The organism is Nocardia sp. N2S4-5, from assembly GCF_044628355.1.
Classification (GTDB): domain Bacteria; phylum Actinomycetota; class Actinomycetes; order Mycobacteriales; family Mycobacteriaceae; genus Nocardia; species Nocardia wallacei_B.
This window is the reverse complement of the sequence record NZ_JBIUPM010000001.1, coordinates 3745019-4664546: the sequence shown is the minus strand read 5'-3', so window position 1 is coordinate 4664546 and position 919528 is coordinate 3745019. Positions and strand designations below refer to the sequence as shown.

At 68.4% G+C, this 919528-nt stretch carries 816 protein-coding genes, 9 tRNA genes, 14 pseudogenes, 4 riboswitches and 1 other annotated feature (2 of these 844 cut by a window edge); of the genes and pseudogenes, 484 read left to right on the top strand and 355 right to left on the bottom strand.

All coding sequences use genetic code 11. The features are described from left to right. The 3 genes in view from ACFMRZ_RS21340 to ACFMRZ_RS21330 are tightly spaced (each overlapping or abutting the next) and all read right to left on the bottom strand, a layout consistent with a single transcriptional unit that may run on beyond the window. Positions 1 to 585, bottom strand: the 5' portion of a protein-coding gene (locus ACFMRZ_RS21340) for a helix-turn-helix domain-containing protein (RefSeq protein WP_400180484.1). The gene continues 252 nt to the left of window position 1, outside the view; only the first 585 of its 837 coding nucleotides appear in the window; it begins with the start codon at positions 583 to 585; its stop codon lies beyond the left edge, outside the window. Further along, positions 582 to 1112: a DUF6879 family protein gene (locus ACFMRZ_RS21335; protein WP_400180483.1), complete on the bottom strand. Its 531-nt coding sequence runs from the start codon at positions 1110 to 1112 to the stop codon at positions 582 to 584. Before ACFMRZ_RS21335 ends, ACFMRZ_RS21340 begins: the two co-directional genes overlap by 4 nt. Further along, positions 1093 to 1428 (bottom strand): hypothetical protein, encoded by a 336-nt coding sequence (locus ACFMRZ_RS21330; RefSeq protein ID WP_400180482.1) that lies wholly within the window; start codon positions 1426 to 1428, stop codon positions 1093 to 1095. Before ACFMRZ_RS21330 ends, ACFMRZ_RS21335 begins: the two co-directional genes overlap by 20 nt. A 379-nt stretch (positions 1429 to 1807) precedes the next feature. Here ACFMRZ_RS21330 and ACFMRZ_RS21325 point away from each other — a divergent pair, with 379 nt between their 5' ends. Next, on the top strand, positions 1808 to 1954 hold the full coding sequence (locus ACFMRZ_RS21325) for a hypothetical protein (RefSeq protein ID WP_400180481.1): 147 nt from the start codon (positions 1808 to 1810) through the stop codon (positions 1952 to 1954). Between the two features lie 481 nt (positions 1955 to 2435). Here ACFMRZ_RS21325 and ACFMRZ_RS21320 read toward each other — a convergent pair whose 3' ends face one another. Genes ACFMRZ_RS21320 through ACFMRZ_RS21305 form a run of 4 tightly spaced genes read right to left on the bottom strand, consistent with a single transcriptional unit; the run spans position 2436 to position 6155 of the window. Next, positions 2436 to 3590, bottom strand: coding sequence for an LLM class flavin-dependent oxidoreductase (locus ACFMRZ_RS21320; protein WP_400180480.1), 1155 nt, complete (start codon positions 3588 to 3590; stop codon positions 2436 to 2438). 14 nt (positions 3591 to 3604) lie between these two features. Beyond that, positions 3605 to 4606 (bottom strand): ABC transporter substrate-binding protein, encoded by a 1002-nt coding sequence (locus ACFMRZ_RS21315; protein WP_400180479.1) that lies wholly within the window; start codon positions 4604 to 4606, stop codon positions 3605 to 3607. Beyond that, positions 4603 to 5376, bottom strand: a complete 774-nt coding sequence (locus ACFMRZ_RS21310) for an ABC transporter ATP-binding protein (RefSeq protein ID WP_400180478.1) — start codon at positions 5374 to 5376, stop codon at positions 4603 to 4605. The genes ACFMRZ_RS21315 and ACFMRZ_RS21310 overlap by 4 nt, the downstream gene beginning before the upstream one ends. Next, complete coding sequence (locus tag ACFMRZ_RS21305; protein ID WP_400180477.1) at positions 5349 to 6155, bottom strand: ABC transporter permease; 807 nt, start codon at positions 6153 to 6155, stop codon at positions 5349 to 5351. Before ACFMRZ_RS21305 ends, ACFMRZ_RS21310 begins: the two co-directional genes overlap by 28 nt. Before the next feature lie 268 nt (positions 6156 to 6423). Here ACFMRZ_RS21305 and ACFMRZ_RS21300 point away from each other — a divergent pair, with 268 nt between their 5' ends. The 3 genes from ACFMRZ_RS21300 (at position 6424) to ACFMRZ_RS21290 (ending at position 8147) form a co-directional block, all read left to right on the top strand. Next, on the top strand, positions 6424 to 7128 hold the full coding sequence (locus ACFMRZ_RS21300) for a hypothetical protein (protein WP_400182931.1): 705 nt from the start codon (positions 6424 to 6426) through the stop codon (positions 7126 to 7128). A gap of 340 nt (positions 7129 to 7468) precedes the next feature. Continuing rightward, positions 7469 to 7990: a flavin reductase family protein gene (locus ACFMRZ_RS21295; RefSeq protein WP_280364637.1), complete on the top strand. Its 522-nt coding sequence runs from the start codon at positions 7469 to 7471 to the stop codon at positions 7988 to 7990. Next, positions 7974 to 8147: a hypothetical protein gene (locus tag ACFMRZ_RS21290; protein WP_400180476.1), complete on the top strand. Its 174-nt coding sequence runs from the start codon at positions 7974 to 7976 to the stop codon at positions 8145 to 8147. The genes ACFMRZ_RS21295 and ACFMRZ_RS21290 overlap by 17 nt, the downstream gene beginning before the upstream one ends. A gap of 93 nt (positions 8148 to 8240) precedes the next feature. Here ACFMRZ_RS21290 and ACFMRZ_RS21285 read toward each other — a convergent pair whose 3' ends face one another. After that, on the bottom strand, positions 8241 to 8882 hold the full coding sequence (locus ACFMRZ_RS21285) for a hypothetical protein (RefSeq protein WP_280274434.1): 642 nt from the start codon (positions 8880 to 8882) through the stop codon (positions 8241 to 8243). Between the two features lie 114 nt (positions 8883 to 8996). Then, positions 8997 to 9860, bottom strand: a complete 864-nt coding sequence (locus ACFMRZ_RS21280) for an SDR family oxidoreductase (protein WP_280364633.1) — start codon at positions 9858 to 9860, stop codon at positions 8997 to 8999. A 188-nt stretch (positions 9861 to 10048) separates the two neighbouring features. After that, positions 10049 to 10142: riboswitch (SAM riboswitch) on the top strand. An 11-nt stretch (positions 10143 to 10153) separates the two neighbouring features. Here ACFMRZ_RS21280 and ACFMRZ_RS21275 point away from each other — a divergent pair. The 9 genes from ACFMRZ_RS21275 (at position 10154) to ACFMRZ_RS21235 (ending at position 20254) form a co-directional block, all read left to right on the top strand. Next, complete coding sequence (locus tag ACFMRZ_RS21275) at positions 10154 to 11098, top strand: amino acid ABC transporter permease (RefSeq protein WP_280274436.1); 945 nt, start codon at positions 10154 to 10156, stop codon at positions 11096 to 11098. Next, positions 11095 to 11892 (top strand): amino acid ABC transporter ATP-binding protein, encoded by a 798-nt coding sequence (locus ACFMRZ_RS21270; protein ID WP_400180475.1) that lies wholly within the window; start codon positions 11095 to 11097, stop codon positions 11890 to 11892. Before ACFMRZ_RS21275 ends, ACFMRZ_RS21270 begins: the two co-directional genes overlap by 4 nt. Before the next feature lie 108 nt (positions 11893 to 12000). Beyond that, positions 12001 to 13071 (top strand): LLM class flavin-dependent oxidoreductase, encoded by a 1071-nt coding sequence (locus ACFMRZ_RS21265; protein ID WP_400180474.1) that lies wholly within the window; start codon positions 12001 to 12003, stop codon positions 13069 to 13071. After that, the gene (locus tag ACFMRZ_RS21260; RefSeq protein ID WP_400180473.1) at positions 13068 to 14027 is read left to right on the top strand and encodes an ABC transporter permease; all 960 of its coding nucleotides are present in this window, start codon (positions 13068 to 13070) and stop codon (positions 14025 to 14027) included. Before ACFMRZ_RS21265 ends, ACFMRZ_RS21260 begins: the two co-directional genes overlap by 4 nt. 171 nt (positions 14028 to 14198) lie before the next feature. Next, positions 14199 to 15026, top strand: coding sequence for an ABC transporter permease (locus tag ACFMRZ_RS21255; RefSeq protein WP_400182930.1), 828 nt, complete (start codon positions 14199 to 14201; stop codon positions 15024 to 15026). A gap of 8 nt (positions 15027 to 15034) precedes the next feature. After that, the gene (locus ACFMRZ_RS21250) at positions 15035 to 16672 is read left to right on the top strand and encodes a dipeptide ABC transporter ATP-binding protein (protein WP_400182929.1); all 1638 of its coding nucleotides are present in this window, start codon (positions 15035 to 15037) and stop codon (positions 16670 to 16672) included. Then, positions 16673 to 17752 (top strand): LLM class flavin-dependent oxidoreductase, encoded by a 1080-nt coding sequence (locus tag ACFMRZ_RS21245; RefSeq protein WP_400180472.1) that lies wholly within the window; start codon positions 16673 to 16675, stop codon positions 17750 to 17752. A gap of 7 nt (positions 17753 to 17759) precedes the next feature. Continuing rightward, positions 17760 to 19124, top strand: a complete 1365-nt coding sequence (locus ACFMRZ_RS21240; protein ID WP_400180471.1) for an NtaA/DmoA family FMN-dependent monooxygenase — start codon at positions 17760 to 17762, stop codon at positions 19122 to 19124. Continuing rightward, on the top strand, positions 19121 to 20254 hold the full coding sequence (locus ACFMRZ_RS21235) for an LLM class flavin-dependent oxidoreductase (RefSeq protein WP_400180470.1): 1134 nt from the start codon (positions 19121 to 19123) through the stop codon (positions 20252 to 20254). The genes ACFMRZ_RS21240 and ACFMRZ_RS21235 overlap by 4 nt, the downstream gene beginning before the upstream one ends. Positions 20255 to 20261: 7 nt before the next feature. Here ACFMRZ_RS21235 and ACFMRZ_RS21230 read toward each other — a convergent pair whose 3' ends face one another. Then, a complete protein-coding gene (locus tag ACFMRZ_RS21230) occupies positions 20262 to 20636 on the bottom strand; it encodes a glyoxalase (RefSeq protein ID WP_400180469.1) in 375 nt (124 codons plus the stop codon). A gap of 526 nt (positions 20637 to 21162) precedes the next feature. Between ACFMRZ_RS21230 and ACFMRZ_RS21225 the strand changes: the two genes are divergently transcribed. Further along, the gene (locus tag ACFMRZ_RS21225; protein ID WP_400180468.1) at positions 21163 to 21657 is read left to right on the top strand and encodes a rhomboid family intramembrane serine protease; all 495 of its coding nucleotides are present in this window, start codon (positions 21163 to 21165) and stop codon (positions 21655 to 21657) included. A gap of 90 nt (positions 21658 to 21747) precedes the next feature. Here the strand turns inward: ACFMRZ_RS21225 and ACFMRZ_RS21220 are convergent, their stop codons facing one another. From ACFMRZ_RS21220 to ACFMRZ_RS21210, 3 genes are all read right to left on the bottom strand, one after another. Next, positions 21748 to 22332 (bottom strand): hypothetical protein, encoded by a 585-nt coding sequence (locus ACFMRZ_RS21220; RefSeq protein WP_280270339.1) that lies wholly within the window; start codon positions 22330 to 22332, stop codon positions 21748 to 21750. Between the two features lie 127 nt (positions 22333 to 22459). After that, on the bottom strand, positions 22460 to 22660 hold the full coding sequence (locus ACFMRZ_RS21215; protein ID WP_400180467.1) for a DUF397 domain-containing protein: 201 nt from the start codon (positions 22658 to 22660) through the stop codon (positions 22460 to 22462). Then, on the bottom strand, positions 22657 to 23550 hold the full coding sequence (locus tag ACFMRZ_RS21210; RefSeq protein ID WP_400180466.1) for a helix-turn-helix domain-containing protein: 894 nt from the start codon (positions 23548 to 23550) through the stop codon (positions 22657 to 22659). Before ACFMRZ_RS21210 ends, ACFMRZ_RS21215 begins: the two co-directional genes overlap by 4 nt. A gap of 578 nt (positions 23551 to 24128) precedes the next feature. Between ACFMRZ_RS21210 and ACFMRZ_RS21205 the strand changes: the two genes are divergently transcribed. Then, positions 24129 to 24656, top strand: a complete 528-nt coding sequence (locus ACFMRZ_RS21205; protein WP_400180465.1) for a TROVE domain-containing protein — start codon at positions 24129 to 24131, stop codon at positions 24654 to 24656. Between the two features lie 26 nt (positions 24657 to 24682). Further along, complete coding sequence (locus tag ACFMRZ_RS21200; RefSeq protein WP_400180464.1) at positions 24683 to 25780, top strand: TROVE domain-containing protein; 1098 nt, start codon at positions 24683 to 24685, stop codon at positions 25778 to 25780. 27 nt (positions 25781 to 25807) lie between these two features. Here the strand turns inward: ACFMRZ_RS21200 and ACFMRZ_RS21195 are convergent, their stop codons facing one another. From ACFMRZ_RS21195 to ACFMRZ_RS21170, 6 genes are read right to left on the bottom strand one after another with little or no spacing between them, the layout of a single operon-like run. After that, positions 25808 to 28603: a fumarate reductase/succinate dehydrogenase flavoprotein subunit gene (locus ACFMRZ_RS21195; RefSeq protein ID WP_400180463.1), complete on the bottom strand. Its 2796-nt coding sequence runs from the start codon at positions 28601 to 28603 to the stop codon at positions 25808 to 25810. A 25-nt stretch (positions 28604 to 28628) separates the two neighbouring features. Then, positions 28629 to 29390: an ABC transporter ATP-binding protein gene (locus ACFMRZ_RS21190; protein ID WP_400180462.1), complete on the bottom strand. Its 762-nt coding sequence runs from the start codon at positions 29388 to 29390 to the stop codon at positions 28629 to 28631. Continuing rightward, the gene (locus ACFMRZ_RS21185; RefSeq protein WP_400180461.1) at positions 29387 to 30250 is read right to left on the bottom strand and encodes an ABC transporter permease; all 864 of its coding nucleotides are present in this window, start codon (positions 30248 to 30250) and stop codon (positions 29387 to 29389) included. Before ACFMRZ_RS21185 ends, ACFMRZ_RS21190 begins: the two co-directional genes overlap by 4 nt. Then, complete coding sequence (locus ACFMRZ_RS21180) at positions 30247 to 31674, bottom strand: ABC transporter substrate-binding protein (RefSeq protein WP_400180460.1); 1428 nt, start codon at positions 31672 to 31674, stop codon at positions 30247 to 30249. Before ACFMRZ_RS21180 ends, ACFMRZ_RS21185 begins: the two co-directional genes overlap by 4 nt. Positions 31675 to 31710: 36 nt before the next feature. After that, positions 31711 to 31938 (bottom strand): ferredoxin family protein, encoded by a 228-nt coding sequence (locus ACFMRZ_RS21175; protein ID WP_400180459.1) that lies wholly within the window; start codon positions 31936 to 31938, stop codon positions 31711 to 31713. Further along, complete coding sequence (locus ACFMRZ_RS21170; RefSeq protein ID WP_400182928.1) at positions 31939 to 32718, bottom strand: GntR family transcriptional regulator; 780 nt, start codon at positions 32716 to 32718, stop codon at positions 31939 to 31941. It abuts the gene before it with no gap. A gap of 441 nt (positions 32719 to 33159) precedes the next feature. Between ACFMRZ_RS21170 and ACFMRZ_RS21165 the strand changes: the two genes are divergently transcribed. Then, positions 33160 to 34422 carry an ROK family protein gene (locus tag ACFMRZ_RS21165; protein WP_400180458.1) on the top strand — a complete coding sequence of 421 codons (1263 nt, stop codon included), beginning with the start codon at positions 33160 to 33162 and terminating at the stop codon, positions 34420 to 34422. A 175-nt stretch (positions 34423 to 34597) separates the two neighbouring features. On the opposite strand, the gene ACFMRZ_RS21160 is transcribed toward ACFMRZ_RS21165, so the two are convergent. Beyond that, the gene (locus ACFMRZ_RS21160; protein WP_400180457.1) at positions 34598 to 35713 is read right to left on the bottom strand and encodes an FAD-dependent oxidoreductase; all 1116 of its coding nucleotides are present in this window, start codon (positions 35711 to 35713) and stop codon (positions 34598 to 34600) included. Between the two features lie 107 nt (positions 35714 to 35820). On the opposite strand from ACFMRZ_RS21160, the gene ACFMRZ_RS21155 reads away from it, so the two are divergent. Both ACFMRZ_RS21155 and bla read left to right on the top strand, forming a co-directional pair. Beyond that, entirely contained in the window at positions 35821 to 36384 is a 564-nt protein-coding gene (locus ACFMRZ_RS21155) for a TetR/AcrR family transcriptional regulator (protein ID WP_400180456.1), read from the top strand. Between the two features lie 9 nt (positions 36385 to 36393). After that, on the top strand, positions 36394 to 37344 hold the full coding sequence (gene bla / locus ACFMRZ_RS21150; protein ID WP_400180455.1) for a class A beta-lactamase: 951 nt from the start codon (positions 36394 to 36396) through the stop codon (positions 37342 to 37344). A gap of 4 nt (positions 37345 to 37348) precedes the next feature. On the opposite strand, the gene ACFMRZ_RS21145 is transcribed toward bla, so the two are convergent. Further along, positions 37349 to 38965 carry a DUF2207 family protein gene (locus ACFMRZ_RS21145; protein WP_400180454.1) on the bottom strand — a complete coding sequence of 539 codons (1617 nt, stop codon included), beginning with the start codon at positions 38963 to 38965 and terminating at the stop codon, positions 37349 to 37351. A gap of 345 nt (positions 38966 to 39310) precedes the next feature. On the opposite strand from ACFMRZ_RS21145, the gene ACFMRZ_RS21140 reads away from it, so the two are divergent. After that, positions 39311 to 40171, top strand: coding sequence for a neutral zinc metallopeptidase (locus ACFMRZ_RS21140; protein WP_400180453.1), 861 nt, complete (start codon positions 39311 to 39313; stop codon positions 40169 to 40171). 7 nt (positions 40172 to 40178) lie between these two features. Further along, positions 40179 to 41420 carry a neutral zinc metallopeptidase gene (locus tag ACFMRZ_RS21135; protein WP_400180452.1) on the top strand — a complete coding sequence of 414 codons (1242 nt, stop codon included), beginning with the start codon at positions 40179 to 40181 and terminating at the stop codon, positions 41418 to 41420. Between the two features lie 194 nt (positions 41421 to 41614). On the opposite strand, the gene ACFMRZ_RS21130 is transcribed toward ACFMRZ_RS21135, so the two are convergent. From ACFMRZ_RS21130 to ACFMRZ_RS21115, 4 genes are all read right to left on the bottom strand, one after another. Next, a complete protein-coding gene (locus ACFMRZ_RS21130) occupies positions 41615 to 42301 on the bottom strand; it encodes a TetR/AcrR family transcriptional regulator (protein ID WP_280270352.1) in 687 nt (228 codons plus the stop codon). Further along, entirely contained in the window at positions 42298 to 44556 is a 2259-nt protein-coding gene (locus ACFMRZ_RS21125) for an MMPL family transporter (RefSeq protein WP_400180451.1), read from the bottom strand. The genes ACFMRZ_RS21130 and ACFMRZ_RS21125 overlap by 4 nt, the downstream gene beginning before the upstream one ends. Before the next feature lie 63 nt (positions 44557 to 44619). Beyond that, positions 44620 to 45915, bottom strand: coding sequence for an ammonium transporter (locus ACFMRZ_RS21120; RefSeq protein ID WP_280363556.1), 1296 nt, complete (start codon positions 45913 to 45915; stop codon positions 44620 to 44622). Between the two features lie 54 nt (positions 45916 to 45969). Then, positions 45970 to 46824 (bottom strand): hypothetical protein, encoded by an 855-nt coding sequence (locus ACFMRZ_RS21115; protein WP_400180450.1) that lies wholly within the window; start codon positions 46822 to 46824, stop codon positions 45970 to 45972. Between the two features lie 472 nt (positions 46825 to 47296). On the opposite strand from ACFMRZ_RS21115, the gene ACFMRZ_RS21110 reads away from it, so the two are divergent. From ACFMRZ_RS21110 to ACFMRZ_RS21095, 4 genes are all read left to right on the top strand, one after another. Then, positions 47297 to 50278 carry a DNA polymerase III subunit gamma and tau gene (locus ACFMRZ_RS21110; RefSeq protein WP_400180449.1) on the top strand — a complete coding sequence of 994 codons (2982 nt, stop codon included), beginning with the start codon at positions 47297 to 47299 and terminating at the stop codon, positions 50276 to 50278. A 292-nt stretch (positions 50279 to 50570) separates the two neighbouring features. Continuing rightward, the gene (locus tag ACFMRZ_RS21105; protein WP_280270357.1) at positions 50571 to 51782 is read left to right on the top strand and encodes an acetyl-CoA C-acetyltransferase; all 1212 of its coding nucleotides are present in this window, start codon (positions 50571 to 50573) and stop codon (positions 51780 to 51782) included. Positions 51783 to 51811: 29 nt separating this feature from the next. After that, a complete protein-coding gene (locus ACFMRZ_RS21100) occupies positions 51812 to 53959 on the top strand; it encodes a 3-hydroxyacyl-CoA dehydrogenase NAD-binding domain-containing protein (RefSeq protein ID WP_400180448.1) in 2148 nt (715 codons plus the stop codon). 182 nt (positions 53960 to 54141) lie between these two features. Continuing rightward, positions 54142 to 57777: a protein kinase gene (locus ACFMRZ_RS21095; protein ID WP_400180447.1), complete on the top strand. Its 3636-nt coding sequence runs from the start codon at positions 54142 to 54144 to the stop codon at positions 57775 to 57777. A 141-nt stretch (positions 57778 to 57918) separates the two neighbouring features. Here the strand turns inward: ACFMRZ_RS21095 and ACFMRZ_RS21090 are convergent, their stop codons facing one another. The 3 genes from ACFMRZ_RS21090 to ACFMRZ_RS21080 form a co-directional block, all read right to left on the bottom strand. After that, the gene (locus ACFMRZ_RS21090; protein ID WP_400180446.1) at positions 57919 to 59235 is read right to left on the bottom strand and encodes a class I SAM-dependent methyltransferase; all 1317 of its coding nucleotides are present in this window, start codon (positions 59233 to 59235) and stop codon (positions 57919 to 57921) included. Beyond that, positions 59232 to 60653, bottom strand: coding sequence for an FAD-binding oxidoreductase (locus tag ACFMRZ_RS21085; protein WP_280273885.1), 1422 nt, complete (start codon positions 60651 to 60653; stop codon positions 59232 to 59234). Before ACFMRZ_RS21085 ends, ACFMRZ_RS21090 begins: the two co-directional genes overlap by 4 nt. 234 nt (positions 60654 to 60887) lie before the next feature. Continuing rightward, positions 60888 to 61661 carry a hypothetical protein gene (locus ACFMRZ_RS21080; protein ID WP_400180445.1) on the bottom strand — a complete coding sequence of 258 codons (774 nt, stop codon included), beginning with the start codon at positions 61659 to 61661 and terminating at the stop codon, positions 60888 to 60890. Between the two features lie 114 nt (positions 61662 to 61775). On the opposite strand from ACFMRZ_RS21080, the gene ACFMRZ_RS21075 reads away from it, so the two are divergent. Next, positions 61776 to 62210: an SRPBCC family protein gene (locus tag ACFMRZ_RS21075; protein WP_280273877.1), complete on the top strand. Its 435-nt coding sequence runs from the start codon at positions 61776 to 61778 to the stop codon at positions 62208 to 62210. A gap of 31 nt (positions 62211 to 62241) precedes the next feature. Here the strand turns inward: ACFMRZ_RS21075 and ACFMRZ_RS21070 are convergent, their stop codons facing one another. Genes ACFMRZ_RS21070 through ACFMRZ_RS21060 form a run of 3 tightly spaced genes read right to left on the bottom strand, consistent with a single transcriptional unit; the run spans position 62242 to position 64001 of the window. Then, complete coding sequence (locus ACFMRZ_RS21070; protein ID WP_400180444.1) at positions 62242 to 62589, bottom strand: VOC family protein; 348 nt, start codon at positions 62587 to 62589, stop codon at positions 62242 to 62244. A gap of 14 nt (positions 62590 to 62603) precedes the next feature. Then, entirely contained in the window at positions 62604 to 63425 is an 822-nt protein-coding gene (locus ACFMRZ_RS21065; RefSeq protein WP_400180443.1) for a MerR family transcriptional regulator, read from the bottom strand. A gap of 33 nt (positions 63426 to 63458) precedes the next feature. Then, positions 63459 to 64001 carry a hypothetical protein gene (locus tag ACFMRZ_RS21060; protein ID WP_280273880.1) on the bottom strand — a complete coding sequence of 181 codons (543 nt, stop codon included), beginning with the start codon at positions 63999 to 64001 and terminating at the stop codon, positions 63459 to 63461. Positions 64002 to 64166: 165 nt separating this feature from the next. Between ACFMRZ_RS21060 and ACFMRZ_RS21055 the strand changes: the two genes are divergently transcribed. Together ACFMRZ_RS21055 and recR are read left to right on the top strand one after the other, a co-directional pair. Further along, positions 64167 to 64505 (top strand): YbaB/EbfC family nucleoid-associated protein, encoded by a 339-nt coding sequence (locus ACFMRZ_RS21055; RefSeq protein ID WP_280273881.1) that lies wholly within the window; start codon positions 64167 to 64169, stop codon positions 64503 to 64505. A gap of 16 nt (positions 64506 to 64521) precedes the next feature. Beyond that, the gene (recR, locus tag ACFMRZ_RS21050) at positions 64522 to 65130 is read left to right on the top strand and encodes a recombination mediator RecR (RefSeq protein ID WP_187686217.1); all 609 of its coding nucleotides are present in this window, start codon (positions 64522 to 64524) and stop codon (positions 65128 to 65130) included. 26 nt (positions 65131 to 65156) lie between these two features. On the opposite strand, the gene ACFMRZ_RS21045 is transcribed toward recR, so the two are convergent. Next, positions 65157 to 65801 carry a hypothetical protein gene (locus ACFMRZ_RS21045; protein ID WP_400180442.1) on the bottom strand — a complete coding sequence of 215 codons (645 nt, stop codon included), beginning with the start codon at positions 65799 to 65801 and terminating at the stop codon, positions 65157 to 65159. Beyond that, complete coding sequence (locus ACFMRZ_RS21040; RefSeq protein ID WP_280273883.1) at positions 65798 to 66016, bottom strand: hypothetical protein; 219 nt, start codon at positions 66014 to 66016, stop codon at positions 65798 to 65800. The genes ACFMRZ_RS21045 and ACFMRZ_RS21040 overlap by 4 nt, the downstream gene beginning before the upstream one ends. A 207-nt stretch (positions 66017 to 66223) precedes the next feature. Here ACFMRZ_RS21040 and ACFMRZ_RS21035 point away from each other — a divergent pair, with 207 nt between their 5' ends. Further along, positions 66224 to 67309, top strand: a complete 1086-nt coding sequence (locus ACFMRZ_RS21035; RefSeq protein WP_400182927.1) for a PLP-dependent cysteine synthase family protein — start codon at positions 66224 to 66226, stop codon at positions 67307 to 67309. An 8-nt stretch (positions 67310 to 67317) separates the two neighbouring features. Here ACFMRZ_RS21035 and ACFMRZ_RS21030 read toward each other — a convergent pair whose 3' ends face one another. Continuing rightward, a complete protein-coding gene (locus ACFMRZ_RS21030; protein WP_400180441.1) occupies positions 67318 to 68082 on the bottom strand; it encodes a sulfite exporter TauE/SafE family protein in 765 nt (254 codons plus the stop codon). 625 nt (positions 68083 to 68707) lie between these two features. On the opposite strand from ACFMRZ_RS21030, the gene leuA reads away from it, so the two are divergent. Then, on the top strand, positions 68708 to 70510 hold the full coding sequence (leuA, locus tag ACFMRZ_RS21025; protein WP_400180440.1) for a 2-isopropylmalate synthase: 1803 nt from the start codon (positions 68708 to 68710) through the stop codon (positions 70508 to 70510). A 317-nt stretch (positions 70511 to 70827) separates the two neighbouring features. Here leuA and ACFMRZ_RS21020 read toward each other — a convergent pair whose 3' ends face one another. Then, positions 70828 to 71505 (bottom strand): hypothetical protein, encoded by a 678-nt coding sequence (locus ACFMRZ_RS21020; protein WP_400180439.1) that lies wholly within the window; start codon positions 71503 to 71505, stop codon positions 70828 to 70830. Between the two features lie 284 nt (positions 71506 to 71789). Between ACFMRZ_RS21020 and ACFMRZ_RS21015 the strand changes: the two genes are divergently transcribed. The 9 genes and pseudogenes from ACFMRZ_RS21015 to ACFMRZ_RS20975 all read left to right on the top strand — a co-directional run bounded on the left by ACFMRZ_RS21015 (position 71790) and on the right by ACFMRZ_RS20975 (position 81667). Then, on the top strand, positions 71790 to 73148 hold the full coding sequence (locus ACFMRZ_RS21015) for an AAA family ATPase (RefSeq protein WP_400180438.1): 1359 nt from the start codon (positions 71790 to 71792) through the stop codon (positions 73146 to 73148). A gap of 354 nt (positions 73149 to 73502) precedes the next feature. Continuing rightward, positions 73503 to 74255, top strand: coding sequence for a hypothetical protein (locus tag ACFMRZ_RS21010; RefSeq protein WP_400180437.1), 753 nt, complete (start codon positions 73503 to 73505; stop codon positions 74253 to 74255). 12 nt (positions 74256 to 74267) lie between these two features. Then, positions 74268 to 74429: pseudogene (locus ACFMRZ_RS21005) on the top strand (EamA family transporter); the annotation flags it as partial. 240 nt (positions 74430 to 74669) lie between these two features. Continuing rightward, positions 74670 to 76379, top strand: a complete 1710-nt coding sequence (locus ACFMRZ_RS21000) for an FAD-dependent oxidoreductase (protein WP_400180436.1) — start codon at positions 74670 to 74672, stop codon at positions 76377 to 76379. 50 nt (positions 76380 to 76429) lie between these two features. Beyond that, a complete protein-coding gene (locus ACFMRZ_RS20995) occupies positions 76430 to 77059 on the top strand; it encodes a pyridoxamine 5'-phosphate oxidase family protein (protein ID WP_400180435.1) in 630 nt (209 codons plus the stop codon). Between the two features lie 54 nt (positions 77060 to 77113). Continuing rightward, positions 77114 to 78349: a Mur ligase family protein gene (locus ACFMRZ_RS20990; RefSeq protein WP_280361877.1), complete on the top strand. Its 1236-nt coding sequence runs from the start codon at positions 77114 to 77116 to the stop codon at positions 78347 to 78349. After that, entirely contained in the window at positions 78346 to 79056 is a 711-nt protein-coding gene (locus ACFMRZ_RS20985; protein WP_400180434.1) for a type 1 glutamine amidotransferase, read from the top strand. Before ACFMRZ_RS20990 ends, ACFMRZ_RS20985 begins: the two co-directional genes overlap by 4 nt. 117 nt (positions 79057 to 79173) lie before the next feature. Further along, the gene (locus tag ACFMRZ_RS20980) at positions 79174 to 80796 is read left to right on the top strand and encodes a GMC oxidoreductase (protein WP_400180433.1); all 1623 of its coding nucleotides are present in this window, start codon (positions 79174 to 79176) and stop codon (positions 80794 to 80796) included. Positions 80797 to 80893: 97 nt separating this feature from the next. Further along, entirely contained in the window at positions 80894 to 81667 is a 774-nt protein-coding gene (locus ACFMRZ_RS20975) for an ion transporter (RefSeq protein ID WP_280274813.1), read from the top strand. Here the strand turns inward: ACFMRZ_RS20975 and ACFMRZ_RS20970 are convergent. The 3 genes from ACFMRZ_RS20970 to ACFMRZ_RS20960 all read right to left on the bottom strand — a co-directional run bounded on the left by ACFMRZ_RS20970 (position 81664) and on the right by ACFMRZ_RS20960 (position 84137). Further along, positions 81664 to 82872: a low temperature requirement protein A gene (locus ACFMRZ_RS20970; protein WP_280274814.1), complete on the bottom strand. Its 1209-nt coding sequence runs from the start codon at positions 82870 to 82872 to the stop codon at positions 81664 to 81666. The two genes, ACFMRZ_RS20975 and ACFMRZ_RS20970, sit on opposite strands and share 4 nt — an antisense overlap. 41 nt (positions 82873 to 82913) lie before the next feature. Then, positions 82914 to 83081 (bottom strand): hypothetical protein, encoded by a 168-nt coding sequence (locus tag ACFMRZ_RS20965; protein WP_400180432.1) that lies wholly within the window; start codon positions 83079 to 83081, stop codon positions 82914 to 82916. Between the two features lie 483 nt (positions 83082 to 83564). Then, the gene (locus ACFMRZ_RS20960) at positions 83565 to 84137 is read right to left on the bottom strand and encodes a TetR/AcrR family transcriptional regulator (protein WP_400180431.1); all 573 of its coding nucleotides are present in this window, start codon (positions 84135 to 84137) and stop codon (positions 83565 to 83567) included. Between the two features lie 75 nt (positions 84138 to 84212). On the opposite strand from ACFMRZ_RS20960, the gene ACFMRZ_RS20955 reads away from it, so the two are divergent. Then, positions 84213 to 84788 (top strand): dihydrofolate reductase family protein, encoded by a 576-nt coding sequence (locus ACFMRZ_RS20955; RefSeq protein WP_400180430.1) that lies wholly within the window; start codon positions 84213 to 84215, stop codon positions 84786 to 84788. Between the two features lie 117 nt (positions 84789 to 84905). Here the strand turns inward: ACFMRZ_RS20955 and ACFMRZ_RS20950 are convergent, their stop codons facing one another. After that, positions 84906 to 85325, bottom strand: a complete 420-nt coding sequence (locus tag ACFMRZ_RS20950) for a secondary thiamine-phosphate synthase enzyme YjbQ (RefSeq protein WP_280361866.1) — start codon at positions 85323 to 85325, stop codon at positions 84906 to 84908. A gap of 15 nt (positions 85326 to 85340) precedes the next feature. Next, positions 85341 to 85808 carry a MarR family winged helix-turn-helix transcriptional regulator gene (locus ACFMRZ_RS20945; RefSeq protein ID WP_400180429.1) on the bottom strand — a complete coding sequence of 156 codons (468 nt, stop codon included), beginning with the start codon at positions 85806 to 85808 and terminating at the stop codon, positions 85341 to 85343. Positions 85809 to 85932: 124 nt separating this feature from the next. On the opposite strand from ACFMRZ_RS20945, the gene ACFMRZ_RS20940 reads away from it, so the two are divergent. The 4 genes from ACFMRZ_RS20940 (at position 85933) to ACFMRZ_RS20925 (ending at position 89488) form a co-directional block, all read left to right on the top strand. Beyond that, on the top strand, positions 85933 to 86406 hold the full coding sequence (locus tag ACFMRZ_RS20940) for an SgcJ/EcaC family oxidoreductase (protein ID WP_400180428.1): 474 nt from the start codon (positions 85933 to 85935) through the stop codon (positions 86404 to 86406). Positions 86407 to 86473: 67 nt separating this feature from the next. Then, on the top strand, positions 86474 to 87739 hold the full coding sequence (locus ACFMRZ_RS20935) for an aspartate kinase (protein ID WP_280274821.1): 1266 nt from the start codon (positions 86474 to 86476) through the stop codon (positions 87737 to 87739). Between the two features lie 4 nt (positions 87740 to 87743). Beyond that, the gene (locus tag ACFMRZ_RS20930; protein WP_280274822.1) at positions 87744 to 88778 is read left to right on the top strand and encodes an aspartate-semialdehyde dehydrogenase; all 1035 of its coding nucleotides are present in this window, start codon (positions 87744 to 87746) and stop codon (positions 88776 to 88778) included. 146 nt (positions 88779 to 88924) lie between these two features. Next, a complete protein-coding gene (locus ACFMRZ_RS20925; protein WP_400180427.1) occupies positions 88925 to 89488 on the top strand; it encodes an SMI1/KNR4 family protein in 564 nt (187 codons plus the stop codon). A 17-nt stretch (positions 89489 to 89505) separates the two neighbouring features. Here the strand turns inward: ACFMRZ_RS20925 and ACFMRZ_RS20920 are convergent, their stop codons facing one another. Beyond that, positions 89506 to 90096 carry a helix-turn-helix domain-containing protein gene (locus tag ACFMRZ_RS20920; RefSeq protein ID WP_280361862.1) on the bottom strand — a complete coding sequence of 197 codons (591 nt, stop codon included), beginning with the start codon at positions 90094 to 90096 and terminating at the stop codon, positions 89506 to 89508. A gap of 93 nt (positions 90097 to 90189) precedes the next feature. Between ACFMRZ_RS20920 and ACFMRZ_RS20915 the strand changes: the two genes are divergently transcribed. After that, positions 90190 to 90606: a nuclear transport factor 2 family protein gene (locus ACFMRZ_RS20915; protein WP_400180426.1), complete on the top strand. Its 417-nt coding sequence runs from the start codon at positions 90190 to 90192 to the stop codon at positions 90604 to 90606. A 27-nt stretch (positions 90607 to 90633) separates the two neighbouring features. Here ACFMRZ_RS20915 and ACFMRZ_RS20910 read toward each other — a convergent pair whose 3' ends face one another. Further along, the gene (locus ACFMRZ_RS20910; protein WP_400180425.1) at positions 90634 to 91983 is read right to left on the bottom strand and encodes a serine hydrolase domain-containing protein; all 1350 of its coding nucleotides are present in this window, start codon (positions 91981 to 91983) and stop codon (positions 90634 to 90636) included. 110 nt (positions 91984 to 92093) lie between these two features. On the opposite strand from ACFMRZ_RS20910, the gene ACFMRZ_RS20905 reads away from it, so the two are divergent. Both ACFMRZ_RS20905 and ACFMRZ_RS20900 read left to right on the top strand, forming a co-directional pair. After that, positions 92094 to 92534 carry a Fur family transcriptional regulator gene (locus ACFMRZ_RS20905; protein ID WP_280274827.1) on the top strand — a complete coding sequence of 147 codons (441 nt, stop codon included), beginning with the start codon at positions 92094 to 92096 and terminating at the stop codon, positions 92532 to 92534. Positions 92535 to 92600: 66 nt separating this feature from the next. Further along, a complete protein-coding gene (locus ACFMRZ_RS20900) occupies positions 92601 to 94067 on the top strand; it encodes a catalase (protein ID WP_400180424.1) in 1467 nt (488 codons plus the stop codon). A 6-nt stretch (positions 94068 to 94073) separates the two neighbouring features. On the opposite strand, the gene ACFMRZ_RS20895 is transcribed toward ACFMRZ_RS20900, so the two are convergent. Next, positions 94074 to 94715, bottom strand: a complete 642-nt coding sequence (locus ACFMRZ_RS20895; protein WP_400180423.1) for a TetR/AcrR family transcriptional regulator — start codon at positions 94713 to 94715, stop codon at positions 94074 to 94076. A gap of 158 nt (positions 94716 to 94873) precedes the next feature. Between ACFMRZ_RS20895 and ACFMRZ_RS20890 the strand changes: the two genes are divergently transcribed. Continuing rightward, entirely contained in the window at positions 94874 to 95572 is a 699-nt protein-coding gene (locus ACFMRZ_RS20890) for an SDR family oxidoreductase (RefSeq protein WP_400180422.1), read from the top strand. Here ACFMRZ_RS20890 and ACFMRZ_RS20885 read toward each other — a convergent pair whose 3' ends face one another. Further along, positions 95573 to 96328: a TetR/AcrR family transcriptional regulator C-terminal domain-containing protein gene (locus ACFMRZ_RS20885; protein WP_400180421.1), complete on the bottom strand. Its 756-nt coding sequence runs from the start codon at positions 96326 to 96328 to the stop codon at positions 95573 to 95575. Positions 96329 to 96478: 150 nt separating this feature from the next. On the opposite strand from ACFMRZ_RS20885, the gene ACFMRZ_RS20880 reads away from it, so the two are divergent. Beyond that, positions 96479 to 98011 carry an MFS transporter gene (locus tag ACFMRZ_RS20880; RefSeq protein ID WP_400180420.1) on the top strand — a complete coding sequence of 511 codons (1533 nt, stop codon included), beginning with the start codon at positions 96479 to 96481 and terminating at the stop codon, positions 98009 to 98011. 221 nt (positions 98012 to 98232) lie between these two features. On the opposite strand, the gene ACFMRZ_RS20875 is transcribed toward ACFMRZ_RS20880, so the two are convergent. The 5 genes and pseudogenes from ACFMRZ_RS20875 to ACFMRZ_RS20855 all read right to left on the bottom strand — a co-directional run bounded on the left by ACFMRZ_RS20875 (position 98233) and on the right by ACFMRZ_RS20855 (position 103830). After that, positions 98233 to 98559, bottom strand: coding sequence for a hypothetical protein (locus ACFMRZ_RS20875; protein ID WP_400180419.1), 327 nt, complete (start codon positions 98557 to 98559; stop codon positions 98233 to 98235). Positions 98560 to 98835: 276 nt separating this feature from the next. Continuing rightward, a complete protein-coding gene (locus ACFMRZ_RS20870; RefSeq protein WP_400180418.1) occupies positions 98836 to 99468 on the bottom strand; it encodes a lactate utilization protein C in 633 nt (210 codons plus the stop codon). A 125-nt stretch (positions 99469 to 99593) separates the two neighbouring features. Next, positions 99594 to 100763, bottom strand: a pseudogene (locus tag ACFMRZ_RS20865) (transcription termination factor Rho, short form); the annotation flags it as partial. Positions 100764 to 100986: 223 nt separating this feature from the next. Continuing rightward, the gene (locus ACFMRZ_RS20860) at positions 100987 to 101988 is read right to left on the bottom strand and encodes a tellurite resistance/C4-dicarboxylate transporter family protein (RefSeq protein ID WP_400182926.1); all 1002 of its coding nucleotides are present in this window, start codon (positions 101986 to 101988) and stop codon (positions 100987 to 100989) included. A gap of 204 nt (positions 101989 to 102192) precedes the next feature. Further along, complete coding sequence (locus ACFMRZ_RS20855; RefSeq protein ID WP_280361851.1) at positions 102193 to 103830, bottom strand: GMC family oxidoreductase; 1638 nt, start codon at positions 103828 to 103830, stop codon at positions 102193 to 102195. 282 nt (positions 103831 to 104112) lie between these two features. On the opposite strand from ACFMRZ_RS20855, the gene ACFMRZ_RS20850 reads away from it, so the two are divergent. Continuing rightward, entirely contained in the window at positions 104113 to 104598 is a 486-nt protein-coding gene (locus ACFMRZ_RS20850) for a glutathione peroxidase (protein WP_400180417.1), read from the top strand. A 19-nt stretch (positions 104599 to 104617) separates the two neighbouring features. Here the strand turns inward: ACFMRZ_RS20850 and ACFMRZ_RS20845 are convergent, their stop codons facing one another. After that, positions 104618 to 105184 carry a helix-turn-helix domain-containing protein gene (locus ACFMRZ_RS20845; protein WP_280274855.1) on the bottom strand — a complete coding sequence of 189 codons (567 nt, stop codon included), beginning with the start codon at positions 105182 to 105184 and terminating at the stop codon, positions 104618 to 104620. Positions 105185 to 105257: 73 nt separating this feature from the next. Here ACFMRZ_RS20845 and ACFMRZ_RS20840 point away from each other — a divergent pair, with 73 nt between their 5' ends. Then, a complete protein-coding gene (locus tag ACFMRZ_RS20840) occupies positions 105258 to 105926 on the top strand; it encodes a class I SAM-dependent methyltransferase (protein WP_400180416.1) in 669 nt (222 codons plus the stop codon). A 6-nt stretch (positions 105927 to 105932) separates the two neighbouring features. Here ACFMRZ_RS20840 and ACFMRZ_RS20835 read toward each other — a convergent pair whose 3' ends face one another. The 6 genes from ACFMRZ_RS20835 to ACFMRZ_RS20810 are packed head-to-tail and all read right to left on the bottom strand — an operon-like array spanning position 105933 to position 111777. After that, complete coding sequence (locus ACFMRZ_RS20835) at positions 105933 to 107000, bottom strand: prenyltransferase (protein WP_400180415.1); 1068 nt, start codon at positions 106998 to 107000, stop codon at positions 105933 to 105935. After that, complete coding sequence (locus ACFMRZ_RS20830) at positions 106993 to 107718, bottom strand: class I SAM-dependent methyltransferase (protein ID WP_280361846.1); 726 nt, start codon at positions 107716 to 107718, stop codon at positions 106993 to 106995. Before ACFMRZ_RS20830 ends, ACFMRZ_RS20835 begins: the two co-directional genes overlap by 8 nt. Continuing rightward, entirely contained in the window at positions 107712 to 108953 is a 1242-nt protein-coding gene (locus ACFMRZ_RS20825) for a glycosyltransferase family 4 protein (protein ID WP_400180414.1), read from the bottom strand. Before ACFMRZ_RS20825 ends, ACFMRZ_RS20830 begins: the two co-directional genes overlap by 7 nt. 48 nt (positions 108954 to 109001) lie before the next feature. After that, positions 109002 to 109862, bottom strand: a complete 861-nt coding sequence (locus ACFMRZ_RS20820) for an LLM class F420-dependent oxidoreductase (protein WP_280274840.1) — start codon at positions 109860 to 109862, stop codon at positions 109002 to 109004. Positions 109863 to 109876: 14 nt separating this feature from the next. Further along, positions 109877 to 111376: an FAD-dependent oxidoreductase gene (locus ACFMRZ_RS20815; RefSeq protein ID WP_400180413.1), complete on the bottom strand. Its 1500-nt coding sequence runs from the start codon at positions 111374 to 111376 to the stop codon at positions 109877 to 109879. Further along, a complete protein-coding gene (locus tag ACFMRZ_RS20810; RefSeq protein WP_400180412.1) occupies positions 111373 to 111777 on the bottom strand; it encodes a carboxymuconolactone decarboxylase family protein in 405 nt (134 codons plus the stop codon). Before ACFMRZ_RS20810 ends, ACFMRZ_RS20815 begins: the two co-directional genes overlap by 4 nt. A gap of 355 nt (positions 111778 to 112132) precedes the next feature. On the opposite strand from ACFMRZ_RS20810, the gene ACFMRZ_RS20805 reads away from it, so the two are divergent. The 3 genes from ACFMRZ_RS20805 to ACFMRZ_RS20795 are packed head-to-tail and all read left to right on the top strand — an operon-like array spanning position 112133 to position 114866. Beyond that, entirely contained in the window at positions 112133 to 113338 is a 1206-nt protein-coding gene (locus tag ACFMRZ_RS20805) for a cytochrome P450 (protein ID WP_400180411.1), read from the top strand. 48 nt (positions 113339 to 113386) lie between these two features. Beyond that, entirely contained in the window at positions 113387 to 114079 is a 693-nt protein-coding gene (locus ACFMRZ_RS20800; protein WP_400180410.1) for an acetoacetate decarboxylase family protein, read from the top strand. Positions 114080 to 114098: 19 nt separating this feature from the next. After that, positions 114099 to 114866 carry an SDR family NAD(P)-dependent oxidoreductase gene (locus ACFMRZ_RS20795; protein WP_400180409.1) on the top strand — a complete coding sequence of 256 codons (768 nt, stop codon included), beginning with the start codon at positions 114099 to 114101 and terminating at the stop codon, positions 114864 to 114866. A gap of 199 nt (positions 114867 to 115065) precedes the next feature. Here the strand turns inward: ACFMRZ_RS20795 and ACFMRZ_RS20790 are convergent, their stop codons facing one another. Further along, complete coding sequence (locus ACFMRZ_RS20790) at positions 115066 to 115887, bottom strand: crotonase/enoyl-CoA hydratase family protein (RefSeq protein WP_400180408.1); 822 nt, start codon at positions 115885 to 115887, stop codon at positions 115066 to 115068. A 137-nt stretch (positions 115888 to 116024) separates the two neighbouring features. Between ACFMRZ_RS20790 and ACFMRZ_RS20785 the strand changes: the two genes are divergently transcribed. Then, positions 116025 to 117623, top strand: a complete 1599-nt coding sequence (locus ACFMRZ_RS20785) for a succinic semialdehyde dehydrogenase (protein ID WP_400180407.1) — start codon at positions 116025 to 116027, stop codon at positions 117621 to 117623. 22 nt (positions 117624 to 117645) lie between these two features. On the opposite strand, the gene ACFMRZ_RS20780 is transcribed toward ACFMRZ_RS20785, so the two are convergent. After that, positions 117646 to 119034, bottom strand: coding sequence for a lipase family protein (locus ACFMRZ_RS20780; protein WP_400180406.1), 1389 nt, complete (start codon positions 119032 to 119034; stop codon positions 117646 to 117648). A 148-nt stretch (positions 119035 to 119182) separates the two neighbouring features. Here ACFMRZ_RS20780 and ACFMRZ_RS20775 point away from each other — a divergent pair, with 148 nt between their 5' ends. After that, on the top strand, positions 119183 to 119818 hold the full coding sequence (locus tag ACFMRZ_RS20775; RefSeq protein WP_400180405.1) for a TetR/AcrR family transcriptional regulator: 636 nt from the start codon (positions 119183 to 119185) through the stop codon (positions 119816 to 119818). Between the two features lie 1275 nt (positions 119819 to 121093). Here the strand turns inward: ACFMRZ_RS20775 and ACFMRZ_RS20770 are convergent. The 3 genes from ACFMRZ_RS20770 to ACFMRZ_RS20760 all read right to left on the bottom strand — a co-directional run bounded on the left by ACFMRZ_RS20770 (position 121094) and on the right by ACFMRZ_RS20760 (position 123498). After that, positions 121094 to 121167, bottom strand: a tRNA-Pro gene (locus ACFMRZ_RS20770). 55 nt (positions 121168 to 121222) lie between these two features. Next, the gene (locus ACFMRZ_RS20765) at positions 121223 to 122497 is read right to left on the bottom strand and encodes a hypothetical protein (RefSeq protein ID WP_400180404.1); all 1275 of its coding nucleotides are present in this window, start codon (positions 122495 to 122497) and stop codon (positions 121223 to 121225) included. A gap of 38 nt (positions 122498 to 122535) precedes the next feature. Further along, positions 122536 to 123498, bottom strand: a complete 963-nt coding sequence (locus tag ACFMRZ_RS20760; RefSeq protein ID WP_280274851.1) for a metallophosphoesterase — start codon at positions 123496 to 123498, stop codon at positions 122536 to 122538. A gap of 116 nt (positions 123499 to 123614) precedes the next feature. Between ACFMRZ_RS20760 and ACFMRZ_RS20755 the strand changes: the two genes are divergently transcribed. Beyond that, positions 123615 to 124079 carry a GatB/YqeY domain-containing protein gene (locus ACFMRZ_RS20755; protein WP_280274852.1) on the top strand — a complete coding sequence of 155 codons (465 nt, stop codon included), beginning with the start codon at positions 123615 to 123617 and terminating at the stop codon, positions 124077 to 124079. A 66-nt stretch (positions 124080 to 124145) separates the two neighbouring features. Here the strand turns inward: ACFMRZ_RS20755 and ACFMRZ_RS20750 are convergent, their stop codons facing one another. Next, positions 124146 to 126512: a penicillin-binding protein gene (locus ACFMRZ_RS20750; RefSeq protein ID WP_400180403.1), complete on the bottom strand. Its 2367-nt coding sequence runs from the start codon at positions 126510 to 126512 to the stop codon at positions 124146 to 124148. A 515-nt stretch (positions 126513 to 127027) separates the two neighbouring features. Here ACFMRZ_RS20750 and ACFMRZ_RS20745 point away from each other — a divergent pair. Next, positions 127028 to 127351 (top strand): WhiB family transcriptional regulator, encoded by a 324-nt coding sequence (locus tag ACFMRZ_RS20745; protein ID WP_024800988.1) that lies wholly within the window; start codon positions 127028 to 127030, stop codon positions 127349 to 127351. Positions 127352 to 127436: 85 nt separating this feature from the next. Here ACFMRZ_RS20745 and ACFMRZ_RS20740 read toward each other — a convergent pair whose 3' ends face one another. After that, positions 127437 to 128600 (bottom strand): ArsA family ATPase, encoded by a 1164-nt coding sequence (locus ACFMRZ_RS20740; RefSeq protein ID WP_400180402.1) that lies wholly within the window; start codon positions 128598 to 128600, stop codon positions 127437 to 127439. Continuing rightward, complete coding sequence (locus ACFMRZ_RS20735) at positions 128600 to 129631, bottom strand: ArsA-related P-loop ATPase (RefSeq protein WP_280276423.1); 1032 nt, start codon at positions 129629 to 129631, stop codon at positions 128600 to 128602. The genes ACFMRZ_RS20740 and ACFMRZ_RS20735 overlap by 1 nt, the downstream gene beginning before the upstream one ends. A gap of 105 nt (positions 129632 to 129736) precedes the next feature. On the opposite strand from ACFMRZ_RS20735, the gene ACFMRZ_RS20730 reads away from it, so the two are divergent. The 3 genes from ACFMRZ_RS20730 (at position 129737) to ACFMRZ_RS20720 (ending at position 131213) form a co-directional block, all read left to right on the top strand. Beyond that, positions 129737 to 129901 (top strand): DUF4177 domain-containing protein, encoded by a 165-nt coding sequence (locus ACFMRZ_RS20730; RefSeq protein WP_280276418.1) that lies wholly within the window; start codon positions 129737 to 129739, stop codon positions 129899 to 129901. Beyond that, positions 129901 to 130356 carry a RidA family protein gene (locus ACFMRZ_RS20725; RefSeq protein WP_400180401.1) on the top strand — a complete coding sequence of 152 codons (456 nt, stop codon included), beginning with the start codon at positions 129901 to 129903 and terminating at the stop codon, positions 130354 to 130356. The genes ACFMRZ_RS20730 and ACFMRZ_RS20725 overlap by 1 nt, the downstream gene beginning before the upstream one ends. Positions 130357 to 130421: 65 nt before the next feature. After that, positions 130422 to 131213 (top strand): MBL fold metallo-hydrolase, encoded by a 792-nt coding sequence (locus tag ACFMRZ_RS20720; RefSeq protein WP_400180400.1) that lies wholly within the window; start codon positions 130422 to 130424, stop codon positions 131211 to 131213. On the opposite strand, the gene ACFMRZ_RS20715 is transcribed toward ACFMRZ_RS20720, so the two are convergent. Both ACFMRZ_RS20715 and ACFMRZ_RS20710 read right to left on the bottom strand, forming a co-directional pair. After that, a complete protein-coding gene (locus ACFMRZ_RS20715) occupies positions 131210 to 131884 on the bottom strand; it encodes a Crp/Fnr family transcriptional regulator (RefSeq protein ID WP_011206875.1) in 675 nt (224 codons plus the stop codon). The two genes, ACFMRZ_RS20720 and ACFMRZ_RS20715, sit on opposite strands and share 4 nt — an antisense overlap. A 187-nt stretch (positions 131885 to 132071) precedes the next feature. Beyond that, positions 132072 to 132314: a hypothetical protein gene (locus ACFMRZ_RS20710; RefSeq protein ID WP_280276415.1), complete on the bottom strand. Its 243-nt coding sequence runs from the start codon at positions 132312 to 132314 to the stop codon at positions 132072 to 132074. Positions 132315 to 132561: 247 nt separating this feature from the next. On the opposite strand from ACFMRZ_RS20710, the gene nth reads away from it, so the two are divergent. The 5 genes from nth (at position 132562) to ACFMRZ_RS20685 (ending at position 136155) form a co-directional block, all read left to right on the top strand. Beyond that, positions 132562 to 133242: an endonuclease III gene (nth, locus tag ACFMRZ_RS20705; RefSeq protein ID WP_280276422.1), complete on the top strand. Its 681-nt coding sequence runs from the start codon at positions 132562 to 132564 to the stop codon at positions 133240 to 133242. Positions 133243 to 133247: 5 nt separating this feature from the next. After that, positions 133248 to 133874 carry a TlpA family protein disulfide reductase gene (locus ACFMRZ_RS20700; RefSeq protein WP_400182925.1) on the top strand — a complete coding sequence of 209 codons (627 nt, stop codon included), beginning with the start codon at positions 133248 to 133250 and terminating at the stop codon, positions 133872 to 133874. A 78-nt stretch (positions 133875 to 133952) separates the two neighbouring features. After that, complete coding sequence (locus tag ACFMRZ_RS20695) at positions 133953 to 134186, top strand: hypothetical protein (protein ID WP_400180399.1); 234 nt, start codon at positions 133953 to 133955, stop codon at positions 134184 to 134186. Between the two features lie 44 nt (positions 134187 to 134230). Then, on the top strand, positions 134231 to 134965 hold the full coding sequence (locus ACFMRZ_RS20690; protein WP_280276420.1) for a CoA pyrophosphatase: 735 nt from the start codon (positions 134231 to 134233) through the stop codon (positions 134963 to 134965). Beyond that, the gene (locus tag ACFMRZ_RS20685; RefSeq protein WP_280276414.1) at positions 134962 to 136155 is read left to right on the top strand and encodes a MarP family serine protease; all 1194 of its coding nucleotides are present in this window, start codon (positions 134962 to 134964) and stop codon (positions 136153 to 136155) included. Before ACFMRZ_RS20690 ends, ACFMRZ_RS20685 begins: the two co-directional genes overlap by 4 nt. On the opposite strand, the gene ACFMRZ_RS20680 is transcribed toward ACFMRZ_RS20685, so the two are convergent. The 5 genes and pseudogenes from ACFMRZ_RS20680 to acs form a co-directional block, all read right to left on the bottom strand. Then, positions 136152 to 136583 carry a carboxymuconolactone decarboxylase family protein gene (locus ACFMRZ_RS20680; protein ID WP_400180398.1) on the bottom strand — a complete coding sequence of 144 codons (432 nt, stop codon included), beginning with the start codon at positions 136581 to 136583 and terminating at the stop codon, positions 136152 to 136154. The genes ACFMRZ_RS20685 and ACFMRZ_RS20680 overlap by 4 nt on opposite strands. A 106-nt stretch (positions 136584 to 136689) precedes the next feature. Beyond that, positions 136690 to 137637: an alpha/beta fold hydrolase gene (locus ACFMRZ_RS20675; RefSeq protein ID WP_400180397.1), complete on the bottom strand. Its 948-nt coding sequence runs from the start codon at positions 137635 to 137637 to the stop codon at positions 136690 to 136692. A gap of 24 nt (positions 137638 to 137661) precedes the next feature. Next, entirely contained in the window at positions 137662 to 138180 is a 519-nt protein-coding gene (locus tag ACFMRZ_RS20670; protein WP_400180396.1) for a phage holin family protein, read from the bottom strand. Positions 138181 to 138218: 38 nt separating this feature from the next. Continuing rightward, on the bottom strand, positions 138219 to 139433 hold the full coding sequence (nhaA, locus tag ACFMRZ_RS20665; protein WP_400180395.1) for a Na+/H+ antiporter NhaA: 1215 nt from the start codon (positions 139431 to 139433) through the stop codon (positions 138219 to 138221). Positions 139434 to 139555: 122 nt separating this feature from the next. Then, a pseudogene (gene acs / locus ACFMRZ_RS20660) lies at positions 139556 to 141510 on the bottom strand (acetate--CoA ligase). A gap of 230 nt (positions 141511 to 141740) precedes the next feature. Between acs and ACFMRZ_RS20655 the strand changes: the two are divergent. From ACFMRZ_RS20655 to ACFMRZ_RS20635, 5 genes are all read left to right on the top strand, one after another. After that, entirely contained in the window at positions 141741 to 143339 is a 1599-nt protein-coding gene (locus ACFMRZ_RS20655; RefSeq protein WP_400182924.1) for an ABC transporter substrate-binding protein, read from the top strand. 24 nt (positions 143340 to 143363) lie between these two features. Beyond that, on the top strand, positions 143364 to 144290 hold the full coding sequence (locus ACFMRZ_RS20650) for an ABC transporter permease (protein ID WP_280272701.1): 927 nt from the start codon (positions 143364 to 143366) through the stop codon (positions 144288 to 144290). After that, positions 144283 to 145242: an ABC transporter permease gene (locus ACFMRZ_RS20645; protein WP_400180394.1), complete on the top strand. Its 960-nt coding sequence runs from the start codon at positions 144283 to 144285 to the stop codon at positions 145240 to 145242. Before ACFMRZ_RS20650 ends, ACFMRZ_RS20645 begins: the two co-directional genes overlap by 8 nt. Before the next feature lie 5 nt (positions 145243 to 145247). Further along, positions 145248 to 146936, top strand: coding sequence for a dipeptide ABC transporter ATP-binding protein (locus tag ACFMRZ_RS20640; protein ID WP_400180393.1), 1689 nt, complete (start codon positions 145248 to 145250; stop codon positions 146934 to 146936). A gap of 99 nt (positions 146937 to 147035) precedes the next feature. After that, entirely contained in the window at positions 147036 to 147782 is a 747-nt protein-coding gene (locus ACFMRZ_RS20635) for an oxidoreductase (protein ID WP_400180392.1), read from the top strand. A 457-nt stretch (positions 147783 to 148239) separates the two neighbouring features. On the opposite strand, the gene ACFMRZ_RS20630 is transcribed toward ACFMRZ_RS20635, so the two are convergent. Continuing rightward, a complete protein-coding gene (locus ACFMRZ_RS20630) occupies positions 148240 to 149073 on the bottom strand; it encodes an HAD-IB family hydrolase (RefSeq protein WP_280272705.1) in 834 nt (277 codons plus the stop codon). Positions 149074 to 149451: 378 nt separating this feature from the next. Here ACFMRZ_RS20630 and ssd point away from each other — a divergent pair, with 378 nt between their 5' ends. The 8 genes from ssd to ACFMRZ_RS20590 all read left to right on the top strand — a co-directional run bounded on the left by ssd (position 149452) and on the right by ACFMRZ_RS20590 (position 155568). Further along, the gene (ssd, locus tag ACFMRZ_RS20625; protein ID WP_400180391.1) at positions 149452 to 150558 is read left to right on the top strand and encodes a septum site-determining protein Ssd; all 1107 of its coding nucleotides are present in this window, start codon (positions 149452 to 149454) and stop codon (positions 150556 to 150558) included. A 664-nt stretch (positions 150559 to 151222) separates the two neighbouring features. Continuing rightward, positions 151223 to 152410, top strand: coding sequence for a TadA family conjugal transfer-associated ATPase (locus ACFMRZ_RS20620; protein WP_400180390.1), 1188 nt, complete (start codon positions 151223 to 151225; stop codon positions 152408 to 152410). A gap of 179 nt (positions 152411 to 152589) precedes the next feature. After that, positions 152590 to 152823: a hypothetical protein gene (locus ACFMRZ_RS20615; RefSeq protein WP_400180389.1), complete on the top strand. Its 234-nt coding sequence runs from the start codon at positions 152590 to 152592 to the stop codon at positions 152821 to 152823. Between the two features lie 193 nt (positions 152824 to 153016). Next, on the top strand, positions 153017 to 153658 hold the full coding sequence (locus ACFMRZ_RS20610; RefSeq protein ID WP_400180388.1) for a type II secretion system F family protein: 642 nt from the start codon (positions 153017 to 153019) through the stop codon (positions 153656 to 153658). Between the two features lie 214 nt (positions 153659 to 153872). Further along, positions 153873 to 154475, top strand: coding sequence for a type II secretion system F family protein (locus ACFMRZ_RS20605; RefSeq protein WP_400180387.1), 603 nt, complete (start codon positions 153873 to 153875; stop codon positions 154473 to 154475). A gap of 57 nt (positions 154476 to 154532) precedes the next feature. Next, on the top strand, positions 154533 to 154745 hold the full coding sequence (locus ACFMRZ_RS20600) for a DUF4244 domain-containing protein (RefSeq protein WP_400180386.1): 213 nt from the start codon (positions 154533 to 154535) through the stop codon (positions 154743 to 154745). Continuing rightward, positions 154742 to 155128, top strand: coding sequence for a TadE family type IV pilus minor pilin (locus ACFMRZ_RS20595; RefSeq protein ID WP_400180385.1), 387 nt, complete (start codon positions 154742 to 154744; stop codon positions 155126 to 155128). Before ACFMRZ_RS20600 ends, ACFMRZ_RS20595 begins: the two co-directional genes overlap by 4 nt. Continuing rightward, positions 155125 to 155568 carry an Rv3654c family TadE-like protein gene (locus ACFMRZ_RS20590; RefSeq protein WP_400180384.1) on the top strand — a complete coding sequence of 148 codons (444 nt, stop codon included), beginning with the start codon at positions 155125 to 155127 and terminating at the stop codon, positions 155566 to 155568. Before ACFMRZ_RS20595 ends, ACFMRZ_RS20590 begins: the two co-directional genes overlap by 4 nt. A 317-nt stretch (positions 155569 to 155885) precedes the next feature. Here ACFMRZ_RS20590 and ACFMRZ_RS20585 read toward each other — a convergent pair whose 3' ends face one another. Beyond that, the gene (locus tag ACFMRZ_RS20585; RefSeq protein ID WP_400180383.1) at positions 155886 to 158282 is read right to left on the bottom strand and encodes a DEAD/DEAH box helicase; all 2397 of its coding nucleotides are present in this window, start codon (positions 158280 to 158282) and stop codon (positions 155886 to 155888) included. Positions 158283 to 158717: 435 nt separating this feature from the next. On the opposite strand from ACFMRZ_RS20585, the gene ACFMRZ_RS20580 reads away from it, so the two are divergent. The 5 genes from ACFMRZ_RS20580 (at position 158718) to ACFMRZ_RS20560 (ending at position 164533) form a co-directional block, all read left to right on the top strand. Next, positions 158718 to 158924 carry a cold-shock protein gene (locus tag ACFMRZ_RS20580; RefSeq protein WP_019044597.1) on the top strand — a complete coding sequence of 69 codons (207 nt, stop codon included), beginning with the start codon at positions 158718 to 158720 and terminating at the stop codon, positions 158922 to 158924. A 180-nt stretch (positions 158925 to 159104) separates the two neighbouring features. After that, positions 159105 to 162074 (top strand): type I DNA topoisomerase, encoded by a 2970-nt coding sequence (gene topA, locus ACFMRZ_RS20575; protein WP_400180382.1) that lies wholly within the window; start codon positions 159105 to 159107, stop codon positions 162072 to 162074. Between the two features lie 101 nt (positions 162075 to 162175). Next, complete coding sequence (locus ACFMRZ_RS20570; RefSeq protein ID WP_280272713.1) at positions 162176 to 162700, top strand: DUF664 domain-containing protein; 525 nt, start codon at positions 162176 to 162178, stop codon at positions 162698 to 162700. Positions 162701 to 162779: 79 nt separating this feature from the next. After that, a complete protein-coding gene (locus ACFMRZ_RS20565) occupies positions 162780 to 163988 on the top strand; it encodes a DNA polymerase III subunit delta' (protein WP_400182923.1) in 1209 nt (402 codons plus the stop codon). A 302-nt stretch (positions 163989 to 164290) separates the two neighbouring features. Continuing rightward, positions 164291 to 164533: a hypothetical protein gene (locus tag ACFMRZ_RS20560; protein WP_280272714.1), complete on the top strand. Its 243-nt coding sequence runs from the start codon at positions 164291 to 164293 to the stop codon at positions 164531 to 164533. 421 nt (positions 164534 to 164954) lie between these two features. Here the strand turns inward: ACFMRZ_RS20560 and ACFMRZ_RS20555 are convergent, their stop codons facing one another. Next, entirely contained in the window at positions 164955 to 166349 is a 1395-nt protein-coding gene (locus tag ACFMRZ_RS20555) for a transposase family protein (RefSeq protein WP_400180381.1), read from the bottom strand. 681 nt (positions 166350 to 167030) lie between these two features. On the opposite strand from ACFMRZ_RS20555, the gene ACFMRZ_RS20550 reads away from it, so the two are divergent. Continuing rightward, on the top strand, positions 167031 to 168365 hold the full coding sequence (locus ACFMRZ_RS20550; RefSeq protein ID WP_400180380.1) for a LacI family DNA-binding transcriptional regulator: 1335 nt from the start codon (positions 167031 to 167033) through the stop codon (positions 168363 to 168365). Between the two features lie 34 nt (positions 168366 to 168399). Here the strand turns inward: ACFMRZ_RS20550 and ACFMRZ_RS20545 are convergent, their stop codons facing one another. After that, positions 168400 to 169359, bottom strand: a complete 960-nt coding sequence (locus ACFMRZ_RS20545) for a hypothetical protein (protein WP_400180379.1) — start codon at positions 169357 to 169359, stop codon at positions 168400 to 168402. Between the two features lie 191 nt (positions 169360 to 169550). On the opposite strand from ACFMRZ_RS20545, the gene ACFMRZ_RS20540 reads away from it, so the two are divergent. Then, a protein-coding gene (locus tag ACFMRZ_RS20540) for an IS3 family transposase (protein WP_400180378.1) occupies positions 169551 to 170716 on the top strand; the annotation gives its coding sequence in 2 pieces (ribosomal slippage) (positions 169551 to 169835 and positions 169838 to 170716; 1164 coding nt in all). 486 nt (positions 170717 to 171202) lie between these two features. Here ACFMRZ_RS20540 and ACFMRZ_RS20535 read toward each other — a convergent pair. Then, positions 171203 to 172624, bottom strand: coding sequence for a hypothetical protein (locus ACFMRZ_RS20535; protein ID WP_400180377.1), 1422 nt, complete (start codon positions 172622 to 172624; stop codon positions 171203 to 171205). Then, on the bottom strand, positions 172625 to 174874 hold the full coding sequence (locus tag ACFMRZ_RS20530) for an ATP-binding protein (protein WP_400182922.1): 2250 nt from the start codon (positions 174872 to 174874) through the stop codon (positions 172625 to 172627). Positions 174875 to 175475: 601 nt separating this feature from the next. Between ACFMRZ_RS20530 and ACFMRZ_RS20525 the strand changes: the two genes are divergently transcribed. Continuing rightward, a complete protein-coding gene (locus tag ACFMRZ_RS20525; protein ID WP_400180376.1) occupies positions 175476 to 176411 on the top strand; it encodes a DNA adenine methylase in 936 nt (311 codons plus the stop codon). Between the two features lie 46 nt (positions 176412 to 176457). Here ACFMRZ_RS20525 and ACFMRZ_RS20520 read toward each other — a convergent pair whose 3' ends face one another. From ACFMRZ_RS20520 to ACFMRZ_RS20510, 3 genes are all read right to left on the bottom strand, one after another. Continuing rightward, on the bottom strand, positions 176458 to 178434 hold the full coding sequence (locus ACFMRZ_RS20520; protein ID WP_400180375.1) for a hypothetical protein: 1977 nt from the start codon (positions 178432 to 178434) through the stop codon (positions 176458 to 176460). Positions 178435 to 178564: 130 nt separating this feature from the next. Further along, positions 178565 to 180565 (bottom strand): hypothetical protein, encoded by a 2001-nt coding sequence (locus ACFMRZ_RS20515; protein ID WP_400180374.1) that lies wholly within the window; start codon positions 180563 to 180565, stop codon positions 178565 to 178567. Further along, entirely contained in the window at positions 180562 to 181272 is a 711-nt protein-coding gene (locus tag ACFMRZ_RS20510; protein ID WP_400180373.1) for a hypothetical protein, read from the bottom strand. Before ACFMRZ_RS20510 ends, ACFMRZ_RS20515 begins: the two co-directional genes overlap by 4 nt. A gap of 1229 nt (positions 181273 to 182501) precedes the next feature. On the opposite strand from ACFMRZ_RS20510, the gene ACFMRZ_RS20505 reads away from it, so the two are divergent. Further along, positions 182502 to 182792 (top strand): helix-turn-helix domain-containing protein, encoded by a 291-nt coding sequence (locus ACFMRZ_RS20505; protein WP_400180372.1) that lies wholly within the window; start codon positions 182502 to 182504, stop codon positions 182790 to 182792. Positions 182793 to 183321: 529 nt separating this feature from the next. Beyond that, positions 183322 to 183397 (top strand) — tRNA-Thr (locus ACFMRZ_RS20500). A 90-nt stretch (positions 183398 to 183487) separates the two neighbouring features. Here ACFMRZ_RS20500 and ACFMRZ_RS20495 read toward each other — a convergent pair. Then, a complete protein-coding gene (locus tag ACFMRZ_RS20495) occupies positions 183488 to 183910 on the bottom strand; it encodes a hypothetical protein (RefSeq protein WP_400180371.1) in 423 nt (140 codons plus the stop codon). 80 nt (positions 183911 to 183990) lie between these two features. Next, on the bottom strand, positions 183991 to 184113 hold the full coding sequence (locus ACFMRZ_RS20490) for a hypothetical protein (RefSeq protein ID WP_280272716.1): 123 nt from the start codon (positions 184111 to 184113) through the stop codon (positions 183991 to 183993). A 558-nt stretch (positions 184114 to 184671) separates the two neighbouring features. Here ACFMRZ_RS20490 and ACFMRZ_RS20485 point away from each other — a divergent pair. The 6 genes from ACFMRZ_RS20485 (at position 184672) to ACFMRZ_RS20460 (ending at position 188569) form a co-directional block, all read left to right on the top strand. Beyond that, the gene (locus ACFMRZ_RS20485) at positions 184672 to 185001 is read left to right on the top strand and encodes a hypothetical protein (RefSeq protein ID WP_400180370.1); all 330 of its coding nucleotides are present in this window, start codon (positions 184672 to 184674) and stop codon (positions 184999 to 185001) included. Next, complete coding sequence (locus ACFMRZ_RS20480; RefSeq protein ID WP_400180369.1) at positions 184979 to 185494, top strand: DUF6879 family protein; 516 nt, start codon at positions 184979 to 184981, stop codon at positions 185492 to 185494. Before ACFMRZ_RS20485 ends, ACFMRZ_RS20480 begins: the two co-directional genes overlap by 23 nt. Further along, the gene (locus tag ACFMRZ_RS20475; protein ID WP_400180368.1) at positions 185455 to 185871 is read left to right on the top strand and encodes a helix-turn-helix domain-containing protein; all 417 of its coding nucleotides are present in this window, start codon (positions 185455 to 185457) and stop codon (positions 185869 to 185871) included. The genes ACFMRZ_RS20480 and ACFMRZ_RS20475 overlap by 40 nt, the downstream gene beginning before the upstream one ends. Positions 185872 to 185922: 51 nt before the next feature. After that, a protein-coding gene (locus ACFMRZ_RS20470) for an IS3 family transposase (protein ID WP_400177736.1) occupies positions 185923 to 187169 on the top strand; the annotation gives its coding sequence in 2 pieces (ribosomal slippage) (positions 185923 to 186217 and positions 186217 to 187169; 1248 coding nt in all). Continuing rightward, positions 186204 to 186335 (top strand) — a sequence feature (AL1L pseudoknot). Its footprint overlaps the gene before it by 132 nt. Then, positions 187058 to 187663: a DUF5753 domain-containing protein gene (locus ACFMRZ_RS20465; protein ID WP_400180367.1), complete on the top strand. Its 606-nt coding sequence runs from the start codon at positions 187058 to 187060 to the stop codon at positions 187661 to 187663. The genes ACFMRZ_RS20470 and ACFMRZ_RS20465 overlap by 112 nt, the downstream gene beginning before the upstream one ends. A 363-nt stretch (positions 187664 to 188026) precedes the next feature. After that, positions 188027 to 188569 carry a hypothetical protein gene (locus tag ACFMRZ_RS20460; protein WP_400180366.1) on the top strand — a complete coding sequence of 181 codons (543 nt, stop codon included), beginning with the start codon at positions 188027 to 188029 and terminating at the stop codon, positions 188567 to 188569. 133 nt (positions 188570 to 188702) lie between these two features. Here the strand turns inward: ACFMRZ_RS20460 and ACFMRZ_RS20455 are convergent, their stop codons facing one another. From ACFMRZ_RS20455 to ACFMRZ_RS20445, 3 genes are all read right to left on the bottom strand, one after another. Beyond that, a complete protein-coding gene (locus ACFMRZ_RS20455) occupies positions 188703 to 188918 on the bottom strand; it encodes a hypothetical protein (RefSeq protein WP_400180365.1) in 216 nt (71 codons plus the stop codon). A 316-nt stretch (positions 188919 to 189234) separates the two neighbouring features. Next, a complete protein-coding gene (locus ACFMRZ_RS20450) occupies positions 189235 to 190299 on the bottom strand; it encodes a diacylglycerol kinase (RefSeq protein ID WP_400180364.1) in 1065 nt (354 codons plus the stop codon). Between the two features lie 10 nt (positions 190300 to 190309). Next, positions 190310 to 191098: an SDR family oxidoreductase gene (locus ACFMRZ_RS20445; RefSeq protein ID WP_280272723.1), complete on the bottom strand. Its 789-nt coding sequence runs from the start codon at positions 191096 to 191098 to the stop codon at positions 190310 to 190312. Between the two features lie 172 nt (positions 191099 to 191270). Here ACFMRZ_RS20445 and ACFMRZ_RS20440 point away from each other — a divergent pair, with 172 nt between their 5' ends. The 4 genes from ACFMRZ_RS20440 to ACFMRZ_RS20425 are packed head-to-tail and all read left to right on the top strand — an operon-like array spanning position 191271 to position 193023. Next, positions 191271 to 191894: a TetR family transcriptional regulator gene (locus tag ACFMRZ_RS20440; protein ID WP_400180363.1), complete on the top strand. Its 624-nt coding sequence runs from the start codon at positions 191271 to 191273 to the stop codon at positions 191892 to 191894. 30 nt (positions 191895 to 191924) lie between these two features. Next, the gene (locus ACFMRZ_RS20435; RefSeq protein ID WP_400180362.1) at positions 191925 to 192299 is read left to right on the top strand and encodes a glyoxalase superfamily protein; all 375 of its coding nucleotides are present in this window, start codon (positions 191925 to 191927) and stop codon (positions 192297 to 192299) included. A gap of 40 nt (positions 192300 to 192339) precedes the next feature. Beyond that, entirely contained in the window at positions 192340 to 192780 is a 441-nt protein-coding gene (locus ACFMRZ_RS20430) for a DUF2752 domain-containing protein (protein ID WP_400180361.1), read from the top strand. A gap of 54 nt (positions 192781 to 192834) precedes the next feature. Further along, positions 192835 to 193023 (top strand): hypothetical protein, encoded by a 189-nt coding sequence (locus ACFMRZ_RS20425; protein ID WP_280272727.1) that lies wholly within the window; start codon positions 192835 to 192837, stop codon positions 193021 to 193023. Positions 193024 to 193036: 13 nt separating this feature from the next. On the opposite strand, the gene ACFMRZ_RS20420 is transcribed toward ACFMRZ_RS20425, so the two are convergent. The 3 genes from ACFMRZ_RS20420 to ACFMRZ_RS20410 form a co-directional block, all read right to left on the bottom strand. Beyond that, the gene (locus ACFMRZ_RS20420; RefSeq protein ID WP_400180360.1) at positions 193037 to 194350 is read right to left on the bottom strand and encodes an aminotransferase class V-fold PLP-dependent enzyme; all 1314 of its coding nucleotides are present in this window, start codon (positions 194348 to 194350) and stop codon (positions 193037 to 193039) included. Between the two features lie 48 nt (positions 194351 to 194398). After that, positions 194399 to 194512: riboswitch (SAM riboswitch) on the bottom strand. 106 nt (positions 194513 to 194618) lie between these two features. Further along, on the bottom strand, positions 194619 to 195158 hold the full coding sequence (locus ACFMRZ_RS20415) for a flavin reductase family protein (RefSeq protein WP_280364051.1): 540 nt from the start codon (positions 195156 to 195158) through the stop codon (positions 194619 to 194621). Positions 195159 to 195255: 97 nt separating this feature from the next. Continuing rightward, entirely contained in the window at positions 195256 to 195576 is a 321-nt protein-coding gene (locus ACFMRZ_RS20410; protein WP_400180359.1) for a 2-oxo-4-hydroxy-4-carboxy-5-ureidoimidazoline decarboxylase, read from the bottom strand. Positions 195577 to 195720: 144 nt separating this feature from the next. On the opposite strand from ACFMRZ_RS20410, the gene ACFMRZ_RS20405 reads away from it, so the two are divergent. Continuing rightward, positions 195721 to 196542 carry a crotonase/enoyl-CoA hydratase family protein gene (locus tag ACFMRZ_RS20405; protein WP_280272731.1) on the top strand — a complete coding sequence of 274 codons (822 nt, stop codon included), beginning with the start codon at positions 195721 to 195723 and terminating at the stop codon, positions 196540 to 196542. A 78-nt stretch (positions 196543 to 196620) separates the two neighbouring features. Next, entirely contained in the window at positions 196621 to 199560 is a 2940-nt protein-coding gene (locus tag ACFMRZ_RS20400; protein ID WP_400180358.1) for a BTAD domain-containing putative transcriptional regulator, read from the top strand. 288 nt (positions 199561 to 199848) lie between these two features. Here ACFMRZ_RS20400 and ppa read toward each other — a convergent pair whose 3' ends face one another. Beyond that, positions 199849 to 200340: an inorganic diphosphatase gene (ppa, locus tag ACFMRZ_RS20395; RefSeq protein WP_280273041.1), complete on the bottom strand. Its 492-nt coding sequence runs from the start codon at positions 200338 to 200340 to the stop codon at positions 199849 to 199851. A 208-nt stretch (positions 200341 to 200548) separates the two neighbouring features. Between ppa and ACFMRZ_RS20390 the strand changes: the two genes are divergently transcribed. The 5 genes from ACFMRZ_RS20390 to ACFMRZ_RS20370 all read left to right on the top strand — a co-directional run bounded on the left by ACFMRZ_RS20390 (position 200549) and on the right by ACFMRZ_RS20370 (position 206267). After that, positions 200549 to 202003, top strand: coding sequence for a D-alanyl-D-alanine carboxypeptidase/D-alanyl-D-alanine-endopeptidase (locus tag ACFMRZ_RS20390; protein ID WP_400182921.1), 1455 nt, complete (start codon positions 200549 to 200551; stop codon positions 202001 to 202003). Between the two features lie 13 nt (positions 202004 to 202016). Continuing rightward, positions 202017 to 203192 (top strand): zinc-dependent metalloprotease, encoded by a 1176-nt coding sequence (locus ACFMRZ_RS20385; protein ID WP_400180357.1) that lies wholly within the window; start codon positions 202017 to 202019, stop codon positions 203190 to 203192. Positions 203193 to 203299: 107 nt separating this feature from the next. Continuing rightward, positions 203300 to 204232, top strand: a complete 933-nt coding sequence (gene tilS / locus ACFMRZ_RS20380; protein ID WP_400182920.1) for a tRNA lysidine(34) synthetase TilS — start codon at positions 203300 to 203302, stop codon at positions 204230 to 204232. Between the two features lie 55 nt (positions 204233 to 204287). After that, positions 204288 to 204842 (top strand): hypoxanthine phosphoribosyltransferase, encoded by a 555-nt coding sequence (gene hpt / locus ACFMRZ_RS20375; protein WP_280275224.1) that lies wholly within the window; start codon positions 204288 to 204290, stop codon positions 204840 to 204842. A gap of 540 nt (positions 204843 to 205382) precedes the next feature. After that, positions 205383 to 206267: a LysR family transcriptional regulator gene (locus ACFMRZ_RS20370; RefSeq protein WP_280275740.1), complete on the top strand. Its 885-nt coding sequence runs from the start codon at positions 205383 to 205385 to the stop codon at positions 206265 to 206267. Here ACFMRZ_RS20370 and ACFMRZ_RS20365 read toward each other — a convergent pair. Then, positions 206258 to 207655, bottom strand: coding sequence for an amidase (locus ACFMRZ_RS20365; protein ID WP_400180356.1), 1398 nt, complete (start codon positions 207653 to 207655; stop codon positions 206258 to 206260). The genes ACFMRZ_RS20370 and ACFMRZ_RS20365 overlap by 10 nt on opposite strands. Before the next feature lie 290 nt (positions 207656 to 207945). On the opposite strand from ACFMRZ_RS20365, the gene ACFMRZ_RS20360 reads away from it, so the two are divergent. From ACFMRZ_RS20360 to ACFMRZ_RS20345, 4 genes are read left to right on the top strand one after another with little or no spacing between them, the layout of a single operon-like run. Next, on the top strand, positions 207946 to 210363 hold the full coding sequence (locus ACFMRZ_RS20360) for a protein kinase (RefSeq protein ID WP_400180355.1): 2418 nt from the start codon (positions 207946 to 207948) through the stop codon (positions 210361 to 210363). Positions 210364 to 210406: 43 nt separating this feature from the next. Further along, complete coding sequence (locus ACFMRZ_RS20355; protein WP_400180354.1) at positions 210407 to 212590, top strand: serine/threonine-protein kinase; 2184 nt, start codon at positions 210407 to 210409, stop codon at positions 212588 to 212590. Beyond that, complete coding sequence (locus ACFMRZ_RS20350) at positions 212587 to 213297, top strand: cyclase family protein (RefSeq protein WP_400180353.1); 711 nt, start codon at positions 212587 to 212589, stop codon at positions 213295 to 213297. The genes ACFMRZ_RS20355 and ACFMRZ_RS20350 overlap by 4 nt, the downstream gene beginning before the upstream one ends. A gap of 51 nt (positions 213298 to 213348) precedes the next feature. After that, on the top strand, positions 213349 to 214029 hold the full coding sequence (locus ACFMRZ_RS20345) for a nucleoside/nucleotide kinase family protein (RefSeq protein WP_280275745.1): 681 nt from the start codon (positions 213349 to 213351) through the stop codon (positions 214027 to 214029). Here the strand turns inward: ACFMRZ_RS20345 and ACFMRZ_RS20340 are convergent. The 3 genes from ACFMRZ_RS20340 to ACFMRZ_RS20330 are packed head-to-tail and all read right to left on the bottom strand — an operon-like array spanning position 214014 to position 217309. Further along, a complete protein-coding gene (locus tag ACFMRZ_RS20340) occupies positions 214014 to 214907 on the bottom strand; it encodes a PfkB family carbohydrate kinase (RefSeq protein WP_400180352.1) in 894 nt (297 codons plus the stop codon). The genes ACFMRZ_RS20345 and ACFMRZ_RS20340 overlap by 16 nt on opposite strands. 24 nt (positions 214908 to 214931) lie before the next feature. Further along, positions 214932 to 215786: an SDR family oxidoreductase gene (locus tag ACFMRZ_RS20335; RefSeq protein ID WP_400180351.1), complete on the bottom strand. Its 855-nt coding sequence runs from the start codon at positions 215784 to 215786 to the stop codon at positions 214932 to 214934. Further along, positions 215783 to 217309 carry an aldehyde dehydrogenase family protein gene (locus ACFMRZ_RS20330; protein ID WP_280370692.1) on the bottom strand — a complete coding sequence of 509 codons (1527 nt, stop codon included), beginning with the start codon at positions 217307 to 217309 and terminating at the stop codon, positions 215783 to 215785. The genes ACFMRZ_RS20335 and ACFMRZ_RS20330 overlap by 4 nt, the downstream gene beginning before the upstream one ends. Before the next feature lie 745 nt (positions 217310 to 218054). Between ACFMRZ_RS20330 and ACFMRZ_RS20325 the strand changes: the two genes are divergently transcribed. Further along, a complete protein-coding gene (locus ACFMRZ_RS20325; RefSeq protein ID WP_400180350.1) occupies positions 218055 to 219347 on the top strand; it encodes a PucR family transcriptional regulator in 1293 nt (430 codons plus the stop codon). 196 nt (positions 219348 to 219543) lie between these two features. Here the strand turns inward: ACFMRZ_RS20325 and ACFMRZ_RS20320 are convergent, their stop codons facing one another. After that, positions 219544 to 219777, bottom strand: a complete 234-nt coding sequence (locus tag ACFMRZ_RS20320) for a DUF2277 domain-containing protein (protein WP_280274975.1) — start codon at positions 219775 to 219777, stop codon at positions 219544 to 219546. Between the two features lie 158 nt (positions 219778 to 219935). Here ACFMRZ_RS20320 and ACFMRZ_RS20315 point away from each other — a divergent pair, with 158 nt between their 5' ends. Continuing rightward, positions 219936 to 220763 (top strand): DUF1266 domain-containing protein, encoded by an 828-nt coding sequence (locus ACFMRZ_RS20315; RefSeq protein WP_280274974.1) that lies wholly within the window; start codon positions 219936 to 219938, stop codon positions 220761 to 220763. 49 nt (positions 220764 to 220812) lie between these two features. On the opposite strand, the gene ACFMRZ_RS20310 is transcribed toward ACFMRZ_RS20315, so the two are convergent. Continuing rightward, positions 220813 to 221733 (bottom strand): hypothetical protein, encoded by a 921-nt coding sequence (locus ACFMRZ_RS20310; protein ID WP_280274973.1) that lies wholly within the window; start codon positions 221731 to 221733, stop codon positions 220813 to 220815. Between the two features lie 313 nt (positions 221734 to 222046). Here ACFMRZ_RS20310 and ftsH point away from each other — a divergent pair, with 313 nt between their 5' ends. The 18 genes from ftsH (at position 222047) to ACFMRZ_RS20220 (ending at position 239927) form a co-directional block, all read left to right on the top strand. Then, on the top strand, positions 222047 to 224434 hold the full coding sequence (gene ftsH / locus ACFMRZ_RS20305) for an ATP-dependent zinc metalloprotease FtsH (protein ID WP_280274972.1): 2388 nt from the start codon (positions 222047 to 222049) through the stop codon (positions 224432 to 224434). 168 nt (positions 224435 to 224602) lie between these two features. Further along, positions 224603 to 225229: a GTP cyclohydrolase I FolE gene (gene folE / locus ACFMRZ_RS20300; protein WP_280274977.1), complete on the top strand. Its 627-nt coding sequence runs from the start codon at positions 224603 to 224605 to the stop codon at positions 225227 to 225229. Positions 225230 to 225249: 20 nt separating this feature from the next. Then, positions 225250 to 226158, top strand: coding sequence for a dihydropteroate synthase (folP, locus tag ACFMRZ_RS20295; RefSeq protein WP_400182919.1), 909 nt, complete (start codon positions 225250 to 225252; stop codon positions 226156 to 226158). A 25-nt stretch (positions 226159 to 226183) separates the two neighbouring features. Beyond that, positions 226184 to 226537, top strand: a complete 354-nt coding sequence (gene folB, locus ACFMRZ_RS20290; RefSeq protein ID WP_400180349.1) for a dihydroneopterin aldolase — start codon at positions 226184 to 226186, stop codon at positions 226535 to 226537. Next, positions 226534 to 227070 (top strand): 2-amino-4-hydroxy-6-hydroxymethyldihydropteridine diphosphokinase, encoded by a 537-nt coding sequence (folK, locus tag ACFMRZ_RS20285; RefSeq protein WP_400180348.1) that lies wholly within the window; start codon positions 226534 to 226536, stop codon positions 227068 to 227070. Before folB ends, folK begins: the two co-directional genes overlap by 4 nt. Positions 227071 to 227075: 5 nt before the next feature. Next, a complete protein-coding gene (locus tag ACFMRZ_RS20280; protein WP_400180347.1) occupies positions 227076 to 227546 on the top strand; it encodes a DUF3180 domain-containing protein in 471 nt (156 codons plus the stop codon). A gap of 70 nt (positions 227547 to 227616) precedes the next feature. Beyond that, a complete protein-coding gene (locus ACFMRZ_RS20275) occupies positions 227617 to 228678 on the top strand; it encodes a DUF6779 domain-containing protein (protein ID WP_400180346.1) in 1062 nt (353 codons plus the stop codon). 121 nt (positions 228679 to 228799) lie between these two features. Next, a complete protein-coding gene (locus ACFMRZ_RS20270; RefSeq protein WP_280271481.1) occupies positions 228800 to 229756 on the top strand; it encodes a Rossmann-like and DUF2520 domain-containing protein in 957 nt (318 codons plus the stop codon). Next, complete coding sequence (gene panC, locus ACFMRZ_RS20265; RefSeq protein ID WP_400180345.1) at positions 229753 to 230715, top strand: pantoate--beta-alanine ligase; 963 nt, start codon at positions 229753 to 229755, stop codon at positions 230713 to 230715. The genes ACFMRZ_RS20270 and panC overlap by 4 nt, the downstream gene beginning before the upstream one ends. A 14-nt stretch (positions 230716 to 230729) precedes the next feature. Next, positions 230730 to 231149, top strand: coding sequence for an aspartate 1-decarboxylase (panD, locus tag ACFMRZ_RS20260; protein ID WP_280271483.1), 420 nt, complete (start codon positions 230730 to 230732; stop codon positions 231147 to 231149). Positions 231150 to 231161: 12 nt separating this feature from the next. Continuing rightward, on the top strand, positions 231162 to 231953 hold the full coding sequence (locus ACFMRZ_RS20255) for a type III pantothenate kinase (RefSeq protein ID WP_280271484.1): 792 nt from the start codon (positions 231162 to 231164) through the stop codon (positions 231951 to 231953). Between the two features lie 203 nt (positions 231954 to 232156). Continuing rightward, positions 232157 to 232795 carry a cysteine dioxygenase family protein gene (locus ACFMRZ_RS20250; protein WP_280271485.1) on the top strand — a complete coding sequence of 213 codons (639 nt, stop codon included), beginning with the start codon at positions 232157 to 232159 and terminating at the stop codon, positions 232793 to 232795. Then, complete coding sequence (locus ACFMRZ_RS20245; RefSeq protein ID WP_280271486.1) at positions 232792 to 233247, top strand: rhodanese-like domain-containing protein; 456 nt, start codon at positions 232792 to 232794, stop codon at positions 233245 to 233247. The genes ACFMRZ_RS20250 and ACFMRZ_RS20245 overlap by 4 nt, the downstream gene beginning before the upstream one ends. Positions 233248 to 233394: 147 nt before the next feature. Beyond that, positions 233395 to 234861 carry a lysine--tRNA ligase gene (lysS, locus tag ACFMRZ_RS20240; protein WP_280271487.1) on the top strand — a complete coding sequence of 489 codons (1467 nt, stop codon included), beginning with the start codon at positions 233395 to 233397 and terminating at the stop codon, positions 234859 to 234861. Between the two features lie 115 nt (positions 234862 to 234976). Further along, positions 234977 to 235342 (top strand): Lsr2 family protein, encoded by a 366-nt coding sequence (locus tag ACFMRZ_RS20235; protein ID WP_187686333.1) that lies wholly within the window; start codon positions 234977 to 234979, stop codon positions 235340 to 235342. A gap of 223 nt (positions 235343 to 235565) precedes the next feature. Next, positions 235566 to 236189, top strand: a complete 624-nt coding sequence (locus ACFMRZ_RS20230; RefSeq protein ID WP_280271488.1) for an FHA domain-containing protein — start codon at positions 235566 to 235568, stop codon at positions 236187 to 236189. Positions 236190 to 236443: 254 nt separating this feature from the next. Then, positions 236444 to 238987, top strand: coding sequence for an ATP-dependent Clp protease ATP-binding subunit (locus tag ACFMRZ_RS20225; RefSeq protein WP_280271489.1), 2544 nt, complete (start codon positions 236444 to 236446; stop codon positions 238985 to 238987). 157 nt (positions 238988 to 239144) lie between these two features. Continuing rightward, on the top strand, positions 239145 to 239927 hold the full coding sequence (locus ACFMRZ_RS20220) for a phytanoyl-CoA dioxygenase family protein (protein WP_400180344.1): 783 nt from the start codon (positions 239145 to 239147) through the stop codon (positions 239925 to 239927). 7 nt (positions 239928 to 239934) lie between these two features. Here the strand turns inward: ACFMRZ_RS20220 and ACFMRZ_RS20215 are convergent, their stop codons facing one another. The 5 genes from ACFMRZ_RS20215 to ACFMRZ_RS20195 form a co-directional block, all read right to left on the bottom strand. Next, positions 239935 to 240729: an LLM class flavin-dependent oxidoreductase gene (locus ACFMRZ_RS20215; RefSeq protein WP_400180343.1), complete on the bottom strand. Its 795-nt coding sequence runs from the start codon at positions 240727 to 240729 to the stop codon at positions 239935 to 239937. Positions 240730 to 240823: 94 nt separating this feature from the next. Further along, entirely contained in the window at positions 240824 to 241087 is a 264-nt protein-coding gene (locus ACFMRZ_RS20210) for a hypothetical protein (RefSeq protein ID WP_400180342.1), read from the bottom strand. Positions 241088 to 241177: 90 nt separating this feature from the next. After that, positions 241178 to 241639 (bottom strand): YfbM family protein, encoded by a 462-nt coding sequence (locus ACFMRZ_RS20205; protein ID WP_400180341.1) that lies wholly within the window; start codon positions 241637 to 241639, stop codon positions 241178 to 241180. A 94-nt stretch (positions 241640 to 241733) separates the two neighbouring features. Further along, the gene (locus ACFMRZ_RS20200) at positions 241734 to 242396 is read right to left on the bottom strand and encodes a response regulator transcription factor (RefSeq protein ID WP_280370678.1); all 663 of its coding nucleotides are present in this window, start codon (positions 242394 to 242396) and stop codon (positions 241734 to 241736) included. Positions 242397 to 242439: 43 nt separating this feature from the next. Continuing rightward, positions 242440 to 243678: a sensor histidine kinase gene (locus ACFMRZ_RS20195; protein ID WP_400180340.1), complete on the bottom strand. Its 1239-nt coding sequence runs from the start codon at positions 243676 to 243678 to the stop codon at positions 242440 to 242442. A 127-nt stretch (positions 243679 to 243805) separates the two neighbouring features. Between ACFMRZ_RS20195 and ACFMRZ_RS20190 the strand changes: the two genes are divergently transcribed. Both ACFMRZ_RS20190 and ACFMRZ_RS20185 read left to right on the top strand, forming a co-directional pair. After that, positions 243806 to 244795 (top strand): ABC transporter ATP-binding protein, encoded by a 990-nt coding sequence (locus ACFMRZ_RS20190; RefSeq protein WP_400180339.1) that lies wholly within the window; start codon positions 243806 to 243808, stop codon positions 244793 to 244795. Then, the gene (locus ACFMRZ_RS20185; protein WP_400180338.1) at positions 244792 to 245640 is read left to right on the top strand and encodes an ABC transporter permease subunit; all 849 of its coding nucleotides are present in this window, start codon (positions 244792 to 244794) and stop codon (positions 245638 to 245640) included. The genes ACFMRZ_RS20190 and ACFMRZ_RS20185 overlap by 4 nt, the downstream gene beginning before the upstream one ends. 64 nt (positions 245641 to 245704) lie before the next feature. Here ACFMRZ_RS20185 and ACFMRZ_RS20180 read toward each other — a convergent pair whose 3' ends face one another. Next, positions 245705 to 246319, bottom strand: a complete 615-nt coding sequence (locus ACFMRZ_RS20180) for a TetR/AcrR family transcriptional regulator (RefSeq protein WP_400180337.1) — start codon at positions 246317 to 246319, stop codon at positions 245705 to 245707. Positions 246320 to 246441: 122 nt separating this feature from the next. On the opposite strand from ACFMRZ_RS20180, the gene ACFMRZ_RS20175 reads away from it, so the two are divergent. Next, positions 246442 to 246762, top strand: coding sequence for a DMT family transporter (locus tag ACFMRZ_RS20175; protein WP_400180336.1), 321 nt, complete (start codon positions 246442 to 246444; stop codon positions 246760 to 246762). Between the two features lie 89 nt (positions 246763 to 246851). Continuing rightward, entirely contained in the window at positions 246852 to 247295 is a 444-nt protein-coding gene (locus tag ACFMRZ_RS20170) for an OsmC family peroxiredoxin (protein ID WP_400180335.1), read from the top strand. 35 nt (positions 247296 to 247330) lie between these two features. Here the strand turns inward: ACFMRZ_RS20170 and ACFMRZ_RS20165 are convergent, their stop codons facing one another. Next, a complete protein-coding gene (locus ACFMRZ_RS20165; RefSeq protein ID WP_400180334.1) occupies positions 247331 to 248068 on the bottom strand; it encodes a CbtA family protein in 738 nt (245 codons plus the stop codon). After that, positions 248059 to 248253 (bottom strand): CbtB domain-containing protein, encoded by a 195-nt coding sequence (locus ACFMRZ_RS20160; RefSeq protein ID WP_280370689.1) that lies wholly within the window; start codon positions 248251 to 248253, stop codon positions 248059 to 248061. Before ACFMRZ_RS20160 ends, ACFMRZ_RS20165 begins: the two co-directional genes overlap by 10 nt. A gap of 36 nt (positions 248254 to 248289) precedes the next feature. After that, positions 248290 to 248432, bottom strand: a riboswitch (cobalamin riboswitch). On the opposite strand from ACFMRZ_RS20160, the gene ACFMRZ_RS20155 reads away from it, so the two are divergent. Further along, a complete protein-coding gene (locus ACFMRZ_RS20155; protein WP_400180333.1) occupies positions 248426 to 251137 on the top strand; it encodes a discoidin domain-containing protein in 2712 nt (903 codons plus the stop codon). Its footprint overlaps the riboswitch before it by 7 nt. Positions 251138 to 251144: 7 nt before the next feature. Here ACFMRZ_RS20155 and ACFMRZ_RS20150 read toward each other — a convergent pair whose 3' ends face one another. Further along, a complete protein-coding gene (locus ACFMRZ_RS20150; protein ID WP_280270934.1) occupies positions 251145 to 251456 on the bottom strand; it encodes an antibiotic biosynthesis monooxygenase in 312 nt (103 codons plus the stop codon). Positions 251457 to 251514: 58 nt separating this feature from the next. Between ACFMRZ_RS20150 and ACFMRZ_RS20145 the strand changes: the two genes are divergently transcribed. The 3 genes from ACFMRZ_RS20145 (at position 251515) to ACFMRZ_RS20135 (ending at position 254488) form a co-directional block, all read left to right on the top strand. Further along, positions 251515 to 252282, top strand: coding sequence for an alpha/beta fold hydrolase (locus tag ACFMRZ_RS20145; RefSeq protein ID WP_400180332.1), 768 nt, complete (start codon positions 251515 to 251517; stop codon positions 252280 to 252282). Positions 252283 to 252356: 74 nt separating this feature from the next. Next, complete coding sequence (locus ACFMRZ_RS20140; protein WP_280366322.1) at positions 252357 to 253526, top strand: acyl-CoA dehydrogenase family protein; 1170 nt, start codon at positions 252357 to 252359, stop codon at positions 253524 to 253526. 152 nt (positions 253527 to 253678) lie between these two features. Further along, entirely contained in the window at positions 253679 to 254488 is an 810-nt protein-coding gene (locus ACFMRZ_RS20135) for an enoyl-CoA hydratase/isomerase family protein (protein ID WP_400180331.1), read from the top strand. Between the two features lie 36 nt (positions 254489 to 254524). Here ACFMRZ_RS20135 and ACFMRZ_RS20130 read toward each other — a convergent pair whose 3' ends face one another. From ACFMRZ_RS20130 to carD, 6 genes are all read right to left on the bottom strand, one after another. Then, on the bottom strand, positions 254525 to 254821 hold the full coding sequence (locus tag ACFMRZ_RS20130) for a DUF4190 domain-containing protein (protein WP_280270953.1): 297 nt from the start codon (positions 254819 to 254821) through the stop codon (positions 254525 to 254527). 84 nt (positions 254822 to 254905) lie between these two features. Further along, a complete protein-coding gene (rlmB, locus tag ACFMRZ_RS20125) occupies positions 254906 to 255874 on the bottom strand; it encodes a 23S rRNA (guanosine(2251)-2'-O)-methyltransferase RlmB (RefSeq protein ID WP_280270938.1) in 969 nt (322 codons plus the stop codon). A 16-nt stretch (positions 255875 to 255890) separates the two neighbouring features. Beyond that, positions 255891 to 257288, bottom strand: a complete 1398-nt coding sequence (gene cysS / locus ACFMRZ_RS20120) for a cysteine--tRNA ligase (RefSeq protein WP_280270939.1) — start codon at positions 257286 to 257288, stop codon at positions 255891 to 255893. Between the two features lie 102 nt (positions 257289 to 257390). Continuing rightward, positions 257391 to 257879 carry a 2-C-methyl-D-erythritol 2,4-cyclodiphosphate synthase gene (gene ispF / locus ACFMRZ_RS20115; RefSeq protein ID WP_280366374.1) on the bottom strand — a complete coding sequence of 163 codons (489 nt, stop codon included), beginning with the start codon at positions 257877 to 257879 and terminating at the stop codon, positions 257391 to 257393. Between the two features lie 157 nt (positions 257880 to 258036). Further along, the gene (gene ispD, locus ACFMRZ_RS20110; protein ID WP_400180330.1) at positions 258037 to 258798 is read right to left on the bottom strand and encodes a 2-C-methyl-D-erythritol 4-phosphate cytidylyltransferase; all 762 of its coding nucleotides are present in this window, start codon (positions 258796 to 258798) and stop codon (positions 258037 to 258039) included. A gap of 2 nt (positions 258799 to 258800) precedes the next feature. Further along, complete coding sequence (carD, locus tag ACFMRZ_RS20105) at positions 258801 to 259289, bottom strand: RNA polymerase-binding transcription factor CarD (RefSeq protein ID WP_019931623.1); 489 nt, start codon at positions 259287 to 259289, stop codon at positions 258801 to 258803. 302 nt (positions 259290 to 259591) lie between these two features. Between carD and ACFMRZ_RS20100 the strand changes: the two genes are divergently transcribed. The 3 genes from ACFMRZ_RS20100 (at position 259592) to disA (ending at position 262982) form a co-directional block, all read left to right on the top strand. Then, positions 259592 to 260338: a hypothetical protein gene (locus ACFMRZ_RS20100; RefSeq protein ID WP_400180329.1), complete on the top strand. Its 747-nt coding sequence runs from the start codon at positions 259592 to 259594 to the stop codon at positions 260336 to 260338. A 68-nt stretch (positions 260339 to 260406) separates the two neighbouring features. Further along, a complete protein-coding gene (radA, locus tag ACFMRZ_RS20095) occupies positions 260407 to 261801 on the top strand; it encodes a DNA repair protein RadA (RefSeq protein ID WP_400180328.1) in 1395 nt (464 codons plus the stop codon). A gap of 95 nt (positions 261802 to 261896) precedes the next feature. Continuing rightward, entirely contained in the window at positions 261897 to 262982 is a 1086-nt protein-coding gene (disA, locus tag ACFMRZ_RS20090; protein ID WP_400182918.1) for a DNA integrity scanning diadenylate cyclase DisA, read from the top strand. A 3-nt stretch (positions 262983 to 262985) separates the two neighbouring features. On the opposite strand, the gene ACFMRZ_RS20085 is transcribed toward disA, so the two are convergent. Both ACFMRZ_RS20085 and ACFMRZ_RS20080 read right to left on the bottom strand, forming a co-directional pair. Further along, positions 262986 to 263642, bottom strand: a complete 657-nt coding sequence (locus tag ACFMRZ_RS20085; protein ID WP_280270943.1) for a DUF4232 domain-containing protein — start codon at positions 263640 to 263642, stop codon at positions 262986 to 262988. Between the two features lie 58 nt (positions 263643 to 263700). Beyond that, complete coding sequence (locus ACFMRZ_RS20080; RefSeq protein WP_400180327.1) at positions 263701 to 264324, bottom strand: carbonic anhydrase; 624 nt, start codon at positions 264322 to 264324, stop codon at positions 263701 to 263703. Between the two features lie 146 nt (positions 264325 to 264470). On the opposite strand from ACFMRZ_RS20080, the gene ACFMRZ_RS20075 reads away from it, so the two are divergent. Next, complete coding sequence (locus ACFMRZ_RS20075) at positions 264471 to 265346, top strand: A/G-specific adenine glycosylase (RefSeq protein ID WP_400180326.1); 876 nt, start codon at positions 264471 to 264473, stop codon at positions 265344 to 265346. 56 nt (positions 265347 to 265402) lie between these two features. On the opposite strand, the gene ACFMRZ_RS20070 is transcribed toward ACFMRZ_RS20075, so the two are convergent. The 5 genes from ACFMRZ_RS20070 to kstR all read right to left on the bottom strand — a co-directional run bounded on the left by ACFMRZ_RS20070 (position 265403) and on the right by kstR (position 271810). After that, positions 265403 to 266287: a metal ABC transporter permease gene (locus ACFMRZ_RS20070; protein WP_400180325.1), complete on the bottom strand. Its 885-nt coding sequence runs from the start codon at positions 266285 to 266287 to the stop codon at positions 265403 to 265405. After that, positions 266284 to 267315: a metal ABC transporter ATP-binding protein gene (locus ACFMRZ_RS20065; protein ID WP_400180324.1), complete on the bottom strand. Its 1032-nt coding sequence runs from the start codon at positions 267313 to 267315 to the stop codon at positions 266284 to 266286. Before ACFMRZ_RS20065 ends, ACFMRZ_RS20070 begins: the two co-directional genes overlap by 4 nt. Positions 267316 to 267329: 14 nt before the next feature. Next, complete coding sequence (locus ACFMRZ_RS20060; protein WP_280366379.1) at positions 267330 to 268187, bottom strand: metal ABC transporter solute-binding protein, Zn/Mn family; 858 nt, start codon at positions 268185 to 268187, stop codon at positions 267330 to 267332. Positions 268188 to 268390: 203 nt separating this feature from the next. Beyond that, positions 268391 to 270964: a trehalose-phosphatase gene (gene otsB, locus ACFMRZ_RS20055; protein ID WP_280270948.1), complete on the bottom strand. Its 2574-nt coding sequence runs from the start codon at positions 270962 to 270964 to the stop codon at positions 268391 to 268393. A gap of 180 nt (positions 270965 to 271144) precedes the next feature. Next, complete coding sequence (gene kstR, locus ACFMRZ_RS20050; protein ID WP_280270949.1) at positions 271145 to 271810, bottom strand: cholesterol catabolism transcriptional regulator KstR; 666 nt, start codon at positions 271808 to 271810, stop codon at positions 271145 to 271147. A gap of 144 nt (positions 271811 to 271954) precedes the next feature. Between kstR and ACFMRZ_RS20045 the strand changes: the two genes are divergently transcribed. From ACFMRZ_RS20045 to ACFMRZ_RS20015, 7 genes are all read left to right on the top strand, one after another. Then, the gene (locus ACFMRZ_RS20045; RefSeq protein ID WP_400180323.1) at positions 271955 to 274156 is read left to right on the top strand and encodes an acyl-CoA dehydrogenase; all 2202 of its coding nucleotides are present in this window, start codon (positions 271955 to 271957) and stop codon (positions 274154 to 274156) included. Between the two features lie 27 nt (positions 274157 to 274183). Beyond that, the gene (locus tag ACFMRZ_RS20040) at positions 274184 to 275248 is read left to right on the top strand and encodes an acyl-CoA dehydrogenase family protein (RefSeq protein ID WP_280366344.1); all 1065 of its coding nucleotides are present in this window, start codon (positions 274184 to 274186) and stop codon (positions 275246 to 275248) included. After that, a complete protein-coding gene (locus ACFMRZ_RS20035; RefSeq protein ID WP_400180322.1) occupies positions 275233 to 276402 on the top strand; it encodes an acyl-CoA dehydrogenase family protein in 1170 nt (389 codons plus the stop codon). The genes ACFMRZ_RS20040 and ACFMRZ_RS20035 overlap by 16 nt, the downstream gene beginning before the upstream one ends. A 21-nt stretch (positions 276403 to 276423) precedes the next feature. Next, on the top strand, positions 276424 to 277356 hold the full coding sequence (locus ACFMRZ_RS20030) for a bifunctional MaoC family dehydratase N-terminal/OB-fold nucleic acid binding domain-containing protein (RefSeq protein WP_400182917.1): 933 nt from the start codon (positions 276424 to 276426) through the stop codon (positions 277354 to 277356). Then, a complete protein-coding gene (locus tag ACFMRZ_RS20025) occupies positions 277353 to 277793 on the top strand; it encodes a MaoC family dehydratase (RefSeq protein WP_400180321.1) in 441 nt (146 codons plus the stop codon). Before ACFMRZ_RS20030 ends, ACFMRZ_RS20025 begins: the two co-directional genes overlap by 4 nt. Further along, positions 277790 to 278965, top strand: coding sequence for a lipid-transfer protein (locus tag ACFMRZ_RS20020; RefSeq protein WP_400180320.1), 1176 nt, complete (start codon positions 277790 to 277792; stop codon positions 278963 to 278965). The genes ACFMRZ_RS20025 and ACFMRZ_RS20020 overlap by 4 nt, the downstream gene beginning before the upstream one ends. 90 nt (positions 278966 to 279055) lie before the next feature. After that, complete coding sequence (locus ACFMRZ_RS20015) at positions 279056 to 279445, top strand: hypothetical protein (protein ID WP_400180319.1); 390 nt, start codon at positions 279056 to 279058, stop codon at positions 279443 to 279445. On the opposite strand, the gene ACFMRZ_RS20010 is transcribed toward ACFMRZ_RS20015, so the two are convergent. Further along, positions 279436 to 280074 (bottom strand): nitroreductase family protein, encoded by a 639-nt coding sequence (locus ACFMRZ_RS20010; RefSeq protein WP_400180318.1) that lies wholly within the window; start codon positions 280072 to 280074, stop codon positions 279436 to 279438. The genes ACFMRZ_RS20015 and ACFMRZ_RS20010 overlap by 10 nt on opposite strands. Positions 280075 to 280143: 69 nt before the next feature. Here ACFMRZ_RS20010 and ACFMRZ_RS20005 point away from each other — a divergent pair, with 69 nt between their 5' ends. Continuing rightward, complete coding sequence (locus ACFMRZ_RS20005; RefSeq protein ID WP_280366354.1) at positions 280144 to 280524, top strand: helix-turn-helix domain-containing protein; 381 nt, start codon at positions 280144 to 280146, stop codon at positions 280522 to 280524. Between the two features lie 34 nt (positions 280525 to 280558). On the opposite strand, the gene ACFMRZ_RS20000 is transcribed toward ACFMRZ_RS20005, so the two are convergent. From ACFMRZ_RS20000 to ACFMRZ_RS19990, 3 genes are all read right to left on the bottom strand, one after another. After that, positions 280559 to 280741: a hypothetical protein gene (locus ACFMRZ_RS20000; RefSeq protein ID WP_400180317.1), complete on the bottom strand. Its 183-nt coding sequence runs from the start codon at positions 280739 to 280741 to the stop codon at positions 280559 to 280561. A 344-nt stretch (positions 280742 to 281085) separates the two neighbouring features. Further along, positions 281086 to 281421, bottom strand: a complete 336-nt coding sequence (locus ACFMRZ_RS19995; RefSeq protein WP_400180316.1) for a hypothetical protein — start codon at positions 281419 to 281421, stop codon at positions 281086 to 281088. Beyond that, on the bottom strand, positions 281421 to 281861 hold the full coding sequence (locus ACFMRZ_RS19990) for a hypothetical protein (RefSeq protein WP_400180315.1): 441 nt from the start codon (positions 281859 to 281861) through the stop codon (positions 281421 to 281423). Before ACFMRZ_RS19990 ends, ACFMRZ_RS19995 begins: the two co-directional genes overlap by 1 nt. 248 nt (positions 281862 to 282109) lie before the next feature. On the opposite strand from ACFMRZ_RS19990, the gene ACFMRZ_RS19985 reads away from it, so the two are divergent. Beyond that, complete coding sequence (locus tag ACFMRZ_RS19985) at positions 282110 to 282991, top strand: helix-turn-helix domain-containing protein (protein ID WP_400180314.1); 882 nt, start codon at positions 282110 to 282112, stop codon at positions 282989 to 282991. Beyond that, positions 282988 to 283197 carry a DUF397 domain-containing protein gene (locus tag ACFMRZ_RS19980; RefSeq protein ID WP_400180313.1) on the top strand — a complete coding sequence of 70 codons (210 nt, stop codon included), beginning with the start codon at positions 282988 to 282990 and terminating at the stop codon, positions 283195 to 283197. Before ACFMRZ_RS19985 ends, ACFMRZ_RS19980 begins: the two co-directional genes overlap by 4 nt. A gap of 35 nt (positions 283198 to 283232) precedes the next feature. Here the strand turns inward: ACFMRZ_RS19980 and ACFMRZ_RS19975 are convergent, their stop codons facing one another. After that, entirely contained in the window at positions 283233 to 283763 is a 531-nt protein-coding gene (locus ACFMRZ_RS19975; protein ID WP_400180312.1) for a dihydrofolate reductase family protein, read from the bottom strand. Between the two features lie 115 nt (positions 283764 to 283878). On the opposite strand from ACFMRZ_RS19975, the gene zapE reads away from it, so the two are divergent. The 6 genes from zapE (at position 283879) to ACFMRZ_RS19945 (ending at position 289271) form a co-directional block, all read left to right on the top strand. Continuing rightward, positions 283879 to 284868 carry a cell division protein ZapE gene (gene zapE, locus ACFMRZ_RS19970; protein WP_400180311.1) on the top strand — a complete coding sequence of 330 codons (990 nt, stop codon included), beginning with the start codon at positions 283879 to 283881 and terminating at the stop codon, positions 284866 to 284868. Positions 284869 to 285067: 199 nt separating this feature from the next. Further along, the gene (locus ACFMRZ_RS19965) at positions 285068 to 286015 is read left to right on the top strand and encodes a DUF4129 domain-containing protein (protein WP_400180310.1); all 948 of its coding nucleotides are present in this window, start codon (positions 285068 to 285070) and stop codon (positions 286013 to 286015) included. Further along, positions 286012 to 286539 carry a hypothetical protein gene (locus ACFMRZ_RS19960; RefSeq protein WP_400180309.1) on the top strand — a complete coding sequence of 176 codons (528 nt, stop codon included), beginning with the start codon at positions 286012 to 286014 and terminating at the stop codon, positions 286537 to 286539. Before ACFMRZ_RS19965 ends, ACFMRZ_RS19960 begins: the two co-directional genes overlap by 4 nt. Positions 286540 to 286576: 37 nt before the next feature. Continuing rightward, entirely contained in the window at positions 286577 to 287539 is a 963-nt protein-coding gene (locus ACFMRZ_RS19955) for a MoxR family ATPase (protein ID WP_280275906.1), read from the top strand. Continuing rightward, a complete protein-coding gene (locus ACFMRZ_RS19950; protein WP_280275907.1) occupies positions 287536 to 288810 on the top strand; it encodes a DUF58 domain-containing protein in 1275 nt (424 codons plus the stop codon). Before ACFMRZ_RS19955 ends, ACFMRZ_RS19950 begins: the two co-directional genes overlap by 4 nt. Further along, entirely contained in the window at positions 288807 to 289271 is a 465-nt protein-coding gene (locus tag ACFMRZ_RS19945) for a hypothetical protein (protein WP_280275908.1), read from the top strand. The genes ACFMRZ_RS19950 and ACFMRZ_RS19945 overlap by 4 nt, the downstream gene beginning before the upstream one ends. Positions 289272 to 289552: 281 nt before the next feature. Here ACFMRZ_RS19945 and ACFMRZ_RS19940 read toward each other — a convergent pair whose 3' ends face one another. Both ACFMRZ_RS19940 and kstD read right to left on the bottom strand, forming a co-directional pair. Beyond that, complete coding sequence (locus ACFMRZ_RS19940) at positions 289553 to 290416, bottom strand: MaoC/PaaZ C-terminal domain-containing protein (RefSeq protein ID WP_280275909.1); 864 nt, start codon at positions 290414 to 290416, stop codon at positions 289553 to 289555. Between the two features lie 54 nt (positions 290417 to 290470). Continuing rightward, positions 290471 to 292183, bottom strand: coding sequence for a 3-oxosteroid 1-dehydrogenase (gene kstD / locus ACFMRZ_RS19935; protein ID WP_280361698.1), 1713 nt, complete (start codon positions 292181 to 292183; stop codon positions 290471 to 290473). A gap of 131 nt (positions 292184 to 292314) precedes the next feature. Between kstD and ACFMRZ_RS19930 the strand changes: the two genes are divergently transcribed. The 3 genes from ACFMRZ_RS19930 to dmpG are packed head-to-tail and all read left to right on the top strand — an operon-like array spanning position 292315 to position 295088. Beyond that, positions 292315 to 293100, top strand: coding sequence for a 2-keto-4-pentenoate hydratase (locus ACFMRZ_RS19930; protein ID WP_400180308.1), 786 nt, complete (start codon positions 292315 to 292317; stop codon positions 293098 to 293100). Between the two features lie 9 nt (positions 293101 to 293109). Beyond that, on the top strand, positions 293110 to 294021 hold the full coding sequence (locus ACFMRZ_RS19925) for an acetaldehyde dehydrogenase (acetylating) (protein ID WP_400180307.1): 912 nt from the start codon (positions 293110 to 293112) through the stop codon (positions 294019 to 294021). A gap of 14 nt (positions 294022 to 294035) precedes the next feature. Beyond that, positions 294036 to 295088, top strand: coding sequence for a 4-hydroxy-2-oxovalerate aldolase (gene dmpG, locus ACFMRZ_RS19920; RefSeq protein ID WP_280275843.1), 1053 nt, complete (start codon positions 294036 to 294038; stop codon positions 295086 to 295088). A gap of 136 nt (positions 295089 to 295224) precedes the next feature. On the opposite strand, the gene ACFMRZ_RS19915 is transcribed toward dmpG, so the two are convergent. The 5 genes from ACFMRZ_RS19915 to hsaA form a co-directional block, all read right to left on the bottom strand. Continuing rightward, the gene (locus ACFMRZ_RS19915) at positions 295225 to 295458 is read right to left on the bottom strand and encodes a DUF433 domain-containing protein (protein ID WP_280361703.1); all 234 of its coding nucleotides are present in this window, start codon (positions 295456 to 295458) and stop codon (positions 295225 to 295227) included. A 93-nt stretch (positions 295459 to 295551) separates the two neighbouring features. Further along, positions 295552 to 296136 (bottom strand): 3-hydroxy-9,10-secoandrosta-1,3,5(10)-triene-9,17-dione monooxygenase reductase subunit, encoded by a 585-nt coding sequence (gene hsaB, locus ACFMRZ_RS19910; RefSeq protein WP_400180306.1) that lies wholly within the window; start codon positions 296134 to 296136, stop codon positions 295552 to 295554. 19 nt (positions 296137 to 296155) lie between these two features. Further along, positions 296156 to 297055 (bottom strand): iron-dependent extradiol dioxygenase HsaC, encoded by a 900-nt coding sequence (gene hsaC / locus ACFMRZ_RS19905; RefSeq protein WP_280275839.1) that lies wholly within the window; start codon positions 297053 to 297055, stop codon positions 296156 to 296158. Between the two features lie 2 nt (positions 297056 to 297057). Then, complete coding sequence (gene hsaD, locus ACFMRZ_RS19900) at positions 297058 to 297933, bottom strand: 4,5:9,10-diseco-3-hydroxy-5,9,17-trioxoandrosta-1(10),2-diene-4-oate hydrolase (RefSeq protein WP_280361704.1); 876 nt, start codon at positions 297931 to 297933, stop codon at positions 297058 to 297060. Beyond that, positions 297934 to 299097 carry a 3-hydroxy-9,10-secoandrosta-1,3,5(10)-triene-9,17-dione monooxygenase oxygenase subunit gene (gene hsaA / locus ACFMRZ_RS19895; RefSeq protein WP_280275837.1) on the bottom strand — a complete coding sequence of 388 codons (1164 nt, stop codon included), beginning with the start codon at positions 299095 to 299097 and terminating at the stop codon, positions 297934 to 297936. It lies immediately after the preceding gene. A 224-nt stretch (positions 299098 to 299321) separates the two neighbouring features. Between hsaA and ACFMRZ_RS19890 the strand changes: the two genes are divergently transcribed. After that, positions 299322 to 300524, top strand: a complete 1203-nt coding sequence (locus ACFMRZ_RS19890; protein WP_280275836.1) for a Rieske 2Fe-2S domain-containing protein — start codon at positions 299322 to 299324, stop codon at positions 300522 to 300524. Then, positions 300524 to 300844, top strand: coding sequence for a hypothetical protein (locus tag ACFMRZ_RS19885; RefSeq protein ID WP_400180305.1), 321 nt, complete (start codon positions 300524 to 300526; stop codon positions 300842 to 300844). The genes ACFMRZ_RS19890 and ACFMRZ_RS19885 overlap by 1 nt, the downstream gene beginning before the upstream one ends. Positions 300845 to 301094: 250 nt before the next feature. On the opposite strand, the gene ACFMRZ_RS19880 is transcribed toward ACFMRZ_RS19885, so the two are convergent. After that, a complete protein-coding gene (locus ACFMRZ_RS19880) occupies positions 301095 to 301502 on the bottom strand; it encodes a cupin domain-containing protein (RefSeq protein ID WP_400180304.1) in 408 nt (135 codons plus the stop codon). A 16-nt stretch (positions 301503 to 301518) separates the two neighbouring features. Further along, entirely contained in the window at positions 301519 to 302121 is a 603-nt protein-coding gene (locus tag ACFMRZ_RS19875) for a TetR/AcrR family transcriptional regulator (protein ID WP_280271871.1), read from the bottom strand. 125 nt (positions 302122 to 302246) lie between these two features. Here ACFMRZ_RS19875 and ACFMRZ_RS19870 point away from each other — a divergent pair, with 125 nt between their 5' ends. After that, a complete protein-coding gene (locus tag ACFMRZ_RS19870) occupies positions 302247 to 302999 on the top strand; it encodes an SIR2 family NAD-dependent protein deacylase (protein WP_400180303.1) in 753 nt (250 codons plus the stop codon). Here ACFMRZ_RS19870 and ACFMRZ_RS19865 read toward each other — a convergent pair. After that, positions 302992 to 303744: a DUF427 domain-containing protein gene (locus tag ACFMRZ_RS19865; RefSeq protein ID WP_400180302.1), complete on the bottom strand. Its 753-nt coding sequence runs from the start codon at positions 303742 to 303744 to the stop codon at positions 302992 to 302994. The genes ACFMRZ_RS19870 and ACFMRZ_RS19865 overlap by 8 nt on opposite strands. Positions 303745 to 303904: 160 nt before the next feature. Between ACFMRZ_RS19865 and ACFMRZ_RS19860 the strand changes: the two genes are divergently transcribed. After that, positions 303905 to 305302: an amino acid permease gene (locus ACFMRZ_RS19860; RefSeq protein ID WP_400180301.1), complete on the top strand. Its 1398-nt coding sequence runs from the start codon at positions 303905 to 303907 to the stop codon at positions 305300 to 305302. An 18-nt stretch (positions 305303 to 305320) separates the two neighbouring features. Here ACFMRZ_RS19860 and ACFMRZ_RS19855 read toward each other — a convergent pair whose 3' ends face one another. Next, a complete protein-coding gene (locus ACFMRZ_RS19855) occupies positions 305321 to 306574 on the bottom strand; it encodes an MFS transporter (RefSeq protein ID WP_400180300.1) in 1254 nt (417 codons plus the stop codon). A gap of 328 nt (positions 306575 to 306902) precedes the next feature. Between ACFMRZ_RS19855 and ACFMRZ_RS19850 the strand changes: the two genes are divergently transcribed. Beyond that, complete coding sequence (locus tag ACFMRZ_RS19850; RefSeq protein WP_400180299.1) at positions 306903 to 310475, top strand: metallophosphoesterase; 3573 nt, start codon at positions 306903 to 306905, stop codon at positions 310473 to 310475. Positions 310476 to 310493: 18 nt separating this feature from the next. Here ACFMRZ_RS19850 and ACFMRZ_RS19845 read toward each other — a convergent pair whose 3' ends face one another. From ACFMRZ_RS19845 to ACFMRZ_RS19825, 5 genes are all read right to left on the bottom strand, one after another. Further along, entirely contained in the window at positions 310494 to 311576 is a 1083-nt protein-coding gene (locus tag ACFMRZ_RS19845; protein ID WP_400180298.1) for an acyl-CoA dehydrogenase family protein, read from the bottom strand. Next, complete coding sequence (locus tag ACFMRZ_RS19840) at positions 311573 to 312577, bottom strand: acyl-CoA dehydrogenase family protein (protein WP_400180297.1); 1005 nt, start codon at positions 312575 to 312577, stop codon at positions 311573 to 311575. Before ACFMRZ_RS19840 ends, ACFMRZ_RS19845 begins: the two co-directional genes overlap by 4 nt. Before the next feature lie 63 nt (positions 312578 to 312640). Beyond that, positions 312641 to 313771, bottom strand: coding sequence for an acyl-CoA dehydrogenase family protein (locus tag ACFMRZ_RS19835; RefSeq protein WP_400180296.1), 1131 nt, complete (start codon positions 313769 to 313771; stop codon positions 312641 to 312643). Further along, positions 313772 to 314680, bottom strand: coding sequence for an enoyl-CoA hydratase (locus tag ACFMRZ_RS19830; protein ID WP_400180295.1), 909 nt, complete (start codon positions 314678 to 314680; stop codon positions 313772 to 313774). Continuing rightward, positions 314677 to 316260 (bottom strand): FadD3 family acyl-CoA ligase, encoded by a 1584-nt coding sequence (locus ACFMRZ_RS19825; RefSeq protein ID WP_400180294.1) that lies wholly within the window; start codon positions 316258 to 316260, stop codon positions 314677 to 314679. The genes ACFMRZ_RS19830 and ACFMRZ_RS19825 overlap by 4 nt, the downstream gene beginning before the upstream one ends. Positions 316261 to 316348: 88 nt before the next feature. Here ACFMRZ_RS19825 and ACFMRZ_RS19820 point away from each other — a divergent pair, with 88 nt between their 5' ends. From ACFMRZ_RS19820 to ACFMRZ_RS19795, 6 genes are all read left to right on the top strand, one after another. Continuing rightward, positions 316349 to 317551, top strand: a complete 1203-nt coding sequence (locus tag ACFMRZ_RS19820; protein WP_400182916.1) for an acyl-CoA dehydrogenase family protein — start codon at positions 316349 to 316351, stop codon at positions 317549 to 317551. A 13-nt stretch (positions 317552 to 317564) separates the two neighbouring features. Then, positions 317565 to 318359: an SDR family oxidoreductase gene (locus tag ACFMRZ_RS19815; RefSeq protein ID WP_400180293.1), complete on the top strand. Its 795-nt coding sequence runs from the start codon at positions 317565 to 317567 to the stop codon at positions 318357 to 318359. Positions 318360 to 318461: 102 nt separating this feature from the next. Next, complete coding sequence (locus tag ACFMRZ_RS19810; RefSeq protein WP_280274961.1) at positions 318462 to 319196, top strand: hypothetical protein; 735 nt, start codon at positions 318462 to 318464, stop codon at positions 319194 to 319196. An 86-nt stretch (positions 319197 to 319282) separates the two neighbouring features. Next, positions 319283 to 319894 carry a TetR/AcrR family transcriptional regulator gene (locus ACFMRZ_RS19805; RefSeq protein WP_280274960.1) on the top strand — a complete coding sequence of 204 codons (612 nt, stop codon included), beginning with the start codon at positions 319283 to 319285 and terminating at the stop codon, positions 319892 to 319894. A 48-nt stretch (positions 319895 to 319942) separates the two neighbouring features. Next, positions 319943 to 321094, top strand: coding sequence for an acetyl-CoA C-acetyltransferase (locus tag ACFMRZ_RS19800; RefSeq protein WP_400182915.1), 1152 nt, complete (start codon positions 319943 to 319945; stop codon positions 321092 to 321094). Positions 321095 to 321123: 29 nt separating this feature from the next. Then, the gene (locus tag ACFMRZ_RS19795; RefSeq protein WP_400180292.1) at positions 321124 to 323205 is read left to right on the top strand and encodes a molybdopterin-dependent oxidoreductase; all 2082 of its coding nucleotides are present in this window, start codon (positions 321124 to 321126) and stop codon (positions 323203 to 323205) included. Here the strand turns inward: ACFMRZ_RS19795 and ACFMRZ_RS19790 are convergent. Further along, on the bottom strand, positions 323127 to 323966 hold the full coding sequence (locus tag ACFMRZ_RS19790; protein ID WP_400180291.1) for a helix-turn-helix transcriptional regulator: 840 nt from the start codon (positions 323964 to 323966) through the stop codon (positions 323127 to 323129). The two genes, ACFMRZ_RS19795 and ACFMRZ_RS19790, sit on opposite strands and share 79 nt — an antisense overlap. Before the next feature lie 86 nt (positions 323967 to 324052). On the opposite strand from ACFMRZ_RS19790, the gene ACFMRZ_RS19785 reads away from it, so the two are divergent. After that, the gene (locus tag ACFMRZ_RS19785) at positions 324053 to 324808 is read left to right on the top strand and encodes an SDR family oxidoreductase (protein ID WP_400180290.1); all 756 of its coding nucleotides are present in this window, start codon (positions 324053 to 324055) and stop codon (positions 324806 to 324808) included. Positions 324809 to 324836: 28 nt separating this feature from the next. Here the strand turns inward: ACFMRZ_RS19785 and ACFMRZ_RS19780 are convergent, their stop codons facing one another. From ACFMRZ_RS19780 to ACFMRZ_RS19765, 4 genes are read right to left on the bottom strand one after another with little or no spacing between them, the layout of a single operon-like run. Continuing rightward, on the bottom strand, positions 324837 to 325925 hold the full coding sequence (locus ACFMRZ_RS19780; RefSeq protein WP_400180289.1) for an NAD(P)H-dependent flavin oxidoreductase: 1089 nt from the start codon (positions 325923 to 325925) through the stop codon (positions 324837 to 324839). Further along, entirely contained in the window at positions 325922 to 326677 is a 756-nt protein-coding gene (locus ACFMRZ_RS19775; protein WP_280274956.1) for a CoA-transferase, read from the bottom strand. Before ACFMRZ_RS19775 ends, ACFMRZ_RS19780 begins: the two co-directional genes overlap by 4 nt. Next, a complete protein-coding gene (locus tag ACFMRZ_RS19770; protein WP_280274955.1) occupies positions 326674 to 327552 on the bottom strand; it encodes a CoA transferase subunit A in 879 nt (292 codons plus the stop codon). The genes ACFMRZ_RS19775 and ACFMRZ_RS19770 overlap by 4 nt, the downstream gene beginning before the upstream one ends. Next, the gene (locus ACFMRZ_RS19765; protein ID WP_280274954.1) at positions 327552 to 328316 is read right to left on the bottom strand and encodes an enoyl-CoA hydratase family protein; all 765 of its coding nucleotides are present in this window, start codon (positions 328314 to 328316) and stop codon (positions 327552 to 327554) included. The genes ACFMRZ_RS19770 and ACFMRZ_RS19765 overlap by 1 nt, the downstream gene beginning before the upstream one ends. Before the next feature lie 50 nt (positions 328317 to 328366). On the opposite strand from ACFMRZ_RS19765, the gene ACFMRZ_RS19760 reads away from it, so the two are divergent. The 5 genes from ACFMRZ_RS19760 (at position 328367) to ACFMRZ_RS19740 (ending at position 333472) form a co-directional block, all read left to right on the top strand. Beyond that, on the top strand, positions 328367 to 329173 hold the full coding sequence (locus tag ACFMRZ_RS19760) for an SDR family oxidoreductase (protein WP_400180288.1): 807 nt from the start codon (positions 328367 to 328369) through the stop codon (positions 329171 to 329173). 11 nt (positions 329174 to 329184) lie between these two features. Next, positions 329185 to 330102, top strand: coding sequence for an SDR family oxidoreductase (locus tag ACFMRZ_RS19755; protein ID WP_400180287.1), 918 nt, complete (start codon positions 329185 to 329187; stop codon positions 330100 to 330102). A gap of 360 nt (positions 330103 to 330462) precedes the next feature. Beyond that, entirely contained in the window at positions 330463 to 331890 is a 1428-nt protein-coding gene (locus ACFMRZ_RS19750; RefSeq protein ID WP_400180286.1) for a hypothetical protein, read from the top strand. Positions 331891 to 331902: 12 nt separating this feature from the next. Continuing rightward, the gene (locus tag ACFMRZ_RS19745; protein WP_187686407.1) at positions 331903 to 332415 is read left to right on the top strand and encodes an ImmA/IrrE family metallo-endopeptidase; all 513 of its coding nucleotides are present in this window, start codon (positions 331903 to 331905) and stop codon (positions 332413 to 332415) included. A 31-nt stretch (positions 332416 to 332446) separates the two neighbouring features. Then, positions 332447 to 333472, top strand: a complete 1026-nt coding sequence (locus ACFMRZ_RS19740; protein WP_280276999.1) for a hypothetical protein — start codon at positions 332447 to 332449, stop codon at positions 333470 to 333472. A gap of 171 nt (positions 333473 to 333643) precedes the next feature. On the opposite strand, the gene ACFMRZ_RS19735 is transcribed toward ACFMRZ_RS19740, so the two are convergent. Both ACFMRZ_RS19735 and ACFMRZ_RS19730 read right to left on the bottom strand, forming a co-directional pair. Next, positions 333644 to 334060 (bottom strand): helix-turn-helix domain-containing protein, encoded by a 417-nt coding sequence (locus ACFMRZ_RS19735; RefSeq protein WP_011207048.1) that lies wholly within the window; start codon positions 334058 to 334060, stop codon positions 333644 to 333646. A 359-nt stretch (positions 334061 to 334419) separates the two neighbouring features. Beyond that, positions 334420 to 335583, bottom strand: coding sequence for a steroid 3-ketoacyl-CoA thiolase (locus ACFMRZ_RS19730; RefSeq protein ID WP_400180285.1), 1164 nt, complete (start codon positions 335581 to 335583; stop codon positions 334420 to 334422). Positions 335584 to 335775: 192 nt separating this feature from the next. Between ACFMRZ_RS19730 and ACFMRZ_RS19725 the strand changes: the two genes are divergently transcribed. Next, positions 335776 to 336978, top strand: a complete 1203-nt coding sequence (locus tag ACFMRZ_RS19725) for a cytochrome P450 (protein WP_280277001.1) — start codon at positions 335776 to 335778, stop codon at positions 336976 to 336978. Between the two features lie 76 nt (positions 336979 to 337054). Here ACFMRZ_RS19725 and ACFMRZ_RS19720 read toward each other — a convergent pair whose 3' ends face one another. The 5 genes from ACFMRZ_RS19720 to ACFMRZ_RS19700 all read right to left on the bottom strand — a co-directional run bounded on the left by ACFMRZ_RS19720 (position 337055) and on the right by ACFMRZ_RS19700 (position 341674). Beyond that, on the bottom strand, positions 337055 to 337471 hold the full coding sequence (locus tag ACFMRZ_RS19720; RefSeq protein ID WP_400180284.1) for a nuclear transport factor 2 family protein: 417 nt from the start codon (positions 337469 to 337471) through the stop codon (positions 337055 to 337057). Continuing rightward, positions 337468 to 338352, bottom strand: a complete 885-nt coding sequence (locus tag ACFMRZ_RS19715) for a TIGR03619 family F420-dependent LLM class oxidoreductase (RefSeq protein WP_400180283.1) — start codon at positions 338350 to 338352, stop codon at positions 337468 to 337470. The genes ACFMRZ_RS19720 and ACFMRZ_RS19715 overlap by 4 nt, the downstream gene beginning before the upstream one ends. 25 nt (positions 338353 to 338377) lie before the next feature. Further along, positions 338378 to 339544, bottom strand: coding sequence for a thiolase domain-containing protein (locus tag ACFMRZ_RS19710; RefSeq protein ID WP_280365378.1), 1167 nt, complete (start codon positions 339542 to 339544; stop codon positions 338378 to 338380). A 67-nt stretch (positions 339545 to 339611) separates the two neighbouring features. After that, positions 339612 to 340643: a thiolase domain-containing protein gene (locus ACFMRZ_RS19705; RefSeq protein ID WP_280270198.1), complete on the bottom strand. Its 1032-nt coding sequence runs from the start codon at positions 340641 to 340643 to the stop codon at positions 339612 to 339614. Positions 340644 to 340675: 32 nt separating this feature from the next. Further along, positions 340676 to 341674: a Zn-ribbon domain-containing OB-fold protein gene (locus ACFMRZ_RS19700; RefSeq protein ID WP_400180282.1), complete on the bottom strand. Its 999-nt coding sequence runs from the start codon at positions 341672 to 341674 to the stop codon at positions 340676 to 340678. 80 nt (positions 341675 to 341754) lie between these two features. On the opposite strand from ACFMRZ_RS19700, the gene ACFMRZ_RS19695 reads away from it, so the two are divergent. The 4 genes from ACFMRZ_RS19695 (at position 341755) to ACFMRZ_RS19680 (ending at position 347308) form a co-directional block, all read left to right on the top strand. Then, a complete protein-coding gene (locus tag ACFMRZ_RS19695; protein ID WP_400180281.1) occupies positions 341755 to 342792 on the top strand; it encodes an LLM class F420-dependent oxidoreductase in 1038 nt (345 codons plus the stop codon). A 30-nt stretch (positions 342793 to 342822) separates the two neighbouring features. After that, the gene (locus tag ACFMRZ_RS19690) at positions 342823 to 344364 is read left to right on the top strand and encodes an acyl-CoA synthetase (protein WP_400182914.1); all 1542 of its coding nucleotides are present in this window, start codon (positions 342823 to 342825) and stop codon (positions 344362 to 344364) included. Positions 344365 to 344545: 181 nt separating this feature from the next. Then, positions 344546 to 346192 (top strand): acyl-CoA synthetase, encoded by a 1647-nt coding sequence (locus ACFMRZ_RS19685; protein ID WP_400180280.1) that lies wholly within the window; start codon positions 344546 to 344548, stop codon positions 346190 to 346192. A gap of 117 nt (positions 346193 to 346309) precedes the next feature. Next, positions 346310 to 347308, top strand: coding sequence for a sigma-70 family RNA polymerase sigma factor (locus ACFMRZ_RS19680; protein WP_400180279.1), 999 nt, complete (start codon positions 346310 to 346312; stop codon positions 347306 to 347308). Between the two features lie 6 nt (positions 347309 to 347314). Here the strand turns inward: ACFMRZ_RS19680 and ACFMRZ_RS19675 are convergent, their stop codons facing one another. Next, the gene (locus ACFMRZ_RS19675) at positions 347315 to 347731 is read right to left on the bottom strand and encodes a VOC family protein (RefSeq protein WP_400180278.1); all 417 of its coding nucleotides are present in this window, start codon (positions 347729 to 347731) and stop codon (positions 347315 to 347317) included. Positions 347732 to 347899: 168 nt separating this feature from the next. On the opposite strand from ACFMRZ_RS19675, the gene ACFMRZ_RS19670 reads away from it, so the two are divergent. Further along, positions 347900 to 348463, top strand: a complete 564-nt coding sequence (locus ACFMRZ_RS19670; RefSeq protein ID WP_400180277.1) for an AAA family ATPase — start codon at positions 347900 to 347902, stop codon at positions 348461 to 348463. A gap of 451 nt (positions 348464 to 348914) precedes the next feature. Here the strand turns inward: ACFMRZ_RS19670 and ACFMRZ_RS19665 are convergent, their stop codons facing one another. Together ACFMRZ_RS19665 and ACFMRZ_RS19660 are read right to left on the bottom strand one after the other, a co-directional pair. Next, positions 348915 to 350015, bottom strand: a complete 1101-nt coding sequence (locus ACFMRZ_RS19665) for an acyl-CoA dehydrogenase family protein (RefSeq protein WP_400180276.1) — start codon at positions 350013 to 350015, stop codon at positions 348915 to 348917. A 20-nt stretch (positions 350016 to 350035) separates the two neighbouring features. Further along, positions 350036 to 351229, bottom strand: a complete 1194-nt coding sequence (locus tag ACFMRZ_RS19660; RefSeq protein ID WP_280271615.1) for an acyl-CoA dehydrogenase family protein — start codon at positions 351227 to 351229, stop codon at positions 350036 to 350038. A 175-nt stretch (positions 351230 to 351404) separates the two neighbouring features. On the opposite strand from ACFMRZ_RS19660, the gene ACFMRZ_RS19655 reads away from it, so the two are divergent. The 12 genes from ACFMRZ_RS19655 (at position 351405) to ACFMRZ_RS19600 (ending at position 363041) form a co-directional block, all read left to right on the top strand. Further along, positions 351405 to 351593: a ferredoxin gene (locus ACFMRZ_RS19655; protein ID WP_280259052.1), complete on the top strand. Its 189-nt coding sequence runs from the start codon at positions 351405 to 351407 to the stop codon at positions 351591 to 351593. A 43-nt stretch (positions 351594 to 351636) separates the two neighbouring features. Beyond that, entirely contained in the window at positions 351637 to 352542 is a 906-nt protein-coding gene (locus ACFMRZ_RS19650; protein WP_400180275.1) for a 3-oxoacyl-ACP reductase, read from the top strand. Positions 352543 to 352827: 285 nt separating this feature from the next. Continuing rightward, a complete protein-coding gene (locus ACFMRZ_RS19645) occupies positions 352828 to 353592 on the top strand; it encodes an MlaE family ABC transporter permease (protein ID WP_400180274.1) in 765 nt (254 codons plus the stop codon). Positions 353593 to 353596: 4 nt separating this feature from the next. After that, complete coding sequence (locus ACFMRZ_RS19640; protein WP_400180273.1) at positions 353597 to 354448, top strand: MlaE family ABC transporter permease; 852 nt, start codon at positions 353597 to 353599, stop codon at positions 354446 to 354448. Positions 354449 to 354453: 5 nt separating this feature from the next. After that, positions 354454 to 355671, top strand: a complete 1218-nt coding sequence (locus ACFMRZ_RS19635; RefSeq protein WP_280362740.1) for an MCE family protein — start codon at positions 354454 to 354456, stop codon at positions 355669 to 355671. 2 nt (positions 355672 to 355673) lie between these two features. After that, positions 355674 to 356699 carry an MCE family protein gene (locus ACFMRZ_RS19630; RefSeq protein WP_400182913.1) on the top strand — a complete coding sequence of 342 codons (1026 nt, stop codon included), beginning with the start codon at positions 355674 to 355676 and terminating at the stop codon, positions 356697 to 356699. Continuing rightward, on the top strand, positions 356696 to 357757 hold the full coding sequence (locus ACFMRZ_RS19625) for an MCE family protein (protein WP_400180272.1): 1062 nt from the start codon (positions 356696 to 356698) through the stop codon (positions 357755 to 357757). The genes ACFMRZ_RS19630 and ACFMRZ_RS19625 overlap by 4 nt, the downstream gene beginning before the upstream one ends. Then, entirely contained in the window at positions 357754 to 359007 is a 1254-nt protein-coding gene (locus tag ACFMRZ_RS19620) for an MCE family protein (protein WP_400180271.1), read from the top strand. Before ACFMRZ_RS19625 ends, ACFMRZ_RS19620 begins: the two co-directional genes overlap by 4 nt. After that, positions 359007 to 360245 carry an MCE family protein gene (locus ACFMRZ_RS19615; RefSeq protein WP_400182912.1) on the top strand — a complete coding sequence of 413 codons (1239 nt, stop codon included), beginning with the start codon at positions 359007 to 359009 and terminating at the stop codon, positions 360243 to 360245. Before ACFMRZ_RS19620 ends, ACFMRZ_RS19615 begins: the two co-directional genes overlap by 1 nt. Continuing rightward, positions 360242 to 361669, top strand: a complete 1428-nt coding sequence (locus tag ACFMRZ_RS19610; RefSeq protein ID WP_400180270.1) for an MCE family protein — start codon at positions 360242 to 360244, stop codon at positions 361667 to 361669. Before ACFMRZ_RS19615 ends, ACFMRZ_RS19610 begins: the two co-directional genes overlap by 4 nt. Continuing rightward, positions 361666 to 362556 carry a hypothetical protein gene (locus ACFMRZ_RS19605; RefSeq protein WP_400180269.1) on the top strand — a complete coding sequence of 297 codons (891 nt, stop codon included), beginning with the start codon at positions 361666 to 361668 and terminating at the stop codon, positions 362554 to 362556. Before ACFMRZ_RS19610 ends, ACFMRZ_RS19605 begins: the two co-directional genes overlap by 4 nt. Further along, the gene (locus ACFMRZ_RS19600; protein ID WP_280271622.1) at positions 362553 to 363041 is read left to right on the top strand and encodes a h domain protein; all 489 of its coding nucleotides are present in this window, start codon (positions 362553 to 362555) and stop codon (positions 363039 to 363041) included. The genes ACFMRZ_RS19605 and ACFMRZ_RS19600 overlap by 4 nt, the downstream gene beginning before the upstream one ends. A gap of 24 nt (positions 363042 to 363065) precedes the next feature. Here ACFMRZ_RS19600 and ACFMRZ_RS19595 read toward each other — a convergent pair whose 3' ends face one another. Continuing rightward, a complete protein-coding gene (locus ACFMRZ_RS19595) occupies positions 363066 to 364592 on the bottom strand; it encodes a trehalose-6-phosphate synthase (protein WP_400182911.1) in 1527 nt (508 codons plus the stop codon). An 84-nt stretch (positions 364593 to 364676) separates the two neighbouring features. Then, the gene (locus ACFMRZ_RS19590) at positions 364677 to 364910 is read right to left on the bottom strand and encodes a hypothetical protein (protein ID WP_280271630.1); all 234 of its coding nucleotides are present in this window, start codon (positions 364908 to 364910) and stop codon (positions 364677 to 364679) included. Between the two features lie 100 nt (positions 364911 to 365010). On the opposite strand from ACFMRZ_RS19590, the gene ACFMRZ_RS19585 reads away from it, so the two are divergent. The 5 genes from ACFMRZ_RS19585 (at position 365011) to ACFMRZ_RS19565 (ending at position 368680) form a co-directional block, all read left to right on the top strand. After that, entirely contained in the window at positions 365011 to 365850 is an 840-nt protein-coding gene (locus tag ACFMRZ_RS19585) for an alpha/beta fold hydrolase (RefSeq protein ID WP_400180268.1), read from the top strand. A 107-nt stretch (positions 365851 to 365957) separates the two neighbouring features. Beyond that, positions 365958 to 366200, top strand: a complete 243-nt coding sequence (locus ACFMRZ_RS19580) for an MbtH family protein (RefSeq protein ID WP_019931522.1) — start codon at positions 365958 to 365960, stop codon at positions 366198 to 366200. Between the two features lie 117 nt (positions 366201 to 366317). After that, a tRNA-Thr gene (locus ACFMRZ_RS19575) sits at positions 366318 to 366389 on the top strand. Between the two features lie 88 nt (positions 366390 to 366477). Beyond that, on the top strand, positions 366478 to 367215 hold the full coding sequence (locus tag ACFMRZ_RS19570) for a response regulator transcription factor (protein WP_400180267.1): 738 nt from the start codon (positions 366478 to 366480) through the stop codon (positions 367213 to 367215). 40 nt (positions 367216 to 367255) lie between these two features. After that, entirely contained in the window at positions 367256 to 368680 is a 1425-nt protein-coding gene (locus ACFMRZ_RS19565) for a sensor histidine kinase (RefSeq protein WP_400180266.1), read from the top strand. A 1-nt stretch (position 368681) separates the two neighbouring features. Here ACFMRZ_RS19565 and ACFMRZ_RS19560 read toward each other — a convergent pair whose 3' ends face one another. Beyond that, on the bottom strand, positions 368682 to 369107 hold the full coding sequence (locus ACFMRZ_RS19560) for an HIT family protein (RefSeq protein ID WP_400180265.1): 426 nt from the start codon (positions 369105 to 369107) through the stop codon (positions 368682 to 368684). Between the two features lie 79 nt (positions 369108 to 369186). On the opposite strand from ACFMRZ_RS19560, the gene purD reads away from it, so the two are divergent. Beyond that, positions 369187 to 370467, top strand: coding sequence for a phosphoribosylamine--glycine ligase (gene purD / locus ACFMRZ_RS19555; protein ID WP_400180264.1), 1281 nt, complete (start codon positions 369187 to 369189; stop codon positions 370465 to 370467). 65 nt (positions 370468 to 370532) lie between these two features. Here purD and ACFMRZ_RS19550 read toward each other — a convergent pair whose 3' ends face one another. Then, positions 370533 to 371378, bottom strand: a complete 846-nt coding sequence (locus ACFMRZ_RS19550) for a M23 family metallopeptidase (RefSeq protein WP_400180263.1) — start codon at positions 371376 to 371378, stop codon at positions 370533 to 370535. A gap of 260 nt (positions 371379 to 371638) precedes the next feature. On the opposite strand from ACFMRZ_RS19550, the gene ACFMRZ_RS19545 reads away from it, so the two are divergent. The 5 genes from ACFMRZ_RS19545 (at position 371639) to ACFMRZ_RS19525 (ending at position 376721) form a co-directional block, all read left to right on the top strand. Continuing rightward, a complete protein-coding gene (locus tag ACFMRZ_RS19545; RefSeq protein ID WP_400180262.1) occupies positions 371639 to 372799 on the top strand; it encodes a pyridoxal phosphate-dependent aminotransferase in 1161 nt (386 codons plus the stop codon). A gap of 193 nt (positions 372800 to 372992) precedes the next feature. Beyond that, positions 372993 to 373685, top strand: a complete 693-nt coding sequence (locus ACFMRZ_RS19540) for a TetR/AcrR family transcriptional regulator (RefSeq protein WP_400180261.1) — start codon at positions 372993 to 372995, stop codon at positions 373683 to 373685. Positions 373686 to 373732: 47 nt separating this feature from the next. Continuing rightward, positions 373733 to 375154 carry an adenylosuccinate lyase gene (gene purB / locus ACFMRZ_RS19535; protein ID WP_400180260.1) on the top strand — a complete coding sequence of 474 codons (1422 nt, stop codon included), beginning with the start codon at positions 373733 to 373735 and terminating at the stop codon, positions 375152 to 375154. A 40-nt stretch (positions 375155 to 375194) separates the two neighbouring features. Beyond that, positions 375195 to 375629, top strand: a complete 435-nt coding sequence (locus ACFMRZ_RS19530; RefSeq protein ID WP_280273649.1) for an HIT family protein — start codon at positions 375195 to 375197, stop codon at positions 375627 to 375629. A 132-nt stretch (positions 375630 to 375761) separates the two neighbouring features. Continuing rightward, a complete protein-coding gene (locus ACFMRZ_RS19525) occupies positions 375762 to 376721 on the top strand; it encodes an alpha/beta hydrolase (RefSeq protein ID WP_400180259.1) in 960 nt (319 codons plus the stop codon). A 12-nt stretch (positions 376722 to 376733) separates the two neighbouring features. Here ACFMRZ_RS19525 and ACFMRZ_RS19520 read toward each other — a convergent pair whose 3' ends face one another. Next, on the bottom strand, positions 376734 to 376958 hold the full coding sequence (locus ACFMRZ_RS19520; protein ID WP_280273651.1) for a DUF397 domain-containing protein: 225 nt from the start codon (positions 376956 to 376958) through the stop codon (positions 376734 to 376736). 285 nt (positions 376959 to 377243) lie between these two features. Between ACFMRZ_RS19520 and ACFMRZ_RS19515 the strand changes: the two genes are divergently transcribed. From ACFMRZ_RS19515 to ACFMRZ_RS19505, 3 genes are all read left to right on the top strand, one after another. Further along, complete coding sequence (locus tag ACFMRZ_RS19515) at positions 377244 to 377456, top strand: hypothetical protein (protein ID WP_280362752.1); 213 nt, start codon at positions 377244 to 377246, stop codon at positions 377454 to 377456. Positions 377457 to 377512: 56 nt separating this feature from the next. Beyond that, positions 377513 to 379711: a S9 family peptidase gene (locus tag ACFMRZ_RS19510; protein ID WP_400180258.1), complete on the top strand. Its 2199-nt coding sequence runs from the start codon at positions 377513 to 377515 to the stop codon at positions 379709 to 379711. A gap of 107 nt (positions 379712 to 379818) precedes the next feature. After that, on the top strand, positions 379819 to 380520 hold the full coding sequence (locus ACFMRZ_RS19505; protein ID WP_280273653.1) for a DUF2334 domain-containing protein: 702 nt from the start codon (positions 379819 to 379821) through the stop codon (positions 380518 to 380520). 30 nt (positions 380521 to 380550) lie between these two features. Here the strand turns inward: ACFMRZ_RS19505 and ACFMRZ_RS19500 are convergent, their stop codons facing one another. Further along, complete coding sequence (locus ACFMRZ_RS19500; protein WP_400180257.1) at positions 380551 to 381300, bottom strand: LysE/ArgO family amino acid transporter; 750 nt, start codon at positions 381298 to 381300, stop codon at positions 380551 to 380553. Between the two features lie 74 nt (positions 381301 to 381374). Here ACFMRZ_RS19500 and ACFMRZ_RS19495 point away from each other — a divergent pair, with 74 nt between their 5' ends. Further along, positions 381375 to 382271, top strand: a complete 897-nt coding sequence (locus tag ACFMRZ_RS19495; RefSeq protein WP_400180256.1) for a LysR family transcriptional regulator ArgP — start codon at positions 381375 to 381377, stop codon at positions 382269 to 382271. A 5-nt stretch (positions 382272 to 382276) separates the two neighbouring features. Here ACFMRZ_RS19495 and ACFMRZ_RS19490 read toward each other — a convergent pair whose 3' ends face one another. Together ACFMRZ_RS19490 and ACFMRZ_RS19485 are read right to left on the bottom strand one after the other, a co-directional pair. Further along, complete coding sequence (locus tag ACFMRZ_RS19490; RefSeq protein ID WP_400180255.1) at positions 382277 to 383686, bottom strand: glutamate decarboxylase; 1410 nt, start codon at positions 383684 to 383686, stop codon at positions 382277 to 382279. Between the two features lie 71 nt (positions 383687 to 383757). Continuing rightward, positions 383758 to 384408, bottom strand: a complete 651-nt coding sequence (locus ACFMRZ_RS19485; RefSeq protein ID WP_400180254.1) for an MBL fold metallo-hydrolase — start codon at positions 384406 to 384408, stop codon at positions 383758 to 383760. 95 nt (positions 384409 to 384503) lie between these two features. Between ACFMRZ_RS19485 and purS the strand changes: the two genes are divergently transcribed. After that, a complete protein-coding gene (gene purS, locus ACFMRZ_RS19480) occupies positions 384504 to 384740 on the top strand; it encodes a phosphoribosylformylglycinamidine synthase subunit PurS (protein WP_280273656.1) in 237 nt (78 codons plus the stop codon). Continuing rightward, positions 384737 to 385414 carry a phosphoribosylformylglycinamidine synthase subunit PurQ gene (gene purQ, locus ACFMRZ_RS19475; protein ID WP_400180253.1) on the top strand — a complete coding sequence of 226 codons (678 nt, stop codon included), beginning with the start codon at positions 384737 to 384739 and terminating at the stop codon, positions 385412 to 385414. The genes purS and purQ overlap by 4 nt, the downstream gene beginning before the upstream one ends. Positions 385415 to 385418: 4 nt before the next feature. Here purQ and ACFMRZ_RS19470 read toward each other — a convergent pair whose 3' ends face one another. Then, on the bottom strand, positions 385419 to 386489 hold the full coding sequence (locus ACFMRZ_RS19470) for an ABC transporter substrate-binding protein (protein WP_400180252.1): 1071 nt from the start codon (positions 386487 to 386489) through the stop codon (positions 385419 to 385421). A gap of 26 nt (positions 386490 to 386515) precedes the next feature. Further along, positions 386516 to 387574, bottom strand: a complete 1059-nt coding sequence (locus ACFMRZ_RS19465; RefSeq protein WP_400180251.1) for a substrate-binding domain-containing protein — start codon at positions 387572 to 387574, stop codon at positions 386516 to 386518. A gap of 46 nt (positions 387575 to 387620) precedes the next feature. Here ACFMRZ_RS19465 and ACFMRZ_RS19460 point away from each other — a divergent pair, with 46 nt between their 5' ends. Both ACFMRZ_RS19460 and ACFMRZ_RS19455 read left to right on the top strand, forming a co-directional pair. Beyond that, positions 387621 to 388058, top strand: coding sequence for a MarR family winged helix-turn-helix transcriptional regulator (locus ACFMRZ_RS19460; protein ID WP_187686458.1), 438 nt, complete (start codon positions 387621 to 387623; stop codon positions 388056 to 388058). A gap of 189 nt (positions 388059 to 388247) precedes the next feature. Beyond that, positions 388248 to 389540 carry a M18 family aminopeptidase gene (locus ACFMRZ_RS19455; RefSeq protein WP_280273660.1) on the top strand — a complete coding sequence of 431 codons (1293 nt, stop codon included), beginning with the start codon at positions 388248 to 388250 and terminating at the stop codon, positions 389538 to 389540. On the opposite strand, the gene ACFMRZ_RS19450 is transcribed toward ACFMRZ_RS19455, so the two are convergent. Beyond that, entirely contained in the window at positions 389495 to 390670 is a 1176-nt protein-coding gene (locus tag ACFMRZ_RS19450) for a glycosyltransferase 87 family protein (protein WP_280362760.1), read from the bottom strand. The two genes, ACFMRZ_RS19455 and ACFMRZ_RS19450, sit on opposite strands and share 46 nt — an antisense overlap. 286 nt (positions 390671 to 390956) lie before the next feature. Here ACFMRZ_RS19450 and purL point away from each other — a divergent pair, with 286 nt between their 5' ends. After that, positions 390957 to 393251: a phosphoribosylformylglycinamidine synthase subunit PurL gene (purL, locus tag ACFMRZ_RS19445; protein ID WP_400180250.1), complete on the top strand. Its 2295-nt coding sequence runs from the start codon at positions 390957 to 390959 to the stop codon at positions 393249 to 393251. Between the two features lie 41 nt (positions 393252 to 393292). On the opposite strand, the gene ACFMRZ_RS19440 is transcribed toward purL, so the two are convergent. After that, complete coding sequence (locus ACFMRZ_RS19440) at positions 393293 to 393577, bottom strand: YiaA/YiaB family inner membrane protein (RefSeq protein WP_280362762.1); 285 nt, start codon at positions 393575 to 393577, stop codon at positions 393293 to 393295. Positions 393578 to 393716: 139 nt separating this feature from the next. Between ACFMRZ_RS19440 and ACFMRZ_RS19435 the strand changes: the two genes are divergently transcribed. From ACFMRZ_RS19435 to ACFMRZ_RS19415, 5 genes are all read left to right on the top strand, one after another. Then, positions 393717 to 395474 carry an alpha/beta hydrolase gene (locus ACFMRZ_RS19435; protein WP_400180249.1) on the top strand — a complete coding sequence of 586 codons (1758 nt, stop codon included), beginning with the start codon at positions 393717 to 393719 and terminating at the stop codon, positions 395472 to 395474. A gap of 3 nt (positions 395475 to 395477) precedes the next feature. After that, a complete protein-coding gene (locus tag ACFMRZ_RS19430) occupies positions 395478 to 396086 on the top strand; it encodes a CPBP family intramembrane glutamic endopeptidase (RefSeq protein ID WP_400180248.1) in 609 nt (202 codons plus the stop codon). Positions 396087 to 396174: 88 nt separating this feature from the next. Then, the gene (locus ACFMRZ_RS19425) at positions 396175 to 397059 is read left to right on the top strand and encodes a hypothetical protein (RefSeq protein ID WP_400180247.1); all 885 of its coding nucleotides are present in this window, start codon (positions 396175 to 396177) and stop codon (positions 397057 to 397059) included. 6 nt (positions 397060 to 397065) lie between these two features. Next, positions 397066 to 397431 carry a hypothetical protein gene (locus ACFMRZ_RS19420; protein WP_400180246.1) on the top strand — a complete coding sequence of 122 codons (366 nt, stop codon included), beginning with the start codon at positions 397066 to 397068 and terminating at the stop codon, positions 397429 to 397431. An 83-nt stretch (positions 397432 to 397514) separates the two neighbouring features. Then, complete coding sequence (locus tag ACFMRZ_RS19415) at positions 397515 to 397901, top strand: sterol carrier family protein (RefSeq protein ID WP_400180245.1); 387 nt, start codon at positions 397515 to 397517, stop codon at positions 397899 to 397901. Between the two features lie 25 nt (positions 397902 to 397926). On the opposite strand, the gene ACFMRZ_RS19410 is transcribed toward ACFMRZ_RS19415, so the two are convergent. Next, on the bottom strand, positions 397927 to 399255 hold the full coding sequence (locus ACFMRZ_RS19410; protein WP_400180244.1) for a YhgE/Pip domain-containing protein: 1329 nt from the start codon (positions 399253 to 399255) through the stop codon (positions 397927 to 397929). A 112-nt stretch (positions 399256 to 399367) separates the two neighbouring features. Here ACFMRZ_RS19410 and purF point away from each other — a divergent pair, with 112 nt between their 5' ends. From purF to ACFMRZ_RS19380, 6 genes are all read left to right on the top strand, one after another. After that, positions 399368 to 400957, top strand: a complete 1590-nt coding sequence (gene purF / locus ACFMRZ_RS19405) for an amidophosphoribosyltransferase (RefSeq protein WP_280272948.1) — start codon at positions 399368 to 399370, stop codon at positions 400955 to 400957. 252 nt (positions 400958 to 401209) lie between these two features. Then, a complete protein-coding gene (locus ACFMRZ_RS19400) occupies positions 401210 to 402781 on the top strand; it encodes an ABC transporter substrate-binding protein (RefSeq protein ID WP_400182910.1) in 1572 nt (523 codons plus the stop codon). Between the two features lie 98 nt (positions 402782 to 402879). Further along, positions 402880 to 403878 (top strand): ABC transporter permease, encoded by a 999-nt coding sequence (locus ACFMRZ_RS19395; protein ID WP_400182909.1) that lies wholly within the window; start codon positions 402880 to 402882, stop codon positions 403876 to 403878. Then, positions 403879 to 404862, top strand: a complete 984-nt coding sequence (locus ACFMRZ_RS19390; RefSeq protein ID WP_400180243.1) for an ABC transporter permease — start codon at positions 403879 to 403881, stop codon at positions 404860 to 404862. It abuts the gene before it with no gap. After that, the gene (locus ACFMRZ_RS19385) at positions 404855 to 406597 is read left to right on the top strand and encodes an ABC transporter ATP-binding protein (protein ID WP_400180242.1); all 1743 of its coding nucleotides are present in this window, start codon (positions 404855 to 404857) and stop codon (positions 406595 to 406597) included. The genes ACFMRZ_RS19390 and ACFMRZ_RS19385 overlap by 8 nt, the downstream gene beginning before the upstream one ends. A 278-nt stretch (positions 406598 to 406875) precedes the next feature. Continuing rightward, a complete protein-coding gene (locus ACFMRZ_RS19380; protein ID WP_400180241.1) occupies positions 406876 to 407457 on the top strand; it encodes a cupin domain-containing protein in 582 nt (193 codons plus the stop codon). Here the strand turns inward: ACFMRZ_RS19380 and ACFMRZ_RS19375 are convergent. Both ACFMRZ_RS19375 and ACFMRZ_RS19370 read right to left on the bottom strand, forming a co-directional pair. Continuing rightward, complete coding sequence (locus ACFMRZ_RS19375) at positions 407419 to 408030, bottom strand: TetR/AcrR family transcriptional regulator (protein ID WP_280370396.1); 612 nt, start codon at positions 408028 to 408030, stop codon at positions 407419 to 407421. The two genes, ACFMRZ_RS19380 and ACFMRZ_RS19375, sit on opposite strands and share 39 nt — an antisense overlap. Next, positions 408017 to 408886, bottom strand: coding sequence for an alpha/beta fold hydrolase (locus ACFMRZ_RS19370; RefSeq protein WP_400180240.1), 870 nt, complete (start codon positions 408884 to 408886; stop codon positions 408017 to 408019). Before ACFMRZ_RS19370 ends, ACFMRZ_RS19375 begins: the two co-directional genes overlap by 14 nt. Before the next feature lie 193 nt (positions 408887 to 409079). On the opposite strand from ACFMRZ_RS19370, the gene purM reads away from it, so the two are divergent. Further along, positions 409080 to 410180 carry a phosphoribosylformylglycinamidine cyclo-ligase gene (gene purM, locus ACFMRZ_RS19365; protein WP_400180239.1) on the top strand — a complete coding sequence of 367 codons (1101 nt, stop codon included), beginning with the start codon at positions 409080 to 409082 and terminating at the stop codon, positions 410178 to 410180. A gap of 335 nt (positions 410181 to 410515) precedes the next feature. On the opposite strand, the gene ACFMRZ_RS19360 is transcribed toward purM, so the two are convergent. The 4 genes from ACFMRZ_RS19360 to ACFMRZ_RS19345 form a co-directional block, all read right to left on the bottom strand. After that, a complete protein-coding gene (locus ACFMRZ_RS19360; RefSeq protein WP_280275502.1) occupies positions 410516 to 410734 on the bottom strand; it encodes a DUF3073 domain-containing protein in 219 nt (72 codons plus the stop codon). A 174-nt stretch (positions 410735 to 410908) separates the two neighbouring features. Beyond that, positions 410909 to 411871, bottom strand: coding sequence for an asparaginase (locus tag ACFMRZ_RS19355; RefSeq protein ID WP_400180238.1), 963 nt, complete (start codon positions 411869 to 411871; stop codon positions 410909 to 410911). Continuing rightward, on the bottom strand, positions 411868 to 412611 hold the full coding sequence (locus tag ACFMRZ_RS19350; protein WP_400180237.1) for an MOSC domain-containing protein: 744 nt from the start codon (positions 412609 to 412611) through the stop codon (positions 411868 to 411870). Before ACFMRZ_RS19350 ends, ACFMRZ_RS19355 begins: the two co-directional genes overlap by 4 nt. Further along, positions 412608 to 413723, bottom strand: coding sequence for a YgfZ/GcvT domain-containing protein (locus ACFMRZ_RS19345; protein WP_400180236.1), 1116 nt, complete (start codon positions 413721 to 413723; stop codon positions 412608 to 412610). The genes ACFMRZ_RS19350 and ACFMRZ_RS19345 overlap by 4 nt, the downstream gene beginning before the upstream one ends. Positions 413724 to 413892: 169 nt before the next feature. Here ACFMRZ_RS19345 and ACFMRZ_RS19340 point away from each other — a divergent pair, with 169 nt between their 5' ends. The 5 genes from ACFMRZ_RS19340 to cydC all read left to right on the top strand — a co-directional run bounded on the left by ACFMRZ_RS19340 (position 413893) and on the right by cydC (position 421257). Further along, positions 413893 to 414810 carry an aminodeoxychorismate lyase gene (locus tag ACFMRZ_RS19340; protein ID WP_280360781.1) on the top strand — a complete coding sequence of 306 codons (918 nt, stop codon included), beginning with the start codon at positions 413893 to 413895 and terminating at the stop codon, positions 414808 to 414810. 200 nt (positions 414811 to 415010) lie between these two features. Beyond that, entirely contained in the window at positions 415011 to 416474 is a 1464-nt protein-coding gene (locus ACFMRZ_RS19335) for a cytochrome ubiquinol oxidase subunit I (RefSeq protein WP_400180235.1), read from the top strand. 9 nt (positions 416475 to 416483) lie between these two features. Beyond that, positions 416484 to 417539, top strand: coding sequence for a cytochrome d ubiquinol oxidase subunit II (gene cydB / locus ACFMRZ_RS19330; protein ID WP_400180234.1), 1056 nt, complete (start codon positions 416484 to 416486; stop codon positions 417537 to 417539). Positions 417540 to 417541: 2 nt separating this feature from the next. Continuing rightward, positions 417542 to 419512: an ABC transporter ATP-binding protein/permease gene (locus tag ACFMRZ_RS19325; protein ID WP_400180233.1), complete on the top strand. Its 1971-nt coding sequence runs from the start codon at positions 417542 to 417544 to the stop codon at positions 419510 to 419512. Beyond that, positions 419509 to 421257, top strand: a complete 1749-nt coding sequence (gene cydC, locus ACFMRZ_RS19320) for a thiol reductant ABC exporter subunit CydC (protein ID WP_400180232.1) — start codon at positions 419509 to 419511, stop codon at positions 421255 to 421257. Before ACFMRZ_RS19325 ends, cydC begins: the two co-directional genes overlap by 4 nt. Before the next feature lie 339 nt (positions 421258 to 421596). Here the strand turns inward: cydC and ACFMRZ_RS19315 are convergent, their stop codons facing one another. The 7 genes from ACFMRZ_RS19315 to ACFMRZ_RS19285 form a co-directional block, all read right to left on the bottom strand. Then, on the bottom strand, positions 421597 to 422298 hold the full coding sequence (locus ACFMRZ_RS19315; RefSeq protein WP_280275511.1) for an FABP family protein: 702 nt from the start codon (positions 422296 to 422298) through the stop codon (positions 421597 to 421599). 183 nt (positions 422299 to 422481) lie between these two features. Then, the gene (locus tag ACFMRZ_RS19310) at positions 422482 to 422787 is read right to left on the bottom strand and encodes a DUF1416 domain-containing protein (RefSeq protein ID WP_195098651.1); all 306 of its coding nucleotides are present in this window, start codon (positions 422785 to 422787) and stop codon (positions 422482 to 422484) included. Between the two features lie 2 nt (positions 422788 to 422789). Then, positions 422790 to 423623, bottom strand: coding sequence for a sulfurtransferase (locus ACFMRZ_RS19305; RefSeq protein ID WP_400180231.1), 834 nt, complete (start codon positions 423621 to 423623; stop codon positions 422790 to 422792). Between the two features lie 28 nt (positions 423624 to 423651). Next, positions 423652 to 424143: a DUF4395 domain-containing protein gene (locus ACFMRZ_RS19300; RefSeq protein WP_400180230.1), complete on the bottom strand. Its 492-nt coding sequence runs from the start codon at positions 424141 to 424143 to the stop codon at positions 423652 to 423654. Positions 424144 to 424414: 271 nt separating this feature from the next. Next, a complete protein-coding gene (locus ACFMRZ_RS19295) occupies positions 424415 to 424873 on the bottom strand; it encodes a thioredoxin family protein (protein ID WP_400180229.1) in 459 nt (152 codons plus the stop codon). Further along, on the bottom strand, positions 424870 to 425745 hold the full coding sequence (locus tag ACFMRZ_RS19290; RefSeq protein WP_280360771.1) for an LmeA family phospholipid-binding protein: 876 nt from the start codon (positions 425743 to 425745) through the stop codon (positions 424870 to 424872). The genes ACFMRZ_RS19295 and ACFMRZ_RS19290 overlap by 4 nt, the downstream gene beginning before the upstream one ends. 117 nt (positions 425746 to 425862) lie before the next feature. After that, positions 425863 to 426399, bottom strand: coding sequence for a nitroreductase/quinone reductase family protein (locus ACFMRZ_RS19285; protein ID WP_400180228.1), 537 nt, complete (start codon positions 426397 to 426399; stop codon positions 425863 to 425865). Positions 426400 to 426604: 205 nt separating this feature from the next. On the opposite strand from ACFMRZ_RS19285, the gene ACFMRZ_RS19280 reads away from it, so the two are divergent. From ACFMRZ_RS19280 to ACFMRZ_RS19250, 7 genes are all read left to right on the top strand, one after another. Next, a complete protein-coding gene (locus ACFMRZ_RS19280; RefSeq protein WP_400180227.1) occupies positions 426605 to 427363 on the top strand; it encodes a winged-helix domain-containing protein in 759 nt (252 codons plus the stop codon). Between the two features lie 68 nt (positions 427364 to 427431). Next, positions 427432 to 428367 carry a mycothiol synthase gene (mshD, locus tag ACFMRZ_RS19275; RefSeq protein ID WP_400180226.1) on the top strand — a complete coding sequence of 312 codons (936 nt, stop codon included), beginning with the start codon at positions 427432 to 427434 and terminating at the stop codon, positions 428365 to 428367. 242 nt (positions 428368 to 428609) lie between these two features. Next, complete coding sequence (pstS, locus tag ACFMRZ_RS19270) at positions 428610 to 429728, top strand: phosphate ABC transporter substrate-binding protein PstS (RefSeq protein WP_400180225.1); 1119 nt, start codon at positions 428610 to 428612, stop codon at positions 429726 to 429728. Positions 429729 to 429886: 158 nt separating this feature from the next. Beyond that, a complete protein-coding gene (gene pstC / locus ACFMRZ_RS19265; protein WP_280275526.1) occupies positions 429887 to 430792 on the top strand; it encodes a phosphate ABC transporter permease subunit PstC in 906 nt (301 codons plus the stop codon). Beyond that, entirely contained in the window at positions 430792 to 431694 is a 903-nt protein-coding gene (gene pstA, locus ACFMRZ_RS19260) for a phosphate ABC transporter permease PstA (RefSeq protein WP_280275523.1), read from the top strand. The genes pstC and pstA overlap by 1 nt, the downstream gene beginning before the upstream one ends. A gap of 20 nt (positions 431695 to 431714) precedes the next feature. Continuing rightward, complete coding sequence (pstB, locus tag ACFMRZ_RS19255) at positions 431715 to 432491, top strand: phosphate ABC transporter ATP-binding protein PstB (RefSeq protein WP_280275524.1); 777 nt, start codon at positions 431715 to 431717, stop codon at positions 432489 to 432491. Positions 432492 to 432849: 358 nt separating this feature from the next. Then, positions 432850 to 434451, top strand: a complete 1602-nt coding sequence (locus ACFMRZ_RS19250) for a DHA2 family efflux MFS transporter permease subunit (protein ID WP_400182908.1) — start codon at positions 432850 to 432852, stop codon at positions 434449 to 434451. On the opposite strand, the gene phoU is transcribed toward ACFMRZ_RS19250, so the two are convergent. From phoU to ACFMRZ_RS19225, 5 genes are all read right to left on the bottom strand, one after another. After that, entirely contained in the window at positions 434448 to 435119 is a 672-nt protein-coding gene (gene phoU / locus ACFMRZ_RS19245) for a phosphate signaling complex protein PhoU (RefSeq protein ID WP_280272221.1), read from the bottom strand. The genes ACFMRZ_RS19250 and phoU overlap by 4 nt on opposite strands. A 99-nt stretch (positions 435120 to 435218) precedes the next feature. After that, positions 435219 to 437018 carry an LCP family protein gene (locus ACFMRZ_RS19240; RefSeq protein ID WP_400180224.1) on the bottom strand — a complete coding sequence of 600 codons (1800 nt, stop codon included), beginning with the start codon at positions 437016 to 437018 and terminating at the stop codon, positions 435219 to 435221. A 923-nt stretch (positions 437019 to 437941) separates the two neighbouring features. After that, entirely contained in the window at positions 437942 to 439090 is a 1149-nt protein-coding gene (dusB, locus tag ACFMRZ_RS19235) for a tRNA dihydrouridine synthase DusB (protein ID WP_280272219.1), read from the bottom strand. A 129-nt stretch (positions 439091 to 439219) separates the two neighbouring features. Then, a complete protein-coding gene (locus tag ACFMRZ_RS19230; protein WP_280272218.1) occupies positions 439220 to 440191 on the bottom strand; it encodes an acyl-ACP desaturase in 972 nt (323 codons plus the stop codon). 349 nt (positions 440192 to 440540) lie between these two features. Next, positions 440541 to 440613 (bottom strand) — tRNA-Lys (locus ACFMRZ_RS19225). A 1046-nt stretch (positions 440614 to 441659) separates the two neighbouring features. On the opposite strand from ACFMRZ_RS19225, the gene ACFMRZ_RS19220 reads away from it, so the two are divergent. From ACFMRZ_RS19220 to ACFMRZ_RS19195, 6 genes are all read left to right on the top strand, one after another. Beyond that, a complete protein-coding gene (locus tag ACFMRZ_RS19220; RefSeq protein ID WP_280272217.1) occupies positions 441660 to 442325 on the top strand; it encodes a TetR/AcrR family transcriptional regulator in 666 nt (221 codons plus the stop codon). 91 nt (positions 442326 to 442416) lie between these two features. Beyond that, positions 442417 to 442489: transfer RNA gene (locus ACFMRZ_RS19215), tRNA-Glu, on the top strand. 28 nt (positions 442490 to 442517) lie between these two features. Further along, positions 442518 to 442591 (top strand) — tRNA-Asp (locus ACFMRZ_RS19210). 34 nt (positions 442592 to 442625) lie between these two features. Beyond that, a tRNA-Phe gene (locus ACFMRZ_RS19205) sits at positions 442626 to 442699 on the top strand. A 636-nt stretch (positions 442700 to 443335) separates the two neighbouring features. Continuing rightward, on the top strand, positions 443336 to 443509 hold the full coding sequence (locus tag ACFMRZ_RS19200) for a hypothetical protein (protein ID WP_280271437.1): 174 nt from the start codon (positions 443336 to 443338) through the stop codon (positions 443507 to 443509). A 147-nt stretch (positions 443510 to 443656) separates the two neighbouring features. Continuing rightward, on the top strand, positions 443657 to 444370 hold the full coding sequence (locus ACFMRZ_RS19195) for a polyprenol monophosphomannose synthase (protein ID WP_280271443.1): 714 nt from the start codon (positions 443657 to 443659) through the stop codon (positions 444368 to 444370). Here the strand turns inward: ACFMRZ_RS19195 and ACFMRZ_RS19190 are convergent. Both ACFMRZ_RS19190 and ACFMRZ_RS19185 read right to left on the bottom strand, forming a co-directional pair. Next, positions 444361 to 445827, bottom strand: a complete 1467-nt coding sequence (locus ACFMRZ_RS19190; RefSeq protein ID WP_400180223.1) for an HAD-IB family hydrolase — start codon at positions 445825 to 445827, stop codon at positions 444361 to 444363. The two genes, ACFMRZ_RS19195 and ACFMRZ_RS19190, sit on opposite strands and share 10 nt — an antisense overlap. Before the next feature lie 73 nt (positions 445828 to 445900). Further along, the gene (locus ACFMRZ_RS19185) at positions 445901 to 448294 is read right to left on the bottom strand and encodes a glycerol-3-phosphate 1-O-acyltransferase (protein ID WP_400180222.1); all 2394 of its coding nucleotides are present in this window, start codon (positions 448292 to 448294) and stop codon (positions 445901 to 445903) included. A 183-nt stretch (positions 448295 to 448477) separates the two neighbouring features. Between ACFMRZ_RS19185 and ACFMRZ_RS19180 the strand changes: the two genes are divergently transcribed. Next, positions 448478 to 449812, top strand: coding sequence for a salicylate synthase (locus tag ACFMRZ_RS19180; protein ID WP_400182907.1), 1335 nt, complete (start codon positions 448478 to 448480; stop codon positions 449810 to 449812). Positions 449813 to 449873: 61 nt separating this feature from the next. Here ACFMRZ_RS19180 and ACFMRZ_RS19175 read toward each other — a convergent pair whose 3' ends face one another. Further along, positions 449874 to 451490 carry a (2,3-dihydroxybenzoyl)adenylate synthase gene (locus ACFMRZ_RS19175; protein ID WP_400180221.1) on the bottom strand — a complete coding sequence of 539 codons (1617 nt, stop codon included), beginning with the start codon at positions 451488 to 451490 and terminating at the stop codon, positions 449874 to 449876. 121 nt (positions 451491 to 451611) lie between these two features. Here ACFMRZ_RS19175 and ACFMRZ_RS19170 point away from each other — a divergent pair, with 121 nt between their 5' ends. The 4 genes from ACFMRZ_RS19170 to ACFMRZ_RS19155 all read left to right on the top strand — a co-directional run bounded on the left by ACFMRZ_RS19170 (position 451612) and on the right by ACFMRZ_RS19155 (position 455430). Then, positions 451612 to 452493, top strand: a complete 882-nt coding sequence (locus tag ACFMRZ_RS19170; protein WP_280271441.1) for an oxidoreductase — start codon at positions 451612 to 451614, stop codon at positions 452491 to 452493. 108 nt (positions 452494 to 452601) lie between these two features. Then, a complete protein-coding gene (locus ACFMRZ_RS19165) occupies positions 452602 to 453078 on the top strand; it encodes a carboxymuconolactone decarboxylase family protein (protein WP_400180220.1) in 477 nt (158 codons plus the stop codon). A 429-nt stretch (positions 453079 to 453507) separates the two neighbouring features. Continuing rightward, positions 453508 to 454611 (top strand): 3-deoxy-7-phosphoheptulonate synthase, encoded by a 1104-nt coding sequence (locus ACFMRZ_RS19160; protein WP_400180219.1) that lies wholly within the window; start codon positions 453508 to 453510, stop codon positions 454609 to 454611. 174 nt (positions 454612 to 454785) lie between these two features. Beyond that, positions 454786 to 455430, top strand: coding sequence for a LysE family translocator (locus ACFMRZ_RS19155; RefSeq protein WP_400180218.1), 645 nt, complete (start codon positions 454786 to 454788; stop codon positions 455428 to 455430). Between the two features lie 87 nt (positions 455431 to 455517). Here the strand turns inward: ACFMRZ_RS19155 and ACFMRZ_RS19150 are convergent, their stop codons facing one another. After that, positions 455518 to 456711, bottom strand: a complete 1194-nt coding sequence (locus ACFMRZ_RS19150; RefSeq protein WP_400180217.1) for a pyridoxal phosphate-dependent aminotransferase — start codon at positions 456709 to 456711, stop codon at positions 455518 to 455520. Between the two features lie 290 nt (positions 456712 to 457001). After that, positions 457002 to 457925, bottom strand: a complete 924-nt coding sequence (gene sigJ / locus ACFMRZ_RS19145; RefSeq protein ID WP_400180216.1) for an RNA polymerase sigma factor SigJ — start codon at positions 457923 to 457925, stop codon at positions 457002 to 457004. 142 nt (positions 457926 to 458067) lie between these two features. Here sigJ and ACFMRZ_RS19140 point away from each other — a divergent pair, with 142 nt between their 5' ends. The 4 genes from ACFMRZ_RS19140 to ACFMRZ_RS19125 are packed head-to-tail and all read left to right on the top strand — an operon-like array spanning position 458068 to position 462602. After that, on the top strand, positions 458068 to 459726 hold the full coding sequence (locus ACFMRZ_RS19140) for a DNA repair helicase XPB (protein ID WP_280362427.1): 1659 nt from the start codon (positions 458068 to 458070) through the stop codon (positions 459724 to 459726). A gap of 52 nt (positions 459727 to 459778) precedes the next feature. After that, entirely contained in the window at positions 459779 to 460444 is a 666-nt protein-coding gene (locus tag ACFMRZ_RS19135; RefSeq protein WP_400180215.1) for a DUF3239 domain-containing protein, read from the top strand. Between the two features lie 42 nt (positions 460445 to 460486). Then, positions 460487 to 461128: a LysE family translocator gene (locus ACFMRZ_RS19130; RefSeq protein WP_400180214.1), complete on the top strand. Its 642-nt coding sequence runs from the start codon at positions 460487 to 460489 to the stop codon at positions 461126 to 461128. Between the two features lie 58 nt (positions 461129 to 461186). After that, a complete protein-coding gene (locus ACFMRZ_RS19125) occupies positions 461187 to 462602 on the top strand; it encodes a M1 family metallopeptidase (RefSeq protein WP_280362425.1) in 1416 nt (471 codons plus the stop codon). A 5-nt stretch (positions 462603 to 462607) separates the two neighbouring features. Here ACFMRZ_RS19125 and ACFMRZ_RS19120 read toward each other — a convergent pair whose 3' ends face one another. Continuing rightward, positions 462608 to 463453 carry a hypothetical protein gene (locus ACFMRZ_RS19120; protein ID WP_280362424.1) on the bottom strand — a complete coding sequence of 282 codons (846 nt, stop codon included), beginning with the start codon at positions 463451 to 463453 and terminating at the stop codon, positions 462608 to 462610. Positions 463454 to 463813: 360 nt separating this feature from the next. Between ACFMRZ_RS19120 and ACFMRZ_RS19115 the strand changes: the two genes are divergently transcribed. After that, positions 463814 to 464245: a hypothetical protein gene (locus tag ACFMRZ_RS19115; RefSeq protein ID WP_400180213.1), complete on the top strand. Its 432-nt coding sequence runs from the start codon at positions 463814 to 463816 to the stop codon at positions 464243 to 464245. Between the two features lie 6 nt (positions 464246 to 464251). Here ACFMRZ_RS19115 and ACFMRZ_RS19110 read toward each other — a convergent pair whose 3' ends face one another. Beyond that, positions 464252 to 466600 (bottom strand): helicase-associated domain-containing protein, encoded by a 2349-nt coding sequence (locus ACFMRZ_RS19110; RefSeq protein ID WP_400180212.1) that lies wholly within the window; start codon positions 466598 to 466600, stop codon positions 464252 to 464254. A 101-nt stretch (positions 466601 to 466701) separates the two neighbouring features. Here ACFMRZ_RS19110 and ACFMRZ_RS19105 point away from each other — a divergent pair, with 101 nt between their 5' ends. Then, complete coding sequence (locus ACFMRZ_RS19105) at positions 466702 to 466890, top strand: hypothetical protein (RefSeq protein WP_280271142.1); 189 nt, start codon at positions 466702 to 466704, stop codon at positions 466888 to 466890. 85 nt (positions 466891 to 466975) lie between these two features. On the opposite strand, the gene ACFMRZ_RS19100 is transcribed toward ACFMRZ_RS19105, so the two are convergent. Both ACFMRZ_RS19100 and ACFMRZ_RS19095 read right to left on the bottom strand, forming a co-directional pair. Then, a complete protein-coding gene (locus ACFMRZ_RS19100; RefSeq protein WP_280271141.1) occupies positions 466976 to 467626 on the bottom strand; it encodes a transglycosylase family protein in 651 nt (216 codons plus the stop codon). A gap of 9 nt (positions 467627 to 467635) precedes the next feature. Further along, a riboswitch (cyclic di-AMP (ydaO/yuaA leader) is annotated at positions 467636 to 467822 on the bottom strand. A 272-nt stretch (positions 467823 to 468094) separates the two neighbouring features. Continuing rightward, on the bottom strand, positions 468095 to 468328 hold the full coding sequence (locus ACFMRZ_RS19095) for a hypothetical protein (RefSeq protein ID WP_280271140.1): 234 nt from the start codon (positions 468326 to 468328) through the stop codon (positions 468095 to 468097). Between the two features lie 180 nt (positions 468329 to 468508). Between ACFMRZ_RS19095 and ACFMRZ_RS19090 the strand changes: the two genes are divergently transcribed. Then, positions 468509 to 468922: a cold-shock protein gene (locus ACFMRZ_RS19090; protein WP_280271156.1), complete on the top strand. Its 414-nt coding sequence runs from the start codon at positions 468509 to 468511 to the stop codon at positions 468920 to 468922. Positions 468923 to 469158: 236 nt separating this feature from the next. Here ACFMRZ_RS19090 and ACFMRZ_RS19085 read toward each other — a convergent pair whose 3' ends face one another. From ACFMRZ_RS19085 to ACFMRZ_RS19075, 3 genes are read right to left on the bottom strand one after another with little or no spacing between them, the layout of a single operon-like run. Next, positions 469159 to 469692: a DUF2771 domain-containing protein gene (locus tag ACFMRZ_RS19085; RefSeq protein ID WP_280362421.1), complete on the bottom strand. Its 534-nt coding sequence runs from the start codon at positions 469690 to 469692 to the stop codon at positions 469159 to 469161. 27 nt (positions 469693 to 469719) lie between these two features. Next, complete coding sequence (locus ACFMRZ_RS19080; protein ID WP_400180211.1) at positions 469720 to 471447, bottom strand: MFS transporter; 1728 nt, start codon at positions 471445 to 471447, stop codon at positions 469720 to 469722. 33 nt (positions 471448 to 471480) lie between these two features. Continuing rightward, positions 471481 to 472263: a glutaminyl-peptide cyclotransferase gene (locus ACFMRZ_RS19075; RefSeq protein ID WP_400180210.1), complete on the bottom strand. Its 783-nt coding sequence runs from the start codon at positions 472261 to 472263 to the stop codon at positions 471481 to 471483. A 17-nt stretch (positions 472264 to 472280) separates the two neighbouring features. Between ACFMRZ_RS19075 and ACFMRZ_RS19070 the strand changes: the two are divergent. Next, positions 472281 to 473019, top strand: a pseudogene (locus tag ACFMRZ_RS19070) (DUF3027 domain-containing protein); the annotation flags it as partial. A gap of 1984 nt (positions 473020 to 475003) precedes the next feature. Continuing rightward, positions 475004 to 477748 carry a sacsin N-terminal ATP-binding-like domain-containing protein gene (locus ACFMRZ_RS19065; protein WP_400182906.1) on the top strand — a complete coding sequence of 915 codons (2745 nt, stop codon included), beginning with the start codon at positions 475004 to 475006 and terminating at the stop codon, positions 477746 to 477748. A 160-nt stretch (positions 477749 to 477908) separates the two neighbouring features. Here the strand turns inward: ACFMRZ_RS19065 and ACFMRZ_RS19060 are convergent, their stop codons facing one another. Together ACFMRZ_RS19060 and ACFMRZ_RS19055 are read right to left on the bottom strand one after the other, a co-directional pair. Further along, positions 477909 to 478523, bottom strand: coding sequence for a TetR/AcrR family transcriptional regulator (locus ACFMRZ_RS19060; RefSeq protein ID WP_280362418.1), 615 nt, complete (start codon positions 478521 to 478523; stop codon positions 477909 to 477911). Between the two features lie 104 nt (positions 478524 to 478627). Continuing rightward, entirely contained in the window at positions 478628 to 478876 is a 249-nt protein-coding gene (locus ACFMRZ_RS19055; protein WP_400180208.1) for a DUF2530 domain-containing protein, read from the bottom strand. A 51-nt stretch (positions 478877 to 478927) separates the two neighbouring features. On the opposite strand from ACFMRZ_RS19055, the gene ACFMRZ_RS19050 reads away from it, so the two are divergent. After that, positions 478928 to 479365 carry a MarR family transcriptional regulator gene (locus ACFMRZ_RS19050; RefSeq protein ID WP_280271135.1) on the top strand — a complete coding sequence of 146 codons (438 nt, stop codon included), beginning with the start codon at positions 478928 to 478930 and terminating at the stop codon, positions 479363 to 479365. 3 nt (positions 479366 to 479368) lie between these two features. Here ACFMRZ_RS19050 and ACFMRZ_RS19045 read toward each other — a convergent pair whose 3' ends face one another. The 8 genes from ACFMRZ_RS19045 to pdxH all read right to left on the bottom strand — a co-directional run bounded on the left by ACFMRZ_RS19045 (position 479369) and on the right by pdxH (position 488416). Continuing rightward, positions 479369 to 479758: a YccF domain-containing protein gene (locus tag ACFMRZ_RS19045; protein WP_400182905.1), complete on the bottom strand. Its 390-nt coding sequence runs from the start codon at positions 479756 to 479758 to the stop codon at positions 479369 to 479371. 76 nt (positions 479759 to 479834) lie between these two features. Continuing rightward, positions 479835 to 481043 (bottom strand): GNAT family N-acetyltransferase, encoded by a 1209-nt coding sequence (locus ACFMRZ_RS19040; RefSeq protein WP_400180207.1) that lies wholly within the window; start codon positions 481041 to 481043, stop codon positions 479835 to 479837. Between the two features lie 354 nt (positions 481044 to 481397). Continuing rightward, a complete protein-coding gene (locus tag ACFMRZ_RS19035) occupies positions 481398 to 482546 on the bottom strand; it encodes an AI-2E family transporter (protein ID WP_400180206.1) in 1149 nt (382 codons plus the stop codon). Between the two features lie 49 nt (positions 482547 to 482595). Next, a complete protein-coding gene (locus tag ACFMRZ_RS19030) occupies positions 482596 to 482856 on the bottom strand; it encodes a hypothetical protein (RefSeq protein ID WP_400180205.1) in 261 nt (86 codons plus the stop codon). A gap of 2 nt (positions 482857 to 482858) precedes the next feature. Continuing rightward, on the bottom strand, positions 482859 to 484607 hold the full coding sequence (locus ACFMRZ_RS19025) for an ATP-binding protein (RefSeq protein ID WP_400180204.1): 1749 nt from the start codon (positions 484605 to 484607) through the stop codon (positions 482859 to 482861). A gap of 247 nt (positions 484608 to 484854) precedes the next feature. Then, entirely contained in the window at positions 484855 to 486168 is a 1314-nt protein-coding gene (locus tag ACFMRZ_RS19020; RefSeq protein ID WP_400180203.1) for a citrate synthase, read from the bottom strand. A gap of 235 nt (positions 486169 to 486403) precedes the next feature. After that, complete coding sequence (locus ACFMRZ_RS19015; RefSeq protein WP_280271128.1) at positions 486404 to 487687, bottom strand: MFS transporter; 1284 nt, start codon at positions 487685 to 487687, stop codon at positions 486404 to 486406. Between the two features lie 78 nt (positions 487688 to 487765). Then, positions 487766 to 488416, bottom strand: coding sequence for a pyridoxamine 5'-phosphate oxidase (gene pdxH, locus ACFMRZ_RS19010; RefSeq protein WP_280362433.1), 651 nt, complete (start codon positions 488414 to 488416; stop codon positions 487766 to 487768). A gap of 322 nt (positions 488417 to 488738) precedes the next feature. Here pdxH and ACFMRZ_RS19005 point away from each other — a divergent pair, with 322 nt between their 5' ends. Next, positions 488739 to 489884, top strand: coding sequence for a citrate synthase 2 (locus ACFMRZ_RS19005; RefSeq protein ID WP_280271127.1), 1146 nt, complete (start codon positions 488739 to 488741; stop codon positions 489882 to 489884). Between the two features lie 12 nt (positions 489885 to 489896). On the opposite strand, the gene ACFMRZ_RS19000 is transcribed toward ACFMRZ_RS19005, so the two are convergent. Beyond that, positions 489897 to 490505 carry a hypothetical protein gene (locus ACFMRZ_RS19000; protein WP_400180202.1) on the bottom strand — a complete coding sequence of 203 codons (609 nt, stop codon included), beginning with the start codon at positions 490503 to 490505 and terminating at the stop codon, positions 489897 to 489899. Between the two features lie 645 nt (positions 490506 to 491150). On the opposite strand from ACFMRZ_RS19000, the gene serC reads away from it, so the two are divergent. From serC to ACFMRZ_RS18985, 3 genes are all read left to right on the top strand, one after another. Continuing rightward, positions 491151 to 492278 (top strand): phosphoserine transaminase, encoded by a 1128-nt coding sequence (gene serC / locus ACFMRZ_RS18995; protein ID WP_280368488.1) that lies wholly within the window; start codon positions 491151 to 491153, stop codon positions 492276 to 492278. A 171-nt stretch (positions 492279 to 492449) separates the two neighbouring features. Continuing rightward, positions 492450 to 493604 carry a septation protein SepH gene (gene sepH / locus ACFMRZ_RS18990; RefSeq protein WP_400180201.1) on the top strand — a complete coding sequence of 385 codons (1155 nt, stop codon included), beginning with the start codon at positions 492450 to 492452 and terminating at the stop codon, positions 493602 to 493604. Positions 493605 to 494139: 535 nt separating this feature from the next. Then, positions 494140 to 494874: a DUF6928 family protein gene (locus ACFMRZ_RS18985; protein WP_400180200.1), complete on the top strand. Its 735-nt coding sequence runs from the start codon at positions 494140 to 494142 to the stop codon at positions 494872 to 494874. 8 nt (positions 494875 to 494882) lie between these two features. Here ACFMRZ_RS18985 and ACFMRZ_RS18980 read toward each other — a convergent pair whose 3' ends face one another. Next, positions 494883 to 495179: a DUF2537 domain-containing protein gene (locus tag ACFMRZ_RS18980; protein ID WP_280270509.1), complete on the bottom strand. Its 297-nt coding sequence runs from the start codon at positions 495177 to 495179 to the stop codon at positions 494883 to 494885. Continuing rightward, positions 495176 to 495979, bottom strand: a complete 804-nt coding sequence (locus tag ACFMRZ_RS18975) for a TrmH family RNA methyltransferase (RefSeq protein WP_400180199.1) — start codon at positions 495977 to 495979, stop codon at positions 495176 to 495178. The genes ACFMRZ_RS18980 and ACFMRZ_RS18975 overlap by 4 nt, the downstream gene beginning before the upstream one ends. A 145-nt stretch (positions 495980 to 496124) precedes the next feature. Here ACFMRZ_RS18975 and ACFMRZ_RS18970 point away from each other — a divergent pair. Further along, positions 496125 to 496485, top strand: a pseudogene (locus ACFMRZ_RS18970) (FKBP-type peptidyl-prolyl cis-trans isomerase). Between the two features lie 9 nt (positions 496486 to 496494). Here ACFMRZ_RS18970 and ACFMRZ_RS18965 read toward each other — a convergent pair. The 5 genes from ACFMRZ_RS18965 to ACFMRZ_RS18945 form a co-directional block, all read right to left on the bottom strand. Further along, positions 496495 to 497664, bottom strand: a complete 1170-nt coding sequence (locus ACFMRZ_RS18965; protein ID WP_400180198.1) for a hypothetical protein — start codon at positions 497662 to 497664, stop codon at positions 496495 to 496497. 79 nt (positions 497665 to 497743) lie between these two features. After that, entirely contained in the window at positions 497744 to 499096 is a 1353-nt protein-coding gene (locus ACFMRZ_RS18960) for a sensor histidine kinase (protein WP_400180197.1), read from the bottom strand. Then, on the bottom strand, positions 499093 to 499812 hold the full coding sequence (locus ACFMRZ_RS18955; RefSeq protein WP_280368506.1) for a response regulator transcription factor: 720 nt from the start codon (positions 499810 to 499812) through the stop codon (positions 499093 to 499095). The genes ACFMRZ_RS18960 and ACFMRZ_RS18955 overlap by 4 nt, the downstream gene beginning before the upstream one ends. A 315-nt stretch (positions 499813 to 500127) precedes the next feature. Next, on the bottom strand, positions 500128 to 500514 hold the full coding sequence (locus ACFMRZ_RS18950; protein ID WP_400180196.1) for a hemophore-related protein: 387 nt from the start codon (positions 500512 to 500514) through the stop codon (positions 500128 to 500130). A gap of 162 nt (positions 500515 to 500676) precedes the next feature. Then, the gene (locus ACFMRZ_RS18945) at positions 500677 to 502785 is read right to left on the bottom strand and encodes an AMP-binding protein (RefSeq protein ID WP_400180195.1); all 2109 of its coding nucleotides are present in this window, start codon (positions 502783 to 502785) and stop codon (positions 500677 to 500679) included. A gap of 318 nt (positions 502786 to 503103) precedes the next feature. Between ACFMRZ_RS18945 and ACFMRZ_RS18940 the strand changes: the two genes are divergently transcribed. From ACFMRZ_RS18940 to ACFMRZ_RS18915, 6 genes are all read left to right on the top strand, one after another. After that, entirely contained in the window at positions 503104 to 507408 is a 4305-nt protein-coding gene (locus ACFMRZ_RS18940; RefSeq protein WP_400180194.1) for an ATP-binding protein, read from the top strand. Further along, positions 507405 to 507818 (top strand): roadblock/LC7 domain-containing protein, encoded by a 414-nt coding sequence (locus ACFMRZ_RS18935; RefSeq protein ID WP_011207200.1) that lies wholly within the window; start codon positions 507405 to 507407, stop codon positions 507816 to 507818. The genes ACFMRZ_RS18940 and ACFMRZ_RS18935 overlap by 4 nt, the downstream gene beginning before the upstream one ends. A 7-nt stretch (positions 507819 to 507825) precedes the next feature. Continuing rightward, complete coding sequence (locus ACFMRZ_RS18930) at positions 507826 to 508200, top strand: DUF742 domain-containing protein (protein WP_024800684.1); 375 nt, start codon at positions 507826 to 507828, stop codon at positions 508198 to 508200. Continuing rightward, a complete protein-coding gene (locus tag ACFMRZ_RS18925) occupies positions 508181 to 508783 on the top strand; it encodes an ATP/GTP-binding protein (protein WP_174411295.1) in 603 nt (200 codons plus the stop codon). Before ACFMRZ_RS18930 ends, ACFMRZ_RS18925 begins: the two co-directional genes overlap by 20 nt. A 260-nt stretch (positions 508784 to 509043) precedes the next feature. After that, positions 509044 to 509394: a DoxX family protein gene (locus tag ACFMRZ_RS18920; RefSeq protein WP_400180193.1), complete on the top strand. Its 351-nt coding sequence runs from the start codon at positions 509044 to 509046 to the stop codon at positions 509392 to 509394. A 93-nt stretch (positions 509395 to 509487) separates the two neighbouring features. Further along, positions 509488 to 510132 (top strand): isochorismatase family cysteine hydrolase, encoded by a 645-nt coding sequence (locus ACFMRZ_RS18915; RefSeq protein ID WP_280275171.1) that lies wholly within the window; start codon positions 509488 to 509490, stop codon positions 510130 to 510132. Between the two features lie 6 nt (positions 510133 to 510138). Here ACFMRZ_RS18915 and ACFMRZ_RS18910 read toward each other — a convergent pair whose 3' ends face one another. The 4 genes from ACFMRZ_RS18910 to ACFMRZ_RS18895 all read right to left on the bottom strand — a co-directional run bounded on the left by ACFMRZ_RS18910 (position 510139) and on the right by ACFMRZ_RS18895 (position 514695). Continuing rightward, positions 510139 to 512397: an ATP-dependent DNA ligase gene (locus tag ACFMRZ_RS18910; protein ID WP_400180192.1), complete on the bottom strand. Its 2259-nt coding sequence runs from the start codon at positions 512395 to 512397 to the stop codon at positions 510139 to 510141. Between the two features lie 104 nt (positions 512398 to 512501). Beyond that, positions 512502 to 512771 carry an antitoxin gene (locus tag ACFMRZ_RS18905; protein ID WP_400180191.1) on the bottom strand — a complete coding sequence of 90 codons (270 nt, stop codon included), beginning with the start codon at positions 512769 to 512771 and terminating at the stop codon, positions 512502 to 512504. A gap of 35 nt (positions 512772 to 512806) precedes the next feature. Continuing rightward, entirely contained in the window at positions 512807 to 513970 is a 1164-nt protein-coding gene (locus ACFMRZ_RS18900; RefSeq protein ID WP_400180190.1) for an MBL fold metallo-hydrolase, read from the bottom strand. Further along, complete coding sequence (locus ACFMRZ_RS18895) at positions 513970 to 514695, bottom strand: enoyl-CoA hydratase (RefSeq protein WP_280273355.1); 726 nt, start codon at positions 514693 to 514695, stop codon at positions 513970 to 513972. The genes ACFMRZ_RS18900 and ACFMRZ_RS18895 overlap by 1 nt, the downstream gene beginning before the upstream one ends. An 87-nt stretch (positions 514696 to 514782) precedes the next feature. Between ACFMRZ_RS18895 and ACFMRZ_RS18890 the strand changes: the two genes are divergently transcribed. Continuing rightward, positions 514783 to 515967: an NAD(P)-binding domain-containing protein gene (locus tag ACFMRZ_RS18890; RefSeq protein ID WP_400180189.1), complete on the top strand. Its 1185-nt coding sequence runs from the start codon at positions 514783 to 514785 to the stop codon at positions 515965 to 515967. Between the two features lie 55 nt (positions 515968 to 516022). Here ACFMRZ_RS18890 and ACFMRZ_RS18885 read toward each other — a convergent pair whose 3' ends face one another. The 4 genes from ACFMRZ_RS18885 to ACFMRZ_RS18870 form a co-directional block, all read right to left on the bottom strand. After that, positions 516023 to 516880 carry an aldo/keto reductase gene (locus ACFMRZ_RS18885; RefSeq protein WP_400180188.1) on the bottom strand — a complete coding sequence of 286 codons (858 nt, stop codon included), beginning with the start codon at positions 516878 to 516880 and terminating at the stop codon, positions 516023 to 516025. Positions 516881 to 516956: 76 nt separating this feature from the next. Next, positions 516957 to 518543 (bottom strand): carboxyl transferase domain-containing protein, encoded by a 1587-nt coding sequence (locus ACFMRZ_RS18880; protein ID WP_400180187.1) that lies wholly within the window; start codon positions 518541 to 518543, stop codon positions 516957 to 516959. Positions 518544 to 518609: 66 nt separating this feature from the next. Then, positions 518610 to 521336, bottom strand: coding sequence for a GTP cyclohydrolase II RibA (gene ribA / locus ACFMRZ_RS18875; RefSeq protein ID WP_400180186.1), 2727 nt, complete (start codon positions 521334 to 521336; stop codon positions 518610 to 518612). Between the two features lie 51 nt (positions 521337 to 521387). Further along, positions 521388 to 521834 carry a YbaB/EbfC family nucleoid-associated protein gene (locus ACFMRZ_RS18870; protein WP_400180185.1) on the bottom strand — a complete coding sequence of 149 codons (447 nt, stop codon included), beginning with the start codon at positions 521832 to 521834 and terminating at the stop codon, positions 521388 to 521390. 1397 nt (positions 521835 to 523231) lie between these two features. Between ACFMRZ_RS18870 and ACFMRZ_RS18865 the strand changes: the two genes are divergently transcribed. Then, a complete protein-coding gene (locus ACFMRZ_RS18865) occupies positions 523232 to 524416 on the top strand; it encodes a lipase family protein (RefSeq protein ID WP_400180184.1) in 1185 nt (394 codons plus the stop codon). A gap of 67 nt (positions 524417 to 524483) precedes the next feature. On the opposite strand, the gene ACFMRZ_RS18860 is transcribed toward ACFMRZ_RS18865, so the two are convergent. From ACFMRZ_RS18860 to ACFMRZ_RS18845, 4 genes are all read right to left on the bottom strand, one after another. Further along, positions 524484 to 525131: an ammonium transporter gene (locus ACFMRZ_RS18860; protein WP_400180183.1), complete on the bottom strand. Its 648-nt coding sequence runs from the start codon at positions 525129 to 525131 to the stop codon at positions 524484 to 524486. Between the two features lie 214 nt (positions 525132 to 525345). Further along, positions 525346 to 526083, bottom strand: a complete 738-nt coding sequence (locus tag ACFMRZ_RS18855) for an energy-coupling factor transporter transmembrane protein EcfT (protein WP_280273324.1) — start codon at positions 526081 to 526083, stop codon at positions 525346 to 525348. Continuing rightward, complete coding sequence (locus ACFMRZ_RS18850) at positions 526080 to 528218, bottom strand: ATP-binding cassette domain-containing protein (RefSeq protein WP_400180182.1); 2139 nt, start codon at positions 528216 to 528218, stop codon at positions 526080 to 526082. Before ACFMRZ_RS18850 ends, ACFMRZ_RS18855 begins: the two co-directional genes overlap by 4 nt. Positions 528219 to 528273: 55 nt before the next feature. Beyond that, positions 528274 to 529737, bottom strand: coding sequence for a flavin-containing monooxygenase (locus tag ACFMRZ_RS18845; RefSeq protein WP_400180181.1), 1464 nt, complete (start codon positions 529735 to 529737; stop codon positions 528274 to 528276). A gap of 85 nt (positions 529738 to 529822) precedes the next feature. On the opposite strand from ACFMRZ_RS18845, the gene ACFMRZ_RS18840 reads away from it, so the two are divergent. Further along, complete coding sequence (locus tag ACFMRZ_RS18840; protein WP_400180180.1) at positions 529823 to 530920, top strand: AraC family transcriptional regulator; 1098 nt, start codon at positions 529823 to 529825, stop codon at positions 530918 to 530920. A gap of 16 nt (positions 530921 to 530936) precedes the next feature. On the opposite strand, the gene ACFMRZ_RS18835 is transcribed toward ACFMRZ_RS18840, so the two are convergent. Next, complete coding sequence (locus ACFMRZ_RS18835; protein WP_400180179.1) at positions 530937 to 531716, bottom strand: metallophosphoesterase; 780 nt, start codon at positions 531714 to 531716, stop codon at positions 530937 to 530939. Between the two features lie 77 nt (positions 531717 to 531793). Then, positions 531794 to 532543 carry an RluA family pseudouridine synthase gene (locus ACFMRZ_RS18830; RefSeq protein WP_400180178.1) on the bottom strand — a complete coding sequence of 250 codons (750 nt, stop codon included), beginning with the start codon at positions 532541 to 532543 and terminating at the stop codon, positions 531794 to 531796. Between the two features lie 125 nt (positions 532544 to 532668). Here ACFMRZ_RS18830 and ACFMRZ_RS18825 point away from each other — a divergent pair, with 125 nt between their 5' ends. Next, complete coding sequence (locus ACFMRZ_RS18825) at positions 532669 to 534222, top strand: amino acid permease (RefSeq protein WP_400182904.1); 1554 nt, start codon at positions 532669 to 532671, stop codon at positions 534220 to 534222. Here the strand turns inward: ACFMRZ_RS18825 and ACFMRZ_RS18820 are convergent. The 5 genes from ACFMRZ_RS18820 to ACFMRZ_RS18800 all read right to left on the bottom strand — a co-directional run bounded on the left by ACFMRZ_RS18820 (position 534219) and on the right by ACFMRZ_RS18800 (position 540107). Beyond that, positions 534219 to 535571, bottom strand: a complete 1353-nt coding sequence (locus tag ACFMRZ_RS18820) for a wax ester/triacylglycerol synthase family O-acyltransferase (protein WP_400180177.1) — start codon at positions 535569 to 535571, stop codon at positions 534219 to 534221. The two genes, ACFMRZ_RS18825 and ACFMRZ_RS18820, sit on opposite strands and share 4 nt — an antisense overlap. 136 nt (positions 535572 to 535707) lie before the next feature. Beyond that, complete coding sequence (locus tag ACFMRZ_RS18815) at positions 535708 to 537507, bottom strand: acyl-CoA dehydrogenase (protein WP_400180176.1); 1800 nt, start codon at positions 537505 to 537507, stop codon at positions 535708 to 535710. A 79-nt stretch (positions 537508 to 537586) separates the two neighbouring features. Then, a complete protein-coding gene (locus ACFMRZ_RS18810) occupies positions 537587 to 538168 on the bottom strand; it encodes a TetR/AcrR family transcriptional regulator (protein ID WP_400180175.1) in 582 nt (193 codons plus the stop codon). Next, a complete protein-coding gene (locus tag ACFMRZ_RS18805) occupies positions 538165 to 539385 on the bottom strand; it encodes a cytochrome P450 (RefSeq protein WP_400180174.1) in 1221 nt (406 codons plus the stop codon). Before ACFMRZ_RS18805 ends, ACFMRZ_RS18810 begins: the two co-directional genes overlap by 4 nt. 44 nt (positions 539386 to 539429) lie before the next feature. Further along, entirely contained in the window at positions 539430 to 540107 is a 678-nt protein-coding gene (locus ACFMRZ_RS18800) for a phosphoribosyltransferase (protein ID WP_280361425.1), read from the bottom strand. Positions 540108 to 540330: 223 nt separating this feature from the next. Between ACFMRZ_RS18800 and ACFMRZ_RS18795 the strand changes: the two genes are divergently transcribed. From ACFMRZ_RS18795 to ACFMRZ_RS18780, 4 genes are all read left to right on the top strand, one after another. Next, on the top strand, positions 540331 to 541602 hold the full coding sequence (locus ACFMRZ_RS18795) for a hypothetical protein (RefSeq protein ID WP_400180173.1): 1272 nt from the start codon (positions 540331 to 540333) through the stop codon (positions 541600 to 541602). After that, on the top strand, positions 541599 to 542567 hold the full coding sequence (locus ACFMRZ_RS18790; RefSeq protein WP_400180172.1) for a glutamate ABC transporter substrate-binding protein: 969 nt from the start codon (positions 541599 to 541601) through the stop codon (positions 542565 to 542567). Before ACFMRZ_RS18795 ends, ACFMRZ_RS18790 begins: the two co-directional genes overlap by 4 nt. 11 nt (positions 542568 to 542578) lie before the next feature. Further along, positions 542579 to 543415 (top strand): PP2C family protein-serine/threonine phosphatase, encoded by an 837-nt coding sequence (locus ACFMRZ_RS18785; protein WP_400180171.1) that lies wholly within the window; start codon positions 542579 to 542581, stop codon positions 543413 to 543415. 69 nt (positions 543416 to 543484) lie between these two features. Continuing rightward, the gene (locus tag ACFMRZ_RS18780; RefSeq protein ID WP_400180170.1) at positions 543485 to 544921 is read left to right on the top strand and encodes an amino acid permease; all 1437 of its coding nucleotides are present in this window, start codon (positions 543485 to 543487) and stop codon (positions 544919 to 544921) included. A 20-nt stretch (positions 544922 to 544941) separates the two neighbouring features. Here the strand turns inward: ACFMRZ_RS18780 and ACFMRZ_RS18775 are convergent, their stop codons facing one another. Next, a complete protein-coding gene (locus ACFMRZ_RS18775) occupies positions 544942 to 545307 on the bottom strand; it encodes an EamA family transporter (RefSeq protein WP_400180169.1) in 366 nt (121 codons plus the stop codon). Further along, positions 545304 to 545837: an EamA family transporter gene (locus ACFMRZ_RS18770; RefSeq protein WP_400180168.1), complete on the bottom strand. Its 534-nt coding sequence runs from the start codon at positions 545835 to 545837 to the stop codon at positions 545304 to 545306. Before ACFMRZ_RS18770 ends, ACFMRZ_RS18775 begins: the two co-directional genes overlap by 4 nt. Positions 545838 to 546096: 259 nt before the next feature. On the opposite strand from ACFMRZ_RS18770, the gene ACFMRZ_RS18765 reads away from it, so the two are divergent. The 3 genes from ACFMRZ_RS18765 to ACFMRZ_RS18755 all read left to right on the top strand — a co-directional run bounded on the left by ACFMRZ_RS18765 (position 546097) and on the right by ACFMRZ_RS18755 (position 548643). Beyond that, entirely contained in the window at positions 546097 to 546822 is a 726-nt protein-coding gene (locus tag ACFMRZ_RS18765) for a ParA family protein (protein ID WP_280256225.1), read from the top strand. Further along, a complete protein-coding gene (locus tag ACFMRZ_RS18760; RefSeq protein ID WP_280273341.1) occupies positions 546822 to 547658 on the top strand; it encodes a hypothetical protein in 837 nt (278 codons plus the stop codon). The genes ACFMRZ_RS18765 and ACFMRZ_RS18760 overlap by 1 nt, the downstream gene beginning before the upstream one ends. A gap of 268 nt (positions 547659 to 547926) precedes the next feature. Continuing rightward, positions 547927 to 548643 (top strand): C40 family peptidase, encoded by a 717-nt coding sequence (locus ACFMRZ_RS18755; protein ID WP_400180167.1) that lies wholly within the window; start codon positions 547927 to 547929, stop codon positions 548641 to 548643. 32 nt (positions 548644 to 548675) lie between these two features. Here the strand turns inward: ACFMRZ_RS18755 and ACFMRZ_RS18750 are convergent, their stop codons facing one another. Continuing rightward, positions 548676 to 549881, bottom strand: coding sequence for an epoxide hydrolase family protein (locus tag ACFMRZ_RS18750; RefSeq protein WP_400180166.1), 1206 nt, complete (start codon positions 549879 to 549881; stop codon positions 548676 to 548678). A 12-nt stretch (positions 549882 to 549893) separates the two neighbouring features. Next, positions 549894 to 550127, bottom strand: coding sequence for a hypothetical protein (locus ACFMRZ_RS18745; RefSeq protein ID WP_280273344.1), 234 nt, complete (start codon positions 550125 to 550127; stop codon positions 549894 to 549896). A gap of 336 nt (positions 550128 to 550463) precedes the next feature. Between ACFMRZ_RS18745 and tuf the strand changes: the two genes are divergently transcribed. Further along, on the top strand, positions 550464 to 551639 hold the full coding sequence (gene tuf / locus ACFMRZ_RS18740; RefSeq protein WP_400180165.1) for an elongation factor Tu: 1176 nt from the start codon (positions 550464 to 550466) through the stop codon (positions 551637 to 551639). Between the two features lie 102 nt (positions 551640 to 551741). Here tuf and ACFMRZ_RS18735 read toward each other — a convergent pair whose 3' ends face one another. Together ACFMRZ_RS18735 and ACFMRZ_RS18730 are read right to left on the bottom strand one after the other, a co-directional pair. Then, positions 551742 to 552695 (bottom strand): MHYT domain-containing protein, encoded by a 954-nt coding sequence (locus tag ACFMRZ_RS18735; protein WP_400180164.1) that lies wholly within the window; start codon positions 552693 to 552695, stop codon positions 551742 to 551744. Positions 552696 to 552807: 112 nt separating this feature from the next. Continuing rightward, positions 552808 to 554502 carry a hydrogenase maturation protein gene (locus tag ACFMRZ_RS18730; protein ID WP_400180163.1) on the bottom strand — a complete coding sequence of 565 codons (1695 nt, stop codon included), beginning with the start codon at positions 554500 to 554502 and terminating at the stop codon, positions 552808 to 552810. 212 nt (positions 554503 to 554714) lie between these two features. Between ACFMRZ_RS18730 and ACFMRZ_RS18725 the strand changes: the two genes are divergently transcribed. Together ACFMRZ_RS18725 and ACFMRZ_RS18720 are read left to right on the top strand one after the other, a co-directional pair. Continuing rightward, positions 554715 to 555131, top strand: a complete 417-nt coding sequence (locus ACFMRZ_RS18725) for a low affinity iron permease family protein (protein WP_280273348.1) — start codon at positions 554715 to 554717, stop codon at positions 555129 to 555131. 54 nt (positions 555132 to 555185) lie between these two features. Further along, positions 555186 to 556154, top strand: a complete 969-nt coding sequence (locus ACFMRZ_RS18720) for a TIGR03564 family F420-dependent LLM class oxidoreductase (protein WP_400180162.1) — start codon at positions 555186 to 555188, stop codon at positions 556152 to 556154. Here the strand turns inward: ACFMRZ_RS18720 and ACFMRZ_RS18715 are convergent. Then, complete coding sequence (locus ACFMRZ_RS18715) at positions 556133 to 556660, bottom strand: hypothetical protein (RefSeq protein WP_400180161.1); 528 nt, start codon at positions 556658 to 556660, stop codon at positions 556133 to 556135. The two genes, ACFMRZ_RS18720 and ACFMRZ_RS18715, sit on opposite strands and share 22 nt — an antisense overlap. Positions 556661 to 556831: 171 nt before the next feature. Beyond that, complete coding sequence (locus ACFMRZ_RS18710) at positions 556832 to 557920, bottom strand: winged helix DNA-binding domain-containing protein (protein ID WP_400180160.1); 1089 nt, start codon at positions 557918 to 557920, stop codon at positions 556832 to 556834. Between the two features lie 95 nt (positions 557921 to 558015). Here ACFMRZ_RS18710 and add point away from each other — a divergent pair, with 95 nt between their 5' ends. The 3 genes from add (at position 558016) to ACFMRZ_RS18695 (ending at position 563967) form a co-directional block, all read left to right on the top strand. Continuing rightward, positions 558016 to 559050 carry an adenosine deaminase gene (gene add / locus ACFMRZ_RS18705; protein WP_400180159.1) on the top strand — a complete coding sequence of 345 codons (1035 nt, stop codon included), beginning with the start codon at positions 558016 to 558018 and terminating at the stop codon, positions 559048 to 559050. Between the two features lie 281 nt (positions 559051 to 559331). Continuing rightward, positions 559332 to 562793: a DNA-directed RNA polymerase subunit beta gene (locus tag ACFMRZ_RS18700; protein ID WP_400180158.1), complete on the top strand. Its 3462-nt coding sequence runs from the start codon at positions 559332 to 559334 to the stop codon at positions 562791 to 562793. 751 nt (positions 562794 to 563544) lie between these two features. Next, complete coding sequence (locus ACFMRZ_RS18695) at positions 563545 to 563967, top strand: hypothetical protein (RefSeq protein WP_400180157.1); 423 nt, start codon at positions 563545 to 563547, stop codon at positions 563965 to 563967. 61 nt (positions 563968 to 564028) lie between these two features. Here ACFMRZ_RS18695 and ACFMRZ_RS18690 read toward each other — a convergent pair whose 3' ends face one another. Together ACFMRZ_RS18690 and ACFMRZ_RS18685 are read right to left on the bottom strand one after the other, a co-directional pair. Next, positions 564029 to 564241, bottom strand: coding sequence for a DUF397 domain-containing protein (locus ACFMRZ_RS18690; RefSeq protein ID WP_400180156.1), 213 nt, complete (start codon positions 564239 to 564241; stop codon positions 564029 to 564031). Further along, positions 564228 to 565142 (bottom strand): helix-turn-helix domain-containing protein, encoded by a 915-nt coding sequence (locus tag ACFMRZ_RS18685; protein WP_400180155.1) that lies wholly within the window; start codon positions 565140 to 565142, stop codon positions 564228 to 564230. Before ACFMRZ_RS18685 ends, ACFMRZ_RS18690 begins: the two co-directional genes overlap by 14 nt. Before the next feature lie 285 nt (positions 565143 to 565427). On the opposite strand from ACFMRZ_RS18685, the gene ACFMRZ_RS18680 reads away from it, so the two are divergent. Genes ACFMRZ_RS18680 through ACFMRZ_RS18665 form a run of 4 tightly spaced genes read left to right on the top strand, consistent with a single transcriptional unit; the run spans position 565428 to position 567486 of the window. Further along, a complete protein-coding gene (locus ACFMRZ_RS18680; protein ID WP_400180154.1) occupies positions 565428 to 565826 on the top strand; it encodes a hypothetical protein in 399 nt (132 codons plus the stop codon). Continuing rightward, positions 565823 to 566173 (top strand): hypothetical protein, encoded by a 351-nt coding sequence (locus tag ACFMRZ_RS18675; protein ID WP_400180153.1) that lies wholly within the window; start codon positions 565823 to 565825, stop codon positions 566171 to 566173. Before ACFMRZ_RS18680 ends, ACFMRZ_RS18675 begins: the two co-directional genes overlap by 4 nt. Next, the gene (locus ACFMRZ_RS18670; RefSeq protein ID WP_400180152.1) at positions 566170 to 566376 is read left to right on the top strand and encodes a hypothetical protein; all 207 of its coding nucleotides are present in this window, start codon (positions 566170 to 566172) and stop codon (positions 566374 to 566376) included. The genes ACFMRZ_RS18675 and ACFMRZ_RS18670 overlap by 4 nt, the downstream gene beginning before the upstream one ends. Positions 566377 to 566433: 57 nt before the next feature. Further along, a complete protein-coding gene (locus ACFMRZ_RS18665; protein ID WP_400180151.1) occupies positions 566434 to 567486 on the top strand; it encodes a TfoX/Sxy family DNA transformation protein in 1053 nt (350 codons plus the stop codon). Positions 567487 to 567504: 18 nt separating this feature from the next. Here the strand turns inward: ACFMRZ_RS18665 and ACFMRZ_RS18660 are convergent, their stop codons facing one another. After that, entirely contained in the window at positions 567505 to 567822 is a 318-nt protein-coding gene (locus tag ACFMRZ_RS18660; RefSeq protein WP_400180150.1) for a hypothetical protein, read from the bottom strand. Between the two features lie 257 nt (positions 567823 to 568079). Between ACFMRZ_RS18660 and ACFMRZ_RS18655 the strand changes: the two genes are divergently transcribed. Then, a complete protein-coding gene (locus tag ACFMRZ_RS18655) occupies positions 568080 to 568817 on the top strand; it encodes an alpha/beta hydrolase (protein WP_400180149.1) in 738 nt (245 codons plus the stop codon). A gap of 105 nt (positions 568818 to 568922) precedes the next feature. Here the strand turns inward: ACFMRZ_RS18655 and ACFMRZ_RS18650 are convergent, their stop codons facing one another. After that, entirely contained in the window at positions 568923 to 569795 is an 873-nt protein-coding gene (locus tag ACFMRZ_RS18650; protein WP_280271042.1) for a LysR family transcriptional regulator, read from the bottom strand. 74 nt (positions 569796 to 569869) lie between these two features. Between ACFMRZ_RS18650 and ACFMRZ_RS18645 the strand changes: the two genes are divergently transcribed. After that, positions 569870 to 571120 carry an MFS transporter gene (locus ACFMRZ_RS18645; RefSeq protein WP_400180148.1) on the top strand — a complete coding sequence of 417 codons (1251 nt, stop codon included), beginning with the start codon at positions 569870 to 569872 and terminating at the stop codon, positions 571118 to 571120. A 75-nt stretch (positions 571121 to 571195) separates the two neighbouring features. Here the strand turns inward: ACFMRZ_RS18645 and ACFMRZ_RS18640 are convergent, their stop codons facing one another. The 4 genes from ACFMRZ_RS18640 to ACFMRZ_RS18625 form a co-directional block, all read right to left on the bottom strand. Beyond that, on the bottom strand, positions 571196 to 571441 hold the full coding sequence (locus tag ACFMRZ_RS18640) for a hypothetical protein (RefSeq protein ID WP_400180147.1): 246 nt from the start codon (positions 571439 to 571441) through the stop codon (positions 571196 to 571198). Next, on the bottom strand, positions 571438 to 572547 hold the full coding sequence (locus ACFMRZ_RS18635) for a dihydrodipicolinate reductase (RefSeq protein ID WP_400180146.1): 1110 nt from the start codon (positions 572545 to 572547) through the stop codon (positions 571438 to 571440). Before ACFMRZ_RS18635 ends, ACFMRZ_RS18640 begins: the two co-directional genes overlap by 4 nt. Positions 572548 to 572686: 139 nt before the next feature. Next, a complete protein-coding gene (locus tag ACFMRZ_RS18630) occupies positions 572687 to 573514 on the bottom strand; it encodes an SDR family oxidoreductase (protein ID WP_400180145.1) in 828 nt (275 codons plus the stop codon). A gap of 57 nt (positions 573515 to 573571) precedes the next feature. Next, positions 573572 to 574186: a TetR/AcrR family transcriptional regulator gene (locus ACFMRZ_RS18625; protein WP_400180144.1), complete on the bottom strand. Its 615-nt coding sequence runs from the start codon at positions 574184 to 574186 to the stop codon at positions 573572 to 573574. Positions 574187 to 574400: 214 nt separating this feature from the next. Between ACFMRZ_RS18625 and ACFMRZ_RS18620 the strand changes: the two genes are divergently transcribed. From ACFMRZ_RS18620 to ACFMRZ_RS18595, 6 genes are all read left to right on the top strand, one after another. Then, on the top strand, positions 574401 to 575144 hold the full coding sequence (locus ACFMRZ_RS18620) for a hypothetical protein (protein WP_400180143.1): 744 nt from the start codon (positions 574401 to 574403) through the stop codon (positions 575142 to 575144). Next, positions 575141 to 575842, top strand: coding sequence for a hypothetical protein (locus ACFMRZ_RS18615; protein WP_400180142.1), 702 nt, complete (start codon positions 575141 to 575143; stop codon positions 575840 to 575842). Before ACFMRZ_RS18620 ends, ACFMRZ_RS18615 begins: the two co-directional genes overlap by 4 nt. An 18-nt stretch (positions 575843 to 575860) precedes the next feature. Then, the gene (locus tag ACFMRZ_RS18610; RefSeq protein ID WP_400180141.1) at positions 575861 to 576454 is read left to right on the top strand and encodes a cytochrome c oxidase subunit 3 family protein; all 594 of its coding nucleotides are present in this window, start codon (positions 575861 to 575863) and stop codon (positions 576452 to 576454) included. Between the two features lie 2 nt (positions 576455 to 576456). Beyond that, positions 576457 to 576747, top strand: a complete 291-nt coding sequence (locus ACFMRZ_RS18605) for a cytochrome C oxidase subunit IV family protein (protein ID WP_400180140.1) — start codon at positions 576457 to 576459, stop codon at positions 576745 to 576747. A gap of 43 nt (positions 576748 to 576790) precedes the next feature. After that, positions 576791 to 577711, top strand: a complete 921-nt coding sequence (locus ACFMRZ_RS18600) for an undecaprenyl-diphosphate phosphatase (protein ID WP_400180139.1) — start codon at positions 576791 to 576793, stop codon at positions 577709 to 577711. Between the two features lie 127 nt (positions 577712 to 577838). Beyond that, positions 577839 to 578108, top strand: a complete 270-nt coding sequence (locus tag ACFMRZ_RS18595) for a hypothetical protein (protein ID WP_280367392.1) — start codon at positions 577839 to 577841, stop codon at positions 578106 to 578108. A gap of 6 nt (positions 578109 to 578114) precedes the next feature. Here ACFMRZ_RS18595 and ACFMRZ_RS18590 read toward each other — a convergent pair whose 3' ends face one another. Further along, positions 578115 to 578291, bottom strand: a complete 177-nt coding sequence (locus ACFMRZ_RS18590) for a hypothetical protein (protein ID WP_280367411.1) — start codon at positions 578289 to 578291, stop codon at positions 578115 to 578117. Positions 578292 to 578309: 18 nt separating this feature from the next. On the opposite strand from ACFMRZ_RS18590, the gene ACFMRZ_RS18585 reads away from it, so the two are divergent. Together ACFMRZ_RS18585 and ACFMRZ_RS18580 are read left to right on the top strand one after the other, a co-directional pair. Then, the gene (locus tag ACFMRZ_RS18585) at positions 578310 to 578960 is read left to right on the top strand and encodes a hypothetical protein (RefSeq protein WP_280271030.1); all 651 of its coding nucleotides are present in this window, start codon (positions 578310 to 578312) and stop codon (positions 578958 to 578960) included. A 66-nt stretch (positions 578961 to 579026) separates the two neighbouring features. Further along, positions 579027 to 579713, top strand: coding sequence for a DUF6882 domain-containing protein (locus ACFMRZ_RS18580; RefSeq protein ID WP_400180138.1), 687 nt, complete (start codon positions 579027 to 579029; stop codon positions 579711 to 579713). 18 nt (positions 579714 to 579731) lie between these two features. On the opposite strand, the gene ACFMRZ_RS18575 is transcribed toward ACFMRZ_RS18580, so the two are convergent. From ACFMRZ_RS18575 to ACFMRZ_RS18565, 3 genes are all read right to left on the bottom strand, one after another. Further along, a complete protein-coding gene (locus ACFMRZ_RS18575) occupies positions 579732 to 580418 on the bottom strand; it encodes a hypothetical protein (RefSeq protein ID WP_400180137.1) in 687 nt (228 codons plus the stop codon). A gap of 88 nt (positions 580419 to 580506) precedes the next feature. Next, complete coding sequence (locus ACFMRZ_RS18570) at positions 580507 to 580887, bottom strand: PPOX class F420-dependent oxidoreductase (RefSeq protein ID WP_400180136.1); 381 nt, start codon at positions 580885 to 580887, stop codon at positions 580507 to 580509. Further along, positions 580884 to 581477: a dihydrofolate reductase family protein gene (locus ACFMRZ_RS18565; RefSeq protein WP_400180135.1), complete on the bottom strand. Its 594-nt coding sequence runs from the start codon at positions 581475 to 581477 to the stop codon at positions 580884 to 580886. The genes ACFMRZ_RS18570 and ACFMRZ_RS18565 overlap by 4 nt, the downstream gene beginning before the upstream one ends. Before the next feature lie 91 nt (positions 581478 to 581568). Between ACFMRZ_RS18565 and ACFMRZ_RS18560 the strand changes: the two genes are divergently transcribed. The 5 genes from ACFMRZ_RS18560 (at position 581569) to ACFMRZ_RS18540 (ending at position 584917) form a co-directional block, all read left to right on the top strand. Next, positions 581569 to 582021, top strand: a complete 453-nt coding sequence (locus ACFMRZ_RS18560; protein ID WP_400180134.1) for a winged helix-turn-helix transcriptional regulator — start codon at positions 581569 to 581571, stop codon at positions 582019 to 582021. Positions 582022 to 582133: 112 nt separating this feature from the next. Next, positions 582134 to 582565 carry a VOC family protein gene (locus ACFMRZ_RS18555; RefSeq protein WP_280271024.1) on the top strand — a complete coding sequence of 144 codons (432 nt, stop codon included), beginning with the start codon at positions 582134 to 582136 and terminating at the stop codon, positions 582563 to 582565. 39 nt (positions 582566 to 582604) lie between these two features. Then, positions 582605 to 583111, top strand: coding sequence for a hypothetical protein (locus tag ACFMRZ_RS18550; RefSeq protein ID WP_400180133.1), 507 nt, complete (start codon positions 582605 to 582607; stop codon positions 583109 to 583111). An 82-nt stretch (positions 583112 to 583193) separates the two neighbouring features. Continuing rightward, positions 583194 to 584180, top strand: coding sequence for a small ribosomal subunit Rsm22 family protein (locus tag ACFMRZ_RS18545; protein ID WP_400180132.1), 987 nt, complete (start codon positions 583194 to 583196; stop codon positions 584178 to 584180). Between the two features lie 107 nt (positions 584181 to 584287). Beyond that, a complete protein-coding gene (locus ACFMRZ_RS18540) occupies positions 584288 to 584917 on the top strand; it encodes a TetR/AcrR family transcriptional regulator (protein ID WP_400180131.1) in 630 nt (209 codons plus the stop codon). A 22-nt stretch (positions 584918 to 584939) separates the two neighbouring features. Here the strand turns inward: ACFMRZ_RS18540 and ACFMRZ_RS18535 are convergent, their stop codons facing one another. Continuing rightward, positions 584940 to 586229: a M20 family metallopeptidase gene (locus tag ACFMRZ_RS18535; protein WP_400180130.1), complete on the bottom strand. Its 1290-nt coding sequence runs from the start codon at positions 586227 to 586229 to the stop codon at positions 584940 to 584942. A 68-nt stretch (positions 586230 to 586297) separates the two neighbouring features. On the opposite strand from ACFMRZ_RS18535, the gene ACFMRZ_RS18530 reads away from it, so the two are divergent. The 3 genes from ACFMRZ_RS18530 (at position 586298) to ACFMRZ_RS18520 (ending at position 589391) form a co-directional block, all read left to right on the top strand. Next, complete coding sequence (locus ACFMRZ_RS18530) at positions 586298 to 586966, top strand: trimeric intracellular cation channel family protein (RefSeq protein WP_400182903.1); 669 nt, start codon at positions 586298 to 586300, stop codon at positions 586964 to 586966. Positions 586967 to 587105: 139 nt separating this feature from the next. Continuing rightward, positions 587106 to 587459, top strand: a complete 354-nt coding sequence (locus tag ACFMRZ_RS18525; protein WP_400180129.1) for a hypothetical protein — start codon at positions 587106 to 587108, stop codon at positions 587457 to 587459. A 255-nt stretch (positions 587460 to 587714) separates the two neighbouring features. After that, positions 587715 to 589391: a flavin-containing monooxygenase gene (locus ACFMRZ_RS18520; RefSeq protein WP_400180128.1), complete on the top strand. Its 1677-nt coding sequence runs from the start codon at positions 587715 to 587717 to the stop codon at positions 589389 to 589391. Here ACFMRZ_RS18520 and ACFMRZ_RS18515 read toward each other — a convergent pair. From ACFMRZ_RS18515 to ACFMRZ_RS18505, 3 genes are all read right to left on the bottom strand, one after another. After that, positions 589355 to 590452 (bottom strand): cytochrome P450, encoded by a 1098-nt coding sequence (locus ACFMRZ_RS18515; protein WP_280367409.1) that lies wholly within the window; start codon positions 590450 to 590452, stop codon positions 589355 to 589357. The two genes, ACFMRZ_RS18520 and ACFMRZ_RS18515, sit on opposite strands and share 37 nt — an antisense overlap. A gap of 324 nt (positions 590453 to 590776) precedes the next feature. Continuing rightward, positions 590777 to 591067, bottom strand: coding sequence for a restriction endonuclease (locus tag ACFMRZ_RS18510; RefSeq protein ID WP_400182902.1), 291 nt, complete (start codon positions 591065 to 591067; stop codon positions 590777 to 590779). A 242-nt stretch (positions 591068 to 591309) separates the two neighbouring features. Beyond that, positions 591310 to 591615, bottom strand: coding sequence for a type II CAAX prenyl endopeptidase Rce1 family protein (locus ACFMRZ_RS18505; RefSeq protein WP_400180127.1), 306 nt, complete (start codon positions 591613 to 591615; stop codon positions 591310 to 591312). A gap of 163 nt (positions 591616 to 591778) precedes the next feature. Between ACFMRZ_RS18505 and ACFMRZ_RS18500 the strand changes: the two genes are divergently transcribed. Together ACFMRZ_RS18500 and ACFMRZ_RS18495 are read left to right on the top strand one after the other, a co-directional pair. After that, entirely contained in the window at positions 591779 to 592102 is a 324-nt protein-coding gene (locus tag ACFMRZ_RS18500; RefSeq protein ID WP_280330709.1) for a transposase, read from the top strand. Beyond that, positions 592102 to 593019 (top strand): IS3 family transposase, encoded by a 918-nt coding sequence (locus ACFMRZ_RS18495; protein ID WP_400177742.1) that lies wholly within the window; start codon positions 592102 to 592104, stop codon positions 593017 to 593019. Before ACFMRZ_RS18500 ends, ACFMRZ_RS18495 begins: the two co-directional genes overlap by 1 nt. Positions 593020 to 593056: 37 nt before the next feature. On the opposite strand, the gene ACFMRZ_RS18490 is transcribed toward ACFMRZ_RS18495, so the two are convergent. Continuing rightward, positions 593057 to 593452, bottom strand: a complete 396-nt coding sequence (locus ACFMRZ_RS18490; protein ID WP_400180126.1) for a hypothetical protein — start codon at positions 593450 to 593452, stop codon at positions 593057 to 593059. A gap of 90 nt (positions 593453 to 593542) precedes the next feature. Next, complete coding sequence (locus tag ACFMRZ_RS18485) at positions 593543 to 594349, bottom strand: alpha/beta fold hydrolase (protein WP_400180125.1); 807 nt, start codon at positions 594347 to 594349, stop codon at positions 593543 to 593545. A 638-nt stretch (positions 594350 to 594987) separates the two neighbouring features. Between ACFMRZ_RS18485 and ACFMRZ_RS18480 the strand changes: the two genes are divergently transcribed. Further along, a complete protein-coding gene (locus ACFMRZ_RS18480) occupies positions 594988 to 596253 on the top strand; it encodes an IS256 family transposase (protein ID WP_400177628.1) in 1266 nt (421 codons plus the stop codon). 319 nt (positions 596254 to 596572) lie between these two features. Continuing rightward, positions 596573 to 598270 (top strand): zinc ribbon domain-containing protein, encoded by a 1698-nt coding sequence (locus tag ACFMRZ_RS18475; RefSeq protein WP_400180124.1) that lies wholly within the window; start codon positions 596573 to 596575, stop codon positions 598268 to 598270. A 1900-nt stretch (positions 598271 to 600170) separates the two neighbouring features. Here the strand turns inward: ACFMRZ_RS18475 and ACFMRZ_RS18470 are convergent. Together ACFMRZ_RS18470 and ACFMRZ_RS18465 are read right to left on the bottom strand one after the other, a co-directional pair. Beyond that, positions 600171 to 600246 (bottom strand) — tRNA-Arg (locus ACFMRZ_RS18470). Between the two features lie 145 nt (positions 600247 to 600391). Then, positions 600392 to 601861: a flavin-containing monooxygenase gene (locus ACFMRZ_RS18465; protein ID WP_400180123.1), complete on the bottom strand. Its 1470-nt coding sequence runs from the start codon at positions 601859 to 601861 to the stop codon at positions 600392 to 600394. Between the two features lie 483 nt (positions 601862 to 602344). Here ACFMRZ_RS18465 and ACFMRZ_RS18460 point away from each other — a divergent pair, with 483 nt between their 5' ends. The 4 genes from ACFMRZ_RS18460 to ACFMRZ_RS18445 all read left to right on the top strand — a co-directional run bounded on the left by ACFMRZ_RS18460 (position 602345) and on the right by ACFMRZ_RS18445 (position 606789). Continuing rightward, the gene (locus tag ACFMRZ_RS18460; protein ID WP_400180122.1) at positions 602345 to 603979 is read left to right on the top strand and encodes a long-chain fatty acid--CoA ligase; all 1635 of its coding nucleotides are present in this window, start codon (positions 602345 to 602347) and stop codon (positions 603977 to 603979) included. 86 nt (positions 603980 to 604065) lie between these two features. After that, positions 604066 to 604536, top strand: a complete 471-nt coding sequence (locus tag ACFMRZ_RS18455) for a PaaI family thioesterase (RefSeq protein ID WP_280271455.1) — start codon at positions 604066 to 604068, stop codon at positions 604534 to 604536. Positions 604537 to 604682: 146 nt separating this feature from the next. Then, positions 604683 to 606299 carry an acyl-CoA synthetase gene (locus ACFMRZ_RS18450; protein WP_400180121.1) on the top strand — a complete coding sequence of 539 codons (1617 nt, stop codon included), beginning with the start codon at positions 604683 to 604685 and terminating at the stop codon, positions 606297 to 606299. A 112-nt stretch (positions 606300 to 606411) separates the two neighbouring features. Further along, the gene (locus ACFMRZ_RS18445) at positions 606412 to 606789 is read left to right on the top strand and encodes a DUF2255 family protein (RefSeq protein ID WP_280271457.1); all 378 of its coding nucleotides are present in this window, start codon (positions 606412 to 606414) and stop codon (positions 606787 to 606789) included. A 65-nt stretch (positions 606790 to 606854) separates the two neighbouring features. Here the strand turns inward: ACFMRZ_RS18445 and ACFMRZ_RS18440 are convergent, their stop codons facing one another. Both ACFMRZ_RS18440 and ACFMRZ_RS18435 read right to left on the bottom strand, forming a co-directional pair. Continuing rightward, complete coding sequence (locus ACFMRZ_RS18440) at positions 606855 to 607247, bottom strand: SCO5389 family protein (protein WP_280369612.1); 393 nt, start codon at positions 607245 to 607247, stop codon at positions 606855 to 606857. 58 nt (positions 607248 to 607305) lie between these two features. Then, positions 607306 to 608361, bottom strand: coding sequence for a nitronate monooxygenase (locus tag ACFMRZ_RS18435; RefSeq protein ID WP_400180120.1), 1056 nt, complete (start codon positions 608359 to 608361; stop codon positions 607306 to 607308). 303 nt (positions 608362 to 608664) lie between these two features. On the opposite strand from ACFMRZ_RS18435, the gene ACFMRZ_RS18430 reads away from it, so the two are divergent. The 7 genes and pseudogenes from ACFMRZ_RS18430 to ACFMRZ_RS18400 all read left to right on the top strand — a co-directional run bounded on the left by ACFMRZ_RS18430 (position 608665) and on the right by ACFMRZ_RS18400 (position 647557). Continuing rightward, a complete protein-coding gene (locus ACFMRZ_RS18430) occupies positions 608665 to 609417 on the top strand; it encodes a M23 family metallopeptidase (RefSeq protein ID WP_400180119.1) in 753 nt (250 codons plus the stop codon). Between the two features lie 122 nt (positions 609418 to 609539). Then, entirely contained in the window at positions 609540 to 610454 is a 915-nt protein-coding gene (locus ACFMRZ_RS18425) for a LuxR C-terminal-related transcriptional regulator (protein WP_280274613.1), read from the top strand. Between the two features lie 209 nt (positions 610455 to 610663). Further along, positions 610664 to 618031 (top strand): amino acid adenylation domain-containing protein, encoded by a 7368-nt coding sequence (locus tag ACFMRZ_RS18420; RefSeq protein WP_400180118.1) that lies wholly within the window; start codon positions 610664 to 610666, stop codon positions 618029 to 618031. 171 nt (positions 618032 to 618202) lie between these two features. Then, positions 618203 to 630595, top strand: a pseudogene (locus tag ACFMRZ_RS18415) (amino acid adenylation domain-containing protein); the annotation flags it as partial. Between the two features lie 256 nt (positions 630596 to 630851). Further along, positions 630852 to 644981, top strand: a complete 14130-nt coding sequence (locus ACFMRZ_RS18410) for an amino acid adenylation domain-containing protein (RefSeq protein ID WP_400182901.1) — start codon at positions 630852 to 630854, stop codon at positions 644979 to 644981. 226 nt (positions 644982 to 645207) lie between these two features. Beyond that, on the top strand, positions 645208 to 646206 hold the full coding sequence (locus tag ACFMRZ_RS18405; RefSeq protein ID WP_280275528.1) for an alpha/beta hydrolase family protein: 999 nt from the start codon (positions 645208 to 645210) through the stop codon (positions 646204 to 646206). 106 nt (positions 646207 to 646312) lie between these two features. Next, complete coding sequence (locus tag ACFMRZ_RS18400; RefSeq protein WP_280275529.1) at positions 646313 to 647557, top strand: Nramp family divalent metal transporter; 1245 nt, start codon at positions 646313 to 646315, stop codon at positions 647555 to 647557. Here ACFMRZ_RS18400 and ACFMRZ_RS18395 read toward each other — a convergent pair. Beyond that, positions 647554 to 648417 (bottom strand): polysaccharide deacetylase family protein, encoded by an 864-nt coding sequence (locus ACFMRZ_RS18395; protein ID WP_400180117.1) that lies wholly within the window; start codon positions 648415 to 648417, stop codon positions 647554 to 647556. The two genes, ACFMRZ_RS18400 and ACFMRZ_RS18395, sit on opposite strands and share 4 nt — an antisense overlap. A gap of 65 nt (positions 648418 to 648482) precedes the next feature. Here ACFMRZ_RS18395 and ACFMRZ_RS18390 point away from each other — a divergent pair, with 65 nt between their 5' ends. After that, on the top strand, positions 648483 to 648848 hold the full coding sequence (locus tag ACFMRZ_RS18390) for a MerR family transcriptional regulator (RefSeq protein ID WP_400180116.1): 366 nt from the start codon (positions 648483 to 648485) through the stop codon (positions 648846 to 648848). Between the two features lie 8 nt (positions 648849 to 648856). On the opposite strand, the gene ACFMRZ_RS18385 is transcribed toward ACFMRZ_RS18390, so the two are convergent. Continuing rightward, the gene (locus ACFMRZ_RS18385) at positions 648857 to 650374 is read right to left on the bottom strand and encodes an aldehyde dehydrogenase family protein (RefSeq protein WP_280275531.1); all 1518 of its coding nucleotides are present in this window, start codon (positions 650372 to 650374) and stop codon (positions 648857 to 648859) included. A gap of 749 nt (positions 650375 to 651123) precedes the next feature. Between ACFMRZ_RS18385 and ACFMRZ_RS18380 the strand changes: the two genes are divergently transcribed. The 3 genes from ACFMRZ_RS18380 to ACFMRZ_RS18370 are packed head-to-tail and all read left to right on the top strand — an operon-like array spanning position 651124 to position 653899. Beyond that, the gene (locus ACFMRZ_RS18380; RefSeq protein ID WP_280275532.1) at positions 651124 to 652188 is read left to right on the top strand and encodes an ATP-binding cassette domain-containing protein; all 1065 of its coding nucleotides are present in this window, start codon (positions 651124 to 651126) and stop codon (positions 652186 to 652188) included. A gap of 41 nt (positions 652189 to 652229) precedes the next feature. Continuing rightward, positions 652230 to 652997: an ABC transporter permease gene (locus ACFMRZ_RS18375; RefSeq protein WP_280275535.1), complete on the top strand. Its 768-nt coding sequence runs from the start codon at positions 652230 to 652232 to the stop codon at positions 652995 to 652997. A 59-nt stretch (positions 652998 to 653056) separates the two neighbouring features. Continuing rightward, positions 653057 to 653899, top strand: coding sequence for an ABC transporter permease (locus tag ACFMRZ_RS18370; RefSeq protein ID WP_400182900.1), 843 nt, complete (start codon positions 653057 to 653059; stop codon positions 653897 to 653899). A gap of 12 nt (positions 653900 to 653911) precedes the next feature. Here ACFMRZ_RS18370 and ACFMRZ_RS18365 read toward each other — a convergent pair whose 3' ends face one another. Beyond that, the gene (locus ACFMRZ_RS18365; protein WP_400180115.1) at positions 653912 to 655174 is read right to left on the bottom strand and encodes a TetR/AcrR family transcriptional regulator; all 1263 of its coding nucleotides are present in this window, start codon (positions 655172 to 655174) and stop codon (positions 653912 to 653914) included. 131 nt (positions 655175 to 655305) lie between these two features. On the opposite strand from ACFMRZ_RS18365, the pseudogene ACFMRZ_RS18360 reads away from it, so the two are divergent. The 3 genes and pseudogenes from ACFMRZ_RS18360 to ACFMRZ_RS18350 all read left to right on the top strand — a co-directional run bounded on the left by ACFMRZ_RS18360 (position 655306) and on the right by ACFMRZ_RS18350 (position 658362). Further along, a pseudogene (locus tag ACFMRZ_RS18360) lies at positions 655306 to 656087 on the top strand (enoyl-CoA hydratase). Between the two features lie 423 nt (positions 656088 to 656510). Beyond that, positions 656511 to 657263: an SDR family oxidoreductase gene (locus ACFMRZ_RS18355; protein ID WP_400180114.1), complete on the top strand. Its 753-nt coding sequence runs from the start codon at positions 656511 to 656513 to the stop codon at positions 657261 to 657263. Positions 657264 to 657336: 73 nt separating this feature from the next. Continuing rightward, positions 657337 to 658362, top strand: coding sequence for an SDR family oxidoreductase (locus ACFMRZ_RS18350; protein WP_400180113.1), 1026 nt, complete (start codon positions 657337 to 657339; stop codon positions 658360 to 658362). On the opposite strand, the gene ACFMRZ_RS18345 is transcribed toward ACFMRZ_RS18350, so the two are convergent. Continuing rightward, positions 658328 to 659533, bottom strand: a complete 1206-nt coding sequence (locus ACFMRZ_RS18345; protein WP_400180112.1) for a lycopene cyclase family protein — start codon at positions 659531 to 659533, stop codon at positions 658328 to 658330. The genes ACFMRZ_RS18350 and ACFMRZ_RS18345 overlap by 35 nt on opposite strands. A gap of 55 nt (positions 659534 to 659588) precedes the next feature. Further along, a complete protein-coding gene (locus tag ACFMRZ_RS18340; RefSeq protein ID WP_400180111.1) occupies positions 659589 to 660065 on the bottom strand; it encodes a hotdog fold domain-containing protein in 477 nt (158 codons plus the stop codon). 519 nt (positions 660066 to 660584) lie between these two features. Between ACFMRZ_RS18340 and rpsJ the strand changes: the two genes are divergently transcribed. The 14 genes from rpsJ to ACFMRZ_RS18270 all read left to right on the top strand — a co-directional run bounded on the left by rpsJ (position 660585) and on the right by ACFMRZ_RS18270 (position 668022). Continuing rightward, positions 660585 to 660890 carry a 30S ribosomal protein S10 gene (gene rpsJ, locus ACFMRZ_RS18335; RefSeq protein WP_003938093.1) on the top strand — a complete coding sequence of 102 codons (306 nt, stop codon included), beginning with the start codon at positions 660585 to 660587 and terminating at the stop codon, positions 660888 to 660890. A gap of 14 nt (positions 660891 to 660904) precedes the next feature. After that, complete coding sequence (rplC, locus tag ACFMRZ_RS18330) at positions 660905 to 661570, top strand: 50S ribosomal protein L3 (protein ID WP_280367799.1); 666 nt, start codon at positions 660905 to 660907, stop codon at positions 661568 to 661570. Further along, positions 661567 to 662238, top strand: coding sequence for a 50S ribosomal protein L4 (gene rplD / locus ACFMRZ_RS18325; RefSeq protein ID WP_280367796.1), 672 nt, complete (start codon positions 661567 to 661569; stop codon positions 662236 to 662238). Before rplC ends, rplD begins: the two co-directional genes overlap by 4 nt. Continuing rightward, positions 662235 to 662540, top strand: coding sequence for a 50S ribosomal protein L23 (gene rplW, locus ACFMRZ_RS18320; RefSeq protein WP_187686665.1), 306 nt, complete (start codon positions 662235 to 662237; stop codon positions 662538 to 662540). The genes rplD and rplW overlap by 4 nt, the downstream gene beginning before the upstream one ends. 33 nt (positions 662541 to 662573) lie before the next feature. Next, entirely contained in the window at positions 662574 to 663404 is an 831-nt protein-coding gene (gene rplB, locus ACFMRZ_RS18315; RefSeq protein ID WP_187686666.1) for a 50S ribosomal protein L2, read from the top strand. A gap of 14 nt (positions 663405 to 663418) precedes the next feature. After that, a complete protein-coding gene (gene rpsS / locus ACFMRZ_RS18310) occupies positions 663419 to 663700 on the top strand; it encodes a 30S ribosomal protein S19 (protein WP_024800475.1) in 282 nt (93 codons plus the stop codon). After that, positions 663697 to 664107 (top strand): 50S ribosomal protein L22, encoded by a 411-nt coding sequence (rplV, locus tag ACFMRZ_RS18305; protein WP_280270438.1) that lies wholly within the window; start codon positions 663697 to 663699, stop codon positions 664105 to 664107. The genes rpsS and rplV overlap by 4 nt, the downstream gene beginning before the upstream one ends. Continuing rightward, positions 664108 to 664917 (top strand): 30S ribosomal protein S3, encoded by an 810-nt coding sequence (gene rpsC / locus ACFMRZ_RS18300; RefSeq protein ID WP_280270439.1) that lies wholly within the window; start codon positions 664108 to 664110, stop codon positions 664915 to 664917. It begins immediately after the preceding gene. 3 nt (positions 664918 to 664920) lie between these two features. Next, the gene (rplP, locus tag ACFMRZ_RS18295; RefSeq protein WP_187686669.1) at positions 664921 to 665337 is read left to right on the top strand and encodes a 50S ribosomal protein L16; all 417 of its coding nucleotides are present in this window, start codon (positions 664921 to 664923) and stop codon (positions 665335 to 665337) included. After that, positions 665337 to 665576, top strand: a complete 240-nt coding sequence (gene rpmC, locus ACFMRZ_RS18290; RefSeq protein WP_280270440.1) for a 50S ribosomal protein L29 — start codon at positions 665337 to 665339, stop codon at positions 665574 to 665576. The genes rplP and rpmC overlap by 1 nt, the downstream gene beginning before the upstream one ends. Then, complete coding sequence (gene rpsQ / locus ACFMRZ_RS18285) at positions 665573 to 665869, top strand: 30S ribosomal protein S17 (RefSeq protein ID WP_280367793.1); 297 nt, start codon at positions 665573 to 665575, stop codon at positions 665867 to 665869. The genes rpmC and rpsQ overlap by 4 nt, the downstream gene beginning before the upstream one ends. A gap of 186 nt (positions 665870 to 666055) precedes the next feature. Beyond that, entirely contained in the window at positions 666056 to 666382 is a 327-nt protein-coding gene (locus tag ACFMRZ_RS18280) for a type II toxin-antitoxin system RelE/ParE family toxin (RefSeq protein WP_400180110.1), read from the top strand. Beyond that, complete coding sequence (locus ACFMRZ_RS18275) at positions 666379 to 666705, top strand: helix-turn-helix domain-containing protein (protein ID WP_400180109.1); 327 nt, start codon at positions 666379 to 666381, stop codon at positions 666703 to 666705. The genes ACFMRZ_RS18280 and ACFMRZ_RS18275 overlap by 4 nt, the downstream gene beginning before the upstream one ends. A 306-nt stretch (positions 666706 to 667011) precedes the next feature. Then, on the top strand, positions 667012 to 668022 hold the full coding sequence (locus ACFMRZ_RS18270; RefSeq protein WP_400180108.1) for a DUF6585 family protein: 1011 nt from the start codon (positions 667012 to 667014) through the stop codon (positions 668020 to 668022). A 3-nt stretch (positions 668023 to 668025) separates the two neighbouring features. On the opposite strand, the gene ACFMRZ_RS18265 is transcribed toward ACFMRZ_RS18270, so the two are convergent. The 3 genes from ACFMRZ_RS18265 to ACFMRZ_RS18255 all read right to left on the bottom strand — a co-directional run bounded on the left by ACFMRZ_RS18265 (position 668026) and on the right by ACFMRZ_RS18255 (position 672256). Further along, positions 668026 to 668631: a maleylpyruvate isomerase N-terminal domain-containing protein gene (locus ACFMRZ_RS18265; protein WP_400180107.1), complete on the bottom strand. Its 606-nt coding sequence runs from the start codon at positions 668629 to 668631 to the stop codon at positions 668026 to 668028. 35 nt (positions 668632 to 668666) lie between these two features. Then, positions 668667 to 671291 (bottom strand): hypothetical protein, encoded by a 2625-nt coding sequence (locus tag ACFMRZ_RS18260; protein ID WP_400180106.1) that lies wholly within the window; start codon positions 671289 to 671291, stop codon positions 668667 to 668669. 209 nt (positions 671292 to 671500) lie between these two features. Next, on the bottom strand, positions 671501 to 672256 hold the full coding sequence (locus ACFMRZ_RS18255) for a CPBP family intramembrane metalloprotease (protein WP_280270447.1): 756 nt from the start codon (positions 672254 to 672256) through the stop codon (positions 671501 to 671503). A gap of 191 nt (positions 672257 to 672447) precedes the next feature. On the opposite strand from ACFMRZ_RS18255, the gene ACFMRZ_RS18250 reads away from it, so the two are divergent. Further along, positions 672448 to 672876 carry an EXLDI protein gene (locus ACFMRZ_RS18250; protein ID WP_400180105.1) on the top strand — a complete coding sequence of 143 codons (429 nt, stop codon included), beginning with the start codon at positions 672448 to 672450 and terminating at the stop codon, positions 672874 to 672876. Between the two features lie 27 nt (positions 672877 to 672903). Then, a complete protein-coding gene (locus ACFMRZ_RS18245) occupies positions 672904 to 675045 on the top strand; it encodes an MMPL family transporter (protein ID WP_400180104.1) in 2142 nt (713 codons plus the stop codon). Here ACFMRZ_RS18245 and ACFMRZ_RS18240 read toward each other — a convergent pair whose 3' ends face one another. The 3 genes from ACFMRZ_RS18240 to ACFMRZ_RS18230 form a co-directional block, all read right to left on the bottom strand. After that, positions 675046 to 675666, bottom strand: a complete 621-nt coding sequence (locus tag ACFMRZ_RS18240; protein ID WP_400180103.1) for a hypothetical protein — start codon at positions 675664 to 675666, stop codon at positions 675046 to 675048. A 71-nt stretch (positions 675667 to 675737) separates the two neighbouring features. Beyond that, entirely contained in the window at positions 675738 to 676667 is a 930-nt protein-coding gene (locus tag ACFMRZ_RS18235; RefSeq protein ID WP_400180102.1) for an RluA family pseudouridine synthase, read from the bottom strand. Positions 676668 to 676762: 95 nt separating this feature from the next. Then, positions 676763 to 677233 (bottom strand): hypothetical protein, encoded by a 471-nt coding sequence (locus tag ACFMRZ_RS18230; RefSeq protein ID WP_400180101.1) that lies wholly within the window; start codon positions 677231 to 677233, stop codon positions 676763 to 676765. A gap of 141 nt (positions 677234 to 677374) precedes the next feature. Here ACFMRZ_RS18230 and ACFMRZ_RS18225 point away from each other — a divergent pair, with 141 nt between their 5' ends. The 9 genes from ACFMRZ_RS18225 to ACFMRZ_RS18185 are packed head-to-tail and all read left to right on the top strand — an operon-like array spanning position 677375 to position 694898. Continuing rightward, the gene (locus ACFMRZ_RS18225; protein ID WP_280369788.1) at positions 677375 to 678664 is read left to right on the top strand and encodes a SidA/IucD/PvdA family monooxygenase; all 1290 of its coding nucleotides are present in this window, start codon (positions 677375 to 677377) and stop codon (positions 678662 to 678664) included. Between the two features lie 60 nt (positions 678665 to 678724). Then, positions 678725 to 679666: a methionyl-tRNA formyltransferase gene (locus ACFMRZ_RS18220; RefSeq protein ID WP_400180100.1), complete on the top strand. Its 942-nt coding sequence runs from the start codon at positions 678725 to 678727 to the stop codon at positions 679664 to 679666. Further along, positions 679663 to 682929, top strand: coding sequence for an amino acid adenylation domain-containing protein (locus tag ACFMRZ_RS18215; RefSeq protein ID WP_400180099.1), 3267 nt, complete (start codon positions 679663 to 679665; stop codon positions 682927 to 682929). Before ACFMRZ_RS18220 ends, ACFMRZ_RS18215 begins: the two co-directional genes overlap by 4 nt. Then, a complete protein-coding gene (locus ACFMRZ_RS18210) occupies positions 682929 to 684041 on the top strand; it encodes an AMP-binding protein (RefSeq protein WP_400180098.1) in 1113 nt (370 codons plus the stop codon). The genes ACFMRZ_RS18215 and ACFMRZ_RS18210 overlap by 1 nt, the downstream gene beginning before the upstream one ends. Before the next feature lie 60 nt (positions 684042 to 684101). Further along, positions 684102 to 685109 (top strand): ABC transporter substrate-binding protein, encoded by a 1008-nt coding sequence (locus tag ACFMRZ_RS18205; protein WP_400180097.1) that lies wholly within the window; start codon positions 684102 to 684104, stop codon positions 685107 to 685109. 11 nt (positions 685110 to 685120) lie between these two features. Continuing rightward, on the top strand, positions 685121 to 686770 hold the full coding sequence (locus ACFMRZ_RS18200) for a condensation domain-containing protein (protein WP_400180096.1): 1650 nt from the start codon (positions 685121 to 685123) through the stop codon (positions 686768 to 686770). Next, positions 686767 to 691296: an AMP-binding protein gene (locus tag ACFMRZ_RS18195; protein ID WP_400180095.1), complete on the top strand. Its 4530-nt coding sequence runs from the start codon at positions 686767 to 686769 to the stop codon at positions 691294 to 691296. Before ACFMRZ_RS18200 ends, ACFMRZ_RS18195 begins: the two co-directional genes overlap by 4 nt. Before the next feature lie 21 nt (positions 691297 to 691317). Continuing rightward, positions 691318 to 693171, top strand: coding sequence for an ABC transporter ATP-binding protein (locus ACFMRZ_RS18190; protein ID WP_400180094.1), 1854 nt, complete (start codon positions 691318 to 691320; stop codon positions 693169 to 693171). Continuing rightward, positions 693168 to 694898: an ABC transporter ATP-binding protein gene (locus tag ACFMRZ_RS18185; RefSeq protein WP_400180093.1), complete on the top strand. Its 1731-nt coding sequence runs from the start codon at positions 693168 to 693170 to the stop codon at positions 694896 to 694898. Before ACFMRZ_RS18190 ends, ACFMRZ_RS18185 begins: the two co-directional genes overlap by 4 nt. 19 nt (positions 694899 to 694917) lie before the next feature. On the opposite strand, the gene ACFMRZ_RS18180 is transcribed toward ACFMRZ_RS18185, so the two are convergent. Beyond that, the gene (locus ACFMRZ_RS18180) at positions 694918 to 695487 is read right to left on the bottom strand and encodes a TetR/AcrR family transcriptional regulator (RefSeq protein WP_400180092.1); all 570 of its coding nucleotides are present in this window, start codon (positions 695485 to 695487) and stop codon (positions 694918 to 694920) included. Between the two features lie 91 nt (positions 695488 to 695578). On the opposite strand from ACFMRZ_RS18180, the gene ACFMRZ_RS18175 reads away from it, so the two are divergent. Further along, positions 695579 to 696499, top strand: a complete 921-nt coding sequence (locus ACFMRZ_RS18175; RefSeq protein WP_400180091.1) for an aldo/keto reductase — start codon at positions 695579 to 695581, stop codon at positions 696497 to 696499. Positions 696500 to 696502: 3 nt separating this feature from the next. On the opposite strand, the gene ACFMRZ_RS18170 is transcribed toward ACFMRZ_RS18175, so the two are convergent. Together ACFMRZ_RS18170 and ACFMRZ_RS18165 are read right to left on the bottom strand one after the other, a co-directional pair. Continuing rightward, the gene (locus ACFMRZ_RS18170; RefSeq protein WP_400180090.1) at positions 696503 to 696820 is read right to left on the bottom strand and encodes a hypothetical protein; all 318 of its coding nucleotides are present in this window, start codon (positions 696818 to 696820) and stop codon (positions 696503 to 696505) included. 247 nt (positions 696821 to 697067) lie between these two features. Further along, positions 697068 to 697217 (bottom strand): hypothetical protein, encoded by a 150-nt coding sequence (locus ACFMRZ_RS18165; RefSeq protein ID WP_400180089.1) that lies wholly within the window; start codon positions 697215 to 697217, stop codon positions 697068 to 697070. A 473-nt stretch (positions 697218 to 697690) separates the two neighbouring features. On the opposite strand from ACFMRZ_RS18165, the gene ACFMRZ_RS18160 reads away from it, so the two are divergent. Genes ACFMRZ_RS18160 through ACFMRZ_RS18150 form a run of 3 tightly spaced genes read left to right on the top strand, consistent with a single transcriptional unit; the run spans position 697691 to position 699283 of the window. Next, a complete protein-coding gene (locus tag ACFMRZ_RS18160) occupies positions 697691 to 697939 on the top strand; it encodes a hypothetical protein (protein WP_400180088.1) in 249 nt (82 codons plus the stop codon). Beyond that, entirely contained in the window at positions 697920 to 698441 is a 522-nt protein-coding gene (locus ACFMRZ_RS18155; RefSeq protein ID WP_400180087.1) for a DUF6879 family protein, read from the top strand. Before ACFMRZ_RS18160 ends, ACFMRZ_RS18155 begins: the two co-directional genes overlap by 20 nt. Further along, on the top strand, positions 698438 to 699283 hold the full coding sequence (locus tag ACFMRZ_RS18150; RefSeq protein ID WP_400180086.1) for a helix-turn-helix domain-containing protein: 846 nt from the start codon (positions 698438 to 698440) through the stop codon (positions 699281 to 699283). The genes ACFMRZ_RS18155 and ACFMRZ_RS18150 overlap by 4 nt, the downstream gene beginning before the upstream one ends. A gap of 1 nt (position 699284) precedes the next feature. On the opposite strand, the gene ACFMRZ_RS18145 is transcribed toward ACFMRZ_RS18150, so the two are convergent. Beyond that, positions 699285 to 699623, bottom strand: a complete 339-nt coding sequence (locus ACFMRZ_RS18145; protein WP_400180085.1) for a GNAT family N-acetyltransferase — start codon at positions 699621 to 699623, stop codon at positions 699285 to 699287. Positions 699624 to 699707: 84 nt separating this feature from the next. Here ACFMRZ_RS18145 and ACFMRZ_RS18140 point away from each other — a divergent pair, with 84 nt between their 5' ends. Further along, complete coding sequence (locus tag ACFMRZ_RS18140) at positions 699708 to 700271, top strand: GNAT family N-acetyltransferase (RefSeq protein WP_400180084.1); 564 nt, start codon at positions 699708 to 699710, stop codon at positions 700269 to 700271. Between the two features lie 3 nt (positions 700272 to 700274). On the opposite strand, the gene ACFMRZ_RS18135 is transcribed toward ACFMRZ_RS18140, so the two are convergent. Beyond that, complete coding sequence (locus ACFMRZ_RS18135) at positions 700275 to 700973, bottom strand: siderophore-interacting protein (RefSeq protein ID WP_400180083.1); 699 nt, start codon at positions 700971 to 700973, stop codon at positions 700275 to 700277. Positions 700974 to 701101: 128 nt separating this feature from the next. Here ACFMRZ_RS18135 and ACFMRZ_RS18130 point away from each other — a divergent pair, with 128 nt between their 5' ends. The 15 genes and pseudogenes from ACFMRZ_RS18130 to ACFMRZ_RS18060 all read left to right on the top strand — a co-directional run bounded on the left by ACFMRZ_RS18130 (position 701102) and on the right by ACFMRZ_RS18060 (position 732662). Further along, positions 701102 to 704533: an amino acid adenylation domain-containing protein gene (locus ACFMRZ_RS18130; RefSeq protein ID WP_400180082.1), complete on the top strand. Its 3432-nt coding sequence runs from the start codon at positions 701102 to 701104 to the stop codon at positions 704531 to 704533. Positions 704534 to 704578: 45 nt separating this feature from the next. Next, positions 704579 to 710659 (top strand): amino acid adenylation domain-containing protein, encoded by a 6081-nt coding sequence (locus ACFMRZ_RS18125; RefSeq protein WP_400180081.1) that lies wholly within the window; start codon positions 704579 to 704581, stop codon positions 710657 to 710659. A gap of 42 nt (positions 710660 to 710701) precedes the next feature. Further along, positions 710702 to 715237: an amino acid adenylation domain-containing protein gene (locus tag ACFMRZ_RS18120; protein WP_400180080.1), complete on the top strand. Its 4536-nt coding sequence runs from the start codon at positions 710702 to 710704 to the stop codon at positions 715235 to 715237. Between the two features lie 44 nt (positions 715238 to 715281). Further along, entirely contained in the window at positions 715282 to 716025 is a 744-nt protein-coding gene (locus ACFMRZ_RS18115) for a thioesterase II family protein (protein ID WP_400180079.1), read from the top strand. Between the two features lie 13 nt (positions 716026 to 716038). Further along, the gene (locus tag ACFMRZ_RS18110; RefSeq protein ID WP_400180078.1) at positions 716039 to 717355 is read left to right on the top strand and encodes a polyketide synthase; all 1317 of its coding nucleotides are present in this window, start codon (positions 716039 to 716041) and stop codon (positions 717353 to 717355) included. 55 nt (positions 717356 to 717410) lie between these two features. Next, a pseudogene (nbtC, locus tag ACFMRZ_RS18105) lies at positions 717411 to 720440 on the top strand (nocobactin polyketide synthase NbtC); the annotation flags it as partial. A gap of 18 nt (positions 720441 to 720458) precedes the next feature. Then, entirely contained in the window at positions 720459 to 721598 is a 1140-nt protein-coding gene (locus ACFMRZ_RS18100) for a class I SAM-dependent methyltransferase (protein ID WP_400182899.1), read from the top strand. 333 nt (positions 721599 to 721931) lie between these two features. Further along, on the top strand, positions 721932 to 722687 hold the full coding sequence (locus ACFMRZ_RS18095; RefSeq protein WP_280367094.1) for a thioesterase II family protein: 756 nt from the start codon (positions 721932 to 721934) through the stop codon (positions 722685 to 722687). Beyond that, a complete protein-coding gene (locus ACFMRZ_RS18090; RefSeq protein WP_400180077.1) occupies positions 722684 to 723988 on the top strand; it encodes a polyketide synthase in 1305 nt (434 codons plus the stop codon). Before ACFMRZ_RS18095 ends, ACFMRZ_RS18090 begins: the two co-directional genes overlap by 4 nt. Then, positions 723981 to 727073: a nocobactin polyketide synthase NbtC gene (gene nbtC / locus ACFMRZ_RS18085; RefSeq protein ID WP_400180076.1), complete on the top strand. Its 3093-nt coding sequence runs from the start codon at positions 723981 to 723983 to the stop codon at positions 727071 to 727073. Before ACFMRZ_RS18090 ends, nbtC (ACFMRZ_RS18085) begins: the two co-directional genes overlap by 8 nt. A gap of 82 nt (positions 727074 to 727155) precedes the next feature. Beyond that, positions 727156 to 728163, top strand: coding sequence for an ATP-binding cassette domain-containing protein (locus ACFMRZ_RS18080; RefSeq protein ID WP_400180075.1), 1008 nt, complete (start codon positions 727156 to 727158; stop codon positions 728161 to 728163). Further along, the gene (locus ACFMRZ_RS18075; RefSeq protein ID WP_280274353.1) at positions 728160 to 728963 is read left to right on the top strand and encodes an ABC transporter permease; all 804 of its coding nucleotides are present in this window, start codon (positions 728160 to 728162) and stop codon (positions 728961 to 728963) included. Before ACFMRZ_RS18080 ends, ACFMRZ_RS18075 begins: the two co-directional genes overlap by 4 nt. Next, positions 728960 to 729790: an ABC transporter permease gene (locus ACFMRZ_RS18070; RefSeq protein ID WP_400180074.1), complete on the top strand. Its 831-nt coding sequence runs from the start codon at positions 728960 to 728962 to the stop codon at positions 729788 to 729790. The genes ACFMRZ_RS18075 and ACFMRZ_RS18070 overlap by 4 nt, the downstream gene beginning before the upstream one ends. Before the next feature lie 130 nt (positions 729791 to 729920). Further along, complete coding sequence (locus tag ACFMRZ_RS18065; RefSeq protein ID WP_400180073.1) at positions 729921 to 732032, top strand: glycogen debranching N-terminal domain-containing protein; 2112 nt, start codon at positions 729921 to 729923, stop codon at positions 732030 to 732032. A gap of 48 nt (positions 732033 to 732080) precedes the next feature. Then, positions 732081 to 732662: a Uma2 family endonuclease gene (locus ACFMRZ_RS18060; RefSeq protein WP_400180072.1), complete on the top strand. Its 582-nt coding sequence runs from the start codon at positions 732081 to 732083 to the stop codon at positions 732660 to 732662. 3 nt (positions 732663 to 732665) lie between these two features. On the opposite strand, the gene ACFMRZ_RS18055 is transcribed toward ACFMRZ_RS18060, so the two are convergent. The 3 genes from ACFMRZ_RS18055 to ACFMRZ_RS18045 form a co-directional block, all read right to left on the bottom strand. Continuing rightward, a complete protein-coding gene (locus ACFMRZ_RS18055; protein WP_280274357.1) occupies positions 732666 to 733334 on the bottom strand; it encodes an AIM24 family protein in 669 nt (222 codons plus the stop codon). Positions 733335 to 733410: 76 nt separating this feature from the next. Further along, positions 733411 to 735444 carry a M13 family metallopeptidase gene (locus tag ACFMRZ_RS18050; RefSeq protein WP_400180071.1) on the bottom strand — a complete coding sequence of 678 codons (2034 nt, stop codon included), beginning with the start codon at positions 735442 to 735444 and terminating at the stop codon, positions 733411 to 733413. A gap of 100 nt (positions 735445 to 735544) precedes the next feature. Next, positions 735545 to 737590, bottom strand: a complete 2046-nt coding sequence (locus tag ACFMRZ_RS18045; RefSeq protein ID WP_400180070.1) for a M13 family metallopeptidase — start codon at positions 737588 to 737590, stop codon at positions 735545 to 735547. Between the two features lie 345 nt (positions 737591 to 737935). Between ACFMRZ_RS18045 and rplN the strand changes: the two genes are divergently transcribed. From rplN to ACFMRZ_RS18005, 8 genes are all read left to right on the top strand, one after another. After that, positions 737936 to 738304, top strand: coding sequence for a 50S ribosomal protein L14 (gene rplN, locus ACFMRZ_RS18040; RefSeq protein ID WP_216897454.1), 369 nt, complete (start codon positions 737936 to 737938; stop codon positions 738302 to 738304). Between the two features lies 1 nt (position 738305). Beyond that, on the top strand, positions 738306 to 738620 hold the full coding sequence (gene rplX / locus ACFMRZ_RS18035) for a 50S ribosomal protein L24 (RefSeq protein WP_280367116.1): 315 nt from the start codon (positions 738306 to 738308) through the stop codon (positions 738618 to 738620). Then, positions 738620 to 739183, top strand: coding sequence for a 50S ribosomal protein L5 (gene rplE, locus ACFMRZ_RS18030; protein ID WP_187686705.1), 564 nt, complete (start codon positions 738620 to 738622; stop codon positions 739181 to 739183). Before rplX ends, rplE begins: the two co-directional genes overlap by 1 nt. Positions 739184 to 739187: 4 nt before the next feature. Further along, entirely contained in the window at positions 739188 to 739373 is a 186-nt protein-coding gene (locus ACFMRZ_RS18025; protein ID WP_029923637.1) for a type Z 30S ribosomal protein S14, read from the top strand. A gap of 173 nt (positions 739374 to 739546) precedes the next feature. Next, on the top strand, positions 739547 to 740917 hold the full coding sequence (locus tag ACFMRZ_RS18020; protein ID WP_400180069.1) for a hypothetical protein: 1371 nt from the start codon (positions 739547 to 739549) through the stop codon (positions 740915 to 740917). 9 nt (positions 740918 to 740926) lie between these two features. Further along, positions 740927 to 741223, top strand: coding sequence for a hypothetical protein (locus ACFMRZ_RS18015; protein WP_400180068.1), 297 nt, complete (start codon positions 740927 to 740929; stop codon positions 741221 to 741223). 452 nt (positions 741224 to 741675) lie between these two features. Further along, a complete protein-coding gene (locus tag ACFMRZ_RS18010) occupies positions 741676 to 741882 on the top strand; it encodes a hypothetical protein (protein WP_400180067.1) in 207 nt (68 codons plus the stop codon). A 105-nt stretch (positions 741883 to 741987) separates the two neighbouring features. Then, on the top strand, positions 741988 to 742560 hold the full coding sequence (locus tag ACFMRZ_RS18005) for a TIGR03086 family metal-binding protein (protein ID WP_400180066.1): 573 nt from the start codon (positions 741988 to 741990) through the stop codon (positions 742558 to 742560). Positions 742561 to 742640: 80 nt separating this feature from the next. Here the strand turns inward: ACFMRZ_RS18005 and ACFMRZ_RS18000 are convergent, their stop codons facing one another. Continuing rightward, positions 742641 to 743069 (bottom strand): hypothetical protein, encoded by a 429-nt coding sequence (locus tag ACFMRZ_RS18000; RefSeq protein ID WP_280276091.1) that lies wholly within the window; start codon positions 743067 to 743069, stop codon positions 742641 to 742643. Between the two features lie 144 nt (positions 743070 to 743213). On the opposite strand from ACFMRZ_RS18000, the gene ACFMRZ_RS17995 reads away from it, so the two are divergent. The 12 genes from ACFMRZ_RS17995 to ACFMRZ_RS17940 all read left to right on the top strand — a co-directional run bounded on the left by ACFMRZ_RS17995 (position 743214) and on the right by ACFMRZ_RS17940 (position 749900). Then, on the top strand, positions 743214 to 743651 hold the full coding sequence (locus ACFMRZ_RS17995; protein ID WP_400180065.1) for a HEAT repeat domain-containing protein: 438 nt from the start codon (positions 743214 to 743216) through the stop codon (positions 743649 to 743651). 22 nt (positions 743652 to 743673) lie between these two features. Beyond that, positions 743674 to 743934 carry a colicin immunity domain-containing protein gene (locus tag ACFMRZ_RS17990; RefSeq protein ID WP_400180064.1) on the top strand — a complete coding sequence of 87 codons (261 nt, stop codon included), beginning with the start codon at positions 743674 to 743676 and terminating at the stop codon, positions 743932 to 743934. A 262-nt stretch (positions 743935 to 744196) separates the two neighbouring features. Next, positions 744197 to 744595, top strand: coding sequence for a 30S ribosomal protein S8 (rpsH, locus tag ACFMRZ_RS17985; protein ID WP_280276094.1), 399 nt, complete (start codon positions 744197 to 744199; stop codon positions 744593 to 744595). A gap of 14 nt (positions 744596 to 744609) precedes the next feature. Next, on the top strand, positions 744610 to 745149 hold the full coding sequence (gene rplF, locus ACFMRZ_RS17980) for a 50S ribosomal protein L6 (protein ID WP_280366300.1): 540 nt from the start codon (positions 744610 to 744612) through the stop codon (positions 745147 to 745149). A gap of 3 nt (positions 745150 to 745152) precedes the next feature. Then, the gene (gene rplR / locus ACFMRZ_RS17975; RefSeq protein WP_280366298.1) at positions 745153 to 745560 is read left to right on the top strand and encodes a 50S ribosomal protein L18; all 408 of its coding nucleotides are present in this window, start codon (positions 745153 to 745155) and stop codon (positions 745558 to 745560) included. A 49-nt stretch (positions 745561 to 745609) separates the two neighbouring features. Then, entirely contained in the window at positions 745610 to 746248 is a 639-nt protein-coding gene (gene rpsE / locus ACFMRZ_RS17970) for a 30S ribosomal protein S5 (protein WP_280276097.1), read from the top strand. Between the two features lies 1 nt (position 746249). After that, positions 746250 to 746435: a 50S ribosomal protein L30 gene (rpmD, locus tag ACFMRZ_RS17965; protein ID WP_195098295.1), complete on the top strand. Its 186-nt coding sequence runs from the start codon at positions 746250 to 746252 to the stop codon at positions 746433 to 746435. Next, the gene (gene rplO / locus ACFMRZ_RS17960) at positions 746432 to 746875 is read left to right on the top strand and encodes a 50S ribosomal protein L15 (RefSeq protein ID WP_280276098.1); all 444 of its coding nucleotides are present in this window, start codon (positions 746432 to 746434) and stop codon (positions 746873 to 746875) included. Before rpmD ends, rplO begins: the two co-directional genes overlap by 4 nt. Positions 746876 to 746984: 109 nt before the next feature. Then, a complete protein-coding gene (secY, locus tag ACFMRZ_RS17955) occupies positions 746985 to 748304 on the top strand; it encodes a preprotein translocase subunit SecY (RefSeq protein ID WP_400180063.1) in 1320 nt (439 codons plus the stop codon). Further along, a complete protein-coding gene (locus ACFMRZ_RS17950; RefSeq protein WP_187686719.1) occupies positions 748301 to 748846 on the top strand; it encodes an adenylate kinase in 546 nt (181 codons plus the stop codon). The genes secY and ACFMRZ_RS17950 overlap by 4 nt, the downstream gene beginning before the upstream one ends. A gap of 5 nt (positions 748847 to 748851) precedes the next feature. Beyond that, the gene (gene map / locus ACFMRZ_RS17945) at positions 748852 to 749652 is read left to right on the top strand and encodes a type I methionyl aminopeptidase (RefSeq protein ID WP_400180062.1); all 801 of its coding nucleotides are present in this window, start codon (positions 748852 to 748854) and stop codon (positions 749650 to 749652) included. A 47-nt stretch (positions 749653 to 749699) separates the two neighbouring features. Next, the gene (locus tag ACFMRZ_RS17940) at positions 749700 to 749900 is read left to right on the top strand and encodes a hypothetical protein (protein ID WP_400180061.1); all 201 of its coding nucleotides are present in this window, start codon (positions 749700 to 749702) and stop codon (positions 749898 to 749900) included. 88 nt (positions 749901 to 749988) lie between these two features. On the opposite strand, the gene ACFMRZ_RS17935 is transcribed toward ACFMRZ_RS17940, so the two are convergent. Next, positions 749989 to 750207: a hypothetical protein gene (locus tag ACFMRZ_RS17935; RefSeq protein ID WP_280273825.1), complete on the bottom strand. Its 219-nt coding sequence runs from the start codon at positions 750205 to 750207 to the stop codon at positions 749989 to 749991. Positions 750208 to 750519: 312 nt separating this feature from the next. On the opposite strand from ACFMRZ_RS17935, the gene ACFMRZ_RS17930 reads away from it, so the two are divergent. Both ACFMRZ_RS17930 and ACFMRZ_RS17925 read left to right on the top strand, forming a co-directional pair. After that, positions 750520 to 752970, top strand: a complete 2451-nt coding sequence (locus tag ACFMRZ_RS17930) for a hypothetical protein (RefSeq protein ID WP_400180060.1) — start codon at positions 750520 to 750522, stop codon at positions 752968 to 752970. Positions 752971 to 752998: 28 nt separating this feature from the next. Then, positions 752999 to 753343, top strand: coding sequence for a hypothetical protein (locus ACFMRZ_RS17925; RefSeq protein ID WP_400180059.1), 345 nt, complete (start codon positions 752999 to 753001; stop codon positions 753341 to 753343). A gap of 7 nt (positions 753344 to 753350) precedes the next feature. On the opposite strand, the gene dtd is transcribed toward ACFMRZ_RS17925, so the two are convergent. After that, the gene (gene dtd, locus ACFMRZ_RS17920) at positions 753351 to 753794 is read right to left on the bottom strand and encodes a D-aminoacyl-tRNA deacylase (protein WP_400180058.1); all 444 of its coding nucleotides are present in this window, start codon (positions 753792 to 753794) and stop codon (positions 753351 to 753353) included. Between the two features lie 88 nt (positions 753795 to 753882). Between dtd and ACFMRZ_RS17915 the strand changes: the two genes are divergently transcribed. From ACFMRZ_RS17915 to ACFMRZ_RS17895, 5 genes are all read left to right on the top strand, one after another. Beyond that, positions 753883 to 754350, top strand: coding sequence for a YbaB/EbfC family nucleoid-associated protein (locus tag ACFMRZ_RS17915; protein ID WP_400180057.1), 468 nt, complete (start codon positions 753883 to 753885; stop codon positions 754348 to 754350). An 80-nt stretch (positions 754351 to 754430) separates the two neighbouring features. Next, entirely contained in the window at positions 754431 to 754787 is a 357-nt protein-coding gene (locus ACFMRZ_RS17910) for a hypothetical protein (RefSeq protein WP_400180056.1), read from the top strand. Further along, positions 754784 to 756661, top strand: a complete 1878-nt coding sequence (locus ACFMRZ_RS17905; protein ID WP_400180055.1) for a hypothetical protein — start codon at positions 754784 to 754786, stop codon at positions 756659 to 756661. The genes ACFMRZ_RS17910 and ACFMRZ_RS17905 overlap by 4 nt, the downstream gene beginning before the upstream one ends. After that, positions 756658 to 757323 carry an ESX secretion-associated protein EspG gene (locus ACFMRZ_RS17900; RefSeq protein ID WP_400180054.1) on the top strand — a complete coding sequence of 222 codons (666 nt, stop codon included), beginning with the start codon at positions 756658 to 756660 and terminating at the stop codon, positions 757321 to 757323. Before ACFMRZ_RS17905 ends, ACFMRZ_RS17900 begins: the two co-directional genes overlap by 4 nt. Next, complete coding sequence (locus ACFMRZ_RS17895) at positions 757324 to 757452, top strand: hypothetical protein (protein ID WP_400180053.1); 129 nt, start codon at positions 757324 to 757326, stop codon at positions 757450 to 757452. Between the two features lie 4 nt (positions 757453 to 757456). On the opposite strand, the gene ACFMRZ_RS17890 is transcribed toward ACFMRZ_RS17895, so the two are convergent. Then, positions 757457 to 758230, bottom strand: coding sequence for a MerR family transcriptional regulator (locus tag ACFMRZ_RS17890; RefSeq protein WP_280273821.1), 774 nt, complete (start codon positions 758228 to 758230; stop codon positions 757457 to 757459). A 316-nt stretch (positions 758231 to 758546) separates the two neighbouring features. Between ACFMRZ_RS17890 and ACFMRZ_RS17885 the strand changes: the two genes are divergently transcribed. Together ACFMRZ_RS17885 and ACFMRZ_RS17880 are read left to right on the top strand one after the other, a co-directional pair. After that, complete coding sequence (locus tag ACFMRZ_RS17885; protein ID WP_280273820.1) at positions 758547 to 760112, top strand: amino acid permease; 1566 nt, start codon at positions 758547 to 758549, stop codon at positions 760110 to 760112. A 291-nt stretch (positions 760113 to 760403) separates the two neighbouring features. Further along, the gene (locus tag ACFMRZ_RS17880; protein ID WP_400180052.1) at positions 760404 to 762554 is read left to right on the top strand and encodes a tetratricopeptide repeat protein; all 2151 of its coding nucleotides are present in this window, start codon (positions 760404 to 760406) and stop codon (positions 762552 to 762554) included. A 524-nt stretch (positions 762555 to 763078) separates the two neighbouring features. Here ACFMRZ_RS17880 and ACFMRZ_RS17875 read toward each other — a convergent pair. Further along, positions 763079 to 763738, bottom strand: a complete 660-nt coding sequence (locus ACFMRZ_RS17875; protein WP_400180051.1) for a response regulator transcription factor — start codon at positions 763736 to 763738, stop codon at positions 763079 to 763081. Positions 763739 to 763918: 180 nt separating this feature from the next. Here ACFMRZ_RS17875 and ACFMRZ_RS17870 point away from each other — a divergent pair, with 180 nt between their 5' ends. Continuing rightward, positions 763919 to 764188, top strand: a complete 270-nt coding sequence (locus ACFMRZ_RS17870) for a hypothetical protein (protein WP_400180050.1) — start codon at positions 763919 to 763921, stop codon at positions 764186 to 764188. 168 nt (positions 764189 to 764356) lie between these two features. Then, positions 764357 to 764554 (top strand): hypothetical protein, encoded by a 198-nt coding sequence (locus ACFMRZ_RS17865; RefSeq protein WP_400180049.1) that lies wholly within the window; start codon positions 764357 to 764359, stop codon positions 764552 to 764554. A 6-nt stretch (positions 764555 to 764560) separates the two neighbouring features. Here the strand turns inward: ACFMRZ_RS17865 and ACFMRZ_RS17860 are convergent, their stop codons facing one another. Together ACFMRZ_RS17860 and ACFMRZ_RS17855 are read right to left on the bottom strand one after the other, a co-directional pair. Beyond that, a complete protein-coding gene (locus ACFMRZ_RS17860) occupies positions 764561 to 765133 on the bottom strand; it encodes a GNAT family N-acetyltransferase (RefSeq protein ID WP_400180048.1) in 573 nt (190 codons plus the stop codon). Next, positions 765130 to 765969, bottom strand: coding sequence for a GntR family transcriptional regulator (locus tag ACFMRZ_RS17855; protein WP_400180047.1), 840 nt, complete (start codon positions 765967 to 765969; stop codon positions 765130 to 765132). Before ACFMRZ_RS17855 ends, ACFMRZ_RS17860 begins: the two co-directional genes overlap by 4 nt. 177 nt (positions 765970 to 766146) lie before the next feature. Between ACFMRZ_RS17855 and ACFMRZ_RS17850 the strand changes: the two genes are divergently transcribed. Further along, a complete protein-coding gene (locus tag ACFMRZ_RS17850; RefSeq protein WP_400180046.1) occupies positions 766147 to 766647 on the top strand; it encodes a DUF4254 domain-containing protein in 501 nt (166 codons plus the stop codon). Between the two features lie 3 nt (positions 766648 to 766650). On the opposite strand, the gene ACFMRZ_RS17845 is transcribed toward ACFMRZ_RS17850, so the two are convergent. Continuing rightward, positions 766651 to 767184, bottom strand: coding sequence for a hypothetical protein (locus ACFMRZ_RS17845; RefSeq protein WP_400180045.1), 534 nt, complete (start codon positions 767182 to 767184; stop codon positions 766651 to 766653). A gap of 134 nt (positions 767185 to 767318) precedes the next feature. On the opposite strand from ACFMRZ_RS17845, the gene ACFMRZ_RS17840 reads away from it, so the two are divergent. Next, a complete protein-coding gene (locus ACFMRZ_RS17840; RefSeq protein WP_400180044.1) occupies positions 767319 to 768314 on the top strand; it encodes a GlxA family transcriptional regulator in 996 nt (331 codons plus the stop codon). On the opposite strand, the gene ACFMRZ_RS17835 is transcribed toward ACFMRZ_RS17840, so the two are convergent. Continuing rightward, positions 768308 to 769240 carry a MinD/ParA family protein gene (locus ACFMRZ_RS17835; protein WP_400180043.1) on the bottom strand — a complete coding sequence of 311 codons (933 nt, stop codon included), beginning with the start codon at positions 769238 to 769240 and terminating at the stop codon, positions 768308 to 768310. The two genes, ACFMRZ_RS17840 and ACFMRZ_RS17835, sit on opposite strands and share 7 nt — an antisense overlap. A gap of 9 nt (positions 769241 to 769249) precedes the next feature. Here ACFMRZ_RS17835 and ACFMRZ_RS17830 point away from each other — a divergent pair, with 9 nt between their 5' ends. The 10 genes from ACFMRZ_RS17830 (at position 769250) to ACFMRZ_RS17785 (ending at position 777914) form a co-directional block, all read left to right on the top strand. After that, positions 769250 to 769585 carry a hypothetical protein gene (locus ACFMRZ_RS17830; protein ID WP_400180042.1) on the top strand — a complete coding sequence of 112 codons (336 nt, stop codon included), beginning with the start codon at positions 769250 to 769252 and terminating at the stop codon, positions 769583 to 769585. A 2599-nt stretch (positions 769586 to 772184) separates the two neighbouring features. Continuing rightward, entirely contained in the window at positions 772185 to 772406 is a 222-nt protein-coding gene (gene infA / locus ACFMRZ_RS17825) for a translation initiation factor IF-1 (RefSeq protein WP_003886926.1), read from the top strand. Positions 772407 to 772499: 93 nt separating this feature from the next. Continuing rightward, entirely contained in the window at positions 772500 to 772613 is a 114-nt protein-coding gene (rpmJ, locus tag ACFMRZ_RS17820; protein WP_025347279.1) for a 50S ribosomal protein L36, read from the top strand. A gap of 208 nt (positions 772614 to 772821) precedes the next feature. Further along, entirely contained in the window at positions 772822 to 773193 is a 372-nt protein-coding gene (gene rpsM, locus ACFMRZ_RS17815) for a 30S ribosomal protein S13 (RefSeq protein WP_280276646.1), read from the top strand. A gap of 9 nt (positions 773194 to 773202) precedes the next feature. Next, positions 773203 to 773616, top strand: a complete 414-nt coding sequence (rpsK, locus tag ACFMRZ_RS17810; protein ID WP_280276647.1) for a 30S ribosomal protein S11 — start codon at positions 773203 to 773205, stop codon at positions 773614 to 773616. Positions 773617 to 773637: 21 nt separating this feature from the next. Beyond that, the gene (gene rpsD, locus ACFMRZ_RS17805; RefSeq protein WP_400180041.1) at positions 773638 to 774243 is read left to right on the top strand and encodes a 30S ribosomal protein S4; all 606 of its coding nucleotides are present in this window, start codon (positions 773638 to 773640) and stop codon (positions 774241 to 774243) included. A 155-nt stretch (positions 774244 to 774398) separates the two neighbouring features. Further along, entirely contained in the window at positions 774399 to 775457 is a 1059-nt protein-coding gene (locus ACFMRZ_RS17800; protein WP_068020676.1) for a DNA-directed RNA polymerase subunit alpha, read from the top strand. 44 nt (positions 775458 to 775501) lie between these two features. After that, positions 775502 to 776014 (top strand): 50S ribosomal protein L17, encoded by a 513-nt coding sequence (gene rplQ / locus ACFMRZ_RS17795; protein WP_280271052.1) that lies wholly within the window; start codon positions 775502 to 775504, stop codon positions 776012 to 776014. A 97-nt stretch (positions 776015 to 776111) separates the two neighbouring features. Then, positions 776112 to 776993, top strand: coding sequence for a tRNA pseudouridine(38-40) synthase TruA (gene truA / locus ACFMRZ_RS17790; RefSeq protein ID WP_400180040.1), 882 nt, complete (start codon positions 776112 to 776114; stop codon positions 776991 to 776993). A gap of 75 nt (positions 776994 to 777068) precedes the next feature. Beyond that, the gene (locus ACFMRZ_RS17785) at positions 777069 to 777914 is read left to right on the top strand and encodes a hypothetical protein (protein ID WP_400180039.1); all 846 of its coding nucleotides are present in this window, start codon (positions 777069 to 777071) and stop codon (positions 777912 to 777914) included. Positions 777915 to 777927: 13 nt separating this feature from the next. Here the strand turns inward: ACFMRZ_RS17785 and ACFMRZ_RS17780 are convergent, their stop codons facing one another. Beyond that, positions 777928 to 778380: an Hsp20/alpha crystallin family protein gene (locus ACFMRZ_RS17780; RefSeq protein ID WP_400180038.1), complete on the bottom strand. Its 453-nt coding sequence runs from the start codon at positions 778378 to 778380 to the stop codon at positions 777928 to 777930. A gap of 153 nt (positions 778381 to 778533) precedes the next feature. Here ACFMRZ_RS17780 and ACFMRZ_RS17775 point away from each other — a divergent pair, with 153 nt between their 5' ends. Further along, positions 778534 to 779367, top strand: a complete 834-nt coding sequence (locus ACFMRZ_RS17775; RefSeq protein WP_400180037.1) for an LLM class F420-dependent oxidoreductase — start codon at positions 778534 to 778536, stop codon at positions 779365 to 779367. Positions 779368 to 779406: 39 nt separating this feature from the next. On the opposite strand, the gene ACFMRZ_RS17770 is transcribed toward ACFMRZ_RS17775, so the two are convergent. Further along, the gene (locus tag ACFMRZ_RS17770; protein ID WP_280363387.1) at positions 779407 to 779718 is read right to left on the bottom strand and encodes a metal-sensitive transcriptional regulator; all 312 of its coding nucleotides are present in this window, start codon (positions 779716 to 779718) and stop codon (positions 779407 to 779409) included. A 143-nt stretch (positions 779719 to 779861) separates the two neighbouring features. Between ACFMRZ_RS17770 and ACFMRZ_RS17765 the strand changes: the two genes are divergently transcribed. Both ACFMRZ_RS17765 and ACFMRZ_RS17760 read left to right on the top strand, forming a co-directional pair. Continuing rightward, the gene (locus ACFMRZ_RS17765; protein WP_280271058.1) at positions 779862 to 780671 is read left to right on the top strand and encodes an S-methyl-5'-thioadenosine phosphorylase; all 810 of its coding nucleotides are present in this window, start codon (positions 779862 to 779864) and stop codon (positions 780669 to 780671) included. Positions 780672 to 780839: 168 nt separating this feature from the next. Beyond that, positions 780840 to 782294, top strand: coding sequence for an NAD-dependent epimerase/dehydratase family protein (locus ACFMRZ_RS17760; RefSeq protein ID WP_400180036.1), 1455 nt, complete (start codon positions 780840 to 780842; stop codon positions 782292 to 782294). A 98-nt stretch (positions 782295 to 782392) separates the two neighbouring features. Here the strand turns inward: ACFMRZ_RS17760 and ACFMRZ_RS17755 are convergent, their stop codons facing one another. Further along, positions 782393 to 783388, bottom strand: a complete 996-nt coding sequence (locus ACFMRZ_RS17755) for a GAF domain-containing protein (protein WP_400180035.1) — start codon at positions 783386 to 783388, stop codon at positions 782393 to 782395. Positions 783389 to 783565: 177 nt separating this feature from the next. Between ACFMRZ_RS17755 and ACFMRZ_RS17750 the strand changes: the two genes are divergently transcribed. After that, a complete protein-coding gene (locus tag ACFMRZ_RS17750) occupies positions 783566 to 784126 on the top strand; it encodes an NADPH-dependent FMN reductase (RefSeq protein ID WP_400180034.1) in 561 nt (186 codons plus the stop codon). A gap of 51 nt (positions 784127 to 784177) precedes the next feature. On the opposite strand, the gene eccE is transcribed toward ACFMRZ_RS17750, so the two are convergent. The 4 genes from eccE to ACFMRZ_RS17730 form a co-directional block, all read right to left on the bottom strand. Next, positions 784178 to 785821, bottom strand: a complete 1644-nt coding sequence (gene eccE, locus ACFMRZ_RS17745; protein ID WP_280271061.1) for a type VII secretion protein EccE — start codon at positions 785819 to 785821, stop codon at positions 784178 to 784180. Positions 785822 to 785940: 119 nt separating this feature from the next. Next, positions 785941 to 786774, bottom strand: coding sequence for a potassium channel family protein (locus ACFMRZ_RS17740; protein WP_400180033.1), 834 nt, complete (start codon positions 786772 to 786774; stop codon positions 785941 to 785943). Between the two features lie 124 nt (positions 786775 to 786898). Then, a complete protein-coding gene (locus ACFMRZ_RS17735) occupies positions 786899 to 788659 on the bottom strand; it encodes a hypothetical protein (RefSeq protein WP_400180032.1) in 1761 nt (586 codons plus the stop codon). Further along, complete coding sequence (locus ACFMRZ_RS17730) at positions 788656 to 788970, bottom strand: hypothetical protein (RefSeq protein ID WP_400180031.1); 315 nt, start codon at positions 788968 to 788970, stop codon at positions 788656 to 788658. The genes ACFMRZ_RS17735 and ACFMRZ_RS17730 overlap by 4 nt, the downstream gene beginning before the upstream one ends. Positions 788971 to 789244: 274 nt before the next feature. Between ACFMRZ_RS17730 and ACFMRZ_RS17725 the strand changes: the two genes are divergently transcribed. Beyond that, positions 789245 to 789523 carry a hypothetical protein gene (locus ACFMRZ_RS17725; RefSeq protein WP_400180030.1) on the top strand — a complete coding sequence of 93 codons (279 nt, stop codon included), beginning with the start codon at positions 789245 to 789247 and terminating at the stop codon, positions 789521 to 789523. Between the two features lie 43 nt (positions 789524 to 789566). On the opposite strand, the gene mycP is transcribed toward ACFMRZ_RS17725, so the two are convergent. Both mycP and eccD read right to left on the bottom strand, forming a co-directional pair. Next, positions 789567 to 791027 (bottom strand): type VII secretion-associated serine protease mycosin, encoded by a 1461-nt coding sequence (gene mycP, locus ACFMRZ_RS17720; protein ID WP_400180029.1) that lies wholly within the window; start codon positions 791025 to 791027, stop codon positions 789567 to 789569. An 18-nt stretch (positions 791028 to 791045) separates the two neighbouring features. After that, the gene (gene eccD, locus ACFMRZ_RS17715; RefSeq protein WP_400180028.1) at positions 791046 to 792512 is read right to left on the bottom strand and encodes a type VII secretion integral membrane protein EccD; all 1467 of its coding nucleotides are present in this window, start codon (positions 792510 to 792512) and stop codon (positions 791046 to 791048) included. A gap of 157 nt (positions 792513 to 792669) precedes the next feature. Between eccD and eccCa the strand changes: the two genes are divergently transcribed. The 3 genes from eccCa (at position 792670) to ACFMRZ_RS17700 (ending at position 797764) form a co-directional block, all read left to right on the top strand. After that, complete coding sequence (gene eccCa / locus ACFMRZ_RS17710; protein WP_400180027.1) at positions 792670 to 796707, top strand: type VII secretion protein EccCa; 4038 nt, start codon at positions 792670 to 792672, stop codon at positions 796705 to 796707. 331 nt (positions 796708 to 797038) lie between these two features. Then, entirely contained in the window at positions 797039 to 797401 is a 363-nt protein-coding gene (locus ACFMRZ_RS17705) for a WXG100 family type VII secretion target (RefSeq protein ID WP_400180026.1), read from the top strand. Between the two features lie 57 nt (positions 797402 to 797458). Continuing rightward, positions 797459 to 797764 (top strand): WXG100 family type VII secretion target, encoded by a 306-nt coding sequence (locus ACFMRZ_RS17700; protein WP_400180025.1) that lies wholly within the window; start codon positions 797459 to 797461, stop codon positions 797762 to 797764. A 58-nt stretch (positions 797765 to 797822) separates the two neighbouring features. Here ACFMRZ_RS17700 and ACFMRZ_RS17695 read toward each other — a convergent pair whose 3' ends face one another. The 5 genes from ACFMRZ_RS17695 to ACFMRZ_RS17675 form a co-directional block, all read right to left on the bottom strand. Further along, positions 797823 to 799022, bottom strand: coding sequence for a hypothetical protein (locus ACFMRZ_RS17695; protein ID WP_400180024.1), 1200 nt, complete (start codon positions 799020 to 799022; stop codon positions 797823 to 797825). A gap of 29 nt (positions 799023 to 799051) precedes the next feature. Beyond that, entirely contained in the window at positions 799052 to 800332 is a 1281-nt protein-coding gene (locus ACFMRZ_RS17690) for a hypothetical protein (protein WP_400180023.1), read from the bottom strand. Between the two features lie 71 nt (positions 800333 to 800403). After that, a complete protein-coding gene (locus ACFMRZ_RS17685) occupies positions 800404 to 801957 on the bottom strand; it encodes a serine/threonine-protein kinase (RefSeq protein WP_280366402.1) in 1554 nt (517 codons plus the stop codon). Between the two features lie 79 nt (positions 801958 to 802036). Beyond that, a complete protein-coding gene (locus tag ACFMRZ_RS17680; protein ID WP_400180022.1) occupies positions 802037 to 803326 on the bottom strand; it encodes a hypothetical protein in 1290 nt (429 codons plus the stop codon). Next, positions 803323 to 804540, bottom strand: coding sequence for a hypothetical protein (locus ACFMRZ_RS17675; RefSeq protein WP_400180021.1), 1218 nt, complete (start codon positions 804538 to 804540; stop codon positions 803323 to 803325). The genes ACFMRZ_RS17680 and ACFMRZ_RS17675 overlap by 4 nt, the downstream gene beginning before the upstream one ends. Before the next feature lie 162 nt (positions 804541 to 804702). Here ACFMRZ_RS17675 and ACFMRZ_RS17670 point away from each other — a divergent pair, with 162 nt between their 5' ends. Then, positions 804703 to 805839, top strand: coding sequence for a metallophosphoesterase (locus ACFMRZ_RS17670; protein WP_400180020.1), 1137 nt, complete (start codon positions 804703 to 804705; stop codon positions 805837 to 805839). On the opposite strand, the gene ACFMRZ_RS17665 is transcribed toward ACFMRZ_RS17670, so the two are convergent. Both ACFMRZ_RS17665 and ACFMRZ_RS17660 read right to left on the bottom strand, forming a co-directional pair. Continuing rightward, positions 805826 to 807265, bottom strand: a complete 1440-nt coding sequence (locus ACFMRZ_RS17665) for a type VII secretion-associated protein (protein ID WP_400180019.1) — start codon at positions 807263 to 807265, stop codon at positions 805826 to 805828. The two genes, ACFMRZ_RS17670 and ACFMRZ_RS17665, sit on opposite strands and share 14 nt — an antisense overlap. 113 nt (positions 807266 to 807378) lie before the next feature. Then, positions 807379 to 808569, bottom strand: a complete 1191-nt coding sequence (locus tag ACFMRZ_RS17660; RefSeq protein WP_400180018.1) for a hypothetical protein — start codon at positions 808567 to 808569, stop codon at positions 807379 to 807381. A 140-nt stretch (positions 808570 to 808709) separates the two neighbouring features. Between ACFMRZ_RS17660 and ACFMRZ_RS17655 the strand changes: the two genes are divergently transcribed. Continuing rightward, positions 808710 to 810041 carry an FHA domain-containing protein gene (locus ACFMRZ_RS17655; protein WP_400180016.1) on the top strand — a complete coding sequence of 444 codons (1332 nt, stop codon included), beginning with the start codon at positions 808710 to 808712 and terminating at the stop codon, positions 810039 to 810041. Positions 810042 to 810068: 27 nt separating this feature from the next. On the opposite strand, the gene ACFMRZ_RS17650 is transcribed toward ACFMRZ_RS17655, so the two are convergent. The 7 genes and pseudogenes from ACFMRZ_RS17650 to ACFMRZ_RS17620 form a co-directional block, all read right to left on the bottom strand. Then, positions 810069 to 810893: a crotonase/enoyl-CoA hydratase family protein gene (locus ACFMRZ_RS17650; protein ID WP_400180015.1), complete on the bottom strand. Its 825-nt coding sequence runs from the start codon at positions 810891 to 810893 to the stop codon at positions 810069 to 810071. Next, positions 810890 to 813046, bottom strand: coding sequence for an acetate--CoA ligase family protein (locus ACFMRZ_RS17645; RefSeq protein WP_400180014.1), 2157 nt, complete (start codon positions 813044 to 813046; stop codon positions 810890 to 810892). The genes ACFMRZ_RS17650 and ACFMRZ_RS17645 overlap by 4 nt, the downstream gene beginning before the upstream one ends. Positions 813047 to 813053: 7 nt before the next feature. Further along, entirely contained in the window at positions 813054 to 813845 is a 792-nt protein-coding gene (locus ACFMRZ_RS17640) for an enoyl-CoA hydratase/isomerase family protein (RefSeq protein ID WP_400180012.1), read from the bottom strand. A gap of 25 nt (positions 813846 to 813870) precedes the next feature. Next, positions 813871 to 814749 carry an amino acid ABC transporter permease gene (locus ACFMRZ_RS17635; RefSeq protein ID WP_400182898.1) on the bottom strand — a complete coding sequence of 293 codons (879 nt, stop codon included), beginning with the start codon at positions 814747 to 814749 and terminating at the stop codon, positions 813871 to 813873. Beyond that, a complete protein-coding gene (locus ACFMRZ_RS17630) occupies positions 814746 to 815396 on the bottom strand; it encodes an amino acid ABC transporter permease (protein ID WP_400182897.1) in 651 nt (216 codons plus the stop codon). The genes ACFMRZ_RS17635 and ACFMRZ_RS17630 overlap by 4 nt, the downstream gene beginning before the upstream one ends. 139 nt (positions 815397 to 815535) lie before the next feature. After that, positions 815536 to 816150, bottom strand: a pseudogene (locus tag ACFMRZ_RS17625) (glutamate ABC transporter substrate-binding protein); the annotation flags it as partial. 174 nt (positions 816151 to 816324) lie between these two features. Next, positions 816325 to 817044 (bottom strand): amino acid ABC transporter ATP-binding protein, encoded by a 720-nt coding sequence (locus ACFMRZ_RS17620; RefSeq protein WP_400180011.1) that lies wholly within the window; start codon positions 817042 to 817044, stop codon positions 816325 to 816327. 228 nt (positions 817045 to 817272) lie between these two features. Between ACFMRZ_RS17620 and ACFMRZ_RS17615 the strand changes: the two genes are divergently transcribed. Beyond that, the gene (locus tag ACFMRZ_RS17615) at positions 817273 to 818172 is read left to right on the top strand and encodes a MurR/RpiR family transcriptional regulator (protein ID WP_400180009.1); all 900 of its coding nucleotides are present in this window, start codon (positions 817273 to 817275) and stop codon (positions 818170 to 818172) included. A gap of 6 nt (positions 818173 to 818178) precedes the next feature. Here the strand turns inward: ACFMRZ_RS17615 and ACFMRZ_RS17610 are convergent. Further along, a pseudogene (locus ACFMRZ_RS17610) lies at positions 818179 to 820519 on the bottom strand (glycoside hydrolase family 65 protein). Next, positions 820516 to 821283: a beta-phosphoglucomutase family hydrolase gene (locus ACFMRZ_RS17605; RefSeq protein WP_400182896.1), complete on the bottom strand. Its 768-nt coding sequence runs from the start codon at positions 821281 to 821283 to the stop codon at positions 820516 to 820518. The pseudogene ACFMRZ_RS17610 and the gene ACFMRZ_RS17605 overlap by 4 nt, the downstream one beginning before the upstream one ends. Positions 821284 to 821537: 254 nt before the next feature. On the opposite strand from ACFMRZ_RS17605, the gene ACFMRZ_RS17600 reads away from it, so the two are divergent. Further along, a complete protein-coding gene (locus tag ACFMRZ_RS17600; protein ID WP_400180008.1) occupies positions 821538 to 822479 on the top strand; it encodes a PfkB family carbohydrate kinase in 942 nt (313 codons plus the stop codon). A 71-nt stretch (positions 822480 to 822550) separates the two neighbouring features. Here ACFMRZ_RS17600 and ACFMRZ_RS17595 read toward each other — a convergent pair whose 3' ends face one another. Continuing rightward, complete coding sequence (locus tag ACFMRZ_RS17595; RefSeq protein WP_400180006.1) at positions 822551 to 823870, bottom strand: DUF5933 domain-containing protein; 1320 nt, start codon at positions 823868 to 823870, stop codon at positions 822551 to 822553. Between the two features lie 75 nt (positions 823871 to 823945). Here ACFMRZ_RS17595 and ACFMRZ_RS17590 point away from each other — a divergent pair. The 3 genes and pseudogenes from ACFMRZ_RS17590 to ACFMRZ_RS17580 form a co-directional block, all read left to right on the top strand. Further along, a pseudogene (locus ACFMRZ_RS17590) lies at positions 823946 to 824113 on the top strand (NAD(P)-dependent alcohol dehydrogenase); the annotation flags it as partial. Beyond that, complete coding sequence (locus ACFMRZ_RS17585) at positions 824104 to 825567, top strand: mannitol dehydrogenase family protein (protein ID WP_400180005.1); 1464 nt, start codon at positions 824104 to 824106, stop codon at positions 825565 to 825567. The pseudogene ACFMRZ_RS17590 and the gene ACFMRZ_RS17585, both read left to right, overlap by 10 nt. Further along, positions 825564 to 826529, top strand: coding sequence for a carbohydrate kinase (locus ACFMRZ_RS17580; RefSeq protein ID WP_400180003.1), 966 nt, complete (start codon positions 825564 to 825566; stop codon positions 826527 to 826529). Before ACFMRZ_RS17585 ends, ACFMRZ_RS17580 begins: the two co-directional genes overlap by 4 nt. Here the strand turns inward: ACFMRZ_RS17580 and ACFMRZ_RS17575 are convergent. The 3 genes from ACFMRZ_RS17575 to ACFMRZ_RS17565 all read right to left on the bottom strand — a co-directional run bounded on the left by ACFMRZ_RS17575 (position 826523) and on the right by ACFMRZ_RS17565 (position 829343). Further along, entirely contained in the window at positions 826523 to 827602 is a 1080-nt protein-coding gene (locus ACFMRZ_RS17575) for an ABC transporter permease (RefSeq protein WP_400180002.1), read from the bottom strand. The two genes, ACFMRZ_RS17580 and ACFMRZ_RS17575, sit on opposite strands and share 7 nt — an antisense overlap. Positions 827603 to 827721: 119 nt before the next feature. Further along, positions 827722 to 828777, bottom strand: coding sequence for a thiamine-phosphate kinase (gene thiL / locus ACFMRZ_RS17570; protein ID WP_400180001.1), 1056 nt, complete (start codon positions 828775 to 828777; stop codon positions 827722 to 827724). Then, complete coding sequence (locus ACFMRZ_RS17565) at positions 828774 to 829343, bottom strand: hypothetical protein (RefSeq protein ID WP_400180000.1); 570 nt, start codon at positions 829341 to 829343, stop codon at positions 828774 to 828776. Before ACFMRZ_RS17565 ends, thiL begins: the two co-directional genes overlap by 4 nt. Before the next feature lie 334 nt (positions 829344 to 829677). Between ACFMRZ_RS17565 and ACFMRZ_RS17560 the strand changes: the two genes are divergently transcribed. Next, positions 829678 to 830421, top strand: coding sequence for a hypothetical protein (locus tag ACFMRZ_RS17560; protein ID WP_400179999.1), 744 nt, complete (start codon positions 829678 to 829680; stop codon positions 830419 to 830421). A 16-nt stretch (positions 830422 to 830437) separates the two neighbouring features. Continuing rightward, positions 830438 to 831028, top strand: coding sequence for a class I SAM-dependent methyltransferase (locus ACFMRZ_RS17555; RefSeq protein WP_400179998.1), 591 nt, complete (start codon positions 830438 to 830440; stop codon positions 831026 to 831028). Here ACFMRZ_RS17555 and ACFMRZ_RS17550 read toward each other — a convergent pair. Next, positions 831025 to 831543: an HIT family protein gene (locus ACFMRZ_RS17550; protein WP_400179996.1), complete on the bottom strand. Its 519-nt coding sequence runs from the start codon at positions 831541 to 831543 to the stop codon at positions 831025 to 831027. The genes ACFMRZ_RS17555 and ACFMRZ_RS17550 overlap by 4 nt on opposite strands. A gap of 53 nt (positions 831544 to 831596) precedes the next feature. Here ACFMRZ_RS17550 and ACFMRZ_RS17545 point away from each other — a divergent pair, with 53 nt between their 5' ends. From ACFMRZ_RS17545 to ACFMRZ_RS17525, 5 genes are all read left to right on the top strand, one after another. After that, complete coding sequence (locus ACFMRZ_RS17545; RefSeq protein WP_400179994.1) at positions 831597 to 832334, top strand: (d)CMP kinase; 738 nt, start codon at positions 831597 to 831599, stop codon at positions 832332 to 832334. A gap of 139 nt (positions 832335 to 832473) precedes the next feature. Beyond that, positions 832474 to 832986 carry a DUF4365 domain-containing protein gene (locus ACFMRZ_RS17540; protein WP_400179993.1) on the top strand — a complete coding sequence of 171 codons (513 nt, stop codon included), beginning with the start codon at positions 832474 to 832476 and terminating at the stop codon, positions 832984 to 832986. Positions 832987 to 832995: 9 nt separating this feature from the next. Then, complete coding sequence (locus ACFMRZ_RS17535) at positions 832996 to 834069, top strand: hypothetical protein (protein ID WP_400179992.1); 1074 nt, start codon at positions 832996 to 832998, stop codon at positions 834067 to 834069. A 15-nt stretch (positions 834070 to 834084) separates the two neighbouring features. After that, positions 834085 to 834693 carry a hypothetical protein gene (locus ACFMRZ_RS17530; RefSeq protein WP_400179990.1) on the top strand — a complete coding sequence of 203 codons (609 nt, stop codon included), beginning with the start codon at positions 834085 to 834087 and terminating at the stop codon, positions 834691 to 834693. Then, on the top strand, positions 834690 to 837737 hold the full coding sequence (locus ACFMRZ_RS17525) for an ATP-binding protein (protein WP_400179988.1): 3048 nt from the start codon (positions 834690 to 834692) through the stop codon (positions 837735 to 837737). The genes ACFMRZ_RS17530 and ACFMRZ_RS17525 overlap by 4 nt, the downstream gene beginning before the upstream one ends. Here ACFMRZ_RS17525 and ACFMRZ_RS17520 read toward each other — a convergent pair. The 6 genes and pseudogenes from ACFMRZ_RS17520 to ACFMRZ_RS17495 all read right to left on the bottom strand — a co-directional run bounded on the left by ACFMRZ_RS17520 (position 837704) and on the right by ACFMRZ_RS17495 (position 841444). Further along, positions 837704 to 838537, bottom strand: a complete 834-nt coding sequence (locus ACFMRZ_RS17520; protein ID WP_400179986.1) for an IS3 family transposase — start codon at positions 838535 to 838537, stop codon at positions 837704 to 837706. The two genes, ACFMRZ_RS17525 and ACFMRZ_RS17520, sit on opposite strands and share 34 nt — an antisense overlap. 83 nt (positions 838538 to 838620) lie before the next feature. Next, positions 838621 to 838944: a transposase gene (locus ACFMRZ_RS17515; RefSeq protein ID WP_280330709.1), complete on the bottom strand. Its 324-nt coding sequence runs from the start codon at positions 838942 to 838944 to the stop codon at positions 838621 to 838623. Between the two features lie 301 nt (positions 838945 to 839245). Continuing rightward, entirely contained in the window at positions 839246 to 839653 is a 408-nt protein-coding gene (locus ACFMRZ_RS17510) for a YciI family protein (RefSeq protein WP_400179984.1), read from the bottom strand. 45 nt (positions 839654 to 839698) lie between these two features. Beyond that, a complete protein-coding gene (locus tag ACFMRZ_RS17505) occupies positions 839699 to 840127 on the bottom strand; it encodes a nitroreductase family deazaflavin-dependent oxidoreductase (RefSeq protein WP_400182895.1) in 429 nt (142 codons plus the stop codon). 18 nt (positions 840128 to 840145) lie between these two features. Beyond that, a pseudogene (locus tag ACFMRZ_RS17500) lies at positions 840146 to 840988 on the bottom strand (hypothetical protein); the annotation flags it as partial. Positions 840989 to 841006: 18 nt separating this feature from the next. Then, the gene (locus tag ACFMRZ_RS17495) at positions 841007 to 841444 is read right to left on the bottom strand and encodes a cupin domain-containing protein (protein ID WP_400179983.1); all 438 of its coding nucleotides are present in this window, start codon (positions 841442 to 841444) and stop codon (positions 841007 to 841009) included. A gap of 149 nt (positions 841445 to 841593) precedes the next feature. On the opposite strand from ACFMRZ_RS17495, the pseudogene ACFMRZ_RS17490 reads away from it, so the two are divergent. Next, positions 841594 to 842751 (top strand): annotated as a pseudogene (locus ACFMRZ_RS17490) (low temperature requirement protein A); the annotation flags it as partial. An 18-nt stretch (positions 842752 to 842769) separates the two neighbouring features. Here ACFMRZ_RS17490 and ACFMRZ_RS17485 read toward each other — a convergent pair. The 4 genes from ACFMRZ_RS17485 to ACFMRZ_RS17470 all read right to left on the bottom strand — a co-directional run bounded on the left by ACFMRZ_RS17485 (position 842770) and on the right by ACFMRZ_RS17470 (position 847392). Beyond that, positions 842770 to 843696 carry a sigma-70 family RNA polymerase sigma factor gene (locus ACFMRZ_RS17485; protein ID WP_400179982.1) on the bottom strand — a complete coding sequence of 309 codons (927 nt, stop codon included), beginning with the start codon at positions 843694 to 843696 and terminating at the stop codon, positions 842770 to 842772. A gap of 22 nt (positions 843697 to 843718) precedes the next feature. Then, a complete protein-coding gene (locus ACFMRZ_RS17480) occupies positions 843719 to 845455 on the bottom strand; it encodes an L-aspartate oxidase (RefSeq protein WP_280275241.1) in 1737 nt (578 codons plus the stop codon). Positions 845456 to 845484: 29 nt separating this feature from the next. Next, the gene (locus tag ACFMRZ_RS17475; RefSeq protein WP_400179981.1) at positions 845485 to 846228 is read right to left on the bottom strand and encodes an SDR family oxidoreductase; all 744 of its coding nucleotides are present in this window, start codon (positions 846226 to 846228) and stop codon (positions 845485 to 845487) included. Between the two features lie 120 nt (positions 846229 to 846348). After that, positions 846349 to 847392, bottom strand: coding sequence for a ferritin-like protein (locus ACFMRZ_RS17470; protein ID WP_400179979.1), 1044 nt, complete (start codon positions 847390 to 847392; stop codon positions 846349 to 846351). 238 nt (positions 847393 to 847630) lie between these two features. On the opposite strand from ACFMRZ_RS17470, the gene ACFMRZ_RS17465 reads away from it, so the two are divergent. Both ACFMRZ_RS17465 and ACFMRZ_RS17460 read left to right on the top strand, forming a co-directional pair. Beyond that, positions 847631 to 850336, top strand: coding sequence for an AAA family ATPase (locus tag ACFMRZ_RS17465; protein ID WP_400179978.1), 2706 nt, complete (start codon positions 847631 to 847633; stop codon positions 850334 to 850336). Positions 850337 to 850464: 128 nt separating this feature from the next. Further along, positions 850465 to 851208: an SDR family oxidoreductase gene (locus ACFMRZ_RS17460; RefSeq protein ID WP_400179977.1), complete on the top strand. Its 744-nt coding sequence runs from the start codon at positions 850465 to 850467 to the stop codon at positions 851206 to 851208. 13 nt (positions 851209 to 851221) lie between these two features. Here ACFMRZ_RS17460 and ACFMRZ_RS17455 read toward each other — a convergent pair whose 3' ends face one another. Then, positions 851222 to 853975: an AAA family ATPase gene (locus ACFMRZ_RS17455; RefSeq protein WP_400179976.1), complete on the bottom strand. Its 2754-nt coding sequence runs from the start codon at positions 853973 to 853975 to the stop codon at positions 851222 to 851224. 221 nt (positions 853976 to 854196) lie between these two features. Between ACFMRZ_RS17455 and ACFMRZ_RS17450 the strand changes: the two genes are divergently transcribed. Together ACFMRZ_RS17450 and ACFMRZ_RS17445 are read left to right on the top strand one after the other, a co-directional pair. Further along, positions 854197 to 854892 carry a sigma-70 family RNA polymerase sigma factor gene (locus ACFMRZ_RS17450; protein WP_400179975.1) on the top strand — a complete coding sequence of 232 codons (696 nt, stop codon included), beginning with the start codon at positions 854197 to 854199 and terminating at the stop codon, positions 854890 to 854892. A 122-nt stretch (positions 854893 to 855014) separates the two neighbouring features. Further along, positions 855015 to 856328: a cytochrome P450 gene (locus ACFMRZ_RS17445; RefSeq protein ID WP_400179973.1), complete on the top strand. Its 1314-nt coding sequence runs from the start codon at positions 855015 to 855017 to the stop codon at positions 856326 to 856328. Between the two features lie 19 nt (positions 856329 to 856347). Here the strand turns inward: ACFMRZ_RS17445 and ACFMRZ_RS17440 are convergent, their stop codons facing one another. The 8 genes from ACFMRZ_RS17440 to ACFMRZ_RS17405 all read right to left on the bottom strand — a co-directional run bounded on the left by ACFMRZ_RS17440 (position 856348) and on the right by ACFMRZ_RS17405 (position 863864). Next, complete coding sequence (locus tag ACFMRZ_RS17440; RefSeq protein ID WP_400179972.1) at positions 856348 to 857190, bottom strand: ABC transporter permease; 843 nt, start codon at positions 857188 to 857190, stop codon at positions 856348 to 856350. Further along, positions 857187 to 857924: an ABC transporter ATP-binding protein gene (locus ACFMRZ_RS17435; protein WP_280270889.1), complete on the bottom strand. Its 738-nt coding sequence runs from the start codon at positions 857922 to 857924 to the stop codon at positions 857187 to 857189. The genes ACFMRZ_RS17440 and ACFMRZ_RS17435 overlap by 4 nt, the downstream gene beginning before the upstream one ends. Positions 857925 to 857940: 16 nt before the next feature. Then, positions 857941 to 858423: a hypothetical protein gene (locus tag ACFMRZ_RS17430; RefSeq protein ID WP_400179971.1), complete on the bottom strand. Its 483-nt coding sequence runs from the start codon at positions 858421 to 858423 to the stop codon at positions 857941 to 857943. A gap of 105 nt (positions 858424 to 858528) precedes the next feature. Beyond that, positions 858529 to 859341 carry an SAM-dependent methyltransferase gene (locus tag ACFMRZ_RS17425; RefSeq protein WP_400179970.1) on the bottom strand — a complete coding sequence of 271 codons (813 nt, stop codon included), beginning with the start codon at positions 859339 to 859341 and terminating at the stop codon, positions 858529 to 858531. Between the two features lie 249 nt (positions 859342 to 859590). Continuing rightward, positions 859591 to 860658, bottom strand: a complete 1068-nt coding sequence (locus ACFMRZ_RS17420; RefSeq protein WP_400179969.1) for a hypothetical protein — start codon at positions 860656 to 860658, stop codon at positions 859591 to 859593. Positions 860659 to 860789: 131 nt separating this feature from the next. Next, positions 860790 to 861617 carry a hypothetical protein gene (locus tag ACFMRZ_RS17415; protein WP_400179968.1) on the bottom strand — a complete coding sequence of 276 codons (828 nt, stop codon included), beginning with the start codon at positions 861615 to 861617 and terminating at the stop codon, positions 860790 to 860792. Between the two features lie 413 nt (positions 861618 to 862030). Continuing rightward, positions 862031 to 863524 carry a serine hydrolase domain-containing protein gene (locus tag ACFMRZ_RS17410; RefSeq protein ID WP_400179967.1) on the bottom strand — a complete coding sequence of 498 codons (1494 nt, stop codon included), beginning with the start codon at positions 863522 to 863524 and terminating at the stop codon, positions 862031 to 862033. Continuing rightward, positions 863505 to 863864, bottom strand: coding sequence for a hypothetical protein (locus ACFMRZ_RS17405; RefSeq protein ID WP_400179966.1), 360 nt, complete (start codon positions 863862 to 863864; stop codon positions 863505 to 863507). The genes ACFMRZ_RS17410 and ACFMRZ_RS17405 overlap by 20 nt, the downstream gene beginning before the upstream one ends. Positions 863865 to 864011: 147 nt before the next feature. Here ACFMRZ_RS17405 and ACFMRZ_RS17400 point away from each other — a divergent pair, with 147 nt between their 5' ends. The 11 genes from ACFMRZ_RS17400 to xerC all read left to right on the top strand — a co-directional run bounded on the left by ACFMRZ_RS17400 (position 864012) and on the right by xerC (position 876756). Continuing rightward, complete coding sequence (locus ACFMRZ_RS17400) at positions 864012 to 864524, top strand: hypothetical protein (protein ID WP_400179965.1); 513 nt, start codon at positions 864012 to 864014, stop codon at positions 864522 to 864524. Between the two features lie 189 nt (positions 864525 to 864713). Next, positions 864714 to 864908 (top strand): hypothetical protein, encoded by a 195-nt coding sequence (locus ACFMRZ_RS17395; protein ID WP_400182894.1) that lies wholly within the window; start codon positions 864714 to 864716, stop codon positions 864906 to 864908. A gap of 294 nt (positions 864909 to 865202) precedes the next feature. Continuing rightward, entirely contained in the window at positions 865203 to 865877 is a 675-nt protein-coding gene (locus tag ACFMRZ_RS17390) for a PAS and ANTAR domain-containing protein (protein WP_400179963.1), read from the top strand. 1059 nt (positions 865878 to 866936) lie between these two features. After that, the gene (locus ACFMRZ_RS17385; RefSeq protein ID WP_400179962.1) at positions 866937 to 868121 is read left to right on the top strand and encodes a helix-turn-helix domain-containing protein; all 1185 of its coding nucleotides are present in this window, start codon (positions 866937 to 866939) and stop codon (positions 868119 to 868121) included. Between the two features lie 538 nt (positions 868122 to 868659). Then, a complete protein-coding gene (locus ACFMRZ_RS17380; RefSeq protein WP_400179961.1) occupies positions 868660 to 868845 on the top strand; it encodes a hypothetical protein in 186 nt (61 codons plus the stop codon). A 127-nt stretch (positions 868846 to 868972) separates the two neighbouring features. Then, positions 868973 to 869827, top strand: coding sequence for an SAM-dependent methyltransferase (locus tag ACFMRZ_RS17375; protein ID WP_400179960.1), 855 nt, complete (start codon positions 868973 to 868975; stop codon positions 869825 to 869827). A gap of 1165 nt (positions 869828 to 870992) precedes the next feature. Next, positions 870993 to 871490, top strand: coding sequence for a hypothetical protein (locus ACFMRZ_RS17370; RefSeq protein WP_400179959.1), 498 nt, complete (start codon positions 870993 to 870995; stop codon positions 871488 to 871490). A 174-nt stretch (positions 871491 to 871664) separates the two neighbouring features. Next, entirely contained in the window at positions 871665 to 873101 is a 1437-nt protein-coding gene (locus ACFMRZ_RS17365; RefSeq protein ID WP_400179958.1) for a cell division protein FtsK, read from the top strand. Positions 873102 to 873436: 335 nt separating this feature from the next. Further along, positions 873437 to 875200, top strand: a complete 1764-nt coding sequence (locus tag ACFMRZ_RS17360) for a replication initiator (protein ID WP_400179957.1) — start codon at positions 873437 to 873439, stop codon at positions 875198 to 875200. Then, positions 875190 to 875405 (top strand): hypothetical protein, encoded by a 216-nt coding sequence (locus tag ACFMRZ_RS17355; protein WP_400179955.1) that lies wholly within the window; start codon positions 875190 to 875192, stop codon positions 875403 to 875405. Before ACFMRZ_RS17360 ends, ACFMRZ_RS17355 begins: the two co-directional genes overlap by 11 nt. Positions 875406 to 875475: 70 nt before the next feature. Then, positions 875476 to 876756 (top strand): tyrosine recombinase XerC, encoded by a 1281-nt coding sequence (xerC, locus tag ACFMRZ_RS17350; RefSeq protein WP_400182893.1) that lies wholly within the window; start codon positions 875476 to 875478, stop codon positions 876754 to 876756. A 77-nt stretch (positions 876757 to 876833) separates the two neighbouring features. Here xerC and ACFMRZ_RS17345 read toward each other — a convergent pair. Next, positions 876834 to 876906, bottom strand: a tRNA-Ala gene (locus ACFMRZ_RS17345). Between the two features lie 212 nt (positions 876907 to 877118). Between ACFMRZ_RS17345 and ACFMRZ_RS17340 the strand changes: the two are divergent. Together ACFMRZ_RS17340 and ACFMRZ_RS17335 are read left to right on the top strand one after the other, a co-directional pair. Next, positions 877119 to 878531, top strand: a pseudogene (locus tag ACFMRZ_RS17340) (MFS transporter); the annotation flags it as partial. 327 nt (positions 878532 to 878858) lie between these two features. Then, the gene (locus ACFMRZ_RS17335; protein WP_400182892.1) at positions 878859 to 879659 is read left to right on the top strand and encodes a collagen binding domain-containing protein; all 801 of its coding nucleotides are present in this window, start codon (positions 878859 to 878861) and stop codon (positions 879657 to 879659) included. Positions 879660 to 879690: 31 nt separating this feature from the next. Here the strand turns inward: ACFMRZ_RS17335 and ACFMRZ_RS17330 are convergent, their stop codons facing one another. Then, a complete protein-coding gene (locus ACFMRZ_RS17330; protein ID WP_280273814.1) occupies positions 879691 to 880392 on the bottom strand; it encodes a uracil-DNA glycosylase in 702 nt (233 codons plus the stop codon). Positions 880393 to 880600: 208 nt separating this feature from the next. Here ACFMRZ_RS17330 and ACFMRZ_RS17325 point away from each other — a divergent pair, with 208 nt between their 5' ends. From ACFMRZ_RS17325 to ACFMRZ_RS17295, 7 genes are all read left to right on the top strand, one after another. Then, a complete protein-coding gene (locus ACFMRZ_RS17325; RefSeq protein ID WP_187686796.1) occupies positions 880601 to 881047 on the top strand; it encodes a GyrI-like domain-containing protein in 447 nt (148 codons plus the stop codon). Continuing rightward, complete coding sequence (locus tag ACFMRZ_RS17320; protein ID WP_400179953.1) at positions 881044 to 881478, top strand: effector binding domain-containing protein; 435 nt, start codon at positions 881044 to 881046, stop codon at positions 881476 to 881478. Before ACFMRZ_RS17325 ends, ACFMRZ_RS17320 begins: the two co-directional genes overlap by 4 nt. A 696-nt stretch (positions 881479 to 882174) precedes the next feature. Further along, positions 882175 to 883992 (top strand): bifunctional diguanylate cyclase/phosphodiesterase, encoded by a 1818-nt coding sequence (locus ACFMRZ_RS17315; RefSeq protein ID WP_280273818.1) that lies wholly within the window; start codon positions 882175 to 882177, stop codon positions 883990 to 883992. Positions 883993 to 884057: 65 nt separating this feature from the next. Further along, complete coding sequence (locus ACFMRZ_RS17310) at positions 884058 to 884831, top strand: GAF domain-containing protein (RefSeq protein ID WP_400179952.1); 774 nt, start codon at positions 884058 to 884060, stop codon at positions 884829 to 884831. Beyond that, a complete protein-coding gene (locus ACFMRZ_RS17305; RefSeq protein ID WP_400179951.1) occupies positions 884792 to 885046 on the top strand; it encodes a hypothetical protein in 255 nt (84 codons plus the stop codon). The genes ACFMRZ_RS17310 and ACFMRZ_RS17305 overlap by 40 nt, the downstream gene beginning before the upstream one ends. A 223-nt stretch (positions 885047 to 885269) precedes the next feature. Next, positions 885270 to 886394, top strand: a complete 1125-nt coding sequence (locus tag ACFMRZ_RS17300; RefSeq protein ID WP_400179950.1) for a glycosyltransferase — start codon at positions 885270 to 885272, stop codon at positions 886392 to 886394. A gap of 154 nt (positions 886395 to 886548) precedes the next feature. After that, a complete protein-coding gene (locus tag ACFMRZ_RS17295; RefSeq protein WP_280270176.1) occupies positions 886549 to 887403 on the top strand; it encodes an SDR family oxidoreductase in 855 nt (284 codons plus the stop codon). Here the strand turns inward: ACFMRZ_RS17295 and soxR are convergent. Next, positions 887400 to 887933: a redox-sensitive transcriptional activator SoxR gene (gene soxR, locus ACFMRZ_RS17290; RefSeq protein WP_280270175.1), complete on the bottom strand. Its 534-nt coding sequence runs from the start codon at positions 887931 to 887933 to the stop codon at positions 887400 to 887402. The genes ACFMRZ_RS17295 and soxR overlap by 4 nt on opposite strands. Before the next feature lie 170 nt (positions 887934 to 888103). Here soxR and ACFMRZ_RS17285 point away from each other — a divergent pair, with 170 nt between their 5' ends. Continuing rightward, on the top strand, positions 888104 to 889333 hold the full coding sequence (locus ACFMRZ_RS17285; protein ID WP_400179949.1) for an arginine deiminase: 1230 nt from the start codon (positions 888104 to 888106) through the stop codon (positions 889331 to 889333). 6 nt (positions 889334 to 889339) lie between these two features. Beyond that, a complete protein-coding gene (locus ACFMRZ_RS17280; protein ID WP_280270173.1) occupies positions 889340 to 889699 on the top strand; it encodes a GntR family transcriptional regulator in 360 nt (119 codons plus the stop codon). On the opposite strand, the gene ACFMRZ_RS17275 is transcribed toward ACFMRZ_RS17280, so the two are convergent. After that, positions 889700 to 891280: a dolichyl-phosphate-mannose--protein mannosyltransferase gene (locus tag ACFMRZ_RS17275; protein ID WP_400179948.1), complete on the bottom strand. Its 1581-nt coding sequence runs from the start codon at positions 891278 to 891280 to the stop codon at positions 889700 to 889702. A gap of 252 nt (positions 891281 to 891532) precedes the next feature. Here ACFMRZ_RS17275 and rsmI point away from each other — a divergent pair, with 252 nt between their 5' ends. Further along, the gene (rsmI, locus tag ACFMRZ_RS17270; protein ID WP_400182891.1) at positions 891533 to 892378 is read left to right on the top strand and encodes a 16S rRNA (cytidine(1402)-2'-O)-methyltransferase; all 846 of its coding nucleotides are present in this window, start codon (positions 891533 to 891535) and stop codon (positions 892376 to 892378) included. An 81-nt stretch (positions 892379 to 892459) separates the two neighbouring features. Here the strand turns inward: rsmI and metG are convergent, their stop codons facing one another. Next, a complete protein-coding gene (gene metG, locus ACFMRZ_RS17265) occupies positions 892460 to 894004 on the bottom strand; it encodes a methionine--tRNA ligase (protein WP_400179946.1) in 1545 nt (514 codons plus the stop codon). 58 nt (positions 894005 to 894062) lie between these two features. Between metG and ACFMRZ_RS17260 the strand changes: the two genes are divergently transcribed. Further along, positions 894063 to 894896, top strand: a complete 834-nt coding sequence (locus ACFMRZ_RS17260; protein WP_400179945.1) for a TatD family hydrolase — start codon at positions 894063 to 894065, stop codon at positions 894894 to 894896. A gap of 186 nt (positions 894897 to 895082) precedes the next feature. After that, complete coding sequence (locus ACFMRZ_RS17255; RefSeq protein ID WP_280368856.1) at positions 895083 to 896210, top strand: resuscitation-promoting factor; 1128 nt, start codon at positions 895083 to 895085, stop codon at positions 896208 to 896210. A 271-nt stretch (positions 896211 to 896481) separates the two neighbouring features. Here ACFMRZ_RS17255 and ACFMRZ_RS17250 read toward each other — a convergent pair whose 3' ends face one another. Beyond that, the gene (locus ACFMRZ_RS17250) at positions 896482 to 897246 is read right to left on the bottom strand and encodes an SDR family NAD(P)-dependent oxidoreductase (protein ID WP_400179944.1); all 765 of its coding nucleotides are present in this window, start codon (positions 897244 to 897246) and stop codon (positions 896482 to 896484) included. Positions 897247 to 897407: 161 nt separating this feature from the next. Here ACFMRZ_RS17250 and rsmA point away from each other — a divergent pair, with 161 nt between their 5' ends. Next, entirely contained in the window at positions 897408 to 898289 is an 882-nt protein-coding gene (rsmA, locus tag ACFMRZ_RS17245) for a 16S rRNA (adenine(1518)-N(6)/adenine(1519)-N(6))-dimethyltransferase RsmA (protein ID WP_400179942.1), read from the top strand. Positions 898290 to 898302: 13 nt separating this feature from the next. Here rsmA and ACFMRZ_RS17240 read toward each other — a convergent pair whose 3' ends face one another. The 4 genes from ACFMRZ_RS17240 to ACFMRZ_RS17225 form a co-directional block, all read right to left on the bottom strand. Beyond that, positions 898303 to 898836, bottom strand: a complete 534-nt coding sequence (locus ACFMRZ_RS17240) for an LpqN/LpqT family lipoprotein (protein WP_400179941.1) — start codon at positions 898834 to 898836, stop codon at positions 898303 to 898305. A gap of 121 nt (positions 898837 to 898957) precedes the next feature. After that, positions 898958 to 901195 carry a heavy metal translocating P-type ATPase gene (locus ACFMRZ_RS17235; protein ID WP_400179940.1) on the bottom strand — a complete coding sequence of 746 codons (2238 nt, stop codon included), beginning with the start codon at positions 901193 to 901195 and terminating at the stop codon, positions 898958 to 898960. Further along, entirely contained in the window at positions 901192 to 902088 is an 897-nt protein-coding gene (locus ACFMRZ_RS17230) for a hypothetical protein (RefSeq protein ID WP_400179939.1), read from the bottom strand. The genes ACFMRZ_RS17235 and ACFMRZ_RS17230 overlap by 4 nt, the downstream gene beginning before the upstream one ends. After that, positions 902088 to 902294, bottom strand: coding sequence for a copper ion binding protein (locus ACFMRZ_RS17225; protein ID WP_280273670.1), 207 nt, complete (start codon positions 902292 to 902294; stop codon positions 902088 to 902090). The genes ACFMRZ_RS17230 and ACFMRZ_RS17225 overlap by 1 nt, the downstream gene beginning before the upstream one ends. 161 nt (positions 902295 to 902455) lie before the next feature. Here ACFMRZ_RS17225 and ACFMRZ_RS17220 point away from each other — a divergent pair, with 161 nt between their 5' ends. After that, positions 902456 to 903385: a 4-(cytidine 5'-diphospho)-2-C-methyl-D-erythritol kinase gene (locus tag ACFMRZ_RS17220; protein ID WP_400179938.1), complete on the top strand. Its 930-nt coding sequence runs from the start codon at positions 902456 to 902458 to the stop codon at positions 903383 to 903385. A 105-nt stretch (positions 903386 to 903490) separates the two neighbouring features. Continuing rightward, on the top strand, positions 903491 to 905290 hold the full coding sequence (locus ACFMRZ_RS17215; protein ID WP_400179937.1) for an ABC-F family ATP-binding cassette domain-containing protein: 1800 nt from the start codon (positions 903491 to 903493) through the stop codon (positions 905288 to 905290). 13 nt (positions 905291 to 905303) lie between these two features. Here ACFMRZ_RS17215 and ACFMRZ_RS17210 read toward each other — a convergent pair whose 3' ends face one another. Both ACFMRZ_RS17210 and ACFMRZ_RS17205 read right to left on the bottom strand, forming a co-directional pair. Then, positions 905304 to 906146, bottom strand: coding sequence for an Abi-alpha family protein (locus ACFMRZ_RS17210; RefSeq protein ID WP_400179936.1), 843 nt, complete (start codon positions 906144 to 906146; stop codon positions 905304 to 905306). Next, positions 906137 to 907459 carry a hypothetical protein gene (locus ACFMRZ_RS17205; RefSeq protein ID WP_400179935.1) on the bottom strand — a complete coding sequence of 441 codons (1323 nt, stop codon included), beginning with the start codon at positions 907457 to 907459 and terminating at the stop codon, positions 906137 to 906139. The genes ACFMRZ_RS17210 and ACFMRZ_RS17205 overlap by 10 nt, the downstream gene beginning before the upstream one ends. A gap of 271 nt (positions 907460 to 907730) precedes the next feature. Here ACFMRZ_RS17205 and ACFMRZ_RS17200 point away from each other — a divergent pair, with 271 nt between their 5' ends. Together ACFMRZ_RS17200 and ACFMRZ_RS17195 are read left to right on the top strand one after the other, a co-directional pair. Beyond that, a complete protein-coding gene (locus ACFMRZ_RS17200) occupies positions 907731 to 908606 on the top strand; it encodes an Abi-alpha family protein (protein WP_280273675.1) in 876 nt (291 codons plus the stop codon). Between the two features lie 73 nt (positions 908607 to 908679). After that, positions 908680 to 909204, top strand: a complete 525-nt coding sequence (locus tag ACFMRZ_RS17195) for a nuclear transport factor 2 family protein (RefSeq protein ID WP_400179933.1) — start codon at positions 908680 to 908682, stop codon at positions 909202 to 909204. Between the two features lie 4 nt (positions 909205 to 909208). Here ACFMRZ_RS17195 and ACFMRZ_RS17190 read toward each other — a convergent pair whose 3' ends face one another. Then, a complete protein-coding gene (locus ACFMRZ_RS17190) occupies positions 909209 to 910825 on the bottom strand; it encodes a peptide chain release factor 3 (RefSeq protein ID WP_400179932.1) in 1617 nt (538 codons plus the stop codon). Positions 910826 to 911146: 321 nt separating this feature from the next. Between ACFMRZ_RS17190 and ACFMRZ_RS17185 the strand changes: the two genes are divergently transcribed. Continuing rightward, complete coding sequence (locus tag ACFMRZ_RS17185) at positions 911147 to 911755, top strand: 50S ribosomal protein L25/general stress protein Ctc (protein WP_280366239.1); 609 nt, start codon at positions 911147 to 911149, stop codon at positions 911753 to 911755. 22 nt (positions 911756 to 911777) lie between these two features. Continuing rightward, positions 911778 to 912368: an aminoacyl-tRNA hydrolase gene (pth, locus tag ACFMRZ_RS17180; RefSeq protein ID WP_280273679.1), complete on the top strand. Its 591-nt coding sequence runs from the start codon at positions 911778 to 911780 to the stop codon at positions 912366 to 912368. 16 nt (positions 912369 to 912384) lie between these two features. On the opposite strand, the gene ACFMRZ_RS17175 is transcribed toward pth, so the two are convergent. Further along, on the bottom strand, positions 912385 to 914040 hold the full coding sequence (locus ACFMRZ_RS17175) for a fatty acyl-AMP ligase (protein WP_400179930.1): 1656 nt from the start codon (positions 914038 to 914040) through the stop codon (positions 912385 to 912387). Between the two features lie 161 nt (positions 914041 to 914201). Beyond that, on the bottom strand, positions 914202 to 915398 hold the full coding sequence (locus ACFMRZ_RS17170; protein ID WP_400179929.1) for an aminotransferase class V-fold PLP-dependent enzyme: 1197 nt from the start codon (positions 915396 to 915398) through the stop codon (positions 914202 to 914204). Between the two features lie 258 nt (positions 915399 to 915656). Here ACFMRZ_RS17170 and egtA point away from each other — a divergent pair, with 258 nt between their 5' ends. The 4 genes in view from egtA to egtD are tightly spaced (at most 53 nt apart) and all read left to right on the top strand, a layout consistent with a single transcriptional unit that may run on beyond the window. Beyond that, on the top strand, positions 915657 to 916901 hold the full coding sequence (gene egtA, locus ACFMRZ_RS17165) for an ergothioneine biosynthesis glutamate--cysteine ligase EgtA (RefSeq protein ID WP_400179928.1): 1245 nt from the start codon (positions 915657 to 915659) through the stop codon (positions 916899 to 916901). Between the two features lie 53 nt (positions 916902 to 916954). Continuing rightward, positions 916955 to 918295 carry an ergothioneine biosynthesis protein EgtB gene (egtB, locus tag ACFMRZ_RS17160; protein WP_400179927.1) on the top strand — a complete coding sequence of 447 codons (1341 nt, stop codon included), beginning with the start codon at positions 916955 to 916957 and terminating at the stop codon, positions 918293 to 918295. Continuing rightward, on the top strand, positions 918295 to 919299 hold the full coding sequence (locus tag ACFMRZ_RS17155; RefSeq protein WP_400179926.1) for an ergothioneine biosynthesis protein EgtC: 1005 nt from the start codon (positions 918295 to 918297) through the stop codon (positions 919297 to 919299). Before egtB ends, ACFMRZ_RS17155 begins: the two co-directional genes overlap by 1 nt. Beyond that, a protein-coding gene (gene egtD / locus ACFMRZ_RS17150) for an L-histidine N(alpha)-methyltransferase (protein WP_280366223.1) crosses the window boundary here: on the top strand, positions 919296 to 919528 show its start. Its footprint extends 739 nt past the window's final position; the window shows 233 of its 972 coding nt (coding positions 1-233); its start codon is at positions 919296 to 919298; its stop codon lies beyond the right edge, outside the window. Before ACFMRZ_RS17155 ends, egtD begins: the two co-directional genes overlap by 4 nt.

Below are 919528 nucleotides of genomic sequence, written 5' to 3'. Positions count from 1 at the left end.
GGAGTGCAGTCTATCGAGCTGCCCTCTCATTACCTCATCACTGCCGATGGTGGTGTACAGAGATTGTTCGCCGATAAGAAAGTGAAACTTATGATTACGGCGGTAAAGAATTTGCTGACGTTCCATCCTCTTGGATACAGCTTGATCCAAATCATCGGTTATGTCGTAGAAGTCGATGGCGTATTTCAGGATCGCTTCTGCATAATCTGCCGTTTGTAGAAGCCCTGTAATCACCTGGGGTTGCCAATTGCGGATGTGGCCTGCTTCTGATTCTAGCTTGAGGGTTTGTTGCTGTATTCGTTTGATCCCAGCACCCAGGGCTTGCCGCCATTCGATGTATGCAGCGTCGATGTTGTGAACGGTGGCCAACAGATCTGCTAGTTGATCCTCGGCATTTGAGTGGGCACAGTAGGCGCGGATATCGTCATCAGACGGCTTTATCTTCCCGTACTCGATTTTAGATACTTTGGACTCGTGCCATCCTTCGCGCCGCGAAAGCTCCCGGCCGGTGACTCCTGCCCTTCGGCGTACTTCTCGGAGCCGTTTACCGAGAGCTTCCCGCGCTTCCTGCACCGAGTTCGTCACTGTCCGGCGTTCACCACGTATTCGGAATATGGTGTTGCCAGCTTCCAGAGACGCTCCTTTGCGCTGTGACAGTATGCGGCAATGTGCGGGTCGCCAGTTACTGCTGCTCCTGCCGGTTTCCCTTCCTTGTCTATAAGATTGAATGCTACTCGTTCATCATCGAAAAGCCAGAAATCATCTGTAGGTATTTCTCCGGCCAGATGGCGGGGCAAGTAGCGTATATCTTCGCCTACGTCGATATTGTCTACGGTTTCGCTGAGCAGCCACCTTTGATAGTCGCTGTGAGGTACAGTGACAACCCGGACACGGCTTACCGTCACTCCGCGCTGTCCCAGTTGCCGCATTAGTTCCGCCCATTCCCGCCACGCTTCGTCCGGCTCGGTAATTCGAGGCTCGCCTTTAAGGAATCGACGAAAGGGCTCGGATTCGCTGGGTACGGCGTATGAGTCTCTGACTTCCAAATGAAATGCCGACCGTCGGCAGTCTCGGAAGAGGTCTGGCCACGGATTATGCTGCCTCAATTCCACCGTAGTATGTCCTTCGACTCATGGGGACCTCGATAGCAGTCTCGTAGGATTCCATCTTCAACTGTTCAATTGTATCGTGATCAGATATCGGCTCTCCGGCGAGGGTGAAGGTCCCTCGGCCGGTATCGGTCATTGTTGCGTCAAGGAAGGTGTCCTTTTCCGCGAATCCAAGCAGCAGATGTGGTATTTCTATTGTTCCTGCCATATCGATCTTCCAGCCGACAATTACATAGCTTTCGTGGTCGGTGGCGTACAGAGTCGGACAGTCGTTGACCTTTGAGCCACCCTTGCCAAGGAATCTCAGCCCATCAAGCATGATCTTGCCTCCTGTCGAGTGGTGTGCTTGTGCTTGCACTGCCGTTTCTGATGTTCCCTCATAGTGGCTAGCTTCGCGTAACAATGCCCGATTCTGAGCAAGCTCATGCAAGTTCGTAGACCAGCGTTATTGCTGCTTCCTAGCGTCGTTTGCTGGCACCCGGGATCGGCGGAGCTGTCCCGGCCCGGGTCGCCCACCAACGACTACGAGGGGTCGACATGGAGCGGCGCACTAGGATTTTCGAGTTCCCCGGAGGCTTCCTGGAAGTCGAGGACTATGGGGATGCCGACCCGGAATACGGTCCCGGGGTCTGCATGGAGTCCTACCTGCCAGACAAAACCGAACCGGCAGAGGACGACAGGACGACACCGGAGGCGTCATGAGCTGGCACCTCGGCCTGTTCGTCGTGATCGCGCTACCGGCGACCGTGTTCATGGTCGCTGTGTTCTGGCCTGATCGTGCACCGAAGGACCGGACTGTCCAGGCGATTCGGAAACGAATCGAGCAGGAGAATGCGGACGGCTGAAGGGTGCGCCGACGCCGCTGTTGGTTCGCGCGTTCCTAGCGTCGTATCAGGATCCGGTGTAGCCGTCCCGGATGCTGACCAACGACAGGAGGGGTCGAGATGAACTGGCGGGCAAGGGTCTTCGAGTTCCCCGGTGGGATGTTGGAGCTTCGTGGGTATGAGGGCGACTCGGGGGATGGGGACGGGGGCGCCGGTGCTCGTCTGGAGGTCGACGGGCGTAGTGGAGAGGACGAGGGCAGTGGCGAGGCGGAGGCCTCGTGAGTGGGATCGGTTGGCACGCTGGGTTGCTCGTTGGGATCGGTATCCCGCTTGCCGTGTTGGCCGGTGCGGTGTTCTGGCCGCAGCGGTTACCGCGAGAGAGGTCGGTCGAGGCGATTCGGGAGCGGGTCGAGCGCGAAGATGCCGGTGGGTAGGGCCAGCACTTTGTGAAAACGGCTGCCTCCCAGGGTGTTCCGGGAGACAGCCGTTTCGGTCGATACCCCTAGCTGCTGCTGGCGGCCGCCGATGAGGCGAAAGGGGTTCCGGTTACGCGGGTTTCGCGTTGGGCCGGGGGCTTCCAGAGGCCGCGGCGCTGGAGGATGGGGAGGACGCCCTCGCCGAACCAGTAGGCCTCTTCGACGTGGGGGTAGCCGGAGAGGATGAAGTGGTTGATGCCGAGGCGGGAGTATTCGATGAGGCGTTCGGCGACTTCCTCGTGCGAGCCGACCAGGGCGGTGCCGGCGCCGCCGCGGACCAGGCCCACGCCCGCCCACAGGTTCGGGGCGATCTCGAGGCGCTCGGTGGAGCCGCCGTGCAGGTCCAGCATGCGGCGCTGGCCCTCGGATTCGCTGCGGGCCAGGCTCGCCTGCACCCGCTCGATCTCGGCGGGGTCGACCGCCTCGAGCAGCCGGTCGGCTTCGGCCCACGCCTGTTCGGAGGTGTCGCGGGAGATGACGTGGATGCGCAGGCCGTAGTCGAGCTTGCGGCCGCGGTCCACCGCGAGGCGGCGGATCCACTCCAGCTTCTTGCTCACCGCGAAAAGCGGTTCGCCCCAAGTGAGATACGTGTCGGCGTACTGGGCGGCCACCGGTCCGGCGGCCTCGGAGGAGCCGCCGAAGAAGATCGGCGGAACCGGATCGGGGTGATTGTTCAGCAGCGCGTTCTCGACCCGGATGTGTTCACCCTCGAAGCTGACCGGATCGTGCGAGCGCCACAGCTCGCGCACCACGTGCAGGAATTCGCCGGTGCGCTGGTAGCGCTGCTCCTTGTCCAGGAAATCGCCGAACGCGCGCTGCTCGTGCGGCTCGCCGCCGGTCACCACGTTCAGCAGCAGTCGCCCGCGCGAATGCCGCTGGTAGGTGCCCGCCATTTGCGCGGCCAGCGTCGGGCTCACGATGCCGGGCCGGAAGGCCACCAGGAACTTGAGCGTCTCCGTGGTCTCCACCAGCATGGCCGTCGTCAGCCACGCGTCCTCGCACCACAGCCCGGTCGGGGTGAGTACGGCCTCGAAGCCGTTCTCCTCCGCGGCGCCGGCGATCTGGTTCAGATAGCGCAGCGAGGCCGGCCGGTCGCCGGACATCGCGGTGCCGTGCCCGCCCGCGATCAGGTTGCGCGAATCGCCGTAGGTCGGCAGAAACCAGTGGAACGATAAGGACATTCGTGCTGCTCCCTTCAGGAGGCCGGGGGAAAGAGGTCGTTGAAGCGGGTGTCGACGAAGTCGGCGACCCGCACCTTGTTCGGGATCAATTTCGCCTCGGTGAAGGCGTCGGCGACCTGCTGTTCGGCATCGATGGTCGCGGCGTCGAGCGGATGATCCTCGTAGGGATCACGTTTCGCGGCCACCAGCGTCACCTCGGTGGGCAGTCCGGTGAGCTGCCCCCAGGTCTGCGCCCACTGTTCGGGGTGCTGATCGGCCCAGGCGTGGGCGCGCTGGATGCGCCCGACGAGGTCGCGAATGGCCGCCGTGCGCGACTTACTCTGTAGCGCTTTGGATCCCGCGATGAAGAAGGCGTCGCCGTTCACATAACCATTGCCGTCCACCAGGATTCGCGCGCCGGTCTGCGCCTGCCCCTGCGCGGTGTAGGGATCCCAGATCGACCAGGCGTCGACGCGACCGGTGCTCAACGCGGCCAGCGCGTCGGCGGGCTGCAGATACTGCGGCTGGATGTCGTCGAACGACAGTCCGTTCTTGGCGAGCACCGTGAGCAGGTGATGATGCGACGAACTGCCCTTGGCGACCGCGATCTTCTTGCCCTTCAGATCCGCGGGCGCCCGCAGCGGCGAATCCTTCGGCACCAATATCGCCTGCCCCGCCGTGCCGGCCCGGTACGCCGAAACGATCTTGATGGCGGACTTGGCGGCGGCCGCGAAGATCGGCGGCGAGTTCCCCACGCCGCCGAAATCGACAGCGCCGGAGTTGATCGCCTCCAGCATCGGCGGCCCGGAGGTGTATTGCGACCATTCGATCTTGTACGGCACGGTTTTCAACTCACCGGCCGATTCCAGCAGCGCCTGCAGTCCGGTGCCCTTCTGATCGCCGAGCCGCAGCGTCACCTGCGAGAAGTCCACGCTGCCGTCGGCCCGGACGGCGGTGTCCTCGGCATCGTCGGTGCCGCAGGCCGTCGCGACGAGAGCGGTGAGCGCGAGTGCGGCGAAGAGTCGGCGGCTGATCATGCGGTTCCTTCGGTTTCCTCTACGGTGACGCCGAGATCGCCGAGCAGCCCCCGGCGCAGCGTCACGAATCGGGACTCCTCGCGGCGGCGCGGCCGCGGGAGATCGACGCGAATGTCGTTGGCGATGCGGCCATCCGCGAGCACCAGCACGCGGTCCGCCAGCAACAGCGCCTCGTCGACATCGTGGGTGACCAGCAGCACGCCCGGCCGGTGCCGGTTCCACAGCTGGAGCACCAGCGCGTGAATAGTGATGCGGGTCAACGCGTCCAGCGCGCTGAACGGCTCGTCGAGCAGCAGCAGATCCGGATCGCGGACCAGCGCCCGCGCCAGCGACGCGCGCTGTGCCTCGCCGCCGGACAGGGTCAGGGGCCAGGCGTCGGTGCGCTCGGTGAGCCCGACCTCGGCCAGCGCCGCCCGCGCGGCGGCCTTCGGGTCGTGGTGCCGCAGCCCCAGAGTCAGATTGGCGTGCACGCGTTTCCACGGCACCAGCCGGGGTTCCTGGAACGCGACGGCCACGTCACCGGTGACGGTGAGTTCGCCGTCGTGTTCCCGGTCCAGTCCGGCGAGGGCGCGCAGCAGTGTCGACTTGCCGGTCCCGCTGCGACCCAGCAACGCGACGAACTCGCCCCGCGCGATGTCGAGATCCAGGCCGTCGAGCACGACTCGCTCGCCGAAAGCCTTGCTCAGCTTGCGGATTCGCGCCACCACGGGCGCTTCGGCGGCGGGCGCGTCCGCCTCGGCCGTCAATTCCCCAAGAATCCGCGTCGCCATACCAGCGCCTTTCTCTCGATCAGCCGGACCACGGCATCGGTGAGCAGGCCCAGCACGCTGTAGACCAGCAACCCGACCACGATGACGTCCGTGCGCAGGAACTCCCGGGCGTCGTTGATCAGAAAGCCCAGGCCCGCATCGGCATTCACCTGCTCGGCGACGATCAGCGCGAGCCACGCCACCCCGAGCGACTGCCGCAGCCCGACCAGCGTCTGCGGCAATGCTCCGGGCAGCACGATGTGGCCGATCGTCGCGAGCCGCGACAGTTGTTGCACGCGAGCGACTTCGGCGAGCTTGCCGTCCACGCCGCGAATTCCGGCGAAGGTGTTGAGGTAGAGCGGAATCGCGACGCCGAAGGCGACCAGCACGATCTTGGGCAGCTCACCGATGCCGAACCACAGGATCAGCAGCGGGATCAGGCCGTAGAACGGCAGCGTGCGCAGCATCTGCATGGGCGGGTCGACGATGTGCTCACCGAGCAGGCTGAGCCCGGCGATCACCGCCAGGCCGATACCGATCACCGCGCCGATGGCGAAGCCGATGGCCGCCCGCTGCAGCGAGACCGAGATGGCCTCGGTCAGAGTGCCGTCGCGGAGGAGTTCGATGGCGGTGTCCACCACGGTGGTCGGCGCGGCGAGCAGGCGCTCCGGCAGTACGCCGGTGGAGCTGGCAAGTTGCCAGAGCACCACGATCAATACGGGCGAGACCAGACGCACCCACCGCGAGGTCGGTAATCGCGGGAGCCGGACCGGCGTCGACCGCAGGGCAAGTGATGACAACGCGAAAACCTCGTGCACTGGTAGCGGACTGTGTCGGCGGTGCCGAACGGTCGGCGGCCCAGATTCAGATAGTGCCCGCGGCGGGACGCGAAGTCACCGGTTGAAATCTGCCTGGTTCTTAGCCCTGACAAATCGCTGAGAACTCGCTGAGACTTGGCGGCAGCCGCAGCAGGTTACCCGGGCCGCCGCGGCACTTCCGGCGAATCCGCCACCCATGAATCCCGAACTGCAGCTGACCCGCCGCAGCCTGATGATGAGGAACAAGCTGGTGAAGATGAGGAAATTCACCGCTGTCGCCACTCTGGTGACAGCGGCAACAAGCATAGCCACAGGCACGGCGTACGCGGCTCCGGCCCCCGACGGCGTCGTGAACTACCAGGCCAGAACCACCGAAAGTGCCACCATCATCTCGACCGATGTCGGTTCGCTCGATGTGGACAACGGGGTGTTCACGATCAAGGCCGCGGACGGCAGCACGGTCGCCGGGACGGAGCTGTCGTTCCGGGTGGACGATTTCGTCTTCCCGATCGCCGCCGAGATCCAGGACCGCACCGCGACGCTCACCCCGCAATTCGACCTCGCGCACGCCACCTACCGGCCGGTGGCGCTGCCGTTCGAGGAACTGGCCCCCTTCAAGACGCCCTACGACCGTGAAGTGGCCGCTTGGACCCGGCTGACCAGCACCATCAGCGCGGGCGCGACCATCGGGACACTGGTCGGCGGTATCGCCGGCGGTGCCGTCGGCTGCCTGCTGGGCGGCATCGCGGGCGCCACCGTGGCCGCCGCCGCCATCGTCGGCCTGTTCGGGGCGTTCCTGCCCGCGGCCGTGATCGGCTGCCTCGGCGGCATCATCGCCGTCGGCGCGCTGGGCACGCTGGCCGGTCAGCTGCTGGTCACCGCGCCCGTGGCCGTGCTGGCGGCCGCACAGTACTTCACCACCATCAACCAGCCGTTCGCACCGGCTCCGAAGTAGGTGGGGAAGACCCGGCGCAGTGTCGCCGGGGGGACGCCGGTCCCGTCCGGAAGCCGTGCCGGGCGGGGCCGGTCCGCATTCGAATACCCTTGTGGCACAAGCGTTCTCTGACCCCAGCGAGCGCGCCGGAGCGAGCGGCCTGCCGGGGCCGCGTGCTCCGGACCACCGATGCGATCCCGGCGATCGAAACTCTCGCGTTCCCTACGCTGGGGGTGATGTAGTGGAGTTCGCGCCGGGTGCTCGGGAATCGTGCTCGGCGCCCCTTCGAGGCGCACACTGGGAGCGACGATGAGCAGACCGCGAACGGTGGCCGACGTAGTCGAGATCGAGCTGGTGAATCATGGCTGAACTGCACGAAATTCCCGCCGACGGCGCCGGTTTACGCCGCGCCTTCGCCGCGTTCCCCAGTGGAGTCGTCGCGGTGTGCGCCGAAATCGGCGGCACCCCATACGGATTGGCGGTCAGCACCTTCGTCCCGGTGTCGCTGGACCCGCCCCTGGTGTCGTTCTGTGTGCAGAACAGCTCCACCACCTGGCCCCGGTTGTCCGCGGCCAGTTATCTGGGCCTGAGCCTGCTGGGTACCGAGCAGCACGACGCCGCCCGGTCGCTCAGCTCCAAGAACGGTGACCGCTTCCGGGACCTGGAACTGCATCGCGGCGCCGGGCACTCGGTTTTCGTCGACGGCGCCTCGGCGTGGCTCGAAGGCGTGATCGAGACCCAGGTCCCCGCGGGCGATCATCATGTGGTCATCCTGCGGGTCCGGCGCTTGGCGACCCGGGCCGAGGTCGACCCGCTGGTCTTCCACGGCAGCCGGTTCCGCCGCCTGCATCCCGAAGAGGTGCGCAATGGTGTCGCCCACTGACCCGGGCGATTTCACCTTCACGCTGCCGCGGTGGCCGCGGTTGTTACGGGAGCTGATCGAGGATTCCGCCGTACCGGTGGCCGATCCGGCTCAGCGAGCCTGGAATTGGGTGAACCCCGATTGGATCGGTGTGGTCGTCGGCGTCGCGCCGCTGTAGTGATCCGGCACACGCCCGGTCCTGCCGGACGGGCGTCGTGTCCGCGGATGTCTGGAACATGATGAGGGGCAAGACATCCCGGACGCATAGGGATCACAGTGGATGGGACGGGCGGAAACACAGGCGGCGGCGCGGGCCCGGTAGCGGATCGGTATGTGCCACCAGCGTCGCCGCCAGTCCCCGGGCTTGCAGGTCGTGCATGTGCATGTCCTGGCTGAAGGCGTCGAGATGAATCAGCGTGTGCCGCACCAGGGTCGGGCCGATGTCCGGCGGATCGGTGCACGCGCGGTAATAGGATTCGACGGCCCGCGGGTCCTCGGTCAGCGCCGCGAGCGCGCCGAGCCGCACCCGCTGGGTCAGCCCGTTCCACACGTGGGCCTCCTCGTCGGTGCGGATCTTGCGCCAGCCACCGCGATAGTCCAGGTCGCGAATGATGTCGCCGGCCGATTTGCCCAGTCTGGTCTCGCACACCACCGCCCACAGCGCGCACAGCCAGCTCAGGGCCGACAGCGTGGAGGTCGGGTGCAGGTCGCCGAGCTCGGCCTCGGCCTGGGCGTGCGTGCCCAGGCTCGCCCACCGGAACACCAGTTCTTCGGTCTCGGCGAGCAGTTCACCGGGTAGCTCGTCGGCCGCGGGGCGCACGAGCTGCACGGCCCGGCCGGAGGCCAGATCCTGTAGCTCCACCATGTCCGCTTCGCCGGTCGGCTCCCAGCGATGCGAATTCCGAGTCATCATCGGTGGTCCCCGCTCGCTCCGACTGCCACATCCACTCGGATTGAGCCATGAATACCGCACCGGCGCAAGCAAAAGCGGGGCATTCGGTTCGTCGGCGCGGCCCACACGTCCGGCTCACTCCAGCGCGGACGCCCGGTTCCGCTCCTCGAGCAGCCTGCTGAACTGCCGGTTCGCGATGCGCATCACGATCTCGTAGGGCAGCGCGAATTTCCGGGCGAACCAGTACGCCACGCGGATGTCGAACGACGTGTGCACCAGGTAGCGATTGCGCTCGATGCCCGCGATGATCCGATCGGCCACCTGCTCCGGGCTCGCCGCGTGTCCCTCGAACAGTCCGGTCAGCTTTCGCACCCGCGGATCGTCGCGGTCCACCCCGACGATCTGCACGGTGCCCACCAGCGGCGTCCGCACCGCGCCCGGCACCACCAGGCTCACCCCGATGCCGTGTCGCTCCAGATCGAATCGCAGCACGTCCGAGATGCCCCGCAGCCCGAACTTGCTGGCGCTGTAGGCGGCGTGCCAGGGCAGGGCGAGCAGCCCGGCCGCAGAGGACACGTTCACCAGATGGCCGCCGCGCCCGGCTCGCACCATCGGCGGCACGAAATTCTCGATGATGTGGATAGGTCCCATCAGATTCACGTCGATGACGGCACGCCAGTGCCGGTGCTCGAGGTTCTCCACAGTGCCCCAGGTGGCGATGCCGGCGATGTTCATGACCACGTCGAGGCTGCCGTGCTCGGCGTGCACCCGCTCGGCCCACGCGGTCACGGCGTCGTAGTCCGATACGTCCAGCGCCTGCAGCGCCGCCACCCGGCCCCCGGCCTCCTCGACCAGCCGCGCCGTCTCCCGTAGTCCGGCCTCGGCGATGTCGGTCAGGAACAGCTGCGCCCCCTGGCGCGCCGCGGCCAGGGCGGTGGCCCGGCCGATGCCGCTGGCCGCGCCGGTGATCAGGCATTTCCGGCCGGTCAGGTCTTTCATGAGCGGATCTCCTAGCGGATTCAGAACAACTGTGATTTCACACTAGAGTATTGCGAACAGCACTGTACACAGAGGGCGTCCTCTCCTGTGCAATTCCCGGGTCCGCTGGGGAAAACCCTTTGCCAACAGTTGGATTCACGGTGATCGGGAGGGCAGACATCCGGTCGAGGCTCCTTTACCGTCGATTTCACCCATCCAGAGCGGTTGAGAGACCTGGCTCGACGAGACCGCAGCAACCCCCCGCTCGCCGGGTGCGGGTGCTACCGCCAGGACCGATGGAGGATCGCGATTCCATGAGCACACTGGCCGCCGCAGAGTCGTCCGGCGTGGTATCGGCCGCCGAGGAGGACGCGCTACCCGTCGCGCGTACCTGGCATCCGTGGCGCTGGCTGGTCGGGGCGGCCGCGCTGGTGGTGGTCGCGCAGTTCGTGCACGGCCTCGCCACCAACCCCGGTTGGGACTGGCCGACCTTCACCCGGTACTTCACGGCCCGATCGGTCCTCGAGGCCGTGCGGGTGACCGTGGAACTGACCTTCTGGGGCACGCTGTTCGGGTTCCTGCTCGGGATCTGGCTGGCGGTCGCGAGGCTGTCGAAAATCCCTGTGCTGCAAGTGATCGCGTGGGTCTACGTGTGGGCTTTTCGGTCCATCCCGCTGATCGTGCAGCTGCTGTTCTGGTTCAACATCGCCTACCTGTACCAGCGGATGTCGATCGGCATTCCGTTCGGCCCGGCCTTCCTGACCTTCGACGTCAACGGCGTGATCAGCGGGTTCACCGCAGCCGTGATCGGGCTGGCGCTGCACCAGGCGGCGTATTCGGCGGAGATCATTCGCGCCGGGATCATCTCGGTCGATCCGGGGCAGCTGGAGGCCGCCAAGTCGCTCGGCCTGCCGTGGCGGCGTCAGTTCTTCACCATCGTCGCGCCCCAAGCCATGCGCGGCATCCTGCCCAATGCCGCCAACGAGGTGATCAGCCTGTTCAAGGGCACCTCGATCGTGTCGGTGATGGCCATCGCCGAGCTGTTCTACCAGGTCCAGGTCATCTTCGGCCGTAACGGGCGAGTGGTGCCGCTGCTGATGGTGGCCACCGTCTGGTACATCGTGCTCACCACGGTGCTGACCGTCGTGCAGTACTACATCGAGCGGCATTTCGCCAAGGGCGGCCGGCGCGAGCTGCCGCCGACACCCTGGCAGCGGGTGCGCGGCAAGATCGCCGAGATCACGGAGGAACGCCGATGAGCGAGCCCGACACCGACGACGGCCTGCGTTCCGCCGCGTACGCGGTCGAATTACGCGGGGTGCGAAAGCGTTTCGGGGCCGAGGAGGTGCTGCGCGGGGTCGATCTGGCGGTTCGGCCCGGTGAGGTGACCGTCATTCTCGGGCCGTCCGGATCGGGCAAGTCGACACTGCTGCGCACCATCAATCACCTGGAGAAGGTCGACGCCGGTAGCGTCCGGGTGAGCGGCGAATTGGTGGGCTATCGCCGTAAGGGCGCGAAACTGCACGAGCTGAGTGAACGCGAGATTCTGCGGCAGCGCTCGCGGATCGGCTTCGTTTTCCAGGACTTCAACCTGTTCCCCCATCTGACGGTGCTCGAAAACGTCGTGCTGGCACCGGTTTCCGCGCAGGGGCGGCGGCGGTCCGAGGCGGAAGCGGAGGCCGGGCAGCTGCTCGAGCGGGTGGGACTGGCGGACAAGGCGGCGGAGTACCCGCGGCGGTTGTCCGGCGGACAGCAGCAGCGGGTGGCGATCGCGCGGGCGCTGGCCCTGCGCCCGGCGGTGGTGCTGTTCGACGAGCCCACCTCGGCGCTGGATCCGGAACTGGTCGGCGAGGTCCTGGCGGTGATCCGCGGGCTCGCCCGCGACGGCGCCACGCTGGTCATCGTCACCCATGAGATCGGTTTCGCGCGAGAGATCGCCGACACCGTGGTGCTGATGGATTCGGGGGAGATCGTCGAACAGGGGCCGCCCGAACAGGTTTTGGACGCCCCGGCCCATTCGCGCACCAAAGCCTTCCTGGCCCATGTGCTCTGAGACCGGTGCGGAATCGCCCGCCTCCCCGTGGCGCTCGGCGCACGAAAAGCAGATGAGCTCAGGCCGTTCCGTGCGGTGGCCGAGAAGGACCGAGGAGGTGTGCGTGGCATGAAATTCCTGCTGCTGACACTGATCACACACCAGCCCGACCCGGTCACCGGCGTGACCGAATCCCCGGCGCAGCGCTTGCGGCGGGTGGTCGACAGTGCCCGGCTCGCAGAGGAACTCGGCTACGACGGGTTCGCCGTCGGTGAGCGGCACGAGGATCCGTTCATCTCCTCCGCGCCGCCGGTGGTGCTCTCCCATATCGCCGCGGTGACCTCGCGGATCGCGCTGTTCACCGGTGTCACCACGCTGAGTCTGCTGGATCCGGTGCGGGCCTTCGAGGACTATTCGACGCTGGACAATCTCTCCGGCGGCCGGCTCGAACTGATCATCGGCAAGGGTAATGGCGCCGCGCAGGCGCAGCTGTTCCATGTCACTCCCGACGATCAGTGGGATCGCAATCGCGAAGGCTACGAACTGTTCCGGCAGCTGTGGGAACACGACAGCGTCACTTGGAGCGGCCGGTTCCGGCCCTCGCTGACCGAGGCCAAGGCGCTGCCGCGGCCGCTACAGCCGCGCCTGCGCATCTGGCACGGCAGCGCCACCAGCCGGGAATCGGTGGATCTGGCCGCGCGCTACGGTGATCCGCTCTTTTCCGCGAACGTTACCTACCCCATCGAGCCGTATGCCGAACTGGTGCAGCACTATCGAGAACGCTGGGCCGCCTACGGCCACGACCCCGCGGCCGCGCTGATCGGCGCGGGCACCGCCGGTTTCCACGTGACCCGCGACTCTCGGGACGCACTCGAACGGTACCGCCCGATCTTCGAGGCACGACAGTCCGTGGCACGAAAGCACGGCCTCCCCAGCGTATTCCAGACCGTAGAGGACTTCGTCGACCGCAGTTCGGCCCTGATCGGCAGCCCGGCACAGGTGCTGGAAAAGGTGCTGCGCTACCACGAACAATTCGGCCACGAGGTAATCCACTTATCCGCCGACGGCGACGGCTTCACCGACAAACAACATCGCGAAAGCCTGGAGCTGTTCCAATCCGAGGTTGCTCCCGCGCTGCGCCGGCGCATTCCGTCCCGCGAACTGGGAGCGCGGCGCGGGGGATTGGGGGTGTGGGGATGAAGCGGTATGTGAGTGTGCGGGTTTTGCAGGCGGTTGCGGTGTTGTGGGCGGCGTTCACGGTGTCGTTCGCGGTGTTGTATTTGTTGCCTGGGGATCCGGTGGAGCTGGCTGCGGGGGCTACGCCGGGGGCGCCGGTCGATCCGGCGGCGATCGCGGAGATGCGGGCTCGGTACGGGCTGGATCAGCCGGTGTGGCAGCAGTATTGGACGGCGCTCACCCATGCTGTGCAGGGTGACCTGGGGCGGTCGTTGAGCACCGGGCAGACGGTGACCGGCGCGCTCGCGGACGCATTGCCGACCACTCTCGCGCTGGCCTCGTTCGCGCTGGCGCTGGCGGTGGTGTTCGGCACCGCGCTCGCGCTCGCCGCCACCTACACGGAACGCCGCTGGCTGCGCGGACTGTTGACCGCGTTGCCGCCGATCGGCGCGTCGGCCCCGACGTTCTGGGTGGGACTGCTTCTGCTGCAACTGTTCTCGTTCCGGCTGCGGTGGGTGCCCGCCTTCGGCGGCACCGGATTGCAGGGCACGTTGCTGCCCGCGGTGACGTTGGCGATACCCGTCGGCGCGGTCATCGCGCAGGTGCTTCACAGCAGCCTGGCGCAGACCTGGCGGCAGCCGTTCGTGGAAGTGGCACTGGCCAAGGGCGCCTCGCGCTGGTGGGTCCAGTTGCGCCATGTCCTGCGGCCCGCGGTCGCTCCCGCGCTCACGGTCGCGGGCGTGTGGGTCGGCACGGTGCTCGCCGGTTCGGTCATCGTCGAGACCGTCTTCTCCCGCGCGGGCCTCGGCCGCCTGACCCAAACCGCCGTCCTGAACCAGGACATCCCGGTGGTCCAAGGCATCGTCATGCTCACCGCCGCCGCCTTCGTCCTGGTCAACCTCGCCGTAGACCTCGTGTATCCCGCCCTGGACCCTCGTGTCGCCCAAGCCTTCCGAGCAAAGGAGCCCTCCCATGCGTAGGCCCGTGCAGGCGCCCACGTCCCGAGTAGCGCCGATCTCACCGCCCGCCATCCTGCTGTCGGCAGTCCCTCCGCCGGTCCGGCGTGCCGGGATGTTGGTGGGGTGGGAGAGAGGGGGCCGGGAGTGAGTGAATCGGTTGTTGTGGAGCGGGGTGGGGGGCTGCGGGTTGCGGTGCCTGGTGGGGTCGGGGTGTTGAAGGCTTTGCGGGGCAATGTTTTTGCTGGGGTGGCCGGGGTGGTCTTGTTGGTGGTGCTGGGGTGGGCGGTGGCGCCGGGGGTGTTCAGTGGGCGTGATCCGTTGGTGGGGGTGCCTGCGGAGAAGCTGCGGGGGCCGGGTGCGGAGCACTGGTTCGGGACGGACAATTTGGGGCGGGATGTTTATACGCGGGTGGTGCATGCGGCCGAGTTATCTTTGACGGCAACTGTTTTCGCGGTGCTGATCGGGCTGGTGTTCGGCACGTTGATCGGTCTCGTGGCGGGGGCCGCCGGTGGCGGCGTGGATGCGGTGATCATGCGGATTGTCGATGTGCTGCTGTCGATTCCGGAGCTGCTGACCTCGCTGGCGCTGGTCACCGTGCTCGGTTTCGGGACTCGCAATGTCGCGATCGCGGTCGGAGTGGCGTTGGTCGCGCGCTTCGCCCGGGTGATGCGGACCGAGGTGCTGCGGGTGCGGCGGGCGCAGTATGTGGAGGCGGCGCTGGCGAGCGGCGTGCGGTGGCCGGTGGTGCTGGTGCGGCATGTGCTGCGCAATGCCTACGCGCCCGTGGCGGCGCTGGCGGCGGTCGAGTTCGGCGTCGCCGTGCTGGCGGTCTCGTCGCTGAGCTTTCTCGGTTACGGCGCGACTCCGCCGACCCCGGAATGGGGTTCGCTCATCTCCGAAGGTCGCAACTACTTGGCGACATCGTGGTGGATGACGACTCTGCCGGGCCTGGTCATCGTGGCGGTCGTGCTGTCCGCACAGCACTTGGGCCGCACCATCGCCCGGGACGGTGACCGGTGAGCGCGGCGGTGGAACGGCTGCCGGAGCCGCTGCTGCGCATCGATGAACTGCGGGTGCGGTACGGCGAGGGAGCGAACTCCACGACGGCCGTCGCCGGGGCGACGCTCACGGTCTCGCCGGGGGAGACCGTGGCGTTGGTCGGCGAATCCGGTTCCGGCAAGTCGACTCTCGCGCACGCGGTGATCGGCCTGTTGCACGGCGGCACGATCATCGGTGGCGCCATCGGCTTCGCCGGCGAACGCATCGACAATGCTCCGCAACGTCACCTGCGCCGATTGCGCGGCGCGCGTATCGGTTTGGTGCCGCAAGACCCGGGCACTTCGCTGAATCCCGTGCTGCGCATCGGCGATCAGGTCGCCGAGACCCTGCGCATCCACGGTCGCGCGACCCGCAAGACCGGCTGGGCACAGGCCGTGCGCATCCTCGAGGAGGCCGGACTCGACCGTCCCGAACTGCGGGCGCGGCAGTACCCACAGGATTTGTCCGGCGGTCAGCGCCAGCGGGTACTCATCGGCATGGCGCTGGCCTGCGGTCCCGACCTGGTGATCGCCGACGAACCGACCAGCGCGCTGGATGTCACCGTGCAGCGCCGCATCCTCGATCACCTGGCGAAGCGCACCGCCGAATCCGGCACCGCGGTCCTGCTGATCACCCACGATCTGGGCGTCGCGGCCGACCGGGCGGACCGGATCGCGGTGATGCGCGGCGGCGAAATAGTCGAAATCGGTGACACCGCCGGGGTTCTGGCGAGCCCCCGGCACGACTACACGCGCCGGTTACTGTCCGCCGTCCCCGCTCTGGACGCCGCGACCCGCCCGGCGCGACCGGCCGCCGACAAACCATTGCTGGCCGCCACCGGATTACGCCGAACCTTCCGGCTCGGCCCCGGCACCACGCTGACCGCGGTAGACGACGTCTCCCTGCGGGTGGACCGCGGCGAAACCCTCGCCCTGGTCGGCGAATCCGGCTCCGGCAAGACCACCACCGCGCGCATCGTCGCCCGCCTCGAACAACCCGACGCCGGAACCATAACCTTCGACGGACAGGACATCGGCGGGCTGCGCGGCGGTCCACTGCGCGAGCTGCGTCGTCGTATCCAGGTCGTCTACCAGAACCCTTACGCTTCACTGAATCCCAAACTCACGGTGGCGCAGGCCATCGCGGAACCGTTGCGCGCCTTCGGTATAGGTGACCGGCGCGCCCGGCGCGACCGCGTCGCCGAGCTGCTCGAACAGGTCGCACTGCCGGCCGACTACCTGAACCGCCGCCCCGACGCGCTCTCCGGCGGCCAGCGGCAACGCGTCGCGATCGCCCGCGCCCTGGCCCTGCACCCGGACCTGGTGGTACTCGACGAACCCGTATCGGCACTGGACGTCTCGGTACAGGCGCAGATCCTCGAACTGCTGGAAAAACTTCAGCGCGACCTGGACCTGAGCTACCTCTTCATCACCCACGACCTGGCCGTGGTGCGCCGCATCGCCGATCGGGTCGCGGTCATGCGCGCCGGCGAGATCGTCGAGACGGGAACCACCGCCGACATCTTCGCGACGCCACGACACGAGTACACCCGCGACCTGCTGACCGCGATCCCGGGCGCCGTACGCGAGCCGACCGCACGGCCCGCTCCGATCGAAAGGACGGCCTGAATGCCCCTGTCCAATCCACTGCTGCTCGGTGTCGAATTGTCCGGCACCGGAACCCATCCCGCGTCCTGGCGACGGCCCGACTCGCGTGCCGAGGGCCTGTTCACCGCCGATTACTGGGTCGACGCGATAGCCGACGCCGACGCCGCGGGCCTCGACTTCGCCTTCCTGCCCGACTCGTTCGCACTGCAATCGGCCGGTGCCGCAGGCCGTTTGGAGGCGGTCGGGATCGCCGCGCGTGCCGCGGCCGCTACTCGGCGCATCGGGCTGGTGCCGCAGGCTCCCGTGACGCACACCGAGCCGTTCCATGTCTCGAAAGCCATTGCGAGCCTGGACTTCGCGACCTACGGCCGGGCGGGCTGGGAGGTCACGGTGTCACGCGAACAGTCGAAGCTGTTCGGGCGCAAGGACGAACAGGACAACGTGTCGCTGTGGCACGAGGCGGACGAGGCGATCGAGGTCGTCACCCGGCTGTGGGACAGCTGGGAGGACGACGCCGAGATCCGCGATCGGTCCACCGGCCGCTTCATCGACCGCGACAAGCTGCACTACATCGACTTCGCCGGGGATAACTTCGCGGTGAAGGGCCCGTCGATCACGCCGCGCTCGCCACAGGGTCAGCCGCTGGTCGCGGTGCGCGCCGCCGATCCGCACAGCGCACGCGTGGCGATCCACCGGGCCGACCTGATCCGGATCGCGGCAGCCGACCTCGCCGCGGCCGCGCAGACCCGCGGTGAGCTGCGTGCGGCCGTCGCCGCGGCGGGCCGCGACCCGAACCTGGTGCGGGTGCTGGTCGACATCGACGTGCACATCGCCGAGACCGACGACCAGGCCGCCCTCGACGTCGCACAGCTCGAGGCGTGGACGCCGACCGATCCGCCGAACACGCTGCGCCACATCGGGACTCCGCATTCCTTGCGCGCGGTGTTCGAGCAAGTCCGCGCCGAATGCGCGGGCGACGGCGTGGTGCTGCGTCCCCTCGCGCTGTCCGCGTTCGCCGCACAACTGCCCCGGATCGCGCCGACGCTGCGCGAGCGCCTCGGCCTGCCCCGACCGGTCAACCGCTACGCGACCATTTCCTGAGGACGAGATGTCGAAGAACAAGGTACGCAAGCAGATTCACTTGGCCGCCCACTTTCCGGGCGTCAACAACACCACGGTCTGGAGCGATCCGGATTCGCACAGCCAGGTCGAGTTCGACTCGTTCGTGCACCTGGCTCGCACCGCCGAGCGCGGGCTGTTCGATTTCTTCTTCCTGGCCGAGGGGCTGCGGCTGCGCGAGCACCGCGGTCGCATCTTCGATCTGGACGTCGTGGGCCGACCGGATACCTTCACCGTGCTCAACGCGCTGGCCGGGGTCACCACCCGGCTCGGGCTGGCCGGGACCATCAACACCACGTTCAACGAGCCGTTCGAGCTGGCGAAGCAGTTCGCGACGCTCGATCACCTGTCCGGGGGCCGCGCCGCCTGGAACGCCGTCACCTCCTCGGACGCGTTCACCGGTGAGAACTTTCGCCGCGGCGGTTACCTCCCGCACGCCGAACGGTATGTCCGCGCCGCCGAGGTGATCGACGCGACCCGCGCGCTGTGGGACAGCTGGCCGCCGGATGCACTGGTGGTGGACCGGGAGCGCGGCGTGTTCGCGCGGCCCGCGCCCAGTGTCCGCGTCGACAGCAGCCAGTTCGACATCGAGGGCCGCTTCGTACTGCCGCGCAGCCCGCAGGGCTACCCGGTGCAGTTGCAGGCCGGTGATTCCGAGGACGGCCGCGAATTCGGGGCCGCGAAGGCCGACGCCATCTTCAGCCGCCACGGTGAACTCGAGGACGGGCAGCGGTTCTACACCGACATGAAGGCGCGGCTCGCGAAATACGGGCGCTCCCGCGACGATCTGAAGATCCTGCCCGCCGCGACCTTCGTGCTCGGGGACAGCCGCGCGGACGCCGAGGAGCGGGCCCGCCACATCCGGTTGCAACAGGTCGGGCCGCAGACGGCCCTCGCCTTCCTCGAACAGGTCTGGGGCCGTGACCTTTCCGGCTACGACCCCGACGGCCCGCTGCCCGCGGTGGACCCGGCGGACAACGTGGACATCACCCGCGGACGCGTCCGCCACGCCAAGGACCCGCGCGCGGTCGCGGAGGATTGGCGGGCGCGGGCGGAGGCGGGCAATCTCAGCATCCGCCAACTCATCATCGAGGTGACCGCGCGGCAGCAGTTCGTCGGCTCGCCGGGCGAGGTGGCCGCCGAGATAGACCACTACGTGCAGAGCGATGCCGCCGACGGCTTCATCCTCGTACCGCACCTGACTCCCGGCGGGCTCGACGAATTCGTCGACAAGGTGATCCCGGAATTGCAGGAGCGCGGCAGTTTCCGGACCGAGTACACCGGCACGACCCTGCGGGAGCACCTGGGTCTGCGCCATCCTCACCAGCACAGCGAAGGAGTACGGGCGTCATGAGCGTTCCGCTGTCAGTCCTGGATTTATCCCCGGTCAGCGCCGGGTCCACGCCGCAGCAGGCGCTGCGCAACAGCGTCGATCTGGCTCGGCACGCGGAATCCTGGGGATACCGGCGCTATTGGCTGGCCGAGCATCATTTCGTGCAGGTCGCCAGCTCGTCCACGGCGACGCTGATCGGGCTGATCGCCGCTGCTACCAACACGATTCGCGTCGGCTCGGCGGCGGTGCAGCTCGGGCACCACACCTCGGCCTCGGTGGTCGAGGCGTTCGGGACGATCGACGCGCTGTATCCCGGGCGACTCGATCTCGGTCTGGGTCGTTCGGCGCATCGCGTGGCCCAATTGCGTTCGGCGGGTGTGAAACCGGTGCCCGCGCCGGTTCGGCCGACCCAGGTGCGGGACGGTGTGGTGATCCCGCCGCCGTTCATTCCGGGGCAGCAGCTCGATACCGCTCGGCTCGCGGCTTCCTTCCAGGCGCTGTTGCTGCCCGGGGCCGAGGCGATCGGCTACACCGAGCAGGTCGAGGAGATCCGCGCACTGCTCGAGGGAAGCTATCGGACCGCGGACGGCATTGCGCTGCAAGCCGTCCCGGGCGAAGGGGCGGATGTGGACCTCTGGTTGTTCGGCTCCAGCGGCGGCGAGAGCGCGCAGCTGGCGGGACGATTGGGGCTGCCGTTCGCCGCCAACTATCACGTGTCTCCCGGAACCATCCTGGAAACCGTTGCCGCCTACCGTGATTCGTTCCGGCCATCCGTGCGCTACCCCGAGCCGTACCTGGTGGTGTCGGCGGACGTGGTGGTTGCCGAGGACGAAGCGACCGCCAAGCACCTGGCCTCTACCTTCGGCCACTGGGTCTACAGCATCCGCAGCGGTTCCGGCGCGGCCCGGTACCAGGACCCCGACACCGCCGAGCCCCTCACCGAGCAGCAACAACGCCTCGTGCACGACCGCCTGACCACCCAGTTCGTCGGCACCCCAGCCGTTGTCGCCCAACGCCTCACGGCCCTCCAGCAACTCACCGGCGCGGACGAACTCGTGATCACCTCGGTAACCCACCGCCACGAAGACCGACTGAACTCCCACCGGCTGCTGGCCCGCGAATGGGGGTTGTCGCACGTACGTGCCGCGTGAAATGTGGTTATTCCGCTTCCGGCGCAAGGAATTCCAGGCGGTTGCCGACGCCGTCGTGGGTGTGGAAGCGGCGGCGGCCCGGGATTTCGGCCGGGTCTGCCCAGTGCACGGGGTAACCGGCCGCGGTCAGCGCCGCGGCGGTCGCGTCGATGTCCACGACGAATGCCGGGTGAGCCTTCTGGGCGGGGCGGAAATCATTTTCGATGCCGATGTGTATCTCCCCGTCGGGGCCGCCGATGCCGGGTACCCGGAACCAGCAGCCGCCGCGCGCCGCCAGCACGGGCGGCTTCGGTAGCACCGGCCAGCCGAGCACGCCGGTGTAGAAGGCCGGCTGCCGCGGCTCGCTGCCGGCGGGGCTGCTGACCTGCACGTGGTGGATCATCACATGAGGGTATTCCGGGACGGCGCAGGGTGTCGGCGGCAGTCGGTGCGTCCGGGCAGGACGCAGCAGCAGTCCCTTCGTCATCCCGCCGTGAACCCTTCGCCATGCTGGCGCGAATTCGTTCGTCATTCCGGCATGCTTTTGGCCGGAATCCCGCTGTACCGGTGTGGATCCCGGCCAAAAGCATGCCGGGATGACGACAACGGTTCGAGGGTGTGCGGGGATGGCGACGACGGTTCGAGGGTGTGCCGGGGTGACGACAGCGGTTCGTGGGTGTGCCGGGATGACGACAACGGTTCGAGGGTGTGTGGGGATGGCGGTAGCGGTTCGTGGGTGTGTGGGGGTGGCGACAGCGATTCGGGGGTGTGTGGGAGGCGGCGGGGTTGGCCGGGGATTCGGGTGGGGGTGGTAGGGATAGCCTGCGGTGGTGAGTGATGGGTTGGCGGGGCTGTCGGAGCGTGGTGCTGAGGTGGTTGGATGGGTTGGTCGGCCGCCTCGGCCTTGGGTGACGGCGGGGGTTTTTGCGGTGACTGCGGTGGTGGGGGTGGCGCAGTTGGTGGGTTCGGGGGTGTATGACCGAATGTGCCGGGCGCCGGGGGCTATTCGGGAGGGGGAGTGGTGGCGGCTGGGGTCTGCGATGTTCTTTCAGGACGGCGGGGCTGTGGGGCTGGCGTTCAATCTGGTGGGGCTGGTGGTGTTCGGGGTTATCGCCGAGCGGGTGTTGGGGCGGTGGCGGTGGCTGGTGGTGTATTTCGGGTGTGGGCTGTTCGGGCAGGCTGTGAGTTTTTGGTGGCTGGAGTCGACCGGGGCGGGGAACTCGATGTGTGTGGCGGGGCTGATCGGTGCGCTTACCGCCGTGGCATTCGTCGCGCCGCAGCGCTTCGGCCCGCGGCGCCCGGCGCGGCCGCTGCTGTATGTGGCGCCGGTGCTCGCCGTGGTCGACACGCTGCTGCGCGACAACCACGGGCTGCCCCTGCTGCTCGGCTTGGCGCTGGGCTTCCTCTTCCGGCTTCGGGATTGATCAATCGGCGTCCGGCCTGAGCGGTCACAATCGTGCGGGAGGTGGCGAAATTCGCCGCCCCGGTGCGGATTGTGTCCGCGTAGGCCGGGACTACTCCTCGTCGGCCGCGATGATCTCCAGGACGCGAAGGCGATTGGACGGGTCGAGTAGGAGGGCGGCCGACCACAGGTAGCCGGAGAGGCCCAGGGGTGGTTTGGTGAAAGCTGTTGCGGGAGTGAAGAGGTCGGAGACGCCGCGTTCGGGGAGATAGCGGTAGGTCAGGGCGACCCATTCGTTGCCGCGGGCGTCGTAGATGACGGCGTTGGCCATTTCCTCGGCGGTGGGACGATCGGGTAGACGGCCCTCGAGCATGATGCGGCGCGTTTCGCCGGAGGCGGTTTCCTCGGGCGTGAATTCCTCGCAGTACCCTTCGAAGACGAGTCCGAAGCCCCACAGCGGCATTCCGGTGTGCTTGAGATGGGCGGCCCGTAGATGCACGGGATGCATCGCCGATTCGGTGGTCTCCTCGTTCTCCAGCGGCCCCGCGGTGACGGTCATCTCGCCGCCCGCGTCGGCGGCGAATCCGAAGAACATCGGTGCCGAATCCCATTCTCGATGCTGGTCCAGCATCCAGTGCGTGAGGTCGCGGATCGCTTCGTCGTTCGGGTAGTGGATGGTGACCGGGCCGGTCGTCACGTCGGCGGGTGTCCTTCCTCGGCTCGTACGAGAACGGCCCTGCTCCACACGCGGTGGGGCAGGGCCGCCCAAAGGTCGCAACGAATTTACTTCGGCGGCTCCAACTTGCCGCCAGTGGTGGGCCGCGTCAGCCGAAAAGGCCTGCCGCCGTGCCCGCGACGAAGGCGTCCCACTCGGCGGGCGCGAAAATCAGGGCTGGTCCGCTCGGGTTCTTGGAGTCGCGGAGCCCGATATGGTCGCCGTCGAGGAATGCTACTTCTACGCAGTCCTGATTGGCTCCGCTGCGGCTGCTCTTGAACCAGCGCGCATCAGATAGATCGACGTTCACGCCGCATACTCCCTTGCTGTTTTCCTGAGCAGATGCCTGCTTGCTTCTGGCGACAACGCTACACGCCCGAGCGCTTCGTACGCGGTGCGATAAGCCAGTACATCCTCCTGTTCTTCGAAGTACATCGCACCCCGGTAGCCCTCGACATAGACCACCGAAGGCTCGATCCGACGCCCGTCCGGGCCGGTCGGGAAGTCGAGCACCGTGAAGGGGCCGGTCAGCTCGCCCAGCGGGATGCCCGCAGAGAAGGGCAAGATGCGGACCGTGACATTGGACCGCGTGCTCATATTGGCGAGATGCCGCAACTGGGCGGCCATGATCTTCCGATCACCGACCGTCCGATGCAGTGCCGATTCGGCGAGCAGGACGTCAATGACGGCCGGATGAGACTTGCGGGTGATCAAGATCTGTCGCCGCATCCGCATCTCGACGCGGCGAGCAATCTCGGTGTCGGATTCGTCCGGATGGCCGATTCGGTTCAATGTCTGTGCGTAACTGGGGGTCTGAAGCAGTCCGGGCACCAGCTCCTGATAAGAGCTCAACGAAGCCGCCGCCGACTCCAAACCCATGTAGACGTCGAAACTGGCTGGAATCAAATCCCCGTACTGGTGATACCAACTCTTCGAACTACCCTGCTGTGCCAGTCCTTTCAATGCTTCCGTGGTCGTCTCGTCCGCCCCGACGACTCGGCAGATCTCCTCGACGTCACACAGTCGGATGCGCTCGTTCGTCCCGGCCTCCAGACGCTGCACCGAGGACGCGCCCCGCTGGACGAGCCGGGCTACCTCGGCGATGGTCATACCGGCTTGCTGGCGTAGATCGCGCAAGTAGCGCCCGAGTTGGCGCCGGGGGACTGTGGAGCCGGATGTGGTGGAGCTGTTCTCGGTCATCGACCCTCCTGCTCTGGATGAGTGGAGCTCAGGTTTCGGGTGTCACCGCGGGGAATCTCGGATATTTTTTCCGTCGTTCTCGGACCCCACCCTGGCGAAATAGCTCGCTTCGAGTGAATTCCCCGCAAAACCAAATGGTGCGGCCGCCTCTGAGCTGTGCTGGCGAGCGTGCTCGAGGGGATCCGCGCAGAGGATTCGATTCCCGAACCCCCCTACTCCTTGGGGCCGGGCGCCCAGACCGACGACGAACCGAGGAACCCGATGAATCAGCCGACTCGACCAGTTGCTGAGACACCCGGCGGAACGCCGAACAGGAGGACCAGACCACCGTACGCCGAAAATCGCTGGTGCACAGGAAAACCGGTCTCTACAGTCGAACGAGTACAGCGAATACGAGGTGGCGGGCCGGAGCGGATCGGTTATCGGAACGGGTTACCCACGAGGTAGTTGCGGGTTCGAGTCCCGCCGGGAGGCAATGCCTTTCGTGGTCGAATTGGTAGAGACGCACGTCTAAACCCGGTTCGGACAACATGCCCGCCCCTCGCTGTGCACGCCCCGAGGTAGGAAACGAGGTCGACATGGATGCGCTGCGGGGGATCCACCTGCGTGCTACCGCGCAGTCGGTTCCGGCCGATCCACGTCAGGTCCGCAACGAGGCCGGTGGCTTCGCCTTCGAGGTGACGCCGGAGGTCAGGCTGCGTCGATTCCTACTGCTCGGGACCGAGGGCGGCACCTATTACGTTGGCGCGCAGGAGCTTACGAAGGACAACGCGGAGGTGGTGCTGGAGTTCGCGCGCCACCGCACCGCGGACCTGGTGGCCGAGGTGGTCGCGATATCGACCGCCGGTCGCGCGCCGCGGCAGCATCCGGCGTTGTTCGCGCTGGCGGCCGCGGCCTCCCTCGGTGACGAGCAGGGCCGTCGCACCGCGCTCGACGCGCTGCCGCTCGTCGCCCGGACCGGGACGCACCTGTTCCTGTTCGTCCGATACAGCGAGCAGTTCCGTGGCTGGGGGCGGGGACTGCGTCGCGCGGTGGGGGATTGGTACCTGGACAAGCCCGTCGAGGCGTTGGCCTACCAGGTCGTGAAGTACCGGAGCAGAAGCTAGCTCACCATACGAAGATCGGAGGATCCATGGGTACGGCAAACGCGTGGACCCACCGCGATCTGCTGCGTCTGTCGCATCCGAGGACGTCGGACCCGCAGCGGAAGGCGCTGTTCGAGTGGATAGTCCGCGGAACACCGCCGCCCGATGACTGCTCCGGCCTGCGTCTGGTGGAGGGTTTCCAGCGCGCGCGGTCCGCGCCGGTACGGGAGATCCCGGGGCTGGTGCGCGAGTACGGCTTGTCGTGGGAGATGCTGCCCGATGCCGCGCTCGATGCGGTGGCGGTGTGGGAAGCGCTGCTGGACAACGGTATTCCGCAGACCGCGCTGCTGCGCCAGCTGCCGCGCCTGACTCGGCTCGGCCTGCTCGCGCCGCTGGGTTCCTACACCGGGAAGGTGGCTGGGCAGCTGGCCGATCCGGAGCGGCTGCGGCAGGGACGGATTCACCCGATCAATGTGCTCGTCGCGCTCCGCACCTACGCGTCCGGGCGGTCGGCGCGCGGGGCATCCGCGTGGGAGCCGTCGCGGCCGATCGTGGATGCCCTGGACGCGGCGTTCTACGCGGCGTTCGGCGCCGTGGCGGCCACGGGGAAGCGGCATCTGCTGGCCCTGGATGTGTCGGGGTCGATGACCGCGGCGATTTCGGGTCTGCCGTTGACCGCCCGGGAGGCGTCGGCGGCATTGGCGCTGGTGACGGCGAACGTCGAATCCTCCTGCGAGATCGTGAGATTCACGTCGAGCCGAAGCGGGCGGGGTTTCGACACCGCGCTGCGGCCGCTGTCGATCAGCCCGCGCCAGCGCCTGGACGACGCGATCCGAGCGGTGAGCAACCTGCCGTTCGGTGGCACGGACTGCTCGCTCCCGATGCTGTACGCGCTGGAGCGCAAGCTGCACGTCGACGTCTTCGCCGTATACACGGACTCGGAGACGTGGGCGGGCCGCATCCACCCACACCAGGCCCTGCAGCGCTACCGCCGGGAAATCAACCCCGCCGCGAAGCTGGTGGTGCTGGGGATGACCGCGACCCGCCTCACCATCGCCGACCCCTCCGACGCCGGAATGCTCGACATCGCGGGCTTCGACTCCGCGGTCCCGACCCTCCTGTCGGACTTCGCGATGGGGATGTGACGCGCTCGCAAGGGGCCGCTTTCCTCGTCAGTCGAGGGTTCGGCGGGCGTAGGCGCGGACGTCGGCGTCGGTGTCGGAGAGGGCGGGGGCGAGGGCTTCGCGGGCCTGGGGGTGGGTGGGCCAGGTGCTCAGGGTGAGGACGGCGGCTTTGCGGACGTCGGGGTGGGGGTCGGTGAGGGCGGGGGCGAGGGCTTCGGCGGCGGCCTCGGGGGTGCGGCCTGCCCAGCCGCGGGCCGCGCCCTCGCGGACCTGCCAGGCCGAATCGCTCAGTGCGGCAGTGAGAGTGGCGGTGTCGTCGGCGCTGCCCAGTGCCGCGAGGGCGGACAGTGCCGCGGCGCGGACCAGGGGGTCGCGGTCGGCGGTGAGGGCGCGCACGGTGTCCGAACCGCCCAGGCCGACCGTGGCGAGGCCCTTGGCGGCCGCGATGCGCACCTCGCGGTTCTCGTCGTGCGCCGCGGTGGTCAGGGCGGGCCAGTCGTCCAGCGACACCAGTGCGTGCACGCCCTCGATCCGCACCCGGTAGTCGGGGTCGACCACCGCCTTGCCGAACAGGTCCGGATCGCCGGACCGCAGCGCGCGCAGCAGATCGATCACGGCCGCCCGCACCAGGGGATCGACCGAGTCCGCGAACGCCGCCAGCCCATTTCCGGCCGGCTGGGGGTCCTCGCTTGTCCGCACCGCAGCCGGTCGAGGGCTGTCTGTCGAATCTGTGGTGGGGCGGTCGGCCTGATCTCGAGCGGGTTGCCGGCCGCTGGTAGGGAGGATCTCGACCAGTTCGCGCAGGCCGGAGATCGCTGCCGCGCGTACGGTCGCCTCGGGGTCGCCGAGGGCCGCGATCAAGTGGTCGGCGAAGCCGTCGGGTGTCTCCTCGGTGAGTACCGAGAGGGCGGTGGCACGCACCTGCGGTTCTGGATCGGTCAGGTAGGGAGCCAGGTCCTCGACCGCCGGGGCGTCCAGCGCGAGCAGACCGGCAATGCGCGGCGCCGCAGCATCTTTCGTGTCGGCTGCCGACCAGTCTTCGGCGCGTTGGGCCGCCCGCACCGTAGCCGTGTGAACCTGCGGCGGCCCGGTCACGATCGCCGGTTGAGCCACCGACTCGACGGCATCCGTGGACGGCACCGTCTCGAATTCCGGCACCGGCACGAAATACGGTGCGACGGGCCGCTTCAGGAATTCCATCCCGTCGGCGCCCTTGCGCAGATTGAGGTGGTAGCGCCACTCCGTGTCGTCGCGCTGGGGCAGGTCGGCACGCTCGTGGTACAGGCCCCAGCGTGATTCGGTGCGGGTCAGGGAGGACCGGGCCGCCATTTCCGCGCAGTCGCGGATGAAGGACACCTCGGTGCAGCGCATCAGCTCGTGCGGTGTGGTGGCGCCCATTTCGGCAAGGTCGCGGTGCATGCGCTCGAAGGTCTCCACGGCGAGTGACAGCTTGGTCGCCGTCTTCGGCGGCGCGACATAGTCGTTGACGAAGCGCCGCAGTTTGTACTCCACCTGAGGTTGCGGCGGGCCGTCCGGGCTGCGTAGCGGCCGGTAGACGAGTTCGTGCGCGTCCGCGAGCTGGTCGGCCGGAAGTTCCTGCGGAGCAGGCAGATCGGCGAGGGTGGAGGCGGCGTGCTCCCCGGCCAGATCGCCGTAGACGAACGCCCCGATCATGTAGTTGTGCGGCACGCAGGCGAGGTCGCCCGCCGCGTACAGGCCGGGCACCGTCGTGCGAGCGTGCTCGTCGACCCACACGCCGGACGCCGAATGCCCACTGCACAAGCCGATTTCGGAGATGTGCATCTCGATGTCGTGGGTGCGGTAATCGTGTCCGCGGTTGGCGTGGAAGGTACCTCGGGTCGGCCGCTCGGTGGTGTGCAGAATCCCCTCGAGCGCGGTCAGCGTCTCGTCCGGCAGATGGGTCACCTTCAGATAGATAGGCCCCCTGGCTGATTCGATCTCGCGCTTGACCTCGGCCATCATCTGCCCGGACCAGTAATCCGAATCGACGAACCGCTCGCCCTGCGCGTTGACCTGATAGCCGCCGAACGGGTTGGCCACGTAGGCGCACGCCGGACCGTTGTAATCCTTGATCAGCGGATTGATCTGGAAGCATTCGATGCCCGACAGCTCCGCGCCGGCGTGATAGGCCATGGCGTAACCGTCGCCCGCGTTCGTCGGATTCTCGTAGGTGCCGTAGAGATATCCGGACGCGGGCAGGCCGAGCCGTCCGCAGGCCCCGGTCGCCAGGATGACCGCCTTCGCGCCGACGGCCACGAACTCGCCGGTGCGCGTGTGCAATGCGGCCGCGCCGACCGCCCGGCCACCGTCGGTGAGCACCCGCACCGGCATGAGCCGGTTCTCGATGCGGATGCGCTCACGCATCTTCCGTTGCCGTAGCACGCGATACAGCGCCTTCTTCACATCCTTGCCCTCGGGCATCGGCAGCACGTACGACCCGGACCGATGCACCCGGCGCACCGCGTACTCGCCGTAGGCGTCCTTCTCGAACTTCACCCCGTACCGCTCCAGCCGCTGCACCATCGCGAAGCCACGGGTCGCGGTCTGATACACGGTGCGCTGGTTGACGATTCCGTCGTTGGCGCGGGTGATCTCCGCGACGTAGTCCTCGGGCTCGGCCTTGCCCGGGATGACGGCGTTGTTGACCCCGTCCATGCCCATCGCCAGCGCACCGGAGTGCCGCACGTGCGCCTTCTCCAGCAGCAGGACGTTCGCGCCGTGCTCGGCGGCGGTCAGCGCGGCCATGGTGCCGGCCGTGCCGCCGCCGATCACCAGCACATCGCAGTCGACGCGGGTGGTCTCGGACAGGTCGGGGATATTCATCAGCACATGCTCCGGAGAGAAGGGATCAACGCACGGACGCGGTGAAGTCGCCCGAGTAGTCCAGGGCGGCAAGGACTTCGGCGCGCACGCCGGATCGGTCGACGGTGGTTTCGCGGGGGCGGGGCACCTCGAACAAGGCTCGCAGCGGCTGCGCGGCCCGGCCGAGGACGGCGATCCGGTCGCCGAGCAGCAGCGCCTCGTCCACGTCGTGGGTGACGAATACGACGGTCGCCGGGTGGGCCTGCCAGGTGTCGACCAGCAGCCGCTGCATGGTGGCCCGCGTCGGCGCGTCGAGCGCGCCGAACGGCTCGTCCATCAACACCGCCCGTGGCGCCCCGGCCAGCCCGCGCGCCAGCTGCACCCGCTGCCGCATACCGCCGGACAGGCTCTTGGGCAGGTAGTCGCCGAATCCGGCGAGGCCGACCTCGTCGATCCAGCGTTCGGCGCGCGCCCGCCGGCCGGCCCGCGGCTCGCCGCGCAGCTTCAGTGCCAGTTCGATATTGGAGCGCACGGTGCGCCACGGCAGTAACGCGTTGTCCTGGAACACCATCGCGCGGTCGCGGGACGGTCCGGTGATCTCGATATCGTCGGACAGCACCCGCCCGGAGCGCGGCGGCAGCAGCCCGGCCAGCGCGCGCAGCACCGTCGACTTGCCGCAACCGGAAGGGCCGGTGAGTACCAGGATCTCACCGGGGCGGATCTCGAGCGTCAGGTCCCGCACGACCGGCGCACCGGCATAACCCAATTCGATCCGGTCCAGCCGCAGGCTCGTCGCGTCGCCGCTCATTTCGTTCCCTCCGAGACGCGGGGCAGCCAGCGGGTGAACCGGCGGCCGAGCAGTTCCACCGTGGCGGAGGTGCCGAACCCGAGCACGCCGATGGTGATGATGCCGACGAACACGCTCGGGTAGTCGACGATGGTGTACGCCTGCCAGGTCCGGTAGCCGACACCCAGTCGGCCCGAGATCATTTCGGCCGAGACCACGCAGATCCACGCCACCCCGATGCCGACCGACAACCCGCTGAACACGCCGGGCAGGCTGCCCGGCAACACGACTCGCCAGAGCACGTCCCAGCGGGTGCCGCCCTGGGTCAGCAGGGACTCCTCCCAGATCGTGGGCAGCGCCCGCACCGCGTGCCGGGTGCTGACCATGATCGGGAAGAAGGCCGCGAGGAAGGTGATGAAGACGATCCCTGCCTCGTCGGTGGGGAACAGCAGGATCGCCACCGGCACGATCGCGATGGCCGGAATCGGGCGGGCCAGCTCGGTCAGCGGGCCGACGATGTTCGCGAATACTTGCGAACGCCCCAGTGCCACACCGGTTCCCACGCCCAGTACGGCGGCGAGCGCGAACCCGCTGAGAATGCGGACGAGTGACTGACCCAGGTCCAGCCAGTACGTCTCGGTACCCAGCTGGCGTTGCAGCGCTTCGAGGATCTGGGTCACGGTCGGCAGCGTGTCGAACCGCACCCACAGGCGGATATCGTTGGCTGTCAACAGTTGCCACACCCCGATGGCGGCGACCACCGACAGCACCCGGACCAGTCGTGAGCGCCAGCGCGCCGCACCGGCGGGGGCCGTCCCGGTCTCCGGGACCGTTCGTTCCGGAACGGTCGCGGCGTCGAGCCGCACGGTCGTCGCGCTCATGATCGCACCTCGCCGACGGCCTGCTCATAGGACAGCTGCGTGCCGCCGGGGTGCGCGGTGAGGTAGCGCTGGGCCGCGGCCGGTGTCGTGAAGGGCAGGTAGGTGTCGCCGGCGCGGACCCACAGGGCCTTGTCGGCGAACCAGCGGGTGCCCAGTTCGGCGTCCGGGACGTAGGCCGCCCGCACCTTCTTGCCCTGTGCCCGAGCCTGTTTCACCGCGCGTAGCAGGGCGGTCGGGTCGGCGGCCGGTTGTGCGGTGTCTTGGCCGTCCAGCCAGACTTCGCTCGCCAGCGCCGCATCGGTGGCCGGACGATTCGCCACCGGATCGGTCCCCGAGATCGGTGCGGGATTGGCGAAATTGCCCACGGCCGCGTTGTAGTCGAGACCGCGATCGGCGAACGCCTTCCGCAGCGGCGCATCGTTGACGAAGCCGTCGATGTCCAGATCGGCGAAGTCGCCGATCGACTTCAGGTACGGCACATCGCCTTTGAACGCCTGGATGAGCTGCGGCTTCAGCGGTGTGTCGAACGAGGTGCCGCCGGGACCGTTGTAGAGGTAGACGACCTCCTGCGGCAGTCCCGAGCCGTCGGCGACCAGCTTCGCCGCCTCCAGCGGGCGCTGGTGCAGGAAGTCGGTGGCGTCCAGCTGGGCCTGGAGGAAGGCGTCGAGGACCTCGGGGTGCTGGTTCGAGTAGTCGCGACGGGCGACCACACCGTGGAAGGTCGGCACGTTCAGTTCCGCGCCGTCGAACAGCAGCTTGGCCTTGTCCTGGAAGACCAGCAGGCCCGGCCACGCCACGAACTGCGAAAGTGCCTGCACCTGACCGGATTCCAAGGCGGAAGCGCCGATCTGCGGTTGTTGATTGAGTACCTCGACACCCGATTTCGGGTCGATTCCGCCGCGGCTCAACGCCTGTCGCAGCAGGCCGTCGCTGGCCGAGCCGACGCTCGAGGACACCTTCTTCCCGGCCAGGTCGTGCAGCGATTGCACCGGCGAATCCCGGTTCACCACAATCATGTTCAGCGACCCGCGCGGCTGGTAGCCGGTCACCGAGACGAATTCGGTGCGGGACCGCTCGTTGGCCTGCGTGCGGGAGCCGTTGATCAACAGGGGGTAGTCGCCCATCGAGCCGATGTCGATCTTCTCCGCCACCATCTGCGCGGTGATCGGGGCGCCGGTGTCGTAGTCCTGCCACTCCACCTGGTACTTCTTCCCGCCGTCGGCGGTCAGCTTCGAGAGGCGCTGCTCCAGGAAACCCTTGGCGTGCAACAGGGTTCCGGCGGTAACGGTGTTGATGGTCTTGGATTGGTAGCCGACGACCACCTTGACGGTGTCGCCGGAGGCGGCTTGCTCGAGCGAGCAGCCGGCGGCGACGAGCGCCAGCACGGCGGCCACCGCGGTGAATCGGGCACGACGGTACTTCATGAGTGTTCCTCGAACGGTGGGGCCGCGGTGGATGTTTCAGCGCAGCAGGTACGGCATGCTCACGGTGACGGCGCCGGTGGGGCAGCGGGCCGCGCACGGCCCGCAGTACCAGCACTCGTCGACGTGCATGTACGCCTTTCCGTTGTCGGGATTGATCGCCAGCGAGTCCAGCGGGCAGATCTCCACACAGAGCGTGCATCCCTGGATGCACAGCGATTCATCGATCGTCACGGGGACATCGGCGCGCTGACCGACCAGAGCCATTCAGATCAACCTCCAATCGGGGCTGTCGATGGGGCGAACAAGGCTGCCGCGCATGGTGATTCGATCACCGCGCAGCCGGATGTACTCGAGATCGACCGGGCGGCCGTCCTCGAGCTTCGTGAGCCGTTCGAGCAGCAGCAGCGCGCCGCCCTCGGGAACTTGCAGGGTGGCCGCCGAATGGGCGTCGGCGGTGATGGCCTCCAGCACCAGATCCGCCGAGCCGAGCGGGCGGCCGTCGAGCTGCTCGATCAGCGCGAAGATGTCGTTGGTCTCCAGATCACGGGCGAGCACCTGATCGCCGATGTCGGGTACCAGGTAGGTCAGGTCCAGGCTCAGCGGCAGGTCGCCGAGGTAGCGCAGGCGCTCCAGGTACACCGCCGGTTCGCCGGGCTCCAGCCGCAGCCGGCGCGCCACCGCGGGCGGCGGGGCGATCCGGCGGGCGGCGCGCACCTCGTTGCGGACCTCGCCGTGCTCGCGCAGCGTTTCCTTCAGGCCGCGCAGCGCGTCCAGGCCGTGGTCGTACTTGCGCTGGGCGACATGGGTGCCCACCTTGGGAGCCCGCTCGATCAGGCCCTCGTCCTTCAGCAGGGCCAGCGCGTCGCGGACCGTATTGCGCGAGACGTCGAATTCGGTTGCCAGCTCCGATTCGCCGGGCAGCGCGCGGTCGAAGGCGCCGGTATGGATTTGCTGGCGCAGTACGTCGGCGACCTGGCGGGCGCGGTCCGCGCGGCGCGATGGCTGCGGCGTCACCTCGTCTCCTTTCGCCGTTTGACCTGCGATAAGTGACTGTAACGGGGGTCCGCGGCCGGGCCGGGCGATCGCTTCCGGGCGGTAGTGGTGACGTCGGTTATCCGCCGCCTGAGGAGTGCGGCGTACTGCTCGAATCACCGTGATTCCAGCCATTACGCCACCTGGGTCGGCTGCGGCCGGAGTTCGAATCAGGGTGAGTCAAATGGATGCAGACCACCTGGTCTGGCATCCTCGATACATGGGATGTTAGCTTTGATGGCATGTCCTCCAGCCGACCGAATGCCGCCCAGGTCACCTATGTGACCGTCGCGCTCGGTGTGCGGCTGCCGCGGCAGCGGGAGCTGTGTTGCTCCCTGCCGCGCAGCTGAGAACCGCCGCTCTCGTTTCCGAGCCGGGCCCTTCTCGCTGCCTTGTTGCTGTTCTCGTTCCACCTGTCCCGGGCATACCCGGGACCACAGCAAGGATCCGCACATGACGAGCCCCACCCTCGAGCGACAGTCCACACAGTCTCTCTCCACCCGGGTCGCCGCCCCCCGCCCGGCCGTCCCGCCCGAACTCCGCATCGCCGACAACCCGGCGGCCGCGGTGCTCCGGGCCGCTACCCGCGGCCCCATCTTCCGCGATACCGCCGCGCAGACAACGGGTTTGAGCATAGCGACGGTGAACCGACAGGTCTCCGCGCTGCTTTCGGCCGGGCTGTTGCGGGAACGGGCCGACCTCACCGCATCCGGCGCCGTCGGGCGTCCGCGGGTGCCCTTCGAGGTCGACACCGACACCTACGCCACCCTCGGTGTGCACATCGGCGCCACGGTGACTCGTATCATCGCCGCCGATCTGTCGGGGCGCATTCTCGGCGGGCTGGAAATCGCCACGCCGCAGGCCGGGCAGGAGGCCGCGCTCACCATCATCGCCCGCAGTGCCAAGGCGTTCCTCGACCGGCTGCCGCGGCGGCGGCCGCTGTGGACCGGTGTGGCGCTGGCCGGGCGGGTCGATCCGGCCGCCGGGGTCGTCGATCATCCGCGGTTGGAGTGGCGCGCCGCGCCGGTGGCCGCGGTGTTCAGCACCGTGCTGGATCTGCCGGTCTCGGTGTCCGCGCACGTGGAGGCGATGGCCGCCGCGGAACTGCTGCTCGGCCCCGGGGAGGAGCAGCGGCCCGCCTCGAGCCTGTACGTGTACGCCCGTGAGACCGCGGGCGTCGCCGTGACTCTGCACGATCGGGTGCATACGCCGACCAACGGTCCCGGTTCCATCGCGCACCTGCCCACCGGCTCGGATGTGGAATGCCAGTGCGGCCGGCGCGGCTGCTTGGAGGCCACGGTCGGGGAGGCGGCGCTGCTGAGTCGTGCGGAGCGGGCGGGCATCGTGCCCAAGCGCGAGGCGCCGCGGCGTCCGGTGATCGGCGACCTGTACCGGGCCGCCGAGTCCGGGTCGGCGCCGGCGCGTGAGCTGCTGCTCGAGCGGGCCGAAATCCTCGGCCACACAGCGGCTCTCGTGCGGGACATGTTCAATCCGGACCGGGTAGTGCTGGGCGGGCAGGCATTCACGGGCTACCGTCCCGGAATCGACCACGTCGTGCGCGCTTTCACCCAGGGCACCACGCTTCCCCCGGCCGACCTCCGCATCAGCCGTTTCGGTGGTCGCGTCCAGGAACACGCCGCCGCCGTCACCGCCCTGAGCGTCTTCTACGCCGACCCCCTCTCCGCCATGCGCCGCAGCATCCGCACCACGCGCTGAGGGGTTCTTCCCTTCATCCCGGCCAAAAGCGTGCCGGGATGAAGGGAATGGTGAAGTCGCCGTGCGCGCTGAGGTGGGAATGTGTGCAGTCGCGTGCGCGCCGGGATGAAGAGGATGTGTGCAGTCTCGTGCGCGGGAGTGTGGCTCGTCGCTATGTCCGTGGGGTGGGGTGTGTTCAGCGGGTTAGGGTGCGGGCGGCGGTGTTGCGGGCTGTGATGCCTGCTCGGGTGGTGGGGACCAGGAGTTTGGAGGCGAGTAGGAAGGCTCGTTGTTTGGGGCGCACCAGGGTTCGGTGTCGGTGTTCGTAGCGGTGTAGGGCGGCGGGGAGGTTGTCGGGGGTGGCGGACAGTTCGGTGGCGAGGGTGTGGGCGCCGGCGATGGCGAGGGTGGAGCCGTCGCCGAACAGGGAGAGGCTCGAGCCCGCGTCGCCGAGGAGGGTGATGCGGCCGGTGGTCCAGTGCGGCAGCCGGACTCGGCTCACGGAGTCGAAGAACAGGTCGTCGGCGGTGCGGACCTCGTCGAGGTAGTTCGCGAAGGGGCCGAGGGTGCCGGCGAACGCCTCGTCCACCAGGCGCTTGTGCAGGTCCGTGGCGCGGTGGTCGAATCCGGCCGCGGCGGACCGGCGGAACATGAACGCTGCCAGCGGTTTGCCGCGGTTCGGATGCACACTGAACGCGCGGCCCGGCGCGTTCAGCATCACGACCTCGCGCTCGTCGCCGATCGCCCGGTGCACGGGAAGCGTGGCGACGTACATCCCCATGTGCCGGACGAACTCCGACTCGGGGCCGAAGGCCAGCCGCCGCACCGTGGAGTGCAAGCCGTCGGCGCCGACCACCAGGTCGAAGTGCTCGTCGGCCGCGTGCTCGAAACGCACGTCCACGCCGTCGGGCGTCGGGGTGAGTGCCGTGATCGTGTCGCCCCAGCGGATCTCGGCCGCGTCCCGGGCCGCCGACAGCAGCGTCGCCGCCAGCTCGGCGCGCGGCACCTCCACCTCCCGGTCGCCGCCCGAACTCTGGAACGTCCGCAGGCTCAACCCGGCCCGCCGCCGCCCGGCCGCATCGACGAAGGTCAGCCGATCGACCGCCGAGGCGACCTCGCGCAGTCGCGGCATGATGCCCATGCGCTCCACCACGTCCACTGCCGGTCCGCGCACGTCGACGGGATTGCCGCTGGACCGCTCCCCGGCCGCCCGCTCCACCACCGTGACGCGGAAACCATTGCGGGACAGCCAGTATGCCGCCGTGGACCCGGCCACACCGGCACCGGAAATCAGCACGCTCTTGCTCATCATGTCGTCCTCCGGACGGGTCCTCGGGTTAAGCGGACGAATTTCGTCCACATCGCCACGCTACACTAAGTGGAAGAAATTCGTCCAGTTCTCTCCGGGAGGTGACGGCCATGGCCGATCAATTGCGGGCCGACGCGCGCAGCAACCGCGACCAGATCCTGGCGGCGGCCCAGATCGTGTTCCGGGAACAGGGCGTCGATGTTCCGATGAAGGAGATCGCCGATCAGGCCGGCGTCGGCGTGGGCACGCTGTACCGCCGCTTCCCGGATCGTGGCGCGTTGATCAGCGCGGCGGCGCAGGCGTATATGCAGGCGCTGGCGGACCTCGCCGCCACGGCCGCGCGGGAGGAGGACGGCGCCTGGCAGGCGCTGCGGCGATTTCTGCGCGAATGCGCCGAGTTGCGGCTGGGCGCCACGGCCGCGGCGATCGAACCGGCCCTGCACGCCGATATCCGGGCCGATCCGAACCTCACCGACATTCGCGCGAGCGTTGCCGAGCAGGTCGCCCGGCTCACCGCGCAGGCGCAGGTCGACGGGGAACTGCGCACCGATGTGGATGCCCAGGACATGGCGCGCCTGATGACGGTGCAAATCTACGCGCGCCCGGACGAGTCGTACGAGCGGGCCGTGCGCCGGACGATGGACATCGTGCTGGACGGCCTGCGCGCCCGGTAGTGTGCTGCGGTGACCGAAGGACCGAGAACGCGCAGGCGCGATCGAACCGGAATCGGCCGCCGCCTGCTGCTGCGGGGCGCGCTGGCGCTACCGCTCGCGGCGTGCGCCGAGACCGACGCGAACACCACCACTCCCACGCGCACCGACCCGGTCTCCGGCACCCGCGTCGACCCGGCGGCGGCCGAGGAGTTCTTCGCCGGTCTGGAGCGGAAATACGATGCGCGCCTGGGTGTTTACGCGCTGGCGACCGGTACCGCGGTGGCGCTGGCGTATCACGCTGACGACCGGTTCGCGTTCTGCTCGACGTTCAAGATGCCCGCGGTGGCGGCGGTGCTGGAGCAGCGCGCGCTGTCCTATCTCGACACCGTCGTCCGATACACGCGGGCGGACGTGAACTCGATTTCGCCGATCACGCAGGACCACATCGAGACCGGCATGACCGTGCGCGAACTCTGCGACGCCGCAATCAGATACAGCGACGGCACGGCCGGAAATCTGCTGATGCGCGATATCGGCGGCCCCGCGCAGCTCACCGGCTATCTGCGCAGTCTCGGTGACACCGTCGGCCGCATGGACCAGTACGAACCCGAACTCAACAGCGACCCACCCGGCGATCCCCGCGACACCACCACACCGCGCGCGATCGCGGGCGTCTACCAGCAGATCGTGCTGCGTAACGCCTTGCCGCCGGAAAAGCAGGCGCTGGTGCGGGAATGGCTGCAGCGCAGCACGACCGGTGCGAACACCATCCGCGCCGGCGTGCCGGGCGACTGGACCGTGGCGAACAAGACCGGGCACGGCGACTACGGACGGGCCAACGATATCGCCGTGGTGTGGCCGCCCGCTTCCGCGCCGCTGGTCCTCGCGGTCATGACCGACCGCGCCGGATTCGACGCCGCGCCGCCGTACGCCATGATCGCCGAGGTCGCGAAATACGTTGCGGCCCAGCTGCATCGGTGAGGGGTCAGCGGCCGCCCGCGAACAAACCTTCCAGCGCGGTGATGAAATAGGGGAAGTGCCCGGCGAATCGGTGCAGATTCTGATCGCGGTCGAAACCGCCGAACCAGTACAGCCCGGGCTGCCGGTCGGCGGCGGGGTTCAGGTCGCGGAAGGTGCGAATCCAGTTGTCGGCGCGGCCGCCGACGACGGTGAACGGCAGCGCGCGGGAGAACACCAGCTCGCGATCGGCGGGCGGCACCCGGTCGGCGGTCAGGGCGTCCAGCCCGCGCTGCAGCGCGCGCACCCGGCCCGCCAGCTCGCGGCCCGCGGCGGTGCGCACCGGCAGATAGCGCGGCAGCAGCAGCGCCGCGACCCCGCCGAGGGCGATCGCGACACCCACCAGCGCGTGCCCGCCGCTGATCGCCAGCGCGATCGTCGTCGCGACACCGGCCACCACCAGCACCACGCCCAGCCAGAACGCGGGACCGCGGCGGGTCCGATCGATGAGTGTGCCGCGCGCCAGAGCATCGTCCCGCAGCGCCGCGCGCACCGGCTCGCCGCTGATCCGTCCCGCGCCGCGCAACTCCGACACCAGCACCGACTCGGCGCCGTCGGGGAGCAGGGCGCGGTAGACCGCCTTCTCGTAGTCGCGCAGTTGATCGTCCGCCGGATTGACACGGTTGATCCGCCAGTCCGAGTCGCCGACCGGCGTGACCCACAGGTAGCGCCGCACCGCCAGATCCACCACGGTGGCGGCCAGGTCGCCCGGATCGGCGGACCCGTCCAGCAGCAGCCCCGCCTCGCCCGGTAGCACGCCCTCCGGCGAGGCGAACTGCACCTGATTGCCGTTGTGCTGCACCGGTTCCAGCGTGTCCTGCCCGGCCAGCGCCGCGGCGTCTTGGCGGCGCGACCACGCCACGAAACCACCGGCCGCGGCGAGCGCCGCCAGCAGCACCCCGAACGCGACGAGCACCGGCGCGGTGATAGCGAACGCGCTGGGTTCGTCGCCGGTGATGTCGGCGTTGGCGGGCACGGTGCCCGGCGGCATCTGCAGGGTGAGGTCGATCAGGTCGCCCTTGTTCAGGCCCTCCTTGTAAAGAGTCAGCACGCCGTCCGGCTCCACCCGCACGTCGGCACACGGCTGGGCGCTGCCCGCCGGGCCGATCTTGCAGTCGACGATGCCCATCTCGTAGCTCGGGCTGATCACCGACGCGGTGATCGAGGCGACGTCGGTGTTGAGCACCCCGCTCCAGCGGAACAGCTGGGTGCCGGCCGCGTCGTTGACCGTGTTGTGTACGACGTACCGATACGACGATTCGCCGGGCTGCGCGTCGATACTGAACCGGTCGCCCTCGACCTTGGCGGTGCCCGAGCCGGTGGCGGACACGTCGGTGACGCTGAAGCGCCGTTCCCCCTTGTCCTTCAGCGCGACCCGCAGCGGCACGGCCATGTGGAACTGGCCCCCCGGCGGCACCTTGACCGTCTCGGCCACCTCGAGCAAGCCCTGCTCGCTGAGTTTGATGTCGGCATTGATCGTCACCCCGTCGACCGGCTCCTGCGCCTGGGCCGCGGGTACGGCGGCGAAAGCTCCCGCCAGAACCAGCAACAGAGCGCCCAGGGCGCCCCCCCGAAAGATCAGCATGGGGCCTTAGCTTAGACAGCTTGCTATCCTGCGTCAGCGGCTGTCGAGACGGGAAGAACCAGGGGGCACGGGGGAGTGAGTCAACCACCCTACGGATACGGGCCGGTGCCGCCCGCCGGTCGGCCGGGGCCGCCACCCTATGGGCCGCCGCCCGGTTATCCGCAGCCTCGCTATGCACCGCCGCCCGGTTACGGCCCGCCGCCGGGTTATCCACCGCACGGGTATCCGCCACCGGGATACGCTGCGCCACCGCCGGTTTCGGGTTATCGGCCGCCATTGCCGCCTCCACCGCCGTACGGTCCGCCGGGGCGTCCGCCGCAGCGCAAACGTGGCGGCGGACCGGGTGTGTTCCTGATCGTTCTGATCCTCATCGTCACCAGTGGGCTGGTGCGCACGGCCATCCGCACGGGCGTGCACGTCGCCCACTCCGGCGACCAGCCGAGCTACACCTATGCTCCCACCACTGGGAAAAATGCGCCCGGCGCGACCGGGATCGCGGCGACCGACGCCAATCCGCTGTTGTCCGACCCGGGTTCGCCGCTGAGCCCCGCGCGGTGCGGGTACGCGCCGTGGAGCACGCAGGTCGACGCTGCGCGCAAGTTCTTCGAGAGCGCGGCGGGATGCCTGGAGCAGGCGTGGCGGCCGGTGCTGTCGGCGGCGAACCTGTCGTTCACGCCGCCGAAGCTCAGCGTCACCGCCACCACGGCCGGCATCAGCACCCCCTGCACCGGCAGCAGCAGCAATTTCGCGGCCTTCTACTGCGGCGCGAACCAGACCATCTACATGCCGATCAGCCAGTTGCAGACGGCGATGTTCAAGGACCACTGGGAGATCTACCTGTCGGTGTTCGCGCACGAGTACGGGCATCACGTGCAGGCCCAGTCGGGAATTCTGCTGGAGGCCAACAAACAGCGGCGCGAGGCGGGCACCAGCAGCGCCCGCGGCTTGGAGCTCTCGCGCCGGGTCGAGTTGCAGGCCAACTGTTTCGACGGCATGTTCCTCGCCGCCACCGCGGGCGGCGGCTCGCTGACCTCGACGCAGGCCGGCAATACCCGCGAGGACGCGTACGGCCGCGGCGACGCCGCCGGTGATATGCGCGACCACGGTTCGGCGCAGCACATGGGCGACTGGTGGAGCACGGGCTTCGAGAAGAACCAGACCTCTCAGTGCAATACGTTCAAAGCCCCTGCGAGCCAGGTGAGTTGATGCGGTTATGACCCAGCCTCCCGGATACCCGCCGCCCGGCTCGCAGCCGCCGGGCCGCCCGCCCTACGGACCGCCGCCGGGGTACGGACCGCCGCCCGGATACGGACCGCCGCCGGGGTATGGTCCGCCGCCCGGGTACGGTCCGCCGCCGGGATACGGCGCGCGTCCGCCGTACGGTCCGCCGCCCGGGCCGCGCCCGCCCTATGGACCGCCGCTGCCGCCGCCGGGCTACTACGGGCGGCCTTACCCGCCGCCGAGGTCGGGCGGCGGGGGAGCGGTCGGCGCGGTGCTGGCGGTGCTGCTGGTGTTCGGTGTGGTCGGCGCTCTGGTCGTGTTCGCCACCGTCAACTCCGGTAGCAGTCATTCGTCGAAGTATTCCTACGACACACCCAGCTACACCTACGCGCCGCCGAGCTACACCACCTCGGCCAGTGCGCCGACCACGACGGCGTCGACCAGCGCGGCGACCACCTCGCGGTCGGCCTCCAGTACCCGCACCGCCACGACGTCGTCGAAACCCGCTGGGCCGCAACCGGTCAACGCGACCGGCGACAACCCGCTGTTCCGCGACGCCGACTCCGGACTGGTCAACATCGAGTGCGGCTATCCGCGCTGGGGCGCCACGGTGGCCGCGGCGCAGGCCTTCTTCGAAGCGGCCCGGACCTGCCTGGACAACATGTGGAAGCCGGTGTTGCAGGGCGCGGGGCTGCCGTTCTCCAGCCCCACCATCTCCGTCCCGGCGCGCTCGTCGAATGCCAGTTCGCCGTGCACCAGTTCGGGCGGCAACTTCGCCGCCTTCTACTGCTCGACCAACCACACCATCTATATGCCGCTCGATACCATTCAGGTCGAGGACTACGGCGACGATTCGGTGATCTACCTGACCGTCTTCGCCCACGAGTACGGCCACCACGTGGAGGCGATCAGCGGCGTGCTGGGCAAGGCGCACCGCGACCGCTACGACGCGGGCCCGACTTCCGCACGGGGACTGGAGCTTTCGCGTCGGGCGGAGCTGGGCGCACAGTGCTTCGGCGGGATGTTCATCGGCTCGTCCAACCACGTCGGGACGATCAGCCTGGACCAGGCGCAGCGCACCATCCGCGACAACTATTCCCGCGGTGACGGCAATGGCGACACCAGAGACCATGGCAGCAAACAGCATTACGGCTCCTGGTACGAGCACGGCTACATCAACAACCGCACCCAGAAGTGCAACACCTGGACGGCCCCGTCGTCCGACGTGTCCTGAAACCCCGACTCTCGTCATCCCGGCCAAAAGCACGCCGGGATGACGAGAGTCGGGGAGTATGCCGGGATGACGAGAGTCGGGAGCATGCGGGGATGGCGAGGATCAGGGGCGTACGTCGGGATGACGAGGATCGGGGACGTACGCCGGGATGACGGGGCGGGGAAGCGCGCGGATGACGAGGGGTGGGGCGGGTTTCAGTTCTGTTCGCGTAGGCGGGACAGCCAGCGGGCTGTCTCGTCGGGGTCGGGGAGTTCGCCGCCCATGATGTCGAGTACCGCGTGGCCGACGCAGGCGGCGCCGAGTACGCGGTCGGCGATGGCCTCGGCGTCGCCCCAGGGTAGGTAGGGCTTGGCGATCAGTAGCGAGACGATGCCGTGGGCGGCCGCCCACAGCTCCAGTACCACCGGTAGCGGGTCGCCGGGTGCGATCGTCCCGGCGTCCATGGCCTCCCGCACGGTGTCGGCGAATCGCCGGAACACGCCACTACCCATCACCAGGTCGACCGCGCGCGGGCTGTCGGCCGAGGAGCCCGCGGTGGCGACCCGGTACTGGCCCGGATGTTTCAGGGCGAAGCGCACATACGCCATGCCCTGATCGCGCATCCGGGTGATCGGCGACTGTGCGGGATCGGTGGCCGCGGCGACGGCGGCGTCCAGATTCTCGAAGACCTGCGCCACGGCTGCGTCGATGAGCGCGTCCTTGTCGGCGAAGTGCCGGTAGATCGAGGGCGCGCTCACCCCGACCAGCTTGCTCACCTCGCGGATGGACACCGTGTCGGCACTTCCGGTGCGCGCCAGCAGTTCCCGAGTGGCCTCGAGAATCTCCTCGCGCAGCCGGGCGCCGGTGCCGCGGGCCGACCGCGGGCGTCGCGGGCACATCATGTCCGGCCCGCGGGTTCGGGTTCGGGGGCGGCGGTGCGCGGCTCGGGCGCCTCCTCGGACAGGCCGAACCGGCTGTGCAGCCGGGCCAGCGGCGCGGGCGCCCACCAATTGGCCCGGCCCATCAGTTTCATCAGCGCCGGTACGAGCAGGCCGCGGATGATGGTGGCGTCGGCGAGCACGGTCAGGGTGAGCCCCAGACCGAACATCTGCATGAATGACACTTTCGCGGTAGCCATGGCGCCCAACACGATAGCCATCAGGAGCGCGGCGGCGGTGACGATCCGGCCGGTGCGTGCCACGCCCAGCGCCACCGAGCGCACGTTGTCGGCGGTGGTGCGACCGGAGGCCAGCCACGCCTCCCGGATCCGGGACAGCAGGAAGACCTCGTAGTCCATCGACATTCCGAAGGCCAGGCAGAACATCAGGATGGGCATCGTCGCCACCAGGTAGCCGGTCGGGGTGAAGCCCAGCAGCCCCGACAGATGCCCCTCCTGGAAGATCCAGACCATCATCCCGAACATCGCACTCAGCGAAAGAGTGTTGAGCACCAGGGCTTTCAACGGGAGCACCACGCTGCCCGTGAACAGGAACAGCACGATGAAAGTGGACAGCGCGATCAACGCCACCGCCAGCGGCAGTCGGGCGCCCAGCGCGTGCAGGGTGTCGGCGTTGATCGCCGCGCCGCCGCCGAACAGCGCCGGGGCGGGCGCGGGCACGTCCCGCAACTGCTGGAACTGGTTCTCTCCGTCGGTGGAGTAGGGATTGAATCGCGAAGTGACAGTGAGGTATTGGCCGGTGTCGTTGGCCATGCCGGGCGGCGTCGGGGCGACCCGGGCGCCGGACACGTACACACCCGAGCTGGACAGCACCGCCGACACCCCGTTCACCCGCGACAGCTCCGTGGCGTAGCCGCCGATCGAGGCCGCGTCCCCGTGGTAGCCGTCCAGCACGATCGTCGTGCCGGTGCCCGCGTTGACGGCCGGGAAGTCGCTGCGCAGGACGTCGCCGACGGCCCGGGTCTGCGCGCCGGGCGGCAGCACGCGGTCGTCGGGGTAGCCGAATTTCACGCCCAGGAACGGTGATCCGATGGCCAGCAGCAGCGCGACGATCGCGACGGTCACCGGAACGGCGTGCCGCATCACCCACGTGACCGTGCGATACCAGGCGGAACGCTCCAGCGGTCGCGGCGTCGGCTCCGGACGCCGGAACAGGCGGCGCAGCAGCACCCGCAGATCCCACGCGTTCACCCGGTCGCCCAGCAGGACCAGCACGGCGGGCAGGATCACGATCGACGCCGCGGCCGCCGCCGCCACCACGGCCACGCCCGCGAACGCCACCGACCGCAGGAAGTAGAGGTCGAACACGGCCAGCGCGGCCAGCGCCAGCACCACCGTGAGCGTGGAGTACAGCACCGTGCGCCCGGCGGTCTGCACGGCGCGGACCGCGGCGTCGGCGTGGGTGCGGCCGCCGGCGAGTTCCTCCCGGTAGCGGCTCACGATGAACAGGCTGTAGTCGATGGCGAGCGCCAGGCCCAGCGCCGTGGTCATGTTCAGCGCGTAGATCGATACATCGGAGAACAGCGTGAGCGCCCGCAGGATCGCGAGCGTGCCGACGATCGCGAACAGGCCGATCATCAGCGGCAACGCGGCCGCGACCACACTGCCGAACACCAGCATCAACACGATCGCGGTCAGCGGTATCGCCACGCCCTCGGCGAGGGTGAGGTCCTTGGTGACCTGGGTGTTCACCTCGTGATAGAGCGCCGCCAGGCCGCCCGCCCGCACGGTGACGCCGTCCGGAGTCGCGCCGAACCCCTCGATGACGTCGGCGGCCGTTTTCTGTGCCGCGTCGTCGCCGCCGGTGAGGTAGGCGAGCACCAGCGCGCTCTTGCCGTCCGTGCTGCGCAGTGCGGAGCTGATCTGCGGCGGGCTGTTCCAGTAGGACCGGACGCCGAGGGCGTCGGGGCGGCCCTGCAGATCCGCGGTGATGTCGGTGGCCACCGTGCGGGCGGCGGTGGCGTCGACGCCCTGATCGGAGTGGATCAGCAGCGCCAGATTGGGTTCCGCGCCGCCGAAGTTGTCCGCCAGCAGCCTGGTGACCTGTGACGATTCGGCGTCGTCGGAGGTGAATCCCCCCGCCTTCAGCCGATCGGTGACCGAGGCCCCGAATCCGCCGCACGCCAGCGCCAGCACCAGCGCGGCCAGAAGTATCCGTTTCGGGTGCCGGGTGGCGAGCCGAGCGATTCGGGTCAGCATGGGCGCTCCTCGGTCAGGCTTAAGGTAACGACGTTAGCGTAACGGCGTTAGCCCAATTAGTCATCACCCCTGTTCGTGTCCGGGTTTCGGGTGCTGGTGACCGAAGACGCCGCGGGGAGCGTGGCCGTGCACGCCCTCGGCGTAGGCGGTTTCGGCGTGCAGGGCGAAGTCGATGCCCGCGATCTCGTCCTCCTTGCTGACGCGGAAGCCCATCGTGCGGTCGATCAGCTTGCCGAGGGCGAACGAGACCAGGAACGCCCACAGCGCGACCACGACCACGCCCACCGCCTGCTTGCCCAGCTGGGCGAGACCGCCGCCGTAGAACAGGCCGCGCGCGCCGCCGGTCATCACCTCGTCGGCGAGCAGGCCGATCAGCAGGCTGCCGACGATGCCGCCCATGAAGTGCACGCCCACCACGTCCAGCGAATCGTCGTAGTTCGCCTTGAACTTCCAGCTCACCGCATACGAACAGACCACGCCCGCAACGAGACCCACGACCACCGCGCCCAAGGTGCTGACCGAACCGCACGACGGCGTGATCGCCACTAGGCCCGCGACCACGCCCGAGGCCGCGCCGAACGTGGTCGGGCGGCCGTCGCGCAGCTGTTCCACCAGCAGCCAGCCCAGCATGCCGAGGCATCCGGCGACGAGGGTGTTCAGGAAGACGGCCGCGGCGATGCCGTCCGCGGCGAGCGCCGACCCGGCGTTGAACCCGAACCAGCCGAACCACAGGATGCCCGCGCCCAGCAGCACGAACGGCAGATTGTGCGGCCGCATCGCGTCCACCTTGAATCCGATGCGCGGACCCAGCACCAGTGCCAACGCCAATGCCGAGCCGCCCGAGGCGATCTCGACCACCAGCCCGCCCGCGAAATCCAGCGCGCCGAAGGAGGCCAGCCAGCCGTCGGGACCCCACACCCAGTGCGCGATGGGCGCGTACACCAGCAGCGTCCACAGCGGCACGAACACGATCCAGGCCGAGAATTTGGCGCGGTCCGCGATGGCGCCGCTGACCAGGGCGGCGGTCAGGATCGCGAAGGTCAGCTGGAAGGTCGCGTAGAGCAGTTCCGGCACCGAGCCGCGGATCGACGACGGGCCGATGCCGGTCATCCCCGCATGGGTCAGATCGCCGATCAGCCCGCCGCCGGCGTCGTCGCCGAACGACAGCGTGTACCCGAGCAGCAGCCACACCACGGTCACCAGCGGGATGGCGATGAAGCTCATCATCAGCATGTTCAGTACGCCGGTGGAGCGCACCATCCCGCCGTAGAAGATGGCCAGGCCGGGCGTCATGAGCAGGACCAGCGCGGTGCTGGCCAGCAGCCAGGCCGTGGCTGCGGGGTCGATCGTCGGGGGCACGGTAACTCCTTCCGGCGCGTTGCGCGTCGCAAGGAAATTACCGAACCCCCCTCGCTAGGCGGGCCGGGCCGCTGGCGCGTCCTGCTGTTTACGGGTCTTGCGGGCCAGCGCGCGGCGGCCGCGCGGACCGGGAACGGGCAGGTCGTCGCGCAGTGCCAGCCATTCGGCCGTGACCAGCCACTGCTGCTGGGCGCGGGCGTCGGCGGTGTCGTTGAACACCCGCCGGCCGCGGTCGTCGCGCACGTCGTGGGCCAGCACGGACCAGCGCGGCGCGCGGCCGTGCTCGCGCTCGTACTCGTCCAGGAAACCGGCCACCAGGGTGCCGATCGTGTTCACCGGGCGCATCGAGACCCGATTGCCGAATTTGGCGGAATGGAAACGCCGTGCGGCACAGAGCGATCGCGGCGTGGCATTGAACGCGATCCAGCCCGCCCTCTGCACCCGCTCGATCAGCCACAGATGTTTGATCGCATTCGGCGCGATGTCGCCCACGCGCTCGCGAATCAGCGTCAGGACAGGATCGGTGAGCAGAATGTCGCGCCGCGTCGGTCCGCAGCCGTGTTCTTTCCAGTATTCGTGGGTGGTCGTCGCCAGAATGCGGCCGAATTCGTCGATGCTGCGCTGGGCGCGCTTGCCGAGCCGTTCGATGCGTTCGGCCTCCGCGCGCATCTCGTTCTGGGTGATGAGGGTGCGGATGGCCGGCATCGTCGGTACCTGACCGCGCTCCAGTAACTCCAGGATGGCTGCGGCGGTCTTCGGGTCGGCGGCGGCCGTGACCGGTAAGGAGTCCCGGTCGAGCGCGAACTCTCGCGGGCCGATGGCCCGGCTGAGCAGGCCCGTGGCGGCGCGGTCGCCGGCGAATTCGGTATGCGAAAGCAATGCGGTGGCGATGTCGTTACACGACGGCACGGTCGACATTTCCTCCCGGACGGTGCGGGAGGCTCGGTAAAGCCGTAGGGGAGAACTCCCGCGGGGCTCTGTGAGTCGGTGATTTGGTTGTGCCCCGGTCGGGATGAGGGACCGACCGGGGCCACCAACCTGATGAAGGTTTGGCTACCGAAGTTGCCGAAACCCACGTTAGCCATTTCCTCGCCCGGAATGCCAATCGGGTTACTGGATCGTTATGTCCACAATTCTCGAGGCAAACGGGGAGCCGGTCCGGAATGCGTGCGGCCGAGCCGTCGCGGTTCCGTGAACGGGTGTTATTGGTCGCATTTCCAAATTGTTTCCGTGGCGGGCGGACTTATCGGTATGTTGTGGTGCGCCGCAGCGGGTTTCGGGAATGCTTGCCGGACGGGCTCTTTCGAGGTGCGTCCGAGGCGCCGGGACCGGGCGGCCGGTTGCCATGAACGATGTCGGTGGTCGCCGGTACCCTCGGGCCGTGGCTCTGTACCGGAAGTACCGACCGGCAACATTCGCAGAGGTGGTGGGGCAGGAGCACGTCACCGAACCGCTGAGCACCGCACTCGACACCGGGCGGATCAGTCATGCCTACCTGTTCTCCGGCCCACGCGGTTGCGGCAAGACGTCCTCGGCGCGCATCCTGGCCCGCTCGCTGAACTGTGTCGAGGGTCCGACGTCCCGGCCGTGCGGGGTGTGTTCCTCGTGCGTGGCGCTGGCGCCCGGCGGGCCGGGCAATCTGGACGTCATCGAGCTGGACGCCGCGAGCCACGGCGGCGTCGACGACACTCGCGAGCTGCGCGACCGCGCCTTCTACGCGCCGGCCGAGTCGCGCTACCGGGTGTTCATCGTCGACGAGGCGCACATGGTCACCACCGCGGGTTTCAACGCGCTGCTCAAGATCGTGGAGGAGCCGCCCGCACATCTGATCTTCGTCTTCGCCACCACCGAGCCCGACAAGGTGCTGCCGACCATCCGTTCGCGCACCCATCACTACCCGTTCCGGCTGCTGCCGCCCGCGACCATGCGCGGCCTGCTCGGCAAGATCTGCGAGCAGGAGGGCGTCCAGGTCGAGGAGGCGGTGTACCCCTTGGTGATCCGCGCCGGGGGCGGTTCCCCGCGCGACAGTCTGAGCGTGCTGGACCAGCTGCTGGCCGGTGCCGGGACCGAGGGCGTCACCTATCAGCGGGCGCTCGCGCTGCTGGGCGTCACCGATATCGCGCTGATCGACGAGGCGGTCGAGGCGTTGGTGGCCGGTGACGGCGCGGCGCTGTTCGGCACCGTCGACCGGGTGGTCGAGGCCGGTCACGATCCGCGCCGCTTCGCCACCGACCTGCTGGAGCGCATGCGCGACCTGATCCTGCTGCGCGCGGTACCCGACGCGACCGACCGCAACCTGGTCACCGGCCCCGGCGATGTCCTCGACCGGATGCGCGACCAGGCCGAGCGCATCGGCCCCGCCACGCTGACCCGTTACGCCGAACTGCTGCACGAGGGCCTGGGCGAGATGCGCGGCGCCACCGCCCCCCGCCTCCTGCTCGAGGTCGTCTGCGCCCGCATGCTCCTCCCCGCCGTCTCCGACGCCGAATCCGCGACGCTCCAACGCCTGGAACGGCTGGAGCGCGGCATGGCGGGCGGCGCTCCCGCCGCCGCGAGGCCCGCGACGAATCAGGCCCCGAGCGCCCCCGCCCAGCCTGGCGGGGAGTCGACGCCGAGCCCCGCGCCCGCCGGGGGCGGCTCCCGCCGCCGAGGCGCCGAGGCCCTCGCCGCCATCCGCGCCGAAAAGACCCCTCCCACAGCATCTTCCACCACGGACACCGATGTCCACGGGTCGCCGCCCGCTCGCGAGCCGGTTTCGCAAGAGGTCGGCTCCTCGGTATCGGCCATGCCCTCGGATCCGGATCCGGAGTCGTCGTCGCAGGCAGGTGGTGACGTTGCGCGCGTGGCCCAGGAGCAGCGCCCGCACCCGGCCCAGCGGGCTCAGGCTCCGCACGGCCCGGATTCCCCAGCCGCCCAGCCGCTTTCGGATCCCGCGCCGCCGATGATGGATGCCGTGGCCGACACCGCTGAAGTGGCGTCGGCCGATCGATCCGGTGTGCGGGCGGAAACCCCTGCCCCGCAAGCTGGTTCGATCGACGCCCTTGATTCGTCCGCACACGGCGACGAGCCCGAGGTGAGTGCCGGTCCCGTAGCGGACGATGCGGTGCGTCCGGATCCGTCCGACGGGTCCGATGCGACGGCCGAACTGTTCGAGCCGTCCGGCCAGGCGGCGCAGGACATTTCGGAGGTTGCGCCTGCGGGCGGCACCTCCGCAGACGCGCTGCCGATCGATCCGGAATCCTCGCCCGAGCCGACCACATCCGCAGCAGCCTCGCCCGGTGCAGATGCCGATGTGCCCGGTCAACTGGATGCGCACGGCAGTGCCGACCCGTCCGGTCCGGCGGATGCATACGGCAGTGCCGACGCGCCCAGTACGGCGGATGCACACGGCGGTGCCGATGTGTCCAGTCCGGCGGATGCGCGTGGCAGTGCTGACGCGTCCAGTCCGGCGGGTGCGCGTAGCGGTGCCGACGCGTCCAGTCCGACCGGTGCGCGTGGCGGTGCCGATGTGTCCGGTCGGGTCGAGGCGCTCGGTGATGCCGATGTGTCCGGTCCGGCGGTAGGCGCTGCCGGGGCTGCTGAGATGGCCGGGGCGGTGGGCGGTGCTGCGGCAGCGGGTGCACAGGGGGATGTGGTCGGGGAGGTCGAGGCCAAGTGGGGGGAGATCAGGGGGAAGGTGCGGGAGTTCGGGGCCGCGGTGCATGCGTTGTTGTCCGGGGCTTCGGTGGCTCGGGTCGAGGGGGACACGATCGTGTTCGCGCATCAGCACGCGCCGTTGGCGCAGCGGCTGTCGAATCCGAAGTATGTGGAGGCCGTGCAGGGGGCGGTGCGGGCCGTGCTGGGGCGGGATTACGGGGTGCGATGGGAGGTCGGGTCCGGAGCGCCTCCCGCGAGCGGCGGCCGTGCCCAGTCCGGTGCGCCGAGTCGTGGCGGGGCGGCTCAGGGGCGTGGCGGCGCGGCCCCGGCACAGGGTGGGTCGGGGCAGTCACGTCCGGCGCAGGGCGAGACCCCGCGGTTCACCCGGCCGAGTCAGTCGCGGACGACGAGCCCGGAGGCGTCCGGCTCGACCTCGGCGCGCGGTCGCGAATCCAGCCCGGCGGGCAATGATTCGAGCACCCCGCCACCACCGCCGGACGACGACATTCCGCTGCCCGACGGCCCGGACCTTCCCGACGACCCGGGACCCTCCGGCTACTCGTCGGTAGGTTATGACGGTGTCCCACCTGCGCCGACGCCGGAGGAGGAGCAGGAGATGCTCGACGAGTCGGCCCGCCCGGCCCCGCCCGGAGACCGCCGCGACCCCGATGAGGTGGCCTTGGAGTTGCTCGCGAGTGAGCTGGGCGCCACACGCCTGGAGGCTTGACAGACACCCGCCGGACGGCCTTAAGTTAACCGGAGTTCGCATCCGGCTGTACTATGAACGGGTGGTCGTCAGCGGCGGTGCTACGAGGCTCTATGGTTGGCCCCGGAAGAGGGGCGAACCGAGCCCGCGTGCGCCTCTGCATGCCGACGTTTGTACAGCGTCCAGTCCTGGTGCGAGCCATGTGCCCGGACCGCCATCCACACGGTCGGCCCGACGGCCGGTCGGCGAGGTTACCTGCGGCGATATCGGGCACTGCGGTGTCGGCGCAGCCTAAGGAAGGAAACACTCCGATATGACCACAGAGGCCTACATTTTCGAGGCCATCCGCACTCCGCGGGGCCGCAACAAGAAGGGCTCGCTGCACTCGGTCAAGCCGATCGATCTGACGACCGGTCTGGTCAAGGAGCTGCGCAACCGCTTCCCGGATCTGGACGAGGACCGTATCTCCGACGTCGTCCTCGGCGTGGTCTCGCCCGTGGGCGACCAGGGCGCCGACATCGCCCGCACCACCGTGCTGGCCTCGGGCCTGCCCGACACCGTCGGCGGCACCCAGATCAACCGGTTCTGCGCATCGGGCCTGGAGGCCGTCAACCTCGCCGCCCAGAAGGTCCGCTCCGGCTTCGAGGACCTGGTCATCGCCGGTGGCGTCGAGTCGATGTCGCGCGTGCCGATGGGTTCCGACGGCGGCGCCATGTTCATGGACCCGTGGACCAGCTACGAGAACTACATCGTCCCGCAGGGCGTCTCGGCCGACCTGATCGCCACCATCGAGGGCTTCAGCCGCGAGGATGTCGACGCCTACGCCGTGCGGTCGCAGGAGCGCGCCGCGGCGGCCTGGAACGGCGGCTACTTCGCCAAGTCGGTCGTGCCGGTGCGCGACGTCAACGGCCTGCCCGTGCTGGATCGCGACGAGCACATGCGCCCCGGCACCACCCTGGAAGACCTGGCCAAGCTCAACCCGTCGTTCGCGGTGGTCGGTGAGATGGGCGGCTTCGACGCGGTGGCGACCCAGAAGTACCACTTCGTGGAGAAGATCAACCACGTCCACCACGGCGGCAACAGCTCCGGCATCGTCGACGGCGCGGCCCTCCTGCTGATCGGCAGCGAGGAGGCCGGCAAGGCCTCGGGCCTCACCCCGCGTGCCCGCATCGTCGCCACCGGCATCAGCGGCGCCGACGCCACCATCATGCTGACCGGTCCCACCCCGGCCGCCCAGAAGGCCCTCGCGAAGGCCGGCCTGAGCGTCGAGGACATCGACCTGTTCGAGCTGAACGAGGCGTTCGCCTCGGTGGTCCTGAAGTTCCAGAAGGACCTGAACATCCCGGACGAGAAGCTGAACGTCAACGGCGGCGCCATCGCCATGGGCCACCCGCTCGGCGCCACCGGCGCGATGATCACCGGCACCATGGTCGACGAGCTGGAGCGCCGCAACGCCCGCTACGCCCTGGTGACCCTGTGCATCGGCGGCGGCATGGGCGTGGCCACCATCATCGAACGCGTCTGACGCCCTACCTCACAGGAGAGACCAAAGACATGACCGACAACATGATTGCCTGGGAGAAGGACGCCGACGGCATCGTTGTGTTGACCATGGACGACCCCAACCAGGGCGCCAACACGATGAACGAGCTGTACAAGAGCTCGATGCAGGCCACCGTCGACCGCCTCGAGGCCGAGAAGGACGACATCTCCGGTGTCGTCATCACCTCGGCGAAGAAGACCTTCTTCGCCGGTGGCGACCTCAAGAACATGATGCAGACCGGGCCGGAGGACGCCGCGGCCATCATGGAGGAGCTGACCGTCATCAAGGGCGCGCTGCGCCGCCTGGAGCAGCTCGGCAAGCCGGTCGTCGCCGCCATCAACGGCGCCGCGCTGGGCGGCGGCCTGGAGATCGCGCTGGCCACCCACCACCGCATCGCCGCCGACGTGAAGGGCCTGAAGATCGGCCTGCCCGAGGTGAAGCTGGGCCTGCTGCCCGCCGGCGGCGGTGTCACCCGCACCGTGCGGATGTTCGGCCTGCAGACCGCGCTGCTGCAGATCCTGTTGCAGGGCAACGAGTTCGACGCCAACAAGGCCAAGGGCATCGGCCTGGTCGACGAGGTCGTCGGCTCGGTCGAGGAGCTGGTCCCCGCCGCCAAGGCGTGGATCAAGGCCAACCCCGACAAGGGCGTGCAACCCTGGGATGTCAAGGGCTACAAGATCCCCGGCGGCACCCCGGCCAGCCCGGCGCTGGCGGCCAACCTCCCGGCGTTCCCGGCGAACCTGCGCAAGCAGCTCAAGGGCGCCAACATGCCGGCCCCGAAGAACATCATGTCCGCCGCCATCGAGGGTGCGCAGGTCGACTTCGACAACGCCTCGCTGATCGAGTCGCGGTACTTCGTCAACCTGCTCACCGGGCCGGTTGCGAAGAACATGATCCAGGCGTTCTTCTTCGACCTGCAGACCATCAACAACGGTGGTTCGCGGCCGAAGGACGTGCCCAAGCGCGAGATCAAGAAGGTCGGCGTGCTGGGCGCGGGCATGATGGGCGCGGGTATCGCCTACGTGTCGGCCAAGGCCGGGTACGAGGTAGTGCTGAAGGACGTCTCGCAGGAGGCGGCCGACCGCGGCAAGAACTACTCGGAGAAGATCGAGGCGAAGGCGCTCTCGCGCGGCAAGACCACCGAGGAGAAGTCCAAGGCGCTGCTGGACCGCATCCACCCGACCGCCGACGCCAAGGATTTCGCGGGCGTCGACTTCGTCATCGAGGCCGTCTTCGAGAACACCGAGCTGAAGCAGAAGGTGTTCCAGGAGATCGAGGACATCGTCACCCCCGACGCGCTGCTCGGCTCCAACACCTCCACCCTGCCCATCACCGGCCTCGCCGCCGGCGTGAAGCGGGAGCAGGACTTCATCGGCATCCACTTCTTCTCGCCGGTCGACAAGATGCCCCTGGTGGAGATCATCCGTGGGGAGAAGACCTCCGACGAGGCGCTGGCCCGGGTGTTCGACTACACCTTGGCGATCCGGAAGACCCCGATCGTGGTGAACGACAGCCGCGGCTTCTTCACCTCGCGCGTGATCGGCACGTTCGTCAACGAGGCGATCGCGATGCTGAAGGAAGGCATCGACCCGCAGACCATCGAGCAGTCGGGTCTGCAGGCCGGTTACCCGGCGGCGCCGCTGCAGCTGTCGGACGAGCTGAACATGAAGCTCATGCAGAAGATCGCCGCCGAGACGCTCGAGGCCGCGAAGGCGGGCGACACGCGTCTGGGCACCGAGCGGCATCCGGCGCAGGACGTCATCGACTACATGGTGGGTGAGGGTCGTCCGGGTCGTCTGGAGAAGGCCGGGTTCTACGAGTACGACGAGAACGGCAAGCGGCTGGGCCTGTGGTCGGGGCTGCGTGAGCATTTCAAGACCAGCACCGAGGATCAGGTTCCGTTCCAGGACCTGATCGATCGGCAGCTGTTCATCGAGGCCATCGAGACGCAGAAGTGTTTCGACGAGGGTGTGCTGACGGCGACGGCCGATGCGAACATCGGCTCGATCTTCGGTATCGGCTACCCGGCCTGGACCGGCGGTGTGCACCAGTTCATCGTCGGGTACCCGGGTGGACAGGAGGGCTTCGTGGCCCGCGCCGACGAGCTTGCCGCCAAGTACGGCAAGCGGTTCGAGGTGCCCGCCTCGCTGCGCAAGTAGCAGCATCCGGCGGCACGTAATCGCTGGTACGGCCCGGTCCACGGCAGACGTGGACCGGGCCGTACTGCGTCCGAAGGGCTTTCGCGGGTACGGGCGGGTGTCGTATACACGCGGACGGAATTGCCACCGCATCGCGGAAGTCCGCGCTACGTTGGAATGAGCGGAACGTTCGAGGTGGTCCCATGAACCCACATACGGGCAAGGTCCGCAGCACCGATACTCCCGCCGAATCGAACACCCAGCGTTACCCGCAGATCGGGATCGCCGACCAGCTCGCGGCGATGGGGTTGTTCGACGCCGAGGAGATCGGCCGCGGCGGCTTCGGGGTCGTCTATCGCTGTGCCCAGCGCGCCCTGGACCGGATCGTCGCGGTGAAGGTGCTCTCCTCGGAGATCGACGCGGAGAGCCGCGAGCGGTTCCTGCGCGAGGAGCACGCGATGGGCCGGCTGTCCGGCCACCCGAACATCGTCGACGTGCTGCAGGTGGACGTGACGCCCGGCGGACTGCCGTTCATCGTGATGCCCTACGCCACGCACGGCTCGCTCGAGGAACTGATCCGCGACCACGGACCGCTGGACTGGTCGGATTCGCTGCGGGTCGGGGTCAAGCTGGCCGGGGCGATCGAGAGCGCGCATCGGGTGGACGTGCTGCACCGCGACGTGAAACCGGGCAACGTGCTGCTCAGCCGCTACGGCGAACCGCAGCTGACCGATTTCGGCATCGCCCGCATCCCGGGCGGGTTCCGCACCTCGACCAGCATGATCACCGGTTCGCCCGCGTTCACCGCGCCCGAGGTGCTCAAGGGCGAGGAACCGACCGTGCGCTCGGACGTGTACGGCCTGGGTTCGACCCTGTTCGCGCTGCTCACCGGGCACGCCGCGTTCGAGCGGCAATCCGGGGAGAAGGTCGTCGCGCAATTCCTGCGCATCACCACCCAGCCCGTGCCGGACCTGCGCGAGCAGGACATCCCCGCGGGTGTGGCGGACGTGATCGAACGGGCGATGGCGGCAGATCCGGCCGACCGGCCGCAGTCGGCGCTCGAGCTGGGTGAGCTGTTGCGCTCGGTGCAACGCGAGGAGGGCCAGCTGCCCGACGAGATGGCGTTGCTGCAACCCGGGCCGAACGCCGACGAGAAGGGGCCCGCCGGGGCCTCGGCGCATCCGTCGCTGCGCTCGCGGTCGGTGCTGACGGGACTGCGGGCCTCGCCCACATTGCGGCCGCCGCCCGGCGACCCCTCGCGGCGTACCGCCGCGGCACACCCACTCGCCCCGCCCGCGGCGCTACCGCCCACGGCCGCAACGAAATTCCGGCCGCCGACCCCGACGCGGCAGCCGATCGAACGCCCCCGGCTGCTGGACATCCTGCGCGCCGGGGAACGCCGGCGGCTGGCGGTGATCCACGGCCCGGCCGGATTCGGCAAGAGCACCGTCGCGGCGCAATGGCGGGCCGAACTGACCGCCGGTGGCACGGCGGTGGCCTGGCTCGGCATCGGTCACGACGACGACAACGAGGTGTGGTTTCTGGCGCACCTGGTGCAGGCCATCCGGCGGGCGGCGCCGGAGCTGGGCGCCGGCCTCGAACAGCTGCTGGAGGAGCGGTCCGGGGAGGCGGTGCCCTACGCGATCTCCACGCTGATCGATGAGATCCATGCCGCCGGGCGGCCGGTCGCGGTGGTGATCGAGGACTGGCACCGGGTCACCGACGCCGGGGCGCATCGGGCGATGGATGCCTTGCTGGACAACGCCTGTCATCACCTGCGCTTCGTCGTGACCACCCGGGAGCAGGCCGGGCTGCCGCTGAGCCGGCTGCGGGTGCGCGACGAGGTGGTCGAGATCGGCTGCGACGAACTGCGCCTGACACCGGCGGAGACCCGGCAGATCCTGGTGGAGCGCAACGGTTTTCAGCTGACCGACGAGCAGATCGAGCAGATCCACAGCGCCGCGGACGGCTGGCCGGCGGCGATCCAGCTGGTCAGTCTGTCGCTGCGGGGCGGGCGGCCGGTGTCCTCGGACGAGCAAGCGGGGGCGGTCGACGCGGAACAGCTCATCGCGCATCTGTCCGGCGGCAACCAGGCGATCCGGGAGTACCTGTCGGAGAACGTGCTCGACACCCTCGATGCCGACATGCTCGAATTCCTGATGTCGATCTCGGTGACCGAGCGGGTGAGCGGCCCACTGGCCGCCGCGCTCAGCGGTGCGCCGGACGCCGAGCAACTGCTGGAGCAGGCGCAGCAGCGGGAGCTGTTCGTGAGCCGCGTCGAACACGATCCGGAGTGGTTCCGGATTCAGCCGCTGTTCGCCGAACACCTGCGTAACCGGCTGGAGCGCGTGCATCCCGGGCGTTCGAAGGCGCTGCACCGCAAGGCTTCCCGGTGGTACGCCGAACATCGGCAACTGCGCCGGTCGGTCGATCACGCACTCGCGGCCACCGATCTCGAGCTGGCGCTGGACCTGGTGGAATCCGGCGGCATGGATCTGATCGACACCTCGCGGCTGGCCACGCTACTGGGGACGGTGTCGAAATTGCCGGTGCAGCAGGTGGCTTCGCGGTCGAAGCTGCTGCTGGCGTTGGCGCGCGCCAACATCAACCTGCAACAGTCCGGGGCCGCCCGCACCGCGCTGGGGCGACTGTCGAGCATGCTGGCGCGCAGTTCGCCCACCGACGCCGAGACGGTGCGGCAGCGCTGCGAGGCCGCCGTGCTGGGCGCCGCCGACCTCGTGGCGCGCGACCGCACCGACGGTGTGCTGGACAAGATTTCGGACTGTCTGGAACTGGCCGACGACCTGCCGCCCTGGACGGTGTCGACGGCCGGCAATCTGGTGTCGTTCGTGCGGTTGTGCGCCTTCGATTTCGACGGCGCGCGCGGGATACAGGACTGGGCGGCGCAGTACCACGCTCGCTCCAAGGACCCGCTCGGCCTCGTGCTGGGTTTGCTGGGCAAGGGTGCGGCGGCCTACGAACAGCTCGATATCGACACGGCCACACAGTGTTTCGAGCAGGCCTGGCAGACCGCGCGGGAGCGTTCGGGGCCGCGGTCGCACGCGGTCCGGGTGGCGGCCGCGCTGCTCGGCGAGGTCACCTACCGGCGCGGTGATCTGGAGGCGGCCGAGATACTGCTGGATCAGAGCCATCAACTGGTGGCCCGGGTGGGGCCGGTCGACTTCCTGATCACCACGTTCGTGGTGGGCGCCCGGGTCAAGGCGGTGCGCGGCGATATCGACACCGCCGCCGCGCGGTTGGACGAGGGCGCGCGCATCGCCACCGACCGCAAACTGCCCCGGTTGGCCGCGCACATCCGCGCCGAACGACTCCGGCTGGACCTGCCGGTGGAGCAGTCCGCCGCGGCGGCGCCGGAACCGGCGATGCGGCCGGTGCGCCACAGCACGGGCACGGCGGCGCTGACGTCGGAGGCGGAGGAGATCGCCACCATCCGCGCCCTGCTGGCCCGCCACTACCGCGGCGGCGTCGATGCCCTCGGCAACGACGAACTGGCCCCGCTCGGCACCGACGACTCCGCGGTGAAACGGGCCCGGGCACTCCACGCGCGCATGTCCGAACAACACCGCCCCCGTGCGGAATTGGACGCCGCCCTGCTCCTGGCCGAATGCCTGTCCGCGGCGGGCTGGACCGGCGAGGCGATCGCCACCCTCGCCCCGGCCGTCGCCCGCTGCGCCGAATTGGGTTGGAGCCGACCACTATTGGACGCAGGCCCAGGAGTCCTCGCCCTACTCGCCACCTTCCGCAACGACTTGCTGTTCGGCACCGACCACGCCGAAACCCCGGTCATACCAAGGAAATTCCTCGACTCCCTGCTGTGAGCAAAGGCGAATACGTCGCCCCGGCACGTAACCCGTCACCCCGGCACGCTTTTGGCCGGGGTCCACACCCATCGGAGTGGATCCCGGCCAAAAGCGTGCCGGGATGACGAAGGCGCTTTTCCTGGCGGATGGTGCCCTTTGTCAGGCGCTCCACCAGGGGCGGAGGGGGACCGTCCACTCGTTGTCCGTGCCCAGCTTCATGCCGAGGACCTGGTGGAGTTGGACTACGTTGCGCTCGAAGCCGAGGACGCAGCCGGCCATGTAGAGGCCCCAGACCTTGGCGGTGCCCTCGTCGGCCGCGGCGACGCAGGAGTCCCAGTTCTCGACCAGGTTCTTGCACCATTCGCGCAGCGTGAGCGCGTAGTGCGGGCGCAGGTTCTCCTCGTGGAGGACCTCGAGGCCGACGTTCTGGATGTCGGAGATGATGCGGCCGGAGCCGATCAGCTCGCCGTCCGGGAACACGTAGCGGTCGATGAAGTCACCGGCCTTGGTGGTGCGGGTGTTGTCGGGCCGGGTGATGCAGTGGTTGAGGAACAGGCCGCCGTCGCGCAGCTTGCTCTTGATGTAGCCGAAGTACGACGGGTAGTTGTGCACGCCGATGTGCTCGGTGAGACCGATGGACGACAGCGCGTCGAACTCGGATTCGGGCACGTCGCGGTAGTCGGAGTGGCGCACCTCGGCCAGGTCCTGCAGACCCTCCTCGGCGATCTTCTTCTGCGCCCACTCGGCCTGTTCCTTGGACAGCGTCGCGCCGATCACCTTGACGCCGCGCTTGGCCGCGTAGCGCACCATGCCGCCCCAGCCGCAGCCGATATCCAGCAGCCGGTCGCCCGCCTTCAGGTTCAGCTTCTCGAACACCAGGCGGTACTTGTTCTCCTGCGCCTGCTCGAGGGTCCAGTTCTCCTCGCCGTACACCGCGCAGGTGTAGGTCATCGACGGGCCGAGCACGTACTCGTAGAACTCGTTGGAGACGTCGTAGTGGTGGTGGATCGCCTCGGCGTCACGGCCTTTGGAGTGCCGGAAGCCCTCCAGCGCGATGCGCCGCCAGCGCGGCAGCGTCTCCTGCGGCGGCGGCGCGATCGGCTTGAGCGCGTCCCAGCCCAGCGAGCGCGCGATGGTGACCAGCGCCAGCGCCGACGGGCGCCGGAACTTCAAGTCGCTCATCGCCTTCAGGATGTCGTACGGGTCACCCGGGTGGATGCCCTCGGCGGACATGTCGCCGGAGATGTAGGCGCGGGCCATGCCGAGATCGCCCGGCGCGGTGGCGATGTAGTTGATGCCGCGCGGGGTACGGATGTCCAGCCGGTATTTCGAGTCCTCCGGACCGCAACTCGACCCGTCGTAGGCGGTGAACCGGATCGGCACCGGTCCCTCGACGAGGGTCTCGAAGATCTCGGCGATGCTGAGTTTGGTTCCCAGTTCCGCGAAGACGTCCGAACGATCTTTGAACGTGGTCACTTGCGTTGCACCGCCTTCGAATACAAATCCAGTAAACGATGATCCGGGTCGTAGTGTTTCTTCAAATCGGGATAGACGTCGCCGCCGTACAATGCGGCGAACTCATCTTTGTCGTAGTACGCGTCCGAGTACAGGGATTTGTGCCCGTCCAATTCGGACACTTTGTGCTCGATGGCGCGATTGGCGGCGCCCTCCTGCTCGCCGGGCGTCGTCGGCACGGCCGACCAGAAGCCGACGTTGACGTAGGTGCGGTCGGGTTCCAGCGGGTACAGCGGCCACGGCCGTCCGGCGGTCGTGGATCCCTTGTCGCGCAGGCGAAGTGGGCACAGCCAGACCGGTTCGATCGGGATGTCGGCGAGGAACCACTCCATGAATTCGGCGGTGCGCTCGATCGGCACCTCGATGTCCTGCACGACGCGTTCGCGCGGCGGGTTGCCCTTGCGGGCCTCCAGCCGATCGGCGATGCCGTACTTGTGATCGAGCGCGATCAGCTTCCAGTAGAAGCTCGAACGCCGGTACTGCCTGGGCCAGAAGCGGCGGATCTTCGGGTTCTGGGTGCCGAACGCGCGCGAGCACCAGAACCAGTCGGTGTCCCAGCGCCACAGGTAGTCGTGGATGGTCAGGCGGTCGCGGGTGGGCTGTTTCGCATCGTGCTGGATGGAGCGGTAGAAGATGTCCATCCCGGTGTAGTCGCTGACCGGGCCGGGCTCGTCGGTCTGCCGGCCGAGGATCAGGTAGCTCTCGTCGGCGGTGAAGACCACGCCGTCGAGGTAGTCGACCGGCTCACCGTCGTAGGAGCGGTCGAGGACGATCTGCGCCATGACCGCTTCCAGCTCGCGCAGGTCGTGGAAGCGCACGTGCCGCAGTTCCACGTAGGGACGCACCTGCTCCAGCTCGATCTTCAGCCGGGTCGAATAGCCGAGCGTGCCATAGGAGTTCGGGAAGCCCCGGAACAGTTCGGCGTGCTCGCCGTCGGGCGTCGCGGTGATGATCTCGCCCGCGCCCGTCAGCACGTCGATCTCCAGCACCGACTCGTGCGGCAGGCCGTTGCGGAACGAGGTGGACTCGATGCCCAGCCCGGTGACCGCGCCGCCGAGGGTGATCGTCTTGAGCTGCGGCACCACCAGCGGGGCCAGCCCGTACGGTAGCGTCGCGGCGACGAGGTCCTCGTAGGTGGTCATCCCGGCCACGTCGGCGGTCCGGGCCTGTGGATCGACCGCGATCACCCGGGTGAGGCCCGAGACGTCCAGCCCCGGAGCGGGGTTCTTGGCTCGGGCCCGGAACAGGTTCGAGGTCTTCTTGGCCAGCCGGACGTTCGCATCCCGGGGGATGGCGCGGTAACTGGCCAGCAGGCGGTCCACCCCCGCCCGATGCGCGGCAAAACCTGATTCGTGTGCGGCCGGTGCGCGGCCGGCCATCCCCAACAGACTCACTGCCACACCTTGACGCTATATCTCCGGGAAGTGGGAGGCCACCGCGAGGGTACCTATTGCCAGGAATTTTCACGCATCCGTTGCAATGCGTTGGGGTCCGGGCGCGATGCTCTGGCATCGGGCGAACGGGCAGGTCGCGGCGGTAATTAGCCAGCCTAACGGAGTGTGCTGGAGCTTTCGGGGCGCCGGGCGGAGATCATCGCCCGGCGTCGGCCGCGCTCAGTTGCGGGGGTACCCGTTGGGCGGTCCGGATTGCGGGTGGCCTGGCGGCGGGCCGTAAGGGTGCGGCGGCTGCCCGGGGTACGGCTGCGGTTGGTAGCCCGGCGGGGCGTACCCGGGTCCCGGCCCGCCGGGCGGCGGCGCGTACCCGGAACCTGGTGGCCCGGGCGGCGGCGCGTGTCCGGAAACCGGCGGCCCGGGCGGCGGCGTGTACCCGGGACCGGGCGGCGGGGCGTACCCCGGATCGTGCGGGCCGGGCGGCGGGTAGCCACCGGTCGCGGCGTGGGGATGCACCGGGGTGTGCTGTGGCGCGGCGGAATTCGCGTGGCCCGCCGATGCGCCCTGGCCCTGCGGAAATCCGTCCGGCGACGCCTGGACGCCCGCGACGCCGGGCGGTTGCGCCATCGGATAGGGCGAATTGTTCTGCGGCGGAGGCGAGCCCGCACCGGCGGTGGGTCCGGTGGGCTTGCGCAGTTCGCCGCGCAGGAGCCAGACACAGCCCGCGCTCAGCAGCGGGCCGACGACTATCAGGGTCCAGCCGATGCGCTTGTTCCTGCTGTTCTGCTCGTCGACGGTGCGCGTGGTCGAGCTGCCGTGCCGGCTGGTCGTCGTGCAGGTGTCGCCGGCCTTCATCTCGTGGCCGCCGCAGTCCACCTTGCCGTCGCCGTTCAGCGTCACGATGCCGCCGATCAGCAGGCCGATGCCGAACACGATGCCGAGCACGTAGGTGACGACGTCCTTGATCCGACGTGCGCGCAGCACGGTATTCGACACGAACCCCCCTAGGTGATTCCCGTTACGATGACGACCCGGCTCCCCTGAGTCGCGGCGTAGCATAGCCCGGCGGCAGGCAAGGTGCACATCGCCGACTCAAACAAGGAGTTCACAGTGGGACAGGTCAGCGCCTCCAGTTCGATCGTCGTTCCGGCCGACTCGCAGCGCACGCTCGAGGCGATCTCGGACTACGAGACGGTGCGACCCCGCATCCTCTCGTCGCACTATCGGGACTACAAGGTGCTCGAGGGCGGCAAGGGCGCCGGCACGGTCGCCGAATGGACGCTGCAGGCCACCGAGAAGCGGTCGCGCAATGTGCACGCGGTGGTATCGGTCTCGGATTCGATCGTGACGGAACGGGATTCGAACTCGACGCTGGTGACGACCTGGACGGTGACGCCGTCCGGCGCCGGTTCCCTGGTCACCGTCCGGACCAGCTGGAAGGGCGCCGGCGGCGTTCCCGGCTTCTTCGAGGGCATCTTCGCGCCCCTGGGCCTGAAGAAGATTCAGGCCGAGGTACTGGAGAACCTGAAAGGCGAACTGTCGTAAGGGCTTCCGGCCACGCGCGGGCCGGATCGGTTCAGCCCTCGGCGATGTCGAAGAGGTTGCCCTCGGGATCGGCGAGGGTGGACCAGCTGATTCCGTACTCGTCGTAATCGGCGATGTGCTTTGCGCCCAGCGTGATCGCCCGCTCGATCTGGTCGCGACGATCGGTCGCGACCAGATCGAGGTGGACGACGTTCTTGCCCGGATTCTTGTCCGGCACGCGCAGGAACATCAGGGTCGGCGACATCGTGTCGCGGCCGACCGTCGCGAAATTCCGGTTCGCCTCCGGATCGACCGGCTGCTCCAGCAGTTCGGCGTAGAAGCGCGCCAGTGCGGCGGCGTCCGCGCAGTCGACGGCGATATTGGCGAGCCTGGGTGGCATCGGTATTCCTTTCTTCACGGCCGGCCGACCGGCCAGCAGACCTCGGTGCGGAAATCGGCGGGATCCTCGACATCGGTGGGCCCGATGAGGTACAGCTCCCGCACGGGTTCGGCGAGTGCGGTGTCGTGCTCGGCGACGTGGCTGCCCAGGGCGCCGTAGGTGCGGTCGAAGTCGGTGAACGGGCCGGTGTGCACGGCGATCGCGAAACGCCGGGCCGGAAGTTCGAGCACCGCGGTGCCGTCGGCGGCCGCGAGCCGGTCGCGCTCGGCGGGTGCGATCGGCACGAACGCGACCACCTCGCCGGCTTCGTTCTCGAAGAAGTCGGTGGAGTAGGTGGCCCCCGCCGGACCGGCCGGTGCGACGCCCGCGGTGGCCAGTGTCCCGTAGAGCCGGCCGAAGGCGGCGTCGCACCATTCCGAGATGCCCTCTTGCGCAACGGTATTCGAGAACGTGAGCGCGGGAAAGGCGGGGACGGAACGGTATTCGACCTCGATCGGCGGGCTCGGCGACAACAGGGCCCGCAGCGAGGCCACCACGTCCCGGGTGCGCGCCAGCTCGGCCTCCATGCGTTCCAGATGGGCCCGCAGGGCGGTATCGCGCGCGGATCGGTCGGGCGCGGCCAGCACCGTGCGGATGTCGGGCAGCGGCATGTTCAGATCACGCAGGCGCCGGATGAGATGCGCCTGCGCGACCTGTTCGGTCGAGTAGCGCCGATAGCCCGAGGCCGGGTCTCTCGTCGCGGGTTGGAGCAGCTCGATCTCGTCGTAGTACCGCAGCGTCTTGACGCTGAGGTACGTCAGCCGGGCGAATTCCCCGATGGGGACTGTCGCTGTCATGCCGATCAGCGAACACCCTCCAGCGGGGGAGAGTCAATAGGTCAGCACGAAGGTCAGCAGGGGCGTGGTTTGAATGGCGCCGCGCCACCACGAGTAGCCGAACCAGACACCCGGGGTGACCTCGCGGATCTCGTCCCAGATCTGCGGGGTGATGGACGGGGCGTAGTCCAGCGCCCACACCGGCTGGCCGTCGAGGATCGACGGGGCGCTGTAGACGTTGGCGGGGAAGCCCTCGGTCCCGCCGCCGAGAATGCGATTCTGCAGGATCCCGCCGTCCGGGTTGGTGTAGAAGTTCTTGCCGCTCCACAGCGGCGGGGCTACCGCCTCCACGATCGGCGGGCGCGCGACCCAGCCGTTCGTCACGCCGATGGGGACCGTGCCCCGGGGCGCGTCCAGGAAGATCTGGTCCTGCTGCTGCGGGTCGCAGATGTCGCGCAACGCCACGATGGTGGCCTGGGGGTTGTCGGGATACAGCGCGCAGCCGCCCCCGTAATCGGTGTCGGCGTGCGCGGCGGGCGCGGCGACGACGACCGGCGCCACGGCGAGCAATGCCGCCAGGCAGGCCGGTGCGAACACTCGCCTGAGAGATATTCGAATTGGTTCACGGCCTGCCCGCATAACCGCCTCCATGTGACCTGACCCCACCCACCGATCGTAGTTCGCTATCGCCGGGCCGATAGGGGGGTAGACCCAATCGTGACTACGCTGGGGAGCAACCACTTCCCGCAGAGAGGACAGCCCGTGGAGCCCGGTGGACAGGTCGACATGCAGGCCCTGCTTGCGCAGGCACAACAGATGCAGCAGGCGGTGATGGCCGCCCAGGCCGAACTCGCCGAGGCCGAGGTCGAGGGGGAGGCCGGCGGCGGGCTGGTGAAGGTCACCGTGAAGGCGACCGGCGAGATCCAGACGTTGCAGATCGATCCGAAGGTCGTCGACCCGGACGACATCGAGACCTTGCAGGACCTGGTGGTGGGCGCGATCAACGCCGCAACCGCGAACGCCCAGCAGCTGGCCGCGGAGAAGCTGGGCCCGCTGGCCGGTGGCATGGGCGGGGGTTCCATGCCCGGCCTGCCGTTCTGAGCCCGGGGCCACCGCGTTGTACGAGGGTCCGGTTCAGGATCTGATCGACGAGCTGGGCAAGCTGCCCGGCGTCGGTCCCAAGAGCGCGCAGCGGATCGCGTTCCACCTGCTGTCGGTCGAGCCGCCGGAGATCGACCGGTTGCAGGCCGCGCTGCAGAAGGTGCGCGACGGGGTGCGGTTCTGTTCGGTGTGCGGCACCGTGTCCGACGGTGAGCTGTGCCGCATCTGCGCCGACCCGCGCCGCGACCGCACCCTGATCTGCGTGGTCGAGGAGCCCAAGGATGTGCAGGCCATCGAGCGCACCCGGGAGTTCCGCGGCCGGTACCACGTACTCGGCGGCGCGCTGGACCCGCTGTCCGGCATCGGCCCGGATCAGCTACGCATTCGAGAACTGCTGGGCCGCATCGGAAATCAGGACGACGGCGTCGATGTCACCGAGGTGATCATCGCGACCGATCCGAACACCGAGGGCGAGGCGACGGCCACCTATCTGGTCCGCATGCTGCGCGACTTCCCCGGCCTGTCGGTCACCCGGCTGGCTTCGGGCCTGCCGATGGGCGGCGATCTGGAATTCGCCGACGAGCTGACCCTGGGCCGCGCGCTGTCGGGCCGCCGCGCACTGTAGCGACGGGGCGCACTGTAGCGACGGGCTCAGAGCAGGATCGGTTCCCAGTCGAGCGCCGCCAGGCGGGTGCGGTCGCCGGTGGTCCAGTCCCAGATCAGCTCGGCGACTCGATGAGCGTCGTCGAGCCGGGTGCCGAAGTGCCGGTCGGGTGCACCGTCGCGGTACTCGAGGGCGTAGTCGCCGTCGCCGTCGCGGAAGGTCTGGATGTAGACCTGAGGTTCCCGCTCGACGATCAGATAGGGATTCGGGTCGGTCAGGTCCGGGATCCACTGGTGGATCAGCGGCTCGGTGAGATAAGGGAATTCACCCGCGCCGCCGTGCGTGACGGTGACCGGAATGTGCCCGGCGGGGTCGAGCAGCCAGGCGAGCTGGGGATCGTAGACCGCGTACGACCGTGGTGTGGCGAGGTCGAACAGCAGGCCGCGCAGGTGGCCTATCGCGTCGTAGGGGCTCGAAACATACAGTGCCGCACCGGTTTCGGCGCCGCCCACGGGCGGCTCGGTGAGGAAGCCGTCCGGTTCGGGCAGTGCCGCGTTGTGCTCGTTCAGCGCGGTCGCCAGTTCGGTCACCACCTTGTCCTCCGGCAGGCCGCGCTGGGCGGTCAGGTACGCGTCGACTTCGTCGGGGGTGGTGGCGACGCCGGAGGGCAGCAGTACGTGGTCGTAGCTCACCCGGCCAGGCTACGTGGCCCGGAACGGGGCTCCGGCAGGGCGCAGGCGCAGCCGCCCGCGAGGTCGAAACAGTCGACGATGAAGGTGTGCCGGGCGTGATCGGTGTCGTGGCAGTCGGCGTCCGTGCACTCCACCGACCGGTCGGTGTGCACGATGAGCGTGCCGTGACAGTGGTCGAGAGTGGCGTCGCAGGATAGGCAGAGCCGTACGTGCATGAAGACCTCCTGGGCGAGAAGACCGTCCGCACTACGGTCTTATCACGCCCGGGGGACTCGTTCGAGCCCCCGGACCGGGCGCGTCCGGAGCAACCCCTCCGCAATCGTCGGTCGGGGCTATGGAAATATCGAGTTCTACCTCAACGGGCTCGAGGGCGAGGAGTGCGCATGACAGCCGCGGTCACACCCACCGGCGCCGCGCCGGACATGGTGGACGTCAACCGGTACGACCCGGGTCACCGAGCCTGGCTGGCCGAGGCGATCGCCAAGGTGCGCGCCGATATGCGCCGCTCGTCGGACACGCACCTGCTGCGGGTCCCGGTGCCCGCGGTGCCCGGCGTGGACCTGTATCTGAAGGACGAGTCCACGCATCCGGCCGGATCGTTGAAGCACCGGCTGGCGCGCTCGCTGTTCCTGCACGCGCTGTGCAGCGGCTGGATCCGGCCCGACCGGCCGGTGATCGAGGCGTCCAGTGGTTCGACGGCCGTCTCCGAGGCGTACTTCGCGCGGCTGATCGGGGTGCCGTTCGTCGCGGTGATGTCGCGCGGCACCAGCCGGGAGAAGGTGCGGTTGATCGAATTCCACGGTGGCCGATGTCATTTCGTGGACGACGCGAACGAGGTCTACGACGTCGCCGCGCGGCTGGCGACCGAGACCGGCGGCCACTACATGGACCAGTTCACCTTCGCCGAGCGGGCCACCGACTGGCGCGGCAACAACAACATCGCCGAATCCATCTTCGATCAGCTCGCCGAGGAACGACACCCCGATCCGGCCTGGATCGTGGCGACCGCGGGCACCGGCGGCACCTCGGCGACCATCGCCCGCTACATCCGCTACACCGGCCGGGCCACCGGCATCTGCGTGGCCGACCCGGACAACTCCGCGTTCTTCCCCGGCTGGCGCGACGACGATCCGGCCGCGACCACCGAGATCTGCTCGCGCATCGAGGGCATCGGGCGCCAGCGCGTGGAGCCCAGTTTCGTCGGCGCCGCGATCGACCGGATGATCCACGTCCCCGACGCTGCGGCCATCGCGTCGATCCAGGTGCTCGACGAGTTGATCGGGCGCAAGGCGGGAGCCTCCACCGGCACCGGTCTGTGGGCGGCGTTCCACATCATGTCCGAGATGGCGGCGGTCGGGCGGGCGGGCAGCGTCGTCGGCCTGCTCTGCGATCCGGGCGACCGCTACATCGACAAGTACTACTCCGCCGAGTGGCTCGCCGAGCAGCGGATCGACCTCACGCCCTACCGTGCCCGGTTGCGCACATTCCTGGAATCCGGGGTGCTGTAACCGGCGTATCAGGTGGTCAGCAGGCGCACGATGGCGACGAGGCCGACCACGACGATCACGCCGCGCAGCACCGTCGGCGGCATGCGGCGGCCGACCGTCGCGCCCAGCTGCCCGCCGATGATCGAACCCACCGCGATCAGCGCGACCACCTGCCAGGCCACGTCGGCGACGAAGACGAAGATCAGTGCCGACAGGGTGTTCACCAGCAGGGCCAGGAAGTTCTTCACGGCGTTCAGGCGCTGTAGCTCGTCGTGCACGAACACGCCCAGCAGGCCGATCAGCAGGACACCCTGCGCCGCGCCGAAGTATCCGCCGTAGACGCCGCTGGCCAGCACCGCGAGCCACAGCAGTGGGCCGCCGTGTTCGGGGGACGAGCCGTCGGCCGCGCGCCGCCGCTGTACCCAGCGGGACAGGCGGGGTTGTACTACGACCAGGATCAGGGCGGCGATGATCAGGATCGGGACGATCGCCTTGAACGCCTGGGGTGGGAGTTGGAGCAGGAGGATCGCGCCGAGGGCGCCGCCGAGTAGGGAGGCGGTGCCGAGTCGGAGCAGTCTGGCGCGCTGGCCGGTGAGTTCGCGGCGGTAGCCGAGTACGCCGCTCAGGCCGCCGGGGACCAGGCCGATGGTGTTGGAGACGTTGGCGGTTACGGGGGGATAGCCGAGGGCTAGGAGGACGGGGAAGGTGATGAGGGTGCCGGAGCCGACGATGGTGTTGATGCATCCGGCTGCGATGCCTGCGGTGAGGATGAGCAGCTGGTTTAGGAGGGGCATGCTGTGTTTTTGGCCTCCGCTTCGCTCCGGCGGGTTTTCGGCGCCCTTGGTCTCGGTTTTCGGGTGCCGCTGCTGGCTCCTTCGTCGCTTTGCAGCGGCACCCGAAAACCGAGACGCGCCGAAAACCTACGGGGTTGGACGTTACTGGGGGAGTTTTTGCGGTTCGGGGATGGGTGGGCGATCGAGTCTCTGTTTCGGTGGGTGTGTGGGGGTAGCGGCTCGGCTGGTAACGAGGGTGGGTGTGGTGGCTCGGCTGGTGGCAGGGGTGGGTGTGGTGGCTCGGCTGGTGGCAGGGGTGGGTGTGGTGGTTTGGCTGGCGACAGGGGGCGGGTGTGGTGGTTTGTTGGCGACAGGGGTGGGTGGGTGTGGTGGGTTGGTCGGTGACGGGGTGGGTGTGGTGGTTCGGGAGGGATGGGGGTGCGTGTGGGTGTGCTGGCTTGTGGGTTTGCGGGGTGTGCTTTCGTCGCAGATCGGGGGGCTGTAAACTCGCGGGCATCATGCAGCGGGCACTCCTTCTCGGCCGCCGCGACGGGGTCTGACACGGACCGGCTCCCGTCGCGGGGTTCAGCTGTGCCGGTCGACCCAAGCTATTGGGACATACCAAACCCACACCACGGAGAATCGCATGTCACCCGCTGACGCCTTCGTATCCGGATCGCGCACCATCACCGCGCCGTCCAAGGCCGCGCCGGCCGACCAGCCCGCGTGGAACACACAGAAGAATTCCTCGATGCCGACCTTTCGGTACCGGCCGTTCGCCGAGGAGGTCGAACCCGTCACGCTGCCGGATCGCACCTGGCCGGACCGGGTGATCGAGCGCGCGCCGGCCTGGTGCGCGGTGGATCTGCGCGACGGCAATCAGGCGCTGATCGACCCGATGAGCCCGGCTCGCAAGCGCCGCATGTTCGATCTGCTGGTGCGGATGGGCTACAAGGAGATCGAGGTCGGCTTCCCGTCGGCCAGCCAGACCGACTTCGACTTCGTGCGCGAGATCATCGAGGACGGCGCGGTGCCGGACGACGTCACCATTCAGGTGCTGACCCAGTGCCGCCCGGAACTGATCGAGCGCACGTTCCTGGCCTGTCAGGGCGCGCCGAATGTGATCGTCCACTTCTACAACTCGACCTCGATCCTGCAGCGGCGGGTCGTCTTCCGGGCCGATCGCGACGCGGTGAAGAAGATCGCCACCGACGCCGCGACGCTGTGCCTGGAGATCGAGCAGCGCTACCCCGACACGAACTGGCGCTACGAGTACAGCCCGGAGTCCTACACCGGCACCGAACTGGAGTACGCCCGCGAGGTGTGTGACGCGGTGTCGGCGATCATCGCACCGACCCCGGACCGGCCGATGATCATCAACCTGCCCGCGACGGTCGAGATGGCGACTCCGAATGTCTACGCCGACTCGATCGAGTGGATGAGCCGCAACCTGGCCCGTCGCGAGTCGATCGTGTTGTCGCTGCACCCGCACAACGACCGCGGCACCGCCGTGGCCGCCGCCGAGCTGGGCTATATGGCCGGCGCGGACCGCATCGAGGGCTGCCTGTTCGGCAACGGCGAGCGCACCGGCAACGTCTGCCTGGTCACGCTGGGGATGAATCTGTTCTCGCGCGGCGTGGACCCGCAGATCGACTTCTCCGACATCGACGAGATCCGCCGCACCGTCGAATACTGCAACCAGCTGCCCGTGCACGAGCGGCACCCCTACGGCGGCGATCTGGTCTACACCGCCTTCTCCGGCAGTCACCAGGACGCCATCAACAAGGGCCTGGACGCGATGAAGGTGCAAGCGGACGCGGATGGCCGCGATGTCGAGGACCTCACCTGGGAGGTCCCGTATCTGCCCATCGACCCCAAGGACGTGGGCCGCACCTACGAGGCCGTGATCCGGGTCAATTCGCAGTCCGGCAAGGGCGGCGTCGCCTACATCATGAAGACCGACCACGGCCTGGCCCTGCCGCGCCGGTTGCAGATCGAGTTCTCGCAGGCGATCCAGAGGATCACCGACGGCGAGGGCGGTGAGGTCTCGCCGAAGGCGATGTGGGACGTCTTCGCCGAGGAGTACCTGAACCCGATCCTGCCGCTGGAACGCATGCGGCAGAAGGTGTCCGCCGCGGAGACCGACGGCGGCACCGACCACATTGATGCGGTGGTCAAGGTGGAGGGCGCCGAGCAGGAGATCTCCGGCGAGGGCAACGGCCCGCTCGCGGCGTTCGTCGACGCGCTGGCGACCATCGGCTACGACGTGCGCGTGCTGGACTACTCCGAGCACGCCATGTCCGCCGGTGACGACGCGCAGGCCGCCGCCTACGTGGAATGTGCCGTCGGAGACCAGGTGTCGTGGGGCGTGGGCATCGCGACGTCCATCACGACCGCCTCGCTGCGCGCGGTCGTCTCCGCCGTCAACCGGGCGCACCGCGGCCGCTGAGCCGTTCCGCACCGTCCCGCGCGCGTCGGGGCGGTGCGGTCCGCCGGCCGTCGTGAGCCGGTCGGTTCCGACTTCTCGGACCGCCCAAGGCGTTTCACAACCGAATAGGACAACGGCGCCGAATCACCTGCTCGCGCCCCCGAATCCGAGAAGTTTTCCACATGTGGATAACTTACCGCTGCCGGGAGTACGGGCAGGTCCGCGACGGCGCGGGCATACGACCAGCGTGCTAGCTTGGGAGTGCATTCAGCGCCGAGCTCTCTGCTCGTAAAACCCGAGCAGATGGGGGAAACGTGACACCTAACGACAACTCGACCTCACCGCCCTGGTTGCAGAACCCCGGGGTGGACGTAGCCGCCGAGAAGGACGATCCGAACTCGAACCCGGCGCACGACGAACAGGCGGACGACGACGCCGCCACGGCATCGGACGAAGCCGACGCGCCGGCACCCGATACCGAGTCCGCCGAACCCGAACCCGAATCCGCTGACGAACCCGAACAGGCCGCGGGCATCTTCCCGCCGGTGCCCGATTCGATCGAGCAGACCACATTCCAGCCGCAGTTCGGTCAGGAACAGTTCGGGCCGTTCTCGCCGCCGCCGGGCCAGTACCCACCGAACCAGGGCTTCCCGCCCGGTGGTTTTCCGCCGCCCGAGCACGGCGGTCCGTTCGCCGCTCCCGGTGAGCAGGGCCAGTTTCCGCCTCCCGGTGATCAGGGTTACTTCCCGCCCCCGGGTGAGCAGGGCCAGTTCGCGCCGCCGGGTGGTGGCCCGAATGAGCAGGGCTACTTCCCACCGCCCAATGATCAGGGCTATTTTCCGCCGCCCGGTGGCCCGAACGAGCACGGCTACTTCGCGCCGCCGAATGAGCAGGGCAACTTTCCGCCGCCCGGTGGTCCGGGTGAGCAGGGGCATTTCCCGCCGCCCGGTGAGCAGGGTCATTTCCCGCCGCCCGGCGAGCAGGGGCATTTCCCACCGCCCGGTGAGCAGGGTCATTTCCCGCCCTCCGGCAACCAGGGTCATTTTCCGCCGTCCGGTGATCAGAGTTACTTCCCTCCCCCCGGCGAGCAGGGCCAGTTCGCGCCGCCCGGTGAGCCGGGGCAGTTCGGTCCGTCCGGCGGCTCGGGGGATCGGGGTTACTTGCCGCCGTCCGGCGGGCCGGGGAGTCGGGCCAATTCCCGCCGCCCACAGGGCAATACCCGGCACCGACCGACGCCACGGAGAAATACTCGGCCGCGCCCGGCGACCCGAACTCGTTCGCGCAGTCGTCCTACGGCGAGGTGCGCCAGGAGACCGCCTACGGCGAGGTACGGCAGGAGATCGGCCCGGACGGCATGGTCCGCCGAGTCTTCGACGAGGAGAAGTCGGCGCCGTCCGCTCCGGAACAGCCGGGCGGGGCGGGCGAGCAGTTCAGCTGGGCCCCACCGCCGTTGCCGCCGCAGCCCGCGGCCCCGCCGCAGCCCTACCAGCCGCAGCCCAGCCGGGACAACTGGCAGGGCGGTCCGCCGCCACAGTCCCAGCCGCCCACGGGTTTTCACCAGCCGCCGCAGCTGCCGGGCCCGCCCGGTCATTCGATGAACGAGCTGAACCTGCTCAAGCGCGCTCGCCGCTCGCCGCGCAGCGGCTGGCGCAAGGCCGTGCACAAGGTCACCGGCGGCACCGTCAACCCGGGCGAGTCACCGGCCGATGTGGTCCAGCGCGAGCTGGTCGAGCGGGTGAACCAGCCCGTGCGCGGCGACTACCGGATCGCCATCCTGTCGTTGAAGGGCGGTGTCGGAAAGACCACGACCACAGTCGGTCTGGGCTCGACGTTCGCCTCCTCGCGCGGTGACCGCGTGATCGCCATCGACGCCAACCCCGACCTGGGCACGCTCGCGCACCGGGTGCCGCGGCAGACCCGCTCCACGGTGCGAAACCTGCTGGAGGACCAGCACATCAGCCGCTACTCGGACGTGCGGGCGCATACCTCGCAGGCGCCGAGCCGGTTGGAAGTGCTTGCCAGCGAACAGGATCCGGCCGTCTCGGAGGCGTTCAGCGAGGCCGATTACCGGCGCGCGATCAATATCCTGCAGCAGTTCTACAACATCATCCTGACCGACTGCGGCACCGGCCTGATGCACTCGGCCATGAAGGGCGTGCTCGATCTCGCCAGCTCCCTGATCCTGGTGACCTCCCCGGCGATCGACGGCGCCCGCAGCGCCTCGGCCACGCTGGACTGGCTGGAGCACCACGGTTACCGCAAGCTGGTGGAGCGAACCGTGGTGGTGGTCAACGCCTCTCGCCGCGGCGCCTCCACGGTCGACCTGGACCAGCTGCGCAAGCTGTTCCTCGACCGCACCCGCGCGGTGCAGGTGGTCCCGTTCGACGACCACCTGGCCGAGGGCGCGGAAATCGATCTGGAACTGGTCGGCAAGCCCACCCGCACGGCCCTGCTGGAGCTGGCCGCCATGGTCGCCGACGACTTCGGCTACCACGTCCCGCAACCCCCCTTCCCCGGCCCGAACACCCAGTACTCCGGTCCCCCGGGGCAGTACCCGCCCGCGCAGCAGGGCGGATACACCCAGGCGCAGTACCCCGGCTCGCCGAACCCTTATCCCGGCCAGGACCCCTACCCGAGTTTCGACCGGTACCAGGGCTGAAGGCCCTACCTGCCAACGATTCCCGAAGCGGCCTCCGGATGATCCGGGGGCCGCTTCCCCGTCTCTGACCCTCCCGCCACCAGATTGGCGCTCGCCTCTCGGGATTCTTTCCGGTTGGTACAGAGCACGTCGGGCAATGAGAAAACCCCGGAGCACACGGCTCCGGGGCGTTCCCATGTAATGTGCGGCAGCTCTTGTCTCCCGCATTCCTTACTAACCATACACGCTGCTGTGTGGAGAAGGTGCGTCTGTAGCTCTGCATCTGAAATCTACAAACCGCTGGTAGAGGCGCTGCGACCGTCTACTGGACAACTGAATTTGGTAGTCCATAGTGCGGTCCCTTAGAAAGGGCGAATGCCTGCACGCACGGTGCACCAGGAGGTCTCCCGCTGCCTCAGCGGTCCGCGCCTGGCACCCTACCTATCCGAGGCTTGCGGTGACGCTGAGCTTGCCTTGGCGCTCTATCACTGGAACTTGCAGCTCAACGCCGCGTTTCAGGAAGTCCTAGGCATCGTCGAGGTGGTCGTGCGGAACGCGGTCGACGCGGAACTTCGGACATGGAATCCCACCCGTGGCGTCGATCACGCGACAGGCCGGCCATACCCCGCCGAGTGGACCGAACTGCCCGCTTCCCCAATCGCCGGTGTGGCTGCCCAGGCCGTGAAGCAGGCCCGCGTTCACGCCACCAACGCTCGTGCGGCTCGCGACCCCAGTCATGCCCGCCGCAACGCCGCGGTCTGCCACGACGACATGCTGGCGCAGCTCTCTTTTGGACTGTGGCGCAAGCTTCTTCCGGCTGCGGCCCCATCGAAGACCGGTCTGCAAGTTCTATGGAACAACGCGCTGCACCGAGCGTTTCCGTATGCTCGGCCGATCCGGTCGAGGAGCGGGGTTATCTCAGCGGATATCGTTGTTCACGACCGACTGGATCGGCTGGTCAGCCTGCGGAACCGTGTGGCACACATGGAACCGCTGCTTGGGGTTCAGGTGCCGGCGCGCCACCGAGATGCCATGCGCCTGCTCGGTTCCATCTCACCTCAGACGCGAGACTGGTGCGCGAGCTTGAGCCGCGTTGCGGAAGTCAACAAGGCCCGCCCACAACTGTGAACACCGCGTGTTATCGCGCAGTTCGCGTTTCTTTTCACCGCCATGCGCGCCGGGATGCCCACGGGTCTGGCTTCGTTGGTGTTGCAGTCCTCGGCGCCGTTCACCGTGCTGCTGGGGGCGCTGTTCCTGGGCGAGCGGCCGTCGGCGCTGTCCCTGGCCGGTGCGGTGGTCGCGGGGGCGTTCGCCGCGACGTCCGCACGCCGGCGGCCCGCACAGTGCACCGAGCCCGTCTTCCCCGCGGCGCCGGACCCGGCGATCGCCCTCAGTAAGTAACCGGCGAAGTGCGCGTATTCGCGGGGGTTTCGTGTCCGTCGACGCCGAGCGCTTAGAGTTGGCCGCGGCGTGGAGGTCCGGAAGATGGCAGAACGGCTGGGGGCCGCGTCGCGGAGAACGATGCTTCGCGGAGCGGCGGGGATGGTTACGGCGGGAATGACGGCCGGTGCGGCGGTATGGCGACCGCCGCGCGCGGCGGCGGAGACGGGTCGTCGGGTCGCGGTGTTCGGCGGTGGCGTGGCCGGGCTCACCGCGGCGCACGAACTGGCCGAGCGCGGCTTCGAGGTCACCGTCTACGAGCGCCGGGCGCTGGGCGGCAAGGCGCGCAGCATTCCGGTCCCGGGCAGCGGGCGCGGCGGTCGGCCCGATCTGCCCGGCGAGCACGGCTTCCGCTTCTTCCCCGGCTTCTATCGCCACATACCGGACACGATGCGCCGAATCCCCTTCCCGGGCAACGAGAACGGGGTGTGGGACAACCTGGTGCCCGCGGCCGAGGCGCGATTCGCCCGGCAGGGCGCCGACGACACCATCGTCCCCATGCGCAGCGGCGGCGCCCGCGGCTGGGCGACCCCCGACGATTTCCGCCAGACCGTCGGCTCGGTCATCGCCACCTCGGCGAAGATGCCGACGGCCGACGCGCTCTACTTCGCCAACCGCCTGCTGGTCTTCGACACCAGTTGCGATGCGCGCCGCTTCGGGCAGTGGGAGCACGTGCCGTGGCGCGACTTCGTCGGCGCGGCCGGGCGATCCCGGGAGTTCCGGGCGCTGCTGTCGCGCACCCTCACCACGCTGCTGGTCGCGGCCAAGGACGAGCAGGCGAGCACCCGCACGATCGGCACCATGGGCGAGCAGTTCCTCGGCAACCCGCGCGAGGTCGGCAACGACGGCCCGCTGGACCGCGTGCTCGACGGCCCGACCAACGAGGCCTGGATCGATCCGTGGGTGCGACTGCTGGGTGAGCTGGGCGTGCGGTTCGAGACGGCGGAGGTACGCGGACTGGACGTCCGGGACGGCCGGATCGTGGGCGCACGCACCGTGGACGGCTCCGGGATCGGAAACACCGTGGCTGCAGACTATTTCGTGCTGGCCGTGCCCGTCGAGGTGGCGCGCGCGTTGTGCACGCCCGAAATCCTCGCCGTGCGACCGGAATTGGCCGAGCTGGACCGGCTGGTCGTGGACTGGATGGCCGGGATCCAGCTGTATCTGCGGCGGCCGGCGCAGATCGCGCGCGGGCACGTCGCCTACGTCGATTCGCCGTGGTCGCTCACCTCGATCGCGCAGGGCCAATTCTGGTCGCGCACAAGGCTTCCCGACCGTGGCGACGGTACGGTGCAGGACTGCCTGTCGGTCGACATCTCCGACTGGAATACGCCCGGTCCGCTGTTCGGCAAGCCGGCCAAGGAATGCACGCACGACGAGATCGCCCGCGAGGTCTGGGCGCAGCTGCGAGCCCATCTGGCGGGCGCCGCGCTGCGCGACGACGACCTGCACTCCTGGTTCCTCGACCCCGGCATCACCTGGGACGCCGACCGCCGCCGCAACAGCAACGCCGACCCGCTGCTGATCAACACCGCGGGGTCCTGGGCGGCCCGGCCACAGCCGCACGGCGCGCTGGAGAACCTGTTCCTCGCCGGCGATTACGTGCGCACCAACGTGGACCTGGCCACTATGGAGGGCGCGAGCGAGGCGGCCCGCACGGCGGTGAACGCGCTGCTGGACGTGGCGGGCTCGAACGCCGCCCGCTGCCGCGTCTTCACCCTGTACCGCGCCGCCGAACTGGAACCGCTGCGGCGACAGGACGCCGATCGCTACGCCGCGGGGCAACCCAACCTGTTCGACGTCGCGATCTGATTGCTCACAAACCCCTTGGCGCGGGCCGTGATCGGCAGTTCAATCGGAGCATGAGCGAGATCACGACCGCCACCGAGCTGCGTGAGCTGCTCGGCGAGCCGCATCCCCGCGCCGCCACCAAGGACCGCGCCACACTGCACCCGCGCGACCGCCAGTGGATCGCCACGTCCCCGTTCGTGGTCCTGGCGACCAGCGACGCCGACGGTCACTGCGACGCCTCCCCGAAGGGCGACCCGGCCGGTTTCGTGCAGGTCCTCGACGATCGGACCATCGCCATCCCCGAGCGCCCCGGCAACAGGCGCGCCGACGGCTACCTCAACATCCTGTCCAACCCGCACGTGGGCGTGATCTTCCTCATCCCGGGCCGCAACGAGACGCTGCGCGTCAACGGCCGCGCCCGGCTGGTCCGCGACGCCCCCTACTTCGACGACATGATCGTCAAGGGCCATCGCCCGGTGCTGGCCGTCGAGGTGGCGATCGAGCAGATCTTCTTCCACTGCGCCAAGGCGTTCATGCGCAGCAGCCTGTGGAAACCGGACGGGTGGCCGCAGGACGACCTGCCGAACGCGGCCCGCCTGGCCAAGGAGGTCCAGACGAACCTCACCGAAACCGTCGAGCAACTCGAGCAGCGCTACTCCCCGGAGAACTACGAGAAGTTGCTCTACAGCACCGGCGGCTAGCTCCCCGGCAGCACCGCCCGCGCACATCCCGCCGACCACCAATAAACTCGCGGCGTGGCAGACATCTCGGTGCGCGGACGGCTCGCGTTGCGCGCGGCGGCGACGGCGTCCTGGGCCTCGCAGAAGGCCGGTCGCGGTAAGGGTTCGATGATCGGTGGCCTGATCGCGCTGCTGCTCGACCCGAAGCTGATGACCCAGCTCGGTCGCGGCCGTCGCACGGTGCTCGTGACCGGAACCAACGGCAAATCGACCACCACCCGGATGACCGCGGCCGCGCTCGGCGCGCTCGGGCGAGTGGTGACCCAGGCCGACGGCGCCAATATGGACGCTGGCATCGTCTCGGCCCTGAGCACCGACCGCACCGCGCCGCTGGCCGCGATCGAGGTCGACGAACTGCATCTGCCGCACGTCAGCGACGCGCTGAACCCGGCCGCGGTGGTGCTGCTGAATCTGTCCCGCGATCAGCTGGACCGGGTGGGTGAGATCAACATGATCGAGCGCAAGCTGCGCGCCGGCCTGGCCCGGCACCCGGACACCGTGCTGATCGCCAACTGTGACGACGTGCTGATCACCTCGATCGCCTACGACCATCCGAACGTGGTGTGGGTGGCCGCGGGCAGCGGCTGGTCGGTGGACGCCACCAGCTGTCCGCGCAGCGGCGAGCCGATCGTGTGGGAGGGCACGCACTGGCGCAGCACCGGCGCCGACTTCCATCGCCCGGAGCCGGACTGGTGGGTGGACGAGGAGCACCTCTACGGCCCCGACGGCGTGAAACTGCCGCTGCACCTTGCCCTTCCGGGCCGGGCCAATCGCGGTAACGCCGCCCAGGCGGTGGCGGCGTCGGTCGCGCTGGGCGTGCGCCCGGAAGCGGCGGCCCAGGCGGCGGGCACCGTGCGCGAGATCGCCGGGCGCTACCGCAGCGTGCAGGTGGGCGAGCACAGCGCGCGGTTGCTGCTGGCGAAGAATCCGGCGGGCTGGCAGGAGGCGCTGTCGATGATCGACCCGGCGGCGACGGGCCTGGTCATCGCGGTCAACGGCCAGGTTCCCGACGGTGAGGACCTGTCCTGGCTGTGGGATGTGCGGTTCGAGCATTTCGAGGGCACCCAGGTGGTCGCCGCCGGGGAGCGCGCCACCGACCTCGCGGTGCGCCTGACCTACGCCGGTGTCGAGCACACCACGGTCCCGAATCCGTTGCGCGCCATCGCCTCCTGCCCGCCCGGCCGGGTCGAGGTGCTGGCCAACTACACCGCGTTCCGGGATCTGAACCGGGAGCTGGAGGGCAGGGCATGAGCGAATCGACCGTCCGCATCGGGCTGGTGCTGCCCGACGTGATGGGCACCTACGGCGACGGCGGCAATGCCGTGGTGCTGCGGCAGCGGCTGCGGATGCGCGGGCACGACGCCGAGATCGTCGAGGTCACGCTGAACGACCCGGTTCCGGAGTCGCTGGACGTCTACCTGCTCGGCGGCGCCGAGGATTCGGCGCAGCGCCTGGCGACGCGCCATCTGCAGCGCTACCCCGGCCTGCAGCAGGCCGCCGCGAAAGGCGTTCCGGTACTGGCGATCTGCGCCGCGATCCAGGTGCTCGGCCACTGGTACGAGACCTCGAGTGGCGAACGGGTCGACGGTGTGGGACTGTTCGACGTCACCACCGCGCCGCAGGCCGTGCGCGCCATCGGCGAGGTGGCCACCACGCCGTTGCTCCCCGGCCTGTCCCAGCCCCTGACCGGCTTCGAAAACCACCGGGGCGGAACGAAACTCGGCAGCGACGCGCAGGGCCTGGCCCGCGTCACCCGCGGTGTGGGCAACGGCGTCGGCGACGGCCTGGAAGGCGTGGTGCAGGGCTCGGTCATGGGCACCTACATGCACGGCCCCGCGCTGGCCCGCAATCCGGAGCTGGCCGACTACTTGCTCATGCGCGCCCTCGGCGTGGACGAACTGGCCCCCTTGGATCTGCCGGAGGTCGACCAGCTCCGCCGCGAGCGCCTGCGCGCCTGATCACCTTCGATAGTTCCAAGCTATAGGAGCGTTGTTATGAGGACTCCCGATTGTGTTGAGGCGATTGTCGTCCGCCGGGTACGCTCGCGCGCGATCGAACGTGATTAAGGAGTCCGGGTGCGCAGACGTGCCTTTCTGAAGGCCGCCGGGACGGCGGCGTTGCTGGGTGCGGTGGGGGCTGTGCACGGGACCGGTCCGGCCGCCGCCGACCCGGTCTGGAGCGAGCTGTTCCGGAGCTGGGTGCCGGAGATCTTCGCGCCCCTCCCCGATCCGCCCGAGCATTCGCCGGCCATCGTTGTCGGCTCCGGGTTCGGCGCCGCGGTCGCCGCGCTGCGGCTGGCCGAGGCGGGCGTGGCGAATACCGTGCTGGAGCGGGGATCTCGCTGGCCCAACGATCCCTGGCGGGAGATCTTCACCGGCGACGACCTGCCCGACGGGCGCGGCTTCTGGCATCGCAGAAGCTTCACCGGCGTCACCAAGGTGCCCATGCAGTGCGCCCCGTTCGGCGGCGTTCTCGACGTCACCGAATTCTCCGGTATCGACGTGTGGCGCGCGGCGGCGGTGGGCGGTGGATCCGTGGTGTTCACCGGCGCGATGGTCGCCCCCGAGCAGCGCTGGTTCGACGAGATCTTCGGCGGCACAGTCGCATTCGGCGAGATGGATCGGGTGTACTACCCGCGGGTGCGGCAGCAGCTGCGGCTGGGCCCGCTTCCGCCGGACCTGTACGCCGCGTCGCCGTTCAGTCATTCCCGGCGCTGGGACGAGCAGGCCCGCGCGGCCGGCTACCAGCCGCAGGCCAACGACTCGATCTTCAACTGGGACATCCTGCGCGGCGAATTGGCCGGCGCCACCCGGCCCTCGGCCACCGCGGCGCGCAGCAACCTGGGCAACTCCAACGGCGCGAAGTTCGATCTGAACCAGAACTACCTGAAATACGCCCAGGAGTCCGGCAAGTCGGCGGTCTACCCCGGCCATCGTGTCGACGCCATCGCCCAGGACCCGGGCGGCCGGTACGTCGTGACCGTGACCAAGCTGGATCCCACCGGCGCGGTACTGGCCACCCGCACCCTCACCTGCGACCGGCTCTTTCTCGGCGCGGGCTCGATCGGCACCACCGAGCTGCTGGTGCGCGCCCAGGCCACCGGCGCGCTGCCGCACCTGAACGAGCACATCGGCGACGGCTGGGGCACCAACGGCGACGTGGTGCTCGCCCGCGTCGACAACTCGCTGTCGGGCACCGGCCAGGGCGTGCCGAGCGCCAGCCGCATCTTCGACGCCTCCGGAATGCCGCTGACGCTGGAGAATTGGTTCATCCCCGGTGTCCCGGTGGAGACCGGCGCATTGGCCTCGCTGGGCATGGTCTTCGATCCGACCCGCGCCCGCATCGGCTTCGACGCCGGGCGCAATGCCGCCGCCCTGGCCTGGCCGCGGCAGGCGCAGGAGCAGGTGGTGGAGGCGTGCCGGCTGGTCGACCGCCGCATCGCCGAACGGTCCGGCGCCGTCTTCGATTACGTCACCCCGCTCGGCTACGACGCCAACGCCGTCTTCACCGCGCATCCCCTCGGCGGCGCGGTGCTCGGCCGCGCCACCGACAACTACGGCCGGGTGCACGGTCATCCGGGCCTGTACGTGGTGGACGGCGCCGCGATTCCGGGCAGCACCGGCACGGTGAATCCGTCGCTGACCATCACCGCGCTCGCCGAACGCAATCTGGAGGCGATCGTCCGCGCCGGTAAGTGAGTGCGGCACGGCGCGATTGTGACATCCGGCGCAGCGGAGACATCGGTGCCGACACCCATTACTCTCGGCGGGACCGTTCGATGTGGAAGGGATCGCTGTGTCGCCCGAGGAGTACCCGCGCAAACCGCCGGCGCTGTGGACCGACTTCCTGATGCTGGCGCTCGCCGTGGTCTCGGTGGTGCTGGTCGGCTGGGTCACCTTCTTCCCGATCTCGCCGGGCGCCTACCACGTGTTCGTGATCGTCGACTACACGATCTGCGCGATCTTCGCCGTCGAGTTCGGGTGGCGCTGGCGCCGGGCGGACTGGTCCTGGACGTTCCCGTTCGTGTACTGGTACGAGGTGCTGGGCATGATCCCGGTGACCAGCCCGTTTTTCCGCGGTTTCCGATTGCTGCGGGTCGTGGTGATCCTGGTCCGGCTGGCTCGAGTCGCCGACCGCGTCTTCGGTGACCGGGTGACCGCGGCGGTGGTGAACCGTTTCGTCGGCACCATCGTCGAGACGATCAAGCGCCCGGTGACCATGGCCGTGCTGGAGGAGGTGGCGACGGTGCTGCGCGCGGGCCGCTACACCCGCAATATCGCCACCGCGCTGGAGGAGAACCGCGGCGAACTCGACGCCATGATCGTCGAGTTGATCCGCAAGGACCCGCAGATCGGCCGGGTGCGCTATCTCCCGTTCCACGAGGACATCATCCGGACCATCGCCGATATCAGTTTCCGCATCGTGTTCCAGGCGCTGGCCGATCCGCGCACCGACGAGCTGATCGGAGATGTGTTGCGGGAGAACGTGAATCAGATGCGCGAGGCGGTCCGCGACGGGGTGGAGGTGCCGGAGACGGTGGACCACAAGTCCCCGGTCCACTACCGCTAGCCCGTGGCGCCGTGCCGGATCTCCTCGCGCGGCTCCGCGAAACGCACCAGTTCCCACCCGGTCAGCGCGGCCAGCACCGCGCACAGCAGCGCCAGCGCGGCCATCGCCGGTACCTGTGTCGCCACCGGGAGCAGCGCGGCCAGCAGCACCGCGGTCGCCACTCGCGCCCAGGAGACCTGCCCGGTGGCGTACTGCTTGAAACCGACGAGCGCGAGCAGGTACAGCATCACCCCGCCGTAGAGCGCGAACATCGGAATCCCGTGCAGCGCATCGTGCAACGTGTGCCCCTGGGCGCCGCCGAGGTAGTTGAGCACCTTCTTCAGGCCCAGCGACAGCGCGATGACGCCCGCGATCATCGGAAAATGCCAGAAGGTGTAGCAGTTTCGCGCGATCTGGATGCGCCGCTCGCCGCGGGCGTGGGTCATCGCATGCTCCACCGCGGTGGCCGCCACGTCGAAGTACGCCCACCACAACAGCCCCGAAACCGTCAGTGCCAGTAGCGATCCCACGGCGATGGGCCACGAGATGGGCAGCCCCGCCATGCCGACGCCGATGGAGACGATCGACTCGCCGAGCGCCACGATGATGATCAGCCCGTGCCGTTCGGCGAAGTGGCTCGCCGAGTTCAGCCGCCACTGGTTGCCGGCGAAGAAGGTCCACAGCATGTCGCCGGCGATGGCCGCGATCCACAGCCAGATCTGGACGGTGCCGTGCTCGAGCGCCGCGACGATCAGCAGCGTGGTGCCGATCGTGATGGACCCCGCAGCCCAGCGCGTCACCTGCCCGCGCAGCTGCTGGTCCTCGTTGCTGGCCAGCCAGAACATCAGCAGGTGCACCAGTCGGATGACCAGGTAGGCGATCGCGAACACCAGTGGCCCGTACCAGCCGCCGGGCATGTCGTGGAACGCCTCGGGGATCACCTCCGCCACGATCAGCGCCGCGCCCATCGCGGCGAACATCGCGACCCGCGCGATCCCCTCGTCGGCCTTCACCACGTTGCCCAGCCAGGCGTAGGCGATCCACACCCACCACATGACCGCGAGCACCAGCACGGCCCGCAGCATGTTCAATGCCGTCGTCTCGTGCGCGGCCAGATCGGTCACCTGGGTGAACGCGAACACCAACACGAGGTCGAAGAACAGCTCCAGCTGGGTCACCGAGGCATCCTCGGAGACTGCCTGGATCCGCCGTTTCACACCGGTCATGCCGATATCGTGCCAGTCGGTCGGTGTTCTCGGGGTGACGCTCAGCCCACGTCGTAGTTCTCGAACCGGAACTTCTCGATGAATTCGATCAGGTTCTGCACCGCTTCCTCGTTCACGCGGGCGATGCTGCGTTTCATCAGGATTCCCGGCACGGGGATCGGCAGTTGCAGTTCGGAGTGGTACCAGACCTCGGTGCCCTCCCCGGTCACCTCGAAGCTCGAACCAGCCGCGGCCGCCGCCGCCGGCGCCGCTCTCCACGACTTCCCACGCGACCCGGTCGTCGGTGCAGTCGTATTCGAGAACCTGCCGATCGGAATTGCCGAGCGGGGTGACCGTGGCGTATACCTTCTTGGGACGTCCGTAGTCGTCGTAAGTCGCCACGCGCACATCCTTGTGCGACGGTGACCATTCCGGGATCCGATCGATCGCGAGCAAGGCTTCCATGACTTGTTCGGGATCGAGGTCGATGACAAATCGGTGGTCGGTCTTCGTGCGCATGCTGTGCCCTCCACCCCCCGTAATGCTTCGAGCCCGATTGTCGCCGGGGCCACAGCGCACGTCAACCGGGTCTCCGGTGCGGCAGTCCGTCCGGGGCACGGTGTTTCGGGCCGCGGCGGTCGTGCGGACTGCGGCCCCCGCACCTGGTCGGCGCACTAGTGACAGTGGCGGGATCCGGCCATCGGTGAGAAGCATCACACGGCGATCGCCCGGTCGACGGCCGCCCGTACCAGCTCGCGTCGCTGCTGCTCACCGAAAATCTCGGGCAGCGTGAGGTTTTCGAGGATCAGCCAGTTCAGGCTCAGGTACAGCAGCACCACCGTGGTCGCGTCGCCGGGCATCCCGGCCTCGAGGTGGTTGCGCACATTGAAATCGAGGTCGGCGCGCACCCGCTCGGTGAGCATCGCCTGCAGTTCGGGTCGCCGGGTCGCCTCCAGCCGTAGTTCCAGCTGGGCCAGGTAGCCGGTGCGGAATCCGGCGACGCGCCCGACGACCTCGGTCATGAGTTCGGTGATGGTCTCCCGGCTCTTGGGCGCGTCGGTCAGCATCGCCATGGTCTCCGCGCTGGGCTGCAGCCGTTCGTAGTACCGCCCGCAGACCTGGGTGAGCAGGTCGTCGCGATTGGCGAAGTAGTTCGAGGCCGTCCCGGCCGGTACTTCCGCTTCCTTGTCGACGGCGCGGAAGGTGAGCCCGCGCGCGCCGTCTCGCGCCAGCACCTCGATCGCCGCGTCCAGAAGGGTCTGCCGGCGTTCGGGATTGGTCCGCATGTTGACACCACTCCATCCGTAGTACTACATTCGAAATCACTACAGACAGAGTACAACAGGCAAGGCGGTACTGATATGCGAAAGCTCGTCTACTACGTCGGGGTGTCCCTGGACGGCTACATCGCCGGGCCCGCCGGGGAATTCGACTTCTATCCGGTCGCCGACGACATGTCGGCCTGGTTCAACGAGCGGTATCCGGAGGTGGTCCCGACGCACCTCCGTCCGCACGTGGGGTTGGCCGTGGACGCGCCGAACCGGGAGTGGGACACGCTGATCATGGGCCGCGGCACCTACGAACCGGCGCTGTCGATCGGGGTGGCCAGTCCGTACGCGCATATGAAGCAGTACGTCGTGTCCAGCACGCTGGCGCCGGTGGACGATCCGGGCGTCGAGGTCGTCGCCGGTGATCCGGTCGAGTTGGTGCGCCGGCTCAAAGCCGAAGAGGGCAGGGATATCTGGTTGTGCGGCGGCGGCAAGCTCGCCGGTGCGCTCATCGACGAGATCGATGAGCTGATCATCAAGAGCTATCCGGTGATCGCCGGCGGGGGCGTGTCGGTGTTCGGCGGGAACTTCCGCCCGACCCTGTTCCACCCGGTCCGGCGGCAGGAATTCAGCAACAGCGCCCAGGTGACCTGGTTCACCAAGGCCTGAGCCCCACCCCAGAGCGATTCTCTTCAGAAAGGCTGTACCCCCTTATGCGAAAGCCAGTTCGCAACCACGCTGTCCAGCAGCGCTTCGCCGCTCGTCCGGTGCGCCCGATCCCTCAGGTCAACTGGGGTCGGCAAGGAAGGAGAGGCGCACCCGGCGGTTCGGGTTGTCGACGTTGAGGTCGACGAAGGCCACCGACTGCCAGGTGCCCAGCGCGAGTTCACCGCGCAGCACGGGGATGGTGGCGTAGGGCGCGATCAGCGCGGGCATGACGTGCGAACGGCCGTGCCCGCGCGAGCCGTGCGCGTGCCGCCAGCGGTCGTCGGCCGGTAGCAGGTCGCGCAGCGCGGCCAGCAGGTCGTCGTCGCTGCCCGCGCCGAGTTCGATCAGCGCGATGCCCGCCGTGGCGTGCGGGACGAAGACGTGCAGCAGACCGTCGCCGCCCGCGGCGGCCTCGCGCAGAAAGGCCGTGCACTGCGGCGTGAGGTCGTGGACCACTTCGGAGCGGCCCGTGGTCACGTCGATCTCGGTGCTCTTCATGAGTTCCTCTCCGGCTCAGTCGGTTTCGTTGTTGCGCAGCATCGTGGTCACCCGCAGCGATGTCTCGTGCAGGCGATCGAACAGCTCGAGCAGCAGCTCCAGTTGCGCGGTCGAGTACTCGCCCATGATCTTTCCGAATTCCCGCGCCAGCAGCTCGTAATGCGGGGCGATCTCGGCGATCCGGTCCTCGTCGGCGGTGACGATCACCCGGCGGCGGTCCTGCGCGTCGTGCTCGCGGGCGACGTAGCCGCCCCGCAGCAGCCGGTCGATCATCCGGGTCACGGCGCCGGTGGTCAGTCCGGTGCGGGCGGCCAGCTCGCCGGGCGTGGCGGGACCGCCCAGGCGCAGCAGGTTCAGGCAGCGCAGATCGGTCACGTGCAGGCCCAATCGGTCGGCGACGGCCTGGTGCATCATCACCGCGTCCGTCGCATTGCGCTGAGCGGCGACGGTGAGTCGTTCTCCCAGGTCCTTCGCCTTCGTCATCGCTGCCTCGCTCCTCTCCGCCGGTGCTGCCTCCTTGACACTATCGCCCCACTCGATCATTATCTTATTTACTCAACTATTTACTGAATAAGTAAATGATCAGAGCAGTGAAAGAGGATCTCCGATGACCGACCGCCACGCCGACGAACTGGCCGTCCGCGCCGTGCTGGACCGGGCGAGCGCCGCCTGGGCCGCGGGTGATGCCGCCGCCTATGCCGCCGTTTTCACGCCCGATGCCGACTACATCACCTTCCTGGGCACCCATCACAAGGGTCGTGCCGACATCGAGGCCTGCCACGTCCCGCTGTTCGAGAAGTTCCAAAAGGGCTCGCGGATGGAGTGCGAGATCACCCAGCTGCGTTTCCCCGCGCCGGACGTGGCGCTGGTGCACGGCAAGGGCGCGTTGCTGAAGGGCGGACAGCGCCGCACGCCCCGCAAGACGAAGGTGCAGACCTGGGTGCTCGTCCGCCGCGCCGAAGGATGGGAAATTTCAGCTTTTCACAACACCAGATATCACTGGGTCCTGGCACCGTTGACCACCAAGTTCGACGCTCGGATGGGTTCCTCGCACCTGCCCCCGATCGAGGTGCATCGATAATCGTTGGATCCGGATCGGTACTCTGGGTTCCTGTAATTGCAGCTAGTCGATCTTGGAGGACCCCGTCGTGGCTCTCGTCGTTCAGAAGTACGGAGGATCCTCGCTCGAATCAGCCGAGCGTATCCGGCGCGTCGCTGAGCGGATCGTGGAGACGAAGAAGCAGGGCCACGACGTCGTGGTGGTCTGCTCCGCGATGGGCGACACCACCGACGAATTGCTGGACCTGGCCCAGCAGGTGTCCCCCGCGCCGCCGGCTCGTGAGCTGGACATGCTGCTGACCTCGGGCGAGCGGATCTCGAACGCCTTGGTGGCGATGGCCATTCACTCGCTGGGCGCGGAGGCGCGCTCGTTCACCGGGTCGCAGGCCGGCGTCATCACCACCGGTGCGCACGGCAACGCCCGCATCATCGACGTCACCCCGTCCCGGGTGCGCGACGCGCTCGACGAGGGTGTGATCGTGCTGGTCGCCGGGTTCCAGGGCGTCTCGCAGGACAGCAAGAACATCACCACGCTCGGCCGCGGTGGTTCCGACACCACCGCCGTGGCGCTCGCGGCCGCCCTGGAGGCGGATGTCTGCGAGATCTACACCGATGTGGACGGCATCTTCACCGCCGACCCGCGGATCGTGCCGGATGCGCAGAAGCTGGACCAGATCTCCTTCGAGGAGATGCTGGAGATGGCGGCCTGCGGCTCCAAGGTGCTCATGCTGCGTTGCGTGGAGTACGCGCGAAGCTTCAACGTGCCCGTCCATGTGCGTTCGTCGTACACCGACAAGCAGGGCACCTACGTTTACGGATGGATGGAGGACATCCCCTTGGAGAAAGCAATTCTCACCGGCGTCGCTCACGATCGCAGCGAGGCGAAGGTGACCGTGGTCGGCCTCCCCGACGAGCCGGGATACGCCGCCAAGGTGTTCCGCGCCATCGCCGACGCGGACGTCAACATCGACATGGTGTTGCAGAACGTCTCCAAGGTGGAGACCGGCAAGACCGACATCACCTTCACCCTGCCGAAGACCGACGGTCCGAAGGCCGTGGAGTTCCTGACCAAGCGGCAGAGCGAGATCGGCTTCTCCCAGGTGCTGTTCGACGACCACATCGGCAAGGTGTCGCTGGTCGGCGCGGGCATGAAGAGCCACCCGGGCGTCACCGCCACCTTCTGTGAGGCGCTGGCGCAGAACGGGGTCAACATCGACCTCATCTCCACCTCGGAGATCCGGATCTCGGTGCTGGTCAAGGACACCGAGCTGGACAAGGCCGTGCAGGTGCTGCACAAGGCCTTCGATCTGGGCGGCGACGAGGTCGCGGTCGTGCACGCCGGATCGGGGCGGTGATCGTATGGGTGTACGCGTAGGAGTCGTCGGCGCGACCGGCCAGGTCGGCGCCGTCATGCGGAAACTGCTGGCGGAGCGCGACTTTCCCGCCGACGAGGTGCGGTTCTTCGCCTCGTCACGGTCGGCGGGCAAGACGCTGCCGTGGCGCGGCGGGGAGATCGTGGTCGAGGACACCGAGACCGCCGACCCGAGCGGCCTGGACATCGCGCTGTTCTCGGCCGGGGCCACCATGTCGCGGGTGCAGGCGCCGCGGTTCGCCGCCGCGGGTGTCACCGTGATCGACAACTCGTCGGCCTGGCGCAAGGATCCGGAGGTCCCGCTGGTCGTCAGCGAGGTGAACCCGGAGCAGACCCGCAACCTGATCAAGGGCATCATCGCCAACCCGAACTGCACCACCATGGCCGCGATGCCGGTGCTCAAGCCGCTGCACGACGCGGCCGGTCTGCGGCGGCTGATCGTCTCCAGCTACCAGGCGGTGTCCGGCAGCGGACTGGCCGGGGTGGAGGAGCTGGCCGGTCAGGTGCGCGCGGTCGCCCCGGAGATGGAGAAGCTGACCCACGACGGTTCGGCCGTGCGATTCCCGGCGCCGAACAAGTACGTCGCTCCCATCGCGTTCGACGTCCTGCCGCTGGCCGGTTCGCTGGTCGACGACGGCTCCGGCGAGACCGACGAGGATCAGAAGCTGCGCAACGAGAGCCGCAAGATCCTCGGCCTCCCGGACCTCGCGGTGAGCGGCACCTGCGTGCGCGTGCCGGTCTTCACCGGCCACTCGCTGTCGGTGAACGCTGAATTCGCGCAACCACTTTCGGTAGAGGAGGCGCAGCGCATCCTCGCCGGCGCTCCGGGCGTCAAGCTGGTCGACGTGCCCACCCCGCTCCAGGCGGCCGGCATCGACGAATCCCTGGTCGGCCGCATCCGCCGGGACGAGGGCGTCCCCGACGGCCGCGGCCTGGCCCTGTTCATCTCGGGCGACAACCTCCGAAAAGGCGCCGCCCTCAACACCATCCAAATCGCCGAGGTGCTGTTGAGCCAGCGCTGAGCGAACGCCGTTGCGGCCTCCGGTCGTTTCCGGCATGTTCAATGTTGGTGAAAGATAGGTAACTTCGGCGCCGACCTGGCGTTATCGTGTTCCACCGAACTCGAACGGCGTTGGCGCGCAGGGGGTTCGGTGGTCATGATCGACCGATGGATGAGGAACTACGGGGTCGGCTGAATTGGGTTCGGGGGCGGCTGGTCTGGTTGCGGGAGCGGGACGCGTTGTTGCCCAGGGTTTTCGACAACGAGGTGGTGTCGGGGGGAAATCTGCACTCCTATCTCACCTGGCCGGTGCGGGCGGAGAAATTGTGCGGACTCGAGGACGCCATGGGGGCGGGCCTCGACCCGCTGTTCCGGGCCTTTCTGGCGCGGATCGGTGTCGGTGCGGGGCCGTATTGCGGGATCAGCTGGGAGCGGATGGTGCGGTCCGCCCGAAATGCCTGTGCGCGTGAATTTCCCGGTGGTGAGCAGGGGACAGGGCTGCCGGACGCGGGCTTCCTGGTGATCAGCGACGTGGGCTACGGCGACTTCATCGGCGTGGTCGCGGCCGGGGCGGCGCGGGGCCGGATCGTCTACCTGGGCTACCGTCGCAACGAATGGTCCTTGGGCCCAGCGTTTCTCGACTACTACCAGAGCTGGCTCAATCACGCGGCCGCCCGGCTAAATGCCGAACTGCGGGCGTACGCACCGGCCGGGGTCGTCGGCTGCGCTTGAGTGACCGACGGCGCGGGTTACCGGGCGCGCAGGCCGTCGAACACCACGGCGAAGGCGCGGGACCGCTGCTTCTCGTCGGCGTCGGTGGTGTGCGCCGCCAGCAAGGCGCCCTTGAGGATTCGCATCAGGTCGTCGGTGCCGATATCGGTGCGTACCGCCCCGCGGTCCTGGGCACGACGCAGCAGGACATCGATCTCGGTGACCAATTCCCTTGTGGGCACGGTGGTTCCGACGGCTTCGTGACCGCCCAGCGCCTCGGCGAGGTCGCGTTTCACGCCGCCCTCGGTGACCATCCGGTCGAGTAGTTCGAAGAAGGCCGCGCCCGCGTCCTCGGCGGTGGTCAAGGTGCGGGCGTAGTCGATCATCCGCTCGACATTGTCGGTGATCGCGGCGTGGAACAGCGCCTCCTTGGTGGGGAAGTGCCGGTACACGGTGCCCGGGCCGACGCCCGCGCGGCGGGCGATCTCGTCCAGCGGGACCGAGATGCCCTCGGCCGCGAAGGCGGCCTGCGCGGCGGCCAGCACCCGCTCCCGATTGCGCTGCGCATCGGCCCGCGGCGCCCGTCGAGTGCCGCCGGTGGGGCTCGCCGCGGTCGGTTTCTCCTGCACGGCGCGAGTCTACCGCTTACCCATTGACAAACGGGGCGATGGTTCCGGATTATAAGCGGGGCATACGTTCCGCTTAATCGAGAGAGGTTTGTCATGACAGAGACTTCGGTGCAGAGTCCCCGGGCGCTGGTCGAGAAACTGTTCCAGCAGCTCCCGGCCAGAGACGCCGACGCCTTCGTGGCGCTGCTGGCGCCCGACGCGATCTTCGAGATCCCGTTCACCATCCCCGGCCTGCCGGACCGGCTGGAGGGGCGGGAGGCTATTCGCGAGCATCTGGCCCAGCGCTGGTCGGGGCTGTCCGGGATCGAGGTGCACGCGATTCATCCCGAGGTGTACGAGACCACCGATCCGGAACTGCTACTGGTGGAGAACGAGGTCGATATGACCGTGCCCGGCGCCGGGCGCGCCCGGGTGCGCACGTCGGTCAATGTGGTCCGGGTCCGCGACGGCCAGGTCGTGCTGTTCCGCGACTACATGGACACCGCGCGGCTCACGCGACTCGTGGAGTGACACCGGCCGCGCCGTCGCCGGGGGACCTCACCGGATTCCGGGGGTGCGCGGATCCGGCCCGAGGCACGCCAGCAGCAGGCAGCCGGGCGGGGCGTCGGCGAACGGCGCGGCCAACGGAGTATTCAAGCAGGACAGGACATTACAGTCGGGATAGGCGTGCGGCCCGAGGCCGAACACCGCCAGCGTGATGTTCGGATCGAAGTAGTCGCGCGGGTCCAGGCGCGGCGGCGGCTCCACGTAGGGGCCCAGGTCCGGCGCCGGTGGCTGTTCGAATGCGGCGAACAGCCGGCGGAAGAACTCGTGGGACAGTTCGGCCGAATTCTGCAGCGCGCCGGTCACTCCGAGGTTGCTGTGGTTGCCGAAGACGCCCGTCCACACCACGGTCAGATCCAGGCTGGGGATGACGAAGACGTTCTGCAGGGCGAGCCCGGACATCTCGTAGGTGTCGGCGGGCAGAAAGCCGGGCATCTCCACGCACCCCGCGCCCACCCAGAACAGATACCCGTAGCAGGGGTTCGCCGCCGACGGCTGCCGGGCGCGGCGCAGATAGTCGGCGGAGACGACTTCCGCACTGCCCCAACGCCCGTCGTTGCTCGCCAGCAACCCCAGCTTGGCCAGATCGTCGGGCGGGATCATCAGATGGGCATAGCCGTAGGTGTGCCCGGAACGGTCGCGGGCCCAGTAGTAGTCACTGCGCTGGATGCCCAGCGGATCGAACAGCTCGCGCTGGGCGAACTGCTGCAGCGGCTCACCCACCGCCAGCTCGACGACATAGCTGAGCAGATCGACATTGCGCTGGCTGTAGGCGAATTCGGTGCCCGGCGGATGGTCCAGCGGCACGCCCAGCGCCTGCACCGCGCTGTTGGGATCGACCGGCACGACACCGGTGACGCCCTCGTTGATCAGGCCGATGTGCAGTCCGGAGGTCTCGGTGAGGAGGTTCTCGACGGTGATCGATCGATGCGCGGTGTCGCCCAAACCGGGTGGGAGGTAGCGGCCTATCGGTGCCGAGATGTCGAGTTTCCCTTGATCCCAGGCGATTCCGGCGACCAGAGAGACGACGCTCTTGGTGACGCTCCACACGTTCCAGGCGACATTGTCGGTTTGTACATTGCCCGGTCCGGTGCCGATCAGGCAATTGTGCCGGAATACTTTGACGTTCAACCGATTTCGCTGGGCCGCGAAGTCCAGCGCGGCGGTCAGCCGGGCGGCGTCCAGCCCGGCGCGCTCCGGCGTGGTGCGTTCGAAGTCTCGTCCGGAGGTCACCGCGCAGCGGACGTCGTCCACCGGCGCTGCCCGGACGGACGCCGCGGATATGCCACCGGCCGCCAGTGCGAGCACCGCCACACCCGTCACCCACCCGAGGATGCGCCCCATGCCCTCAGGCTATCGCGGCAGTGCGCGCCGCACGGTGAATTCTCGGCGTCCGTGATCGGCCCGTCCGCTCCTTTTCTTGACTTATTCCAGAAAAGAGGGAGACTGGACTCATGCACACCGGTGACTTCGATCCGCGCGAACGGTTGCGCGCGGTCGGCCTGCGGGTTACCGCCCCGCGGGTCGCGGTGCTGGACGTGGTTGCGGCGCAACCGCATTCGGATGCCGAGCGAGTCGCCGCCGCGGTCCGCGAACGGATCGGGTCGGTGTCCACGCAGGCCGTCTACGACGTGTTGCGCGCCTGCGTGAACTCGGGCCTGCTGCGGCGCATCGAACCGGCCGGGTCCGCGGCGCTGTACGAGGCCCGCATCGGCGACAACCACCATCACCTGGTGTGCAGGCAGTGCGGCACGGTCGTGGACGTGGACTGTGCCGTGGGCACTGCCCCCTGCCTCGACCCGTCCGACGCGCACGGTTTCACCGTCGACGAGGCCGAGGTCGTGTACTGGGGCCGATGCCCGGACTGCCGGGCCGGGTCCGTACACGCCCGATAAACGCGCCACCCATCCCGTACCCGGGCAGCTGTCCCGGTGTTCGCTCGTCAGCCAAGGAGGCGTCGAATGACCAAGCCGACCACCACCAATACCGGCACCCCGGTACCCAGCGACAACGAGTCGCTGACCGCGGGCGCGCAAGGCCCGATCCTGCTGCACGACCACTACCTGATCGAGAAGCTCGCCCAGTTCAACCGCGAGCGGGTGCCGGAGCGGATCGTGCACGCCAAGGGTGCGGGGGCCTTCGGCGAGTTGGTCGTGACCAACGACGTCAGCCGGTTCACGAAGGCCAAGCTGTTCCAGCCCGGCGCGCGCACCGAGTCGCTGGCCCGGTTCTCCACGGTGGCCGGCGAGCAGGGCAGCCCCGACACCTGGCGCGACCCACGGGGTTTCGCGGTGAAGTTCTACACCGAGGACGGCAACTACGACCTCGTCGGCAACAACACGCCGGTCTTCTTCATCAAGGATCCGATCAAGTTCCCCGACTTCATCCGTTCGCAGAAGCGGTTGCCGGACAGCGGTCTTCGCGATCACCACATGCAGTGGGACTTCTGGACGCTGCGCCCGGAGAGCGCCCACCAGGTCACCTGGCTGATGGGCGACCGCGGCATCCCGAAGACCTACCGCCACATGAACGGGTACGGCTCGCACACCTACCAGTGGATCAACGCCGCCGGTGAGCGCTTCTGGGTGAAGTACCACTTCCGCACCGACCAAGGGCAGCAATTCCTGACCCAGGCCGAGGCCGATCGGCTGGCCGGCACCGATCCCGACTATCACCGCCAGGACCTGTGGGAGGCGATCGAGCGCGGCGACCACCCGAGCTGGACGCTGTACGTGCAGGTCATGCCGGTCGATGAGGCGGAGGGCTACCGCTTCAACCCGTTCGATCTGACCAAGGTGTGGTCGAAGAAGGATTACCCGCTGATCGAGGTGGGCCGCTGGACGCTCAACCGCAACCCGCGCAACTACTTCGTGGAGATCGAGCAGGCCGCGTTCGAGCCGTCGGCGATCGTGCCGGGCATCGGCTACTCGCCGGACAAGATGCTGCTGGGCCGGGTGTTCGCCTACGCCGACGCGCACCGGTACCGCATCGGCACCAACTACGCCCAGCTCCCGCCCAACCGGGCCCGCGCCGCCGAGGTGAACTCCTACTCCAAGGAGGGCGCGATGCGGTACGACTTCAACGCGCCGGAGGCGCCGGTGTACGCGCCGAACTCCTACGGCGGCCCGCACGCCGACGCGGCCCGCGCGCCGGAGGAGGCCGCCTGGACCTTCGAGCCGGAGCAGGTGCGCGCCGGTTACATCCAGCACGCGGAGGACGGTGACTTCACCCAGCCGGGCACCCTGGTCCGCGAAGTGTTCGACGACGCACAGCGGGATCGCTTGGTGGGCAACGTCGTCGGTCACGTGCTCGGCGGCGTGCGGGAGCCGGTGCTGAGCCGGGTCTTCGAGTATTGGAAGAACGTCGACAGCGAGATCGGCAAGCGTATCGAGGAGGGCGTGCGCGCCGGGCTCGACGGCAAGCGCTGATCTTTCCTATGCCGACCGCAGGAGCGCGTCCGTCAATTGCTCGGCGGCCGACCGGTCCAGGGGTGCGTGGCCGAGCAGGAAGCGGTACCAGAACAGGCCGTAGAACTGGTCCACGAGCAGGTCCGGGTCGGTGCGGACGGGTAGTTCGCCGTGTTCGACGCCGCGAACGAGAATCTCCCGCACGGCTTTTCGCCGCGCCGCGGTGAAGTCGCGCACCAGCTCCGCCAGGTGTGGGTCGCGGGCCGCCTCCCGGACCAGAGTGCGCAGCGCGGGGGCGGCAGGAGGGCCCTGTGCTCCCGCGAAAGTGGATTCGATGACCGCCAGCAGGTCGCCGCGCACCGAGCCGGTGTCCGGCTGCGGCACGACCTGATCGGCGGTCGCCAGCAGGCCGTCCAGTAGTACCGCGCCCTTGGAGGGCCACCAGCGGTAGATGGTCTGCTTGCCGACCCCGGCCGCGCGGGCGATGGAGTCGATGGTGATCGGCGAGCCGTCCGACTCGGCGAGCAGGCGCATCGCCGCGGCGAGAATCGCCTGATGCACCGCTTCGTTGCGGCGCCGCCCCGTGTGTGGGCGCACCGTATTCGGTTGCTGCCGTGGCGAATTCACCCGGCTCGCGCCTCCGTCCGCGGCATTCGATCGCGCTCCCATCGGCTCACCCCCTCTTCGGCTTCGAGCGGCGTGGGAATACCGTACGCGCTACCCTAGTTATCGAGACTATCGGTCTCGTCAACAAGGCGCGAGACCCTCGCAGAAGGAAGCAACAATCATGACCGCACCGAACACCTCCGCCACCGCGCGTCGTCGTCATGGGCGGCAGCTCCGGGATCGGCGAGGCCACCGCGGCGCTGTTCGCCGCGAGTGGCGCGGAGGTCGTCGTGACCGGCCGCGACCAGGGCAAACTGGATGCGGCCGTGGCCCGAATCGGCGGCCGCGCCACCGGGTTCCGCGTGGACGCCACCGATCAGAGTGCGATCGACGCGTTCTTCGCGCAGTCGGGAACCATCGACCACCTGGTGATCTCGGTGAGCGGCGCCGCGGGCAGCGGCCCGTTCGCCGAACTGGGTCTCGATGAGCTGGCCGCAGCGTTCGACGGCAAGTTCTGGCCTCAGGTCCGGATTCTCAAAGCAGCGCTGCCGCAGTTGAATTCGGCGGGTTCGGTCACCCTGGTCACCGCGGGCTCGTCTCGCGCCGCCTTCCCGGGCACGTCCGGCCTGGCAGCCGTCAACGGCGCACTGGATGCCATGGTGCCGCCGCTGGCGGTGGAGCTGGCGCCGCTGCGGGTGAATGCGGTGTCGCCCGGCGTCATCGATACGCCGTGGTGGGACCGGGTTCCGGAGGATCAGCGCCGCACCCTGTTCGACGGCATCTCCGCCGCCACCCCGGTCGGCCGCGTCGGACGTCCCGAAGACATCGCCCGGGCCATCCACGCGCTGGCGACCAACGGTTTCATCACCGGTGTGGTCCTGGACGCCAACGGCGGCGCCGCCCTGGCGACCGGGCGCTGACTATCGAGCCCGGCGGCGGCGCAGTTCGGCCCCGTCCATGATGAGGTTCAGTTCGTCGTCGAACGTGGCGTCTCGATAGCCCGCCGCGTTCACGCCGCGCTGTTCGACGTAGCGCCGGTGGTTGCGTGGAAAGGGTTGGGACGCGGCCTCGTACGCCGCCATCAGGCGCTCGGTCCACTGCTGTTCGTCGAGGCCGCTGCGCGCGATCGTGGCCAGCGCCGCCGCCTCGGTCGAGGTGGCGCCGATGATGTAGGTGAAGACCGTGTTGGTGACGCGGTCGGCGGTGTCGTCGTCGAAGCCCGCCGATTCCAGCAGTGCCAGCGCCTGTTCGGTCAGGCGCATCAGGTGGGGTCCGAGGAAGGCCAGCCCCGCGCTGCTCAGCACCACGCCGACCCACGGGTGCCGCAGCATGACCGCGCGCACGTCCCGGCCGAAATCCAGTACGGCCGAGCGCCATTGGGCTGGGTCGGCGGTTTCGAGCGAGTGCACCTCGCCGAAGATCTCGTCGACGACCAGTTCGAGCAGCTCCTCCTTGTTCGCCACGTGGGTGTACAGCGAGGTCGCGCCCGCGTTCAGCCGCGCGCCGAGCTTGCGCATGCTCAGCGCCTCGTAGCCCTCGGCGTCGAGTAGGGCGATCGCCTCCGCGACGATCTGGTCCCGGCTGAGCGCCGGGGTCTCCCGCCGCGCCCGCTGCGGGCGTGTCCACACCGACGGAATTCCCTCCGGTGCCGTGCCTTGCCGTGTCTCGGTGGCCATCTCCGCTCCTTCACAGTCGTCGCGCCCAGCATAACGCGCCGGGCGAACGGTGTTCGGAGTAGCGAACGACGTACCTATTGCGAACACTGTGCGGTGACCGTACAGTGTTCGACAGGACGCACGCCGTGCGGAATCTCGAAAGGGCTCACGATGGAAACGCTCGAAACGACCGCCCGGGAGTCGGTCGGCAGAAACCCCCGCCGCTGGCTGATCCTGGTGGTGCTGTGCCTGAGTTCGCTGGTCCTGGTGATCGACAACATGGTGCTGACCGTGGCGATCCCGGACATCGCGACCGATCTGCACGCCAGTGCCCAGCAGATCCAGTGGATCATCGACGCCTACCTGCTGGTGTTCGCCGGACTGCTGCTCACCTCGGGCAGCCTGTCCGACCGGTTCGGCCGGCGGCTGGTGATGGTGCTCGGCCTGGTGCTGTTCGGCGGCGCGTCATTGCTCGCGGCCTACGCGAATACCCCCGAACTGCTGATCGCGGGCCGGGTCGTGATGGGTGTCGGCGGCGTGCTGATCATGCCGAGCACGCTGTCGATCCTGATCACCGTCTTCGACGATCAGGAACGGCCCAAGGCGATCGCCGCGTGGAGTGCGGTGGCCACGCTGGGTATGGTCGGCGGCCCGGTGGTCGGCGGCGCGCTGCTCGACCACTTCTGGTGGGGCGCGGTGTTCGTGATGAACGTGCCGATCGCGGTGGTGGCGATCGTCGCCGCGCTGGCGCTGATGCCGGAGTCGAAGGGGCCGTGGCGCAAGCCGGACGTCCCGGGCATGGTGTTGTCGATCGTCGGAATGACCGCGCTGGTGTGGGCGATCATCGCGGTGCCGCAGGACGGCTGGACCGATACCGGTGTGCTGACCGCCTTCGGCGTCGCCGCGGCCGCACTGGCCGGGTTCGTGCTCCGCGAGGTCACCACCGAGTCGCCGATGGTGCCGCTCGATCTGTTCCGCAATCGGACGTTCACGGGGTCCAGCTTCTCGCTGGTGCTGGTGACCTTCGCCAACGGCGGCCTGGTGCTGGTGCTGACCCAGTTCCTGCAATTCGTGCTCGGCTACACGCCGATGCGCACGGCGCTGGCGTTCACGCCGATGGCGGTCGCGATCCTGGCCTGCAACGGACTCGGCGCGACGCTGGTGAGCAGGTTCGGCGCCAAGGTGGTCACCGTCATCGGACTGCTGGTGGTCGCGGCCGGTTTCGGCGGACTGGCCCTGCTCGACGCGGACAGCGGCTTCTGGCCGGTGGCGCTGGCCACGGCGCTGCTCGGTGCGGGCGCCGGACTGGCGATGCCCGCGGCCATCGGCGCGCTGATGAGCGTGGTCCCGGCCGAACACGCCGGTGTCGGTTCGGCGCTGAACGACACCATCCAGCAGGCCGGTGCGTCGATGGGGGTGGCGGTGCTCGGCGCGATCCTCGCGGGCACCTACACCGACGAGATGCCGACGTGGGCGCCGGAGGGTATCCGCGAGTCGATCGCCGGTGCGCTCGGCACGGGTGACGAGGGCTTGATCGGCCTGGCCCGGCATGCATTCAGCTCGGCCATGTCGGCCACCTTCACGGCGGGCGCGCTCAGTGCGCTGGCGGCCTCGGTGGTGGCGGTCTTCCTCATGCGGAACGTGAAAAACGTTGCGGGCGAAGGGGAGACGATCGGTAGCGAGCAACCGGCCGATACGCGCTGAACGCTGTATGAACTCCGCCCCGGCCGAGATCGGCGGGGCGGAGTTCGTCGTGCCCGGCGGCCGCTCTGCCTACAGCAGTCCCCACCAATAGAGCAGGCAGGCCAGTACGAAGACGACTGCGGTTTCCATCGTCGCTCCCAACCTTTCGCGTACCACCCATCATTCCTCGAGTTCGCGCGCCGCGCCGCCGACCAAGATCACAACGCCGCAACGGCCCCGGATCACATGAGGATGTCGGCCAGCGAGCCGTACGCCATCAGCGCGAGACCGGCCAGCACGACCGCGAGATCCCGGGCCGTCGACGCGGCCGCCGGAGGTTCGAGGTCCGCGAGCGCCGCCGCCAGCGCCGCGTCGAGATCGGCCGGGGCGAGCCGGTCCGCCGCGGTGGTTTCGGTACCGCCCAGTCGTGCCCGGAGGTTTTCGACGAAGCCGACGAGCGCCGCCCGGGTCGCCGCCTCGCGGCGCACCGCTCTGTTCCACGCGATGACCAAACCCACGGCCGCGACGAGGGTGCCGACGAGCACGAGCAGGTCGTCGTTGAGTTCCACGCCGAAACCGTATAGCGGGCGGCCCGGCACCGGAAGCGACCGGATACCCAGTGCCGGAAAGCCTTTCACATCCCCCCGCCCACGCGATCCTGCCGCCCCCTCCCTGAAGTCGGCAGGAGCGCGTGGGTGTGGCTCGGACGTGACCCGCCACCCCTCGAAGACGGGCCGCGTCCGGTGCTCCAACCCCCTCGGCGAGGGGGTTCACCGGAGTGATCCGGTGGTGACACAGACGATGCCGCGCCCGGCTTGGCGGGGTCTTAAAGAGTGCTTGCGGTGCTACTCGACGATGAAGACGATCAACTGCCGCGGATCCGAGGCGTCAGGTGTGGCCGCCGCGGCCGACGGGCCGCCGAAGAAGGTGATCGGACGGCGCGGATCCAGTCGATCGAGCACTTCGGGCAGCGACGCCACGATCTGGTCGGCCCGCACCACGCACACGTGGCAGCCGGGCACCCGGCTGGGCGTGCGCCGGAGCTGGCCGGGCCTGCCGTCGAGCACGAGGGTGCCGGAATCGGCGACCGCGCCGGTGCAGGTGGTCACGATCGCGTCCACCGGGTCGGCTGTGGAGGAGTGTGGATGGTCGGGAACCACGTGGTGGCCGTCGGTCTCGGACCAGTATTCGAGCCATTCCCCGGGCAGGCCGTCGGGCGCTGTCACCGCGGTAGCGCCGTGCACGCGCAACACCAGGTTGACGCGGTCGGCGATCTCCGGCTCGGAGATCCGGTCCACCTCGGCGCCCAGGGATTTCAGTCGACTCGCGAAGGATTCCACGAGGGTGGCGCGATCCTCGGTCGAGACCGCCGGTGTCTGCCGCGGGTACCGGTGCGACACCGTCACGGTGCGCTCGTCGTCGGGTAGTGCCATCAGGCCGTCGCGCACGCGGCGCAGGAACTCTTCTCGCGACGTCACCGTGTCCTCCCGGGTCGAGCAAGGCCGGCACGACCTGCTCGATGCCCACCACCGCGAACCAGGTTACCCCCGCGTAGGAACCCGGCTAATACCGCGCAACGTCGTGTTGCCGATGGGCGCCGGTGTCAGTGACCGGCGGCGCGCACACCGGCGAGGAACTCGGCGTTCGTGTCGATCTGGCGCAGGCCGGTGAGCAGCAGTTCGAGGGCCTGCTGGGGCTCGCGTCCGGCCAGCGTCCGGCGCAGCGCGTGGACGGCGGCCAGCTCGTCCGGCGCCATCAGCAGCTCGTCCTTGCGGGTGCTGGACTGTGCGATGTCGACCGCGGGGTGCAGGCGGCGCTCGGCGGTGCGCCGGTCGAGCTTCAGCTCGGCGTTGCCGGTGCCCTTGTACTCCTCGAAGATCACCGTGTCGGCGACCGAACCGGTCTCGACGAGCGCGGTGGCGACGATGGTGAGCGAACCGCCGTGCTCGATGTTGCGGGCGGCGCCGAGGAACTTCTTCGGCGGCGCGAGCGCGGCGGCGTCCACACCGCCGGAGAGCACCCGGCCGGAGGCGGGCGAGGCCAGGTTGTAGGCGCGGGCCAGGCGGGTCAGCGAATCCAGCAGCACCACCACGTCCCGGCCCATCTCGACCAGGCGCTTGGCGTGCTCGATGGCCAGTTCGGCCACCGCGACGTGTTCGCGCGGCGGCTGGTCGAAGGTGGCCGCGGCGATGTCGGCGGGCACCGCGCGGGTGAGGTCGGTGACCTCCTCCGGGCGTTCGCCGACCAAGACCATCAGCAGCTGGCATTCGGGGTGGTTCTTCGCGATGCCGTGTGCGATCGATTGCAGCACAGAGGTTTTGCCCGCCTTCGGCGGCGCGACGACAAGGGCGCGTTGGCCTTTGCCGATCGGCATCGCCAGATCGGTGACGCGCGTGGTGATTTCGTGCGGCTCGGTCTCCAGCCGCAACCGGTCCTGTGGATAGATGGGGACCAATTCCGAGAAGTGCGGGCGGGACTTCGCCTGCGCGGGCGGCAGGCCGTTCACGGTGTCGATGCGGATCAGGGGCGCGAATTTGGCGCCCTCCCGCTTGGCTCCGACCGTGCCGGTGACGGTGTCGCCGCGGCGCAAACCGAATTCGCGGAGGAGACGCGGCGGCACGTGGGCGTCGTCCGGACCGGCCAGGTAGCCGTCGACGCGCAGGGCCGCGTGGTTGTCGGTGAGGTCCAGGATGCCGGTCACCGGTGTCCCGGTGGTTACCGCGTCGGCCTCGCCTTTCGAATGAATAGTGTTGTGTTTCATGGTTTCTCTCCTGAGTGAGATAGGAAGTCGTGCTGCGGCGAACGCCGTGGATGCGGAGTGTGAGCCGCGGGTGGAGAATCCCGGTCGAGCCCGATCGAGGTGGCACTGCACCGAGGAATCGGATCGGAGCGGGTGAAGAAATCTTGTGGGAGGGACTGCTGCGTCGACCTACGTCCACAGAATTACGACAGTGCCTACGGTAGCGGCACCGTGGGGAACGCGCAATGGGGCCGGTTCATTCCCGCCGGAATACGCTGCCGAGCAGCGCGGCGGCCGTCGCCGTCCAGGCCCCCAGCGCGATCCACGCCTCGGCGTGGCCGAAGGTGACCATCCAGTGCTCGCCGAGCACGCGACCCAACTCCGCTGTCCCGACGCCGTACATGCCGACCGGGAAGACGATGCTCCACAGGCCCGGCTCGTACGCGAGCGCGAAGTGCCGCACGAGATGCCGCCACACCCCGGCGGCCAGCAGCAGCGGGATCAGCCAGCTGCCGAAGGCCCACAGTCCGAGCGCGGCACCGGCCAGGAACGGTCGCACGGCCGCGACGAGCTGGTCGGCGCCGTGCTCCAGCACCTGCGCTCCGGCCAGCACGCTGATCGCGGTCGCGCCCATGAAAACCCAATACGCCGGAACGAGTTTCGCGGCCGTCAGCGATCCGCCGAACAGGGTGCCGAGCACCAGCGCGGCCACCGCGAGGTACAGCACGACACCCACCGACCAGCACAGGAGCGCCGGAACCGCGAGTCGCTGTCCCCACGGCCGCGGCAGCGCGGTGGCGGCCACGGCCAGCGACTGGGTACCGACCACCCAGAGAAACCAGGTGCCGTCGGCGCCGGTGACCGCGTCCTGCGGCGCGTGGTGCACCATCAGCGCCGCCGGTATCGCGTAACACAGCAGCAGCCAGGCCGCGGCCGCGATCGCGAGCAGCAGCAGCGCCGGTCCGGTCCGATCGTGCTTCGCGAGCCCCGCGGCCAGTACCGCGGCGCCCGCGACGAAGGTCAGATAGGTGAAGCCGACGGCCGGGTCGCGGGCATCGGCGAGGGCGGCGGCGCGGAACAGGGCCAGCCGCAACAGTGTCGCGGCGGTCAGCGCGACGAAGGCCGCCAGCCCGATGATCAACAGGACATCGCCGCCCCACGCCCACCCGGCGCCGGTCACGGCCCGCGACACGATCCCCGTCGCCATGACCGCCGCGAACCAGCCCGGCTTCAGGTTCCGCACGCTCGCCACGCGCATGCTCACGCCACCACCTCGCTGCCGGGCGCCACCAGGCGCGCTGGAGGTTCGCCGACAACGCCGTGCCGAACCGGGCGAGGGCGGCGAACGCGCTCACGACGGCAAGTTTCGCACCGATGCGAGGAGTGCTCGCGTAAGCGCCTGTCGCCGAGTGTGTCCGGCGCGAGCGGGACGGGGCGTGTGTCCCGTCCCCTTTTCAGCGAATTACGCTCCCGCGGTGATGAATTCGGCGCACTTCTCGCCGATCATGTAGGAGGGAGCGTTGGTGTTGCCGCCGGTGATGCTCGGCATGATCGAGGCGTCGGCGACCCGCAGGCCCTCGATACCGCGCACCCGCAGCTGCGGATCGACCACCGCACGCTCGTCGACACCCATGCGGCAGGTGCCGACCGGGTGGTAGACGGAATGGATGCGGTTGGGCAGTTCGCGCCGCAGCGCCGTCTCGTCGGTGAACTCCGGGCCCGGCGAGTGCTCCTCGGTGACGTCGCCCGCGATGGTCTTGGACGACATGATCTCCCGGATCATGCCCATGGCCTCGATCAGGAACTCGGTGTCGGCCGGATCGGACAGGTAACCCGGGTCGATCAGCGGCTGCTGCAACGGATCGGTCGACGCCAGCCGCAGCTCACCCCGGCTCTTGGGGTAGATCAGGGTCGGGAAGATGGTGAGCGCCGAGCGGCGGTCGACCATGTGCAGCTTGTCCTCGTCCTGGTTGGGCACCGGGTAGCTCCACGGCAGAGTGTGGATCTGCATGTCCGGAATGTCCTTGGCGAACGAGGTTTTCACGAACCCGACGCATTCGAACACCGTCCGCCCGAACCACGAACTGCCCGGACGCAGCGCCTCGCGCAGCATGCCGGCCGCGAAGTGCGACGGAATGCCGCGGTGCAGCGCCTTCTTGGAGATGTAGGTCATCGGGACGAACAGGTGGTCGTGCAGGTTCTGGCCGACCGGCAGGTCGGCGTGCACGTCGATGCCGAGGTCGCGCAGGTGCCCGGCCGGGCCGATGCCCGACAGCAGCAGCGTGTGCGCCGAACCCATCACGCCGCCGGAGACCACGACCTCCTTGGCCGCGCGGATGATGCGGCGCCGGCCACGCTTCTCGATCACCTCGACGCCGGTGGCGCGCCCCTTCTCGATCACCACGCGCGCCACGTGCGCACCGGTGACCACGCGCAGGTTCTTGTTCGGGCGCTCGGTGATGAAGCCGCGTGAGGAGCTGTAGCGGATGCCGTTGCGCACGCTCTGCTGGAAGATGCTGATGCCCTCCTGCGATTCGCCGTTGTAGTCGGCGATCTGCGGGACGCCCAGCGTCTCGGTCGCGGCGGAGATGAAGCCCTGCGCGATCGGGGTCAGTTCCTTCTGCCGGGTGACCTGGATCGGGCCGCCGGTGCCGCGCAGTTCGCTGGCGCCGTCCTCCCAGTTCTCCAGGCGCTTGTAGGCGGGCAGCACGTCGGCGTAGCTCCAGCCCTCGCAGCCCTCCGCCGCCCAGGAGTCGAAGTTGGCCTTGTTGCCGCGCACGAACAGCATGCCGTTGACGGAGCTGGATCCGCCCAGCACCTTGCCGCGGGTCATCGGGATCTGGCGCTCGTTGGCGTGCTTCTGCGGCACCGAGTACTGACTCCAGGTGACCTGATGCTTGAGCTGCGGCACGGTGTGCACCGTCGTGATCATGCCGGGCACGCGGACCAGCCGGGTGTTGTCCTTGCGCCCGGCCTCCAGCAGGATCACGCTGGCGCCGTGCTCGGCCAGGCGGCCCGCGACGATGGCACCGGCGCTACCGGCGCCCACGACGACGTAATCGGCTTCGCTGGTATCCCCGGTGCGCGGAGAGTCGGTCATAGTGCTTACCTCATCCTCGAAGTAGTCGGCAGGTCGCGGCCGCGCTCGGTGCCGGAGAGCGTGCCCGAGATCACTGTAGAACAAGTTCTAATAATGGTGAAGCGCCGGATCCGGATGCGGCTCCCCGTCGACGGTCCTCGATCGTGCGAGTCGGGTGGTGGCGATAGATCATCGGGGCCGCTCGCGAGGCGCTGCCGGTACCGTCGCGGCGCCGGTTCGAGCGCTGTAGAACCGGTTTCATTTCCCGGGGTCGGTGATCGACTTCGACCTATCATCGCCCTTGTGACTATTCGTGACATTGCCGTACGCACTCTTTCCGACGAATCCACCACCCTCGGCGAACTGGCCGGCGACAAGGCGCTGCTGGTCGTGAACGTCGCGTCCAAATGCGGTCTGACGCCGCAGTACACCGGCCTGGTGGAACTGCAGAAGACCTACGGCCCGCGCGGTTTCAGCGTGGTCGGGGTGCCGTGCAACCAGTTCATGGGGCAGGAGCCCGGCACCGCGGAGGAGATCGAGGAGTTCTGCTCGACCACCTACGGTGTCGACTTTCCGCTGCTGGAGAAGACCGACGTGAACGGCGACGAGCGGCATCCGCTGTATCGAGAGCTGGTGCAGACCGCCGACGCGGAGGGCGAGGGCGGCGATATCCAGTGGAATTTCGAGAAGTTTCTCGTGGATCGGGACGGCAAGGTGGTGGCCCGGTTCCGGCCGCGGACCGAACCGCAGGACCCGGCGGTGGTCGCCGCCGTCGAGTCGGTGCTGTAGCCGCTCGGTCGCGAGTGGGTCAGTCGCGCAGTACGCGCACCGCGGCCTGCTCCAGCCGGTCGGCGATCTCCGCGTACGAGGCGTAACCCATCCCGGCGCGCACGAGCGCGCCGGCGTAGAGCAGTTCGAGCGACTCGACGATATCCGGGTCGGCGTCCTCGCCGAGGGCGTCGACCAGGCGCCGGCGGATCTCGCTGCCGATGCGCACGCGCAGGTGCGCGACATCGGGATCGGTGCCCAGCAGCGCACTGGTCACCGCGCCGGCGAGGGCCGGCTCGTCGGCGACCAGCATCGCGATCTGGCGCAGCACGGCGACCGTGCGGGCGATGCTGTCGGCGGTGTCGTCGTCGGCGGGCGCCGGGGTCGCTGCCAGGCGGCGCCAGAAGACCTCGGCGACGAGGTGTTCCTTGGAGGAGAAATAGGTGTAGGCGGTGGCGGTGCCGACTCCGGCGGAGGCGGCGACCATGCGCACTGTGAGACCCGCGAAACCCTCGCGGGACAGCACCTCCAGGGCGGCCCGGGTCAGCCGGTCGACGGTGTCGGCCTGCTTCTCGGTGAGGCGGCGGCGAGTCGCCTCCAGGCTCACGGGCATAGAATCAGACACGTGTCTGGATGCTACACTGGACACCCCTTGCGGGCAACAGAAAGGTCCGTCTCCCATGACCCGTGCCGATTCGGCGGTTTCCGGCGCCACCGGCGAATTATTCGAACTCGCCGAGCAAACTACCGGTTTCATGCCCAGCGAGGAGGGCCGGGCACTCTACGAGGCGGTCCTGCGCTACGCCGGTGACGGCCTCGTTCTGGAAATCGGCACCTATTGCGGTAAGTCGTCGATCTACCTCGGCGCGGCCGCCCGCGACACCGGCGCGACCGTGTACACCCTCGACCATCACCAGGGTTCGGAGGAGCACCAGCCGGGCTGGGAGTATCACGACAGCTCGCTGGTGGACCCGGAGACGGGCCGGTTCGACACGGTCGCGGCGTTCCGGCGTGCCATCGTGCGGGCCGGGCTGACCGACACCGTGATCGGGATCGTCGGCCCCTCGGCCACCGTGGCGTGCATGTGGCGCAGCCCGATCCGGCTGCTGTTCATCGATGGCGGACACACCGAAGAGGCGGCCCAGCGGGACTACGACAACTGGGCGCACTGGGTCGCCGCGGGCGGCGCACTCGCCATCCACGACGTCTTCCCCGACCCCCGCGACGGCGGGCAAGCGCCCTACCACATCTATCGGAAAGCGTTGGAGAGCGGGAAGTTCCGCGAGGTCTCGGTCACGGGCTCGCTGCGCATCCTCGAGCGTTCCGCGGGCTGCGGCGGGCAAGGGTAAGGCCCGTTACGGGCGGGAGCCCACGCAATCGCAGGCGCAGCCGGTGGCGAGGTCGATCGGGGCGGCGGGCTCGCGGAAGATGCCGTTGGCCGGTGTGGTGCGGGAGAGGGCGTCGGCGGCCAGGATCATGGCTCCGCCGGTCCAGGTGGTGCGTTCCTCCGGCCAGCGTTTGCCGTCGGCGAATACCAGTCCGGTCCAATATGATCCGTCGGCCTCGCGCAGGTGCTGCATGGCGGCCAGGAGGCGGTGGGCGCGGGTGTGGTCGCCGAGGGTGTCCAGGGCCAGCGCCAGTTCGCAGGTCTCCGCACCGGTCACCCACGGCCGGTCCGCGACGCATCGGATGCCCAGGTCGCCGACGACGAAATCGCCCCAGCGCGAAGCGATTCGCTCCGCGGCGGCCGCACCGTCGTAGGCGCCGCACAGCACCGGGTAGTACCAGTCCATCGAGTAGCGGTCCTTCTCGGTGAAGGACTCCGGGTGGTGGCGGATGGCGTGGCCGAGTCGCAGGGCCGAGATCTCCCAGTCCGGCTGTGGGTCACCGAGCAATTCGGCCAGCGCCAGGGCGCACCGGATGCTGTGGAACATGCTCGCGCACCCTGTCAGCAGCGCCTCCGCAGCGACCCCGGAAACGCCGCGCAGCCAATAGATCTCGCCGTTGCGCCCCTGCTGCATGGTGACCACGTAGTCGACGGCGGCCCGCACGCTCGGCCACAGTGCCGCGGCGAAATCGCGATCCCCGGTGTAGCGGAAGTAGTGCCATATCCCGGTCGCGAGGTAGGCGCAGAAGTTGGTGTCGGCGTCCGCGTTCTCGATCGCTCCCGCGCGGAACTGCGACGGCCAGGAGCCGTCCGGGCGCTGGGTGCGCGCCGACCACTCGTACGCCGCGCGCGCCTCGGTGAGCAGTCCGGTCGCGGTGAGCGCCATCGCGCTCTCGACGTGGTCCCACGGATCGGTGTGGCCGCCGGTGAACCAGGGCAGCGCCCCGTCGGATTCCTGTGCGGCGGCAATGGATTCGCCGGTCTGCCGGCACTGCGCGGCGGTGAGGACGCCGGGCACCGCCGGTAGGTCAGGCACTACGCACCGCCGGTTTGGTGAAGTACAGCGCGACGCTCTTGCCGATGACGGGGTCCAGCGCGCTCTCCGCGAAGCGAGTCAGCCGGGGTCGTTTCATCATGTCCCACACCAGCAGCCGGTGATAGGCGCCGACCACCCGGCTGTCCGTCTTCGACACCCCCACCAGGCATTTCAGCCACCAGTAGGGCGAGTGCAGGGCGTGGGCGTGTGCGCTGTGGATGAATCGCACACCCTGTCCCGCGATCTTGCCGCGCAATTCGTCGGCGCGGTAGATGCGCACGTGGCCGCCCTCGTTGGCGTGGTACTCGTCCGACAGCAGCCAGCAGATGCGCTCCGGTAGCCAGCGCGGCACCGTGACCGCCAGCGCCCCACCGGGTTTGAGCACCCGCACCAGTTCGGCGATGGCCCGGTCGTCTTCGGGGACGTGCTCGAGAATCTCCGACGCGATGACGATGTCGAATTCCTCGTTGTCGTAGGGCAGGGCCAGCGCATCACCCTGTACCGCTTCGGCTTTCGCGTAGGCGGGCACCTCCTGCGCCTCGGCCATCGCGCCGAACATGACCTTCACGTCGGCCAGGTCGCTCGCGCTCTGGTCGAAGGCGACGACATCCGCGCCGCGCCGATACGCCTCGAACGAGTGCCTGCCCTGCCCGCAGCCGACGTCGATGACGCGGGTGCCCGGCCCGATTCCGAGGCGGTCGAAGTCGACGGTCAGCATGTGCCCTCCTCGGGTGCGTGGTTCCGCCGGGCGATGGCTCGCTCGTAGACGGAAACGGTCTGTGCGGCAACAGCTTCCCAGCTGTACACGGTAACCGCACGGCGACGCCCCGCGGCGCCGAGTTCGGTCAGCCGGCGGCGGGAGTCCAGCAACCGGCCGACGGTGTGGGTCAGCTCGTCGACATTGCCCGGTTCGACCAGTTCGGCGCAGTCGCCCACGACCTCCGGCAGCGCCCCCGCGCGGCTGGCGACCAGCGGGGTGCCGCTGGCCATCGACTCCACGGCGGGCAGTGAGAAGCCCTCGTACATGGACGGGATGCAGGCGAGGTCGGCCGACGCCAGCAGCTCGGCGAGTTCGGTGTCGGACAGGCCCGCGGTGGCCGTGACGATATCGGACAGGCCGAGTTCGGCGATCAGCTTCTCCGTCGGCCCGTTCGGCTCCAGCTTGGCCACCAGGCGCAGCTCGATGTCGTGCGAAAGCCGCAGCCGGGCAACGGCTTGCAGCAGGTGACCGATGCCCTTGAGGGGTTTGTCCGCGCTGGCGACCGCGACGATGCGACCGGGAACGCGGCGATCCCGCGGCCGGAACAGGTCGGTGTCGACCCCCAGCGGCACCACGTTCAGCTGGTCCACCGCCACCCCGAAGTCGTCGACGATATCGGCCGCCGAGGACGAGGACACCGTGATGAGGTCCGGAATCTGCTGGGCCACCCGCTGCTGCATGGCGAGGAACCCGTACCAGCGCCGCACGAACGGCTTGCGCCGCCAGGGCGCGGCGGCCAGATCGAGCGCGCGGTCCCGGGTGATCGGATGATGCACCGTCGCCACCAGCGGCAGCCGCGCCGCGATGTCCAGCAGGCCGGTGCCGAGGCACTGATTGTCGTGCACCACATCGAAATCAGCGGCGCGCGAGCGCAGCAGCCGGGCGGCCCGCAGGCTGAACGTGCGCGGCTCCGGGAAGCCGGCGGTCCACATCGTGCCGAGCTCCAGCAGGTCGATCCGGTCGCGGATCTCGCCGGGCCGCGGGGTGCGGAACGGGTCCGGCTCCCGGTACAGGTCCAGGCCGGGTACCTCGGTCAGGGTCACCCGCGGGTCGAGGTGCTCCGGATACGGCTGCCCGGAGAACACCTCGAGTCGATGCCCGAGTTCGGCCAGGCCGCGGCTGAGGTGCCGGACATAGACCCCCTGCCCGCCACAGTGGGTCTTGCTGCGGTAGGACAGCAGGGCAATGCGCACTTGTCGGCTCACTCTCCGTGGTCGAGACAGGAAGGGGTAGAGGGTGATTCAGGCGGTGAGGCCCAGCGGGGCCAGCTTGGCGGCCAAGCGGTCCAGGTAGGCGAGCACCTCGGCATCGGATTTGTCCGGGAGCCCGTACAGCACATCGGTGACCCCGGCCGCCTCCCATTCGGCCAGCCGCTCGGCGTCCGGCTTGAAATCGAGGGCGACGACGCGCGGCTGCCCGCTGCGCCCGGCCTCCTGCCACACCTTCGACAGCAGTTTCAGCCGATCCAGCAGCAGATCGTTCTCGTAGGGCGTGGTGATCCAGCCGTCCGCCGACTTGGCGATCCACCGGAAACCCTGTTCGGTGCCCGCGGTGCCGATGAGCACCGGCACGTGCCGCTGCACCGGCTTCGGCCACGCCCAACTCGGCCCGAACTTCACGAACTCGCCGTCGTAGGCCGCCTCCTCCTGGGTCCACAGGGCGTTCATGGCCTCGAGGTATTCGCGCAACACCGTGCGCCGCTTCTTCGGCGGCACCCCGTGATCGGTGAGTTCGTCGGTGTTCCAGCCGAATCCGGCGCCCAGGCTGACCCGGCCGCCGGACAGGTGGTCGAGCGTGGCGATGGTCTTGGCGAGGGTGATCACATCGTGTTCCACGGGCAGCGCGACCGCGGTGGACAATTCGATGCGCTCGGTGACCGCGGCCGCGGTGCCCAGCGCCACCCACGGGTCGAGGGTGCGGGTGTAGCGGTCGTCGGGCAGGCTGGCATCGCCGGTCACCGGGTGTGCCGCTTCGCGTTTCACCGGAATGTGGGTGTGCTCGGGCACGAAGAAGGACGCGAATCCGCGCTCCTCGGCCGCCTGCGCGGCCGCGGCGGGGGTGATGCCGCGGTCGCTGGTGAACAAGACGATGCCGAAACGCATGGCCTGTGGTCCTTTCAGTTCGCCGCAGCGGGGGAGTGCGGGGTTTCGCCGGTGGCGGCGGCGTGTCCGGCGCGGCGTCCGTAGAAGCTGCCGTCGCCGAGGGACGCGCCGCTGGCGTAGCCGCCGGCGCAGATGCCGGAGGTGCAGCGGCCCGCGGCGTACAACCCGGCGATCGGTTCGCCGGAGACGTGCAGCACGCGCGAGTCGAGGTCGGTGCGCAGGCCGCCGAGGGTGAATCCGGCGGTCATGCCGCGCAGGTCGTATCCGGCGAGCGGGGCCCCGATCGGCTTCACCCATTCCGGCTTCTTGCCCAGCAGCGGATCGACGCCGTCCTTGGCGTGCCGGTTGTAGACCTCGACCGTGGTTTGCAGCGCACCGGCGGGCAGGCCCATCTCGGTCTCGAGTTCCTCGACCGTTTCCGCCACCCAGGTCGGCGGCTGCCGGAAGAACGGCGTGGAGGTCTCGGTGGCGTCGGCGGCCTCGAGCGCCTCCTCGTCCAGCACGAGGAACGCCTGATTTTCCTGCTGCAGCAGGGTCGCCTGGCCGATGCGGCCGGGGTAGGTGTCCTCCGCGACGTAGCGCTGGCCGCGGCCGTTGACGAGGATGCCGCGCGCCATCCGCTGCGGGTCGCCGAAGAAGGCGACCTCGGTGGCGTCCATGTGGGCCAGGTCCGCGCCGAGCGCCTGGGCGATGCGGATGCCGATGCCGTCGTGCTCCTCGATGGCCGCGCCCGGTCGTCCGATCAACCGCGGCGCGTAGCTCTCGATCATCTGCTGCTGATAGGCGAAGCTGCCGGTGGCCAGCACGACCCCGCGCCGGGCCCGCACGGTCAGCGGCTTGCCGTAGCGTTTGGCGACGATGCCGACGACGCGATCCTCGTCGTCGACCACGAGGCGCTGGATGCGCACGTCGTATTCGGCTCGCACGCCGAGGGATTCGGCCGTGTCGGTGAGCGGCTTCATCAGCATGTAGCCGCCGCCCTTGGCGCCGGTGCGCTTGTTCGCCATCTGCGGCACGTGGCCGCGCGGTGCGGGCGGGACGAGTTCGTTGAAAGGCGCGGCGTTCTCGCCGCCGGAGTACATCAGGCCCTCGTCGTGCGGCGGCTCCCAGCCGGGCTCGCCCCAGAACTCCTCCTTGAACGGCACGCCCTGGGCGACCAGCCAGTCGTAATGCGCCACGCTGCCCTGGCAGTAGTCGTGGATCTTGGCCTTGTCCACACCCGGCCCCAGCGCGGCGACCAGGAACTTCTCCATGTTCTCCGGAGTGTCCTCGAAGCCGAGCGCGCGTTGCAGCGGCGTCCCGCCGCCGAGGTAGATGAATCCGCCCGCCTGCGAGGCGGCCCCACCCCAGCCGCCGGTGCGCTCCAGCACGAGCACATCGGCACCCGCGCGCGCGGCCTCGATGGCGGCGGCCGCTCCGGCGACACCGTATCCGGCGATCACGACATCGGCCTCGAGGTCCCAGGCCGTGATCGCGGCGGCGCGCGCGGGGCGCACGGTTGGTGTGTCGGTCATCGTGTGCTCTTCCTCTGCTCGGACTTCTGGTGTTGTGCCACTACCTTCCCGACGACGCCGTCCAGCGCGGTGCCGGCGGGCCAGCCGGCATAGTGGCACAGGAACAGCGCGATCTCGCGCAACTGCGCGGCGGTGAGTTCCTCGTTGCGCAGGGCCGCGCCGACCTGGATCTCGGCGACGTCGAACAGGCCCTGGGCGGTGAGCGCGCCGAGCAGCAGCAGCCGCCGGTCGCGCACGGACAGTTCCGGCCGCGACCAGATGTCGGCGAACAGGTGGTCGGCGGTGACGGCGAAATGCTCACCGGGCCCGTCGGAGAACTCCCAGCCGTAGACCTCGGACATCTTCTTCAGTCCGCGCTGACGGCGCTCCGCGGCCGGTTCGCCGGTCTCGTCGGTGTTCATTGCTGCTCCTTCGCGGTGGCACGGGTGGCTATGCCGGAAACCTCTGGGCACCACGCGGAATCCGTTTGCCCCCGACCGACAGCGGCGGGCCGCCGGTGGTGACGAGCGTGCTCCTCCGGTTGCTCCGAAACTGTCTGGACACGTGTACGGACTATAGGTTCGAGCCCGTACCTGTCGCAAGAACTTGTTTCAATTTTGGCGTCGGCAAGGTGGTCCTGGTGGCGTCGGGACGGCTGTCCCATTGTCGGCATGCGCGCACAATGGTACCGTCCAGACACATGTCCAGCTATGTGTCTTCGGCGGTGGCCGGGTTCCGCCGTGAACGGCTGAACTCGTTCTCGAATGTGGGGTGGCAATGACCGCGGCGTTCCTGACACCGCTCACCTTCGACCCCTACGACTACGGCTTCCACGACGATCCCTATCCGGTCTACCGGCGCCTGCGCACCGAGGCGCCGCTGTATCGCAATGCGGAGCTGGGCTTCTGGGCGCTGTCGCGGCACGCCGACGTCGGGGCGGGTTTCCGGGACAGCACGCGGCTGTCGAGCGCGAATGGGGTGTCGCTGGATCCGGCGGCGTGGGGCCGGCACGCGCACAAGACGATGTCGTTCCTCGCGATGGACGACCCGCGGCATATGCGCATGCGGCAGCTGGTCTTCAAGGGCTTCACGCCCCGGCGGGTCACCGGGATGGGTGACCGCATCCGGGCGCTGACGCTGCAGCATCTGGAACCGGCGCTGGAACGCGAAAGTTTCGACTGGATCGAGGATTTCGCGGGCAAGCTGCCGATGGACGTGATCTCCGACATGATGGGCGTCCCCGCGGTGGACCGGGCCGAGATCAGGCGGCTGGCCGATCTGGTGATGCACCGCGAGGACGGCGTGCTCGACGTGCCGCTGCCCGCGATGGAGGCGTCGCTGGAGCTGGTCGGGTACTACGCCGACATGCTCGAACAGCGCCGCCGGGCCCGCACCGAGGACCTGACCTCGGCGCTGCTGGACGCCGAGTTGGACGGGGACAAGCTCAGCGACGAGGAGATCATCGGGTTCATGTTCCTGATGGTGGTGGCGGGCAACGAGACCACCACCAAGCTGCTCGGCAACGCTTTGTACTGGGCCGCAATCGATCCCGCGCAGTACGCGAAGGTCGCCGGCAATCCCGAACTCGTCTCCGACTGGGTGGACGAGACGTTGCGCTACGACACCTCCAGCCAGATCCTCGCCCGCACCGCCGCGACGGACATCGAACTGCACGGCGGCGTCATCCCGGCGGGCGACAAGGTGCTGCTGCTGGTCGGCTCGGCGAATCGCGACGACGAGGTGTTCGCGCACCCCGACACCTACGACATCGAGCGCGCCGACAAGGGCGGCCTGCTCAGCTTCGGCCGCGGCGTGCACTTCTGCCTCGGCGCGCACCTGGCTCGCCTGGAAGCGGGAATCGCCTTGCGCGAGTTCGCCACTCGGGTCGGCGCCTATGGCATCGACGAATCCGGCATCGTGCGAGTGCATTCCACGAATGTGCGCGGGTTCGCGCGGCTTCCGGTGACGGTGTCGGTGCGATGACTCGAATCCGCCTTTCGGCACGCTAGAACGTGTTCTAATCGAAGGGTGATGGCGCAGGTGCACTCGATACTCGGGGAACAGATCCGGGTTCCGGTCGAGGTACGGCAGGCCGAGGCGTGTTCGAGCCTGTTCCCGGTCGACGCGGCGGCCGCGCGCACCGTGCTGGCGGGGACGGGGCTGGAGCCGGTCGGGATGGCGGGCCGGGCCCTGTGCGCGCTGGCCTTCATCCGGCATCTCGACACCGATCTCGGTCCGTACCACGAGTTCGCGTTCGCTCTACTGGCCCGGCTGTCCGGCCGCCGGGACAGCACCGGGGCCTTCATCCGCTGGCTGCCGGTGAACCAGACCTTCACCTGTGCCGTCGGCCGGGAACTGTGGGGTTTCCCCAAGGAGATCGCCGATATCCGGATCGAGCCGAAGGGGCGCGGGAAGCGCTGCGAGGTGCGGCTGGACGGCCGGCTCATGGTGGCGCTGGAGACGGTCGGTGGTGTGCCCGCGCCCGCGCGCCTCGGCGGCGCCTCGATGCAGACCTACACCCATCGCGACGGCGTGCTGCGGGCGACGCCGTGGCTGATGGATCCGGCGCGCGTGCGGATGCGTCCGGGCGGCGCCCGGGTCGAACTCGGCGACCATCCGGCCGCGGCCGAACTGCGCGCCCTCGGGCTGCCCCGCCGGGCGCTGTTCACCAGCGGTATCGGATTGCTGCGCATGGCCTTTCAGGACGCCACGGAGATCCGGTGAGCGCGATACAGGAGGCACGATGAGCAAGACGGCACTGGTGACCGGAGCGGCCAGCGGCATGGGCCGCATGGTCGCCCAGCGGCTGGCGGCGGCCGGACACCGGGTGGCCGCGGTGGACATCGACGAGGCCGGGCTGGCCGAAACCGCCCGGCGCTCACCGAATACCACCACCTACACCTGCGATGTCTCCGACACCGACGCGGTCGTGAAACTTGTGGATACCGTGCGCGCCGACCTCGGGCCGATCGAGCAGCTGGTGCACGCCGCGGCCCTGTGCCGGGTGGGATCCACGCTGGCGCAGGATGTTTCGGAGATCCGCCGGGTGATGGACATCAACTACATCGGCACGGTCAACCTCTGTCAGGCGATCGTCCCCGGCATGCGCGACGTCGGCGCGGGCACCGTGGTGCTGTTCGCCTCGGTGGCGGGCTGGCTGCCCTCACCCGGCCTGGCGGCGTACTCGGCGTCGAAGTTCGCGGTGGTCTGCTACGCCGAGGCGCTGTCGCTGGAGCTGGCCGGTACCGGCGTGCGGCTGATCGCGATCTGCCCGCCGCACGTGGAAACCCCGTTCCTGGAAGGCATTCGGGCCGTCGACCCGGCCATCCTGGGCGGCAGCCGCGGTGTGGCGCCGGAGAAGATCGTGGACGCGGTCGAGCGAGCCGTCGCCAACCTGAAGTCCCCCCTGTTCGTCTTCCCCGGCCCGGCACGCGCGCTGGTCCTGGCCCGCCGCTTCGCCCCCAACCTCCTCCGCAAACAAATCGCACGCATGGTGAAACCCAACCTGTAGGCCGGGTACAGTTCTCCCTCGTCATCCGGGCGCGTCTCCCGCGTCATCCCGGCGCGATTTTGGCCGGGATCTGTGGATCCCGGCCAAAAGCATGCCGGGATGACGGGTGCGGGTTCTCTGAGCCGTCCGCGGGGTTCCGGGTGTGGCGGGACTTTCGGTCCGTCAGCGGGGGTTCCGGGTGTGGCGAATCCCCAGTCCGTCAGCGTCCTTTGAAGACGGGCTTGCGCTTTTCCGCGAAGGCCCGGGGGCCCTCCTTGGCGTCCTCGCTGCGGAAGACGGCCAGGCCGAGCTTCGCGTCGATCTTGAAGGCTTCCTCCTCGTGCAGGCCCTCGGTGTCGCGAATGGTCTGCAGGATCGCTCGCACGGCGACCGGACCGTTGGCGTTGATCAGCTCGGCGATTTCCAGGGCCTTGTCCAGGGCGGTGCCGTCGGGCACCACGTGGCCGATCAGCCCGATCTCCTTGGCCTCGGCGGCGGTGACGTGGCGGCCGGTCAGCAGGATCTCGGCGGCGATGGTGTACGGGATCTGGCGGGGCAGCCGGACCGCCGAACCGCCCATCGGGAACAGGCTCCACCGCGCCTCGGACACCCCGAACTTGGCGCTCGCACCGGCCACCCGGATGTCGGTGCCCTGCAGGATCTCGGTGCCTCCCGCGATGGCCGCGCCCTCGACGGCGGCGATCAGCGGCTTGGTGAGGCGGCGGCCCTTCAGCAGGCCGGGCAGGTAGCTCGGGTCGAACCTGCCGCCCTCGCTCATGTCCTCGCCCGGGTTCTGCTTGGTCATCGCCTTGAGATCGGCGCCGGCGCAGAAGGCGCCGCCCGCACCGGTCAGGACGCAGGAGCGGATCTCCGGATCGCTGTCGACGGTGTCCCAAGCCTGCACCATCAGCTCCAGCATCTCGCCGGACAGGGCGTTGCGGACCTTCGGACGATTCATGGTGACGACGAGCGTGTGGCCGCGCCGCTCGATCAATGCGTGCGGTTCCGTGTTGCTACCTGTTTCAGTGGCTGCCGTAGTCATCGCCGACCCTCTCTCCTCCGGGCATTACCTGCGTGTTGCGGACGAAGTTACCCCGCGACGTTGTCGACAACAATAACGTGTTCTAGTTTGGAGTTTGGTGACCGCCGTCACGGGGCGGCAAGTTAGGGAGATCCTTGATGGAGACAACCACGCACAGCGGCGCGACCACGCTGCCGCCGCGGATCACACAGACGCTCATCGACCGGCTGACCGCGATGGTGATTGCGGGCACCGCCGGCGAACAGCGCGCACCGTACGAGATGATCGAGGTCTACACCGGCGCCGTCGTGGGCGAGCTGCCACAGTCCTCGCCCGAGGACGTCGCCGCGGCGGCCGCGACGGCCCGCGCCGCGCAGCGGGAATGGGCGCGCCGGCCGGTGTCCGAGCGGCTGGCCGTCTTCGAGCGGGCGCACGAGCTGATCCTGGCCGAACTGGAGACCATCGCCGACCTGATCCAGATCGGCTGCGGCAAGACCCGGCGCATGGCGATCGAGGAGTCGTGCGATCCGCCGATGGTGATCAGCCACTACCTCAAGACCGCCGCGCGGACGCTGAAGCCGGTCCGGCGCGGCGGCGCGATGCCGATCATCACGACCTCGACCGAACAGCACCGGCCCAAGGGCGTCGTCGCGGTCATCGCCCCGTGGAACTTCCCGTTCGCCATCTCCATGTCCGACTCGGTACCGGCGCTCATCGCGGGCAACGGCGTGGTGCTCAAGCCCGACAACAAGACCGCGCTGTGCACGCTGTTCGGCGTCGAACTGCTGCACAAGGCCGGGCTGCCGCGGGGGCTGGTGCAGGTGGTCTGCGGCAGCGGCCCCGACGTCGGTCCGACGCTGATCGAGAACTCCGACTACGTCATGTTCACCGGCTCCACCGCCACCGGCCGCACCATCGGCGAACTCGCCGGCCGGAACCTGATCGGCTGCAGCCTGGAACTGGGCGGCAAGAACCCGATGATCGTGCTCGACGACGCCGACCTCGACGAGGTGATTCCCAGCACCGTGTTCGCGGTGTACGGCAACTCCGGTCAGGCGTGCATGCACATCGAGCGCATCTACGTGCACGAACGGCTGCACGACGAGTTCCTCCGCCGATTCGTCGCCGCCGCCGAGGAATTGGGCGCCAAGGCGGGCGCGGCCTACGACTACGAGCCGGAGTTCGGCTCGCTGGTGTCGGTGGATCACATGGAGCGGGTGGCGGCGCATGTGGAGGACGCCCGGAGCAAGGGCGCGACCGTGCTGACCGGCGGCAAGGCGCGTCCGGATCTCGGCCCGGCATTCTACGAGCCCACCGTGCTGACCGGCGTCACCTCGGAGATGGCGCACGCCACCATGGAGACCTTCGGCCCGGTGGTCACGGTGTACCGGTACACCGACGAGGACGAGGCGATCCGGCAGGCCAACGCCACCACCTATGGCCTGAACGCCAGCGTGTGGAGCCGGAACCTGGCCCGCGCCAACCGCATCGCGGATCGGCTGGAGGCCGGGAACATCAATATCAACGACGGCTTCGTCGCCAGCTACTCGGCGAAGGCGACGCCCTCGGGCGGCGTGAAGCAGTCCGGCGTCGGTACCCGGCACGGTGTGGCGGGGCTGCTGAAGTACACCGACACCATCAACATCGGTGTGCAGAAGAAGCAGGTGCTCGCCGCCCGCGCGGCGATGCCGTATGCGAGGCAGTTGAGTTCGACGCGGCTCACGCTGCGTTGGATGCGGCGGTTGCGGATCCGCTGAGCGACAAGGCTTTTCGCAACCGCTACTTCACGCCGATCGGCTTGCCGAAGAACGACGCGAAGGTTTCCCCGAAGGTCGCGGCGAGTAGCTGGAATCCGTTGGGGTCCAAGGCCAGCCAGCCCACGTCACCGGTGCGGCAGCCCCGTTGCACCGGGACGCCGCCGAGCCGGTCCTTCATCCACAGCAAAGCCGGTCCGGCGCCGGAGATCTCGGTGGCCACGTGCTCGGCGAGATGCTCGCGGGTGTACTGCACGTCGGCGTCGGGGTTGCGGCAGTAGGTGTCCACCAGCGTGTTCACCTGGCCGACGGGAATGATCTCGTCGGGATTGCCTTGCCAGATGTACATCGGCAGATCGGGTACCGCCTTACCCATGCGGGTGCGGTCCACCACGTCCCGCACGGCGGGCTGCTGCATCGGGTCGCCCGGAACCCGCAGCATCCCTTTGAGATTCAGGAACGGGAACGACGAGACGTACTGGACGCACAACCCGCCCTGAATCGTCTCGATCGTCTTGCCGAGCGGGTCCATCCGTTCGTCCAGGAATCTCGCGAAGTCCGGGTACTCGCGCGAAAGCCCTTGCACCGCGGCCATTACCAGGCCCGCGGTGGCCTGGCCGTTCGCCACGTCGAGCACCACGCCCAGATCGGCGGGCACCCCGCCCTCGGCGGCGCCGACGATATTCAGTTCCGGTGCGTAGGACTGCTTCAGCTCGGCCGCGTGGCCGGTGGCGATGGCGCCGCCGGAATAGCCGTAGAGACCGAGGCGGGCATCCGGAGCGATGCGCATGGGCTCGAAATCGCGTGCGGCCCGCAGGCCGTCGAGGGTGATCCGTCCCGCCAGCGGACCGGCCGCGTAGGCCTGGTTCGGGCCCTGATGGTCGGGAATCACCACGCCCCAGCCCTGTTGGACGGCGCCCTGGGCGATCACGAACTCCGCGGGCGCGACGATCTGGCCGACGAACGGGGCCACCGACCACTGCCGCAGCGCGTACGACGGAGAGCAGTACTGCGCCAGCGAGTCCGCCGCGATCTGCACCGACAGCACCTTGTCCGGTGCGGAACCGCGTGGTTTCAACACCGTGGTGACCGCCGCGATCGGCGCGTCGCGGGTGTTGGTCGAGCGGTAGGACAGCTGCCACGCGTCGACGTTGACCGGGATCAGCCCGAGATTGGCGACATCGACCCGTCGCGCGGCGATGATCTCGCCGGGGGCCTTGGCGGCGACGATCTCGGCGGGCGGGTGATAGAAGCCCGGATCCAGTTCGGGCGGCAGTGGAATCGGCGCGGCCGGCGGCGCGGGAACTGACGGTGGTGCGGCGATCACGGCCGCCGCCGGCAGTGTGGCGATCGCGACCGCTGTGGCCACCACCGCCGCCCACCGGCGGGTGCGGCCCGCCCTCGGCTCGGTCAATGCGACTCCTTCGTCTATGTGACACCGTTCGGGTTCACATGAGCCGGAACTATCGCATAGCTGTGACCCTCGTCGCAAGAGTCGCGCCGGAGCGCGGGATGCCCAGCGGTGGCCTCGGGCTCGCGGCGACCCGCGCTACCGTGGTGCGATGAAGATCGTGGAACGGCAGTACGGCGGGCGGGCGGTGGCCGATCGCAAAGCCGAACGGCGCGAACGCTTTCTGCGTGCCGCGACCCGCCTGTTCGCCGAGCGCGGCTATGCCGGCTGTTCGCTGGCGGACGTGTGCGCGGGCGCGGGCCTGTCCAAGCGGCAGTTCTACGAGGAGTTCAGCACCCGCGAGGACGTGCTCGTCGCGGCCTACGACCGGATCCAGGACGAGGCCGCCGCGGCGGTGACCACGGCCTTGGCCGCGGCCGCCGCGGAGGGCGATCCCCGGGCGGCGCTCACGGTCGTGCTCACCGCCTACCTCGAGTCCATCGATGCCGATCCGTACCGGGCGAAGGTGGCGTTCATCGAGGTGGTCGGGGTGAGCGAGCGCATGGAACGCCATCGCCGCGCCCGCCGCCATGTCTGGGCGCAACTGGTGGAGCTGGCGGTGGCGCCCATCGCCGGCCCGGACGCCCGCATTCGCGGCGGGCGCGACCTGGCCGCCAGTACGCTGATCGGCGCCGTCAACGGCCTGGCGCACGAGTGGCTGCTGATGGATCCTCGCCCGCCGGTGGCCGAACTCGCCGATCTTCTGGTGCCGGTGGCTGTCTCCCTGATCGAGTCGCACGAGCGCTAGCACCCAGTTAGCAACCGTCTGGTTGTTATATTTTATTGTGTGTACGCCCGGTTTCAGAACCGGTTTCATTCGGTGCCGCCGGATGCCTGCTATCCGGCCGACTTGCCCACCGTTATTACCGGCCGGTCAATTACCGGGGCATGGCGTGGTTAATGTGCGGAAACCTGGTGCGTCGACGAGTGAGAGCGACAAATGCAATTGCATCGGAGAGCCGTCCACGGCCTTTCTCGTCCGGGCGAGGCCGACGAATCCCGCCCGGGCGCTTTTCTTTGTCGTGTTCGGCTCCCCGCCGCCCGGTTTCTACTACGTGACGTAAGCGGAAGCCGCCGTCCGGGCGGGCGGTCGTACCGTCCGGAATCGTTGACGCGCTGCGCATTTGCTGCCCTCGGCGTGCCTGTGACGTGAGGCTGGTCGTTGGTCGGAATGCGGCGTGCCTCGCTTAAACTGGTGCTCCGGTGGGCAGGGTGCCGTCGCCTGAGGTCGAGGCGCGGTCCGCCGACGGCTCGAACGCCGAGCCGACCCAGGCTATCAATTCGCTCCCCGCGAATCGGAGCCGATTATTTTTACGAGAACGGAAGGAGGGAGCCTTGAAATGGCTCCGCAAGATGCTGGCAAGTGATAGTTCGGGAAAAACCCTCGGGGTGCCCGAAATAAAAGGGGAGACCTCGGCTGCCGCACTGGGAAAAGCCACAGCCGAGATCTCCATTCACTGCCGGCTGTCGGTGCCCTCGCATGTAATCACTAGCGTGGGCAGCTCTGGAGCAACACTTGCGGTCCTGGAGATCGCACAGCGCTTCTAAAGCCGAGCCGAACCGATCGGCGACCGCTGGGATGGCCCCCGGCGGTCGCCTTTGGTTCAGCCACCACAACCGGACCACCAACCTTACCGCACCGCACGCATGCTGACCTGCGCGGATCGCTATCGCTACGGGTGCGGTAGACGACACAGATCGCAGTACTCCAGCACCGATAAAGCGTTACGCAGTCCGCCCCGGCCGTAATTCCGGTCCCGCCACGCCGATGACTCAGGAGATTCGTCGCAATGGATAAGCCGGACGGGTTCCGTTTACGAGAACTACTTCTCGGCAGCCCTCCGCGACTTGCTGCGTCATGCGGACTGGACGAAACCAAACAGTCGTGATTTATGGATTAGCAGTTCGGAAAACCTGCCGAAGCAGCGCCCGGATCATTAGTGGACTGAGATCGCGGCCGTGAACGAGTAAGGCCCCCGACCAGCATGCTGGTCGGGGGCCCTGTCGTGTCTCCACACACGAGTCGGGGTGACAGGATTTGAACCTGCGACCTCCTCGTCCCGAACGAGGCGCGCTACCAAGCTGCGCCACACCCCGTGAGTGAACCTGTCGTAGCTTACAGCAGGGGGTGGGTGGTCGTTAAATCGGCTGGTCAGCGGTTTGGGAGGGGGCGGATGCTGGTGAGGATGCGCTGGGCGGTGGGCTTGTCCACAGCCTTGTCCACGCCGGTGTCGGCGGCGATGGTCATCACGAAGTTGCCGTTCTCGCTCGGGAACGCGAAGGTGTAGACGGCGAAGGTGGTGGCGCAGCCGGGGGCGGGCGGCGGTGCGTTGCCGGTGGTTTCCACGAAGGTGCCGTGCAGCTGGCCGTCGAGCGAATCCAGCGGCTCGGCCGCGCTCGCGGTGGCGCCGGCGGCGGACCAGCCCACCTTGGCCATCCGGGCGCCGACGTCGGTGGCCGCCGCGGCCGGGTCGCTTCGCGGTGACAGGGTCAGGAACGCGTTGGTGCGGGTGTAGCTGGGGCAGTAGTCCTTACCGTCCTGCACCAGGCCCGCCAGCTCCACGCTGTCGGGTGGTTGGCCCCAGACCGCCGTGCCGACCGGATCGATCTTCCAGTCCCGTGGGACGTCGTAGGCCGCACCCCGTTCCGGGATCGACACCACCTGAAAACCGGGCACCAGCGGCGCCACCGGGGCCGCGCTCGGTCGCGGCGTGGCCGGGACGGAGCTGGTCGGCGACGGCGCGCTCTTGCCGCTGGTGAGGGCGCTCACCATGGACGGGCTACCGGCCTGGGCGGCGGGGTCGCGGGAGTTGCGGCCGGAGACGATCACCGCGACCGTCACCGCCAGCGCCACGACGACGACAGCCCCGATACCGGCGAACACCAACGCCGTGCGGTTGCGCCGCGCGCCGGGCGGTGGGCCGTGGGGCGGCACTTCGAACGTGGACGTCGGCGGATGTTGCGACCCGTACCCCCGCCAGGCGGGAACAGGTTGCGCCGCAATGCTTTCCGTCGGCGCACCCACCTGCCACGACTGCTCCGGCACCGGCCGCACCGGATCGGTCGGCTGCGCCGACTGCCGCAGAATGGGAGTCGTAGCCGCCGACTGCCATGCCGTGGCCGAGGATGTATCGCCATGCGCCGCAGCATGATTGGGCGGCGCGTCCGAGCCGGCGGGCGGCGCGGTCGCCGCGAATTCCTGTGTCGCAGCGGATTCCAGATCGGAAGCGAGCCCACCGGCGGGGTTGCCGGAGGGTGGGAGCGGCCGCGCGCCCGCCGCGAAGTTCAGTTGCGCCGGTCGCTCGGTGCGCCGGATCTCCTCCGTCTGCGCGGCGGGATCCGGTGCGGACCGCGGGGCCGGGGGACTGGGAGCGGATCCGCTCGCCGCGGTCGGGTTATTCGGCCGTCGATCGAACCCGCTGCTCAAACCTCGTCCCCTGCCTCACGTTCCGCCTCGGCGTCACCCTAGCGCGCGATCGCCTCCGATTCCGACAGGCCGTGGCCGGTGTCGGCGATCGGGCGTTCCGGCGGCGCCGCGACCAGCGTGAGCAGCGTCGCCTCGGGGCGGCAGCAGAACCGGTACGGGGCCCACGGCGAGGTGCCTAAGCCTGCCGACACGTGTAAGCGGGTGTGCGCGCCCCAGCGGGAGGCGCCCTTCACCCGGGAACGGTCGATACCGCAGTTGGTGACCAGCGCGCCGAAACCGGGCAGGCACAGCTGCCCGCCGTGGGTGTGCCCGGCCAGCACGAGGTCGTAGCCGTCGGTGGCGAACCGGTCCAGCACCCGCGGCTCGGGGGAGTGGGTGAGCCCGATGCTCAACTCCGCCAGCGGGTTCGGGCTTCCGGCGACCGTTTCGTAGCGATCCCGGCGCAGATGCGGATCGTCCACACCGGCGGTGGAGATCTTGATTCCGGCGACCTCGAGATCGCGGCGCACGTGCGTCAGATCCAGCCAGCCGCGTTCGGTGAAGGCCGCGCGCAGGTCCTGCCACGGCAGCGGCGCGCCGTGCACGCGCTTGTGGTTCTTGTCGAAGTACTTCAGCGGGTTCTTCGGGACCGGGGCGAAATAGTCGTTGCTGCCGAAGACGAAGATCCCGGGGCGGGCCAGCAGCTCCGACAGGGCCTGGACGACCGCCGGCACCGCGCGCTGATGAGCGAGATTGTCTCCGGTGTTGACCACGAGATCCGGCTCCAGCTTGGCCAGCTCCCGCACCCAGGCCTGCTTCAGCCGCTGGCCGGGGGTCATGTGCAGATCGCTGATGTGCAACACCCGCAGGCTCGCGGAGCCCGGTTGCAGGACGGGCAGGGTCGCCTCCCGCAACACGAAGGCATTGCGTTCCACCAGCGAGGCGTATCCGATTCCGGCGGCACCTGCTGCGACGGTGCCCAACGCGGCTCGTCGGAGTACAGGGGACGAGAAGACGGGCATTCGCTCAGGATAGGCGACGGGTGTGACGAACACCGAGTGTGATTCCGCACAGGGACACGGCCGGGCGTGGCGCAAATGGAGTGGGACCGTGCTCGAGCGCGGGCTACCGTGAGCGCATGTCGGAACTCAAATCGAAGCTGCGGGCCGATCTGACCGCCGCGATGAAGGCTCAGGACAAGCTGCGCACCGGCACCCTGCGCATGCTCCTGGCCGCGATCCAGAACGCCGAAGTCGCCGGAACGCAGGCGCGTGAACTCGGTGACGCCGACGTGCTCGCCGTGCTCGCCAAGGAATCGAAGAAGCGCAACGAGTCCGCCGTCGTCTACGAGCAGGCCGGGCGCGGCGAACTCGCCGCCAACGAGCGCGCCGAGGAAGCGATCATCGATGAGTACCTGCCGACTCCGCTGACCGACGCCGAGGTCGCCGATCTCGCCGACACCGCGATCGCCCAGGTCGCCGAGCAACTCGGGGAACGGCCCGGCATGCGGCAGATGGGCCAGGTCATGAAGATCGCCACCGGCCTCGCGGCCGGTCGCGCCGACGGCTCGCGCGTCTCCGCGGCAGTGAAGGCGCGGCTCTAGGACCCGCGGCACCGGATATACGCGAGGGCCCGCTACCTGGAACCAGGTAGCGGGCCCTCGGCGATATCACCGCGGAATCGGGATGGGAATCGGGATCGGCGGCAGCCGCGGTGGTGGCGGCAGCCCCGGCAGATTCGGTATCGGGGGCGGTCCGGGCGGCGGCGGTTCGCGCAGCGTCCCGTCACTGATGTTCACCGTGATCACCGAGCCCGGGATGGCCGAACCGTTCGGCGTGGTCCCGATGACCGTGCCCTTCGTCGGGGCGGCGGGCACCGTCACCATGGTGACCTGGAAACCCGCGCCGATCAGGGTCGAGCGGGCCTCGGCCTCCGTCATGCCGACCACGTCGGGGATCTGCGAATTGTTCGAGCCCCGTACGTATTTGTCGTCCTCCGGCGGCAGGCCCGGCGGCGGGAAGTGATCCAGCACCGGCTTGATCCCGTCGAACCAGCTGCGGGCCGGTTCGTTACCGCCGTACAGATTGCCGTCGCCGCAGCTGCGCAACGGGAACGAGCAGATCTCGCCCGGCGTCGGCGAGTCGCCGTAGATGTAGGCTGCCCCGGCCAGCGAATTGGTGAAACCCAGGAACGCCGAGGACCGGTGGCTCTCGGTGGTACCCGTCTTCGCCGACATCGGCGCGTTCCAGCCCGCCGCGTGCGCCGAACCGGCCGCGGTGCCGCTGATGCTGTCCTTCGCCATCGCGTTGGCCAGCGTATTCGCCAGGCCGGGCTCGACCACCTGCTCGCAGGACGGCTGCGTGAGCGGCACCTGCTTACCATTGCGGTCGATCACCTCCCGGATCGGCGAGGGCGGGCACCACTTGCCGCCCGAGGCCAGCGTCGCCGCCACATTCGACAGCTCCAGCGGATTGATCGCGAACGGGCCCAGCGTGAACGAGCCCAGATTCTGCTGCTTCACCATGTCCGCCAGGCTCTGGTTGCCGTGACCGGACGTGCCCGCCGCCGCGTACGAACGCATGCCCAGCCGGACCGCCATATCGACCGTCGGCGTCACCCCGACATCCTGAATGAGCTTGACGAACGCCGTGTTCGGCGACTGCGCCAGCGCCTCGGTCACCGACATCGGCGACCGGTAGTTGCCGACGTTCTTCACGCAGTACGTCTCGGGCGGGCAGCCGGGCGTGCCGCTGTTACCCATGCCCTTGGCGGAGAAGAACGACGGCACATCCAGCTGGGCGTTGATGCCCAGCCCCTTCTCCATCGCCGCGGCCGTCGTGAACAGCTTGAAGATCGAGCCCGCGCCGTCACCGACCAGCGAATACGGCTGCGGCTGCACGGTTTCGTGGCCCTCGCCGCTCAGGCCGTAGGTGCGGCTCGAGGCCATCGCCAGCACCGGATGCGCGTCCTGCCCGGTGCCGATGATGCTGGTGACCTCGGCGATGTCCTCCAGATCCGGCTTCGTCATCCCCGACACCGCGGCCTTCACCGAATTCTGCACCGCCGGGTCCAGCGTGGTGCGGATCGTGTAGCCGCCCTTGTCGATCTGCTCCTTGCTGATGCCCGAATTGGCCAGGTACTGCAGCGCGTAATCGCAGAAGAAGCCGCGATCACCCGCCGCGATGCAGCCGCGCGGCAGGCCCTTCGGATCCGGCAGCACGCCCAGCGGTTCGGCCTTGGCGGCGCGGAACTCCTCGGCGCGACTGGGGATGTTCTGGATCATGGTGTCCAGCACGGTATTGCGCCGATCCAGCACGCCCTGCGGGTTGGTGTAGGGGTTGAGCTTCGACGAACTCTGCACCATGCCCGCCAGCATCGCCGCCTGCGACACCTTCAGATCCTTGGCGTCCACGCCGAAGTAGGTCTGCGCGGCGTCCTGAATCCCGTAGGAGCCGTTGCCGAACGGGACGATGTTCAGGTAGCGGGTGAGGATCTCGTCCTTGGTCAGCTGCTTCTCGAGCGTCAGCGCCATGCGGATCTCACGCAGCTTGCGCGCCGGCGTCGTCTCGATCGCGGCGCGGCGCTCGGCGTCGGTCTTCGCGACCACCAGTAGCTGGAAGTTCTTGATGTACTGCTGATCCAGCGTGGACGCGCCCTGCTGCACCTCGCCGCTCGAGGTGTTGGTGAGGAAGGCGCGGAGCGTGCCCTGCCAGTCCACGCCGCCGTGCTCGGCGAACCGCCGGTCCTCGATGGACACGATCGCCAACTTCATGTCGTTGGAGATCCGGTCGCTGGGCACTTCGAAGCGGCGCTGCTCGTACAGCCAGGCGATGGGATTACCGGCGGCGTCCACCATCGTCGACACCGCGGGGGCGTTGCCCTCGACCAGTTCCGCGGACACGTTGTCGACGGCGTCGGCGGCCCGGTTGGACACGTATCCGAAGCCACCGGCGAGCGGGAACAACAGCCCGGCGATGAGCACGGCCGCCAGGACGCACGCACCGGCGAGCCTCGCGAGCGTTTGTGAGATCGGCACCTTGCAAGGGTAAAGGCTCTGTTATCGGCGGCGCCTTCGGCGTCGCGGGTTTTCGGCGCCCTTGGTCTCGGTTTTCGGGTGCCGCTGCTGGCTCCTTCGTCGCTTTGCAGCGGCACCCGAAAACCGAGACGCGCCGAAAACCGTGGGGGTTACGTGAGGGGGCGGGGTTACGTGAGGGGGTGGTGGGCTTCGTCGTTTGGGGAGCGGGGGGTGGTGTCAGGGGTATAGACGCTGGGGAGGGGGCGGCGCGTCTTTAGGGGGTGGGGCGGGCGTGTCGCGGTGAATGGGCAGACTGGCTGGTTCTTTGTCGCAATTGCAGGGACGGGCGTACCAAAAAATCTGGGGACGGTCTTGCGCAGGCGCCATACCTTTACCTAGATTGAGAACCCAGTGTGATAGAGCTAACACTCAAAGTGGAATGTGGTGCGGGACGCAGTGGGGTTGGGTTGCTGCGCTCCGCACGCGATTCTGGAGCGCCGTTGACCCGGTGTTCGGACTGCAAAGGGGCACACCAAATGCACATGACTACCCCCATCGCTCGATTGGACGTGGAGCAGGCCGAAGCGAGAATCGCCTGGGTTTCCCAGGCCCGATGCAAGGAAGTAGACCCCGACCAGTTGTTCGTGCGTGGCGCGGCGCAGCGCAAGGCGGCGACGATCTGCCGGCACTGTCCGGTGCTGATGGAGTGCGGGGCCGACGCCCTGGACAATCGAGTGGAGTTCGGTGTGTGGGGTGGGATGACCGAGCGGCAGCGGCGTGCGCTGCTCAAGCAACATCCGGAGGTGACGTCCTGGGCGGAGTTCTTCCGGGCCCAGCGGCAGCAGAAAGTGGCAATGTAGTCCCCACGGTGATTCGGTCCGAGCCCGCGAGTGCGGGCTCGAACCGTTTCCGTCCCAGGATCGTCGGTCGCGGTCGGCCGAGATGTCAGGCCGCCGCACCCGGATCGGTCAGCTGATCGCCTACGGCGCGCAGCGCATCCAGGTCCGACACCTCGAACGGCAGCGCGGTGACGGCGACGATCGGCACCCGCGGGTGCGCGCCGGTGAACCGGTGCAGCAGATGCTGCTCGCGCTTGGCGGTGGTCGCCCGGTGCGCGTGGATGCGGAGCACGTCCGCGGCCAGCGCGGCCGGGTCGCTGTCGGCCCGATCGTCCGCGTCCGGGTCGGTGGCCAGGCGGTCGGCGGCGGCCAGGGCCGTCTCCGCCGACAGCGAGCTGTGCGCCGGGTGGGTGCGGTTGAGCACCAGCCCGGCCAGCGGCATGTGATCGGTGGACAGGCGGTCGACGAAGAACGAGGCCTCCCGTAAGGCGTCCGGTTCCGCGGCGGCCACGACGAGGAAGTGCGTGCCGGGGCGGGACAGCATCTCGTAGGTCCGGTTGGCCCGGTCCTGGAAGCCGCCGAACATCGACTCCAGCGACTGCAGGAACAGCGACGCGTCCTTGAGCATCTGGCCGCCGACCACGGTCGACACACCTCGGACCGCCAGGCTCATCGCGCCCGTGACGAACCGGCCCACACCGCGACCGGGCGCCATGATGACGCGAATCATCCTGCCGTTGAGGAAGTTCCCGAGCCGCTTCGGCGCGTCCAGAAAGTCCAGGGCGTTGCGCGAAGGCGGGGTGTCCACGATGATCAGATCCCACTTCTTCTTGCCGGCGAGCTGGCCCAGCTTCTCCATCGCCATGTACTCCTGCGTCCCGCCGAAGGAGGAGGCCACGGTCTGATAGAAGGGGTTGGCGAAGATCTGCTCGGCCTTCTCGGGGCTGGTGTGCTCGAGCACCATCTCGTCGAAGGTGCGGCGCATGTTCAGCATCATCGCGTACAGCTCGCCCGTCGCCTCCGCGCCCAATTCGACGCGCTGCGGGACATTGCCCAGATCGCTCACCCCCAGCGACTGCGCCAGGCGGCGGGCCGGGTCGATGGTCAGCACCACCACTTTTCGGCCGCGTTCGGCCGCCCGCAGCGCGATCGCCGCGGCCGTGGTGGTCTTGCCGACGCCGCCGGAGCCGCAGCACACCACCACGCGCGTGGACCGGTCGTCGATGATGCCCGCGATATCCAGCGGTGTGACCGTACCGGGCAGACTCATCACCGGACCCCTTGTGCGCTCAGATGTTCGGCGAGTTCGTACAGCCCGCCCAGATCCATTCCGTCCGGCAGGCCCGGGAGGTACAACCGGCTGAAATCGACCTTCGCCAGTTCGGAGGAGCTGTCGTCCTGCGCCCGCAGCGTGGCCGAATGCTCGACGGCCTCCCGGAGCAGGCCCTGGAAGTCGGTGTCGGAGAGCGTGATTCCGGCCTCGGTCAGCCCGGCGCGCAGGGCGTCGGCATCGATGTCGCCGGCGGCGATCCGCGCGCGCACCGACGCGGGCAGGTACCCCTCGGTCGCGCGATTCACGATCACGGTGCCGACGCGGAATTCCGACTCGGTCAATTCGGCGACGGCGTCGGCGGTCTCCTGCACGGGCAGCGCCTCGAGCAGGGTGACCAGGTGCACGACGGTCTGGTCGGAATGCAGCAGCTTGGAGACGCCCTCGGCCTGCGCGGCGATCGGCCCGCCCTTCGCCACCTCCGCCATCGCCTTGGTGACGTCCAGGAAGCTGGCGATGCGGCCGGTCGGGGGCGCGTCGATGACGATCTCGTCGTAGACGGGACGGCCCGGCGCCTTACCCGACTTGTCGGTGCGGACCGCGCATTCCTTGATCTTGCCGGTCAGTATCACGTCGCGCAGGCCCGGCGCGATCGTCGTGACGAACTCGATGGCGCCCATCCGCCGCATGGCCCGGCCCGCGAAGCCGAGGTTGTAGAACATGTCGAGGTACTCGAGGAAGGCATGCTCGATGTCGAGCGCCAGCGCCATCACCTCGCCGCCGCCGTCGGCCGTCGCGATCTTCGTCTCGGTCGGCGGCAGCGGCGGCAGATCGAACAGCTGCGCGATCGATTGCCGTCCCTCCACCTCCACCAGCAGCACTCGCCGGCCACCGGCCGCGAGCGCCAGCGCCAGCGCCGCGGACACCGTGGATTTCCCCGTACCACCCTTGCCGGAGACATAGTGCAGACGAGCCTTGTCCGCGCGCTCCGGCCACCCTAATTTCAGCCCCGGTTCCGTCGAAACGGGCACCGCAGTCGGTACTCCCACGTCCGCGAGCCTATAGCGCGCCCGGAAACCGCTGCTACAGGATCCACCCGCTGTCTGGTACACCACATCACCAATAAGCTCTCCCCCATGAGTGATGTGACCGTGTGGGAATACGCGACCGTGCCGCTGCTGACGCATGCGACCAAGCAGATTCTTGATCAGTGGGGCGCCGACGGCTGGGAGCTCGTCACGGTGCTGCCCGGCCCGACCGGCGAGCAGCACGTCGCCTACCTGAAGCGAGCCAAGAGCTGATGGGGTGGCGGGAGAACCTCGACCGGCTCGGCCTGGAACTGCCCGGTGTGGCCGCACCGGCGGGCGCCTACATTCCGGCGTTGCGCACCGGCTCGTACGTCTATACCTCGGGCCAGCTGCCGTTCATCGGCGGTGAGCTGTCGGTGTCCGGCAAGGTCGGCGCCGAGGTGAGCCTGGAGCAGGGCAAGGAGGCGGCCAAGTGGTGCGCGTTGAACGCGCTGGCGGCCGTGCACGATCTGGTCGGCCTCGATGAGGTGGTGCGGATCGTGAAGGTGGTGGGCTTCGTGGCCTCGGCGCCGGGGTTCAACAACCAGCCGCTGGTGATCAACGGCGCCTCGGAACTGCTGGGCGAGGTGTTCGGTGAGGCAGGCGTGCACGCTCGTTCCGCGGTCGGCGTGTTCGAGCTGCCGAAGAACACCCCCGTGGAGGTGGAGCTGATCGCCGAGGTGCGTTAGGTCGTAAGCTGCGATAAGTATCTGGCAGCGGAAGTTCGTTGCAGCACAGGGCGTTAGGACAGCACATGACCCGCACCCACCCCGCGTACGAACAGTTGCGACCGGTGACGCCGACCGCCTCGGTGCTGCTGGCGAACAACCCCAACAAGATGACCTTGCAGGGCACCAACACCTGGATTCTGCGTGCCCCGGGCCGATCCGACTGTGTCGTGATCGATCCGGGGCCCAAGAATCGGGCGCACAGTGACGCCATCGCACGGGAGACCGACGGGAAGATCGCGCTGACGCTGATCACCCACCACCATCACGATCACACCGGCGGCATCGAGCGCCTGGTGAAACTGACCGGCACCGCCGTGCGGGCACACGACTCCCGGTTCTTGCGGGAGTCCGACACACCGCTGACGGACGGCGAGGTGATCGAGGCGGCCGGGTTGCGGCTGACCGTGCTCGCCACCCCGGGCCATACCGAGGATTCGGTCTCGTTCCTGCTCGACGACGCCGTGCTGACCGGCGACACCGTACTCGGCAGCGGCACCACGGTGCTGGAATCGCGGGACGGCGCGCTCGGCGACTACCTGGCCTCGCTCGACCGGCTCGCCGAGGTGGCGTCCGGCCGGGCCCTGCTACCGGCGCACGGCCCGGACCACGCCGAGGCGAAGCCGGTCATCGACTACTACATCCGGCATCGCCGGGAACGCCTGGAGCAGGTGCGGCAGGCGCTCGCCGAACTCGGGCCCGAGGCCAAACCCCTGCAGATCGTCGCCAAGGTCTATGCCGACGTCGACAAGCGCCTGTGGCCGGCGGCGCGCAGTTCGGTCAAGGCGCAGCTCGCCTATCTGCGCGGCCGGGACTAGCGGGCCCGGCGGGCCAGCCGCTCCGAGTCCGAGATCAGCACGCTCTTACCCTCGAGCCGCAGCCAGCCGCGGTGCGCGAAGTCGGCGAGGGCCTTGTTCACGGTCTCGCGAGAGGCGCCCACCAGCTGGGCGATCTCCTCCTGGGTGAGGTCGTGGGTCACGCGCAGCGCGCCGGCCTCCTGCGTGCCGAACCGCTGCGCCAGCTGCAGCAGCGCCTTCGCCACGCGACCGGGGACGTCGGTGAAGATCAGGTCGGCCAGGTTGTTGTTGGTGCGGCGCAGACGGCGCGCCAGCACTCGCAGCAACTGCTCGGCGATCTCCGGACGCTGGTCGATCCATGACTTCAGCGCGTCGCGGTCCATCGTCACGGCGCGGACCTCGGTGACCGTGGTGGCGGTCGAGGTGCGCGGGCCCGGATCGAAGATCGACAGCTCGCCGAACATGTCCGACGGGCCCATGATGGTCAGCAGGTTCTCCCGGCCGTCGGGGGAGCGCCGACCGATCTTCACCTTGCCCGACGTGATGATATACAGCCGATCGCCCGGCTCACCTTCGTTGAAGATGACGTGGCCGCGCGGGAAGTCCACGGGCTGAAGCTGTTTGGCGAGGGCCGCCACCGCGGTGGGCTCGACGCCTTGGAAGATGCCTGCTCTGGCGAGGGCCTCGTCCACGAATGTGCTCCTTATGGGATTGGCTCTGTCCTGGACCGAAGCGCTTCGGCCGACAGTGCAGTCTACTTTGCGTTCGCGCAGCGTAGTGACAGACACCACGTAACGAACGGTCTGTGAAACGCACGCGGCGCCGGATTGGTTCCCGGATCCACCGCGTGAACGGTGCGCAGGAGGGAGTAGCGCGGCCTCAGCTGGCCTGCGCGACATCCAGTTCTTCGCCACGGGCGCGTCGGCGACCGGAATGGGCCGCGGCGGCGGGCACACCGAGCTTGGCAAGCTCGTTGACCTCTGCGTTGCTGGCTCGATCCAGGTACTGCTGGACCTCTTCTTCCGGTTCGAGCAGTTTGCGGAGCCGGTTTTCGACGCGTTCCATGAACAGCGCGAACAGCATCAGCAGTACCGGGAAGAGCACTACAGCAAGTCCTTGCATAACCGTGAGTAAACACGGAATAGGTCTCAGATGGAACACGGCGGGTCTTCACGGGCGTACTCACGTCGGTGGGCTTCCGTATGGTGGACCCGTGCGTGAACCCCGAACCACCGCGCCCGCGCCCGCCCTCGATCCGGATGCCGCGGCCGCCGACGGCAAGCCGGTCCGCGGCAAGAAGCCTGGTGGCTCGCAGGCACGCAGGTTCGCGAAGGAGACCCGGGTGGGTCTGGTGCGCCGGGCCCGCCGGATGAATCGGACGCTCGCGGTGGCGTTTCCGAACGCACACTGTGAGTTGGATTTCACCACCCCGCTCGAGCTGGCCGTCGCCACGATCCTCTCCGCGCAGTGCACCGACGTCCGGGTGAACCAGACGACGCCCGCCCTGTTCGCCCGGTATCCCGATGCCCGCGCCTACGCCGAGGCCGACCGCGTGGAGCTGGAGGAGTACATCCGCCCGACGGGCTTCTACCGCAACAAGACCACTTCGCTGATCGGGCTGGGACAGGCCTTGACCGAACGGTACGAGGGTGTGCTACCGCACACGCTCGAGGAGCTGGTGCGCCTGCCCGGGATCGGCCGCAAGACCGCGAATGTCATCCTGGGCAACGCTTTCGACGTTCCTGGGATCACCGTGGACACCCACTTCGGTCGGCTGGTGCGGCGCTGGGGCTGGACCACCGAGGAAGATCCGGTGAAGGTCGAGCACATCGTGGGAGAGCTGATCGAGCGCAAGGAATGGACGATGCTCTCGCACCGGGTGATCTTCCACGGTCGCCGGGTCTGCCACGCGCGCAAACCGGCCTGCGGCGCCTGCGTGCTGGCCAACGACTGCCCGGCCTTCGGCGCCGGGCCGACCGACCCCGCGACCGCCGCCGCCCTGATCAAGGGCCCCGAGGCAGAGCACCTGCTGGAATTGGTGGGCCGGTGAGATCAATACCGGCGGCGTGGCGCTGGGCGCTGGTGCTGCTGATCGCGGTCGTCGCGCTGGCCGTGGCGCTGTGGCCCCGCGAGCATCGGGACCTCCGCACGAATACCGCTACCGCGGTGCGTGGCGGTCCCGCGGCGGCGTCCGACGGTGAGCGTGCCGACGCGGCGCTCGCCGAGTGCCCGGCGCAGTCGACGCCTGCCCCCGCGGCGGGTCCGCTGGCGGGGATCACGGTCGGGTGCTTGCGTGACGGGCGGCCGCTCGATCTGGGCGCCGCCCTGGCCGGCCGGCCCGCGCTGGTGAATCTGTGGGCGTACTGGTGCGAGCCGTGCGCCCGGGAGCTTCCCGCCTTGCGGCAGTACGCCGCCCGGCCCGATGCGCTCACCGTCGTGACGGTGCACAGCGACCCCGACGAGGCCAAGGCGCTGGCGCGATTGCGGGACCTCGATGTTCACCTACCGGGAGTGCAGGACGGTGACGGCCGGGTCCGCGCGGCAGTCGGCGCGCCCGCGGTCCTGCCCGTGTCGGTCCTGGTTCGGTCCGACGGCTCGATCGCGAAAGTGGTTGTCCGCCCGTTCGACACCGCGGACGACATCGCCGCCACCGTCGCCGGTGAACTGCGAGTCGGCGCGTGACCGAGCCGCGGTTTCCGGGTGCGCGAGCGGCCGGGATGTCCGGGCCGGGCAAGCCCGCGACGGCGGTGACGATCCACCATGAGCGGACCGGCGGCGTCGTCGGCGCGCGGAACCGCGTGGGGGACTACTCGGTTCGCGCGGGCGCGGCCGGTCGTGATCGAATCGGTGCGTCGGACGCTCACCCGCCGCGCCGTCGCGTCGACGACCGTGCCGGGCGAGTCCCGGCCCGGCGGATTACTGTCCGAGCGGCGCGACGTACCGGTGTGGCGGGCGGCTCGGGTGTGCCCCGCGGCCGCCGCCAGGACAGGATGAGGATCGGGGTGGGAGGAGGCAGCGTGCACGACCGCGAAGGCGAGATGCCCGGCGCGAGACCGGAATTGGTGACCGACGCGATTCCGGCCTGGTTGCGCGGTGTGGTCGAGCGCAAGCCCGCCGACCCGACCGGGGTCAACCAGGTGTTGAACCGGACCGCCCGGCGCTTGGTGTCGGCGGCCGTGCGACCGCGGTCGGCGGCGGTGCTGGTGCTGTTCGGCGGCGCCCCCGAACCCGATGCGCAGGCCCCGGGCGGGTTACCCGCCGACGCCGACGTGCTGCTCACCCAGCGCGCGGCGACGCTGCGCGAGCACAGCGGCCAGGTGGCCTTCCCCGGCGGCGGCGTCGAGCCCGGGGACGACGGCCCGATCGCCACCGCGCTGCGCGAGGCCCGCGAGGAAACCGGCGTGGACCCGGCCGGTGTGGACCCGATCGCGGTCCTACCCCCTATTTTCGTGCCGCCCTCGCGATTCGACGTGACGCCGGTGGTCGCCTACTGGCGCACGCCCGGCGAGGTCGGCGTGGTCAGCGAGGCGGAGGCCACGCGGGTGACCCGGGTGCCGATCTCGGAGCTGATCGACCCCGCGAACCGGTTCGTCGTGCGGCATCCGCTGGGGTACATGGGTCCGGCGTTCGCCGTCGACGGCATGCTGGTCTGGGGTTTCACCGCCGGTGTGCTGGCCGGTCTGCTGGCTGTTTCGGGATGGGAGCGGGAATGGGATTACCACGACGTGCGTGATCTGCAGGCCTCGCTCGCGGCAGTGGGGATGACGTTATGAGTTCGTCGGCCTGGCTCGACATCGCGGTCGTGATCATCGCGCTGCTCGCCGCCTCCTCGGGGTGGCGGCAGGGCGCGGTCGCGTCCGCCCTGGCCTTCCTCGGCGTGGTGCTGGGCGCGGTGGCCGGCATCCTGATCGCGCCGCACATCCTGGTCCACATCAGCGAGGGCCGAAAACGTGTGCTGGTCGGCGTGGTGCTGATCGTGGCGCTGGTGATCATCGGCGAGGTGGCCGGGATGGTGCTCGGCCGCGCGGCGCGCAGCGGGATGCGGCATCCGTTCACGCGCAGCGTCGACAGCGTGGTGGGCGCCGCGTTGCAGACGGTGGCCGTGCTGGTGACCGCCTGGCTGCTGGCGTTGCCGCTGGCGTCGTCCTCGCAGCCCGCCATCGCGGCCGCGGTGAACGGCTCGCGCGTGCTCTCCGACGTGAACGAGGTGGCGCCGAACTGGTTGCGTCGCTTGCCCAACGAGTTCTCCCAGCTGCTCAACACCTCCGGACTGCCGGATGTGATCGGCCCGTTCGGCCGCGCGCCGATCGCGGCGGTCGAGCCGCCGGACCCGAGCGTGCTGGACAGCCCCGTCGCGCTGGATCTGCAGCACAGTGTGCTGCGCATCCGTGGTGTCGCGCCGAGTTGCCAGCGCGCGCTGGAGGGTTCGGGTTTCGTGATCGCTCCCGAGCGCGTCATGACGAACGCGCACGTGGTCGCCGGTACCAACACCGTGCAGGTCGACACCGCGCGCGGTGCGCTGGACGCGACCGTGGTGCTGTTCGACCCGTCCAAGGACGTGGCCGTGCTCGCCGTGCCGGGGCTCAACGCGCCGGCGATCCCGCCCGCCCCGGAGCCGGGCGCCTCCGGCCAGAGTTCCATCGTGCTCGGCTATCCCGGCGGCGGTCCGTACACCGCGAGCGCCGCCCGGGTGCGCGAGACCCTGGAGCTGACCGGGCCGGACATCTACAAGACCGGCACCGTGGAGCGTGAGGTCTACACCGTGCGCGGCCGGGTGCGGGCGGGCAATTCCGGTGGGCCCCTGGTGGATACGAAGGGTCAGGTGCTGGGCCTGGTCTTCGGCGCCGCCGTGGTCGACGAGGACACGGGTTACGCGTTGACCCTCAACGAGGTTCGCGACGCACTGAATTCGGCCGAATCATCGAGCGCGCAGGTCCCGACCGGTGAGTGCGTGCTGAGTTAGGCGGTGCCGGTCTCCGGTGCGGAGACCGGCAGCAGGCCGCGCTCGCCGAACACCTTCTTCGCGACGAAGGTGGCGTTGAGCGCGCGCGGGAAGCCGCAGTATCCGGCGGCGTGCAGGAACGCCTCGGTGATCTGCTCGGGCGTCAGGCCGACGTTGAGCGCGGCGTTGATGTGCACCTCGAGCTGTGCTTCGGCGCCGCCGAGCGCGGTGAGGATGCCGAGCGTGACGAGCTGGCGGTCCCGCGGCGGCAGCACCGGGCGCTGGTAGATCTCCCCGAATCCCCACGCCACGATCTGATGTCCGAGTTCCGGGGAGATGTCGGACAACGAGTCGATGACCCGCTGCCCGGCCTCGCCGTCGATGCGCGTCAGGATCTCGAGCCCGCGATCGAAGCGCTGATCCCGGGTTTCGGCGGCGTTGTCGGCCATGAGCTTTCCTCTCCTGGCGCCGCGCGGGGCGGCGGTGCGATGGTGCGGCGAACACCCTGAACCGTAGAACCTGGAGCCGACTCCGAGTCAACTGCGGCGTCGAGGCTCAGCCCAGTAGTTTCGCCAACTCCGCCGTGACCGCGTCCGGGCTCTCCTGGTGCGCGTAGTGGCCCGCGCCCGGAATCTCGACCACCCGGCGATCGGGCGCGAGAGGGTGTTCGCGGCGCAGCGTCGAATCGAGGATGTATCGGTCGGCGCCGCCGTGCAGCGACAGCACCGGCACTCGGATCGGTTCCCGCATGGTCGCCATGAAACGGGCGCCGTCCGGACGCCATTGGCTGCGGAAGGCCCAGCGCTGATATTCCAGCGCGCAGTGCGCGGCGCCGGAGATGCGGATCGCCCGCCGCATCCGGCGGGCGGTGTCCACGAATTCCGCGGTGCCCGCCCAGCGCGAGCCCGCCCGCTGCCGCAGCAGTCGCTCGACCTCGTACCCGTCGTTGACCGTGAGCAGCCGTTCGCCGTAGCGGGGCGGCTGATAACGCAGGAAGTTCGGTAGCCACGCCGCGCGCTGATGCCGATCGCGCAGCACCGCCTGCTTCAACGCGACCGGATGCGGCGAACCGACCAGCGCGATGGAGCGCACCAGCCGGGGATGCAGCACCGCGGTCGCCCAGCACACCAGGCCGCCCTCGGCATGCCCGACCAGCGTCGCCTCGCTGTGCCCGAGCGCCCGGATCAGTCCGGCCACGTCACCGGCCAGCGTCCAGCCGTCGTAGCCGCGCGGTGGTTTGTCGGAATCGCCGTAGCCGCGCAGATCGACCGCGACCACCCGGTAGTCCTGCTCGGCGAGCCCGGTCAGCTGATGCCGCCACGACCACCAGAAGTCGCCGAAACCGTGCAGCAGCACCACGAGCGGCGGATCCACCGCGGCGGCCTGCCGCGGTGACTCCGCCTCGACGACGTGGAACCGAATGCCGTTGGCATGCACGTCCTTATGGGCCCACGGTCCGTCGTAGCGGACGCTGGACGGATCCGGGCTCGGGTTAGACGACACGCCGATACAGCGTAGTCGCCGGGACTACCTGCCCGGCCGATCGGTCGAGGTGGCGGCGTCGAGCGTCGGGTGCTCGGCGTGCGAGCCGAGGCCGTGCGGCAGCACCGTGCGGGTCTCCTTGAGCGACTCGATGGTCTTCTCGGGCGCCCGCAATTTGCGCACCTTCCGATAACCGAGGAAACCGAACAGCGCGACCGCGACCACCATCAGGGCGAACACGATCAGGAACGACGCCCACCGATACAGCCAGACATCGAGTAGTTCGGCGAGGAAGAAGAAAAAGAAGAACGAGGAGAACAGCAGGATGGTCAGCGCCACGATGAAATACACGCTGCCCTGCAGGCCCTTGCGAATCTCGCCGGTCACCTCGGCCTTGGCCAGCGCCACCTCGGCGCGGACCAGGGTCGACATCTGCTCGGCGGCATCGCGTACCAGATCACCGATGCTGGCATTCTTCGTCGTATCGACCTCGGACAGCGGAATAGCGGTGATGCTCCGGTTGCGGCCCCCGTCGTTACCGTTACCGCCGTTTGTGAAGCTCAATGCTCGACCCTTCTCCATGTCCCCGGTGCTGTCCGGCTCTACTCGTGTGCTGCGGCCACGTGGGCGTGCCGTCGCGCCTGATGAGCGCGGCCTCGTCGCAACAGTAGCGCCGAACCGATCAGGGAAGCCGCCATTGACGTCAGCAACACGGCTGCTTTCGCCAGTTCGGCGGCGGCGACATCATTCGCCAACGCAAGTTCTGCCACCAAGAGGCTAACGGTGAAGCCGATCGCTCCCAGTACCGACAGGGCGAACATGTCGCGGTTGCCGAGACCGGCGGGGCGTTCGGCGATGCCGAGGCGGATCGCGACCCAGCTCGTGCCGAACAGTCCGAGGGTCTTGCCGACCAGCAGGCCGACCATGATCGCCAAGGCCAGCCGCTCGGTGAACAGTTCGCCGAACACCGCGGTCGACAGCGGGACACCGGAGGCGAACAGCGCGAACAGCGGCACGCACACACCCGCGGAGATCGGCTGGAACAGATGCTCGAGCCGGGTCGCGGGCGCCTCGTCCTCGTCTGCGTCGGGCCGCACCCGGGTCAGTAGTCCGCACAGCACACCGGCCAGGGTGGGGTGAATTCCCGCCTCGTGCAACGCATACCAGGCCACCAGCGCCAGCGGCACGTAGATCAACGGCGACCGCAGCCGCCGGTGCTGGGCCAGCGCCCACGCGAGGAAGCAGGCCGCCGCGGCGAGCAGCCAGCCGATCGCGATCGACGTGGTGAACAGGATCGCGATCAGGACGATGGCGATGAGATCGTCGACGACCGCCAGGCTCAGCAGGAACACCCGCGCGGTGGCGGGAATCCGGGAGCCGGTCAGTGCGAGCACCGCCAGCGCGAAGGCGATGTCGGTGGCGACCGGAATCGCCCACCCGCGTTCCATGCCCTCGACGCCGAACCCGATGCCCGCGGCGATCACCGCGGGCAGGATCACACCCCCGACGGCGGCGATGACCGGCAGAGCGGCCCGCTTGCGATCCGCGAGTTCGCCGACCACCAATTCACGCTTGAGTTCCAGGCCCGCGACGAAGAAGAACACCGCGAGGAGCCCGTCCTCGACCCATTCCGCGACGGTCAGATCCAAATGCAGTGGCGCGATCGCGAGTTCGGTATCGGAGAAGGTGAAGTAACTCTCGCTCCACGGCGAATTCGCCCACAGCAGCGCGATTGCCGCGGCCGTCAACAGCAGCGCGCCACCGACGGTCTCGGTACGGAGAAAGCGGGCGAGTTCGGAGCGGAGCGCAACGATCACGGGGCGCCTTTCGGTCGACGAGACAACACGCCGACCAGACTTCCCGGCACTCCTTACGACATTCTAACGGGTCCGCCCAGTTTGCTTTACGGCGTATCGGGAGGTGCGGGTGCTGTTGTCTGTCAGTTCGACTTCTGTTCGCGGATGGCGTGGAAGACGTTGGGGTCGACGAGGGTGGAGGTGTCGCCGAGTTCGCGGCCTTCGGCGATGTCGCGGAGGAGGCGGCGCATGATTTTGCCGGAGCGGGTTTTGGGGAGTTCGGGGACGATGTGGATGTCGCGGGGGCGGGCGATGGGGCTGATTTCGCGGGAGACTTCGGCTTTGAGTTCGTCGACGAGGTCTTGGCCGGTGTGCTCGGCTTCGCCGGTGAGGATGACAAAGGCGACGATGCCTTGGCCTGTGGTGGTGTCGCTGGCGCCGACGACGGCGGCTTCGGCGACGCCGTAGTGCCCGACGAGGGCGGATTCGACTTCGGCGGTGGAGATGCGATGCCCGGAGACGTTCATCACGTCGTCCACTCGGCCGAGGACCCACAGGTCGCCGTCGGTGTCGAGTTTCGCGCCGTCACCGGCGAAGTACCAGCCGTGGTCGGCGTAGCGGGACCAGTAGGTGTCTTGGTAGCGGTCGGGGTCGCCCCAGATGCCGCGCAGCATCGACGGCCAGGGTTGGTCGAGCACCAGATATCCGTTGGCTTCGGTCTCGCCGAGTTCGACGGTGTCACCTCCCTCGTCGACGACCTTCGCGGAGATGCCGGGCAGCGGTGTCATGGCGGCGCCGGGTTTGGCGGGGGTGACGCCTGGGAGGGGGGAGATCATGATGGCGCCGGTTTCGGTTTGCCACCAGGTGTCGACGATGGGGGCGGTGTTCGCGCCGATGACGTCGCGGTACCAGCGCCAGGCTTCGGGGTTGATCGGTTCGCCGACCGAGCCCAGCACGCGGATGCTGGACAGGTCGTGGGCGGCGGGGATGTCGCGGCCCCATTTCATGAACGTGCGGACCAGCGTCGGGGCGGTGTAATAGATGGTGACGCCGTATTTTTCGACGATCTGCCAGTGCCGGTGTTCGTCGGGGTGGTTGGGGGTGCCTTCGTAGACGACTTGGGTGGCGCGGTTGGCGAGGGGGCCGTAGACGATGTAGGAGTGGCCGGTGACCCAGCCGATGTCGGCGGTGCACCAGTACACGTCCTGTCCGGGTTTGTGGTCGAACACGGTGTGGTGGGTGTAGGCGGCCTGGGTGAGGTAGCCACCGGAGGTGTGCAGGATGCCTTTGGGTTTGCCGGTGGTGCCGGAGGTGTAGAGGATGTAGAGCGGGTGTTCGGCGTCGAAGGACTGCGCCTCGTGCTCGGGTGAGGCCTGCGCGACCGTCTCGTGCCACCACAGGTCGCGACCCTCGGTCCACGGCACCTCGATCTCGGTGCGCCGCACCACGAGTACGTGTTCCACGCTCGACGGGGTGCTGCCGTGCGCGTACAGCGCCTCGTCCACCGCCTCCTTCAACGGTGCCGCCTTGCCGCGCCGCCACTGCCCGTCGGTGGTGATCACCAGGCGCGCCTCGGCGTCGTCGACGCGCTGGCGCAGCGCGCTGGGCGAGAAGCCGGCGAACACCACCGAATGCGTCACACCCAGTCGCGCACAGGCCAGCATCGCCACGATTGCCTCGGGCACCATCGGCATGTAGATCGCGACCCGGTCACCGGTCTCGAGGCCCAGCTCGGTGAAGTAGTTCGCCGCCTGTGATACCTCGGCTTGCAGGTCGGCGTAGGTGAGGGCGCGGGAGTCGCCGGGTTCGCCTTCCCAGTGGATGGCGACCTGTTCGCCGTGTCCGGCCAGGACGTGGCGGTCCACGCAGTTGTAGGCGACGTTGAGGGTGCCGTCGACGAACCAGCGCGCGAACGGTGGGTTGTCCCAGTCCAGCACCCGGGTCCAGCGTTGGTGCCAGTGCAGCCGGTCGGCCTGCTCGGCCCAGAACCCCTCCCGATCGGCAGCGGCCCGATCGTAGGAGACGCATCGGCATTGGCAGCCGCAGCGAACTCCGCGGTCGGCGGATACACGTCCCGGTGATCGGTGGTATCGGTCATCTCGCCTCTTCTCTCGCCTGCACCTACGGCCGGGTGACCACGGCCACGATTTCGACCCTAGTGGACAGCGCGCCGGGTCGTCCCCGGGTGCGATATGTCAGGCTTCGAGGGGCGTGAGTCGGCTGTGTTGCCGGATTGCTAACAAGGCGAACAATCCCGAGGGGAACCGCTGACAACCGCCGACCTGATGGTTAGTGTCCGACTCACCCAGCCGTTCGTGGAATCGGGAGATTGCGTTGAGACTGAAGACGATCACCGCGCTGGCCGCGGCGGCACTGGTGGCCGCCGGCCTCGCACTGACCGGATGTTCCTCCGACAGCGACACCGATCTCGTCACGGTCAACGCCGGTGAGCCACAGAATCCGCTGGTACCCACCAACACCAACGAGAACATGGGCGGCCGGGTGGTCGACCGGCTGTTCGCCGGGTTGAAGTATTACGACGCGGACGGCAAGGCGCACAACGAGATGGCGCAGTCGATCGAGACCACCGATCGTCAGCACTACACGATCACCATCAAGCCGGACTGGAAGTTCACCGACGGCACCGTGGTCACCGCCAAATCCTTCGTCGACGCCTGGAACTACGGTGCCCTCGGCACCAACGGACAGTTGCAGAACTGGGCCTTCGCCGGCATCGCGGGCTACGACGACGTCTCGGCGAATCCGCCCAAGGCGCAGACGATGTCGGGCCTGAAGGTGGTCGACGACCACACCTTCACCGTCGACCTGAAGCAGCCCTCCATCGATTTCGAACTGGAGCTGGGTTTCGCGCCGTTCTACCCGCTGCCCGAGTCCGCGTACAAGGACATGAAGGCGTTCGGCGAGAAGCCGATCGGCAACGGCCCCTACAAGTTCGACACCTGGGAGCACAACGTCAAGATCGACGTCACGCCCAACCCCGACTATCCCGGCGGGCGCCCGGCCAAGAACAAGGGCCTGCGTTTCGCGATGTACCAGTCCTTCGACACCGCCTACGCCGACCTGCAGGCCGGTAATCTCGACGCGCTCGACGTCATCCCCGACACCGCCCTGGCCACCTACGAACAGGACCTCGGCGACCGCGCGATCAGCAAGCCGATCGCCTACAGCCAGCACATCGGCATCCAGTCCAACGTGCCGCACTTCGCCGGGCCGGAGGGCGTGCTGCGCCGCAAGGCGATCTCGATGGCGATCAATCGACCGCAGATCGCGGAGAACATCTTCCACGGCACCCGGATCCCGGCCCGCGACTTCACCGCCTTCACCCTCGACGGCTTCCGTGACAACCTGCCCGGATCCGAAGTGCTGCAATACAATCCCGACGAGGCCAAGAAGGTGTGGGCGCAGGCCGACGCCATCTCGCCGTGGTCGGGCGCCTACCAGATCGCCTACAACTCCGACGGCGGTCACCAGGCGTGGATCGAGGCCGTCGCCAACAGCGTCAAGAACGTGCTGGGCATCGACGCGGTGGGCGTGCCGTACCCGACGTTCAAGAACATCCGCGACGAGATCACCGCCAAGACCATCGGCAAGGCCTTCCGGTACGGCTGGCAGGGCGACTACCCGTCCATGTTCGAATTCCTGACCGCGATGTACCTCAGCAGCTCGGCCACCAACGACAGCGCCTACAACAGTCCCGAATTCGATCGGCTGCTGTTCGCCGCCCAGGCCGCGCCCACTCCGGAGCGGGCATACGACCTGGCCGCCCAGGCGCAGCAGGTGCTGTTCACCGACATGGCCGACATCCCGATCTTCGACTACAACGTCGCGGCCGGGCACTCGGACCGCGTGACGAACGCGCGGGTCGCGTGGAGCGGCCTGTTCGACTTCGAGAACATCGAAAAATAGCCCGCGCCGCTCGATGGAGTAAACATGGCTTGGTATGTCGTGCGGCGGCTGCTCCAGATGATTCCGGTCTTCCTCGGAGCGACGCTGCTCATCTACGCGATGGTCTTCCTGATCCCGGGCGACCCGGTCCGGGCGCTCGCGGGCGATCGGCCGATGACCCCGGCGGTCGAGGCCACGCTGCGGGCCCGGTACCACCTGGATCAGCCGTTCATCATCCAGTATCTGGAGTACCTGAAAGGCATCGTCACCTTCGATTTCGGCACCTCGTTCTCCGGTCGGCCGGTGCGTGACGAACTCGCGCGGGCGTTCCCGGTCACCCTGCGCCTCGCCGTCCTGGCGGTGCTGATCGAGGCGGTGTTCGGTGTAGTGTTCGGCCTGATCGCGGGGCTGCGCAAGGGCAAGCTGTTCGACTCCACGATGCTGGTGCTCAGTCTGGTCATCATCGCCGTGCCGATCTTCGTTATCGGCTTCCTCGCCCAGTTCCTGCTCGGCGTGAAGTGGGGGATCGCGCCGGTGACCGTCACCGGCAAGGCGAGTTTCACCGATCTGCTGGTCCCGGCGTTCGTGCTGGGCGCGCTGTCGTTCGCCTACGTGCTGCGGTTGACGCGGAATTCGGTGGCGGAGAACATGACCGCCGACTACGTGCGCACCGCGACCGCCAAGGGGCTGACCCGGCGACGGGTGATCGGGGTGCACATCCTGCGGAATTCGATGATCCCGGTGATCACCTTCCTCGGCGCCGACCTCGGCGCGCTGATGGGCGGCGCGGTCGTCACCGAGGGCATCTTCAACATTCCCGGCGTCGGCGGGACGCTGTACCAGGCCATCACCCGCGGTGAACCACCGACGGTGGTCGCGTTCGTGACGGTGCTGATCGTGATCTTCTTGATCTCCAACCTGATCGTCGACCTGCTGTACGCCGCCCTCGACCCGAGGATCCGCTATGCCTGACCAGCCGACCGACGCGCGGGAAACCCGGCCGGGGCAGGAGCATTTCGTGGCCCCGCCGGACGAGGTGGAGGTGCTGGCCACCGACCGGCTCGACGAGACCACCGCCCCGACCAGCGTGTGGCGCGACGCCTGGCGGCAGTTGCGGCGCAACCCGATCTTCGTGATCGCCGCCGTGCTGATCCTGCTCGTGCTGCTGGTGGTGGTGTGGCCGGGCCTGTTCACCGATCAGGATCCGCGGTACTGCAGCGGGGATTTCAGCATGGAGCCGCCCGGCGGCGGTCATCCGTTCGGCTTCGACAAGCAGGGCTGCGACATCTTCGCCCGCACCGTGTACGGGGCGCGCGCATCGGTGGTCACCGGTGTCGGCGCGACCGTGCTGTTCGTGTTGATCGGCGGCGTATTGGGTTCGCTCGCAGGGTATTACGGCGGCCTGTTCGATTCGGTGGTGTCTCGGATCGCGGAGATCTTCTTCGCGCTGCCGCTGATGCTGGCCGCGATCGTGATCATGCAGCTGCTGGAGTCGCGCACCGTGTTCACGGTGATGCTGATCCTGGCCTCGTTCACCTGGCCGCAGGCCGCGCGGATCGCCCGCGGCGCGGTCATCCAAGCCAAGAACAGCGAGTACGTCACGGCGGCAAAGGCATTGGGGGTGTCGCGGTTCCGGATTCTGCTGCGGCACGTGCTGCCCAACGCGGCCGGGCCGCTGATCGTGATCACCACGATCTGGCTCGGGGTGTTCATCGTGACCGAGGCGACGCTGTCATATCTCGGTGTCGGACTGTCGCGCACCATCGTGTCCTGGGGGTCGGATATCGCCGCCGGCCAGAAGGAGATCCGCACCTCGGCGATCCTGTTCTATCCCGCGACGGCGTTGGCGCTCACCGTGCTCAGCTTCATCATGCTGGGCGACGCGGTGCGCGACGCGCTGGATCCCAAGGCGCGCAAGAGGTGACGGCGATGGGCCCACTGCTCGACGTACGCGATCTCAGCGTCTCCTTCACCGCCGAGGGGCGCCGGATCCCGGCGGTGCGCGGGGTGAACCTGTCGGTGTACCCAGGCCAGACCGTGGCGATCGTCGGCGAATCCGGTTCCGGCAAGTCCACGACCGCGCACGCCATCATCGACCTGCTGCCGGGTACCGGCGAGATCACCTCCGGGACGGTGCTTTTCGACGGCAAGGACCTGGCCGCGGCATCGAAGCGTGACATCGTGGCGGTGCGCGGCCGCGGTATCGGGTTCGTGCCGCAGGATCCGATGTCGAATCTGAATCCGGTGTGGAAGGTCGGCTTCCAGATCCGGGAAACCTTGGAAGCCAATGGAATCGCCAAGGGCAAGGCGGCCCGTGAACGGGCGGTCGAGTTGCTCGCCGAGGCCGGTATGCCCGATGCCGAGCGCCGGGTCAACCAGTATCCGCACGAGTTCTCCGGTGGGATGCGGCAGCGCGCGCTCATCGCGATCGGGCTGTCCTGCCGGCCGAAACTGCTGATCGCCGACGAACCGACCTCGGCGCTCGACGTCACCGTGCAGCGGCAGATCCTCGACCACCTCGACGGGCTCACCAGCGAGCTGGGCACCGCGGTCCTGCTGATCACCCACGACCTCGGCCTGGCCGCCGAGCGCGCCGAACACCTGGTGGTGATGTATCGCGGCCGGGTGGTGGAATCCGGTCCGGCGCAGCGGATTCTGCGGGAGCCGCAGCATCTCTACACCAAGAAGCTGGTGAACTCGGCGCCGTCGCTGGCCTCGCAGCGGCTGTCGTCGGTGCGGAAACGGGCCGAGGTGCGGGAGCAGGCCGTGCACGCGGCCGAGCAGTTGGCCGAGGCCGAGGCGGCCGCGGTGCCGGACGATGTGGTCGTCGCGGAGCACCTCACCAAGGTGTTCAAGATCCGGGGGAGCGCGCCGTGGAGGTCGTCGAGCCTGACCGCGGTCGACGATGTGTCGTTCCGATTGCGGCGCGGTACGACCACGGCCATCGTCGGCGAATCCGGATCGGGGAAATCCACTGTCGCGCAGATGGTTCTGGGACTGCTCGAACCGACGTCGGGGGAGGTGCGGTTCGACGGTCGTGCGGTGGCGACGTTGGATCGCGCCGCTGCCTTGGGATTTCGGCGGCGGGTGCAGCCGGTGTTCCAGGACCCCTACGGGTCGCTGGATCCCATGTACTCCATCTATCGCACCATCGAGGAGCCGTTGCGTACGCACCGCATCGGTAGTCCGAAGGAGCGCGAGCCCACGGTGCGAGATCTACTGGAAAAGGTGTCGCTGCCTGCCTCGGTGATGCGGCGTTACCCCAACGAGTTGTCCGGAGGGCAACGGCAGCGTGTCGCCATTGCGCGGGCGCTGGCGTTGTCGCCGGAGGTGGTGGTCTGCGATGAGGCGGTGTCGGCGCTGGACGTGCTGGTGCAGGCGCAGATTTTGAACCTGCTCAACGAGTTGCAGGCGGAGCTGGGGCTTTCCTATCTGTTCATCACTCATGACCTGGCTGTTGTGCGTCAGATCGCGGATGAGGTGGTGGTGATGCAGGAGGGGAAGGTGGTGGAGGCGGCTGAGACCACGGAGGTTTTCGACAGTCCGCGGTCGGAGTACACGCGGCGGTTGTTGGAGGCTATTCCGGGGCGTGGCCTGCTGCGTAGTGGTGGTGGGTGAGGGTCAAGGGTTCGGGGCGAGTTGAGGGGATTGGTGGAGTCGTGCAGGTGATGGGGATGGCTGGGGACGGTTGGCGGGCCTCGAGTAGCGTGTGGGTTTGTGAATGATGTCCTTCAGCCGCTGGTAGAGCTGCCTGGGGTGCGGGGCGCTGCCGATCGGGCCCGTGACGCGCTGGCCGAGGTGCACATGCACAAGACCAATCGCCGGGGGTGGCCGACTACGGCGGCCGAGGCGGCGGTGCGGGCGGCTCGGTCGTCGGCGGCGATCGATGGCGGGAATACCGAACTGCCGGTGGACGGGCGAGTGGCGGATCCGATTCTCGCCGGGGCGCTGCGGGTGGGGCAGGCGCTGGACGGGGACGCGTTGCGGAATCTGGTCGGTGTGTGGCAGCGGGCGCCGCTACAGGCGCTGGCCCGGCTGCATCTGCTGGCGGCTGCCGATTTGGTCGAGGACCCGGAGCAGTTGGGGCGGCCACGGGCCGACGCCGGTGTCGCCGACCGCCTCGACCTGCTGGCCCAGACCGTGCTGACATCGAGCGCCCCGGCGCCGGTCGTGGCGGCCGTCGCGCACGGTGAATTGCTGACGCTGCGGCCGTTCGGGAGCGCCGACGGCATCGTCGCGCGCGCCGCCTCGAGGCTGGTGTGTGTGTCGAGTGGACTGGATCCGCACAGTCTCGGCGTGCCGGAGGTGTTCCTGCTGCGGCGGCGGCAGGCCTACCTGGACGCGGCGGCGGGGTTCGGCAGCGGGACGGCGGAGGGCGTCGGCGGGTGGGCCATCCTCTGCTGCGGGGCGCTGGAAGACGGTGCGCGCGAGGCTCGTTCGATCGCGGACGCGGCGGGACAGTAGGCGCCGGGACCCAGCGCACATCAAAGCGGGCGGCGTTGTCGTCTCTCGACGACCTCACCGCCCGCTAGCACGGACCGCCCGGTTACCATGCGTGCTTTTCGGGGTTGTGTTCTGCGGCCTCGGCGATTATCCGCACCTCGACGGTTCATCCCCGCAACCTGTGCGAGGCCCTCGCCGTCCGAAGCCCGGAGTTCGCAAGCCCACAACGCTGTTGCCCTTGCGCGGCGTGCTCCGCGTGGGTGCCTGGCGTCCGTGCCGGGAAGGGTGGGATGGGAGATCGAACCTTCTCTTCCGCTCCGATCTTGGCCTTCCGTCCTTCCTTGCGTCCATTGTTACTCTGTGTGCCCGGTCACAGCAAGGCCTGGGAGAACATTCGCTTATTCGGTGTGTCGCCCGGTGTTTCGTGTTGTCATTGATAGTTGGTGTCAATGACGGCCGGGGGATGGACGCCGAGATCTCAACGGCGTCGCCGCAGCAGCCGATAGCTGATCGCCCCCGCCAGCACCGCGCTCACACCCACCACCGCGGTCGCGGCGACGGTAGTCGAGGAGGGCGCCGGCAGCCGGGCCCACAGCGACACCGGATTCGAGAAGGTGAGCACCGGCCAGCCGCGAGATAGGGCCTCCCGCCGCAGGTTTCGGTCCGGGTTGACCGCCGTCGGATGACCGACCGCGCCGAGCATCGGCAGATCGGTGATCGAATCCGAGTACGCGTAACACCGCGACAGGTCGTAGCCCTCGGACTCGGCCAGCCGCTCGATCGCCTCCACCTTGCCCTCGCCGTAGCAGTAGAAGTCGACCGCGCCGGTGTAGTGGCCGTCCTCGACGACCATCCGGGTGGCGGCGGTATGCGTCGCGCCTAGGGCGTCGGCGATCGGACCGACGATCTCCTCGCCGGAGGCCGACACGATGACCACGTCGTGGCCGCGAATCCGGTGGTCGGCGATCAGGTCGGCGGCCTCGGCGTAGATTAGCGGATCGACCAGCTCGTGCAGGGTTTCGGCGATGATCGACTTGACCTGGCCGACGTCCCAGCCGGCGCACATCTTGGTCAGATGCTCACGCATGCGCTCCATCTGGTCGTGGTCGGCGCCGGAGAGCAGGAACAGGAAGTGCGCGTAGCTGCTCTCCAGCACGGTCCGCCGATTGAGCAGGCCCTGGTCGAAGAACGGCTTGCTGAACACGAACGCGCTGGACTTGGCGATCACCGTCTTGTCCAGGTCGAAGAACGCCGCGACCCGGCCCGCATTCGTCAGTTTTCCCGCAGCTGGCAGGTCGCCCTCGGCCGTCACGCGGTCCAGGATAGGGAGATTTCCGGGCGCCGCGGTGTTCGGGGCCTCTCGGTGCCCGCCCGCGACCGGTCGCACCGGGGTTTGCCACGACGACGCTGGACGTCTCCGCGGAAAGTTCCTCGGCCGGTGGACTTGCGTTTCCGCCGGGGCCTGGGTGTAGTATTGCTGGCACCTGGACATGGTCCAGGCGTGTTCAGCCCGACCCCCCGGGGCTGAACCCCGACGGCCCCAGCCTCCTCCCCCCGGCTGGGGCCGTCCTCTATTTCCAGCACGATGTGCCTGGTACTCGGCGTGCACTTTTCGCTCACACCCCCGTAGTTATCCACATTCCCCGCTTCGGCACTGGTCGCTCCGCGTCCGAGGGGCCACGCTGAGCGCATGAATTCCATTGCCGCGAGCGAGGTTTCCGACAGCGCGCCGCCCGGCCCGGTGCTCGTGCTCGTCGCCGACCGAAGACTCCGCGAGGAAGTGAGCCGAGTCGCGGCCGCCGCCGACCGTCGCGTCACCGCGGCCGGGATGCCGGTCGGCCGGCGCGCCTGGTCCGACGCGGTCATGGTGATTCTCGACACCGCGGCCGCCGGAGAATGCGGTGCGGCCGCCTATCCACGCCGCGCGGGCACGCTGCTGGTGACGGAGGGCGAACCCGGTTTGCTCGACTGGCAGGCGGCCGCCGCCGTCGGCGCCGAACGGGTCATCGCCCTGCCCGCCGCGGCCGACGAGTTGATCGAGTCGTTCGCCGACCACACCCACCGCGACCCCGGCGACGGTCTCGTGGTCGCCGTCGTGGGTGCGAGCGGGGGAGCGGGCGCCTCCACGCTCGCCGCGGCCGTCGCGCTGACCGCCGGCGACCGGTTCCTGCCGCACACCATCCTGGTCGACGGCGATCCCCTCGGCGGCGGCCTGGACCTGCTGCTCGGCCTCGAGTCCGCGCCGGGATTGCGCTGGCCCGACCTGGTGGTCGAGGAGGGCCGGGTGGCCGCCGCGGCGCTGCACGACGCGCTCCCGTCGGCCGGTCCGGGGCTGGCGGTGCTCTCGTGCGGCCGGGCGCCCGCCGGCGACGTGGCGGCCGAGATCGGGCCGGGTGCGGCCCGTGCGGTGGTCGAGGCCGGCCGTTCCGCCGGCGATCTCGTGGTCTGCGACGTATCCGGTTCCCACGGCCCGCACGCCGACCAACTACTGGACGCCGCCGACCTCGTGGTGCTGGTCGTCCCCGCCCGTCTGCGTGCGGTGGCAGCGGCCCGCGCCGTCGCCGCCCACATACGCCGCCGAAACCCCAACCAGGGCTTGATCGTTCGAGGCCCCGCCCCGGGCGGCCTACGCTCCGCCGAAGTAGCCGCAGCCCTCGACCTCCCCCTCCTAGCCGGAGTCCGAGCCCAACCAGGCCTGTCCACCCGCCTCGAACGCCACGGCCTCACAACGCCCCGCGGCCCACTACGCGCAGCCGCAGACGCAGTCCTCGACGTACTGTCGGAGGCAGGGCGATGAGGGGCGATGACGTGCGTTCGGTGGATGGAGCGCGAAATACCCGCTGCCACAAAGCTGCCCGCATGGCCGAGCGAGCAGGATACTGGCCCACCCAGGAGTGCTGCCGCCCTGTTCGGGAGTGCTGCCGCCCTGTTCGGGAGTGCCGCTGCCCCGTTCGGGAGTGCCGCCGCCCCGTTCGGGAGTGCCGCCGCCCCGTTCGGGAGTGCCGCCGCCCCGTTCGGGAGAGCTGCCGCCCTGTTCGGGAGAGCCGCCACCCCGTTTCCGTGAGCTGCCACCCCGTTTCCGTGATTTGTTGTCCGGTCCGGACGAGTTGCTGCCGCGTTCGGGTGAGTTGCTACTCGGTTCGCGAGAGTTCCTGCTCCGCTTGGGAGAGTTGCTGTCTCGTTCGGGAGAGCCGCTGCCTCGTTCCGGTGAGCTGCTGTCTCGTTTGCGGGAGTTGCTGCCCCGTCAAGGAGAGTCGTTGCGCCGTTCAGGAGGGTCGCTGTCGCGTTCGCGGGAGTTGCCGCCTCGTTGGGGAGGGTCACTGTCTCGTTGGAGAGAGTCGTTGCCCTGTTCGTGAGGGCTGCCGCCGTGTTCGGGAGAGCCGAGCGGGTACCGCGAAAGCCCTTGCGCGGTTGACGAACTCGGCTAGCGCGTGCGGTGTTGACATTTCCGGAGGCCTGCGGTGAGCGCGCTGGTGACGGCCGAGTTGCTGGACCGAGTGCGGGAACGGCTGGCTACCGAGTCCGCGGAACTGGATCCGGCGCGAATGGCGGCCGCGATCCGCGCCGAGGCGGGCGGGGTGCTCGGCGACACCGATCTGCTGCGCGTGCTCCGCCTGCTGCAGACCGAGATGACGGGCGCGGGCATGCTGGAGCCACTGCTGCACGATCCGGACGTCTCCGACGTGCTCGTCACCGGGCCCGACTCGGTCTGGGTGGATCGCGGGCACGGCCTGCAGCGCACCGCGATCACCTTTCCCGACGAGGCCGCGGTGCGCCGGCTGGCGCAGCGGCTGTCCCTCTCGGCCGGTCGCCGCCTCGACGACGCACAGCCGTGGGTGGACGGCAGACTGCCGGGAGTCGAAGGCGTGCCAGGCAATTCGTTCGGAGTCCGGTTGCACGCTGTACTAGCGCCGATTGCACACGGCGGCACCTGCCTGTCGCTGCGAGTATTGCGACCCGCGAGCCAGGGCCTGGACGCCTTGACGGCATCCGGCTCGGTGCCGGTGGCGGCGAAACAATTGCTGGAGCGCATGATTCACGCCCGGCTGGCCTTCCTCGTGGTAGGCGGCACGGGAGCGGGCAAGACCACCCTGCTGTCCGGTCTGCTCGCGAAAGTTGCTGCGGCCGAGCGCATCGTGTGCGTGGAGGACGCCGCCGAACTCGCCCCGCCGCATCCGCACGTCGTCCGATTGGTCGCCCGCACAGCCAATGTGGAAGGCGCAGGCGCGGTCACGGTCCGCGACCTGGTCCGCCAGGCCCTACGCATGCGTCCCGACCGCATCGTCATAGGCGAGGTGCGCGGCGCCGAGGTCGTGGACCTGCTCACCGCCCTCAACACCGGCCACGACGGCGGCGCCGGCACGGTCCACGCGAACTCACCCCAAGAGGTCCCCGCTCGCCTGGAAGCCCTCGCGGCCCTGGGCGGTATGGGCCGAGCCGCCCTGCACAGCCAACTGGCCGCAGCCGTCCAACTCATCCTGCACATGCACCGTCGCCCCGACGGCTCACGAGTCCTACGCGAAATCGGCCTGGTAGCCCGCGACCCCACCGGCCAGGTCCACATCGACCCAGCCTGGCGCGCCGACAATTGCCCCACTCCTGCCGCCCCCGCCCTGGACCGCCTCCTCACCGACCGACTCACCCCATGAACCCGCCGACTTGCGCTGTGATCGAGTCTCGGCGCACGAGATCCGAAACCGTCTGCCGCTCAAGGTCCTTTGAGCTATTGGGGATGAGTGACGTGTATGCGCCCGCCGTCTCATTGACGCCAGGAGTGCATTCGAACATGAATCGTCCGAGGGTTGTGTGGTCGTGGGGTAGGGGAGCGGTGGCGATCGAGCAGATCGTCATCGCCGGTCCGATGACCGTGTCGTTGTGGTGTGGCGGAACAGCGGCGATCCGTGTCGTCGGGCTGAACGGGCCGGAGATTGTGTGGTCATTGTGCGGCGGAGTGGTAGTTATCGGCCCGAACGCACCGAGTGAGCCGAGGGGCCTGTGGTCGTTGTGTGACAGAACGGCGGCGACTGAACCGGTCATGCTCGGCATGGGGGTGGGGTTGTGAGCGCGGCGACCGAACTGGTCGTGCTTGGCATGGGGGTGGGGTTGTGAGCGCGGTGATCTGTTGCCTGGCTCTGGCGATGCTGGTGTTGCCGGTGCGGACTGGGCGGAGTAGGGCGCGGCGTTTGTTGGGTGCGTCCGAAGCGGGACGAAAAGTGCCGCGCTCATTGGTTTTTCGAGCGAGCGCCTTGGCGGCCGTGGCCGCGACTGCTGTGCTGGGAATCGGGCCGCTGCTCGCTGCGGTCATCGTGGCGGGCACGGTGACGGTTCGCGTGCGACAGATCCGTGAGGACAGGCGGCGGGCGGCCGAGTGTTCGGCGCTGGCGGAGGCCCTGGAAACCGTGGTCGGTGAGCTACGGGTCGGTGCACACCCCAGTGCGGCAGCCGCCACCGCGGCGAGCGAGGTCGGCGGCTCGGCGTCCGCGGCCTTCGCGGTGTGCGCGGCACGCAGCAGACTCGGCGGCGCGGCCGCCGACGGCCTGCGCGCACCGGAGGCGGTGATAGCCGCCGAGCTGTCCCGAGTGGCAGACGCCTGGCAGGTAGCCGAACGACACGGCCTCGCCCTGGCCGAACTGCTCGCCGCGATGCGCGCAGACCTACAGAGCCGCATCCGCTTTCGCGACCGCACAGTCGCCGCACTCGCAGGCGCCCGCGCCACCGCACTCGTACTCGCCGGACTCCCCCTCCTAGGCATCACCCTCGGCCAACTGATCGGCGCAGCACCCCTACAGGTACTCCTCACCCCCGGCCCCGGAGCCCTGCTCCTCCCCCTCGGCACCGCCCTGATCTGCGCAGGCCTCCTGTGGACCGACACCATCACCCGAAAGGTACTGAAATGACCCGCACCCCGATCCACAGCACCCACCCCAAACCCCCACCCACCTCGCACCCCACAGTGGCCGCTCCGTCGCCGACCACCGTCGGGCGCCTGGTTCGCGATCGGCGACCCCGGTCGCGCGCCGGCGGGCCTCTCACGACAGCCTCCGCGTCGAGCGCATCGGACCGCAGGTCCGTTTCGTCCGCGTGGTGGTGGCTCGACGTAGGTGTGCGGCCATGACCGGCATGTCTATTCCATTGGCGCTCTTGGCTTTCGCGGTGCTGCTTGTTCCGGGGCGGATGACCCCGGCGGCACGTCTGCATGCCGTTCGGGTTCGCCCGTTCGCTGGGGGTAACTCGCCGAAGGCGGTCTCGGTCCGCTCGGATCCGCTCGCCATGGCCTCGGTGCTCGATCTCCTCGCCGCCTGTCTGCGGGCCGGACTGCCGGTGGGTACGGCTGCCAGGGCGGTCGCGGCGGGCGCGCCCGCGCCGGTCGGTGTGGCTCTGCGTCGGGCCGCTGATCTGACGGCGCTCGGTGCGGATCCGATCGCGGCCTGGGAATGCGCCGCCGACGAAGCCGAATCCGACGAGATGCGCGCCCTGGCACGGCTGGTCCGCCGCTCGGCGCGCTCCGGCGCCGCGCTGGCAGGCGCGGTTTCCGAACTGGCCGAACAGTTCCGCGGCACCGTCGAGGACGCGACCGCCGCCCGGGCCGAACGGGCGGGCGTGCTGATCAGCGGCCCACTCGGCCTGTGCTTCCTGCCCGCCTTCATCTGCCTGGGCATCGTGCCGGTCGTCATCGGCCTGGCCGGACGGGTGCTGGAAGGCGGGCTGCTGTGAACACGCGAGGACTCCGGTGCGGACCGGCCGCACCGGCACAGGGGAAAGGGGACAACGATGCGCTCGACAGCTCGAACAGCGGTACTGGAACTGCGCTCGCGCCTGATCCAGGCGGCAATGGCCGACGAAGGCATGTCCACGGCGGAGTACGCGATAGGCACTATCGCCGCGGCAGCCTTCGGCGCGGTGTTGTACACGGTGGTGACCGGCGATTCGATCGTGAACGCCCTCACCCGGATCATCGACCGCGCATTGAACACGGAGGTGTGACAGATCCAACCGAAAAACCGCCTGACGCAACGACTTCCGAGCCCAACCGCACCTACGGGGACACCGGCGCGGTAACGGTCGAGGCGGCGATCGCACTCGCCGCCCTCGTGGTCGCGGTGTCACTGTGCGTAGGCGGCCTGCTGGCGGCGCCGACCCAGATCCGCTGTGTCGACGCCGCCCGCGAGGCCGCCCGCCTGACCGCCCGCGGCGCCGACTCCGACGCCCTACCCGCGGCCCGCCGAATCGCACCACCGAACGCCTCCATCACCATCCGAACCGACGGCGACTACGTAATCGCCGTCGTCACATCCGGCACCCCACTACTCCCACTCCACCTGCACGCCGAGGCGGTAGCAGTCCGCGAGCCGAGCGAGCCCCAATGACCCGGCCGCCGAACACAAGCGACCGCGTCTCCCGCCTGCACCGTGCCGGTAGCTCGCGCACGAATGTCGGCGTCGGTCGCCGCTCGGGCGCGCGATGGCGGGCCGACGAGGGGATCGCCACGATTACCGCCTGCCTTGTGCTTGCGGCGCTGTTCGCGGTGACTGTCCTGATCACTCACGTCGGCACGGTGGTCGTGGCGCGGCATCGGGCGCAGGCTGCGGCGGACCTGAGTGCTCTGGCCGCGGCGGGCGCATTGGGCTCGGGTGCGGATGTCGGTTGTGCGCGGGCCGGTGAACTCGCGCGGCGTATGCGGGGGCGGGTGGAATCCTGCACAACTGTCGAATGGGATGTGACTGTCACCGTGACGATCGCCATACCTATCGGGCCTTTGGACGCGAGAACAGTTAGAGCGACCGCGCGCGCCGGTCCGGTGTCTTGATCATGGTCCGTCGACCGATCTCAGACCGTACGGTTGGTGCCGGAAGAATGGGTGACTCGAGCCACACATGGTCGCAAACCGTGTTCCGGATTGTCGAATTACACCCTGGGGAATTCTGGTATCGATGCTTTTCAATTTGTCCGCAGAGCGCTATTCGGCCGAATGGTCACCGCCGAGTTAATGCCCAGGGCAATGACTCAGTTAATATGAGGCCATTCCTCTTTATTCGTGGGGCCGCGGGCCGCCCTTGGCCCGTCACGCCCTGCTCACTGCCGCGCGCGGTGTCGCGGAGTGGTCTCACTGCGATGAATCGGCAGTCACATTCCGGGCTCATCGCCGTAATCGGACAAATCCTCCGGCAGCTCCGCGAGCACCGCGGCCAGCAGCGCCGCCGCACCGGCCTTGTCCAGCGGCTGGTTTCCGTTGCCGCACTTGGGGGACTGCACGCAGGACGGGCAGCCACCTGGGCATTCGCACGACTCGATGGCCGCGAGAGTGGCCGCCAACCAGGTGCGCAGCCGAGTGAATCCCCGTTCCGCGAACCCGGCGCCGCCCGGATGACCGTCGTAGACGAACACGGTCGGCAGACCGGTATCGGGATGCTCGGCGGTGGACACCCCGCCGATGTCCCAGCGATCGCAGCTGGCGACCAGCGGCAACATTCCGATCGCGGCGTGCTCGGCCGCGTGCAGCGCGCCGGGCACTCGCTTCGGGTCGATCCTCGCCCTGGCCAGCAGCTCAGGCGTGACCGTGTACAGCACGGCCACCGTCGGCAGGGTCTGTTCGGGCAGCTCCAGCTCCACCAGATCCAGCACCTCGCCGGTCGGCAGTGTGCGCAGATACCCCACGACCTGACGGCTCACCCGCACGCGAGCCAGCGCGGCCGTCACCGAGCCGTGCGCGTGCTCGGTAGTCGTCTCCTCCACGGTGACGGAGGTGACCGCCCGCGCACTCGTCGTCCATCCGGGCTGATCGGCGTGCACGAACGCGACCCCGCCGTCGAGGTCGAGTTCGTCGACGACATAGGTCTCGCCCTGATGCAGATGCACGGCACCGGGATGCAGCGTGGCCGGCGCCCGCCCGGCGTCGGCGGTGCCGAGCAGCCGCCCGCTCTCCTCGTCGACGATCGCCACCGGCGCACCGATGCCGCCGCGTACGTCGACGGCGTCGTGCGGCTGTTCCACGGCCGTGGCGTACCAGCGCGCGGGCCCCTTGGCGGCGGTGCGACGCCGGATCAGGCCCTGCTCGGCGAGTTCATCGACCAGCGTCTGCCCGCCGAACTCGTCCACCTCGGCGTCGGTCATCGGCAGTTCCAATGCCGCGCACAGCAGATGCGGTTCCAATACACAGGGGTTGGTCGGGTCGGTGATCGTCGCCTCGACCGGCCGCCCGAGCAAAGCGTCCGGATGATGCACGAGATACATGTCCAGTGGATCGTCCCGCGCCACGAGCACGACCAGCGATCCCTGCGATCGCCGCCCCGCCCGGCCCGCTTGCTGCCAGAAGGAAGCGACGGTCCCGGGAAAACCCGCGATCACCACGGCGTCCAGGCCCGCGATGTCGATGCCCAGTTCCAAGGCATTGGTCGTCGCGGCGCCCAGCAGCGAGCCGTCGGCCAGTCCGGCCTCCAGGTCGCGCCGATCCTCGGCGAGGTAGCCGGCGCGATAGGCGGTCACCCGCGAGGCCAGCTCGGAATCGAATTCGTCCAGCATGCGCCGGGTTTCCATGGCCACCACCTCCGCCGCCCGCCGGGACCGCACGAAGGTCAGCGTGCGCGCGCCCTCGGCGACCAGGTCGGTCATGATGCGCGCCGCCTCCGCGGTGGCCGCCCGCCGCACGGGCGCCCCGTTCTCGCCGCTCACGGCGGGCAGGAGCGCGGGTTCCCACAGCGCCACGGTGCGCGCTCCCTGCGGCGATCCGTCCTCGGTGACCGCGACGCACGGCGCTCCGATCAGCCGCGATGCGGACACGGCCGGATCGGCCGTGGTGGCCGAGCACAGCACGAACACCGGATCCGCGCCGTAATGCGCGGCAATGCGCCGCAGCCGCCGCAGCACCAGCGCCACGTGCGAGCCGAACACCCCGCGATAGGCATGGCATTCGTCGATCACCACATAGCGCAGCCGCCGCAGCACCCGCGCCCACCGCTGATGCGACCGCAGGATGCCCAGGTGCAGCATGTCGGGATTGGTGAACACCCAGCGAGCGTTGGCGCGCACCCACTGCCGGACCTCCGCCGGGGTATCACCGTCGTACGTGGCGGGATGAATATCGCGCAGTGGCCCTTCATGGGTAAGGGCGGCGGTCGCGCGCAGCTGGTCGGCGCCGAGCGCTTTCGTGGGAGATAAATACAGAGCGGTCGCCCGCGGGTCGTCGAGTAGCGCGGTGAGCACCGGCAGTTGATATCCGAGCGACTTACCCGACGCGGTGCCCGTGGACACCACCACGTGCTGTCCGGCTTTCGCCGATTCGGCCGTTCGAGTCTGGTGTGACCAGGGGATTTCCACGCCGGTCCGGTGTAACGCGTCGATCACCTCGGACGGTATCCAGGACGGCCAGTCGGTGCCCTGCGCTGCCCGCGCGGGTAACTCGGTCACATGAGTAAGACGGTTGTCGCCGTCCGGAAGTCCTAAAAGGACACGATTCAGCAACGATCGCCCATAGCTCGATTGTTTGCCGAGAGAGATCGGAGCAGACGGGTCGGTCGGATTCATCGTGTCGAGATCCCGACGCGCAAGGAATGTGTGAATCGTGTGTGTTGCAGAAGCCCTACCTGCCTATTCGCTACCGAGTAGCGATCTGCGTCACAGCCTGTTTGCCTGACGCCCGCTCGGTTATCCCGAAGCAAACCTACTCCAAGTCTGGATTTGGGCATTGCCACCCTCACCTGCGCATTCGCAAGATCATCTTTTTTGCAAATTGTCGGTAACTCGACTGTCGAATTGCTCGGAGACATGGTTCACTGGTTCCTGGTCGCAAGCTTCTGTGTTCGAGGGAACGGATCAAAGGTCCAAACCATCAGCAGGATCAATGTTGCGAACGGTGTGCTTGATGCTTCCTGCAGGGGGAACAGAGTACAGCGGTCGGAACGGACCCGGTGGACGAACCAAACTTGTCCGCCGTTCCGGTATGGAAAGAGAAGGAACAGAATGGCACAGGGAACTGTGAAGTGGTTCAACGCGGAGAAGGGGTTCGGCTTCATCGCGCCCGAGGACGGCTCCGCTGACGTCTTCGTCCACTACTCCGAGATCCAGGGGACGGGCTTCCGCACCCTCGAGGAGAACCAGAAGGTCGAATTCGAGGTCGGCCAGGGCACCAAGGGCCCGCAGGCCACCGGAGTTCGCGCGCTCAGCTGAGCGGGTCAACCCAAAAGGTCAGATCGCTCGTCCCTCACCGCCTGGCGCGGTGGGGGACGAGCCTTATCCGGGGCCAGTACACTCGACCGCAAACCGGGGCTATTCGACACGCCGCAGCAGAAGTGTGGCGCTACGACACGGTATAAACGTGACTGGCGGGGGGACATCTGTCTCCGCCGCATGCCCCAGCCGCGCGCTGCGCCACCTGCGCCGCGCGGGTCGACAGGAAAGGTGTGTTCGCCGGTGGCAACACGAGACCGCGGTGCATCGCCGAAGCCCCAGGCAGCAGCGCCCGACCAGGGCCGGCCCCTGCGTCGTCTCGTCATCGTCGAGTCGCCGACGAAGGCCCGGAAAATCGCCCCTTACCTCGGCCGCGGATACACCGTGGAGGCTTCTGTCGGCCACATCCGGGACCTGCCGCGCGGTGCGGCGGACGTGCCCGCCAAGTACAAAGGACAGTCCTGGGCCCGCCTGGGCGTCGACGTCGACAACGACTTCGAGCCCATCTACGTGGTCAGCCCGGACAAGAAGGCCAAGGTCTCCGAGCTCAAGAGCCTGCTCGCCGACGCCGACGAGCTGTATCTGGCCACCGACCCCGACCGCGAGGGCGAGGCCATCGCCTGGCATCTGCTGGAGACGCTGAAGCCCAAGGTGCCGGTCCGGCGCATGGTCTTCCACGAGATCACCGAGCCCGCCATCCGCGCCGCCGCCGCCGACACTCGCGAGCTGGACAACGATCTGGTCGACGCGCAGGAGACCCGCCGCATCCTGGACCGGTTGTACGGCTACGAGGTCAGCCCGGTGCTGTGGAAGAAGGTCATGCCGCGATTGTCGGCGGGCCGCGTGCAGTCGGTGGCGACGCGGATCATCGTGCAGCGCGAGCGCGAGCGCATGGCCTTCCGGTCGGCCGAATACTGGGACATCGCCGCCAAATTCGATGCGGGCACCGGGGAAGGCGATGCCGCCAACCCGCGCACGTTCGGCGCCCGGCTGGTCACGGTCGACGGATCGCGGGTCGCCGGCGGCCGGGATTTCGGCGCCGACGGACAGCTCAAGACCAGCGGTGTCACCGTCCTCGACGAGAGCTACGCCCGGCGGCTGGCCGAGGCGCTGGCAGGCGCCGACTTCCAGGTCAGCTCGGTCGAGTCGAAGCCGTACACGCGACGTCCGTACCCCCCGTTCATGACCTCCACGCTGCAGCAGGAGGCCGCGCGCAAACTGCGCTTCGGCTCCGAGCGCACGATGCGGGTGGCGCAGCGGCTGTACGAGAACGGCTACATCACCTATATGCGTACCGACTCCACGACGCTGTCGGAGTCGGCGATCGCGGCCGCCCGAGCGCAGGCCACGCAGTTGTACGGCACGCAGTTCGTACACCCGACGCCGCGCCAGTACACCCGCAAGGTCAAGAACGCGCAGGAGGCACACGAGGCGATCCGCCCCGCCGGCGACACCTTCGCCACGCCCGGCCAGCTGTCCTCGCGGCTCGACACCGACGAATTCCGGCTCTACGAGCTGATCTGGCAGCGCACCGTCGCCTCGCAGATGGCCGACGCCCGGGGCACCACGCTGACCGTGCGGATCACCGGCCACGCCGGGACGGGCGAGGAGTGCGTGTTCTCCGCCTCGGGCCGCACCATCACCTTCGCCGGTTTCCTCAAGGCCTACGTCGAGAGCGTGGACGAGGATTCGGGCGGTCAGTCCGACGACGCCGAGTCCCGGCTGCCGGTGTTGAACGAGGGCCAGGCGGTCTCGGCCACCGAGCTGAACCCGGACGGCCACACGACGAATCCGCCGCCCCGCTACAACGAGGCGTCGCTGATCAAGTCTCTGGAAGAACTGGGCATCGGTCGTCCGTCGACGTATGCGTCGATCATCAAGACCATCCTCGACCGCGGCTACGTGTACAAGCGCGGCAACGCCCTGGTGCCGTCGTGGGTGGCCTTCGCGGTGGTCGGTCTGCTCGAGGCGTACTTCGGCCGACTGGTCGACTTCGACTTCACCGCCGCGATGGAGGACGATCTCGACGCCATCGCCGGTGGGCGTGAGCAACGCGGAAATTGGTTGTCCAGCTTCTACTTCGGCGGCGAGAACGGTGTCGAGGGGTCGGTCGCGCGCTCGGGCGGACTGAAGAAGATGGTCGGCGAGCAGCTCGACGACATCGATGCGCGCGAGGTCAACTCGATCAAGCTGTTCACCGATGACGAAGGCCGCGATGTCGTCGTCCGGGTCGGTCGATTCGGACCGTATCTGGAGCGCATGGTCACCAATCCCGATGACCCGGACGGTGATCCGGTCTCGCAGCGCGCCAACCTGCCCGACGATCTGCCGCCGGACGAGCTGACGCCGGAGGTCGCCGAGAAGCTGTTCTCGACCCCGCAGGAGGGCCGCACCCTCGGCGTCGATCCCGAGAGCGGGCATCGGATCGTGGCCAAGGAGGGCCGGTTCGGTCCGTACGTGACCGAGATTCTGCCTGAGCCGGAAGAGGATTCGACCGCCAAGAAGGGATCGAAGAAGGCGGCCGGACCCAAGCCGCGCACGGGGTCGCTGTTCAAGTCGATGGACCTGGCCACCATCACCCTCGACGACGCGTTGCTGCTGTTGTCCTTGCCTCGCGTAGTGGGCAAGGACCCCGAATCCGGTGAGGAGATCACCGCGCAGAACGGCCGCTACGGTCCATATCTGAAGAAGGGCACCGATTCTCGGTCGCTGACCAGTGAGGACCAGATCTTCTCGGTGACGCTGGAGGAGGCGCTGAAGATCTACGCCGAGCCCAAGCGGCGCGGTCGGCAGGCCGCCAGCGCGGCGCCGCTGCGCGAACTCGGCGCCGACTCCGCCAGCGGCAAGCCGATGGTCATCAAGGACGGCCGCTTCGGGCCCTACGTCACCGACGGCGAGACCAACGCCAGCCTGCGCAAGGGCGACGAGGTCGAGTCGATCACCGACGCGCGCGCCTCCGAGCTGCTCGCCGACCGCCGGGCCAGAGGTCCGGTGAAGAAGACGGCCAAGAAGACCACCAAGAAGGCCCCCGCGAAGAAGGCCACCGCGGCGAAGAAGACCACGACGGCGAAGAAGACGGCCGAGAAGTCCACCGCCAAGAAGACGGCGACCAAGACCGCGGCGAAGAAGAGCAATTCGACGAAGGCCTGACACCCGCTGTTCACTAGCGGAAATCGGCCCATGTCCGAATCGCGCGCATATTCTGCCGTAGCCTGGGCAGCCATTCGGGCACGCCGGCGGAAGGACATCCGATGACCGCACCATCGACCCAAAGAGCCGACCAGGAACGTGAAACCCTGATCGAGATGCTGGCGAATCAGCGCGAACTCTTCCGAATCACGTTGCGGGACATAGAAACCGATCAGGCCCGGCAGCGCACCACGGTCAGCGAGCTGACACTGGGCGGGCTGCTGCACCATCTCGTGCACGTCGAACAGCACTGGACGACGGTGATCGTGGAACGCGATGAGAACGCGGAAATCGATGTGTCCCAATTCGATTCGGAGTACAAACTGGCCGCGGAGGAGACTGTCGAGGGCCTGTTGAAGGAGTGGGACGCGGTCGCGGAGAACACCGCCGACCTGATCCGCAACGTGGACAGTCTCGACACCTCGATCCCCGTTCCGACCGCGCCGTGGGCGCCCGAACGGGTCTGGCAGACAGTACGTTTCACGCTTCTGCACATTCTTCGGGAGATCGCGCAGCACAGCGGGCATGCCGACATCATCCGCGAGGCGCTGGACGGGGCGAATACCACGCATCAGCGCGCGTCCTGAGGTCGTTCCGCGCGCTACGAATGCATGCCGTGCCGGTGCGCCGAGTGTGTCGGTGGTGGCGGCTAGGGTGTACGGCGTGGTGGGTGTCTTCGATCGGCTGGTCGGCCAGGACGCGGTCGAATCCGAGCTGTCCGCTGCCGCGGTGGCCGCGCGCAGCGGTGTCGTGTCGTCGGCCATGACGCATTCGTGGCTGTTCACCGGGCCGCCCGGCTCGGGCCGTTCGGTTGCCGCGCTGTGCTTCGCCGCGGCTCTGCAATGCACCGATCCGGGCGTCCCCGGTTGCGGCCACTGCCACGCCTGCACCACCACCATGGCGGGCACGCACGGCGATGTGCGCCGCGTCGTGCCCGAGGGGCTCAGCATCGGTACCAAGGAGATGCGCGAGATCGTGCAGGTGGCGTCGCGTCGTCCCAGCACCGGCCGCTGGCAGGTGGTGCTGGTCGAGGATGCCGACCGGTTGACCGAGGCCGCGGGCAATGTCTTGCTGAAGGTGGTCGAGGAGCCGCCCGCGCGCACGGTCTTCCTGCTGTGCGCCCCCTCCGACGATCCGGAGGACATCTCTGTCACGCTGCGATCCCGTTGTCGCCACGTGCATCTCGTCACGCCTTCCACCGAGGCCGTGGCCCAGGTCCTGCGGGAGCGCGACGGCCTGGACCCCGACAAAGCCTTCTGGGCCGCGTCGATCAGCGGCGGTCACGTCGGCCGGGCCCGCCGCCTGGCCACCGACCCCGACGCGCAGGCCCGCCGCCAACGCGCGCTGGCCCTGGTCGCTGCCACCGCGCGCCCCGGCGCCGCCTACGCGGCCGCCGACGAACTGGTGAAGTCGGCCGAAGAAGAGGCCAAACAAATGAGCGCGGGCCGGGATGAACGCGAAAAGGAAGAACTCGCCACCGCCATGGGCGCGGGTGGCACCGGAAAAGGCACCGCCTCCGCCACTCGCGGCTCGGCCGGTGCCCTGAAAGACCTGGAACGCCGCCAGAAATCCCGAGCCACCCGCACCAGCCGCGACTCCCTCGACCGCGCCCTGATCGACGTCGCCGGTTTCTACCGTGACGCCCTCGCGGTCCGTTTCGGCGCGGCCGAACCCACCGCCACCTCCGGCGTCACCCTCACTCACCCCGACCTCCCCGACCAGATCCGCGACCTGGCCACCGAGGTCCGCCCCGAGGGTCTGCTCCGCTCCATAGAAGCCGTCCTCGGCTGCCGCACCGCCCTGGACCAGAACGTCAAACCCCGCTTCGCCGTAGCTGCCATGGTCGCGGGTTTGATAGCCGCCCGAACTCCTTGACCCCAGGGCTCTTCACTTCCAATGGCCCGGTGTCGGTGCGCGGCAACCGAATTCGTGTTGATCTTGCCGCGGCCTTCCCTCAGCGGTGAGGAGATTCCTGCGGGATCTGCCGATTGCGGTGTGGCCGGGCTGTTCTAGGTATTCGAGTATCCGTTGCCCTGCACATCGGGAAACGGCAGTGGCCATGACCAGGCCCGAAAGCTCGACCTTAAGTATACGTATAGACGAAGCCTAGAAGGACACCCGATCCTCTTGTAGTCCGCATCCACCCGGGGTGCGCCCCAGATTCAGGAGCAACAGGCATGAACCTCAAAGCCATCGCCGTCGCGTCCGCGACGACCGTCGCGTTCGGTGTGGGCGGCCTGCTGGCGGCCGCCCCGGCCCAAGCAGGCACCTGGTACACAGCCGACTTCAGCACCTACGAGCGGTGCGACGCCGCCGGCGAATACAAGATCGAGCACCACCAGGCTGTGCAGTATTACTGCGACAACGTGAGTGACCCATGGGAGCCACAGCTGTGGCGCCTTCACTTCCTGACACCCTAGGCCCGGGCACCAGCGAACCAGGGCCGCGTGCAGCGCCGCCTGGACGGGCTTTCGGCCTGCGCCAGTCGGCACCGCGACGGACCCGCCCGAGAATCCCGATCAGAGGGCTGGGGGAGCGTTTGCGTCCAGCTGGGTGCCGCCCCCGCCCAGCGTCGTGAAGGTGAGCCGGTCATCCACCTAGCTCTGACCACCGGTTTTCGCGATCCGCCCCCGATTCGATAGACTCGCGGGGCCGAAAGGCACGCCGCCTTAGCTCAGTCGGTAGAGCGCTTCACTCGTAATGGTCAGTGTTGTTGTGCGGCAATCGAATTCCGGTTGATCCTGCTGGTGTCCTTCGACGTTGGCGATGAGGTCCGCTCATCAGCGTAGACACTCGTTTTACCTGCGTGGATCCACCTGCTCACCGGGCAATCGGTAGTGCTCAGGGTGTTCGAGTATCTGTGTACTGCAAGCGGATTCGGTGGGTTTCGGCCGGATTGGGCGGGATTCGGTCGGCGGATTCTTGCCGAGATCTTGTCGGTGTCTCAAGCAGTTGGGGCGGACTGGCTACCGACCGGCGGCGGTGCTCGGAGGGATCGCGAAATTTGATGCCATTTAACGGCGTGTCGCGCCGCGTGTCGCGAGGGGGAGGCGGTGGGTGTCTGTGCTGCCGTGAGGGGTGCCTGTTGCCTCGAGTCAAGATGCGCGCGTGTGGCGGTTCGTTGCCGCGGCTGAGAATGCGCGCGCGGCGGTGTTCTGGGCGAGGGTGCGGTGGTGGGTGTGGGCGGGCTTGGCCGCGACCAGGGCCAGCAGCTCGCTGGTGAGGGCCTGGATGCGGCGTTGCACGGCGGCGGGGTTGGTGTCGGTGCAGGTGGTGTTCATGCGTGCTTCGTGGCGGTGGTGACCGTGGCCGAGGTGTCGGCGCGGCGGTGCGGGTGGTCGCGGTGTCGTATTTCTTGCTGACCTTCGCGCCGGTGCGGGTCTTGGATCGCAGTTTCTGCTGGGGGTAGAAGTAGTTGGTCAGTAGTGACTGCTGGTGCCAGATCTTGTTGAGCAGCAACAGTTCCGGCTCGGTGTCGTAGCGGTGGTAGCCGACGATGGTGCGCACCACCGCCCAGTTCTTCTGCTCCACATAGGAGCCGTCGTTGCTGCGTCCGGGCCGCGACCGGGTGAAGGTCAACTGGCGCAGGTCGCACCAATCTAGGAGGTTGTGGTTGATGAACTCGCTGCCGTTGTCGGAATCCACACCGAGGATCGGGAACGGCATCACCGCCGCGATCTCCTCCAACGCGGACAGGACCCATTTCTGGGCCTTGTTCCGCACGCTGCGGTTCTCCGTCCAGCCGGTGGCGATATCGGTCACCGTCAGCGTGAACGCGTGCTCTCCCAGTACATTCCCGCCGTCGTGGCCGACCAGGTCGATCTCCACGAACCCGGGTACCGCGTCGTCCCAGTCCGCCCACGTGCGGATCGGGATCTGCGACTTCAACAACGACCCCGGCTTGGTATGACTGCGGCCCTTCAGCTCCCGGCGTTTACGCTCCGGAGCCAACCGGCGGTCGATCGTCGCCGCCGACATCCCCGACAGCAAATCCGCTGCCCCGTCCTCGATGTCGAGTTCTCCGAACCGCCGCAGGGTCGCCACCAGGTCACCCCGCACCGGCGCCAGCCGCTTCCGGCTGGCATCCCCAGCACCGCCCAGCAGAACACCAGTCCCGCAACAACATCCGGGCCGTACTTCAGCGGCCGCGGTACCCGTGGCTTCACCACTTTCGGTTTCATCGCCTGCGCCAACGCTTTTCGCGCGTGATTGCGATGCCAGCCCGTCGTCGCGCACAACTCGTCCAGGATGCGCCCCATACCGGCCTTGTCCGCCCGCAGATACCGGGTCGCTATCGCCTTCGTCACAGCCTTGCGTTGACCCAAGGTCAGCTCCATCGCCCAGGGCCTACCGGACCCGGCCCCGACCGGCCCGGAAGGCGCGCCGCACGCGCGCATCCCCATCTGAGGCAACGACCCCAGCCACGCGCGCATTTTTGATGAGTCAACTCGGGGTGTTGCGCGGCAGTCGATCACGTGGATATCCTGACCTCGCTATCAGAACTGTTGGTGTGGTCTCACCGCAGTTGGCGTCGGAGGACTTGTACGGCGCGAATCCGGCTTAGTCGGGCCCGACAGGGTTCCGCGGGCCGGTGTCGGTCCCCCTTTCGTGCCGTTTTGGCGCGCGACGCCAGGAGTCCACCGGAATGCCTGCTATCAACCGAGGGCACTACCACGAAGCCCGGTTCAAGATTGCGCCCGGCAAGTATCAGACCATCTACGACGGGAACGGCAAGCCGGTCCGATTCGCGACCAAGAAGTTGGCTCAGGCCGCCTGCAAGGAGGCTGAGATCGAGTATCGGCTTCTGGGCACGGTCAGGTCGGCGCCCGTGCCGCAGGCACCCGTTGCGCCGCCGACCCTCTCGGCCTGGCTCTGCCGGCGACAGCTGACCCAGGCGATCAGAAGTTCGAAGACTACGTGGAGGAGTGGTTGGACGACCAGGACCTGGCCGACACCACGATCTACAACTACGAAAGCCACATCCAGGTTCACCTGCTGCCGACCTTCGGGCCGATGCCGCTGAAGGAGATCACACGGAAGTCCGTCGCTGAGTGGGAGAAGGCGTTGAGGGCAGCCGGGTATGCGGCCGACAGCATCACCGCCTATCGGGCCGTTCTGCACGTGATCCTGGAGGATGCGGTCGAAGCCGGGAAGGTGACGGTCAATGTGGCGCGCCGGAAGCGAAACCGTGGGCGCCGCACCGGAAGAAGGTCGAATCGCGCACCGGAGAAGGTGATCACGAACGCGATGGGAGCACTGCTGATCGCTGAGCGGATGGCGTTGTTGTCGGGCCGGGACGACGAGTTCGTGGCTATGGTCCTGAAGTTCTATACGGGGATGCGGATCGGGGAGCTGATCGGCCTGGAAGCCAAGTACGTCACCGATCATCGGATTCGTGTCGAATGGCAGCTGGCCGAGGTCGCCGGGAAGCTGATCAAGTGCGAGCCCAAGAACGGATCGCGGCGAGACATCGACTTGCCAGAGTTCCTGTGGCGCATGCTGGTCGGATTCACCACGCGCACACCGAGACTGCCTTGCACCTGTCATCAACTCAGTTATGTGTTCGGTGGTCAGGCTAAGCGACGCAGTCGCCGCAGTGCCAGCGGAGTGACGCAGAGGATGATTGCCGAGCGTGCAGAGGTCACGGTGAGCACGGTGTCCCTGGTGCTGCGGGGCCGGTCGAATGTGTCCGAGGTGACGCGTCGCCGAGTTCTGCGGGCAGCCGATGAGCTGGGTTACGCCAGCCCCGTCGTAGGTGCCGAAGCAGGCCACTGGCGGCGTTCAGGCTTCTACGCGTGGTTGCACACGCCGGCGGTGTCGGGTTGGTACCCACAACGTGGGAAGGCCTCGCCGAAACATCCGGTACCGGTGAGTGCCGACGTCTTTCCTGGCGTTCCCGTACGCGGGCGCAATGCTCACGGTCGTGCCGACGCGTGTTGGATGCCGATCGCGAATGGCATGACGCCACAAGGGAATCGGCATTCGCACCGGACTCTGTTGGAGGAGTTGGGGACGCCGCAAAAGCTGATCAACGCGCGGATCGGCCACGAGGACTCATCGGTCCAATCCCGCTATACGCACGTCACGCAGACGATGGTCGACAAGTTGATGGACGACCTGACTCGCGTGTGGAACGAGGCCCTCGATCGGCGACTGGAGATGTCGGCGAACTCCCCCGTGGCGGTGCTGGACGGTCTGTTGCGAGAGCGAGCCGAAAAGCTGGAGCAGGAAGATCTAGTGGTGGCTGCGTAAGCGACTGGCTTTTCGGCTGGCTACCCGCTGCTGCTCACTCGTGTTGCGGCACTCGCACCACGACGATGCCTGCGACGTTGCTGGGCATGTCCGATGCCAAGCGGTCCTCATTGAAGTTGCCCGCGGTGATCTCGAGGACGTAGCCGGGCGGCGTATGCCGCAGAGGGTTGAGCGTGTGCTCGAAGTACCTAAGACCCCAATGCCCGGTGTCGTCGGGGACGTCGCCGAAGACTGGGCCAAGCTGGTCATGGTCGCCATAACGGTCGCTTTCGACGGTCGCCGATACTGCGCTGAATTGCCCGGAGCGAGTTCTCAACACCCGGTCGATCATCGAACGAGCGATTGCTCGTGTTCCGTCCTGTCGATTCCGGAGGAAGTCCGAGAGTTCCGGTGAGAGCTGCTTCTCGAGCGCCGGTATCAGCGGTGCGCTTGTCGGGCGTCTCCACACGTCCTCCAATGCCACGGATCGCTCGTAGGTCGACGCCGCGTCACTCACAAGCAGTTCGTCTGCAAGCAGGGCCGGCATCAGGGAAACAGTGCGCTTAACGCACTGGGTGCAGCGCCCGCTCAAGTGAAAGTCGGGGCAGCGCTCCCACCTCCGGTAGTCGCCTGTCCCGAGGTAAAGCGCATAGACAGGCAGGAGATCCAGCGCCGCCGCAGCGGAACGAAGCACCTCGCGTTGCGAGCGCGTCGCGCTCCTCGCTTCGTAGCCGAAGTCGAAGTTCCACTTGCTCCTCGTCACGGTCACGCGCTTCGCCTGGACGAGCATTCCGTAGGCGCCCGTGTTGTCCACCCACCACCAGACCCAGTCGGCACCGCTGAGAGCTTCGGCTCGCTGGGTAAACGGAACGACGTTAACTGCCCGGGAGGTGTGGGCCGTTACGATCTCGGTGATTGTCGTCTCGCTCCACCGCAGGCCCGTCTGCTCGCACGCGGCCATGTGCCGGCCAGCGTGGATGCGAGCCCATCTGAACGCGTTCTCGACCGCCGTCATGGGTCTCATCTTCTACGCGAAGCCGGACAAATATCGGATGGTTGTCGAGATCGCTTGTCAGCCACGGATTGTTAGCCTGTGAACAAACTGCTCATTTCCGTGGCTGGGTTCGGGCGAGGCGGCGGGGCTGCTGCACGGATAGGTGACAACTGAGATGGCTGGTCTGGTGGCCGGCCTGAGAGGATGTCACTGTGCCCAAGCCGTATCCGCGGGAGTTCCGCGATGACGTGGTCCGGGTCGCTCGCAACCGCGAGGACGGGGTGACGCTGGAGCAGGTCGCCGCCGATTTCGGTGTGCACCCGGTGACGCTGTCGAAGTGGATGCGCCAATCCGAGGTCGACGACGGGAACAAGCCGGGAACAACGCGCACCGAGTCGGCCGAGTTGCGTGATGCCCGGCGTCGTATCCGGTTGCTGGAGCAGGAGAACGAGGTGCTGCGGCGGGCGGCGGCGTATCTGTCGCAGGCTCAGATACCGGGAAAAGGCTCTACCCGCTCGTGAAAGAGCTTGCCGCTGAGGGGATTCCTGTAGCGGTGACGTGCCGGGTACTACAGCTCGCTCGCCAGCCCTACTACCGGTGGCTGGCCGAACCGGTCACTGCCGGAGAGATCGCAGCAGCGTATCGGGCTAACGCGCTGTTCGACGCGCACCGTGACGACCCCGAGTTCGGATACCGGTTCCTGGCCGACGAGGCCCGCGTCGCCGGTGAGGTGATGGCCGCGCGGACTGCGTGGCGGATCTGCTCGACCAACAGGTGGTGGAGTGTGTTCGGCAAACGCCGGGGCGGCAAGAGCGGACGGCCGGGGCCGCCGGTCCATGATGACCTTGTCCGCCGGAACTTTATCGCTGATGAACGAAACCGGCTGTGGCTCAGCGATATTACCGAACATCGCACCGATGAAGGCGAGCTGTATCTCTGCGCGGTCAAGGATGTGTTCTCGGGGCGGATCGTGGGCTACTCGATCGACTCGCGCATGAAGTCGCGGCTGGCGGTCGCGGCGTTGAACAATGCCGTAGCCCGCCGCGGTGAGGTGGCCGGCTGCATCCTGCACACCGATCGCGGGTCGCAATTTCGTTCCCGGCGATTTGTCCACGCGCTCAACCGTTTCGGCATGTCCGGGTCGATGGGCCGGGTCGGCGCGGCCGGTGACAACGCCGCGATGGAAAGCTTCTTCAGCTTGCTGCAACGCAACGTTTTAGACCGGCAGCGATGGGACACCCGCGAACAACTGCGGATCGCGATCGTCACCTGGATCGAGCGCACCTACCACCGTCGGCGTCGACAAGCCCGACTCGGCCGGTTGACCCCCATCGAATTCGAAACCATCATGTCCCCAGCAGCCCGACAGGCTGCTTAACCACTGTCACCTGATCGTGCAGCAGCCCCGAGGGGTACTAACCAACCAGTCATGCACAAGAGCGCCGATGAGCGCGGTGGTCACCCATTGGACCGCGCCTAGCGATGTACCGGACGTCAGGGCCTGGGCCATCTCCGCTGATCTGTCGTGGCTTGAAACCTGTTGATACGAGGCGGCATTGAGCGCCGTCACTCCAATGCAGAAGGGGTGCACTGTATTCTGCAACCACCGGTCCGATCACGAGCCTTCATATCACAGCGACTTCTCCTGGCTTGGTGCTCGCAGGATCGATGCCGTTACGGCTCGACGAGCCAACAATGCAAGAGAAGAACATTGCCTCAGTGCGTGTGAACGAAACTGCTCATTGTCGTGGTTGAGCGTGGGCGAAGCGGCGGGACATGAGGATGATCACTTCAGCAGGTGACCCAGGCTCCGTGGTGTTCGGGCAGGCGTTTCGTAGTCGCGGATGCATCTGCGGCGCACCCGTCAAGACTTCTTCTTGAGCTTCTCCTCGGTGAGGATGCGAAGCACATGGTCCGCATTATTAAGGGGGTATGCCGCCCACGTATGTGCGAGTGAGACGGGGATGACCGCGTCGTCGTACAACCGGGTTCCCATTCTATCCAACGCCCGGAAGGTCCTCTCTAATGTCGGGAAACGTCCTGGTTGGCTGTCTGTATCCGGCGTCCCAGCCGTAGATTTGGCATAGGCGCGACCCTCTAGTGGCGGCACCGTGAGAACAATGAGTTGTCCGTCGCTGGCGTGGTAGAAGAACTTCCGTCCGTAGTAGGTCTCGGTCAGACTGCTAACACGCAGGACCTCATGCATATAAGAATCGTCTAGACGCATATAGCTCCCAGGTGGGACGAATCGCTGTATGCCGTGCAGATGCTCCACTGGGTAGCCAGTCTTCGCGATACCAAGCACAACTGGCGGTTGCTGATCGCGCTTGATACAACGCCCCATAATGGCCTGCCATATCCCGAGTAATCCACGAAATATGCGTGCGGCCTCACCGAATACAGCAAGATCTCCATCGTATAGAAAGGCCGTCTGCGGAAGCAGTTTCGGGTAGAGTTGTTCAAGGCTCAACGCTACGCCAACTAAAACAAGGTGTTCAACGATGTCCCGACACCGACCCATCACCTCGCCATTGGATGCATCCGGCCGAAAGGATTCGAATATGCGGAATGTATCCGTGGACCACAGTTCAATGCCACACTCTGGACACGGAATCATACTGTGCGCAGGCACACAAAGGCCGCGCGATCGCGCTACGTTAGAATCGTTGAGACTGCAAGAATCGTTAGGGCATTTGGGGAGCAGAATTTCGCCTCGGGATGCGGCCTGCTGGTCGGGTGCGATCCCATGTTTCTGCACCTCCAGCATCAGGTCGAGGAGTGAGAACTGTTGCTGGATGCGGGTAGCGTTGAAAAGATCGAACAACTCCGCCCTGAAGGCCGTTCGCGGGTCGGTGTATTTTTCGTGCTCCAAGAATGATCCGGGGAGAAATCCAGCCACGACGGCTGCTTCTGTCGCCTCGGCGATCTTGCTCGGGCTGACGAATGGTCCCTCATGCTCTGACATGTGCTCCAGGTCTATGAATACACCGGCGATCTGGAGGTAGAGAACACGCGTGGACGGGTAGCGATCGAACGTTTCCTCATACTCGTGGCCTGAGCCGTCGACAGCGACAACGTAGCGGATCGTGGGCTGGGTGGCTTGGCCTAGTTTGTCGGTAGGCTCGACCAAGTCTTCGATTCGTTTGGGGTCGAAGCAATCCTCGGGCTTGCGGTAGTGAGCGAGCCGCTCCTGAATCCTTGGATTGTCGGCAGTAGGTGTGTGTCCGAAGCGGGATGCCATCTCGAACCGCATCCCGCCACCTGGCAGCCTGCTGCTGTAGGGCACCTAGTCCTCCACTTCGTCGAACAGTCCGGGAGATGCACCGTCAGTGCGAACCGCGCCCGCTACTCGTGCTCGGTTGGACTCCGCGAAGATTTCGTCAGGATCCGGGCAGTCATCGAAGTCGTCTGTCGCGCCGACGGCATCGGGCGCGAATTCGGTGCTGAATTGAGTCGCCGCGAGGCCACACTCGTTCCGAATCTCATTCACCATGTCGAGATCGAACTTTTTAACTTGGATCGGCAATGTGTACGGAGAGGAGTCGGTCCGAAGGCGTACGAAGCCTCGATCATCGGCAGTTAGGATCTGTGCTGCGTAGTCGGAAAAGTCATAGTAGTTCGAGAGCTTCTTGAGCTCGCCGGAGTTATTCATGTAAGCGCACACCCAATTTGCCGTGTTTGACAGGATCATGTCGTCGACACTGGATACCTCTTGGGTGGCGTAGATCATGCCAATCTTGTACTTGGCGGCCTCCTTGGCAAGTCGGACGTAGGGGTCGTTGCTATTGGTTGTGCGGTGAAATTTGTCCCGATCGAATAGTCGATGAGCCTCTTCAAGGAAGATTTGCATCGGACGGGAAGGATGACCTTCCCTGAATCGCGCAGAAGCGCGTCCTAGGATCTCGGTAACGACTCGCTCTGCGCAGGTCTGAAGTACTTGCTCGGATCCACGCGAGAGATCGACAATGACAAGGCGGCCCCTCGCAAGGTCCCCGTATATGGCCGAAGCGAAGTCGACATGTGATTCGGATGAGTGGTAGGAGCGCAGCATTCGCAATTCTTTGTAGCCGTTAGCTGAACCAGTTGACGCGAGCATCCCAATCAGGCCATCCACGCTGGCGTCACCGTGGCCGCCGCGCGCAGGGTCGGAGATCCACATCTTGACTGCCTCGGCTTCATCGGCCACCAACTTTCTTTTAGCGGCGACTCTAGCGATCTGAGCCGAGGCTGACTTCAGCTGATTAGCCGTGAGACGCAGCGTCATCCCCCCGTCAATTCCGAGGAGGGCTCGTGTGTGCTGATTTACCGGCACACGGCAGTGCCATCCGGAAGGAGGCGTCAGACCCGCATTGATCAAGATGCCGTAATACATTGCGCGAACTGCTAATAGTCGATTCTTGTCACCCGAGTCGGGAGCCGAGTCAGGGTCGCGTGTCGGATCGCAAGACAAGAAGTTTTGAATATACTTGCGCTGATCGCCGCGGAAGAACGACTCGACGAGGCTCCAACATCCGTCGAGCTGCGTGTCATCAAAAAAGTTGAGCGATAATGGTCGAATGTTCTTGTTCCGGTCCGCCTGCGTGGCGCCGAGTCTGTAGATCCTGACGTTATCGCCGAGCTGTGAGAGCGCTGTCTTGTCCTGGCGATTTGCGTACGCATACTCGCCGGCAGGGTCGAAAATCAGCTGCCCTACGTTCGTACCTGTCTTATGGGCGTAGAGATGTACCGCTGACGCGATGACTTTCATGGTGTTCGACTTGCCAGCTCGTGTCATACCGAACACTGCTGTCTTGTGTGCGACAAAGTCCTTCGGCCGAACGCGGACCTCCACCTCGGTCGACTGACCAACACCTTGGGCAACTTGTTCCCGGCGCCGTGATGAGGCGTATCGCAGCGTACCGATCACCATAGTGGTGTCAGTGTCGGGAAGATCGGCGTTTGCTGGCTCGTCACCTGGCAGGTCACCTGCGCGCTCGCCCATCGGGAGCTCGACGTGGTCGACAACCACTTGCAGGCTCTCGTCGTAGGGCTTCGCGACGAAGTACCCGGCCGCAGCGTAGACCGCGTCGACGTCCTTGCCGAAAACCAGATCGCCCTTCTCATTTTCGACAAAGGTGCCGAGGATGCGGCACCGAAACGCGGCCTGCTGCATCAAGCTTCGAGTCAGAACGTCGGCGCCGCGGCCCTCTAGGCCGTCCTCGCGATAGTGGTCCGTGATGGTGCGATCGGTGTCCTCAGCTCGTAGACGAGTGAGGTCGGACTGGTTTGGTAGCGACGCTTCCCGAATGACGCGAAGTAGCACGACTTCGCGATCCTGGGCGTCGACCGCGCCGGTCCGCGCGGGGTTGTCGAGTCCACGTGGATAGGCCAGCAGCAAGCAGTGCTGCGGAATCCCATGTGCTCCATGTGTCCACGCATCGTTGGTCAGGACCGTCGCTTCCTGATACCCGAAGTCGAAGATTCCACCGACCTTGGTGGAGTGCGCCAAGAGACCCATCAACACTGATCCAGCAGCGCCAGCACTTGCGCCGAGCATGGTCGACACAACGCCCCCAATCTCTATGCAATAAACGAAGTTACGCCCCTACAGGCACGCCGATGTGCCAGTGACGACCGTAGCGCACACCACCGGCACTATGGGGCCGTCTGCGCAAGCAACAAGCGGCGAATATGGACGAGGAGCTGCCAGCCTATTGTGCAGTCGACGCAGCGGTATGTTCTCGTATTAGGCTGTCGCTCAACATGATTGAAGTCGGAACGACATCTGGATGCTGGCCACAGGCCATTCGCCAAGCAGATTCACGCGCCTGGGCCCGGCGCGGTGGGGCTGGCCGAGTGGTGGCAGGGTTCGCTGCTAACCCGGCTGAGGGCGCGGACGGACCGCGTCGGTTCAGCACTAAGCGATCACGTCAGCTCCGGCGAGGACTGTGTTCTGCCGGCCATGGACGTTACTCGTCAAGTCGCAGCGGATTGCGTCCGATGGCCGGTTACAGTTGGCGCACAACGATTGTCAGCCCCGACCGAGTGGTGCCAGGATTGAGATGCCCGGAATGAGCTGATTGCTACGATGAGAGGAGCTGAGTCTGCTGTCTGTCAAACGACCAAACGTCCGGCGTCGCCCTTGGCCTGCGGACGCGGTGCTCGACAAGCCCTGGTACGGGTTGGCGGACGCAGTGCTTTCCACTCACTCTGTTGTTAGCCCGTTGCGCTACCCAGGCGCTAAGCGGCAACTGTTCGTGACGCTGACAGACATCATCAAGGCTAACGTTCCTCCGCCGCGTTTGTTGCTGGAGCCCTTCTGCGGTGGGGCGACGACATCACTACGTCTGGCCGGGCTCGGAGTCGTCGAGCACGTTGTTCTTGCTGATGCGGACCCTCTGGTCGGTGCATTCTGGTATGTAGCGGCGTTCGACACGACTTGGCTTGTTAACGCAATGAAAGAAGAGTCGGTAACGATCGAGCGTTGGGACTGGTGGCGTCTAGCTGAGCCGAAGAGTAGACGAGATAAAGCCCTGAAATGTCTATTTCTGAATCGCACCACATTTTCTGGGATCCTGCACGGTCGGGCAGGGCCGATCGGTGGGCGAGCGCAGAAATCGCCATACAAGATCGATTGTCGATATGGCGTCGAAGGTTTGGAGCGGCGAATCCGGGCTGTAGGGGACTTAGCGAACACGGGGCGATTGCTCGACGTGTGGACATGCGACTGGCGGACAAGCCTTGCACGTGCGCAGACATGGTTTCCGGAACTGACATCAAACGAGATCATCCTCTATCTCGACCCGCCATATGTAGACAAAGCCGCCACTCTGTACGGCTGGTCGTTCCAGAACGATGAGCATAAGAACTTGGCCACAGCACTCAGAAATTCCACTGACTTTAGATGGGTTCTTTCGTATGATGACGCAGATCTAATTCGACAGCTCTATCCGGAAAAGAGGGGACAGCGCCGGATTCTCGTTTCGCACCAATACAGCGCCGCTACAGCTAAGAAGCGCACAAGTCGGGATGAACTGCTCGTAACGAACTATCCGGATATTCCAATCTCGACTAGCTATCGCGTCATTGGATGATTGCCTAGTGCGATATAGCAGTCGAGGCTCGAGCGCAATGTCAGAGCTACGACGACAGATCGCTTGGTGTGGAGCGGTTGCCCACTACCACACCAACCACGACCATGCGGTCTTTCGTCGCGCCGGCCGGACGGTGCCGAGCAAGCCAAACTGACTCGTCGAGCCTCGGCGTGCCATCGCGGTGGGGCGTCAAGTCGAGTACGAGAAGCTGACCGAAAGGTACGTTCGTGTTCCCGTATTCCGCGGCTTGATGGAGATAGCTCTTCTCAAGCTTTTCCGGAGTGGAGTCGGCGAGTTCGCGCTTGATTTCCGTAAGGTAGCGTGTGGTTCCGAACATTACAATGACATCCGCGCGGCCCAGGGCGATGTCGGTTTGCTCTACGGCGACTAACCCATTCAGCGGGCCAGTCTGAAGCCATTGGTGGTAGTCCTGCTGTAAGTCCGCCTCAACCGGGCGGACGTCCCCGTCTTTCAGCACTCGACGGTAATCGTTGTCCTTCTTGTGTAGACCCCATGTCTTGGTCGTGAGGTTGGCCCGGCTAAAGAGAAAACGAAGTGTCTGTTCCAACAGGAGGCCAAAGGTGTTTCTGACCTCGCCGACGAAGTCGGGCGACTGGCCCAGTTGCTGGAGCAGATTTTCAAGTAGACGGTCGAGTACGGGATGTGCGGTCCGCGATCGCGCAAGTTCGGTGCTATAAACGATCCCTTCTAGAACCTTAAGCTTGTCGTCCGCGATGTCGTTGGCCACATCTGCGGCCTGGCACTCACCCAGGACGTGAACTAAGGAGGGAGCAAGGCGATACACCCGAGCCGTGTCGACCTGGTGAGGCTCCTCGTCGTCGTCCCCATCAGGCGCCAGCCGCGGTTTTCGGGTGTGGCTTGCGCGTGATGTGGTCGCCGCGGTCTTGATCCTGGTGAGCAGCAACTCTGCGGTAGGTGCGTCAAGGGGCGGGGTGTCGAGCTTGGATAGTTCGGTGATGGAGCGCTGCAGTGCGGCAAGCAGGCTTTGCTGCCGCAGTATCGCGTTCTCGATGGTCGGTTCGACAATGGCGGCGAGTCCGGGTGCGTCGTCCAAGCTCGGTAGCGGACGGGCCGTTCGTGCTTGGGCGTAGGCATCGAGAACCGTGGCGAGTGCGTCCCAGACGTCCATCCACACGGTTTCGGCCAGGTGATCGGCAGCTGCGTTCAGAACGAGTACGAGTCGCCGCCACGCTAGTTCTGCTGCACGACGAGGTTGGAGCCACGGTGGTGCGTTCATGCCGTACAGCCACGCGTCGCGCTGGTTCAACGCGGTCGTGAGCCTGCCGCTGGCATCGACCAGGCGACCGTGATCTTGCGCAGCGAACGCGAGCAGGGCGTCACATGCGGCGGCATAGGCTTGCGCGTCTTGGCGCCCCTCCTCGGCGGCGTCGACGGTGGCGAATTCGGATCGCGCGGCAGTGAGTGCGGCCATTGCTGCGGGCAATGTGTCCGCGGTGAGCGCAGACCGTAGGCGCCAGCACGCGAGCTCGAACGCTGCGTCTACGCCTGCCGCGCTGTCGTGGCGCAATTGGTCCAGGGCTACGTGCAATGCGGCGGCGATAGTTTCCTCGTTTGCCCAGTGATCGATGGCGGCGCCGAGCAGGCGTGGGAGGCGTTCGGTGAATTCCTCCGGTGCGGTGGACGGAGGCATCGTGAGGTGACTGAGAACTCCAAAGGGTGGCGTGGCCCCGGCGAGGGCCAGACGTACTGCACCTTCCAGCCGCCCGGCGGCTAGCAAGGGGTTTGCGTGGATCAGAGGTGTGAGGTCGCGCAGGAGCACGTTGGACAGTTGTGCGCCTTGAGTTTTGAGCGTGCTCGCACTCCCGAGAAGTTCATCCAAGCTGCCCGTGAGGGCGAGGAGGCTTGTTTGGCCGGGCAATCCCTCGATGAAGCGAGCAGTGGCCGCGTGCCATATATCCGGTGCGCTATCCACGACTGAGGCGAGAGCGTGGGCAAGCATCGGCGCCAGCGGGCCGGCAGCAATGTCGGCGGCCTCGTGCACGACTGCCTCCGGTCCGAGTTGAGCGAGTGACGACACTGCTCCCTCGGTTGCGGTGTCGATAAGGTGCTCAGCCAGCCGGGTCATGACTACGGCCGCCCGACTACCGAACATGGATCTCGAGGACTTGCACTCACCACAGCGATGCGCCTTCTTCAGCCATCACCAGGCAGTCCGCAGGGAGCGCAGACCGACTGACTTCGAAGTCTGCCGTCGTAATCAACACCTGGACTTGGTCGCTCGCAGCCAACTTGGCCAGTTCGGTGAACAGGGCCGCTGCGTCGAGGTCCTGGACCTCCTCAGCCTTCGGACTGTCAAGCAGGATCAAACCGGGATGGGTCGAGATGCCGTGACGAGCACCAACGCGCAGCAATGCGATCACGACAGCGATTCGAAGTCGTACCTGCTCACCCGGGCTCTGCTTGCTGAAGGTTGACTGTGCGCCACCGCCCTTGATCACCTTCAGCCGAGCAGCGCGGTCGATCTCCACACTCTCCAGTGCGGTCATGCCGAATCGATGGCTCAGTTCGACGATCTCGGCGTTCAGCTCGGTGAGCAAGTCGGCTGCTGCGGACTTGCTGTCCTGATCGAGCACCTTGTCCGCGCCGGCCAGCACGGCCAGGACGGTGTTCTCCTGCTCACCCTCTGCGCCCCCCTCTTGCGGCAGCATCTCGAGAGCACCCTTCCACCGGGCAACTTCAAGCTCAGCGCTCATGCGGTCGCGCACGGCATCCGCGGTGCTGTCGGTCCGCAGCTGCTGCTGTGCCGTGTCCAGTTGCGCGGTCAGCTGCGACAGGGCCGACTCGGCCGCGTCGAGTTCCCCGCGTACCTTGCTTTCGGCGGCGCGGCTGGCATCCAGCCGCGCCTGTGCCTCCTTTTCCACCTCGTCATCGGCGGCCGGCTCGCCCGCCACTTCAGCCGTGCAAACAGCGCAGCGGTGGACGTTGAGCTCCTCCTGCCGGCGTTGCGTGGTGATCGGTGTCTCGCAACGAGGACATGCGCTCGGGTCCAGACCGTGGAACAGCAGCCGTGCGATCTCACTCTCCTTAACGTTGTTCAGCGTCTTTTCGTCCGCCTGCCGTTGCCGTCGGGCTTCCCGATAGACGCGGTTGAGCTCGTCGCACTCGTCCTGAGCGTCGGCGACCTCGCGTGCACGCTGGCTCGCGGCGACCGCGAGGTCCGTCAGAGAGGGCCCAGGGGCCTGCTGACGGAGTCGAGCGAGGTCGCCCTCCGCCGTAGTCAGCGCTTCCTGCACGCGCGTCCGATCCGCGGTTCGCTGTTCGACAGCTTGTCGACTTCGCAGCCGCTCCGCGGTGACCTCGGCCTGCAGGACATCGCGAGCAGCTTTTACCCGTGTGAGAACCGCTGCGGCCGGAAGATCCAAGAACACCTGTAGTAACCGTCCGGCCAGGCCACCCATGGACTGCTCGCCTACGAGCGGCTTGTCGGGGCCAGCCGGCAAGTTGATCGCGGAGAAGTAAGTTGGCCAGCTGTGTGTCTGCGTGCCGACCTGCTTGCCCTTCTTCATGGTGTTCACCATGGGCTGCAAATCGAGCCGATCGAGCATCAAAGTCGAGACCTGAGCGGCGAAGTCGTCAACGGCCCTGGATCTGATCAGCGTAGAGACCCCGCTGCGACTCCCGGCAACGTCACCGTTAGTCAGCGCGTCCAGGTCAGTTGCCGACAGGACGTCGCCTCGAGTCAGCTCACCCTGGGCGAGCGATAGTCGGAACCCGAGAACCTGTCCGGCGACCGTGGCGTCGAGTTCTACGTCCGACAACCAGCGGCGGACATCGGCTTGCAACCTGTCACGTGGTGATCCCCGAAGGCACCATGTGATGATCTCCAGCACGCTGGTCTTGCCCCGTAGATTAGAGGCGACCAAGGCCGTGAAGTCGCTGTCGAAGGTGAACGTGCGGTCGAACGGCCCGTCCTGATCAGTTCCTGTGCGAAGTCCGCGGACGCGCAAGCGGTGAACACGCACACGCCGCGGCCGTGCTGGCGGATAGGCCAACGGGATGCCGTAGGTCGCGAACACCTCGACAACGTCATCCTCCGCGGTGTTCGCCGCCGCAGCAATCCGCGTTACGAGCGAGCCGGCATGCCCGGCGCTCGACGTTTCCTGCCCTGTCATACGCCGACCCCGTCGGCTGTGCGTGCTGCCCATAGCTGGGTTAGTCGGTCACGAGCACGGGCGCTGATACTTCCGATCCGGGCCCCAAGTTCAGTGGTGGCGTACTCGTCCTGGAGGTACTGGCGGTTCTTCAACTCGTTTCCTCCGCGCCCGTCAGCCAGGTCCAGCACCAATTGCACGCGGTCTACGTAATAGCGGAACGCTGGTGCTTCAGCGACGACGGTTTGGGCTACCTCGCGGCCCCGGCTGAGCAGGTAATAATCATGACGCGACGTGCGGCCGACCTGACCCCGGCGGCGCCGTACAACCAGTCCAGCACTACGTAGGACGGCCAGAGCGTCATCCAGCGGCTCATAGGCGCCGAAATGGTGGCGGAGCATGGGGTATCGGCGAACTTCCGGCTCCTCCGAGTCCAAGATCTGCGTGGCCAGGTCGAGCAGCCGAGGTTCGCCGCTTTGCTCGTAGTCGTTGAGCAGTTCGTCAGCCAGGTAGTCGGGGTTGCGTAGCCAGAAGTCCAACTTCTGGAGCCTGATCTGTCCCTGGACCACGCCGACGGCGTCGTTCAGGGCGTCGTCGTCCGCGATTGCACCAGGCAGTGGTTCAGCGGCACCGTCGATTAGTAGTAGGATCCGTACTGCGTCCTGCTCGCGGCTCGTTGCAACTGAGCCAGCTTCGCCGTTTCTGTCGTGCTCCCCATCGCCCTCCACAAACGTTTACATTAGGCCACCCGGCGCAATATCTGCTGCCTGCATGGGCTTCGTTATCGAGGTGAAAGAAGGGATCTGCCGAAACGGAGCGTCCTCCTGACCGGCCCTTATCACTCACCAGGACCCGGGTGATTCGGTTCTACCAGCCTCCCACGTTGCCGATAGGGGAGGCTCGACCTATGGCTGCGACAGGTTGCGCATGCGGGCGGTCGGGCCGCGGGCTTGCAGCCGCCTGGGTTGGTCCCGCGTTGCGCCGGTCTTCTGACTGGTCCGATTTCGCGTCGGCGGCGTTGGATCACGGTGCCGGACTGCGTAGATCTGGATGACTTGGTCGACCTGTTCGCGAGTGAACCGGAGGCGACGTCCGAATCGAGTGTGGGGAATGCGATTGTGACGAACTTCGTTCTCTAACCAGTGTGGTGAAGGCAGACCGAGCGCCTGCGCGACGGTTTCAGGGGAGTACAGAACGGGCAGGCCATCGATGTCGTCAGGCAAGGTCTTCTCCATTGGCGAGGTTTGGCCGTCAGGGCGTGCGTCGGAAGGTTGCTCACTGACGCCGTTACGCCGTTGTCCACTCACGTAGTTGACTCGCGATTTGCATGGCAGTGATGTCGATCGTGTGGCGGTGCCTGGTCGTGCGGTCGGTGAGGATGACGCGAATCGTGCCGTCGCTGGTGATCGTCGGATTCCCGGTCAGTCGGCGTTCGATTGCGCCATGTTTCTCCAGGGCGGCACGGATGATCAGCGCGGCCGTAGCGAGTGTGTCGCGGTGGCATTGGTGATTAGGGGCCACGCTTACCCGGGTTAGGCGAGGAGTGAGGGTGAACCTTGTGTACCCGGTCGACAACTCGAACGCCGGGGATGCAGCAACCGCGGGCATTTCTACCTTTCTGGTCGTTAGATCTCTTGCGCTGTGGGGGCGGCAGGCGTGATGACCTCTGTTTGAAAGATGCCAACCGTCGGGTCTGAACAAGCAGGGCGACAAGGAACTTTGGGCCGCGACCGGAGGGATTCGTCGGGACCGGAAGGCGGTGCGACGCGCCGATCCACGACGTGCGTCACAGCATGACACTTCCGATGCTGCAGTTTCCGCATTTCGCCCCGTGTGTCGCACAAGCAAGTACTACGTGCTGGTTGTATCGCATGCGATACCGTGATTGACTGTGGGTGCACGGTCGCTCCACGCGGTGGCGCCGGGTGACGTGGTGCGCGCGTGCAATGATGCGGCCATGCCGGTACCGGAAGCCTCGCTGTCTCCGCAGCAGAGGAGGGTGCGCAAAATGAGGCGGGACGCAGTCGGTGCCGCAATCCGGCGTGCCCGCGAGGCGGCGGGCATGACCCAGGACGACTTGGCCGAAGCTTCGGGAGTATCGAGACCGGTCATCGCTCGCATCGAGCTGGGAAACAGCGGCGTCCAGGTCGACCGACTGTGGGATTTGGCCGAGGCTTTGTCCACCGCGCCGTCCGCGTTGCTAGCCGACGCCGAAGGGGACGCCCCTGCGCCGCGCCGGCGCCGCTGACCAGAGGCCTTGTTTACAACATGCCCGCAGGCGCTCGTATCCCGCCTGGCGGCGGCAGCGGCTGCGGCTGCTCTGGGGTCCTGACTCTGATGTAACCGAAACCTACCGCCGGGCACTCGCAGTCGAAGCTGTAACGTTGTCTGGCAAACAATCTGCTAACCTGCTGCTCGCCGACTCTTTGCCGAAATGGTCGCTCTATGTGCTGAGCGGGCCATCCCGACGCCGTGGTGGGCCTACAGTAGGGTGCCCGTCGACGGTGTAGCTGATGGACGATTCCTTCACTGAGCGTTGCTTTCACGGTCTGACCACCGTGTCTACTGGCTAGTCGTGGCGCTCTAGCGCAGTCGGTAGGGCGCTTTACCTGTAGTGAAGCGCTCGTTGTTCGAGCCGCCTCCATGGCCGTTTCTGTGGATACGCGGGCTGTCCAAGACATGCTGGACGCCGTCGCCTGATCCGCTGATGCGCTCCGTTGACCTGCAGTTTTCGTGATCCCGCCAGTGTTCGATAGACTCGCGGGGCCGAAAGGCACGCCGCCTTAGCTCAGTCGGTAGAGCGCTTCACTCGTAATGAAAAGGTCGGGGGTTCGATTCCCCCAGGCGGCTCCAGGTCAGAGGCTCTTTTCGGCTCTCCGTCACGACGCTTGGCGCGGCCAGTATGCCGACAGTGTGGCAACGGGCGGAGAGCACCTCCTCAAATCACCCGAAGATAGCAGCCCCCGCTGCCTTCAAATCCTCGGGCTGCGTGTCGCTGTAGATGGACAACGAGACTGCCGGGTCGTGACGGTGCCAGGCCGCAACAATGTGCACCGGGATGCCGAGTGCGAGCATGAGCGACACCGACGTGTTCCGCAGACCCTTCAGAGGGATGCGCCGCAGCCCAGCGCGCCTGCTGATCCGCTGGAACTCGTCCGAGTACCACTCTGGCCGGACGGGCGTCCCGTCTTCGTGCACGGCGATCAGCCGATCGTCGGACAACGGGATGCCCAGCGCCAGGCATTCGCGTTTCTGCGCCGCCTTCAGCGCGCGCAGCGCCTCGGCCAGATCGGCGGGAGGTGGAAGATCACGACGACTGCGGCGGGACTTCGGCAAGTTCTCCTCGGTCTCGGTGCCGATTGCCACTCGGCCCCGGCGAACTCGGAGCGCCGCGTCATCGAACCGGGACCACCGTATCCCAACACTTCCGAGCGACGCGCGCCGTATTACGGCCCGTTCTCCTCCTCGATTCGCTGCCGGATCGTCTCCACGGTGCGGTCCCTCGGTATTCGCACGGGCCAGCAGATCGCCCCGACCAGTACAGCCAGCGGCAGGCCGATTGCGATCACGAACCCGAAGATGAGCCAGCCGTCCCCGCCCACGACTATCGCCTACCCGCGCGGTCCGGAATGGTCGACCATCGTGCGAAACTCATTCGGGGGGAGACGGTTTCGACATCGGAAATGCCCATCAGGGCGTGTAACTGGATTACGTCCAAGTGGTTCGGTGCCGGTGTGATCACCACATCGGCGTCCATTGCCCGCGCCTGATCCACCAACGGAATCAGACTCCAATCGGGAGGCCAAACGAGCACATAGCCCAGGCGGCGCGCCAGCCGCCGGACTTGCGCCGCATCCCATTCGAGCCAGGAACTCACCGCAGGATCGACCCATCCGAGCGCGGTCGGTTGGTGTCGCATCGCGTGCCCCTCCGTCGTGTGCTGGTTCCTCCGCGCGGGATGTGCCGGAATCGGAAGTTGAACGGCGACACCAGGGGAACCTGAAAAGCACGCTATGAGTGCGGCGTTCGTCGGCAACAGGAAATTGCGCCATATTGCGCCGAATTGGCCAGCGGAGCGACGGCTGGCCACCGATGATTGAGTGTGTCCACACACCATGGGAGGAACCATGAAGCTCGAAAGACTTGGCGGCGACAGCACAGACGGTCAGAGCCCGACCCTGTTCCTCAGTGACCGGGGCACGTACGTTGCGCAGGGTTGGAACACCGACGATCCCCGCACAATCGAGATTCCACACCGCTTGATCCGGCACCTACAGCCCGGGACGTGCTTCGGTGCTCTGCTGCACGACACCGGGCACGGAACATTCATGCTCACGGGCGAGCCGGTTGCGGATGCCGAAGCGCTGGAACAGATCCGGTTGCCCGGCCACGAATCGGCGGTAGAACTAACCATTGGGACAGAGCGGAGGCGGGATGCAACACCTGGCGTTCAATGATCTGGCGTACGCCTTCCGCACTCACCGCCGCGCATTCCACCTAGAGGTCCGTGACGACTACAGCGGGGTCGTTGGGGAAGCAGATCGAGTCCGCCGGTTCCTGGCCGGTGAACCGCAAGACCCTGCGGCCAGCGAGAGATGGCATGCGCTGATGCGGGAAGTCACCGGGTCGGGCTGCGCGGTGCAGCGGGTCCGGGTGGTCACCGAGCCTCACGGGGACTACACCCGGTTCTCGGTGGGTACGACGGCGGCGAATATCGAGGCGGGAGAAGACATCCGGTGGTTGCCTCGCCAGGACGCACCGCCCGACCTGCCAGATGACGATTGGTGGCTGTTCGATGACGATATGGCCGCGTACACGGTGTTCACCAGCGACGGGGCCGCGCTACCCGGTTGGGTGACGATCACTGATCCGGCAGTCGTAGCGCACTACGCCCAACGCCGAGACGAGCTGTGGGCGAAGGCAATTCCGCACGACGAATACGCCAAGTGACCAACGTTGGTGAGGCGCGCCGCGACCTGGGAGCTCGATTGCGGGAGCTACGGGTGGCGGCGCACCTGCGTGGTTACCAACTGGCGGAGCAAGCGGGCTGGCACCCGGCCAAGGTCTCTCGTATCGAGAACGGTGCGCAGGCGCTGAGCGAGGACGACTTGGCCGCCTGGTGCAGGATCACCGGGGCCGAGACTGAACACCCGGACCTGCTGGCTTCCGTGCGGAACATTTCCGCCGCCTGGATGGAATGGCGGCGCATCGTCAGCCACGGATACGCCAGCCATCAGCGCCAGATCAGCGGCATCGAGGAACGAACCGAACTCCTGCGCGGCTACGACCCGCAGGTGTTTCACGGCTTGCTGCAAACGGCGGACTGAACCGTCCTGGGTTGGTTGGAGACTCCCGTTTTTGCAAGGGAGACTGCATTCATGGGTGCACCACGGAAGTTCGACGAGGAGACCCGTGCTCGGGCGGTTCGGATGTATGAGGACCGGATCCGCGAGCACGGCGAGTCGATGGCCGCGGCGCGACGGCATGTGGGCGCGTTGCTGGATATCAAGCCGGCGACGCTGCGGAACTGGGTCGAGAAGTCCGAACGACCGGCCGCCGACCGGGATCCGGTGTCGGTTTCGGAGTCCGAGGAGTTGAAGGCGCTGCGTCGCGAGGTCTCCGAATTGCGAAGGGCCAACGACATTCTGCGGACGGCGAGCGCGTTTTTCGCGGCGGCGGAGGTCGACCGCCGACTGCGGTGATCGTCGACTACATCGACGCTCACAAGAACCGGTTCGGGGTCGACCCGATCTGCCGCGTGTTGACCGAGCACGGCGTGGCGATCGCCCCGTCCACCTACTACGCCGCACGCAAGCGCGGTATCAGCGCCGCGGTGTGGGCCGACGCGCACACCGCGAACGTCTTGTTGGACCTGTGGACGGCCAACCGGGGTGTCTACGGTGTGCGCAAACTCTGGCTCGCCGCACGCCGAGCCGGCCACATTCTCGGCCGTGATCAGGTCGCGCGCTTGATGCGGCTGGTCGGGGTCGACGGGGTGGTGCGTGGGCGGCGCACCACGGTCACAACCGACCGCGGCCGTGACCGACCCGCGCGGCACCCGGATCTGATCGGGCGGGCCTGGTCGCGGCCGACGCGTCCGGATCAGTGGTGGGTCGCCGATTTCACCTACTGCTGGACGCTGGCCGGGTTCTGCTACACCGCGTTCTGCGTGGACGTGTACTCGCGGCGGATCCTGGGCTGGCGTGTGATGACCTCGAAGGCGACGCCGTTGGTGACCTCAGTGCTCGAGCAAGCTCTGTTCACTCGCCGCAGGACCGATTTCCGTTTCACGGCAACAGGATTGATACATCATTCCGATGCCGGAGCTCAATACACCTCACTGGCCTTCACCGAAGCATTACAGGATTCCGGAATCACCGGGTCCATCGGCAGCGTCGGCGACGCCCTCGATAACGCGCTCATGGAATCGGCGATCGGGCTCTACAAAACCGAGTTGATCGACCGCCACCCCGCCTTCACCAGCCGAGCCGAACTCGAACGGGAAACAGCCTCGTGGGTGCATTGGTACAACACCGGGCGCCTGCACTCTGCGATCGGATACCTACCGCCGGTCGAATACGAACACCTCTACCATCAACAGACCATCTCGACCGAGGCGGCCTGAACCCGAGTCTCTACCGGATCCAGGACGGTTCAGACTACGCGCGGGCGCTGATGACAGCGGGCATGGAATTCTTGAACACCAGCCGAGACCTCGACGCCGCCATAGCTGCACGGATTGAGCGTCAAAAGGTGCTCCACCACGGGCAGCATCGCCTGTATCTCCTGGTCGGTGAGCAAGCGCTCCGGACGACGGTGGGCAACGACGAGGTGATGGCGGGACAGCTGCGACATGTGCTCACACTGATGAACCTGCCTCGCTTGGTGTTTGGGATCGTCCCGGCGGACAGTCGGTTCTTCCGGCGCACAACAGATTTCGTGCTGTACGACCGGCGCAAGGTCCTGGTGGAGACGATCACCGCCGAGTCCACCATTACGCAGCCGCGCGAGATTGCGTTGTACGAGAAGGTTTTCACCGCACTGACCGAACAGGCAGTCCACGGAGAAGCGGCCCGCGAGATGATCGCCGCCGAGTTGGAGCGGCGTGGCGGCACATAGTGAGGCGGTAAGACCGCAGTTCAGGCGTGCTTCCCAGCGTGCCGCCAGTGTGCCGCCAGTGTGCCAAGACGGGCACGTACCGGCTGGACGCAACTGTGTTGGATGGACAGAAAAGGGCCTCTGACCTGGACTGCACGGACCTACTTGGACACCGGATCACACTTCCGGGGTCCCTCGTAATGAAAAGGTCGGGGGTTCGATTCCCCCAGGCGGCTCCGTATTCGTTCGGTGGCGGCTTGGTTTGCCCGGTCATGTGCCGTATGCCGCCGTCGTGCCACTGCCGAAGCGAGCGGCCGGTCATGCTGGAACCGTGATGGCTATGAGCCCCAGGCCGAGCGGGGTGTCGGCGGGTACGTTGTGGGCGTGACCGCTGTGATTACGGCCCTGATCGCTGTTGCTGGCACCCTGCTCGGATCGACCGCGACTTTTCTGATCCAGCGCAGCACGGCTGCTCGTGGGGCTGCTGATTCCTTCGCGGAACAGCTGCGGCGGGACCGTCTCGAGGCGTTTCATGCTGTGAGTGTCGCTGCGACGAAGTTTCGTCACGGGCAGATCGAACGGTGGTATCTGATTCAGGAAGGGGACCCGGATGCGGAGGCGCTTCAGGCTGCGAAACGGCACTGCTACCAACTGCGCACCGACCTTCGGGATGCACTGCTGAAAGTTGAGTTGGTGATTGATGATCCACGATTGCAGGAGTTGGGCGTCGCGGTCATCGATGCGATTCGGCAGATTCATCGAGCGACGACGCTTTCCGAGCACGTGGAATGTACTACCAAGGCCAGCAACGCGATTCGGGCGTTCGTCAAGCATGCATCCATGCAGATCCAGACTCCGCCTGAGATTCGCCGTCGGCAGCTCACAGGCGATGCGGGTCGGCAAGTTCTGTCTCCAGCGGCCGATTAGCAGTGCTGCCGCGACCACTCCGCGCCGATGGTGCGGAAGCCTCGGTCGAGTACTTTGCCGGATCTGCTCTGGCAGCCCTCGCAACTGCCGCTGCGGACGAATTGATGTGGCGGGCCTCGACCTGCGAACTCCGTTACTCGGGGTCGTGCTTGCTGTAGTAGACGGTGATCGATGGCCAGTTGCCTTCTGCGGTGGGCTCGTTGTGCATGATCAGGTCTGCCACGGTGATGGGGCCGAGGGTCTCGATTGTGGATGCGATGGTGCGGAGCAGGTTTGGGACGTCTGCTTGGTTGGGGCCAGGGGGGGTTGCCTGGGAGAAGTGCAGCGTCTCGTAGCCGGTCGATGTCATGGGCCCTCGGGTTCGTCTTGAACTAACGGGTCAGGGGGAAGGGTAGGTGGTTTCGACCTGAGGTCGCTAGAGGCGTACCTTCCCCGCATGGCGCAACGGTTTGTTATGTGGCGGGTTGATGGGAAGACGCAGCCGATGGTGGGGCGGGCGTTGTACTTCGACTTGACGCCCGAGGGGTTGAATGAGCCGGAGTTGTTGCAGGCGTTGGGGGGTGGGCGGATTGTGTCGCACACTATTCAGCATGATCCGGCGTATTCGGGGGCGGGGTCTTGGCTTGTGACGTTTGTGGTTGACATGGACGACTAGGGGCGGGCTGTCAGCTGACCAAGCCCCGGCCGGTGGTGAGGGGGAGGTCTGCGGCGGTCAGGAGGCCGGGGCGGGCCTCGATTACCGCGGGGACGCAGCTGACCAGGCGGGCTGCGGTGCCGACGAGGCCCGCTTTGGCGTGGTCGCCGCCGCTGTAGAGCTGGAGGTCGAGCTGGTAGTCGGGCTCGCCCTTGACTTCTACTCGGTAGCAACCCTTTCCGGTGGGCTGGGGCCATTCGGGGGCGAGGTCGGGGTGTAGGCGGGTGATGTGTTCGAGGACGAAAACCGCGCGGCCCGAGCGCATTCCGTTGACCTGGAAGCGGAGGGCGGCGGCGGTTCCGGCTTCGACGGTGCGGCCGGCGACCTCGAGCCGGTCGGGGGTGGGGAGGCGTTCGAAATGCTGTGTCACCTCGTCCAGTTCGACGTCCAGCGCGGCCGCGAGTTGGCGGACGACGCTGCCCCAGGCGAGGGTGAGGACGCCGGGTTGCAGGAGCAGGGGGAGGTCGTCGAGGGCGCTGCCGAAGCCCATGATGTCGAACAGGACCTTCGGGTTGTCGTAGGTGGAGTAGTCCATCAGCTCCGAGCAGACGACCTGGTCGATGCGTTCGCTGCCGCTGGTGACCAGCAGCGGCAGCCAGTCGTTGGCCCAGCCGGGGTCGATGCCGTTCACCCACAGGGAGGCGGCGCCCTCCTCGGCCGCCGCGACGATCGGGTCGATGGCTTCCGCGGGCATTGTGCCGTAAGGGAATTGGAGGAATACGGGGCTGCTGGACACCACGTTGATGCCCGCCCGGAGGAAGGTCTTCAGGTCCTCGACGGCCTCCATGAGGCGGTCGTCGGCCATGGCGGTGTGCACGATGCAGTCGGGTTTCAGGGCGAGCAGCGCCTCGGCGTCGGTGGTGGCGAGGATGCCGGTCGGCTCGTCGAGGCCCGCCAGCTCGGCGGCGTCCTTGCCCTCTTTCGCCGTGCTGGAGACCCAGACTCCCACGAGTTCCAGTTCGGGCCGGGCGATTACGGATCGCAGCGACCACCGGCCGACATTGCCGGTGCTCCACTGCACTACGCGATAGGTCATCGTGCTCTCCTCACAGATCCGGAAGTCCGAGTTCGAGGTTCGGGCTTTCGATGCCGCCGTCGACCTCGAGAATCTTTCCCGTGACGTAGCCCCCCGCACGGGAACTCAGGTAGACGATGGCGGCCGCGATCTCCCACGGTTCGCCGAGGCGATGCAGCGGCGTGTCCGCCTCCATCCGCTGCTTGATCTCCGGCTGCTGCGCCACGACTTCCAGCGCGGAGGTGAGTACCGAGCCGACCGCGATCGCGTTCACCCGGATGCGGGGCGCGAGATCCGTTGCGGCCAAACGGGTCCAGTGGGCCAGTGCCGCCTTCGCGGTGCCGTAGGCGAGGAAGCCGCGGCCGGGGGAACGGCCCATCATCGAGCTGATATTGACGACCGAGCCGCCGTCGCCGGAGAGCATGTGCGGCACCGCCGCCTGGGTGAGGGCGTGTGCGGTGGACACATTGAACCGGAAGGCGTCCTCGAGGAATTCCGGTGTGGTGGTGAGGAAGGTGTTCGGCATGGTGCCGCCGACATTGTTGACGACGATGTCGAGGCGGCCCAGTTCCGCGGCGGCGGTGTCGGCGAACGCGGTGACGGCCGACAGGTCGGATAGGTCGCAGGGCACGGTGACGACGCGGCGGCCGAGCGCGCGGATCCGGTCCGCCACCTCGTCCAGTTGGGCGGCGGTGCGGGCGGCGATGGCGACGTCGGCGCCGGCCTCGGCAAGGGCGAGCGCGGTAGCGGCGCCGATGCCGCGACCGGCGCCGGTGACGACGGCGACGCGGCCGTCGAGGCGGAAGGTGTCCAGGATCATCGCGAGGTGATTCCTCCTCCGGACCACCGCGCGGGCAGTCCTGTGTGTATCGGAAGCGGGTGCTCGCGCCGCGAATAGAGCAGTGAGCACCGTCACACGCAGACTTTAAGCAATAGTGCTTAATTGTCAAGACATACTTCTCAACATGCTGGTCGGAGGTTATTGTTCAGCTGTGGAGACGACGGCCCGGGAGCGGCTCATCCTGGCGGCGGAGCGATTGATCGCCGAACGCGGACCGACCGTGCCGCTGCGCGATATCGCCGCGGCGGCGGGGCAGCGCAACAATTCCGCGATCCAATACCACTTCGGCTCGCGCGACGGTCTCATCGCCGCGATCGTCGAGCACCGCCTAGCGACCCTCGAGGTGCGGCGCTTGGAATTGCTTGCCGAGCAAGCGGGTTCGGCCGAATCCGTGCACGGTTTGCTGGAGGCGCTGGTCGTCCCGATGTTCGAGCTGGGCGCGCACCACGGCATCGGCCACTATGCCCGGTTCCTGGAACAGATTCGGACGCATCCGGCCGTCACGGACGCGGCCAACCTCGACACCGCCGAACGCACCTCGGTGCGCGTGATCATGCGCGGCCTGCAGCGGGCACTGCCCGAACTCCCGTCGCGACTGCGTATTCGGCGGTTGCGCGCGCTGCCGACGGTGTTGTTCGCCCTGCTCGCCGACCATGAACGCGCCGTCGAATCCGGCCGGGTGGCCGCCGCCGACGCGGCAGCCCGGGGCGAACTCGTGGATATGCTCGCGGGCACTCTCACCGCACCGGTCGTGGAGGGTGCGCCCGCACGCTGATCGGCCCCCGGCCTCTGGCAGCATCGCGGCATGTCCGACACCCCGCGTTTCGCCGCGCCGATTCCTGTGCTGCGCATCTTCGATGTGGCCAAGGCGCTCGAATTCTATTGTGAATACCTGGGTTTCACTGTGGACTGGGAGCACCGTTTCGAGCCGGGCCTGCCCCTTTATGCACAGGTGTCCCGTGGTTCGGCGGTCATCCACCTGAGCGAACACCACGGCGACGGCACGCCCGGGACCGTGGTGTGGACGGCTGTGGACGATATCCACAGGTGGCATGCCGAACTTGCCGGGAAGCGCTACGGCTACGCCCGGCCGGGCCCGCCCGAGGAGGGACCCGGCGGTCCGGGGTTCTCCGTCGCCGATCCGTTCGGCAACGAACTGCGGTTCGCCCAGCCCGACTGACCTGGCGGAAGATAGTTCGCGGCGGCTACCGTGGACGACTGTGGATATCGCGCACGTGCAGACCGAGACTCGCCCCGGTTGGCGAGGACTCGGGCAACCCGCCCTCGTGGCGGGCGGGGCGGCCGCCGTGGTCGCGTTGCTGCATTTCCGGGACCCGCACGTGCCGGGGTCCTACAGCATCTGTCCGTTCTACGCGCTGACCGGCTGGTGGTGTCCGGGCTGCGGCGGGTTGCGGGCTGTGCACAACCTCACCGACGGCCGGTTCCTCGATGCTGTGCACAGCAATGTGCTGCTGGCGCCGCTGCTGGTCGGCTTCGTGCTGTGGTTGGGGCACTGGGCGGTGCGGAACTGGCGTGGGCAACCCGGTCGAGCGTTCCCGTTCTCGATCCGCCGCACCCAACTGGTGGTGATTCTCGCGTTGTTCACAGCGTTCACGGTGTTCCGCAATACCCCGTGGGGGACCTGGCTGGCGCCGGTGTGACAGATCGCGGCGCGGTCCCTGTGGGAAGTGCCGTCGGCTGGGCATGCTGACGGTATGGCTGATTCATTGCGAACACGGATACGCGAGAAGATTCTGCGGCAGCTGAACGAGGACGGCGCGCCGGACCCGGAGCAGGAAGACACGCGCCAGCTCTCCGTCGAGAACGACCTCGAACTGCTCGACGCGATCGGGGACAACGATCCCATGCTCGAGGAACTCGCCGAGCGCTACCTCACACCCTGACCGCCACGCCGGCTCATACCGTGCACGGCGCCGCGCCCGTTCCCGGAGCGAGGCGTTCCCGGGTCTCCGGCACCGGATTCCACTGACCTTCGGTACGGCCGTAGTCCCAGGCCGATCCCTCGCGCACCAGAGTGTCGACCGCGTCGATCAGCCGGTCCACATCCGCCGCGCAGGTGCCCAGCCCGATGCTGGCGCGCAGTGCCCCGTCCACACCGAGGCGGGCCAGCAGCGGATGCGCGCAGAACCGCCCGTCGCGCACCCCGATGCCGTATTCGGCCGACAGGTAGGCGGCGACGTGGCCCGGTTCGTAGCCGTCCACGGTGAACGCGACGATGCCGACGCCGTCGGCGCTGTCCGACCAGATGCGCAGGAAGCGCACTCCCGCAACGGTTTCCAGGCCGTCGCGCAGCCGCTGGGTGAGTTGACGCTCGTGCTCGCCGACCGCGACTTCGTCCAAGGCGGCCAGGGTGTCGCAGGCGGCGGCCAGCGCGGCCACGCCCAGGACGTTCGGGGAGCCACCCTCGTGCCGCTGCGGTGCCGGCGCCCATTCGGCGGTGGTGGCGGTGACCGCACGCACCGCGCCCCCGCCCGCGAGGTACGGCTCGGCGGCGTCGAGCCAATCCCGGTGGCCCACCAGCACACCCGCGCCGAACGGTGCGTAGAGCTTGTGACCGGAGCAGGCCAGATAATCAATGCCCGTGGCGCGCAGGTCGATTCGGCGATGCGGCGCCAGCTGGGCCGCGTCGACCAGGATGCGGGCGCCGCACTGGTGCGCGATGGTAGCCAGGCGCTCCAGTGGAAGCAGTTCGCCGGTCACGTTCGACGCGCCCGTAACCGCAAGCAGCGCAGCGGGTTTGGTGCACAGTTCCGCGACGAGGCGGCGGATCGTCTCCTCGATCGTGTCCGCGGCGGGGACCACTCGACGGCCGTGCCGTGTCCACGGCAGGAAGTTGGCGTGATGCTCGATGTCGAGTACCACGGTGTCGCCCGGCACGCAGGACGCCAGCAGATTCAGCGCGTCGGTGGTGTTGCGGGTGAACACGACCGTCTGGTCGTCGGCGCAGTTCAGGAAGCGTGCCACCGAGCCGCGGGCGGCCTCGTAGCAGTCGGTCGAGATGCGGGAGGCGTAGCCCGCGCCGCGGTGCACGCTGGCGTAGTACGGCAGCAGTTCGGTCACCCGATCGGCGACCTGCGCCAGGGCGGGTGCGCTGGCGGCGTAGTCGAAATTGGCGTAGCGGCGAGTTCCGCCCTGTACCAACGGAACTCGCAGATCGCATCCGGAGACGCGGGCAACGGCGGCACAGGTGCGGTCGAGAGCAGCGGTCATCACGTCAACCCTTCGGGTCATGGGACTCCGGAGGAAACGAGTAGTCGGAGTCCGCGCTTGCCCTGCCCGGTCGGGCAGCGGCCCGGTCGTCACCCGGAGCACCCCGCCGCGGAGGAGGGTTGCCGGCCAGCAAGCCGGGGCTTGACGCTGGCACTCATGACCTGGCCCGAGATTGGCAGACGGCCGCCCCGCTTGTCAACCCCGCGCTGCGACCTTACGTATGGTCCGCTGATCCTGGACGCGCGAAAGCCTTGTGCTGGAAGCCGATTCAGTCAAGCCCCACCGGCCGGTGATATCCGCCGTTGTAGTAGAGCAGGGGAGCGGCGATCGGCTGGTCGCCGGTGTTGTCGTAGACGCGGGTGGCCAGGCCGATCACCAGGGTGTGGTCGCCGACGGGGATCAGCCGGTGCACCGCGGCCCGTACCCAGATGGGGGTGCCGTGCAGGACCGGTTCGCCGGTATCGAGCCGGGTCCACAGGGACTGGTCGGCGAAGCGTTCCTCGGCGGCTCGGGAGAACCGCTGTGCCAGATGCCGCTGATGCTCGCCCAAAAAGTGCACGACCACCGAGTCGGCGGCCAGCATGGCGTCGATGCTCGACGAGGTGTGCGCGATGTTGAACGAGATCAGCGGCGGATCCAGCGACAGCGAGGCGAAGGAGGTGGCGGTGAAACCCACCGGCCGGGTCGCCGAGTCGAGGGTGACGATGGTGACGCCGGCGGGGTAGTGCCGCATGGCGGACCGGTACTGGGACGCGGTGATTCCGCTCAGATCGTCGGGTACCTCGAGTTCGGCATCGGAGGAACTCATGTCACCGCCTCGGCGCCGCTCGCGGGCGCGGTCTCGCTGGTTTCGTACAGTTCCAACCTACGTTGCCCGGGTGGCGGGTATTCCGGCCGCGGGCGGTTCAGTACTCCGGATAGCCGTCGGACGGGCCGATCATCAGGTTGATGCGGTCGCGGGTGAGGCGGGTGAGTAGCTCCGTGGTCCGTTCCGTGATCTCCTGCCGCACGAAGGAGTCGAAGATGCGGCCGAGATCCGCGTCGGACAGGGCGGGCAACTCGACCTCCGCGGCCTTCAGCAGCGCCGCGCGGTCGGCATAGGGGCGACCGTCGGCCACCTTCTCCGCCCAGGTCACGGCGCAGCAGCAGGAATAGAGTGCGTGTACCGCGCGAGTGCGGGGGAGCGAATTGAAACGTTCCAGGCCGATGCCCTTGTGCATCACCATGGTGGCCTCCGGTAAACCGAGGCGGCAAATCCTGAGGTACCGATCGTTGCACCGCTACGCCGCCGCCGACAGCGGTTCGCGGCGAATGTTGCACAGGATTTACACGGTGCGGGCCGCCCGAACACGGGTCGCTACGCTGGACAAATGACTGAATGGAAGGCTTTCACAGTCGAGAGTAAGGATCACGTCGCGCAGGTGACGCTGATCGGCCCGGGCAAGGGCAACGCCATGGGCCCGGACTTCTGGCGGGAACTGCCCTTGGTCTTCGGTGAACTCGACGCCGACCCGGAGGTGCGGGCGATCGTGCTCACCGGATCGGGCCGCAACTTCTCCTACGGCCTCGATCTGCAGGCGATGAGTCCGCTGTTCGGCGCGCTGCTGGCCGACCGGGCCCTGGCCGCGCCGCGCACCGCCTTTCTGCACGACATCCGGCGGCTGCAGGCCGCGGTCACCGCGGTGGCCGATTGCCGCAAGCCGGTGATCGCCGCGGTGTCGGGCTGGTGTGTCGGCGGCGGCCTGGACCTGATCGCCGCCGCCGATATCCGGCTGGCCAGCGCTGATGCCACCTTCAGTCTGCGCGAGGCCAAGGTCGCCATCGTGGCCGACGTCGGTTCGCTGCACCGGCTGCCCGGCGTCATCGGCGAGGGCCACCTGCGCGAACTGGCCTACACCGGCAAGGACATCGATGCCGCCCGCGCGGAGCGCATCGGCCTGGTCAACGACGTGCACGCCGATCAGGCCGCGGTGCTCGACGCCGCGCACGCCATGGCTCGCGAGATCGCCGCGAATCCGCCGCTGGTGGTGCAGGGCATCAAGGACGTGCTCGACCAGCCCAAGGCAGGGCGGATCGCCGACGGTTTGCGCTACGTCTCGGCGTGGAACGCCGCCTTCCTGCCGTCGGAGGATCTCACCGAGGCCATTCAGGCGGTGTTCGAGAAGCGGCCGCCGGAGTTCGAGGGCCGGTAACCACAGGCTTCCTGTACGACTGTTCAGCACGATCGTCTACCGTCTCTGCACAACGTTCGTGTGTTGTGGACAGGACCGATGCTGAAGTTCGCCGTGCTGGGTGAGGTACGAGCTTGGCGCGGCGAGAACCCGCTGGATCTCGGCCCCAAGCAGCGCCGAGCCGTGCTCGCGGCGCTGTTGCTGCGGCGTGGCCGCTCGGCCACCGTGGCGGACCTGGTCGCCGACGTCTGGGGCGATCGCGCCACGGCCAGCGCGGTCGGCGCGCTGCGCAACCACATCCTGCATCTGCGCAAGATCCTCGAGCCCGACCGGGCCGCGGGCACGCCGCCCGCGGTGCTGGTCGGATTCGCCGGCGGATACGCGCTGCGCCTGCCGCCCGCCGCGGTCGACATAGACCTGGCCGAGCAGTACGCGACCGAGGCCGAGCGCGCCTCCGACGCCGCCCTGGCCCACGATCGCCTGCAGGACGCGCTGAGCCTCTGGGCCGGTACTCCGCTGGCCGGGTTACCGGGTCCGCACGCCGAACGTCGCCGCGCTCAGCTCACCGAGCGTCGGTTGAGCCTGCTGGAACGCCGTCTCGAGGCGGATCTCCGCTTGGGTCGCCACGCCGAGGCGATCACCGAGTTGCAGCCGCTGGCCGCGGAACATCCGTTGCGGGAGAAGACCCGTGAGCTGTTGATGACGGCGTTCTATCACGCCGGGCGACGGGCCGAGGCGCTCGAGGTGTTCGCCGATACGCGGGCCACCCTCGTCGAATCGCTGGGTCTGGAACCCGGTCCCCGCCTGGTCGATCTGCAACAGCGCATTCTGCGCGCGGAGCCCGCGCCGACGCGTCCGGCGCCGGTGGCCGAGCGGGTCAGGGTGGCGCAGTTGCCCGCCGATATCGCCGATTTCACCGGGCGCGCCGACTGGGTGCGCCGGATGGTCGAGCATCTCACCGCGCCCGGCGGCGCCGTGCCGGTGTGTGCGATCGCGGGGATGGGCGGGGTCGGCAAGAGCACGCTGGCCGTGCACGTCGCGCACCTGGTCCGGGACCATTTCCCGGACGGTCAGCTGCACGTCGACCTGCACGGATTCGAGCGCCGCGGTTCCGCCGCCGACACCCTCGGCGACTTTCTGCGCGCGCTCGGGGTGCCGGAGGGGGAGATCGCGGCCTCGGCGCAGCAGCGCGCCGCCCAGTTCCGCAGCCGGTTGGACGGCAAGCGGGTGCTGGTGGTGCTCGACAACGCCCGGGACGCCGAACAGGTGGCTCCGCTGATCCCGGGCACTGCGGGTTCGGCGGTGCTGATCACCAGCCGATCCGCGCTGCCCGAACTGCCCGGAGCGGTCGGCGTGCGGCTGGATGAGATGACCGCGGCGGAGGCCTCGACCCTGCTGGCCCGCATCGTCGGCGGCGATCGGGTCGATGCCGAACCCGAGGCCGCCGAGGCGGTGGTGCGCGCCTGCGGTCGGCTGCCGCTGGCGGTGCGGATCATCGGCGCGCGGCTGGCGAGCCGCCCGCGCTGGACGATCGCCGCGATCGCCGACCGGCTGGCCGATTCGCGGCGTCGGCTGGGGCTGCTCCGCACCGGTGATCTCGCCGTCGAACCCGTCTTCCGGCTCGGCTACGACCAGCTGGAACCCCAGCAGGCCAAGGCTTTTCGCATGCTCGCCGGTCCTGAGGTGGAAGATCTGCCGCTGCCCGGCGCGGCGGCCATGCTGGGACTCGACCGCGACGAGGCCGAGTACCTGTGCGAGTCGCTGGTCGATCTGAGCCTGCTCGACGCCACCGCCGCGGGGCGCTACACCCATCACGATCTGCTCCGGCTGTTCGCCCGCGAACTCGGCCCGGCCGACGAAACCGAGGCGCTGCCGCGACTGCTCGACTTCTACCTGGCGACCATGAAAAACGTGGTGGCGGTGTGCAATCCGGGGACGCGGCTGCCGGAGTACCTCGAAACGACTCGGGCTCGCGGGTTGTCGTTCTCCGACGGCGCCGACGCGCAGTGCTGGCTGAACACCGAGCGCCGCAACCTGGTGGCGCTGTTCCGGCAGGCCGCCCGGCTCAGCGCCGCGGCGAGCCCCGCGCCGGCGTTGTGTGCCGACTTGGCCTGGGCCATGGCGGAATTGATCGACGGCGGGCCGCACGCCCAGGAACTGTCCCGGGCGCTGGAAGAACTGCTCGCGGCCGCGCTGCGCGCCGGGGACCGTGATCTCGAGTGCCGGGTGCGGGTGGCGCTGGGTTCCGTGCTCACCTACGCCCTGGCTCGGATGAGTACCGGGCGCGACCATCAGCGCATCGCGTTGTCGCTGGGCAGTGACTCCCCGGGCAACGCCCGCCTGACCGCCTTCGCGGCGCAGATGCTGGCCGGTTCCGCACGGGTCGGCGTGGAGGTCGCCGCCTCGCTGGCGCACGCCGAGCGGGCCATCCGGCTGGCCCGGCGGCTCGGTGACCCGGCCATCGAATGCGGTTGCCTGATCCAGGTGGCCAAGACGCTGTCGGACGACGGGCGGTTCGAGGAGTCCGTCGCCAGCGCCGAACGCGGGCTGGATCTGGCGCAGCAGATCGGCAACAACGCCCTGGAGGCGATGGCGCTGCACGAGCTGGGCGCCGCGCTGGCCTACCGCGACGAGCACGAGCGTGCGATCGAATTATGCACGCGCGCAGTCGAATCCGCGCGCCGCAGCGGTATGTCGTTGCGGGTGGGGCTCGCGCTGGCACGGCTGGCGCACGTGTACATGCTTGCGGGGGAACTGATTCGGGCCGAGCCGATCGCGGCCGAGGCGGTCGAGAACATCACCCGGGCCGCCGGACCGCTGCACCGCGGCCGCGTCATGCTGATGCACGGGCTGGTGTTGCAGGGGCTGGGCCGCACGACCCAGGCCCGGCAGGTGTTACGCGCGACGGCCGAGATCGTGGTACAGCTGGAGGAGGCCGACCTGGTGCACGAACGCATCGCCGCGGAATTGGCGGTGCCGGTCATGGCCATGCTGCGGGAGCAGGTCGACGCGGTCCACGCCGAGCGGGTTGCCGGCTGAGCCCCCGGGCACGTCATTTTCTGATCATTTCCGCCTCATCCGACGCGGTGACCAGTGCGTTCGTGGTCGGGACAAAGGTGCGCGAGCGGCGCCGGCCAGGTTAGCGTGTCAGTCGCGGATTCCGGTGGCGCCCAAGCGCTGTCGGTGCGGCCGGGGTCCGAGGTGGCCCGTTACCCGCGGCCATCGTCGCACGGGGGGTCGGCGGTGGCAGCTGTGGGTGCGGGCCACCACCAGCCTCGAGCGCTCGGTGCGGCTTCGCGACGCGGAACCCCACCGAGCGCTCGTTCGTCAGTGGCCGCCCTGTTCCTTCAGCCGCGCGAAGGCCTCGTCGACCAGGCTTTCCGCCTTGGCCCGGCCGTCCCAGCCGTCGACCTTGACCCACTTGCCCGGCTCCAGGTCCTTGTAGTGCTCGAAGAAGTGCTCGATCGCCTTGCGGTCGAACTCGCCGATGTCGGTGACCTCCTGGATGTGGTCCCAGCGCTTGTCACCGGCCGGCACCGCCACGATCTTCTCGTCGCCGCCGGCCTCGTCGCTCATCAGGAGCACGCCGACGGGGCGGGCCTCCACGATCACGCCGGGGAAGACCGACTCCGGCAGCAGCACCAGGCAGTCCAGCGGGTCGCCGTCGGAGCCGAGGCTGTTCTCGATGTAGCCGTAGTCGGCCGGGTAGACCATCGGCGTGTAGAGGTAGCGGTCCAGCCGCACCCGCCCGGTCTCGTGGTCGACCTCGTACTTGTTGCGCTGACCCTTGGGGATCTCGATGGTGACGTCGAACTCCACGTCATCTCCTTAGTCTGGTGCCTGTGTTCGATGGCCCGGCGCGCGCGCCGCGGGCTGCCGACTCGCCAGCTCGTTCGAGGGAACGCCGGCCAGGTGAGGATAGTGTGGTCGACGGGCGCACGGGTGCGGCAGGGGCCCGGCGGAACTCGCGCGAGGACCTCTGTCACGGGTGGATTAGGGAGACTGCGGTCAGGTGGTAGGTAACAACATCGGCGAACCGGGCCGTCGGCGGCGCCGGGGCGTGTGGATCGGTGTGCTCACCGTGCTGGTCGTCGTGGTGGTGGCCGCCGCGACGGTATCGATCACGCTGCGGCCGTGGACCGCCGAGTTCCGGCACGGCGGCCTACGCATCGGCGCCCTGCCCGCCCCGGTGACTCCGGTCCCGCAGTTGGCGGCTGCCTCGCCGGCCGCGCCCGCGCCGACCGCCCAGGGCTTGGCCGCGGCGTTGGCGCCGGTGGTCGGGAGCCCCGATCTCGGTGCGTTCACCGCCTCGGTCAGCGACCCGGACACCCGCACCGCGCTCTGGAGCGCCGATCCCGCGAAGCCGGTGATCCCGGCGTCCACGGCGAAGGTGCTGACCGCCGCGGCCGCGCTGCTGGTGGTGCCGCCGGATCACCGCGTGACCACCAAGGTGGTCGGCGGGACCAGCCCGAACGAGCTGGTGCTGGTCGCCGGTGGTGATCCCACGCTGACCGCGCAGGCCGACGGCAAGGGTTACTACAAAGATGGGCCGCGGCTGTCGGACCTGGCGGCGCAGATTCGCGCGGCCGGTCGGACCGCCGACACGATCGTGGTGGACACCTCGGTCTTCACCGGCCCGGCGTGGCCGGCGGGCTGGGATCCGGCCGACATCGCCGGCGGTTCCTGGGCCCCGATCGAACCGGTCATGATCGACGGCGGCCGATTGGACCCGCTGGTCGAATATTCCCCTCGCACACCGACTCCCGCGCTCGACGCCGGTCGTCGGCTGGCGGCGGAACTGGGCCTGGATCCGGCCAAGGTGCGGCTGGGCCGTGCCCCGGCCGGAGCCGCCGAGGTCGCCCGGGTGCAGTCGGCGCCGTTGCGAGATCGACTGCGCGAGATGATGATTCACTCCGACGACGTACTGGCCGAGACGATCGGCCGGGAGATCGCGACGGCGACCGGGAACGAGCAGTCCTTCGCCGGAGCCGCCGCCGCGACGATCACCGCCCTGAACGCCGCGGGCTTCGACACCGCCGGGTCGACCCTGCTGGACAACAGCGGCCTGTCCACCGACGACCGGATTCCGGCCCGCCTGCTCGACGGGGTGCTGATGGAGGCGGCGGCGCCGCAGCCCGAATCGGGCGCCGGGACCACCCGGCCGAGCGCGTCGGCCGTCCACTCCGACGGCACCGGGACTACCGGTTCGCCGCTGGCCCCGCTGCTCGATTATCTGCCGGTCGCGGCCGGTACGGGCTCGCTGGCGTACCGGTTCGTCACGCCGCGCGACCGCGGTGGCGCGGGGTTCGTCCGGGCGAAAACCGGAACTCTGTCGGTATCGAGCGCGTTGGCAGGGTATGTGCTGGACAGCGATGGCCGCGTGCTGACCTTCGCGCTGATGTCGAACGACCGGCCCCCCGAGGCCAGCCGCCCGGCATTGGACGCCATCGCCGCCACGCTGCGCAACTGTGGATGCTCCTGACGGGTGGTAAACGATGACCGGACCCGGTGATGCGGCCGCGGGCGACCGAGCCGCCGGCGACCAGAACCCCGAACGATCCGAACAGGTGGTGGTCGACATCGAGTCCGGCCGAGTGATTTCCGAGTCGAGGCGTTCCTCGCTGTCCGGCGCGATCGACTGGCGACTGGCGGCGAAGACCGGCTCCGCGCTGGTGCCCGCGGGGCCCCGGACGAGCCGCTATACCGCCGAACAGGTGGTCGACGAACTGGGCCTGGCCGCCATGCGTGCCGAGGCGCCGGTGCGGGAGGTCAGTCTGCTGGCCGACGACCGCCCGGTGCCCGCGGCGCGGGTGGTGGACCGGCCGGGCTGGATCCGGGCGGCCGCCGATTCCATGGCGGAACTGACCGGCGGGTCGGCGGCCGAACCGGGTCGCTTCACCGGCAAGCCCGCGGGTGTGCAGGCGGGCGCGATGCTGGCGTTCCTGTCCACCGCGATTCTCGGTCAATACGATCCGTTCAGCGGCCCCGACGGGACGCTGCTGCTGGTGGCGCCGAACATCGTGGCCGTGGAACGCGCACTCGGCGTGTCGCCCAGCGACTTCCGCTTCTGGGTGTGCCTGCACGAGGTGACGCACCGTGTGCAGTTCTCCTCGGTGCCGTGGCTGGCCGACTACATGAAGCACAACGTCGAGGTGCTCGGCGATGTCGGCGACGAGCCGCTGGACCAGGTGCTGTCGCGGTTGCTGGAAGAGGTGCGGGAACGCCGCCGCGTCCGCGCCGCGAGCGGTGACGGGGCCAAGGACGACGACCCCGCCAACCGCGGCGTGCTGGGTCTGCTGCGCGCTACCCAGGCACCGGAGCAGCGGGACGCGCTGGACCGGCTGCTGATGCTCGGCACTCTGCTCGAGGGTCACGCCGACCACGTGATGGACGCGGTCGGCCCGGCGGTGATCCCGTCGGTCGTGCAGATCCGCCAGGCGTTCGACCAGCGCCGCCGCCGTCCGGCCAACCCGTTGCAGCGGCTGTTGCGCGCCCTGCTGGGCGTGGACGCGAAGGTGGCCCAGTACGTGCGCGGCAAGGCGTTCGTCGACGAGGTGGTCGGCACGGTAGGCATGCAGCGCTTCAACACCGTGTGGACCGACGGCGACACACTGCCCCGCACCGACGAGATCAGCGACCCACAGCGCTGGATCACCAGAGTCCTCGGCTGACCATGCGCCCACCCCCGCCCGGACAACCGGATCCCGCCGTGGTGGTTGGTTCGGTTGGCGCTGCTCGTGGGGGGCGGTTGTTGCCGGAGAGTCGGGCTGCGTTGGAGATGCGGCATGCGGTGCGGGAATGGTTGGGGCGGTACGCATCCGGTGAGGGGGTGGCGGTTGCGCTGTCCGGGGGAGCGGATTCGCTGGCCTTGACGGCGGCGGCGGTGGCCGAGGCGGGGGTGGTCGATGCTCTCGTGGTGGATCACGGCTTGCAGCCGGGGTCGGATCGGGTGGCGGCGGAGGCCGCGGACGCGGCGCGCGCGTTGGGGTGCCGTTCTGCCCGGGTGCTCGGGGTGGAGGTCGGGTCTGCGGGCGGGCTCGAGGCCGCGGCGCGCACGGCTCGGTACGCCGCGCTCGACGCCGCCCGCGGGGAGTTGCCGGTGCTGCTCGGGCACACCCTCGACGATCAGGCCGAGACCGTTCTGCTGGGCCTGGCTCGTGGTTCCGGCGCCCGATCCCTCAGGGGGATGGCCGAATTCGCCGATCCCTGGGGGCGACCCCTACTAGGGGTCCGGCGATCCACCACCCGGCAGCTGTGCGCGGACCTCGGGCTCGAGCCGCACGAGGACCCGCACAACAGCGCGCCCGAATTCACCCGGGTGCGGTTGCGCACGCAGGTGCTGCCGCTGCTGGAGGAGGTGCTCGGCGGCGGCGTGGCGCCTGCCCTGGCTCGCACGGCCGAGCAGCTGCGCGAGGACGGCGATCTGCTCGATTCGCTTGCCGAACAGTTGCTGGAGGCGGCGAGTGATGGCACCTCGCTCTCGATCGAGACGCTTGCCACTGCCCCGGCCGCGCTGCGCCGCCGCGCGATTCGTTCGTGGCTCCTGGCCGGCGGCGCAAAAGCCTTGACGGACAAGACCTTACGGTCGATCGACGCACTGATCACCGACTGGCGCGGGCAGGGCGGAGTGGCGGTCGGCGGCGGAAAGCCGGGGACCCGGTTGGTTGCCACGCGCGAACGTGGGAAGCTGTGCCTGGCGTTTGCACGATAACGATCCCGGTGACGCCTGCGCCGCGATCGACTTCAGCGAAGGGAAACCAGCGCACGTGTATGGGGACGACATCGCGTCGGTGCTGATCACCGAGGAACAGATCAAGGCGAAGGTCGACGAATTGGCCGCGCTGATCGGCAAGCGCTATCCCACCGACGCCCCCGAGGGTGATCTGTTGCTGGTGGGTGTGCTGAAGGGCGCGATCTTCTTCATGACCGATCTGGCGCAGGCGCTGACGATTCCGACTCAGATGGAATTCATGGCGGTCTCGTCCTACGGGTCGTCCACTTCGTCGTCGGGCGTGGTGCGCATCCTCAAGGACCTGGACAAGGACATCGCGGGGCGCAATGTGCTGATCGTCGAGGACATCATCGACTCGGGGCTGACGCTGTCGTGGCTCAAGCGCAATCTGTCCAGTCGTAATCCCGCGTCGCTGGAGGTGGTGACGTTGCTGCGTAAGCCTGATGCGCTGCGTACGCAGGTGGATGTGGCGCATGTGGGGTTCGATATTCCGGATGAGTTCGTGGTGGGGTACGGGCTGGACTATGCGGAGCGGTATCGGGATCTGCCTTACATCGGGACTCTGGATCCGAAGGTGTACGGGGCTTAAAAAGGTCTGTATTTTTGGCCTCCGCTTCGCTCCGGCGGGGTTTGCGGCGCCCTGTGGCTCGGTTTTCGGGCGCCGCTGCTGGCTCCTTCGTCGCTTCGCAGCGGCGCCCGAAAACCGAGCCGCGCCGCAAACCTTGGGGGTGGGCGTCATGCCAGGGGTTTACCGGCTCGCTGATGTAGGCGCGTGGGTCGGCTGTGGGAAGCTTCTGTGTCAATGTGACTAATATCACTCGTCGGGCGTCTTGGCTGATGGGGGTGGTCGGGGGGTTGTTGCTGGCTGGGGTGGCTTCATGGCGTCGGGGTGTCGCTCATGTGACATGACACGAACGTGGCTTGTGTTACGGCTGGTCGGCTGACCTGATGGGTTTCGAAAACGGTTGAAAATTGGATTGCCTGGGGGTTCGCGGAGGCGGATGTGCGTACGTTTTCCCTAGGCAATATGCTGTCCGTAACAAACTCAGTGGCTGTTTCTGTGCCTCTTTTTAGACTTTGAGGTTTGATCCAGCTGGATTTTCAAGACCGATTCTGATAGCAAGGGGCTATGGACCCGCATTTGCGCGACTTGCGGTACTTCGTTGCCGTCGCTGAGGAACTGCACTTCACCAACGCCGCTCAGCGGCTGCACATCGCTCAACCCACCCTCTCGCGGCAGATTCGCCAGCTCGAACGCCAGCTCGACGTGGTGCTGTTCGACCGGAATCAGCGCAGTGTCGCGCTGACCGTGGCGGGTAAGGAGCTGCTCGAGGGCGCGCGCAAGATTCTCGAACTCTGGGAAGTCACCAACGTCGCCCTGCAGGAGGCGGGCGAGGTGTTGCGCGTCGGAATACAGAGTTCGATCGGGCGCGGCCTGATCGCCGATCTGGAGAGTGCCAGCGGCCATCGGCTCGCGCTGCACTCGGCGTCGTGGACCGACCCGTCCAGCGGCCTGGCCGGGCGGCAGGCGGACCTGGCGCTGATGTGGCTGCCCGTACCCGACTCGGGCCGCTATCGCTGGCAGGTGCTGCGCACCGAGCCGCGCTGGGTGCTGCTGCCGGAGAACCACCCGCTGGCCGACCGCGAGACCATCGAGTTCACCGATCTGGCCGACGAGCCGTTCATCGCGATGCCGCAGGAGGCGGGCTCGGCCCGCGACTTCTGGCTCGGCAACGACGCCCGCGGCGGCAAGCAGCCCAAGATCGGCGGCGAGGCCGCGACGGCCGAGGAGCGGCTGGAGGCGGTGAGCCTCGGGCTGGGTGTGTGCCTGCTGGCGGAGAACAACGTGCCGATGTACCGGTGGCCCGGGCTGACCGCGCGACCGGTCACCGGCTTGCCGCCGTGCGAACTGGCGGTGGCGTGGCGGGCCGACGACGATCGGCCGACGATCCTCGATTTCGCCAACCGCGTCATGGCCGGCGGATTCGGAACTCCCGAGCAAGCTCAGGGCTGACCGGCGACCCGCCGCCACGGCCGCGCGGATTCGAGCTGGGCGGCCAGCCGCAGCAGTGTCGACTCGCTGCCCGGCGGGCCGGCCAGCTGCGCGGCGACCGGGGTGCCGGTGCGTGGATGGGTGCCCATCGGCACGCTGAGCGCGGGCCAGCCCACCAGGTTCCACAGCGGCGTGAACGGCGCGAACCGCGCGTTCGCCCAGACGTTGGGGAGCCAGCCGCGGCGGTGCCATTCGAGCGCACGGGGCGGTGGTGTCGCGAGGGTTGGGGTGATCACGACGTCGTGATTGTCGAAGAAGTCCAGCAGCCGCGCCTCGATGCGGTCGATCTGTCCCGGGCGCACCAGGCCGCAGCGCAGCACCGCCCGGCCCAGCGCGACATGGCGGTGGGTGCGCTGCTGTAGTCGCTCGGGATGTGGCACCGCGGCGGCCTCGCGCCCGGCGTTGGCCACCCAGCGCAAAGCCAGCGCGGTGGCCGCGCCGGCGTAGGGCAGCGCGGTTTCCGACACGGTGTGCCCGGCCGTCGCGGCGGTCCGCGCGGCCGTGCGGGCCGCCCCCGCCCACTGCCGGTCCACGCGTAGCAGTGGCGACGGCGCACCGACGGCCAGGCCGATCCGCAGCGGCGCCGGGGTGTCCAGATCGGCCAGTGCGGGGCGGTCGGCCAGTACCGACAGCACCAGGGCGGCATCGGCGACGGTGGTCGCCAGCACGCCGTTCTCGGTCATGCCGTCCCAGGAGTCCAGGCCGACCTCGGCGGGCACCACGCCGCGGCCCGGCTTGATGCCGACCGCGCCGCAGCAGGCGGCCGGAATGCGCACCGACCCCAGGCCGTCGTTCCCGTGTGCGACCGGCACCAGCCCGGCGCCCACCGCGGCGCCCGAGCCGCCCGACGAACCGCCCGCGCTGTAGTGAATGTTCCACGGGGAGCGCGTGATTCGCTCCGGAGTGTCGGTGACGCCCCAGAGCCCGAACTCGGGCATCTCGGTCAGGCCGACGACGACCGCGCCCGCCGCGCGCAGCCGCCGCACCACCGGGTGATCGGTCGTGGCCGGACGATCGTCCCCGGCGCGGGAACCACCCCTGGTCACCTCACCGGTGACATCGATGTTGTTCTTGACCGCGATCGGCACACCGGCCAGCGGCAGCGAGTCGAGATCGGCGCGGTCGGCCAGCGCCTGTGCTTCCGCCCGCGCCCGCGCTTCGCGAACGATACTGAAAGCGTTGACTTTCGGATTTCCCTCGCGAATGCGGTCGAGGGCGGACTCCAGAATCTGCTCGGGGCGCACGACGCCGTCGCGCACCGCGGCCGCGATGGCGGTGGCCGTGCTGGGATCCGGTGCGGCTCCCGGCTCCTGCGGGGAGGTCGCGTCGGTCGTCTCGTTCGCACCCACCGGTACCTCCTGAGGGGCCCCGGTGCCGGCTTTCGGTGTCTGCTGGGAGGAATCCGCTGATGAGATGCCGTCGGCTAGGGCCGTGCCCTCGTTCTGCATGCTGCTTGCCCCCGTCGCGTCGTGGTCGAAATGGGGTGGTTGCGTGTTGACGCGCAAATTATCATTTCGGGCAACGCTCGGGGATGATGGTCTCGGGTGTGGCGGATTCTATCCGTCCCGCCGCCGACCGACCAGTGCGGAATCCGGTTCCGCGGCTGGTACGACAGGGTCCGGTATCGATGGGTGCGGATATGGTTTTCAGTTCCGACTCCGGCGGCGGTTTCGGGCGTCCAACGGCCGGAATCGAATTCGGCGCTGTGACGGCGTTCGCGAGTGCGTGGGAGGCCGGTGCCCGGCCGCCCGAGATCGCCGACTACCTGCCCGACGCCCGGACTTTACGGCTGGACGCATTGGTCGAGTTGATCCGCATCGACATGCGGTACCGGTGGCTGTCCCGGTCGCCCGGCGCCTCGACGCCGGGCAAGCGGCTGCGCGAGTACTGCTCGGAGTTTCCGGAGCTGGCGCCGGAGGGCATTCCGGCGCACCTGGTGTACGAGGAGTTCGTGATCCGCCGCCACAGCGGTGAGCGGGTGGATCCGCGCGACTGCCTGCGCGAGTATCCGGACCAGGCGGGGCAACTGCGCGAGTTGCTCAATGCCGACGACGAGGATCGCAGCACTCGCCGCGCCGCGGATCTCGACGCGACCGTCCGGCCGCCGGACGAATCGGGAACCTGGGCGGGCGAACAGACCCGCACCACCACCGGACTGATCGCCGAGTCCGGCGGCTCGGCAGCGCGCGCCGACGCCTTGAGCCGCATCGAGATCGGCCAGCGGATCGATGATTTCGAGTTGCTGACCGCGCTGGGCAGCGGCGCCTTCGCGCGGGTGTTCCTGGCCCGGCAGCGCAGCCTGCAGCGGCTGGTGGCGGTGAAGATCTCCGCCGACCGCGGCACCGAGCCGCAGACCCTCGCCCAGCTGGACCACGACTACATCGTGCGGGTCTTCGATCAACGGCTGCTCGAGGAATTCGATCCGGGCGCGGGCGCCGACCCGCGGGCGCGCCGGTTGCGGTTGCTGTACATGCAGTTCCTGCCCGGCGGCACGCTGCTCGGCGTGCTGCGCTGGGTCCGGGCCACGCCGCCGGCGCAGCGCAGCGGACAGCTGCTGCTGGACGCGGTCGACGCGGCGATGGAGGAGAAGGGCGAGATCCGCCCCACCGACTCCAGCGTGCGTGCCGAACTGGCCGCGCTGTCGTGGCCGGAGACGGTGGCGTGGCTGGGCCGGCGGCTGGCCGAGGCGCTGTCCTATGCCGACGCCCACGGCGTGCTGCATCGTGACGTGAAACCGGCCAATGTGCTGTTGACCGCGGAGGCGGTGCCCAAGCTGGCCGACTTCAACATCAGCTTCAGCCGCACCCTGGCCGGTACCAGCCCGGTCGCGTACTTCGGTGGGTCGCTGTCGTACATGTCGCCGGAACAGCTGGAGGCCTGTCATCCGGGCTATGGGCGCTCCGCCGACGACCTCGACACCCGCGCCGATATCTACTCCCTGGGTGTGGTGCTGTGGGAACTACTCACCGGCGCAAAGCCTTTCGACGATGCCACGGCGGGCGAGGACGGCGACGTCACCACCCTGGGCCAGATGCTGGATCGCCGCCGGGCGGGCGTGGATCCGGCTGCGCTGGAGCAGATTCCGTCCGATTGCCCGGCCGCGCTGCGCCGCGTGCTGCTGTCGTGCCTCGCCCCGGAACGCGAAAAGCGCTGGGGCAGTGGGAAGGAACTGGCACAGCAATTGCAGCTGTGCCTGGACGAGCGGGCTCGGGATCTGGTGGACCCGCCGCCGGGCAGTTGGCGGCTGCGGTTGCGGGCCTGGCGGGCGCCGCTGGCGGTGCTGGCCATCGGCATCCCGAACGCCTTCGCTTCGCTGTACAACATCGAGCACAATCAGTCGCTGATCGTGGATCGGCTCAGCCAGCCCTCGCAGCACACGTTTCTGCTGGTGACCGCCATTGTGAACGCGGTGTTCTTTCCGGCGGGCTCGGCGGCCCTGGTGTATCTGTCGCGGCGGCTGATCACGGTGCCGCGCGGCTTGGCCAAGGGCCGGGAGTACGACCCGCGGGAGTTGGCGCGGGCGCGGGCGGACGCGCTGTTACTCGGGGATCGCGCGGTGGTGGTGGCGTTTTCGCTGTGGGGGTTGGCCGCGCTCACCTTTCCGATCGCCCTGCGGCTGGCCACGGGCGAGGTCGGGATACGGGCGGTGGTCCACTTCCTGTCCTCGGTGCTGGTGTGCGGGGCGATGGCGGTGGCGTATCCGTTCTTCCTCGTGACGTTCTACATGGTGCGCTGCATCTATCCGATGTTCTTGCGGCACGGCGATGTCAGCGCCGTCGATGCCCGGCGGCTACGGCTGCTGGGGCGCCGGGCCACCAGGTATCTGGCGGTGGCGGCGTCGGTGCCGCTGCTGGCGGTCGCCGGGGTCACGTTCCTGCCGCCGGGCGACATTCCCAGTGTGGTGGTGGCGGTCCGGGTGCTGTGCGTGGGCGCGATCATCGCGTTCGTGGTGTCGTACGTGCTGTTCCGGGCGCTCGAGGCGGACCTGCGGGCGCTGGAGCGGGTGGTGGATCCGGTTGCGGCGCAGCACGATCACGAGATCGAGGAGCGCGAGTGAGGGGGCGTCGCATCGCGCCTCCGGGGCGCGGCGAGGGATCACGGTGAGTGAGGCGCCGGACGCCGCGGTCGCCCGGTTCGCCGCCGACTGGCAGGCCGCGGTGCGTGACGCGGGTACCGACCCGCCGCTACTGGCCCGCTACGTCCCGGAGGGTCCTGTCCTACGCACCGCCGTGCTGGCCGATCTGGTGCGCATCGATCTGCGCCAGCGCTGGCGGCGGACCCGCGAGGGCAAGCGAATGGCGGACTACGGCAAGGAGTTTCCCGAACTCACCACCAGCCCGCGCTTCCTGGAACTGGTGTGCGAGGAGTATGCGCTACGGACCCGATATCACCGCACGAGCGTCGCGGACTTCCTCGGCGACTACTCCGAGTTGGCCGCCGAACTCGCCCCGCTACTCGGCGCGGACGGTAACGGCGGGGGTGCGGGAGTTGATTCGGAGGGGGCGTGGTCCGGTGGGGAGCTGGATGTCGAGGTTCGCCCGGGGCGGCGGCTGGACGACTTCGATCTCATCACGCTGATCGGGGGGACCGCGCGGGCGAAAGTGTTTCTGGCTCGGCAGCATTCGATGCAGCGCTTGGTCGCGGTGCGGGTCGCTGCGGTCGGCGGGCAGGACTCGCGGACCGTGGCGCAGCTGGACCATCCCTACATCGTGCGGCTGTTCGACCAGCGGGTGGTCGACCGGGACGCGGGGGAGCCGCTGCGGCTGGAGTACATGCAGTATCTGCCCGGCGGCAGTGTCGCGGATCTGTTGCGGCTGCGGCGATCCGAGGCCGGGCTCGGCGGCGGGGCGCTGCTGTTGCGGTCGGTGGACGCGGTTATGGCGGCGCGCGGGGAGATCCGGCCCACCGACTCGACCGTGCGTGCCGAGATCGCGGCGCTGTCGTGGCCGGAGACGGTGGCGTGGGTGGGCCGTCGGCTGGCCGCGGCATTGGATTACGCGGGCTACCGCGGTGTGGCGCACCGCGATATCAAGCCGGAGAACGTTCTGTTCACCGCGGAAGGTATTCCGAAGCTGGCCGATTTTCGTGCCGACGCGCCGGAAACGGCGGCAGCCGAGCATGATTCGGTCACGTACCGGGCTCCGGAGCAACGGGACGGATCGACCGGCGTGGCCGCTCTCGACAGCCGTGCCGACATCTACGCGCTGGGCGTGCTGCTGTGGGAACTACTCACGGGCAGTGTGCCTTTCGAGGAGAAGCCCGGAGCCGGCGACGAACCCGCCACCGATGACCGGGAATCGCAGCTCCCACCCGACACCCCGGCCACCCTCCGTCGAACGCTGCTGCGCTGTCTGGACCCGGACCCGCGACGGCGCTGGCGCTCCGGGTCCGACCTGGCCGGACAACTGGAACTGTGCCTGGACGCCCGAGCACGCGACCTGGTGGACCCGCCGCCGACGAGCCTGCGCTACCGGGCGCGCGCCTGGTGGTTCCCGATCACCACGGCCTGCGTCGGACTGCCGAACCTGCTGGCCAGCTTCTACAACATCCGGCTCAACGACAGCCTCGTCATCGACCGGCTGGCCGCGGCGGACCAGGGCCGTTACGCCACGGTCGGATTGATCAACAACCTCATCACGTTCCCGCTGGCGGCCTTGCTGATGGTGTTGCTGAGCAGGCGCGCGATGCTCATGTCGCATCGCTTGCGGCGCCGGGCCGAAGCGGACCCCGGCCCCGGTGACGCCGCGCACGAGGTCGACGCGCGAGAGCTGGCGGTGGCGCGGCGGCAGGTGCTGTCGCTCGGTGACCGGCTGGTGTGGGTGCCGTTCGGCATGTGGCTGCTGGCCGGAATCGCCTGGCCGGTGGCGGTGATGGCGATCGGCGTCACGCTGCCCGCCCGCAACTTCGCGCACTTCTACACCGCGCAGGTGGTCTGTGCCGCGATCGCGCTCGCCTACCCGTTCTTCCTGGTCACGATGTACGCCGTGCGCTCGGTGTATCCGCAGCTGCTGGTCGCGGGCGCGGTGGGACCGGAGGACGGGCGGCAGCTGTGGGCGCTGGCCCGGCGCGCCAATTTCTACCTCGCCGCGGCGGCGTCGGTGCCGTTGCTCGGCGTCGCCAGCGCCACCCTGGTTCCCGGCGACCAGCTGTGGCAGGTGATCGGGCCGGTGCGCGTGCTGAGCGTCGGTGGCATCCTGGCATTCGTGCTGACCTACCGAATGTTTCGGCTGCTGGAACGGGACCTGCGCGCACTGGGGCGGGTCATTCCGCGGAGTGCGCGGTGACGGTGCCGTTCGCGCGCATCGTGAGCCTGTCGCATGTGCACGATCCGGCGACGACGCCGCTGTATCCCGGCGACCCGGCCTTCACCGCCGAGATCGTGGCCACCATCGAGCACGACGGGTACTTCCTGCGCCGGATCGTTCAGGCCGAACACACCGGAACCCATTGGGGCGCACCGATTCACTTCGATCCGATCGGCGCCGCCGCCGATCAGCTCGACCCCGAGGACCTGCTGCTGCCGGCCGTGCGCATCGATGTTCGCGAGAAGTGTTCCGGCAACCGCGATTACGCGATCACGGTGGCGGATCTCCGCGACTGGGAGGAGCGGCACGGGGCGATCCCGCCGGGCGCCGCGGTGATCGCCTGGACCGGCTGGGACGGCTTGTGGGGCACTCCCGATTTCCTCGGCGCGGGCGAATCCGAGGGTCGCCAACCGGGTTTCGCGCCGTCGGCCGTGCACTGGCTGATCGACACCGGACGGCTCGGGTGCCGGGGCGCCCTCGGCATCGACACCTTCGGCCCGGACCTCGGCGCCGACGACTCCTACACGGTCTCGAAGCTGCTGTACCGGCGGCACCGGATCAGTCTCGAATGCCTCGCCAACCTCGCCGACCTGCCCGAGACCGGCGCCTGGGTGCTGGCGGGCGGGGCGATCCACCGGGGCGGGTCCGGCTCGCCCGCGGGCGTGTACGCCCTGATCCCGCGCTGACCCGTCGTCGTTCCGGGTCCTGCGGCGGACGGGCGCGGGTAGGGTCGGCGAATGGTCGGACGAGGCGAGATATCGCTGGAGGAACTGGCGGCGCGAATCTTGGAACGGGCCGATGGGCGCGACGGGCGGTTCGTACTCGGTATCGCCGGTCCGCCCGGAGCGGGCAAATCCACCCTGGCCGTGGCCTTGCGTGACACCCTCGACGACCGCTGCGGCGCGGCGGTCGCCGAGGTGGCGCCGATGGACGGTTTCCATCTGACCAATGCCGAACTCCGCGCGGCGGGCGCGCTGGCCCGCAAGGGCGAGCCGGACACCTTCGATGTCTCCGCATACCTGGACCGCCTGCGCAAACTGCGGGAAGCGCCGGTGGGACAGCCGGTTTCGTGGCCGGCCTACGACCGGTCGCGGCACGAGCCCGTGGCGGACGGCGTGCTGTTCGACCGGCAGCGCATCGCGATCACCGAGGGCAACTACCTGCTGCTCGGCGCGGCCGGATCGCCCGGATGGTCCGAGGTGCGGCAGTATCTCGACGCGGCCTGGTATCTCGACGCGCCACCCGAGCTGCTGCGAAAGCGCCTGCTGCGTCGCCATATTCGCGGCGGCAAGACCGCGGAGTTCGCGCAGGCGAAGGTGGCGCGCAGCGATCTGCTGAACGCCGAGCTGGTCGCAGCCACCCGTGACCGCGCGGAGCTGGTGCTGCGCGCGAGCGGGCGGCACTATCTCGTGCTCTGATCCGGTCGTGGGTGCTGCCGCATCCATTCCCGGGTGCCGAGATAGGCGCACGATTCGGTCGCGACGGCCGCCGCGGCGCGCAGCGCGTCCGTAAACGACTGTCCCGCAGCGTAATAGTGGCAGAATGCGCCGTGGAGAATATCCCCCGCGCCGAGAGTGTCGACCGCCGGTGTCCGCGGGACGACTATTTCACCCGTGACCTGCTCGGCTTCCGAGTACCGGATCGGCTTGTCGCCCTGGGTGATCGCGACCTGGTATACGCCGCGGGCGTGGAGGTCGTCGAAGACTTCGGCCGGGGTGCCGGAGATCCCCGGCGGAGTGAAGCCGGACGAGCAGATCGCGATGTCCACCAGCGGCAGCAGTTCGGCGTGGACGGGCCGCCAGCGCCCCGCGTCCAGTACCACGGTGACCCCGGTTTCCCGTGCGGCGGTGGCGAATCCGAGGGCCAGGTCCGGATAGTGCCCGTCCACCAGCACGACGACGGCGTCGCGCAATGGCCCGAGCCTGCTGCGGTCGAACGGTGCGGAGATCCGCGAACCGTCCAGCGACACGATGGTGCGGGTTCCGGATTCGGTCGCCACCACGATGGAGGAGACGGGCGGCCGCTCGGCGCTGTCCGGCGTGACATCCACCGGTGCGACCCCGTACCTGTCGAGGTCGCGCCGGATCGTCTGTGCCAGTTGATGTTCCCCGAGCGCGGTGATCAGCGCCGGACTGCGCCCGGACAGGAACGCGTAGGCCACCGCCGCGTTCGCCGCCGGGCCGCCCGCGCCGAGGAACTGGTCCTCGGCCTGGGTCTTGCTGTCCTCGGCCGGATACCGCCGCACCGCGTAAGCGATATCGAGCGTCGCGAGTCCCACGAACACCGCAGTCGCCATGCCCGCGACGATAGCGAAACCGGGCTATTCCGTCCCCGGGCCCGCCGTCCCCGTACGCACCCGCTCCTCGTATGCCTTGCGCTCACTGGAGTCGACCTCGTCGAGGAAGGCGTGCTGTGAGCCCAGCGCGCGGCCCAGGGCATCGCCGACGGACTGCGGCAGCAGGCCGAAGACCTGGGCGATCGTGCCCGCGACCGCGGTGACCCGGACCTTCGCCTTCGGGGTGACGAGCAGTTTGGCGATGGCGTTCGCGATCTCCTCCGGCTCGGCCGGGCGCAGCAGCTTCGGCGGCGTCACACCCGACCCCAGCTCCGTCTTCGTCAGCGTCGGCAGCACCGAGGAGAACGACACGCCGGTGCCCCGATACTCCTCGCGCAGCGTGTCGGTGAAGCCGAGTACCGCGTGCTTGGTGGCGTTGTAGGTGGCCAGGCCGGGGATGTGACTCTCGCCGGCCAGCGAGGCGATGTTGACGACGTGGCCGCTGCGCCGCGGCAGCATCCGGGCCAGGGCCAGCTTCGATCCCAGCACCACGCCGTAGACATTGATGTCGAGAATGCGGCGGGTCAGCGCGTCGGGCTCGTCGACCAGCTTGCCGGTCGGCATGATCCCGGCATTGTTGATCAGCACGTCGATCGGGCCGAGTTGCCGTTCCACCTCGTCGAGGAAGGTACTGAACGACTGCTGGTCGGTGACGTCGAGCCGGCCGTAGTGGTCGAAATCCTTTGCCGCGCCGGACTCCTTCACCGCCGTCTCGTCCACGTCGCCGATCGCGATCTTCGCGCCGAGCGACTGCAGCCGGGTGGCCGTGGCCAGGCCGATGCCGCGCGCCCCGCCGGTGATGACCACGACCTTGCCGCGAATCTTTCCGAATTCGGTCACTTGCCTTTACCTCCCACGGTGTCGAGTACGTCCCGGATGCCCAGGCGCCGCATGCCGCGGGCCCCGGCCGCGCGCATGGCGCTCAGCGCGAAGCCGAGTTTCGCTGTGCTGTACGGGAACCAGAACAGTTCCTTCTGCTGCGTCGGCAGTATCGGTGCGGTGACGGCCTGCTTGCGGCAGTACTTGCGCACGCCGTCCGCGCCGCCCCAGCGGTAGCCCACGCCCGACTGCTGCCAGCCGCCCATCGGCAGCGCGAAGTTGAACAGGTTGGCGAACACGTCGTTGATGTTCACCGCGCCCGCGTTCAATTGCCGCGCGATGCGTGCGCCGCGCGCCTTGTCGCCGGTCCACACCGACGCCGACAGCCCGTAGATCGAATCATTGGCCAGCGCAACGGCTTCGGCCTCGTCGGCGACCTTCATCACCGGCAGTGTCGGGCCGAAGGTCTCCTCGGTCATGCACGCCATGCCGTGGTCGACCCGCACCAGTACGGTCGGCTCGAAGAAGGTGCCCACGCCGGTGGGCTTGCCGCCGGTGAGCACCTCGGCGCCCTTGGCGACCGCGTCCTCGACGTGCCGGGAGACGATATCGCGCTGTGCCTCGTTGGCCAGAGCGCCTATGTCGTAACGGGATTCGCGGCCGTCGGCGCCCTGGCGCAGCGCGCGCACGTGCTCGGTCAGCTTGGCGACGAACTCGTCGTACACCGGCTCCTCGACGTAGACCCGCTCCACCGAGATGCACACCTGGCCCGCGTTGAACAGCCCGCCGAACGCGATGCCGTAGGCGGCGCGGTCGATATCGGCGTCGGCGAGCACGATCGCGGGGTCCTTGCCGCCGAGTTCCAGACTGTAGGGGACGAACCGGTCCACGCAGGCGGCGGCGATCGCGCGGCCCGTCTTCGTGGACCCGGTGAACTGCACGTAATCGACGGTGTTCACCACGGCCGCACCGGTTTCCCCGGCTCCCGTCGCCACCGCGAGGACCGGCGGCGCGCCGATCTCCGCCCAGCCGCGCGCCAGCTCCAGCGCCGACAGCGGCGTCACCTCCGACGGCTTGAGCAGCACCGCCGCGCCCGCGGCGAGCGCCGGGATCACGTCCAGTGCGGGCATGGCCAGCGGGAAATTCCACGGCGTGATCACGCCGACCACCGGATACGGCCGGTACACGGTGGTCAGCCGCTTGACCCGGGCGAGTGGGCTGTGTGGCGAGGGGTGTTCGTCGGCCAGGAACTTCCCCGCCCGGCGGGCGTAGTAACCGATCAGATCCACCGCGAAGCTGGGGTCGATGAGGGCGTCCACGCGGGGTTTGCCGGTCTCCGACTGGAGCACGTCGGCGAGGTGGTCGGTGTTGTCGATCAGCCAGTCCTGCAGTTTCAGCAGCCAGCGCTTGCGGCCGGCGGCGCCGATCGCCTCCCACTCGGGCTGATACAGCCGCAACTGCCGGACCTTCTCCGCGACCGCGTCGGGTGTGTCCACCGGTACCCGGCCGATCACCGTCCCGTTCGCGGGGTTGCGAACCTCGATTTCGGCCGGTGCCGCCGGTGCTTTCCGCCCCGCAGCCTGTCCGGCCGGGGCGTCCTGTGCGGCAGTCTGTCCGGCGGGAACCTCCTGCGCCGCAGCCTTCTTCGCGGGCGCTTTCTTCGGCGCAGCCTTCTTGGCAGTCGCCTTCTTCGCCGCAGTTCCCCGCGCTGCCGTCTTCTTCGCCGCCGCCTTCTTTCCCGGATCTTCCTGCGCTGCTGCCTTTTTCGCGGGAGTACCCTCTGCCGCAGTCTTTTCCGCCGGGCTCTGCGCTGCGGCGGTGTTCTGTCCCTCAGCCTGCTGTGCCGCAGTCGTCTTCTGCGCCGACGTCGCCTTCGTGGTCGGGTCTCCCTGCGCTGCCGCCGAGTTCTCCTGCGCCGCCGTTTTCTTCGCCGGGTTCGCCCGCGCTGCGGTCGTTTTCTTCGCCGAGTTTGCCCGCGCTGCGGTTGCCTTCTTCACCGGTGCTTTTTCGGTGGATGGCTGCTCGGCCGCGGAGTCATCCGTTGTGGATTTCCGGGCCGATGTCTTGCGGGTGGATCCGGCGGACTTGCGTGGTGGGCCCGCCTGGCCCGGATCGGGCAGCGGGTCGGTGTTCGTCACGATCTGTTCTCCCACATGCGCTGCGTTGCGACTTTGTGAATCAGTTCACTGAACTATGATCGTGACACAATCCTCGAGCGACTTCTTGGTTTCGACGGTCAATGCGCGAGGGTGTTTTTGTATTCGGAACACAAATATCGGGGAGGTCTTCGTGGCGGTCGGACCGCCCGACGTGGTGGTGCGGCAGTGGATCGCCGACTTCGTCGCCGAGACCCTGCGCAGTGACACCCTGGAACAGGTCGTCGACCGCCTCGACCTGACGATCGTCCGGCGCGTACCCGAACTCGCCGACCGCGACATGCGCCGCGATCTGCAAGCCAGCACCCGAGCCCACGCGCTGGCGGTTCTGGGCGGCCTCACCCAGGACAAAATGGACTACCCGGTGCCGACGGAGGCGCACGCCTTCGCCCGCACCCTCGCCCGGCGCGGCCACGATCTCCGTCTGCTGCTGCGGACCTATCACGTCGGTCAGGAGGCGGTGCTCGAATACATGACGGAGGTCCTCGAGGCGCGACAACTCCCCGCGAACACCGAACGCGCGACCCTGCTGCGCCTGTTCGACCGATCGACCCGTTGGATCAGCACCTCGATCGAAGCGCTGACCGACACCTTCATGGAAGAGCGCGAACGTGGCCTGCGCGCGGCACTCAACCAGCGCACGGAAATTGTCAGGGCATTGCTGGCGGGCGAGGAACTGGATGCCGACCAGGCGACGGCGCGCCTGGGCTACCGGCTGGCGCAGCGGCATCTCGCATGCGTGCTGTGGACGGAGAAGAACGCCACCGGCGTACTCACGGTCGCGGACGGCGTACCCCTCGCGCCCGGCGAGAGTGAAACCCTCGGCCTGCTGGAGCGCATGGCCGCCCGCTCGGCCGCCACGGTCGGCAACGGCGCGGTGCTCACGGTGCCGTCGGGAGCGGCCGCGCTGTGGGCATGGATCGGAGTCGACGGCGACCCGGACGACCTGGTCGCGGCGTTCGACACGGCGGCCGCCGCCCCCGGCACCCTCGAGGCCGCCGTCCGAATCGCGGTCGGCACACCCGCCGACCACATCGCCGGTTTCCGCCAGAGCCACCGCGAGGCGGTGGCCGCCCGCCACGTGGCCGAACGCGCCGCCCACCCCATCCCGCGCCTGCTGCGATACCCCGATGTGGAAGTCGCCTACCTGGCAGGCGCGGACGAGCCCGCGATGCGCGCCCTGATCGCCCGCGAACTAGGCCCCCTGATAGGCCCGGATCCAGGCTCCGCCCGCCTCCGCCAAACCCTCCACGCCTACCTCCGCTCCCACCGCAGCCCCGACACCACCGCGAAAACCCTTGGCGTACACAAGAACACAGTCCGCTACCGAATCCAGCGAATAGAACAACTCCTGGGCCATCCCATCGAAACCCGCAGCCTCCAACTGGAAATCGCCCTGAACTGCACAGCCGTCTTCGGCACCTGACCCCCCACCAACCCGCACACCTGTCGCAGCCCAATCCCCGCCACCCCCGAGGCACACCATCTTGCAACTGCTCACCCCAAGTTCGCGGCCCGGCTCGATTCTGGACCGACGGAGCGGGGGAGCGAAGCGGAGGAGCGGAGGAGGGAAGAATCGAGCCTCAGGGGCCGCGAACCGCGACGCCGAAGGCGGCGCAAAATTACCTGAGCGGCGAGTCCGTGACCGGTGGCAACCCCCGTTCCGGCAATTCGGCGAGTAGTTCGGTAGTGGCTGCCGCGACGGCCGCGACCGCCTTGTCGAAGGCCGGCTTGGTGGTGGTCGACAGGCCGGACAGGCCACCGACCTTGCGCACGTATTCCTGTGCGGCCGCGTATATTTCCTGCTCGGTCGCAGGGGGCTCGAGCCCACGCAGGACGGTGATGTTTCCACTCATGGCCAGAGATTAGCGTCCGGTACCGGACCGCGACAGGGCAAGAATGTACTGATGTGAAAATTGTGTGTTGCGCATGTCGGCTACTTCGCAGGCGCGTCGTGGCGAACACGCGACGCCGGAGGCAGCGCAATTGCGCGCCGTGGGACACAATCGGAGGCATGGCTGCCCGCGACGTGCCGACGCTGACCACCTTTCCCTACGAGGAGCTGGACCGGCGCGAGGAAGATCACTGGTCCGGTGCGCAGGTTTCCGACGACGAGCTGCGCGCGCTGTCGCTGGGCGCGTTCTACTCGGCCCGCTGGGACGCCTTCCACGACGCACTGCTCCTCGGTCCGGAGCGTGAGCATCCGATGGGCGACCGCCGTGAGCTGGCCATCGACACACTGACCGGCGCGTGGGGCATCACCGACGGCACGGAGGCGATGGCCTCGATGGAGCAGCTGCTCGACGGCATGCACTCCCCGCTGTATGCGCTGGTGCACCCGCTGGTCACCACGGCGATCAATTCGCCCGAACGGGACCGTTTCGGTGAGCGCGCCGATCGGCATCGGGCTTTTCTGCGGCAGGTGGGCGCGTTTCGCGGGATGGACAATCCCGAGGCGCTGGTGCGCGATTACGACATCTGGTCGCAGGCGATCAAGCTGGGTCTCATCGACCATCTGGTGCAGCCGCTGCCGTCCGATATCGAGGCGTGGGATCTGGCCCGCGTGGTGGCGGTGGCGCGGATGGCTTTCACGGCCGGATATCTCGACGCGGATGTCGCCTGGGATTACGTGATGCGGGCGTTGCCGTCGGCGCAGCGCCGCTATCGCAATTGGCGTCAGTTCGGTGATTCGTTCATCACCGGCTGGACTTACTGGCAGGCGTGCGAGGATCTGGCCGAGCTGAAATCCGGCGGGGTCGACCGGCGCCTGGAACTGGTCCGCCTGTGGTTGCGGCCGACCAGCCCCTGGCGCCGAATCTCGTTGCAGTCCAACGACGAATGAGGCCCACCGCCCGGAATGTCCGGCACTTCAGCGTGCCGCCGGGGCGGTGTCAGTCGGGCAGGGAGCGGAGGATCCCGCGGCCGTAACGCTGGAACTGCGCGTCGTCGACCATGCCGAGCGAGTGCCGCTCGACCAGTAGCTCCCACTCCGAATACAGTTGCGCCACACCGGGATCCGGGGGCGCGACGGCGCCGTCGGCGGCTTCGCGCTGGATCGCGAAGGTGAGTGCGCCGACCACCCGGTCGGTATCGGCGCGGTCGTATCCGGTGAAGCGCAGCGTGGTGTTGCCGTCGGTCACCTCGATGCCGTACTCGCCGGTGTGGCCGGGGTCGTCGGTCAATCGCGCCGACAGCAGGGCCTGGACGGGCATCTCGTAGGCGGCGCGGCTACCGGCCGCGGTCGAGACGAAGAGCATGCGGGTGGTGGTGACCGCGAGCAGTCCGCGGCCGCGCCCGGCCGGTGGTTCCGCCCCGGCCAGCGCCGCTTCCAGCGCGAATTCCTCGGGGGTGACCAGCTTGTGTAAGTCCGCGATCGCCGCGCGGGCCTCGCGCCGCGGCGCCATCCGGCGGACGGCCCGGTCCACGTCGGCCCGGATCGGGCCGGCCTTGCCCCACGCGGGGGCGGGCGGGGTGAGGTCGGGCACGGACATGTCGATGCGCTGCGTCGCCACGATCTGGGCGTTGATCCGCTCCACGATCACGGTGGCGGCCGGCACGTCGTGCTCCGCGATCAGCACCGGAAGCGGGGTGCGGTCGGCGGGTATGCCGGTCAGCAGCGAGGTGGGGTACCGCAGGTAGATCTCGATGACGACGGCGTCGTCGCTGCGCCGGTTCAGCCGGACCTTGAGCAGATCGGAGATCGGCACGTCGAGCACGCGCTCGCCGTCGGTCCCGCCGGGGCGCAGCACCTGCAGGCGCCCGCCGCCGTGACGCAGAATCGCTGTGGGTGTCCGTAGCTCGACTATGTCCATACCCCCTGCGCTCTTGTTGTGTTGTGCCTCACAATAGGACGTGCATGCCATGATTGTTGCCACTTGGGAAGACACTCACCGGTGTCCACCCGATAGGCCGGGAACCACCTGCGTTCTCCGACCGTTCATCAGTTGAACTGCATCAGCTGCCGAACTGCGCGATGTAACGAGTAGACCGTACGCGGTAACGTGGCTTGTCCGCATCCGTTCCGCCGGACCCGGCCGGGATTCGGAACGGTTACGGAACGCCCGAACGCATCGTAGGCACGCACCCGGATACACCGGAAAGGACTGGCCAGCCGGCCGACGCTCTATGAACCGCAAGACAGTGTTTCGCAACCTGGCCATAGTCGCGGGCATCCTGCTCGTGATCTATCTGGTCAGCTACTTCAGCAACGACACGCGCGGCTGGAAGAACGTCGATACCTCGGTGGCGCTCACCCAACTGCAGGACAAGCCCAATGTCGAGCAGGTCCAGATCGATGACAAGGAACAGCAGCTGCGCATCACCCTGAAGAAGGGCAACGATGCGACCGGCGGCCAGAACCAGATCATCGCCAAGTACCCCGGCGGCAGCGAGGTGTCCTCGCAGATCCTGAAGGACGTGCAGGCCTCGGGCGCGCCGTACAACACGAGCGTCAAACAGGACAGCTGGTTCACTCAGATCCTGCTGTTCGTGCTGCCGATGGTGATCCTGCTCGGCCTGTTCGTCTTCGTGATGGCCCGCATGCAGGGCGGTGGTCGCGGCGGCATGATGGGCTTCGGCAAATCGAAGGCCAAACAGCTGTCCAAGGACATGCCCAAGACCACGTTCGCGGACGTGGCGGGCGCCGACGAGGCCGTCGAAGAGCTGTACGAGATCAAGGACTTCCTCCAGAATCCCGCTCGCTACCAGGCGTTGGGCGCCAAGATCCCCAAGGGCGTGCTGCTGTACGGGCCGCCCGGAACCGGTAAGACGCTGCTGGCGCGCGCCGTGGCGGGCGAGGCCGGGGTTCCGTTCTTCACCATCTCCGGCTCGGACTTCGTCGAGATGTTCGTCGGTGTCGGCGCGTCGCGCGTGCGTGACCTGTTCGACCAAGCCAAGCAGAACAGCCCCTGCATCATCTTCGTCGACGAGATCGACGCGGTCGGCCGCCAGCGCGGCGCGGGCCTCGGCGGCGGTCACGACGAGCGTGAGCAGACGCTGAACCAGTTGCTGGTCGAGATGGACGGCTTCGGCGACCGCACCGGTGTGATCATCATCGCGGCCACCAACCGCCCCGACATCCTGGATCCGGCGCTGCTGCGCCCGGGGCGTTTCGACCGTCAGATCCCGGTCTCCAACCCGGATCTGGCCGGGCGTCGCGCCATTCTGCGGGTGCACTCGCAGGGCAAGCCGATCGCCTCCGACGCCGACCTGGACGGTCTGGCCAAGCGCACCGTCGGCATGTCCGGCGCCGATCTGGCCAACGTCATCAACGAGGCCGCGCTGCTGACCGCCCGCGAGCACGGCAATGTCATCACCGGGCCCGCGCTGGAGGAATCGGTCGACCGCGTGATCGGCGGTCCGCGGCGCAAGAGCCGCATCATCAGTGAGCACGAGAAGAAGATCACCGCGTACCACGAGGGCGGCCACACCCTGGCCGCGTGGGCGATGCCCGATATCGAGCCGGTCTACAAGGTGACGATCCTGGCCCGCGGCCGCACCGGCGGCCACGCCATGACCGTGCCCGAGGACGACAAGGGCCTGATGACCCGCTCGGAGATGATCGCCCGTCTGGTGATGGCGATGGGTGGCCGCGCGGCCGAGGAACTGGTGTTCCACGAGCCGACCACCGGCGCCTCCTCCGACATCGACCAGGCCACCAAGATCGCCCGCGCGATGGTCACCGAGTACGGCATGAGCGCACGGCTGGGCGCGGTGCGCTACGGCCAGGAACAGGGCGACCCGTTCCTCGGCCGCACCATGGGCACGGCCTCGGACTATTCGCACGAGGTCGCCCGCGAGATCGACGAGGAGGTGCGCAACCTCATCGAGGCCGCGCACACCGAGGCGTGGGCGATCCTCAACGACTACCGCGACGAACTCGACGCACTGGCCACCGCCCTGCTCGAACGAGAAACCTTGCACCGCAAGGATCTCGAACAGGTCCTGAGCACCGTCGACAAGCGGCCGCGCATCACCGCGTTCAACGACTTCGGTGAGCGCGTCCCGTCGGACCGGCCGCCGGTGAAGACCCCGCGCGAGCTGGCCGCCGAGCGCGGCGAGCCGTGGCCGGACGAGCAGGAGCAGGCGGTCCGGCGGGCCGCGGCCCAGCCGGTCCCCGCCAACGGCTACCCGCCGGAGCGTCCGGCGGCGTCGCAGCCGGGCTACCGGCCCGCGCCGCAGCCCGGCGGTTATCCACAGCCCGGTGGCGGTGCGCCCGCGTACCCGCGGCAGGGCGGCGGCACGCACGGTTCGCGGCCGGATTACGGCGCTCCGGCCGGTTGGTCGGCGCCCGGTTGGCCGCCACAGGAGGACGCACAGCCGGATCGCCCGCAGGGTTCCGGCGCCACGGGCTACGGCGGATCGCAGCAGAGCGGAGGCTGGGCGCCCGCGGGCGGTCAGCGCTACGGCCGTCCCGGCTGGAACCAGCCCGGCGACCAGGAGGGCTCGGGCTACCAGCGGCCCAACGGCGAGAGCGAGAGCGGCGATTGGGACGGACCGAACGGCCGCCACTGATCTTCGGTGATTAGGCTCGATACCCGGGATGCCGAGGAATTACCGGTAGCCCGGTCGCGTTCGAGGCTGGAGGGCCGTGTCCCGCGCAGTCGGGCGCGACATGTTCTCGAGTTGTGGAGGTGTCCCCGAGTGTCGGTCAACAACCGTGCCGTAGCGGAGTCCGACGCGTTGTCGGCGCGTTCCGCGGCCGCCGAGGATACCGCCGTCGTGGCCTTGGAGACGGGTCGCCCGTTCGATCAGGACCGCGCCGAGGCGGCGGTCCGGGAATTGCTGATCGCCGTCGGCGAGGATCCGGATCGGCCGGGTCTGGCCGAGACTCCCGCCCGGGTGGCGCGGGCCTATCGCGAGATGTTCGCGGGCCTCTACACCGAGCCGGACGCGGTGCTCAACACCACCTTCGACGAAGGGCACCAGGAATTGGTGCTGGTCCGCGACATCCCGCTCTACTCCACCTGCGAGCACCACCTGGTCTCGTTCCACGGTGTGGCGCACGTGGGTTACATTCCCGGCCCGCACGGCCGGGTCACCGGGTTGTCGAAACTGGCCCGGGTGGTGGATCTGTACGCCAAGCGTCCGCAGGTGCAGGAACGGCTGACCAGCCAGATCGCCGACGCCGTGATGCGCAAGCTGGACCCGCGCGGCGCGATCGTGGTGGTCGAGGCCGAGCATCTGTGCATGGCGATGCGCGGCATCCGCAAACCGGGCGCCAGCACCACCACCTCCGCGGTGCGCGGAATGCTGCAGACCAGCGCGTCCTCGCGCGCCGAGGCCCTCGATCTGATCCTGCGGAAGTGAGCGGGCGTGTGGTGTCCGAACTGACGCAGCTCATCGCTCCGCGCGGGGGACGTTCCTGTGTGGTGATGGGTGTCGTCAACGTCACCAGCGACTCGTTCTCCGACGGTGGCCGCTACCTGGACCCGGAACTGGCTGTCGCGCACGGTGTTCGGCTGTTCGAGGCGGGCGCGGACATCATCGACGTGGGCGGGGAATCGACTCGGCCAGGCGCGGTCCGCATCGATCCGCGGATCGAGGCGGACCGGGTGACGCCGGTGATCCGGGGCCTGGTCGAGGCCGGGGTGCCGACCAGCGTGGACACCATGCGGGCGAGCGTCGCGGAGGCGGCGATAGCGGCGGGCGTGTCGGTGGTCAACGATGTCTCGGGCGGGCGGGCCGACGCCGACATGGTGAAGGTGGTCGCGGCGGCCGGGGTGCCGTGGATCCTCATGCACTGGCGGGCCGGGGCGGACTACCGGCACACGGGCCCGGCCGAGCAGTACGGTGACGTGGTCGCCGAGGTGCTCGAGGAGCTGTCGATCCAGGTGGATCTGGCGATGGCGGCGGGTGTGCACCCGAGCCGGCTGGTGCTCGATCCCGGTCTGGGTTTCGCCAAGAACGCCGGGCACGACTGGGCCTTGCTGGGCGCACTGCCCGAACTCACCGCCCAGGGCCTGCCGGTGCTGATCGGCGCCTCCCGCAAGCGTTTTCTCGGCAGGCTGCTGGCCGACGGCGAGACGCCGCGACCGCCCGCCGGCCGCGAGGTGGCGACGGCGACGGTCTCGGCGCTGGCGGCGTTGCACGGCGCCTGGGGTGTGCGAGTGCACGACGTGCGAGCCTCCCTGGACGCGATCGCGGTGACCGACGCCTGGCGGCGAGCGGCCGAGGACCGGCGCCGGGTGGGAGATAGAGCAGGGCAGTCCGAGACGATCGACGGCACGAGGGAGTAATCCGCTGAGTACCGACCGCATCGAATTGCGCGGGCTGCGCGCGTTCGGTCATCACGGCTGCTTCGACTTCGAGCGCCGTGACGGCCAGGAGTTCGTCGTCGACCTCACCCTCTGGCTGGACTTCGCCGCGGCCGCGGCCTCCGACGACCTCGACGCCACGGTCGACTACGGTGCGCTCGCCGGTCGCGCGGTGGCGATCGTGCAGGGCGAACCGCGCAATCTGATCGAGACGGTGGTCTCGGAGATCGCCGACGACATCATGGCCGATCCGCGCGTCGCCGCCGCGGAAGTGGTGCTGCACAAGCCTTCCGCCCCGATTCCGCACACCTTCGCCGACGTCCGGGTGGTCGCGACCCGCCGGCGCGAGGCGGTGGCATGACCCGCGCGGTGTTGTCCATCGGCTCGAATCTGGGCGACCGGCAGGCGCACCTGCGCAGCGTGGTCGACGCGTTCGCGCCGCAGTTGATCGCGGTGTCGTCGGTCTATACGACCGCGCCGTGGGGACCGGTGCCGCAGGACGACTACCTGAACGCCATTCTCGTGGTAGACGATTCGGACGCGACGCCGCGGGACTGGTTGGCCCGTGGTCAGGACTTGGAGCAGGCCGCGGGACGGGTACGCGAGGTGCGCTGGGGCGCACGGACTCTCGACGTCGACGTGGTCTGGTGCGGAGAGCGCCGGGACGGCGAGCTGCGATCGGTACGCAGCGCCGATCCGGAATTGACGCTGCCGCACCCGCAGGCGCACAATCGCGCGTTCGTGCTGGCGCCCTGGCTGGAGGCGGATCCCGATGCGGTGCTCGAGGTGGACGGCGTGGCGCGGCCCGTGCGAGAACTGCTGGCGGAGTTGCCACCCGCCGAACGAGACGGCGTGCGGCGCACCGACCTTCGACTCCGGCCGGTGATCTCGTGAACGTCATGAAACCGACCAAGCTGTTCGACCTGACCGCGAACGTGCTGATCGCCGCGGCCGTCGCCTGGGTCGCCACGCGCTGTGCGTACTCCAGTTTCCCGCCGATCAGCGTGATCGCGGGCGCCTCGCTGTATCCGGTGGCGGCGCTGGAGGCGGTGCTGGCCTTCATGATTCGGACGCGGGTGCACGATCAGCGCATCGGCGACGGCCCCAAGCACCTGCACCCGATCACGGCCGCGCGCGCGGTCGCGCTGGCGAAGGCCTCGGCGCAAGTGGGCTCGCTGGCCGCCGGAGTCTGGCTGGGTTTCCTCGTCTGGGTGTTCCCGCAGCGGTCGACGCTGCGCGCGGCGGCCGCGGACACCCCCGGTGCCGTCGTGGGATTGGTCGCGGGTGTGGCGCTGGTGGCGGCGGCACTGTGGCTGGAGTATTGCTGTCGCGCGCCGAGCGATCCGCCGGACGAAGCGGCAACTTCATAGCAATCCTTCCGAAAGGAATCACCGGCCGGGCTTGCCGCCGGCGTCGGCCATCCGAGCTACCCTGACGGGCATGGTTTCGCCCGCCCGTAGCAGTACTTCCCGTCGATGGCGGGGAGTCGCGGGAAAATTCGTCGTCGGTGTATTGATTCTGCTCGGACTGATTGCCAGCGTTTTCCTGAGTTTCAGTGACAGCCTGCAACTGACCCGCATCGGACTGATCGCAGCCCTGTGGACTGGGGCGATCGGTGTCATGGTGGCCGGCAGGTACCGCCGGGAGTCGGCAGTGGACCGGGTCAAGATGCGTGACCTGCAAACGGTGTACGAGTTACAACTGCGGCGCGAGATTGCCGCACGGCACGAATACGAACTCGGTGTCGAATCCCGGGTCCGCGCGGAAGTCGGGGCCGAGGCCGCGGAAATGGCCGCGTTGCGGGCCGAGCTGGCTGTGCTGAGGGAAAGCCTGCAACGGCTGTTCGACGGTGACCTGCCGGTCGAGCGGCCCGCATTGCGCGCCGATGTGGTGCGAGTTCCGGAATTGCCCGCACGCTCGGCGAACGGTAGCTCGCCGGATACCGACACCTGGGATGCGTGGAGTGTGCCCGCCGTGCCGCGCGGTTCGGTGACGCCGGTCTTCGAGACCAGCCATCCCGAAGCGCCGCTGTTCGCCAGCCCGGACGACGATCCGGTGACCGCGGAGACCTCGATCGTCTCGGCCGAGCCCGGCCCGCGGTCACGCGATTCCTGGACCGCCTGGGAGCAGACCCCCGAGCCGAAGTCGTCCGACACCTGGACCGCCTGGTCGGAGACGCCCGAACCCGATCCCGAGGCAGCCGAGCCCGAGCCGGAACGGCCGAATTCGCAAGCCGATCCGGAACCGGTCAACGGCGCCGGGTCGGAAGGCGCCGCGTCGGTGAACGGCGCTTCGTCGTCCGCCGTGCCGGAGACCAACGGCACCGCGGTCGCACCGTCCGAAGAGGCCCGGCCACCGGCCAAGGCGCCCTCCGCCATCGGCACCGCGGGCACCCGCCGTCGCCGCCGCGCGGAGGCCGGGGACGGCGAGCACAACGGCCACCAGTTGACGGTCGCCGAGATCATGGCCAACCTACGGTCGGAGCAGAACAGCTCGAACTGATCGGCGCTGGTGGGGAACATCACCGGCCCCGGCCCTGTCCGCGCGTCCCGGCCCGGCCTATCCTCGGAACCGATAACGTCCGGTACCCGCACGGCGGGACTGGAACGACTTCGAGAGGACAATGGTGACCTCTGAATCTGCACGGCCCGATGCGGGCCGGAGTGTCTCAGGGAGTGACCCGGCGCCCGCACGACTGACGGTGGGAATCGTCTCGGCGGGACGCGTGGGGTCGGCGCTCGGCGCGGCATTGGAGCGCGCCGGGCACGTCGTATTCGGGGTGTCCGCGATCTCGGACGCCTCCCGGCAGCGCGCCCGCGCGGCGTTGCCCGATTCGCGGATCATGCCCGCCGAGGAGGTCGCTGCCCGCAGCGAACTGCTGGTCCTGGCGGTGCCCGACAGCGAGCTGGCCGGTCTGGTCGCCGGGCTCGCGGCGGCGCGGGTGGTGCGGCCCGGCACGATCGTGGCGCACACCTCGGGTGCGAACGGCATCGCGGTGCTGGCCCCGCTGACCGAACTCGGCGCCCGTCCTCTGGCCATCCATCCGGTCATGACGTTCACGGGCCACGACGAGGACACCACCCGGCTCGGCAACGCCTGCTTCGGCATCACCGCCGCCGACGAGGTCGGCTACGCCATCGCCCAGTCGCTGGTGATCGAGATGGGTGGCGAGCCGGTGCGGGTGCCCGAGGAGCATCGCACGCTCTACCACGCCGCCCTCGCGCACGGCAGCAATCATCTGGTCACGCTGATCGTCGACGCCGTGGCCGCCCTGCGCGCCGCCCTGGAGGGGCCCGGCCTGCTCGGCCAGCAACTGGTCGACGATCAGCCCAACGGTCTGGCCGAGCGCATCCTGGCGCCGCTGGCCTCGGCCGCACTGGACAACGCCCTGCGGCGCGGGCAGTCGGCGCTGACCGGACCGGTCGCGCGCGGCGACACCGCCGCGGTCGCCGCCCATCTCGCCGCCCTCACCGCGGTCGACCCCCGCCTGGCCGAGGGCTATCGCGCGCTGTCGCTGCGCACGGCCGAACGGGCGCGCACCGACCCCGCTCTGATCGATCTGCTGGAGGGACCCCGATGACCGATACGACGCGGCTGCAGGCCCTGCGCGGCAGCTATCGGCCCGGCCAACTGACCGTGCTGCACGATCCGGCGACGCTGACCGCGGTGGCGGAGGCGCTGCGCTCGGTCGGGCGCAAGGTCGCGCTGGTGCCCACCATGGGCGCGCTGCACGAGGGCCACCTGCACCTGGTGCGGCAGGCCAAGCGGACCAACCAGGTCGTGATCGTGTCGATCTTCGTGAACCCCTTGCAGTTCGGCGCCGGCGAGGACCTCGACAAGTACCCGCGCACCCTCGACGCCGACGTGGAATTGCTGCGCGGCGAGGGCGTCGAGCTGGTCTTCGCGCCCAGCGCCGCCGAGATGTACCCGGACGGTCCGCGCACCTCGGTGCATCCGGGCCCGCTCGGCGCCGAGTTGGAGGGCGCCGCCCGCCCGACCCACTTCGCGGGCGTACTCACCGTCGTGGCGAAACTGCTGCAGATCGCGCGTCCGCACGAGGCGTTCTTCGGCGAGAAGGACTACCAGCAGCTCGCCCTGATCCGACAGTTGGTGCGGGACTTGAACTTCGGCGTGCGGATCGTGCCGGTCGCGACGGTCCGTGAGGCCGACGGTCTGGCCATGTCCTCGCGCAATCGGTACCTCGCGCCGGAACACCGCGAAGTGGCGACCACTCTGTCCGCGGCGCTGGCCGCCGGACGGCACGCCGGTGGGCTGGGTCCGGACGCGGTGCTCGCGGCGGCCCGGAGCGTCCTCGCCGGGGTACCCGACTTGGACGTGGACTACCTCGAACTACGCCGCGCAGACCTGACGCCGCTCACCGAGCCCTGCCCGCCCGACTGGAGCGGCAACGCCCGCCTGCTGGTCGCGGCCCGCCTCGGCACGACCCGCCTTATCGACAACACGGCCGTCACCCTCCCGACGTCGCTGGACGGCCACCCCACGACCCCGAATGCCCAGCCTGCCCAGGCGAACTCGTAGGAAGGCCGACGACGATGTTGCGCACCATGATGAAGTCCAAGATCCACCGCGCCACGGTGACTCACGCCGACCTGCACTACGTCGGCTCGGTGACCGTCGACCCGGACCTGATGGACGCCGCCGATCTGCTCGAGGGCGAGCAGGTCTGCATCGTCGACATCGACAACGGCGCCCGGCTGGAGACCTATGTGATCGCGGGCGAGCGCGGTTCCGGCGTGATCGGAATCAACGGCGCCGCAGCGCATCTCGTGCACCCCGGCGATCTGGTGATCCTGATCGCCTACGGGATGATGGACGAGGCCGAACTGCGCGAGTACGCGCCGCGGGTGGTGTTCGTCGACGAACGCAACCGGCAGGTGGAGCTGGGTTCGGATCCGGCGCACGCGCCGGCCGGTTCGGGTCTGTCCTCGCCGCGCACGCTGACTCCGGCGTAGGAGACATCCGGGATGCTGCTGACCATCGATGTCCGCAACACCACCATCGAGATCGGCCTGTTCTCCGGCAGTGGCGAGCACGCGAAGATCGCGCAGACCTGGCGCATCCACACCAACCCGCTGCTCACCGCCGACGAATTCGCCATGCAGGTGCGCGGGCTGATCGGCGAGCAGGCCGAGCAGGTGGTCGGGGTGTCGGCGCTGTCGACGGTGCCGCCGGTACTGCGCGAACTGCGCGAGATGCTGAGCCGCTACTGGAGCCACGTCCCGCACGTGCTGGTGGAACCCGGTGTGCGCACGGGCATTCCGCTGCTGGTGGACAATCCGAAGGAGGTCGGCGCCGACCGCATCGTCAACTGCCTGGCCGCTTATCACCGCTTCGACGCCCCGGCCATCGTCGTGGACTTCGGCACCGCCATCTGCGTGGATCTGGTGTCGGCCAAGGGGGAGTTCCTCGGCGGCGTCATCGCTCCCGGCGTGGAGATCGCGACGGAGGCGATCGTGGAGCGCACCGCGCTGCGCCGAGCCGAGTTGGCCCGGCCGCGCTCGGTGGTGGGCAAGAACAGCATGGAATGCATCCAGTCCGGCGCGGTGTTCGGCTTCGCGGGCCTGGTCGACGGCCTGATCGACCGCATCCGCGACGAACTCGACGCCTTCTCCGGCGACGACGTCGTGGTGGTCGCCACCGGACAGTCCGCGCCGCTGATCGTGCCCGAGTCCGAGACCATCGAACGCCACGAGCCGCACCTGACGCTGGAGGGTCTGCGGGTGGTCTTCGAACGAAATCTCCAGCGTCGGCGGTGAGAGCCCTCCGGAACGACGGGGATGGCGCGCCGGTGGTGTGGGGAATCCGACACCGCATTTGCCCGGTGGGAACCTGCTGCTAAACTTCCGGACGTGTCTTACCGCGTGACCACCCAGGAGTGTTGTCGAGGCTGATTCGCCTCGGCTGATGTCGGGGCTTCGCATTCGCCCCCGGCCATCCTCACTCTCCTGGAGTCTCGCTCATGCGGTCCTCTGCAGTTTCCTATTCCACCCGTGCTCGTTCGGTCGCGTCGCCCGTCGTCGCGCCCCGGCCCGCGGTGCGACTCTCCGCCGACGTCACCGACCGGCCGATCGTCTCCGCGCTGCCCACCCGGCTGCGCCCGGCCGATCTGCTGCGGCTCACCGATGAGGGCGCCGAGGACGTGCTGGCCGGTCGCTTCGACCATCTGCTCCCCGCCGACGGCGAATGGCCCCGCGACAATCGCTGGGCCGTGCGGCTGCAGTCCGACGAGGAAGTCGACGTCTGGCTGATCAGCTGGGTGCCCGATCGCTCCACCGAACTGCACGACCACGCCGGTTCGCTGGGCGCGCTCACGGTCCTCAGCGGGGCGTTGTCGGAGTTCCGCTGGAACGGGCGGGAGTTACGCCGGCGCACGCTGACGGCGGGCGACCAGGCCTCGTTCCCGCTCGGCTGGGTACACGACGTGGTACGCGCGCCCGACGAGTTGGCCGGGCCCGCCGAACCGTCGAATCCGACCCTGTCGGTGCACGCCTATTCACCACCGCTCACCGCCATGTCCTATTACGAGGTCACCGGTCACGGCACGCTGCGGCGCAGCCGGACGGTCCTCACCGACCAGCCCGAAGGCGAAGTGAAATGACCCAGCCGACGCACGGGAGCGCGCCGCGCAGCGGAATCGACCGCATGCTCGACCACGCGCGTTCGCAGTTGCAGCGGATCTACGCGTTCGAATTGCCCGAGGCCGTCGCCCGGGGCGCGTTGCTGGTCGACATCCGGCCGCAGGCGCAGCGGGTGAAGGAGGGCACGCTGCCGGGCGCGCTGGTGATCGAGCGAAATGTGCTGGAATGGCGGCTGGACCCGACCAGTTCCGCCCGGCTGGCGCTGGCCACCGATCATGACGTGGAATGGATCGTGGTCTGCTCGGAGGGCTACACCTCCAGCCTGGCCGCGGCCGCCCTGCAACAGCTGGGATTGCACCGCGCGACCGATCTGGTGGGCGGCTATCAGGCGCTGAAGGCGACGGGATTGGTGTCGGTCGCCGCGGGCGCCCCGCACATCGCCCGAGAGGTCGTCGCGGTCGCCTCGGTGTAATTGCCGCGGATTGGGGGTGAATTACGGCGCACGATAGGGTAGTGCGCTGTGAGCACCCCGAACAACCCTTCGTCCGGTAGCTCCGCGGGTTCGGTTCCTGCGGGGCAATCCCGTCCTGCCCCAGCGGAAGTCGACGTTCCGGAGCAGATGCGGATTCGCCGGGAGAAGCGGGAGCGGCTGCTCGCCGAGGGCGGTGAGGTCTATCCGGTAGCGGTGCCGCGCACGCACACCCTGGCGGAAATTCGGGCCGCCTATCCCGACCTGGCGGCCGATACCGCCACCGGTACGCAGGTGGGTGTGGCCGGGCGGGTCATATTCATGCGCAATACCGGCAAACTGTGTTTTGCGACGCTCCAGGAGGGCGACGGCACCAAGTTGCAGGCGATGATCAGCCTGAACGGTGTCGGAGCGGATGCGCTGGCGGCCTGGAAGGCCGATGTGGACCTCGGCGACTTCGTATTCGTGCACGGCGAGGTGATCTCTTCGCGTACCGGTGAATTGAGCGTTATGGCCGATTCCTGGTCGATAGCGGCCAAGTCGCTGCGGCCCCTGCCGGTGGCGCACAAGGAGATGGGCGAGGAGTCGCGGGTCCGGCAGCGGTATGTCGATCTGATCGTGCGGCCGGAGGCGCGGGAAATGGCGCGCACCCGGGTGAAGGTGGTGCGCGCACTGCGAAATGCATTGGAGCGCAGGGACTTTCTCGAGGTCGAGACGCCGATGCTGCAAACGCTGCACGGCGGCGCCGCCGCGCGTCCGTTCGTGACCCACTCCAATGCCCTCGATATGGACCTCTACCTGCGTATCGCGCCGGAGTTGTTCCTCAAGCGCTGCGTCGTCGGCGGCATCGAGCGGGTCTTCGAGATCAACCGCAACTTCCGTAACGAGGGCGCCGACTCCACGCATTCGCCGGAGTTCGCGATGCTGGAAACGTACGAGGCCTACGGCACCTATGACGATTCCGCGCGGATGGTCCGGGAATTGGTGCAGGAGGTGGCGCAGGAGGTCTTCGGAACCCAGGTCGTGACGCTGGCCGACGGCACCGAATACGACCTGAGTGGCGAGTGGAACACCGTCGAGATGTACCCCTCGCTGTCGGATGCGCTGGGTGTTGCGGTGACGCCCGAAACGACCGTGCCGGAATTGCTCGAGCTCGCCGACCGGGTGGGCCTGGAAATTCCGCCGAACAAGGGCTACGGCCACGGCAAACTCGTCGAGGAACTCTGGGAGCACACCTACGGCGACAAGCTGTACGCGCCGACTTTCGTGCGCGACTTCCCGGTGGAGACGTCCCCGTTGACGCGGCAGCATCGCAGCAAGCCGGGCGTGACCGAGAAGTGGGACCTGTATGTCCGCGGCTTCGAGTTGGCCACGGGTTATTCCGAACTGGTGGACCCGGTGATTCAGCGGGACCGCTTCATCGATCAGGCGAGATTGGCGGCGGCGGGTGACGACGAGGCCATGCGGCTGGATGAGGACTTCCTCGCGGCCATGGAACATGGTATGCCGCCGACAACGGGCACCGGTATGGGAATCGATCGGTTGCTGATGGCCTTGACCGGTCTGGGAATCCGGGAAACGATACTGTTCCCAATTGTGCGTCCGACAGCTCGCTGAGTCGTCGGATTCGAATGCCGAAGTCTCGTGTTGGAAATCTCGGAATTCGAGGTATTCTCAACTCGGGCATCGGCCTACTATGCGGGTCGCACGATTTCGAGAGGACGTTCATCTCATGGCAAAGAAGGTCACCGTTAGCCTGATCGACGATGTCGACGGTGAGTCCATCGCGGACGAGACCGTCGAGTTCGCGATCGACGGTGTGTCGTACGAGATCGACTTGTCCGCGGCAAATGCGGCAAAGCTGCGCGACGGGCTGGAGCAGTGGGTCACCAACGCACGCCGGGTGAGCGGACGGCGGCGGAGCAAGCCGGCGGGTGCGACGGCGGGTGCGACCAAGAGCAGGGTGTCGATGGACCGCGAGCAGAGCGCGGCAATTCGGGAATGGGCGCGGCGCAAGGGCCACAAGGTCTCGGCGCGCGGGCGTATCTCGGCCGACATTACCGAGGCATACAACAAGGAAGTCGGCCGTACCAACTAGCCGACCCTCGGACTCGGCTACTCTTGTTGTTTTCACCGCTGCCGTCCGGAGGAATCGTGCGCCGTCCGGACGGCAGCGGTATTTTCATATCGTTTCCGCATAACCGATGGGCGGCGTTTGTCCTTCGATGCGCGCCGCATGATCTTGCTCGGGTGCGGGCGGCGCGGCACCATGGAAACGTGCGAACGACGCCGGCCGAGTGGAGAGTTGAGGGATCGGCGCAGTGACCGCATTTCACGAATCGTTCCTGCGATTCATCGACGAGACGGGCCGGCAGCAGGAGTTGGCGCTTTCTCCCGATCTCCAGCGCGTCACCATCGGCCGTTCGCAGCAGGCCGACCTGACCCTGTCCTGGGACGCCGAGGTGTCCCGGCTGCACGCGTCGGTGGAGTATCTGGGCGCCCACTGGACGATCGTGGACGACGGACTCTCCCGCAACGGCACGTTCGTCAACGGGGAGCGACTCGTCGGTCGCAGGCGGTTGTCGCCCGGTGATCGGATCCGGGTCGGCACCTCGCTGCTGTCGTTCCACGACTTCACCGGCGTCGCCGACGACGCCACTCGCACCTCCACCGGGTCGCTGCCCTCGCTGCGGTCGCTCACCGACACCCAGCGGTCGGTGCTGATCGCGCTGTGCCGCCCCTACAAGAACAACGCCGGCTTCGCGACGCCCGCGCCGAATCAGCAGATCGCCGACGAGCTGTTCCTGAGCGTGGACGCGATCAAGACCCACATGCGCACGTTGTTCTCGAAGTTCGGGGTCGAGGATCTGCCGCAGAATCAGAAGCGCGTGCGGCTGGCGATGCTGGCCATGCAGAGCGGCGTCATTTCCGAACGCGACCTCTGAGCAGGTCGCAGGGTGCTCGCCGCTGTTCGCTCTGGGCGTACGTCCTGCAGAAACGTTCCTGGCAATGGTCGCGTTATGACTGAATGAGGCGCGCTGTCGCCGGTTCGCAATAGGGTGGACGGACGACGGCCGTGACCCCCGCCAACTAGAGTGGGAGGCGGGGGAGTGCAACCCCAGGGCTTCATGGCAGGCTGGCGATCGGTCGACTGAAGCGCCGGACAGCCGTAGTAAGCGGAGCAGGAAGTGAGGGAGCGATGTTCGAGAGGTTCACCGACCGCGCGCGGCGGGTCGTTGTCCTGGCCCAGGAAGAGGCCAGGATGCTCAACCACAACTACATCGGCACCGAGCACATCCTGCTGGGCCTGATCCACGAGGGTGAGGGTGTCGCGGCGAAGTCTCTGGAATCCCTGGGCATTTCGCTGGAGGGTGTGCGCAGCCAGGTCGAGGAGATCATCGGGCAGGGCCAGCAGGCGCCGTCCGGTCACATCCCCTTCACGCCCCGCGCCAAGAAGGTGCTGGAGCTGAGCCTGCGCGAGGCGCTGCAACTCGGCCACAACTACATCGGCACCGAGCACATCCTGCTCGGCCTGATCCGCGAGGGCGAGGGCGTCGCCGCCCAGGTCCTGGTGAAGCTGGGCGCCGATCTGAACCGGGTGCGGCAGCAGGTCATCCAGCTGCTGTCCGGATACCAGGGCAAGGAGCCGGTGGAATCCGGCGCCCGCGGCGAGACCGGCACCCCCTCCACCTCCCTGGTGCTCGACCAGTTCGGCCGCAACCTGACGCAGGCCGCGCTGGAGGGCAAGCTGGACCCGGTCATCGGCCGCTCGAAGGAGATCGAGCGCGTCATGCAGGTGCTCAGCCGCCGCACCAAGAACAACCCGGTGCTGATCGGCGAGCCCGGTGTCGGTAAGACCGCCGTGGTCGAGGGCCTGGCGCAGGCCATCGTCAACGGCGAGGTCCCCGAGACGCTGAAGGACAAGCAGCTGTACACCCTTGACCTGGGTTCTCTGGTCGCGGGCAGCCGCTACCGCGGTGATTTCGAGGAGCGCCTGAAGAAGGTGCTCAAGGAGATCAACACCCGCGGCGACATCATCCTGTTCATCGACGAGCTGCACACGCTGGTCGGTGCGGGCGCCGCCGAGGGCGCGATCGACGCGGCCTCCATCCTCAAGCCGAAGCTGGCCCGCGGTGAGCTGCAGACCATCGGCGCCACCACCCTCGACGAGTACCGCAAGTACATCGAGAAGGACGCCGCGCTGGAGCGCCGCTTCCAGCCGGTGCAGGTGGGCGAGCCGACGGTCGAGCACACCATCAACATCCTCAAGGGCCTGCGCGACCGGTACGAGGCGCACCACCGGGTGTCCATCACCGACGGTGCCCTGGTCGCGGCCGCCACGCTGGCCGACCGCTACATCAACGACCGGTTCCTGCCGGACAAGGCGATCGACCTGATCGACGAGGCCGGTGCGCGCATGCGCATCCGTCGCATGACCGCTCCGCCGGACCTGCGCGAGTTCGACGACAAGATCGCCGACGCCCGCCGGGAGAAGGAAAGCGCGATCGACGCGCAGGACTTCGAGAAGGCCGCTCGTCTCCGTGACAAGGAGAAGCAGCTCGTCGCCAAGCGCGCCGAGCGCGAGAAGCAGTGGCGTTCCGGCGATCTGGATGTCGTGGCCGAGGTCGACGACGAGCAGATCGCGGAGGTGCTGGCCAACTGGACCGGTATCCCGGTGTTCAAGCTCACCGAGGAGGAGACCACCCGTCTGCTCCGCATGGAGGACGAGCTGCACAAGCGGATCATCGGCCAGGAGGACGCGGTCAAGGCCGTGTCGAAGGCCATCCGCCGCACGCGTGCGGGTCTGAAGGACCCGAAGCGTCCGTCCGGTTCGTTCATCTTCGCCGGGCCGTCCGGTGTCGGTAAGACCGAGCTGTCCAAGGCGCTGGCGAACTTCCTGTTCGGCGACGACGACGCGCTCATCCAGATCGACATGGGCGAGTTCCACGACCGCTTCACCGCCTCGCGGCTGTTCGGCGCCCCTCCGGGCTACGTCGGCTACGAGGAGGGCGGCCAGCTCACCGAGAAGGTGCGCCGCAAGCCGTTCTCGGTCGTGCTGTTCGACGAGATCGAGAAGGCCCACCAGGAGATCTACAACACCCTGTTGCAGGTCTTGGAGGACGGCCGCCTCACCGACGGTCAGGGCCGCACGGTCGACTTCAAGAACACCGTGCTGATCTTCACCTCCAACTTGGGGACATCCGATATTTCCAAGGCCGTCGGCCTGGGCTTCACCCAGTCCAACAGCGAGGGCTCGAACTACGAGCGGATGAAGCTCAAGGTCAACGACGAGCTGAAGAAGCACTTCCGGCCCGAGTTCCTCAACCGCATCGACGACGTGATCGTCTTCCACCAGCTCACCACCGAGCAGATCGTGGAGATGGTGGATCTGATGATCAACCGCGTCGGCGTGCAGCTGAAGAACAAGGACATGGAGATGGAGCTGACCGACCGGGCCAAGAGCCTGCTCGCCAAGCGCGGCTTCGATCCGGTGCTCGGTGCGCGCCCGCTGCGTCGCACCATCCAGCGCGAGATCGAGGACCAGCTGTCGGAGAAGATCCTGTTCGGCGAGATCGGTGCCGGTCAGATCGTCTCGGTCGATGTCGAGGGCTGGGACGGCGAAGGCGCCGGCGAGGATGCCAAGTTCACCTTCACCGGGCGGGCCAAGCCGGCCAAGCCCGTGGAGGAGGACGAGCAGCCGGTCGAGGTGCTGGCCGGCGAGGCCTCCGCTTCCGGAGAGTAATAGGTCCGTTCGAGAGCCCCGCTGCACCAGGTTCGCCTGGGGCAGCGGGGCTTTCGCATGTCAGCATCCGTCCAGCGGCGCATCGCCGGAAATTCGGTGGCGTGGCCGAGCCTGCTCGAGGCATCGTTTCCGAGGCCAACCGACGCGGAAGGAACGCATGCTCACCGAGGCGCAGATCGACAGTTTCATCGCGGACGGCTTCGTGCGGGTCGAACAGGCGTTTCCGCGGGAGGTCGCGGACGCGGGCCGGGAAATTCTCTGGCGGGAGACCGGCTGCGATCCGGACGACCCGTCGACCTGGACGCAGCCGGTGATCCGGCTCGGCGACCACGCCGAGGAACCGTTCCGGCAGGCCGCGACGGCACCGGCGCTGCGTGAGGCGTTCGACCAGCTGGTCGGGGCCGAACGTTGGCGGCCCCGAATCAGCGTGGGCACCTTCCCGATTCGATTCCCCAGCGAGTACCCGCCCGCCGACGACGGCTGGCACGTCGATGCCAGCTTCGCCGGGGATCCACCACCGGCCAACCCGCTGCAGTGGCGCGTCAACCTGTGGTCGAAGGGCCGGGCGCTGCTGATGCTGTTCCTGTTCTCCGATGTCGGGCCGGACGACGCCCCGACCCGTCTCCGCGTCGGTTCGCACCTGCGCCTGCCGCGGGCACTACAGCCGCTGGGCGAAGACGGCGCAGAGGTGATCGAACTCGTCGACGTCTTCTCCTCGACCGACGACCTGCCGCAGGCGACGGCCACCGGCAACGCCGGTGACGTCTACCTGTGCCACCCGTTTCTCGTGCACGCCGCCCAGCCCAACCGCGTCGGCCGTCCGAAGTTCATGGCCCAGCCGCCGCTGGTGCTTCGTGAACCCTGCGTGCTGGACCGGGCCGACGCGGCGTATTCGCCCGTAGAACAAGCGATTCTGCGCGGGTTGCGAGTCTCGGCCTGAGCTCGGCTCAGCGCAGGCGCTCCAGCACCGGGGCGAAGGCTCGGGCCAGGTCGCCCGGCACGATCAGTTCATCGATGCCGTACTTCTCGCGGCGATGGTCCAGGATCTCCGCGGCCTCGCCGGGGTCGGCGGGGAGCAGTCCGACCGCTCCCGCGGCACGCAGCTCGGCCGCGTCGGGGACCTTCCAGGCGCCCGGCCAGCGGGGCATCTCGTCGCCGATGCCGACCAGCTGGCTGGTAAAGGCGATCGGGCGGTCGGTATGGTCGCGTACTCGCGCCACCGTGTCGGCGAGATCCGCCTCGGTGGCGTGCGGTAGCAGGGCGACCAGGACTCGGTCGGCGATCTCGGCCGCGGCGGCCAGCATCTTCGGTCCCGAGGCGGCGATCACCACCGCGGGCGCCGGGGTGACCTCGGCCCGTATCGCCGTCACCGTGGCGACCAGATGTGCGCGCCGCTGCGCGGCTGAGCCCCAGGACAGGCCGAGTCGTTCGGTCTCCGGCCGGGCGTCCGGGCGGCCGATGCCGATGCCCAGCTCGAACCGGCCGTCGGAGAGTAGTTGCAGCGCGGCGGTTTCCCGCACGGTGCCGGCCACGGGGCGCAACGGGGCCGCGAGCACATTCGGACGCAGGCGCAGCGTATCGGTGACCGCGGCGGCCGCCGCGAGGGCGGGGAACGGCGACGGGGTATTCAGGGTGTCGGGCAGCAACAGGGTGTGGTAACCCTGCTCCTCCGCGGTCCGCGCGGTCCGGACCCAGTCGGCCCCGGACCGGGGGACCTGCATGGTGGCGAACTTCATGGTCATGTGAACCTCCGTATGTCGGAAAGCCTTCGGTGGCAGCGGTTGTGACCCCGGCGGCCGGGCGGGCCGCCGGGATCGGACGGGTAGCGGTGGATGGTCACCGCCGCGCGCGCCGGGTGCGGCGCAGGACCTCCAGCCGGGTCAGGTACTGGTCCTCGTCGATCTCGCCGCGCGCGAACGCCGAGCGCAGCGTGCCGATGCCGCGGTCGCGCCACCGGGCCCGCCGGGACACGAACACGACCGCGATCACGGTGAGCCAGAACAGCACCGGGAAGATCCAGAAGAACGGCCAGGGGTGTGGGCCGCCGTCGTAGTGGTCGGCGAGAAAGGACATGGTCTCGGGAGAGGTGTAGATGTTCATGCCTCCCAGCCTCTTCCGATCGCCGGCCGCGGGCATCGGCGCGCGGACGGTAACCGGCGTACGTATCGGTACGTATCCGCGCGCCCGGCGCTAACCGAACGACATGAGCGCTCCGGATCCGTCGGTGGCGGCGAAGTCGAAGAACCGCACCAGGTGCTCGTAGTTCACGCGCAGGTAGTGCAGGGCCTCGTCGCCCCTCTGCCAGATGTTCGGGTAGACGTTCTGTGCCGTCATCTGTCCGGGATCGAAATGGCGGGCCAATCGGTCGAACGGGGTGCCCCGCAGCACCTTCGCGGTCTGCCGGACCAGTTCGGCGTCCCAGAGGCTGAGCGTGCCGTCGGAGTCGACGGATCGGCCGCCCAGGAACAGGTCTATGTCCAGTTCCGCGGTCTCGAACAGGTACCGTAAGCCGTCCCAGGCCTTGTCGAGATAGCCGTCCGGCTCGCCTCCGCGGTCCGGCTCCCACGGGAATTCCCGCATGCTCTCCGGGTCGGACTCGATCCGGGCCAACTCCGCGGGAGTTACCCGGGAAAACGACATCACCATGCCCATGACAGATCCCCCCAAATCGCTGTAGCAGCAGATGTTCCGAGTAAGACGGTAGACCGGGGGACCGACAAGATTCGCCGCCGAGCGGACCGGTCGCCTACTGCCAGCCCGGACGGACGAGGCCCGACTCGTAGGCCATCACGACCAGCTGCGTGCGGTCCCTGGCGTTGAGCTTCAACAGGATTCGGCTCACATGGGTGCGGGCGGTGGCCGGGCTCATGAACAGCCGCGCGGCGATCTCGGCATTGGTGAGGCCCTCGGCGACCAGGGTCATCACCTCGCGTTCGCGCTCGGTGAGTTCGGACAGCTCGGCCGTCGGGGCGGGTTTCGCGCGGGAGGCGAATTCGGCGACCAGCCGCCGGGTGACGCCGGGGGACAGCAGCGCGTCGCCGTCCGCCACCACCCGCACCGCCTTCACCAGGTCGGCGGGTTCGGTGTGCTTGACGAGGAAACCCGTTGCGCCGGAACGCATCGCCTCGAACACGTACTCGTCGAGCTCGAAGGTGGTGAGCACGACCACCTTCACCGCGGCCAGCGCGGGATCGCCCGCGATCTCACGAGTGGCGGCCAGCCCGTCGAGCACCGGCATCCGGATATCCATCAGCACCACATCGGGCCGCAACTCGCGGGTCATCCGAACGGCCTGCTGCCCGTTGTCCGCCTCCCCGGCCACCTCGATCCCGTCCTGCGCGTCCAGCAAGGCGACGAACCCGCCGCGCACCAGCGCCTGATCGTCGGCCACCAGCACTCGAATGCTCACCGTGCCTCCCGGCTCGAGGTGGATTGGTTCCTGCCGTCTGAAGTCATGTGTCGTCCCGGGGGTCGGTGTCGAGGCGGGGGATGGGGAGACGAGCGCGGACCAGGAAGCCGCCGTCGGGCTTCGGGGCCGCGGTCAGTTCACCGCCCAGAACATGGGCGCGTTCGATCATGCCAGGAATACCGTTGCCGCCGTTGGTCTCCGGGTCGGATCCCGGCGGCGCGGCGGCTGTGGACACTTGTGGACAACTCGACGGTGGCGAGTTCTCGACGGACAGCGCCAACATCTCCGGCGAGAAATCCACGGCGACAACGGCTTGCGCGGACGGCGCGTGGCGCAGCACATTGGTCAGCGACTCCTGCACGATGCGGGCGGCGGCGCCGTCGAGCACGGCGGGCAACCGCTGCGGCGTGCCGCGCACCTCGGTGCGGACGGTCAGCCCGGCGGCCCGGGCGGGGCCGAGCAGCGCGTCCAGATCGGTCACGCCGACGGCCGGACTGAACGGCGCCGCAACGGTTTGCGCGCCGGCGCGGATGGACCGCAGCAGGGTGTGCACCTCGCCGAGCGCATCGCGGCTGGCCTGTTTGATCGCGGTGAGCGCGGTCGCCGCCTGCTCGGGCTTGCGGTCCAGCAACTCCAGCGCGACCGAGGACTGCACATTGATCAGCGACAGGCTGTGCGCCAGCACGTCGTGCAGTTCGCGGGCGATGGCCAGTCGTTCCTCGGTCGCGCGCTGCTCCCGGCGGGCCAGTTCGCGGGCGCGTTCGGCCTGCTCGTTGGCGCGCGCGGCCTCGGCTCGCTGACGCCGCGCCACCAGCACCGCCCGCCGCTGCCGCAGACCCTCCGCCACCGCGATCAGCACGCTGAGCCACGCCAGCAGGCCGATCGCCTGCCAGCTGTTGGCCGAATGCCCGCGCAGCACGGGCACCGGCCACACCATCAGCAGATAGCCCACCGGCACGAACGGGTAGGTGCGCCAGCGCGAGCCCCGGCTCGCCGCGGTGAGGAAGGCGATCACCAGGGACAGGAAGATCGGCCCGTACCCGTAGCCGACGAGCAGATACGTGGCCGTCACGGCCAGCACGCCGAGGAACACCGGCGCCGGGTGGATGCGGCGACCGATCAGCAGCAACGGCCCCGCCGACAGTAGGAGGACACCGAGCGCGTCGAGGCCGCGGTTCCCGCTCTGGTGCAGGTTGGCGAGGTTGCCCCCGACCAACTGCACCACGGCGACGACCAGCGCCACCACCACGTCCCGGCCGTTCGGCCGCGTCCTCGACTGCACACTCGCACGGTAGCCCCGCCCGCGGCCGAACGGGAGCCGCGCGCCGCGAATTACGTCTGGATACGTATGCCGGGTCGCGCTGCGCGGCGGATGTGTCGACCCAGGTCGCAGGCGGATTCTCGAAGGCATGAACGATTCGGTACACAACAGCGAGGGGCATGCCGCACCCGATCCGGCCGCGGCGGTGGTGGCCACCGAGGCGCTGACCAAGCGCTATGGCTCGCACACCGCCGTAGACGCCGTGCGCATGACGGTCAACGCCGGTGAGATCTACGGCTTCCTCGGCCCCAACGGCGCGGGCAAGACGACCACATTGCGGATGCTGGTCGGCTTGATCCGGCCGACCTCCGGCACCGCGACCGTACTCGGCCGCCGGCCGGGGGACCCGGAGTCGCTGCGGCGCACCGGCGTTCTCATCGAGGGGCCGGGCTTCTACCCGTACCTCTCCGGCCGGGACAACCTGCGGGTGCTCGCCCGCTACCGCGGGACCGCGAACGGAGACGGCTCCGGTCGCACCCGGAGCACCCGCACCCTGCACGACGACGTGGAGCAGGTCTTGGCCCGGGTCGGCCTCACCGACCGGGCGGACGACAAGTTCCGCGCCTATTCCCTGGGGATGAAGCAGCGACTCGGTGTGGCCGCGGCCCTGCTGGGCCACCCGGACCTGCTCATTCTCGACGAACCCACCAACGGGCTCGACCCGGCCGGAATGGCCGAGATGCGCGAGCTCATCACCGGACTCGCCGCCGACGGGCACACCGTCGTGCTGTCGTCTCACCTGCTCAGCGAGGTGCAGGAGATTTGCGATCGCGTCGGCGTCATCTCGCGGGGCCGCCTGCTCACGGAGGCCACCGTGAGCGAACTGCGCGGTGCGGCAACGCTTTTCCTGCGAGCCGAGCCGGTGGAGCTGGCCTTCCCGGCCGTCCGCCGGGTGGTGGGCGATCGATCCGCGTTGCTGACCGCCGCCGGCATCAGAGTGGCTGCCGGTACGGCAACGGCGCCGGTGGTGGCGCGCGCGGTGATCGAGGCGGGTGCGGACCTGCTGGAACTGCGCTCCGACGAAAAGTCGTTGGAGGAAGTCTTTTTCGAGATGACGAAACTGGAGACAGCGCAATGAACGACCTGTTGGCCTGCACCAGAGCCGAATTCGCCCGGCTGCGCAAGTGGCCCGCGTTCTGGATCGTCCTGGGCACGTGGATTCTGCTGAATCTCGTGTTCGCCTACCTGTTCAACTATCTGGCCTACACCTCCGGCGACAGCACCCGGATGTCCAACGGTCAGCCCCGCGAGGTGCTGTTGCAGCTGATGCTCCCGGCCGCGGTGCCGGAGGTGTTCACCCAGGGCATGGCGATGTTCGGCGGTGCGCTGATGCTGGTGCTGGGCGCGCTGGTGGTCGGCAGCGGCTACGGCTGGGGCAGCTGGAAAACCGTTCTCACCCAAGGTCCTTCGCGGCTCAGCGTGGTCGGCGGAACGGTGGTGGCGCTGGTCGTCGTGGTGATCGGCCTGGTACTGGCCGCCTTCGTCATCGACACGGGCGTCGCGGCGGTGATCGGAAGCTTGCAGCACGGATCGCTGGCGTTGCCTTCGGTGGGCCGTGCCGTGGCCGGAATTGCCACGGGCACAGCAATTCTGGGCATGTGGACCCTGGCGGGAGCCGTGATCGGCGCCGCTGCCCGAGGGCCCGCACTGGCCGTCGGACTCGGCGTGGTCTGGGTCCTGGTCGTGGAGAATCTGCTCCGCGGCGTCGGCGCGATCTTCTCCCCGATCCGCGCGCTCACCGACCACCTCCCCGGCACGGCCGCGGGATCCCTGGCCGGAGCCATGCGCACGGTCCAGGGCGCCGCCACCCCCGGCGTCCTCGACACCCTCACCCGCCCCACCTCATTCCTGGTCCTCGCCGCCTACATCACAGCCTTCACAGCCACCATGGCCTACCTCATCCACCGCCGCGACATGTCCTGACCCCAACCCCCGTAGCCGCCGGTGCACCCCACCGGCGGCTACGGGTTTTCCGCCTCGCGCCCGATCACGTCGAGTCTGTTGAATGCTCGCCGGTGAGCAGTACTCCGTGCGCGAGACGACGGAGGGCGGCGGTGATCTGCCGCGGGCTCAGACCTCGGTCGCGTTGGTGCCGGTAGACCTCCGCGGCCAACGGGGCAAGGAGGATGTCGACCAGTGTGTCCGGTTGTGGCACACCGGCTTCGACGAGGAGGGACCGGACGTGCGCGTACCAGAATTCGTACGCGCCGGTGGTGAAGCGGGCGCCGCCTGTCTCCCCGCCGAGCACGAGGGCCGAATGGGTCTCCAGCAGCTCCACCATCGCGGCGTAGAAGGCGGCCAGGCGGTCGGCGGGTGGTGCGCCCGGCCCCAATGGTGGTGCGCCGCGCAGTAATCGGCGTTGCAGCTCGCGTTCGTGCTCGTCCAGCAGTGCCAAGGCGACGGCGGCGACGTTCGGGTAGCGCCGATAGAGGGTGCCACGGCCTACGCCGGCGGCCTTCGCGATGTCGTCCATTGTCACCGTGCGCGGATCCCGAGCGGTGAACAGGTCGGCCGCCGCGGCGTGGATCCTGGCCCGATTGCGAGCGGCATCGGCCCGCTCACCGAGGGGCGCCGGGGCTTGCGGATCCGGTCGGGTGGGCATGGGCGCCACTCTAGGTTGCCGGGAATAAGTGGACAACATGTCCAGTTGGTCGAGTCGTACGAACGAAATGGACATGGTGTCCACTTTTTCGGAGGCGGGGGGCCTCGGTGAGGAGTACCGATATGAACTGGTTGGTTCTGGGTCTGGCAGGCCTGATCGAGATCGCCTGGTCGCAGAGCATCAAGCCGACGCAGGGCTTCACGAAGCCGCTACCGACGCTGCTGTGCTTCCTGCTCGCGGCGGCCGCGGTCTATCTGCTGTCGGTGGCGATGCAGTCGCTACCGGTCGGGACCGCGTACGCGGTGTTCACGGGGATCGGTGCGGTCGGCGCCATCGGGCTGGGGATCGCTGTGCAGAAAGATCCACTGAGCGTCGGCCGGGCGCTGGCGCTGGCCTTGATCATCGGCGGCATCGTGTTGGCGAGGCTCACGAATCCGGAGTAGATGTCGCGCGACCCCGGAAGGGGTACGGCGAGCGGGGTGAGGCGGGTAGGTTCGGCGGGACGGCACTCCACTCACGTGAAAGGACAGTGATGCCAACACGTACCGCGCGTACCGCTTGGACCGGAGGTTTGCAGGATGGCTCCGGACAGGTCGAGCTGGCGAGTTCCGGCGTCGGCAAGTTCGACGTGTCGTTCCCGAAGCGGACGGCCGACGCCGCCGACGGCACCACCAGCCCGGAGGAGCTGATCGCGGCCGCGCACTCGTCGTGCTACGCCATGGCGCTGTCGGGTCAGATCGGCAATGCCGGTGGGACCGTGCAGAGTCTGGACGTCAACGCCGATGTCACGCTGGGGCCGGATCCGGCGGGCGGGTTCCACATCAGCGGCATCAAGCTGACCGTGCGCGGCAAGGTCAGCGGGCTCGACGCCGCCGGCTTCCAGGCCGCGGCCGAGGGCGCCAAGGTCGGTTGCCCGATCAGCAAGGCGCTCGCCGGTGTCGGCACCATCGAGCTGGACGCCGCGTTGGAGTCCTGAGTTCGGCGGGGCGGTGCCGCTGCGGCACCGCCCCCTCAGGCGGCGACCGGCTGCTTGCGGCCCGCGAATTCGGTCAAAGTCGCGAAGGCCAGGCCCAGGGCCACCCACAGGGTGGCCGTGACCGCCAGCGACGACACTCGGAACTGCCACAGCAGGGTGGCGGGGAAGTCGTCCTTCACCTCGTTCACGCCCGGCAGCGCGACGTAGCCGATCGCCGTCACGACCGAGAAGGCCGCCACGGCCGCGACGACCCGGAGCGTGCTCAGCTGATTCGACAGCAGTCGATGCGCGAAGACCGCGGCGCCCACCGCAGCCAGCCCGAGCAGCACCGCCGCCACCCACAGCAGCGTGCGATCGTTGATGGTGTCGGGCTCGCCCACCGCGGGCGGGTTGGCGGGGTACTTGAAGAACGGCACCGCGCTGATCGCGAGCCAGCCGCACAATGCCAGCGCCACAGCCAGTTTCGGCCCGGACAGGCCGGTGTGCCGGCGAGCCGCATTGGCGACGGCCGCGAAGATCGCGCCCAGCGCCAGCCCACTCAATCCGAGCGCGAGGAACTCGCCGAACTTCTGTCCGCCCCGGCTGACCAGCGGCTCCTCGGCGTCGCCGTGCGAATGCCCGGCGTCCGAATGCCCCGCCTCCTCGATCGCGATGGCCGACTCGACCTTCGGCTCGCCGATCACGAATCCGACAGTGCCCGCCAGCAGTCCGGCGATCAGTCCGGCCAGCAGGCCGCGCAGCAGCAGAGTCTTGAGGGAACCCGTCAGTGGCACGGGACGCCCAGTAGGTGCCGCCCGTCGTGCATCAGCTCGTGCAGATACATCCCGCTCCGGGAGATCGCGCCCTGATCGAAGCCGACCAGGTACAGCGTGAGCAGTGCCATCAGGACGACGCCTACCGTCACGAGCACGGCGGCGAGGGAATCGGTTGCGCGGCTGGGAGTGTGCGCAATGGCCATGGTGGTCCTCCTTCGGGGATGTTCGCGTCCCCGCGAGCGGGTCGAGTTCGACGGTGCCGGTGTCTGGCTGCCCGGCGGATGCCGGTTCACAGTGGCGCGACCGCCCCGGAATCACACCGGGTTACCGCGTCACCGTCGCTCTTGTCTCATGAACTGTGACACCCTTTGTGACGTGCCGTCAACTGCGCGACCGGCAACGGGCCACCGCCGCCGACTGTGGATCGGCGTCGCCGCGGTGTTCGTCGCCGTGCTGGTGGTGGCCGCGATCGTGGTCGTGGTCCGGTCGGGGCCCGAGACGCCGCGGGCTTTTCCCTGTCCCGGTGACAGCGTGTCGGCGGCGGCGGACTGGGCGCCGTCGTCGCGGTCGTTCACCGCCGGTTACGAGGGCCATCCCTTCGTCGGCAACGGGTATCTCGGTCTGCGGGTGCCGCCGGCGGGCACCGGCTATGTGGAAACCGGCGAGATCACCGGATATCCGATGTACACGCCGCGTTACGACGGCGCCTTCGCGGCCGGGCTCTACGCTCGCGACCCCGCGGTCGCCGCGGGCCTGGAAGTCGCTGCGGCGCTGCCGAACTGGTCGACACTGCGGGTCGGCGTCGGCGACGAGACCTTCTCGCCCGCGACACCGCCGGCGCAGGTATCGAATTTCCGGCAGACCCAATATCTGCGCTGCGGGCTGGTACGCACCGAACTGACCTGGACGACGCCGGACGGCCGCGCCACCGAGCTGGTGTACGACGTGCTCACCGACCGCACCGATCAGCACGCGGCGGCCGTGCACCTGACCTTGACACCGCACTGGAGCGGCCACGCGGTGATCACCGACCTCATCGACTACGCGGGCGCTCGCCGTCTCGACCGGACCGCCACGACGGCGCGGCCACCGCTGGTGAATACCGAATTCCGCACCAGGACAACGAATGTGGCGGGTGCGGTGGCATCGGTGCTCGACGTCGGTGCGGCGTCGGCGCAGCCGCGGGATTCCGGTCAGCAGGCGACGGTGCCGATGACGTCCGGGCAGCGGTACGAGATCACCAAGTTCGTCGGTGTCGACACCGCGCTCACCGCCGCGGACCCGGCCGGGTCCGCGAGCGCGGCGGCGCAGCGTGGCGCGACGCGGGGCTGGGCGGAAGTGCTTGCGGCGCAATCGAAAGCGTGGCGGCAGCTGTGGGAGTCCGATATCGAGGTGCCCGATCGGCCGGACGTGCAACTGTGGGCGCGGGGCGCGCTCTACGCACTCTATTCGGGCACGAATTCCCGGCAGGACAACAGCATTTCACCCACCGGACTGAGCAGCGACAACTACGGCGGCCTGATCTTCTGGGATGCCGACATCTGGATGTACCCGGGTCTGCTGCAGTTGCGCCCCGAACTGGCGCGCTCGGTCGTCGAGTATCGATACAAGACCCTGCCCGCCGCTCGCGAGAATGCGCGCCGCCTCGGCTATCCCGGCGCCTTCTATCCGTGGACCAGTGCGAGCACCGGCGATCTGTGGAACGAATGTCACAGCTGGTCGCCACCGCACTGCGTCACCCAGATTCATCTCCAAGGCGACGTCGCGCTGGCCGCATGGCAGTATTACCTGGCCACGAAGGACCTCGACTACCTGCGCGAACGCATCTGGCCGATCATGTCGAGCCTCGCCGAATTCTGGGCCGGGCGGGTGTCCGCGAACCCCGACGGCAGCTATTCGATTCGCACTGTGGCAGGGCCGGACGAATACAGCAACGGTGTCGACGACGGCGTGTACACCAACGGCGTGGCCGCGGTGACGCTGCGGAACGCGGCCACCGCGGCGGCCCTCGTCGGCGCGCCCGCGCCCCCGGAATGGACGGCCGTCGCCGACCGCCTGCGCATGCCCTTCGACCCGCGCGAAGGCATTTTCGTGCAGTACGACGGCTATCGCGGGGCACGGCTCAAACAGGCCGACACGGTGTTGCTGCAATATCCGCTGGAATGGCCGATGCCGCCGGAGGTGGCCGCCCGGACCCTCGACTACTACGCCGAGCGCACCGACCCGGACGGGCCCGCCATGACCGACTCGGTGCATCAGATCGACGCCGCCGCGAACGGCGAACCGGGCTGCGCGGTCGGCACCTACCTGGACCGCTCGGCGCGACCGTTCGCCCGCGCGCCGTTCGGGCAGTTCGCCGAGGCGCGCGGCGAGAAGGCCGGAGCCGCCGACCCGCTGGCGGGCTCGCCCGCCTTCGACTTCACCACTCTCGCAGGCGGTTTCGTGCAGGAGTTCACCAACGGACTGGTGGGGCTGCGCCTGCGGGAGGATCGGGTGCGGCTCGCTCCGTTGCTGCCGCCGCAACTCTCCGACGGTGTGGTGGTGCGCGGACTGCACTGGCAGGGAAGGGTTTTCGACGTCTCGGTGGGTCCGGAGCACAGCACCGTCACAGTGACATCGGGGCCGTCCCTGCCGGTGGAGACGGAAAGCGGTGTGCGGCAAGTCGATCCGGGCAAGTCCCTGCAACTCCGCACGCGCCGACCGGACCGGTCGCCCACGGTGGATGCCGCCGACTGCAAGACCGTCCTCGCGTCCAGCGAGCAGCCCGGCGCCTACGCGGAGGCAGCGGTGGACGGCAATTCGGCCACCAGCTGGCTCCCCGCCACCGCCGCCGCCGACCTGACCGTGGATCTCGGGCAGGTCGACGCGGTAGCGAAGGTGGCGACCGAATGGAGCGGCCCGCCACCGGCCTCGTACGACATCGCCGTCTCCCGCGACAATCGGACGTGGGTCACGGTGCCGCGGGCAGCCGACGGCGCGCTGACGACACCGTCATACGCGCGCTACGTGCGTGTCCATATCGATGGCGCCGATACGGGCGCGGAGGCCGGAATCCGGGAGTTGAACGTCGTCACCCAGCCGGAGTGACCGCCGCCTAGGACTTCGCCGGAACGTCGATCACGACCTCGAACTCCAGCAGCGACGCCCCGGTCGACACCGGCTTGCGGGACGGGTCGCCGGCGTGCGCCTCCTTGGCCGGGCCGTCCCGCCACGCCGCGAACGACTCCTCGGAATCCCATTGCGTGACAACGAAATACCGGTTGTCCCCGGCCACCGGCCGCAGCAACTGGAAGCCCAGGAAGCCGGGCGAGTTGTCGACGGCGTGCGCGCGGTGCGCGAACCGCTTCTCCAGTTCGGGTCCCGCGCCCTCGGGCACCTCGATCGCATTGATCTTCACAACAGCCATGCGCACCAGGCTAGCGCCGTGGGCGAAACCGGGTCGGCGCGGACGTATTGTCGAGCCGATGCTGTACGACGAGGGTGGCACGGGAGTGCCGATTCTGCTGCTGCACGGACTGATGGGCAGCGCCCGCACTTGGCGCGGCCACGTGGGCTGGCTGCGGGAGTTCGGCCATGTCTACACCTTCGACGCCGCGGGTCACGGTCGTCCCGCACCGGCCGAACTCACCACCGAGGCCTTCGTCGCCGATCTGGCGGCGGCCACCGCGGTGATCACCGAACCCATGGTGGTGATCGGGCATTCGATGGGCGGGCTGCACGGCTGGGTGTTCGCGGCCGCGTATCCGGAGCGGGTGCGGGGCCTGGTGGTGGAGGACATCGCACCGGATTTCCGCGGTCGTACGGCTCGCGACTGGGCGGCCATGATCGAGGCCTGGCCGCAGCCGTTCCCCGACGACGCCGCCGTGCTGGACTACTTCGGCCCGGTCGCGGGCCGCTATTTCCTGAACTCGTTCGAGCGCGGACCGGACGGCTACCGGCTGCACGGCAGGGTCGCCACCTTCCGCGACATCTCCGAGGAGTGGGGCGGCCGCGACTTCTGGGGCCGGTGGCGGGCGGTGCGGGCGCCCGCGCTGCTGCTCGAGGGCGAGCACACGATCACCCCGCCCGGCCAGATGCGCGAGATGGCCGAGGTCCACCCGAACGCCCGGCACGTGCTGATCCGCGACGCCGGCCACCTCGTTCACGACGACCAGCCGGAGCGCTACCGAGCCGAGGTCGAGCGGTTCCTGCGCACCGTCCAGGGCCTTGACAACCTGCGAAAACAGGTCTGACGTCAACCGCCTTCAGTCTGGCCGGAGTTGCGTCGTATGCTCGTCGCAGCCCCCGAACGAAGGTGACCACCACGATGATCGACTTCTCGATACCCGCCGACCTGGCCGCCGAGCGCGACCGGACGCGCCAGTTCGTCATCGACAAGATCGTTCCCTACGAGCGTGATCCGCGGCTGACCGCGCACGGCCCGAACGACGATCTCCGGCAGGAACTGGTCGAGCTGGCGCGGGCCGAGAAGCTGCTGACCGTGCAGGCGCCGGTCGAAATGGGCGGTCGCGGGCTGTCGCACATCGAGCAGGCCGTCATCTACGAGGCCGCCGGGTGGTCCACGCTCGGCCCGGTCGCGATGAACTGCGCCGCGCCCGACGAGGGCAACATGTTCCTGCTGTCCAGGATCGCGAACGCCGAGCAGACCGACCGCTACCTCATGCCGGTCGTCAACGGCCATCAGCGTTCGGTGTTCGCGATGACCGAGCCGGGCGGCGCCGGATCCGACCCCAACCAGCTGTCCACCACCGCCACCTTCGACGGCGAGAACTTCACCGTCAACGGCCGTAAATGGCTGATCACCGGGGCGGACGGGGCCAAGACCTGGATCATCATGGCGCGGCTGGAGGCCAACGGGCACCTGCCCGAGGGACCCACGCTGTTCCTCGCCGAGGGCGGTACCCCGGGCATCGTCATCGAACGCACCATGAACACCATGGACCGCAACTACGTCGGCGGGCACGGCGTGGTGCGCTTCGAGAACCTCGTGCTGCCCAAGGAATCCGTGCTCGGCGAGACCGGCCAGGCACTGCGGTACGCGCAGCTCCGTCTCGCCCCCGCCCGGCTCACCCACTGCATGCGCTGGCTCGGCGCCGCCGAACGCGCGCAGCATATCGCCGTGGAGCACGCCAAGACCCGCACCGCCTTCGGACGACCCATCGGCGAACACGAGGGCGTGTCGTTCATGTTGGCGGACAACGAGATCGCGCTACACCAGTGCCGCCTGACCATCTGGCACGCGTGCTGGCTGATGGATCAGGGGCACAAGGCCCGGCACGAGAGTTCGATCGCCAAGTCGTACGTATCCGAGGAGCTGTTCAAGGTCGCCGACCGCTGTGTGCAGGTGCTCGGCGGGATCGGGATCAGTGACGAGACCGTGGTCGAGATGATCTTCCGGGACATGCGGGCGTTCCGTTTGTACGACGGGCCCACCGAGGTGCACAAGTGGGCGATCGGGCGCCAGGTATTGCGGTAATCGGCCTCCGCGCCGAAACCTTGGGGAGGGTTGCACCGGAGCGGGGGGTTGTGGTCTGGTGGTCTGCGGCAATTCACCCGTTACCGGTGTGCTGGGGTTCCGTGGGTTTACGCGGGCGCGGTGCGGCGGGAACAGAACTAGGATCTTCTCGCATGAGTTCGGAACTGCACGTCGATGTCTCGTCCGGGATCGCCGTGCTCACGCTCAATCGTCCCGCCCAGCAGAACGCCTTTACTCCGACCATGGCCGCCGAACTCGGTGCGGCGCTGCGGCGCTGTGACACCGAGGACGCCATCCGCGCGGTGATCATCACCGGTACCCCGCCCGCCTTCTGTGCGGGGGCCGATCTGTCCCACCGGGTCGGCGACGTCACCGGGACCATCGACCCGCCGCCCTGGCGGGTCCGCAAACCGGTGATCGCGGCCGTGAACGGGCATGCGGTGGGGATCGGGCTGGAACTCGCGCTGCAATGCGATCTGCGCTATATGGCCCGCGACGCGGTGTACGGGCTCAACCAGGTGCGCCGCGCCGTCGTCGCCGACGGTTACGCGCACTGGACGCTGCCGCGGCTGGTCGGCATGGCCAACGCCGCGGACATCATGCTCACCGGCCGCACCTTCGACGGCGACGAGGCGAAGGCGATGGGGCTGGCCAACATCTCCCTGTCCGCGGGGGAGGTGCTGCCGACCGCTCTCGCCGTCGCGCACGACATCGTCAGCGGTTCCGCTCCGCTGCCGGTGGCGCTGTCCAAACGGCTGCTGTGGGAGAGCCTCGGGATGAGCGCCGAGGCCGTCGGCAAGCTCGAGACGGACCTCAATACCTATGTGGCGCAGAGCGTCGACGCGGGGGAGGGCATGGCGGCGCTGCACGATCGGCGGCAGCCGAAATGGTCCGGGAGCGTCAGTACCGAATGGCCCGCGTGGGGAGTACCGATCGAACCGGGGCGTGCCGGGCTCGACTGACAGGCGGATTCGGTACCGGCCGAAGCCTTTTCGTGGTCAGGCGTTGCCGCCGATGAGGACCAGGAAGAACAGGATTCCCATCAGGGCCATCAGGACCGTGCCGACCACGCCGAGAACGTAGCCGACCAGGACCTGGGTCCGCCCGCCGAAGCCGCCCTCGGACGCCTCGATCTGATCGAGCGCCCGCTTGCCCATCACCCAGGCCACCGGACCCAGTGCGCCGCAACAGAAAACGCTCAGCGCACCGAGCAGCAACACCGTCGTCGCTTGCGGATGCTCCACCGCTTGCGTCGGGGGCTGCTGCTCGTGCCAGTAGTACGGGGGCTCGTTCATGGCCACCGGACAAGTCTAGGTGGCCGCGGGCGATGAGGTGGGGCCGACGCGCTGGATTGGTGGCCGTGGCGGTTGCCGGAGGGGTCAGGAGCGGCGTTGGCGGGCAATGTCGGCCAGGACCACTCCGGCCGCCACCGAGGCGTTCAGGGACTCGACAGGACCTGCCATGGGGATGCTCAGGATGTTGTCGCAGGTTTCCCGGACCAGGCGGGAGAGGCCCTTGCCCTCCGAGCCGACCACGACGATTGTCGGTGTGCTGCCGTCGAATTCGTCGAGGGGAGTGTCCCCTTCGGCGTCCAGGCCGACCACCTGCAGGCCCGCCTTGGCGTAATCCTTCAGGGTCCGAGTGAGATTCGTGGCGCGGGCGACCGGCAACCGAGCCGCGGCGCCGGCGCTGGTGCGCCATGCCACCGCGGTGACGCTGGCGCTGCGGCGCTGCGGGATCACCACGCCGTGGCCGCCGAAGGCCGCGACCGAGCGGATCACGGCGCCCAGGTTCCGTGGGTCGGAGATGTTGTCCAGCGCCACCAGCAGGGCGGGTTCCGGTGCGGTGCGGGCGGATTCGAGCAGATCCTCCGGGTGCGCGTAACGGTACGGCGGTACCTGCAGCGCCAGACCCTGGTGCAAGCCGTTGCTGCTCAGGCGGTCCAGATCGGTGCGCGGCACCTCCAGGATGGAAATCCCGGAGTCGGCGGCATGTTTCACCGCCTCGGTGAGCCGCTCGTCGTTCTCGGTGCCGACCGCCACGTACAGCGCGGTCGCGGGCACGCCCGCCCGCAGGCACTCGACCACGGGGTTGCGGCCCAGCACCAACTCCGGGCCGTCGTCGCCCTTGCGGGTGCTCGGCCGCCCGGTGGGACGGTTCTTGGCCTGCGCGGCCTTGGCCGCTGCCGCCGCGCGCTTGGCCGCGGGGTGGTACTTGCGCATGTGGGCGGGCGGCGTCGCGCCCTTGCCCTCCAGCCCGCGGCGGCGCTGACCGCCGGAGCCGACGGTCTGGCCCTTCTTGCTGCCGCCCTTGCGGATTGCCCCTCGCCGTTGCGAATTGCCCGCCATCACTCAGCCTTCCGTGTCATGGTCGCGTCTCACCGGTCAGTGACCACTCGGGGCCCTCCGGTGTGTCGGTGACCTCGACGCCGGCCGAATTGAGCCGGTCGCGTACCGCGTCGGCGGTCGCCCAGTCCTTGTCCGCGCGGGCCTGCTGACGCCGGTCCAGTTCCGCGCGCACCAGCACGTCGAGGGCGTCCAGGGCGGTCGAGGAGTCCGTCGGCGCCGCCCAGTGCGGATCCAGCGGATCCACCCCGAGAATGCCGAGCATGGCCCGCACCTGACCGGCCAGCTCCCGAGCGGTGTCGACGGCGCCGGACTCCAGGGCCTTGTTGCCCTCGTGCACGACGCGGTGAATCTCCGCCAGCGCCTTGGGGATTCCGAGATTGTCGTCCAGCGCCTCGGCGAACGCGTCGGTCCATTTGCCCACCGGGATCTCGCCCGCGCGCTCCACCGTGCGCTGCACGAACGCCTCGAGCCGCTGGTAGGTCTGGGCGGCGTCGCGCAGTGCCTGGTCGGAGTATTCCAGCATCGAGCTGTAGTGCGCGCTGCCCAGGTAGAACCGGAGTTCCACGGCCCGAACCTGTTTGAGCACATTCGGCACCGACAGCGTGTTGCCCAGCGACTTCGACATCTTCTCGCCGCCGAGCGTCACCCAGCCGTTGTGCAGCCAGTACCGGGCGAAACCGTCACCCGCGGCCCGGGATTGGGCGATCTCGTTCTCGTGATGCGGGAAGACCAGATCCATACCGCCGCAATGGATGTCGAACTCCGCGCCGAGATAGAACTCCGCCATCGCCGAGCATTCCAGGTGCCAGCCGGGCCGCCCGGGGCCCCACGGGGACGGCCAGGTGGGTTCGCCGGGCTTGGCGGCCTTCCACAGCGTGAAGTCTCGCGGGTCGCGCTTGCCCTCGCCGGCGCTCTCGCCCTGGTGCACGTCGTCGAGGCGGTGGCCGGACAGCTTGCCGTAGTCGGGGTAGCTGCGGACGTCGAAGTAGACGTTGCCGCTCGAGGCGTAGGCGTGACCGCGGTCGATCAGCCGCTGCATCAACTCGATCATCTGCGTGATGTGACCCGTGGCGCGCGGCTCCGCCGACGGCGGCAGCACTCCGAGCGCCTCGTAGGCGCGATCGAAGGCGCGCTCGTGCGTGGCAGCCCACTCCCACCACGGGCGGCCCGCGGCGGCGGCCTTGGTCAGGATCTTGTCCTCGATATCGGTGACGTTGCGGATGAACGCCACGTCGTATCCACCGGCGGTCAGCCAGCGGCGCAGCACGTCGAATGCGACGCCGCTGCGAACGTGTCCGATGTGGGGTGCGCCCTGCACCGTGGCGCCACATAGGTACACCGAGGCACGACCGGGGACCAGAGGCGTGAAATCACGCAGGGTCCGCGTCTCGGTGTCGAACAGGCGCAGAGTCACGACCAGCCATCCTAGCTATGGGCAAAGAGCGAGATTACGGGCGGTTTATAGCAGGGTACGGGCGCACGGATCGAGTGCACACGCGCGGGTAGGGGCCCCGGCTCAGTCCGAGCCCGGACAGTCCCCGCTACAGCGTCGCAGCAGGGCGGTTGCCACCGCCGCCACGCCCTCGCCCCGGCCGGTGAGACCCAGGCCGTCGGTGGTGGTGCCCGATACCGAGACCGGCGCACCCAGCAGTTCGCCGAGCACCTGCTGTGCCTCGGCCCGGCGCGGCCCGATCTTGGGCCGGTTGCCTATCACTTGCACAGCGGCATTGACGATCGCGTAGCCGGACTCGCCGAGCAGTCGCCGCACTTCCTTCAGCATGGCCGCTCCGGACACGCCCGCCCATTCCGGCCGTCCGGTGCCGAAGACGGCCCCCACGTCGCCGAGGCCCGCGGCCGACAGCAGCGCGTCACACAGCGCGTGCGCCGCCACATCGCCATCGGAGTGCCCGGCGCAGCCACTGTCCCCCTCGAACAGCAGACCGGCCATCCAGCACGGGCGCCCGGATTCGATGGGATGCACATCGGACCCGATGCCCACGCGAATGTCGAGGTCGGCGGCTTCCACGCTCATCCCCGCACCACCTCACGCGGCCGGCGGATGGTCTCCGTGTTCATGCCTGCCCCGACCTCACGCGGCCGACTGGCGACGTCCGTGTTCATGCCTGCCCCGACCTCACGCGGCCGACTGGCGACGTCCGTGTTCATGCCTGCACCGCCCTGTGGGGCTCGTTCTCGTCGAGCAGCGTGCGGGCCAGCCGCAGGTCCAGGGGAGTGGTGATCTTGAAAGCCATGGGGTCGCCCGGGATTACGCGCACGCTCGCGCCGAGCCGCTCGACCAGACCGGCATCGTCGGTGACCGGTATGTCGAGGGCATAGGCCTCGCGCAGCAGCGGGGCGTCGAAACCCTGCGGTGTCTGGATGGCGCGGAGCCGGGCGCGATCCGGCGTGCCGGTCACGTCGCCTTGCGCATCGACCGACTTGACGGTGTCGGTGACCGCGACCCCGGGCACCACCGCGCGTCGCCCGGCGCGCAACTCGGCCACCACCCGGGCGATCAGGCCCGGCGGGGTCAGCGCGCGAGCGGCGTCGTGAACCAGGTAGGCGGTGGCCTCCGGCGCGGCGGCGATACCGGCGCGCACGGAATCGGTGCGCTCGGTGCCGCCGGCGACCACGCTCACCGGGACGGAGCCGGGCGCGCCGAGGTGCGAACCCCGGCCGCTCGGTACTGCCGCCCGGGCACTGGTGGCGAGCAGAACCTCCGCCTCGCCGATCAACTCGGCGGGCACCATGATCACGATGCGGTCCACGACCCCGGACGCGATCAAACCGTCTATTGCGAGTGTGAGCATGGGTCTGCCGCCGACCGGGACGAACGCCTTGGGCATTGATTCACCCAAGCGCACGCCCAGACCGGCGGCAGGCACCAGCGCCACAACACGACTTTCGTCGTGCGAACTTCTCACGGTCAGGAAGCCGCGGCGAGAACCTCGTCGAGAAGGGTCTCGGCCTTGACATCGTCGGTGCCCTCGGCGAGGGCGAGTTCACCGACGAGGATCTGACGGGCCTTGGCCAGCATGCGCTTCTCGCCCGCGGACAGACCGCGGTCCTGTTCCCGACGCCACAGGTCGCGCACGACCTCGGCCACCTTGTTCACATCGCCGGAGGCGAGCTTCTCCAGGTTGGCCTTGTAGCGGCGGGACCAGTTCGTCGGCTCCTCGGTATGCGGCGCGCGCAGTACCTGGAAGACTCGATCGAGACCCTCCTGGCCGACGACGTCCCGGACGCCGACGTACTCCGCGTTCTCCGCGGGAACCCGAACGGTGAGATCGCCTTGTGCGACCTTCAGGACCAGATACTCTTTCTGCACACCCTTGATGGTGCGGGTCTCGATAGCTTCGATCAGCGCCGCTCCGTGGTGGGGGTAAACGACGGTGTCTCCGACCTTAAAAATCATGTGTCCCGTGCCCCTTTCGATGTTCACAGTTTAACATGCGACTCGATAACGGCGCGATCAACGACGCAGGTCAGGGCCACAACAGGGGAGCGCTGGGGGTTGACAGAACGGCACCTGTGTGCATCCTGTTGTGCCAGAACGGCTTCCGTGCGTCGGCGTGATCGTCGGGCCGGCGACTTCCCGTCGCGCGCGCCCGAGTGTCGAAGCGTAGAGGCGAGACACGGGACACCTGCACGCGACTACTACGCTGCCTACTACTACTCTCCATCGTGGAGTGAGCCGGTCGACATGGAGGACAACCCGTGACTGCCCTGAATGCCACCACCGCGTCGAAGGCGCCCCGGCGCGTCCTGCGTAAGGCGCCGCGGCGCGCCGTCGCCGTCGCGGCCCTCGCCGCGGGCGCGGCCCTCGCGCTCTCGGGCTGCAGTGCGGGCCAGATCTCGCAGACCGCCTCGCAGGTCGCGGCCGTCAACGGCAACAGCGCCAATGTGGGCAAGGTCGCGCTGCGCGACGTGCGCATCCTGCTGCCGCAGTCGGAGGAGTACACCAACGCCAAGGGCGGCAAGGCCGTGCTCGCGTTCAGCGCGATCAACGACGGCGCGACCAAGCCGGACGAACTCGCCAGCATCACCACCGACCTGGGCCAGGTGAAGATCACCCCGGCCAACCCGCAGTTGGCGTATCAGCAGACCCTGGTCGCCGGAAAGCGGAGCGAGGCACACGCGTCCGCGCCCACCAGCTCGGCCGCCGCGAGCAGCACGGCCGCGAGCGCCGCGCCCACGACCACCGGTTCCGCCGCAGCCCATCAGGCCGAGGGCCTCGGCGCCGCGGAGCACCCGGCCGAGCCCGCCGCACCGATTCTGGTCGAGATCACCGGCCTGACCCGCGACATCACCCCGGGCCTGACCTACCAGGTGACGTTCAACTTCAAGGAGAACGGCACCGTCCAGGTTCCGGTCCCGGTCGACGCCGGTCCGGACACCGCGCGCAAGGAAGGCGCGCCGGCGGCGGCCGAGGGCGAGCACGGTGAGCACAAGGGCGGGCACTGAGCCGTGCCGCCCGCGGCGCCCCCGCGTCGCGAACCGTCCCTGTCGTACTCGATCCCTAGGCTGCGCTCGTGGCCAAGGTGAAGTCGCAGTATCGCTGTTCCGCGTGCGGGCACGAGGTTGCCAAATGGGTGGGGCGCTGTCCGGGTTGTGGTGAATGGGGCTCGATCGATGAGTCCGCGCCCCCGGCCGCCGCGGTAGGCGCCGCGCGCAAGGCGCTGCTGCCGTCCACCGCCGCCGCGCCGATCTCCACGATCGACTCGCAGGTGACGCAGGCCCGGTCGACCGGCGTCAGCGAACTGGACCGGGTGCTCGGCGGCGGCATCGTGCCGGGCTCGGTGGTACTGCTGTCCGGCGAGCCGGGAGTGGGCAAGTCCACACTGCTGCTCGAGGTCGCCCATCGCTGGGCGCGGCAGCGCGACGAACGGTCGCTGTACGTGACGGCCGAGGAGTCGGCGGGCCAGGTGAAGCTGCGCGCCGACCGGACCGACGCGGTGCACGAGCGGGTCTATCTCGCCGCCGAATCCGATCTGGCCACCATCCTCGGCCATGTCGAACAGGTGCGCCCGAGCCTGCTGGTGGTGGACTCGGTGCAGACCATGCTGGCCGCCGATGCCGACGGCGTGATCGGCGGCGTCACCCAGGTGCGCGCGGTCACGTCGGCGCTGACCTCGCTGGCCAAGGCGAGCGGTATCGCGGTGCTGCTGGTCGGCCACGTCACCAAGGACGGCACTGTGGCCGGGCCGCGCACCCTGGAACATCTGGTGGACGTGGTGCTGCAGTTCGAGGGCGACAAGCATTCGACGCTGCGCATGGTGCGGGGGATCAAGAACCGTTTCGGCAGTGCCGACGAGGTGGGCTGCTTCGAACTGCACGACGACGGAATCGCCTGCGTCACAGATCCTTCCGGGCTGTTCCTGCACCATCGCACCGATCGGGTGCCCGGCACCGCGATCACCGTCGCGATGGACGGCAAGCGGCCGCTGCTGGGCGAGGTGCAGGGGCTCACCGTGTCCACCCAGATGCCCGCGCCGCGGCGGGCGGTCAGCGGGCTGGACTACAACCGGGTGTCGATGGTGCTCGCGGTGCTGCAGAGCCGGTGCCACGTGTATCTCGGCAAGCACGACGTCTACGCGGCGACGGTCGGCGGTATGCGGCTGAGCGAGCCGGCCGCCGATCTGGCGATCGCGCTGGCTCTCACCAGTGCCGAGCGTGATGTGGCGCTGCCGGCCGGGATGGTGATCCTGGGCGAGGTCGGCTTGGCCGGGGAGGTGCGGCGCGTCACCGGGCTGGGGCGTCGACTCGCCGAGGCGGAACGGCTAGGTTTCACGGAGGCGCTGGTGCCGCCGGGGGTGGATCTCTCCGGTATCACCATGAAGGTGCACGAGGTGACGAATATTCGTGCGGCCGTTGCCAGGGGTGGTTTGTCGAATCGAAGTCGCAAAAACGCGGAGGCTGCCGAATGAACGCGGGTCACTGGGTCACCAACCTGCTCGGTAGGACGACAATGGGGATTTCCGGCACTGAAACGCTTGCGCCGCAACCAGGCTCACCGAGCGAGCTGAGCGCTCGACTCGAGCCGACACCGAAACCCGAAGCGGTGCAATCGGATACGATCGCCCGCCTCATCCCGGGCACCCTGCTACGGGACGGCATAGATCGAATCCTGTTGGCGCGCACCGGTGCTCTGGTCGTACTCGGCTACGACGATGCGGTCGAACGGGTCTGCGACGGCGGCTTCGAACTGGACGTCGAGTTCTCCCCGACCCGGTTGCGCGAACTGTCGAAAATGGATGGGGCCGTGGTGCTTTCGACCGACGGCACCCGTATCCGGCGGGCGAACGTGCACCTGGTCCCCGACCCGACGCTGCCGACGGTGGAATCGGGCACCAGGCACAAGGCCGGCGAGCGCACGGCCGCGCACACCGGTTGTCCGGTGGTGTCGGTGAGCCGGTCGACCGGCATCGTGACGGTGTACACCCGGGGCGGACGGCATCTGATCCAGCCGTCGGAGACCATCCTGTCCCGCGCCAACCAGGCGATGGCGACGCTCGAGCGCTACCGGTCCCGGCTGGACGAGCTGACCAGGCAGCTGTCGCTGGTGGAGCTGGAGGACTACACCACGCTGCGCGATGTGCTGACCGTCGTGCACTGCCTGGAACTGATCCGGCGCATCGCCCGCGAGATCGATTCCGATGTGCGCGAACTCGGGGTCGACGGCCGCCAGTTGGCATTGCAACTGGCCGAGGTGGTCGGCAATACCGACACGCTGCGACGGTTGCTGGTGCGCGACTACCTGCGGGCCGATCCCGGGGACGCCGAGGCGCTGGAACGCGCCCTGACCCGGCTGTCCGAACTGCTCGAGGTGGAACTGCTGGAACTGGCGAATCTGGCCGCGCCGCTGGGCTTCTCGACCGAGATCGAGGCCCTCGACAGCGGGGTCAGCCCACGCGGCTACCGGCTGCTCGCCGAACTCCCGCGGGTCTCGCCGCACGCGGTGGAGCCGCTGGTGGCGGCGTTCGATTCGCTGCCGGGCCTGCTGGCCGCGACCATCGCCGAACTCGCCGCCGTGGCGGGTGTCGACGTCGCGCTGGCCCGGCAGGTCCGTGAGGGACTGTCCCGGCTGGCCGAATCCGGCAGCGTGTAGGCCTCAGCCGATATTGAAGGTCTCCGGCGTGCTGTGCACCGAACCCAGCTGAGCGACCACGGCGTACCCGCCCGTCGGCACCCGCACCCGCTCGCCCGCGCAGCCCGGCTGCGAGGTGGTCCCGGACCAGGTGAGCGTGAACGCCGCCTGCTCACCGCCTTTCAGCGCCCGGACCTCGGCGGGACCACCCTGGTCGCAGTCGGTGCTGGACCACATCCGGCGCTGTCCGTCCAGCGACTGCACCGTCACTTGCTGCAGTCCGGATCCCATGTCGCGCTGGCAGGGAGTGGTGGAGATATTGGTGACGACGATGCCGAAGACCGGCTGTTCACCGGTCTTGTACTCGGGCTGGGCCACGGTCACCTTCACCGCCAGCGACTGGTCCGGGCAGGAGATCGGCGAACCGCTGGCGGTGGCGTTGGTCGTGGCGGTCGACGGTGACGCGCTGGACTCGGCCGCGCCGCTCGAGGTCGTGGCGGGCGCACTCGTGACCGACGAACTCGCCGCGACGGGGGTGGCGGCCTTGTCGTCGCCACCACCGCGCAGCAGCATGATCGCCAGCCAGATCACCAGCGCGAGGACTACGACCAGGGCCGCGATAGCGAGTAAGCGGCGGCGCCAGTAGATCTCCGGCGGCAGCGGTCCATTCGGTTCCAGCACGCAACAACGGTAAGCGCACGGTCGGGCACGCCCCGTTCAGCGGCACGGCGTGTCGGTCTCAGGCCACCTCGCCGATATTGCCCACGGCACGGTGCAGCTTGGCCTTGCCGTCCTGCAGTTTGTAGGTGACGCAGGCGATGGCGAGTTCACCGGTGGCCACCCGCTGCGAGATGGTCATCGAACGCTGCATGAGCAACTTGCTGGTTTCCACGACGTGGCGGGCCTCCAGCTCGTCCACGCCGGTCAGGCCCTCGCGGCGGCCGATGAGGATCGACGGGGTGACCTTCTCCACGACGCTGCGGATGAACCCGCCGGGGACGTTGCCGCCGTCGAGCGCGTCGATGGTCGCGCGCACCGCGCCGCAGCTGTCGTGGCCGAGCACCACGATCAGCGGCACGTCCAGCACCTCGACGCCGTATTCGATGGACCCCAGCACCGAGGAGTCCACGACGTGGCCCGCGGTGCGGACCACGAACATATCGCCGAGGCCCTGGTCGAAGATGATTTCCGCGGCCACTCGGGAATCGCCGCACCCGAACAGGATGGCCGACGGTTGCTGGCCGCTCACGAGCGTGGCCCGGCGGTCCGCTCCCTGACTAGGATGCTCCAGCGTGCCGTTGACGAACCTGTCGTTGCCCTCGCGAAGGGACTTCCAGGCACTGATCGGGTTGGTATGAGGCATGTGTCCTATTTTCCACAGCGGAACGGCTACCGGCGAGTCCGTGAAGTTACAACGTGGCAAATATGGCCCTGCGGCTCCGGACAGGCCGTGGTGAGAGTGCAACACCGGACGCCGGACGGTCCGGGGATCGAAGGGAACGTGCGCGCGTGAGCATCGACAGCGATGCCCTCATCGACTGGTACGGCGAGACGGCGCGGGATCTGCCGTGGCGACGCCCCGGCGTGACCGCCTGGCAGATCCTGATGAGCGAGATCATGCTGCAGCAGACGCCCGTGGTGCGGGTGGAACCGGTGTGGCGGGAGTGGGTCGCGCGCTGGCCGGTGCCGTCTGCGATGGCCGCCGCCTCGCAGGGGGAGGTGCTGCGCGCGTGGGGCAAGCTCGGGTACCCGCGGCGGGCGCTGCGGCTGCACGAGTGCGCGCGGGTGCTGGCCGCCGAGCACGGCGACGAGGTGCCCGACGACGTGGAGGTGCTGCTGGGGTTGCCGGGCATCGGGGCGTACACCGCGCGCGCGGTGGCCTGCTTCGCGTACGGTCAGCGGGTTCCGGTGGTGGACACCAACGTTCGGCGCGTGGTGGCCCGCGCGGTGCACGGCCGGGCGGAGGCGGGCAATCCCGCCGCCCGCGACCTGGCCGACACCGAGGTCCTGCTGCCCGCGCACATCGGCCGCGCCGCGCGGTTCTCGGCCGCCCTGATGGAACTCGGCGCGACGGTGTGCACGGCCCGCAACCCCGACTGCTCCCGCTGCCCGCTGCCCACCTGTGCCTGGGTCACCGCCGGGCGTCCGGCCTCCGACGTGGTGCGCCGCACCCAGAAGTACGACGGCACCGATCGTCAGGCCCGCGGTCGCCTGCTCGACGTCCTGCGCGCCGCCCCCGGCCCGGTCGAACGGGTGGCCCTAGACCTCGCCTGGACCCGCGACCCCGGCCAGCGCGACCGCGCCCTGGACTCCCTACTCGTCGACGGCCTGATCGAGCAGACCCGCGACGGATTGTTCGCCCTGGCGGGGGAAGGCGGCCGCTAGTCCGTCGTCCAAGTGGGTCGCGAGGGTAATACTTCTGCCGGGATGACGGGACTTCTTCACGCGGGCACGGGTACCGGGGTCGGACGGCGGGTGCGGGTGCGGGCGCCGATGAGGCGGCAGATCAGGTAGATCGCGAACGAGATGGCGGTCACGAAGGTGGAGACGGGGACGCCGGGGGCCAGCGAGAGCAGAATGCCGCCGACGGCCGAGATCTCGGCGAAGACGATGGCCAGGACCGTGGCGCGAACGGGGCTGGCGGTCACCCGCGCCGCCGCCGCGGCGGGCGTGATCAACAGCGAAAGCACCAGCAGCGCACCGACGATCTGCACCCCGAACGCGGCCGTGATGCCCAGCAGCACCGCGAACACCACCGACAGCGCCCGCACCGGAACACCGCGGGCCATCGCGACCTCCGGGTCGGTGCTGGCGAACAACAGCGGCCGATAGACGAAGGCCAGCACCGCGAGCACCGCCGCCGAGCACACCGCGAGCGTGGTCAGTCCGCCGTTGCCCACGCTGACCACCTGCCCGGTGAGCAGCGAGAACTTCGACCCGGCCCGGCTGGGACCGAGCCACAGGAACAGCACCGACAGCCCCAGCCCGAACGACAGCACCACCGCGATCACCGAATCGCGTTCGCGCGCTTTGGAACCCAGCAGGCCGAACAGCACCGCCGCCACCACCGACCCGGCGATGGCGCCCGCGCCCACGCCGATGCCCGCCAGCAGCGCGGCCGCCGCGCCGGTCAGCGACAGCTCGCTGGTGCCGTGCACCGCGAACGACATCTGCCGGCTCACGATCAACGGTCCGATGGCGCCCGCGAGCAACCCGAGCAGGGCCGCCGCCAGCACCGCCTGCTGCACGAAGTCGTAGGACAGCAGGTTCGCGGTGGTGTGGAAGTCGAACATCTTCGAGAAGACGTCGGAGAGCTTGTCGATCATGAGCGGGCCTCGTCGGCGTGGCAATGGCCGCCCGCGACGCCCAGCGCGTCCATGGTGTCGCCGGTGCCGACGACCACCAGGCGGCCGCGCACCCGCAGCACGTCCACCTCGGTGCGGTACAGCTCCGACAACACCTCGGAGGTCATCACCTCGTCCGGCGTGCCGATCCGGAACTTGCCGTCGACCAGGTACAGCACCCGATCCACCAAGGGGAGAATCGGATTGATCTCATGGGTCACGAAAAGCACGGCGGTGTCGTGCGCGCGGCGGCGCGCGTCGATGAGTTCGGACACCAGCCGCTGGTTCGCCAGATCGAGGCTCAGCAGCGGCTCGTCGCACAGCAGCACCCGCGGATCGCCCACGAGCGCCTGCGCCACCCGCAGCCGCTGCTGCTCACCGCCGGACAGCGACTCCAGCGGCGCGTGCGCGTAATGCTCGGCCCCGACCTGCGCGACGGCGTCGGCGACCTTGCGCCGCCGCTCCTTGCGCCCGCGGAAACCCAGACCCCAGCGATGCCCGTCGACCCCCAGCCCGACCAGGTCGACGCCGCGCAACTGCACTCCGGCGTCGATCGTCTTCTGCTGCGGGATGTATCCGATATGCGGATTGCCCACTCGCGCAGGCGAACCCGCGACCTCCACCGCACCCGCGCTGGGCGCCAGCTGGCCGAGCAACATCCGCAACAGCGAGGTCTTGCCCGACCCGTTCGGCCCCAGCACGGCGACGAACTCGCCTGGCGCGACCTCGAGATCCAGCCCTTCCCACAGCGTCCGCTCCCCGAACGCCAGCCGCGCCCCCCGCAACCGCACCGCCGCACTCGAGGCGCTCACCGGTTCGGACTCGGTGCGAGACGGTGCCGGGGGCGTGGCGGTGTCGTGGGTCGCCGAGCCGGAACCGTTGCCGGTGCCGTTCGGCGCCCGGCCGCTGTGGTGGTCGCCGAGTAGCACTGTGGCGGGCCTTTCCTGGTCGCTACCCCCCACCGTTTCGGTGGGTGCAACCGTTTCGCCGAGCCGGACCTTCCCCGCCATCGGAACTCCCGTCGTCAGCCCAGCGCCTTGGCCAGCGCCTGCGCGTTCGCCGTCTGCCACTGCACGTAGTCGGTGCCCGCGGGCAGGGTTTCGGTCACCTCCACCACCGGCACCCCGGCGGCCTTCGCGGTCGCGGCGATGTCCTTGGTGGTCTTGTCCTCGGTCTGCACGTTGTAGAGCAGGGCCCGGACCTGCTTGGCGGTCAACAGGTCCCGCACGGCGGCCACGTCGGCGGGCGCCGGGTCGGTGCCCTGCTCGACGGCCTCCTCGAAGGCGTGCGGGGTGCGGTCGTCGGCGCCGGCGGCCTGCAGCAGGTAATGCGCCAGCGGCTCGGTCTGCAACACCGGGGACTTCGGGTGCTCGGTCGCGATCTTCGCGGTGACGGCGCTGATCTCCTTCAGCTTGCCGCGGAAGGCCTCGGCGCGTTCGGTGTAGGCCTGCGCGTGCTCCTGGTCGGCCGCGCCCAGTTCGGAGGCGATCTTCGCGGCCACGGCGTCGACGGTGTTCACGTCGTACCAGACGTGTTCGTTCTCGTCGGTCCCGGACTTCAGCTCGAAGGCGTTGATCGTCGGTTTGCCGCGGCCTTCCGCGGCCTTCTCGGCGAACTCGTCGTAGTCGCCGCCGTTGACGATCACCAGCGCGGCGTCGCGGATGTCGGCGGCGTCGGTGGGCGAGGTCTGGTATTCGTGCGGGTCCTCGGTCGGGCTGTCGATGATGGACTTGACCTCGACGTCGGGCCCGGCGATCGCGGCGGCGATGCTGCCCCAGACGTCGGTGGAAGCCACGACGGTGAGCTTGTCGGAATCGTTGCTCGAATTACCGCAGGCGGTGAGGCCGGCCGCGGCCGCGACCCCCATCGCGACGGCAGCCATTCGGACGGCGAAACTTCTGGTCACGCGGGGGTACTCCTACACGCACTTAACGGAAACGATTTCCATTAAATGTAGCGTACGTGTCCATAGCCGAAGGTATCGATTTGCCGGATCGACGCTGTGAGAACGAACACGAGCGTCCCGCGTGGAACGGCCCGCCTCGGCATGAGGCGGGCCGTTCGGTCGGCTGCGAATACCGAGCCCTACTGCGCCAGGGCGACCACCGGCTGGCTCAGCAACTGGGCGCAGCGCAGCAAACCCAGATGACTGTAGGCCTGCGGATGATTGCCCAGCGACCGCTCCGCCACCGGGTCGTACTCCTCGCTCAGCAGGCCCGTGGGCCCGGCCACGTCCACCAGCTGCGCGAACAGCGCCTCGGCGTCGGAACGCTTGCCGATCAGCAGGTACGCCTCCACCAGCCAGGCCGCGCAGAGGTGGAACCCGCCCTCGCCGCCGGGCAGCCCGTCGTCGTGGTGGTAGCGGTAGACCGTCGAACCGCTGCGCAGTTCCGCCTCGGTCGCCACCACGGTCGCGGCGAACCGCGGATCCGACGGCTCGATCAGTCCGCTCAGGCCGATGTGCAGTGTCGCCGCGTCCAGATCGGTGCCGTCGTAGGCCGCGGTGTAGGACTGCACCTCGTCGTTCCAGCCCTTGGTCTTGACCTCGTCGGCGATGGTGTCGCGCAGCTCCAGCCAGGCCGGGTCGACCATGCGGTGGAACTTCTCGGCCAGTCGCAGCGCCCGGTCGACGGTCAGCCAGCCCATCACCTTGGAGTACACGTGGTGGCGGGGGTTGCCGCGGATCTCCCAGATGCCGTGGTCGGGTTCGCGCCAGCGCCGCTGCACCGCGGAAACCATGGCGTGCACCAGTTCCCAGTCGCGATCGGGCAGCGCCGCGGCCGGGTCGATGACGCCCTTGCGTTCCCGGGCGTCGGCGAGTCCGGCGATCAGGTCCACGATGGGACCGAACACGTCCAGCTGCACCTGCATGTTGGCCGCGTTACCGACCCGCACCGGGCGCGAGCCCGCGTACCCGGGCAGCGCGTCGAGCACGGCCTCCGGCGGCAGCGTCTCCCCGTACAGGGTGTACAGCGGATGCAGGCGCTCCGGCCCGGCCAGCGTCTCCAGCACCCGGTGCACCCACTCCAGGAATTCCTCGGCCTCGCCGATGGACCCCAGTGTGACCAGCGCGTGCGCCGTCATCGAGGCGTCGCGCAGCCAGCAGTAGCGGTAGTCCCAGTTGCGCACGCCGCCGATGTCCTCCGGCAGCGAGGTGGTGGCCGCGGCCAGGATCGATCCGGACGGCGCGTGCACCAGCCCGCGCAGGGTCAGGGCCGAGCGCTTCATCAGGTCGGGCTTCAGCGGCGGCAGTTCCAGTTCCTCGGACCAGTCCCGCCAGTACCGCTCGGCCTCGCGCCGCCGCTCCGGCTCGCTGACCATGGCCGGCGCGAGATCGGAGGTGCCACAGCGCATTTCCAGCACCACCGGCCCGGTCGAGGGGTCCACCACCGCGCGCGCGGTCTGGTGGATGCCCTCCTCGATGATCTCCCACTCGATGCCCGGCGACCGCAGCACGATCGGATCGTTGGTGCCGTGCACCCGCAGTCCGGCGGCCGTGCGGTCCAGATTGACCGGCACCTGGCCGAACTCCGGCCGCGGCGCGAAGGTGACGACGGCGCGGGCGTCCCCGGTGATCACCCGGGTCAGGTCGGTGCGCTCGGGCGGCACGTCGTGCGGCAGATAGTCGACGACTTGCAGACTGGCCCACCGGGTTTCGACGGTCATGGTGCCGTCGACATAGCGCTGCGACAGCGGCAGCCCCGGCCGTTCGGGCGCGATGGTGAAGTGCCCTGCGTCGGGCCCGCCCAGCAGGTGCGCGAACACGGCCGCCGAATCCGGTTCGGGGTGGCAGAACCAGGTGACCGTCCCGTCCGGCGTGACCAGGGCCTTCGCGCGGGGGCCGGCCAGCATGGTCAGCCTTTCGATTCGAGGGGCCGAAGCACCGGCCAGCCAGGTGCGCCGCTCTTCGAGCAGGAACGCCAGGGCCTTGGCCACCTCCTCGGTGCTGGCCACGCGATATCCGGCGAGGCTGGTGCCCTCGCCGACCTTGATGCCGAGATCGGGGCCGGACAGCCGCGCGAACGCCTTCTCGTCGGTGACGTCGTCACCGAAGAAGACCGCCGCCGAGGCGCCCTCCTGATGCCGGATGATGTCGAGGGCCGCGCCCTTGTCGGTCTGGATGACGGCGAGTTCGATGACCGCCTTGCCCTCGGTCACCTGGACGCCCACCCAGCTGGCCGGGCCCTGCCGGGCCTGCTGCAACGCGCGCCGGCCCACCTCGGGGGCGGCGTTGCGAACGTGCAGCGCCACACTGGCGGGCTTGATCTCGACCGTGGCGCCCGGATTGTCCGCGGCGATGCCGGCCAGTGCGTTCTGCACTTCTTGCAGAAGCTGTTTGGCGTCGTTGTCGATGGCGTGCACGAAGCCGACGTCGAATTCCGAGCCGTGGCTACCGATCAGCTGCACCTCGACCGGGAGCCGGGACAGCGCCGCGAGATCTCGCAGTGCCCGGCCGGAGATGACGGCCGCTGTGGTAGCGGTCAGACCGGCGAGTGCGCGTAACGCGCTCACCGATTCCCGATGGGGATAGGCTTTCGCCGGGTCGGACACGATGGGCGCGATCGTCCCGTCGTAGTCCGAGGCGACAAGTAGCCGTGGCATGCGGGCTACTGCCGCCAACGCACGGCGAAGTTCCTGTGGCAGATCCTGTGCGCTCACGCATCCAACCTATAGATCGGAGGAGAAATTTCAGGGCGCGGGAAACTTTACTGGGTAGGGTTTGCCCGCCGGTTCGCGCAGTGATACGAGACGTTTACGTTCGCCTCGCCGTGCGCATTCCTGATTGTGCGGTCTCCTGCCGTACGTTAGCTGGCTTGCCACGCGCAGCGCCGGGCAAACCTAGCCGGATTCGCCACTCAGCAGCAGGTCAACGGTCAGCTCGAGGCGTTCTGTGACGTCCGTCGCGGACGCCCGGCGAGTGAGCCAGGCGACGAGATTGGACAGCCACACGTCGCTGATCACTCGCGCGATGGCGAGATCGCGATCCGAGGACTCGTCGTCGTCGTTCATCGCGCGGGCGAAGAACCGGTCCATCACCCGGCCGACGCGGTCGACCTCGGCGGCGGCGGAGGCGTCGGCGAACATGAACGCGCGCGTCATCGCCTCGGTGAGCAGCGGATCGCGCTGCATGGCGCGAGTGACCTGGGTGAGCAGCAGGTGCATGCGCTCGCGCGGCGTCTGCCCGGCCAGCGGTTTGCGCTTGTTGTCGAACTGCTCGAATTCCCGGGCCAGGGCCGACACCAGCAGGTGCACCTTGGAGGGGAAATACCGGTACAGCGTGCCCACGGCGACATCGGCGCGCTCGGCGACCGCGCGCATCTGCACCGCGTCGTAGCCGCCCTTCGAGGCCAGTGCGAGGGTGGCGTCGAGGATCCGCTTACGGCGTTCGCGCTGGGCGGAGGAGCTGAGTTCGTCCTCGCTGAGCGTGGTCACCGGTGTGGCACGCGGGCGGGTTCCGTTCCGCGCCCCCGAGTCGCCTGACTGCTCTCGGGAGGGACTGGCCATTGGTGAAAGTCCTTTCCTGGAAACGTCGTTATCGCGCCTGTGCCGTCGGTGCTGCGTGGACCGGCGGTGTCTTGACTTCCGCCCGACGAGGATATTAGAACATGTTCTAGGTGTGGGAGTCACGCCGGAGAGGCGGGAGGCAGTGTGACCATCGCCACCACTGACGAGCATAAAGCCGTTCAGGAGTCGATGCGCGGATGGGCGGCGGCCGTCCGCCCGATTGCAACAATGCGCGGCGGGACGCCTGGATATTGGCGTACGTACTGGCCGAGTCTGGTCGGGCTCGGCATCTTCCGCGTCGCGGTCGACGAGGACGCCGGGGGTGCCGGCGGTTCCGTCGGCGACCTGGCCGTGTTGGTCGAACAGGCGGCGCATGATCTGGTGGGCGGGCCGGTGTCGACGACCGCGCTCGCCGGCCTCGTTACCGGCGGCGTGCTGGACGAGGATACGCCCTGCGGTGTCGCGCTGGGTGACCCGGTTGCGGTGCCCGGCAACGGAACCGGTGAGGTCGAGCTGACCGGTGTCTGGGAGACGGTGCTGGGGGCCGCGGCGGATACGGCCGTGCTGCTGCCGATCGAGGTTCCGGCGACGGGTGCCGACGCGGGCGCGGAAGGTTCCGGCGGGCGGCGACTGTGGTGCCTCGTCGAGGCGGGAGCCGCAGGGTTGCGCGTCGAGGACCTGCCGCCGCTGGATGCGAGCACCCCGCTGGCGCGGGTGCACGGCGCGAACGTGCGGGTCGCCGCCGATCGCGTCTTCGAAACCCCTTACGCGGTAAGCGATCTCGTCGCCGCGCTGGTGGCCGCGGAGCTGGCGGGAATCGCCGGCTGGTGCCTGGAGACGGCGACCGAGTACGCCAAGGTGCGCGAGCAGTTCGGCCGGAAGATCGGTGAATTCCAGGCCGTCAAACACCTCTGTGCGTGGATGTTGTGCCGCGCCGAGCAGATTCGCGCGGTCGCCGCCGACGCCGCCGCTGCCGTGGACAACCGCAGCGACGAACTGCCGCTGGCCGCCGCGATCGCGATGTCGATAGCCCTCGACGCGGCGGTGGAGACGGCCAAGGACTGCATCCAGGTGCTCGGCGGCATCGGGTTCACCTGGGAGCACGACGCACATCTGTACCTGCGCCGGGCGGTGGCGCTGCGCCAGCTGCTCGGCGGCGGCGCGGTCTGGCGGGCCCGGGTGACCGAGCTGGTGCGTGCCGGCCGACGGCGCACGGTGGGTCTGGATCTCGGCTTCGGCGAGGACGCCGCGACCGAGAGCGCGGCCTGGGACGCGCTGGGACTGGACGCGGCCGGAGCCGCCGAGCTGGCCGCGGAGCTGGCGCGCATCGGCGCCCTGCCCGCCGAGCAACAGCGAGACGCGTTGGTGGACACCGGTTTACTGGCGCCGCACTGGCCGCCGCCGTACGGCCGCGGGGCCGGGCCGATTCTGCGCACCCTGATCGACGAGCAGGTGCGGGCCGGAATCACGGTGCCGGACATCCAGATCGGCAACTGGGCGGTGCCGACGCTGCTCCAGCACGGCACCCCGGAACAGATCGAGCGCTTCGTGCATCCGACGCAGCGCGGCGAGGTGATCTGGTGCCAGCTGTTCAGCGAGCCCGAGGCCGGATCGGACCTGGCGGCGTTGCGCACCACCGCGACTCGGGTCGAGGGTGGCTGGAAGCTGCAGGGGCAGAAGGTCTGGACCTCGCTGGCGAACGTGGCCAACTGGGCGATCTGCCTGGCCCGCACCGATGCGAGCGTGCCCAAGCATCGCGGGATCAGCTACTTCCTGGTCGACATGAGCAGCCCGGGGATCGATATCCGGCCGCTGGTGCAGATCACGGGCGAGGCGAAGTTCTCCGAGGTCTTCCTCGACGATGTATTCGTCCCCGACGACTGCCTGGTCGGCGAGCTGGGCGCGGGCTGGAAGATCGCCCGCTCCACCCTGTCCGCCGAACGAGTCGCCATGGGCGGCAGCGGAATCGGCGCGGAGCTGGAGCGGTTGATCGCCACCGCGCCGAGCGCCGGGCCGGGCGCGGAATTGATCGCCGACCGCCTCGGGGCGCTCGTCTCCGAATCGGTCGCTGGATTGTTGCTGGAAACCAGGGCCGCGCAGCGAATACTGGCCGGAATCGATCCCGGTCCGCAGAGCAGCGTGCGCAAACTGGTCGGTGTCCGCCATCGTCAGGCGGTCGCGGAATTTGCCGTCGAACTCGCGGGAGTGGCGGGTGCTCAGGAATCCGATGTGGTGAAAGAATTCCTGTTGACGCGCTGTTTGTCGATCGCGGGAGGTACCGAGCAGATCCTGCTGACCGTGGCCGGGGAACGAATTCTCGGGCTCCCGCGCGAATCGCACGGCTAAGTCCACACCTCACACGGGAGCATTGCATTGGACTTCAACAGGGATGAGAGCCAGGACGCTGTCGCCGAGGTTGTCGTAAGTTTGCTGGAACATACCGACGCCCGCGATATCGAATTGTGGCCGAAAATTGTCGACAGCGGTCTGCTGGCGGTCGCCCTACCGGAACGCTACGGCGGCGACGGGATGGGACTGCCGGAGGTCTCGGCCATGCTGACCGAGCTGGCGACCGACGCCGTGCAGGTGCCGGCGCTGGCCACACTCGGCTTCGGCGTGCTGCCGCTGCTGGCGCGGGCCCCGGAAGCACTGGCGGACAAGGTCTTTCCGGCGGTCGCCGAGGGCGCGGTGCTCACGGCGGCGCTGCACGAGCCGGGCGCGCCGTTCGCGGTCAAGCCGGTGACGGTCGCCGCGGCCGACGGTGACGTGGTGCGGATCAGCGGCCGCAAGGTGGCCGTGCCGTATGCCGATCGGGCCGGGTGGCTGCTGATCCCGACCGATTCCGGTATCGCCGTGGTAGACGCCGGCACGCCGGGTGTCACCGTGCGCGAGACGCCCGCCTCCACCGGCGCGCCGGAATTCTCGGTGTCGCTGGATCAGGCGGAGATCCCGGCCGGGCAACTGCTGCCCGACGGCCTAGACGACCTGCACCGGCTGGCCCTGGCATCGATCGGCTCGGTCGCCGACGGGCTGCTGAAGGGCGTGCTCACGCTCACCGCCGAGCACGTGCGCACCCGTCGTCAATTCGGCCGCCCGCTGGCCGAATTCCAGGCGGTCGCGCAGCAGATCGCCGACGTCTACGTCGTCTCGCGGACGCTGCACGCGGCCGCACTGTCCGCCAATTGGGCGCTGGCACAGGATGATCGGACGCCCGAACAGCAGGCACGCATCGATGACGACCTCGACGTGCTCGCCTACTGCGTCGCCTCGGATTTGCCCGTGGCCATGCAGAAGTGTCACCACCTGCACGGCGGTATCGGGGTGGATATGACCCATCCGCTGCATCGCTACTACTCACAGGCCAAGGACATCGCCCGCTGGCTCGGCGGCGCGTCGTTCCGGCTGGATCGATTGGGAGCCAGATGTTCATCGACCTAACGGCCGAACAGCGCCGGCTACGTGACGAATTACGTTCCTACTTCGCCGATCTCGTGACGCCGGAGGAGGCGGCCGAGATGTCGGTGAACCGGCACGGCGACGCCTACCGGGCGGTGGTGCGGCGCATGGGCCGCGACGGCCGGCTCGGCGTGGGCTGGCCGAAAGAGTTCGGCGGCCAGGGTTTCGGCCCCGTCGAACAGCAGATCTTCTACAACGAGGCGGCCCGCGCGGACGTGCCGCTGCCGCTGGTCACGCTGATGACGGTCGGCCCGACCCTGCAGCAGTTCGGCACCGCGGAACAGAAGAAGAAGTTCCTGCCCGCGATCCTTTCCGGCGACGTGCATTTCGCGATCGGCTACTCCGAGCCGGAGGCCGGCACCGACCTGGCCAGCCTGCGCACCAGCGCGGTGCGCGACGCGAGCGGCGACTGGATCGTCAACGGGCAGAAGATCTTCACCACCGGCGCGCACGAGGCCGACTACGTGTGGCTGGCCTGCCGGACCGGATCGGTGGAGTCGCGGCATCGCGGTATCACGATCCTGATCGTGGATACCAAGGATCCGGGCTACTCGTGGACGCCGATCATCACCTGCGACGGCGCGCACCACACCAACGCCACCTACTTCGACAACGTGCGGGTCCCGGCCGACATGCTCGTCGGCGAGGAGAACCGCGGCTGGAAGCTGATCACCACCCAGCTCAACCACGAGCGGGTCAGCCTCGGGCCGTCCGGCAAGATCGAGCAGCTCTACGACCGGGCGCACGATTGGGCGCAGCGCCAGGGTGTGCTCGGTGAGCCGGACGTGCGGCGGTCGCTGGGCCGCATGCACGCCATGGTCCGGCTCAACGAACTGCTGAACTGGCAGGTCGCCGCCAACGCCGACCATGCGGCCGACGATCCGGCCGGGGTGATCGCGGACGCCTCCGCAACCAAGGTCTACTCGACCGAATCGCTGCAGGAGGCCGGGCGGCTGGCGGAGGAGATCGTCGGGCGCTACGGCGATCCGGCCGACGACGCCACCGGCGAGCTGCTGGCCTGGCTGGACCGCCGCACCAAGCAGAACCTGGTGGTGACCTTCGGCGGCGGCGTCAACGAGGTCATGCGCGAACTCATCGCCACCGCCGGGCTGAACCTGCCGCGCGTACCGAGATAGGAGTTTCCAGTGCCGGAAACCGTGACAGCGGACGAGATCGTCGCCGCCGGGGAACGGATCATGCAGGCGGGGGAGTGCGCGCCGCGGGTGGCGCGCGACCCGGTCAACCAGCCCATGATCAACAACTGGGTCGAGGCGATCGGCGACGCCAACCCGATCTACGTCGACGAGGCCGCCGCCAAGGCCGCCGGTCATCCGGGCATCGTCGCCCCTCCCGCCATGGCGCAGGTGTGGACGATGCCCGGGTTGCACGGCGCGCGCCCGGCCGACGACCCGATGAACGCGGTCAACGATCTGCTCGACGCCGCCGGGTACACCTCTGTGGTCGCCACCAACTGTGAGCAGACCTACCACCGGTATCTGACGGTCGGCGAACGGGTGCAGGCCCGGACCCGGCTGCGAGATCTGGTGGGACCCAAACGCACCGCGCTCGGTGAGGGCTGGTTCGCGACCTACATCCTGACCTGGTATGTCGGCGAGGAGCCGGTCACCGAGATGGCGTTCCGGATGTTGAAGTTCGCGCCCGGTACGGCGAAACCCGCTGAGCCGCAAGAGGATTTGAGCAAGCGGTCCAGGCCGACCGTCTCTCAGGACACCGAATTTTTCTGGGCGGGAGCGAAAGTCGGCGAGCTGCGGATACAGCGACTGCCCGACGGCACGCTGCGCCATCCGCCCGTGCCCGCGCTGTGGGCGGACAAGGACGCGCCGCCGGACTATGTGGTCGCTTCGGGCCGTGGCACGGTGTTCAGCTACGTCGTGCATCACGCGCCGAAAGTCCCTGGGCGCCAACTGCCTTACGTGGTGGCGCTGGTCGAACTCGAGGAGGGCGTGCGGGTGCTCGGCGAGCTGCGCGGCGTCGCCCCCGACGCGGTGCGGGTCGGGCAGCCGGTCGAGGTGGCATTCGAGCAACTCGACGAGGACAACACCGTGCCGTACTGGAAGGTGAGCGAATGACCGCGACGCTGGATCCGGGGACCGTGCAGGTCGGAACCACGCTGCCCGAGCTGAGCATTCACGCCGACCCCACGTTCGTGATCAGTACGGCCCTGGCCACCAGGGATTTCCAGGACGTGCACCACGATCGGGACAAGGCCGTCGAGCGTGGCTCCAAGGACATCTTCGTCAACATTCTCACCGATACCGGACTGGTGCAGCGGTTCGTCACCGACTGGGCCGGGCCGGGGGCGCTCGTGAAATCCCTCGCGCTGCGGCTGGGTGTGCCGCTCTACGCGGGCGACACCCTCACCCTCACCGGCACCGTGACCGCGGTCGAGGGCGACGAGATCCACATCGAGGTGGTCGGCCGGGACAGCCTCGGCGATCACATCACGGCGAAAGCCGTTATCGCGGTGTGGGAGACGGCGTCCCGCGACACACAGGAGCAGGCGTGAGCAATTCACTCAGCGGGAAAGCCGCCATCGTCGGCATCGGCGCGACCGACTTCTCCAAGGAGTCCGGGCGCAGCGAACTGCGGCTGGCGGCGGAGGCGGTCACGGCCGCCCTGCACGACGCCGGGTTGAAGCCCGCGGACGTGGACGGCCTGACCACCTTCACGATGGACACCAACACCCAGGCCGCGGTGGCCCGGGCGGCGGGCATCCCGAACCTGAAGTTCTTCAGCAACATTCCGTTCGGCGGCGGGGCGGCGTGCGCCACCGTGCAGCAGGCGGCCATGGCCGTGGCGACCGGAGTGGCCGACGTGGTCGTCGCCTACCGCGCCTTCAACGAGCGCTCGGGTCACCGATTCGGGCAGTTCGCCACCCACTTGGCCTCGGCCGCAACGTCTTCGGGTGTCGACGCCGCGTGGTCGTATCCGCAGGGCCTGGGTACCCCGGCCGCGCAGGTCGCCATGGTCGCCCGCCGGTACATGCACGTATACGGCGCGACGAGTGCGGATTTCGGCACCATCGCGGTGGCCGACCGCAAGCACGCCGCGGTGAATCCGGCAGCGCATTTCTACGGCAAGCCGATCACCCTGGAGGAGCACCAGAATTCGCGTTGGATCGCCGAGCCGCTGCACCTGCTGGACTGCTGCCAGGAGACCGACGGCGGCGTGGCGATCGTGGTCACCAGCGTCGAGCGGGCCCGCGACCTGCCGCAGCCCGCCGCCGTAATCGCCGCTGCCGCACAGGGTTCCGGCGCGGACCAATACGTCATGACCAGCTATTACCGCGACGCCATGACGGGCCTGCCCGAAATGGGCTTGGTCGGCGACCAACTCTGGTCCCAGAGCGGCCTACGCCCCGAAGACATGCAAGCCGCCATCCTCTACGACCACTTCACCCCCTTCGTCCTCATGCAACTCGAGGAACTCGGCTTCTGCCCCCGCGGCGAGGCAAAGGATTTCATCGCCGACGGCGCCATCGAACTCGGCGGCCGCCTCCCCCTCAACACCCACGGCGGCCAACTGGGCGAGGCCTACATCCACGGCATGAACGGCATCGCCGAAGCCGTCCGCCAAATCCGCGGAAGCTCGGTGAACCAGGTGGAGAGACTACAAAATATCGCCGTCACCGCAGGCACAGGCGTACCGACCTCGGGGTTGGTACTCACCGCCGCCTGACCCCGGCGACCGATCACCACACAGGCATAATTCCGAACGGTAAGGTGAGGCGCCGGACTACTCCGTTCGGCCACAGATACGGAGACCTGAATGGCAACCATGAAGTGGCGGACTATCGGTGCGGCGGTGTTCATAGCGGCTGCGGCGACCATGGGGACGGTCGCGGCGGGGCCGGCGATGGCGGAGCCGGAGAATTGCACGCTGGATCGGTCGTGGAGCGGTGCGACGGCCCATTGTGGCGGCGACGGGACCTACATCCTGGAGGTCGACTGTTTCGGCGTAAGCATCTCCGGTGGACAGCCCTTCGGCCCGTACTTCAAGTCCGTCACCGGCCACACCGACCCCGCCATGGACCCGATCTTCACCTCCCCGCGGCGCGACTGCATGAACCCGTTCACCCTCGGCCAAATCGGCATCGCCACCGACGCCCGCATCACCCAGGTACCAACCCGCCCCGCCCCTTCGAACGCCTACGAATAGCGCTCGGTGAAGACGATCCGGTCCCGGTCTCTGCGGCCGGGGTGTTTCGGGTCGGTGGCGGCATAGCCGATCGTCACGATGACCGCGATGGCCAGGTGGTCCCGGTCCTCGATGCCGATCGCGCGTTTGACCAGGTCGGGATTCCAGCCGTTCATCGGGGCGGATGCCAGGCCGAGCGAGGCGGCGGCGAGCATGGTGTAGGTGGCGGCGATCATGGCGTTCTTCACCGCGTTCTCGCGGAGTAGACCGCGGTCACGCAGGTCGTGATATTCGGCGCGGCTGTCGAACAGGGCGGTGAACTCGGAATTCCAGGCGCCGTTGCGTTCGGCCGTCGCGGCGATGTCGGTGTTGGGCGCCTCCCACGCCGTGGCGTCGGCCACGAAAACCAATGCCACCGGCGCTTCTCGCGGCTGCGGTTGGCCGAAGGCGGCCTGCGACAACCGTTCTCGACCGGCCGCACTGGTCACCACGACGATCGAGCGATCCTGCATGTTCCAGGCGCTGGGCGCCTGCACGGCCAGTTCCAGCACCTCCTCCAGGACGGCGGGGTCGACGGGATCGGGCCGATAGTGGCGAACCGTGCGACGTGTGCGAATGGCTTCGGGAACCGAAAGCGGCTGTGTCTCCATATAACTAACTATTAGAGAGTGACCTTCTTTTCAGAAGAAGGCACCTCGAAGTGCGCTACACTGCTTCGGGTGCGTACCTACGTCGAATCGTCGGGCCTACCCGCCGACATCTATTCCGCCCGCTGCCCCACCCGCCGCGTACTCGACCGCATCGCGGGCAAGTGGACGGTGCTCATCGTCGACGCCCTCGCCGAAGGCACTCTCCGCTACACCGACCTCCAGCGCCGCATCGACGGCATCTCCCAGAAAATGCTCACCCAAACTCTCCGAGACCTGGAGTCCGACGGTTTCCTCACCCGCACCGTCCACCCCACCATCCCCCCAAAGGTCGAATACACCCTCACCCCCTTGGGTCACAGCCTGCGCACCCCCATAGCGGCCCTCCGCGAGTGGATCGAATCCAACATCAACCACATCGAATCCGCACGGGCGCGCGCAGAGCAGGCTTGATCAGGGCGCACGATCCTGCCAGGAGCCGAGCGGCTCACGTGTCGAGCCACTGCCGGATCTGATCGAGATAAGGCGACGAGAAGACGAGTTCACCGTCTTCGGCGTCGAGTAGCGTCCAGTTGTGGGGCGGAGACGGGGCGCGTACCAGGCAGTAGCCGGCGCTGGTGGCTCGAGCGATGAGTTGCCGGACTTGAAAGTGGAAAGGGAATGATGTCATCGGTCCTCCCAAAGTCGGTGGCGGCGTGAGGAATCCGGGCTGATGCGTCCGGCCGTGACCAGCGCGCAGAACGCGGCCCGTTTGCGGGGGCAGGCGTGATCGCGGTGCAGGCGCATGGCTTCGTGTGCAGCGGAGAGGGAGAGTGGTGCGGACGGCTGGCCGCAGGTCCATGCCTTCGGCCACTCGACCGGCCGCGAACGGCGAGGTGTTTCGGACTGCCGGTCGCGGGCCGGGTGGTGTGGTTGGCAGATCGGCCAGACGCAACCCAAGCCGAGCGCCGCGAAAACTCCGCCTCCGACGATGGCGAGGATGCTTTGGGTTACTTGCCACGCGCCCAACGCATCTCACCCCGCGCCGTCCGTGTCCGGATACGTCGGCAGTGCCAGTCTCGCGAGTCCGTCGAGAACCTGTTGAAGTGTCGGCAAGTCCGGTGCATCGTCGGTAGACGCAGGACCGATTTCGCCGACGGGGATAGGGATGCCGCGTACCCGCGCACGCTCGCGGGGGCCGCGCTCCTGCGGCGTCATGCGGCCGTAATGCACCAGCGTGAAGTACGCGGCCCGTTTCCACGCGCACCACTCGATTCGGCAACCCCTATGGCGTTGCATCTGCTCGTGTGCCAGAACAACTTCCGCCGAACGGCAGATGCGGGGCGGCCTGACGATGGCGTCGTTGTGCATTACGCCGCCTCAGATCCGGCGGCCGGAGCGGGCCTTGTCGACCGTGTCCAAGCCTGTTTCGGGCACACGATCTCGAGATCGAGCCCCTCGTCGCAGACCAGCGCGGGCCGACTGTCGATGTGCCCGAGGTCGTACGTAACGATCACATCGGCGGAGAGGGCCGCCGCCAGACCGAGCATGTAAGCGATCGGATCACCGGAATCCACCGGCGGCCGCACGGTATAGAGGTATCGATAGCCGAGCGCGTCCGCATGCCGTTGCACCTCGACGGCATGGCGCGGCGCATCCAGTCCGGATATATCGGTACGAACGAACCCAACAGCCTTCGGCGCTCTCACCGCGGTCTCGGGCAGTGCTTCTGTGATCGGTACTTGTGGCATGGTCCCTCCCGGAACCTGGTCGGTGTAACGACAGCGTGGACAGAACACGTTGAGCGACAAGATGTTTAATGTTCGACCGCACGCACGCTACGGCTGTGCCGGTCGGTGGACTGTTGCGGTTCTTGCTGGTGACGCGAGTACGGGCCACTGGCCTGCGATCTCTTCGAGTGCTGTGGACACAGCACATCACCTTCTGAGCAAACTGGCACTACCAAATAGGCAATTGCCATAAACTCGTCTGAAACTGCAGGACGACTGTCATCACGGCAGCTGATCGCTGCCATTTCTGCTAGAGCCGAGGAGCCACGGTGTCTGAAGCACGCGCGTCTCTGCCGCGTCGTCAGCTCGGGCGGTTCGCCCGCCGCCAGCGCGAGGAAAATACATCGCTGACTCAAGAGGCGGTGGCGAGTGCGATGCAATGGAGTCACAGCAAGTACGCGCGTTTCGAACGCGGTGAGCCCGGCAAGGTGCTGGATCGGGACCTCGTCGAACTGGGCAAGATTCTCGAGATCCCCGAGCACCAAGTGGCAGCCATGATCGAGCTGGCACAGCAGGTGGGCGAAAAGACCTGGTACAACCCGTACAACGACCTGATTCGAGCCAATTTCGATGTGTACATGCGCCTGGAAACCGACGCATACTCGATGGCGATCTGGCGGCCGGATCTGGTCCCAGGCCTCTTGCAGACGGCCGACTACGCAAAGACCCTGAACCGCATCTACTTTCCGAAGGAGTCCGAGGAGGAGCACGACCGTCGGATCGAATTGAAGTTGCAGCGACAGAAGATTCTGACGCGCAAGAAGTCTCCCGTCGCAGTAGATCTGGTGCTTCACGAGTCGGTGCTGCACACCATCGTCGGAAACGAAGCGGTCATGTCGGCGCAGCTACGACATCTTGCGGACATGGGCACCAGGCCGAACATCACAATCCGCGTTCTGCCATCGAAGGTCGGGTTTCCGCTCGGTATGGCGGTTGGACCGTTCGTCATCCTTGACTTCGAGCCCAACACGCACGGCGTCGCTGAACCGACTGTCGTCTATGTCGAGAACTACACAGGTGACATGTACCTTGAGGAAGAAGCGGATGTCCGGCGGTATCGCAGTGCTGCTGCGACGATCCAGCGTGTAGCGCTGGACGCGGTGGCTAGCCGGGCTCTGCTGCGGAAGGTACGGAAGGACTTGGCACAGTGAACGATGATCGCCTAGTGGGTGTGCAGTGGTTCAAGAGCACTCGCAGCGCCGGAAATTCGGAATGTGTAGAGGTCGCGTTCCTCGACGGTGGCGCGGTCGGCGTCCGTGACTCCAAGAATCTGGGCGGGCCCGCGCTGGTGTTCGCGCCGGGCGAGTGGGATGCCTTCGTGGTGGGTGCTACGGACGGTCAGTTCGATCTGGCGTAGGTCGAGGTTGTCGGCTCGCGTATGGGACTGCGCTGTCAGTGTTGGGGGAGTACTCGGTAGATGATCTCCACCGCGCCGCCGTCCAGTGGTCTGGAACTTTCGAATTCCAAAGCGGTTCGGGGGTTGAGGGATTCGGTCAGGCGGGTGCCGTTGCCTACGAAGAACGGCAGGATTACGAGTTCTAGTTTGTCGAGGGCGCCGAGGGTGCGGTAGGTCTCGATGGTGGCGGGGCCGCCGATGAGGTGGACGTCGCCGCCGCGGTTGGCGGCGCGGATCTTCTCGAGTAGTCGTCGCGGATCGTCGTCGACGGTGACATTGTCGGGGGTGCCGGTGGGGCGGTGTGAGCCGAGTACGAAGACTTCCAGGTCCGGCCAGGGCCAGCGGTCGGCGGTGAGTGCGGGTTCGAAAGTGGTGCGGCCCATCAGGGCGGCCTCGCACGTCTCGAGGAATTCGGCGATGCCGTGGCTTCCCGGACCGTGTACCGGATCGATCACCTGTGGTGGCCAGCCGTCCGGCGTCGTCACGTAGCCGTCGGCGGTCATGCACAGGCGCGCCAGGATCTGCATGGATTCATCCTTCTATCGGGTCACAGCAGAGACGACGCCTGCTGCCGGAATTCATCGGTGTGGATGTGGTCACCTTCGGCCCCGTTATGCCCGTCGTTCCTCTACAAGTGTAGAGGTGGCAAGGCGGATGGATGTGGACGGCGAACTCGTGCTCGATGCCGCGCAGCGGGCCGCCGCGGCGCGGTTGGCGGAGGTGGGTGTGCGGATCGGGCGGCGGTGGCGTCGGCCTCGGGGTATCTATCTGCACGGCCGACCCGGGCGCGGCAAGACCATGCTGATGGATCGCTTCTTCACGGCAGTGAATGCAAACCGTAAGCGCCGCTACCACTTTCACGGATTCTTTGCCGGATTGCATGCCGCCGTGTCCGAATTCGGCACGATCGAGCGGGCCGTGGACGCCGTGCTGGCCGACGCCGAACTGGTCTGCTTCGACGAGTTCCACGTGCACGACATCGGGGACGCCATGCTCGTCGCGCGCCTGCTCGACACGCTGTTCGCCCGAAACACCGTCCTCGTGGTGACATCGAATTACGCCCCGGACGAGTTGTTGCCGAATCCGCTGTTCCACGAACGGTTTCTGCCGACCATCGAGCGGATTCACGCGCACTTGGACGTGGTGACCGTCGACGGGCCGCGGGACTATCGCGAATTCGGCGGGCGGCGAACGGGTTTCGCGGCGGGGCGCTACCTCGTCGCTACCGCACCGTCCGAGGCCTCAGGGCCGGGCCTGGCTCCGCACGGCAGTACCGCGATCCCGACAGCGCACCGGCAACTACCCGTCCGGCTCGCCGAAAACGATTGTCTGATAGCTGATTTCGCCGAACTCTGCGGCGCCCCGCTATCGGCATCGGACTTTCTCGAACTCGCCACGCGATACCACCGCTGGACCTTGTGCGGCGTCCCGGAATTGCGCACGGTCCCCACGGACCACGTCACCCGCTTCGTGAATCTGGTCGACATCCTCTACGACGCGGATATCCCGCTCACCGTCCACGCCGCGGCGGCCCTGCCCGACCTCACCCGGGATGTCCCGCACGTGCCGGACCTGGCTCGGATCGCCAGCCGGCTGAGCGAGTTGCCGGTCGGCGAGCGGACGGCAGCATAAGGGCCGCCCCTCGGTAAACCTTTGTGTGGCAGATAAATTGCCGATCGGAAGAATTGTGGGTTCTCACAATTTTTCCCGATTCGACTTCCCGCGCATGGGATGAACGGAATTCCGTTACGCCGGGTTCTTCATTTCCGTCCTGACGGACCATTCGGCATGTAACGATGTGCCTGTTTGTGCAGTACCGAGGTTCTGGGAGATGCCCGTGGGCGTGGTGGGATCGGCGATACCGCGCGCGATCGGGCTGGTCGCGTTGCTGGCGATGGCCGTCCTCGCGCTGCGCGGATTCGTGCCCGGCGCCGGTGGCCCGCACGCGGTGTCGCCGCCCTCGGCGGTCGCCGTCGCGCTGATGCCGGTGCTGTCGCTGGTCTCGGTGGTGATCCTGCTGGCCGGCGTGATCACCAGCCAGCATCGGCTGCCGCTGGCCGTGCCGGACGCCGAGCGCGATACCGAGCGGCAGCCGTGGCAATTGCGCCGTTTCGGCCTGATGATGCTGGTCGGCCTGGCCGTGCTCGCGCTGTTCGCGGCGCTGGCGTGGCTGGTGTATCTGCTGTCCGGTGGTCCAGGCACGGAGGTGCGGCCGCAGCCGCCCGCCGCGCGCCCCACTCCGACGGCCCCCGTGGAGACTCCGCCGCCGACGCCGCAGCCGTTCTCGGGAACCCCGGAACTCAGTAGCCGCGCCATGGTGTTCGTCGGTGGCGCGGCGGTCGCGCTGGTCGCGACGGCGGTCATCGGCCTGGTGGTGGTCGCCGTCGGCACTCGCCGCCGTCCCGTGGCGCGGGCGGCCGCGGCGGAGCCGAAGGCCGCGGAGCCGCCGGTCTCGCTGGCCGACGTGGCCGAGATGGGCCTCGCCGCGATGATCGCCTCGGGCCAGGACGCCCGCACCGCGATCATCGCCTGTTATGTCGCCATGGAACGCGGCCTCGCCAAGGCCCGCGAGGCCGCGCCACTGATCTCCGATACGCCCTCCGAGGTGTTGGCACGCGCCTTCGAGCGCGGCGCCCTGCACGACGCGTCCGCCCGGGAACTGGTGGCGCTGTTCGAGGAGGCCCGTTTCAGCCCGCACGCGATGCTGGAATGGCAACGGATGCGCGCCGAGCAGCTGTTGCGAATCGTGCTGAACGATTTGCAGGGAGAACGATTATGAACGTGCCCGCCCCGGCGAGATCGCGGCGCCGGGTGATCACCGGCGGCGCCATCGTGGTGGTCGTGGCCGTCGAGGCGATCGCGCTCGGCGACCAGCGCGACGCCCTGCCGCTGCTGGCCGGGATACCCGTGCTGATCGCCCTGGCCCTGCTGGTCCGATCGCTGGCCGAGCGCCGGCGCACACTGGCGCTGGACGGCCCGGACGACGACGAGATCGACAACGGGCCCGCGGAGATGTTGCGCCGCTGGCGGGCTCGCGCCCAGATGCTCGCCGAACGCGCCGACGGCTCCCGCGCCGACTGGGATCGGTACCTGCGCCCCCTGCTCGCCAAGGAATTCGAACTGTCCACCGGGCACCGGATCACGAAGAACCGGCGAGCCACCGAAGCGGCCGGACAACTGCTGTTCGGTCCCGAACTGTGGCGCTGGGTCGATCCGGCGAATTCGGCGACACGCGACCAGAACACCCGCGCCCCCGGGCGCGCGGCGCTGGACGAGATCCTGCGCCGCCTGCAGTCCATGTGAAAGCTCCGAGACGAGTGCGAGACGAATGAGTTCAAGTATGACGACGCCGATGGACGTGACCATCAAGCGCACCGAGGCGGTGTTGCGGGAGATCGCGCGCGTCGTGGTGGGCAAACGCGATGAGCTGCAACTGATCATGATCGCGGTGCTCGCCGGCGGTCACATCCTGATCGAGGACCTACCGGGGTTGGGCAAGACGCTCATCGCCCGATCTTTCGCGGCCGCACTGGGTTTGCAATTCACCCGCGTGCAGTTCACTCCGGATCTATTGCCCGCCGACCTGATCGGCTCCACGATCTACGATATGAATTCCGGCCGTTTCAATTTCCGCCGCGGTCCGGTGTTCACGAATATGCTGCTGGCCGACGAGATCAACCGCACCCCGCCCAAGACCCAGGCGGCGCTGCTCGAGGCGATGGCCGAGGGACAGGTCAGCATCGACGGCGAAACCTTCCCGCTGCCACAGCCTTTCATCGTGATGGCCACCGACAACCCGATCGAGTACGAGGGCACCTACCCCCTGCCCGAGGCGCAGCTGGACCGCTTCGCCATGCAGCTGCGACTGGGCTACCTGTCCGAGCAGGACGAGACCCAGATGATCCGCCGCCGTCTCGAACGTGGTTCGGTGCCTCCGCAGGTCGGCCAGGTGGTGGACGCGCAGGGCCTGCTGGAGATGCGGCAGGCGGTCGAATTCGTCACCGTGCACCCGGATGTCGTCACCTACGTGGTGGCGCTGGCGGCCGCCACCCGCAACCATCCGCAGGTGGAGGTCGGCGCGAGCCCGCGCGCCGAACTGGATCTGGTGCAGATGGCGCGCGCCCGAGCCCTGCTGATGTCGCGCGACTACGTGGTCCCCGAAGATGTGAAGGCCCTGGCGATTCCGGCCATGTCGCACCGCATCACGCTGCGCCCGGAGATGTGGGTGCGGCGCATCCGCGGGGAAGACGTGATCGCCGAACTGCTGCGCCGCCTTCCGGTTCCCCGCGCAACGGTCACATGAGGCACCGGGATACCAGCTCGGCCGCCGACGCCGAACTACGCTGGCGGCCCGCGCCGCTGGTCTTCATGCTGGCTGCCGCGGCGGCCCCGGCGCTGGCCGTCGCCGTCATGCTCGGGCGGTGGCAGCTGATCGTGTTCGCCGCCCCGATGCTCGGCGTGCTCGCGACCGCGCCGTGGCAGGTGGCGCGCACCAGAATTCAGGTCGACGGCTCGGGTGTGTTGCGCTGCTTCGAATCCGAGGAGGTGGTGATGAATGTCGCCGCCTTCGTCGACGACGGTCACGCCCTGCTGCGCTGCCGTCCGAACGAGACCCACGGCCTCGAGGTGCGGGTGGAACAGGCCGTCGACTCCGGCCCGGCTCCGGCGGGCCTGCGGCTGGCGCTGTCGACCGCGCGCTGGGGCCGCTATCCGGTGTCGGTGCGGGTCACCGCGCTGAGCCCGGCGGGCCTGGCGGTCGCGTCGGTGACCCTGCCGGCCGGTGACGTGCACGTGTATCCGATCGCCGACCCGCAGCGAATGAAGTTGCCGCGCACCGACTATCCCGAACGCATCGGCACCCACCTGACCCGGCGGCACGGGCCGGGCGTGGAATACGCCGACATCCGCGCCTACGCGCCGGGCGATCAGCTGCGCACGGTGAACTGGCCGGTCAGCGCGCGCCGCGGCCGCCTGTACGTCACCGAGCGGCTCACCAACCGGGCCGCGGATGTCGTTGTGCTGGTGGACACTTCGCAGCAGGCGCCGGGTCCCGCGGCGGATTCGCTGGAACTGTCGGTGCGCGGCGCGGCGCAGGTCGCGCAGTCGGCGTTGCAGGCCGGTGACCGGACGGCCGTGGTGTGCCTGGGGAACGTGCCGCGCTGGCTGCGGCCCGACATCGGCCGCCGCCAGTTCTATCGCATCGTCGACACCGTCCTCGAGGTCGGCGACGAACACATTCCCACCCAGGGCACGCTGGCCCCGCACGCCGCGGTGCCGCTCGGCGCGATCGTGGTGGCGTTCTCGACGCTGCTGGACACCCAGTTCGCGCTGGCCCTGATCGATCTGCGTAAGCGCGGGCACGTTGTGGTGGTGGTCGACGTGCTGCGCGGCGCGCCCTTCTACGAGGACCTCGATCCCACGCTGGCGCGCATGTGGCAGCTGGAGCGGACCTCGATGTATCGCGACATGGGCACCGTCGGGGTGGACATCGTGGCCTGGCCGGAGGACACCCGGCTCGATCAGGTGATGCGGTTGCTGCCCGAGCACCGCCGGTTGGTGCGGGTGCGGCGATGACCAGATTTCTCGCGGTGCTGTCCGGACTGCTGCTGACCGCGGCCGTGGCGATCGTGCTGCCGTGGGCGGCGCTCGGCGCGGGCGCGCTGGTGGTGCTGGGCTGGCGGTTCCGGGTGTGCGCGGTCGGGGCCGCGCTGGTGGCGCTGGGCGCACTGGCCTGGGACGACACCGGCGCGCTGGCCGCCGCGGCGACGGGCCTGGTGGCGACCACCTACCTGCTCAACACCGCCACGGTGCACGCGCCCAGCGGCGTGGTGCCGACCACGCTGCCGTCGGTCACCGGCGCGCTGCTGTTCGCCGCCGCCGCGGTCGCCGCCACCTTGGTTCCGGTGCGGCTGGCCTGGGTTCCACTGGCCGCGCCGGTGCTGGTGATCCTGCTGTACGCGCTGGTCATCCAGGGCCTGACGATCGGGCGGAGTGAGGAGGGGAGCGAACCGGCGGCGGTCCGGGACGGGGCGTGAGCGCCCGGGCGACACACTGACGCTGTGTGACTGGCCACAGCGGACCTTCCGTGACTGCGGCTAAGTACTACGACTTGTAGTGTTGGATCTATGTGGGTTATTCCGATCATTGCCGTTGTCTGTTCCGTCGCCATCGCCATCCTGTTCGCGACGGGTTTCCCGGACGCCGACTGATCATGCCCTGATTCGGGCATGGTGTCCGCCGCCCCGGCGGGATCGATCTCGGTGGCCGCATCGCGCGGCCGCGGACCGTCCCACCGGGGCGGTGGTGTTCCCGCACGTCAGTCCGTGAAGGTGAGCTTCACGTCGCCGAGCACCGGGGCGTTCTCGCGCTCCACCACGGTCGCGGCGATGGTCAACTCGTTGTTGTCCAACCAGATTCGGGAGCGGATCGTCTCCCCGGGGTACAGCACACCCGCGAACCGTCCCCGAAATCCCGTGACCCGCGCGGCATCCGAGTTCAGTACGGTATCGGTGGCCGTCTTGCACACCAGGCCGTAAGTGCACAGCCCGTGCAGGATCGGGTTGGGAAACCCTGCGGCGCGGGCGAATTCGGGATCCGAATGCAGCGGGTTGCGGTCACCGCACAGGCGATAGAGCAGCGCCTGTTGCGGCAATGTCGGCGTAGTGACGTCGAAATCCGGTGCGCGGTCCGGCAATTCGGACTTGGTACTGGGCCCGCGCTCGCCGCCGAACCCGCCCTCGCCCTTGGCGAAGATGGATGAGCGGGCCGTCCACAGCGGATCGCCGTCCGAGCCGGTGACCGTGGTCTCCTGCACGATCACCGCGGCCGCGCCCTTGTCCCAGACCTCGCTGATCCGGCCCGTGCTGGTGGCCTTGCCCGCGGCCGGAATCGGGCGGTGCGTGACGATCTCCTGGCTGGCGTGCACCACCTTGGCCAGGTCGATCTCCACGCCCGGGAAGCTGACCTTGGGCGGATCGGTCATCCGCAGCGTGTGCGCGACGGTCGCGAACGTCGGCAGCACCTGCGGCTCGCGATCGTCGAGATAGCGCAGTTCGCCCGGGTCCGTCCAGCGGGCGCCCGCACCCAGGCCCAAGTGGTAGAGCTGCACGTCCGACGGCGTCCACGCGAACTCCTGCGTCGGAAGTGCCGCGCCCAGTGCGACTTTCGGATCAATCGGCATTGTTCTCCTCGAGGCCTCCCCGCGCCGCCGTGCTGGCGGCGCTGTCTCCCATCCCTACTCGCCCGCGGCGCCGCTGGTCGCCGATTGCCGCTTCGCGCGGTCGGCGATATCCAGCACGGACAGATATCCGAAGGTGATCGCCGGACCGATGGTCGCGCCCGGACCGGCGTAGGTGTGGCCCATGACCGGGGTCGAGCAGTTGCCCGAGGCGTACAGGCCATCGATCACCGAGCCGTCCTCGCGCAGCACGCGCCCGGCGGTGTCGGCCACCAGGCCGCCCTTGGTGCCGAGGTCGCCGGGGACCATCTTGGCCGCGTAGAACGGACCCTGCACCAGCGCGGCCAGACACGGGTTCGGCTTCACCGTCGGGTCGCCGTAGTAGCGGTCGTAGTGGCTGTTGCCGCGCCCGAAGTCCTCGTCCACGCCCTTCTCGGCGAAGCCGTTGAACCGGGCGATGGTGGCGGCCAGATTTTCCGCGGGAACACCGATCTTGCCGGCCAGTTCCTCGATAGTGTCGGCCTTGACGATGTTGTCGTTCTCCATCCAGCGGGACGGGATGCGCTGCCCGGGCTGCAGCGAGGCGTAGATGTAGCGGTTGCGGTAGCGCTGGTCGAATACCAGCCAGGTGGGGATGTTCTCGCCGGGCCCCTCGCCCTGCCCGTACTCGCCGCCGTACATGGTGTGCACGGCCTCCACGTAAGGAGCGGACTCGTTCCCGAATCGCTTGCCCTCGGTGTTGACCATGATGGCGCCGGGCAGGTTGCGCTCGGCCAGCGCGAACCACGGCTTGCCGTTCTTGAAGATGGTCGGCCCCCACCAGGAGTCCTCCATGAACCCGACCGCGCCGCCGGCCTCCATGCCCGCGACGATGCCGTCGCCGGTGTTGGCCGCCGCGCCGGTGGTCCACTCGGTGGTGATGGGCTGGCGCTGGTACTTGGTGCGCATCTCGGCGTTGTGCTCGAAACCGCCCGCGCCCAGCACCACGCCGTGCCGCGCGGTGAAGGTGACGGGCTTGCCGTTCTCCAGCGCCTCGACGCCGGTGACCACGCCGTTCTCCACGATCAGCTTGGTCATCGGGGTGTTCAGCAGCAGCGGCACATTCGCGTCCATCAGACCCTTGCGCATGGCGGCGATGATGGCCTGGCCCATGCCCAGGATGTGCTTGCCGGTGAACTTCGCCCAGTAGGTGCGCGCGCCGACGCGCATGGCCCGCATCATGCCCTTCGGGTGACGGCGGATCAGGTTCAGCCGCACGAAGTCGGCCTGCATGACCACCACGTTCAGCGGGGCCTTGGCGTACGGCGGCTCCAGTTTGAAGCGTTCCTCGCCGAGGACCTTGGCGTTGAACGGCTTGGGCTCGCAGGAGCGCCCCTCGCCCAGGCCGCCGCCGGCCTCGGGGTAGTAGTCGGAGTAGCCCGGCACCCACTTCAGCTTCAGGGGGGTGTGATCGAGAACGAAGTCCAGGGCCTCCGCGCCGCGGTCGATGTAGGTGTCGATCCGCTCCTTGGGCACCACGTCGCCGATGATGTTGTGCAGGTAGCGGCGGGCCTCCTCGCGGTCGTCGGGCCGCCCGGACGCCTGGAGCGCTTTGTTCCCGGGAATCCACACGCCGCCGCCGGAGCGTGCGGTGGATCCGCCGTAGTGAGCGGCCTTTTCGATGATCACCGCGCGCAGCCCGTGGTGAGCGGCGGTGAGCGCGGCAGTCATCCCGGCGGCACCGCTGCCGACCACCACCACGTCGTATTCCCGATCAGTCATGTAGAACACGTTATAGAATCGGTCCTGGTTCGGTCTATATTGATCTGGCAGACGGTGTTGCTGACGGCGGTTTTCGCAGGAAAACTCGTTTCAGTTTCCGTCACGTTCACCGACCGGGCCCTCAGTGGAAGGAAACAAGAGTGCTGTCCGACGCGGTACGGAGCGAACTGGCCGCGGAGCTCGCGGTCGCCGAACGTGACCGGGTGCCGATCGACCCGCTGGTCGCCCGGCATGCCGACATCGACGTGGTCGATGCCTACGAGATCCAGCTCATCAATATCCGGCAGCGGCTGGCCGGCGGCGCGCGGGTCGTCGGGCACAAGGTCGGGCTGTCGTCGAAGGCGATGCAGCAGATGATGGGCGTGGACGAGCCCGACTACGGCCACCTGCTGGGGGAGATGCAGGTGTTCGAGGACGTTCCGGTGGACACCTCGCAGTACCTGTATCCGCGGGTGGAGGTCGAGGTCGGTTTCGTGCTCGGCAAGGATCTGCCGGGCGCGGAGTGCACCGAGGCCGACGTGCTGGACGCGACCGTCGCCTACGCACCGGCCATCGAACTCATCGACACCCGCATCAAGGAATGGAAGATCGCGCTGTGCGACACCATCGCCGACAACGCATCGTCGGCGGGCTGGGTGCTCGGACGCGAACGGGTGGATCCGAAGCTGCTGGACATCCAGAAGATCGACGCCACGCTCACCCGCAACGGTGCGGTCGTGGCGGAGGGTCGCAGCGACGCGGTGCTCGGCGATCCGACCATCGCGGTGGCGTGGCTGGCCCGCAAGGTCGCCTCCTTCGGAGTGCGGCTGAAAGCCGGGGACATCGTGCTGCCCGGCTCGTGCACCCGTGCCATCGACGCCCGTCCGGGCGACGCCTTCCACGCCGAGTTCGCCGGACTCGGTTCCGTCCGACTGAATTTCAGCTAGGGAGAGTTCATGACCGCGAATGGAAAGGTCAGCGCCGCCATCGTCGGCTCCGGCAACATCAGCACCGATCTGCTCTACAAGTTGCTGCGCTCGGAGAAGATCGAGCCGCGCTGGATGATCGGCATCGACCCGGACAGCGAGGGTCTGAAGCGGGCCGCCGGTCTCGGACTGGAGACCTCGCACGAGGGCGCGGACTGGCTGCTGGCGCTGCCGGAGAAGCCGGAGCTGCTGTTCGAGGCCACCTCCGCCTATGTGCACCGGGAGTACGCGCCGAAGTACGAGGCGGCGGGCATCCGCGCCATCGACCTGACACCCGCGGCCGTGGGTCCCGCGGTGGTGCCGCCGGTGAACCTGGGCGACAACCTCGACACCCCGAACGTGAACATGATCACCTGTGGCGGGCAGGCGACGATTCCGATCGTCGCGGCCGTCTCGCGGGTGGTCGAGGTGCCCTACGCGGAGATCGTGGCCTCGGTGTCGTCGGTGTCGGCCGGACCCGGCACCCGCGCCAATATCGACGAGTTCACCAAGACCACCAGCCGGGGCGTGGAGACGATCGGTGGCGCCCGGCGCGGCAAGGCGATCATCATCCTGAACCCGGCCGAGCCGCCGATGATCATGCGCGACACCATCTTCTGCGCCATTCCGGACGATGCCGACACCGCCGCCATCGCCGATTCGATCCATCGCATGGTCGCCGACATCCAGCAGTACGTGCCCGGGTACCGGTTGCTCAACGAGCCGCAGTTCGACGAGCCGTCGGTGGTTTCCGGTGGCATGGCGAAGGTTTCGGTGTTCGTGGAGGTGGAGGGCGCGGGCGACTTCCTGCCGCCCTACGCGGGCAACCTGGACATCATGACGGCCGCTGCCACCCGCGTCGGCGAGGTCGTCGCCGACCAGATCCTCTCGGCACGCGTGTAAGGAGTACCAGGACAATGACTTTCAACGCACAGCCCTACAGCAATCAACTCGACATCCGCGTCACCGACACGTCCTTGCGGGACGGCTCGCACCACAAGCGGCACCAGTTCACCGCGACCGAGGTGCGCGATATCGTTGCCGCCCTGGACGCTTCGGGTGTGCCGGTGATCGAGGTGACCCACGGCGACGGCCTGGGCGGCTCCTCGTTCAACTACGGCTTCTCGAAAACCCCTGAGCAGGAACTGGTGACGATCGCGGCGCAGACCGCGAAGCAGGCCAAGATCGCGGTGCTGATGCTGCCGGGCGTCGGCGTCAAGGAGGACATCAAGGTCTCCCAGGACAACGGCGCCTCGATCGTCCGCATCGCCACGCACTGCACCGAGGCCGACGTCTCCATCCAGCACTTCGGCCTGGCTCGCGAACTCGGGCTGGAAACCGTGGGCTTCCTGATGATGTCGCACACCCAGCCGCCGGAGGTGCTGGCCAAGCAGGCCCGCATCATGGCCGACGCGGGCTGCCAGTGCGTGTACGTGGTGGACTCCGCGGGCGCGCTGGTGCTCGAGCAGGTCTCCGACCGCATCGGCGCGGTGGTCGCCGAACTCGGCGACGACGCCCAGGTCGGCTTCCACGGCCACGAGAATCTCGACCTCGCCGTGGCGAACTCCATCTACGCCGTCCGCGCGGGCGCCAAGCAGATCGACGGCAGCGCACGGCGTTTCGGCGCGGGCGCCGGCAATACCCCCGTCGAGGCCTTCGTCGGGGTCTGCGACAAGCTCGGCATCAAGACCGGCATCGACTTCTTCGCCATCGCCGACGCCGCCGAGGACGTCGTCCGCCCCGCCATGCCCCAGGAATGCCTCCTGGACCGCCAAGCCCTCATGATGGGCTACGCGGGCGTCTACTCCAGCTTCCTCAAGCACGCCGAACGCCAAGCCGAACGCTACGGCGTCTCCGCCGCCGAAATGCTCGTCCGAGCCGGCCAACGCAACCTGGTAGGCGGCCAGGAAGACCAACTCATCGACATCGCCCTGGAGCTCCAGCGCGAACAGCAGGCAGTCACCGCCTGAATCTGGTCGAACTAGCGGTCGGGGCCGCGATCAGCGTGAGCAATAAGCCTGTCGCGGCCCAGTTCGACCACCGAGTGCCCAGCCGTCTCGAGGAAGATCGCCAGCCGTCGTGGCAGCTGCGCGTCGACGAGAAACCTCACGCCGCGTCGAAGGGGATCGTCGTCCTGCGAGCAGTCACCAGCGCCGCGTATTCGAGCGCGGCTAGCAAATCGTCACGTTCCAGGTCGGGGTAGTCCTCGAGGATCTCGTCGTTGCTCATACCAGCCGCGAGGAGATCCAAGACCATCTCGACGGGGTAGCGCAGTCCTCTTACCACCGGCTTGCCGTGGCAGATATCCGGATCAGAGGTAATACGGTCCAGGTGGGACATGCATCCACTCTAGTGGTCTCGGTGCTGTCTCGCGCGGTAGTTCTCGGTGACGCTCGGTCAGCTGGGTTGCCGTCAGTCGCGGCTTGCCGTGCTTCACAGCCAGGTGTCGAGGGTGGTGGTGGTGAGGAAGTGTTCGAGGTCGGCTCGCCAGGGGGCGGGGACGGTCTTCTCCGGCTCGATGGCCGTGTATTGGCCTCGGTAGAACAACAGCGGCCTGCCGGAGTCGGTGGACTCCGACAGGGCCAGGACTCGGCCGATCACGATGTGGTGATCGCCGCCGTCGACGACGCTCGACACTGTGCACTGGATCGTGGCGAGGGCGTCGTCCAGGAGCGGCAGCTCCAGCTCCGTTGCGCGCCAGCCGATTCCGGCGAACTTGTCGGGTTCGCGGGAACCGAAGCGGGCGCATACCTGCTGCTGTTCCTCGGCGAGCACGTTCACGCAGAACCTGCCCGCCTGTTCGATGGCCGCCCAGGTGCGCGAGCCCTTGGTGGGGCAGAACAGCACCAGGGGCGGCTCCAGGGACAGGGCGGCGAAGGACTGGCAGGCGAATCCGACCGGCGCACCGTCGTCGCCGAAGGTCGTGATCACCGTGATGCCGGTGCAGAACTGCCCCAGCACATTCCGGAACTGTCGTGCGTCGATCTCCGGAAACTCGGCCACGCCGTCCGCCGTCATGTCCTGTACTCCTGACTCGCTACTTGAATCCGATGCTGAAGTCGTGGCCCCACAGGCTGACCGCGGTCGACTCCCGGGCGATCCAGTTCTCGTCCTCGACTTCCAGTCCCTCGCAACCGAATTCGATGTCGAAGCCACCGGGGGTCTTCATGTAGAACGACAGCATCTTGTCGTTGATGTGCCGGCCGAGGGTGGCCGACATCTTCACCTTGCGCCGCAGCGCGCGATCCAGGCAGAGCCCGACATCGTCGGAGTTCTCCACCTCGACCATGAGGTGCACGATACCGGTGGGGTTGGGCAGCGGCAGGAACGCCAGCGCGTGGTGGCGCGGATTACAGCCGTAGAACCGCAGCCAGGCGGGCTCGCCGTCGGCATCGCGGCCGACCATCTGCGGTGGCAGCCGCATCGAGTCACGCAGCCGGAAGCCCAGCACGCCCTGGTAGAACTCCTGCGCCGCCGCGTCGTCGGTGCAGGTCAGCACCACGTGACCCAGGCCCTGCTCGGCGGTGACGAACCTGTGGCCGTAGGGGCTCACGAAACGCCGTGCGAGGTACTGCATTCCGTAGAACGCCTCCAGCGTGTTGCCGGACGGGTCCTCGAACCGGATCATGCCCTCGACGCGGCGGTCGGTGAGTTCCTCCTTCGTGGCTTCCTTGAAGGCCACTCCGGAGGCCGACAGCCGCTCCCGAAGTTCTTGCAGCTCGGCCGCATTGGCGACCTCCCAGCCCGACACCAGCAGCCGGTCATGCTCGCCCGGCACGATCACCAGCCGCGCCGCGAACTCGTCCATGCGCAGGTAGAGCGCGTCGGAATCGGGTCCGTCGCCCTCCATCATGCCGAGCACCTTGAGCCCGTACTCCCGCCAGGCCGCCATGTCGGTGGCTTCGATGCGCATGTACCCCAGCGCTCGAATACCCATGGTCACTTCTCCTTCGGAGTGAGGAAATCCACTGTGAGCCGGTTGAACTCGTCGAAACGTTCGCGCTGCGCCCAGTGCCCACACTGCCCGAACACGTGCAGTTGCGCGCGCGGAATCGTCTTCAACGCCACCAGCGCGCCGTCGATCGGGTTCACCCGGTCCTCGCGACCCCAGATCAGCAGCACCGGCTGGCGCAGCTTGTAGGCGTCGCGCCAGAGCATGCCCTTCTCGAAGTCGGCCGAGGCGAACGACTTACCCATCGCGCGCGTGGCCGCCAGCGATTCCGGCTGGGACGCCGAGGCGAACCGCTCCTCGATCAACTCCGGCGTGATCAGCTTCTGGTCGAAGACCATGATCCGCAGGAACGTCTCGAGATTCTCCCGAGTCGGCTCGACGTTGAACTTGCCCAGCGCCTTCACGCCCTCGGTCGGATCGGGCGCGAACAGGTTGGTGCTCAATCCGCCCGGCCCCATCAGCACGAGCTTGCCCGCGCGGTCCGGATAGTCGAGCGCGAACCGCACCGCCGTGCCGCCGCCGAGCGAATTGCCCAGCAGGTGCACACGATCGGTGATCTCGAGGGTGTCGAGCAGATCCTTCAGCGCCGACGAGCTGTGCACGAAGTACTGCGGATGCTCGGTCGGCTTGTCCGACAACCCGAATCCGGGCTGATCCACGGCCAGCACGTGAAAGTTCCGCGCCAGCACGTCGATATTGCGGGCGAAGTTCGACCAGGACGAGGCGCCCGGCCCGCCGCCGTGCAGCAGCACGATCGTCGGCCCGTTGCCCACACCCGCCTCGTGGTAGTGCAGCTTCAGGTCCGGGCGGACCTGCGCGTAGCGGGAGGTCGACTCGAACGTCAGCTCCGAAACCGCGGTCATCTACACCATCCCGTCCGTGACCGGCAGCCCGAAGGCGTGCGTGCCGTACATGACATAGGCCCGCTCGGGATCGTTGGCCGCGTGCACCCGCCCGGCGTGCGCGTCGCGCCAGAACCGTTGCAGCGGAGTGCCGTTGGCCAGCGCGGTGGCGCCCGAGCTTTCGAACAGCTTGTCGATCGAGGTGATCGCCCGGCCGGTCGCGCGCACCTGGTCGCGGCGGGCCCGCGCCCGGATGTCGAACGGGATGTCCTCGCCCGCCACCAGCAGCGCGTACTCGTCGGCGACATTGCCCGACAGCTGCCGCCAGGCGGCGTCGATGTCGCTGGCCGCCTCGGCGATGCGGACCTTGGCGAACGGGTCCTCCTTGGCCTTCTCGCCGGCGTACGCGGCGCGGATACGCTTGCCCTGGTGCTCGACGTGCGCCTCCAGCGCGCCGTAGGCCATGCCCACGATCGGCGCCGCGATGGTGGTGGGATGGATTGTGCCCCAAGGCATCTTGTACACCGGGTCGGTGTTCTGCGCCAGGCCGGGCGCGGTCAGTTCGCTCATGGCGCGGAACGACAGGAAGCGGTGGCGCGGCACGAACACGTTGTCCACCACCACGGTGTTGGAGCCGGTGCCCTTGAGCCCCACCACATTCCACACGTCATCGATGCGGTAGTCGCTGCGCGGGATCAGGAAGCTGCCGAAGTCGACCGGCTTCCCGTCCTTGATCACCGGGCCGCCGACGAATACCCAGTCGGCGTGCTCACAGCCCGACGACCAGGCCCACGAACCGTTGACGGTGTAACCGCCGTCGGTGACGGTGCCCGCGCCCATCGGGGCGTAGGACGACGAGATTCGCACCTCGGTGTCCTCACCCCAGACATCCTCCTGTGCCTGCTGGTCGAACAGCGCCAGATGCCAGTTGTGGATGCCGATGATGCCCGCCACCCAGCCGGTGGAGCCGCACGCGCCGGCGATCTTGCGCACGGTGTCGTAGAAGATCACCGGATCGGCGGCGTAGCCACCCCACTGCTTCGGCTGCACCAAACGGAAGAAGCCGGTGGCCTGTAGCGCCTTCATGGTCTCGTCGGGGATGCGGCGTAGATCCTCTGCCTCCTGCGCACGTTCGCGCAGCGTCGGCAACAGCGCTTCGACCCGCTCTGTTACTTCTTGCGTCATCTCGGGGGCTGCTCCTGCCTGGTCGATCGGAACGAATTCATCGGCCGTCGACCTGCTGTGGTGAGACCGATACTAGTCTTGAGACTAGAACACGTTCTTATTCCTGTCGAGAACGGGTGTCCGTCCATTGCTAAGGATGCCCTTTGCCTGGTCGTCAAGGGAATAGCTGGCGTCCATGCGGACGATTCTGTAACGTGTTCTAGTACTTCAGAGGAGGGATCACGATGGCAGGAACCCCACCACGGGGCGGGAAGGTCCGTGAGATCGACGTCGGGGCCGCCCCCACCCGTTATGCGCGGGGCTGGCATTGCCTGGGTCTGGCCGCACCGTTCCGCGACGGCAAGCCGCACGCTGTGCAGGCGTTCGGCACCAAGCTCGTCGTGTGGGCCGACAGCAACGGCGAGATCAAGGTGCTGGACTCCTATTGCCGGCACCTGGGCGGCGACCTGAGCATGGGCGAGATCAAGGGCGACTCCATCGCCTGTCCGTTCCACGACTGGCGCTGGGGCGGCAACGGCCGCTGCACCTCGATTCCGTACGCGCGCCGAGTGCCGCCGCTGGCTCGTACCCGGTCGTGGACGACCATGGAACGCAACGGTCAGCTGTTCGTCTGGCACGACCACGAGGGCAACCCGCCGCCGCCGGAAGTCGACATCCCCTTCATCAAGGGGCCCTACAGCGACGCCGAGGGCAACTTCACCGATCAGCTCGACAGCGGCTGGACGGAGTGGACCTGGGAGTCGATGCTGATCGAGGGCGCCAACTGCCGCGAGATCATCGACAACGTCGTCGACATGGCGCACTTCTTCTACATCCACTACGCGTTCCCGACCTTCTTCAAGAACGTCTTCGAAGGTCACATCGCGACGCAGTATCTGGAGACGAAGGGGCGCCCGGATATCGGCATGGCCTCCAAGTACGGCGGCGACACGCTGCTGAAGTCGGAGGCCTCCTATTTCGGCCCGTCGTACATGATCAACCCGCTGACCAACATCTACAGCGGGTTCGAGGTCAACAGCGTGCTGATCAACTGCCACTACCCGGTGTCGCAGGACTCGTTCGTGCTGCAGTGGGGCATCACCCTGGAGAAGCCGAAGGGCGTCGAGGGGGAGATGGCCGACAAGCTGGCCAAGAAGATGACCGAGGGCATCAGCGTCGGCTTCCTGCAGGACGTGGAGATCTGGAAGCACAAGTCCAAGATCGACAACCCGCTGCTGTGCGAGGAGGACGGCCCGGTCTATCAGCTGCGCCGCTGGTACGAGCAGTTCTACGTCGACGTCGCCGATATCGACCCGAAGATGGTGCAGCGCTTCGAATTCGAGGTCGACACCACCAAGGCCAACGAGGTCTGGGAGGCCGAGGTCGCCGAGAACCTGCGGCGCAAGCGGGAGGAAGAGTCGGCCGACAAGCAGGAAGCGACAGCCTGATGGCCACCTGGGCGAAGGCACCCGATTTCGCGGACCGTCCCGGACGGCGGGAACAGGTGCGCGCCCAGACGGTCGTCGACAAGCAGCGCTACCTCGAGGACGGGCTGACCCCGGTCGCGTGTCGCAGTTGCGGTACCGAGGTGCTGGTCCGTAAGGCCAGTTCGCATCAGAAGTCGGTGCAGTGGACGGTGAATCCGGCCGATCACTGCCCGGTTTTCAAGGCGCTGGTTGGGGGGCCTGGTCGGCCCGATTCCTGTCCTAGTCTGGAGCAGGCGATCGATGAGGCGGTTGACCAGGGTGTGCTGCGCGTGGAGGAGTGAATGGCTGTATTTTTGGCCTTCGCTTCGCTCCGGCGTGTTTTCGGCGCCCTTGGTCTCGGTTTTCGGGTGCCGCTGCTGGCTCCTTCGTCGCTTTGCAGCGGCACCCGAAAACCGAGACGCGCCGAAAACTTACGGGGTTGGCGGGCTACAGGGGAGGTTTTTGGCGGAGGGGGTTGGGTTGGGTCGGGTTGGGTGGAAGTTGGTGGAATCGAAGCTGGGCGGGGATGGGTAGGTGGTTGGGCGGTCTTTGTCAGTCGAGGTGGAAGTCTGCGAAGTCGAAGCCGGGGGACACGATGCAGCTGACGAGGACGTATTCGTCGGTTGCGGGGCGTGCTGACTGGCTTACGCCGCCGGGGATTACCGCTTGCGGGAGTTGGCCTTGTTCGACGTGGGGGCCGAGGACTATTTCCTCGCCTCCGATGTTGAGCAGGAGCGGGCCGCCGCGGTGCCATAGCCATAGCTCGTCCGAGCGGACGGTGTGGGGGGCGGACTTCTCGCCGGGGAGCAGCAGGAAGTGGATTGCCGTCGCTGCCGCGCGGGGGGCGTCGTAGCCGTCGGGCACGAATTGTACGGGGCTGCGCCAGGTTTCGCGGTACCAGCCGCCCTCCGGGTGCGGTTGCAGGTCCAGTGCGGCCGCCAACTCGGGGCGCTCGGTCATGAATGTTCCTCTCCGCCTATGCGTCTCGTGGTTCGCTGTAGGCCAGCACGACGTGGGTGAACAGGTTGATGCGTTGTCGGCGGGCTGTCTCGCTGTGCGGTTCCATCAGGCATTGGGTGGCGGTGCCGTCGTGCACCGCGACCAGGGCGCGGCCCAGCGCCGCGGGGTCGGTGACCGTGCGGCCCGCGCGCGCCAGCAGTTCGGTCACCACGGGGCGCAGCGCCGCGTCGATCGCCTCCTCGCGGGCGGCCATCACCCGGCGCAGCGACGGATTGCGCAGGGCGTGCGCGGTGAATTCGAAGGTGATCCGAAACCACTTCTCGTCCAAGGGAACCGCGCGCAATACCCGTTCGACATCCGCTCGGAGGTCGGTGGCGGGCGCGGGCGTCTCATCCTCGAGCACCGCGGTCATCTCGTGCAGCAGCTGTCCCGAACGCTGCTCCCACATCGCCAGAAACAGTTCCTCCAGCGAGGTGAAGTTGGAGTAGAAGGCGCCCCGGGTGAATCCGGCCCGCTCGCAGATCTGCTCCACGGTGCAGCGCCCGAACCCTTCGTCCGCGAACGCCTCGAAGGCCGCGTCCAGCAGCCGCCGCCGGGTCTTGGCCCGGCGCTTGGTCATCCGTCGTGCCGGGGACGGGTTGTCGGTCTCGAGGGATGTCGACACGCCAGGCTCCTCCCCACAGGGCTCGGATACACGAGCGTATCAAAAGCCGCGGCACCGGCCGGTGTACTTAATCTGGGAGTATGACCACAGGGTGGCGACAGCGGACCGGCCCCATCGGCGTGCTCACCGGCGCGGGCATCTCCACCGACTCCGGCATTCCGGACTTCCGCGGGCCGCGCGGCGTGTGGACCGAGGACCCGATCGCGGAACTGCTGTCCACATATCAGAACTACGTGGCCGATCCCGAACTGCGCCGGCGCGCGTGGCTGGCCCGCCGCGACAATCCGGCCTGGCAGGCCGAACCCAACGACGCGCACCGCGCCCTGGCCCGGCTCGGGCGGGAGCGGGACGTCCGGATCATCACGCAGAACATCGACCGCCTGCACCAGCGGGCCGGCACGCCGCCGGAGTCGGTGGTGGAGATCCACGGCAACATGTTCGAAGTCGTCTGTGTCGGTTGCGATTTCACCGCGACGATGGCCGATACGCTGCGACGGGTGGCGGCGGGCGAGGCCGATCCGCCGTGCCCGGTCTGCGGCGGCATTCTCAAGGCCGCCACCGTCATGTTCGGTCAGCAGATGGATCCGGGCGCCGTGCACGAGGCGCGGCAGATCGCGTTGGAGAGCGATATCTTCCTAGCCGTCGGCAGTTCTCTGCAGGTGGAGCCCGCCGCGTCGATGTGCGCCGTCGCCGTGGAGAACGGGGCGGCGCTGGTCATCGTCAATGCCGAGCCCACGCCCTACGATCCGTGGGCCACCGAGGTCGTCCGCGATCCGATCGGCGCCGCCGTGCCGGAGCTGGTCGAGCAGTTGCTCTGCGACCAGGTCAGCTGAACGGCGTCTTCGGGCGCTCCTGCAATTCGCCGTCGAGGAAGACATCCACCTTCTCGTCGTAGAAGCAGACCAGACCGGCAACCTTCTGGCTTTCCGGCAGCGGGGTGCGGTAGATCCATGCCAGATTGCGGTATTCGGCATCGCCGACCCGGACGTCGAAATACTCGGCCGTGCCCTTGTAGGGGCAGCGGGTCCGGGTCGTGGACGGCGTCAGCAGCTCGGTCCGGACATCGGTCAGCGGGAGGTAATACCGTGGCGGCAAACCCGTTTCGAAGAGAATGCGCGGTGCGTGCGAGTCCGCGAGGGTCTGCCCGGCGACCGCCACCCGGACGTGCCGGGAACTCGCCAGGATGTCGACGCGGGTGTAGGGATCGCGCGGGTGCACGTAGACGGGCTCGTCCTCCTCGAGCCACTCGTCCATCAGATCCCACTCCAGCCGCACCAGCTCGCGCAGCTCCGGGATCGGCGAGTCCGGATAGCGCACGGCCGCAGCGGATCTGGTGATGCCGTCGATCACCACGTCGTATTCCACGCCCTCGCCGCGGCTGGGCGAGTGCCGGGTGGACCCGGTGGGTTCCAGCTTGGCGCGCAGGTCCGCGACCGGCAGGTAGTAGGTCGGGTAGTGCGGGCCCTCCCACACCAATGTCGGTGCGACCGTGTCGATCACCAGTCGGCCGTCGGCGTAGGCCCGCACCCGTTTGCGACCGGGTTCGGTGCGAACACGGCCCCGGGTTGTTTCGGTCATACCCGCCGACGGTACTCCCGAACGGTGAACACACCCCGGCTCCGGAGCGGCGTCGCAAGGTCGGGCAATTTCCGGCTGACCGGCGCGACCTGCGTGTTCAACGCGTCGCTGGGGGCCGCTAGGGTGACACGGCAACATCTGGGCGAACAGAAGGTGAGCAATGGACGAGACGACCGGCGCGGCGCGCGAGGGTCTGCGCACCGGCCTGCGCCGTCGGCACATGACGATGCTCGCGATCGGCGGCGCGGTGGGCGCGGGGCTGTTCGTGGGCAGCGGTTCGGTCATCAAGACGGCGGGCCCGGCGGCGGTGGTGTCCTACGCGGTGGCCGGTGTGCTGGTGCTGTGCGTATTGCGGGCACTGGGCGAGATGGTGGTGGCTCGGCCGGTGGCGGGGTCGCTGGCCGAGTACGCGCGAATGGCGTTGGGGCCCTTCGCCGGATTCACCGTCGGCTGGCTCTACTGGTACATGTACGTGATCCTGGTCGGCGCCGAGGCGACGGCGGGCGCGGCGATCCTGGCGGAGTGGATCGACCTGCCGCAGTGGATTCTGGCGGCCGCGCTGCTGGTCGTGATGACGGCGGTGAACCTGATCTCGGTGCGCTCGTTCGGGGAGTTCGAGTTCTGGTTCGCCTCCATCAAGGTCGCCGCGATCGTGGTGTTTCTGCTCCTCGGCGTGCTGTACGTGCTGGGCTGGTGGCCGGACGGCCGTGCGGGAGTGGACAATCTGACCGCGCACGGCGGTTTCGTACCCAACGGGTGGGACGGGGTGCTGTCGGCGATCGTCGTGGTGATCTTCGCCTTCGGCGGCACCGAGATCGTGACGCTGGCCGCCGCCGAGAGCGCCGAACCCGGGAAGGCGGTGGCGCGGGCCACCAGCAATGTGCTGTGGCGGGTCGGGCTGTTCTACGTGGCGTCGATCCTGCTGGTCGTGACGATCCTGCCGTGGGACGACGCCAAGGTGCTGACCAGCCCGTTCGTCAGCGCGCTGGACACCATGGGCGTTCCGGCGGCGGGCACGGTGATGCAGGTGGTGATCCTGACCGCGGTGCTCTCGGTGCTGAACTCCGCGATCTACGTGTCCTCCCGCATGCTCTACGTGCTCACCCGCGACGGCGACGCCCCGGCCGGGCTGGTGCGGGTCAACCGCCGCGGTGTTCCGGCACGGGCGGTGCTGCTCGGCACGGTCGCCGCGTGGTGCGCGGTGGTGGCCTCCTACGTCTCCCCGGACCGGGTCTTCACCTTCCTGGTGAACTCCATCGGCGTCCTGCTGGCCTTCCTCTACCTCGCGGTGATGCTCTCCCAGCTACGCCTGCGAGCCCGCCTGCAACGCGAAGACCCCGCCGCCCTCACCTACCGCCTGTGGTTCCACCCCTACCTGAGCTGGGCGGTGATCGCCGTCCTCGCCGCGGTCCTGATCTCCGCCGCCCTCATGTCCACCATGCGCACCCAACTCATCTCCTCCACCGTCACCCTTCTCGTGGTGGCGGCCATCTACCCTCTCCGCGCCCGGCTCGGCAGGACCCCGCCCGTCCGAGAGGTGCAGGTGCTCCGGCACTGAACCGCGCGACGGGCCGATTCAGTCGTCGCCGACCGTGATCGCTTCGGCCTCGGTGACGCTGTGTTCGGCGGGGTCGTGGTCGTCGACGTGGGACAGGGTGTGGCGGAAGGTGAGGAGGATGAGGACGCCGAGGGCGGTGCAGGCCGCGCCTACCCAGAACGGCAGGGCCATGTGGTGTTCGCCTAGTTTGCCGGCGAGGTAGGGGGCGGCTGCGCCGCCGGCGAAGCGGACGAAGCTGTAGGCGGCGGACGCGGTGGAGCGCTCCACGGGTGCGGAGATCATCACGGCCTCGGTGATCAGGGTGTTGTTCACGCCGAGGAACAGGCCCGCCAGCACGGTGCCGACGATCAGGACCGGCTTGTGGTCGGCCCAGAGGGCCATCACGGCCAGGTCGGCCGCGAACAACGCCAGTGCCAGCGCGATCATGCGGACCGTGCCGAAGGCGCGTTGCAGCCGGGGCGCGAACACCACCGATGCCAGCGCCAGCGCCAAACCCCAGCCGAAGAAGATGAATCCGATCGCGTAGGTGCCCATGTCGAGCGGGAACGGGGTGTAGGCGAGCAGGGTGAAGAAGCCGTAGTTGTACAGCAGCGCGGTGACGCTCACCAGCAGCAGACCGGGGAAGCGCAGTGCCTTGAACGGCGCCACGATCGAGGTGCGGTGGGTGGGCTTCGGGCTCTGCGGCAGCAGCACCACGATCGCGACGAAGGCGATCGCCATCAGCACCGAGACACCGAAAAACGGTGCGCGCCAGCTGAATCCGCCGAGGAAGCCGCCGACCAGCGGTCCGGCGGCGATGCCGATGCCGAGCGCGGCCTCGTACAGGATGATGGCCCGCGCCACGCCGCCGGTGGCCGCGCCCACGATGGTGGCCAGCGCGGTCGCGATGAACAGCGCGTTGCCCAGCCCCCACCCGGCGCGGAAGCCGACGATCTGCCCGACCGTGCCGGAACCGCCCGCCAGCGCCGCGAACACCACGATGATGGCGAGCCCGGCGAGCAGGGTCTTCTTGGCGCCGAAGCGGCTGGAGATCACGCCGGTGATCAGCATGGCGACGCCGGTGACCAGCATGTAACTGGTGAACAGCAGCGTCACCTGCGACGGCGAGGCGTGCAGCTGTTCGCCGATCGGCTTCAGGATGGGGTCGACCAGGCCGATCCCCATGAAGGCGATGACCGAGGCGAAGGCCACGGCCCAGACGGATTTCGGCTGTTTGGTTCTCGCGGTGGCAGGCACGTCGGTGGCGGCGCGCGGCGAGAGTGTGGTGCTCATCAACGCTCCTGAATCGGAATGTGCTCGATCCTCGACGACCACGGCTCTGGAGTCGCCGGATCGGTGGTGCGAGTCGGCCGGCCCGGCTCGACTGCACAGAAAGTTAGTTTACATCTACTAACTATCTATGTACATAGGCTAACTATGTATCTCGGCTGTGAGTCGCGCCACTGCGGGGTGGGTGCTGGTGTGGCCGGGGCGAAAATCATTCCAGGAGATTGTTTGAAGCCGCAGTTGTGTCTTGTTCCGGTGCATGGCACAGTGATATTTCGAGATCGGACCGAATGTCCGATCGCCAGGGGGTATGGAGTGACGGGACAGTAGGGTAGTGGCCAATGCTGCGAGAATAAATATTCTGCACCTTACCGACATACACTTTGGGCAATCCCAAATGCCCGGTCACTGGCCGACGGTAGAGAGCCTGCTACTTCGGGATTTGATCGAGTATGTGATCCCCGCGGCGGGCCCGATCGATCTCATAGCCTTCACCGGCGACCTGGCGAACACCGCCGCGCCGGCCGAGTACGAAGCCGCCAATGAATTTTTGAGTGAATTGGTGCTGTCGCTGTACGAAGCCAGCGGTGTATTCGCGTCGATGGTGTGTGTGCCCGGCAATCACGATGTCCGGCGGCCGGCGAAAAGAAACACGCTGCCGCAGCTGTTCCTGGAGGGCATGTGGAGCGATGACATGGCGAAGGACCTGCTCGCCGAGGGCGCCGAAGTCCGTCAGTTCATCGAGGAAGTTTTCGAGGAGTATATTTCGTGGGCTCGCCGAACGCCGGTGACGATGCTGCCGCGCGATACCACCGGTAGCTTGCCGGGTGATTTCGCGTCGACCTACGAAAAGGATGGCTTGCGGATCGGATTTGTCGGTGTCAACACGGCTTTTCGTCATATCTCGGATTGGGCGCAGGAAGGTGTGCTGAGTGTACCGCCCGCGCTGGTGCAGTCCGCCTGCGGCGGCAACCTACCGAAATGGTCACAGCATAACGACGTGTCGATACTGCTCACGCACCACCCGTTGAGTTGGTTGTCGAATGCCGCCGAGGTGCGCGACGTGGTTTTCAACGGCGCCACCACCGTGCGGCTGCATCTGTGCGGGCATCTGCATCTCGAGAAATATCGATTGGAAGGAGTGCAGACCGAAGCTCAGCATTTCATCCATCAGGGCCAGTCGCTCTTCGGCGCCGAGTGGGATAACTCGAACAAAAAGTACAGTCGTGAACACGGCTACGCTGTGATCACCATCAGGAAAGACATTTCGGGAGTCACGGCGCGGATATGGCCGAGAAGTATCTCCATCACGCAGATCGGTGCGTCGCAATTCGATCGAAGTCCTACCTTCGGGCTGGAGCCGGGCGAGATATCCACACGCGCGCACAACCTCACAATTGCGAATCCGCGATCGGCCTCGACGCCACATCCGACGGGCGGGCCGACGCCGCTGAAGCCTGTGAAAGAGCTGGCGGCGAGCGACGGATACAGTAGAGAAGAAGTGCAGAAACGTTTCTTCGAAACGGTGCGTTCCGGCGGAATGACGGCGGTGCTCGGTGATATCGCCGCTATCGACGGAGAGGGCGCGGAGACGCCGTTCAAAGCCTTTCGGTCGGAGGCGTCGAGCAATCTGGGTCTCGGCAATGTGGACGATGACCATGCATCATCGCAGATGCTGTTCCACACCCTTAAGGGTAAGGACGCCGCCACCGCACGGGCCTTGTTGCGAAAACACTTCGGGCAGCCGTCGGACGCCATGGTGAGTTTGACTCACCGCGTACTGTCCGGACCGTGGGCCGCCGTCCTGAATCTGTCTCCGCTCGCTGCGGTGGACAAACTACGGTCGGTCCCGGGCTTGAAGCCGCTGGACTACAGCGTCGTCGACGCCACGACGGCGCCCTATCGATTGCCGGGTGTGACGGACAGATTCCTTTACCACATGAACGGAGTGGTCGCCGATGACGGGACGGGTGATATCAGGTTCGGCACGGAAGCTCCGGCATCCGAACATTACGGGGCCTGGACCAGATTCTCCGCACAGCTACTGGCACGATCCACCGTCGTATTCCTGACGGATTCGATCGCATACACCGACCTGTGGGCCTATATAACCCGGCGCAGCGCAACCAACGACAGAATCAGGCCCGCGGCGTTTCTGGTGTGTCCGAACCTACCCAAGGTCTACGAGGCGGCGCTGTCGACCTATGGTGTTCAATGGATCCGATCCTCCGTGGCAGAGTTCGCCAATTCCTGCCTGTCCACCTCGAATCAGAAAGTATCCGAGGGACTCGACAGAATCTCACGACGACGTAGCCGACAGAGTGCGGGGATCGATCTGTCGGTGCGGGCGAAAACGCTGCACGCGGGTCCGGGGCGGCGCGAATATCTACGGGGTCTGGAGCCCAAGTGGGGCGACGTGGTGGACAGGATACCGGCGGAGTTGTCGGTACTGGACAGGCTCGAGGAGAGAATCGATAAATGCAGTCCAGGTGACATACTGGTGGTGTCCGGAACGGCCGGTTCGGGCCGTACGACAACCCTGATGCAAATCGCGCTCCGACTGGTTGCGAAGGGCGTCGCGGTCGGGTGGGTGGGGTCACGGTCGGGGCAGCAGATAAGTCGAATTTCCAGCATAGTCGACAAGGTGGACGCCGATGTCTACGAGGTGATAATCGTCGACGACGCCGACGGCTTCGGTGATTGGGCGGAGCGGCTGCTGAGCGATCTGGCCAAATACCGGAAGAAGCGCAGAATCGTCATCGCCGGCGTTCGATCGGTCTGGTACAACATGATAGAAACGGTGCCCGGCCTCAAACGCTTCGACGACAGAAATCTCACGGTGGGTGATGCGGCCCGGCTCGTCGCGAAACTCCGTGACCATAATATGGTGCCCAACCGGCGCTGGTCCGATCGAGACCTGAGCGACATGCTGATGAAGGATTCCGAAGGTCAGTTGCTCGTCGGAATGATGCAGATAACCTACGGTCTCTCCTTCGCCAAGAGAATATCCAGTGAATGTGATTCGCTCGTCGATCTGGACCTGAGCATTTACGGCGCGGCCGCATTGGCTACCGCGGAGAGCGGTGTGATCACTCCGGATATCGCCATGGAATCGGCGGACGGTGATCCCAATCTGAAATGGGAGGCGCTGAATCGTCTGGAGGACAGCGGACTGATGCAGAGCGTCGACGGCGGAATATACTACGCCGTGCGCCACCGGGTCATTGCCGAGGAGGTGCGGAAGTACCTGCAGAAACGCGGGATCTTCTCGTCGGTGCTGGCCGGGACATTGCGTGCGTACGCCGCGGCGGCCAGCGACCGCCCCGACAATTCCCTGCCGGAGCGCCGAGTGCTCATCGCGCTCATGAACCATTCCTACATGATCCGTATGAGGTTGTCGGTACAGGATGTCAGGGATATCTATGAGAGTGTCGAATATCTGCTGGACAACGACTTTCACTACTGGCTGCAGCGGGGCTCTTACGAACTCGAGAAAGGCGCTCCGGCCCTCGCGCTGAACGCGTTGATGACGGCCCGCACGCTCGAGGGCGGAGAAGACGACAGCAAGGTCCTGACGACGTTCGCCCGTGTCCGTCTCCAGATGGCGAGAAAGAGCCGGTCGCTGGAGTCGGCCGCCTTGGCCGTGGATGCCGTCCAAGACCTGTTCAAGGTGATCGCGATCGACGGTGTACTGGCGCCGCACACCTTTGTGATCCTCGCCGATGAAGCGGTCCCATGGCTGGTGGAGGCGCATATCGGCCGGACGGAGCTGATGGCGTTGGCACGAAAGGCAATGGCGCTCCTCGACTTCGCGAAGCGTCTCGACGAATCCAACATGGATGTGATGCGCGCTCGTCGAAAGGCTCTCGCAGATCTGGGACGGTTGATCAACGAACTGGAGAAGTAGCCTGCGGCCCTCGGTGTCTCAGGCCGGGCGGGCCAAGGGGCGGGCCGGGGCGCCGAAGAGTTGGGCGTCGGCGTGGGCGCGCTTGAAGTAGAGGTGGGCCTCGTGTTCCCAGGTGATGGCGATGCCGCCGTGCATCTGGACCATCTCGCCGGTGACCGCGCTGTAGGCGTGGGAGCAGTGGATACGGGCAGCGGCGAGGTCGAGGGCCGCGTCGGGGTGCACGGGCGCCGGTGCCGTCGCGCCGGTGCGTTCGGGCAGCCCGGCGATCGCGGCGTAGGCGGCCGAGCGGGCCGATTCCACCAGCACGTACATGTCGGCCATGCGGTGCTTGAGGGCTTGGAAGCTGCCGATCGGGCGGCCGAACTGCACGCGGGACCGGGTGTAGTCGACGGTCAGCTGCAAGCATTGGTCCGCGGCGCCGACCTGCTCGGCGGCCACCGCCGCCCAGGCGATATCGCGCAGCAGGGTCGTCACCGTGGCCGGGTCGCCGCCGAGCGCGCGGCCGGGGGCGCCGTCGAAGGTGATCTCGGTGAGCTTGCGGGTCGGGTCCATCGTCGGTGCGGCCGCGCGGGTGATTTCGGTTGCGACGGCGTCGATTTCGTACAGTCCGGCGGAGGTGAGCACGATCAGCGTGTCGGCGGCGATCCCGTCGAGTACGTAATGTGCTGTGCCGGTGAGCTTTCCGTTCTCCACTCGGACGCCGAAGTCGTCCCAGCCGCGCGGACCGGCCCAGCACAGTGCCAGCGTGCGGGCGCCCTCGGCCACCTCGGGCAGCAGTCGTTCGCAGGCCTCGGCATTGCCGGACCACAGCAGGGCCTGCGTGCCGAGCACCGCCGAGCCGAGCATGGGCGGCGCGTGCAGGGTGCGGCCCAGTTCCTCCACCACGACCAGCGCGGCCCCGACCCCCGCGCCGATACCGCCGTATTCCTCCGGAATCGCCAGTGCCGCTACACCGACCTGCTCGCACAGCAGCTGCCACAGCCGCTCGTCGTAACCGCGCTCGCTGTCGATCGCGCGCCGCAGCACGTCCCGGTCCCCGTGCTTGGCCAGCACGGCCCGCACCGTCGCGGCGAGTTCCTGCAACTCGGCTGTGCTGCTCATACCCGGCTCCCCGTCTCTTCCCGCAGTGCCGCACCGACTCGGGCGCGATGGAATTCCGCTGTGCCCCAGGCGGACCGGAGCGCGGTGACCTTCGTCAGCCACAGCGACAGATCGAACTCGGCGGTGTAGCCGATGGCGCCGTGCACCTGCAATGCGATGCGGGCCGTGCGGTAGGCCGCGTCGGCGCAGGCCAGCTTGGCCGCCGACAGGTCGCGGGCGCGGTCCGGCGAATCCAGGCTCAGCGCGGCGCGATACAGCAGCGGCTCAGCCATCTCCAGGCCGATCAGCGCATTCGCCAGATGATGCTTGATCGCCTGGTACTGCCCGATCGGCTTACCGAACTGGTGCCGCTGCTTGACGTAGGCCACGCTCGTCTCCAGCAGCGTCCGGCCCGCGCCGAGGATCTGGGCCGCGGCGGCGAGCGCCCCGGCGTCGAACGCGGCGTCGATGGCCACGCGCACCGTATCGCCCTCGGCCACAACGTCATCCGCCACCACGGTGAACAGCCGCCGCGCCGCGTCGACCGAGCGGACGTGGTCTGCCCGGTGCCCCACCGACAGCCGGTCGCCGTCGGCGACCAGCACCACCTCGGCGGTGTCGGCGTCCACCGCGGGTGCGTCCGGGGACAGCGCGATCGTGCCGAGCGCCTGGCCCTCGGCGAAGGCGGGCAGCCACCGCCGGGCCAGTGCGGTATCCGGAAGCGCTTGCAGCAGTGTGGGAATCACCGCCGCCGTCTCCACCAGCGGACCGGGCACGGCCGCCCGGCCGAGTTCCTGCAGTGCTACCACCAGGTCGATCGCCTCGGCGCCCATGCCGCCGTGGTCCTCGTCGACGGCCAGTCCCAGTGCGCCCGCCCCGGCCAGCTGACGGATCAGCCCGCGGCCGCCGCGGTGGTCACCACCGCTCCAGGCGCGAATGATCCGGGGCGTCCCGGCCGCGTCGCACATCTTGCGCAGGCTGTCGGCGAAGTCCCGTTGTTCGGGGGAGAGGGCGAATCTCATCGAGCGGTCCAATCGAAGGGCGAGTGGTAGTGGGTGGTTCGAGTGCGCATGCGTCGTGCACCCCTACCGCGGCAGGCCGAGCAGCCGCTCGGCGATGATGTTGCGCTGAATCTCGTTGGTGCCCGCGTAGATCGGGCCCGCCAGCGAGAACAGGTAACCGTCGGTCCAGCCGCTGCTCTGCTCGGCGGCGGGGCCGAGCAGGTCCAGGGCGGTCTCGTGCATGGCGATGTCGAGTTCGGACCAGAACACCTTGTTCACCGAGGATTCCGCGCCGAGCTTGCCGCCCTCGGTCAGCCGGGTGACCGTCGCCAGGGTGTTCAGCCGGTAGGCCTCCGCGCCGACCCAGGCGTCCACCACGCGGTCGCGCGCCGCGGTGTCGGCCGCGTCGGAGGCGGTGCGCCACAGCTCGATCAGCCGCCGCGCGGTCGCGTTGAACCGGCCCGGACTGCGCAGCGAGAGTCCGCGCTCGTTGCTGGAGGTGCTCATCGCCACCCGCCAGCCCTCGTTCGGCGTGCCGATCACATCGCGATCCGGGACGAACACGTTGTCCAGGAAGATCTCCGCGAATCCGGGTTCCCCGTCGAGTTGCGGGATGGGCCGCACCGTGACGCCGTCCGCGGACAGCGGGAACATCACATAGGTGAGGCCGCGATGCCGCTCGGCCTCGGGATCGCTGCGGAACAATCCGAACGCCCAATCCGCGTACGCCGCACGCGAACTCCACGTCTTCTGCCCGTTGAGCACCCAGCCGCCGTTGGCGCGCCGGGCGGTCGACCGGATGCCCGCGAGGTCGCTGCCGGCCTCCGGTTCCGACCACGCCTGCGCCCAGATGTCGTCGCCGCGGGCCATGCGCGGCAGGATGCGCGCCAGCTGCTCGGGTGTGCCGTGCTCGAACAGCGTCGGCGCCAGCAGGAAGATGCCGTTCTGGCTGACCCGTCCGGGCGCGCCGGCGGCGTAGTACTCCTCCTCGAAGAGCACCCACTCCAGCAGCGACGCGTCGCGGCCGCCGTGCTCGCGCGGCCACGACACCACCGACAGCCGAGCGTCGGCCAGGGTGCGCTCCCAGGCGCGGTGCTCCTCGAACCCGGCGCGGGTGTCCATCGACGGCAGCGGTGCGGCGGGGACGTTGGCGCGCAGGAACTCCCGGACCTCGAGCCGGAACTCCTCGACAGCGACGTCGTAGTCCAGATCCATCTACTTCATCCCGTTCTGCTCGGTGTAGTCGGCGGTCGCACTCGCCTTCATCGACTCGGCGGTCATGCCGCCCAGCGAGTCCGTGCCGACCTCGGCGTTGTGCGCGTGCGCGAAGTGGTGCAGGCCGAACACCGCGTCCATGCCCGCGCGCATCCCCATCAGGTCCTCGCACTGGTTGACAGCCTTCTTGGTCAGTGCCAGCCCGAATTGCGGCATGGCCGAGATCTTCTCGGCCAGCTCCAGGGCGTGCGTCAGCAGCTCCTCGCGCGGCACAACGCGATTCACCATGCCCCACTCGTAAGCCTGTGCGGCGGTGAACCGGTCGCCGGTGTACAGCATCTCCTTGGCGCGGCGCGGGCCGAGCATCCAGGGATGGGCGAAGTACTCCACACCCGGAATCCCCATGCGCACCACGGGATCGGCGAAGAAGGCGTCCTCGGCGGCCACGATCAGATCGCAGGACCAGGCCAGCATCAGCCCGCCGGCGATGCAGGCGCCCTGCACGACCGCGAGGGTGGGCTTGGGGATCTCGCGCCAGCGACGGCACATCCCGAGGTACACCTCGGACTCCCGGGCGAAGCGCTGGTCGCCGCCGGCCCGGTCGACGTGGTCCCACCACAGCACGGCCTTGTTGTCGTAGTGCGCCCGGTGGTCGCGGCCCGGGGTACCGATGTCGTGCCCGGCGGAGAAGTGTTCGCCGTTGCCCGCCAGGATGATCGCCTTCACCTCGGCGTCCGCCACGGCACGCGCGAAGGCCGCGTCGAGGGCGTAGGTCATCACCGAGTTCTGCGCGTTGCGGTACCGCGGCCGGTTCATCGTGACGACGGCGACCGGCCCGCGGCGCTCGTAGGTGACGACCTCGCCCTCGTCGGGGCCGTCCCCGCCGGGCTGCACACCATCGGTTGTCACGAAATCTCCTCACGTAGTTGCCGTTTGAGCACTTTCCCGGCGGCGCTGTAGGGCAGCTGATCGCGGAACTCGACGTAACGCGGCACCTTGAAATTCGCCAGCGTGCGTTTGGCGTGGTCGAGCACGTCGTCCGCGGTGAGTGTGGCGCCGGACCGGCGCACGATGTAGGCCTTGCCGACCTCGCCCATCCGCTCGTCCGGCACGCCGATGACCGCGGATTCGGCGATGCCGTCCAGCCGGGCCAGCGCCTGCTCCACCTCGGCCGGATAGACGTTGAAGCCACCGGCGATGTACATGTCCTTGAGCCGGTCGGTGATCTTCAGGTAGCCGCGGTCGTCGAGCACGCCGACGTCGCCGGTGTGCAGCCAGCCGTCGGCGTCGATGGTCTCGGCGGTGTGCTCGGGATCGTCGAGATAGCCGAGCATGACGTTGGGGCCGCGCAGCAGCACCTCGCCGTTGTCGGCGATGCGCAGCTCGAATCCGGCGATCGGCCCGCCGGAGGTGTTGGCGATGGTCTCGGCGTCGTCGTCGGGGCGGCACATGGTGCCGAATCCGGCCGACTCGGACAGGCCGTACGCCGTCACGACGACATCGAATTTCAGGTCGGTGCGCATTCTTTCGACCAGCACCACAGGCACGGTCGCGGCGCCGGTGACCGCGACCCGCAGGCTGCTCAGGTCGGACGTGGCGCGGGCCGGGTGGTCCAGGATGGTCTGGTAGATCGTCGGCGGTCCGGTCAGCACGGTGATGCGCTGCTCGTGCACCAGGCGCATCGTCTCCGGCACGTCGAAGGTGGCCTGCGGCACGATCGTCGCACCGGTGACCACGCAGGCCAGCATGGCCGCCTTGTAGCCGAAGTTGTGGAAGAACGGCGGGATCACCAGATAGCGGTCGGAACTGTTCAGCGTGGCGCACTCCACCCATGCCCGCACCACGTCCAGGGCCTGGCGATGCGCGACCAGCGTGCCCTTGCTGCGCCCGGTCGTGCCGGAGGTGAACAGGATGTCCGAAATATCCTCGGGGTCAACGGATTGCGCGCGTGCGATCACCTCGTCGGACGAGACCTGTGCCGCGAGCCCGGCCAATTCCGCCCACCGGACGACAGCAGGCGTGTGACTCGGAATGGCGCGGGCGGTGTCGACGGACCTGTCCGAGTCGGCGTCCCCCGGCATCACGATCACCGTATCGATCACCAGATCCGGTGCGGCCGAGCGCAACTCGGCCGCGCGATCGCGCCCGAGGAACGGGCCCGTGACGAACAGCGCCTTCGCGTGCACCCGGCCCAGCACATCGGCCGCCTCCTCGGCGACGTAGCGGGTGTTCAACGGCACCAGGGCGGCGCCGGCGTAGTGCGCGGCCAGCGCGGCCACCACCCAGTGGAACGTATTGGGCGCCCAGATGGCGACCCGGTCGCCGGGCTCGACGCCGCGGGCCAGCAGCGCCCCGGCCGTCCGCCGGACCGCGTCGAGCAGCTGCGTCCAGCTCAGGCGCACGTCGCCATCGATGACCGCGGTCGCGGCGCCGTACCGGCGGGCCGCCTCGTGCAGGGCGAGGGGAGTGGTCTGCGCAGGGGTTGTCACGGTCGTCCTCCCGCGGCGAGCCGCGAAGTCGGAAATCTGTCGGTTAACAAGCAAGTGCTTGGTAGGTTACTCTACCGGAGTGAGTGTGATCCAGACCCACGATTCGGGTACCGCGGCGGAATCCTCCCAGGATGCCGAATTCCGCGCCGACGTGCGCGAATGGCTGGCCGAGAAACTGCACGGGGAGTTTCGCGAACTGCGCGGCCTGGGCGGGCCCGGCCGCGAGCACGAGGCCTTCGACGAGCGGCTGGAGTGGGATCGCCACCTCGCCGCGGCCGGCTGGACCTGCCTCGGCTGGCCCCGGCAGTACGGCGGCCGCGAGGCCACGCTGCGCCAGCAGGTGATCTTCCACGAGGAGTACGCCAAGGCCGACGCGCCGAGCCGGGTCTCGCACCTGGGCGAGGAACTGCTGGGCCCGACGCTGCTGGCCTTCGGCACCGAGGAGCAGAAGCAACGCTTCCTGCCCGGCATCAAGACCGTCACCGAGCTGTGGTGCCAGGGCTACTCCGAGCCCGGCGCCGGGTCCGACCTGGCGGCCGTCACCACCTCGGCGCGGCGCGACGGCGACGAGTGGGCGATCAACGGCCAGAAGATCTGGACCTCGTTGGCGCACGTCGCCGACTGGTGCTTCGCGATCTGCCGCACCGAGCCCGGCTCGTCCCGGCACCAGGGGCTGTCCTACCTGCTCGTGCCGATGAAACAGCCCGGTGTCGAGGTGCGGCCGATCATCCAGCTCACCGGCACCGCGGAATTCAACGAGGTGTTCTTCGACAACGCCCGTACCGCGGCCGATCTGGTGGTCGGCGAGCCCGGCGAGGGCTGGCGGGTCGCGATGGGCACGCTGACCTTCGAACGCGGCATCTCCACCGTCGGCCAGCAGATCCGGTTCGCGCGCGAGCTGGCCGATCTGGAAGCGGTGGCGAAAGACAATGGCGCGCTGGATGATCCGGTGCTCGCCGAGCGAATCGATCAGGCGTGGGTGGGTCTGCGAGTGCTGCGCGCGCACGCGCTGCGCACCCTCGAATCGGCGCACGACACCGTCGACGCGCGGACCGCGGCGGGCCAGGCTTCGGTGTCGAAGCTGTTGTGGGCCAACTGGCATCGCGGTCTGGGCGAACTCGCCATGGACGTATTGGGCGCGCCCGGCCTCATCGCCCTGCCCGACGATCTGAACGAATGGCAGCGGCTGTTCCTGTTCAGCCGCGCCGACACCATCTACGGCGGTTCGAACGAAGTGCAGCGCAACATCATCTCCGAACGCGTGCTCGGCCTGCCGCGTGAGGCTCGCTAGGAAGGACCATCCTGTGACAGACCTTTCCGTTGCGCCCCAGCCGGTTTCCGGCCACGGCCTGCTCGCCGGGCGGACCGCGGTGGTGACCGCCGCCGCGGGCACCGGCATCGGTTCGGCGACCGCGCGGCGCCTGCTCGACGAGGGCGCCGACGTCGTCGTCTCCGACTGGCACGAGCGGCGATTGAAGCAGACCGAGGAAGAACTGGCCGCCGCCCACCCGGACCGCCGGGTCGCCGCGGTGGTCTGCGACGTCACCAGCACCGAGCAGGTCGACGAGCTGATCCGCGCGGCCGCGGAACGCTTGGGCCGCATCGACATTCTGGTCAACAACGCCGGATTGGGCGGCGAGACACCGGTGGTCGACATGACCGACGAGCAGTGGGACCGCGTCCTCGACATCACCCTCAACGGCACCTTCCGCTGTACTCGCGCGGCGCTGAAGTACTTCCGCTCCGCGGGCCACGGCGGCGTCATCGTGAACAACGCCAGCGTGCTCGGCTGGCGCGCCCAGCACGGCCAGGCGCACTACGCCGCCGCCAAGGCGGGCGTGATGGCGCTGACCCGCTGCAGCGCGGTGGAGGCCGCCGAACTCGGGGTGCGCATCAACGCGGTCGCACCGAGCATCGCCCGGCACCCGTTCCTGGACAAGGTCACCTCCGCCGACCTGCTGGACCGGCTGGCGGCCGGTGAGGCGTTCGGGCGCGCGGCCGAGCCGTGGGAGGTGGCGGCCACCATCGCCATGCTCGCCAGCGACTACACCTCGTACCTCACCGGCGAGGTGGTCTCGGTGAGCAGCCAGCGCGCCTGACGAGCGTCCGCGGCGACCACGGAAAATGGGTGGCGCCGACCAGGCCCGGGTGTGCAATCCTGAGGGAGGCCGGTTCCTAATTTCTCGAAGGGACCACCATCCATGGGACTGGACCGTCGTCAGGAAGACAACGAAGAAACCGAAGTCGAGCTGGTGCGTGAGGCAGTGCTGGCCCGGCGGCGGCTGGACAGTGTCGTGCTGGCCGCACTCACTCTCGGCGCCGAACTTCTCGACCACACCTCCGAATACGCGACCGCGATGCGGGCCGCGCAGATTCTCGCGGCGTACTCGGTGGACGAGGCCGACGTCGCCCGGGATCCGCAGGCTGCGCTGCGCTCGGACATGACGCGCGACCGGTTGCGCGCCCAGCGCATCGGCCTGTTGCCGCCCGGCGTGGACGACACCGACTCGGCCCGGCGCCGGCGCAAACAGACCGCGCTGCTCTGCGAGGTGCGCTCGGATCTGCTCGCGGTGGTGCGGCGCTGCCGGGGGCTCAGCTTCGACCGCGACGCGTTCGCCGACGGCATCGCCGAGGGGCTGTGTGCCGCGACCGACAAGCTGGTGGTCGGCGCCGATATGGAGACCTACCGCGCGTGGCAGCGCGGCATGGTGCTGAAGATCAGCGAGGTGCCCACGCCGGGTGGTCCGCCGCGGGCGATGGCGACCGTCGACGCGGGGCCGGGCCGGGGTCCGCTCACGGTCGAATGGGACAGCTGCGAGCGGCGGCTGGCATTGGTCGCGCGGATGGCGCGGGCCGGTGTGTCGCCGGTGGCAATCTGCGATCGGCTGCTCGCCGACCTGTCGGTGTCCTCGCCGCTGCGCTTCTCGATCCGCTGAGCGCGCGGTGGTCCGAGCCCGGAGCGCGGTGGATCATGTCGCTGAGCGCGATGGACCAAGCAAACGCTTGGTTGTACGATGGGCGGGTGCCCGTAGCTGACGCATCCAAATCCGCACGTCGCAACGAACTGCTCGCCCTGGCGGCCGGTCTGTTCGCCGAACGCGGGCTGCGTGCGACCACGGTCCGGGACATCGCCGACGCGGCCGGGATTCTATCCGGCAGTCTCTACCACCACTTCGACTCCAAGGAATCGATGGTGGACGAGATCCTGCGCGGCTTCCTGGACGACCTGTTCGGCCGCTATCGCGAGATCGCCGCCTCGGGCCTGCCGGCGCGAGACACGCTGGAGGCGTTGGTGATCGCGTCCTACGAGTCCTTCGACCGCTGGCACGCCGCGGTGGCCATCTACCAGGCAGAGGCCAAAAGGCTCAGCGGCACACCACGTTTCGAGTACATCGAACAGTACAACAAGGAATTCCGCGAGCTGTGGCACCAGGTGCTCAGCCGCGGTGTCGGCGACGGCAGCTTCCGCCCCGAACTGGATATCGAACTGGCATACCGCTTTCTGCGCGACACCGTGTGGGTGGCCGTGCGCTGGTACCAGCCCGGTGGCCGGATCACCGTGGACAACCTCGCCAAGCAATACCTCACCATCGTGCTGGACGGGCTCACCAATCCCGAAGCGCAACTCGAGTAGGAGTCGTCAGATATGTCTGCACCGTCTGCCCGCCGTCGGTACGCACCTCTGCGGGAGGCGTACGTCATCGATGCCGTGCGCACTCCGATCGGCAAGCGCGGCGGCGCGCTCGCCGGCGTGCACCCGGCCGACCTGGGCGCGGCCGCCCTGCAGGGGCTGCTGGGCCGCAACGCGATCGACCCGATCCAGGTCGACGACGTGATCCTGGGCTGTGTCGACGCGATCGGTCCGCAGGCCGGCAATATCGCGCGCACCGCCTGGCTGGCCGCCGGTTACCCCGAGGCCGTTCCGGGTGTCACCGTGGACCGGCAGTGCGGATCGAGTCAGCAGGCCGTGAATTTCGCCGCGCAGGCCATCATGAGCGGCACCGCGGAGGTGATCGTCGCGGGCGGCGTGCAGAACATGAGCGCCATCCCGATCTCGGCGGCGATGCTGGCCGGCAAGGAGTACGGCTTCGAATCGCCGTTCGTCGGCGCGCAGGGCTGGGACCACCGCTACGGCACCGGTGAGGTGTCGCAGTTCCACGGCGCGCAGCTGATCGCCGAGAAGTGGGACATCAGCCGCGAGGACATGGAGCGCTGGGCGTTGCGCAGCCACGAACGCGCCCGCAAGGCCATCGCCGAGGGCAAGTTCGACCGCGAGATCGTGCCGGTCGGCGACTTCTGGATCGATGAGGGCCCGCGCGAGACCAGCCTGGAGAAGATGGCCGGACTGAAGCCGCTGAGCGAGGGCAGCCGCCTCACCGCGGCCGTCGCGAGCCAGATCTCCGACGGCGCCAGCGCGACGCTGCTGGCCTCGGACTGGGCGGTCGAGGAATTCGGGTTGCGGCCGCGGGCGCGCATCCATCACGTGAGCGCGCGCGGCGCCGACCCGATCTACATGCTCACGGCCCCGATCCCCGCGACCAAGTGGGCGCTGGAGAAGACGGGCCTGACGATCGACGACATCGACGTCGTGGAGATCAACGAGGCCTTCGCCCCCGTGGTGCTGGCCTGGCTGAAGGAGACCGGCGCCGACCCGGACAAGGTCAACGTCAACGGCGGCGCCATCGCCCTCGGCCACCCCCTGGGCGCGACGGGCGCGAAGCTGTTCGCCACCCTGCTCAACGAGTTGGAGCGGGTCAACGGCCGCTACGGCCTGCTCACCATCTGCGAGGGTGGCGGCACCGCCAACGCCACCATCATCGAGCGCCTGAGCTGACTCGCGGACAGACCCCTACCATCGGTGGGGTGAAGGTGCTGGGTGCGTGCCCGCTGGACTGCCCCGACGCGTGCTCCTGGGTGGTGACCGTCGAGGACGGCCGGGCGGTCGGTCTGCGGGGCAACCGGGAACATCCGGTGACCCGCGGCGCGCTGTGCGTGAAGGTGAACCGGTATCTCGAGCAGTTGCACGCGCCGGATCGGATCACGTATCCGATGCGGCGCGTCGGCGCCAAGGGCGAGGGCCGATTCGAGCGGATCAGCTGGGACGAGGCGCTCGACGAGATCGCCACGCGGCTGGGCGGGATCATCGACGAGTACGGCGGCGAGGCCATCTGGCCGTTCCACGGCACCGGTAGCCTCGGCTATATCCAAGGGTTGGAAGGCTTTTCGGGGCGGCGGTTCTTCAACGTGCTGGGCTCGTCGCTGCACGACCCGACCATCTGCTCGATCTCGGGAACGCTGGGGATGAAATACACGCTCGGCACCTCGGGCGGGATGGACCCGGAGGATTTCGCGCGCTCGAAGCTGATCCTGCTGTGGGGCACCAACCCCCTCACCTCCGGCCACCACGTGTGGAAGTTCATCCAGGACAGCGGCGCCTACACCGTCGCGATCGATCCGGTCCGCACCCGCACCGCCGAACGCTGTGACGAACACCTCGCGCCGCTGCCCGGCACCGACGCCGCGCTGGCACTCGGCCTGATGCACGTGATCGTGTCGATGGGCGCGCACGACACCGATTTCCTCGCCGCACACACCGAGGGCTGGGATGAATTCCACACCCGCATAGCCGAATTCACGCCGGAGCGGGTCGCGGAGATCACCGGCCTGCCGCGGCAGCGGATCGAGGCGCTCGGCGAGCGGATCGCCCGCACCCGGCCCACCGCGATCCGCGCCTCCCAGGGCATCCAGCGGCATGCGGGTGGCGGCATGGCGCTGCGCACCCTGGCCTGCCTGCCGGGCGTCACCGGCGACTGGGCGATTCCCGGTGGCGGACTGCACTATTCGACCACCGGGCACTTCAAGCTGAACCTGCCGGAGCTGGTGCGGTTCGACCTGTTGCCGAAACCGGTGCGGATGTTGTCGCAGACGCGGATCGGCGACGGCCTGCTCACGGTCGACGACCCACCGGTCAAGGCGCTGTTCGTGATCGCCGCCAACCCGGTCGGCTCCAACCCGGACCAGGGGCGGGTGATCGCGGGACTGTCTCGCGAGGACCTGTTCACCGTTGTGCTGGAACACTTTCCGACCGATACCGTGGACTACGCCGACATCGTGCTGCCCGCCACCATGCAGCCCGAACATCTGGACGTGCTGGCCGCCTACGGGAACATGTACCTGGTGTGGAACGAGCCGGCGGTCGCACCGCCCGGCGAATGCCTGTCCACCACAGAGACATTCCGCCGCCTGGCCCGGCGGATGAACCTGGACGAGCCGTCCCTCTACGATTCCGACGAGGACCTGGCCCGGCTGCTGCTGAAGGATTTCGATGTCGAGCGACTGCGCGCGGACGGGTTCCTGCGCGTCGAGCCGGGCCCGGTGCCCGCGGACAAGCTGAACTTCCGCTCCGCGCGTGCGGAAATGGCGGGCCACGATCCCTTACCCGGCTACACGCCACCCGCGGAGCTGGTCGGCCGGGATTTGTTGTCGAGTGATACGCCACCTGCGGATGCGGGAGATGGGCTCGTCCTGATTTCCGCGGCCTCTCACTACTTCCTGAACACCACGTTCGGAAACAATCCCGAACTGCGCCGCCGCGCGGGCGATTCCCGCATCACCCTGCATCCCGAGGACGCGGCCGCCCGCGATATCGCCGACGGCACACCGGTTCTCGTGTCGAACGCGCGCGGCTCCTTCGAGGCGACGGCCGAGATCTCCGACCGTGTCCGCCCGGGCGTCGCCGCCACCACCAAGGGCCGCTGGGCCAAGTTCACCGGCGGCGCCACCGTCAATGCCACCATCGCCGAACGCGACTCCGACTTCGGTGGCGGCGCCGTCTTCCACGACAACCGGGTGCGGGTCACCCCGCGTCAGGACGCCGGTGCGCCGGCGGCCGAACCGATTCGGCGGAACACCGCGTCGGCGGGCGAGCCGGGATCGGCGCAGTAGAGGATCATGCGCTGGTCGGTGTCGGAGATGTGCAGGACCTGGCATTCGAATTCCAGCGGGCCGAACAGCGGGTGCCGCACGTTCTTGCGGTGGCCGCGCCGCACCTCGACCTCGTGCTCGGACCACATCCGGGCGAAACGCGGTGCGGTGCCGAGCAATTCGGTGACCAGCTCGGCCAGTGCGCGATTGCCGGGATAGCGCGCGTAGGCGGCGCGCAGATCGGCGACGGTGGAGCGGGCGAAGGCGGTGGCGGAGTCGTCGTCCCAGTGCGGATGGTCGTCGGGTTGGCGGAAGATCCAGCGGATCATGTTGCGATCCTGGTCGGGCCGCGCGTCGAGATCACCGATGAACGGCACCGCCGCGGCGTTCCAGGCCAGGATCTCGTATGTCGCGTCCACCACGTAGGCGGGCGTCGCGGTCAGATTGTCGAGCACGATGCGCACCGAGGGCGGGACGACGCGGTTCGGCCCGGCGTGCGGCGGCGGATTCTCGCCCGCCATCCGGAACAGGTACTCCCGCTCGTCGGTGGACAGCAGCAGCGCCCGCGAGAGGGCGGAAAGCACCTGCCGCGACGGCCGCGACCCGCGCGCCTGCTCCAAGCGGACGTAGTAGTCGACCGACAATCCGGCCAACTGCGCTACTTCCTGTCGCCGCAGGCCCGCCGTGCGGCGGTTGAGCCCGTCCGGTAGTCCCACGTCGCGGGGTTGTAGCCGGGCCCGCCGGGCGCGCAGGAAGGCCGCGAGTTCGCTCCGATCCGCCATGGGTTCAGTGTCCGCCGAACTCGGCCCGCGTGGGTGGTACAACTTGGTCCTCCCGGGCGTGCGCGTTCGCTGCGACGCTCGCTGTCATGACGACAACAGCCCTGATCACCGGTGCCAACAAGGGCATCGGGCACGAGACCGCCCGCCGACTCGCCGCGCGCGGCACGACCGTTCTGATCGGTGCGCGCGATCCCGGACGCGGGCTGGCCGCCGCCGAGAAGCTGGCGGCCGACGGCGCGGACGCCCGGTTCGTCCGGCTCGATGTGACCGACGCCGAGACCATCGCGCGCGCCGCGGAGTACATCGGCGCCGAATTCGGCGAGCTCGACATCCTGATCAACAATGCCGCCATCACCGGCCCCCTGGAGGGTGACGGCAAGGCCTCCGCCACCACCCTGGCGACTATGCGAAAGGTGTACGAGACCAACGTCTTCGGCGTCGTCGCGGTCACCAACGCCATGCTGCCGCTGCTGCGCGCCGCGGCGGCGGCCCGCATCGTCAATGTCTCCAGCGAGGTCGGCTCGATCACGCTCACCTTCGATCCGCAGAGCCCGATGTGGCAGCTGGGCGCGATCCCGTACCCGTCCTCGAAGTCCGCGCTCGACATGATCACGACGCTGTACGCCAAGGAACTCTGGGACACCCCGATCAAGGTCAACGCCGCCAACCCCGGCTACACCGCCACGGATCTCAACGGGCACAACGGCTTCCGGACCGTCGAGCAGGGCGCGGAGCCGATCGTGCACCTCGCCACGCTGCCCGCGGACGGGCCGACCGGGCAGCTCTGGGGATATCGCTGGGGTGCGGCGGACGGTGACGAGTACGGCGTGCTGCCCTGGTGATCGAGCACCTCGCCACGTCGGCCGGGGTCTACGACCCGGGTGCCGCGTTCGCGCCGTCGCGCAGTGCGGCGAGCGCATTGATGCGCGCCGCCGCGTCGCCGACGATGCGATCGATGAGTTCCCGCACCGTGGGCAGGTCCTCGATGACGCCGGTGACCTGTCCGGCCGCCAGCACACCCGCCTGGGTGTTGCCCTCGACCAGCCCGGCCTTCAGCAGCATCGGGGTGTTGGCGGCCATGACCACCTGAGACCAGCTGAGGTCCTTGGCCTTTCGCATGGCCAGGCCGTCGCGCACGATGGTCGACCACTTCATCCCGGTCATGCTCTTGAACTTGGTGGCGTTCGACACCGCGGCCGCCAGCCCGCGCCACCGGCCCGAATGTTCCAGCCGGTCCACGAGTTCGGTGTTCAGCACCCGGTGCGGCATGCCGTCCACCTTCAGCGACACCACGGTGTCCTGCAGTCCGCGCTGCAGGTACTCCCGCTTCACCGCGTCCGGCACCGTGCTCTCCTGGGTGAGCAGGAACCGCGTGCCCATCGCGACTCCGGCCGCGCCGTAGGCCAGCGCGGCGGCCAGCCCGCGACCGTCGAAGAAGCCGCCGGCCGCCACCACCGGGATGTCCACGGCGTCGAGCACGGACGGCAGCAGCAGCGTGGTGGCGACCGGGCCGGTGTGCCCGCCGCCCTCGCCGCCCTGCACGATCACCGCGTCGGCGCCCCAGGAGGCGACCTTCACCGCGTGTTTGGCCGCACCGATCGACGGCACCACCACCACACCGGCGTCCTTGAGCCGCGCGATGAGTTCCCGCTTCGGCGCCAGTGCGAACGACGCCACCCGGACCTGCTCGCGGATCAGCAGTTCGATCCGCTCGGGGGCATCGGTGGCGTCGGCGCGGATGTTGACGCCGAACGGTTTGTCGGTGTGCGCCTTGGTTTTCGCGATCGCCGCCTCGAGTTCCGCGAAGGTCATCGTCGCCGACGCCAGGATGCCGAGCCCGCCCGCGTCGGCGGTGGCGGCGACCAGGCGCGGTCCGGCCACCCAGCCCATGCCGGTCTGTACGACCGGATGTTCGATGCCGACCAGATCGGTGAGCGCGGTCCTGATCCGGGCGGTCATCGGACCTCCTTGTCCCGAATGCCCTTGGGGTCCAGCACGGTTCGGATGATCCGCAGTTCCTCGTCGGTGGGCCACCTGGTGACCGGCGCGGATTCCAGCTCGGCCACCTCGAACGAGGTGTTCTCCGCGACCTCGTCGGCGGTCACGCCCGGGTGCAGCGACAGCGCCCGCAACGTGTGGCCGGGGCCGCCGAAGTCGAACACACCCAGGTTGCTCACCACACGGTGCAGGTGATGGAACCGGAACGCCGGATTCTCGGGGTCGATGCGGTCGTAACCGACACCGCACACGATGTCGACCTGCTCGCAGAACACCCGCTTGCCGTGCCGCGGCACGAAGTAGCTGGTGGCGTGGTTGATGGTATTGCCGGGTGCGCCACGCACGCCGAACATCTGGCGATTCGGCTGCTGCAGCGGACCGAACGCCGACAGATTCTGATTGCCGAACCGATCGATCTGGTTGGCGCCCATCACGACGTGCCGTCGCCCGGAGGCCACCACGTCGAAGACCTTGCCGAACGGAATCCAGCCCTCCGCAGGGGCTTTCGCGCCCAGTGCGGGGGTCTCGGCGAGCAGCACCGACTCACCGTCGGAGATCAGCAGATCCGGTTCGAAGGTCAGCCGTGCCAGTCGCGCGCCGATCGTCGGCGTGGGCGACATCGGGCTGGCCATGATTTCCCCTGCGCCACGGAAGATCTCGGCGCACGCGACCGCGCACACCTCGGCCCGGGTCGCGGTGGTGGTGTCGGTCATCGGCGCTCCTCTGCGAATTCGCGGACCGCGGCCTGGTATTCGTCCTCGGTGACGTCCAGGTACCGGGATTTGAACGCGGCCCAGGTCTCGGGCTCCCCGGCCGCCTCGACGTAGTGCCGCTGGAACCGCTCGTCGCGGCCGTAGCTGCCGGAGAAGGTGAAGTGCGCGCCGCCCGGGGCCTCGACCACGCCGTCGACCATCATCCGGTTGAGGATGATCGCCTGCTGCGGAACGGCTTTCACCAGTTCCTCGGTATCCACCAGCCGGTCCACCGACAGGAAGCGGCGCTCGGCGGCCAGGCAGTAGAGATCGTCCATGTAGGGGTCGACGCCGGTGTAGGCGGCGTTGCCGTGCCGGTCACCGAGGTCCAGGTGCACGAAGGCGGCGTCCAGCGTCAGGGCGGGCATGGCGACGAGCGTCTCGGTGCGGCCGTCGGCGTCGGGGTACGGCGAGGACACCGTGCGCAGGTCGCCCTCCCAGAACTTCAGGACGTCCGAGCCCAGCCCGGCGCGGATCGGCAGGAACGGCAGCCGGGCCGCCGCGGCCTGCAAACCGCACTTCACCATGCCCTCGTCCATCTCGCGGACCACGATCTCGCCGCCGGTGCGCGCCTTGGCGAACCACGGATCGTAGAACGGCGCCGAGTCCAGCGATACGAAGCCGTAGTAGGCCTTGCGCACCTTGCCCGCCGAACACAACAGTCCCAGATCCGGCCCGCCGTAGGTGACCACGGTCAGATCGGTGACGTCGGAACGCAACAGCGCGCGCACGAAGGCCAGCGGCTTGCGCCGGGAGCCCCAGCCGCCGATGCCGATCGTCATGCCGCTGCGCAGCTGCCCGACCGCCTCGTCGAGCGTTGTTCGCTTGTCGCGCATCAGTTTCCACCCCGTTTCGCTGCCAGGTCCTCGTCGAACTTGGCGCGGATCTCGTCGGACACTCCGGCCAGGTTCAGCTCGAAGGTGAAGCCCTGCTCGTACCGGTAGCTGCGGTGCACGTCCTGCACGTCGATGCCGTTGAGGGCGCGCTTGGCGGCCCGGATGACCCGGCCGTCCTTCGCGGCGATGCTCTTGGCGACTTCCAGTGCGGCCGAGTCCAATTCGGTGCGCGGCACCACCTTGTGCACCGACCCGAAGTGATGCAGCTGCTGCGCGGTGACCGTGCTCGCGGTGTAGAACAGCGTCCGCATCATGTGCTGCGGCACCAGCCGGGCCAGATGGGTGGCCGCGCCCAGCGCGCCGCGCTCCACCTCGGGCAGCCCGAAGGTGGCGTCGTCGGAGGCGACGATGACATCGGCATTGCCCACCAGGCCGATGCCGCCGCCGAGACAGAATCCGTTGACCGCCGCGATCACCGGGACCTGGCAGTCGTACACCGCGCCGAACGCCGCGTAGCAGCCGTGATTGGCATCGATGAGGGTCTGGTGGCCCGGATTGCGCTGGATCTCCTTGATATCCACGCCCGCGTTGAAGCCGCGGCCCTCGGCGCGCAGCACCACCACCTTGGTCTCCGGATCGCGCCCGGCCGCCGTGACGGCGTCGGCCAGATCGAACCAACCGGCCGTGGGCAGCGCGTTGACCGGCGGATAGTCGATCGTGACGACCTCGATGCCCGAGGTCTCGGTGTGACGGTTGATCCCCATCGCATGTCCATTCGTTGGCCAAACAAGCAAGTGCTTGGTAGGTTATCACGGTGGCAATCGAAGTGGACCTGTCCGGATCCGTCGCCCTGGTCACCGGCGGCGTGCGGGGAGTGGGCGCCGGTATCAGCCGGGTATTCCTGGATGCGGGCGCGACCGTGGTGACCTGCGCGCGCCGTCCCGCCGACAGCCCCGTCACCAGCTCCGGCCGCACGGCGGAGTTCCTGCCGTGCGACGTGCGCGACGGCGACTCGGTGCGGACCCTGATCAATACCGTCGTGGAGCGGTACGGCCGCCTCGATCACGTGGTCAACAACGCCGGCGGGGCGCCGTTCGCGCTCGCCGCCGAGGCCAGCGACAACTTTCATTCGAAGATCGTAGAGCTGAATCTGCTTGCGCCACTGCTTGTTTCGCGCGCAGCCAATGCGGTGATGCAGGAGCAGCCCGGCGGCGGTTCGATCGTGATGGTCTCCAGTGTGAGCGGCTTCCGGCCCTCGCCCGGCACCGCCGCCTACGGTGCGGCCAAGGCCGGGATCAACCACCTCGTCGCCTCGCTGGCGGTGGAGTGGGCGCCGAAGGTGCGGGTCAATTCGATGATCGTGGGCATGGTGCGCACCGAATCCAGCCACCTGCACTACGGCGACGAGGCGGGGATCGCCGCGGTCGGCGCGACCGTCCCGCTGGGGCGGCTGGCCGCGCCCGAGGAGATCGGCAAGGTGGCCCTGTTCCTGGCCTCGCCGCTGGCCGGTTACGTCAGCGGCGGGTCGCTGCTGGTGCACGGCGGCGGCGAACGGCCGGCGTTCCTGGCCGCGGCCACGGCCAACGACGCGTCGAAAACCCACGCAGCACAATCGAAATGAGAGCGACGAACATGGCAGACAACACCGACCGGATCTGTGCGGGCCGCACCGTCATCGTGACGGGTGCGGGCGGGGGCATCGGCCGCGCGCACGCGCTCGCCTTCGCCGCCGCCGGCGCCAATGTGGTGGTCAACGACCTCGGCGCGGAATTGGACGGCACGCCCCGGGCGGATTCCCCGGCGGCCCAGGTCGTCGAGGAGATCCTCGAACTCGGCGGCAAGGCGGTGGTCAACGGGGACGACGTCGCCGATTGGGCCGGTGCGCAACGGCTGATCGATCAGGCCGTGCAGACCTTCGGCGGCCTGGACGTGCTGGTCAACAATGCCGGGATCGTTCGCGACCGGATGCTGGTGAACCTGTCCGAGGAGGAGTGGGACGCGGTCGTGCGGGTGCACCTCAAGGGCCACTTCGCCACCATGCGGCATGCCGCGCAGTACTGGCGCGCGGAGTCGAAGGCCGGACGCCCGGTCGACGCCCGCATCGTCAACACCAGCTCGGGGGCCGGTCTGCAGGGCAGCGTCGGCCAGGGCAACTACGGCGCCGCCAAGGCGGGGATCGCGGTGCTGACCATCACCGCGGCCGCGGAGTTCGCGCGCTACGGGGTCACGGTGAACGCCATCGCGCCGAGCGCCCGGACCCGGATGACCGAGACGGTCTTCGCCGACATGATGGCCAAGCCCGAGGACGGCTTCGACGCGATGGCCCCGGAGAACATCTCGCCGCTGGTGGTCTGGCTGGGCAGCCCGGATTCGGCGGGTGTGACCGGCCGCATGTTCGAGGTGGAGGGCGGCAAGGTGGCTCTGGCCGACGGCTGGCGGCACGGTTCGCCGGTGGATCGCGGCGCCCGCTGGGAGCCCGCGGAGCTGGGCGCGGTGGTGCGCGAGCTGATTGCCAAGGCGACGCCGCCGGAGCCGGTGTACGGCGCCTGATCCTTCCCCCGGTCCGACACGAACGACCGAATCGCACGACGCGCCGCACCCTTCCCCGCGGTTTCGATCCGGCGCCCGGTCGGTGTCGAATGACCTTGTGCGAGTTGCGAGGAACCGGGTGTGGCCCGGCTGTTGCCGAGGTCCGAGCCTCGGCGCGGTGGGCGCATCCGGCTCGTCGTTCCCGCTCGGGCCGTCCCGGCGGGGTCGATAGACGTGCATACCCGGTGGTGGGGCACGTCACACGATCCCACTGCGGGAGCAAACACCCGGCAGTTATGATGATCGGCGTCCGTTGTATTCCCGGATGTAGAGGCGACCGGGTTGAAGATCTGCGCTGAACGATGAGGGGAAGGCAAGCGCATGACCGTTGGTCGCATAGCGCGCGTAGCGGCAGTTGCCGGAATAGTCGCCGGTTGCGGCCTGCTGGGGCCCCTCGCGGCGCAGGCACAGCCCAATGGCGGCTGTCCGCAGTGCGCCCCCTCCGGCTCGGGCGATGGTGACAGCGGCGCGCCTCTGAGCATTCCCGGGCGATCCGGCGCGGGCGATCCACCCCGATACCAGGGGCCGCAGGGCCAGTCCTCGCAGGATCAAGCCTCGCAGGGCCCGATGTCGCGGGACGGCGTCGCACAGGCCCCGTCCTCGCCGGGATCTCCGAACTCGTCGCGGCAGTCACCCTCGGCCGATCCGACCGCTCGAGACGCGGCCGCGGGTATCGGGCTGCTGGAGCTGCCGTCGCTGCTCGGTACGGGTTCCGCCAGTATTCTCGGCACCGGTTCGGCGGCGGTGGGTTCGGCCGCGGCCACCGGATCCGCGGCGGTCGGTGGAACCGGTTCCGCCGCAGTGGGTTCCGCGGGAGCGGCCACCGGTTCGGCGGTCCTCGGCACGGGCTCCGCGGCGGTGGACACCGGCTCGGCCGCCCTCGGTTCCGCGGTGGGCGGGACGGGCTCGGCACTGGCCGGCGCCGGTTCGGTAGTCGGCCCCGCACTCGCGGGCACCGGCTCCGCCACCGCGTCCGCACTGGGCGCCCTCTTCGGCACCGGTTCCGCCGCAACGGGTTCCGCGGCCGTGGGTACGGGCAGCGCGTTGGCCGCTCTGCTGGGTACCGGTTCCGCGGCAACGGGTTCCGCCGCGGTGGGTACCGGAGGCGCGTTGGCTGCTCTGCTCGGTACTGGCTCGGCGGCAACGGGTTCCGCCGCGGTGGGTACGGGAAGTGCGTTGGCCGCTCTGCTCGGCACCGGTTCCGCCGCAACAGGTTCCGCCGCGGTGGGTACGGGGAGTGCGTTGGCCGCGTTGCTGGGGACCGGTTCTGCGGCAACGGGTTCGGCTGTGCTCGGGACCGGGTCGGCGCTTACCGGTTCCGCGGCGGTGGGGTCGGCCGCGGTGCTTTCGCCGCTCTTGCTGTTGTTGTTGATTCAGCCGCCGCCGGTTCCACCCGCGGTGCCCGCGCCGCCGCTGGCGATTCCGCCCGTTCCGGTGCCGCCGGTGCCCGCGCTGCCCGCGGTCGTGCCGCCGATCCCGGTGGCCGCGCCGCCCGCCGCGCCCGCGCCGCCCGCCCCGCCGCCGCCGGCGTCGCCGCCGCCCGCGGTGCAGGCGCAGCCGAGCCACGACGTACGCCCCACCTCAGACAGTGGTCTGCTGCCGCCCGTCAAGGTGCTGAGTGTGGTCGGCGGCCTGGCCGCGATGGCCTTGGCCGCGGCCGGTTCCGGTGCGGTCAGCTTCCAGAGCGCCTCGGCGGCCCAGGCCCGCATCGACGCCGCACGCGCGGAATTCTTCGGACCACGGGCCTGAGGGGGGTGACCGATGACCGAGAGTCGCGCACAGAGTAGTCGCTCGTATCGCCGGGTCGCGGCCGCCGTCGACGCGGTCTGCGCGGTGGCCGCCGATTTCGACGCCACCACCCTCGACGAGGTGGTGCTGGCCATTTCGGCCGAGCGCCGCCGCCCGATCGAGATCGCCAGCGCCCAATTGGGTCCGGGCGTGTGCGGCCAGCGCCGCAGCTACCCCGACAAGGACGTGATCGTGCTGGCGTCGGCGCTACCCAGCCGCGAGCACACCCTCGCGCACGAGCTGGGCCACATCGTCTTCGACCATCCCGGCGAGCCGGCCCCCGAGGTCACCCTCGAGGCCAGCGACGACCTGATCGCCTACATGCTCAGCCAGCGCGCGCACCAGCAGATCGTCGACGACGGCGAGGACGACCAGTGCGAGTGGGAAGCCGAGACCTTCGCCAGCATGCTGATGACCCGGCTGCGCGTGTTCCACAACCGAGGCGCGGGCGTCTCGGTGCTGCGATTCGACGAGGCACTCGGATGACGGTGCCGGGCAATCCGATGGAGGACGCGGTATGACGTTCTGGCTGACCGCCCTGCTGGTCTGGATGGCCGCGGGCGCGCGCGTCGGACGCGTGATGGTGAAACCGGCGACGACGGCCCGGGTCGCGATCGTGGTCGCGGTGGCGGCCGTCGCCGCGGCCGCCACGGTGACCATCCCCGAGGTCGCCGTGGCCCTGGACCATTTGGTGCCCAACGGTATTCGCGGGCAGATGTTCGCCGATCGGATTCAGGCGGCGGCCTGGCTGCTGTTCGCCGTGGCGACCTCGGTGGTCGCCTCGGCCGCTTGGCCGGTGGTCTCGCGGCGCAACCTGCGCCAGATCGCGGCGTACATCTACGCGGGCGGGCTGATCGCGATCGCCGTGACGCTGGCCTGGTCGACCCTGTTCGGCTGGGTGGTGACGCTGCTGGGCTGCGCCTTCGTCGCGCTCACCGGCCTGCGGAATCTGGACTGGACGGCGCTGGGCCGCGGCATCGCCCTCTACACCTCGGGCACCGTCCTGGTCGGTGTGCTGTCGGCGCTGTCGATCCGCCGCCTGGCGATGGACGCCGAGCCCGCGCGGGCCGGACAGCCGGGCTGGTTCTGGCCCGCTTGGCAGGTGGCGAGCCTGCTCGTCGCGGTCGGCGCGGTGTGGATCGTCATCGAGCTGTGGGCCCGAGCGCGTCTGCTGCTGCGGCAGCTGCGGCCGCTGCATCGCACCATGGTCGGCCGCTTCCCGGAGGTCGTGGCCAAGGACCAGACGGGCTCCACCACTCAGCTCAAGGCGTCCGATCAGGTCGCGCAGATCATGGACGCGCTGTATCTGCAGTCCGGCGGGGGAGTGGAGTTGATGGCCGCGGGTCGGCCGGCGGACTCCATCACCGAACGGGCCGACCGGGTCGCGCGGTGGGCCCGGCACCCTCTCGGCGAGGTGGTGGTGGACGCGCGCTGGATCGCCCCGCCGGAGGGGATGAGCCCGCGCGGCTGGGTGCAGGCGATCGCCCGCGCCTTCGAGTCGACCTCGGAGGAACCGCGCGCCACGGCGTCCCAGCGCGGCTGACCGAGACATCGCCGGAGATTCGCCCAACCGACCGGTCTCGTGGTCTGGATCACCGCGCCGACAACGCGTTCGGGCATGGCTGTGAGCGAAGCGTCCCCCGCTTCGTTCACAGCCGCAAAACAAACACAGTGCGGTTCCGAGTCTCCGCACTGTGTTGTCTTGTGGTTCTTGCTATTCCGTGCCGTCCGGTGGGATCTCAGGCAGACCCTCGCTCGCCCGAAGCTTCTCGGCCATCGAGGTGAGGAGGTTCTGCGATTCCTCCGAAAGATCGAACGCCCTACTCGACAACCGACGCAGTCCATAGCCCTGCAGCTGGGACAGCAGCTCCAGATCGTGATCGATCTTGGCGGCATAGATGTCGTTGAAGAAGTAGTCCGGTTTGACCTTGAAGAACTTCGCCAACGCGGCCACCGTCTCGTCGGACGGGTTGGTCCGCTGTCCCGACCGCAACTGCGAGAGATACGGTTTCGAGATCGGATGGCCTGAGGCCGTCAGCGCAGCCGCCACCTCTGCATTGGTGTGCGGCTTACGCCCCGGGGGATGCACGGTTTCGAACAGCTTGTTCAGCCGCGCCGCGAAATCAGCCATTGTGAGCCGCCCAATTCCCTTCGCTGTACTAACAGTCGTTATCTCGGATACGTATCATTGATATTAGCGGCTGAGTAACTGAAAACCTACGCCTGATTCAGGATTTCCTTGAAGCTTCCAGGGGGCGCGTTCGGGAACTGGTTGTGGCCGGGGCGTTTGCGGGCCACCGCAACGGTTGTTGGGAACCGCTGGTGGAGACCGGTTCTGGCCCGTCGCAAGGGTCTCGCGCGACGGGCCTTCGGTAGCCGGAGGATAGCTGACGTCTCATACTTCCGTCTGTACCGCGTTTTGTGTGGCGTACGCCACGTTTCGGGGCATTGGGGATGAACGTTCAACCGTCGCGGCTGATCAAGGACTACTTACAGCCGTTCGATGATGGTCCCTGTCGCAAGTGCGCCACCGGCGCACATGAGGATCATCGCGACCGACTTGTCGGAACGTTCCAGCTCATGCAGGGCCGTGGTGATCAGCCGGGATCCGGTGCTGCCCACCGGATGCCCGAGCGCGATCGCACCGCCGTTCACATTAACGCGGTCCAGGTCCGGGCCGTGCACCGAGGCCCAGGACAGCGGTACCGAGGCGAACGCCTCGTTGATCTCGAACAGATCGATGTCGGAGATGCTCATGCCGGACCGTTCCAGCAGCCGCGTGGTGGCCTGCACGGGTCCGTCGAGATGAAACTCCGGCTCCGCGCCGACCAGCGCCTGGGTGACGATGCGGGCCCGCGGGCGCAAACCCGCACGGGCCGCGGCCTGTTCGTCCATCAGCAGCACGGCGGCCGCGCCGTCGGAGACCTGCGAGGAGGTTCCGGCGGTGTGGATGCCGCCCTCGAGCACCGGCTTCAGCTTGGCCAGGCCCTCTCGGGTGGTCTCGCGCAGCCCCTGGTCGCGCGCCACGTCGAGTTTCTCGCCGGTGAGGTTGCCCTCCTTGTCGACCTGCGGTGCGGTGACCGTGAGCACCTCGCGCTCGAAACGGCCCTCCGCCCAGGCCTGACCCGCGAGACGCTGTGAGCGCACGCCGAATTCGTCGATATCGTCGCGGGTGATGCCGCGCCGCTTGGCAATTCGCTCCGCCGCCTCGAACTGGTTGGGCATGTCGATGTCCCAGCTCGCGGGGCGGCGCGGTCCGGCGTTCTCGCCGACGTTGGCGCCCAGCGGCACGTGGCTCATCGACTCCACGCCGCAGGCCAGGCCGATGTCGATGGCGCCGCTCGCGATCAGGCCCGCGACCAGATGATTGGCCTGCTGGGCCGAGCCGCACTGCGCGTCGATGGTGGTCGCGCCGGTCTGCCAGGGCAGCCCGGCGTGCAGCCACGCCGTGCGCGTGACGTTGTTGCCCTGCTCGCCGACCTGCATGACGCAGCCCCCGATGACCTGCTCCACCAGCGCGGGGTCCAGGTGGGCGCGCTCGATCACGCCCCGCTGGGCGGCGCCGAGCACCTCGGTCGCGTGCAGGCCGGCCAGCCAGCCGCCCCGTTTGCCGATCGGGGTGCGTGCGGCCTCGACGATGACGGGAGTGCCCATGTCGTTCCTTTCGCGCAGAACTGAAACAAGTTCTGCGAACTTTCTGAGACTGATTATCCGCTCCTTCACTAGTTGTACCGCCTATGCTTGAATGGCGGTAGAACCTGTTTCAGTAGTCGAAGGAGACCGCTGGTGGTAGACACGCGCCCTGCTCCCAACCTGCCCGACGGATTCGACGTCACCGACCCGGCGATGTGGGAACAGCGGGTGCCGGTCGACGAGCTGGCGGAACTACGCCGCGCCGCGCCGATCTGGTGGAATCCGAAGTCCCCCGAGGTCGGCGGCTTCCACGACGACGGCTTCTGGGTGGTCTCCAAGCATGCCGACGTCAAGGAGGTATCGCGGCGCAGCGACGTGTTCTCCAACTACGAGAACACCGCCATTCCGCGCTTCAACGACGACATCAAGCGCGAGCAGATCGATCTGCAGCGGTTCGTGCTGCTCAATCAGGACGCGCCGCAGCACACCCGGATGCGCAAGCTGATCTCCAAGGGCTTCACGCCCCGCGCGGTCAACGGCCTGCGGGAGGAGCTGTCGTCACGGGCCCGCGGCATCGTGGAGGCCGCCGCGGCGTCCGGCTCGGGCGACTTCGTCACCCAGGTGGCGTGCGAACTGCCGCTGCAGGCGATCGCCGAGCTGATCGGTGTGCCGCAGGAGGACCGCATGAAGCTGTTCCAGTGGTCCAACGACATGACCGGCTACGACGATCCCGAATCGACCGCCGATCCGCTGGCCGCGTCGACGGAGATCCTCGGCTACGCCTGGCAGATGGCCGAGGCGCGCAAGGGTTCCCCGGCGAAGGACATCGTGACCGAGCTGGTCAACGCCGATATCGACGGCGAGTCACTGACCTCCGAGGAGTTCGGCTTCTTCGTCATCCTGCTGGCGGTCGCCGGTAACGAGACCACCCGCAACGCCATCAGCCACGGCATGGCCGCCTTCCTCGACAACCCGGACCAGTGGGAGCTGTTCAAGGCCGAGCGGCCCAAGACCGCGGCGGAGGAGATCATCCGCTGGGCCACGCCCGTGTCCTCGTTCCAGCGCACCGCGCTCGAGGACACCGAACTGGCCGGCGTGCAGATCAAGCAGGGCCAGCGCGTGGTGATGCTGTATCGCTCGGCCAACTTCGACGAAGAGGTCTTCGAGGACCCCTACAGGTTCGACATTCTGCGGGACCCCAACCCGCACCTCGCCTTCGGCGGCACCGGAGCGCACTTCTGTATCGGCGCCAACCTGGCCCGGCTGGAGATCGACCTGATCTTCAACGCCATCGCCGATCACCTGCCGGACATCAGCAAGCTGGGCGACCCGCGTCGGCTGCGGTCGGGCTGGCTGAACGGGATCAAGGAGTTCCCGGTGGACTATCAGGGATCGGGCTGCCCGGTGGCCCACTGAGGCACAGACAGCGCGGAGGGCGGGTACCTGAATCAGGTACCCGCCCTCCGCTTTCGGTCCCCACCGAATCCCGGCGTCAGGCCGGTCGCATGGTCTGCATGGCGCGGTCGGTCTCCCAGAACGCGCGCAGCGCCGCGATCTTGCCCGCGTCGTCCACGCGGTAGGTGAACACGCCCTCGGCGTCGATCACCTGCCCGCCGATGTGGGTGCGGATCAGGCCGGTGAAGGCCACCTCGTTTCCGCAGGCGAAGGAGTCGCCGAAGTGGAATTCGATCAATTCGGTGGCGGCGATCGCCTTGTCCCAGAACGCCCCGATGGCCTCGCGGCCGCGATGGCCCCGGCCCTCCGGGTCGAAGACCGAGGGGCCGATCGGGTCCTCGACGATCCCGTCGGCGGCGAACAGCTCCAGCCAGGCCGCCTTGTCGCGGGCACGCACCGCGGCCTGGGAGGCGTGCCCGGCGATCCGGGCCGGATGGTCGGTCGTAGTCGTCATGCGGTTGCTCCGATCGGTTCGGCGATGAACTGCGCGGCGAACCGGTGCAGCGATTCCTGCTTGGCTGCCAGGTCGGCGTCGAAGCCGAGCCCGTCGAAGACCCACGGCACCACGATGGTGTCGGTGACTCCCGCGGCGGCCAACTCGGAGTAGCCGGTCCGCCCGAAACGGTCTATACAGACCACTTGGATTTCGAAAGACTGGTCAGTTCGGCCGTATTCGGTACGCAGCTCGGTGAGTTTGCCGATGGTTTTGCAGATGTCCTCGTATTTCATCATCGCCGAGCACCAGCCGTCGCCGACACGCGCCGCTCGGCGTAACGCCGGCTCGGTATGACCACCGATGTAGAACGGCACCGGATGCTTCGGCGCCGGACTCATCTGCAACGGTCCGAAATCGAAGAATTCACCGTGGAATTCGACCATCCCGCCGCCGAGAACAAGTTGGATGACCTCGATCATCTCGTCGACCCGTGCGCCGCGGCGCGCATAAGGAACGCCGCACCATTCGAATTCCTCCGGAGCCCACCCGATTCCCACCCCGAATCCGAACCGGTCGCCACTGAGCGCCGCGACCGACCCCACCTGCCGCGCCAGCAGCAGCGGATGCCGGGAGCCGAGCTTCAGAACGTTGGTGTAGAACCGGATGTCGCTGGTCACGGCGGCCATGGCGGTGGCGCCGACGAACGGATCCACCCACGGTGTCTCCGGACCCCAGAACCGGCTGCCGTCCGGTGTATAGGGGTATTTCGCCGCCTGATTCTGCATATAGAACAGCGAATCCGGCAGCGCGATACCGGCGAATCCGCATTCTTCCGCCGTTTTCGCCAGCTCCGGAAGTTGTTCGAGTGGGCTCATCGCGATCCCGAGCGTGAATTTCACGACGCCGCCCCGGCGTGGCCGTGCCTCACGGGCGCTCCGATCCCACGACCCACATCGAGAAGTACTGCGACCCGCCGCCGTAGGCGTGCCCGAACGCCTTGCGCGCGTTCTCGACCTGGTAGTCACCGGCGCGGCCCATCACCTGCTTGGCCGCCTCGGCGAAGCGGATGAGGCCCGAGGCGCCGATCGGGTTGGAGCTGAGCACGCCGCCCGACGGGTTGACCGGCAGTTTCCCGCCGATCTCGGTCTCGTGGGCGTCGGTGAGCTTCCAGCCCTCGCCCTCGGGCATGAAGCCCAGGTTCTCCAGCCACATCGGCTCGAACCAGGAGAACGGCACGTAGATCTCGGCGGCGTCGATCTCCTCCAGCGGGTTGGTGATGCCCGCCTGCTTCCACAGCGCCGCGGCCGCGTCCCGGCCCGCCTGCGGGCTGACCTGATCGCGGCCCGAGTACGCGAGCGGTTCGGTGCGCATGGCGGTGCCGTGCACCCACCCGACCTTCTTGCCCGACGACTCGGCCGCCCGCGCCGAATCCTCGTCGCCGAGCACGATTGCGCAGGCGCCGTCGGAGGAGGGGCAGGTCTCGTCGAATCGGATCGGGTCCCACAGCATCTGCGACGCCAGCACCGACTCCATGGTGATGTCGGCCTGCTGCAGATGGGCCAGAGGATTCTTGGCGCCGTTGCGGCGATCCTTCGCCGCGACCATGGCGCCGATGTGCAGCGGCGCGTTGGACCGGCGGATGTAGGCCCGCACGTGCGGCGCGAAGTACCCGCCCGCGCCCGCGCCGACCGGCTTGGTGAACGGGACCGGATTCGACAGCGCCCACATGGCGTTCGATTCCGACTGCTTCTCCCATGCCACCGCGAGCACCTTGCCGTGCACGCCCGCCTGTACGTGGTTGGTCGCCACGATGCCGGTGGAACCGCCGACCGAGCCCGCGGTGTGCACGCGCAGCAGCGGTTTCCCGGTGGCGCCCAAGGCATCCGCCATGAACAGCTCCGGCATCATCGAACCCTCGAACAGGTCCGGCGCCTTGCCGACCACGACGGCGTCGATGTCGGCCATGGTGAGTTCGGCGTCGTCCAGCGCGCGATCGATCGCTTCGCGGCACAGGCCCGCCATGGACACGTCGGTCCGTTTCGTCACGTGATGGGTTTGTCCGGTGCCGAGCACCGCGGCAAGGTTGGTCATCGTGCCTCCTGTGTCTTGCGGGACACCCGCACCCGGTCGGCCCGACGACGGGCTGCGCAATTGTTCGTCATCGTGCCTCCAATGTGGACACCAAGTTCTGTTGCAGCGCAGGGCCACTCGCCGCATGGGCGAGGGCGCGGTCCGCGGTGCCGTTCATGATCGCCGTCGCGGCGAAGCCGATCCGTTCCAGTCCGGCCGAGAACATCGGATTGCCCGCCAGCGGACCGCCCGACGGGTTGATTCGGGTCGAATCACCCAGTCCCAGCGCCTCTTTCAGGATCAGCTGCTCGTGACTGAACTGCGTGTGCAGCTCGGCGACATCGAATTCCGCCGTGTCCCCGTTGCGTACGGCCTGCGCGGCCGCGGCGGCGGACGGCGAGGAGGTCAGATCGCGAGCGCCCAGGATCGGCGTGTCGATGCGATGCGCCATCCCGGTCAGCCAGGCGGGACGCTCGCACAGTTCGCGCGCGCGGTCACCGGTGGCCAGCACGATGGCCGCGGCGCCGTCGGTGATCGGGGCGATGTCGTGCTCGCGCAGCGGATCCGCGACATACGGTGCGGCCAGCCGCTTTTCGATCTCCGCGGCGTCGGCGGCCGAGACCGCGGCCATGTCCCGCTCGGTCCAGCGGCCGGCGTCGAGCCCGGCCCGCGCCTGCAGTCCGGCCATCGAGACGGCGTCCGGCCACAGCGGCGCGACCAGGTACGGATCGGTCTGCAGCGTGAGGACCTGGCGCAGCGTGCCGGCGGAGGCCTTGCCGAAGCCGTAGACCAGCGCCGTCTTCGCCTGCCCGGAGCGCAGTTTCACCCACGCCTCGTACAGCGCCCAGGCGGCGTCCATCTCCACGTGCGATTCGTTGATCGGCGGCACCGCGCCGATCGAGTCGATCGCCGAGATGAACGAGAAGGCCCGTCCGGCAAGGTAATCCGAGGATCCGGAGCACCAGAAGTCGATGTCACCGACCGTGATGCCGAGCTTGTCGTACAGGTGCCGGAAGCAGGGCACCAGCATCTCGACACCGTTGGTGGTGCCGTAGGTCTCCGGGACGTGCGGTGCGTGTGCGAAGCCCACGACCGCGATGTCGGTTGCGTTGTTGCTCAAGATGTTTCAGCTCTCTTCCGAAGCGCCGGGCGCTACAGGTGCTGCGCGAAGGTCTCGTAGTCGGCGTCGGGCTCGCCGGTGGGCTCGAAGTGCGAGATGTTGTCCAGGCCCTCGTAGGTCCACTCCTCGCGGGGTTTCCAGGAGGCCTTGACCCGCATGCCCATCCGCACCTCGGTCGCCTCACAGCCCAGCACCAGATGCAGGAACGGGATGTCGCTGCCGTCCAGCAGCACATACGCGGCCACGTACGGCGGCTTGATGCGCTGCCCCTGGAACGGCACGTTGACGATGCAGAAGGTGGTAACGACGCCGGTATCGGCGAGGTCGACATAGTCCTCGGTCGGCTCGCCCGTGCGCGGGTCGGCGCCGCGCGGCGGGAAGTACACCTTGCCGTCGGCGGCGCGGGCGCCCACCAGCCGGCCCTCGGCGATGCCGCGCAGGAACACCGTCTCCTGGGGCGCCGCGGTGTGCTTGTAGCTCAGGTCGATCGGCGTGACGATGCCGGTGACGGGCTCGGCGTCGACGGCGGAATCGGCCGGGGCGGTGGAGGTTTCACCGGGCTCGAAGCAGACGATGTCGTGGATGCTGCCGGTGCGCTCGGCCGCCCAGCGCGCCCGCACCCGCAGGCCGGTGCGCAGCTCGTCGGCGGAGTCGACGTCGACAGCGTGCAGCAGCGCGGTGTCCGCGCCGTCGAGCTTGATCAACGCCCACCCGAAGGGGCGGTCGAAGGGCTGGCCGGGCAACGGCTCCCGCACCCAGCTCCAGCTCTGCACGGTGCCCACGTCGGCCACGTCGACGAAATCGGTCAGCGCGTCGGCGGTGACCGGATCGTATTCGGCCGGTGGGACGAAGACTCGCCCGTCGGAGCCGCGCACGCCGACGATCCGGCCGTCGCGCAGGCCCGTGAGGAACCGTCCGATGGTCGGCCCTACCGAGCGGGTGTAGTCGAACTTCATGCGTAGTTCCGCGGCGAGCACGTCGGGAGTGGTTCCCGTTTTCGGGCCACTTCCTTCGGCGATTGTGCCGGTCATGGTGTTCCCCTGAGTCACGATATCGAGTAGAACAGGTTCTTATTCTGGTGGCAAGAGCGGGGCTCGGAAGGGAGTCGATCATGCGGTTCGGATTGCAGCTCGGATATTGGGGCGCGAGCCCGCCGGAAAATGCCGCGGAGTTGGTCGCCGCGGCCGAGGAAACCGGTTTCGACGCCGTGTTCACCGCGGAATCCTGGGGTTCGGACGCGTTCACTCCACTGGCCTGGTGGGGGTCGCGGACGCATCGGGTGCGGCTGGGCACCTCGGTCGTGCAATTGTCGGCGCGCACGCCCACCGCCACCGCGATGGCCGCGCTGACCCTCGATCATCTCAGCGGCGGGCGGCACATTCTCGGGCTCGGCGTTTCCGGCCCGCAGGTGGTGGAGGGCTGGTACGGCCAGCCGTTTGCCAAGCCGTTGCAGCGGACCCGCGAGTATGTCGGGATCGTCCGGCAGGTGCTCGCCCGCGAGGCGAAGGTGGTGAGCGCGGGCCCGCATTTTCCGCTGCCCTACGACGGACCGGGCGCGAGCGGCCTCGGTAAGCCGCTCAAGCCGATCACCCACCCGCTGCGTGCGGATCTGCCGATCTGGCTGGGCGCCGAGGGGCCGAAGAATGTGGCCCTCGCGGCCGAGATCGCCGACGGCTGGCTGGCGATCTACTACACGCCGCGGCTGGCCGGGATGTACAACGAATGGCTCGACGAGGGATTCGCGCGGGCCGGTGCCCGGCGTTCGCGCGAGGATTTCGAGATCGCCGCCACCGCGCAGGTCATCCTGACCGACGATCCGCGCGCCGAACTCGACCGGCTGCGCCCGGTGCTGGCCCTCTACATCGGCGGCATGGGCGCGGAGGAGCTGAACTTCCACGCGCAGGTATACCGGCGGATGGGGTACGGGGACACCGTCGACGAGATCACCCGGCTGTTCCGGTCCGGTCGCAAGGACGAGGCGGCGGCCGCCGTGCCCGACGAGCTGATTCTCGACACGACGATCATCGGCGACGAGGCGCATGTGCGCGAACAGCTGAAGGTGTGGGAACAGGCGGGCGTCACGATGCTGCTGGTGGGCGTTCGCGACGCCGCGCAATTCGAGGCGCTGGCACCCCTTGTTCGCGTATAGAACACGTTCTAGATTCGAGGAGTGACTTCGATGGAGCCGGCGCAGCAGCTGGGATTGTGGAATATCGCCGCCGCCGCACCCGAACGGATCGCGGTCGTCGATCCGTCGGGTCGGCAGGTGAGTTACGCGGAATTGGCCGGGCAGGCCGATCGGATCGCGAAGGGCTTGCGGGCCAAGGGACTACGCGCCGGTGACGTGCTGGTGTCGATGGTGCACAACAGCGCCGAGGCGCTCGCGGTGTACTTCGCCGCCTACCAATCGGGCCTGTACATCGTCGCGGTGAACTGGCATCTCACCGGGCCGGAGGTGGCCTACATCCTCGGCGACAGCGAGGCGAAGGTCTTCATCGCCGACGAGCGCTTCGCCGCGGCCGCCCGGATCGCCGCCGACGAGGCGAATCTGCCTGCGGCCGCGCGGTATTCGGTGGGCGCGGTCGAGGGGTTCCAGCCGCTGGCGGAGCTGGGCGCGGGGGAGACCGGCCGTCCCGACGACCGCACCACCGGCGCGCCGATGCTCTACACGTCGGGCACCACCGGTCGCCCCAAGGGCGTGCGCCGGCCGCTGACCGGCGCCGACCCGGATGTCGTCGGGCCGCAGGCGACCGGATTCTTCGGCCTGTTCGGCATCCGGCCGTTCGACGACCACGTGCACATCTGCGGTTCGCCGCTCTATCACACCGCCGTGCTGAACTTCGCCTCCATCTCGATTCAGTTGGGGCACAAGGTTGTTCTGATGGACAAGTGGGACCCGGAGGAGATGTTGCGGCTGATCGATCGGCATCGCGTGACGCACAGCCACATGGTGCCGACCCAGTTCCACCGGCTGCTGGCGCTGCCGGAGGAGGTGCGCGCGAAGTACGACGTGTCGTCGCTGTGCTGCATGATCCACGGGGCGGCGCCGTGCCCGCAGGAGACCAAGCGCCGGATGCTGGAGTGGTGGGGCCCCGTCGTCACCGAGTACTACGCGGCGACCGAGGGCGGCGGCACGTCGATCAGCGGCGAGGAATGGCTGCGCAAGCCCGGTTCGGTCGGCAAGGCGTGGCCGTACGCGGTGGTGAAGGTGCTCGACGACGACGGCAACGAGGTGCCGCCCGGCGAGACCGGCACGGTCTACATGAAGATGGGCGGCTCGAACTTCGAGTACCACAAGGACAAGGCCAAGACCGCGGACGCGCGCGTCGGCGACCTGTTCACCGTCGGCGACATCGGGCATATGGATGAGGACGGCTACCTCTACCTGCACGACCGGCGCTCCGATCTGATCCTGTCCGGGGGAGTGAACATCTATCCCGCCGAGATCGAGGGCGAACTGATCACGCATCCGAAGGTCGCCGACGTCGCGGTATTCGGCATCCCGCACGAGGACTGGGGGCAGGAGGTCAAGGCGGTCGTGCAGCCGGCCCCGGGTGTGACCCCCGACGACGCGCTGACCCGCGAGCTGATGGAGTTCGCCGCGAGCCGCCTGGCCAAGTACAAGCTGCCGCGCAGCATCGACTACCTGGACGAACTGCCGCGCGACCCCAACGGCAAGCTCTACAAGCGCAAGATCCGGGACCTGTATGTGAAGGCATAGGCGCTCCCGCCCTGACCTCGCCCGCCCGGCCTGTGCGCCGGGCGGGCGAAAGTCGTTGCACCATGACCTGTTTCGCCGTTCCGCAGACGCGACGGCGGCCGCGCGCTATCGTCTCGGGTGAATTCGTAAACGGTGTAAATTGAGTCTTGTCAGGACCAAGAACACGTTCTATTTTTGTCCTGTGAGCTACAACATAGCGGACCTTGTCGAACACACCGTCGACCTCGTGCCGGACCGCGTCGCTCTGGCTGACGACACTCGCTCGGTGACGTACGCCCAGCTGGAGGACCGGACCAACCGACTCGCGCACTACCTGCAGGAACAGGGTGTCGGGCCGGGGGACAAGGTCGGCATCTACTCGCGCAACACCATCGAGGCCGTCGAGGCCATGGTGGCGGTGTTCAAGGCGCGGGCGGTGATGATCAACATCAACTTCCGGTACGTCGAGAACGAGTTGCAATACATCTTCGACAACTCGGACATGGTCGCCCTCATTCACGAGCGGCGATACTCCGACAAGGTGGCCGCCGTGCGGGCGAACACCCCGAAGCTGCGCACCGTGCTGGTCGTCGACGACGGCACCGAGGCTCCCACCGCCGCCGACTCCGCGGAGTACGAGGCGGCGCTGGCGGCCTCGCGGGGCGAACGCGACTTCGGCGATCGCTCGCCCGACGACATCTTCATGCTCTACACCGGCGGCACCACCGGCATGCCCAAGGGCGTGATGTGGCGGCACGAGGACTGGTGGCGGGTACTCGGCGGCGGCATCAACTTCGTCACCGGCGAATACGTCCAGGACGAGTGGCAGCAGGCCAAGGCCGGCGCGGGCAACCCGCCCATGGTGCGCTACCCGATCCCGCCGATGATTCACGGCGGTTCGCAGACGGCGACGTTCCACGGTCTGTTCGACGGCGGCAAGACCATCATGCTGCCGGAGTTCAGCGGGCACGGCGTGTGGCAGGCGATCGACCGCCACAACATCAACCTGATCTTCATCACCGGCGACGCCATGGCCCGGCCGATGCTCGACGCGCTCAAGGCCGGAAACCCGGAAACCGGTGAGCCCTACCAGCATTCGAACCTGTGGGCGATGGCCAGCAGCGCGGCGCTGTTCTCGCCCACGCTCAAGGACGAGTTCATCGAGCTGCTGCCGAACACCATGATCACCGACTCGATCGGTTCCTCCGAGACCGGCTTCGGCGGTCTGTCCGTGGTGTCCAAGGGCGCCACCCACACCGGCGGCCCGCGGGTGAAGATCGACGCGTCCACCGAGGTGCTCGACGAGAGCGGGAATCCGGTGGTCCCCGGTTCCGGGCAGGTGGGGCTGCTCGCCCGCAAGGGGCATATCCCGGTGGGCTACTACAACGACCCGGTCAAGACGGCGGCGACGTTCAAGGAGTTCAACGGCACCCGCTACTCCATCCCCGGCGACTTCGCCCGGGTGGAGGAGGACGGCTCGGTCACCATGCTCGGCCGCGGTTCGGTGAGCATCAACAGCGGCGGCGAGAAGATCTACCCCGAGGAGGTCGAGGGTGCGCTGAAGTGTCACCCCGAGATCCTCGACGCGCTGGTGATCGGCGTGCCCGACGAGCGCTGGGGGCAGCGGGTGGCGGCGGTGGTGCAGTGCCGTTCCGGCAAGCGGCCCGGTCTCGACGAACTGCGGCCGGTGCTGACCCAGGAGATCTCCTCGTACAAGCAGCCGCGCAGCATCTGGTTCGTGGACGAGATCAAGCGCTCGCCCGCCGGGAAGCCGGACTACAAGTGGGCGCACGCGCACGCGGAGTCCCGCCCCGCCGACGAGGACGCTCCGGCGCCGGCCACCAAGTAGGCGCGCGAACGCCCGTTTTGTCCGGTATGACACGCCAGTGACCCAAGTCACGTTTGAGACGTGAAAGCCGGCAAAGCTGGGGTGTTTCTTGTCGGTGCCCTGTGCCAGAGTGTCTCCATGAGCAAGGGCAGTTCCGCCGGCACCGCATCCGAGGTCACACGCGATGTGCTGGAGCAATTCGAGGGTTACCGGCGAGAGCTGTGCGCTTACGCCTACCGCATGCTGGGGTCCTCGTTCGAGGCCGAGGATGCCGTCCAGGACGCGTTCACCCGCGCGTGGAAGGCGTATGACTCGTTCGAGGGCCGGTCCAGCCTGCGGTCGTGGTTGTACAAGATCACCACCAATGTGTGCCTGGACATGCTGGACGGGCCGCAGCGCCGGGCCCGGCCGATGGACCTGTCGGGCCCGTCGAGTCCGGACAGTCCACTGCCCTCGGCGCAGCCGGATTACGTCTGGGTCGAGCCCATCCCGAACGGCATGGCCTTCGGGGCGGACCCGGCCGAGCACGCCACCGCCAAGGACTCGCTGCGGCTGGCGTTCGTGGCCGCCGTGCAGCATCTCCCGGCCACCCAGCGCGCGATCCTGATCATGCGCGAGGTGCTGCGCTTCTCCGCCAACGAGACCGCCGACATGCTGATGATGTCGCCGGCCTCGGTGAACAGCGCCCTGCAGCGGGCCCGCGCCACCATGTCGAAGGTGCAGCCGAAGGAGTCGGGCGGCTACGACGAGTCCGACGAGCGGCAGCGCCGGCTGGTCGACGGCTTCGTCCAGGCCTTCGAGGCCTACGACATGGACACCCTCACCTCCCTGCTGAAACAGGATGTGGCGCTGTCCATGCCGCCGTTCGAGCTGTGGGTCTCGGGCCCGGAAAACGTCGCCCGGTTCATGGTCACCACCGGTCAGGAGTGCCGGGGGTCGAAGATGGTGCCGCTGGCGGGAGCCAACGGCCTGCCCGCCTTCGGGCACTACAAGCCCGGCCCGGAACCCGGTGTGTACCAGCCGTGGTCGATCACCGTGCTGGAACTCGACGGCGACCAGATCAGCGGCCTGCACTTCTTCCTGGACACCGAGCGCATGTTCCCGCTGTTCGGGCTGGCGCCGGAACTGCGGGCGTAGCCGGGGTCAGTTGCCCGGGTACGCCATGCAGAAAGGCTCCCAGTGGTGCCCGTCCGGATCGATGAAGCTGCGGCCGTGCATGCCGACCTGCGCCTCCTGGGCGCGCTTGGCCTCGTCGACCTCCTCGGTGGCGCCGGCCGCCAGTGCCGCCGCGGCCAGGGCGTCGACCTCCTGCGTACTGCCCAGCGAGAGCGCGTAGACCGACCCGGTGGCGGCCACGGTGTCCGCGATCGGGCGTGAGGTGAAGGTCTGGAAGAACGGCTTCACCAACAGCATCAGGCAGATGTTGTCGTCGACGACGACGCAGGCGGCATTGTCGTCGGTGAACTCCTGATTCACCTTCCAGCCCAGCGACTCGTAGAAGGACTTGGACCGGTCCAGGTCGTTGACGGGCAGGTTCAGGAAAATCATCTTGCTGGCCATGGCGGGCCCCTTTCGACGGCGCAGTCGGGTGCGTCTACATCCGTACCGACGAGGCGGGCCGCGGAAACTCATCGGAAGGTTGCGAACCGTAACGAACTATCGGACGTGCGGTGCCACGCCCGAGATATTCGGGTGCACAGCGGTGCGCTCCCCGGTTACCGTCCGGCTATGACCGAATCGGACGACAACAGTGGCCGCGGCGCGGCGGTCTACCTGATCACCGGCATCCAAGCGGCCGGCAAATCGACTGTGGCACAGGCCCTTGCCGAGCGCTTCGATCGGTCGGCGCACATCCGCGGCGACACCTACCGCCGATTCGTAGTGCGCGGCTCCGCCCCCATGTCACCCGACCCGAGCCCCGAGGCCCTGGCACAGCTGCGCCTACGCCACCGCCTGGCCGCCCAAACGGCGGACACCTATGCGGCCCAAGGCTTCACCGCCGTCGTACAGGACGTAGTGCTGGGCGAGTGGCTGCCATACACGATCGAGCAAATCCAAACCCGCCCGCTCTACGTCGTAGTGCTAGCCCCCCACCCCGCAGCCGTAGAACAACGAGAGGCCGCCCGCGCCAAAAAGGCCTACGGCACCTTCACAGTCACCGACCTGAACCACGCCCTACACACCGAAACCCCCCACACCGGCCTATGGCTAGACACCACCACCCTCACCGTAAACCAGACAGTGGACGAGATCCTCACCCGCGCCAAACCCATCCCACCCGCAAACCCCTAGTCCCCGCCCCAGCTTCACCCCGGCCCCCAGAGCCGGTGAGATCCTCAGACCGGTAGTCCCCGCTCCGGGTTCGCCCCGGCCCCCACAGCCGGTGAGATTCTCAGATCGCTTGTCGCCGCTCCAGGTTCGCCCCCGATCCCACAACCGGTGAGATCCCCAGACCGCTAGTCGCCGCCCCGGTTCGCCCCGCCCCCCCACAGCCAGTGAGATCCCCAGACCGCTAGTCACCAACTCAGGTCCACCCCCGCTCCCCACAAGCGGTGAGATCCCCACCCCACGCAACCCCCTCCGCCAAAAACCTCCCCTGTAGCCCGCCAACCCCGTAAGTTTTCGGCGCGTCTCGGTTTTCGGGTGCCGCTGCGAAGCGACGAAGGAGCCAGCAGCGGCACCCGAAAACCGAGACCAAGGGCGCCGAAAACACGCCGGAGCGAAGCGAAGGCCAAAAATACAGCTACCCAGCCAGATGCGCACCCAAAGCCCGCAGATGATCAGTAGCTCCCCCCAGCGCGAACTCATTGTGCTTAGCCGCAGTGAAGTAGTTGTGCACAACATGATCCCGATCAATCCCAACCCCACCATGCACATGCACCACAGTGTGCGCAATCCGATGCCCAGCCTCCGCAGCCCAATACTTAGCCGTATGAATCTCCGCCCCCGCAGCCAACCCCTCCGAAACCAACCACCCCGCCTGAGTAACCGCCAGCCGCAACCCCTGCAAATCGATATACCCATCAGCCAACCGCTGCGCCACAGCCTGAAACCCCCCGATCTTCCGCCCGAACTGCTCCCGCTCCCGCCCATACTCGGCCACCAACTCCAGCGCCCGCTCCAACGTCCCCCACTGCTGAGCCGCCAGCCCCAGCCACCCCCGCCCGAGCAGCCAGTCCACCACCTCCGCACCGGACTCGACCGTCCCCACCAATTCCGCAGGCGCACGGTCGAATTCGAGCTCGGCCTCAGGACTACGGTCGACCACCTGCTGCCCCGTCACCCGCACACTCGCGTCGGCGGGATCGACCAGGAACACCGCCGGCGCCCCGGACACACTGGCCGACACCAGGATCCGCGACGCCTGCTCAGCGAACGGCACGACGGTCTTGGCCCCGGTCAGCCGCCACCCGTCACCGTCGGCGGTCGCGGTGGTGGTCGGCCGCGCCGGCTCCCAGTTCCGCTCCTCGGAGAGCGCCACGGTCAGGATCGTCTCGCCCGCAGCGGCTTTCGTCGCCGTCTCACGCTGCGCGTCGGTTCCGAAGGCCGCCAGCGCGCCCGCGCCCAGCACCACCGACCAGAGGTACGGCACCGCCGCCACATACTTGCCCAGCTCGCGGAGCACAGCTATCTGCTCCAGCACGCCCAGATCGCTGCCGCCGACGGACTCGGGCAGCGTCGCCGCCAGCACACCCGTCTCGCCCAGCGAGCGCCACAGCGGCTCGTCGAAACGCACGGCCGCGGTGTCGAGTTCACGCAGTCGTTCGGCCGTGACGAGCTTGCCGCACACCTCGCCGGTGAGCCGGGCCAGGTCCTGCTGTGCTTCGGTATTGGTGAAATCCATTGTGATCACTCAGCTTTCGGTCAGCGCGCCGCGGCCGGCTGCTTCAGGGCGGTCATGGCGATGATGTCGCGCTGCACCTCGTTGGTGCCGCCGCCGAAGGTCAGGATGAGGCAGGCGCGGTGCATGCGCTCGAGGCGGCCGCGCAGCGCGGCGCCCGGCGAGTCCTGGCGCAGGTAGCCCTGCGGCCCGAGCACCTCCATGAGCAGGCGGTAGGCCTCGGTGGCCAGCTCGGTGCCGAGCACCTTGCAGGTGGAGGCGTCCCACGGGCGCGGCGCGGCGTCGCCGCCGGCGTCCGCGCCGGACGCGATCTCCCAGTTCAGCAGCTTCAGGAATTCCACCTTGGCGTGCACCCGGGCCAGGTTCAGGCGCACCCATTCGCCGTCGATGACCCGTGCCCCGTTGGAGTCCTTGGTGTCCTTGGCCCACTCGACGGTCTGGTTCAGGGCCAGTTGCAGCGGCGCGGCCGAAGTCAGCGCCACCCGTTCGTGGTTGAGCTGGTTGGTGACCAGGGACCAGCCGCCGTTCTCCGGCCCGACCATCGCGGTGTGCGGCACCCGGACGTCCTGGTAGTAGGTGGCGCTGGTGTCGGGCCCGGCCATCGTGTGCACCGGCGTCCAGGAGAAGCCCTCGGCCGTGGTGGGCAGGATGAACATGCTGATGCCCTTGTGCTTCTTGGCGTTCGGGTCGGTGCGCGCGGCCAGCCACACGTAGTCGGCGTACTGGATGAGGCTGGTCCACATCTTCTGGCCGTTGATGACCCAGTCGTCGCCGTCGCGCACCGCGGTCGTGCGCAGCGAGGCCAGGTCGGTGCCGGCGCCCGGCTCGGAGTAGCCGATGGAGAAGTGCAGTTCGCCCGCCGCGATCTTGGGGAGGAAGAACCGCTTCTGCTCCTCGGTGCCGTAGTGCATGATCGTCGGCGCCACCGAATTGATGGTCAGGAACGGCACCGGGGCCCCCGCGATCGCCGCCTCGTCGGTGAAGATCAGCTGGTCCATCGTGGAGCGGTCCTGCCCGCCGAACTCCTTCGGCCAGCCCAGCGCGAGCCAGCCGTCGCGGCCCATGTCCCGCACGACCTCGCGGTAGACATCGCCGTGGCCGTATTCGCCGGTCTGCGCGGACAGGGCTGCCCGGCGCTCCGGGGTGACCAGCTCGGCGAAGTACTCGCGCAGCTCGGCACGCAGCTGTTCCTGTTGCGGGGTATAAGCAATCCGCATGGAGGGACACCTCATCACTCGTTGATAGCCGGCCGGTATGGCACCGGATGGTTGTTCCGATCATTGCATATCGACTGAAACATGTTCCAGTATGGAGCCTGGATCCGGCCGCTTCAGCCGCGGCGTCCGGGAACGGCTTGTAGGCTCGGCGATATCTGCGGCAAAGGAGTTGTCAATGAAGCTGACTGTGGACTTCGACCAGTGCGAAGCGAACGGTATCTGTGTCGGAATTGCGCCCGACGTCTTCGAACTCGATGACGAGGACATGCTGCACGTCGCGGTGACCGAGGTGCCCGCGGATCGGCTGGCCGATGTCGAGACCGCGGTCGCGCAGTGCCCGAAGGCGGCCCTGAAACTCGAGTGACTCGATGCTTGCCGTGAACTGGAACACGTTCTAGAGTCACGGCGTGGTCGAAAGTGAACTGAGTCTGTCCGGTCGAGTGGCGATTGTGACCGGAGCCGGTGCCGGACTGGGCCGGGCGGAGGCGCTCGCGCTGGCGGGCGCCGGAGCCGCGGTGGTGGTCAACGATCTGGCCGAGAACGACGCGGTGGCCGCGACGCTCGCCGACATCCGGGCGCTCGGCGCCAAGGCCGAGTTCGTCGCCGGCAGCGTGGCCGAGCGGGCCACCGCCGACGCGCTGATCAGCACCGCGGAGGAGGCCTTCGGCGGCGTCGACATCGTCGTGAACAACGCCGGCATCACCCGCGACCGCATGCTGTTCAACATGTCCGACGAGGACTGGGACGCGGTGCTTGCCGTGCATTTGCGCGGGCACTTCCTGCTGTCCCGCAATGCCGCCGCGTATTGGCGCGGCAAGTCCAAGCAGGCGGGCGCGCCGGTGTACGGGCGCCTGATCAACACCGCCTCCGAGGCCGGTCTGCTCGGCCCCGAGGGGCAGGCCAACTATGCCGCGGCGAAGGCGGGCATCACCGCGCTGACCTTGTCGGCATCGCGGGCGCTGGCGCGCTTCGGCGTGAAGGCCAACGCGATCTGCCCGCGGGCGCGCACCGCCATGACCGAGAAGGTGTTCTCCGACGCTCCGGTCGGCGAGGTCGACCCGCTGTCGCCCGATCATGTGGCCCGACTGGTCGCTTACCTGGCCGCACCGGGCGCCGAGGCGATCAGCGGACAAGTCTTCGTGGTCTACGGATCGATGGTGGCGCTGATGGCCGCTCCCGAGGTGGAACAGCGCTTCGACGCCGACGGTGCGCAATGGACGCCGGACACATTGGCCGACACACTCGGAAACTACTTCTCCGAGCGGCCGTCCGGGCGTACGTTTTCCGCGTCGGCGCTGCACGAACTCGGCTGAACGACCAACTGACGGCGGCTGCCCCCGTTGTTCGGTTGATCGGCGGTCGAGCAGTTGGTAGACATGGACCTCGGATGGTGTGCGGTTCCTCACAAAGGCGGCTCGTACACCGTATGAACAAGTTCTAGCTCTCGATGAACCTTCGGGAGAAATGGGCAGCTCAAAACTCAAAAAATCTGTCCAGAATGCAGATGAACATGTTCTAATCTTCGGGACGGCACCGACGCCATCGGCGAGTGCCGTCGCAGGCAGTATGTGCAAGGCACGGCAAGGAGGAATCGCGGAATGAACCAGGTTCTCGCCGTGCCGATGCAAGCGGTGGGTGGGTTCTTCGAACTCACCGCCGCCGTCGCGCGGGCCCTGGTACGGCCCCCCTTTCAACGGCGCGAGTTCATCGATCAGTCGTGGTTCGTGGCCCGGGTCTCCATCGTCCCGACCCTGCTGGTCGCCATTCCGTTCACCGTGCTGGTGAGCTTCACGCTCAACATCCTGCTGCGGGAGATCGGCGCGGCGGACCTGTCCGGTGCGGGCGCCGCGTTCGGCGCGGTCACCCAGGTCGGCCCCATCGTGACGGTGCTGATCGTGGCGGGCGCCGGCGCCACCGCGATCTGCGCGGACCTCGGCGCGCGGACCATCCGCGAGGAGATCAATGCCATGCGGGTGCTGGGCATCGACCCCGTGCACCGGCTGGTGGTGCCGCGCGTGCTCGCGTCGATGTTCGTCGCCGCGCTGCTCAACGGCCTGGTCTGCACGATCGGCATCGTCGGTGGCTTCCTGTTCTCGGTCTTCCTGCAGGGCGTGAATCCCGGCGCCTTCGTCAACGGGATCACGCTGCTGACGCACCTGCCGGAGTTGGTCATCTCCGAGGTCAAGGCCACGCTGTTCGGCCTGATCGCCGGGCTGGTGGCGTGCTACCTGGGGCTGAATGTCCGAGGCGGACCCAAGAGCGTCGGCGACGCGGTCAACCAGACGGTGGTGTTCTCCTTCATGGCTCTGTTCGTGGTGAACGTTGTGGTCACCGCTGTCGGCATCAAGTTCACGGTGCGGTGACGGCATGGCCTTTGTGATCGAATCCCGCTTCCCGCGTACTGTTCGTCGAGTGCGGAGGTTGTCCGATTCACTAGACAACATCGGGCGGCACGCACTGTTCTACGCGCAGTCCCTCGCCGCGGTGCCGCGGGCGCTCACGCACTATCGCACCGAAACCATTCGATTGATCGCCGAGATCAGCATGGGCAGCGGCGCGCTGGCGGTGATCGGCGGCACGGTGGTGATCGTCGGATTCCTGACGCTGTTCGCCGGCGGCACCATCGCGGTGCAGGGCTACAGTTCGCTCGGCAATATCGGCGTCGAGGCGCTGACGGGCTTCTTCGCGGCATTCATCAACGTCCGCATCGCGGCGCCGGTGATTTCCGGAATCGGGCTGGCCGCGACCATCGGCGCCGGCGCCACCGCGCAATTGGGCGCGATGCGCGTCGCCGAGGAGATCGACGCGCTGGAAGCGATGGCCATCCGGCCGGTGCCGTTCCTGATCGGGACGCGGGTGCTGGCCGGAATGATCGCGATCGTGCCGCTGTACGCGCTGGCGGTGATCGCGTCGTTCGTCGCCAGCCGTTTCGCGACGGTGGTGATCTACGGGCAGTCGGCGGGCGTGTACGACCACTACTTCTCGACCTTCCTGATTCCCAGCGACATTCTGTGGTCGTTCGTGCAGGCGATCTTCATGGCCCTGGCGGTCATGCTGATCCACACGTATTACGGCTATCACGCCTCGGGCGGTCCGGTCGGGGTCGGCGTCGCGGTCGGTAACGCGGTGCGCGCCTCGCTGGTCGCGGTGGTGACGGTGACCCTGCTGGTCTCGCTGGCCATCTACGGCACCTCCGGCAATTTCCATCTCTCCGGGTAGGCGGTATGGCGGCAAACAAACTGGTCGAAAAGGACGGCGCCGGAAAGATATTCGGCGCCGGCTGGGGCGTGAAACTCGCCGGGCTGGGCTTCGTGCTGAGTCTGGCGGCCGTCGTGGCGATCGCGCTGACGATGTTCGCCGGCGGATTCGCCGACACCCGAGCAGTTTTCATCGACGCGCCGCGCGCCGGGCTGGTGCTGGACCCGGATGCGAAGGTGAAGATTCGCGGCGTCGAAATCGGCCGGGTGGCGTCGATTTCGTACACCGGCGACCATGCCCGGCTACGGCTGGACGTGGACCCCGAGCAGTTGAAAATGATCCCCGCCAATGCCGGTGTGGACATCCGGTCCACCACCGTGTTCGGCGCCAAATACGTGAATTTCGAAGTGCCCGAACAGCCCTCGCCGGATTCGCTGCGGCCGGGCGCGACCTTGGCCGCCAAGTCCGTGACGGTCGAATTCAATACGCTGTTCCAGCATTTGACCGATGTGCTGGCCCAGGTGCAGCCGGAGAAACTGAACGCGACGCTGACCGCGCTCGGCACGGCGCTGGAGGGCCGCGGCGACAAGCTGGGGCAGCTGCTGGTCGACAGCGATCAATTCCTGCAGGAGATCAATCCGAGCCTGCCGGACCTGCAACGCGATCTGCGGTCGTCGATCGGCGTGACCAACCTGTACGCCGACGCCGTGCCGGATCTGTTGCGCACCACCGACAATGTCGGAGTCACCGGCGGCACCCTCGTCGACGAGGAACACAATTTCGATGCCATGCTCGTGAACCTCATCGGCCTGGCCGACACCACCACGCCGATCCTGCGCGACAACGAGCAGTCGCTGGTGACGGCGCTGGATCTGCTGCGGCCCACCACCGATCTGCTCTACCAGTACCGGTCCGCGCTGAACTGCGTGGTCGAGGGCATCGGCACCAATGTCGACGTGATGAATCAGATCTTCGGCGGCAGCGGCGCCGGGGTGCTGCTGAACGCCGGGTTCATGCCGGGCGGTGAGCCCTACCGGTACCCGAAGGATCTGCCCAAGGTGAACGCCACCGGCGGCCCGCACTGCGAGAACATCATCGACCGGGTGCCGGGCAGTCACTCCAACTACCTGGTCACCGACACCGCCGAGGGCGAGGTGTGGACGCCGGAGCTGCATTCGCACCTCAATGGTCCGCGCGTGTTCCAGCTGATGTTCGCCGGAATGCCGGGGGTGCCGAATCCGTGAGGATGAAAATGCACGCCTCGACCGTGAAACTGAGCATCTTCACGCTGGTCATGGTGCTCGTGCTGGCCATGCTCGGGGTGATCTTCAGCCAGATGCGCTTCTCCCGGGAGACCGGTTATCACGCGGTGTTCACCAGTTCCTCCGGCATGCTGCCCGGTTCGAAGGTGCGCATCGCCGGGGTGCCGGTCGGGTCGGTCAGCCGGGTGTACGTCGGCAAGGACCATCTCGCGCATGTCGATTTCGACGTCGACAACAAGTACCGGCTCTACACCAGCACCCAGGCGGCCGTCCGCTACGAGAACCTCGTGGGCGACCGGTATCTGGAGCTGATGGAGGGTCCGGGCACGGCCGCGGCGCTGTCGAAGAACGCCACCCTCGGGACCGACCGGACCAAACCGGCGCTGGACCTGGACCTGCTGCTCGGCGGGTTCAAACCGCTGCTGCGCGGCCTGGATCCGGCTCAGGTCAACGACCTCACCGAGGCGCTGCTGCAGGTGTTCCAAGGACAGGGCGGCGCGCTGGTGGCGCTGCTGAACAGCTCAGGTTCGTTCAGCAAGACGCTGGCCGACCGGGACGCGCTGATCGGCAGCGTGATCGAGAACCTGAAGACGGTGCTGGCCACCATCGACGATCGCGGTAAGGAATTCGACACCACGCTGACCGAACTGCAACGGCTGGTCAGCGGCCTGGCGGCGGACAAGGACCCGATCGGTGCGGCGCTGCCGCGCCTGGCCGGGGCGACTGGCGACCTGACCGACCTGCTGCGGCAGGCCCGGCCCGACCTGCAGCAGACCTTCGGCCAGCTCGGTCAGCTGTCACAGAACCTGGACGACAAATCCGGTGATCTGCAGGCGATCTTCGACCAGCTGCCGGAGACCTACAAGAAGCTGGTCCGCGTCGGGTCCTACGGGTCGTTCCTGAACATGTACGTCTGCGGCGTCACCATGCTCGCCGACGGTCCCGACGGCAAGCCGATGGAAGTGCATCTGCCGGGCAATCAGACGACCGGAAGGTGTGCGAGCCAGTGAACGGAAATCGGTCCCCGCTGCTGCAGATCGGCGTCGTCGGTGTCGTGCTGGCCATCGCGATCTCGCTGTCGGCGCTGCAATTCGACCGGCTTCCGTTCGTGCGCGGCGGCGCCGAGTTCAGTGCGTTCTTCGCCGATGCCGGCGGGCTCCTGCCCGGCGACCAGGTCCAGGTGGCCGGGGTGCGGACCGGCCGGGTGGAGGACGTGCGCCTGGACGGCGCCAAGGTGAAGGTGCGCTTCAGCCTCGACGAGTCGATCGTGCTGGGCGACAAGACGACCGCCGCCATCAAGACCAACACCGTGCTGGGCCGCAAGTCGCTCGAGGTGGACCCCCGGGGCACCGGGGCGCTGCGGCGTGACGATCCGATTCCGTTGGAGCGCACCAGGTCTCCGTATTCGCTCAACGACGCGCTCGGTGATCTCAGCAAGACCGTGCAGGGCCTGGACCTGGATCAGGTCAACCAGACCCTGGACACGCTGTCGCAGACCTTCGCCGACACCCCGGCGCCGCTGCGGTCGGCCCTCGACGGCATCACGCAGCTGTCGCGCAGCCTGAACAATCGCGACCAAGCGCTTACCGAGCTGCTCGGCCGCGCGCAGAACGTGACCAAGGTGCTCGCGGACCGTTCCAACCAGATCAACGCGCTGCTGCTGGACGGCAACGATCTGCTCGGCGAACTGGATGCCCGGCGCACGGCCCTGAGTCAGCTGATCGTGTATGTGAACGGGCTGGCGCAGCAGCTCAGCGGATTCGTCTCCGACAACGAGGCGCAGCTGAAACCCGCTCTGGAGAAACTGAATTCGGTGCTGGCGCTGCTGCAGAAGAACAAGGACAACCTGGGTTCGGCGCTCGAACAGCTCGGCCCGTACGCGGCTGCGCTGGGCGAACAGGTCGGCAGCGGGCCCTACTTCCAGTCGTATCTGTCCAACATCTCCAGCGTGACGATCCGCCCGCTGGTCGACGCGCTCGTGTGGCCGGACCGGCTGCCGCAATCGTTCCAGGAGTATCTGAACGCTCCGCTGACCACCAGTCCCGCAATTCAGGAGCCGCCGCGATGACCGCACTGCGCAAGATCGCCAAGGTGCCGCGCTGGACGCGGTACGTGGCCGCGGGCCTGGTGGTGGCCCTGGCCGCGTGGATCGTCTACGGGGCCGTCACCAATATCGGCAAGACCCACATCACCGCGTATTTCCCCTCGACGACCGGCCTGTACGCCGGGGACGACGTCCGGGTGCTGGGCGTGAAGGTCGGCAAGATCAATTCGATCGAGCCCGGCCGCGACCGCGTCAAGGTGACCATGACCGTCGACCGCGGCGTCGACATCCCGGCCGAGGCCAATGCCGTGGCCGTCTCGCCCTCGCTGGTGTCGGCGCGGTTCGTGCAGCTGGCCCCGGTCTACACCGAGGGCCCGAAGCTGCACGACAACGCCGAGATCCCGATCGAGCGCACCGCGATTCCGGTGGAATGGGACGACATCAAGGCGGAGCTGACCAAGCTGTCGCAGGCGCTGGGACCGGTGGGCGAGGACAAGCAGGGCTCGTTCGGCCGGGCGGTCGACACCTTCGCCGACAATCTCGGCAACGGCAACGCCCAGGCCCTGCGGGACACGCTGCGGGAACTGTCGAGCACGCTGAACACGCTCTCCGACGGCCGGACCGACCTGTTCGGCACCATCCGCAATCTGCAGCAGTTCGTCGACGTGCTGTCCAAGAGCAACGATCAGATCGTGCAGTTCGGCGGCCGGCTGGCCTCGGTGTCGTCGGTGCTGGCCGGGGTCTCGACGGATCTCGGTGCGGGACTGGACAATCTGGATACCGCGGTGGCCGATGTGAAGCGATTCCTGGACGAACGCGGCGGCGCGCTCACCGAGGGCGTGCAGCGCCTCCAGGACGTCACCCAGCTGCTGGCCGACAAGCGGCCCGAGCTCGAAAAGGTGCTGCACTCCGGCCCGACGGGCCTGGTGAACTTCTACCAGATCTACAAGCCCGCCCAGGGCTCGCTGGCGGGCGCGGTGGTGGGCACCAACTTCGCCAACCCGATCGCGTTCCTGTGCGGCGCGGTGGAGGGCATCGGCGCCAACGAATCCGACAAGTCCGGGCAGCTGTGCCGCCAATACCTGGGGCCGGTGCTCAACTCGCTGGTCATGAATTACCCACCGCTGCTGGTGAATCCGGCGTCCACCCAGACCGTGTTCCCGCAGCAGCTCACCTACAGCACCCCGGATCTCGCGGGCGCGGCCGGTGGCGAATCCCCGGTCAGCGTGCCGGGTGACATTGCGGGCCTGGCGATTCCGGGAGGAGGCCGATGATGCGCGGGCGGCGGAAAACCCGGATCGCCGGTGTGGCGATCGGCCTGGCCGTGCTGCTGGGCGCGACCGGGTGCCAGTGGGACGGCCTCAACACCCTGCCGATGCCGGGTGCGGCGGGGACGGGGGAGGGCTCCTGGCAGGTGCGCATCCAGATGCCGAATGTCACCACGCTGACCCGTAATTCGCCGGTGAAGGTCGACGATGTGGCGGTCGGGACGGTGACCGGAATCGAGGTCGAGGGCTGGCACGCGCTGGTGACCGTCAGCCTCGACAAGGGCGTGAAACTGCCCGCGAACGCGATCGCGCGGATCGGCCAGACCAGCCTGCTGGGCAGCAACCACGTCGAGCTGGCGCCGCCCGAAGGTGTTGCGGCGCAAGGGGAACTGCACAACGGCGATGTCATCCCGCTCGACCGCGCGGGCGCCTTCCCGACCACCGAGCAGACGCTCTCGTCACTGTCGGTGGTGCTCAACGGCGGCGGCATCTCGCAGCTCGAGACCATCACCCACGAGCTGAACGCGACGTTCAACGGCCGCGAGGACGCGATCCGCGACCTGCTGCCGCAGCTGGCGCAGCTGACCGGCACGCTGGACCAGCAGACCACCGACATCATCGGCGCGATGGAGGGACTCGACCGGTTCTCCGGACAGCTCTCGCAGCAGAAGGATCAGGTGGCCGCGGCCATCGAGAACATCCATCCCGCGCTGACGGTGCTCGCCGATCGCCGCGAGAACATCACCCACGTCCTCACGGCGCTGGGCGATCTCGGCGACGTGGTGCAGCGGATCATCGCGCAGGGCGGCGAGAACCTGAAGGCCGAACTGGCCGACCTGTGGCCGACGCTGAAGTCGTTGTCCGACACCGGAGATCGGCTCGCGGCCTCGTTGCAATTGCTGCTGACGTTCCCGTTCCCGATCAAGGGCATCAACCAGGCGGTCAAGGGCGACTACATGAACCTGTTCGTCACCTACGACATCACCGGCGCCCGGCTGGACTCGAACTTCCTCACCGGCACGCCGCTCGGCGGCCGATTCGGTGGCGTGCAGGCGAAGTACGGCGTGGAGGCCGCGCTCGGCACCATCGCCGGAACCGCCGGGGAGAAGGGCGATCCCGTGCAGGGACCGCTGCAGCCGCCCCCGCCGGCGCCGAGCATTCCGGGCCTGCCGCCGATTCCGGGGCTGCCCTCGATTCCGGGGCTGACGGTTCCCGGTGCGCCGCAAGGAGGCCCGGGGCAGTGAAGCTCACCAAGTTCGTCCGGACCCAGCTGGTCATCTTCGGCGTGCTGACGGTGGTCGGCCTGCTGGTGATGTCCGCCGCGTACGTGCACCTGCCGGCGATGTTCGGCATCGGACGGTACGGGGTGACCGTGCAGCTCGAGGCGACCGGAGGGCTCTACCCGACCGCGAATGTCGCCTTCCGCGGCACGAATGTCGGCAAGGTCGAGGAGGTCCGGCTCACGCCGACCGGTGTGGACGCGAAGCTGTCGATCGACAGCGACTACCGGATTCCCGTCGACGTGGACGCCTACGTGCGCAGCGTGTCCGCGATCGGCGAGCAGTACGTCGATCTGGTGCCGGCGGCCTCGCCGCACGGCGGCAATCTCGCCGACGGCGCGGTGATTCCGGTGGGGCGCACCAAACTTCCGCAGGATGTCGGGGCCATGCTGGATCAGGCCGATCGGCTGCTGGCGAGTATTTCCGACACCAAGCTGCGTCAGGTCATCGACGACGCGTTCACCGCGTTCAACGGCGCGGGACCGGATCTGCAGAAGTTCATCGACTCGGCCTCGCTGCTGGTGCAGGAGGCGAAGGCGAACACCGGCGCGACCAAGGACCTGCTGGCGAAGATCGGCCCGCTGCTGGACACCCAGAACGAGTCCGACGCGGCCGTGCGGTCGTGGACCCGGGATCTGGCCACCCTCACCGATCAACTGCGCGAACACGATCCGGCGCTGCGCGGACTGCTCGAGCGCACCCCGGCGGCGGCGGAGAAGGTCAGCTCGACCTTCCAGGACCTGAAACCCACACTGCCGCTGCTGTTGTCGAATCTGGTGAGCGTCGGTCAGGTCGGGGTGACCTATCACGCCGGGCTGGAGCAGATCCTGGTGGTGCTGCCGCCGATGGTGTCGGCGCTGCTGACCGCCGCGAGCGGGCCGGTCAAGTACGGCGCCATCGTGGACTTCATGCTGGGCCTCAACGACCCGCCCGGCTGTACGACCGGCTTCCTGCCGCCGGACCAGCGGCGTTCGCCCAACGATTTCTCCGTGCCGGAGACGCCCGAGCTGTACTGCAAGATCCCGCAGGACGCCAAGGAAGCGGTGCGCGGCATCCGCAACTATCCGTGCCAGGAGGTGCCGGGCAAGCGGGCGCCGACACCGGAGCTGTGCCGCGACCCCCGGGGCTATGTGCCGGAGGGCAACAACCCGCCGTCCGGGCCGCCGCAGCCGGTGGCCTCCGCCGGTGAACCGCCCGCGGCGGCGCCCGCTCCCGCGCAGGGGTCGGCCGACACCCACCCGGCGTCGCTCAACACCCATTACGACCCGAAGAGTGCCACCTTCATGGGACCCGACGGCCGCACCTACCGACAGGGCGACATCCAGAGTGGCGGTTCCGGCACGGTACCGTCGAGCTGGCAGTCGATGCTCGAGGAGCAGCAGAAATGAGCGAAAACACAGGCACCCCCGGTCGCACCCGCCGTCGCGTGGTGCGCTCGGCGGGACCGCCCGCGGGCAATGCCCGCCAGACCGAGATCGTGACCGAGACGTCGGCCGCCGACAGGGTGCGAGCCGCCACCGCTGCCGACGCGTCCGCCGAGGCGGACACCGTGCGGCTCGATGCCGCCGAGGTGGAGAAGGCCCGTGCCGCGTCCGCTGCCGACGCCGATACGGTCCGCAGCGCCGGCGCTGATGCGGAGACCGTTCGGACCAAAAGCCCGGCCCGCGACGAGCACGCTGCCGCTGATACCGTGCGCCTCGGTGCGGCCGACGCCGACACCGTGCGGCTCGCAACCGCCGCGGCCCCGGTCACGTCCGCCGACACCACCGGGAAGAAGTCGGGCAGGCTGGGCTGGCTCGGCTGGATCGCCGCCGTGGTCGCGGTGCTGTCGGTGCTGGTTCTGCTCGGTTCCGGCGGTTTCTTCGTCTACCACCAGCGGCACGCGGACACGCTCGACGCGCGGCGAGCCGATTACACCCAGACCGCCAAGCAAGCGGTACTCAACCTGACCAACATCAAGGACGACACCGCCCCGCAGGACATCGACCGGGTGCTGGCGGTGGCCTCCGGCCAGCTCAAGGCCGAGTACTCCGAGCGCAAGGACGCCTACGCGCAGGTCGTGCAGCAGGCCAAGGTGAAGGCCAGCGGCGAGATCATCGAGACGGCGATCGAGAGCGAGGACGACCACTCCGCGCGGGTGCTCATCGCCGCCAAGCAGACCCTCACCAACGCGGCGTCCGCCGACCCGCAGCAGCGGTACTACCGCTTCCGGGTCACCGTCGCCCGCGGCGACGACGGACACCTCACCGCCTCGCAAGTGGAGTTCGTGGCATGAGAAACCAGCTTCGCCCCATCCTGGTCGCCGGTGCGGCCGTACTGTTCGTGGCCGCCGTCGTCGTGGGCGGGTTCACCGGCTTCCGTTTCTGGTCCGACAACCAGTCCGAGCAGGCCCGGACTCAGTCCGTCGACGCTGCCCGCCGCACTGTCCAGGCCATGTTCAGCTACGACTTCCACTCCGTCGACACCGAACTGCCGAAGGTGGGCGACAGCCTCACCCCCGAGTTCCGCAAGGACTACCTGAAGCTGGTCACCGACGTGATCGCCAAGGGCGCCAAGGAGAAGGAACTCACCGTCCAGGCCAACACCCAGGCCGGCGGCGTGGTGTCGGCCGACCGCTCGCACGCGGTCGTGCTGCTGTACCTGAATCAGATCACCACCAGCAAGGACGCCCCGCAGGGCACGGTCACCCCCAGCCGCGTCCGGGTCACCCTGGACAAGGAGGACGGGCACTGGCTCGTCGGTCAGGTCAACCCGATCTGATTGCGCCGCAAGGCATTCGGCGGTTCAGCGCCGCGGTTCCTCGTCCACGTCGTCGTCGCTGAGCAGGGCGCTACCGGCCACCCGGTCCTGCGCCAGCGCCTCGAGGAACGCCCGCGCCCAGCGGTCCACGTCGTGGGTGAGCACCTGGCGGCGCATCGCGCGCATGCGGCGGCGCTTGGTGTCGGGCTCATCGTCCAGCGCGGCCGTGATCGCGTCTTCGACGCTGTCGAGATCGTGCGGATTACACAGGTACGCCTGGCGCAATTCCGCTGCGGCGCCGGTGAATTCGCTCAGCACCAGGGCGCCGTTGAGGCCGCTGTGGCTGGCCACGTACTCCTTGGCCACCAGATTCATGCCGTCGCGCAGCGGCGTCACCAGCATGACGTCGGCGGCGACGAAGAACGCGACCAGTTCGTCGCGCGGGATCGGGCGGTGCAGGTAGTGCACGACGGGGAAACCGACCCGGGAGAACTCGCCGTTGATCCGGCCCACCTGGCGCTCGATGTCGCCGCGCATCTGGATGTAGCTCTCGACCCGTTCGCGGCTCGGCGTGGCCAGCTGCACCATCACCGTCTCGGACGGATCGAGCCGGCCCTCGCGCAGCAGCTCCTCCAGCGCCTCGAGCCGGATGTCGATGCCCTTGGTGTAATCGAGCCGGTCGACGCCCAGCAGGATGTTCTTGGGATTGCCCAGCTCGGAACGGATCTGCGCGGCCCGCTCGCGCACCGACCGGCGACGCGACAGCTCGTCGAGTTCGGCGGAGGCGATCGAGATCGGGAACGCGCCCACCCGCACCGTGCGGAAACCCACCTGCACCACACCCATTTTCGAGCGCACGCCGATGGTGCCGCGCGAAGTCGGCTGTCCGGCAAGCCTTCTCGCCAGGTACAGGAAGTTCTGCGCGCCGCCGGGCAGGTGGAATCCGATCAGGTCGGCGCCCAGCAGGCCCTCCACGATCTCGGTGCGCCACGGCAACTGCATGAACAGCTCCACCGGCGGGAACGGGATGTGCAGGAAAAATCCGATGGTCAGGTCCGGCCGCAGCATCCGCAGCATCTTCGGCACCAACTGCAGCTGATAGTCCTGCACCCAGACGGTGGCGCCCTCGGCGGCGACCTTCGCGGTGTGCTCGGCGAACCGACGGTTGACGTTGACATACGTCGTCCACCAGCTGCGCTGGTATTCCGGGCGGACGATCACGTCGTGGTACAGCGGCCACAGCGTGCCGTTGGAGAATCCCTCGTAGTACTCGGCGACCTCGTCGCCCGACAGCGGGACCGGATGCAGTTCCAGGCCGTCCTCGATGATCGGATCGACATCGACGTCGGGCACCCCCGCCCAGCCCACCCAGGCGCCGTTGTTGCTGCGAAGCACCGGCTCCAGCGCGGTCACCAGCCCACCGGGGCTGCGCTTCCAGCGCGTGGAGCCGTCGGGTAGTCGCTCCAGATCCACCGGTAACCGGTTGGCGACGACGACGAAACCGGACCCGGCATCACCACTCTGGAAGTTCGATGGAGTGGGCTCGGCATCCGGTAGAGCGCGCTGTGTCAGATCGGTCTGGGATTCGCTCTGCTGGTCCACTGCTGGATCCTCCGATTGCTCGAGCCCGTGAAGTTGTGTGAGGAGACGCGGCGGTTATTCGCTCCGGTTGCTTGGTCCGATCCCGAGCATCGACAGCAGCATCCGGCATTCGTCCGCGTCGTTGGCATAGGCGGCCACCACGCGCTGGGCCTGCCGTGCGGTTTCGTCGGCGAGCGGCTCCAGATCGTCGTCCGCGATGTCGTTCGCGCCTTTCGCGGCCATCATCGTGTCCTCTCGGCTCGGGGTCGTGTCTCGTTCTGCGATGTCAATGGTATCGGGCGTCCGCATGCGGGCATTCCACACGTGCCGGTGCCGAAACGCTCGGCGTGTGGATACCTATACCGTGGGGAGAGCAGTCTGTACACGCGGAAAGAAGGGTCCCAGCATCATGCCGTTGGCCACGGTGAACGGAATCTCGCTGAACTACCAGGTGAAGGGGGACAAGGCCAAGGGCACCGACACCAAGGGCGCGGCGCCGCTGGTCGTGCTGATCATGGGCACCGGGAGTCCGGGGCGGGTGTGGGAGCTGCATCAGGTGCCGGCGCTGCTGGCGGCCGGATATCGGGTGTGCACCTTCGACAATCGCGGCATCGCCCCGTCCGGCGAGTCCGCGCACGGCATCACCATCGACGACATGGTGCGCGACACCGCGGGCCTGATCGAACTGCTCGACGAGGGCCCCGCACTGGTGGCGGGCACCTCGATGGGCGCGCGGGTGACGCAGGAGCTGGCGCTGGCCCGTCCCGACCTGGTCCGCAAGGCCGTCTACATGGCCGGGCACGGACGCCTGGACCAGTTCCAGAAGACGCTGTCGCTGGGCGAGCACGAACTCGACGCGTCCGGGGTGAAGCTGCCGCCCAAGTACGAGGCCGCGCTCACCGCGGTAATGAACCTGTCGCCCGCCACCATGGCCGACCCGAATTCGGCGCGGGACTGGCTGGATCTGTTCGAATTCACCGGTGGCCCGGTCACTCCCGGCATCCGCGCGCAGCGCCGGATGGACCACGACTTCGACCGTCTCCATGCCTACCGCGGCATCAAGGTGCCGAGCCTGGCCGTGGGCTTCGCCGACGACCGGATGATTCCGGCATACCTCACCCGCGAGGTCGCCGACGTCATCCCCGGCGCGCGCTACCAGGAGATTCCGGACGCCGGGCACTACGGCTACCTGGAACGACCGGAGGCGGTGAACAAGGTTTTGCTCGACTTCTTCGGCGGCTCGAGGTAACTGGCCAACCGTAACGCCGGCCTTGCTAGGGTCGACACAACGCCCGGGGGGATTTTCCGAACCCCGTCAGCGTTCCCGTACACAGCGCACGTATCCAGTGAGGTGAAATGAGCACCAACCCGTTCGACGATGAGGACGGCCGCTTCTTCGTTCTGGTCAACGACGAGGAGCAGCATTCCCTGTGGCCGGCCTTCGCGGAGGTCCCGGCCGGCTGGCGAGTGGTGTTCGGCGAGGACAGCCGCGCTGCCTGCGTCGAATACGTCGAGAAGAATTGGACCGATATGCGGCCCAAGAGCCTGCGTGACGCGATGGCCGCCGATGACGCGGCTCGGCAGGCCGCCCAGTCCTGACCCGCAGTACCCGATAGATACTGCGCAAACGGACAACCGGCTCGGCGGCTGTGCGGCACCCGTGAACGGGCGCCGCACAGCCGCCGCGTCCGGCCGGTTATGATGTCACCGCTTTCCGCCTCCTTAGCTCAGTGGTAGAGCACTCGCCTTGTAAGCGAAAGGTCGTCAGTTCAATCCTGACAGGGGGCTCTGATGTTCGGGCCGCGTGGTCCGGCTCCCAGGAAACTCCCAGCGAAGGCACAGCGTGGTCGGTGGGGTGGGGAGGAGCATGGGCGTTATGAATGGTCAGCCTGCCGAACGGACGCCCGAGGCGCGTGTGCTCGTGGTGGACGACGAACCCATGATCGTCGAGTTGCTCACCGTGAGTCTGCGGTATCAGGGGTTCGAGGTCGCTGCCGCGGGCAATGGCGCCGAGGGGCTGGACCGGGCGCGGGTGTTCCGGCCGGATGCCCTGATCGTGGATGTCATGATGCCGGGCATGGACGGGTTCGGGCTGCTGCGGCGGCTGCGGGCCGACGGGATCGATGCGCCCGTGCTGTTCCTCACCGCTCGTGACGAGGTGGAGGACAAGATCACCGGGCTCACGCTGGGCGCGGACGACTACGTGACCAAGCCGTTCAGCCTGGAGGAAGTGGTGGCGCGGCTGCGGGTCATCCTGCGTCGCTCGGGGCACACGGTCGAGGAGCGCAAATCCTCGCGGCTGCGATTCGAGGACATCGAACTCGACGACGACACCCACGAGGTGTGGAAGGCCGGCGAACCGGTGGCGCTGTCGCCGACCGAATTCACGCTGCTGCGGTATTTCATGGTCAACGCCGGGACCGTGCTCAGCAAGCCGCGCATCCTCGATCACGTGTGGCGCTACGACTTCGGCGGTGAGGTCGGCGTCGTCGAAACCTACGTCTCCTACCTGCGCAAGAAGGTCGATACCGGGCCGGACCGGCTGATTCACACGCTGCGTGGGGTCGGCTATGTGATGCGCGCGCCCAGTCGCAGCAGGTCGTCGGTGAAATGAGCGCGCGGCGGGCCGGTGACGCCGTCGTCGCGGTCGTGCCGTGACGGGCGCGCTGTCGCGGCGGCTGGCGGCGGTGCCGCTGCGCGTGACGCTCGTGCTGGCCCTGGTGTTGCTGGCGGGGCTGGGTTTGCTGGGCTCCGGTATCGCGGTGACCTCGGTGATGCAGCGCATCCTCATCGATCGCGTCGACCGTGAAATCGCCAATGCGGTAGAGGGTTTCGCGCGACCGGGTGCGCCGCAGCCGCCGAACCGGCCGTCCGTGCGACCGGTCCGGACGCTGGAACCGTTCTATGTGCGAGTGCAGGATTCGGCCGGGAACCTCCGGATCTGGATCGATGACGCCGGGTCCGCGCCGGAGATTCCGGACGACCTGGGGCGGCATCCGTGCACGGTGGGTTCGGTCGGCGACCCGGGCGCGCACTGGCGCGCCGCGCGGGTCGCCAATGCCGACGGGACCAGCGTGGTGGCGTTGCCGCTCAACGGAACCGAGAACATCGTCGACCGATTGATCGGTCTCCAGGTGCTGGTGGGTGCGATCGTGCTGGCCGCGCTGGCGGTGGTGGCGCAACTCGTCATCCGGCGCAGCCTGCGGCCGCTGCTCGCGGTCGAGGCGACCGCGGCGGCCATCGCGGGCGGCGACCTGCATCGGCGAGTTCCGGTGCGGCACACCAACACCGAGGTCGATCGGCTGTCGCAGTCGCTGAACGGGATGCTGACCCAGATTCAGCAGGCCTTCGCCGCCACCGAGGCCTCGGAGGAGTCGGCGCGGCGGTCCGAGGCGAAGATGCGGCAGTTCGTCGCCGACGCCAGCCACGAACTGCGCACCCCGCTCACCACCATCAAGGGCTTCGCCGAGCTGTATCGCCAAGGGGCGCTGCCCGATCCGGCGCTGTTCATGGATCGCATCGAGAGTGAATCGAACCGGATGCGGCTGCTGGTGGAGGATCTGCTGATGCTGGCGCGGCTCGATGCGCAGCGGCCGCTGGAACGCCGCCCGGTGGACCTGCTGGCGCTGGCGAGCGACGCCGTGCACAGTGCCCGCGCGGTCGACGCCGTTCGCCGGCCGGAGGGTCCCGCTCGCGAGATAGACCTCGAAATACGTTCCGGTACAGGGACTCTGGAGGTGCACGGGGACGAGGCGCGGTTGCGGCAGGTGCTCTCGAATCTGGTCGACAACGCGCTCGTGCACACTCCGCCGGACGCGGCCGTGACGGTGCGGCTGACGCCCGGGGCCGACGAGGTGGTGCTCGAGGTCGCCGATACCGGGCCGGGCCTGCCGGACGAGCAGGTCGAGCGGCTGTTCGAACGCTTCTACCGCACCGATGCGTCTCGCAGCCGGGACAGCGGCGGGACCGGGCTCGGGCTGTCGATCGTGCAGGCGCTGGTCGCCGCGCACGGCGGCACGGTGGGGGTCACCAGTGCCGTCGGGGCGGGGACCACGTTCACCGTGCGGTTGCCGCGGTGAGTCAGTCGGGCACGTTGGCGCCGTAGCCGAGGTCGCGCAGCGCCTGCTTGATCTTGGTCTGGGCCTCGTCCAGGGATTCCGGGCTCGGGGACGGGTCGGCCTGAGAGATGTCGAAGTCGGCCAGGTCGAAGGCGGGGAACACGTGGACGTGCAGGTGGGGAACCTCGAGTCCGGCGATGAGCAGGCCCGCGCGGGGGGCGTCCCAGGCTGACCGGACCGCTCGGCCGATCTTCTGGGCTATCTCGTTGATCTTCGCGAAGGTGGCTGGGTCGAGGTCTTGCCACTGGTCGATTTCCTTGCGGGGCACGATCAGGGTGTGGCCCTGGGTGACCGGGGCGATGGTGAGGAATGCGACGAACTCGTCGTCTTCCCAGACGAATCTTCCGGGGAGTTCGCCGTCGATGATCCTGCTGAAGACAGAAGCCATGAGGGCGAGTGTATTGGGGGTGTGGTTGCGGGGGTGATACCCGGCGGGGGGTGTGGAGGCTTGACCTAAGCTGTTTCGGGTGCGAGTACTCGTCATCGGTTCCGGAGCCCGTGAACATGCCCTCGTGCTGGCCCTGCGGCGGGATCCGGGGGTGAGCGGCGTTGTCGCCGCACCCGGTAATCCGGGGATGGCGCAGCTGGCGCAGTTGCGTGCGGTCGATCCCTGTAGCGCCGAGGCAGTGGTGGCGCTGGCGACCGAGGTTGCCGCCGATCTGGTGGTGATCGGGCCGGAGGTGCCGCTGGTGCTGGGGATCGCCGATGCGGTGCGGGCGGCGGGGATCGCCTGCTTCGGCCCGTCGGCGGCCGCGGCGCGGATCGAGGGCTCGAAGGCCTTCGCCAAGGATGTGATGGCCGCGGCGGGTGTGCGCACCGCGCACAGCGAGGTGGTCGACCATCCGGGCGAACTCGATGCCGCGCTGGATCAATTCGGGCCGACCTGGGTGGTCAAGGACGACGGGCTCGCCGCCGGCAAGGGCGTGGTGGTGACGACCGACCGGCTCGCCGCCCGCGACCACGGCGCCGAACTGCTCGAGCAGGGGCACCCGGTCCTGCTGGAGTCGTTCCTCGACGGCCCGGAGGTCTCGCTGTTCTGTCTGGTCGACGGCGAGACGGTGGTGCCGCTACTACCCGCGCAGGACCACAAGCGCGTCGGCAACGGCGACACCGGACCCAACACCGGCGGCATGGGCGCCTACACCCCGCTGCCGTGGCTGCCGCCGGAGACGGTCACCGAGATCGTCGACGGCGTCGTGAAACCCGTTGCGGCGGAGATGGTCCGGCGCGGCGTGCCGTTCTCCGGGCTGCTGTACGCGGGGCTCGCGATCGGCCAGGACGGTCCCGCCGTGGTCGAATTCAACTGCCGCTTCGGCGATCCCGAGACACAGGCGGTGCTGGCCCTGCTGGACAGCCCGCTGGGCGCGCTGTTGCACGCCACGGCCACCGGCACCCTCGCCGAGGCGGACGCGCCGCGCTGGCAGGACGGCGCCGCGGTCACCGTGGTGCTGGCGGCCGAGAACTACCCGGGCCGTCCCCGCACCGGCGACGTGATCACCGGCACCGAGGGCGCGGAGCCGAATACCGAAGTGCTGCATGCCGGTACGTCGCTGCGGGCCGACGGCGCCCTGCTCTCCGGCGGCGGCCGGGTACTCAACGTGGTAGCCTCCGGCGCCGACCTCGCCGAGGCGCGCGAACGCGCCTACGCCCGCATCGCGGCAATCAAGTTGCCCGGCAGCCACTACCGCACCGACATCGCCCTCGCCGCCGTCGAAGACCGCATCTCCATTCCCACCGCCCGGGTGTAGACGCCCGCGCCCCCGCCGCTGGGTTGCACCGTCCATGGGCGTGCCAGGGCGAGGCGAGACCCTTCTCAGCCCAGTTGGAGGCCGTGCAGGGCCAGCCAGGGTTGGGGGTCGACGTGTTGGCCGTTGACCAGGATCTCGAAGTGCAGGTGCGGGCCGGTGGAGTCGCCGCGGTTGCCGACTCGGGCGATTTGCTGACCGGTCCGGACACGTTCGCCCACCGAGACGAAGAAGTCGTACATGTGGCCGTAGACCGAGATCGTGCCGTCGTCGTGCCGGATGCGGACCCACAGGCCGAAGCCCTGAGCCGGACCGGCGTCGATCACGGTGCCGTCGGTGATGGCGTAGATCGGCGAGCCGATCGGGGCCGCGATATCGATCCCGGCGTGGAAGGTGCCCCAGCGCTGCCCGAACCCGGAAGTGAACGCGCCGCGCGCGGGAAGCACGAAGCCGCCGATTCCGGGCAGGATCCCACCGGGTACGGGTGTGACCGTGCCGCCCAGCCAGGGCGCGGGTTGACCCGAAACGGCCGCTGCCGCTTCGGCTTTCGCACGCTCCAGGGTGGCGCGCGCGGCCGCGGCCACCACCTGCGACTCCCGGATGTGCTCGCCGTTGTTGATGGCGTTCAGGTACCGCTTGCTGGACTCCGGGGCCGCCCGCACCTGCAGCGGGTACGCGACCGCGATCCGCTGTTCGCGGCCCGGCGCCGGTTCGGCGATCACCGGCCGCGGCCCGGTGGCATCGGCCGCGGCGAACAACGCCACCACGACCACTCCGGCCACCAGGACCCGATGCCGCAGCAGCCAGGCCCGCAGCCGGGTCCACGATGCGTTCGCGTAGGCCTTCCAGTCGCGTCGCAGGAAGCCGCGCCAATCGAACCCCGCGAGCGCCGTCCAGCCCCGCCGGGCCGACACGCGCGCCCGTCCGGCCGACGTGCGCACCTGCGCTGCCGCCGTGCGGATCCGCCGCCGCCGCGCCGCCCGTTCTCGTCGCAGCGTCGATCGCCAGTCCGGGCGGAGAACCGACCCACCCCCTGGTAAAACCTTTGCGCGGCGTGCCTGGTCAGGCATTCTGCCGACGATAACAGGGCGATCATCCGAGTCGCAGTCCGCAAGGCGGGAGTTCAGGTTCGTCTCAGGAACATCGCGAATCCGCCGTGCTCTACCGTCGTCTGGTGCGCAGTGAATCCCGCCGGTCGACCGTTCCGCCCTTCTACGTCATGGATGTCTGGAAGGCGGCCGCCGAGCGCGCCCGCACCCACGGCGACGTGCTGGTGCTGGCCGCCGGGCAGCCGTCGACCCCCGCGCCCGCGCCCGTGCTGCGGGCGACGAAGGCCGCGCTGGACCGGGAACTGCTGGGCTACACCGAGACCTTCGGCGTGCTCCCGCTGCGCGAGGCGATCGCCGGGTATCACAGCCGCACCTACGGTGTCTCGGTCGATCCGGACGACGTCGTGGTCACGACGGGTTCGTCGGGCGCGTTCACGCTGATCTTCCTGGCGGCCTTCGACATCGGCGACACCGTGGTGGTCGCCCGCCCCGGCTATCCGGCCTACCGGAACACGCTCGCCGCCCTGGGGTGCCGGGTGATCGAACTGGACTGCGGTCCGCAGACTCGTTTCCAGCCGACCGTCGCGATGCTCGAGGCGCTGCCGGAGCCGCCGGCGGGGCTGATCGTGGCGAGTCCGGCCAACCCGACGGGCACCATGATCGACCCGGAGGAACTGGCCGCCCTGGCCCGCTGGTGCGATGCGCACGGCACGCTGCTGATCTCCGACGAGATCTATCACGGCATCGTCTACGCGAATACCGAACCGACCACCTCGGCATGGGAGACCTCGCGGGAGGCCGTGGTGGTCGGCTCGGTGTCCAAGTACTTCTCGATGACGGGCTGGCGCCTGGGCTGGATGCTGGTGCCGGCGGGCCTGCGCCCGGCGTTGCAGCGGCTGGCGTCCAACATGACCGTCTGCCCGCCGGCGATCTCGCAGTACGCGGCGGTACACGCGTTCGGGCCGGAGGCCGCGGCCGAACTGGACGGTCACGTCCGCCGGTACGCCGACAATCGCGCGCTGCTACTGGCGGGCCTGCCCGAACTGGGCATCACCGAACTCGCCCCGGCCGACGGCGCGTTCTACGCCTACGCCGATATCGCCCATCTGACCGACGATTCCACGCGCTGGTGCGCGGATCTGCTGGCGCACACCGGAGTAGCGCTCGCGCCGGGCGTCGATTTCGACACCGCCAACGGAAACCACACGGTTCGTTTCTCCTTCGCGGGCGCTACCGCCGACATCGAAGAGGCGCTGGTCCGCCTCCGGCGATACCTGGACACGTGAACAGATCGCCCGTCTGAACAGCATTGACGCGCTAAGACTTTTCGTTCCGGCCCACCCTGGACGCCCGGATGCGGTAGAAAAGCGGTGGTTGTTTTTTCAACACCGCGGGCGCATTTGCCCACACGAACCTGAATTGTCGTAGATCGCACCGATTTAGCACGGATGAGCTGATGATGACTGGCACGATGACACGGTGATCACCGCGACGACACCGAAAGGCGAACGGCGTCGCCAAGCACTGGTCGCGGCTGCCGCCGAGTTGCTGCTCGAGGGCGGGTTCGATGCGGTGCGCCACCGTTCGGTGGCCACCCGCGCGGACCTACCGCTGGCGTCGACGACCTACTACTTCGAGTCGCTGGAGGATTTGATCGCGCGCGCGGTCGAATTCAGCGGCAACGCCGAACTGGACGCGATGCGCCGCCGCGTCGGCGAAGTGACCCATCGCCGCCGCGGCGCCGACGCGACCGTCGATCTGATCCTGGATCTCCTGGTGGGCGTGGACGGGCACAACGAATTCGAGCGCGGCCAGCTCATCGCGCGCTACGAACGATCGGTGGCCTCCGCCCGCCACCCGGAGTTACGGGACGTGCAGCTACGACTACGCGCTCAACTCGAGGAGCTGCTGGCCGATGTGCTGCGCCGGTCCGATCGGGTGGTGCGGATCGAGCAGTTGCGGCGGCTGGTCGCGGTGGTCGACGGCGCGGTGGTGGCGGCGCTGGCCGAACTGGATCCGCAGCCGCGCCGGGTGGCCCGCGCGGCCCTGCTCGAATTGATCAATGTGATCGCGCCGCCGACCTCGCAGCACCTCGCCGCCCCGCATTCCGCCGCGCCCCATCCGCCGCCGCACGCACCGCCGCATCCGCTGTCCCAGCACACGACCGCCTGAACCACAGCGGCGGCAACCCGCCGGTCACCGAACATTAGACTGGCGCCGTGAGTCTTGTCCCGAACGTCCTCGCCACCCGGTACGCCAGCCCCGAACTGGTCCAGCTGTGGTCGCCCGAGCACAAGATCGTGCTCGAGCGCCGGCTGTGGCTGGAGGTCCTGCGGGCGCAGACCGACCTCGGCGTGGACGTGCCGCCCGGGGTGGTGGACGACTACGAGCGCGTGATCGGCCAGGTCGATCTGGCGTCGATCGCCGAGCGGGAGCGGGTGACCCGGCACGACGTGAAGGCGCGCATCGAGGAGTTCAACGCGCTCGCCGGGCACGAGCACATCCACAAGGGCATGACCAGCCGCGATCTCACCGAGAACGTGGAGCAGTTGCAGATCCGGCTGTCGCTCGAGCACGTGTACCGGCACGGTGTCGCGGTGGCGGCCCGGCTGGCCGAGCGGGCCGCCGAGTACCAGACGCTGGTGATGGCGGGGCGCTCGCACAATGTCGCCGCGCAGGCCACCACGCTGGGCAAGCGTTTCGCCAGTGCCGCCGACGAACTGCTGATCGGGCTGACCCGGCTGCGCGAGCTGATCGACCGGTACCCGCTGCGCGGCATCAAGGGCCCGATGGGCACCGCGCAGGACATGCTGGACCTGCTCGGCGGCGATTCGGCAAAACTCGCGCAACTCGAGCAGAAGGTGGCGCGGCACCTGGGTTTCGCGACGGTGCTCACCAGCGTCGGGCAGGTCTATCCGCGCTCGCTGGACCACGACGTGCTCTCCGCGCTGGTCCAATTGGGCGCGGGCCCTTCGTCTTTCGCGCACACCGTGCGCCTGATGGCCGGGCACGAACTGGTCACCGAGGGCTTCCAGCCCGGCCAGGTGGGCTCGTCGGCGATGCCGCACAAGATGAACACGCGCTCGTGCGAGCGGGTCAACGGCCTGCAGGTGGTGTTGCGCGGATACGCGTCGATGGCCGCGGAACTCGCGGGCGCGCAATGGAACGAGGGCGACGTGTTCTGCTCGGTGGTGCGCCGCGTCGCGCTGCCGGACGCCTTCTTCGCCGTCGACGGCATGATCGAGACCTTCCTGACGGTGCTCACCGAATTCGGCGCCTACCCGGCCGTGCTCGAGCGCGAACTGAACCGCTACCTGCCCTTCCTGGCCACCACGCGGATCCTGATGGCGGCCGTGCGCGCGGGCGTCGGGCGGGAGACGGCGCACGAGGTCATCAAGGAGCACGCCGTCGCGGTCGCGCTGGCGATGCGTGAGCAGGGGCGCGAACCCGATCTGCTGGACCGGCTCGCCGCCGACGACCGGATGCCGCTGGACCGCTCCGCCCTCGACGAGGCGCTGTCGGACAAGTCGGCCTTCATCGGCGCGGCCGAATCTCAGGTGGCCGATGTCGTCGCGCAGGTGCAGAAGTTGGTCGACGCAGACCCGGAGGCGGCGCGCTACACCCCGTCTCCCATTCTGTAGCCTGCCCGCCGGTGGCGGCGGAGACGTAGGCTGATCGCCCATGGACCCGTATACGATCTTCGCCGATATCGTCGCCGGCCGCGCCCCCGCGTCCACGGTGTACGAGGACGACGATGTGTTGGCGTTCATGGACATTCGGCCGATGACCCCGGGGCATCTGCTCGTGATCCCCAAGGTTCCGGCGCGCGATCTCGCCGAACTGGATCCGGAGATGGGCGGCAAGCTGTTCCGGGTGGGTCAGCGGCTGGCGGCGGCGCTGCGCGCGTCGGAGGTGGGATGCGACGGGGTGAACTTCTTTCTCGCCGACGGAGTGACGGCGGGGCAGGAGGTGTTCCATGTGCACCTGCACGTCATACCGCGCACCCCCGGTGACGGATTCGGGTTGCGCGGCCGCCCGACGAGTCCGGCCCGCGCCGATCTGGACTATCTGGCGGGATCCATCCGCGGGGCGTTGGAGCGTTCGGTTCCGGAGTGATCCGGCCGCGCCGCGGTCGGCGCGACGTACTCTGTGGTTTGCTGGAGAAACGCCAGCGAGCTGCTGCGACCGGGTTTTTCGGGTCGTGCGTTACTTTTGTTGGCACTTGTGGTGGGCTGATGGAGGTGCGAAATGCGGCGTAAGGCCGTTGCTGCTGTTGTGCTCGCTATTGTCGCCGGTGCGTTCGGGCCGTGGGCCGGGCCGCCGCCACGGGCGTCCGCGGCGCGGGTCGTCGGCATCGATGACCTGAGTCCGACCAGGTCGGCGGTGTTCGTCGAGTCGGCCGCCATGGGCCGCGTCATTCAGGTACAGGTGCTGCATCCGGCGGGCGGCGGTGCGCGCCCGTCCTATTACCTGCTCGACGGCTTGGATCCGGGTGAGCGGCAGAGTACCTGGACCAATGCCACCGACGCGGAGCCGTTCTTCGCGGGCAAGAACGTCAACGTGGTGCTGCCGATGGGTGGTCAGGCCAGCTACTACACCGACTGGCAGAACGACGACCCGCGGTTCGGCCGCTACCGGTGGGAGACCTTCCTGACCCGGGAACTGCCCCCGATCATCGACGCCAACTTCTCCGGCGACGGGACGAACGCCATCGGCGGGCTGTCGATGGGCGGCATCGCGGCCTTCGTCCTGGCGGTGCGCAATCCGGGGCTGTATCGCGCGATCGCCGGTTACAGCGCCTGCCCGGACCTGGGCCTGGCGCAGGGCCCGATCCTGTTCTCCATCGCCAATCGCGGCGGAAGTCCCGGCAATATGTGGGGCGCCCCGGGCAGCCCCGAATGGGGTGCGCACGATCCGGCGCTGCTGGCGGATCGCTTGCGCGGCACCACCATCTACCTGTCCACCGGTACCGGAATCCCCGGACCGCACGAGGCCGAGATCAAACCGCAGCTGCCCGAGAACCTCTTCTTCGGCGGCCCGATCGAGGCCGGTGTCGACGGGTGCGTGACCGTGTTCGAACGGCGGCTGCAAGGGCTGGGGATTCCGGCCCGCATCGATCGCAGCCCGGTGGGCACGCACTCGTGGTCGTACTGGCAGGACACGCTGCACGCCTCGTGGCCGACCATCGCTTCCGCCATCGGGGCGTGAGGCGGCCGCGAATCAGGACTGCGGGACGGAACCCGGACGGTTGAATTCGCCGTCCTTGGCCCCGGCGACGAAGGCCTTCCACTCGCCGGGGGTGAAGATCAGGGTCGGGCCGTCGGGGTTCTTCGCATCCCGCAGGGCGATGTTCCCACTGGCCAGGAAGGCCACCTCGACGCCGCCCGACTCGCTGCTGCGGTGCCACACGGCGTCGGGCTCGATCTCGCGATTCTTCGCTTCCACATCTGCTCCTGTGCGGGTCCGAATCCAGCGGATGACGCCGTCCGGAGCGGTCCGGGCGACGCCGACGTAGACAGTAGCCGGTCCGCCCGAAGCGGCGGCGCGAATGGTGGTCCGGCATTTTCCGGAGCGGATTTCCCCGTCCCGCGGGGGTGACATTCTCGTGGTTTACCCCGCAACCGAATCGGAAACCCCGCTGATTGTGGCGGATATACGGCGTCGACCAGTCGGCGTAGTCGAAAATGTGCGCCGCGCCACACCCCAGGCACGACAAGGATGGAGCACCGCATGGCACCCGTCTTCGACAGTTGCGCGGTGGTGCCCCGGCACCTCACCGTCGAGCAGGCTCACAACATCTTGCACATCCACAGCAGCTGTCCCACCGATCAATGCCCGCGTCGCAAAGCCGCGCTGTACTTTCTGATGGATTCGCGGCGCACGGCCCGGGACAACCCGCGTGACCTGCGTCGACCGCTACCGCGCTCGACAGGGCTGGGTTAACCCGCCGGTTCGGGGTTGGCGACGGGTTCACCGCGCCGCGCACTACGGTGGAGCGCATGGCTCTCGACAGTGGCACCGGAACGACCCCGACCGCCGGCGACGCAGCGTCCGCCGGAACACCGTCGCCGCTCGATGGCGCGACGCCGCCGATCGCCGAACGGGTGCCGACCGAACGGGTCCACCACGGCGACACCTTCGTAGACGACTACGAATGGCTGCGCGACAAGGAGAACCCGGAGGTCATCTCCTACCTGGAGGCCGAGAACGCCTACACCGAAGCGCAGACCGCACACCTGCGGCCGTTGCGGGACAAGATCTTCGACGAGATCAAGGCGCGCACGCAGGAGACCGACCTCTCCGTCCCGGCCCGGATGGGCGATTTCTGGTACTACTCGCGCAGCTTCGAGGGCAAGCAGTACGGGGTGCACTGCCGCTGCCCGGTCGCCGATCCGGACGACTGGACGCCGCCGCAGCTCGAGGCCGACACCGAGATACCCGGCGAGCAGATCCTGCTGGACAGCAACGCGCTCGCCGCGGACCACGAGTTCTTCGCGCTGGGCGCGTTCTCGGTCAGCCACGACGGCACGCTGCTGGCCTACTCGATGGACACAGTCGGTGACGAGCGATACGTGCTGCGGTTCAAGGACCTGGGCACCGGCGAGCTGCTGGGTGACGAGATCCCGGGCACCGCGCCCGGCGCGACCTGGTCGCTGGACGGCACGCACGTCTTCTATCAGACCGTCGACGAGTCGTGGCGGCCCGACACCGTGTGGCGGCACCGCCTCGGCACCTCGACGGACGCGGACGTCAAGGTCTTCCACGAACCGGACGAGCGCTACTGGGTGAGCATCGGCGCCACCCGCTCCGAGAAGTATCTGATGATCTGGGTGGGTTCGAAGATCACCACAGAGGGCTGGGTGCTCGAATCCGATGATCCCGAAGGCGAATTCCGGGTGCTGCTGCCCCGGCGCGAGGGGGTCGAGTACTCCGCCGAGCACGCGGTGATCGGGGGGCGGGACCGGTTCCTGGTGCTGCACAACGACATCGTGGACGGGGTGAAGGCGGAGAACTTCGTGCTCGCCGAGGCACCCGTCGACGACCCGGCCGACCTGACGATCCTCATCCCGCACCGCGACGACGTGCGACTCGAGGACATCGACTGCTTCGCCGCCCATCTGGTGCTGTCGTACCGGCGCGAGGCGCTGTCGCGGGTCGCGGTGTGGCCGTTGACGTCCGAGGGCTATGGCGAACTGCGTGAGCTGGACTTCGGGCTGGAACTGTTCGCCGCCGGTGTCGGCTCCAACCCGGAATGGGAGCAGCCGACGCTGCGGCTCGGGCTGACCTCGTTCATCACCCCGGTGCAGGTCTTCGACTACGTGCCCGCCACCGGCGAGCTGACCCTGCGCAAGGAGCAGGCGGTGCTGGGCGGCTACGACCCGAACGACTATGAGCAGCACCGGGATTGGGCGGTGGCCGCGGACGGGACCCGGATCCCGATCTCGCTGGTGCGCCGCAAGGACCTCGTCGGCGCGGACCCGAAGCCGTTGCTGCTCTACGGTTACGGCTCCTACGAGGCCAGCATCGACCCGGCGTTCTCGGTGTCGCGGCTGTCGCTGCTGGACCGCGGCATGGTGTTCGCGGTGGCGCACGTGCGCGGCGGCGGCGAGATGGGGCGGCTGTGGTACGAGCACGGCAAGACGCTCACCAAGCGCAACACCTTCACCGACTTCGTCTCCTGCGCAAAGCATCTCGTCGAGACCGGGGTCACCGCGCCCGACCGGATGATCGCCGACGGCGGCAGTGCGGGCGGCCTGCTGGTGGGCGCGGTCGCCAACCTGGCGCCCGAACTGTTCACCGGCATCCTCGCCAACGTGCCGTTCGTGGATCCGCTCACCTCGATCCTGGATCCCTCGCTGCCGCTGACCGTCATCGAATGGGACGAGTGGGGAAATCCGTTGGCGGACAAGCAGGTCTACGAGTACATGAAGTCCTACTCGCCGTACGAGAACGTCGAGGCCAAGGAGTATCCGGCGATCCTGGCGATCACCAGCATCAACGACACCCGGGTGCTGTACGTGGAACCGGCCAAGTGGGTGGCGAAACTGCGTGCCACCAAGACCGGCGACGCGCCCCTGCTGCTGAAGACCGAGATGAGCGCCGGGCACGGCGGCGTCAGCGGGCGCTACGAGAAGTGGAAGGAAGTGGCGTTCGAATACGCCTGGGTGCTGGACACGGTCGGCCTGGCGGACGCCTGATTCGGTAGCGCGAATTCGTCGGCGCGTCACCCGCGCAGCACGGTGCGGACACCTGGCCCACGCAGAGTGGGTGTGGTTGGCAGCACCGAAAGGGGGTACGCGCCACTATGCGTGCACAATTGCTGGTCTCGGTGTCGGGTATTCGGGACACCACCAGGGAAACGGCCATGGCCTTCGCGGCCGAGATGGATCGGCGCGAGGTCCCGCTGTCACTGCTGGTCGCACCGCGACTGAAGAACAAGTACCGGCTCGCCGACGACGCGCGCACGCACGAGTGGCTGCGCGCGCGCCGCGCGGCGGGCGACGCGATCGTCCTGCACGGCTACGACCAGGCCGCCACCAAACGCCGGCGGGCCGAGTTCGCGACGCTGCCCAAACACGAAGCGCGACTGCGGTTGACGGCCGCCGATCGTGTTCTCGAGGGTGTCGGCCTGCGGACCCGGCTGTTCGCGGCCCCGCGCTGGAACTCCTCGGAGGGCGCGCTGGCCGCACTGCCCGACGTGGGTTTCCGGCTGGCCCTCGGGCTCACCGCCCTGCACGACCTGGAACGCGGTGTGACGCAACGGGCTTGGGTGCACGGCATCGGCGAGGGTTTCCGTGCCGAACCGTGGTGGTGCCACGCCCTGGTGATGAGTGCCGCGCGTACCGCCCGCCGCGGCGGCATCCTTCGGCTCGCCGTCTCGGCCACCCAGCTCGATCGCTCCGGCCCGCGCCAGGCAGTGCTCGATGCGATAGATCTCGCGCTGTTCCACGAGGCTGTCCCCGACACCTACCGCTGGGAGCCGCAGGCCCCCGCGCGCGCCGCCTGAGTCTCGCTGGGCGACAGCGCTTTTCGTACCTCATCGGACGAGCAGGCCTACTCCGAGGGCGAGCATGATGAGCGCGATGACGGAGTCCAGCACGCGCCACGCGGCGGGGCGGGCGAACACCGGGGCGAGTAGGCGGCTGCCGTACCCGAGGGTGATGAACCACATGACACTGGCGATCATCGCCCCCGCCGCGAATGCCCAGCGGTCCCGGCCGTAGGTGTTGCCGAACGAGCCCATCAGGATCACGGTGTCCAGGTAGACGTGAGGATTGAGCCAAGTCAGCGCCAGGCAGGTGAGGACGGCGCGGACGAGGGTCGACCGGCCATCGGTGTTGTGCGGGTGCGTCAGCACGACCGATGCGGAGAGGGTGGGAGCGGGCGCGGTGGCGACATCCACAGTGCCGATCGTGTTGCCCATGCTCGCGGTGTCGACCGATGCCGCGGCGTCGGATGGGCTCGGCGGGACTCGAGGGTCGGGGGCGGTGCGGAGGGAGCCGGGGGACAGGGCCCGCCGGACCGCGATGGCGGCATAGCCGAGGAGGAAGGCACCGCCGACATAGTGGACCACTTCCATGAGGACGGGTGTCCTGGTCAGGAAGGCGCCCGCGCCGCCGATGCCCGCCGATATCAGGACGACGTCGGAGAGTGTGCAGACCGCGATGACGGCGAGGATGTGCCCGCCGCGGATGCCTTGGCGCAGGACGAACGCGTTCTGCGCGCCGATCGCCACGATCAGCGACAGCCCGAAGCCCAGACCCGGTAGCACGGCGGAGACACTCACACCCGTCGACGCTAGGGATATTTACGGTAATCAGACAAGCTGAAGTTTTTCACCCATCATTAGAATTTCTTCATATGGATCTGCAACTCGACCAGCTCCGCGCCCTCGATGCCGCGGTCGCCGAGGGCACACTGGAGGCCGCCGCCCGCCGGCTCCGCGTGACTCCCTCGGCGGTGAGCCAGCGCATCAAGGCCCTGGAGGGCACGGTCGGCCGGACCCTGCTCCAGCGTTCGAAACCGGTGTGCCCCACCGAATCCGGTCTGGCGGTGTTGCGCCTCGCCCGCCAGATCGAACTGCTCGCCGGCGACACCGCCCGTGAATTGGGCGCCACCGCAAGCGAATCGGTCGACAGCGACGGCCGCGTCCGGATTCCCGTGGCGATCAACGCGGATTCACTGGAGACCTGGGTGATGCCCGCGCTGGGCCGCGCGCCGGCCGGGGTCTGCTTCGAAATCCACCGTGAGGACGAGGAACACACCACCCGGCTGCTGCGCGACGGCACCGTCATGGCGGCGATCACCGCGACCGCGCAGCCCGTGCAGGGGTGCCGGGCGGAGCGGCTCGGCGCGATGCGCTACCGCCCGATGGCCACCCCGGAGTTCGCCCGCACCTGGTTCCCCGACGGTCCCACCGCCCGCGCCTTCGCCGCTGCCCCGGTCGTCCTGTTCGACCGCAAGGACGACCTCCAGGACAGGCTGATGCGCCGCCGCGCCCGCCGCCCCCTCGACCCGCCCCGCCACTACATCCCCTCGTCGACCGGCTTCGCCGAGGCCGTCCGTCTGGGCCTCGGCTGGGGCATGCTGCCCGACGTACAAACCACCCGCGACCGGAGGTCCGGCCACCTGCTTCCCCTCGCCCCCGACCTGCACATCGACGTCCCTCTCTACTGGCAGCAGTGGCGCTTGCACTCCCCGACCCTCACCACCATCGCCACCCTCGTCGCCGCCGCGGCCACCGAATCTCTCCGCTGACCCGGCTACCTGCGGAGGGCCCAGCGCAGGGCCGCGGTGCTCACTTCGGGGGTGGCGCTGTGAGTGAAGCCGCCGGCTTCCGCGCGGCCGAGGGGGACCGTGGGCGGATGGGTGGTGAGTTGGGTGAGGGCTCGTCGGATGTCGGTCAGGAGGAGGTCGGCCATGTCGTGACTGAAACCGTGGCGGACCAGGGCGCGCATGATGGTCTCGTCCTCGCGGTCGGCGGGGAGCGGGTAGGCGGCGACCAGCCAGCCGCGGGTGCGCAGTCGGTCGGAGAGGTCGTAGAGGTTGAACGGCTGGTCGTCCGGCAGTTTCCACGACACCGCCGCGATTCCCCGCAGCGGGTCGCCGTCGTGAATCATCTCGAACGGTCCCATTTTCTCGATGCCCGCCGCCAGGTGTCGCGCCACCGAGTGCGTCGCCGATTGCACGCGGGTATAACCGACTCGTCCGAGCCGGATGAATTCGTAGTAGGACGTGACGACCTGCCCGCCGGGGCGGGAGAAATTGAGGTTGAAGGTGGCCATGTTGCCGCCCAGGTAATCGACGTCGAAGACCAGTTCCTCCGGCAGGTCCGCGGCCGTGCGCCAGATCGCCCACCCGGCGCCGAGCGGGGCCAGGCCGGTCTTGTGCCCGGAGGCGTTGATCGACTTCACCCGCGGTAATCGGAAGTCCCACACCAGTTCCGGTGCGGTGAAGGGGGCGAGGAATCCGCCGCTGGCGGCGTCGACATGGATCGGAATGTCCAGGCCGGTCCGCGCCTGTAGATCGTCGAGCGCCTGGTTGATCCCCGCGACGTCCTCGAAGAGGCCGGTGAAGGTTTGCCCGAATGTCGGCACGACCATGATGGTGTTCTCGTCGCAATGGGCGGCGATGTCGTCCGGGTGCAGTGTCAGCCGGTCGCCGCGCAGCGGTACCTGCCGGATATCGACGTCGAAATACCGCGCGAACTTTTCCCACACCACCTGCACCGGCCCGCACACGAAATTCGGAATGCCCTTCCCGCCGCGTGCGCGCCAGCGGAACTTGGCCGCCAGCCCGCCGAGCATGGCGGCCTCGCTGGAGCCGGTGGTGGACGTGCCCCGCGTGGTGGCCGGGTCGGGCGCGTGCCACAGGTCGGCAAGCATTCGCACGCAGCGTCTTTCCAACTCGGCGGTCTGCGGATACTCGTCCTTGTCCACGATGTTCTTGTCGATCGACTCGTCCATCAGGCGCCGGGCCCGGTCGTCGACCCAGGTGGTGCAGAAGGTCGCCAGGTTCATCCGGGCGACGCCGTCGAGCAGCAGTTCGTCGTGGACTATCTGATAGGCGGCTTCCGCGAACATCTCGCTATCGGGAAACGTGTTCTTCGGCGCCCCGGCCTCGAGTGCGGGTTGCGCGAACAGGTCGTCGGGTGCGGTGGAATCGTCGGGCATATCGCCTCCTGGCGCTGGTGTAGACCAGTTGCCGTGCGTTCGCCAGCATGGCACAGGGGCGGGTCTGTCCGCTAGACGGTGAAGTCGGCGTGATCCTCCGCCTGGATCACCGTGAATTCGGTATCGGCCGGGCGCATTTCGGACAGCCGCCCGAAGTAGATGCCCTGCGCGTCCGGCGTGATGATCCCGTAGTGGACGGGGAAGGCGACCCGCGGACCGACCGCGCGCAGGTAGTCGACGGCCTCGCTGATCTTCATCCACGGCGCGACCGCCGGTGTGGCCAGCACGCCGACCCGCACCGGCGGCACCCACAGCGAATCGCCCGGATGCACGAACTGCGCCGGATCGTCGGCGGTGCCGAGCTGGAAAACGGTGTTGTCGATGACCGGAAGCTCGGGGTGGATCACCGCGTGCCGTCCCCCGCCGCCGGTGATCCGGAGATCCCCGAGAGCCAGTTGCCGCCCGGCGGGCACCGCCTCCCAGGGCTCGCCGCGCGATTGCGCGGTCTGTGGATCGCTGAGCAGCCGGGCGCCGGGGTTCTGCTCGATCAGCGCCTCGATCCGGTTCGGGTCGATGTGATCGGGATGCTGGTGGGTGATCGCGATCGCGTCGAGCCCGGTGATGCCCTCGAACCCGTGTGAGAACGTGCCCGGATCGAAGAGCACCTTCGCGCCGTTCAGCTCGACCAGAACGCAGGAGTGACCGAAGTGGGCTATGCGCATGTGTTCACCGTAACTCCGCGCGCCCCGGCGAGCCGGGCGCGCACCGCCCCGATTAGGCTGTTCAAGTAATCCCCCAGCAGCGTGAGGAGCAGCGCGTGGCACGTGTCGTGGTCGAGGTGATGCCGAAGGCCGAGATCCTGGATCCGCAGGGTCAGGCCATCGTCGGTGCGCTCGGACGCCTGGGTTTTCCCGGTGTCTCGGATGTGCGGCAGGGCAAGCGATTCGAACTCGACGTGGACGACAGCGTGGGCGACGCCGAGCTGGCGAAGATCGCCGAGGGGCTGCTGGCGAACACCGTGATCGAGGACTGGAAGGTGGTTCGGCTGCCATGAGTGCGCGGATCGGGGTCATCACGTTCCCGGGCACCCTGGACGATGTCGACGCCGCGCGTGCCGTGCGGCTGGCGGGCGCCGAGGCCGTGAGCCTCTGGCATGCCGACGCGGATCTCAAGGGTGTCGACGCGGTCGTCGTCCCCGGCGGCTTCTCCTACGGCGACTACCTGCGCGCCGGCGCCATCGCGCGCTTCGCGCCGGTGATGGGCGAGGTGGTCGAGGCGGCCGGTCGCGGTCTGCCGGTGCTCGGCATCTGCAACGGCTTCCAGGTGCTGTGCGAGGCCGGTCTGCTGCCCGGCGCGCTGACCCGCAACGAGGGCCTGCACTTCGTCTGCCGCGACGAGTGGCTGCGGGTGGAGCGCACCGACACCGCCTGGACCTCCCGCTACGAGCCGGGCGCGCAGATCCTCGTCCCGGTCAAGAACGCCGAGGGCCGCTACCAGGCCGCCCAGCCGGTGCTCGATGAACTGGAGGGCGAGGGCCGCGTGGTCTTCCGCTACGCCGGTGACAACCCGAACGGCTCGCAGCGCGATATCGCGGGCATCTCCTCCGCCGACGGCCGCATCGTCGGCCTGATGCCGCACCCGGAGCACGCCACCGAACCCCTGACCGGCCCGAGCGACGACGGGCTGGGCATCTTCCTGTCGGTCATCGACTCGCTGGTCTCGGCCTAGCCGCTCAGACCCGCAGCAGCACCTCGAATTCGGTGCCGTTGGCCCGGAAGATCCGGACCGGTTGCTGCAACTGGTCGCCGCGCAGCGTGAACTCCCCGGCGGCGTGCTCGAACACCATGCCGCTGTCGACCCTGGTGTGAATGCGTTCCACCTCGCTGGATCCGACCGTGGCGAGCATCGCGCGCAACGTGTGCAGGGATTGGTAGATGCAGGTGGCGAAGCGGCTGAACGAGGGCGCGAAACTGCCGTGCAGCCGCCGGTAGCGTGCGATTCGTTCCTGATCGGGCCGCAGGCGCGGATCGGGGATCACGCTGGAGGGCACATAGAAGTTGTCGTTGGCCGCCGGGCCACCCGCGGCCAGTAGGTTCTCGTCGGCGGTCGGGCCCGTCCGGAACTGCCGGTCCGCGCGGCCGCCGGCGGCGAAGGCGCGGTTGAAGCGGGCCGCGTCGCCGCCGACCAGCAGCACGATCACTCCGTCGGCTCGGTCCAGGCGCGGATCGGTCAGGGCCTCGTCGTAGCTCGCGCACCCCTGCGGGAAGACGAAATCGGCCACGATCGTGTGCGGCCGGTCGAGCATCCGGTGCAGCGCCGGGATCATCCGCCGGGACCAGATGTAGTCACTGGCCACGACGGCCCAGCGATGCGCCCCGAATTCCCGGTACAGCCAGTTCAGCGCCTCCACGGTCTGCGCGCCCGGATTCTCACCGATCATGAATACCCCACGGCGGGAACCGAATTGGCCGTCGTCGCCGATCCCGAACAGCGCGGGCACCCGGCCGTCCACGGCGTGCACGACACCGGCGCGGACATCGGGCATGGGGATTCCGGTGACCGCCCCGACCAGGCCGGTGGCGAGGAACGCCGCGACCTCGCGGGCGATCTCGCCCGGGGAGTTGCCGCCGTCGACGGTCGTGATGCGCACCTCGCGGCCGAGAACCCCACCGGCGCTGTTGATCTCGGCCTCGGCGAGCCCGGCGGCGGCCTCGCAGGACGGGCCGATTATCCCGCCCGAACCGCGTAGCGGTACGACATTGAGGATCTCGAAGGTGTCGGAGTCCTCCACCGGCGTGCCCATATCGAGAGTTTACGCACCGTTCGAGATCAGCTGATGCGGCCGAGTATCCGGAAATCCACGCCCTCGGCCCGGGCGATCTGCGCCGACTGCACCGCCTGATTGCCCCGGAACCGACACTTGCCCGACGGGGTCTCGAGCACCGCGCCCTCGGTCAGCGCCGTGTGGATGCGCGGCACATCGAAGCCGCCCACGGTCTCCGCGACCGCGCGCAGCGTGTGCATCGCCTCGTAACCGGTATTGCCGAAGTAGGTGAGCTGCGGCGCGAACGGGCCGTGCAGCCGCCGATAGCGGTGCACGCGTTCGGAATCGGGGAAGAACGACGAGGAGACGAAGAGGTTCTCGTTGGCCTCCGCGCCGGCCGCGAGCAGCACGGTCTCGTCGACGGCCGGGCTGACCCGGACCTGCCGCGCCGCCCGGCCCGTGTGCGCGAACTGACAATTGAACCGCGCCGCGTCGGAGCCCACCAGCAGCATGATGACCCCGTCGGCCCGGTCCAGGCGCGGGTCGGCGAGGAACTCCGCGAAGTCGGCGGTGCCCAGCGGCACGAAGTGTTCCAGCACGAGCGACGCCGGATTCGCCAGGGCGGTGTGCACGGCCGCCGCGGTCGCGCGGGGCCAGATGTAGTCGTTGCCGATGAGGGCCCAGCGGCGGACGTCGTATTCGCGGCGCAACCACGCCATCGCGGCCAGAATGTGCCCTTGCGGATCCTCGCCGATCATGAGCACCCCGGGCATCTCGTCCGGCAGGCCCTCGTGGATGGTGGCGAAGAGGTACGGCACCCGGCCGTCGGCGGCCCGGGCCACGGCCCGGCGCACGGCCGAAATATGCCAGCCCGTGATCGCGTGCACCATCCCGGTCGCCAGCAGCGCCGAGACCTCGCGCGCCACCTCGGCCGGGGCGCGCCCGCCGTCGATGGTGGTGACCCGCACTTCCCGTCCGAGAATTCCTGTGCCGCCGTTGATTTCATCTACGGCCAGGGAGATTGCGGCATCGACCGAGGGGCCGATAATTCCACCAGACCCCTGTAGTGGGACGATGTCGAGAACCTCGATAACATCGTCCGGGGTCTCGCGCGAGGCGAACATTCGGTACCCTTCTTCTCGTCAGAGCGAAAATGATGGGCGGGAAAATATGTCGACCATTGTAGGCGGATTTGCGACGCTGCATGGAGCGCTGCGGGCCGCCGAACGCAGTTGGTTACGTCACCTCGATGCGGCATTGTGTGCCAGGCAACTTTCGGCCGATCAATGGGCGATGCTGTCGAAATTGTCCGATCAGGTGGGCGTCACGATGAGCGAGCTGGCCGCCCGCGCGCAACTGCCACCCTCCTCGGCCACCCGCCATGCCGATGCGCTCGCCGAACGCGGTCTGATCTTCCGTATCGCCGCCGAGGACGACCGCCGCCGCATCCTCATCGGCCTGACCAAGCGCGGCACGGAACTGGTCGAGTCCGTGCGCTGCGAGGAGAGCCGGGCCGAGGAGGAATTGCGGAAGCGGATCGGCGCGCGCAGCCATGCCGAACTGCTGCGGTTGCTGGAAATGGTGACCGACGTGCCCGTTGCCGACTGAACTAATAGTCAATCATCCTATGTTTTCGACGCCCGAAAAATTGCGACATTCGGGTCCGAATATCATTCTCGCGCGAAATTTTATTTCGCCGGTCGAGTGCCGTCCGGAGTTCTGTCGGAGAGGCAGTGACAGAAGTCCCCGGGGTACAGGACGACCGGCCCTGGCCCGGCGGGCTCTAGGATCGCCGGTATGACGGTCTCGACCACCGCGACGGCGTCCGGGCTGTGTGCCTTCGTCGACGCCTCGCCCTCCCCGTTCCATGTCGTCCGCACCGTCGCAACGGAATTGACCGCGCACGGCTTCACCGAACTGCCCGAGCCACGGCCGTGGAGCGGCGGCGCGGACGGGCGATACTTCGTGGTGCGCGGCGGTTCGCTGCTGGCGTGGGCCGGGTCCGCCGCCGACGCGGCCGCGCACCCCTTCCGGGTGGTCGGCGCGCACACCGACAGCCCGAATCTGCGGGTCAAGCAGCATCCCGACCTGGCCGGGTCGGGCTGGCAGCTGGTCGGGCTGGAGCCCTACGGCGGGGCCTGGCTGAACTCCTGGCTGGACCGCGAGCTGGGAATCTCGGGGCGGCTCACGATCCGCGACGGCGACACGGTGGTCGAGCGGCTGGTCCGCATCGACGAACCGCTGCTACGGGTGCCGCAGCTGGCCATCCATCTGTCCGAGGACCGCCGCGGCGTCAGTCTGGACCCGCAGCGGCACGTCAACGCCGTCTGGGGGGTCGGCGGCGAGCCGCGCTCGTTCCTCGCCTACGTGTCCGAGCAGGCCGGGATCGACCCGGACGCGGTACTGGGCTGGGAGCTGATGACCCACGACCTGTCGCCGAGCCGGCTGATCGGCCGGGACAGCGACCTGCTCAGCGCGCCCCGCTTGGACAATCAGGGCACCTGCTACGCGGGCCTGCACGCCTTCCTGGCCGCCGCCGACCAACCGGGCGCCGCGACGCCGGTGCTGGTGATGTTCGATCACGAGGAGGTCGGCAGCCAGTCCGACCGCGGCGCGCAGTCGGATCTGCTGCCCGCGGTGCTGGAGCGGATCGTCCTCGCCCGCGGCGGTGGCCGCTCGGAGTACCTTGCGGCGCTGGCAGGTTCGATCTGCGCCTCCGGGGACATGGCGCACGCGACGCACCCCAACTATCCGGAACGGCACGAGCCCGCCCACCGCATCGAGGTCAACGGCGGTCCGGTGCTGAAGGTGAACCAGAATCTGCGCTATGCCACCGACGCCGTCGGCACCGGAGCGTTCGCGCTGGCGTGCGCGCAGGCCGGGGTGCCGTTGCAGCGCTACGTGCATCGCGCCGATCTGCCGTGCGGATCGACCATCGGACCGATGACCGCGGCCCGGACCGGTATGCCGACAGTCGATGTCGGGGCGCCGCAGCTGGCGATGCATTCGGCGCGGGAACTGATGGGCGCGGCGGACGTGTGGTCCTACTCGGCGGCGTTGGCGGCGTTCCTCACTCCGGGCGGCCGGTAGGCCAGCGCGCCGATCGCCAGGATCGCGAAGGTCACCAGCACGTAGCTGCTGCCGATCAGCTGCTCCCACAGCGACCAGCGGGCCTCCTGATCGTTCTGGTGCGGCAGCAGCCAGTGCGGGCCGACGAAGAACATGACAGTGATCGCGGCGAGGACGCCGGTGTAGACGCGGCCGCGTCGAGGATGTTGCGGCGGAAGGCCGTTCGTGCCGCGCGTGGTCTGCGCGGCGACCGCGGTCAGCAGCGCGGGCGCCACCCACACCCAGTGGTGCGACCACGAGATGGGCGAGATCAACAGCACCGCGGCGGCGTTCACCAGCAGTGCGGAGATCTCGGCACCGGCGTCGAGCAGCCGCTTCATCCACAGTGCGGCGAGCCCGACGGCGATGAGCGACATGATGATCCAGATCAGCGTCGCCGCGTCGTCGGAGACCCCGAGCCGGAAGGCGAAGCCCTTCAGCGACTGATTACCGGCATAGGACGCCGGGCCGATGCGGTCGGTGTCCCACAGCGTGTTGAACCAGTACTCCGCCGAATCCTGCGGGAACAGCAGGAATCCCAGGCCGACCGCCCCGATCGCGGAGAGCACCAGCGTGATCGAGGTGCGCCAGTCTCGGCGGATCACGAAGTAGAGCAGGTACGCGCCGGGAATCAGCTTGACCGACACCGCGATTCCGATCAGCATGCCGCGCGGCCAGAACGGCTTGCGCACCAGCGTGTCCAGTGCGATCGCGGCCATCAGGATCAGATTGATCTGCCCGAAATTGAAGGTCTGGCGCACCGGTTCGGTGAGACCGAGAACGGCTACGGCGCCGATCACCAGCGCCAGTCTGGTCGGGCGGTCCAGGCTCGGACGTAATCGGAGCAGCGCCAGCCACAGCGTGATCCCCAGGCTCGCCAGCGAAATCACCAGTACCAGGGCCTCGGCCGCGCCGAGCGGCATGACGGCCAGCGGCGTGAACAGCAACGCGGCCAGCGGGGGATAGGTGAACGGCAGACCGATCCCGCCCGACTTCGGCATCGGACCGTAGAGGTCGCCGCCGTCGAGCCAGACCCGGGCGCCGTTGCGGTACACCTGCAGGTCGATGTAGCCATGCCATAGCTTGAAGACGAAGGAAATAATCGCCGACAACGCGAACAGGGCAATTGCGATCAGTAGCAGACGTAGCTGACGAGTTGTCAGACCTGCTGTGAGGGCCCCCTCGGAGGCAGTTACCGGCGCTTCGTCCGGATCCGCGACCCTGGATCGATCTGTCACTTGATCAGCGTATCCCGGCACCGGTCGGCTGCCTGGTCGGGTGGGGTTTGCCACACACTAGACTGAGCTCGTCTCCCCGCCCGCTCGAGCCTCACGTCGCACCCGGCGCCGCTGCCGGTTGCCCGTCGTATGCCCGGCCGAAAGGACCTTGGTACCCACCGTGACTGTCCCCGTCGACACCGTCAGCGCCGCCGCAGCCACCCCGGATACCCCCCAGCCCTACAAGGAACTGGGCCTGAAGGACGACGAATACGCCCGCATCCGGGAGATTCTCGGCCGCCGCCCGACCGATGCCGAGCTGGCGATGTACTCGGTGATGTGGAGCGAGCACTGCTCCTACAAGTCCTCCAAGGTGCACCTGCGCTACTTCGGGCAGACCACCACCGACGAGATGCGCCGGGCCATGCTGGCCGGCATCGGCGAGAACGCCGGCGTGGTCGACATCGGCGACGGCTGGGCGGTCACGTTCAAGGTGGAGAGCCACAACCACCCGTCCTACGTCGAGCCGTATCAGGGCGCGGCGACCGGCGTCGGCGGCATCGTGCGCGACATCATGGCGATGGGCGCGCGGCCGATCGCGGTCATGGACCAGTTGCGTTTCGGCGCGGCCGAGCACCCCGACACCCGGCGCGTGGTGGACGGCGTGGTCCGCGGCATCGGTGGCTACGGCAATTCGCTGGGCCTGCCGAATGTCGGCGGCGAGACCGTCTTCGACCCGTCCTACCAGGGCAATCCGCTGGTGAACGCGCTGTGCGCCGGGGTGATGCGGGTGGAGGATCTGCACCTGGCGTTCGCCTCCGGGCAGGGCAACAAGATCATTCTTTTCGGCGCGCGCACCGGGCTCGACGGTATCGGCGGCGTCTCCGTGCTGGCCTCGGACACCTTCTCCGGCGACGAGTCGGGCACGGGGCGCAAGAAGTTGCCGAGCGTGCAGGTGGGCGATCCGTTCGCGGAGAAAGTGCTCATCGAATGCTGTCTGGAGCTGTACCACGCCGGGCTGGTGGTCGGTATCCAGGATCTCGGCGGGGCCGGATTGTCCTGCGCCACTTCCGAACTCGCCGCGGCGGGCGACGGTGGCATGCACGTCGAGCTGGACCGGGTGCCGTTGCGCGCGGCCAATATGACTCCGGCGGAGATCCTTTCGAGCGAGTCGCAGGAGCGCATGTGCGCGGTGGTGACGCCGGAGAACGTCGACGCCTTCCTGGATGTCTGCAAGAAGTGGGACGTGCTGGCCACCGTGATCGGCGAGGTCACCGACGGTGATCGGCTGACGGTGAGCTGGCACGGCGAGACCGTGGTGGACGTGCCGCCGCGCACCGTCGCGCACGAGGGCCCGGTCTACGAACGGCCGGTGCGGCGTCCCGACGAGCAGGACGCGCTGATCGCCGATGTCCCGGATGCGCTGGCGCGTCCCGGGACCGGCGACGAGCTGCGCGCCACCGCGCTGAAACTGCTCGCCAGCCCGCAGCTGTGCAGCCGTCGCTGGATCGTCGAGCAGTACGACCGGTACGTGCGCGGCAACACCGTGCTGGCCGAGCACGCCGACGCCGGCGTGATCCGCATCGATGAGGCGTCCGGCCGCGGGATCGCGCTGGCCACCGACGCGTCGGGCCGCTACACCAAGCTCGACCCGTACACCGGCGCGCAGCTGGCGCTGGCCGAGGCCTACCGCAATGTCGCCGCCACCGGCGCCACCCCGAAGGCCGTCACCAACTGCCTGAACTTCGGCTCGCCGGAGGACCCGGGCGTGATGTGGCAGTTCCAGCAGGCCGTGCGCGGACTCGCGGACGGCTGTGTGGCGCTGGGCATTCCGGTCACCGGCGGCAACGTCAGCTTCTACAACCAGACCGGGCAGACGGCGATCCTGCCGACGCCCGTGGTCGGCGTGCTGGGTGTCATCGACGATGTGCACCGCCGCATCCCGACCGGGCTGGGCACCGAGCCGGGCGAGACGCTGATCCTGCTCGGCGAGACCCGCGACGAATTCGGCGGATCGATCTGGGCGCAGGTCGAGCACGACCACCTCGGCGGCGTGCCGCCGCGGGTCGACCTGGCTCGCGAGCAGTTGCTGGCCGAGGTGCTCACCGCCGGCTCTCGTGACGGAATGATCAGCGCCGCCCACGATCTCAGCGAGGGCGGCCTGATTCAGTCGGTCGTGGAGGCCGCGCTGGCCGGCGAAACCGGTTGCCGCATCCTGCTTCCCGAGGACGCCGACCCGTTCGTCACGCTGTTCTCCGAATCGGCGGGCCGCGTCCTGGTGGCCGTCCCGCGCACCGAGGAGACCCGCTTCACCAAGATGTGCACCGCACGCGGCCTGCCGTGGGCCCGCATCGGCGTGGTCGACCAGGGCTCCGATTCCGTCGAGGTCCAGGGCCAGTTCACGGTGACCCTGGCGGAGTTGCGCGACACCTTCGAGGGCACGCTGCCCAAGCTGTTCGGCACACACGCGAACTGACCCCAGCGCTCGACCAATCCGCGGCGCCGGAGGCGACGCCATCAAGCCCTGAACGGGTCGTGTTCGGCCATGAGTTTTTCCATGCGGGCCTCGTCGATGCGGTGGGTGACCCTGGCCGTCTCGACCTGGTCCCGGACCACCTTGGCGAGGGTGAAAGTGCTGCTCACCAGGAACAGCACGGCCATCAGGAGGAAGCCGCGCTGCCAGATGTCCAGTGGTAGATAGAAGATGCCCGCGCCGGCCGCGAAGAAGCTGACGCCGAAGGCGATAGCGGCCTGCGCGAGAAAAGCGGGAGTGCTCTTCTGCTGTGCGTTCGGGTTGCTCATGGCTACAGCGTGCCGGTCGCGGGGCGCGCGGGAACGCGTAGAACTACCCGGTTTCGGCTGGGTAATTCCCGGACCTCCGGTTACCGTGCTCACGCCGTGAGATCCCCGATTTCCGATCTCGTGCCGCCATACTTGACGGGTGCTCGATACCGCCGACACTCTCACGACGCTGCGTGCGCGCGGCGGCGTCGCCGCCCGGCGGTCCGCGGTGCTGCTGCGCCGCGTCGAGGCGGATGTCATCGGGCTCAACTATGTCGGACTGGTCGTGGCGACGGTGTTCTTCGCCTTGTCGGTCACGCCGTCGCTGCTGCCGCGCGACTGGCTGTTTCAGGGCCTCATCAGCGGACTCAACGCCGCGGCGGGGTACGGCGCGGGTTGTCTGCTGGAGTGGTTGTTCCGCAAGTGGATTCGGCCCCGGCTGCCGATCGGCACGCCACCGCTGCGGGTGCAGTACGCGCTGAAACTGGTCGTGCTGGCCGCGTGCGTGCTGATCGCCATCTGGATGCTGGTGCTGTCGGCGGACTGGCAGCGGCAGATCTCGGCGCTGATGGACATGGAGGGCACCACCCGCGCCGCGTACCTGCGCACCGGTGCGTTGAGCCTGACCGTCGGCGTCATCGTGGTCGCGGTGTACCGCACCCTGCGCGAGACGGTGCGATTCTCCGCGCGGTTGCTCAGCCGCTGGGTGCGGGTGCCGCCGAAGTTCGCGCCGACGGTCGGCGTCATCGTGCTGACCGTGCTGGCCGTGACGTTGTTCAACGGCGTGGCCACGCGGGCGTTCTTCGCGGTGGCCAACTCGGCGTTCAGTGTGCGCAACGACAAGATGTCCGATTACGCGGTGCAGCCGCAGCGGCCCGAACGTTCGGGCAGCCCGGGGTCGCTGGCGAAGTGGGAGACGCTGGGTTCGGAGGGGCGATGGTTCGTCTCGCACGGCCCGGACGCGTTCCGTATCGGCGCGGTGACGAAATCACCGGCGCGCGAACCGGTTCGGGTGTACGTCGGCCTGGACTCCGCGAAAGACGATGTGACACAGGAACAACTGGCGGTCGAGGAGCTGGAACGTACCCACGCCTTCGACCGCAAGGTGCTGGTCGTGGTCACCACGACCGGGACCGGTTGGGTCAATTCGGAGACGGCGGGGGCGATCGAGTACCTGTACCACGGCGACACCGCGATCGTCGCCTCGCAGTACTCGTATCTGCCCAGCGTGCTGTCGTTCCTGGCCGACCGCGAGAAGGTGGCGGTGGCGGGGCGGAAGATGTTCGCCGCCATTCACGCGGCGTGGTCGCAGCGTCCGCCGGAGGCGCGGCCCAAACTGCTGGTGTACGGGGAGAGTCTGGGGTCGCAGGGCTCGGAGTCGGCGTTCGACGGGCTCGCGGATCTGCGCGGCGAGGTGGACGGTGCGCTGTGGGTGGGGCCGCCGAACTCGAATCGCCTGTGGCGGCAGTTCATCGACCGTCGTGACCCCGGTACTCGCGAGGTCGAGCCGATCTACGCCGACGGGCTGGTGGTCCGGTTCGCCTCTGTCGCACCGGATCTGAGCGAACCATCGGCGGATTGGCGGCGGCCGCGCATCGCGTATCTGCAGCACGCGTCCGATCCGATCGTCTGGTGGTCGACGGATCTGATCTTCTCGCAGCCGGATTGGCTGTCCGAACCGCGCGGTGCCGATGTGTCGTCGCAGATGCGGTGGTGGCCGTTCGTCACGTTCTGGCAGGTGGCCGTCGACCTGACCAACGCCCAGGGTGTCAGCGACGGGCACGGTCACAATTACGGCAGTCTGGTCCTGGACGGCTGGGCGGCGGTGCTGCCGCCGCCGGACTGGACTCCGGAGACGCACGAACGCATCCGGACCCAGCTGGAGCTGTCCGAGGCCTTCGAGCGCGCGGTGAAATGAGTCATGGGTATATCGAAGAAGCTTGCCGCCGTGGGCATTCCACTGCTGTGGAGTAATGTGCTGCTGCCGCGTCTGGCGCTCGGCATGCGGTCGCGCACGGCCGCCAACGCCGCGTTCGCGACGGCCTATTCCCTCACCTTCCGCGGCCGCCCGAACTGGCTCTCGCGCCGTGGGTTCCGCTGGGGCGTGGGAGCGGGGGCTGTCGTCGTCGCCGGTTACGCTGCCGCCCTGGCGATTCCGCCACTGCGCGCCCGTATCACCACCTTCACCGACCGCGCACCGGAAGTGCCTCTGGCCGAATGGGTCCTCGTCCACATCCCGATCGGCACCGTCTACTGCGAGGAACTGATCTTCCGAGGTACTCTGGACCCCCTCCTCGGCCGCCCCGGAAACTGGCTGAGCCCACTGACTTTCGGCCTCTGGCACATCCACCCTGCCCGCGCCGCGGGCGACAACATCCTCACCACGATCGCCGCCACAACAGCCGCGGGCACAGCATTCTCCTACCTCCGCCGCCACACCGACAGCACAACAACCCCCGCCCTCCTCCACTTCGCCCTCAACGCCGGCGGCGCCGTGGCCCCGCAACTCGCCACCCACCCCGAACCCTGATCCGCGAGTCACTGCCGACACGCCGAAACCTGTTGTCCAACACGCAAATCCGGCCGAGTTTGTCGGTGTCCCCCGATACTCTTCCGCAATGCCCAGTGCCATGCACGAAGTCCTGGCCGACCTATTCCGCCACCGCCCCCTCCTCGCCGCGGACCTACTAGAACTCGTGCCGGACGTACCCCTACCCGAGTTCACCGACGCCCGCCTCGAATCCGGCGACTTCCCCGACATCGACCCCACCGAATACCGAGCCGACGCCGTCGTCGCCTTGACCAGCAACGGCACCACGGCATTGGCGATCGTCGTCGAGGCGCAACTCCGACCCGACCCCGGGAAGCCGTGGAATTGGCCGGTGTACCTGACGACCCTGCGCGCACGCCTGCGGTGCGCAGTAGTGCTGCTGGTGGTGTGCCCGACCAACCGCACCGCGGCGTGGTGCCGCACACCTATCCCACTCGCACCCGGATGCGTACTCACTCCGGTTGTCGTCGGTCCCGCGGAGGTCCCGATCATCACGGACCCCATCTCGGCCGCGGAAAACCCTGAAATGACCGTCCTGTCCGCGATCACGCACCGGAACGACGACGCCCGGGACAAGATCCTCTCGGTCGTCGCCAGCACGGTGGTCGACGTGCCGAACGGCGATATGTACATTGACCTGGTAATGGCCGTACTCCCCAAGGCGGCCCGGGACATGTTGGAGACCCTCATGAGCACCGGCACCTACGAGTACAAAAGCGAATTCGCCCGCCGCTACTACGACCGCGGCGCAGCACAGGGTGAGGTACGCGGCGAGGCACGCGGTGAGGCGCGTGGTGAGGCGAAGGTCTTGCTGAAGTTCCTCCGGCACCGTTTCACGGTTCCCGACTCCGTCGCCGAGCGGGTGATGACCTGCATGGATCTCGAGCAGCTGGACATCTGGACCGACCGTGCACTAGATGCCGCCACCTTGGACGAGGTCTTCGAGAGCTAGCCGGGGATGACCGGCGAAAGCATCGGCAGCGCATTCGAACCGCTCGTCGCCGCAAGCCCTTCTTCGGTTTCGCGTAACCATGAAGGGTGGGCAGTAGTTTGTGCGGGTATCCGAGAAGCTGTGCAGGGCATCGTCGCTGCTGGCAATTACGAGTACAAGAGTGAGTTCGCTCGGCGTTACTACGACCAGGGTTTGGCACGGGGTGAGGCGCACGGCGGGGCGAAAGTCCTGCTGAAGATTCTTCGGCATCGTTTCACCGCTCCCGATACGGTTGCCGAGCGAGTAATGACCTGCACGGATATCGAGCAGCTGGACATCTGGACCGACCGTGCACTAGACGCTGCCACCTTGGATGAGGTCTTCGAGAGTTAGTGGGGATGACCGGCGAAGGCATGGGTAGGGCATTCGCTGTGGGCGTGAGGTGGGGTGTCGGTGGGTGCCGCTAATCTCTGGTTGTGGTGCGTCGGTCTGGGGTGGATCCTGCGGAGTTGCGAGTTGCGGTGGGGGCGGTGAGTGCGTGGTTGCGGGATGACGGGGTGGGGGCGCCTGGGCGGGGGGAGATTGCGGCGGCGGTGAAGGGGAGTGCTCGGGCGTTGGCGGTGGGGGCGCCGGGGCATTCGGTGGAGGTTCGGGTGCCGCCGTTCGTGGCGGTGCAATGTATCGAAGGGCCGCGGCATACGCGGGGGACGCCGCCGAATGTGGTGGAGACCGATCCGCGTACCTGGTTGCTGCTGGTGACGGGGCTGCTCGAGTTCGAGGACGCGGTGGCCTCGGGAGCGTTGACCGCCTCGGGGCTGCGGGCCGGTGAGGTCGCGCGCTGGTTGCCGCTCGTGCCGCTGTGATCCAGCCTGGCCCCGGACGGCCGGATCAGGCCGTTTGGGTGTGGGGGAGCGGTTTGCGCTCCAACCCCTTGCGGTCGTAGAAGCGGGTGATCGTGAGGCCGAGCACCAGCCCGATTGCCAAGCCCAGCAACGACATCCAGATGCCGCGGGTCAGCCCGGCCGCCCCGCTGCCGTTGAAGTACAGCAGCGACCGGGTGCCCAGGAACACCTGGTGCATCGGCTCGAAGTTCGCCAGCCAGGCGAAGTACTTCGGCGTCGCCTCGATCGGCACCGTACCGCCGGAGGACGGCAGGCCCAGGATGATGAACACGATCAGGTTGACGATCAGCCCGGACGTGCCGATCGCCGCGAGCACGGAGGTACAGGTGAACCCCACCGCGATCATCACCAGGACGCCGTAGAGAAACAGCGCCAGCGGTTTGTCGATGGGCATGCCGAGCAACTTCCCGATACCGAGCAGCGCCGCCGACACCACCACCGCCATCGTCGCCACGGCCGCCCATTTCAGCAGCAGCGTCCGCACCCGGGAGATCGAGGCGCGCGGATAGTGCAGATACCACGGCCCCCACTCGGTCGGCAGGAATCCCAGGGCCGCATCGATCAACTGATGGATGATCATCGCGCCCACCATGCCGACCAGCAGAAGCAGCAGACTGTAGAAGAACGCGGTCAGCCCCTCGCCCGAACCTCCCGGCAGCGGCCGGAACTGCTCGATCACGATGTTCAGCGGGGCCGCGAGCGTGATCCGGGTGGCGCCGGACAACTCCGGCGCGGGCGCACCGCCGGGCGGCGGTTTCAGCTGGGCCTGCACCTGCTCGGTGAGTTGCTTGCCGACCTGCGCCTGGACCTGCGTCAGCGCCTCCTCCCCGAACCGCTGCAGGATGGCCGTGGCGAAGGCGCCGGTGCGCGGATTGGTCTGCAGCGTGATGATCGGCCGCTCGATGTCGCCGGGAATCACGCTGCCGATCCCGAGAATCCCCAGCCGCTTCGAGAAATCGCTCGGGATGTAGATGGTCCCGTACACCTGCGCCGACTGCATCTGCAACTGCGCCTCGCCCGGCCCGACCACGCGCAGGTCGATCTTGTCGGAGGGCACCGCCTGCCGCAGCCCCTCGGCCACCTGGTCGCCGAAGTTCACCGGTTTGTCCTGACCGGGCAGAGTGTCGCCGACGTCCTGGTTCACCAGCGCGACCGGAAAGCCGTGCAGATTCTTCTCGGGATCGACGACATAGTCGAGATACATCACACCCAGCATCGAGGCCAGCAGGGTCATGACGATCACCGGGAAAACCCACTTCACCGGGGTCAGATGCCGTGCCGGGGGACCCTGTTGCGAGGTGTCGGTAGTCGCCACGGTCGAACGGTAGCAGCAAACAGCCTGTCAACCGGGTGATCCCGCGCGAGGTTTCGCGCGGATGACCCGTAGACTGATCAGTGCCCCCCGCCCGTCGAACAGGGAGCAAACGGTGACCAACGCCGATCTGTCGGTCAACAGCCCCAACCTGCTACAAACACCTGCCCCGGACCAGCCCGAGAACGAGCCGCGCGAGGAGTGTGGTGTCTTCGGAGTGTGGGCCCCGGGCGAGGATGTGGCCAAGCTCACCTACTACGGTTTGTACGCGTTGCAGCACCGTGGTCAGGAGGCGGCGGGCATCGCCGTCGCCGACGGCGCGCAGGTGCTGGTGTTCAAGGATCTCGGCCTGGTGAGCCAGGTGTTCGATGAACAGACCCTGGCCGCCATGCCCGGCCATGTCGCCGTCGGACACTGCCGCTATTCCACCACCGGCTCGGTCACCTGGGAGAACGCACAGCCGATCTTCCGCACCACCGCCGTCGGCACCGGACTCGCGCTGGGGCACAACGGGAATCTGGTGAACACCGCCGAATTGGCCGCCCGCGCCCGCGAATTGGGACTGACCAGCGGCCGGTTGTCCGGCGGCTCGATGGCGGCCACCTCCGACTCCGACGTGATGACGGCGCTGCTGGCGCACGCCGCCACCGACAAGAGCATCGAGCAGGCGGCGATGGAACTGCTGCCCGCGCTGCGTGGCGCGTTCTGCCTGACCTTCATGGACGAGCACACCCTCTACGCCGCGCGCGACCCGCACGGGGTGCGCCCGCTGTGCCTGGGCCGACTCGACCGCGGCTGGGTGGTTGCCAGCGAGACCGCCGCACTCGACATCGTGGGCGCCTCCTTCGTGCGCGAGATCGAGCCGGGCGAACTGCTGGCGATCGATGCCGACGGCGTGCGCTCGTCCCGCTTCGCGAATCCGGAGCCCAAGGGCTGCGTGTTCGAGTACGTCTACCTCGCCCGGCCCGACAGCACCATCGCGGGCCGCTCGGTATACGGCACCCGGATGGAGATCGGCCGTCGCCTGGCCGGTGAGCACCCGGTCGACGCCGATCTGGTGATCCCGGTGCCGGAGTCCGGCACCCCGGCCGCGGTCGGCTACGCGCAGGGCTCGGAGATTCCGTACGGCCAGGGCCTGATGAAGAACGCCTACGTCGGCCGCACCTTCATCCAGCCCAGTCAGACCATTCGCCAGCTCGGCATCCGGCTGAAGCTGAACCCGCTGCGCGAGGTGATCCGCGGCAAGCGGCTCATCGTCGTCGACGATTCGATCGTCCGCGGCAACACCCAGCGCGCGCTGATCCGGATGCTGCGGGAGGCCGGCGCGCTGGAGATCCACGTCCGGATCGCCTCGCCGCCGGTGAAGTGGCCGTGCTTCTACGGCATCGACTTCGCCTCGCGGGCGGAGCTGATTGCCAACGGCTCCGGCCCCGACGACACCGAGTCGGTGGACGAGATGGTGGAGAACGTGCGCCGCTCGATCGGCGCCGACTCGCTCGGCTACATCTCGATCGAGGGCATGATCGCCGCCACCGAGCAGCCCAGCAGTCGGCTGTGCTGCGCCTGCTTCGACGGCAAGTACCCGATTCCGCTGCCTACCGAGGCGGCCATCGGCAAAAATGTGCTGGAGGGCATTCTCGGCGGGAAGAGTGAATCGGAACTGCTGGGCAGCAACGCGAACGCGAGCGCGCTCAGCCGTCCCTGACCAGCTTCCCGTCGGTCGCTCTGCAACTTTATGTCACGAGAACGACGCTTTTCCACCTCGAGACAACCTGATTGTTGCGAAACGCAACATATTTGCAACCGTACGGCGGTACTGTCCCCGCCATAACCGAAGTTCACCGTGTCCGCGCCCGGTCTGCGATCCAGTCTCCGGGTGCGTCACGTTGCGAGATGAGGGACAGTCATGCGGTTTTCGGCGACCGGCGGCCGAGTGAAAAGCATTGCGGCAGTGGGAATGGCGGGCTTGGCGCTGCTCGCGGTGGCGGGGTGCGGCTCGGGCCGCACCGGCGACGGCGGTGCGGGCGGCGGCGGTGCGGGCGGCGGGCTGGTGATCGGCACCACCGACAAGATCTTCTCCCTGGACCCCGCGGCCGCCTACGACCAGGGCTCCTACGTTCCGGAGACCCAGATCTACCAGCACGTCATGAATTTCGCGCCCGGCAGCACCACGCCGGAGCCCGACGCGGCGGAGAAGTGTGAGTTCACCACGCCCACCGTGTACACCTGCACGCTGCGGCAGGGGCTGAAGTTCGCCAACGGAAATCCGTTGACCGCCAAGAGCGTCAAGTTCTCCTTCGACCGGATGCTGCGGATCAACGACCCCAACGGGCCGGCGTCGCTGCTCGGCAATCTCGACCACACCGACGCCCTCGACGACCGTACGGTGGCGTTCACCTTGAAGAACGCCAACGATCAGACCTTCCCGGCGATTCTGCCGACCCAGGCGGGCCCGATCGTCGACGAGATGGCCTTCCCGGCGGACAAGGTGCTGGACGACGACGCGATCGCCAAGGGCCGCGGCTACTCCGGGCCGTACGCGATCACCAGCTACGACAAGAACAAACTGGTGGAGTACCAGGCGAATCCGGACTACCGAGGCATCCTCGGCACGCCGAAGACCGCCTCGGTGTCCACGAAGTACTACGCCAGCGGCGACAACCTGAAACTCGAGATCCAGAACGGCAATATCGACGTCGCCTACCGCAGCCTGAGCCCCACCGATCTGGAATCGCTGCGCGGCAGCGACAAGGTCGACGTGCACGAGGGCCTCGGCGGCGAACTGCGCTACATCGTGTTCAATCTCAACACCATGCCCGGCGGCACGCCCGGGCAGAAGCTGGCCGTCCGTAAGGCCGTGGCCGCGAGTGTGGACCGCGACGCGCTGTCGAGCGCGGTCTACAAGGGCACCTATACTCCGGCGTATTCGTCTGTGCCGCAGGGCTTCCCGGGTGCGGTCGAGCCGTTCAAGGACCTCTACGGGGCCAAGCCGGACAAGGACCGGGCCGCGAAATTCCTGGCCGACGCCGGCGTCGCCGCACCGGTCGAGCTGAACCTGCAGTACAACCCGGACCACTACGGCGGCTCGAGTTCCGAGGAGTACGCGGCGATCAAGAGCCAGCTGGAGGCCACCGGGCTGTTCAAGGTCAACCTGCAGTCCACCGAGTGGGTGACCTATCAGCGCGAGCGGGCGCGCGACGGCTATCCGGTGTTCCAGATGGGCTGGTTCCCGGACTACCCGGATCCGGACGACTACCTCACCCCCTTCTTCGCGCCGAACAACTTCCTGCAGAACCACTTCGAGGATCCGGCCATCACGGCGCAACTGACCGCCGAGGTGACCGAGCCCGACAAAGCCAAGCGTCTGGCCATCATCGAGAAGGTGCAGCGTGATATGGCCGCCGACCACCTCTCGATCGTCCCGCTGCTGTCCGGTAAGCAGATCGCCATCACGACGAAGGGCGTGGACGGCGCCGAGTCCACGCTCGACCCGTCGACCAAGTTCCGCTACAGCGTGCTGAGCAAGTGACCGCCGCGACCACCGAGCAGGAGCCCGCCACCCCGGCTCCTGCCCCTCGGAATACGCTGCGCCGCAGTCGTTCCCGATATGGGGTACTGCTGCGGTATCTGAGTGTGCGACTGCTGCTGATCGTGCCGACGGCATGGATCCTGGTGACGGTCGTGTTCTTCCTGATGCGAGTCGTGGGCGACCCGATCAGCGCCGCACTGGGCGGGCGGCTCCCACCGGATCAGATCGAGGCCCGCAAGGAGGCGGCCGGGCTGAACCGGCCCGTGCTCAGCCAATATTGGGACTACCTCTCCGGACTGGTGCGCGGCGATTTCGGCCACTCCACCGACAACCGGGCCATCGGCGACATCATCGCGAGTTACGGCGCCGCGACGCTGGAGCTGGTGTTCTGGGCGCTGCTGGTGGCGTTCCTGGTCGGAGTTCCCTTGGGGCGCTACGCCGCCCGGCGTCGGGACAAGGCCGTCGACGTGGGGCTACGGCTGTTCGGCATCCTGGTCTACGCCGCTCCGGTGTTCTTCGTCGGCCTGCTGCTCAAGCTGATCTTCGCGGTGCGGTTGGGCTGGCTGCCGGTGGCCGGACGAGCGAGCACCAATGTCGAACTGGCACTGCAGCATGTGTCGCCGAAGACGAACATCCTCACCATCGACGCGATCCTCTACGGCGACAACGGTTATCTGCTCGACGTGCTGAAGCACGCGGTCCTGCCGGCGATCGCGCTCGGCCTGCTGACCGCGGGCATCTTCCTGCGCCTGGTGCGGATCAATCTGATCCAGACCCTGCGCAGCGATTTCGTCGACGCCGCCCGGGCGCGCGGACTGTCCGAGCGGGTCGTGGTGGGGCGGCATGCCTTCCGCAACGCCATGATTCCGATCGTCACCGTGATGGGCATGCAGATCGCCATGATGCTCGGCGGCGCGGTGCTCACCGAGATCACCTTCGAATGGAAGGGCCTGGGCTATCAGCTCGCGCAGTACCTGCAGGCTCGGGATTTCGTTGCGGTGCAAGGGATTGTGGCGTTTCTGGCGCTGGTGGTGGCGGTGATGAGTTTCCTCGTCGACGTCGTCGTGGCGCTGATCGATCCGAGGGTGAGGTTCTAGATGACCGCGCCGGAACTGATGGCGGAACCGGTGGTGGCGCCGCCGGTCGCGGGGCGGGGCCTGCCGGGCCTGCGGCTGTTCTCGATGACCTCGGGGTTGCAGCGCGTGACATTGATCCTCGGGTTGGCGCTGATCGGCCTGTTCGTGCTGGCGGCGTTGTTCGCGCCGCTGATCGCGCCCTACGGATTCGCTCAGATCTCTTCTGACGGAGTCGATTTCGCGCGGCAGCAGGCGCCGTCGGCGCAGCACTGGTTCGGCACCTCGGTGCGCGGGGAGGACGTGTTCTCCCGGGTGCTGTTCGGCGCGCGGACGGCGCTGTGGGTCATCGCCGTCTCGCTGGTGCTCTCGCTGCTCGTCGGTGTGCCGCTGGGGCTGGTGTCCGGCTATCTGGGGCGCTGGGTCGACCGGGTGCTGACATTGTTCATGGACGCGCTGTACGCGTTCCCGACCCTGTTGCTGGCGATCGTGGTGTCGATCGTGGTGGCGGGTGGCAATTCGTCGAGCTTCGGCGGCGTGCTGTCGGCCGCCGTGGCGATCACGGTGATCTTCGTGCCGCAGTACTTCCGGGTGGTGCGCAACGCGACGCTGTCGGTGAAGAACGAACCGTACGTCGACGCCGCGCGGGTGACCGGGGCGCCGGTGCGGCGCATCCTGTTCCGGCACGTCTTCCCCAATGTCACCCAGTCGCTGCCGGTGATCGTCACGCTCAACGGGTCCGAGGCGATCCTGACCCTGGCCGCGCTGGGCTTCCTGGGGTACGGCATCGAGCCGACGCAGGCCGCCGAATGGGGCTACGACCTGAACAAGGCGCTCGCCGACGTGTCCAACGGAATCTGGTGGACCGGTGTGTTTCCCGGTGTCGCCATCGTGCTGGTGGTGCTGGGCATGACCTTGGTGGGGGAGAGCCTGAACGAGGTGCTCAATCCGCTGCTGCGCACCCGCCGCGCCGCCACCGCCGCACCGAAGGAGGCCGACGATGACTGAGACCGGGGCACGTGCGACCGCATTGTCCGTCGAGTCGCTGTCGGTGACGTTCGCCACCGACGCGGGGCCCGTGCACGCGGTGTGCGAGGTGTCCTACGAGGTGTTCCCCGGCGAGGTGCTGGCCGTCGTCGGGGAGTCCGGTTCGGGCAAGTCGGTGAGTTCGCGCACCGCGATGGGGCTGCTGCCCGCGACCGCCCGGGTCGAGGGTCTGGTCACGGTGGGCGCCGAGGCCGTCACCGCGATGACCGAGAAGCAGCTCACGGCCATGCGCGGCGGCGCGATCTCGATGGTGTTCCAGGAGCCGGGTGCGGCGCTGGATCCGCTGTTCACCGTCGGATACCAGCTCGGCGAGGCCCTGCGCGCGCATCGGGGGCTGGGCCGCAAGCGGGCTCGGGCCCGCGCGATCGAACTGCTCGGCACGGTCGGGCTGCCCGACCCGGAGCAGCGCGTCGACTACTACCCGCATCAGTTGTCCGGCGGGCAGAAGCAGCGCGTGATGATCGCGATCGCCATCGCGTGCGAACCGAAGGTGATCATCGCCGACGAGCCGACCACCGCGCTGGACGTGACCGTGCAGGCCGAGATCCTGGAACTGCTGCGGGATCTGCGCGATCGCCTCGGCAGCGCCATCGTGCTCATCACCCACAACATGGGCGTGGTCGCCGACCTCGCCGACCGAGTGGTGGTGATGCGCGCGGGCCGGGTCGTCGAAACCGCGCCCGTGGACGAGCTTTTCGCCGCGCCGCGCGCGCAGTACACCCGGGACCTGCTGGCGGCCGTGCCGCACCTGGGGGCCGGGCTGACTCCGACGGACGGCCCGATGTCGCCCGCCGCGCCGCAGCCCGGTACCGGCGTGACAGGCGTGACCGAACGCCCGGCGAACGCGCCCGAACCCGGCGCCGAGACGGTGCTCGAGGTCGCCGACCTGGTGGTGGAGTTCCCCGGGGCGCTGGGCCGTCCGCCGTTCCGTGCGGTGGACGGGGTGAGCCTGTCGGTCGGGCGCGGCGAAACCCTCGGGCTGGTAGGCGAATCCGGCTCCGGCAAGACGACCATCGGGCGTTGCGTGGCGGCACTGCAACGGCCTACCTCGGGCACGATCACGGTGCTCGGCACGTCGCTCACGGGGCTGTCGGAGCGGCGGTTGCGGCCGCTGCGCAAGCGACTGGGATTCGTCTTCCAGGACCCCGCCACGTCGTTGAACCCCCGACTGACCGTGGGCCAGTGTGTGGCGGAACCGCTGGTGGTGCATCGTGCCGCCAACGGCGCCGCGGTGCGCGCCCGGGTGAGCAAACTCCTGGACGACGTGCAGTTGCCGGCGGGCGCCGAAGGGCGCTACCCGCACGAACTTTCGGGCGGCCAGCGGCAGCGGGCGAGCCTGGCCCGCGCGCTGGTGCTCAACCCCGACCTGCTCATCGCCGACGAGCCGACCAGCGCCCTGGACGTCTCGGTGCAGGCGCGGGTACTGGAGCTGTTCGCCGATCTGCAGCGCGAATTCGGCTGGGCCTGCCTGTTCGTCAGCCACGACCTCGCGGTGGTGGATCAGCTCGCGAATCGGATCGCGGTGCTGCGCAACGGGTCCGTTGTGGAGCAGGGCACCCGCGACGAGATCCTGCGACAGCCCACCGCGGAGTACACCCGTCGGCTGGTCGCCGCCGTCCCCGTCCCGGACCCGGTCGAGCAGCGCCGGCGGCGCGCGGTCGCGGCCGCACTTTTCGCCGCGGACCACAGCGGGTAATCCCGATCCGGTTGTGTCGCCGTGTGGTCTGGGACCCGGCGACACAACTCCGAGGCGGGCACCCGGCCGGTCGGTGCCGGACGTCGACCGGGTGCTCGCCGCTTCGATGACGACCACTCTGCCGTGGCCGATCCCGATTGTGCGTGCGTGGGCAAGGCGCCTGCGTCCCGTGGCAAGCCGTGCCGTCCACGCGAGGGCTACGGTCCGGATAACCGCCGCTCGGATCCGCCTAGGGTGCCCGATCCGGCTGGTCGCGACGATTACATCGAGGAGTCCGCATGCGCAGAATCGTGGTCGGGGACGACGGAACCGGCCGGGGCCGGGTACTGGCCGACGAGCGGGTCGAGCCGCTGACCTTGGCGCTGCTGCCCGGCGCCGAGCTGTATCGGACCTGGGAACTCGACGAGCTACCCGAACTTCCGGTCGATCGGATGCCACAGCCCACCGAGGCCAGCTACTTTCCCGGACCGGGCGGTGTGCGTTTCGGGTTCATCTCCGTGCCGCCGGGGCTGAGCTACGACCCAGATCCGGGCCTGTCCGAGGAGACCATGGCCGCCGTCGCCGCGGAGGCGGAGGCGAAGCTGCCGGGGATGCTGGCGGCCTTCGATCCGGCCGCGCCCGGCATCCATCGCACCGACAGCGTCGATTTCGTCGTCGTACTCTCCGGCCGGGGTCGCCTGCGCCTCGGCGACGGGACCGACGTATCGCTGCGACCGGGTGACAGCGTGATCCAGAACGGCGCACCGCACGCCTGGTTCAACGACGGCGACGTGCCGTTCGTCTTCGCCTACGCCCTGTGCGGCGTCGCCGACCGCAGTCTCTCAGCTTCCCGGTTGGCGCAGGACCCCGCTGACCAATAGCAACAGGGACTGTTCGGCCTCGAGCCGGGCGGTATCGGGGTCCTCGGCGTGCGCCACGATCATTCCCGCCTCGGTGACCGCGCTGAGAATCAGTTTGCTGAACACGTGCACCGGCACCGGGACCGCCAGACCGGCATCGACGGCCCGCTGCAGCTGGTCGGTGATCAGCCCGAGTCCGTGCCGCGCCTCCATCTCCCGCCAGCCCTGCCAGCCCAGTACGGCGAGCCCGTCCGACATGGCGATCCGCACCGTCTCGGGGCGCCGGCTGATCTCCAGGAAGGTCCGCATTCCCACGGCCATCGCCGCGAGCAGATCGGTGGGATCGGGCAATTCGGCGAGGGCGCGGGCGATCTCGGCGGTGTTCTCGGTCTCCAGCCGTTCGAGCACGGCGAGGAACAGGCCGCGCTTGTCGCCGTAGTGGTGGTGCAGCGCGCCCCGGGTCACTCCCGCCGCGGACACGATCTCCTCGGCCGAGACGCTCGCGTAGCCGCGCTCGGCGAACAGCCGGCGACCGGCGTCCTCGAGCGCGGCCCGGGTGGCGCGGGAACGATCCTCCTGACTACGGCGTGGCATGCAGCCGAGTGAACTCCACGATCAACTCGGTGAGCAACTCCGGCCGGTCCTCGGCGCTGAAGGTGTAGGAGTCGTCGATCAGCCGCAGCGTGGTATCCGGCAGGTCGCGGGCCAGGCGTTCGGCGAACGACACCTTGAACGCCTTGTCCTCCTGCGCCCACGCCAGCAGCACCGGCAGATCCAGCGACGGGAACTGCTCGGCGGCCGCGAGGGTGTAGCGCTTATGCACGCCGCGCAGGAAGCGCACCAGATCCGCCCGGATGGCCGCCTGGTGCCGGCTGGGCAGCAGGTAGGAGTCCGCGATCTCCGGCGGCACCGCGCGCTTGGTCACCAGGCCGAAAGCGATCGGCAGCCGCTGCGCGGGCCGGAATCGCATGAGTTCCAGCATGATTCGCAGCAGGCCGGGCACCGCGGCCAGGCGGGGCAGCGGCGTGAACGGCTGTGGGAAGAACCTGTCGTAGGCGTCGCAGTTGGTGAGCACCACCCGGCCCACCCGGGAGCGGTCGCGGGTCAGCATGATCTGGGTGATCGCGCCGCCGGTGTCGTTGGCGACCAAGGTCACGTCGCGCAGGTCGAGTCGCTCCAGGAAGTCCGCGATCAGGTCGGCGGCTCCGGTCGGGGAGAGGTCCGCCTCAGGGACCGGGATGGAGTGCGCGCCGAACGGGAGGTCGGGCGCGAGGCACCGGTGGCCCGCGGCGGCCACGCCGGGTACCACCTTCCGCCACAGATCGGCGTTGACCAGCAATCCGTGCACGAAGACGACCGGCGCGCCGGAACCCGTGTCGTGGTAGCGAATCCGGTGCTTGCCCAGCAGTTCGACCTCGTGGGCCGGGCCGAGTGCGCTGCTGATTCCCATGTGGTGCCTCCCGAAGATGTGTGATCCAGCTGCGCCAAGGCTCACATACATACCGTATGTATGTCAACATCGAGCGGCCGAATTCGACGGATTTCCCGGACCGAGAAGCCAATACCGGTGCAGTCTCGTTATCCGGCTCCGGTAGCGTGAGCAGGCATCTATCCGCCGATTCGGTTTGGAGCTTTCCCCGAAAATGACTGAGCAGACCCCGACTGGTGCCGGTGTGGACGGCCTCGGTGCCGGTGCTTCGTACGCCGCGGCCGGCGTGGACATCGAGGCCGGTGACCGCGCGGTCGAGCTGTACGCGCCCCTGGCCAAGAAGGCCACCCGCCCCGAGGTGCAGGGCGGGCTCGGCGGCTTCGCCGGGCTGTTCGCGCTCAAGGGCGACTACACCGAGCCGCTGCTCGCATCCTCCACCGACGGGGTCGGCACCAAGATCGCGGTCGCGCAGGCGCTGGACAAGCACGACACCGTCGGTCTCGACCTGGTCGCCATGGTTGTCGACGATCTGGTGGTGTGCGGCGCCGAGCCGCTGTTCCTGCAGGACTACATCGCCGTGGGCAAGGTGGTGCCCGAACGGATGGCCCAGATCGTTTCCGGTATCGCCGAAGGGTGCGTGAAGGCCGGCTGTGCGCTGCTCGGCGGCGAGACCGCGGAGCATCCCGGATTGATGGGCCCCGACGATTACGACATCTCCGCCACGGGGATCGGCGTCGTCGAGGCCGAGGCCGTGCTCGGCCCCGATCGGGTGCGTCCCGGTGACGTGGTCATCGCCATGGGGTCGTCCGGCTTGCACTCCAATGGTTACAGCCTGGCTCGGCATGTACTGCTGGAGATCGATCGGATGTCACTGACCGGGCATGTCGAGGAATTCGGGCGGACGCTGGGGGAAGAGTTGCTCGAGCCCACCCAGATCTACGCCAAGGACTGCCTGGCGCTGGTCGCCGAGACCGACGTGCGGACGTTCGCGCACGTCACCGGTGGTGGACTGGCGGGGAATCTGGCGCGGGTACTGCCCGGTGGGCTGGTTGCCGAGCTGGATCGCGGGACGTGGAGTCCGGCGCCGGTGTTCAAGTTGATCGCGCAGCGCGGCCGGGTCGAACGGGCGGAGATGGAGAAGACCTTCAACATGGGGGTGGGGATGGTCGCCGTGGTGGCGCCGGAGGACGCCGAGCGGGCGTTGGCCGTGCTGACCGCCCGGCACATCGAGTGCTGGACGCTGGGGAACGTCAAGAAGGCCAAGGAGACCGATTCCGACCGGGTGGTGTTGGTCGGGGAGCATCCGCGGTTCTGAGATCGGCCGCGGGCCGCGTTGCCGGAAGCGGCAGCGCGCGCTCGCCGGCCGGGCGGAGCGGGTGTTGCGGGGTGTGCGCCGAGGGGATGCTGCGGTGCGGCGGCCCGCTGCCGGAGGTGCCGCGAGAAGGCAAGGGCATACCGGGGTGCGCTGAGTGTGAAAACCGTTCGGATACGGCTTGATTCGCGTCGCTGCCCGCATGTCGAATCGCGGACAGCGACGGCGATGCGAACCTTGCGCGCTGGGCGAAGGGTTCGGCGACAGGGGAGCTGGTTACGGGGCGACGTGCGAAGGGGGAGGCCCCTCAGGCCTCCCCCTTCGCACATCGATCCGAGTCAGCGGCGCCGCCAGTCGTCGTACTTGTCTTCGTCCTCCCAGCGCGACAGCGAGTCGTCCGCGTCGTGCTCGTCCGAGAGCACGCCGCTGCGCTGCGAGTCGCGGGAGTGTCCCCCCGAGAGCTCACGCTGAAGGCTCGCGAAGTCGGTCGACGGCGAGCTGTACTTGAGCTCTCGTGCGACCTTGGTCTGCTTTGCCTTAGCCCGGCCACGGCCCATGGCTGACCCCCTCGCGTCACTGCGGGGCGGCCTGGGGTGGTTGGCGGCCCCGTTCGAATTAATACTCTTCCTGACAGACACTTTAGCGTGTGTCCGGCGGTCGCGCTTCCATGAGTGGGGGAAGACTCCCGATCCACTCCGGTTTGCCGGTTTGTCGCAATGCCGACGAAAGCTCTACAGCACACCGGGGATTGCCCGGACGATGCCCACGCGGGCGCCCCCGCCGAGCACCGCCGGTGCGGCCAGAGCGGCGTGCTCGGCCGTCCACGCCACCCCCATCCGCTGCAGAATTGCCTGCGTCAGCGGCATCCGTGCGCGGTCGTGCCCGTCGTCGATCTTGTAGGCGAAGGCCCGGCCGTCCGGCAGCGCACCCGCGTGCACCCCGTCGGCGCCTATCTTGCACACCAGGCCGGGGGTGGCCCGCATGGTGAGCAGGTCCGGCCCGGCCGTGCCGGAAATCACTCGCGGATGCGCGCGGATGGCGTCGGCGACCCGGCGCTCCGGGGCCTCCGGCGGGGCCGTGGCGAGCGCCGCGTAGGCCCGCGCCAGGTTGACCAGGGCGACCGGCACGATCGGCAGGCCACAGCCATCGATGCCCAGGTCGGACTCCGGTTCGCCGGTGATGTCGGTGATGGTGTCGACCACCGCCCGCTGCAGCGGATGCGCCGCGTCCAGGTAGCCGGCGGTGGGCCAGCCGTTGATCACGCAGGTGGCCAGCATCGCCGCATGCTTGCCCGAGCAGTTCATGTAGATCCGGCGTTCGGCCTCCGCGCGGTCGCGCCCGGCCAGCGCGACGGCCCGGGCCGATTCGTCGGCGGGCAGGTCGGGCGGGCATTCGAGCTGCTTCTCCGCGAAACCGAAGCGGTCCAGTAGGCGCTGTACCAGCGCCACGTGGTCGGGTTCGCCGTAGTGCGAGGCGGTCGCGATGGCCAGCTCGGCGTCGTCGACGGGCTCGAAACCGTTGCGCAGCAGCGCGATCGCCTGCATCGGCTTGTTGGTCGAGCGCGGGAAGATCGGCAGGTGCACCTCGCCCAGCGCGACCACCGGTTCGCCGTCGGTATCCAGGATCACCAGCGAACCGCGGTGCACGCACTCGCGGAAACCCGAGCGCACCACCTCCACCAACTCCACGCTCACGACCCCACCTCGCTCCCCGGCGTCGAGCGCTCCCGGTGCTGACCGGTCATCGTGGCGTCGCGGTGCGTGGTGTGCCGGCGGGTGTGCCGGGCGACCTGCATGCGCACGTCGTCGGACACGGTCGGCTCCGACGCCAGCAGCCGTTGCAGCCGGTCCGGATCGGCGCCGGTGAACAGATCGCGGACCGTGACGCCGTGCTCGGGCACATGGTCCACGCGCACCTCGTCGCCCGCGCCGACGCTGCCCTCGGTCAGCACCCGCAGGTAGGCGCCGGTATCGGACCGCAAGGTGAACCGCTTGACCCAGCGCTGTTCGCCCGACCAGTGCTGGAATGTCGCGCACGGCACGCGCGGCGCGGTCACCTCCAGCACGGTGTCGCCGACGGACCAGCGCTCGCCGATCACCGCGTCGCTCACCGGCAGCCCGCTGATCCGCAGATTCTCGCCGAACCAGCCGGCGGCCAGGGTGCGGTTCAGTTCGCTGCCCCAGCGCCGGGCGTCCTCCTCGGCGTAGGCGTACACGGCCTGGTGCACGCCGCCGTGGTGCTTGGCGTCGCAGACGTGATCGCCCTCGAGACCGAGCGGACGCACCGGAACCCGGTGTGCGACAGGGCGTTTGTCGATCGCGGTCCGGCCCACCCGGCTCACCTTCGCGGGGACCTCGAGTTCGGCGTGCAGCACGCACACGGCGAGCACGGTGCCGATCGTTCCCGGACGGCTCGGCGGGAGCGGGTCGCTCATCGCCCGCGCAGCCGCTCGACGGCCATCCGGCCCGCTTGCGGTTCGTCGTCGGTCGGCATCGAATCCGGATCGATCGCCGCGGCCATCGGGCCCGCCTCGAGTTTCGCGTCGGCGGGCACCGCGCGCTTGATCAGCGCGAGCGCGATCGGCCCGTATTCGTAGTGGTCCACGAGGGTGCCGAGCCGGCCGACCGTACGGCCGCCCGCGGTGACCGGATCGCCCGTGACGGGACGGGAATCGGCCGAGCCGTCCAGATGCAGCAGTACCAGGCGCCGCGGCGGTTTGCCGAGATTGTGTACTCGCGCCACGGTTTCCTGGCCGCGGTAGCAGCCCTTGTCCAGGTGCACCGCGCCGCGCTCGGTGACGCCGCCGATCCAGCGGGCCTCGTGCGGGATGGTCCGGTCGTCGGTGTCGAGACCGAGCCGGGGGCGCAGGGCGGCCACCCGCAGCGCCTCGAAGGCCCACAGTCCGGCCGGGGCCGCGCCGGCGTTCGTCAGCCGCGACCACCATTCGGGCAACTGGTCGCGCGGCACCACCAGCTCATAGGAGTCCTCCGTCGGCCATGGCATGCGGCGCAGGAACCCGCCGTCCTGCAGCGGAATCGCGCTGTACGTGGGCGGCAGCGGGCCGATCGCGACGGCGTCGGCGATCTCCTGTGCCTGCGGGCCGAGCAGCGAGAGCACCGCGTGGTCCGGGGCCGCTTCCGGTTTGGCGTCGGCCCAGAAGACCATCTTCTGCAGGAAACTCAGCAGATCGGGTCCGCGCTCGCCCTCGGTATCGATCCACAGGGTGCCGTCGAGATCGGTGAGGACGAAGTGGTGCTGCACCCGGCCGTTGAGGTCGAGGTCGAGATTCTCCGCGGTCTGCCGGTCGCCCAGTTGGGCCACGTGCTGACTGGAGATGGTGTGCAACCAGGTCAGGCGTTCGGCGCCGGTGATGGTGAGCACGAATCGGTGCGAGCGGTCCACGACCGCGGCACGTTCTGCGGCGGCGCGCTGCTCGCCGAACGGATCCCCGTAATGCCACGCGACCGCGGCGTCGGGCGACTCCGGTGGGCCCGGGACGGCCCCCGGCGCGGTGAGCAACGGGCTGGACGGATGAACCACGGACACACACCCACTGTATGCGCTGCGGCGAGTTCACCGCCGGGCCGCCGCTCCCGGTGTTGTCGATCACCAAAAAGTTGCTCATGCGTGGCTGATCTCGGGGTTGGTTCACAGGTTGCCCACCGCGGGTTCGGTACCCCCTCGTAGCACCGCCGGTTCGCCTAGGCTGCTGCGCATGGTGGATCGAGTTCTGGTTGCACTCGACGGCACCGTCCGGGATCCGGACGAGCCGTTGCTCTATGCGGATGACATCGGCGCGCTGCGCGGCGACGGTGTTTTCGAGACGGTACTGGTGCGTGACGGCAAGCCCTGTGCGATCGAGTTACATCTGGCCCGGCTGCGTCGTTCGGCCGAGGCCTTGGACCTGCCCGACCCTGATCTGGGGCAGTGGCGCACGGCGGTCGAGACCGCGGCCAAGGAGTGGGGCAGCGAACAGGAGGGCATGCTGCGCATGATCCTCACCCGGGGGCGCGACAGCGTCGAATCCACCACGCGCGCCGCGTCCCGCAACCCGGCCGGGCGCGCGCCGGTGCCGAGCGCCTACGTGCTCGTGGTGCCCGTGGCCGAGCGCGTGAACAAGGCTCGCGCCGAAGGCGTCTCGGTCATCACGCTCTCGCGCGGCATCTCCGTCGATCTGGCGCCGAACGCGCCGTGGCTGCTGCTGGGCGCGAAAACCCTCTCCTACGCGACCAATATGGCGGCGTTGCGGTTCGCCGCGCGGATGGAAGCCGACGACGTCATCTACACCAGCACCGAGCACCGGGTCCTGGAGGGCCCGCGATCCACCGTCGTGCTGCAGCGTGACAAACAACTCATCACGCCCCCGGCCCGGCACGGCGTGCTGCCCGGGATTACCCAGCGGGCGCTGTTCGCCGAGGCGGAGCAGGCCGGTTGGGACTGCCGCTACGAGTCCTTCTTCACCGCCGATCTCATTACCGCCGACAGTGTTTGGCTACTGGGCAGCGTGACGCTGGCCGCGCGGGTGGCGACGCTGGACGGACTGCGGATGTCGCCGCCGGAGTGCGCGTCGGAGATCACGGAGATGGTGGAGCGCGGCGTGGCCCGGACGTGGAGCATGGCCGACTGGTCGTAACGAACCGGAACCTGTTACCGCACAGCAAAAGACTCGGTGTGTCGTGGCGCAGGACTCATTGATCTGCCGCCCGCCCGGCGTAGCCTTTACTACGACACGTAGTAGCGCGGCAGCAGGGAGGGCCCCATGGGCACCGGCAGTGCGGGAATCCGTCCACACCCGATGCGCTCGATCGCGCCCGGATTCGGTGGGGTGCGGTCATGAACGTCGTGGATGTCTCGCGGTGGCAGTTCGGGATCACCACCGTCTACCACTTCCTCTTCGTGCCGCTCACGATCGGGCTGGCGCCGCTGGTCGCCGGGTTTCAGACCGCCTGGGCGATCACCGGCCAGGAACGCTGGTACCGGCTGACGAAGTTCTTCGGCAAGCTGTTCCTGATCAACTTCGCCCTCGGCGTGGCCACCGGTATCGTGCAGGAATTCCAGTTCGGCATGAACTGGAGCGAATACTCGCGGTTCGTCGGTGACGTCTTCGGCGCGCCGCTGGCACTGGAGGGCCTGGTCGCCTTCTTCATGGAGTCGACATTCCTGGGGCTGTGGATCTTCGGCTGGACGCGGCTGCCGAAATGGGTGCACCTGGCGACCATCTGGATGGTCGCGATCGGCGTGAACGCCTCGGCGTACTTCATCGTCGCCGCCAACTCGTTCATGCAGCATCCGGTCGGCGCGCACTACAACCCCGAGACCGGCCGCGCCGAATTGCACAGCATCATGGCGGTGCTCACCAACAACACTGCGCTGGCGGCCTTTCCGCACGTGGTGGCGGGTGCGTTCATCACCGCGGGCACGTTCGTGGCCGGTATCGCCGGATGGTGGATGGTCCGCAACGCCCGCTCGGGCGACGACGGCAAAATGGCCGAGGCACGCCGATTGTGGCGGCCCGCCGGGCTGGTGGGCATGTGGGTGATCATCGTCGCCGGAGTCGCGCTGGTGTACACCGGTGACGTCCAGGGCAAGCTGATGTTCGAGCAGCAGCCGATGAAGATGGCGTCGGCGGAATCGCTGTGCCACACCGCGACCGACCCGGAATTCTCCGTCCTCACCGTCGGCACGCACAACAACTGCGACAGCGTCTCGCACGTGATCGAGGTGCCCGGCGTACTGCCCTGGCTGGCCGAGGGCAAGTTCAGCGACGTGACGCTGGACGGCGTGAAGGACCTGCAGGTCAGCTACAACGAGAAGTACGGTCCCGGCGACTACCGGCCGAATCTGTTCGTCACCTACTGGTCGTTCCGGGCCATGATCGGATGGGTGGCCGGATCGGCGGCCATCGCGCTGCTCGGGTTCTGGATGACCCGGCGCGGGCGGGTCCCGGATCAGCGGTGGTTCTCGTGGCTGAGCCTGCTCGTCATTCCGACGCCGTTCCTGGCCAACAGTTCCGGCTGGGTGTTCACCGAAATGGGCCGTCAGCCCTGGGTGGTCGCGCCCAACCCGACCGGCGACCTGGACATCCGGATGACGGTGCAGCAGGGCGTTTCCGGCAATACCGCGGGCACGGTGCTGTTCTCGCTGATCGTGTTCACGCTGCTGTACGGCGTGCTGGCGGTGGTCTGGTTCTACCTGATGCGCCGCTACGTCGTCACCGGGCCCGAGGAACCGGCCGCCGCGGCTCCCGCCGCGCCGAGCGGCGCCGAGCCCGTCGAGAAGCTGTCGTTCGCCTACTAGGAGCCGATGATGAGTCTGCCCGAATTCTGGTTCTTGCTGATCGGCATCCTGTTCACCGGATACTTCGTGTTGGAGGGTTTCGATTTCGGGGTCGGCATGCTGATGCCGATCCTCGGCCGCGGCGACGAGACTCGTAAGCGCGTGCTGCTCAATACGATCGGCCCGGTGTGGGACGGGAACGAGGTGTGGTTGCTGGTCGGTGGCGGTGCCATGTTCGCCGCCTTTCCCGAGTGGTACGCCAGCCTGTTCTCCGGGTTCTACCTCGCGCTGCTGTTGATCCTGGTGGGTCTGATCGCGCGGGCCTGCGCGATCGAATGGCGCGGCAAGATCGACGACCCGAAGTGGCGGCGGTGGGCCGACGTCGGTATCGGATTGGGTTCGTGGATACCGGCATTCGCGTGGGGGCTGGCGTTCGCGAACATGGTGCACGGAGTTCGGCTCAACGCCGACAAGCACATCGAGGGTGGTTTGCTCCCGCTGTTCAACGGCTACGGCCTGCTCGGCGGGCTGACCACGATGCTGCTGTTCCTGCTGCACGGCGTGGTGTTCGTGAGCCTCAAGACCGGCGGTGAGGTCCGGGCGTCGGCGGTGAAACTCGAACGGCTGCTGTGGATTCCGACGGTCGTCGCGGTCGGCGCGTTCGGGCTGTGGACGCAGCTGGCCTACGGCAAGGGCTGGACCTGGGCGATGGTCGGGCTGGCGGTGGCGGGCCTGCTGCTGGCCGGCGCGGCGCTGTACCTGGGGAAGGGAAAGGCGCACGGCGCCAAGGCCGACGGCTTGGCCTTCCTCGGCACCGCGGTGACCATCGTGGGCGCGGTGGTGCTGCTGTTCGGTTCGCTGTATCCGAACGTGCTGCCCTCCACCATCGACCCCGCCTACAGCCTGACCATCGACAACGCCTCGTCGACGCACTACACGCTGAAGATCATGAGCTGGTGCGCGGTGATCCTGACACCGATGGTGCTGGTGTACCAGGGCTGGACGTACTGGGTGTTCCGCAAGCGGCTCACCACCGAACAGATTCCGCCGGCGATCGGTCTGCCGGCGGGTGCGTCGAGGAGCTGATCGTGGCCCGACCCGTGGATCCGCGGCTGTGGCGGTACGCCCGCTCGGCGCGCCCGTACCTCGTTGTGAGCGTGGGGCTTTCGCTGATCACCACCGGAGGCATCGTGGTGGCGGCCGTGGCGCTGGCGCGGGTCCTCGCGGGAGTGATCACCGATCCGGGTCGGCGGACGATCGGTTCCTGGGCGGCCGAACTGGCGGTGTTCGCGCTCGCGATCGGTTGTCGCGCGGCGGCGACCTGGTGGCAGGCGCGGCTGGCGCATCGGGCGGGCGCCCGGGTGGTGGCGGAGCTGGAGGGATCGGTGCTGGCCGCCGCCGCGGAGCTGGAGCCGCGCGAATTGGATTCGCGCCGCACCGAATTGGCGGTCGTGGTCGGAAACGGGCTGAGCGGGTTGCGGGCCTACCTGACCGGCTATCTGCCCGCCCTGCTGCTGGCGGTGCTGGTCCCGCCGATCGTGCTCGCGGTGATCGCGTTCCACGATCTCACCGCGGGCGCGATCATCCTGGTGACCCTGCCGCTGATCCCACTGTTCATGGTGCTGATCGGACTCATGACACAGGGCCGCGCCGCCGCGACGCTGGAAGCGACCACCCGGCTGTCGGACCAGCTATTGGACCTGTTCGCGGGTATGCCTACCTTGCGGGCGCTGGGGCGGGAAACCGGTACGGCGGCAGCAAGTTCGGAGCAAGGCGGGAACGGCTGGTGTCGTGACGATCGCTCGCTCGCGTCTCGGCCGCCGAGCAACGGGGCGGCCGCGCCTCCGGTCGGATTCCGGCGGACGCAGCGGGACCGGGTGCGGGCCCTCGGGGAGTCGCTGCACGTGCGGACGATGGCGGCGCTGCGGGTGGCCTTCCTGTCGTCGATGGTGCTGGAGTTGCTGGCTACGCTGTGTGTCGCGCTGGTGGCGGTGTCGATCGGTATGCGGCTGGTGTACGGGCATATGAGTCTGTACGCCGGGCTGCTGGGGTTGATCCTGGCGCCGGAGGTGTATCTGCCGCTGCGGGCGGTGGGTGAGCGGTTCCATGCCGCGCAGGACGGGATGGCCGCCGCCGCAAAGGCATTCGCGGTGCTCGAGCCCGCGCGGCGGCGGCCGGAGCGTGCCTCGGGCCGCGGTGTCCTCCGGGAGTTCCGTGGTGTCATAGGGATTCGGGATCTCACCGTGGGCGGGCGAGACGGCGACGCCCCCGACGGCTTGTCGGCGGTGTTGCGCCCAGGGGCGGTCACCGTCCTCACCGGGCCCAACGGCTGTGGTAAATCCACAGTGCTGCAAGCGATCCTGGGCCTGATCGAACCCGACCGGGGCGTGGTCACCGTCGACGGAATTCCCGTACCCGAACTCGACCCCGAACGATGGTGGTCGCATCTGGCCTGGCTACCGCAGCGACCGGTGTTGCTGCCGGGCACACTACGGGAGAACCTGGAGCTGTTCGGCGCTCGGAGCGAGCACCCGGCGGCCGGGCCGGTGCGTGTGCTCGGCGACCTGGACGCTGCCTGCGCCGCAACGGGTTTCGACGCCGTTCTCGATGAGCTACCCGAGCGGTGGGACACGCTCGTCGGAACCGGTGGCCTGGGCCTGTCCCTCGGCCAGCGCCAACGCCTGGCCTTGACCCGCGTCCTCGCGTCCGACCGCCCCGTGCTCCTACTGGACGAGCCCACGGCGCATCTCGACGCCGATGCCGAAGCCACCGTCATGGCGGCCCTGTCCGCGCGCGCCCGAGCCGGGGCCACCGTCATCGTGGTCGCCCACCGCCCCACCCTCCTCGCCGCCGCCGACCAGGTGATCGAGGTCGCCGCGGCGCATACCACCGATGCTCTCGGTCCGGGCTCGGGGAGCGCGGAGCAAACCGATTGCACCGCAGCGGGGTACGACGACGGTACGCATCCGGCGGATGACGCTTTGGCCCCGGACAGGGACGCGCTGGTGGATGCGGTCCGCACCGCCGGTGCCGGACATGAGAACGGGGTGCGCCGATGAGACAGGTACTGGGCGATTTCCGCCGACTTCGGGACCTTCTGGAGCTGTCCCGGTGGCGCATCGCGGTATCGATCGGATGGGGCATACTCGCGCTCGGCAGCGGACTGGCCCTGGCCGCGCTGGCGGCATGGCTGATCGCCCGCGCCTGGCAAATGCCCCCGGTGCTGGACCTGAGCGTGGCGGTAGTCGCGGTCCGCGCCCTCGGCATCTCCCGCGGCCTGTGCCGCTACCTCGAACGCCTGGCCACCCACGACGTAGCCCTACGCGCCATGACCACCGCCCGGACTCGCGTCTACTCGACCCTCGCGGCGGCCGACATCTGGACGCTGCGGCGCACCGGCCGCTCCTCCGATCCGACGCATCTGCGGCGGGGAGACCTGCTCACCCGGATCGGCACCGACATAGATGATCTCGGTGCGGTCGTGGTGCGGGCGTTCGTGCCGATCGCGGTGGCGGTGGTGCTGTCGGTGGCCGCGATCGGTCTGCTCGCGACCGTCTCACCGGCCGCGGCGGCGGTATTGGCGGTCGCGCTCGCGGTGGCCGGGGTTGTGGCGCCGTGGCTGTCCGCGTGGGCGGCGCGGGAAGCCGAGACGGCGGTGCGTGCGGACCGCCGGATGTTCACGGCCGCCGCCGTCACCGTGCTCGACCACGCTCCCGAACTGCGGGTCGCCGGCCGCTTGGACAGCGCACTCGGCGAGGCAGCCGCGGCCGGACAGCGGGCCGTCGCGGCGGAGGACCGCGCGGCCTCGCGCAGCGCCTGGGCGGCGGCCGCCACACCGCTGTCCCTCGGAGCCAGTGTCCTCGGCGCCCTACTCATCGGAATCATCCTGTACGGCAGTGGAACCGGCGCACCGGCCGACGCATGGCAACCCGCGTCCCCGGGCGGCATCACCCCGATGGCTCTGGCCGTCCTGGTACTCCTGCCCCTCTCGGCCTTCGAAGCGGTCGCCGTACTCCCGGCCGCTGTCCAGGCTCTCGCTCACGGCCGCGCCGCCCTCCACCGCATTACCGCGATCGCACACTCCGCGCCCCTCGGTCACCCGACCCACCAGCACGCCGCCATCGACACCACCGCGATCGCGTCGAAAGCACACGCCGGCAATGCGATCGCGTCGGCAACGCACACCGCCCCGGCGAATCCTGCTGTGCCACAGGTTGGTTCGATCGAGATGCCATCGGGCCGCAGGATCGCCATCGTCGGGCCGAGCGGGGCCGGGAAGACTACTCTGCTGATGGCGTGGGCGGGGTTGTTCGATGCGCCGCGGGCGGGGATCACGTTCTTCGCCGAGGACGCGCATCTCTTCGGCACCACTGTGCTGGAGAACCTGCGTGTGGCACGCGGTGATCTGAGCGAGGAGGACGCGGCGGCCGCGTTGCGGTCGGTGGGCCTGGGGGACTGGCTGGATGGTCTGCCCGAGGGATTGCACACCGAGTTGGTGGGCGGCGCGGCGGCGGTCTCCGGTGGTCAACGTCGGCGGATCCTGCTCGCCCGTGCCCTCGTCGCTCCGGCCGACGTGCTGCTGCTGGACGAGCCCACCGAGCACTTGGAAGCCGAGGCCGGCGCCGACCTCCTGCGCGCACTGCTCGACGAGCACAGCGGACTCGTCGCCCCCGACCGCACCGTCGTCGCGGTGACCCACCAACTGCCACCGGACCACCGTGCCGACACCGTCGTCGAAGTCCGTCCCGGCGGCCGGATCACCCTCCGCGCCGCCGCGGCCGCACACTCACCCGGCGCGCGCTAACCGTCCGGAAGGTCCGGGAATTCCCTCCGACCAGCACTTCCGCTGCCCGCGAAAATGCGTTGCCGACCGGCGGGATGCCTACTAGATTCGTTCGTACACGGGAAAGGAGGTGGTTCGACGAATGAGTATTCAAGGGACACGTGAGGTGGCTGTCAGCTAGCGCCACCGCTGCAAACGGATTGTCGTTCGCGCGAGCGCGGAGCTAATCCCAGGCAGCCACCCGACCCCCGAGCCCCTGGTTTGTCCGACCGGGATCGCGAGAGGACCTCCTCCGCGATAGGGCTCGGGGGTCGTTCCACTTCCGGCCCTGCGACACGGGCGGTCTCTCGACAGAGACTGTCAGCCGATGTAGCGCTGGAGGCGAGCCGAGAGGCGGGGCTTCAGCGCGCCGTCGGCTTCCACTCGCTCCTCGACATAACCGAGGTCGCCGCCCTCGACGATGCCGTAGAGGCGCTTGGCGCCGCCGACCACCGCGCCGGACTGGCTGCGGATCACCACGTCGGTGGCCAGCTCCCAGGAGGACTGGGTGAGCGCCTGGCCGTAGAACAGCTCGACCACACCCGAACTGTGCGTCAGCAGCAGCTCGATGACCTCGTCGTCGCCATCGATACCGACCCGCCAGAAACCGCTCTCCCGCAGATCGGGACCGGTGTATTTGCCGTCGCTGTCGAGCACCCACGAACGCGAGTCCCAGGCCAGGTAGTCGCCACCGTCGTGCGAGACGATGATCTGCTGGCCGAAGTGGTAGTCGCCGCGCTCGGAGTCGTTGCCCTCGCCCTCGCCGCGCCACACACCGACCAGCGGCAGCAGCGCGAGCATGGACGAACTCAGATCCGGACCCTCGCGCAGATTCGCGGTGTCCTCCGGCAGCGGCAGACCCGACAGTTGCGGGATGTTGCGGACGGCCGTGGACTTCGCACGCTCAGCGGCATCGGCGACCGCCTGGTCGCCACTGCGGCGTGCGTCGCCGGACGGCGCCTCGTGCGCCGCACCGTTCGCTGTTGTTGCTTTGTCGACGTTCTCGCGCGCCGACTCTGTCACGACTCGGTGAACAGCCGGTAGAGGACGTACAGACCGAACCACGCGATCAGCACGGAGACGAGGACCAGCAGAATCTCGAAGGCAAGGACCACGTGTCGAATTCTAACGACCCCGCGACCCGGAGACGACAACGGCCCCGGGATTCGAACCCCGGGGCCGCTGTCGGACTTGCCGCGAATGCGCCTACTTGGCGACCTTGACGTCCACGCTGTGGATGCCCGCGCCCTCCGGCCGCACCGCCGCCGAGCCGTTGCCGGCCGACGAGAGCGCGCGGATGGTCCAGTCGCCCGGCGCGGCGAAGAACCGGAAATCGCCGGTACCGGAGGCAACCACCTCGGCGGTGAACTCGTCACTGGAATCCAGCAACCGGACGAACGCGCCACCCACGGGGTTGCCGTCGGCGTCGAGAACGCGTCCGGTCAGGACGGTTTCCTTCTCGGTGTCCACGTTGGCCGGCAGAGCCTGGCCCTGGGTAGGTGCTGCGCACATATCTATGCTCCCAACTCGATCGGTGCACCGACGAGGGAGCCGTACTCGGTCCAGCTCCCGTCGTAGTTCTTGACGTTCTTGTGGCCCAGCAGCTCCTGCAGCACGAACCAGGTGTGCGAGGAGCGCTCGCCGATGCGGCAGTAGGCGATGGTCTCCTTCTGGCCGTCGAGGCCCGCCTCCTTGTAGAGAGCGGCCAGTTCCTCGTCGGACTTGAAGGTGCCGTCCTCGTTCGCGGCCTTCGACCACGGGACGTTGATGGCGCCGGGGATGTGGCCGGGCCGCTGGCTCTGCTCCTGCGGCAGGTGCGCCGGCGCCAGGATCTTGCCGGAGAACTCGTCGGGCGAGCGCACGTCGACCAGGTTCTTGGTGCCGATCGCCGCGATGGCGTCGTCGCGGAAGGCCCGGATGGACAGGTCCTGCTCGCCGGCCTTGTAGGTGGTGGCCGGGCGGTTCACGGCCTCCTTCGACAGCGGGCGGCCGTCGAGTTCCCACTTCTTGCGGCCGCCGTCGAGCAGCTTCACGTTCTGGTGGCCGTACAGCTTGAAGTACCAGTAGGCGTAGGCGGCGAACCAGTTGTTGTTGCCGCCGTAGAGCACCACGGTGTCGTCGTTGCCGATGCCGCGCGCCGACAGCAGGTCGGAGAACTGCTCCCGGTTGACGAAGTCACGCCGAACCGGATCCTGCAGGTCCTTCTTCCAGTCGAGCTTCACGGCATTCTCGATGTGGCCCGTGTCGTAGGCGGAAGTGTCCTCGTCGACCTCGACGATGACGACGCCGGGGGCGTTGAGGTTCTCTTCGACCCAGTCTGCGGAGACCAGGACATCGGAGCGAGCCATGTTGTTCCTTTCGATGTGACTTACCGGGCTAGGTGGGGGAATCGGTGGGTACGGCCGACCGCGGGAGCAGCCGCTGGGCGAAGGGGTACAGCAGGCAGCCCAGGCACACGCCGAAGGCCGCGTTGAGGAACGCCGCGAACAGCGCGAAACCGGCGAAGATCGCACCGGCCACGGTGCTGCCCGCGACGAATCCGACGAAGCTGAGCACCGCGAACACGCCGCCGACCAGCTGCGCGAACCGCAGCGGCGGCACCGGCTCGGTCTCCGGCGGCGGGCCGTTGCGCGGGGCGACGACGGCCGCGTAGATGCGGCCGTACGGGCTGCGCCGGGGACCGTGCAGCGCGCCGAGCGCGAACACCACGGCCTGCAGCGCGATCAGCACGGCCGCGAGCGGAGTGGAGAACGCCGCGGCGATCAGCACCACCACGAGCACGCCGGTGGTGATCCAGGCCGCGAAGCGGGGGCCGCGCACGTCGACGCGTTCGGGCGATAAATCGGTGTCGGGGGTGTTGTGGGACATCGGAGGAATCTCCTGCGGTGCATGGTTCATCTGTCAGGTATTTGCCAGATCACCGGGGTCACGAAATCCGATCACACGGTGGGAGAAAACCGGCCGGCGTCAGCGGGCAACGAAGGGCCGACCGGCTACATGCACAGGCAGCAACAACCGCCGAGGCGGCACAGATCTACTGTGCGGCGTCGGGTGAGCATCAGCTCTCGGCGGGTTTGCACGATCAGCAGTTTACCCGGTTCGGCTCGGGAATTGGACCCGGGGTCCGAAATTCGGGTCACTAAGCAGCGTCGCGCACGGTCAACGGGGTGATGGCGCTGTGCAGGTCGGTGGCCTTGGGAACGCCGGAGATGCGGAACCGCTCTCGGCGGTCGGCGTCGAAGATGAACGTGGTCGGCAGCGACAGCACGTTGAGTTCCTTGGCCAGCGCGGGCTCGGCGTCGATGTCGACCTCGATGTCCAGGGGCGGCTGCGGCGTCTCGGCGAGATCGGCGACCACGCCCGCGACGACCCGGCGCACCGCGTCGCACGGGCCACACCAGTCCGCGGAGAAATGCAGCACCGCGGGCGCCGAGCCGGTGACGCCGACGGCGGCCAGCAGCCGGTCGCGCGCGGCGGCGGCGTCCGGGTCGGCGGGCGCGACGGCGGTGGCGCGGACCCGGCCCGCGCGATACCGCAGCAGCAACCCGACGGCCACCGCGGCCACCAGGACGAGTACCAGGATCGTGAGTTCGGTCATGGCCGGGCAAACCTGTTCATGTCGATCGTCATGTTCTCGCCCTCGCCTTCGACGATGATGTTGCCGCCGAGCGCCTCGACCTTGGTCGGCGGCACACCGAACGGCAGGTCCTTGGTGTCTATGGTGCGGGTGAAGCGGGCCAGCACCGCGTCCTTGTCCAGCTCCGGGCGCTGGGTCGTGGTGGTGATGGTGGCGGTGTCGGGGGACTTCTCGCGGTACAGGTCGGTGGCGATGATGCGCACCTGGTCGCCGTCGAGCAGCAGGTTCACCTTGACGCTGACGCTGACCTTGTCCTTGTCGCTGTCGGTGCTGTCGCTGGTGCTCGACTCGGGCCCCGCCGGGATGGTGCCGGTGAGGATGTAGGCGCCCTGCGTGGTCGAGCCCGTGCCGCCGGAACCGCCTGTGCCGTCGGACTTGTCGGCCGGCGGCCCGGTCAGCTGCAGGTCGGGAATCTTGAACAGGCGGCCCAGCTCGACCGGCTCGATGCGCATCCGGCCCGCCACCCGATCCACCGAGACCGACCGCATCCGGCCGTCGATCAGGTCTCCGGCGGGTAGATGCACGCCGTTGAGCGTGGCCTCGACCAGAATCTCGCCGGGGATGTCGCGGCGATCGGCGTGGGCGCGGATCTCGACATTGTGATAGTCGCTACGCAGCGCCTGCGCCAGATACGGGAAGCCGTGGATGGTCACCTCGGGATCGGCGCTCAGCTCGCCGCCGGCGCGCAGCGAGCGCGAGACCCGGTACTCGGAGTAGGCGGCGGCGGTGAAATCCGCGATCACCGCGAGCGCGACCACCAGCACCAATCCGCCGATGAGTCGGCGCTTCCGACCGGCTCCCCGCGCCGCGGGCGTACCCGGTGAGTTACCCATCTGCTACCTAAACCTATTGTCGCAGGTCATGACACCAACGGTACTGTGTGAGCCGCGGCCGCTTGCCATCTACTCGTCGAGAATCCGGCTGACGGGGTGGCGCGCAGGCGGTTCGGGTCAGCTGCTCGGCTTCTTCTTCGGCTGAACACAGTAGTCGAGGGTCAGCACGACCAGTGGAATCGGCCGGTCGATCTTGGACTGGAAATCCGCCAGCAGCGGGTTCTCGGCCAGCACCCAGGCCGCGAACTCGTCGTAGTCCTCGCCTTCGAGCACCTTGCCGGTCGCCTGGTGGGTCTTGTCCCGCAGCTCGATGGTGACCCGCGGATTCGCCTTGATGTTGTGCCACCAGGCCGGGTACTTGTCCTCGACGAACGAGCTCACGTACATGGTGTCGCCCCGGTACAGGGGTCCCAGCGGAGTCGTGTGCCGCTTGCCGCTCTTGGCTCCCGTGGTGGTCAGCAGAATGAGGTCCCCGCCCGCGTAGGCGCCGCCCACCTTGCCCGAGTTCTCCCGGAACTCCTTGATCACCTCGTCGTTCCAGTCGGCAATGCCGCCTTCCTGGTCCCACGCCTGGTTCCATGGCGCGTCCGGATCGTTGTAGTCGGTGATGTCGGCCTGATCCGGCTGTCCCGCAGTCGATTCGATTTCGCTCATGATTCGAGTATGTCGGGTGGTTAGGACAGCTACAGTCCTAACTCGAAAGACCGTCCGGCTACCGACTCGGGTGCCTCGGTTGCCTGGAATGCGTGGTCATCGGACTCGACGCGCTAATGTAGGCACGAATTACCTGTGCGGACGAGCATGAATTCGCGAATGACACCGAGGTTGCCGCGGACATGCCAGATTGGGAGGAGAGCTGGTGGAGCTGCTCCTGCTGACCTCCGACCCGAATCCGGAGTCGGTGCTGCCGTCGTTGGCGTTGTTACCGCACAACGTCCGGCCGGCGCCGACGGAGGTCGCCTCCCTGCTGGAGGCGGGCACCGCGGATGTGGCGTTGGTGGATGCGAGAACCGATCTGGCGGCCGCCCGCGGGCTGTGCCGGTTACTCGGTAGCACCGGATCGTCGGTGCCGGTCGTCGCGGTGCTCACCGAGGGCGGCCTGGTGGCGGTGAACGCCGACTGGGGTCTGGACGACATCCTGTTGCCGGGGACCGGCCCGGCCGAACTGGATGCCCGGTTACGGCTGCTGGTGGCGCGCAACGGCGGCGCGGCCAGCCCGGAGAACTCCGGCAAGATCACCCTCGGCGAACTGGTGATCGACGAGGGCACCTACACCGCCCGATTGCGCGGCCGCCCGCTCGATCTCACCTACAAGGAATTCGAGCTGCTCAAATACCTCGCGCAGCACGCCGGCCGGGTGTTCACCCGCGCTCAGCTGCTGCAGGAGGTGTGGGGGTACGACTTCTTCGGCGGCACCCGCACGGTCGACGTGCACGTGCGGCGGTTGCGCGCCAAGCTCGGCAGCGAGTACGAGTCGTTGATCGGCACGGTGCGCAACGTCGGCTACAAGGCCGTGCGCCCGGCGCGCAACAGCGGCAAGGGCGAGCCGACCAGCTTCCCCGACGACACCGACGGACCCGGCGAGACTCTCGACGCGTCCGAGGGCGTCGCCCCCTGACCCGTGCCGGGTAGCGTGACGGCCGACGATGATCATGTACGTCGCAGTCGACAGGCAGGAGGCGTCGCGTGGCTGATCGCGGCGAGCCGGATTCCGATCAGGTGGTGACGGGCTGGACCGACCGGGTCGCGCCCGACACCGCGGCGCGGATCCGGGAGGTGCTGGAGCGGGCGGCCGCCGCCGACGGGGTCGAGCCCGTCTCCGAACAGGCCGTGCTGTCGCTGACCGCCACGTCCTCGGCCCGGCATCTGCTGGCCGCCCGGGACGGCGAGGTGCTCGGCTACGCCAATCTCGTTCCCGCCCATGGCGAACACCCGGCGATGGCCGAGGCGGTGGTGGATCCGCGGCAGCGAGGCCGCGGCATCGGCGCCACCCTGGTCTCGACCGCACTGGCCGCCGGGGGCTCCGGCGCCCGGGTGTGGGCGCACGGAAATCTGGCGTCGGCGCGTGCCGTGGCGGGACGGCTCGGGCTGACCGTCGCCCGCGAACTGTGGCAAATGCGCCGTCCGCTGGCAACTCCGGAGCTACCGGAACTCGTGGCCTCCCCGAATATTCTCCTGCGCACCTACGCGGGCCCCGCGGACGACGCCGAGCTGCTCCGGGTGAACAACGCCGCGTTCGACTGGCACCCCGAACAGGGCGGGTGGTCCGAGGACGATATCGCCGTCCGGCGCGACTCGTCGTGGTTCGATCCGAAGGGCCTGTTCATCGCGGTCGACCCGGCCGATCCCGGGCGGATGCTGGGCTTTCACTGGACCAAGGTGCATCCCGAGACGGCCGATCAGCCGTCGGTGGGCGAGGTGTACGTGGTCGCCGTCGACCCGGCTGCCCAGGGCCGCGGGCTGGGCCGGTTGCTCACGCTGGCCGGGCTGCACTACCTGCGCGAGCGCGGGCTGGACGAGGTGTTGCTCTACACCGAGGCGGACAACACCGCGGCAGTGCACACCTACACCCGGCTGGGCTTCGAGACCGCTCACGTCGACGCCGCCTACGCCGCGCGGTGACCGCCGCCGGGAGACGACCTCAGTAACACTGCGGCAAATGTCACAGCGGTATCGCGCAATCGCGCCGGGTTGTTCACTCCGCGTTCACTTGCCCAGGTCCAACTGTCAACCGGCCGAACCTAGGTTACTTATGGGCAGCATTCACTGCCTGGTGCGCGAGTTCGGTGCGAACGGCCACCACACGGCACCCGTCCGGTTGTTGAGGGACCGGGCGTGTACTAAGCGATTCCCGGAGGACATAGGTGAATCTCAAGCGCAGCAGCGCTCTGCTCGGTGTGCTGGCCGCGGCAGGTGCGTTGACCCTGACGGCCTGTGGCAGTGACGACAACACGAGCGAGACCGGCGCCGCCTCGACCGTCAAGGTCGACTGTGGCGGCAAGAAGGCGCTCAAGGCCAGCGGTTCCTCGGCGCAGAAGAACGCCATGGACCGTTTCGTCGCCGCCTACGAGGCCAACTGCGACGGCCACACGCTCGACTACACGTCCAGCGGCTCCGGCGCCGGCGTGAACGAGTTCATCGGCGGCCAGACCGATTTCGGCGGTTCGGATTCCCCGCTGGACGCGAAGAAGGACGAGCCGAACAAGGCCGCCGCCCGCTGCGGCGCCCCGGCGTGGGACCTGCCCACCGTCTTCGGCCCGATCGCCGTCACCTACAACATCGACGGCGTCAACGACCTGGTACTGGACGGCCCGACCGCGGCCAAGATCTTCAACGGCCAGATCACCAAGTGGAACGACGTCGCGATCCAGAAGCTGAACACCGCGAACGCGAGCAAGCTGCCGGATCAGGACATCCACGTGATCTTCCGCAGCGACGAGTCGGGTACCACCGACAACTTCCAGAAGTACCTGGACGCCGCTTCCGAGGGCGCCTGGGGCAAGGGCGCGGGCAAGGGCTTCGCCGGCGGTGTCGGCGAGGGCGCCAAGGGCAACGAGGGCACCTCGGGCGCGATCACGAAAACCAAGAACTCCATCACCTACAACGAGTGGTCGTTCGCCCGGTCGCAGAACCTGTCGGTGGCGCGCATCCTGACCAGCCCCTCGGTCAAGCCGGTGGAGCTGAACGCGCAGTCCGCCGCCGCCGCGATCGCGTCGGCCAAGATCGTCGGACAGGGCAACGACCTGGTCATCGACACCAGTTCGTTCTACAAGCCGAACGACCCGGCCGCGTACCCGATCATCCTGCCGACCTATGAGATCGTGTGCTCGAAGTACAGCGACACCGACACCGCCAAGGCGGTCAAGGCGTTCCTGACCTCGGCGATCAACAACGGCCAGAACGGCCTCGACGAGTCCGGCTACGTGCCGATCCCGGACGCGTTCAAGGCCAAGCTGACCACCGCTATCGACGCCATCTCCTGATTGCGCAGAACCCCATGACCGTGCACGACGAAGTCACCGCCGCGGACCGATCGGATTCGACCGGTCCGCGGGCGGGTGGAGATACTCCCCCTATGTCCAGCGAACCCAGCACCGAACCGGCGCAACGCGGCCGCGTGGCGCACAGCGCCCGGGCGGAAATGATCTTCCGCTCGCTGGCCACCGCCGCCGGCGCGACCATCGTCGCGGCGATCGCGCTCATCGCGCTGTTCCTGTTGATCCGGGCGGTGCCGTCGGTGGCGGCGAACAAGGCCAACTTCTTCACCAGTGCGGATTTCAACGTCGGTAACGCCGACAACATGCACTTCGGCATCCGGGACCTGTTCATGGTCACGGTGCTGAGTTCGCTGCTGGCACTGGTGATCGCGGTGCCGCTGGGCGTCGGGATCGCACTGTTCCTGACCCAGTACGCGCCGAAGGTGCTGGCCCGGCCGTTCGCCATCATCGTCGATCTGCTGGCCGCGGTGCCTTCGATCGTGTTCGGTCTCTGGGGCTTCCTGGTGCTGGCCCAGCAGCTGGCGCCGTTCGAGGAATTCCTGAACGACAACCTCGGCTGGTTCTTCCTGTTCAAGGACGGCAACGTCTCGATCAGCGGCGGCGGCACCATCTTCACCGCCGGTGTGGTGCTCGCGGTGATGATCCTGCCGATCATCACCTCGGTCAGCCGCGAGGTGTTCAACCTGACGCCGCGCGCGCACATCGAGGCCGCGCAGGCGCTCGGCGCCACCAAGTGGGAAGTGGTGCGGATGACCGTGCTGCCCTACGGCCGCAGCGGCGTGATCGCCGGGTCCATGCTCGGCCTCGGCCGCGCGCTCGGCGAGACCATCGCGGTGCTGGTGGTGCTGCGCACCGCGGCGTCGGCGGGGCACTGGTCGCTGTTCGACGGCGGCTACACCTTCGCCTCCAAGATCGCCTCGGCCGCTTCCGAATTCAGTCAGGCGTTGCCCACCGGCGCCTACATTGCCGCCGGCTTCGTGCTGTTCGCGCTGACCTTCGTCGTCAACGCGCTGGCGCGGATCGCGGCCGGCGGGAAGGTGAACGGGTAATGGCCACAACCACTCTCGACCGCCCGATCAAGGCGCCCGCGTTCCGGACCATCAGCCTGAGCCGCCGGATCCGCAACCAGGCCGCCACCGCGGTGATGTGGCTGTGCTTCGCGATCGCGCTGGTGCCGCTGTGCTGGGTGCTGATCCTGGTGCTCAGCAAGGGCTTCGACGCCGTCGTGAGCAGCGGCTGGTGGGGCAAGTCGCAGAAGGGCGTACTGCCCGATCAGTACGCGGGCGGTGTCTACCACGCCATCTACGGCACCATCGTGCAGTCCGCCGTGGCCGCCGTGATCGCGGTGCCGCTGGGCATCATGGCCGCCATCTACCTGGTCGAATACGGCCGCGGCTGGCTCGCCCGGACCACCACCTTCATGGTCGACATCCTGGCCGGCGTGCCTTCGATCGTCGCCGCCCTGTTCGTCTTCGCGCTCTGGATCGCCACCCTCGGCGCACCGCAGAGCGCCCTCGCGGTCGCGCTGGCACTGGTGCTGTTGATGCTGCCGGTCGTGGTCCGCAGCACCGAGGAAATGCTCAAGCTCGTGCCCGACGAGTTGCGCGAGGCGTCCTACGCCCTGGGGATACCGAAATGGAAGACCATTCTTCGGATCGTGGTGCCGACCGCGCTGCCGGGCATGATCAGCGGCATGCTGCTGGCGGTGGCGCGAGTCATGGGCGAGACCGCGCCCGTACTGGTATTGGTCGGCTACTCGAAGTCCATCAATACCAACCTTTTCGACGGGAACATGGCGTCGCTGCCGCTGCTGATATACCAGGAGCTGGCCAACCCGGAACCGGCCGGCCGGTGGCGGGTGTGGGGCGCGGCCCTGACGCTGATTTTGATCATCGCGCTGCTGTATCTCGGGGCCGCGGTCCTCAACAAGCTGCTCACCCGGAACCGATAGAAGCGAACGGAACATTCGACATGGCCAAGCGGATCGACGTCAAAGATCTCAACATCTACTACGGCAAATTCCATGCCGTCGCCGACGTGCAGCTCACCGTGCTGCCGCGCAGTGTCACCGCCTTCATCGGTCCGTCGGGTTGCGGCAAGTCCACGGTGCTGCGCTCGCTCAACCGCATGCACGAGGTGACGCCGAACGCCCGCGTCGAGGGCGCGGTGCTGCTCGACGGGGAGGACATCTACGGGTCGCAGATCGATCCGGTGGGGGTGCGGCGGACCATCGGGATGGTGTTCCAGCGGCCGAACCCGTTCCCCACCATGTCCATTCGGGACAATGTGGTGGCGGGGTTGAAGCTGCAGGGGGTGCGCAACAAGAAGGAGTTGGACGAGGTCGCGGAGCGGTCGCTCAAGGGGGCCAATCTGTGGAACGAAGTGAAGGATCGGCTCGACAAGCCGGGTGGGGGGCTCTCGGGTGGTCAGCAGCAGCGGTTGTGTATTGCTCGGGCTATCGCGGTTTCGCCTGATGTGTTGTTGATGGACGAGCCTTGTTCTGCGTTGGATCCTATTTCTACTCTGGCTATCGAGGATTTGATTGCGGAGTTGAAGAAGGAATTTACTATTGTGATTGTTACGCATAATATGCAGCAGGCGGCTCGGGTTAGTGATCAGACTGCGTTTTTCAATTTGGAGGCTCAGGGGAAGCCGGGGAAGTTGATCGAGATCGATGAGACGGAGCGGATTTTCTCTAATCCTTCTCGGAAGGAGACGGAGGATTATATTTCGGGGCGGTTCGGGTAGTTTACGAGTTTAGTTTGGTCTGTATTTTTGGCCTTCGCTTCGCTTCGGCGGGTTTTCGGCGCCCTTGGTCTCGGTTTTCGGGTGCCGCTGCTGGCTCCTTCGTCGCTTTGCAGCGGCACCCGAAAACCGAGACGCGCCGAAAACCTTTCTTGTTTGAGTGCTTCGGTGCGTTGGCGTCCCGGTCTGGGTAGGCGGGGCGCCTTTTTTGGGGTGTACCGGTTGTGGCTTGGGTCACTATTGGGGGGTTGTTGTTGGCTGGCTGACTCATACCGTGGGCGGTTGTCTGCAACTTCTGGTAACGGATACTGTTCGGGCTGACTACACCGATCGTTATAGCGATGGGAATGGGAGGCTTGGTATGGCGGTATCGACGGTTCGGGGGCGGGGTTGGGTGGCGCCTGCTGTGCGGGGGCGGGGGTTTGCGCTGGGTGCTATTTGTCTTGCGGAACTGCTTGTGGTGTTGGACAACACATTGGTGAATGTGGCGTTGCCTTCTATGGCGGTGCAGCTGCAGGCTCGGATGAGTGGGTTGCAGTGGGTTGTGGATGCTTTCACCTTGGCGTTCGCGGGGTTGCTGTTGGCGTTGGGGCATTTGGGGGATCGGTTCGGGCGGCGGCGGGTGATGGTGGTCGGGCTCGGGGGAGTTGCGGTGATGTCTGCGGCGGGGGCACTGGCCGGGTCGCTCGGGCAGGTGATCGCTGCTCGGGCGGGGATGGGAGTCTTTGCGGCGGCGGTGTTTCCGGCGACGCTGGCGTTGATCATCAATCTGTTTCCGGAGGCTCGGCTGCGGGCGGGGGCTATCGCGTTGTGGACGGCGATGGCGGGTGTCGCGGTGGCCATCGGGCCGGTGACGGGCGGGTGGCTGCTGGAGTACTTCAGCTGGCATTCGGTCTTCTGGATCAATGTGCCAATCGCGCTGATCGCCATCGTGGCCGTGCTGCTGTTGGTGCCGGAGTCGCGGGCCGAGCGCGCGGGACGACTGGATGTCGTGGGCATCCTGCTGTCGCTGGTGGCGGTGACGGCATTGGTCTGGACGATTATCGAGGCGCCGAAACATGGCTGGCTGGCGGGGCGCAGCGTGACCGGCTATGTGATCGCGGCCGCGCTGCTCGTGGGGTACGTCGCCTGGGAACTACGGGTGGATGCTCCGGTGCTCGATGTGCGGCTGTTCCGGATCCGGCGCTTCTCGGTGCCCGCGCTGGCCATCACCGTGTCCTACTTCTGCGCCTTCGGCTTTCTGTTTCTGATCACCCAGTACTTCCAGGGCGTCAAGGAATTCAGCGCGCTGGAGTTCGGCATTCACTCGCTGCCGTTCGCCGCGGCGGTGGGGGTGGGCGCGCCGGTCGCGACGCTGGTGGCGCAGCGGCTCGGCACCACCGCGACCGTGCTGTCGGGGTTGCTGCTGCTCGCCGTCGGTATGTATCTGGCGGGGCAGGTGACGGTCGAAACGCCTTATGTCGGAACGGTTCTGGTGTCGATGGTCCTGATGGGCGTCGGTTTCGGGGTCGTGCAGGGGCCGGCCACCGCGTCGATCATGGGTGCGGTTCCCGAGCACGAGGCCGGTGCGGGCTCGGCGGTCAACGACACCACGCGCGAGGTGGGCGGGACGCTCGGGGTGGCGGTGCTCGGCTCGATCATGACCTCCACGTACACCGCACATGTCGGCGCGCGCATCGACGCCATCCCGGCGGGGATCATGAATCCGGATCAGAAGAGCATCGCCCGCGACACCCCGATCAGCGTGCTCGAGGTCGTCAAGGCGCCGATCAGCCCGTTCTTCGCCGGTGCGAAGACCGATCTGGTCCACGCCATGAAGGTGGCCGCGCTCGAGGGCGCGCAGGCGGCGTCGTACCTCGCGGTCGGCGCGCTGCTGGTCTGCGCCGTCGCGGTGGCCGCGCTGCTGCCGTGGAAGCCGGAGCGCACCGAGTCGCCCCTGCTCGCCTGGCGCAAGCGGGACTAGATCTGCTCGACCTCCGCGTCCTCGTCGGACGGAAGCACGCCCGTCACCAGGAACACGACTCGGCGGCCGATCTCGACGGCGTGGTCGGCGAAGCGCTCGTAGTAGCGGCCCAGGAGGGTGACATCGACGGCGGGGGCGACGCCGTACTTCCACTCCCGGTCCATCAGCAGGGTGAACAGGTGGCGGTGCAGGTCGTCCATCGCCTCGTCGTCCTGGTTGAGCTGCGCGGCCCGCTCGGGGTCGCGCGTCTCGAGGACCTCCTGGGCCGCCTTGCCCATGTTCACCGCGATCCGGCCCATCTCGGCGAAGTAGCCGTTGACGGCCTCGGGTAGCGCGTGATTCGGATGCCGGCGCCGGGCGACCTTGGCGACGTGCAGTGCCAGCGCGCCCATCCGGTTCACGTCCGACACGATCTGGATCGCGCTGACCACCTGGCGGAGATCACCCGCGACCGGGGCCTGCAACGCCAGCAGCGCGAACGCCTTCTCCTCGGCCTGCGTGATCATCTCGGCGATCTGATCGTGCTCGCTGATCACCTGTTCGGCCAGCGTGAGATCGGCCTGCAGCAGCGACTGCGTCGCCCGGTCCATCGCGGAGCCCGCGAGGCCGGCCATCTCGCCCAGCATGTTGGCGAGATCGGCCATTTGTTCGTTGTAGATGACACGCATGAAACCAAACACTAGTTCCCAGCGCTGACCAAGTCACGAACGGCGGGTGAACCCATGGTGTTGCCCGGAGCTAGCGGATCTTCGCTGGTCGACGGGCACTCACTTGCAGTTGTCGTCGGCGGCGTTGACGTGCTCGAGGTCCGAGGGCAGTGCGGCGGGCGTCTCGTCGGAGGAACTCGCCGAGGAGGTCGGCACCTCCGGCAGCGTGCTGCCGAACGCCGTGGGCGCGTGCACCGTGCCGGTGTAGTCCGAGCCCAGCGCCACCTCCACGATGCTGCCCAGTCCCGAAGTGGACTCGATCGTGGCGCCCGGGATCGCGGACGCGACCGTGGCGGCCTCGGCCTCGAGACCGGACGAGTAGCGCACCTTCGTGGTCGAGATGGTGCCGCCGGAGTAGTTGCCGACGTTGTAGATCTGGAACCCCTGACTGGACAGCTTGGTCGCCGAGGTGTTCGCGATGCCCGGGGTGCCAGAGCCGTTGGACACCTGCACCGACACCGTGCTGGGGTCGACCGCGGTCAGCGCCTTCGATGCCGCCGCGGGCGGGGTGGGTTTGCCCGGGGTCGGCTCGGGCGCCTTCTTCTCGCCCGGCAGCGGCTGGTCGTCGATGATCGCGCGGAAGATCTCCTTGATGTCGGACTCGCGCGGAATCTCGTTGCCGTAGGAGGTCGTTCCCGCGGTGGGCACGGTCAGGAAGGTGATCGCACCGGCGTCGACCTTCTGCAGCGAACGGCCCAGCATCAACAGGTCCTTGGTGCTGACGGCGTCCATGAAGGCGCTGCCGGAGAAGGCGTTGATGAAGCCGTTCAGCTTGCCGATGTCGAAGAGCACCTTGCTGGACAGCGCCCCGCGCAGCAACGACGACAGGAACAGCTGCTGGCGGTGAATGCGGTCGTAGTCGCTGCGTTCCTCGCCGTAGACGTGCCGGGCCCGCACATAGTCCAGCGCGGTCGGGCCGTTGAGCACCTGCCGCCCCGGATTGGGCAGGATGGTGCCGAGTTCGTCGTCGACCAAGGGCTTCTTCGTGCACACCTCGACGCCGCCGATGGTGTCGACCATCGAGGAGAAGCCGTTGAAATCGATGCCGATGAAGTGGCCGATGCGCAGGCCGACCAGTTTCTGGATGACCTTGGTCAGGCATTTCGGGCCGCCGAGGGCGTAGGTCGCGTTCAGCTTGTCGCCGGCGGCCTGCGGGAACGATGCCTCGTTGTAGCGCGCCTTCTCGTTGTCCCAGCCCTCGCAGACGGGCCGGGTCACATCGAGGTCGCGGGGGAACGACACGGCGACGACGCGCTGCCGGTTCTCGGGAATGTGCACGAGCATGACCGTGTCGGCGCGCGCGCCCTCGGCGTCCTCGGTGGTGCCGGCGCCGATATTGCCGTCCACGCCGGCGCGGGTGTCGGTGCCCACGATGAGGAAATTCTCGTCGCCGAGCTGACCACCCGGGTCGACGATGTCGTCGGACTTCTCGTCCAGCGCCGACACCTGCTGGAAGCCGTTGTCGGTGGCGCGCAGGTAATTCCAGCCCACCCCCGTCACCACCAGCGCGAGCACAGCGACGAAGGCGGTGCTGCCGCGGGCGATCAACTGCAGCCGTTGCCGCTGCCGCTGCTTGTTCTGGGCCAGCCGGGACAGAGTCGGCGAGCCCACGGTCTTCGGCCGCGCGGCCGAAGTACCCCGCTCGGTCTCGGGTTCCGGGACCTCCGCCTCGGGCACGGGGAGCTTATCGGTCACCTGCTCGGTCGACTGTCGGCCGTTGCGCGCGGCGGACGCGCCCGCGTCGGCCCCCGAGCCTCCAGCCGGTGCGCGGAAGGACGCCGCGACGGGCCCTAGCGCCGCGGCCGGTGGCGGGGCAACGGTATCGGTGGGCCGATCGTCCGCCCCGATCCCGCGTGACACCGAATCAGCCTGCGCCGCTTGGTCCTCCGCGCGACGACGACGCCCAGTGGGCTGCCTCCCGCCCGGTGCTGGTCCGGCGGCCTGTCGCCCATCCGGCGCCTGCCCGGCGGATTGACGCCCGCCCGTCTGCGCGGCGGATTGACCCCCGCCTCTCGCCTGTGCGGATTGACGCCCGCTCCCTGGCTGTGCCGCCGGCGGTCCCGCACCTGTGGCTTGTGCGTCCGATTGTCGTGCGCCCGGATTGTGCGCAGGCGCCTGACGCGCATCCGGCGGTTGCGCGGCCGACGGTCTCGCGCCGGTAGGTGGGGCAGCGGGCGGTTGGTTACCCGGCTGCCGCCCGCCGGTGGGTTGCCGTGTGCCCGATGGTGTTCCGGTGGGTGGCGGTGCTGCCGAGCGCCTTGCGCCGGTAGGCGGGGCGGGTGGCTGTGCGGCCGAGGGCCTCGCGCCGGTTGGCGGGGCGGCGGGTGGTTGGTTACCCGGCTGCCGCGCGGCGGGTTGCCGTGTGCCGGAGAGGGTTCCGGCGGGTGGTTGTGCGGCCGCGGGGCGTGCGCCGGTCGGCGGGGCGTCCGCGCGGCGTCGGCGGCGGCCGCCGCGTTCGTTGTCGACCCGCTTCACCAGATCGTGCACGGTGATCGGATCGGCACCGTCGTCGGTGTGCCGGCTGCGGCGTGGGGAGGGTTCGTCGTCACCCGATTCCGGGGCACGATAGCGCTCCCACGGGGCTCGACCGCCGGGCCCGGACCCACGCCCGTGCCGCTCGTCGTCACCCACCAAGGAACCTCGCTTTGCTCATCGTCTCCGACCGGACCTTGATGTGTTTACCCAAGGTTGGGTGAACCGCTCGGAGGCGCACAGCATCACCGGTCTCGGGACATGATAACGATTCAGCCACGATCAGCCACTTGAAGGTGGAACAGTGCAGGTCAGCCGCCGCTGTGCATGACGTCGGCGGCGGTGGGGACGGCGGCGTCCTCGGGGTCGTCCAGCCAGCCGTGGGGGAGGCTTACTTTGCCGGGGGAGCCTTGGCGGCCGCGGGGGCCCTCGGCGTCCTTCGGGAAGGGGGCGGCGGGGTCGAGGGCGGCGATGAGGTCCTGGAGTTCGGTGAGGGTGGAGACCGTGGCGAAGCGGCGGCGGAGTTCGGCACCGACCGGGAAGCCCATCAGATACCAGGCCATGTGCTTGCGCAGGTCGCGCAGGCCCTTGTCCTCGCCGTCGTGGTCGGCCAGGAGGGTGGCGTGCCGGTAGAGGATTTCGCCGACTCGGCCGAGGGTCGGTCCGGCGGGGATCGGTTCGCCGCGCATGGCCGCCTGCAGTTCGGCGAAGAGCCATGGGCGGCCCAGGCAACCGCGGCCGACGACGACGCCGTCGCAGCCGGTCTCGGCCATCATCCGGAGCGCGTCGTCGGCGCTGAAGATGTCGCCGTTGCCGAGCACGGGGATCGTGGTGACGGCCTCCTTGAGGCGCGCGATGGCCGACCAATCGGCGCTGCCGGAGTAACGCTGGGCCGCGGTGCGGGCGTGCAGCGCGACGGCCGCGGCGCCCTCGGCCTCGGCAATGCGCCCGGCGTCGAGGTAGGTGATGTGGTCGTCATCGATGCCGATGCGGAACTTCACCGTGACCGGGACGCCCGCGGGCTCGGCGGCGGCCACCATGCTCCGCACGATCTGCCCGAACAGCCGGCGCTTGTACGGCAGCGCGGAGCCGCCGCCGAGCCGGGTCACCTTGGGCACCGGGCAGCCGTAGTTGGTATCGATGTGGTCGGCGAGGTTCTCCCCGATGATGATCTTCACGGCCTCGGCCATCGTGGCGGGATCGACGCCGTACAACTGCATCGACCGCGGGAACTCGCCCTCCCCGAACGACATCATGTGCATCGTCTTCGGATCGCGTTCGACGATGGCCCGCGCGGTGATCATCTCGCAGACGTACAGCGAGGTAGGACTGCCGAATTCGCGGCACAGCCGCCGGAACGCCAGATTGGTGATACCCGCCATCGGGGCGAGCACGACGGGCGGATCGACCGGGTAGGGGCCGATACGCACGTGTGCCTTGCTCTGGAGGACGGACTGCATGGTGCTCATTCTCCCCGCGCGGAACGCGCGCCCGGGCATCGGGTGACGCACCGGACACGGCCGCGGAACGAGAAACCGCCCCGGAGGCCGCGAAGCGACGCTCGGGGGCGGTTCCGGATCAGATAGTTCTCAGCCGACCGAGCTGGCGGCCAGCTGGCGGTCGCGCTTGGCGGCCTCGCGGGCCAGCATGCGGTCGCGCTGCTCCTCGAACTTCACGACGTCGCCGGCCAGCTTCTCCAGGAACAGGCCCAGGCGCTCGCGGGTTTGCTCGCCGCGGGCGGTGAAGTCGCTGCGCTCGAAGATCTTCCACTTCTTGAGCACCGGCTGCACCACCTCTTCGAGGTGCTGTCGCAGGTCGTAGATGCCGTGCTTGGCCATCAGCACGCCGTTGCGGCGGAAGTTCGGCATGCCCGCGCCGGGCATCTGGAAGTTCTCCAGGATCAGCGTGATCGCGTCCAGCGCCTGGTCGGGCGACAGGTCCAGGGCGGCGCCGCACATGTTGCGGTAGAAGATCATGTGCAGGTTCTCGTCGGCGGCGACGCGCTGCAGCATGCGGTCGGCGATGGGGTCGTCGCAGACCTTGCCGGTGTTGCGGTGGCTGACCCGGGTGGCCAGCTCCTGGAAGGTCACATAGGCGACCGAGTGCAGGAATCCGGCGTCGGCCTCGGCGGGCGAGGCGAAACCGTTGGTCATGTGGATCATCCGGGCCTCTTCGAGCGCGACCGGATCCACGCCGCGGGTGACGACCAGATAGTCCCGCATGACGATGCCGTGGCGGTTCTCCTCGGCGGTCCAGCGACCGACCCAGGTGCCCCAGGCGCCGTCCTGAGAGAAGTTCTCGGCGATCTCTCGGTGGTAGGAGGGCAGGTTGTCCTCGGTGAGCAGGTTCGTGATCATCGCCGCCTTGGCGACCTCACCGAGCCTCGACTGCGACGGGTCCCAATCCACGCCCCCCATCGCGGCGAAGTTGCGACCGTCGTCCCATGGCACGTAGTCGTGCGGATGCCATTCCTTGGCCATCGACAGGTGGCGGTTGACGTTCTGCTCGGCAACCGGCTCCAACTCTGTCAGTAGTTCGAGTTGAGTCAGATCCCTTGCCATATACATACCCTTCGGTGTGTCGTTCTCTCTTGCTCGTCAGCCCCCCTTGGCCTTGCCGCCGCGGCCCATACCTTACGGCACCGTAGGTGTGATACGAAACGCATCTGGGTGACTTCACAGTGTCCGTGACCGAACTCATATGACGACGTCGGGGCGGGTACAACGCTTCCGAGTGTAGGCGCACAAACCATGCCCTGCTGACTATCGCCGCCACGAGCGAGATGTTAGCTCCGCCGCCGGAAATCACCCACCGCGAGGCTGTGGAGGGTTTGCGTTGGCCCCGACCGGCACGGCGGCGGCGCAAGTGCGACGGCGGGCCGGAGCGCTGTGGCTCCGGCCCGCCGAAAGGTGCCCCCACCAGGGCTCGAACCTGGGACCTGCGGATTAAAAGTCCGTAGCTCTACCAACTGAGCTATAGGGGCGCGGGTGGCAAGTCTAATAGGACCGGTCTGCGAGCGGTAACCGGTATCCGGCGGTTCGGCGTGTGGCGGGTATTCGGCCTGGTCGGTGGGCATGTGGTGAGTGGGCTCGCCGGTTGCGCTGTCGGCGTGGGGTATTCGGGGCGTCTTCGGATGTGGCTTGGCGGGCGGTGGTGACCGGGCGGCGGAACCACGGGTTCCCGCGAGTGAGAAGAGTCGGCGACGGGTCGCCGGCACCGGCCGCCTCGAGTATTTCTCGCGTGGCGGCGATCGAACTGATACATCTCGAGGCCGCCGGACGATACGCCCGAGACGGTGCTCGCCCGGCCGCGGCTGACCGGCGCCGCGCTCCGACGGCGGGCAAACACCTTGGTTTCCAATTTGTTTGAGAGCAGAAGTATGGAAACATCAACCAATCGTGGTGCGTGGCAACGCAATTGGTAGCGGAGGTAAGAGTGTCGGTGGTTCGTGCGGGGGGACGAGGGGTCCGGGTGTGGGTGTGTTCGTCCGGTGGCGGTTCGTCCGGGCGGGGCGTAGTGGGCGGTGAACGGCGCTGGCGCGCGGCCGAATTCGCGAAAGGAACCAATCGCCCAACCGGTTGCGGTGTATTTGCCAGCGACCGAGAAACGCGATTCGGCGAACTGACTTGCCGGTACGCCTTACAGTGGTCTGAGTATCGGGGTACGGTGACCGCTCGGTGAATTCCGGAAGAACCGGGAGTGCCCCGGCGGGACGGGATTCCGCCTATGGTTGATGTGCCCGAAGATGTCGCGATCGGTCAGGCCGATCGCGATGCCCTGGAGACAGCGTCGCAGGAGGCAGATCCGAGACGAAGAAAACGCCCGGGTGCGCACCCCCTGCGGCGCACCCGGGCGTCGAGAACTATACCAGCCAGTGCGTTTCAGGTTTCTCGTTATTTTTCGTACCCAAAGTTTGAAAACCGGGCAGTAGCCCGAGTTGAAGTATTTGAAAATCTCATAACCTTCGCGCCGAGGACTGTTCCGAAGAGGAGTTCACCGGCGGCAAGTAGCTTCGGAGGCGTTTCGAGCATGGCACGGCAGCAAGAGCGGGCCCGCCGGACACGTGCGGCGATCATCAGGTCCGCGGCCGTTGAGTTCGGGAAGAGCGGTTATGCCGCGGCATCGCTCAACCGCATATTGGAAGGGTCGCGCGCCACCAAGGGCGCCATGTACTTCCACTTCGACTCCAAGGAGGATCTGGCGCGCGCGGTTTTGGACTCCGCGGTCGAGCGCTACCGCGCCACCACCGAAAGGTGGCTCACCCGAACGGATCTCGGTGCGCTGGACGTACTGCACGGGATGATCGACGAGATCGCCCTGCGGCTCGAGAACGACATCATCATCCAGGCCGAGTTCCGCCTGATCATCGAGCCCGAGTTCTATCGCGACGTCCAGGCCGGCGGCGGCCGCATCCTCGGCCGGGCCACCCGGCTGCTCGCGGTGCGCGCGGTCGACCAGAAGCAGCTGCGCCCGGAATCGGACGTGGACCGCCTCACCCGCACCCTCGCCGCCGCGCTGGCCGGCCAGCGCTACATCATCGATCTGCTCGGCGGCGGCATCGATCTGCGCTCGCGATTCACCGAGGCGTTGGAGGTGATCATCGAGGCCATGGCCACTCCCGAGTGGCTCGACGAGTTCCGGCGCGTCGGCTGGCGCGCGTCCGCTCGGCTGGAAGACCTCAACCTGAGCCTCTGACCAGCCGATTTGGGATTCGCGAGCGAGCTGTCATAAGCTATGCGGGCTCCCAACGGAAGCCGTTGGAAAACGGTCCGGAGACATCCGGCGGGCCCCCTTCGTCTAGCGGCCTAGGACGCCGCCCTTTCAAGGCGGTAGCGCGGGTTCGAATCCCGTAGGGGGTACGGTGGCAACATCGTTGGAGCAGAGCAAGGCCCTGTGGCGCAGTTGGTTAGCGCGCCGCCCTGTCACGGCGGAGGTCGCGGGTTCGAGTCCCGTCAGGGTCGCACACTTTGTCCAGGCATTCGGTACGGGTGCCCCGGCCAGGTAGCTCAGTTGGTACGAGCGTCCGCCTGAAAAGCGGAAGGTCGCCGGTTCGATCCCGGCCTTGGCCACCCTCTCAGGCCCTCCCTTGCTCAGGGAGGGCCTTCGCCATGTTCGAGGGTGATATGTGGGGGCCGCGCCCCCACGCCCCCAGCCCGGGGGGCTTCGCCCCCCGGACCCCCCTTTTCAGTGATGAGCCGGCAGAGGGCTGGAGTGGTTGGGGTGGGGACGGGGACTCCTCGGTGGGTGTTGTTCTTTTCGGTGATCGGGTTGTCTTGTCGCGGTGGGTGGGTGGCTCGATGTTCTTTACATTCGGGGGGTATCCGAATTGGGTTGGGGTTCTGTCTTTGCGGGGGTTTCGCTTCTGAGTAATCGCTGCCTGGTACTTGCTAATCGGTGGGTGGGATGACTTTGAGTAATGGGGGATCTCGGGTCATAAACGGTGTGAGCGTATGGGCGATCCCTAGGGCGCGGGGGCTTGGGAGGTTGCTGACTTGATCAATGATCAAGTCAGCAAACCTTAAGGGTCGAGTGGTCTCGGTTGGTGGGATGTGGGGTTGCGGAGCGGCTGTTGCGACGTAATCGGTTCTGCTTGCCTATGTTTCGGGTTTCTGGTTGCTGTGGTCTCGATGTGGGTGTGGGATTGCGGGCGTGATCTTGGCGGGGCGTCGTCTTGTTCGGTGGCGGGCGGGTGGGATGCTGGGGTTATGGGTGACTCCGATGCCTGGTACTACTGCCTGAAGCACCATCGCGCCGAGCAGGGGAAGCGGTGCTGGTTCGCCGACCGGATGGGGCCTTATCCGGACCGGGCTACGGCCGAGCGGGCGCTTGATATCGTCCGGGAACGGAATGCTCGGGCGGACTCTCGCGACGACGACTGAGGGCGGTCGGTCGCTTCCCCTGAGCTAACTCGTACCGGCTCAGGGTGTTGGGCTACGGTTCCTTGAGCAGAATCGTGCCCGCACCTCGCGCGGGTGTGCAGCCGGGTCGAATCGAGCGGAGGGCGACTTGTGAAGGTGACCGTGGTGGTGCCGACCTACAACGAGCGGGAGAACCTGCCGGTGGCGGTGGAGCGGCTGACCGCGCTACCGGTCGCCGACCTGCACATCCTGGTCGTCGACGACAACTCGCCGGACGGCACCGGCGACGTCGCCGACAAGCTGGCCGCCGAACTGCCGGCCGTGGTGGGCGTGCTGCACCGCACCGAGAAGGACGGTCTCGGCCGCGCGTACATCGCCGGTATCACCAAGGCGCTCGACGAGGGCGCCGACGTCGTCATCCAGATGGACGCCGACCTGTCGCACCCGGCCGAGGTGATTCCGGACATGCTGGAGAAGCTGACCTCCGGCGCGGCGGACGAGCGGCCCGGCGTCGTGCTCGGCTCGCGCTACGTCCCGGGCGGATCCACCGCGGCGGAATGGAAGTGGTACCGCAAGGCGCTGTCGGCGTGGGCCAACTTCTACGTCAACGCGATCCTGCGACTGGGCGTGAAGGACGCCACCGCCGGGTTCAAGGCGTGGCAGGCCGACACGCTGCGCGCCATCGACGTCGCCTCGATCCGCAGCAACGGCTATTCGTTCCAGGTCGAGATGAACTACCGCACGGTCAAGCAGGGCATCGCCATCGCGGAGGTGCCGATCCGGTTCGAGGAGCGCACCAAGGGCGCCTCCAAGATGAGCCTCAAGGTGCAGCTGGAATCGGCATTGATGCCGTGGAAGCTGCTGCTCGGCCGTCAGGTCTGACGCACCGCCGTCGAATTCTCCTCCGGCGCGGGCCAATCGAGCAGCGTGCCGAGGAACAATCGGCGAACCCGCTCGACCTCGGCGTCCATGTCGCGGGGATCCCACTCGCCGACGTCGATCGGCGCGAGCACCGCCACATCCACGACGCCCTTGTGCACGATCGCGGAATCGCGCCAGGCGATCTCGCCCGCATTGCGGATCACCAGCGGCACGATCGGTACCCCGGCCTGCCGCGCGATATGGAACGCGCCCTTCTTGAACGGGCCGACCCGCGGCGTCAGCGAGCGGGTGCCCTCCGGCGCGACGACGATCGACAGCCCGGCGCGCAGCGTCTCCACGACGGGGGCCAGCGCCGCCCGCGTCCCCGCGCTGTCGGACCGATCGATGAAGGTCGCCCCCGCGAATCGCATCAGCGGCCCGAACACCGGATTGCGGGTGATCTCCTGCTTCACGATGCCGGTGAAACCGGATTGCAGCACCTCGGCCAGCACCACCATGTCGAACTGGCTCTGGTGGTTGAAGATGAACACCGCCGGACGGGCGTCGCGAGCGTGCTCGGCGCCGGTGACCCGGACCCGCACCCCTGTCGCGCGCAGCGTGGCGCCCGCGGCGTGGCTGATCATGGCGTCCGCCATCGCCCGCCGCTCCCGGGTCGGCGCCTTGGCCGCCACACCGGCCAGCGCCCCTCCGAGCAGGCTCGCGAAACCCGCTGCGGTGCGGGCGACATCGCTCACGGGGGCGGACCGCCGGGGGCGGAAACTCAGCACCGGCCACTCTCGTTCGCCCGCCTCGAGGGCCATGCGCGGGTCGGGATTCACCGCGTGCGGGCGGCCCACCAGTTCCAGGAGGGGGAGATCGGTGGCGGCGTCGGCGTAGGCGTAGCTGTCGGACAGGTTCAGGTCGTGGGTGGCCGCGAACTGCCGCACCCGCTCCGCTTTGCCGTTGCGCCACAGCGGTTTGCCGTCCACGTGGCCGGTGAGCACGCCGTCCTGCGTGGCCATGGCCGTGCAGAGCACGTTGTCGATGCCGAGTTCCGCGGCGGCGGGACCGACCTGGAAACGGGTGAGGCAGCTCGCCAGCACCAGGGTGTGCCCGGCCGCCTCGTGGGCGCGGATCAACCGCCACGCCTCCGGATACAGGTGCCCGTAGACGGTCCGGCGGAACAGCTGCTCGCCGAGTTCGGCGAGTTCGGCCTCGGAATGCCCGGCCCACCCGTGCATCACCCGCTGCAGGAAGCGCTCGTACTCGCCCTCGGCCCGCGCACCACGGATGCTGTCGAGCAATGCGGCGGCCACAACCTGCCGCGGATCCCGCCGTCGCAGCAGCCGCCGCACCGCCGAAGGCGGCGTGAAGCCATGCACAACCGTCCCGCCGAAATCGAACACCGCGGCAATCCGCGGCCCCCGCGCCCCCGCCCCGATCACCCTCACAGCCTCGTCCACGGACATCGCGCTCATACCCACACCTCGCTGGGGATGGGGCGCTGCAATCCGGCCCGCGTGCTGCCGCTCCGCACCTTCTCGCGTGCGCTCATGACAGCTCCAGCCGATTCGATGGGTCCAGGGCTGCGGCTCGGGCTATGCGGGTACCTATCAGGCGTAGCTCGTCGGCGAAGGCTTGGCGGCGGGCGCGGAGGTCGGCTGCCGCGGAGGGGTCGGCGGCCGGTTCCAGGAGGCCGTAGTTGTCGGCGAGTTTCAGTGCGCTGGTGAACAATTCGGACGATACCGATTCCGGGCTGTGCAATCGTTGTTGCAGCAGCATCTGTCGTCCGACGGCCAGGCACTCATCAATGAACTGTTTGCGGTCGGGCGCTTCCGTGCCGTCGCGGGCCGCCAGCCGGTCCGCCACCACCAGTTGGGCGTCGAGGAACGAGCGCAGCACGCGATGCGCCATGACGAAACCGGACTCGGTCAGTTCGGCGAGGATGTCCGAGCCGACCGTGCCGTCGGCCGTCCGGTCGTGCCAATCCTCGTCCACCAGTTCCATTTCCGCCGTCATCTGCGCCGCGAACTCCGCGCGCTCGGGGAAGAAGAACTCGAACTTCAGCAGGTCGCGCAGCCGGAAGGCGGTGTCCCAGCCCGCTTGCAGCTGTTCGCCCTCGGGCGCCTCCACCGCCGCGAGGATGGCCAATTCGAGGATGGCGCGGTTGACGAACCAGTGCACGGCGCTGTTGCGATAGAACGCCGCCTCCAGATGGGCGCCCGCCTCGATCGAGTACACCGGCTCCAGCCCGCCGCGGTACACCGTCACCACCCGCGCCAGCGACAGCTGCTCCAGCACCACCGCCAGCGCGTGATCGTCACTCAGCGTATCGAGTTCGCCGCTGGGGAGCCCCCGGTGCTGGATGTAGTCGCGCACCGGTTCGAGCACCCGGCGCACCTCGCCGAGGGTGAGGGCGCGCTCGTGCACACCCAGCAGGGCGAGGGTGACCAGTGCGTTGACGGTGATCGGAGTGACCGCGTTGATACCGACGGCGACCTCGAAAGCCAGCCGCTGCACCGCCTTTCGCTCCTGATCGCGCGCCTCCTCGGCCTCCGGCGCGCCGAAGCCGGGATCGGGGACCAGCGGATCGCCGTGCGCGGCAAGTCTTTCGCGCGCCGAGAGCGGCTCGCCGAAGCGCAGGTACACGTGCCCCGCCGAATGCTGCTGGCTGCGGACGTAGCGGGCGAGCCAGGTCAGGCCCTCCGGCTTCTTCGCGCCGCCGGACTGCTCGGTGGCGATCGCGCCCAGCTCGTTGAGCCGCTCGTAGGTGATCGACACCGGTACCAGCATCACATCCTCGACGCGACGCGAACGGATCGCCGCCGCAAGGTAATTCAGCAGTCCGTAGCGCGGCGGGCGCAGCTTGCCGGTGCGGGTGCGACCGCCCTCGAAGTACCACTCCAGATTGAACCGCTTGGTCAGCAGGTACGCGAAATACTCCTCGACCACGGCCTTGTACACCTCGTCGTCGCCGAAGCTGCGGCGGATGAACACCGCGCCCGTGCGCCGGGCGATCGGCCCGATCGGCCAGAACCGCAGATTCGCGCCGCCGATCACGTGGTTCGGCGGAAAGTCGTTGCGCGCCAGGGCGTCACCGAGCACGAAGGCATCGACGTAGGAGCGATGCGAAGGCAGGAACACCAGCGGATGATGCCGATTGAGCCGCCGCAGGGCAGCCAGCCCGGACGGCTCGCAATCGACCTTCCAGGTGGAGGCGTGCACCGGCCGCATCGCCTGGGTGAACAGGTCGGAGACCAGGCGGCTCTGCGCCGCCACCAGTTCCCGCAGCGCCTTCTCCGCGCGCCGGTACACCTCGCGCGAGGTGCCGCCGGTGTGCAGGGCGATGGCGTCGAGGCGGCGCAGGAACTCCGGGGAGTCCAGGATCTCCTCGGCGACCAGGCGCGGCACCTTGTACCGGTCGCCGATCACGCCGCGCTCGGCCCGCTCCAGCGCCACGATGCCGGCGCGCACGACGGCCCGCGCGAACGGCTCGGCGGTGCCCGCGACGGCCGTGTTGTTCGCGCGCAGCTCGCTCAGCAGGGCGGGCTGTCCGGTCAGGACGAGGTGCCGGTCCGGGGTCTTGGCCACCAGGCGTCGCTGCAGCAGCCGATGCGGTCGGCGCGGATCGGCGAGGGCGGCCAGATCGGCGAAGGTGGTGCGGCGCACGCCGTCTCGCTCCGGCGGCAGCCACAGCACCCGCACCGGCACGACCAGCGGGTCGTCGTGCCGATCGACCAGCCGGGCCGCGACCGCCGCTGCGTCCAGGTCCAACTGCGTCACCGGGGCCTCGACGCCGAATTCCGCGGCGATGCCACCCTCGGCCAGCCAGCCGCCGATCAACTCGCGCTCGGTCGGCGAGGTGGCATCCACCAGCGCGACCACCGACCGCGGTGCGGTGGCGAAGGTGGTCGCCGGCGGTACGTCGGCGCGGTCGTCGATCATGCGGGGCCTTCCATCAGGTGACGCTCCCCATTGAAGCCCGGTTCGAGCGTTTCCCGCAGGAGGTTGGCTCGGTGAGTGTGTGCTCCGGCACAAGCGCATCCGACCGAGGTAATGCTAACCTCACCTTTTGAGTTAGGTAAGCATAACCTTGGAGGAACGGTGCCGACCACGGAGCGAGTACTGATCGGGTATGGGGATGGTCCGGGGGCGACGTCGACCGCGGCACGCTGGGGCGAGCATGTCACCGACCCCGCCGCGGCGGTGGCGGCACTGGCCGGCGCCGATCGGTTCGGCGAATACGTCGTCTACGAGCGGCCGGGGGAGTGGGTGTTCGCCGCCGACCCGATCGGCAGCGTCGAACTCGATGCCGGGGAACTGCGCGTCGGCTGGGACGGGCGATCCACGACGACTCCCTGGACGGGCCGTCCGGCGGAGGTCATCGATCGCGCGCTGGCCGCCTTGCCCCTGGCCGGGCGGAATGCGTACGGCTGGATCGGTTTCGAGTTCTGCGCCTGGGCGCTGGAGGCGACCGCGCACCTGCCGGAGCGAACCTCGCTGGCGCATCTGATGATTCCGCGCATCGAGGTCCGCATCGACGCCGCCGGCGTGCGGGTCGCCGGGGCCACGCCGGGCGAGACGGCCGATATCCACGAGCTGATCGCGGCCGCGCAGGGCACCGCGCTGCCGCGGCCGCGCCCGGCCGACATCTCCATCGACCCGACGGCCTACCGGGACCGGGTCGCCGAGGCGGTCGACGAGATCCGAAACGGCAACTACCAGAAGGTGATCCTGTCGCGGAAGGTCGACCTGCCGTTCCCGGTGGACGTACCGGCCACCTACCGGCTCGGCCGCGCGCACAACACCCCGGCGCGCTCGTTCCTGCTGCGGCTGGGCGGGCTGGAGGCCGCCGGGTTCAGTCCCGAACTGGTCGCCGCCGTGGACCGCGATCGGGTGGTGACCACCGAGCCGCTGGCCGGGACGCGGGCGTTCGGGCGGGGCGCGGCCGCCGACCGGGCCGCTCGCGCGGATCTGGTAGCTGATCCCAAAGAGATTGTGGAACATGCGATCTCGGTGCAGACGTCGTTCGCCGAGATCGCCGCGGTCGCCGAGCCGGGCAGCACGGCGGTGTCGGACTTCATGGCGGTGCGCGAGCGCGGCAGCGTGCAGCACCTCGCCTCTACCGTGCGCGGGCAACTGGACGTCGGCCGCACCTCCTGGGACGCCCTGGAGACGCTGTTCCCGTCCGTGACGGCCTCCGGCATCCCGAAGCGGGCCGGCGTCGACGCGGTGTTCCGGCTCGACCACGATCCGCGCGGGCTGTATTCCGGTGCCGTGGTGGTCGTTTCGCCGACCGGAGCGCTGGAGGCCACCCTGGTGCTGCGCGCGGTCTACCAGACCACCGAGGGCGCCTGGTTACGCGCCGGTGCGGGAATCGTGGGCCAGTCCAAGCCCGATCGTGAATTCGAGGAGACCTGCGAGAAGCTCGGCAGCATCGCGCCCTACGTGGTCGAGGCCTGAGTCACCGAATCACGAACGCCCCTCGCCCGAGAATACGGACGAGGGGCGTTCGCGTGGCGTCTCAGCCCTGGGTGCGCAGGGCCTTCTTGTCGATCTTGCCGACCGCCGTCAGGGGGAGCGTGTCGGCCTGGCGCAGTACATCGGGGAGCTTGTAGGTGGCCAGCCCGCGGTCGGTGAGGAATTGCTTGATCTCGGCCAGGGTGGGCAGGTCGCCGTCGACCACCAGTACGGCACAGACCTTTTCGCCGAGCGCCGGATCGGGCAGGCCGACGGCCGCCGCGTGCCGGACCGCCGGGTGGGCGAGCAGGTGCTCCTCGAGTTCGTCGCAGGAGACGTTCTCGCCGCCACGGTTGATCACGTCCTTGATCCGGCCCGAGACGATCAGGTGCCCGCTGGGCAGCACGCGGACCAGGTCGCCGCTGCGGTAGTAGCCGTCGGGGGTGAAGGCACGCGTATTGTGTTCCGGCGCACGGTAATAGCCGCGGATGGTGTACGGGCCGCGGGTGAGCAGTTCGCCCTCTTCACCGGGGGCCACGTCGTTGCCCTCGCCGTCGACGACGCGCACCTCGTCGCCCGGTGACAGCGGACGGCCCTGCGTGGTGCAGATCAGGTCGATGCCGTCGTCGAGACGGGTGTAGTTGAGCAGGCCTTCCGCCATGCCGAACACCTGCTGCAACCGCGTTCCCAGCGCGGGCTCCACGTCGCGGGCGTTCACCTCCGCCAGTTTCGCCCCGCCGACCTGCAGCAGGCGCAGCGTCGAGAGGTCCGCGTCCTCCCATTCCGTTGCCGCGCACCATAATTGGGCCAGCGGCGGCACCACGGCCGTCACCGTCACCCCGTACCGCTCGATCGCGGCGAAGGCGCTCTCCGGACTCGGGTCGGTGAGGAACGCGATCGATCCGCCGGTGGCGAGCGTCCCGAGAATGCCGGGGCAGGCCAGCGGGAAGTTGTGCGCGGCAGGCAGACTCGCCAGATAGACGTCGTCCGGGCCGAATTCGCAGAGCTCGGCGGAGGCGCGGGCGTTGTAGTCGTAGTCGTTGTGGGTGCGCGCGATCAGCTTGGGCAGCCCGGTGGTGCCGCCGGACACGAGCAGCAACGCGATATCGCTCGGATCCACCGCGGGCAGCGAACCGCTTTCGCGCGGAACCGAATTCAGCGCGGTGAACGGTCCGGCCGCACCGAGCACCAGGACGTGGCGCAGCGACGGGACCCGCTCGGCGACCTCTGCGGCCAGTTCGCGGTAGTCGAAATCGGCTGCCTGATCGGCGACGATGTACGCCACGGCGCCGGACAGCTCGGCCAGATGCTCGATCTCGGCGCGACGGTGCGCGGGCAGCGTCAGCACCGGGATCGCTCCGGCCCGGAGCAGACCGAACAGGACCGAGGCGAACTCCGGCACGTTCGGCAACTGCACGATCACCCGGTCGCCGGGCGAGATGCCCAGCGCCGCGAGGCCGTACGCCATCCGGTCGGCGTCGGCGTCCAGCTCGGCGTAGGTGCGGGCGGCGTCCGCGATGTGCAGGGCCGGGCGCTGCGGCCATCGGCGGGCCGCGTCCCGCAGCAGTTCGCCCAGCGGCCGGCCCGTCCAGTACCCGGCCGCGCGATAGGCGTCGGCGAACTCGGCGGGGATCGGCACGAAGCCGTCACGGTCGTCCCGGGTGGTGGGTGTCGCTGTCATGGGTACTGCCTCACGCTCATCTGCTTCATGTAGGTTAGGCAACCCTATCTCACCTCGGGCGTTCGTCGTCGCGTGGGCAAGGCGGGAGACGGGGGCGCTCCGCCGCTCTAGACTCGACCTCGTGACTGGTTGGGACACTTCCGACATCCCGGATCAAAGCGGCCGTACGTTCGTCGTCACGGGCGCCAACAGCGGGATCGGCGCCGTCACCACGCGGGCGCTGGTCGCGGCGGGTGCGCAGGTGATCATGGCCTGCCGCGACGAGGTGAAGGCGCGCGCGGTGGCGAACGAGATGGGCGACCGGGCCCACGTCCGCCGTCTCGACCTGGCCGACCTGGCATCGATCCGGCAGTTCGCCGACTCCGTCGAGCGCGCCGACGTGCTGATCAACAACGCCGGTGTGATGGCGGTGCCGCTGCGCCGCACCGCCGACGGGTTCGAAATGCAGATCGGCACAAACCATCTCGGGCACTTCGCGCTCACCGGTCTGCTGCTCGACAAGATCGCCGACCGGATCGTCACCGTGTCCAGCGGCGCGCACGTCATCGGCCGGATCGATCTCGAGGACCTGAACTGGGAGCGCCGGCGGTACGAGCGCTGGCAGGCGTACGGGCAGTCCAAGCTGGCGAATCTGATGTTCGCCTACGAATTGCAACGCCGCCTCTCCGCGGCCGGATCGTCGAAGGTGTCGGTGGCGGCCCATCCCGGCTACGCGGCCACCGAGTTGCAGTCACACACCGAATCCTTCCTGGACCGGATCATGGCCCTGGGCAACCGAATTCTGGCCCAGAGCGCCGAGATGGGCGCGCTGCCTTCGCTTTTCGCGGCGACGGCCGAGGTGGAGCCGGGCCGGTTCTACGGACCGACCGGCCTGCGCGGGCTCCGCGGCCATCCCGAACTCAGCGGCTCGTCCTCCGCCTCGCGGGACGAGGTCGCGGCCCGGCGGCTGTGGGAATTGTCCGAGCAGCTCACCAAGGTCACCTACCCGTTCTCCCGGCGCTGACTGGAAGTGACGCAGGGCACAACCGTCCGTCTGTCACACCTCGGGAGGCTGCGTCGTCCCCCTGATATACGAAGCCGCAACCCCGCGGCCCGAGGTCAGGAGACAGCGATGGAACCCCGAATCAACCTCTTCGCCAACGAGATCGCCGCCAAGTTCACCAAGCGGCTCACCAACGCCGGTCAGGTCATCGGCCAGTCGGCACTGCCCGAGGCGACCTATGAACTGGTCAAGATCCGCGCGAGCCAGATCAACGGCTGCGGTTTCTGCACCGACATGCACACCAAGGACGCGGCGGCCGCCGGGGAAACCCAGGTGCGCCTGAACCTGGTGGCCGCCTGGCGCGAGGCCACCGTGTTCACCGAGGCCGAGCGCGCCGCGCTGGCACTGACCGAGGAGGGCACCCGGCTCGCCGACACGCACCAGGGCGTGTCCGACGAGACCTGGGCGCAGGTGCAGAAGCACTACGACGACGAGCAGATCGGTGCGTTGGTTTCGGCGATCGCGGTGATCAACGCCTACAACCGGCTCAATGTGATCGCCCGGACGCCCGCAGGGAGCTACGAGCCGGGCATGTTCTCTGTGTGATTGCGCCGCCTTCGGCGTCGCGGGTTTGCGGCGCCCTGTGGCTCGGTTTTCGAGCACCGCTGCTTGCTCCTTCGTCGCTTGCGCAGCGGCGCTCGAAAACCGAGCCGCGCCGCAAACCGATGGGGCTGGCCTGCGAGTTCGCAGGCGGCAGATCGTGCGGTGGTCGGTGGCCTACGGCCTACCTGCTTTCGCTATTGATGTGGTTCCGGGTGTGATGTGGTGGGTGTCACGCTCTTTCGGGCATCTGTTCAGGGTGCGGGACGCTCCCTGCTACAGTCGCCTCTGTGCAGCGCGTGTATTTCTGGTTTATCAAGCCGGCCCCGGGTGGGTCGGTCGGTGAACCGCGCTGACCTTCTCCCACCCCGAGCCGATGACAGTCCGGCTCGACGGGATCTTCTCGGTGGGTCGGCCTGAGAAAAGGAACCCACGATGACGATCGCAGCCGACGCCGACGCACCCAAGAAATCTGCCGACGTCGCCGATCTGGACGATCAGCGCACCCTGAGCATCAGCCCGCTGCTGTCGCCCGCCGACGTGCGGCGCGACCATCCCATCGATGCGGCGCTCGCCGAGACCGTGCGGGCCGGACGTGCCGCCACGGTCGACGTGCTCGATGCCACCGACGATCGCCTGATGGTGATCGTCGGCCCGTGTTCGGTGCACGATCCCGACGCCGCGCTGGACTACGCCCGCCGGCTGGCCGCCAAATCCGCCGAGCTGTCCGACCGGCTCCACGTCGTGATGCGGGTGTACTTCGAGAAGCCGCGGACCACGCTCGGTTGGAAGGGCCTGATCAACGACCCGCACCTGGACGGCACCTTCGACATCAACACCGGCTTGGGTCTGGGCCGGCGGCTGCTGGTCGACATCACCGCGTTGGGACTGCCGGTCGCGTGCGAATTCCTCGACCCGATCACCCCGCAGTACATCGCCGACCTGGTTTCCTACGGCGCGATCGGCGCCCGCACCGCGGCCAGTCAGGTGCATCGGCAACTGGCCAGTGCGCTGTCGATGCCGGTCGGCATCAAGAACGGCACCGACGGTGATGTGCAGGTGGCGGTCGACGGCGTGCGCGCGGCGGGGGCCAGCCACGTGTTCCCCGGCACCGGGCTGGATGGGCGTTCCGCCCTGATCCGCACCGTCGGCAATCCGGACTGCCACGTGATCCTGCGCGGCGGCAGCGCGGGGCCGAACTACGACGCCGCCTCGGTGGCCGAGACCTGCGTCCGCCTGGACAAGGCGGCGCTGCCGCAGCGGGTGGTGGTCGACGCCAGCCACGGCAACAGCAACAAGGACCACAACAAGCAGGTCGACGTCGTCACCGATATCGCCGAACGCGTGGCCGCAGGCGACCGCAGCGTCGTCGGCGTGATGATGGAGAGCTTCCTCGTCGCGGGCCGCCAAGACCTCACCCTCGGCCACGCCGCCGACCTCACCTACGGCCGATCCATCACCGACGCCTGCCTCGACTGGGACACCACCGCCGCCCAGCTCGACCGGCTCGCCGCCGCCGTCGCCACCCGCCGCGGCTGAGCTGGCGGCTGAGTCCCGCCGTCTGTCATCAGCGACGGTCCGGTCGGCGTTTGATGTCGGCGGTCCACTCGAAGCGTGTGGCGCTTGCCACGTCGGCAATGTACCGGTCTGGGAAGTCCAGCGGTTGCGAACTGGCTCGCGACGAGCGGTCCACCGTGTACGAACATGGTCGGCATGATCGAGACGACTGCGGTGGCCGGTGTGGCGGTGGCGGCGCTCGGGCTGGTGCTCACGCCCGGCCCGAACATGGTGTATCTGGTGTCGCGCACCGTCTCGCAAGGACGGCGGGCCGGATTCGTGTCGCTGGCCGGGGTCGCCGTCGGTTTCCTGGTGTATCTGGTGGCCATCGCGGCGGGAATCACGGCCGTTTTCGCGGTGGTGCCGGGGCTGTACATCGCGTTGAAGCTCGCGGGCGCGGCCTATCTCGCCTGGCTGGCGTGGAAGACCTTGCGGCCGGGCGGGATGTCGGCGTTCACGCCCTCCGACCTGCCCGCCGACCCCGCGCGGCGGCTGTTCGCGATGGGGCTGGTCACCAACCTGCTCAATCCGAAGATCGCAATCATGTACATGGCGTTGATCCCGCAGTTCGTCGTGCCCGCGCGCGGTGAGGTGTGGTTGCAGAGCCTCTGCCTGGGCGGTGTGCAGATCACCGTCGCGCTGCTGGTCAACGGCCTGATCGTGCTCGGCTCCGGCGCCATCGCCGCCTTCCTCGCCGGACGGCCGCTCTGGCTGCGGGCGCAGCGCTGGGTCACCGGGACGCTGCTCGGTGGCATCGCGGTCCTGCTCGCCACCGACCGCGCTCGGCCGATGCCCGCCTGAACTGTCGGCCTGAGCGGTCACGATCGCCTTCGAGACGGCGAGAAATGCCGTCCCGACTCGATTTGCGTCCGCAGAGGCCGGAGTCGACTACCGCGCGGCCCCGGTCGTCGGCGTCACGTGATGGGCATGCAGCCGCCGCACCGCCTCGTCCAGGGTCTCGTCCTGCTTGCAGAAGGCGAAGCGCACCAGGCGATTCCAGGAATCCTTGTCGTCGGCGAAGACGCTCAGAGGTACGGCCGCCACGCCCAGCCGCTCCGGCAGCTCGCGGCAGAACGTGTGGGCGTCGGCGGCGGTCAGGCCGGAGATGTCGGCGCAGACGAAGTACGTGCCGTCGCTGCGCTTCACCCCGAAACCGGCATCCGCCAGTGCCTGTGACAACCGAATCCGCTTGTCGGCCAGCCCATCACGCAGTGCCGCGACCCAGGGCAGTTCGTTTTCCAGGGCATAGGCGACCGCGGGCTGGAACGGTCCGCCGCCGACGAAGGTCAGGAATTGCTTGGCCGCGATCACTCCATCGATCAGCGGGGCCGGACCGCACGCCCACCCGATCTTCCAGCCGGTGACGCTGAAAGTCTTCGCGGCACTGGAGATCACGACGGTCCGCTCGTACATGTCCGGCAGGGTGGCGATGCTGATGTGCTCGTGTCCGTCGAAGGTGAGGTGCTCGTAGACCTCGTCGGTCACCACTAGGAGGTCGTGCTCGCAGGCCAGCTCGGCGACCGCCTCCAGATCGGCCCGTCCGAGCACCGTCCCGGTCGGGTTGTGCGGCGAATTCAACAGCAGCAGACGGGTTTTCGGGGTGATCGCGGCACGCAGGCTGTCCAGGTCGAGGGCGAAGCCGTCGCCGTCGGGTACCAGGCGGGCGGTGCGCCGGGTGGCGCCCGCCAGCGCGACCGCAGCGGCGTACGAATCGTAGTAGGGCTCGATCAGCACGACCTCCGCGCCCGGCTCGACCAGCCCGAGAATCGAAGCGGCGATGGCCTCGGTCGCGCCGACGGTCACCAGTACCTCGCGGTCCGGGTCGTACCGGGTGCCGTAGCGCCGCGCCCGGTCCGCGGCGACGGCCTGCCGCAGCACCGGCATGCCCCGGCCGGGCGGGTACTGATTAACGCCGTCCGCGATGGCCTGCCGAGCGACATCCAGCATGGCGGCCGGTCCGTCACTGTCCGGAAACCCCTGCCCCAGATTCACCGCACCGTGCCGCACGGCCAACTCGGTCATCTCGGCAAAGATCGTCGCCCCGAAAGGGCGCAAGCGGGCAACGGTCGGCGTCTGCTGCATGTTCACCACGGTAACGCGCGCCCACTTACCGCCCCGGCCGGGCAACGTCCTCCACAAAGGGCGGCCCCGCTGAGTAGCCGAGCTTCCGGCGCACATGCGGGCGCCGACGGGAGCACATGAAGGCAGGCCCGGTGACGGGAGCACGTGAAGGCAGCCCCGGTGACGGGAGCACGTGAAGGCAGCCCGGGTGGCGGGAGCACATGAAGGCGCGCCCGGTGACTGGAACCCATGAAAGCAGGCCGGGTGGCGGGAGCACGTGAAGGCAGGCCGGGTGGGCCGGGCCGGGGCGTTCAGTGGGGTACGCGGATGCCCTTCAACTTGGCGGGGTTCACCAGATCGTAAGCGCCCGAGACCGCACCGTCGGTGACGGTGAAGGCGAGGACCCGGGTGGGGGAGCCGGGGATGCCGTTGCGCGGGGCGCGCTCGTGCAGCAGCAGGCCCAATTGCCCGTTCACGTCGACGAATTCGGTCTCGACGCCGCTCGGGTCGGTGAGGTTCACGTCGTACTTGCGCAGCAGGCCGATGCCCAGGCGGGCCAGCTTCTCCGCTCCCGCAACGGTATTGAGCGCGGTGCGGGTGGTGCCGCCGGAATCGGCGATGAACACCGCGTCCGGATGCAGGGCCGCCACCACCTGCTCGAGGTCGCCGGAATACAAGGCCTCCAACAGCTTCTGCACCGCGGCCGCGTGCTCGGTCTCGGAGACAGGTTCGGGGCAGCGCGCCGCCGCCTTGCGGGCCCGCGTCGCCAGCTGCCGCGCCGCCTCGACGGAGATGTCGAGGATGTCCGCGATCTCCTCGAACGGGACGGCGAACCCGTCGTGCAGCACGAACGCCACCCGCTGCGGCGGAGTCAGCGACTCCAGCACCACCAGCGCGGCCAGTCGGCAGTCCTGCTTGCGGACCACGGCTTCCAGCGGGTCGGGCGCACCCGAGTGTCTCCGGGCCGTGACGATCGGTTCCGGCAACCATTGCCCCACATAGCTTTCCCGGCGCGCCGAGGCGCTGCGCAGCCGATCCAGGCAGATGCGGCTCACCACGGTGGTCAGCCAGGCGCGCATGTCCTCGATCTCCGACTGCCGCGCGGTGGCCAGCCGCAGCCAGCTCTCCTGCACCGCGTCCTCCGCATCGACCACGCTGCCGGTCAGCCGATAGGCCACCGAGAGCAGGTGCGCTCGGTGAGATTCGAACAGATCAGCGAGCAGAGCGGCAACCATTGCGCAGATTCTACGGCGGTGGTATGGGCACCCCCGCCACTGCCCCCGCGAGCTGCGCCGACAGCGAAACGCGACACAGCCCACACGGCACTGTCGGTCCGGTCGGGAACAATGGACTCCGGCCCACAACCGAGGAGGTGCCGTGACCGAGGGACCACTCATCGTCCAGAGTGACAAGACCCTGCTGCTCGAGGTCGACCATGCGCAGGCCGATGCGGCTCGGCAGGCTATTGCGCCGTTCGCGGAGTTGGAGCGCGCGCCCGAGCATGTGCACACCTATCGGGTGACGCCGTTGGCGCTGTGGAACGCGCGGGCGGCGGGGCACGATGCGGAGCAGGTCGTGGATGCTCTGGTCAGTTTTTCGCGGTACGCGGTGCCGCAGCCGCTGCTGGTGGACATCGTCGACACCATGGCCCGGTACGGGCGGTTGCAGTTGGTCAAGCATCCGGCGCACGGGCTGGTGCTGGTCAGCCTGGACCGCGCGGTACTGGAAGAAGTGCTGCGGCACAAGAAGATCCAGCCGATGCTCGGTACCCGGATCGATGACGACACGGTGGCGGTGCACCCGTCCGAGCGCGGCCGGATCAAGCAGATGCTGCTCAAGATCGGCTGGCCCGCGGAGGATCTGGCGGGGTACGTCGACGGCGAGGCGCACCACATCGAACTGGACTACGAGACCAACGAGTGGCACCTGCGCGACTACCAGGAGATGGCGGCCGACTCGTTCTGGGCCGGCGGGTCGGGCGTGGTGGTGCTGCCCTGTGGCGCGGGCAAGACCATGGTCGGGGCCGCCGCGATGGCCAAGGCCGGGGCCACGACGCTGATCCTGGTCACCAATACGGTCGCCGGTCGGCAGTGGCGGCGCGAGCTGCTCGCCCGCACCTCGCTGACCGAGGACGAGATCGGCGAGTACTCCGGCGAGCGCAAGGAGATCCGCCCCGTCACCATCGCCACCTACCAGGTCATCACCCGCAAGACCAAGGGCGAGTACAAGCACCTGGAGCTGTTCGACAGCCGCGACTGGGGCCTGGTCATCTACGACGAGGTGCACCTGCTGCCCGCCCCGGTGTTCCGGATGACGGCCGACCTGCAGTCCCGCCGCCGCCTCGGCCTGACCGCGACGCTGGTGCGCGAGGACGGCCGCGAGGGTGACGTGTTCTCCCTGATCGGGCCGAAACGCTACGACGCGCCGTGGAAGGACATCGAAGCGCAGGGCTGGATCGCCCCGGCCGACTGCGTCGAGGTGCGGGTCACGCTCACCGAGGCGGAGCGGATGAGCTACGCCACGGCCGAGCCGGAGGAGCGGTACAAGCTGTGCTCCACCGCTCGCACCAAACTGCCCGTGGTCGAGTCGATTCTGGCCCGGCACCAGGGCGCACCGGCCTTGGTGATCGGCGCGTACCTGGACCAGCTGGAGGAACTGGGCGAGCATCTGAACGCCCCGATCATCCAAGGCTCGACTCGCACCAAGGAGCGCGAGTCGCTGTTCGAGGCGTTCCGCAACGGCGAGATCCCGGTGCTGGTGGTGAGCAAGGTCGCCAACTTCTCCATCGACCTGCCCGAAGCGTCGGTGGCCGTGCAGGTTTCGGGTACGTTCGGCTCCCGTCAGGAGGAGGCGCAGCGGCTCGGCCGCTTGCTGCGCCCCAAACAGGATGGGGGGCAGGCGCATTTCTACTCCGTCGTGGCGCGTGACACCCTGGACGCCGAATACGCTGCCCACCGGCAGCGTTTCCTCGCCGAACAGGGGTATGCCTATCGCATCACCGACGCGGACGACCTGCTCGGCCCGGCGCTCGGATAACCGAGGCGGTTCAACGGAGAAAATGCCTCCGCATACGTGTTAGGAATAGGACGTGCGACGCTTCGAATTCGCGGTGGACCGCGAACACGCCCGAGCGGTGAACGAAGTGCTCGCGGCCATCCGGCGGCTGCGGATACTGGCATTCGCCGCCGCGATCGTGCTCGGCCTCGGCACCGCCGGCCTGATCTGGTTGCAGCACCCGTACTCGTTCCTGCTGGCCGTCGCGTTCGCCCTGGGCACCATCACCGCGCTGTTCGTGGCGGTGTGGACGCCCTACCGCTCGCGCATCGAGAAGCTGTACGCCGAGGGTGAACTGGTGCCCGCGGTGGTGTCGGGCAAGCACGCGCGCGGGGTGACGCTGCTGGCGCTGGTCAATATCGCCAAACCCGGCTGCGACCCGACCTACGCGCTGATCACCCGGGTCGTGCGGGCCCTGCCCGGACACCGGCAGTGGCCCGGCGAGCAGGTGCCCGCGGTGACCGTGCGCGCCGATCGGGCGCCGAGTTCGGTCGGCGACCTGCGCCAGTCGGTGACGGCCATGCCGATCGCCTGGGGCACTCGGGATCCCGGCGTGATCAGCCGGGCTCGGGCGGCCATCAGCGACGTCGAGTGGAAACTGCTGGCCGACAATCTCGATCTGGCCGAGAAGGTGCGGCGCGCGGATTCCAAGCGGCTGCTGCTGGATCCGCAGCAGTTGCCGGGTGAGCTGCGCGGCTGATAATCCGTGGAATCCGGCCGCGGCGTTCCTTAGACTTGGCCGGTGATTCCCGCTGGCAATATCGCGGCGTTCCTGGTCGCCGCGACCGTGCTCATCGTCGTCCCCGGGCCGGGTGTGCTGTTCACCATCGGCCGCGCGCTGACCGACGGCAAGCGGGCCGCCCTGCTGTCGGTGGTCGCGCACTCCCTGGGCGTGCTGCTGGTGCTGGTGATGGTCGCGGCGGGGCTCGGCGCGGTGGTCGCGGCCTCCTCGATCGCGCTGACCGTCGTGAAGTTCACCGGCGCGCTCTACCTGATCTACATTGGCGTGCAAGCGATTCGGGAGCGCCGTTCGCTGCGCGAGGCGCTCGAGACGCAGGCACGGCAGCCGGAGCGAACCCGCCGGGTGTTCCGGCAGGGCTTCGTGGTGGGCGCCACCAACCCGAAGGCGATCATCTTCTTCTCGGCCGTGCTACCGCAATTCGTGGACCCGTCCGGCGGTCCCATTCCGCTGCAGATGCTGGTGCTGGGCGGCATGTTCCTGCTGATCGCGCTGGTGTCGGACAGCCTGTGGGCGTTGCTGGCGGGCACCGCGCGCAACTGGTTCGCGCGCTCGCCGCGGCGGCTGGAAGCGGTCGGCGGCGCGGGCGGGGTCATGATCATCGGGCTGGGCGCGAGCGTGGCGGTGACGGGCAGCAGCAACTGAGCGCACTAGCATCGAGCCTCGGTCGGCACGCCCGTGCCGGAAAGGGGTGGCTCGCCGCATGGATGCGTACGACTGGACGCGTTGTCTCACGGTCACGGCCCTGATCGCGGGTGCGCTGGCACTGCCCGGACACTCGTCCGCGCAGGCTCCGGCCGACCCCTTCGTGGGCGCCTCCGGCCTCGGCGACCCCTACTACCCCGATGACGGCAACGGCGGATACCAGGCCGAACATTACGACGTCGCGATCGACTACGACCCGCCCAGCCGGCGGCTCACCGGTACCGCGCGCATCGACGCCGTCGCGACCCAGGCGCTGCGCGTGTTCAACCTGGACTTCGCGGGCCCGGCGGTGTCCAAGGTGACCGTGAACAACCTGCCGGCCGGATTCGCCCGCAGCGGTGAGCACGAGCTGGTCGTCACCCCGGCGGTGCCCGTGCTGCCCGGCCTGCCGTTCACCGTCACCGTCGAATACTCCGGCATCCAGAACGACAACCGGGAAGGGGGCTGGACCGTCTCGCCCAGCGGCGGCGCTTTCGTTGCGGGCGAGCCACATTCGGCCACCACCTGGTATCCGCTCAACGACACGCCGATGGACAAGGCGACCTTCGACCTGACCGTGACGGTCCCGCGGGAATGGGACGTCATCTCCAACGGCCTGAAGGTGCGTGACACGGTGGACGGGGCCACGCGCACCGCGCGGTGGTCGACCCGGCATCCGACGGTCGGCTACCTCACCACGGTCGCCATCGACCGGTTCGAGTTCCTGGAGCAGCGTCGCGCCAACGGCACGCCGCTGGTCAGCGCCTTCGCCCCGGATGCCGTTCAGCACCGGGAACTGGAAAAACGACTGCCCGAGGTGCTCGACTTCCTCGAATCCCTGTACGGCCCTTACCCGTTCGAGAGCGCGGGCGGCATCTACATCGACACCGACCTGCACATCTCGCTGGAGACCCAGACCCGCCCGACCTATGCGCCGTGGACCAACCTGAACACCCTCGTCCACGAGAACGCGCATCAGTGGTGGGGCGATTCGATGTCGGTGCGGCAGTGGTCGGATATCTGCCTGAACGAATGCTTCGCCAGCTATACGGCCGACTACCTGTGGCCGGAGCGCAAGGAGGGGGAGGACGTCGACGCCCAGTATCGCCGGACGGTCGAGACGTTCCGCGACGAACCCGAACGCTGGGAGACCCGGTTGCAGGACCCCGGCGTCGGAAAGGAATTCACCGCCGTCTACTACCGCGGACCGCTGTTCCTGCACGCGCTGCGCCGCACGATCGGTGACGACGTCTTCTTCCCGGCGATCGCGCAGTTCGTGCGGTCGCACGCGTACGGCAACGCCTCGATGCCGGAGTTCCGGCAGTTCGTCCAGTCCAAGACCGCGGTGAACCTGTCGGGTTTCTTCACCGCGTGGCTGGACGAGACGGCCGTGCCCCCGGACGAATACCTGTACCCGGGTTCGTTGCGCGCCTGATCGGCTCACTCCTCGGGCACGCGGGAGCGCGCCTTCTCCACCCAGCGCTCTACCCGGTCCAATTGCCGTTCGGCCTTGTGCGCCGCCTCCTGGGCCGAGCGCTGCGCCGCCGCGGCGAAGCGCCGCTGTTCCTCGGCGCGTTCCAGTTCCGCGCGCACGGCGGCGATCCGGTCCTCCGCCTCGCCCACCCGCGCCGCGGCGCGGTCGAGGTCGGCCTGCGCCGAATCGGTTGCCTCGCGGGCAGATTCGAGGGCGGCGAGCGCGTCGTCGAGTTCCTGCCGGGCAGCCGCGTCGCGGTCTTCGGAGGTCTTCGCACGGCTCTGCTTCGGTTTCTCGGGTTCGGCGGCGCGATCGGGCACGGCGGCCAATTCCGGCGCCGCGGGCCCGAAGCCCTCGTAATTGGCCGCGGCGGTCAGCGTGCCCGCGCGCACGTGGTCGGCCACGGCGGGATCGGCGAGGGCGGCGTGCAGGGTCTGGCCCACCTCGCGCAGGACCGACTCGCTGAGCGTGCGGTCGTGCCCGGCCGCGAGCTGACCCGTCCTGCGGGCCACTGCGTTCACCACCTGCTGCCGCTGAGTGGTCAACTCGCGCAACTGTTCTCCGGACAATCGGCGTTGGGCGTCGCGCAGCGCGTCGCCGAGTTCGAGCAGCGCGGTGACCTCCTCGGGCGCCTCGTGCGCCAGCAGGTTCACCGCCCACGCCGCCACGGTCGGTCTGCGCAGTTTGCCGATCGCGGCCGCGAGTTTCCGGTCCCCGTCGGCGCGAGCGGCTTTCGCCTGCTCATCGCGTGCGGCGGTGAACTGTGCGGGGTCGAGCGCGTAGAGCCGGCGGGTCGCCTCCTCGAGCGTCATGTCGCCGAGCGTAACGATTTTGTAGCCGATTCCGACCTAAGATCACGATCCGCGCGGTTATGGTGCGGGCAGAGCGTGAAAGGTGTCGAATGTGAACCTCTTCGAACTGCAGCTGCTGACCGGCTTTCTGCCGCGGATGCTCAACTTCAATCTGCTGGCCCTGTACGGCCTCGGCATGTTCCGCTGACCCTGCGGCATTTCTCCGCCCGGGGTATCCGTCACGATCGGCGTGAACCGTTGGGCGCAAAGGGTTTTCGAGTGCGACAGGGTTTTCGAGTGCACCGGGGTTTTCGAGGGCGCTGCGCCGTCGTCGTCCCGGCAGTACTCGCGACGGCCGCCCTGGCGGCGGGTTGTTCGGCTGTGCAGAGCGCGAGCCGCACCGACACCGCCAGGGCACAGGTCGGCGACTGCATTCACGTCATCGAGGGCTCGACCACCGACTCCCGGACCGAACCGGTCGACTGCGTGTCGGAGCGGGCCGTCTACACGGTGATGTCCACCTCGCCGACCCGGGCCGACTGCGGCCGCGAATATTCCTCCTACGAGGAGACTTTCCACGGCGGCACCACGGCGTTCCTGTGCCTGGCGCCGAATCTCAAGCCGGGCAGCTGCTATCACCAGGACCGCGACACCGGATTCGCCTACGCGGACTGCGCGTCCACGGCGGCAACGGTGAAAGTGGTCGCGCGCATCGAGGGCCGCGACGACCCGTCCCTGTGCGAGCCGAACGCGACCTACCTTCTGCTGTCCGAGCCGAAAACCACGTTCTGCATGGTCAATCCGAAGGCCTGAGCGGGCTTACTGATCCACCAGCGCCACCGAGGCGATGCGGTGCAGTACGAAATGCCGGACCGATCCGGTGACGGGGTCCAGGGCATCCAACTGCCCGCCGGCCACCTTCAACGGCTCCACCACACGCTGGCTGGCGACGCCCTGGGCATCGACGTAACCGATGTGCACCGGCCGCCGCACCCGCGCCGCCAGTTGCAGCAGGGCCATGGTGGCCGCGGTGCTGTTGCGGCTGCCGTCCGACCGGACCGCCTGCCCCGAACGGGCCTGTGCGGCTTTCTCCCCGGCCCGCAGCTCGCCCACCAGCAGCCGCAGTTGCTCGCTGTTGGGCGGGGTGGGCCGCCACGCCTGCCGGGCATTGGTCCGGGCCGGGATGCGGGCCCCGCGCGGGCGCAGGTCGACGATCGTGCCCGACGAATCCTCGCCCGCCGGAGCGAAACCCGCGGCGCGCAACTGCTCGAGCACCTCGCCGAGCGCGGCCTGCGAGATGGCCACGGTCGGGGCGACCGCGCGCAGCGCCAGCCGCTCGGCGACCGGGGTCACCAGCACCTCGGCGAGCAGCGCCGGATCCTCGCTGCGCACGAACGACTGCGCCATCCCGGCCCGCAGCCGACCGTGCCGGCGCGCGACGTCATCGATCAGGTAGGTCAGCGACTGCGGCACGGGAGTGCGCGAGTGCGCCGCGAACAGCTGGTGCAGTTCGGCCGCCGTCATCCCGGCGTCGAGCGCCCGCCGCACCGACGACTCGCCGATCCGGTACACCGTTGCCGCGCCCGCGGATTCGACATCGGCCACCAGTGCGATGCGGCTCTGGAGATCCGCCACCAGCGGCCCGGGCGCGACGATCGTCAGATCCGCCTGTACCAGTACGTGATCCACCGGGTCCGGCAGGGCGGACTCCATCTCGGCCTCGGCGTCGGAGGTACTGCCGTGCAGCAGTGCGCGCCCCGCCGAGGTGAGGGCCCCACGGCCGACGAGCCCGAGCGCGCCCGCCTCCGTCAGCGTGCGCTCGACCGCCTCGGTGCGGAAGTGCCTGCGCCAGCGCGGTTGCCGCCACGCCAGCACGCGCGCGATATCCGTCGGTGTCACGGCGGCTCCGGGCGGCTGCTCGGCCAGCAGCGCCAGCACGGCCCGCCGATCCCGGATCGCGTGCACATTGCGCAGCTCGAGCGAGAGCGCGGCCAGCGGCTTGTCGTTCGCGTCGCGCCCGCCGATCATCCACGGGAACCGGTCCAGCTCCAGCCACGCCTGGGCCAGTACCGCCCAGCGCCGGGCCGCCGGGCCGTCCAGCCAGCCGTCCGCGGCCGCGGTGGGGGCCCAGTAGTCGTCGACGGAATCGCCCGGCGGCGGCGGTTCCGGAGTTCCCTTGTCCAGCAGGCGCGCCGCCGCCAGTACCTCCGCCAGCAGGCCCACCCGGCTCTCCTCGATCCCGGTGTGCTTGGTGATGCGGCGCAGTTCGCGTACGCCCAGGCCGCCCGAGCGCAGCGCCGGCGCGGGCGCCTGCGCCAGCACCTCGATGATGTCGGCGCAGTGCCGCAGCAGCTCACCGGCCTCGGTCGCGGCGGCCGCGTTGGTATCGGCGGCGGTGTGCTTGGTGAGTTCGGGTCGCGGCGGCCGCAGCGCGTGCGGGTCGCTGACCGGCTCGCGGCGCAGCACCTGGCCCACCGCGGGCGGCAGTTCGACGGTCTCCTCGTCGACCCAGTCGAGCAGCCGCACCGCCAGCAGGCGCTGGATCGGCCGGTCCGGCGGCGTGCCCGGCGCGGCATCGCGGGTGCGCCCCCGCGGACCGGTGGTCGCCAGCTTGTCCAGCAGCGCCCGCTCGGGAGAGCCGATCCCGGCCAGGGCCGCAACGATTTCCGGTTCGGTGAGCGCGTCCGGGATCTCGGTGGTGCTGCCGAGCGGCCACGGCAGCGCGTCCTTGGCGGCGGCCACCAGGTACAGCTCGTCGGCCCCCCACGCGAGGGCGCGGGCGGTCAGCCGGTCGACGGCGGCGTCGACGGCCGTCCGCGCCACGCGGTCGCCGAGCAACTCGTGCAGGCGGGCGCGGGGGAGCGGGGTGGCGTGGCGGTCCGGGACGGCCGCGTGGTGCACGGCCAGGGTCTCGATCACCGCGAAATCGAGGGTGTCGAGTTCGTCGGTGGCGCGCAGCACCGAGGCGCGCTGCTCGGCGCGGGCGGCCAGCACCGACATCGAGGACGGCAGCGGCACCGCCAGATCGGGGCGCAGTTCCAGCAGGGTCACCAATTCGTCGTCCGAACGGGCGGCCAGCCAATCGGCCAGCGACGCGACATCGACGGAACCGGTGGCTGTCGTGGAGTGCTCATCCCCGGCCCGGGGTGCGTCGTCGGTCGTGGTCATCCCATCCAGCGTACGGCCGGGCGCACAGTGCCGCTGGCCCGCCGTCGCACACGGCCGCGGCAGGCGGACGCGACCGATCGGTTCCATGCCAGAATTGGGCCGTGGTGAACAAATCGAAGAAACCTTATGTCGACAACGGCTGGCCGAAGGTCGCCAACGGCGACCACGCGGTGACCGAACTCTCGTCGACCCGTTCCGGTGGGCTCTCGCCCTACGGGGAGGACACCGAATTTCCGGTGCCTGCCGAAGAGGTGCCCTACGTGCACCCGCACACGGTCATCAACCGCTGACCGAATCGACGACAAGGCCCCCGCACCGTGATGGTGCGGGGGCCTTGTCGTAAGGATTCGAGGCCGTAAAGGCTTCGGAGAAGGCTCAGTTGGGCAGCAGGCCCTTGTTCGCCGCGAAGAAATCGACCACCTGCGGGTCCAGCTTCACGCCGTTGGCCTTCGCGGCGTTCAGCACGTCGAGAGCGGGCTGGGGCACCTGGATGCCCTGCGACTGCGCGACGGCGAGGGCCTTGTCGACGGCCTGGAAGACTTCCTGGCTGCGGTCGGCGGGCAGCTGGGTCTGCTGCGGGGCGGCCTCGGTCTGGGCCGTCGGGCTCCAGTGCGGCGTCTGCTGGGCGGGGGCGGCCGGAGCGGTGCGCGCCTCGGCGCTGCCGTTCAGTCCGAGACGGGAGGAGCAGGAGGGCCACGCGCCCCAACCCTGGGATGCGAGGACCTTCTCGGCGACCGCGATCTGCTGCTCGCGGCTGGCCTGGTTGGCGGTCTGGGCGTAGTCGGTGCCGCCGTGCGCGGCCCAGGTGCCCTGCGAGAACTGCAGACCGCCCTGGTACCCGTTACCGGTGTTGATCCCCCAGTTGCCGCCGGACTCACACTGCGCGAGCTTGTCCCACTCCTGGTCGGGTGCCGCGGAGGCGTTCCCGGCGAGAGCGATACCCGCGCCGCTCACGATCGCACCCGTGACGGCGACCTTGGCGACGGTGCGGCCGGTGTTGGTCGGCTTGCGATGGCGTCCACTCATATCGGGTCGTCTTCCTCTCGTACGCGCCTGCGAGGTGAGCTGTCGGGTTCGGACTGAGAGGCCGTCCGGTCCCGGTGCACCTTGCGGTGCGGTGGGACTTCACCCCAAGGAACCGATCGGTGGCGATCGATCCCGCTTCCCTGCGTAGGGAACGTGGGTTCCCCGCCCTCGCCCCTGCTTCCGTCGGGGTCCGTACCCGCGGGGCGAGGCTCGGTGCGGCGGGCCGGTGGTTCCGGGACTGCTCCCGGCTGCGTTAGACCGTACGACGATTGCCGCGAAAAATCACCATTTGGTAACCGGCGTGTATGGCCGGGTCCCCATCCGGCGCAACACCTTCCATATCGCGTCTGTGCTGGTGAGTGCGGCGTGTCACGGTGATACATCGGTTGTGACCGTCTCGTGACCCTACCGTGATGTGACGAGAATCACATGTGTAGTGCGATAACGAACTGGGCATATACCGGTCGGCTACCGCGAGCGGCGGCCGGACCACAGTGCGAAGACCACCGCGAGCAGCAATCCCAACGGCGTTCCGATCATCGCGACCAGATACAGCCACAGCCCCGGATCACTGTCCGACACGATCGGTGTGAGGAAAATGGCGACGACAGCCAGCACACCGATCGCGAACAGACCCAGGGCCACGTACATCAGCGAATCGCCGGATCGGCGCGGTGGACGGTGCGGGGAGGACTCGGGCATTACTGCACCGTAAAACTGGTGTGCTCAGCGGATCGGCACCGGGGTAGACTCGATGGCAATCGCGTCCTGCATAGCTGTGTAGGGCGCGTTCTTTTCGCACGCAGACGAGTCCCGGAATCGATTCCGGGACAAGGGTTGTGCCCGGGAGGTCCGGGCATCGATGACGAACGGGTGAGCGCAGTGCCGACCGGCAGGGTGAAGTGGTACGACGTCGAAAAGGGCTTCGGCTTCCTTTCCCAGGACGAGGGTGAGGACGTCTATGTTCGGTCGTCTGCGTTGCCCAAGGGTGTCGAGGCGTTGAAGCCCGGGCAACGAGTCGAGTTCGGAATGGCGGCCGGGCGGCGCGGGCCGCAGGCGCTGAGCCTGAAACTCCTGGAGCCGCTGCCCTCCGTGCGCGGCAACCAGACACGCAAGGAGCCCGTGGCGCATCCGCGCCAGGCGCCCGACGACCTGCACGGGATGATCGAGGACATGATCACGCTGCTTGAGGCGAAGGTGCAGCCCGATCTGCGCAAGGGGAAGTATCCCGACCGCAAGATGGCGCAGCGGATCGCCGAGGTCGTGCGCGGGGTGGCCCGGGAGCTTGATCAGTAATTTTGGCGCCGCCTTCGGCGTCGCGTGTTCGCGGCCCTGAGGCTCGCGTCGGAGTGGTCGAGACTCGCGCTTCGCGCATGCGTCTCGACCACTCCGACGCGAGCCGGCCGCGAACGGGCGCTCGTAAGACTCGCGCGTGCGGGTTGGGGGAGTGCGGAAGTGGCGGTGTCGGCTGGCCTTGGGCTCCGAGAGGTGTTGTGGGGCGGCGCTTCTCGGGTGGTGGCGGGAGCAGGCGCTCAGGTGGTTCGGATGGACCAGGCCTGGTAGGGGGCGAAGGATTCTGCGCCGGTTTCGTCTCGGGTGGGGACTACCAGTTGGACTTCTACGCCTGCCAGGCTCAGGTCCGGTTCGGGGTGGGAGGGGACGGTGATGGCGAGCGTGCCCTCGGGGTAGTCGCGGTAGGAGGCGAGGCGCTGGACTGCGGTGCCGTCGGGGAGGTCGTACTCGAGCACCATTACCCAGGGGGCGTCGGCGATGTGGCGGGGGAGCGACAGTTGCAGGGGGGCGCCGGCGGGGGTGTGCAGGGTGACCGTGGTGGCGCTCTCGCGGCAATTCAGGCCTAGTTGGCCGCTGGCGTCGGACTGCGTCACCGTGCAGAAGCGGTACGGCGGGACCGTGGCCGAGGCGCCGTGGGCGTACGCGGTGATCTCCGGTTCCGGCTCGTCGGCATTGCGGACCGCCACGGCCACCACGGCCGCGATCGCGACCACCACCACGAGTACCGCAGCCACCGCCAGCGCGAGGATCGTGCGGGTACCGGGCTTGGTCATGGCGTGGTTTCCTGTCGACTCGTCGGGTCAGTTCGAGGTGGCGGGACGGGCCGGGTCGCCGGGCATCCCGGGTACTTCCTGCTTCGCGTGTTGCGGCCGGTTGCCGCCCCAGCCGGGCAGCAGCGAGTGACCACGGTAGCTCACGTAGGTCTGGATCAATCCGATCGCCAGCACCGCGGTGACGACGGCGAAACCCTTCCAGTACACCGTCGGCAGCAGCACGCCGCCGGCGCCGCCGATCACCCACGCCAGTTGCAGCACCGTCTCCGAACGGCCGAAACCGGAGGCGATCGACTCCGGCGGCAGATCGTCCTGAATCGACGCGTCCAGCGACACCTTCGCCAGCGCGCTCGCGCCGGATGCCACCAGCGCCGCGGCCGCCGCGCCCAGCAGATTGTCGAGCAGCATCGCGAACAGGGCGACCACCGTGCACGCGGCCGTGCAGAGCACGACGATCAGCGCCGGGCGGCCCAGCTTCATGCGAGCGCCCGAGGCATTGCCGGTGAAGTTGCCGACCGCCGCCGCCGCGCCGACCACACCCAGCATCGCCGCCTGCTGCACGGGGCGGTGCTCGGTCGACTTGGCGACGAAGGCCACGTAGAAGGTGAGGAAACCGGTGAGCACCCGGACCGTGGCGTTGCCCCACAGCCCGGTCACCACCGCCCGTCCCAGCGGCTGGCGGCGGCGGCTCGGTTTCACCGGCTGCCCGTTCTGTGGCGCCGCGTCCTTCTTGTGGTAGCCGAGGGTCGCGGGCACCTCCCCCTCGGTGACCTCCACCCAGGACGGAATGCGCAGGCTCAGATACGCCCCGGCGGCGGCGATCAGCGCCGCGAACACCAGCGCGCCCGGCGACCCGGCCACCGCGGCGACCACACCGGCCACCGCGCCGGCGCCGAGCGTCCCGCCCACCAGACCGAACACCGTGAGCCGGGAATTGGTGCGCACCAAGTCGATATCCGGTGGCAGCACCCGCGGCGTGACGGCACTCTTCAGCACCGCGAACGATTTGCTGAGGATCATCATGCACAGCGCGAGCGGATACAGCGCCCAGCTGTCGACATTGAAGATCAACAGGAACGCGATCACTATTCGCACGGCGAACGAGGCGGCCAGCGCTACTCTGCGGCCGTGCTGCAATCGGTCCAGCAGCGGTCCGATGAGCGGCGCGATCACCGCGAACGGGGCGATCGTGATCAACAGGTACAGCGCCACCTTGGATTTCGACTCGGCGGTGGCGCTCGCGAAGAACAGCGTGTTGGCCAGCGCGACGGCGATGGCGGCGTCGAGGGCGAAGTTGGCCATCGTCGCGTACACCAGCGCGGTGAGTCCCGACCGGTCGGCGCCGTCGGCCTTCGCCGCACGCTGGAAGGAGTGGAAACCCTTCTCCGTCAGCTCGATGCTGCGCATCGCGACCACCCGGGTCACCGTCAACTTGCGCGGGACCCGTTGGCGGCCCTTGATTTTCGTGGTATCCGCAGGTGGCGGTGGTTCCGGCGCGGGCTGCGGCGGTGGATCCGGTTGCGGGTCCTGCGGCGGCAGGTCGCGGGGCGGTTGCCCGGCGGCCAATCGGCGCGTGACGAATTCGGGTACGTCGGGGTCGCCGCCGCGATCGGGCAGCGGCGGCAGCGGACGGCGGGGCGGGGCACTCGGGGGCGGCGGATACCGGTCGTAACCGGGATGCCGCCGATTGAGCGGATACTCCTCGCCGTCCCACGGACCCGGATCGGTTCCGGAGGAATCGCGGGAGGCAGCCACACAACGAGTCTATGGGGCGTCCCGCCGGGCCGTTCACGCCGGGACGAAGCGAACCTCGAACAGCGTCGGCCAGTACTTGCCGGTGATCAGGAACCGATCGGTGCCGGGAATCTGGGCGATCCCGTTGAGCACGTCGACACCGGCGCGCTCGGCGGGAGACAGCAGTCCGCCCGCGTCGATGTCGCCCAGCACCTCGCCGCTGTCGGGATCGATGCGCAGGATGTGGTCGGTGTGCCAGACGTTGGCGTATACGGAACCATCTGCGGCGCAATCCAGTTCGTTGAGTCTCGCGTTGCGGTGGCTGGTGAGCCGGATCGAGCCGACCGCCGCGAAGGTGGCGGGGTCGCGGAAGGTGAGGGTGTCGCTGCCGTCGCTCATGACCAGGCGGTCGCCGCGGGTGCACAGGCCCCAGCCCTCGCCGTCGTAGTGGACGCGGGCGCGCTCGGCCAGGGTGATCGGGTCGCGGGCGAAGGCGGTTTCGTCCTTCCAGGTGAGTTGCCACACAATCGAGCCCGCCCGGGTGATGCCCTCACCGAAGTATTCGGCGGGCAGGTCGGCGCGCGCGGTGCGGCCCGCGTTCGTCAGGTCGGTGGCGCGGACATCGGAGCGGCCCTCGAGACCGGTGCTCTCGTAGAGGAGGCCGTCGTGGATTTCGAGGCCCTCGGTGAAAGCGGCGCGGTCGTGCGGGCGGGTCGCCACCACCTCGACACGCAGCGGCGGAGCGCTGTCCGACCGGTCACAGGCGACGGTTCCGGTGGCCACCGCGGCCAGCAAGATCGGTCCGGTCGCGGCCCACGCACGGCGTTTGCGCTTCATACGGCAAAATGTAGGACGTGAGCGCAGTATCTGTTTCGGAGTCCGGTGTGCGACCGATCCTCGCGGAGGCGGTCGACCTGGCTCGTCGTGCGCTCTCGGAGCTGCAGCCGACGGGTGTCGGCGAGCATCTGGGCGTCACCGCGGAAGACGAGTGTGCGGCCACGCACCACTTCGCGGCCACCCTGCCCGGCTATGCCGGTTGGCAGTGGGCCGTGGTGGTGGCGGCGCCGCCGGAGGCCGAGTACGCGACGGTCAGTGAGTCCGCCCTGCTGCCCGGGCCGGACGCGCTGGTCGCCCCGGAGTTCGTGCCGTGGGACCAGCGGGTGCGCCCCGGCGACCTCGCGCCCGGCGATCTCCTGGCCTCGCAGCCCGACGACCCGCGTCTGGTCCCCGGGTACCTGATCACCGGCGACCCGGTGGTCGACGAGGTAGCCGAGGAGATCGGCCTGGGCCGCAGCCGGGTGCTCAGCCGCGAGGGCCGCGAAGAGGCCGCCGAACGCTGGTACACCGAATACGGCCCCGACACCGACATGGCCCGCGCCGCCCCCGCCACCTGCGGCGTCTGCGGCTTCTTCGTGCCCTTGGCCGGCGCCCTACGCGCCGCCTTCGGCGTCTGCTCCAACGCCATGGGCGCCGACGGCCACGTCGTCCACGCCGAATACGGTTGCGGCGCACACTCCGACACCGTCCTCCCCACCGGCGGCGGTTCCCCTCTCTACGAGGCCTACGACGACGCCGCCGTCGAAATCGTCCCCACCGCCCAACTCCGCCCCACTCCCGAACAGCAGCCCGCAGAGTCCGGGCGTGTCGAGGAGGCAGGGTCCGGGCACGACGAGCCGTCCGAAGATGTCGCGCGGTCGGGCTTTGTCGAGTCCGGGCGTGCTGAGCGGGAGGAAGCCGGATCGGTACAGAACGGCACCGCGCAAGGCGATTCCGTTGCCGGTGTCGAGTCGCCTGCCGTTGCCGAGTCGTCTATTGCGGAGGAGTCGCCGGATACCGATCCGGTTGCCGCCGCCGGGGAGGCTGCTGAATCGGCTGTTGCCGGTGGGGCGGCTGACGAGGGCGAGTCCGAGAATCGCGCGAGTGCGGTGACGGGTGCCTCGCCCGTGGAGACCACCGGTGAGGCGGCTTCGACCGTGGTGGACCCCGCCGATGCCGCGGCGGACACCAGCGCCGCGGTGACCGGCGACCGCCCGGAAACGGGCCGGGAGCCCGGCTTGGAAGCCGACGCCCAAGCATCCCTGTCCGTTACCGACGAGCCCCGCCCCGCCCAATCGACCGATGTCGCCACGGACTCCCTGGCCACCGAGCCTCAACCGTCCACGGTGGCGTCTCCGGAGGTCGCTGAGGCCGTCCCGGACAACGCCGCGGGGTCGGATGTGGCCAACCCCCAATCCATCTCGCACAACGCCACTGAGGCGTCGGCGGGTCACGAGACTTCGAAGGGCGCCGAGGCTTCGACGGACGCTGAGGCGTCGCCGAGTGCTGAGGTGTCGGCCGACGATGAGGCGTCGGCGAGTGCTGAGGTGTCGGCGGATGTTGAGGCGCAGCCGAGCGCTGAGGTGTCGGCGGGTGCTGAGGTGTCGGCGGATGTTGAGGCGCAGCCGAGCGCTGAGGTGTCGGCGGGTGCTGAGGCTTCGCAGGTCGCTGAGATGTCGTCAGGTGCTGAGGCTTCGCCAGGTGCTGAGATTTCCGCAGGTGCCGAGACATCGGCGGATGTGGGTGCGGAAGCGACCCCCGACGCGGGTGCGGCGCAATCCGAAACGGCGGCAACAGATACCGCCGCCACGGACAATTCCGCTGGCGAGGCACCCACGGCAAGCCTCGACGCGGCGGCTCGGAACACCGACGCCGTGGACGATGCCGTGCGCGCGGACAGCGCCGCGGGCGTATCCGACCCTTCGCCCACGACGCCCGAACCGACCGCCCCGCTGTCCACCACGGACGACGCCGCGGGCACGGACCGGTCCGTCACATCCGATACCGCCGAGTCCGTTGCGGATAACAGCGTTGTCGCCGAGTCTGCGGCGGTTGATGACGAAGTTGTCGCGTCCGAGGTAGCGAATGGGATTGCGCCGCATGGTGAGTCCGACACCGCCGAGTCCACGACGGCCGTCGACGGTGCTGCCGAGCCCGTGTCGGCTGATGACGGTCTTGCCGGGTCCGCGTCGGCCGCCGACGCCCCCGCGGAGTCGGCGGTGGTTGATGACGGTGCCGCCGGAACCATGGCGGCCGATGAGGATGTGCCGGCGAGTGCGTCCGATACCGCCGAGTCAGCGGCGGCTGATGACGTCGCTGCCGGGTCCGGTGCAGTCGGTGAGGTCGTGCAGCCGAGTGCGGCTGTGTCGGGTGCAGATGCAGCGGATGACACCACGCGCTCGGAACCGTCGGATGTGACCGGCGCTGCCGGGTCCGTGTCGGACGCCTCGCCGGAAGTGGGTGCGGTGGGGTCGGATACGGATGCTGTGGACGATGATGTGCGTGCGGAGGGCTCCGGCGGGGCGGGGTCCGGTTCGGGGAGTGGGGAGGTTGCGGAGGCTGTGGCTGAGGTAGGGGCTGTGGTGTCCGAGGTTCGGGAAGGTGAGGAGTCGGGGGGCGCTCGGGGCGCGGGGCAGTACAGCGATGGGTGGGGTGTTTCGGCGGTGCGGGTGGAGCATGGCGAGTCCGGGTCGGCGGGGGAGCGCTGAGCGCCGAGGGAGCGGGCGCCGATCCGTTCGAGACGGCGGCGCTGCGCGCGGGGGTGCTGGCGGCCTGGCGGGATTCGCCGACGCGGCTGCGGGAAGACGCCGCCACCGAGGCCGACCTGGTACGTGCCGGTTACCGTGATCGCCTGCTGACCGAGCTGGCGCAGAATGCCGCCGATGCCGCGGCCAAAGCGGCGGTGCCCGGCCGGCTCGTGGTGCGGCTCGCGGGCGCCGACCTGCATATCGCCAATACCGGTGTCCCGCTGGATATCTCGGGCGTGCACGCGCTGACGGCGTTGCGCGTGTCGGCGAAACCGGGCGCCGCGTCGTCGGTGGGCAGGTTCGGAGTGGGTTTCACCGCCGTGCTCGCCGTCGGCGACGAGATCGAATTCCGGTCCACCACCGGATCGGTGCGCTTCTCCCGTTCCGCGACCTGGAACGAATTGCGCGGTAACGGCATTCGCCTCCCCGACGACACCGACTTCGTCCCACCGGCCCTGCGGCTGGCCTGGCCGAGCGACTCGGCTCCCGCCTCGGGTTACGACAGCGAGATCGTGATCCGGTTGCGCCCCGACGTCGACGCACCGGAACTTCTCGCCGCGATGCGCGCCGAGGCGGCCGACCTGCTCCTGGAACTACCCGCGCTGCAACTCATCCGGATCGGCGACGACGAAATCACCAGCGCCGTAACCACACTCGATACAGGTGTGCGGGAACTGCGGATCACCGGCCCCGGCCGGGACGAGACCTGGTGGCAGTACTCCACCGGCCGCTCACGCTGGCTGCTTCCCGTACGCGACGGCCGTCCGCACCCCGTGGAACCGGATGTCCTGCGCGCCCCCACCCGCTCCGACGAAGAACTGTCCCTCCCCGCCCTGCTCATCGCCGACATTCCGATGCAACCGGACCGCCGCCGCGTGCTGCCGGGCGCGCGGATAGCCGAATTGGCCGACGGCTACGCCGATTTCGCGCGCGCCCTGCCGCCGCGCGACCGCCTGGTCCTGGTGCCCGCACCCGGCTTCGCCCGCAGCGAGACCGACGGACTGCTGCGCGAGGCCCTGACCGCCGAACTCCGCACCGCATCCTGGCTGCCCGTGGTCGACGAGCACGGCCGGTCCCGGCCGGAGACCACCGCCGCACCGCAGCGCGCGAGCGTATTCACCGGTGTCACAGCGGAATTGGCCACCCTCCTGGCGGATGTCATCGGCCCGCTGGTCATTCCGGAGCTGTCCGGCCGGACCGCGTCGGAGGCGCTGGCCGTGCTCGACGTGCACCGCATCGGCCTGGCCCGGATAGCGGAGTTGTCGATCGGCCTGGAACGTCCTCCGCAGTGGTGGTATTCGCTCTACGACGCGCTGGAGCCCTTCGTCGCCGATCCGCTGGCGGTCGAGGAACTGGGCGCGCTGGCGGTCCCGCTGGCCGACGGGCGTCTCGTCACCGGCCCGCGCACGGTGGTGCTGGATGACCGGCTGGCCGTGCCGATTCCCGTGCGATGGGCACGCCTGGTGCACCCCGAGGCCGCACACGAACTGCTGGCCCGGCTGGGCGCCCGCCCGGTCACGGCCGGGGACCTGCTCGCGGACCCGGCGCTGCGAGCGGAACTGGAACACGAGCCGGGCGACCCCGAAACCGTCGACGCCGTACTGGGTTTGGCCGCACAGCTGACCTCGGCCACCGGCCCCGACGCGGCCGGTCTGCCGTCCTGGCTGGGCCTGCTCGAGCTGCCCGACGACACCGGCGTCACCCTGCCGGCGGACGAACTGTTGCTGCCCGGCGCCCCGCTGGCCGCGGTGCTGGTGCCCGATTCCCCGTTCGGCACGGTGGATTCCGAGTTCGCCGAGCGTCACGGCGCCGCGCCGCTGCGCGCCGTGGGTGTCGGCTGGGGCTTCTCCGTCGTCTCCGAGAGCGACCCCACGGGCCCGGATCATCAACTCGACGACGAAGAGCACTGGTGGGCGAGCCTGCCGGAGGACCCGCCGGAGTTCGCCGCCGTCCGAGACCTGGACCTGGTGGACGACGCCGCATGGCCGAATGCCTTGCGGCTGTTGCTGTCCGAGCCCGCGACCCGCCGCCTGCTCGCCGACCCCGACGGCTACACCGCCTGGTGGCTGCGCCGCCACGCCCACATCGACGGCCGGCCGCTCGGCCTGTTCCGCGCGCCCGACGACCCGGTATTCGCCGACCTGCTGCCGGATCCGGCCGGATTCACCCCCGCCGAACTCGATGCCCTGCGCGCGGTCCTGGCCGATCCGGAAACCATCACACCGGACCTGGCCGCCGCGCTGCTGGACGCCCTCGCCGATCCGAGCCTGACGCCCTCGCCCGCCGCGATCGCCACGGCCCACCGCCGCCTCGCCGCCGTGCTGGACCGGCTGGACCTCGACGAACTAGCCCTCCCCGAGCGCGTGCGCGCACTGTCGGGCGCGGTGATCGACCCCGCCGAAGCCTTGGTGCTGGACCATCCCTGCTACGGCCTGGCCATCCCCCCGAACCGCTTGGTAGCCGGGGACATCGACACCGCCCCCGCGCTGGCCACCCTCCTCGACCTGCCGTTGGTATCGGAGGCCGTCACCGCCGAAGTGCTCGGCGAAGGCACGCTGACCAGCTGGGCAGCCGAACCGCTCGGCGTCGTCCTGCGCCTGCAATCCGGCCACCCCACCCCCGACGGCCCCTTGGTCCTGCACAACCGCCTCCAGGTCCGCCTGTCCGGCGCATACGAGACCACCACAGACGTCCCCTGGTGGATCGAGGGCCACACCACCCACCTGCGCCGCCACCCGATCAACCACCTACCCCAATAGCCGAAACCCCAACCCCCACTACAACTCCCAAGTAATTCCCGATGGTTTGGGGCGCGGCTCGGTTTTCGGGTGCCGCTGCGAAGCGACGAAGGAGCCAGCAGCGGCACCCGAAAACCGAGCCACAGGGCGCCCCGAACCCGCGACGCCGAAGGCGGCGCCATCAAACGCTGTAAGAGGTGATCATCTCCGCCAGGACATCCAGCTGCCCGCGCACCGCGGCACTGTCGTTGTCCACCAGCCACCGCAACACGATCCCGTCGATCACCGACAACGTGAATCGGCTCAGCGTCGGCACGGGCACGCGCCACTCGGTCCCGGTCGCGTCACGGGCGTGCTCGAGCACATCCCCGACGGTGGAATCGTTGAAGGCGTACTGCTCGCGGGCGATGGCGAGTTTCGCCGGTGTCTGTTCGCTTTCGCGCAGCGCGTAGGTCGTGGTTTCGTAGGTCAGCAACTGTCGTTCTGGCGTGGCTTCGATGTTCAACCACAGAAGTTCGAGGCTTGCGCGCACCAAACTTTGAAGCGATTCTTTTCCACTTCCGACGTCCTGCCAGACCGTTTCGTTGGTCTCTACGGAATCGCGTAATTCCATCGACAACGCCTTGACCAACTCGGTCATCAGCGCGTCCTTGTTTTCGAAACAGTAATGCACCACACCGAGCGAAACTCCGGCTGCCTGAGCCACATCGCGTGTGGTCACACCAGCTACACCCTTTTTTTCGGCGAGTCCGATGGCCGCCTCGATAAGGTGGGCTCGACGTTCTTCGACGCTCAATCGGGAGGACACTCAACGCAGTTAAGCGGGAATGAGCCGTGCAGTCAATTCGCGTGCCGCGGAAGGCCTTCATGGACGCATGACCAAGAGGTGAGTTGAAACGCTTACAGTCCCGTCTGGGCGCCCTTGTCGCCCCGCCGCGCACCGCGGCGCTGGATGGCGAAGATGGTGTATCCGAGCAATCCGACCGCCAAGCCCATCAGGCAGACCGGCCGCGCATAGGCCCAATCGGCGTTGACCCACACCAGTACCGTCGCGACGGCCCACAGCACCGACCCGACCGCCAGCACGGGACGGGGGTCGGTCAGCCGCGGCGGAATCTCCGGCACTTTCTGGATCACGTTGTCCACCATACGGCGTGAACACGCGTCTCCTGTCTGAGCCGTCCCGTATCGTTTGGCTCTGTGACAACGCCTTCCGACATACGTGCGCTGGCGGCCGAACTCTCGCTGACGGTCGTGCGTCTGACGCGACATCTACGGGGCCGCCGTGCCGATGCGCAGATTTCGCTGACCCAGCTGTCGGCGCTGGCGACACTGAACCGCGAGGGTGCGATGACGCCGGGGGCCCTGGCCGCGAAGGAAAGGGTGCAGCCGCCGTCGATGACGCGCGTGATCGCCTCCCTGGCGGAACTGCAACTGGTGAAACGGGACCCGCACCCCACCGACGGCCGTCAGATCATCGTGTCGCTGTCGGAGGCCGGCCGGGCGCTGATCCAGGACGAGAACAGTGCCCGCGAGGCCTGGATGACCGAGCAGTTGGCCGGGCTGAGTTCCGACCAGCTGCGGGTGCTCGACGACGCCGTCGACATCATGAAACAGATTGTGGCCGAATCCGAATAGCCCTCAGCGGGCGAACGCTCCCTCGCTGGGCACGATCTCGCGCCCGAGCGGCATCAGCGACACGGGGATGAGCTTGAGATTGGCCCAGCCGAACGGAATCCCGATGATCGAGACGAACAGCGGGATGCTGGTGAGCAGGTGCCCCAGTGCCAGCCACCACCCGGCGAAGATGACCCAGACGACATTGCCGACCAGGGACGGCGCCCCGGCATCCGGCCGCGCCACGACTTCCCGTCCGAACGGCCACAGCACGTAAGCCGCGATGCGGAACGACGCGATGCCGAACGGGATCGTGACGATCAGGATGCAGCAGACGATGCCTGCCACCAGGTAGCCCACGGCCATCCAGAAACCGGCGAACACCAGCCACAGCACATTCAGGACGAACCGGATCAGGGTCACGCCTCCAGCATGCCAGGCCCGCGAGCGCCCGGCTACCGTCGCCACCATCCGTTGCCCGCACCGATGATCAGAAGAACCAGCCCAGCTCCGCCGCCCGGTCCGCGGCGAAGGCCGCGTCGAGTGCGTGCACGTGGCCGGAATCCTTGGCCCGCAGCCGGTTTGCCGCCGCGAACGCGCGGGCGGGGTGCGCACCCAGATACATGCTGCCGAGCACGTCGATGCCGAGTTCGACATCGGGCGCCCCGGTGGTGGGCTCGCATGCGGCGACACCGTCGCGCATGCGCAGGGCGAAGGTCCCGCCGGCGGCGCCGAACGGGTCGTGTACCTGTAGTACGAGGCTCAGATCACCGTTGTATTCGCGGGCCGACAGCGCGGCCGGGACGTCCATGACCCGCAGCCACAGCCCGTCCCAGCGTCCGGTGGTACGGACCAGTCGCGGGTCCGTGAGCAGGTACGGCAGCGGGTCGTCGGTGCCGAGGGTGGCCTCCACGGTGCGGACCAGGTCGAGGCCGAGCAGCACGCGCCAGAGCGCGGCGTGCGCCTCGGTGGTGACCGCTCGCAGCTCGAGCACGTCGACTCCCAGCCCGGCCTCGGACCGCTCGTGCCGATACAGCGCGTACCCGTCGGCGTGGACGAGTGTGAACAGTCCCCGCGCGGCGCCGAAACGCGCGAGCTTCAGCTGCCACGCCGGATCCGGCTGCTCCTGAGCGCCGGGAGTCAGTCGCCGCCAGCGGTCGTAGAGACGGGTGATGACCACGGCCACGTCGTCGTTCATCGGGGTCAGCTCTACGCCGCCGGGATCCGGTGTGGTCGGCCGGAATTCGGCGAACCGGCGGTCGATCGACACCCGGTTCTCGATGGCGGCGGGACCGTATCCGAAGCGACCGTAGATGGTGCCCTCGCTGGCGGTGAAGATGGTGAGCGGCAGCCCCGCGGCCTCGGCCCGCCGGTGCATCTCGGTGTACATCGCGCGCAGGATGCCGCGCCGCCGGTGCGTGGGCGCCACCGCCACGCCCGCGACGCCGTTCGCCGGTACGGTGCGTCCGCCCGGCACCGTGAGTGTCATGGTGGTGTCCTGGGTGTGGCCGACGATCCGGTCACCCGCGACCGCCACGATCCGGCGCTCGAGCGGGAACAGTCTGGGGCTCTGCTCGGTGAAGGCCCGCTCCATCTCGGGTTCCGGTGGACCGCCGAACGCATTGATCAGCAGTGCCCCGGTCGCGGCCAGATCCGCCTCGGTCGGCGTCCTCAGGGTGATGTCGGATGCGATCGCCATGGGTCGACGATCGCACGCGCACCCGCGCCGACGCACCCGATTAACGCGCCGGCGCCTCGTTCCGGAGCGCGGAGTGGCCGGACTCCGATGTCGTACGGGCCCCGTTGCCCGCACTGGCCACTCCGCGCGTCCGAAAGCCGGGCCCGGCCCGCATCGGTGACCTGTCCGGCCTGTCGTCCCCTCCCAGCCGACAGTCCGGCGCGACGCGGGCCGGGTGTGCGAGGTTTCGCCCTCGCGGAAACTACTGTGCGCGAGCGGGCTTCCCGTCCGCTTAACAACCGCTTGTCGGTCGAATCGGACGCCGCTCGAGTCGGGCTGCGCTCGAATCGAACAGTGCGGCAAGTATGTTGGCGGCTACTCGGCTGAGCTGTCACGCTCGGCTGCGGCTTTTCGCCGCCGCCTGCGGGCCGACGTGGTGCGTTCGATGCGTGGATCCTCTTCTACCGCATAATGTTTCACGTACTCACCGAGAAATGCCTGCACGGTCGCGGTGGCGGGGATGGCCAGCAGCGCACCCACCGCGCCGAGCAGCGCGCCACCGGCCAGCACCGCCAGCAGCGCGATGGCCGCGTGCACGTCGACCGTGCGCTGGGTGATCCGCGGTTGCAGTAGATAGTCCTGGAACCACTGGTAGACGATCGAGAACAGCACGATCCACACCGCGTCGATCGGCCGGATGGTCAGCGCCACCAGCACCGGCAGCACGCCCGCGATATAGGTCCCGACGGTCGGCACGAACGAGGCGATCACACCGAACCAGACGCCCAGCGCCACCGCGTTCGGCAGTCCCAGAATCGCCAGGAACGCGCCGTGCGCGACCGCGGAGATCACCGCCAGCAGAGCGCGGGAGTACAGGTAGCCGCCGGTCTTCTCGATCGCCAGATCCCAGGCGTGCAGCACGGTGTCCTGCCGTTCCGGTGGCAGCAGCGAGCACAGCGCGCGGCGCAGCCGGGGGCCGTCCGCGGTCAGGTAGACGCTGAACAGCGCGATGGTCAGGAATTGGGCGAGCCCGCCGAGGATGGTGCTCGACACGCCCCACACGTTGTTCGCCGCTCGCGAGGCGTAGCCGTTGATGATGTCGGAGTCACGCAGCAGCCGGTCGGACAGCTCGTGCAGCGTGAAATTCTGGTGGAACGTCCGGTTGACCCAGTCGACGAGGTCGTTGATCAGCTGCGGCGCCTCGTTCGCCAGGTTGCTCACGGTCTCCACCAACAGCGTCGCGAGTGCCGCGATAAAGCCTGCGACGCAGGCGAATACGGCGACGAACACCAGACCGGTGGCCAGGCCCCGGGGCATGCCGCGGCCCACCAGAATGCCGACCGCGGGCTCCATCGCCAGCGACACGAAGAACGCCACCAGCAGGATGACGAGAATTCCCAGCAACCGGTGGAACGCCCAGTCCGCCAGTTCGAACAGGCCGAGGAACACGAAACCCAGCACCATCGCGCGCGGCAGCCAGGGCGGCATCCGGCGGTGTTCTCCCGCAGGTGGTTGCGCGGCCATGCCCTCAGTCTGGCCGATGCTCAGGCAATTTCCTGGTTACGACGCGAGATCAGGGCTCCGCGCGCTGATCCAGCACCATGAGCCTCGCCTCGACCAGGGTGTGCCGGGCCCGGCGGCGCATCCGGCAGATGTCGACGCCGCAGTCGAGATGGCGCTGCATGATGCGGTGGGCCTGTTCGGGGGAGAGCGGGCCGGGGTCGGTATGGCAGGCCAGCACTCCGGGGACGCGATGGTCGACCATCGGCAATTCCATTGTCGGAAAGGAATATCGGTCGTCCGCGGCCCGCTCGGGGTCTCGGTGTTCGGTCATGGTCAGCTCCTGATGAACTCCGAGGTGCCGCGCGGTGGGCGGGTGGGCGACGGTGCGCCCGCCTCCGTCGGCTCGTGGCTGAGTTCCTCGCGGACCTCCGGGGAGGCCAGCTCCGCCCGCGCGCAAGCCCGCAGGAACTCGGTGGCGACCGCGCTCAGCGCCGGACTGGCGTGGCGGACCGCGGAGGTCAGTCGGATGCTGCGATACAGCAGCCCGGAATCGCGGTCGGCGGCATCCCATTCCGCGGCGTCGTCCTCGATGCGGTGACGCCACAGCAGCGCGGCGCGATGTTCGGAGATCCAGCCGGACAGGCGTTCCCAGCCGAGCAGGGTGTCGTGTACCAGCGTGGCGTGCCGGTAGTCGACGGTGATCAGGCGCTCGCGCACCAGCCGGTCGACCAGCCGCACGCCCGACACGGTCTGTCCGGCGATCCGGCGCAACTCCGCGCCCGCCAGCCGTCGGCGCGTGACACTGCCGTCGCGATGCACGGTGACCAGCGCGAGCAGCAGCTGGCGGGCATCGGCCTGCTGGTCGGAGGTCAGGCGGGTCCACGCCTGCTCGGCGACGGTGCGCACGGTGCGCTCCGGCCCGCCGACGCGGCGGTAGCCGGTGACGTCCAGCCGGTTGTCGGTGTGCCGCGACCACATCGAGCGCATGGTGGCGTGCAGGACCGGGAGCACACCGGGGTCGGCATGCTGACGGTCGGTCGGGTACCGGGGTGTCTCGAGCGCGGTGAGCAGCAGCTCCACCACTCCCGGGTCCACGGTCACGCCGCGCGTCCGCGGTGGTCCGGTGATCGCCGAGGTGAGTTCCTGGCGGGTCATCGGATTCAGCGTGAAACTGTTGTGCTGGATCGCGTGGGCGAGCCAGGGATACTGCGCACAGTCGGCCAGATGGTCGGACCGCACCGCGACGACGACCGAGCCGACGGCGCACAGCCGCTTCAACGACAGCAGAAAGCGTTCGCGCGCAGCGGGTTCCACGCTCGGGTCGAACAGTTCCTCGAACTGGTCCACGATCAGCAGCGGGCGCCGGTCCGGCTGGATTGGGGTGTCCTCGTCGGCGTTGTCCGCGAAATCGGCTGTGTCGGTGAGGATTCGGGCCAAGGTGCGCTCCGGGTCGGCGCCGGGGTTCGTGATCGCCGTCGTCCACCGGTCCGTCTCGGTGGCCAGGACCGCGAGCAATCCCGCCCGCAGCAGCGACGACTTGCCGATGCCCGAGGCGCCGGTCAGCACCACGAGATCGGCCGATCGGTGCGGACTCGCCGACGCGCGCACCAACTCCAGCAGCGCGGCCAGTGCCCGCTGCCTGCCGAAAAACACCGACTCGTGTTCCTCTCGATACGCGCCGGAATCGGGGTAGAGCTGTGCCGCCGGGACGACGGGCTCCCCGATCGGCGCCGTGCGGGCCGCCGCCCACAGCGACCGCCAGGCCCGCAGATGCGCCGCCTCGCCGGGGGTGCCGCCGCGCCGCCGGGCCCGCGCGTGCAAGACCTGCAGCACCGGAAGCAGCGATTCGAACTTGGCGGGCACGTTGCGCCCGCTCATCCAGTCGCTGATGCGCTGGGCCGAGGCGAGCGCCGAACGCCCCTGACCGCTGCCCTCCTCGGCTCGCTGCTGCGCCAGCATCGCGACATTCCGCAACGAGGGCGCCCCCGCGGCCCGGTGCAGAGCGCCCAGCCGTCGCGCGAACTCCTGCCGCGCGGATCTGCTGTGGCTCTCGTGGTGGACGCTGATGGTTGCCGACTTCATATGTTCCCCCGAACGGTTCCACAAGACCGATCCGCCAACCGCCGATCGATCGTTTGACCTCTACATCCGGTTAGACGGAACCCGCCCGGCTTCAGTTCCCTGTCCGGACAGGATTTTTCCAGTCTGTGCGCTCGCGAGCCGGATCGCCTCCTGCTACGGAATGATTCTGTGCGCGCGCCCGGAACGCACCGAGGCCCGCCTCCTCATCGGAAGCGGGCCTCGGTGCGAGCGGAATCGTGAAAACGGCTCAGCGACCGTCGATGTTGCCGTAATCGCGCGCGCCGTAGCCGGTGTAGATCTGGCGGGGGCGGCCGATCTTGATGGGCTCGGTGTGCAGTTCGCGCCAGTGCGCGATCCAGCCGGGAAGGCGGCCCATCGCGAACAGGACGGTGAACATGCGGGTGGGGAAGCCCATGGCGCGGTAGATGACGCCGGTGTAGAAGTCCACGTTCGGGTAGAGGCGGCGCTCGACGAAGTAGTCGTCGGTGAGCGCGGCCTCCTCGAGGGCCTTGGCGATGTCGAGCAGCGGGTCCTGCACGCCGAGCTTGCCGAGGATCTGGTCGGCGGTCTTCTTGACGATGGTGGCGCGCGGGTCGTAGTTGCGGTAGACGCGGTGCCCGAAGCCCATGAGCTTCACGCCGTCTTCCTTGTTCTTGACCTTGCGGATGAATTCCTTCACATCACCGCCGCCGGCCTTGATCTCGTCGAGCATCTCCAGCACGGCCTGGTTGGCGCCGCCGTGCAGCGGGCCCCACAGCGCGTTGATACCGCCGGACACCGAGGTGAACAGGTTGGCGTCCGACGAGCCGACCAGGCGCACGGTGGAGGTGGAGCAGTTCTGCTCGTGGTCGGCGTGCAGGATCAGCAGCATGTCCAGCGCGGCGGCGACCTCGGGGTCGACCTCGTAGGGCTCGGCCGGGAAGCCGAAGGTCATCCGCAGGAAGTTCTCCACCAGCGACAGCGAGTTGTCGGGGTAGAGGAAGGGCTGGCCGACCGACTTCTTGTACGAGTACGCCGCGATGGTGGGCAGCTTGGCCAGCAGTCGGATGGTGGACAGCTCGACCTGCTCCGGATCACGAGGGTCCAGCGAGTCCTGGTAGTAGGCCGACAGCGCGTTCACCGCGGACGACAGCACCGGCATGGGGTGCGCGTTGCGCGGGAAGCCGTCGAAGAACCGCTTCAGATCCTCGTGCAGCAGGGTGTGCCGCCGGATCCGGTCGGTGAAGTCGTCGAGCTGGGCCTGGGTCGGCAGCTCGCCGTAGATCAGCAGGTAGCTGACCTCGATGAAGTTCGAGCCGGCGGCCAGCTGCTCGATCGGGTAGCCACGGTAGCGGAGGATGCCGGCCTCGCCGTCGATGTAGGTGATCGACGATTTGGTCGGCGCGGTGTTGGTGAAACCGGGGTCGTAGGTGACGTATCCGGTGCTGGCCAGCAGCTTGCCCAGTTCGATCCCGTCGTTGCCCTCGGCGGCCTTGGCGACCGTCATGGCGTAATCCCCACCGGGGTAGGACAGTACCGGCTTGGCGTCGTCGTCGACGTTGATGATGTTCTCAGCGGGCACGGAAGGATCCCTCTCAGGCTAGAACCGTAGGCACCGACGCGGTCGGCGTGCGATGCGCCTACCTCAACGCTAGTCGCTGGGTGGTGCAGGTGATCAGCGAGGGTCGGCGTTAACTACCTCACGGTCACTTGTCTGCGAGGTGAGCCGGACCGTGTCGGCATGGTAATGGCGCAGTCTCCCCGGGACGACCGTACGGTCTGCGCCGTGCAGGTGATTATCGCAGGCCGGAGTGTCGCTAGGGCGCCGGGACCTCGGCGTGCGCGCGAGGGACCCGATACCGCACGAACGCCGGGAGCGCCGCGGCGGCGATCACCACCCCGATCACCACGAGCACTCCGCCGCCGGCCGCGGCCACGGCGGTTCCCAGCGCGGCGGCCGCGAAACCGTGGGCAACATCACCGATCCGCGGCCCGCCCGCGACCACCACGATGAACACGCCCTGCAGCCGGCCGCGCATCTCGTCGGTCGCCACCTGCTGCAGCATGGTTGTCCGCAGCGCGGCCGAGAACATGTCGACCGCGCCGCCGAAGGCCAAGCAGGCCAGCGCGATCCACAATCCGGTGCGGACGGGCAGGCTGTGTCCCGCGGCGCCGACCGCCACCCCGAACCCGACCATCGCCAGCCCCCACAGCGCGATGCACACCACCACGGCCAGTCCCTGCCGCCGGACGTGGCTCAGCCAGCCGGAGAAGACTCCGCCCGCGACCGCGCCCGCCGAGATCGCCGCGAACAGCAGGCCCAGCGCGACGCCGCCACCGGCCGGGTCGCCGAAGCTGTCGCGGGCGATCTGCGGGAACAGCGCGCGGGGCATGCCGAACACCATCGCGATGATGTCGACCGCGAACGAGGCCAGCAGGATGCGTTGGCTCGCCAGATAGGTGAACCCCTCGATGACGGTGCGCAGCCCGGCCCGCCGCTGCGTGCCCGTCGGCGGCACCGCGGGCAGCCGCCACACCGCCCACAGCGTGGCCAGCAGCGCCACCGCGTCGAGCAGATACAGCGTGCGCAGTCCGGCCACCGGGATCAGCGCGCCGGCCAGCACCGGCCCGGCGATCGCGCCGAACTGCATGACCGTCATGTTGAGCGAATTGGCCGCCGGCAGCAGTTCCGCCGGGAGCAGCCGGGGGAAGATCGCCGCCCGGGTGGGCTGGTTGACCGCGAAGAACGCCTGCTGCACCGCGAACAGGCCCAGCACCAGCCACACGTTGTTCAGTCCGGCCGCGGCCTGCGCCCAGAACGCGAGCGCGGTCAGGCCGGTGCCGACGCTGGTGATCAGTAGCAGCTTGCGCCGATCCATCACGTCGGCCAGCGCCCCGCCCCACAGGCCGAAGGCGACCAGCGGCACCAGGCCGAACAACCCGGCCATGCCGACATACCCTGAGCTGCCGGTGATTTCGAAGATCTGCTGCGGCACCGCCACCACGGACAGTTGCGCGCCGATCACCGTGACGATGCCCGTGACCCACAGGCGGCGATAGTCCCGATCGTGTAGCGGAGCGGTGTCCGCGAGGAGCTTCACCGAGGGAAGGGTATCGGTGCGAACAGTGCCACGGTCACCGATTTTCGGTGAGTCATCCCATGATTACAAGGCTTGTGGTCAGGGCTGCAGGCGCTCGATCTTCATCGCGGAGGGATCGGTATTGCCCGCCTCCAGCAGCATCCGGATCCGGTTGTGCAGCCGGCTGCGCCGACCCTGCCAGAACTCGACCTGCTCGGGACGCAGCAGATAGCCGCCCCAGTTCGCGGGCACCGGAAGTTGTTCCACGCCCTCGAACCGGGCGGTGACGTCGGTCAGCGTCTTGTCCAGGTCCGCTCGGGAGGCGATCGGCCGCGACTGCTGCGACGCCCACGCGCCCAGCTGCGAATTGCGGGGGCGCGATCGCCAGTACACGGAGGTCACCTCCGAGGGCACGGTCGCGACGGGGCCGCGGAGCGTCACCTGACGGCCGAGCGCGGGCCAGGCGAAGGTGATCGAGGCGTGCGGGACCGCCGCGAGCTGGTTGCCCTTGGCGGAGTCGTAATTGGTGTAGAAAGTCACACCCTCGCTCGACAGTCCCTTGCACAGCACGGTCCGCGAGGCCGGGCGCGGGCCGGCGTCGGTGAGTTCCACGGTGGCCAGCACCATCGCGTTGGGCTCGGCGATACCGGCGCGGGTGGCCTGTTCGATCCAGCTGCGCAGCAGCGGTTCCCAGCCCTCGACCAGCCACGACTCGTCCAGATCCGGGTCGCCGCCGTACTCGGCCCGCATGGCCGCGATATCCAGCTGCGCCCGCAGCGCCGGGTCGATTCCGGCGGCCTCGGGCCGCGCCGCTGCCCCAGGTGAATTCTGCTCGTCGCGCATGGGCCAGACGTTACTCCGGGGTAGTCGAAGGACTAAGGTTCTTACTGATCGACGCGCGCGTCCGGCTTGTCGGAACAGGCCGCGACCGGCGACGTCGCATCGGATTCGGCGGGAGTGGGGAGCCCTTCGGGGGAGAGCGTGTGAGGGCACGCGAAACCGCACGAGCGCCGGATCGAATACCGCGTGGCCGCCCGCATCGTGCGGCCCGAATTGCAAGGAGCGTCACAACATGACTGCCAGTGCTGCGGCTTCTACCGGCCCCGCCGTACCCCCCGATTTCGTCAGCGGTTTGGAAGGCGTGGTGGCTTTCACCACCGACATCGCCGAACCCGACAAGGACGGTGGCGCGCTGCGCTACCGGGGCGTCGACATCGAGGATCTGGTCGCGAACAAGGTGACCTTCGGCGATGTGTGGGCGCTGCTGGTCGACGGCGAGTTCGGGCGGGGCCTACCACCGGCCGAGCCGTTCCCGCTGCCGGTGCACACCGGCGACGTCCGGGTCGATGTGCAGGCCGGGCTGGCCATGCTCGCGCCGATCTGGGGCTATCAGCCGCTGCTCGACATCGACGACGACACCGCGCGGGAGAACCTGGCGCGCGCCTCGGTGATGGCGCTGTCCTATGTGGCGCAGTCCGCGCGCGGCATCTACCAGCCCGCGGTGCCGCAGCGGAAGATCGACGAGTGCGAGACCATCACCGAACGGTTCATGGTCCGCTGGCAGGGCGACCCGGATCCGCGCCACATCGACGCCATCGACGCCTACTGGGTGTCGGCCGCCGAGCACGGCATGAACGCCTCCACCTTCACCGCCCGCGTCATCGCGTCCACCGGCGCGGACGTCGCGGCGTGCCTGTCCGGCGCGATCGGCGCCATGTCGGGCCCGCTGCACGGCGGCGCCCCGGCGCGCGTGCTCCCGATGATCGAACAGGTCGAGAAGACCGGGGACGCACGGGCATTGGTCAAGGGCATCCTGGACCGCAAGGAGAAGCTGATGGGCTTCGGGCACCGGGTGTACCGGGCCGAGGACCCGCGCGCCCGGGTGCTGCGCGCCACCGCCGAGCGGCTGGGCGCCCCGCGCTTCGAGGTGGCCGCGGCGCTGGAGCAGGCCGCGCTCGCGGAACTGCGGGAGCGGCGTCCCGACCGTGCCATCGAGACCAACGTCGAATTCTGGGCCGCGGTGATCCTGGACTTCGCCGAGGTGCCGGCGCACATGATGCCCGCGATGTTCACCTGTGGCCGCACGGCCGGCTGGTGCGCGCACGTGCTGGAGCAGAAGAAGCTGGGCAAGCTGGTCCGCCCGGCCGCCATCTACACCGGCCCGGACCCGCGCCCGGCGGATTCGGTCACGGGCTGGGAGAACGTGGCGCGCAAGTAGTTTCGGCGCCGGTCACGTCTCGGCGGAGGCCTCCCAGTCCACCGCGACCGACTCGCCCCGGTCCACGGTGAAGAACGCGACCTCCAGATGTCTGCCGAGGTCCACCAGTTCGATCGACGGGAGCGGGACGGGCTGCACGATGCGCACTCGCCACGGTTGCGGTTCGTCCCACGCCCGCAGTTCCAGGTCCAGCCGCAGGACCGGATCGTCGCGGCCGCCGTAGTCGGCCGCGACGGGGGCGGCGGCGAGCACCGTGGCGTCGGCGCGGCGACCGTTGGCGAGGATCTTGGAGATGCTCACCCGGGTCGCCTCCGCCGGGCTCGGCACGTACAGCAGCACGCGGTCGCGGTCGCCCGGGTCGACCCGGCAGCCGACGACGTCGCCGGGCCGCATCAGTTCCAGGTCCGCCTCGGACACTCGCTGACGCACCCGAGTCTCGTAGGGCTGCTGCCCCTCCGCCTGCACCCGAACCCAGAAGCGGTGTCCCGGTTCGGTGCGCCGGGGCCGCACCCCGAGCACGGTCGCCGTGCCCGGGATCCCGCGAACCGCCAGCTCCCGCCGCGCCGCGGGCGACAGCGCGCCGTTACCCACGAATCCGTGCGACTCCAAGCGAATCGACAACCACCGCAACACCACACCGACCCGCCGCCGCCCCGACCCGCCCCGCCGCACATGCCCACCGCTGCCAGGCCGACACACCTCGCCCGCCCCCTCGGCCCCACCCGAAAGCGGTTGCCCGCCCGCACCCCCCTGCCCACGCGCCGCCGTACTCATCCGCACACTTCGCTACCGCCGCGCACCGACTCCCGCACCGCTCGCGTGTTGCCCTGCCTCCCTCGCATCCTGCTACCGATGCGTCGGGGCACCGGCATTGCTCGCGCGCTGTCTTGCGCTCCGTGCATCCCGCCGCCGCGTAAGAGCTCCGGCACCGCTCGCGTGTTGCCCAGCCCTCTGCGCATCTCGTTGCCGATTCGTATCGGCTCCGGCATTGCGTGCGCTCTGCTTTGTTCTCGGCACGGCTTGCCGCCGATGCGCACCGACTCCCGCATCGCTCGCGGTCCATGCCGCTGGTGGCGGGTGGGGTCCGGGGTGGGCAGGGGCGCGGTGCCCGGGGTTTGCTTGCCGCGCTCGGTCATGGGGTTACCGTAGCCGTACTGTGGCCTGCGCCACGGTAATACGGTGGGGTGAATCAGTCCGGTGCGGGCGTCGGGGCGGGCGGTGACCCACCCGCGTTCGGGCCCGGGGTCAGCCTTTAGGCTGGTGGCCATGACCGCTGCGTTTCCGACCATCCCCGACGATCTGAAGCCCGCCGACGGACGGTTCGGCTGCGGCCCGTCGAAAGTCCGCCCCGAGCAGTTGCGCGCCCTGGCCGAGGTCGGCGCCTCGGTGATGGGCACCAGTCACCGTCAGAAGCCGGTCAAGGATGTGGTGGCGCGCGTGCGCTCCGGCCTGCGCGAGCTGTTCTCCCTCCCCGACGGCTACGAGGTGGTGCTCGGCAACGGCGGCACCACCGCGTTCTGGGACGCGGCCGCCTTCGGCCTGATCCGCGAGCGCTCGCTGCACCTCACCTACGGCGAGTTCAGCTCGAAGTTCGCCACGGTGGCGAAGAAGAACCCCTTCATCGGCGATCCGATCGTGATCTCGGCCGATCCCGGCACCGCTCCGGAGCCGGTGTCGGATCCCGCCGCCGACGTGATCGCCTGGGCGCACAACGAGACCTCCACCGGCGTCGCGGTTCCCGTGCAGCGCCCGGCGGGTTCGGAGAACGCGCTGATCGCCATCGACGCCACGTCCGGTGCGGGCGGCCTGCCGGTGCACCTCGCCGACGCCGACGTGTACTACTTCGCTCCGCAGAAGTGCTTCGCCTCCGACGGCGGCCTGTGGATCGCGCTGATGAGCCCCAAGGCGCTGGAACGGGTTGCGGAGATCAAGGATTCGGGCCGCTACACGCCGGAGTTCCTGTCCCTGCCCATCGCCGTCGACAACAGCTCGAAGGACCAGACCTACAACACCCCCGCCCTCGCCACCCTGCTGCTGTTCGCCGACCAGATCGAGTGGATGAACAACAACGGCGGCCTGGACTGGACCGTCAAGCGCACCCTGGACTCCTCGTCGCGCCTGTACTCGTGGGCCGAGTCCAGCGAGTACGCCACCCCCTTCGTCGCCGATCCCGCCCACCGCTCGCAGGTCGTCGGCACCGTCGACTTCGCGGACTCGGTGGATGCCGCGCAGGTCGCGAAGGTCTTGCGCGCCAACGGCATCGTGGACACCGAGCCCTACCGCAAGCTCGGCCGCAACCAGCTGCGCATCGGCATGTTCCCCGCCATCGACCCGGAAGACGTCTCTCAGCTGACCCGCTGCGTCGACTGGGTGGTGCAGGAGATTTCGAAGTAGACTGTGCGGCGCCGCTGACACCGAATAGTGCAGATTAGCGCGCGTGGAGGGTCTGTTGCCGACTTCCGCGCGCGTGTCTTGCCACATGAACCCCAGAAGTGCACTACTGTTCCAGAACGTGGGCGGTGTCGCGAGCCTGGCTGTGATCGACGCAGCGATAAGGAGGTAACGGTGCGTGAACTTCGAGTGATCGGATTGACGCCCGATTCCGCGCACATCGTGTGTGTCGACACCGAGACCGGCGTGAAGTACCGGCTGCCCGCCGACGAGAAGCTGCGTGCCGCGGCGCGCGGAGACCTTGCCCGATTCGGCCAGATCGAGATCGAAACGGAAGCAACTATGCGTCCTCGCGATATCCAGGCCCGTATCCGTGCCGGGGCCTCCGTGGAACAGGTCACCGAGGAGTCGGGCATGCCGACGTCCCGGGTGGAGCGCTTCGCCTACCCCGTGCTGCTCGAGCGTGCGCGCGCCGCGGAACTGGCGCAGAAGGCGCATCCGGTGCGCAAGGATGGGCCGGCCGTGGAGACCCTCATCGATGTCGTCTCGGCTGCGTTCGCCGAGCGCGGGCACAACATCGACATCGCCGAGTGGGACGCCTGGAAGGACGAAAAGGGCTACTGGGTGGCCCAATTGCAGTGGCAGGCCGGCCGTTCGGTGATTGCCGCGCATTGGCGTTTCCAGCCCGACGCGCACGGCGGTTCGGTGACGCCCCTGGACGACCCGGCCACCGATCTGATCGATCCGGACTTCGGTCGGGCGCTGCGCGGCCTGGCGACCATACTGCCGGAGTCCGCTCCCGAGGCGGCGCCGGTGGAGCCCGCCGCGCCGAGCACTCGGGAGCCCGCGGCGCTGAACTCCCATGAGCCCGCCCGCGTCGCCGCGGAGGAGCCCGCGCCCGCGCCGCACACCTCGCCGGAACCCGCTCAGATCACCGCCGGGGAAAGCGAGCCCGAGTACTTCGAGCAGCGTGCCGCGGTCGGTGGCAGCGCGGTCCCCGTCTCGGCGAAGGGGACGGCTGCCCCGGCCCAGCCCGCGCCCAAGAGCGCTCCGGTCACGCCGCCGCCCGCCTCCCCGGGCAGCGTCTCCGCCGCCCCCGCCGCGAATGCCCCTGCGACACCGGCGCCTTCGCCGCCGACGCCGCCCCCGGCGGCCGAGCCCGCCGTGGCGAGCACTCCGGCGGAGCGGTCGCCCGAGGCCGCGCAGTCGACCAAGCAGGGCAACACCAAGCCCGCGGGCCAGAAGCCGTCCCGCTCCAAGCGTGGCGGCAAGGCCCCGATGCCGTCCTGGGAAGACGTACTACTAGGTGTCCGCAGCTCGGGCCACTGAGCCCTCGGCATATCCGCGCGGGCATATCCGCGCGCATGCCCACTTGCCGTGCGCGACTCGTTCACTCGAGTCCGAGTGGATTGTTCGCGCCTCGGCAAACCTCTGACTGCCCGTATGTCGCAAGCCTCGGACTGTCCGTACGTTGCAAGCCTCGGACTGCCCGTATCTCGCAAAACCTCGAATTGCCCGTAGTCGCGAAAATGCCGAAATGCCCGCACGTCGATTGGTTGCTGGCACACAAGCCGATTGCTCGCGGCCGGGCTGATCGCTCGAGTCGAGTTCGCTCTCGCTCGAGTTCGCCATGAGACACGCCGGGGCGCGGGCGTTTTGGCGCGGTAGGTGATCAGGGCTCTTGACACGCGGAGCGGGAAGCGAAGCGCGGGGTTTTCGGGTGTTGGGGGAGTAGATTTTTCGTATGGCCGCGCGCTGAGTCGGGCGGCCGTCGGGCGAGTCGCAGTGGTGAGGCGACCCGGATATCCGAAGTTTGCTCGCGAGTAGCTAGAGTTACTCGTACGAGAATCGGGAGGTGTCGGAAGTGCCGTCTACAGCTTCGTCCCTCTGGTACGTCGACGACCCCGACCCGGTGTCGGTGCTCCGCGATCATCCCGATCCGGACCCCGAGGCCGCGCTGGCTCTGGCCAAGCAGCTCAACCCGGATCGTGATGTGGTGCCCGCCGCGTCGGGCACGCTGAAGGTGTGGGCCGGGCCGGATCAGGGGTCGGTCTACATCGGTTGCTATCCGGGCGTGACGGTGGTGTGCACCGGGCAGGCCGCGCTCGCCCGCCCGACCACGCTGCCCGAATTGCTGGTGCGGCCGCTGGCCTCCGAGCACACCTATCTCGTTTCCTACGACATCCCGCACGGCTGGGGCGCGTTCGCGCATTGGGAGCGCGGCGAATTCCGCCGCGCGTTCAGCGCCACCCGGGTCGACATCCTCGAGGACGAGGGGCTGCCGCTGGTGTGGGAGCGCCCGTTCTGGGCCGGTGAGCATCCCGTGCACCTGCAACCCGGCGAATTCCCCGACCCGCAGACGCTCCCGTTCGAGCCGCCCGCCTTCGCCGACGAGGCCAACCTGGAGTGGCTCGGATTCCGTTACCGCGGAGCGACTTCCGACGACGCGCTGAAACCCACCGACATCGCCGTCTGCGGTTTCAGCCTGTATCCGAAGGGCCAGGCGCCGCGACCGATCGTGCCCGAGGAACTGAAGATTCGGGAGGCCGACGGAAAGCGCTGGTTCGGCTGGCTGCGCAACCGTGACCGGGTGTCCTAGACCGGGATTCAGGCCGCGGCCGCGGCGACGAGCAGGGCGATCCAGCCGAGCAGGACGCCCGCGCCCACACCGCCGAGCACCCAGCGCGTCACCGGTGTGTTGCGCCAGCGCCACGCGGTCGGGGCCGCGCCGCCGACCGCGATCAGGTTCACCGCCACCGCCAGCAGCCAGTGCACATGGGCGAGTGCGTTGCCGAAGGAGTAGACCGCGGCGGCGGTGAGCAGCGCGACCAGGGTCGCCACCGCCAGCCCCGGCGCCCACGGGGTCGGTTCGGGATCGGGCCGGGTGCCGTACGGCTGATTCACGAGGTGCGCACCCTTTCGTAGAAGGCCATCGCCGCGGCGGTCGCCACGTTCAGTGAGTCGGTGCCGGGCGCCATCGGTATGCGCGCACGGAGGTCGGCGGCGTCCATCGCCGCGGCCGTCAGGCCCGGTCCCTCGGCGCCGAGCAGCAGCGCCACCCGCTCGCCGGTCATCGCGTCGGCCAGATTCGCCGCGGCCGGGTCGGGCGTCAGGGCGATCAGCCGGAAACCCTGGTCCCGCAACGACTTCAGGCTGTCGGGCCAGTCGGTCAGGTACGCGAACGGCACCCGCAGCACATGCCCCATCGACACCCGCACCGCGCGTCGGTACAGCGGGTCGGCGCAGCGGTCGCCGAACAGTATCGCGTCGGCGCCCAGCCCGGCCGCGTTGCGGAAGATCGAACCGATGTTCTCGTGATCGTTGACGCCCTCCAGCACCGCCACCGTGCGCGCGCCGCGCAGCACCCGGTCCACCGCGAGTTCGGCGGGCCGCCGCGCGGCGGCCAGCACGCCCCGGTTCAGATGGAAGCCGACCACCTCGGCCATCACCTCGGCGCTCGCGCGGTAGTACGGCACTGCCACGTCCGCCAGCTCGGCGGCCAGCGCGTCGTATCGGCGGGCCACGCCGAACAGCGCGAACGGCGGAAAACGCGAGGCCAGCATGCGCTGCACCACCACGACGCCCTCCGCGATCACGAGCCCCTTGCCGCCGGGCAGGTCGGGCCGCCGGTCCGCGGAGTTGAGGTCGCGGAACTCGGCGACCCGCGGATCGGCGGGGTCGTCGATGTCGATCACTTCGGCCACGGGCAACCATCTTGCCCGGCACGGCGCGACCCCGCGCCTCCGGTCCGCCCGGGAATGTGACGCGGCTCGTCCTCCCGGCAGGTTTCGACCCGCCCACTATGGTTAACACTGTCTGTCGGCCTATCCATCGAACAGAAGAGGACGCATGACCAAGCCGCAAGTCGAGTTTCAGGAAGGCCCCGCGCCCACGGAGCTGGTGATCAAGGACATCGTCGAAGGCGATGGCGCCGAGGCGGTGGCGGGCGGCACGGTCGAAGTGCACTACGTCGGTGTGGAATACGACACGGGCGAGGAATTCGACTCCTCCTGGAACCGCGGCGAATCCATCACATTCCCGCTGCGCGGCCTGATTCAGGGCTGGCAGGACGGTATCCCGGGCATGAAGGTCGGTGGCCGTCGGGAAGCTCATCATCCCGCCGGAACTCGCCTACGGCGCGGAGGGCGCGGGGCACCCGCTGTCGGGCAAGACGCTGGTATTCATCATCGACCTCCTGAACGCGAGCTGATTCCGCGCGCTAGTTCCGCACGATTTCCACGGGGTCGCTGATATTCGTCGCGATCGCCGTCTGCTGATTGCTGCTGCGTGCGGGCAGCGCGTTGAGGGCATTGCCGCTCTGGGTGTTCAGGTTGGCGACGATCTGCTGGAGCTGCTGGACGCCGCCGGTCAGGGCCTGAATCGCGCCGGTCAGCTGGGCGGCGCCCTGATCGGCCAGTTGCGGAACCTGTTTCGCCAGCTCGGCGCCCTGGTTCAGCTGGGTTCCCGCGGCGGACAACCGATTCGCCGCGTCCCGCAGCAGCGTGCTGACAGGTGTGTTCGGGTCCGTGCTGGTGCCGGTGAGCTGGGCGAATCCGGACAGCTGGGTACCGGCCTGAGTGGAAACGCCGCGCAGTGCCTCGAGTTTGCCGATGACGTCGACCAGTTGCGGGTCGTTCGCGAAGGGCAGGGCGCGCAGCAGCGGCAGGACCTGGTCGAGCCCGGTGCTGAGAGTGTTCGCGGTGCCCGAGATCTGGCCGATGGTGACCCCGGTCGCGTCGAGCGCGCCCGCCAGGCTTTCGGCCTGCGTGGTGGCCGCCCCGAGAGTGTCGTTGAGTTGGGTGATGCCCGCGGTCAACTGTCCCGCGCCGTCCTTGGCGGTGTTCAGGAAGCCGAGCATCTCGTCGGCGCCGCCGGTGAACTGGCCCGAGGCGTCGGCCGCCTGCTGCACGCCGGCGCCGAGCAGCTGCGAGGTGAACGCCACCTGCTGCACCGATCCGCGGGCGGCACCGACCGCGGCCAGCGTCTGATCCATGCCGGCCGCGCTGATCCGCCGGGTGACCTCGTTCACCGCGTCGTTGACCACGTTCGCGTCGGCGTGCGCGTGGGTGTCCACCGTGACCTGCGCGCGATGCGGCTGCGTGGTGGCCAGGGTGGCCAGCGACGAGGACAGATCGCCGGGCAGCGTGATCACCGCGGCGTAGTCGGCGGTGCTCGCCGCGCCCGGCGCGGCGACCGTCCACTCGTGAATTCCGCCCTCCTGCAAGCCTTTCACGATCTTCGCGCCGGTCTGGCCGGTGTCGGAGTTCACGATCGCCACCGCCGTGGGGGCGGTGGCCGACTGGCGTAGCCAGAGCACGCCGCCGGTGGCCGCACCGGCGAGCAGCAGCACGGCGACGACCAGGATCCAGCGCGTACGTTTTGCGATCACAGCACCACGGTAGAGGTGCGGGATGGGCCGGGCGTGGCGCTTCTCTGAGGAATCGGTAAGGGATCCGGTAGCTCGCGAATTACTCTGGCGGGCAATCCGTTTCACGGTCCGGCAGCATCAGCACCAGGCGCACCCCCGACATGGTGCCGTCGTCGAAGAACGCCCGGCCGCCGTGCAGCTGCGCCTGCTGGGCGACCAGCGCCAGGCCCAGCCCGGACCCGCCCTTGGCGGCGTGGCTGCCCCGGAAGAACCGCTCGAACACCGCGGCGCGTTCGTCCGGCGGAATGCCGCGGCCGTTGTCGTCGACGGAGATCACGATGTAGCCGTCGGCCGTGCGGTGCGCCGATACCAGCGCCTCGGTGGCGCCGCCGTGCCGGGCCGAGTTCGCCAGCGCGTTGTCCACCGCCAGTCGCAGACCGGTGGGCAGGCCGCGGGTCACCAGTTCCCGGTCGGTGTCGATGCGCACGGTCAACTGCGGGAAATGCCGCATGGCGTCGTGCGCGGCCTGGTCGACCAGATCGCCCACATCGGTTTCCACGTGGTCGCGGTCGTCGGTGAGTTCGCCGGCGGCCAGCCGTTCCAGCGCCGCCAGCGTCGCCTCCACCCGGCCCTGACCGCGCTGCAGGTCGGCGAGGATCTCCGCGCGCTGGTCCGCGTCCAGGTCCAGGGTGCGCAGCACCTCCAGGTCGGTGCGCATGGCGGTGAGCGGGGTGCGCAGCTCGTGCGCGGAGACGGCGGCGAAGTCGCGGGCGGTCTCCAGCGCCGCGGCCGTCTCCGCCTGCGCCCGCTGTACCCGGCCGAGCAGCGAATTCACCGCCTCCGCAAGCTTTTCCGCCTCCCGCACGCCGGAACCGCCGACCGGCGCCTCGCTCTGCACCGTGCCGCTGCGCGCGCCCACCTGCCGGGTGAGATCCACGATCGGCCGTACCGCGCGCCCGCCGAACACCCAGCCCAGCCCCGCCGCGGCGGTGACCGCCAGCCCCGCCGCGGCCAGCACCCAGCGCCGCTGTTCGGAGGTGGCGTGGTAGGCGTCGGTGAGCGGGATGGCGATCGAGACCGTGCGGCCTTCCGGTTGGTTCTCGGTGGTGGTCAGCACCCGGAACGGGGTGCCGTCGATGTTCAGCGTCTGCGAGCCCGGTTTCAGCGTTGGCAGCCGGACGCTCGTGGAGGCCACCACGTCGCGGTCCTCGCGCACGGTGACCGCCATGTCCTTGTTCGGCGTGACCAGCGAGAGCACCCCCACCGCGATCACGGGCTGCATCAGCACGATGCGCGCGGCGATGGTCAACTCCTGATCGGCCTGCGCCAGGTTGTTGCGTTCCAGCGCGCGCACCGACACCCAGCTCAGCACCGCGGCGATGATGATCGCGCCCAGCGCCGCCGCCCCCGCCACGCGCGTGCGCAGCGAGTACGAGTGGCGCCGCCGTCTCATTTCGGTGCCCGCAGCACGAACCCGACCCCGCGAATGGTGTGCAGCAGCCGCGGCGTGCCGCCGGTCTCCAGCTTGCGCCGCAGATAACCGACGAACACGTCCACCACATTGGTGTCCGCGGCGAAGTCGTAACCCCACACCAGTTCCAGCAGCCGTTCCCGGCTCAGCACCACTCCCGCGTTGCGGGCCAGCGTCGACAAGAGTTCGAATTCCCGCTTGGTGAGCTCGATTTCGTCGCCGTGCAGCAGGGCGCGATAACCGGCGACGTCGATTTCCAAGGGGCCCACCGTGATTGCGTCCGGGTTGGTCGGGGTGGTAGCGGTATCGGTGCGGCGGCGCAGCAATGCGCGAATCCGGGCCACGAGTTCGGCGAGTACGAACGGTTTCACCAGGTAGTCGTCGGCGCCGGACTCCAGGCCCGCGATCCGGTCACCCACCGAATTGCGCGCCGACAATACACAGATGGGCACCTCGTTGCCCATCGCCCGCAGGGCCGTGACCACGCCGGCGCCGTCGAGTACCGGCATGTTCATGTCGAGCACGATGGCGTCGGGGGAGCCGTCGCTTACGCATCGGAGTGCCTCGGCTCCGTCGCGGGCGATCAAGACGTCGAAGCCGGATAGCCGTAGGCCCCGTTCGACGGACGCTAGGAGGTCTTCGTCGTCGTCGACCAGCAGGACTCGGGGAGTGTCGCGCTCGCTCGTCACGATGTCCATTCTGGTGGGTGGGTTGCCGAGGATTTGTCCGCCGCGCTTGGGTTGTGTGGGCGGGGGGTCCGTGGTCAGGTGGGTTCGTGAGGTGGCGTGCTGAGTTAGGTGGACGCTGTGTTTTTGGCCTCCGCTTCGCTCCGGCGTGTTTTCGGCGCCCTTGGTCTCGGTTTTCGGGTGCCGCTGCTGGCTCCTTCGTCGCTTTGCAGCGGCACCCGAAAACCGAGACGCGCCGAAAACCTACGGGGTTGGCGTGCTACAGGGGAGGTTTTTGGCGGAGGGGGGTGGGTTGGGGGGTTATCTTGCGTGGGGGTTGGGGGTATTTCAGTAGTTGTGGCAGGAGTCGGCCACAGTCTGAATAGTGCGCCGCACCGAGTCCGCCCGCGGGTCGTTCTCCGCCTGCTGAGCCTGGTCGGGGTGCTGCTGCGCGTACTGCTGCAACTCAGCTCGCCGCTGTTCCACCGGCTGATCGAACTTCTCCTGCAACATCGACTTCTGCTCAGGGTTGGCATCCAGCATCGCCGCCAACTGCGGATTCTTGTCGTGCAGCGCCGCGTCCACCTGAGCGAAGCTGCAGTCGGAATTGAGCAGGGGCGCTACCAGTTCGGTCGGGTCGGCGGACGCGGTGCCGGGGATCAGTAGGGCGGCGGCGGTGGCTACACCGCCGACGGTCAGGGCGGCACCGGTGAATCGCAGACGCAACGAAGACATGAAGCAACCTTTCGGGTCGAGTACACACCGGGGCCCGGCGGACCGAGCCCTGGCGCTCGTTCGGTGACCGGTATACCCGGCCCCCGCCGAGACAACCCGACCGACGTTAGGGCAGCGGTGTAGGAGCCTCGTGAACCGACACTGAGAAAACTGTGAGGGTTGTCACCGGACGGCGGGATGGCCGTCGGCGGGGGTGTCCGAGTCGTCGGGGACGCCGGGATCGGCGGTCTCGCCGCCGGGGTGCTCGTCGGCGCGGCTGGCCAGGATCTGGTCCTCGAGGGCGACCAGTACCGCGGGATCTTCGATGGTGGCGGGCATGTCGGGGCGCTCGCCGGACGCGATCTGCCGGATGCTGCGGCGCAGGATCTTTCCGGACCGGGTCTTGGGCAGCGCGTTCACCACGATCACGTCGTGCAGGGTGGCGATGGCGCCGATCTGGTCGCGCACCCGCTCGATCACCTCGGCGCGCAGCCGGGCCGGGTCGACCCGCACGGCGCTCTCGCCGATGCCGCCGGATTTGAGCACGACGTAGGCGATCGGCCGCTGGCCCTTCAGTTCGTCGGGGATGCCGATCACCGCGCATTCGGCGACGAGTTCGTGCCCGGCGACCGCGGCCTCGATCCCGCCCGCCGACAGCCGGTGCCCGGCCATGTTGATCACGTCGTCGCTGCGGCCGAGCACGAACAGGTAGCCGTCCTCGTCGAAGTAACCGGAGTCGCCGGTGAGGTAGTGGCCCGGATACGCGGACAGATACGAGCGGGCGAACCGCTCGTCGTCGCCCCAGAGAGTGGTCAGGGTGCCGGGCGGCAGCGGGAGCCCGATGACGATATTGCCCTCGGTGCCGGCCGCCACCGCGTCGCCCTCGTAGTCCAGGACGCGGATGCGGTAGCCGGGCACCGGCAGCGACGCCGAACCCGGCTTCACCGGAAGTTCTTGCAGGCCCAGCGGATCCGCGCAGATGGGCCAGCCGGTCTCGGTCTGCCACCAGTGGTCGACCACCGGGCAGTCGGGGTGGTCGGCGAGCAGGGTGTCGCGGGTCCACGCGAAGGTCGTCGGGTCCAGCCGCTCGCCGGCGCAGAACAGCGCGCGCAGCGACGAGAGGTCGTGGCGCCCGGCCGCGGCGGCGGCGGGGTCGGCGCGGCGGATGGCCCGCAGCGCGGTCGGCGCGGTGAACATGACGTGCACGTCGTGCTGGTCCACCAGCCGCCAGTAGGCGCCCGAGTCGGGGGTGCCGACCGGCTTGCCCTCGTAGAGCACGGTGGTGGCGCCGACCAGCAGCGGGGCGTAGACGATATAGGAATGCCCGACCACCCAGCCGATATCGGAGGTCGTCAGCATCACTTGACCGGGTCCGACGTCGTAGATGTTGCGCATGGACCAGGTCAGCGCGACCGCGTGCCCACCGTTGTCGCGGACCACGCCCTTCGGCTTCCCCGTGGTGCCGGAGGTGTAGAGGATGTAGAGCGGGTCGGTGGCCGCCATCGAGACCGGGTCGGCCGGTTCGGCGTCGCGGATCATGTCGGCCCAGTCCAGCCATTGCGCGGCAATGGATTCGGTGGGGCCCGGTAGTTGATCGGCGGAGGGCGTCGCGAACCGTATGGTCGGAAAACCGTTGCGCTGCTTGACCACGACGTGCCGGGGCGCGGTGGTCTCGACCTGGTCCAGCGCCTGCAGCACGATCGGCGGGTACTCGATGCGCTTGCCCGGCTCCAGACCGCCCGAGGCCGTCACGATCAGCACCGGTTCCGCGTCATCGATCCGGGCGGCCAGTTCATGCGCGGCGAACCCGCCGAACACCACCGAGTGCACCGCGCCGATTCGGGCGCAGGCCAGCATGGCTACCACCGCTTCGGGGATCATCGGCATATAGATGACGACCCGGTCACCGGTCCGGACGCCGAGCCTCAGCATCGCGCCGGCGAACTGAGCGACCTCGGCCAACAACTCGGCGTAGGTGTAGACAAGCGTGGCGCCCGTCATAGCCGAGTCGTATATTAGGGCGGGCTGGTCCGCGCGGCCACCGGTCGGTACGAGTTCGGCGGTTGTCGAGCCCTCTTCCGGTGTGAGATCGCGCACATGCCGGTCCAGCGCGTTGTAGGAGGTGTTCAGTCGACCATCGGGAAACCAGCGGGCGGTCGGGCGGGCCGTGCTGTCGACGATCTGAGTGGGTGCAACATCCCAGCTGATGGCCTTGGCGGCGGCGCCCCAGAAGTCGGCGGGATCGACCAGGCTGGTCTGATAGGTAGGCCGGTACTCCTGCTTCGCGTTCAACCGTGTGACTCCCTGCCTCGCCTCGATGCCCGCCTCGATAGATCAGCCTGATTGTGGCAGACTTCACGCGACGTCCGGACGGGCGCCGCGACCTTTGATTTTGTCTGGAACCGCCAGGTCAACGGCTGGACGTTGCCAACAGGTCACACAAGAAGTTATTGATCCGTTAGAATCGCATGCCACATATGTCGGCCGTCATGGACGCAAATTCTCGGCCAGCCGCAGTTCTCGGTCAGACCTGCCTGCCGAGCCACGCCCACGCCCGTGGGAGGCTCGCTGATGGCGCATGGCTGGGGCCAGTTTGGAAAGTGAGTGGAGATGCGTGACGCCGCTAGGTCCGGCAGGAAGCGTTGGGCGCTTAGCAACTGGGACCTGCGTTGGAAGGTTACGGCGGTACTGGCCGTCCCCCTCCTCGTCGCGGTGGTGCTCGGCGCCTCCAGGATCGCGGCTCAGTTCAGCGACTCCAGCGAGCTGGACACCGCCGTCAAGCACGTACAGGCGATCCCGGCCGTCACCGGCCTGAGCGCCGCGGCCGCCACGGTCGCCGGTGAGCAGATGATTCAGCTCGGCCCCAACCAGTCGCTGGTGCAGGAGGCCGATCTCACCCAACTGGACAACGCCATCATCGCGGCCGAGAAGGCCGCGCCCAGACTGGACGGTGTGTCCGGTGGCCGCGCGGCGATCGAGGGAATGATCAACGGCGCCAAGGCGGTCCGCGCCAACGGCGCCTCGCCCTCCAAGACGGTCGAAGAGGCGCTCCAGCAGGAAGAGGCGATCCGGCAGAACAGCGTCCGCACCGCCGAGGCGATCACCGCCACGATCTCCGACCCCGGCGTCGAGGCCGCGAAGCTGCGTCTGGTCGACTCGCTCAACACTCGCGCGGTGCTGATCTCCGAGACCGCCGGTATGGCCGAGGCGATCCGCGGCAATGTCAAGGACGGCCTGCGCGACTTCCAGATCGCGGCCAACACCGAGCGCCAGATGCTGGGCATCCTCGCGCACCGCTTCCCCGACGGCGACCCGACCATCGCGGAACTGACCCAGCTGGTCAACAACCGCATCTCGCTGACCAACGGGCCGCAGGCGGCCTCCGGTCAGATCCCGCTGCAGGATCTGCGGCAATCCGCCCTGGACAGCCTCGCCGGTTACCAGAAGGTGGTGAGCCAGTCCAGCGCCGACATCGACGCCCAGGTGAAGAACCTGGCCGACAACGCCCGCACCGGCGCCGTCCGCTACGCCGTGATCGTCATCGCGACCATCATGGCGGCGCTCGTGCTCGCCGTGCTGATCGCGCGCTCGATGATCGTCCCGCTGCGCAAGCTGCGCCTGGCCGCGCTGCGCGTCGCCGAGCACGACCTCGGTCACGAGGTGTCCCGGTTGCGGGACGGCGCCAGCCCGGAGGATGTGCCGCTGGAACCGATGCCGGTGCACACCGAGGAGGAGGTCGGCCAGCTCGCCCGCGCGGTCGACGACATCCACGGGCAGGCGCTGCGCCTGGCCGCCGACCAGGCCGCCATGCGTACCCAGGTCAACGACATGTTCGAGACCCTGGCCCGGCGCTCCAAATCCCTTGTCGACCATCAGCTCTCGCTCATCGAGGCGATGGAGTACGACGAGAAGGACCCGCGCCTGCTGGAGAACCTCTTCCGGCTGGACCACCTCGCCGCCCGTATGCGCCGAAACGGCGACAACCTGCTGATTCTGGCCGGTACGCCGAAGCAGCGCCGCGGCAAGACGGCCCCGGTCGAGATCGCCGACGTGCTGCGCGCGGCCATCTCCGAGGTCGAGGACTACGAGCGCGTGAAGCTGGGCGCCACCCCGCGGGGCGCCATCACCGAACCGGCCGCCTCGGACCTGGCGCACCTGTTCGCCGAGCTGCTCGACAACGCGCTGCGCGCCTCGCCGCCGGAGACCGACGTCAAGTTCACCTTCGCCCAGGCCCACGACCAGGGTCTGCTCATCGAGGTCGCCGACCGCGGCATCGGCATGCCGCCCGCGGAGATGGCGGAGATCAACCGCCGCCTGGAGAGCACCGCGGAGGTCGGCCCCGACACCGCGCGTCACATGGGTCTTTTCGTGGTCAGCCGCCTGGCCGAGCGGCACGGGCTGACCGTGCGGCTGCGGCCCACCTTCGACACCGCCCGCGATCCCGGCGTGACGGTGACCGTGCACGTGCCCAAGGCGATCATCGTGACACCGGGCGGCGCGGGGGTGCAGATCCCGTCGCAGCAGTCGGGCCCGCAGCAGCAGGCGGTGCAGCCGCAGCGGCCCAACCCGGCCTCGATGCAGATGCGCACGGTCACCCGCACGCCCAGCGGCAACATGATGGTCACCGTCGACCCCACCGCGAGCGGGCCGACCGGGGCCGACGGCGAGCGGAACGGGACGGAACGACCGGGCGGCGAGCGTCCGGCGGCGGCCAACGGGGCCGCGCCCGCGAACGGCGCACTGCCGCAACGCCAGCCCGGTACCGCGGTGCCCGGCGGCCTGCCCAAGCGCGAGCCCGGTGCGAACGGCCCGACGGTCCGGCACGGTGTGGCCGGCGCCGAGCGGCGTCCCGGCGATGCTCCCCAGCCCGGAGGGCTCCCGCAGCGGGAGCCGGGCGCGCACGGTCCGCAGGCGCCGGCGGCGCAGCCGGGTGCGAATCTGCCGCAGCGCGGCGGTCCCGCGCCCGCGGCTCCGCAGGCCGGTCTGGCGGCGAACATGCTCAAGCGGGCGCCGGGCGCCGGTGGTCCGCAGCCCGCCCGGCCCTCCGGCCTGACGGGTCTGCCGCAGCGTCCGGGTGGTCCGCCCCAGCGCGAGGGCGGTCTGCCGCAGCGGGATCCGGGCGCCGGTGGAATCCCGCCGCGTGAGCCCGGTGGCGGTCTGCCACAACGTGGTTCGGAGTTGCCGCCGCGCGAGGGCGGTCTGCCGCAGCGCGGTGGTTCGTTGCCGCAGCGCAATGCCGGCGCCACCGGTCTGCCGCAGCGTTCGCCCACCCCGCCGCCCGGCGAGGACGCGCCCGAGCGGCCCGCGGCCAAGCTGCCGCAGCGCGAGGCCGGTCCGTCCGGCCTGCCGCAGCGGGACCCGGGCGCCGGTGGCATTCCGCCGCGCGACCCCAAGGCCGGTGGCCTGCCGCAGCGGGAGGGTGGCCGCAACGGTCTGCCGTCCCGGCGTCCCGGCGGTGGTCTGCCCCAGCGGGAACCGGGTGCTGGTGGCATTCCGCCTCGCGAGTCCGGTCCCGGTGGCCTGCCGCAGCGCGGCGCCGGGGGCCTCCCGCAGCGTGAGTCGGCCGGAACCGATCTCCCGTCGCGGGAATCGGGGCTGCCGCAGCGCGAGTCGACCGGTGGTCTGCCGCAACGGGATTCGGGCCTGGGCTTGCCGTCCCGCGAGTCGAGCGGTGGCCTGCCGAAGCGTGATGCGGGCTCCGGCCTGCCCTCGCGCGAGCCCGGCGGCGGTTTGCCGCAGCGCGAGCCCGGCGGCGGTCTGCCGCAGCGTGAGCCCGGTAGTGGTTTGCCGCAGCGCGAGTCTGCCGCGAACGGCTTGCCGCAGCGGGAATCCGGTCTCGGCCTGCCCTCACGGGAGTCCAGCGGTGGTCTGCCACAGCGGGAGCCCGGTAGTGGCCTGCCGCAGCGGGAGTCCGCGGCGAACGGTCTGACACAGGGTGAGTCGGGCCTCGGTTTGCCCTCGCGGGAGTCCGGTGGTGGCCTGCCGCAGCGTGAGCCGGGAAGTGGTCTGCCGCAGCGGGAATCGGGCTTGGGCCTGCCGACGCGGGAGTCGACCGGTGGTCTGCCCCAGCGCGACCCGGGCGCCGGTTTGCCCCAGCGCGAGTCGACCGGTGGTCTGCCGCAACGGGATTCGGGCCGTGGCCTGCCGTCGCGCGAGTCGACGGGTGGATTGCCGCAGCGCGAGTCGGGTCTCGGCCTGCCGACGCGGGAATCGACGGGCGGTCTGCCGCAACGGGAGTCGGGTCTCGGCTTGCCGACGCGGGAGTCGACCGGTGGTCTGCCGCAGCGTGAGCCGGGCAGTGGTCTGACGCAGGATTCGAGCGGCGGACTGCCGCAGCGGTCGCCAGGTTCGACGGGGCTGCCGCAGCGTCAGCCCGGTGCCGGTCTGCCGCCGCGTCCCGCGCCGACACCGGGTCTGAGCCTGCCGCAGCACGAGCGCCTCGCGCCCGAGAGCGACGAGTCGGCCGGTGGCGAAGGCCGCGAGCGCGGTCGGCACAGTTTCAAGTCCAACCCGCAGAAGACCGCCTCGTTCTTCCAGACCCGGCTGCAGCCTGCGGACGACTCCGGTGCGTCGATGGGCACGCCGATCTTCGCCGAGATGATGTCGGCGTGGCTGGCGGATCCCAACGCGGACCGGTCCCAGGTGGCCGCTTCCTTCGAATCACCAGGTGACGAAGGTTGGCAGGCTGCCCGGCGGGCCGTGGAGGCCCAATCCGAGAAGCGGACGGCGGCCGGATTGCCTCAGCGCGATCCCGGCAACCGCCTGGTTCCCGGTGGCGTCATCGGAAAGGCCGATAGCACGCCGAAGCGTGATGCAGAGTCCATCAGGTCAAGTCTGAGTCGTCACCAGCAGGGCGTCCGGGATGGCCGCGCAATGAGAGCAATGAACCTAACCGGAGATAAAGGAGACCGATGAACCCCGATCTAGGTGGTACGAACCGTCAGCTGGATTGGCTGGTTTCGAACTTCGCCAACGAGGTTCCGGGCGTCGCTCATGCCGTGCTGGTGTCGGCTGACGGTCTGTTGATGGCCGCAAGCGCGCAGTTGCCCGTGGACCGTGCGGAACAGCTGTCGGCGGTGACCGCGGGGCTAGCGAGCCTCTCGGTCGGTGTATCGAATCTGTTCGAAGGCGGCACCGTGCTGCAGTCGGTAGTCGAAATGGAACACGGCTACCTGCTACTGATGGCGGTCGGCGACGGCTCCTATCTCGCGGTGCTGACCAACACGTCCTGCGACATCGGGCAAGTCGGCTACGAGATGGCGCTGCTTGTCGAGCGAGTTGGCCAGACAGTTCAGGCCACACCTCGCGTCACGATGGGTTCCTGATGGTGGGATGGACATAGACAACCAGCGCATGGGGAGCGCCGAGCCGAGCCTCGTTCGTCCATACTCGTTGACCGCCGGCCGTACGCGGCCGACGGTCGAGTTGGCGTTGGAGGCACTCGTCGCATCGCATCCGGTCGCCCTGGAGCGGCAGTTCGAGCTCACCAACATCGAGACGTCAATCGTGGAGTTGTGCAGAGAATCGCCGTCTGTCGCAGAATTGGCCGCCCGTCTGGGTATTCCGATCGGGGTGGCTCGAGTTCTCGTCGCCGACCTCATCGAGGCCGGTCATGTGCGGGTGTCGGCGACTTTGAAAGACGATTCGAGCGACGATGAACGTCGCGAGCTGATCGAAAGGGTTCTCAGTGGACTCCGGCGTATTTGATTCGACGGCCCAGGTCGATACGCGCACCAGTAAGCCCACCTCGGCGAAGATCGTGGTCGCCGGTGGTTTCGGTGTGGGTAAGACGACCTTGGTCGGTGCGGTATCGGAGATCGTTCCGCTGCGCACCGAGGCATTGGTGACCAATGCCAGCGTCGGTGTCGACAGCCTGGCCGCCGTGCCGACGAAGGCCACCACGACGGTGGCCATGGACTTCGGCAGGATCAGCCTTGCCGACGACCTGGTGCTGTACCTGTTCGGCACCCCCGGCCAGTACCGCTTCTGGTTCATGTGGGACGACCTGATCCGCGGCGCCATCGGCGCCGTGGTGCTGGTCGACACCCGCAGGCTGGAGGACAGTTTCGCCGCGGTCGACTACTTCGAGGCGCGTAGCCTGCCATTCCTGGTGGCCATCAACGAGTTCGACGATGCCCCCAAGTACCCGCTCGAGGACATCCGCCAAGCGCTGGCGGTGCCCGCGGACGTGCCGATCATGTCGATCGACGCCCGCAGGCGCGAGCCGGTGAAGCAGGCGCTGGTCTCGGTGACCGAGTACGCGCTGCGCAAGGTCGTCCAGGGCTACTGACCGTCACCGGCCGCCGCAGCGGATTCCGGAGCTGCGGCGGTTCCGTGATGAAGTCCGCGCGCGCCCGGCCTGGACAGGGCCGGACGACACGCGGCTCTCAGTCGTGCCGCTGACGGGTCGGCACCCCGGTCGTGACTGTGTGCTGCCCGGAGATCGGCCTAGGTCATGCCTTTCGGTTATGGACTCAGGTATTGGACGGGCCGCGGCGATGCGGGCGAGGGTTGGGGGTGTTCCCCGATGCTCGGCCGAAGGGTAATTCGATGTTCGCCGTCTACGCCACCGTCGCGGTGGTCGCCGCTCTCGCCAATCTCGCCGCGGCGCGTGTCGATTTCGTCCGCAAACAGTGGGTCCTCGACAACATGACCAGTTACGGCGTCCCGCATTCGTGGATCGTTCCGCTCGGTGTCGCCAAGGCCGTGGGCGCCGCCGGTCTGCTGGTGGGACTCGCGGTGCCGCTGGTCGGCGTGGCCGCGGCCGCCTACCTGGTGCTCTACTTCCTCGGTGCCGTGGCCACCGTGCTGCGGGCGCGGGTCTACGCCGACGTGGTTTACCCCGGGGTCTTCTTGCTGCTCGCGGTCGCTGCCCTCACGCTCGGCCTCGCCGTGGCCTGAGCCCCTGGGTTCGGCCGGTCGCGAAAGTCACCGGCGCCGACCCCGTCCGCCGGTAGGGTGAGCGAAAACGATTGCGGCAGAGGGAGAGACGCGGTGCGCCACGGCAACGGGCTGGAGATTCCGGAGGACCTGCGTGAGCTGTGCTCCCCGCGGCGGATGGCGGTGATCGTCTACGACATGCAGGTCGGCGTGCTGGCGCAGCTCGACGACGGCGCGGAGATCGTGGCCCGGGTGGAGCGGGTGGTGCAGGCCGCCCGCCGCGGCGGGTATCCGGTGATCTTCCTGCGGCATCTGTTCCTGCCGAAGCGGCTGAGCGGTCTGTTCGCGCTGCGCATGGCGATGTCGTGGCAGGGCGTGGACTCGGTCGAGGAGATCACCCCGATCCTGCAGCGCGATACGCCGGGGTTCCAGCTGGTGCCGCAGCTGCAACCGGGCCCGGACGAGGTGGTGTTCGACAAGACCTCGATGTCGGCCTTCGAGGGCACGCCACTGGCCGCCGTACTGCGTGACCTGGGCATCGTGTCGTACGCGATCACCGGGGTGGCGCTGGAGATCGGTATCGCGCCCACGGTCACCCACTCCACCGACCTCGGATTCGTCCCGGTGGTGGTCCGTGATGCCTGCGGCGGGCGCGACCAGGAGGCGATCGCGCGGGCATACGACGACTTCGCCTTCCAGGGGAACGCCGTCGTCACCGACGTCGACACCCTCGTCCCGCTACTGGAGAAGGGCGAGTAGCGCCGGTCAGTCGGTGGCGGGGATCCATGCCGGATGCCACATGCGACCGGCCTCGGTCCAGTTCATGTAGCGGACCGTGCCGGTGATGGTCGGGGTGGCCCAGACCGCGTCTTTGCGTTCCTCGGGCGTGAGGTCGTTGTCGAACGGGCTGGTCTTGCGTTGCAGGCGGCGCAATTGCGTTGCGAGCTCGGACATTTCCTGGTCGCTGAAGCCCGTGCCGACGCGGCCCACGTAGAACAGCCTGCCCTCGTGGTGGACGCCGACCAGGAGCGAGGCGAACTGCCGCGCCTCGCTGCGCCGCCAGCCGCCGACCACCACCTGCTGGGTGCGCCAGTTGCGGGTCTTGACCCAGGACTGCCCGCGCTTGCCCGGCAGGTACACCGAATCCTTGCGCTTGGCGATCACGCCCTCGAAGCCCTGCTCCTGGCTGTAGCGCAGCGCCGCCGCGCCCGGGCCGTCCAGCTGTGGCGGCACCACCAGTGACGGCGCCCGCCCGGCCAGGGCCTCCAGCACTCGCCGCCGATCGGTATAGCGTTTGCGCAGCAGCGAGGTGCCGTCCAGGTACAGCACGTCGAAGGCCACGAACACCGCGCGGGCGGCATCGGCTTGCAGCAGACCGAGATTCGCGACGCCGTGATCGTCGAAGACCACCGCCTCGCCGTCCAGTACGGCGCGATGACCGTCGAGTTCGCGGCCCAGGGTGGCCAGGCGCGGATAGCGGCCGGTGACCGTGTTGCCCGCGCGGCTGCGCAGGGTGACCTTGCCGTCCTCGATCTCGGCGATCAGCCGGAAGCCGTCCCACTTCGTCTCGAACGCCCACTCGTCGGTGTCGAGGACGGAGGCGTCGCCGGTGGTGGCCAGCATCGGGGTCAGGCCGTGCGGGAACTGCGTGGGCTGTTTGGGCTTGCCATTCGGAAATGGTTGCGCCACCGGGGCTTCCGACTTCATCAGGTGCATCAGCCACTGGTTGCCGTTGGTCTGGATGAGGGCGTAGCGGCCGTCAAGTCGGGAGCCGTGCAGGTGCACGATCACCTCGTCCTCGCGCCACTTCTCGGTCTCGTAGGTGCCCGTGTCCCAGATGGTCATCTCGCCGCCGCCGTACTCGCCCCGCGGGATGGTGCCGTGGAAATCCAGGTACTCCAGCGGGTGGTCCTCGGTGTGCACGGCCAGGCGGTTCTCCTTCGGCGTGGTGGGCGGGCCCTTCGGCACCGCCCACGACACCAGCACCCCGCCGCGCTCCAGCCGCAGATCCCAGTGCAGGCGGCGGGCGTGATGCTCCTGGATCACGAACCTGTCGCCCGCGCCCGACGCGGGCGGCCCGGCGGGCACCGGCTCGGGAGTGCGGGTCGGGTCGCGCATCGAGCGGTAGGTGGTGAGCGGGTCGGTGGCCTGTTCCGCGAGCGGGGGATCCAGGCCGGACAGGACATCGCCGTTGTCCCGCCAGCGGGCCAGGACCTCGTCGAAGGTCAAGTGCCGCAGGCGTTTACGGTCCTCGATCTCCGCCCAGGTGCGTGGCGCGGCCACCGTGGGGTGGGTGCGGCCGCGCAGTGAGTACGGGGCGATGGTGGTCTTGGACGGATTGTTCTGGCTCCAGTCCAGGAAGACCTTGCCCGACCGCGCCGCCTTGGCCATGGTGGCCGTGACCAGCTCGGGATGCAGTTTCTCCAGCCCCGTGGCGAGCTGCTTGGCGACCGTGGACGCGCCGCTCGGGGTGAGTTCGCGGTCCAGGGGGACGTAGATGTGGATGCCCTTGCTGCCGCTGGTGACCGGGTAGGCGTCCAGTCCGGCATCGCGCACCGTCTCGCGGATCCACAGCGCCACCCGGGCGCAATCGTCGAGCCCGACCTCGGGGCCCGGGTCGAGATCGAACACCAGGCGGGTGGCCGGGCCGCGCTCGCCCCGCACGAAACGCCATTGCGGCACATGGATTTCCAGCGCGGCCTGCTGACCGAGCCAGGCCAGCCCGGCCACCGAATCCAGCACCGGATAGGTGACGTGCCGATCGGAATGCTCGACCGTCTGCCGCTGGAGCCAGCCGGGGGCGTGCGAGGCCAGATTCTTCTCGAAGAACGACGGCTCCGCGACACCGTTGGGCCAGCGCTTGCGGGTGACCGGGCGTCCGGCGATATGCGGCAGCAGGGCCGGGGCGATGGCGGTGTAGTACTCGATGACCTCGCCCTTGGTGGTGCCGGTGGCGGGGTACAGCACCTTGTCGAGGTTGGACAGCTCAACCTCGATACTCCCGAACCGGCGGCGGGACACCATATTCGAATTCTAGTGGCCGCCACCGACAGGCAGCGGCCGTACACACAGCGAAGGGCCGCCGCCGTCTCGCATTCGAGACGTCGAACGGCCCGTCACGACGGGGATCAGGGGGTGGGGCGGCCCGGGTCGGCCGGGGGCTCGGGCGCCGGCGGCGGGGTCGCCGGACCCTGGCCCGGATTCGCCTGTCCCTGCTCGGGGATGGCGTTCTTCACCGCGTCGGTGCCCTTGCCGATCTTGTCGGTGTACTTGCCGCCGGTCTTCTCGTCGATGAAACTTCCGGCCTTGTCCACCGCCCCGTGGATCTTCTCGGCATTCTCGGAGGCCGCGTCCCTGCCCTTGCCGACCAATCCCTTGAGCGTATCTATCAGACTCATAGGTCCTACTCCTTACTCATCGGTCTTCGGCTGGATCACTTGCGCACATCTTCCCACCACGAGACCTGCGGTGATACCGCATTCGCATCAATACGCTGGCCGGGCAGCGGCACCGCGATCGGGGTGCCGGCGGCCCGGGCCGCCGCGACCACTCGCTGTACCGGCTCCGACCAGCCGTGGAAGGCCAGGTTGAACGTCGCCCAGTGAATCGGGATCAGCAGTCCGCGGCCCGCGTCGCCGACGCAGACGTCGGCGTGGGCACGCACCGCCTCCTCCGGGTTCATGTGGACATCCGGCCAGTGCACGTCGTACGCGCCGATCGGCAGCAGGGTCAGATCGAACGGGCCCAGTGTCGCGCCGATCTCCGCGAACGCCTTGGTGTACCCGGTGTCGCCGCCGAAATAAACCCGGCGCGCCGGACCCGCGATCACCCACGAGGCCCACAGCGTGGTGTTGCGGACCAGCCCCCGGCCGGAGAAGTGCCGCGCCTCGGCGCAGGTGATCACCAGGTCGCCGTTGTCCCGGGCGCGGTCCAGCTCGGACAGGGAAACTGAAGCGCCCCAATCCAATTCGATGATGCGCTGCTCGGGCACCCGCCATTTGCGCAGATGCGCGCCGATGCCGATCGGGACGATGAACGGGGCCTGCTGGCCGGCGGCCAGGGCGCGCACGGTGTCGCGGTCCAGGTGGTCGTAGTGATCGTGCGAGATGACGATCGCGTCCAGCGGCGGCAGCTGGTCCAGCGGGACGGGCGTGGGGTGCAGGCGGGCCGGGCCGATGGTCGGCGACGGCGAAACCCGTTCGCTCCACACCGGATCGGTGAGGATCCGGTACCCGTCGACCTCGATCAAGGCCGAGGCATGCCCGTACCAGGTGACCGCGAGATCGCCCGCCTGCGCCGGAACCTCCGGGGTGGCGAGCGGTATGGTGCCCGGGGGACGGCCCACGCCGGTGCGGGTCAGCGCGGAGAACAGCAGCGACAGCGACGAACCCGGCGCGAACTGATTGCTCGGCTCGGTGTTGTGGAACTGGCGGTTGCGGTAGCTCGCCGAGCGCGACGCGGTCAGCGCGATGGCCGCGGCGGAGGCTCCCATCGACTCCGGCAGGCCGCGCGCCGCCCGCAGCGCCCAGGTCAATCCGACCGCACCGGCGACACCCACGGCCGCGCGGCGCACAGCGGAACCCACTGACGAATTCATCAGCGCCCCGCGAACTTCGCCGAACGCTTCTGCTCGCGGGCCAGCTTGGCCTCCTTGGCGTCGTCGCTGCGCCAGGCGGCCTCCAGTGCGGCCCGCTGCTCGGGACTGTCCTCGCCGCGGGTGCCGTCGTCGTTGAACACCAGCTTGAGATGGCGTAACGACAGCGGCGCCAGCTCGGCGATCGATTTCGCCCACGCCTGCGCGTCGGCGAGGGTGCCGATGCGGTTGGCGAAGCCGAAAGCATAAGCGTCGGTGGCGGTTACGGGCTCGGCGCCCAGCAGTACGGTGCGGGCCGGGCCGCCGCCGAGCAGCGCCACCAGGCGGCGGATCGTCCAGCGGTCCACGGAGATGCCGAGTTTCGCGGCCGGGATGGCGATGTAGGACTCGGGGCTCATCACCCGTAAGTCCGAGGCCAGCGACAGCTGGACGCCCGCGCCGAGCGCGCCGCCGTTGATCGCCGAGATCACCGGCACCGGGATCGTCTCGAGCGTGCGCAGCATCTCCATCAGGGCGTCGAGGAACTCCTGGGAGTACACGCCGGACAGGTCCGCGCCCGCGCTGAAGATCGGGCCCTGGCCGGTCAGCACGATGACGCGGGCGTCGGCCGCAGCGGTCGTGACGGCTTCCCGTAGCAGCCCGACCAACTCCAGGTTGAGGGCATTGCGGCGCTCCGGGCGCTGCAATTCGATGGTGACCACGTCACCATCGCGGCTGACTCCGAGCAATCTGACCTCCCCGTCCATGCGGTATCGAATACTTTCACTCTATGCGGCGAAAGGTTGCTTGACCGCTCTCGACGCACCCCGCGTAGCGTGACGCCGGTGACCGCACCCGATTTCGAGATCCTGGTGATCGGCGCCGGACAGGCGGGTTTGTCCGCCGGATATCACCTGCGGCGGTTGGGATTGCGCCCCGAACGGGACTTTCTCCTCGTCGATCACGCACCGGGACCGGGTGGGGCCTGGCAGTTCCGCTGGCCGTCGCTGACGCTGAGCACCGTGAACCGGGTGCACGACCTGCCCGGCATGTCGTTCGCCGAGACGTTGCCGGAGGGTTCGGCGAACGCTCGGGCGGCGACCGCGGTACCGCACTACTTCGCGCTGTACGAGCAGCGCTACGACCTCCGCGTGCACCGCCCGATCTCGGTGCGCGTGGTCTGCGATCGCGCCACCCCGGCCACCTGCCCCGACCAGAAGGTCGACGGCTTGCTGCATGCCGAGACGGAGGGCGGTAGTTCGACGGCCGCGTCCGGCGGTGACAGTGGTGCGGAGCCCGCGTCCGGATCGGCCGGGGAACTGCGGGTGCGCGGGCTGATCAATGCGACGGGGACGTGGGAGAAGCCGTTCATTCCCTACTATCCCGGCGCGGAGACATTCGCGGGACGGCAGCTGCACGCGCACGACTACCGCACGGCCGACGAGTTCGCGGGCAAACATGTGGTGGTGGTCGGGGCGGGGGTGTCGGCGGTGCAGCTGCTCGACGAGATCTCGCAGGTGACGACCACGACGTGGGTGTCGCGCACCGAACCGCGGTGGCGGGAGGGACCGTTCACGCCCGACGCGGGCCGCGCGGCCGTGGCGATGGTCGAAGAAAGGGTGCGGCGCGGGCTGCCGCCGCGGTCGGTGGTGTCGGTGACCGGGTTGCCGGTGGACGAGCGCGTCCGTGCCGCGCGGGCGCGCGGCGCGTTGCGCTGGCACCCGATGTTCCGGCGCATCGAGGCGGACGGGGTGCGCTGGGCCGACGGCGCCTTCCAACCTGCCCAGGTGATCCTGTGGGCCACGGGTTTTCGCAGCGCGCTCGACCACCTCGCGCCGCTGCGATTGCGCGGCCCGGGCGGCGGCATCACCATGACCGGGCGCCTCGCTACCCAGGTCGCCGCGGATCCGCGGATCCACCTGCTCGGTTACGGTCCCTCGGCGAGCACCATCGGGGCCAATCGAGCGGGGCAGGCCGCCGCGGTCGAGCTTGCCGACCATCTCGGGCTGCGGCACCGGTAGTCGTCGTAGGTACCGCTCTCGAACTCGCGAGCGGCACTCGGCGGGGTGGTCCGGGTCAGTCCTCCAGACCGACCGCGAACTCCGCCGGGTCGGGTCCGACGCGGGTGCCGGTGTCCAGGGCGGTGATCTTCGTCATCTGGTCGGTGGTCAGCTCGAAGGAGAACACGTCGAAGTTCTCCTGGATGCGGGCGGGCGTCACCGACTTCGGGATGACGACATTGCCCAGTTGCAGATGCCAGCGGATGATCACCTGCGCGGGAGTGCGGTCGATCTCCCGCGCGATCTCGGTGACCGTCGGGTCCTTCAGCTCGGCGCCCTGCCCGAGTGGGCTCCACGCCTCGGTGGCGATGCCGTGCTCGGCGTGGAACGCGCGCAGGTCCGCCTGTGCCAGGCTGGGGTGCAGCTCGATCTGGTTCACCGCCGGGGTCTCGCCGGTTTCCGCGATCACCCGCTCCAGATGGTCGCGGTTGAAATTGGACACCCCGATGGAGCCGATCCGGCCCTGCGATTTCAGCGCCTGGAACGCCCGGAAGGTGTCGATGTAGCGGTCGGCCCGCGCGACCGGCCAGTGGATCAGGTACAGGTCCAGGTAGTCCAGACCCAGCCGCTGCATGCTCGCGTCGAAGGCGCTCAGCGTCGAGTCGTAGCCCTGATCGGAATTCCACAGCTTGGTGGTGACGAAGACCTCGTCACGCGGCAGTCCGGAGTCCCGGATCGCCTGCCCCACCTCGGTTTCGTTGCCGTACGCGGCGGCCGTATCGATGCTGCGGTAACCGGCCCCGAGGGCCGCGGTCACCGTGCGGAAGGCCTCGGTTTCGGGTACCTGGAACACACCGAAACCGAGCTTCGGGATCACGTTGCCGTCGTTGAGGATTATCGACGGGACTGCGCTGGTCTCGCTGCGAAAGGTCACCTTTCCGACCGTAGAAGCGGTTTACCAGCCCGTCAACGAACGCCCGGAGCGTGTTCCGCGGGGGACGAGTTCCGGTTCAGCGTCGGGGCAGGCCGAGCCGCCGGTAGCGGAGGTGCCGGGCGGCAGCGAGTTCGTCCGGTGGCCGCGCGCACAGCACGGCCAGTTCGTCGGCGAGAGCGGTGACCATGCGGCGGGCGAAGTCGACGGGTTCGTCGGCGGCGTCGGAGTGCTCCGGGACGATGCGATCGACGATGCCGTCGGCCAGTAGATCCGTGGCCCGGATACGTTGGGCGGCAGCGAGTTCCGCGGCATGGCCGGTATCGCGGTGCACGATGGCGCTGGCGCCCTCCGGCGGCAGTGGCGCCAGCCAGGAGTGGCGGGCGGCGAGTACGCGATCGGCCGGGAGCAGCGCCAGCGCGCCGCCGCCGCTGCCCTGCCCGAGCAGCACCGAGATCGTCGGTGTCGCCAGCGTGACGAGGTCCGCGAGGCAGCGCGCGATCTCGGGCGCCAGGCCACGCTCCTCGGCCTCGCGGGACAGCGCCGCTCCGGCCGTGTCGATCACCAGTACCAGCGGCAATCGCAGCTCCGCCGCCAGATGCATGCTGCGCCGGGCCTCCCGCAGCGCGGCCGGTCCCATGGTGTTCTCGCCGGTCTGCCCGGTCCGGTCGTGCCCGAAGACGACACATGACCGCCCCCGCAATCGCGCCAGCGCGTGCACCACGGTCCGATCCGATTCGCCCTGCCCCGTCCCGCTGAGCGGTACCCGGTCCGTGGCGTGCCGCAACAACTCTCGGATGCCGGGCCGGTCCGGTCGCCGCGAGCGCGCCACCGAGCGCCAGGCCGCCTCGACATCCGAATGTCGTTCGCGGGCAGGCTGTTCCGCCGATTCGATGGTCTCCGCGCGCACTGGCGTCACGGGTGTGTTCGGCCCGGAACTCCTTGAGAAGACTTCGCGGGCAGCCGGTTTCGCGCTGTCGACGGTGTCGGCCGGCGCCGCACCGCCGGTCACATTGAGCACGCGGTGCGCGATCCGGCGGAAGACGCGCACCGGGACCACGCCGTCGATCACCCCGTTGCGGTACAGGTTCTCGGCGGTCTGCACGCCCGGTGGGAACGGGCGGCCGTAGAGGGCCTCGTATACCCGGGGACCGAGGAAGCCGATCAGGGCGCCCGGCTCGGCGAAGGTCATGTGCCCCAGCGAACCCCATGAGGCGAACACCCCGCCCATGGTCGGATCGCGCAGGTACACCAGGTACGGGTGCCCGGCCGCCTTGTGCGCCGCGACCGCGCCCGCGATCTTCACCATCTGCACGAAGGCCACGGTGCCCTCCTGCATCCGGGTGCCGCCGGAGGTGGGCGAGGCCACCAGCGGCAGCCCGAGTGCGGTGGCTCGCTCGACGGCGGTCACGATCCGCTCGGCCGCCGCGACTCCGATCGACCCGGCGAGAAAACCGAATTCACAGGCGATCACGGCGACCGGCCGGCCCCGCAGCCGTCCGGCCCCGGTCAGCACCGACTCGTCGGTGCCGGACCGCTCGGCCGCGGCGCGCAGGTCGGCGCGGTAGCGGTCCTCGGCGTCGACCTCGATCGGCGGCCGATCCCAGCCGACGAACGAATCCGGATCCAGCAGTTCGCCGAGTAGTTCGCGCGCCGAGATCGTCACCGGCCGAGCCTAAATCGTGTCCAGAAGTCGGTGCGGGCGGGCTTCACCGTTTCTCCTCACCGCACGTCAGGATGGGAAATCGTTCGGGTCGAACATGTGGTCGAAGAAACGTCGCTTGACGTCGAGGTAGTCATCCCGATTGTCGCCGAAATACTTCTGCGGGACTCGCTCGGCCAATGCGATCCCGTATTCCTCCAGCGCTGCGATCTTCCGAGGGTTGTTCGTCATCAGGCGGACGTTCTCCAGGCCGAGATGGCGCAGGACGTAGGCGCCGTGGCTGTATTGGCGTTGATCATGTGGGAACTGAAGGCGATCGAATGCCTCCACCGTATTGAGTCCTCGGTCTTCCTCCCGGTATGCCTCGGCTTTGTGATAGATGCCGACACCGCGCCCTTCGTGACCGTTTCCATACCTACCCTCGTCGAAATAAAGCACCACGCCTGCTCCTTCGTCACGCATCTGATCGAAAGCGCCATGTAGTTGCCGAAGACAATCGCACTTGGTGGAATGCATTACGTCGCCGTACAGGCAACGGGAATGCAAGCGGACGAGCGGAGGGCGGGCATGCAACTGTTCGGGAGTCCCGAGTATCGCCGCCACGACAGGCCCCTCGCCGGGTCGCAATGATTCGAAGACGCTCACTCGGAATTCCCCCCAGTCTTCAGTCGGAAGCCTATGGGATACCACCGGATCGCCAGGTATCCGCGCCGACGCACCGGTGTCGTTCTGATTTGCGGCCGCCAATTCCTCCACCAATGGGCCGTCGAGAGAACCTCGAAGGCTCGGCAGGCCGGGTCGGTAGAGTTCTACGTGGTCGGGGCGGTAGACCAGGCGTGGATCGTGTGGGCCGAAGCGCGAAAGTTGCACCGCCGCTTCCTCTCTGAAGCTGTTGCTACGCACGTCGACACCCCGCAGCGCGGGCGAATCGGCACCAACCCTCCGAACCACCTCGTCGCCGGCGGCCCGCAAGGCTGCCTGCTGCCCGCTGTCCGGCCGGTCGACCACGCGATGCAGTGAATCGAGCATCGGCGCCTGGGCGGTCGGTCTCATACCGAGAGAATTCACCACGGTGGCGAAGTGTTCGGGTGGGATGGCTCGAGCGAAATCGGTGACAGCTCTGCCGAGTTCACCCTCCGCATGCGCGGCGATGCGTCCGGGCAGCGACTCCGGCGTCCCGTGCAGTGCCTGGTCCAACAGCGTAACCGCTGATAACCCGTCTCGGTTGCCGGCTTGCAGATCCATCAAAGTGCGGAGATCGAGTCGGTATTCGACTCGGGTGTCAGGCATTTCGGCATTGCGCCAGTGCGGTGCGAATGCGGGCGTCGTAGTGCCCGGGTCCGCATGCGCTCGCAGGGCGCTGAGCATTTCGCTCCGGGCTCGCGGATCGAGTTGGAGAGCATCCACGATCGCGTCGAAATGTTCGGGCGGCACCTCTCTGGTAATCGTCTGCATCGCGTCGTCCAGCGCACGGGGGAGCGTGGCGTCGATCTTCGCGGGATCCATCCCCCGCCACGGTGGATTCAATGCCGCGTCGAGTTCGCGTAACTTGGCCGAGGATCCGGGATAGCGGTCGAGCACCCGCACTGTGTCGCCACCAAGCCTTTCCGACAGCGGCGTCGTTGCCGGCTCGGAGCGGAGCCAGTCGACCGACACCACCGCCGGTACAGTTGTACGACGGCTGGCGGGCAGAGCGTGTGGGGCATCGACACGATCCATCGACGTCTCGAGGTCGATGTCCTTCGACGGTGCATTGGAGCCCGGCGACGCTACAGTGTCCGGTGCCCCCATACGATTTGCGTCAGCTATGGCGCCACGCGGAGGCGTAGCGGATGGGGCGAGAGGTCCGAGTGCCGATTCCGTAGTGACGTGTGTGGCTTGCGGGACGGTCTCGACCTGTCCAGGCAGGCTGCGTCTCCAGACAGCGCCGCCGAGTAGGCCCATGACCCCGCCGTTCACCAGGGTCGCGCTGTTGACATCGGTCAGCAGGCCTCCAGCAAGTGCCCCGGTCAGCCCACCCGTCAACCCGATCATCGACTTGTCGAAAAGGCTCGTCGCCGTGCGGCCGGTGATCCGGGGCAGCAGCACTCGCCCACCCTCATGTCCCATAGCGCCCGCGAGACCCATGACCGAGCCCGAGGTAAAGTTCCGGGCCGCTGTGGACCCGATATCCGACCAGTCCCACACTTCCCGGTGCCCTTGCAAAAACTGTTGGCCCTTGTAGGCGACATCAATTCCCGCCAGCAAGCCTCCGGTCTGCATCGACACCAGCGCGGCCCGTCGAAGCGCCGCTTTCGCACCGCCCGCCAGCAATCGCTGCATGAGCTCCTGCGCCATCGCCAACAATGTCTTCTGCGCGGCCGTACTCACCAAGGCGGCGACGGCGGGGCCGCCCGCCAGTGCCCCAGCCAGTGCCAACTTGATCTGCCATGCCGCAAACGCCGCGAAAATCGTCATCACGGCTTGCGTCACGTCGATGTCGAGCGCTTGATCGTTGATGTCGTCGGCCGTCTGTACCAGCATGCGCTGTAGCTCGGCTGAACTCTTGCCCAATTCGCTCAGCCAGTTTCCGGCTTCATCCCCTCCGATACCGGAATATGCTTCCTCCAACTGCGAACGCACCACATCGAGATCCGCGACCGATCGCCCGATCTCGGTCGCCGCCGTCTTGAAATGGTCGTGTAACCGATACATGCCGGCCACATCCGCCTCGGGAATTATCCCGCCGACCAATACGATTTGCAGCGGGTCGGGGATGGTCGCGAGTACCCGCGCCACCGGCGAGAACGTGAACATGCGCCCGTGCTCACCGGACTGCGAGCGGAACCAGCACGACTTGCACAGGTATCACTTCGTATTGGGCCGATCGTCGGGTTCCGGCAGTCGCAGTGCCCTGTCGAAACGGTCCACGATCGACTCACGGAGTTCCCGGATCTCAGCGGCATCCGGTAACACATCGTCCAGATCCGGCGTTAGTTCCGCGGACGTGAGCGGGGCGATGATCTGATCAGTCCGCTGCTTGGCGGTGTGCACGGCGCTGTGCACCGCCTCGAGAATGGAACGGCTGAGCTCATCTGGTGTGGCACCACGAAAAGCGTTGTCGGCCAACTCTATTGCCGTCGTCACTCCGGCCGCGTTGACCGTGGCCGTTACCCGGCCATCGGTGGAGGTCATCTCCGTACTCGCAGTCGATAGCTCCTTCAGTGCATCGTCCAGTGCGGCTTGCTGCAGGTCGTAGCTGTCGAGCACCTGCTCGAACAGCTTGCGCATCCGGTGAGCGTTATCGCGATACATGAACTCTCCTCTCAACAACAACGTCGTGGAAGCCGCGGTGGCAGGGCACGGCCCGGACTTCAGGCCACCGTCTGCTGGGTCCACAGGTCTTCGGGGCCGAGCCCGACGGGAACCCTCGTGGTCGGCCCTCGGCGGACGATCCGCAGGAGTGGTGTTGCGGCGAATCGGTGCCGGAACACGCGGTCCGTTGCCTGCGTTCGGCAACTCCTCAGCACGTGCGGGGCGTGCCGACTGCGCCTGCGACGTGCCGTCCGCTCTGGATTTCGTTGCAGCCCAAGGTGGTTTAGAACTCGCGGTTGGATTCACAGATCCTTTGGACGGTCCAACGGCCCCCGTTGTCGGCTTACCGACGGACGGGCTATCCGCCGCCGGTGTGCCGAGCGGGGAACCTGACCACTCTGGTGGATCTGTGTGACCGGCAAACCGCCCACCATCTACTTCCTTCCGGGGGGCTGATGCTGCCGACCAGGGAGTCTCGCCGCGATTCCCGGCGCCGACCCGCGTCGGTACGGACGGATAAGCAGCCGAAGGTAATGCTGAAACCGGTTGCGCTGGAAGTGTATTCGTGGGGATATCGACTTGCTGGTCTTGCTTCGGCGGTTGCGGAAGCCCGGTCGATTCCGCTTGCACCGGAGGCAAATATCCGGCCGGATCGGACGCAATATGACCGCCCGAGTCGAGGTCGGCTCCCTCGTACTCGGTGGCTGCCCGGCCGAGTTGGTGTGCCGTCGACCCAACCGCGTTGCTCAAATTGTCGATGACGGTCAGGGTTGTGTCCGCGGCGGGCCGGTACCAGTCTTCGAAAATCTCGCCGACGTCGTCCGCACCCCACGGTGTCCCTGTCTCCGCGAGATTTTCGCGTAGCTGCGCACAGGCTAGGTGTAGCTGATCGTGGATTTCCTGTAGCCGAAGTGCCTTGGTATGCACCGATTCGAGGTCCACCGCGAGCGGATCAGGCATGTCCGGTTCCGTTCGGCATGACCCACTCAACCTGGTTACTCATGTTTCCGCACCACCATCTGGTACCCCGACGTAGTCTGCGGACTTCCCGCAAACGGACTCCGACAACTTCTTGGACGGACAATCCGGCTGTCTGGTTCCTGCGAGTTCCGCAACGGCCGCACCGGGGGTGTGAATCGAATAGACCGAGCATCCGCCACTTCGAGACATGACCTGGCCACGCCCCGCTCGGGGCGCGGATGGCGGGTCTCCCTTCTGCTTCGACTTTGTAATGGCCGTTGACCTGCGTGTTTCTGTCGGGTTACGGTGAGTGGCCCGATGATGTGAAGTGTTCGGTGCGGACCCGTGACCGGGGTGCCCGCGCGTCGGTGTGCGGCGAGGTGGGAGGTGCGATGGGTTCGGGGCACAAGGGATCGGCGTATCGGACAGGCTTCACAGTGGCTGTCCTCGCGGTGACGGTGTTGCTGGCAGTGCTCTCGGCACCCGTTGCGCGAGCGGATATTCCGTTTCCGGACGACGATCCGTTCTATGCCGCGCCGGGCGATCTCGCGGAGCAGCCGAACGGCGCGGTGCTGGGAGCGCGGCCGATCTCGCTGCTCGATCTGCCGATACCGGTGTCCGCCTGGCAGATTCGCTATCGGACCACCGACTCCGCGGACCGCCCGCTGCTCGACGTGGCGACGGTGATCGTCTCGCCGCTGCCGTATCCGGGCCCGCGGCCGCTGCTGTCGTACCAGGTGGCCGAGGACAGTCTGGGCACCCGGTGCGCGCCGTCGTACGCCCTGCGCGGCGGCCGTGATCCGGGCGTGGTGAACACCATGCTGGACCTGCCGTTTTTGACCGAGACGCTGCGCCGCGGCTGGGCGGTGGTGGTCGGCGACTACGAGGGACCGCAGTCGCGCTTCTTCGACGGCCCGACCGCCGGACGCGCCGTGCTGGACGGGATTCGGGCGGCGCGCTCGTTCCCGCCCGCCGCGGTCGGTGCGAGTCCGGTCGGCGCCTGGGGATACTCGGGCGGCGCGTTCGCGACCTTGTGGGCGGCGGAACTGCGTGCGCGGTACGCGCCGGACGTGCGGTTCGCGGGCATCAGCTCGGGCGGTGTCCCGACGGATATCCCGGCGATCGCGCAGCGGGTCGACGGGGGCGTGCAGGCGGGTCTGGCGCTGCTGATTCTGATGGCCTTGGCGCGCAACGATCCCGACTCCGGGCTGCTCGAGCTGCTCAACGACCGCGGCCGCGCGCTACTGGCCGAGAATGCGACCGCGTGCGGATCCGACCTGGTCCCCAAGTACGCCGGGGCTCGGGTGGACGATTTCGCCGTCGTCCCGAATGTGCTGGCGCACCCGGTTTTCCGGGCCGCCGCGGCGGCCCACGAACTCGGCGCGACCGTTCCCGACACGCCGCTGTACCTGTACCACGGCATCACCGACGATCTGATTCCCGTGGCCGGATTCACCAGGCTCGTCGAGAACTACTGTGCCCGGGGCGCGAATCTCACCGCCGTGCACTCACCGTTCCCGACCCACAACGGCGCGGCCATCGGCGAGGCGTTGGGCGGTATGAACTATCTCTCCGACCGTTTCGCGGGAGTGCCGCCGCCGGTGGGGTGTGTGGTTCGCTGACACCGGGTTTCGGTGTGGCGTGGGCCGCCCCGCGGGCTCGGGCGCGCGGGGCGGCTGCGGCGCTGGGTCAGCGGCCGAGAACTTCCATCCACTTGGTCGTGCCCGGCGGCGCGGACAGGGTGCCGATGAGATCTATGCCCGCGACGATCAAGGTCGGTCCGCCGACCACCAGAGTGCCGATGATGCCACCGATGGCGGCGCCGGTGAGAATCGTCGCCGGCTCCAAGGGCAGAACGGCTAAGCCGAGCGCCAAACCGACCAGCGCCCCCAGCGCCGTGCCGATGAATCCGCCGACCGCCGTGGCGATGCCGAACTGGGATCCGAAGGACTGCATGGCGAGCTGATTCTCCATGAGCGAGGCCACGGGTTGCACCGGAGCGGGCCGGGCCGCGGCCACGTTCTTTACGGCGGTCAGCTCCAATACCTGGCCCTCCGACCGCACCGCATGCGGCAGCGGGTATTCCAACCCGTCCTGGCGGACCGACAGCGGCAGCGTGACGAGCGTATTGCCGTCGGCCGACTTCACGTCGACGGTCTGTTCGTCACTCGACACCTCGAAGAAGCCGCCGTGCAGGGTGGTCTGGACGGTGTTGCCTACCAGGGTCGTCTCGTAGCGCACTTCGGGTGCGCCGGGGGACGCGTGGACGGTGCCGGCCCCCACGGCAACACCCACGACCACCGGCAGCGCCGCAGCGGTGAAATTGCGCAGTTTCATTTTTCAGTTTTTCCAATCTTCATCAGGTACTCGTTGTTGTCGGAAGCCCCCCGGACACGCGCTTGCAACAACCCCTGACATCAAGTCACCCCTGGTGCGGCGCGGGCCCGTCGACCCGGCTACACGACGTGTGTAACTGTACCGTCACCAGACGCGTCCGGGTACCGGAAATCGCTCCAGAGAGAATCTCTTTCGGTGTACCGGCGAGTTTGCTCTACGTGAGAACGTCCACCAGGACCGCGCCCGCGCACACGACGACCACCACCGCCAGCGCGATCGCGTCGCGCCGGCCGGGCCCGGCGGGGTGCGCGGTGAGCTGCCCGGTGCCGCCGCGCGCGGTGATGGCCTCGCCCAGTTCCCCGGCCCGGCGGGTGGCGACGGCCATGGCGGCGGTCAGGATGTCCAGCAGCGGGTTCACCGCCGCACGTTGCAGCGCCGAATCCTTCGGCCGCAGCCTGCGGGCGGCCCGCAGCACCCGCATCTCGTCCAGCAGCAGGGGCAGGCCGCGCAGCGTGAGCGCCACGACGACGGCCCACTCGTCCACCGGGATGCGCAGTTTCCGCAGGGGCGCGCCCAAGGTCGCGAGCGCCGGGGCGATCTCACCCATCGGCGTGGTCCAGGCGATCAGGAACGACGTGGTCACCAGGACCAGGCCGAACACCACCACCTGCGCGTACCGCAGCACGGCCGCGCCGCCGACCGGAACATTGACCAGCGCCCCGACCAGCAGCATGGCCCAGAACCACCACGGCAGCCGCGGCAACGTCCCCAGCGGTAGCCGCGCCACCAGCCCGACGACCACCAGGAACAGCACCGTCATGCCGATCACCGGCCACGACGGCAGCACCATCAGCAACACGCTGATCAGGAACGCCGCGATCATCTTCGTCCCGGCCCACATCCGGTGCACGGGACTGTCGACCGGAACCTGGCGCAGCAGCACGGTACTCATGAGGGATCTCCGGGTGCTTCGGGGCGCTGGATGTGCAGCCGTGCGAAGGTGGCGGTCGGCTCGGCGGCCGACTCGGGGCGCTGCTCGCCGGTCGCGGCGACCGAGTGCGGCGCGGTCTCCAGGATGCGACCGGACCGCAGATGCACGGTGCGGTCGCATACGGCCGCCATATCGGCGACGTCGTGCGAGATGACGATCAGGGTCAACCCGGAATCCCGCAGGCGGGCAAGCAGTTCCACGACCTCGGCGCGGCCCTCCGGATCCAGTCCGGCCAGCGGCTCGTCCAGCACCACGACCTGCGGCCGGGCCGCCACGATCGCGGCCAGCACGACCCGCTTGGCCTGCCCGCCGGACAGCGATTCGATGGACCGTGAGGCCAGCATCCGGTCCAGTCCCACCGCGTCGAGCGCCCGCCCGACCGCGCCGGAACCGGTCCCGCTGCCGCCCCAGTCCTCGATCTCCGCACCGACGGTCTGGCGCTGCAGTTGCAGCCGGGAATGCTGGAAGGCCAACTCGACGGCCCCGATCCGGCGATGCACCGGCCGGGTCCGGGTGGGCTCGCGCAGCGTGCAGGTGCCGGCGGTCGGGACGATCAGCCCGGCCATGATCCAGGCCAGCGTCGACTTGCCGGAACCGTTGCCGCCCACCACCAGCAGCGCCTCGCCGCGGCGCACCGTGAGATCGACGCCGTGCAGCGCCGCGGCCGACCACGGCGTGCCGCGGTTGTAGGTGTGCCGCACCCCGTGCAACTCCAGCAGCGGTTCGCCCATCGGCCGGCGGCGGGCATCACGGACCGGCCGCGGCCAGGCCGGCAACCGCTCGACCTGACGGCCGCCCGACAGGTGCACGACCCGGTCCGCGGCCGCCGCGTCGGCCTCGTGGTGCGTGACCAGGACGACCGCCATCCCATGCCGCTGGGGCAGCGCCGCGAGCAGGGCGACCAGTTCGCGGCGGCCGTCGGGATCGATCATCGAGGTGGCCTCGTCGGCGATGAGCAGCGCGGGTTTGCGGGCGAGGGCGGCGGCGACGGCCAGGCGCTGCTGCTGCCCGCCGGACAGCGTCGCGGTCTCGGCCCGGCCGAGCGCGCCCAGACCGACCTCGTGCAGCAGCGCCTCGACATCGACCTGCGCGGCGAGTTCGGGCGGCAGCCCCCACACCACGTCGTCGGCGACCAGCACGCCCAGCGTCTGACTCTCGGGCCGCTGCAATACCAGTGCGGTGCCGCCGAGCACGCCCAGTCCGGCCGATCCGGGCCGCTCCACGGTCCCGCCGGTAGGCGGGCGCCCGGCCAGCACCCGGGTCAGCGTCGACTTGCCCGACCCGTTGTGCCCGACCACGGCAACGAATTCGCCGACTCGCACGGTGAGGTCGATCCCGGCCAGCGCCTCGGTCCGCGCGCCCGGATAGCGGAACGACACGTCGCGCAGCGTCACCGGCAGCGGCTGAACCGGCCGGTCGTCGACCGGTGCGTCGAGCCGGTCCACGCCGGGCAGCCAGGCCAGCCGGTCCAGCACCGAACCCAGCGCGTACCAGGAGAAGATCGCGGTCGCCACCATGCCGCCCAGCACACCGGCGCCGACGAAGACCCACCACCAGCGCAGTATCAGGTCGGCGACATCGGCGACGGCATGTCCGGCGCCGTCCAGCCGGGCCTGCCCGGCGAGGTTCTCGAACCCGCGCGACGCGTTGCGGATGTTGTCGAACAACAGGTTTCGTGCCGTGGAGAAGATCAGCAGCCAGCCCAGCACCACCGCGGACCAGATCAGTCCGGCGGCGAGCGAGAGCCCGAGCACCGCCGCCAGGCCGCCGCGACGCCGCTTGACGCTGCCGACGATGCCGCCCAGCGTCGCCGCGCTGACCACCGTGATCGCCGGTACCAGCCCGCCCGCGACGAACGTCACCAGCGTCGCCGCCACCGTCGTGGTGACGATGGCGCGCAGGCGGTAGCGATGTGCGAGCAGGCCCAGCGGTACGGCGGCGACGAGATTCAGCGCCGCCGCGAACGGGATCACCGAACCCAGCGTCACGAGTCCGACGGTGACGCCGCCGAGCACCGCTCCGGTCGCCAGCTCGATGGGGCGCAGCGGACCGTGCACGGGCGTCGGCCCGGTGCCGGGCTGGGGTGGAGCGGTCACGGGTCAAGTCTGCCAGTTCGTTTCTGTGACATCTCTGGCATGAGCGCCGTCGAGGTCAAGAAGGGATTACGAGGTCGTAGTCGGCGGGGTTCAGCCGCCGGGTGCGCAGTCGGTAAGAGGTGACGGTGCCGGGCCAGTTGTTGGTGATGCGCCCGGCGGCGTCGCGGTACCAGCTGCTGCAACCGGTCCACGGCGTGCGTTGCAGGCGGCGCTGGGTGTGGTCGTCGAACTCGCGCGCGACCGCGGCCCGGACCTCGAGCCCGCGGCCGGGATGCGCGGCGAGGTAGGCCAGGGCTTGGCGGATGTAGCGGGCCTGGCATTCGATCATGTAGACGATGGAGCCGATGCCGAGGTTGGTGTTCGGCCCGTACATCAGGAAGAGATTGGGGAACCCGGGCACCGCCATGCCGAGGTAGGCGCGGGCTCCGCCGATCCACGCCCGATCCAGTTCCGCCCCGCCGCGCCCGGTGATCCGCATGGGCCAGAGGAATTCGCTGCCCTTGAAGCCGGTGCCGTAGACGATCACGTCGGCGGGATGCACCTCCCCGTCCGTGGTGCGGACCCCGCCGGGCACGATCTCTGCGATCCCGGTCGTCACCACGTCGACATTCGGCTGGGTGAGCGCCGGGTAGTACTCGTTGGAGAACAGCACGCGCTTGCACAGCACCGGATAGTCGGGTGTGAGTTCGGCGCGCAGTTCCGGATCGGGCACGTCGCGGCGCAGCGCGCGGTGGCCGAGCCAGGTGGCGATCCGCCGGATGGGCGGGAACGTCGCCAGGCCCAGCGAGAGGAATTCCAGGAAGCACCACACCCACAGCCGCTGCGCCAGGCGCAGGCCCGGCACGTGCCGGAACAGGGCGTGGTGCACGGGCCGGTACTCCCGGTCGGTGCGACGCACCACCCAGGCCGCCGTGCGCTGGAACAGCGTCAACCGCGCCACCTCCGGCTGAATCGCGGGCACGAATTGGATTGCGCTGGCCCCGGTTCCGATTACGGCGACGCGTTTGCCGGTCAGTTCCACCGAGTGGTCCCACAGCGCCGAATGAAAGGAGGGGCCCGCGAAGGTCTCGCGTCCGGGGATGTCGGGCAGTCGCGGCCGCGACAGCTGCCCGACCGCGGAGACGACCACGTCGGCGGTGTACACCGCGCCGTCGGCGGTGCGCACGGTCCAGCGTCCGGCGGCTTCGTCGAAGGCGGCCTCGGTGACCTCGGCCCCGAACCGGATCCGCTCCAGCAGCCGGTGCTTGCGGGCGATCGCGCGCAGATAGTCGTGGATGTCGGTGCGCCCGGAATAGCGATGCGGCCAGTCCGGCCGCGGCTCGAACGAGAACGAGTACAGCGGCGAGGGTACGTCGCAGGCGGCGCCGGGATAGGTGTTCTCCCGCCAGACCCCGCCCAGGTCGGCGGCGCGTTCCAGAATGGTGAACGCGCCGAACCCGTTGCGCTGCAGTTCCAGTGCCATGCCCAGGCCACCGAATCCGGCGCCGATGATGATGACCGACGGCGTTGTCGCGGGCATTGTGGTGCTCCTCACATCATGCTTCTCATCCTTACTGTAGGGAGGGTCGGCGAACTAGATCGACATATTCGGCCATAATCGCGGTATGGCAACCGTGCAGCACCCCGGCATTCGCAACTGGGACTTCCCGCGTGGGGTGGCGAGCGTGGCGCTGATGGTCGGCTACGCCCGCGAGCACGGCCTGCCCGCCGCCCGCATGCTGCGCGGCACGGGACTGTCCGAGCGCGTCCTCGCCGACCCGGACGTACAGATCGACGCGCATACCGAGCTGGCGGTGGTCCGCAATCTGGTGCGGGCGCTGGCCGAGGACCGTCCGGCGTTGGGCGTCGAGGTGGGCCGCCGCTACCGCATCACCACGTTCGGCATCTTCGGCTTCGCCTGCGTGTCGAGTCCCACACTGGGCGAGGCGATCTCGTTCGCGCTGCGTTTCCTGGAGCTGAGCTTCACCTTCTGCATCCCCGTAACTCGCTGGGAGCCGGAGGAATTCGTCGCCGACATCCACGACGAGCTGGTGCCCGCCGACGTCCGGCGGTTCCTGGTCGAGCGCGATGTGCTCGCCATGCACCAGGTGATGACGGATCTGCTGGGACGCCCGCTGGAACTCATTCGCGCCGAATTCGACTATCCCGAGCCCGATTACGCGGATCAGCTGGCCGAGATCATCGGGGTGCGCCCGCGGTTCGGGCAGCCGCGGAACCTGTTCTCGCTTCCGCCCGAGATCCTGGAACAGCCACTGCCGCAGGCCAACGAGCACACCTGGGCGATGTGCCTGGCCCAGTGCCGGGACCTGGTGCACCGGCGGCGGGCCCGCACCGGTATCGCCGCCGAGGTCCGGGAGCGGCTGATGCCGCGCGGCGGGGCCGACGGCTTCGCCGCACCGCCCGGAATCGACGCCGTGGCACGCGATCTCAACATGAGCACCCGCACCCTGCGCCGCCACCTCGACACCGCGGGCACCAGTTACCGCGCCCTGCTGGACGAGGTGCGCCGGGCGCTGGCGGAGGAGATGCTCACGGCCACACCGCTGTCGGTGAGCGATGTGGCGATCCGGCTGGGTTACGCGGAGGCCTCGACGTTCATCTACGCGTTCAAGCGCTGGACCGGCACCACGCCGTCGGCCTACCGCCGCGAGCGGGTGGCGGCCAACGGGCTGGCCGCCGGGTCGCCGTCACGCCGATTCTGAAGTGTCGCGGCGTAATTCAGCGCGGCTGCACGCCGATCCGGCCGCCCATCGGGACGATTCGTACGATCGAGGTCAGCCGGTGTCCGTCGACGGCGTGCAGGACCAGCGAGGGGTCGGGGCCGTAGTCGATGGGGACCTCTCCCGGACTGCCCACCTCCCACTGCCCGCCGATCAGCGACGCCACGCTGGGCGCGACCACCAGTTGCCGCCCGCCGAACAGCGTGGTCGCCATCGAATGCATATGCCCGGTGACGACGCCGACGATCCGGTCGTCGGCGGCGACGATCTGCTCCAGGCGCTGCGGATTCGCCAGCCGGATCGGGTCGACCACCGTGCTGTACATGGGCATCGGCGGGTGGTGCAACGCGAGCAGCACCGCGGAGTCGGCGGGGGTGTCCCGCAGCAGGTCGGTCAGCCAGGCGTAGGTGTCGTCGGACAGTTCACCGCCGCTCTCACCGGGGATGGTCGAATCCAGCAGCGCCACGGTCAGCCCGTCCAGGCGCAGAGCCTGGTTGATGGGCTCGTAGGAGGGCGGTCGGCGCAGCAGCACTTCGCGCAGATTGGCGCGGTCGTCGTGATTGCCCGGCAGCACCCACACCGGGACGTCGGCCCGCAGCGCGGCGCGGGCCTGCTCGAACTCCTCGGCCTTGCCGGAGTCGGTGATGTCGCCGGTGACCAGGATCGCGTCGGGCCGGTGCGGCAGGCCGGCGAGGTAGGCCATCACCCGCTCGACCCGCTCGGAGTTGTGTGTGTGCAGGTCGAAGTGGGTGTCGCTGAGCTGTGCCAACACAATCATCGGCGTCCGCTTTCTCGTGGGAATCGCGCCGTTGCGCCCGGGCGTGCCTGGTCGGCACACCCATCCAGGGTAAATGGCTAGCGGCCGCCGAGTGCCTCGGCCGCCGGTGTGAGCGTGGTCTCGCCGACGGTCCAGAAATCCGGGCCGGGCGGGGCCTCCAGGTCGAGCACGGCCGGGGTTCGCCAGGGCGCGTCCAATCGCAGCCGCCACGAATGCAGGTGGGTGCGCGGATACCGGCCGGACTTGTCGAACAGCGGATCGCCCGCGATCGGATGTCCGATCCAGGCCAGATGGACCCGGATCTGATGGCGTCGACCGGTGATCGGGCGGACCGCGAGCACCGTGTACTCGCCGGCGCGCAGCACGGTCGTGAATTCGGTGCGGGACGGATAATTCTTGCCCGCCAACAGGTCTCGTTCGTCCACCTGCCAGCTCCCCGCACTGTGCGCGATGCTGTCGCGGGGCGCGGCGATCCGCACCCGGTTCTTGCGGCCCACGCTCAACGGCAGGTCGATGACGCCCTGGTCGGGCAGGCCGGTCGAGGCGGTGATCGCCAGATAGGTCTTGTCGGCCGTGCGCTTGGTGAACTGCCGGGTGAGCTGTCCGTGCGCGCCGAGGTCCTTGGCCAGCAGCACCAGCCCCGAGGTCACCTTGTCGATGCGATGCACCGGATAGAGCGTCTCGCCGTATTCGGCGGCCAGTTCGACGATGTCGGTGTCGTGCCGCTCGCCGGTCACCGAGATCCCGTCGGGTTTGTTCAGCGCGAGGATCGCGGCGTCCTCCTCGAGCAGGCACCGTTCTCGCAACTGTGGCCATCGCGTATCCACGGCCCTCACCCTAAGGTGCGCCTCGCGATGATTTACCGTAACGTCACTTACCGCTGTTGAATGAACCGCTACATGACGGTACATTATTGCGCGACATGATTTGACTCACAGTTAGGCCCATGGTCATGGCTTCAGTCCGGCGACCTGTGGAACTGTCGGCGCTGGCGGATGCGTTGCACGCGGAAGATGCCGGGTATCGAAGATCCCTGCACGCGCGGCAGCTGCAGATGATCGCGATCGGTGGCGTCATCGGGACCGGGCTGTTTCTAGGCGCGGGCGGGCGGCTGGCGGGCGCCGGGCCAGGGTTGTTCCTGGTGTACGCCGTGTGCGGCATCTTCGTGTTCTTCATTCTGCGTGCGCTCGGTGAGCTGGTGTTGCACCGGCCCTCGGCCGGCTCCTTCGTGTCCTACGCGCGCGAATTCTACGGCGAGAAACTGGCTTTCGCGGTCGGATGGACTTATTTCTTCCACTGGTGCATGACCGGAATTGTCGACATCACCGCCATCGCCACCTATTTCCGGTATTGGGGCGCGTTCGAGGCGGTGCCGCACTGGCTGCTCGCGCTCCTCGCACTGGTCGCGGTGGTGTGCACCAATCTGATCTCGGTGCGCTGGTTCGGCGAACTGGAGTTCTGGGTCGCGCTCATCAAAGTCGTTGCGCTGGTCGGTTTCCTGGTGATCGGCACGGTCTTCCTGGCCGGGCGGTTCACGATCCACGGCGAGCACACCGGCGTGGGCGTGCTGACCGAACACGGCGGGCTGTTCCCCACCGGAGCGCTGCCGCTGATCACCGTGACGACGGGTGTCGTATTCGCTTACGCCGCAGTCGAACTGGTCGGGATCGCTGCGGGGGAGACGCGCAATCCCGAGGATGTCATGCCGCGCGCCATCAACTCGGTGATCACCCGCATCGCCGTCTTCTACGTCGGCTCCCTGATCCTGCTCGGACTGTTGTTGCCCTACACCGCCTTTCGTGCGGGAGAGAGCCCGTTCGTGACCTTCTTCGCGGGCATCGGCCTGCCCGCCGCCGGTACGGTCATGAACCTGATCGTGCTGACCGCGGCGTTCTCCAGCCTCAACGCCGGTCTCTATTCGACCGGCCGGATCCTGCGTTCCATGTCGATGAACGGCAGCGCCCCGGGCTTCGCGGCGCGGATGTCGCGCAGCGGCGTGCCGTACGTCGGCATCCTCGCCACCGGCGCGATCGCCCTGATCGGGGTGGGGCTCGACGCGGTGGTGCCGAATCAGGCGTTCGAGATCGTGCTGAACGTGTCGGCGCTCGGCACCATCGTGTCGTGGACGGTGGTGCTGCTCTGCCAGTTGCGCTTGTGGTACCGATGGCGGCAGGGCGTGGCGTATCGCCCGAAGTTCCGGCTGCCCGGCACGCCGTACACGAGCATCTCGGCGCTGATCTTCCTCGCGGCCGTGGTGGCGCTGATGGCCTTCGGCGGCACCCCGGTGCAGCGCACGGCGGTGCTGGCGCTGGTCGCGGTGCTCGGTCCCGCCCTGGTCTGCGGGTGGTTCCTCGCGCGCCGAAAGGTGCTGCGCATAGCGGAGATTCGGCACGGCCACGCCGGGCAGTTCCCGGTGCTGGCCGAACGGCCGTGGCCGGGCCGCCCGGAGGAGCCGGAGGTCATCGTCGAGGAACCTCGCGGCAAGTTCCCGGAGGACCGGGTCTAGGTCGCGGCGTGCGCCAGTTCCGCCAGCGCGGTCTCCAGGTGGCCGATCATGCGGGGTAGGTGCGGGACCGAGCGACGGCAGGCGACCAGACCGAAGTCGAGGGTGTCCGCGGTGGACGTGACGGTGATGTTCACCGCCTGACCGTCGAACGGGATCGACAGCGGGTAGTTACTCTCCAGCCGGGCGCCCTGCAGATACACCGGTTTGCGCGGGCCGGGGATGTTGGAGATCACCAGGTTGAACGGAACTCGCGGCAGCGCTTCGAAACCCGGCACCAGCGTCATACCCAGCGGGGACATCAGCAGCCCGGACAGCGCGATCGCCTCCAGCTGCGGCAACTGCTGGAAGACCCGCTTGGACCGCCGCATCGACGCGCTGATCGCCGCCAGCCGGGCCGCCGGGTCGGCGAGGTCGGTCGCGAGGTTGCACAGCACCGCCGCCACCAGATTCCCGTCCGAGTCGCCGTCGGCGGCGCCGCGCAGATCGACCGGGACCATCGCGGTCAACGGCTTGTCCGGCAACGCGTTTCGCTCCAGCAGGTAGGAACGCAACGCGCCCGCCGACATGGCCAGCACCACATCGTTGACGGTGGCGCCGGTGGCGCGGCGCACCGCGTGGACGCGTTCCAGCGGCCAGGAGCCGACCGTCACGCTGCGCGCGCCGCCGATCGGGACGTTGAACATCGAGGGCGGCGCCGACAGCGGCAGTTCGAGCTGCCGCTCGGCCAGCGCGCGGGTCGCCGCGGCGGTGGCGCCGACGCCGGTTGCTATGCGCGGCAGCGTCTTTCGCAGCTGTTCCCACATCCCGACGGCCGCGTCGTCGGAGACGTCGGGACGGCCCTGCGTCCACGGGACGCGCAGGCGGGTGTCGTACGGGTCGTCGGTCAGCGTGCGCTGTAGCAGCCGCAGCGCCGACACCCCGTCCATGAGTGCGTGATGGACCTTGACGTAGATCGCGAACCGGCCGCCGGACAGCCCCTCGATGATCCGGCCCTCCCACAGCGGCCGGTGCCGATCGAGCAGGCCGGAGTGCAGCCGGCCGACCAGATCGAGCAGTTCGGTGCGGCCGCCGGGCGCGGGCAGGGCGCTGCGTCGCAGGTGATAGCCGAGATCGACGTCGTCGGCGTGCGACCAGGCCAGGCTGGAGAAGCCGCCCAGGATGCGGCTCTGCCGACGCCGGAAGCGGGGGCGCACGTCGGTCGCCGCCCTCGCCTCGTCGTACAGGTCGTGCACGAAATCGTCGGTGGCTTCGGGCGGCGGCTCGAATACTTGCAAGCCGCCGACATGCATCGGATGCTCGCGGGATTCTATTGCCAGAAAGATCGCGTCGATCGGATTGAGAAGGTCCATCGGTTCCGCCTATACCGGGTGGGCTCCAGGCCCTTGCGGGTACGGGACGGCATCGTTGCCACCACGAGGTCGAATACGTAATACCCTAACACCGCACGTATTTCGCATTGTCGCAAAACCGGCGGTGGAGCGCGGCTTACAGGCAGTCGTCGTCGAGGTCGAGAGTGGTCCGATCGAGCGAGTCGAGCAGGTCGAACAGCGGGGCCGTGCGCGGCAGCTCCCACCGGTAGAAGTACCGGGTTGCCGCGCGTTTGCCGTCGTAGAACGAGCCGGTGCGGCCGTGCGCCGCCACCGCCTGCTCCAGCCAGATCCACGCCAGCACCACGTGCCCGAACGCCTCCAGGTACGCGGCCGAATTGGCCAGCGCCGGTGCGGGATCCAGATCCTTCCAGAGCAGTCCGGTGGTGGCGACCACCCGGCCGGCGGCCTGCTGCAGCGCGTCGGCGTAGTCGCCCAGCTCGCCGTCGGCGGTGGCGCGCGCGGCCGCGACGGTCGCGCCGATCGTCTCCAGCAGCAGCGTCAGCGCCGCGCCGCTGTCCGCGGTGACCGCCCGCCCGAGCAGGTCGAGGCTCTGAATGCCATGTGTGCCTTCGTGGATCGGGTTCAGCCGGTTGTCGCGGTAATGCTGCTCGACGTCGTAGTCGCGGGTGTAGCCGGCGCCGCCGTGCACCTGGATGGCCAGATCGTTGGCCGCCAGGCACCACTGGCTGGGCCAACTCTTCGCGATCGGGGTGAGCACGCGCAGCAGTGTCGACGCCCGCTGTATTTCGGATTCCGCTGTGGCGCTGCGTTGTTCGTCCACCAGCGTGCCGCAGTACAACTGCAATGCCAGCGCGCCCTCGGCATAGGCCTTCTGCGCCAGCAGCATTCGCCGCACATCGGGGTGGCGCACGATCGGGATCTGCGCGGTCGCCTGGCCGCGGGCGGTGGCCGGGCGGCCCTGCGGCCGGTTGCGGGCGTAGTCCAGCGCCTTCAGATATCCGGTGTAGCCGAGCGCGGTGGCGGCCAGGCCCACGCCCAGCCGTGCCTCGTTCATCATGTGGAACATGTAGGACAGGCCCCGGTTCGCCTCGCCGACCAGGTAACCGACCGCGCCTGCCTGCCCACCGGGGGTGAAGGCGCCGTCGCCGAGCACCGGCGCGGTGTTGACCGTCCCGCGCCACCCCATCTTGTGATTGATGCCCGCCAGCACGATGTCGTTGCGCTCGCCCACGGAGTCGTCCGCTCCGGGCAGGAACTTCGGCACGATGAACAGCGAGATGCCGCGGGTGCCCGCGGGCGCGTCGGGAATGCGCGCCAGCACCAGGTGGACGATGTTCTCCGACAGTTCGTGGTCGCCGCCGGAGATCCACATCTTGCGGCCGAACAGTCGGTAGGTGCCGTCGTCCTGCGGGACGGCCTTGGTGGTGATGTCGGCCAGGCTGGAGCCCGCCTGCGGCTCCGACAGCGCCATGGTGCCGAAGTAGCGGCCTGTCAGCATCGGCCGGACGAAACGATCGATCTGGTCCCCGTCGGCGTGCGCCGCCAGCAGATTCGCGTTGCCCATGGTCAGCATCGAATAGCTGGTGGTGGCGACGTTCGCGGCGTAGAACCACGCCATGCACGCGGAGAACACGGTATAGGGCAGTTGCATGCCGCCCACTCGTTCGTCCATCGCCGCGCCGACCAGGCCCGCCTCGCCGAACACGTCCAGCGCCTGCTTCACCGCCGGCAGGATGTGCACCTTCTCGCCGTCGAAGGTGGGCTCGTGCAGGTCGCTGTCGCGGTTGTGCGGGGCGAAGTACTTGGTCGCCAGCTCCCGGCTCAGGCTCAGCACCTGGTCGAAGGTCTCGCGTGAATGCTCGCGGTAGCGCTCGCGGGCGGTCAGCCCGGTCACGTCCAGCCACTCGTAGAGGAGGAACTCGATATCGCGGGCCGACATGATCAGCGAATCCATGCTCACCACCCTTGTGCGCCCGGCGATCGGGCGCAACCCCCGGCAACCCCGCTACCCGCGCAGGCCCGAGCGGTGCGGATCAGGGATGTGTGGCGGTCACCGCGGGCGCCACGAACCGGTGCAGCAGCTCGCGTTCCTCGGCCTCGTCGCGGCCGGGGACCGTCAGCAGCGACACGATGATCCGGGTGAGCCAGCGCGCCCGCAGCGACAGCTCCCGTTGCGCCACACCGTCTTCCGAGTCGAACAGCGAGCCCCCGATGGCCTCGATCACCTCCGAGGTCTCGGCGATCTCGGAGGTGAGGCCCGCGTCGCCGGGGCGGAACCAGGCGATCAGCAGCGGGTCCGAACGCACCGCCCGCAGCGCCGCCAGGACGCCCGCCACCACCCGGTCCGCGGGCGCGGCGGTGTCCTCGATCTCGCGCAGCACGGCGGCGCCGATGCGGCGGGCCTCGCGGTGCACGAACGCCAGCCGCACGGCCTGCCGACTGTCGAAGTATCGGTAGAGCGTCGCGCGCGAGCAACCGGCGGCCTTGGCGATATCGGCCATGCCCGTGGCGGCCACCCCGCGTGCGGCGAACAGCTCGGCGGCCGCGTCGAGGATGCGCTCGGCGGCGTGCACCGCCCGCGGTTCGCTCGACCAGCGCCGCTCGGTCCCGCTCACGCCGCGGCTCGGAAGGGGACGCTGACCGGCCACCGCACGTAACTGCCTTCGGTGTAGCGCACCTTGTCGAGGTCGACGGTGAAGTCGGGGCAGCGCGTCAGCAGCTCTCGCAGCGCGATGGTCGCCTGCATGCGGGCCGCGGCCGCGCCGAGGCAGTGGTGGTTGCCGTTGCCGAAGGTGAGGATGTTCTTCGGTCGCCGCAGTATGTCGAGTTCGCCTGCGTCCGCGCCGTATTCGCGCTCGTCGCGGTTGGCCGACGCGTACAGCAGCAGCACGCGGCGCCCGGCGGGGATGGTGACACCCTCGATCTCCACGTCCCGGGTGGTGGTGCGAGCCAGTCCCTGCACCGGCGAGGTGAGCCGCAGGAATTCGTCGATCGCGCCGGAGAGCAGGTCCGGATCGTCCAGCAGCAACCGCCGCTGCTCCGGGTACAGCGTCAGCAATTGCACAGCGCCGCCGAGGTTTCCGGTGGTGGTGTCGTTCCCGCCGGTGATCATGGTGAAGGCGAAGCCGAGGATCTGCAGCACGCCGCCGACGTCGCCGTCCTCGGTCAGGCCCGAGGCCAGCAGGTGCGAGATGGTGTCGTCACCGGGCGCGGCGCGGCGGCGGTCGATGAGCGCCGCGAAGTACTGGCTCAACTCCCTGACCGCGGCCTGCGCCTGTAGTACCCCACCGGTGGCCGAGGCCGCCACGATGGCCTCGCTCCACTCGTCGAACTTGGTCCGATCCTCTTCCGGCACACCGAGGTAATGCGCGACCACCATCGTCGGCAGCGGTTTGAACAGCTCGGCGGAGAGGTCGCCGCCGCCCGCGGCGCGCATCCGCTCGATCCGTTCGGCGACGAATTCCCGGACCGCCGGGCTGATCTCCTGCACCTGACGCGGCGTGAACCCCTTGGCCACCCGGCGGCGGAACACCGTGTGATCCGGCGGATCGGTGAACACGAAGGGCCGGTTCTCGCCGAGCCCGATCTCCGACAGGTTGTTGTAGTCGACGGTCAAACCCTGTGCGGAGGAGAACGTTTCGGGATCACGGACCGCGTCGTACACGTCGGCGTACCGCGAGAGCACGTAGTAGTCCTCGTGTGCGCGGTCCTCGGGGACCACGTGGTGCACCGGGTCGAACTCACGCAGCGCGGCGTACATCGTCCACGGGTCGCGCCAGCTGTCGCCGGAGCGGAGGCGGAACCGAGCTTCGTGAGACAGATCCTCGTGCATGTCTCGACGGTAAGACAAATACGGCTATATGTCTAGAACGTGTTTCAGACGGTGCGAATCGGATGGGTGGGCGGCCGATCGCCCAGTTCGCCCGCCGCGCGGTCCAGCAGAGCGCGCACGGTGTCCTCGCTGACCTCGTCGAAGTGGCGGTACCACTGGCCGATGGTGTGGAACAGCGCCGGTGTCTCCAGGCAGATCACGTTGTCGGCGGACCCCGTCAGGGCGCGGATCGGGCGGCAGGAACCCACCGGCACCGCGAACACCACCCGGGCCGCGCCGCGGGCCCGGGCCAGTTCGCACGCCGCTCGCGCGGTGTTGCCGGTCGTGACGCCGTCGTCGACGAGCACCACGGTGCGGCCCGCGATCCGCGGCTGCGGCCGCCCGCGCCGCAGCCGAGCGCTGTTGCGTAGCACCGTCTCTCGAGCCTGGCGTTCCACCCGGGACCGCTCGGGCGGGCCGATGAAGGCCCGCACCACCAGGTCGTCGTCGACCACGCGCACACCGGATTCGGCGACCGCGCCGAACACCAGCCGGGGCCGGTCGGGAACCTCCAGCTTGCACACCACGGCGACGTCCAGCGGCACCCGCAACGCGGTGGCGACCTCGAAAGCCACCGGCATGCCACCACGCGGCAACCCGAGCACGATGGTGTCGGGCCCGCGGAAGGCGCGCAGGCGTTCGACGAGCCGGCGGCCGGCCTCGCGGCGATCCAGGAAGGGCATCCGTCTCACCCTGACAGTCGTGAAAGGAGGGTCGAGTCGCGTCGTCGGACTCGGAAGACAGGTGGGTACTCTACGCCCGCGCGGGCGTCGGCAGGGTCGAAACGGTCGCGAACTTCTCGCCTTTCGGTCTCGGTTTCGGCCCCCGTGCGGTCGCCCGGCACATCGGTGGCGGCTCCCGTACGATCGCGATCGGAACTCCTGGTGGACCGAGGGGGAGGGGAGTGTGGGACTTCGCCTACCGGCGCCGGTCCGCAACGGTGCGGAATGGTTGCGGCGCTTCGCCGCGACGACCCCTGGCGCGATCGTCGTGATCGCCGTCGCGGCCGTCGTGCTGTGCCTGCTCTCCGGCCTGGTCTGCGCGAACGAGTTGAGCGCCAAGACCGCCCGGCGCGACGCGGCGCTGCAACGCTCCGAGCCGCTGGCCGACGCGGCGCAGCGGCTGTACGTGGCGCTGTCCGCCGCCGACGCCTCGGCCGCTACCGCGTTCCTCACCGGCGGCATCGAATCACCGCGGATCCGCGGGCAATATCAGCAGGCCCTCGCCGACACCGCCGACGCGCTGGCCACGGCCACCGCGGGCGGGGGCGACGCGCAGACCCGCGAGGTCGTCGCGCGCATCTCGGCCGATCTCCCGGTGTACACCGGCCTGGTGGAGTCCGCGCGGGCGAACAACCGGCAGGGCTTCCCGGTCGGCTCGGCCTACCTGCGCGAGGCCTCGGGCCTGATGCAGAACTCGCTGCTGCCCAGCGCCGCCCGGCTCACCGAGCAGCGCCACGCCGCGCTGCGTGCCGACCAGCGCGCCGTCACCGGCCCGCCGTGGGCGGCACTGGTGTTGCTGATACTCACGCTGGCCGGTGCGGTGGTCGCGTCGCGAATGCTGGTGCGGCGCACCAACCGGCTGTTCAATCCGGGCCTCGCGGCCGGAGCGGGCGCGGCGGCGCTGGCACTGCTGTGGATCGTGCTGGCGACCGTCATCTCGAACGAGGCGATCGACACGGGCGGCGGCGGTCCCACGGCGCACAGCGAGAACCTCGCGCAGGCAAGGATTCTCGCTCAGCAGGCCCGCACCGACGAGACCCTCGAGTTGATCACCCGCGGCGATACCAAGGAGACCGAGGAGGACTTCAAGACCAAGACGGCGCAGCTCGACGCCGAGCTGTCCAGTGTCGTGGGCGCGGATTCGCCGATGCGGCAACAGTTCTCGCAATGGACCGGCGGGCACGAGCGGCAACTCGAGCATTACAACTCCGCGAACTACCCGGCAGCGGTGGAGCAAGCGATCGGCTCCGGCCCGGAGTCGTCGGCCCAGCGCTTCGCTCAGCTGGACACCTCGCTGCGCGAGGGGCTCGAGCGGACGCGGGCACAGCTGCGCGATCAGATCGACGGCGCGGGCGACGCGTGGATCGGCGGCGCGGCAGGCACATTGGTGTTGCTGGTGGTCGCGGCCGGCGTCGTCGTCACCGGATTGTGGCCGCGGCTGAAGGAGTTCCTGTGAACACACGGGTGCTGCGCGCGGGACTGGTGGTCGCGTCGATCGCCGTACTGGCGGCCTGTGGCGCGGATCCGGCCGTGCCACGCTCCGGCCCGGCGGTCGCGGTGAATCCGTTGCCGCCCAAGGCACGTGAGATCACCACGCCCCCTGGGGCCGACCGCAGCTGCGATGCCGAGGCGAGCCTGCGACCCGGCCCGCAGCCCAATCCCGGTGCGATGCCGCCGGGTTCGACGATGGCCCGCATCGTGCAGAAGGGCCGGGTGACGGTGGGCGTCGACCAGAACACCTACCTGTTCGGCTTCCGTGATCCGGCCACCGGTCAGCTGGAAGGCTTCGACATCGATCTGGCCCGCGAGATCGCCCGCGACCTGTTCGGCGATCCGGATCGCATCGAACTGCGCTCGGTGTCCACCGCGGAACGGCTGCCCGCCTTGCAGAACAACCAGGTCGACCTCGTGGCCCGGACCTTCTCGGTGACCTGCGAGCGCCGCCGCGAGGTCGCCTTCTCGGCCGTGTATTACAAAGGGGCGCAACGCATTCTGGCACCCCGCACCGCCGTTATCCGCGCGCTGCCCGATCTCGCGGGCAAGCGGGTGTGTGTCACCTTCGGCGCCACCTCCTCCGGTCCGCTGTTCACCCTGCCGAACCGCCCCAAGGTGCTGGGCGTGGACAACTGGACCGACTGCCTGGTCGCGTTGCAGCAGGGTCAGGTGGACGCGATCAGTACCGACGAGTCCATCCTGGTCGGACTGGCCGAACAGGACTCCAACCTCCAAGTCGTCGGTGACCCACTGGGTTTCGAGAACTACGCGGTCGGCGTACCGAAGGGCCAGGACGACATGGTCCGCTTCGTCAACGGCGTGCTCGACCGGATCCGCGCCGACGGCACCTGGCAGCGTCTGTACGCCGCCCACCTCGGTGCGCTCGGACCATCCGCGGGGGCGCCGGCCCCGCGCTACAGCGGATAGGTGGGTATGCGGTGAAAGTACTGACCCTCGCCGAGCTGGAGACCGATCGCGGGGCGGCCGACCTGGACGCGGTGCACCTGGTCACCGATCGCGGAATCGTGCACGCGCGCAACGAGGATGCCGTCGCGGCGGCGGTACTCGAGCGGCCGGACGGACCGGCGATCGTGCTCGCGGTCTCCGACGGCGTCTCGACCTCCGACGATCCGCAGGTCGCCGCGGGCGCTGCCGTCCGCAGCGGCGTCTCCGCCTGCCTGGCCGCGCTGGCGGCCGGCCGCACGGCCGAGGAGGCGCTGCTCCAGGGGCTGGAGGCGGCCTTCGCGGCCGTGCGCGGCCTGTCCGTGGGCGACGGGCACTCCCCGTCGTGCACGTACGTGTCGGCGGTGCTGCGGCCGGGCCGTGACGGCGAATGCGCGATCACGGTGACGAATGTCGGTGACAGCCGGGCCTATTGGCTCAGCGCCGACGAGACCGGCACATCCTCGCGGCGGCTGACCTCCGACGACTCCTTTGCGCAACTGCTGGTCGCGAGCGGCGTGGACGAGGAAGCCGCGATGCGCGATCCCCGCGCGCACGTGCTGATGCGCTGGCTCGGCGCGGATTCCGAGCACGTCCCCGCCGAGACTCCCGTGCACTCGCTGCGCGTGCGTGGTCCCGGCGTGCTGTTGCTGTGCAGCGACGGGATGTGGAACTACCTGCCCGACGCCGAGGGTCTCGCCGCCGTGGCGACCGCGGCCGACCCGCGCCGCGCCGCACAGGATCTGACCGACTACGCGGTGCGCTCCGGCGGCGCCGACAACATCACCGTCGCCCTCGCGCCGGTGGCGGAAGGTGTTGGGCGGATCGGCTGATGCTGGACAATGGCGTTGTTATCGCTCACATTTACAGTACCCCGATCAGGTAGTGCAAGGAGCAGACACATGCCGGCGAGCCCAGCGATGCGTGACCTCTTCCGGCGCAAACCCATCGAGCTGATCGAGGACGAACCCGCCGGCGGACTGCAGCGGGCCCTGGGCCTGTGGCAGCTGACCGCCATCGGAGTCGGCGGCATCATCGGGGCCGGGATCTTCGCGCTCGCCGGGTCGGTCGCCCACGACACCGCCGGTCCCGCGGTGCTCATCTCGTTCCTCATCGCGGGCGTCGCCAGCGCCGCGGCCGCGCTGTCCTACGCCGAGTTCGCGGGCCTGATCCCGAAGGCCGGATCGGCCTATACCTACGGCTACGCGGTGCTCGGCGAACCGGTGGGCTGGCTGATCGGCTGGGATCTGCTGCTGGAGTACACCGCCATCGTCGCGGTGGTGGCCATCGGCATCTCCGGCTACATCTCGTTCCTGCTCGAGCAGCTCGACATCGCGCTGCCGGACTGGATGCTCGGCGCGCCCGGCACCGGCGACGGGCACTACGTCGACCTCTTCGCCGCGCTGCTGTGCCTGCTGATCGCGTTCCTGCTGAACCGGGGCATCAAGGCGGCGGCGCGGTTCGAGACCGTGGTGGTCGTGATCAAGGTCGTCGTGGTGCTGGTGGTGATCGTGGTCGGCGCGTTCTACCTCGACAGCGGTAACTACACCCCGTACTTCCCGTTCGGGTTCGGCGGCGCGGTGACCGGTGCGTCGACGGTCTTCTTCGCCGTGTTCGGCTACGACGCGATGTCGACGGCGGCCGAGGAGTCGGTGGACGCCAAACGTCATCTGCCCAAGGCGATCCTGCTGTCGCTGGCCGTCTCGATGGTGCTGTACGTGCTGGTGTGCCTGGTCTTGACGGGCATGCAGCACTACACCGAGATCAACCCGAAGAGCGGGCTGTCCTCGGCCTTCGAATCGGTCGGCCTGCCCGGCCTGGGCAGCCTGATCGCGGCCGGGGCCATCGTCGGCATCATGACCGTGCTGTTCACCTTCATGCTCGGCGTCACCCGGATCTGGTATTCGATGAGCCGGGACGGGTTGCTGCCCAGGTGGTTCGCCAAGACGCACCCGACCCGGCACGTGCCGACCCGGATCACCTGGATCGCGGGCTCGGTGTCGGCGCTGATCGCGGGCTTCCTTCCGATCGGGGAGGCGGCCGAGCTGACCAACATCGGGATTCTGCTGGCCTTCGTGGTGGTGTGCGCGGCCGTGATCGTGCTGCGCTACCGTCGGCCCGACCTGCCCCGCGGCTTCCGCACCCCGCTGATGCCAATCGTCCCACTGGTCGGCATCGGCTTCTCGCTCTGGCTGATCACCTACCTGAAGCCGGAGACCTGGGCCCGTTTCGGGGTGTGGTTCGTACTCGGCCTGATCATCTATTTCGCCTACAGCCGACGCCACTCGGTGCTGGCCACCGGCGGCGAGCCGACCTCGGAGACCACCACGTCCCGCTGAGGGCGGCGCGCCGCGTGGCCTCACCGCCGGTAGCTGATGGCCAGGGCGGTGATCAACAGGGCCGCGCCGCACCATCCCGGGCCGCTGAGCCGGTCACCGAGGAGCAATGCCGACAGCAGGGCGGCGGTGAGTGGTTCGAGGAGGGCCGCCAGTGCCGCGAGAACCGGTGCGGCAGTGCGCAATCCGCGGAAATATGCGGTGTAGGCGAGTGCCGTCGGCGCGCTGCCCAGATAGGCGGCCGTGAGTAGCACATCGGGCCGCAGCGGCAGCGCCATCCCGGACGCCAGCGCCGCCGGGGTGAGCAGTACGCCGCCGGTGAGCATGCCGAAAGCGGTGGTGCGCAAGGGATCCAGACCCGCGACGGGCGTCGCGGTGATCAGGGTCATGAGGGCGAACCCGCCGCGGCGAGCAATGCCGTGCCGACCCCGGCGGCCAACGTCCAGCCGCTCGCGGCGCCGCCGGGTGACCACGTGAGCAGGACGAGCCCGCTCACCGCGAGGGCGATCGCGAGCAGCGCGGCCCGGCCCGGTACGCGGCGGTCGCGCACCGCCGCGCCGAGGGCGACGAACACGGGCAGCGTCCCGATTGTCACCATCGTGGCCAAGCTGACCGAAATATGTTGCACCGCAACAAAATAACTGGCCTGATAGCAGCCCAGCAGGCCGCCGGTGACCAGTACCCGCCGCCCCACGGCCCGGGTGCGCGGCACCCCGCGCAACCCGCCGGTCACGGCGAGCAGTGCGACCGCGAGGCCGCCGCCGAGCAACAGTCGATAGGTGGCCACGGACAGCGGCCGCAGACCGGCCCGGTCCGCGAGCAGAGACCCGGCGAGTCCGCCCGTGCCCCAGAGGATTCCGGCGGCGATCAGTGCCGCCGCCGAACGGTCGCGCGCGGGCGCGACGATGTCGACAGACATGAAAAGGTGCTCCTGCGTCGAAGGAAGACATGACGACGACGCGGGGCAGATGTCTCGATGGCCTACCGGCCGGCAAACCGCCCCGCTCAGGCGGCGGGGGGCGGCGTGACTACGAAGATTCGGTGCACGGTGATCACTGTAGCGTCCTGTGTCCAATTGGACACACCGCGTCCCACCGCCAAATCTCCGCGTTCGACTTACATGCGTGTAACACTGAGCGACGCACAGTGTTGCTCTCCTCATGCAAGGAGGACCGTCCGTGACGAATTCCGCTGCATCACTGGATCTGCCGAAACCCTTGGTAGTCACCCTGGGGAATCTGAAAGGCGGCGTCGGGAAAACCACCTCCGCCTTTTTTCTCGCCGGTTACTTCGCCCTCGAACACGAGTTGCGAGTGCTGGTCATCGATGCCGACCCGCTGAGCCAGACCGGCTATTCCTGGTATCGGCGGCTGCAGAAAGGAGAAGTGGATGTGCCCTTCACGCTGATCGCGTTTCCGTCCCGGCACGTCGACGACTGCATCGCCGACAATGCCGCGAACTACGACGTGATCATCGTGGATGCCGGAGGCGAATCGGCGGAGATCTTCAAGGCCGCGATTCCCTCGACCGACGAGCTCGTCCTGTTGACGAGCGTGAGTCCCTCGGAGGTGAAGCGAGTGCCCAGTACCTATCGGGCCGCCGAGGAGGCGGCCGTCGACGCGGCCCGCGAGATCCGGGTCCGGGTCCTGATGACGAAGGTTCCGGTGACGATGAAGAAGGGCGTCAACGTCTCCACCGAATATCGCACCCAGCGGGCGCAGTTGGAGGACGCCGGTTACGAGGTGTTCGGCTCGTATCTGAGCGCCTGGAAGTGGTATCGGGAAGCCGCCGATGGGGAAGTCGGCGAGGGGGCCGAGAATCCACTGCACGATCTGGGCGAATACCGGCAGGTGGGTGACGAATTGGTGAGTCCCTATCGCGTCGCGCTGGGGGTGCCCGCCTGATGCCTCCGCAACGCAGGAAATCCGTGATCGGCGCCAAATCCGGCAATGCCGCCGTCGCCGTCAATCCGCTGGCCGACACCGCCGAGCACACCCCGCCCGTCTCGCCGCTGCGCGACGCGGAGTGGCGGCGCTCGGCGCGGAATCTGTCGGTGGTGCCCTCGGATCCGGCCGCGAACGTGCTGACGATGCCGCTGCCCGCACCCGGCGACGGCCCGCTCAGCGAACACGAGCAGGTACAGCTGTCGGCGTGCGAATCCTCGATCGGCACGCTGCGGCTGGCGTTCTGGGCGGCGGGCCGGGCGCTGCAGATCGTCCGCGACGGGCGGCTGTACCGCAGCGAGTACGGCACCTTCGACGACTATGTCGAGCAGCGCTGGGAGATGCAGCGCTCCTACGCCCACAAGCTGATTCGCGCCTGGCCGCTGGCCGCCAAGCTGCACCCGATGGCCCCGGGCATCAACGAGGGCCAGATCCGGGAACTGCTGCCGGTGGCGGCCGAGCACGGCGAGGAGGCGGCCGTGACCGTCTACGCCACCCTGGCCGCCGACGAGGTGAAGATCACCGCGGGCAAGCTGCGGGAGGCGGCGGCGGTGCTGCCGGAACGCTTCGACAAGGACCTGGCCGTGCAGCGCCTGCAAGCGTGGTTGCGCGGCGAGATGAGCCAGGAGCGGGCCGCCGACCGTCCGGTCGATCTGTTCAGCACCGTGGAGTCCCGGCTCGCCGCCCTGACCCGCCGGGTGGTTCGCAGCTCCACCGGTGACCCCGGCGCGGCCCGGGAATTCGCGGCCCGGCTGCGCGACATGGCCGAGCGGATCGAGCAGCAGATCACGGCCTGAGCCTCGATCGGAAATGCCCCGCGGCGAATATATGAATCCGCCGCGGGGCATTTCTTCGAGATCTAACGGTTTTCTATTGTTTATCTTCTTGTTATCGCATTTGTCTGCTTATCTGCTTGCATTCATATGAATGCGGGCGAATCATGACACCTCGGATCCGGCTGGACTGACATGAAAGACGCGAACTTTTCGAATCTGTTCGAGGGCCCGGCCGACGCAATACGGCGTCGCCACCGGAGTCTCGACGAGAGGATCGGAGGACCGCATCATGGCAGGAACCGACGAAGTCCGATATACCCGCAACACGCGGCGCCTGTTCTGGTGGCTGACGGCGGCCGCGGCGGTGGTATTCGGAGCATTCGGAGCACTCCTACTGACCACGGGCCAGGCCTCGGCGCAGCAGATATCCGTTCCGGGTATCGGGTCGATCGAGGTACCGATCGAAATTCAGGCACCGGCGGAAATTCCGGAGACCGTGCCCGCCGTCGAGCCGGCGGCGCCGAAGGTCGCGCCGCATTCGGAGGCGGCCGTCACCGGAATCGTGAATCAATTGCAGTCCGTCATTCCGGGCATCGATTTCCGGGCGCTGCTGCCCGCGCCCCGCGTGCCGGAGGCGGCGGACGTGCCCGTGATACCCGAGAAGACCCGCGGTGAAATGGCCGTCGAAGCGGCGGAATCGAAGATCGGCGCGGCCTACGGCTACGGCGCCGCCGGCCCCGACTCCTTCGACTGCTCCGGCCTGGTGCAGTGGTCCTACGGGCAGGCCGGCGTCGACGTGCCGCGCACCAGCTACGAGCAGCTCTCCGCAGGGACCCCGGTGGACATGGACGAGCTGGAACCCGGTGACATGGTGTCGTTCTACGGCGGCGGCCACTCGGCCCTCTACGCCGGCGACGGGAAGGTCATCCACGCGGGAACCAACAGCACGGGCGTGCAGATGACGGACCTGTCCGAGATGCCCGCCAGCGGCGCCCGGCGCTTCTGAGGCCCGCGATGAAACCGTCGTGTGCGCCCGGCTCAGCGCCGTCCGCGGAAGGTACGCCGCAGATCGTCGACCCATTCGTCCGGGATCTCCCAGGGTATGAAATGACCGCCGCGATCGTGGGCGGTGACGTTGACCAGGTTGTACCAACTCGCGCGCGAGTCGGCGAGGAAGTGCTCGACACGGCGGTCGGTCCCGACGCCCGGCGGGTTCTCGTGGGCGACGAAGGTGATGCCGGTCGGCGCTTCCACCACCGGCCACCGATCGTGCGACGGCGTCCACGGGTAACGATTGTTGTTGGCGTAGGTGCGTATCGAGGTGCCGATCGAGTTCGTCGCCCAGAAAATCGTGGCGTGCGTGAGCAGATCGTCCGCGCCGAATACCGATTCCAGGTCACCACCGTTGTCGCTCCAGCTCTGCCACCGGCGCAGAATCCACGCGAGCAGCCCGGCGGGTGAGTCGGACAGCCCGACGGCCAGCGTGCTGGAATCGAGCACGTGCGCGGCCAGATGGACGGCGAAGCGGCGATCGAATTCGACGACGCGGGCGTGGACCTCGGCGGGCAGGCCGTCCGGAATAGGTTGTCCGCCACTGTAATCCCACGCCCGGTCGCCGTTGAACAACGTCAACTTCAAACCCGACCCGATGTGGATGCCGAACAGTTCGTCGGCGTACTTGTGCCCCAGCTGACCGGTGACCAGCGCCCCCACGTCACATCCCGCGGCGGCATACCGGCTGTGCCCCAAGGTCTCGGTCATCAGGACATGCCAGAGATCGGCGACCTTCCAGAAGTTCATATCGGGGTGATCGGTCAGCGGTGTGGAGAACCCGAAGCCGGGGAACGACGGGACGATGACATCGAACGCTTCGGCCGGATCGCCGCCGTGCGCGCCGGGGTCGGCCAGTGGATCGATCACCTTGGCCCAATGCCAGAACGTCCACGGCCAGCCGTGGGTCAGGATCAGCGGCGTGGGGGCGGGGCCGACTCCCGGTTTGCGCATGAAATGCACCGGCACGCCGTCGATCTCGACGCGGTAGTGCTCGTACGCGTTGATCCGTGCCTCGGCCGCGCGCCAGTCGAAGCCGCTGCGCCAGTAGTCGACCAGGCGCTCCAGATAGCGGCGGTTGACCCCGTAGTACCCATCCTCGTTGCCCACATCGTCGGGCCACCGGGTGAGTTCGAGCCGGTGCCGCAGGTCGTCCAGCACCGCATCGGGCACGTGGATAGGGTTGGGGCGCATAGGAACGGCCGGTCAGCTGGTGTGCAGGAACAGCACGTCGTAGGCGCGCCGGGCGTCCTCGGGAAAGACCAGGATGCGCATGCGATTGCGGGCGCGGCCGGCGCGGCCCCGGGTGGACCGGATGCCGTGCTCGCGCAGCAGCCGCGCCACATCACCGGCCGTGGTCTCGTCGAAGACCGTCGCCACGGTCACCAGCAGCCCGTAGTCGTCGTCCGTCGGCCTCTGCCGCCGCCACACCATGCGCATTACGAGTGACTTTCGTTGTCGCTGTCCATCACGCCGTTCCCTCTGATTCCAGCACAGCCCGCCCGGGTCGCCGCCACCGGGCGGGTCCGGGCCGTCGTGCTCGCCGAAAACCGGTGGCGCGGGTGGGCCCGCGCCGGGCACCATGATTCGCATGTTCCGGCAGTCCATCGTCGCATCGCCCGCGGTCGCGGGCGCGATGGCTGCTGCCCTGGCGGTCGCATCCGCATTCGACGGCGCCCGACGCTGACCTTCCCCGGGATGTCCCCGGGACCTCGGCCGGGGAAGGTGGCTCGGCGCGCGAGGTTCCGATTCGCAACTCCCAGGGAGAGTTTCATCATGGCCAAGCAGGCCTTCGTCCGCACCAAGCCGCACCTGAACATCGGCACCATGGGCCACGTCGACCACGGCAAGACCACGCTGACGGCCGCCATCACCAAGGTGCTGGCCGCCCGCGGCGGTGCTTCCTTCGTGCCGTTCGAGCGCATCGACCGCGCGCCGGAGGAGGCCGCGCGCGGCATCACGATCAATATCGCGCATGTCGAATACGAGACGGCCGCAAGGCATTACGCGCATGTCGACATGCCGGGCCACGCCGACTTCGTGAAGAACATGATCACCGGCGCGGCCCAGCTGGACGGCGCGATCCTGGTGTTGTCGGCGCACGACGGCGTGATGCCGCAGACCGTCGAACATGTGCTGCTGGCCCGGCAGGTCGGTGTCGAGCACGTCGTGGTGGCCTTGAACAAGGCCGACGGCGCCGACCCCGAACTGCTGGAACTGGTCGAACTCGAAGTCCGGGATCTGTTGAGCGCCAACGGTTTCGACGGTTCCGGTGCGCCGGTGGTGCCGGTGTCGGGACTGCGGGCACTGGCGGGCGACCCGCACTGGGTAGGTGAGTTGCTGCGCCTGCTGGACGCGGTCGACGCCTACATCCCTACCCCCGTGCGCTACACCGACGCGCCGTTCCTGCTGCCGGTCGAGAACGTGCTCACCATTACCGGCCGCGGCACGGTGGTCACCGGCGCGGTGGAGCGCGGCCGGGTCCGGATGGGCGACCGGGTCGAGATCCTCGGCTACGACGGCGCGCTGGAGTCGGTGGTGACCGGGGTCGAAACCTTCGGCCGCACCATGGAATCCGCGGAAGCCGGGGACAACGTCGCGCTGCTGCTGCGTGGCGTGCAACGGTCCCAGGTGCGGCGCGGCCAGGTGGTCGCGGCGGTCGGCAGCGTGCGCGTGCACACTCGGTTCACCGCCCGGATGCACCTGCTGTCGGCGGCGGAGGGCGGCCGGCGCACGCCGATCACCACCGGCTACCGCCCGCAGTTCTACATCCGCACGGGCGACGTCGTCGGCGACGTCACCCTCGACACCCAGGTGGTAACTCCGGGGTCGACGGTCGAACTGACCGTCACCCTCGGCCACCCGATCCCCCTCGAACCCGGCCTCGGCTTCGCCGTCCGCGAGGGCGGCCGCACCGTCGCCGCGGGAACGGTCCTGACAGTCCACGACTAGGCCAGAGCCGCATCGCCCGACCGGCACCTTCCCTCGCCGGTCGGCGGGTTCCACCGCATCCCTTGCCGGTCGGTCGGTTCACCGGCCGACCGGCAAGGGTGGTCAGGCGCGGCGGTTGGGGTGGGGTGCGCCGAAGCCGGGCTGATTGTCGGCGGCTCGGTTGCTGGCGGCCCGCAGGCTGACCGAGGTGGGGACGGATTGCTGCTGTTGCTGCGGTGGCCGGGGCGCGCGGACGGGCTGGCTCGGCGCGTCGGAGAAGGGGTCGAGGCGCGGCCAGCTGCGTCCGCTGTCGGCCAGCTCGGGCTCCTGCTCCAGCGCGTCGGCCTCGCGCCGCGACGGTGCGTCCACCTCGGCGAGGCCGACCAGCACGATCAGCATCATGGTCACCAGCGTGACCGTCATGATCAGCGGAGTGAGCAGTTCCACCGGCTCCACACCGCTGCCGCCCACGGCATGATCACCGCGATGCGCGCTCATGGACGCCATGCCGGTGTAGTGCATGCCGCACACCGCCAGACCCATGATCACCGCCGCGCCGAGAGTCGCGCCGAAGCCGTGCACGTGCAGCATGAACCACAGCGCAGCCGTCGCCGCGACCACCGCGATCACGACCGACAGCGTCACCAGCCCCATGCCGTACTCCACGTGCGCGCCCGCGTGCATCGCGGACATCCCGAGGTAGTGCATGGCCGCCACGCCCACGCCGGTGACCGCGCCGCCGATCGGTAGCGCCAGGATCTCCCGCCGCACCCGCACCACGATGGACAGCCCGATCCACACCACCACGATCGCGATGGCCGCGCTGAGCAACGTCATCGGAATGTCGTAGCGAACGGTCATGCCCTGAATGGAGAAACCGAGCATGGCGGTGAAGTGCATGACCCAGATGCCGCAACCACCCAGCGCCACCGCAGCGGCGACGAGCCAGCCGCCCGGCCACCGCGACGATCGGGCGTGGACGGCACAGCGAAGGCCGAGCACAGAGCCGATGAAAGACATGAGATACGCGAGAATGGGTGTCAGCAACCCATGGTTGAAATGGTCGAGCTCGAGCACGGCGATGTTCTCCAATGGCAACAGCAGTTATCAATCCGTGACCGGACGATAGTTCAATCCGGTGCGGGTTGGGGATTGCATTGTGAAAGCTTCGTGCCGCTGGATCAGCGGCTCAGGCTAGTAGGTGCGTCGGTGTCACCTGCGGACGTACCTTGTGCACGAAGTTTCGGCGTAGCCGGTGGTAGGGCTCGTGCTCGCCGTAGAAGTTCTGGCGCATTTGCGCCAGTTCGTAATCCCGGTAGGCAGACAGCGGCTTCGCGGCCTCGTCCGCGGCGCGGCGCTGCTTCTTCGCGACCAACCGGTCCGCCAGCTCCGGCGCCGCGGCCATCGCCTCGGCCTCTCCGCGCACCCACGCCCGGAACTCCTCGGCACTGCCCGGGGCCACCCGGTCCGCCAGGCCGATCGCCGCCGCGCGCCGGGCCCCGACCGGCAGCGTCTCGCGGGTGAGCCGGTCGGCGACCTCGCTGCCGACCCGCCGCGGCAGCGTGTAGGTCCAGTACTCCGACCCGTGCAGTCCCATCAGCCGGTAGTGCGGATTCAGCACGACCGACTCGCGGCACCACACCTCGTCGGCGGCCAGCGCCAGCATCACCCCGCCCGCGGCCGCATTGCCCGCCAGGGCCGAGATGACCAGCTTGTCTGTGGTGGTCAGGATCGCCTCGACCAGGTCGTTCATCGCGTTGATGTTGTACCAGGACTCCTCGGCCGGATCGTCCGCCGCCTCGATGACATTGAGATGGATGCCGTTGGAGAAGAAGTCTCGCGGCGGACCCAGCACCAGCACGGCCACCGGCCGTTGCGCGGCCTGACGGTAGGCGGCCAGCAGCCGGCGGCACTGATCGGTACTCATCGCACCGCCCGCGAACGCGAACTCCAGATAGCCGACCTCGCCGTGCTCGCGGTACCGCAGTTCCGACCAGGTGTCCCGGGTGGCCGCCTCGAACGGCGTCACCGGAACCTCCGGAACTCCGGCGAGCAACTCGGGGCCCAGCTCGTCGACCGCGGGCCGCTTGAACGTGGCCGGTCCGCCCGGCGTGCGCCGCGGCCGCAACTGCGGCAGCCACACCGCCCCGTCGACGGTGGCCCGGCAGATCGCGCCGTCGCGAGTCGCGATCACCGAGCCGGGGAAGCCGCGCAGCCGATCCTCGTTGTGCCCGCCGTGCAGGAAGTACTGCCGCCCGAACAGCTCGTCCAGCACGCCCGGTTGGGAGTCGGCGGCGCGCAGTCGGCGCAGCACGGTGGCGGTGTCGTCGGCCGACCAGTCGATGCGGCGGTATTCCTGGGCGTGGTAGGGCCGCAGCTGTCCGCGCACGTCGGGGCGGCTGTAGTCGAGCGGTTCGGGCATGAACCGGCTGTCGGCGAAGCGCTCGACGGCGAGCGGCACCGCGCGCACGGCCGCGTCGGAGACCTCGTTGCGATACAGCTCGCTCTTGCCGCACACCGCGACCGGGAAGGGCTCGGAGGCCCAGATCGGCCCGGCATCCATCTCCGCGACCGCCTGCAACACGGTGACGCCCCACTCCGGAGCGCCCTCCCGAATGGCCCAGTCCAGCGAGGACGGTCCACGGTCGCCCTTGGGACCCGGATGCACGATCAGGACGGGATAGGCAGTCCAGATGTCCTCCGGAATCGCCGAAGTGAGCATCGGAGCCAGAATCAGGTCCGGCCGAAAATGGCTCACCCGCGCGCGCAGCAGATCGTCGCCCAGCGCCAGTTCGACGCCGACTCGGTGCCCGCGTTCCCGTAGCTCGGTGTGCACCCGCTGCGTGAGACTGTTGAATGCGCTGGCGACCAGCAGGATGCGCACGGTTTTCCTCCATCAGGCGGTGCTGCGGGCGGACCGGGATCGCCGATCCGAGTGAATGTTCTCCACGAAACTAGCGGGGCGCCAAATGCGGTGCATCTCGGGCACACCCGGAGCAACTGACGGGCGTTTCGCGACCCACTGCGCGGGTATCTCGTCAGCGCTCAGCGAAGTGCGGATTGGGGCCGCGAAACCCGCCCCGAGCAGGAGGGACGATGTCCGACAACAACTCTCGGGGCGATCAGGCCGTGCTGCCGAGCCAGGTAGGTGACGACCGGTCGGTGTTCGACCGCTTCGCGACCGTCGTCGCGGATCGCGTCTCGCAGGCGTGGTTCTTCACCGCCTGCGCGCTCATCGTCGTCCTCTGGGCGCCCACGATTCTCCTGACCGATCTCGACACCTGGCAGCTGATCATCAACACGGTGACGACGGTCATCACCTTCCTCCTCGTCGCCCTCCTGCAGAACACCCAGCGCCGCGCCGACGCCGCCGTCCAGCAGAAACTCAACGCGATCGCCGACGGCCTCGCCGACCTGATGCAGGCCGTCGGCACCGACAACCCCGAACTCCAGCAGGACCGCCGCGAACTGCTCGCCGCGGTCGGCCTGGAAAACCGCGAAGGCGCCGATTGAGCGGAAAACGGCCATGGGGGAATCGGTTCGCTCGCGGCGGGGGTTGGGCCTGGGGTGAGCATTGGAATTGCGGTATCGCCGTTCGCGCTCGATGCCACCGGCAATGCGGTGGATGCGGCCGTCGCCATCGGCCGGGAGGCGGCCGGGGCGGGGCTGAGTTCGCTGTGGTTCGGGCAGGGTTTCTCGCACGACGCCGTGCTGGTGTCCGCCGTGGTGGGGCGGGAGGTGCCGGGTATCGAGGTGGGCACGTCCGCCGTGCCGATCTCGGGCCGCCATCCGCTGCTGGTCGCGAGCCAGGCCCAGACCGCGCAGGCGGCGACGGGCGGGCGTTTCATGCTCGGGCTGGCGCTCGGCACCGCGGCCACCACCGAACAGGTCTTCGGGACCGGCTTCGCGCGCCCGATCGCCCGCCTGCGCGAATTCGTCACCGTGCTGAACTCCGTATTCGACACCGGCACAGTCGATTTCCAGGGTGAGACGATAACGGCGGCGAACCCCATGCCCGCCGCGGTCGCCGGCGCCGCGCCGCGGGTGCCGATCCTGGTGGCGGCCATGGGACCACAGGCCCTGCGGGCCACCGGCGAACTGGCCGACGGCACGCTGCCCTTTCTGGTGAGTCCGCGGGCACTGGCCGAACACGTCGTCGCCCCGATCGAGCGCGCCGCGGCGCGGGCCGGGCGGAACCGCCCGCGCACGGTCGTGCTGGTTCCCGGAGTCGTCACCGCTGATGTCGACCGAGCCCGCGAGGCGGCGGCCGAGCAGACGGCCTTCTACGACTCCATCCCGTCCTACACCCGCATGATCGGCCTCTCCGGCGTCTCCCGTGCCGCCGACCTGGTCGTTATCGGCGACGAGGAGCACATCGCCGCCCGCGTCGAGGAATACTTCGCCGCGGGCGCGACCGATGTGGTCTTCTCGCAGACCGGCCTGACCACCTCCGAGGACCAGCGCCGAACCTGGCGGCTACTCGGCGAGCTGAATCGTGCTCGCCGAGTAGGCGATCAGGCCATGTTGCCGTCGTAGCAGAGCGAGGCGGTGCGCCACGTCGCTTCGGGGCGGGCCGTTCCCGCGCCGAAGTGCCAGCCCGCTACGGGCCCGGCGGCCTTCCAGAACAGCCGCCCGTCGGCGGCCCGGACCACCTGGTAGATGTCCTCGGTGCCGGGGATCAGCTGGTTGCCGCTGCAGTAGTCGTTGTACGAGGTGCCGGGCTGGCGAGCCCCGGCGCTGAACCGTCCGGCGGGATCGGTGCGGGCACCCGGGTTGGCGACGGTGTCGAGGCGATCGGTCGAGGCTCCGGCGAACCAGTACGGTGCACCGAGACTGTCTGCCCCGCAACGATACTCGCGGCCACCCGCGACCACGGTCGCGCCGGGGTGATGCGCGGCGCCGTCCCAGGCGCAGGCCGCCGCGGGGTGGACCGTGGACGTGTGGGAATCCGCCGCGGCCGACCCTGTCCCCAGGCCGACCCCTCCGACGATCACCGCGGCAATCGCGGTGAGTGTGAACGTTGCGCGAGGAACATATGCCATGACTCTCGCCTCTCTGCTCGCCGTTGAGCAATCTACTATCTACGTACGTAAATAGTAGATGAAGCATGTCGTATCGCGCCACGTCATGAAGGCCACAGGGCATCCGGCCTGAGCGGACACAATCCGGGCCGGCGCGGCAGTCCTCGCCGTGCCGGGGTGATCTGCGTCCGCTCAGGCCGGTGTCAGCGCGATCTCGCCGCCTCCGGGCAACAGGAACGGCAGCAACTGCGCCGCCTCCGCGCGCACGGCTTCCTCGTCGGTGGCCGACAGCGGATGCCACGGGGTGATGCGCAGCGTCGAACCGCTCAAATCCCAACGGCCGTGGACGAATCCGTCGACGAGGTACATCGGCACGCCCGCCGAGGCCACCTTGGCGATGCGCGTACGGTCCTCGTCGCTGATGACGCGCCGCCGATCCCGATGCCCGAGGAGCGCGTTGTCGAAGGCGGGCAGGAAACGCACCGGCACCGGCAACTCCGGGTCGGCCAGTGGCGCCCCGGGCAGGTCGAACAGCTCGCGACCGTCCTCGTCTCGGACGATCCGCAGCCGTGGCCGCAACCGCTCCACGACCTCCGCCAGCCGCGTGACGCCCGACCAGGCCTGCACATCCGCGACGGTCGCCGGACCGAACGCCGCGAGATATCGCAGCACCATCGTCTCCGGTTGCGGCAGCCGTTCCAGGGACTCACCGATCCATTCCTCCGCGAGCGCGACCGACACGTACCGGGTGCGCCAGCCACCCCACGCGCCCGAATCACCCACGTGCACAAGGGGCATCAGCAGCCCGACCGACTGGGCGAGCCGTCCCGGATGCCGCCGCGGAAACCGTTCGGCCAGCACCTTGCCCAGCTCCCGCCGGGTGGGCGTGGCGCCGGTCAGCAAATCCCTTCCCGCGGCGGCCAGTTCACCGAGATCCAGTCCCGCGATCTCGTCGCGGAAGTACGCCGACCGCAGCAGCGACTCGACGGCCGGCCGCACCGTCGGCTGCAACCAGCGGAAATCCTCCGCCGTGGACAGATGCACGGTGCGGCGAATCATGGTGGACCGCACCACCTTCCGATCCCGCAGCAAACCCTCCAGCTCGTCGTGCCGGAAGCCCCGAAGCCGCGTCCACAGCCCGACATACGGCCAGTTCGGCTCCTGCCCCTGCACCGCGACCAGATGGCGGATCACCTCCAGCGCGGGCATCGTCACCCGCTCGGTCAGGAACTGCCGGGTCAGCAGTGTCCGGTTCAGCGCACGTCGCGTGAGTTCCGTCATGAACCCATCCTGATCGGGATATAGGACAGTTTCGGTCCTATGCGGCACGCCGCTATTTGCGCGCGAAACACGGGGCGCGGGGTGATCATGGAGGTATGTCGAGCGACCTGGCCGCCTTCGTGCGCGGACTGCCCAAGGCCGAACTGCACCTGCACCTCGAGGGCACGCTGGAGCCGGAGCTGAAATTCCGGCTGGCCCGGCGCAACGGTGTGGAGCTGCCCGAACGCACGGTGGACGAGGTGAAGCAGACCTACGACTTCCACGACCTGACGTCCTTCCTGCAGGTCTACTACCCGGCCATGCGGGTCCTGCAGCGCGCGCCGGACTTCCACGACCTCGCCTACGAATACCTGCTCCGGGCACACGCCCAAGGCGTGCGGCACGTCGAGATGTTCTTCGACCCGCAGGCCCACACCGGCCGCGGCGTCCCCTTCGACACGGTGATCGGCGGCTACCGCTCGGCGATCGTGCGGGCGCACCGCGAGGTAGGCATCTCGGCCGAGCTGATCCTGTGTTTCCTGCGCGACCACTCCGCCGAATACGCGATGGCCACCTTGCTGGAGGCGCTGCCGTACCGGAGTTGGATCATCGGCGTCGGCCTGGACTCCGACGAGCGCGGCAACCCGCCGAGCAAGTTCGCCGCCGTCTTCGAGCGCGCGCGGCGCGAGGGCTTCCAGCTGACCATGCACTGCGACATTGATCAGCAGAACTCTCTCGAACACATCCGGCAGGCGCTCGAGGACATCGCCGTGGACCGAATCGACCACGGCACCAACATCGTCGAGGACGAGCGCCTGGTGGAGTTCGCGAGGTCCAAGGGCATCGCCTTCACCTGCTGCCCGGTCTCCAACTCGTTCGTCACCGCGCAGATGAAATCGGCCGAGATCACCGGGCTGCTGGAGCGCGGTGTGACCGTCACGGTGAACAGCGACGACCCCGCCTATTTCGGCGCGTACGCTGCCGAGAACTACACGGCCCTGGCCGAACAGGCCGGACTGAGCCGGGAGCAGCTGGCCGAGCTGGCCCGAAACTCGTTCCGCGCCTCCTGGATTACGCCGGCACGGCGCGAGCGGTACCTTGCCGAGATCGATGAGTACGTCGCTCGTCACAGGGCCGATCCCGCGACTTGACGGATCGCACGGTGCGATGCCATTATGAATATGGGAAGGCACCGGAAATCAGGTGCTTGTTTCTTTGCGTCTCTAGACATCTCCCGATTCTGGGTGTAATTTGAGTCTTCGCGCCGGGTCGCGTGCTGTCCGACTCTCGAAATGCCCAACCATGGAAAGTGGCACTGTCTGCATGCCGCTTTTCGCGTGTTGCCGTCGAGTCGGTCGGCACGGCGTCCGGCACGGCGCGATATGTGAAATCCGCCCGCAGGTCAAGCAGATACCGTGACGAAGGACGCATCTTGGCAGTCTCGAATCAGACCATTCCCGGCGCACCGAAGCGTGTCTCTTTCGCGAAAGTCCGTGAACCACTGGAGGTCCCCGACCTCCTCGACGTGCAGACGGAGTCGTTCGGCTGGCTGATCGGCGCGCCCGCCTGGCGGGCCCGTGCCGAGGCGCGCGGCACCTCGCCGGTCAGCGGATTGGCGGAGGTGCTCGAGGAGATCAGCCCCATCGAGGACTTCGCCGAAACCATGTCGCTGACGCTGTCCGATCCGCGCTTCGAGGAGGTCAAGGCCTCCGTCGACGAGTGCAAGGACAAGGACATGACCTACGCGGCGCCGTTGTTCGTCACCGCGGAGTTCATCAACAACAACACCGGTGAGATCAAGTCTCAGACGGTCTTCATGGGCGATTTCCCGATGATGACCGAAATGGGCACTTTCGTCATCAACGGCACCGAGCGCGTCATCGTCTCGCAGCTGGTGCGTTCCCCGGGCGTCTACTTCGATCGCACCACCGACAAGGCGACCGACAAGGACCTGCACGCCGTACGGGTGATCCCGTCGCGCGGCGCGTGGCTGGAGTTCGACGTCGACAAGCGCGACACCGTCGGCGTGCGCATCGACCGCAAGCGCCGGCAGCCAGTGTCGGTGCTGCTCAAGGCGCTCGGCTGGACCAGCGAACAGATCACCGAGCGGTTCGGCTTCTCCGGGATCATGATGACGACCCTGGAGAAGGACAACACCCCGGGCACCGACGAGGCGCTGCTGGACGTGTACCGCAAGCTGCGTCCGGGCGAGCCGCCGACGAAGGAGTCGGCGCAGGCTCTGCTGGAGAATCTGTTCTTCAAGGAGAAGCGCTACGACCTGGCTCGCGTCGGCCGCTACAAGATCAACAAGAAGCTCGGCACCCATCCCGGCGAGGCCGCGGGCCCGCGGGTGCTCACCGAGGAAGACATCGTCACGATCATCGAATACCTGCTGCGCCTGCACGCGGGCGACCGGACGATGACCGCGCCCGGTGGTATCGAGGTCCCGGTCGAGGTGGACGACATCGACCACTTCGGCAACCGTCGCCTGCGCACGGTCGGCGAGCTGATCCAGAACCAGTTCCGGGTCGGCCTGTCGCGCATGGAGCGCGTGGTCCGGGAGCGCATGACCACCCAGGACGTCGAGGCGATCACACCGCAGACGCTGATGAACATCCGTCCCGTCGTCGCGGGGATGAAGGAGTTCTTCGGCACCTCACAGATGTCGAACTTCCTCGACCATCGCAATCCGCTCGCCAGCCTGACGCAGAAGCGCCGCGTGTCGGCGCTCGGTCCGGGTGGTCTGAGCCGCGAACGCGCCGGTCTGGACGTGCGCGACGTGCACTACAGCCACTACGGCCGGATGTGCCCGATCGAGACGCCGGAAGGCCCGAACATCGGCCTGATCGGTTATCTGTCGGTGTACGCGCGGGTGAACCCGTTCGGTTTCATCGAAACGCCGTATCGAAAAGTGGTGGACGGCAAGGTGACCGACGAGGTGGTCTACCTGACCGCCGACCAGGAAGACCTGCACGTGGTGGCGCAGGCGAACGAGCCGCTCGATGCCGAGGGCCGCTTCCTGGAGCGCCGTATTCCGGTGCGCCGCAAGAACTCCGAGGTCGAGCTGGTCAGCGTCGACGAGGTCGACTACATGGATGTCTCGCCGCGCCAGATGGTTTCGGTGGCGACCGCGATGATCCCGTTCCTCGAGCACGACGACGCCAACCGTGCCCTGATGGGCGCGAACATGCAGAAGCAGGCCGTGCCGCTGATCCGTGCCGAGTCGCCGCTGGTCGGCACCGGTATGGAGCTGCGCGCCGCGGTCGATGCGGGCGACATGGTCGTGAACGAGAAAGCCGGTGTGGTCGAAGAGGTTTCGGCTGACTACATCACCGTCATGCACGACGACGGCACTCGCCGCAGCTACCGCATGCGGAAGTTCTCGCGCTCCAACCAGGGCACCTGCGCCAACCAGCGTCCGATCGTGGACGAGGGTCAGCGGGTGGAGCAGGGTCAGGTTCTGGCTGATGGTCCGTCCACCGAGAACGGTGAGATGGCGCTGGGCAAGAACCTTCTGGTGGCGATCATGCCGTGGGAGGGCCACAACTACGAAGACGCGATCATCCTGTCCCAGCGTCTGGTGGAGGAGGACGTCCTCACCTCGATTCACATCGAGGAGCACGAGATCGACGCCCGCGACACCAAGCTGGGCGCCGAGGAGATCACCCGTGACATCCCCAATGTCTCCGACGAGGTCCTCGCCGACCTCGACGAGCGGGGCATCGTTCGTATCGGTGCGGAGGTCCGTGACGGTGACATCCTGGTCGGTAAGGTCACGCCGAAGGGTGAGACCGAGCTGACTCCCGAGGAGCGTTTGTTGCGCGCGATTTTCGGTGAGAAGGCGCGGGAGGTGCGTGATACCTCGCTGAAGGTGCCGCACGGCGAGTCGGGCAAGGTGATCGGTATCCGGGTGTTCTCCCGCGAGGACGACGACGACCTGCCCCCGGGTGTGAACGAGCTTGTGCGGGTGTATGTCGCCCAGAAGCGCAAGATCCAGGACGGTGACAAGCTCGCCGGTCGTCACGGCAACAAGGGTGTGATCGGCAAGATCCTCCCCAAGGAGGACATGCCGTTCCTGCCGGACGGCACTCCCGTGGACATCATCCTGAATACGCACGGTGTGCCGCGTCGTATGAACATCGGCCAGATCCTGGAAACCCACTTGGGCTGGATCGGTAAGGCGGGCTGGAACATTCAGCTCGCCGACGGCACGCGTCCGGACTGGGCGCAACGCCTGCCGGAGGAATTGTTGTCCGCCGAACCGGACACCAATATCGCCACCCCGGTGTTCGACGGCGCCCGCGAGGACGAGCTGACCGGGCTGCTGGGCTCGACGCTGCCCAACCGCGACGGTGAGGTCATGGTCGGGGCCGACGGCAAGGCGACATTGTTCGACGGTCGTTCGGGTGAGCCGTTCCCGTATCCGGTGGCGGTGGGCTACATGTACATCTTGAAGTTGCATCACTTGGTGGACGACAAGATTCACGCGCGGTCGACGGGTCCGTACTCGATGATCACGCAGCAGCCGCTGGGTGGTAAGGCGCAGTTCGGTGGTCAGCGTTTCGGTGAGATGGAGTGCTGGGCCATGCAGGCCTACGGCGCCGCCTACACCCTGCAAGAATTGCTCACCATCAAATCCGACGACATCGTCGGCCGCGTCAAGGTCTACGAGGCAATCGTCAAGGGCGAGAACATCCCCGAGCCCGGCGTCCCGGAGTCCTTCAAGGTCCTCCTCAAGGAACTCCAGTCCCTCTGCCTCAACGTAGAGGTCCTCTCCGCCGGCACCGCCATCCAACTCCAACAAAGCGACGACGAGGTAGACCGCACCGCCGCCAACCTCGGAATCACCCTCTCCCGCAACGAGTCCCCAACAGTGGACGACCTGACGGGTTAGCCAGTACCACAGCAGCGGCTCCACCGACAGTTGTCGGTGGAGCCGCTGCCGTGTGTATGCGGCCCCGCCGAACGGGAGGAATAGCGGCGTTGAAGACCCATTTCGCCGGTGTTAATGGGAAGATCAATAACCTCTGATGCTCGCCTGACACTGATTGCCGAATCTTGGTAGCCGAATATTAACACGTTAAACCGGCGACGAGTGGCGCACGCTTGATGTAGACTAGCCGAACTGCCGCTCCTGCGCGGCCAGGGGGACGCCTTCGGCTGGTCCGGGGTGCAATATGGGGGATGTAAATGAAATTTGGGTCTTTTGCTGTGGCGGGGGTAATTTCGGCTGAGATTATGTCCGTTGTACTGTGCCCAGTTCGAGCCGCAGCAGACCCCGAAGGGTCGTGCGATGTAACGGTTCACAATGTGCACCAGTCAAAAGGTTCACCCGCACTGATGGACGTCAAGGGAACAATGATCTGCCAGGGCACGGTCGACCGGGCTGACGCCATAATCTACTTCGCAAAAGTGGATGGAAGCAAGGTGACTCAGGTCGATGCCAGCATTGCGCAACGTAGCGTGCAGAGTCCTGTGTCGGGGAAGAAATATACTGTCATGTCAGCCCAGGGCACCCCGTGTGTACCCGGTGACTATATCGGCATAGCCGAGGGGTACATTACTGTAGGGGATCGAACCTGGAAGAATTATCAGAATGGTTACGGACCCCGATCTTCCGTTACGTGCTGAAAGATAGAGAGGTCGTGAATCGACTCGTGCAAGAGCATGATGAGGTTTTGGATCGTCTGTACCGGTGGCTTCGGGATGAGTTTTCGGCGCGTGGGCGGTTTCTCTTCGATGAAGGTTCCGCTGCGATCGTGGGACTTCCCAAGCATCCCGCTGCACCGTTGCTGTCATTGACGAGAGACGCTGACGGTATTCTTGTGCGGCTCGGGCTCGGCCTTATGTTGACGATTCCGATTGATGATCCTTTCGAATTCAGTGACATAGTTGGTCCTGTTCGAGCGCTGATCGAAAATGGACTTGTCGTCAGTGTGTCGCACAATGCTTCCGGTGCGCCGATGTTGAGGTATACGCTCAATTACGATGGGGGCATGCTCAGCACTAAAGTGCCGGGGCGGGAGTATATCGATATCCCGGTTCCTGGTTGGATCGTTGTGGACTAACTACTCCAAAGGCTCCATCGACGGTGCTGTCGATGGAGCCTTTGCTGTCAAGTCTTGCGGCTCAGGCGGTCTGCTCGAACCGTCCGGCGTGCATGCCCTGGGCGAATGCGTCCCATTCACTCGGTGTGAAGGTCAATGCGGGGCCTGTGGGGTTCTTCGAATCTCGAACGCCTACATTGCCTTCCGGCAGCCAAGCAACTTCTACACACTGCGAGCCGCTCTCGCTGTAGCTGCTCTTGAACCAACCTGTTCCGGATAGGTCATTGGTGGTCACGCTCATACTCCTTCGTCACCCGGCGAATCAGCTCCCGGGATCGGTCCTCGTCCAGTGAGGCGTTTCGGATGGCCGAGGCAAGCTCACTGTAGATCTGTATTTCATCGGGCTTTTCGAGGTATACGTCTTGTGCGGGTCCGCCCTCCAGGTAAATGATCGGTGGTTCTACAGGAAGAGCCTTGGCGTCGTTCTCGAACTCCAAGATCAAGAATGATCCATGTGGCATTCCCCATGTCAGGCCTGCTCCGAACGGGTGAATGCGCAGCGTCACATTGGGCCGCTTCGAAATCTCGGCCAGATGCCGGAGCTGCGCGGCCATGACTTGCGGCCCGCCCGTTACGCGATGCAGCGCCGACTCGTGCAGAAGGACATCCAACACAACCGGATTCGACTTCCGGGTGACGATGGCTTGACGCTTCAGTCGATGCTCGACTCGGCGGTCGACATCCTTGTAACTGGTGAACTTCGGGAAGGCACCGAAGATTGCGCGAGCATAGTTCGGCGTTTGCAGCAGACCCGGTATGTGCTCGTGGTAGCTGGTCATCCGCCGTGCGGCGGCTTCCAAACCCACGTACATGTTGAACGCCTCCGAGTACAGCCCGCCGTGAGCGTGGTACCAACTCTGCGTCCGCGCCATGAGAGTCAAGCCGATAGCGGCTTCGGTATCCTCGGCTCCCACGCCATACAGCTCGCACAATGCGCGGACGTCCTGCTGACGAACCTTCTGTGTCTGCCCCGCCTCGATGCGCTGGAGCGCGGAGGCGGACAGGTCTACCAGCGCGGCGGCAGCGGCGATGGTGAAACCGTTCGCTTCGCGCCATTCGCGCAGAAATCGGCCGAGTTGCCGTCGCGGCAGCGTCGAACTCGGGTTGCTGTCCAAGTCTTCGATCGAGCTGTCCATGTCTTCCCCTTCAGCGCGGAATCGGTTCGGCTCGTTCGCGAAATCGGGTGAGATCGACGGCACTTTCGGGTGTGCTCATGGTACTTCCGGCGACATTCGACCGGATACCCGAGATCGCTGGAACCTGCGAACTTTCGATGATCTGCTTAGCCACGGTGTTGGGGAGATCGTGCAGCGCGGAGTCCCGGAACGGCTCCGAAGAGAAGACGTAGCAGCAACCTTAGCGTGCACGACGTACCCCCGCACCCAAAATCCAACACACTCATCAGGTTTCGGGGAACAACCATGACAAGAGACGACTGTGGCGGCGTGCGCGTCGATCCACCGGGTATCTGCGGGCTGGCGGAGGTGGAGTCGGCGCATCGGCTGATGCAGCGGCATCGCGGCTGCCGCGTCGAACACTGCGACTGGAAGCGGGTCGCCTACCTCACGCTGGTCCTGCACGGCCGGCTGGCGCCGCAGGAATTGAGTCCACGCGAACGCGCTCACCTGCGCGGCATCCCGTTTCCGGGAGGGTCGGGCAACCCGCTGCCCGAGCCGCCCGAGCACGATGCCGCACCACCGTTGGGCGGTCCGGTGTTCGCGACGGATCGGCCTACGTTGCAACAGGTTCTGGATGGCCTGACTCGGTTGGCGATGCCGAACTTCTACGCGCCCGACGAGCGTGAGGGGGAGCGGCGATGAGCCCGTGGGAGTCGGTGCACAGCGTTCTCGCGGTGGTCGGGGCGGGGTTGTTCGCGGTGGTCGCCGTCGGGTGTGTGTGGCCGGTCATCAGGCCTCGCCACGAGGCGCCGGCGCGGCCTCGGCCCGCGCGGGCACACCGTCCGATGCGCCCGATGGAGTGGCCGATGGACTGGACCTGCGATCTTCCGAACCGCCCGCTCTCGCTGCGGGACGCCCACCGGGCGATGCAGCTCCATCGCGAACACGGGTGCGCACGCAAGCGCGCCGCCTTCGCCATGCTGGTCGCCCACGGCCACATCGTCCCGGATTCTGCTCGGCAGCACGGCTTCTGGGGGAGCGGGCGATGAACGGCCACCGGCTCTGCCCGGTTCCGCGGGACCCGGCCGCGGCGCGGGTGCGGAGACTGTCGGCACGTGCCGAAAGCGCCGGATACCACCTCGTCCGGCAGTCCACGCCGCCGTACAACTGGAAGCTGCTGGACGCATCGGACGGTGAACCGATCTTCGTGACCGCCACCCTCGATGCCGTCGAACGCTGGCTCGACAGTTGAGCGGCCGCGAAGAAATCGGTTGTGCCGCACACGGAACTCTGGCCTCATGGAAGCACGATGAGCAGAGTCAAGACGCAGCGTCCCGGAGTCGCCCGCACGGTCGGCGACGGGATGAAGCTGCACCGCCGGTCGATACGGTTGGACGGTCACGTCCACACCGTCATCTCGCTGCGCCCGGGTACGTCGGTCCGGTTCAGCACCAACCGTTTTCACGACACCTGGCATCTGCTCTCCGACGATCGCGGCGCACACCTACTGGCACATCTCCTGTGGGGCATGTCCTTTCAGTCGCGCCCGGGCACGCTGCTCGTCATCGACCACCCGTTCCTGACAACGACCCCGTTCGACGCCGACCCGGCCGACCCGATCGTGCTGGTCCCCGGCTGGTGCACTCGTCTCGGCCCGCGCGCGGCACGAGAACTGGTGCGGCGCTTGCCCTTACGCTCAGCCCCAGAGGGCACCATCAGGTGGCACACCCACGGCTTGACCGCAGCGGGCGACGACTCGTATCTCCCATATTGGGAGCGCGAACGCGGACACACCCAACGCTTGTCCGGCGCGATCGTGGTCACACCGTCCACCCCGGCGGAGTGCCGCCACTGGGCGGCGAGCGCCCTCGCGCTGGACACCACCCGATACCCCAGCGACCACACCTACCTCGGCCCCTGGGACCACGGCCACGACGGCGAAATCCAGATCTTCCGCAATTTCCACCGCATGATCGGCACGGCCCGCCGCGCCCGCCACCAGGTCCTGCACCGCCCCACCCCACCGGCGAACCCGGACGCCCTGCGAATAGCCGTGTGGGACAGGGCCGACGTCCTCAACTACACCGCCCACCTGCACATCCGCGTGTGGCGCGACGGCGAATGGCACCTCGGCTACTACGCCGCCCGCTGGCTCGCCGCCGCCGATGTCCACTCACTCGCCGACCTCGAGCGCATCGGCGCGATCGAGACCTACCGCCGCCTGAAAGCGGCCGAAATCAAGGGCCTCACTATCCGAATGCTGTGGGCACTCGACGCCGCCCTCCGCGGCCACAACCGCCACAGCCTGACCCCCCACCGCAAACGCGAACTACTGGCAGAACTCCACTCATCGCGCAGTTAGCTGTTGGAACTGCACGACTTACGCTTGGATAACCTCGATTCCCACCAGCGCGTTCAGTGAGTCGCAGCCGGCCCACGACTGGTTTTGCCCATACTGTGCCGGCCCGTATTTCCAGTAGACGAACGGGACGGGCCAGGCAACGCACGTGAGTTTCACCTGATGCCAGGTCGGCAGCTCACAAGTGGACATTCCGCCGGTATTGAAGATGCTGTAAACGTGACAGTTGGCCTGCCATACCGGCACGTCAGCCTGTGCCACGCCACCACCGACGAGTGTGGTGGCCGCAGCGGCGGCGGCAACGGCAGCGCCGGCAGCAATTCGTTTCGCTGAAAACATTCGAGCCTCCTGAATGGGTGATGCTCGACACATCGCACATAGGTAGCCACTGCGTTACCGAGAGCCGTCGGTGTCGGTGTGCAAAAAGCGTTGGCGGGGGTGCGTGGACCACTGATAGCCTTCCGGAGGCCGGACCAGAGAACGAGGAGGTGGTACCCGTGAACGCAGTATCGACATGGGTGCTCCCCTCCGGGGTCACGGTCGGGCGATAGGTCGTCCGGGAGCGCCGTTCAAGTGCACTCCCGAAAGGCACGACCATGCATTTCGCTTCTGAACAGCGCCTCGACGACGGCATTCTCGAGCGCGAATTCACTCTCGGCGAGGTCCCCGGCATGCTGTGGACCGCCGGGTCCGCCATCGCACCGGCCCCGCTGATTCTGCTCGGCCACCCGGCCGGACTCGGACTGCGAAGGATGTACCCGCGCCTGCTGGCCCGGGCCCGGCACGCCGTGGCGGACGGCTTCGCCGCGGCCACCATCGAACACCCGTGGAACGGCGACCGGCCCCGTTCGGCCGCAGCCGAACAGGCCCGCGCCGACCTGCGCCGGACGCTCGAGGCCGGCGATCCGGTCGATGACGAACTCGTCGACCGGCTCATTCTCCCGCTGGTCGACCAGTCCGTCCCGGAATGGCAGGCCACCCTGGACGCCCTTCTCGCGCTGCCCGAGATCGGTGGCCCGGTCGCGTATTCGGGAGGGGTGATCTCCATCGGAACCCGGCTGGCGGTGGTCGAGCCGCGCATCTCGGCCGCCGTTCTGTTCGCCGGGAGTTTCGTGCCCCGCGCGATCATCGAGGAGGCCCGCCAGGTCGCCATCCCGCTGCTGGTCCTGCTGCAGTGGGACGACGAAGGAAACGACCGGCAACACGCCCTGGACCTCTTCGACGCCTTCGGCTCCAAGGAGAAGTCGTTGTACGCCAACATGGGTGGGCACACCGGCGTCCCGGAGTTCGCCGGTGCGGAAGCGGGCCGGTTCTTCGCCAGGCACCTGAAGTGAGGCCGGTCCGCCGGTACGGGATCTGACCCGCCCCGCGGTGCGGCAGGCGACCGGCGTGCGCAGTCGGGCGGGAGAACCGTCCCATTGCCGCACGTCGGCCGCCCCTTACCGGCGACCGAGGTCGCGTAGTGCGTCGATGACGGTTTGGGCAGCGTTGGACGGAGTGCGCTGGGCGTCGTGGGCGATGCTGAGTTTCCACGGGACCGGCGTGCCCGCCTGCTCGCTGTATCCGACCCCGGTGAAGCGCAGCGCTACCGAATGTGGGACCAGGACGACGCCGAAATCCTTGGCGGCCAACTCGAGTGCGAAGATCTGGTCCGCCACCTCGATCACCGGCCGGCGGTTCGGGTACAGCTCGTCCGCGATCGTCCGGATACCCCAGCCCGGCGGGAAGTCGATGAAGCGAATGCCGTCGAGATCATCGGCACGGTATCGGCGGCCCGCGAGCGGATGGCCGGGTGCGGTGCACAGCACCAAGGTCTCGGTGCTGACGGAATGTGTTGTGATACCGGGGATTTCGTCGCTCATCCCGGCCAGCAGCGCGATATCCAGACTGCCGTCGCGCAGCCCCGCGATATTCCCGGCGACGCCCGAGGTGCTCTGCCGCATCTGCAGCGTCACCGCGGGATGGCGGCGGTGCATCTCGGCGATGACCGCCGCCAGGTCGAGCGCGCGGATATTCATCAGATTGCCGATCACGACCTCACCGCGAACCTGGCCCCGGGTGCTGTCGATCGCGTCCACCACCTCCCGCCGCGCACGCAGCATCGCGCGGGCCGGGCCGACCATGGCCTGCCCCGCCTCGGTCGGCTCGAGCGCTCGCGGCATCCGATCGAACAATCGCGCGTCGAGTTCGTGTTCGAGCTTTGCCACGCTCGTCGACACCGCGGACTGCACCAGATTCATCGACCGCGCCGCCGCGGTGAAGGACCGCCGCTCGTAGCAGGCGAGAAAGCATTCGATCTGCCGAATCTCCACCCGGCAAGCCTATCTATTCTGTAGATAGCCATATCGAAATTCATCGCTTCCATTGATTGCGTCCGCATCGGACGATGGTTCTCGTGAGTATTTCGACTGCCCCTCCGGCCGCCAAGCTGACGCGCCTGGTCGTCCTGGTCTTCGCGATCACCGCGGGTTCGTCCGCCGGTTGCCTCTACTACCTGCAGCCGCTGCTGCACGAGGTCGCGGGTGAGCTGTCGATCTCGACGGCGACCGCGGCCCTGGTGGTGAGCGCGGCACAGGTCGGTTATCTTGCCGGGCTGGCGCTGCTGGTGCCGCTCGGCGACTTCCTCGAACGCCGCCGCATGGTCCCCGTGCTCTTGGCGGCTTCCGTTGCCGCCCTGATCTTTTCCGCGGCAGCGCCGAACCTTCCCGTGCTGCTGCTCAGCGTGTTCGCCACCGGCGTCACGGCCTCGGCGGCGCAGGTCGTGGTGCCGTGGGCGTCGGCGCTGGCCCATCCCGACCGGCGCGGCGAGATCGTCGGGACGGTGATGAGCGGGCTGCTGCTGGGCATTCTGCTGTCGCGGGTGCTCGCCGGTGCGGTCGCGCAGCTCGGCGGATGGCGTGCGGTGCTGGTGGTCGCGGCCGGGATCCAGCTGGTGATGTCGGTGAGCGTGTATCTGCTGGCTCCGGCCACCGGGCAGGCCGCGCGGGTGCCGGGCGCGTCCGGCGAGCGTTACCTCGAGGTGCTCGCCTCGATCGTGACGCTCATCCGCGTCCACCCGGTGCTCCGGCATCGCATGGTGCTGGGATTCCTTGCGATGGCGTGCTTTTCGGGCGTGTGGACGGCGATCGCCTTCCTGCTCTCCGGAGCGCACGGGGCTCCGTACGAGTTCTCCGAGTTCGCGATCGGGCTGTTCGGGTTCGCCGGTGTGGCGGGCGCATTGGGCGCGCCCGTGGTGGGACGGCTGGCGGACCGTGGGCGGTTGCGCGCGGTGACGACCCTGGTGTGGATCGTCGTGCTGATCAGCTGGGCGTTGCTGGCCTGGGGAGGCCACAACCTGTTCGCCCTGGTGGCCGCGCTCCTGGTGTTCGACTTCGGCATCCAGGGCATCCAGCTGTCCAACCAGAGCGCCGTCTACGCCCTCGACCCTGCCGCCCGCAGTCGCCTGACCACCGCCTACATGGTGACCTATTTCCTTGGCGGCGTGGCGGGTTCGGTCACGGCCGGGTCGGCCTACCAGGCCGGTGGATGGTCGCTGGTCTGCGAACTAGGCTCCGCCGCAACCATTCTCGGCCTGGCGCTGTGGGCGCTGTTCGCGCGCGGTGCCCACGCCTCCCGCCCCGCTCCGCAACCGGCCTAAGCGGACACAAAACGCCTCGACACGGCGAAAAACAGCCACGTCAACCCGAATTGTGTCCACTCAGGCCGGTCGCGCTCAGCCCCTGACGACCCGCGGATCCCCATGCCACCCACAGGGCAGTCCGCAGGTCGGCTGGATCGTGACCTCGACCCGGCCGCCCACGAACCTGCGGACGATTTCCGAGGCCTGGGCCGGGTAGCCGCAGCGTGCGCAGGTACCGAAGTAGTTGAGGGCGTCGCGGACGGTGGTGTGGATCGGCGGTTCGGCCGACGCCGGGTGTGGGCGGCGGGCGAGCGCGTCGGGGGTAGGGGCGGTGGTCATGATGCTCCGTCGGTGGCCTGCGGCACCAGGCCGCGGGGCAGGATCAGCGGGAGGTCGTTGTAGGTCAGAATGCCGGGCGGCGCGGCGACCACGGCGGGAACGGCGTTGATCACCGGCATGGCCGTCATGATGTGGCCGAGGGTCATGAAGTCGGCGATGGTCTCGGCCTGGAAGTCCGGCGGCGGAAGGAAGCTGATGACGTTCTTCACCGTCGGTCGGCCGTCGACCTGGAGGACCCAGCCGTCCTGATCGATCTTCCAATCGGGGTCCAGGGTCTGCCCTTTGCGCCAGCGGATATCGATCTCGACCACGGTCCGCCCGCCCGCTGAACCCTTCCACGAGGCGTGCACTCCCGCGACGCAACCGGCCTCGATGGTCCACGAACCGAGGTCGAGATCGGCTGTGGTGCGGGCGTATTCGGCATCGCAGCGCACTTCGTCGAGTTCCACGCCGAGCGCGTCGGCGATCAGGCGCACGGCCTCGCCGAAGACGCCCGTGCCCTGGGTGGTCATCGCCGGGAGATCCGGGTCATCGATCGGGCGACCGAAGCCGACCGGCCGCTCCGTCGCGGGGGAGTCGTAGAAGGTGGTGTCGGCGGCCTCGAACACGGTGACCTTGTCGACCCGATCGCAGATCCCGGCCGAGAGGATCGCCATCAGGTTGATATAGCCCGGACTGATACCCGAACCGAACATGGTCGACCCGCCGCGCCGGCAGGCCTCCGCGATCCGCTCGCGGCCTTCGCCCTGGTTGTGGCCGGTGATGAAGGAGGCCGTGGCCACGACATCGATTCCGGCGGAGAGGATGCGGACCAGTTCGTCCACATCGATCCACATCGGGTTGTACACAACACAATCCGGCTTCAGGGCCAGCAGCGCGTCGATATCGTTGGTGGCCTCGACGCCCAGCGGCGCGATACCGCACAGCTCGCCGACGTCACGACCGGACTTGTCCGGGGACCAGGCGTAACAGCCGATGAGCTCGAGGCCGGGATGGGCCGCGATCGCCCGTACCGAACTCTTGCCGACATTGCCTGTCGTCCATTGCACCACCCGGTGCGGGCGTGGGTCGGCCACGGCGCCTCCGGTATCCAGCTCAGCAGCCATGACCCCTCCGTTCGGTACGTCAACGAGCGGTAATGACGTTATCACGCACGGAGCGGCAGAGATCCGTATTTGGATGTCGGATATTCAAATTTGATAACAATATTCTCCGACAGGATTCAGCCCCGCCGGACCTCGTAGCTCACCCGTTCCGGGCCGCCGCACCGCCGACCGCCGCCACCACACCGCCGTCCACCAGCAGATCGGTACCCGTCACGAACGACGCGTCCGGGCTCAGCAGGAAACCGACCGCGGCGGCGATGTCGTCGGGGGTGCCGGGGCGCTTGGTCCCCGACGCCGCGATCATGGCACGCATCCGATCGCCGGGCGCCGAGGAGAGTTCCTGGCGGCCCATCGCGGTCGAGATCACCCCCGGACTGACCGAGTTGATCCGCGCCCCCCGCTCACCCCACGGCCCGCTCGCGGCGCGGACCTGGAAGAGATTGGCGCGCTTGGCGATTGCGTAGGCGCGTCCCGGCTCGGTCAGCACCTCGGGAGCCAGGAACGACAGCTTCGTCAATTCCTCCGTGGGGGTCGTCGCCAGCGCCGCGTCCTGATCGGCGGGCAACGGATTCAGGTGTCCGGCCATGCTCGCGATGACCACGCCCGCGCCGCCGGGCGCGACGATGCGGCCGAACTCCTCCAGTACCAGGCCGACTCCAAGGAGATCTACCTGCAGGATCGCCGCTATGGTCGCCTGCGCGGGCGAGAGCCCGGCCGTATGTACCACCTGCGTGACCGGTCCCAGCGAATCGGCCGTCTCGGCCAATGCCGCGACCGACTCCCGAGCCGAGACATCCACGTGCGCCGGGGTGACGATGTACCCGTCCGCCGTCATGGCCTCGGCCACCGCCCGCAGCGCGGCTTCGTCGTAATCCGCGACCAGCACCTGCTTGCCGCTGCCCTGGCGGCGGGCGATCGCGCGACCCATCCCGCCGGTACCGATGACCACCAGCACGTCCCGAACCACGGTCGCCTCCGTTCGTGGGGCTCTCGCCCGGTAATCGCGTTCTCGGCGATGGTAACGCTATCCCGTAGCGCACTCCACGCGCAGGCCGAGCAGGTAGGTGGACAGATACTCCGCGAGGAACGGGGTCCGGACCTCCTCCGCCGGGGGCAGCATGATGAGCAGGGCGTAGAGGCCCGCCAGGAACGACACGCCCTTGTGGAAGACATCGACCTCCGCGGGAATCTCCCCGCGTCCCTGGGCATTTCGCAGTTCGTCCACCACCGTGACGATCACCGGGTGCAGCAGCACCTCCTCCGGCGGCGGCCGGGTCGAGGAAAAGTGCAGCCCCAGAAAGTCTTTGAACAACCGGTGGCCCAGGCGGGTTTCGAGGTCCTGGAGTGAGCGCAGCGTCGCGGTGAGTGTGGTCCGCACGTCGTGCGGTTCGGCGAAGCACTGCGCGAGATCAGCGGCGATGCGGTCCTCTTCGCGCTTCTCCAGCTCGAACAGGACGTGCTCCTTGGTGGGGAAGTGGAAGAAGAAGGTCGCATGCGCGACTCCGGCCGCCGAGACGATCGCGGCGATATCGGCGCCCGCCATGCCGTCGCGCTTGAACTCGGCCAGTGCCGCGCCCAGTAGTCGCTCGCGCGTCTGGCGGCCCTTCGTGCCGCGCGCGGGCGGCTTGTCCTTCAGCACCTGTGGTCCGCTCTCCTTCGTTTCGGGTCCATCGGCATTCTACGACAGCCAGAACTGACTGAAATCAGAAAACTCTTCCCTTCGGTTGGTGTCGCGGGCTACCGTCGCTGTGACGGATCCCGTTGCAGTCAGCGGGATTAGAATCCGATGTGGCCTCGCGCAGCTGTGGCGCCGCCGGATGGACAGCTGACTACGGTCAGGTTGGAGGAATCAGGTGCAGATCCTCGAACAGGCTCAGGACCTGCCGAAGGCCGGAAATATCAAGGCGCAGTGGGTGAGTCTCTGGACGGCTCCGGTGGCGGCCGTCGTGCTGCTGCTGGCGTTCGTCGCCTTTCCCGGCTTCCGCCCGCCGATGTCGCCCGAGATGTCGGCCACGGAGGTGGCGGCGTTCTATCGGGACAACACCGCGTGGATCCGGTTCAGCATGGTCACCTTCAACCTCTGCGGGGTCATGATCGTCCCGTTCTTCGCGGTGATCGTGGTCCAGATGAAGCGGATGCGGTCGCAGAGCCATGTCTTCGCCTACTGCTACCTCACGGCGACCATCAGCGGCGCCACCATCTTCGCGTTGTCCAACATTTTCTTCCTCGTGGCAGCATTCCGCCCGAGCCGTGATCCCGAATTGGTGCTGCTGCTCAACGATCTGGCGTGGATCGTGTTCATCGCGCCGGTCGGCATGGTGGTCAGCCAGTTCCTGCTGCTCGCCGTGGCGGTCTACTTCGACGATGGACCCGAACCGGTGTTCCCGCGCTGGGTGGGGCACTATGCGCTGGCGACGGGGGCGGCGATGATTCCGGCCGCCGGCGCGGCGGTGTTCCGGACGGGGCCGCTGGCGTGGGACGGTGTGCTGTCGTTCTGGCTGCGTAACGGCGCGTTCGCGCTCTTCCTGGTCGTCATGTTCTTCGTGCTGCGCCGGGTGCTGCGTCGCCAGGCCGTCGATGAGGGCGTGGCCGGATGAGGGGCAAGCCCGACGTCCGGTTGATCTACTGGATCTTCCCCGGCTTCTACGCGGTCTTCGGCGTGATCATCTGCCTGCTGGCCCGGGTGACGCCCCCGCCGCGCCCCGATGTGACCACGGCGCAGAAGGTCGATTTCCTCACCTCGCACAGCCTCACCATTCAGATCGGGTTCGGGCTGCTGCTGATCCTGCTCGGCGGCGCGGCGGTGACCAACGGACTCGTCGGCTACCACATGAAACGGATGTCCGTCGGGTCGGTGTTCGCTTACGGCTACCTCGGCGGCATGGCGGTCGGTGCGCTGCCGGGGTTCCTGCTCGTCGCCACCTGCTTCCTCACCGCCACCTTCCGCACCGGCCGCGATCCGGAAGTCGTCGGCCTGCTCTACGACCTCGGGATGCTGTCCTACAACGGCTCATTGGGCTGTTTCTCCACCGCCTACCTCGTGCTGGCCGTCGCCATCCTCTACGACAAACACGAGATCTTCCCGAAATGGTTTGCCTACGTGAGTATTTGGCAGATCGTCACCGAGGTGATCGCGACGCAGATGTTCCTGTTCGACGCGGGGCCGTTCGCGTGGAACGGTTCCATCGCCTTCTGGCTGGCGGTCGTGGTGTTCAGCGTGTGGCTGGGCGCGCTGATCGTGCTGCTGAAGCAGGCGACGGAACGCGAACCCGCCGACGCGCCCGCTCTCGACTGAACCGGCCGGAGGAGTGCCATGACGCAATCGGATTCGCTACCCGCGCCGCCGCGCGACGCGCCCGCGAGAGGTCATCTGCCGGGCGACGGTCACATGTGGGTGATGGTGCTCGGCGACATGATCATCTTCGGTGGCTACTTCGTCATCTTCATGATCTACCGGACCATGACGCCGAACGAGTTCCTCGCGGCGCAGCAGCACCTCGACCTCGACGTCGGTGCGGTGAATACGGTGGTGCTGCTGACGAGTTCGTGGTTCGTCGCGCGCAGCGTCCTGGCGGCGCGCGCCGGGCGGCACGAGCAGGCGATCCGGCTGGTCTGGGCGGGCGGCGGCTGTGGCGTGCTGTTCATGGTGCTCAAGGCCTACGAGTGGGCGCACGAGATAGCCGCCGGCAGAACCAATTCCGAGCTGTTCTACTCGTTCTACTACGTGCTCACCGGGGTGCATCTGCTGCACGTCGCGATCGGGCTGATCGTGCTCGGCGTCGTCGTCCGCGAACTCCGCAATCCCGCCCGGCGCCGGGTGTCGATGGTCGAATCCGGCGCGGTCTACTGGCATATGGTCGATCTGCTGTGGGTCGTCATCTTCGCCCTGCTCTACGTGATGAGGTAAGCATGGCCGTCAGCTCGGAAACACCCAGCGCCGCAAGGGCGATCACGGCCGTGTGGATCGTGCTGGTGCTGGTCACCATCGGCACCTGGTGGCTGGCGCCCGGTCACACGTCCGGCGCGGCGGTGGGCAGCGTGCCGATCACGGTGGTGGTCCTCGCGCTCGCGGTGGTCAAGTCGCGCTTGATCGTTCGGTACTTCATGGAGGTGCGTGCCGCGCCGCCGTGGCTGAAGCGGGCCACCGACGTTTGGCTCGCCGTCCTGTTCGCGGCCGTGCTCGTCATCTATCTGGTCTGAGCCGCCCGGCAATTCCGTTTCCGCCTGTGCGAGACTCCCACCGGTGCTCACCTATTTCGAAGCGGCGGTCATCGGTGCCGTGCAGGGGGTCACCGAACTCTTCCCGATCTCCAGTCTCGGGCATTCCGTGCTGATCGCCGATTGGCTGGGCGGTGACTGGAAGGCGCTGACCGGGCACTGCGAGACCTGCGGGGGCGCAGCGTATCTGGCGTTCGTCGTGGTGCTGCACGTGGCGACGGCGCTGGCGCTGCTGTGCTACTACTGGCGCGACTGGCTCGCCATGGTTTCCGGGTTCGCGGCGACCCTGCGGACCGGACGCGCGGAGACGGTGCCGCAGCGGCTCGCCTGGCTGATCGTGATCGCCACCGTCCCCGTCGCGGTGCTCGGCACACTGCTGGACCATTCGCTGCACGTACTGTTCGGTGCGCCCGTCTACGCCGGAATCTTCCTGACGCTCAACGGTGTCGTGCTCGTCGTGGGCGAAGGACTGCGCCGCCGCAACGAACCCACGCTGGCCGAGTACGGGCGCCGGTTCGCCCGGCGGCAGACGCGCGCCGCCGCCCTGCCCCGCCAGCGGGACCGGCCGCTGGCGGCGCTCGGGGCTCGGGACGCCGTCGTCATCGGCCTCACCCAGACCGGTGCGCTGCTGACCGGATTCAGCCGCGCCGGGCTGACCATGGTCGGCGGGCTGTGGCGCGGCCTCGAACGCGAGCATGCCGCCAAGTTCGCGTTCCTGCTGGCGACGCCGGCGATCCTCGGTGCGGGCCTGCTCGAACTGCCGGAGCTGACCGGACCCGAGATCGTCGCCGTCCGGGGGCCGGTTCTGGTGGGTGCGCTCGTGTCGGGTGCGTCGTCGGCCCTCGCGGTGCGGTTTCTCGAAAAGTATTTCCGGACTCGGACGTTGCTGCCGTTCGCGGTGTATTGCGTGGTCGCCGGGGTGCTTTCGGTAATCCGCTTTCGCTGATCGGCTATCCGTCCCGCCTGTGCGGACCAGTCTGTTTCCCTCGACAGGTTTGGGTCCGCGCTGTGCGGCAATGTGCCGAAACAGGTGCGGGGCACGATGTCCGGCCCCGGATAAGGGAAGTTTCAGCATGACCGTGGAAGGCCCAGCGGAGATTCCGCCTCTCGACGACGCCACCGACATCGCCCGCTCCGCCGAGGTGCAACCGGGGGAGACGCTCGCGGACACCAGGAACTGGGCGGGGTTCGTGGCGCTGCTGTTCGGGGTGTTCGCGGCCGTCGTCGCGATCACCGCGCTGGCGGCGGGTGCGTCCCAATTGGCGTGGGGCGCCGGGGTGCTCGCGGGCGTGGGCCTGATCGGCGGCATCGCCCTGATCGTGTTCGTGCGGCGGGGGCAGTAGCTGTCGCTACTCGGCGGCGTCCTTCGGCAACGGGTCAGCGGGATCGCCGACTCGGTCGTGCAGGCGTGCGCGGACCTGGTCCGGCGTGTAGGCACGTCTCTTGCGTTCCGCGCGGACGATGACGACTCCTGTTGCGGCAACACCGGCCGCGCCCGCCAAACCGAGTACCTTCCACCAGCGCATGTGCCTAGGCTACTGCGTATGGCGGGTACGAGCATCGACCTCGATCGCGCGCTCGAACTCACGCGGACCGGCGATCTCTGGCTGTTCCGTGGTAGTTCGGCGGCGGATCGGGCCATCCGGATGACCACCAACAGTCCGGTCAATCACGTCGGAATGGCCGTCGCCATCGACGATCTGCCCGTGCTGATCTGGCATGCCGAACTGGGGCGGGCGCTGCCCGACATGTGGTCCGGCACCCGCCACCGCGGCGCGCAGCTGCACGACCTTCGCGACGCGGTGGTGGTCTGGACCCAGCGCTACGGCCAGCGCGCCTGGTTCCGCCAGCTCGACCGCCCGGTCACCCGCGAGATGGAAGACAACGCCCTGCGCACCATCGCCCGCCTCGACGGCCTGCCGTTTCCGTCGACCAGCAGCCTCGCCGCCCGCTGGTTCGGCGGCCGGGTCGGCCGCTTCCGCCGGAAAAGTTCGGTGCGACGGCCGGACTCACCTCAGGACCTGCGCAGCGCCTACTGCGCGGAAATCGTCGCCATGACATATCAGTCCATGGGGTTGCTCCCCGAGCGTCGCCCGAATTGGTATGACCCCGGCCGTTTCTGGAGTGGTGACACCCTCGAGCTGTCCGGGGGATACCACCTGGGCGGCGAGATCGCGGTAAACGCTGCGGAGTAGCCGGACGGGTGTGCCGGGGTTAGGGTTTGGCGGGTGGGAGGAAATGCCGGACGGGAACCGTCTGTTGTGGGTTTGCTGGATGACGCCGCGCTGCTGTCGTATGAGCATCAGGAGTACCTGAGCGAGGTGCTCGGGGTACCGGCCTGGCACGTCGACTACGAACCGCCGCGATTCGAATTCAGTGGTGAGCGGAATCTGGTGTGCACCCGGTTCCATGTGCTCGGCAGTGCCGCGCCGGGGCCGCAATCCTGGCTGTGGAGTTGGGCCAACCCCGACTGGTATCCCGACGAGGTGACCGAACTGGCCGAGACCGTACGCGATTACGGTGTGCGGCATGGCATTCCGCTGCTGTCGGAGCCGGAGGTGCCGTTTTCCGAGTTCCCGGAATCGCCCACCGATCCGCTGCGGGTCACCTGGCTCGTCGGCGAGCTGGCGAAGGCGATTTCGGACAGCTGGACGTGGTACAGCGCGCCGGTCGGCGGCGGTACTCGGCTCGCCGTCCTGGTGGAGCACCCCGACCTGGCCGTGCCCCCGCCCGACATGCTGCGCGTCTCGCGCGTGATGCAGGCCGCCGACCGGCTGGGTCTGCCGGATCATCGGCGCGCGATGTACAGCTATGCGGTGCGGCGCGGCTTGCGTGCGGACTTCGACGCCGACCGGTCCAAGCTGTATATCGAAGGGCCGGACCTCCGCGTTGCCGTGGTCTTCGACGAACGCGGTCTCTTCACGGCCCTGTCGGCCGGAAAAGAATGACGTTGTGCCGCAGGGTGTTCAGGAGAACGTGCGCACGCAGAGGACGAAGTACTTCCTGTCGTCCGAGTCGGTGAATTCCTCGTTGGCTTCGGAGTACTGACGGCACTTGAAGGTGTCGTGGGTATTGTCCAGTCGTGCAACGATTTTCGCTTGCGCGGCCGGATCGGAGCAGCCGATCTTCACCAGCTCCGACGCTTTCGCATCCCGGATGGCGCCGTGATCGCGGGTGTCCACACAGTCACCGGTCGCCAACTGATCGTGGTCGCCACCGCTGCTCACGAGCACACCCACCACGATGGTCAGGACGGCCGCCACCGGGAGCAGCAGGCCGAGCGCGGCGGGGCGGCGCAGCAGCGGCTTGCCCGGATCCATCGGCTGCCGCGGACTGCCCGGTATCGGCGGCGCCAGCGCGGCCACCTTCGACCGGGCGGGCAGGTTGATCAGCATGGTGATCGGGTTGATGACGAACGACAGGAACCCCCACCAGCCCACCCAGGCGCTCTCCACCGTCATGCGGCGGTAGGTGGCCAGACCGCAGTTGCGGCAGAAAGGCCCGGGTTGCCGCAGGAATTGCATCACGATCAGCATGCCGCGGTGGCCCCGGAAGTCCACGTGCGCAGCGGGAGTCGCGCCGCAGTAGGCGCAGTAGACGCCGTTGGCGGCCGCGAAATCCGGCACGGAATGCGATTGGTCAGGTCTTGTCACGGATTCCCCCCGTGTTGCTGTAGTGCGGTGCGCTCTCCGGCGCGCAGCGAACAGTAGCGGGCGGTTGTCCAGTGGGCAACCCGGCGCCTCAGCCGATGCTCTGCCGGTCCGGCTCGATGAGGGCGGCGACGCGGTACTGATCGCGGGAATACGGCGTTCCGATGTACTTCTGCGCGATCCGGTCGACGATCTCCCAGCCCGCGTCGCCGTCGATCCACTCGACGACCCGGCCGCGGAGCAGGATCGGCTGGTACGGGTTGTCGGGGGCGGTCATGGAGAGCGCCACCCGCGGGTCGCGGTGCAGGTTGCGGGCCTTGCGAGAGGTCGGGCCGGTGATGATGACGACATGGTCGCCGTGCGTGCCGACCCACACCGGGACCGCGTGCGGACCGCCGTCGGGCAGGACGGTCGCGAGATGGGCCTGCGGGGTGCCGTCGAGAACGCGCCGCACGTCGGGATCGATGGTCATCGCTGAACCTCGTAACGAAGATGGGTCACGCCGGGAGCCGCGACGGCTTCGACGAGACGCAGGCGAATGTGGCCGGGAAGGGCCTGGAAGAAGGGTCGGCCGCCGCCGAGCAGTATCGGAACCTGGTGCAGGACAACCTCATCGACGAGTCCGGCGCGCAATGCCGCGGTGGCGACACCGCCGCCCATGAGGCCGACGTACCCGTCGCCCGCGGCCTCGCGCGCCGCCGCGATCGCGTCCTCGATACCAGTGGTGACCACGGTCTGGCTCGCCGACGCCGCCGCGGGCCGGTCGTGGGCGAGCACGAACAGCGGGGCCGTCGGGTGCGGGCTGCCGCCGCTGAAACCGTCGGAGTCCACATATGTCCGGTGCCCCGCCACGATCGCGCCCACGTGCCCGGCGAGGTCGTCGAAGACCCGGGCACTGGCCTCGCTCAGCTTGAACCCGTCGAACACCCGGCTGGGTGTGTCGCCGTCGAAGTACCAGTCGAACAGCATTCCCCCATCGCCGAGGCCCTGGCCGGGGCCGGGGTCGCGCCCGGTGATGTATCCGTCCACCGAGACCGCGTGCGCACTGATGACCTTGCCCATCTCCGTGTTCCCTTCTCGAGTTTCTTCAGGAGACTCAGCGACCATAACACTCTAAGTTCCCTAAGGGAACTCCAATCGCTAGACTGGTCCCATGCAGCGCACGAACTTCGGCGATATGGCCTGCTCGATCGCCCGCACCCTGGAGGTGATCGGGGAACCCTGGTCACCGCTCATCCTGCGGGACGTGTGGGTAGGTTTCACCCGCTTCGACCAGATCCAGGCAGACCTCGGCATCTCCCGCAAAGTCCTCACCGAACGGCTGAACCACCTGGTCGACTCGGGCATACTCGAGCGCCGCCCATACGACAGCCGCCCGCGCTACGAGTACGCCCTGACGCGGCAGGGAACCGAGTTGGTCGATCTGCTCATGGTCATGGTGCGGTGGGGGGACAAGTGGCTGGCGGGGGCGGCTGGGCCGCCGGTTCTCTACCGCCACAACGCTTGTGGCGAAATCAGCAGCGTCGATCTACGGTGCGCGCAGTGCGGTGAGCCGATGCACGCGGGCGATATCGAAGTGCTGCCCGGGCCCGGGGTGCGGTACTAGGCGAACGACCATGTCGTGAACGGTGCGAAATGTGTCGGTTACGACACTGCTGAACCGTGTGGCTCGGCCATAGGCTTCGTGTTTCGAAGCCACACCGCCTCCGGGAGCCTCCATGCCGATCCTCGCCACCACCGGTACCCATCACGTTCGCCTGACCGTGACCGATATCGAGCGGTCCCGCGCCTTCTACCGCGACGTACTGGGCTTCGAGATCGCGGCAGAATCGGCGGGTAGCCCGGCGGACCCGCAGGTCCGCACCGATCCGTACCAGCTCTACGGCGGATGCGTATTCCTGGCCAACGGCATGCTGCTGGGTCTACGGCCCGTCGCCCCGCCCACCGACCGGTTCGACTCCGAGCGCGTCGGGCTCGACCACCTCAGCTTCTCCGTCGCGTCGAAGGACGAATTGTTCACTGCCGCAACCCGTCTGGAGGCGGCGGGAATCGAGCACGGTGAGGTGACCGAGATGGCCCAGTTCGGCATCGCGATCCTGTCGTTCGACGATCCCGACGGCATCCATCTCGAACTCACCGCACCGCTGTGACGGCACGTGCGGGCCGCGGGGCAGTCGAAAGGTGAGGCGATGCGCGACCGGCATATCGACGCGCCGTCCTGCGCGCTGCCGAACCCGAGCGAACTGCTGTGCGCGCTCCGGGGCCAGTACCTGCGTAATGCGTTGTGCCGCATGGCCCACGACCTCACCGAGGTACACCACCGCATGCTCGTCGACGAGTCGTGCTCGCACCGTCTACGCCCACGCCGCCGGCAGATCCTCGCCGAGATCGACACCTGGGCCGAGCTCAACCTCTCGCGCTCCGCGGTAGGCGCCCGCGCGCACACCGAAACCCTCGCCCAAACCATCGACCACATAGCCGCCGCAGCCGCACTGGCCTTCCACCTCCTCCACACCGACGACCCCGCCGGAATCCTGATGCACCGGCAATGGACCCGCTTGGCCGAATTGGAAGTCGCCTACGGCGACCTGGTCCGAGACCTGCAAGATGGCCGCCGCTACCTCCCCGCCAACCCACCCCGATGCGAGCCCGTCGCCGCGACCGGGCCGGAGGTGGGGTTCGCCCGCCTAACCTGAGGAAACGTCATTGTGGCCCGGCGGCGTTCGTGCGGCCGCATGACAGAATGGCGGCCCGGTCATACGGTGAGGAGTATTCGGGGTGGAGTTGCCTGTCGAACTCGTGGAGGGTCTGGATCGGGCCTGTGCGGGTGTGCCCCAGCGGCAGTTGGGCGCGTCGGTCGAACGGTTGATATCCCGATATCGGGATCCGCGGCCCGCTACGGCGCCCATTCTCGATTCGGGTACCGATGTCGCCGCGTATGCGGCCTATCGGATGCCCGCCACGTGGGCGGCGGTGTCGAGCGTGTTCGGACAGTTCGCGGAACTCGTGCCCGGCTTTCGTCCGGAGAGCTTTCTCGATGTGGGTGGTGGGACGGGGGCGGCGCTGTGGGCCGCCGCGGACCGGTTCCCGTCGCTGTCCCGGGCCACCGTGCTGGACCAGGTCGAGGATGCGCTGCGGCTCGGTCGTCGGCTGGCGGCGGGTGCCGTGTCGGATGCGGTGCGGTCCGCGGTCTGGCGACGAGTCGCGGTCACCGATCCGGCGTCGCTGGGCGGTGCGGATCTGGTCGCCGTTTCCTATGTGCTGAGCGAACTCTCGGAGCCGGAGCAGGCGGCGCTGGTCGCGCGCTCGGCCGAGGGCGCCGAGGTGATAGCGGTCATCGAACCGGGCACTCCGGACGGGTACCGGAGAATCCTTGCGGCGCGCCAGGTTCTGATCGATGCCGGGCTGACGGTCGTCGCCCCGTGCCCGCACCAGAGCCCGTGCGCACTGGCGGAGGGCGCGGACTGGTGTCATTTCAGCGCCCGGGTCAATCGCACCGCACTGCACCGGCGGCTGAAGGGCGGCGAACTGAGCTACGAGGACGAGAAGTTCTCCTACGTCATCGCCTCCCGCACGGCCTACGACCCGGCGCCGGGCCGGATTCTGCGGCACCCACTCAAGCGCAAGGGCCTCGTCACAATGCAGATATGCGCGCGGGACGAGGGCGTCGCGGCGACCATGGTCTCCAAACGCCAGGGCGAGACGTACCGGCGCGCCAGGAATGCGGAGTGGGGCGACCCCTGGCCGCCGAGTCGTCCGGCGTAGGCCCCGGGTTTACACGGACGGTAGCCGGGTGCGGAAACCGCCCGTCCACCTGTTTCTCCCGGTTACACTCACCGATGATCGTTTCCGCGGTGTGAGAAGGGGTCGCGATGCCGGCGAAGGTCGAGGGTGCGCGTCGGCGTCCCTCGCAGGAGCGGGCGAAGGCGACCCGCGACCGGATTCTGGATACGGCGGCGCGGTTGTTCGGTCAGCGGGGGATCGCGGCCACGTCGACGAATCGGATCGCCGCCGAGGCCGGTGTCAGTATCGGCACGGTGTACCGGTATTTCTCCGACCGGGCGGTCATGGTCGACGAACTGCTGGAACGGTTGCTGGGCGACATCGAGGAGCGGTTCGTGCGGCGCGTGCTGGACCGCGCGGACGAGCCCTTCGCCGAGACGATCCGCGCGGTACTGGAAGTCGTGGCCGAAGACCTTGTGGCGCGGGCCGGGCTGGTCCGGGCGCTGGTAGCCGGATTGCAGTACTACAGCAGCGGCTTGCCCGAATTCGAGCCACGGTTGCGTGGCGTCGTCAAGACGTTGCTGATCCAAACCCTCGGCCCGGGCGACGACCACGCCTACGAGGTCATGAGCCTGGTCGTCCTCAACACCAGTTTCGCCGCGGTCGTGCGAGTAGCGGTGTCGGACATGGATTCACGCCAGCGCGCCGAAGCGCTCGACATGACCACCCGGGTACTCGCCGCACTGCTCGTCAGCGAATCCACGGCCATTGCGGGCTGATCGGTCCGGGGGCGTATGGCCGTTACCCCTGCGCGACCAGGGCGCCGGTGAGGTGGTCGTAGGCGATATGACAGTGCATGCGGACTCCGGTGACGAGGGTGTCGTCGTCGGCGTAGAAGTGCGGATTGTGATTGAAGTAGACGCCGCGGCCGCCCGCGGTGGGGTGTGGGGCGCCGGCGTCGTCGAATTCGAGGTCCTGCACGCCGAGGGTGACGTAGAGGCCGCCGTAACGGTTGACGAATTCGGAGACGTCGTCGTAGCCGAGGGTGGGGTCGGTGTGGCGCACCCGGTCTGCTCCGGCGACGCGTTCGAGGGTGGCCATGGCCGCGTCGACCCAGGGCCGAGTGTTGTGCACGGCCGGGACATCCTGGAGGTATTCGACGGTGCCCGTGCAGTTGTAGGCGGACGCGCATCCGGCGGCGAGGGTCTCGACGCGGCGCTGGACCTCGCTCATATCGGATTCGACCGAGCAGCGAATAGTGCCCCATAAGGTGGTCGTCTGCCCGACGATGTTGAACCGGCCCACGTCCTCGATGTGGCCGATGGTGACGGTGACCGGATCGAATGCGCTGACCTGCCGGTAGATCTGACCGATGCCGGTCAGGATGGCGCCGGCGGCGGGCATGGTGTCGATACCCATCCACGGCGTGGAACCGTGGACCTGTCTCCCGGTGAGCGTGATCTTCACGAGGCTGGAGGCGCCGAACTGGTTGCCCTCGCGCACACCGATGTAGCCCTTCGGCAGCGGCACGACATGGAACCCGAATGCCATCGTGGGCTCGGGATCGTCGAGGGCGCCCTCGGCGAGCATCTGGCGTGCTCCGCCCTTCTCCTCGACGGGCGGTCCCTCCTCGGCGGGCTGGAACACGAACAGAACGGTGCCGGGAAGGGCATCGCGGGCCTCGGCGAGAACCTGGGCCGCACCCATGAGACACGCGGTATGGCAGTCGTGGCCGCAGGCGTGCGAGACGGGGAACGGGCCGCCGGGATAGTTCTCGTCGACGACCCGGGAGGCGAACGGGACACCGGATTCGTCCTCGACGGGCAGAGCGTCGATGTCCGCGCGCAGGGCGATCACCCGGTCGCCGGGTCGGCCGCCGTGGAGAATGCCGACGACCCCGTGCCCGGCGATCCCGGTACGTACCTCGTCGAGTCCCAGTGACCGCAGATGTTCGGTGATCATGTGGGCGGTGGCGGCTTCCCGGTTGGACAGCTCGGGGTGCTGGTGAAGGTGGTGGCGCCAGTCGATCACCTGCTGAGCGATCGCGGCGGCGGCGTGATCGAATCGATCGTAGACCGTGGTGTCGGACATGTGGGGCATAGTAACCAGGAGTTCGCCCTATCCTCGGAGTTCGCTTGGTGAAAGATGCTGTGATGACCATGTCGTTGGCTGTCTCTTCTTTCGAAGCTGCCCAATTGCATTCGGCCGCTACCGCTGTCCAGCAGATCGGTGACCGGCTGGGGACCTTCGCGTTCGCGGTGTCCGGGGCGTTGCTGGCGGTCGAGAAGAAGTTCGACATCGTCGGCATCGCCGTGCTCGCCGCGGCCACGGCGGTCGGTGGCGGCGTCCTGCGAGACCTTGTCATCGGGAGGCATCCGCCCGTCGCGTTCGCCGACCTGTCGTACCTGGCGATCGCGCTGGCCGCGGCATTGTGCGTGTTCGTGTGGCACCCGCCGGCGCGCCTCATCGGACGTCCGCTGGACACCGCTGACGCCCTCGGCCTCGGAGTCTTCTGTGTGACAGGGACTCTCGCCGCGGTGCGAGCGGGACTCGGCACGCCCTCGGCGATTCTGCTCGGAGCCGTTACCGCGGTCGGCGGCGGCGTGCTGCGAGATGTCTTCGCCGACGAGACGCCCCGAATCCTGCGGCCGGACAAGGAAATCTACGCCATACCCGCATTGCTCGGCGCTACCGTCACGGCCGTCTTGCTGCGTTACGGCCGTTACAGCGACGTCACCGGTGTTCTGGTGATCTCGGGCGTATTCACGCTGCGCATGCTCGCCCTGCATTACCGCTGGCGCGCGCCGCAGGCTCGACGCAGGTTGTGAAGCGTGCTTGCCCACTGCTCCGCTCTTATCTACTGTCTACGTACGTAGGCAGTAGATAAGAGGTGCCGGGCCGCGTTCCCGCTGTGGTTCCGGCCGGGCATCCTTCCGTTGCTTCGGCGCGGTGGAAAGGAATCCCCTCATGATGAACTCCGTATTCCCCTCCCGGCGGATGGTGGTACGCACCTTCACGGCGGTCGCGGTGGCAGCCGGCACGGCCGTCCTCTTCGCGGGACCGGCGTCCGCGGACGCCGCGCCTGCCGCGGAGCCCGCCTCCGTCACGGTGGAACAGGTGCACGGCAACGGGCATGGGAACCGCGGGCCGGGAGGCAACCGCGGACCCGGTCGGGATCGTGGCCAGGGCTGGGATCGTGGGCGCGGCGGGGACCGTGGGCCGGGCTGGGATCGTGGACCCGGCTGGAACGGCGGGCCGGGCTGGAACGGTGGACCCGGTTGGAACGGCTTCCGCCTCCCCGGTACCGGCAGCGCCCTCTGATCGTTCCGCAGGGACCGCGAGAGTATCGCGGTGTCGGCATGCCTTGCCCTGCAACGATATGCAACCGTTCCGGTCGCGTACCTGGTGTCCGGCAGGCGAATTCAGGGTGTCTTGTATCGAATCACAAACGCGCGAACGGTGTTCCGCTAATCTGCAGCGTGTACCGGACTCGACGATCGAGTTCGGTGCGCACGTAGTCGAGCCGAACCGCTGTCGGTGCGTCCCAAGGCGATTCGATGAAAGGCAGGTCCCACGATGACGACGACCTCGGAGCATTCCGCGTTCTCGACCGGGCAGGAGGCTCGCGAGATCGACGCGGTCGTCGTCGGAGCGGGATTCGCCGGGCTCCACATGCTGTACAAGCTGCGCGAACTCGGGCTCTCGGTGCAGGTGTACGAAGCGGGCGACGGACTCGGCGGCACGTGGTTCTGGAACCGCTATCCGGGCGCCCGCGTCGACGTGAAGAGTATGTACTACAACTACTCCTTCGACCCGGAGCTCGAGCAGGAGTGGGAGTGGACCGAGAAGTTGCCGCCGCAACCCGAGTTGCTGCGCTACATCAATCACGTCGCGGATCGTTTCGACCTGCGTAAGGACGTGCGGCTGCGGACCCGGGTCACCGCCGCGGTATACGACGAGTCCGCTGCGCGGTGGCGGATCACAACCGATCGGGGCGAGGTCGTCTCGGCGCGGTTCGCGATCATGGCGACAGGCTGTCTGTCGGTGCCGAAGAGGGTGGAAGTCCCGGGCATCGAGACGTTCCGGGGCCGCAGTTTCCATACCGGGGAATGGCCCGAGCAGGAGGTGGACTTCACCGGTCGGCGGGTCGCGGTGATCGGCACCGGTTCCTCTGGGGTGCAGGTTATTCCGCTTGTCGCGGAAGTGGCCGAGACGCTCACCGTGTTCCAGCGGACCGCGAACTATGTTCTGCCCGCCGGCAATCACCCGATCGATCCCGAATTCCAACGCGGGATCAAGTCTCGCTATCGCGAAGTGCGCAAGGCCAACCGGGAATCGTCGTTCGGCATCGCGCAGCCCGAGCCCACCAAGGGGGCGCTCGAGGTGAGCGAGGAGGAGCGAAATGCCTTCTACCGCAGGGTGTGGGAGGACAAGGACAGCGAATTGGTCAGCATGCTGGTCGGATACACGGATCTGCTCGCCGACGAAGCCGCCAACGAGACCGCCGCCCAGTTCATCCGCGAGCGAATCGCCGAGATCGTGACGGACCCGGCTGTCGCCCGACTTCTTCAGCCCGCCGGCCTTTTCGGCGTCAAGCGCCCGGTCCTGGGGACGGACTATTACGAGACCTTCAATCGTCCCAATGTCCGGCTCGTGGACGTTCGCGCGACCCCGCTCACCGAGGTCACCGCCTCCGGACTCGAAACGACGGAGGAGAGTTTCGAATTCGACGACATCATCTACGCCACCGGATATGACGCGATGACCGGTGCGCTGGCCGCGATCGACATTCGCGGCCGGGGTGGCGTGTCATTGCGGGAGAAGTGGGCAGCCGGGCCCGTCACCTACCTCGGCGTCGCGGTGGCGGGCTTTCCGAACCTTTTCGCGCTCGCGGGCCCGGGTAGCCCGTCGGTGCTGTCGAACATGATGGTGTCCATCGAGCAGCACGTCGATTGGGTAGCGGACGCGATCGATGCGATGCGGTCCCAGGGCGTCACGACCATGGAGGCCGAGGTCGACGCGGAGCGGGAATGGACCAGGCACGTCGGCGAAGTCGGCGATATGACGCTGTATCCGAAGGTGGACTCCTGGTATGTGGGATCGAATGTCCCCGGCAAACCGAGGGTGATGTACGCGTACATCGGCGGCGTCGGAGCATATCGCGAGAAATGCGACCAGGTCGCCGCCGACGACTATGACGGTTTCGTTCTCACTCGTCAGACGAGACGCATCGGCGGGCACGCCGGAAACTGAACCGGTAGTGCCGCCAAGGCTCGATGGAACTGCCCCGGCCGCCAAGGTAGTTGCTGCACAGGCACTTTCGGGCGGATATCCGGCAGCGCGTCGAGCAGCAGGTCGATGCCCTGGGATGCGATCGTGTGGGCGAGGGGCTGGGCCGGGCAGCCGTGCGGACCGCCTCCCCAGGCGAGATGCGACCGGTTGCCCCTGCGGTCACCGCCTGCGACGGCGGGATCGTTGTTGCAGGCGGCCAGGCTGATGACCACCGGTTGATCGGCCGGCAGCCACGTATCGCCGATGAGTTGCGGTTGTTTGGGGTAGCTCACGCACCAGTTGGCCAGCGGGGGATCCTCGAACAGCACCGCATCGATGGCGTCCCGGGTGGCCATGGCGCCGCTGAGTACCTCGCCGCCGTAATGTTCGTCGGTCATCAACTGCAGTAGCGCATTGAGGATGAGATTGCAGGTCGGCTCCGTACCCATCGAGAACAGGAGCGCGGCCTGATTCACCATTTCCATGGCATCGAGCCCGTCCGGGTGCTTCAACAACTCGGAGGTCAAATCGTCGCCCGGCTCGGCCTGCTTCTGCTGGACAACTCCTATCAGCGCTTGGACGAACTGCTGTTGCCCTTCTTCGGCGCCCACACCCTCCAGCATCGCTGCCATCCCGTGGTAGGCCGCCGCCGCGGCGTCTTCGGGAAAGCCCATCAGTTCACTGATGACCCGAAAGGTCAACGGAAACGCGTAATCGGTTCGCAGGTCGGCGGTTCCGGTTTCGCAGAAGCCGTTGATCAGCACTTCGGCGGCCCGAGCAACAGCGCCGTGCACCTTGTGCAGGTCGACGGTGTCCAACGCCGCGACAATGGTGCGCCGGTATCGCTCGTGTTCCGCACCCGCGGTGCGCAGCGCATTCTGGCGATAACCCAACATCGGCAGCATCGGGGAGTCCGATGGCGCGTTCTTCTCCCATCGCCGGGAGTCGGCGGGGAAATGGTGTTCGTCGTTGAGGATCTGCACGGCCACCTGGAAGCCGACCACGAGTGTCGCCGGTACGCCAGGAGAAAGCTCGATGGGCACCAACGGTCCGTGTCGCCGCATGTTCTCGTAGGCGCGGTGCGGGTCGGCCGCGAAGGCGGGGGTGTCCAGCCGCACGTGAGAGTCGGCGAGTACCGGAGACCCATGCGTGGTCAGGGACTTCCCGTTGGAGTTCGGATCTGTATTGCTCAACACATAACTCCCGCGCGCGGTGCCGCGTTGGATCCCTTTCGGCCTGCTGCGGGACGGCCTGGCATTCGGTGTGTGGGCATGCTGGGGGATGTTACCGGGAGCTGTTGCAGTTCAATGGGTTCGGGGAAACAAGCATCGTAACTTGTTTCGTATATAGAGTTATCGGCAGAGTGCTTATTCGAAATAGTCCTCATCGACCTGGACAACAGTGAATTCTGAACGCTTCTGGACGCCTACGCCGTACTGGATCATCAGCGACGCCAGCCGTTGTCCGTCGATCAGGATCACTCTGGGGCTGATGGTATTGGCGTAGTCCACAGCTCCACCGGAGAAGTCGCTGGTGGTGATGAAGATACCCCGGGATGCCTTGGCTCCCTGTAGCGCGCCGACGAATCCCTGTATGGCCGGTCGCTGCACGGTGTTCTCGGGACCGTAGCGTTTGGCCTGAAGCTCTACGACGCTGATTCTGATGCGACAGGCAGCGGTGGTGATGGCGTCGGCATCAGCGGTTGTGATGATCGCGGCGGCCCGTCCAAACCCTATCTACGAGATTGAACCAACACCGTCACAACCGGAGAGGGCTGGCATCGCATCGCGCGCGATCGGCGACCGGATCGGATGTTCGGGCGTGGCAAGCTCGTTCGAAGCGCTCTTACCGTAAACGTCACGGGCACAGACTATTTCGGGGTTCCTAGTCTGACGGTCGGTCAGATGAGGTTCAGTGCGAGGGCGAGTGTGCCGAGGGTCGCCAGGATGGTTGCCGAGCCGACGTGCATTCCGATCGAGATCCGGATGTCTCTGTGCCGCCAGGCGAGCCAGTATCCGGGGAATGTGAAGAGCACGCGTGAGAGGAATGCCCACGGTGACCAGAGGTGGTACAGCGAGAACAGGATCGTATTGATTACGGGTGCCAGCCGGCCGAGGTGGGCGATGCGGGGGAGCAGGAAGCCGCGGAAGTACAGCTCCTCGATAAGTGGGAGTGCGAATCCGGTGAGTGGCAGGCAGATCAGCATCGTTGTGAGCGTGGTGGAGTGTGAGTATCCGTGGAGGTAGGCGTTGGTGCCGTTGCTGTCGGCGTCGGCGTAGGGGAGCCAGGTGAAGAGGTGGTCTGAGGTTCACCCCGGGTTGTGGACACCGAGTTGACAGGATCACTGATCCTGTTGAAAGGATGTCTGCATGCCTCCTCGTAAGCGCCGGTCGTTCACGGCCGAGTACAAGGTCGAGGCTGCGCATCGTGTGATCGATTCCGGTCGCACGGTCGCCGAAGTTGCCCGGGAACTGGGCATTCACGAGAGTCTGCTGGGGACGTGGGTCAAAGACGAGCGGCGCAGGATCGCTGCCGCCGAGATTCATGGTGAAAAACCCCTCGATGCGGCGGAGCGAGCCGAGTTGCAGCGACTGCGAAGGCAGGTCGCTGACCAGGACAAAGACATCGCGTTCCTGAAAAAAGCGTCGGCGTACTTTGCCGCGATGCAGACGAACCGGCCCGGTTCGATCTGATGGCCGAGTACGCCGGCCCCGACACTGTCACCGGCGTTGCTGGTACTGATCAGCCTGCAGGGCACCGGTTTTCGATTCGCCGCATGGCACGACTGCTGCAGGTGTCGAAGTCGGGCTACTACGCGTATGTGAAGCGCAGGGCGGCAACGGTTCTCACCGACCGGCAGCAGCGGCGTGCGGATCTGGAAACGAAGATCGCCACGGTGCATCGCGAATCGCACGGCACCTACGGATCACCGCGTATCACCGGTGAGCTACGCGATCAGGGCGAACGGGTCTCAGCCAAGACCGTCGCCAAGATCATGGCCTCCGCCGGGCTCGAAGGGATCAGTCCCCGAACGTTCAAAGTGCGCACCACCGTGGCCGATCCGGCGGCGTCGTTCCCGCCGGATCTGGTGAAGCGCTGCTTCGACCAGGGCCGCCCCGACGCTGTCTGGACGACCGATATCACCTACCTGACCTGTGGTCACGGGGATCTGTTCCTCTGCGCTATCCGTGACGGCCACACCCGCAAGGTGCTCGGCTACAGCCTGGCCGATCATATCGGCGCCGATATGGTCACCGAAGCCATCGATGCCGCGGTCGCGGTGCGCGGCGGCCGAGCCCAGGGCACGATCCTGCACTCGGATCGCGGCGGGGAGTTCACCGCGCATCTGACCGCGCAAGCCTGCCGGCGGCACGGGCTGCGCCGGTCGATGGGAGCGACCGGAATATGCTGGGACAACAGCCCTTCCGAATCGCTGTGGTCAAGTTTCAAACACGAGCACTACTACCGGCACACCTACGCGACGAAGACCGAACTCGTTGTCTCGGTTGACAAGTGGATGAACTACTACAACACTACCCGGCGGCACTCCGCGATCGGGAACCAAAGCCCCGACAACTACGAGCGTTCACTTCGAACCGCTGCCGCCTGAAAATCTGTAAGCCCCTGTCCACCATCCGGGGTGAACCTCAGTCGAGGAAGAATGTGTTCACCGGTGCCAGTGCGTAACCCAGGGTGATCATCCACAGGATGAGTGGGACGACCATCGCCACCAGTGTCCCGCGTGGGACCGGCCTGCGGGTGTAGTGCAGTACGCCGCGGAGTGCGAGGCGGCCGTTGCGGCGGTAGCCCAGCCACAGCAGGCCCGCCAGGATCGGTAGGAGAACCGTGCACAGGGCGATGGCCCAGCCGGCGAAGTGTGGATAGTCGATGGCGTCGACGAGTGGTTCGCCGATGAGCAGATAGGCGGCGACGATCAGTGCACCGGGAGCGAGGTGCAACAGGACCGACAGCGGCACGGGGTGACGATCGCTCAGCAGCCGGTCGGCCAACCGGTTCGGTTGTGTGTCAACAAAAGCGGGCATGACCAGATTCCTTGTACTGGTGGTGGGTGGCACCGCGGGGCTCGGTCACCGCGGCGCTTGTCGTTGTGCGGGAGGAGGTTCCGTTGTCGCTCAGCCTGCTTTGTGGTCGAGGAGGCCAGTGATTTCGCGGACGGCGTCGGCGACGGCGGGGGAGTCGTTGCGCAGGATTTTGCCGTGGTCGCTGGCGACTCTGGCGCTGATTTTCAGGTTCGGGTTGCGGGCCAGGTAGGGGTCGAGGGTGCGGCGCATCTCCTCCAGCTCGCCGCCTTTGTCGTAGACGGTGTCGGCGGAAGCGGCCACGTATCGGATCGGGAGGGTGGCGCGGTCGAGGAGGGGGCCGAGGGCGGCGTGGAGTGCGTGGGCTTCGATCTGGATTTCGGCGTGCTGGTCGGCGCTCATGCGTGCGGCGAGGCCGAGTGGGGCGACCAGCGGGAGCAGGAGTCGCATGCGGCGGAAGGTTTTCCGGAGTCGTTCGCGGCCGGCTTCGTCGGTCCAGCCGGCGGGGTAGGGGCCGTCGACGCCGACGACGCCGAGGGCTCGGTCGGGGTGGCGGTCGGCCCAGTGGACGGCGAGGAGTGCGCCGTAGGACCAGCCGACCAGGAGTGGTTGGTGGATGTTTCGTGCGGTGAGGACGGCGTCGATGTCGCGTAGGCAGGCTTCGAAGGTGTAGTCGGTGGATCGTTTCGACTTACCGCGTGCCCGTTCGTCGAAGGTGATGTGGCGGTAGTCGGGGCCGAGGTCGGTAATGACGCGTTGCCAGTGTCGTTGGCTGGCGTAGGAGCCGTTGAGGTAGATGATCGGTCGGCCGGTGCCGCCGGTGTCGGTGACGGCCAGTGCGGTGTCGTCCACGGGGATGGTGCCGGTCCAGGTTGAGTGGGTGGTGGTGTTGTCGGACATCGGGTTTCCTTTCGGGGGTGTTGTCCACCACTGTCACTGGCTCGGCTGTCACGGGGCTGACATGGTCCTGATATGGGCACTGACACGACGGTTTCGGCACGGCCGGCCCGGCACGACAGCCCTTACCGAGCATCTGGCGCAGCCGGCGGCGAACAACGACAGGCTGCTGATCGAAGACTCGACCCTGTATCAACGAATGGCCGTGAATGTGCGACCGAGCTGCCGCTCGACTACGGCAGTCGAATAATCCTGTGCCAGATACGCGGGTCATAACTCTGAGACCCGGCCCGAAAGCACCCACACCGACCGGTCCGGCGGATCCGGTCGCCAGTCACTGTATTAAGCGGGTACACATCGAGCGCAGTGGTCGGGGCCTGGGGTGGCTTGCCTTCCGTGCCAAAAACCGAAACTTCCTGTGCCCTGCCTCGATCGAGCCCCGGTGGCAGCGGCCACTCGTGCCTTGTCCAGCTGGAGACCCGGGTCATCAAGGCAGGGAGGTCTGCGCGCCCTGACGCTAGGGCTCACCAGCGCTCTCCGCCAGGCCGAGCCTCGGTATGGCCGGGACTGTCGGAACAACGGCGGATCTTGATCTCGGTCCGATCGGCCGGACCTGATGGTTCGGCAGGAAGGACCGACTGATGTCGGAGACACTGGCTGCCGTGGCGAAAGACGCGGTGGACACCAAGAAGCTGGCCGAGCAGCTGCTCGCGCAGGCCAAGGAACAGGGTATCGACCTGGTCGGGCCGGGCGGGCTGCTCAACCAGCTGACCAAGACCGTGCTCGAAACCGCGTTGGAGGCAGAGATGACCGAGCATGTCGGCTATGAGAAACACGACCCGTCCGGCCGTGGAACGGGCAACTCCCGCAACGGAACCCGAACGAAAACCGTGATCACCGAGATCGGCCCGGTCGGCATCGACGTGCCGCGCGACACCAATTCCTCGTTCGAACCCAAGATCGTCAAAAAGCGGCAGCGGCGCCTGTCTGGGGTCGACGAGATCGTGTTGTCGCTGACCGCGAAAGGCCTGACCACGGGCGAGGTTTCGGCGCATCTCGCCGAGATCTATGGGGCTTCGGTGTCGAAGGACACGATCTCGACGATCACCGAGAAGGTGGTCGCGGAGATGACCGATTGGTGCAACCGGCCCCTCGACGCCGTCTATCCGGTCTTGTTCATCGATGCCATCCACGTGAAGATCCGCGATGGTCAGGTGGCCAATCGACCGGTCTATGTGGTCATCGGTGTCACCACCGCCGGGGAACGTGACATTCTGGGGTTGTGGGCCGGCGATGGCGGTGAGGGAGCCAAGTTCTGGCTGCAGGTGTTGACCGAGCTGAAGAATCGTGGCGTGGCCGATGTCTGCATCGCGGTCTGCGACGGACTCAAAGGACTGCCCGAGGCGATCAACACCGTCTGGGCGCAGACGATCGTGCAGACCTGCGTTATCCATCTGCTGCGCAACAGTTTCCGTTATGCGGGCCGTCAGCATTGGGCCGAGATGAGCCGCGATCTCAACCCGGTCTACACCGCTGCGACCGAGGCTGCGGCTCGCGAACGGTTCGGCGAGTTCGCGGCGAAATGGGGCGAGCGTTACCCCGCGATCGTCAAACTCTGGGACAACGCCTGGCCCGAGTTCGTGCCGTTCCTCGACTACGACGTCGAGATCCGGCGAATCATCTGCTCCACCAACGCGATCGAGTCCCTGAACGCTCGCTACCGGCGCGCGATCCGCGCCCGTGGCCACTTCCCCAGCGAGCAGGCCGCGTTGAAATGCCTGTATCTGGTGACCCGTTCCCTGGACCCGACCGGGAAGGGTCGGGCACGATGGGCGATGCGGTGGAAACCAGCATTGAACGCCTTCGCCATCACCTTCGAAGGCCGGATCCACCCGACCGGGAACTAACCCACACCGAGGTCGGATCCGCCGTTAAACCGACAGTCCCGTATGGCCACGTTGAACACGTGGGAGGGCGGCGAGGGTCGCAGATGTAGCGATCTGGCAAAACGCCTACTGCCGCGTGTTGGGTGATGTGGGAGAGCGAACCGTATAGGGAACTGAGTACTTCCGAGGTATTCCGTTCACGTTCGCGCGTTTCTCGGCAGCCAATCTGTCCATGTCGGTAGTTGCACGCTGCTGTGCCGGGCGGGCGTGGAGCCTGTCGCCGTCCTGCCCATGTGAGGGTTTGACAGGCACCGGTCAGTGCCGGGGGTAATCTTGCCTCGTGCCTGGAAACCTTCAAAACGCGGAACTCGAAGCTTTGTATACCCTTCGGGCTGAGGACCTTACAGAAGAGGAACTGGAACGGCTCACCGCTGCTTTTCCCGGTGATGAGTCGATCCTTCGGAGGCTCATGGGTCCAGGGCCAAAGTTGTTGAACGGCCCTCGCGGGTCGGGTAAGTCTAATTACCTCAAGCGAGCTTACTATAGATTGAAGGCCAAAGATGGAATTATTGTTGCCTACATCAATTATTCGCAGCATCTCGCGCTTGAGCCATTAATGCTCCGCTCAGAGCGAGCTCTTGAGCATTTCAGGCAATGGTTGATTTACAAAATTATTGTTGGGTTGGCTGAGTCGTTGGCGGAAGATTGCCCAGAGGATCTTCGGCGATTGTCATCAATTGGTAGCAAGTTCATTAACGAGTTGCAAACGTCAGTCGGCAATAACCCGGTAAACGTACCGCCATCCATCGCGCCCACAGAGCTTTTGCGTATGATCGAAGACTGGTGCTCGCAGTTGAACTGTACCCGCGCGATTCTCCTGATGGACGACGCTGCGCATGCATTCATGCAGCAGCAGCAGCGTGAGTTTTTCGAAGTTTTCAGAGCTCTGCGGTCACGTACTGTTGCCTGCAAGGCGGCCATTTACCCGGGAGTGACCTCATATAGTCCGTTTTTCAACGTAGGCCATGAGGCGGAAGAAATTGAGGTCTGGATTAGGCCTGACTCGGCAGACTATCTGAGGTCTATGCGCCAAATCTTCGAAGCGCGTTTCCCTCACACCCTCCAAGGTGCTGTGCGGCGAGAGCTCGTTGATATGGCCGCACACGCATCGTTCGGACTGCCGAGAAATTTTCTGAATATCCTTTCTGATTCTTTGGGTGATGCCGACGATGAAACATTGAACAGTAAAATTACGGCCCCAACGTTGCGGCAGGTGCGAGACGCTATCAATGTAAATGCTGAACGAGTGCGATCACTCTTCGAGGAGGTCTCTCGAAAGCTACCTCGGTATGAGAACTTCGTTTCTGTGGGATTGGAGGTCCAGTCCGCGATGATCTCTGAGATCCGGGTAACGAATCGTAATAGGTCCGAGCATAAGGCAAAGTATATTGGCGTTGCAGTAGCTCAGCCATGGGATACTGATCTAAATCAGGTATTCTCCCTAATGGAGTACGCTGGTGTGGTCCGCAGGATTGGCCCTTCTTCGCGGGGAAGCGATCGTTACGAGAAGGTTCAACTGCACACATCACTGTTGATATCAGAGAACGCGCTCGGTCTTCCTAGAACACCCTCGGCGGATAATTATAACACTGCACTTGCGCGACAGAGCGCGGATGACTTCGTCAGGCGGCAATCCAAAGGGATTTTTTCTCAGTCCCAAAGAGAACGTTGTCGTCTAAACCTTTCGCCTTGTCCTAAATGTCAAAGCCCAAGAATTAGCGAAGATGCAGTTTTCTGCTTCCGATGTGGTACTGCCCTCACGGAGCAATCAGTATATCTCGAATTGCTCGCATCCAGCATTGAGAGGCTCCGACTACCTCCCCTGAAATTGGAGCGTATCCTAACCCTGACAAATCTTCGGACAGTCCAAGACGTTATCTTGGACGACGCGGGTACGCAACTTAGGTCGGTTCCTAGCATTGGCAAGGCGTGGTCAGCGCGCATCAAAGCCAGCGCCGACGAGTTTGTGACTCTCTGATGCCGCACTCTCTGCCTCAAATTTGCATGGCTTCCGCCTCCAACGTGGGTCCCGGTACACTTACTAGGTTAGCTAGCAGCGCCATTAGTGCCAATAGGCCCGACACGGCTGGCTTGTCGGCATTGGATAACGCCTTTTCCTCGTTGCTTGTTGTCACGCAACTCACCGTGCAAGCGGCCAGCGTCTGGCAACCGCAGCACGGCCTGATTCTCTGCTCGTCGGCTGTGGCAGTTGCAGAGGACTATTTTCGGTCAATTCTTACCGATGTTGTTGGAATCTGTCAGATTTGTGCCAATCGAGTGGGAATTCTTGAGACGCGTATGGAGTACGTCTTTTCTGGTTCTGTGGAAGATGCGGTGCGGGGGCTATTGGACCGAGAGAGTTTTTCCAGTAGAGATACGATCAAAGAGTGGGCCAAGAAAATTGGAGGCATGGAGCTTTCCGGGAACCGATCATTGAGCGTTGCGCTGGACGAATTCGAACGGGTCTGTCATGTTCGCCATTGTGCTATGCACGCTGGCGGGTATGTTTCTACCCGAAATTCGAGGTCACTTGGTGTCCCGACTGGCAGTTGGATTTCCTTCAGTTCTCCGACGGCCATCCATGAGATAATTTCGGTTGTCGCAGCCACATTGAGATCTTTCAATCAATCTCTATTCGAGGTGCTGCTGGGGCGTTGGATTGATGAGGGAAAGCTTTCGGGTACATGGGGCGACGACCGTAGCGAATTTTCAGACCTATGGAATGCGTTTCGCTCTAAGACGGACATTGACAGCAGTAGGTTCTCGGGTGGGCCGGCCCTGAAATCTACGGCCTACCTGGCATATCGCTCAGTCCTTCCGGCCATTACTGGCCGTGCCAGGAACAGAACGACTTCTTCGTAGCAGCGATCTCATTCAACGGTGGCGAAGCTCAAGTGGGTTAGGGTTGGTTCGCCCGAACCAAATTTTAGCCGGAGGCCTGGGCATGTATTTCTCGTTACCTCCACTTCATCGCAGAGCCGCAGGTCATCGGTCTGCAGCTCTGTGGCATTTCTAGCGATGTAAGACTCGACGAGCGCCAGACCCCACCACCACGGTCCCCAGTTGCGTAGCTAACCGGCGTCGGTGTCGCGCGGTTGAGCTGTATCTAATGCGCTTCCGGTTCTAGTCCTCCCCGTCCGACGATCAGGTCGGACACAGTGGAATACAAAACCGACAAAGTCGACAACCGCCCGGGCCGATGTCGGGAACTAGGATCCGGGGACCGACTAGGCCAAACCGCTAGGAGGCTGATCGCTGGCTTCAGCTTGATAGCCCTGGTCGAGGGTGGTCGCTGGCGTGTTTGTGGGGTTCTTGTCTGATTGCGGGGTGAGGCGGTCTCCTTCGTCGCCGTTGACAGTGCGGATTTCGAACGGCACGCCAGAGTGTGTCCTGCGTGGGCGGGGCAGGATCTGGTCGAGAATCTCGCGAATGAAAGCAACCAATGAGGGTGATCCCGTCTGCACGGTGGTGCACAAGTCGGACGTGCCGGGGTTCCCGGCCTCAAATCCGTGAGGGGGTGTGCTGCGGCGCCGACACGCCAGCCGGTTCGGATGATGGTCAGCTCGTGGCCCCTGGCGAGCCGGGTGTGGTGGTTGGCGGGCTTACCGTGTCTTACGAGGTCCAGTATGTCGGTGGCGCGGAAGGTGAGCACCTCGCTGCGGTACAGGCGAAAGCGATTGCTGCCCTGTAGAAGTGGTAGGCGAGCTCCGAGGTTAGCGGGTCCAAAATTTCGGCGAGTTGCGGGTCTGGTTGCCCTTGTTTTGTGTGTCTTTTGGGGGATTCGTACCGGGGCAACCGTTTGACCTGGACGTTTCGGGATCCCGGAGAGGGGTGAGTGTCCGTTGGGCCCGCTGAACTGCGCAAACGTACGTGCAGGTTGGTGCCCCCGGCAGGATTCGAACCTGCGACACCCGCTTTAGGAGAGCGGTGCTCTATCCCCTGAGCTACGAGGGCTGGTCGGACTGTGGTGTGGTCCGGCTTGGGCGGAGTCTACCGGGTGGGGGTGGGATCGGGGCATTGTGGGAGTCCGGCGTGGGGTGGCGCGGGCGGACTTCCGCTGGGAGTGCGGTCTTGGTGGGGTTGTGGGTGCCGGGGCTGGTCAGGGAGTGGTCGCCACCCGGTCCTCATACTCCTCTGGGACGAAGCGGCGGGTTTTCCAGCGGTAGAGGACTGTGGCGCCGGGCCAGTTGTTGGTGATGCGGCCGGAGGCGTTGCGGTACCAGCTGGAGCAGAAGTTCCAGGGGGTGTCTTCGAGGCGGGTTTGGAGCCAGTTGTCCCAGGCTTGTTCGGCGGTGGCGCGGGCGGAGACGAAGTGGCCGGGGTGGGCGGTGAGGTAGCGGGTGGCCTGGCGGATGTAGCGGGCCTGGGATTCGAGCATGTAGATGATGGAGCCGGAGCCGACGTTGGTGTTGGGGCCGTACATCATGAACAGGTTGGGGAAGCCGGGGACCGAGATGCCGAGGTAGGCGCGGGCGCCCTCGGGGGACCATTCGTCGGAGAGTTTGCGGCCGCCGAGGCCGTAGATGTTCATGGGGGCCAGGAATTCGGTGCCCTTGAAGCCGGTGCCGTAGATGATGACGTCGACCTCGTGGTCGACGCCGTCGGTGGTGCGGATGCCGGTGGGGGTGATGGCCTCGATGCCGGTGGTCTCGACGGTGACGTTGGGTTGTGCGAGCGCTGGGAAGTATTCGTTGGAGAACAGGCCGCGCTTGCAGCCGGGGGCGTAGTCGGGGGTGAGTTTCTCGCGCAGGACGGGGTCCGAAATCTGTTTAGCGCGATGGCGATCGGCGAGGGCGACGACCGGCTTCTTCATCGCGGGGATGTCGGTGAGGGCCAGGGCCAGGACCTCGAACAGGCCCCAGATGGCGAAGCGTTCCGCGAGGCGGCTCGGCGGGAAGTACTTGAACAGCGCGTGATGCCTTGCGCTGTACTCGGTGTCGAACTTCGGCAGCACCCAGGCGGCCGAACGCTGGAACAGGGTCAGGTGGCCGGCCTTGGGCTGGATGCGCGGAATGTACTGGATGGCACTGGCTCCCGTGCCGATGCAGGCCACCCGTTTGCCGGTGAGGTCGACGCTGTGGTCCCATTCGGCGGAGTGGAACGCGGGGCCGGTGAAGGTGTCGATGCCGGGGATGTTCGGCATGGCCGGGCGCGACAGCTGGCCCACCGCGGGCACCAGGATGTCGGTGGTCAGGGTGGCGCCGTCGGTGGTGCGGACGTGCCAGACGCCTTGGCGCTCATCGAATTCCGCGTCGGTCACCTCGGTGCCGAACCGGATCTTCGCCGGTACGCCGTGCTCGACGGCGACCTTGCGCATGTAGGCGTGGATGTCTGCCTGCTCCGAAAAGCGCCGTGGCCAATCGGATTTCGGTGCGTACGACCACGAGTACAGCGGCGACGGGACGTCGCAGGCCGCGCCCGGATAGGTGTTCTCCCGCCACACGCCGCCGAGGTCGTCGGCCTTCTCCAGGATGGTGAAGTTGTCGATGCCGGCGCGCTGTAGTTCCAGCGCCATGCCGAGGCCGGCGAATCCGGCGCCGATGATGAGGATGGACGGCGTGCGAGTCATACCATGAGATTAAGTGTCCCCAGGGCGGGGGACGAAGAGATCTGCGGACATCAAATCCATATTTCCGGCCACGCTGTTTCGGGATTTCCCGCAGGTCGAGGCCTTATCGACGCCTGCGGTGACCTGCGGACCGACGCGTGCGTTCCGGACTTCCATACCTCGACTGGACAGGTGCCCATCTCGGTCCCTACTATTTCTTACTAGGGAATTGCTTCAAAAAGCCTGTCCCGGTGCGGGTTTGGCGCTTCGACGGTGCCGCAGGGGGCGACGTCGAGAGCCGGGCTCGGTCCGGGGCGGTCTGCCGGTCGGTTGCTCTGCGCCGGGTGAACCGATCGGCAGCGGCGGCTGCGGGTGGCGAGTGTGGGGTTCGCCGTGTGCAGCCGCCATTTCTTTCCTGTAGGCGACGTAGTTACCGGTGAGTTCGAATTCGGCTATCCTCGCGGCAGATGTGACCTCGTTCACTGGTGAGGAGTGGCGTTTCAGATGTTGAGCACTATGCAGGACGAGCAGTTGTCGCTGGCGACCTTGCTGCGCTATGCGACGACTTTCCACGGCAACGCGACGGTGTCCACGTGGACCGGTGACGGGGTGCGTACCACGACCTTCCGCGAACTCGGGGTGCAGTGCGCGCAGCTGGCGAACGCGCTGCGCGGCCTGGGTATCGGCGAGGGCGACCGGGTCGGCACCTTCATGTGGAACAACACCGAGCACATGGCCGCCTACGCCACGGTGCCGGCGATGGGCGCGGTGCTGCACGCGCTCAACATCCGGCTGTTCCCGGAGCAGCTGGTGTATGTCGCGAACCATGCCGAGGATCAGGTCGTCATCGTCGACGGCTCGCTGGTGCCGATGTTCGCTCAATACTTGCCGCAGCTGCGGACGGTCCGGCACGTGATCGTCGCCAACGGCGACGCCGCGAGCCTGACCGCGCCGGACGGCGTGCAGGTGCACTCCTACACCGAACTGCTTGCCGCGCAACCGGATACCTTCGACTACCCGGTGATCGACGAACGCTCGGCGGCCGGAATGTGCTACACCTCCGGCACCACCGGCGACCCGAAGGGCGTGGTGTACTCGCACCGCTCCAACTGGCTGCACGCCATGCAGGTGGTCTCGCCGAACAGCATGGGCTTCACCGCCGACGACACGGTGCTGACGATCGTGCCGCTGTTCCATGCCAACTCGTGGGGCATCCCGTACGCCGCCATGATGACGGGCACCAGCCTGCTGATGCCCGACCGCTTCCTGCAGCCCGGCCCGCTGCTGCAGATGATGGCGGCCGAGCGGCCGAGCTTCGCCGCCGCCGTCCCGACCATCTGGGGCGGCGTGCTCGCCGGGCTGGAGGCGCAGCCGCAGGACATCTCGCACCTGCGCACCTGCGTGGTCGGCGGCTCCGCGGTGCCGCCCGCCATGATGCGGGCCTTCCAGGAGAAGCACGGCGTGCGGCTGCTGCACGCGTGGGGGATGACCGAGACCTCGCCGCTGGGCAGCGTCGCGCATCCGCCCGCCGGTGTGGTGGGCGAGGCGGAGTGGGACTACCGCTACACCCAGGGCCGGTTCCCGGCCGCGGTGCGGGCCCGGCTGGTCGGCGACGACGGCTCGGTGCAGCCCAACGACGGAGAAGCGCTGGGAGAGTTGGAGGTTCGCGGCCCGTGGATCACCGCCTCCTACTATTCGCCCGAGGGCGCGGTGGTCGATCCGGACAAGTTCCACGACGGCTGGCTGCGCACCGGCGACGTCGGCAAGATCAGTCCCGACGGCTTCCTCACGCTGGTCGACCGCTCCAAGGATGTGATCAAGTCCGGCGGCGAGTGGATCTCGTCGGTGGACCTGGAGAACGCGATCATGGGGCATCCGGCCGTGGCGGAGGCCTCGGTGATCGGCATCCCCGACGAGAAGTGGGAGGAACGGCCGCTGGTGGCGGTCGTGTTCAAGGAGGGCGCCGCCGCCGAGCCCGCCGAACTGCGCGATTTCCTCGCCGACAAGTTCGCCAAGTGGCAGCTGCCCGAGTACTGGACCGTGATCGACGAGGTGCCCAAGACGAGCGTCGGCAAGTTCGACAAGAAGCGGCTGCGGGCGCGGTTCGCCGACGGTGAGCTGGAGGTCACGACGCTGTAGGGGAGTGCTGTTGGCGGTCTGTCAACAGTATGTCGTACGCTGCGTGCACCGGTTGCCGACCGGTGCACGCAGCGAAGGGATAGCTCATGGCCGAGACGAGCAGCGACGCTCCGGCGTTCGCCGACATGGTGAACGGGGCGCTGGAGTTCACGATTCCGATCGCGCACAAGATGGGTGTGCGGGCGCTCGAGGTGCGGCCCGGGTTCGCCGCGACCACGGTGCCGATCGAGGGTAACGGCAACCACTTCGGGGTCATGTACGCCGGTGTGCTGTTCACCGTCGCCGAAATCCTGGGCGGCGCGATCCCGATCGCCACCTTCGATACCGCGAAGTACTTCCCGCTGGTCAAGGATCTGCAGATCTTCTTCCGCAAGCCCGCCAAGACCGATGTGCGCGCGCAGGCCGAGCTGTCCGACGAGGAGATCGCCCGGATCGTCGCCGCCGCGGAGGCCCACGGGAAGGCCGACTTCACGCTGAAGGCGACCGTCACCGACGCCGACGGCGTGGTGGTCGCGGAGACCGAGGGGCTGTATCAGCTTCGTGCGCACGGGAAGTAGGTGCCGGGCCGAAGGAGTGGGCGCGTCCACGGGAGTCGCGATAACCTGGGGGCTCTCGCCGTAGGCGGGTGGACGAGGAGGTCCGGCATGGTTGCTGTGCGTGCGTGCGCCGCGGGAGATGACTACCGCGGCAAGGGGGTTGGCGCATGACGGTGAACCTGTTGAAGACACTGGGCGTCCGGTTGTGGACCGAACTGGAATATCTGTGGCTGTGCGTGGGCAGCGGCGTGGTCGGCCTCGAGTCGCCGATGCCGCTGCTGGCGGCGGGCACCGAACTGCTGCGGCACGGCGGTTTGCCTGCGCTGCTGCGCCTTTCGGCGGGCCGTTACGGTGAGCGCACCGCGGTCATCGATGAACTGGGCGCGCTGAGCTACCGGGAACTCGACGACCGCTCGAACCGCTTGGCCAACGAGTGGCGCAAGCGCGGCCTGCGTTCCGGTGAGGGCGTGGCGATCCTGGCCCGCAATCACCGCGGACTGCTGGACGCGATGTTCGCCGCCGCCAAGTGCGGCGCCCGAATCATCCTGTTGAACACCGACTTCGCGGGTCCGCAGCTGCGCGACGTGACCGCGCGCGAGGGCGCCGATCTGCTGGTCTACGACGAGGAGTACGAACCGATCCTCGGCGATCTCAGCCCGCGCCGCGGCGCGTATCGGGCCTGGACCGACACCAGCCACCCGAGCAGCCTGGAGGCCCTGATCGCCGCGGGTTCCGCCGCGTCGCCCCCGATCACCGGCCCGGGCTCCAAGATCATCCTGCTGACCAGCGGGACGACCGGCACGCCGAAGGGCGCGGCCCGCTCGGAGCCGCGTTCGCTGGAGCCGCTGGGCGCGATCCTGAGCCGGGTGCCGTTCCGCACCCGCGAGGTGACCGAATGCCCGGCGCCGCTGTTCCACACGCTCGGTTTCGCGATGTCGTTGCTGGCCATCGGATTCGGCTCCACCCTGGTGATCCGGCGCCGCTTCGATCCGCAGCAGGTGATCGACAGCATGTCCCGGCACCGCGCGACCGCCCTGATCGCGGTGCCGGTGATGCTGGCCCGCATCGCCGACCTCGGTCCCCGGGCGCTGGCCGGCCGCGACCTGTCTCGGCTGCGCATCGTCTTCGTGGCGGGATCGCAGCTCGGCGCCGACCTGTGCCGGCGGATCACGGCGCTGCTCGGCCCGGTGGTCTACAACCTGTACGGCTCCACCGAGGTCGCGTACGCCACCATCGCCACCCCCGCCGACCTCGCCGAGGAACCCGGCTGCGTGGGTCGGCCCGTGCTCGGCGCGGTGGTGCGGGTCCTCGACGACCGGGGCTTTGAAGTGCCGCCCGGCGTCACCGGCCGCATCTTCGTCACCAACGCCTTGCAGTTCGAGGGCTACACCGGCGGCGGCGACAAGGAACGCGTCCGCGGGCTGATGTCCTCCGGCGACCTCGGTCACTTCGACTCCGCCGGAAGGCTTTTCATCGACGGCCGGGACGACGACATGATCGTCTCCGGCGGCGAGAACGTCTTTCCGGCCGAGGTGGAGGAATTGCTCAACGCGCACAGGGGAATTCGGGAGGCGGCGGTGATCGGCGTGGCCGACGACCGGTTCGGCGCGCGCCTGAAGGCATTCGTCGTGCGCGACGACGACACGCTTACCGCCGACGATGTCAAGTCCCACGTGAAGGCGCACCTGGCGCGCTACAAGGTGCCCCGGGAGGTCGTCTTCCTGGGAGAACTGCCGCGCAACCCGACCGGCAAGGTCCTCAAGCGGATGCTGCAGGAACTCTGATCCGAGCCTGCCGGACCGCTTGGTACGAAATGTCCGTGTCGCAGCCGGGACCCGGGGTCGCGAGAGGGAAAAATGCTCTCCAGCGCACCAGCGGGACCCGGAAGGAGACGCGATGGCGAAGTGGACGGCCGCCGAGCTGACCAGGATCGCAGAGACGGAGGAACTGCAACTGGCGGCGGCGGGCCGGGACGGCACGCTGCGGATGCCGGTGACGATCTGGGTGGTGCGGCACGGTCGCGAGCTGTACGTGCGCTCGGTGAACGGGGCGGACTCGGCCTGGTTCCGGACCGCGCGCGACAGCGGCCACGGCCGGATCCGGGCCGGCAGCATCGACCAGGACGTCGACTTCGCCGACGCCGATCACGCGCTGGACGACGATATCGACGGCGAGTACGCGACGAAGTATCAGCGGTACGCGGCCAGCATCATCGCCGAGATCACCAGTGCCAAGGCACGATCCACCACCTTGCGGTTACTGCCGCGCGAATGACGGTCTCCGACAAGCGGAATCGGCGCGGGCGAAAGGGGTTCGCCCGCGCCGTTCGCCGTACGGGATCAGCAGTTACGCAGTTCCGGGCTCTGGTTGAGCAGCTGTGCCCGGGTGGAGATGAACCGCGTGTAGGTCTCGCCACCGACCTCCGACAGCGGGAACGCCGCCACCCGGTGGCAATTCTGGAACGCGATCTTCACGCCGAAGTGCCGCTCCAGGCCGCCGCGGATCGAGTCGGACGCCATGGCGCGCAGCAGCTGGCCGCGGGCCGCCTCGTCCGGCGGGGCTACCCGGTTGTCGGCGTATTCGGCTGTGCCGGAACGCAGGTCGGCTGCCACTCGGCTGACCACCTCGTAGGCGTAGGGCAGCGAATTACGGACACACTCGACGAACTCGTCGTCGGAGACCTCGCCGCGTTCGGCACGCTCGAGTAGTGCGGTTGGGACGTCCAGTGACATAGCGCTCTCCTCGTGGGACAGGCGGATGGTGTCATCCGATTCTAAACGAAAAACGTTGTCAACAATCCTGGATTGTGCGCGAAAGTGCTAGGTTCAGAGCGTTTTTCGTCTCGGCGGAGAGTGTTCGCACCAGGTCGGCGGCGGGGACTGCGCTGGTCAGCGTATGTGTTTGGCCTGCCCAGAGGTTCACCGCGTCGGCATTGCCGTCGGCGCGTGCCTGTTTGCGCAACGGCCCGGTGGCGTAATGGATTTCGGGGTAGGCGGCGGGTGCGTCGGGGTGGTCGAGGATGAACCGGTTGCGCAGGCCGCGGGCCCGGCGGCCGCTGAACGCGCGGGTGAGCATCGTCGGGGCGTCGATGACCAGGGCGTCGCGATGTAGCTGCGCGGTACCGGCCTCCGGGCAGTTCAGGAAGGCCGTGCCCAGTTGTGCGGCGGCCGCGCCGGCGGCCAGCACGGCGGCGATGCCCGCGCCCGTGGCGAGGCCGCCCGTCGCCACCACCGGATGGTCGGTCGCGGCGGTGAGCAGTTGGAGCAGGGCCAGCGTCGACAGGGGGTCGGCCGCGTCGTCGGCGGGGCGGTCCACGAAGGTGGCGCGGTGCCCGCCCGCCTCGGCGCCCTGGGCGATCAGCACGTCCGCGCCCGCCTCGAGCGCGGTGCGCGCCTCGCCGACCGAGGTCACCGTCACCCAGGATTCGGTGCCCACCGACCGCAGGCGGGCGATCTCGCGCGCCGACGGGCAGCCGAAGGTGAACGATGCCACCGCTACCGGATCGGTGACCAGGGCATCCAGCTTGGCGTCCCAGTCGTCGGTGTCGAAACGGGCCTCGCCGAGCGGGAATTCGCGGCCCAGCCGCTCCAGGTAGGGGGCGAAATGCTCCCGCGGCGTCGGCGCTCCGGGAACGAACAGGTTCACGCCGAACGGGCGGCGGGCGCTGTCGGACAGGAGGGCGCGGGTGCGCACGATCCGGTCGGCGAGGTCCGCGGCGGCGAGGTACCCGGCGGCGAGGAAGCCCAGACCGCCCGCGGCCGAGACGGCGGCCGCGAGTTCGGGTGTGGAGGGTCCGCCGGCCATCGGCGCGAGCACGATCGGGGTCCGCAAGTCGTCGATGATCACAGGCCCAGTCTGGCTTATGTAACAGCCGAACGCGCCGCCTCGCAGCGGATCACCTGGACTTTCGCCCGAGAAGGTTGCGAAAAGGTCACGACGGAGTACAGTTTCCGTCACGGCGTATGCCGAATCGTTACCGAAAATGAGGTTTCGAATCGGCGACGTCACCCGAGTTGATCGACGCTAGGACGAACCTTGCCGCAGCACCGTGAGACCTCCACCTCAGTATCTGTCAAGGACTTGCTCGGAGATGGTGTTTGCGCCGCTCGTCCGAACCGGCACCGCGCCGAGCCGCGCACCGGTGACCGGATGAAGCTGGCGGCCAGCGCGGCGGTCGCGGCCGGCGCCATCGTCGGCACCGCCGCCCAGCTCGCGAATGCCGCCCCGCTGCTGCCGATCGGACACGAGAGCAGCAACGGCGACGCGATCGCCCTGGACAGCGTCGACGAACCGGCGGCCGAGGCCAAGCAGGCGGTCGCGGCGCCCGAGCCCGTCGCGGCTCCGGCCCCCGAGCCGGAGGCGCAGGCCGTGCCCGTCGCCGCGCCCATCCAGCCGGCCCCGTTCGGACTGCAGAATCTGCCGCCCGAGGTCGCCGGTCCGCTCGCCCAGGCCGAGCAGGTGATCAAGGGCCTGCAGAACCAGGTCGCCCCGGCGGCGCCCGCGGTGCGCCCGGTGGCCGGTGTGGTCAGCTCCGATTTCGGCGCGCGGTGGGGCGCTTTCCACTACGGCGTCGATTTCGCCGACGCCATCGGCACGCCGATCCACTCGATCGAGGACGGCACCGTGATCGAGGCCGGTCCGGCCTCCGGCTTCGGCCTGTGGGTGCGGGTCAAGCACGACGACGGCACGACCGGCGTCTACGGCCACGTCAACGACATCCTGGTCAACGTCGGTCAGCGAGTGCGCGCCGGTGACGTCATCGCCACCGTCGGCAACCGCGGCAATTCCACCGGGCCGCATCTGCACCTGGAGGTCTGGGACGCCGCCGAGAACAAGATCGACCCGACGTCCTACCTGGCCGCCAAGGGTGTGATCCTGTCGCAGCAATGGGGACCCCAGTAATCGTCGCGGGTGTCAGCGGCCGTGTACGGGCACGGCCGGCGGTCGTGGGGGCTGGTGGTGTGACGGGTTTACACGAATTGTTCGATTCCAGATCCCCGCACGGCCGGGCGTACGCGGCCCTCGTGCAACACCCGCGATCCAGTCTGGCCGAACTGGCCGGTTACCTGGAGTGCTCGCCCGAGGTCGCCGAGGCTTCCCTCGACCGGCTGTGCGAATTGCAGGCGGCCGTCCGCATCGACACCAACGGCACCGTCGTGTGGGACGCGCACGCGCCGGAGGCCCTGTCCGAGGCCGAGTCCCGGCGGCGCCAGGCCGATACCGCCCGCATGCACGCGGCCGCCGCGCGCCTGGGCGAGACGTTCCGGTCGGTGCGGCGCACCGCCCGCGGCGGCGGCACGATCGTCCCGATGTACGAGACCCGGGAACTGATCGCCGAATTCGAGGATCTACAGCGCACGGCCCGCACCAACGTGCGGCTGGTCGAGCGCGGGCCCTACATCTGCGATATCGACCGGGCCGAGCGGATGTTCGAGCTGAAGTCGGCCCGCATCGACGCGGGCGTCCGCTATCAGACGCTGTACCAGGACACCGTCTATCAGGATCCGGACCGGCTGCGGCACGCGCTGTCCACCAATGCCGCCGGGGCGCAGGCGCGCACGCTGCCCGACCCGCCGCTGAAGGTGATGATCGTCGACGGCGAGCGGGCCAGCCTGATGCTGCACAACGACGAGCGCCGCGGCGACCCGATGGGCCTGCGCATCGGTCCCTCGCCGACGCTGGACCTGCTGGTTCGCACCTTCGATGTGCTGTGGTCGCTGGCCGCGCCGATCTCGGTGAATCCGAGTGAGCCGCTGGACGAGCGCGATCGGGCGATCCTGACGCTGATGGGCCTGGGCGCCACCGACGACACCATCGCCCGCCGGCTGGGCATGTCCCGCCGCACGGTGGTGCGCCGGACGGCCAGCCTGCTCGAGCGGCTCGGCGCGAGCACCCGATTCCAGGCGGGCGTGCAGGCGATCCGGCGCGGGTGGCTCTGAGCCGAGACGCGCGGACCGCTGTGACGCGGCCCACCGAATTCGACTCCTCGCGCAACAACGGGGCACCCTCGTACCGATGAGTAGAGGAGGCTCGCGCGGACGCCGCCGAGTACCGCGAGGACCCCTATATGATTGCCCGGACCGTGCGAGGGCCGCCGATATCGTTCGGCCGTGCGGACCTGCTGGACGCGAGAGGTGAATGCACTCGAATGGAAACTGCCCGCCGATCCGCTCGTGGAGGCCGCCGTCGTCGGTCGGGCGGCCCGCTCTTCGGACAGCTGCTCACCGCGGCGGTGGAGTCCGCCGCCGAGTCGGTGGCGATCCGGTTCGCGCCGGCCGAGGATTCGTCAGACGCACGTGAACTCACCTACCGGGAACTCGACGAGGCCTCCTCGCGGCTGGCTCGGGAGCTGATCGACCGCGGTATCGGCGCGGGCGACGTGGTCGCCATCGGTATCACCCGCTCGATCGAGTCGGTGCTGTCGGTGTGGGCGATCGCCAAGACCGGCGCGGCGTACGTGCCGGTGGATCCGACCTATCCGGCCGAGCGCATTGCCCACATGGTGTCGGATTCCGGCGCCGTGCTGGGCCTGACCACCTCCGCGCACCGCTCCGCCCTCGGCACCGGCGTGTACTGGCTGGAGCTGGACGACCCGGTGGTGCGGGACCGGGTGGCGGCGCGGCCGTCGCATCCGATCTCCTACACCGACCGGGTGCGCCCGCTCACCGAGCAGCACCCGGCCTATGTCATCTACACCTCCGGCTCGACCGGGCGGCCGAAGGGCGTCGTGGTCACCCACGTCGGTCTCGGCGCGCTGGTCGCGGCCGAGCGCGAACACTATGGGGTGGGCGAGGATTCGCGCGTGATGCACGTGTGCTCGCCGAACTTCGACGTCTCCGTGCTGGAGCTGATGCTGGCGTTCTCCTCCGGGGCGACGCTGGTGGTCTCGCCGCCGGAGATCTTCGGTGGCTACGAGCTGGCCGATCTGCTGCGCCGCGAGCGCGCCACGCACATGCTGATCACCCCCGGCGCGCTGGAGTCGGTGGACCCGACCGGGCTGGACGACATCGAGACCGTGATGGTGATCGGTGACCGGTTCGGACCGGAACTGGTGGGCCGGTGGGCGCGCGACGGTCGTACGTTCGTCAACGGCTACGGGCCGACCGAGGCCACCATCCTGGTGTCGTCCATCGCGCTGGAGCCGGACGGGCCGATCACCATCGGTAATCCCATCCCGGGAGTCGGTGTGTTCGTGCTGGATTCGCGGTTGCGGCCGGTGCCCGCCGGAGTGGTGGGTGAGCTGTATCTGGCGGGACCCGCGCTCGCGCAGGGTTATCTGAACCGGCCGAGCCTGACGGCGGGCCGGTTCGTGGCCAGCCCGTTCGGCGCGGAGACCGGCAGCCCGGGTTCGCGGCTGTACCGCACGGGAGACCTGGTGCGGCGCAACGAGTCCGACGGCGGCATCGAATTCCTGGGGCGCTCCGACTTCCAGGTCAAGGTGCGCGGCTTCCGGATCGAGCTCGGCGAGATCGACAACGCGCTGACCGAACATCCGGACATCGACTTCGCGGCCACGCTCGGCCGCACCCTGCCGTCCGGCGCGACGACGCTGGTGTCCTATGTGCTGCCGCGCGCCGGAACCACGGTCGACACGGGGGAATTGGAAGAGTTCCTCGGGAAGTCGTTGCCCGCGTACATGATTCCGGCCCTGATCATGGTGCTGGACGAGATCCCGCTGACCCCGATCGGCAAGCTCGATCGCGCCCGGCTACCCGAACCCGCGTTCGCCGCACGGGAATTCCGCGCGCCCTCCACGCCGGTCGAGGAGATCGTCGCCGACGTGTTCGCGGCGCTCCTCGTGCCGGCGGGGCCGCAACCGGACCCGGCCGCCGGTGAGCCGGTGGGCTCGGTGGCCGCCGGGCGGGTCGGCGCCGACGACGACTTCTTCGAACTGGGCGGCAATTCGCTGCTCGCCGCGCAGGCCGCCGCGCGGATCGGCTCCGCGCTGGACGTGCGGGTGCCGGTGCAGCTGCTGTTCGAGGCCTCCACGGTGGCCGCGCTGGCCGAACGCGTGGAGCGGCACGCCGGGTCGGCGGCCGGGCAGCAATTGCGGCCGATGCCACGGCCCGAGCGCATCCCGCTGTCCTACGCGCAGCAGCGGATGTGGTTCCTGAACCGCTTCGACCCGCACAGCGCCGTCAACAACATCCCGGTCGCGGTGCGGCTGACCGGCGCCCTGGACCTGGACGCGCTGCGCGCCGCGGTCCGCGACCTGGTGGAGCGGCACGAGGTGCTGCGCACGGTGTACCCGGATCTCGACGGCGAGGGCTACCAGCTGGTGCTGCCGCTCACCGATTCCCGTGCGGTGCCGGAACTTCCGGTGGACGACGCCACCGAGGCGCGGGTCCCGGCGCTCGTCGCCGAGACGGTGACGGCCGGGTTCGACGCCACCGTCGCGCCGCCGGTGCGGCTGCGCGTGCTGCGGCTGGCCGCCGACGACCACGTCCTGGTGTGCGTGGTGCACCACATCACCGGCGACGGCTTCTCGATGGGCCCGTTGACTCGCGATCTGATGACCGCCTACCTGGACCGGGTGCGCGGCGGACAGCCGGGGTGGACGCCCCTGGCCGTGCAGTACGCCGACTTCGCGCTCTGGCAGCGGGAGACCCTGGGCGCCGAGGACGATCCGGAATCGGTGCTGGCACAGCAGATCGCCTTCTGGCAGCAGCAGCTGGCCGCACTCCCGGAACAATTGGACCTGCCCGCCGACCGGCCGCGCCCGGCCGCCGCCACCAACCACGGCGCCACGCTCGATTTCGAGATCGACCCCGCCGTGCACGCCGCGCTGAATCGCATTGCGCACGGCAATAATTCGACCGTGTTCATGGTCGTGCACGCGGCGCTCGCGGTGCTGCTGGCGCGGTTGTCGGGCACCCGCGACATCGCGATCGGCACCCCGATCGCCGGGCGCGGCGAGGCCGAACTCGACGACCTGATCGGCATGTTCGTCAACACCCTGGTGCTGCGCACCGAGGTCGATCCGGGTACGCCGTTCGACGAACTGCTGCGGTCGGTCCGCGCCACCGACGTGGCCGCCTTCGGGCACGCCGACGTGCCGTTCGAGCGGCTGGTGGAGCTGCTGGATCCGGTGCGCTCGGCCGCGCGGCATCCGCTGTTCCAGGTGATGCTGACCTTCCAGAACCTGGCGCCGGCCCACTTGGAGCTGCCGGGCCTGGCGGTGTCCGGCGTGGACCTGGCCGTGCCGCTGGCGAAGTTCGACCTACAGCTCGCGCTGGCCGAACGAGTCGACGAACACAATGTGCCGCAAGGCATGTCGGCGTCGTTCACCTACGCCACCGACCTGTTCGACGAGGCCACGGTGCAGGACTTCGCCGATCGGTTCCGGCGCATCCTGGGCGCGGTGGCGGCCGACGCCGCGGCGGTCGTCGGCGATATCGACGTGCTGGCGCCCGGCGAGCGCGAACTCGTACTGCACGAATGGAATTCGACCGGCGCCCAGGTGCCGCCGGTCACCCTGGTGGACCTGCTCGCCGCTCAGGCGCGGCGGCGGCCGGACGCGACCGCGATCCGCTACGGCGACACCACGCTGTCCTTCGGTGAGTTGCAGCGGCGGGCGAACCGGGTGGCGCGGGCGCTGATCGCGCAGGGCGTGGGCCCGGAATCGCTGGTGGCCGTGGCGGTTCCGCGCACCGAGGAGCTACCGGTCGCGCTGCTGGGCGTGCTGGTCGCCGGTGCCGGATACCTGCCGATCGACACCACCTACCCGGCGCAGCGGCTGGAGTTCATGCTCTCCGACGCTGCCCCCGCCTGCGTCCTCACCACCGCGTCCGAACGGGACGCGCTGCCCGGCGGCACCGCCCCGGTGGTGCTGCTCGAGGAGGCCGCGGACCGGTCCGACGCCCCCGTGAGCGATGCCGACCGGGTCGCGCCGCTGCGGCCACGGAACCTGGCCTACGTCATCTACACCTCCGGCTCCACCGGGGTGCCGAAGGGCGTCGGCGTCTCGCATCGCAATGTGCTCGAGCTGTTCGCCAACACCCAGCTGCTGTTCGAGTTCGACGAGACCGACGTGTGGACGCTGTTCCACTCCTTCGCCTTCGACTTCTCGGTGTGGGAACTGTGGTGTGCGCTGGCCAACGGCGGCGCGGTGGTCGTGGTCGACTACCTGACCTCGCGGTCGCCGGAACTGTTCCGCGAGTTGTTGATTCGCGAGCAGGTCACCGTCCTGAACCAGACCCCGTCGGCGTTCTACCAACTGGCCGAGGCGGACCGGGCCGCGCACGCCGGGGGCGCGGGCAAGTTCGCGCTGCGCTACGTCGTGTTCGGCGGTGAGGCCCTGGACCTGCGGCAATTGCAGCGCTGGTACGAGCGGCACGCCTCCGACGCGCCGCAACTGATCAATATGTACGGCATCACCGAGACGACGGTGCACGTGTCGTTCCTGGCCGTGGACGAGCGGCTGGCCGACAACCCGGCCAGCGTGATCGGCCGCGCGCTACCCGGCCTGGACTCCTACGTGCTCGACGACCGGCTGCATCCCGCCCCGGTCGGCGTGGCCGGTGAGCTGCACGTCTCCGGCGAGCAGCTGTCGCGCGGCTACCTGGGCCGCCCCGGCTTGACGGCCACCAGGTTCGTGGCGAACCCGTTCGGCCCGGTCGGATCCCGGATGTACCGCACCGGCGACATCGGCCGGTGGGCCGGGTTCGGCGGCGAGGCGAACCTGGAGTACGCCGGGCGCACCGATCAGCAGGTGCAGTTGCGCGGCTTCCGTATCGAACTCGGCGAGATCGAGTCGGCGCTGCTGCGCTGCGAGGGCGTGAGCCAGGCCGTGGTGGTCGTGCGCGCCGACGAGCAGGCCGGCGACCGGCTGGTGGGATACGTTGTCCCCGAAGCGAATACACAGCTCGACTCGGTCGCGCTGCGCGGCCGGGTGGGCGAGTTCCTCACCGCCTACATGGTTCCCGACGCCGTCGTGGCGCTGGACGCGCTGCCGCTCACCCCGAACGGCAAACTGGACCGGAAGGCGCTGCCCGCACCGGAATTCATCGGGTCTGCCGCGTTCCGGGCGCCCGGCACCCCGATCGAGCAGGCGGTGGCCGACGTGTTCGGCGGGCTGCTCGGCGCCGGGGAAGTCGGCCTGGACGACGACTTCTTCGCCCTCGGCGGCAACTCGCTGCTCGCCACCCGCGCGGTCGCGCGGATCAACGAGGCGCTGGACTCGAATGTCGCGGTCCGGGAGGTCTTCGAGGCGCCGACCGTGGCCGCGCTGGCGGCGCGCATCGTGCCCGGCGCCGCGGCCGGGACGGTGCGGCCGAAGCTGGCGCCCGTGCCGCGGACCGACCGCGTCCCGCTGTCGCTCGCGCAGCAGCGGATGTGGGTCATCAACCAGCTCGATCCCGAATCGCCGTCCTACAACATCCCGTTGGCGCTCCGGCTCACCGGCGAGCTGGACGCGGCGGTGCTGAGCCAGGCCGTGACCGATGTGCTGGAGCGGCACGAGGTGCTGCGCACCCGCTACCCGGTCGGCGGCCCCGGCGGGCTGCCGTATCAGGAGATCCTGTCGGCCGCCGACGCGCTGCCGGACGGGCTGCCCGTGGTGGACGGCACCGATCCGATCGAGCGCATCACCGAACTGCTGTCGGCCGGATTCGATGTGACACAGGAGGTTCCGGTCCGGGCCTTGCTGCTGCGCAACGGCGACGACCACCTGCTGGCGATGGTGCTGCACCACATCGCGGGCGACGGCGCGTCGCTCGCGCCGCTGGCCCGCGACCTGATGACCGCCTATCTGGCCCGAGTCGAGGGCGGCGAACCAGGCTGGGCGCCATTGGATGTCCAGTACGCCGACTTCGCGGTGTGGCAGCGCGGCGTCATCGGCACCGACGATGATCCGGAGTCGATCGCCGCCCGCCAGCTGGACTACTGGCGTACCCAGCTCGCCGGAATCTCGGGCGCCGCATTCCTGACGCCGGATCGACCACGGCCCGCCGTGCCGTCGATGCGCGGCGGCATGGTGGGTCTCGACGTGCCCGCGCACGTGCACGCGGGCCTGCTTCGCATTGCGCGCGAACATAATTCGTCGTTGTTCATGGTGGTGCACGCGGCGCTGGCGGCACTGCTGGCCCGGCAGTCGGGCAGCGCCGATGTCACCGTCGGCACGCCGATCGCCGGGCGCGGCGAGCGGGCGCTCGACGATCTGGTCGGCATGTTCGTCAACACGCTCGCGCTGCGCACCGGGGTCAGCACCGCCGACACCTTCGACGCGCTGGTCGAAAAGGCCAGGGAGGCCGACCTTTCCGCGTTCGCGAACTCCGACATCCCGTTCGAGCGGGTGGTCGAGGTGGTGTCGCCGGGCCGCACCGGTGAACAGAGCCTGTTCCAGGTGATGCTGGCGTTCCAGAACACCGAGCAGCCGACGCTGGAACTGCCCGGCCTGACCGTGGCGGCGCTGGACAGCGACCGGGTGGCGGCCAAGTTCGACCTGCAGGTGATCGTCGAGCCGCGCCACGACACGGCGGGCGCGCCCGCCGACCTGGTCACCGTCTTCACCTACGCCACCGATCTGTTCGACGAGTCGACGGTGCGGGCGCTGGGCCGCCGGTTCGAGCGCATCCTGGCCGCGGTGGCCGCCGATCCGCAGGTGCTCGTCGGCGATATCGACCTGCTCGACGAGCAGGAGCGCGCGCGGATCGAGGCGCAGCGGCCCGAGCCGGTGGAAACGGTCTCGGCCAACGGCACCGCGCTGGCGCAGGCGCTGGCGGCGGCGGTCGAGGACGATCCGGACGGTCCGGCGCTGGCGTTCGGCGAGGACGCCGTGTCCTACCAGGAACTCGGCGCCCGCTCGTCGCGGCTGGCCCGGGTGCTGATCGGGCGCGGCTGCGGTCCGGGCACCGGCGTCGCGGTGCGGCTGGATCGCGGTGTCGAGGCGACGGTGGCGACGTGGGCCGTGCTGAAGGCGGGCGCCGCGGTGGTTCCCGTCGGCGACGGCACGCGACTGCCCGAGGCGCTGGAGATCAAGGTCGGCCTGGCGGCCGGGTCGGCGCCCGCGGGCGACGGCATGGACTGGCTGGTACTCGACGATCCGGCGGTCGTCGCCGAGGTGGCCGGGGAGTCGGCGCGCCCGGTGACCTATGCCCACCGGACGCGGCCGCTGCGCGGTGTGGATACCGTCTTCGCGGCCGCGGGCGTGACCCTGAGCTACGACGAACTCGCGGCGGCCGTGGACCGGCTGCGCGAACGCACCGACCTGACATTCGAGTCCCGGACGTTCCGCCGCGGTCGCGCGGACGCCCCCGCGGCGCTGCTCGAGGTGGTCGCGGCCGGTGCGGCCGGTGCGTCGGTGGTGCTGGCGGAGGCCACGAGCGCGGCGCTCGCCGACGAATGGGTCACACACCTGTTCCTCGACGCGGACGGGCTCGCGGGGCTCGATCCGGAGCCCTTGGAGGACCTGCGCGCCGTGGTGGTCGAGCAGGGCGCCGTTCCGGCCGGATTCGGCGCCGCCGAGGTCGTCGTGGCCGTCGGCGAATTGCTGCGCGGCGATAGCGAACGGCTGTGATATCTCCTGACCCTGAACTCTGGGGCGTGCGTAACCAGGGTGGATGCGGTATCGGCGCGGACAGGGCATGATCGGTGAGGTTCACGACAGGCACGGAGAAGGTTTCATTTTGATGTTCGGAGTTGCTGGCGGGGTGTTCGAGTGAGCCGACCCGAACGTCGGCGGCCTACTCGTGCTCGGCGCTCCCGTGTCACCACGCTGCCGAGACTGCTGGCGACCGCTGTCGAGACGAACCCGACCGGTACCGCGTTGGTGTTCGCGGATGCGTCGGCGTCGTTGGTGGTGTTGTCGTATGCGGAGTTGGATGAGCGGTCGACGCGGTTGGCTCGGTTGTTGATCGAGTGGGGTGTGGGTCCTGAGGTTGTGGTGGCGGTGGGGGTGCCGCGGTCGGTGGAGTCGGTTGTTGCGGTGTGGGCGGTGGCGAAGGCGGGGGCTGGTTTCGTTCCGGTGGATCCGGGTTATCCGGCGGAGCGGGTGGCGCACATGGTCACCGACTCCGGGGCCGCACTGGGCCTGACCGTGTCCGCCGCGCGGGACGCCCTGCCCGGCGACATCGAATGGCTGGTGCTGGACGGCGAGGTTCGCGACCGGCTGCAGAGCATGTCGGCGGAGCCGGTGGAGAATGCCGACCGGTTGCGGCCGTTGCGTGCGGAGCATCCGGCGTATGTGATTTATACGTCGGGTTCGACGGGCAAGCCGAAGGGTGTGGTTGTCACTCAGGCTGGTTTGTCGAGTTTTTGTGATGAGCAGCGTGAGCGTTATCGGGTCGGAAACGATTCGCGGACTTTGCATTTCGCGTCGCCGTCTTTTGATGCGTCGGTGTTGGAGTTGTTGTTGGCGGTGGGTGGTGCGGCGACGATGGTGGTGGCCGCGCCGTCGGTATACGGGGGCGACGAGCTCGCGGGACTGCTGCGCCGGGAACGGGTGACGCACGCCTTCATCACACCGGCCGCGTTGGCCTCGGTGGATCCGGCGGGCTTGGACGATCTGCGCGTCGTGGTCGCCGGTGGCGAGGCCTGCCCGCCGGATCTGGTGCGGCGCTGGGTGATTCCCATCGGGGACGGTACCCGCGAGTTCTACAACGGGTACGGGCCGACCGAGACCACGATCATGACGAACATCAGTTCGCCACTGGTCCCCGGGGAAACCATCACCATCGGCGCGCCTATCCGTGCCGTCACCGAATATGTCTTGGACGACCGGCTGGCGCCGGTGCCCGACGGCGCGGTCGGCGAGCTGTACATCACCGGTGCGCAATTGGCGCGCGGGTACCACCGCAGGCCGTCGCTCACCGCGGCGCGATTCGTGGCGAATCCGTTCGACCCGCAGGGCTCCCGGCTCTACCGCACCGGCGATCTCGTGCGCCGGACCGTGTCCGGTGAGCTGGAGTATCTGGGCCGCAACGATTTTCAGGTGAAGATCCGGGGCTTCCGGATCGAGCTGGGGGAGATCGACGCGGTGCTGTCCGCGCACGACACCGTCGACTTCGCGGTCACGGTCGGTCACCGGCTCGACAGCGGCGCAACGATTCTCGTCTCCTATGTGCATCCGGTGGACGGCGCGGTCGAGGTCGAACAGTTGCTGGAGCAGGCCGGTCGCAGCCTGCCCGCGCATATGGTGCCGACGACCGTCATGGTCCTCGACGAGATCCCGCTGACCCCGGTCGGCAAGCTGGACCGCGCCGCGCTGCCCGCACCGGTGTTGCAGGCCAAGGAGTTTCGCGCGCCGTCCGGCCGCCTCGAGACGCTGGTCGCCGAGATCTTCACCGACCTGCTCCATCCCGTCGCGCCGGTCGGCGCCGACGACGACTTCTTCGATCTGGGCGGTAACTCGCTGATCGCCACCCAGGCCGCCGCCCGGCTGGGCGCGGCGCTCGGCACCCGGGTGCCCGCCCGGCTGGTGTTCGAGGCGCCGACCGTCGCCGGCCTGGCCGCCGGAATCGAACCGCTGGTCGACGCGGGCGGGCGCGTCCCGCTGACGCCGATGCCGCGACCGGACCGGATCCCGCTCTCGCCCGCGCAGCAGCGGATGTGGTTCCTCAACCAGTTCGACACCGCGTCGGCCGCCAACAACATCCCGGCCGCCATCCGGCTGTCCGGTGCCCTCGACGTGGCGGCGCTGCAGGCCGCGGTCGCCGATGTGGTCGAGCGGCACGAGACGCTGCGCACCATCTACCCGTCCGAGGACGGCACCGGGTACCAGGTGATCCTGCCGCCCGAGCAGGCCATCCCGGACCTGGCCGCGAAACCCGTGGCGCCGGCCGACCTCGAGGCCCGGCTCGCGGCGTTCGCCTTCGCCGGATTCGACGTGGCGACGGAGGTGCCGCTGCGGATCGCGTTGCTGGCGTTGGATTCCGGCGCTGCCGGCGCGGCGCCCACCGACCACGTGCTCGCCATCGCGGTCCACCACATCGCGGCCGACGGCGCGTCGATGGCGCCCCTGGTGCGTGACTTGATGACGGCCTACCTGGCCCGTTGCGGCGGCGGCGCGCCCGGCTGGGAGCCGCTGCCGGTGCAGTACGCCGACTACACGCTGTGGCAGCGTGCCGTGCTGGGCGAGGAGTCCGACCCCGAGTCCGTGAGCGCCGCCCAGGTCGCGTACTGGAGTTCGACGCTGGCCGGGATTCCGGATCGGCTCGATCTGCCCGCGGATCGCCCGCGTCCCACGGTGGCGTCCGGGCACGGCGGCCAGTACGCGTTCGAACTCGACGCGACGGTCCATGCCCGGCTCGTGGGACTCGCGCAGGCGTCCGGTGTGTCGTTGTTCATGGTGGTACATGCGGCGTTGGCGGTGTTGCTGGCGCGGTTGTCGGGGACCGACGACATCGTTGTCGGTACGCCGGTGGCGGGTCGTGGTGAGCGTGAGCTCGATGATTTGATCGGCATGTTCGTCAATACCTTGGCGTTGCGGACTCGGGTGGATTCGTCGGTGTCTTTCACCGAGTTCCTGGCGGCGGTGAAAGAGACGGATCTGGGTGCGTTTTCGCATGCGGAGTTGCCGTTCGAGCGGTTGGTCGAGGTGTTGGATCCGGTGCGTTCGCAGGCGCATCATCCGTTGTTCCAGGTGGCGTTGTTCTTCCAGAACATGGACAAACCCACGCTGGAGCTGCCCGGCCTGAGTGCCGCGGCCGTCGAATTCGACGGGGCCATCGCGAAATTCGACCTCCAGCTCACCGTGGTCCCGCGCGAGGAGGACGCCGCCCCGGCCGGATTGGGCGCCCTGTTCACCTACGCCGCAGACCTGTTCGACAAGCCGACCATCGAGGGCTTCGCCGAGCGCCTCACCCGCATCCTGGCCGCGGTGGCCGCCGACGCGCAGTCCCCGGTCGGCGCGATCGAGCTGCTGTCCGGCACCGAGCGCGACCGAATCCTGCGCGACTGGAACGAGACCCGGCATTCGCTGGAGCCGGAGCTGCTGCTCGACGGCTACCGGCGTACGGCGGCGCGGCAGCCCGACGCGGTGGCCGTGACCTACGAGGGCGTCTCGCTCACCTACGCCGAGTTCGACGCCCGGGTGAACCGCCTCGCGCGGCTGCTGATCTCGCGCGGCGTGGGTCCGGAAGCGTTGGTGGGCTTGGCCGTTCGCCGGTCGCTGGATCTCGTCGTCGGAATGTACGCGATCGTCGCGGCGGGCGGTGCGTACGTGCCGCTGGACCCCGATCATCCCGCCGAGCGCATCGGCCATATCCTCGCCACCGCCGACCCGGTCACCGTGCTCACCACGACCTCGGACGCCTCGGCGGTGTCCGGGGCGCGGGATGTCCTGGAAATCGATCGCCTCGACCTGTCGGAGTTCTCCGCCGAGGCGATCGCCGACACCGAACGCCTTGCGCCGCTGCGTGATACACACCCCGCCTACGTGATCTTCACATCGGGATCGACCGGCCGCCCGAAGGGTGTGGCGGTGTCGCACGCGGCCATCCACAACCAGATCGAGTGGATGCTCGCGCAGTACCCGCTGGGATCCGGCGATGCCTACCTGCAGAAGACGGCGACCACGTTCGACGTATCGCTGTGGGGTTACTTCCTGCCGCTGCGTGCGGGCGCGCGGCTGGTCGTCGCGACCCACGACGGGCATCGCGATCCCCTGTATGTGGCGGAAACCATTGCGGCCGAAGGTATTACGGTTACCGATTTCGTGCCGTCGATGCTGACCGTATTCGCCGCACACCTGGCGCCGGGTGCGTGCCCGACGCTGCGGGACGTGTTCGTGATCGGCGAGGCGCTGCCGCCGGAGACCGTCGACGCGGTGCGCCGGGTCTGCGGCGCGCGGGTGCACAACCTGTACGGGCCCACCGAGGCCGCGGTGTCGGTGACCTACTGGCAGGCGCGCGGCGCCGATCGAACGAGCGTGCCGATCGGGTTGCCGCAGTGGAACACTCAGGCTTTTGTGCTGGACGGGCGGCTGCGCCCGGTACCGGCGGGCGTGCCGGGGGAGCTGTATCTGGCGGGCGCGCAGCTGGCTCGCGGCTATGTGCGGCGGCCGGATCTGTCCGCCGACCGGTTCGTGGCGAACCCGTACGGCGCAGCCGGCTCCCGGATGTATCGCACCGGCGACCTGGCGGTGTGGCGCGCGCCCGACGGTGAACTGCCCGCGCGGCTGGATTACCTGGGGCGCACCGACTTCCAGGTGAAGTTCCGCGGCCAGCGCATCGAGCTGGGCGAGATCGAGACCGCGTTGCTGGCCGAGCCCGAGGTGAGCCAGGCGGTGGCCGCCGTGATGCCGTCGACGCTCGGCGATCAGCTCGTCGCATACGTGGTGCCCGCGCCCGGCCTGCGCCTGGAACAGGCGGACCTGCTGGCCGCCGTGGCGAAGTCCCTGCCCGCCTACATGGTGCCCGGCACGATCGTCGTGCTCGAGGAGTTCCCGCTCAACGCCAGCGGCAAGCTCGACCGCAAGGCGCTGCCGGAGCCGACCTATTCCGCGCGCGAGTTCCGCGCTCCCGCAACGCCGGTCGAGGAGATCGTGGCGGAGGTGTTCGGCGAGGTGCTCGGCGTCGACCGGGTCGGCGCGGACGACGACTTCTTCGCCCTGGGTGGCAACTCGCTGGTCGCCACCCAGGTCGCCGCCCGGCTGGGCGCGGCGATCGACGGCCGGATACCGGTCCGGACCGTCTTCGAGACGCCGACGGTGGCAGCGCTGGCGGCGGCCATCGAATCCCGCACGCACGACCGCCGAGGCGTCGAACTGGGCGCGCTCGAGCGGCCCGAGCGGCTGCCGTTGTCGCTGGCGCAGCGGCGGATGTGGTTCCTGAACCGGTTCGATCAGGACGGCGAGACCGCGGGCTCGGCGGCCTACAACCTGCCGTTCGCCTTGCGGCTCACCGGGAATCTGGATGTGGCGGCGCTGTCGGCCGCGCTCGACGATGTGGTGGTCCGGCACGAGGTGCTGCGGACCGTCTACCCCGAGACGGCCGACGGCCCGGTGCAGGTCGTCCTGCCGGTGTCGGCGGCTATCGCGCACCACGGCGGAGCGGGCGCGGCCACCCATCCGGGCGGCTGGGTGTCCGTCGCGCCGGAACGGCGCACCGCCGAGGGCGCGGTCGCGGCCGTGTACGAGCTGGCGGCGACGCCGTTCGACGTGACGGTCGAGGTGCCGATCCGGGTGCGGTTGTTCGAGATCACGGACGCGGCGACCGACGCGCACGAGTACGTGCTGGCGGTCGTCGTGCACCACATCGCCGCGGACGGCTCGTCCATGGCCCCGCTGGTGCGGGACGTGATGACCGCGTACGCCGCGCGGGCCGCCGGTGCGGCGCCGGACTGGACGCCGCTGCGGGTGCAGTACGCCGACTACGCGGTCTGGCAGCGCGCGGTACTGGGCGACGAATCGGATCCCGATTCGATTGCGGCGCAGCAGATCGCGTTCTGGCGACGGGAGTTGTCGGGGTTGCCGGATCTGCTGGAGTTGCCGGCGGATCGGCCGCGTCCGGCGGTGGCGTCGTTGCGTGGTGGCCGGGTGGAGTTCCGGGTGGACGCCGAAATGCACGCCGCTCTGGGCGCATTGGCGCGTGCGCACGGTGCGACGTTGTTCATGGTGGTACACACGGCGCTGGCGGTGTTGCTGGCGCGGTTGTCGGGCACCGACGACATCGCGGTGGGTACGCCGGTCGCCGGTCGTGGCGAGGCCGAACTGGACGATCTGATCGGGATGTTCGTGAACACGGTGGTGTTCCGGACCCGACTGGATCGCGGCGAGTCGTTCGCGGAACTGCTTGCGCGGCAGCGGGAAACGGATCTGCGGGCTTTCGCGCACGCCGATATTCCGTTCGAGCGGTTGGTGGAGGTGTTGAATCCGCCGCGGTCGACGGCGCATCATCCGTTGTTCCAGGTGGGTTTGTCGTTCCAGAACTTGGCGCGTACGGAAGTGTCGCTGCCGGGACTCGAAGTCGCGGGTGTGGACGCGGATCTCGAAGTGTCGCAGTTCGATCTGCACTTGATCGTCGGTGATGTGTACGACGAGCAGGGAAGTCCCGCCGGTATCGGTGGTTTCTTCACCTATGCCACCGATCTTTTCGACGCCGCCACCGTGGAAGGCTTCGCCGCACGTCTCTCGCGCATCCTCGCCGCGGTGGTCAGCGACGCGTCGGCCGCCGTCGGCGATCTGCCACTGCTCGGCCGCGACGAGCGCAACCGGGTCTTGGTCGCCCCGAATATCACCGGGTATCCGCTGAATTCCGGTGTGCTGCAAGCAATCCGCCCGCGCGGTGCGGCGCTGCCCACGATGGACGCACTGCTCGCCGGTACGGTCACGGCACGGCCGGACGCGGTGGCGCTGGTCGCAGATCTCCCCGACGGGCCCGAGGTGCTCACCTACGCCGAACTGGGTGACCGGGTGAATCGTCTTGCCCGGCATCTGATCTCGCTCGGCGTCGGTCCCGAGACGCGAGTGGCGCTGGCCTTCCGCCGCTCGGTGGACCTCGTCGTGGCCATGTACGCCGTCGCCGCGGCAGGCGGCGCGTACGTGCCGGTCGACCCGGACCAGCCCGCCGAACGGACCGGTTACATCCTCGACACCGCCGATCCGGTGTGCGTGCTGACGAACGCCGGGACGGACCTGGGCCGGGCGGTGGTCGTGGTCGACGCACTGGACCTGTCGACCGTCCCGGCGGGGCCCGTCACGGACGCGGATCGGATCGCGCCGCTACGCGCCTCGAACACCGCCTACGTCATCTTCACCTCCGGCTCGACCGGGCGGCCGAAGGGCGTGGCGGTGCCGCACGCCGCCGTCGTCAACCAATTGCTGTGGAAGACCGCGGAATTCGGCTTGACGCGCGACGACGCGATGCTGTTGAAGACGGCCGCGACATTCGACCTGTCGGTGTGGGAGTTCTGGTCGGCCGCGGTGTGCGGCGGGCGGCTGGTGATCGCCGCGCCGGACGGCCATCGCGATCCGGCCTACCTGAACGAGCTGATGGCGCGCGAGGACGTCACCACGCTGCACGTGGTCCCGTCCATGCTCGACGCGCTGCTCACCGACGCCGCGACCCGAGGGCCCGGAGACGCCTACCGAATGACGGGTGACCCCGCGCAGCGGCCCGCTTCCGCTGTGACGCTGTGGAAATCGCTGCGGCGGGTGCTCGCGATCGGCGAGGCCCTGCCCGGCGCCCTCGCGCAACGCTTCCGCTCCGCGCACCCCGACGTGGACCTGTTCAACCTGTACGGACCCACCGAGGCGGCGGTCTCGATCACCAATCACCGGGTGACCGCGGCCGACCAGGTGTCGGTGCCGATCGGCGCGCCGGAGTGGAACAGCCAGGTATACGTGCTGGATTCGCGCCTGCACCCGGTGCCGGTCGGCGTCTCCGGCGAGCTGTATCTGGCCGGTGCGCAGCTCGCCCGCGGCTACTTCGGCCGCGCCGACCTGACCTCGGACCGCTTCGTGGCCGACCCGTTCGGGGTGCCCGGCACGCGCATGTACCGCACCGGCGATCTGGTGGCCTGGAATACCGGCGGCGAGCTGGAATACCGGGGCCGCACGGACTTCCAGGTGAAGATCCGCGGTTTCCGCATCGAACTGGGCGAGATCGAGGCGGCCTTGCTGGCGCTGCCGGAGGTCGCTCAGGTCGCGGTGCTGGCGAAGCGGGACCAGCGGTCCGGCGACCGGCTGGTCGCCTATCTGGTGCCCAGCGGCGGCACACTCGATGCCGCACAAGTGAAATCGGCGATCACCGCCGCCGTCCCGTCGTACATGGTGCCGTCGGCGTTCGTCGTGCTGGACGCGCTGCCCCGCACCGTGAACGGCAAGCTGGATCGTAAAGCGCTGCCCGAACCGGAATTCGAGGCCACCGCCTACCGCGCGCCGGCGACGCCCATCGAGGAGATCGTCGCGAGCACCTTCGCGGAGGTGCTGGGCGTGGAGCGGGTCGGAGTCGACGACGACTTCTTCGCGCTCGGCGGCAACTCCCTGCTGGCGACCCAGGTGGCGGCCCGCATCGGGACCGCCCTGGAATCGCGGGTGTCGGTGCGCAGCCTGTTCGAGGCGCCCACGGTCGGTGCGCTGGCCGTGGCGGTCGAGCAGTCCACCGGCAGTGCGCTGCCGCGGCTGGCCGCCGGCCCGCGCCCGGCGGAGATCCCGCTGTCGTTCGCGCAGCAGCGGATGTGGGTGCTCAACCAGTTCGACACCGGCGCGGCCGTGTACAACATCCCGGCCGCCATCCGGCTGTCCGGCGTGCTCGACGTGCCCGCGCTGCGGGCCGCCGTGGCGGATGTGGTTGTGCGGCACGAGATTCTGCGTACCGTCTATCCACTGACCGCCGACGGTCCGGTGCAGGAGATCCGGGCCGCCCGCGATATCGACGTCGACCTGACACCGATCGAGGTAGCCGCCGCCGAGCTGATCCCCGCCGCGGAACAGGTGATGGGTCGGGGCTTCGACGTCACCGCCGAGGTGCCCTTCCGGATCGCACTGTTCCGGGTGGCTCCGGAAACGCCCGCGCCGCAAGCCGATTCGGATGAGTACGTGCTGGCCTTCGTCGCGCACCACATCGCCGCAGACGGCTGGTCGATGGGTCCGCTGACCCGTGATCTGATGCTGGCCTACGCCGCCCGCACCGGCGGGGACGCACCGGGCTGGTCGCCCCTGTCCGTCCAGTACGCGGACTACGCCCTGTGGCAGCGGCACGCGCTCGGCGCCGAGGACGACCCGGATTCGGTCCTGGCCCAGCAGATCGCCTTCTGGCGCCGGGAACTGGCCGCGCTGCCCGAACAGGTGGACCTGCCGGCCGATCGACCGCGCCCGGCCGCGGCCTCCTACCGCGGCGACACGATCGCCTTCGAGATCGAGCCCGATCTGCACGCGGCCCTGAACCGCGTTGCGCGCGAACATCATTCGACGCTGTTCATGGTCGTCCATACGGCGCTCGCGGTGCTGCTCGCGCGGCTGTCGGGCACCCGGGACATCGCCATCGGCACCCCCGTGGCGGGCCGCGGCCACGCCGCCCTGGACGACCTGATCGGCATGTTCGTCAATACCCTGGTGCTGCGCACCGAGGTCGACCCCGCCGCCACTGTCGGCGACCTGCTGCGCGCCGTGCGCCACACCGACGTCGCGGCCTTCGCGCACGCCGATGTGCCGTTCGAGCGGCTGGTGGAGCTGCTCGATCCGCCGCGCTCGGCGGCCCGGCACCCGCTGTTCCAGGTGATGCTGACGTTCCAGAATCTGGCGCCGGCCGACCTGCGGCTGCCCGAGCTGACCGTCTCGGGTGTGGACGCCGCGCCCGCCCCGGCCAAGTTCGACCTGCAGGTGACACTCACCGAGCGGGCCGACGCCACCGGAGCCGCGCAGGGCATCGCCGCCGCCTTCACCTACGCCACCGACCTGTTCGACGCCGCCACTGTGCGCGGCTTCGCCGACCGCTTCCTGCGCGTGCTGGCCGCCCTGGCCGAACCCGAAGCGGCCGTGGGCGACATCGACCTACTGACCGGCGAGGAACGCGAACGGGCGCTGCGCCAATGGAATACGCCACTGGCGACACCGCGCACCGCGACCGAATTGTCGCTTCTCGCGCTGATCGACGAGCAGGTGCGCCGCCGCCCCGATGCGACGGCGATCCGGGCCGGGGCGAACACCCTGACCTACGACGAGCTGGACCGGCGCGCCAACCGGGTGGCGCGGGCCCTGATCGCGCACGGCGTCGGGCCGGAAGCGCTGGTGGCCGTGGCGGTTCCGCGTACCGAACAGCTGCCGGTCGTGCTGCTCGGCGTGCTCAAGTCCGGGGCCGGTTACCTTCCGATCGACACCGCCTACCCCGCGCAGCGCCTGCGGTTCCTGCTCTCCGACGCCGCACCGGCCTGCCTGCTCACGACCGCCGCGGACCGGGACGCGCTGCCCGAGACCGATATTCCGGTGCTGCTGCTCGAGGACCTCGACGCGGCCGACGACTCCCCGGTCACCGATCGGGACCGGCTCGCGCCGCTGCGGCCCGACCACCTCGCCTACGTCATCTACACCTCGGGCTCGACGGGCGTGCCCAAGGGCGTCGGGGTCGCGCATCGCCAAGTGCTGCAACTGCTGTCGAACACCTACCCGCTGTTCGGCTTCGACGAGTCCGATGTGTGGACGCTGTTCCACTCCTTCGCCTTCGACTTCTCGGTGTGGGAGCTGTGGGGCGCGCTGGGCTCCGGCGGCAGCGTGGTCGTCGTCGACTACCTGACCTCGCGATCGCCGGAACAGTTCCGCGAGTTGCTGATTCGCGACGGTGTGACGGTGCTCAATCAGACACCGTCGGCGTTCTATCAGCTGATCGCGGCCGACCGCGACGCCCCGCGGGCCGCGTTCGCCCTGCGGCACATCATCTTCGGCGGCGAGGCGCTGGACCCGCGCCGCCTGACGCCGTGGCTCGCGCGGCACCGCGAGGCCCGCCTGGTCAACATGTACGGCATCACCGAGACCACGGTGCACGTGTCGTTCCTCGAGCTGGACGAGGATACGGCGGGCAGCGCGGCCAGCGTCATCGGCCGCGCCCTGCCCGGACTGGACACCTACGTGCTCGACGAACGCCTGCACCCGGTTCCGGCGCAGGTTCCCGGCGAGCTGTACGTGGCCGGTGCTCAGTTGTCGCGCGGTTATCTGGGCCGCCCCGGCCTGACCGCGACCCGTTTCGTGGCGAACCCCTATGGTCCGCCGGGATCGCGGTTGTACCGCTCCGGTGACGTGGGCCGCTGGCGTGCGTCCGGCCCGGCCGCCGTCCTGGAGTACGCCGGCCGGAGCGACCAGCAGGTGCAGCTGCGCGGGTTCCGCGTCGAACTCGGCGAGATCGAGGCGGCGCTGCTGCGCTGCCCCGGCGTCGGACAGGCCGTGGTCACGGTGCACAGTTCGGCGCAGGCCGGTGACCGCCTGGTGGGTTACGTCGTCGGAAACGACGCCGCCGCACTCGACCCGGCGGAATTGCGCGGCACCGTCGGCGAATTCGTCACCGCGTACATGGTTCCCGACGCGATCATGGTGCTGGACTCGCTGCCACTGACCCCCAACGGCAAGCTCGACCGCCGCGCCCTGCCCGCACCGGAGTTCCACGGCGGCACCGACTTCCGTGCCCCCGAGACGCCGACCGAGCAGGCGGTGGCGGACGTCTTCGCCGACCTGCTCGGCGCGGATCGGGTGGGCGCCGACGACGAATTCTTCGCGCTCGGCGGTAATTCGCTGCTGGCCACCCGGGCCGTGGCGCGGCTGCGCGAGGTCACGGGGGCGCGGGTCGAGGTGCCGTGGTTCTTCACCGACGCCTCGGTGGCCGGGCTGGCGCACCGCATCGACACCGAAGTGCCCGGCCGACAGGACGATTCGGCCTTCGGCGTCCTGGTGCCGCTGCGCGCGGCCGCGGGCGATCCGGTGTTCTGCCTCCACCCGATGTACGGCCTGGCATGGGCGTATTCCGGGCTGGCGCAGTACCTTCCGCAGCCGCTGTGGGGAGTGCAGTCCCCGGCGCTGACCGAGGACTACGTGCCGCAGTCGATCCACGAGATGGCCCTGCGCTACGTCGCGGAGATCCGGACGGTGCAGCCGCACGGCCCGTACCGGTTGCTGGGCTGGTCGCTGGGCGGCGTGCTGGCCCACACCATCGCCACCGAATTGCAGGCCGCGGGCGAACAGGTGTCGCTGCTGGCCGTGCTGGACGGGTACCCGGAACTGGATGTCACCGACTTCCGCGGCGCCGTGCGCGACGCCTTGGCCGAACTCGGTCTCGGCGCGGACGCCCTGCCCTCGGGCGATCTGCACGATCTCGGCGACGAGGCCTTGGCGGCACTGCACGCGATGGTCCCCGCCGACCTGGTGTCGCTCACGCCCGAGCGGGTGCGCCGGATCTATCGCGGCGCGGTGCGGTCGGCCGAGCTGGTGGCCGAGCATCGCCCGGCCGTCTTCCGCGGCACCGTGGAGTTCTTCCGCGCGGATTGTGAGACAAGTCACATCGAGCGTGGTCGGTCCGCGGCCGATTGGGAGCCGTATGTGGACGGCAAAGTGATCGACCGGCCGGTACCGGTCCGTCACGACGAACTGGTCGGACCGGACGCGCTGGCCGAGATCGGTCCCGCCCTGGCCGCGCTGCTCGCCCCCGACCAGCGCTGACGCGAATCTCCAGCCCCACCGGGTGACCAGCGGGCCGCGGTGCCGGACAATGGTCTGGTTCCGGGCCCGGCCCACCCCGCCGACCCGGGATGGGGGCGCCCGCGCGTAACATGCCCCGGCCGCGCTCGATGGATCAAGGGGGTGGCGCCGCGCGGCGCAGGATCGACAACAGGCAGGGTGAGTGACACGTGTTTCGGGTGGTCGGGCGGCACGACGCGGCTCAGGAAGCGGTCGCGGCATGACCCGGGTCGCTCGAGTGCGCCCCGTCCGCACCCGCAGGGTGCGCGTCACGACACTGCCGCAACTGCTCGCGACCGCGGTCGAGGTGGATCCGACCGGTACGGCGTTGGTGTTTGCGGATGCGTCGGCGTCGTTGGTGGTGTTGTCGTATGCGGAGTTGGATGAGCGGTCGACGCGGTTGGCTCGGTTGTTGATCGAGTGGGGTGTGGGTCCTGAGGTTGTGGTGGCGGTGGGGGTGCCGCGGTCGGTGGAGTCGGTTGTTGCGGTGTGGGCGGTGGCGAAGGCGGGGGCTGGTTTTGTTCCGGTGGATCCGGGTTATCCGGCGGAGCGGGTGGCCCACATGGTCACCGACTCGCGCGCCGTGCTCGGGCTCACCGTCGAGGAAGTGCGCGCCGATCTGCCCGGCGATGTGGAGTGGCTGAGCCTCGATTCCCCCGAACTGGTGCGGCGGCTCGAGGAGTACTCCGCCGATCCGGTCACCTACGCGGATCGGTTGCGGCCGTTGCGTGCCGAGCATCCGGCGTATGTGATCTACACGTCGGGATCGACAGGCCGCCCGAAGGGTGTGGTTGTCACTCAGGCTGGTTTGTCGAGTTTTTGTGATGAGCAGCGTGAGCGTTATCGGGTCGGGAATGATTCGCGGACTTTGCATTTCGCGTCGCCGTCTTTTGATGCGTCGGTGTTGGAGTTGTTGTTGGCGGTGGGCGGTGCGGCGACGATGGTGGTGGCCGCGCCGTCGGTATACGGGGGCGACGAGCTCGCCGCGCTGCTGCGCCGCGAAGAGGTGACGCACGCCTTCGTCACACCGGCAGCGCTGGCGTCACTCGACCCGACGGGCCTCGACGATCTGCGAGTGATCATCTCCGGTGGCGAGGCGTGTCCGCCGGAACTGGTGCGGCGCTGGGCCGTTCCGATCGCCGACGGCACGCGCGAGTTCTACAACGGGTACGGGCCGACCGAGACCACGATCATGACGAACATCAGTTCGCCACTGGCCCCGGGCGACCCGGTCACCATCGGCGCGCCCATCCGCGCCGTCACCGAATACGTCCTGGACGAGCGGCTGACGCCGGTGCCCGACGGCGTGGCCGGTGAGTTGTACATCGCCGGAGCGCAATTGGCGCGCGGCTACCACGATCGGCCGGGCCTGACCGCGGCACGTTTCGTCGCGAATCCGTTCGACGGCAACGGTTCCCGGCTCTACCGCACCGGCGACCTGGTGTCCCGGACCCTGTCCGGCGAACTGGAGTATCTGGGCCGCAACGACTTCCAAGTGAAGATCCGGGGCTTCCGGATCGAGCTGGGGGAGATCGACGCCGTGCTGTCCGCGCACGACACCGTCGACTTCGCCGTCACGGTCGGTCACGTACTCGACAGCGGCGCAACCATTCTCGTGTCCTACGTGCACGCCGCCCCAGGCGCGGATATCGACGTCGACGAGCTGACCGCCACCGCCCGCCGCACCCTGCCCGCGCACATGGTGCCCACCTCGGTGGTGGTGCTGGACGAGATCCCGCTGACGCCCGTCGGCAAGCTCGACCGTGCCGCGCTGCCCGCCCCGGTCCTGCAGACCCGCGCGTTCCGGGCGCCGGCCGGTCCGCTCGAGGAGCTGGTGGCGGGCGTGTTCGTCGAACTGCTCGGCCACGGCGAACCCATCGGCGCCGACGACGACTTCTTCGACCTGGGCGGCAACTCACTGATCGCGACCCAGGTCGCCGCCCGGCTGGGCGCGCAGATCTCCGCGCGGATCCCGGCGCGGGTGCTGTTCGAGGCGTCCACGGTCGCCGCCCTGGCCCGCCGCCTGGAGCCGATCAAGGGTGCGGGCGGGCGCCCGACGCTGGCGCCGCGGCCGCGACCGGACAATATCCCGCTGTCGCTGGCGCAGCAGCGGATGTGGTTCCTCAATCAATTCGATCCGATATCACCCGCCAACAACATCCCGTTCGCCATCCGGCTCACCGGGAGGCTGAATGCCGATGCGCTGCAAGCCGCGATCGTCGACCTGATCGAGCGGCACGAGACGCTGCGCACCGTGTACCCGGCCGTCGACGGCACCGGCTACCAGGTGATCCTGCCGGTCGAGCAGGCCGTCCCCGACCTGTCCCCGAAACCGATCGCCGAACACGAGATCGAGGGCTGGGTGGCCGGATTGGCGCTCACCGGCTTCGACGTGGCGGCCGACGTGCCGCTGCGGATCGGGGTCGCGGAGTTGGGCGCCGACGACCATGTCATCGTGGTCGTGGTGCACCACATCGCCGCCGACGGCGTGTCCATCGCGCCGTTCATGCGAGACCTGTTGGTGGCCTACCTCGCTCGGCGTAACCGCGCGCAGCCCGCGTGGCAGCCGCTGCCGGTGCAGTACGCCGACTACGCGCTGTGGCAGCGCGAGGTGCTGGGCGACGAGGCCGATCCCGATTCGATTGCCGCGGACCAGATCCAGTACTGGCGGTCCGCCCTGACCGGCCTTCCGGATCGCCTGGACCTCCCCGCGGACCGGCCGCGCCCGGCCGTGGCCTCCGGGCTCGGCGCCGAGTACGCCTTCACGGTGGACGCGCGGCTGCACGGCCGTCTCGACGAAGTGGCGCACCGGTACGGTGTGTCGTTGTTCATGGTGGTACATGCGGCGTTGGCGGTGTTGCTGGCGCGGTTGTCGGGGACCGAGGACATTGTCGTCGGTACGCCGGTGGCGGGTCGTGGTGAGCGTGAGCTCGATGATTTGATCGGCATGTTCGTCAATACCTTGGCGTTGCGGACCCGGGTGGATTCGTCGGTGTCTTTCACCGAGTTCCTGGCGGCGGTGAAAGAGACGGATCTGGGCGCGTTTTCGCATGCGGAGTTGCCGTTCGAGCGTTTGGTCGAGGTGTTGGATCCGGTGCGTTCGCAGGCGCATCATCCGTTGTTCCAGGTGGCGTTGTTCTTCCAGAACATGGACAAGCCGCGGCTCGAGCTGCCGGGCATGACGGCCGCCGCCATCGCTTTCGACGGCGCGATCGCCAAGTTCGATCTGCAACTCACCGTGGTGCCGCGGCGGGATCAGGGCCTGGCTCGCGGGCTCTCCGCGATGTTCACCTACGCGACCGACCTGTTCGACGAGGCGACGATCGCCGGTTTCGCCGACCGCCTGCTGGGCGTGTTCGACGCCGTCACCGCCGCACCGGCCCGGCCGGTCGGCGACATCGACCTGCTGCGGCCCGACGAGCGGGTGCGAATCCTGCACGACTGGAACGACACTCGCTATCCCGTCGAGCCGGAGCTGCTGCTGGACGGCTACCGGCGCATGGTCGCGCAGTACCCGAGCACGACGGCCGTCACCTACGAGGGCGAGTCGCTGACCTACGCCGAGTTCGACGCGCGGGTGAATCAGCTGGCGCGGCTGCTGATCTCGCGCGACGTCGGCCCGGAAGCCTTGGTGGGCCTGGCGATCCGGCGGTCGCTGGACCTGGTGATCGGGATGTACGCCATCGTCACCGCGGGCGGCGCGTACGTGCCGCTGGATCCCGACCACCCACCCGAGCGGATCGACCACATCCTGGACACCGCGCGACCGGTGTGCGTGGTCACGACCGTGCGCGATGCCGTGGCGGTCCCCGTGGACATCCCGGTGCTGCGCCTGGACACCATGGACCTCGGCGGCTTCGACCCCACCCCGGTGCGGCCCGGTGAGCTGCTCCGCCCGCTGCGGCCCGACCACCCCGCCTACGTGATCTTCACCTCCGGTTCGACCGGCCGTCCCAAGGGCGTCGCGGTCTCGCACGCGGCGATCCACAATCAGATCACCTGGATGCTGGCGGCCTATCCGCTGGGCTCCGGGGACGTGTATCTGCAGAAGACCGCCACCACGTTCGACGTGTCGCTGTGGGGCTACTTCATGCCGCTGCGGTCCGGTTCGCGGCTGGTCGTCGCCACCCACGACGGCCACCGCGACCCCGAGTACATCGCGGAAACCATTGCGGCCGAGGGCGTCACGGTCACCGACTTCGTGCCGTCGATGCTGACCGTCTTCGCCGCGCACACCACCGCCGGCGCGTGCCCGACGCTGGCCGACATCTTCGTGATCGGTGAGGCGCTGCCGCCGGAGACGGTGGAGGCGGTGCAGCGGGTGTGCGGCGCGCGGGTGCACAACCTGTACGGCCCGACCGAGGCCGCGGTGTCGGTGACGTACTGGCCGGCGCGGACCGAGGACCGGCCCAGCGTCCCGATCGGGTTGCCGCAGTGGAACACCCAGGTCTACGTGCTGGACGGGCGGCTGCGCCCGGTGCCGGCGGGCGTCCCCGGCGAGCTGTACCTCGCGGGCGAGCAACTGGCCCGCGGCTATGTGCGGCGGCCCGATCTGACCGCGGACCGGTTCGTCGCCAACCCCTTCGGGGGCGGGGGTAACGGTGCGGCCGCGGGCGACCGGATGTACCGCACCGGTGACCTGGTGGTGTGGCGCGACGCCGAGGGCGAACTTCCGGCGCGGCTGGAATACCTGGGGCGCACCGACTTCCAGGTGAAGTTCCGCGGTCAGCGCATCGAACTGGGCGAGATCGAGGCGGCGCTGCTGGCACAGCCGACGGTCAGTCAGGCGGTCGCGCTGGTGATGCCGTGGGCCCTGGGCGACCAGCTGGTGGCCTACGCCGTGCCGACGCCCGGCTACGAGATCGACCAGGCGCGGCTGCGCTCGATACTGTCGAAAACGCTTCCGGTATACATGGTTCCGGCCGTGATCGTCGCGCTGGACGCGTTCCCGCTCAACCCCAGCGGCAAGCTGGACCGCCGGGCGCTGCCCGAGCCGACCTACAGCAGCCGCGAATTCCGCGCCCCCGCAACGCCGATCGAGCAGATCACGGCCGAGATCTACGGCACCGTACTCGGGCTGGAACGCGTCGGCGCGGACGACGACTTCTTCGCGCTCGGCGGCAACTCCCTGGTCGCCACGCAGGTGGTGGCGCGGCTGGGGGCGGCGGTCGGCGGCCGGATACCGGTGCGGGCGCTGTTCGAGACCCCCACCGTCGCGGCCTTGGCCGCGGCCGTCGAATCGCAGGCGCACGAACGTCGCGGCGTCGAGATCGGCAGTCTCGAACGGCCCGAACGGTTGCCGTTGTCGCTGGCGCAGCAGCGGATGTGGTTCCTGAACCGGTTCGACCAGGACGGCGACACGGCGGGCTCTGCGGCCTACAACCTGCCGTTCGCGCTGCGGCTGAGCGGCGCGCTCGACGCGACCGCGCTGTCCGCGGCACTCGACGACGTGGTCGCCCGGCACGAGGTGTTGCGCACCGTCTACCCGGAAACCCCCGACGGTCCGGCACAGGTGGTGCTGGCGGCGGACACGCGGCTGGGTGTGACGGTGGAGCGGGCCGCCTCCGAAACGCTGGCAGGCGAGATCCGGCAGTTGGCGGCGACGCCGTTCGACGTGACGGCCGAGGTGCCGATCCGGGTACGGCTGTTCGAGATCATCGATGCCCCACTGGGTTCCGGACCCGAGTACGTGCTGGCCGTGGTCGTGCACCATATCGCGGCCGACGGTTCGTCCATGGCCCCGCTGGTGCGGGACGTGATGACCGCGTACGCCGCGCGGGCCGCCGGTGCGGCGCCGGACTGGACGCCGCTGCGGGTGCAGTACGTGGATTACGCGCTGTGGCAGCGCGCGGTGCTCGGCGCCGAGTCCGACCCGGGTTCCCTTGCGGCGCGGCAGATCGCGTTCTGGCGGCGGGAGTTGTCGGGGTTGCCGGATCTGCTGGAGTTGCCGGCGGATCGGCCGCGTCCGGCGGTGGCGTCGTTGCGTGGTGGCCGGGTGGAGTTCCGGGTGGACGCCGAAATGCACGCCGCTCTGGGCGCATTGGCGCGTGCGCACGGTGCGACGTTGTTCATGGTGGTACACACGGCGCTGGCGGTGTTGCTGGCGCGGTTGTCGGGCACCGACGACATCGCGGTGGGTACGCCGGTCGCCGGTCGTGGCGAGGCCGAACTGGACGATCTGATCGGGATGTTCGTGAACACGGTGGTGTTCCGGACCCGACTGGATCGCGGCGAGTCGTTCGCGGAACTGCTTGCGCGGCAGCGAGAAACGGATCTGCGGGCTTTCGCGCACGCCGATATTCCGTTCGAGCGGTTGGTGGAGGTGTTGAATCCGCCGCGGTCGACGGCGCATCATCCGTTGTTCCAGGTGGGTTTGTCGTTCCAGAACCTGGCGCGCACGGCGTTGGAGTTGCCGGGGCTGAGTGTCGCGGGCGTCGACGCGGATCTCGAAGTGTCGCAGTTCGATCTGCATCTGATCGTCGGTGATGTGTACGACGAGCAGGGGAGCCCGGCCGGTATCGGTGGCTACTTCACCTATGCCACCGACCTTTTCGACGCCGCCACCGTCGAGGACTTCGCGGACCGCCTGTCCCGCATCCTGTCCGCCGTCGTCGCCGACGACACGATCGCCGTGGGCGACCTCGAGATCCTCACTCCGGCGGAACTCGCCCACGCCGTCGTCGACCGCAATGCCACCGCGCACGCCCTGGACACCGCCGCGACGCTGGTGACCCTGCTGGACCGCTCCGTCGCGTCGGCGCCCGAGGCGGTCGCGCTGGTCGCGGACCTGCCGGACGCCGAGACCGGCCGCGCGGAACTGAGCTACACCGAACTCGACGCGCGGGTGAATCGCCTTGCCCGGCACCTGATCTCGCTGGGCGTGGGCCCCGAATCACGAGTGGCGCTGCTGCTGCCGCGCTCCATCGACCTCGTCGTCGCCATGTACGCGGTCGCCAAGGCCGGTGGCGCCTACGTCCCGATCGACCCCGACCAGCCCGCCGAGCGCGTCGACTACATCCTGGGCACCGCCGATCCGGTGTGCGTACTGACGACCGCGGCGACCGAACGGGTGATAGCGGCACAAACCCGCCGGGACACCACGATGACGTCCACCGGTCCGCGCCCGGTGGCCTCGGCCGGAAACGGCGCGATGCTCGATTGGCGCGGGCGTTCCGAATCCATGCCCGCTCTGGGCAAGGCATCGGCGGACGCGATCACCGCCCTACCTCGCGACGACGCGAAGTCACCGGCTCGGGGTCCGTCCACGGGGCCGCGAATCGTGGTCCTCGACGCTCTGGACCCGACCGCGCACTCCGACGCCGCCGTCACCGACGCGGATCGCGTTGCGCCGCTGCGCGCGTCGAACACCGCCTACGTGATCTTCACCTCCGGCTCGACGGGCCGCCCGAAGGGCGTGGCCGTGCCGCACGCGGCCGTCGTCAACCAGTTGACCTGGAAGACAGCCACTTTCGGACTGGGCGCCGACGACGCGGTGCTGTTGAAGACCGCCGCGACATTCGACCTGTCGGTATGGGAGTTCTGGTCGGCCACGGCGTCGGGCGGCCGCCTGGTCATCGCGATGCCCGACGCCCACCGTGACCCGGCCTACCTGAACGAACTGCTGGCCCGCGAGGCCGTCACCACGCTGCACGTGGTGCCATCGATGCTCGACGCGCTGCTCACCGACGCCACCACCCGCCCCGGGGCCCGGGCCATGTCCGGACTGCGGCGGGTGCTGGCGATCGGCGAGGCCCTGCCGGGCGCGCTGGCGCAGCGGTTCCTGTCGCTCTACCGGCATGTCGAGCTGTACAACGCCTACGGCCCGACCGAGGCGGCGGTGTCGGTCACGAACCACCGGGTGACGGCGGCCGACGAGGTCTCGGTGCCGATCGGTGTGCCGGAATGGAACACCAGGGTGTACGTGCTGGACGCGCGGCTGCATCCGGTGCCGGACGGGGCGGCGGGCGAGTTGTACCTGGCCGGTGCGCAATTGGCGCATGGCTACTTCGGCCGCCCGGAGCTGACCGCGGATCGGTTCGTGGCCGACCCGTTCGAGCCGGGCGCGCGGATGTACCGCACCGGCGACCTGGTGGCGTGGAATACCGCGGGGGAGCTGGAATACCGGGGGCGCACGGACTTCCAGGTGAAGGTCCGCGGCTTCCGCATCGAACTCGCCGAGATCGAGGCCGCGCTGCTGGCCCTGCCGGAGGTCGCGCAGGCGGCTGTGCTGGCCCGCAACGACGGACGCACCGGCGACCGCCTGGTGGCCTACCTGGTGCCGACGGGTGAGGCGCTCGACACCACCGCGGTCGGGTCGGCGCTGAGCGGCGCGCTGCCGAACTACATGATCCCCTCGGCGTTCGTCACGCTGGACACGTTGCCGCTCACCGTGAACGGCAAGCTCGACCGCAAGGCGCTGCCCGCGCCCGTGGTGGAGACAAAGGCGTACCGCGCCCCGCGCACACCCGCCGAAGAAGTGGTGGCGGATGTGGTCGCGGAGGTCATCGGCCTGGACCGCGTCGGCCTGGACGACGACTTCTTCGCCCTCGGCGGCGACAGCATCATGTCCATCCAGGTGGTGTCGCGCGCCCGTGCCCGGGGCGTGCACTTCTCGCCGCGCGACATCTTCGGATCCCGCACCGTCGAGGCGCTGGCGCGCGTCGCCACCGTGCCCGCCGAGGCCGACGAACAGATCCGCACCGGACCGGTGCCGCTGCTCCCCAACGCGGCCCGGCTGCTGCGCCTCGACCGCACCGGACGCGATTGCCGCGCGATCTCCTTGGCGGTCCCCGAGGACTGCGGTCCCGACCGGGTACACGCGGCGGTGCAGGCCCTGCTGGACCGGCATCCGATGCTCTCGGCGCGTCTCGAAATGGACGAGGGCACAACCGTTCCCGATGTCCCGGAGGTGAACGGCGCCGGCGCGAGCCCGTTCGGCCCGCCGGTGGGCGTCCGGATCCCGGCGATCATCGCGGACGCGGAGGCCGCCACCGAACCCGGTCCGTTCGGCGCGCACGCGGCGGGCGGGCCCGACGCCTGGGCCGAACACGTCACCGAATTCCTGCCCGTCGTACCGCCCGGCCAGGGTGACTTCGAGTCCGGCGCGGCCTTCGACGCCCCCACCAGCCTGCTGCCTACCGCGACCGCCGAGGCCGTGACCGAGTTCCTGCCCGTCGTCCGGTCGGCGGCCACCACCGACACCGGCGCGCGGTTCGTCCGGCGCGACGAACTACCGGAGCCGACCTCGGAAATCGTTGCGAGCCTTATTCTTCCCGACACCGTTCCGGAGGTCCCGCTGCGGCGGTTCGCGCCCGCGGCGAACGTGGCCGAGGTCGCCTTGCGCGCGCTGGCCGCCGACCTGGACCCCGACGCCGGACGCAATATCTGCTTCGGCCTGATCGCGTCGAGCGAACCCGGCGCGGAGCCGGACGACACCACGGAGGTCCCGCCCGCTCTCGTGATCGTCGCGAACGGCCTGGTCGTCGACGACGCCTCCTGGCGGACCATCATCGACGAACTGTCCACCGCCTGGTCCGGCGGACACCCCACGACGTCCGGGGTCGAAACCGGCCCGGCCGATGTGGCGCACACCCTGTCCGCGCTGGCCACCGACCCGGCGACGGTCGGCGAAATCGACTGGTGGCGAACGGCTCTGGCCGAGGCGCCCGCGGACATCCCGATCGGCGGGCTGGACCTGACTGTTCGCGGCCGGGTCTCGCTGGTGGTCACCGCCGAGGGCGCGGCCGCGGTGACCGCGGTGGCCGCCGCCTACCACGCCACCATCGAGGAGGTGCTGCTCGCGGCCCTCGCGCTGGCGTTGGAGTCGGGGCCGCGCGGGCCGGCGGCCGAGGTGGTCGGCTCGGTCGTGCGATTGTTCGCCGACGGCCGTACCGTGGCCGGGCCCGGAGCGGCCGGTGCGGTCGGCGGTTACACCGCGGCCTACCCGTTCGTGCTCGGCTTGGACGCTGTCGACGTGGACGACGCCCTGCTCGGCGGACCGGCGGCGGGCCGGGTGATCGCCCAGGTCAAGGAGCGCCGCCGCGCCGTTCCCGCCGCTGGAGTCGGCTACGGTCTGCTGCGCTACCTGAACAGCGACACCGCCGCGGATCTGGCCGCGCTTCCGCACGGGCGCACCGCATTCCGCTACCGCGATCTGCGGCCCGCGAACGCTTCGCCGGACACCGCGCCCGCCGACCTGTTCCTCGACGTCACTATCGACGCCACCGCCGACAGCCTGCTGGCCCGATTCGATTACGCCGCCGCGGTATTGGACGCCGAGCAGGTGAAAGAGCTTGCCGGGCAGTGGGTCCGGGCCCTGGGCGGGCTGGCCGAGCACGGCACGCACGCGGACGCCGGTGGCTTCACCCCGTCGGACTTCCCGCTGGTGCGCCCGGCGCAGTTCGATATCGACCGGCTGGTCCGGGACTATCCGAACCTGTCCGACATCTGGCCGATGACGCCGCTGCAGTCGGGCATGCTCTTCCACGCCCTGCTGGCCGACGCCTCGGTCGACCTGTACACCACGCAGTTCACCGTCGATCTCGGCGGTAGCGTGGACGTGCCGCGGCTGCGCGAGGCGGCCCAGGCCGTGCTGGACCGGCACGCCAACCTCCGGGTCGCCTTCGCCGCCGACGCCGCCGGTAATCCGGTGCAGGTAGTCCTCGACAATGTCGAGCTACCTTGGCGCACCATCGATCTCAGTGATCTTCCGGCGCACGAGGTGGAGGCGGAGCTGGCCCGGCGCACCGCCGCCGACTACGCCGACCGCTTCGACATGCGGACCGCGCCGCTGCTGCGCTTCACCCTCATCCATACCGGCCGCACCGCGGGCAACTCGTATCGGCTGCTCGTGACCAGCCACCACATCCTGCTCGACGGCTGGTCCACGCCGCTGCTCATGCGTGACCTGCTGATGCTGTACGCGCTCGGCCCGGACGCACGGCACCTGCCGGAGGTCCGCCCCTATCGCGACTACCTGGCCTGGCTGGTCGACCAGGATCGCGACGCCGCCCGAACCGCGTGGCGCCGGGCACTCGCGGGCGTCACCGAGCCGACGCCCTTGGCCTCCGTCGATCCGGGCCGCGAGATCGCCTCCGGCGCAGGCGAAACGGGCTTCGACCTGTCGGTGTCCGACACCGCCGAGCTGACCCGGCTGGCCGCGAGACTGGGTGTCACCGTCAACACCGTGGTGCAGGCGGCGTGGGGACTGCTGGTCGGGCGCAGTGTGGACCGCGACGACGTGGTGTTCGGCGCGACGGTCTCCGGCCGCCCGCCGGCGCTGCCCGGTGTCGAGACCATGGTGGGCCTGTTCGTCAACGCGATCCCGGTGCGGGTGCGGCTGGCGGCCACCGACACGCTGAGCGGCCTGCTGCGGCAGTTGCAGTCCGAGCAGGCGGAGTTGCTCGACTACCACTACCTGGGCCTGAGCGATATCCAGGCCGCCGCCGGGGTCGACGGGCTGTTCGATTCGCTGGTCGTGTTCGAGTCGTATCCGATCGACCGCGACGGCCTGGACCGGGCCGGGGCGGTGGACGGCGTGCACGTCACCGGCATCGGTTCGGTCAACGGCACCCACTATCCGGTGACGGTCATGGTGTCGCTCGACGATCAGCTGCGGGTGTCGCTGCAGTACCTGCGGGACGTGTTCGACGAGGCGACGGCCACCGCACTGGCGCAACGGCTCTCGGCTCTGCTCGGCCGTTTCGTGACGACTCCGCAGGCCCGGATCGCCGAGGTGGACGTGCTGCTGGCGGGCGAGCGCGACGAGCTCGCGGCCCGCAACGCCACGGCGTCGCCCGAACTGCTGGACGACGCGACGCTGATCTCCCTGTTCGACGCGCAGGTGGCCCGCACCCCGCAGGCTCCGGCGCTGTACTTCGGCGACAGCATGCTGAGCTATCGCGAACTCGACGTCCGGTCCCGGGCGCTGGCGGGGGAGCTGGCCGGTCGCGGTGTCGGGCCGGAAGCGCTGGTGGCCGTGGCCATGCGGCGTTCGATCGACCTGGTCGTCGCGATCTACGCGGTGCTGCGGGCGGGTGCGGGTTACGTCCCCGTGGACCCCGATCATCCGGCCGAGCGCAACGAGTTCGTCCTCGGTGACGCGCGGCCGGTGTGCGTGCTGACCACCGGTGGCGACTTCGAAACCCGTACCGGGACACCGGTCGTCGTGGTGGACGAACTACCGCTCGACGGTCGCGGCCAGGAGTTCCCGGCCGCCCGCCCGGACGGCGTCGCCTACGTCATCTATACCTCCGGCTCGACCGGGCGGCCCAAGGGCGTGACGATCACCCACCGCCAGATGGCCAACCAGTTCCGCTGGGCGCAGCGGGAATACCCGCACGGCACCGGTGACGTGGTGTTGCACAAGACGCCGATCACCTTCGACATCTCCACCTGGGAACTGTTCTGGCCGTTGCACACCGGAGCCGCGGTCGTCGTCGCCGAACCCGACGGCCACCGCGATCCGGCGTACCTGTCGCGGCTGATCGAGGACAGGTCGGTCAGCACCGTGCACTTCGTGCCGTCGATGCTGGACGCCTTCCTCGACACGGACGCGAATCCGGCGGTGGCGCAGGGATATTCGTCGCTGCGCTGGATCTTCGCCGCGGGCGAGGCGCTGTCCGGCGAGACGGCCGCGGCCTGCGCCGAACTGCTCGAGCGGACCGAACTGGTGAACTGGTACGGCCCGGCAGAGGCCACCGTGGTCACCGCGGCGCCCGCGACCACCGCCACGGGCGCGAGCGTGCCGATCGGCGCCCCCGTGGCCAATACCCGGGTGTACGTGCTCGACCGGCACCTGCGCCCGGTACCGCCGGGCGCGCCGGGCGAGTTGTACGTGGCCGGAATCCAGCTGGCCCGCGGCTATCTCGGCGCGCCCGCCCGCACGGCCGAACGCTTCGTCGCCCACGACGGCGGCGAACGCCTCTACCGCACCGGCGACATCGTCCGCTGGCGCGGCGGCGCGCTGGAATACCTGGGCCGCAGCGACTTCCAGGTCAAACTGCGCGGCCAGCGGATCGAACTCGGTGAGATCGAGGCCGTGCTGACGAGCCACGACGCGGTGCGGCACGCGGTGGTCTCGCTGGTGCGCGGCGGATCCGGCGACCGGCTGGTGGCTCATGTCGTGCCCGCTCCCGGCGCCACCATCGAGGACGGGGCGCTGCTGGCGCACGCGCGAGAAGCATTGCCCGGCTACATGATTCCCGCCGCCCTGGTGGTGCTGGACGAACTGCCGCTGAACGCCAGCGGCAAGCTGGACCGCCGGGCGCTCCCGATGCCGCAGCTCTCCGGCCGCCCCTACCGCGCGCCGTCGACGCCGCTGGAAGAGACGGTCGCCGAGGTGTTCGGCGCGGTGCTGGGCGCCGAGCGGGTCGGCGCGGACGACGACTTCTTCGAACTCGGCGGCAATTCGCTGGTCGCCACCCGCGCGGTCAGCCGCCTGCGCGCGCTGACCGGCACCGAGGTGCGGGTGCAGTGGTTCTTCACCGGATCCACGGTTGCGGCACTGGCCCAGCGTCTCGAGGACGCCCAGGACCTCGACTACGACTTCGACCTGGCGTCGGAGGCCGCGCTCGAGGTAGTGCTGCCGATCCGTGCCCACGGTACGGGCGCACCTCTGTTCTGCATTCATCCGATGTACGGATTGTCCTGGTGCTACGCCGGACTCGCGCGGTTCGCGGGGGACCGGCCGATCGTGGGCCTGCAATCGCCGGTGCTCTCGGAGGACGACCGGCTGCTGGAATCGGTGCGCGACATGGCCGTTCGCTACGTCGAGGAGATCCGGCGGGTGCAGCCGGAGGGGCCGTACCACCTGCTCGGCTGGTCGCTGGGCGGGGTGCTGGCGCACGAGATCGCCACCATGCTGCAGGACGCCGGCGCCCGGGTGGAGGTGCTGGTGATGCTCGACAGCCGCCTCGATATCGACCTCGGCGATTTCCGCACCGCCGTGCGCGAGGTGCTGGCCGAGATCGGCATCGGCGCGGAAGCGCTGGTCGGCGACGGCGACATCTACGACCTCAGCGAACCGGCGCTGGCCACCCTGCACGCCACCCTCCCGCCCGACCTGGCGCTGCTCACCCCCGAGCGGTTGCGCCGCATCTACCGCAGCGCCGTGCGGTCGGCGGAGATGATCGTGGAGCATGAGCCCGGGGTGTACCGGGGGCGGCTCGACTACTTCTCCGCGCGCGACCGGACGACCGGGGCGGACAACTGGCGCGACTACATCGACGGCGAGATCGTCGATCGCCCGGTCGACGCCGTGCACGAGGAGATGGTGGCGCCGGAGGCGATGGCGCAGATCGGCCCGCAGCTGAGAAAACGCCTCGCTACCGGGGCCGACGGCGTGGCTCGGAACGCCGATCGGGCATGATGAGGCGGTCACCGCGTAACGATGTCCTCTGGTCGGACGACTAGAAAGGCCGTAGGGTCGGGCGCGGCGTCGCCCGATTCGTGGGTGTCGGCACGGGGCGCCGACGGGAATCGCTGGACCGAAAACCGATGAGATAGCGAAGGTGTGAGCATTGATTCGTCGACACTTCCGGCGTAGTGGCCTGCGGGCAGCCGCCGCGATTGCGGCCACAGGAGTACTCGCCGGCGTGGTAGCCGGAATCGGCGCACCCACCGCCTCGGCGGACGACCCGATCATCGCCTCGAAGACCCTGCTGGGCGATCCGAAGTCCCCGGACGGGTCCTACATCTCCAAGGCGACCTACAAGGACGACCGCAACATCCGGCTGTACGTGTACTCGGCCGCGATGGACAAGACGTTCCCCGTCGACGTGCAGCGCCCGGCCGACGCGTCCGCGCCGCGTCCCACGCTGTACCTGCTCAACGGCGCCGGCGGCGGCGAGGACGCGGCCTCCTGGCAGCAGAAGACCGACATCGTCAACGGGTTCCTCGGCGACAAGAACGTCAACGTGGTGCAGCCCATCGGCGGCAAGTGGAGCTACTACACCGACTGGATCAAGGACGACCCGACGCTGGGCCGCAACAAGTGGACGACGTTCTTCACCGAGGAACTGCCGCCGCTGATCGACGGCGCACTGGGCACCAACGGCGTCAATGCCGTTGCGGGCCTGTCCACTTCGGGCACCACCGTGCTGAACCTGCCGATCCACGCCCCGGGCCTGTACAAGGCCGCCGCCGCCTACTCCGGCTGCGCGCAGACCAGCGACCCGGCCGGGCGGGAGTTCGTCAAGCTCACCGTCAACACCTGGGGCGGCGGTGACGTCACCAACATGTACGGCCCCGACGACTCCCCGGTCTGGGCGGAGAACGATCCGTACGTGCACGCCGAGCAACTGCGCGGCCTGGACATGTACATCTCCACCGGCAACGGCCTGCCCGGCGTGTACGACACCCTCAACGGCCCGTACGCGCTGCCCGGCGCCTACGGTCTGGGCAACCAGATCCTGATCGGCGGCGTCATCGAGGCGGGCACCAACTACTGCACGAGCAACCTGAAGACCAAGCTGGACGGCCTGGGCATCCCCGCGACCTACAACTTCCGGGACTCGGGCACGCACTCCTGGGGCTACTGGCGTGACGACTTCATGAACTCCTGGCCGGTGCTGGCCCGGGGTCTGGGTCTCTGACACCCCATCAGGGCAGATGTACCGCCCCGGCCGCGCTCGCGGTCGGGGCGGTCACATTTCCGGGGTACGGTCAACAAAAAAGTTCGGATACCCATAAAATAAATTCATGAGTACCGTTGTCTCGCCGCGCACGTCGTTCCGCCGGGCGAGATCGGCGTCGATCCTGCTCGGCCCGGCCTTCGTGGCCGCGATCGCCTATGTCGATCCCGGCAATGTCGCCTCGAACATCAGCGCGGGCGCGCAGTTCGGCTACCTGCTGGTGTGGGTGATCGTGATGGCCAACGCGATGGCCGCGCTGGTGCAGTACCTGTCGGCGAAGCTGGGACTGGTCACCGGCCGCACACTGCCGCAGGTGGTGCGGGACCGGGCGAGCCGGCCGATCCGGCTGGCGTACTGGGCGCAGGCCGAACTGGTCGCGATGGCCACGGATCTGGCCGAGGTGGTCGGCGGCGCGATCGCGCTCAACCTGCTGTTCGATCTGCCCCTGCTGCTCGGCGGCGTGATCACCGGCGTGGTGTCGATGGGTCTGCTGATGGTGCAGAACCGGCGCGGGCAGAAGCCTTTCGAACGGGTCATCATCGGTCTGCTCGCGATCATCGCGATCGGTTTCATGGCCAGCGTGGTGATCTCTCCGCCGTCGGCGCCGAGCGCGCTGGGTGGGCTGCTGCCGCGCTTCGACGGCGCCGAGAGCGTGCTGCTGGCCGCGGCGATGATCGGCGCGACCGTGATGCCGCACGCCATCTACCTGCATTCCGCGCTGTCGCGGGACCGGCACGGACAGCCCGAGGCGGGTCCGGCGCGGGTGCGGCTGCTGCGCATCACCCGCGTCGATGTCGGCCTCGCGATGGTGATCGCCGGTGCGGTGAACCTGTCGATGCTGCTGATGGCCGCCACCACGCTGAACGGCCGTGACGACGTCGACTCGCTCGAGTCCGCGCACGCCGCGGTGAGTGACGCGCTCGGCCCGTGGGCGGCGCTGCTGCTGGCGGTCGGGTTGCTGGCGTCCGGGCTGGCCTCCACCTCGGTCGGCGCGTACGCCGGCGCGATGATCATGGAGGGCCTGCTGAGCCGCCGCATCCCGCTGCTGCTGCGCCGCCTGGTCACCCTGGTTCCGGCGCTGATCATTCTCGCGGTGGGCATCGATCCCACCCGCGCGCTGATCATTTCGCAGGTGGTGCTGTCGTTCGGCATTCCGCTGGCGCTGATTCCGCTGGTGCGCTTCACCAGTGACCGCGTCCTGATGGGCGCCGACGCCAACCATCGCTGGACCACCGCGGCGGCCTGGCTGATCGCCGCCGTGATCTCCGCGCTGAACCTGCTGCTGATCTACCTCACCGTCACCGGCGACTAATTGTTCGTCGCGTAGTGCTCGGCGATGTCGTCGCTGGTGGTGACCCACACGCCCGGGTGGTTGACAACGTAGTCGAGGGCCTCGTCCAGGTAGCGGTGGCGGAACGCCTGACCGGTGACGAAGGGGTGCAGCGCCAACCCGAATACGCGGCCGCTGTCGGCCGAGTCCGCGTACAGCTGGTCCACCTGGTCCTTCACCATCCGCACGAAGTCCGGTCCGGTGAGGCCCTTGGTGACGAAGATGCCGATGTCGTTGAGTTCCACCGAATACGGAACACTCAGCAGGCCGGGCACATTCAGCCGATAGGGCTGGTCGTCGTTGGTCCAGTCGAGTACGTAGCGCAGGCCCAGTTCCGCCAGCAGTTGCGGAGTGTGGAAGGTCTCGGTCAGGCCCGGGCCCATCCAGCCGCGCGGCCGGTAGCCGGTGAATTTCTCGATAGCGGTGACGATCTCGCGCAGCGCGACCCGCTCGTCCTCCAGCGACAGGCCCGTGTGCAGGTGGCTGTTGCTGCTGCCGTGCGCGAGCCACACCCAGTCGCGGGCCTTGCCGGCCTCGATGATCTGCGGATAGCGCTCGCCCACATCGGAATTCAGCAGCGCGCTGGCGCGGATGCCGTGCTTGTCGAGTAGTTCCAGCTGCCGCCAGAACCCGACGCGCGGGCCGTAGTCGCGCCAGCCGTAGTTGAGGGCGTCCGGCGTCAGCGAGGTGGTGCCCTCGTAGGTGGCCGTGCCCGGCAGATCGACGTAGAAGTGCTCGATATTGAGGCCGACGTAGAACGCGACCCGCTTGCCGCCGGGCCAGTGGATCGGCTCGCGTTCGGTGATGGGGCTGTAGTCGAAGAGGGTGACGTCCTTGCTCATGGCGCTATGCTCGAACCCTCACATAGATGTGAGGGTCAAGCGAGAGTTGTTGTGAGGTAGGGCATATGCGGATCGGCGAGCTGGCGGAGCGCACGGAGACCTCCCCGCGCCTGCTGCGCTACTACGAGGACCAGGGGCTGCTGCGGGTGGCCCGCGCCGCCAACGGCTACCGGGATTATGACGAGCGCCTGGTCGAACAGGTCCTGCACATCCGCGGCCTGTTGGAGGCGGGCCTGCCGACCCGGCTCATCAAGCAGATCCTGCCCTGCCTCGACGATCCGAGCGATATCCATTTCGCCGACGCCGATGCCGAGATCCTGGAGACCCTCGAGCAGCAGCGCGACCGGCTGACCCACCGCATCGAGCTGCTCACCCGCAACCGCGACGCCATGACGGCCTACATCGACTCCCTGCGCAGCTGCGCGCGCTGACCGGCGACCTACCGCCCGTGCCGGATCCGGAAGACGGCCTTGGCCCAGCGCAGGTGGCGGGGGTGGCGGTCGAAGGTGGTCAGGTTGACGGGGGCGCGGTAGCGCTTCTGCGCGATGGCCAGGGTACGGCTGAACTCCCGTAGCCCGGCCTCGCCGTGCGCGTGCCCCTGGCCGTATTCGCCGACGCCGCCGAACGGCATGGACGGGATGCCCGCGGAGGCCATCGACGAATTGACCGTCACCACACCGGTTCTGATGCGGTCGGCCAGTTCCGGCACCGCGCGCACGTCCCGGGTGAACACCGCCACCGCCAGGCCCTGTCCGGCGGCGTTGATGCGCTCGACCGCCTCGTCCATGGTCGCGACCCGGTTCACGATCAGTACCGGCCCGACCGCCTCGCCGGTGATCGCCGAACTGTCCTCGGGCACGTCGGCCAGCACGATCGGCTCGATGTAGGGCTCCCGGATGGAGTCGAGCCCGCCGACCACGGCCCGGCCGCCCCGGGCGATGGCGTCCTTGACCTGCCGGCGCACGATGTCGACCTGCGATTCCAGGATCATCGGGCCGTACGAGGCGCGGCGGTCGCCGCCCGGCCGCAGCTTGCGCGCCTGCGCCATCACCTTGTCGAGGAAGGGTTCGTACACCGACTCGGCGACGTAGGCGCGCTGGATGCCGGTGGGGCTCTGCCCCGCGTTGGACATGGCGCCGAAGACGGCGGCCTCGGCGGCGTCGTCGAGTTTGGCGTCGACCTGTACCACCATGGCGCCCTTGCCGCAGTGCTCCACCACCACCGGTGTCATGGACTGCGCGCACAGCGAGATCACTTCGCGCGCACCGCTCTCCGAACCGGCGTAGGCGACCTTGTCGAGCCGGGCGCGGCACAGCGCCGCCCCCGTGCTGCTGTCGCCGGTGACCACCTGGAGTACCGGCTGATTCGGCGCCAACCGGCTCCAGCTCTCGGCCAGCCAGACGCCGACGCCGGAGGTGAGTTCGCTGGGCTTGAACACCACCGCGTTGCCCGCGGCCATGGCGTAGGCGATCGACCCCATCGGGCTGAAGACCGGATTGTTCCAGGAGCCGAGCACCCCCACCACGCCCAGCGGCAGGTACCCGACCGAGGCGCGCTGGTTGCGGGTGAGCCAGGTGGAGCCGAGCCGGCGGCGGCCCAGCGCTCGTTCGGCATTGCGGGCCGCCCAGTCCAGGTTCTCCACCGCGAGCATGACCTCGATGGCCGCCTCGACCTCCGGCTTACCGGTCTCGGCACACACGATGTCGACCAGTTCCCCGGCATTGCGCGCGATGGCGCGCTTCCAGTCCAGCAGCCAGCGCCGCCGACCCACGAATCCGAGTGCCGCCCACCATTTCTCGGTCGCCCGCGCGGCCCGGACGGTGCGCGTCACCTCGCCGGTGCCCATCATCGCGAAATCGCCCACGGCCTCGCCCGTGCGAGGGTCGAAGGACGTGAGCACTTTCGGGCGGACCGTCCCTCCCGTGTGCGCTGCCGTGCGGCGCGCCGACTCGGCCATTGGTCACCCTCTCGCTGGCGAATGCTCCGGCAACCGGTCCTCCCCGACCGGATCGCGATTGCCGCAGACAGGTGAGTGTCTTCAATTCCCCTGTCCGCCAGACTATGGGCGCGCCCGGTCACCGACAAGAATCGGTTACCCGGCCAGACCACCCGGTCTGTCTGCCGACCAGCACCGATCCGTGAGCAGCCCGCAATAGGGGTTGAAATGTGAGTAACGCCACACGTATTCGTGCCCGCGTTTTGGGTACCGCCCGTTTGCCCCCGAACCGCAAGCCCCGCAATTACATTGCCGCAGAACACCTATCCCGCGCCCACCCCAACCCCGCAAGACCACACTCACGAACCACAAGACGACACTCACGCCCCAACCGCGGGCCACTCGCGAACCCCCCGCAAAGAAAGGCCCCTCCACACAACCAGAACGGTTTGCGGCCCCACGCAACCACACGGTTTGTGACCCCCACGCAACCACACGGTTTGTGACCCCCACGCAACCACACGGTTTGTGACCCCCACGCAACCACCACGGTTTGTGGCGCGTCTCGGTTTTCGGGTGCCGCTGCGAAGCGACGAAGGAGCCAGCAGCGGCACCCGAAAACCGAGACCAAGGGCGCCACAAACCCGCCGCGGCGAAGCCACGGCAATTAAACACAGTAACATCGCGGCAGGTGGATGGGATCACCTACCGAGGCGTGCAAACGGCGTTCCGGACACACCGGTCGCTGCCCGGTCGATAGTGGAGAGTTGATGCCGAGCTTGGACAATGCGGAACCGCAACCCCCCGAGAAGCCGGAGACGGCCGGGCCGGTCGCGGACACTGCCGACCGCGTCGTGGCCGATGCGGTCCCGGTGGTTTCGGAGCCGGCCGTGGTGGTGTCGGAGGTCCGCAAGTCCTTCGGTGACGTGCACGCGCTGCGGGGTGTCAGTTTCACCGCCGAGCGCGCCAGCGTGCTCGGCATCCTCGGCCCGAACGGCGCGGGCAAGACCACCGCGGTGAAGATCCTGTCCACGCTGCTGCGTCCCGACTCGGGGACTGCCATGGTGGCGGGTCACGACGTTCTGCGCGATCCGGCGGGGGTGCGGCGCTCGATCATGATGACCGGGCAGTACGCGGCGCTGGACGAAAATCTGTCCGGCCGCGAGAACCTGGAGTTGTTCGGCCGCTTGATGGGCCTGGCCAAGAAGGCTGCCCGGCAGCGCGCCGACACCCTGCTCGAGGAGTTCGACCTGGTCGGGGCGGGTAAGCGTGCGGTGCGGCACTATTCGGGCGGCATGCGGCGGCGCGTCGACATCGCGTGCGGGCTGGTGGTCCGGCCGGAGGTGGTGTTCCTCGACGAGCCGACCACGGGCCTGGACCCGCGCAGCCGCCAGGGCGTCTGGGATCTGGTGAACGCGCTGAAACGGCAGGGCATCACGGTGCTGCTCACCACGCAGTACCTCGAGGAAGCCGATGTGCTCAGCGACAACATCATCGTCATCGATAAGGGCGCGGTGATCGCCGAGGGCACGGCCGACGCGCTGAAGGAGAAGACCGGCGGCAGCTACTGCGAGGTGGTCCCGCTGGACCCGAAGCAACTGCGCACCGCCGCCGACGCGCTGGGCGAACTGCTCCCCGAGGCCGTGCGCACGGACCTGCTCGCCGACGGCGCCGACCGCGTATCCATACCGGCCCCCGACGGCGCGGCGACCCTCGCCGAGGCGGTGCGCCGGTTGGACGCGGCCGGGGTGGAGCTGGCCGATATCGCGCTGCGCCGGCCCTCGCTCGACGATGTGTTCCTCTCCATCACCGGGCATTCGGGCGGGAATCAGTGAGTGCTCCGACCGCGACCGCCGAGACCCGGCTGTTCGCCGATATGCCGCCCGCGCGGCCGTCGAGCTTCGCGCAGTGGCGGGCGCTGACCGGACGGCTCGTGCGGACCATGGTGACCAAGGGCGAGTTGATCGTCGCCGTGATCACGCCCCTGGTGTTCACCGTCGGCTTCTATCTGCCGCTGCGTTTCGTGATGAAGGTCGGCGGCATCGATTACGCGCAGTTCGTGATGCCGATCATCGTGTTGCAGACCATGGCGTTCACGATGATGTCGAATGCGCAGATCGCCGCGATGGAGGCGCTGACCGGCCTCAACAGCCGTATGCAGACCATGCCGATCGGGGGTCTGGTGCCGCTGGTGTCGCGCCTGTCGGCCGGGTTGGTCCGATCGGTGACGTCGCTGGCCGCCGCGGTCCTGTTCGGGTATGTGATCGGGTTCCGGTTCGTGGCCGGGCTCGGGCAGGCGGTGCTGTTCCTGGTCTTCTCGCTGGCGGTGGGCACGGTGCTGGCGATCGGCGCCGACGGGCTGGGCAGTCTGACCAAGAGCCCCGAGTCGCTGAGCCAGGCGTTGACGCTGCCGACCTTGATCTTCGGCATGCTGTCGTGTGGTTTCGTGCCCGAGGTGGGCTTCCCGGCGTGGATCCGGCCGTTCGTCCGGAACCAGCCGATCTCGCAGTTCTCCTTCGCCATGCGCGATATGGCCGAGAACGGGGTGAGCTGGCAGGTGCTGTGGGTGCCGCTGGTGTGGTTGGCGGCGCTGGCGATCGCGTTCGTGCCGCTGGCGGTCTGGGCGAATACGAGGCGGGCGTGAGCAGGGCGGGAACGGCGGAGTCGACGGTGACGCGGGATATCGGTGAGGAGCGTGCGGACATCGCTGCGAAGGATGTCGAGTCGTTCGGCGGACAATCGCCGCTGCCGGTGGTGCCGCCCCAGTCGGAGCGCGCGCTGTCGACGTGGGTGCGGCACAGCCTGATTCAATGCCGGCGGCTGCTGCTGGTGTGGTCGCGTGATCCGGCGACCACGGTGCAGGCGTTGATCTACCCGGTGCTGACGTTGCTGATGTTCAAGGTCGTGCTGGGCTACATGATCGAGAACGCCACCGGCATGCCCAGCTATTACGGCACGGTGCCGATGATCACGCTGGTGGCCGCGATGTCGGGTGCGGTGGTGAGCGCGCTGGGTTTCCGGACGGAGAAGATCACCGGCCTGTTGAGCCGGTTCTGGACCATGCCGATTCACCGGGCGGCCGGGCTCACCGGACGACTGCTGGCCGAGGCCATCCGGGTGCTGATCTCCACGCTGCTCGTGGTGGCGGTGGGGGTGTGCATCGGCTTCCGGTTCTGGAACGGGCCGCTGGCCTCGCTGGCGATGATCGCCATTCCGGTGCTGTTCGGCGTCGCGTTCGCGGTCATGGTGACGGCGTTGGCCACGGTGTCCGAAGGGGTACTACTGGTGAACATCATCGCGATCGTCAACACGCTGCTGATGTTCTTCAACTCCGGCTTCGTCCCGACCTACGCCTATCCGCCGTGGCTGCAGAAGACGGTGCAGAACCAGCCGATGAGCACCGCCGTCGACGCCATGCGCGGGCTGGCCTGGGACGGGCCCATCGCCGCGCCCCTGCTCAAGACCATCGCGTGGACCGTCGGCATGATCGTGGTCTTCGCCTACCCCGCCGTCCGGGGTTACCGCCGCGCCGCCGAAACCGCCTGAGTTCGGGCGCGGTCAGCCCGCGATCTCGGGCGAATCCTCGCCCAGCAGAGCGGCGTTCATCAGCGCCTGCATGCGGGCGAGGCTCTCCGGGCGGCTGTCGAAGTGCATGCGGCGGCCCACGTCGACGACCTGGGCGATGGCCGCGTGCACGCGGAAGCGCGCCTCGGCCGGGTCGCCGTCGAGCAGGTGCGCCCACTCCAGCACGTTCTGGCGCTGGATGGAACGGAGCTTCTGCTGTTCTGCCGCGGGCAGATTGGAGAACTCGGCGAAATAGACCGGCAGGATCTCCGGCATGGCGAAGGTGAGCCGCGCGAAGCGGGCCGCGATGCGCAGTGCGGCGTCGGCGCGGCTGGTCGCCTCGGCCAGCGCCTCGGAGTTGGCGATCGCGACCCGCTCGCCGGTGCGGTGGAAGGCCGCGGCCAGCAGGTCGGACTTGCTGGAGAAGTAGCGGTAGACGCTGGAGGCGTTGATACCGACGGCCGCGCCGATCTCCTCGATGCTGGCCTCGTGATATCCCTGTCGGCCGAAGATGCGGATCGCCTCGGTGAGCAGTTGCTCGCGCTTGCTGCTCAGCGGCAGCCCGCGCACGGCCGAATCCGGTGTGGCCGGGCCGGGCGGCGGCGGGAGTTCGGTGTGCAGGATCGCGCGGCAGATGTCCTGGAGCAGATCGGTGAGTCGGCTGGTGGCCAGCGCGGTGCGATGGGCCGTGACGCTGCCGATCGCCCCGAGCATCCCCGTCGCGAGGATCTGGATGTCCAGCGGTGACGCGTCCGGGCGCAGCGGTGCGATCGCGTTCTCCACGGTTTCGTGCAGGCCGGTGTAGATCACCCGGATGCGCGCGCGGTCCTCGGGGCCCAGGTATCGGCGCTCCCAGCGGTAGAGCCCGCCCTCACGCCGCACGTCGATGGTGTGCTCGGCCAGCGCCCGGATCAGTGCGGTGAGTCGCGATTCCGGATCGAGCAGGGGGTCGTCGGCGCCCCGCGCGGTGTCCAGCAACTGCTGGGCTCCGGCCTCGGCGGCCGCGACCAGCAGCGCGTACTTGTTGGTGAAGTGGCGGTACAGCGCGGGACCGGAGATGCCGACCTCGGCCGCGATCTCGTCCACGCCGACCGGGTGGTAGCCGCGCTCGCTGAAGGCACGCGCCGCAACCCGCACGATCTGCGCTTTTCGGTTCTTCGGCCGCCGCTGCACCGGCGTCCGCCGCTCGCCGCGTCCGTTCGGCGAGCTGTCCGGTCGCGCGGAAGCGAGTCCGGCCTCGCTGCGATCCGCGACCATACACCTCTCCTTCTGCCGTGCCGCCCTTGTTGACAGCGCCGGACAAGTCAACCTAAGTTAACCACAATTCGCAAAGTTAACCACCATTCTCGTGTCGTCGCCGACACCGGCGGCCTTCCTGGGGAGTTGCCATGAGCACCACCGACCACGCCGGATTCACAGCCGTCCACGACGGACCGGTGCTGCGGGTCACCATCACCAACCCCAAGCGCAAGAACGCTATCGGCTACGACACGATGGTCGAACTGGGCAACGTTTTCGCAGCAGTCGACCCCTCGGTGCGAGTCATCGTGCTCACCGGCGAAGGCGCCGACTTCTGCACCGGCGCTGACCTGTCCGCCACCGCCTCCGAAGCGCAACGCGGCATCACTCCCGAAATGACCATGGACGCCGCCAACCGCCTGGTGCGAGCGATCGTAGACGCCCCCGTACCAGTGGTAGCCCGAATACGAGGCGCCGCAGCCGGCATCGGCGTGGCCCTCGCACTGGCCGCCGACCTCACCTACGCAAGCAACGACTCCTACCTGCTACTCGCCTTCATCAACATCGGCCTGATGCCCGACGGCGGAGCCGCAGCCATGGTCGCCGCAGCCGCCGGCCGTTCCGTAGCCACCGAAATGGCACTACTCGGAGAGCGCCTCCCCGCCCCCCAAGCGAAGAACCACAGCCTCCTCACCCGAGTCCTCCCCCCGAGGAACTGGACACCGAAGTAGAGGCAACAGTAGCCAAACTATCCACCGGCCCACGCCGAGCCTTGGAGCTGACCAAACAAGCACTCACCCAAGCCACCTTGAACACGCTGGACAATGCCCTCTCAGCCGAAAAAACCGGCCAGATCGAACTACTACAGTCACCAAACTTCCAGGAAGGCGCCACAGCCATGCTGCAAAAACGAAAGCCCGCCTTCACCTGAGAGCAGTAAGTCAACCCTTCCCACCCGCAGCCGCCCCACCCCCGTACACGAAATCCCACACCCCCACCCAGCACGCGCGATGCCGCACCTATCCACCCGCACACCACGCGCAACGCCGCACCTATCCACCCCACGCACCCCCCTCCGCCAAAAACCTCCCCTGTAGCACGCCAACCCCGCAAGTTTTCGGCGCGTCTCGGTTTTCGGGTGCCGTTGCAATGCGACGAAGGAGCCAGCAACGGCACCCGAAAACCGAGACCAAGGGCGCCGAAAACCCGCCGAAGCGAAGCGAAGGCCAAAAACACAGCAGCGATCCCCACCCAACCCAACCACCACGCCCACCCACCCGCCACGCACCGAAATGTCACACCTGGCCATGAAGCCCCGTCTCCCTCAAGAACCAACAAACCAAGGGAGAATCCAATGCGAATAACAGTGTTGGGCGCCAGCGGCCGGATCGGCCGCCAAGTTGTCCACATTCTGAAAAACCAGAGACATGACGCCCTCCCAGCCACCCGTGCGGCAGGCGTGGACGCCTACAGCGGTAGAGGGCTAGCCTCCGCATTGTCGGATACGGACGCGGTAGTCGACGCGACCAACGCCGCCACCACCGAAACCGAGGAGGTCGTCGACTACTTCCGCACAATCGCCCACAACGTCCAGCGCGCCGCGGCCGACGCGGCGGTTCGACGAATCGTGCTGGTGTCGATCATCGGAATCGATGAGTTCCCCGCCGGGCACTACGCGGGAAAGGTGGCCCACGAGCGTGCCTACCGAGAGGGTCCGGTGCCGGTGCGGATCCTGCGCGCCGCGCAGTTCCACGAGTTCACCGAGATGATGCTGGACTGGACCACCCAGGGCGACACCGCGTATGTCCCGAAGATGCGGACGCGCCTGGTCGCCGCCCGCACGGTCGCGGAGCGCCTGGCCGCGATGGTCGTCGAGCCGGATGCTGCGGACCTGATCGAGATCGCTGGTCCGCACGAACTGAACCTCGCCGCCGCCTCGGCGAAACTGGCGGCGCGGCGCGGCGCCCCCACCTATGTCGAAGAGGTGATCCTCACCGACGACCCCAACCATCATCTCCAGGCCGACGGCGCACTACTCCCGGGACCGGCCGCGATCATCGCGGGACCGACCTTCGACGAATGGCTGGACGCACACGATCCGGCGTAATCGCTAGCAATCCGGCGAACGGCTCGCAACTCACCTACCGATCTTGGTACCCGCTACCCGCTACTCTGACGACATGGCTTACCTGGTTACTGGCGCGACCGGGTGCATCGGGCGATATCTCGTTCCGGAATTGCTGAAACGTAGCGACGAGGTCTACGTGCTGGTGCGCCCCGGTGCAGATTCGGCATATCGCTTCGACCGGTGCACCCGGGAGTGGGGCGGCGGGGAGCGGGTCCGCCCCGTGCGCGGCGATCTCGGCGCGCCGGGCCTCGGCATCGACCCGGCCTGGCTCACGGCACAGCGCGGCGGCATCGACCACGTCTTCCACCTGGCCGCCGGTCCGGACGCCACGGTCCCGCGCGGCACGGGCAACGTGGTCGATGTGGCCGAGCGCCTGGAAGCCGAAGTCCTGCACCATGTTTCGACAGTAGAGGTGGCCGGGGCGGCGGAGGGCCCGTTCACCGAGGGCATGTTCGACATCGGCCAGGCGCTGCGCACCCCGCGGCAGCGGGCCGCGTTCGAGTCCGAGCGCCTGGTGCGGGAGCAGGCGCGGGTGCCGTGGCGCATCTACCGCCCGTCGATCGTGCTGGGCCACTCCCGCACCGGCGAGATCGACCGTGCCGCCGGGCCGTACTACTTCTTCCGGCTGCTGCGCATGGCCACGCAGCTGCCTCGGATCCTGCCCCTGCTGGTGCCCAAACTCGGCGAAACCAACATGGTGCCGGTCGATTTCGTCACCCGCGCGCTGGACCACATCGCGCACCGCCCGGCCGCGTCCGGAACCACCTTCCACCTGGTCGACCCGCGTCGGCAGAGCGTCGCCGACGTGCTCAACCTGTTCGCCGATCAGGCCGGGGTGCCGCACCTGATGGAGGTGATGCCCAAGCAGACCCTCGACACGATGATGCGGCTGCCGGGCGTCGCCTGGGCGCTGCCGCGGCTCGGGGTCCCCCGAGAAGTGCTGGAACACAGCGAGTTCGGCTGCTGGTTCGACCACCGCAACACCACCGCGGCGCTGACCGGCACCGACATCCGGGTCCCTCCGCTGGCCGGCTACGCCCCGATCATCTGGAAGTACTGGATCGAGAACTGGGTGTGAGCTCCGCCGCGGCGTATTCGTAACCCACCCAGCGGTTCCGGTTGGTCCAGCCGACCAGGTCGTAGCGCCACCGGAACGGCCAGGTCCGCGCCACCGTCATGAACAGCACCGCCGCCAGGGGCGCGAAGTCGTCGTGTGCGGAGAGCAGCGCGCGCTGGCGGCGCGGCGAGGCGGTGAAGAACGCGTCGAACATGGCGATGGACTGCGCCGTGGTCAGCCGCCCCAGGCCGTACACCCCGCGCATCCGCATCCAGTACACCAGCCGCGCGCGCCGAGACCACAGTGCCGCAACCGGATCCGTGCCGGTTCGCAGCGCGTCGATCGCGGTGTCCGCCAGCGCCAGCGAATCGGCCACGCTGTAGCCGGTGCACGGATGCATCATCCCGCCCCGGGAGCCGAACGGAATCGCCCCGCCCGCACCGCGTTTCGGCGGCGGCTGGTCCAGCGGGTAGTGCGCCGCCTCGCTCGGTTCGTCTCCGCGCAGCCGGATGCCATGGGCGGCAAGCCGATTGAGCGTGCGGCGGCGCAGTTCGCGCTGTGGCATCCCGCCGCGCAGGCCGAGGCTGGTCTCCTCGAAGATCACCCTGCCGTCGCCGAGCGGCACGGCGTACAGGAACGACGGCGGCTCGTCCGGACCCGCCCCGTTCTCGTCGCGCCAGTCCAGCAGCAGCCCTCGCCCGTCGCTCACCATCGGCGCGGCCCGGTCGGCATCGACGAAGATGCCGTGCGCGCTCGCGGTCCGGCGAGTGCCGGGGGAGGGCAGGCCCCGGGCATCGAACACCGCCGCCGCCCTGACGGCGGTCCCGTCGTTCAACTCCACCCGATGCGCGTCCACGCTGGTGGCGCGCCCGGCCAGCACGGTCGCCGCGTCCAGCGAAAGTGCGTCGCGCAGGCCCTGTTTCGACAGCACGCAGTACGGCCGCTCGATGCGATGCTCGGCCTTCGTCCACACCACCGGGGCCTCGATACGCTGCGCGATCGCGCTGTCCGGCACCCATTCCGGCAGTTCGTCCGCCCAGCAGGAGAAGGTCGGCGGCCACAACCGATCGGGTCGTGGATCCACCGCCACCACGGTCAGCCCGGCCCGCATCGCCCGATGCGCCAGCGCCCGCCCGGTCGGCCCGAGACCGACCACGCACACATCCGCGTCCGGGACAGACCGAGCACCCATGAGCCTCATTCAATCAGCAATGCCGCGGGCGTCCCAGCGACCGCGAGCGGCATCACTACTTGGGCGTAACCCACGTCGTGATTTCCGCGCGCACCACCTCGACACCCTTCTTGTCGTAGATGGAGACGGGGACCACCACGTCCTGCCCCTCGGTGAGCGCGGCGAAGTCCGGAATCTCCGCCAACCGCGCGACGGCGCGCAGGCCGGACTCGGCTTTGGTCAGGTACTGCACGTTCATGGCCTTGGGGATCCAGCGGTGCGTCGTCGGCACCGTGGCCTCGCTGAGCATGCCCATCGCCACCTCGGCGAGGTTGCACGCGGCGATGGCGTGGAAGGTGCCCAGATGGTTGTGGATGCCGAACCACTTCGGCGCGGTGACCTCGCACAATCCGGGTTCCAGCCGCGTCACGCTTGGCACCACGGTCCCGAAGTACGGCACCCGGGCGACCATGCCCAGGGAGAACAGCGCGTGCCCGAGCCGATTGTCGGGCAGCTTCTTCCAGCCGCGATACGTGGCGGTCTCGTTCGTCATGCCGCTACCTTACTCTCGAGTAAGATAGCGGCGCGAGTGGCCGTGTACTGTGGCGCAGGGGCGGGGGTGACGCTGGTAGCGGGGTTGCCGACGTCACAGGGACCCCGATTTGAAGTCGCCCCGACGGCTCATGCATACTGTTCGGGTTGCCTGCATCGGGTGGCGTATGTCCTGCGGATATTCAGTCCGGTCGATGTTGGGCGAGCAGTACCCACTCTGTATCCCGTCGAGTCCGGCGCGGATACGTCCGGGACGACGTTCCGAGGCCAAGGGAAGAGATTTTGCCCAGGGCCGAGGAATGAGCAGACGGGCGACACGCCCGACCGCGTGGACCGGAAGAACCATGACAGATGAACAGCGGCGAGGGATCGGGTCGAAGCCCCGGTCGGGTCTGGACGGATTGCGTCAGCTGTGATTTCTCAGGTTCGGGCATGCAAATGAGGGTGCTTCGGAAGGCGACTTCCGCAAGCGGCCTCCACACCGAAAAGCGAAAGCTAAGCGGAGAAAAGGACACTCAGCGTGGCGGGACAAAAGATCCGCATCAGGCTCAAGGCCTACGACCATGAGGCGATCGATGCGTCTGCGCGCAAGATCGTCGAGACGGTGACCCGCACCGGTGCCCGTGTGGTCGGGCCGGTGCCGTTGCCGACCGAGAAGAACGTGTACTGCGTCATCCGTTCGCCGCACAAGTACAAGGACTCGCGCGAACACTTCGAGATGCGCACCCACAAGCGGCTGATCGACATCCTCGACCCGACGCCGAAGACGGTCGACGCGCTCATGCGTATCGATCTGCCGGCCAGCGTCGACGTCAACATTCAGTGACGGGGGCTGTAGATATGACTGACAACAAGAACCGGCCGGCTACCGGCATCCTGGGCACCAAGCTCGGCATGACCCAGGTCTTCGACGAGAAGAACCGCGTCGTTCCCGTGACCGTCATCAAGGCCGGCCCGAACGTCGTGACCCAGATCCGCACCGAGGAGCGCGACGGCTACTCCGCCGTGCAGGTGGCCTTCGGCGCGATCGACCCGCGCAAGGTGAGCAAGCCCGTCGCCGGGCAGTTCGCCAAGGCCGGCGTGACGCCGCGCCGCCACGTCGCCGAGATCCGCGTCGCCGACGCCTCGGGCTTCGAGGTCGGCCAGGAGCTGTCCGCCGACGTGTTCGAAGAGGGCGCGTTCGTCGACGTCACCGGCACCAGCAAGGGCAAGGGCTACGCGGGCACCATGAAGCGCCACGGCTTCCGCGGCCAGGGCGCCTCGCACGGTGCGCAGGCCGTGCACCGCCGGCCGGGTTCCATCGGCGGTTGTGCCACCCCCGGCCGCGTGTTCAAGGGCATGCGGATGTCGGGCCGGATGGGTAACGACCGCGTCACCACGCAGAACCTCTCGGTCCACAAGGTGGACGCCGAGAACGGTCTGCTGCTGATCAAGGGCGCGATCCCGGGTCGCAAGGGCGGCATCGTGATCGTGAAGAGCGCTGCGAAGGGTGGTGCCCGGGCATGAGCACCGAGACCAAGACCAACCTCACGCTGCCGGTGAAAGAGCCGGGTGGCAAGACCAACGGCACCGTCGACCTCCCCGCGGAGATCTTCGACGTGACCGCCAATATCGCGCTGATGCACCAGGTCGTCGTGGCCCAGGAGGCCGCCGCGCGCCAGGGCACGCACTCCACCAAGACTCGCGGCGAGGTCCGCGGCGGTGGCAAGAAGCCGTACCGCCAGAAGGGCACCGGCCGCGCCCGCCAGGGTTCGACCCGCGCGCCGCAGTTCACCGGTGGTGGCACCGTGCACGGCCCGCAGCCGCGCGACTACTCGCAGCGCCTGCCGAAGAAGATGAAGGCCGCCGCCCTGCGTGGCGCCCTGTCGGACCGCGCGCGCAGTGAGCGGATCCACGTCATCACCGAACTGGTCGCCGGGCAGACGCCGTCGACCAAGAGCGCCAAGAGCTTCCTGGCCGAGTTGACCGACCGCAAGAAGCTGCTGGTCGTGGTGGGCCGCGAGGACCTCGCCGCATGGAAGAGCGTGGCGAACCTGGAGTACGTGCACCCGATCGCGCCGGACCAGCTCAACACCCGCGACGTGCTGAACAGCGACGACATCGTGTTCAGCGTCGAGGCCCTGAACGCCTTCGTGCACGGGCCGGCCGAGGCTGCACAGGAGGACAGCAAGTGACCACCATCGCCGATCCCCGCGACATCCTGCTCGCGCCGGTCATCTCCGAGAAGTCCTACGGGCTGATCGAGGAAGGCACCTACACCTTCCTGGTGCGCCCGGACGCGAACAAGACGCAGATCAAGATCGCCGTGGAGAAGGTCTTCGGCGTGAAGGTGACCAGCGTCAACACCGCCAACCGTCAGGGCAAGCGTAAGCGGACCCGCTTCGGTTACGGCCAGCGCAAGAGCACCAAGCGCGCGCTCGTGACCCTCTCGGCCGACAGCAAGCCCATCGAGATCTTCGGAGGCCCGGTCGCGTAAGCGGCGGGGATTCCAGAAAGCAGAGAAGAACTCATGGCAATCCGTAAGTACAAGCCGACTACGCCGGGCCGCCGCGGCTCCAGCGTCTCGGACTTCGCCGAGATCACCCGGTCGACCCCCGAGAAGTCGCTGCTGCGCCCGCTGAGCAAGTCCGGCGGCCGCAACGCGCACGGCCGGATCACCACCCGGCACCGTGGTGGCGGGCACAAGCGTGCCTACCGCATCATCGATTTCCGTCGTCTGGACAAGGACGGCATCCCGGCCAAGGTCGCGCACATCGAGTACGACCCGAACCGGACCGCGAACATCGCCCTGCTGCACTACGCGGACGGCGAGAAGCGCTACATCCTCGCGCCCAAGAACGTCACCCAGGGCACGAAGATCGAGTCCGGCGCCGGCGCCGACATCAAGCCGGGCAACAACCTGCCGCTGCGCTCGATCCCGACCGGTACCACCATCCACGCGGTGGAGCTGCGTCCGGGCGGTGGCGCCAAGATGGCCCGTGCCGCCGGCATGAGCATCCAGCTGCTGGGTAAGGAAGGCGCCTACGCCGTCCTGCGTATGCCCTCCGGCGAGATCCGCCGCGTCGACGTGCGCTGCCGCGCCACCGTCGGCGAGGTCGGCAACGCCGAGCAGTCGAACATCAACTGGGGCAAGGCCGGCCGCATGCGCTGGAAGGGCCGTCGCCCCACGGTTCGTGGTGTCGTGATGAACCCCGTGGACCACCCGCACGGTGGTGGTGAGGGCAAGACCTCCGGTGGTCGCCACCCGGTCAGCCCGTGGGGTCAGCCCGAGGGCCGCACCCGTAAACCCAACCGTCCGAGCGACAAGCTCATCGTCCGCCGTCGCGGCAAGAAGCGCTAAGAGGAGGTTAAGACATGCCACGCAGCCTGAAGAAGGGCCCGTTCGTCGACGAACACCTCCTCAAGAAGGTGGACGTCCAGAACGAGAAGAACACCAAGCAGGTCATCAAGACCTGGTCGCGTCGTTCGACCATCATCCCCGATTTCATCGGCCACACCTTCGCCGTCCACGACGGCCGCAAGCACGTGCCGGTGTTCGTGTCGGAGAACATGGTCGGGCACAAGCTCGGTGAGTTCGCGCCGACCAGGACCTTCAAGAGCCACGTCAAGGAAGATCGGAAGAGCAAGCGGCGATGAGCGAATCGAGCACAGCAACGGTTCAGAACCCGACCGCGCGCGCGACCGCCAAGTTCGTCCGCGTGACGCCGATGAAGGCCCGCCGGGTCGTGGACTTGGTCCGCGGCAAGCGGGTCGAGGATGCGCTGAACATCCTCCGGTTCGCCCCGCAGGCCGCGAGCGAACCGGTCGCCAAGGTCGTGGCCAGTGCCGCGGCGAACGCCGAGAACAACCTCGGCCTGAATCCGGACACCCTGGTCATCTCGACGGCCTATGTCGACGAGGGCGCGACCATGAAGCGCTTCCAGCCGCGTGCCCAGGGCCGTGCGTTCCGCATCCGCAAGCGCACCAGCCACATCACCATCGAGGTCGAGAGCGTCGCCGGCGCCGCCCCGGCTCGTAGCCGCCGGAAGGGAGGGGCTAAGTAAATGGGACAGAAAATCAACCCCCATGGCTTCCGCCTCGGTATCACCACCGATTGGAAGTCCCGCTGGTACGCCGACAAGCAGTACAAGGACTACGTCAAGGAAGACGTCGCGATCCGCAAGCTCCTGTCCACGGGCATGGAGCGGGCCGGCATCTCCAAGGTCGAGATCGAGCGCACTCGTGATCGCGTCCGGGTGGACATCCACACCGCGCGTCCGGGCATCGTGATCGGCCGGCGTGGCGCCGAGGCCGACCGCATCCGCGCCGAGCTGGAGAAGCTCACCAAGAAGCAGGTGCAGCTGAACATCCTCGAGGTCAAGAACCCCGAGTCGGATGCGCAGCTCGTCGCCCAGGGTGTGGCCGAGCAGCTGTCGAACCGTGTGGCGTTCCGTCGCGCGATGCGCAAGGCCATCCAGTCGGCCATGCGTTCGCCGAACGTCAAGGGCATCCGCGTGCAGTGCTCGGGCCGCCTCGGTGGCGCCGAGATGTCGCGCTCGGAGTTCTACCGCGAGGGTCGGGTGCCGCTGCACACGCTGCGCGCCGACATCGATTACGGCCTGTACGAAGCCAAGACCACCTTCGGCCGCATCGGCGTGAAGGTCTGGATCTACAAGGGCGACATCGTCGGCGGCAAGCGCGAGGTCACCGCGGCCGAGCCGGGCCGCAACGAGCGTCCGCGTCGTGAGCGGCCGAGCCGTCCGCGGCGGTCCGGTTCCTCCGGCACCACCGCGACCAGCACTGAGGCCGGGCGTGCCGGTGCCGCGACTGCGGTGGCGGAGCCGGCCGAGGCCGCATCTTCGAAGGAGGGCTGACCAATGCTGATGCCTCGCAAGGTCAAGCACCGCAAGCAGCACCACCCCAAGCGTTCCGGCATGGCCAAGGGCGGCACCTCGGTGGCGTTCGGCGACTACGGCATCCAGGCGCTGGAGCCGGCGTACGTCACCAACCGCCAGATCGAGTCGGCGCGTATCGCGATGAACCGGCACATCAAGCGTGGCGGCAAGGTGTGGATCAACATCTACCCGGACCGCCCGCTGACCAAGAAGCCCGCCGAGACCCGCATGGGTTCCGGTAAGGGTTCGCCGGAGTGGTGGGTCGCGAACGTGAAGCCCGGCCGGGTCATGTTCGAAATGTCGTACCCGAACGAGGAGACCGCTCGCGAGGCCCTGCGCCGCGCGATGCACAAGCTCCCGATGAAGTGCAGGATCGTGACCCGGGAGGAGCAGTTCTGATGGCTACCGCCAATCCGGCCGCAGAGCTCCGCGAGCTCGACGACGACGCGCTGGTCGCGAAACTGCGTGAGTCCAAGGAAGAGCTGTTCAACCTGCGCTTCCAGATGGCGACCGGTCAGTTGCAGAACAACCGGCGCCTGCGTGTGGTCCGCCACGAGATCGCGCGCATCTACACGGTCATGCGCGAGCGCGAGCTCGGCCTGGCCTCCGGTCCTGAAGGCAAGGGAGACGCCGCATGAGCGACGTAAAGGGCCCGGCCAAGACGCCGGCCAAGCAGGAGGAGCGTGGCTCGCGCAAGGTGCGCATCGGCTACGTCGTCTCCGACAAGATGACCAAGACCATCGTGGTCGAGCTGGAGGATCGCGTGAAGCACAAGCTTTACGGCAAGATCATCCGCACCACCTCGAAGGTGAAGGCACACGACGAGGACGAGATCGCCGGCATCGGCGACCGCGTCCAGCTGATGGAAACCCGCCCCCTGTCCGCCACCAAGCGCTGGCGCCTGGTGGAGGTCCTGGAGAAGGCCAAGTAACCCTTCCCCCAGCTGAGTCGAAACACGAAGGCCCGCTTCCCTTTTCGGGAGGCGGGCCTTCGCCGTTCCCTGTCGACGAGCAGTTCTTGGTCCGATGACCATTGTCATTCTTAGTACATGAGCGTACTATCAGCTCTACGAGCTTCCCGGTGAACTATCGCCTGGAGATGGTGATGAAGTCCGTGATTGGCTGCATCAGCTGCGTCGCGTCGACCGCTGTTCTGCGGTGCTCGTGGGCCAGGCCATAGCCGCCTTGCTGGAGGAGGGCCCGGCGTTGGGGCGTCCGCTGGTCGACCGGATCAAGGCTCATCGCTGCACAATCTCAAAGAGTTGCGCCCCGGATCGGTTGGTGCCAGCGAGATCAGGGTCTTGTTCATTTTCGATCCGGAGCGCAAGGCGGTGCTCCTCGTCGCGGGTGACAAGGCGGGCAATTGGAGCGGTTGGTATCGCACCGCGATCGGCCGAGCCGAACAGCGGTACAAGAAGTATCTGGATGAAAGGGAGCGGATATGAGCGGGACTCACGGTTACGACCGGGAAAGCTTCCTGTCCGAGTTCTTCCCGGACGAGGCCGACCGCAGTGAAGTGGAGCGTGGCGCGCAGCATCTTGTCGAGGTCAGTCGCGCAACTCGGCTGGCCGAGATGCGCAAGCGTCTCGGGCTGACACAGGCCGAGGTAGCGGAGCGGATGCACGTGCGTCAGGAACGGGTCTCGGCGATCGAACGGGCGGCGATAAACGTGAGCGAATTGCGAACGCTCGCTTCCTATATCGAAGCGCTGGGCGGCCGGATGGAGATCATCGCGGATTTCGGAAGCGAACGCCTGGTCGTCGGCTGACGAAGGGTGAGGTGGTGCTGTTCCGGGACCGGACCGGGCGTGTGTCTGGCTCGCTCCGGCCACAGTGACCCCCCGATAGGCAGGCCCGCGAGCAAGCCGGGTGTGCGGGCGGATTATTCTCCGTGTGGCTGCGATTCTCGTGGGGCCGTGTGGTGGATTTTCCGAGCCGCCTGCGGTTTCCCGTGAGGCGTGGCCGAAAGGTATAGGCCCGCTTTCTTTGTTGTGCTCGAACCGCGTGGAGCAGTAGCGGGATTCCGTCGAGTCGAATACGATCCGCGCGGAACCAACCGTCCGTTGGAGGAACAATTGACCACCCCGAGCACGCAACAACGCGAGACCGGGGGAACCGGAGGTCGGCGAACGGTACCCCTGTCGCAGCTGATCTACCTCTTGGCAGACCACGACAAACTCGGCGAGCACCGCCAGACGTTCCTGCTCGCGCCGATGAGTGGCGACGCGGTGGTGCGCGGTTGCGCCCTCGTGGCGAGCGGATTGGTCGCCGTGGGCGGTCTGTGCGCGGCCGCGGGGTCGTGGGTCGGATGCGGTGCGGTCGGCGGGCTGGCCCTGGTTCCGGCCGCGATCGCGGTGCTGCGCCGGCGGCGCAATCGTAAGAACCGCAAGGCCCGCCTGGATCTGTTCGACCACGGCATGACGGTGTATCGCGGCGCCGAGGACATCGTGGCTTTCCGCTGGGACACCGTCGAGGTGCGCCAGCAGGTTATTCCGTTTCACAATGCCGCCACCGTGACGACCGACTATTCGTTCACGCTGACCGGACCGGGCCCCAGCACAGCGACTTTCGACGAGAATGTGTTCGAAGGCGCCCGCGAATGGGGCCCCGCTATCCAAACCGCCGTGACCGCAACCCAATTGCCGAGGGTGGTCACCGCGATCGATAGCGAGGAGACGGTGCTGTTCGGCGACATCGCCGTGAACCTGAACGAGCTTGCGCACTCGGGGAAGTCGTATCCGTGGGAGCACATTCAGCGTATCGAGGCGCAACACGGCCTGGTGTGCATCAAGGTCGACGGGCAGTGGATTTCGCTGGAGCCGGTGGAATCTATACCCAACTTCTATATCTTCAACGAGGTGGCCGAACGGCTGCGGCTGGCGGCACTGGAAGAGGCGAACGCCGCGGCCGCCGAGAACCGTGCACCGGTGCCCGGCGGCACGATCGCGCGCCCGGCCGTCACCCTGCTCGGTGGCGCCGTCACGCCGACGATCCGGCCCGAGCCGAGCCGCGGTGTACCCGAGCAGCAGGGCGAAACGGTCGGGGCGCTGGGGGCCGCGAGCGATTCCGCCGAGCGGCGCTCCTGACGGCTATCGCATGACCGGCAGGACCCGGGCCTGCGATCGGCCGGTGGCTGCCTCGATGAAGTCGACCGGATCCGCCACCGCGGCAAGGATTTCGGCGGTCCGGCGCAGACCGGCCGGCGGCGCCGGTGCGCCGCCGACGGCGTCGATCAGGTCGAGTAGGTGCACGGTCGCCTCCACCGTGGTGGTGTCCGCGACGGCACGGAAACTGACCGTGCCGAGGATCGGGTGGGTGAGCCCCGCATCCGGTGGGGCCGCGCGGAACTCGGCGATCATGGCGGGGCCGAATTCGGCGAAGTAGCGCACCAGCGTCTCGGCGCCGATCGCCGCCGCCTGCTGGGCCGCTCCGGCGACGTCCTCGGCGAGAGTGTGTGCGGGCCCGCCGGGTTCGTTGAAGCGGCGCAGCCATTGCGAGCCGCTGGTCACCGTGGGCGCTTGCACACGTTCCCCGCGCAGGAAGTCCAGCACCTGGTGGTCGGGAGCCATGTGCGCCACGAGATCCTGCACGGTCCACCCGGGAAGCCGAGTGGGCGTGGCCCATTCCTCGGGTGTCAGGGCGGCGACCCGTTCGCCCCAGGTCCGCGACAGTTGCTCCAGGACTGTGATCTCCATGTGAGCCATGATTCCGCACGGGAGCCGACGAAGGGCTAACCGCTGACGGCGTAGGGGCGACGAATGCGGCGGGCGGCCTCGAGGATGCCGAGGATGCGGGAGCCGGGCAGGCCGATGGAGGCGCCGATCGCGGCGGGAGTCCAGGATTCGTCGGCCAGGGCGAGGATCTCGGCGAGCTGCTCCACCGGGAGCTTCGACAGGCGGCGCTCGGAGATCTCCCGGGCGACGGCCCATACGCCGACATTGTCGATCTCGGCGGCCAGGTCGGCGGCCGTGGCGCCCGGGCCGGTCGAATCCTCCTCGACTGCTTCGGGTTCGGCCTCCGTGACGGCGTAGGGACGCCGGTACTTCGTGACATCGATCGGGGCGGGCTCGTCCAGTGCCAGCTGGGCGCCCTGCTGTGAGTTCTTGCGGGACCGCGCCTTGCGCTCGGAACCCTCGTCCCGGCGCTGGTCGGCGTCGCGCTCCTCCGCGGCACGCTTCGAAGCCGCCGGGCGCGCGGGGCTCTGCCGGGCGTCGGCGTCGCGCTCGGTGGAAAGCCGGGTTTCGGCGTCGTGTTCGGTGGAAACCTGCGCTGCGGCAGACGGCTTCGTGGCTGCCGTCACCGATCGTTCTGCTGCCGAATCATGCTGCGGCGACCGGGAGGAGGTGCGGTCTGGTTCGGGCGCGTGGTCATCGTTCTCCGGCAGCTGCGCTCGGCCGGGTTCGGTCGTGTGCTCGGACTCGTTGTGGCCGACGGGGTTTGTTCGCTCGATGCCGGGCCGCGGGGTATGGACAGGTTCCGCCGCCTGTGGCATTTGATCGTCGCGGACCTGGAAGCCGTTGTGCTGCATCATCGGCAGCGGGTAACCGATGAGATCTTCGGTGTCTGCGACAGAGGCATGGGCGTCGGCACCGTCCGCCGGACGAGCAGTATGTGTTCCGGCACCGGAGGATTGGTTATCGCCGCGAACCCCCTGGCCAGCCGGGTGGCCCTCCTCCGAAGCCGCTGTCGGACTGGGCTTTCCGTCGATCTGCGCCATCGGATGGCCGTCGTGGTCGCCGGTATGCCCAGGAGCCCCCGGCCCCTCAGACGTGTCGACGGAGTGGCTGGTGTGCGTGCCGTGATGGCCGTTGCGTGCCGGATCGGTGGGCAGGAAATCCGCGTGACCCGTAGGGTCGGCCTCCTCGGGCGACGTCGACGGATAAACCTTGCCATTGGTGTGCCCATGACCATTGTGTGCCGACCCGGTCGTGGGCGGCGACTGCGCGTGCCCGGCCGAGTCGGAACTCTCGGCCGCGGTCGACGGGTAGGAGTTCCCGTTGGTCCGCGCCGTGGGATAACTCTCGCCGTTGGTCCGCGCGGGTGGGGCAGTCGGATACGTATGGCCGTTGGTCTGTGCCGCCGGGTGACTATGGCCGTTGGTGTTCGCTCCCGGGTAAATATGGCCGTTGGTATGCGCTCCCGGGTGATCAGGACCGTTGGTGTGCGCTCCCGGGTGATCAGGACCGTTGGTGTGCGCTTCCACGTGACTGTGGCCGTTGTGTGCCGACAGGTGGGAGTTTCCGTTGGTGCGCGCCGTGGGATAGCCCTCGTCGTTGTGCCGCGCGGAGGCGGTCGTCGTGCGGGCGGCGGGCCGCGTGTGCGGGTCGGCCGGAGGCTCGGATGTGGTTGAGGGGTAGGCGTTCCCGTTGGTCCGCGCCGCGGGACGGTTGTGGCCGGAGGGCGTCTCCGAGCGCTCGCCCTCCACGTCGGAACCGCTGCCGAGCTGAACGGAGTCGTAGAGCGGTTCGTCCATGGCTGCCAGACGACGGGAAGCGACCCCCGATCCGTCACGCAGCGGCGCGAAGGCATCGACGATGCGGTGCGTGACCGTGCGGGGAGTCGACGTGGCCTGCTCGGGAATGGCGTCGATCAGCTGGGCGTAGCGGGCAGACACCCAGGCGTGCAACCAGATCACCACGCCCACCATGACCGGAGCGACCGCCGCCTCCGCCGCGCGGGCCGGGGCGCCCGCCGCCACATGCGGGCCGGCGTTCAACGCGATGGTGACACCCAGCAGCGCCGCCTCCAGGAAAACGACCTTCCCCCGGGCGATTTCGCGCCCCCACCGGGCGGCCGTGGTCGCCACCACCATGATGGTGATGATCGGGATGGAGATCATCGCCTCGAAGCCGTAGCTGAGCCAGTACAGCGGGTCGGACATGTCGCCGCTGGGCACCAGGTTGTGCTGCACGTTCACGCCCGCCCACACCATGCCCAGCACGACCACGCCGATGAGCGCCCGCGACGACCACTCGGCGCGGCGGTACAGCTGGGCAAGGCGCGCATCGGGATTCGATACCCGGCGGCGGGCCGCCAGCGCCTTGCGATGCCAGCGGGCGTCGGCGTCGTCGGCCCTACGCAGCGCCGCGGCGACCCGCCGGTCCCGCTTCTCCGCGGACAGCTCGGCCGAGACGGCCCGGCGGCGCTGGCCGCGGCGCTGCGCCCGAATCCATTCCGCTAGATCGCGTTCGGCGGCGATCTCCGATTCCGAGAGCGCGTCGAACAGTGCCGGGTCGGTCTGCAGCGGAAGCTTGCCGCGCGCCGTCGCCACGCGCTGCGCCAAGGCGGCGATTTCCGCATCCGCCGACATCTCCGCCGACATCTCTGCATTCCCGGCCGACTGGTCGTCGCGCATCGCGAGCCTTCCATGAAGCAGGTAACGTGCCGAATATCCGCAACAGCCGATTACTCGAACATATGTGTGACCGCAGTGAGAGTAATCCGTGACCTACCCGCGGTCAATGGCGACACCGAACATCAGTTCGGTCGGATATCCGAAATCGCACGTCCGGCCGCTACTTTCGAGCGCGAATCGCAGTGCGTGTCGCGCCGAAATAGGCACCGTCAGCGCAAAGCGGTGTGCCAGAGAATCGCCGCGGTCAATGCCCCGGCCCCGTTCAGCGACCAGTGCAGCGCGATGGGCGCGAGCAGGCTGCCGCTGCGCCGCCGCAGCCAGGTGAACACGGCGCCCGCCGCCGCGGTGGCCAGTACGGCGAGCGTGATGCCCCCGATCTGTCCGGCCACGCCGCCGCCGAGGATCGCGCTCAGCCCGCGATTGCCACTGGTCAGACCGAGCGACGAGGCGATGTGCCAGAGACCGAAAAGCAGTGAGCCGGCCGCGAATACGCCGCGCACGCCGTAGGCCCGGTCGAGCGCGCCGTGCAGTACGCCGCGAAATGCCAATTCCTCCGGAATCGCGGTCTGCAACGGGATCACGATCATCGAGGCGATCAGCGCGCCGGAGATCGTGGCGTACCGGTCGGCCAGAAAGAACGGCCGGGTAATCGGCAGTAGTGCGCCGATCGCGACGGCGCTCAGCACGATGCCGACGGCCCCCACCGCGTACAGCGTCCCGCGCCGCCAGTGCCGCGGCGACAACCCGAGTTCGGCCCAGCCGAGCCCGCGCCGCCGCATCATCGCCACCAGCACCACGGCGGCGATCGGAACGGTCAGGATGTTCGCCCACGCCGAGGTGAAGTGGGCGACCAGATTGGTGCAGGCCAGTACCACCACGACAACCGCGACGTCCAGGTAGGCGTGCATCCGGCGGGCCGGGCCGGAGGGTTCGGTCGCTACGGCGTCGTTATCGTTCCGAGACATCGGCGCCAGTCTACGTTCATCGACCTCGGCGTGCCGAGTCTCGTCGAACAATACCGGTCGAACTGGGTCTTGCTTTGTATGTATACGTCTACGTATAGTTTCGATGCGGGACGGGGAGGCGCACATGGCGACGCGAGTCCCGGAGATCAACAAATGCGCAAATGCGCAGTTACTTATGAACGGGAGACGTCATGACCACCGACCCACAGCCCTGGGAAGCGCCCGGCGCGGACTTGTCCGCCGAGGACTACGGTGAGATCACCCTGAAGGACGGCCCGGGAGGCCTGCGCCGCAAGCGCTTCACCGGCCGCTACCTCGCCGAGGCCCGCGAGGTAGCGAAGACCGGCGTCGCGGTGGACCGGGTCTACCGCAGCCGCAAGGGCAAGTTCGTGATTCAGCGCCAGCGGTCGGACTGGTCCGACTTCACGACGCTGACCAGCTTCCCCGCCGACTGGTCCAGCTGGCGGGGCATACTCGGTGGGGGAGAGCAGAATTGGGGTGATTTCACGGTAGAGATCGTCGATTCACTCGATGACCTGCGGGTGGCCGTCGCGCCCAAGCTGTATCGCCGGGTGGTCGCCGCAACGGAGCGGCTGCACACCGAAGTTCTCGATATCTGAACGGGCCCACCGGAAAGGACCCTCGATATGTTCGCACGGCTGGGCGCTCTGGTCGTTCATCACCCGTGGAAGACGATCGGCTTCTGGGTGCTGATTGTGATAGCGGTCGTCGCGACCGCACCGAAATTGACCTCCACCACCGACCAATCCGATTTCCTGCCATCGCATTACGAGTCGATCCAGGCCATGCAGGCGCAGGAGCGGGCGTTCCCGCAAAGCTCCGCCCCGGCGGCGATCCTGGTGTTCGAGCGTTCCGACGGCACGCCGCTCACCGACGCCGATGCGGCTGCGGTGCAGGCGATCACGACCGAACTCGACGCCGCGCACATCGCGAACGTCACCGCGCTCGCGGCGGCGCCACCGTCGGACAACCGGCTGGTCCAGATCGCGGCCGTGCAGATGGCCAAGGTGACCAGCGCCTCGGACACCCGCCAGAGCGACGCGGTGCGGGACCTGCGTGTCGCCCTGCACGCCAAGGTGGAGAAGACCGACCTGCGGGCCGGTGTCACCGGTCAGGCCGCGCAGGCCCTCGACGCCACCGAGTCGTCGGAGAAGGGCCTGACGATCATCGGCATCGCCACCATCCTGCTGATTCTGGTGCTGCTGCTGGTGATCTTCCGCAGCCCGGTGATCGCGCTGCTGCCCGTCGTCGTGATCGGCGCGATGACCGGCGTGGTGAACGGGCTGATCGCCTGGGTGAGTAAGGCTTTCGACCTGAAGATCGACAGTTCGGTGACGTCGATCCTGATCGTGGTGCTCTACGGCGTCGGCACCGACTACATCCTGTTCCTGATGTTCCGCTTCCGGGAACGGTTGCGGGCCGGGGAGGATCCGAAGACGGCCATGGTCAACGCGGTCACCCGCGTCGGCGAGGCGATCACGTCCGCCGCGGGCGCGGTCATCATCGCCTTCATGGCGCTGACGCTGTCGACCCTGGGGATGTTCCGATCGCTGGGACCGGCGCTGGCGATCGCGGTCGCGGTGGCGCTGCTGGCCGGGCTGACGCTGGTGCCCGCGATCGTTTCGCTGTTGGGCACCAAGGTGTTCTGGCCGTCCAAGGCCTGGCGGACCGAGCCGAAGGGCGCCCGGTTCGCGGCGCTCGGACGCGGGCTCGGCAAGCGGCCCGCGCTGTACGCGGCGGTGTCCGGCGGTCTGCTGGTGGTGCTGGGCCTGTTCGCCATCGGCTTCAATCCGACCTTCGACCTCACCTCGGGCTCCACCTCGAACGCGTCCGAATCCGTCGTCTACAGCAAGGAATTGCTCAAAGGCCTGCCCGCCGGCGTCACCCAGCCGTCGGATGTGCTGCTGCAATCGTCCGGCGGACTGAGCGACGAGCAACTGGCGTCGTACCGTACGGCGCTGGCGGGCGTGCCGGGAGTGGGCCAGGTCGCGGAACCCGTTCGGTCGCAAGACGGTTCGGTCGCCCACTACCAGGTCACCCTGGCCTCGGCGCCGGAGTCGGATGCCGCCCTCGACACCGTCAAGGGCCCGCTGCGCGATACCGCGCACGCGGCCGCGCCGCCCGGCACGACGGCGGCGGTCGGCGGCATGACCGCGGTCTTCGTCGACTTCCAGGCCGCGATGAACCACGACTACACCATCGTGTTCCCGGTGGCCGCGGTGCTGATCATGGTGGTGCTGGGCCTGCTGCTGCGCAGCCTGGTCGCGCCGTGGTACCTGCTGCTCTCGGTGTTCCTGGGCTTCGCGGCCACGCTGGGCGCCTCGGTGCTGGTGTTCCAGCACATGCGGGGCGAATCGGGGCTGATCTTCACGCTGCCGCTCATCATGTACCTGTTCGTGGTCGCGCTGGGCACCGACTACAACATCCTGATGGTGGCCCGGTTGCGCGAGGAGGCCCGGGAGGGCAACGATCCCCGGCAGTCGGCGGCGCTGGCCGTGCGGCACACCGGCCCGACCATCGCCGCGGCGGGCGTCATCCTGGCCGGCACCTTCGCCTCGATGATGTTGGCGGGCAACACCGTACTGTCGGAGATGGGCTTCGCGATCTCGGTCGGCATCGCGATCGCGGCATTCGTGATGGCGATGTTCTTCACGCCCGCACTCACCGCGTTGATCGGTCGGCGAGCCTGGTGGCCGGGACACGGGGACACCGCCCCCTCGAATCACGCTGTGGCGCAAGTGCCCGCGGACGACCCCTCTCCCGTGTGATCAGTACCGCTGCGGCGGGCCGGCCGAATATCCCCAGCTGCCCGCCGCGGCGATCCGACGCTTGCTCGAACCACGTTTCACCGCAACGACAATGAGCACGACGACCCCGAGCACGACACCCGCCGCACCGATGCCCAGGGCAAGGACGATGGTCGATGCCAGTGAGGTCCCGATGCCGCGCCCGATCGCCGCGGTGACGCCCGAGTCACCCTGCGTCACCATGTGATACGTGCCCGGCCGGGCCGCATCGAACGAAAAGCCCGCTCGCCCTTCATGTCCGCCGAAGCCGTAGGTCAGCGCCGACGAATAGTCCGCCAGCGGCACCGAAGCGCCGTCGGGGTCGAGGAGCTGCACGTTGACATTGCCCCGGAAAACCCGGGAGGAGGCGTTCGGGTACTCGAAATACACCGTGTACCCGCCGGTTTCGGTGATCCGCACGTCCGCCGATCCCGGCACCTGTACCCGCTGAAAGCCGTCGACCCGGTCGGACATGTGCACGAAGCCGACCAAGGCGACGACGACGGCCCCGGCTATCCCCGCGACGACGAGCAGCGCGGCCAGCGCGTACCAGCGGCCGGACGGGGTGACACGTTCGGGCGCTGACGAGTGTGGTTGCGACATGCTGGACTCCTCCGCTTCGGCTCCGACGATTCAACCACCGAGGTCCGCGCGGGAGAGGGTGGCGGGGTTGCTCATCCCGCCCAGCCGTCCGGGTCGGTCCAGGCCTGAAGGGAGCGGGTGGTGGCGAAGCGGCGGTCCTCGCGGGTGATCGGATCGGTGAATTCCAGTGTGGTGGCGAGCAGTTGGAGCGGGCGGGTGAAGTCGTCGACGGCGCGGTCGGTGAGTTCGGGGTAGAAGTCGTCACCGAGGATGGGGATGCCGAGGCCGTTCATGTGCAGGCGCAGCTGGTGGGTGCGGCCGGTGTGCGGGGTCAGGCGGTAGCGGCCCAGGCCGTCACGGTGCTCGACCAGCTCCACCAGCGTCTCGGCGTTCGGTTCGCCGTCCACCTCCAACGCCTGGAGAATGTTGCGTTCCTTGATGATTCGGCTGCGAACGGTGCGGGGAAGCGTGAGCGCCGGATCGTATCGGGCGATCGCCTCGTACCGCTTGTGCACGCGGCGGCGGTGGAACAGGGTCTGGTAGGCGCCGCGGCGAGCCGGATCGATCACGAACAGCACCAGTCCCGCGGTGGCCCGGTCGAGCCGGTGCGCGGGGATCAGATCCGGCAGTTCCAGCTCCCGCCGCAGCCGTACCAGCGCGGTCTGCAGGATGTGCTGTCCGCGCGGGATGGTGGACAGGAAGTGCGGTTTGTCGACCACGAGCAGGGTGTCGTCGCGGTGCACGATCGTGATCTCGAACGGGACGTCGGTCTCCTGCGGCAGGTCCCGGTGGAACCACACGGCCCCGCCCGGCAGGTACGGCGCGTCCGGCGCGATCGGGCCGTCCAGATCGACGATGCCGCCCGCCGCCAGCAATTCATCGATGCGCGCGGCGGGCACCCGGGGCAGCCGCTCCACGAGATGGTCGCGGATCGTCGCCCAGGTCCCTTCCTCCGGCAGCCGCAGCCGCGCCGGATCCAATCCGTGCCGCTTCGGGAGCGGCGGCTTCTGCCTGCGTCGCACAGGTCGACCCTAGCGGGCCGAGCCGGCCGCCTCTCGGCCGCAAGCATGCGAAAGCCCTGAGCACGGGCGGTTCCGCGCTCAGGGCCGGGTGCGGACTAGACCGTGCAGGGCTGGTTCGCGTAGTAGGCGATGGTGCACTCGGATTCGCGGGTCAGCTTCCAGTTGCCGTCGATGTCCTTCCACGACAGCTCGATGAACATCGCGTCGAAGCCGGGGACGTTGATCTGCAGGTTGTGGGTGAGCCGATCGCCGTCGACGTTGACCGGACCGACGGCCTGCCATTGGAAGCCCGGCACGCTGGCCATCACGCCGCCGACATTGTCCACCAGCGGCAGTCCGGCCTCGCCCGCCTCCAGTTCGTTGGCCCGAGCCGAGCGCGAGGCGCCCGGGTTCAGGATCAGCTGGAGCTTGCTCTGCAGCTGACCGACGCCGGGTGCGGCGGCGTGCACGGGAGCGATGACAGGGGCGGCCAGGGCCGGGCCCGCGGTCGCGGCTCCGCCGACGAAAACAGCCGCGGCCAGGGAGAACGCCGCCACGGCACGGGAGGAGATGTTGAGCATGGGCATATCCAATCTCTAACGGGACCGTCGGTGTCGTCCGTCTCGGCTCTTGCGGAAGGACTGGCACCACAGTGCAATATAAGGTAAGCCTATGCAAAGGTCAGCCTCCGGGCGGCCCCTTGATCTGTGCAGCTGAACGGAGAGCCAGTGGAAACGCTTCTCGTGGTCGGAGCCGGGCCGAAAGCGATGGCCGTCGCGGCCAAGGCGCGGGTACTGCGGGAGCTGGGTCTGCCGGCTCCGCGTGTGGTGGTCGTGGAATCGCATACGGTGGGCGGGAATTGGCTGCCCAGCGGCGGCTGGACCGACGGACAGCATCGGCTGGGCACCGGCCCGGAGAAGGACGTCGGCTTCCCCTACCGCTCGACCTGGGCGCGCGGGCACAACCGCGCGATCGATCAGGCGATGATCGCCTACAGCTGGACCTCGTTCCTGGTCGAGGGCGGCACCTATGCCGAATGGATCGATCGCGGCCGCCCCAGTCCGCACCATCACGTGTGGGCGAAATACCTGCAATGGGTCGCCCGCAAGGCCGAGGTCGAATTGGTCACCGGCACGGTGCGGAGCATCCGCGCGGCCGCCGACGGCTGGCTGGTCTCGGTGGCCGATTCCGACGGCACGCTCACCGAGATCGACACCGATCGGCTGATGATCACGGGTCCCGGCAACAGTCGCCGCGCGCTGGCGGACCATCCGAAAGTGCTGAGTATCGCCGAGTTCTGGGATCTGGCCGGGAAGCGGCGGCTGCCCGCCTCCTCGCGCGCCGCGGTCATCGGCGGCGGTGAGACGGCCGGGTCGGCGGTGGACGAACTCGTGCACCACGACGTCCTCACCGTCTCGGTGATCTCGCCCGCGGCCACCATCTACACCCGCGGCGAGAGTTTCTTCGAGAACGCGCTGTTCAGCGATCCGGCCAAGTGGCGGGCGCTGAGCCTGCAGGAGCGCCGCGACGTCATCCGCCGTACCGATCGCGGGGTGTTCTCGGTGCGGGTGCAGGAGAATGTGCTGGGCGACAACCGGGTTCATCATCTGCAGGGCCGGGTGGTGCGGGTGGCCGAGCAGGGGGACGGCGTGGCGCTGACGCTGCGCAACGAGTTACGCCCCGATCAGGTGCACACCTTCGACCTGGTGGTCGACGCGACCGGCGGTCAGCCGCTGTGGTTCCTGGAACTGTTCGACGCCGATGCCGCGGACCTGGTGGAGCTGGCGGTGGGCGGCCCGATCACGCAGGCGCGGCTGGAGGCCTCCATCGGCCACGACCTGGCGGTCGACGGGCTGGAGTCGAAGTTGTATCTGCCGAATCTCGCGGGCCTGGCACAGGGGCCCGGATTCCCGAATCTCAGTTGCCTGGGCGAACTTTCGGACCGCGTGCTCGGGGGTGTGCCGGCGCGGTCGATGGTCGGCGCGGCCAGGGGTGGCGAAGCGCACCGACCGGTCTGACCGTCGATAATGTCGCTAGGCTAGGCTACCCTTAGTTTTTCGAGAATGAGGTTGGGTTTCATGCGTATCGTGTCGTTCGGCTTTCAGACCTGGGGCCGCAAAACGCTACAGGCTCTGATCGACTCCGAGCACGAGGTGGTGCTCGCGGTCACCCACCCGGCCAGCGAGCACGCCTATAAGGGCATCTGGTCCGATTCGGTCGAGGAACTGGCTCGCGAGCACGGCATCCCGGTGCATCTGACCGAGCGCGCCGACGCCGAGACCATCGACCTCGTGAAACGGGCCGAGCCGGACGTCATCGTGGTGAACAGCTGGTACACCTGGATGCCGCGGGAGCTGTACGCCATGCCGCCGCACGGCACGCTGAACCTGCACGACTCGCTGCTGCCGAAGTTCACCGGCTTCTCGCCGGTGTTGTGGGCCCTGATCAGCGGTGAGTCCGAATTCGGGCTGACCGTGCACCGAATGGACGAGGGCCTGGACTCCGGCGACATCCTGGTGCAGCGGTCGCTGCCGATCGGCCCCGACGCCACCGGAACCGAATTGGTGCTGGCGGGACTGGAACTCATTCCGGGTGTGCTGGAGGAGGCGCTGACCGCCCTCGACTCCGGTACCGCGCAGTGGCGGCCGCAGCCCAAGTCCGAGCGCACCTACTTCCACAAGCGCTCCGAGCGGGACAGTCGCATCGACTGGCATTGGGACGCAGTCGATCTCGAGCGTTTCGTGCGGGCGCTGTCGGACCCGTACCCGCGGGCGTTCTCCTACTATCGCGGCGAGAAGGTCGAGATCATCGCCTCGACGCTGTCCGAGGCGCGCTACGGCGGCACCCCGGGCCGCGTGGTGGTCGTGGAGGGCGGCGGCGTCGTGGTCTGCGGTCCGGACGCGCACCGCGGGCGCAACCGCGGCCTGCTGATCACCCGGGTCCGCACCGCCGACGGGCAGGAACACGCCGCGGCCGAATTCTTCGCCCGCGGCGGCTATCTCACCGACGCACCGGCATGAACGGCCGAGACAGCGGTGCGAGCCGGCGGCCGCTGTCGGCGGGCCAGCGGCGCATCTGGTTCCTGCAGACCCGCGACCGCGAGGACACCACGCTCAATACCTGCGCGGTGTTCCGCGTGCTCGGCGCGGTGGACGCCGCGCGGCTGCGCGCGGCGGTCGACGCGGTCGCCGCGCGGCACGAAATCCTGCGCAGCACTTACCTTTCCGACGCCGAGGGGGAGCCCTGCCGGGTGGTGCGCGCCGACATAGCCCCGGCCTGGCAGGAATTGGACGTGTCCGAACTGGCCGGGGCCAGCCGGGCGCGGCGACTGGAAGTGCTGGTAAGACGGGCGGCCGGGCAGCCGTTCGACCCGACCGCCGAATCGCCGCTGCGCTGCCAGCTGATCCGCACGGCCCCGGACGAATTCGTCTTTGCGCTGGTCGCACACGCCCTCGGCTGGGACGACGAGTCCTGGCCGGTGTTCTGCGACGAAGTGAGCCGGGAATACAACGGCACCCCGATAGAAACGAATTCCCTTGCCGCCGAGAAAGGCCGCGCAGTGGATGACAGCCGCGCCGAGGCTGACGGTTGCGCCGAAAACGACGGCCGCGTGGTGAATGACAGCCGCGCAATGGATGACGGCCGGGTGGTGGATGACGGCCGGGTGGTGGATGACGGCCGGGTGGTGGGCGACGGCCGGGTGGTGGGCGACGGTGCTGTGGACGATGGCGTCGAGTACTGGCGTCGGGCGCTGCGTCCGCTGCCGCAGCCGTTGGAGCTGCCCGGTGGGACGATGTCGCCCGGATCGGTGTCGCCGCGGGCCGCTCGCCGCAGCCGCGATATTTCCGCCGAACTTGTCGGGCGTGCTGCGGGTTTCGCGCGCGCGCAGGGCACGACGCTGTTCGCGGTGTTGTTGGCGGCCTACGACGTGCTGCTCCACCGGTATACCGCGGCGACGGATTTCCTGGTTTCCGTGCCGGTTTCGCTGCGCGCGGGAAACGAGGGCCTCGGGTACTTCGGCAACTCGCTGCTGCTGCGCGCCGCCGTGCGCCCCACCGACACCTTCGCCGGGCTCACCGCGGCCGTGGGCGAGACCGTCGCGCACGGCCGGACCCATCGCGGCGTGGGCATCGATCGTGTGGTGCGCGAGGTCAATCCGGAGCGTGGTGGTGGCCGGGACGGGCTGGAGCAGTTGGTGCGCACGGCGTTCGGTGTGCGAGACCGGTTGGCGCGCTTCGCGTTCGACGGTCTCACGAGCGAGGTGCTCGAGTTCGGCAGTCCGAGCACCCGAATCCCGTTGTCGCTCACCGTGGTCCTGGATGCCGCCGGTGCTCGCGTCGAGGCCGAATATCAGGCCGACCTGTTCGAGGACCGGATCGTGGAGCAGGTGCTCACCCACTACCTGCGGCTGCTGGAGACCGCGCCCGCCGAACCGCTGCGGCGAATCGGCGATCTCGACATGTTCGGCGGTGAGGACCGCGCGGGCATCCTCGCACAGTCGCACGGGGAACTGATCCCCTCGGAGCCCACCACATTGGTGGCCCTGTTCGAACGCAGCGTCGAGCGCGCCCCGGCGGCCACGGCGCTCGTCAGCGCGGCGGACGGCGACCGGGAGTACAGCTACGACCGCCTCGATCGGCGCGCGAACCGCTTGGCGCACGGGCTGATCCGGCGCGGCGTCGGCCCGGAGGACCTCGTCGGACTGCGGCTGACCACCTCGGTGGACTTCGTCGTGGCCGTGCTGGCCGTGCTGAAGGCCGGCGCCGCCTACCTGCCCATCGACCCGGCCTATCCGGCCGAGCGCATCGACCGGATGGTCGCGGACGCGCGGCCGGAATTCGTCCTGGGACACGAGGAGTTGCGGGCGGCCGAGGAAGCGGCGGTGGCGCTGCCCGATACCGCGCCGACCGACGCCGACCGGGTGCGCCCGCTGCGGCCCGAAAATCTCGCCTACGTCATCTACACCTCCGGGTCCACGGGCACCCCCAAGGGCGTGCCCGTGGCGCACGCCGCGATCGCCGAGCACGTGGCGGGCTTCTGCGCGGAATGGGGGATGGCGGCGCGGGACCGGCTGCTGCAATCGTCGTCGGTGAGTTTCGACGCATCGCTGCTCGACCTGTTCGTCACGCTGACTCTCGGTGCCTGCCTTGTGGTTCCGAAGCCGGACGCCTTCCGTGACATTCCCTACGTCGCCGATCTGATCGCCCGCTGCGGCGTGACCGTGCTGCACATGGTGCCGTCGCTGCTGCGGACCTTCCTGATGCTGCCCGAGGTGAACGAGTGGCGGGCGCTGCGGCACGTCCCGGTCGGCGGCGAGGCGCTGCACGGCGAGGTCGCCGACCGATTCGCCGGGGTGTTCGACGCCGAACTGCGCAATCACTACGGCCCCACCGAGGCGGTCGTCTCGGCGACGCATCTGACCGTCGAGGGCCCGCAGGGGACGCGGATCGTGCCGATCGGGCACCCGAACCGCAATGTGTACGTCTACCTGCTCGACGAGCGATTGCAGCTGGTGCCGACCGGCGTCGTCGGCGAGATCTACCTCGGCGGAACGCAATTGGCGCGCGGCTATCTGCGGCGTTCCGGGGCGACCGCGGAGCGATTCGTGGCCGACCCGTTCCAGCCGGGACGCCGCCTGTACCGCACCGGAGATCTGGCCCGCCGCAATGTGCGCGGTGAACTCGAATTCCTCGGCCGCGCCGACGAACAGGTGAAGGTGCGCGGCTACCGGATCGAACTCGGCGAGGTGGAGGTGACCGTCGCGAGCCACCCCGCGGTCGCACAGTGCGTGGCAACGGCGGTGCCGGACAAGGCGATCGGCACGGTGCTGGCGGCCTATCTCGTCCCCGCGGGCGACGCCGCCGTCGATATCGACGCGGTGCGCGCGCACGCCGCGGCGGTGCTGCCGGAGTACATGGTGCCCAGCGCCTTCGCGGTGATCGAGGAGATCCCGCTCACCGAGCACGGCAAGCTCGACCGGCGCGCGCTGCCCCGCCCCGCGCCCGCGAGCGTCGAACTGTACCGAGAACCGGTGACCGCTACGGAGATCCGGCTCGCCGAACTGTTCGCGGAGCTGTTCGGGGCCGACCGGGTCGGCGCCGACGACTCGTTCTTCGATCTCGGCGGGCACTCGCTGCTGGCGGCCCGGCTGCTGGCCCGCATCCGCGCCGAATTCGACGTCGAGATCGGGGTGCGGGTGCTGTTCGAGACCCCGACCGTGGGTGGCCTGGCGGCGCTGGTGGAGGCGGCCGCGGCCCGCAACACACCGCTGGAGGTTGGCTGATGCCGCGTGTGATATCCGGGAAGGCCGGGGCGCGAACAAGTTTCGCGCTGACTCCGGCGCTGCGGCAGCGAGTGCTGGACGAATGGGCGTCCGGCGTGGAACCGGCCGACGTGGTGGGACTCACCCGGTTGCTGCGCCGGGCCTGGGCGGTACCGGTCGCCCGGCCCGCGGTGCGCTGCGGTGACGACTGCCTCGACTACGGCGACCTGTGCGCCCGCGTGGGCAGGTCGGCCGGTACCCATTCGACGCCGTCCGCCGGCCCGGACGAGGCCGTGCGCCTGCTGGCGCTCCCGGCCGTGCACGAGGGTGGCCTGATTCGCCTCGGCGCGGGCGGCCGGAGCGTGAGTCTGACCGCCGGTGCGCTGGCCGTCGCGGTGGCCGACCGCCGCGCGGTGGCGGCCGAACAGCGCTGGGAGTGGACCGATCCCGCGCTCGGCGCGCCGGATGTACGGCTCGTGGTGGCACCGTGGGACAGCGTCGGCACGCTGGTGGAGTTGCTCGCCGCGATCGCGGACGGGGCGACGCTGGTGGTCCCGACCGACACCGAGCGCGCGGATCCGGTGGCGCTGACCGAATTGATCGTCGCGCGCTCGGTGACGCACGTCGTCGCGTCACCCGCGGACCTGGCGGGCCTGCGCGGTTCCGGCCTGCCCACCGTGCGGCGCTGGGACGTCGTCGGAAACCATTGTCCCGCAGGGCTTTGCGACCGGTTGCGGGCCTTGTCGCCGGAGGCGGTCACGAGTTTCGGTTACGGATTGCCGGTGTACGCCGGTGCGGTCGCTCGCGGGCCGCTCGACGGCAGCGGCCGGGCCCGGCCGATTCCCGGTGCCCGGCTACTGGTGCTCGACGACTATCGGCAGCCGGTGGCGCCCGGCGTGGTGGGGGAGGTCTACGCCGGTGGCGCCGCGCTGATGGAAGACGGCGACCGGCCCGGCGCGAGCCGCTTCGTCGCGGATCCCTTTCCGGTCGAAGGCGTTTCGCCCCGGCTGTACCGGACGGGAGCGCGGGCGCGCTGGACCGCGGACGGCTGGTTGATCTTCGAGGACGACCTCGGCGCCGCCGATTCGCGGCAGCTGGTGGGCCGACTCACCTCCACAACCGTATTAGCTTAGCCTAAGCTACCAGATCGAGGGTCCGTGTACTCGGCGGATCGTGAAGAAGGAGCTGACGGAATGAACCCTGGTCGAACACTGGCGAGGCGGTCCTTCGGGAGCCGCGCGCGGACCGCGGCGCGGCGCACGGCAGTGGCCGCGATGGCACTGGGGCTCGTCCTGGGCGCGGCCGCGTGCGGGTCGAGCGACGATGCGTCCGGGTCCGGCGACGCGGTGACCATCAAGCACACCATGGGCGAGGCCACCATCGAGGGCACACCCGAACGGGTGGTCACGATCGGCCCGCAGTGGCTCGACGCCGCGGTGGCGCTGGGTGTCACGCCGGTCGGCTACCTGGTCCCCGGCGCCGCGCCCGGGCAGACGGTGCCGTGGCTGCCGCAGTCGCTGGCCCAGCAGTCCAAGGCGCTGACCGCCGGCGGCGACCTCGCCGAGCAGATCGCCGCGCTGAACCCGGATCTCATCGTGGCCCCCGGCTACATGATGGACAAGGCCATGTACGACAAGCTGTCCAAGCTGGCGCCCACGATCGGCCCGCTGACCAGCGCCCAGATCGACCCCTGGGAAGACCAGACGACCGCGCTCGGCAAGGCCCTGCACAAGGAGTCCGAGGCGGAGAAGGTGGTCGCCGACGTCCACGGCAAGATCGACGCGGTCGCCGCGCGGCATCCGGGGTTGCGGGGCAAGACCTTCCTCACCTGCATGCTGACCACCCCGACCCAGCTCATGGTGCTGGCGGACCCGAAGGACGGCTCGGCCCAGGTGTTCACGCGGCTCGGGCTGACCATGCCGGAGAAGCTCGTGGCCGAGGCGCCCAGCGGGGGACGGCTGGCGCTCTCGCCGGAGCGGCTCGGCGATCTGACCGCCGATCTGCTGGTGTGCGGCGCCGCGCCGGGCCTGGAGGCGAAGTTCAAGCAACTGCCCGGCTACGGCGACCTGCCGTCGGTGCGCCAGGGCGGCATCGCCTTCGTCGACATGATCACGATCAACGCCATCAACGTGCCGACCGCGCTGTCGCTGCCGTATGTGCTGGACAAGCTGGAACCGACGCTCGCGAACGTCGGGAAGTGAGAGGGACCGCCATGCCTGATTCGCCTCGATCCGACCGCGGCATCCCGCTGACACTGGCTCAGCAGGCCGCGCTGCTGCCCGAACGCATGCGCCGCACACCGGCGTCCGATCTGTCCGTCGCGCTGGAGATTTCGCCCGGCCTCGACGCGGCCGCGCTGGACCGGGCCGCGGTCGCGGTGATCGCACAGCACGAGATCCTGCGGACGGTGTATCCCGACGATCGCCGGATTCCCTACCAGCGCGTCGTTCCGGCGCCGGAGTCGGTGGTCGAGGTCGTCGAGACCGGCGAGGCCGAACTCACGGCCGCGCTGTCCGCCGACGCGGAGCATCGATTCGATCTGCTGAGCGAGCTGCCGGTGCGAATCCGGCTGTACCGCTTGCCGGGTCGTGACGTGCTGTCGATCGTCGCGCACCCGGTGGCCGCCGACGACCGATCGCTCGAGCTGCTGGCATCGGCGCTGTTCGCGGCGTACGACGGCAGCGCCGTGGAACCGGCGGCGCAGTACCGCACCTTCGCGCTGGCCCAGCTGAAAACGCTGGCGGGCAACGTCTCCGACGACGCGGGGCTGACCTACTGGCTCGAGCGGCTCGCGGATCTGCCCGAGCGGGCGGATCTGACGGACGCGGAGCCGGGCACCGAACCGGTGCGGCGCCGGGTGTTTCGCGTCGCGCCCGGTTCGATCGCCGGTGCGACCACGGAGGCGTCGTTCGCCGCGGTGGTGGCGCGGGTGCTGAGCGAGGCGGGCATGGGTGACGACATCGCCGTCGGCATCGTGGACCCCGATCGCGACGGCTCCGCGACCGCGTTCGGCAATTTCACCAATCATCTTGTGCTGCGGCTGGATCCGACCGAGGCGAGCCCGGCGCGGCAACTCGTGGACCAGGCCACCGCGCAGGTGGCGCAGGCCCGCGCGCACGCCGGCACCCGCATCGAGCGGATCACCCATCAGATGCGTGGCCTGGCGGCGGTATCCAGTGGCTCGCTGTTCCAGGCGCTGGTGACCGTCCGGCCCGACGCCCCGCTCGTCCCCGAGACGGCGGGCCGGACTGTGCGCGAACTCGCCCGCCGGACTGCCCGGCCGCACGGGGTCGATGTCGTGGTGGACGTCGTCACCGATGCCGAGGGAGCCACTGTCACAGTGGATTTCGCTCCCGCGCTCGCCGCACACCCCGAAATCGACGGGTTCGCGAAGCTGCTCGAGCAGACCTTCGCGCAGTGGGCCGCGGAACCGGAGAACACGGCCGTCCCGGCGGCCGCGCCCGCGCTGTTCACGCGCGACGCGGTGCCCGAGCCCGGCGTCACCGGCCTCGGCGGCGCCCCGCGCACCGACGCGGAACGGCTGCTCGCCGCCGCCATCCGGGAGATTCTCGACCTCGACGAGGACGACGAGGTCGGGCGCAAGGACACCTTCTTCTCGCTGGGCGGTGACAGCATTGCCGCGCTGCGGCTGGTCACGCTGCTCGGCGAGCGCGGGCACACCGTGGACGTGCAGAAGGTCTTCGAGTTCCCGGCGCTGTACGAACTCGCCGAACAGTTGGAGTCCGCCGATCCGGCGACCGCTGCCGCCGCCGCGCCGGCGCCGGCCGTGGCGCCGATGGCCGCCTCCGGTCTGGATCCGGCCGCGCTGCAGGCCCTCGGCCGGAAGTTCGCCGGCCAGTGACCGTCGAGATCCGCGACGTGGTCGCGCTGTCCCCGCTGCAGCGGGGACTGTATTCGGTGAGTTCGATCTCCCGCGGCGGTGACCCGTACCTGGTCACCTTCGCGGTGCGGGTCGAGGGGCTGACCGAACTGCCTGCGCTGCGGCGCGCGTTCGACGAATTGCTGGACCGCTACCCGCATCTCGGTGCGTCGGTGCTGGCGGAGGACGTGCCGCATCCGGTGCTCGTGATCACCTCCGCCGGGCGGATCGGCTGGCGCGAGGTCGATCTGCGCACCGCCGCCGACCCGGAAGACGCCGCGCGGCAACTGTATTGGGATGAGGCGCGGCGACCGCTGGATCTCGGGGCCGGACCGCTGTTCCGGGTGGTGGCCGCGCGGGTGGGCGACGCGGACTACGAATTGGTCTGCACCGCACACCATATCGTCGTCGACGGCTGGTCCATCCCCCTGCTGTTCTCCGACCTGATCGCGCTGCACAGCGGGGCCGGGACCGCCCTGCCGCCCGCGCCGCCGCTGCGCGAGCACGCGGCCTGGCTGGCGACCCGCGACACCGCGGAGTCCGCGCGGGCGTGGTCGGCCGCGCTGGACGGGCTCGCGCCGATGCCGATGATCGGACCGCCGGCCCCGCCCGAGGTGGACCTGCCGGTGGTCGGCGAGGCCCGGCTGGACTCACGCGCCACCGACGCGCTGCTCACCTGGGCGCGCGGTCACGGACTCACCCTCAACACCCTGCTCCAAATGGCTTGGGCGCGTATCCTTTCCGGACTCACCGGTCGCGACGATGTGGTGTTCGGGCAGACCACCTCCGGCCGGGACGCGTCGCTGCCCAATGCCGAACGGCTCGTCGGGGCATTGGTCACCACCATTCCCGTGCGAGTGCGGATGGACGCTCGCGATCCGGGCGAGATCGGCGCGCGGCTGCAACGCGAGGTCGCGCGGCTGCGCACGCACGAGTATCTCGGGATCGCGGAGATCACCCGGGCGGCGGGCGCGGGCCAACTGTTCGACACGCTGCTGGTCTTCGAGAACTCGCCGGTCGGCGCGGTGACCGCCGGTATGCCGATGGGCCGCGGGGCGACCATGACGCCGCGCCGCGTGGATTCGCCGAGCCACTATCCGATCGCGGTGGTGCCGGTGCTGGAGCACGGCGTGCTGATCTGCCGCGTCGAGACCCGGCCCGATGTGGTGGCGCTGTTCGACCCGGAGCGGATGGCGCGGCGGGTGCTCGCGGTGGCGCAACGGATCACCGAGACAGAGCGGGCCTGCGATGTCGATGTGCTGCTGGCGGACGAGCCCGCGGCATTGATGGCGGACGGGCACTCCTCGACCGGCGTACCTGGGACACCCGATACTCATGCCGGACGCGCGGGTGCGGCCCGGACGGCAATCGCCGGGGCTCACGCCGCGACCGGTGACGTGCCGGGCGGGCGGTCCGCGAGAGCGGCGGGGACCGTGGAGCGGGATACCACTGCCGTCATCGACGTCCCCCGCACGTTGCTCGATGTCGCCGCACGCGCTGCTGGGCGTGCGGCCGTTATCGACGCCGTGGGGGAGCACTCCTTCGAGGAATTCGGTTCGGCTGTGCGTACTTTGGTGGCGAACCTGCGTGCCGCCGGAGTGCGTCCCGGCGATGCCGTCGCGGTCATGCTGCCGCGGGACCGGCGGGTGCTGCACGCGCCCTTCGCCGTCGGGTACGCAGGTGCGACATGTGTGCACGTGGATCCGGCGACGCCCGCCGATCGCCTCGCCTACATGCTCGAAACCGCCGGGGCACGCGTCGTTCTCGCCGATGCGTCCCGCGCGGATGTGGTGGCGGAGATTCGCGCCTCCGGCATCGATTGCCTCCACGGAGTCCCGGACAACGAGGGACATCTCCGTGCCTTCGGCAATGACGGAGAGCCCCGTTCCGCGAACAACTCGGAAGAGCGGGCACTTTCGGCATCCGGCTCTGTAGGGTCCACGCCGCCGCGCACGGAATCGGATCGTGCGCTGGTTCCCGCACACCCCGACGCTCCCTTCTACGTCGTGTTCACCTCCGGCACCACCGGCCGCCCGAAAGGCGTTGCGGTCTCGCACCGTTCGCTGCTCAACCACTGGGCGAATCACGAGCGGCGGATCTTCGCACCGACCGCGGCGGCCGTGGAGCGGCAGTTGCGCGTCGGGCACGGCTGGTCGACCGGCTTCGACGCCGCGTGGCAGCCCACGGTGGCGCTGCTGAGCGGACACACGGTCGTGCTGCTCGGCGACGAGGTACGCACCGATGCCGAACGCATCGTGGCCGCGATCGACGACCACGGCATCAATATCTTCGACACCTCGCCGTCCATGCTGAACCGCCTGATCGCCGCCGGTCTGTTCCGCGCGGGCGACGGCGGCGAAACCTGCCCGCTGGCGGTACTCGCCCTGGGCGGCGAGGCGATCAGCCCCGACACCTGGCGGCGTTTGCGGGGCCTCCCGGCCACCCGCGTGATCAACTTCTACGGCCCCACCGAGACCACCGTGGAAGCGTTGATGGCCGACGTGCACGACCATGCCGCACCGACCATCGGCCGCCCCTTCGACGGCATGAAAGCCGAAGTGGTGGACCATCGTCTGCGCCCGGTCCCGCCGGGTGGCACCGGCGAGCTGTACCTGTCCGGCCCGCAGCTGGCTCTCGGCTATCTCGGCAGGCCCGGCGTCACCGCCGCGGCGTTCGTGGCCGGTGCGGGCGAAAGGCGTTATCGCACCGGCGATCTGGTGCGTCGCGCGGCCGACGGCACGGTGGCCTACGAGGGCCGCATCGACAGCCAGGTCAAGATCAACGGCTACCGCGTCGAACCCGAGGAGGTGACCGTCGTGCTGCGTGAACTCGACGGTGTGCGGCATGCCGCGGCCCTGGCGTTCACCGAGAACGGCCGCACTCGCCTGGGCGCGCTGGTGGTCGGCACTCCGTCGGCGGGCCGCATCCGCTCGGCGCTGGCCCGGCGCCTACCGCAGTTCATGGTGCCGACACGGATCGTGCACGTCGACGAGATCCCGCTGAACCGCAACGACAAACTGGACGGGCACGCCGCCGCCGCGCTGCTGGCGCGACCGGCGGGCACCTCCACGGCCGCGCAGCCGGACACCGAGACCGAGCACACCCTGCTCTCGGTGATCGGCGCGATGACGGCGGGCGACACCGGCGAGACCCGCGCCGGAATCCTCGACAGCCTGGTCGATCTGGGTATCGACAGCATCGGCGTGATCGATCTGGTGTCGCGTCTGCGCGGCGCGGGCTTCCGGGTCTCGGCCCAGGACGTGCTCGCCGCCGCCGATCTGCGCGACCTGGCTCGCCGCCTGGACGACCCGGACGCGGCGGACGACCTCGTCGCGGAGGTGATTCCGGCGGGCACCGTGCTGCCGCTGACCGCCCTGGCGCACGAGATCATCGCCAACGGCGACTACCGATATCTCGCGCAGTCGCAAGTGATCACGCTGCCGCAGGACGCCTCGGTCGAGGCGGTCGCCGCCCGCCTGGACGCGCTCGCGCTCGCACACCCGGCCCTGCGCTCCCGCCTGACCACCACCGAGTCGGGCGCGCCGGTGCTCGTCGTCGGCGACAAATCCGGTGTGGCGGAGCAGATCTCGGTCGTCGACGAGTCGCGCGCCGCAGCCTCCCTGGCCGAGACCGTGGAGCGGCTGGATCCGCGGGCCGGACGGATGATGGCCGCGACGGTATTGGAAGGCTCGAATCGCCGTCTGCTGCTGTCGATTCACCATCTCGCCGTCGACGTGGTGTCCTGGCTCATCCTCATGGACGACCTGCGCCACCTCGAGCAGGGCGCGCCGCCGCCGAACGAGCGCATGCTCGAGCAGACCGGCGTGACCACCGGACATATCGCCCCGGAGATTCTCGGCGCACCGCTCGGCGGCTGCCTCACCGATCCGGCAACGGACAAGGCGGGCAAGGCCGTTCAGCGCGTGGTCGAACTGGACCCGGATCGCACCGAGCGGTTGTTGTCGCGCTGTGCCGCCGCCGCGGTGCCGCTCGAGGACGCACTGCTCGCCGCCTGCGCGCTCACCGTGGCCGACAGCGCCGACGCGACCGGCCGCATCCCGGTGACGCGGGAATCGCACGGCCGCGCCCCCGACGACGACACGCGTCGCGTCGGCTGGTTCACCGTCGAGGAGACGGTGCTCGTCCCGGCGGCCGACATCGAGGGCTGGACACCGGACCGCGGGCGACCGCCGCTGGCCGACCGCACCTCGACCGCGCGCGGTCAGCTCCGGCTCAACCACCTGGGCCGATTCGATGTGCTGCAGTTCGGTTCCGGGCCGTGGACGCCGGTCCCGCTGTCGGAGTTCACCTCCGAGTTCGGGGTCACCGGTCACCCCGATCTGCCGCTGCGATTCACCGTCGACGTCAATACGGCCGTGGTCGCGCGGGATTCGCGGCCCGTGCTGGTCGCGCAGTTCGACGTCAACTCGGCGGTGCTGGACGAGGCCGCGGTACAGGCCCGCACCGACCGGTGGCTGGCCGTATTGTCGATGTTCACCGCGGGGTGAGCAGAGAGGGAGGGAAGCATCATGACGGCTGAGACCGTCGAACAGGCCGCGCCGGAGGCGCCGGCGCTGGAGCCGGATCGGGTCGCGCTGAAACAGCAGAAGAAGGCGGATTCCCTCGCGCGCAAGAAGATCCTGGCGCCGGTGAACGGTGCGCTGACGCTGGCGAGCCTGGTGATCGTGGTCGCCTCGGTCTGCGCCGTCGTCCCGTTCGTGTTGATCGTCGAGGCCTGTCGCGAATTGCTCTCCGCGCCAATCGATTCCGATCGCGTGTGGGTGCTCGTGATCAGCGCGGTCGTGGTGCTGGTGGTGCGCGGCCTGCTCGAGGCCGGGGCACTGGTCTGGACGCACCTGCTCGACGCGAAGTTTCAGCTGACCCTGCGGCAACTGCTGGCCGCCAAGCTGACCCGGGTCCCGCTGGGCTGGTTCACCGACCGTAGTTCGGGGGAGGTGAAGAAGTTCCTGCAGGACGACGTCGAGGCGCTGCACTACCTGATCGCCCACGCCCGGCTGGACTTCGTCGGCGCGGTGACGGTCCAATTGATCGCCCTGATCTACCTTTTCACCGTCGACTGGCGGCTCACCCTGGTTCTGCTGATCCCGCTGTTCCTCTACACCCGGGCGCTGGCCGCCATGATGGGTCCCGGTCACCGGGAGCGGCTGGCGGTCTTCGCGGGCTCCGAACGCAAGATCGAGGAGTCGACCATCGAGTTCGTCGACGGCATCCAGGTGGTGCGGGCGTTCGGCCAGGCGCGCAAGGCGCACAACACCTTCCAGGAAGCGGTCGACAAGACGGCCGCGAGCCTGCTGGCGTGGAAGACCCCGATGACGCGGCTGCAGTCGGGCGCGGAGATCCTGCTGACACCGCTGTTCCTGATGCTGGTCGTCGTCGTGGCCGGACTCGGTTTCGTCGAACTCGACTGGATACAGCCGGTGGACATCCTGCCGTTCCTGCTGCTGGGCATCGGCCTGGGCAGCGCCCTGCTCGGCATCGGCTTCGGCGGTCAGGCGCTGCGCGAAGGCGCTGCGGCCGCGCTGCGGCTGCACGAGTTGCAGCAGACGCCGGAACTCGCCGCACCCACCGGCGGCGCCGAGCCGAGCACCGACGGCAGCGCCGGTCTGCCCGTGCGGTTCGAGCACGTGAGCTTCGGCTACCGCAAGGACCGGACGGTGCTGCACGACATCGACATCGAGCTGGCGCCCGGCACCATCACCGCGCTGGTCGGGCCCAGCGGATCCGGCAAGTCGACGCTGGCCCGGCTGCTGCCGCGGTTCTACGACGTGACGGCCGGCCGAATCACCATCGGCGGCAAGGACCTGCGCGAGTTCTCCACCGAGGAGCTGTATCGCACGGTCGGTTTCGTCTTGCAGGACGTGCAGATGATCCGCGGCACCATTCGCGAGAACATCCGCCTGGCCCGCCCGGACGCCAACGACGCGACCATCGAGCGCGCGGCCCGCGCCGCGCAGATCCACGACCGCATCGTGGCGCTGCCGCGCGGCTACGACTCCGAGATCGGCGGGGACGCCGTGCTTTCCGGCGGCGAGGCACAGCGGTTGTCGATCGCCCGCACGCTGCTGGCCGACACCCCGGTGCTGGTGCTGGACGAGGCCACCGCCTTCGCCGACCCCGAATCCGAGGCCGCGGTACAGGACGCGCTCGCGGTCCTGGTCGCCGACCGGACCGTGCTGGTGATCGCGCACCGCCTGCACACGATCACCGGCGTCGACCGAATCCTGGTGCTGGAGAACGGCGTCGTGGTCGAGAACGGCGACCATCCGACACTGTCCCGCGCGGGCGGGCTCTACCAGCGGCTGTGGGAGATGAACGAGGCTTCCATGCACGAGATCCAGCTCGTCGAGGGGGAGATCCGATGATCACCAAGGTCTTTGCGCTCGTCCCGGCCGAGCTGCGCCGCCACATTCCCCGGTATCTGGCCCTGATCGGCGGCCTGTCGCTCGGGCAGATCGCGGCCTATCTGCTGTTGATTCCGTTGTTGCAGGCCCTGTTCGACGGCGACCTGGGCAGCGCGTGGCGGTGGGCGGCGTGGATGGCCGTCGCGGTGGCCGCCGCCTCGGCGTTCTCCTTCCTGGTGTCGATGGCCGGGCTGCGCATCGGTGTGGGGATGCTGCGCGGGGTGCAGACCCGGCTCGGCGACCATCTGAGCAGCCTGCCGCTGGGCTGGTTCGCCACCGCCAACGCCGGTTCGATCTCGAAGATCATCGTGGGCGGGGTGCGCGAGATACTCAGTGTGGTTTCGTATTTGGTGGCGCCGGTGGTGACGGCGGTGATCGTGCCGGTGGGCGTCGCGATCGGGGTGGCGTTCATCGATTGGCGGATCGCGCTGACCATGCTGATCAGCCTCCCGGTGCTGCTGGTGGTGAGCCGGTGGGCCAACAACAGCTTCTCCCGCTCGAATGAGCAGATGCACGACGCCGCGGCCGAATCCAATGCTCGCGTGGTCGAATTCGCGCAGGCGCAGCCGGTGCTGCGGGCCTTCGGCGCGGTCGGCGACGGCAACCGCAAGCTGACCGAGGCGCTGCGCGGGCAGCAGCAGGCGTCGACCCGCCTGCTTTTCGCGAGCGTGCCCGGGCTGATGGTGTTCGCGCTGTGCGTGCAGGCGGTCTTCCTGATCCTGGTGTCGGTGATCGTCGCCCGCGGCACCGGGGGGCAGCTGGCCGTGCCCGCCGCCATTGCGTTGATCGCGGTGAGCGCCCGGTTCATCGAGCCGATCAACCGGGCGGCGCAGCTGAGCAACGCGCTGCGCAGCGCCGCCGACGCCGCCCAGCGGATCACCGATTTCCTGGCCGTGCGGGATCTCGGGGAGGCGGTCGAGCCCGTGGAGCCCGGCGCGCCGGAGATCGTGTTCACCGATGTCGATTTCGGTTACCGCGAGGGCGAGAAGGTCATCGACGGCGCGTCCTTCACCGTGCCGAGCGGCACCACGACCGCGATCGTCGGCCCCTCCGGCAGCGGCAAGACGACGCTGCTGCGGTTGGCGTCGCGCTTCTACGACGTCGACGCGGGCCGGATCACGGTGGGCGGCCACGATGTGCGCGCGCAGCCGTCGGAAACGCTGCTGCGCCAGGTCTCCCTGGTGTTCCAGGACGTGTATCTGTTCAACCAGACCATCGAGGAGAACATTCGCATCGGCCGCCCGGACGCGACGCCCGAGGAGGTGCGCCGCGCCGCCGAGATGGCCCGGGTCGACGAGATCGTCGAGCGTCTGCCCGACGGCCGGGAATCCGCCGTCGGCGAGGGCGGCGCCGCCCTGTCCGGCGGTGAGCGCCAACGTGTTTCGATCGCCCGCGCCCTTCTGAAGGACGCCCCGATCGTCCTGCTGGACGAGGCCACCAGCGCCCTGGACCCGCACAGCGAGGCGGTCGTCGTCCGCGGCATCCACGAACTGACCCAGGGCAAAACCGTTGTCGTGGTGGCACATCGGCTGGCCACCATCCGTCACGCCGACCAAATCCTGTTCGTGGAAGGCGGCCGAATCATCGAAACCGGCACCCACTCCGAACTCCTCGCCCGCGGCGGCCGCTACTCCGAATTCTGGAACGAGCGCTCCCGCGCCACGGGCTGGCACCTGTCCCCGGCATAGTCACGGAAGGGGTTGGCGGTCAGGGCTTTCCGGCCGCCAGCCCGTCCATGAGCAGATCCATCATGCGCCCGGCCTGCTCACGCTGGTCGGGCGTATTGCAGGCCAGGAAGATGCCGAGCAGGCTGACCACCACGTCCTCGGCGCGTACATCGGTGCGGAGCGTGCCCTCCGCCGCGCCCGCGTCGAGCAGTCGCTGGACCGCACCGCCGAGCGCCGCGCGCGCCTGCGCGGAGGTGACCGCCCCGGAGGCGATCACCGCGCGCAGCGCATCGGCGATCTCGCGCTTGGCCGCCACATAGTCGGCGAACCGGTCCATCCACGCCCGTAGGGCAGCGCGAGCGGGCAGCTCCGCGAGCAGGTCCGCCGCGCTCTCGCAGACCGTGGTCAGCTCCGCGCGATAGACGGCCTCGACGAGGTCGTCCCGGGTCGGGAAGTGGCGGTACAGCGTGCCGATGCCCACCCCCGCCGCGCGTGCGATCGACTCGAGCGGGACCTTTCCGCCGTCGTCGGCCAGCATGTCCCGGGCCGTCTCGATCAGCCGTTGCCGATTCCGCTGGGCGTCCGCGCGCCCACCGCCTTCTCTCGCCAAGCGGAGGTTCCTCCGTTTCTGCTATGGTCGGTTAAGCGGAGGTTCCTCCGCATTTGCTGTCGACTATGCCACTCGAGAGAGGACTCCGCACATGAGGACAGGCGACACGGCCGTCGATCGGCCGGGCGGGACGGATTCGCTGGCGGGACGGCCGGTCTCCCGGATCGGGTTCGGCGCGATGCAGTTGGTGGCGTACGGGGCCGGTCGGCCGGTGGTCGATCGAGGCACGGCGATCGGCGTGCTGCGGCACGTGATCGCCAGCGGCATCAACCACATCGACACCGCGCAGTTCTACGGTGCCGGGGCCTGCAATGCGCTCATTCGCGATGCGCTGCAACCATTTCCGGAGGAGCTGGTGCTGGTCAGTAAGGTCGGGGCCGACGAAACGGCCGACGGTCTCGTCGCCGCTCAGCAGCCCGCGCAGTTGCGGCGTCAGGTCGAGGACAATCTCACCGCACTCGGCGTCGACCGCATCCCGGTCGTCAACCTGCGTCGCGTGGACGCCCCGCCCGGCATCGTCGCCGAGGGTGACCAGCGCGTCGACCTGGACAGCCAGCTCGCCGAACTGCTCGACCTGCGGACCGAGGGAAAGATCGGCGCCATCGGCCTGAGCAATGTCGGCCCGGGCCAGTTGCGGCAAGCGCTGCCCGCCGGGATCGCGTGCGTGCAGAACGCGCACAATCCACTCGACCGTGCCGCCGAACCGGTTCTCGATCTCTGCCGCCGGCACGACATCGCCTGGGTGCCGTTCATGCCGCTCGGCTCGGGGTTCCCTGAAACCGTCAAGGCCACAGCACTTCCGGCGGTCCGAGAGATCGCAACCGCCCTGCGCGCGACCCCGGCACAGGTGGTCCTGGCCTGGCACCTGGCCCACTACTCCCACACCCTGCTCATCCCGGGAACGGCGAACATCGCGCACCTCGACGACAACATCGCAGCGGGCCGGCTCGTACTGAGCCCTGACGCCATGTCCGTGCTGGACCGGCTGGCCGCCGTCACGCCCCCGGCCTGAAGCTCACGAAGACGCAGTGCCGCCCATCCCGATATCCATGCGGCCCAGCCGATCGGATTTCGCGTCGAACCAGTCGAGGACGGCTTCGCGGGTCAGTTCGCGAATGATGACGACGGCGAGCACGATGCCGACCGAACCGGCGAAAGCGCCGCTGAAAAGCGCGAACAGGCCATTGGCGCCGATGATCACCTCCAGGCAGATCAACATGATGCGGCCCCAGTCGACACCAGCCATCGTCAGGACAGTGGCGACCAGCAACAAGACCGCCCCCAACGCAATCTTCAACGAACCCGGCATTTTCGTAGTATCGGTATCGGCCACCGCGAGCCCCTTTCCTCGGCTTCCCCAACCGAACCACCTACCGGCCGGGACCGGTCCCGAGCCTCGTCACATTGCCTCACTCCACGGCAAGAACCCAGCACGGCTGAATCAGGAGCAGGTCCTCGATTCCTGCATCCGATGCGTATCGCACTCGACTTGCCGGAGCCGAAGCCCGAGGATCTGAAGCCTTTCCTCGAGGGATGGAGCCCGCACGGTCCGGACGGGCCGTTCTGGTGAGTCGAACAGTCTAAATACCGCCTTGTTGATCCGTATCTTCGCGTTCAATCCGTTCTCGAATCGCTTGTACAGACTTCTCTTTCGGTATTTGCTGAGGCCAGAACACCACTACGAAGAACGCGACCAGCGGCACAGCGAACGCAACACTGAGTCCGATCATGCGGGCCACCGTCCGTCAGTCTCGGCGTTGCCGGTATTCGGGAGTTCATCCCCCTGCCACTCCAGGTATATCCCGGGAGGCTCGTCTTCGTCGTGGCAATCCCAGACTTCCAGCACGCCACCCGGGAATGGGTAAAGCCTTGTGCCCCTGCGTGGTTGCTCTCGGTGTGCGTCCATCGCAACCCCCTATAGTCGGCTGTTGGTCGGCACCTCGTGACCGATGGGCGTCGCGTGTCATCGAGGTCGGCACTGACGCTACGAACCAGAAATCAACCACGTCCATGCCCAAACATGCTCAGATCCGCTGATCCACTCACCAAACAGCTGCAACTGGGGCATCATCGAATACGTTCGAAGCATGAACGCGCATGATCTGATTGGAGGCCCGACATGCGGTTACAGTTTCTCGGCAAAGGCGGCACCGAAGGCGGAGGTTGCCCGAGCCTCTATGCGACTGACAGAGGTACATACGCAGTGCAGGGATGGAAGACGGATACTGTTGGGGCAGTAGAGATTCCGCATCTGCTTACCGGTTTTGCCGAGCCGGACACGTTCATAGGTGCCACCATGACGGACACCGGCCGAGGGACCTTCGTTCTGTCCGGCTCGCCGATCACGGACCTGGAGACATTGGGACAGATGGATATCTACCCCGACGAAACGGCTATCGAGGTAGTCAAGCTGGAAAGGACTTTCTACGGCAATGTTGCTAGCGCAGGGTGAGGCATTCGACGACCTGTTTCGACACGCCGAGCGCGAAGCGTTCCACCTCGAAGTTCGGGACGACTACTACCCACCGGACTACCCGCCACTCGTCCGGTTCATGCGTAATGAGCCGGAAGACTATGCATGGTTTCAGCCTTGGTTGGACCAGGTCAGGGCAACGACCGGCCGAGGCGTGGCGGTTAACCGGGCGCGGGTAGTCACCGTGCCACACAACGACTACACCCGGTATGCAAGGCACGTTGCTCGGCTCAATGTGGAGGCGGGCGAAGATGTGCGGTACCTGCCGCGTCACCTGATCAACCCTGACGAATTAACGGTGGACGATTGGTGGCTATTCGATGATTCGACGGTAGCATTTACCGTATTCGAACCCGGAGACAACGGTAAATGGCTCGGTGGTGCTATAACCACCGACCCCCGAATAGTCGGGTACATCCGTATAGTTAAAGAACGGGTATGGTCTATCGCTACACCACTTGCTGAATACAGTGAGCCGTGACAAGTTCACTGAATCAGGCCAAGGAAGCTCTCGGCCGACGACTCCGGGAGCTTCGCCTTGATGCAGGAATCAGCGGCACCGAACTTGCCCACCGTGCCGGGTGGCACCAAACCAAAGTCTCGAAAATCGAGTACGGCAAGACCAAGCCCACTGACGACGATATACGCCTCTGGTGCTCCCATACGGGCAATGAAGACCAAGTGCCCGACCTGGTAGCTACTCTGCGCAATATCGAGGCTGCATGGCTCGAATGGAGGCGTGTATTAGGTAGCGGCACCAAGCGACGGCAACAAGCCTCGATCAAGCTGGAAGCCGAAACCGAGGTAATGCGGATATATCACCCGTTCCTGATACCGGGTCTACTTCAGACGGCGGAGTACGCAGAGGGAGTGCTACGCAGCGTTGTCGAATTTCAGCAGGTACCGAACGATATTGACGAGGGTGTGTCCAAGCGAATGGAGCGACAACAGATTCTGTATCGCCGCGACCACCGATTCCACTTCGTGGTCGCCGAGCAAGCACTACGCACCACTGTCGGCAACGCTCAGATCATGATCGGACAGATGGACCGGCTCTTGGCTGTAACCGGTATGCCGAGGGTTGTTCTCGGTATTGTTCCGGCTGAAGCGGCGTACGAAGTATCGATGACGAACTTCACGATATTCGACAAAAAGAGGGTAATGGTAGAGACCGTGACGGCTGAGCTTACGGTCACCCAGCCACGGGAGATTGCCCAATATGGCCGAGCGTTCGATGTGCTGGCCGGTCAGTCCGTAACCGGCGACGCTGCACGGGCCCTGATCCGCGAGACGCTTGAAGTCCGGCGCGGGGACAGCGATTAGGCTAATGGCCCGGTCGGTGCCGGGTTCCGAGTAGGCGTCTGTCCATGACGATCTCCCGGTGCCCGTCGTCCGTCACGTCGCCCGGGTCGCCGGTTGGTCGAAAGCCGTTGCGGTAGTAGAGCTTCAATGCGTATTCGTTCGCTGGTGTCACCGCGAGCCGGAGGGCCTCGAACCCAGCCCGGGTGGCCCAGAGCGTGACCGCCTCGATCAAGGCGTCGCCGTCACCCTGCCAGTCCGCCAGCCGGGATCCGAACGCTTGCGGCGCCTCCGCCAGCGCTTGCAGTCGCAACTCTCGCCACAGCATCCAGTTGTCCGCTGTCAGGACCCGCATCTCGATCACTTCGCCAGGGTGGCGGAGATCGATCTCCTCGACAATCGGATTATGTGCCGGGCAGGCGGATCGGCGCGCCTATTGTCGAGAAGTATGAGCGAGGATCGTCAGGTGTCGGTGGGGATGGGTACGGCATCGGATGCCGAGCAGTCGCTGGATGCGATATGCGATTTGTACGACGATGTGTTTTCGGCGCCCCCGTTTCTGTGGCCGGAAGGTGAGTCGGTTCGGCACCGGGAGTCGCTGCACGGGCTCATCCGGGATTCGACCTTCGGATTTGCGTGGGCCAGAGCCTCGAGGACATTGATCGGGTTCGTCTACGGGGTGGAGTTGAAGGCGGGTACCGACTGGTGGGAGGGTTTTCATCAGCCGATCCCGGCAGCATTCACCGAGGAGTGGCCGGGGCGCACCTTCGCGGTCATCGACCTTGCGGTCCAACGGTTTCGGCGTCGAGCCGGACTGGGGCGTGAACTGCTCGACACCCTGCTGCACAGCCGGACCGAGGAACGCGCGACCTTGGCCGTGCAGCCGCGGGCGGCGGACACGCATGCGTTCTATCGGGCGGTCGGCGGCTGGCGTCTGGTCGGGCGTCAGGACACCCGGGAATACGAATCCGCCCAATTCGACGTCTACGTGCGTGATCTCGCGAAACCGTAGGGGCTACTTCCAATACGCGCGCCCCGCGACATTCTCCTTCGGGAGTTTGGTTTTCAGGGACTTGAGGATGGACCGGGTGGTGGCGGCGTCGCAGGCGGCCCAGCCGAACGCGTCGGCGTCGCAGGTCAGTGTTTCGGCGGCTTGGCGGAGTAGTTGCCCGTAGTTGACGCGTTCGACCCAGGTGATCTCGGTTTTGGGACCGGAGCGGACGGGCAGGGTGCGGTCGGATTCGTACTGCCATTCCAGCCACACGCGGGCGGGGGTGTCCCCGATGGCGTCGAGCAGCGAATTGATGGCGGGGAGGGAGGCGGTGTCGCCGAAGAGGACGAACTCCGCCGGAAGCGGGTCGGGGACGGCGAATTTGGAGCCCATCACCGTCGCGTCGATGACGTCGCCGACCGATGCCTGCTCCGCCCACCGGGAGGCGGGGCCGCCGTGCAGGGCGAACTCGATGTCGAACGTGTCGCCGGCCGGATCAGGGTCGACGAGGGTGTATCCGCGCTGCAGCAGGTCGCCCTTCTCGTCGGGGAACCAGATGCGAATCCACTGGGTGGGATGCACCGGATGATCGGCCAGCAGACCGCCGCCGGTGAAGCCCAAGCGCAGGTAGTTGTCGCTGACGCGGTCCACCGACGTGACCGTGAGCCGGTAGTCGTCGGCACGCAATGCCTTCAGGACGAGACCGTTGAAACCTTTTCCCATATGGTTAGGTTAGCCAAACCACATACCTTCGTCTCGGTGGGAGCTGTACGTTACTATGCGAAGAGGTTAGGCAAGCCTAGCCTTTGCGTGTGTGATGAAGGCTGGATTCTAGGCCGGTGAGGAGTCTGATGCTCGGCAAGGCTGACGTGCGAAACATTGTGGCAGCGGAGCTCGGAGTGCATCCCGAATCGATCGGCTACGAGGACGACCTGGTCAGCCTGGGCATGCACTCGATGATGCTGATGCAACTGGCCGCCCGCTGGCGCAAGCAGGGGCATGAGGTCCGCAGCTCCGAATTGGCCCTGCAGCCGACGATCGCCGCGTGGGCCAAGCTGCTGTCGGCCGCGGCCGAACCGGAGCCGCCCGCACCGGCGCCCGCCGCCGCCGAGATCACCGACGGCGACGAATTCGCGCTCGCCACAATGCAGCACGCGTACTGGGTCGGCCGCCGCCAGGATCAGCGACTGGGCGGCGTCGCGGCGCACCTGTACGTCGAGTTCGACGGGCGGGGCGTGCAGGCCGATCGGATGCGGCGCGCGGTCGAGCGGCTGGTCCGCCGCCATCCACAGCTGCGGGTGCAATTCACCGACAGCGGCACCCAGCGGGTGCTGCCCGAACCATTGCGGCCGGTTTTCCACCTCGTCGATCTCACCACCGAATTCGACGGTGGCCGAATGGAACTCGAACGGATCCGGCAGGAGAAGAGTCACCAGCGGATGGACGTCGACGCGGCGCAGGTCGTCGACATCACCCTCACCCTGCTGCCCGACGGCCGCCATCGCGTGCACGTGGACGTCGACATGCTCGCCGGTGACGCGCTGAGCTACCGCAGGATCCTGGACGATCTCGCCACCCTGTACGAAACCGACGCCGACGCAACCGATTCCATCGGCTACACGTTCCGCGAATACCTATCGGACAAGCAGCGCACCGCCGTCGACAACTCCGCCGCGAAGGCGTGGTGGGAGAGCCGCATCCGGCAACTGCCCGACATTCCCTCGCTGCCGGTGCTGCCGGAGAGCGAGCGGGCCGATCCGGCGCGCAGCATCCGCCTGCACCACTGGTTCTCGCCGGAGGCCAAGGCGCAGCTCAACAAGATCGCGCACGGGCACGGGGTCACTCCCGCGGTAGCGCTGGCGACCGTATTCTCCGAGGCGATCGCCCGCTGGTCCGCGCAGCAGCGGTTCCTGCTGAACGTGCCGCTGTTCGACCGCGAACCGCTGCACGACGACATCGACCGCGTGGTGGGCGACTTCACCAACTCGGTGCTGGTGGACGTCGACGCGCGCGAGCCGGAGTCGATGGTCGCCCGCGCCAAGCGCCTGCAGCGCGAATTGCACACCTGCGCTGCGCATTCCACCTACGAGGGCCTCGATGTCCTGCGTGATCTGGGCCGGTTGCGTGGTGCTCCGGTCACCCCGTCGGTGGTGTTCACCTCCGGCCTCGACCTCGGCGAGTTGTTCTCCGACCGAGTGACCCGGATCTTCGGCGAGCCGGTGTGGATCCTGTCGCAGGGGCCGCAGGTGGACCTGGACGCCCAGGTGGTCGAGCTGGCCGGCGGGCTGATGGTGAACTGGGACGTGCGCCGCGACGCCATGCCCGCCGGCGTGGTCGAGGCCATGTTCGCCGAATTCCGGCGGCTGCTGCTGACTTTGGTGGAACCGGGCGCCGACTGGCAGGCGCCGCTGTCGATCCCCCTGCCCGAGGCCCAGCGGGCGGTGCGTGACGCGGTGAACGCCACCGAGCGGGACCTCGGCGACCGCAACCTGCACGACGCGTTCTTCGCACTGGCCGAACGGGATCCGGACCGCACGGCGCTGCGCTGGCGCGACGGCGGGGCCGAAACCTACGGCGAGCTGGCGGTCCGGGCACTGGCGGTCGGCCGCGCGCTGGCCGACGCCGGGGTGCGGCCGGGCGATACCGTCGCGGTCGTGATCGCCAAGGGGCACCGGCAGATTCCGGCCGTGCTGGGCGTACTCGCCGCGGGCGCAACGTATGTCCCGATCGGCACCGGACAGCCGCGGGCTCGCCGCGACCGCATCCTGGCGCGCGCGGGAGCGCGGGTCGCCCTCGTCGAGGACGGCATCGAGCTGCCCGCGGACGTCACCGCCATCCCGCTGGACCAGGCCGCCACCGGCCCGCGCCTGGAGCGGGCGCACAGCCGCGCGCCCGAGACGCACGCGTATGTGCTGTTCACCTCCGGCTCCACCGGTGAGCCCAAGGGCGTCGAGGTGAGCCACCGCGCCGCCGCCAACACCATCGACGCCCTCGCCGCCCACTTCGGCCTCGGCCGCGACGACCGGCTGATCGGCCTGTCCTCACTGGAATTCGACCTGTCGGTGTTCGATATCTTCGGCGCCCTGTCGCTCGGCGGCGCCCTGGTCTGCGTGGACGCCGACACCGAGCGCGACGCGGCGGCCTGGGCGGCGCTGATCGCCGAAACCGGTGTCAGCGTGCTCAATTGCGCCCCCGGCCTGATCGGCATGCTGCTCGACACCGCCACCGCCGAGCAGCTGCGCTCGATGCGCGTGGTGATCACCGGCGGCGATCGCGTGAACGCCGAACTGGGACAACGCTTCCGGGCACTGGTGCCCGGCCTGCGCTTCGCCGGTCTGGGCGGCACCACCGAGACCGCCATCCACTCCACGGTCTGCGAGGTGACCGACGACTTCCCCGCCGAGTGGGCCGCGGTGCCCTACGGCGCCCCGCTCGCGAACGTGCGGATGCGCGTGGTCAACGAGCGCGGCGAGGACTGCCCGGACTGGGTCGTCGGCGAATTGTGGATCGGCGGAACGAGTGTCGCCGACGGCTACCGCGGCGATCCGGAACGGACCGCGCAGCGCTTCGTCGAGGTCGACGGCGTGCGGTGGTACCGCACCGGCGACCTGGCCCGCTACCTGCCCGACGGGACGGTGGACTTCCTGGGCCGCGCCGATCACCAGGTGAAGATCCGCGGCTACCGCGTGGAGCTGGGCGAGGTGGAGTCGGCGCTGACCGCGCTGCCGCAGGTGCGCGAGGCCGTGGCGCTGGTGACCGACTCCGGCCGCTTGGTAGCGGCCGTCACCGCCGACGCCACCGTCGATTTCGCGGCGGCGCTGCGAGACGCGTTGCCCGCCCACATGATTCCCGAGGCCGTCGAGGTCGTGGACGCGATCCCGCTGACCGCCAACGGCAAACTCGATCGCGCGGCGATCCGCCGCCTGATCGCCGCCGAGGCGCCCGGCGCCGGCGACGCCTACGTGGCTCCCGAGAACGAGGCCGAGGCGGCCGTGGCCTACATTGCCGCCCAGATCCTCGGGGTCGAGCGGATCGGCGTCGAGACCGACTTCTTCGAGATCGGCGGCAACTCGATCCTGGCCACCACCCTCACCGCCAAGGTGCGCGGGCTGCTCCAGGTCGAGAAGTTCGGTGTCACAGAGGTTTTCGAAGGACGGACGGTCCGCCGGATCACCGCCGGACTGCTCGCGGCGGAGACCACGCCCGGCCGGTTGGCGCAGGTGTCGCGGATCCTGCTCGAGCTCGCCGAGGTGAGCGTGCCCGAACCGGCGCCCGCGAGCTGAGCCGCGGAACCGCCGGAATTCGCCGTACACAGATTGGTTCGATAGATGCGTTCGCTGGAAGACCTGCAGGTAGCGATGGCGGCTCGGCTCGCCCAGGAGGGACTCGCGACCACCGCGGCCGTGCCGGTGCGCCGAGATCCGGCCCGGGCGCCGCTGTCGTTCGGACAGCGGTACGTCTGGGCGCACCAGCAGATCGCCCCCGACAGCGCGGCCTACAACCTCTGTCTCGCACTGACTTTCGAGGGAGACGTCGACGCGGCCGCGCTGCGGGAGGCGTTCACGGCGCTGGTCCGGCGGCACGAGGTGCTGCGCACGACCTATCACACCGACGAGAACGGTGAACCGTACCAGCGGATTCACCAGGACCTGCCGCCTCGGTTGACCGATGTGGACCTGACGGGCGCGGCGGACGCCGAAGAACGTCTGGCCGAACTGGTCGGCGCGGCGGCCCGGGAAACCTACGACCTGACCGTCGAATCGTCGCTGCGCGTCGTGTTCGTCCGGCTGCACGCCACGAAACTCGTCGCGGTGGTGTCCATTCAGCACATCGCGTGGGACGGCATGACGCTACCCGCGCTGTCGCGGGACGTGGAGAACTTCTACCGGCAGGGCCTGACCGGTCCGGTCGAGGTGGAGCCGCTGGCATTGCAGGTGGCCGACTTCGCCGAATGGGAACAGGACCGCTTCCACGCCGAGGACCAGGCCGAGGACATCCGCTTCTGGGAGAGCCGATTCGACGGCGAGGTCCCCGAACTCCAGCTGCCCTACGATCGCCGCCCGGTCGCGGTGTCCGAGCGCGGCGACCGCGCCGACCGCCCGCTGAGCGATCGAGCCGACGCCGGTCTGCGGAAACTCACCGCCGCACTGCGCACCACCCCGTTCTCGGTATTCCTCGCCGCCTACCACCTGGCACTGCGGCAGTTGACCGGACGGCAGGACATGGTCATCGGCACCACGGTCGCCAACCGCGAGGAAGCCGGGATGGAGCTGCTCATCGGCAACCTCAGCAATATGCTGCCGCTGCACATCACCGGCGCTGCGGAAACCTTCGCCGAACTGGTCGAGCAGGTGCGGTCGGTGACCACGGAAGCGTTCCGGCACAAACACTTCCCGCAGGAGGGCATCGTCCGGGCGGTGAACCGGACCACCGGGAACGTCGGCTCCAAGCTGTTCGACACCATGGTGCTGTTTCTGCACCAGAAGATCGACGGCCCGCAGTTGCCGGGCGCCACCACCAGCTGGGAACTGGTGGACAACGGCGGCGCACTGCTGCCCCTGGTCGTCGAGACGTTCATGCACGACGACCGCACCGACGTCCAGATCACCTACCGCACCGACGTTTTCGACGCCGAGACCATCGCGCGCCTGCACGAGTACATCGACCGGATACTGGCCGAGGCCACCGCCGCCCGCCCGGTGCCCGAACTGCTCACCCTGTCCGACACCGACCGCGCGCACCTGGACGAGTGGTCGCACGGCACGGCGGTGGAGATCGAACGGGAAACCGTCGACGCCATGATCCGGCACTCCGCCGAGCGCTACCCCGAGCGGGTGGCGGTCGTCTTCGGCGACACGGAGCTGAGCTACACCCAATTCGATTCGCGCGTCAACAGACTCGCGCGCCTGCTGCTCGCGCGCGGTGTGCGCAACGGCGACCGCGTCGCTGTCTACGCCGAGCGCAGCGAACGGCTGCCGATCGCCTTCGCCGCGGTGCTGCGCGCCGGAGGGGTGTACTTCCCGGTCGATCCCGGCTACCCGGCCGACCGCGTGGAGTACATGTTCGGCGACGCCCGCCCGACCCTGGTGATCCGGGCCGCGCGCAAGGCCCTCGGCATCGAGCCGGGTGTCCCGGTGGTGGATCTCGACGCCCCGGACATTACGGAAGCGCTTGCCGCGCTGGATGATTCGACCCTTGCTGAAACCGAACGCGCACGGCCGATCCATCCCTTGGATGCCGCATACCTGCTCTACACCTCCGGAACGACGGGCCGACCCAAGGGCGTGGTGATCCACCACCGCGGCGTGACGAACCACGTCCAGTGGATGCGGGACTACCTCGAGTTCGGCGCGGAGCGCATTCTGCAGAAGGCGCCCATCGGATTCGACGTCTCGGTGTTCGAACTGGTCAACGCGCTGTGCACGGGATCGGCGACGGTGCTGCCGCCGCCGGAGTGGTGGCAGGCCGACGTCGAGGCGCTGGCCGACATCATCCATCGCCACCGGATCACCCAGATCTCGTTGGTGCCCAGCGTGGTTCGCGCGTTCATCGACGCCGGCCCCGATCCGGCCCGGTTGCAGTCGATGCGCTACGTGTACCTCGGCGGCGAATCCGTGCCCCCGGCCCTGGTGGAGGAGTCGAGCCGGTTCTTCGGCGGCACGGTCTTGGGCCTGTACGGACCGACCGAGGGGTCGATGGACCTCATGCACGAGGACTTCGCCGACACCGCCGAGCGCGACGAACTCCAGTCCGCGCTGATCGGGCGCCCGGAATGGAATTCGTCGGTGTACGTGCTGGACGAACAGTTGCGGCAGGTGCCGCCCGGCGTGGTCGGCGAGCTGTATCTCGGTGGCGTGCAGTTGGCGCGGGGCTACCACCGGCGACCCGACCTGACCGCCGCCGCCTTCGTCGCGTGCCCCTTCGCCGCGACGCCGGGCGACCGCATGTACCGCACCGGCGATATCGTGCGCTGGAATTCCCGTGGGCGGATGGAATATCTGGGCCGCGTGGACGACCAGGTGAAGATTCGCGGCCACCGCATCGAACTCGGCGAGATCGGCACGGTGCTGCGGCGGCTGCCGGGCATCGCGTCGGCGGCGGCCGTCACGGTGCAGCAGAGCGGCGGGCCCGCGCTGGTGGCTTACTATGTGCCCGAACCGGATTCGGCGGTCACCACCGACGCCGACCGGATCAGGGCCGAGCTGGCCGAGCGACTGCCCGAGTACATGATCCCGTCGGCGCTGGTGCGACTGGACACGCTACCGCTGACCGCCAACGGCAAACTGGACCGGAAGGCGCTGCCCGTCCCGGATCTCGGTGGCAGCGGCGGCCGCGGGCGGGCGCTGCGTGACGAGGCGGAGCGCACCGTCGCCGAGGCGGTGCGGCAGGTGCTCGGCATCGCGGGCGCCACGGAGCTGGCCGCCGACGACGACTTCCTGGCGCTGGGCGGCGATTCCATCACCGCCATCCGGATGGCCTCCGCGCTGAAGAAGCGCGGCCTGCTCATCACCACCAGCGCGCTGTTCGAGGCGCGCACGATCGCCCGCATCGCCGCGGCCGCCGAACCGATCGTGGCCGGCGGGGCGCCCGCGCTCGCCGAGGTCGGCGACGAGACGGGCTGGATCCCGCTCAACCCGATCGCCACCGTCCTCACCGAACAGGCCGCGGACTACAGCGGTTTCAGCCAGGCGACCGCGGTCGTGACCCCCGCGCACAGCACTCTCGATCAGGTGGCCGCCGTGCTGGCCGCGCTGGTGGACCGGCACCCGATGCTGCGCGCTCGCGTGGCCGAGGACCCGGACGGGCGCACCGCCTTCTACGTCCCGGGCCCGGCGGAGCCCGCGACCGAACCCACGCTCACCGAGGTGGTGCTCGACGACGAGATGTGGGACCGCACAGCGGGTTCCGCGCTCGGCGAGCAGCTGCGCCAGGTCAGCGAACTACTGGACCCGGCCGCCGGGCGGATGGTCGCGGCGGTGTGGCTGCGGTCCGCCGACGGCGCCCGGGGACGGCTGCTGCTGGTCATCCACCACTTGGTGGTAGACGGCGTGTCGTGGCGCATCCTGCATGACGACCTGCGCCAACTGTGGGCCGACCCGGCCGCGGCCGCGGAGCCCGGGACCTCGGTGCAGACCTGGAACACCAGCCTGGTCGGACTGTCCACCGCCGACGCCGTGGTCGACACCCTGCCGTACTGGACGGCCGCGGCGGAGGGCGTCGATCCGCTGCTCGGCGGCCGGGAACTCGACCCCGCCGTCGACACCGTCGCGACCGTGCGGGAGATCACCGCGACCCTCGATTCCGACGACACCGCCTTCCTGATGACCACGGCGACCGCGGCATTCGGTTGCGACTTCCTCGACATCCAGGTGGCGTCGCTGGCCGTCGCCGTGCACCGGTTCCGGCGCCGCCGCGACAGCGACGCCCGCACGGTGTCGCTGACCATGGAACGGCACGGCCGCGTCGAAACATTGTTCACCGGTGTGGATCTCGCCAATACGGTCGGCTGGTTCACCACCACCTATCCGGTCACCCTGGACGTGGGCGGCGGCTCCGAGGCGGAGTCGGCGGTGAAGGCGGTCAAGGAGCAACTGCTCGCGGTGCCCGATTCCGGCATCGGCTGGGGGCTGCTGCGCTGGCTCAACCCCGAGACCCGCCCGGCCCTCGAACAGCACCGCACACCGCAGATCAGCTTCAACTACATGGGCCGCTTCGCCGTCACCGGTGCGGAGGACACGGTCGAGGACTGGTCGGCCGCACCGGAATTCGGCTACCTGGGCGGCCACGCCAACCCCGGCATGCCCGCGCCGGCGCTGCTCGACATCAACACGGTGGCGCTGACCGAGGACGACCGCGTCACCTTGCAGGCCTCGTTCCGTTTCCCGGGTGGCCTGCTGTCCGAGGACGACGCCCGCGAACTCGCCGAGCTGTGGGAATCGGGGCTGGGCGAGGTGGCGAAGGCGGTGCGCGACAACCAGTTCCGCCGACTCACCCCGAGCGATGTGCTCGCCGGTGAGGTGACCCAGCTCGACCTCGACCGCTGGCAGGAGATGTACGGCGAGTACGAGGACGTGTACCCGCTGGCGCCGATGCAGGCCGGGCTGTACCTGACCGCCCTCAGCGCCGGCGCCCGCGACGTCTACAACGTGCAGACGCTCATCGGCGTGCGCGGCGAGCTGGACGTGCCGCGCCTGGGCCGCGCCTTCGACACCGTGCTCAACCGCTACCCCAATCTGCGTGTGACACTGTCGGTCTCGCACGCCGGGCAGCCGTACGCGATCGTCGCCGGGCATGCCGAGGTGCCCGTGCGGGAGATCGACCTCTCTGCGCAGCCGGACGCGAACGCGCGGCTGCACGAGTTCTACCGCGCCGATCAGGCCGAGCAGTTCGACCTGACGCGCGGGCCGCTGACCCGGGTCACGGTGGTGCACCTGCCCGACGCCACCCACACCGTGGTGCTGACCATGCACCACCTGCTGCTCGACGGCTGGTCCGGACAGCTGGTGTCGCGAGAGGTGTTCGCGGAGTACGCCGTTGCGGGCGCGGAGCCGATCGGCACGCCCGAGACCTTCGGCAAGTTCCTGGCGATGGTCCGCGACGGCCAGCAGGCGGTGGAGCAGGCGTGGCGCCCGGTGCTCGAGGGCGTGCGACCGTGCCTGGTCGCGCCGGGCCGCGGTGTCGGCAGCGACGGCATCCCGGTGGAGCGCTCCTTCGCCATCGACGACGAGCTGGTGGCACGGGTGACGGCGCTGGCGTCCGAGGTCGGCACCACCTTCAGTGTGGTGTGCCAGCTGGCGTGGGCGAACGCGCTGCGGTACGTGGCCGGCGGCGAGGATGTCGTGTTCGGCGAGGCGGTCTCGGGCCGTCCGGCCGACCTGGACGACGTGGACAACGCCATCGGGTGTTTCGCCAACATCATCCCGGCCGTCATCGGCTTCGACGGCGGCAAGAGCTGGCGGCAGCATCTGACCGAGATCCAGTCCCGCCGAGTGGATCTCATGGAGTACCACACCTATCCGCTCACCTCGGCGTTGCGCGCCTCGGGCACCCGCAAGCTGTTCGACACCATGTTCGTGTTCGAGTCCTACCCGCCCGGCCGCAAGGAACTGGAGCGGCTGCTCGGCACGGCGGGGCTGGAACTGGCGTCCTTCGAGGGCGCCGGGGCGACCGACAACGCCCTGCTGCTGATGATCTTCCCCGCCAATTCGCTGCTGCCCAGCGACTCGGTGCAGGCGGCGATCTTCTACGCCGAGGACGCCTTCGAACCCGACGACGCCCGGATCATCGAGGCCGCCTTCTACAACACCCTGCGTGCCGTCGCCGACGCCCCCGACGAGCCGATCGACGCGGCCGCGGTACTGGACGAGGAGGACCAGGGCCTGCTGGTGATGCGGCGAATGTGGCAGTGACGTAACCGAATCGGGGACATCACCGAGTCGGGAGGAGGGGACATGAGCGGTCCGGAGATCGAGGACGTGCTGGCGCTCGCGCCGCTGCAGGAAGGTTTGTACTCGCTGTCCCACCTCACGGGTGCGGACCACGACGTCTACACCATCCCGTTCGTCGTGGATATCGACGGACCCCTGGATACCGCGGTGCTGCGGGCGAGTTTCGAGGCGCTGCTGCGGCGGCACGCGAACCTGCGGGCGGTGTTCTGGGACCGGGACGTGCCGCGGCCGGTGCAGATCGTGCCCGGCCGGGTAGAGCTGCCGTGGACCGAATGCGCTACGGAGCCGGGCGAATTGGACGCCCTCACCGCCGCGGAGATCGCCCGTCCGTTCGACCTGAGCCGCGGTCCCGCGCTGCGCGTCCTGCTGGCCGCGCTGCCGCCCGAGGCCGACGGCACGGCGCGGCGGCGCATGATCGTCACGATCCACCACATCCTGATGGACGGGTGGTCGCTCGGATTGCTGTTCACCGAGTTGCGCGCGCTGTACGAGGCCGGGGGAGCGGCGGACGCGCTGCCGCCGGTGCGGCCCTACCGCGACTACATCGGCTGGCTGTCAACGCAGGACATGTCGGCGGCCCAGCGCCGCTGGACCGACTACCTGCGGGTTCTCGACGGTCCGGTGATGGTCGCCGACGGCGGCGCCGCGAGCGGTCCCGGCGCGAAGGCCGAGATCACCCGCTTCGCGCTGCCCGCCGCCGAGACGGCGCGGCTGCGGCAGTGGGCGCGGGCGCGGGGGTTGACGCTGAACACCGTGGTGCAGTTCGCCTGGACGCTGGTGCTGGCGCGGCTGACCGATCGCCCCGACGTCGCCTACGGCACCGTCGTGACGGGACGTCCCGATCAGATCGCCGGTGTGGACCGCATGATCGGCCTGTTCCTGAACACCGTCGCGGTGGCGTTCCGGCTCGACCCCGACGCCGCGGTGGTGGCCGAATGCGCTCGGCTGCAACGGGAGTCGGCGGCCATGCGGGAAGTCGGCTTTCTGAGTCTGTCGTCGGTGCAGCGGTCGGCCGGTTACGGTGCGCTGTTCGACACCATGTTCGTCTTCCAGAACGCGCCGATGGAGCATGCGTTCAGGGACGCCACGTTCGCCGACGGAACGACCTTTCGCCCGGTGATGACCGAGAACCTGACGCACTACCCGCTCACCGTGGTGTCGCATCTGCTCGGCGACGAACTGCTGGTGGTGGTGGAGGCGGTCGTAGAGTCGGTGCCCTTCCTACCGGCCGACATCGGCACGAGCATGCTTGCCGTGCTGGGCCGCTTGCCCGACCACACCGATACCCCGACAGCCGATCTGGATGTGCTGCCACAGGCCGCGCACGCCGACCTGCTCCGCATCGCGACCACTCCGCAACGCGAACAGGTCTCGGAGACTTCGGTTTTCGCGCTGTTCGAACGGCAGGCCGCCCGCACTCCGGACGCTGTCGCGCTCACCACCGACACGGTGCGCCTGACCTATCGTGAGCTACACGACCGGTCGGCCCGGCTGGCGGCCGAGATCGCCGCGCACGGTGTCGCCGCCGAGGATGTGGTGGCGGTCTTCCTCCCGCGCGGCCCGCAAGCGATCGTCGCCATCCTGGCCACGCTCGGCGCGGGCGCCGCCTATGTGCCCGTGGACGTGGGGCTGCCCGCGGCCCGGATCGAGTCGATCCTCGCGCAGTCCCGGCCGGATCTGGTGCTGGCGGCCGAGGGGCACGCCCGTGACCTCGACGGAATCCCGGTGCTGCGCTTGGATGATCCCGCGGTGGCCGAGCGGATCGCCGTGCGGGCGCCCGAGGTTCCGGCCGTCTCGCGGCATCCGGCGCATCGCGCCTATCTCATCTTCACCTCCGGCTCTACCGGGGAGCCGAAGGGCGTCGCCGGAACGCACGGGGCGCTGCTCGGCTATTTCGCCGACCACCGCGATCGCGTGTACCGGCTCGCCGAGCGGCGGCTGGGCCGCAAGCTGCGGATCGCGCACGCGTGGTCGCTGAGCTTCGACGCCTCTTGGCAGCCGCTGATCGGGCTGCTCGACGGCCACGGCCTGCACCTGTTCGACGAGGAGGCGATGCGGGACGCGCAGCGCCTGGTCGGCGGGATGGTCCGGCACGACGTCGACATGATCGATACGACACCGTCCCTGTTCCGGCAGCTGGCGGCGGCGGGACTGCTCGAGCACCGTCTCGCCGTGCTCGCGCTGGGTGGCGAGGCCATCGACTCTCAGCTGTGGGCGCGCCTGCGCGCGCTGCCGGATATCGCCGTGCACAACTGTTACGGGCCGACGGAGACGACCGTCGAGGCCGTCGTCGCCGATGTGACCGCGCTCGAAGCCATTGGCGCACAGTCCGATTCGCCCACGATCGGCGCGGCGACCGCCGGGATGTCGGCCTATGTGCTGGACTCCCGGCTGCGTCCGGTGCCCGTCGGCGTGACCGGCGAGCTGTACCTGGCCGGGCCGCAACTCGCGCGCGGGTACGTCGGGCGCCCGGGCGCCACGGCCGACCGCTTCGTGGCCGACCCGTTCGGGGCCGGCCGTATGTACCGCACCGGCGACCTGGTGCGCCGCCGGCCCGACGGCCTGCTCACCTATCTGGGCCGGGCCGACGACCAGGTGAAGGTGCGCGGGTACCGCATCGAGATCGGTGAGGTGGAGACGGCGCTGCGGACGCTGCCCGGCGTCGCGGCCGCGGCGGTGACCGTGACACGGCGCGGCGACGGCGCGAGCCTGATCGGCTTCGTGGTGTGCGCGCCGGACCGGACCGCCGACCCGGTCGGTATGCGCGCGGCCCTCTCGGATCGCCTGCCCGCCTATATGATCCCCGCACGGGTCATGGTGCTGCCGCGGATTCCGGTCACGGTCAACGGTAAGCTCGATACCCGCGAGCTGGAGCGGCTCGCCGAGCAAACACACACGGCCGCAAGCGAATCCGACGCCGCGCCCGGCACCGGCACCGAGAAGGCCCTGACCGCACTGCTCGCCGAGGTGCTCGACGGGCACGCACCGGGCGTCGACGCCGATTTCTTCGCGCTCGGCATGGACAGCATCGTCGCCATATCGCTGGTGAATGCCGCACGGCGACACGGCATTTCGGTGTCCGCGCGGATGGTGCTGGCGAATCCGACCATCCGTGACCTCGCCGCGGCGATCGACCGCGGCGAGACCGGCGCGACCTCGACCGGCGCGGACGGCTACGGCGAGGTGACCCCGTTGCCGATCGTGGCGTGGATGTACGCCCACGGCAATTACCGCCGATTCACCCAGAACATGCTGCTCACCCTGCCCGCGGGCATCACCCGAGCCCAGCTGGAGGCGGTGCTGCAGGCGGTGCTCGACGGGCACGACGCGCTGCGGTCGCTGTCGGTGGATACGCCGGACGGCCCGCGGTTGGTGACCCGCGAGCCGGGCTCGGTGATGGCGAGCGATGTACTCACGCGCATCGAGGACGTGCCCGCCGACGCCGACGGCCGCCACCTGCGTCCGGCCACCCACGCCGCGATCGACGAGATCGACCCGGGCGCCGGCGATCTGGTGCGGGCGGTGTGGTTCCGTGGCCGCGCCGACGGCGACGTGCTGTTCCTCGCGATCCACCACCTGGCCGTGGACGTGGTGTCCTGGCACATCCTGACCGCCGACCTGGCCGCCGCCTGGGAGCAGGTGCGCGACGGCGGCACACCGAAGGTGATGAGCGAACCCACCTCCTATCGCGCGTGGTCGCGGTTGATGGTCCAACGCGCCGGGCACGACGACGTGCTGGCGCAGCGCGACTACTGGGCCGCCCAGGTCGCCGGACCCGATCCGGCCCTCGGCAGCCGCAAGCCGGACCCGGCGCGAGACACCTGGGATTCGTTGCGGGCCACCATGTTCCACACCCCCGCCGACACGACCGCGCGGGTGCTGAGCGCGACGACCGGAAGTGTAGGCGTCCGGGAGATTCTCCTGGCCGCCCTGACGATGACGCTGATCTCGTGGCGTCGGGAGCGAGGGGAGGATGACACGAACGGGGCGCTGATCGCCCTGGAGAGCCACGGCCGCGCGGACGAGGCCGTGGGCGCTGACAGTTCGGGCACGGTGGGCTGGTTCACCAGCGTGTTCCCGGTGCGGCTCGGCAGCGGTGCGACGGCCCTCGATGCGGACACCGGGGCGGCCGAACTGCTCGACTCCGTGACGGCACATGTCGCCGAGGTGCCCCGGCACGGCGTCGATTTCGGGCTGCTGCAGGCAGTGGCGCGGGTGCCGGAGCTGGTCGACGCGCCCGAACCCCAGGTCGAGTTCAACTACCTGGGGCGCTCCGATCTGCTCGAGAACGACCGACCGGCCTGGTCGATCACCACAGACGCCGTGTTCACCGAGGCCATGCCGATCGCCTCGGAACCCGATCTGCCACTGCGCTACGCCCTGGATGTCGTTGCGGCCGTGGGCAACAGCCCTGACGGACCGCGGCTGAGCACCCAGTGGCGGTGGAGCGCGGCACTATTCACCGAGGCCGACGCACAGCGCCTGGGAGAGCTGTGGAATCGCAGCGTCGCCGCGATCGCGAACGTATCGGAACGGTGATGCGGTGATGTGATCGCCCGCCACAACCAAGGGGATGGATTGATATGCACAGACCGGGATGGATAAGGAAGTTCCACAAGTCGCGATCCGCCGGCGGGCCGCCCTTGTTGATCTTCCCGCACGCCGGCGCCGGTGCTTCGACCTACCGGGCGTTTTCCAAGGCGTTCAGCAGACACTTCGACGTCATCGTCTTTCAATATCCGGGGCGTCAGGATCGCGCGCACGAGCCGCCGGCGACCTCGCTGCCCGAACTGGCCGCGGGCGCTCTCGCCGAATTCCGGAATTCCGCGTTCGACCGCGCGGGGATATTCGCCTTCGGGCACAGCATGGGCGCGCTGGTCTCTTTCGAATTCGTCCGGCTCGCCGAGGCCGCGGGCCTGGACGTGCGGCAGCTGACCGTGTCGGCGGCGGTGCCGCCGTGCCGCGCGGAACACCGGCCCCGCACACCCGTCGAGGACGAGGCCCTGCTCGACCACCTCACGATGCTCGAAGGCACCGGCTCCGACGTGCTGTCCAGTCGCGAGATCATGCGCATGGCCCTGCCCGTGCTCAAGGCCGACCACCAGGCCTCCGACGCCTACACCGGACCGGCGGACGCGGAACTGTCCGCCCGCATCCACGCCCTCGGCGGCGCCCAGGACCCGATCGTCTCCATCGCCGACCTGCACGGCTGGCGTCGCCACAGCGACGACGTCGAGGTCACGGTGTTCGACGGCGGGCACTTCTTTCTGAACGAACACGTCGACGCGATCGCGGAATCGGTGGCTCGGCACGTGGCGGCGGCCTGAGGGGGAGATGACTATGCCGACAACGGAAGACATCGATCACGTCGTAATTTCCGGAATGGCCGTGGAGGCGCCCGGAGGCATCGACGGACCCGGAGCCTATTGGGCCGCGCTGGCCGATGCGCGAGAAATGATCGCCCCGTTCCCCCGGGACCGGGGCTGGCCGATCGAGGAAATGCTGTCGCTGTCGCGCCTGGACGGCTGGGGCACGGTGCGGGACGCGGGCGGATTCCTCGACCGCGCCGCCGCTTTCGATCCGGCGTTCTTCGGAATCAGTCAGCGCGAAGCGCTCGCCACCGATCCACAGCAGCGGGTGGCGCTGCGGGTGGCGTGGAAGGCGCTGGAGAATTCCGGAATGAATCCGGCGGCCCTCGACGAGGAGGACGCGGGGTGTTTCGTCGGCGTTCTCCCGATGGAATACGGGCCGCGCGGCGCCGAGGTCAACGAGTACAGCGGGCACCGGGTGGTCAGCCAGGTCACGATGAGCGTCGCCGGGCGGGTGTCGCACTGCCTGGGGCTGATCGGGCCGTCGGTGACCGTCGACACCGCGTGCACCTCCTCGCTGACGGCACTGCATCTGGCCGCGACCGCGGTGCGCGGCGGCGAATGTGAGTGGGCGCTCGCCGGTGGCGTGTGCGTGATGGGGTCGCCGATCCTGTTCTACGAATTCTCCAAGCACAACGCCCTCTCGGCAGACGGGCACTGCCGGTCCTACGCCGACGACGCGACGGGCACATTGTGGGGCGAGGGCGCGGGTTTCGTTCTGGTGGAACGGGAATCGCGCGCCCGGCGGCTCGGCCACCGGATCTACGGCCGCATCCTGGCCTCGGCCCACAACCACAACGGGAAGGGGAAGCCCATCCTCACGCCGCGCATCGACGCCCAGGAGCGGGTGATCCGCAAGACCATCGACCTGGCGGGCATCGACCCGGACGAGATCGGCATGGTCGAAGGGCACGGCACCGCGACCAGGGCCGGTGATCCGGTGGAACTCACCGCCTTGCAGAACACTTACGGCGCAACGGATTCCACCACGTTGGTGGGCTCGGTGAAATCGAACATCGGCCACACCCAGGCGGCCGCCGGGGTGCTGGGCCTGATCAAGCTGCTGCTGGCGGGGCGGCACGGCCGGATCCCGCCGAGCCTGCATGCCGCCAACCCCACCACCAAGGTCGACTGGGACCGGTCCAGCCTGCGCCTGGCCACGACACTGCAACCGTGGCACGCGCGTAGCGGCGTCCGCTGCGGCGCCGTCTCCGCCTTCGGCGCGGGCGGAGCCAACGCGCATGCCATCGTCGCCATGCCCGCGCCGGAGGAGGCGGATCATGTCTAGCTATCGACTGCCCGACGGATCGGTGCCGATTCTGCTGTCGGCGGACCATCTCGACCTGCTGCCCGGCGCGGCCGCCGCCCTGCTGTCCTATGTCGCGGAACATCCCGAGGCGTCCCCGGATCGCGTGGGGGACATGTTGTTCCGCACTCGGGCCGCCCGCCGGCACCGGGTGCTGGCAATGGTCGACTCCCGCGACGGACTGGTCGACGCGCTGCGGGCGATCGTGGACGGCCGGAACCATCCGGCGGTCGTGCGGTCGGCCGAGCCCGCGGCGGCGCGCCGATCAGCGTACGTGTTCCCCGGCCAGGGCGGGCAGCGACCGGGCATGGGCAAGCTGTTCTACGAGCACATGCCCGCGTTCCGAGCGGAGGTCGATCGGTGCGGCGAACTCTTCGCCGAGCTGTTCGGCGCCTCGCCGACGGCGTATCTGCTGGACGCGGACCTCGAGCCCGGCGACAGCGCCCGCGTCGTGCAGCCCGCGCTGTTCGCGGAAATGGCCGGGCTGGCCGCGATGTGGCGGTCGGTCGGGATCGCGCCCGATGTGGTGGTGGGCCACAGCCAGGGCGAGCTCGCCGCCGCCTACGTGTCGGGCGCGATGACGCTCGCGGACGCGGTTCTCGTCGTCGGCGCCCGCGCCCGCGCCGTCGACACCATCGCCTCGGACCGGTACGCCATGGCCGTGGTGGCCGCCGACCGCGACGAATGCGAGGAACTGCTGGCCCGGCGCTCCGGCTGGGCGCAGGTGTCGGTCATCAATTCGCCACGTATGGTGGGCATTTCGGGGGAGCGGGACACCGTCGAGGATGTCGTGGCGACGCTCACGGCGGACGACCGGTTCGCCCGCCTCATCCGGGTGGAGTACCCGGCGCACACCGATCGGGTCACCGATGTGCGGCAGCAGGTCCAGGACGCGATGAGCGGCCGGCTGCGGCATCCACACTTCCTGGATACCGACATCGACTGTCTCGGAGCCACTCTCGGCGGCGCGGTGACCACCGATCTGCCCGTGGACGAGTACTGGTTCTGGAATCTGCGCAATACCGTCCGATTCGACAAGGCCATCGATGCGGCGATCGCGCGGGAGGTCGACACCTTCGTCGAACTCGCGGAGCATCCGACGCTGGCGCTGTCCATCCAGGAGAATCTGTCGGCCGCCGCGCCGGGCCGCCGGGTCACGGTCACCGGCACCTCCAGCCGCGCCGCGACGGACCTGTCGGAGTTCACCAGGAATCTCGCGACGCTGGCCGTGCACGACCTCGACTACCGGTGGGACGCGCTGCGGGTCGAGTCCGACGAGGTGGTGCGGCTGCCGCTGGACGATTTCCCGAACACCGAGATGAACGAGGTGCGACTGTGGCTGCCGTACAACGCCGCGGCCGCGTCGCGTAACGTGGTCCCGGACAACGTGTCCCCGCCCTCCCACCTGCCCACGGCCGTCGAGCGCGACCCGATTCGCACGACGCAACCTCAGCTGCTGGTCGAGACGTGGAATCGGCTGGCGCACCGCAGCCTGGCGTCCCCGCGTTCGCTGGGCGTCATCGACCACACCGGGCAGTGCGCTGAGCTGGCCGCCGCCCTGTGCGCGCACGCCCCGGACCAGGGTGCGTCGGCTCGGCTCATCGATGTCGCCGCCGGGGATGACACCGGCGACGTCGACACCCTCGTGGTGCTGCTCCCCGTGCTGCCGGAGTTGCCCGCCGTCACCGCCGTCGCGGAGGTCGCGGAGTTCTTCGGAACCCGCGCGTGGTGGTCCAAACCCGGTGCCGCGGTGACGGATTGGTGGCTGGTCACGGTCGGCGGGGAAGCGGCGGTGCGGGACGACGCGCCGCCGCATCCCGTGCCCGCCGCGGCCGCCGCGGGATTTCGCTGTGCCGGAACCGAATACCCGGGCGTCGCCTTCCGGCATCTGGACCTGTCGCCCGGCGAGACCGGCGCGGACGAGGCGCCCACGATCATCACGGCGCTGCACACCGCCGACGAGCCGGAGCTGGCACTGCGCCGCGGGACGCTGTATGCCAAGCGGCTCGTGGAGGCGGATCAGGAGGGATCCGAGCCGGTGACGGTACCGGACAATGTCGTGATCCTCGGCGGCACCGGCGCGGTCGGCCTGGAGTTCTGCGACCATGTCGCGCGGCACGGCGCCCGGCGGATCGCGCTGGTGAGCAGGTCGGGCGAGACCGCCGCGGTCGGTGATCGGCTGCGGGGGCTCCGCGATCTCGGCGCCGAGATCCGGGTGATCCGGTGCGATCTCGGCGACGAGGCGGCGACTCGACAGCTGGCGGACGCATTGCGCGATATGCCCGCGGGTCTCGTCGTGCACGCGGCGGCCGATATCGCGGGACTGACGAACATCGAACTGATCAACGTCACCGCGGCCGAGGCCGACCGAGTGGTGCGGGGCAAGGTCGTCGGCCTGGCGCACGTACTGGATTCCCTTGCCCTGGAAAAGGATTGCCGACTGCTGCTGTGCTCCTCGCTGGCGGCGACCCTCGGCGGGCGCGGGATGAGTGTCTACGCGGCGGCCAACCGGATGCTCGACGCCGAGGCCCGGCGCCTGCGGGCCGCGGGCCGCGACGCCGTCTCCGTGCAGTGGGGACAGTGGGCCGTGCACCGCGGTGCGGGCACCTCCGCCGCCGACGTGCTCGCCGGTGTGGGTTATCTGCCCATGCGCTCCGAGGATGCCGTCACGCTGGGTCTGCGCGGCCCGCGCGAGAACACGATCGTCACGGCATTCGATTGGGACCGTGGGCGTTCCGTGCTCGGTCAGTACGGGTACGGCCCGGTGCTGTCCCAGCTGGAGACCCCGGAACCGGTCCACGCCGACCCCGGCCCGGAGACTCGGGCGCCCGTCGCCGAGACCGCGGTACCGCAACGGCTGCTGCAGCTGCTCGCCGAGGTCATCGGCGCGGACGATCCCGCGACGATCGATACGGCGCGTCCGCTGGTGGCGGTCGGCCTGGACTCCCTCCAGGCCCTGGAACTGCGCAGGCGAGTCGACGAGGAATTCGGTCACGACCTTCCTGTCGCGGATCTCATCGGCGGCGCGTCACTCGACGATGTGGTGCGGGCCGTCGGCGGGCGGTCGACGGTCACACCTGCTCCGATGTCGGCGACCGGGTCGCGCTCCACGTCCGCACCGGCCGACGGCCTGGAGCGGCCTGTGCCGGAGACGCTCGACGCGGACCGAATCCATACCGCCCGAAGAGATCTGGACCTCTTCGGGCTACGCGCCATGCAGCGGGTGCTGCGGCCGGTGCTGGACTCCGAGACCTTCCGCACCGACGAGGAGATCGCCGCCGCACTGGAATTCGCGCCGCGCCACCGCTGGCTGCTGCGGCAGTGGCTGCTGGCGCTGACCGAGAACGGTTGCCTGGACCACGATCCCGAGCGCGGACACCGGTATCGCGCCGAGGTCCCCGCGCCGTCGCGGGATGACCTGTCCGAGGTGTGCGCCGATCTCGGCTACGCCCGCGAATTCGCCACCTTCCTGTCCGGCTCCGCGGACCGCCTGCTCGACCTGGCACAGGACCGGCTGCGAGTGCAGGAACTACTGTTCCCGAACGGCGACATGGTCACCGCGGACACCTTCTACCGCGACAATCTCGGCAGCCGATATCTCAACAGCGCCGCCCGGGAGGCCGTCGCCGAGGTCGTCGGGCGGCTGCGGCCCGACTGCGCGGCCGTCCGAATTCTGGAACTCGGCGCGGGCGTGGGCGGCCTGACCAGTGAGGTCGTCGCCGGATTGGCCGGGGAGCCGGTGGATTACCACTTCACCGACCTGTCCGCGTTCTTCCTCAACGCCGCCCGGAAGCGGTTCGCCGACGTGCCGGGCATGCGGTTCGGGATCGTGGACATGAACGCCGACCTGCCTCGGCAGCCCCGCTGCGACATCGTGCTCGCCTCCAATGTGCTGCACAACGCGCAGCACATCGGCCAGACCCTGCGGCAACTGCACGATCTGCTGGAACCCGGCGGCGCGGTGATCTTCCTGGAGTTCTGCCGGGCGCACTGCCTGATGCTGACCTCGGTGCACTTCCTGATGTCGCCACGCGCGGGCGGAATCCGTGCGGGCGAGACCGATGTGCGGGCCGGGACCGACCGGATCTTCCTGACCGAGGACGAGTGGCTCGGCCAGCTCACCGCCTCCGGTCTGACACCCCGGCCGGCACTGCCCGCGGCCGATCATCCGCTGGCGGTATTGGATCAGAAAGTGTTTGTCGCCGTGCGCGATCAGCGGGAGTGATGCGCCGCCGGAGATTTGCCGCCGCCCTCCGGCGCGGTCATAGCGACCGTGCGCGAGTGTCTGTTCGGTCATGTGACCACCCCCTGTCTCCGGGGGCACCCCTCGGGTATATTAGGTTTGCCTCACCTACATCGACCCGGCGTGGATTTCGATCCTGCCAGGCCGATGTGCCGGGGTGCAAGCAGTCGGGCGGAACGAGAGATGTCTGAGCAGACCAGTGAATACGTGATCGTTCGCCGTCGCGCTCGGCCGTCCGTGGGCGGGCCGATGCCCGGGATTCGCTGTGGCTCCGGCCATTCCACCTGGCAGTCCGTGTGAAGAGAGATATGTGATATGGCAACTACTCCCGGTTGGGTCAGACAGTTTCACAAGCCGCGTGCGGCCGGAGCGGCGCCGCTGGTGATCTGTCCGCACGCGGGCGGCGGCGCCTCGACATACCGGCCGTTCTCCAAGCGGCTGTCCGAGGATTTCGACGTCATCGTGTTGCAGTACCCCGGGCGGCAGGACCGGGCGCGCGAGGCGGCGCTCGGCACCCTGCCGGAGATTGCCGCCGGCGCCTTCGACGAGTTCGCCCGCTCCTCGTTCAACCGGGGCGAGCCGCTCACGGTGTTCGGGCACAGCATGGGCTCGATCGTGGCGTTCGAATTCACCCGGCTCGCCGAGGCGGCCGGACTACCGGTGCGATTACTGGGGATCTCCGGCACGGTCGCACCCTCGCGCGTCGCGGACATGCCGAACCATCCGACCGACGACGAACTGCTGCTCGACCACCTCACCGGACTGCAGGGCACCGGCACCGACGTGCTGGGCAACCGCGATCTGATGAAGATGGCGCTGCCGGTGCTCAAGGCCGACTACGCCGCCTTCGACCGCTATTCGTGCCCGGCGGACGTGCGGGTGCAGGCGCCGATCCGCGCGATGGGCGGCAGCGACGACGAGTTCGTCACCATGGGCGAGCTGTACAACTGGCAGCGCCACACGGCGGCGGAACTGCAGGTCGAGATGTTCGACGGCGGGCACTTCTATCTGCACGATCAGGTCGCGGGAGTATCGGAACTGCTTGCGGCCGAACTGGAGACCGTGCGATGAGCGAGGTCGCCGACCCCATCGTGATCACGGGCCTGGCCGTCGAGGCGCCCGGCGGCATCGAGACTCCGGCGCAGTACTGGGCGGCGCTCGCCGACGCCCGGGACCTGACCGGTCCCTTCCCGCGCGACCGCGGCTGGCCGATCGAGCGGCTGCTGTCACTGTCGGCGATCGAGGGCTGGTCCGAGGTGCGCGACGCGGGCGGATTCCTCGACGCCGCAGCCGAATTCGATCCGATGTTCTTCGGCATCACACCGCGCGAGGCGGTCGCCATGGATCCGCAGCAGCGGGTGGCGCTGCGAGTCGCCTGGCGCGCGCTGGAGAACGCCGGAATCAAACCCGGCGCCATCGACGGCGAGGAGGTCGGCTGCTACATGGGCGCGTCGCCGACCGAATACGGCCCGCACGCCGCGGAGGTCAACGACTACAGCGGATATCGCGCTACCGGCACCGCCCTCGGCGCGGTGGCCGGACGGATCTCCAACTGCATGGGCCTCGGCGGGCCCTCCATCGTGGTGGACACAGCCTGCGCCTCGTCGCTGGCCGCGCTGCATCTGGCGGCGGCGGGCATCACCGCGGGCGAATGCGAGTGGGCGCTGGCGGGTGCGGTGTGCGTCATGGGTTCGCCCGGCGCGTTTTTCGAGTTCTCCAAGAACAACGCCCTCTCCGCCGACGGACAGTGCAAGCCCTACTCCGACGATGCCGACGGCACGCTGTGGGGCGAGGGCGCCGGCGTCGTCGTGCTGGAACGCGAATCGCGGGCCCGGCGCCTGGGCCACCGGATCTACGGCCGCCTGCTCGCCAGCCGGGTCAACCACAACGGCGGCGGCGGGCCGATCGCCGTGCCCAGCACCGAGGCGCAGCGGCGCCTGATCCGCAAGACCGTCGAGGCGGCGGGCATCTCGCCGGACCTGGTCGGGATGATCGAGGGGCACGGCACGGCGACCGCGGTCGGCGATCCCCTGGAACTCGCCGCGCTGCAGGACGTGTACGGAACCGGCACGGCGCGACTGGGTTCGGTGAAGTCGAACGTCGGTCACGCCCAGGCGGCCGCGGGCATGCTCGGGCTGATCAAGGTCCTGCTGAGTGGACTGCACGGATACATCGCGCCGACCCGGTTCGCGGACAACCCCACCACCAAGGTGGATTGGACCGCGTCGGGCCTGCGCCTGGCCGCCAAGCTCGAATACTGGCAGCCCCACGACGGGATCCGCTACGGCGCGGTCTCGTCGTTCGGCGTCTCGGGCACGAATGCCCATGCGCTGCTGGCCGTTCCGGCCGTGGAAGAGGAGATCCATGTCTAGCTACCGACTTCCGGACGGCAGCGTTCCGGTACTGCTGTCCTCGGATAACCCCGAGACACTCCGCGCGGAGGCCGCCGCCGTCGCCGACTACCTCGCCGACCACGGCGACGTCTCGCCGGATCGAGTGGCCGACATGCTTTTCCGCACCCGCGTCGCGCGCCGGTACCGGGCCCTGGTGATGGCGACCGGGCACGCGGAACTGCTGACCGCGCTGCGCGCCGTGGCGGCGGGAGAGCCGCACGCGGACGTGGTGAGCTCCGAAAAGGCCGCCACCGCGCGACGGATCGCGTACGTCTTCCCGGGGCAGGGCAGTCAGCGCCCCGGCATGGGCCGGATGCTCTACGACCACTCCGAGGCCTACCGGGCCGCGGTCGACGAGTGCGACAAGGTCTTTCACGAGCTGTACTCGTGGTCGCCGCTGCCGTATCTGCTGGACGCGGATCTACCGGCCGACGACAGCGCGCGGACGGTGCAGCCCGCGCTGTTCATGCAGATGGTCGGCGTCGCCGCGATGTGGGCGGCGGTCGGGGTGCGCCCGGCGGCGACCGTGGGTCATTCGCAGGGCGAGATCGCCGCGGCCTACGTGTCGGGCGCGCAGACGCTGCGCGACGCGGCCCGCATCGTGACCACCCGCGCGACCATCGTCGACGGGCTGCAGCTGACGGGCTACTCCATGGCCGTGCTCGGCATCGACCGGGATGAGTGCGAGGACCTGCTGGCCCGGCACGCGGGCTTCGCGGAGCTGTCGGTGGTCAACTCGCCGCACATCCTCGCCATCTCCGGCGAGCGGGCGGCCGTGCTGGCGATCGTCGAACTACTCAATGCCGCAGGGAAATTCGCCAAGGAGATCCGGGTCCAGTATCCGGCACACACCTCCTACGTCAGCGGTTTCCGCGACGTGCTGAACCGTACGGTCGGCGACGATATGGACAACCGGTCGTTCATGGACAGCGAGATCGACTTCATCGGGGGCACCCTGGGCGACCGCGTCGACCCGGACCTGTCGATCATCGACTACTGGTACCTGAACCTGCGCAACCGGGTTCGCTTCGACCGGGCCATCGACATCGCCGCCGGCCGGGGCGTCGACACCTTCCTCGAGATCTCCGAGCACCCGACGCTCATGCTGGCCATCCAGGAGAATCTGGCCGCCGTCACCCCGCAGCGGTCCTTCCAGGCGCTGGGCACCTCGCGGCGGTCCGCCGAAGACCTGCGTGAGTTCACCCGCAACGTGGCAGGCGTCGCGGTGCACGATGCCGGATTCGACTGGGAAGCGTTGCGGGTCAGCGCTTCCGGCGGCACGGTGGCCCTGCCGCTGCTGGACTTCCCGAACACCCGGATGGCCGCGAAGACGCTCTGGGCGCCGTACCCGTACGCGGACACCGCAACGTCGGCGGCCCCGCGCGCCGCGGGCGAACGCGCCGCCGACGGCACGGTCGTGCCGCGGCGCTTCGCCGAGCACTGGACGCGGTTGCCGCGGCGAAAGATGGTGCCACCGCGCACCATCGCGCTCGTGGACCCCTCGGACCGCTGCGCCGATCTGGTGTCCTCGATCTGCGCGGCCGCGCCGCGGCACGGCGCCACGGTCGTCTACACCGACGAAACGGGCACGCCCACCGCGTCGTTCGACACCCTCGTCGTGCTGGTTCCGCCGTCGTCGGGCGCGGAGGTCGCGGCGGCGGTCGATGATGTCGCCGAATTCCTCGGCGACCGTTCGTGGTTGCCGGAGCTGACCGGGGTGAGCGATGTCTGGCTCGTCACCACCGGTGGCGAACAAGTGCTGGAGACCGACGTCCCCGGCCTGTTCCCGGCCGCCGCGCAGGCCGGATTCCGTTGCCTGGCAGCCGAACACATCGGCGTCTCCTTCCGGCACATCGATCTGGCCGCCGCCGCGGACCCGGCGGCGGCCGCCAAGGGGCTGGTGGAATCACTGCACACGGCGGGCGAACCCGAACTGGCGGTGCGCGACGGCGGCGTCTACGCCAAGCGCCTGATCGTCGACGACACCGCCGCCGACCGGCCGCTGGACCCGTGCGAGCTGCGCGAGGTCGTGATCGTCGGCGGCACCGGCAAACTCGGGCTGGACTTCTGTGAACAGTTCGTCGCCGCCGGTGCGGGCCGCGTCACCCTGGTCAGCCGCACCGGCGGCGATCCGGCCGCGGTGCAGCGGATCCGGAGCATCCAGCGGCTGGGCAAGACCGAGATCGTCCGCAAGAGCTGCGATGTCGGTGACGAGGACGCCGTGCGCGCGCTGGCCGACGAGTACCGGGCCACCCCGGCGACGCTGATCGTGCATGCGGCCGTGGACTATTCGGCCGCCGAGGCCGATCCCGCCCGGGACACCATTCGCGCCGCGGCCGCGGCCAAGGTCGTCGCCCTGGATCACCTGATGCGGCACTTCCCGCTCGCCGCCGACGGCCGCGTCGTGCTGTGCTCCTCGCTGTCGGCGACGCTCGGCGGGCGCGGGCACATGGTCTACGCGGCGGTGAACCGGCTGCTCGACGCCGCCGCCGCGCGCTACCGCGACCAGGGTGTGCGCTGCTGCGCGGTGCAGTGGGGGCTGTGGCGTGCGGTCGGCGCGGACAACGCGGAGGCACTTGCCAAGATCAGCGGCACCGGCCTGCTGCCGATGGAGCCCGTCGCGGCCGTCGCGTCGGGATTCGCGCCGGACGCGGCGAATACGCTCGTCGTCGCGGCGGAGTGGGGGCGAATCCGGGACCTGTACACCGTGTTCGGCTATCAGGCCCTGTTCGCCGAACTGCCCGAGGATCGGCCCGAGCCCGCCGATTCCGTTGCGGCCGAGACGGATTCACCGCCCCTGCCGGAGGTGGAGGCGGTGGCGGAGCCGGTGCGAGCCGCGCCGCGCGACACCGCGGACACGGTCCGCGACGCGCTGCGCACGGTGATGGGCCTGGGCAGCACCGAGACCATCGACGGCTCGGTTCCGCTGGTGGCCCTCGGACTCGACTCGCTACAGGCCCTCGATCTGCGTAAACGTGTCGAATCCGACCTGAAGCGGGACCTGCCGGTGACGGCGATCCTGGGCGGCGCGTCCCTGGACGAGGTGGTGTCGCTGCTGGGCTGAGCGCGACCGGAGCGGGCGACGAAGGGGTAGAAACCCACAGCTGATTAGGTTAGCGTTACCAAAGTAATAGCTGCGGGGATCTATGAGCACTCAGACGGAGAGCATTGTGTCGGAATCAGTGACAGGAGCGGCCGGTTCGCCGGGAGCGGACAACGCGATCGTGGTCGAGTCCGTGGAGAAGTCGTTCGGAGCGGTGCAGGCCTTGCGGGGCATCACCTTCAGCGTGCCGGCCGGCAGCGTGCTGGGCGTGCTCGGCCCGAACGGCGCCGGGAAGACGACGACCGTGTCCATCCTGTCCACGCTCACGCGGCCCGATGCCGGCCGGGCCGAGGTCGCCGGATTCGACGTCGTCCGCGACGCCGCCCGGGTGCGCTCGTCCATCATGCTCACCGGCCAGTACGCCGCCCTGGACGAGATGCTCACCGGCCGTGAGAATCTCGTGCTGTTCGGCCGCCTGATGGGCCTGCGCCGCAAGGCCGCGCAGGGCCGGGCGGTCGAGCTGCTGGAGCAGTTCGGGCTGACCGAGGCCGCCGACCGGCGGGTCGGCCAGTACTCCGGCGGCATGCGGCGGCGCATCGACATCGCCTGCGGCCTGGTGCGCCCCCCGAAGGTCGTGTTCCTCGACGAGCCGACCACCGGCCTGGATCCGGTGAGCCGCCAGAGCCTCTGGGCGCTGGTGCGCTCGCTCAAGGAACAGGGCGTCACGATCCTGCTCACCACGCAGTACCTCGAGGAGGCGGATGCGCTGAGCGACAACATCATCGTCGTCGACAAGGGCACGGTGATCGCGGAGGGCACCGCCGATCAGCTCAAGGCCCGCTCGGGCGCCAGCTACTGCGAGGTGGTCCCGGTCGACGCCGGTGACGTGCCCGCCGTGGTGGCCGCGCTGTCCGGGCTGGGCGAGATCACCATGGCGGAATCGCGGGACCGGGTGTCGCTGCCGGCGCCGGACGGCGCGGTGACGCTGTCGGAGGCGTTGAGCCGAATCCAGGGCGCCGGAATCGAACTGATCGACATCGCACTGCGCCGCCCCTCCCTCGACGAGGTCTTCATCGAGCTGACCAAGCCGACCGTGGGGGCCGGAGCGTGACGGCGGCGGTATCCGCCCCGGAGACGCCCGGCGTCGCCCGCGACGGCGAAACCATCCCGGCCGCACTGCAATTGAGCGCGCTGAGCGGTCGCAGCATCCGCACCACGCTGCGTGAGGGCGACGTGGTGCTGGCCTTCTTCCAGCCGCTGGTGTTCTTCGTCTGCTTCTATGTCCCGCTGCGCCGGTCGCTGGAGGGGCCGGGCATCGACTACGCCCAGTACCTGCTGCCCGTCATCGCGGTGTTCGCCATGTTCTTCACCTCGATGTTCGCCGGTGATCGGGCCGCGCGAGAGGTGGTGGGCGGCATGGCGACCCGGCTGCGCTCCATGCCGGTGCCGCCCTGGATTCCGGTGACCGCGCGGATGTCGGCGAGCCTGGTACGCACGGTGACGGCGCTGGTGGGCGCGCTGGTGATCGGCACGGTCTTCGGCTTCCGGTTCCAGTCCGCCGGTGGCGCAGTGCTTTTCGTCGTGCTGCTGCTGGCCTTCGGTGCGGCGCTGGTATTCGCGACCGACGCGCTCGGCACCGTCACCCGCAACTCCGAACTCAGCGGCACCGTGCTGTTCGGGCCGCAACTACTGCTGATCATGACATCGACGGGATTCGTTCCGGCCGTGGGCTTTCCGGGCTGGATCCAGCCGTTCGTCCGCAATCAGCCGGTCTCCCAGATCACCGCGGCGCTGCGCGGGTTGGCAGACGGCCGGCTGGTATCGGAGCTGGCCGTGGCCGTGGCCTGGATCCTCGGGCTACTGGTGGTCGGTGCGGTACTGGCGGTACGCGCGGAAGGACGGCGGGCATGAGCGAAACAACCACTGTGCGAGTCGATATCACGAGCGTGGACGCCGCGGGCGGACCGGCGACGGGGCTCGCGGCGCTGCCGTCGCAGAGTCTGGTGGAGACCGGGCGCCTGCTGCGCCGGTGGTCACGGCAGCCCGAGGTGATCACCAGCACGCTGGTGTTCCCGATCCTGCTGCTGCTGATGTACGACCTGGTCCTGGACAAGGCGCTGGGCGCCACCGGCGGCGATCCGATCTACGGGTTCGTGCCGATGATCGCCGTGGCCGGGGCCATGTACGGCGCGATGGGCACCGGCCTGTCGCTGTTTGGTGAGCGGGAAAGCGGTCTGCTGCGGCGGTTCTGGGTGCTGCCGATCCATCGCGCGGCCGGACTGATCGGCCGGCTGCTGGCCGAATGCGGCCGCGCGGCCGCCGCCACCGTCGTGGTGGTCGTGGTCGGGATGATTCTCGGTCTGCGCTTCGAACAGGGTTGGGCCGGTGCGCTCGGCGTGCTGGCGGTGCCCGTCATCGTGATCGCCGGGTTCACCCCGGTGGTGATCATGGTCGGCGTGAGCAGCGTCGGCGACAAGGTCGTGCAACTGTTCGCGATCGTGGTCCTGGTCGGCATGTTCTTCAACTCGGGTTTCGTGCCCGTGCAGAACTATCCCGGCTGGCTGCAGCCCGTGGTGCGAGCCCAGCCGATGAGCTGCGCTATCGAGGCGATGCGCAACTTCATGCTCGGCGGCCCGCTGGTCGTCCCGGTGCTGCAGACGCTGGCCTGGGCGGCCGGCTTGATCGTCGTCTTCGGCGCGCTGGCCGTGCGCGGTTATCGCAAGGCCGCCGAGAGCTAGTCCGCCGCAACGCCGCGAGGACAGCCGTCAGCCGCTACGCTCTTATTCCTGGGCAGGTTCCGCGAATACGGGAGGAACCGTTGGGGATGGTGATGATCGAGGCGAGGGTCCAGGTGGCGGGTGATCCCGCATGACCGGTCCCGCTCCGTTGAATTCCGGCGAGCCCGCGCTGCTGGGCGGCGCTGTCACGCTGGTCGAGGGCAGTACCTTCTGCCTGTCGGATCGCGCCGGTGATGTCGAACCCGGTACCGCGCAGGGCCTGTTCTATCGCGACGCGCGGGTGGTGTCGCGGTGGGAGCTGCGGGTGGACGGCCAGCGCCCGGAACCGCTGTCGGTGCTGAGTCCCGAGGCGTTCACCGCGCGGTTCATCGCGCGGCGACCGCCCCGGTCCGGCGCCGCCGACAGCAGCCTGCTCGTGGTGCGGGAACGACTGGTCGCCGACGGGCTGCGCGAGACGATCACGCTGGAGAACCTGGGCCGCGAACCCACCGCGGTCACCCTGGAGCTGTGCGCCGACGCCGATTTCGTCGACCTGTTCGCGGTGAAGGAGGGCCGCGACGGGCACGGGCGGGCCGAGGTCATGGTCACCGACAACGAACTGCTGCTCAACGATCGCTCGGATCGCTCTCGCGGGCTGGCGATCTCGTCGTCGGAACCGCCCGCCGTGCTGCCCGGCTCGCTGTCGTGGCGGGTGGTGGTGCCCGCCGGCGGGCGCTGGCAGACCGAGATTCTCGCCCAGCCGACCATGGCCAACCAGCGCGTGCCGCTGCCGCTGCGGCCCGGCGAGCACTACGAGACCAGCGAACCCGGCCGCAAGATCGAGGCCTGGCGCGACACCGCGACCAAACTCACCACCGGTGATCCGCTGCTCACCGCGGTATTGCAGCGCACCGAAAGCGATCTGGGCGCATTGCAGATCCACGACGAGACCCGCGAGGGCCGCACCTTCGTCGCCGCCGGGGCGCCCTGGTTCATGACCCTGTTCGGGCGCGACAGCCTGCTCACCGCGTGGATGGCGCTGCCGCTGGATGTCGGTCTGGCCCTGGGCACCATGCAGCAACTGGCCGAGATGCAGGGCCAGCGGGTCGACGCGCTCACCGAGGAGGAGCCGGGCCGGATCATGCACGAGATCCGGCGCGGACCCTCCGGCGGGCTCGCGCTCGGCGGCGAGACGTACTACGGAACTGTGGACGCCACACCGCTTTTCGTGATGCTGCTGGCCGAGGCGCGGCGCTGGGGAGCATCGCCGGACACCGTGCAGGCGTTGTTGCCGGCCGCCGACGCCGCGCTGGACTGGATCACCCATTTCGGCGACCGCGACGGCGACGGTTTCGTGGAATATCAGCGCGCCACGGACCGCGGCCTGTCCAACCAGGGCTGGAAGGACAGTTTCGACGGCATCAACGACGCCGCCGGGCATCTCGCCGAGACCCCGATCGCGCTGTGTGAAGTGCAGAGCTACGTGTACGCGGCCTACCTGGCGCGTGCGGAGCTGGCCGAGGAATTCGGCGATCAGGCCGTCGCCGCCCGGATGCGCGAGCACGCCGCCCAGTTGCGCACCAAATTCGGTGAGGCGTTCTGGCTGCCCGAAAAGGGTTGGTACGCCGTCGCTTTGGATGGCCGCAAGCGTCGTGTCGACGCGCTCACCAGCAATGTCGGGCACTGCCTGTGGTCGGGCATCGCCACCGACGAGCAGGCCGCCCAGCTCATCCAGCGGCTGTCGTCGCCGGAGATGGATTCCGGATTCGGCTTGCGCACACTGGCTTCGAACATGGGCGCGTTCAATCCGATGAGTTACCATAATGGTTCGGTGTGGCCGCACGACACGGCGATCGCGGTGGCCGGGCTGCTGCGCTACCGCCACATCCCGGGCGCGATCGAACTGGCCACCCGGCTCGCCGACGGGTTGCTGGACGCCGCCGCGGCATTCGGCGGCAGACTGCCCGAATTGTTCTGTGGTTTCCCGCGTTCCCGGTTCTCGGTCCCCGTGCCGTACCCGACGTCGTGCTCCCCGCAGGCATGGGCGAGCGCCGCGCCACTGCTGCTGGTGCGCGCGTTCCTCGGCCTCGAGCCGGACGTCCCGCACCGCACACTGACCGTGCTCCCGCACCTACCCGCCCGGTGGGGCCGCGTCGAACTCACCGACCTGCGGCTGGGCGGCTCGGTCATCGACCTGGCCGTGGACGGCGACCACATCTCGGCATCGAACCTGCCCGACGATTGGCGGCTGATCACGCACTGAGCCGGGTGCCAAGCTCGGTCATATCACCCTTCTCGGTAGTCTTCGAGCATGACGATCCAGCCGGTGGATTCGCTTCCGCACGAAATGACCGAGGAGCAGTATCGGCAACTGCCCGAGGACGTCGCCCGCGAGATCGAGGTCGTGCACGGTCATGTGATCGTGTGCGAATCACCCACGCCCGAGCACAATCGGGTGGCTCGCCGCTTGGCCAACGCCCTGGAGCAGTTTCCCAGCACGGAGACATGTATCCGGGTCGATACCGACATCGACCTGGTGCTGTGGCGTGTTCCGAAGTTCACTTTCCGCCGACCGGATGTGATCGTCTACCGATGTCTGGATGAACCGGGCAATAAGCCGGAGTCGCCCGACGCGCTGATCGTCGTGGAAGTGTCCTCGCCCTCGACGGCCGCAGAGGATCTGCTCGATAAGAAGGCGCAATACGCCCGTGTCGGCATCCCGCTCTATCTCGTCGTGATGCTCAACGAGAAATATCGAGTCGACGAGGTGTTGGAGTTCCGCCTCGACGCGTACGCCCGCGAGTACCGGCTACACAGGCTGCACCGTGACGGATTGCTGCGGCTGGAACACGTTGTCCTCGGCGAGGTCTCGTTCGAGGAACTCGTGCGGTGAGGTTCAGTGGATGTGCGGGGGGACCGTGGGGCCCTCGCTGGCCTGGACCAGGACGAAGCCCTGGCCGCGGAAGGCCAGTTGCATGGCTTCGCCGCTGCCGCGACCGATGAGGGCGCCGGCCTTGAAAGTGCGGTTGACGCCGACCTGCAGGCTGGTGCTCCAGGCGACGGCGGACTGGCCGTCGGCGAAGGTGGGGGCGCGGCTCGCGTCCAGCATCACCGGCGCGCCGTGCGTGGTGACGGCCACCCAGCCGGTGCCCTGCAGGGTGGTGTTGAACAGCCCGCCCGCGGCGATGCCCGCACCCTGCACCCGCTGAATATTCGAGGTCAGGCTCGGGTCGTAGGCCAGCACGTTGGCGCCGTTGACGGTGATGCCCTCGTTCTCCAGGAAGAACAGCTGCACATCGGCGGCATCATCGGCCAGGAACAACACGCCCTGCCCCTTCACCCGCATCAACTGCACGCCCTCGCCCGTGACGGCCTTCTTGATGAACTTCCCTATCCCGCCGGCGCCTTCGTAGTCGAAGTCCATCTGTCCCTGGAACGCCACCATGGACCCCTGCTTGGCGAGCACGTCCCCATTGACCTGCACCCGCAGCATCTTGGAGTTCTGTAGAGCGAAATGCCCGGGAAGCTGTCCCTGGTCCAGATTGCCGAAAAACGAACTACGCATAACCGAGCGGCCTCCCGTGTGTATAAATCCCGCTGGACCCGCAGTATATCCGCGAACGGGGAAGTGAGTGTCGCGCCTACAACGTCACCCGCTGCTCCGGCGGCAGGAACAACTTGTCACCCTCCCGCACCCCGAAGGTGTCGTAGAACTCTTGCAGGTTGCGAACCACCTGATTGCAGCGGAATTCGTTGGGCGAGTGCGGATCGGTGAGTAGTTCGGCGGTGAGTTCCTTGGTCATCTTGCCGCGCCAGCTGCGCGCCCAGGACAGGAACATGGCGCGGAAGTCGGGCTCGACGCCCTCGCGCCGCGCCGCGATCCGGTAGGCCGCCAGGGCGATCTGCAGGCCGCGCAGGTCGGCGAGGTTTTCGCCGAGGGTCAGCTCGCCGTCGACATGCTGCTCCGGTGCGAGGCCCTCGGGAACCAGCGCGTTGAACTGCTCCACCAGCTGTTTCGACTTGGCGTCGAACGCCGCCCGATCCGCCCCGCTCCACCAGTTGCGCAGGTTGCCGTCGGCGTCGTATTTGGAACCCTGGTCGTCGAAGCCGTGGCCGATCTCGTGGCCGATGGTGGAGCCGACCGCGCCGAAATTGATGGCGAGCTGGGCGTCCTTGTCGAAGAACGGCGGCTGCAGGTAGGCGGCGGGGAAGGCGATCTCGTTGTTGGGCGGGGAGTAGAAGGCGTTGACGGTCTGCGGCGTGCTGTTCCACTCGGACTTGTCGACCGGCTTGCCGAGATAGTCGAACATCCGCGTGGCTTCGAAAATCGCTATGGCACGCACGGATTCGAGCAGTTTGCCCCGCGTGATCCGCAGCTTGGAGTAGTCGGTCCACTTGTCCGGGTAGCCGAGCTTGACGGTCATCTTGTCGAGTTTCACCAGCGCCGCGTCGCGGGTGGCGGGCGTCATCCAGGCGGAGTTGCGGAAGTCCTCGCGGTAGGCCGCCATCAGATCGGCGACCATCTTCTTGACCTCGTCCTTCGCCTCCGGCGGGAAGTACTTGGCCACATAGAGTTTGCCGAGCTGCTCGCCGAGTTTCTCGTCGACCGTGGCGACCCCGTACTTCCAGCCCTCCGGCCGCTCCTTCTGTCCGGCCATCACCGTGCCGAAGAAGTGGAAGTTGGCATCGTTGATCGCCTTCGGCAGATACTTGGCGAAATCGCGAATCAGACTGAGCTTCAGATACTCCCGCCAGATCGCGATATCCGTCTCCACCCAGATCCCGCCCGCTGCGGTGATGTAGGACGGCTGGCCCACCACCACCTCACCGAACAGGTCCCGGGGCCGGTCGGTGTTCCCCGCCAGCCAGGGATCGAAGTCGAAACCCTTTCCGAGGTCGGTCAATTGGGCCCACGTCATCCGGTTGTAGGTGGCGTTGGCGTCCCGGACCCGGACGTTGCTCCAGTGGTTCGAGGCGATCCGGGTCTCCAGGTCGAACATCCGCTGCGCCGTGCCGACCGGATCGGAAAGCCCGGCGCCCGTGGCGATCTGCTCCAGATAAGTGCGGTAGGCGGCGCGGATCTCGGCGTGCTCCGGCTTGCGGTAGTACTCCTCGCCGAGGCCGATCCCGGACTGGACGACCGAGGCCACGTAACTGTCGGTCTTCTTCCGGTCGACGCTCACGCCCAGCCCGACCAGCCCGGCCAGGGGCAGCTCGCCCATCACGCGTGCGAGGTCGGGTTTGGTTGCGGCGCGGTCGATCCGGTCGAACAGGTCCTGGAGCGGGGTCATGCCCAGCCGCTCCACCGCGTCGAGATCGACCCGCGCGTCGTAGAGGTCTCGGATGTGCTGGGCCTCGGTACCCGGCTCCGGATCCTTGATGCCGTCGATGATTTCGCGCAGTTGTTTCTGGGTGCGCTCGAAAGCCTCCGTGCCCGAGCTGTATCCGGACTTGTCCGGCGGCAGCTGGTACTCGCGCAGCCACTTTCCGTTGACGTACCGGTACAGATCGTCCTGCGGACGCACCGCCTCGTCGACACCGGACAGATCCGGCCCGTTGAGCTGTTTCGGCGCCGCGTCGTTCGAGCAACTCGCCAGCGCGGCGGCCGCGGGCGCAAGCCCCAGGGCGATCAGAAATGCGCGACGCTGCAGGCGCACCGGACCCGACGATGTCACCAGAAACCCCACTCCCCGGGGTCTCGCCCCCGTGCTCGTAGCCGACTTGCTGGAATGAGGCTACCGGGACCGATGCGTCGAGGGCGGGCCAACGTTCCGGCTACAGCGTGACGCGTTGATCCTCGGGCAGATACAGCTTGTCGCTGTCGGTGACGCCGTAGGTGGCGTAGAACTCGGCCAGGTTGCGGACGACCTGGTTGCACCGGAACTCGGAGGGGGAGTGCGGGTCGGACGCGAGCTGGCTCTCGGTGGACTCCGGAGTCTGCTTGCCGCGCCAGGTGCGGCCCCAGGATTCGAACATCTGGTGGTAGTCGGGGTTGTCGATACCGTCGCGGCGCTGGGCGATCCGGTAGGCGGCCAGCGAGATCTCCAGGCCGCGCAGATCGGCCAGGTTCTCGCCGACCGTGAGTTCGCCGTTGACGTGCTGATCCGGCGGCAGGCCCGCCGGCACGAGCGCGTTGTACTGCGCGATCAGCTGTTTCGTCTTGGCGTCGAAGGCCGCCTTGTCCTGCGGCGTCCACCAGTCCTTCAGGTTGCCGTCGCCGTCGTACTTGGAGCCCTGGTCGTCGAAGCCGTGCCCGATCTCGTGGCCGATCACCGCGCCGCCCGCACCGAAGTTGACCGCCGGGAGGGCGTCCTTGTCGAAGAACGGAGGCTGCAGGAACGCGGCTGGGAAGACGATCTCGTTGCCGCTCGGGTTGTAGTAGGCGTTGACCGTTTGCGGCGGCATCGCCCACTCGGACTTGTCGACGGGAGTGCCGAGCTTGCCGAACATCCGGGCGGCCTCGAACGTGGTGACCGCGCGCAGCGATTCGACCAGCTTGCCGCGCGTGATGGCGAGCTTCGAGAAGTCCTGCCACTTGTCGGGATAGCCGATCTTGGCGTCGATCTTGCCGAGTTTCGCGAGGGCGGCCTCCCGGGTGGCGGGCGACATCCAGCCGGAATTGTGGAAGTTCTCCCGATACGCGGCCATCAGATCGGCCACCATCTGGTTGGCGCGGTCCTTCGCCTCGGGCGGGAAATACTTTGCCACGTAGAGCTTTCCGAGCTGCTCGCCGAGGTTCTCGTTGACCAGTTCCACCGCCGAGCGCCACCGCTCCGGCCGCTGCTGCAGGCCGTGCATGGTCTTGCCGAAGAAGTCGAAATTGGCGTCGGAGATGTCCTTCTTCAGATACGGCGCGTACTCGCGCACCAGCGCCAGCTTCAGATAGTCGCGCCAGGTGGCGAGATCGACCTGCTCCCAGAGCTTTCCGGCCTCGGTGACGAACGACGGCTCGGCGACGACGAGGCTGGCGAACAGCTCCCGGGGCCGGTCGGTATTGCCGGCCAGCCACGCGTCCCACGCGAAACCCGGTGCGAGCGCGACCAATTCGGGCCAGGTGCGCAGGTTGTAGGTAGCCGCGGCGTCGCGGGTGCGGACGTTGTCCCAGAAGCCGGCAGCGATCCGGGTCTCCAGATCGACCACGCGCTGTGCCATGGCCGCCGGTTCCGGGAAGCCCGCGCCGGTGGCGAGGCGATCCATGTAGCCGCGGTAGGCGGCGAACTTCTGGGCGTGCTCCGGCCTGCGGTAGTACTGCTCGCCCAGCCCGAGACCGGCCTGGCTGACCATGGGCAGGTAGGCGTTGGAGTTCACCGGATCCGCGCCCACGCTCAGGCCGATCAGCCCCACGCCCGGCAGCGCGCCCATCACCCTCGCCAGCGCGGTCTTGTCGGCAGCGCCGTCGATCTGCCCGAACAGGTCCTGCAGCGGGGATATGCCCAGCCGCTCGATCTCGTCCTGGTTCATGTGGGCGTCGTAGAGGTCGCGGATCTGCTGGTCCGCACTGCCCGGCCGCGGGTCGCGGATGCCCTCGATGATCTCCCGCAGTTCGCCCTCCACCCGGTCGCGCACCTCGTCGAAGGTGCCGAACGAAGTCTTGTCCGGCGGCAGCTGGTACTCGCGCAGCCACTTCCCGTTGATGTGCCGGAACAGGTCGTCCTGCGGGCGGATCGCCGGATCCACGCCGGACAGATCCGGGCCGGTCAGCGGTTTGGCGGCCGCGGAATCGGAGTTGCAGGAGGCCAGCACCGCGGCAGCGGGCACGAGCCCCAGCGCGGTCAGGAAGGTACGGCGGGCGAGGGCGTTGGGACGCTCGGGCGCGGTCACTCGGTCTCCTCCACGGATATCGTGCGCTTGCTCGGACGTAGCCCGGGCGACGTTAGCGGAGCGGGCTGAGGAAACGCTGAACCCACGCTGCATATCCTCTTGGGAGGTCCTTCCCACCTGCCCGGCATGCTCTTCGCCGGGCCGGTTTTGGGGAGGACCTGCGGCTTCGTTACACTGGTCGGGTTGCCTGCGGGACGACTGTGCCCGCGCTCCGGCCGCGAACCCACAGTGGTGGCTCATCCAGATCGAGAAACTGCTGGCAGGCGCGCGTGTGGAGGGCAACCGGCCATGCCCGTCGGGTCGGTAATCCGGCGTGCATATCGTCCAGGTCTAGGAGGAGCTGAAGTGATTCAGCAAGAGTCGCGACTGCGCGTCGCCGACAACACGGGTGCCAAGGAAATCCTGTGCATCCGAGTGCTCGGCGGGTCGTCGCGTCGCTATGCCGGTATCGGCGACATCATCGTCGCCACCGTGAAGGACGCCATCCCCGGCGGCAACGTCAAGAAGGGCGAGGTCGTCAAGGCTGTCGTCGTGCGCACCACCAAGGAGCGTCGCCGTCCGGATGGTTCGTACATCCGCTTCGACGAGAACGCCGCGGTGCTGATCAAGCCGGACAACGATCCGCGCGGCACCCGCATCTTCGGCCCCGTCGGCCGCGAGCTGCGTGACAAGCGTTTCATGAAGATCGTTTCGCTGGCCCCGGAGGTGCTCTGACATGAAGGTGCACAAGGGCGACACCGTGCTCGTCGTCTCGGGTAAGGACAAGGGCGCCAAGGGCAAGGTCATCCAGGCCTACCCGCAGACGGACAAGATCCTGGTCGAGGGCGTGAACCGGATCAAGAAGCATGTCGCGAACTCCGCGAACCAGCGCGGCGCCAGCTCGGGCGGCATCGTGACCCAGGAGGCGCCCATCCACGTCTCGAACGTGATGGTTGTCGACTCCGACGGCAAGCCGACGCGCGTGGGTTACCGCACCGACGAGAACGGCAAGCGGGTGCGTATCTCCCGTCGCAACGGGAAGGACATCTGATGACCACGACCGAGAAGATCCAGCCTCGGCTGAAGCTGCGCTACCGCGCGGAAATCAAGGACGCGCTGAACAGCGAGTTCAACTACGCCAACGTGATGCAGATCCCGGGCGTGGTGAAGGTCGTCGTGAACATGGGTGTCGGTGACGCCGCCCGCGACGCCAAGCTGATCAACGGCGCGGTCGCCGACCTGGCCCTGATCACCGGTCAGAAGCCGGAGATCCGCAAGGCCCGCAAGTCGATCGCGCAGTTCAAGCTGCGTGAGGGCATGCCGATCGGCGCGCGCGTCACGCTGCGCGGCGACCGCATGTGGGAGTTCCTGGACCGGCTGGTCTCCATCGCGCTCCCGCGTATCCGCGACTTCCGCGGCCTGTCGCCGAAGCAGTTCGACGGCAACGGCAACTACACGTTCGGCCTGAGCGAGCAGTCGATGTTCCACGAGATCGATGTGGACAAGATCGACCGCCCGCGCGGCATGGACATCACCGTCGTGACGACTGCGACGAATGACGAGGAGGGCCGCGCCCTGCTCAAGCACCTCGGCTTCCCGTTCAAGGAGAACTGAGCACATGGCTAAGAAAGCTCTGATCAACAAGGCCAACGCGAAGCCGAAGTTCGCCGTTCGCGCCTACACCCGCTGCCAGCGCTGCGGCCGCCCCCACGCGGTCTACCGCAAGTTCGGCCTGTGCCGCGTATGCCTGCGCGAAATGGCGCACCGCGGCGAGCTGCCGGGCGTCCACAAGTCCAGCTGGTAAGTAGCTGCCCCGCAATGCGGTGGTCCGTCATCGACGGACCACCGCATTCGCATGTCCGGGGCAGGTTTTCGTCCGCGCGGCTGTGGACACACGCCTACGAGGGTCGATAGAGTTCGGCACATGTACGCGGGTGGGGGGCGCTCGATCGACGTCGAACTGCGATCGGGCCGGGCATGATCGTCGACTGGCAAACGTACTACGACGCCGCCAAGAAATGCCATGACCTCGCCGACGAACTCGGCCGCGCCGACAAGCCCGTGCACGACGCGGTTAAAGGCGAATGCGCAGGCATGGCCGGCGACGCACCCGGTTGCAGGCAGTGGGGCGAGGCCTACGACAAGTCCGCCCAGCAAACTCTGCAGACCTGCTCCAGTCTCGCCAATGCCCTGAACAACTACGGTGCAGTGCTTGCCGCGATGGGCTACAACTACGCCGTCGCGAACAAGAGCAACCCCGCGCCGCCACGTCCGAACGTGACTCAATTCGGCGAATACAAAGTTGCCATTCCCACTTCGGTGGCGAACAACGGGGTCGGGTTCACCGACCACGGAGGCGTCAAGGCGTTCTTCGACCAACTCGTCGCCGATGTCATCGGTTCATTCGGCAAGCTTCCCAACAGCGATACCCGCAAGCTCGCCAAGGCACATTCCGTGTGGAACACCTTCGCCAACCACGAGACGATCAAGGGTGCGCCGGGCCGTATCGCGGCCATTTCCGCACTCTTCGACGGAATGGACGCAGGCCCGAACCGGCAGCTGATCCAAGACCACTTCGCGACTCTGAAGACCAGCGCCGACACCGTCGCGCTGGCAGGCGGAACGATGGCCGCGCCCGTCAAGGCCTACCACGACGCCAGTATCACCCTCGGCAACGAGACCACCAAAACCATCAACACCCTCGAACTGACCATTGCCGTCACCGCCATAGTCGGCGGCGCCCTCGCCTTGTTCAGCCTGGGCACCTCCGCCGCAGCCGCGACAGCCGCCATCGAGGCCGACGTCCTCACCACCGTCAACGCAATCCAAGCAACCTACCGGGCCAGCCAGATGACCAGAGTCATCGGCCTCACCGCCCTCGCCGCCGGCGGAATCGGCGTCATCGACGCCTTCAACGCCCTCCCCACCATCGACCTCGACAAGGCCATCACCAATCTGGCCACCATAATCGCGATGAAGGTGGTCATTGATGACGGTGACGACCACCGTGGAGACGGTGCAACAGCGAACGGCGGAGCCGCTGTCCCTGAGCCTGTCCTCGATGCCGAGGGCGAAAAGTATGTTCGCAGTAAGCATTTCGCAGGAGGCGCGCAGGTAGACGAAAGCAAGGGCCTCTTCGAGGCCGGCGAGAATCTGGATGCGCTTGTCGAGGCATCAGATAGCGCGCCCGCTATGGGACCCAACAAGGACGGACATTATGAACGGACGATCGATGCTGGCCGCATTGTGGGAACAACTTCGGCATCGCAAGGAGGAAGAGTGACATCGAGATATATTGTCGTACAGGACAGGTGGGGATCTGTACGCTCGATGTATCCGGTCCCGTGAGGAGAGTAGATGCCGATATCCATAACTGTGCGAAATCAGGTTCATGCCGATATATCCCATTACACCGAGGATCCAGTAGGAGTCCTTACCTCATTGCGTGAGAAGGCTCCGGATCGGTCCGTGCTGGCAAGCATCATGCCGCACGCCGATACGATGTTGAATGAGTATCAATTGAATCTCTTGATCGACGAGATCGATGGCGCACCGCAGGGATCGGACTCTGAGCAAAAGGTGCTCCAGGACCTGCGCGAGGCGTGCCTGAGCGCGCTACGGCACCGTGGCTATCTCTGGTTCAGCGGGGACTGAGACTCCTGTGTGATCGTAGAATACGGTGATCGATGGGTTGTCGAACCTTTGAGGAAGCGGGTCGCTGAACGCTCATCGGTATTCTTCAAATCCCGTGGTATGCGGATCTCGTTCCGGAACGGCTGGCTGTTGCCGACGGCCGGTGAACGCTCGGACATAGCTACTTCGGTTTATTCGAGTCGGGACTGTTGTGGACGCGGGCCGGATTGGTCGGGCAGCCCGAGTTCCCAGTCGCGATATAAATCACTAGATTCGGCGCTGGTTGGTGAGATAGTTGCGTTCATATTTCCAGCTATGTCGCCCAATATAATTCGTGCCAATGAGGATTCTCGTAAGATGTATCAGCGGGTTCGGGAGTGTCAGTGAGTATTAGTGTTGTAATCCAAAATATGAATCATAAATAGGTGGAATCCATCTCGGGGCCGCTCGCGCAGTGACTAACGGATAACGTTTTGGAGGCCCGGCTCGGGTCTATGCTGAGGGGTATCCATCAGTATGCCGATACGATGTTTAATTCGTATCAACTCACATTCTTCATGGATGAATTGGCCAGCATGGTGCCGAAGAATGAAGTTGACGCGAAGATGATTGCCGCGCTTCGGGATGCCGCTCAGCGAGCGATCGATATGTACGGCTATCTGTGGTTCAGTGGCGACTGACTCCCTGCCTGAGCTGGTGTCGAATTTCTGGCTCTCCGGTGTCGAGTTGGTGGGTGGCTGTTCGTCCTCGTTATGACAACGACCCTCGATTCGAAGGAGATGGCGATGGACGACACCTTGCGGGCCTATCGGCGAGCGCAGGACGAGTTGGATGCGGTGCTGGCGAAAGTTGGTGCGGATCAATGGGGTTCGCCTTCGGCGTGCGCGGAGTGGACCGTCCGCGACGTTGCGGGACACGTCACCTGGGGGCAGCGCCAGATGCGTGCGTGGGCGACCGGTGACGAGTTCACCGATCGAACCGGTGCACCCGGGTCACCGCACCCGGGCCTGCTGGCCGGCGACGACCCGGTGCGGACCTTCCGCACCGCCCGCGCCGCCTGCGACGCGGCACTGACCGATGACGCCCTGGCGCGAACCACGGTCCTGCCGGGCTTGGGTGAAATCCCGATCGCGGCCATCCTGTCGCTGCTGCTCACGGATTCGATCACCCACGCCTGGGACATTGCTCATCCACTCGGAATCGAGGTCCAACTCCCGCCCGATCTCGTCACCCGCGCCGCGGAATGGGCCCGAGCCAACGTAGTCCGCGCCCCCGGCTTCTTCGGCCCCGAACTCCCGGCGCCCACCGACTCCGACGACCAAACCCGCCTGATGGCCTACCTCGGCCGCGACACATAGGCTGCTATTCACCGAATCACGTTGACGGCGGCCGGGATACGACGCTGCCGGGGCGAACGGCCGGGGAAGTTTCGCGCGACTCAGGCGCAGTGGATCAGGAACTCCAGGGTCGTGGGTTCCTCCAGTTTCACGTCCGCCGTCTCGCTGGCGGCCTCGTCGGCTTGGCAGCCGGAGGGCGCGGAAGTGATCGTCGCGCGATAGCACCCGGCGGGCACGGTCTGCCCGGCATTGCCGTCCCGGCCGGTCGTGGCGGTCCCCACCTCCGAATCGCCGCTGCACGAGGTGAACCGCACACCGACGCCGGGGACCGGGAAGCGTTCGTTACCGGTCCAGGTATGCACGTTCAGATTTCCCGGCGTTCCGGGTTTCGACTCCGGCCCCGCGGTCACCGACGCCTGCACCGCGCTGGTAACAGCTGCCGGTTTGCTCTCCGACGAGTTGTCGCCCGAACAGCCGGCCAGCGCCGTCGCCGCGGCCAATAAACAGAATGCCGAGATCATGGTGCGCACAAGGTCTCCTTCCGGCGGGTCGGGACGACGCCGCGCTCGCGTCACACCTTAAACGGGGCGGCGAGCAACACGCGTTCCAAAACCGGCCCGGGCGTGTACTTTTCGCGACAGAACGTCCGGCCCGCAACACCTGAAGGAGATTCCGTGATCGATGAGGACTCCGATGCCGCGCCGACCGAAGCGTTGGAGATGTCGGAAGACGAGTCGTGGTCATTGCGGGTCGAGGCGACCGAGTTACTGGGCCGGGTGATAGAGAAGGCGAAGGCCCGGGGCAGGTTGGAACAGATGCTGGACGATCCCGACATCGCCGTGCAAACCGCTGCGGCCGAGGTTCTCACGCGGCAAGGCGGCGCCGATGGGCTGTTGGCGGTACTGAAGGAATTGGGGCGGCGTGCACAAGACCCGGACGCCGACTACATCGCGTACAAGCTGTACTGGCTCGAAGGCATGGGGGAGTACCCGGTGCTCGAGACCGCCTCGACCATCGAACCCGCGAAAATGACGGAAGAAGCCAGGGCCGGGCTGACGGACGTCAGGAGACTGCTCGGCTTGCCGGACGATGAGAAGGGGATCAATGCCTGAAGGTCGTGCCGACCTATCTCGGATGCTGGCGGTGTACGAGCCGTTGATTCGTGAATTCGTGTCCGGCGAGTTGACCGCCGATCAATTCGAAACGGCCTATCTGGCGGAATTCAAGCGGGATCGCGGCCAGACCCCAGGTCCGGAGTTCGAGGCGTTGGACGGTCTGTTCGCCGATGTGGACGACTATGTCGCGGATGCGGATCTTCGCCGGCGTGCTGGTGGGCTCGATGGGGAACAGCTGCGTGATCGGGCGCGCGTGGTGTACGAGCGCCTGTACCGATAAGGTCGATCGCGCGGCGGCGGAGTGTGACCACCCCCATGTCCCCCCGATTTCTGCCCCACACCCACCCCCATCTATACTGAACCGGTTGCCTGGGGCTGAACTGTGCCTGTGGTGCGGTGTGGAGCCCGGGTGACGTGCCACTTCATCCGGTCGGCGAACTGCCGGCCGGACCAAGCCGAATTGCTGTAGGCCCACGATCCGGGCGCCGAGAGGCGTGCGGGTGCTGCATGGGAACCGCGGCGAGAAAGGTGACGGTCAACCTATGACCATGACTGATCCGATCGCAGACTTCCTGACCCGTCTGCGCAACGCCAACTCGGCGTACCACGATCAGGTGAAGGCTCCGCACTCCAAGCTCAAGGCGAATATCGCCGAGATCCTGAAGCGTGAGGGCTACATCGCCGACTTCCGCACCGAAGAAGCGCCGGTCGGCAAGACCCTGATCGTCGACCTGAAGTACGGCCAGAGCCGGGAGCGCAGCCTGCAGGGTGTGCGTCGCGTCTCGAAGCCGGGTCTGCGGGTGTACGCGAAATCCACCAACCTGCCCAAGGTGCTGGGCGGCCTCGGCGTGGCGATCATCTCCACGTCGCAGGGCCTGCTCACCGACCGTCAAGCCAAGCAGCACGGCGTGGGCGGCGAAGTCCTCGCCTACGTCTGGTAAGGGAGGTAGGAACAATGTCGCGTATCGGTAAGAAGCCGGTCTCCGTTCCCTCCGGTGTCGAGGTGACAATCGACGGCCAGAGCGTGTCGGTCAAGGGCCCTAAGGGCACCCTGTCGCACGTGATCGCCGAGCCGATCACCGTCAACCGCGCCGAGAACGGCGAACTCGAGATCATCCGTCCGGACGACGAGCGCCGGAATCGTTCCCTGCACGGTCTGACCCGCACCCTGGTCAACAACATGATCGTGGGTGTCACGCAGGGCTACGAGAAGAAGATGGAAATCTTCGGCGTCGGTTACCGCGTGCAGCAGAAGGGTTCGAACCTGGAGTTCGCCCTCGGCTACAGCCACCCGGTGCCGATCGAGGCGCCCGAGGGCATCACCTTCAAGGTGGAGGCCCCCACGAAGTTCTCGGTGTCCGGCATCGACAAGCAGAAGGTCGGCCAGATCGCCGCCGTCATCCACCGCCTGCGCAAGCCCGACCCGTACAAGGGCAAGGGCATTCGCTACGAGGGCGAGGTCGTGCGGCGCAAGGAAGGGAAGACGGGTAAGTAAGCCATGGCCCAGACTGATACTCAGAAAGCCGCGCGCAAGCCGCTCGGCAAGGACGTGTCGACCCGTCGTCGAGTTTCCAAGGCGCGCCGGCACTTCCGTCTGCGCAAGAAGGTCGTCGGCAACGCCGCGACCCCGCGCCTGGTGGTGTTCCGCTCCGCGCGGCACCTGCACGCGCAGCTGGTGGACGACTCGGTCGGCAAGACCGTCGCCGCCGCGTCCTCGGTCGAGGCCGACGTGCGGTCTGTCGAGGGTGACAAGACCGCCAAGGGCAAGAAGGTCGGCGAGCTGCTCGCCGCCCGCGCCAAGGCCGCCGGCGTGGAGACCGTGGTGTTCGACCGCGGTGGCCACGACTACCACGGCCGGATCGCCGCCCTGGCGGACGCCGCTCGGGAAGGCGGGTTGAAGTTCTGATGCCTTTCCCCAGGACCGAGAACAGCAAGCGCAACGGAAGGAACGTCTGATGCCGGGACGTCAACGGCGTGACGGCGGAAGCGGACCCGCCGGACAGAACAACGAGGGCGGCCGCCAGGAACGTGGCGGCGGCCGGGACCGTCGCGGTGACCGCCGCGACAATGCCGCCGAGAAGAACCAGCTCGAGCGGGTCGTCGCGATCAACCGCGTGTCCAAGGTCGTCAAGGGTGGTCGGCGCTTCAGCTTCACCGCCCTGGTGATCGTGGGCGACGGCAACGGCATGGTCGGTGTCGGCTACGGCAAGGCCAAGGAAGTGCCCGCGGCCATCCAGAAGGGTGTCGAGGAGGCTCGCAAGAACTTCTTCCGCGTCCCGATGATCGGCTCCACCGTCACCCACCCGGTGCAGGGCGAAGCCGCCGCCGGTGTCGTCATGCTGCGCCCGGCCTCGCCGGGTACCGGTGTGATCGCCGGTGGTGCGGCGCGTGCCGTGCTGGAGTGCGCCGGTATCCACGACATCCTGGCCAAGTCGCTCGGCAGCGACAACGCCATCAACGTCGTGCACGCGACCGTGGCCGCCCTGAAGCAGCTGCAGCGTCCCGAAGAGGTGGCGGCCCGCCGTGGCCTGCCGATCGAGGACGTCGCTCCTGCGGGCATGCTGCGTGCGCGCGCGGCGGGAGTAGGAGCCTGACATGGCACAGCTGAAGGTGACCCAGATCAAGTCCACGATCGGCGCCAAGAAGAATCAGCGCGAGTCGCTTCGCACGCTCGGACTCAAGGGCATCCGCAAGTCCGTGCTGCGCGAGGACACCGCCCAGAACCGCGGGCTGATCAACGTCGTGCGCCACCTCGTTACCGTTGAGGAGGTCAACGCATGACCATCAAGTTGCATCACCTGCGTCCGGCTCCGGGCGCCAAGACCGAGAAGACCCGCGTGGGTCGCGGTGAGGCGTCGAAGGGCAAGACCGCGGGCCGCGGTACCAAGGGCACGAAGGCCCGCAAGAACGTGCCGGCCCGCTTCGAGGGCGGCCAGATGCCGATCCACATGCGGCTGCCGAAGCTGAAGGGCTTCACCAACCCGTTCCGGACGGAATATCAGGTCGTGAACGTCGGTGACATCGCCCGGAAGTTCCCGGACGGCGGTGCGATCGACAAGGACCAGCTGGTCGCCGCCGGCCTCGTTCGCAAGAACGAGCTGGTGAAGGTGCTCGGCGAGGGCGAAATCGGTGTGGCCGTTCAGGTTTCCGCCGACAAGTTCTCCGGCTCCGCCAAGGAGAAGATCGCCGCCGCCGGTGGCACCGCCACCGAGCTGGACTGACAGTTACTCTTTGTAGTAGGGGGCGCCGGACGGGTGAGAGCTCGTCCGGCGTCGCTGTTAGAGTCAAGTTGTTGTCTGCCTCGCCCCATGTCGTTAGCCAGGAGGATCTGTGCTTTCCGCCTTCGTGTCGGCTTTCCGGACCCCGGACCTACGGCGGAAGATTCTCTTCACGCTGGGCCTGATCGCGCTGTACCGCATCGGTGCAGCGCTGCCGTCGCCCGGTGTGGACTACAAGGCGATCCGCCAATGTATCGACCAGGTGTCCGGCGGTGAGAACGCCGGGATCTATCAGCTGATCAACCTGTTCTCCGGCGGTGCGCTGCTGCAACTTTCGGTGTTCGCGATCGGCATCATGCCGTACATCACCGCGAGCATCATCATCCAGCTGCTGACCGTGGTCATTCCGCGCTTCGAGGAATTGCGCAAGGAAGGCCAATCCGGGCAGACCAAGATGACGCAGTACACCCGGTATCTGTCGATCGCATTGGCGATTCTGCAGGCTACCGGTCTGGTCGCGCTCGCCTCGCGCGGGCAGCTGCTGCGCGGCTGCCAGCAGGACATCATCGCCGACAACAGCATCTTCGGGATGATCATCATCGTGCTGGTGATGACCGCCGGTGCGGCGCTGGTGATGTGGTTCGGCGAGCAGATCACCGAACGCGGCGTGGGCAACGGCATGTCGCTGCTGATCTTCGCGGGCATCGCGGCCCGCATCCCCGGCGAGGGCAAGGCCATTCTGGACAGCAAGGGCGGCTTGATCTTCGGTCTGGTCTGCTTCGGCGCCTTCCTGGTCATCGTGGCGGTCATCTTCGTCGAGCAGGGCCAGCGCCGGATTCCGGTGCAGTACGCCAAGCGCGTGGTGGGCCGCAAGATGTACGGCGGCTCCTCGACGTATCTGCCGTTGAAGGTCAACCAGGCCGGTGTGATCCCGGTGATCTTCGCGTCCTCGCTGCTGTACCTGCCGAACCTGGTCTCGCAGCTGACCCAGTCCAATGCCACCGATCCCAGCTGGTGGCAGAAGACCATTCAGCAATACCTCGTGGACCCGACCAACTGGGCCTACATCACGATCTATTTCGCGCTGATCGTGTTCTTCACCTATTTCTACGTCGCGATCACCTTCAACCCGGAGGAACGCGCAGACGAGATGAAGAAGTTCGGCGGCTTCATTCCCGGATATCGGCCGGGTAAGCCGACCGCCGACTACTTGAACTTCGTCCTGAGCCGGATCACCCTCCCCGGTTCGATCTATCTGGGTGCCGTGGCCGTCCTGCCGAACCTGTTCCTCAACATGGGCAATTCGAGTGGTTTGCAGAACCTGCCGTTCGGTGGCACCGCCGTCCTGATCGTCGTGAGTGTCGGCCTCGATACGGTCAAACAGATCGAGAGCCAGCTGATGAACAGAAATTACGAAGGGTTCCTCAAGTGAGACTCGTACTGCTCGGACCGCCGGGTGCCGGCAAGGGCACGCAGGCCGAACTGCTGTCGGACAAGCTGGGTGTGCCGCACATCTCCACAGGGAATCTGTTCCGTGCGAACATCTCGCAGGAGACCCCGCTGGGCCGCGAGGCGCAGAAGTATCTGGACGCCGGGAACCTGGTACCCAGCGACGTGACCAACCGCATGGTCGAGGCGCGCATCGCCGAACCGGATGCCGCGAACGGCTTCGTGCTCGACGGCTACCCGCGCACGGTCGACCAGGCCGAGGCACTCGAGAAGATGCTCAAGGAATCCGGTCGCGAGCTGGACGCTGTGCTGTGCTTCGTGGTGGCCGAGGACGTCGTGGTGCAGCGCATGCTCAGCCGCGGACGCAACGACGACACCGAAGAGGTCATCCGCAACCGGCTGCGGGTGTACCGCGAGGAGACCGAACCGCTGCTGCAGCACTACGACGGCCAGGTCGTCTCGGTCGACGGTATCGGCGAGATCGAAGAGGTCAATACTCGCGCGCTCCGCGCCCTGGGTCGCTGACGCGAATGGTCTTCGGACTCAAGCAGAAGAAGGTGGTGCCCTTCCGCACCGCCGGTGAACTGGACGCCATGGCCGCCGCCGGCGCCGTCGTGGGCAGGGCGCTGGTCGCCGTGCGCGCGACGGCGCAGCCCGGCGTCTCGACGCTGGAGCTGGACCGGGTCGCCGAGCAGGTGATCCGCGACGCCGGTGCGGTCCCGTCGTTCAAGGGGTACCACGGCTTTCCGGCCTCGATCTGCGCATCGGTGAACGACCGTGTGGTGCACGGGATTCCGTCGAAGGACGAGGTGCTCGCCCCGGGCGATCTGGTGTCCATCGACTGCGGCGCGATCCTCGACGGCTGGCACGGCGACTCGGCGTGGACGTTCGGTGTCGGCGAGATCATCGAGGCCGATCGGTTGCTGAGCGAGGCGACGAAGCTATCGATGGAGGCGGGGATCGCCGCCATGCTGCCGGGCAATCGGCTCACCGACGTGTCGCACGCCATCGAACTCGGTACCCGCGCGGCCGAGCAGGAGCACGGTCGGGCTTACGGCATCGTCGACGGTTACGGCGGGCACGGTATCGGCCGGCAGATGCACATGGATCCGTTCCTGGCCAACGAGGGGGCACCGGGCAAGGGGCCGAAGCTCGTGGTCGGCTCGGTGCTGGCGATCGAGCCGATGCTCACCCTGGGTACCACCCAGACCCGCGTCCTCGACGACGACTGGACCGTGGTGACCGAGGACGGCAGCCGCGCCGCGCACTGGGAGCACACGGTCGCCGTCACCGAGGACGGACCCCGAATACTCACCCTCCGTACGGAATAGGTACCGGGGGACGGGGAACGGTGACGGATCAAGGCGCTGCCGCGTAGGTGAATTCCGCGCTTTCGACGCAGTTGGGGGAGGCTGCCGCGCGAGCGGGGCTGGGCGGGCATCGCGGCACCTATCTGCCCACCAAGATCGACAACAGTGGGTCGACGGCGGGCCTGGTGATCGCCGCGGTGTGTAGTTCCCCCGCGCGCTGGCGGCGTTGCAGGCCGGGCAGTCGCTGTCCTTCGGCGACATCCGGATGACCTGGCACGAGGTGGGCTCGCCGCGAAAGTCGGTGCCGTGGGCGCAGGTTCAGCACGCACAGCGCACCGCAGTGAGGTACCGGGCCGGTCACTCCCGCATGTCGGCGTGCGGACGATGCTCGGTCATGGTGGTCAGTGGCACGATGCCGTTCCAGCCGCACGGGCGGTCGCAGGAGGCGACCACGGTATTGCTGTTCCGCAGTGTCGCCGAAGCCGTTGCGGGATAGCCGCATTCGGGGCACTTGCCGAAGAAGTCGAGAATTTCCCGCAGGTCCGATGCTGCGGTGAGGTGGCGGTGTTTGCGCATGTTGGGTTTCTCCTGGGCCCGGGCGGGCTGCGTTCTCAGACGTGAGTCGAGGCCGACACTATCGACACCGCTGACGCGGCACGGCCCATCGGATTCGCCCTGTGTTTCTCACAACGATCGCCGGTGGATTTCCCTGCGCGCCACAGCCGGCGCCGCCGGGTCGTTGCCCGATGAACCGTGGGTTGTCTTGTCGAATTCGCTTGCGTGCCACCGGCAATTCAACGACATGCGATGTGGTGTGAGGTGCCCCCGTGTCGAGGAGGTCACAATGCGGGTCGAGAGGACACAGCCGGACGGCGCGGACGAGTACCGATGACACTCGATCTGCCCGAGGGGCTGCGGTGGCTGGCCTGGATCGCGGGAACGACCTGGCCCGACGGTGACGAGGATGCCGCCTGGGCGGTGTCGGCCGCGTGGAAGACGGCCTCCGAGGATCTGCGAGCGCTCCTGACCATGGTCGACGAGGCCAAGCGCGCCACCGAGCAGGCCTACTCCGACGGTGAGGCCGCGGTCGCGATGGGACAGCGCTTCGACGCCCTGCGCACCGGCGACCAATCGCTCGAATCGCTGGCCGAACTGCTGCAGACGATCTCCGATTCGGCGTTCGACATGGGTACCCAGTTGCAGGGCATCAAGATTACGGTCATCGTCTCGCTGGCGGCCTTGGCGCTGGAGATCATCTGGGCGTGGCTGTTTCCGCCCACTGCGCCGGCGGTGGAGGCGGCGGCCATCTCGTCCACCCGATCGTTCCTGCGGGTGTTCGAGGACGTCGTGCAGAACGCCATCACCAAGCTGGCCTCGAAACTCGGTGCGCCCGCGACGAAGCAGTACTTCTGGAAGTCGATCGCGCAGGGCCGGCTGGTCGCTCCCTCGGCGAAGGGCTGGGGCGTGTACGGCGTGAAATTCACCGAGGCGGCGGCGATTTCGATGGCCATCGACGGTTCGGTGCAGCTGGGCCAGATGGCGGACGGGAAGCGGCGGCACTTCAACGGGAAGCAGTTCGGGCTCTCCGTGCTCGCCTCGGTCGCCGGGACGCTGCCGTCGCGTGAGTTCGCCCGGTATCTGGGCCGGGGCATCGACAATGTCGCCGCCAAGCAGTTGAACAACGCGCCGGGCCGGATCGGGCGGGGCGCGTTCATCGGAGCCTCGTCGGGAATCGTGAGCACGGCGATGGGCAACGTGGCCGTGGGCGCCGCGACCGGGGACTGGACCGCGTTCTCCTCCGGCCCCGGCTGGGTGGGCGGCGCCGCCCGCGGTGCCATGGTCGGCGGCGCCCGCGGCGGTTTCGCGAAAAACTCCCCGATCTCCTCTTCCGACATCCGCTACGGCGCCTGGATGCACAAACCCGGCGAACCGCGCGTCGGCCCCCCGAACCCACCCTCGAACCACGACGGCTCCTCCACGACCCCCGCAAGCACCGACACCCGCGCCGGCGTTCCGGGCGGGACCACTCCCGCGAACCAGGGAGTGTCGGCCGGGAACAGCGGAAACCCGCCCGGCAACAGTGGAACCCAGCCTGGCAACGGCGGCACCCCACCCGGGAATAGTGGAATTCAGCCCGGCCATAGTGGTGCCCCGCCTGGGAACGGTGGGAACCCGCCTGGGCTCACTCGTGCCCCCGTTGGCGGCCATGGAGCACCTGTAGGGAACGGCGGTGCGCCGGTGGGTAACAGTGGGACTCCTGTTGGGAACGGCGGTGCTCCCGTTGTGGCGGCGGGCGCCAATTCTCAGGCTGTGCCGCATGATTCGAGTTATTCGGTCGGTGGTGAGCAGCCCAATGTGGGGGCGTCCGGGCAGCGGGGTGGGGAGTCGGGCGTGCCGGTTGATCGGGTGTCTACGCACAGTGGGGGGAGTGAGCAGTCGTTTGTGACGGCGCCGCAATCGCAGTCGGGTGGGTCGGGGCAGCAGCATCCGGGTGGGTCGTTCGGTAGTGAGGGCGGCGGCGGCCCGCTGGATCGGCCCGCGGTGCACAGTGATGGCAGTGCGCCACCACCTTCGAACAATGGCGCAGGGGCCGTGGTGACGACGTCGCAGCCGGGCGGGGGCTCGCATCAGCCGGGCGGTGCTTTCGGCACGGGTGGCAGCGGCGGGTCGGTGCACAGTCAGGGTGGTTCGGAGTCGTTCGTCACCGCGCCGGACGGGCGGCCGATCACCACCGGCACCCACCCCGGCGGCCAGCCGCCCACATCGTGGAGTTCGTCGGTCGACGGGGGCTGGCAACCTCCGGCATCGAGCGGGCACACGGGTGGGACGCCTACGCCGCACTCCCCGTCTTCGACAGCCCCCACGATCAGTGATCGTCCGGCGGGGACGGGCACCAGTCCCCACTCGACTCCGCAAGCGCCGCTGGCGAATTCGTCACCCGATACCCAGCCGCCGAACTCGTCCGCTGGCACCCATCCGCTGCCGAATTCGTCCCCGGGGACTCATTCGACGCCGAATCCCCATGGCGCACCATCGGATTCGACCACCCCGGGGAACTCGGCGCGGCCGCCGGGCGGGACCGTGCCGAACGACGGAACGGGGCAACCGGGTGGTGGCGAGCATCGGCCCGAGCCTCCGTTTCTCGGGCCGGGGAAGGATATGCGGGCCAAGACGAGGTCGAAGTTCTTCCCGGAATGGGAGGCGCTGCCGGGGTCCTTCGACGCGCCCGACGCGCCGGAGTGGGGCGAATGGCTACCGCCGGGCGCCTATCCGGCCTCGGAGGATCCCGGAACCGGTGGCGGTGGGGATACCGACACGCCTTTCACATTGGGGAACTGATCACGATGCCGAGTGAGGTGAGCTAGTCATGGCGGACCGGATCGAGGTCGATCCCGAGAAGTTGAAGGCGGCCGCGCAGATCACGCAGGACCTGGCCGATCGGGTGCGGGGGGTGGCGGATCGGTTGCGCGGCACGCTGTCGGGCTCGGAGTCCGACGCCGGGAACCGTCCGTGGGGCGACGATTCCATGGGTAAGAAGTTCTCCGAGGGCGACAAGGGCTACAAGGGAGCGCGGAAGAACCTGCTGGACGGCACCGATGCGATGGCGGCGACGCTGCACGACTTCGCCGAGGGCCAGCGCAACGCGGCCGCCGTCATGCACGGCGTGGACGGCCGGTCGGGCAGCGAGTTCGGTGGCTCGAATGCGTCCTGAGCCGGTCTCACGCCTCCAGCAGAATGGTCACCGGTCCGTCGTTGACCAGCTCGATCCGCATATGTGCGCCGAAACGTCCGGTGGCTACGGTGGCCCCGAGCGCCCGGAGGTCCGCGGCGAGGGCGTCGGCCAGCGGTTCGGCGACCGTTCCCGGCGCGGCGGCCGACCAGGACGGGCGGCGGCCCTTGGCGGTGTCGGCGTAGAGCGTGAACTGGCTGACCACCAGGATCGGCGCGGCCAAGTCGGCCGCGGAGCGCTCGCCGTCGAGGATGCGCAGCCGGAACAGCTTGTCCGCCAGCGCCTTCGCGGTCGCGGGGGTGTCGTCGTGGGTGACACCGACCAGCGCGAGCAGGCCGTGGGGCGCGCCGGTAGCGGCCGGGTCGATGCGCCCGACGACCTCGTCGTCGACGGTGACCTGGGCCGATGTCACTCGCTGCACCAATACTCGCATGGTCGTGATCATCGCAGACCCGGCCGGGCGGACGTGCGGCCGGTCGGGAGCACACGCCGCGCGGGCGGGTATCGCAGAGGAGGTCCGGATGCCGAATGAGCGTATGCAGGAGGACGCGGCGACCCTGCTGGACGGCCTGGACCAGCAACTGCGCGGGATAGCCGAGTTCCAGCGCCGGCGCGCGCAGCTCACGGCGTCGGTCACCGCGTGCGACAAGCGCATCCGGGTAACGGTGAACGCCGACGGCCTGCTGATCCACACCGAATTCGCCGACGACATCGCCGATCTGACCCACGACGAGATCGCCGCGGCGATGACTTCCGCGGTCCAGGCCGCCGCCGCGCAGGTACGGCAACGCTGCCAGGAACTCATGGAACCGTTGCGGTTGCGGCGGGCGAGATTACCGAAGCTGTCCGAAATCATCGAGGGCGCACCGGATCTGGGCGCGGTGCTACCGCCCGCGCCACCCGCCCGACGTCGCTACCGCAACCGCCCGGCCGTCCCGCCGCCGACACGGGCGAGAGTTCGGCCGCCGACAGCGCGGGCCGGTCGCTGATCGCGGACCAGGACTGGTGATCCGACGATGACCGGCTTCGCCTGCCCCGGTGCAGTTTTCGAGACGAGAGGAGAGCGCTGATGGCGACGAGCAACTCCGAATGGTCCACGTTGAAGACGGCGGCGACCAACGGCTACCTGCAATTCGACCCCAAGGACGCGGTCAAGGGGGCGCAAGCCGCCGCCGACCTGGTCGGTGAACTGCTGGCACTGGCGAAGATGGTCAGCGACAACAAACTCGACCACATGGACCCGTTCGGGAGCCTGTTCTCCGGCCGGGAACTCTCGGGCGCGTTCAATACGAAAGGCGCTCGGCTGCATAGCATTCTGGAGAACCACGCGAAGATCGTCACCGATATGGGCGACACCTTCGTGGCGGCGGGTAAGAAGTACGCGTCCACCGATACCGGCTCCGGTGCGGAGTTCGCCAAGCTGTGAATACGATTACTTCGCTCGGTGATTCGTGGAAGGGCAACGGCGCGAGCGCGGCGGTGGCGGCCTCCCAGAACTACCAGAAGGGCGTGCAGCCGTTGGCCGATGCCATGGTGGCGATGAGTCAGAACCTCGACTACACCGCGCAGTGGTTGTACGCCACGCAACTGAGCATGCCCACCGACCCCAACGCCGACTCGTGTTGTCCCGGTTCCGAATTGGACTATTACCGTGGTGAATTCGAGAGCCATTACGTCGAAGGCATCAAGAATTCCGCCTCCATCATGCCCGCGTTGAGCGGACCGTTCGAGCAGCCGCAGAATCAAGGCGGGAACAACAACCAAGGCGGCAACAATCAGGGCGGAACGCCCTATCAGCAGGGGTACGACCAGGGCTATCAGCAGGGTTACCAGCAGGGCGCGAACGGCGGTAGTCCCAACGGGGATCCCTACGCACAGAACCCGAACGGCGGTTACGGCAACGACCCGTACGGGCAGGGTTCCAACGGCGGCTACGGCCAGAACAACGGAGACCCGTACGCACAGAACCCCAGCGGTGCTTACGGCCAGAACAACGGTGATCCGTATGGAAAGAACAGCGGAGATCCATACGGGCAGAACGCCAATGGCGGGTACGGACACAATGCCGGGAACGCCTACGGACAGGGCGGCAGTCCGGCAGGCGATCCCTACGCGCAGGGCGGGGACAGCCAGAACGCCGGTAATCCTTACGGCCAGAACAGCAATGGCGGAAGCCAGTCCGGAAGTACAGCCGACGGTCAGTTCGGCAGTACGACCGGTGGCCACCCCGGTAGCGCAACGGGCGGCCAGCCCGGCCAGCAGTCGGGAACTTATCAGCAGGGCTATCAGGCGGGTTACCAGAAGGGCTATCAAGAGGGCCTGCAGAGCACCGGTGCCAAGGGCGGCCAGTCGAGCCGAATCCCTGCCTCCGGACAAGGACAGCCCGGCGGCGGTTCGACCCCCACCATCCCGTCCGCATCGACACCACGGTCGAGCTCGGTCCCCCAGCCGAATATCCCGTCCTCACAGGGCAGCTCCGGCGGCGTCCAGTCCTCCCCGAAATCGTCCCCCGCGCCCAGCTCGCCGTCCACACCCAGCATCCCGGGATACACCCCCAAACAGGTGTCGCCCGCGGCCGCGATGCCGCAAGCACCGACCTCGTCGACCACCGACGAGTTGATGTCGCGCCTCCGATCCAGTCCGGAGAGCCGAAGCACGCCGACCCCGGACACACCGTTCTTCGGCGCGACGACCCCCAGTTCCGAAGGCGCGCAACTGGTCCGCGACGGCGCCACGACCCCCTACGATTCCGCGACGCACCCCGACAACACCTCCGCGAGCCCGCACGGCCCAACCCAATCCGGCTCCGGCGTGCTGGGGCAGCTGGCGAATTCGCTGTCCGAGGGTATCCAGGCATTCTCCCAGCTGGGCAGCGCCCTGATCGGAACGGACCCGCTCCAGAACCTGATGAGCCACCTCCCGGATCCCAGCCACCTGCCCGGTCTCGGCGAGCTACCGGACCTGAACCCGGCAGCCCACGGCGGTGGCGGCGGGCACAGCGGGGGAGCGGCCGGTGGCGCGAGCATCCCGCCCCCGGAACACCCACTCCAGGAAACGAAGTCGGCACAGCTGTTCCCCCGCGCCGCACTGCCCGAGTCGCCCTCGGACCATCCGGGTGCGTCGAACGGCGCGTCCCAGTCCGGCATGGGCGCACCGATGGGCGGACCGGCCGGGGGCGCCGGTGGCGCGGCGCAGGGCGGCAAGGACCACAAGCCCGCGAAGTACCTCACCGGCCGGCTCGCCCTCGATGAGGCGCTGGAAGACATGCCGCACAAGGTGAAGCCGGTGGTCGAGCCGTGACGCGCTGGACGTTCACCGATCTCGAATTCAAGGTGCTGTGCGACGAGCACCGGCACGGCAACCTGCCCGCCCCGTTCGTATTCACCAGCCGTACACCGCGTCTCGACGACTACGAACGGGAGAAGGCCGACACCCGGCGGCTGCTACGAGCGCGCGCCGACGGCGAGTTCGAGGCGATGGCGGCCGCGATCGCCGCACCGGAGGTCTTCGTCGTCGCGCACGCGTGGAACGATCAGGAGTTCGACAACCCCGAGCGGCGCATCCGTGTGCACGCGGTGCGGCACGGCGCACGCGGCTACCTGCTCACCCAGCGGCCCGGGGAAACACTTTGGCACAGTGGCGGTTTCACGGTCGAGGAGTGCGATCCCCGCGCGCTCGGCGAGGTCGTGATCGGGCAGTTGCCGCGGACCGGGCCGGGCGTGCAACCGGATCTGGTGGTGCATGCCGCCGCGCCCGCGCCCGGCTACGAGCCGGCCGGATCGATGGTGTCCGACGACGACGAGCCGGAGGACGACGATTCCGCCCGCAGCGCAGCGTTTTTCGGCATTCCCGCGACGGCCACGGGCATCGTCAAGGTGCTACAGGGCCGTTCCAAGTTCGGCCCCCGCGGACGCGCCGAATCGGGCGTGCTGTGGCGTGATCTCCCCGGCGACGGCCGCTAAGTGATGCCGCTGGACGACCCCGCCCCGGTGGCCACCGGGATGAGCGCCGGACGCCTCACCGCGTGGGTGGACCGGGAGATCGAACGCATCCTGACCCGGATGGAGCAGCGCCGCGATTCCGCCGAGTGAGTGGTCAGCGTCCGCCCGCGGGTTCGGGCCGGTCGGGCCGTGGATCGTCCAGGTCCCTGGTGATGTGCTCGAGGTACCGCGAGATGAACTGATCGACCAGTTCGGCGGACACCCGGCCGGGCAGGGTACGGGCGGTGGCCAGCTGTTCGGTGAACTCGGCGACGTCGTGCGGGGTGCGGCCGGACTGCCGGAACGCCGCCGCCGCGGTGTGCTCGAACAGGTCGACGAAGCGCCGGGCGATGTGGTCGCAGTCGGCGCGCAGCCGGTCGAGTTCGTCGAGGACGGCGGCCTCGTCCACGCCCGAAGCGGCCAGCTGATCGGCGAACCGGACCAGCTGGGGGTCGCGTTCGCGATAAGTGGTGGCGTCGAACGGTTCGTACAGGCCCGCCGCGACGACGCGGGCCAAGCCGTTCGGCACGTCGCGGTAGCGCTCCATGAGTTCGGTCGCCGCGATGGTCCGCTCGCCCGGGGGCTGCGCCCGCGCCTGTTCGCCGCCCGGCGGGCCGTCCTCCAGCGAGACGCCGAGGACCGCGCCCAGGTCGTCGCCGCGGTCCCAGGCGTCGAGCAACTCGCGGATGCCGCTCAGCTTGATGCCGCGGTCCATGAGCCGGCTGATGATGCGCACCCGGTTGAGGTGCTGCGGACCGTAGAACCCGGTTCGGCCCTTCAGGCGCGGCGGCGGCAGCAGGCCGCGCTCCTGATAGGCCCGCAGGCTGCGCACGGTCATGCCGGACTCGCGCGCCAGCTCGTCGATCGTGAACTCCGCACCCGATGCCATCTATCAAGGAAACCACACCGAAACCCGGTTCTCGCCCTGGGAAGTGGCACATAGGGGCTTTCAGGGGACATTGACGAGCCTGATGTTGGTCGGTCCGGACACATTGCTATTCGATTGCTGTGCCTGAGTGTTGCTTCGGAGTGTCGGGTATCCTCCCCGCTCTGAGGCGGTTCGGGCAATCGGAAAGCAACCGGCAAGGGGTGGCTGCCGGGTTTCCGCGTCGTTACAAAATTCCGTCCAACGTTGTATGTGCCATCGGATAGAGGTATGTTCCATTACCTGATGGTATGATTGGCATCACATGGAAGGTCCCGTTATGACCACCGTTCAACCCCACCCAGACGCGCAGGCAGGTGCCGCGAGCGCGCTGGAGGCCGAGGACGCGGGCTATCACAAAGCGCTGCGTCCACGGCAATTGCAGATGATCGCGATCGGCGGCGCGATCGGTACCGGGCTGTTCCTCGGCGCGGGCGGTCGGTTGAAGGAAGCCGGCGCTGGGCTGTTCATCGCCTACGCGGTCTGCGGCATCTTCGTCTTCTTCATCCTGCGCGCCCTCGGTGAGCTGGTGCTGCATCGCCCGTCCTCGGGTTCGTTCGTCTCCTACGCCCGCGAGTTCTACGGCGAGAAGCTGGCCTTCGGCGTCGGCTGGATGTACTTCTTCCACTGGTGTATGACCGGCATCGTCGACATCACCGCGATCGCCACCTACGTCCACTACTGGAGTGCGTTCAAGGCGATTCCGCAGTGGAGCATCGCGCTGGTCGCGCTGGCGATCGTAGTGAGCATCAATATGGTGTCGGTGCGCTGGTTCGGCGAGATGGAGTTCTGGGCCGCGCTGATCAAGGTGGTCGCCTTGGTGACCTTCCTGATCGTCGGCACCGTCTTCCTCGCCGGTCGTTTCACGATCGACGGCGCCCAGACGGGCATCAGCGTGATCAGTGACCACGGCGGCCTGTTCCCGAACGGCCTGCTGCCACTGGTGTTGGCGACCACCGGCGTCGTATTCGCCTACGCCGCGGTGGAATTGATCGGCACGGCCGCCGGTGAGGCGGAGAACCCCGAGAAGATCATGCCCCGTGCGATCAACTCGGTCATCGCCCGCATCGCGCTGTTCTACGTCGGTTCGCTGGTGCTGCTGGCGCTGCTGCTGCCCTACACCTCCTTCAAGTCCGGCGAGAGCCCGTTCGTCAGCTTCTTCGCCCGGCTCGGCGTGGACGGCGCGGGCACCGTGATGAACCTGGTCGTGCTGACCGCGGCCTTCTCCAGCCTGAACGCCGGTCTGTACTCGACCGGCCGCATCCTGCGCTCGATGTCGATGAACGGCAGCGCTCCCAGCCTGGCGTCGCGGATGTCCAAGCAGGGCGTGCCCTACGTGGGCATTCTCGCCACCGGCACGATCGCGCTGGCCGGCGTGGGGCTCAACGCGCTGGTGCCGGAGAAGGCGTTCGAGATCGTGCTGAACATGTCGGCGCTGGGCACCATCACGGCCTGGGCGGCGATCCTGATCTGCCAGATGAAGATGGTGAAGTGGGCGAAGGAGGGCCGCCTCGAGCGTCCGTCCTTCCGGCTGATCGGCGCGCCGTACACCAACTACTCGGCGCTGATCTTCATGGCGATCGTCGTCGGGCTCATGCTGTTCGGAGAGGACGACACGCAGCGCGGCGCCGTCATCGCGATGGGCGTGCTCATGGTGCCGCTGCTGGTCGGCGGCTGGTTCCTGGCCCGTGGCCGGGTGCTCCAGGTGGCGTCGCTGCGCCAGGGTTACACCGGCCAGTTCCCGGTGGTCGCGGAGCGGCCGCTGGAGCACCGCGAGGATCGCGCCGGCAACGCATCCGCGGCGAGCACCGACGCCGCCGACCCTGATGAGGCAGAATCGCCCTGATGCCCGTCGGTCCCGACCCCCTGTGACGCCAATAGGGACCGACCCCGGTCGCTCCGCGGGACGGATGACCTCCGTCCCGCGGAGCGGTTCAGGTTTGCGGGCCAGCACGACGAGCCGTAGGTCTGAGAGGTCGAAATGCCGGACGACGCGACTGTATCCGGCCGCCGGCGCCCACCCGGGTGGGTGGCCCGGCCGCTGCCGGACCAGGATCCGACCCATCGGTGGCCCACTCGCCGCGTCGAACCGACTGCGGCGAGTTTCGGGTATCCGGACGACGACCTGGAAGACGCTGTGGGGGAAGCTGGTTCGGGCCGGGCAGGGGTCCGATCCCGCCCGAGCGTCCGGCGACTGGGCGCGGGGCTGGTCACACTGCCCGAATCGACCTCCACCGATCCGGACACCGCGATCCTGGCCGATCCCGAGGTGCCCGAGGACAAGCGCTTCTGCTGGAAGTGCTGGCAGCCGGTCGGCCGCTCGTCCGGCGCCACCCGTGCGAAATCCACCGGCACCTGCGCGCACTGCGGGTCGCCGTTCAACTTCCGGCCACTGCTGAATCCCGGCGATGTCGTCGCCGACCAGTACGAGGTGCGGGGGTGCCTGGCCTACGGCGGACTCGGCTGGATCCACCTGGCTCGTGACCGCAACGTCAGCGGCCGCTGGGTGGTGCTGAAGGGCCTGCAGAACCCGCTCGATTTCGAGGCCAACGTGGTCGCGCTCGCCGAACGCCAATTCCTCTCGGAGATGGCGCATCCGGCGATCGTCAAGATCTTCAACTTCGTCACGCACCGGACCGTGGACAACATCGCGTGCGGCTACATCGTGATGGAGTACATCGGTGGCCGCTCGCTGAAGACGATGCTCGACGAGCGTGCGCCCGAACGACTTCCGGTCGCCGAGGCCATCGTCTACGTGATGGAGATTCTCCCGGCGCTGGACTACCTGCACTCCTGCGGCCTCGCCTACAACGACCTGAAACCGGACAACATCATGGTGACCGCGGACGAGGTCAAACTCATCGACCTCGGTGCCGTGGCGGCCCGCGAATCCGGCGGAAACCTCTACGGCACACAAGGTTTCCAGGCGCCGGAATACATCGAGACCGGACCGACCATCGCCTCCGACATCTACACCGTGGGCCGCACCCTGGCTGCGCTCACCCTGTGCCTGCCCACCGACGAGGAGGGACGGAAGCTGCCGGGGCTGCCCACGCCCGACCAGGAACCGGTGCTGCGTCGGTATCCCACTTTCGCACGGCTGCTGCGCCGGGCCACCGATCCCAATCCGGCACAGCGGTTTCCGTCCACCTTCGCGATGTACCGGCAGCTCGGCGGGGTGCTGCGGGCGGTGCTCGCCGAGGATCACGACCGCGGCTACCCGCAGGTGTCTTCCGTATTCGGGGCCGCCCGAGGCGATTTCGGCGTCACCACGCTGCTGCGCCAGACCGACGGCATCATCGACGGCCGGCATCGCCCGCCCGAGCTGGAGCCGTCGAGTGTGCTCGCGGCGCTGCCGGTTCCGTTGACCGACGCGGACGATCCCAGCGCGGAGCTGCTGTCTCCGCTGCTGCACGGCGATCCCGGCCAGGCGCTGGAAACCCTGCGGCTGCACCGCGACAGCGTGAACGCGGGCGCGCTGCCCGCCTCGCCGACGGCCGAACTGGAGGAAGGGCTGGCGGCGGTGCGCGCGTACCTGGATCTGCGCGAGGCGGATCGAGCCCGCGCCGAACTGGATCGGCTCGCCCCGGTGTATCCCGCGGACTGGCGGATCGATTGGTACCGCGGCATCGCCGAACTCGGCGTCGGCCGTTTCGAGCGAGCGTACGAGAATTTCGAGCTGGTGCACGGCACGGTTCCGGGCGAGGTGGCGCCGCAGCTGGCGTTGGCCGCCGCCGCCGAACTGCTGTTGCAGGACAGCGCGACCGGTGATCCGGACCGATGGGGGCGGGCGGCGGCGGAGTACTACCGCGCGGTGTGGCGGGTCGATCGAGGCTTGGCGAGCGCGGCGTTCGGGCTGGCTCGCCGTCAGGTCGCCGACGGCGATCGCGCAGCCGCGGTGACGACGCTGCAACAGGTCCCGGAAGTCTCGCGGCACTACAACGCCGCCCGCCTGACCGCCTGCCTGCTGCAGGTCTCCCGGCCGCCGGAGGAACTGACGCAGGCGGAGCTGAGCGAGGCGGAGAATCGTCTGGCCGCGCTGCGCGACGATCCCCGTCAGTTGCAGATGCAGGCCGTGGTGCTCGGCGCGGCGCTGGCCTGGCTGCGCGCCGGGGGCAGCCCGGAACCGGCGGACGCGACGATTCTCGGGCTGCCCTATACGAAGGCGGGGCTGCGCGAGGGGCTGGAAGCGGTGCTGCGGACCGCGGCCCGCACCTCGCCGCGGCGGCTGCACCGCTACGCGCTGGTCGATCTGGCCAACCGCATCCGCCCGCAATCCCTCTGGTGATCCGCCGAATCCCGTTCACTCGCCGGGGTGTCTGCCGTTCACGTTCGTGAAACAGGCGATTTCCCCGCGACTGTCATCGTGCAGTGGTGCACGGCGCCGCGTGGGCGGACGCGGCCGGAGGTCCCGCCGTGGCCCGCCGCAGCCCCCGGGCCAGCCATCGCCTCCGGTTCCGCCGTACCCGCCGGGTCAACCAGAGCCACCGGATGCACCGGAGCTTCCCGGTTACCCGTATCCACCGGGACAGCCGGGTTCCCCACAGATGCGTTGGGGGACAGGCAGACTCGCTTCGCTGTCAGTGTCGCGGGTGCGATCGTCTGCGACCTGCGTTATCGCACCGTCCCGGCCGACCACGACGTGGGTCTGCTGATCCGCGACGTCTGCGCCGACCCGCACCGCCGCGAGCGTATCTCCGCCCGATGACGGCCCGGCGAACCGATCACCGCGGGCCGAGATGGAACGCATGTTCACCGAATTGTCTGAGGGCGCAGCGAAACCCGATGCCGAGAGCTGAGGTGGCGGCGTCGTCAGGTCTCCCACCGGAACCCGTGCCCTCGAATGGTGGTGATCAGCCCGGGCCGGTCGAGTTTGGCGCGCAGCGCGGCCATGTGCACGTCCAGGGCCCGCGAGACCGCGAGGAAGGCATCACCCCAGAGACGATCCATCAGCTGCTGTCGGCTCACCGCGGACCCGGGGTTCTCGACCAGCACCCGCAGCAGCTCGAATTCCTTGTTGGTCAATATGACCGGCGCCCCGGCCACGGTCACCTCGCGCGCCCGCAGGTCGACGCGAACGTCGCGGGACTCCACGATCTCCGGTGTGGGCGCGGCGCGCCGGTTCGTGCGTCGGGTGACGACCTCCAGCCGGGCGACCAGTTCCGCGATCCGCGGCGGCTTGACCAGGTAATCGTCGGCCCCGGCACGCAGTCCGCGCACGATCGAGCGTTCGTCGCCGCGGGCCGTGAGCACCACGACGGGTACCGCCGTGACCTGCCGCAACTGCCGCAGCACCTGCAAACCGTCCATATCGGGAAGGCCGAGATCCAGGACGATCGCGTCGTATCCGCGATGGGCCAGCAGCAGATCCGCTCCGCGCCGTTTGAGGTCGACCTCGTGCCCACGCGCCTGGAGCGCCTCGACCAGCGCATCCCCGACGCCCTCATCGTCTTCGACCACCGCGAGCCTCACGGGCCGATCCTTCCAAATCGCAGCGTTCGGCCGCAGCTCTTTGCGGCAACGGGTGGCGGCGGCCGGACCGAACGGCCGCCGCGGGGACAGCTGGTGTCGGCTGGCGAGATACCGGTAGGCACGGCAGGATTGCTGACGTCCGTGCCGCGCGCCCATCGCAGTGATGAGGAAGGCAAGCGAATGAACGATCCGCAGCTGGACAAGCCGGAGGGCGCCGGGGAGACACCGGATCTCACCTTCCGGATGGCCGACGACTCGGCCCCGCCGGGCGAGCAATCCATCGAGGCACAGGCCACCGCGCTCACCCATCGCCCGCAGCGCGCTGACCGGACTGTCCACCGACCCGTCCGACGACATCGACGGCGCCCTGTACCAGCTCTCACTGGCCGGGCTGCTCACCGCGGTCTCGGCGGGATCGCCCTCGGCCGCGCCGTCGCTGTGATCCCGTAACCTACTGCGCCCGTTCGTCTTTGATCGCCCGAATCACCTCGGCGATCCGCGTATTGATCGACGAGGTGAGGCGGGCGCCGTCGGCGGGCATCGCCACCGGCGGATGTTCGTCGGAGATGACGTGCCTGCCCGTCGTCGTCGATGTCGTGCCACTTCATCCTGTGCTCGGTGAGACCGCGCGGCTCGAAGACCGATCGGCCCTGGGCCACGATCCGGCCGGCGCGTGCGGCGGCGGTTTCCAGGAAAGTCCTGGACCGCACAATCGGCGACGTGCGCCCGACCAAACTCCCGCCGGGGCGCGGCATCCTGGTCTCGCGCAGCCGCGGGCAGGAGATGATCCACGTCGTCGAACTGCCTGCGCTGTAATGGTTCTCAGCGCGCGTGCAGCTCGCCGCCCGCACTGGTGAGCACCGGCGCCGGCAGCCAGCTGTCGGCGCGGCGCTCGAACAGCGCCCCCGACGGTCCGGACGCCTCCGGCCCGGCGAGGCGGACCAGGCGGAAACCGGCGCGGTGATAGTAGGCGTGCAGGCCGGGGTTGGTGGTCCAGGCGTCCAGCCGCACCCAGGTGCGGTGCCGGGCGCGCGCGATCGCCGCGGCGTGCGCGAGAAGCGCTGTGCCGAGCCGTAATCCGGTGAAGTGCAGGTCCACGATCATGTAGTGCACGACGACGGCGTCGGCGAGTTCGCCCGGCGACCACAGGCCCTCGTCCGCCCGGTCGTTCACGGTGATAGTGCCTGCCGGTTCGCCGTCGACCTCGGCGATCCAGGTCTCCCCGGCGCGCAGCGAGCGCTCGACCGCGCGGGCAAACAGTTCGATGGGCAGTCCGCGCCCCTCCCGTGTCCACTGATCCGAGCCTCGAGCCGCGAGCCAGGCCGTGCGCTGGAGCCGTAGTCGGCAAATGGTGCCGAGGTCGGCCGGACGGGCCTGGCGGATGCGAATCGTCATGGCGAGCCGGGCACCAGCGAGTTACCGAAGGAATGGGAATTGCCCGGCGGATGCGGCGTTCCGAGCGCCTTGCGGATGACCTCCGTGCCGCCGTCGTCGCCCAGTTCGTAGGCGAGCCGGTTGCGCGCGGCGATCGACCGCTGCCGCGTCACCCGGGTGATGCGTTCGGCGTTGGCGCCGATGCGCAGGTGGTCCAGCAGCATGGTGCCGGCGCCCACGCCGAGTACGGCGGCCTCCTCGGCGGTGGCGGGGCGGGCCACGACGGTGTCGCGGTGCGCGGTCTCGGGCTGGCCGCGCGCGGCGAGGCGGCGCGTGGTGCCCTCGGGGATATCGTGCGGGAAGTCGATTCCGGTGGCCTCCGCCAAGTCCCGTGGATAGAAACTGACCTCCCAGGACCAGGGCTCGTTGTCCAGATACTGGACCACCGTGCGGGAGACCACCCAGGAATCCCGCGGAACTCCCAGCCAGTGTGCGACGTCGGCGCCGGCGGGTTCCATCCGGGCGCTGAACTGCTTGGACGGCTCGCGGCCCGCCGCGCGCGCGATCTCGGAGAAGATGTCGTGCGAGGACTGGGGGCGGTCGCGGCGAATGTGGCTGGTGACAACCGATTCCAGGACTTCCTGGCTGCGCACGATGGTGCCCCTGGAAGTGGCCGTGTAGAGCAGGTTTTCGGCTACCAGGACCTGAATCGCGTTGCGGGCGGTGGTGATGGAGACGTGCATCTGATCGGCCAGCTCGTTGTGACTGGGTAGTCGATCGCCCGGCTTCCACGTTCCGTTGCGAATCTCCTCCCGGAGGAGGTCTGCGATCCGCTGGTACCTCGGACCGTCGGCCATCTCGCTCCTCGGTTGCTTCTTCAAGAAAAATGCAGTCTACTCCGCGCTCCAGCACGGCGTGTGACCCTTGACACAGGGCTTCAGAGGTTTATTGTAAGGAACGTCCTGAACGATGTGTTGTAACGGCGATGACGGCGAGGCAACGTGGCTGGTTCGGAGACAATCCAGACGGTGGTAATGGCAGTGGCCGATACACCGCAGGCATTGATGGCGGTCCAGACTCTGATGACCGGCTTACTGCCGAGTTCGGACCTGATGCTGCGTGCTTGTCGTGGGCACCGTGTCATCGGCGGACCTTTACTGTGGTTCGCTCGCGATCTCGCGGTGCTACACGAGCGCCGGTCGATCGGCCGTGGTGGATCCGAGCCCGACCCGGATCCCGCCGCGATAGTCGAAATCGACCGGCGCCGAACCGAATTGGTGATGGCGATCGACGACTGGGTGGCGCGTACCGTCCCCCAGCACCGGCTCGGCGCCACGCTGCACACCGAGACCATCGGCTCGGTCATCGACCGGCTCGCCGAGTCCTCGGTGCGTGCCCACCACGCCCTGATGACGCTCGACGCCGACAACGAGGTCCTGCACGGCGCCTGGCATCATCTGGCCGAATTGGCCGACGGCTACGACGATCTCGTGTGCGACGTGCTGGCCGGTCGGCGGCGGCTGCCGGCCTGGTAGCCGTCAGCGGGCGGGCGCCCCACAGGAGGGCAGTGCGCGCGGGGTGATCGCGCGGTTCGGTCGGGTGAGTGCGGGCAGGGGCGGCGGCATGTGCGGCCCCACATTGATGACGCGGTATGCCCATGCTCCGTCGACGACGTGAGCGCGGCGAAACTTGTTCCAGCCGAACGGCATCTGGTGAACGAGTTCGCCGCGCTCCTCCAAGCGTTCGGACAGTTCGTGCAGTACGTCCAGGGCGTCGGCGAGGCCGGTGAGCACGTCGAGTCCGGCGGTCCCGCGGCGGCCCGCCGTCGCCCAGCGCGCGAAGCCGTCGATCACGATGAAACCCGGATCGGTCCGTGTCGCAATGTGTTTGACGATGATCGCGGCCCTGCGGATGACATCCAGGTCGCCGCGGTCGACGCCGACCGACAGCACCAGGCAGTCGAAGAACGGCCGAGTGGTCCCGATGGCGGACGGCTCGAGCGCGACGGCGCACGGCCCGGCGACGGTGGTGCGGTACGCGAAGCTGTGGCAGCGGCTGGCGTGAATCCTCATCTCGTTCTGCTCTCTCTACCCACGACAGGCTCTGCCCGCGACAGGAAATGTCGCACGAGCCCTATCTGGAACGGTAGAAGGCCGATTGCGCGAATGTGAGTGTCGCATCCGACACGTTCGGTACTGTTTGCGACATGGACGTCGCAGTGTTCGTCGTGGACGGGGTCGCGGACTTCGGGCTGGCCGCGGTCGTGGAGGTGTTCCGCACCGCCAACCTGCTGCTGGACGAACTCGACACCGCCCCGGACCCGTGGCGGGTGCGGACCGTGTCGCCCGGTAGGAGCGTCCGGTCGGGGCACGGCAATCTGGTTCCCACCACGCCGCTGGCCGAATTGCCCGCCGATATCGGGACGATCGTCGTGCCCGCGCTGGAGCTGTACGACGCCGAGGGCGTTATCGGTCTCGTCACCGCGGCGACGAACGACATTGTGCTGGAACGGATATCGGCCGCGCAGCGGCGCGGTGCGCACGTGGCCGCGGCCTGCACTGGCACGTTCTTCCTGGCCGAGTCCGGGGTGCTGGACGGGGGATCGGCGACCACGAGCTGGTGGCTCGGCCCGGCGTTCCGGCGCAGGTATCCGCAGGTCGAGTTGGAGGAGGGGCGCGTGCTGTGCCGCTCCGGGACCATCACCACCGCCGGCGCCGCGCTGTCGCATCTGGATCTGGCCCTGGCGATGGTCGCCGCGCAGAGCCCGGCGCTGGCCGAACTGGTGGCGCGGTTCTTCCTGGTGGGCGACCGGCGGACGCAGGTGGCGCTGCCGGAGTTCGTGGCCCGCGGCAATTCCCTGGTGGCCGCCTACGAGCGGTGGGTGCGCGACCACATCGCGGACCAGTTCCAGATCAGCGACGCGGCGGACTCGCTCGGCGTCACCGTGCGCAGCCTGCAGCGCGCCACCCGCGCCGAGATCGGCATGTCACCAAGGGATTTCGCGAACGAGATCCGGCTGGAGCGCGCGACCGACCTGCTGCGCAACACCACCCTGACCGTCGACGCGGTGGCCGCGCGGGTGGGCTACCTCAACGCCGGGACGCTGCGGTCGCTGTTCCGGCGCCGCCGCCATCGCAGTCTCGCCGAGGTGCGCGCCTCCCCGCTGTCCTGGGAGGGCGCGCTCGTCGGAACCGGTCAATAGCGTTGGAAGCGCCGGTGATCGGTGGCGAAATCGTCGGCCACGGTCGCCGCCAGCTCGACCAGGGACCGCTTGGTGTTCTTGTGCAGCCGTGCCAGGTCGATCTCGGCGCCCTCGGACAGGTGCGGGTCGTACGGGATGATGTGCACCGCGCGGCAGCGCGACAGGAAATACTCGCGCAACTGCTGGATGCCGACATTCGGTGACCCCGGACGCGGCAGGTTGATCACCACGACGGCATTGCGTACCAGGTGGTCGTGGCCGTGCAGGGACAGCCAGTCCAGCGTCGCCGCGGCACTGCGGGCGCCGTCGATCGCCGACGACGAGATCAGTACCAGCGAGTGGGCCAGATCCAGGACGCCCGCCATCGCCGAATGCATCAGGCCGGTGCCGCAGTCGGTGAGGATGATGTTGTAGTAGCGCTGCAGAATCCGCGCCACCCGGCGGTACTCGTCCTCGCTGAATGACTCCGAAGCGGCCGGATCCCGTTCGCTGGCAAGCACTTCCAGGCGGCTCGTGGCCTGCGAGGTGTGCCGCCGCACGTCGCCATAGCTGCTGATCGCCTGGTCCAGCAGCAGGTCGCGCACCGTGGAACGGGTTTGCAGCGGCACTCGCTGCGAGAGCGTGCCGAAGTCCGGGTTGGCGTCGACCGCGATGACCCGGTCGCCGCGAATGGAGGCGAAGATCGAGCCGATGCCCATCGTGGTGGTGGTCTTGCCGACGCCGCCCTTCAGCGACAGCACCGCGATCCGGTAGTCCCCGCGCACCGGTTGCCGGATCCGCGCGACGAGTTCCTGCAGCCGCAACTCCTCGGCCGACATGCCCGGATTGATCGCACCACCGGACATGTGGTGCACCGCGCGCCGCCACCCCGACCCGGGAGCCTTCTTGGCCCGCCGCACCGGCACATCGTCCAACGACGGCTGCACCCCCGGCGGGTGCTGATACTCCGCCGGTTGCTGGTACTGCGACGGCTGTTGATACTCCGCCGGTTGCTGGTACTGCGATGGCTGTTGATACTCCGGCGGCTGCTGATACTGCGATGGCTGCTGGTATTCCGGCGGTTGTCGGTACTGCGGCGGCTGCTGGTATTCGGCCGGCTGATACTGCGACGGTTGCTTATCCTGCTGCGTTTGCTGAAACTGTTGCGGCTGTTGCGAATAGGGCTGCCCGGCACCCGACTGCTGCTCCGGCGGAGGCGACAGCCACTGTCCCCGCGCGTCCTCGGGTCCCGCATACCTGGGGTCTCCGAGCTCATCGCTCCCCGGTGCTGAGCCATGGCCACCCGGCCCCACCGCCGGACCCGCCTGCGGCACATTCCGCTGCTCCGGCGGAGGCGACAGCCACTGTCCCCGCGCCGCGTCCTCAGGTCCCCCATACCGCGGATCCCCGGGCCCGTCACTCCCAGGTGCCGAGCCATGCCCACCCGGCCCCACCGCCGGATCCGCCTGTGGCACATTCCGCTGCTCCGGCGGAGGTGACAGCCACTGTCCCCGCGCGTCCTTGGGTCCCGCATACCTGGAGTCTCCGAGCTCATCGCTCCCCGGTGCTGAGCCATGGCCACCCGGTCCCGCCGCCGGACCTCCCTGCGGCACATACCGCTGCGTCGCCTCGTCTCCTGGCGCCCGCCAAGGCTCTCCCCGAACTCCACCCTGGTGCCCTACATCGCTGATCGGTGCACGGCCGCCCGGCCCCGCCGTCCCGTCCGTAGGCGCGCCATACGGGGTCTGCCAGGTGGCGGGTGCCCCGCCGAGCGGGGCGGCTGTACTCGAGTGGGTTCCCGGAGCCGAATCGGGGGGTTGGCCGGTGCCTTCGGCGTGGCCGCCGGGTCCCGGGGTTTCGTCTGTGGGTGCGGGGCTCGGCGTGTGCCAGGCGGGGTGGCCGGTGGCTCCGCTGAGTGGGCCGGTAACTCCGCCGGTTTGTGCGTGGCCGCCCGGCCCCGGTGTTCCGTTTGCGGGTGCGGGGTAGGGGCGGTTCGGGTCGGCGGGCGCTGCCCAAGAGTTGTTGTGCGGGCCGGTGTTACCGCTGGTGGGGGAGTGGGCGGCGGGGCGTCCGGAGTCACCGAGCGGTGCGCTGTTCGGCGTTTGGGTCTGGTTGATGCCCTCGAAGCCGGGGCCGAGGCTGGGGTGTGTCGATGCTGGAGGTTGTTCGCTGGGGAAACCCGTTGTGCCGCTTGCGTTGTCCGTGTCGGGGAAGCGGACGGCGCTCTGTCCCTCGGACGCGGCCCGGTGCGGGGGCTCGTTCGATACCGGGGAGTTGTTGTCCGGCTGGGTGATGCCGGGTTGTGCACGCTGTCCGGTGAAATCCGATGCCGCGGAGGTGGTTCCGGATACGGCGGAAGTGGTTCGGCCGGCGTCGGGGGCGTTGCCGGGAATTCGGTTGGGGGCGGCGGGCGCACCACTCGTCCCTGGGCCGTCGTTTCGTGCGTCGCCCGGCTGCGGGGTGACGACCTGTGGGCCCGTTGTGTTTTCGCGTGGTGCGTACGCGGCGAACGCCTGAGCCCCTGCCTCGCCGCCCGGGAATGCGGTGCCGGAGTCCGCCGGGCCGTTGTCGCCACCGTGGGCCGCGCCTTGGGTGGGCGACGGCTGCTCGGTGGCGGCACGGTCGCCGGGAACGGCCCAACTCGGCGCGGGTCCGTCCGCTCGCGGGTTCCGCTCGTCGGGGAACGGGCTCAATCGAGGCGGGGGCGCAGGGGCCGACTCCGTGGGCGATACCCCCGTATCCAGCCACTGCGGAACGGCCTCGCCCGAATGCGGGCGGCTCGGAGCGACGCCACCGACTGCCGAACCAGTGCCCGAATCGTCAGCGCCCTCAGGCCTCGCCGAGTCCGGGCGCACACCCGGAGGCTCCGGCAACGGCGGCCGAGTACCCCGCTCGGGCGGCGGCGGCAAATCAGGCCGCCCGGCCGCGTCGGTCCCCGAGTCCGGCAGCGCCGAGCCGGAAAACCCTTGCGGCGCAGGAGGAATAGACGGCGTCTGCCACGCCGGTTGCGATTCTCCAACAGGGGAAGAAGGCCGAGGCTCAGGGCTCAGCGGCTGCGCCGGTGCCTCCGGCCCAGCCCCTGTGAATGGCTGTGCACCCGCACCGGTCTGCCACGGAGCCTCCGGCGGCGCGGAAGCCTGCGGAGCCGACTGCCACGAGGGTTGCGAGTTCGGTCCGGATCCCCATGCGGCGTCGGGTACGGGCGGGCGGCCCCACTCGGCGGGTGGCTCCTGGGAGTCGGACTTGTCCTTGCGCCAACCCAGCCGGCGCTTCTTGCCGCCTTCCGGTTCCGACTTGTCCTCGGATTTGCGCTTGGCGCGCTTCTTCAGCGGTTCCTGCTCGGGAATGAGCTCCTCATGCGGCAGGTTCTGCACCGGAGCCTCGTAGCCGACCTGCGTGACATCGCTCTCGGACAGCCACGGCGGCAGCATGGGGAGTTCGTTGTTACGACTCACGACTGCGCCTCGCTAGCGGTCGGGTTCGCCGTCGCCGAGCGCGCCGCCGCGACCGGTCGCTGGCTGCGCTGACTCACGGATCCCCCTGGATCTGCTGTACCTGGTACCTGGACAGGGCGTAGTTTACGCGAGCGCACACGGTCGCGATGGGCCGCGCTACCCAGGGCCGGGACACCGTACGGCAATCGTGACGCAGGCTGTGTCGGGGCACGATCTCGGCGGCGGACGCGCGCCGATCGGGGCGCATTTGGCCGTGAAGGACACGCGCAGGTAAGCTTGATCGGCGGTGCACCTACCCGCCGGTCGTTTCGTGTCCGCATGTTGCTTCCGGAGAGTATGTCACCAGGTCGATGCACGTGCACGCAAAACTGCAATGACAAGCTAGCCGAAGAGTTGGGCCCAGCCAGGGACCGGCGTAAACGGGATCGCGGAGGATATGGCGAAGAAAGACGGGGCCATCGAGGTCGAGGGTCGAGTTATCGAGCCGCTGCCCAATGCGATGTTCCGGATCGAGCTGGAGAACGGTCACAAGGTTCTCGCGCACATCAGCGGCAAGATGCGGCAGCACTACATTCGCATCCTGCCCGAGGACCGCGTGGTCGTGGAGCTGTCGCCTTACGACTTGTCCCGCGGCCGCATCGTCTACCGCTACAAGTGACCGCGCGCCGCGCGGTGTAAAGGACTTCCCCGGCCATCAGGTCCGGGAAAAGCTGTGTTCACACCCCGTGAACCACAACCAGATTGGACGGACGTGAAGGTTCAGCCCAGCGTCAAGAAGATCTGCGAGAAGTGCAAGGTGATCCGCCGCAACGGCCGGGTCATGGTGATCTGCGACAACCTGCGCCACAAGCAGCGTCAGGGCTAGGGACCAGGGGCTCGCCCCGGGACCCAGCAGCACCGGCCAAGCACCGATCGTCGATCGGATTGGCACAAGAGAAGACCTCCCAGCGCCACTGGGTATCGACGAGCCCCGCAAGGGGGCGGATGCCCGAACACCCCCGGTACGGAGGCCGGGGCCCCATACGAGGGGACGGACAGGGAGCAGACCTCCGCAACGATAAGGAATTGCCACCATGGCACGTCTGATGGGCGTCGACCTTCCGCGCGACAAGCGCATGGAGGTCGCACTGACCTACATTTTCGGCATCGGCCGTACTCGCGCCAAGGAGGTCCTGGACCAGACCGGCATCAGCCCGGACCTGCGTTCGAAGGATCTCACCGACGACGACCTGACCAAGCTGCGCGACTACATCGAAGCGTCGGACTACAAGGTCGAGGGTGACCTGCGCCGCGAGGTGCAGGCCGACATCCGCCGCAAGATCGAGATCGGCTGCTACCAGGGCATCCGCCATCGTCGCCACCTGCCGGTGCGCGGCCAGCGGACCAAGACCAATGCGCGCACGCGCAAGGGTCCGAAGAAGACCGTCGCCGGCAAGAAGAAGTAGGGATAACCGATGCCTCCGAAGAGTCGGGCCTCCGGCCCCAAGAAGACCCAGAAGGCGCGTCGCCGGGACAAGAAGAACATCCCGCACGGCCACGCGCACATCAAGAGCACGTTCAACAACACCATCGTCTCGATCACCGACCCCGAGGGCAACGTCATCGCGTGGGCGTCGTCGGGTCACGTCGGGTTCAAGGGTTCGCGCAAGTCGACCCCGTTCGCCGCGCAGCTCGCTGCCGAGAACGCTGCCCGCAAGGCGCAGGAGAACGGCGTCAAGAAGGTCGACGTGTTCGTCAAGGGCCCGGGTTCGGGCCGTGAGACCGCGATCCGCTCGCTGCAGGCCACCGGCCTCGAGGTGGGTTCGATTTCCGATGTCACCCCGCAGCCGCACAACGGCTGCCGTCCGCCCAAGCGGCGTCGCGTCTAGCGGGAAGGAAGGTAGAGAGATATGGCTCGTTACACCGGCCCCATCACCCGCAAGTCGCGTCGCCTGCGCGTCGACCTCGTCGGCGGTGATCAGGCGTTCGAACGTCGCCCCTATCCGCCCGGCCAGCACGGCCGCGCGCGGATCAAGGAGAGCGAGTACCTGGTCCAGCTGCAGGAGAAGCAGAAGGCTCGCTTCACCTACGGCGTCATGGAGAAGCAGTTCCGCCGCTACTACGAAGAGGCGAACCGCCGCAAGGGCCAGACCGGCCACAACATGCTGCAGCTGCTCGAGACCCGGCTGGACAACGTGGTCTACCGCGCCGGACTGGCCCGCACCCGCCGCCAGGCCCGCCAGCTGGTGAGCCACGGCCACCTGCTGGTCAACGGCAAGAAGGTCGACGTCCCCAGCTTCCAGGTCTCCCAGTACGACATCATCAATGTCAAGGAGAAGTCGCTGGGCACGCTGCCGTTCCAGGTGGCGCGCGAGACCCAGGGCGACCGCCCGATCCCGGGCTGGCTGCAGGTGGTGCCGAACCGGCTGCGGATCCTGGTCCACCAGCTGCCGGAGCGTGCGCAGATCGACGTGCCGATCAACGAACAGCTCATCGTCGAGTACTACTCGAAGTAAGCCGTTGGTCGTGCCGCTGTCCTTCGGAGCCGCCCCTCGGCCCGGCATCGCGCCGGGGCGAGGGGTCGCGCCGGGGGAATCCTTCCGGTTCGCCGGAGGGAATTTCCAGTTCGTGGGCGTCAAATAGCGGGCGCCCCTGAAGGAGGAGATCCTCAATGCTGATTTCACAGCGACCGACGCTGACCGAAGAGGTCCTGGCCGAGAACCGCTCGAAGTTCACCATCGAACCGCTCGAGCCGGGCTTCGGTTACACCCTCGGCAACTCGCTGCGCCGCACCCTGCTCTCGAGCATCCCGGGCGCCGCGGTCACCAGCATCCGCATCGACGGCGTGCTGCACGAGTTCACCACCGTCCCGGGCGTGAAGGAGGATGTCACCGACATCATCCTGAACCTCAAGGGCCTGGTCGTGTCGTCCGAGGAGGACGAGCCGGTCACCATGTACGTGCGCAAGCAGGGCCCGGGCACCGTCACCGCCGGTGACATCGTCCCGCCGGCCGGTGTCACCGTCCACAACCCGGACATGCACATCGCCACCCTGAACGACAAGGGCAAGCTGGAGATCGAGCTCGTGGTCGAGCGCGGTCGCGGCTACGTCCCGGCCGTGCAGAACAAGGCCTCGGGCGCGGAGATCGGCCGGATCCCGGTGGATTCGATCTACTCGCCGGTGCTGAAGGTGACCTACAAGGTCGAGGCGACCCGTGTCGAGCAGCGCACCGACTTCGACCGGCTCATCCTGGATGTCGAGACCAAGAACTCGATCTCCCCGCGGGATGCGCTGGCGTCGGCCGGTAAGACCCTGGTCGAGCTGTTCGGCCTGGCGCGTGAACTCAACGTGGAGGCCGAGGGCATCGAGATCGGGCCCAGCCCGGCCGAGGCGGACCACATCGCCTCGTTCGCGCTGCCGATCGAGGACCTGGACCTCACCGTGCGGTCGTACAACTGCCTCAAGCGCGAGGGTGTGCACACCGTCGGCGAGCTGGTGGCCCGCACCGAGTCGGATCTGCTGGACATCCGGAACTTCGGGCAGAAGTCCATCGACGAGGTGAAGGTCAAGCTGCACTCGCTGGGCCTCTCGCTCAAGGACAGCCCGGCCTCCTTCGATCCGTCCAGCGTCGTCGGCTACGACGCCTCCACCGGAACCTGGAGCGACAGCGGCTCGTTCAGCGACACCGACCACGGCGAGCAGGACTACGCCGAGACCGAACAGCTCTAGGCCGTACGGGCCAGTCCCGGGGCCTTCCTAAAGGAGAACAACCAATGCCCAAGCCCAAGAAGGGTGCCCGCTTCGGCGGGTCGGCGTCGCACCAGAAGGCGATCTTCGCCAATCTGGCGACGGCGCTCTTCGAGCACGGTCGGATCACGACCACCGAGGCCAAGGCCAAGGCGCTGCGCCCGTACGCCGAGAAGCTGGTCACCAAGGCGAAGGCCGGCTCGCTGGCCGACCGCCGCGAGGTGCTCAAGGTGATCCGCAACAAGGACGTGGTGCACGAACTCTTCGCGAACATCGGACCGTCGTTCGAGGGCCGCGAGGGTGGCTACACCCGGATCATCAAGACCATGCCGCGCAAGGGTGACAACGCGCCGATGGCGATCATCGAGTTGGTCCGGGAGAAGACCGTGACCAACGAGGCCGATCGTGCCCGTCGCGTGGCCGCGTCGCAGGCGGCCAAGGCCGAGGCGCCGAAGGCCGAAGCCGAAGCGGACGAGGCTGTCGCCGAGGAGACCGAGGCCGAGGCCCCGGTCGCCGAGGAAAAGGCCGACGAGAAGTAGGTCGACTCCCCGCGTACGCGGGGTGCTCCCGCCATGAGTGAGCCCGCCGTCCCCTCCGGGTCGGCGGGCTTCTCTCGTATGTTAACCAGGAGATGGCTTGACCAGTGCGGATCCGGCCCAGCAAACCATTGCGATCAGGGCACGAATCGATGTCGCCTACGACGGCACCGATTTCACCGGCTGGGCTCGCCAGCCCGGCCTGCGCACGGTGCAGGGCGTGCTGGAGGAGTCGCTGAGCAAGGTGCTGCGGGAGCCGATCCAGCTCACCGTCGCCGGGCGGACCGATGCCGGCGTGCATGCCGAGGGCCAGGTCGCGCACTTCGACACCGGCGCGGAGTTCGACGGCCCCAAGCTGATCCACCGCTTGGCTCGCTTTCTGCCGAAGGACGTGCGAGTCAAGCGAATCAGCGTCGTGCCCCCCGAGTTCGACGCCCGCTTCTCCGCGATCCGCCGCCACTACGCCTACCGCCTGACCACCGCGCCCTACGGAGCGGATCCGCTGCGGGCCCGCAGCGTCGTGCCCTGCCGCCCGGTCGACCTGTCCGCCATGCGCGAAGCCTCACGAAAGTTGTTGGGGCTGCACGATTTCGCGGCCTTCTGCCGCCGCCGTGAAGGCGCGACCACGGTGCGGGAGTTGCAGCGATTCGACTGGGTGGCGTCGCCCCTGCGGGATGGGGACGCGGACCTCACCGCTGAGGGTGAGCTGCTCACCGCCTACGTCAGTGCGGACGCGTTCTGCTGGTCCATGGTCCGCAGTCTGGTCGGCGCGGTGCTGGCCGTGGGGGAGGGACGGCGGACGCCCGAATGGGTCGCCGGGCTGCTGGACGAGCGGGAACGCGCCAGCTCGGTCACCGTTGCCCCGGCACACGGCCTGAGCCTCATCGCCGTGGATTACCCCGTCGAGGCCGACCTCGCCGCCCGCAACGCCCAGACCCGCGAGATGCGCACGGTCCCGCCCGCCGCGGGCTGCTGCGGTTGAGCGCACAGGCATCCTCGGCGGATTTCCGCGAGTTGGTGCGAGGGCGGGCAGTCGGGGATGGCAGACTCGGCCCACATGAGTCCGGTGAGCCGCGGTCGTAATGGCAAGAAGAACAAGCAGCAGGCGCGTGGCGAGGATCGCGACGACGTGAACCTCGAACTCGATCGCGACGGTTTCGAGCAGTTGATCGGCGACATCGCCGCGACGATCGCGAGGTTCGAGACCGTGGACGATCCGGTGGACGGGGAATACCTGGCCGCCTCGCTGCTCGCCGCGACCTATGGCACCCCCGAATACGACGAGGCGTTCGCGCAGATGTTCATCGGCGAGGCCGAGAAGCAGTCCGATGCGGGCGCGCTGGCCTTCCTGCGCTGCGTCGCCGCGTTGACCCCCGAGCCGTCGCGGACGGCCGCACGGGCGGCGGCGGACCGGCTCGTCGCGGCCGGGATCGACGCACCGGAATGGACGGCCGAACTCGAGGAGCCCACGACCGGGGTCGAATACCTCCGCTGGCCCGTCGCGGACGGGCAGGGTTCGGTTCTCTACGGCAGCTTCGAACGGGCCGGACGGCTCGACGGGGTGTTGCTGTTCGTCGACGACGAGGACTGCGGCGCGGCCAACGACCTGGCCCCGTTCCTCGGCGAGGGCCTGGCCGAGGCCCGCCGGCTCACCGACGAACGCGAGTCCGCGCCCGGCGAACCGATTCCGGCCGACGAATTCCGCTGGCAGGCCCAGGCCGCCCTGGACGCGCGGGCCCTGCACGAGCGAGCGGTCGTCGAGCTCGGTCTCGATCCGCAGGAGCCCGAGGAGGAGGACGACGTGCCGCACGAAGTGACCGACGTCGTCCTCCGCGCTCGACTACGGGTGCTGCCGATGCCGGACAAACCCCTTCCGGTGCATGTGCATCCGGAACTCGGTTGAGCCCGGCTCGTCGTCAGCTCCGCTCGCCGGAGCCCGCCTCGATCGTCTTGGGATCGCTGCCCATTCCGCTGATCTCGATGCGGCGCGGCTTGGCCTTCTCCGCGATCGGCAGCATGACCGACAGGACTCCGTCGTTGTAGGTGGCGCTGATGTGCTCGGTGTCGATGCCCTCACCGAGCGACAGCTGGCGCATGTAGGTGCCGGCGAAACGCTCCGACGCGATCCACTGCACGTTCTCGTCGCCGGGCAGGCTGCGCTGCGCCTCGAGGGTGAGGGTGCCGTTGTCGACACTGACGTTCACCGATCCGGGATCCACGCCCGGTAGGTCGGCGTTGAGCACATAGTGATCGCCGGCCCGGAACAGGTCCATCGGCATGAAGCGCGGCGCGCGTGCGGTGCCCCTGCTCTCCCCGAGGAGCTGGCGGGCGACGGTGTCGATGTCGTGGAATGGATCGAACCTCAGCACAGGAATCACCTCCGAATGCGATGGGCGACACCCACCACGGCGGGCGGGTGCGCCGTGAACTTGTCCGACGCCCAATTTAGCACTCTCCTTCATTGAGTGCCAGATCTTGTCGAGGGTGGAATACGCACGGCGACACCGGGGTTCGCATCGACTATGACCATTCAGGGACTGGGACGGCTCGGAGTCTGGCGCTACTACGCGGCATTCACCCCCGAGCAGGCACGGGAGTTGGAGGGCCTCGGCTACAGCACGCTGTGGCTGGGCGGGTCGCCGCCGGCGGAGTTGCCGGTGGTGGAGTCGCTGCTGGAGGCGACCGAGACGCAGTTGGTCGGGACCAGCATCGTCAACATCTGGTCGGTGCCCGCCGAAGCGGTGGCGGAGTCGTACCACCGCATCGAGGCACGGTTCCCGGGGCGCTTCATCCTGGGCGTGGGAGTGGGGCATCCCGAGCACGACGGCGTCTACCGCAAGCCCTACGACGCGCTCGTCGACTACCTCGACGCGCTGGACAAGGCCGGTGTTCCGAAGGAGCGCCGCGCGCTGGCCGCGCTCGGGCCCCGCGTGCTGGAGTTGGCCCGCGACCGTACCGCCGGCGCGCTGCCCTACCTCACCACGCCCGAGCACACTCGCCGCGCCCGCGCGACGGTCGGCGCGGACACGCTGCTGGTGGCGGAGAACAAGATCGTGCTGGACCCCGAGGCCGACCGCGCCCGCAGCACCGGCCGTCGCACCGTCGAGTTCTATCTCGGCCTGAAGAACTACGTGTCCAACCTGCGCCGCCTCGGCTTCACCGAAGAGGACGTCGTCAAGCCGGGCAGCGATCGTCTCATCGACGCCCTGGCCCTGCACGGCACAGCGGAGGAGGTCGCCGCGGGTCTCACCGCGCACCTGGAAGCGGGCGCCGACCAGATCGCCGTTCAGGTTCTCGACGAGGATTACATGTCGACCCTGCGCGCACTCGCCCCGGCCCTGTCCGCCCGGGTCTGAACTTCCGCCGCGCCGCTCCGGCGGTGCGCTGTGCCTGCGCTATGAACGAACCAGGCGGGCGATGGCGTCGGTGGCTTCCTTGATCTTGGCCTCGGCTTCCGGGCCGCCCTGGACCGCGGCGTCGACCACGCAATGGCTGATGTGATCCTCGAGCAGGCCCATCGCTACCGCCTGCAGGGCCTTCGTCATCGCCGATACCTGGGTGAGGATGTCGATGCAGTACTTTTCCTCCTCGACCATGCGTTGCAGGCCGCGGGCCTGGCCCTCGATGCGGCGCAGGCGCTTGAGGTAATCGTCCTTCGCGGTGATGTAGCCGTGGCCGGCGTGGTCGTGGACAGGCTCGCTCGCCACCGTGGTCTGGTCCGCCGTCGTGGTCTGGTCGTCCGTCACCGGCTGCATCCTCACTCCCGCTGGCTGATCGTCAATACCCCCCTAGGGTACAGGGTTCCGGCGGGCTTGTCAGGTGGGGCGGGCGGTGCGCGAGAATCGAGGGCATGAGTTCGGATCCCCGCCCCGCACTGGCCATCATCGGCGGCAGCGGCTTCTACGATTTCTTCGGCGACGACGCGACCACGCTGGACGTCGACACACCCTACGGCGCGCCCAGCGCACCCATCACGGTCGGAGAGGTCGAGGGCCGGCAGGTGGCGTTCCTGCCCCGGCACGGCCGCAAGCACGAGTACTCGCCGCACACCGTGCCGTACCAGGCGAATATGTGGGCGCTGCGGTCGATCGGCGTGCGGCGGGTCTTCGCACCGTGTGCGGTCGGCAGCCTGCGCGCCGACTGGGGTCCGGGCACCGTGGCCGTGCCGGACCAACTCGTGGACCGCACCTCCGGCCGTCCGCAGACCTACTTCGACAACGGCGGAGTGCATGTCACCTTCGCCGATCCCTACTGCGAGGACCTGCGCGCCGCGGCGACGGCCGCCGCCGTCGACGAACTGCCGATGCGGCACGCCGCGACCATGGTCGTGATTCAGGGCCCGCGGTTCTCCACCCGCGCCGAGAGCCGCTGGTTCGCCGCGCAGGGCTGGGAGCTGGTGAACATGACCGGCTATCCCGAGTCCGTCCTGGCTCGGGAACTCGAAATGTGTTATGCGGCAATCGCTCTGGTGACCGACCTGGACGCCGGCCTGGAAGCCGGTGACGGCGTCAGCGCGGCGGCCGTCTTCGCCGAGTTCGAGCGGAACCTGGTTCCGTTCAAGAAGCTGGTTCGGCAGGCGGTGTCCGGCGTCGAAGGCACCGAAACCTGCGATCGGTGCCGCGTGCACACCGGGGTATCGCTCCCACTCGAACTACCCTGAACCCCATGTCCACACGGCATCGAAACCCGGCCCGGCAGGTTTCGCGGGCTCGCTGGTGCGATGCGGCGGCGCTGCCTGTGGCAAATTCACTGGGTGGTGTCGTGCCGCGTGGTGCGGACTCGCTGCGGCAAGTGGTCGGCCGGTGAGGGCTGGGAAGGTGGTTCGCGCGTGCGTGTGTTGCTGACCGGGGCGGCCGGGTTCATCGGGGCGCACGTCCATCGGGCGTTGGTCGCCGCCGGGCACGACGTGGTCGCCGTGGACGCCCTGCTCGAGGCGGTGCACGGGACGAATGCCGCACCGCCACAGGATGTTTCCTCGATCGACATCCGCGCCGCGGAAGCGCTCGAGCCGCTGCTGCGCGGTGTCGATGTCGTCTGCCACCTGGCGGCTGCGGTGCCGGTGGATGTTGTCTCGGACGGCGTGCACGGGGAAGCTGTCGGCCCGCGCGGTGCCGATCCGATCTACGTGGTGGGGCCGCCTGCGCTCGGTCGCGCCGGCGCAGGGGCGTCAGGTGACGGGGCTGCGGGCTCGTCGGCGTCGCGTCGTGCGAGCGCTGAGATGCTGGACGACGGGGCAGCGGGTTCCTCGGTCTCGCGGCGCACTGCTTCGGACGGGGAAGGCGTGAATCTCCACCGTGACACCGAGTCTGCTGCACAAGACGAAGGGGCGAAATCCGCTTCTTACGGCGAGGGGATCGATGAGGCTCGGCCGCTGAGTGGGCCGGCTACCCGGCCGGTGGTTCGTCATTCCGGGGGCGATGGATCGTCCGGTCCAGCGGTGGGGGGCGGTCGGCGGCCGGGGGTGGACGGGCCGACTATGTCGGTGGGGCCGATGTTCGCGGCGCACAACGATTTCGGTACGGCGGTGTTGCTGGCCGCGATGGAGCGGGCCGGAGTTCCGCGGCTGGTGCTCGGGTCGTCGGTGGCGGTGTATGGGGAGGGGCGGTATCGGGGACTGCGTGGCGGTCCGTTCTTCCCCGGGCTGCGGCGGCGTGCGGATCTCGATCGCGGCATGTTCGATCACCGATTGCCGCGTACGGGGGAGATCCTCACCTGGGAACCGGTCGGCGAGGATGCGCCGCTGCGTCCCCGGACCGCCTATGCCGCAAGCAAACTGGCGCAGGAGAACTACGCGCTCGCCTGGGGCATGACCACCGGCGGCACGGTCACGGTGCTGCGCTACCACCACGTCTACGGCGACTCGGTCGGCGGAAACGCCACGCTCGCAGCGCATTCCGGAGTGGTGGCCCGCTTCCGCCGCGAGCTGGAGTCCGGCCGCGCCCCGCTCGTCTTCGAAGACGGCGGACAGGTACGGGATTTCGTGCATGTCCGCGATGTCGCCGCGGCCACCGTCGCCGCTGTCGAACGTCCGCTGCCCGGGTTCGTGCCGCTGAACATCTCCTCCGGCCATCCCGTCACCCTGTGGGAGGTGGCCTCGATCATGTCCCGAGCACGCGGTGGCCCCGAACCCGTGGTCAGCGGGCGCTACCGCACCACCGACATCCGGCACATCGTCGCCGCCTCCGACCGCGCGCACCACGCCCTGGACTTCACCCCTCGCATCCCCCCGGCACAGGGATTGACCGACTACGCGAGAAAATCCGCGAACCAGACCCGTCCTTGACGGTCGAATGGATCCAGCCACCACACCTCGTGGGACGAGGGCCGCATGTCCACAAACGGCCACGCGCTCGGATCGGCGTCGTCGCAGGGACGCGGCTGTCACTGCGCGGGGGTGTCCGGTGACGGCGGAAGGGTTATGCGGACGAGGGCGAATTGGGGTGGAGTGTTGTCGGAGGGGCCGTAGGGGAGGGGAGAGATTTCGACGTCGATGGTCAGCCAGTCGCCGGTGGTGGCGGCGAGGCGCAGGGCGGGGATGGTGTGGAACCGGGTTCCGGAGAGAATGTCGGTGCGGGCGGCCAGGATTCGGGGGCGGTCGGCAGGGTGCGGCAGGGTGCGTTCGTCGGTCTCGCCGGTCCAGCGCAGGCCGGGGAGCGGGGCGCTGATCCAGCGGATCACCCGGATGCGCGCCGTGTCGACTACCGCCAGATACAAGCCGGGGTTGGTGTTCACCAGCGTGTCCACCGTCGCCGCCTCGAACGACTTGCCTTGGGCAGGCACGCTTTCGGTCACGTCGGCGAGTAGTCCGCGCCAGCATTGCGGGTCGGCGGTGTTGCGGGTGGCGATGAGCAGCGTGCGCAGTCCGTCCGGTGTGCGCGCGGTGCAGGTGCCCAGCCAGCGCGCGCCGGGTTCGGCCCGGGACACGGTCGCGACGAGGTCGAGCGCGCCGTCGAAACGTTCGATGTGCTCGAAGGATTCGGCGCCCACCCACACCGAGCGACCCCGATCGAACGCCGGACCCAGCCCCGTCCACAGCACCTCGGTGCGCCGCGTGCGCGCGTCCATCAGAAACGGGGCGACCGGTGGCGGCGCGGCCGGAGTATCGCCCACCCGGAACAGCACGCCGTGCACCGCGCCGCCGGGTCCGATCAGCGGCAGCGCCCGCGCCCGCTGCTGTGACCACGGGTGCCGCGATCTCGGCAGTTCCCTGTCCACCGGTTCCCGGCCGTCGTACGCGGCGGTGACGACGGGTAGCAGACGCGCGGGCACGGTGCGCGCCAACGACTTCCACTGCCGCGGCACGGTGCCGACGGTCAGCACCGACCAGGTCTCGGGGCTGCCCAGCGTCTCGATCAGCAGCCACTCGCCGAGTGTCACGTACGCCCCCTTCCCGAATCCGTCGTCCGCCTTCGTGATAGCCAGCGAATATCGTGCACCATCCGGAACCGGCGCGGTGCCGGGGTGGCGATATCGATGGCCGACACGGCCAGGCTAGGCTCGCGCGAGCGCGGTCAGGGCAGAAGGCGGCGGAGCACCGACCGGAAAGGACACAGCATGGACAGCCCGTTGCGGCTCGAGGTCATCGTCGCCAGCGTGCGGCCGGAACGGTTCGCGCCGGTCGTCGCCGACTGGTTCCTGCGCACGGCACGCTCGTACCCCGAATTCGACACGGGGGTCATCGATCTCATGCACACCCCGCTGCCCACCGACCTCTCGACGACGCCGGAGGTGCGGGCCTATCGGGAACGGCTCGCCGCGGCGGACGCGTTCGTCGCCGTCACCTCCGAATACAACCACGGCTACCCGGCCTCGCTGAAGACCGCGCTGGACAGCGCCAAACACGAATGGCGAGGAAAACCGATAGGTTTCGTCGGCTACGGCGGCCTGTCCGGCGGTCTGCGCGCCATCGAACAGCTGCGGCAGGTGGTCGCCGAGATCCACATGGTCTCGATCCGCGAGACCGTCAGCTTCCACGAGGCCAAGCGGAGGTTCGACGCTCAGGGCGAGACCGCGGACGGCGCCGCCACCGATGCTGCCGCCCGCCTGTTGCGTCAGCTCGCCTGGTGGGGGCGTCACCTGCGCACAGCGCGCGCCACCGACCCGTATCCGGGCTAGCGCCGGGCCGCGCTCCGGCGTCGAAAACGCATGTCCGGACCGGACAGCCGACTACTGATGCGCGACGGGTCGCCGTCCACGCGGATTGCCGATGTAGGTGGCCTCCCGCGGAATCGATACCAGCGTCAGATCGACCTGTGCGGTGCCCGTGCGCAGAATGACGTGGTTGCCGATGGCGCCCGGCTGATGGATCGACAGGTCCGGCCGCGTCGCGGGCCAGCCCATCGGATCGCCGGTCACATAGATCGTGGTGACACCGGCGTGCGGCGCGGGCGCGAGGACACCGTCGACCACCGCGGCGGTGAAATTCGCGTCGCTCTGGTGTGTTTCGACGGCGATGGTCAACCGCTCCGGATTGCCGATGGTGGTGACCAGCTGCTCCCACGCCTGCGGGCGATCGGTCCGGATCAGGACGCGCTCGCCGACCGCCAGCGCGCGGAACACCAACTGCTGCGCCAGATACAGCTCACCGGCGACGTACACGGTCGAAATGCCCTGGCCGACAAGCCGGATCGCGACGCCGTTGCCCTCGTCGTCGGAGCCGATCAGCTGACCGCAGCCCGACGACGGCAGATGCAGCGCCCCGACCACGTCGATCGGATATTCGCCCAGCGGCACCGTGTCGTCGACATCCGGGATACCGATCGGCAGATGGGCCAGCAGACTCTGCCGGTGCCGCCCGTTCAGCGACACCATGCCCTTGCGTCGGCGCTTCTCCGGCAGCTCGCGAGTGGTGAGACGCCATGCGGCGCCGATGTTCACCGTCTCCGCGGAGCTACCCGGCCGCAGCCGCACCGCCACGGTGGTGCCGCGGGAGGGATCGACCCACAACTGCGCCAGCAGATCCGAGCCCAGCTGCTTCGGATCGACGGCGGCGCCGATGTTGACACCGTTGCCCAGCTCGGCGTAGCGCCACCGGTGGGTGAGGGTGCGCGGATCGATCTGCGCGGTGACCTGGAGAACGGCCTTCTTGATCTCGGGCGCCGTGAGCACACGCGACGCGCAGTCGGCGTCCTCGAGCGCGCGCACGATGCGCTGGGTGGCGATGGTGACCGCCCGGCACGCGCCCTCGGTCCCGCCGCCGCGCCGATCGGCGGCATCCGGACAGGCCAGTGTGTCGAAACTGATCGCCAGCCACACCGTGCGGTGCGCGGTCGCCGGCAGCGGACCCAGCAGCGACTCGTAGATCGGGCCGGCCGGCGTGCCGGAGCGGCTGCGGTGACCGTGGCTGATGATGTCGATACCGCTGAGCAGGATGTCGTGCTGGGCCAAGCACTGCGCTAGCTCGGGCAGCGGCAGCAGGTGCGAGGCGTGCACGGTGTTGCGGTCGATACGGGTCAGTCCGCCCTTCGGCGGCAGTACCTCGACGACCGCCACTACCCGGCTGCCCTCCCAGTACAGGCCGAGCGAACGCCCGTCCGGCCCACGGAAGTCGACGGTGTCGCCGAGCCGGTAGCCGCGCCGGGTGCGGTATCGCCAGATCGTCGCGATCCAATCCGCCACGGTGCGCTTGCCGAAGGGAATCAGCACCAGCAGACCCGCCACTACGGCGGCGGCCAGGGCAAACCACCACTGCGGGCCCGCGATCAGGACGGCCACCCCCACGACCAGCCCGAGCAATTGCGCCGCGAGCAGATTCGGCAGCGAGATCCGTCCAAACAGCGGGCGATTGTGCGACCCGCTCGGTTCGGCCATCGTCGTCCCCCAGGTACCCGGTGTCGGCCTCGTCGACGGCCGAGCTGAACTTCAGTCCTGCTGAACTGTACTGTGTGGCGCCGACATGAGCACTTTTCGGGGGAGCGCCCGAGCCTTGCTCACGGCTCGGCCGTTGCCTGCTCGCCGCCGTCCACGGGCCTGGCGTGGTGCTCCGGCATCCCGTGCAACCCCGCGACTTCGGCGCGGAGCGCGCGGATTTCCTCGACCAGCCGACCCACTTCGAGATCGGTGCGTTCCGCGGACTCCTCGACGTTCTTCAGCTGGTCGATGACCCAACTGGTGGTGGTGCCGATGGCGAAGCTGATCAGTCCGATGCCGAACGTCATCAGGACCAGGGCCACCAGGCGGCCTTCCGTCGTGACCGGGTAGTAGTCGCCGTAGCCGACCGTGGTGACCGAAACGACCGCCCACCACAGGGCGTCGCCGAAGCTCTGCACCTTGGCGTCGTCAGCACCGTATTCGGCGTCGAACATCGCCAGGCTGCACAGGAACACCACCAGCAGCGAGCACACCCCGACGAACACCGACAGCCGTGCGCGGGTCAGCTTGCTGCGGTTCAGCGTGTCCAGCACCAGCAGGGCCGCCCGGAGCAATCGCAGCGGGCGCACCGGCGGGAGCAGCACGATCAGTAGTTCCAGCGGATGCGACCGCAGGAAACGCCAACGGTGCGTGGACAACCCGAACCGCAGGAGAAAGTCCGCGGCGAAGATCCCCCAGATCCCGATGTCCACGCCGGTGAGCCAGGCGTCCAGCGTGGGCGAGGCGTTCGTGTCGAGTACATGCCAGGCGTAGACGCCGAGGAACGCCGCCGCCAGCACTCCCATCGGGATGTTCGTGGTGCGTTCCCACGCCACGCGGCGGCTGACCGGGGCCGGTGCGGTACCGGGCGGAGAAGGCGGGGCGGGATCGGTCCGGACGCTGAGCTGGGTCATACGGAACTGCCTAGGTGAATCGTCCGGCAGCCGTGGCCTACCGGAGGGTGGATGCCCAAGTTATCGCCGCTCCCGGCTTCGGCGTTGCCGGACTCCCACAATCGTCCGTGCGCCCGTGGCACGTCTATCGCGTGGACCCGTTCGCGGTCGCATCGCTCGCGCCGACTTCGTCGCCGGCTGCATCGGCCGCGTCCGGCGTCTCCGACGCGATGGTGGTAGACGCTGTGCTGGTGTCGGGCACCAGAATCGGTTCTGCGCCGGTCGTCGGCTCCTCGGGGGCCGCGAAAATGCTCTTGTGCGGTTGGATCTTGGCGCGATGCTCGCCGCCATCCCGTGCGCCCTGTTGCGACGGGGGCATCATCGGCATTCCGAATGCGGCGGGAGTTCTGCTCGGGTCCGACTGCGCGCCCGACGGTGCGGAGCCCTCCTCCGCGGTCGAGGTGGAGGTGTCCTTCGAAGCCGCGAGGTAATCGACGGGTTGAGGTTGCGCGGCATCGTCGCCTTGCGGAGTACCTGCGGGGGGCGCGCTTTCCGCGTCGCCGGGCTGATTGTGTTCCGCGACCCACTCGTTGCCCGGCGGGTATCCGCCACTGTCGAGTTGTCCTCCCGAACCGGGCGATTGCTCCCCGGCCGTAGGGGCCTCGATCCTGGCCGCGATGCTGTCGCCGAAGTCGATGGCCCCGGCGACGGTGCCGATCACATGGTCGATGATGGTCAGCGGCGCCTCGACGGTCTGCGCGACCTTGTAGACGACGTCGACGACCCCCGATACGGTACCGACGATCGTCGAGATCTCGGACGCGGTCGCGGCCACATCCTTAAGCCCCTGATCGACCCCGCCGGTCTGCTGACTCCCGCCGCCGGACTCGGATATCTGTTCACCCGCGATCGGGTTCTCGGTCTGCGCCGGCTTCGCCGCGACCGGAGTCGACTGCTGTTGTTGCGCGACTTGCGAACTCGGCGCCGCGACCACCGCGCCCTGGGCGGTCGCGTTCTGTGTGACGGCGGGAGACTCGGGTGCGGCCGAAACCTGTTGCTGCCCGGTGGATTGGGGCGTGGTGGCCGCAGGCGTGGTGTCGGCGGGCACGCCGCCGGAGTACAGCGCCGTGCTCACCGGGGCGGGTCCGGGGTAGGGGCTGTGGTCGAGACCCTCGAAAGTGGTGAGCATCTCGGTGTAGTGCTGGCTGATGGCGGTGCGCGTGTTCTGGTTGAGAGTGGCGAATTCCCCTACCCGAGTCTCGAATTCGGGGACGAAGGTCTCGGTCATCCAGTCGGCGGCGTACTCCTGCGGGTCGGTGCCGTCCAGCAGGCCGGGGAGCACGGCGCGGACCAGGGTGCGTTTACCGTCCTCGCTGTCCACGAGGCCGAAGTCGCCCTGGGCATACATCGCTATCTGCTCGACCTCGGAGGCCTGTTTGCCTCCGATAGTGAGCGCGCCGAAAACCGATTCGCTGGTGTCGGCCTTCTGCCGCAGGCTGGCGGCGATCTCGGTCAGGGCCGTACCGATCGAGGTCGCCAGTCCGGCCAGCTTCTCCACGTCGGTGCCGACCCGGGCGGCTACCTGCGACAGCAGTGCCGCCGCGTCCGTGCCCGCGCCTTCCGTCCAGGCCGATCCGACCTGCCCGGCCCGGGTCGATTGCACCCCGGCTTGTTCTCGTGCGGCGATCAGCTGGGCGCTCAGTGTGTCGGCGAATGTTGCCAGGTCCGTGAGGTCCAGGCCCCGCTCCGCGTCGTACTGCGCGCGGAGTGCGGCGATGTCGTAACCGCCCGGCGCGTTGCTGCCGGTCCAGGTCGCGTACGGCTCGATGAATTCCTGTAGGCGGTGCAGTCCCGGTTCACCCCTGGTCAGCTGGGTGTCCGCGGTCAGCCCGGTGGTGTCGATCATACGAGTACTGCCCCCGTCGCGCCGACATCGGCGGTGTTGGCCTGGTCCTGCTGCTCGTACACGGTGACGGCCTGCCGCAGCGCATTCGTGCAGTCCTCGATGCTCGAGCCCCATCTGGTCAGCAGCCCCGCGGCATCCACGCACCCCTGCGACAATTTGATGCCGAACTCCCGGTACATCTGCCCGGTCTGTGCGGGATCCACCTGTGCCGCAGCAGTTCCCAGTGCTGTCGCCGAGCTCAGCACGCTCTGCCCCGAGACCGCCAGATCCGTCGCGATACCCTGCATCGCCGCCGTGTGGATAGAAACCACGACTCACTCCCCTACCCGGTCGGCTCTTGGTTGGCGCTGTCGTCTCTGCCCGACTGCCGACCTGTCATCCACTTGGACGCACCGTAGGGCCGCGGGGTTCCGAATCGCTTCCGCGAATTCGCCTCGAGTCGCGCCCGGTATGTAGTCGGCGCCTCCGCGGAACCGTGTGCGGTGACGATGCGTCGAAACAGATGGCGGGCAACGGTTTCGGCGAGCCCGTCGCCATGAAGGGCTCGGCGGCGCCTGCTGCCGGGAGATCGGGAGAGGCAACGTTATGCGTAGAAAAGCTTCGGCACTGGCATCGTTCGCGGCGGCGGTCGCCGTGATCGGAGGGATCTGCACCCTCAACGCGGGGTCGGCGGCTGCTGCGGGGCCGATCGAGAAGTTCGGTACTCCGCAAGCGTGTGAAAATCGGGCCAACCAGAAGAACGCCGAAGAGACAAGGCGACGTGGGCAGTCGACGACGCCCGGCCATACCTACTACTGCGAGCCGTACGAATGGGTGGAACGCAAGTCGTGGGGCCTGTACGTCAAGGACAACCCCTGGCCGTGATCCTGCGCTGTGGCCCGTCGAACGACGGGCCACAGCGGCATTCTCAATCGTCCTCGCGGACGCCGAATCTGCGTCGGATCGGGAACGAGGCGAGGTAGCCCAGAATCAGCAACACCGCGATGACGCCGGTGCCGATGAGTGCGACATTGCGGGCTGTGTGATCGGGCGCGGGCGGCGCCTGCGGGACAGGCAGCTGCAGGCTCTTGGCGGGGCTGGGCCGCTTGGGCGGCAATTGATTCGGGACCTCGGCGGTCAGGGCCGCGACGGGATCGACAGCGCCGTAACCGACGTACGGGCTCCAGCCCTCGGCGGGAGCGTGCGCGGTCGCCTCGATACGTTTGATGACCTCTTGCGCGCTGAGCTGTGGGAACCGCGCGCGCACCAGGGCGGCGACGCCGGCGACGTAGGGACTGGCGAAACTGGTGCCCTGAATGGGTCCCATCTGCCCCTGCTGGCCCACATGGCTGGCGGCGACGATGGTGCCTTTGCTCCCCGGCGAATCGAACAGCGGGTCGAGCGAGGTGATGTCCTCACCCGGAGCCGCCACGCCGACCCAGGGACCGGGCACGGTGAACTTGGAAGGCTGTCCGTTCGCGTCCACCGACCCCACCGAAAGGACGTAGTCGTCGTAGCGAGCCGGCGACACATTCACCTTGACCTTGTTCCACGGGTCGGCCGCAGGATCCAACGGGTCGAGCACCGTGTCGGCATTCTGGCAGTCGTGCTCCTTGTTCCCGGCAGCCGCGACAATGACGACGTCTTTGTCGACCGCCGCGTACCGCACGGCGGCGCCGAGCGAATTGTCTTCCAGCAGTGAGCCGGAGGCTTTGCACGCTACCTCGGAGATATTGATGACCGAGGCGCCCATATCGGCGGCGCGAACGATCGCCTGCGCCATGGTGAAGGTGGTCCCGTAGCCCTCGGGCATCGCGTCCGGTCCCTTGTCCCGGTTGGCGCCCTTCTTCTGGTAGAGGCCGCTGGTCTGGCGGATGCTGAGAATCCGCGCCTCCGGTGCGACGCCGGCGAAACCCTGCGCGGGTTGTTCGTCGGTCGCGGCGATGAGCCCGGCGACCAGGGTGCCGTGCGCGTCGCAGTCCTCGGTGCCGTCGCCGTTGCTCACGTAGTCGCCACCGGCGATCAGCCCCGGCAGGCGGGGATGCCGTGCGACACCGGTATCGATGACCGCCACCAATTGCCCCGCGCCCCTGGAGAACTGCCAGGCGTGCGGTAGGCCGAGGGCGCGTTGTGGCGTGGGAACGGTGGGGCCGTCTCCGCCGGTGCCCGTGGAGTTGCACGGCGCGTTCGCGCGTTCGCTCTCATCGGGCGGCGCCGGTCGGTCACCCGACGGGGGACTGACGGCCGGATTCACCACGGGCTTCTCGGCCTGAGCGACCCCCGGCCCGGTCGTGCCTGTCCCCAAGGTCGCGCTCAGCGCGACAACAGCGCCGGCGGCTACTGTCCGGAGCACACGCGAGCACTGGCGGTTCGTACGGTTCGGAGTCATGTGCACCGGTCCCCGGCTCTACAGAGAACGGATCAGCGAGTACAGCTCCGCCACCCAGAACACCAGCGGCACAACCGCGGCCACGAAGGCGTACTCCAGCAGTTCGACGGCGCGGCGCATGGGCGGGGTGGCGGACTGGTTTGGCACGATGAGGCCGAGGACCAAGGCGGCGATCAGCATCACCATCGCCGCGCCGAACACGGCGAGCGGCTGGTCCATCATCAGCGCGGCGGCGATCATCATCGCCAGCAGGATCGTGGCGCCACCGGCGATCAGGACCACCGCCTGCTCGGCGCCCGCGTAGGTGCGGCTGCGGAACATCAGCACCACCGAACTCACCAGCGCCAGCGCGACACCCGGCCAGCACGGGGAGTCCGCGGTCGGATCGGTGGCGGCCAGCGCGCCGACGACCGTGACCACCGTGGTGGCAGTGACGAGACCGGCCAGATACATCCGGGCGCGTTCGGATTTCGTGCGCAGCGCCTCCATGGTCGGCAGGGCGCGGTGGTCGTCGGGGTCTTCCTCGGTGGGGTCGATCGGCGTGCCCGGCGAGGGCACCGGCGGCAGTGGCAGCTTGGACAGCAGCATCGACACCCGCGGCGCCATCGACAGCGCGCCCAGGGCGACCGCGGCGGCAACGGCGCCGATGGCCTTCACCGGCTGCGAGGTCAGCAGGCCCACCAGCGCCGCCGGCACCGCGAATACGGCGAGCGTGGTCGCGCCGATGAACAGCGCCAGGCCGACGCCGCTGACCCGCCAGGCCAGAATCGCGGTGGCGCCCACCAGAACCGAACCCAGCAGCAGATTCGCCCAGCCGTAATGGTCCGGCACCAGCAGCATGCCCGCGCTGAACGCCGCGGGCAGCGCGCAGCCGCCGATGATCAGGGCCGTCGACCGATCGCCGTACATGCGGCTCAGCACGGTCGCCGCGACGACGAGCAGCACCGCGATGAAGGCCGCCAGCGACCCGGTGATGTAGCCGGACAACGCATCCGGCGCGGTGAGCAGCCCGGCGCAGCCGACCAGCATGGTCAGCACCGCGATGATCGAACCGGTGATCCGCGCGACCCGCGGCGACCAGGCGCGGAAGTGGTCGGTGTCGGCGATCGCGACGTTGTACATGATGTCGTCGAACAGCGGTGTGGGCGCGACGTGGTCGGCGCTCTCCAGCATCAGCAGTTCGCCGTCGCGCACCCCGTGCTCGCCGAGGCTGAGCGAGTTGGAGAACGGCGGCTGGCCGATGCGCGCCAGCACCCACTCGGCGGGCTGGAACTGTTCACCGGAGTTGTCGAAGTCGTTGTGGCGGCTGTGCTGCGCGACCATGTCGACGACGCTGGGGATGACGAGGGCGACGGGCACATCGACCGGAATGGCCATGTCGACCTGAGTGTGCTTGGCAAGAATGGTTACTCGGGCAAGGTCGGGGGCTCGGACGATCCCGCGGCTCGAGTCCTCTTCGACATGTTCCAGTCGCGCGTGCGTCACGCTTCCCCCAACCTCGTCTCTACCTCTGTTTTCCGCATCCGCCCCGGTTTGCGGTCGCCCGGCCGATCCGTGCAGAATGCCCCCGAACTGTACGTCATGTCGGCAGTGCCCTCTACACTGAGTCCGCAGCACTGTCGCGAAGGGGGATCTTCCGTCGATGAGCACAGTCCGGTTTCAGCGCCGTCAGCGTCGGGAGGTTCCGCGGTCCCCCGGCGGTGAGGTGACGCTGCAGCCACCCCCGGAGATCCCACGCGCGGTCCCCGGCAGTCTGCTGCAGAAGCTGATGCCGGTCGTGATGATCGTCGGCATGGTCGGGATGATGGCCCTGATGTTCACGCAGGGCGGAGGCATCGCCTCCAACCCGATGAGCATGATGTTCCCGATGATGATGGTCTTCTCGATGGTCGGCATGTTCGCCGGTCAGGGCGGGAAGGGCCAGAAGGCGGCCGAGGCCAACGAGGACCGCAAGGACTATCTGCGCTACCTCGACCAGGTCCGCAAGGATGTCGACGAGACGGCCACCCAGCAGCGTGAGGCCGTCGAGTGGAGTCACCCGGAGCCCGGCCTGATCTGGATGCTGGCCGGTACCAGCCGCATGTGGGAGCGCCGCCCGGGCGACAAGGACTTCTGCCACGCCCGAATCGGCCTCGGCGGCCAGCGCCTGGCGACGCGGCTGGTTTCTCCCGAGACCGGCCCGGTCGAGGAGTTGGAGCCGATCGCGGCGGTCTCGCTGCGCCGTTTCGTCCGCACCCATTCCACGGTGCTGGACCTGCCGACGGCCATCGCGGTGAAGGGTTTCGCCACCATCCAGCTGAACGGCGACCGCGGCCAGGCGCGGGACATGACGCGCGCGATGTTGTTGCAGCTGTGCATGTTCCAGGCGCCGGATCAGGTGTTGCTCGCGGTGGTGTGCGGCGCCGACACCGCCGCCGAATGGGAGTGGACGAAGTGGCTCCCGCACACCCAGCACCCCGATTCGCAGGACGGCGTCGGCACCGAGCGCATGGTCTACGGCTCCGTCCGGGAGATGGCCGAGGGCCTGAGCCCGTTGCTGCACAATCGTGTTCGCTACTCGCGCAACCAGCCCGCCAACCAGAACCTGGTACACGTCGTGATCGTGGTCGACGGCGGCCTGCTGGAGGCGGAGGAGGACAGCCTGCGGGAGTCCGGCTACGAGGGCGTCACCATCGTCGACCTGTGCAATTACGCTCCGCGCCTGGCGGTTTCGCGCGGCATCCAGATGGTGGTGGAGAACGGTGAGTGCGTCGGCCGCGGCGCCACCGGCAATATGGAGCGCTTCGCGCTGATCGACCGCATCAGCGCGCGCCAGGCCGAGCAGGTGGCCCGTCGCCTGGCCCCGTTCCGGGTGGCCCTGCAACGCGGCGCCGAGACGGTCGCGGAGGAGAACGCCGAGGTCATCTCCTCGTGGTCGCAGCTGGTGAACCTGGGCGACATCGGCAGCTTCAACCCGGAGAACGGCTGGAAGCCGCGCTACGACCGGGACCGGCTGCGTGTCCCGTTCGGCGTCGCCGCCGACGGCCTGCCGGTGTACCTCGACATCAAGGAGGCCGCCGAGAACGGCATGGGCCCGCACGGCCTGTGCATCGGCGCGACCGGTTCGGGTAAGTCGGAATTCCTGCGGACACTGGTGCTTTCGCTGCTGGCGACGCACTCGCCCGACCAGCTGAACCTCGTCCTGGTCGACTTCAAGGGTGGTGCGACCTTCCTCGGTCTGGAGGGTGTCCCGCACGTCGCGGCGGTCATCACCAACCTGGAGGAAGAGGCCGACCTCGTCGACCGTATGAAGGACGCCCTGGCCGGTGAGATGAACCGCCGCCAGGAGGTGCTGCGCTCGGCCGGCAACTTCGCCAATGTCGGTGAATACGAGAAGGCCCGCGCCGCTGGCGCCGACCTCGACCCGCTGCCCGCGCTGTTCGTGGTCCTCGACGAGTTCTCCGAACTGCTCACCCAGCACCCGGATTTCGCCGAGTTGTTCGTGATGATCGGCCGCCTCGGCCGCTCGTTGCATGTGCACCTGCTGCTGGCCTCGCAGCGGCTGGAAGAGGGCAAGCTCAAGGGCCTGGAGAGCCACCTGTCCTATCGCATCGGCCTGAAAACGTTCTCCGCCAACGAGTCCCGCCAGGTGCTCGGCGTGCCCGACGCCTACAACCTGCCGAACAGCCCCGGCGGCGGTTACCTGAAATCCGGCGACGGCGAGATCCGCCGCTTCCAGGCCTCCTATGTGTCCGGTCCGTACGTCGGCGGCGGCGCGCAGCGCGAGGTCACCCAGGCGGGCATCGCGGGCGGCGAGATCGACATCAACGCCCGGCCGTTCGTCGCGGGCCACGTGGCCTTCCGAAACAGCGACCGGCTGCCGCTGCCGCAGGCCACCGAGGTGGTCGAGGAGGCCAAGGACGAGGCGGGCGAGAAGATGTCCAACCTGGACATGCTGGTCTCCCGCATCCGCGGCCACGGCCGCCACGCGCACGAGATCTGGCTGCCGCCACTGGATTCCGCGCCCACCCTGGATCAGCTCATCCCGCGGTCGATCCTCACCGGCGAGTACAGCCCGGTGGCCACGCTGCGCGCGCCGATCGGCATCGTCGACCGCCCGTACGACCAGCGCCGCGACCCGATGATCGTCGACCTGTCGGGCGCGCGCGGCAACGTCGCGGTGGTCGGTGGCCCGCAGTCCGGCAAGTCCACCGCGCTGCGCGCGCTGGTCATGGCGATGGCGCTGACCCACACCGCCGAACAGGTGCAGTTCTACTGCCTCGACTTCGGCGGCGGCACCCTGGCCAGCCTCGAGGGCCTGCCGCACGTCGGTTCGGTCGCGGGCCGCCTGGACGTCGACAAGGTGCGCCGCACCCTGTCCGAGGTCACCACCATCGTCCGCCAGCGCGAACTCCGATTCCGCCAGCTGGGCGTGGAATCCATGTCGGAGTTCCGGCGGCTGCGCGGCGGCGACCCGGCCGCCGGCCCCGCGGCCGCGGGTGTGCACGAGGACCCGTTCGGTGACGTCTTCCTCGTCATCGACGGCTACATGTCGATCCGCCAGGACTTCGATGTGCTCGAGCAGCAGATCATGAACCTTGCCGCGCAAGGCCTTTCGTACGGCGTCCACGTGGTGATCGCGCTGAACCGCTGGGCCGAGGCCCGCCCCGCGCTCAAGGATCAGATCGGCACCCGCATCGAGCTGCGCCTCGGCGACCCCATGGACTCCGACCTGGGCCGCCGCGTCGCCGCCCTGGTCCCTCAGGGCCGCCCCGGCCGCGGAATGACCCCCGACGCCCTCCACATGCTGACGGCCCTGCCGCGCGTCGACGGCCGGTCCAACCCCGAAGACCTGGGTTCCGGTGTGGCCGACGCGGTTCAGCGCCTGGCCCAGCAGACCCCCGGACGCCCCGCCCCCTCGGTGCGCATGCTGCCCGAACTGCTCACCCGCGACCATCTGCTACAGGGCATGGGCGGTTGGCCGAACAGCCTGGACCCACAGGTCCCGAACCTGCAGATCCCGATCGGCCTGAACGAATCCGAGTTGGCCCCGGTCTTTTTGAACATGGCCGAGCAGCCGCACTTCCTGATCTTCGGCGATAGCGAATGCGGAAAGACAAACCTGCTGCGCAGCGTGGTCCGAGGGATCGTCGACGCCAACGCGCCCTCCCAGGCCAAGTTGATCATCGGGGATTACCGCCGCACCCTGCTCGGCGTCGTCGAGACACTGCACCTGGCCGGATACGCGCCGTCGTCGCAGCAACTGCAATTGATGGTGGGTGAGCTGGTCGGCATTCTGAATTCCAGAATGCCCGGGCCGGATGTCACGCAGCAGCAGTTGCGTGACCGGTCGTGGTGGACCGGGCCAGAGATCTACATGGTCGTGGACGATTACGACTTGGTCGTCACCTCGAGCGGAAACCCGCTGTCGGTCCTGGTCGAATACCTCGCACACGCAAAGGATATCGGCTTCCATCTGATCGTCGCCCGGCGTTCGGGCGGTGCGTCGCGTGCGATGTACGAGCCGCTGATCTCGCGCATGAAGGATGTCGGCACGACGGGCCTGCTCATGAGTGGAAACCGGGACGAGGGCCAGCTTCTCGGCAATGTTCGGATGAGCGAGATGCCTCCGGGCCGCGGCACACTCATCAGCCGCTCCGGAATCTCCCTCGTGCAGACGACATGGAGCCCGGCGCCATGAAACCGGCGAGACGGCCCGAGAGGTGCTGCGCCGCAGGTGAGGACGGTCCGACCGGTCCTCGCGGAGCACTGCGCACGGGCCGGGGACCGTGGTACGTTGTCGACGGTCACGTCTGCGGATCGTCGTCGTGGATGGCGGGAAGAAGGGGGAGGTGGGATAGCAGCGAATCCGCATTTGACCAGGTCGTGCGGTCGATCGCTGGCTCGAACATCGCATGTCGAGCGAGCGGGGGCGCGATTGGGAACCGGCTGCGCCACTTGTGCGTCCAATGTAATGAACGACCCACCATCGTCACTGCGGCCCGCGGTGACAGACTGAAGGAGCTACCGAGATGGGTTTGTCAGCTGACCATGCAGCGTTCGTAAAGTTCACGGACACCATGAAGACGAAGTTCGAGGACATCAACGGTCGGGTGCGGGTCGCGCACGATAAGGCTTTGTCCGTGAACAATAGTTCGTTCCAGGGCCTGGCCGGCTCGGCGTTCCAGACCGCGTTCGAAAACTTCCTGCAGAAGGCGCAGGCCATGAACAACGCGCTCATGCAGAACGCCGAGAACTTGGAGCAGGTCACCAAGCAGTTCGGCAACACCGAACAGGACCAGCTGGCTGCGCTGCAGAGTGCTGGTGCGGCGATTTCCGACGGTGGCGCTCCCGCACCGACCGGCGGCGCGCTGAACTGGAACACCCAGGTCTGACCGTTCTTTCGAAGGAATGGTGTGTCCGTAGTCTGCTGAAATCTTGGAGGAAAAACAATGACTGACTTCGGTGAACTGTCTTACGACTTCGGCGCGATCAACGACGTCGGTACCGGCCTGCACACCGAGGCCTTGAACATCACGTCCGCCCTGGAGGACATGGAGAAGGAGTTCCAGACCTTCATCACGACGCACTGGCAGGGCGGCCAGGGTAACGAGGCATTCAACGCCGTCCAGACGCGATGGGGCCAGCAATCGGTCGAGCTCATGGGGGCGCTGACTCAGCTGGGCACCAAGACCGTCGGTGCCGGTGAGGCCATGCAGGGCGCCGACGTTCTGGCTGCCAAGATCATCGGCGGCTGAGCACGAAGCTCGCGGCGGCCGCACCTCCACCATCGGAGGTGCGGCCGTTCTTTATCGGTCACCAACTGTTGTTCGCGAACAGCGCGTACTGTGCGGCGGCTCGCTGATACACATCGAGGGGCTGCGAGCTGTTGACTCTCGCCACATAGCGCCCGTATCGAACGAGGCAGCGATAACGGTTGTCAGTCGAATATCCGGACTTGTCGGCGTTCTCGGTGCAGCTGGAGTCCGGCACGTCCCGAGGCGGGTCTATGCGACGCGACGAGGCGCTCGGTAGTTTCTCCGCCAAGGTCTGGGCAGATTTGGCATCCCGTGCGCGAGCCACCAATGTGTCGCCCTTCATATCCTTGACTACTCCGAAAAGATCGACACCCGCTGCCTCGAAAATGGCCTTTTGCTCGGCGGTATCAGCGACGAAATGCAGGAACGCTCGTGGCTTCGCGGACATCTGGTTCGGTACGTAGGGGCCCGCGTAATCCATCGGGTGCAGCACTCTGCGAAGAATTGCCTCCGGGTCGTACGGCAGGTGAAGTATCTCGTGGCCGGAAAGCGGCGGCAGAGCGCTCAGCATGGGTAGCTGGACGTCGTACGCCTTCTGCATCAGAGCGGTCAGGTCGCTCAGGTTCGCCGCTGGGGTTCGGACGAAAATATCGAGGACGTAGGAGCCATGCGCTATGCGCGACCCCAGTGTGCGAATACCTGGGCGCCAATGGGAAAGCGCCTGCGGATACTTCGGTAACGTGACAGGAGTGTTGACGTCCTTTGCTATATCGAAGTCTACCTGTTCGTATTCTCGCGCCGCATCTTTTGCCGCGTTCTCGTTCGGGAATTGGAAGACTTCGATGGCAACTTCGGAGTCGCCTTCGACCGCGCCCTTATCTGTCTTGATGTCTCGGCTCGATGCTATGAATCCGTACAGCATTCCGTATTTGGTCAACACCGGCTCGTACGACGATAGGTACTTACTGCTGATGGCGTCCTTGGGGTTCACGACAGCCTGAGCTGCCGACCCGTATGCTAGTTTGGGATCGATTTCCACACCGAGCGCCACGCTATCCGCGAGGCGGGCCACCGCGAGATGTCGCGCTTGATCGAGATTCGGGCCGTATTCGAATCGAAGGTCGTTGGGACGTGTATCGTATTGTCCGACATTCAGTGTACGGACGTCGATCTCCGCGGCCCGCGGTGTCCCGGTCGATCCACCGGCACATCCGGCCAGAGTTATTGCCGCAAGCGGAGTGGCGAGAATGGTAGCCAAGCGTCGATATATATTCATGACAGTTGCGCCTATTTGCTGTTGGCAAGGATGAGATATTGTGCGGATATGCGCTGCTGGGCATCGTGTAGCTGCTGCGCCCAGGTTGTGGCGACATAGCGGTCGTAGGGCATTTGGCAGATGAATCGGGATGCCGATATCTGTGGGCCGCGGTACTCCAGGCATTTCGCGCCGGGTAGACCGCGCGGTGAATCCACGGTATGGGAGTATCGGTCGGGTCGAACTCGAAACTCCGCGATCTTCGCGGCTGCTGTGCTGTCTCTGGCCCGCATCAACTCGCCTCCGTCGAAGGCAATCCGGTCGACTCCCGCCTCGGTGAACATGGCTTGTGCCTCTTTCGGCTCTTCGAAGAAGTTCAGCGAGCCATGCAGGTCGTAAGTGCCGGGGAGATTGACGAACGAGTCGCCTTCGAGCCGCGGAAGTGATCTGTTACGCATGTTGTCCGGGTCGATCGGTACGCTCATCAGTTTATCCGGCGGTGTCGGGCGAAATCGCTGCAAGCTCGGCAGGGTGGTATCCATCGATTTCTGGGCCAGTGTTTCCAGAAATGGCAGATCCGATTGCTTCAGTTCCTTGTTCTCATGGTGCGAGACTATGGTGACCAGAACGTACTTGTCGCGTGCCAGCCAAGAAACCAATGTCTGGCTCGACGGCTGCCAACGAGCAATCGAATCGGGGTACGCGGCCAGTGTGGCGCCTTCGACGATATTGTCACTCGCGGCATAGAACTCGGTTTGCGAGAGCTTTTCGGCTGCGGCTCGCGCGGAAGTCTCATCGGAGTAGATCAGAGTGGTGTTGACCAACTCGTACGAGAGATTCATGGCACTGTCCGACAATCCGGTCGCGGAGAAGCCGGCGACATAATTGTTCGTGGCCTCGGTGAAATTGTGCTCGTTCACCCAGCGGAACATCGGGCCGAGGTGGGTTTTGGCCTCGCCCTCGGTTTCGAGGAATACGTGCACTTGAGACTCGCTGCCGAATTTGAGATTCGGATCTATCTCGAAGGGCAGTGGCAGAATATTTGCCAGCCTCTGAGCTTCGGCGGCGCGGGCGACGAAAATATTCTTGGGCAATTCGAGTTGTCGTGGTTTCGTCGGATAGTTGCCCACATCGAGCTGACTGGGCTCCACGACCGGATCGCCTTGTGGGTGATCTGCCGATGAGTCGGAGCCGCACGCGGGAACGGCGGCCACGGCCATGGCCATCAGTAAAATCAGAGCACCTCGAACAGAGCGAGTGACTCGGTCAGTGGACAGCATCCGGATGCGTGACGATCGCAGCATCGGGTTCACGTCCTCCCCCCTTTCATTTCGATATCGCGGCATAATACTTCATACCGCTCAGATCAGGTACGCGCCGACCCCTACTTGACCTGGTTGTGGAGCACCGGAACCAGCTTGTCCAGCAGCGTCTTCTCCGAATTCGCGGACCAATTTCGTACCGCCGACACGGCGGCGGGTTCATCGAGCGGAATCACCGTGGCCCGGGTACCGCTGATCTCGTACGGCAATCCCAGAAGGCCGCCGTTCCCAGCTTTCTCGTCACTGCGGACCACAAGGACATAGCTGTCGGCAGGCACGTCCAACTTCGGATAGGAATCTCCTGGCGGCCGCGGTGAAGCCTCGTCACCGTTTCTCGGGTACCTCAGGTTGTAGACGAATCCGAGTCCCTCCAGAAATTTCGTCTGATCCGTCCCACCGAGGTAGATCTCGAAGTTTCTGGAGCTCGTCACATCCAGCATCGTGATGGTCTTCCCCTCGAACCCCGGATTCGCCGCGCGGGCCTGCTCGACCGACGTGATCGGGGCCGCGGCGGTGGCGGTGGTGGAAGTGGTCGTGGTGCCGCCGCCGCTCTGGGTGGCCCAGATGCCGATGCCCGCGGCGAGAGCGACCGCTACTGCCGCGCCGCCCGCGCCGAGCAGCCATTTCTTGCGGGGGCTCGGGGGTGGGGTGAGGGTGGAGAAGTCGGTGCGGTGGTGGGGGCCGGAGGTGGTGACGCGGGGGTCGGTGCGCGGGGCTCGGGTGTCGGGGACCTGGATGGGGTAGGTGGGGGAGGTGTTGGTGTGGATCGGGTTGTGGCCGGGGAGTAGGGAATTCGAGGCGGCGTCGGTGAATTCGCGGCAGCTGTTGAAGCGCTCGGCGGGGTTCTTCGCCATGGCGCGCGCGAAGACGTGGTCGACGGCCGGCGGGAGGTGCGGGTTGACGGCGGTGGCGCGGGGCGGCGGGTCGTAGAGGTGGCCCATCATGACCATCGCCGGTTGTGTTGCGGGGTACGGGTTCTGGCCCGTCAGTAGTTTGTAGAACGCGCACGCCAGGCTGTAGATGTCGCCGCGGTGGTCGACGGCCATGCCCTGCAGCTGTTCCGGCGGGGCGTAGGCGATGGTGGCGACGAAGCTGCCGGTCTGGGTGAGTTCGGTGGCGTCGTCGGTGGACTTGGCGACACCGAAGTCGGTGAGCAGCACCCGCTCTTCCTCGTCGCCGCGGGAGAGCAGGAAGTTGGCGGGCTTGACGTCGCGGTGCAGCAGGCCGCGGCGGTGCGCGTAGTCGAGGCCCTTGCCGACCTCGGTGACGATGCGCAGGGCGCGCAGCGGCGTCATGGCGTGCGGATCGCGGGCGAGTTCGGCGGAGGCGTCGGTGCCCTCGACGTACTGCATCGCGATCCACAGATGGCCGTTCTCCTCGCCGCGGTTGTAGACCGAGACGATGTTCGGATGGTCGAGTCCCGCAGCGAGATTGGCCTCGCGTTCGAAGCGGCCCCGGAACTCGCCGTTGCTCGACAGCTCGCCACCCAGGATCTTGATGGCGTCCATCCGCGGCAGGCTCGGATGTTTGGCGAGATAGACGGTGCCCATGCCGCCCGCACCCAGCACACGCTCGATGCGGTATCCACCGACGATAGTGCCGGGACTTATCGCCATCTGTAATAAACTCCTGGTCGCACGGTCGGGCCGATCTCGCTCACGCGGAGCCTACTGCCCGCCGCGGGTACCGGTCGAGTCACGGCTGCCACTGGCTGTTGGCGAGCAGCGCGTACTGAGCGGCCGCGCGCTGCTGGGCGTCGAGCAGCTGTGCGGCGTTCAGATAGCTCACGTACTGGCGGTAGGCGACGACGCAGGTGAAGCGCTTCACCCTGGTCTGCGCCGAGTTGCCGGTGCCGGTCCGGTTCTCCACGCAGGCGGAGTCGGGGACGTTCGGCGGCGCGTCCGCCTTCCGTGCCATGCCGGTGATGACGAGCGGCTCGGTCACGGCCTTCCGCGCCGACGCGGCGTCCTTCGCGCGGGCCAGCAGGGCCGCCTCGGTCATGGCGAACCGGTCGGCGCCGATCGCCTCGAAGGTCTTGCGGGCCTGGGCGCGGTCGGACATGTGGTGCAGCACGCCGCGGCGGCCGTAGATGCCCGGGTACGCGCCGATGCCGGGCTTGTACACCTCGCTGGGGTTCAGCGTCCGGCTCAGGATGTGGTCCTGATCCCACGGAAGATGCAGCGCCTCTTCGTCCGACACCGGTTTCACCTGATCCAGCATCGGCAGCTGGGTGTCGAACGCCTTCTCCGCCAGTGTCGTGAGCGCGGCCTGATCCGGTTTGGGCACGGTGACCACGACGCCCACGACGTAGGGGCCCTGCGCGACGAACGACCGCGCGGTCGGCACGCTCGGCCGCCAATGTGCGTGCGCCTTGGGATATTTCGTGAGCGTCAGGGGCTGGTTGCTGTCCTTGTTGGCGTCGAAGTCGGCGGCGTAGAACTCGTCGGCGGAGCGCTGCGCGGCCTCGGCATCAGGGAACTGCATGACCAGCAGATTGACCGTGGAGGCGTCCGGGGTGCTGCGGGACACCGTGGGCCAGCCCGAGTCGAGGATGAAGGTGCTGCGATCGGCGCCCTCGGACTTGAAGCCGTACATCATCTTGTTGCGCTTGGCGATCGCCTCGGTGACGTCGGTGCGGCCCAGCAGCGAATCCATCGCCCCGCTGGTGAAGCTGCCCGCGTCGCTGCCGAAGGTCATCCGGGGGTCGACGTCCTCCGCCGTGGCCACGTAGTCGGCCAGGCGCATGGCGGCGACATCGTCCATCTGGAAGAAAGCCGGGCGGTAGTCGCCGTAGATGTCGACCGGTTCGGTCGGGTAGGCCCCGACGTCGAGTTTGCGGATGTCGACCTCGCCGGGCAGCGCGGTCCCGGCGAGGGTGGCGTTGCAACCGGTCAGCGTCGCCGCCAGGCCGGCGGTGACGAGTGCGCCCGCGAGGAAGCGGACGCCGGTGCGGCTCAGTCTCGAGATCGTGTTCGAGTCGGTCATCCGGCCTTCACCAACATCGCGTATTGAGCGGAGATCCGCTGCTGGGCGTCGAGCAACTGGGCGGCCCAGGTGAACGCGGCGTAGCGACCCTGCGCGACCGAGCAGTAGTAGCGGACCGCCATCTTCTCTTTCCCGTGGTACTCACGGCATTTGGCGGCGGGTAGATTCTTGGGGGCGGCCGCGCTGTGGAAGTTGCGCGTGGGATCGCCGAGTTCGTCCCGGACATGCTGCGCGCCGGCGGCGTCGCGGGCGCGGAACAGCTGCGTGCCGTAATCGGCGAAGCGGTCCACGCCGGCCTCGTCGAAGATCTGCTTGGACTCCACCGGATCCGAGCTGAAGTGCAGCGCGGCGTGGGCGTCGTAGACTCCGGGCGGATTCAGCCAGGCCCCGAGGGTGTCCTCCTTGGGCCGGATCAGCGTGCGGCGCAGCATGTCGTCGCGATCGATGGGCTGCGACATGAGTTTGTCGCGCGGAGTGGGGGTGAACTTGGAGATCGCGGGGACGACGGTGTCCAGGCTCTTCTGCAACAGCGTCGTCAGCGCGGGCTGGTCCACCTTCTCCAGCCAGGCTTTGGCCTGGTCGTAGATCCAGGTATAGACCACGAAAGGCCCGGTCGCGTACCAGGATCCGATCGACTGGACGGTCGGGTCCCAATGCGCGTGCACGCCCGGATACTTCGGCAGGGTCACCGGCTGGTTCCGGTCGTTGTAGCCGAAGTCGGTGCGCTCCAGCGCCGCCGCGGCGTCGGCCGCCTTCTGCGCGTCGGGGAACAGCATGACCGTGTTGGCCAGCTCCATGCCCTGGTTGTACGGATCGTTGCGGGCGTAGCTGGCGAATCCGCTGATGAAGTCGGGGGCGTCGTCGTGGAACCGGCTGGTGTCGATCTTGATGATGTCGCTGAGCAGCGAATACTTGGGATCGACGAACACCAGCGCGGCCATCGGCGCGGGATGCACGAAGGCCGGGTCGACGTCCGAGGGCAGCGGTAGCAGGTTCCCGAACCGCTCCGCCTCGATCATGCGGGCCGCCTCGTCGTTCTTCGGCAGACCCATATCGTGCGGTTCCCCGCTGTAGGGCCCCAGATCCAACTGTCCGATATCCACGACGGGTTCGGCCGCGATCGCGCGGCCGCCACCCCCGTCCGACCCGCAGCCGGCTGTCACCAATGAGGCAACCAGCAGTCCGGCCGCCAGGAGTCCCGTGGTCCTCCGCATGTATCCCCTCCGTCGGAACTCGGCCACCTCCACGGGTCACGATTGGCCGATGTAGGCGCCGCGGTCGAGCGGTTGACAACATAGCACCTGCAAAGACTCGCCGGGCACCATCGTTTTCGGGGCGAAGTGGCGCGCTCATCCACCGACGGACAGGATGGCCTGGTGAAGTACATCCCGCGCGTGGCCCTGTTCCTGGGGATTCCCGCACTGCTCTTCCTGCTCCCGTGGTGGCTGCTGGTCTACAGCACCGTGGACGGCCCGCTGTACTGGCTCGGGTCGGCGGTGTTCCTGCTCGCCTTCGTATTCCTGCCCACGGGAATGCTGCTCGGGCACGGGCCCCGGCAATCGGACGCGGCGGTGGTCGTGGGGGACACGCTGCTGGGGGTCGTATGGGTGCTGTTCACCTGGTCGGTGATCGGCACGGTGGCGCGAGCGGGCCTGGCCGTCGCGGGCGTGGATGATCCGGTGCGGTCGCGCCTCGTCGCGATCGGTGTGGTCGCGGTCTGGGCGGCGCTGATCGGCTGGGGGATGGTGGAGGCGCGGCGGGTGCCGCGGGTCCGGACGGTCGAGGTGACCATCCCGCGGCTGGGACGCGGGCTGGACGGCCTGCGGATGGTGGTCGTCACCGATACGCATTTCGCCGCGCTGGACCGGCTGCGCTGGTCGCAGCGGGTGGTCGAGGTCGTCAACGCGCAACGCCCCGATATCGCCTGTCACGCGGGCGACCTCGCCGACGGCCCGGTGCAGCGGCGGCGCGCGCAGGTGGAGCCGCTCGGCAAGGTCGACGCCAGGCTGGGCCGGTTCTACATCACCGGCAACCACGAGTACTTCGGTGACGCGCCGGGCTGGCTCGAGTACATGACCGGGATCGGCTGGCAGCCGCTGCGCAATCGGCACGAGGTTGTGGAGCGCGCCGGTGACCGGCTGGTGATCGCGGGCATCGACGACCCGACCGGCATCGCCCTGGACGGGCACGGCCCCGACCTGCCCGCGGCGCTCGCCGACGCCGATCCCGACGTGCCCGTGGTGCTGCTGGCCCATCAGCCGAAGCAGATCGAGGATGCCGTGAAAGCCGGTGTGGCACTGCAGATTTCCGGGCACACGCACGGCGGGCAGATCTGGCCGTTCCACTACCTGGTGCGTCTGGACCAGCCCGTGGTCGCCGGCCTGAGCCGGCACGGGGAGCACACCCAGCTCTACACCAGCCGCGGCACCGGATTCTGGGGGCCGCCGCTGCGCCTGTTCGCGCCGAGCGAGATCACGGTGCTGGTGCTGCGCGCGCCCGCTACCGCGGTGTGAGCCGGACGTCCCGGAGGAACTGCTCGCAGGTGCCCGAGATGGGTTGCCAACTGTCCGACGGGTATTGGCAGCCGACGCTGACCTGCAGTCCGGCATCGACGAGCACATGCCAGCGGACGGTGGTGCCGTCGGGCGGGTACTCCTCGTAGGACAGGCTGGGCCGCCCACCGAAGGCGGGGTCGCGCCGCAGGTCGCTGACCGTGCCCGGGGGACGGCGCTCGACCTGCGTCTCCAGGGTGCGCGCGACGTCCTCGACGGTGGAGCCGGGCGCCAGCGGCTTCTGGGTGATCGTCATCCGTTGGCGCGCACCGTCTTCGGGCATCAAATCCACGCGGGTGTCGGTTTGTGCGGCGATCCGCCAGCCCTCGGGTACCTGCGCCTGCACCCGCCCGAACGCCTGCGGGGCGGGACGACCGGTGGGCGGCTCGGCGGCGGTGACGGGGGAGAGCGGCGCGGTACCGGTCTGCGCGGCCGCCGGTGTCGGGTCGTCGGATGATCGTGTCCCCGCCAGGATTGCGACCCCTACCGCGATCGCGATCGCGACCACCACGACCGCCGCCGCGGCCACCAGCGTGGTGCGCCGGGAGCGCGGCGGCTGCCCGGCGTTGGCGTGTGCTCGCAGGGACGCGTCCCGGTCCGGCAGCGGCGCTTCGAAACCCGGGCGGTGCGCGGCGACCGGCTGACCCGGATGTGCCGGGGGCTGCGACGCGCTCTGAATCAGATCGGCGCCCGCGACCGGTCGCACATCGACCGGGAAGCCGCACTGCCCGACGATGGCCGCGCGCAGCGCCTCCAGCTGCGCGGCGTCCGGAATGCCCACGGCCACCAGGTAATTCGGTGTCTGCCCGGCGAGGAGTCGGGCGACGACCGCGCCGATCGCCTCGGGCGGGTCGGCCAGGCCGACGGTCGGTTCGTGCTCGCAGGCATCGATCCAGGTGTCCGGCCCGGACCGGCCGACCAAGGTGGCCGTGGTGGACAACGGATTCAACTCGAGCACCGCGATGCGCTGATGCTGCGCGTTGCTCGCGCCGAGCGACGCCGCGCGCAAGGCCAGCGGCTCCACCGCCACGTCGGCGACCAGGCGGCTCGCGGCCGCCTGCACCGCGACCCGGCGCCGCCGCCCCCACTCCGTGGGCGCCACCACGGTGAGCCGGTCGCAGGGGCCGGGCAGGCGCAGATTGGTCAGCACCGCGCCGAACACCACCGCGAACGCGTCGGCCGCGGTCGGCAGGGTGGGGAAGGCGATGCGGTCCGCGTCGGCCAGCCGGACCACCGACACCGCCGGATACTGCGGCCGCAACGCTTCTCCCGCAACGAAACTGGCGTTGTCACTGGCGGGCACGATCGACGGCGGGCCGTTCCAATAGGTGGCCTCGCTGCGCGCCCACAGCCGGGTATCGGTCAGTACGAGTTCGACGGTGGGCATCAGCGCGCCACCGGCCGAGCCGTCCGGAACACGATCGTCACGCCCTCCCCTTCCGTGTGGTTCACGCGGCATCCTACTTCAGCCGGGTGACACGGCAGCGGGAGCGGAGCGGGTCAGTAGTTGTTAGCCAGCAGCGCGTAGGCGGCGGCCGTGCGGTATTTGACGTCTTCCTGGGTATCGGCCACGACGACCTGGACGTATCGGCGGTAAGGGATGTAGCAGCGGTAGACGGCCTCGCGCTGCCGGTTTCCTCTGGTGTTGAGTTCCAGGCATTTCGCGCCGGGCACGGTCGAGACGGCGGGTAGCGGGTCGTATTGCGTGCCCGAGCCGGTCATCAGGCCGTTGATCAAGCGGGCGCCCGCGTCCGAATCGCGCACGCGCAGTACCGAACTGGTCTCGGCGACGGCGACGGCGTCCAGGCCGGTGTCGTCGACCAGCCGTTGCCGGGCGGTCTCGTCGGCGGCGGTGTGCACGAAGGCCGGTGCGCCGAAGATGGCGAAACGGTCCGGGTCGGCCTTCTGGTCGCGGTCGCGGACGACCGCGCGGGACAGCAGCCGGTCGGGGTCCAGCGGCAGGTCGTCGAGCTTGGTCTGGGGGGTGGGCTGGAATCGGTCCAGCGCGGGCACCTGCGCGTCGAGGGTCTTCTGGATCCAGGCGAGCAGATCCGGTTCCTCCGGGCGCGGGCGCTCGACGAACAGGGAGATCACGAATTCCCGGTAGGCCATGAAGGTGCCGATATTGGAGACGCCGGGCCGGTAATGGATGAAGGCATCCGGGTATTTCGGCAGCGTGAGTTTGCGGTTCAGGTCGGGCGCGACGCCGAAGTCGGCGTCCTCGAGTTCCCGCGCGGCCAGGGCGGCGGTCTGGGCGTCCGGGAAACGCAGCACCAGATCGGTGACGGCGGTGGCGTCCGGGGCGGGCGCCTCTGCTCGGTCGGCGCCGCCGGCCACGTACCCGACGACCATGCCGCGGCGGTCGAGCACCGCCTTGGAGACCCCGGCGAGCAGGTGGTTGGTGGCGTTGTCGCTGTCGGGCACCACACGTCCGCCCGCGCCGACCGACAGCGACGGATCGATGCGGATGCTCGGGACCACGGCCTGCGACATGCGCATGCCTTCCAGCAGCGCGCCGTCCCCGGCGGCGTGCCGGTCGTAGTCGTGCCGGTCGACGGCGTACGGGCCGACATCGAGGGTGCGCACATCGAGTTCGGCCGCGACCGGCGTGCCCTGCGCGCCGCACCCGGCCAGCAGCGCCGCCAATGCGACGACTGCGACGACGATCGGTGCACTTGTGCTGCGGCCCATGGATCAGCCCCCGTTCCTCCCGGTGCCTGGTTTCAAATTACCGGACCGGGGCCGGGCGGGGGTCCGGTGCGAAGGGTTTGCCTTAACCTGGTGCATGTGGTGAGGACCGCGCACAGCTACCCCGGAGGCCGATTCCGTTGATGGATCGGCAGGTCGAGGTTGTCACCGGCAGCCACGTGGTGGTCCGGATCTCCGGTGCGGTGGTGCTCGTCGCGCATCGCGAGCCGGGGCGGGTACGCGCCGATTCGCCGGCGATGCTCGCGGCCGAGGCGCTGGCGCAGCTGGTTTCGGAGGCGTCGGAGCAGGCGCCGGGCGGTCCCGGGCGGCTGGTGGCGCGAGAGGCGACGCGCTGGCTGATGCGCGATGCCGAGCAGATCAGTCCGGACCGGCCGTTCGATTTGGGCATTCTGTCGCAGGCGGATACGGGCGGGCTGGCGATCTTCCTGCACGGCGCGGTCACCGCGGTGCTCGCGGGCGACGCCGGGATCGAGCGGTATCGCGGCGTGGACGCGGCCTTCACCGTGGACCGGGTGGCCGCGCCGCCGGATCGGGCGGCGGCGCTGTTCATCGACGACGACGGCGGGCCGGTCCCCGAGCTTCCGGAGCGCGGGATCGGCGCCCTGGTGGAGGGCGTCGCGCAGGCCGACGGCGCGATCGTGTGGTTCGAGAACGAGCGGACCCGGGCGCGAGATCGGGTGCGGCCCAACGCCGGAGCGCACCGGCGACCGGAGGGCCCGCCGCCCACCTCGCCGCTAGACGCCGAGTCGCGGCCCGCGCCCGAGACCGTGCCGGAAGTCGAAACGCGGGAACCGCTTTCGGGCGAGGCCGATCTGGCGGCGCGGCTCGCCGAGACGCAGCTCGGCCGCCCGGTGCCGGATCCGCGCGCGTCCGTGACTCCGCCGCACGGCGCGGCCGCCGAGTCGCCCGTTCCCCCGGCGGTTTCGGACCCGGACCTGGAACGGCGGCTGGAGGCGACGACGCGCGCCACCTCGCTGACCGTGCGCGTGGTCGGATTCAAGTGTGCGCGAGCGCATCCCAGTGATCCGCGGTCGGCGTTCTGCACCGTGTGCGGCATGCCGGTGGACCAGACCCAGCCGCCGTCGGACGTGGTGCGCCCGCCCCTGGGCATGCTGGTGCTCGACGACGGCATGACCTTCCTGCTGACCTCCGACGCGGTGATCGGCCGCGACCCGGAGAACTCCGACGCCGCCCGCCGCGGTCTGATGCCGCTCAAGATCGACGACGTCTCCGGCGGCATGTCCCGCGCGCACGCCGAGATCCGGCTGGTGAACTGGGATGTCACGGTCGTGGACCGCGGCTCCACCAACGGCACCCGGGCCCGCCTCCCCGGCTACCACGACTGGATCCGCCTGTCCCCCAACCAGCCCATGGCCCTGGTACAAGGCGCGGAAATCATGCTCGGCAACCGAGTCCTCCGCCTGGAGCCCGCCGCCCCACCACCTTTCGGTTGAGTCGTCGGCGGGCAGGTGGCCGTGGGGTCAGTGGCCGGTGAAATTGGGTGGGCGGCGTTCCAGCATGGCGGTGACGGCCTCGTGGTGGTCGTCGGTTTGGTGGGCGATGGCCTGTAGGGCGGCGGAGAGTTCGAGGAGGCTGTCGAGGCTCTGCCATTGGCCTTCGCGGAGCAGTTTCTTGGTCATGCGCAGGACCTGGGGTGGGTTGGCGGCGACGCGGGCGGCCAGTCGGCGGGCGCTGTCGAGCAGGTCGTCCGGTTCGACGACCGCCGAGATCAGGCCCCAGTCCAGGGCGGTGGCCGCGTCGATCGCCTCGCCGGTGAACGCCATCTCGCTGGCGCGGGCCATGCCGACGGCGCGGGGGAGCAGCCAGGCGCCGCCGTCACCGGGGATGATGCCGACCTTGGCGAAGCTCTCGGCGAAGGTCGCCGTGCGCGCGGCGATTCGCATGTCGCACATCAGCGCCAGATCGCACCCGGCCCCGATCGCCGGACCGTTCACCGCGGCGATGGTCGGAATCTCGCAGTGGTACAAGGCCTTCGGGATGCGCTGGATGCCGTGCCGGTAGCCCTGCCGCAGTTCGGCGGGGGAGCCGCCGAACATCCCGGTCCGGTCCCGCATGTGCTTGACGTTGCCGCCGGAGGAGAACGCCGTGCCCGCGCCGGTCAGGATCGCCACCCGCACCGAGGGATCGGCGTTGACCGCGGCGATCGCCGCCTCCAGCGCGTCGACAGTCTCCGCCTCGGAGATCGGATTGCGGGCCGCCGGATTGTTGAGCGTCCACAGCACGACATCGCCGGTGCGTTCGACCAGGACCGGCTGGGCCGATGATGCACTCGCAAGCTCGCTCACGATCGGTTCTCCTCGGGTGTGATGACGATCCGGACATCCACCGGAACTATGCCCGTTCCCGCGGCGATGACGGGATTGAGGTCCAGTTCCGCGATCTCCGGATGCGCGGCGACCAGGTCACCGACACCGACGAGGAACCGGGCGAGCGCGTCCCGGTCGACCGGCGGCAGGTGCCGGTATCCGTCGAGCATCCGGGACGCGACCGTCTCCCGGATCATCTCCCGCGCTTCGAGTTCGGTGAACGGCGCGGCCCGGAAGGTGACGTCCGCCAGCGCCTCGACCAGCACCCCGCCGCTGCCGAACGCGACGACGGGACCGAAGATCGGATCCCGGGTGGCCCCGACCAGCAGTTCGACGCCGGGCGGCGCCATCGGCGTGACGATCATGCCGTCGATGCGCGCGTCGGGGACGGCGCGGCGCACCGAATCCATGATCCCGAGCGTCTGCGCCACGGCATTCTCTGCGGTTACGCCGAGCCGCACGCCACCGGCCTCGGACTTGTGAATCACCTGCGGGGAAACCACTTTCAGCGCGCACGGCTGATCGAAGCCGCGGACCGCGGTCGCGACCTCCTTCGGCGTGGCGGCGTAGGCCCACGGCCCGACGGCGGTTCCCGCGGCGGTGAGCAGGCGGCGGGCGGTCGGCTCGTCGAGTACACCGGACTGCGCGGTCACGGGCGCGGCGGCCGTGGGCAGCGCGAGTATCGACCGAGCGTCGGCGGTCTCGCGTCGCCACGCGCGCCGGTCCAGCGCGGCCGTGATCCGTACCGCGTGATCGATCGACGCGATCACCGGCACCCCAGCGGCGCGCAGGATGTCGTGATTGCCGATCGGGTCCGCGGCGTAGCAACTCTGCACCACAAGCGGTGTGCCATAGGACTTTTGCGCGGCGAGCAGGCTGCGTGCGGTGTCGTTCTCGGCGGTCTCCAGCGACCGGTCGAACCGCGCGTGGTAGCCGCCGAACAGTCCCACCACGAGGATCAGCCCGACCGCGGGATCGGCCATCAGGAGTTCGGCCGCGCGGGCGAAGACGGTCGGGTCGGCGTCGGTGGCACCGGCGACATCGACCGGGTCGACCACCGACGCCGCCGGTCCGAGCAGCGCCCGCAGGGCTGTCCGGGTCGCGTCGCTCAGCTCCGCCAGGTCGATGCCGCGCGCGGTGAGCGCGTCCACGGCCAGCGTGGCGTGCCCGCCGCCGTCGCTGAGCACGGCCACTCGACGACCGGGCAGCACCGGTGCGGTAGTCGCCAGCGCCCCGGCCACGACGGCCAGTTCGTCGGAGCGTTCCACCAGTTCGACCCCGGCCTGTCCCAGCACCGCGGTGGCGACCGCGTCCGATCCGGCGACGGAACCGGTGTGCGACAACGCGGTTCGCTGCCCCACCGCCGACCGGCCGCCGCGCAGCATCACGACCGGCGTACCCGGGGTGGTGCGGGCCGCGGCGGCGAGAAACGCGCGCCCGTCCACCAGACCCTCGCTGTGCACCGCCACCGCGCCGCAGCCCGGCTGCGCGGCGAGTTCGGCCAGGCACTCGTCGTAACGCACGTCGGACTGATTGCCCAGCCCGACGTAGGCGTGCAGGCCCGGCCCGCGCACCGCGCGCACATCGTTGACCAGCGACAGCAGCATGTTCCCGCTCTGCGTGACGACACCGATGGGACCCGGCGGAATATCTTGCAGCCCTACGAGATTCGCGCCGCTGCCGACATTGGCGATGCCGGAGGTATTCGGCCCGATCACCCGTATCCCGGTCTCGGCGATGACCGCCGCCAACTCGGCTTCGAGTTCCGCGCCCGCCGCGCCGATCTCCCGGAATCCGTTGGCCAGCACCACCGCACCCGCGATCCCGGCGGCGGCGCACTCCCGCAGCACCCGCGGGACGGCGGTACCGGGAACCGCGATCAGCGCGACATCGATCCCGGGCGGCAACCGATCGATGCTCGCGACGACCTCGAGGCCGCGGATCTCGGTCGCCCGGGGATTCACCGGGTACACCGGATGCGCGTACCCGGATTCCTGTAGCGCGCGAATCGCCTGGTAGCCGCGTTTGGCCGGATCGGTGGAGGCGCCCACGATCGCGATGGAACGGGGATCGAACAGCCGCTGGAGCGCGGTGCGTTCGGTGTCGGCGAGGGTTGTGGAGGCGTGTGTCACCGGCTGCTCACTTTCCCCGGAACACCGGGTCGCGCCGCTCGGCGAACGCCGCGACGCCCTCGGCCCAGTCCTCGGTGTCCATCAGGGCCAGCAGTTCGCCCGGCTCGGTGTCGAGTGCGGCGTCGAGCGAGTCCTCCCGGCGCAGCGCGGCCTTCATCCGCGCCAAGGCCAGCGGCGCCTTGGTGGCGAGCGAGTCGGCCAGTGCCACAGCGGAATCCAGCAGCGCGTCGCTCGGAACGGCGGCATGCGCGAGTCCCCACTCGAAAGCCTGTGTGCCGGTGAACCGTTCGCCCAGGATCAGCAGATCCGTCGCCCGCCGCAGACCCACCAGCCGCGGCAGCCGGTGGGTGATCCCACCGCCGACGAAGGTGCCGATGGAGACCTCCGGGAAGCCCATCCGGGCCTCCTCGGCGATCATCAGAAAGTCCGCGCTCACCGCCATTTCCGCGCCCGCACCGAGCGCGTAGCCGTTGACGGCGGCCACGACCGGGGTGTCCATGGTGAGGATTTGCCGACAGACCTGCTGCCCGAGTTGGACGTAGTCTTCCCGCTCGGCACGGGTGCGGGTGCCCGCGGCGTGTGCCTTCAGGTCCGCGCCGACGCAGAACGCGCGCCCCGCGCCCGTCAGGATCACGCATCGGACCCGCGGGTCGTCGTCGGCGGTGACGAGGGCGTCGATCAGGTCGCGGTACAGCTCCGCGCTGACGGCGTTGAGCCGGTCGGGCCGGTTCAGCGTCAGTAACGCGACCCGGTCGCGGCGGGACACCAGGACGGGCGAGGCCTCGGTGGCTGCGGTCATGGGAGTGGTTCTCCTCTCGGGAGGGTCAGCGCGCGGCGCCGACCACCGGTGTGGGGGTGAGCGGAATGCTGTCGGCCGGAGCGGCTTTCGAGCGTCTGCCGCGGCCGCGGCGGGAGGTGAGCCAGCGGGCCAGGAACGAGATCGCGAAGTTGGTGGCGATGTACATCACCGCCACCCCGACGTAGATCTGCATCGAATACTGGCTGCCGTAGTACTCGACCAGCGACCGCCCCTGCCGCAGCAGTTCGGCGTACCCGACGATGAATCCCAGCGACGTGTCCTTGAGCAGGATCACCATCTGGCTGACGAGCACCGGCAACATGGTCGGGATCGCTTGCGGCAGCAGGATTCTGCCCAGTACGACCGCGCGGTTCAGGCCCATCGCCTCGGCGGCCTCGGTCTGCCCCTTGTCGAGGGCCAGGATGCCGCCGCGGAAGATCTCGCACAGCACCGAGGAGTTGTAGGCGACCAACGCCAGCACCACGATGTGCAGCAGGCTCAATTCCAGTCCGAGACTGGGCAAGCCGAGCGCCGCGAACAGCATGAGCAGCAGCAGCGGCACCCCGCGGAAGCCCTCGACCAGGGCGCCGGTGGCCAGCCGGACGGGCCGGTGCGCCGACAGCCGCCCGACCGCCAGCAACAGCCCGATCACCAGCGCGATCACCATGGCGAGTCCCGCGGCCTGCAGCGTCGCCCGGTAGCCCTGCCAGAGGGCTTGGGGTACACCGGTTTCCGGGTCCAGCAGGATGGCCCAGCGTTTACGTTCGAGCTGCCCGTGCGACCGGAGCCGCAGCAGGATCGCCACTACGACGAGGGCGCTGAGAAGCCCGGCGGCGATCGTGATCCGGCGGTAGCGGCGCAACTCGGCCGGGCCGGGCTCGTCGTAGAGGAAGGAGGTGCTCATCGCGCGACCGCCAATCGGTGCTCGAGCCTGCGGAATCCGAACGCGGACCCGAGGGTGATGACCAGATATGCCACCGCGATCCACAGCAGCGCCGGGACGACGGCGGCCGGGTCGAGGAAGTTGATCCGCTGTCCCGAGGCGGTCAGCTCCAGCACGCCGAAACCGGCGGCGATCGAGGTGTTCTTGACCAGTGCGATCCATACATTGGCCAGCGGCGGCACCACGGCCCGCACGGCCTGCGGCACGATGATGAACCGCATATTTTCCAGGAACGAAAGGCCCAGCGCCCGAGCGGCTTCCGCCTGCCCGCGCCCGACGGTGTTGACGCCCGCGCGGACGGCCTCCGACACGAACGCCGCGGTGTAGCAGCCCAGCGCGACGATCGCCGCCGCCGCATAGCTCGGTATCGTCAGCCCGAGTTGCGGGAGCACGAAGACGATCAGGAAGAACGCCACGGTCAACGGTGTGTTGCGGACGGTTTCGACATAGACGGCTCCGGCCCGTTGCAGGAACGGCACCGGCGAGAGCCGGGCGACACCGACCAGCAGCCCGACGACCGCGGCCAGCGCACCGCCGGCGATACTCAACAGCAGGGTGGTTCCGAACGCCTTCGACAGCAGCGCGGCGTTCTCGGTGAGTACGTGCATAGTGGTGGCCCTCAATAACTTTCGAGATCCGGGGAGCGGGCGCCGCGCCGAGGATGCGACCGGCGGTGCGATCCCAGGCCGCCGACCACGTGCCGTCGGCGAAGGCGGCGCGCAGCGTGTCATCGATGAATCGCACGAGATCGGCGCGCCCCTTGGCGATTCCGATGCCGTACGGCTCGGCGGTGAAGGTGCCGGGTACCAGCTCGAACGCGTCCGGGTCGAGGCTGCGCAGCCCGCCGAGGATGGTGTTGTCGGTGGTCATGGCGACCACCTGGCCGTTCTTCAGCGCCTCGGCGCATTTGCTGTAGGAGTCGAAGAGTACGACGTGCGCGCCCGGCACCCGGTCGCGGACGTTGGTGGAGGAGGCCGAGCCCTCCACGGCACAGACGCCCTTACCGGTCAGATCGTCGGGTGCGGAGATCTTCGCGGGATTGCCCTTGCGGACCATGAAGGACTGTCCCGCAATGTAATACGGCCCGGCGAAGTCGATGATGTCCTTGCGCTTGTCGGTGATGGTGTAGGTGGCGATGACGGCATCGACGCGGCCCTGCTGCAGGAACGGCTCCCGGTTCGCGGACACGGTCTCGACCCAGTCGATCCGGTCGGCCGGGATGCCCAGTCCGGCCGCGATGAGCTTGCCCATTTCGGCGTCGAAGCCCTCCGGGCGTCCGGTGACCGGGTTCTTCAGCCCGAACAGCGGCTGGTCGAACTTGGTTCCGATGGTGATCTTGCCGTCGTCGTGCAGCTCGGCCATGGTCGATCCGGGGGCGAAGTGGACGTCGGTCGCCACCGGCGGACCGGAATCGGACAGGTTGATCGGTGGTGCGCCGGAATCGCAAGCGGCGGTGAGGGTTACCGCGACGGTGCCGAACACGGCCACGGCGAGGCGGGAGAGTCGTCTCATGGCGAACTTCCTGAAAAGGCGGGGTCAGTGCTGGAGGACGCGGGCGAGGAAGTCCTTGGCGCGGTCGCTGCGCGGAGCCGTGAAGAACTCGTCCGGCGTGGACTGCTCGGCGATGACGCCGTCGGCGAGGAAGATCACGCGGTCGGCGCTGGCGCGTGCGAAGCCCATCTCGTGGGTGACGACCACCATGGTCATCCCCTCGCTCGCCAGGTCGCGCATGACGTCCAGCACCTCGCTGACCATCTCCGGGTCCAAGGCGCTGGTCGGCTCGTCGAACAGCATCACCTCCGGTTCCATGGCCAGGCCGCGGGCGATGGCGACGCGCTGCTGCTGGCCGCCGGACAGCTGCGGCGGATACGCATCGGCTTTGTGCGCCAGGCCGACCCGCTCCAGCAGCGACTTCGCCTTGGTCTCGGCGGCGGCGCGGGACAACTTGCGGATGCGCGTCGGCGCGAAGGTGATGTTCTGCAGCACCGTCATGTGCGGGAACAGGTTGAACGACTGGAACACCATGCCGATGTCGGCCCGCACCTTCTTCAACCCCGCGCCCGACGAGGGCAGCGGTTCGCCGCGGAAGGTGATGGTGCCGCCGGTGATGGTCTCGAGCCGGTTGATGGTCCGGCACAGCGTCGACTTGCCGGAGCCCGACGGTCCGATCACCACGACGACCTCGCCCTTGGCGATGTCCAGATCGATGTCGCGTAGCACGGTCACGGTGCCGAAGGTCTTGGTCACCCCGCGCATCGTGATCAGCGGAGTGGGGGAGCGGGGCGCGGCGCGGTCGCCGCGTCGGTGCGCGAGGGCGTTGTCATGGGTTGGTCCCGTCGTGATCGGACGTTCGTGTGGGCCAGCTAACAACGTTCGCGCGAGTTATGCAAGTAAATTTGCATAACTCGACTAACATGCAACTGAACCTACCAAGGCGGATGGATACCTTCCGGTCCGAACAGGGGAGCGAGGGAGAATGGCGCCGTGACGGACCAACGCGCGGACGACGGGCCGCAGACCTTCGACGAACTGGTCGCCGAGCTACGGGCGCGGCACGACACGTTGTCGCAGGCGCATCGCAAGCTGTCCGAGCGGGTGATGTCGGACCCGGAGGCGGTCGCGTTCATGACGGTGTCGGAGCTCGCCGCGGCGGTCGGCGTCAACGAGGCGACGGTGGTCCGCTTCGCGAACGCGCTGGGGCTCAAGGGTTATCCGGGTCTGACCCGGCTCTGCCGGGAGCGGTTGCAGGAGCAGGCGCAGCTGCTGCGGCGCTTCGACACGCTCGAGCGGTTACCCGCCGACGGGGGCGGACTGTTGAATCGCACCCTCGGATTCGACCAGGCCAATATCGCCCGCACCTTCGCGCGGATCGACGACGCGACGTGGGAGTCGGCGGTCGGCCATCTGACCGAGGCGCCGCGGGTGCACGTGATGGGGCTGCGCAAATGCCACGCACCGGCGTATCTGCTGGCCTACCTGCTGGGGATGGTGCGCGAGGAGGTCGCGCTGGTGACGGCGACGGCCGGCGCGCTGACCGACGACCTGCGCCGGGTGCGCGCGGGGGACTGCTTCGTGGCCCTGTCGATCCACCGCTACATGGCCGACACCGTGCGCGGCGCGGCGTGGGCGCGATCGGTCGGCGCACACGTCGTCGCGCTCACCGACAATCCGGGGTCGCCGCTGGCGGCCACCGCGGACGAGTGCTTCTTCGTCGACGCGGCGGGCCCGTCGGTGCTGCGGTCGATGACGGCGTTCACCTCGCTGGTGCAGGCGCTCACCGCGGGCGTGGCGAAATCGCACGGTCGCGAGGCGCGGGCCTCACTGCTGCAGGAGGAGCAGCTGCTCAGCGACTTCCACGTGTACACAAGGGATTTCGCCGAGTAGCGACGCCTACGGCCGGTGGTGTGGGCGTCGTCCGGCGGGCAGCGGCGGTTCGGCGCGCGGCGGCCGGGGCGGAATCGGCAGTGTCCGAGGCTCGTCGGTGATCAGGTAGGACTCGCCGTGGTGGTGCAGCGAGACCGGATCCCCGTGCAGTAAACGGTAAGTCGCGGAGTCGTTGCCGATGTCGACGTGAATCCGCCTGTCGCGCCACATGATCCGGAACGACAGCCGGTTCAGCCGCGCGGGCAGCCGCGGCGCGAAGGTCAGTTCCCCGCCGCAGTCCCGCATCCCGCCGAAACCGCCGACACAGCACAGCCACGTGCCGGCCAGCGAGCCGAGATGCAGGCCGTGGCCGACGTTGTGGTGCAGGTCGTGCAGATCGATCAGCGCGGTCTCGGCGAAGTAGTCGAAGGCCAGGTCCGGGTGTCCGACCTCGGCGGCAAGGATCGACTGGGGGCAGGCCGACAGCGAGGAGTCGCGGACGGTCAGGGCTTCGTAGTAGTCGAAGTTGCGGGCCTTCTGTTCGGCGTTGAACGCGGTGGGGCACAGGTACATTGCCAAGGTCAGGTCGGCCTGTTCGACCACCTGGCGGCGGTACAGATCGAAGTACGGGTAGTTCAGCAGCAGCGGATAGTGCTCGAGCGGGGTGGCGTCGAAATCCCAGCGGGCGTACCGGGTGAAGCCGTCGGATTGCTCGTGGACACCGAGATCCTCGTTGTAGGGCACGAACATACGGTCGGCGCACTCGCTCCAGGCGGTCAGCTCCGCCTCGTCCACGTCCAGGCGCCGGGCGACGTCGGGGCGCCTTCGGCACACCTCGACGGCTTCCCGCAGATTCTGCCGGGCCATCAGATTCGTGTAGGCGTTGTTGTCGCCCAGCGCCGAATACTCGTCGGGTCCGGTCACGCCGTCGATGCGGAAATCGCCTGCCGAGTTGTGGTGTCCGAGGCTCTCCCACAGTCGCGCGGTTTCGACCAGAAGCTCTACGCCGCAATCGGTTTCGAACTGCTCGTCGCCGGTGGCGGACAGGTAGCGCACGGTGGCGTCGGCGATGTCGGCGTTGACGTGCACGGCCGCGGTGCCGCTGGGCCAGTAGCCGGAACCCTCCTCGCCGTTGATCGACCGCCACGGGAACATCGCACCGGCCTGGCCGAGTTCACGGGCGCGCTGCCGGGCGTGCTCGAGCGTGCTGTGCCGCCAGCGCAGTGCGTCGCCCGCGGCCATCGGGACGGTGTAGGTGAGTACCGGCAGCACGTAGGTCTCGGTGTCCCAGAACGCGTGTCCGTCGTAGCCCGCTCCGGTGAGGCCCTTCGCCGGAATCGCCCGGGTCTCGCCGCGCGCGCCCGCCTGCAGCACGTGGAACAGCGCGAACCGGATCGCTTGCTGGCAGTTCGGGATCGCCGTCGATCTCGACGTCGGCGGTGTCCCAGAAGTTGTCGAGGTAGGCGCGCTGCCGGGCGCGGAGCGTGTCCCAGCCGGTCTCCAGACCGGCGGCCAGCGCGGCGTCCACCTGCGCCCGCAGGGCGGGTACGGACCGTCGGCTCGACCAGCCGTAGGCGATGTACTTCGTCAGGCACAGCCGCTGCCCCTTCGGCACATCGACCGCGATCGTCAGGCGGGCCAGATCCTCCTCGGCATGGATGGCGCAGCGCGGCGTGGCGGGCGCCTCGATCTCGTGGTCCATGCCCGCCGCCATCCGCAGGCCGGACCGCCGGGTGTGATGGGCGAGGACGGCCGTGGTCTCGCGCACGGCGGAGAAGTCCGCGACCAGCGGGCGATCCAGCGCGGCGGCCAGCCGCGGGTCGTTGCCGGGCGGCGCGACCGTCTCGTTGGCCAGCAGGTCCGACTGGACCACCAGGTCGAGGTCGTCGTCGAGCGGTTCCACCTCGTATCGGATGGCGGCGAGCGCGCGCTCGGCGAACGACACCAGCCGCTCCGAGCGGATGCGCACCGAGCGGCCGGTCGGCGACGTCCACACCGTGTGCCGCCGCAGGGTGCCGGTGCGGAAGTCCAGCACGCGCTCGTGCTCGACGGCGCGACCGTAGCGCAGGTCGATCGGCTCGTCCTCCACCAGCAGGCGGATGATCTTGCCGTCGGTCACGTTCACCACCGTCTGGCCCTCTTCCGGATAGCCGTATCCGGCTTCGGCATAGGGCAATTGACGCTTCTCGTAGAACCCGTTGAGATATGTGCCCGGCGTGCCGACCGGCTCGCCCTCCTCGAGGGTGCCGCGTAAACCCAAGTGCCCGTTGGACAGTGCGAAGAGGGACTCCATCCGCTCCAGCGCGTCCGGGTCCAGTCCGTGCCGGCGCAACTGCCACGGGTCTATGTCGAAACCGTGCGAACTCATCGCCCTCCTTCTCCCTCGGCCGTGGACCGGTCGGCCGGAGTCAACTCGGACAGGTCCGTGACGACCAGATCCGCTCCCGCGCGGCGCAATGCGCCGCCGTGCTGCCCGTCGCCCACTCGGTCCACACCCACCACGAAGCCGAACCCACCGGCGCGGGCGGCGGTGACCCCGGCGATCGCGTCCTCGAAAACGGCTGTGCGGGAGGGTGGTTCGCCCAACTCCTCGGCGCCCGCGAGAAACGCGTCCGGCGCGGGTTTACCGGGCAGACCCCGCCGCGCGATCTCCCGGCCGTCGATCAGCGCTTCGACGAATCGCGTGAAATCCGCGGCGGCCAGCACCGCGGTCGCGTTCGCCGAGGAGGTCACCACCCCCACCCGCAAACCGGCCGCGCGCACAGCTGCCAAGTATCCGGCCGAGCCGGGGAAGACCCGCACCCCGTCCCGCTCGATGAGCGACAGCAGCAGGCGATTCTTGCTGTTACCGATCCCGTATACGGTCGCCAGGCCCGGCGGATCGTCCGGTTTTCCCTCCGGTAACGCCATGGTGCGCGACTTCAGGAACTCCCGGACGCCGTCGGCCCGCGACCTCCCGTCCACATAATTCAGGTAGTCCTCCTCGGTGAACGGCTGGAACCGCGCCCCGCAGCGGCAGGCCAGTAACCGGTCGAACACCGTCTTCCACGCCCGCCGATGCACCGCCGCCGTATCGGTCAGCACGCCGTCGAGATCGAACAACACTCCCGAAACGGATTCGGGCAGTCCCACACCCGCCACGGCCGATCACTCCCGGGTGGCCGACCGCGGGCCGGGCGGTGCGGTGGTGCGGATGCCGGGTCGATGCGCCGTAATAGTCATGTTCGGCGGCTACCCGGTAAATGATCTGCCACACGTCGGCCGGGAGGCGGTAACATGCTCGGCCACTGGTGCTTTCGCCCGTGCGGCGGCGAGTGCCGGGCACGTCGTGGCCGCCGCCTTCGCGGCCCTGGTTTGCGTCCTGCCACGCCGGGTATCGCGGTGCTGTGCGGTCGCTGGATGTGCTGGTCGCGGGCCGGATGGCCCGGGACCTGGTGCTGACCGTCCCGGACTTGCCCGACGCCCACGCCGCGGCGCGCGTAGGCGAGCGGCAGGAGACGCTGGGCGGGAAGGGCGCGAATCTCGCGGTAGCGTCGGCACAACTCGGGCAGCGTGTTGCTCTGTTGGGCGTGGTCGGGGACGACGAGATCGGCGGCCGGTTGATCGCGCGGGCGGAACTCGACCGGATCGACTGCTCGCCGGTCGTCCGCCGACCCGCCGCCGCCACCGGGTTGATCGTCGACGTGCTCGAGGACGACGGCCGCTGGCACTATCTCGAGGATCTGCCGCCGTCGACGATGCTCACCCTGGACGACGCCGCGCACGCGGCGCGCTGGCTCCGGTCGGCGAATTCGATGATCGTCGAACTCCAGCAGCCTCCGGAGGTGGTGGCGGACCTGGTGGACCGAGCGCGGGCCGCCGACTGCCGCGTCGTACTCGACGGCCTGCTCCCCGACGCGCACCGCGCCGCCCTGCTGCGCGCCTGCGATGTGCTGCGCGCCGACCATCGCGAAGCCCGGCTGCTCACCGGCGACCGGCTCGACACCGCGGCGGCGGGCATCCGCGCGGCGCGGTCGCTGCTCCGGTACGGCCCCGCGCTGGTGGTGCTCGACATCGGCGACGGCACCGTATTCGCCTGGGGCGATGAGCATTTGGTGCTACCGCAGATCGACACCCCCGTGGTCGATACGACCGGCGCGGGCGACGCCTTCACCGCCACTCTCACCGCCGCTCGCAACCACGGATTGCCGCCGCCGAAGGCCGCCCGCTGGGCCGTCGCCGCCGCGGCCGCCACGGTCGGCCATCCCGGTGGCCGCCCGCGGCTGACGGCCGACATCCTTCGCCATTATCTCGGCCGCCTGAAAAGCCAAGCAGTCGAGGGTGTTTGACGGTACTGGTCGCTACCACCCGGACCGCAGCGCGAACCATGCGCTGCCGAGGGTGTTCGACGCTCGGGGTCCTAACCGGTCGTCGCCCGCGGCGCGAACCAGGTGCTGTAGAACAGCGCCGCCAAGGCCGCGAACGAGCCGATCAGCGCGACGCCGCAGGGCACCGGATACCTTGCCATGACCTCCGCGGCATAGCGGGTGCACAGCAGCATCGCGGCGAACAACGCCACTCCCAACGCCACGACGGTGATCCGGGCCCGGTCCCACCCGCGATCCGGGTCGCGCAGCCCCGATTCGATGGTCAGGCACAGCGTGGCCCCGACGAGCAGGTCGATGCCGTAGTGCGCGCCGAAGCCGAGCGTGGCGGCCAGCGTGCAGACCAGCCAGAACACCCCGCCCCAGCGCAGCCAGCGCGGTCCGCCCCGGGAATGGATGAACAGCGACAGCGCCCACGCGGTGTGCAGCGACGGCATGCAGTTGCGCGGCGTGACACCGTCGAAGGGCATCGCCTCGATCGAAGTGGGCAGTGGCGGAACGACATTCGGCCACACATCGGCGAGCGCCATGCCGTGCCCCTCCGGCCCGAACGCCAGTACCGGCCCGACCACCGGGAAAACCACGTACCAGATCGGCCCGATCAGCCCGATGGTGAGAAAGGTCCGCACCAGATAATGCCGCGGCCACACCCCGCCGGTGACCCCGCGCAGCTGCCAGATCGCGACGACGATCGCGGCCACCGGCAGCTCGAAGTACACCCAGCGCAGGACGCCGGGAACCACCGGCCCGGCCGCCGCCAGCGCCTGCCCGGCCAGCCACGACGGATTGCCGAGGGCGCGATCGGCCTGCTGCACGAAGGGATCGAGCACCTGCGGCGTCGCCCACGCGGTGATGTCCAGCCAGATCTCGCTGACCTTGGTGGCGAGGATGAGCAGCGCGCCGAGGCCGATCGTCCGCAGCGCGGTGTGGCGGCGGTCGCCGGTCCAGCGCAGCGCGACGAGCACCGTCAACGCCGTCAGGACCAGCGTGGGTCCGTTGCCGACGGTGAACTTGTGGCCCTCGATCGCGCGCACGAGGACGAAGATCAGATCCAACCCGACCGCCGCCGCCACGGCGATCACTCGTTCGCGCCACGCGACGCCGACCAGTGCCAGCAGGAATCCCGCCCACGGCGTCGTCGCCGACTTCGGAATCCCGGCATAGTCGCGCAACAGGCTGGTCAGCGGGCCCAGCGCGTGCAGGTGGACGGCCATGAGCTCGCCGGCCACGAGCACCAGCACCGCCGTGGCGGCCAGCCCCCACAGCGCCGCCGGGCCGTATCGACGCGCCCGGAGCCGCGTGCTCGCCGGTCCGATCGGCGAGGCCGAACTCCCATGCGCGTCGTCGAGAAGCATTCGGACATAGTAAACACCGCATGAACAAGGGGTTTCGGCGCTACTCGCCGAGCCCGTCCCAGCGGGGGAGAACTCGCCGACACGTGGTCCGCGGCGATCGCGCTCGCGTCCACCGGCCGCGTCGATCCGGACGCTATGGTGACGGCGAGGTATCCGCTGGAACGGGCCGCGCAGGCACTGGAGTCCGATCGGCGGCCCGGCAACCTGAAATCGATCGTCGAGGTGGCGGAGCTATGGAGCTGAATCGGAACACCGTGTCGCGGTTGCCGGTACTGGGACCGCGGTACGACCGCGGCGAGATCCGGGCGGGTATCGCGCACTTCGGCGTCGGCGGGTTCCACCGCGCGCATCAGGCCATGTACGTGGACCGGCTGCTGTCGGCCGGCAAGGCGCGCGAGTGGGGTATCTGCGGTATCGGCGTGACACCCGCGGACCGCCGCATGCGCGACGTGCTCCGGGCGCAGGACGGCCTCTACACGCTCGTTCTGGCGTACCCGGACGGCGCCCGGGAGTCGCGGGTGATCGGCTCGATCATCGACTACCGTTACGCGCCGGACGATCCCGAGGCGGTACTGGAGGTCCTCGCCGATCCCGCGATCCGGATCATCTCGCTGACCATCACCGAGGGCGGCTACAACCTTCGCGACAGCGACGGCGAATTCGACTGTGACACACCGGCTGTCCGCCGCGACCTCAGCGGTGAGCACCCGCCGGCGACCGTCTTCGGCTTGGTGACCGCGGCGCTGGCCCGTCGCCGCGAGCGCGGGGTCCCGGCGCCGACGATCGTGTCGTGCGACAACATCGAGGGCAACGGCCGGGTCGCCCGCCGCGCCTTCACGAGCTATGCCGAGCAGGTCGATCCCGCACTCGCACAGTGGATCAGCGGCAATGTCGGGTTCCCGAACTCGATGGTGGACCGCATCACCCCGGTCACCACACCCGATGTCGTCGCGCGGCTCGAGGCCGACACCGGGGTCCACGACGAATGGCCCGTGATCGCCGAGCCGTTCGCGGCCTGGGTGCTCGAGGACGATTTCGCCGCGGGTCGTCCGCCGCTGGACGAGGCGGACGTGCAATTGGTCGACGACGTCTACGCCTACGAGCTGATGAAGCTCCGGCTGCTCAACGCCGGGCACCAATGCCTGTGCTACTTCGCCTATCTCGCGGGCTACCGCCTGGTGCACGAGGCGGCGCAGGACGAGCTGTTCGCCGAATTCCTCGACCAGTACCTGGATTACGAGGCGATGCCGACGCTGCCCCGAGTCCCGGGCCTGACGACGTTTCGGGGTGCGCTGCTCGAGCGGTTCGCCAACGCGCACGTCCGCGACACCGTCGCCCGGCTGTGCGCCGACTCGTCCGACCGCATCCCGAAGTGGTTGCTGCCGGTGGTCCGTGACAATCTCGCGGCCGGGCGTCCGGTGCGGCTGGCCGCGGCGACCGTGGCCTGCTGGGCCCGCTACGCCGAGGGTGTCGACGAGCACGGCGCGCCGATCGAGGTCGTCGACCGGCTCGCGGACACGCTGATCCCGCTCGCGCGGACGCAGCGGGACAACCCGACGGCCTTTCTGGAGAATCGCGCGGTGTTCGGGGATCTGATCGATCAGCCGCGGTTCGTCGACGCCTACGTGACCGCGCTGGATTCCCTGCATCGCTACGGTGCCCGCGCCACGTTGGAAGCCGTGGTGAAGCCGGAATGACGGTGGGCCGGCACCGTGATGCCGCGACGGCGGGGGAGTCGGGCGAGGGACGCGGGGCGTTGGTCGTCGGCGAGGCGCTGATCGACATCGTGGTGCGCGACGGGCAGGTGACGGGTGAGCACGTCGGCGGCAGCCCGCTCAACGTTGCGGTCGGCCTCGCCCGGCTGGGTCGGCCGGTCGACTTCGCCACCTTCCTCGGTGACGACGCGTGCGGTCGGCGGATCATCGAGTATGTCCGTGCGTCCGGCGTCGCGCTCACCGAGGGGAGCGTCTCGGCTTCCCGGACCGCGACAGCTCGGGCGGTTCTCGACGAGAAAGGCTCCGCGACTTACCATTTCGACATCGCATGGGAGCCTCGCCCGGTCGCTGTCGCCGCGCCGCTGGTCGTGCACACGGGATCCATCGCGGCCGTGCTGGAACCGGGCGCCGCCGAAGTATTGGCCACGATCGACCACTACCTCCCCGGCTCCACGATCACCTTCGACCCGAACCTCCGCCCCCAACTGATCGCCGACTCCGCCGCCGCCAGAGCCCGCATCGACGCGCTGGTATCCCGCGCCGACGTCGTGAAGGCCAGCGACGAGGACCTGCGCTGGATCGATCCCGATCGTTCCCCGGAAGACCTTGCCGCGCACTGGTTGTCGAAAGGCCCCGCCCTCATCGCCGTAACCCTCGGCGCCCGAGGAGCTTTCGCCCTCACCCGCACTACCACGATCCACATCCCCGCACCCCCGACCACTGTCGTAGACACAGTAGGCGCGGGCGACGCCTTCACCACCGGCCTCATCGATGCCCTGTGGACCGCCGGGCTACTGGGCGCGGACAACCGAAACGCATTGAGTCACATCGATTCCGCCACCTTGCGCCGTTCCCTCGAAACCGCAGCCCTCTCCTCCGCCCTGACAGTCTCCCGCCCAGGCGCCGACCTCCCCGACCGCACCACCCGCGACGCCCTTCAGTAGGCGTCCGCGTCGCGCCCGCCTGGGTGCCGCCCGCGCCAGATCCAGAACACCGCACTGGCGGCCACGGCCCAGGCCGCCAGGACCAGGAAGGGGAGCACGTGCTGGTGATCGGCGAAGTACACGGCGGTGTGCTGGGCGTTGACCGAGGCGCCGGGTGGCAGCCAGCGGCCGATGCTGCCGAGCGCCGACGGCAGCAGCGGCCAGGACACCGCGCCGCCCGAGGACGGATTGCCCAGCAACACCATCAGGCCCCACGTCGGGATCATCGCCCAGCGCCCGAACAGGGTGTTGAACATCGTGAAGATCATCCCGGAGGTGAACATGGTGAGCGCCAGGATGAGCCACGACTCCAGGAACGGCAGCCGCAGCGCGCCCAGCCACCAGTCCACCACCGCCGCGATGACGAACCCGCCCAGCGCCGAGTACGCCACGGTGTAGGCGATCCGTTCCGCCGGATTCAACGCTCGCGCATGCACACTCAGCTGGATGGCGCCGACGAAGCCGATGATGACGGCCGCCAGTGTGATGTAGAAAATGGCCAGTCCGCGCGGATCACCCGGTTGCAGCGGGTTGATATCGGTGACCGTCACCGGAACCTGAACCTGCCTGCCCACCTGTGTCGCCGCACCCGAAAACACCTCGGCCACAGAGGAACCCGAAGCGCCCGCGACATCGACGGTCACTCGGTCCGCCTGCCGCACATCCATGATCGCGAACACCCGCTGCGCCTCGACAGCATTCTTCGCCGCATCCGGATCATCGAACCGGACCACATGCATCGCACCGTTCAGCGCATGATCCATCCCCGCGAGGTACGCCACGTCCCGGCTCGACGCCGCGTGATCGTTCTGAAGCACCGCGACCGGAATCCGATGCGGAGTCGGATTGGCGAGAATGTAGGTGTACGACCCCGCGAACAGCCCCGCGGCGGCACCCAGAATGAACACCAGCACCGTCGCGGGCAGAAACGGCGACCGCCGAAACCCGTCCCACCACCCCCGCCAATCGGCAACCCGGCCGCTACCCGCCTCACCCCGCGGACGACCTGCGTACTCGGTATCGCTCTCGGGCATACCGACACCCTAGATTCGCCCACCGCCGCCACCAGGCAACCTCGCATGGTTCGGCCAGGCGAGGGGTGGGCAGCGGCGGACTCGCCATAGGCTGGAGCGGGGGCGATTGTCTGCCTGGATCAGGCGTGCCGCCAAGCTGCGCCGGGAAGATCGAATGTTTCTTCGCCTCGCCGGAGAACCGCGCCCGAGCCACTATCTATCCGGCCGATGACATGGAGATCGAGGCCCGCTTCCGTGCAATCGGCGACGAGTGCGTCGACGGCCTCCGCATCTACCGTCACTACCAATTCGAAGTCGACAGAGTCGCCGAAGACCAGATCCAGCACGTCGCACGTCAAATGTTGGGCAGCCTGCCGCACCGAATCCTCGATAGGCAGCATGTCCGCATCGATGACCGCGGAGACTCCGCTCGCGTGCGCAAGTGTCTCGATGGCGCCCTTGAGACCGTCGGACGTGTCTATGCCCGCTGAAACCGCCGGGTTAACCGCGAAAATGCGACCGTGAGTCACCCGCGGAGTGACCCGTTTCCATTTGCCCAGCAGCGCAGCGTACTTCGCGTCGTGCAGGTCTTCTCCGGCGTTGGCAAGCTTCATAGCGCTGCCAGCCAACCCGGTCGGCCCGGTGACGCAGATCAGCTGGCCCGGGCGGGCACTCGTGCGAGTGAGGATGTTCGCGGGCTCGACGACACCGAAAGCGCTGGCGGAGAGAATTATTCGCTCGGCACTGCCGATGTCGCCGCCGACATTGAGGGCGCCGGCCGATCGCGCGCCGTCACGAATTCCTTCGATCAGATCCGAGAAATCGCTGTCCGGAAGGTCCTTGGGGTAGCGCACCACGGACAGCAAGCCGAGTGGCATTGCACCCATGGCCGCTACGTCACTGATGTTTGCTCCCGCAAGATACCAACCGATATCGTAGTTGTTGAGAAATCCCTTCTCGTACAGACTGAACTTGGGGCCTCGGATGTAATCGGTTCCGGCAACCAGTATTTGGTCGCCGGTGAGCCTGAAAGCCGCACAATCGTCCTGTGCGCCGGCGCCCAGCAACAACTCGGAAGTTGCTCCGTCGGTCAGGGTGGTATCCGATTCTTCGGCACCCATCGCAGGTACGACGATATCCGCGATCTTGGATGGTTCGTCCCTGGGTGTCTCGGTGGTCAGGGCATATGCGGTCACAGCATCACTCCTTCGGTGGTGGCATCGACTGCCCAGCGCTGCATCGTCTGATAGAAAATGTCGTGTCGTATTACGACCGCCCAGTCGCATTCTTCGGGCGGAATATCGAGCACCGCCCCGGCCACTACCCTGAGATACTGGCTTGCCATGCGCCGGCGGGGTGGAGCAACGAAAAGGTGATCCCCGTCTGCGGCAAGGTAGTACGGAGACCGGCCCATGTACAAATCGACTACTTGCTGCCAACTGTCCAGTCGCTTTGGGGCGAGCCCGTCGTCGCCCATTCGCCCGATTATGGGTTCGAGTGCGAACGGAAGTATGTGAACGTGGGCATGACTGATGCAAGCGGTCGGCATAGACGCCGTCGAGCCGTGCTCGAGTATGGTGAATCGGCCGAACACTTGTGTGTATTTGCGGAGGAACCCATCCAAAAACTTCGCGAAGTCGCACTCGGGATCCGCGATGGCCTCCGCGGCGCTGAAGTAGTGCGCGCGGGGACAAGCCAGTACGTGGCCCACGGTCAGTGGCGAAAGATCAACAACGGCAACGCTGCCGAGTGTTTCTGCCAAGCGCCGACCGGCAGACGGCAGATAGGTTCGAGTGAACTCTGTATCCGTCGCTCCGGAAAATTCTGCGCAGAGGTCGGATCTGTCGCACAGGCCCCTCGTCCCCACGTCGCCGAGTCTAACACCCAGCACTCGGCAGCGCTCATGAAAACCGTTGCGCGATAGGCATTTCCGATCTTTGCTGAAAAGGCGCTGACGTGCGCATCGGTCGTTGCCGCAGCGGCCGGACATCGGGTTACGGGGGCACGGGGTGCAATCCTTGCTTGCGTCTATAGTCGAATGGTTGTCGAGCGCTTCCAGAGCTGGCAGGTGAACGATGAGAACGAGAACTGCGGCCATGTGGGACAAGGGCCTTGCCACTGCGGCGCTGGCAGTGCTCGGTGCGAAGAGTCAAGGGTTTCCGAACGACCGGCTCTGGGCGAACGTTGCGGACGACGTTCCACTGCTCGTCCCCGCATTGCTGATCGTCGCCGCTGTCTTCACGCTGGGCCCGTTCGCGGCCGGCGCGCAGCGAAGCTTGGTCAATCGCCGGACGCAACTCGAACGGCAGGTATTCATACAGTTCGGAAAGATGATTCGAGAGGCAGGTCGAGTGATCGATGGGTTTCAATTCGAGGACCTCGGCTTGCACGCCTGGCAGGTGAAGCGAACCGGTTGGCTGACCGGTCAGAAGCGACTCATACGGGTCGCCACGTATCGACTGGGCGGAAACGTCGTGCTCCGCAAGTTCGAGCCGAAGCGTGGGCAAGGTGTTGTAGGAATGTGTTGGGAGCGCAACGCGGAGGCTGATTTCGATGTGGAGGGCCTGGTGCGCAAGGTGTCGTCCGAGTCGGCATTTCAGACCGTACGAGCAGCCGAGGGCGGTCCCGCTGTGATGAATTTGAGCTGGCAGCAGTTCCGCGACATCCGCCACCGTGGCGCCGTCTTCGCTTCTCCTATCCGAGATGACAACGACAATTTTCGTGGTTGCCTCAGTCTGGATGCCAAGAACGGATACGCAGCCCTTGCCGGATCTGCCGTACCGGAGCTCTTGAACGAATTGGCTTCGCGGATGCAGCCGCACGGGTTCGACGAGATGTGACATGGACCGTGACACTTTGGCGTGGTACGACGCGCATGCCGCGCGATACATCGCCCGGACCGACTCTTTCCGGTATTTTCGTGGGCTGGAGCAAGATCTGGCTCGATTCGTCGAATTGTTGCAGAGCGATGCGGTCGTGGTGGACCTGGGTTCGGGCGGCGGCCGGGATGCGCGATGGATCGCGCGCCTCGGGTATACCGTCGTAGCGGTCGATGCGAGCCTCGCGCTGTTGCGGCAATGCCTCGTCGGAGCAGCGCCGACGAGACGTGTACTGGGTGTCAACGCCGATCTGTCGGCACTTCCCTTCGCGGCGAATTCGATCGGCGGAGTATGGGCTTGCGGTAGTCTGCTGCATCTGCCGCGCGCGAGTATTCCGGCGGTCATCGATCGGTGCCGCGAAATACTTCGGCCGGGTGCTCCGATCGGCCTCAGTATGAAGGAAGGGCGTGGGGCCGAGCGTCGTGACGACGGCCGACTATTCACCTACACGAGTAAGCAAGAAGTTCATGATTGGCTGGCATCGGCCGGATTCGAATCCGTCACCGTGCGAGGTCCTGCCCGGAACGAATGGCTGCTCGCCCTCGCGATCTCGCCGCGATCGGTTTAACTCCATGCGTCGGGGTCACAGTCCGCGAAAACGTTGCGGATCCCACCGCGCGGATCTGGTACGTCACCGTGCCAGCGCGGGATTATATGGATATGTAGGTGCGGCACGGTTCGGCCGGCCGCCGATCCGTCGTTCACGCCTATAGTGAATCCGTCGGGTTTATACAGTGAGTCCAGAGTATCTTTCACTGATCGTGCGAGAACATGCATATCCCGCGTCTCCCGGGTTGTCATGTCGAAGAACGAGAGTATATGCCGGAAAGGGACGATTTCGACATGACCGCGACTGGCCGGAAAGTTGTCCCATCGGGCGTACATGGTGCCGCGGCTTCTGACGACGGTATTTACCGTCGGGTCGGCGTGGCGGCAGAAGATGCAGGAAGGATCCGGGTGGGACGAGCCGTTGCACCCATCGATGTAAGCCGACTGTACGGGTTCGTTCGGGTAATCGAGCGGCAGTAGCAACTGCCGCGGGCCTGCGGACCCGGGCTGGACTGCTCGATCGCTACGCGACATGTGCGGCGTCCTACTGTCGGGGTTCGCGGTCGTTTCGGCGCATCCGAGACGCTTTGCGCTACTACACTTCGTGCGTGGGGATTCAACCACGCCGTGGGCGAACCTGTCTTGTCGTCGCCGTCGACGGGGGTGTCGCCACCGGCAAGTCGTCGGTGTGCCTGGCCGTGTCGCGGATGCTCGGTGTGCCGTACTTCAATGCGGGCCTCTTGTATCGGGCTCTTGCGCTGTGGTGCATTCGAAGCGGAATTTCGCTCGACCATGGTGACAGCGCGACACAGGCTCTGCTGCAGAGCTGCCCGATGCATGTATCGCTGGCCGGCGGTACGACTGCCGTCTCTATTGCGGGTGGAGACTTATCGAATCTGCTGAAGAGCACCGAGGTGAGTGAAGTTGTCCCGGTGGTGGCGCGCAATCCGGGTATTCGGGCAACGATGACGGAGCGGCAACGAGCAATTGTGCGGCAAGCGGAGTCGGTGTTCGGTGGTGTTGTCATCGACGGTCGCGATGCGACCAGCGTCGTGGTCCCGGACGCCGATGTGAAAATTCTGCTGACGGCCGACCCGAGCACTCGAGCGACCCGTGTCGGTGACGTCGAGGGCGCGGCGGCAAGAGCCGAGGCGCGTGACAGGGAGGACGCGCGGGTCAGCGATTTCCTGCGCCCGCGACCCGATGTTTCGGTACTCGACACCAGCGGCCTGGACCGTGCCGAGGTCATCTCGGAGGTTCTGCGTCTGGTGTTCGAGCGGCGGCCCGACTGGGCCGACAAGCTGACTACGCAGTCAGTCGAATGAAACATGTTCTGCTTCAAGATTTCTCGTAGTCTTGCGCGCGTGCAGTCGTCTGGCCCGAAACCCGGATTCATCGGCCCACCGGTAGCTACAGTGCATAGCAGCACGCATGAGCGACGCGGACACTCGGAGGGGGAGGCCGGTGCTCGATCAGAACAACCACCAGGGCAAGTTCGGTGCCGACTACGTCCGAGTCCTGGCATCGGCGGCCGGTCTGATCTGGTCACAGGACGACGTGGACTTGGACGCTGTCGATCTGTGCTTGAAAATGCCAGGCCGTACCATGCGCGGCTTCTCGCCACGGATCGATGTCCAAGTCAAGACCGTTCGTAAGCTCGATGTCGGCGACGGACTGATCAATTACAGTCGGCTCAGCCATGACCAATTCAACAAGCTGGCAGGCACAGACTTCACCGTACCGCGGTACCTGTTCGTCGTTCACGTGCCACCGAATACTGCCCAGTATGCCGATCTGAGTACCTACGGCCTGTTATTGCGGCACATCGGTTACTACGTCTCGCTGAGCGACCGGCAACCGTTGTCCACATCCGATCCGGGTCGGCACATCAGGGTGAAGATTCCATTGAGCAACGTGCTGACCGTACCGAGCTTACGGGCTCTGGTGACCGGTAATGTCGTCTTCCCGGTCGGGTAGAACTCGCCAATGACACTATTACCGCGCATCATCGATGTGGCCGCCTATCTGACTGCCAAAGGCTGGGCGGTCAGTGGACATTGGCGCAATGCGAATGTCTGGAGCCGAGGCGATTTCGATGTCCTGGTCCCCCCGGCCGACTCGGTCGCCGACGCCGCACGGCGACTCCACGAGTTGGTTCGGTGTGTCGCGGATGCCGAAGGGCGTCCGGCCGAGGCGATTTGGCGCGATATGATCTCTCCCGCCGTCGATGTCCTGTCATATCGCACGCAAGAGACGTTCGACAACCTCACGCTGAAGGCCGGTGCCGAGACCTTGGAGGCGATACGGGACCTGATTGTAAACAGCGCCCGAGAGGCACTGGGGGACAACCGGTCCAGCCTGCAGGGCAGACATCCGGAAGCCGTGCGCCGCCTGCTGGAGCGTTCGTTGATGTCCTGGAGCGAGGACACGTTCGGGCTGGATGTCCGTATTCCGTTCGACGATAATTCCAAGCCGCTGGGCCGTACGACCGCGCTGCGTATTCTGCACAGCTCGACGACTGTGTTACATGCGGTTCAGTCCCTCGATGCGAAAGGATTCGAGCGAGTACTTCAGGGCGGTATCTCCGAGGCGGTTTGCGTAGCGTTGGTCGGTTTGGCCGGTCCGGATCGCAAGGCCCCGTTCGAATTGGGCTTCCGATGGTCACAACTGGCTCCGAGAGACGATGTGGTAGTGCGCTTCCCGCATGGCGCGGGTATACGCATCCTGCAGGGCAGCCGAAGCGCCGAATTGCCCGTGGCGTCCGGTTCGGGTGTGGTCGAAGGATTCGTCACCAGCCTGTCCGACGACGAGAGCGGTGACCGCTGGCGAATCAGAATTCGGGGGCTGCTCACCATCGACGCTGGCGACGTGGAGGAACGGCAACAAGTAGTAACGGTGCGACTCGGCGCGGCCGCGGACTACACGGCTGCTTTGGACGCACATCGATACGGCCACATGGTTCGGGCCGAAGGCGCTCTTACGCGCTCCCGCAGAGCGGCCGAAATTGTCAGCGCGCCCCAAGGTTTCACCTTGATCGACGATACCCATCCTCGAATGTGACAGAACGGAACAGACATGCCCGATGACCGGCTGACCCTCAGTGAGCGTTGCCTCTTGCTGGTACTGATGGCGGAGGCTCGCGAACTCACCAATGCCGAGTTGTACGCCCGAGCCGGGGTCAAGCTCGACGGTCGGTATCGAAGACACCTCAACGAACTCGGGCTGGTCGAAAGCGTCAAGCCGGGCCGTGCGTACGTACACGAACTCACCGAAAAGGGCACAAAGTGGTGCGCGGCCGAACTGTCCAGTGGTCGGCCTGCGAGGTCCGGTTGTGCAGGTGGTGCGTTGTACGCGGTGCTGGCGGGTCTGGGCCGCCATCTCGATGACACGGGGCGCATGCTTGTCGACGTCTTCCGGCCAGATGTCGCGAGCCAGGTGGAGGCGGTTTATGCGAAGATGAGCCATGGAGATGGCACGCCGGTGCGGCTCGCCATCCTGCGAGAACGGCTCAACGATGTACCCAAGGGTGAACTTGACCGGGCACTGGAACAGCTAGCCCGCCGCGACGGCGTCCATGTCCGCGCGGAGGCAGACCAGAAGACGTTGACCGATCGAGATCGTGAGGCCGCGATCGTCCTGGGCGGCACGGAACGCCATCTGCTCACCATCGAGGTGCCACGGTGAATGATGAACAGCGGAGAGCGCTCTCAGCAATCCAGTTCAGCAGCGCTCTCGGCACCGACGCCATCTGGAGTCCCCTGGCTTATCACGTCGATGGTTTGCATCCACACGCGGTCGCGGCGATCAAACGCGCGGTAGCGGCCGCTGACTCCAGGCCACGCAGCCAACCGGCCGGGCTGGTGCTGAGCGGCGAGCGTGGGGTTGGCAAAACACACCTGCTCGGTTGGTTACGTCATTTCGTGCAACAGCAGGGTGGGTTCTTCTTCATGCCCAAGTTGATCGTCGGGGAGTCGTTCTGGTCCGGTGCCGTGCACGGCGTCGTCAATCAGATGAGCGGGGCTGACGGCGGCCAACTCGGCCGGATGATTGATGCGCTCAGCCAGCACACCGGATGCGGTAAGGAGCTTCGTATCCGGTTACGAGGCAATATCCAGGTGAGCAAGAATAATCTCGACGAATTCATCGAGCGAATCGGACAATTCGACTCTCATCCCATGCGAGACTATGAGGACACTCTTCGGGCGCTCGTGCTCTACCAGGCCAATAGCCGCGATCTGCGCGATGTCGGCCACGCCTTTCTACTGTTGGAAGAGGGCATCGAGGAGTCGGACAAGACTGCCTGGGGGTTCCGTGGCCGCCGCCGTGCCGCGCAGCAGATTTTCAATGATTTGTCCTGGCTGTTTGCGCTCAGTGGGCCTGTCGTTCTCGCTATTGACCAGGTGGACACGGTAATCACGCAATCCCGGCGTGACGATGAGGTTCACTTGGCCGATGTACTCGCCGCCGGCCTGATGGATCTGCGTGAAGAGACGGTCCGCACAATTATCGTGGCAGCATGCATCCCCAAGTCGTGGGAGCTGATCGCACAGCATGCGGTGAACTCGGCGTCTGATCGCTTCACCGTGCTGGAGCTGTCGACCAACATGCCGAGTTCGGATGTGGCTCGGACAATTGTCGAGCGCCACCTTGCGAGTCAGTACGACGAGATCGGTTTCGATCCGCCGTACCCATCCTGGCCGGTAATGATCGATGCTTTTGCTGATCCGGATATCGCTCACTACACTCCGCGACGGCTGCTCAAGCAGGTCGAGGACCATGTGCGCCGGTGTCTGGATCTGGATGCGATCAGTGAACTCTCCTCTTTCGTACGAGCCGTCGAGGACAGCGGAATCCTGCCGTTGCCTTCGGCAAAAGACCTGGGCGCTTTCGACGCGGAATTCGCGCGACTGCGGGTGACGGCGGACACGAACGGCCCATTGGACTCCAGGCATGAAGACGACCGTATGTTCGCCGTGCTGAATGCTGCCCTGCACTGCTACGTACTCGAACAACGCGAAAACGGTCGAGACCTAACCCTAGACCCGCGAACACGGGTGCAGCCCGCGCTCCATGCGAGGCTGCGCTGCACGCTCGATGAGGCAAACGAGGACGAGGAGCACTGGAGTTTTCGTGCTATCGGCCACACTAACGCTCGCGCTGTCCTTACTCGGCTGCGTTCAGCGTGCTTGGAGGCCGATATACAGCCGAATCTGAGTAAGCGGCATCTTGTGGTGGTGCGCAATATACCGTTCTCACCCGGGCCGGTCACCAAACAAACACTGACCGAGTTCGAAGCTGCGGGTGGGCTTGCGTTGCCAATATGCGAGGACGACCTACGAACCTTTTCGGCTCTGGAACGCATGCTGGCCACCGCCCGAGCCGGATTCTCCGGCTGGCTGCTCGCGCGCCGACCTGCTGGCCGGTCCCAGCTGTTCACGCGAGCAGCTATCGGCAGCGCCGCGGCCGACGAACCTCAGCGTGAAATGCCGGTCGCCAGGCCGGACACGGACTCGGTGCTCGGGGCGGAGTCCGTCATGAACGAAGGTGCGCAGCTCGATCGGTCTGCGCGAACGAGATCAGTTCCAGCTGACAGCGATGCACTGTCTCTGAACTTGGGCCGAAGCGTTGACGGCGGTCGGGAGTTGCGCATACCGCTGAACCTACTGCGCAAACACACGGCGGTGTTCGCAGGTAGCGGATCCGGCAAGACTGTTCTGCTCCGCCGACTCGTGGAAGAGGTTGCACTGCAAGGGGTTTCTTCCATCCTTATCGACAGCAACAACGATCTAGCGCGGATGGGCGACCGGTGGCCACACCGGCCCGAGAGCTGGGGCAGCGGTGATGCGGAACGAGCCGAGGAGTACTTCGAGAGTGTCGATGTGGTTGTCTGGACTCCAGGACGGGAGTCGGGACAGCCCATCGCACTGAACCCCTTGCCGGACTTCGCGGAAGTAGGCGACGATCCCGACGAATTGCGGACCACAGTCGCTGCGGCGGTCGCGGGCCTCGCTCCGAAAACGGGTCTGTCGCGCGCGCAAGCCGGCAGAGGCCAGGCGGTGCTCACCGAGGCTCTCGCACATTTCGCAGGCCAGGGCGGCGGACAGTTGGAGGACTTTGTGGCCCTCCTAGCGAATTTGCCGCAGGGAGTAAGTGCCATTCGTAGGGCGGCGGATCTCGCAGCGGGCATGGCCGACGAGCTGCGTGCGGCCATGATCACGGACCCCGTGTTTCGCGGTGCAGGAAACCGTCTGGATCCAGGCACTTTGCTGACACCTACCCCAGGCAGACGCGCCAGGGTCTCGGTGATCAGCTGTGTCGGGCTCGCGGACGGACAGCCCGAGACCTTCGTCAACCAATTGCAATTGGCTTTGTTCGCCTGGATCAAACAGCACCCGGCGGGCGATCGTCCGCTGGGAGCGCTGCTCGTGTTGGATGAGGCCCAGACATTCGTTCCTGCGCAGCAGCCCGCAGCGTCGAAGCAGAGCACACTCAGACTTGCAACTCAGGCACGCAAGTACGGATTAGGCATGGTTTACGCGACTCAGGCGCCGAAGGCACTGCACAACTTGGTCAGTGGCAATGCGGCGACCCAGTTCTACGGACGACTCGGCGCGGCGGTGCAGATTCGAGTTGCGGAGGAACTTGCACGTGCACTGAGGTTCACCCCGGATGGTGGACAGGGGCTTACAGATTTTCAGGCGGCAGCGGTTCGAAGTGAACGCTCGTAGTTGTCGGGGCTTTGGTTCCCGATCGCGGAGTGCCGCCGGGTAGTGTTGTAGTAGTTCATCCACTTGTCAACCGAGACAACGAGTTCGGTCTTCGTCGCGTAGGTGTGCCGGTAGTAGTGCTCGTGTTTGAAACTTGACCACAGCGATTCGGAAGGGCTGTTGTCCCAGCATATTCCGGTCGCTCCCATCGACCGGCGCAGCCCGTGCCGCCGGCAGGCTTGCGCGGTCAGATGCGCGGTGAACTCCCCGCCGCGATCCGAGTGCAGGATCGTGCCCTGGGCTCGGCCGCCGCGCACCGCGACCGCGGCATCGATGGCTTCGGTGACCATATCGGCGCCGATATGATCGGCCAGGCTGTAGCCGAGCACCTTGCGGGTGTGGCCGTCACGGATAGCGCAGAGGAACAGATCCCCGTGACCACAGGTCAGGTAGGTGATATCGGTCGTCCAGACAGCGTCGGGGCGGCCCTGGTCGAAGCAGCGCTTCACCAGATCCGGCGGGAACGACGCCGCCGGATCGGCCACGGTGGTGCGCACTTTGAACGTTCGGGGACTGATCCCTTCGAGCCCGGCGGAGGCCATGATCTTGGCGACGGTCTTGGCTGAGACCCGTTCGCCCTGATCGCGTAGCTCACCGGTGATACGCGGTGATCCGTAGGTGCCGTGCGATTCGCGATGCACCGTGGCGATCTTCGTTTCCAGATCCGCACGCCGCTGCTGCCGGTCGGTGAGAACCGTTGCCGCCCTGCGCTTCACATACGCGTAGTAGCCCGACTTCGACACCTGCAGCAGTCGTGCCATGCGGCGAATCGAAAACCGGTGCCCTGCAGGCTGATCAGTACCAGCAACGCCGGTGACAGTGTCGGGGCCGGCGTACTCGGCCATCAGATCGAACCGGGCCGGTTCGTCTGCATCGCGGCAAAGTACGCCGACGCTTTTTTCAGGAACGCGATGTCTTTGTCCTGGTCAGCGACCTGCCTTCGCAGTCGCTGCAACTCGGCTCGCTCCGCCGCATCGAGGGGTTTTTCACCATGAATCTCGGCGGCAGCGATCCTGCGCCGCTCGTCTTTGACCCACGTCCCCAGCAGACTCTCGTGAATGCCCAGTTCCCGGGCAACTTCGGCGACCGTGCGACCGGAATCGATCACACGATGCGCAGCCTCGACCTTGTACTCGGCCGTGAACGACCGGCGCTTACGAGGAGGCATGCAGACATCCTTTCAACAGGATCAGTGATCCTGTCAACTCGGTGTCCACAACCCGGGGTGAACCTCACACGGGGTGGCCGGGTCGACGATATTTCCGGTCTTGGCGTTGGGCAATTTTATGCTGCGACCGAGGGTGCGAGCTTTGTGAAGACACAGATACCCATGTGTCTTAGCCATCACGGCGACAGTGCGCTCACGGAGGACGAGGTGCTCGAGCGCGCTCGGCGCACGGCTCGATGATCGTGAGCGCACTCGGTGTCACGGGCTGCAGGGTTTCGTTAGTAGCGCCGCGCCGCCTCGTTCACTCGGTCACTGTGAGTGTTGACGTGGACAGGGGGCGTAGTTCGAGCCATTCCTGGATCGGTTTTCCGCCGGCTCCGGGTGCTGCGGAGAGTTCGGCGGTCAGTTCCAGTGCGCGGGCGTAGGTTTCCACATCGATCACCATCCATCCCGCTACCAGGTCCTTTGTTTCGGCGAACGGACCGTCGGTGACCGGTGGGCGGCCCGTACCGTCGGAGCGGACGAAGGTGCCCTGGGGGGCGAGCGCCAAGTGGTCGACGAACTCGCCTGTGGCTTGTAGCCGGGCGGCGAAATCTGCCATGTACTGCAGGTGGGCGGCCAGTTCCGCCGGGGTCCACTGGTCCATCGGCACGTCGTTGACCGAGGCCGGAGCGCCTCGGTAATGCTTGAGCAGCAGGTACTTGGCCATCGTCGTCTCCTCGAAGTGTCCGGTCCCATTCTGGCCGCGGCGGTCTCAGGGGGCGATGATCGGGTCGGTGCTGCTCGGCTCCAGCACGAGGACGGGGATTTCCCGGGTGCCCGCTTCGGCGCGGAATTGCGCGAAGTGCGGCCAGGCGGCGTCGGCGACCGTCCACCATCGGCGCTTTTCCGCGCCGTGCACTTCGCGGGCGCGTAGCCGGTGGGTCGATGTGCCGTCCTGCACCGACACTTCCGGGTGTGCGAGGAGGTTGTAGTACCACGACGGGTTGGTGGTGGCCCCGCCGTTGGACGCCACGGCAACGTACGTGCCGCCGTTCCTGATTCGCATGACGGGATTCTTGCGGAGGCGACCCGTTCTGGCTCCCCGGGTGGTCAGGATGATTACTGGCCGGCCGTCGAGGGTGCCGCCTTCGCGGCCTCCGGTCTCCTCGTATCGGTCGACCTGGGCACGGACCCGGTCGATCGGGCTGGGCAGGTAGTCGGCCGGGTGCAGCCAGGCCGCGAGGTTGCGCACGTAGTCCTTGTAGACGGCGAGCCGGGAGGGGTCGGCCTTGATCTCGGTGCCCGGTGGCTCGCTGACGAACGACGGCTTGCCGCGGTCGAGATCCCAGTTGTAATCGGCGAAGTGATGAAAAGTGGATTCGGCGAGTGCGCGGCCCACCATCCGGCCGTCCGCCGCGATCTCTTCCGTCAAGGCGACGGCCAGGGCGAACCTCCGGCCCGACACCGTGCTTCGGCCGCGCGCGACGACCATCGCGCCCGGCACGCAGGCCGACACGGCGCCTTCGTGCGGGTGCGCCGGAAACCATTCGATCCGACCGACGGCGGTCTTGCCGGTGCGCAGCAGCGGATGGAGCGGTTCCGTCGCGAACACCGGCTGGTAGTCGCCGTTGGCGCCGGAGTGATAGTTGGGCCACGAGATCGCCGGTGTATCCAGATCGTCGCGCCGCCGGGTGGGGTCGGGGTTCTTCAGATGGAAGTGGTTCACTTCGCCGAGCGAACCGAGTCCGAGCAGGCAGCTGCCCAGGTCTTGGTGATCGCGTGCGGTGAGAACGCCGCCGCCGCGTTCGCGGAACCGCACGATGGCCTGCGATTCGGCGGCGGTGAGACCGTCCCCGGTATCCACGGCCAGGAGCCACAGCTGGTCGAATGCGGAGGTGTCGAGCCGGGCCAGGACCGGGTCGTCCGCGCGGCGGTCGAACCGGTTGCGGGCGGTGACATCGTGGCCCGCGGCACGCAGTTCGGCTGTCAGTAGTGCGAATCGGGTGATGTCCCAGTCGTCGGCGCTGTCGGGAATAGTCGTTTGTAGCAGGATCTTCGACATGGAAATGCCCTCTCGCACTTAGGCTTTCGGCTCGTCCCGGAACCGGCGGCCGGCGCGGGCGGCCAGTTCGTCCTCGTCGACGAGGACGAGCATCGGCTGGGTCGGGTCGCAGATCATCGTGACGACGAAACGCAGTCCGAGGTTGTCGCGGTGGTTGCCGTCCGAATAGTGGATGACGTCGCCGCCGGGCTCCCAGAAGGCCTCACCCGCTCGGATCACGCGGGGCGGTTCGCCCTCCAGTTCGAACAGCATCTCGCCTTCGACTACGTAGCCGAACGCGGGACCACCCGGGTGCCGGTGCGGCGGCGCTCCCGGGTCGCCCGGCGGGTATTCGATGACGACGGTCATCGCGTGTGCCCCAACGGGAATGAACGGCGGCGTCACCTCCTGCACGACGGTCAGCGCCGTCTCCCACGCGCTGGCGCGGGCTGTAGCTGCGGTGGATTCATCGGCCATCGGGGTGCCTCCGGGTGCGTCGTTGATGGGCTTCACAAGCGAGGACAAGGGCGGGGGCGCGGATGTGACGGTGGGGCGCCGCTCGTCACGAATCGCGTCGCTGTCTTGTCCTGGGTGTAGAACCTCGACAGACTCGGGAGCTGCCGGTGATGACCACGAAACCGACCGAAGACGCGATCAGCGGCAGAATTGTTGTGCCGCTGCGGGTTCCGATGCGCGGGCGCTCGATCGATGAGCCGCATCGCGTGGCGACACAGCTCGAGTTGCTGTTCGATCTGACCTTCGTGGTCGCGGTGGCTGGTCTGGTCGCGCAGTTCGGGCACGCCGTCGGTGCCGGACATCCGATGTCGGCCCTGACGCCGTTCCTGCAGGTCTTCTTCGCCGTGTGGTGGGCGTGGATGAATTTCACCTGGTTCGCCTCGTCGTACGACACCGATGACGTCGCGTACCGGCTGCTCACCCTGGTACAGATGGCGGGAGTGTTGTTGCTGGCCGCGGGGATTCCCGCGGCGTTCGCCCGCGGCGACTACCTCGTCATCACCGCGGGCTACCTGGTGATGCGCAGTGCCCTGGCGGCGCAATGGCTTCGGGCCGCGCGCGAGGATGCCGCGGGCCGGGCGACCGCGCTGCGGTATGCGCTGGGTATCGCCGTGCTCGAGGTGCTGTGGCTGGCCCGGCAACTGGCGGCCGGGCTGGGCGTGCTGCACGGCACGACGCCGCACTGGGTTTTCGGCGCGCTGGTCGTCGCGGAGCTGGCAGTTCCGGTGTGGGCGGAGCGGCCCACGGGGACGAACTGGCATCCGCATCACATCGCGGAGCGCTACACGCTGTTCACGATCATTCTGCTGGGCGAGAGCGTGCTGGCGGTGTCCACGGGAATCGCCGACGCGCTCGCGGCGGGCTTCCGGCCCACACCCGTCCTGGTCGCACTGTCCGGCCTGGTGTTGTTGTTCGCGCTGTGGTGGCTCTACGAATTACAGCCCAGCGGCGACGCGCTGGCCGAGCGGCGGACACGGTCCTTCCTGTGGGGCTACGGCCATTACGGGTCCTTCGCGGCGCTTGCCGCCCTTGGCGCGGGCTCGGAGGTGGCTGTGCGCGCCGACAGCCACGGCGGTTCGCTGACCGTCGGATACGCTGTCGCGATTCCGACGGCCGTATTCCTGTTGCTGCTCTGGGTCACGCATGCCGGGCTGAGGTCTGGCCCCCATCCGGGAATCCTTGTCGCCGCGGCGTTTTCGGTCCTGCTCGTGCCGCTGGCGACTGTCGCCGTTCCGCACCTGACCGTCACCGGCGTCGCTGCGGTGTGCGCGGCGGCCGTAACCATGTCACTGCGCGGCCGAGTCCTCGGTCCGTCCGACGGCTTCCGCGAGCCGCCCGAGCTTGTCGGGGTTGAGCACCCAGTAGACCCGATCGATGTGCTCGCTGTCGGCGGCGCCGACGGTGACCCAGGCGACGGCCGCTCCGTCCCGGCTGATGAGCACCGACGCGCGACCATTGGCCTCGACCCTGTCGAGGGTGACCCCGGTCCAGAAGTGTGACGCGAACGCCGCGACGTACCTGGCCACCCGGGTCCGCCCGACAACCGGAATGCGCGAGGCCCGGACGGCCTTGCTGCCGCCGTCACTGTAACTGGCCACCTCGGTGGCGAACAGCGCCTCGAGGTCGTCGAGATCCCCGGCCCGCGCGGCCTCGAGGAAGGCCTCGAGCAGGCGGCGCTGCTGTGTGTTGTCGACCGGCGCGTGCCGCTCGGAAGCGACGGCCTGCCGCGCCCGGCTGACGAGTTTGCGGGCGGTGGCCTCCTTGACCTCGAGGACATCGGCGATCTTGGTGTAGGGGTAGTCGAAGGCCTCGCGCAGGACGAAGGCCGCCCGCTCGGTCGGGGTCAGCTTCTCCAACACCACCAGCACCGCGGTCTCGAGCGCCGCGGCCCGCTCGGCGCCTAGCGAGGGATCGGCGCCGGTGTCGACGGGCTCGGGCAGCCACGGGCCGAGGTAGGTTTCGCGGCGCACGTGTGCGGTCCGGGTCGCGTTGATCGCCAGCCGGGTGGTCATGGTGATCAGAAAAGCCGTCGGATCCCGCACCGCGTCGCGGTCCCGATACGACTGCCATTTCACCCACACGTCCTGGACGATGTCCTCGGCGTCGGCGACCGTGCCGAGCATGCGATAGGCGATGCCGAACAGCCGTGGCCTGAGGCCGGAGAATTCGCCGAGCGCCCGCCCGAGATCGGCGTCGGGAGGCATGCCCGTCATGCGCGGGGTAGGTGCCGGGCGATCATTCGACCAGCTTTCCATCCGTCGAGACGTTTCGCATCAACCGCGCTATCTCTTCGGGAATCGCGGGGATTTCCTCCCGCTCGATTCGGCCGGGGCCCGACCACACCAGGTTCACGCGCAGCTCCGGATCGAGCGCGGGGTAGTCCGTGCGGTTGTGACAGCCGCGGGTCTCTCGTCGTTCCAGGGCGGCTTCGAGGGTGGCCCGCGCCGCGAGCGCCGACGATTTCAGGTCGAAGGCGTGCGCGAGATCCTGGAAGCCGGCCGCATCGGGGTGCACGCCGATATCCGCCATGCGATCCTCGATCTCGTCGAGTTCGGCCAGGCCCGCGCGCAGACCGGCCTCGTCCCGGACGACGCCGGCGTGCTCGGTCATGGTGTTGCGTAGCGCGCGCTGCAGCGCCCGGACGTTCTCCCGGCCGTCGGCGGTCAGCAGCGCGTCGATCTCGGCGCGGGCCTCGGCGAGCGCCCCGTGCGATCGCCGCTGCACCGATAGCTCCACCGAATATCGCGCGGCCGCCGCGCCGACGATCCGGCCGTAGACGAGCAGTTCGATCAGCGAGTTGCCGCCCAGGCGATTGGCGCCGTGCAGGCCGCTGGAGGCCTCGCCGATGGCGTACAACCCCTCGACGCCGGTGCCGTGGTCCGCGGCACGCACCCACACGCCACCCATCGAATAATGTGCGGTAGGCGCGATTTCGATCGGATCGCGGGTGATGTCGAGCATCTGTAGCTCGAGCATCGTCTGGTAGACGCGCGGCAGCCGCCGCATGATGGTCTCCCGGGGGAGATGTGAGACATCCAGCCAGACACCGCCTTTCGCGGTGCCGCGGCCTTCTTTGATCTCGGTGTAGGCGGCGAGGGCGACCCGGTCGCGGGTGGACAGCTCCATGCGCTCCGGGTCGTAGCGCTTCATGAAGCGCTCGCCCTGCGCGTTGCGGAGGATGCCGCCCTCGCCGCGCGCGGCCTCCGAAACCAGTGTCCCGGCGGCGTTCTCGGGTTCGATGAGCCCGGACGGATGGAATTGCACGAGTTCCGGATCACGAATCCGGCCGCCGGCGAGCACCGCGAGACGGAAGGAGTCGCCGGTGTTCTCGTCGCGTCGCGAGGAGGTGCGCCGCCAGATGCGGGTGTGGCCGCCCGCGGCGAGAACGACCGCGTCGGCCCGGAACGCGTAGCGGTCGCCCGACTCCAGATCGAAGCCGTAGGCGCCGAAGACCACGTTGTCGCGCACCAGGATTCGGGTCACGTAACAGGTGTCGATGATCCGGATGCCAAGCTGGGCCGCGCGGTTCACCAGGGTGCGCTGGATCTCGAGGCCGGTGTAGTCACCGGCGAACGAGGTACGCCGATAGGTGTGGGCGCCGAAGAACCGCTGGGAGATTCGCCCGTCGGCCTCGCGTGCGAACGGCATTCCCCACCGTTCGAGGTCCTCGATGCCGCGCGCGGCGTTCTCGGTGACGACACGTACCGTGTCGGGCCGGGCCAGCAGATAGCTCTCGGTGAGGGTGTCCGCCGCGTGTTGCTGCCAGCTGTCTTCGGCGTCCATGGTCGACAGCGCGGCGTTGATCCCGCCCGCGGCGAGGGTCGTGTGGGCGTCCGCCTTCGGACGTTTGCCGACCATGAGCACGTCCACACCGCGCTCGGCCAGTTCGATCGCCGCCCGCAGCCCGGCGCCGCCGGTACCGATCACCAGCACCGAGGTCGTGAGCTGCCGTTCGGTCACAGAGTCGACCATCGGATTGTTTCCTTCCCGCGTGCCAGGGGTCACTGCCGGGCCAGCCACTCCGCGAGCCGCGTCGTCCCGATCCGGGCATCCGGGCCGGGCAACAGGCTGTCCCGGGTCAGGCGTGTGCCGAAGTAGTGTGCCTGCGGGTCGCCGACGACCTCGCGCGGATCGGACCGGGCGGTCAGCACGGTGCGCACCCACTCGTCGAGGCCGAACACCTCGGGCCCGGCTATCTCCACGATGCCGTTGAGCGGGTCGCCGGCCGCGGTCCGTCCCACCGCGGCCGCCACCTCCTCGGCGGCCACCGGCTGCACACCTCCGTCCGGCAGCCGCACCTCGCCGCCGGTGGTGGCGGAATCGGCTATCCCTCCGGCGAATTCGAAGAACTGGGTCGCGTGCACCAGCGAGTAGGGCAGGCCCGATTCCTTGATGAGCCGCTCCTGCACCACCTTCGCCCGCAGGTACCCGGACTCGGGCAAGCGGTCGGCGCCGACCACCGACAAGGCGACGTAGTGGCCGACACCGGCGCCGCCCGCGGCCTCGAGCAGGTTGGTGGTCGCCGTGCGGAAGAAGGTCATGACGTCGTCGTCGGCGAACGACGGCGAGTTGGAGACGTCGACGAGCACGTCCGCCCCCTGCAGAACCTCCTTCACGCCTTCGCCGGTGATCGTGTTGACGCCCGTATTGGGCGAGGCCGCAACCGCCTGGTGGCCGTGCTCACCCAGACGAGCGACGACCTTCGAGCCGATGAGCCCCGTGCCGCCGATGACGATGATCTTCATGGTCTTTCCTTCCGTTGCAGTGGTGTTCGGAGTCGGTAGAAAATGCCTCTGTATCGAGGACAGGAGAGGCGGCGCATTCGTGACGAGGCACGCGTTCGTCTCGTCACCCGCCGACTTCGCTCACGCCCGCTGGTCGACCGGCACGTATTCGAAGGTTGGGCCCGCGGTCGTGCGGCCGTCGCCGCTCGGCATCTTCATCAGCGCCTGGGCTTGGGATTTCAGGGCATACATCGCCCCGACCGCTTCCCGCATCTGCGCGGGGTTGCCGTTGAACGTGTCCTCCAGCAGATACAGCAGCAGACAGTAGGTGTTGTTGAACTCCTCCTGCGCCAGCCGCACCGGGCTGCCTTCGGGATAATCGCTGGTGCGCGGGTTGGGGCGCATCGGCAGCACGCCATCGGGGTCCACCGCGATCGGTTCTCCGGTGGGACCGGATTGCGGTGTGTCACCGAGTCGGAACCGCCGTCCCTCCTTCAGCTCGACGAAGCGGTAGTAGTGGGCCACCTGATCGCGTTCGGGGTGGAAGACGTCCTTGTCGCCGTCCCACACCGCGGTCCGGGCCGCGCCCTCGCCCTGCTCGATGATCTCCGCCAGCGCGGCCAGCGCCGACTTCAGATCGTGCACCGCCACGACTTGGCCGCCACCGCTGCTGAAGTGCATCTCCTGCAGTTGCCGGTGCGGGTCGCCGCAGAAGACCGCGTCCTCGCCGAGGGTGTCGGTCAAGGTGCGCAATCCGGACTCGAGGGCGGCGTAGAACTGCCCGATGGTGTGGTAGTCCTGCGATTCCGGTGGTGCGTCGGCCGCGGCGGGCCGCTCGACGTTCAGGAACAGTTCCAGCGCTTCGGGTCCGAACGGCACCAGGTCGAGGTGCACGGACGGGTCCCCGTGCGGTAGTGGATGCGGGTACGGCGGCAGCAGCTGGGGCGTGTCCAGCTTCGGCGCACCACCGACGGCGTTGAGCAGGTTCGCCGCCAGTGCCAGGTGCAGCATCTCCTCGACGAACACGCTGCTGATCGCCTGTGCCGCTTCGGTATTGCGGCCCGGCTCCAGCGAGTACAGCGCGCACAGGTAGGGCGGGATGGTCGCGTGCTCGAGCTCGATCGCCCATTGCAGATGGCGGCGTAGATCGTCCAGCGAATCGATGGCAGGGATGCCGGTGTCCATGCGGGAACCTCGTCTCGGCGAAGTCGGCGAAGTCGGCGAAGTCGGCGAAGTCTGTCGGCAGCAAGGACAAGGCAGCGTGGCGAATTGTGACGGGGTGTCGCCGGACACTGTCCGGCGCCCTTTCGTATCCGGATATTTCCGGCCAGGATGATGCCTGGGTGATCGCTGGCGTCTCCAGTGCGGATCGACCGAGGTGAGAAGGCAGGCGACGGTGGGATTGCGGCGGAATGTGGGACTGGTGGGCCGGCGATCGGAGTGCGCCGCGCTCGACCAGCTGATCGCCGCCGTGCGCACGGGCGAGAGCCGGGTACTCGTGGTCCACGGCGCCCCCGGGGTCGGCAAGTCCGCGCTGCTCGAATACCTCGAGGACCTAGCGACCGGGCTGCGTGCGCTGCGCGCGGTCGGCGTCGAGTCCGAGATGGAGCTGCCGTTCGCCACGCTCCACCAGCTGTGTGTACCGCTGCTGGACCGGGTGATCGCACTGCCCGCGCCACAGCGCGACGCCCTGGAGACGGTGTTCGGAATGCGTACAGGCACCGCGCCGCAACCCTTCCTGGTCGGGCTGGCCGTGCTGAGTCTGTTCTCGGACGCCTCGGAGAGCGGCCCGGTGGTGTGTGTGATCGATGACGCGCAGTGGATGGACCAGGCTTCGGCGCAGGTCCTCGGCTTCGTGGCCCGGCGACTGCTGGCGGAATCGGTGGCGCTGGTCTTCGCCACCCGTCACCGCGCCCACCAGCTGCTGGGTCTGCCCGAACTCGAGGTCTCGGGGCTGACCAGGGCCGACGCCCTCGCCCTGCTCGAGTCGGCGACTCATGTCCGGCTGGATTCCCACATCCGTGACCGGGTCGTCGCCGAGGCCGCCGGCAATCCGCTCGCTCTGCTGGAGTTGCCGCGTGAACGCACCGTCACACAGCTGGCGGGCGGATACGGTCTGCTGCACTCCGAGACGCTGCCCACCCGCATCGAGCAGAGCTTCCTGCACCGGATCGCGGCGCTGCCGGAACAGAGCCGACTGCTCCTGCTGATCGCCGCCGCCGAACCGGTCGGGGATCCCGCGCTCGTGTGGGGCGCCGCCGACCGGCTCGGCATCGCACCGGCGACGGCGCTCGACGAGGGCACCGAACGGCTGGTGTCGTTCGACATCCGGGTGACGTTCCGGCACCCGCTGGTGCGGTCCGCCGTCTATCGGGCCGCCGAGGACGCGGAACGCCGTGCGGTGCATCTGGCCTTGGCGGAGGTCACCGACCCCGGTGTCGATCCGGACCGCCGGGCGTGGCATCTGGCCGCGGCGGCCGCCGAACCGGACGAGGCCGTCGCGGCGGAACTCGAGCGGTCCGCCGATCGAGCCCAGGCTCGCGGCGGAATGGCCGCGGCCGCCGCGTTCCTGCAGCGGTCGGTACTGCTGACCGTCGACGCCGAGCGCCGCGCGGAGCGTGCCGTGGCGGCCGCGGACGCCAGTGTCCGGGCGGGTGACCTGGACGCCGCGCGGCACTTCCTCGATATCGCCGAACTCGATGCGCACAGCGAATACCTCGGGGCCCGAGCACATCTGGTGCGCGGCCGGATCGCGCACGCGGCCGGGTTCAACAACGAAGCGCCCCCCATCCTGCTGGCGGCGGCCCGGCGGCTCGAGCCCTTCGACATGGCGCTCGCGCGGGAGACGTACCTGCTCGCCTGGGGCGCGGCGGCCTGGGGCGCCGCCGACGCCGACAGCCTGGTGGCGAGTTCGACGGCGATCCGGAAACTTCCTGTCCCCGAAGGTGATCCGCGTTCCATCGACCTGGTGCTCGAGGCGTGCGCGCTGCTCGTCACGGAGGGCTTGGGCACCGCCATCACCACCCTGCGGCGGGCGATGGACGCGCTGGTCGAGCTACCGGTGCCCGAGGTGCTGCGATGGGGCTGGGCAGCGTGCGGCCTCAGCCCCGCGGTCTGGAGCGAACAGGTCATGATCGAGACCTATACGCGGGCGGCCGAGGTGGTGCGCGCCGCGGGCATCCTGACCGAGCTGCCCATCTACCTCGCCTCGCTGGGCGCGGCGACCTCGCTGATCGGAGACTTCGCGACGGCGGCCGAGATCGTCGCGGAGTCCGAAGGTCTCGCCACCGCCACCGGCGTCCCGCTCGCGCCGTACACGACCCTGATCCTGACCGCGATGCAGGGCCGGGAGGACGAGGCCGCGCCGCTCATCGCCACCACGATCGAACAGACCGCCGCCGCTGGGCAATTGACCGGCGTGACCACCGCGCACTGGGCGGCCGCGGTGCTCTACAACGGCCTCGCCCGCTACGCGGAGGCGCTGGCGGCGGCGCAGGCCAGTACTCGCATCACCCAGTTGGTGGTCTCGGTGTGGGTATTGCCCGAACTCATCGAGGCCGCGGTGCGGGTGCACGACGACGAGGCCGCCCGGGAGGCGCTCGACCGCCTGGTCGATGTCGCGGAGGCGGCCGACACCGAGTGGTCGCACGGCATTCTCGCCCGCTGCCGGGCACTGCTGGCCGACGAGGCGGCAGACGAGCTGTATCGCGAAGCGATCCGCAGGCTGAGCAACACCCTGATGCGCCCGGAGCTGGCGCGCGCCCATCTGCTCTACGGCGAGTGGTTGCGCAGGCAGTCCCGCCGCGTCGACGCGCGCGGCCAGTTGCGCACGGCCTACGACATGTTCGTATCGATCGGCATGGCGGCATTCGCCGAACGTGCCCGTCGCGAGTTGCTCGCCGGTGGGGAGAAGGTTCGCAAGCGCACGATCGAACCCAGCCCGGACGAGCTGACGCCGCAGGAGCGGCAGATCGCGCTGCTGGTGGGCGCGGGTCTGTCGAATCCGGAGGTGGGTGCGCGGCTGTTCCTCAGCCCGCGCACGGTCGAGTGGCATCTGCGCAAAATCTTCACGAAGTTGTCGATCACCTCGCGGCGGCAGCTCCGGGATGCCCTGCCGCACAGCGAATAGCCGCCTGTCTCGAACCCTGGTCCGCGAGACCAGGGTGTCTCCCGGGGGCGACCGGGGTGCCGGACGCGCGACGCTGAGCGGGTCGGCGCCGCCCGCCGATCGTCTCGAACCAGGGAAGTGAGGCAGTCATGTCAGATCGTCCGTTGGCCGGAGCCGTCGCGCTGGTCACCGGTGCCAGCAGCGGCATCGGGGCAGCGACCGCGCGGCGTCTGTCCGGGGCAGGGGCGGCGGTGGCGCTGGTTGCCCGGCGCGGCGACCGGCTGAACCGGCTGGCGGAAGACCTCACCGTCGGCGGCGGGCACGCCGTCGCGGTGGCCGCGGATATCACCGAACCGGCGCTGGCCTACCGAGCGGTCGAGGACGCCCATGACCTGTTCGGCCGATTGGATGTCGTGATCAACGGCGCCAGCGTCATGGTGCTCGACACGGCGTTGCACACACCGGTCGAAGAGTGGGATCGGATGATTTCGCTCAATGTGTCGGCGCTCGTGCATATTACGCACGCCGCCCTGCCGTATCTGATCGATGCGGCCGCGACCTCGCCGCGGCGGGTGGCGGACCTGGTCAACGTGGGTTCGGTGGCGGGGCGGACCGCGCGGCCACCCGGCAGCGTCTACAACCTGACCAAGTCCGGTGTCGACGGATTCACCGAATCGCTACGGCGGGAACTGCTTTCCGAGGGTGTGCGGGCCAGCGTGGTGGCGCCGGGTGTGGTCGATCACACGGCGCGGGAGACGGCCGGCCCGCCCATCGACCCGATGTCGGCGTTGCTGCCCGACGATGTCGCCGATGTGATCGCCTACATCGTCACGCGGGAGCGGCACGTGGCCGTCAGCGAGGTAGTCGTCCGGTCCGGTGGTCAAAGCTGGTAGCGCACAGCCGCTTTCACCGGTCCAGGGCCGCGCGGAGTTCTTTGCGCGAGGTGAGGTCCAGTTTGGTGAACACCTTGCGCAGATGCCATTCCACGGTGCGGGGACTGATGAACAGCTCCGCGCCGATCTCGGAGTTCGTCAGGCCGTCGCCGGCGAGCCTGGCGATCTGGATCTCCTGGGCCGTGAGGACCCGGGAGACCTCGACAGCGCCCCGGCGCACGGATTCGCCGGTGGCCGCCAGTTCCCGGCGGGCCCGCTCGGCGAAGGCCCCGGCGCCGAAACGGTGCAGCATCTCGTAGGCGATCCGCAGCTGCTCGCGAGCGTCGGCCCGCCGGTTCTCGCGACGCAGCCACTCGCCGTAGACCAGGTGGGTGCGGGCCAGATGCACCGCGACCCGGCTGCGGGAAAGCCGTTCGACGGCTTCGCGATACGACGTTTCGGCCGCGTCGCCCGCGCTGAGCAATGCCCGTGAACGGGCCAGCATGCCGAGGGCCCACTCGGTGCCGCTGGCCTTCGCACGCCGTTCCAGCCGCCGCAGGGCCGCCCGGGCCGCCGCGTGCGCATCGGTCCGCACGCCCGCTTCCACCAACTCGGTGAGCGCATGCCCGACCGACCCGAGATCGTCGTATTCGCAAGCTTTTTCGGCGCTGGCGAGTGCGGCCTGATATTGGCCCTGGCCGTTGTGCAGCACCGCGAGCAACTGGCTGCCCGTGCCGATCGTTCTGCCCTCACCCCAGGTGGCCGCCCGGCGCAGGCCGGACTCGATCGTGCGCAGTGCCTGTGGGTCCGTGCCCCGCCAGGCGACCAGCAGCAGCGCGGTGTAACCCAGCGGTGAGTTGCCGGTGGCCTCGGTAAGCACATCGGCCTCCTCGACCAGTGCCGCGGCCACGTCGAATTCGCCGGCGTACAGGTGCGCGGCCGCGCGATAGGTCAGGGCCAAGGGCAGGAAGTTGAGCGCGCCGGTCTCTCTCGCGGTCTGGACAGCCCGCGTGCCGAGTTCGTGCCACGCCTCGTCTGCCCACAGGTCCGCGGCGGCGGGCCAGGTCAGCCAGAGCCACCGCATGACATCGTCGTTGTCCGCGGCCGCACCGCGGAATGCCCGCAGCGCGTCGAACAGCGGCTCCGCGCCCACGACGTAGCCGTCGGCGAAGCGTGCGGTCAGACCGTCGAGCAGCGTGTCGACCGGCCGCCGCCCCGTACCCGGCACCGCGGCGCGCGCCGTCTCGGCCACCGCGCGCACGCTGGCCGCGCCGTTCAGCCGGCCGGCGAACACCGCCGATCCGATCGCGTCGAGGTACGTCTCCCGGGCCTGGTCCGGCGAGTGCGTCGCCATGCGGTGCGCCGCGTCGAGCAACAGCGGCAGCGCGTCCCCGCCGCGCCTGCGCGCGAAGACGATCTGGGCGCGCAGCCGTGCCAGCCGCTCGCGCCGGAGTTCGTCCAGCGGGCCCAGTTCCGCTGCCGTGAGTAGCTCGAGGGCAGTGTCCGGGGCGCCGGCCTCGAACGCCGCCTGCGCCGCGGCCAATGCGCGCGTACCGCGCGTGGCGGGATCGGGTGTCAGGCCGGTCGCCCGGCGCAGGAACGCGGCCGCCGCCGCGACGCCGCCGCGAGCCTGGGCGCGCGTGGCGGAACGTTCCAGTTCGGCGGCCACCTCCTCGTCGAGTTCGACCGTGGCGCTGGCCCGATGCCAGGCTCGCCGATCCGGGTCGGCGATCGGATCGGTCGCCTCGGCCAGTGCGCGATGCACCGCCCGCCGTTCCCCGGGGTCCGCGGCGCGATAGGCCGCCGACCGGACGAGCGGATGGCGGAACCGGACCTGTGCCCCGAACTCGATCAGTCCGGCACGCTCGGCCGCGGCCGCGGCGTCCGCCCCGGTGCCGAGCCGTTCGGCCGCCCGCCGCAGCAATGTCAGGTCTCCCACCGGCTCGGCCGCCGCTGCCAGCAGCAATCGGCGCGCGGGAGCGGAGAGCGCCTCGATGCGCCCCAGAAAACTCTGTTCGATTCGGGTCACTACCGGTCGCGCGTCCGGGCGTCCGTAGCCGCCCGCGAGTTCGACGCCGGTCGGCCCGTGCGGCAATTCGAGCAGTGCCAACGGGTTGCCGCGGGCCTCGGACACGATGCGATCGATGACGCGGTCGTCGAGCCGCCCGGGGATCGCCGATTCGAGTAGTGCCCGGGCGTCGCTGTCGCGCAGGCCGCGGACAGTGAGTTCGGGCAGACCCGCGAGGAGATCCCGGCCCTCCTCGACCGGTGGAGTGCGCACCGCGAACACCAGTGCGACCCGTTCGGCCAGCAGTCGGCGCGCGACGAAAGCCAGTGTCTGCGCGGACACCTGGTCGAGCCACTGCGCGTCGTCGACGACACAGAGCAGCGGCTGTTCCTCTGCGGCCTCGGCCAGCAAGCCGAGTACCGCCAGCCCGACCAGGAACCGGTCCGGCACGCTGCCCGCGCTCAGGCCGAAGGCGACGGCCAGGGCCTCGCGCTGCGGTGCGGGCAGGCGCTCGAGATTGTGCATCATCGGCGCACACAGCTGGTGCAGTCCCGCGAAGGCCAACTCCATCTGGGACTCGACGCCGACGGCCCGCGCGATCCGGCAATCCGTGGCGTTGCGGACCAGGTATTCCAGCAGCGCGGTCTTGCCGATGCCCGCCTCGCCGCGCAGTACCAGCACCCGGCTCGTACCCGAGCGCGCCTCGGCGAGCAACCGATCCAGCGGCTCGCATTCGTTTCGTCTGCCGCGCAGCGTGCGCGGCTGCTCGCTGCCCGACATCACCACCACCGCATCCGAGAGCCGAACCCCGGTGAGTACGGGGCCAGCACATGATGCCACCCGCGCGAAGCAGGTCGGAAGGCACGGGCACGTGTCCCTGGTTGTCCTGCCCCAGGGATTCGCCCGGTATTTCCAAGGGCGCGATCGGCGTTCGCGGCGGGCGACCGTTGAGGTGCGGCTCGTCCGGGCCGCTTCGCGAAAGGACCGTCGCCATGAGCCCGATGAGCACCGCAACCGCCCTGCCCGAGCCGGACTTCACCCGGGAATCGGCACCGGAGGCGACCGGGCTGACGGATTTCCAGGATGTCCGCCCGCGGCTGTTCGGAATCGCCTACCGGATGCTCGGCCGGGCGGCCGACGCCGAGGATGTCGTGCAGGACGTCTGGCTGCGCTGGCAGCGCACCGACCGCGCGCAGGTCCGGGACGGACTCGCCTTCCTGGTCACTGTCACGACGCGCGTCTCCTTGAATTCTGTCGGCTCGGCCCGGGCCCGCCGGGAGATTCCGGTCGATCACTGGTTACCGAGCCAGGCGCCCAGCGGCGGGGACCCGTCGCTGCTGAGCGAACAGTCCGCCGCGCTGGCGGACGCCGTTACGTTGCTGCTGCAACGTTTGTCGCCCACCGAACGCGCGGTCTTCGTGCTGCGCGAGGCCCTCGACTACCCGTTCCTCGATATCGCCGCGCGACTCGGGATCAGTGTCGCCAACGCCCGGCAACTGGCGCGTCGCGCCCGTTCGCATCTGGCCGAACCGCGGCAGGCAGCCGTGCCGAGGGAAGTCCACGACCGGTTGCTGCGGGCGTTTCTCGCGGCCGCACAGGACGGTGCGGTGACGCGCTTGGAAACCCTCCTCGCCGAGGACATTACGGATGCGGTCGCGGTCGGCCGACCGGCTCGGCAGCCCCGCGCGCAGCGGTAGTAGCGCATCGCAGCAAGATCATCATGCGCTGCGGGACAGATGTTTTCGCTTGTCAACGGGCCATCGCGGGAATCCGGGCTGAGGTAACGTGTGGATAGTCGAACGAAGGGGCAAGATACACAGTGGACATTCGTGACGTGCCGTGCGGTCCCGGCCGTCTGCCTGTTGTCGGACACGGCTGGAGAATATGGCGTGATCCGGTTCAGTTCATGGTGGATCTGGCCGAGGTCGGGAAAATCGCGCGTGTCGATATCGGAAGTCTCGCTGTCTATGTCATTACCGATTTCGAATTACTCCACAGGGTGCTGGTAGAGAATTCCGACGCCTACGAGCGCGGGCTCCTGTTCGAACGTATCCGGCTCATCTTCGGGGAGTCGTTGATCGTCGCGGATGGCCAGCAACACAGGGATCTTCGGCGTCTGCTGCAACCGGCGTTCCATCGCACAGAGTTGGAAAACTACGCGCACGTCATCAAACGCAACGCGGATGCGCTGGCAAGTTCGTGGCGGCCGGGCCAGATCGTCGACGCCCGTTCCGCGGTGCTGGAAGTGGTGATCGCCAACCTGCTGGGGTCCATGTTCTCGCACGAGCCCGATGCCGAGGAGCTACGGTTCATCTCCGGTCTGATCGGGGATATCGGCGCAGGCGCCATCGTCGGCAGTGTGCTGCCCAAGAAGGTGGCGAGCCTGCCATTGCCCGTGAACCGCAAATTCCTGTCGGCCGGAACGCAACTGCGGGACTACTGCCAGAAGCTGCTCGTCGAGCGCCGGGACAGCGGTGATCGCCGCAACGATCTGCTCGACGTCCTGCTGTATTCCTCCGATGCGGAAGGCCATAGCGACAAGCTCCTGGCAGAGCAGGCGGTGACCGTTCTGTTCGGCGGGATCGATGCCTCGACCGCCACGCTGACCTGGGCGTTGTACGAGTTGTCGCAGCGTCCGGAGGTGGCAGCGAAGCTGCAGCAAGAGATCTCCGCGGCAGCGGGACTCGGCCCCCGAAGCCTCGACCAACTCGACTATCTGAACCGGTTCCTGAACGAGGTCACGCGGTTCCATTCGCCCCTACTGCAGACGAGACGCACCGTCACCACGGTAGAACTCGACGGATACACATTCCCCGCCGGGACCGATATCGGCTACAGCATTGCGGCCGTTCACCGCAACCCGAATATTTTCGCCGAGCCGAACACGTTCGACCCCGATCGATGGCCGGCCTCGGGATCTGGGTCGAAATGCCGGAGCTTCGTTCCGTTCAGCATGGGCAATCAGATGTGCCTCGGCAACAATTATGCCTGGATGGCCCTGCAGACGACGCTCCACAGTTTGCTGTCGAAATGGGAGTTTCAGCCGGTCGCGACAAAGAAGTCCCCACGCGCAATGGGCCCGATCCCTGGAATGAAAACTCTTCCGCTAGAGGTTCTTCCGGTCTCTGCGTAAACCAGCGGCCGGGCTCGGCTCAGGCTGTACCTGATTTGGTGAGCGGCGTCGCCCTGCGATATCCGGATATCCGGCGAGTGAGGGTGGGTAGGGCGGCGGTGAGAACGAAGAGGGCGACGGCGACGAGAACGAAGTAGAGCAGAGATCCGGTGCGGCCGAAACGGGGGAGAAAGGCGACTTCCTGGCCGGTTGCCGCGACGGCGTTGAGGAATGGGGCATAGGCCTGCAGGGTGTAGCCGTGGGGTAGCAGATTGAGGGAGTTCTCGGCCACATACACCCAGAACAGGAGGACGGCGACCGCGGCGGACGGAGTGCGAATCAGCGACCCGGCAGCGACTCCGACACCGCAGGCGGCGAACGCGTAGCTCGGGACGGTCCAGAGGAACCGGATACCGGCGGAGTCCGTAATGTCCACGGCGCCATAGATTTGCGGGAACAGGTGGGGCAGCGTGACCATGACGACGACGAGCAGAACAACGGTCGATATCGCCGTGATGGCGCCGTAGTAGATCCACCTGGCCAACGCGACCGTCCAGGACCGGGCGAACAGGAACGCGTTGAGATCGCTTGTCTGACCGCGCCATTGAGTGGCGTGGGCGTAGGCGGCGGTCACCATCATGACCGACACGGACAAGGTGATCACCCAGTACACGGAGTTGGTGGTGGAGACCGTTGCCACGTAACTCTGCCCGGGCAGGGACGCGAGTCGTTCTGCGACAGCGGCGATTCCGAAGGTGACGACCAGCGGCAGCACGAAGGTGAGGGGGACCGCGGCGGTCCACAGGAAGCTACGTCCGGTGGTGCGGGTCCATTCGGCGGCGATGCCGCGGCGGATCAGGGTGGCCGGACCGGGGCCGCTCATGGGGCCACGCTCACCGTGACGTCGGTAGGCAGGCCGGCGATTCGCAGGTAGGCGTCCTCGAGGCTGGTCTCGCCCGGCTCCAGGGTGTCCATGAGGTGGGTGAACGGCTGGTCGGTCAGAACGCGCCGGTCGCCGATGATGACGATGTGGTCGGCGTTGCGTTCGACCTCGTCGAGCAGATGCGTGGCAACCAGGACGCAGGTCCCGGCATCGGCGAGTTGGCGCAGCAGTTCGCGAATCCAGCGGATGCCCGCGATGTCGAGGCCGTTGAGAGGTTCGTCGAGCAGCAGGGTCCGAGGCTCGGAGAGCAACGCGGCGGCGATGCCGACACGTTGGAGCATCCCGAGCGAATAGTGCCCCAGTCGGCGATCGGCGACCCGGACGAGGTCGACGATCTCGAGCACATCGCCGACCCGGCCGGGGGATATGCCGCGCGCGCGGGCGATCCAGCGCAGATGCCGGCGTGCGGTGTGACGTGGATCGAAAGCCCGGTAGTTGAGGTGCATTCCGAGCGTGGCCGGCGTGGTGTGCTGAGCCCGAACAAGGGTGCCGTCGACCCGGACGGTGCCGACGGCAGGCGCGATGACACCGCAGATGCACCGCAGCAGCGTGGTTTTGCCGGTGCCGTTGAGGCCGATCAGGTAGGTGAGCGCCCCGTCGGCCACGGTCAGTTCGGGAACTTCGAGGACGGTCGCACCCGGGTAGCTCAGGGTGAGGTCACTGATTTCGATCACCGACGCGCGCAGCCGATCAGAAGTCGCAGGCCATCGCCAGCCCGACGGCCTTGACGCCCTCGCACACGGAGCTGTTGGACAGCTTCCAGACACCGTCGATGCGCTTCCAGACCACGCGCGCAACCAGATCCGGTTGTCCCGCCGTCTTGCTGCGCAACATCGCGGTGTGCACGTTGCCGTCATGCGTTTCGGGGCCGGTGATCTCATTCGACCCGCGCGGAGCGCGGTACATGCCGATGTTGTAGAGAGTGCGCGCGACCACGACAGCCCTTGTGCCGCCTTCCATATTGGCGGCCTTGGCCTCGTCGGAGGCGGGTGTTTCGATCAGGAACGCGACTTGGGCGTCGAGATCCTCCAGGGTGGGGACCTCCTTGGTGATGAGGAACTCGCCGGGAGCGGCGGAGGCGACAGGGGCATTGACAACCGAGGCGCCGGTCGTAACAGCGGCGATCGTGGCGATCGTCGACACGGCACCAGCGACAATTCTGAGGGTCTTCATCTCTTCATCCTCTGGATCGACTGGGGCAGCACCTGATGCACGCTCGAATGTGCACGCGGCCAACGGATTGGCGTGTTAGAGACTACTCCTGTTCACATCGGTTCCTCAGGGTTTGCGGCCGATCGCACCGAGCATGACCATTCGAGTGTCCGGCAAGCCGGGGCGCAGCCACTGCTGTACCGGCGCCACACCGGGTTCGAGCAGCTCGAAGCCGGACAGGAATGCCTCCGTCTGCGGTGTGGACCGGAAACAGACTTGGGCCGGAGTGTCCTTGGTGCCGGTCAATATTCGGAGTATCTCCGGGTCGGAGTCACTGGAGCCGTGCGTGATCGTCAGGTAACTGCCCGGTGCCAGCCGATCGCGGATGGCGGCGACGATCCCGGCGGGGTCTTCGTCGTCCATGACGTAATGCAGCACACTGACGAGCGTGATGGCTACCGGCTTGTCGAGGTCGATCAGGGCGCCGTCGTGCAGTTTGTCGAGGATGTCGAGGGGACGACGAACATCGCCCAGCAGTGCCGAGATACCGGGTGGTCCGGCCAGCAGCGCTTCGCAATGGGCGACCACGACCGGGTCGTAGTCGACGTACACCACCTGCGCCGACGGTTCGATCTCGCGAGCCACCTCATGGACATTGGGTGAGATCGGGATACCCGAGCCGAGATCGATGAACTGGCGAATACCGGCATCGGCGGCCATCTCGACCGCTTTGCGCATGAAACCCCGGGTGAACCAGGCCAGGGTCTTGAGTTCGGGTGCGGTGGACAGCATTTGACGGGCCATGTCTCGGTCGACGTCGTAATTGTCCTTTCCGCCCAATAGGTAGTCGTACACCCGGGCTGAGCTCAGCTCACCGGGATCGAGTGGGTGCGGTATCCGGTTGTGCTCCGGCGCAGTCCCTTCAGTTCCTTCGACCACGGGTGCAACCGTAGCCGACCAGCGCCTCGGGTGTGTGCTCCTCCGGAGATCTGTTGTGGCGCGTATGCGTTGCTCGAACGTCGCGCTACTCCGCCCGGTCGAACCGACCTCTCGGTCCGTGTAATCGGCGAACCTCGTTCTGGCAGAACATGTTCCAATACTCGACGGCAGGCGCGAATGCCTTCTCTCCGCTGTCCGGGACCGAATCAATGTGCTGCCCCCAGGTACCGCCGGTGCCGGAACTCCGTCTCACAGATCGGTTTCGGCCAAGGCGACCGCGTGTGCTACCGCGGACCGCGCCCGATCGACGGTCGTATAGCGGCCTAGACCACACGGGGCCGCGACGTCCAACAGGCCGCCGTAGGCCGACTCCGCCGCCGCCAGGCCCTGTCGCGCTTGCGCGAGCGGCTGCGCCGGATGCGCGAGCCCGGCGACAAGTCGCGTGGTGGCGGGCAATTCGAGGCGTGTCAGGGGCGCGTAGTACCGCGGCCGCACCGGCGCCTGTTTGCCGTCGCCGATGGGTACGTGGACGAAATCGAGATGTCTCCCCGCGGGCCAGTACCGCGTTATCGCGTTGGTCAGATCGACGACCGAGGCCGTCGATCTCGGCGCCACGACCGGCTTGTCGTCGAGGCTCCCGTAGCACAGGTGCACTCCGAAACGGGCACCGTGGGGCGCCCGTGCGACGAGGCGTGCGATCGCTCGACCTGCCAGGGCGGCGGGGCCCTGCCGCAGGCCCCCGGGCATCCGGGCGCAGAGCAGCGTCTCCGCGGCCAGTTCGAGTTGGAAAACGACCTTGTCCCCCAACGCCTCATGGATACGGACGATCTCTCTGACAGTGGCGTCGACAATCGGGCGGTAATAAGGGAAGGCCCGGTCACCACGGCCGGCCGAGCGGCGACGCAACACGAGCATTCGTGCCTCGAAAGCGATGAAACCGATGACGAAGGGCGTCGGTATGCCTACCTGCAAGCGCAGTCCGGGATCGGTGCGGCGCAGAGCCTCCAACGCCTCGACGGCGCGCCCGGTCTCCTCCGCGTAGCCGAGCGCCGCGTCGATATCGCCTTCGCCCAGCGATCGGCCCGCGCGAAGCCGAAAGGTGTTGCGGGAGCGTAACGTCGACCAATCACCGCGCCGCACGGGCGCCAGCGCCGGGATGCTGTCCAGCCTGTCGATGACGGGCCTGATGTACCACTGGGCGCGATACGGATCCGCTTCACCGCCAGGAACCACGCCGTCCAGGAACTCCCCGGCCGTATCGACGGCGAACCCCATCGCCTTCTCCGGACTGTCCAGCTGCGCGGGCAAGCTGCCCACGAAGTGAACCCTACGCTTCGGCTGCACGGCGCCAGTGTCGCACACGGGTGTCCCGACAGGACTGCCAGAGTGTCGCCCAGGTCTTCGATGACGTTGCGCAACAGGACAAAACGGATCGCCTTGCGTCCGCCTCAGGTTGCCAGGAAGGTTCTGACGGCTTCGTCGCTGGAGAGGTGGTTGGCACCGACGGAGACGTCGATAGTCGGATAGTTTCTGCGGACGGCGTCGGCGATATGGGAGAGCCGATCGGCGACTATGGCGGGGTCGCGTAGCGACTCTTGTCTCAAACCCTCGAAGCCGGGAAAACCATCGGCAACCAGATTTGCCTCGGGGTCGGCGATGATATCGGGATAGGTCTGAAATTCCACACTGACGATCTCTGACGTGTCCACGCGACCCGGGGTGGTGTAAACCCGGTCGCTGACGCCTTCGATGAAGTTGGCAGCCGAATGTCCTTCCGCGGCCATCGGATTCACGCGGATCCGACGGGCGTCGATACCCAGGACCATGCCCGCGGGGTGGAACCGCATCGCGCCGTCGCGGACATCGGTCCAGCTCGTGATCGTTCCGTACACGCCGGCGATGCCGTTGTCATCGGTCAGGTATACGACTTCGCCGGCGGAGCTGTGTGATGCCGCGCGAATGTAGCCTTCCGAGGTTGCTCTTTCACTGAAGGCCCTCGGAAATACTTGATCGACCTGCCACAACCGTGCTCCGTTGTAATAACGATCCGGTGGTACCGGCCCGAATTCGAGCCGCGGAGGCGAGGACGGCGGCTCGCCGCCATCGAATTCGTGGCGAAATCCCCTGTCGGCGTTCGATAGTTCTCGAGCACTCCTGCGGGCCACGTCGCCGGTTCGCTCGTACCCTTCGGCGACTGCCCTGGCACCCCGGCCGATCTCACGCCCGACAGCCCGGGCGAGAAGGGCGAATGCCTCCGCCCACGACTTTCCCGTCATTCGATAGTCCGCGGGTCAATGCTCGACGTCCGGCACGCCGTGTCCAGTTTCCGCATCTGCGTCCCGCTCAGAGACGTCCACACCGCGGCCAGGCGCTCACCACCGCACTGCTAGCGCGATCCGGCGGCGCGATGCGTTGGTGGTGACGGGGGTTCGGTGGTGACTCGGCTCCGACGGGTGATTCCGGCTGGGATACAGCTGTGGTTCCGTCATATGAAGTTGGATGAGCTCCGGGCCGGACCGGTTCCGTCCGTAACTGGATTCGATGCAGGAGTCCAGCCAAGGCAGACGGGCCTGTCCGGTACTGCACAGCGCAAATGACCGGGCCACGCCTGGTCGGCGTGGCCCGGTTCGGATCCGTTCGATGTAGGACCGGAGGGAAAACCCACGCCCCGCGTGCGGGTCTCGGATGTTCAGGCCGCCGGCTCGGTCTGACCGCCGCCGAGCACCTCGTCGACGGCCCGCCGCGTTGCCTTCTGGAACGCCAGTGCCCCGGACAGGTCGGCGTCGTCCACATAGTTCACCGCGGCGGTCACGGTCTTGCTGCCGTCGGCCATGCTGTACATCAGCGCCGCGTGGCCACCGTGGCCGCCGTTATGGCTGATGATGGTGCCGGCGGCGGTCTCCTGCACGAACACTCCCAGGCCGTAACCGACCTTGGTCTCGGGCGTGAACATCTCGGCAAGCAGCGCGGGCGGCAACAGTCTGCCGCCCACCAGTGCGGAGATGAAGGTGTGCAGGTCCTGGGTGGTCGAGATCATGTCGCCACCGCTGGAGATCCAGGACGGGTTCGAGCTGGTGACGTCGACCGTCTTCTCCTCGCCACCCTCTTCGTACCGGTAGAAGGCGTGGGCGTGCGGCTCGGGGAGTTCGGTCTGGGTCGTCGGCGCCACGGTGCCCGACAGGCCGAGCGGTCCAATGATCAGCCGCTGCATCTCCGCGCTGAACGAGCGGCCGGTGACCTTCTCGATCAGCAGCCGGGCCAGCACGTAGTTGGTGTTGGCATAGCTCCAGTCCGTTCCCGGCTCGAACCGCGCCGGCTTGGACAACGCCAGCCGGACCAGTTCCTCCGGCTGGTAGGTCTTGAACCGGTTCTCCACCCACTCCTTGCCGCCCCAGGTGATCCCCGGCGCGAACGTCCCGTCCTCGAGCAGTTCGCCGGTGTGGTTGAACACTCCGCTGGTGTGCTGCAACAACATTCGCACGGTGATCCGCTGGTCCAGCTCGAACTCGGGCAGATAGTCGACCACCGGGGTGTCCAACTCGATCTTGCCTTCGGCCACCAGTTGCAGGACCAGGGTCGCGGTGAAGGTCTTGGTGTTGCTGCCGATCCGGACGTGTCCGTCGATCGGCGGCGCGGCAGTCTCGCCCAGCCTGCTCACCCCGGCGCTGCCGACCCACTCACCCTGCTCATCGTTCACGCGCATCGACAACCCGACGAATCCGGTCTCGACGATCTCCTCGATGAGCTGCTGGAGTTCCGGGCGTTGCTGTCCGGCAACGGTATTCGGCACGGTGGCGGCGAGGGCACCGGTGATCTTGCCGGTCATCGCGGCCAGGCCGGGCTCGTCCCGGTACTGCTGGGTCGCCGCCTCGATGGCGACGAGCACGGTGCTGCGGAAGTTGCCGGCCTCGGCCGGATCCTGCTTCTGCAGCAGAGCCATGGCCGCGGTCAGGGCGGGCAGCACCTGGTCGGCGAGTTCAGCGACAGTCTTGCCCCGCAGATCGATGTCCTTCGACTTCGCGGCAAGCACGTGCCCGACCGGGCCGGTCGCGGAGCACAGGGCGGTCGTCCCGGCGGTGGCGATCTTGTGGGCCTTGCCACCGGCGGCGGCCAGCAGCGAGACGGCGCCGTAACCGGCCGTCCGCAGGGTGGCTTTGTCCTGGTCAGTCAGGGTGATCGTCATCGTCGTGCTCCTTGAATCTGTGCTGTCCGGGTCGGTACGAGAACAACAGTCGTCTGTCGTCCTGACACCGGACAGTCACCGCGCTGACGCGAGCCTGACACGGCCCCGCAGTTCCCTCGGTTCTCCGAAAGCCGCTGAACTGCAACAGCTTTCTCGGATCAACAACGGGCAGCACCACCCGCGTGCGGCACAGGTATCGCAGGGGTGTCGCCTTGCGTAGCGGGCCGAGCGCGATGATCGCGTCGGTGATCGCCATCCAGATCGGCAGCGGGTAGAAGACGACGAGCGCCGGCATGACGGCCAGGCCGTGCACGACGATGCCGTTGTCGGAGGGGACCACGCCGGTGGCCGCGGTGCTCAGGCCGATGACGACGGCGAGGGCCGCGATGCCACCGCCAAGACCCGGTCTAACTGTAGGCCTACAGTGTTGACATCAGGTGTTGTTCGGCGTGTACTGGAAGGACTCCAACAGAATCGAGGACTAGTCATGATCGTCATCATCGGACTCGTCGTCCTGGTAGCTGCCGTACTCGTCGGCGTCGCCGGTGTTTTCGCCAACGGCGGCTCTGCTCACGCATTGACCGACAATTTCGCGGTGTTCGGCTACCACGTCACCGGATCCACCGGGGTGCTGTTCCTCTACGGCATCGTGGTCGGTGGCATCGGAATCGCCGGGCTGAGCCTGCTGCTGGCAGGGGCTCGCCGCACCGCCCGACGCGGGCGCGCCGCGCGCCGCGAACTCAAAACGACGCGGCACGACACCGCTGTCGACGAGGTTCGCCACCCCGACCCGCCACAACCGGTCGGTGGGCAACAGAACGCGCCCGCCTACTCCAGCCATACCGATACCAGTGACGCCATGGGCGAGGCCCAGGGCAACCGCAACCTACAACACACCGGTGACCAGCCCGCACCTCGTCGGCGCCTGGGACAGATGTTCGGTCGTGCCGATGGTGGTACGCGGCAGGCCGACGCGCCGCTGCGCGGCCGAGGTCGATAACCACCCGCCGCGAGGCGCGATCTCAACGAAAACGCCGGCGGCTCACGGCACATACGCACCAACCCGAGCTGGCGATATCGGCTCGAAAAACCACCACAACTTGAAACAGGAGCGATAGCAATGAGAAGTTTCGCAGCAGACGGCCCGAGGATGCGGACAGGTCGTCGCTCCAGAACGACCAGCCTCGTGATGGTTCTGGTGTTCGTATGGCTGATGGCCGGCGTCATCGCCGGCGCGCAACGCGACTACTACAACACCGCCCCGACCAACTGCGCGGGCGCCGGAACCATCGCGGTCACCATCGTCGCCGGACCACTCAACTACCTCGGTATGAACCCGAGGATCGAGGATTGCAACGTCGATGTACCGCAACCGACCCAGTAGTCGGGTCCCCGGCTGGTATGTCGACGCGGGACGGCTCACGCCGCGTCACCGCCCCAACCTCAACTTTGGTGAGATGTGAAGGGTCAGAGCGTGGTTGGGGTCGTAGGCCGTGTTGGGCTGGTCACCTCGAGATCGCCGACGCACCCAGTGCATCCGGCGGGGCGCAGTGAGTACGGGACTCGGTCCGAACGGCGGCTTTCGTAAGGATGTTGACAGGTGGGCAACCACAAAATGCCTGGTTACCGTGGGTATTCGCCCCGCCGTAGTGCCGGGCGCGTAGAGAAGGGCACTTCGATGATGTCCGAGTCCACCGAGTCGTACTATGTGCCCGAATGGGCCCACACGGTTGCTGAACGGCCGACGGTGGGCAGTTTCCGGTTCTGGTTCACCACCCGCCGCTGGGAATGGTCACCCGAGGTGTACAGGATGTACGGCTACGAGCCCGGCGAGATCGAACCCACCACCGAATTGGTGTTGACGCACAAACATCTCGACGACCGCCACCACGTCGCCGAGGCCATCGCCCGCTCACTCGACCACGGTGAGCCCTTCTCCAGCCGGCATCGGTTCCTCGACGCGTCCGGCCGTGAACATAACGTGATGGTGGTCGCCGACCGCATTTTCGACGCCGCCGGCCGGCCCGTCGGTACCACGGGTTTCTACATCGATCTCACCGACGAGATGGCCGAGGCCGAACGCGACACCCTGAATATCCGGATGCCGGAGTTGGTCGAGGCCCGCGCCGTCATCGAACAGGCCAAGGGTGTGCTGATGCACATCTATCGAATCAGCGCGGACCAGGCGTTCAAGGTACTGGTATGGCGGTCGCAGGAGACCAATGTCAAGCTGCGTGACATCGCCGCGCAGTTGATCGCCGAACTGGACCAGATCCCGCCCACCCCGGCCTCGACGGTGGCCGCGTTCGACCACGTCCTGCTGACTGTCCACGAACGCATCCGTCCCCCCTGACAGGTCGAACTCTGGTCCGACCGCGCAACGCGCACACCGAATGGGCTGTTTGCTCAACCCACCCGGCATGCACCGAGTATCCCCAGGCGCGGGCCCTAACCGGTTCCGCCCTAAACACTTTCGGCATTACCGCTCACCCATGAGGGAGTCGTAGAGTCGCCTAGGAAGCAGCAGGATGGCCTGTAAAGCCGGTTCGCCCGAACCGCCGGGTATAGAAGATGATTCGGATAGCTACACGAACACAAGAAGGCCGCGGGCAGTTGGCCTGCGGCTTAATCGTGCTGTGGAGCTAAGGGGAATCGAACCCCTGACCTTCTCGGTGCCGAAAATGACGGCTACCACACGTACACGATGGACCACAATTCGACCTGTTCGATTCAACATCTACCCAGCTCATAGACCACTTTCGACTACTGACTACGCATCGAATACATGTTCGATGCCGAACCTCGTCGGTGGAATTTGTTGGGACTTAGTTGGAGGGCTCCGGCGGCATCCTCGGCGTGTCGTTCGCGGGACACACCGAGAGATTTTGGACGCTGGCTATCGATCAGCACCGGGCTGCTCGGTGGCAAGCCCCGTAGGGGTGCGGCAGCTCGTGGACCATCGGTGGTGGCTCATCACGCTTCGATGAGCTGGGTTCAGCTCGAATGTGGTGGTTCGGAGTCCCTGACCCTGTGGTCCGCGCCCGGGGTGCCCGCCCGGAGCGGAGCGAGGACGGAGCACCCTGGGCGGCGCGGCTTTGCCGCGCCTTGATCCTGTAGAGAATAATTCGGCAATACTTTTCTACTCATCTACTCTCATCCGGTTTCTATCGTCTTCTTCCCTTTTCTCCCTCTTCGATATTCCGGTCTTCTTTACTTACTCTCTGCTTACAGCCCATCAACCCTGCGCCCCCTTCGCGAACTCTTCCGCGAATGATCGGAGTGCGACGGACGAGCACCGCTCCCGGCAGGCACCCTGGGCACGGGAGCCGCAGGGATTCAGGGTTCCCGAATCCGGCTACGTCAGGGCTGGCTCGTCATGGCTGAAAGGTCAAGCAGGCGTAACCTGGAAGGCATGACGGCCGAGCTGGGACAGCGGTTGAAGTCCGTGCGGAAGCGCCGGGCTCTGACACAGAAGGAACTTGCCGAGCTTTCGGGGCTGAGTGTGCAGCGCATTCGGCAGCTGGAGCAGCTGGAGCACCAGGGCGTGCGTCTGGGGACGTTGCGGAAGCTGGCTGTTGCCCTGAGGGTACGTACGTCGGTGTTGCAGCCCGGCGGTTCTACCGATACCGAGCACGCGAGTCCGGCGACCGAAGAGCTGTGGGACGGCGTACGGCGCGCTCTGGTTGCCCCTCTCGCGACGGTGCGAGATGAGGACGAGTTGGCCTCCAGCGATGAGGTCGAAGCGTCTTACATGGCTTTGATGCCGCTCGTTGATGAGCACCGGTATCGAGACATCGCAGCCGTGCTTCCAGCCTTGCTTGCCGACGCGGAGACACTGGAGGGCCACGAGGGTCGCGCTGTTCGTGCGCGACTGCTGAACCTGACGGCTTGGTTGCTCGTTCAAAACCGGCAGTTCGATATTGCGGCCATGACGATTGAGCAGTCTATCGACGTCGCACCGGAACGCGGTATCGCGGTTGGCGCGGTCAACGCAGGTGTTTGGTCCTACCTGAGACAAGGGGACCTCGACTCTGCGCGGGAGTTGGCGGTGAAGTGGGCAGACGACATCGAACCGCGGTTCTCTACCGCGACACCGAGCCAGTTGGCGTTGTGGGGCCGTTTGTGGCTCTATGTTGCGAATGTCGCTGTGCGAGATAACGCGCCTGGCGCCAATGCGGATGCGCTTGCTCTGGCGCGCGCTGCGGCCGTGAGAGTGGGTCGTGAGGTGCTGTACGACGGGGCCAATCCGAATCGCCCGTTCGGTCCGATCACGGTTGCGCAGATCACGGCTGAGTGCGCAGTGATCACTGAACAGCCCGGACAGACACTTGCGATTGCGGACAGCCTGCCGACTTCGATTGTGGCTCCTACGTCGGCACCGCGTTTGCGGCACAGGCTTGATGTAGCCAATGCGCACACGCAGTTGCGCCAGTGGCCGGAAGCGATCGGCACCTTGAAAGAGATTCATTCGGTCGCTCCCGAATGGCTGGCACAGCAGCGTTATGCGCGTGACATCCTCGGAACAGTAGTCACCGAACGTCGCACGCTCACCGAGGACATGCGCGAACTCGCGGACTTTGTGAACCTCGAATTCTGAACCACCGCAACGGTTTTGGAGGCAACTAGTACTTGGTTGTCACTGCCCCCCAGAGTGCCATACCGCACTTTCCCTCCCTCTGAAAATCTGCTCTTCGGTTCCCTTCGGCCGGGTTGATGTGATGTCCCCGGTGGTTGGGGGCCGTCCAACGAGCAGGAGGGGAACTAGTGGCGGTTTTGCCGGAGAGAACGTCGGTCGTGTTGCCGCGTGTGTCGGTGGTGTACGAGTCGCTGACACCGCTGCAACGGTTGGCATTTCTGTATAGGTTACGGGACGGCCTGCGAGAGTATGAGCGCTCGAGGCGGCGATTCGCGACGCCCGTCGGTCGCGCTGACGACCGGGTCACGGAGAACGTGGCGTTCTGAACTCCCGCCCGGGGCGCGGTCATTCGGCCCAGAGTGTTTGACGAGTGAGGTGAGAACCGTTGCACAGCAGAGCGATAGGGCTTGTGCATCTCGGTGTGGGCGGTGATGCCGCTGGACAGCGTGCGGTCATCGATGATCTCGCTCGCGCGCAGGCGTTGCAGGTGGCGACGGTCGTGACGATCGATGACAGCACGTTCATGCCCATCACGTGTGTGATCACTGCTGCCGCCGAGGTGGGGGCCGAGGTGGTGATTGCGCCGGATCTGGCCCATTTCGGGACCGGATACGCCGCGATGACTGTGGCGTGTGCGTTGCTGGTGCCTACCGGGCTGATCGGGCGTCGTCCGCCGCAGAGGTGAGCAGGCACCGGTAACGGCTCTGCCTGGTAGCGATCCCCCGGGTGGTTCGTTCGGGTTCTTCGGTCATCGTCTTCGTGATTTCTCCGATTGTTTCAGTCTGTTTCGAGCCGGGAAGGAGTTGCGTCCTGTGGAGGATTCTTTGCCTGATCTGGGTGTCGATCGCCCGCAAATGGCACGTATATACGATCGCCTATTGGGCGGTAAGGATAATTACTGGGCTGATCAGCATTTTGCGGATCGGGTATTGTCTGTGTTTCCTGGTCTGCGGGATGCAGTGTGGGGGAATCGGGCGTTTCTGCTGCGGTCGGCTCGTCATGTGGCGCGGGCGGGGATCGATCAGTTTCTCGAGATCGGGATCGGCATCCCGATGTGGCCGAATGTGCACGAGGTCGCCCAGGAAGAGAATCCGGGTGCGCGGGTGGTCTATGTCGACAATGATCCGATCGTGCTGGCGCACGCTCGGGCGCTGCTGGTCGGCACCAGGGCGGGGCGGGTGGAGGTTCTGACCGCCGATGCGACCGACCCGGCTGCGGTACTGGATTCCGGCGAGGTGGCAGCGACGCTGGATCTGTCGCGCCCGGTTGGGTTGTCGTTGGTGGAGCTTCTGCACTTCTTGGACGGGGACCAGGTGCAGGGCATCGTGGACGGTTTCGCTGATCGGCTGGCACCGGGGTCGTATCTGACACTGACTCACGCCACGGCCGATTTCGCTCCGGAGTCGATGGCGGCGGCGGCCGAGGTGTTCAACCGCGAAGGGGTGTGGCTGGCGACCCGCACACGGGAGGAGTTCACGCGGTTGTTCGGCAACGCCGAACTAATCGATCCGGGCATCGTCCCGCCGCATTTGTGGTGTCCGGACGCCAGCCCGGATCACGTGCTCGATCCTGAACCGTCCGATGATCCCGATGCGGTGGTGCCCTCGCTGTCACAGCGCAGGCAATCGTGGATGTCGTCCTACGCGGGAGTCGCCCGCATTCGCTGATGCCCCTTCTCAGACCTCGCTCCCCTGAACCCTCGCAGGGTGGGCGGCACGCAACCCCCGGACCGATCCGATATCGGCCACCGGGGGTTTCGTGTGTCCGGCGGTGACAGTTGCGGTGGTGCGGCGGGGGCGGTCCCGGCGGGGCTCCACGACCGGCGGTGGTTCGGCGTATGAGCACACGGGGCTCTAGCAGGAGGCGCGCCAGGTTTCTGTAGCAAACTTGCTACGGGGGGTGTGATCTCTGCCATATGGCAGTCAGGGTGGCTGCCATTCCCGTTCGAGGGTAGGCTAAGTGCCAAATTTTGCGGTACCGGGCGGTTTCACACTAAATAATCTCCATCGGCCCAGTTCAGCGGAGGGCGCTCAACCCCGATCGGGGGAGATTATTTAATTTCCACTGTGGAAGGTCGGGGTTCGGCGGCGCATCGGAGCGCGTGCGGGGCGGTAACCGTCCAAATCTGTGCCCTTGCTTTGTGGGAAACAGCGGGCACGATGGATAGCGGATCTGATCATCGCCGCCGCAAAGGCTCTCCGGCTCTCGGAGTTTCGAGCTCGCGGAAATGGCCGGATCTGCCGGACCAGGGGGGGTCCTGGCGCGGGTAGCCTGGAAGGTTGACCTGCTGCCGGGATCGGGAACCGGTCTCGCGCCCGGTGATCCGGGTTCCGCACAGCGAGTGTGGAACCGGAACACCACAGGAGCTGCGGGACCGGCACGGTAGCAGATCGACACCGAACACCGAACACCCTCGGAAAGGAGTTACCGATGAACAGCTAGCACGCCGATCCCGTTCGGGCGGCTGCCCCCTCGCGCCAACGAGGGGACAGCCTGCGAACGAACCCAGACGCCAAGGCATACGGGCAGCAACCCAGCCTCAGCGTTATTCTCCCCGGCTCCATTCGTGTGCAGAGACGAGGTCTCCGCGTTGTCCAGAGTAGTTCATCCGCACATTTTGTGTGGTCACGCACCAAAATTGATGCCGAATCTCACAAGTTCGGACTGGTGTGTCGGCTGGCTTTCACAGCCTGAGTGTGCAGGTTGCGGTGGAGGTCGGGGGCCTCCCGCCGGGCTGATCCGCCCTCATTCGCGCCTGGAGCGCATTCCCGCAGACGCGGGCTTCTTCCGACGATCAATCCATCATTCGAAGTGAGGTACACCGTGGAGCCTTTGACTCCCGAAGAACGTAAGCGGCTGGTCGACAAGCGGCGTCGACATCGGTTCCCGATCGAGTTCGCGGAGTACTTCCCGCGCGGGCTCTACCAGGTGGGGCCGGTGGAGATCAAGCGGCCTTACTCCGATGACCGCAACCGCGTGCTGCCGCAGGAACACGACGAGCAGACGGGGGTGCTGGTGTGGCAGATCACCGTGACCGATCCGCTGCTCGAGCGTAACAAGGCGAGTTTCCCGGTGCTGATCCTGTCCGACACCGAGCCGGTGCCGCTGATGGCTGCTGATGCCGATCCGGATATGTACCGGGTCGCGCTGACGGGGATGACCGTGCAGCCCCGATTGATGACCTCGGGGCTGAACAAGAGTCTCGGCTGGGCGTTCTGGGCGACCGGTTACGTCCCGCTGCCGGGCACCTCGCCCGCCTCGTCCGCGTCGGGCAAGTCCTCGGGTCCGGCGTCCGCGTCGGCGTCGGGTTCAGGGAGCAAGACGGCTTGAGCCGTCGTGACATGCCTTCTATCGGCCGAGCCCGCCACGGACGTTGCGGCGTTCACGCGGTCTCGGCCGGTGGGGGGCACCGCGCATGACCTTCGATCGAGAAGGGAAATCGAATGTGCTGCGTAGCAACAGATTTCGCAGTTCAACTAGGAGAGGAAAGGAAGGTGGCCGCTGATGGCACGTACAGCGGACTATGACAAGCCCCCGGCGGGCAGCGACACCTTGTTCGAGGGCGTGGCGAACATGCTCATGGAGTTGCTGATGCTGCTGCTCCGGTTGGCGCTGATCGGACTGTGGTTGGCGGCGCTGTTCCCCATGCTGACGCTACCGCTGGTCGCCGCTGGTGCGGCGTGGTGGTACCTGGGCTGGCCGGCTGGAACCGCGGTCGCGGTCGGGGCGGTAGCGGCGTGGGTGCTGTGGTGGGCTTGGTGGCCGGTGAGCTGGCGGCGTTGGGTGTGGGGCCGGATGCGGTCGCGTTGGCTGGCATGGAAGCGGTACCGGGCACCGTGGGATTCGCTGACCGCGCTGGCGGGGCTGAATGCGGTCCTGAACACTCAGGTGCTCACTCCGGCGCTGGCGAAAGTGTCGATCGGGGACGTGGCCGATGAGCTGCTGATCAAGATGGTCGGCGGGCAGACCGTCGCCCACTGGGCCAAGCAGACCGACGCCCTACGCAACGCCTTCGGCGCGATCGGGGTCCGGGTCCGCACCGCCACGAAATCGGGATTCGTGCGCCTCGAGGTCATCCACACCGACATCCTCACCGAGCCGATCCCGCTGCCCCGTGTGGAGGCCAAGACCTGCGATCTGACCTCGCTGGAGGTCGGCGTGACCGAGCTGGGTGCGCCGTGGCGGATCAAGCTGCTCGGCAATCAGATCATGGTGGCGGGCATGATGGGCTCGGGTAAGGGGTCGGTGATCTGGTCACTGATCGCCGCGCTCGGCCCTGCGATCCAGGACGGGTCGGTCGTGTTGTGGGTGATCGACCCCAAGGGCGGGGCCGAGTTCGGGGCCGCTCGCAAGTGGTTCGCCCGGTTCGCCTACGACAACGGGGAACAGGCGTTGTCGATCTTCAAGGATGCCGCCGAGCTGGTCCAGGCGCGCGGTCAGCTCTACATGGACCGGTTCGCCCGCAAGCTCACCCCGAGCCCGGCCGAGCCGCTGGTGTTGGTGATCGTGGACGAGGCGGCGAGCCTGACCGCCTACTACTCCGATCGCAAGATCAAAGACGCGATCTTGCGCTACATGGGGATCGTGCTCACCCAGTCCCGCGCGATGGCGATCCCTGTCGTGGGCTGCCTGCAAGACCCCAGCAAGGACGTGCTCGAACAGCGCCAGCTCTACCCGTACCGGATCGGGCTGCGCATGGCCGAGCCGACACAGCCCAACATGGTGTTCGGCCAGACCGGGCGCGATCGCGGCGCGCTGTGCGACGAGATTCCCGAAGACACCCCCGGTGTCGGCTACGTCGAACACGAGTCCTCGACCGACATCGTGCGCGTGCGGGCCTACTGGGTGGACGACGACGATATCCGGTGGATCATGCGCACCTACCCGCCCGCACCCCGTGGCGACGGCCGCGACACCTCGGGCAAACCCCTCATCGACTGAGCGTCGACACCCTGAATACGAACACCCCCGAATCTCTCCGGCGCACAGCGAGCGCCTTGAAATACAGGCTTACACAACATATCTGAGCGCGACTTGAGCACACTTTCGATGACTTTCCGGCGCGATGCGAGCGCCTCACACTTTCCCTCTCTCCTGACTTCCCGGCGCGACGCGAGCGCCCCCGGACGCTGAACCGGCAGCGGTCCACAAACATCGACTCCTGTACCGGCACAACGACTATCGGTCGTTCCAAGCTCGAACCCTGGCGCGGCACCGGCTCCCCTCTACTGCGGGCCGGTGCCGCGCCTCCCCCGCGACGGAACAGGAGAGTCCCCATGGTCGGCCACGATGCCCGGCTGGTCCTACCACCGACGGTCAGTGCGAGCGAGGAGCAGTTGCGGCGCAACCTGCCCGCCTTCGACGACATCGCGCTATCGCTGGCGGAGAAGAACGGCGTCTGTGTGCGCCCGATGGTGCTCAAACGCATCGACACCACCACCGGCCGCCACGAATTCATCCCCGTGCCCTGCGGGGCCACCCTGGAATCGGTCTGCCGCCCCTGCGCGCGCAAGTCACAGCGGCTGCGGATGATGCAATGCCGGGAAGGCTGGCACCTGGACGCCGAGCCCGACACCTCCCCGCGTGCTCCGCATCCCGATCAGGAACACCTGATCGCCTACCGCGCCGACCTGCTCGCCGAATACACCAAAGCTGTTGCTGAACAGCAAGACTCGGACACATCGGAGCTGGCGGCCGAAATCGCCTGGGTCGATACCGAACTCGCAACGCTGGGTATGCGAGGTAAGACACCACCACTACCGGCCGCCGACACCAGCGACGGAGACAACGGAGACGACGAGTCGGGCGAACCGGCGGCGCGGCGGCACCGGTCCACCCGGCGGCGTGACGACGTGACCGACCTGCCCCGGCAACCGGTGGACAAGTCCCGCAGCATCGGGCGCGAGTACGCGGGCCGGTTCCGGCCCTCGATGTTCATCACCCTCACCCTCGACTCCTACGGACCCGTCCACCGCGACGACGGCACACCCCTGGACCCCGACCGCTACGACTACACGCGGGCCGCCTGGGACGCGGTCAGCTTCGCCGCGCTGGTCGACCGCTGGATTCAGAACCTGCGCCGCGTCATCGGCTGGGAAATCCAGTACTTCGCCGCCGTCGAACCACAACGACGCGGTGCCCCGCATATCCACCTCGCCCTGCGCGGGACGGTGCCCCGTGAGGTGATCCGGGAAGTGACTCGGGCGACCTACCGCAATATCTGGTGGCCGACACCGGACCGGGTCGTCTACGGCCGAGACGACGCGCGACCGGTCTGGGACCACGACACCGCTACGTTCCTCGACCCGGATACCCGCGAGCCGCTGCCGTCGTGGGATGAGGCGGTGGACGCCATCGGCGACGACGACGCTCCCGCGCATGTGGCGCGGTTCGGGGTGCAGGTGCACTACAAAGGCATCCTTGCCGGGACGCCGGAAGCAGATCGGCACATCGGGTACCTGTGCAAGTACCTCACGAAATCGGTGGGCGAGACCCTCGAGGGTGCATCGGCGCGTCAACACGCGCACTACGACCGGCTGCACAAGGCGCTGTGCGCGACACCGTGCAGCCCGCGGTGCGCTGTCTGGCTGGCCTACGGCATCGTTCCCAAGGGCGCCACGCGGCGGATGGAGCCCGGACGGTGCAAGGGTCGTGCGCATCGCCGCTCGACGCTCGGGCTGCCGGGGCGGCGGGTGCTGTGCTCGAAACGCTGGACCGGCAAGACCCTCGGGGACCACAAAGCCGACCGGGCCGCGTTCGTGCGCGGGGTCCTGGCCGCGATCGGCATCGACAAACCCGCCCCCGACCCGAACCGGTTCACCTGGTCCACCATCGCCCCCGGAACCCGCATCCCGTCCCGGTCCCGCCTGCTGCTCGCCGCGATCAAGGAACGCACCGCCTGGCGGCTCGAATACGACCGCGCCCTGTCCGCCATCGCGGACCCGCCGCCACCACCCCCGATTTGTTCGGCAACCAATCCCCAGCAAACCAGTAGCGATCAAAACACTGTTGACCCGACAGGAGCTAGCCATGTCTGCTGAGCAGCAGTCCGGCGCACCGATACGACGGTGGGCGACCACGAAACAGGCTGCCGCGCACATCCGCGTGAACGCCGAAGTGTTGCGGCGCTGGAACCGAGACCGGGACAAGTACCCGTGGCTACCGCGACCCAAGCGGGTCGGAAAGGACTTCCGGTGGGACCTCAACGCCCTGGACGCAGCCCTGGACGCACGCGAAGACCAGTAACCCAGCCCAAAAGGCGGCGGCGGTGAAGCGCGGAAGACCCGCCCGCCCCATCGGCGTGCCGGGCGCACCGATGCTCACCGAACTCTCGGCCGGCCACTGGGAAGCCCGGATACTGGTCCGCGACGCATCGGGCAAGCGCCGCGACCTGAAACGAGTCTCCCCGGTCAAGCTCGACGCGCGTGGCCGGAAGATCCCCGACCGCACCGGCTCGCGTGCGCTCGATGCGGTCATGGCGGCGGCGACCGCGATCCGGGTGGAGCTCGGCGGAGAGCTGTCGGATTCCACCACGGTCCGGCAACTGTGGGCGCTGTACCGGAACCACCTGATCGAACAGGACCGCGCGGGCAGCACCCTGGACCGCTACGACGTGGCGGCGGAGCTGTTCAACACCGCGTTCGGCGAGCGGCGGCTACTGGAGGTCACCACCTCATCGGTCGAAACGTTCCTCCGACAGGTCGGCGAAGCCAAGGGACCATCATCGATGCGGACCGCGCGAAATGTCCTGTCGGGCATGTTCCGCTACGCCGTACGCAAGGATGCCTTGGCGGTCAACCCCGTCCGTGAATCCCAGATGGCCCAGAACATCGAGGCCAAGGGACGTACAGGCGGCGCGAGCGACCTGACCGTCGATCAACTGCGATACATCCTCACCTCCGTGCGCACGTCGCAGGTGCCGTGTCCACGCAAGCTCTCTCGCGCCGAGCGCAACCGGGGCACGCCGGTAAAGGCGTACACCCCGCCCACTGTCGCGGACTACTGCGAGAACGCCGATCTGGCCGACATGGTGACGCTGCTGGCGGGATCAGGGCTGCGCCGGAGTCAGCTTCTCGGGCTGCTGTGGTCCGATATCAACTTGGAGGCCCGGACGCTCACCAGTCTGGGCAAGGTGGTGCGGGTCAAGGGCGTGGGCCTGGTGCGCGTCGACAAGGACGAGGACCCGAAGAACCGCCGGGGCACCATCGCCCTGCCAGACTTCGCGGTCGAGATGTTGAAGCGGCGCAAGGCGGTCCTGGCGGCCCGCAAGCTGGCCTCGCCGCCGGACCCGGACGCGGCGGTCCTGGATCTGGTGTTCCCCTCGGCGGTGTGGACGCTGCGCGATCCGCAGAACGTCGGGCACGAGTGGCAGCGCGTACGGGATGCGTTGGGCCTGGCCGAGGATGTCACCCCGCACAGCTTCCGGCACGCGGTCGCCACGATTCTCGATGACGCGGGGCTCTCGGCGCGGGTGACCGCCGATGTGCTCGGCCACGCCGATCCGGCGATGACTCAACGGCACTACATGGCACGCGGGCGAACCCATCAGGCAGCAGCGGAAGCACTCGAACGCGCAGTCACGGGCGACGGGGATTAGTTGGGACTTAGTTGGAAGAAGGCCGCTTCCGGGTCGCTCTAGGCGACTCCGAAAACGGCCCTGACAAGCACAAACTGTGGAGCTAAGGGGAATCGAACCCCTGACCTTCTCGATGCGAACGAGACGCGCTACCAACTGCGCCATAGCCCCGTGTGGGTCGTTGCCGAACCACGCTGGAGAACTTTAGCAGGTTGGGGTGGGGGTGGCCGAATCGGCTGGTCAGGGGGCTCGCTGTGCCTCGTGCCGCGCGGATTGGGTGAGAGCTGTGTCACTCGAGGATGCGTCTGGTGCGCTCTCGTGTGCATCATACATGTAGTGTGCATGATGCACATTGAAATCTTAGGGCGTTGAGGAGAGCCGGCGTGCAGAAGACAGAACCCGCCAAACATCCGGGGGCGATCCTGGGTGTGATGGCTTTTGCCGGCATTGTCGCGGCGTTGACGCAGACGCTGGTGGTGCCGCTGCTCGGGCAGATGCCGCAACTGCTGCACACCAGTGCGTCGAATGCCACGTGGGTGGTGACCGCGAGTCTGCTGGCCGGTGCTGTGACCACGCCGGTGGCGGGGCGGCTCGGTGATCTGATCGGCAAGCGTCGTGTGCTGCTGGCGTCGGTGGTGCCGTTGGTGGTCGGTTCCGTGATCTGCGCGGTGGCGTCCTCGCTGTGGCCGATGATCATCGGGCGTGTGCTGCAAGGGATGTGCGTGGGGCTGATTCCCGTGGGGATCGCGGCGCTGCGGGATCTGCTGCCGCCGGAGCGGCTCGGCTCGGGGATCGCGCTGATCAGTTCGTCGCTGGGTATCGGTGGTGCGCTCGGGCTGCCGCTGGCGGCCGCGGTCATCGAGTACAGCAACTGGCGGGTGTTGTTCTGGGGTGTTGCCGTGCTGGCCGCACTGGTGGGCTTGTTGATCTTCGCGGTCATTCCCGCCACTCCGCCCAACATCAATCGGGGACGTTTCGATGTGCTGGGGGCGATCGGGCTGGGCGCCGCGCTGATCTGCTTGCTGCTCGCGATCTCCAAGGGCGCGTCGTGGGGCTGGGCCAGCGGCCTCACCATCGGGCTGTTCGTCGCCGCGGTCGTGGTGTTGCTGCTGTGGGGGCTGTGGGAACTCCGCAGCCGCGATCCGCTGGTCGATCTGCGCGTTACCGCGCGGCCGCAGGTGCTGCTGACCAATGCCGCGTCGATCGTGGTCGGCATGGCGATGTACGCGCAGTCGCTGATCGTGCCGCAGCTGTTGCAGTTGCCGGAGTCCACCGGGTACGGCCTGGGGCAGTCGATGATGGCGATGGGTCTGTGGATGGCCCCGGCCGGTCTGATGATGATGGCGGTCTCGCCGTTCGGGGCGCGGCTGTCGGCGCTGAGCGGGCCCAAGGTCACGCTGATCGTCGGCTGCATCATCATCGCCGCCGGATACGGGTCGTCGATGGGGTTGATGGGCACCACCTGGGGCCTGCTGGTGGTCACGCTGATCATCAATGTCGGCGTGGGGTTCGCCTACGGCGCCATGCCCGCGCTGGTGATGGGAGCGGTGCCGCAGTCGGAGACCGCGGCGGCCAACAGCTTCAACACGCTGATGCGCTCGATCGGTACGTCCACGGCGGCCGCGGTGGTCGGCGCGGTGCTCGCGCAGATGAGTGTCACCTTGGCCGGGCATTCGATTCCGACCGAAAACGGCTTCCGCGTCGGGCTTTTGATCGGGTGCGGTGTCTCCGCGATCGGTGCGGTGGTCGCGCTCTTCATCCCGGCGCGACGGTCCGCCCCGGCGCCGGCCGGACCGCGGCACGCCCTGGACACCGATCGGGAGCTGGTGCACGCGGCGGTCGGCGTGCCCGATATCGACGGCGACGCGCAGTCCGCGGCCAGTGGTGCGGGACCTCGGGACAGTGGCGGCGCCGCAACGCATTACAGCAGTGGAGCCGCAGCCCAGCAGGGCGACTCCCGCAACCGTGGTGAGGCGGCGCAGCGGGACACCGCCGCAACACAGCAAAACGGTGGTGACGCAACACAATACAACGGTGTGGCCGCGGCACAGCCGAACGGCGTGGCGGCGCGTAGCGGAACGGCCGACGCTCCCGCTGTCAGCGGCCCGGTGCTCTACGGGCGCATGCGCGACTCCCGTGGCGCCGCGGTGGCGGGTGCGACGCTGACCCTCATCTCGTCCTCCGGCCAGCAGCTGGGCCGTGCTCAGTCCCGCGCCGACGGCTACTACGAGCTGACCGCTCCGGCTCCCGGCTCGTACGTGCTCATCGCCTCCGCCGAGGGCCGCCGCCCGGACGCCTCGACCGTGGCGCTCGCCGACCGCCCGGTGTCCTGCGACGTGACGCTGGCCGCGATGGCCGGTCTCGCGGGCACCGTGGCGCGGGCGGGCGACAGCGCTCCCGTCGCCGAGGCACAGGTCTCGGCGCTCGATCTGCGCGGCGAGGTGCTGGCCTCCGCGGTGACCGATCCCGAGGGCCGGTTCGGGCTGACCGAACTGCCCGAAGGCGAATTCACGGTCGCGGTGAGCGCGCTCGGTTTCCATCCGACGGCCCTGCCCGTGCGGGTGTCCGGCAGCGGTATCACTCCGCTGGAGGTGCTGCTGCGGCCAGGCGTCCGGTTGCACGGCGTGGTGCGGGTGCACGACGGGCGCCCGATCGAGGACGCCCGGGTGACCCTGGCCGACGCGCGCGGCAACGTGGTCGACACGATGACGACCGGACCGGACGGTTCCTACAGCTTCGGCAACCTGGACGAGGGCAGCTACACCGTGGTCGCCACGGGTTACGGGCCGACGACCACGCGGGTGAGCGTCCGCGGCGGCGACATCGATGATGTCGACCTCGAGCTGGGCCACGGCTCGCAGGAGCGGTCGGCCGTGGCCGTCGCCGAGCGCAACGGCTACTCCGGCGAGGCCCGGAACAATTGACCGGAAGGTGCCCGCACGCCGGGTGCGGGCACTACCGGCGCGCGGCTGATATCGCTTGCGCGAGAACGCTTTCCAGCATCTGCGGGGTCAACCTGCCGGTAAAGGTGTTGCGCTGGCTGACATGGTAGGAACCGAACAGCTCGAGCGGCGCCCGCCCGGCCCGCGCCGCCGCGATCGGGTATCGCACCCCGTGCCCGAATTTCAGGCGCGGCGTCTCCCAGCCCGCGGCGGTCAAGGCGGGCAGCAGGGCCTGCCAGCCCCACGCGCCCAGCGCCACGACCGCACGCAGGGTGGGCGCGAGCAGTTCGAGTTCGGTGACCAGCCACTGCCGGCAGCGGTCGCGTTCGTCCGGCGTGGGTTTGTTGTCCGGGGGAGCGCAGTGCACCGGGGCGGTCACCCGCGTGTCGAGCAGTCGCAGCCCGTCGCCGAGGTGGGTGGCGGTCGGCTGAGTGGCGAGCCCGACGGCGTGCATCGCGGCGAAGAGGACGTCGCCGCTGCGGTCACCGGTGAACATGCGCCCGGTGCGGTTGCCGCCGTGCGCGGCCGGCGCCAGCCCGACCAGCAGCAGCCGGGCGTCGGTGGGTCCGAACCCGGGTACCGGCCTGCCCCAATAGGTTTCGTCGCGAAAGGCGGCGCGCTTGTCCCGCGCGACCTGTTCCCGCCAGGCGACCAGCCGCGGGCAGGCGCGGCAGTCGGCCAGCGCCGCGTCCATCTCGGGCAGCGTGCGGTACATCCTCCGCACTCAATCACGCCGGGTGAGCAGCCCGCCGGGCGGGGTGGAACCGGCGACACGCCTGGTGAGCGCTCATGCCCGCCGGGGGAGTCGTGTCGCCGATCTCTCAGCGGGCGGGTTGATAGCATGACCTTCCTGGCCGGACGGCATGCGCCGCAGCCACCCGTTGCGCGCTGCCCACTCGATCACCTCGAGAGAGTTTTCATCCATGCAGTTTGAGATCGTCGAGCGGGACGAGACGTGGGTCGCCGGGCTGCCGGTGCGCAGTCCCAAACGAGCGCTCGGCGAACTGCGTGACCGTGACCTGGAAGCGGCCTGGGCCGCGGTGTTGCACCAGGATCTCGGCGGCCCGCTGGCCTCGGCGTACACCGATTACTCGCCCGAGCTGAACACCTTCAACACCCAGATCGTCGGATACGAGTGCAAGTCCTTCGACGAGGTCACGCGCGGACACATCGTCGCGCGGCTGCCTCGCGGCACCTATGCTCGGTTCTCCTCGGTCGGCAATTTCCCGCAGATCATGACCGATCTGTGGACCCAGATCGCCTACGCCGAGGAACACAAGCAGATCAAACGGACCTACACGGGGGACTTCGAGTGTTATCCGCACGCCTACAAGATCGATCTGTATCTGGCGGTCGAGGCCCAGTCATGAGCTATTCGATCGTGGTGCGGGACGAGGCGCTCTACGGCGGCCTGGTGGTGCCGCGGGTGCGCCCGAGTTTCAAGGTGAGCAACAGCGAACTGATCGAATTCCTCCGCGACCGGTTGCGCGACCGCGAGGGCGCCGACCATCCGCTGTACACGGTCTACGCGCCGGACCCGGCCGGCAACTACAACGTCCTGGTCAGTTACGACTATCCGGTCGTCGATGCGGTGCCCGTCGGCGATGTGCTGATCAAGGTGCCCAAGGGCGTGTACGCCCGCTTCGAGCCGAACGGCGATTACCACGATCCGGTCGAGGACGTGTGGGCTCAGGTCGACGACGCGACCGCCTCCGCCGAGATCACCCGCGCCTACCGCGAGGAGATCGAGATCTGGCGCGGCCCGGCCGAAGTGGAACTGCTGATCTCCATCCTCGTCTAGTTAGCCGACCAGTAGCCTTGTGGGTACCGACTGGTCTTTCTGTTCTGTCCAGTTGGCGACTCCATGTCTCTGACCTGGGCTGAGTTCGGACTCTCCGCTCGGGTTTCGGAAGATTTGCCAGACGTCTGGTCAATTCCGGCCCGATGACGGATACTGCCTAGGCGGCCACCCCCGGGGTTGCGGACAGTGTTCGGTACCCGCGGGGAGGGTCTGGGTAGTGGCGCGAGACCGCGCAGCAACGGAGTAGGGATTGTATGACTGTCGAAGCCAGCGCGGTCGGCACGACGGCAGCCGTGGACGCGCGAGCGCACGACGGCCTGCGCCGTACGCCGATTCGGTGGGATACTCGGACATACGAGGAAAATGCTGGAAAGTTGCGAAGTGCGCTGGACCGGAGCTGCGGCGGCGGTATGGATTTTGCGAACGACTTCTCGTCGCGTTGCGGTGAACTCGTCGCGATTTCAGCGGAATACGCCTATACACTAGCGTCACTTCAAGGCGGATTCATCGACCTGCCGGGGGTGCCTGGACAACTGAGTAAAGCGTTGGTACTTCGTCCGAGCCACGCGCCGGGCCCGATCGCCGGTGGCGGTCGGCCGCGGGTGCGGGGCGCGGATACCCGCGGATAGCACGATCGGAGACAAGGTGCCTCGGCGAACGCTCGACTCACTGGTGACGCAGGTTGCCGCGGAGTTGATGGGGGTCGATGCCACGACGATGGTGGCGGCGACCGAACGCGTGCTGGCCAAGCTGGTCGAGTATTTCGATGTGGACTTCAGTTTCGTCCGGCACACGGACCGTGAGCGGCGCGCGACGGTGCTGGTCGCCGAATGGCCGCACCGCCCGTCGGTGCCGGATCCCGATCCGCTCGAGGTGGTCTACTTCGAACAGGCCGATTCGGTGTTCCGGGCGATGGAGTACGCCACCGAGCCGATGATCGTGCGGCCCACACCGGAATTCGCCGATTACCAGGAGACGATCCGGCGGTCCTCCGGCATCTCGGGGGTGACCTCGGCGACCGTTCCGCTGATGTCGCGCGGCGAGCCGACCGGCCTGCTCGGCTTCATGAAACTGGGCGACCGGGAGTGGAGCACCCGGGAAATCAATGTGCTCAAGGCCATTGCCGCATTGCTGGGCCAATTGCAGGCCCGGGTGGTGGCCGAGGAGCGATTGCGCTACATCGCGCTGCACGACGATCTGACGGGCCTGGCGAATCGGCGGGCATTGCTGGAACACATGGAGGAACGGCTGCGGCCGGGCAGCCCGGGTCCGGTGGCCGCATTCTTCCTCGATCTCGATCGATTGAAGGCGCTCAACGACTTTCTCGGTCATACGGCCGGAGATAATTTCATTCGGACACTTTCCATCCGGTTGCAAGAACATCTCGACCCGAACGACATGATCGCCCGCCTCGGCGGTGACGAGTTCGTGATCGTGCCCGCGAAGCCGATGGACGCGGTCGCCGCGGAATTGGAGGCGACGCGGATTCACCAGTTGATCATCAGGCGGGTATCGGTGGGCGGCGAATCCGTCAGCCGGGGCGCGAGCGTTGGTGTGGCATTGGGTATTCCGGGTGACACCACGGTCGCCGATGTGTTGCGGCGGGCCGATCACGCGCTGCTGTCGGCGAAATCCGGTGGTGGTGACGGGGTGGCCGTGTTCACCGACGCGATGCGCGCGCAATTCGAATTGCAGGACGATGTCGAGCTGAATTTACGCGGCGCGGTATCCGACGGTTCGCTGCTGCTGCACTATCAGCCCGAGGTGGACCTGCGGACCGGCCGGATCGTCGCGCTCGAGGCGCTGGTGCGCTGGCAGCATCCGACGCGCGGGCTGCTGCCGCCGGGGGCGTTCGTGGGCGTGGCGGAGGCGACCAATCTGGCGGGCGAGCTGGGCCGGTGGGTGATCCGGTCGGCGTGCGCGCAGTTCGCGCAGTGGCGGCAGGCCGGCTTGGCCGCCAATGTCGTGATCCGGATCAACGTGTCGCCGGTGCAGTTGGTGAGCCTGGACTTCGTGGAGCGCGTCGAGGACGAGTTGCGGCGCTTCGGCATCGACGGCAGTTCGGTGTGCCTGGAGATCACCGAGCACGTCGTGGTGCAGGATCTGGCACGGACCCAGGTGACCTTGCGCGGACTCAAGCGGATGGGCGTGCAGATCGCCATCGATGATTTCGGTACCGGGTACAGCTCGCTGTCGCATCTGAAGGCGCTGCCGGTGGACGCGGTCAAGATCGATCGCGGCTTCGTGCAGCGCCTGGGGGTCAGCACCGATGATCTTGCGATCGTGAAATCGATTGTGGGTCTTGCCGGTTCGTTCGGTCTGGGCGTCGTCGGCGAGGGGGTGGAGACCGCGGTCGCGGCCCGTACCCTGGTGGGTCTGGGCTGCTATCGCGCGCAGGGCTTTCTCATCGCGCGGCCGATGCCGGCGGCGGAGGTCGAGACGCACCTGGCGCTCGGGCGCATTCCGCTCGACCTCGAGCTACCTCGGGTCTCCCGGGGAGTGAACCGCATCTGAATCCCGCCGCCCGGTGATCGCGGGCGGATCCGTCGCACCGCCGGTGATCTGCGATGCTGTGCGGCATGAACGGCAACGACTGGCTCCTCGTGGAGACACTCGGTCCCGGAGTGGAGCCGACCGTCGTTGCCGAGGGTGAGCGGGCGCGGGAGTGGACGAGTGTGTCCAGGCCGCGGCGCAGGTTCGGGCCCGCGGCGGCCGAACTGCTTGCCGCGCTGATCGAAAACGGCCGGCACGACGACGCCGAATCCGAGGTGCGCCGCACCATGGCCGGGCTGAGCGGGATCGCGGTGCCGATCCGCTGCGCGTTCGGGGCGGTGCACGGCGTACAGGTCTGGATCGGCGCGAGCGGGGACCGGCCGCCGCCGCGCCGCCCCGTCGCCGCGTGGGACTGGATGTCGGAAACCGAACTGGCACACCATGGTCCGGGGCTGGAGGAACTGGTCTTCGCGCGGGCGCCGGCTCAGGCACGGTCGGTGCGGACACCGCCGGAGGTCTTCGGGCGGATGGTGCGCTTCGACGGCCGGATGGCGTATCTGGCGGTCGTGGCGGGGACCGATCCGTCCGCGCGCTGGCAGGGCGAGGCCGATTTCCTCGGCGACGACGGGCGGGTGCGCGGCATCCGCATGGTGGTGCGCGTGCACCGGCTGGGGCGGCATGTGACGCGGGCGCTGGTCTACGACGTCACCGATCTGCGACCGCCGCAACCCGCCGCGGACCTGGCGATGACGCGGGCGGTCGCGCGGGCCGCCGATGTCGGCATCGGCTTCGTCGAACTGGCGATGGGTCTGGTCTACGAGTGGACCAACGAGCCCCGCCCCCGCTGCAGCGCTGGCTGACCGAGCGGCCGGTGCTGCACCCGGACGATCTCGTGGTCTATCGGGCGGCGTGCCGGGCGATCATGTCCGGTGCGGAGGTCCGCGCGCTCACCGTCCGGGTGCGCTTCGCCGATACGGAGTGGATCGAGGTGTCGGCGGAACTGTCCCGATTGGGTGGCGAGCCCGCCCACGGGCTGATCCGCGTGGCGCCCCGCACCCACGACCGACCCGTCTAGGCGGTCTCTTCCGGTCACCGGGCGCATCGCCCGCAGGACCGGTTCAGGCACGTCGAGGATGCCCCGCGCCGCGTGGCGCGGATGTCGCACGGCCTCCGGCGAGCGTGTGCTCCGGGTGGGTGCGCTGCCTCGGGGCGCGGCGCATCAGCGGGTTTGCCAATCCTTCTGCGCGGGTTCATGTTCCGTTGGCCTGCCCGGTTCGGGGCCCGGCGACGATCGGCGCGTGCGCATCGTGCAACTGGCCAACTTCTACGGGCCGCGTTCGGGCGGGCTGCGCACGGCCCTGCACCATCTGGGTGCGGGATACGTGGCCGCCGGGCACGAGGTGGTGCTGGTCGTGCCCGGGCAGCGGTGGGGCGAGGAGACGCTCGGGACCGGCGTGCGCCGGATCCTCGTTCCCGCCGTGGCGATTCCGTGGACCGGCGGCTACCGCGCCGCCGACCCGCGGCGGGTGGCCGACCTGCTGACCGGGCTGCGGCCGGACGCGCTCGAGGTGTCGGATCGGTTGACGCTGCGCGGATTCGGGCGCTGGGCGCGGCGGCGCGACATCGCGGGCGTGATGATCTCGCACGAGCGGCTGGACCGGTTGCTCGGTCAGGTGCTGCCGGGACCGCTGGCGCGCCGCGCCGCCGACGCGGCCAACCGCCGTTCCGCCGAGGATTACGACATCGTGGTCTGCACAACGGAATTCGCGCGGGCGGAGTTCGAACGCATCGCGGTGCCGAACGTGGCCCTGGTGCCGCTGGGCGTCGACCTGGAGACGTTCAGCCCGTTGCGCCGCGACGGTGCGCTGCGACAGCGGTTCGGTGCCCGGCACTTGCTGGTGCACTGCGGGCGGCTGTCGGTGGAGAAGCGGGTGGACCGCAGTATCGAGGCCGTCGACGCGCTGCGCCGGGAGGGCGTGGACGCGCGGCTGGTGGTGGCGGGCGACGGGCCGCGGCGGGAGTCGCTGCACCGGCGGGCCCGCGCTGTGGCGGCGCTGCCCGATGGGCGTCCGGCCGTGCACTTCACCGGGTTCATCGCCGACCGGGACCGGCTGGCCACGCTGCTCGCGAGTTCGGACGTGTCGCTGGCGCCGGGGCCGCACGAGACCTTCGGGCTGGCCGCGCTGGAGGCGCTGGCCGCGGGCACACCGGTGGTGGCCAGCCGCTCGTCCGCGCTGGCCGACATCCTCACCGAGGATTGCGGCGCGGTCGCCGCCGACGATCCCTTCTCCTTCGCGCAGGCGGTCACCGACGTGCTCGCGCTCCCGCCCGGCGATCGGCGCCGTGCCGCGCGGAGCCGGGCCGAGCAGTTCACCTGGCCGGCCGCGGTGGCGGGGATGCTGGAGGTGCTCGGCGGTCGCTGACGGGCGCGCCCGCGACCGGCGGCGCAACGGGGCGTCGAACCCGGACCGGGGGCAGCCCGTATGCTCTCGGCAGCACAGGAAAACGTCAGGCGCCGGGAACGGGGAACCCGCGGAGGGTTCGGCGCCGCCCCCACCGAGTATCCGAGGAAACCGCGTGCGCGATCGCTTGAAGTCCGTGAGTGGCAAGAAGACTCTGGTCACCGGCGCGGCCAGCGGGATCGGGCGGGCCACCGCGATCGCCGCGGCCCGGGCCGGCGCCGAACTGGTGCTCACCGATATCGACGCCGCGGGCCTGGCCGAAACCGTCGAGGCCATCGGCCGCGAGGGCGGCAAGGTGCTGTTCTCCCGTGCCCTCGACATCAGCGACTACGACGCGGTCACCGCGTTCGCCGACGAGGTGCACGCCGCGCACGGCGGCCTCGACGTGGTGATGAACGTCGCGGGCGTGTCGGCCTGGGGGACCGTGGAGAACCTCGAGCACCGGCACTGGCGCACCATGGTCGACGTCAACCTGATGGGCCCGATCCACGTGATCGAGAACTTCGTCCCGCGGATGGTCCGGGACGGGCGCGGCGGGGCGCTGGTCAATGTGTCCTCCGCCGCGGGGTTGCTGGCCTTCCCGTGGCACGCGGCCTACAGCGCCAGCAAGTTCGGGCTGCGAGGCGTGTCGGAGGTACTGCGGTTCGATCTCGCGCGGCACGGCATCACCGTGCACCTGGTGGTGCCGGGCGCGGTGAACACGCACCTGGTGCAGACGGTCGAGATCGCCGGGGTGGACCGCGACGATCCGCGAGTGCAGCGCTACGTCAAGCGATTCCAGAGCCACGCCACGCCGCCGGAGCGGGTGGCCACGCAGATTCTGCGCGGTATCGAGAAGAACCGCTTCCTGATCCACACCTCGTTCGACGTCCGCTTCGGATACTGGTGGGCGCGCAAGTTCGCGCTGCCCTACGAGTTCGCGATGCGCCGGGCCAACGACCTGTTCGACAGCTTCCTGAAGAAGGGTTAGCAGGCGGCCGAGTCGGCTTCCGCTGTCTCGTAGACGGTTTCGCAGCCGGCGCCGTCCGGGGACGCCTCGCAGTGCAGGTTGACGTCCAGGACGCGGGCGCCGGGGCCCTCGTCGCCGAGCTTGTCGTGGAAGTTGACGATGCGGCAGCTGGCGAGCGAGAGGCAGCCGCAGCCGATGCAGCCGGTGAGACTGTCGCGCAGGCGGGTCAGCTGCTCGATACGCTGGTCCAGGTCGACCCGCCAGATGGTGGACAGCCGTTCCCAGTCCTTGCGATTGGGGGTGCGGCCCTCGGGGAGGGTGCCCAGGGCCTTGCGGATCTCGCTGAGCGGGATGCCGACCCGCTGGGAGATGCGGATGAAAGCCACCCGGCGCAGCGTTTCGCGGGAGTATCGGCGCTGGTTACCGCTGGTGCGACGGCTGGTGATCAGGCCCTCGCGCTCGTAGAAGTGCAGCGCCGACACCGCGACCCCGCTGCGTTCGGACAACTGGCCCGGGGTGAGTTCCTTGGTGTTCCAGGTCGTCTGCTGCATACCTGAACAATACTTCAGGTAAAGCGCACACCGCGGCCGTTTGGAAGTAACTTACGGCGTGTCGCCATCATTCCCGGTGTGCCGTCCGGCGCGTGCGGGCGGGTCCGTCCCGGCGGCGTACACCCAGCGAATTCCGTGCCAAGGCGGCAGCGGATGACTACGGTCGGGTTATGGAAACAGAGGCTGTGCCGCCGGCGCGACCGTTTTCCGTGACAAGCGAGGTCGGGACGCTGCGCACGGTGCTGCTGCACCGGCCCGGCGCGGAACTGCGGCGGCTCACCCCGCGCAACAACGATCAGCTCCTGTTCGACGCCATCCCGTGGGTGGAGCGCGCCCAGCAGGAACACGACACCTTCGCCGGACTGCTGGCCGGGCGCGGCGTCGAGGTGCTGCTGCTGCAGAACCTGTTGGTCGAGACGCTGGCGCGCAGTGGTCCCGGCCGCAGCATGGGCATCACGGCCGCGGTGGACGCGCGACGCATCGGCTACGCGCTGGCCGAGGAACTGAAGTCCTACCTGTTCGGCGTGTCGGACGCCGAGGAACTGGCGTCGGTCCTGATGTCGGGGATGACCTTCGACGAATTGCCCTTCGATCCGGGCACGTCGCTGGTGCGCCGCATGCATCACGGCACCGACTTCGTCATCGATCCGCTGCCGAATCTGCTGTTCACGCGCGACTCCTCGTTCTGGGTGGGGCCGAAGGTGGCGATCACCTCGCTGGCGCTGCCGGCCCGCGCGCGCGAGACCTCGCTGACCGATCTCGTCTACGCCTTCCATCCGCGCTTCCTCGGCGTGCGGCGGGCCTACGAGTCGCACACCGCGCCGATGGAGGGCGGCGACGTGCTGCTGCTGGCGCCCGGCGTGGTGGCGATCGGGGTCGGCGAGCGTACCTCCCCGGCCGGTGCGGAAGCGTTGGCGCGCAGCCTGTTCGAGGACAATCTCGCGCACACCGTGCTGGTGGTGCCGATCGCGCAGAACCGCGCGACCATGCACCTGGACACGGTCTGCACCATGGTCGACACCGACGCCGTCGTGATGTACCCGGCGGTGCAGGATTCGCTGTGCGCCTTCACCATCGGCAAGCGCGACGACGGCACGGTGGAGATGCGCGGGCCGGACCCGTTCCTCCCCGCGGCGGCCGAGGCGATGGGCATTCCCAAACTCCGGGTCATCAATACCGGCCTGGACGGCGTCACCGCCGAACGGGAACAGTGGGACGACGGGAACAACACCCTGGCGCTGGCGCCCGGGGTGGTCGTCGCCTACGAACGCAACGAGAACACGAACGCGCGGCTGGCGGACGCGGGTATCGAGGTGCTGACCATTCCCGGATCCGAGCTCGGCTCCGGGCGAGGTGGTCCGCGCTGCCTGTCCTGCCCGTTGTCGCGGGACGAAGTGTGAGGCGCGATGCTGGACATCCCGGTCGACCATCATTCGGCGGTTCCGCCGTACGAGCAGTTGCGGCAGGGCATCATCGCCCGGGTGCGGTCCGGTGAGCTGACGGCCGGGACCAAGATCCCCACCGTGCGCGCGCTGGCCGGTCACCTCGGTCTGGCGCCGAATACGGTGGCGCGCGCCTATCGCGAACTGGAACAGGACGGCGTGCTCGAAACGCGCGGGCGGCTCGGCTCGTTCATCGCCTCGTCCGGCGATCCGACCCGGGATCTGGCCGGGCGGGCAGCCACCGAATACGTGGCGGTCATCCGGCGGCTGGGGCTCGACGACGAGGCGGCGGTCGGCTATGTGCGGGCCGCGTTGAGCGAGTAGCTATTTCCAGCTCGGCAGCCAGAGATGGTCGTGCCAGTTGCCGACGGTGATCGGCAGCGCGGTCAGGATCGGCCACAGCCAGATGAAATTGGCCACCACCACGCCGAGATACAGGCACACCAGCAGCAGACTCAGCCGCCGGTGTTCGGTCCAGCGCTCGAAGCGGTCGCCGACGCGGGCGAAGGGCGCGGGCCCGAGAATGTCGCCCAGCACCAGGGCGATGCCCATGACCAGGAACGGCGCCATCGGGACCGCGTAGAAGTAGTACATCTGCCGGTCCAGGGTCGCGAACCAGGGCAGCAGGCCCGCGCCGTAGCCGACCAGGACGGCGGCGTAGCGCCAGTCGCGGCGGGTCGCGGTGCGCCAGATCGCCCAGGCCAGCATCGGCAGCGAGACCCACCACAGCGCCGGCGTGCCGATCAGCATGACCGCTTTCACGCACACTGTCTGGCCGCAGCCGGTCACGCCGCCGTCGGCGTAGTAGTAGAGCATCGGCCGCAGGCCCATCGGCCACGACCACGGCTTGGACTCCCAGGGATGGTGGTTGCCCGCCGAATTGGTCAGGCTCTCATGGAATTTCAGTGATTCGGCCTGGTTGTGCCACAGCGAGCGGAGCGCGTCCGGTATCCAGGACCAGGTGCCGCCCGCGCCGAGGGCATTGCCGACCGAATAGCGGTCGTAGCCGTCCTCGCTCGCGATCCAGCCCCAGTAGGCGGCCAGGTATACCAGCAGCGGGACGAGCACCAGGGACGCCAGAGCCGGGCCGATGTCGCGGACCGCGGTGCCGACCCACGGGCGCGCGACCTTGTACGCGCGCCGGGCGGCGACGTCGAAGCACACCGACATCAGCCCGAACGCGGCGACGAAGTACATGCCGGACCACTTGGTGCCGCAGCTCAATCCGAGCAGCAGGCCCGCGCCGAAGCGCCACCAGCGCACGCCCAGCCGGGGGCCGAAGGTGCTGAGTGCGATGCGTCCCTCGATGTCGGCCCGTGCCATGCGTTCGCGGACCTGGTCGCGGTCCACGATCAGGCAGCCGAAGGCGGCGGTGACGAACAGGGCCTGGAAGATGTCGAGCATGCCGATGCGGGAGGAGACGAACGTCAGGCCGTCGGCGATCAGCAGCAGTCCGGCGATGGCGCCGATCAGGGTGGACCGGGTCATTCGCCGGGTGATCCGGATGACCAGCAGGACCAGCAGCGAGCCGAACACCGCCGCCGAGAATCGCCAGCCCCAGCTGGTGTAGCCGAACAGCAGCTCGCCCAGCGCGATCATCTGCTTGCCCACCGGCGGATGCACCACCAGCCCGTACGCCGGATTGTCCTCGACCCAGCCGCCGGTCACCAGCTGCCAGGCCTGCGGCGCGTAGTGCTTCTCGTCGAAGACCGGGGTGCCGGCGTCGGTGGGATAGTTCAGGTTCAGGAACCGGGTGACCACGGCGATCGTGGTGAGTACGAGCGTGACGACCCAGCCGCGCACCCGATCGGTCGGGCCGAAATCGGGGGTGGGGCGCAGCGGCGCCGGGCTGGACGAAGCCGAGCCCGCGCCGATCGCCGGGCGCGCGTCGGTCAGCTGGGTCACGCGTCGATCGTATGCGGTGCACATCCGGCCTCCGCGCAGCGGTGAGCCGAGGGCGGCGGTGTGCCCGGCTGGGCTGAGCGGTCACAGATCGGCGTGAGACGGCAAATATTGCTCTGCCGCCGCGATTGGTGACCGGTGTGGCCGGATGCCGCGGCCGCGGACCGTGGGCCGCGTGGTGGCACGTTGCCGCAGTGTTGTCTGATGGAGCCCGGCCGGCGGCGAGCTGTGACCGAATCCGTGGACGGGAGTGCGATGAGCGGGCAGGCCGGGCGTCTGGTGCTGGCGGCGACGCCGATGGGTGACGCCGGGGACGCCTCACAGCGGTTGCGGACGGCGCTGGAGACCGCGGAAGTGGTTGCCGCCGAGGACACGAGACGGACGCGGGCGCTGGCCAAGGCGCTCGGGGTCGAGATCACCGGGCGGGTGGTGAGCTTCTACGACCACGTGGAGGCCGCGCGGATTCCGCAGTTGCTGGCGGAGATCGAGGCCGGGCGCACCGTGCTGCTGGTGACCGACGCGGGCATGCCGTCGGTGAGCGATCCCGGCTACCGGATGGTCGCGGCGTGCGTCGATCGCGGACTGCCGGTGACCTGCCTGCCCGGCCCGTCCGCGGTGACGACGGCGCTGGCGCTGTCCGGGTTGCCGATGGAGCGGTTCTGCTTCGACGGCTTCGCGCCCCGCAAGTCGGGCCAGCGCAAGCAATGGCTGCGCACGCTGGTGGCCGAGCCGCGGGCCGTGGTGTTCTTCGAGGCGCCGCACCGCCTGGCCGACTGTCTCGCCGACGCCGTCGAGGTGCTCGGCCCCAGCCGCCGCGCCGCCGTGTGCCGCGAGCTGACCAAGACCTACGAGGAGGTCGTTCGCGGCACCCTGGACGAACTCGCCGCGTGGGCGGCCGACGGCGCCCGCGGCGAGATCACCGTGGTTCTCGAAGGCGCCCAACCGCTTTCGGCCGATCCCGCCGACCTGGCCACCGAGGTGGAGGACCTGGTCGCCGACGGGATGCGCCTGAAAGACGCCTGCGCCCAGGTCGCTTCGGCCACCGGCGCCTCCCGCCGCGAACTCTACGACGCCGTCCTCGCTGCTCGCGCACGTGGCTGACGAGCGAGATCGCTTGCGGTACAGCGACTCACGCCACGCATCCGATGCCTGTTCCAGCGGCGGCATCGGTGCACACCAGCGCTAGTCCTTCGGCTCGACGTACTTCGGGAAGACCGGTTCCGGCGGCGGCAGCGGCAGGCCCGGTTCGATCGGGGTGGCCAGGTCGGCGAAGGTGCGGGCGGTCTGGGCCAGCTGGTCCAGGATGCGGCCCGCGGAGCCGGGAATGACCGGCTGCACCAGGATCGAGACGATGCGCAGCACCTCGAGGGTCACGTACAGCACGGTGCCCTCGCGCGCGGTGTCGCCCGCCTTCGCCAGCGCCCACGGCTGCTGTGCGGAGAAGTACCGGTTCGTCTCGCCGAGCGTGAGCCAGATCGCCTCCAGCGCCAGATGCATCTGCTGCTGGTCGAATTCGGCGCGCGCCCGCTCCAGCAGGCCGTTCGCCCGCTCCAGCAGGGCACGGTCGTCCTCGGTGAACTCGCCGGGAGTCGGTACGGCGGAAGCGAAGTCGCGCGCCACCATCTTCAGGCTGCGCTGCACCAGGTTGCCGTACTCGTTGGCCAGATCGGTGTTGATGCGGCCCACGATCGCCTCGTGGCTGTAGGAACCGTCCTGGCCGTAGGAGATCTCGCGCAGCAGGAAGAAGCGCACGGCGTCCAGGCCGTAGGTTTCCACCAGCGCCGTCGGGTCGACCACGTTGCCGACCGACTTCGACATCTTCTCGCCCTTGTTGGTCAGGAAGCCGTGCACGAACACGCGTTTCGGCAAATCGACCCCGGCCGAGAGCAGGAACGCCGGCCAGTACACAGTGTGGAAGCGGGTGATGTCCTTGCCGATGATGTGCACGTCGGCTGGCCAGAAGCGTTGGAACGCAGCGGATTCGGTATTCGGGAAGCCGACGCCGGTGAGGTAGTTGGTGAGTGCGTCCACCCATACGTACATCACGTGATCGGGATGGCCGGGCACCGGCACACCCCAGTCGAAGGTGGTGCGCGAGATGGACAGATCGCGCAGTCCGGCCTTGACGTAGCTGACGATCTCGTTGCGGCGGGTGGCGGGCAGGATGAACTCCAGATGCCGCTCGTACAGATCGAGCAGCGCCTCCTGATACTTCGACAGCCGGAAGAAGTAGTTCGACTCCTCGGTCCACTCCACCGGCGTGTCCGTCTCGGTGGCGACCCGGGTGCCGTCCGCGCGGACGGTGGTCTCCTCCTCGGTGTAGAAGGCCTCGTCGCGCACCGAGTACCAGCCCGAGTAGGTGTCGAGGTAGATGTCGCCGTTGGCCCGCATCCGCTCCCAGATGGCGATGCTGGAGGCGACATGGTCCTCGTCGGTGGTGCGGATGAACCGGTCGTAGGAGATGTCGAGGGCCTTGTCCAGCTGCTCGAACACGTCGGAGTTGCGCGAGGCGTACTCCTGCACCGGGACGCCCGCGGCGCGCGCCGACTGCTGCACCTTCTGACCGTGTTCGTCGGTGCCGGTCATGAAGAACACGTCGTAGCCGTCGAGGCGCTTGAACCGCGCGAGAGCGTCGGCCGAGATGTACTCGTAGGCGTGGCCGATGTGCGGCGCACCGTTCGGGTAGGCGATGGCCGTGGTGATGTAGAAGGCGGGGCGTTCGCTCATGATGTGACTACTGTAATCGGCGTGCCCGTGACCGTTCGCGCGAATATCCCCGGTGGCCATGCCTAGCAAACGACCCGCACCCGAACCGCCCGAACCGCTGTCCCCACTGGTGGACGCGCACACCCATATGGACGCCTGCGGCGCCACCGACGCCGAATCGGTTGCCGCCCTGGTGGATCGCGCCGCGGCGGTGGGTGTCGGCCGGGTGGTCACCGTCGCCGACGACCTGGCCGCCGCACGCTTCGCGGTGCGCGCGGCGCACTGGGACCAGCGGGTGTACGCCGCCGTCGCGCTGCACCCGACCCGCGCGAACGCGCTGGACGACGCGGCGAAGACGGAGCTGGAGAAGCTGGCCGCCGATCCGCGCGTGGTCGCCGTCGGCGAGACCGGGCTGGACTACTACTGGCCAGGCAAGCTCGACGGCTGCGCGGCGATCGAGGATCAGGTCGAGGGTTTCCGCTGGCATATCGACCTGGCGAAACGCCTCGGCAAACCGCTGATGATCCACAACCGCGAGGCCGATCACGACCTGCTGGCCGTGCTGCTGGACGAGGGCGCGCCCGAGACCGTGATCTTCCACTGCTTCTCCTCCGACACGAACATGGCGCTGGCCTGCGTCGCGGAGGGGTACGTGCTGAGCTTCTCCGGCACCGTGAGCTTCAAGAACGCGCACGAACTGCGGGAGGCCGCCAGGGTCGTGCCGGATGAACAGATCCTGGTGGAGACCGACGCGCCGTTCCTGACCCCGCACCCGTTCCGCGGCGCGCCCAACGAGCCGTACTGCCTGCCCTACACCGTGCGGGCGCTGGCCGAGCTGCGCGAGCAGGACCCGGTCGAACTCGCGAAGATCACCACGGCCAACGCGATGCGGGTCTACGGAATGTACTTCTGACCCTCGGACCAGCGCGTGTATGCGTTCGAGGTGCGGATTGTGGGGCAGTTCACTACGATGACGCGGGTCGTTATCTACCTGCTGTGTCGATATCGACTCGTGATGTGGAAAACCCCTGTTCCACGGCTTGTGGTTGTCAGGGCCTGACCCCCTCGTTATCGTATTGTGACCATGCCGGACTTTCGGATGCCCGCCCTGGAGCGGATCAACTCCTCACGCTCGCCGCTGCTCTATGCGGCGATCGCGGCGATGCTGATCACGCTGATCGTGGGCGCGGCACTGGCGATCATGAATCGCAAGACCGTCACCGTCGTCATCGACGGCCAGGAGTCCAGCTTCAGCACCATGTCCGGAGACGTGCGCGGCGTACTCAAGGCCGCCGGCTTCGCCCTCACCAACCGCGACGCGGTCTCGCCGTCGGCGGACGAGATCGTGCTCGACGGCGCCACCGTCACGCTGAACCGGGCCCGGCAGGTCGCACTGACCCTCGACGGACGCCCGCAGAAGGTGTGGACCACCGCGGCCACCGTCGCCGACGCGCTGCAGCAGCTGAACATCCCCTCCGACGTGTTCGTGTCGCCCGCGCGGCCGACGCCGCTCCCGCTGCAAGGGGCCGCGCTGGCGGTCACCAGCCCGCGGACCGTGCTGCTCGCCGACAACGGTGAGCCGCCCGGCTATGTGCGGATGGCCGCGCCGACCGTCGGGGAACTGCTCCAGGTGCAGGGTGTGCCGCTGGCGAACCAGGACTCGGTCGAGCCCGCCGCCGCGACGCCGCTCCGGGACGGGATGAAGATCACCGTCACGCGTAAGCGGGTGGAGAACCGGGTCGAGCGGGTGGCGTTGGATCCGACCGAGGACGTCATCGAGGATCCGGAGCTGAATATGAGCCGGACCGTTGTCGAGAATCCGGGTAAGGCGGGGGTGCAGGACGTGACGTTCGCGGTGTCGATCGTCAATGGGGAGGAGGCGAGTAAGGATCCGATCAGTAACACGGTGATCGTTCCGGCTCAGCCGAAGACTGTTCGGAAGGGGGCCAAGCCCGGGACCGAGGTGCCGCCGGTTCGGGATGGGGCGGTGTGGGATGCGTTGGCGCAGTGTGAGTCTCATGGGAATTGGGGGATCAACACTGGGAACGGGTTTTTCGGGGGGATTCAGTTCGATCAGAATACGTGGGAGCGGCAAGGGGGGACTCGGTATGCGCCGAGGGCTGATTTGGCTACTCGGGAGGAGCAGATTGCTATTGCGGAGGTGACGAGGGCGAGGCAGGGGTGGGGGGCTTGGCCGGCTTGTACTAGTCGGTTGGGGATTAGTTAGGGGGTGGGGTGGGGGGTTGGGCGGGTAGGTGGGGGCTTTGGTTGCGTTGGGTGGGGAACGCTGCTGTGTTTTTGGCCTCCGCTTCGCTCCGGCGTGTTTTCGGCGCCCTTGGTCTCGGTTTTCGGGTGCCGTTGCTGGCTCCTTCGTCGCTTCGCAGCGGCACCCGAAAACCGAGACGCGCCGAAAACCTACGGGGTTGGCGTGCTACAGGGGAAGTTTTTGGCGGAGGGGGGTGCGTGGGGTGGGGAGGTGCGGATTGCGTGCCTGTGTCCTACATGAGGGCTCCTCCGTCTACTCGGATTTCGCTGCCTGTTATGTAGCGGCCGTCTTCTGAGGCGACCATGGCTACTGCGCCGGCTACGTCTTCCGGGTGGCCTAGGGCGCCGTTGTTCAGCCAGCCGGTTAGGCGGGCGAAGAGGGTCCAGTCGGCGTCGGGGGGTGTTTCCAGGTTTGTGGTGATTCCTGTGGTTATGCCGCCGGGGACTATATTTACCGCGCGTAGACCCTGTTTGGCGTATTCGAGGGCGATGGCGTGGGTCATGGCGTTTACTCCGCCCTTCGAAGCTGAATAGGCGGCCATGTAGGGGTGGGCGCCGAAGGCTGAGGTGGAGGAGAAGTTCACTACTACGGGGTGGTCGCCTTGTAGGAGGGTGGGGATTGCGGCTTGGACCATCAGGAAGGTGCCGGTCAGGTTTACTCCTATTACCTGGTTCCAGGCTTCGAACGGCATTTCGTGGGTGTGGGCGGTGCGCATGATTCCGGCCGCGTTGACCAATACGTCCAGGCCGCCCAAGTGGTCCACGGCGGTGGTTACGGCGGTGCGGACCGAGTCGGGGTTCGATACGTCGACCTGGACGGTTTCGAATCGGGAGCTGTGCTCGGTCGCGGCTTCGGCGGTTTCCTTCAGGCCGGCTTCGGCGATATCGGCGGCCACCAGCTCGGCGCCCTCGGACAGGAGGCGCAGGGCGATGCCCCGGCCGATGCCCGATCCGGCTCCGGTGACCAGCACCCGTCGTCCGTCGTATCTGCGCTGCATTGCGTGCGTCCTTTCGAACAGGGGTGAAACGCCGGTTCGTTGTTCCGGTACCCGAGAAAACTAGAACGAGTACTAGTTTGCGTCAATGTGCCGCCCCGGGGTGGCGTCTCCGCTCGGGTTGGTGCGGTGCCGGCGGGGCGGGGCTTGGTAGGTTGTCCGGCGTGTCCGAACCCGCCTTTGTCGCCCGTGGTCAGGCCGATCTGCTCGGGCCCGCCGAGGTGCGGGAGCTGGCGGAGCGGCTGGGGGTGCGTCCGACCAAGCAGCTCGGGCAGAACTTCGTGCACGACGCGAATACGGTGCGGCGGATCGTCGGGGCGGCGGGGGTGGGGCGCGAGGACGTGGTGCTCGAGGTCGGGCCGGGGCTCGGCTCGCTGACGCTGGCGCTGCTGGACGTGGTGGATCGCGTGGTGGCGGTGGAGATCGATCCCGTACTGGCGCAACAGCTTCCGGATACGGTGGCCGATCGAGCCGGGTCGCTGGCCGAGCGACTGAGTGTGGTCGAGGCCGACGCGCTGCGGATCACCGGACCGGATCTTCCCGTCGCTCCGACCGCGCTGGTGGCGAACCTGCCGTACAACGTGGCCGTGCCCGTGCTGATCCATCTGCTGGCCGAATTGCCCGGCATCGCAACGGCTCTGGTGATGGTGCAGGCCGAGGTGGCGGATCGGCTGTCGGCCGAGCCGGGCTCGCGCATCTACGGGGTGCCGAGCGTCAAGGCGGGCTTCTTCGGAACCGTCCGGCGCGCGGGAGCGGTTGGGCGCCAAGTCTTCTGGCCGGTGCCGCAGGTCGAATCGGGGCTGGTGCGCATCGAGCGCCACGCCGCGCCGCCGTGGCCGCAGGACGCCGCCTTCCGCAAGCGCGTGTTCACCGTGGTCGACGCCGCATTCGCCCAGCGCCGCAAGACCTTACGCGCGGCCCTGGCGAACTGGGCGGGGTCCCCGGCCGCCGCCGAACAGCGCCTGATCGCCGCCGGTATCGACCCCACCGCGCGCGGCGAAACCCTCGACACCGCAGCCTTCGTCCGCCTCGCCGAACAATCCTGAGGGCGGCGTCCGGTCAGCCCGCGGGGGTGAAGGTGAGGCCCGCGACTACGGCGGCGGCGTCGGTCCCGTCGTGCTCGGCGCGGGTGGTGACGGTCAGTTGGACCAGGTAGGGCGTGGTGTCGCTGTCGATGAGGGTGTAGCGGTTGTAGGCCCAGAGGGTCAGTGGGGTAATGGCATACGTGCCGGTGATGGCGGCCGAGGGGTAGCCACCGAAACGGCCCAGGTGCGTGTCCCGCTCCGCCCACTCCGGCAGGCGGCGGGCATCGGTGAAGCCGCAGGCGAGCAGGGTGTCGGCGTCGACGGGGCCGGACAGCCGCACCATCAGCACCACCGCGTTGTCGGCCCAGCCGTCTTCGGGCGCCTGCGCCCAGACGCCGTAGGTACCCGCGAAGCTCTCCGCGGGCATCTGCTGCCAACCCTCCGGAACTCCGACCGACACCACCGGGGCACCGTCCGTACCGGGCGCGACCGGCTCGGCCGCGATCTCCGCGGCGGCCAGGTACTCGGCGATGGTGAGCAGTTGTTCGGGTCCGGTGGGGGCTGTCACGGGTATCCTCTCGGCGCGGCGCGAGCGTGGTCGCTGCGAGTCTGCCATGCGCGGCAGGTATGTCCGGACACGGGCGAACGGGCCGCCCGAATCCCGGACGGCCCGCTCGGCGGCGACCCGCTCAGTGGAACGAGCGCAGCCGCAGGCTGTTGCTGACCACGAAGACGCTGGACAGTGCCATGGCGGCCCCGGCGAGCATCGGGTTCAGGAGCCCCGCCGCGGCCAGCGGAATGGCCGCCACGTTGTAGCCGAACGCCCAGAACAGATTTCCCTTGATGGTCCGCAGGGTGGCCCGGGACAGCCGGATGGCGGTCGCCACGGTCCGCAGATCACCGCGCACCAGCGTGATGTCCCCGGCCTCGATGGCGACATCGGTACCGGTGCCCATGGCCAGGCCCAGATCGGCTCGGGCGAGCGCGGCCGCGTCGTTGACGCCGTCGCCGACCATGGCGACCACCCTGCCCTCCCGCTGCAACCGTTCCACCACCGCCAGCTTGTCGCTGGGCAGCACCTCCGCGATGACCTCGTCGATACCGACCTGATCGGCGACGGTGCGGGCGGCGGCGGCATTGTCACCGGTCAGCAGGACCGGGGTGAGGCCGAGCGACCGCAGGTCCGAAATCGCCTCGGCGCTGGTGGATTTGATCGCATCGGCGATCACCAGCACGCCGTGGGCGACGCCGTCCCACGCCACCGCGACGGCGGTATGACCGGCCCGTTCGGCCGCGGCCTTCGCCTCGGCCAGCCGGTCGGGCAGGGTGACCGACCAGTCGTCGAGCAACTCGGCGCGCCCGATGATCACCGCGCGCCCGCCGACCAGTCCCTGTACGCCTTTGCCGCCGTGGCTGACGAACTGCTCGACCGGGTCGATCGACAGCCCGCGCTCCTTGGCGCCGGTGACGACCGCCCGCGCGACCGGATGTTCGGAGCCGTGCTCCACGGCCGCGGCCACGGCCAGCAACTCGTCGGGCTCGGTGCCGTCGGCCGGAATCGCTTCGGCCAGCGTCATTCTGCCGGTGGTGACGGTGCCGGTCTTGTCCAGCACGACGGTGTCGATGCGCCGGGTCGACTCCAGCACCTGCGGGCCCTTGATCAGGATGCCCAGCTGGGCGCCGCGCCCGGTGCCGACCAGCAGCGCGGTCGGTGTGGCCAGGCCCAGCGCGCACGGGCAGGCGATGATCAGCACCGCGACCGCCGCGCCGAAGGCGGTGCTCACCGCGGCTCCCGCGCCGAGCCAGAAGCCCAGCGTGACCACCGCGATCGCGATCACGATCGGCACGAACACCCCGGCCACCCGGTCCGCCAGCCGCTGCACCTGCGCCTTGCCGGTCTGCGCGTCCTCCACCAGCCGCGCCATCTGCGCCAGTTGCGTGTCGGCGCCGACGCGGGTGGCCCGCACGGTGAGCATGCCGCCGGCGTTCACGGTGGCGCCGACGACCTGATCGCCGGGCCCCACCTCGACCGGTACCGACTCGCCGGTCAGCATGCTCAGGTCGAGCGCCGAACTACCTTGCACCACAACGCCGTCGGTGGCGATCTTCGCGCCGGGCCGGACCAGGAATTCCTCGCCGACGCGCAGATCCCCTACGGGAACGAGGGTTTCGACGCCGTCGCGCAGCACCGAGACGTCCTTGGCGCCCAGCTCGAGCAACGCCCGCAGCGCCGACCCGGCCTTCTCCTTGGACCGCGTCTCGAAGTACCGGCCCGCCAGAATGGCCGTGATCAGTACCGCCGCCACCTCGAAGTACAGCGCCGAGGCCGAATCGCCACGCGAAATGCTCAGGCTGAAGGGATGTTTCATTCCCGGCATGCCCGCGTCGCCGAAGAACAGCGCGTAGACCGACCACCCGAAGGCGGCGATGGAACCCAGCGAGATCAGCGTGTCCATGGTGGCGGCGCCGTGCTTGGCGTTGACCCAGGCCGCGCGATGGAACTGCCAGCCGCCCCACACCACGACGGGTGCGGCCAGGGTCAGCGAGAGCCACTGCCAGTTGTCGAATTGCAGCGCCGGAACCATGGCCATCGCGGTGACCGGAATCGCCAGCGCCAGGCTGACCAGGAGCCGGTGCCGCAGCGGCGCGGTGGCCGGCGGCGCCGAATCCGCCTCGGGCGCTTCGGTTCGCGCCGGTTCGGGGCTGTGCACGGCGGCGGTGTATCCGGTGTCGACCACCTTGGCGATCAGGTCGTCGGTGGTGACCGAGGCCGGGTAGCTCACCTTCGCCTTCTCGGTGGCGTAGTTCACCGACGCGGTGACGCCGTCGATCCGGTTGAGCTTCTTCTCGATTCGCGCCGCGCAGGAGGCGCACGTCATGCCGCCGATATCCAGTTCGATCGACCGCTCGGTGGCGGGGGCGCTCATGGGTGACCTCCTTCGTGGTGTCCGGCGTTGCTGTCCGGCGCGGCTGTCGTTGCCGCGGTGGTGAATTCGGCGGTGTGCACCGCGCCGTTGTGCTGGAAATCCAGGTACAGGCGGTACGCCCCGGCGCTGGGGGCCTGTGCGTGGAACGCCACGTCCGGCCCGGCGGGCGTGCGACCGACCTCACCCTGCGGGTGCACGTGCAGGTAGGACAGGTCGGTGGCGCGCAGCGCGACCAGGTGTCCGTAGGCGCCCAGATAAGGCTGGAGGTCGGTGACCGGCTTGCCGTCCCGGGTCACCGTGAAGTGTAGTGCGCTGCCCGCGGTGGTCAGATCGCCGCCGAGGGTGACCCGGTAGCCGTCCACGTCGGCGGTGCGCGCGGGCGGCGGCAGCGGCTGATCCGCGGCCGGGCCCGCCACGGTGACGGTGCGGCTCAGCGTGAGGTCCGGCCCGCCGGCGGGGGAGAAGTCGGTGAACACCCGGTACGTGCCGGGTTCGGCCCACTTCCAGTCGATGGACCAGGTGCCGTCGGCGGCCAGGGCCGGATGCACGTGCCGGAACTGCCGGGCGTCGGACCGGACGACGATCAGGTGCAGATCCTTCTCGTGCAGCGGCGTGTAGGCGGTGACCGGCGCGCCGTTCGTGCCGAGGATCCGGAACCGCAGGGCGCCGGGCTCGTTCGGCGTGCCGGGGGCGGCGATCTCGGTGAGGGTGTAACCCTCCTGGCTGCTCTGCAATCCGTTGCTCATGGTCTCGCTCGCCTGGGTGGAATGGGAATCGCCGTGCCCGGGGGCCGGCCCGGCCGGATCGCCCACCAGGGCGCCGATGCCGAGCGCGGCCCCGAACAACACGACCAGCCCACCGCCGAAGGCGGCGAACCGCAGTCTGTCGTTCATCAGCTCGCCACCTGATATCCCGCCTCGTCGACGGCGGCGGTGACATCGGCGGCGGCGATCGGCGCGGCGGACTCCACCTGCACGCGGCCGCTCGCCAGGTCGACGTCGACGCTGGTGACCCCGTCGATCTTGCCGATCTCCTGCCGCACCGACGCCACGCAGTGGCCGCAGGTCATTCCGGTGACGGTGTAGGTGCTGGTCGCCATGATCGACTCCTTCGTTCTCATCCGATACGGTGCGGGGGTATCCCCTCACCTCTATGAACATACCCCCCGTGGGTACCCGACGCAAGTGATCCGGCCGATCCGATCGTGTCGCCCGCCGCAGCGGCGGCACTTGTCCGTGCCGCGCATTACGCTTGGGGCTCGTGCTTGCTGTTGTGCCCAGCCCCGTGGTCGTGCGGGCGCCCTCGAAGGTGAATCTGCACCTCGGGGTCGGTGATCTGCGTGCCGACGGATACCACGAGTTGACCACGGTATTCCAGGCCCTGTCGCTGAGCGACGATGTGGAGATCGCGCCCGCGGCCTCGCTCACCGTACGGGTGAGCGGCGAGGGCGCCGCGGACGTGCCGACCGATCGGACGAATCTGGTGTCGAAGGCCGCGGTACGGCTCGCGCACCAGGCCGGGCGGGCGCCGCTGGTGGAGATCTCCATCCGCAAGGGCATCCCCGTGGCGGGCGGCATGGCCGGCGGCAGTGCCGACGCGGCGGCCGCGCTGGTCGGCCTGAACGAGCTGTGGGACCTGGGCCTGTCGCGCGACGAACTCGCCGCCGTCGGGGCCGAACTCGGCAGCGACGTGCCCTTCGCCCTGTACGGCGGCACCGCGCTGGGCCGGGGCCGGGGTGAGGAACTGCTACCGGTGTTGTCCCGCAACAGTTTTCACTGGGTACTGGCCCTGGCGAAGGGCGGCCTGTCCACCCCGGCCGTGTACCGGGAACTGGACCGGCTGCGAGAACAGGGCGAGCCGCCGCGGCTGGGCGATCCGCAGCGGCTGATGCATGCGCTGGCCTCCGGCGACCCCGAAGTGCTGGCGCCGCTGCTGGGCAACGACCTCCAAGCGGCCGCACTGTCGCTGAAACCCGAGCTGCGCCGCACCCTGCGCGCCGGGGTCACCGCCGGCGCGCTGGCCGGGATCGTCTCCGGATCCGGCCCCACCTGCGCCTTCCTCTGCGAAAGCGAGGACGCCGCGGTATCGGTCGCCGCGGAACTATCGGGCGCGGGCGTCAGTCGCAGCGTCCGCACCGCCAACGGCCCGGTCCCCGGCGCCCGCGTGATAGCGGACGACCCCCACCACTAGGGGTCGGTCCGTCGCCCGGCGTCAGCCGCGCGGGGCGCGTCCCGGGCGATCGGTACGCTTGCTTGGGCAAATATCGGCTTCGCACGGCGGCACGCAGAAGGATTCATGGCCAACCTGATCAATCTCGAGCAAGTCCGTAAGAGTTTCGGCGTCAAGCCGCTGCTGGACAACGTCTCCCTCGGCGTGCAGGAGGGTGAGCGCATCGGGGTCGTGGGGCTCAACGGCGGCGGCAAGACCACGCTGTTGGAGGTGCTGACCGGGATCGAGGAACCGGACGGCGGCCGGGTGAGCCGGCGCGGCGGACTGCGCATGGCGGTGGTGACCCAGCGCGGCGTGCTGCCCGCGGGCGCCGCGGTCGGCGAGGTGGTGCTGGCCGGGCTGGCCGCGGATGCCCGCACCGACGGCGTGGCCGAGCACGAGTGGGCCGCGAACCCGCGCATCCGCAGTGTGCTGGAGGGCATCGGCATCGCCGGGCTGGGGATGGATACGCCCGTGGCGAACCTGTCCGGTGGCGAGCGCCGCCGGGTGGCGCTCGCGGCGGCCCTGGTCCGTGAACTGGATCTGCTGGTGCTGGACGAGCCCACCAACCACCTCGATGTCGAGGGCGTGCAGTGGCTGGCCGAGCATCTGCTGTCGCGCCGCAGCGCGCTGGTCGTGGTCACCCACGATCGCTGGTTCCTCGACACCGTCGCCGAGCGCACCTGGGAAGTGGTGGGCGGCAAGGTGGAGAGCTACGAGGGCGGCTACAACGACTGGATCTTCGCCCGCGCCGAACGCGCCCGCCAGGCCGACGCCGCCGAGGACCGCCGCCGCAATCTGGCCCGCAAGGAACTGGCCTGGCTGCGCCGCGGCCCGCAGGCCCGCACCTCGAAACCGCGCTACCGGGTGGAGGCCGCCGAGGCGCTGATCTCCGACGTGCCGCCGCCGCGCGACACCGTGCAGCTGGCCTCCTTCGCGCGCAAGCGGCTGGGCCGCGTGGTGGTCGAGCTGGAGGACGTCACCCTGACCACCCCCGACGGCCGCGAGCTGGTGCGCGATCTCACCTGGCGGCTGGCGCCCGGTGAGCGGGTCGGCTTGGTCGGTGTGAACGGCTCGGGCAAGACCACACTGCTGCGCGCGCTGGCCGGAGACTCGGACCTGGTCTCCGGCAAGCGCGTTCAGGGTCAGACCGTCCGAATCGGCTGGCTCCGGCAGGAACTCGACGACCTGCCCACGAGTATGCGTGTGCTGGAAGCGGTTTCCGATGTCGCCGAGCGAACCATGCTGGGCGACCGCGAGATCACCGCGAGCCAACTCGCCGAGCGGCTCGGCTTCACCCCCGCCAAGCAGCGCACGCCCGTCGGCGACCTGTCCGGTGGTGAGCGCCGCCGCCTGCAGCTGACCCGCATCCTGATGAGCGAGCCGAACATGCTGCTGCTCGACGAGCCCACCAACGACCTCGACATCAATACCCTGCAGCAGCTCGAGGACCTGCTCGACGGCTGGCCCGGCACCCTGGTCGTGATCAGCCACGACCGCTACCTGATCGAGCGCATCTGCGACTCCACCTGGGCGCTGTTCGGGGACGGCAAACTCACCAATCTGCCCGGCGGCATCGAGGAATACCTGCGCAAGCGGGCGGCGCTGCGCGACACCACCCGCAAACCGGCGGCGGGCGGACCGGCGAATACCGCTGCGCCCGCGACGGATTCGGCGGCCTACCGCGCGGCCCGCAAGGAATTCGGCCGCCTCGAACGCGCTCTGGAGAAGCTCACCGAACGGGAGCGGAAACTGCACGCCGCGCTGGCCGAATCCGCCACCGACCCCGACAAGCTGGTGAGCCTCGGCGCCGAACTCAAACAGGTGCGGGCCGAGAAGGAGACCACCGAGGAACGCTGGCTGGAGCTGGCCGACGAGGTCGGATAACCGCGGGACGGGGCTACAGCGCCTGGTCCAGGCGCGGAACCGGCAGGCAGGTGCGGACGAACTCGGTGCCGAAACCGGTGAGCGCGATGCTGCGGTAGAAGACCTTGGTGCCGAATCCGGTGCGCTTGAGCAGGCGGCGCACCTCGGGCTGGGACTCCAGCAGCTGGTAGCGGGCCGGGTTGTCGAGCGGGTCGCGGGTTGATTCGATCAGGCCGAGCCGCCGCAGGTTGGTGAGGTAGGAGCCGATCCGGTCGGCGAAGCGCAGCGCGGCGTCCTCGCCGATCATGTTGAGCCCCGGCTCGATCCGCTGCGCACCCGGATTCAGCGGGCGGCCGGTGCGAATGTCGAGGGCGGGCTGTGGGCCGTCGAGGTAGAGGAAGCGCAGGATGCGCGCCTCGTCGGGGGCGAGTTCGGTCAGCATGCGCGCGAAGGCCGGATGGTCGCCTTCCTCGTCGTGCACGCTCGCCGATATCCGCAGCAACTCGGCGCCGCGCTCGCGCAGGCTCGGCGCGGAGCCGCTGCCGGAGCGATCGCCGGGCGCGGGAATGCCGAGCGCCCGCCGCACCGAATCCCGCACCTGCTCACCGGCTTCGGTCAGCACCTCGCGCGGCTGCCGCCCGGCCATGCTGCCGCGCACCACGGTATCGGCGACCCCGACCGCGGTGCCCACGCCCCAGGCGGCCGCCTCCGTCACCGCCGAGAACGCCACCCGCACCACGCCTGTCGCGGCGCGCACCGGGGATTGCCCTCGCGCGGTGGCGGATTCGTCGCGGACGGCCAGCTCCGCGGCCGGCCGCCGCACGAGTTCGGTAGTGTGCTCGGCGCTTTCGCCGGAATCCGGTTCGGTCACACCCATCGCGTCGCTATCTCCGTTCCGAAGATCAGAAGATGAGCGTAACCGGCGAACAGCCCGAGCACACCGCCGTGCACGAACAAAAGCCACTCGTCCTGTTTGATGGCGGAGCGCAACATATTGATGAAATCCGGTGGCGGAAGCGCCGCCATCTGTCTGGCGATGTACTGGCTGACATTCTTGCTCTGCTGCGCGTTGAACGCCGGATCCGCGAACGCCGCGGGCGCGAGATTCTTGCCCGCGTCGGCGAAGTGGTCCTGCAGGGCCTCGTAGTCGCGGTTGCCGATCATGAACTTCAGCGCCCCGCGCGCCGGGCCCAGCGCCCGATCGGTGGCCGGGCGCAGCGTGTCCTCCAGCACCTGCAGGGTGCGGTCGGAGCGCGGGCCGTTGAGCAGCTCGTCACCGACATTGGCGACGGTGATCACCTGACTCGCCACCAGTTCGGCGTACCCCTGGGTGATCTCCGGCTGCCGCTTGATCAACAACCCCTGCCGCCACGGGCACCACCACTTCGGGTAGGCCGGTACGAAGATCAGGTTGATGCCGATCCAATTGACCACCCAGCCGATGACCACGCCGCCCACCGGCAGCACGAACAGCGCCGGCCAGTGCGTCAGGTGCAGAATCGCGACCAGCACCGCGCCCATCGGCGCGCCGAAGTAGAAGCCGAAGTTCTGCATGAACCGCAGCTCCTTGGCGCCGAGCACCTGGAAGACCATGTTGAGCAGGTGCGGGCGGGACTGGAAGTACCGGATCACCATCGACTTGACGTCGAGCAGTTGCTCGATGTTGTTGCCGAGTTCGTCGGTGAGTTCCCGCAGGATGTCGGGTAGTTGCTGGCGGACCCGCTCGTGCACCATCTCCCGGACCTGAGCGGGCAGGTTGTACCACAGCTGCGGATGCTCGCGGGTCGCGATGTCCTCGACGATGTCGCGGATCTGTTCATCGGCGATGGCGGTGAGATGTTCGGCCAGCGCGTCGGGTTCGAGTTCGCGATAGAAGTCGGCGACGCTGCCGAGCTTGGCCAGGCCCTTGTCCACGGCGATGGACGCCATCTTGTCGGCCCGCGAGGGCACGATTCCCTGCCAGCCCATCCGGCCGTCGAACTGCAGCAGCGGCAGCACCTGAATGCGCTTGGGCAGATAGGGGAACAGCGTGCGCAGCCCCGGCACGCCCACGCCGTGGAAGCGAACGGGCTTGAACAACATCAGGACGCCGGTCCAGTTGGTGATGTAGCCGATGACGCCGGTGAACAGGGGGATCGTGATCAGTTCCGCCAGAATGGTCGGGTGAATATGAAAAATGCTGTCTAGCACGAGACCCTCCTGCCGACCCCGAACCGGTGACGCCGCCCCGCCGGCACCTCAACGTACCCCGTCGGCTCGAGGGACCTTACTGTGGATTCAGGAATCGAGTCCACTTCCGGTGTTGCGCTGGTCCACAAGGTACTGGGGTGGGAGACTTCGGTCACAACGGTCGGCCGGAATGTCGCATCGGACATCGGCGCCCGGAAGAATGACGACCACCACAGCAGCGGCAGGCAGCGTGAGCGACGCCCGCTCACCCAGGCGATATTCGGAGAAGCACGTGGCAAACGACAGGACCGGACGGGACGTGGTCCGCCCCGGTTCCCGTGCCGTGGAACGCAGCTCTGAGGTAGAGCAGCGACAGATCAGCAACGAGGCCCGGATGATTCGCGGTGTCTTCCGCGCGGCCGGGCTGGCGGCCGGAACCGCCGTGCGCGGCGGACAGTGGGCGGTCGGCACCACCTACGAGGTCACCAAGGAGATCACCCAGGCCGCGCTGAACGGCGAGTCGTCCGCCGACATCGCCGAGCGCGCCGGGGCGGCGCTGCAATCGGTGGCCCGCAATATCCTCGGCGTCACCGAGGGGTCGGTGCGCGAGATCGTCAGCTATGTCCCGACCGGCAACGGCCACACCCAGCAGGCCATCCCCGGCGGTTACGTCCGCTCGTCGAGCCTCGACGATCTGCGCCGTCGCGGTGACGCGCTGCTGGCTCGGTCGGCGGACGTGTACTTCACCGAGGATGTGCACCCGGCCTACGACCGCATCCTCGACCAGATCGCCCCCGACGAGGCCCGCATTCTGCGGTTCATGGCACTCAACGGACCGCAGCCCGCGGTCGACGTGCGCACCAACAGACCGCTCGGTATTGGTTCGGAGTTGGTGACCGGCGATCTGACCTCGGTGCCCGAAGAGGCCGGCGTCCGCTATCTGGACCGGGCCCGGTTGTACCTGATCAATCTGAACCGGCTCGGCCTGCTGGTGACCTCCGACGATCCGGTCGTGCTGAGCCGCTACATGGTGCTCGAGGTGCAGCCAGTCGTGGAAACCGCACTCAAACGGGCCGGACGGGCGCCGAAGATCGTGCGAAAGAGCCTGCGACTGACCGAGTTCGGCGAGGACTTCTGCCGCACCTGCTTCTCCATCAACGGCTCGTAACGCGGCTGATAGCAATCCGATACAGATTTCCCGATCCGCGCAGATTCGCCGCTTCTGGTGGGATTGTGGAGTTATGGATTCCGATGCCGTCTCCGCGATCAGCCGGCTGAAGTTCCGGTATCTGCGGGCACTCGACACCAAGTCCTGGGACGACTTCGCCGACACCATGGTCCCGGAGGCGACGGCGACCTACAGCGAGTACCTGCAGTTCGAATCGCGCGACGCGTTTCTGGCGTTCATGCGCAACACGCTCGGCCCGCACGTGATCACCGAACACCGCTGCGACCATCCCGAGATCGATATCGACGGCGACACCGCGACCGGCACCTGGTATCTCGCCGACACGGTGCTGATCCCCGGTCACAACATGCTGCTGCGCGGGGCGGCGTTCTACAACGACCGGTACGTGAAGTGCGACGACGGCGCCTGGCGCATCGCCCACACCGGGTACGAACGCACCTACGAGGTCGTGCTGTCCATGTCGGACCTGCCCAGCCTGCGCCTGACCTCGAGTCGCTGGGGACTCATCGCCCAGGAGCCGGGGATGACGCCCGACTCCGACACCTCGCCCCCCGACGCCGCCGAAACCATGGGCTGAGGGCTCAGTCCGCGGTCGCGACCAGCGGTTCGAGGGTCAGGCGCGGTATTTCCTTCTGGATGTACTGCAGGCGCCACTTATCGCTGAACAGCGCCAGGATCGCGCCGTCGGTGCGGGTGAAGACCTCCACCCCGCGCTGCCGGTCCAACTCGGGCGCCGAGTCGGCGTCGGTGCGGCGGGCCAGCTGGTACGGCAGGTTGTCGAGGTGGGTCTCGACATTGAACTCCGCCTGCATGCGGGCGGTGACCACCTCGAACTGCATCGGGCCGACCGCGGCCAGCACCGGCGAGGCGTCGCCGCGGGTGTCGTTGCGCAGCACCTGCACCACGCCCTCGGAATCCAGCTGATCGATCGCCTTCCGGAACTGCTTGTACTTCCCGGCGCTCTGCGCGCGCAGCGTGGCGAAATGCTCCGGCGCGAACGACGGGATCGGCGGGAACTGCACCTTCTTACCCACGAACAGGGTGTGCCCCGGGGCCAGTGCGGTCGCGTTCACCAGGCCGACCACGTCGCCCGGATAGGCGGTGTCGACGGTGGCGCGCTCCCGGCCGAAGACGGTCAGCGCGTACTTGGTCGCGAAGGGCTTGCCGGTTTGCGCGTGGGTGACCACCATGCCGCGCTCGAACTCGCCGGACACGATGCGCATGAACGCCAGCCGGTCGCGGTGGGCGGCGTCCATGCCCGCCTGCACCTTGAACACGACCGCGCTGAACGGGTCCGCGGGAGTGCGCGGCGCGCCGTTGACATCGGTGCGCGGACCGGGCGGGGGCGCCAGCTCCACCAGGGTGTCCAGCAGCTGGCGCACACCGAAGTTCAGCATCGCCGAGGCGTAGATGACCGGCGAGGTCTGGCCCGCCAGGAACAGTTCCTGGTCGTGGTCCTGGCCGGTGGCCGACAGCAACTCGCTCTCCTCGGCCGCGGTCGCCCACACCTCGGCCTCGCGCTCGGCCGCCTGCTCCGGGGTGTAGGACTCCTCCGGCGCGATGGTGGCGCCGCCCGCGGTGCGGGTGAAGTGCACGTATTCGGTGGCCGCGCCGTCCTCGCCGCGGCGCAGCAGGCCGCGGAAGTCGCCCGCGATGCCGACCGGCAGGAACAGGGGAGTGGGCGTCAGCCCGATGCGCTCGCTGATCTCGTCGAGCAGTTCCAGCGGGGCGCGACCGGGGCGGTCCCACTTGTTGACGACGGTGATGACCGGGATGCCGCGATGGCGGCAGACCTGAAACAGCTTGAGCGTCTGCGGTTCCAGGCCCTTGGCGGCGTCGATGAGCATCACGGCGGCGTCGACGGCGGTCAGCACCCGGTAGGTGTCCTCGGAGAAATCCGAGTGGCCGGGGGTGTCGACCAGATTGATCACGCACCCGCCGTATTCGAACTGCAGCGCGGTCGAGCTGACCGAGATACCGCGCGCCTTCTCCATCTCCATCCAGTCCGAGACCGTCGAGCGGCGCCCGGCCTTGCCGTGGATGGCGCCGGCCTCGGCGATCACCTTGGCATGCAGCGCCAGGGCCTCGGTGAGGGTGGATTTACCGGCGTCGGGGTGCGAGATCACCGCGAATGTGCGCCGCCGTGCCACCTCTTCGGACAGCCCGGGCGCGCTCGCGCCGGCAGTCGGGGAATTCACGGGGGAGTGCTCCTCTTCGCGGGACAGGCAACCGCTCCAGGGTACTCGACCGAACGATCGGCCGACCGAACCGGCCCACGCGGTCCGGAATCGATCAAAGGAGGGCGAAGACCGGGGGCGCCGTGCAAGGGGCCACGGTGGTGCGTGTTATTCTCGTCGGGTTGTCTCGGCGAGGGTGAGGCACTTGTGCTCACCGTGATCGACGTGGCCCGGCTTCCGGTCGTCCTCGTTCGGTCTTCGCCCGACGAGCAGACCCTCGGTCAGGTCCAGCCCCTGGCCCAGCATGCAGACCGCCCGGAGAGCCGTAGGAGTTCATCAGTCATGTCCGACGCCAGCCTTCTCGAAGCCACCGTCCGCACCGAGTTCGGCAAGGGCGCAGCGCGCCGTACCCGCCGGGCCGGTCATGTCCCCGCCGTGCTGTACGGCCACGGCGAGGCCCCCAAGCACCTCGCGGTCGACGCGCACGCCTTCGCCGCGATCCTGCGCGAGCACGGCACCAACGCCGTGCTGAACCTCGAGATCGAGGGCAAGAAGCAGCTCGCCCTCACCAAGTCCGTTGTGGTGCACCCGATCCGCCGCTACATCGAGCACGCCGACCTGCTGATCGTCAAGCGCGGCGAGAAGGTCGTCGCCGACGTGCACGTCGTGCTCTCCGGCGACGCCGCCCCCGGCACCCTGGTCACCCAGGACGCCACCACCATCTCCGTCGAGGCCGACGCCCTGAACATCCCCGAGGAGATCGAGGTCTCCATCGAGGGCATCGAGGCCGGCACCCAGATCACCGCCGGTCAGATCACGCTGCCGAAGGGCACCACCCTGGCTGCCGATCCGGAGACCCTGCTCGTCAACATCATCACCGCCCCGGCCGCCGAGGCCGCCGAGAGCGAGAGCGCCGACGAGGCGTCCGCCGAGGGCGAGAGCGCCGAATAAGACCGGCGCGTAACGGTTTTCGATGACCGAACCGAACGGCGGACCGCCGCGGCCCGCGCTCGTGGTCGGCCTGGGGAATCCCGGGCCCGAGTACGAGCGCACCCGGCACAATGTCGGCTTCCTGGTCGCCGATGTGCTCGCGGGCCGCGTCGGCGGTCGTTTCACCGTGCACAAGAAGTCCGGCGCAGACCTGCTCGAGGCCCGGCTGGACGGGCGAAAAGTGTTGCTGGCCAAGCCGCGTACATACATGAACGTGTCCGGCCGGCCGGTCGCGGCGCTGGCGCGGTTCTTCTCGGTCCCGGCGGACGAGGTGATCGTCGTGCACGACGAACTCGATCTGCCGTTCGGCGCCATCCGGCTCAAGCGCGGTGGCGGCGAGGGCGGGCACAACGGGCTGCGCTCGGTGTCCAGCGCCCTGACCACCAAGGACTACCTGCGGGTGCGGTTCGGCATCGGCCGGCCGCCGGGCCGCCAGGACCCGGCCGACTTCGTGCTCAAGCCGTTCTCATCGGTCGAGCGCAAGGAGGTCCCCGTCCTCGTGGAGCAGGCCGCCGACGCCGTGGAACTGCTCCTGCGCGTCGGGCTGGAACCGGCGCAGAACCAATTGCACTGAGCGCGAACTCTTTCGGCTACTTGCTCGTTCTGGTGAGAGTCGCGGTCGCGGTGCGTCGCAGCTTGCCCGACGAAGTTTTGGGCAGGGCTCCCGGCCCCAGGACCGTCACGCTGCGCGGGCGCACGCCCACCTCGGCGAACACCTCGTGCACGATGTCGTGTTCGATGCGCCGGACCTCCGCGGCGTTCTGGTGGTCGTTGGTCTCCACCACCACGGCGAAGCTCTCGCGATACTGGCCCGCGTCCAGCCGGACCGCGACCGCGTTGCCCGGCCGCACCCCGCGCACGCGCAGCGCGGCGCGCTCGATGTCGGTCGGGAAGATGTTGCGGCCGCCCATGATGATGACGTCCTTGATCCGGCCGCACACGACGATCAGGCCCTCCTCGGTGAAGTAGCCGATATCGCCGGTGTCCAGCCAGCCCGCGTCGTCCCGGGTGGGCCGGAAGCCGTCGACCGTGACGTAACCGGCGGTGACCGCGGCCCCGCGCACCTCGATCACTCCGACCGAGCGGGTCGGCAGCGGCGTGCGCTCGTTGTCGACCACACGGCCCTCCAGCCCGTCGACCAGGTAGCCCAGCGTCGGCAGCCGCCGCACGGCGCCGTGATGGGTGCGCGGATCCGCCACCGGCACGGCCTTTCCCAGCGCCTCCAGCAGATCGGCGTCGACGACGTCGAGCACCATGCCGTGCCCGGGATCCGGGATCGACACGGCCAGTGTGGTTTCCGCCATCCCGTACACCGGCGTGATCGCCATCGGGTTGAGCCCGAACCGTTTTCCCGCGGCCGCGAGGGCCTCGATGGTGTCGGGATCGACCGGCTCCGCGCCGTTCCACATGTAGCGCACGCTGCTCAGGTCCACCGCGCCGTCGTCGGCTTGGCGCAGGCGGCGGGACAGCAGCGCGTAGGCGAAATTCGGTGCGGCCGTGACGGTCCCGCGATACTTCGTGATCAGCTCGGCCCACAGCAACGGCCGGTGCAGGAAGTCCAGCGGTGTCACGCACACCACCTCGGCGCCGAATTGCATGGGCACGCTGAGGAATCCGACCATGCCCATGTCGTGGAACAGCGGCAGCCAGCTGATCATCACGTCGTGGTCGAGCTGGAATTTCACCCGGTCGAACATGGCGTAGGCGTTGGCGAGGAAGTTGCCGTGCGTGATCCGGACCGCCTTCGGCGACCCGGTCGAGCCCGAGGTCAGCTGTTGCAGAGCGATATCGCTCTCGGCGGTCGGCAGCGGATCGGTGTCCGGACCGGCGGGCAGGTCGTCGATGCGCACGACGGTGATGCCGCGTTCGGTGAGCAGCGGGGCGGCCGCGTCGAACGGCGCGCCCAGCACCACGGCGCGGGCCTCGATCATGTGCAGCACGGTCTCGGTGTCGTGCGCCCACTGCATGAGGTCGGTGCGCGGCGTCGGCTGGTGCAGCATCGTGATCGACGCGCCGCGCATCCAGATCGCCTGACAGGCCGGGGCGATATCGGCCGGGAGACCGGCCAGCACCCCGACCGCGTCACCGTGTGCGAGACCGGCGGCGGCCAGGCCACCGGCCATGCGGCGGGCGGTGCGGTGTATCTCGCCCCAGGTCTGCCGGCGCGGCGCCGCCGGCTCCCCGGTGACCAGGCCGCGCGTGGATTCGCGCGCGGTCGCGTACATCTCGTCGGTGAACCGGCTCACGATCGACTCCCTCACGAAGTCGGACACGGGAAGCGGAGCCGAGCGAGAGCGTGGGCGGTTCTCGCTCGACCCCACACAACCGGATTACGGATCCCGTGCCGACCCGGTTCATCGGGGCGTCGCCCGCGCGATGGCGGGCACGGCCGGGCCGGGCGCGGCGCTCAGTGCCCGGCGGCGAGCGCGGCGACGGCGTCGGCGAAACGATCCAGCTCGGTGGTGGTGACGAAGCAGTGCGGGGAGGCGCGCACCACCGCGTCGAGTCCGCGGGCGGACATATCGAGCAGCGTGGAGCCGCGATGGCTGACGGTGACCGTGATGTCCTGTTCCGCCAAGCGGTCGCGGACCTCGTGGGGGTGCAGGCCGTCGACGGTGAATGAGACGATCCCGCTGTGCTGTGTCCCGAGATCGCGCACGGTGACGCCGCCGATCTGGGGGAGCGTCTTGCGCAGATACCCGGCATTGGCGGCGACCGCGTCGTAGACCTGCCCGGGACCGAGTTCCAGCAGATAACGCACGGCGGCGCCGAGACCGAGGCGAGCCGCGACATCGTGTTCCCAGAATTCGAAACGGGTGGCATCGGGGGCCAGGCGGTATTCCCGCGGGCCCGTCCATTGCGCGCTGTGCAGGTCCAGGCGGGCCGGTTCCATGGTCGCGGCCAATTCCGGTCGTACGTAAAGGAATCCGGTACCGCGCGGGCCGCGCAGCCATTTGCGTCCGGTGGCGGACAGGGCGTCGACGCCGAGCGCCGCGACGTCGAGGGGCAACTGGCCCGCCGACTGGCAGGCGTCCAGCAGCACGATCGCGCCCGCCTCGCGCACCACCCGGGCGGCCTCCGCGACCGGGTTGACCAGACCCCCGTTGGTGGGGGCGTGCAGCAGCGACACCAGCTTCACGCGCTCGTCGACCAGTTCGGCCAGGGCGTCGACATCGAGTTGCCCGGTCGGATCGGTGGGAATGGCCTCGACCACGGCGCCGGTCGCGCGGGCGCGCTGCAGGGCCGCGATGGCGTTGCTGGCGTAGTCCGCGCCCGAGACCAGGATCCGGTCGCCGGGGGCCAGCGGGATCGAGTAGAAGAAGTCGGCCCAGGATCGGGTCGCGCTGTCGCTCAGCGCGATTCCCGACGGATCGGCGTTGATCAGAGCCCCGATGGCCGACCGCACCGCGGCCAGATCGTCCAGCCGTTCGTTCGCCGCGCGATAGCCGCCGACCTCGGCCTCCCGGCGCAGGTGGCCGATCACGGTGTCCACCACGACTCGCGGCGGCAGCGAGGAGCCGGCGCTGTCGAGGAAGACCGGCGACGGCCGGGCGGTGTCGTCGTAGGCGGCGATGTCGGCGCGAAGGCGAGTCTGATCCAGCACCTCATCGACGATAGAAGATCCCGCGCCCGCGGCAGGGGTTCCAAGGTCTCCGAGCGATTTCCTTCGGTGATGCATTTTCCCTGTTAGGGCGGCTTTGCGGGGAGTATGTCATCAATTCTTCAGAACTCTTGTCGGTCACCACCGTTACTCTGGGTCGGGTCGGCGGAAGGCAGCGGTCCGGTCTTTCGTGACACAGCTATCGGCGGCACGGCTGCGGCGGCTGGCACAGGTCAGCGGCGGCAGAGCGGAGGATTGGCAATGGCTATCACGGCAGTACGGGCCCCGATCGGCGCAGGCCCCGGCCTCTCTTCGCGAGCCGCGGCAGAGGCGTACATCGGCGGCGTCTGCTTCAAACAGGGTCCACCGGCGCTGATCGGCGCCGAACTGGAGTGGCTCACCGTGCAGGGTGAACCTTCGACGCCGCCGGCGCGTCCCGAGCTGTCGGAGCTCGCGGCGGCGCTGGGGCCGTACGCACCACGGTCCGTCGCCGCCGAATCCCCGGCCCTGCCGCTGCCCGGGGGCAGCAGGGTCACCGTAGAACCCGGTGGTCAGATCGAACTTTCCAGCGCCCCGTTTCCGGCGGCGACCGAATTGTGTGAGCGCCTGCGCGCGGATGCGCGCCTGTTGGAGAAAATGCTCCACACCCGGTCCATTCGTATCGTCGCGGCGGCCGCCGATGCCACCCGCCATCCGGCGCGAGTCCTGCAACTGCCGCGATACCAGGCCATGGAGCGCAGTTTCGAGGGGATCGGCCCGTTCGGCAAACTCATGATGTGCAACACCGCGGCGACGCAGGTGAGCGTCGACGCCGGTGCGGATCCGGCCGAGATAGCCGCGCGCTGGACCGCCCTGTACGCCGTCGGCCCGGCCCTGCTCGCCGCCTTCGCCTGCTCGCCCGAACTCCAGGGCGCCCCGGCCGGCGCGTGGGCCTCGCAGCGCATGCGCGCCTGGCTCCGGCTCGACCACGCCCGCACCCGCCCGTCGGTGCGGCACTGGTCCGATCCGGTGACCGACTACGCCCGCTGGGTGCTGGACGTCCCCCTGCTGTGCGTCCGGTCGGACGGCGCCGGCGATTGGGCCGCCCCACCGGGCGCCACCTTCGCCGACTGGCTGTGCGGCGCGCTCGACGACGAGATCGGCCGCCCACCGGAGGCGGCCGATCTCGACTATCACCTGACCACCATGTTCCCGCCCGTGCGGGCCTCGGGGCATCTGGAGGTCCGCTACCTCGACGCGCAGCCCGGCGACTCGTGGAGCGTGCCGGTCCACGCGCTGGAGTCGCTCCTGTCCACGCCCGCCGTCGTCGCCGAGGCCACCCGCGTGGCCGCTCCCGTCGCCGATCAATGGCTGGAGGCGGCCCGCAGCGGCCTGGCGGACCCGCAGATCCGTTCGGCGGCAGTGGAATTGCTCGACCTGGCCGCGGCGCACGCGGCGACGCCGGCGGCCGCGGCCGAACTACAGGAGGCCGTCCGCCGATGTCGCGACGGCCGCATGCCCACCTGACCCGGCCGGGCACCCCGTACCCCCTCCCCGCTCGACGATTTCGGAGAACACTCATGACCGTTCATCTCACCGGGACCGATCGCGCCGACACCGAGCGACTGCGCGAGCAGATCGCCGAGGTGCTCGTGCGGGCGCGCGCCAGGACGGCGGCGCTCACCGACTGCGTCGACGAGGCAGAGCTGGTGGCGCAGCACTCGCGGCTGATGAGCCCGCTGGTCTGGGATCTCGCGCACATCGGCAACCAGGAGGAGCTGTGGCTGGTGCGCGATGTCGGCGGCCGGGAGCCGGTGCGGTCCGACATCGACCACCTCTACGACGCGTTCCAGCATCCTCGCGCCGACCGGCCCGCGCTCCCGCTGCTGACGGCCGAGGAGGCCCGCGGCTATGTCGGCGATGTCCGGCTGAAGGTGTGGGATGTGCTGTCCGGCAGCGCCTTACGCGGCGCCCGGCTGGTCGAGGGCGGCTTCGCGTTCGGCATGATCGCCCAGCACGAGCAGCAGCACGACGAGACCATGCTGGCGACACATCAGCTGCGCGTGGGTCCGGCGGTCCTCCGGGCGGAGGCCGCGCCCACGTCTCGCGTGCCGGTCTCGGGTGAAGTGCTCGTTCCCGCGGGCGAATTCACGATGGGCACCTCGACCGATCCGTGGGCGCTGGACAACGAGCGGCCCGCCCATCGCGTGCATGTCCCCGCCTTCGCCATCGACGCCGCACCGGTGACCAACGCGCAGTACCAGCGATTCATCGACGACGGCGGTTACCAGCGGCCGGAGCTGTGGTCCGAGCGCGGCTGGGCGCACCGCACCGACGCCGGGCTGGTCGCGCCGCAGTTCTGGGAGCGCGATGGCGGAAACTCTTGGTGGCGGCGCGTTTTCGGGACCATGGAACCGGTACGTCCGCACCAGCCGGTGGTGCACGTGTGCTGGTTCGAGGCCGAGGCCTACGCCAACTGGGCCGGTAAGCGCCTGCCCACCGAGGCCGAATGGGAGAAGGCGGCCCGATTCGACCCGGCCACCGGGCAGACCCGGCGCTACCCCTGGGGCGATGCCGATCCCACCGCGGACACGGCGAATCTGGGCCAGCGCCACCTGGAACCGGCCGAGGTGGGGGCGTATCCGGAGGGCGCCTCCCCGGCCGGTGTGCACCAGCTGATCGGCGACGTCTGGGAGTGGACCGCTTCGGGTTTCGAGGCGTACCCCGGGTTCGAGGCGTTCCCGTATCGGGAGTACTCGGAGGTGTTCTTCGGCGGCGACTACAAGATGCTGCGCGGCGGCTCGTTCGGCACCGATCCGGTCGCCTGCCGCGGCACCTTCCGCAACTGGGACCACCCGATCCGCCGTCAGATCTTCTCGGGTTTCCGCCTGGCCCGCGACCTGCGCCCGGACGAGCGCTGATGTGCCGTCATCTCGGCTACCTCGGCCCGCCGGCTCCCGTCGGCGCACTACTCACCCGCGGCGAACATTCCCTGCGCAGCCAGGCGTGGCAGCCGCGAGACATGCGCGGCGGCGGCACGATCAACGCCGACGGCTTCGGGGTCGCGTGGTGGGCGCCCGTGGTCGAGGCGGGCGGCGCATCCTCGACCGGTGACCGCGCGCATTCGCGCGGTCCCGAGGCGGCCTCGGCACGGATGGCGGGCCGAATCGGCGGCCGCTCTCCTATCACGTTGGCGGCCAGCCGCTATCGCAATCCCGCGCCGATCTGGACTGACCCCGCGGTGGACGAGGTGCTGCCGCAGCTACGGTCGGCGGCGGTGCTGGCGGCGGTGCGGTCGGCGACGGTGGGGATGCCCGTGGAGCGCTCGGCTTGTGCCCCGTTCACCCACGGCCGCTGGGCGTTCAGCCACAACGGGGTGGTCCAGGACTGGCAGCGGGTGCTGACGGAGGTGGCCGCCGAACTGGGCGTGACCACGCTGCTGGACGCCGAGTCGCACACCGATTCCGCCCTGCTCTGGGTCATCCTGCGCGATCTGCTCGAAAAGCTGCACGAGGCGGCGGAATTCGACCGTGCGCCGATCGCATCGAACGGCGCCGCGCCCGCCGCGGACGGCTACGCCATCGCCGAAACCCCCGAATCGTGGACCCTCGTCGCCGACGACTGGCCCGAAAGCGCAGCGGTCCCCGGCCGCGCACTGCGGCTGCTGGTCTCGGCGGTCCTCGCCCGCGCGCCGCGGGCCCGGCTGAACCTGCTGCTGAGCGACGGCGAAACCCTGTGGGCCACCACCGTGTACCACTCGCTGTCGGTGCTGGCCACCGACACGTCGGTGACGCTGTCCTCCGAACCCTACGACGACGACCCGCGCTGGCAGGCCATCGCGGACCGGCAGCTGGTGACGGCCCGGCCCGGCCACCTGTCCGTCGTCCCCCTCGCCTCCGCCGAATCCGAAAGGGCCTCTTCATGACCGCACCGACGCTGGAGATCCACCTCACCGACGACGACCTCACCGCCGCGCTGCGGTCGGATGCCCGCCTGGGCCTCACGTCGACGCCGAAGACCTTGCCGCCCAAGTGGTTCTACGACGCCCGGGGCAGCGAGCTGTTCGAGGCGATCACCGCGCTGCCGGAGTACTACCCGACGCGGACCGAGCGGGCGCTGCTGGAGCGGGTCGTCGGCGAGATCGCCCGGATCGC

Bases quoted from the DNA above. Each gene is read 5' to 3' on its own strand.
- ACFMRZ_RS21330 (WP_400180482.1), bottom strand. From the start codon at position 1,428: ATGCTTGATGGGCTGAGATTCCTTGGCAAGGGTGGCTCAAAGGTCAAC.
- ACFMRZ_RS21325 (WP_400180481.1), top strand. From the start codon at position 1,808: ATGAGCTGGCACCTCGGCCTGTTCGTCGTGATCGCGCTACCGGCGACC.
- ACFMRZ_RS21320 (WP_400180480.1), bottom strand. From the start codon at position 3,590: ATGTCCTTATCGTTCCACTGGTTTCTGCCGACCTACGGCGATTCGCGC.
- ACFMRZ_RS21315 (WP_400180479.1), bottom strand. From the start codon at position 4,606: ATGATCAGCCGCCGACTCTTCGCCGCACTCGCGCTCACCGCTCTCGTC.
- ACFMRZ_RS21310 (WP_400180478.1), bottom strand. From the start codon at position 5,376: ATGGCGACGCGGATTCTTGGGGAATTGACGGCCGAGGCGGACGCGCCC.
- ACFMRZ_RS21295 (WP_280364637.1), top strand. From the start codon at position 7,469: ATGGCTGAACTGCACGAAATTCCCGCCGACGGCGCCGGTTTACGCCGC.
- ACFMRZ_RS21290 (WP_400180476.1), top strand. From the start codon at position 7,974: ATGGTGTCGCCCACTGACCCGGGCGATTTCACCTTCACGCTGCCGCGG.
- ACFMRZ_RS21285 (WP_280274434.1), bottom strand. From the start codon at position 8,882: ATGATGACTCGGAATTCGCATCGCTGGGAGCCGACCGGCGAAGCGGAC.
- ACFMRZ_RS21280 (WP_280364633.1), bottom strand. From the start codon at position 9,860: ATGAAAGACCTGACCGGCCGGAAATGCCTGATCACCGGCGCGGCCAGC.
- ACFMRZ_RS21275 (WP_280274436.1), top strand. From the start codon at position 10,154: ATGAGCACACTGGCCGCCGCAGAGTCGTCCGGCGTGGTATCGGCCGCC.
- ACFMRZ_RS21270 (WP_400180475.1), top strand. From the start codon at position 11,095: ATGAGCGAGCCCGACACCGACGACGGCCTGCGTTCCGCCGCGTACGCG.
- ACFMRZ_RS21265 (WP_400180474.1), top strand. From the start codon at position 12,001: ATGAAATTCCTGCTGCTGACACTGATCACACACCAGCCCGACCCGGTC.
- ACFMRZ_RS21260 (WP_400180473.1), top strand. From the start codon at position 13,068: ATGAAGCGGTATGTGAGTGTGCGGGTTTTGCAGGCGGTTGCGGTGTTG.
- ACFMRZ_RS21245 (WP_400180472.1), top strand. From the start codon at position 16,673: ATGCCCCTGTCCAATCCACTGCTGCTCGGTGTCGAATTGTCCGGCACC.
- ACFMRZ_RS21240 (WP_400180471.1), top strand. From the start codon at position 17,760: ATGTCGAAGAACAAGGTACGCAAGCAGATTCACTTGGCCGCCCACTTT.
- ACFMRZ_RS21235 (WP_400180470.1), top strand. From the start codon at position 19,121: ATGAGCGTTCCGCTGTCAGTCCTGGATTTATCCCCGGTCAGCGCCGGG.
- ACFMRZ_RS21230 (WP_400180469.1), bottom strand. From the start codon at position 20,636: ATGATCCACCACGTGCAGGTCAGCAGCCCCGCCGGCAGCGAGCCGCGG.
- ACFMRZ_RS21210 (WP_400180466.1), bottom strand. From the start codon at position 23,550: ATGACCGAGAACAGCTCCACCACATCCGGCTCCACAGTCCCCCGGCGC.
- ACFMRZ_RS21205 (WP_400180465.1), top strand. From the start codon at position 24,129: ATGGATGCGCTGCGGGGGATCCACCTGCGTGCTACCGCGCAGTCGGTT.
- ACFMRZ_RS21200 (WP_400180464.1), top strand. From the start codon at position 24,683: ATGGGTACGGCAAACGCGTGGACCCACCGCGATCTGCTGCGTCTGTCG.
- ACFMRZ_RS21195 (WP_400180463.1), bottom strand. From the start codon at position 28,603: ATGAATATCCCCGACCTGTCCGAGACCACCCGCGTCGACTGCGATGTG.
- ACFMRZ_RS21190 (WP_400180462.1), bottom strand. From the start codon at position 29,390: ATGAGCGGCGACGCGACGAGCCTGCGGCTGGACCGGATCGAATTGGGT.
- ACFMRZ_RS21185 (WP_400180461.1), bottom strand. From the start codon at position 30,250: ATGAGCGCGACGACCGTGCGGCTCGACGCCGCGACCGTTCCGGAACGA.
- ACFMRZ_RS21180 (WP_400180460.1), bottom strand. From the start codon at position 31,674: ATGAAGTACCGTCGTGCCCGATTCACCGCGGTGGCCGCCGTGCTGGCG.
- ACFMRZ_RS21175 (WP_400180459.1), bottom strand. From the start codon at position 31,938: ATGGCTCTGGTCGGTCAGCGCGCCGATGTCCCCGTGACGATCGATGAA.
- ACFMRZ_RS21165 (WP_400180458.1), top strand. From the start codon at position 33,160: ATGACGAGCCCCACCCTCGAGCGACAGTCCACACAGTCTCTCTCCACC.
- ACFMRZ_RS21160 (WP_400180457.1), bottom strand. From the start codon at position 35,713: ATGATGAGCAAGAGCGTGCTGATTTCCGGTGCCGGTGTGGCCGGGTCC.
- ACFMRZ_RS21155 (WP_400180456.1), top strand. From the start codon at position 35,821: ATGGCCGATCAATTGCGGGCCGACGCGCGCAGCAACCGCGACCAGATC.
- ACFMRZ_RS21145 (WP_400180454.1), bottom strand. From the start codon at position 38,965: ATGCTGATCTTTCGGGGGGGCGCCCTGGGCGCTCTGTTGCTGGTTCTG.
- ACFMRZ_RS21135 (WP_400180452.1), top strand. From the start codon at position 40,179: ATGACCCAGCCTCCCGGATACCCGCCGCCCGGCTCGCAGCCGCCGGGC.
- ACFMRZ_RS21130 (WP_280270352.1), bottom strand. From the start codon at position 42,301: ATGATGTGCCCGCGACGCCCGCGGTCGGCCCGCGGCACCGGCGCCCGG.
- ACFMRZ_RS21125 (WP_400180451.1), bottom strand. From the start codon at position 44,556: ATGCTGACCCGAATCGCTCGGCTCGCCACCCGGCACCCGAAACGGATA.
- ACFMRZ_RS21105 (WP_280270357.1), top strand. From the start codon at position 50,571: ATGACCACAGAGGCCTACATTTTCGAGGCCATCCGCACTCCGCGGGGC.
- ACFMRZ_RS21100 (WP_400180448.1), top strand. From the start codon at position 51,812: ATGACCGACAACATGATTGCCTGGGAGAAGGACGCCGACGGCATCGTT.
- ACFMRZ_RS21095 (WP_400180447.1), top strand. From the start codon at position 54,142: ATGAACCCACATACGGGCAAGGTCCGCAGCACCGATACTCCCGCCGAA.
- ACFMRZ_RS21085 (WP_280273885.1), bottom strand. From the start codon at position 60,653: ATGGCCGGCCGCGCACCGGCCGCACACGAATCAGGTTTTGCCGCGCAT.
- ACFMRZ_RS21070 (WP_400180444.1), bottom strand. From the start codon at position 62,589: ATGCCACCCAGGCTCGCCAATATCGCCGTCGACTGCGCGGACGCCGCC.
- ACFMRZ_RS21065 (WP_400180443.1), bottom strand. From the start codon at position 63,425: ATGACAGCGACAGTCCCCATCGGGGAATTCGCCCGGCTGACGTACCTC.
- ACFMRZ_RS21040 (WP_280273883.1), bottom strand. From the start codon at position 66,016: ATGCACGTACGGCTCTGCCTATCCTGCGACGCCACTCTCGACCACTGT.
- ACFMRZ_RS21035 (WP_400182927.1), top strand. From the start codon at position 66,224: ATGGTGGACGTCAACCGGTACGACCCGGGTCACCGAGCCTGGCTGGCC.
- ACFMRZ_RS21030 (WP_400180441.1), bottom strand. From the start codon at position 68,082: ATGCCCCTCCTAAACCAGCTGCTCATCCTCACCGCAGGCATCGCAGCC.
- leuA (WP_400180440.1), top strand. From the start codon at position 68,708: ATGTCACCCGCTGACGCCTTCGTATCCGGATCGCGCACCATCACCGCG.
- ACFMRZ_RS21020 (WP_400180439.1), bottom strand. From the start codon at position 71,505: ATGACCCTGCTCACCGGGCGGTGGGAAATGCCCCTGCTCGCCGGGCGG.
- ACFMRZ_RS21010 (WP_400180437.1), top strand. From the start codon at position 73,503: ATGCCTGCACGCACGGTGCACCAGGAGGTCTCCCGCTGCCTCAGCGGT.
- ACFMRZ_RS21000 (WP_400180436.1), top strand. From the start codon at position 74,670: ATGGTTACGGCGGGAATGACGGCCGGTGCGGCGGTATGGCGACCGCCG.
- ACFMRZ_RS20995 (WP_400180435.1), top strand. From the start codon at position 76,430: ATGAGCGAGATCACGACCGCCACCGAGCTGCGTGAGCTGCTCGGCGAG.
- ACFMRZ_RS20985 (WP_400180434.1), top strand. From the start codon at position 78,346: ATGAGCGAATCGACCGTCCGCATCGGGCTGGTGCTGCCCGACGTGATG.
- ACFMRZ_RS20970 (WP_280274814.1), bottom strand. From the start codon at position 82,872: ATGACCGGTGTGAAACGGCGGATCCAGGCAGTCTCCGAGGATGCCTCG.
- ACFMRZ_RS20960 (WP_400180431.1), bottom strand. From the start codon at position 84,137: ATGCGGACCAATCCCGAACGCCGGCAGACCCTTCTGGACGCGGCGATC.
- ACFMRZ_RS20955 (WP_400180430.1), top strand. From the start codon at position 84,213: ATGCGAAAGCTCGTCTACTACGTCGGGGTGTCCCTGGACGGCTACATC.
- ACFMRZ_RS20950 (WP_280361866.1), bottom strand. From the start codon at position 85,325: ATGAAGAGCACCGAGATCGACGTGACCACGGGCCGCTCCGAAGTGGTC.
- ACFMRZ_RS20945 (WP_400180429.1), bottom strand. From the start codon at position 85,808: ATGACGAAGGCGAAGGACCTGGGAGAACGACTCACCGTCGCCGCTCAG.
- ACFMRZ_RS20940 (WP_400180428.1), top strand. From the start codon at position 85,933: ATGACCGACCGCCACGCCGACGAACTGGCCGTCCGCGCCGTGCTGGAC.
- ACFMRZ_RS20930 (WP_280274822.1), top strand. From the start codon at position 87,744: ATGGGTGTACGCGTAGGAGTCGTCGGCGCGACCGGCCAGGTCGGCGCC.
- ACFMRZ_RS20925 (WP_400180427.1), top strand. From the start codon at position 88,925: ATGGATGAGGAACTACGGGGTCGGCTGAATTGGGTTCGGGGGCGGCTG.
- ACFMRZ_RS20915 (WP_400180426.1), top strand. From the start codon at position 90,190: ATGACAGAGACTTCGGTGCAGAGTCCCCGGGCGCTGGTCGAGAAACTG.
- ACFMRZ_RS20910 (WP_400180425.1), bottom strand. From the start codon at position 91,983: ATGGGGCGCATCCTCGGGTGGGTGACGGGTGTGGCGGTGCTCGCACTG.
- ACFMRZ_RS20905 (WP_280274827.1), top strand. From the start codon at position 92,094: ATGCACACCGGTGACTTCGATCCGCGCGAACGGTTGCGCGCGGTCGGC.
- ACFMRZ_RS20900 (WP_400180424.1), top strand. From the start codon at position 92,601: ATGACCAAGCCGACCACCACCAATACCGGCACCCCGGTACCCAGCGAC.
- ACFMRZ_RS20895 (WP_400180423.1), bottom strand. From the start codon at position 94,715: ATGGGAGCGCGATCGAATGCCGCGGACGGAGGCGCGAGCCGGGTGAAT.
- ACFMRZ_RS20890 (WP_400180422.1), top strand. From the start codon at position 94,874: ATGGGCGGCAGCTCCGGGATCGGCGAGGCCACCGCGGCGCTGTTCGCC.
- ACFMRZ_RS20885 (WP_400180421.1), bottom strand. From the start codon at position 96,328: ATGGCCACCGAGACACGGCAAGGCACGGCACCGGAGGGAATTCCGTCG.
- ACFMRZ_RS20880 (WP_400180420.1), top strand. From the start codon at position 96,479: ATGGAAACGCTCGAAACGACCGCCCGGGAGTCGGTCGGCAGAAACCCC.
- ACFMRZ_RS20860 (WP_400182926.1), bottom strand. From the start codon at position 101,988: ATGCGCGTGGCGAGCGTGCGGAACCTGAAGCCGGGCTGGTTCGCGGCG.
- ACFMRZ_RS20855 (WP_280361851.1), bottom strand. From the start codon at position 103,830: ATGACCGACTCTCCGCGCACCGGGGATACCAGCGAAGCCGATTACGTC.
- ACFMRZ_RS20840 (WP_400180416.1), top strand. From the start codon at position 105,258: ATGACCCGTGCCGATTCGGCGGTTTCCGGCGCCACCGGCGAATTATTC.
- ACFMRZ_RS20830 (WP_280361846.1), bottom strand. From the start codon at position 107,718: ATGCTGACCGTCGACTTCGACCGCCTCGGAATCGGGCCGGGCACCCGC.
- ACFMRZ_RS20820 (WP_280274840.1), bottom strand. From the start codon at position 109,862: ATGCGTTTCGGCATCGTCTTGTTCACCAGCGACCGCGGCATCACCCCC.
- ACFMRZ_RS20815 (WP_400180413.1), bottom strand. From the start codon at position 111,376: ATGACCGACACACCAACCGTGCGCCCCGCGCGCGCCGCCGCGATCACG.
- ACFMRZ_RS20810 (WP_400180412.1), bottom strand. From the start codon at position 111,777: ATGAACACCGACGAGACCGGCGAACCGGCCGCGGAGCGCCGTCAGCGC.
- ACFMRZ_RS20805 (WP_400180411.1), top strand. From the start codon at position 112,133: ATGACCGCGGCGTTCCTGACACCGCTCACCTTCGACCCCTACGACTAC.
- ACFMRZ_RS20800 (WP_400180410.1), top strand. From the start codon at position 113,387: ATGGCGCAGGTGCACTCGATACTCGGGGAACAGATCCGGGTTCCGGTC.
- ACFMRZ_RS20795 (WP_400180409.1), top strand. From the start codon at position 114,099: ATGAGCAAGACGGCACTGGTGACCGGAGCGGCCAGCGGCATGGGCCGC.
- ACFMRZ_RS20790 (WP_400180408.1), bottom strand. From the start codon at position 115,887: ATGACTACGGCAGCCACTGAAACAGGTAGCAACACGGAACCGCACGCA.
- ACFMRZ_RS20785 (WP_400180407.1), top strand. From the start codon at position 116,025: ATGGAGACAACCACGCACAGCGGCGCGACCACGCTGCCGCCGCGGATC.
- ACFMRZ_RS20775 (WP_400180405.1), top strand. From the start codon at position 119,183: ATGAAGATCGTGGAACGGCAGTACGGCGGGCGGGCGGTGGCCGATCGC.
- ACFMRZ_RS20760 (WP_280274851.1), bottom strand. From the start codon at position 123,498: ATGCCCGTCTTCTCGTCCCCTGTACTCCGACGAGCCGCGTTGGGCACC.
- ACFMRZ_RS20755 (WP_280274852.1), top strand. From the start codon at position 123,615: ATGTCGGAACTCAAATCGAAGCTGCGGGCCGATCTGACCGCCGCGATG.
- ACFMRZ_RS20745 (WP_024800988.1), top strand. From the start codon at position 127,028: ATGCACATGACTACCCCCATCGCTCGATTGGACGTGGAGCAGGCCGAA.
- ACFMRZ_RS20740 (WP_400180402.1), bottom strand. From the start codon at position 128,600: ATGAGTCTGCCCGGTACGGTCACACCGCTGGATATCGCGGGCATCATC.
- ACFMRZ_RS20730 (WP_280276418.1), top strand. From the start codon at position 129,737: ATGAGTGATGTGACCGTGTGGGAATACGCGACCGTGCCGCTGCTGACG.
- ACFMRZ_RS20725 (WP_400180401.1), top strand. From the start codon at position 129,901: ATGGGGTGGCGGGAGAACCTCGACCGGCTCGGCCTGGAACTGCCCGGT.
- ACFMRZ_RS20720 (WP_400180400.1), top strand. From the start codon at position 130,422: ATGACCCGCACCCACCCCGCGTACGAACAGTTGCGACCGGTGACGCCG.
- ACFMRZ_RS20710 (WP_280276415.1), bottom strand. From the start codon at position 132,314: ATGCAAGGACTTGCTGTAGTGCTCTTCCCGGTACTGCTGATGCTGTTC.
- nth (WP_280276422.1), top strand. From the start codon at position 132,562: ATGAATCGGACGCTCGCGGTGGCGTTTCCGAACGCACACTGTGAGTTG.
- ACFMRZ_RS20695 (WP_400180399.1), top strand. From the start codon at position 133,953: ATGAGCGGACCGGCGGCGTCGTCGGCGCGCGGAACCGCGTGGGGGACT.
- ACFMRZ_RS20690 (WP_280276420.1), top strand. From the start codon at position 134,231: ATGCCCGGCGCGAGACCGGAATTGGTGACCGACGCGATTCCGGCCTGG.
- ACFMRZ_RS20685 (WP_280276414.1), top strand. From the start codon at position 134,962: ATGAGTTCGTCGGCCTGGCTCGACATCGCGGTCGTGATCATCGCGCTG.
- ACFMRZ_RS20680 (WP_400180398.1), bottom strand. From the start codon at position 136,583: ATGGCCGACAACGCCGCCGAAACCCGGGATCAGCGCTTCGATCGCGGG.
- ACFMRZ_RS20650 (WP_280272701.1), top strand. From the start codon at position 143,364: ATGGCTTGGTATGTCGTGCGGCGGCTGCTCCAGATGATTCCGGTCTTC.
- ACFMRZ_RS20645 (WP_400180394.1), top strand. From the start codon at position 144,283: ATGCCTGACCAGCCGACCGACGCGCGGGAAACCCGGCCGGGGCAGGAG.
- ACFMRZ_RS20640 (WP_400180393.1), top strand. From the start codon at position 145,248: ATGGGCCCACTGCTCGACGTACGCGATCTCAGCGTCTCCTTCACCGCC.
- ssd (WP_400180391.1), top strand. From the start codon at position 149,452: ATGAATTCCATTGCCGCGAGCGAGGTTTCCGACAGCGCGCCGCCCGGC.
- ACFMRZ_RS20605 (WP_400180387.1), top strand. From the start codon at position 153,873: ATGACCGGCATGTCTATTCCATTGGCGCTCTTGGCTTTCGCGGTGCTG.
- ACFMRZ_RS20600 (WP_400180386.1), top strand. From the start codon at position 154,533: ATGCGCTCGACAGCTCGAACAGCGGTACTGGAACTGCGCTCGCGCCTG.
- ACFMRZ_RS20590 (WP_400180384.1), top strand. From the start codon at position 155,125: ATGACCCGGCCGCCGAACACAAGCGACCGCGTCTCCCGCCTGCACCGT.
- ACFMRZ_RS20585 (WP_400180383.1), bottom strand. From the start codon at position 158,282: ATGAATCCGACCGACCCGTCTGCTCCGATCTCTCTCGGCAAACAATCG.
- ACFMRZ_RS20580 (WP_019044597.1), top strand. From the start codon at position 158,718: ATGGCACAGGGAACTGTGAAGTGGTTCAACGCGGAGAAGGGGTTCGGC.
- topA (WP_400180382.1), top strand. From the start codon at position 159,105: ATGCCCCAGCCGCGCGCTGCGCCACCTGCGCCGCGCGGGTCGACAGGA.
- ACFMRZ_RS20570 (WP_280272713.1), top strand. From the start codon at position 162,176: ATGACCGCACCATCGACCCAAAGAGCCGACCAGGAACGTGAAACCCTG.
- ACFMRZ_RS20560 (WP_280272714.1), top strand. From the start codon at position 164,291: ATGAACCTCAAAGCCATCGCCGTCGCGTCCGCGACGACCGTCGCGTTC.
- ACFMRZ_RS20545 (WP_400180379.1), bottom strand. From the start codon at position 169,359: ATGACGGCGGTCGAGAACGCGTTCAGATGGGCTCGCATCCACGCTGGC.
- ACFMRZ_RS20530 (WP_400182922.1), bottom strand. From the start codon at position 174,874: ATGCTCGGCGCAAGTGCTGGCGCTGCTGGATCAGTGTTGATGGGTCTC.
- ACFMRZ_RS20515 (WP_400180374.1), bottom strand. From the start codon at position 180,565: ATGACAGGGCAGGAAACGTCGAGCGCCGGGCATGCCGGCTCGCTCGTA.
- ACFMRZ_RS20505 (WP_400180372.1), top strand. From the start codon at position 182,502: ATGCCGGTACCGGAAGCCTCGCTGTCTCCGCAGCAGAGGAGGGTGCGC.
- ACFMRZ_RS20485 (WP_400180370.1), top strand. From the start codon at position 184,672: ATGAAGCTCGAAAGACTTGGCGGCGACAGCACAGACGGTCAGAGCCCG.
- ACFMRZ_RS20480 (WP_400180369.1), top strand. From the start codon at position 184,979: ATGCAACACCTGGCGTTCAATGATCTGGCGTACGCCTTCCGCACTCAC.
- ACFMRZ_RS20455 (WP_400180365.1), bottom strand. From the start codon at position 188,918: ATGACATCGACCGGCTACGAGACGCTGCACTTCTCCCAGGCAACCCCC.
- ACFMRZ_RS20450 (WP_400180364.1), bottom strand. From the start codon at position 190,299: ATGACCTATCGCGTAGTGCAGTGGAGCACCGGCAATGTCGGCCGGTGG.
- ACFMRZ_RS20445 (WP_280272723.1), bottom strand. From the start codon at position 191,098: ATGATCCTGGACACCTTCCGCCTCGACGGCCGCGTCGCCGTCGTCACC.
- ACFMRZ_RS20435 (WP_400180362.1), top strand. From the start codon at position 191,925: ATGTCCGACACCCCGCGTTTCGCCGCGCCGATTCCTGTGCTGCGCATC.
- ACFMRZ_RS20425 (WP_280272727.1), top strand. From the start codon at position 192,835: ATGGCTGATTCATTGCGAACACGGATACGCGAGAAGATTCTGCGGCAG.
- ACFMRZ_RS20420 (WP_400180360.1), bottom strand. From the start codon at position 194,350: ATGACCGCTGCTCTCGACCGCACCTGTGCCGCCGTTGCCCGCGTCTCC.
- ACFMRZ_RS20415 (WP_280364051.1), bottom strand. From the start codon at position 195,158: ATGAGTTCCTCCGATGCCGAACTCGAGGTACCCGACGATCTGAGCGGA.
- ACFMRZ_RS20410 (WP_400180359.1), bottom strand. From the start codon at position 195,576: ATGGTGATGCACAAGGGCATCGGCCTGGAACGTTTCAATTCGCTCCCC.
- ACFMRZ_RS20405 (WP_280272731.1), top strand. From the start codon at position 195,721: ATGACTGAATGGAAGGCTTTCACAGTCGAGAGTAAGGATCACGTCGCG.
- ACFMRZ_RS20400 (WP_400180358.1), top strand. From the start codon at position 196,621: ATGCTGAAGTTCGCCGTGCTGGGTGAGGTACGAGCTTGGCGCGGCGAG.
- ACFMRZ_RS20385 (WP_400180357.1), top strand. From the start codon at position 202,017: ATGACCGGACCCGGTGATGCGGCCGCGGGCGACCGAGCCGCCGGCGAC.
- tilS (WP_400182920.1), top strand. From the start codon at position 203,300: ATGCGGCATGCGGTGCGGGAATGGTTGGGGCGGTACGCATCCGGTGAG.
- ACFMRZ_RS20370 (WP_280275740.1), top strand. From the start codon at position 205,383: ATGGACCCGCATTTGCGCGACTTGCGGTACTTCGTTGCCGTCGCTGAG.
- ACFMRZ_RS20360 (WP_400180355.1), top strand. From the start codon at position 207,946: ATGGTTTTCAGTTCCGACTCCGGCGGCGGTTTCGGGCGTCCAACGGCC.
- ACFMRZ_RS20345 (WP_280275745.1), top strand. From the start codon at position 213,349: ATGGTCGGACGAGGCGAGATATCGCTGGAGGAACTGGCGGCGCGAATC.
- ACFMRZ_RS20340 (WP_400180352.1), bottom strand. From the start codon at position 214,907: ATGGCGACTGCGGTGTTCGTGGGACTCGCGACGCTCGATATCGCTTAC.
- ACFMRZ_RS20320 (WP_280274975.1), bottom strand. From the start codon at position 219,777: ATGAGTGGAAACATCACCGTCCTGCGTGGGCTCGAGCCCCCTGCGACC.
- ACFMRZ_RS20315 (WP_280274974.1), top strand. From the start codon at position 219,936: ATGGCTGCCCGCGACGTGCCGACGCTGACCACCTTTCCCTACGAGGAG.
- ACFMRZ_RS20310 (WP_280274973.1), bottom strand. From the start codon at position 221,733: ATGGACATAGTCGAGCTACGGACACCCACAGCGATTCTGCGTCACGGC.
- ftsH (WP_280274972.1), top strand. From the start codon at position 222,047: ATGAACCGCAAGACAGTGTTTCGCAACCTGGCCATAGTCGCGGGCATC.
- folK (WP_400180348.1), top strand. From the start codon at position 226,534: ATGACCCGCGCGGTGTTGTCCATCGGCTCGAATCTGGGCGACCGGCAG.
- ACFMRZ_RS20280 (WP_400180347.1), top strand. From the start codon at position 227,076: ATGAAACCGACCAAGCTGTTCGACCTGACCGCGAACGTGCTGATCGCC.
- ACFMRZ_RS20275 (WP_400180346.1), top strand. From the start codon at position 227,617: ATGGTTTCGCCCGCCCGTAGCAGTACTTCCCGTCGATGGCGGGGAGTC.
- ACFMRZ_RS20270 (WP_280271481.1), top strand. From the start codon at position 228,800: ATGGTGACCTCTGAATCTGCACGGCCCGATGCGGGCCGGAGTGTCTCA.
- panC (WP_400180345.1), top strand. From the start codon at position 229,753: ATGACCGATACGACGCGGCTGCAGGCCCTGCGCGGCAGCTATCGGCCC.
- panD (WP_280271483.1), top strand. From the start codon at position 230,730: ATGTTGCGCACCATGATGAAGTCCAAGATCCACCGCGCCACGGTGACT.
- ACFMRZ_RS20255 (WP_280271484.1), top strand. From the start codon at position 231,162: ATGCTGCTGACCATCGATGTCCGCAACACCACCATCGAGATCGGCCTG.
- ACFMRZ_RS20250 (WP_280271485.1), top strand. From the start codon at position 232,157: ATGCGGTCCTCTGCAGTTTCCTATTCCACCCGTGCTCGTTCGGTCGCG.
- ACFMRZ_RS20245 (WP_280271486.1), top strand. From the start codon at position 232,792: ATGACCCAGCCGACGCACGGGAGCGCGCCGCGCAGCGGAATCGACCGC.
- lysS (WP_280271487.1), top strand. From the start codon at position 233,395: ATGCGGATTCGCCGGGAGAAGCGGGAGCGGCTGCTCGCCGAGGGCGGT.
- ACFMRZ_RS20235 (WP_187686333.1), top strand. From the start codon at position 234,977: ATGGCAAAGAAGGTCACCGTTAGCCTGATCGACGATGTCGACGGTGAG.
- ACFMRZ_RS20225 (WP_280271489.1), top strand. From the start codon at position 236,444: ATGTTCGAGAGGTTCACCGACCGCGCGCGGCGGGTCGTTGTCCTGGCC.
- ACFMRZ_RS20220 (WP_400180344.1), top strand. From the start codon at position 239,145: ATGCTCACCGAGGCGCAGATCGACAGTTTCATCGCGGACGGCTTCGTG.
- ACFMRZ_RS20215 (WP_400180343.1), bottom strand. From the start codon at position 240,729: ATGACCATGAAGTTCGCCACCATGCAGGTCCCCCGGTCCGGGGCCGAC.
- ACFMRZ_RS20210 (WP_400180342.1), bottom strand. From the start codon at position 241,087: ATGAACATCTACACCTCTCCCGAGACCATGTCCTTTCTCGCCGACCAC.
- ACFMRZ_RS20205 (WP_400180341.1), bottom strand. From the start codon at position 241,639: ATGGGCATGGTGATGTCGTTTTCCCGGGTAACTCCCGCGGAGTTGGCC.
- ACFMRZ_RS20190 (WP_400180339.1), top strand. From the start codon at position 243,806: ATGAACGATTCGGTACACAACAGCGAGGGGCATGCCGCACCCGATCCG.
- ACFMRZ_RS20185 (WP_400180338.1), top strand. From the start codon at position 244,792: ATGAACGACCTGTTGGCCTGCACCAGAGCCGAATTCGCCCGGCTGCGC.
- ACFMRZ_RS20180 (WP_400180337.1), bottom strand. From the start codon at position 246,319: ATGCCCACCCGACCGGATCCGCAAGCCCCGGCGCCCCTCGGTGAGCGG.
- ACFMRZ_RS20175 (WP_400180336.1), top strand. From the start codon at position 246,442: ATGAACTGGTTGGTTCTGGGTCTGGCAGGCCTGATCGAGATCGCCTGG.
- ACFMRZ_RS20170 (WP_400180335.1), top strand. From the start codon at position 246,852: ATGCCAACACGTACCGCGCGTACCGCTTGGACCGGAGGTTTGCAGGAT.
- ACFMRZ_RS20160 (WP_280370689.1), bottom strand. From the start codon at position 248,253: ATGGCCATTGCGCACACTCCCAGCCGCGCAACCGATTCCCTCGCCGCC.
- ACFMRZ_RS20150 (WP_280270934.1), bottom strand. From the start codon at position 251,456: ATGGCTGTTGTGAAGATCAATGCGATCGAGGTGCCCGAGGGCGCGGGA.
- ACFMRZ_RS20145 (WP_400180332.1), top strand. From the start codon at position 251,515: ATGCTGTACGACGAGGGTGGCACGGGAGTGCCGATTCTGCTGCTGCAC.
- ACFMRZ_RS20140 (WP_280366322.1), top strand. From the start codon at position 252,357: ATGATCGACTTCTCGATACCCGCCGACCTGGCCGCCGAGCGCGACCGG.
- ACFMRZ_RS20135 (WP_400180331.1), top strand. From the start codon at position 253,679: ATGAGTTCGGAACTGCACGTCGATGTCTCGTCCGGGATCGCCGTGCTC.
- ACFMRZ_RS20130 (WP_280270953.1), bottom strand. From the start codon at position 254,821: ATGAACGAGCCCCCGTACTACTGGCACGAGCAGCAGCCCCCGACGCAA.
- rlmB (WP_280270938.1), bottom strand. From the start codon at position 255,874: ATGGCGGGCAATTCGCAACGGCGAGGGGCAATCCGCAAGGGCGGCAGC.
- carD (WP_019931623.1), bottom strand. From the start codon at position 259,289: ATGATTTTTAAGGTCGGAGACACCGTCGTTTACCCCCACCACGGAGCG.
- ACFMRZ_RS20080 (WP_400180327.1), bottom strand. From the start codon at position 264,324: ATGCCTCATACCAACCCGATCAGTGCCTGGAAGTCCCTTCGCGAGGGC.
- ACFMRZ_RS20070 (WP_400180325.1), bottom strand. From the start codon at position 266,287: ATGATCGACAAGCTCTCCGACGTCTTCTCGAAGATGTTCGACTTCCAC.
- ACFMRZ_RS20065 (WP_400180324.1), bottom strand. From the start codon at position 267,315: ATGGCGGGGAAGGTCCGGCTCGGCGAAACGGTTGCACCCACCGAAACG.
- ACFMRZ_RS20060 (WP_280366379.1), bottom strand. From the start codon at position 268,187: ATGGCTGCCGTCGCGATGGGGGTCGCGGCCGCGGCCGGCCTCACCGCC.
- kstR (WP_280270949.1), bottom strand. From the start codon at position 271,810: ATGGCCAGTCCCTCCCGAGAGCAGTCAGGCGACTCGGGGGCGCGGAAC.
- ACFMRZ_RS20035 (WP_400180322.1), top strand. From the start codon at position 275,233: ATGTTCATCGACCTAACGGCCGAACAGCGCCGGCTACGTGACGAATTA.
- ACFMRZ_RS20025 (WP_400180321.1), top strand. From the start codon at position 277,353: ATGACCGCGACGCTGGATCCGGGGACCGTGCAGGTCGGAACCACGCTG.
- ACFMRZ_RS20015 (WP_400180319.1), top strand. From the start codon at position 279,056: ATGGCAACCATGAAGTGGCGGACTATCGGTGCGGCGGTGTTCATAGCG.
- ACFMRZ_RS20010 (WP_400180318.1), bottom strand. From the start codon at position 280,074: ATGGAGACACAGCCGCTTTCGGTTCCCGAAGCCATTCGCACACGTCGC.
- ACFMRZ_RS20000 (WP_400180317.1), bottom strand. From the start codon at position 280,741: ATGACATCATTCCCTTTCCACTTTCAAGTCCGGCAACTCATCGCTCGA.
- ACFMRZ_RS19995 (WP_400180316.1), bottom strand. From the start codon at position 281,421: ATGCACAACGACGCCATCGTCAGGCCGCCCCGCATCTGCCGTTCGGCG.
- ACFMRZ_RS19975 (WP_400180312.1), bottom strand. From the start codon at position 283,763: ATGCAGATCCTGGCGCGCCTGTGCATGACCGCCGACGGCTACGTGACG.
- ACFMRZ_RS19965 (WP_400180310.1), top strand. From the start codon at position 285,068: ATGCCCGTGGGCGTGGTGGGATCGGCGATACCGCGCGCGATCGGGCTG.
- ACFMRZ_RS19960 (WP_400180309.1), top strand. From the start codon at position 286,012: ATGAACGTGCCCGCCCCGGCGAGATCGCGGCGCCGGGTGATCACCGGC.
- ACFMRZ_RS19955 (WP_280275906.1), top strand. From the start codon at position 286,577: ATGACGACGCCGATGGACGTGACCATCAAGCGCACCGAGGCGGTGTTG.
- ACFMRZ_RS19950 (WP_280275907.1), top strand. From the start codon at position 287,536: ATGAGGCACCGGGATACCAGCTCGGCCGCCGACGCCGAACTACGCTGG.
- ACFMRZ_RS19945 (WP_280275908.1), top strand. From the start codon at position 288,807: ATGACCAGATTTCTCGCGGTGCTGTCCGGACTGCTGCTGACCGCGGCC.
- ACFMRZ_RS19940 (WP_280275909.1), bottom strand. From the start codon at position 290,416: ATGCCGATTGATCCGAAAGTCGCACTGGGCGCGGCACTTCCGACGCAG.
- ACFMRZ_RS19925 (WP_400180307.1), top strand. From the start codon at position 293,110: ATGACCGCGAATGGAAAGGTCAGCGCCGCCATCGTCGGCTCCGGCAAC.
- dmpG (WP_280275843.1), top strand. From the start codon at position 294,036: ATGACTTTCAACGCACAGCCCTACAGCAATCAACTCGACATCCGCGTC.
- ACFMRZ_RS19915 (WP_280361703.1), bottom strand. From the start codon at position 295,458: ATGTCCCACCTGGACCGTATTACCTCTGATCCGGATATCTGCCACGGC.
- hsaB (WP_400180306.1), bottom strand. From the start codon at position 296,136: ATGACGGCGGACGGCGTGGCCGAGTTTCCGGAGATCGACGCACGACAG.
- hsaC (WP_280275839.1), bottom strand. From the start codon at position 297,055: ATGGGTATTCGAGCGCTGGGGTACATGCGCATCGAAGCCACCGACATG.
- hsaD (WP_280361704.1), bottom strand. From the start codon at position 297,933: ATGACCGCGGTTTCGGAGCTGACGTTCGAGTCGACCTCCCGCTACGCG.
- hsaA (WP_280275837.1), bottom strand. From the start codon at position 299,097: ATGACGCAAGAAGTAACAGAGCGGGTCGAAGCGCTGTTGCCGACGCTG.
- ACFMRZ_RS19890 (WP_280275836.1), top strand. From the start codon at position 299,322: ATGGCAGGAACCCCACCACGGGGCGGGAAGGTCCGTGAGATCGACGTC.
- ACFMRZ_RS19885 (WP_400180305.1), top strand. From the start codon at position 300,524: ATGGCCACCTGGGCGAAGGCACCCGATTTCGCGGACCGTCCCGGACGG.
- ACFMRZ_RS19880 (WP_400180304.1), bottom strand. From the start codon at position 301,502: ATGACCGAGCGCCCCGAGTTGGCGGCCGCACTGGACCTGCAACCGCAC.
- ACFMRZ_RS19875 (WP_280271871.1), bottom strand. From the start codon at position 302,121: ATGACCAAGCGCCGGGCCAAGACCCGGCGGCGGCTGCTGGACGCGGCC.
- ACFMRZ_RS19870 (WP_400180303.1), top strand. From the start codon at position 302,247: ATGACCACAGGGTGGCGACAGCGGACCGGCCCCATCGGCGTGCTCACC.
- ACFMRZ_RS19865 (WP_400180302.1), bottom strand. From the start codon at position 303,744: ATGACCGAAACAACCCGGGGCCGTGTTCGCACCGAACCCGGTCGCAAA.
- ACFMRZ_RS19860 (WP_400180301.1), top strand. From the start codon at position 303,905: ATGGACGAGACGACCGGCGCGGCGCGCGAGGGTCTGCGCACCGGCCTG.
- ACFMRZ_RS19855 (WP_400180300.1), bottom strand. From the start codon at position 306,574: ATGAGCACCACACTCTCGCCGCGCGCCGCCACCGACGTGCCTGCCACC.
- ACFMRZ_RS19845 (WP_400180298.1), bottom strand. From the start codon at position 311,576: ATGAGCAGCACAGCCGAGTTGCAGGAACTCGCCGCGACGGTGCGGGCC.
- ACFMRZ_RS19840 (WP_400180297.1), bottom strand. From the start codon at position 312,577: ATGAGATTCGCCCTCTCCCCCGAACAACGGGACTTCGCCGACAGCCTG.
- ACFMRZ_RS19835 (WP_400180296.1), bottom strand. From the start codon at position 313,771: ATGGATCTGGACTACGACGTCGCTGTCGAGGAGTTCCGGCTCGAGGTC.
- ACFMRZ_RS19810 (WP_280274961.1), top strand. From the start codon at position 318,462: ATGGGACTGGACCGTCGTCAGGAAGACAACGAAGAAACCGAAGTCGAG.
- ACFMRZ_RS19790 (WP_400180291.1), bottom strand. From the start codon at position 323,966: ATGGCGGATCGGAGCGAACTCGCGGCCTTCCTGCGCGCCCGGCGGGCC.
- ACFMRZ_RS19785 (WP_400180290.1), top strand. From the start codon at position 324,053: ATGACGACAACAGCCCTGATCACCGGTGCCAACAAGGGCATCGGGCAC.
- ACFMRZ_RS19780 (WP_400180289.1), bottom strand. From the start codon at position 325,925: ATGACCGCCCGGATCAGGACCGCGCTCACCGATCTGGTCGGCATCGAA.
- ACFMRZ_RS19775 (WP_280274956.1), bottom strand. From the start codon at position 326,677: ATGACCGACACCACCACCGCGACCCGGGCCGAGGTGTGCGCGGTCGCG.
- ACFMRZ_RS19770 (WP_280274955.1), bottom strand. From the start codon at position 327,552: ATGCGCGACAAGCGAACAACGCTCGACGAGGCGGTCGGGCAGCTGCGC.
- ACFMRZ_RS19765 (WP_280274954.1), bottom strand. From the start codon at position 328,316: ATGGGGATCAACCGTCACACCGAGACCTCGGGCATCGAGGTCGTCACG.
- ACFMRZ_RS19755 (WP_400180287.1), top strand. From the start codon at position 329,185: ATGGCAGACAACACCGACCGGATCTGTGCGGGCCGCACCGTCATCGTG.
- ACFMRZ_RS19750 (WP_400180286.1), top strand. From the start codon at position 330,463: ATGACCGTTGGTCGCATAGCGCGCGTAGCGGCAGTTGCCGGAATAGTC.
- ACFMRZ_RS19745 (WP_187686407.1), top strand. From the start codon at position 331,903: ATGACCGAGAGTCGCGCACAGAGTAGTCGCTCGTATCGCCGGGTCGCG.
- ACFMRZ_RS19740 (WP_280276999.1), top strand. From the start codon at position 332,447: ATGACGTTCTGGCTGACCGCCCTGCTGGTCTGGATGGCCGCGGGCGCG.
- ACFMRZ_RS19735 (WP_011207048.1), bottom strand. From the start codon at position 334,060: ATGGCTGATTTCGCGGCGCGGCTGAACAAGCTGTTCGAAACCGTGCAT.
- ACFMRZ_RS19730 (WP_400180285.1), bottom strand. From the start codon at position 335,583: ATGGGCACTCCCGTCATCGTCGAGGCCGCACGCACCCCGATCGGCAAA.
- ACFMRZ_RS19725 (WP_280277001.1), top strand. From the start codon at position 335,776: ATGTGGGAACAGCGGGTGCCGGTCGACGAGCTGGCGGAACTACGCCGC.
- ACFMRZ_RS19720 (WP_400180284.1), bottom strand. From the start codon at position 337,471: ATGACGACTACGACCGACCATCCGGCCCGGATCGCCGGGCACGCCTCC.
- ACFMRZ_RS19710 (WP_280365378.1), bottom strand. From the start codon at position 339,544: ATGACCAACCTTGCCGCGGTGCTCGGCACCGGACAAACCCATCACGTG.
- ACFMRZ_RS19700 (WP_400180282.1), bottom strand. From the start codon at position 341,674: ATGACCGGCACAATCGCCGAAGGAAGTGGCCCGAAAACGGGAACCACT.
- ACFMRZ_RS19695 (WP_400180281.1), top strand. From the start codon at position 341,755: ATGCGGTTCGGATTGCAGCTCGGATATTGGGGCGCGAGCCCGCCGGAA.
- ACFMRZ_RS19690 (WP_400182914.1), top strand. From the start codon at position 342,823: ATGGAGCCGGCGCAGCAGCTGGGATTGTGGAATATCGCCGCCGCCGCA.
- ACFMRZ_RS19680 (WP_400180279.1), top strand. From the start codon at position 346,310: ATGAGCAAGGGCAGTTCCGCCGGCACCGCATCCGAGGTCACACGCGAT.
- ACFMRZ_RS19675 (WP_400180278.1), bottom strand. From the start codon at position 347,731: ATGGCCAGCAAGATGATTTTCCTGAACCTGCCCGTCAACGACCTGGAC.
- ACFMRZ_RS19670 (WP_400180277.1), top strand. From the start codon at position 347,900: ATGACCGAATCGGACGACAACAGTGGCCGCGGCGCGGCGGTCTACCTG.
- ACFMRZ_RS19665 (WP_400180276.1), bottom strand. From the start codon at position 350,015: ATGGATTTCACCAATACCGAAGCACAGCAGGACCTGGCCCGGCTCACC.
- ACFMRZ_RS19660 (WP_280271615.1), bottom strand. From the start codon at position 351,229: ATGCGGATTGCTTATACCCCGCAACAGGAACAGCTGCGTGCCGAGCTG.
- ACFMRZ_RS19655 (WP_280259052.1), top strand. From the start codon at position 351,405: ATGAAGCTGACTGTGGACTTCGACCAGTGCGAAGCGAACGGTATCTGT.
- ACFMRZ_RS19645 (WP_400180274.1), top strand. From the start codon at position 352,828: ATGAACCAGGTTCTCGCCGTGCCGATGCAAGCGGTGGGTGGGTTCTTC.
- ACFMRZ_RS19640 (WP_400180273.1), top strand. From the start codon at position 353,597: ATGGCCTTTGTGATCGAATCCCGCTTCCCGCGTACTGTTCGTCGAGTG.
- ACFMRZ_RS19635 (WP_280362740.1), top strand. From the start codon at position 354,454: ATGGCGGCAAACAAACTGGTCGAAAAGGACGGCGCCGGAAAGATATTC.
- ACFMRZ_RS19630 (WP_400182913.1), top strand. From the start codon at position 355,674: ATGAAAATGCACGCCTCGACCGTGAAACTGAGCATCTTCACGCTGGTC.
- ACFMRZ_RS19620 (WP_400180271.1), top strand. From the start codon at position 357,754: ATGACCGCACTGCGCAAGATCGCCAAGGTGCCGCGCTGGACGCGGTAC.
- ACFMRZ_RS19615 (WP_400182912.1), top strand. From the start codon at position 359,007: ATGCGCGGGCGGCGGAAAACCCGGATCGCCGGTGTGGCGATCGGCCTG.
- ACFMRZ_RS19605 (WP_400180269.1), top strand. From the start codon at position 361,666: ATGAGCGAAAACACAGGCACCCCCGGTCGCACCCGCCGTCGCGTGGTG.
- ACFMRZ_RS19600 (WP_280271622.1), top strand. From the start codon at position 362,553: ATGAGAAACCAGCTTCGCCCCATCCTGGTCGCCGGTGCGGCCGTACTG.
- ACFMRZ_RS19590 (WP_280271630.1), bottom strand. From the start codon at position 364,910: ATGCGGACGCCCGATACCATTGACATCGCAGAACGAGACACGACCCCG.
- ACFMRZ_RS19585 (WP_400180268.1), top strand. From the start codon at position 365,011: ATGCCGTTGGCCACGGTGAACGGAATCTCGCTGAACTACCAGGTGAAG.
- ACFMRZ_RS19580 (WP_019931522.1), top strand. From the start codon at position 365,958: ATGAGCACCAACCCGTTCGACGATGAGGACGGCCGCTTCTTCGTTCTG.
- ACFMRZ_RS19570 (WP_400180267.1), top strand. From the start codon at position 366,478: ATGAATGGTCAGCCTGCCGAACGGACGCCCGAGGCGCGTGTGCTCGTG.
- ACFMRZ_RS19560 (WP_400180265.1), bottom strand. From the start codon at position 369,107: ATGGCTTCTGTCTTCAGCAGGATCATCGACGGCGAACTCCCCGGAAGA.
- ACFMRZ_RS19530 (WP_280273649.1), top strand. From the start codon at position 375,195: ATGGACCCGTATACGATCTTCGCCGATATCGTCGCCGGCCGCGCCCCC.
- ACFMRZ_RS19525 (WP_400180259.1), top strand. From the start codon at position 375,762: ATGCGGCGTAAGGCCGTTGCTGCTGTTGTGCTCGCTATTGTCGCCGGT.
- ACFMRZ_RS19515 (WP_280362752.1), top strand. From the start codon at position 377,244: ATGGCACCCGTCTTCGACAGTTGCGCGGTGGTGCCCCGGCACCTCACC.
- ACFMRZ_RS19510 (WP_400180258.1), top strand. From the start codon at position 377,513: ATGGCTCTCGACAGTGGCACCGGAACGACCCCGACCGCCGGCGACGCA.
- ACFMRZ_RS19505 (WP_280273653.1), top strand. From the start codon at position 379,819: ATGCGTGCACAATTGCTGGTCTCGGTGTCGGGTATTCGGGACACCACC.
- ACFMRZ_RS19495 (WP_400180256.1), top strand. From the start codon at position 381,375: ATGGATCTGCAACTCGACCAGCTCCGCGCCCTCGATGCCGCGGTCGCC.
- ACFMRZ_RS19490 (WP_400180255.1), bottom strand. From the start codon at position 383,686: ATGCCCGACGATTCCACCGCACCCGACGACCTGTTCGCGCAACCCGCA.
- ACFMRZ_RS19485 (WP_400180254.1), bottom strand. From the start codon at position 384,408: ATGCGCATAGCCCACTTCGGTCACTCCTGCGTTCTGGTCGAGCTGAAC.
- purQ (WP_400180253.1), top strand. From the start codon at position 384,737: ATGAGTGCGCGGATCGGGGTCATCACGTTCCCGGGCACCCTGGACGAT.
- ACFMRZ_RS19470 (WP_400180252.1), bottom strand. From the start codon at position 386,489: ATGGGCACGCCGGTGGAGGACTCCGACACCTTCGAGATCCTCAATGTC.
- ACFMRZ_RS19465 (WP_400180251.1), bottom strand. From the start codon at position 387,574: ATGTTCGCCTCGCGCGAGACCCCGGACGATGTTATCGAGGTTCTCGAC.
- ACFMRZ_RS19460 (WP_187686458.1), top strand. From the start codon at position 387,621: ATGTCGACCATTGTAGGCGGATTTGCGACGCTGCATGGAGCGCTGCGG.
- ACFMRZ_RS19455 (WP_280273660.1), top strand. From the start codon at position 388,248: ATGACGGTCTCGACCACCGCGACGGCGTCCGGGCTGTGTGCCTTCGTC.
- ACFMRZ_RS19440 (WP_280362762.1), bottom strand. From the start codon at position 393,577: ATGAGCAACCCGAACGCACAGCAGAAGAGCACTCCCGCTTTTCTCGCG.
- ACFMRZ_RS19430 (WP_400180248.1), top strand. From the start codon at position 395,478: ATGGGTATATCGAAGAAGCTTGCCGCCGTGGGCATTCCACTGCTGTGG.
- ACFMRZ_RS19425 (WP_400180247.1), top strand. From the start codon at position 396,175: ATGCCCAGTGCCATGCACGAAGTCCTGGCCGACCTATTCCGCCACCGC.
- ACFMRZ_RS19420 (WP_400180246.1), top strand. From the start codon at position 397,066: ATGACCGGCGAAAGCATCGGCAGCGCATTCGAACCGCTCGTCGCCGCA.
- ACFMRZ_RS19400 (WP_400182910.1), top strand. From the start codon at position 401,210: ATGGCGGGCTTGGCGCTGCTCGCGGTGGCGGGGTGCGGCTCGGGCCGC.
- ACFMRZ_RS19390 (WP_400180243.1), top strand. From the start codon at position 403,879: ATGACCGCGCCGGAACTGATGGCGGAACCGGTGGTGGCGCCGCCGGTC.
- ACFMRZ_RS19385 (WP_400180242.1), top strand. From the start codon at position 404,855: ATGACTGAGACCGGGGCACGTGCGACCGCATTGTCCGTCGAGTCGCTG.
- ACFMRZ_RS19380 (WP_400180241.1), top strand. From the start codon at position 406,876: ATGCGCAGAATCGTGGTCGGGGACGACGGAACCGGCCGGGGCCGGGTA.
- ACFMRZ_RS19375 (WP_280370396.1), bottom strand. From the start codon at position 408,030: ATGCCACGCCGTAGTCAGGAGGATCGTTCCCGCGCCACCCGGGCCGCG.
- ACFMRZ_RS19370 (WP_400180240.1), bottom strand. From the start codon at position 408,886: ATGGGAATCAGCAGCGCACTCGGCCCGGCCCACGAGGTCGAACTGCTG.
- purM (WP_400180239.1), top strand. From the start codon at position 409,080: ATGACTGAGCAGACCCCGACTGGTGCCGGTGTGGACGGCCTCGGTGCC.
- ACFMRZ_RS19360 (WP_280275502.1), bottom strand. From the start codon at position 410,734: ATGGGCCGTGGCCGGGCTAAGGCAAAGCAGACCAAGGTCGCACGAGAG.
- ACFMRZ_RS19350 (WP_400180237.1), bottom strand. From the start codon at position 412,611: ATGAGCGACCCGCTCCCGCCGAGCCGTCCGGGAACGATCGGCACCGTG.
- ACFMRZ_RS19340 (WP_280360781.1), top strand. From the start codon at position 413,893: ATGGTGGATCGAGTTCTGGTTGCACTCGACGGCACCGTCCGGGATCCG.
- ACFMRZ_RS19335 (WP_400180235.1), top strand. From the start codon at position 415,011: ATGAACGTCGTGGATGTCTCGCGGTGGCAGTTCGGGATCACCACCGTC.
- cydB (WP_400180234.1), top strand. From the start codon at position 416,484: ATGAGTCTGCCCGAATTCTGGTTCTTGCTGATCGGCATCCTGTTCACC.
- cydC (WP_400180232.1), top strand. From the start codon at position 419,509: ATGAGACAGGTACTGGGCGATTTCCGCCGACTTCGGGACCTTCTGGAG.
- ACFMRZ_RS19310 (WP_195098651.1), bottom strand. From the start codon at position 422,787: ATGTGCGCAGCACCTACCCAGGGCCAGGCTCTGCCGGCCAACGTGGAC.
- ACFMRZ_RS19305 (WP_400180231.1), bottom strand. From the start codon at position 423,623: ATGGCTCGCTCCGATGTCCTGGTCTCCGCAGACTGGGTCGAAGAGAAC.
- ACFMRZ_RS19300 (WP_400180230.1), bottom strand. From the start codon at position 424,143: ATGTCCCACAACACCCCCGACACCGATTTATCGCCCGAACGCGTCGAC.
- ACFMRZ_RS19295 (WP_400180229.1), bottom strand. From the start codon at position 424,873: ATGACCGAACTCACGATCCTGGTACTCGTCCTGGTGGCCGCGGTGGCC.
- ACFMRZ_RS19290 (WP_280360771.1), bottom strand. From the start codon at position 425,745: ATGGGTAACTCACCGGGTACGCCCGCGGCGCGGGGAGCCGGTCGGAAG.
- ACFMRZ_RS19285 (WP_400180228.1), bottom strand. From the start codon at position 426,399: ATGAGCGAAATCGAATCGACTGCGGGACAGCCGGATCAGGCCGACATC.
- pstC (WP_280275526.1), top strand. From the start codon at position 429,887: ATGATCTTCCGCTCGCTGGCCACCGCCGCCGGCGCGACCATCGTCGCG.
- pstA (WP_280275523.1), top strand. From the start codon at position 430,792: ATGGCCACAACCACTCTCGACCGCCCGATCAAGGCGCCCGCGTTCCGG.
- pstB (WP_280275524.1), top strand. From the start codon at position 431,715: ATGGCCAAGCGGATCGACGTCAAAGATCTCAACATCTACTACGGCAAA.
- ACFMRZ_RS19250 (WP_400182908.1), top strand. From the start codon at position 432,850: ATGGCGGTATCGACGGTTCGGGGGCGGGGTTGGGTGGCGCCTGCTGTG.
- phoU (WP_280272221.1), bottom strand. From the start codon at position 435,119: ATGCGTGTCATCTACAACGAACAAATGGCCGATCTCGCCAACATGCTG.
- dusB (WP_280272219.1), bottom strand. From the start codon at position 439,090: ATGCAGTCCGTCCTCCAGAGCAAGGCACACGTGCGTATCGGCCCCTAC.
- ACFMRZ_RS19230 (WP_280272218.1), bottom strand. From the start codon at position 440,191: ATGGCAAGGGATCTGACTCAACTCGAACTACTGACAGAGTTGGAGCCG.
- ACFMRZ_RS19220 (WP_280272217.1), top strand. From the start codon at position 441,660: ATGGCACGGCAGCAAGAGCGGGCCCGCCGGACACGTGCGGCGATCATC.
- ACFMRZ_RS19200 (WP_280271437.1), top strand. From the start codon at position 443,336: ATGGGTGACTCCGATGCCTGGTACTACTGCCTGAAGCACCATCGCGCC.
- ACFMRZ_RS19190 (WP_400180223.1), bottom strand. From the start codon at position 445,827: ATGAGCGCGATGTCCGTGGACGAGGCTGTGAGGGTGATCGGGGCGGGG.
- ACFMRZ_RS19185 (WP_400180222.1), bottom strand. From the start codon at position 448,294: ATGATCGACGACCGCGCCGACGTACCGCCGGCGACCACCTTCGCCACC.
- ACFMRZ_RS19175 (WP_400180221.1), bottom strand. From the start codon at position 451,490: ATGACAGCGACACCCACCACCCGGGACGACCGTGACGGCTTCGTGCCG.
- ACFMRZ_RS19165 (WP_400180220.1), top strand. From the start codon at position 452,602: ATGGAACCCCGAATCAACCTCTTCGCCAACGAGATCGCCGCCAAGTTC.
- ACFMRZ_RS19160 (WP_400180219.1), top strand. From the start codon at position 453,508: ATGACGATCGCAGCCGACGCCGACGCACCCAAGAAATCTGCCGACGTC.
- ACFMRZ_RS19155 (WP_400180218.1), top strand. From the start codon at position 454,786: ATGATCGAGACGACTGCGGTGGCCGGTGTGGCGGTGGCGGCGCTCGGG.
- ACFMRZ_RS19150 (WP_400180217.1), bottom strand. From the start codon at position 456,711: ATGCAGCAGACGCCGACCGTTGCCCGCTTGCGCCCTTTCGGGGCGACG.
- sigJ (WP_400180216.1), bottom strand. From the start codon at position 457,925: ATGGTTGCCGCTCTGCTCGCTGATCTGTTCGAATCTCACCGAGCGCAC.
- ACFMRZ_RS19125 (WP_280362425.1), top strand. From the start codon at position 461,187: ATGGATGCGTACGACTGGACGCGTTGTCTCACGGTCACGGCCCTGATC.
- ACFMRZ_RS19120 (WP_280362424.1), bottom strand. From the start codon at position 463,453: ATGACGCTCGAGGAGGCGACCCGCCGGCTCTACGCGCTCGACCCCGCA.
- ACFMRZ_RS19110 (WP_400180212.1), bottom strand. From the start codon at position 466,600: ATGACCACGACCGACGACGCACCCCGGGCCGGGGATGAGCACTCCACG.
- ACFMRZ_RS19100 (WP_280271141.1), bottom strand. From the start codon at position 467,626: ATGAGTGGACGCCATCGCAAGCCGACCAACACCGGCCGCACCGTCGCC.
- ACFMRZ_RS19095 (WP_280271140.1), bottom strand. From the start codon at position 468,328: ATGCCCGAGTCCTCCCCGCACCGTCCACCGCGCCGATCCGGCGATTCG.
- ACFMRZ_RS19085 (WP_280362421.1), bottom strand. From the start codon at position 469,692: ATGACCAAGCCCGGTACCCGCACGATCCTCGCGCTGGCGGTGGCTGCG.
- ACFMRZ_RS19075 (WP_400180210.1), bottom strand. From the start codon at position 472,263: ATGAAGCGCAAACGCCGTGCGTGGGCCGCGACCGGACCGATCTTGCTG.
- ACFMRZ_RS19055 (WP_400180208.1), bottom strand. From the start codon at position 478,876: ATGGTGGACAACGTGATCCAGAAAGTGCCGGAGATTCCGCCGCGGCTG.
- ACFMRZ_RS19040 (WP_400180207.1), bottom strand. From the start codon at position 481,043: ATGGCGATCGCATCCGACATCACCCTGAGGACGCCGACCGAGGCGGAT.
- ACFMRZ_RS19035 (WP_400180206.1), bottom strand. From the start codon at position 482,546: ATGGCCGCGCAACCACCTGCGGGAGAACACCGCCGGATGCCGCCCTGG.
- ACFMRZ_RS19030 (WP_400180205.1), bottom strand. From the start codon at position 482,856: ATGACCGAACACCGAGACCCCGAGCGGGCCGCGGACGACCGATATTCC.
- ACFMRZ_RS19025 (WP_400180204.1), bottom strand. From the start codon at position 484,607: ATGAAGTCGGCAACCATCAGCGTCCACCACGAGAGCCACAGCAGATCC.
- pdxH (WP_280362433.1), bottom strand. From the start codon at position 488,416: ATGCGGGCCGAGTACGGCGGCGACCCGGATCTGGACGAGTCGTGGCTG.
- ACFMRZ_RS19005 (WP_280271127.1), top strand. From the start codon at position 488,739: ATGACTGCCAGTGCTGCGGCTTCTACCGGCCCCGCCGTACCCCCCGAT.
- serC (WP_280368488.1), top strand. From the start codon at position 491,151: ATGACCGCTGCGTTTCCGACCATCCCCGACGATCTGAAGCCCGCCGAC.
- ACFMRZ_RS18960 (WP_400180197.1), bottom strand. From the start codon at position 499,096: ATGAGACGGCGGCGCCACTCGTACTCGCTGCGCACGCGCGTGGCGGGG.
- ACFMRZ_RS18955 (WP_280368506.1), bottom strand. From the start codon at position 499,812: ATGGACATCGTGACGAGCGAGCGCGACACTCCCCGAGTCCTGCTGGTC.
- ACFMRZ_RS18950 (WP_400180196.1), bottom strand. From the start codon at position 500,514: ATGTCTTCGTTGCGTCTGCGATTCACCGGTGCCGCCCTGACCGTCGGC.
- ACFMRZ_RS18940 (WP_400180194.1), top strand. From the start codon at position 503,104: ATGCGTGACGCCGCTAGGTCCGGCAGGAAGCGTTGGGCGCTTAGCAAC.
- ACFMRZ_RS18935 (WP_011207200.1), top strand. From the start codon at position 507,405: ATGAACCCCGATCTAGGTGGTACGAACCGTCAGCTGGATTGGCTGGTT.
- ACFMRZ_RS18930 (WP_024800684.1), top strand. From the start codon at position 507,826: ATGGACATAGACAACCAGCGCATGGGGAGCGCCGAGCCGAGCCTCGTT.
- ACFMRZ_RS18920 (WP_400180193.1), top strand. From the start codon at position 509,044: ATGTTCGCCGTCTACGCCACCGTCGCGGTGGTCGCCGCTCTCGCCAAT.
- ACFMRZ_RS18910 (WP_400180192.1), bottom strand. From the start codon at position 512,397: ATGGTGTCCCGCCGCCGGTTCGGGAGTATCGAGGTTGAGCTGTCCAAC.
- ACFMRZ_RS18905 (WP_400180191.1), bottom strand. From the start codon at position 512,771: ATGAGTCTGATAGATACGCTCAAGGGATTGGTCGGCAAGGGCAGGGAC.
- ACFMRZ_RS18900 (WP_400180190.1), bottom strand. From the start codon at position 513,970: ATGAATTCGTCAGTGGGTTCCGCTGTGCGCCGCGCGGCCGTGGGTGTC.
- ribA (WP_400180186.1), bottom strand. From the start codon at position 521,336: ATGTTCACGTTCTCGCCGGTGGCGCGGGTACTCGCGACCATCCCCGAC.
- ACFMRZ_RS18870 (WP_400180185.1), bottom strand. From the start codon at position 521,834: ATGTATCGCGATAACGCTCACCGGATGCGCAAGCTGTTCGAGCAGGTG.
- ACFMRZ_RS18860 (WP_400180183.1), bottom strand. From the start codon at position 525,131: ATGAAACTGCGCAATTTCACCGCTGCGGCGCTGCCGGTGGTCGTGGGT.
- ACFMRZ_RS18855 (WP_280273324.1), bottom strand. From the start codon at position 526,083: ATGAGTACCGTGCTGCTGCGCCAGGTTCCGGTCGACAGTCCCGTGCAC.
- ACFMRZ_RS18845 (WP_400180181.1), bottom strand. From the start codon at position 529,737: ATGCCCGCGACAACGCCGTCGGTCATCATCATCGGCGCCGGATTCGGT.
- ACFMRZ_RS18840 (WP_400180180.1), top strand. From the start codon at position 529,823: ATGGCAACCGTGCAGCACCCCGGCATTCGCAACTGGGACTTCCCGCGT.
- ACFMRZ_RS18835 (WP_400180179.1), bottom strand. From the start codon at position 531,716: ATGATTGTGTTGGCACAGCTCAGCGACACCCACTTCGACCTGCACACA.
- ACFMRZ_RS18825 (WP_400182904.1), top strand. From the start codon at position 532,669: ATGGCTTCAGTCCGGCGACCTGTGGAACTGTCGGCGCTGGCGGATGCG.
- ACFMRZ_RS18820 (WP_400180177.1), bottom strand. From the start codon at position 535,571: ATGGACCTTCTCAATCCGATCGACGCGATCTTTCTGGCAATAGAATCC.
- ACFMRZ_RS18815 (WP_400180176.1), bottom strand. From the start codon at position 537,507: ATGGATTCGCTGATCATGTCGGCCCGCGATATCGAGTTCCTCCTCTAC.
- ACFMRZ_RS18805 (WP_400180174.1), bottom strand. From the start codon at position 539,385: ATGCACGAGGATCTGTCTCACGAAGCTCGGTTCCGCCTCCGCTCCGGC.
- ACFMRZ_RS18800 (WP_280361425.1), bottom strand. From the start codon at position 540,107: ATGCCCTTCCTGGATCGCCGCGAGGCCGGCCGCCGGCTCGTCGAACGC.
- ACFMRZ_RS18780 (WP_400180170.1), top strand. From the start codon at position 543,485: ATGCCGGCGAGCCCAGCGATGCGTGACCTCTTCCGGCGCAAACCCATC.
- ACFMRZ_RS18775 (WP_400180169.1), bottom strand. From the start codon at position 545,307: ATGACCCTGATCACCGCGACGCCCGTCGCGGGTCTGGATCCCTTGCGC.
- ACFMRZ_RS18770 (WP_400180168.1), bottom strand. From the start codon at position 545,837: ATGTCTGTCGACATCGTCGCGCCCGCGCGCGACCGTTCGGCGGCGGCA.
- ACFMRZ_RS18760 (WP_280273341.1), top strand. From the start codon at position 546,822: ATGCCTCCGCAACGCAGGAAATCCGTGATCGGCGCCAAATCCGGCAAT.
- ACFMRZ_RS18755 (WP_400180167.1), top strand. From the start codon at position 547,927: ATGGCAGGAACCGACGAAGTCCGATATACCCGCAACACGCGGCGCCTG.
- ACFMRZ_RS18750 (WP_400180166.1), bottom strand. From the start codon at position 549,881: ATGCGCCCCAACCCTATCCACGTGCCCGATGCGGTGCTGGACGACCTG.
- ACFMRZ_RS18745 (WP_280273344.1), bottom strand. From the start codon at position 550,127: ATGCGCATGGTGTGGCGGCGGCAGAGGCCGACGGACGACGACTACGGG.
- tuf (WP_400180165.1), top strand. From the start codon at position 550,464: ATGGCCAAGCAGGCCTTCGTCCGCACCAAGCCGCACCTGAACATCGGC.
- ACFMRZ_RS18725 (WP_280273348.1), top strand. From the start codon at position 554,715: ATGTCCGACAACAACTCTCGGGGCGATCAGGCCGTGCTGCCGAGCCAG.
- ACFMRZ_RS18715 (WP_400180161.1), bottom strand. From the start codon at position 556,660: ATGGCATATGTTCCTCGCGCAACGTTCACACTCACCGCGATTGCCGCG.
- ACFMRZ_RS18710 (WP_400180160.1), bottom strand. From the start codon at position 557,920: ATGACGGAACTCACGCGACGTGCGCTGAACCGGACACTGCTGACCCGG.
- add (WP_400180159.1), top strand. From the start codon at position 558,016: ATGTCGAGCGACCTGGCCGCCTTCGTGCGCGGACTGCCCAAGGCCGAA.
- ACFMRZ_RS18685 (WP_400180155.1), bottom strand. From the start codon at position 565,142: ATGGACAGCTCGATCGAAGACTTGGACAGCAACCCGAGTTCGACGCTG.
- ACFMRZ_RS18680 (WP_400180154.1), top strand. From the start codon at position 565,428: ATGACAAGAGACGACTGTGGCGGCGTGCGCGTCGATCCACCGGGTATC.
- ACFMRZ_RS18675 (WP_400180153.1), top strand. From the start codon at position 565,823: ATGAGCCCGTGGGAGTCGGTGCACAGCGTTCTCGCGGTGGTCGGGGCG.
- ACFMRZ_RS18670 (WP_400180152.1), top strand. From the start codon at position 566,170: ATGAACGGCCACCGGCTCTGCCCGGTTCCGCGGGACCCGGCCGCGGCG.
- ACFMRZ_RS18665 (WP_400180151.1), top strand. From the start codon at position 566,434: ATGAGCAGAGTCAAGACGCAGCGTCCCGGAGTCGCCCGCACGGTCGGC.
- ACFMRZ_RS18660 (WP_400180150.1), bottom strand. From the start codon at position 567,822: ATGTTTTCAGCGAAACGAATTGCTGCCGGCGCTGCCGTTGCCGCCGCC.
- ACFMRZ_RS18655 (WP_400180149.1), top strand. From the start codon at position 568,080: ATGCATTTCGCTTCTGAACAGCGCCTCGACGACGGCATTCTCGAGCGC.
- ACFMRZ_RS18645 (WP_400180148.1), top strand. From the start codon at position 569,870: ATGGTTCTCGTGAGTATTTCGACTGCCCCTCCGGCCGCCAAGCTGACG.
- ACFMRZ_RS18640 (WP_400180147.1), bottom strand. From the start codon at position 571,441: ATGACCACCGCCCCTACCCCCGACGCGCTCGCCCGCCGCCCACACCCG.
- ACFMRZ_RS18635 (WP_400180146.1), bottom strand. From the start codon at position 572,547: ATGGCTGCTGAGCTGGATACCGGAGGCGCCGTGGCCGACCCACGCCCG.
- ACFMRZ_RS18615 (WP_400180142.1), top strand. From the start codon at position 575,141: ATGAGGGGCAAGCCCGACGTCCGGTTGATCTACTGGATCTTCCCCGGC.
- ACFMRZ_RS18610 (WP_400180141.1), top strand. From the start codon at position 575,861: ATGACGCAATCGGATTCGCTACCCGCGCCGCCGCGCGACGCGCCCGCG.
- ACFMRZ_RS18605 (WP_400180140.1), top strand. From the start codon at position 576,457: ATGGCCGTCAGCTCGGAAACACCCAGCGCCGCAAGGGCGATCACGGCC.
- ACFMRZ_RS18595 (WP_280367392.1), top strand. From the start codon at position 577,839: ATGACCGTGGAAGGCCCAGCGGAGATTCCGCCTCTCGACGACGCCACC.
- ACFMRZ_RS18590 (WP_280367411.1), bottom strand. From the start codon at position 578,291: ATGCGCTGGTGGAAGGTACTCGGTTTGGCGGGCGCGGCCGGTGTTGCC.
- ACFMRZ_RS18585 (WP_280271030.1), top strand. From the start codon at position 578,310: ATGGCGGGTACGAGCATCGACCTCGATCGCGCGCTCGAACTCACGCGG.
- ACFMRZ_RS18570 (WP_400180136.1), bottom strand. From the start codon at position 580,887: ATGACCATCGATCCCGACGTGCGGCGCGTTCTCGACGGCACCCCGCAG.
- ACFMRZ_RS18565 (WP_400180135.1), bottom strand. From the start codon at position 581,477: ATGGGCAAGGTCATCAGTGCGCACGCGGTCTCGGTGGACGGATACATC.
- ACFMRZ_RS18560 (WP_400180134.1), top strand. From the start codon at position 581,569: ATGCAGCGCACGAACTTCGGCGATATGGCCTGCTCGATCGCCCGCACC.
- ACFMRZ_RS18555 (WP_280271024.1), top strand. From the start codon at position 582,134: ATGCCGATCCTCGCCACCACCGGTACCCATCACGTTCGCCTGACCGTG.
- ACFMRZ_RS18550 (WP_400180133.1), top strand. From the start codon at position 582,605: ATGCGCGACCGGCATATCGACGCGCCGTCCTGCGCGCTGCCGAACCCG.
- ACFMRZ_RS18540 (WP_400180131.1), top strand. From the start codon at position 584,288: ATGCCGGCGAAGGTCGAGGGTGCGCGTCGGCGTCCCTCGCAGGAGCGG.
- ACFMRZ_RS18535 (WP_400180130.1), bottom strand. From the start codon at position 586,229: ATGTCCGACACCACGGTCTACGATCGATTCGATCACGCCGCCGCCGCG.
- ACFMRZ_RS18530 (WP_400182903.1), top strand. From the start codon at position 586,298: ATGTCGTTGGCTGTCTCTTCTTTCGAAGCTGCCCAATTGCATTCGGCC.
- ACFMRZ_RS18525 (WP_400180129.1), top strand. From the start codon at position 587,106: ATGATGAACTCCGTATTCCCCTCCCGGCGGATGGTGGTACGCACCTTC.
- ACFMRZ_RS18520 (WP_400180128.1), top strand. From the start codon at position 587,715: ATGACGACGACCTCGGAGCATTCCGCGTTCTCGACCGGGCAGGAGGCT.
- ACFMRZ_RS18505 (WP_400180127.1), bottom strand. From the start codon at position 591,615: ATGCTGATCTGCCTGCCACTCACCGGATTCGCACTCCCACTTATCGAG.
- ACFMRZ_RS18500 (WP_280330709.1), top strand. From the start codon at position 591,779: ATGCCTCCTCGTAAGCGCCGGTCGTTCACGGCCGAGTACAAGGTCGAG.
- ACFMRZ_RS18495 (WP_400177742.1), top strand. From the start codon at position 592,102: ATGGCCGAGTACGCCGGCCCCGACACTGTCACCGGCGTTGCTGGTACT.
- ACFMRZ_RS18490 (WP_400180126.1), bottom strand. From the start codon at position 593,452: ATGCCCGCTTTTGTTGACACACAACCGAACCGGTTGGCCGACCGGCTG.
- ACFMRZ_RS18485 (WP_400180125.1), bottom strand. From the start codon at position 594,349: ATGTCCGACAACACCACCACCCACTCAACCTGGACCGGCACCATCCCC.
- ACFMRZ_RS18480 (WP_400177628.1), top strand. From the start codon at position 594,988: ATGTCGGAGACACTGGCTGCCGTGGCGAAAGACGCGGTGGACACCAAG.
- ACFMRZ_RS18465 (WP_400180123.1), bottom strand. From the start codon at position 601,861: ATGACTCGCACGCCGTCCATCCTCATCATCGGCGCCGGATTCGCCGGC.
- ACFMRZ_RS18460 (WP_400180122.1), top strand. From the start codon at position 602,345: ATGTTGAGCACTATGCAGGACGAGCAGTTGTCGCTGGCGACCTTGCTG.
- ACFMRZ_RS18455 (WP_280271455.1), top strand. From the start codon at position 604,066: ATGGCCGAGACGAGCAGCGACGCTCCGGCGTTCGCCGACATGGTGAAC.
- ACFMRZ_RS18450 (WP_400180121.1), top strand. From the start codon at position 604,683: ATGACGGTGAACCTGTTGAAGACACTGGGCGTCCGGTTGTGGACCGAA.
- ACFMRZ_RS18445 (WP_280271457.1), top strand. From the start codon at position 606,412: ATGGCGAAGTGGACGGCCGCCGAGCTGACCAGGATCGCAGAGACGGAG.
- ACFMRZ_RS18440 (WP_280369612.1), bottom strand. From the start codon at position 607,247: ATGTCACTGGACGTCCCAACCGCACTACTCGAGCGTGCCGAACGCGGC.
- ACFMRZ_RS18430 (WP_400180119.1), top strand. From the start codon at position 608,665: ATGAAGCTGGCGGCCAGCGCGGCGGTCGCGGCCGGCGCCATCGTCGGC.
- ACFMRZ_RS18420 (WP_400180118.1), top strand. From the start codon at position 610,664: ATGGAAACTGCCCGCCGATCCGCTCGTGGAGGCCGCCGTCGTCGGTCG.
- ACFMRZ_RS18400 (WP_280275529.1), top strand. From the start codon at position 646,313: ATGAGTACCGTTGTCTCGCCGCGCACGTCGTTCCGCCGGGCGAGATCG.
- ACFMRZ_RS18395 (WP_400180117.1), bottom strand. From the start codon at position 648,417: ATGAGCAAGGACGTCACCCTCTTCGACTACAGCCCCATCACCGAACGC.
- ACFMRZ_RS18390 (WP_400180116.1), top strand. From the start codon at position 648,483: ATGCGGATCGGCGAGCTGGCGGAGCGCACGGAGACCTCCCCGCGCCTG.
- ACFMRZ_RS18385 (WP_280275531.1), bottom strand. From the start codon at position 650,374: ATGGCCGAGTCGGCGCGCCGCACGGCAGCGCACACGGGAGGGACGGTC.
- ACFMRZ_RS18380 (WP_280275532.1), top strand. From the start codon at position 651,124: ATGCCGAGCTTGGACAATGCGGAACCGCAACCCCCCGAGAAGCCGGAG.
- ACFMRZ_RS18375 (WP_280275535.1), top strand. From the start codon at position 652,230: ATGCCGCCCGCGCGGCCGTCGAGCTTCGCGCAGTGGCGGGCGCTGACC.
- ACFMRZ_RS18365 (WP_400180115.1), bottom strand. From the start codon at position 655,174: ATGGTCGCGGATCGCAGCGAGGCCGGACTCGCTTCCGCGCGACCGGAC.
- ACFMRZ_RS18355 (WP_400180114.1), top strand. From the start codon at position 656,511: ATGCGAATAACAGTGTTGGGCGCCAGCGGCCGGATCGGCCGCCAAGTT.
- ACFMRZ_RS18350 (WP_400180113.1), top strand. From the start codon at position 657,337: ATGGCTTACCTGGTTACTGGCGCGACCGGGTGCATCGGGCGATATCTC.
- ACFMRZ_RS18345 (WP_400180112.1), bottom strand. From the start codon at position 659,533: ATGGGTGCTCGGTCTGTCCCGGACGCGGATGTGTGCGTGGTCGGTCTC.
- ACFMRZ_RS18340 (WP_400180111.1), bottom strand. From the start codon at position 660,065: ATGACGAACGAGACCGCCACGTATCGCGGCTGGAAGAAGCTGCCCGAC.
- rplC (WP_280367799.1), top strand. From the start codon at position 660,905: ATGACTGACAACAAGAACCGGCCGGCTACCGGCATCCTGGGCACCAAG.
- rplD (WP_280367796.1), top strand. From the start codon at position 661,567: ATGAGCACCGAGACCAAGACCAACCTCACGCTGCCGGTGAAAGAGCCG.
- rplB (WP_187686666.1), top strand. From the start codon at position 662,574: ATGGCAATCCGTAAGTACAAGCCGACTACGCCGGGCCGCCGCGGCTCC.
- rpsS (WP_024800475.1), top strand. From the start codon at position 663,419: ATGCCACGCAGCCTGAAGAAGGGCCCGTTCGTCGACGAACACCTCCTC.
- rplV (WP_280270438.1), top strand. From the start codon at position 663,697: ATGAGCGAATCGAGCACAGCAACGGTTCAGAACCCGACCGCGCGCGCG.
- rpsC (WP_280270439.1), top strand. From the start codon at position 664,108: ATGGGACAGAAAATCAACCCCCATGGCTTCCGCCTCGGTATCACCACC.
- rplP (WP_187686669.1), top strand. From the start codon at position 664,921: ATGCTGATGCCTCGCAAGGTCAAGCACCGCAAGCAGCACCACCCCAAG.
- rpmC (WP_280270440.1), top strand. From the start codon at position 665,337: ATGGCTACCGCCAATCCGGCCGCAGAGCTCCGCGAGCTCGACGACGAC.
- rpsQ (WP_280367793.1), top strand. From the start codon at position 665,573: ATGAGCGACGTAAAGGGCCCGGCCAAGACGCCGGCCAAGCAGGAGGAG.
- ACFMRZ_RS18275 (WP_400180109.1), top strand. From the start codon at position 666,379: ATGAGCGGGACTCACGGTTACGACCGGGAAAGCTTCCTGTCCGAGTTC.
- ACFMRZ_RS18265 (WP_400180107.1), bottom strand. From the start codon at position 668,631: ATGGAGATCACAGTCCTGGAGCAACTGTCGCGGACCTGGGGCGAACGG.
- ACFMRZ_RS18260 (WP_400180106.1), bottom strand. From the start codon at position 671,291: ATGCGCGACGACCAGTCGGCCGGGAATGCAGAGATGTCGGCGGAGATG.
- ACFMRZ_RS18255 (WP_280270447.1), bottom strand. From the start codon at position 672,256: ATGTCTCGGAACGATAACGACGCCGTAGCGACCGAACCCTCCGGCCCG.
- ACFMRZ_RS18250 (WP_400180105.1), top strand. From the start codon at position 672,448: ATGACCACCGACCCACAGCCCTGGGAAGCGCCCGGCGCGGACTTGTCC.
- ACFMRZ_RS18245 (WP_400180104.1), top strand. From the start codon at position 672,904: ATGTTCGCACGGCTGGGCGCTCTGGTCGTTCATCACCCGTGGAAGACG.
- ACFMRZ_RS18240 (WP_400180103.1), bottom strand. From the start codon at position 675,666: ATGTCGCAACCACACTCGTCAGCGCCCGAACGTGTCACCCCGTCCGGC.
- ACFMRZ_RS18230 (WP_400180101.1), bottom strand. From the start codon at position 677,233: ATGCCCATGCTCAACATCTCCTCCCGTGCCGTGGCGGCGTTCTCCCTG.
- ACFMRZ_RS18220 (WP_400180100.1), top strand. From the start codon at position 678,725: ATGCGTATCGTGTCGTTCGGCTTTCAGACCTGGGGCCGCAAAACGCTA.
- ACFMRZ_RS18215 (WP_400180099.1), top strand. From the start codon at position 679,663: ATGAACGGCCGAGACAGCGGTGCGAGCCGGCGGCCGCTGTCGGCGGGC.
- ACFMRZ_RS18210 (WP_400180098.1), top strand. From the start codon at position 682,929: ATGCCGCGTGTGATATCCGGGAAGGCCGGGGCGCGAACAAGTTTCGCG.
- ACFMRZ_RS18205 (WP_400180097.1), top strand. From the start codon at position 684,102: ATGAACCCTGGTCGAACACTGGCGAGGCGGTCCTTCGGGAGCCGCGCG.
- ACFMRZ_RS18200 (WP_400180096.1), top strand. From the start codon at position 685,121: ATGCCTGATTCGCCTCGATCCGACCGCGGCATCCCGCTGACACTGGCT.
- ACFMRZ_RS18190 (WP_400180094.1), top strand. From the start codon at position 691,318: ATGACGGCTGAGACCGTCGAACAGGCCGCGCCGGAGGCGCCGGCGCTG.
- ACFMRZ_RS18185 (WP_400180093.1), top strand. From the start codon at position 693,168: ATGATCACCAAGGTCTTTGCGCTCGTCCCGGCCGAGCTGCGCCGCCAC.
- ACFMRZ_RS18175 (WP_400180091.1), top strand. From the start codon at position 695,579: ATGAGGACAGGCGACACGGCCGTCGATCGGCCGGGCGGGACGGATTCG.
- ACFMRZ_RS18165 (WP_400180089.1), bottom strand. From the start codon at position 697,217: ATGATCGGACTCAGTGTTGCGTTCGCTGTGCCGCTGGTCGCGTTCTTC.
- ACFMRZ_RS18155 (WP_400180087.1), top strand. From the start codon at position 697,920: ATGTTGCTAGCGCAGGGTGAGGCATTCGACGACCTGTTTCGACACGCC.
- ACFMRZ_RS18140 (WP_400180084.1), top strand. From the start codon at position 699,708: ATGAGCGAGGATCGTCAGGTGTCGGTGGGGATGGGTACGGCATCGGAT.
- ACFMRZ_RS18135 (WP_400180083.1), bottom strand. From the start codon at position 700,973: ATGGGAAAAGGTTTCAACGGTCTCGTCCTGAAGGCATTGCGTGCCGAC.
- ACFMRZ_RS18130 (WP_400180082.1), top strand. From the start codon at position 701,102: ATGCTCGGCAAGGCTGACGTGCGAAACATTGTGGCAGCGGAGCTCGGA.
- ACFMRZ_RS18125 (WP_400180081.1), top strand. From the start codon at position 704,579: ATGCGTTCGCTGGAAGACCTGCAGGTAGCGATGGCGGCTCGGCTCGCC.
- ACFMRZ_RS18120 (WP_400180080.1), top strand. From the start codon at position 710,702: ATGAGCGGTCCGGAGATCGAGGACGTGCTGGCGCTCGCGCCGCTGCAG.
- ACFMRZ_RS18115 (WP_400180079.1), top strand. From the start codon at position 715,282: ATGCACAGACCGGGATGGATAAGGAAGTTCCACAAGTCGCGATCCGCC.
- ACFMRZ_RS18110 (WP_400180078.1), top strand. From the start codon at position 716,039: ATGCCGACAACGGAAGACATCGATCACGTCGTAATTTCCGGAATGGCC.
- ACFMRZ_RS18100 (WP_400182899.1), top strand. From the start codon at position 720,459: ATGTCGGCGACCGGGTCGCGCTCCACGTCCGCACCGGCCGACGGCCTG.
- ACFMRZ_RS18095 (WP_280367094.1), top strand. From the start codon at position 721,932: ATGGCAACTACTCCCGGTTGGGTCAGACAGTTTCACAAGCCGCGTGCG.
- ACFMRZ_RS18090 (WP_400180077.1), top strand. From the start codon at position 722,684: ATGAGCGAGGTCGCCGACCCCATCGTGATCACGGGCCTGGCCGTCGAG.
- nbtC (WP_400180076.1), top strand. From the start codon at position 723,981: ATGTCTAGCTACCGACTTCCGGACGGCAGCGTTCCGGTACTGCTGTCC.
- ACFMRZ_RS18080 (WP_400180075.1), top strand. From the start codon at position 727,156: ATGAGCACTCAGACGGAGAGCATTGTGTCGGAATCAGTGACAGGAGCG.
- ACFMRZ_RS18070 (WP_400180074.1), top strand. From the start codon at position 728,960: ATGAGCGAAACAACCACTGTGCGAGTCGATATCACGAGCGTGGACGCC.
- ACFMRZ_RS18065 (WP_400180073.1), top strand. From the start codon at position 729,921: ATGACCGGTCCCGCTCCGTTGAATTCCGGCGAGCCCGCGCTGCTGGGC.
- ACFMRZ_RS18060 (WP_400180072.1), top strand. From the start codon at position 732,081: ATGACGATCCAGCCGGTGGATTCGCTTCCGCACGAAATGACCGAGGAG.
- ACFMRZ_RS18055 (WP_280274357.1), bottom strand. From the start codon at position 733,334: ATGCGTAGTTCGTTTTTCGGCAATCTGGACCAGGGACAGCTTCCCGGG.
- rplX (WP_280367116.1), top strand. From the start codon at position 738,306: ATGAAGGTGCACAAGGGCGACACCGTGCTCGTCGTCTCGGGTAAGGAC.
- rplE (WP_187686705.1), top strand. From the start codon at position 738,620: ATGACCACGACCGAGAAGATCCAGCCTCGGCTGAAGCTGCGCTACCGC.
- ACFMRZ_RS18025 (WP_029923637.1), top strand. From the start codon at position 739,188: ATGGCTAAGAAAGCTCTGATCAACAAGGCCAACGCGAAGCCGAAGTTC.
- ACFMRZ_RS18020 (WP_400180069.1), top strand. From the start codon at position 739,547: ATGATCGTCGACTGGCAAACGTACTACGACGCCGCCAAGAAATGCCAT.
- ACFMRZ_RS18015 (WP_400180068.1), top strand. From the start codon at position 740,927: ATGCCGATATCCATAACTGTGCGAAATCAGGTTCATGCCGATATATCC.
- ACFMRZ_RS18005 (WP_400180066.1), top strand. From the start codon at position 741,988: ATGGACGACACCTTGCGGGCCTATCGGCGAGCGCAGGACGAGTTGGAT.
- ACFMRZ_RS17990 (WP_400180064.1), top strand. From the start codon at position 743,674: ATGCTGGCGGTGTACGAGCCGTTGATTCGTGAATTCGTGTCCGGCGAG.
- rpsH (WP_280276094.1), top strand. From the start codon at position 744,197: ATGACCATGACTGATCCGATCGCAGACTTCCTGACCCGTCTGCGCAAC.
- rplF (WP_280366300.1), top strand. From the start codon at position 744,610: ATGTCGCGTATCGGTAAGAAGCCGGTCTCCGTTCCCTCCGGTGTCGAG.
- rplR (WP_280366298.1), top strand. From the start codon at position 745,153: ATGGCCCAGACTGATACTCAGAAAGCCGCGCGCAAGCCGCTCGGCAAG.
- rpsE (WP_280276097.1), top strand. From the start codon at position 745,610: ATGCCGGGACGTCAACGGCGTGACGGCGGAAGCGGACCCGCCGGACAG.
- rpmD (WP_195098295.1), top strand. From the start codon at position 746,250: ATGGCACAGCTGAAGGTGACCCAGATCAAGTCCACGATCGGCGCCAAG.
- rplO (WP_280276098.1), top strand. From the start codon at position 746,432: ATGACCATCAAGTTGCATCACCTGCGTCCGGCTCCGGGCGCCAAGACC.
- map (WP_400180062.1), top strand. From the start codon at position 748,852: ATGGTCTTCGGACTCAAGCAGAAGAAGGTGGTGCCCTTCCGCACCGCC.
- ACFMRZ_RS17935 (WP_280273825.1), bottom strand. From the start codon at position 750,207: ATGCGCAAACACCGCCACCTCACCGCAGCATCGGACCTGCGGGAAATT.
- ACFMRZ_RS17930 (WP_400180060.1), top strand. From the start codon at position 750,520: ATGACACTCGATCTGCCCGAGGGGCTGCGGTGGCTGGCCTGGATCGCG.
- ACFMRZ_RS17925 (WP_400180059.1), top strand. From the start codon at position 752,999: ATGGCGGACCGGATCGAGGTCGATCCCGAGAAGTTGAAGGCGGCCGCG.
- dtd (WP_400180058.1), bottom strand. From the start codon at position 753,794: ATGCGAGTATTGGTGCAGCGAGTGACATCGGCCCAGGTCACCGTCGAC.
- ACFMRZ_RS17915 (WP_400180057.1), top strand. From the start codon at position 753,883: ATGCCGAATGAGCGTATGCAGGAGGACGCGGCGACCCTGCTGGACGGC.
- ACFMRZ_RS17910 (WP_400180056.1), top strand. From the start codon at position 754,431: ATGGCGACGAGCAACTCCGAATGGTCCACGTTGAAGACGGCGGCGACC.
- ACFMRZ_RS17890 (WP_280273821.1), bottom strand. From the start codon at position 758,230: ATGGCATCGGGTGCGGAGTTCACGATCGACGAGCTGGCGCGCGAGTCC.
- ACFMRZ_RS17885 (WP_280273820.1), top strand. From the start codon at position 758,547: ATGACCACCGTTCAACCCCACCCAGACGCGCAGGCAGGTGCCGCGAGC.
- ACFMRZ_RS17870 (WP_400180050.1), top strand. From the start codon at position 763,919: ATGAACGATCCGCAGCTGGACAAGCCGGAGGGCGCCGGGGAGACACCG.
- ACFMRZ_RS17860 (WP_400180048.1), bottom strand. From the start codon at position 765,133: ATGACGATTCGCATCCGCCAGGCCCGTCCGGCCGACCTCGGCACCATT.
- ACFMRZ_RS17855 (WP_400180047.1), bottom strand. From the start codon at position 765,969: ATGGCCGACGGTCCGAGGTACCAGCGGATCGCAGACCTCCTCCGGGAG.
- ACFMRZ_RS17850 (WP_400180046.1), top strand. From the start codon at position 766,147: ATGGCAGTGGCCGATACACCGCAGGCATTGATGGCGGTCCAGACTCTG.
- ACFMRZ_RS17845 (WP_400180045.1), bottom strand. From the start codon at position 767,184: ATGAGGATTCACGCCAGCCGCTGCCACAGCTTCGCGTACCGCACCACC.
- ACFMRZ_RS17840 (WP_400180044.1), top strand. From the start codon at position 767,319: ATGGACGTCGCAGTGTTCGTCGTGGACGGGGTCGCGGACTTCGGGCTG.
- infA (WP_003886926.1), top strand. From the start codon at position 772,185: ATGGCGAAGAAAGACGGGGCCATCGAGGTCGAGGGTCGAGTTATCGAG.
- rpsM (WP_280276646.1), top strand. From the start codon at position 772,822: ATGGCACGTCTGATGGGCGTCGACCTTCCGCGCGACAAGCGCATGGAG.
- rpsK (WP_280276647.1), top strand. From the start codon at position 773,203: ATGCCTCCGAAGAGTCGGGCCTCCGGCCCCAAGAAGACCCAGAAGGCG.
- rpsD (WP_400180041.1), top strand. From the start codon at position 773,638: ATGGCTCGTTACACCGGCCCCATCACCCGCAAGTCGCGTCGCCTGCGC.
- ACFMRZ_RS17800 (WP_068020676.1), top strand. From the start codon at position 774,399: ATGCTGATTTCACAGCGACCGACGCTGACCGAAGAGGTCCTGGCCGAG.
- rplQ (WP_280271052.1), top strand. From the start codon at position 775,502: ATGCCCAAGCCCAAGAAGGGTGCCCGCTTCGGCGGGTCGGCGTCGCAC.
- ACFMRZ_RS17785 (WP_400180039.1), top strand. From the start codon at position 777,069: ATGAGTCCGGTGAGCCGCGGTCGTAATGGCAAGAAGAACAAGCAGCAG.
- ACFMRZ_RS17775 (WP_400180037.1), top strand. From the start codon at position 778,534: ATGACCATTCAGGGACTGGGACGGCTCGGAGTCTGGCGCTACTACGCG.
- ACFMRZ_RS17765 (WP_280271058.1), top strand. From the start codon at position 779,862: ATGAGTTCGGATCCCCGCCCCGCACTGGCCATCATCGGCGGCAGCGGC.
- ACFMRZ_RS17750 (WP_400180034.1), top strand. From the start codon at position 783,566: ATGGACAGCCCGTTGCGGCTCGAGGTCATCGTCGCCAGCGTGCGGCCG.
- eccE (WP_280271061.1), bottom strand. From the start codon at position 785,821: ATGGCCGAACCGAGCGGGTCGCACAATCGCCCGCTGTTTGGACGGATC.
- ACFMRZ_RS17740 (WP_400180033.1), bottom strand. From the start codon at position 786,774: ATGACCCAGCTCAGCGTCCGGACCGATCCCGCCCCGCCTTCTCCGCCC.
- ACFMRZ_RS17735 (WP_400180032.1), bottom strand. From the start codon at position 788,659: ATGATCGACACCACCGGGCTGACCGCGGACACCCAGCTGACCAGGGGT.
- ACFMRZ_RS17725 (WP_400180030.1), top strand. From the start codon at position 789,245: ATGCGTAGAAAAGCTTCGGCACTGGCATCGTTCGCGGCGGCGGTCGCC.
- mycP (WP_400180029.1), bottom strand. From the start codon at position 791,027: ATGACTCCGAACCGTACGAACCGCCAGTGCTCGCGTGTGCTCCGGACA.
- eccCa (WP_400180027.1), top strand. From the start codon at position 792,670: ATGAGCACAGTCCGGTTTCAGCGCCGTCAGCGTCGGGAGGTTCCGCGG.
- ACFMRZ_RS17705 (WP_400180026.1), top strand. From the start codon at position 797,039: ATGGGTTTGTCAGCTGACCATGCAGCGTTCGTAAAGTTCACGGACACC.
- ACFMRZ_RS17700 (WP_400180025.1), top strand. From the start codon at position 797,459: ATGACTGACTTCGGTGAACTGTCTTACGACTTCGGCGCGATCAACGAC.
- ACFMRZ_RS17685 (WP_280366402.1), bottom strand. From the start codon at position 801,957: ATGGCGATAAGTCCCGGCACTATCGTCGGTGGATACCGCATCGAGCGT.
- ACFMRZ_RS17680 (WP_400180022.1), bottom strand. From the start codon at position 803,326: ATGACCGACTCGAACACGATCTCGAGACTGAGCCGCACCGGCGTCCGC.
- ACFMRZ_RS17675 (WP_400180021.1), bottom strand. From the start codon at position 804,540: ATGCGGAGGACCACGGGACTCCTGGCGGCCGGACTGCTGGTTGCCTCA.
- ACFMRZ_RS17665 (WP_400180019.1), bottom strand. From the start codon at position 807,265: ATGCCCACCGTCGAACTCGTACTGACCGATACCCGGCTGTGGGCGCGC.
- ACFMRZ_RS17660 (WP_400180018.1), bottom strand. From the start codon at position 808,569: ATGGGCCGCAGCACAAGTGCACCGATCGTCGTCGCAGTCGTCGCATTG.
- ACFMRZ_RS17655 (WP_400180016.1), top strand. From the start codon at position 808,710: ATGGATCGGCAGGTCGAGGTTGTCACCGGCAGCCACGTGGTGGTCCGG.
- ACFMRZ_RS17640 (WP_400180012.1), bottom strand. From the start codon at position 813,845: ATGACCGCAGCCACCGAGGCCTCGCCCGTCCTGGTGTCCCGCCGCGAC.
- ACFMRZ_RS17635 (WP_400182898.1), bottom strand. From the start codon at position 814,749: ATGAGCACCTCCTTCCTCTACGACGAGCCCGGCCCGGCCGAGTTGCGC.
- ACFMRZ_RS17630 (WP_400182897.1), bottom strand. From the start codon at position 815,396: ATGCACGTACTCACCGAGAACGCCGCGCTGCTGTCGAAGGCGTTCGGA.
- ACFMRZ_RS17620 (WP_400180011.1), bottom strand. From the start codon at position 817,044: ATGCGCGGGGTGACCAAGACCTTCGGCACCGTGACCGTGCTACGCGAC.
- ACFMRZ_RS17595 (WP_400180006.1), bottom strand. From the start codon at position 823,870: ATGCTTCTCGACGACGCGCATGGGAGTTCGGCCTCGCCGATCGGACCG.
- ACFMRZ_RS17585 (WP_400180005.1), top strand. From the start codon at position 824,104: ATGGAGCTGAATCGGAACACCGTGTCGCGGTTGCCGGTACTGGGACCG.
- ACFMRZ_RS17580 (WP_400180003.1), top strand. From the start codon at position 825,564: ATGACGGTGGGCCGGCACCGTGATGCCGCGACGGCGGGGGAGTCGGGC.
- ACFMRZ_RS17575 (WP_400180002.1), bottom strand. From the start codon at position 827,602: ATGCCCGAGAGCGATACCGAGTACGCAGGTCGTCCGCGGGGTGAGGCG.
- ACFMRZ_RS17560 (WP_400179999.1), top strand. From the start codon at position 829,678: ATGTGGGACAAGGGCCTTGCCACTGCGGCGCTGGCAGTGCTCGGTGCG.
- ACFMRZ_RS17550 (WP_400179996.1), bottom strand. From the start codon at position 831,543: ATGTCGCGTAGCGATCGAGCAGTCCAGCCCGGGTCCGCAGGCCCGCGG.
- ACFMRZ_RS17535 (WP_400179992.1), top strand. From the start codon at position 832,996: ATGACACTATTACCGCGCATCATCGATGTGGCCGCCTATCTGACTGCC.
- ACFMRZ_RS17530 (WP_400179990.1), top strand. From the start codon at position 834,085: ATGCCCGATGACCGGCTGACCCTCAGTGAGCGTTGCCTCTTGCTGGTA.
- ACFMRZ_RS17520 (WP_400179986.1), bottom strand. From the start codon at position 838,537: ATGGCACGACTGCTGCAGGTGTCGAAGTCGGGCTACTACGCGTATGTG.
- ACFMRZ_RS17515 (WP_280330709.1), bottom strand. From the start codon at position 838,944: ATGCCTCCTCGTAAGCGCCGGTCGTTCACGGCCGAGTACAAGGTCGAG.
- ACFMRZ_RS17510 (WP_400179984.1), bottom strand. From the start codon at position 839,653: ATGGCCAAGTACCTGCTGCTCAAGCATTACCGAGGCGCTCCGGCCTCG.
- ACFMRZ_RS17495 (WP_400179983.1), bottom strand. From the start codon at position 841,444: ATGGCCGATGAATCCACCGCAGCTACAGCCCGCGCCAGCGCGTGGGAG.
- ACFMRZ_RS17485 (WP_400179982.1), bottom strand. From the start codon at position 843,696: ATGACGGGCATGCCTCCCGACGCCGATCTCGGGCGGGCGCTCGGCGAA.
- ACFMRZ_RS17480 (WP_280275241.1), bottom strand. From the start codon at position 845,455: ATGGTCGACTCTGTGACCGAACGGCAGCTCACGACCTCGGTGCTGGTG.
- ACFMRZ_RS17475 (WP_400179981.1), bottom strand. From the start codon at position 846,228: ATGAAGATCATCGTCATCGGCGGCACGGGGCTCATCGGCTCGAAGGTC.
- ACFMRZ_RS17470 (WP_400179979.1), bottom strand. From the start codon at position 847,392: ATGGACACCGGCATCCCTGCCATCGATTCGCTGGACGATCTACGCCGC.
- ACFMRZ_RS17460 (WP_400179977.1), top strand. From the start codon at position 850,465: ATGTCAGATCGTCCGTTGGCCGGAGCCGTCGCGCTGGTCACCGGTGCC.
- ACFMRZ_RS17455 (WP_400179976.1), bottom strand. From the start codon at position 853,975: ATGTCGGGCAGCGAGCAGCCGCGCACGCTGCGCGGCAGACGAAACGAA.
- ACFMRZ_RS17450 (WP_400179975.1), top strand. From the start codon at position 854,197: ATGAGCACCGCAACCGCCCTGCCCGAGCCGGACTTCACCCGGGAATCG.
- ACFMRZ_RS17440 (WP_400179972.1), bottom strand. From the start codon at position 857,190: ATGAGCGGCCCCGGTCCGGCCACCCTGATCCGCCGCGGCATCGCCGCC.
- ACFMRZ_RS17430 (WP_400179971.1), bottom strand. From the start codon at position 858,423: ATGAAGACCCTCAGAATTGTCGCTGGTGCCGTGTCGACGATCGCCACG.
- ACFMRZ_RS17415 (WP_400179968.1), bottom strand. From the start codon at position 861,617: ATGACGGGAAAGTCGTGGGCGGAGGCATTCGCCCTTCTCGCCCGGGCT.
- ACFMRZ_RS17410 (WP_400179967.1), bottom strand. From the start codon at position 863,524: ATGACGATCACCCTGACTGACCAGGACAAAGCCACCCTGCGGACGGCC.
- ACFMRZ_RS17400 (WP_400179965.1), top strand. From the start codon at position 864,012: ATGATCGTCATCATCGGACTCGTCGTCCTGGTAGCTGCCGTACTCGTC.
- ACFMRZ_RS17395 (WP_400182894.1), top strand. From the start codon at position 864,714: ATGGTTCTGGTGTTCGTATGGCTGATGGCCGGCGTCATCGCCGGCGCG.
- ACFMRZ_RS17390 (WP_400179963.1), top strand. From the start codon at position 865,203: ATGATGTCCGAGTCCACCGAGTCGTACTATGTGCCCGAATGGGCCCAC.
- ACFMRZ_RS17385 (WP_400179962.1), top strand. From the start codon at position 866,937: ATGACGGCCGAGCTGGGACAGCGGTTGAAGTCCGTGCGGAAGCGCCGG.
- ACFMRZ_RS17365 (WP_400179958.1), top strand. From the start codon at position 871,665: ATGGCACGTACAGCGGACTATGACAAGCCCCCGGCGGGCAGCGACACC.
- ACFMRZ_RS17360 (WP_400179957.1), top strand. From the start codon at position 873,437: ATGGTCGGCCACGATGCCCGGCTGGTCCTACCACCGACGGTCAGTGCG.
- ACFMRZ_RS17355 (WP_400179955.1), top strand. From the start codon at position 875,190: ATGTCTGCTGAGCAGCAGTCCGGCGCACCGATACGACGGTGGGCGACC.
- xerC (WP_400182893.1), top strand. From the start codon at position 875,476: ATGCTCACCGAACTCTCGGCCGGCCACTGGGAAGCCCGGATACTGGTC.
- ACFMRZ_RS17335 (WP_400182892.1), top strand. From the start codon at position 878,859: ATGCGCGACTCCCGTGGCGCCGCGGTGGCGGGTGCGACGCTGACCCTC.
- ACFMRZ_RS17330 (WP_280273814.1), bottom strand. From the start codon at position 880,392: ATGTACCGCACGCTGCCCGAGATGGACGCGGCGCTGGCCGACTGCCGC.
- ACFMRZ_RS17325 (WP_187686796.1), top strand. From the start codon at position 880,601: ATGCAGTTTGAGATCGTCGAGCGGGACGAGACGTGGGTCGCCGGGCTG.
- ACFMRZ_RS17320 (WP_400179953.1), top strand. From the start codon at position 881,044: ATGAGCTATTCGATCGTGGTGCGGGACGAGGCGCTCTACGGCGGCCTG.
- ACFMRZ_RS17315 (WP_280273818.1), top strand. From the start codon at position 882,175: ATGGGGGTCGATGCCACGACGATGGTGGCGGCGACCGAACGCGTGCTG.
- ACFMRZ_RS17310 (WP_400179952.1), top strand. From the start codon at position 884,058: ATGAACGGCAACGACTGGCTCCTCGTGGAGACACTCGGTCCCGGAGTG.
- soxR (WP_280270175.1), bottom strand. From the start codon at position 887,933: ATGCAGCAGACGACCTGGAACACCAAGGAACTCACCCCGGGCCAGTTG.
- ACFMRZ_RS17285 (WP_400179949.1), top strand. From the start codon at position 888,104: ATGGAAACAGAGGCTGTGCCGCCGGCGCGACCGTTTTCCGTGACAAGC.
- ACFMRZ_RS17280 (WP_280270173.1), top strand. From the start codon at position 889,340: ATGCTGGACATCCCGGTCGACCATCATTCGGCGGTTCCGCCGTACGAG.
- rsmI (WP_400182891.1), top strand. From the start codon at position 891,533: ATGAGCGGGCAGGCCGGGCGTCTGGTGCTGGCGGCGACGCCGATGGGT.
- metG (WP_400179946.1), bottom strand. From the start codon at position 894,004: ATGAGCGAACGCCCCGCCTTCTACATCACCACGGCCATCGCCTACCCG.
- ACFMRZ_RS17260 (WP_400179945.1), top strand. From the start codon at position 894,063: ATGCCTAGCAAACGACCCGCACCCGAACCGCCCGAACCGCTGTCCCCA.
- ACFMRZ_RS17255 (WP_280368856.1), top strand. From the start codon at position 895,083: ATGCCCGCCCTGGAGCGGATCAACTCCTCACGCTCGCCGCTGCTCTAT.
- ACFMRZ_RS17250 (WP_400179944.1), bottom strand. From the start codon at position 897,246: ATGCAGCGCAGATACGACGGACGACGGGTGCTGGTCACCGGAGCCGGA.
- ACFMRZ_RS17235 (WP_400179940.1), bottom strand. From the start codon at position 901,195: ATGAGCGCCCCCGCCACCGAGCGGTCGATCGAACTGGATATCGGCGGC.
- ACFMRZ_RS17230 (WP_400179939.1), bottom strand. From the start codon at position 902,088: ATGAACGACAGACTGCGGTTCGCCGCCTTCGGCGGTGGGCTGGTCGTG.
- ACFMRZ_RS17225 (WP_280273670.1), bottom strand. From the start codon at position 902,294: ATGGCGACCAGCACCTACACCGTCACCGGAATGACCTGCGGCCACTGC.
- ACFMRZ_RS17215 (WP_400179937.1), top strand. From the start codon at position 903,491: ATGGCCAACCTGATCAATCTCGAGCAAGTCCGTAAGAGTTTCGGCGTC.
- ACFMRZ_RS17210 (WP_400179936.1), bottom strand. From the start codon at position 906,146: ATGGGTGTGACCGAACCGGATTCCGGCGAAAGCGCCGAGCACACTACC.
- ACFMRZ_RS17195 (WP_400179933.1), top strand. From the start codon at position 908,680: ATGGATTCCGATGCCGTCTCCGCGATCAGCCGGCTGAAGTTCCGGTAT.
- ACFMRZ_RS17185 (WP_280366239.1), top strand. From the start codon at position 911,147: ATGTCCGACGCCAGCCTTCTCGAAGCCACCGTCCGCACCGAGTTCGGC.
- pth (WP_280273679.1), top strand. From the start codon at position 911,778: ATGACCGAACCGAACGGCGGACCGCCGCGGCCCGCGCTCGTGGTCGGC.
- egtA (WP_400179928.1), top strand. From the start codon at position 915,657: ATGGCTATCACGGCAGTACGGGCCCCGATCGGCGCAGGCCCCGGCCTC.
- egtB (WP_400179927.1), top strand. From the start codon at position 916,955: ATGACCGTTCATCTCACCGGGACCGATCGCGCCGACACCGAGCGACTG.
- ACFMRZ_RS17155 (WP_400179926.1), top strand. From the start codon at position 918,295: ATGTGCCGTCATCTCGGCTACCTCGGCCCGCCGGCTCCCGTCGGCGCA.